The organism is Enterococcus sp. DIV1090 (genome assembly GCF_050537975.1).
GTDB classification, from domain to species: domain Bacteria; phylum Bacillota; class Bacilli; order Lactobacillales; family Enterococcaceae; genus Enterococcus; species Enterococcus faecalis.
Genome location: NZ_CP172917.1, coordinates 1,549,559 through 2,450,000 on the forward strand (window position 1 = coordinate 1,549,559; position 900,442 = coordinate 2,450,000).

A 900,442-nucleotide genomic window follows, 5' to 3' on the forward strand; every position below is an offset into this window, starting at 1 on the left:
ATGACTATAAAGATTCATGGCTGATTGTCTCTACCCCGACTGTGACACTAAGTTCTTGGTCAGGACATGATCTACCAGCGCCAATGACGACGACCAGCGGCGACAATAACGGGAATTATATGGCGAACTTAGCTAACGCGCTGTACTATGCGAATCCAGAATTGTTTGGCATTGGTCAAAAATTTGAATTAGATCCAAGTGTCATTAAATCAAAAGTTTCTGAATTTACTGGTGAAAAGCCTGGCTCAATTACCTATAATGGTGCCAAGTTCAATACACCTGGCAAAACAACGACTTCATACTATGCCAAAGATGGTGCACCACAAAGTACCTATAAATTTGGGATCGGTGGAACAGACAGCAATTACGCTTCTTACTGGGGAAATCTTGCTCCACGTGCCACTACAAATAATAACAACAACAATAAAAACAACGATAATAAAAAGAACAATAATTAACTCGCTAAAATGAGCCAGAAAAATACGTTTTCTGGCTCATTTTTAGGTATCAAAAAACGGCTAAACTAAGAGTTAACGCTCTTAGTTTGGCCGTTTAATTCAATTTATTTTGTTGAACCTTTTTGATCAATTCCATAAGGTAAAACAACTGTTTTTTCTTCAATTTCTTCTTTGTTCATTAGTTTTGTTAATAAGCGCATTGACACGGCACCGATATCATATAAAGGTTGTGTAATACTTGATAGACGTGGACGAGAGACTTCTGTAAGCAATGAGTTATTGCTTGTAATGATTTCAAATTCTTCTGGAACTTTCACACCAGCATCTAGCATCCCATCTAATAAACCAATCGCTAGCTCATCGTCTGTAACAAAGGCAGCTGTTGCTCCACTGTTACGGACACGCTCAGCCAAATTAATCCCTGCTTTAAATTTATATTCAGATTCAAAAACTAAGCCTTCATTATAAGACAAGCCATTTTCCGCTAAAGCTTCTTTGTAGCCTTTCATTCGGTTTTGACCATTAATTGGATCGATTAATGCACCACTAACAAAAGCAATTTTTTTGTTCCCATTTTTCGCTAAAGTCGCTGTTGCATCTTTCGTTGCTTCTGTGTAATCAATATTAACGCTACCAACTTGTTCATCTGGATCAATTGAACCTGCTAAGACAACAGGTGTTTTTGAACGTGAAAATTCACCACGAATATCATCTGTAATGCGATGACCCATAAAGATAATCCCATCTACTTGCTTGGCAAGTAAATTGTTTAATACAGTAACTTCTTTTTGATCGTCTCCATCTGAATTAGCTAAAATGATATTATATTTATACATTGTAGCCACGTCGTCAATGCCACGTGCTAATGAAGCAAAAAATGCATTACTAACATCTGGAATAATGACACCCACTGTTGTCGTTTTTTTACTTGCTAAACCACGTGCGACTGCGTTAGGACGGTAATCTAAGCGATCAATCACTTCTAAGACTTTTTTACGCGTTGCTGGTTTTACATTGGGATTACCATTGACAACACGAGAAACAGTAGCCATAGATACATTTGCCTCTCTAGCAACATCATAAATTGTAATTGTTTGTTTTTCCATGTTTCTTCTCCTATAAATATGAATTTGTTCTCATTTTCTGAAAACACTGTTTACATTTCTTTCCTAGCCTAGAATATCAAAATTCTTCTATTTTTGCAACCGTTTTATCGTTTTTTCATGAAAATTTACTTTCCATTTCAAAAGGAACTTTTTGTCATTTCATGTTATGATAGTACTGTGATTCACTTCAGAATAAAAGAAAGAAGGATGTTTTATGAATCAAGAAAAAATTGCCGATTTAAAAAATTGGATGCACCAAGAAAAGATTGACTTCACTTATATTAGTGATCCTGGTCATATCGCTTACTTTTCCGGTTACGAAAGCGAACCTCATGAGCGCGTGTTAGCTTTGTTTATCGCTGCGGACGACCAATCATTTTTATTTACACCTGCATTAGAAGTCGAAGATGCCGAAAATAGTAGTTGGACTTATCCTGTTTATGGTTATTTAGATAGCGAAAATCCTTGGGAAAAAATTGCAGCTTTATTAAATAAACGGACACAAGGCACACCACGCTTTGCTTTAGAAAAACAAGCTCTTTCTTTAGCTCGTTTCGATCAATTGAAAACCTATTTCCCAGCTAGCGATTTTTCGCATGATGTTACGCCTTTAATTGAAAAACTTCAATTAATTAAAACGGAACCTGAAATTCAACGTTTACTAGAAGCTGGTAGTTGGGCTGATGTCGCTTTTGAGATTGGCTTCAAAGCAATTCAAGCAGGCGTTGCGGAACAAGAAATTGTTGCAGAAATCGAGTATCAATTAAAACGTCAAGGTATTCGCTCAATGAGTTTTGATACGTTAGTCTTAACAGGAAAAAACGGAGCTAGTCCTCACGGGGTACCTGGCGAAACAAAAATTGAGCCCCATGACTTAGTGCTATTTGATTTAGGTGTCGTTCATAATGGCTATTGTAGTGATGCCACACGAACAGTCAGCTACTTGGAACCTTCTGATTTCCAAAAAGAAATTTATGGAATTGTTTTAGAAGCACAATTAGCAGCAACTGAAGCGGTGAAACCTGGTGTTACAGCAGGCGAATTAGATGATATTGCTCGAGGTGTAATCACAAAAGCTGGTTATGGTGAATACTTTAACCATCGCTTAGGCCATGGCATTGGAACCACTGTCCATGAATACCCATCGCTAGTTCATGGCAATGATTTAGTCATTGAAGAAGGTATGTGTTTCTCTATTGAGCCCGGTATTTACATTCCTGGAAAAGTAGGCGTTCGTATTGAAGATTGTTTACACGTAACGAAAACAGGATCCGAACCATTCACTAAGACAACCAAAGAATTGCAAATTATTGAATAGCATAAAAATAAAATGAGGCCATCAGTCAACCGGACTGATGGCCTCATTTCTAAATTTTAAGGTAAGCCGCTGAACAAAAGCAACACGATCCGTTGCTAACTTTCATAAGCTAAACGCTTGTTACCCTTTAAATTCTTTTTTTACGTCTTTCGCTGCATCTTTAACATCTTCTTTTGCTTCTGCAGCTTTTTCAGGAACATCTTTGGTGGTTTCTTTTGCTTCATCGACACCAGCAGAAACAGTTTCTTTGGCCGCTGCCGCAGAATCTTTAACGTCAATATAGATATCTTCTGCTGCATCTTCGGCAATTTCACCTAAATCTTCTGCGTGATCTTGAGCATCGTCAGCTGCTTTTTTAAATTGATCAGATAAATCACCTGTTTGTTTTTTAAAGTTATCAAGCATGTCGCCAGAAACACCTTGTGCTTTATCCAATGAATCTTTTGTTTTTTCTTTGACAGAACCTGCCAAATCAGAGGCTTGATCTGATAAAACGCCGGCTTTTTGTTTTGCGATTTCTGTTAATTCTGTTCCTTTTTGAACAGCATAATCTGTGTAATCTTGCGCTTTGTTTTTTAAATCATCTGTTTGATTTGATAAATCATCACGTAATTCTTTACCTGATTTTGGTGCAAGTAATAATGCGGCAACGGCTGCTGCTGTTCCACCAATTACTGCTCCTAAGAAAAATCCGCCTTTTTTAGCCATAAAAATCTCCTCCAATTAGTTATTTGTTTTTTTATTTTTTGAACGCATTGCTCTAAAAGCAGAACCGCCTACTTTACTCACTAAACCAGCTTTCGCTGTGCCTTTCCCTACGGTTCCTACCTTTGTAATCAAATGTTTACTTGAGGTGTTCAATTCAGAGACACTTTCGCTTAAATCAGCAACGGCCGTAAACAACGGATCAATCGTTGCCACTTTTTGATTCACATCTGTCAATAGTTCATTACTTTTAACAAGCAAGCCTTCCACTTGGCGACTCAATACATTCACATCGCTAGTCACGACTTTGATTGTTGTATTTGTTTCATCAATTGTATCTTCAATTTTTGAAACAACTTGAGAAACTTTATATAACACAAGTACTAAAAAGATGACTAAAACAACAAATGCTACCGCTGCAATTAAGGCAGCAATTTCCCCACCTGACATATCATTACTCCCCTCTGAAATTTTATTTATAATCTTAGGATAACACCAACTTATATTTTTCACAACTCATAAAGCTAAGAATGACAATTTATTTTATAAAATTCTCATGCCGTTTTCTTTAAGAAAATAAGCGTAAAATTTCCTTCTAACGAATTGAAATTTTACGCTTATTTTTATTTATTTTTCTTTTGGTTGCTCTTTTTTCGCTAATTGAGCACCTAAATTAATAATGTATTCTCGTAAATTATCTTTTACTTCTGGATGAGTCAAACCATATTCAATGCTTGTTTTCATAAACCCAAATTTATCGCCAACGTCGTAACGTTCTCCTTTAAACTCACGAGCAAAAACGCGTTGTGTTTTATTTAAAGTGTCAATCGCATCTGTTAACTGAATTTCGTTACCAGCGCCTGGTTTTTGATTTTCAAGTACATCAAAAATTTCAGGGGTTAATAAATAACGGCCGATAATCGCTAAATCACTTGGTGCTTCCTCGGGTTTTGGTTTTTCAACAAAATTCTCGACATTGTATAGTCCTTTTTCGATTTCTTTTTCTGGGTTGATAATACCATATTTTGAAGTATCTTCATGGGGTACTTTCATTACCGCAATTGTCGAAGCATGTGTTTGTTCGTAATCATCCATTAATTGTTTCGTTAATGGCACTTTATCTTCCATTAAATCGTCGCCTAACATCACGACAAAAGGTTCATTGCCAACAAATGCTTTCGCTTGTAAAACAGCGTGTCCTAAGCCTTTCGGATGGGATTGACGAATAAAATGTAAATTAACATCCGTTGTTTCTTCGACTAATTTCAATAAATCGGTTTTATTTTTTTCTTTTAAGTTATTTTCTAATTCAACATTTGAATCGAAATGATCTTCAATCGGACGTTTGGCTTTGCCTGTCACAATTAAAATATCTTCGATTCCTGAAGCTAGTGCTTCTTCTACAATAAATTGAATCGTTGGTTTATCAACAATCGGTAACATTTCTTTTGCCATCGCTTTGGTAGCCGGCAAGAAACGTGTTCCTAACCCAGCTGCTGGAATAACTGCCTTTTTAACTTTCATCTTTTTTCCTCCTAAAAATCAAGTGTAAATTCGTTTTCGGTTTTGCCATCGCGCAACATGATTTCTTTTGCTGCTTGTTGTACATCTTCGTCATTGTACAAGACATTGTAGATTGTTTCTGTGATTGGCATTTCGACTTCTAATTGTTGTGCCAATTCATAGGCTGCTTTAGTTGTTGAAACACCTTCCACAATCATACCCATGTTTTCTAAGACTTCATCTAACTTATGGCCTTTTCCTAATAAATTACCCGCACGCCAATTTCGAGAATGGACACTTGTACAAGTAACAATTAAATCCCCAACACCACTTAAACCAATAAATGTTAATGGGTTTGCTCCCATCGCAACCCCTAAACGACTAATTTCTGCTAAACCACGAGTCATAATTGCCGCTTTGGCATTATCACCAAAGCCTAAGCCATGAATCGCTCCGGCGCCCAAAGCAATAATATTTTTTAAGGCCGCCCCTGTTTCTACACCAATCACATCATCATTCGTATAAATTCTAAAGTAATCATTCATAAACAACTCTTGCACATACACAGCGTCTGCTAAATTTTCGCTTGCTGCTGTAATGGTTGTGATGTCATGAACAGCGACTTCTTCTGCATGGCTTGGACCAGATAAAACCACAATTCCTTGCCGTTTTTCTGCTGGAATCTCTTCCGCTATCACTTCTGAAATCCGCTTATGTGTACCTTGTTCGAGCCCTTTACTTGCATGAATAATAATTGGTTTTGTTTTTAAATGTTGGGCCACTTCTTGTGCTACTGAACGAATGGCTTTAGTTGGTACCACAAACAGTACCGCATCCACATCTACTAAAGCAGTGGCTAAATCAGTGGTTGCCTGAATTGAAGTAGGTAAGATTAATTCTGGTAAATAATGTTTGTTGGTGTGTTTTGTATTTATTTCATCGATTTGCTCTGGTTTATTTCCCCAAATACAGACCTCGTGTCCATTTTCGGCTAATACTTGAGCTAAAGCTGTCCCCCAGGAACCTGGACCTAAAACAGCGACTTTTTGTTTCATCGGTGAAACTCTCCTTTCGCTAAACAACGTTACTTCTTTAGTTTACCATATTCTTCGATCAAGTTGGATTAAGAAGTTGTTATTTTTTTCTTTTGTTTCTCCCGATTGTAAAATTTCAAATTGGGATTTCTTCTACGAACGATCACAATAACAATTGCTGCCACGAACATCACTAAAGACAACAATTGTGAGACACGAATGTTACTAAACGCATACAAACTGTCCATCCGTAAGCCTTCGATGAAGAAACGGCCGAAAGAATACCATATTATATAACCTAAAAAGACTTCGCCTTCTTTTAAAAAGTGTGGCTTTTTGCGTAATAACACTAAAACGATAAAGCCTAAAACATTCCAGACAGATTCATATAAAAATGTTGGTTGATGATACGTTCCGTTGATATTCATGTTATCAATGATAAACGTTGGTAAATGGAGATTTTCTAAAAATTGTCTGGTGGTCGCTGGCCCATAGGCTTCATGATTCATAAAGTTGCCCCAACGACCAATTGCTTGCGCTAAAATCACACTTGGTGCAGCAATATCTAAAAAAGTCCATGTAGAAATGAAACGATGACGCGTAAAGAAAAACAGCGCCAGTCCCCCACCAATAAGACCACCATAAATCGCTAAGCCACCATTTCGAGTAAAGAAAATTTCAATCGGATTGTCTACATAGTCTTGCCATTGAAAAGCGACGTAATACAAGCGCGCGCCAACAATTGCTGCAGGTAATCCCCAGAGCATAAAGTCAAAGACATCATCTTCTTTTAAACCAACACGAACGGCTTCACGACTACTTAGCCAAACAGCTAAAGCAATCCCTGAAACAATAATAATTGCATACCAATAGACGGGAATACCGAAAAGGCGAAATGCAATTGAATTTACTTGAGCTAACATCATCACATCTTCTCCTTCTATTCTCCTGAATTTTCTTCAATCAAACGGGTTAAGCGCTCTTCGAACGTTTTTGTTGCATCATAACCCATTGTTTTCGCGCGGAAGTTCATTGCTGCCACTTCAATGATAATGGCCACATTTCGGCCGGTCTTAACAGGAATACGAATCTGAGGGACATCAACGTTAGCTATTTCAACCATTGCATCATCACTACCAAGACGATCATATTTCTTGTCTTTTTCCCATGCCTCTAAATAAACGACCAATTGAACTTGCATAAAGCCACGGACCGCACTAGCTCCAAACAGGTTCATGACGTCAATAATTCCGATACCACGAATTTCAATTAAATGCTGCAAAATTTTTGGTGGCTCTCCAACCACGGTTAATTCATCTTGCTGATAAACATCGACACGATCGTCTGCGATTAGCCGATGTCCACGTTTAATAAGCTCTAAAGCTGTTTCACTTTTACCAATACCGCTATCTCCTTGAATCAAAACACCAAGTCCATAAACATCAACTAAAACCCCATGGACACTTGTGCGAACAGCTAAACGGCCATCTAAATAACTGGATAGTTCCCCTAGTAAACGGGAAGTTGAAATCGGTGAACGTAATACAGAAACGCCATTTTCTTTTGCTGCTGTAATTAATTCTTCGGGGATTTCTAGTCCTCTGGATACTATAAAGGCTGGAGTATCTTTCGCACATAAACGGCGCATCACTAATAAACGCTCTTCAGGCATCATTCGTTCCGCAAAGGTAATTTCTTTGCTCCCAAATAATTGTAAACGGTCATGGGAATAATAATTAAAATACCCAGTTAATTCTAAACCTGGCCGGGAAATTTCACCAGTTTTGATTGTTCTATTTAAGCTTTCTTCATCTCCGTATACTACTTCTAAAGAAAGATTTTCTACCAGTTGATAAATCTTTACCACTTCTGTCATATCGAATGTCAGTCCTTTCTGCTACTTGTTATATTTTATCATTTAAAAATACAAGTTTCTAGCTATTCACTAGATAATTCCTAGAATTATCATATTTCAAAAAAATGAAACTATTTTTCAGTGAAATTACCTATGCTATTTCTGTTACTTGACTATTTCAGAAAACTTTGTATACTTGAAGCCGATCCTTTTAAGAAAAGAGGAAACTTATGAAAGAATATTTAAAGGAAAAAGCCCATCAATTACCGTTAACGCCTGGTGTTTATTTAATGAAAGACGCAACCGACACAATTATTTATGTGGGTAAAGCCAAAAAATTAAAAAATCGCGTGTCGAGCTATTTTATTAATAGTAATCAACATTCTCGAAAGACGATGCGTTTAGTCAAACAAATTATAGACTTCGATGTTCTCCATACTGACACAGAATTGGATGCGCTCCTTCTAGAATGTCAACTGATTCAACAGTATCGGCCGCGCTACAATCGCCAAATGAATGCTTATGAACAATATTCTTATGTATCGGTAGCCGTTAATGAGCGGCAATTAGAGATTAAACTCTTAAATATTCCCACTAAAGAGAACTGTTTTGGTCCTTATTCGATTCGCCGAAAATTAAACCGTTTAAAAATAATTTTGGATAGTATCTACGATCTCGTCCCAACCAACTATTGGCATCAAACCTTTCAAAAAGAGAGTGCCATTCCGACCGAACTATTTCAACAAGAATTGTTCGACTTTTTCCATAATCAAGGACGAGAACCAATCAAACGAATTGCTCAACAAATGCAAGAAGCTGCTGAAAAACAAGCCTTCGAAAAAGCGGCAAAACTCAAGGAAGATTGGCTCTTTCTGACGCGCTTTGCAAACCAAAATCAACGAATTAGTCAAGCTAACCAACGAGATTGGCAACTGATGTGGTTACCTTGTCAGAAAAAAATCAAATACTATTTAATTTACCAAGGCTTGGTGGTAGCAACACGTGTTGTAACTAAACAAACGTTTCAAAAATATTCACCGCTTGAACTAGCAAAAAAAATCATGCCCAAAAAACCACCGAAAACAATTGAGCATTACTCGAAGCAACAAGTTGATTTTTTAAACATTTTATATGGCTATATCAGCCGCCATCCAGAATGTCACCTAGAAAATTTAACCATCGAAAAAGCCTGAAGAACGCATTTTATGCTACGTTCTTCAGGCTTTTTTTATTCATATTTAGATAAATTGTGATCCGTAACGATCGTATTGACAATTGACATAATTACAGCCATTAGCACCGCTGCCCAAAAACTTGAGAAGCCAAAGTTCATTTCCCCCACAAAAAACGAGGTCATTTGTAAAATCGCTGCATTGACAACAAAGCTAAATAGACCAAACGTTAATAAAGTAAATGGGAGCGACAAGATTGTTAAGACTGGTTTCACCAACATATTTAGGATTGAGAGAACAAAGGCGGCAATAATTGCAGGCATTATGCCTCTCACATGAATCATGCCAGGAAAAACAACTGATAAAGAAATGAATGTCAGTGTATTAACAACCAATCGCTGAAAATATGTCATTAAAAGTCACTCCATTCGTCATCATCAATTTTTTCCGCTTCTTTACGTTGCTTTTTATTGGCAGCATAAGGATTTTCATTGCGAACATTTCTATTATAAGGATTTTGATGGCCGTAGCCGCGATCGCTTCCTGTTCTTCCAGAAGGGATCAAGACTGCTAAGGCAATGTATAAGAGAATGCCTGGAAATCCTGCTGAGAAAAAGCTGAGCAAGACATAAACGACACGAATAATTGTTGGGTCAATTCCTAGCCAATCAGCAATCCCAGCTAAGCTTCCTGTTAAAACCACGTTATTCGGAGATTTTGTTAGTTTTCTTTTCATATGTTTTCACCTCGTCTACTAAATTTTACACTAGAAAGGCTGATTCGTCAGCCCATCTAGCTTAAAATTATTAATTATTTATCCGTATCTTTTAGGAAAATACTTCCCGTTGTTGTAGAAGCATTAATTTGAGCCATTGATTCTTCCAGTACACGTCTAAAATGTAATTGTTGATTGCCGCGATCTTTCTTTTCACGGACAACTTCAATATCTGTTAAACGGCTGTTAATACTACCTAAATTCGTTTTCACTTGCCCTTCAACGCCTAAGTCATTTGGCAAGGCTAACTTGATATTCCCATTTGCAGAGCTTGCTTCAACACGGCGAAGCGTTTTTTCTTTAGCTGTAATGCGGATATCTCCATTAATCAGAGAGACACTTAGACTTTCTGGTGCCGCGGAAATAGACACATCACCATTGACTGTTTCAATAATGTTATCTAAAATCGTTCCTTCTAGGACTTTAATTTCACCATTCACGCCTTCAATTTCTAACATAGTTGCATCAATTTTTTTAAACGTAATCGTCCCATTCGTTGATTTTGTGTAAACATCTTTCGCTGTTAACTCTTCTACTAAGACATTTCCGTTTAATAATTTAACAGATACATGATCGTAAGTGCGTTTTGGTAAATAGAACGTTAAATCTGCTTTCACCCGTTTGTTTGGCACTTGGAAAGAAATCGTTTCATCATCCACATCAATGTCACTTCGTTCTAAGAAAGCTTCCATTGGTGAATCTCCTGCCATTTTACCATATAATTTGATTTTTGCTTCGACTTTCACATCTTCTTGATCCCAAGTTTTGAAAACCACGGTACCATTTGCTACCTTGACATCAATTAAACTTGCTTGTGGATTTGGATAATTAAACTCATGTTCAAACTTAGTTGTTGCCACACCAGGAACTTTCATTTTAATGTCTTTCCATTCCACATTATCATTCATGGTGTCACTGAAAGAATTAAATGTTTTTTTCAAGAATTCTCCCACTTGGCCGCCAACTTCGGCAACTTTGCCGCCGACTTGGTTAAAGGTGTCTGTGGCTTGATCTTTCCACTCTTCAGAGAATTGAGAAGAAACTTTTTCTTTTGTATCATTCCATTGACCTTTCCATTGTTCTTTACGAATGTTTTTTAGTTCTTCTTCCAGTGCTGTTTTTTCAGTACTTTGAGTCGCTAATTTTTCTTCTAATTGTGCAAGTAAAACGTGCAAGTCTTTTCGTTGAACTTGTTCATCTTCTGTTAATGCATCTAACTCTTCTTTTGTATCTAATGTTCCAATTTCTTCTGCGACTTCTTTAATTTCTTCTTTTATGCCGGCAATTTCTGCGTTGACTTCGTCCAATTCAGCCGAAGCACGATTGGCTTTTGTTGCTAACTCATCAAGAATTCTTTCTAAGTTTTCACGATCTTTTTCTGCACTGTCCTGTGTATTTTCTTCAAACGAATCAACAGTAGGTCCTTCTGATTCGCCTTTTTCTAATGCATCCATTAAATCTGCGACTTGATCTTCTTTATTTGTTGTTCCAATATTTTGTGTATCAACTTTTTCAGCAGCTTTTTCGATTTGTTTTTCATCTTTTTCAGTTGCCATATTTTCTAATAAAATTAACGCTTCTTCTGACGTTAGAATACCTTTTTTCACTAATTCTAATACGCGTTCTCTTTCTTTCATGGATATTGCCTCCTTAGCAAATTTTTCACTCAATAGTGTTTTCCTTACATGCATTATTATGCCTTGTTTTTGATCATTTGTCATAGGACTTAAGAACGATTTCTTCTCATTAGTAAGGACTAGTTTTATGAAATCAGTTCATTTTACGCTAAAAAAACTAGGAATTGGTCTAAAAAAGGCCGTCTCCTAGTTTTTTTATTTGTTTTTCTTAAAATTGTTCGTCACGATTACTATTCAATTCGGTAATTTTACCAGTTGCCAAGTAAACAATCCACTCACAAATATTTGTGACATAGTCGCCAATTCTTTCCAAGTATTGTGCCACATGTAGATAATCAGTTCCGCTAATGACCGTTTCTGGATTAGCTTTCATTGCTTCTACGGCATGTTTGTAAATACTATCGAAATATTCATTAGTACGATCATCCATTTGTGCAATCATTCGTGCATCTTTTTGATCCGTTTTAACGTAGGCGATTAAAACATTATCCACCATTTTTTTCACATAATCAGACATATCTGAAATTTCTTTTTCAATTTCAGGAATACGTGTTTCTCCTTTTAAGCGAATCGTTGATTTAGCAATTGAAACGGCATGGTCCGCCATTCTTTCTAAATCCGAACTAGCTTTCATAACAGTGATAATCATACGTAAGTCTGTTGTCACTGGTTGTTGTAACGCAATCATTTCAAAACTCTTTTTCTCAAGTTTGACTTCCATATCATTAATTTCAATATCGCGATCAATCACTTCTTGAGCCAATTTTTTATCATGATTAATATATGCCTTCACGGATTTATGGACGGCACTACTAACCATCATACCCATTTCATAAAATTGATTGTGCAGATTCAATAGTTCTTCTTCAAATTGTGTCCGTAACATTCTTTTTCCCCCTTTTAACCAAATTTACCAGAAATGTAATCTTCTGTTTGTTTTTCTTTTGGATTTAAAAATACTTTTTTCGTGTCATTAAATTCAATTAAATCACCTTGTAAAAAGAAGGCCGTTTTATCAGAGATCCGTGATGCTTGCGACATATTATGTGTCACCATAATCATGGTATATTTCTCTTTTAATGTTAACAGCATGTTTTCAATTTTACCACTAGAAACTGGGTCCAAGGCGCTAGTTGGTTCATCTAATAAAATAATATCTGGTTCCACAGCTAAAACACGAGCGATACAAACCCGCTGTTGTTGTCCACCAGAAAGTGAAAGTGCACTTTTGTGAAGTTTATCTTTGACATCCTCCCAAACGGCAGCAGCTTTCAAACTGGTTTCAACTGCTTCATCTAAGACTTGCTTGTCTTTGACTCCTTTTAGGCGCAAGCCATAAATCACATTTTCATAAACTGAAAATGGAAATGGATTAGGTTGTTGGAAAACCATCCCAATTTCTTTACGTAATTCAACGTTATCTGTTTTCGGTCCATAAATATCTTTTCCTTTATAGACAACACTTCCAGTAATAGTTACGTCTGGGATTAAATCATTCATACGATTCAAGCAACGTAAATACGTTGACTTCCCGCAACCAGAAGGACCAATCATGGCAGTTAATTCTCCTTGATTAAAAGTTAAATCAATGCCTTTCAATGCTTCTTTTTTCCCGTAATATAAATGTAAATCTTTTGATGAAATAATTTCTTTGCCCATCTTGCTCCTCCTAACCAAAATGTCCTGAAACGTAGTCTTCCGTTGCTTGAATTTTTGGTCGTGTAAAGATTTTTCTTGTATGGTCGTATTCAATGACTTTGCCCATATAGAAGAAAGCTGTATAGTCACTAATCCGCGCCGCTTGTTGCATGTTATGTGTCACAATGATGATCGTGTAATCATCTTTTAAATTCACTAACGTTTCTTCAACCGTTCCTGTTGAAATCGGATCTAACGCGCTTGCCGGTTCATCTAACAACAGAATATCTGGTTTCATCGCAATTGCCCGAGCGATACACAAACGTTGTTGTTGCCCACCAGACAGAGCTAAGGCGCTTTTGTTTAAGTTATCTTTTACTTGATCCCAAAGTGCGGCTTGCTTCAAACTTGTTTCAACGATTTCATCTAATTTTTTCTTATCCTTTTCACCATGCTGTTTCAATGCGAATGTGATATTTTCATAGATAGATTTACTAAATGGATTGGGCCGCTGAAAAACCATGCCAATGCGTTTTCTCATTTCGTAGACGTCAACTTCTTTCGTATTGACATCGACATCTTTATACATGATTTTTCCAGTAACACGTGAATTGGCAATGCCATCGTTCATACGATTTAGCGAACGTAAATACGTGGATTTACCGCAACCAGAAGGTCCAATTAAGGCGGTTATTTTGTTCTTTTCAAATTGCAAATCAACACCTTTGATAGCCTCATTGTCCCCGTAAAAGACATGTAAATCTTCCGTGTGTAACGCAATCGGGTCTTTTTGGCTATCTAGTTGAAGTAAATGGGTATCATTTAAATTGTATTCTTTCATGCTAATTCCCCTAACATTAAGCTGATGTCATTCTCTTATAAAGACGGTTGCCGATAAAACGAGCGCCGAAATTGAAAAGTAAAACTACTAAAATTAACACAGCGGAGGCACCTGCTGAGACCGCAGCGCCATCTGGCATCGTTCCTTCGGTATTAATTTTCCAAATATGCACAGCCAACGTTTCCGCTTGACGGAAAATGCTAATTGGACTTGAAACGCTCAATGGATTCCAATTACTGAAATCTAAGGCAGGTGCGCTTTGTCCTGCTGTATAAATTAACGCAGCGGCTTCACCGAAAATCCGACCAGAACTCAAAATAACACCTGTCAAAATTCCTGGTAATGCTTCTGGCAAAATAACTTTTTTAACTGTTTCCCAACGTGAAAGACCTAAGGCTAACCCCGCTTCACGCTGTGTATAATGAATGGCTTTCAAAGATTCCTCAACATTTCTAGTCAATAATGGTAAGTTAAAAAATGTTAATGCTAACGCACCTGATAAGATTGAAAAGCCATATCCGATTTGTACAACGAAAATCAAGAAGCCGAACAGCCCGACAACAACGGAAGGCAATGAACTCAAAATTTCAATCGAGGTACGAATTAAATCAGTTAACCAATTCTTTTTCGCATATTCCGATAAGTAAATTCCAGCACCCAATGAAATTGGAATACTAATAATCATTGTAATCAATAGTAAATATAGTGAGTTGAAAAGCTGAATACCAATCCCACCACCAACTTGATAGGCTCTGGATGGTTGTGTTAAAAATTCCCACGAAATATGAGGAATTCCTCTAGCTAAAATGTAAATCAGTAAGGCCGCCAAAATTAAAACAATGACGCCAGATACGGCATATAAGATACCTGTTGCGATTTTATCTGCTTTTTTTGCATTCATTATTTTAAGGCTCCTCTCTTACCGATAATTCGGATAACAATGTTGAATAGTAAAGACATCAACAATAGAATCAAGGCTAAAGACCAAAGAACGTTGTTTTCAACTGTTCCCATAATTGTATTCCCAATCCCCATTGTCAAAATACTTGTTAGTGTCGAAGCTGGTGTTGTCAAACTAGTTGGCATCACAGCTGCATTTCCGATTACCATTTGGATTGCTAAGGCTTCACCAAACGCACGAGCCATACCAAAGACAACCGCAGTTAAAATACCAGGCACAGCTGCCCGCAAGACAACTTTATAAATCGTTTGCCAACGCGTAGCACCAAGCGCTAATGAAGCTTCACGATAATGTCGAGGCACAGCTTTTAATGCATCTACGGTCATCGTAGTAACCGTTGGTAAAATCATAACAAATAGCACAAACGTACCAGCTAAAATACCGAAGCCAGTTCCGCCAAAGATTGAACGGACAAAAGGAACAATGACAGATAAACCAATAAATCCATAAACAACAGAGGGAATCCCTACAAGTAATTCAATAACTGGTTGTAAAAATTTCGCTCCTTTTTTAGGTGAAATTTCTGTCATAAAAACAGCCGCTCCAATCGCAAATGGTGTCGCAACAATCGCTGACAAAAACGTTACAATAAAGGAACCCGCAATCATCGGTAAAGCCCCAACCATGGGTTTACCGTCTGCGCCGATATCACTTGGGTTCCAGTTTGTTCCAAATAAGAAATCAAACACATTAATCTTATCTTTAAAGAATGTAGCAAGTCCTTTACTTGCAACAAAATAGAAAATTGAAACAACCACTGCTACAATTAAGGCAATACATAGGAAACTAATAAATTTCCCTCGTTGCTCCATCTTGGCTCTTTTCGATTTTGTTAATAATTTTTTCTGTACATCTTCCAAGAATATTTCCTCCTCAAACAATCCAACTTTTACAGATAAAAATAGTGTACCTTTTTTACATCAATTTGTTTTTAATAACATGTAAATTTTATGTTAAGTTTGTAAATTTTGTGTTAAGAGAATTATTTAATGACATTTCCTTGCCAATCCCGTTCAATTTCCATTTTCGAAACAGGAATATACCCTAATTGACCAATCACACGTTCTTGGATATCATCTGACAACATAAAGTCTAAAAACTCTTTGGTTAAATCACTTGGATTTTTACGGGTGTACATGTGTTCATAAGACCAAATAATCCATTTATTGTTCATTACATTTTCATCTGTTGGCTGAACACCATCAATGCTTAACGTAGCTACTTCATCAGTAACATATGAAAATGCGGTATAACTAATCGCTCCTGGTGTATCAGAAACAATGGAACGAACCATGCCGCTGGAATCTTGTTCTTGCGCACGAATGGCTGTTTTATCTCCCAAGACCCATTTTTCAAAAGTAGCCCGCGTACCACTACCGGCCGCTCTGTTCAAAATAACAATTTTTTGGTCTTTCCCGCCAAGTTCTTTCCAGTTTGTTACTTCACCTAAAAAGATTTTCTTTAAATTTTCCATTGAGATATCTTTGACACCGACATTTTTGTTAACGATTGGTGTAATCCCAACGACAGCAACTTTATGATCAATTAAGTCTTCCGCTTTGATGCCCTTTTTCTCTTCTGCAAATAAATCAGAATTACCAATGTCTACCGCGCCAGATTGGACTTGACTCAGACCTGTTCCGCTTCCGCCACCTTGGACATTAATAAATCTTCCCGGATTTTGGCTTTGATATTCCTCACTTGCTGTCTCTACTAATGGTTGTAAAGCTGATGAGCCTACCGCTGTAATGGATTCACCACGATCAATCCATTTTGCACATCCTGTCAAAGTAAGTATACTTGCCAAACCAATAAATAATAGCAATCTTTTTTTCATCGATTCATTATTCCTCCAATTAATTTCAATCTATTCTATTTTACCATTATATGTAGGACTTGAAAATTATAAGTTATCAATTTGTTGGTACAACTGAGAAAACTCTTAAATTAAATAACAAGTATTTTAAAACTAAAACAAAAAAAGCTCTCCAAAATGGAGAGCTTTTTTTCGTTTAAATTTTCAAGAAACGACGCATTGAAATAACTGAACCTAGTGATCCAATAATCATTCCTGTTGCAATCATTAATAGATTGACTTTCCAGATAAAATCTTCTGGACGAATTAATGAATAATTCGAACGCAATAACTGCGGGTTAAACATGTTATAAACTTGATGGTAGCCTAACGTCATAATAATGACTGGCACGATTGCGCCAATCAACCCAATCCAAGCACCTTCTAAGAAAAACGGCCAACGAATGAAACTGTTTTTCGCTCCTACAAGACGCATAATTTGGATTTCTTTTTGACGAGATAAAATCGTAATCCGAATGGTGTTGGAAATTAAGAACACTGCAACGAATAAAAGTAATGCAGCAGCTGCTAAGCCCCAAGTTCGAACGGTTTGAGCGATTTTAAAGATTTTGTCTGAGTTTACACCACCGTAATCGGCTTTAAAAACACTTGGGAATTTAGCTGCTTGTTTCGCAATATCTTTCGTGTCTTCTGGTGTTTTCGCACGGACATAATACACATCGTATAATGGGTTACTGTCGCCTTCGAAAAGATTCCAGGCATCCCCCATTTGTTCTTGGATTTTTTTCAATTGTTGATCTTTGTTTGAATAAGAAATATCTTCAACATTGTCTAATCCTTTAAGTTGTTTTTCTAATGTTTTCATTTCATTTTGTTTTGTACCAATATCGACAAAAACAGACACTGTCACGTTTTTTTCGACATCATCAGCAAGTTTCGTTGCATTAAAAATAACGCCCATAAAAATACCAACTAAAACTAATGTAATTGTAACCGCACTTGCTGAGGCAACAGTCATCCAACCGTTCCGTTTTAAACTTTTGATACTTTCAAATAAATGAGAAAAGAATGTTCTAATCATCGTAGCCGTATTCTCCTTCCACTTGGTCACGGATAATGCGACCATTTTCAATGGCAATAACACGGTGACGAATCGTATTTACAATTGTACTATTATGCGTTGCCATCACGACTGTTGTTCCTTGTGCGTTAATCCGGTCCAACAATTTCATGATTTCCCATGAATTCTCTGGATCTAAGTTCCCAGTTGGTTCATCGGCAATTAAAACTTTCGGTGTATTTACAATTGCTCGTGCAATGGATACCCGTTGCTGTTCCCCACCAGAAAGTTCGCTTGGAAAAACACGTACCTTATGTTTTAGACCGACTAAATCTAAAACTTCCATCACGCGTTTTTTGATTTCGCGAGGACGTCGTCCGATAACTTGCATCGCATAGGCCACATTCTCATACACAGTTTTCTTTGGTAATAGTTTATAGTCTTGGAAAACGATGCCGATTTCACGACGTAAATAAGGAACTTCTTTATTTTTTATTTTCATTAAATCATGACCTGCAACTGTCAAATTACCTTTTGTTGCTTTTTCTTCACGATACATTAATCTAATAAAGGTTGATTTCCCTGCACCTGAGGGACCAACCACATAGACGAACTCGCCTTGGTCAATCTCTACTGAAATATTCCGAATCGCTGTTGTACCATTCGAATATTTCTTCATTACATCTTTCATTTCAATCATGGCGTTCTCTCCATCTCTTTTTTCTTCAATCCTACTTATTATAACATGTGAATATTGCAAACTTCTTGCATTAAGTTACATTTTTATTTCAATTTAATGAAGAGCTTAACTTAAGCGCTGTTTTAAGTAGGCATCAATGAAACCATCAAGGTCTCCATCCATCACAGCTTGTACATTACCGGTTTCGTAATTTGTCCGATGGTCTTTGACCATTGAATACGGATGGAACACGTAAGAACGGATTTGTGAGCCCCAGCCAATTTCCATTTGTTCACCACGTAAACTTGCTGCTTCTTGGGCTTTCTTTTCCATTTCCAATTGATATAATTTGGCTTTTAACATACTCATTGCTTGCTCACGGTTTTTTAATTGAGAACGCTGTGCTTGGCTTGCGACAACGGTACCTGTTGGAATATGTGTGATTCGAACAGCCGATTCTGTTTTATTAATATGCTGACCACCAGCACCACTTGCTCGATAGGTATCAATTTTTAAGTCATCTGGATTGATCGCAATTTCTATTGTATCGTCTAATTCAGGCATTACATCAACTGAACAAAACGAAGTATGACGGCGTTTAGCGGAATCAAAGGGCGAAATCCGTACAAGACGATGGACACCTTTTTCAGATTTTAGGTAGCCATAAGCATTGTAACCTTTGATTAATAAGGTGACACTTTTAATCCCTGCTTCATCTCCAGCTTGGTAATCCAACGTTTCAACTTGGAAACCGTGACTTTCTGCCCAACGTGTATACATTCGTAAAAGCATACTTCCCCAGTCTTGTGACTCAGTACCACCGGCACCAGGGTGTAATTCAATTAGGGCGTTATTATGATCATATGGCTCATTTAGTAGTAAGGATAGCTCATACGTTGTTAAACGTTCTTGCAAGAGATGAATTCTTTCTTCCAATTCTTCTTGAATCTCTGCATCATATTCTTCTTGTTGTAATTCAAACATAACCGTTAATTCGTCAAGTTCCTCAGAGAGCTGATGAAATTGTTGATATTTTTCTTTCAAACTATTGGTTTCGTTAATTAGCTTTTGAGCCGTTTCTGTGTTGTCCCAAAAACCAGGTTCTCCCATCCGATTTTCCGCCTCGGCAATGTCTTCTTCTAACTGGTCTAAGTCAAAGAGACCTCCTGAAGCTAGTAATTTTTTGTGTCATTTCGTCTAATAATGTACGAATTTCTGGGTTTTCCAAAATGATTCCTTCTTTCTCTTTATTGTAAAAAGAGCAAAGGCGGGACAAATTGCCCCACCCTGCGTTTTTTCTTTAATTAAGCGTTTCTTCCATGACAATTTTTGAATTTTTTGCCACTTCCGCATGGGCATAAATCATTACGGCCCACTTTTTTATCTACACGCACAGGTTGACGCTTCGCACTTGTGTTGCTTTGTGCAGCTGCATCTTGTTCTGTTTCTGGATGTTCCGCTTGTCCTTGAGCTACTTGCTCACGTTGGACATTTTGGCGAATTTCCGATTTCATGAATAAACGTGTTACTTCATATTCGATTGAACCCACCATATTGTTATACATAGAATAACCTTCTGTTTGATATTCTACTAATGGGTTGTTTTGACCGTACGCACGTAAGCCGACAGATTGGCGTAATTGATCCATTGCATCAATGTGATCTGTCCATTTAGTATCGACAACACGCAAGATGACTACTTTTTCAAATTCTAGCAATTGTTCTTGGCCATTCAATTGTTGAGATTTTTCTTCAAATACTTCTTGCGCACGTGCCACTAAGTAGTCTTTGATTTCTTCAGCTGATTTATTTTCTAAATCTTTTTTAGAAATCGTATCTTCATGGACAAGTGTTGAGGCTGCAAAATCGACAATCCCATCTAAATTCCATTCTTCTTTTTCTAATTGTGTATGGCTATCCACCACTCGGCCAATCGTCCGTTTTACCATGCCCATCAATACATCAGACAAGTCATTTTCTTCCATAATCACTTCTTGTCGTTGCGCATAAATAACTTCACGTTGCTCGCGCATCACGTCATCGTATTGTAAGACATTTTTACGTGTATCATAGTTATTTCCTTCCACACGTTTTTGAGCAGATTCTACTTGGCGAGTAAACATTTTACTTTGAATAACTGCATCTTCTTCTTGCACATTCATTCGTTCTAAGAATGTTTTAATTCGTTCTGAACCAAAGCGTTTCATTAAGTCATCTTCTAAAGATAAATAAAATTGTGAAACCCCTGGATCCCCTTGACGTCCTGCACGTCCACGCAACTGATTATCAATACGACGTGACTCATGACGTTCTGTCCCGATAACTGCTAGACCACCTAGTTCAAGTACACCTAAACCAAGTTTAATATCCGTTCCACGACCAGCCATATTTGTTGCAATTGTAACTGCGCCTTTTTGACCGGCATTCATAATGATTTCAGCTTCTTTAAAGTGATTTTTCGCATTTAATACTTCATGAGGAATTTTAGCTGCGTTTAATTTATCAGAAAGTAATTCTGACGTTTCTACCGCAACAGTCCCCACCAACACTGGTTGTCCTTTGTGGTAACGTTCTTTAATATCTTCCACCACTGCATTAAATTTACTTTCTAAGGTTGGATAAAGTAAATCTGGACGATCGTCACGGATAATTGGACGATTGGTTGGAATTTGAATGACTTGAATATTGTAAATTTCACGGAATTCTTCTTCTTCTGTTTTAGCAGTACCAGTCATCCCGGCTAGTTTTTTGTACATCCGGAAGTAGTTTTGGAACGTAATCGTCGCCATTGTTTTTGTTTCATCTTCAATTTCGACGCCTTCTTTTGCTTCAATCGCTTGATGCAAGCCATCAGAATAACGACGACCATCCATGATACGACCAGTAAATTGGTCAACAATTAAGACTTTATTGTCTTGAACCACGTAATCAATGTCTAGTAACATGATATAGTTTGCCCGTAACGCTTGATCTAAATGGTGCGTTAATGCTGTATTTTCAATATCGTAAAGGTTATCCAATCCGAAAGTTTGTTCCGCTTTTTCAATCCCTGCTTCTGTTAAGCCAATTGTTTTAGACTGAATATCAATTTTGTAATCTTCGTCTTCTTTTAAGCGTTTGACAAAATTATCGGCACGCGTATAGAGTGCTGTCGATTTTTCAGCTTGTCCAGAAATAATTAATGGGGTTCTTGCTTCATCAATTAAGATTGAATCCACTTCATCGACAATTGCATAGTTTAATGGACGTTGAACCATTTGGCTGCGATAAACAACCATGTTATCACGCAAATAGTCAAATCCTAATTCGTTATTTGTACTATAAGTGATATCACAGTTATACGCTTCACGTTTTTCATCAGAAGATTTAGAGTTAATGTTTAAACCAACGCTTAAGCCTAAGAAATTATATAATTCTCCCATTTCGTTAGAGTCACGGGTTGCTAAGTATTCATTAACTGTAACAACGTGTACTCCTTCGCCAGATAGTGCATTCAAGTATACAGGCATTGTGGCAGTCAAGGTTTTCCCTTCACCTGTTCTCATTTCAGGAATGTTCCCGTCATGAAGCACAATCCCACCCATTAATTGGACACGGTATGGGAATAAACCTAGTACTCGTTTAGCAGCTTCACGGACAACCGCAAACGCTTCTGGTAATAGTTCGTCTAAGGTTTCCCCTTTTTGATAACGGGCTTTAAATTCATCTGTTTTTTCACGTAATTGTTCATCGCTTAGTTGTTCCATTGCACTTGCATGTGCATCAATTTTATCGGCGATTTTTTCTAATCGTCTTAATTCTTTTTTATCGTTTTCAATCATTTTTTTCAAAAAATTTGCCATTGGTATCTGTGTTCCTTTCAATTACCTCTTTTTATTTTTGTATCCTTTTTGTACAAGAAGCACAATCTATCCGTTTTATTTTATCATTACTTGACGAGAAAGAAAACCATTTCTCTCTATTTTACAGACATTTTCCTTTAAAAGAGGAACTTTTAAAGTTATTTTATGTATTTCTTTATTTTTTCTTTACTCTGTGCTTTAAAGATGTTTAAAGAGCTGAAATGCACGAAGGCATTTCAGCTCTTATTTTAAGCTTTAGTCTGTTTCAATCAAGCCATATTTGCCATCTTTACGACGGTAAACAATGCTTGTTCCATTTGTTTCAGCATCTTCAAAAATGAAGAAGTTGTGTCCTAACATGTTCATTTGTAAAACAGCTTCTTCACTGTCCATCGGTTTTAATGATAGACGTTTTGTACGAACGATGTCTAATTCTGAAGGTGTTTCTTCTGTTTCTTCACCAACTAAGAAGACAGCGGCTTTTGTATTGTTACGTCCTGTTTCACGAGATTTTCTGTTGATTTTTGTTTTAAATTTACGAATTTGTCGTTCTAATTTATCGACAACCAAATCAATACTTGCGTATAAATCAGGTGACGTTTCTTCAGCTCGTAAAACTAGATAAGGAAGAGGAATAGTAACCTCGACTTTGGCTGTTTTTTCAGTGTACACTTTCAAATTCACGTGAACCGTTGCTTCAGGTGAATCGCTGAAATATCTTTCTAATTTACCGACTTTTTTCTCAACATAGTCTCGAATCGCTTCGGTTACCTCGATATTTTCTCCACGTACATTATATCTAAACATAACAATTACCCCTTTCATCTACCAGTAAAGAAAAGATTAAAGGACCACTCTTTAATTCCCTTCTTCTTAATTTCATTATATCGAATAATCTGGGTTTTGCCAACAAAATAGTCATCAAATTTATGAATTATTTTCTTTTTACCGCGCGAGAGTAAACGTATTCAAACTTTTAGGATAACAGTCATTGATAACAGCAGCTGCGTGGAAAAGAGTTCGTCCAGTGGTATAGATGTCATCCACCAAAATAACAGAACAATTTTTTAATTTTTTTTGGTTTTCTTTTTGGATGGCAAATGGTTGTTGCAACCGCATCCTTTCCTTTCTAGTTTTCTTAGATTGCGGAACATTTTCCTCTTTTCTAATTAAAAAAGGGCTGTACGGAACATCAGCCGCTTCTAGTAAGCCAATTACTTGGTTGAAGCCTCGTTTTTGCATTCGTTTTTCGGATAAGGGTATCGGAATAATATAGTCCACAGATTGTTGCTGAAAGTAAAAGTTGATTTCCTCATTAAAACACGTTCTTAAGCGGTAGTCTCCTTGAAATTTATAGCGTTCCATCCACTCTTGCATTCCTTCATCATAATGAAACAACGCTGCATTATGAAAAGAATACTCTGGATAAAGCAGCTGCCACCTTTGACAATCAAAACAATAGCGCTCTTGGCTGACGCGACTACAGCCAAAACAAGTGCCTATCATTGGCAGTTTCTGGAACTTTGCTTGGCAGTGCTGGCAAAGTGAAGGCCTCGCCCATTTTTTAAAACGTAAGAGCATTTTTAATGTTATCTCCAAACGAATGGGGCTTGCGCAATTTTTACAATCCATCTAACATCCCTCGTTTGCTAGCCAAGCGATTCATTTGCTTTATTTGCCGAATTGCCTCTTTCATGTCTCTTGTTTCCCCATCATGTAAAAATAAAACTTCGCCGTAATTGAATTCTTGTCTTCGATCGACTCGGCCCGCAATTTGGACAAGTGTTGAAGAAGTGAAGACTCGATGATTGGCACCATAAACAATAACTGAGACTGCATCAAAAGTCACACCACGTTCTAAAATGGTTGTAGTGATCAAAATATCCGTTTTCTGCTGACGCATTGCTTGAACTTTTTCTAGGCGAAGTTCATCACTACCATAAACGGCGACAACTTCTTTGTCGGAAAATCGCTCAGCTATTAATGGATGCAATTGGTGAATTAATGGAATGCTTGGGCAAAATAATAAAACTGAATTACGCACCAATAAACGTTTCAAATGATGTGCAATGATTTTAATATTTTTGCTAGAAATACGTTGCCACGACTGAACCCAAAATCGGCGTGGCACAGGTAATGGCCTACGATGATATCTTGCTGGCAAAATACTGGCCGCTAACTTCTTTTGCTGTAAAAGCTTCCGTAATTCTTTCGTAGGGGTTGCTGTTAAGTACACCAAACTACTTCTTTTTTTTCGTGCGTTACGCACTCCATAATAAAGATGCTCGTTATTAACAAAAGGAAAAGAGTCGACTTCATCAACGATAAGTAAATCAAATGCTTGATGGAATTTCAATAATTGATGGGTGGTGCAAATCACTAGTTTCGTATAACGATACGGTTCTTGACTGTTTCCATGAAGTAAAGCAATTGCTTCATGAGGAAAAACCGCTTGGATTCTGGGAAACAGTTCTAAGCAAACATCGACACGCGGCGAAGCCAGCGCAATCCGCCCCCCTTCTTGTAAGGTTTGGTGCAAAACAGCAAATAACATTTCTGTTTTGCCTGCACCTGTAACTGCCCACACTAAGCGATTCTCTCTTGCTTTTGCTGTCTCACAAAGTTCAACCGAGATCGCTTGCTGTCCCTTTGTTAATTGTCCAGACCACTCAAAAAAGACAGTTCTTGGGCTATTGGGCCTTTCTGGTAAATGACAAAATTTTTGACAAGAAGTCACACGGCCTAATTGAATGCACGCATGACAGTAGTATACATTTGTCGCCAGTCTGTTTTCTTTTTTGGATACGACTTCCCCGCACCGCTGACATTGAATTGTTAGGGGTGAACGCTCTAACATTGTTGGTAAATAAACCAGTTTTGTCTGTATTGAAGGTTCTGTTTCTTCAAGAATTATTTTACGTCCATGCAAATCTTCCATGTTAACCACCTCAATTATAAAATACGCATTTCTCTAGCTTTTTTGCGAAAAAGGAGATCTCCCACCGTTATCTTTCTATTCTTATCTAGTCGTTACCTACTAAACAAACTCTTGATACGCTTTATTGTTTACACGAATCTTCTACTTTCGACTTACCTATATGCAGCTTTTTTATAAACAAATTTATCTACCTTTAAAGAAAAATTAATGTTAAAGTATATCTAGTAATTCAAGCTTTAATTTGAAAAGACTAGAAAGGAGCAAGCTTTATCATGGAAAATATTTTTTTAAAAAGACTAGAACTCAAAGCTTTTGAAGAAGATTCTGTTTTTTCAAAAATTGAAGGGCTGAATAAATTTAATTCACTAAATTTTAAAAAACCTATTACTTTTTTTTCAGGTGAAAATGGAACTGGAAAATCCACTTTATTAGAAGCAATCGCAGTCAATTGGGGATTTAATCCTGAAGGCGGTAGTATTAATTTTAATTTCTCTACAAACGATACTCACTTGGATTTACATAATTATTTAACTGTTGGAAAAAGTGTAAAGCGTGCTACGGATGGCTTCTTTTTAAGAGCTGAAAGTTTCTACAATGTCGCTACATATGCAGAAAATATAGACTTAGATTTTTCTGAATATGGCGATAAATCCCTACATCATCAATCACACGGCGAAAGTTTTTTGAATCTGGTGAACCATCGGTTTAGAGGAAATGGTCTGTACCTGTTAGATGAGCCTGAAGCGGCTCTCTCACCTCAACGCCAACTAGCCTTAATGATATCTATAAAAAAACTAATTGATGAGGGGTCTCAGTTTATTATTGTCTCTCATTCACCTATATTACTTGCAATGCCTGACTCACAAATTATTTCTTTTGATAAAGATAGTCCTTTAGAAATCACGTATGAAGAAAGTATGCCTTATGAAATAACCTCATTATTTTTAAACAACAAAAACAGAATTCTCTCTCATTTATTTGCTGAATAAGTCTGTTATTCGAATTGCTTATGCCATACTATAATGACTCGTATATAAAAATATTGTTAATCATTCTTTGAATTACTACTTTTTACTACTTTTAGACTACAGAAAAAGGTGTTCATTATTCACAAAATAGATTGTTAAGTATGTTTTTTTAGTATCTAGATTAAAGTAAAAAATTAAAGACAGTTGTCTTTCTCTAGCTCACAGGACTAATTTCGGCTCTATAATTTATGGAACTGATAAACCAGAATGACTGCTTCAGCTCAATTCTAATTAACTAAAGTCATAAAAAAAGACAAGTTGCTTTTTCGAAGATTCTCGAAAAAACAACTTGTTTTTACTCTTTTTTATCTGCTTGTGCTAACAAATCCAAGGCTTGTTCCAACACTTTTTCCCCGTTCATTAAGCCGTAATCAGACATGCTAATGACATCTGTTGGGATACCTTTTGGTGATAGACGCTTTTCAAAATCACTCTTCATATAACGAACTTGTGGACCTAACAATAACACATCGACTGGATTATTTTCTAAATTTGTGTCTGCTTCCGATGCAGAAGCCGCAAATATATGGGCATCTAAGCCTTGATTAAATGCTGCTTTTTGCATTTTTGTAACAAGTAAACTAGTACTCATTCCTGCGGAGCAAACTAACATAATTGTTTTTTTTGACATTTTAACAGCCCCTTTTACCATTGCCTTTTTCAATTTTCAACATTATCTATTAAAAATATTATAGTGTAAAGTTAATTTTTGTCAATCATTCTTGTTTTTTAAAGCGGATACAATCTTGGTTTAAACGTACCATGCTGATTTCAGTAATTTATTAAATACCACATATTCTTTTTCCAAATTCACTTGAACTACTTGGTAACTCGCATTCAACCAACCATAAGCGCCCTTTTCTGGATGCTTATAATCGTTTGCCCACCAATCGACATCTGTCTTAGCAGTTTTTGGTAAACCAGAATGAGGGAATAACAATTCATCAAACTGGGTAAAGGTCAAGGTAACTTGGGAACCGCCATTCGTTTTCAAATAATGAGTAATTGTATCATATTTTTTCTGTCGTGTATGTACCATTTTCCAGCGCCTCCCTTTTCTCTATCATACCTTATTATAACGTTTTTTTCCAAAAATCTCATAAAAAAGATGAGAGAAAAAGTTGCTATTCAGTTGATTCTTTTTTATACTGACTTTATTACGAGAGAAAAGGATACCCATATGTTAGAAAGCTATATTACAGTCAAACAAGATGGTTTCAGCGAGATTGAAATCAAGAAATCGCGATTTATCTGTTCTGTAAAGCGCGTAACATCAGAAGAAGAAGCAAAAGCCTTTATCGCCGCAATAAAAAAAGAACATTGGAAAGCCAATCATAATTGTAGTGCTTTTGTGATCGGCGAAAAAAATGACATTCAGCGGAGCAGCGATGACGGCGAACCTAGTGGCACTGCTGGTGTTCCAATGCTGGAAGTCTTAAAGAAAAAAGAGTTAATCAACGTAGTGGCTGTTGTCACTCGTTATTTTGGCGGAATAAAATTAGGCACTGGTGGTTTAATCCGAGCATATAGTCATGCTCTTTCCCACACTTTAGATGAAATTGGTTTAGTCATTGGCAAATTGCAACAAGAGCTATTGATTACGATCGCCTATCCTTTATTAGGAAAAGCCCAGGCCTTTTTAGAACATAGTCCCTACACGCTTAAAGAAACTATTTACACAGAGTCTATTCAGTTAATTTGTTTAGTAGATGAACAAGCAACAGAAACATTTATAGCTGAAATGACGGATTTACTTAACGGTCAGTTGACAATTGAAAAAGGCGCAACGAGCTATCACGAACTACCATTTAACGAAAAAGGAGCACAAGCAAATGACATTTGAAGAAGTATTGCCACAGATTAAAGCAGGAAAAAAAGCCGTACGTAAAGGCTGGAGCGGTTTTGAACTTTTTATTGAATTACGTGATGAAATTGGCACCTCCGAAGGTGAATTTTTACAAGTTACCCCGTATTTTTTAATCAAAACTTCTGATGAAGGCTACAGCATGTTTTCACCAACACCTTGTGATGTCTTAGCAGAAGATTGGGTGATTGTTGAAGCATAACTACACACATAAGGTCTGGCAGATTACGGCGATTGCTCGTTCTTCCAGACCTTAATTTTTAAATGTTTAAAGGAGTTTTTCTTATGCCAAAAGAATTTGAAACAAAACGGGTGCTTGTAACCGGTGCAGCTTCAGGGATTGGCCAAGCACAAGCAATTGCCTTTGCTGAGCAAGGTGCTGAAGTTATTGGCATCGACCTAGACGAAACGGGGTTAAAGCAGACAGCCGCACTGGTTAACCTAGATTCTACTAAGCCATTTACTTATTTTGTCGGTGATGTGTCTTCTCCCTCATTTGTGCAAGCCACGATGAAACAAATTGTGAAAGACAACGGCCAAATTGATATTTTATTAAATACGGCAGGTATTTTAGATGATTATCGTCCTTCTCTAGAAACTTCGGAAGCTTTATGGGATCAAATTTTAGCAACCAATTTAAAAAGTGTCTTTTTAGTGACCAATGCCATATTACCTTATTTCCTCCAACAAAAAAAAGGAGTAATCGTTAATATGGCATCTATCGCTGGCTTAGTAGCTGGGGGCGGCGGCGCAGCGTACACTGCCTCCAAACACGCAATCATCGGGTATACAAAACAACTTTCCTACGATTATGCCAAATTAGGCATTCGAGCAAATGCGATTGCGCCAGGTGCCATCCAAACACCCATGAACGCAGCTGATTTTGCAGGAGAAGGTGAAATGGCTACTTGGGTAGCAAGTGAAACACCTGCGGGCCGTTGGGCACAGCCACAAGAGGTGGCAAAACTTTCATTATTTCTAGCTAGTGATGACGCTGATTATATCCATGGCACAGTTATGACCATTGATGGTGGTTGGACCATGAAATAAAAAGACTTTACAGAGTGTCTGTTCTTCAGTAACATGTAACACAGTGAGGCAACTCACACCATAACACTTCAGTTGGCTTTGCTGCCCTTCCTTTGGTTATGGTTATCACTAAAACACGTCGTTGTTTTATAAAGGAGAATCTTAAATGAATCATTCATCAAATCCACAAACCAGTACGTGGTCAGCTACGGCGTTGGCTAAAATGGCGCTGGTTACCGCTTTGTATGTCGTTGTCACTGTACTTCTCGCTCCGCTTAGTTTTGGTCCGATACAGCTTCGTCTTGCCGAATTATTTAATTATTTAGGCGTTTTTAACAAGCGATATATCTGGTCCATTACGTTAGGGGTTGCGATTGCCAACACCGCTTCGCCTCTTGGTATCATCGATATAGTCATCGGTAGCGCTGGAACGTGCGCAGTCTTATGGATTGCCTATTTTGCGACAAAAAATCAGCAAAATTTATTGATTAAACTAATGCTGACGGCCATTCTTTTTGCTTTGTCCATGTTCACTGTTGCCGGACCCTTAACGTTCTTTTATCAGTTACCTTTTTGGTACACATGGTTGACCGTTGGACTTGGTGAACTTCTTTCAATGACAGTCGGCGGCATCCTGATTTACGTATTAAATAAAAAAATACAGCTTGTAAAACGCATCGAAGAATAAAAAAGCGCTTGGGATTTAAACCCCAAGCGCTTTTTAGCACTATCCTTTAGGTTGAATGAAGTCTCCTTGCCATTTTCCAAGAGATGGATTGTAATCAAAATACCAAAGTTGTGAAAAATATTGTTTTTGATGCTTGTATCCCGATAAAACACGACCGCTTTGAGTATCTTCCTCGTAGTCAATACAAGAAAAATGAAGCATCAGTGAAAAACTGGTTTCACTAATATGATGATAATTCGAAGCTGGCGCTACTTTCACTTTTTTTACATGATTTCTGATGCCCGCTTGTTGATTTTCTTGTAATACTGCAAGATGTTTTTGATAAAGTTTTTCTGTATAGTTATCTTTGACTACAGACAAATTTTCTTGATCCCACGCTTGTTGTATTTCTAAAAACGTTTGTTGTATTTCTTTTAAGAGTGCCTTTTTTTCTTTTGATGTTCCAGGTAATGCTGCCCACATTTCTTGAAAAGCGTCTTCATCGACTGGTTGATTTCTACGGCGTCTTTGCCAAATCATCGCGCCCCCAAAAAGAACAAAAAACACTGTTGAAATTAAGCCTTCCAGTGGCGTTGTGTTGCTGTTCCCGGTCTCGTTATGATGAACATAACTTCTTGATCCATCACCGCTTGGCGAAAAACCATTCGAGGGATTACCTCCGCTTGGACTTTCTACACGTCCGCCGCCATAGCCACCAGCTACAGCCGCCGCTTGATTAGGCCATAAACAAAAGGCCATGGCACAACCCACAAAAACTAAAATTAACTTTCTCATTTTCTCACCTTTCGACCCCTTCAAACCAACAAATGAATAAATAGACGCAGAATACTAAACAAAGCGCCAAGATTAACAATGATTAATAATACCTTCAGCCATCTGCCATATGGTTGTACTGATTGATAACTTCGTTGATAAATACTCAAGCCAAACAGGACCGCTGGCCACATAAATATACTAGATCTTGGGCCAAACGAATTACCCTCGCCCAAAAAATTCACATGAATGGGCACATGAGCTGGTAAATCAGGATAAACCACCACACTTAATAACAGTAAACTGACTGCCAAGACACTTGTAACAATAAACAACCGTTGACTAACTTTTTCAATCTGCTTGTTTCTCATTATCTTAGTTTTCTCCTCTATTTAATGATAGATATACTTTCAGTTTATGCCTCCCTATCTGAATTTGCAATAAAAAAAAGACAAGGAAACATTCGATTAAATGTCCTTGCCTCTGTTTTTAAAAACCTTAAATCAAGCCTTTCACACCTATATCTTTTCGATAGTACATTCCAGGAAATGAGTAATTATCCAATGTTTGATAAACTTTTTTGCGGGCTTCTTCAAGAGTCGAAGCAGTTGCTTCTGCTAAAAAGATTCGTCCGCCAGCCGAAACCAGAGCCTGTTCTGAACGAGTTACCCCTGCATAATAGATGGTTTCACCAGACATTTCTGGCAATGGTAGATTTGTCTTGTATTGATTAGGATAGCCTTCTGCTGCTACAACAACACCAACACTCGCTAACTCATTCCATGCAATCGTTGGTTGCTCTTTCACCAGCAATGAAGAAATTATTTCTGAAAGGGGACTCTCTAAACGTGCCAACACAACTTGTGTTTCTGGATCCCCAAATCGAGCATTAAATTCAATAACCTTGGGGCCAGTTGCTGTTTGGATTAAACCAGCATATAAAATCCCTTGAAACGGACGTTTTTCAGCCACCATTCCTTTAGCAGTCGGTTTCAGGACTTGGCTAATGGCTTGCTGAACCGCTTCTTCTGGGATCTGAGGCACTGGTGTGTAAGCACCCATCCCCCCTGTATTCGGACCAGCATCCCCATCGAAAATCCGCTTATGATCTTGAGCAATCACCATCGGATATACCTTCTCATTAGAAACAAAAGCCATTAAGGAAAATTCTTCTCCTTGCAAAAATTCTTCGATTACAACCGTTTGACCGCTTACTCCAAATTGTTGATCCTCCATCATCGCAACTAGCGCCCGTTTTGCGGCTGTTTTTGTTTCGGCAACTACTACCCCTTTTCCAGCTGCCAAACCATCCGCCTTAATAACAATTGGTACTCCTTGCTGTTCAATATATTCTAAGGCAGGTGCCAAACGTCGAAAGACCCGATATTCCGCCGTTGGAATCTGGTATTTTTGCATAAAATCTTTCGCAAAACTTTTTGAACCTTCAATTATTGCAGCTGCTTTTGTCGGGCCAAAAATCAGTAATCCCGCTGCTTGAAAGGCATCTACAATCCCTTCAATTAATGGCGTTTCCGGTCCGACGAATGTCCAATCAATCTGATTATCCTTCGAAAATTGAATTAGTTCCGTTTGCTGCTCTTCACCGATAGGTACAGTCCGAATATTATCACCACTCATACCAGGATTACCTGGTGCACAATAAACAGTCTTGACTTTGTCTTCTTGCTGTAATTTTTTGGCGATTGCATGTTCACGACCACCACGCCCAATCACTAATATATTCATCGGTTTCTCCTTTAAAAATTAATGTTTGAAATGACGAGTCCCAGTAAAAATCATCGCAATGCCATAATGATTCGCTAGATCGATTGATGCTTGGTCTTTAATGCTCCCGCCTGGCTGAATAATTGCTTGAATACCATGTTGTGCAGCATATTCCACGCTATCTGCCATGGGGAAAAAGGCATCACTTGCTAAGACGGCCCCTTGTAATTTTCCAGCTGCTTGGGCTTGATCAACTGCAATTTTTACTGAACCAATTCGATTCATTTGACCAGCGCCAATCCCCACCGTTTGGCTTTCATTGGTTAAAACAATAGCATTTGATTTTACATGCTTGACTGCTTTCCAAGCAAAGTTCAAGGCGTCTCTTTCGGCTGGTGTGGGTTGGCGCTCTGTAACTACTTGCCATGCTTGTTCATTTTCAACAACTGTATCTTGTTCTTGAATTAATAACCCGCCCATAACAGAAACTAATTCCGCCGCTTTTTTTTCTTGAGCATGAAAATCTAACGTTAACAAACGAAGATTCTTTTTCTGAGATAACAATGCCAGAGCTTCTTCCTCAAAACTAGGCGCAATAATTATCTCTAAAAAGATTTGATTCATTTCAGCCGCAGTCGCTTGGTCCACTGGACGATTCAAAACAACAATGCCACCAAAAATTGAAACTGGATCTGCTTCAAATGCCTGACGATAGGCTGCTAAAATCGTTTTTCCTGTTCCAATTCCACATGGGTTCATATGTTTAACAGCGACGACCGTTGGTTCTGTAAACTCGCTAGCAATCCGGAGCGCTGCATCAGCATCTCGAATATTATTATATGAAAGTTCTTTGCCATGAAGTTGTCGAGCGGAAGCAATGGATAATGATACAGGTACAACGGATTGATAAAAGGTGGCCTGTTGATGGCTATTTTCACCATAGCGCAATGTTTGCTTACGTTCATAAGTAAGCGTTTGTTTCTCTGGCTCAGTTTCACCCACTTGCGTCGTTAAATAGTCAGCGATAAGCGCGTCATAAGCAGCGGTATGACGAAAGACTTTTGCTGCTAATCTTTTTCTAGTGGCTAACTGGCTAGTTCCAGTGCTGCTAATTTCACTTAATACCTGTTCATAATCACTAGGATCAACCACTGCTGTTACGTCTTGATAATTTTTTGCCGCTGAACGTAACATGCTAGGACCGCCAATATCAATCATTTCAATCGCTTCTGCTTCAGAGATCGCTGGTTTTAAAATTGTTTCTTTAAATGGATAAAGATTCACTACTACAAGGTCAATAAATTGAATGCCTTGTTCAGTCAGTGCTTTTTGATGCGTTTGGTTTCCCCTTTTTGCCAAAAGTCCGCCATGGATATTCGGATGTAACGTTTTGACACGACCATCTAACATTTCTGGAAAGCCAGTGATGTCGTCAATAGCAAGTGTCGGTACCCCCGCTTCTTCCAAGACAGTCCTTGTTCCCCCAGTGGAGATAATTTCAAAGCCATTTGCAACTAAGCCTGCTGCAAATGTTGTCACTCCTGTTTTGTCTGAAACGCTAATCAATGCTCTTTTGGTCATTTCATTGTCTCCTTTACAATTTGTGAAATTATTTTTGGGTACCATTCGTGCTCAAGAGCATGAATTTTCTCTGCTAATGTGTCCACTGTATCTTCGGTATCAATCTTGGTGGTTGTTTGAAAAATAATCGGTCCTGTATCAACCCCAGAGTCAACATAATGGATAGTGATTCCTGTTATTTTCACTCCATAATGAAATGCCTCTTCAATTCCGTGAAGACCTGGAAAACTAGGTAATAGAGAAGGATGAATATTGACGATTCTCTTTGAATAAGCCTCCAGTAAAGTCTTGCCGATAATTCTCAAATAACCAGCTAACACGATTAAATCGATCTGATGCTCTTTTAAATGTTTCAATACTTGTTCCTCATATTGCTCACGAGATGAAAAATCAGATGGCGAAAAGCAAACAACGGGAATCTTGCGTTTTCGGGCACGGGTCAATACATAGGCTTCAGGCTGGTCACAAAAGACTAAGCTCAACTGCCCTGCGATTTTTTTCTGGGAAAAAGCTGCAGCAATCGCCTCAAAATTGCTACCATTGCCAGATGCAAAAACAGCTATCTTCATAAGGCTTCCTTAAAAATAACGGCTTTCGTTTTCCTAGGTACCAAACGACCAATTTCAAAAGCTTCTGGCAAAAGCTCCTGAACTTTTTCAACATGCTCTGGACTCACCGCTAAAATCATTCCTAAGCCCATATTGAAAATTTCATACATTTCTTCAGGTGGAATTTCACCGTATTTTTGAATCAATTTAAAAATTGGTAGCACTGGCCAACTATTTAATTGAATCTCTGCAGCTAATGTGGAAGAAAACATTCTTGGTAGATTTTCTAAAAACCCGCCGCCGGTAATATGCGCAGCCCCATGCACGAGTCCTGCTTTTAACAATGGCAATAATTCCTTCACATAAATTTTTGTTGGTGTTAATAATTCTTCCCCTAACGTTTTGGGTGCCAATTCTGGAAGCTTGTCCGTTGTTTTAAACGAATGTTTCTTAAAAAAAACATTTCTTACTAAAGAGTAACCATTAGAATGAAGACCACTTGAAGGAAGACCAATCAAGAAATCGCCTTCTTTTACGTTACTTGGAGTCAAGAGTTGACTTTTCTCAGCAATACCCACGGCAAAACCAGCCACGTCATAAGCATCTGCTTCATACATATCAGGCATTTCAGCTGTTTCGCCCCCAATTAAGGCTGCATTCGCCTCACAACAGCCAGCCGCAACACCCGCAACAATTGCTTCAACTTTAGCTGGATTAACGGTCCCTAACGCTAAATAATCTAAAAAATATAACGGTTCGGCGCCTTGTGCGACGACATCATTGACACACATTGCTACACAATCAATTCCGATTGTCTCGTGTCTCTGTTCTTCAATTGCCAAGAGTAACTTTGTGCCTACGCCATCCGTTCCTGATACCAAAACTGGTTCTTTAAGCTTGTAACTGCTTAAATCAAAACAACCACCAAAACCACCAAGCATGCCCAACGTTCCCGTCCGTTGTGTTTTTTGGCTATGCTTTTGAATTCGTTCTACTACTTCGTATCCCGCCTCAACATTTACACCAGCTTTTGAATAGGCATTTTCCATGTCAATTCCTCCTAGTTTCTTTTTTCAAGGATGCTTGATATTGTTCTTCATAATCATACAAAGGCGTTGGATAGTCTCCATTAAAGTAAGCCATACACAGCCCAGAATAAGGAGCATCATAATTTAATTGAATCCCATCAATCAGCCCTGCTTCACTCAAAAAAGCCAGCGAATCTGCGCCAATCTGCTCTTTGATTTCTTCAATTGAATAGTTTGCCGCAATTAGTTCGTCCCGCGTCTGTATATCAATGCCATAAAAACACGGATATTTTAATGGTGGTGAAGCAATTCTGACATGAACTTCTTGCGCTTCTGCTTCTTTTAATAAATGAATAATGCGCCGAATAGTGGTCCCGCGAACAATCGAATCATCTACTAAAATGACTTTTTTTCCTTTGACCACGCCACGAACTGCCGATAGTTTCATACGGACACCTTGTTCTCTTAATTCTTGTGTCGGCTGGATGAATGTTCGAGCGACATATTGATTTTTTACTAAACCTAGTTCGTAAGGTATCTGTGCTTCTTCTGCATAGCCGCTAGCTGCAGACAATGACGAGTTGGGCACCCCAATCACCATATCAGCTGCGACTGGACTTTCGATTGCCAAGTTCTTCCCCATTCTTTTACGAGCTGTATGCACATTAACTCCAGCAATATTTGAATCTGGTCGTGCAAAATAAATATATTCCATTGCGCAAATCGCCGGTTGGACTTCCGTAGTGAAAACCTCTATTTTCAAGCCTTCATCAGAAATGATGACTACTTCACCAGGCGCCACATCTTGAATAAAGCTAGCCCCAACTGTTTCTAATGCACACGTTTCGGATGCCACAACGTACGCCCCATTGTTCATTTGTCCGATGGAGAGAGGGCGAAAGCCGTTGGGATCCAGTGCAGCAATCATCATCGTTTCTGTTAATAAAAGATAAGCAAAGCCACCCTTAACCAAATTCAAGCTCTCTTTTAATTTATCGAGAAACGAGGCAGCAGTGCTTTTTCGAATCAAGTGCATTAAAATTTCAGTGTCTGAATTGGAATGAAAAATAGCTCCTTCTCTTTCTAGTTGTTTTCGTAAACGCTTGGCATTTGTCAAATTGCCATTGTGTGCTAACCCAATTTGACTATCATAAAATTTAAATAAAAATGGCTGAATATTATCCACGCTACCCGTACCAGCGGTTGCATAGCGTACATGACCAATAGCCGCCGTTCCTTCTAACGCATTCAGTTGTTCTTGCTTTTGGAATACTTCTGCTAATAAACCTAAATCACGGTGGCCATCTAATTTCCCAGAATTGTTCGCCACAATTCCCGCGCCTTCTTGGCCTCGATGCTGTAAGCTGTGTAAGCCAAAATAGGTCACTTGTGCCGCATCAGGATGACCCCAAATACCAAAAATACCACACTCTTCATTTAAGCTTTTTGCTTCATAAGACATGGAATCGCATCCTCCCATAAGGCTTTGGCTTCTTTTGTTGAACAATTGATCACATCATCTAACGCATGAATGACCAAACCAGTTTCAGTCACTTTTCCAATATGTTGGGCTTTTCTTCCGATAAGTGTTTCAAACGCTTCTTGATGCTGGGGACTAACTGAAAGAATAAAACGGGATTGCGTCTCCGCAAATAGATATTCTTTTGTTAATGGCAGTGTCACCTGTAACCCCAGTTCGTTAGCAAAAGCCGACTCGGCTAAAGCAACGGCAACGCCGCCTTCAGCGCAATCATGCGCGCTAGCAACTAGGCCTGCTTGAATTGCTTTTAAAACTAATTCTTGGTTTGCTTTTTCCTCTTTTAAATCAAATGAGCGTAATTGCCCTTCAATTCGACCCAGTTGCATTTTTTGAATTTCTGAGCCGTTAAAATCTGCGTGGGTTTCACCGATGAGATAAATTAAGTCATCAACTTGTTTAAACGCTTGTGTGGTAATTTGTGAAACATCTTCAATCACTCCCACCATGCCGATCATTGGCGTTGGATAAATGGCTTGACCATCTGTTTCATTGTAAAGAGAGACGTTCCCTGAAATCACGGGTGTTCCTAGCTGACGGCAGGCTGCGGCGATTCCATCCGCCGACGTCCATAATTCCCAAAAACTTTCTGGTTTATCAGGGGAACCATAATTCAAGCAATCAGTGATAGCCAAAGGTTGTGCTCCACTTGCTACAATATTACGGGCTGCTTCTGCAACCGCAATTTGCCCACCAATTTCAGGATTTAAATACAAATAACGGCTATTACAATCTGTCGTCATCGCTAAGGCTTTATTGGTGCCCCGCACTCTTAAAACAGCTGCATCACTTCCTGGTTGCACCACTGTATTCGTTTGTACTTGACTATCATAGGTTTCGTAAACTGATTTTTTCGATGCAATCGTTGGCTGTTGTAATAGGCGTTTTAATAATTCCGTGCTATTCGTAATTTCTGGAATGAAGGGCGCTAATTTTTTAAAAGCACGCATCCGCTCTGGTTCTTGATAGGCTTTCTGGTAGACAGGGGCTTCTTCTGCCAAAGCATCTACTGGTACATCTGCGACTATTTTGCCACCGTGAAAGACACGATACTGTCCATCATCTGTTACGGATCCAATCGCTACCGCTTCTAAGTCATACGTTTGAAACAATTCACAAACTTGCTGTTCTGCTCCTTTTTCCACACAGATTAACATCCGTTCTTGGGACTCAGACAAGAGCATTTCATAGGGGCTCATCAGCGTCTCTCTCTGCGGAACTTTATCCAGCTCTAGAATCAAGCCTGAACCTGCTTTTGATGCCATTTCAGCACTTGAAGAAACCAAGCCAGCCGCCCCCATATCTTGGATGCCGATTAAAATATCTTGATGATTTTTGATTAAATCAAGACAAGCTTCCAATAATAATTTTTCCATAAACGGATCACCTACTTGTACCGCAGATCGTTGCTGTTCTTCACCTTCACTAAATTCTTCTGAAGCAAAGGTCGCACCATGAATTCCATCACGTCCTGTTTTCGCACCTACGTAAAGAATGCTATTTCCGACGCCTTTTGCTTGGCCTTTTTGAATCTCATCATGACGAATCAATCCCACACACATAGCATTGACAAGTGGGTTTCCTTGATAACATGGCTCAAAAGCAATTTCGCCGCCAACGGTTGGAATACCAATACAATTTCCATAACCGCTAATCCCCGCCACAACTTCTTGAAACAAATAACGTGTTCGTGCATCCGTCAGTTCGCCAAATCTTAACGAATCCAGTAAAGCAATCGGCCGCGCCCCCATACTGAAAATATCGCGAATAATTCCACCAACGCCTGTAGCTGCTCCTTCGTAAGGTTCTACTGCAGAAGGATGATTATGGCTCTCTGCTTTAAAAACAACAGCTAATCCGTCACCAATATCGACAATCCCAGCTCCTTCACCAGGGCCTTGAAGCACTTGTGGCCCTTCCGTCGGAAACTTTTTTAAAACGGGCTTGGAATTTTTGTAAGAGCAATGTTCACTCCACATCACGGAGAATAAGCCAGTTTCTGTATAATTAGGTTCTCTTTGCAAAATGGTCTCAATCTGATGATATTCTTCATCTGTTAGTCCCCATTCTGCATACAACCGTGTCTCCTTGATTTCTTTTGGTGTTGGTTCATTCATCATTGGCTTAATTCCTTTCCAAAGTTTTTAATGATTGAAGCAAAAAAGCTGCGTCCATCTGTTGAACCTAACAATTCTTCCATCGCTCGTTCCGGATGAGGCATCATTCCTAGAACATTGCCCTGTTCATTACAAATACCAGCAATATTCGCAAGACTACCGTTCACCTTTTCTTGATACGTAAAAACAATTTGGTTCTTTTCTTTCAGCTCTTTCAACGTTTTTTCATCACAATAGTAATTCCCTTCGCCATGCGCTACTGGTAAATGTATCGAAACATTTTCAGGATACTCGCTTGTAAACTTTGTGTGCGTATTCACTTTCAATGGGACACTTTTACAAATAAAACGAAGCGAATCATTTCTTAACAACGTACCAGGAAGCAAGCCAATTTCTGTTAAAATTTGAAAGCCATTACAAGTACCAAAAACCATTTTGCCTTCTGTAGCAAAGCGAATCACCTCATTGATAATTGGCGAAAACCGAGCAATTGCACCACAACGTAAGTAATCGCCATAAGAAAAACCGCCCGGCAACAATACGCCATCAAATTTTGCTAAAGAAGTGGCATCGTGTCGGACAAATTCTGCATCGACGCCCATCACCTCTTTGACAGCCCACAATAAGTCTGCATCACAATTGGATCCTGGAAAAACAATCACTGCCAATTTCATTTAAATTTCCTCCAAAGATAAAATTTCAAAACGATAGGATTCCATATTTACATTGGCTAATAGTTGATCACAAATTTGTTCAATTTTCTCTTCAATTGCTTCTGTCTGCTGGACGTGCATTTCAAAATACTTACCGACACGGATTTCGGCTACTTCTGTAAAACCAAGCCGATGGACTGCTTCCTTAACCGCTTCACCTTGGGGATCCAAAATTGATTCTTTATACGTAACATAGACTTTGACAAAATACATACGCGCTTCCTCCTCAATTAGCTGTTAGTAAACGTTGTAAAACTTCTTCATATACAGGAACTATTTCTCCTAATTCACGGCGATAAACATCTTTATCCAGATGTTCGTTTGTGTTTAAATCCCATAAACGACAGGTGTCTGGAGAAATTTCATCTGCCAGTAACAATTGATTGGCCTTCGTCCGACCAATCTCGATTTTAAAATCGATCAAACAAATATTGAGGCGTTGAAAGAGTTGACTAAGCGCCTGATTAATTTGTAAAGCCAATGCTTTAATCTCCACAATTTCAGCAGGAGTGGCTACTTTTAGAAATTGAATATGGTCTTCGTTAATAAAAGGATCATCCAGACGATCTTCTTTGTAATAAAATTCGATAATGGGCGTCACTAATTTAGTGCCCTCTTCAATCGCTAAACGCTTTGAAAAACTTCCTGCCGCATAATTACGTACGACAACTTCCAAAGGAATCATTTCTACGGCCTGAATTAATTGTTCGTGTTCAGATACTTTTTTGATAAAATGATTGGGAATCTTCTGTTGCTGTAAATATTCAAAAATAAGACTAGTGATTTGATTATTTAAAGCGCCTTTCCCAAGAACTTTGTCTTTTTTTTGACCGTTTAAAGCTGTTGCTTGATCAAGATATTCCACAAAAAGAACCGCTGCATTTTCTGTTTGATACAACTTCTTCGCTTTTCCTGTATACACAAGTGCTTTCTTTTCCATTCTTTCCCTCTTCTCGTTAGCTTCATGAACCCTATTCTTTCTAAGCCAGCCGATTTACATCAGACAAAGACTTACATTAGTTACAAAAAAACAATAATCGTTCGTGTTTATCGAATGTAAAAATAAAAAACTTGCTTGGAGCAAGCATTTATTAAGTTACATTCCAAATACCAACAGTCTCAATTTCCTTTAACGTTTCTGATAAACAAGGTGTTGTAATGGTGACGTGGCCCATTTTTCTGCCTACTTTTGATTCGGCTTTTCCATAGTAATGGACTTGCCAAGTGGGTTTTGACGTGCATAATTGGTAGCTTTTTTCTAAGTGTTCGCCTAAGAGATTCACCATAACCACTGGTTGAAGTAACTGGGGTAACCCAATGCCCCAATTGCTAATCCCTCGAATATGCGCATCAAATTGACTAAATGAGCAAGCTTCAATAGAGTAATGACCTGAGTTATGAGGCCGTGGCGCTAATTCATTGACGTACAACTCTTCTGAATCCGTTAAAAACATTTCGATAGCTAAAACCCCAGATAAATTTAATTCCTCAGCAATGTGTTGCGCCAATTCCGCTGCTTTTTGTTGCACATTCTCAGAAATTCGAGCTGGCACAATTGATTCATGCAAGATATTCTTTCGATGAATGTTTTCAGATACAGGAAAGCTTTGGTAACCATGCTTATTCCCTGCAACGATGATTGAAAGTTCTTTAGTGAAAGGCACCCACTTTTCTAATTCACAAGTGGCGTTAGCTAATAATTTAGTCGCTTGGGAGAAATCCTCTTCGCATTTTAAGACGACTTGTCCTTTTCCATCGTATCCACCTTGAATAGTTTTTAAGACACATGGAAAACCAATCTTTTCTATTGCTTGTGGCAGCTCTTTCTGACTTTTCACTTCCGCAAAAGGGGCAATCTTACAGCCAATCGATTGAAGAAACGTTTTTTCAAGCAATCGATTTTGAGTAATTTTTAACAATTCTGTTCCTTGTGGCAGCTTTTCTAGTGGAATGGCCTTTTCTAGGGAGGCCACTTCAATATTTTCAAATTCATAGGTGATCACATCACATAACTCTGCTAGTTCAGTTAAAGCAGATATCTGATCAAAGGCTGCCACAATTTGACGGTCAGCTACTTGACCAGCTGGACTATTGAGCGTTGGGTCCAACACAATCATTTGGAAACCCATTTTTTTACCACTCATGACTAGCATTCGCCCTAACTGTCCCCCACCTATAATGCCAATAGTTGCTCCGACTTTTAAAGGTTTATTCAAGTTGTTCCCCACTTTCCATAACCGCTTTTTCCAATGATTGTCGTTTTGCTTGGATTCTTTCTGCTAACTGTAAATCATCAATACTTAGTATTTCTGCAGCTAATAACCCAGCATTGGTAGCACCTGCTGAGCCAATCGCAGTTGTTGCTACAGGAACTCCCCCTGGCATCTGCACAATAGACAACAGTGAATCAATACCGTTTAATGTTCGTGTTTTAACTGGAACACCAATGACAGGTAAGGTTGTCTTTGCAGCTACCATCCCTGGTAAATGGGCCGCTCCACCAGCGCCAGCGATAATAACCTTCAATCCTTTTGTTCGTGATTCCTCTGCAAAACGAAACATCAAATCAGGGGTCCTATGTGCTGATATCACTCGTTTTTCATAAGGAATTCCCAACTCTTCCAACACAAGACAAGCAGCTTTCATCGTTGCCCAGTCTGAGGTACTTCCCATAATCACAGCGACTAATGGTTTCATGAATGTAATAACTCCTTCCGCCTTTTTTCACTGTTATTCTAACAATGAGAAAAAGAGATGTCAAAGAAAAACCGAAATATTATAGATTAAAATTATATAATGTTCGTGTTTATCAAAAAAAGAGTCATCGGAAAGATGACTCTTTTTTTGCTATTTTCAGCGTTGCTTCCTCTTTAAGAAGAAACGTCGCCTGTATTAATAACTGGTTGTGTGCCCTTATCAGTAATGATTGAGACTAGTAAATTATTAATAAGTTGTACTTTTCGTTCATCGGTAAAATTAATTTCTTGCCCTTCTTCAATCTGTTCTAAGGCCATTTGTGTCATGCTTACCGCACCTTCAACAATTGTTTGTCGAGCCGCTAAGATTGCTTTTGCTTGCTGTCTTTGCAACATGGAGCTAGCAATTTCAGTTGCATAAGCTAAATGATTCAACCGTGTTTCGATAACCTCTACACCAGCCACTGCTAAGCGTTCTTGCAATTCTTTGGTTAACTCCTCGGAAATTTGTTCGGTATTTCCTCGCAGAGTTACATCATTATCTGAAAAAGTGTCATAAGGATATTGTGTTGCTACATGCCGGATTGCCGTTTCGCTTTGAATTTCCACAAAGTCTTGATAATAATCGACATTAAATAACGCCTTAGCTGTATCGACTACCCGAAAAACGATGACCGCAGAGATTTCGATTGGATTCCCGTCAGAGTCATTGACTTTTAATAGAGAACTATTGAAATTTCGTACTTTCAAAGAAATGTTCATTTTTTGCGTAAATGGAATGGTAATAAACAACCCATTTTCTTTAATCGTACCTAAGTAGCGACCAAAAAATAAAATAGCTTTCGCCTGATTGGGACTAACAATGGTTAAGGAACTTAAAAATAAAATAGCCCCAACTAACAAAATAATACCTAAAACAACAAGAACACCATTAGTATGACTCGCTCCATAAATAAATAAACCAATTCCCGCAATTAAAATAACTAATAAGCTCGCAATTCCTACGTAGCCACTCATATAAAATGTTTTTTTCTCTTCCATCTGTTTCACTCTCCTAACTCATTTATCTGGTCCTTATTATACACCTCATTACCTTCAATAGAGTAACTTTTAACATTAAATAAACTGATTTTTTCGGGGCTCTTGTAGTATACTGAGAACAAAGAAATCCCAAGAAAAGGAGTGATAGAATGCGCTATTTAAGCAAGGACATTTTAGAGGAAGTCATCACTCAACGCCCCTCTAACTCTTATAAAAGTAATTTTGGGCGTGTTGTATTAATCGGAGGAAACCGACAATATGGCGGAGCCATCATCATGAGTACCGAAGCGTGTATCAATAGTGGCGCTGGTCTCACCACTGTGATTACTGATGTTAAAAATCACGGGCCTTTACATGCAAGATGCCCAGAAGCGATGGTCGTGGGCTTTGAAGAAACAGTCCTTCTGACGAACGTCGTAGAGCAAGCGGATGTTATTTTAATTGGTCCAGGTTTAGGCTTAGATGCTACTGCACAACAAATATTAAAGATGGTACTCGCCCAACATCAAAAACAACAATGGTTAATTATCGATGGCTCAGCAATTACCCTGTTTAGCCAAGGCAATTTTTCCCTTACCTATCCTGAAAAAGTTGTTTTCACACCTCATCAAATGGAATGGCAACGTTTGAGTCACTTACCTATCGAGCAACAAACACTGGCAAATAACCAGCGCCAACAAGCAAAATTAGGCAGTACGATTGTTTTAAAAAGTCATCGCACCACAATTTTCCACGCAGGAGAACCTTTTCAAAATACAGGTGGCAACCCTGGGATGGCTACTGGCGGAACTGGGGATACCTTGGCTGGCATCATTGCTGGTTTTTTAGCTCAGTTTAAGCCGACAATTGAAACCATTGCTGGCGCCGTCTACTTACACAGTCTCATTGGAGATGATTTGGCCAAAACCGACTATGTTGTTTTACCAACGAAGATTAGTCAAGCCTTGCCGACATATATGAAAAAAAATGCCCAGCCCCACACTGCACCTGATTCTGAACTATTAGAACAGAAGCGTTCGAGATAAAACCCGAAAAGGCTAAATGGTGACAAATTTTGGGTTAAAAAGCAGGATTTAAGCCTGGGCCGAAAATCAAAAGCGATTTTCAGCTCAGGCTCTCTTTTTATTTTTCCTTATAAACATTTTTTAACGTTAATGGAGCGCCAAAGGTATGAAAATTCAAGCCTTTGACTTTATCATTTTGCAGGCCTGTTTGTTCATTTTGGCTAAGTGGAATCATGCCAGCAGTCGTTTCAATCACTTCTTTTTCAGCTGCAATCAGTGTCGCCCATCTTTTTTCTGGCTCTAAGGCATAGGTTGTGGCTGCTTCATCTAATAATTTGTCATAGACAGGGTTCTGATAATTGCGATCATTGCCCTTGTATAAAGTCATCAGGGTAGAAATAGGGTCTTGATAGTCTGGTGTCCAGTAAATTAAGAATAAATCATAGTCGCTTTCTCGCCCAAAGTTCAATGCAGCTTCCGTTGGCAATACGGTTAGCTCTATTGTCAAACCAGGAAACAGTTCTTGTAGCGAGCCTTGCAAACTTTCACCAATTTTTTTGTAAGAACCATCATCTGTTACCATCAATTCAACGTTAACCTTTTCTCCTAATTCTGCTTGTGCTTTTTTCCAATAACTTTGCGCTTTTTCTTTGTTATAAACCATTAAATTACCTGCTTCTTGACGAAAATCGAGTCCCGTTGTGGGATTCGCCACAAAGCCTTCCGTAATCGCACCATGTAAAGCTTTAGAACCATCTGCAATAATATTATTGACTAGATTTTCTTTATCTATTCCTAAAGCCAATGCTTTACGCAGGTTTTCGTTTGCAAGCGGCGTTGCTTGCCCTTTTCGTTTTTGATTTAAGCGCAAATAGTTCATTGTCGCTGTTAGGTACGAATGATACAACGTATTATTTTTATTCTGTTGCGCCAATTCACCACTTAGTGTAGCCACATCTAATTGTCCATCTTCAAAAAGATTCAATGCGGTAGATGTTTCTTTGATAACCGTATAATTGATAATGTCTGAGCGCACGTTCTGGTGATCCCAATAGCGATTATTTTTTGCTAGTTGCCAGTCCATCTTTGTTTGCTGCCAATCTTTTACCACAAACGGGCCATTATAGACGACTTTATCGCTAGCAGTTCCATAGTCTGCACCAAATTGTTCGACTACTTTTTGATTTTGCGGGAAAAATGTAGGAAAAGCTAATAAGGACGTAAAGTACGGTTTTGGCTCTTTGAGCGTCACCTTTAATGTATAATCATCCACAGCTGTGACACCAAGTTCATTGGGAGCTAATTTACCCGCTGAGATTTCTGCACCATTTTGAATTGTTTCAACGATGAGGAAACTATAGACAAAGCCGTTTTTAGGATCAATCATTTTTTTCCAAGCATATTCAAAATCATGTGCCGTGACAGGATCATCGTTACTCCAAACCGCTTCTTTTCTCAAAGAAATCGTGTAGGTTTTTCCATCTTCTGAAATCGTCGGCAATGCTTTTGCTACGGCTGGTACCAATTGGTCTTGTTCATCTAAACTATATAACCCTTCAAACGCTGCTGTTTGGACAATAGCATCTGGAAAATCCAATAATACAGAGGTGTTGAGCGTTGTTAATTCTGAAGGTGACATCAGTTGAACGGCTTCTTTGGTATTTTTCTGTTTCTTTTTATTTTCATTTTTATTGGTACACCCAGCTAAAAATCCTACCAATAAAATACAAACCATTGTGATTTTTAAATACTTTTTCATCTTCTTTCTCCTATAACTCTTCATTTTTTTATGCTCTTACTTAAAAAAAGACAGCTCCCCTTTTATTCTGTCCTTTCCACAAGCATCCAGACAACGACCGCTGGCTCCACCCCATCATTATAATTAATGTGCCCCTCACCAGCTTCAATTAATTGGGCTTGTCCAGCTTTTCCAACTAAGTCTTGACCATCTTCTAAAATCGTATGTGCTTCGCCAGAAATCACATAAGAATATTCATCCTGTTCATGGCGAGCATATCCAGCTAAAGGCCGTTTTTCACCAGGCTGTAATGTAATAATGCCCATTTGAACTTGTGTATTTGGTTGGTTTTCTTTATCAAAAAAAATCGTCATTTCTTCTGATTCTGCTGATTTAATAAGCAATAGCTTTCCCTCCTTTTTTAAATCTTGTATCTTCCATTATTCCTTTAAATAGTATTAAAGTCAATCTTTTTATAGAAAATTCTGAATATTCTACACAAAAAAAAGAGAGCATGAATTCTCTCTTTTTTGTCTCTTTAAACTTTTACAATCCAGCCTTCTGGCGCTTCTTTGTCACCAAACTGTATGCCAACCAGTTCATCATATAGTTGCTTAGTCACTGGTCCAACTTCCGTTTCACTATAAAATACATGGAAATCTGTGCCGTTTTGAATCCCACCAATAGGAGAAATAATCGCCGCTGTGCCACAAGCACCCGCTTCGGAGAAGTCCGCTAATCGATCAATGTAAACGTCTCCTTCAAGCGCCGTCATCCCTAAACGTTCTTTTGCTAGCGTCAATAATGAATATTTAGTAATACTTGGTAAAATAGACGCTGATTTCGGCGTAATAAAAGTACCCTCTTTGGTTATGCCAAAGAAATTGGCTGCACCAACTTCTTCAATTTTCGTATGCGTATACGGATCTAAATAAATGCAATCACTAAATTCTTTCTCATGTGCTTCTGCACCTGGTAAAAGACTAGCTGCATAATTGCCCCCCACTTTAGCGGCCCCAGTTCCTCGACCCGCTGCTCGATCATATTCAGAAACGATAAAGTTGGTTGGTGCTAAACCATTTTTAAAATACGAACCAACCGGCACGCAAAAAATAGAAAAAATGTATTCTTTGGCAGGTGCTACGCCAATATTATCGCCGACACCAATCATATAAGGGCGAAGATACAACGTACCGCCCGTTCCATATGGCGGTAAATAAGCAAGGTTGGCTTTCACCACTTCTTGGCATGCAGAAACAAAGGTTTCTACTGGCACTTGTGGCATCAGTAGACGCGCACAACTTTTTTGTAGCCGTTTGGCATTTTCATCTGGACGAAACAAATTGACAGAACCATCTGCACATTGATACGCTTTTAATCCTTCAAAACATTGTTGGCCATAATGTAGAGCAGGCGAACCTTCACTAATCGTTAACTGATTGTTATCTGTTAGCGTGCCTTCTTCCCACTTGCCATCTCGCCAATAACTAATATAACGAAAGGGCGTTTTAATGTAAGAAAATCCTAAATTATTCCAATCAAGATTGGCTTTTTCCATTGTCGTAGCACCTCAATTATTTTGATTTTTTATCTTAATTAGTGTAATTGTACCCACCAAAAACTAGAAAAGCAAGTCTTATTCTCATTCTTAACTTTTGTTATTTTTTCTTACTTGTCCATTTCTCCTCGCAAAAAAACCTTGATAACCGTTTCTTGAATTGCAACGGAATATCAAGGTTTCGAAAAATTATTCAGTATATTCTTTGGTTTCTTGTAACGTACCATCTTGCTTATAGATTTTCAGCTTTGTTTGCTTATTCCGAGCAATTTCTTGAGCTCGTTCAACCGCCTCTTGTTTGTGGGTAAATGTATTACTTGCTTTTTCAGCGCTGTCTGAAATCACCAACCATTGGCCGTCTTTATATTTAACGTTGACAGCCGCCGTTAATAATTTTCCCGCATGTTTATCCTGTTTATGCGAATCTTGTTTCGTAGGATTTGCTTCTTGTTCGAAGGCTTTTTTGTCTGCTTCACTTGCCTCTTGATACCATTTCTCCGCTTGACTAATCGCAATTGGAATGGCGCGATCATCAGGGTAGCCATCCGCAAGCAACGCATTGCCAATATCTATCGCTTTTTTCCGAATCAAAGGTGCTAAATTTTTCATTGATGTAGGATAATCATTCATATTCCAAGGCATCAAAATCTCCTCCTTAAATTCTGTCTATTACTAGCTTACTACAGAAAAGGAACATTTGAAAAAGAAATGATTACTTTGAATATTTCCTGAACATTCTTGAGAGAATAAGCCTAATTTCCCGTTGGCCAAACTTCTCAATCTTTGAGTGTATGATTACTCATTTCCCTTTGAATCAGTTATGATAAAGGAAGAAATAAATAAATTTTTTGGAGGGATTTTCATGAAAATGTCTAAAGTACTCACCACTGTTTTGACGGCAACTGCTGCTCTTGTGCTGCTTAGTGCTTGTTCATCTGATAAAAAAACAGATAGTAGTTCTAGTAGCAAAGAAACAGCTAATTCAAGTACAGAAGTAGTCTCTGGTGCTTCAATTAGTGCCAAGCCTGAAGAGCTCGAAATGGCGTTAAGTGATAAAGGAAATTGGATTGTCGCAGCTACTGACAATGTCACTTTTGATAAAGAGGTAACAGTTGCTGGTACTTTCCATGATAAGGGGAAAGATTCCAACGATGTCTATCGTAAATTAGCGCTTTATTCTCAAGATGATAATAAAAAAGTAACTGCTGAATATGAAATCACGGTTCCTAAGCTAATCGTTTCTTCTGAAAATTTCAACATCGTTCATGGGACTGTCAAAGGTGATATTGAGGTGAAAGCAAATGGCTTTACTTTAAATGGTACCAAAGTTAATGGCAATATTACTTTTGATAAACAAGAATACAAAGATTCTGCTGACTTAGAAAAAGATGGTGCCACTGTTACTGGTGAAGTCACCGTAGCCAATAATTAAGTTATTACCAGACAATTTTAACTAGTAAAAAACCAATGACAAATGTTCAATCAAATTTGTCATTGGTTTTAGTTTGTAAACACAGTGCCAGCATTGGTAGATAATTACAAAATGAACTCACTCTTTGCCATAAGCCTAAATAATTAAATGGTTTTACCTGTTGTAGCTGTGGAATCCTTGCTAAGCCATATAAGCCGGCTGCAAGCATACATAAAATAAACAAAAAGCCAAAAAGGTTTTTATTTTTTTTCGAACCGTATTTACTATAGATAATGGTTAAGACGCCTGATAACAACAAAAAGCCTGTATAACCGACTGCTGATCCTCCGTTATGAAGCGCGGCAGCAACTGTGCCAGCGCTTGAAGTGTCTACGCTGAAGAGCCCACTGAAAATACAATCAAATAAACCATAAGCGCCAATCATTGCCACTACTAACCAAGCACCTTTTTTCGTTTTTCTGGAAAAAATAGCATATATCCTAGGTAAACTTGCTAACATCAACATTCCCGCAATGATAGTTAACCGATTAAAGTTTTCCCTAACTGGACTATTCACCTCACCTAATAAGCTAATTACTTCTGTCAATTGATTGTAACCTTGATCTTTGAATCCGACATAATAAGGTGTAAAAAAATCAAGTAAGACCCCTAAAACTAAAAAATAGCCGCCATATTTTTTTAAAAGCTGCATTTATTCACCTCAATTTTGATTTTCTATTTATTTTAAGTATAGCATATCAAAAACTCTGAATAATTAAACTTTCTTTTCCACTAAAAAACTTTTCGTCAACGCGAGACGAAAAGTTTTACTTTAGGATTCAATAGAATCTACAATCTTATCATTTTCTTTTGATTCATTTAGCCACTCCGAGACAATAATTTTAATGATTGCAGCAACAGGAACTGCTAAAAACATCCCTAAGACGCCGAAGTACGCTCCCCCAATCGTGATTGAAACAATAATTAAAATCGGATTGACATTTAGGGCATCTCCCATAATTCGAGGACCAATAATATTGCCGTCAATTTGTTGTAAAATTAATAAAACTAGTAACACCGTAATTGCTTGAGTAACACCACCTGTGAAAAGCGTAATCACACCAGCAACAATTGATGCAAAAATCGAGCCAAAATAAGGAATCATATTACAAATACCTAATAAAATTCCTAAAGTCACAGCAAATTTCACATTTAAAATACTTAACAAAATCGTTGATGAAACGCCAATTATACAGGCATCAAGAAATTGGCAACTGATAAATTTATAGAAAATTTTATTCGTTGTATTTAACCAGGTTTGTGTTTGCTTGTACACTTTTTCAGACAGCAATTTGTGGGCAGCCTTTTCAACAAATGTCAAAATAGATTGCTTAAATACCAGCGCATAGATTGAGATAATCAACGTTAAAAATGCATTTAAAAAGAATGAGGAAACATTTTTAGTCAACGTTCCTAATGAAAATAACGCTTGTGTCCATTGATTTAAAAAACGTTCCGGCGACAAATCTTTAAGGACACTATTTAAATATTTTTCAATCGCGGCTGTTTTTAAAATCCCTTTATCTTCTAAACTCATCACAAACTGAACCATGTGATCATAAAAAGTGGGTAAAGAGTTTGCTAAATCTACTAAATTACTAATGAGTAGCGGAACGATATAGTTTAATGTCAAGACAAAAATAAACAAAATAATCAGGTATAAAAGGAGTACACTCAAGCCGTGTTTCGCTTTTTTAACGACTGGTAAAGGTACTCTTTCTAGTAATCCCTCGATTTTTTTCTGACTTCCACTCAATAAATAAGCAATCACGAACCCAGTAATGAATGGGGATAAGATGCCTAACAAACCCGAAACACTATGGACAAAGTGCTGATAATTCGTGATTAATAAATAGCCAACAATCAGCGCCATTACAAATAAAAAGCGGACAACCCAGTAATTCCAATCAACATTGTATTTCTTCAATCACTTCACCTCTAAATAAATTATGCCTATCATTGTAATTGTAAACGATTTGTGGCAAAAGGCAAGTTTGTCCATTCGTTCTTGATGAAATACACAAAGAAGCCTGACACTTTAAAAATGTGTCTGTTTATTCTGCAGTATAAAAATGAGGCACTAGGCCTTGCTTCTTTTCATAAAAGAAGCAACTTGGGCTACAAGTACGTTTAACTTGTAGCCCAAGTTGCTTAGATAGACTAAATTTATTTTTTCGATTCCACTGTGACCGTAAAGTTATCCATAATGAAATCTTTATCGGCACCTGTTGTAAAAATACCAAACGTAGTGTTTCCTGAAGCATCCCCAATTATTTCTGCTTCATAATGCTTGGTTTGACCATTTGCTGCTGTCGAAGTCAATTCACCGACTGGCTTAAAGTCATTGTTATTTTTCAACTCCCCATTAATGGTCCCAGCAGTAAAGACATTTTCACCATCAGTTTGATAATCAAATTGGACCGTATATTTCTTGTTCGGTTCAAATTTAATATTTTGTGGAATTGTTTGAAGCATCAAACCTGCTCCTTGTTTATGGGCTTTCAAGGACCAGTTGCCTTCTAATACATCTGAAACAAGATTTCCATTCCATCCATATTGTGTGTAAGGTTCATTTCTTTCTGATAAATGAATCCGTGGATCTTCTACACCACCAGCTGAGCCTTTAACAAACGGATATAACCCAACTGCTTGTGTGTCTTCAAAATCTTGCTTAATAACTGTTTGTTTGTCTGGGTTCATGATATCAGTTTGACGCTCAACAATTCGTAAATCATCAAATTTTGTAACGGAATTGCCTTTATCAACCGCTAACGTCACCGAGCCTTTTTTGGCATTATCTGGGATTTCAAAATCAATTCGCATATTTTGCATATACTGCGGATTTTTCCTGCTTGTATGGTTAATATCTGCCTGAATGTAGTTTTGGGCAACCGAATTATTCACTGTCCGCGTATATTTCTTACCACCAATTTTAACAGTTACTGTGGCTTTACGATCATGTGTTTCTGTGTTTAGATACAAACTATATTTTCCTGGTTTAGGAAGATTGATGTCTTGTTTGATTTCGGTTCTTTCTTTTTCTGAACTAAAGACATAATCACCGTTGGCATCTTTTTTAACCTCTCCATCACCTCGGAAAACTTTCCAGTTATTTTTCAAGGTATTGGCTTCATTAAATCCAGGATCTTTAAATGGTGTTCCTGTTCCGAATGTCATCGGTTCAATACTGTCAGGTTCAGCAATGACATACGGTGTATTAGCCTCGGCTTGGATGGTCACTTGGTTATTTGTAGTGGCAATTACGCCTTTGTCAATACGCCCTTGATCTGTTAATTCATATAAATGTAAATTCGTTTTTCCTTGCATTTTCTTATCCAATGACCAAGTGCTGGTACCGCCTTTTGGATTCCAGTGATATAGTTTGTCTTGACCATTGACATTCCAAGGCAGTAGATACGCATCACCTTTTAGAACTTCTGTCTCATTTAACGTAATGCTTCTTGGCGAATTAGCATCTGCTTGAGTAACGGTCACTTTTTCAGCACCGTTCGCTAATTTAATTGTGCCATAGATTTGACCATCTTCTGCTGTTGTAGTTTCCCAGTTTGTAATTTGGTAATGTTGTAAGAACTTAGTTGGGACATTAATGGCAAAAGTTTTTTGGCGATAGGTATTAAAATTGGTTTTACCCACCCAACCTTCATAGGCTTCAAATTCAGCTCCACCTAACAAAGGGTTGTCGGAAATAATCCAAGTGTCTTTTTGATGATTCCGAATAAAACGAACGATTGTACTGTTAAAGCCTTTCGTTGTTGTACCGCCGTAATCTTTTTCTGCAGACCAATGGTTCCAAACCGAGTCATACTCTAAAGCATTCGGAAATTCATTGGTTGTAAACCAACCGAGTGAATTAATTTCTTTACTTAGTTGACGACTTGCCCAACCTGATTCGCCTTGGTTGCCCCAAACATCAACATAAATATAATCTAGATTCGGTGCTTTTTGTTTTAATTCTTTAAAGCGCTCATAGCGACGACCACTCAATGCATCTGGTCTTTGTTTAATAAAATAAGACGGATCTAACCAATCCCAGCCACGCTTCGTTGGATCAACTAATTCCTCATTAAATCCTTTTGCTTCTGGGTAAGACTCGGTGTCATTAATATGCACACCGAAAACGGCATTTAATTTATGTCCTTCATCAATTAATTGATTCAACGCTTGTTCCCCACCAGGTCGCTGACCAATAGCACCGTAATCTGGATGCGCAGAATCATGTCCTTCATTTTGATACCCTTTTAGTAAATTCATTTGTCCTAATCCATCTGTTAAATTGTAAATACGTTTTGATTCGTCTAACGTCACTAAGAATGGATTTGTCGCCTGACTAGCAAAGTTAAAAGGAATCCGTTGGTTGACTAATTCAGGGACTTTTTCCGCGCCCATTGGGTTATTCATAATTGAACGGAACCCAATTGCCGCATCTTGCCAATCCACCCGATTGTCGTCGTTGCTATCTTTTGAGAATTTAACTTTCACTTCTGGCGTTTCTCCAGTTGTGTAATCTTCCGGTGCATCAAATGGTCGATAGGTCCATGCCCCACTTGACAAGGTTGTTACAAAACCAGTCGCTGCTTCTTTTGTTTGTTTATGGATTCGATTGTTGTCACTACCATCGACAGAGCCGTCTCCATAGGCGTTCGTCCAAAAACTTGCAGCATAATTTGCTGTATTTAAGAAACCATACATATATTTTTTCGTTTCTTCTTGGCTTGTTGTAGTTAAATCTTGGATAGTATCACCATTTTTATTTCCGTTATTTGCATTTGTCCCAGTATTCATCACAACGCCAGCAAAAGTCGCCCCTTCATCTGTACTATTGACAGAAATCAAGCCTTGATTTGGAATTGAAATTGTGTGTATTTTGGTTCCTTCTTCACGAATATCTGAGAGTTTCATAGCTAATTCTTGGCCTTCGGAAACAGTCAATGTCGTTGTGAAACGCAAACCAATTTCTGGGACAGCTACGTTATAAACGGCTTGATTTGCTTCACTCTTCTGTTTTTCAGCAGTTGCTTTATATGCTTTGCCATCAATCATTACTTGGTCAATTTTCTCGTGTTGGCCATTAAAAATCACTTGATTACTCTGAGGGTCTTCGTAGCGAATAATTCGTGGAAATTGTGGATCAACCACGGCTGTTAAATCTGCGGAAGAGATTTTGTCGCCTTTTTCAGCTTCATTGTCTTTAGCAACAACAACGCTGGCTTTTGCTTTGATATTTGTATTTTCCAAAGTACCGTCGACTTCAAAAGTTCCTGGTTCTTTGTATGCATCAGGATCGATTTCATCCCAACGGACTGCTTCATTGGCTTCTTTACCAGTATTATAGGTCACTTTTACTTGTTTCGGTAATTTTGGTGCGACACCAATTTTTGTAAAAACTTTGACTGGCGCAATTTGCGTCACTTCTGGCACAATTTCTGGAATGCTATCTACGGGGCCATTTTTAAAATAGTCATAATTGACAATTTTTTTGTCGTACCACAAACGGACACCCACATGTCCGGCTTCTGTTGGAATTTTGTCTCCGTTGGCCAAAACAGGTTCTCCTTCGTAAATCAACGTGGTGTTAAGCCAGATAGTAATTTTTTCACCAACATAACGTACTTTCAACAAATAATTCGTATCTTCATTTAACGTTGGCCCAGAAATTGAATCATTCCACGAATTAGGGCTTTCAACTAACCATTTGCCATTCGCGTTATAGCCTACAAAAACCCAGCTATCTTTGGTATTACCACGAATAATCACACCCGTTCGACCGCTTCCAGCAGTGTATTTAAACTTTGTTTCTACTTCACCATCAGCTAATTTAGGGGAATCTAAATTTAAAGATACGGCATTATTACCTGCTGCTGCATCTCGTGAAATCGCCAATGACTCTCCTGCTAATTCTCGATTTGTTTTACCAATCACATCTTGCCACTCACCAATTTTCCCTCCTGGAAAATCAGATTGCCACAATTTTTCTTCTGTTGCGGCAGGTTCCACCATTGATGAGCTTGTTTCAGTGCTGCTGTTTGTTGTTTCTTCTGCAGACGTACTTAATGGTACTAAAATCGTTGCGCTTGCCAATAGTGTCAATGTACTAAATCGTTTTATTTTTCCATGTTTCATCTGATAAATCAGCCCCCTAACATTTTTGAACACGCTTTCACTATTAACAATTAAAGGGGCGTTCCAAAAATAAATTCTTTTATTTTTGGAACGTCCATCTCTAAATCATTCTCTTAAAAACTTTAATTACTTACGACAACAAGTCAGAATTATTCATCCTCATCATCTACTGCAACATTTAGCAGCAATTCGTTGACTTTCACAATACTTTCTGCTGATTCCTTAACATAGTCACCTTCAATCGCTAATAAATTTGCATTTACATAGCTGATAACCATCGGTAAATTCATCCCAGTATATAAGTCAAACGAAGCACCTTGCATAATTTTTTTGGATAAAATATTACAAGGTGTTCCCCCTAATAGATCAGCAAAGACAACAAAATCTTCTAACGATTCCGTAATCGCTTCAAATTTTTCTAAAAAGTCAGCTTCACCTTCTTCTGGTAATAAAGCAACAGTGGAAATTGTTTCTTGCGGTCCCATAATCATCTCCGCACTTTTTTTCAATTCCTCGCAAAAACGGCCATGACTTACTAAAACTAAATGTTCACTCATCGATTTTCTCCTGTCTTACTTATTTTGAAATAACACCTAACGCAGACAATGCGACACAGACAATTAATACGATAAAAATGGCTTTAGTAGACGTCATATTCTTTTTACCTAGCATCCAATAAACGCCACCAACAATTCCTGCAGGGAGTAGACGTGGTAAAATCATATCCAAGTTATTTTGCATGTTAAGTGTTACATCCCCAATGCTTGGTGCCCATGATAGTTTCACATTAACCATCGTTGCTACTAAAGCGCCAACCATGAAGACCCCTAGTAAAGTTGCAGCGTCTGTTAAGGCAGTTAAGCGGTGTTGCATAGTTGTTACCAAAGAAATTCCTTCGCGATACGCAAATTCCAATTGTTTCCAACGGAAGACCATCACGGCAATTTGAGCAACAATCCAGATAAAGATACCAGTTGGGTTGCCATTAATCGCCATGTTGGCAGCTAGCGCCCCAAAAATAGTTGGAATTAAAGCTGCGAAAATTGAATCCCCAATTGCTGCAAACGGTCCCATTAAACCAGTTTTCAAACCTGAAACTGTTTGTTTTCCAGCAGTGCCTTCTTTTTCTTCAATGGCCAAATCGATCCCTGTAATAATCGTATTAAAGAAGTTTGAAGTATTGAAAAATTGCGTGTGTGTTTTCATTACTTCTTTTAATTCAGGCGTATCATCCCCATAAATTTTACGCAATTGCGGCAAAATCGTATACAAGTAACCTGATCCTTGCATTCTTTCGTAGTTCCAACCTAATTGGAAAGTAAACAAGCTTCTGCGATTAATTTGTTTAAAATCTTCTTTCGTCAATTTATAATTAGATTTCGTCATCTTCAATCTCTCCTTCGTCTGAATCATTCGCTGCATGTTCTTTTTTGGCTGCTGGCCCACTCGGAATCATTTGGCCATTTTTGTAGCTAATTGCGGCTAAAGCGAAACCAATTAAAGCGACTGCTAACATTGGTAGTGCGTTAAATACACCACTGAAGTCTTTCACAACGCTCGCAACAGATGTTCCTAAAAGTTGCATGTTTGTAAAGATTGTTCCTAGTAAAGCAGTTACAGTGAAACCAAGAATTAAATAAGGGAAATGTTTTTTCACTGGTAAGTAACGTAGTAAAATTGCAAAACCGACCGCTGGTAAGACCGCCCCAGCAACAGACAAGCCATCACCTAACCATTTCAAATCGCCATTTAGGACAGATACAACTTTTTGTACTAAACCACCACCAAAAGCAAGTGCTAAGAAGACTGGAATCATTCGAGAAAGAGACCAAGGTAAGGCACCCATTAAGAAGTTACGTTCAATTCCTTTGTAGTTCATATCTTCGACCATTTTATCAATTCGATGTGCAAAGTAGGTATTCGCAAAACGAGCCAAAATGTCTAATTGAATCATTAAACTAGCAACTGGTACTGCAATAGCAGCGATTGCTTGTTCAGGGTTCATTCCTAAAGACACAGAAAATGCTGTGGCAAGAATCGTACCTGAGTTAGCATCAATTTTGGAGGCACCCCCGAAAGTCCCAACTCCTAATACAGTTAATTGCATACTTCCACCAATAATAAGTCCTGCTTTAATATCCCCCATCACTAATCCTGCAAAAAGACCTGCAAACACTGGCGCACTTAATGAAGAATAAATTTGTAATTCATCTAAAATTTGGTATCCTGCGTATAATGTTAATAATAAGATCTGCCACCATAAGATATTCATTTTTTGTTCCCTCCTATTTTGTTATCAAACTCATAAAGTCTTCCGCTTTGTCACTTGGCACCATTTGAGCAATCAGATGGACACCTTTAGCATTTAACTCTTTAAAAACCTCAATATCTTGATCGACCACATTGATTGACTTAGTAATAGACCGTGTTTCGTTTGTTTGTGACATGTTCCCAACATTGATTTCTTTAATCGGCACCCCAAGTTCTACTAGTTTTAATAAACGATCTGGTTTCCGTACCACAATTAGTAAACGTTGTGAGTCGTATTTTCCTGCTAAAATATTTTGAGCAGCTTTTTCAACTGGTAACACGCTTAGTTTCACGCCAGCTGGTGTTGCTAATTTCAAGCCACTTTTTTCAATGGCATTCCCTGCAACCTCATCATCAACGACCATAATTCTGGAAATATTCAATTTTGTCGCCCATAAATTTGCCACTTGTCCATGAATCAAACGTCCATCAATTCTTACGCCAATAATACTCATTGTAATCCCTCTTTCATTTCTTTATATAGTGGTTCTTTTACTAACTGAATTTCTGGTTGGTACGTTCCTTCCGTTTCAAAAATGACGATCTCATTTTGCCCTTCTTTTAATAATCCTTTGGGAATATATAAGGAAAGCGTCGGACCAACATTCCAGAAACGACCAAGATTGGTTTGGTTAACAAAAACAATTCCTTTGCCGAATTTAGAAACATCAATAAATGTATCTTTCACTTCTGCTAACTCCATATGATACTGGTAAAAGCTTGGTTGATCAGGTTGCCATTCTCTTGAATAGTCTACCTGTTCACAGCTTGTCATAGGTAAACAATATTGTTGCCATTGCGTCATAAAATGTAAATCTGCCATGACACCCGTTCGAATCCCTTTTTTCTGAGTATCTGCAAATAGTTTATGCCCGTAATTGACACGACCCATATTTTCCATTAAAACATCGATTTGATTATTCTCTTGCGGCAGTGTAACGTAAATATCTTCACCAATTTCCGTTTGATATTGCGTTGCTTGATGTACCTGATTGACAAATAATTGCAGACGATCACGACCGTCAATCACTCTTAGCTTTTCTTCTGCAGCATCTTTTTCAATGCTTGTTCGGTAAAGAAGATAGCCGGTATTTTGTCCTAATTGTTCCATGGTTTGCGGATAAACGCTGACCACTGGCTGACTAATCGTTTCTAAAGTCGCAAACAAACTCACTTTGTTTGTTAAAGGAATTGCTGTTTGCGCAAAAGAATCTTTTACTAGTGGTTCAGCTTGTGGTAACGCAGGGTACTCTTCGTGAAGCATTTTTTGTAACGCAAAATACTTTTCGGTTGGGTTCCCTTGTTCATCAAGTGGCGCATCATAATCATAGGAAGTGATTTGTGGTAAATCAATGGTTCCTCGTGCGGAGCAGCCATTCATAAACCCAAAATTGGTGCCGCCATGAAACATATATAAGTTGATACTGCCTAATGCTAATGCTTCTCTAACTGATTCAGCCAATTCTTGCGGATCTCGTTTAATAATTGGCTCTTTCCAACGATTAAACCAGCCATCCCAAAATTCCATACACATTAACGGCCATTTTTTACCATGTTCTTCAAAAAAGGCTTGCATCATACCGAAATTTTCTTTGGCTTTTGAGCCAAAATTCCCAGTTACTAAAATATCATCTTCAATCATGCTGCCTGCCCGCAATGTTGCGCGCCATGGCCCGTCAGAAGTAAAAAATGGTGCTGTCACGCCGCGTGCAATCATCAAATCGCGAATCGCCCGTAAATACGCTTTTTCTTCGCCAAATGAACCATATTCGTTTTCGATTTGAATCATTAAAATATTGCCACCGTTAGCAAGTTGATGCGGAACAATTTTTTCCATTAAAACATCATAATATTCCGCAACATGCTTCAGATAGGTTGGATTATTCGAACGCATCCGTCCTGGTTCATTTAATAGCCATGCTGGAAAACCGCCAAACTCCCATTCTGCACAAATATAAGGAGACGGCCGCACAATCGCATATAGTCCAAGTTCTTGTGCTAATTTTAAAAAGCGCTCCAAATCTAATATTCCCTCAAAATGAAATGTTCCTTTTTGCGGTTCATGTAAATTCCATGGTACATATGTCTCAACTGTATTGAAGCCTAAAGCTTTCAAGTTATAAAGTGAATGATACCAATCTGAGGGATCTACACGAAAATAATGAATAGCGCCTGATAAAATTTTAAATGGTTGACCATTTAAAAGAAACTCCTCTTTAATTTCAAATCTTTCCACATTGCCACCCTTTCTAGTAAACGCTTTCAATTACTGGATAATTGCTAAATAAAGAAAGCTCTTTATTTAGCAATTTCGACTACTTGGATGTTCATAAGATGTTTCTTCACGTTCTCTACGTCTACATGCCCAGTCGTTCTTTCTTGGGCATTAGCCATTCCAGCCGCCATGCCCCATTTTAGCAGTTCGGCCGCTGGGGCATCCTTGGCTAGTCCATATGCAAGACCAGCAATGGTTGCATCTCCTGAACCAACAGGATTTTTAGCTTGAATCGTTGGAATTTTTACACGATAGAATTGATCTTGATGTTTGACAATTGCACCATCTTTTCCTAAAGATACGACAATCCATTCAATTCCAGCAAACATTGGTTTTGTTAAAGCTGTTTGCACAGCTGCTAATGGATTTTCTGAAAAATCTTGCTCTAGTAATCCTTCTAGTTCCTCTAAGTTAGGTTTAATTAAATACGGTTTCCATGGTCCTTGAAGAACTTGCCTTAAACTATCACCAGAAGTATCTAGTAGTACTTTAACCTCTTGTGCGTGAGCTTTTTGAACTAATTCTTGATAAAAATTTGTTGGTAATCCTTTCGCTAAACTGCCAGAAATTGTGACAATTTCTGCTTGCTTAATTAATTGATCGAAATTTTCAAGGAAGTTACTGATTTCTTCTGGGGAAACAGTCGGTCCAGCTTCTAAAATTTCAGTTTGATTCCCTTCGTGCAAAATCGCAATCGAATCACGCGTTTCTTCTTTGATTGACGTAAATGCTTGGGGGATGTTTGCTTTCTTTAACTCGTTTGCAATAAACGCCCCATGAAAACCACCAAGAACGCCGGTAGCGATAACATCTCCACCTAAATCATGAATGACACGAGTGACATTTAATCCTTTGCCACCAGGGGTTTTGGTCACCTGACTGGTCCGATTAACGGTATCAAGCTTTAGATGATCTAATAGGTAGGAGATATCAATTGACGGATTCATTGTTACTGTTACTATCACAGCTATGCCTCCCAATTACCCTTCGTTTACTTGAACTTTTGCATGCCAAGAGCTGGCGGTTGCCGCGATGACTTCATTTAAACTTTCAATGTTTTCTCGGCCTTCTGTTTTTAACCAATCACAAGCCGCAGTTTCTCCTGCTTCAACGAAAGGTTTCACGCCATTTTTCCACGTAGCACGGCCACATAAAACACCATTAAATGTTGAACCAGCTTCTTTAGCGAAACGTAGTGTTTCTTGGAATAGCTCTGTTGAGACACCGGCACTTAAAAAGATAAATGGTAAATCAGTGGCTTGACTTTGTTCTAAGAAATAATTCGCCGCTTCCTCTTTTGTATACGCTGTTTCAGCCGGCGCAAAACCTTCTACAAAATTCATATTAACTGGAACTTCCACTTTCAATACATCTACTTTATATTGGGGTTTAGAAAATTCTTTCATCATTTCATTCACTTTATGCGGTTTAACTTTTGCATATTCTAAAGAAGTCGCATCTGCTATTTGTGCATCGTAAGAAACTAATTCTAAGTAAAATGGTAGGTCTTCTTCTGCACATTCACTCCCTAAGCGTTCAATAAATACATGTTTTTGATGATTGATTTCTGGATCCTCATCCACATCATAGTATAGTAAAAATTTAATCGCATCTGCGCCTTCTTCTTTCAAGCGTAAAACAGACCAATCTGCTAGTAAATCAGGCAATCGTCCCGGAGTTGTTGCATCATAGCCCGTTTTTTCATAAGCGAGTAACAATCCAGCCTCGGTATCGCGTGCTTTTGCAGCAGGCAATCCATATTCTGGATCCAATAAAATGGCAGACGCATAAGGTGTCAATTCTTTCGAGACTAATTCTTTAAACGTTTCAATTTGTGCATCAGTTGGCTCTACATCTAGTGCTTTGATCATTTTTTTCAAGGCACCTCGTTGATCAATGGCCAACGCGCTAATGATTCCTTCTTGGGTTGACAAACGATCCATTGCCGCTTTTTTTCCAGCTGTTAACGTAAGCATAGTTCCTCCTCCAAATGTTGTATTATTTATAGTCATAAATCGTTACGCCTTTAACCACACGATTCACTGTACCTGTCGGTGAAGGGGTATCCGGTTTATTTCCAACTTTAATAGATGTTAAAAGTGCGACTGTTTGGGCTACCATGATATCTGCTAATGCTAAATAGCCATCAGGTAATAGAGCAGTTTCTGCGGAATATTCAATAGTTGAACCTGAGAAATTACGTTTGCCAGGTTGAGCAATCGCAAAAACACCCGCCGCAATTTCGTCACCGTGAACTTCTTCTAAGATATCCAAATCATAATCTCTTGTGTATGGTGTATTATTAACAAAACCAAACATTATTGTTTTTTCATTAATAAATGATTTTGGTCCATGACGGAAGCCCATAGAAGAGTCAAAAATTGTGGCAACTTTGCCGGCTGTTAGTTCTAAGATTTTTAATTGCGCTTCTCTTGTCAAACCAGCTAAACTTCCAGAACCAACATAAACAATGCGTTCAAAATCAAGGTTAACAATTTCATTTAATTCTTCTTCACGGGATAGCACTTCTTCACCTAATTTAATTAGAGCGGTTACATAATCTTGTTTTTGCTCAAAGGCTGTTTGATCAAAGAGTAGTAATGTACCCAAGGTCATGCAAGAAAAGCTACCAGTCATCGCAAAACCACCATCATTGGAACGTGTTGGCATTAAGAATAAAAAGCTGTTTTCTTCTTTTTGGCTTATTTGTGCCAGTTGTCCTTCTTCGGCACAAGTGATCGCTAAATGATGAATTGTTTCAACCACTTGATTAGCTACTTCAACTGCCGCTAAACTTTCAGGACTATTTCCACTTCTTGCAAACGAAACTAACAATGTTGGTTCGTCTTTAATCAGATAATCTTCTGGTTTGGCCACAATATCCGTTGTCCCAATACTTTCGAATGAAAAGGCTTGTGTTTCGCCGTGTGCTCGGAGATAAGGTACAACCGTATCACCGACATATTGCGAAGTCCCTGCTCCTGTAAAAATTACTCTTGTGCGTTTTCCTTGCGCTTTGGCTTGGACTTCTTTTAAAAAGTTTTCCAAAGCTGTTTGATTTTCATGATAAAGTGTCACGGTTTCTTGCCAAAGCTCAGGTTGCTGACGAATTTCACGTGTCGTGATTTCCGCTCCTAGTTGTTCTAGTTCTTCTTTTTCTGCTGTAAACATACTTAACTCTCCTAACTATTCCGAATATGGCGTATCTGATAATGAAATTGATCTGCTCGCGCCACACTCAACGTAAATTCAATAATTTCATTTTTCATGTTATATGTCTGGCGTGCTAAATGAAGGACTGGCGCTCCTTCTGGAATCATCAATAATTTGGCATCTTCTTTTGACGCAATGCTAGCGTATAATTCTTCATCAGCTAAACGAACGGTTTGCTTAAAATCTTCCGAAAATAGATCATATAATGGCTTGCTACGTAGTAATTGATCCGTGAGTGATAAGAAAAATTTCACAGGCAAGTATGTGTCTTCAACCATTAATGGCTCGTTATCAGCAATCCGTAACCGACTTAATTTAAAAACTGCCTCTCCTAACGAAAGATTCAAATGCTGACAAATAAATTTATCCGCTTCCAATTTTTCGAAGGATAATATACGGGTATGTGGTTTTCGACCCAGCCCTTTCATTTGTTCTGTAAAACTATATGCGCCAGCTAAATCAGCGGCCTCTTTTTTTATATCTGAAACAAATGTTCCTTTGCCATGACGACGATAGATGGAACCTCTATTTTCTAGTTCTTGTAGCGCTAACCGGACCGTCGTCCGACTCACTCCATATTGTGCAGTCAATTCACGTTCAGAGGGCAACTTGTCATGAGGAATCATGCATGTTTCGATTCGTTCCTGCAGCAAATCAACAAGTTGATGATACAAAGCTTTGTTTTTAAAGGCATTTTCCATAACTTTCTCCTTTACCCTAACTGGTTATAACCACAAACCAATAGTACGGTGGTTTTTTTTATTTTGTCAATAAAAAGTATTAATAAATATCTTCATACCGCTATAACCTTGAAATGACAACGTTTACATTTTTTTATTTTTCTTTATTGTAATATTTTTTTCCTAAAGAAATCATTTTTTTATAAAAAACCATCCTTAAATATGATACCAGTTGCTGGCTTTATTTTAAATAGACAAAAAAGAGTATGAGACAAAAATCACTTTAGATTTTTGTCTCATACTCAAAATCTGAAAAACAGTTCTATCCCGACTTCTTCCTTTCTATTGTTTGGTTCTGGCAACAACTAACAAGTAACTGATTTTACGAAATCCATGACAATATTCATTATTGAGCATATTCAATCCTTCTGCTAATTTTCGTATAAGATAAATATTGATTGAATGTGTTGACACAACGAAAGGCCGTCCTGTTCGCATATTGATCATAATAACGCTTGGTATACCACTGAAATTCTTTCGTCCAAGGTTTGACATGGCCAGTAAAGTGGATAATGGATGGTGCTCTTCTCGTTTCTTCATATTGTCTTTCTCCATAAATAGTCGGATGTTTTTTTGCTTTTGATAGAATATAGCCTTGGGCGTTCCACTTAGGATGCAACAAGGTCCAACGGTCGTGTAAAACCGCATTCAATGCATCTTGATCATGGAAACGTAATTTATCTGGATTTTCTTCAATAAATCTTAAGACTTTAGTGGTTACATCTAAATTCAACCATTTTTTAACATCGATTAGCAACAAGCCTGAGTTAAAATAACACATAGATTCTGCAGGAATCGCCATTTTTTCCAAACGTTGATGGAACCCTGCATCTTCAACAGCGGCGATGATATTTTCACCTAAATCAACTGTCCATAATTTTGCGACATCATCTAAGGCAATCATGTCACAATCCATATACAACAGCCGTTCGATCTGGCTTCCTCTAAACAGCTCTGGAATAGCAATCCTGTAGTAAGCTGTTTTGGGAATTCGTTCACTGGTTACAACATTTTTGAAAAAATGGGGGTTGATTTTTAAAAATGTTAACTCTGCATTGATTTGGGTATGTTTAATCGTAAAATACAGTAGTTGCTTGCTTTCAAAATTGATATTGTCATCAATCACATAAAAATGAACAGCTGCCGCTGAAGGACTATTTTCTAAAATTGAAACAAACATAGCAGCAAGATGCGGTACAAAGTTGGTATTGCAACATGAGACAATCGCTAATTCTTTTCTATTTTCCATTTCTTGCACCTACTTTCTTTAACTTGTTTAGATAAAGAGCTGTATAAGGATGATTTTCTAACGTATTCCAGGGTTTATCGTGACCAGTAAAATGAATAATCGCTGGCTCTTGATTTCCCGCTGCATATAATTTTTGGTAAGCCTCATTAGGCGCTTCATGACGATTAAAAACTAAAGACGTCTGCATATTCCATCTTGGTTCTAAAGCTAGCCAATCTTCATAAAGAACGGCGTTTAAAGCATCTTGGTCATGATAAACTATGCGGTCCCCATTTTCTTCTAGATACTGAATTGTTTTTTGGGTGATTGCTTTCTCGTTCCATCGGTCAATATCAATAATCATAACTCCTGAATTAAAATAATAATCGGAGGAACGGATGCCCAAACGTTTCAAAGCATATGCTTGACCAGGATCAATAACCGCGCCAATCGTTTGGTTCACTAATGGCGTATCATACAACTGGACAATATCATCTAAAACAAGCGTATCTGCATCTAAATAAAGAACCTTTTTATAGCTATATTTTTGTAAAAGTGACGGTAAAGAAATGCGTAAGTATGCGGTCGTTGTAATATGATCACTCACTAAAAAATTTTGATAGACTTCTTTGTCTGCTGTTAGAAATTCAACAGTCGCATTTTGTGAGTTACTACTAACCGTTTCTTGGAGTGCTTTTTTGCTAGATAGCGACAGCCCATCATCAATCACATAAAAATGAACAGATCTCTCCGCATGACAATTTTCTAAAACAGTTGTCATCATTACATTCAAATAAGGAGCATAATTTTCGTCTGAAGCTGTCACAATTGGCACAATCTTCTGAGTTTTTCTCATCAAAACCACTCTCCTCTTTTATTTTTATAGCTAAGTTCCTATTCAGAATAGGCCCTGAAAAACTTATCTGCAAATTATATGCTCATTAATTTATAATATAATTATAATAAAAATATATTTTATGGCTATAAAATAATATTTATGAGGGAACAAAAATAAATAATAGACCTCTATTTTAGGGATATATTAAGCGAAACAAAACCTACTTAATACTGCCACTACTATTTTTTTACTTCGGATAAAAGTATTGCTTCTAGATTTTCTTATTTGTTTTAATATTTTAAAAAAATATTACCAATAAAAAACTGACTACTCAGTTAAGTAGTCAGTTTTTTGTTTAATAATCTTTAAAAATATTCTCATTTTCAAGGCTTAACTTCTGATAACCGCCATCTAACATTTCCTGAATACCGTCCTGGTACAACCTTTAAAGGATCAGCTTTAAAACGAAAATAGAGATCATAATCATTTAAACTTTTAGTTACATCCTTACCTTCTACTTCTTGCTTTAGAATTAACTGTTCATCTTTGGTTAATTGAAAAAGTAATGTTTGAGTATTCTTTTCAAAAAAACAAAGAGAGACCTCTTGTCCCCAGCTTTCTAGTTGTTCAACGATAGTTGCTAGTTGTCCGCTTAATTCCCAAGAGTAACTACTTGTATTTGTAATTGTCAACGAATCATTCTCTGGTAAATTTTCTATTTTCATATAGAAATAACCATCTTCACGCTTCGTTTGAACTAATTCGTTGATTGTCAAAGTGTTTCCAACAAAAGCAGTAGGAACTGTTGTTAATTCTATAATTCCTTTGAAATCAATGGCTTGAATTTTGGTTTCTGATTGATTGCCTTCAGCATCTACTGTATACATACCTACGTAATACATTTTTTCAGGTTGAAGCTGTGAAGTTTCGTATTCAATAGTTGTTTCAAAATTCTCCGTTAAATTTTCTCTCGAAAGATGTGCTTTTTCAATAAAAGTAGTCGTAGCTAATTCTTCTTCTGAAACAATAGGACTCATAAATAGTTTAGTGGACGTAGAATTTTCATCTTCAATTTGAACAGGAAGGTAGGCCTTACGTTTTTGTCTTACAATTTGAGGAGACTGAGCTGCCTCCGTTGCAGAAGAATGACCAGTTGTAATTGTCGGCATCCATTTCCCTGTTAGCTTGTAATAATGGGCAGCTGGATCCCCGGTAGTCACTGGTTTAGAAAAAGCATTCCCGGAAAAAGTACTAGAAACAGGAACAGTTAAATCCAGCAGGCTATTTATTTGAACGAGCTTATTTTTCACTTTGAAATAAAGACCATACAACGTGCCTCTTTCAAGTGCCGGTAATGTAATGACTATTTTGTCTTTTTCTCTTGTAAAAGGGAGTTCTTGTCCTCCCGTTGGTTGAGCGCCTGTCCCAATTTCTTGAGCACTCCCGAAGTAAACCTTATTCTCTAGCACTTCAAAGTTATCAGGGAGTGTCATTTGGATCCTCGTCCCGGCTTGTAAACGAAGTAAATCACTTGTTTGTAAATAATCAATCGCTGTCATATACGTGATTTCTTGACTTCTGTCGACAGAATGAACTTCGTTTTGAGGAATCCCAGTGTCTGCTAGCAATTGGTTATCCGCTGATTGTGCAACACCCGTACGTAATTGCAAATCTACCAGCCCTTCCACATTTGTAAATGAAATAGCTTTTGCTTGTGCATAGCCCCCGTTTGCTCCAGTAAATCCAAAATAAACACGTTTATTTTCATTTAAGCCTAAGTTATTTTTAAACTCCGTATCCACAGGAATCGTAATATTTAAGGCATAATCAGGAACAGAATAGGTAAATGTTCCCGCTTCTCGTTTAAATTCCACGATAAATTTATGCCACTTACTATCAGATAAATCTGTCACTCCTTTTTCATTTCGGTGATGAAGGACTTTGTCAATCTTAAAAATACCATCTTTTGTATAGGAAGTTTCTGCCCCCGGATAAGCCCAGGCAATATGATGACCTTTGGAACTTGTATCACGATCCATCATGCCATCGTTTGCAATAAGATTACTATTATTGTTATAGAAGGTATCAAATTCAATCGCCAAACTGTTAGGAATTGCCCCCTTACTTAATGGTGTAGAATCTCCTGTGTTTGCCCATACTCCAATCGTTGGACCAGCTTCTTCCGCTATTGCTGTCGGACCATTACTTTGCATAACAAATGTTAATCCATCACTATCATTTGTTACATTTTCAATATAAAAAGCCATCTCAATTTTAAAATCATTTGTAAAACTCACTGGGTTATTAAACCAAACTGCCCCACTAGAACTCGGTGTTGTATCATTAATCTGAACATAGCGGTGATTTTCAGATCCACTCGGACTTCCCGCTTTTCCTACCGTCGAAATCATCGTTTGATCAATTGGCAATGTCTCAAACGCTGGTTCAATAATCTCTGCTAACCCTTCACTGGGAAGGAAAAATAGACCACCAAAGAAAAGTAATAAACAGGAAAGTAAAAAAAACAAGCCGCCTAATTTGCTGGGCTTCATTCTTGATTCACCCTCTTTTTATTTTTTAATTGGTAATATTTCCAAAGTAAGCCCAGAATTGCTAGTAAAAACACAATCAGCATTCCAACTAAAATTGAAAATATAATAGATTCATCTTTCTGTTTGGTGAAAAAGACTGTTTTTTGATTAATTGCTTTCGCTTGAGCAGCAGAAATAGTAAACGAGTCATCGAACACCCAGTTGCCTTTTGAGGAATGAATTGCGATATGAACATTATATGTTCCAGATTTTAAAGTTTCTTCCTTTAACTCTGTTAAAATTGGAATCAAGGAGTTAGGAGCAATTTGATAGTTGTCTGCTTTTTTCGCACCAATTATTTTTTTATTTGTTTTATCATAGACAGTTGTCTCAACGTTTACCTTACCAAGTGCGGTAGGCTGGTTGTTTATCAAGGTACTTTTGATAACTACAGTATCATTTTTTATGACGGGCTCAGTTTTGTCAAAAAGTAAATTAGGCTCAGGCAGTGAACCCAAATCGGTGCGTAACCTGACACCGATTTGGGTTAGATATTTTGCCTGAATCATTGAATGCATTGCTTTTTCTTGGTTTGGGGAAGTAATTGTTTCAAAAGCAAAAGCACCTAACACTTCACCAGTAATTTTTTGTCGTTGACTGTCTAACTGAAACGAAACTTTTTTACTTTCAGAAGGCTGCAGACTTATGATTTGTTGTTTTGGTTCAACAAATTGAGTAAATGACTGTCCCTGATACATTTCTGCAGTTTCACGGCTTTGATAAGCAATTATGCCCGTAGATGTTGTATAACTGTTTAAAGCACCCGCTTTTACTTGCAATGTTTGTTCAGATGTATTTGTAACTAGAATAGTCAACGTTTGTTTATTTTCCTGAAGATATAAATCAAAATATGTAGCTTCTGATACTTGATTTTCAGGATACTCGGGTGTCACAGTAAAAGCGGTCGTTTCCGCCTCTACAGACAGTACTTTACTATTTATGCTAAAAAATATGCTACATAATGTGAAAAAAAATAACAAAAAAGTAGTGTTACTTTTAACCGTCATGCTCTCTCCTCCTAACAGCCAAAATTTCAACTCTATTGTTGAGCCATTTAACTTACAGACAAAATATTAAATTTTTTTGTCTAGATTGCTTCATTCAGGGGTATAAGCGTTTGTTAACACCCAAGTAACCGTCCCTCTGTAGCGGCCACTATTAATATTTTGTTTAGGAAAAGTTAACGTTGTGTTTGATAAATCAAATTCATTCGCTGCCAATCCAGTTGTTCCGTTTGCACTAGCGACAAGTGTCGGCTCAGTCGTGCCAGCATCAATTGTTGTCGTAGCAGTAACTGTCGCATCACCTTTTGCACGTGTGGTTGCTAAATTTAATTTCGCAGATTGTAATTTTACGTTATTTTCATTTTTAATATCTGATAGTTTTAACGACAACATCCAGCCAGATTCGTTTGGCCCTCGATAATCAGATACTTTCGTTATCTCTGGTGTTCCAGTCAATGTTTGATCAGATTCCGCAACATCTTGAATCGTTAGCTCTCCAAAATTAAAGTTAGAAACTGCATCTAAATTTAAGATTCCTGGTTGAATTGTCAAAGATGCTTCACTTGTCAATTCAGCTGTTGGGTTCGCTTCATCGGCATACGAATTGATTGCGCCACCTCCCAAAGTCACTCCCAGTACTGCTATTGTTGATAAAATACTTTTTTTCATCCTATCCCATCCTTTTTAAAATTTTCAAAAAATGACCTTAACCATCTAAAAGATAATTAGCCTGAATTGGAGCATAACACAAGATGTTTTTCCTTTTTAAAAAAGATGTACTATAAGTCATTTTCATTAGAGAAAGACCTTTCTATGATGGTATAATAGGGAAACAGTAAGAAACTTTCAGAGACCAAGGAGGGAAACTGGCGTGTATGGTCAAACAATCAGAAAAATTCGAAAAGACAAAGGGTTAACTCAAAAAGATGTTTGCCAAGGAGTTGTGACACTGAGCTATTACAGCCGAATTGAACGAAACATTAGTACCCCTACCATCGATATATTTATGGAGATCATAAAAAATTTGAATGTTCGATTAGAAGAATTTATGTATATTCACAATGGCTATCAGAAAGCTTTAAAAGATCAGACTTGGTTTGAGATTACCGAACTTTATCATGCAGGAAATATGAAAGGTCTTGAGGACTATAAAACAGCGATTTTAACTGGAAAACTGCCACACGAAGAAGAAATTACGATTCAATTAATTAACCTGTTTATTTATCGTTTGGGCGGCAATGTCGTCGCCGAAAATATAACAAATATTGTTCAAAACTTGATGAACTTAGAGAACTGGACAAGTAGGGAAGTCACGATGTTCATTACGATTATGGACGAAATTCCTATCGAAACTTTGTTAATTATTGTCAATCGATTGCTCAAAAAAAGAAATCTTTATTCTGCTTCTAATGGCTACAATTCTCCATATAGCAAAATACTCATCAATACCATCCTTCTCTGTGTAAACAACAAGTATCTCAACGAAGGGCTAAGTTATTTGAAACAGTTTCGAGCAATGTTAGAAATTCGAGATTTATACGGAAAAACAATGGCTTTATTCTTAGAAGGATTGCTTTGCTATGCCAAAGGAGCACAACTTGCGGGTACAAAAAAAGTTAATGAGGCCTTTCAAATTTTTCATTTATTAGAGATGGATAATTTTTCTCGCAAATATCAGCAATACTTTGAGTATATTAAAACTATCTATTAATAGGTTCATTTTTGTGACTTTTACAGTATTAGCCTTATGGAAGAAAGTATACGTAGCACTTTCTCTTCCTAACTTATTTCTGTTATACTTAAGTAAGAAATATGTAGGTAGGAGAGCGTAAATTTATGAAAATTTATTACATTGAAGACAATCCTTTTCATCAAGAGCGATTTAAAAAAGAACGCCACAACTATGAAAGTTTACGTTCTGTTCCTGTAGAGATATTTCCCAATAATAAATTAGAAAGTATTTATAAAAAACTAGATACTTTTGATTTTTCAGTCTCCGATATCTTCTTAATTGATATTGATTTGCAATCCCTTCATTCTGGTATTGATTTTGCAAAAAAGATTCGACTAATTAATCCTGATTGCTACATCATCTTTTTATCAAATGATACAACTAAAGGTTTAGAAATTATCAATCAACATATTCGACCTGATTTATATCTCTCTAAAAATGAAATGAGCAACGTATTTTTAGCTCTGGAAAATATCTTGGTATCTAGATTAAAAAAAGTTAATAACACAACTGCTCTTATTGAACTTAAAGGTTCTTCAAAAGTCTATCTGATTCATCCAGATGAAATTAATTACCTCTCCACTATTAAAGGATTTCGTTCGTCTATAGAATTTTTCGGTACAACAGAAAATTTTATCATTCAAGATAAAATGAAAAATTTAAAACAATTACTTGCTCCTTATCATTACTTTAACGATTTAAAAAGCTTTTCCATTAATCCGTATAATATTAAAGAAATAAATAAAAATACATTGGAAGTTATTTTTAAAAACGAAGAGTGTTTGGCATTGAGTGCTACCAGCATAAAGAAATTACTTACGTACATTGATGCTCTAGGATAAACAAAAAGCAGGCAAAATATGCCTGCTTTTTGTTTACTTAAAAGAAATAGTTAAAGATAATTCAAACAGTTTCTCTTGTTTATCATAGCGCAAATCATAATTAATATTGTTATACAGGTTAACAATTCTTGAAAAATTATAAAGCCCTAGTCCTCCTGCTTTTTTCTCGGAATGACCACCTTTTAAAAGTACCGTTAAATTGCCACCATGGTCAATTATCGCAGGATTTCTAACTAAAAAATGAAAAGCCTGATCTTTTTCGTTTAAACAGATAACAATCGGTTGATTATTATCTGTTGCCGAATAATGCTCAATGGCATTGTTTAAAGCAATAGAAAGTAGACGGATCAAGTCGATATAGTCCACAGCAACCGTTGAAATCACATTTAAAACTTGAATAGAGTATGACCTATTATTCTTTTCTGCTTTATCGATAAAGTCATAAAGTAAACCTTTAATCACTGGGTCTGTAATCTTTTTCATTGGATTATGTCTAGCATCTTCTATCCTCTCTAGAGAATACTCTTTAAAATGAGTTATCAGTTCTTGTGCCTCTTCTGGCGTCTGGTGACTAATTCCATATTCTAAAGCGGCAATAAAATTTAAATAATCATGACGAAATTCATCTAATTTATTGTAATATTCTTGTGTTTCTTTTAAATCTTTTAAGTAAGAAGTAACAAATTCCTTACGTTTTCTGTTAATAATGAACACTATAAAAGCTACACTACTAAAAAGGTTGAATCCTAACATAATAATTGAAGTTAACACGTAATCTAGTGAATATAGGTTCACTTGTGCATGTAGAAAATAAAGTCCTGCCATCATTAAAGTAGACAATAAGGTAATGCTTTTCATTTTTTTCGTATAATCTGTAAAATAGTCAAAAATATGATATTTTTTATCAAGATGCTTCAAGTACAAACATAAAACTACTGTCATAGCGATTTCTAGAAAAACAGTAATATATAAATGATTGAATACTAGATATCGTGGAAGATCAATACACAAGAAGATAATTAATCCCCCACAACTCATTAAAAAATTATTTAGTAAGATAGAAAGATAAATGTTCTCTACTTTAATATAGATATAGTAACATTGAGAAAAATAGAGCAGAAATAAAAAAAAGAATGTATATTTTATCATAAGTAAATTACAAACCGCCAATAATAAATAAAAGATAGTAAAAAAGTACGTACTTCGCTCCTGAAATAATAGATTGATGCCTATTAAAATATTTACATACACCATACCCACAAATACAATTAATTCCATTATTTTACTTCCACTCCTGACTTGCTAACCTATATTATCATACCAAAAAAGAAAGAAAAACAAAGGATTTATGTTTTTCTTTCTTTTTAACTAGGGCGCTTCAATAATTGTCCATTCTAACTCAGATTGATAATCGCCAATATATGCATTCGATGAAATCGCTAAATCAAATTGATGATTTCCATCTTGTATCAGACCATATTCCGTGTCAGTTTCTTTGACAACAGGTAAGGTAACTTGTTGATTATTCGTAATGACTAAATTATCTCTATTATTTTGATAACTGAGAACAGCTGGAAGTTCTCTTTGCGCATTTTTAAATGTGCTTATTTGGCTGACTACTAATTGCCAGTTTCCTGGTGAACGCGTGGTATCTTCAATTTTTATATCGACTGGTTTTTGAGGAAGAGAGTGAACTGTTTGTCCATTAATAACAGCATCTTGAAAAGATAGGACTGAATCAACAGATTTAAAATGTACAGTGCCTTCCATTAATTGTAAGGTAAAAGTTGCAACATTTGACTTGAGTCCCTCTGTATCTACCACATAAATTTCAACAACATTCGCTCCAAGTTTTAAATCGGCTAATGGCATTTCTTGTGAAAAAGCATTCCAACTCCCTTTATTTGCATTCGCTACAGAATTTTCTAGTAGATGTTCTACCCCATTTAATTTGTAATAAAGAGTACCCGTTTGACTCTCAGCGTCTTTCCATTGTCCTTCCACTTTAAAGGATGAAAGATTCGGTGTTATCGGAATAGTTTTATTTGATAATGCGTCCACCAACTGAAGTTGAGGAGGTGTATTTTTTTGTACCAACGTTAGTATCCCGTTATCGGATGCGGTTTGCCCCATACTATCTTTTATTTCAATCTGTGTTTTATTTTGTCCAATCATTCCTATATTAGTTAAATCAACGGGTATTGAAAATGTTCCCTCTTTTTGAAAACTCCCAGTTGGTATCGCAACAGTTTGACCATTAACAGTTAACGTGGGGTTTAGATCCGCTATATTTCCAGTCCATGTACCGGTTAAAGTTATATGGTAGGAATTTGCATCAGTGATGTCGACTACTTTATTTTTACTTTCCTCATCAAAAGATACATTGATACTTTGAATAGCTGGCATTTTCGTAGTTAAAAAATCCTCCCAATCAAAATCACCTTTAGAGCTGTCATAAATACCTGAATGCAGAGAAAACTCTTTATTTTTTAACGCTTCCTCTGTAACCTTGGCTTTATACGAAAGAATAATTTTATCTCCTTTGTTTATTAACAAATTGGAAATTCGATAAGTGTCATCATAAGGACCATCATCATATTGATTCGTTACTTGAAGTTCTGTCATCCGACCATCATAGGAAACAGTATCATGATACATCACTTGTGCTTCTGCATTAAAGGCCCAAAATATATCTCGATGAAGTTCTTTAGAAGTATTAACGAATGAGCCAGTATCAGATAAACTTCCTCTTTTATAAATAAACGTTGGTTCTCCTTCTAATTTCAAACCTTGTGTTTCATCTGGAAAAAGAACTAACATGGAAGATTGATTAAAAGATTCAGGTAAGACACCATCATCTAGTTTTTCCAAAGTTGTATTGACTGTGACCGTGTCCCCAACAGCGGTATAGTACGGTGAATGGTCTTTTTCATAAGCAATTGTAGCTTTCACATGACCACCCAAAATGGTTGCTTCTTGATTATCTGGGTAGTCTGCGGCTAAAACATTCCCTGAAAAAAAAATCAGAGAAATAAAAATGGCACACATTAGAACTAAACAATTGGTGGCAAAAAATTTTTTATTAATTATGTTCATTGAATATGCTCACCTACTTCTTTTGTTTAAGTAATTTATAACTTAAAACTAGAATAATCCCTATTAATAATAAACCTACCACGATAATGATCGGTAAATACGGAACTCCTTTGTTTTCTAGAACAGCTTTTTTATTTATTTTTTCTGCTTTTTTAGCTTGTATTTCGAAATCAGTCGTCAAATGCCAAGTTTTATTGGTAGTCCCTTCTTTAGCATCAATTGTGACGGTGTAGTTACCTGGTGTAATCTTTTCTTTATTTAAGCCAATTGGAAAGTTAAAATTTGTATTAGGCGCAATGGACATATTTTCTTTTTTCGATTTATAAAGAACCTTTTTAGAACCTTTTTTTGTAATTGTTGCGTCAAAACTTACTTTACTGATAATTGTTGGTGTTGGATTTTGGACATTTGCAAAAATAGTCGTATACGAATTTTCTAAACCGGGCCGCGCAGCTAGTAATTTTAAATCTGGCGTTACTTTATTTGTATTCGTTTCTAATTTCATTCCGATTACATAGGCATATTTATTTCTTATTGCTGTCCCACTAACCTTTTTACTTAGCGTATCTTTTTTAGTGATATGAATGCCACCAAGAATTATCCCTGTAAAAGCTTGTTTTGGCATCTTTATTTGAAAGGGAATATCTTTTGCTTCTCCAGGTTGTAATGTCACCTCTTGTGTCTCTGGTGAAACCAATTGATTTAACACATAATCAGCTGATACATCTTTTTTTACGTTTTTTTGTCCATAATCAATGACACCATTACTATTCGTTACAGCATTATTAACATCGACAAGGTAAGTCGCCTTCTCTTGACTATTATTCTTTACATGAATAGAAACTTGTTCTTTTTGACTCGGTTTTAATAATAAGTCAAAATAAGAAAGCTTTTTATTATTTTGAAAAGATGGAAGATTTGCGCTAACACTGTATGCTGATTCTGAAGAATCAGCATACACTTTTACATTGTTCATTCCTAAAATAATAAAACTTATTCCGATAAACAAACAACTTTTAATGAGGGAGAAACGAGGTCCGCTCTTATTCATGCACATCAATTGGACCAGCAGTTAAAGTCCAAGTAATCGTCGCTGTATATTCTTTTGCCTGAGCACTTCCTGAGGGAACGGCTAGTTGAACATCTGTATTATGTCCTTCTTCACCAGGAAACACATCTAGCCAGGTTCCTTCTCCTGCCAGACTAGCTGCTGACATGACATTTTGTGCTTCAGTATTATTGAAAGTTACATCTTCGTTTACAGTAGGTTGTGCACTGGTATTATCTGATTTTTTTCGAGCAACTCCATTTTCAAACGATAAGACGGCCCCTTTTAATTCAGATTGATCCTCTGCTTTAAATTTAGAAGCACTTGCGGTTAAAGTCCACCCTCCTTCAACACCACGTTTATCAGTAATTTGGACATGTGGTTCAGCATTTAAAGCGCTATATACTTGACTATCACTAGAGATTTCTTGGGTCCCAAAACTAATATTAGAGACATAATCAATAGATAAAGGACCATTATCATCTGTTCCATGATTATCTGGATCATCTGGGTCAACCGGATTGACAGGATTATCTGGATCGTCTGGATCAACCGGATTAACTGGATCATCGTTTCCTCCAGTAAAAGTGACTTTTGCTGTAGTCGTTGTTGCATCACCTGACTCGGCTGCATTTGCTAAAATTCCAGTCAAAAGTGTTGCAGACAATAATGTTGTCGCTGCTAAAGAATATAAGATACTTTTTTTCATATTCATTCTCCTTTATGTGTTTGTAACTTTTTTTAAGCGGGTGCATCCGTTAACGTCCATTCAAGAGTCGCTGTGTAATCCCCAGCCAAATTTCCAGAAGGAACTTTCAAAGAAACATCTGTTGTAGTCATTTGATCTGCCCATGTTCCTAACCCTGTATTCACTGCTGAGGTCATGATATTTTGGGCTTCTGTGTTAACTGTTACAACTGCTGTAGATGGCGTTGCAGATTGATTATCATTCACCGTTTTAGGCGTGCCGTTAGGTAAAGTTAATTGTGCCCCCTTCAATTCTTGCCCACTTTGTGTTTTGAATCCAGCACTTTCGCTATCATAATTGACTTGTAAATTCCAACCTGCACCAGTTCCCCGTAAATCGGATACTTGAGCTTCTGTACGTAAAGAAGGTTTTTGTGCGGCATACGTTTCTGTAGAACCAGAAATTGTTTGCGTACCAAAATCAATATTAGAAATGTAATCGATACGCAAGACCCCAGTGTTTCCTGTTGGATCATTGGAATTAGGATTATCATCTGGATCAATAGGATCAATTGGTCCAACAGGATTATCTGGATCTGCTTGTGAGATGCCGATTTTTGCTGTACTTGTAGCATCTTTATCTTCAGCATGAACGACTGTACTACCTAATGTTGCACAACTAAATAATGCCGTAATTAAAATCATTTTTTTCATTGTTCTGTTTCCTTCTTTCTTCTTTTGAAAAATATCCATAATAGTAATCCGCCAATAAGTAACCAACCACTAAGCATAAAAAAATGATTTTTTAGTTCATTAGTCATTGGAAATAATTTCTGGGATTTCATTTCGTGATACTTTTTGCTGTTTTGTGTTTGTACATCTGAATTATTCGTTTTTTGTTGTGGCATATTGCTTTTAAAGGTAATGCCAACGTTACTTTTTTCGCTAATTGCAAAAGCATCCTGTCCAAAACTAGTAGATATTTGAATACATCCAATCATCATTAGCATTATAAGCAATTGTCTACTAAATTTTTTCATTTGTTATCCCCCTTACCATTAATCGAATAGCACCCCCAAACTGAAGTTTTGATCAATTTAGAATTATTACAATTCAGAACATCCATAGTATACTTAAATCAAAACAACATTTCCTGATTTTGAAATCGCTTTCTTATAAAGTTGTGTCAAAATATCATACAATTTAATATTTTTTCTCTTTCTTAGAAAAAAATAAAGGACAAAAATCTAAAATGATTTTTGTCCTTCACTTCATACAAGATCCTTTTTCCCTTACAAAAGTTATCCTTCTTAAATGATCTATGGCGTAGTCGGATAATTTTGGACTGTCGTTTGATTGCCATTTTGACTAAACAAGCTGGTTGACTGTGCATTTTTTTGTTTTTCTACTTCTAAGACTTTGTTTTTTTCAAAAGCCACATCATAGTTGTAGTCCTTTGGTTGCACTTCTTGGAATCCTTGTGGTTTATAAAAACGTAAAAGGTTTTCCTGATTTAATTTGTCAGATAAACTTAACGATTTTTTCACCCAATCGTTATCTTTCGTGACTTCTGCTTTTAAATCTGCTGGAACTTGGTCTAATTTTTTTCCTTGATTATTGTAGATTTCCCCACCTAGATAAGAAAATTGAGGCGTTACAAAATCGCCATTTCTAAAAGGAACCACTTGTTTATATTGAGGAGATAAAAGGTCCGTGCCAAAATGGATATAATTTTTATCATCGACACCTAAAAGATGGTACAGTGTCGGTAAAACGTCAATTTCCCCACCATATTCGTGCATGATTTTCCCTTGCGTATAGCCTGGCATGTAAAACATCAAAGGTACTCTTTGCAATTGCGCATTGTCATAGTTTGTCCACGTTTTTGGATCGCGGTTGAAGGCTTTACATAAGTCCTTGTTGTTCGCATCTGAAATACCGAAGTGGTCACCATAAATAACAAAAATAGAATGATTGTATAAACTTGTTGTTTGCAAGTAATGGAAAAATTGTTCTAGCGATTGATCCAAATAGTGCGCTGTTCGAACATAATCATCCACAATCGAATTGCCTGTGTTCAATTTAGGAAACGGGAAGTTTTGGTCATCCGTATAATAAGGGGTATGATTGGTCACAGTTAAAAACTTCGCATAGAATGGCTGCTGTAAATGTTCAAGCTCACTAGCTGATTCACGCAACAATTGTTTATCTAAAATACCGTAACCTAGCATTTTGTCATCTTTTGAAAAATATGACCGATCAAAAAAGTATTGATAACCTAAGTTTTTATACACATGGTCTCGATTCCAAAAACTCCCCACATTTCCATGGAAAACAGCGGTTGTATAGCCTTTTTGTCCTAAAACTGCGGGAGCCGCTTCGAAAGTATTGTCTGATCCTAATTGTGTAAAAAGAGAGCCTTGCGGTAACCCGAATGTTCCTGTTTCCAACATGTTCTCCGCATCACTCGTTTTTCCTTGCCCTACTTCATGAAAGAAATTATCAAAACTGATTGTCGCTTTGTTTTGATAAAGCTGATTTAAAAACGGTGTAACCTCTTGGCCTTGGACTTTCATATTAATCAAAAATTGTTGAAAACTTTCTAAATGAATCACAAATATATTTTTCCCTTTGGCAATCCCGGCATACTGCGGATTAAGCGGTAAATTGTTTTGCTTGGTAAATTTCATGATTTCAGGTAATTCGTTTGAACTAGCTTCTGCTCTTACCTCATTTGACATGGCTGTTTTGACACCATCGATGGCTGTGAATGCATCCAAGCCAAGATATTTTACAATATAATTACGGTCAAAAATTCTTTGAAGCAATTGAGGACGATCGGTTTCGCTTAAAAATAAGTTAACCGAAAAGAGCAAGACACTTAAACAACTAATTGAGATTGCCAATCTTCTGTTGATAGGTTTGGTCATAAAGACTTGATGATTCCGTCGCTGTTTAAAAGAGTAAAATACCAAAACGAGCAGTACTAAAGTATCTAGCCAATAAAAGACATCGTGGACTCTCATTAAAGCAAGTAAATCACCAGAAATCCCTTCTGAAACTTTTGAAAAGCCAAAAACAGATTGGATGGTAATAAAGTCAGTGAATTCACGATAAAAAATAATATTCAAATATAAAATTAATGTATTTAAAACATTTAAAAGAGTTAAACTAAGCATAAATGTTTTATGCTTTTTAAAATACAAACTAAAGCCAAATAATAACAGCGTAGTAGCAACTGGATTGAACCATAAAATTTCTCGTTGGAGACTGCCCTTAACGCCCAATGAGAAATCTAGGTAATACGCCAGAATCGTTTTTGCCCAAAAGAGTAAAACAAAAAATAAAAAGAGTCCTAATCGGTTATTTATTTTTTTCATCTAAGTTTGTCTTCCTTTCCCTTCAAAAAAATCTTGATTTGTTAAAAATAAAACCTAACTCTGCGCAATGACTTTTTCGCTAGCGGAGAATTGGATAAATAACTTAAAAAGATAATCGCAATGGCGCAACATCCAAATAAAAGCCATACGTTTGTAAAAGGTGTTCGAGTAAGCGAACTAGTAATAGGCTTTGTAATTAAAAGACTTGGTAGCGCAACCCCTAAAGAATTGCCAATTTGCTTACATGTCACCGCAATGGCTGCTGCCGTTCCTGACTGAGAAAGTGGCATTCCTTCAATCGCTGTAATGGTAATCGGCGAATTTAACATCCCAAACCCAATGCCTAAAAAGATATAAATAACAAATAAAATAATCATAGGCGTTGTTTTAGTTACAAATAATTGTAAAAAGCTAACAGCCAACATTGAAATACCACAAAGCATAATAGGACGTTTCGTCCCTATTCTCCCTACCATTTCGCCGGCTCTCGGTGCAACAAGAAAACTAACAAAAGCCAAAGGAATGGTTGATAAGCCAGCTTCCAACGGGCTGAAGCCTCTCATTTCTTGCAAATATAGCGTGTTTAAAAATAAATAGCCGTTATATATGATAAAGCCAAAAATAGCTAAAAAAGAAGCCGATGTAAATGGAATAGATAAAAAGAAACGCGGGTTGATTAACGGATTGTCAATGTTATATTCATAAATAAAGAAAATGGCAATGGCTAAGCAGCCGATTATCCCAGTACTTAAAATATCAGGCGCGAAAAGCCCTTTTCTAGGTAGTCCGATAATGGAATAGATAGAACTAAATAGAAAAAGAATCATCAATGCTTGACCAACAAAATCATTTTTCGCCGTTTTCTCTACTTTTGACTCTGGTACAAACTTTTGTGTAAGGATGATTGCCGCAGCAATGATCGGTACATTTACAAAAAAGACATACCGCCAGCTAAAATAAGAAACAATCAGTCCGCCAATAATCGGACCCATGCCTAAGGAAATCCCTGTAACAGAGCCCCACAAGCCAATTGCTTTCGCTCGTTCTAACTTTTCAGTAAATACCTGTGTAATAATAGACATTGCTACCGGATTTAACATAGAACCACCAATCCCTTGCAACATGCGAAACGCGATCAATTGCCCTGGGGTTTGCGAAATCCCACATAGGAAAGACGCTAAACCAAAACAGGCTAAGCCCAATTGAAGAACTCGTTTACGGCCAATTCGATCTGCTGTAGACCCAGACAACAATAATAAGGATGCTACCATTAAAGTGTACCCATCTGTTACCCACTGTAATGTAGACAGATTCGTGTGAAAATCACTTTGAATGGATGGTAACGCCACATTGACAACCGTAACATCCATGGTCACTACAAACAAACTCATGCAACAAGTATACAAAATAACTTTTTTTCTATCGATCATAAAAACAGTCCTTTCTAGCAACTACATAAAACAGGAAAAGCAACAATGACACTTAAACTTCTAACGACACAGTTATCGCAAGTACTCACGTATCAACAGTTCTTTATATTCCTTGCCATTTAGTTATTTTATATTTAAAAAAGTAAATCTTTAGATAGCCAAACTATACACCAGAACCCCTTTAAATTGAACCGTAATAGATACGATTTATCGATTCTTAAGTTATTAAATAATTGAACATTCTGTTCAGAAATATCGAACAGCCCCATAATTGAGCATCTCTTTTAAACAATGAACAACAAAAATAGCCTTATCCGCAGCAGAAGTAAATCTAAGCGAATAAAGCTATTTTTGGTAACTATTCCAAAGTAATTTTAATGGCTAAGTCTCTAGCAACTTTTGTAAAGTTGCCTTGATTTGACCAGGTTGGACAAAAACCGAACTGGAAACATTTCGGTATAAATAAAATTTTTGTTTTCGTTCAATCGGTAAAAAGAAGAGTTTAGAATCAATTTCCTGCAGTTGTTCTTTCCGAAGAGAGATTACCGCATAAACTCCTTTACTTTTTTCAATGAGACGAGTAAGCATCAATGTATCGTAGCAACAAACAAGCGGACTTGTTAATTGCAACATTTCTAGCACACTCTTGGTAGCTTCTAAATGATCTAAGTGATGAGGCAAAAATAGAAATGGATAGTTGGTCAAACAGGTGAAGCCTTCTTCCTCAATTTCTTGTTTAATTTCTCTTGAAACACAAAGATACATTTTTAGTTCAATTAATTGTTCTTTCTTTAAAACTGGACTATTCACATCTGCAGAAGTAATCACAAAATCCAACTCATGATTCTCCAATTTATTCAATAACTCAAACGATGAACCATGGTAACATTCCCAAAAACGATTCAGTTGATCCTCATTCTCTGTCACTTTATACATCAAGGACGTATTTCCAAAACCTAAACGCATCACTGGATTCTCAATCATTTCATGCAAATTAAGTTTCATTTTCTTGGCCTCGTTTAAAATGATATATACAGATTGGACGATTTTATCACCATAGGAATTTAACGTCAAAGAATTACCGTTACGGTCAAAAAGTAAATGGCCCAATTCACTTTCCAAATCTTTTAATGACGCACTTAAGGTTGATTTACTAACATGGAGTTCAGAGGCTGCTTTGGAAATACTATTATATTTTGCAATGGTATAAAAATATTCTAATTTTTCAATAGTCATCTTTTGTCATCCCTTTTATTCAAATTCATTTGCCCACGCAACCTGTTCAAAACACGCCTCACTCTTTATCAATAGCGTAGTTATTTTTGCTCTAATAAGCTATGTCCATCTTGTTATTTTTCTATAACTAATAGTAGATGAATATGAAAGTGCCTTTGGTAAAACTTTTTCTCGGAAATAGCATGAACATTCGCAACAAATTCAGCTTATTAAAAAAGGCGTCTAGCTTTTTCTATTTTACGCAAATTTACTTAAGAAATTCCATTTCAATTCTTTTCTAAAAAAGGTAAGATGGACACAACAAATGTTTCAGTTTCCATGCCCATTTACTTTAAAGTTCAGCGTTATCTACTAAGTATGAAGACTGTCAAAGAAAGGTTAGGTACTCCCAATGAAAATCAACTATTTAGGTACGGGTGCAGCAGAACGGATTCCAGGAATTTTTTGTAATTGTAAATTATGTAAGTATGCTCGAGAGAAAAAAGGACGAGAAATTCGTACACAAACTCAATTAATTATTGATGATGTCCTGCTGATTGATTTTCCAGGGGATTCTTATTTACATTTGTTGCAGTATGACTTGTGTTTTGCAGACTTTGACTCTTTACTAATCTCTCATTGGCATTCCGATCATTTTTACGGCGAGGATTTGGCTTATCGAATGTCTGGTTATGCATTAGATATTCCCAATCGTTTAACTGTTTACGGAAATGAAGCAGTTAAGACGTTTTATCAGCGCGCCTTTGATTTAGAAGGTCGTCAAGATGATACCCGATTACATTATCAGGTTATTCAGCCCTACAAATGTTTTACTATTGCGAACTATACGATTTATCCCCTTCCTGCACAACATGGAAATTTCAGTGAAGATTGTTTTATTTTCGTTATAGACGATGGTAAAGATGCTTTTTTATCCACCCATGATACAGGTTACTTTACGTCAGAAATGTTTGAATATCTTGAAAAGAGCCACTTACTTCTTAGTATTGTTTCTTTAGATTGTACTAGTCAAACAAACGAAACTGGCAATAGTCATATGAATTGGGAAGAAAATTTAAAATTAATTGCAGAATTAAAAGAAAGAAAACTCGTCACAGATAAAACGATTTACGTTGCCAACCATTTTTCTCACAATGGCGGCTTGTCTTATGCGGAGATGGCGGCTTTATCTCAAAAGCATGAAATCATTACGAGTTATGATGGTTTAGAAATACTAACTTAATCGGATTATTTGCCTTCTTTTCAGCACTATTATATGCTTTTAACCGATAATTACAAGGTACTTTTATCGTAACTTACACTATCTTAAAAAACAAAAATACTCGAGATTTCCCGTGATTCTGGAAATTCCGAGTATTTTTATGGTTCTTTACGCTGCTGGCACAGCGGATAAACGTTTATTTTCTTCTTCATTCACTCGATTAACAATAAAGTTATAATTCACTTCATTTAGTCTTTGACCATGATTTCCTGTTTGCTTAATGCCGCCATTGGAATGAACACCAACTACTTCAAACTGATCATTATAGATTGGTGAACCAGATTGACCACCGGTTGTATCGATATCATAAAATAGTAATGGATTTTCTAAGTCTGTAAAGTTAGATGTAAACAAATCATTTTCATGAGACCATTGTGTGTGGTTTTTCTCACCTGGATAGCCTGATATTGTGACATGGGTATCTGAAGATTCAAACTTTTTCAAAACAAATGGCGTTAAAATTTCTCCCAACTCTGGGCCATCTGGACGATCGTTTTGTTTGTCGACAGTCACGACCGCAATATCCGCATTCGGGGAAAAAGCTACATCAATCACTTTGAATTTGCCAAATGGTGTCGCACTGCCATCTCGACCTGGATAAAACCAAGCATCATCTTTGGCATTCGGATTTAATACTTTGGCATTCTTAAAACTTTCAGCCACATGATTATTGGTGACAATTGTATTAGTTCCAACAACAAAGCCTGTTCCTAAAGAAATATAGCCTGGTTTACTGGCAGGGGAAATGATTCTTCCGATTGACGCAAAAGGCGCTTCGGTTGTATCTGCCACTTCTTGTCTTCTGTCTTCAGGGTCCAGTAACGATCTTTTTTGTCGTGAATGACTTTCGGCAGGAACGATATACTCTTCTGCATTTGCAGACAGGCTAAAACCGGCGATCAAAGTTACTAAAATCAGAAACAAAAAACCAGCACTAATTTTTCGTATGGAGAACTTTTTCATAAGATCATGCCACTCCTTATCCATTTTTATTTAATTGGGGAATTTTTTTCATTCATTGACCAGAACAGATTCACTTGGTTGGTTTACCTGAATGTCTTCTTTAGCTCCGATTCCAGCAGAGTTAAAGGCTGCTGACACCACTGAAGCTGCTTCATCGCCATATTGAACTTTTGCAGCAGCAAGCATCGCATCACGAGCATCACTGAATTGTGCTTTAGGTGTTAAGTAATTTACTAACGAGCTGTAGAAAATAGTCTGTGCTTTTTCAATGCCTAAGTTCTGGATAATGGTGTAACCAATCCGATTAATAATTCCACTATTATAATGAACACCGCCTTGATCATAATAAGGCGTTCCTTTATACCGTGCTCGATCGTCGTATTGAGCCATGGTTTCTGGTTGTCCGTGTTTACTTGGCGTTTGTAAATTTCGAATACCTGTTTTTCGGTCAACACTCTGAGTATCCGCACCAATTTCTGGATTAGATGCACCCGAAATAATATAACCCATCAAATCAGAATAAGATTCATTCAAGGCACCTGATTGTCCTAAATATTCTAAACCGGCAGTATGTTCCGTCACACCATGTGTCATTTCATGACCAACTACATCTAAAGAGGAAGCATACGTTTTTCCTGTTGGTGTACTTGTTTCACCATAACGCATTGCTTTTCCATCCCAAAAAGCATTGTCATAAGCATCTGGATGTTGTTCATCAACAACTGACAAGATGGGCATCCCTCGATCATCAATACTGTGTCGTTGGAAATGATCTTCATAATATGTTTTTACAAATTTTCCATGCGTATAGGCGTCAACAGCATTCTGATTTAATGCTGCTAGTGATGGTGCTTGAATAATAGAATAATTATTTTTGCCATCAACTACTGCATGGTAAACCCCTGTGTTATCCGTTCCGTGTAAAGCAATTCCCGTATTGCTTTTTTCAACTGGTACATTAAACGTTACTTGAAAAGAGTTTTTTAACGTTACTTCACTACCGACATGTTCCGTTAAATCTTGTTTTTCCATAATTGTTCCATCTGTAGCATTTACTTTATAAACCAATGATATGGGGTCACCAGTTGGTGAAGAAGTTACTCTGACTTTATAAAATAATTGCCCTTCATTATTTACACGTTTGTCAATAGCTAAAAAGACAAGATCTTTAGTTTCCGGATTATCAGAAGCAATAATTTTTTTAACTCCTTCTTCACCGATTGCATCAACCGATTGAATTTTCACTACTTGATCAACTGGATTTCCTGTAACACTTGTTACTGCACCATTTTTATCTAAATGAATAATCACATTATCTGAATCAACAGTAACGCCTTCCGTTTGCTTTTCTAACTTAAGATGCTTCATCCCCCACGCATCTTCTTTTCGATCTACAACCGTATATTGTTCAGCAGCTGCCTCAGAAATTGCCTCCTTTTCCAACTTCGATAAAACTGTTGAAACTTCACTTTCTGAATAAACTTGTTCTTCTGCTGCTACAAAAAGTGAAGAAAATAGACATGAACTTCCAACAAAGATGCCTGTACCTAAAATGTATAAAATTTTATTTCCCTTCATCAAACAATTAACTCCTTCCCCAGTTTCCTTTTATTTCTTTTCCCAACAAAAGTATTGCTTTATCCTCCCTAATTTTTCCCGTTAAACGACCGCCCCTTTCCCTGCGTAAATATTTGTTGCTATTTTCATTATAGACAACTACCTAACCGGCACTATCTAAATTCCTTAATCAGCCGACATTTTTCCCTGTATTGCCCCTCATAACTCAATACCATAGCAAAAAAGTTGTTAACAAATTCATTCGTTAACAACTTTTTTACTATTATGATTTTTTTCAATAATTAAATGTTGAGTAACCGATCCTTCATTGAAGAACGTTTGCAAATCAAATTGATCTGAAAAATCAACAATTTCTTTTACGTATAACAATCCCCAACCGTGCTCTTCAGGGTTACTTTTAGAACTAAATTTGGTTTTCTTCATAACCCTAAAATCAAATTCGGCTTGGACACTATTTGTTATCACAAACTCTTGTGTTTCATTTTTATTGAAAATCGAGATAGCGAACATTTTCAATTCTGATTTTGCACTGTTTTCAATCGCGTTATCTAATAGAATAGCCAACAAACGAATCACAACCACTAAGTCGATTGATGTATCAAGAATAAATACTTCTGGCACATCAACAATCACTTTTAGTTTTGCTTGCTTTGCGGTATTAATTTTCATACTTATGAGTGCCTTAAGTTCCATATTTTTCAAACGATTTAACTTCATAAGTTCAAATTCTTCATTATCAATAATTTTTTTGGTTGGTGCAATCGTTTCTTCATAAATTCTTTTGATTTCCAGAATATCTTCGTATGAAATAGCAATTTGTAAACTATACAATAAATTTTTATAGTCATGACGAAACATCGCTAGCTCTTCGTTAATGGATTCTATTTTTTCAGTATAAATCGTTAAATTATTCAATAATTGAGTGTTGATACGTTGTTCTTCCAAATAAGCTTCAATGACTAAGCCAATCAGAATTAAAAATAAACCTACACTTATTAATAACTCCAATTTAGAACTATTTACCGTGACAAATCCTCGCATAAAGTCAGGTGAAATCTCTGGCGAAATCAAAAACACAAAAAGTAATAACAGAATCAACAATAAAAGTAAACAACCAAAAAAAATTCGGCTATTTTCTAACACACGATTTAATCTTAAAAAAACACTATTAGGAATTTTTAAAGCAATCCAGATATTTATAAGCAACAGAAGAACATTTGAGGCAATCCATAATAATTTATTTTGATAAATCTGTTGAAAAAAAACACTTAAAATCGTTTGCTCCGTGTAATTGATAAACGAAACCATAAGCAATGTAAAAACGGATAAAAATATCGCTTTAAAAATTGAGAACCTCTTTTTGTGAATGAGTAAAAATCCTGTAAAAATAACGACTGTCAGCGCATAAATCAACCAAGAGTAGCCCAACATTAATGCCGCAAACGAACAAAGATTAATGACAATAAGCAATGAAAGTAACGGTATTTTACATTCAATCTTGATCAATGTTACTCGTAAAAAGACAAAAACGATAAAGCTAGATGCCAGCAAAACGTTAGTAGCTAATAACAACAAAATCATTTTTCAATATTCTTTTTAGGTTTTTCAGTTTGTCCCATCCATTGTCCAAATATATTGGGCGAATTTTGATTTAATCTAGGCTTAGTTCCCACACCATCACTAACTTTTGCAACTCTTTTTTCAATAACATTTTTAATTATTTTTTTACCAAATTTCATAAAAACACTTCCTTCAATTAAATTTTTTGTTACAGGGAGTATCATCAGACCTTGGATGACGAGACCGTAGAGTATTACTGAAGCAATCTTTTCTTTGACAAACAGACTACATAAAATAAGTAAACACACCCTTATAAGGCTTTGCTTTTTGAGCACGTTTAAATCAGATGGCTGAACAGGTTCAATCGCTGTTCCTTGTGGCGCATACCAATAAAATAATACAACTAAGAGGAAAATCAATAGAATTTTATAAATAAACGGTAAGCTCACAGAAAAATTTTTCAATACAAATGGTATGGCAACATAGATAACAATGCTTTCTAGACGACAGAGCCATTTGGTTTTCGCATGCCAGCCACCTGCGACAGGCCGTAAAAAAATCAGTACGACGTATACAATAAAGGTTTCGCTTAACGTCCCAAATAAAACTGATAAAATCAGAATCATCAGAAAATTAAATAAGCCAGAAAAATAAACGGTTAGATAATATTTTGTCCATTGTGTTTTTCCTGATTGATCTTCCTGATCCATATCCATAATATTTTTTAGAATCCAATCGATTAGCATATCGCCCTCCTCTTCAAGTATTGCACTAAATTATAACGAATATAGCGACTAATAGATAGATAATTCCTTAATTAGTCATTATCCCTCCCTAAGTAAGAAACAGCGCCTTAACCTGAGTATAATATCTTCTTGAGACTGGTACTTCCGTTCCGTCTCTCATAGTTAAAAGATGCGTTTTATAATTTAATTTTGACGCATATTTTTTATTAATGATGATTGATTGATGGACTCTAATCAAATCTGGATGCAGTTGTTCAATTTTTGATAACGTTCCATAAAATTCTCTTTTAAAATTTTTACCAACCATTGACACACGATGATCGTATTCCGTTTGAAAGAAATAAATATCATTAATATCCATTTTTATAGAAGACGCTTTTAAGTTAATGATAATATATTCACTTTTTGTCTTTATATTTTCTTTTTGTTGAATATATGCGTCGACACATGTTTCAACTTCTTTTTGGAAATCTAGAAAATCCACGTTCTTTTGAATAAATTGAAGAGCTGAAACCATATATTTGTAGGAGGTTAAAACTAATTCTGTGTGAGTAGAAATAAATACAATCAGACTTTCACTGTCTGTTTTTCTAATTTCTTTAGCAACCTCAAATCCTGCCTGGATATGATTGTTCATTTGAATATCTAGGAAAAAGATATTTAGTTGGGCGTCCTGGTGTGCCACTTGTAATAATTCATCTGAACGTGAAAATAAATGGATTGTTTCATTATAAATATTTCTTGAATGTAGGATATTTGTTACCAATGCTTCTAACGCTTTTGCTTGAATAATTTGGTCTTCTAATATATAAATAGCCATTTGTTCACTCATCCCTTTCTCAAGAAGATATAAAATTACACAACAAAAGACAAATGATTATAATGTTCAATCAATTTATGCAACAATAAAAGAGATAAAAAATTGATTGTCTGTTAGTATATTCACATAAATTTAGTATAGCGATTTCAGTAGTTTCCTGCAAACAAAAACATAAAATAACAAAGCATCAAGAAAGAGTACTTTGGACTATTCATCTTTTTCTAACGAATCATGAGGACTATTGTCTCTTCGTTGATGAAAAACAAAGAATCAACCGCCAAACTGTTCTTGTCATTTTATACATGACAAAATCAATTCATTGGTCGATTCTGGTTATTTTAATTTGTTAGTTCACACATGGATCATTGCGCTAATTTTTTACTTAAACATCCACACTTCTTCCTGTTGAATGAGTCGATTAAGCGCCAATGTAGGTCACGCCACTACTATAAGCAATTACATTAGGTAAGACACGATACGAAATCGTTTGATCATTGATGACATTGCTTTCAGAAATAATGATTCCATCAGAAGTGACCGCTTCAACAAAAGCAACATGTCCATATTGATTATCTGCGCCAGCAACTCCTGGTTGGAAACTAATCGCACGACCAGCTTTAGGCAATGAACTAACTTGATAGCCTAATGCACGTCCTTTTCTTCCCCAGTCACTGCCATTTCCCATAAATTCATCCACAGAAGTGCCCAACTGTTTGAAACGATTATAGACATACCACGTACACTGGCCCACGGGATAGCTACCACTCCGATTATAATTGATCCCATCATAGACTGGAAAATGCATTTGTTGCTGTTCCGCTTCCGACAGCTCATTTTTAGATTGGATAATCAAACCGTCCACTGTTTTTGGTAAATCAAATTGCGTTAAGTTATAAACCGCAATTAACGAATTTAATTTATTATCGTATTGCTTGTCTGTTGCATATTTACCTGTTAAAAAACGCGTTGCTTGAAGGTAGTTTTTGGCTTCCGAACGCCACGCCGGTTTATAAAAATCTTGGTTTCCGTCAATCCCTTGTCGGAGTAATTGAACATAATCTTGCAGTGAGTCATTATAGCCACCGTAATCGCGAAACCCAGCGGAAATTGTATAAAGTTGGCCCCTCTGATCAGCCTCTTTTGTTGAAAAGCTAACACTATTTCCTTGGAACGAACCTTTCACGCCAAAGAGATTATAATAAGGTTCTTTGGCTAGTTGACTTTCGCCAGAGCCACTTTCTAAAATAGCCTGAGCTATCATCACTGATGCAAAAACATCGTATTTTTCGCCAAGTTCTCTGGCTGTCTCACCAATTTTTTTAATAAACGCTGTGGTTTGTTCTGACTTCTGCATTTCAAATGACGCACCATATGTTGCTAAAACTTCTTTGCCATACTCCGTTAATGTGAACTCCTTAAAAGGATTAGTCACTACCAAGCGTATTTCCTCTTTTGAGTCTGGTTGTTGTTTGGCAGTATAGATATTCTCTAACTGAGCGATTACTTCTGGTTCCTCCTTAGAATCCGCTTCCGCTGCGGCAATTAAATATTTTCCTTGGCCAAGATAAACACCATTTTGAAGCGTTTTTCCTTCAGCTGTTTGCCAAAAAATCAGATCACCAGGTTCTGCCTCCTCTATAGAACGAGCTTTACCAAATGTCATTTGTTCTTGCGGTGTACTGCCAATGTCTATTTTAAATAATTGTTGGTAAATTTTTTGGGCAAGGAAACTACTGGTCAATGCTTGCTCCGTCAAATTAAATTCTTTTTTTGTTTTCCCAACGTGTCTTAATGCTTCAGCGACCACGACTGCCCGTTTCTTTTCGCCAAAAGACGACAACAGTGGAAGTTCGTAGCCTTTTAAATTTGAAGAAGCTATTTCATCTACTTTGAGGGACGGATTTAACGATACAGCCTGATTTTCTTCAACAAAGTTATTGTTGGCTTCAGGAACTTGAATAGGTTCTTCGGGTTCTTGCTTGGTCACAGGAACTTGTGGTGGTTGCGATTGTTCAACAGGCTGCGTGATTTCTGATGATACCGTTGGCTCTGTAGGTTCTTTTTTTGTTTCAGAACTAGTATTTGTGGTTGTCGTTTCTGTCGTTGAATGACTCGTTGATTCGGTAGTCGTATCGGTAGAACTACTTGATTCAGATGACGAACTACTAGTGGACGTTGTCGATGTAGCAACAGTTGTTTCGGTTGTTTCGGTTGTTTCAATTACTTTTTCTTCCGAAGTAATTGTCGTTTCCGAGGACAGAGCTGTTTGTAGCGAGCTACTTGGTAATTCTGCAGCCAACGTAACAACTGGAGCGACTTCCAAACTCAGAAGAACGAGAATACTTGTTAAAACAAGTAGTTGATTCTTGATTTTCTTTCTTTTCATTCGTAAAAATCCTCTCCTATTACTTACTTGCGCATTTGCACACTGTTTTTGTACAAATGCGCCTTGTAAGTTAATGATACGCTAATTTTGCTCTTTTTTATTTTTGAAGAATAATTTTCCTAAACCAATACTTACTATCAATAGAAAACCACTGATTGACCAGATTGGCGAAACAACTTCATTTGCTTTTGGCAAAGTACCAGAAGTGGTGGTTTTCGTTGTCGTTCCACCTGTTGCTGTGCCCTTTCCTGGGCTGGTTACACCACCAGTCCCGCTAACCGTGCTATGATTTCCATTGTTGCCTGTAGAGTTGCTACTGATTGGCTCTTCTGCCATTGCTTCAATGGCTTGTGCTAAAATACTTAAACATTTGTCCACAGCTTCTTGCGTCGCATTTGGGTCCTCAACAAGTGCTTTTGCTTGTTTAATTGCTTCAGCTAAAGCTTCTTGCGATGCTTTTGTAAATTGTTTTCCTGCTTTAGGTTTCAAGGTTTCTGCTTTTTGAAGCAGTTCTTTCAACTTTGTTTTATCCGTTTGAAGGACTTGTTCCTCTAAACTATCCAAAGCAGTTTTTACATTTTTTTCAGCAGTATCAATTTGTTCTTGCCGAGCATTTTTATCAGCTAAAATCCCTTCCGCTTGGTCAATTGCTTCAGTTAAGCGCGCTTTAGACTCGCTGGTAAATTCTTTTCCGGCAGATGGTTTGATTGCTTTTGCTTTGGCTATCATTGCCTCTAAGGCTTTTTTATCTGTAACTAACGCTTCTTCTTGTAACCCATCGATGGCACTAGTTAATTCAGCAACCGCTTCATCAATCATTTTTTGATTAGCTGCTGGGTTTTCCAATGTGTTTTTAGCTGCTAAAAGCGCTTTTTGTAAATCTTGTAACGAGGAGGCAGTAAATTGGTGCCCTTCACTTGGAGTGACTTGCTGCGCTCGTTTGACAACTTCTTGTAATTGGTCTTTATTTACAAGGGGTACTTCTTTTAATTGAGCCATTGCAGTTTCCAATGCGTTTAGAGCCTCTGAGACTTCTTCTTTTGTCGCCGTTTCTTTCGCTACGATTGCTTCAGCCGCTTGAATTGCTTCTTGCAATTGTTTTTCTGTTTCTTTTGTAAATTGGTATCCTTCTTCCGGCTTTCTTCCTCGGGCTTGAGCGATTTTCTCTTTTAAGGTTTCCTTATCAACGGCGACGGGTTGTTCTTTTAATTGTGCAATTGCTTCACGCAATGTTTTAGTCGCTTGGTCTATTTCTTCTTGGGTAACTTTTTCTTGAGCAAATACTTTTTGAGCTGCTGCTAATGACTCTTCGAGAACTTTTTTAGTTTCTTCGGTGAATTCTTGCCCATCACTTGGTTTCTTCGCCAGCCCCTCTTGAATTGCTTTTTCTAAATCAGCTTTATTCGCTACATCAGGAATTTTTTCCAACTGACTTGCAGCCTTTTCTAGGTTTTCCACAGCAGCAGAAACGTCTGTCTGTGTGGCTTGTTCATTGGCTAGAACAGCTACTGCCTCATCTAAGATTGGTTTAAAGATTGCCCAAGTTTCAGGCGTATATTCTTTTTCGACACGTGCTTGATTTAGCGTAATTAGCGCTTGTAATAACTCTTTATCTACTAGCTCTGTTGGTTTCACCGTTACAGAAAAATCTGAAAGTGTGGCTTGTTGGAATCCTTGGCCTACTAATAAGCCTTGACTCATATCAAATTGTAATGGCTGCTCAACAGTTGTCGCACGTTTTACGCGAGTTGTTTCTTTTACTTTAACTTTAAAGGTAACTAAGTCCATTGAACCATTTAACAATTGTTTATTTCCTTGATTACTAAGAACTAAATATAGATTCTCCACACCATTTGAATGTTTCCGATATTTAGAATAATTTTCCATTTGTTTTGTATTATTCGTGGTTGCAGGCTGACCGACAAGTTCAAATTTGCTAGAATCAAAGGACATTTTGGTGCTTAACGCATTAATGTTTTTTAAGTCTTGACCTTTAAGTGTAAAGGTTAATGTATCGCCAGGAAGATAGGTATCCTTGCCATTTTCATTAACCACAGCAAGGGATAAACCGCCCGCAATTTCTTCGACATCAGGTATCTCAATCCCACCATCTAATTGTCGTAAAACATAACTGATATCATAAGCATCAATTACCCCATTTTTATTTAAATCGCCTTTTTCAACATAGCCATTAAAGTCACTGTCCACCGATTCTAAGCCTGTATAGTTTCGATAACTCATTGCATCATTTTCATCAATCGTTCCATCGTTAGTAATGTCTCCATGTAAGATTCCTTCTGTTCCTGGTTGTTTGTAAAAGAGCATCTCACGACCAGAGCCAAAATTACCCACCGATTTTAATACCTTCATTTCAACAAAACGATACGCTTGGTCCTTCGTTTCAATGGTTTTTGTCAAAGCATCTTGCTTCCAGTTAATAGGTTCTGAAAACTCTGTCCAATTAGCTCCATCTTTCGACGTCCGATACTGGAGTTGCAAAATATTTCCGTTGCCGGCATTGTCTCTTGGCAAGTATTCAATTTTATCCATTTGATACTCCGCACCAAGATCAAATTTTAAAGTCAAGAAATTCCCATCACTTGGATTAGCGATGCCGGTTGACCAGTTCGTATGCCAGCCTGTACTTAAATCTTTATCTGTTAATTTCTTCAATTCTGCGCCTGGTTGTTCTGGTAAATTACTTGTTGCTTTGACTTGATTAATTGTTTCTTTATAGGGATCATCTTGTGTTTTTCCTTTAATCGGTTCACTCCATTCAGAGACCCCGTTTTTTCCAACAGCTCGAACTCGAAAAGTATGTTCGCTTAAAAAGGAAAATCCATCAAATGTTGCTGTATTCGTTTGAATATTTCCGAAAACAGTCCCGTCACGCTCTACTTCATAGCTTGTTGCCTCAGTTACTTGATCCCATTGAAGAGTCAAAGAAGATGGCGTTGTTTTTTCTTCATTGATTGCGACATTTGCCGGAATAGTTAACTGGTCATCGACCGTTGTATTTCCTCCGTCAACCGTTCCTTTATTAATGAAACCTTTGACAGTTATTTGAACATCTTTGGCGGTCACAGATTGTTTCGCTAGTTTTACTGATAACGCTGATTGGTTCAGTTTTTCTCCTGAAGCTTCAGAAAGATACTGATTCACTTGGAATTCTTTATCAAAATAATATAGATTTGTGCCAGCTAAAAATTCTTCTTTATTAGCTGCTTGTTTCAAGGTTACTTCTGTTCCCCCCACCATTGCTGTTACGCTTTCGGGCGCTTCTGAAGCTAGCAAATCAAGCGTGGTGCTTCGTTCATCAACAAAGCCACTATAACTTCCTTTTGTCGGTTCGATAGTAACGGTCAGATCACCTTTTTCGTTTGATTTAGGGCCTTGACTATTTATTTTAGTCGTAGCTGATTGCCCAGCTTCATAACTAGTTGAAATTCCGTCATCTTCATACATATTAAAAGAAGTGGCGCCATTTGGATAAATCAAGAAAGATCGTTGATCCCGTTGGATTTCCTTTGGATTGTTGTTTGGATTCGTCATTGGGATAATACTGCCATCTTTGACGAAAACGGGCACCTTCCACAGCGGTGTTTTTACTCCATTTAAGACACGGCCACCTTGATATTTTTCGCCTGTAAATAAGTCAACCCAGACTTGTTTTTCATCTGGTAAGTAGATTCCATCACGGATTGAATTTCCTGCCTCATCTTGATTGCCATTATAAATTGGGGCAACGAGTAAATTGGGTCCCCACATATATTGGTATTGAGAATCTTTTGTATATGTTGTTCCTTCATTAGGAAATTCTAAAGCCATGGCCCGTACCATTGGTAGTCCATCAACTGATTCCTTGGCAATACTGTAGTTATAAGGCATCATCATTGATTTTAATTTTAGATACGCTCGGTTCAAATCTGTGGCTTCTTGATCAAAAGCAAATGGCGTTTTTGGATTGGAGCCCCAGCCGTCCATATTTAGCTGCACTGGTGTAAAAGTTTTCCATTGGAAATCACGTATGTTGACCTCTTTATTTTTTCCACCAAAAATTCCATCCATATCTGAACCGACATTTGGTTGTCCAGACAACGAAGTCCCGATATATGTTGGGATATGGAAGCGAATATATTCCCATTGACCACCCGTTTGATCGCCTGTCCAGATACCAGCGTGCCGTTGGGTTCCGGCCCAACCATCTAATGAAACAATCATCGGACGAACTGCGCCGTCTGTTTCTTTTACAAAAACATTCGCGGCATCTTCTACACCATTTAAGCCAAAGGAATACCCATACCCGACCCACGCCACGTCAGTTTTGAGAGCTTTAACACCAGCGACACTAACTTCTTTCGCAATATCCCGTTCTCCTTTTTTAGGATTTTTAGGATCCGCTGGATGGAGATTAGATTGGGTCCACAGCCCCACTTCAACACCATTGGCTTGAGCATACTCTGTAAATTCTTTTAAGTTTTGTACATCGCCGTCCAATGAATCTGTTTGGCCATAGCCAGCACCGTAGCCGTCATTTGGCAAGAACCACCCTAACGGCATATCGTTTTTCTTATATCGATCAATAACTGCGCGTGCAGAAAATTGATAATTCTCTTTTTCTCCATTTAAAGATTCTAGCGTGCCATTTAAGTTTCCTAGATCGCCTGGTTGGTATTCTTTGTAAAAATTACCATCTTCAAACTTAACTGCTCCCGCGGTTCCTTCTGCTACTTTCACCCAATAGTCCCGATTATACGCGTTTAAATGCGCTTCATAGAACCCGTATTCTGGCATCAAAGCTGGTTTCCCGGTTAATTCATAGTAATCTTTTAAAATACCTGCTGAGGAATCATTAAAGAAATAAAAAGCATCAAAATCTGTTCCTTCGTGCGTTGTTGTGGTTGTTTGTGGATCATGACTTCCAAAATCATAGTTGCCAGGTTTCCATGTATTTCGAACAACGCCATACCCTGCAGTTGACCAATAAAATGGGTTAGGCGATGCTACTCCGCCATCTACCCAATTGTTCGTATTGACAATCTGGATAGCTGTTCCTTTATGCGTAAATCGACCATTTTGAGTTCCTCCGCCAAAATAATTTTCTTGACTACTTTGTTTTAACGTTTGTGTAGCTTTATCATTTTTAAAGGATAGCGGAGCGGTTTCTTCTAAAATGACTTGATTCTTTTTCTTGTCTAGAACTTCCATTAAAGCGCTTTCTTTTTCGAACATAATTTTTAAACCATTATTTTCTAGAATAAATTGGTTTCCTGAATCTGTGACGTTCGTTTGCTCAAAGGCTTGTGTGCCATAGTCGGCCATTGTTTTAGCCGTAATTTTCGCAACATGCTTTGGATCATTTGGCGTTGGATATTCTTCAAATTTACCAGTTGGATCTAGATGATAGCGAAAAAGATGGTCGTTTAAAATACTAATTTGTGCTTTTTTTCCAGAAGCATACGTAATGACAAAGTTTTTCTCCGCTTTTTCAATCGACACAATTGCTCCGACTGACGTTGCTGAATCAGCTACGTCTTCTTTTGCTGTTTGCTCTTGCGCATCAACCACTTGAGAATCCATCGTAACAAGCGAATGGAACGCCAATACAGACGAACTCACTAATAAAAATGTCAACCAGTGCTTTTTACCGTAAATTTTTTTACCCTGATACTCTTTGTTCATTTTTTCCTCCTTAAAATTGCTCCCCATAGAATAGTTCCGACACAATTACTCACAAAATCCAAAACCCAACAAAGTTTTATCCAGATGAAAAGTCATAACGATTTTCTTAGTTTACTGAGACTGTTAGCAAGTCAGTTTCAGTAAACCCTTCATAAACACATCCTTTCAATAAATTATTAAATGAAAACAATCCATTTTCATCTTATATAAAAATTTTAGTACAGAATCACAATTTCTCGATGAATGCGTTTTCATTTGTTGACTACCAATTTTTCACTTTTTTAATAACATAATTATCGTATGATGGTTTTTTTGTGTTTGTCAACGGTTAATTATAGCAGCCACCATTAACGAGTATTAACCCTTGATAAACCAGTTAATTCACTTATAATGATGATTTTATTGCGAAAATATCTACATCAGAAAAAGAAAGACTTTTTTCAAAAATCTAATACCTGTTGCTCAAATCTAGTCTATTTAAAAATAATCAACACCCTCCTGCTCAGCAAGAGGGTGTTAATTACTCGTTTTTTAGTGATTGATTTGACTTGCTGGTGTGAAAAGCAAACTAATGATGATGCCAACTATCAGTACCGCTAGCAATATAAAAATTAACTTTCCAAACCGGTGATAGGGATTGATCGAAAGCCCAATCCCATAAACTTTCGGAACCCACAAAGGAGGCGTTGGATTATCTTTTTGATCTTTATAGGCTATCTTTAAAATCTGCCACGCAAAATACAACAATGGTAAAACCATAATTACCCCAACTATACCTAGCCATTTTGCTAATAAATCACTGGTATGCAAAAGACTGATTGTCAGAATTGGTACAAACAAAAGAATAAAGCTAATTGTGGCTCCCACTTGTGCTTGCTTAAGCAGTCGTCTCTCACGGAGAGTAAGATTCGCAAACATTCCATCCACCCTTTCATGGTTTTCAGATTAAATCAACGAATCGCTAAAAAACTGAATTAACTGCGAAAATCAATGACCATTCGCCCGCGAATTTTTCCTTGTTCCATTTCTTCAAAAATAGCATTAATTTCTTCTGGTTGGCGTGTTTGACAAACAGGAACAACTTTTCCTTCTGCACCGAATTGGAAAGCTTCGCTTAAATCTTGACGGGTTCCAACTAACGATCCGACTACGTGAATGCCATCAAGAACAAGACGTGGAATAGATAAATCCATTGTCTCAACAGGCAATCCAACGGCGACAACCGTTCCTCCCGCACGGACTGCATCGACTGCGCCATTAAATGCTGATTTAGCTACCGCAGTGACTACTGCTGCATGGACACCACCAATTTCTTTTTGAAGTTGTGCAGCAAAATCAGGATCTTTAACTGGATTAATTAAAAGATCAGCACCCATTTCTTTCGCAAAAACTAACTGATCATCATTCACATCAACAGCTACTACTTTGGCATTAAAGACATGCTTGGCATATTGTAAAGCTAGATTACCTAGCCCACCTAATCCTGAAATCATTAGCCATTGACCTGGACGAATCCCAGATTCTTTTATCGCTTTGTAGGTTGTTACCCCTGCACAAGTAATAGAGGAAGCTGGCTCTGATGCTAAATTTTCTGGCACCTTCACTGCATAACCGTCTGTGACGATGCATTCTTCGGCCATGGCACCATCAACTGTATATCCAGCATTTTTTACTGAACGACAAAGCGTTTCTCGACCAGAAGTACAATATTCGCAATGGCCGCAGCCTTCATAAAACCATGCAACAGATGCACGATCACCAATTTTTAAACTAGTAACGTCTTTTCCAACCTCCGTCACAATCCCAATTCCTTCGTGACCTAAGGTACAACCGCTAACATCGCCAAAATCTGCATTCTTAACGTGTAAATCCGTATGACAGACACCACAGACTTCCATTTTCAACCGCGCTTCATTATCTTTCAATGGACGCGATTCTTTTTCAACAATTTTTGTTGTTTTTCCTTTTGCTGCGACAATTGCTTTATACATGGTTCTTTCCCCCTTGTTTCTATTGTGAATCATTGAACAATAACAGTATAATACTACTTTTCAAAATAAGGAACACCAATGACTTGCGTAAATTAACGCTAATTTGACAGTTTATCCTTGCTAGACAGCTATTCTTCCCTTATGTCATAGATAATTCATACTGGCATGATTTTTTCTGCATAATTGTCAACTATTTTAAAGGCAGGTTTTACAACCTCATTTTTCCCTTCTTTTTTCCCAAGATATAGCAGACGGTACCTAAAATAACTAGAATTAAAAACGCCATGAGGTACTTAAGCCAGTGAAGGTTTTTGACTTTATGATCAACAGAACGCTTATTATACTGATCAGCTTGCTTTTTGTTTATCGTGAAATCTTTTGAGAACGTCCAGCTCCCCTCATGGTTTTTCAACTTAATGGTATAGGTATAGTCTCTAGGTTTAAACGAATCTTTCAGTAAAATAGGTAGGTCAAACCTTGTGTTTGGTGCAAAACTAAGATTATTTTTCTTTTCGTGAATGATCGTTTTGTTTGTTCCTTTTTCTTTAACAAAAAAATCTCCTTCGACTTTTGACAATAACTTCCGCTGTGGATTTTTAATTTCCATCGAAACAGTATTGTGGCGGTTAATTTGCCCAATTTTAACAGAACCACTTTCCAATTTTGCAGGTATGGTCTCTGCTGTTTCATTCACCCGAATAGCAATCGTATGCATATAAACATTTTGAATCCCACCCTTGCTTTGGTCCCCAGCTATCTCTACAGGTCGAATCGTCACTCCACCTAATAAAATTCCTGAGAATAACTTTTCTGGCATCGTTATTTGAAAATCAATCGTTTGTGATTGTTTACCAGGAACACTAATGTCCTTCCTATTGGGACTAATCAAATCACTAAGTACCAAACTCATCGATGGATCTTTTTCAAAGCTACTTTTTGTATAGTCAACTATCCCATTACTATTTGTTGTTGCTGTATTTACCTGAACTTTAAATTTTTGAGGGTTCGGCGTAGTATTGGTTATCGTTAATTTGAATGTATCTTTTTGTTTCGGAGTTAATGTCATATCAAAAAAATTACTGGTTTTGTTATTTTGAGTTGCTCCGAAAACGGGTGTGACTGTATACGCATTCGCATTGTCAATTGTTGCTGAACTATTGGTATTAGACGGATCTGCCCAGGCACGCATCGCTCCACCTAAACAGAGAATAGTCAATATAAAAAGTATCTTTAAAATTCTTTTCAATTTATCTGCCTCGTTTTCTTACATCGTTTTATGTTAAATTCTTAGGCGGGTGCTCCATCGATGGCATTCCAGACGATGGTCCCAGAGTAGGTATTTGCAGCAATACTTTTAGGTATATTTAACGTTGCATTTAAATCGGCTGTCGTGACAGTGTCTGATAAACGGATATCACTTTTATCTAGCGAAATAATGGTTGAAGCATCTGTGGTTAAATCAACGCCCGTAAAGGTACCTTTTTCAGAAGATCCGTCAGGTTTTTTAGTGTCTAAATGAAGTGTCATTCCGTCTAAGCCGGTGACACCTTTTCCTTTATCTTCTAAATTCGCTGTCAGATACCAACCTGTATTCGTTGTCCCACGATTATCATTAATGATAAGTTGCGACTTGCTTTGATCTGGTTGCGTATGATCTTGGCCGTCTTTTGTCACCGTCCCAAAGTTAATTTGTGCTAATGGTGTAATGGTTAATCCGCCACCCAAAACCGACACATTCGCTGTAGTATTGGTATTATCAGCCGCATTCACAGTTTGTTGTCCAATTAAAAAAATCCCCGTTCCTAAAGTGACAGTTAAACCAATTATTTTTTTATTCATTATTTTTCCTCTTTTCTTTATAAAGTCCGACGATTAATGTACTTCCGAGTACCACGATTCCTAAAATCGTCTCTTGAGACGTAATCTCGTTTGTTTTTGGTAAAAAATTAGGTTGTCCTCGTGAAGTTGGCATATCGTTAGTCTGCGGTATAAGCTCATTGGGATGTGGAACAATATCCTCACTCTCTTTCACTATTACCATGACTTTTGTGCCAGCTTGTGCGTCAGTTGTCTTGTCTTCAGCTTGTGCTTGAATTGGCAAACCGAGAATAAAGGCAACAAACAATAAATCATAGATAAACCATTTCACAGCTATTCCCTCTTCCCTTACGGTGTTGCTTCTAAGTTCCAAATTAACTGAGCTTCATATTTATCAGCAGGTGTGACTTTTGAAATAGTTAATGTGGGCAATAATTGTAATTTCGTCAAAACTTTTTTATTTTTGATAGATTGGTTACTTACGCCAGCTACTAATTGTTGCTCATCGTTAACCATGATATTTTGCTCAGTTGTTACATAATCGACTGACTTTGGATTTAGCGTGAGATCAAGCCCTGCGTCTTTCCACGCTTGTGTTTTCTGATCATTTAAATTATAGGCTACTTCAAGCTGCCAGCCAGTTGTCCGATTAGGATCCCCCGTATCTTCAATGTTCATCTCACAACTTTTTAATGTCTGTGTTTGATCTTGGCCATTAAATTTTACGTTCTCAAAAGGCATTAGTTGTTCAGATAAGTGATAAAAGTCTAGACGATTAGAGTAATAGTAGGTCCAATCAACAGTAATACTTTTACTAAAACCTACTATTTTAGAGATATCATAAGTAATTTTATAGACGCCTGCTACTTCATCGTTTACCTGATCAGGCGTATAGCGAATCGTTATCTTACTATAAGGAATGGACTGTCCATCATTATCTGTTGCACTATCAAAAAGACGTTTTGGATCGAAGGGCGTCCCCACAGAAAAGCTGTCGTTATGTGCACCAATATGAGCTGAAGAGGGAATGACTTCTAGTGCAGTCTGCGCCTCTAATCCTAGGTAGTTATAATCAATTTCATATTTACCAACCACTTTTGTATCCACCGCATCTACTGGGACCTTTTGCTCTCCGTCCAGTTTATATATGGTGACACTTACGTCTCGAAAATCACCTTTTTTACCATCTGGTGTTTGTAAGCTAGTCACTTCACTTTCTGGTTGCCATTGAGTATATTGATAAATCGTATCTTGAGATTTAACTTTAATTTGCGCTTGATCAATGTGCACAGCTAAACTTTTCTCATTTGAGTAGCTTTTAGATGTATCATCAACATCAAGAATTCTAAATGTTAATGTGTAATCTCCTGAAGTTGGTAAAGCATCTGCTAAATAGTTAAAACTAACGCAATCATCTGTGACTGGTAAATTTTTTAAATCTTGCTCCCCAATTTTATGAAAATCAGTTTGGGCAGCACCTGAAATTTTTTCTTCAATCTGAACTTTTCTAGTTGTCGGAGCCTTAACGGTTAGTTCTACTGGTATCTTTTGTTGCGGGTGAAATGTTGTTTGACCTTTAACAAAAGCTGCCTTTTCTAAACTTGGCACTTGGTATGGATCTATTGTGACGCGCATATATGTTTTATCTGTGGGCTCTGAAGAATCCGTTCCTGGCGGGTTGACTAACGGCAGCCCACAACCATCTTTGCCACTAAATAAATAGGTTGTTAACCCGTTTTGTTGTTGTGAAGAGACATTCACATTGGCCTTAGGATCAACTGTGTGAGTATGAAAATTAACTACACGCGCAAACCGTTGAGCAACATACCCATCTGTCCAATTAAGCGGATTGTCTTGTCTTTGGTTCATCGTAAACTTTGGTGATAAAAAATCCCCTGGTAACATCGTTTTGCTTTCAGGTATTTCAGGATATTTAGAGGCATCTTGGGTATTGTAATTGGATAATGGATTGTCCTTATCACCGCTGTCCCATGGCGAGATATAAGAAGACCAAGTAGCCACTTTTCCGGTGATTCCAGTGATAATTTGATGATTCAAATTATTTGGATCTTGCTTTGCTGCTGCCGCTAAACTTGTCGCACGTAACCACATGTCTGCACTAGCCGTTACCATATTATGATTAACTGTATTCGTTGTATCTGAAAATCTACCCAATTCATACGTCCGGCCAAAAAAATCTGCCGATAACGAAAATTGATCACTCTCATTACCATCCGACAAAACATTTGATACAGGTAAGCGATGTTTCGTTAAACTTTTATTGAGGGAATAATCCTTCGAATCGCCATCTTTCATCAAAGTTGCCACATCTAAATCAAAATGAAGCTCAAATGTTATTTTAGTTTTATCAGGTTCATTACTCCAAATGTCATAAATTTTCCCAAGAGACAAATCAATAGAATCTCCACGTTCACAAAACATCACCTGATGCTCAGTATCAATCCCACTATAGTCTTGTTCGGGATCACCCCACCCTGGTGAACCATCTTCTGAAAAACCGTTAAACGTCCGCATTCCTTTTGTGTTGATGATTGATATTCGTGTATTTTTTTGTCCACTAATTGAATAAAAATTTTCTGGATTATCCGCATAAGACTTGTCATAAGCCGCTTTAAAATTATCTGCACTTATATTTTCTGGTAAATGAAACATCAGACCATATTGCATCCCATCGGTATCGAAAGCAAGAGCAGTAATTTTTTGTGTATGAGAAGTGTCCACTGTTCCGTATAATTTTACGTGTAATTTTCCTCCAAATGATCCATCAGGACCACCACCATCGTCATGGCTTATCTCCATTCCATAAGGTAAATCAGTTCTCAAATCAATGGCTATCCCTCCCGCTTGATAGAGTGAAGCTGCCTCGCATTCTTGAAAGTGCAAGCTCAAAAAACAAGAAATCGTTACCAATAGTAGACAAGAGTAAAAGAAATAAGCAATGCTTTTTTTTCTTTTGTAGGTTGGCATTTTCATTTTTAATTGTTCGTTGATTTTTTTCATTGCTTACTCACCTTGACCTTTTTTGGAATTAGAAACTAAATAATAATTATTCTAACTACTGCTAGCTTATCAACATTGAAATTGCTTTGCCACACACAATTAATGTATAAGGCTGTACATTAATTGTGATGGCCGCTTCTTATTGCGCTTGTGTTAACATATCAATACAAAAATTTAAAGAAAGTAGACTACAATGAACCTAAATTTTACTTTTGGAGGTCCATAACATGTTTCCATCCTACCTAACGAATGAGCTAGAAATTTTATTTTATATAGTGAAGCGAGCTCATACGTCATTAAATGAAATTTCTTCCAATTTAAAAATTTCAAAAAGAACGGTCAAGGAAAATCTGATAAAAATAAATCAAGAATTCGAGGATACTTATCAAATCCAACATTTTATTGTCTCTAACAATAATGGCATTGTTTGTGTAAATCCAGCGTACCGAAAAAGCGCGGTCGAATACGCCTACACGTTAAAACTCAATCTTTTAAAAAACAATGTACAATTTAATTATTGCGTACAATTGGTCACACATTCTTCCATTGATAAAAACGAATTAATTAAAGTTTTATATATTTCTGAACATTATCTGGTAAAAATCACGAAACAACTGAATAACTTTTTTAAAATTTTTGATATAGTAATCGTTAGTATTAAGGGTATTTATCAATTAACTGGCAATGAATTATCGATTCGAGTGTTTTCTTTCATTTTCCTACAAGATTCCTTTCAAGAATTGGCTTGGCCTTTCTCTAAAATAAGTCTTGAAGAAATAAAAAAAAGTCTACCCGATGAACTTCTTGAACGATCCTATAAAAATGTCCGAATGAAGAAAAGAGCGTTTTATATTTTATATGCGATATTTAAAACTAGAACAAGTGCACAAAACTTCTTAAAGATGCCGCACTCTAAAAACCTGCATTCTTTTTTTATTCTGATCAATCAATACAGTCATGTGACTTTATTTTTTCTTGAACACTCCTTCGCTGACATTCAATGCGAAACAAGAAAAACTGAAATTTTATACTTTAATTTTTTATCTCGCATTTTTATTCCTTATATCTTTTCGGAAAAGCAAACGAAACAAATAGAAAAATTATTTATAGAATCTAACCATCCTTATTGTGTTTTATCAAAAAAATTGTTTAAGCAAGTAGCCTACTTACTGACAAATCAGCATGATTATCAATACGTTTACTATCTTTCTATTTTTAATGCTTGGTACTTTTTAACGGAGGGCAATTATTATACTTTTTTAACACTTTATTTACCGCAGCCAGAAATTTGTACTCCGTCAGATGTGGCATACTTTAATCGAATAAAAGGAACGGTGGCAAAATTAGTTCACCAAGAAACGCATTTAGAGTTACTCAGTCAACTGCTTTACACATTGTCTGTGTCCGAAAAAAAAGTACAAGTGAGAATCTATTTACAAATTATCAAAGATTTTTATGCAAGTTATTTTATTAAAACACGGTTATCCTCCTTATATAATACAAACGCAATCTCTATTACCGAAGACTTCACAAATGCGGATATCATCATCACAGATTCCTTCGAAAAAGCTACTTCTAATCAAGATATTTTCTACTTAGATTCCATTGAAAATGAAGAAAGTTGGCATGAGCTTACAGAATTTATTCAACAAAAATATATGGCTAAACTTAATGTTGGACTATAATTGTGAGTTTTCTTAAAAAGAGCAAATTTGAAAAAAAAATTTAGAGGTGTATACTAGCAGAGGAATAATTTTTTAGCTTCTAATAATTTTTAAAGAAGGAATGTTTTGTGAAATTATCTATCAAAAAATTTTTTGAGGTTTTCTTAGAATCGTCTTGGGCGTATAGTCGCCCTATACTAACTTTTGATACAAGACAGAACTGGTTTGCCCTTGTTCTTAGTATCATTATTGCAAATGCTGTTGGTGCTGTTCTAACAATAGTCTTTCCTTTCGCTTTTGTTTTAGTAAATGTTGGTAGCTTTTTGGGCACTGTAATTTGTGTCTTACCACGACATAGCTCTCCACAAAGAAGTGCCATAGATGGTATTTTAATGATTTTTCTTGGTGCCAGTCTGGGGATACTTTTACAGTCGTCAAGTATATTCATTATTTTATTATTCGTCCTTGGTTTGTATTTTTCAGGGATTGTAAGAAACTTTAGTATTGGTCTGTATATTCGATGTCTCTTTGGGACCATTTCTTTACTAGCTGGTGCGCAATTAAAAGGCAATTTGTCTATTGGTCAAACTTTTGAAGGTCTGGGTGCAATAATTTTAGGTATGTCCATCCTTTGTTTGTTCTATTGTCTTTATTCTAAGCCGCAAAACAATGAGGCACGAAAATTAGTAGCCGATTTATATGAGCAATTATATTTATTAGCACAAGGAAAACCCGCACGCTATGTCCATTTCAGAATAAAAGTACGCGAATCTGTTGAAACAATGCCCTGGGTCAATCATCAAAAAACACCATGGATTTATCCCTTGGTTTCACAAGCAGATGCAATTGCAGGCTCGTTAGATTCAACCAATGCAGCTGAAAATCTTCCTGCTTTAAAAGCAATTCAACTCTTTTTAAAAGGAGAACAATTAACCCTGCCTCTTCAAGAATTTGCTTCAGCAAACACCGAAATAAAATCAGCAATCCTTCTGATACAAAACGAACAATCCTTTAAAAAAATCTCATTTAAATCTTTCTTACCCACAAAAGAAGGACTTGCAGAAGCCAAAGAGATCCTTCATTCTTACAAAGGCAGCTCTGCTAGATTCGCAATTCGTTTAGCTTTAACTGGTTTAGTGTGTCATTTTTGTTCGCTTATTCTTAATTACATGTACCCTTTGCCTTTAGCTAATCACGAATTCTGGGTAGTTATTTCTGGTTGTTTAATGGTTATGCCAGGTTATCATGGTACACTCGGTAAAATCACTTCAAGAACTATTGGTTCTATTTTAGGTGGTTGTTTAGGCATCTTTTTGTCCCAATTAATTGCTAACTTAACAAACCTAAATCCTTTATGGCCAATGTTATTGTCTTGTTTGCTAGTTATATTGTATGAAACCGTCCGTAAATTAAGTCAAGCATTTCTAATGCTAAGTGTGACCACTTGGTTAACTTTCACATTAGGTGGTAGTTCTGCAGGCTATACAAGAGTTTTTGATGTAATTATTGGTGCGCTGATTGCTTTTGTTATGTTTTTTATTTTCCCAACATGGCATAGTCAAGTATTACGTAAAAATATCAATAGTTGGTCAAAAACGATCAGCTCTATTTTGCTAGCGTTAATCAATGAAGAGACCACGTTACCAAGTGATGCTTGGGTACTAGCTTATCGAGTACAACGTAGAGTAAACTATTCTATTCAAGAAATTGTTCTTGAATCTCCTATTTATAGTAACGATGCCTCTGCTGAAAGCTTAATGCAACAAAAACAACTAAATGATCAACTGTTGGAAATGCAAACTGCTATGGAAGAGCTTCTTTTAGAACTTATGAAAACACAATACTACTTAAAAAAATTAACGCCAGTTAGGCCGGACACACTAAACACTGAGTTATTTAACTATTCACAGCAAATACTTTCACTCACGAATCCCAAAAATAATCGACTAATCAACCAGTCCAAACAATCCATTTATTTTCCTCAAATTGAACAATCACTGGTAATCTTAAAAAATTCTACAGCTAATTTCTTTTTAGCAAATATCAAATGATTAAATAGACAAAAAGCCTAGGAAAAATCCAAAGGGAATTTTTCCTAGGCTTAAAAGTTGATAATCTACTGGCAGAGTAATCAATGAAAACAACCGACCTAATCGAGCAGAAAATTTGGTTTTTGTAACGGAATACCCCTGTCCTGACTCCGTTACACCGACTCAATTTTATAAACTTATCTGTCTAACATTCACAAAAAACTTTTTTTTCAGTTTCTGTGAGGATATCATTCATTCGACCAGATTTAAATCCTTCTAAGTCAAAAGTTACATAATTAAATCCTTGTTTTTTAAGATAATCTGCAATTTTTTCTCTGTTTTCTAATAACAGAGAAAGTTTGTCTTCTGGAATTTCAATCCGTGCTAAATCATGATGTGCTCTGACACGGACAATTGGAAAACCTATTTCCCGTAAATATTTTTCACTAGCAAATACTTGATCAATAGCTGAGCGTGTTAACTTAATGCCATAAGGAATTCTTGAAGCAATGCTACATGAGGCAACTTTACTCCAATTGGAAATACCTGCGTCTTTAGCAAGTTGACGTATTTCGATTTTATATAATTTAGCTTGTTGTAGCGGACTGATGACCCCTTCTTGATCTCTTGCTCTTAATCCAGGACGAAAGTCAGTATTATCATCCATAATCATCCCATCGGCAAGAACATCAAATCCCTCTTTCTGAATAGCTGAACGAATAGTTTTATATAATAATTTTTTACTGTAGAACCAGCTATTAGGGTTATTTGCAACGATTCTATCATCCGCTAATTCGCTCATTTCAAGGCCTAACACATTTGCTCCCAATCCATTAGCTAAATCGACCGCTTTATCAAACTCATCATCAGAAAATAATTCTGAATTTACAACAACCGCAAGTACATTTTCAGCACCTAAAGTGTCCAAAGCTTTTTTTAGCAAGTAAGAGCTATCAATTCCACCTGAATATGCAACAGCCAACTTATCCATTTTTTGTAATTCGCGAACTAAATTTTGTTCTTTCGTTTTCATGACAGACATTTAAACCATCTCCTATTGATTTTCTTTTACATAATTAATTATAGACATCTCCACATTAGAAAAAATCACGATTCATAGTATCAATTATTGTCAATATTTGTACACTTAATACCGTTTTAAATGTTGTAACAAGTTAGCATTGGCTTCTATCTCTTCCTTTGAATACCTTGTAACAGCCGAATCAAACAATAAAATGGAATCAGCTTCCTCGCAAATACTCAAATAGTCATGGGTGGAAAGGATAATTGTTTTACCAAGTTGATGCAGATTTTTTATTATCTTTTTAAATAATTTTTCCGATTCTTTTGTCAACCCAGCAAACGGCTCATCTAATAAATACACGTCTGGATTCATTACTAACAGACTAGCAAAAGCCACTTTTTTCTTTTCTCCTCCCGATAATTGATAAGGCACTTGATTGCTTAAATGGGTAATTTTTAATAAATTCAAACAATCATTAATTCTTTTTGCTGTTTCATGCTCGGATAGTTGGAGCTGTCTAGGGCCAAATGCCAATTCGTCATAAACTGTTGCATTAAATAATTGTGTGTCCGTCTCTTGAAATAATATACCCAAATGAGCATAATACTTCTTTTTATGAATAGGGTCTTTTTTCCAGGCCGTTAATGATTGTTCCATAAAATAAATCGTTCCCTCGGAAGGTTTTAAAAAACCTGCGAGCAAATTTAAAAAAGTGGATTTTCCACTGCCGTTATCTCCCATCAAAACCAGATATTCTCCTCTGGCTATTTCCAAATTACAAGGCGAAAAAACAGGCTTCGTTTGATAGCGATAAACCAAATGATTTACTCGATACATATTAGTTCCTCCCTAAATAAAGCAACCCCCCGAAAAATAAAAGATAGGCAATACTAACCAAAAAATCTTTCGTTTTTAATGGTTGCTTTACTCGATAATATTGACCAGTATATCCTCTTGCTTCCATCACCATGTCCAACTTTTCCCCATACGTAAAAGATTTTAAAGAAATTAGACTGATTAAATTACTACCCGTACTCAACTGGATATTTCCACCAACTGCTCTAGCTTCTACAGCGGCAAGCAGTTGGATTAAGAGATTTCCAAAGAAAAAGATATATTTAATCGTAATATCTAATTGTAAAAGTATTATATTCGGAAAATGAAAGATTTTTAATGCTGCTATAAATTGATTCATGTTGGTTGTTTCCATATATTGACTAATCGCTATGGCTAAAAAAAACAAATGAACAATAAATAATAAACTAAATTGACCTAAAAAAAAGATCGGTAAATAGATAATCAGCGGCATCAAAATGAGGATACTAGCTTTTTTGACAATGTTTCGTAGAATAGTTGGTTTTTCAACTAAAAGTAACATGCCTAGGTAGATGCCTAAGAGCCACAAAACAAGAACTTTTTGTGCTGTGCTGATTAAAACAATTAGTAAAAAAGTACTGATCAGTTGAATTGCTGGGTGTATATCACTGAGAATAGTCTTATTGCGTTTCCCACTCACCTGAAATTTATTTAATAAAAAAAGGATTCCTTTTCGATTTTTAAGCATAAAGGTTTCTTTTTTATTAGGTTCAAGGGACGTGGAAGATTCTTTCATCCATTCAGGCATCAACTTTGCCTTCTTCCATTAAATAAACGAAAAATGAGTAAAAAAACGATTATGGCTGTTACGCCACTTAAAATATATCCAAGTGCTAATGGCAGTCCTGGAATAAAGTAATCACTGAAAAGTGCATGAAATGAAAAACCATTCACCATACCTTTTGGTTGTACTGCAGGTAAATGATTCTGTTTTAAATTCTTGACTAATTCAGATAAATCCCATTCACCCCAAGCAGTGGCATGATCAATCAAACCTAATGGACATAAAATTACCATAACCAATAACAGTCTCTTTAATCGCAACAACGGAGTCCTTTTCTTCTTTTCTTCGATAAAAATTGCATCTTTTGACACACTTTTTACAAAATTATAGACACACACGGTGAAGAGACCTTCAACAATTCCTATTACTAACAGATGGACACTCATCATTGCTGGTATAGTTATAGAAAGACCATATGGGTTATAAAGTGGCGTACCATTCGCTTCATGGAATAGTAAGGGTTGGATACCTAATAATACAGAAGTAGAAAATGCCGCCACATTTACACCAAGATACCCAGCTAAGAAAAGACCCATTGTTTCAAATTTTTTTACACGCGTAACTAGCTTATAAACTCCATATCCCACGAATGGCATCACAAACGCCATAGAAAAGGCGTTTGCACCAAAAGCTAATATACCACCATCACCAAATAAACAAGCCTGTAATAGTAAAGCCACCGAAACAGACAGCGTCGCGGCCCAAGGTCCCATCAATAATGCGATGAGAACAGCCCCAACAGCGTGCGCAGTTGTTCCACCAGGTACTGGCAAATTAAACATCATTATTAAAAATGACAAGGAGGAGGAAATCCCTAACATGGTCCCTGTATCTTTTTTTAATTTAATTTGAACGTCAACTTTTTTTACAGCGCGGTACCAGACAGGTACCATAATCGCGCCCATCACTGCGCAAGTTTGTGGGCTTAAATAATTTTCTGGAATATGCATGTTCGTCAGACTCCTATCTTATCGATCAATATAATCAGCTAAATAACTTTGATCGTAAATCACAATTTTTTGTTTTTTGATATCGATGACTTTTTCCTCTTTTAAATCATGGATAATTCGGTTTACGCTATTTCTCGTTGAAATCCCGCAAAACCCCGCAATATCCTCATTAGTTACTTGAAAATCAATTAATATTCCTTCCTCTGTCTGTACACCAAACAAATCAATTAATTGGTAAATAAAAGTACAAACAGCCCCTTTCTTACCATTCATTGTCATATTCTGTAAGGAACTAATACTCTCCGATAATTTTGCACGGTAGTAATCCCGTACATAATCTTGAAGAACAGCATCTTCTCTAACATATTCCCAAAATACAGTCCTTGGTATCCGATAAAAGCTAGCCTCTTCCGACTCAATGCGGATATTAAAAGGAGCAGATGTATAATTTGATACTTCATCACGTAACAATGAAATAATGTCAGGAGACACAATATACGACAGATTAAATTCTCGTCCATCCTTTAAAATAATACTCGTCTTAACGACCCCTTTCTTTAATACATAGGTGTACGCTTCCTCCAATCCATGATAAGCGAGATAAGTATGGCGTTTTTTTTTGATAATCGGTGTCTTCTTTCTATCTAAGAAAGCTGTAAGATAATCTGACTCCATAATTGTCACTCCTTTGACTAAGTTTCTGTTTGATTCGTTAACTATTATAAACACTCTCACCAACCTTTTGTTAGCAAATGTTACCCACAATAAGGACTGTGTGATTCCTAAATTTCATTATACTTAGTCTCGTAAAATATTACTTAGGAGATGATTGCTATGGTAGAAATTAACCTACCTTATGACAAGAAAATGATTACTGCAAGAATTCCCGATAAAAATTTTATTGGGCTTCTCGAATCAAAAGCTGAACATTTTTCAAATCCATATACTGAGAAAGAAACAGTCGAAAAATCGCTGGACAATCCTATTGGAAGCCTTCCATTAGAAGAATTAGCTAAGGGTAAAAAAGACATTGTCCTCATTAGTTCCGATCACACACGTCCCGTTCCTTCACATATTATCACCCCAATTATTTTGCGTAGAATTCGTTCAGTGAACAAAACAGCTAGAATCCGGATTTTAGTTGCTACAGGCTTTCATCGCCCTTCTACACGAGAAGAACTGATTAGCAAATATGGTAAAGCGATTGTAGAGAATGAAGAAATCGTTATGCATATCTCTACTGATGATTCCTCAATGGTCAAAATCGGTCAACTACCTTCAGGGGGCGATTGTATCATTAATCGCATTGCAGCAGAAGCAGATTTACTGCTGGCCGAAGGGTTTATTGAATCACACTTTTTTGCAGGATTTTCTGGTGGACGTAAATCTGTTTTACCTGGAATTGCTTCTTATAAAACCATCATGGCTAACCATTCTGGAGAATTTATTGATTCCTCCAACTCACGGACAGGAAATTTAACGGATAATCCGATTCATAATGATATGGTCTACGCTGCCGCTAAAGCGAATCTAGCTTTTATTGTTAATGTCGTTTTAGATGGTGACAAAAAAATTATTGGTTCCTTCGCAGGTGATATGGTTGAAGCGCATAAAGTTGGTTGTAACTTTGTAAAAGAAATTGCCCGTGTCAAAAAAATACCTTGCGACATTGCGGTTTCAACGAATGGCGGATTTCCACTTGATCAAAACATTTATCAAGCAGTTAAAGGGATGACCGCTGCAGAAGCAACCAATAAAGACGGCGGTGTCATTATTATGGTCGCTGGGTGTCGTGATGGTCACGGTGGTGAAGGTTTTTATGAAAATATTGCCAATGTTAAAAATCCAAACGAATTTTTAGAAGCAGCCATCCATACACCACGATTAGAAACCGTGCCAGATCAATGGACTTCGCAAATTTTAGCGCGAATTTTAGTTCATCATCATATAATTTTTGTTTCAGATCTTGTTGATCCTGAGCTTATCACTTCGATGCATATGGAAATAGCAAAAACGTTTGATGAAGCGTTAGAGCGAGCATTTGAAAGAGAAGGTCTAAATGCAAAAGTGACTGTGATTCGAGATGGCTTGTCTGTCATTGTAGAATAATGATCCTTGAGAAATCAGGAATAAGGAGCGTTGTATTATGCAACCGAAAGAAATTTTAGGAGCTTTTAAAGAGGGAAAATTATCTTTAGAAGAAGCAACAAACAAATTAAATGGCTTTTGCGAATTAGACTTTGCAAAAATTGATACGCAGCGTAAAGAAAGAACTGGTTATCCAGAAGTCGTTTATGGGGAAGGGAAAACAATTGAGCAACTCATCAAAATTATCAATAGCTTAAGAAAAGAAAACAATACAATTTTAGTTACTCGCGTTTCACAACAAAAAGCCCAGCCTTTAGAGTCGAACTTTCCTCATGGAACCTACTATGAACTTGCACGTTGTTTCGTTATCAACCAAATGGAGACTACAACAAAAAACTATATTGCGATAGTTACTGCTGGAACGTCAGACATGTCCGTTGCTGAAGAAGCAGCAATCACTGCAGAAACTTTCGGGAATCAAATAAAACGTATCTATGATGTAGGCGTTTCTGGCATTCATCGTTTGTTCGCTCACCTAGATGAGATTCAACAGGCTTCGGTGGTTATTGTGATTGCAGGTATGGAAGGCGCACTAGTGTCCGTGCTAGGCGGACTAGTTAGCGTGCCAGTGATTGCCGTCCCTACTAGCATAGGCTACGGCAGCAATTTCCAAGGACTGACTGCTCTTTTAGGAATGCTAAATAGTTGTTCCTCTGGCGTTAGTGTAGTCAACATAGATAACGGGTTTGGTGCCGCTTATAATGCAAGTATGATTAATCAAATAAAGGAGTCTTCACTATGAAAAGCTTATTTTTAGAACCATTTTCTGGTCTTAGTGGTGATATGTTAAATGGATTGTTGCTTGACTTAGGCGGGGATTTAAACAAACTGTTAATCGAATTAAAAAAACTTCCCATCGATGGGTTCACCATTCAAGCCCAACGAATTGCTAAAAGTTGTATTTACGGAACAGATTTCGATGTTCTCCTACAACATGGAAAAAAGGATTACGGTATAAAACACAGTCTCTCTCCTCACCACGAAAATGAACATCATGAAACGAAAGAACATGCACATCATCATAGCCATTCTAGAAATTTAAAAGATATTTATACATTAATTGAAAAAAGCGACTTGTCCAATTTTGTAAAAAAACATAGTAAAAATGTTTTCTATGACATTGCAAAAGCTGAAGCTGCTGTTCATCAACAAACAATTGACACTATTCATTTTCATGAAGTCGGAGCAATTGATTCAATTGTTGACATCGTTGGCTTTTTTATCCTATGGGAACAGTTAGAGATTGAACAAGTCTATTCAACGCCAATTACAGATGGAAGTGGTACTATCACAATTGCCCATGGAGTCATGCCAATACCAGTTCCCGCGGTGATGGAATTACGTAAAGAAACAAATTTAATCATTCAACAAGACTTTGAGATAAAAACTGAACTTGTCACACCGACTGGCTTAGCTATTTTTAAAGAACTTAGTCCTCTATTTGTCGCACCAGAACAACGATTAATTGAAAAAATAGGTTACGGATTTGGCAAACGAGAAACCGGCAAATTCAATGCCCTCAGAGGATCAATCTTTACTGAAACACATAGTAAAAAAAAGAGGACAGAACACCATGACCAAGTCTTAAAAATTGAAACAAATATAGACAATCAAACACCTGAACAGTTAGGTTACGTAATGGATCTATTATTGGAGCATGGTGCTCTAGATGTTTTTTTCACGCCCATTCATATGAAAAAAAACCGAAGTGCCATTCTATTAACGGTTTTAACAACAACAGAGGAAAAAGAATATTTTACAGAACTACTCTTTAAACATACTTCTACAATTGGTATGCGTTTTCAAACAATGGAACGTAGTGTGATGGACCGTTCTTTCAAAATCTTGGAAACACCTTTTGGTAAGGTCCATATTAAAAAAAATCATTATCATGGCCTATTGAACGAGTCTATTGAATACCAAGATTGTGAACGAATTGCTAAACAATATAATTTTACAATTGAGGAAGTCTATCGCCTCGTCCAAACATTAAATAATAAAACTATTGATTAAAGGAGCTTTATCTTATGTTTCATCATATCTTATCAGAATTTATGGGAACTGCATTAATGATCGTATTTGGGGTAGGTGTTCACTGCGACGATGTCCTAAAACGAACAAAATACGCTGGTTCTGGTCACATGTTTGCAATCACTACTTGGGCTTTTGGAATCTCTGTTGTTCTGTTCGTCTTTGGCGGAGTCTGTATTAATCCAGCAATGGCCCTCGCTCAAGCTATTTTAGGAATGATTCCATGGTCTTACTTCATTCCCTATGTCATCGCTGAAATGTTAGGCGGCATTTGTGGCGCCGTCATTGTTTATATTATGTATGCTGATCATTTCAAGCTATCCGCCGATAGTGTCGATCCGATCGCCATTCGTAATATTTTTTCTACAAATCCGAACCAACGAAATTTACCAAGAAACTATTTTGTTGAAACTTTTGCAACATTCATTTTTTTAACATCTATTTTAGCGATTGCACATTCCTACGAAACACAACTACCCATTGCTGTTGGCTTGCTTGTTTGGGCAATCGGCATGGGGCTAGGTGGTACTACAGGATTCGCAATGAATCAAGCACGTGATTTAGGTCCTCGTATCGCCTATCAACTTTTACCAATCAAAAATAAAACCAATAATGATTGGCAATATGGGTTGATTGTTCCCGGAACTGCACCGTTTTTAGGAGCCATTTTTGCGACACTTTTCGTAAAATTTTTCCTAAAATTCTAATAAACCAACTAAATTTCTAAAACAAAAAAATATATAAAATAGAAGCTAGTCTCTAAATTTCTTCTATTTTATATATTTTTATTTTAATCACAAGATTTTTTCTGTGTCTTAGAGAGTAAGAATTTAATTTATTAGCTTTTTCGTCATCGGTTTTCTGCAAAAGTCAGTTTGCTCTAACAGCTAGAGTCCTTTTTGGTGATTGTTCAGTAAGTTAATCCTGGATTGAAAACACCTAATAAAACGCCAACGAGAGAAATAACAACTAAAATAAGCATCGTCCAAATAGCGGAAACATGTTTTTTGGACATTAACCACCAACAAAACAAGGTAACAAGTATCGTTAATAATCCTGGATAAATACTGTCAATTTTATCTTGCAGTTTAAGGAAAACTTTTCCGTCAGCACCTATTAATTTAAGAGAAGTAGTTACATTTACCCAAGATGCAAGGACCCCACCAACAACCATACTACCGATAACTCCGATAGCAACTCTAACGGCGGCTCCTTCTTTCCCAACTAAGAAACTTACTGCTTTATCGCCAAAATGATAGCCTCTAAAATACAAAAAGCGTTGGCCAAAATAGGAAATTAACGTCCAAACAATAATATAAAATATGGCACCAATTGGCGAACCGCCCGTGGACATTCCTAAGGAAATTCCTAACAAGATAGGAATTAAGGTACCATCAACTAATGAATCACCAATCCCTGCAATTGGCCCCATTAATCCTGCCCTCATATCATTAATGGTTTCTCCATCAATTTCATTCTTACTTGCTCTAGCCTCTTCCATACTAGCAGTCACACCAACAATGACCGTTCCAAGCATTGGATTTGTGTTAAAAAAAGCTGTATATGCTTGAATGGCTTTCACTTGGTCTTCATGTTTTGGATAAAGTTTTTTGATAATAGGAAGCATTGAAGAAAGATAGCCGAAGGTTTGCATATGCTGTTGTGAAAAACAAGTTAACGCTCCCCAAAACCATAAATGAAAAGAATGCTTTAACGTTTTTTGGTCTAATTTATTTGCTTTCAACTCTTCCATCTCATATGTCCTCCTCTTCATCATCATTCGTCAGACTTCCTGTTGAATCAACCAGTTTAGTATTGTTTTTAATCAAAGCAATTTTATAAAAAATTACAGCAAAAAGAAGCGCAATAATCGTTATTGAGACTAAATTGAGTTTTAATGAAGCAGCTAATGTGAACCCTACAAAAAAAGGTACAAAATCAATGTTCTTATTAACAATTTGACGTAACAAAATTGCAATTCCCACACACGGAAGCATGCCACCTACAGTAAAAAGCGTTTTCATTGCAAGACCATCCATAGGTAATGCATCTCTCATTGCTGTAACAGCCGTAGCCCCAAAATAGGTTAAAATCACGGTTGGCAAAAAGGAAAAAAGTAGATGAGAAATCCACGGCCAACCAAAATTAATGGCATATAAATGATCAAGCTTGCCTTTTTTTATATCTTTCCAACCAAACGATTGCCAAACTAAATTTAACGCAGCAACAGAATAAAATAATACCGTTCCGATCGTTCCAACTAATGTGCCGACCGATTTAGCTAGGTCGGCTGCAGAGCCGCCAAGTGGATCTAACCCTTTGGTCGAAATCGCCACCATCGCCAAAGGAATCCCGATATATGAAATTGCCCGCACATCAGCAGACACTGTGCCTCCAGGTGTGACCAAAGCAATGTAAACTAATTGCATTGCTACGCCACAAGCGATTCCTAATTTTAAATCTCCTAAAATAATGCCACAAACTAATCCGCCGACTAAAGGACGCCCAATCGTATAATTTCCCACCGCTTGTCCAGCCATACAAGAATTTGAACACAGACAAGCAAATAGGCCTAAAATAGCCGCTTGTATCCAGTTGATTGTCATAATACTACTCTCCTCTTTTCAAAACTTCTAGAATCAGTAACCAAATTTAGCTTTAAAATGCGCCCAAGAACCAATTCGTTGATCAGGTAACAAGGCAAAATCCACTTTGTAACCAGCCTTTTCAATTTCTTCAAAAGCCGCTGCTTCTTCTGCTGTAAAGGATTGGTTATCCCCTAATTTAATTGTCCCTTCGCGGTCATTTCCCGGTCCAACATTAATCATTTTTACTTCACTTGGAACAAAATGCCAATCCACCAAAATTTTTTTCATATCCAAAGGGCTCTTTGTAATCAAAAAGTATTTTGACTTAGACGCTAATACTTTATCCTTTACATCAAAAAAATGCGCCATTGTCCAAATAAAGGTTTTTTTATCTTGTGCAGCTGCTTTATAAGCTTCCTTTAAAATAGGGTTACTTGCTGCTTTGTCATTCACAGCTATAATGCCATCACAAGGCATTTCTTTAGTCCAACGTAAAGTAATTAAGCCATGAATCATTCGATCATCGATTCGAACAAAAGAAATTGACATGTTCATCTTCTCCTTTAGATATCCTCTTCAGTTACATCGTCCTCAGTTATAGTTAACTCTCTAATGCCATGACAAGCATCCGCTACTATCATTTTTTTCAAATCAGATAATTCACTAGTTTCTTTCAATAAAAGCGCATTTAAAGCCATTGGAAAATTCACTCCTCCAACAATCAGAGAATTTTCTAGCATTTTTTGCTTATCTAATACTTTACAAATAGTAGCAAGTGGACTCCCGCCTACAATATCAGCCAAAACGATTAGCCTCGTTTCCTGCGGTAATTTTTCAACTTCACAAAGAAACCGCTTACCAAAATTGTCGGTAGATTCACCAGGTTGTAAGCCAAACACTCTGACTTTCTCTATCTCCTCGCTAGCAAACATCCCTAATGAATTTTTTAACCCTCTAGCAAAATCGCCATGACTGACCAGAACTAAATAAGTCATTTCCTCTCTCCTTTCTTAACATTTCTACTTCAAAATTTTTTAAATCACCTCTTTTTAAGAGTCCATAATACAACTTTTATAAAATGAAAATACTTGCTTCGTTCGCCTCACACTCCTTTGATAGCATGAATGTTTAACAACAGTACCTTTCTAAAATTAAAGTCATTCACTAAAAAAGTTCTAATGAATTTGGCTGTTGTAGCTTGATAACAAGGAACAATGACTTTCTTTATCCATAAAAACATTTAGTTGATTACGCTTAAAAAAATAAATAATATAGCAATTCCCAAAAAAGTTGCTTTTGAATAGTCCCTTTTCTAAATTTATTGATTCATTTTTTCAACTATTAGGTTAGCAAAGTCCCAACACACATTCCACCCACAATAGGTGTACATAGTTGTACATTATTCGGAGTTAATCAACTCATTTAAGCTATGGTAAAATAACTATATATCACTCCAATTTTCTAATTATATAGGTCATTCCAGGTCATGCTCTTTTGGATACAACAAAATGAACTTATATCGAATCTATGGTTTTATGCTCTTAATAAATTAAAAAGTAAAGTAGGGATATTTATATGTCAGCAAAAGAAAAAACGATGAAATATGGATTGGTAGGCCTCTTTTTGGGGATATTGTTATTAGCTCATCTAGATTTATTAGCTGAAAATCTTAGTTATCTTCTCTTAGGACTATTACTTTTACTTGTTGCATATCTAATCTTGGTAAAAAAATTTTATTTTTTCTCAAACTTGATTCCTAAAAATACTACTGATATACATCTAAGTAAAAAATATGGTACGGCTTCTGGCATCGGCAGTTTAGTTATCGGGATTATTTTAATAATTCTGGGACTATTTTTATAGAAAAATAATTACTAAAATAAAACAAGCAGTGAAACCATAAAAAGTACACGAGAAAAGAACTCGTGTACTTTTTATGGTTACCTGTATAGCCTTCAATTTGTTCCTTTGTTACTACTTTTTATTAATAATGCTCTTTACAGTGCTACGTTAAAACAGCAATAAAAATTAATGAAGGGGAATTTAACTCAAATACCAATGATTATTATTTAAGACCGCTTTCTTAAGTAACCCTCATTGATTACGTACTAATCATGATAGGCTCCTCGTTGCCATTTATCTAAAAATTCATCGAAAAAGTGCGCATCTTGTTGTTCTGGATGTTGTTTTTCAACTTGATTAATTTTTTCAATTAGTTGTTCGTTGTCTTCTGTTGGATGATAGTGTGCTTCAATAAAGGCAGCAGCGATATCACAGATCAAGAATTCTCCTGTTATTTTCCCACCGAAACCAATAACATTTGCGTTCAATTCCTCTTTCGCATACAACGCTGTAGTCATATCGCGAACTAAAGCAGAACGGATACCCGGCACTTTGTTAACCGCATTGTTAATTCCAACGCCTGTTCCGCAAATACATATACCCAAATCAGCCTGATTGCTCATTACGGCTTCTCCCACTTTTTTTCCGAAAATAGGATAGTGAGTTCGAGTAAAATCATACGTGCCTACATCTAAAATTTCATATCCCTTTGCTTTCAAAAAATCAGAAACTGCTATTTTGGTATCCGTCACAATATGATCACAACCAATGGCAATTTTCATAAAAACACTTCCTTTCTATTATTTGTTAAGCCATTTTATTTAACATATCTACACGTATTTGATGACGCCCGCCTGCATAATGACCTGTTAAGAATTCTTTTATTATGTTTTTGGCTAGTTCCGTTCCAACAATTTTTGCGCCCACCGTGATCATCCGAGCATTGTTGTGTTCTCGCGCCATATATGCAGAACGCTCATCTGACAACTCAGCGACAATCATTCCTTTAATTTTAGCAGCAGTCATAAAACTACCTGCCCCATAACCATCAAAAACGATTCCTAAACTTTCAGTATCCTTTAAAACTTCATGAGCAACAGCAAGCGTTGCTTCTATAAAGTCTTCCGAAGCACTTTCACTTTTATCGATTACCTCAACTTTTTCTTGCAATAAGTATTGTTTCATTTCTGCTTTTAATTTTATTCCATCTAAATCTGAACCAAGTATGACACGCATTTTGTTTTCCTCCTTACCTCGTGTATCTACTATTAAAATTCTGTCCCTTTCTTTAAACTCAAATCCCCTTCTCGAAAACATAATAAAACAATATCGAACTTTATTCAACATTTATTTTCTTTTTTGTTTATTATTGTTTAATATTGTGTTGACATCTTTTTGAAAGCGTTTTATATTATACTTGTAAATAAATAATAATATATTAAAGAAACGAGGGGTTCTATGGTTATTAAAACATCGATTTTTTCATTAGATACTACCTATATTTCAAACAAAAAAACACAAGAAGAAGTTTTTGAAGAAGTTTATTTAGACTTGTTAAAAAAGAAATTAGTTACACCTGATTTTCTAACTAATTTATTGGAACGAGAACACAACTATCCGACTGGTTTAAGTTTAACACCGATTGATCCTGCACTACCGAATATCGCCATTCCGCATACCGAAAGTACCTTTGTACGGACGACAAGAATTATCCCGATTAAATTGAAACAATCCTTATCATTTCATAACATGATTATCCCAGATGAAACGCTCTCTGTTTCCTTTCTTTTCATGATTTTAAATGAAAACGGTATTGAACAAACGGGTCTTTTAGCGACTATCATGGATTTTATTAACACGACAGACCGTTCATCACTATTGGCTTTTTTTCAATGTGAAGATAAAGAAGAAGTTTATCGTTTTTTACAAAAAAATTTTAAAGGAGAGATTTAACATGATTAAAATTTTAGCTGCATGTGGGGCTGGGGTAAACTCTAGCCATCAAATCAAATCTGCATTAGAAACAGAATTATCTAAAAGAGGCTACCAAGTTTCTTGCGATGCCGTAATGATTAAAGATATCAATCAAGAGATGCTATCCCACTATGATATTTTCGCCCAAATCGCCAAAACAGATTTGGGTTTCCCAATCACGATTCCTGTAGTTGATGCAGGCGCAATTCTTTATCGAATTCCAGCAATGGCTGAACCTGTTTATCAACAAATGGAAAGTATCATTCACTCTTTAAACAAATGATTTCCTTTTCAGACTAATTACTTACGCTTCACTGTCAACAATAACAAAACTAAGATAAAAATTTTGTTATCTTAGCTTATGAAGGAGAAAATAAATGAATACGATTATTGACCTAGCAAATACAATTTTTAAACCTTTAATTGATTTAGGTGCTGCTCCTTTAATGACTATTGTTTTAACACTGATTGCCCTTTGTTTTAAGGTAAAACCCACTCGCGCATTAGAAGGTGGTCTTAAACTAGGAATTGCTTTAACTGGTATCAGTGCTATTATAGGAATTTTAACTACTGCTTTCTCAGATGCAATGGCCTCTTTCGTAGAACGTACAGGAATTTCTTTAAATGTTACTGATGTTGGTTGGGCACCTTTAGCCACCATCACTTGGGGATCTCCTTACACCCTTTACTTTCTTTTAATTATGGTGATTGTCAATGTCATTATGTTAATTCTAAATAAAACAAACACATTAGATGTGGATATTTTCGACATTTGGCATCTATCGATTGTTGGTTTATTTGCTATTTTTTGTGGCGCAAACTTAATAATTGCAACAATCTTAGTTATTTTCATAGGTGTTTTAAAAATTATCAATTCTGACTTAATGAAACCAACGTTTAACGATTTACTTAACGCCCCAGATACCAATCCTATGACTACCACGCATATGAACTATATGATGAACCCAATCATTATGGTTTTTGATAAAATTTTTGATAAGCTTTTCCCTTGGTTAGATAAATACGATTTTGACGCTGCCAAATTGAATAGTAAAATTGGCTTTTGGGGATCAAAATTTGCCATCGGGATTTACTTAGGGATTTTTGTGGGTCTTTTAGCTGGCCAAACACCCACGCAAATTTTTTCTCTATCCTTTACGGCTGCAGTCTGTTTGGAACTATTCTCTTTAATTGGAACTTGGTTTATCGCTGCAGTTGAGCCTTTATCACAAGGTATCACTGATTTTGCTTCGAATAAATTAAAAGGGCGTACACTTAATATTGGTTTAGATTGGCCTTTCTTAGCTGGTCGTGCTGAAATCTGGGCAGCAGCTAACGTATTGGCTCCAATTATGCTATTAGAAGCCATTGTCCTACCTGGCAACAAACTTTTACCACTTGGCGGAATTATTGCAATGGGTGTAACCCCTGCTCTACTAGTAGTAACAAGAGGTAAACTCATCCGAATGATTATCATTGGAGCAATCGAATTACCTTTGTTCTTATGGTCTGGTACCCTAATTGCACCGTTCGTTACCGAAACCGCAAAAAAAGTTGGTGCTTTCCCAGCGGGTCTAAATAATAATACTTTAATTTCACATACTACCATGGAAGGGCCAATGGAAAAATTCTTAGGATACTTAGTCGGCAATGCATCACAAGGTCAACTAGAATTTATTTTATACGCATGTCTGGCGCTAGTCGCCTATCTACTGATTTTCATTTGGTATGCAAAACAAATGAAGAAGCGAAATATTATTTACGCTCAAAAAGCTCAATAAGGGGAACTAAAAAGAAGAGGTGCAGATGCACCTCTTCTTTTTAGTAGATCACCCTGACAACTTTTTCCAATACTTTAGATGTGTCAAATTTATCTTTATTTGTAACTACCGCTGTCACTTCTTCTAATTGATAAAAAGAATAAAAATCCTGTTTCTCTACTTTAGAAGTATCCATTAACAAATATTTTTCTATTGAGTTATCTAATGCAATAGCTTGTGTTTGTCCTTCTTCAATAGTGGCTGTCATAATTTTATTATCTTTTAACGCATTACAACTAAAAAATGCTTTATGGAAATGCATTTCTTCTAATGCTTTATTAGCGATTTCACCAAAAAAAGATTTAGTTAAAAGTCGCATTTCTCCACCAACCAAATAAATGGTCAACGCATTCTTTTTTTTACTTAACGTTTCAAACACAGGCAAACAGTTTGTTACTACTCTTAAATGTTTAAATTCCATTGCCTCGGCCAAAAGTTCAATAGTTGTTCCTGGTCCTAGGAAGATAGTTTCTTCTTCGTGAATTAAACTTAATGCTTTTTGGACAATTTCTTTTTTTTCAACACTATTAATAATTTGTTTATCAGCATGAGACAATTCATGTGGACGATATGTATTTAAACTGCTAGCTCCTCCATGTACTCGTTTTAAACGCCCCGTTGCTTCTAATTCTGTCAAATCTCTACGAACAGTCATATCCGAAACATTTAATCGTTCCATAATTTCAGTAACTTTGATTGCCCCTTTTTGATCTACTAGAGAGACTATCGCATTTAATCTTTCTTCTTTTAGCATTTTCATCGCTCCATTGTTAGTATATCTTTTATTCTACGATAAAATACTTACTATGAATACTAAAACATTTCTCCATTTATTTTAACATGAACGACGATTCGTAAAAAAATGACAATTTAGCCTATCTTTATATAAACAGATATCACTCCAACGATTGATTTAGATCTATTTGAGCCTAGTCAAATAGAGATCTAGCATAAAAATTTCCCATAATTATTTTTACAGGAATATTCTCTTTTTTCGCCTGTATAGCCATTTCTTTGATGTGAATCGGATAAGAAACTCGATTTCCCATTGAAAAAGCACCTCCTAGTTAAATTCATTTTACCGTAAATTCAACAAGAGGTGCTTTTTTATTTTGTCTTAGTTTATTGGGTCAGTTCCATACCATGCTGGTACTTTTTTGTAAATTTATTTTCTAAAATAAATATCATTTAAAATTTAATCCTTTTTTATCTACCCAGCCCCTTAAGTCTGGACTATACACATACGAACCTGCATCCTGCGTGATGTGAATATATTGACTAGCATGATTATTGACATTACTTAAGTTATTGAATCCTTTTTTCCCCCAAGGCAAAGTGTCTATTGATTTTCCATTGTTCAAAACAGTTAAATGATTTTCTGTATTTTTAATAGTCCATTTTGTATTAGTAACAGTATTGCTGTTCTTTATAGCATCTACTTGACTTTGTGTGCTTACACTAAACGCTTTCTTATCTATCCAACCTAAATCTGGCACGAAGTAATATGAACCATTACGAGCAATTATGGTTACAGACTGATTTATATGGTCTTTTGTGTATCCTATGTGCTGAATACCTGATTGCCATGGAATATAATCAATAGAAAAGCCTGAATTAACGATTTTTGTAGGAATACTCATTGAAATTACTTCTGTCAATGCACTTTTTTCAACCCATCCTTTTAATTCATTACAATACAAATTTGTTCCAGTTTCTTGAGTAGCCGTTACGACCCATCCAGCAAATTTTCCAGAAGAATTAATGTATTCTGATCCAATACGTCCTGTTGGTAAAGTTTTAATTGTTCCAGACTGGTTATTAACCATCATTGTTTTACTTACCTCAGTAACCGTCACTGGATTTTCAGAAACTTTTAAGGGTTCTTTACGTAAATTAATTCCCGAGAATGCCCAATTATATACGTACGAATTTAAATTCCAATGACTAATATCTTGTTGATTCGTTAACATTACTTTATTCCACCAAGGATTCCAAAAATAATAATATGATTCAGCTGAAGGGTTACTTGGAACGATGTACCCCATCAACACAATTGCATGCCCTTTATAATCCGAGCCTTCGTATGTGGGTTTTAAAGAAACATAAATTGGTGCATTTTTATCGATTTGTTCCTTCACACCATTTCTATCTAAAGGTTTTATAGCCATGTCTAATGTATAACCATATTCTCTTTGCATCACCTTAATGACTTCTGACATAGTTCCTCCAGTGACATAATCAGTATTCAGTAGTTGCTCTTCTGTAGCATTAGGATATTCTTTTTTTAATAAATCTTTTGCATTAGAAATTTCATTTCCTTCCACAGTGTTCATCATTGCTGTCAGAGCATACCGTGTACACCAGGGAGCATATGTTTGAGTTTCAGTAATCATCCAGTTTGGTATAACTTTTCTAGTGTACTCTGGTACAATATCATCTGGTACAGAGCGCTTCTGTCTAGTAGATTCTTTTGCTGTTTGCATAATATTTACTGACTGATCATTGTAAGCTTGTTTTTCAATAACTAGTTGTTGTGTGTCATTATCTACTTTCAATGAAAAACATGAACCTTCTGATGTAGTTGTCAAATTATTTAATTGCTCTACAAATTGACTTGATATTGTTATTGACGGTTTGCTATTTATCATTGAAATCTCTAAAAGATTTGCAATAGTTCCTGTTTGTTTGTTAATAATAGGAAAGAACGCATCTTCATAGATTACTTCATTTGTAAGCAAAAATGGCTGTCCTAAATAGAATTCATCTACATTCAAAGAATCTGTGTTTTCCATTATTGACAAATTTTCGAAATAAAATTTCCAATTTTTTTGTGCTTGCGCTGTCAGTTCTTGATTCACTGCCTCTGTTTGAATGTACAAAGAAGAAGTATTAGATTCTGCTGCAAATGCTGGAATTCCTACTAACATACTCAATACAAATAAAATCATACCACCAAAAATTTTTTTTGCTCTCAATTAAATTCACTCCTTGAAATGTTTAATTTAGTGTAATAGATCCAATGTATGAATAATCTTTTTGGGGATTCCCATTTGTTGAAAAATCAGTTACACGTAAATTATTCACATTACTATTCACATTAATTGTGGTTGGCGTTATATATTTGGAATTCCAAATACTAGCCATCATAAAGTTTTTGTTCACTTGACCATCTCCTTCAACGTATACATATCCATATGCAACTGTAAGTAAATAAGGCTCCATCCAATCGAATTTATCTGGTTTAAAGCACAAAAGAACGGGATTTAAACTGTCAATTTGTTGTTTAATATTGTCATATTTAATTGTAGTCTCATCATTCCATTGCATAGTAACTCCCAAAGATTCTGCATATCTCATGCAATCTTTTATAGACGCTGAAGAATTTTCTAGTTCTTTATCCCTTCTTGTAGGATAGACATATTTTAAAATAGATTTAGCAGTAATACCTGTTCGCTTCGTTTTGTAATTAAGAACCTTCGCAAAAGCATGCTCAGTTCCTTGCAAATCGTCATATTTTTCAAGAGAATTGAATCCTTCTAAGCTCTTCATTTGAGGTGCTGAAGCAGCAAAAACTTGGCTTCCACAGCCCAAAAATAAAGTTAGTGAAACAATTAACATATATAATTTAAAGAAAGAAACTTTTTTCTTTTTCAAAGATTAACACTCCTCATCTTCATTGATTTGTTACTTACCAATATTTTTGCAAAAATACCTGCAATATTAAGAATACTCTCTTAAAATATTGCAGGAAAAAATCTTTTAAAATTCTGGTTAACCTTTATATTCACTTTGAGACCATACATCATATACAGCCGTAAATTTATTCACTTCAAGAACAATCCCTGAATAATTATTTTTATATTCAGTGTTTCTAGCCATATTTTGGAAATACAATGCTGTTAAACCAGAAACACCAGCCATAATACCAACAAAAGGCGCTAATGGTCCTGAAGAAAATATTCCTACTATTCCCCCTATACCAGCTCCTGCTGTTAATACATCAGCAGCATCATACATATTTTTTATAGAGGTTTTTGCAGTGTTATGATCTTGCCAACTACGATAGTAATTCCATCCTTCTTGAAAATCATTTTTATTATAAGGGTTTGTATTGTAAGTAGTGAACTTATTCTCTTTAAACTTAGTCTGATCGATTGACTCTATAGCAATATTGTAAAATGTTTCTTTAGTGTAATTTAAATCTAATTGCTGATTAAGTTTATCAAAATCAAAACTATAAACAATGTTTCTTACATCATCTTTGTTGTAAACATAATGACCATCTTCAATCTGTAAAACCGAAGTAATCTGATCTTGCATTGCTAAAAATTCTCTTGTAGCTACTTCTTCCTCTTTGCTTTGCTCAACCATATTCATTTCTTCATTACTTGCTGCCATAGCCACACTTGGCACACCAATCCCACCCATTAAACTAATTGCAACAATAGAACACAAAAAAAACTTTTTCATATTAACTCTCCTCTATAAAATATTTTTTGTAAGCCTTTACATTATTGCACACCTGTATTAGAATTGTGTAAACAACAAATATTAGGAGGATAATCATGAATCTGATATCATACAAAAACTATTTAATTTATACGGTTATTCTAATTTTCACATTATTATTTTTCTTCATCAAATTTGGTTATTCCAGAGCCTGGGAACAACCTATCCTAATTTTAGTACTTATAGGTTGGCTTTTCTTTTCAATTTTGTACGAAATTAAAAAGAAAAAGTATTCTAAATCAAAATCGTTGAGTAATTTGATAGTATCTTTTGTGTTCTTGTTACAAATATATCAAGTTAATAGTGTAGTTTCTAAGTTAGTTTTAACATTATTCTTCAGTGTCTGTTTATTTTTAACATTCTATGAATACATAAAATACAAACAAAACAAATAGTTATTTTAAAAGTATTCTGGTCTCTAAAATTTTGACCGTCAACGAAGTATCCTGTGTTTTCTATTTTTTTAATCTCTTTTAATAAAATAATTATTTGTTAAATCATTAAATGGTATAGAATGGTTATATGAAGCAAAAATCACTTCTTTACAAATTTATCTCTTTGGCCAGTCGTCTGAAAACGGCTGGCTATTTATCTGGTAAATAAAATAAAAACAATCAGTGGTCGATTGCTTTTTTTGTGCATAATTTTAGTGTAATTCCTTGTAAGATAGATACAGCAAATAATTTGTTTTTTCTATGAATTGATAAAGAGCTAGTTTTACTGAAGTTCCCAAATCCATCACCTTGTTTATTCTACTTTCTATCTCTTCCTTGTTATAAGTAAAAAAAAATATCTTCCCATACCAACGCTATTACTAATTCTTCTTCATGAAAACTTATAAAATAGGTACATCTATAAGAATTTCCTCTTTCATGAGCATAAATTTGCATACAAACCTTTTCCTTCCCTTTTTATTGATGGACATCAACCACTATTTTTTTCATCCTACTGGTACATCATAAGTTGCAATTACATAGGAAAATATTTATTCTGAACACAAATTTTTCAAAACTATTGAATTCAACAAGTACATCAATACAAACCAAAGAGGTCAAAACGTTTAAGTTTTTGACCCCTTTATTTTTAGTTGAATAATACACAACTAGCTTTTGTCTTATTCAAGTTGCTGTCGGCTTGCTTGATTTGCTTGCAGTGCTATCACCACTTTTGTTGGAAGAACATCCTGATAAAATACTCAATAAAAGACCTATCAAGATTATTTTTTTCATTGGGAATCCCTTCTTTCTGACAAGAATACTGTACTACTTTTCCACTTTTCTCACCAGCAAAACTCGACTAAAAACGGCTATGTTTATTTGTTATTTAATTATCAAATTAAGTTGATTGTAAGCATCCCATAACCAAGGATGCACGACTTTAATATCGTGTTTCAAAATATAATCGATATAGAAATATGCGGCATTTTCTAAAGAACAGTTTAAAGCTTGTAATAAACCATCTAAGTATGGTGGTTTACCTTCTTGATCCCACTTTATTTTATCAGCGACAAACAAAACTAAATCTATGTCCGAATAGTTTTTCTTCAATGTTGTATGGCATTCAATCGCTGATAAAATTTCATTGTCTTCAATACCAAAATCCATTTTCGCAATAGACTTAGAAATTTTTTGATGAATTATCATTGGAAAGGCCATTTCTGCTTCGTTTAATTCAATCCCATATTTTTGTGCGACATTAATTCTCTGATTATTTGGATAAACCGCAGAGATATCGTGTAAATATCCTGCAATACTTACTTTTTCTGGACTAGTTAAATATTTTTCACCGAGTTGATAGGCATACTCTCCAACTTCCATACAATGATAATACGTCTTCTCACAGTTTTTACTCACTAAATATTGTTTAATTTCATTTTTCAACACCTGTTGATGATCCATTTCCACAGCCCTTTCTCATTCCGATTACTCTTCTAGATAAATAAATTATACTCCTTTCATCCTCTAGCAACCTTTTATTTTTTATTAAATAAACAACTAACTAAATTGAAAAAATTGAAACTTTTTGGTCCTCAAATTCGTCTATAACTAATAGGACTTTCAATTTTGTATAACGTGGAGATGTATTTTTTAACTTTTTCATTAACCAAAGAGGAGTGAAAGTATGCGACATAAGAAAAGAAAATTCAAAATAAACGGGTATGTATTATTTAGTGCGTTAATCCTCATTGTTCTTGTTTTCATTCAAACGTTCCTATTAACTCAACCCAAGATAACAAGTAAAAATGATGATACTACGCAGACATCGACTAAAAATTCAACTGCAAAAAAAGATTCCCCGACCAAGTTAGAAAAGGAATCAACACACATGACTATTTCATCAAAAAAATATGCTTACTCAGCAGACAAAATCAGAAAATATATAACTGGAGAAGAACCTTACAAAGGTGAAAAATTAGTATTCTTAACCTTTGATGATGGCGTTAATAATCAAATAACCCCACAAGTCCTAGATGCATTAAAAAAGTATAACGTCCACGCAACTTTTTTTCTTGTAGGAAATACCCTAACTTCCGAAAATCAAAAGATAGTGACACGCGAAGTTGCAGAAGGACATTCAATAGGCTTTCATAGTTCAACTCATGATTATGCAACGTTATATCCAAACGGGATTGTCAACACTGAAGAAATACAAGCGGAAATAGCGGACATGGAGAACTCTCTTAAAAAAATATTGGGCGAAACATTTCAAACAACTCTCTGGCGATACCCAGGAGGTCATATGTCATGGGGAGGTACAGAAAAATCTGATGAATTATTCAAACAACTTGGCATCCATTGGATTGACTGGAATGCGATGGTTGGAGATGCGGAGCCGTTAGACAGACAGCCTACTACAGTCGCAGAAATGCTCGCTTTCCATCAACATTCACTTGAGGTTTATCCGGATTATAATATTAGAGTAGTCTTAATGCATGATTCAGTAGATAAGGAATTAACAAAACAAGCATTGCCACAATTAATAGAGTTTTATCAAGCAAATGGTTATCAATTTGGTGTCTTATATTAGAGCAACTCGGAGCACTAAAGGAAGTATTTCTGGTCTTAGTCAATGTTGATTTTCTACTTAATTACACACAAAAATACTAAAAATAGAGAGCAAATGCATCAACAGATGATTTTACCCTCTATTGAACATGATTAGATGAAAAACTGTAGGCCAAATTATTTGGTGGATTATTACTATAAATTAAAAACGCAATTTCGCTAAAAAAGCATCTGATTTCGCTCATTGCTTATATTTACTAGCTGTTGAAATGCCCAATTCGGATGATACAACATTTAAATACACGAGATTACTCGCACATGGCCTTTAATAACCAACAAGGAATTTATCCTTACCTAGATTATGTAATGCCTAATAAAGAAATACAGATGTTAATCAAATTGATTGATATCTACATTTTTTATATAAAAATAAGAATACCTTACTAAAATTAATTATTTTAAATGAGTTAAGTACTTTTTATGTTATTAATTCATATCCAAAGTTGTTTACTCTTATATATCATTAATAGAATTCTACTTTGGAACAGTGGCTTTGTATATGTTTCCTATTGGTTTATTTTCTAGTACCAAATACTTCAGCTTCTTTAAAATAAGATAGTAGCTGTCTTCAGGACTGTTCCATACATACACATAAGTTTAAATCTTACTTGTATTTACAGCTCCTGTTATAACGAATTTCGCAAAACCTACTGGATTCCTTTCTTATCTTCTGGTGGCAAAGTATCCCTTTCTTTTATAGTAGTGTTCTTTGTGATTAAACTTATCTGAATAAGGATCATCAACCCTCTCCCAATCGCTTTTCCATAATTTTGTAGTAATACGTATTTTTAGCTATTTGAATAAGCTTTATATCGTTTAACATGTTTCTCTGACTCTCTATGAGTTAATTCAACGATATCTCCAGCTCATACAGGGAAATCATTTAATTATTCCGAAATTCCTATTCCGTTTATATTATCGTAACCTACAACCTCTTTCTTAACGATATCCATAATTTCATTATAACTAACGATGCCATATTTCACTTTTCCAGACATTACATAAAAATCAACTGCTAAAATTGTTATTGGTACACTTCTTTTTCTAACATTTTTTTCATTCTATAATTGTTTCATCACTGACTCAATACCTTTTAGATTCAGAATAATATCCCTACAAATCATCTAAGTAAACGCCTTGACAAAAACACTAAATTACTACTAGAACTTCAATTAACTTCATTACTTATGACTAAAATCAGTTTTGCAAACGTTTCCTTTCAAGAGTATACTATAACCACAACATGTATATACACGTTTGGATAAAAAGGAGGCAAACAATTAATGGAGAATATGCTCGTATTATTAGTTTCACATGGAGAATTTTCTAAAGCTGCTTTAAACACATTAAATATGATTGCAGGAATTAATGACAACTGGAAATCTTTAGGTTTAGATTACGGAGAAGGAATAGAGGAACTAAAAGAGAAAATTAAGACTACTTTAGATCTATCCAACAAAGAAAGATTTTTAGTATTCTCGGATATTCAAGGAGGAACACCATCTAATGCAGTCATTCAATTAATTTTGGAAGGATACAATATACAGCTTTTTTCTGGATTTAATTTACCTTTATTACTAGACATTTCAACACAAAATTTATCAAATTTTGACCAAGTAGAAAGTTATTTATCTGAGAATTGGGAGTACTATTTGGTTAATTTAAACAAATTTATTAAGGAGAGATTATAATATGTTATTTGAATTAGTTAGAATTGATGATCGTCTTATTCACGGACAAGTTGCTACAACTTGGTTAAAGGACTATGATATCGAACAAGTTTTAATAGTAGATGATGAAGTTGCTAATAATGAATTGAAAAAAAATATGGCCCTCATTGCTGCGCCTACTGGTATTAAAATACACATATTTGGAGTAAATAAATTTCTAGAAGTCATGAATAAAACAAATATCACCCGAAAAACGTTGCTCCTCTTAACTAATCCATTTGACCTAAAAAAAATAATCGATTCTGGGATAGAAATTGATACTGTCTATATTGGTGGTATGAGGGCCTCTGAAGAAAGAACGAGAATCTCTAAAGCAGTTCATATTTCAAACTTAGAGAAACAAGCATTTATTGATTTAAAAAATGTTAATTTAATTGTTCAAACAGTTCCTAGAGATGAAAAAAATGATCTAATTACATTAATTAATAATAAGGAGTAATTACTATGTTAATAAAAGCAATCTTACTGGCCCTCTGGGGCGGTTTTTGTATGTTTGATGGGAAAGCTTGGCATTTTGGTTTTCAAAAACCTTTGTTAGCTGGCGCTGGTGCAGCAATTATCACTGGAGATATTTCAAACGGTATTATTATTGCTGCAACTTTGGAGTTAATGTGGTTAGGTACAAATAATGTAGGCATTTATACTCCTCCAGATATTATCGCTGGTTCAATCATTGGCGTTTCTATGGGAGTACTATCTGGTGGTGGTTTAGCTACTGGTATAGCTGTTGCCATGCCCTCTGCACTTTTAGTTCAGCAATTAAATATTATTGCTCAAACAGTTAATATAGGTTTAGCTCATAGAGCAGATAATATTGCTGAAAAAGCAGAACTGTATTCAAATAAAATTAATAGACTTCAATGGATCGGTGGAATTATAACAGCCTCAACTCGCATCATTCCTATATTTATTGTTGTATATCTAGGTGTACCTGTTATTGATTCTATTTTATCCTTTATACCAGAAACTGTTTTAACTGGAGTATCAATTGCCTCAAAAATGGTTGCTGCTGTTGGTTTCGCTATGTTACTGAGAATGCTAATAGACAAAACATCTTGGGTGTTCTTACTAATTGGCTATGTACTCGCAGCGTATCTCAAACTTCCTATAATTGCTGTAGCAATATTGGGAATAGCAATTGCTTATTTTTATGATATTTTAATAACATCAAAAAATAATAATTCATCAAAAGATAATATAAATAAATCCATCCAAATAGATGAGGAGTATGATTTATGAACAATAAAGATCTAATGACAGATAAAGATTTAAAAAAAATGTTTTGGCGAGCCCAATTACTCGGAGTGTCTGGTAATGCAGAACGGGGAGGTAATCTAGGTTACTTATATTCTATGTTACCTTTTTTACGAAAAAAATATAAAGATAGACCAGAGTCAGAGATATCCCTTGCTATGCAGAGACATCTTGAATATATGGTAACTCATCATGTTGCTCAGTTTTTATTACTAGGTACTTCAATGGCATTAGAGGAAACAACTGATGAAACTGAAAAAGAGATAGTAACAACCACAAAAGTTAGTTTAATGGGACCTTTAGCTGGTTTGGGGGATAGCATTCTAAGTTACACTTGGCTTGCAATATGTGGCAGTATTGGGGCAAGTTTGGCAATGAATGGTAGTTTGTTAGGTCCTATATTGATGTTAATACTCATTAACGTAGTCTGGATGCCTCTTAAGTATTATGGTTTAACCTTTGGTTATAAAAAAGGAGTTTCTATACTTGAAGGAAAAAATAGCAAAAAGTTGATCTCTAGAATATCTACTGCAGCAAATGCTATGGGAACCATTACTGTCGCAGCTCTTATTGTTAACAATGTTAAATTGGAGAGCGGGATTGAGTTTACGCTAGGTAAAGATAATGTATTAAATATCCAAGAAATGTTAGATAGAATACTTCCTAACCTTCTTCCTGTATTATTAACCTTTTTTTGCTATAAATTTTTGAGGAAAAACAATGGAAAATTTGTTGTTCCTTTAATTATTGGACTATTAATTATTGGTACACTCTTATCTATGGGAGGGATTATTAAATAATGAAATCAGAATCATATGAAATTTATTTTCATACGCAACACTATGTATTGGAAGCTGGAAAATTGATAAAATCTTTATTAGAAAACCCTCTTGATATAGATACAAAAAAAAATGAACATGATTTTGTAACAAATATAGATAGAATGGTAGAATTATTTTTAGTAGAAAAGATTAAGAAAATGTTTCCAAGTCATACAATCATAAGCGAAGAAGGTTATGGAGATACTGCTGTGGATTGGTCGGGCTATGTATGGGGAATAGACCCTATAGACGGTACGTCTAATTTGGTGTACAAAAGAAAAGATTTTGCAATATCAGTTGGGTTGTACAGAAATGGCATAGGCATACTAGGATTCATTTATGATGTGGCTAACGATATTTTGTACTCTGTATTACAAGGAGAAGGAATCTTTATAAATGGTATTAAAGTAGCTCCTAGACAAGACAAAAAATTGAAAGATTCCACTTTTTATTGTCGCTTTAATTATATATATTCAAATGAATATAATGTTAGGGATGTAATAAATAATTGTCGACATCTAGGGTATATGCCTTGTGCATCATTAGGATTTGTAGAACTTGCTCTCGGAAATATAGATATTATGTTGGGCAAGGGACATATGAAATTCTGGGATATTGCTGCTGGTAAAATATTTGCTGATGAAGCAAATATTTTATTTAAAGAACTAGATGGAACTGACTATAGCTTATTAACAGCAACAGAAAAAGACATAATTGCTTGTGGTCCAAATTTATATAAAGAATTTGCAACCATGCATCTATTTAAAACTTAGGATGTTTCATAACAAAAGTATAAAAATTATATATTAAGTGAGACTCCATAAACCTTAATTATTTTACAACTCAATAAGCATATCCTTAGTAATCAATGGTATATAAGAGACAAGTTTAAGCCTCCCTCTTTCCATTAATTTTTAATACTCAATAAATAATATTAACTTCAATATAAATTTGAATATATTTACTCTTTTAAAAAGCTAAAATTTTCTAAAAATATCTCAGTTTTTAATAATTTTATTGAATGATTCTGCCTAACTTGAATTGCCACTTATTATCTAAATATATCTCCTATAGCAAAACTATTCTTTGTTGATAAGGGCTGATGAGTTAAAAAACAAAGTAAAATAAAAAAAATCATACTCTGTCACAGATTTTTTCTATTTTACTTTGATTATTTTTGATTGATTAAACTGGCTCTAATTCTCTTCTTCTCAAATAAATTAAATCCGTAGGATATATTATTATTTTTATAAAAAAATTTTTTCAGTGTATTTTCAATACCTTTTTCTTAGATCAAAAGAGTTTGAAGTTTCTCGTAAAATTAGCCATCTAATATTTCTGTGAGTTCTTTCAACAAGATAAAAAGTAAGTAGGGCTCTTTGTCTAGAAAAGTTTCAGCCAATTCGTAAAAAAGTTCCATCTGATACAGAAATATTGAAAACCTAGTAATTGATCAACCACCCTATCTTCAGTGAGAAATAAGTATTTAAGTGCTCGAAACTTTGACATATTTTGTCTTCATACTGATTAATGTTTCCACTTTTTTATGTGTTTATTCGAATATTTTTGTTAAATGCCGAAAATACTGTTGCACCAGTGAAATCATTTCCTAATTTTATCTAAGATTGAAATAGATTTTCATATAAAATAAATCCAATAATGTAAGCCTTATATACATTTCCCCACATAAATTATTCACAAACTGCCATATTTTTGCTACTAATTATTTTTATTTATAAAGTAAAAGTATCAAAAAATAACTTTTTGATACTTTTCTTGCTTCTCTAAGCTAAGCACGTCTGTCACAGCCTCTCATTATTCAAATTTTCTTCTGTTATTATATCGTATTCCTTAATTCTTTTGGACTTGGGTAATTATCATATATCGTAATTCAGTTGTTAACAGTACCTTCCATACTACATATATACTAAAAAGTTTTAGTTTCCTTTTCAAATTTCTTATAACATACTTAAAACAGCATATTTAATTAGTAATATATGTTTTTTGATAGTTAATAAAATTATTAAATACTTTTTTGAAACATTCCTATACATTTCTATGTATAAATAAACCTATCACCTAACTATTTGAAAAAAATCTTCTAACTCATAACGAACATGTGGATAACCGGACTTTATCGCCTTCCCAACAGGTAACATCAACATCGCTTTATAGTTTTCTGGAACATGTAAGTATTCTTTCACTTTCCCAAAATCTACTCCTCTCATGGGTACTGACTCATAACCAAACGTACGGACAACATGCATTAGATTCATTGAAAATAATCCTAGATCGAATTTTAGCCCCTCAATTCCAGCATCTTCAGGGTGTAAATCTAAATAAGCTTGAACTCGATTAGCTTTACTTTCCATGTCTTTGGCATTTAAAATTCCCTTATTTAAATTAAACTGCATAATTTTTTCAATATTATACAAACTCAAATCTCCAAAGAGAATGTATACGACAGATGCATCCTCCACTTGTTTTTGTCCTCCAGCAAATGCCATTAACTTTTTCTGCTTTTCTTTGTTGGCAACAGCAACCACTTTCCAGGGTTGAAAATTATTGCTTGATGGTGCATTTGCGGCATTTCTTACCATTTCTTCAATAACAGGCTTCTTAATAATGTTCTTCGGATCAAAGTCTCTAACAGAGGATCGTGCATTCAAAAATTCTAAGTGATTCATTAGGAAACATCTCTTTTCTATTAATATATCTCTATTATAATAGTAGATATCAAAAAGAAAAGTACGCACTTTTTTGTTACTGTAAAATTGGAGGAAATCGAATGAATAATAATGAATGTGGTGTATCTAAAGTCATGGATATTTTGGGAGGAAAATGGAAGTTAAAAATATTGTGGGTGCTTTCCCAACATCCTTCTATTCGATTTAATCACTTAAAACGAGAAGTTGATGGTATAACCAATGTAATGCTAACACGGTGCTTAGAAACGTTAGTGGATGTTCATTTGGTTAAAAGAACCGACTATCATGAAATTCCACCTAAAGTTGACTATGCTTTGACAGACAAAGGAAAAGAACTTGTCCCATCTCTACTTTTTCTAAACGACTGGGGAAAATCAAACCTGTAATTTTTACGAACTTAATTTTTTGCTTAAAGGATCAGAAAGCACGATGACGTAATACTTTCTGATCCTTTATTCGCTTCTCAATCTAAAACCTTATACTTCAACACGGCTTCCATCAACTTTGTTTCTAAACGTCGTTTCATAAATTCATCTACTTGAATCGTTGTTGTTCTTCCTTCTTCATAAACATTAGTAAAGAGAATCGGCAGATATAATCTTGATAGTGTTTTAAAACTTTGGACATTGAAATAAAACCTACTTATTGTACAAGTAGCATACATAAACTGATTATTTTTCATCTTGAATTTTCTCCAAAGTGTATTTCAACTGTTTGACAGCTTTCTGGCGTTGATACCAGATACTCCCCGCACTTAAACCAATCGGTTCACCTATTTCTCGATCATTGTAACCAGCATAATAAAATAAAAGAATGATACGTTTTAGTTCCTCAGGCAATTTATTGATAGCTTCTGCCAATTCAGGAGTGGCTACTAAAATCTTCATTCCACAAGTAAAAAATACTTCACTATTTTCTATGTTTAAATCTATATAAGATTATTCCTCAAATTCTCGTTCCGTTAACTCATTTAAGAGAAATTGCCGCTCTCGAAATCTTTTATATTGCTTTTGAATGTTTCTGACTTCGTTTCTAATAACCGTGCAACAATAGCTATCAAATGTACAATGAATAAGTTTTTTTAGTGAATTATTCATTTTTATTCCTCCTGTATTACAAATATGTTTTTTCATATCTACAACAACCGGAAAGAACTATTTTCAAGAAAACTCGTTAAAGATATGAAAAAAACGTATAAGTGTTACTTTTATTTAAAATCTAAACTGAAAAAACTAACTGTCTACTAAATTATATTTCTCATTTTTATTTCTGAAATTGATAGTCAATTTATTTTTTTTAAATTTATCAAAAAGAAGCTTTAATCGTCACATAGGTAGACAAAAAACACTACTACCCCATTGATATCTAAAAAACGATTCAGAAAGTGAACTAAATATCATTCAAACTAGACAATAAAAAATCTATCAACAGATTACAAAGTGTAGCCGGTTGCTATATATACTAGGAATATGGTTATTATAGATAGACTATTTATTTAACAAATAATGTTTTCAATATCCTCTGTCTTTGAATTGAAAATTATTAAGGAGTGATTACTATGTTTCATGACACCATGCTATTTTTTTATTACATACTCATAGCTATCTCAATCGTTTTTACTTTGAAGTATCTAGTACAATTGTTATTGTTAAATAAAAAGTATCGACCAACATTAACTCTACAACAATTGAAAATTTATAACAAAAAGATACAAAACTATTTAGAAAGTGAAAATCCAATATTTAAGATTCAAAAAAAAGTTACTCTCTGTTTATTTTTAGTAATTAATTTATTTTTAGGATTAGTCTTTCCAAATTTAATACAGTTTATTAATCAGAATAAACTAGAAAATAAAAGACTTGTTTCGCTTTATATAGGAATCGCAAGCATTATTCTCAGTATCTTAGTTTTATTTAATTTGAAAATGGATATCAATAAAGATAAAATACTCTGCCAATATTTGAAAAGACAACCTAAAAACGAGCTTGGTGTGATTCAAATTAACAAAGGAGAAAAAGAAAAAATATTAAATGTTTGTAAAAAATTTGGTATTTCGTTACTTGTATGTGGATTGCTTTTTGTAATACATTATTTTTTCTAAATGATACAAAAAACAGAGGGGGTAATGAACCTCTCTGTCTTTGTATCATTTCAGACTAAAATTTAATTGAACTAGCTAAGAAAGTTACTGCCGAAACTATTAGTGTAATAATTTCATGACTTGTTAATGCAGCTCCTGCATACATCACAGCACCCGCACAAACTATTATGAATGATACAAATAAAAACCATCCAAAGACACTACTTACTACTGTATTTTGAATCCAATCAAGCACATCTTGGAATGGTTTACCAATTTTGCCCAAGTCAATCTCAAGATTATATTTTACAGACGTTGTAATTTCTGTACCGTCCACTGTATTTTTTGTCATATTAAAGGTAATCGAACCAGAAATGACGCCATCCTTATAACCACCACTAAATCCAGCATCTCCTGTTTCAATGGCGCTTGTTAATCTGGAAACACTGTCTTCAAATTTCTCTGTAGTCTTGTTGAGTGATAGGACCAAACACGACGTTAGCGATATCCCCTAGTCCTTCTTCAACTTGCACTCCATAAATCAAGGCTGTATTCGTTGCACGCTGATGAATCCCATCACATGGTAAAATCCCTGTTCATTGGTAATATTTATTATTTAAATCTTGTTGCATTTGTCTTGTTCGTCCATCACCGCCAGGCACTCATATCAAATAATGCACGGGCCCACATCGGATTGAATTTACTATCTGGTTTGCTAAATCCAGCAGCTTTTTTTATTTCAGTTAAAGCTGATACATTTTCTTTTGAATAAGTATCATCAAATTTTCCAGAACCCATTCCTTTACAACGAAATCCTGCATCAATTAACTTTACAATATTTCCATTTTTATAACCGATAGCTAAGTTAGGAGTTACTTGATTATCCCGAGCAGCTGCAGTTCCAGCTCCAAAATTATTTACTGGTGTATCTGTAACTTTCAGCTCTAACTGAATTGCTCGAATGATTCCATAGACTGTATCCCCCACCCTGTTTGTCCTGTTTCTGCTACACTACCATAGTTTGGATTGCTTCCAAATGTTTTATTTAACCATTGTTGGACCTCTAAAACCCAAGGATCTCCTAGATTTTTACGTGTGGCCATTTTACTCTCCTCTTTTCTCTTTTTTTGTTTATAATTGGTGCCTACCTGTGTTTATTTAGTTAGTATCAGCTATGACTTTGCTGTCATCACCAAATATATTCTTGCTAAAATAACCTCTCGATGACTAATGCGTTGCGATAAATTTATCAACTCTCACGTTCAATTTTTTCTGTTGTGACCACCATAATTTTTCTTAATAACTCCACCGATTTCCATAAAATTCTATTCCTTGATATCTAGTGATTAGGAACAGGTACTGTTTCTTTTAACTCTGATAATATTGGTGGAGACTTTATTATTGAAAAAAGTAACGGGATGGCAACCTATAATTTTGCAGTCGTAATTGACGACTACTTAATGAAAATCAGTCATGTACTACGTGGCGATGATCACATCGCCAATACGCCGAAACAACTTGCTGTTTATGAAGCATTAGGTATCCCTCAACCACTATTTGGTCACATTACATTAATTTACAGTTTAGAAACCCACAAAAAATTAAGCAAGCGTGACAAAAATACCTTACAGTTTATTAGTCAATACAGAAAATTTGGTTATTTAAACGAAGCATTAGTAAATTTCATTGCTTTTTTAGGCTGGTCCCCTATTGGCGAAAAAGAGTTGTTTACTAGAGATGAGCTAATTGAAGCTTTTGATATTCATCGAATGTCTGCTTCCCCTGCTTATTTTGATCAAAAAAAATTAGACTGGATTAATAGTGAATACATTAAAAAAATTCCAATTGCTGAATTAGCCAATCGAATAGTAACTTTAATAAATGCAGCTGAAACAGATACAGCATTAAAATTAAAAGAGCTAAAAATGCAAGAGAATCTAGATTTTATAAAAAAAGTGATTCAACTTTACCGTGCTGAAGCAAAAACACTAATGACTTTTATGGAAAAAATTTATTTTATTAAAAATTCAGATAGACACAACTTTTCCTATGCAGACTTAGCAGAATTTGATAAAAATAATGTCCATAAAATTTTATTAGTTATGCAAAAAGAAATCCAAAATGCTGTTGAACCAATTGACTATGACTCCATTCTATTGGCTATACAAAAAGAAACTGGCCAAAGTGGACGAAATCTCTATATGCCATTAAATGTTGTTTTTACAGATAATAAATCTGCTCCACAAATAACTGAACTGTTAGCCATTATGCCAAAGAAAAATGTTGAAATTATGATCGCTAACGCCTTAAAGTCGTTAAATCAATAACAAATAATTATTTACGAATTAATTTAGATAAGCAATGTTAAATGGAAACTTTGACCAGTAACCAAAGCTTTCTATTTATCATTGCTTATATTTTTTCAGAAACAACTGATTTACTTGAACTATCAATTTTTAAATGAGGATGTGTTTTTATGAATCTAGAAGATATATCTATTTATTGTAAAATCTGTCAAGAAGAAACTTTTTTTAAAGCATCTGAACATGAGCATATGTCACAATCAGCAATTTCTAAAACTATTTTTAGATTAGAAGATTTTCTTGGAAAAAAGTTAATCGAGCGTAGCCGTGGAAAGCATAAAATCACTTTAACTCATGATGGAGAAATCTTTTTGAATTATGCAAACAAAATTGAAGAAACAATTACTGAGATGAACAAGCATTTTCTATTAAACGATTTCAGACATATTCCGATACTTATAACCGATTACGCAATGGAACAAAATATTTCTAAAATTTTTGATCAATACGAAAAATTATGTCTGTTTAAAGAAGATACTTGTAGACAACTTAATGTCCAACAAGGAGAGATTCGAATAATAGAAAGTCCAATTAAATTAGATTCTAATCCTCATTTCGAGACAACCTTATTTTACCAAGAAGAACTCTTTTTGGTTTGTTCAAAAGATAATACATTAACTGACTACTCGGATTATCGTGCGTTATCTTTCATTCAAAGTCAGGTTAACTCCTCTCTAGCTCATAGCGTACAAATTTTTTTCGATTTGTATAAAATACCGAAAAATAATGTAGTCATTCGAGAAGATTTACAAATTGTTAAAAATATGCTGACTCTCAGTAACCGTGTTACCATTCTCCCAGCAAGTTTTATTAGCAGTAATGATGGACTTCAAAAAATAGCCTTAACCCACAAACTTTTTTACTATCACTATTTAGTTAACAGCACAACAATGTCTGCAAAAGAATAAGAGGTTTTAGAACTGATAAAAGATAAATTATTGAGTTTGGAATCAATCACTATTAAATAGCTCTATACTTTCTGATGTTGGTATTTTTATCAACACCAGAAAGTATAAAGTCTAAAATGAATAATAGTAGAAGTTCTTTTTAAGAAAATTTGCTATTTAACAACAAATTATTTTGCTACTTAAAAAGAAAAGTAACAACTATCTAGTTTTATAGCTCAAAAAAGGCTCAAAAACTTTCAAGTTTCTGACCCCCCTTGGTTTTTCGTGAATAAGACACAACTTGGTTGTGTCTTATTCAATATACCATAACTGTACTCCAAAAACCGCTTAAAAATATTTGGTCTACTCTTTAAACCAAGCTTCCGTTTCAACTACTCCATAATTGCTCTTCACAATGTATTCATAAGGTAGGCTGTCTATAATGTTAGGAATATCGCGTACTTTTATTACTTCCGTTCCATTAAATTTTGTAGAAACAATAAAGAATTCTATTTCTTCATTGTAAACATTAAGAAGTTGTAACATATCTTTATCTTTACTAAAAACATAGTGATCAAAAATTTTGGGTTGCACATGATTGACATCTGATACAGAGATTACTTCAGCCATTGATAATGCACTTTCTTCATTATATTCTATTAAAAATATTCCATGAGTTTTATTACCCTTGTAAGTTTTTAATTTTTGAATATGAGTATCTATGTTTTTCTTACACGACTTTAATAGGTTTTCCTTTAAATGATTATTGGAATACGTTAATCTATGTCTAGCAAAAGTATCTTCATCGCTCAGCCCTTCTTTTATCTCATTACTTCGGCTCTCGAACATTCTTTGTCTTTTTATATGCTCCGCTCCTTTTTTCTTACTTTCGGTAGAAGAAGTGACTAAAAAAAGTTCCAAAAACCCATCAGGCATTATAAAGTCGGGAAAGTCATTTGGCTTTGGATTGGGTGTAAGCGCGTCTAACATTTCTATTAAATACTTTGAATTGTTATTCAATTCTTCTTTTACTTTTTTCAAAGTTCTACATTCTTGTTTTGTTTGTTGTTCTTCATTATTCATTTTCTTAAACTATTCTCCTGTCTTTTTTTAAATATTATGCTTTTACTTTATTTTACACGATAATCTTACTCCACAACAAATTGTTAAATTAGCATTATTAAATGTAAAAATTGATTATACTCATATTTTACATAAATGATGTATGCCCAACTTGAATGTCCTACTATATACCTGGTAAAAATTTGAATAGAAGTATCATCTATGCAGCTGATAATCATAACCTAAAGAACCATTGATAAGTAATTCGGCTTTTGTTTAACTCATTCTAAGTTTACAGCTGTATTTTGACAAAGGGGAACACTAGCAACTTTCTTTAAGAATATTTCAGAAATCGTTTACACAAAATTGCTACTATGCTAACATTTTATGTGTAATTAAATAATAGAAGGAAAGGAGGGGCTCACTTGAGTAAAACTAAGTTCTTAAAGGTAATAACGGCTATGACACTTGTATTATCTACATTAGTCTTGATCAGGCCGACCAACGACGTTAAAGCTAGCAATTTAAATCAAGACAATTCGAATAGTACTATTGAATCAAAGCAAGAACATTCATCACTTACAGTAAACACTAAAAATATGAGCGGCAATGACTTACGTAAAATAGTTGGACATGAAACACCTGAATTCTTGAATAATCAGGACGATTCAACATTAGTTGTTGTCCTTTCTGATGGAGGAGTATTCAGCGGACAATTTACTTCACCACAAGACCAAGATAAAATTCTAGTAGATAGTGAAACTGATCCAAATGCAGTCAGTATTAAAGAATTGAAAAAATTACTACAAAGATAAGTGATAAGGAGCTTAAATAATGAAAAAATGTTATCTTTTACCGTTCATTGGGTTAGGTGTTATTTTTTTTACCAGTTCTAACGCGTATGGAGCTGAATTAAAACCTATAACTCAGGAAATACAGGACAGAACTTCAACTGTTTTTGGAACATTAAACGACTCAGATTCTTTAATTCAACTTCCCGACGGAGGTTATCTTCATGGCAAAGCTTATGAAGTCTCTTCGGATAATCCAGAACAAGTATTGGCTGTATATGACAGTGATACCGATTTAAAGAAGACGACAGTCAAAGAAGTCAAGCATTCAATTAAATTATCAGAACAAAATAATCAATTAGATAAAAATGTAATTGCTCCCAGAGGAACTACTCCACCACCACAAACTTCTTATATGGTTCTACAAACAGGTGGCCAGTACTGGTCTTCTAAATTTAGTGGTAGTGGTTGGCGATTTGGTGGTCGTGGATTTATGCCTGCAGCAGGAACAGGAATTTATCTAGGATGGCAGACATTTGTTGACGATGGAAACATTGGGGGGCCTAATGAAGCTCATAGCACATGGGCAGGGTCTTACAGAGGTAAGCCTTTATATGTTTCCGAAGGATATACCTATAAAGCTCCCGGGGAAACAACACCGGGATTTCCTTGGTTAGCTATTTATTATACGTTAAATCCTGTATCTGGAGCCTACTACTACGTTGCAAATATTTAATCAAACCTAAAAAAGACAAAGAAAATAATCTTTGTCTTTTTATTCTATTTCATTTCAAATACGACTATATTGTAATTAGATATTTGCAACTTGATATGTTTGAGCATAATTAGAATTATCTGGATAGTACGTATAGATTGTATTAATTCCAGAAAAATATTGATAAGTGTTTGCAGATAATTCCGTCCCTTGGATATTCCCTAAAAACGTTTGTACTGCTTGTTGAGCGGTACCCACTCTTGCAGAATCACCAAATGTTCCAAATCTCGTGTATGGACCTCCTGCAATAGATTGATAAACATAAGGGATTGAGTGCCAACCAGCACCTGAAGAAAATGCGCCATCAACAATTGCTCCATATTCCAATTGTCTTAATGTAAAAGTTGGAACCTCACCACGTAAGAAAGATTGTTGTGTTGACACCTCATCTTTAGTAACTGTCTTTTTAGCCTCTTCTAACGTCATTGCTTCTGGATTAGAACTACTATCTAACACAACTTCTGTTAAACCTGTTTTTACAATCATTTTCCCTTGAAGATACTCTCCGCTTGGTAACTTCAAAACTTTTTCTGATTCTGAGAATCCAACAAATCTATAATTTGTTTGTTCCTCTTTTTGAAAAGTTTCTACTTTTGAAGTAGAAAAAATGCTTCCACCTTCCCTATACTCAGCGGCATCAACTTGCATTATTCCTCCAAGAAAAGCTGAACCTAAAATAATTAGACCAAAAATTTTTTTCATGAATTTTTCCCCTTAAATAATTATTTGTCAAAATTTGATAGTTCCTCTTTATTTTTAGTTAAAATTTCTTTTAATTGTTTCAAGTTAAAACGATGCGGATCCGTATTTGAGTTTACTTCTGCCATTTCAGTTACCGCTTTTCCATTAAGTAATGTATAATCATCTAGAACAACAAAGGTGTCATTTTCATTGTAATTTGTTGTAAAAAAAGATATTCGTTCATCGACGTTATTCCCAAATATTTTGTATAATTCTTCAATACTCATATCTTCTAATGCCAAAGTTTCTCCTTGCCTATATTCAACAATTGGTTTCGTCTTTGCTACTTCAGTGGAGCTTTCGCTTGCTCTATTTTTAGAACTTACGCCTATACTACAGCTGGATAAAAGTATCAATGACAATAAACTGCCTATAAACATGTTATATTTTTTCAAAATAACCTTCTCCTTATCTTTCACAACAAAAAAGGAAGCGCTTCCTATATTTAATGTTACACTAATTAACAACCTACTACATTAAAAATTTACAATAAAGTAGTTAAAATACACTATTGAGAAGATTTATTCAAGTTTAGCATCTACATTCCTTTTTTTAAAAGCTTTACTTAGCTAAATACTATTCTAAGTAAGCGTAAAATAAGGTATTTAGATACAATGTCAATCAGCACGATCTATGATATAATACAGTCTATTCTCATCGTATGATTTTTTCATATACATTCAAAATTAAGGAGTTTTTCTATGATTAATGACATTCTATATCTGGTTTACTTTATAGGCCTTTTTTTACTAATTATTATGATAACAATCAAGTTCATACAATTAATTCGATTGAAAAAGAAAACGTATCCTAAGGTTTCACTAAAGCAATTGAAAAAGAATAATAAAAGGATACAGAAGTATTTAGAATCTGTAGATTCTAACTTTAAAACTCAGAGAAACATACAACTTTCGATAAGTTTGGTTATTGCTTTTTTTATAGGACTACTACTTCCTAAATTCTTTCCTTCTATTACTAACCAACCAATAATAGGTAAAAAAAATATTGATTTTCTCTATTTGGGAATAGTATCTATTTCAGATAGTATTTTACTCCTATTTACTCGCAAAGTGGATACAAAAAAATCCCTTATACTTCAACAATATCTAAAAACACATCCGGAAAACGAACTAAACATTGTAAAAATTAAATCCGAAGATAAAGAACAAATCAATACTCATATCACAAAGTGTAGTCGTGTACTATTCTTACTAGGAATATGGGGAATTGTAGGCTCTTTATTTTTAAACTAACAAACACATCAGATAGTCAAATATCTGATGTGTTTTGCTAAACCAGTTTATTTAAAATTTGATTGAGCTCATAAGTGAAGTTAAAGTAGAAACGATAAATGAGAAAGCTGCTACAGCTGTAATTGACACACCACTAGAAATAGCAACCCCTGCCAAAACAATCACCAAAATTGCAAACAAAAAGTAACCAAGAAACTCATTACTTACTTTTCCTTTAATCCAATCAAGGGCATCTTGGAACGGTTTACCAATTTTACCTAAATCTATTTCAAGATTGTATTTTACAGAAGTTGTAATCTCTGTACCATCCACCGTATTTCTTGTCATGTTAAAGGTAATCGAACCAGAAATGACACCCTCTTTATAACCACCACTAAATTCAGCATCCCCTGTTTCAATTGCGCCTGTTAATCCAGAAACGCTATTTTCAATTTGGGCTGTGATTCCCGAACCTAGAACATCTTCGATTTGTCCAGTAAAAGCTGGATCAAATTTTCCATTCATTATACTAAATTTAAACGAAAAATCATTAGCATCTGATGATTGGGCTTGGGCTGCTAACGTTTGAGTTAATTTAAAAATTCCCCACTCAAAAATAACAAATTCTTTCCCAAATTCAAATTGTTCACTATTTAAGATATCATTGATTAATTCAATCCCTAAGCCTCGTAGCATACTAATAGCTGGATCTTTTTTCGATACAGAAGTCACACCTGAATCAGTACCAGATACATTTACTTTATCAATCATCACTAAACCATCGCCTGTACCAATACCACCTGTTGGCTCAGCAAACTGATCAAAAGCCCAAGAAGCTGGCTGTGAAAAGCCTAAATTACCTGACCAGCCTGTAGACATATTGGATACATAACTAGCTACCGCATATCCTGCATCAACTACACGCATGCACGCATTTCTTGTTCCATAAATTCCAATGTTATAGCGATTATTATATTTCATCGTATCAAATAAACCGTTAAAATAAGGAATAATATTGGTAGTAATATCTGAATCTAATGCATCCACATCAACAGCAAAATAAATAATTGAATCTGTTGAAAATCCTAGATTGTCTGCTGCCTCAAAAGCTGATCGTGCATCAGAAACCCCTTGACCATACGTGTAGTAATCAACAGTTGGAAAGTTATCTTGGTAAAGGGGAATGATAGCCATTTCGGCAGCGATAATATTATTCGCTTCACTAAGTGTTAAATATTTAGGCTTAAATTCAGAACCTACCGTTCCGGTTAAATAACGTCCAACATATTTAACCCCCGCCGCTTTTAAGGTTTCAATTTGTGCAGGTGTTAATTGTTCAGCAGTATCCACCGCTGTAAAACTACGATCTGGATTTCCTGAAGATAATAATAAAGACATCGCTGTCGATAAATCAGGATAACCTGTTTCGACCTCATTTAAATGTAAAAATGATTGGAATAAACCAATAGCAAACGATGTTTCCACGTCTATCGATCCTGAAAAAGGCACACTACTTGGTAAAACATTGATTAGATTTTGGTACAATGCATACTGGATTAATGTTACTAATTCAGGATAAGAAGACAATTGGTGACTGTCAGCAATCTCACCATAGACTTTTTGAGTGGTCGGACCAAACACGCCGTTAGCAATATCTCCTAAACCTTCTTCTACCTGAACGCCATAAATCAAAGCTGTATTGGTAGCACGCTGATAAATTCCATCGCAAGGTAAAATTCCTGTCCATTGATAATATTTATTATTTAAATCTTGTTGCATTTGTCTTGTTCGTTCATCACCGCCAGGAACCAAAATAAAGGCACTCATATCAAATAACGCACGGGCCCACATCGAATTGAATTTACTATCTGGCTTGCTAAATCCAGCAGTTTCTTTTAAATCAGTTAACGCTGACACATTCTCTTTTGAGTACGTATCATCAAATTTTCCAGAACCCATCCCTTTACAACGAAATCCAGCGTCAATTAACGTTACAATATTACCGTTTTTATAACCAATAGCCAAATTTGGTGTTACTTGGCTATCCCATGCTGCTGCAGTTCCATCTCCAAAATTATCGACAGGTGTATCTGTTACCTTTAGTTCTAATTGAATTGCTCGGATAATTCCATAGATTGTGTTCCAACCAGTTTGACCAGTTTCTGCAACAGAACCATAATTCGGATTACTTCCATATGTTTCGTTTAGCCATTGTTGTACTTCTAAAACCCAAGGATCTCTTAAACTTTTATTGTATTTCATGTTCATTCCTCCATTGTATATTTTGCATCAGTGATAACCTTATTTATCCAACAAATAATAAATACAGAATTTCATTCCTTTCCAGATATAATTTAAGTTACCATGTAAAGACTCTAATGCTCACTTCTATTTTAGTAAATTACTGGACAAAAAATTCCCTATTTTTTCCACATATTTATCAAATTTAATTACACAACTAAAAAGAGTAACAACATGATATATTCATAGATTACACAAATAATTTGAATAATCTACTTCGTAACTTGATAACAGTAGGAGCATAGAAAGAACCAGCAAATCACACTGTGTCAGTTCTTTTTATGATGAATCTATTAAGTTACGGTTGCGCGGATACCACACATATAAAAAATCTGGTTACAATACTGTAGAATTGATTACAAGCTATAATTGGTAATAGAAAATCCCTTTACTCATACTCGAGTAAAGGGATTTCATTTTAAATTTGTAGTTACTTAAATATAGGAAAGAAAAACGTCAAAGATCAGTCGAGAATTATTCATGATCCTGTATTCTTATACTAACAATAAAAATTATATCCTTTTTTACCTCAATTACACATAGCTACTATCTAAAAGTTTTTTTAATTTTTTCAATAAACTCTGTATTTATCTGATTTTTTCACGAATCAGCTGGACCTTCTACGGTTTCTATTATTCTTATAGCACCAACAGTCCTGCTATTTATTGGTTACTTGCTAAAATACTTATCTGTGTTCTTTGTATTTATTTCTTTTTGATTGAATATAAAAAACAAAAATCCTGTAACGATGACCTTAAATAATTAATTTGCCAATACTATCACCCCATTCTGCTTCTTCTCCAATTTCAACTGATATTGACAAACTAACGTAGTTTTTGTTTCTTGATCCAAGCACTTAACTGAAATTTCGGTTTTCAGTACTCCCTCTTTTTATCTTTCTAAATTTCCTCACACCTTCAATTTTCAAAAGATTTCTGAATCATTGTCCAAAAACCTAATTTTCACACTTATGTGACTTCAAAAAAAGGCAATGTTGATTTTCTGCTTAATTACACACAAAAACACCCTCTTGCTCAGCAAGAGGGTGTTCGTTTGTCGAATAGTAAAGATTAACGACGGATTTCTTTGATACGAGCTGCTTTTCCGTGTAATGCGCGTAAGTAGTAAAGTTTTGCACGACGTACTTTACCGTAGCGAACCACTTCAATTTGAGCAACACGTGGTGTGTGTAATGGGAATGTACGTTCCACACCAACACCATTTGAAACTTTACGTACTGTGTAAGTTTCGCTGATTCCAGCACCACGGCGTTTAATTACAACACCTTCGAATAACTGGATACGTTCACGAGTACCTTCGACTACTTTCGCATGAACGCGAACAGTGTCACCAGGGCGGAACGCAGGAATATCCGTACGTAATTGTTCTTGTGTTAATTCTTGAATTAATGGATTCATTTTATCCTTCTCCTTATTCCCAAATATTCTTATGGTCACTTCTGCCACAGCGGAATATTGTAATAGTTAGAGCGCATTGCACTCACCAAATTAGTGTACCATAGACAAAATGAGCTGTAAAGAGAATTTTCTTGAAAGTTCCCTTATTTTTGTTCTTCTTGTTTAATTTCCTCTAATAACTTCAACATTTCAGGCGTCATTTCTAATGATTCTAACATGTCAGGTCGACGCAAAAAGGTCCGTCGTAATGATTCTTTTAGTTGCCATTCTGCAATTAATTTATGGTTACCATTCGTTAGCACGGCAGGGACTTCCATATCATTGAAAATAGCAGGTCTGGTATATTGTGGATGTTCTAATAGGCCAGTGGAATGTGAATCCGTTTGTGCAGAAAGATCGTTACCTAAGACATCAGGTAATAAACGGACTGTCGCATCAATCATGACCATTGCGCCTAATTCGCCCCCTGTTAAAACGTAATCCCCCAACGAAACTTCATCTGTAACCAAGGTGCGAATCCGCTCATCATAGCCTTCATAATGTCCACAAATAAAAACTAAATGGTCTTCTTGAGAAAATTCTTCGGCCATTTTTTGATTAAACGGTTTTCCTGCCGGATCTAATAAGATGACCCGTTTTGGTTGATTGTTTGTCTCTTCTTCAATTGCCTTTAGATTATCATAGATCGGCTGTACTTTTAAAAGCATCCCCGCGCCACCGCCATACGGATAATCATCGACCGTTTGATGTTTGTTATCTGAAAAATTGCGAAAATTAGAGACATTCAATTCTAATAACTGCTTTTCCCGAGCTTTCCCAATAATTGATTCCCCCATTGGTCCTTCAAACATTCTAGGAAAAAGAGTTAATACATCAATTCTCATCGTCAATCAATCCTTCTGGAATGTCCACATCAATCCGTTGATTTTCGACATCGACTTTTGTAACAACGCCTTCAATATACGGTAAAAGTAAATCTTTTTTCTTTGGTCGTTGGACGACCCACACATCATTCGCACCAGGAGATAAAATTTCTTTAATTTTTCCCAGTTCACTACCGGTTTCATCATAAACAGTGGCACCAATGATTTGGTGATAATAAAATTCGTCCTCTGCCAATTCAGCGAGATTGTCTTTTGCAACTTTTAAAATACCGTCACGATATTTTTCAACATCATTGATATTTGGATGTCCTTCAAAGCTTAAAATGTCAAAATTCTTATGCTTGCGGTGGGACTTCACGACCAATTCAATTGGTGCTTTTTTCTCTTGAAATAGCAGTAACGTTGCCCCTTTTTGATAACGTTCTTCTGGAAAATCCGTTTTCGAAATGACCCGAACTTCTCCTTTGATTCCTTGTGTGTTCACAATTTTTCCTACATTTAAATAATCTGTCACGTGAAAGCCTCTCTTCCTTGTATTTCATCTTTCCTATTCTACCATTTCTTACGCGCAAATTCTATGAAAAAACAAAGGCCAACTTTTCTAGTCAGCCTTTGTTTTTATTAATTCGTTAAACCAGTTAATGTGCCATAAATTAAAAATAAATTCAATAACGTCAAGGCAATTGCAATAATCCAAGCTAAAAATTTCACCCACGCTGGATTCGCAAATTGGCCCATTAATTTTTTATCACTTGTATACATCGTTAAAGGAATAATCGACACTGGCAAAGCAATACTTAGGAAAACTTGCGTATAAAGCAACAAGTCTTCAACAGCCGTTTCGCTACCGCCATAAATAATGACACAGATAATGACTGGCACAATTGCTAACAAACGAGTTAACACTCGTCGTGCCCATAACGGCATTTTTAAATGGATAAAGCCTTCCATTACAATTTGTCCTGACAGCGTACCTGTAATCGTTGAATTTTGACCCGAAGCCAGTAAAGCAATTGCAAAAAGAATACTTAACACTGGGCTAGCAATATTACCAACAATATCTGGATTTTTCAGAGCATCAAATAAATCAACAAATTTACCTAATTCACTGTTGGTTCCATAAAATAATGCTCCTCCTAAAATTAACAACAAACAATTTACGACAAAAGCGACAGTTAATTGAATATTTGAATCCCAAGTAGTGAAACGAATTGCTTTGGCTTTCTCAGCATCATCGTTACGATCAAATTTCCGTGCTTGCGCAATGGAAGAATGCAAATATAAGTTATGAGGCATGACTGTCGCTCCAACGATCCCCAAGGCTAAAAATAACATGGATTTATCTGTCGCTATTTTTGTGTCTGGAATAAAACCTCGTAATACTTCACCAACATTTGGATCTGCTAATGCCACTTCATAAGCAAAAACAAAAAAGATGACTGCAATTAAACAAGAAACAATTGCTTCGATTTTGCGAAAGCCTAACTTTGTCAGTAGCAAAAGTAATAAAACATCAAACGTTGTTATCAACACACCAATTAATAATGGAAAACCAAATAATAATTGCAAAGCAACGGCACCACCAATTACCTCAGCGATATCTGTTGCCATTATGGCTAACTCCGTCACCACCCACAAGGCAACGCCCGTTCGTTTACTTGTATGCTCTCTAGTCGCTTGAGCTAAATCCATTCCTGTCACGATTCCTAAGCGTGCAGCCATACTTTGTAGTAACATGGCAACTAAACTAGAAAGTAAAATCACACTAAGTAACGTGTACTTATATTCCGCTCCGCCAGCAATTGACGTAATCCAATTTCCTGGATCCATATAACCAACAGCCACTAAAGCGCCAGGTCCGCTATAGGCTAACAAAGTTCGCCAAAAGCTTGCGTTTTTAGGTACCTCGACGGTATTATTTATCTCTTCTAAACTAGGTCCATTTGCATAATTAAGCATTTTTTCCGTTTTCTTTTCTTTCATCCAACATCCCTCAATCTATCTTGTTCACACATTTCACTTTTAGGCACACCTAAAACTAGTTAACATAATTATAGTCTTCTTATTCTTCGTTGTAAACTGTTACATTCTAATTTTTTAAGCACTTTCGCTATAAATCGTTTGGTTTTTACCAAAAAATCCCTTACACTTATTTTATCATAGATCGGAGGTTATGAGGATGAAGTTAGATATGGTCGGTATTATCGTCAACGATATGACACAAGCACTCTCTTTTTACCAAACGCTAGGTTTTAACGTGCTGGGAGAAGCTTCACCCGATTACACAGAATTACAAAACAATGGCGTCAGGATTTCTTTAAATTCACTACAAATGATTACTGGTGTCTATGGGTTTGCGCCTAGCCAGCAAGGCGATAAAATCGAACTTGCTTTTCTTTGTGAAACGGCCGCAGAAGTTGATAACACCGTGAAAAAAATGAGCCAAGCTGGTTACATTGTTTTTAAAGAACCTTGGAATGCACCTTGGGGCCAACGATACGCAATCATTAAAGACGTGGATGCAAATTTAATTTCACTCTTTGCCCCTCTATAATATTACTAAAAAATGCGCCACTTTCGTTTCTTTTACTCTCTTTCGAAAGATCAGTGCAGAATGGGTCTTAAGTAGGATGTCTTTTCTGTCTCTTTTTTTGTATAATAAACTTATCAAATGATGTGTATCTTACAACTTTGTTCGTTTGCAGAAAGAACAAACGATGTTTTTTATTGATAAAAAGTTATATACTAAAAGTACGATGAGTATAACTAAAGGAGATGAGAAATGTGAGTGTTACCCTATCTAGAAAAATTGTTAATATTATTTCCATTTTGGGCATTGTTGCAACCATAATTGCAACCATCTATTTTATCCGATTAGGTGTCTTCAAGGACATCAATGCACTAAGAGGACTAGTAGGGCAATCTGTCATTCTCGGTCCGATTATTTTCATGTTAATTCAGATTATTCAAGTGGTTATTCCGATTATTCCTGGTGGTGTTAGCTGTGCTGCAGGGGTCTTGATTTTCGGGCCAACAATGGGCTTCGTCTATAATTACGTTGGTATTGCACTTGGCTCTATTATCATTTTCTTATTAGGTCGTAATTATGGGAAACCATTCATTATGAGCCTTGTCAGTGATAAAACATATAACAAGTATATCGGTTGGTTAGACAATGAAAAACGTTTTGAACGATTGTTTGCTTTAGCAATTTTCTTCCCGATTGCACCGGATGATGCGCTTTGTTTAATGGCCGGTTTAACAAAAATGTCTGTGAAAAAATTTACTCTGATTATTTTATTAGCAAAACCTGCTTCTATCTATTTATATAGTCTTGCGTTAATTTATGGCGGTACATTTTTAACTAGCTTACTGGGAATGTAAAATAAATAAAAAAGCGAACGGACTAAATCAAAACTCTGCCTGTGTCAGTTTGATTTAGTCCTTTTATTATGGAATTTTGGTAGAAACTGGGGGACTTTTGATGTTTAGTTATTTTAAAAATAGTATTGTGAATACGCTAGATTTTCTTAAAGGGACAACGGCGTATTTTCGCGATGTGCTCTTGATGCACGGATTTATGTTATTCGTTCTATTGCCTTTATTGACAAGTTTGTCCAAATTGGTACTCAAAGAAGGTGGGATTGATTATATTTCCTATGATAACTTAGGGGCAATTGCTACGCAACATCCCTATGTCCTTTTGACTTTTTTACTAATTGGGCTGTTAATTTTACTGGCGCTCTTTTTTGAATTTACCTTTTTATTGCTTAGTGTCTATTTTATTAAGAAAAAGCAACCAATTACTCTAACGCAATTATTGCACGGCACCTTGCTTCAGATCAAAAAAGTTCGAGGAATTACCTTTCTGTTTTTCCTGGCATATTTCTTTTTGATTTTACCATTAAGTGGGTTAACCTTCCGCTCTTATTTATTAACAAGAGTTAAGATTCCAGCCTTTATCTTAGATTTTATTTTTGCAAATCGCGTCATTATTATTATTGGTTTCGTATTGTTAGAACTGATTATCTTATATTTAGCGATTCGACTTGCTTTTGCCCTTCCAGAGTTGATTTTACGTGATGTTGGTTTTCGTGAGTCTTTAAAACGTAGTTGGCAAATTACAAAGCGGCGCTTTTTCCAGATTTTAGGACAATTTATTATCATTGGTGGAACTGTTTTAGGGATTTTTACGGCTGGCTATTTCTTGATATTTTTAGGTCAAACCGCAGTCGAAACGTTTAAACCTGAGTGGTCTTTACCTAGCGCTGTCATCGCTATGACACTCCTTCAGGTTATGATGCTCTTAAACTTGGTGTTGTCTAGTGTTGCTATTTTTCACATTATTGTTGATGATATGGAGGATGAAGGGATTTTGCCTGACACGCCAGAATGGTTCACCCAGAAATCAGAGGTTCGGGTAGAATGGACCACCTTCAGAGTCGTTCTTTTTTGTTTGATTGCAATCATCTTCGGAATTGGTGTAGGCACCTATAATACGAATTACCTAAGTCATACACCTGACCGAAAACCGGTTACCATCTCCCATCGCGGTGTTAATGGTAACAATGGCGTTCAAAACACCTTGGACTCTTTAATCGAGACCAATAAGGCAAAACCTGATTATGTTGAAATGGATATTCAAGAAACCAAAGACCATCAATTTATTGTCATGCACGATTTTAATTTGCGGGCGTTAACGGGTGTTAATAAACGACCAAATCAATTAACACTTAAAGAATTAACGAATATGAATGTCACAGAAAATGGTCAAACTGCTAAAATGGTTTCTTTCGATGATTATTTAGCCAAAGCCAATCAATTAAAACAACGTTTATTAATTGAAATCAAAACCACGCCTCAGGATAGCCCTGATTTAGTACAGCGCTTTGTCAAACAATACCGTGAAAATATTTTAGAAAACGGCCATATCCTTCATACCTTAACCTATGATACGGCGATGGCCTTAAAGAAAGAAGAACCACGCTTTTATGTAGGCTACGTTATTCCTTTCAACATTGTGGGACCGCCTAAAATGCCAGTTGACTTTTTTACTATGGAATACAGTACAATGAATCGTAACTTTGTAAATGCCGCTCATCATGATGGGAAAAAGGTTTATGCTTGGACAGCAAATGATGAAGATGTTATGACGCGAATGATTTTTTATGGCGTCGATGGTATCATTACCGATCAGCTCAGTCTACTGAATGAAACAATGAAAACCGATTTAGAAAATCCAACATACTCCGATAAACTGTTGAATTTCGCTATTGGAATGGGTTAAAAAAAGAGCCAATCTGCTGAGCAGATTGGCTCTTTTACGTTCATGTTAGTTGTTTTTACCAAAAATTCTTAAGAAAGCTAAGAATAAGTTGATGAAGTCAAGGTATAATTGTAATGCGAAGAAAACGGCCATCCCAGTACCTGCTTGATCACCTGTTTGCGCATAGACTTGGCGTATACGTTGGTTATCATAAGCAGTAATCCCTGAGAAAATTAGGACCATTAAAATGGAAATAAAGAATTCTACAGCATTACTGTGTAAAAGGAACATATTTAGCAACATCGCAATGATAATTCCGATTAAGGCACTATAAGCGGCATGACCAACTGCTGATAGGTCTTTCTTCGTAAAGACACCTACTAATGACATCGCGCCAAAGGTAGCTGCTGCACTTAAAAATGCGCCGGCCACTGTTCCACCAGTATACATTAATAACGTCACGGATAAAGTGACACCATTTAATAATGCATACGCAACAAATCCTGCAATCGCAATGGTTGGATTCTTCTGTGCTTTTGCGCCTAGATATAAAACTAAGCCAATTTCAACAAGCCAAATCATCCAAAAAGCTAAGCTTGATTTGAATAAAGTAGCTAGAACAGGTAAAAAGACAGTCGTCATTGCATAAGCCATGATTGCGCTAATACCAATTCCTAACGCTAAAAATCCGTAAATTTTGGCATAAAATTTATTCAAACCTGTGCCAGTTTGGATATACTCTTGATTATTCATAAGTTAAAGTCCCTTCTTTCTCTGTTAGTTCATCAATCGTCACTTGGGGTGGTTGAACCATCACCACTGCATCTAACACGCGATTTTCTTGCTCATTAACAGCCTCAACTGAAATGGTAATCACATCTTTCATTTTGTCGACTTTGATTACTTCTAATTGGAAAGTCAATGTTTCGTAATGAAAAACGGGTTCCACAAAGTTCACAGAGAAATTCACAACATGTGAACCTGGTCCTGGTAAATGTTTTGAAATCGCACTAGTGATAATTCCCATCAGCATAATTGATGGTACGATTGGTTTTTCATATTCTGTTTTTTGGGCATAATCATGTTGGATATATAAAGGATTCGCATCATTGGTCAAGCCCAAGTAAAGTAATAAGTCCTTGTCTTCAATTGACTCTGTCAAGGACAACGAATCTCCCTCTTCGATATCTTCGATGGTTTTGCCTAATTTTCTCGGTTTTCCGATATTCAAATTAGTACACCTCCGTTATTGATAAGATAATTGTACCAAAATGTACTTAAAAGGCAAGTTAAAAAGTAGTCTTTAAAGGATGTTTAAACAAAACCAACTTATCTGCCATGCTAGCATCCTAAAAACAAACAACGGAACAGGAGCAGCTTCTTATTTTTTGAAGCCAGATACCCCTGTCCCGATTTTATTTATGTTCTCTTATAAAACGTTTCTAGTTGTGTTACTTAGTAATGTTTCGTAAGCTTGTTCAAATTTCTGAACGTCGCCAGCGCCCATAAAGACCACCACTGCATTTTCAAAATCTAGTAAAGGTGACACATTATCTTCGGTAATTACTTGTCCACCTTTTTGAATTTTTTCACCTAAATCTTCAATGCGTACCTCGCCTTGTGTTTCACGCGCAGAGCCAAAAATATTACATAAGAATACTTCATCTGCCAAATCCAGTGCTTCAGCAAATTCATCCATTAAGGCAATTGTTCGTGTAAATGTATGTGGCTGGAAGACAGCAATAATTTCTTTGTCAGGATATTTTTGACGAGCGCCATCAATCGTTGCTTTAATTTCAGCTGGATGGTGCGCATAATCATCAACAATAATCATGTCACTGACTTTTTTCTCGCTAAAACGACGTTTTACACCTTTAAAACTTAGCATTTCTTCTGCGACTTTTTGCATATCAAGTTTTTCAAAATAAGCCACAGCAATCACACCTAGCGCATTCATGATATTGTGATGACCAAATGCTGGTAAGACAAAATGACCTACAAAATCATCCTTGTGATAAACATCAAAAGATGAGCCTTCCGTTGTTCGTTGAATATTTCGGGCTTGGATATCATCCTCTTCGCTGACGCCATAATAATAAACTGGCACTTCTGATTCTAACTGGCGAAGATACTTATCATCACCATAAGCAAAAATTCCTTTTTTGACTTGATGAGCCATTGTTTGGAACGCTGAAAAAACGTCCTCAATGCTCTTGTAGTAATCTGGATGATCAAAATCGATATTCGTCATAATCGCATAATCTGGTGAATAAGCCAAGAAATGACGGCGATATTCACACGCTTCAAATGCAAAGAAATCAGCATCTGGTTCGCCGTGGCCAGTGCCATCACCTATTAAATAACTAGTTGGATTGATACCACTTAATACATGTGCTAGCAAACCAGTCGTACTTGTTTTCCCATGTGACCCTGTTACAGCAATGCTTGTGTACGGTTCGATAAAACGAGCAATGAAATCGTGGTAACGAATTACTTCTGCGCCTAATTCGATGGCGCGGGCGATTTCCTCATGGGTATCTGGAAAAGCATTTCCAGCAATAACAATCATGTCTTTATCAATATTATCTGCATTAAATGGTAAAATAGGGACACCTGATTTTTCAAGATCCCGTTGTGTAAAGAAATACTCTTCTACGTCTGATCCTTGAACGTTGTAGCCTTTTTGGTGTAAGACCAACGCTAATGAGCTCATGCCAGAACCTTTAATTCCGACAAAATGGTATAATTTGTTCTCTTGATTTCCCATTATAATCCTCTTCTCTGTCACTATATAAAACATACCTTTTTTAAAAAAATTTCAATCATACGAGATTCATTATCGTATAAAACAAAAAAATAATCAACTATTAAAACAGAATAAAAAACTTACATGTTTCAATTCCACATGCAAGTTTCATCTCTTAACTAAAATATTTACTGTTTTCTAATACAGAACTTGAATCTTCTAGCATCCCACTTAATGGTTTATCCAAGATGCCCTTTTTCTTTTCTTCTGTCACAGGTGCTTCCGGCTCCACTTGAGCATTTGCTTTAGCTAATTTTTTCCCATAGGCAGTTTGACTTTTAGCATTTTTCTTTGCGGCATTCAAACGGGAACGCGAACGTAAATCCAACGCATCTTCGCCAAAACGTTCTAAGTCTGGTTTGATTTGTTGATATTGTCGTCTAGTTAAAGGAATCTCAGGTTTTGAGGTTGGAATATTAAATTTCCGCACCGTTGGATCTTCTTCCGTATCTTTCACTTGAAAAGCCGTTGGTTCATCATCAAGAATGACATATGAACGCCGATCTTTTTTCATTGCTTTTAGCAACTCTTCTTCAGTAAAACTAGGTTCCTGTTCCTCAGGAATCACAGAAGCCGGGATATATTTAGGAACAAAATAAGAAGGTGTCGTTTTCTGCACTAATGGTGATGCGGCAGGTCTACTTGGTTTCGCTACGACTTCTTTTTTTTTATACGTTTGTGTCCAGCCATTTCCTTTTGGCGTCCCAAAAAGGCTATTATTTTTTTTCGTTGCTTGTTTATTTTTCGTTGCTTTACTAGCATGTTTTGTGTAGTCTGGCAAATTAGAACGATGACGTGCTAATTGCTCTTGTTGTGCTGCTGTTAATTGTTGTGTTTGTTTATTTGTAGTTGATTGATTCGTTGTTGGTTGTTGGACGGATGGTGTGCTTTGTCTGGTATCTTCGGCAGATGTTGCAGTTCTTCTGCTACCTGACATTGCTTTACCAATCAGATCATCTTGAAATAAGTTACGTTCATTATCTGTTGGTAATTTTACGCCCTGTTCATCATCATATGCTGGAAAACGGAAATGTTTTCTCTTCACTTGAGCATTATCCATTGCGGTCATTCCTTTTATTTTTCTTTCTCATTAGTTTAACACATTCTCAATGAATACTAAAGAACTTGCCTGAATTTTTAAGAGAACAAAAAAAGAAACCTCCGTTTAAAAAGGTTTCTTTTTTGTTTATTTATCTAGTTGTAATTTGGCAAAGTCCGCTTTGACTTGAATGAATGACTGAAACAATTGTAAAAACTGAAAGAGTCGCGCCCGATTTTCAAATTCACTCCTTGTTTGCGGCAATGGTTTTGTGCGATAAGTTTCATAAACGGTCTTAATTCGATTCATAATTTCTTGTCCATCATTATTCTCTGCAAATGTTTCTGCCGTATATTCCAATAATTGTTGAATATAGCGAACTTGTTGCGCATCAACAGTAATATCTTCTAATAATTCCAACATGTTTTTTAGAATATTACTTTGCATTTTTCTCATCGCAAAGTACTCTAAATAATACGTATTGGTAGACAGCAATTGATTCTCGGCATGATTTTTGGCCCACGTCTCGCCTGTGCGAATAAAGGTTTTTAAATCTGCACAATGCATGACCAAATTTCGCTCTCCTGCAGCGTTGTTTAAATGTAGCGCCATTTCCCTTAAAATTTTACGAAACATTGTTTCAATGACTTCTTGGTCTTCTCTTAAACGTTTTTCTGTATCAGGCATATAAGAATTAGCTAATAACGCTAGTCCCACACCAATACTCATTAATAAAAACTCATTTCCAATAATCGCCCAAGAAAGATTTTTTTCGACTAAATAATGAGTTACCAAAACGGAACTCACAACAATCCCATCAGATAATTGAAAATACACAGCTGCTGGAATAAATAATAACAAAAAAATACCAAAAGCAATCGCTGTAAAACCTAAAAAAGTAAAACAAATATACGCTAAAATAGTTGCTAAAGCTAAGGATAACAAACGATAAATTCCTGTCATGACAGATGTTTTTTTCGTGCTAGTAACACTTAAAACTGAAATAATCCCTGCCGAAGGGGCATAAAGTAATCCCAGTTTTTCCGCAATAATCATTGCTAATGCAGCGCTAATGGCTGTCTTGACTGTTCGTAAACCAATTTTCATGCATACTCCCCTTAAAAAATAATAATTCTTCACTTTTCTCTAGTAATTTTACCTCTATTTCGGTTATCATTAAAGAGAAAAGTTATTTAGGAGCGAATATTTATGATAGTGGGTCGATTTCGTTTAGGCATGCGAACGTTAAAAACAGCAATTGCTGTCATGCTGTGTATTCTTTTATTTCAATTTTTCCATCGTGGCTCACCTATGATTGCCTGTTTAGCAGCTGTTTTTTCGCTAAGACAAGATTTAAATACCAGTTTGTCTTTTGGAAAATCGCGCATTATTGGAAACACATTGGGTGGCTTTTTAGCTTTGCTTTATGTACTAGCACAAGATTATTTTCCTAATCAAAACTTAGTAGAATTAATGCTACTACCACTTTTAGTCATTATCGTCATCGTTGTTTCTGATGGGATTAATAACAATGCTGGAATCATTTCTGCAACTGCGACACTTTTAATGATTTCTTTAAGTATTCCGCAAAGCGATTCCTTTCAATATGCAATGGAACGTGTGTTGGATACATTCATTGGGACCTTTATAGCGATTGGTTTAAACGTCTTTTTACAACCTAAGCCAGCAGAAGAAGCCCATGAAATTTCTGAAGATTTAGCTGAATTAGAAAAGAAGGAAAAAGAACTAGAAGCTTTACGCCAACAAGTTCAAGCGCGGATTGCTGCAGAAGAAAACACTGACGACAAGGCAAATAAATAAAGAAACAGCCGATTGAAGAGAATAACAATCGGCTGTTTCTTTATAGTTCCCAATTCGTTTTTGCTTGAAAGTTGGCGGCTGCGCCAATCAAGTTGGCATCATTTTGATAATGGCAGGTCACGATTTCTGGAACAAAATCTTTTAATTCAAAGGTCTGTAAATGCGTTAGCATCCGGCGATTAATCTCTGCTAATAAGCCTTCTTTAGCAGAAACACCGCCTCCAAGTACAATCATTTCAGGATCATAAGAAAACTGTAATCCGAATAATCCTTGTGTTAAATAATCATAAAAATTATTGACTTCTTCGCGAGCAACCTCATCCCCTCGTTGTGCCAGTTCAAAAACTTCTTCTCCTGTCACCGCCTGTTTTTCGACTCCAATTCGTTCACAATAACGCTGAGCCATTTTGACAGCTGTGCCAATTTCACTGAATGTTTGGCCATTACTTAAAAAGTTCAGTCCAAACTCGCCTCCATATAAATGAGCGCCTTTGTACAATTCGCCATTGCGAAAAATCGCTCCGCCAATTCCTGTCCCAATAACGACAAAAAGCACTTCTTTTTTCCCTTTCGCCGCGCCTTCATATATCTCAGCTAAACCAGCACAATTCGCATCATTTTCGATAGTCACTGGTAACCCAAACAACGCTTCTAATTCTTCATAAATGTTAAAATGATGAATATATGGAATGGCGGAAATCCCTAAAATCTGTTGACTTTTTTCGTCAACTACTCCAGGTGAACTAAAAGCAACACCACTAATCGACTCATTTCTTTTGTCTGCATAAACCGAATATAAATGCGCTTTCATTTCTTCCCAAGAGCCAGGTGTTGGAAAGCTCCCTTGATTTGTTAATTCTTTGCCTGTCCAAACGCCGTATTTCACGGAAGAACCGCCAAGATCAAATGCTAAAATTGCCATATTTATCCATCCTTTTCTACTTCTGTTTTCTTATTTCTTCGATACGTATACGGTCCATGATAGGTCTCATCAGGATTTTTCGTCAAGCGAAATTTCAACGGAACATAGTCAATGCCGCCTTTAACAAAAGGATGACATCGTAAAATCCGTGCTACCCCCATCGTTGTTCCTTTGACACTTCCATGTGTATGAATTGCATCAATCATATATTGTGAACACGTTGGGTAATAGCGACAACGTGCAGGCAATCCTGGAGAAATAAATCGTTGATAAAAACGAACACCGCCGATTAACGGATTTTTCATAAAGTGCCTTCTTTCTAACTAATTCTTACTAAAGAATAGCTTGTTTTTTCATGTTTGGCAAGTCTTAGTTACGAGAAATTACACCAGGTGCACCTATGACGAATTCTTACATTTCTGTTGCTATCCAAATGAAAAAAAACGTGCTACACTATAAAAAAAGGAATGGAGGCTTAGTAAATGGGATTAAAATTTGAACGTTCCAATGACTTAGATAAACTCTTCGATTCTTTCGCCGTTGATCCATTAAAGAAAGAAGTACCTCTTGAAGAACTGGCAAAACAACGACAAGAAGCAAAAAAAGAAGAAGCAAAAAAACAAGCAAAAGAGTAATTTTGCTTGTTTTTTTCTATAGAAATTTTTCAATTGCTGTCCAAGCTGCTTCTTTTCCTTCTTTTGTTTCAGAAGAGAAAATAATAAAGTCATCTTGTTTATCAAAATTCAAGGCTTTTTTGATGACACTCTCATGTTTGTTCCATTTGCCCCGCGGAATTTTGTCTGCCTTAGTTGCCACAATAATAACTGGCAAATCATAGTATTTCAAAAATTCATACATTTGGATATCATCTTGGGTCGGCGGATGACGTAAATCAATTAAAGAAACGACTGCACGTAATTGCTCACGTTGCGTGATATACGTTTCAATCATTTTTCCCCACTTCGCACGTTCTGTTTTAGAAACTTTGGCATAACCATAGCCAGGAACATCCACAAAGTGTAAGGCGTCCTCAATTAAATAAAAGTTTAGCGTTTGCGTTTTACCAGGTTTGCCTGAAGTTCTTGCTAAATTTTTACGATTAATCAAGGTATTAATAAAAGATGATTTTCCAACGTTCGAACGTCCAGCTAAAGCAATCTCCGGTAATTGAGATTCAGGATATTGTTTAGGGGATACCGCACTAATCACGATTTCTGCATTATGTACGTTCATTGTTTTCCTCCGTTCTTCTATTCAGTCTTTCATTCAAAAGCTTAACAAAAACAGCTCTTTCGGAGATCCGCCGAAAGAGCTGTTTTCAGCTTCAATCTTATACAGCTTCTTTATCTTTTTTGTTATAAATAATTGTTGGTTTACCGGTACCTTCAGCGGCCATTTTAGTAATGATAACTTTTTCAATGCTTTCATCTGAAGGAACATCAAACATTACGTCCATCATAATTTCTTCAATGATTGAACGAAGTCCGCGTGCGCCAGTATTACGTTCAATGGCTTTGGCTGCGATGGCTTTTAATGCTTCTGGTTCAAATTCTAATTTAGTGTCATCAAGAGACAATAATTTTTGATATTGTTTCACCAAGGCATTCTTCGGTTCTGTTAAAATTCGAACTAAATCATCATTCGTTAATTTATCAAGCGCAGCCATTACAGGTAAGCGTCCAATAAATTCTGGAATTAAACCAAATTTCAATAAATCTTCTGGAATAATATGTTGCATGATGCTTTCTTCTTCATTTAAAGCAGAATTAGTTTTACCAAAACCAATAGTTTTTTCGCCTAAGCGGTTTTTAACAATGGTTTCAATTCCATCAAATGCTCCACCAACGATGAAGAGAACATTCGTTGTGTCAATTTGGATAAATTCTTGATGTGGATGTTTGCGGCCCCCTTGTGGTGGTACACTTGCAACTGTTCCTTCAAGAATTTTTAGTAAGGCTTGTTGAACACCCTCACCTGAAACATCTCGAGTAATCGAAACATTTTCACTCTTACGGGCAATTTTATCAATCTCATCAATATAGATAATGCCCTTTTCCGCACGTTCAACATTATAGTCAGCAGATTGTAGTAATTTTAAAAGGATGTTTTCAACATCTTCCCCTACATAACCTGCTTCTGTTAAACTGGTCGCATCAGCGATTGCAAAAGGTACATTTAATGTTTTTGCTAACGTTTGAGCCAAGAAAGTTTTACCTGAACCTGTTGGTCCAATTAAACAAATGTTACTTTTTTGCAATTCAACGTCATCTTGAGTTGCAGCTGTTTCTGATTGATTCACACGTTTATAGTGATTGTAAACAGCAACAGAAAGTGTGCGTTTTGCACGTTCTTGTCCAATAACATATTCATTTAAAACATTTAAAATTTCTTGGGGTTTTGGCACATCCGTTAATTCTCGGACTGCTTCATCATAAAATTCTTCATCAATAATCTCTTTACATAGATCAATACATTCATTACAAATATAGACACCCGGACCAGCAACAATTTTTTTTACTTCTTCTTGTGTTTTCCCACAAAATGAACAACGAACGGTCCCGTTATTATCCGTATTGTCGTACATGTTCGTCACCCCTCTAAAAATCAAAAAATGACTGTCATCACAGTCTCTCATCATAATAGCACAAACCACTTTAAAATGCGAACATCTCAGATAGAAAGTTTTATTGTTCTTAGACTTCTTATGGTATACTACATTATATAAAAGCACTTTCATAAAAAGTGATTGTGTTGAAACAAATTGGAGGAATTGTGATGTTAGAACAAATTTTACTAGGTACCTATACTCGAAGAGCCAGCCAAGGCATTTATAAAATTGCATTAGATACGACACAAGGTCGTTTAACAGAAGCGACACTTTTGTTAGAAGAAACGAGTCCTACCTATCTTGCTCTGAGTCAAAAGGGCGAACTTTTTAGCGTCACTAGTGTTGACGGTGAAGGTGGCACTGCCGCTTATCAACCAGAAATGGACCATTTTAACTTATTGAATAAAGTAACTGAGGAAGGTGCGCCGCCATGTTATGTAGCTGTTGACGAAAACCGACAACTTGTCTATGCAGCAAATTATCACCAAGGTATCGTTCACGTGTATCGTATCTTAGAAGATGGTTCTTTGGAAGATGCTGACAAAGTGATTCATACAGAGCCAACTGGTCCTCATGAAAACCAAAACAATGCCCATGTTCATTACACAGATTTGACGCCTGATCAACGCTTAGTCGTCTGTGATCTAGGAACCGATCGTGTGTATACGTATAATGTTAGCTTAGATGGAAAGCTTTCTGAAATCGCTCAATTCGTGACTGAGCCAGGGACTGGTCCACGTCATTTAGTGTTCCACCCAACAAAATCATTGGCTTATTTATTTGGTGAATTAGATAGCACTGTTTCAGTTCTTTCATATGATGAAACAGATGGTTCTTTCACTGAATTACAAAAAGTTTCTACTTTACCTGCTGATTATGATGCGTTTAATGGTGGTGCTGCGATTCGTATTTCTTCTGATGGCCGTTTCCTTTATGCTTCAAACCGTGGCCATAACTCAATTGCTGTCTATGCTGTTTCAGAAAACGGCGAAGCAATTGAACGAATTCAATTAATTTCAACAGAAGGCGATATTCCAAGAGATTTCGATTTAGATCCTTCTGAAGATTTCATCGTTGTCGCTAATCAAGACTCTGATAACTTAACACTTTATCGTCGGAACCAAGAAACAGGCTTATTAGAAATGATTCAAAAAGATGTTGCCGTTCCCGAATGTGTTTGTGTTTTATTTGTATAATTAAGTTGACTATTTCCTTGGAAAATAACAGGAGGTCCGGACAGAAGCGTTTAACTCCGAGAAATAAGAAGGAATTTCCGAAAATTGTTCTTTAATTTTTGGAGAATTTCGGCTTATTTCCGAAGGAGTTGCTTCTGTTCCCGCCGTTTATCAGTTTTTGAGCGTGGAGCAAAAATCCAAAGTGATTTTTGTCCCACGCTCCCTGTTTTCTTATTTTAAACGATGGATTAGTTCTCCAATTCTTTAACGTATAAATAAAAAGAGCCAAAGTCTAAGCGATTCATTTGTAAAGATTCATGAATTTTTGTGAACCCTTTACTTTCGAAAAATCGAATCATTCTATGGTTTGTATGATTAGTTTGAGCATACATTTTACGTCTTCCTTCCCAGACTGCTCGTTTCTCCAATTCATGGAACAACAAACTGCCATAACCCTTGGCAATATAATTAGGCGAAGTTGCAAAGCGCTTTAACCAAACAAAGTCTTGTTCCTGCTCCATACAGAACGTTGCCATTGAAAAAATCATTTCTTCGTGCACTAGCAAATACAACCGTTTTTTTGTAATGTCTTCTTGGATATCTTCTTGAGAAGGGTAGTCCTTTGTCCACTGTGTAATGCCCACAACATCCATGTATGCCTTTACTTCTGTTAAAAATTGAAGAATCATCGGTAACTCTTTCTCATCAGCCACTCTAATTTTCATTGTTTATTCTCTTAATAAGGTAACAATAGAATCGACAAGACAATCACACTAATAATGCCAATGATGGTCGGTACACTCGTCCGTTTTAAAATTCTGATGGGACTAACTCCTACTGTTGATGCGACAATCATGACAACTGCTGCTACAGGAGAAATCGTTCTAGTTAAATTCGCGATCATCTGCATTGGCAAGGAAATTAAGATGCCATCAATCCCAGCTTTTTCGGCAATTCCAGGGATTAGTTCGATAACCGCATAAAACATTGCCAGTCCACCACCGCTTAAAATTCCAAAAAGGGTCGTTGCACCGCTGAAAATTAAGGTCGTGACAATTCCTGCTGAACTTGATGCTTCGACAGATGCCATAATACTATCAATAATTCCTAACGTTTGAATCGCAGACGTGAACAATGAACCGCCTACGACAAGCATCACAACTTGACTAAACCCTTGCCCCATTCCTTTAAACATCTCGACAGCCGTATCTTGAACCTTTTTAAAAGATTTCAAGCGAAGCGTCTCAACCAATACAGCAATGAAGAAAGAAATAAATGTAAGAACAAAAATATCCATCGTTATTCCTTTAATAAACATTCCTGCGATTCCCACTCCAACAATTAATAATAGCGGTAATATTGGCAATATTGCATAAAATTTAGGAACATCAAATTCTTTTTGTTTGCTTAAGCCTTCTTCATTTAATGAGACATAGGCAGCATCACCTTCTTTTTTATCGCAGTATTTTTGCCAGAAGTACTGTGCAACCGCAATGATTAATAACGATGGCAGCGAAATTTTGGCATTCCATACAACATAATTTAACACATCATAACCAAGGGTATTTGCGGCGATTACGTTATCCGCGCCTAAAGGTGTTGGCATGATAGTTGCCGTCATTGCAATCACACCTGCAGCAGTTAATGATGAAATCCCCATGCTGGCTAGCATCGGATATAATATAGACATTAAAATAATCGCTAAGCTTGATGCACTAGGAACTACTAGTGACATTAAATTTCCAATTAAAAAGACCACAGGGACAAATAACGATTTACGTTTAATCTTCATTAATGGTTTCACCAAAAAGTTGACAGCCATCTGATTGGCCCCGATTGCATTCATATAGCCTGAATAACCAAAAAGAATCATAATTACAATTCCTGCTGAACTCACTTGTGCAATAATTGTATCTTTAAACTTCAAGAAAATATCAAATAATCCAAAACCGGTTCCTTCTCCTGCAGGATAAATGGGATGTCCTAACATCCATGCACATGCAAGTAGAACAAGCGCACCAATAATTAAGCTGAGTGCGGGATGATAATTTTTTACAATCAAATAGGCTACAACAACTAAAACGACCAATACCAATAAACTTTCAATCATACTTATCCTCCTTCAGTTAATTAACCGCTTTCATTTTTTCGACAACCCATTTTTGAAAAGCTTCAACGTTTACATCTATACAGGCAACGGCATTCGTGTTTTTATGATACTTCATTTTTAAATCCGCAACAGTAGCTCCCGCAGCTGGACCTTCCAAAGCAACTTCAATGAACGTTTCAGTTGTCTCAAATAATTCTGGTGAAGTTAAATAAGCAATCGCACAGACATCATGCATTTTCAAACCTGTAGTTAAACTGCCGCCTCTATAATGACGGAAAAGACCATAAAACATTTCCCCCACTCTGCCAAGCGCTCTGATGGCTGTTACTTCATGATTCGTTAACACAGCTTGACTTGTAACATCTAATCCTACCATTGTTAGCGGGACACCTGATTGGAAAACAATTTGTGCAGCGTGTGGATCGACATACGTATTAAATTCGGCACTTGTATTTGTATTTCCCCTTGCTAATGAGCCTCCCATCATGACGATTTCTGCAATATTTTCTTTGACTTCTGGATAGAGGGTCAGTAACAAAGCAATATTCGTTAATGCAGCAATTGGAACAATGGTCAAAGGAACATCACTAGACAGAATTTCTTTTCGCATAGCTTCCACTGCATGAATATCTAAACACGTAGAGATAGGTTGCGGAAACTCAAAGCCATCCATGCCATTCTCCCCATGAATCTCAGCAGAATCTTCCAATTGAATAAGTAACGGACAATTACACCCCTTGGCTACAGGAACCTTTTTCCCAAAAAAATCGACAAGTTTCAAGGCATTATTTGTTGTTTTTTCTACATCTACATTCCCTGCAACCGTCGTTATTAAGCGAACTTCTAGGTTAGGATGATTCAGTGCAATCGCTAAAGCTACAGCATCATCAATTCCTGGGTCCGTATCAATAATGATCGGTCTTTTCTTTGTATCCATTTTTCTTCCTCCATTCACATTTAGGAAAAACATTTCCGGAAACGTTTTCTTAATTTGAGATTAACAGCGCTTTCATTAAAAGTCAAGCAGAATTTCTAAATAATAAATAATTAGGCTTTTTCTTGACTTTCTGCTTTTAGAATGCTTACTATAAAAAAGAGTTCAGTGAAAGGACGAAAATGATGAATATTAAAGATATTGCAAAATTAGCTGGCGTTTCCGCTTCAACTGTATCCAAAATTATAAATAATAAAGATCAAACTATTAGTAAAGAAACCCGTGAGCGTGTCTTAAAAATCGTTCGAGATTACAACTACACACCTTACTCAGCAAATCTCGTCACAAATAGTACTACAAAAACCTTCGTGTTATTATTAAATAGCCATGAAACTTTTGAGGCTTGGGTTACGAGCTTTATTGATAAAGCTCAAGAAAATGGCTATAACTGCTTGATTTTAAATAGTCACGGTAGTTTAGAACAAGAACTGAAAAATATTACCTCGCCAACTTTAAAACAAGCCAGTGGCATTATTTGGGACCCAATCAATGAAAACAGTAAACAATACGCGAAATTTATAGAAGAATTAACGATTCCTTACTATTTCGTCAATCACTCAACTAACGAATTACCTTCTCTAGCGGGGCTTTATGAAGAAGCTAGTTATGTTTTAACCCAAGAATTATTACAGAATAACCATAAAAAAATTAGTTATTTCGTCACTAACCCAAAATATAAAGAAGCAATTATTGCAGGCTATAAAAAAGCCTTATTTGATGTCAATTTACCCTTTAGTAAAGAAAATATTTTAACTACTATCCCTGCTGATTTCAGTAATCAGCTTATCACAGATGGGATTACGGGTATCCTTACTGATGACTATACCCAGGCTGTTTTTTTGGAACAGCTTTTAAAGCAGAGCGGTTTGCGAACCCCCGATAATTACTCTTTACTCGCAATTAAGCGAAAAATTGATCGTTCATTTTTACCTGATCATATTTCTTCCGTCTTATTAGATACAGAGACGTTTGGCAGCCAGTTAGCCTTATCATTGCTTAACAAACGCAAAGAAAAAACAGCCTTGATTAATGAGGCTGAAAAATTGGTGCTAGATCACAAAAATACATTAGGCATGTCTAGTGTTAATCCACATAGCAAAATGATTGTAGTGGGTAGTTTAAACGTTGATAATTATCTGTATTCAACAAATTTACCACATAACGGCAAAACAAATTTTCTGTCTAGCTATGCTAAATTCCCCGGCGGAAAAGGATTAAATCAAGCTGTTGGCTTAACCAAACTGGGGCATCAGGCCACCTTAATTGGTTGTTTAGGCTCAGACACAGATGCGAATTACTTATATAAAGAATTAGAAAAATACCACGTTACGACAGATGGTATCACACGTATTCAAGATACTGAGACTGGTCAAGCTTATATTTATGTTGAGACAAGCGGCGACTCCATGATTTCAATCTTACCTGGTGCAAACACAGCGCTTACACCTAAAAAAATCGCACAGCAAAAACACCTATTTATGGATGCCAGTTTTTGTCTCATTCAAACAGAAATTCCTTTGTCTGCTGTAGAAAAGGCTTGTGAAATCGCCCAACATTCAGGGGTACCGATTATTTTAAAACCAGCTGCTATTCATCATATTCCAGTGAATATACTAGAAAAGGTTGATTTTTTCATTCCCAATGAAGATGAATTATTGGAACTTCAACCAGATACTGGTACATTAGAAGAGAAAGCGGCGTACTTCTTAGAAACGGGCGTAAAAAATGTCATTGTTACTTTAGGAAAAAAAGGCGTGTTATTAAAAACACACCAAGTGTGCCACTATTTTCCTGCAACAGAAAATATAGCTGTGGATAGCACTGGTGCCAGTGACAGCTTTATCAGCGCGCTCGCCTCCTATCTTTCGAAAGGTTATCCGACTGAAGCAGCCATTCAAATAGCAATTCAGGCTGCAGGATTTTCAGTTTCTAAAGAAGGGGTGATTGATTCTTTAGTTGATCACGTCACTTTGGAAAATTATTTGATAAAAAAAGAACCCGCTCTTTTTGCTCATCGTAACACCTGTGTCGACTGACACAGGTGTTTTCCTGCTGAATATCTTGTTATTTTCTCATAAACCAATGAGAATTGTTCTTTTTTATTACAATTTATTAGGCGAACTATTATAATAAAAGAGAAGTTATTACTAAGGAGTGAGTCTCATCAAAACACAAGATGCCATAAAAACATTTTTACTTTCAAAGAAAACACAAAAAAAATTGGCTGTCTTTTTATACTTAGCAAAACAAACAAACCTTGATTTATCTAGTGTTGCCCGAAAATTCGATCTTTCTACTAAAAATTTATCAATTTATCTTCGTGAAATTCAAGAAGACTTAGCAACCCTTCCTGAAAATACCTTAGAGATTCAGATACATCACGGAAAAATTTCATTACATACGACTTCCAATGATTTTCTTTCCCACTATTTTTTATTATTTAATTATTACTGCGTCCATTCTACTGACTTCATTCTTTTTCAAGCAATTATCAAAAAAGAAAACAATTCTGTCTGGAAAGTGAGTCAAGAAACTAATTTTAGCTCATCTTACATTTACAAACGGTTAAATAACATTAATAAACTATTTGGTTTGTATGGAATTTCCGTCCATTTTTCCCCCTCGGCGAGTAAAGTGATTACAGGTTCTGAATTTCAAGTCCTATATGCTTTTCTTGATGTCTACTGGACCATCTTTTTAAATACCTTAGCCTTACCACGTTATACCTCTACTTATTTTGAAGATATACTGACGCAGCATATTAAACCAGAAATTCTTGAACGCTTGGAACACGCTTCTCTACTAAAATTAAATTTACTTTTACACATCGCAAAATATCGCTTTCCATATACTTGTGAAGATGATCTCCAAAAAGAATTTGAAGAACATCCTTATTTAAGGCTTTTCTCAGACTCAAAACAAACTATTTTTTGTTCCCAATCAAATTTTTCAGAAGATCAACAGCGGGTTGTAGATATCATTGCACCCATTGCCATTGATAATTTTGATTCAGCAAAACGAGCCAAAGATTTACTGGCTGCTCTAAATGAAATTTCTTGCCCAGAATATTTCTACGTTGATTCTTTATTAACCAATTTTTGCGAAGTTTTTCAAATTCCAAAAATGCGTGAATTTGATCGTCATTACTTCTTACTTATTTTATTTAAAAATATTATCTATAACCAATTATTTATTTCACAGCAACCAAATACCGCAATTCTAGATTTTTTAGTCAATAAAAATAGTACTTATCAAAAAGATTTACAGAAAGAAATTTATGCTTTTTATCAAAATTTTTCAGCGCATTCCTCTTATCAGTTAAGATTTAAGGATCAGGAGAACCCAATTTGGACATGTGAATTGTTGTTACGAATTTATAAGCACTATAGTCCCCGCAAAAAAATTAAAATTGGTGTTGCATATTCTCGCGATTTTTACATTGCTAGCTTTATTATGATGAAAATCAAGCAAGCATTTAGTGAGGATATTATTTTTGAACGAACCGATTTTTCTAGTTGTGATATTGTGATTACTGACTATCCCTTATTTGATTTACCAAAAGAAATAGACCGAATTTACATTTTAGAAGAAGAATTAACCCGAGAAGATTGGGAACTAATTTTCAGTAAAATAAGTATCGCCATTTTTGATTTGCAATATTAAAACAAACACCACAAGCGCTAACTTGTCTCACCAACCATAATGAAAACAAGCGACCTACAAACCACTTCTGCCAGTTTTAGTCTGACAGAAAATAGTTTGTAGGTCGCTTGTATATTGCTGTTCTTTTCTACGTTACCTTCAAAGACAATCTAGTAAGTGGGTACACGTCGTACTTCAGTCCTTAAAGTGCTACGCTTCCACCGCTGATCAGTTTATAAGCCTGAGACAAAAATCCAAAGTGATTTTTGTCTCAGGCTCTTACATTTTTTCAACAAAGGTATTGCTAGGCGCTACTTGAAGCTGAAAACTATTTTCTCTATCGAGATTCCTCATCAGTAGACTCAAATTTAAAACTTTTTTCTATAAAAGCGACTTCTTTTGCGTATGTTTTTACAAAAGAAGAATAGTCTTTGGGATCTTTGACCTTTTCCAATTGGTCAACAGAGACTTCTAATTCAAATCCTGTTCCATCTTTAAAGAGATAATATTTTGAGATGTCTGTATATCCTTGATTCCGTTTTAAAATATAGCCGGTTTGTACATCAGCAATTTTATCAATTGGGTATGCTTTGATAAACTCTTTACTTGTATCCAAATAATCAGAAAGACTGTTGACAAGATTGCCAGAAAGGTACATACCTGCCGATGTATAATAGTCTCTTTTTTCATAAAAACTGATATTGCCTAGATATTTTGTATCTGGATACTCCTCTGTAGAAGGTAAAATTAAAAAGTTCTTTCCGCCACTGGTTTCAATATCGGCATCGCCGATAATTTCTATTTGGTAGCCTTGATTAAATAAAAGTTTATTTTCTTCTATTGTGACTTTTAGTGGTTTTTCTAAATCAACAGGTCCAGTTGTGGTAAGTCCAGCTTCTTTTAAAGGATAAACATCTTCTGATGAAGCGGAGTAATCCCAATAATCATCTTTCTCCGCAAGATCAATATATACTATAAAGCCAATTGCTACAGCAATGCCTATCCAAATAATTTTTTTGTTCTTTTTTTGTTTTTTCTTTTTTTTCGTCTGTGGTTTTACCACTTTTTTATTTGGGTTAGGAAGTTGCTTTACTGTGTCTGTTCTTGTGACAGGAAAAAACGACCATTTTGGCTTTTGAAAAAGCGCATCATATGTATCATAAAAATTCTTTTGTTTAGCCATTTTTTCTCTCCACTAATTTTTTTGATAAGGCAATTTCCTCAGATGCTTCGGAGACTAATTTTTCGTAATCATCTGTGATACTTTCCGACAACACTCGTATGGTACTTAAGATACCATTGGTTGCAAGGGTTATTTCTTCTGTTGACAATTTATCTTCTTTAATGCTTAAAAACCGTTCTGATGCTCGTAAAATCTCTGGTACCTTATGATATAAAAAATCACTAAAATGAGTAATTGCTTCTGGATACTTCACTAAGTGTTTAAAGATGCCCTTAGCGGAAGCAACACCCAGTTCTACTTGTTCAATTTTTTTTTAATTTCGTGACTTATTCGTTAGTTCGTTTAAATAAATAATTTGTTTTTTTAATTCGTCCATAATTCTTTGATACATCTCTAGGTCACTGTCCGTTAGATGGTGCGTCGTTTGATATTTTTTTAGATTTTTTTTATAACGGAAATACGTACGACCATTTCTATAAATAACCCAACCGATGTACCCAGCGCCCACTAACAAAACCATTATCCCATTCAAATCATGTACTCCTTTTTAAATTAGTATATATTACTGAACACATTGTCCAGCTTAAAATTGACAAATAAGTATGAAATGTTACTCCCCAATTACTTGTGCACTTTTATTGTATCATATAGGAAAATTGTTCTGTTCCGCATTTGGACAAATTGTCTAAATGTCTAACGAAATCTTTTTTGGTTTAATATGTAGCAAAAAACACTTGCAAGAATTGATTACTTCTCACAAGCGTTTTTTATTGTCTAAAACAACTATTTACATTTCATTTTATTAAATAGTGAATAAATAAATTACTGCAGCTAATGAAGCACCTAAGATAGGTCCCACAATTGGCACCCAAGAATAAGCCCAATCAGAATCACCTTTTGTTTTCACAGGAATAATTTGGTGCGCTAAACGAGGTCCTAAATCACGTGCAGGGTTAATTGCATAACCTGTAGGTCCGCCTAATGATAGACCTAGTCCTAAGACCAAAATCCCAACAAGCATTGGGTTAATGCCAGCCGCTAAGTCGTTTTGAGAAAAGGCTAGTAAGCCAAAAACCAAGACAAATGTGCCGATAATTTCTGTTAAAACATTGGCTGGATAGTTACGGACAGCTGGACCAGTAGCGAAGGTTCCTAAAATAGCACCTTTGTCTTCTGTAATGTTCCAATGGGGTAAATAAGCTAACCAGACAACTAAACCACCAATAAAACCGCCTAGGACTTGAGCTACGATATAAGGTAAAACCATGCCCCATTCAAAGTTTCCAGTAATTGCCATCGCAACTGTTACAGCAGGATTTAAATGCGCTGGACTCATATACCCAGACATGTAAACAGCTAATGTAACAGCAGCGCCCCAACCTAAAGCAATAACGACCCAACCAGAAGCAAAGGCTTTGCTTTTCTTCAAGTTAACTGCGGCACAGACGCCATCCCCTAGTAAAACTAAAATCATTGTTCCGAAAAATTCACCGAATAATTGTGTCATCATCGAAGTTCCCATTTTTTTCACCCTACTTTCAAATTTTTTAAATCTGATTCTTCAATTACTTTTTCTAATGTTTCAATGTGTCGTGCTCTTTCTTCCGCTGTCCATTGATAATGCTGTGCCATTTCTTCAATGACTCCCGCTTTCACTTGGTCCAAACGATCACGCATAAATAATAAGTGGTTGGTCCGTCGCAATAAAAAGTCGACGGGTGTTAAAGCCATTTCTTCTTCCATCGCATAGTTTAAAGAGACAGTTTCTGTTAAGGTTAAACCAGGAATTACTTTGGCATCATCAATCATTTCAAAAACAGTTGGTACGTTGGAGCCATATAAATGAGCTAAGTATAGTGCATCCTTTTCACTTAACCCTTTAGATACGCCATGTTTTGCCAACGCTTCTAATTCTTCGTCTACCGTTGCAGGGTTCAATTTCCCGCCTGAAACTGGATAGTTTTTAGAATCAATTAAGGTGAATTCTTTCTGGTATTCTTCTGCTAAGATGGTTTGAATCATTTTCATCGCACCTTCTGCCATTTTACGATAATCTGTTAATTTCCCACCAGCCAAAGTGAGCAAGCCATCCGCTGATCTTTCCAATGAGCTGCCTCGAGAGACAGCTGAAGGATTGACTTTATTTTCCACCAAACTGTCTTCTAGATGGTTTAGGACTTCTTCAATTTCTCGTTTATCTGTTTGGTTTTTTTGGTATCTGTCAACGACATCAATGACTTCATCAATACTTTTATCTGAAAGTTTGCCATTGTTTCCCCCGTTATAATCTGAGCCACCGTTAGCAGAAATTAAAGGTCGTAAGCCAGCCCAGCTGGCTTCAATATCATCAATTGTCAATTGTACCTCTGGATAACGATTATTGACTACTTCCAATAGGTAATCCACATCACTTTGTTCTACTGTTGGATGTTGAAAGTCTCCATGGTAATCTGTATCCGTCGTCCCAAAATATGTTTTTTCTTCTCTTGGAACAACGAAGACCATGCGGCCATCTTGTTTACCTGTATCAAAATACGTTGGTTGAGGAACATTTAAACGGCTTTTGTCGACAACTAAATGAACCCCTTTGGTTGGACGCATTTGTGGTGTAAATGAATCATTTTTGTCTAAGCCTCTTAATTTATCTGACCAAGGACCAGTAGTATTAATCACAACATCTGCGTGAATCTCAAACTGTTCGTCAGTTAGTAGGTCCTTTGCTTGAATGCCAGTAATTTTCCCTTCATCATTGTATAAAAAGCCAACCGCTTGAACCCGACTCACAGCATGTGCCCCGTCAGCTACTGCTTGTTTAATATTTTCAATAACTAAACGAGCATCATTATTTCGGTAATCTAAATAAACACCGCCACCTTGTAAACCTTCACTTTTTAGTTGTGGCTCACGTGCCAAAACCTCTTCTTTTGTTAACAAATAGTTGGCGTACTTGGTACCTGTTACATCAGCTAACTGATCATATAAATCCATTGCTATTTTGACAGAAAATAGATTAAATGTTGCATTTGGCTCATCATAAATCGGCAATAACATGGGATCCGCTTTAGGGATGTGTGGCGCAATGGATTGAACGACGGCTCGTTCTTTCACTGTATCTGCTACCACCTCCACGTCAAACGTTTTCAAATAGCGGATACCACCATGAACTAATTTGGTTGATCGTGAAGAGGTGCCCTCTGCGAAATCCTGCATTTCAATTAACCCTGTCTTCATTTTAGCGGCACTGGCTTGCAGGGCAACGCCTGCGCCAGTAATGCCACCACCAATAATTAAGACATCTAAGTGTTGTGTTTTTAAAGCGTCGATTGATTGTCGGCGTGTTTCTATTGAGAAAGTCATAGAAAATTCCCCTTTTCCATTTACTTATTTTTACGTTTGAATTGTTGGGTAGCTGCTACTGCTTGTTGCCAACCTTCATATAAATCTTCTCGTTCTTCTTCCGCCATAATTGGTTCAAATTGTTGTCCTTCTTCTTGGAATGCTTTGATTTCTTCTAAGTCTTTCCAGAAGCCAACCGCTAAGCCCGCCAAGAAAGCTGCGCCTAAGGCCGTTGTTTCTAAGTTATGGGCTCTTTGAACAGCAGTGTTTAAAATATCTGCTTGGAATTGCATCAAGAAATCATTGTTTGCTGCTCCACCGTCTACTTTTAAGACAGGAATGTCTATGCCTGTATCTTCTTTCATCGTGTCAATAATGTCACGAACTTGATACGCAACTGCTTGAAGTGTCGCTTTGACAAAATCTTCTCTCGTGGTACCGCGTGTTAATCCAAAGACAGCCCCACGCGCTTGTGAATCCCAATATGGTGCGCCCAAACCAGTGAATGCAGGAACCACATAAACTTCATTGTGCCCTGTTGACGCTTTGGCTACTGCTTCAGATTCCGCAGCCGTTTGCAACATTTTTAAGCCATCTCGTAACCATTGAATCGCTGAACCAGCCACGAAGATACTTCCTTCCAAGGCATAATATACTTTGCCGTTAATGCCATAGCCAATAGTGGTAAGCAGATTATTTTTAGAAAGTTGAGGTTCTTCGCCAGTGTTCATGACAATAAATGAGCCTGTTCCATAGGTATTTTTAACCATCCCAGGTTCAAAGGCCATTTGACCAAATAAAGCGGCTTGTTGGTCACCAGCCATCCCAGCGATAGGAACTTCACTTCCGTAAAAATGGTAATTTTTTGTTAATCCATACACTTCAGAGTTCGAAACGACTTTCGGTAACATCACTCGTGGGATATTTAAAAGATCCAAAATTTCTTGATCCCAATCTAAATCATGGATATTAAACAACATCGTCCGACTTGCATTTGAATAATCAGTGACATGAGTATCTCCCGTTAATTTCCAAACGAGCCAAGTGTCAATTGTCCCAAACATCAATTCTCCATTTTCTGCACGTTCTTGCGCACCTTCTACGTGATCTAAGATCCAACGAACCTTCGTTGCTGAGAAATAAGCATCAATGATTAACCCAGTTTTTTCATGAATCATTTCGCTGTAGCCATCTTCTTTTAGTTGATCAGCAATGGGTGTCGTTTGGCGTGATTGCCAAACAATTGCGTTATAAATGGGTAACCCAGTTGCTTTGTCCCAAACAACGGTTGTTTCCCGTTGGTTTGTAATCCCAATTCCGGCAATATCCGTTGGTTTCACTCCTGACTCAATTAAAGAACCTGCAATAACGGATTGAACAGAATTCCAAATTTCATTGGCATTATGTTCCACCCAGCCTGCATTAGGAAAATATTGAGTAAATTCCTTTTGTGAACTACCAATTTTGTTTCCTTTTTTATCAAAAATAATTGCACGAGAACTAGTCGTTCCTTGATCAATCGCCATAATGTATTTTTCTTCTGCCATGATAATTCCTCCTAAACGTTTTTGAAATCGTTTTCTTTATGTCCCTATCTTACAAACAAAAGAATAACTAAACATGTCAAAAACTTTTTTTATTTTAAAAAAATTGAAAGGATTTCTACTAAAACCAACAAAGACAACGCTTTCAATAATACTTTTATTATCTCTAATTTTTCAATAAAAAGAAACATTTTTGTTTAAAAAAGCCTAATTTTCGACTTTTAGTTGTAAAAAGGCTGGTGCGAGGATCAGACAATTTCCGTCACACCAACCTTTTGTTTATTTCTCCCGCAAGGTGCGTATTTTCTTTTTTAATTGTTGCACATCATAGGTCGAACTTAATTCTGACAAAACATAGACTTCCGGTGTTCCTTGATAGCTCGTTTGCTGATAATTGGTCACAATTAAATCATATGTTTGTTCAGGCTGATACCTCTCCACCAGCGTGCCATTCATATTTTTAAGACTAAGCATTAATACTTGTGTTAACGCCGCTTGATAAAGAGCATCCATTGCTAAATGAATTCCAATTTTTATTTCACCAATCATTTTAAATTCAATTAATGCCAACACGCTTAAATATTTGACCAGAGAAAGTTCATGCAAACTATCTCCTGGTTGATACGTTTCATCAAAACAAGCTAAAGCTTTTTCTAATAACGTTGTTGAAAAAGAAGCTAATTCCCGACTAGATAATTGCTGTTCTTTTTCCCAGATATGAGCCCGATCAAAGACTTCCAATTCTCCTTTAAAAAAATACAGTTTTCCATGAATTTGTGAAAAATAGTAAGCCATGGTTTTCTCAAGAGTAGGTTCAAATTTATGGGGCCGATAATACAAGACCACATTTTCCAAGATAAACGTATCAGCTAAAGAAACAGCGGAACGACGTCCCCGAATTAAGGAATATTCATCAAAAGCTGATTCTGGTAAGACCGACATTGTGATTAGAAAAACAAAATGAATCATGCTTTCTCCTTCGTCTAATTCTAATGAATAGCGACTAGAAAAACGGAAAAACAATTGTCGAACTTGCTTAAATAACGGATCTTCTTTAAAATCAATCATTTTCTTTCTCAATTGTTGATATTTTTTTGAAGTGACCGCTAGGCGCTTTTTCGTAATACTCAACCAAAGGCTAACTTTTAACGCATTATGTTCATTAAAAGTAAAACCTAAGCCAGTCTCAATCCCTTCAATTATCCGTTTATTTAACGGGGACATCGTTTTTTTCTGGTGTGTTTCATAGGGAGTAATATACCAATACAACTGAAAGTAAAAGTAACGAATCTGCAATTCTTCTCCCTGTAGTTGTCCATTTTTTATTTGCAAATCAAAGGCGGCTAACAATTGATTGAGTTCCTTAATCTTTCGAAATAAAGAAGACTCACTAATCATAAATTTAGTCGTTAATTGAACAATAGAAAACTCTTTATTACGATATAAATAATCTAAAAGTTGAAATTTAAGAGACTCTTTTACAAATGCTTCAATTAAATGATTCAACGAAAAAAAATCCGATAAGGTGATTGATAGCTGTTGGCCATCATAAGTAAGCTGACAATCCTGTCCAAAAGGTTTCAAAAAATAATGTAAATCCTCTAAGTCTTTTTCAAAGGAGGCTTTTGTGACCGCTAAAAATGCTGTTAAATCAGAGACTGAGCAGGTGCCGCCTGCTAAGATGGTTTGTTGCACCGTTAATAATTGTCGCATCGCTTTCTTTTCTAATAACGTCTCAACTTTCATCGTTCTCTCTCCAATAAGCCGAAGCACCCATCAAATTTGTAATATCATAAATATTGGTTAAGGAAGGTTGATAAAAATAATCTTTTTGTAATAGGTCTGTCAGTGTCTGACCTGTTTGGATACTTAATGCTAACGTATTTATTTTTTCTAAACAATTGTTTTTTGAACAAAGCTGTGCCCCAAGGACCCGTTGTGTCACTTTATCATAGATTAATTTGCCTAAAATTTCTGTCCCATGTTGTAGAGGCGGCGCTGGCTGTCTAACAATTACGGAAGCAAGTGTTTGCGGAAAAAATAAACCTTCCGTTTCGGTTAGACCTGTACTAGCAAGGTAATAGTCCCCCACTTTTGTTCCCATTGTTCGCAAAGAGCCAATGAATCGGTGTGTTTTTTCTTCTAAATTGTTGGCGACTACTAAGCCAGTTCGTACCGCATTGTTCACTAACGGAGCATAAAAAGTTTCCGCGACTGGTTCATTCATAACTGAAATGCAATCTCCGATGGCAAAAACATTCGGCACTGAAGTTTGTAAATAAGCATCCACCGCGATTGTCTGATCCAGATTTCGTTGAATTTTTTTATCTAAATAGGCTAATTGAGGATGTAAGTTTAAAGCAAAAATCCCACTGTCACAAGAAATTTCCTGCTCGCTTGTTTCAAGAACAATACCATTTGCTGTTTCTTCAATTCCTAGGACCGTTTCTTCAAAATGGAAAATTACTGCTTGTTTTTCCAAAGATTTTTGAACTTCTGCGACCATTTCTTTATCAAAATATTTAGGCAATAGATTTTCCAAGCTTTCAAAGACATGGACCGTTTTCTTCATTTTCACAAGAAAATCAATAGCTTCCATTCCAATGGGTCCTGCACCAATGACGGCTACTGTCTGGCTCTTTTCCAGTAATGGAACAGCCGCTAAAGCACCTGATAAAAATTTATATTTGAGTAGTTTTTCTGTTTGACTACCACGAATTTGCGTGGAAAACTGGCTCGCGCCTGTCGCTAAAATCAATTTATCATAAGAATACCACTGTTGCTCTTCCTTTTGTGCCCAAGCAATCAATTGGTTCTCAACATCCATTGCCACGACTTCTCTATTTAAAAGCAACTGAATCTTTTGACGACGTAATTCCTCTTCCGTTATGTAACGTGCTTCGTGTAATTCATTGATGGTATGATTAAAATACGCACTTAAGCCACCAGATAAATACCCCACTGTTGCTTGTTTGTCAATTAAAGAAATTTCTGCTTGGGGATATTTTTTCCTTGAAGCAATTGCTGCGGAAATACCTGCGAATGATGCACCAATAATCACAATTTTCATTTGTTTCCTCCTCTGTCAGGACCTATTATACTTCTCTCAGTTTATCATGATTAAAAAGAATGCTAAAGCAACAACTATAGTTTTCCCTTAAAATAATTATTTTTGCTGAGCGCATTGCTTTTCAAGCACTTTCATTTTCATTTATAATAAATGTTACTACTGTTTGAGGAGGAGTTTTCATGTCTGCAACAAAAGAGCAATTGGAACTATTTTTATTTTATTTATCTGAAACCCATACAAAAAGTTTATCTTTACATGACTTAGTTACAAGTCGACCACGCCCAGAAGAAGCGCGTATTTTATTAAATATTAACGAGGTTTTTACTTACTATCATAGCGCTCGTGTTCTCTACACAAGTGTTCCTGCTCTTGAAAACAACAAGTCTGAGCCTTTTTTCCAAGCCTTCGAAAATTTTTATTTTGAATTAAAACAACATTTTTTCAATGAAGAAGATGAAACCAATCAATTGAATGAACGTCTAGAGGAAATGAAAGTTGCCTTTGAACAATTGACGGATGACTACAATGTTCTATAATAGAAGAGAACAATTCGTTGAGAAGGGGTCCTTATGAAGCAAGAAGAAGTGATTGAACGTTTAAAAGAAGAACTAAATTTGCCATTTTTTAATGGTACGCTAGAAGAAAAGAACTATTCTGAAGCAGATTATCAACAAATCAAGAAAGAGTTAATTCAATACTTTGATGATTATGTGCGAAATGTTGAAAATTAACAAGCTAAAACAACCTTTGATTTTAATAAAATCAAAGGTTGTTTTATTATTAAATAAAAAAAATAACAAAAAAAACCACCGGCAGTTTTGCCGATGGAAAAGGAGTATTTACTCAATAAGAGTAAAATGAAAAATAAAAAGGTTGTTGTTGGTATGAATTAATAATACAATACACTTTCTCTTTTGTCCATAAAAAAGACATGAAAAAAATATTAAATTCGTTAGTTATTTTTATTAGTTTTTTATTTTTTCAAAAGAATGTTGCTCATTCGCGTAATGGCAAAGGTTAATTCATCCGTTGCTTGATCCTGCTTTTCCTCTGAAGTATTAAATAAATCTGCATCAATACCTGTTTCTGGATCTGTTGCTAAAATCATTTCATTGCATCCTGCTACATATTCTGTATAAGCATGTTGAAATTTTTTGTGAATACCAAGTACTTGTGGTGTTGGTTTTAATGTTCCGACTTTTTTGAGCATTAATTCATATTTTTCAGTACCTTCTTTAAATTTTGCTTGAATTTCTGCAATTCGTTCGGCTGTTAAATCATTCACTTTATTCTTATCGATCGCTTGACGAACTTCTTCGTAATATGGATTCATGACTTCGCCAATATCTTCTGTTGTTTTAACGATATCATTAATTGTTTGAACGTAAAATCCTAAATTTGGTCTCATAACCATCCCTCTTTTCCCTTTTCTCTTTCACTCCATTTTACACTTTTTCTATTCCATCTGACAAGTGGCACTTTTTCAGTCTTTATTCTTTTGATTTTTAACAGAGAAAACATAGTGAGGCATCGTTTTGCCACGATATGTTTTAATGTATCGATCCCTAACAAGCATCTGGTTTCGAATAGCGACATTCATAGAGGCTACGTTCGTATCACGAATCGTTGAAATAACTTCTGGAAAATTTAATACATCGAATGCGTACTGTTTTGTCGCTGCGGCAGCTTCAATCGCATACCCTTTGTGCCATTCTTTCACACATAAATGATAACCAATTTCTGGATAGCTCTTACCTTTTACTAATTGATTGGTGAGACCACACTCGCCGATGACTTCGCCTGTTCGTTTCTTCTCTAACGCCCATAAGCCGTAGCCGTATTCTTGATAGGACTGTAAGTTCCACTTTAGCCAGTTTGCGACCTCTTCATCAGAAAAAGCGTGTTCATAAGCATACATCACATTTTCATCTTGCAAAAATTTTTTCAATTCCACTTCATCTTTCGACTGCCATTCTCTGACAATAAGTCGTTGTGTTTCGAAAATAATTTTCCGTTTCAAGCCCTTTCACTCCTTACATAAAGAAAAATTGACTGGTTTAAGTACCAGCCAATTTTCTTTTCTTATTTATTAAGCACCTTTACCTGCTTTACGTTGGAAGAACTTCACAATTTCCACAATTGGGATGATAGCAAAAGAAGTACCTGCTACAATTGCCCATTGATATGCATCTAAATGTGTGACGCTGAATAAATCATTAAATCCTGGAATAACAATCGTTGCAGCTAATAGCAAGAACGAAACAAGAATCCCATAGTTAAATGATTTGTTGCGGAATAAGCCAACTTTGAAAATTGATTGATAAATCGACTTCACATTAAAGGCATGGAACAATTGAATTAATCCCAAAGTAGCGAAGGCCATGGTTAAAGCATCGCCGTGTTGTAAATCATACAACGCTTGCGCCGATAAGTTTGTGTTAGCTGCGGTATGTGCTGGGAACATAATTGACATTTTGTACACAATCAAAGTCAATGCCCCTTGCGTAATCCCTTGATAAACAACACTGCTTAAAACGCCGCCAGAGAAGAAGTTCGATTTTTTACCACGAGGTTCATGGCTCATCACATCACGTTCTGCTGGTTCCACACCTAACGCAATCGCTGGGAAAGTATCTGTTACTAAGTTAATCCACAATAAGTGAACAGGTAACAAGGTATCCCAATTGAGCATTGTTGCAATAAACAAGGTTAATACTTCCCCTAAGTTAGCTGAAAGTAAATATTGAATCGTTTTTTGGATATTTGAGAAGACTTTACGTCCTTCTTCTACCGCTACAATAATTGTTGAAAAGTTATCATCGGCAAGGACCATATCTGAAGCACCTTTTGATACTTCTGTTCCGGTAATTCCCATACCAATCCCGATGTCAGCAGCTTTTAAGGCTGGGGCATCATTTACGCCATCACCAGTCATAGCAACCACTTTTCCTTCTTGTTGCCACGCTTTAACAATCCGAACCTTGTGTTCTGGTGAAACACGAGCATAGACAGAGTAGTGTCCCACGACTTGTGCGAATTTTTCATCTGACAATTCATTTAATTCAGCGCCTGTAATGACTGCATCGTCGTCGCCTTCTTTGATGATGCCTAAACGTGCCGCAATTGCTTCTGCTGTATCACGGTGGTCACCCGTAATCATAATTGGACGAATACCCGCTTCTTTCGCGACTTTTACAGCATCTGCAGCTTCTTTTCTTTCTGGGTCAATCATACCGACTAAACCAGTAAATGTTAAATCTTTTTCCACAAGTTCAGAACTCATTTCGGCTGGAATCGTCTCAACATATTTATAAGCCATTCCTAAAACACGTAAGGCTTGTTTCGCTAATGAGGTGTTTGTTTTCAAAATTTCTTGACGTTTTGTTTCATCTAATGGACTTGTTTCTCCATTTGATAAGATTTCCGTACAACGTTTCAATAATTCATCTGGTGCACCTTTGACAGAAACTAGGAAGCCACCTGTTTTTAATTCATGAACAGTAGTCATTAATTTACGATCAGAGTCAAAAGGAATCTCTGCCACACGAGGTTCAGCTGCTACTTTTTCGGTTACATTAAACGCATGATCTAAACCAAATTGTACTAAGGCAGTTTCTGTTGGGTCACCAATTAATGAACCATCTTGAGCGATTTTTGTATCATTCGTAAAGTTCATGATTTTTAAAGCCATATTATCGGCAGGGATTTCTGTGGAAGCAGATAAAACTTGACCATCTGTATACAACGCTTCAACGGTCATTTGATTTAAGGTTAACGTACCTGTTTTATCTGAACAGATAATATCTGTACTTCCTAATGTTTCAACGGCTGGTAACTTACGGACAATCGCATTTTTCTTGGCCATTTTTTGGGTACCTAAAGCCAAAATAATCGTGACAATCGCTGGTAATCCTTCTGGAATTGCCGCTACAGCTAACGAAATTGACGTTAATAACATGTCAATCCATGAACGACCATTCATCATTCCTACCACAAACATCACCGCTGCAATGACTAAAATGGCAATTGTTAACATTTTACCCAATTGGTTTAAGTTTTGTTTTAAAGGCGTTTCCGTTTCTTGTTCGCTTGCTAGCATGCCAGCAATTTTACCGACTTCTGTATTCATTCCTGTGCCAACCACAACGCCAAGACCACGTCCATACGTCACATTACTATTGGAATAAGCCATATTGATTCGGTCACCGATACCAATATCGGTTCCCTCTAAGATGGTTACTTCTTTTTCAACTGGAACAGATTCACCGGTTAACGCTGCTTCTTCAATTTTTAAGCTATTCGCTTCCAATAAACGTAAATCAGCTGGAACGACATCCCCTGCTTCTAATAAAACAATGTCGCCTGGTACTAATTCATCACTTTTAACAGTAATGACGTGTCCATCACGGCGAACATTCGCATTTGGTGAAGACATTTCTTTTAATGCTTCAATGGCTTGTTCCGCTTTGGCTTCTTGAATGACCCCAAAGATGGCGTTCAAGATAACAACCACTAAGATGATAATCGAGTCTACCACATCATGGGAAAAGACGGCTGAAATGACCGCTGCCGCTAATAAAACAATAATCATAAAATCTTTGAATTGCTCAAAGAATTTCACGGCAAGTGATTTTTTCTTCCCTTCATCTAGCACATTTTCCCCGTACGTTTCTAAACGCTTTTGAGCCTCCTGTGCACTTAATCCATCAGTTGTTGTGTTCATTTTCTCCAAAACAACTGTGTCGTCTTGTGCGTAAAACGCTTCAGACAATTGTGTTTTCTTTTCTTCTGACATGTTCTTCCTCCTCTATTTTTTGCAGCATCCTTCAAGTACTATTTTACATTTCATCAAAAATAAATGAAAAAAAATAGACTTGTGTATGCTACTTCGTCGAACATACATAAGTCTCACCGTTTAAGACAACACCAGAAATTGCTTTCGGAGTTGGTGATGTTGTCACAGCATAAATACTGTCAGTTACTCCCTCATGAAAAAACTATTTAACATTGATTGGAGAACCAATGTTATGAATAATTACTTAATTAGTATACCGTTTTCCACTCTTTTTTTCAAATAAAAGTTCTGCTCATTTGAAAAAAACTGAAATCCTTTCATTCGGATTCCAGTTTCTTGATTTGTATTCGTAAAATACGTTGTTGCCCCCGCTTTCGCGACCAACTAATAACCCAAGAAAGTAAGAAAAGACTAATCACGGTTCCTTCACGAACAAAAATCGGCAAATGATAACTAATGGACAATCCTAGTGCCAAACTGACACAAAAAATATCAACAAAATAACGATAAACTTGAAAACTATAGCGCGTTCTTTCAGAAATAAGTGTACAAAATTTTTCAATAGGAAATTGCAAAACACCTAGCGCAACTACCTGTCCTGTCCCGATTCCTGCTATGATTGTCCCTAAAATAAATAGAACAATTTTAACCAAATAATTTTGAAAAACAAGCGAACCAAATAATTGATATAAGAAAAAATTAATGACAAAACCAAAGCCAATTAACGCCACCAAAATAATCAAATAGTCCTGAATTTTACGCTGCTGATCTAACAACCAACACGTGCCTAAAAAAGCTAAATTGATAGCTGTGGTAACAGTTCCGACTTTTAAATGAGTAAGTGTTGCAAAGGTCACATTAAATGCATTAAAACTACTAACTCCAATGCCTGCTTGAATTGTCAAACTGATGCCCAATGCACTAATTAAATAAAAAAGAAACGATAGCACAATTTTTTTCTTCCACATTATAAAAACTCCTCTACTCTTGATACGTCTATTATGTGCTACAATAGAAGAAACAAATAGGAGATATCTCCTATTACAAGGAGAAAAAATGCTTAAAACAGCCTACCAAAGATCACCGAAACAAGAATTAGCTAAAAATACGCCTTTTTTTAATGAAACTGATTTAAAACACAGTTTTATTATCGATTTTGAAAATCAAGAATTCATTCATCACCAAGCAGAGCCATTAAATTATCTTTTTTATTTAATCAAAGGAAAAGCAAAAATTTTAAAAACAGAACGCAATGGCCGCCAATCCATTGTTCAGTTTTTAACGACAGGTGATTTAATTGGCGATTTAACATTAGTTCAAGCGGAAACGATAACCAAGGACGTTATCGCCTTAGGTGAAACCTGTTGTTTGGCTATTCCTTTAGCTTACGCAGAAACTGTTTAAAAAAACAAGGTACTTTTTATGCAGCAACTCAGCCATTATCTAGGGAAAAAAATGCTCCAACGGGTGGACCACTTTACAACGAATCAGACCTATGAACTAAGTTATCGGCTAGCGGAATTGCTATTGGTTGCCGCTAATCACGAAGATGTTTATAAAGAAAAACATACTGAGATTGCCGAATACTTAGGGGTTAGTTATCGCCATCTTATTTATACCTTCAAACAATTTCGAGAGCGCGGCTTTATTCAAAAACAAGGAACTGCTTATCACATCAACCGCTTAGCGTTACATTCTTTTGTGCAAAAAATGAAGAGTTAAAGTGGTGGATTGTTGACAAATAGTGCGCTTCCCGCTACCCTATTCTTATTAATAAGAAAGAAGGGACAGCAATGGAGCAAGCATCATTTACTGTATCTAGTTGGCAAGAACAACCGATTGACAATCTTAATGAAAATTTCCCAGTGAATCAAGCGAGCGCTACTTATCAATTGTCAGGCGCCTTATCTGGGACAGCTTCTGTGGAATACTTAATGACTTATCAAGGCTCTTCAATGGCAGATGGGCTTGAAGCTGTGGCTCAAGTGGTCGGTTTCCTACATTTCGAAGGAACTTATTTAGGAAAAAAAGGCACCTTTACGGCTTGCGAAAAAGGGACGTTTACACAGGGTCTTTTAGACTGCCCAGGTGAACTATTTCAAGCATCAGGTGAGCTTGCCGGTTTATCCGGTCGCTACACTTATGAATTTAGTCAAGAAGAAGCGCTTCTTCATTTAGACTTTGTATAATAAAAAATTTTAAGGAAAGTTGGTGACATTATTTTACTTATTTTAAATTTGGCGGTTGTAAAAGACAATGGGTGTTTTTGATTAGATTAAACTTTTAAGGAGAAAAATTATGAAAAACACCCGAAACACCGTCCCATCATTACTAATTATTATTTTGCTTGTGGGATTTCCACAAATCAGCGAGTCGATTTTCACACCCATTTTACCAGCGCTTAGTTCTGCTTTTAACATTCACGATAGCGTGGCACAATTAACCATGAGTATTTATTTTGTTGCCTTTGCCGTTGGCGTTTTATTCTGGGGAATTTTATCCGATACGATTGGACGTCGCCCAGCTATGTTATTAGGAATTTTATGCTATTTAATTGGAAATATTGGCCTTTTTTTGAGTCCGACATTTCCTTGGCTGTTATTCTTCCGTTTAATTCAAGCATTTGGTGCAAGCGTTGGTTCTGTTATTACCCAATCGATGATGCGGGAAAGCTTTAACGATCTTCAAAGAGGGAAAATTTTTGCTCAAACAAGCGCTGCTCTATCGCTATCTCCTGCCATCGGACCCTTAGTCGGCGGACTTGTTCAAACCTATTTTGGCTATCAGCATGTCTTTAGCACCTTAATTGTCATGGCTGTTCTATTACTTTTCTATAGTTTTTATCGTTTACCAGAAACCTTTCACTTAGGAAATACCTTAACGAAAGCGCCTTTTTGGTCCGTGGCGAAACGCCTTTCCTTCGACTCGAAAGTTTGGTGCTACGGCTTATTGATTGGGGGCATTAATGGTTTATTGTTTAGCTACTATGCAGAAGCTCCGTTTATTTTCATCAATCACTTTGGCTTTAGCAGTGTCCAATATGGCTTTCTTGGTTTAGTTTTAGCTGTGTCTAGTATTCTTGCTGCGGTTCTTATCAATTGGTTGCTAGGATATTGGTCAGCGGAAAAAATTGCCTTTGCTGGTTTGCTGCTAAGTATCTTTGCGGCTTGCTGTTTATTAATAATGACACAATTTGAATCAATCATTGGTCTTATTTTGTTTATTTTTCTCTTTTTCTTAGGGATTAATATTACTTTGCCCAATGCCTTAAGTATGGCCTTAAAAGGCTATGAATCTGTAATTGGTACTGCCAGTGGGATTTTTAGTTTTGTCTATTACTTGTTTGTTAGTTTCTTTACCTATTTGATTAGTTACTTTCACAATGGCACCATTTGGGTCTTACCGCTTTACTTTTTAAGTTTTGCCTGCCTGTTAGCTTTCAGCTATTATGTCATTGTTTATCGTAAAACTTTAAAATAAAAATCAAAAAACACACGAATATTTTTCGTGTGTTTTTTTTAGCTAAAAAATTGATTTTCTAAACTATATTGCTTCCCTGAAACAATGTCATATTGAATCAGTCGGTATTCCTCATATAGTTGTTCTTGCTTTTTATTCATTTCTACTGTTTTTTTCCATTCCCCACCGAGATAGTAATTCCCCTTTTCAAAAGCAGGCAATTGTTCTTGTACCTCATTTAGCATAGCGTAAAATCCCGATTGCGGTAAGCCGCTTTGTTGGAAAAGTGAGGGAGCAAAATAAAATGGACTAATAGTTGCTTGATGCTGATTTTTTTCTGTTAACTGGTTCGCCGTATCATACATTAGAAATTCTGTCTGGTGAAGGGCTGCTCCTTCATTCAACGCTTGAATGTTTTCATCATAAATACTTGGTAAGTGATCTCCCCAAAAAACGACTAATGTGCGTTTGGGCATTTTTTCGATTTCTTGTAGGAAATTTTTCAAAGCTTCGCTACTGTAGGCAATATCTTGCAAGTAATTATTGAGCGCGACTTGATTGCCGTTTCCTTGAGAAAAATAATTGGACGTTGTGTATTTATTTTCATAGGGCATATGTGTTTGCATAGTAACTAAATGAATGAATTGCGGTTGCTCTTTTTCTTTAAGCAGTGTCGTCACTTCCTGATACGCTGCTTGATCTGAAATGTAAGGATTATTTTCTAGTTTATCCGTATAGTTCATTGTTTTTTCATTGATAAATTGATCAAAACCTAAAATTTTATACACATCTTTTCGTTTATACATAGATGTATTGTACGGATGAATAGCCGTTGTTTGGTACTTTTGTTCCTTAAGTAATGAAACAATGGAAGGCAATTCCGTCATCTTAGGAATCATCATCGTATAAGGTGTAGTCATTTGGGCATTCATTAATTCCATCGAAAAACTTGTTAGGGCTTCAAATTCAATATTCGCAGTTCCGCCCCCGTAGTTTTGTGAAAGCATCTGGCCACTGTAAGTTTTATCAGCGATTTGCTGATAATCAGCTAAAGGGTTACCAATAATGGACAAACCTTTCAGATGATCTGGATTTGAAAAACTTTCACTCATGACAAACACAATATTTGGTTGCTCATTGCTCGGCACTGTTTTCGCCTCGGCCAACTTTTGATATTTCTGAGTAATTTCTGAAATAGCTTCTTTTGAATAACCCTTTGGTTGGTCCATAGCCTCTACTTTTAAATTATATAGAAAACCACCAATAAATCCTGTATTGTAGTAATTCATTTTTTGGCTGTAAGGAATCCATAACGCGGTTTTATTATAGGCTTTACGTAACAAATTTTGCGGATTGTTAAAATCACCAATATATGAAAATAGACCAATCGAAAGAACAAGACTTAACACACGAATTGTTTGTTTTTTCTTCGATAAAAAGAAACTTTTATAAAAGGCTTTTCCTAAGAAAAAAAGTGCTACACAACCTAACGCAACCACAAAAATAAACGGCCATAAACCAACCATTTCTTTTAATAAACTAACTTCTGTGATCATTTTTAAGTCGTCTGGGTAAATAGGTTCGACACGATAAAACATCTTTTGATAGTCCGCAAATCCTAAAACACCTATTATGACACTATATAAAAGAGCGCCAACTCCTAATGAACCTGCCAAACTACATAAAAAAAGTAAAAAAACGCTTAGCACAAAACAACCTAAGAAAAACTTTTCCGTATGCCACGAAAAAGCAAACTTGAAGGCTAAATCAACAGACAAGTTATTCTGACACCATTGCAAATATAAATTACTAAAAATAACTAATAAGATGAACCCGATTCCATACAAAAGGTAGCGGTAGGGCCATCGCCTAAATTTTTCAACTCTCTTTTTCACATCGATCTCCTATTCAAAAACTAGTAATGTATTTATTTTATGCTTCTTGAAAAAGAATGTAAAGAAGTAGCTAGCAAAGAAGTCTAAGGAATGGTAAAGAAAAAATGTTATTTGTTGCAAAAATAATTTTCCAGTGTTATAGTAACAATGGAATTTCGTTATCAGTTATCGTCGCCTTTTTAGAGTACTTTATGAAAGGAGAATAACTATGACTTACAAAGTAAAAAACATTCAATACCGTATTCAATTAGACACAGACAAAAATATTTTCATTGTTTTTGATGCAAAAAATGAAAGTAAAACAGCAACTGGTCACACAATTGAAGAAGCAATTGCACACTTAAAACAATTAAACTAAGGAGTGACAAACATTTCCATGCAAGACCCTTTAGGTAGTTATTTAAGCTAAAAGCCGTTTAGTAAAGAAAAAATACTAGACGGTTTTTTTGTATCTTCTTCGCCTTTTATTTTTTACATAGTATACTGAAACAAACGGAGGTGTTTTTATATGACCATCATTGCAAACTATATTCGCCAGCAACCCCAACATCAAACACAGTTAACAGAAATCTACCAAGCAATTTTAGCAGTTGTTCCTCAGGAGACTACTGAAAAAATCGCTTATGGAATGCCGACCTTTTACTTAAATGGCAATTTAGTGCATTTTGCGGCGGCCAAGCAACATTTAGGTTTCTATCCTACGCCATCAGCCATCCAACGTTTCAGCAAAGAATTACGCCCTTTTAAAACCTCGAAAGGTGCCATTCAATTTCCCTACACGCAAAAGTTACCTCTTTCATTAATACAGGAAATAGTTAAATTCCGTGTACAAGAAAACATGAAAACAGGGTCTCAATGAGACCCTGTTTTCATGTTCTTAAAATTTTTTCCATCGCTTTTCCCTTGGCCAATTCGTCGATTAATTTATCTAGGTAACGGATTTTTTGCATTAAAGGATCTTCAATTTCTTCCACGCGATATCCACAAATTACGCCTTTGATCAATTGGGCGTTTTCATTAAAATTGGGTGCTTCTTCAAAAAATGTTTCCATCGTTACTTTTTGAGCCAATTGTTGTTGCAAGCCTTTTTCATCATAACCAGTTAACCAATAAATAATTTCGTCAACCTCCGCTTGCGTTCGATTTTTACGTTCTGCTTTTTGGATATATAGCGGGTAAACACTGGCAAAGGTCATTGTATAGATTTTCGGTTTTGTCATTGGTTTTCCTACTTTCTGAAAAAATAACTCCTTCTCATTATACTATACTTCTCTTAAATTTAAACTTTAATACCATGTTAAAAGAATAAGTGCCGTAAAAAATTTAAAAAGCAGTAAAATTGACTCTTCTAGTAAAAATTTCTTTTGTTATTTTTCTTTATATAAGGAGCCCATTTTTTATGTTATTTAATCACAGGAACCTGATTCTATCATTGCAGAATAGGCTTTCATTCAGTATACTGTAAATAGAGGAACAAGAAACGAATTGGATAATTAGGCACTGAAAGAACGCACCACCGTTCTGAATGTTTCGAAACACACAACAGGTTATCGAAATGGCCATTGGAGAAAAATTCCTTTTTCTCCGAGGTTAGCGATTGTGACATGTTGCAATCGTTTTTTGTCCTTAAAATGTTGAGAAAAAGAAAAAAGGCACTTTGCATGTCAGCACCACCTGACAAACAAAGCCCTTCATAGACAGCACAACCTATCTATTCCAGTTGCCTTTTTTGCTAGTTACACTAGCTAATTTTAGTGTACCCGATTTTCAGTGAAATTACTAGCATCTTTAAAATTTTTACTGAAACGATCATCCTGTGCAATGAACTAGTTTTCTTCAGCGGCGGCAACCGCTGAGAAGCTTTTTCTCAAATTTTAAGTGAATAATGTATCATAAACTTTTTTGGCATATCCATCCGTCATATTACATACAAAGTCCACCGCCATTTTCAAACGATAATAGTCTTTTTCTGCTTCTGTAGCGTTCTTTGCTTCTCTTCTATACAACGCTTTCGCGCTTTCCGAAATATTATTAAAGATTCGCTCCTCATACTTATTCATGGAAACTTTTTCGTATTTTAGTACGACTGGAACAAATTCATCTAGTAAACGATTGATGATATTGAAGCCTAATACCTCTTGATCCAAAATTGTTTTTGTTTGAAAAACATAGACTCTAGAAAAGTTTTTTAATGCCTGAAAGCATTTCACTTCATCACAATCTTCAATGATAATTTCATTATGATAGATACCTCTCATAATTAAGTCATAATGATTAGCAAAATTTTTCGCTACGCTTTGACAAACAGCCCTTTGTGTCTTTCTCAAAAATTCTTGTAAGGTAGCTTCTTCTGTTTTATCTTTTTCTAACATTAAAAATTTTTTTGTTCCTGTTTGCGAATCAACAAACTGCTTTAAATCTTGATAGCTGTATAAACCATAATTATAGGCATCTTCGATATCTGAAAAAGTATAGGCGATATCATCTGAAGCTTCTAACAAAAAGACTAATGGGTGTCGCTTATTTTGTGTTCCTGTCGCAAATTTAATGGCGTTAAACACTTGTTTTTCCGAGTAAAAATAGCCAACTTTTTTAGACAAAAGCTGTTGCTTATTTAATTGATCTGAAGATGCCGTATATTTGATAACTGTATCTAATGTCGTGGCTGTTAGTTTCATTCCTGCTTTAGAAGTCCCATTATCATGATGCAGTTTTGTTAAAAGTCGGATGGTTTGAGCGTTGCCTTCAAAGTTAAGAAAATCATTTTGTTGTTGCTCCGAAAAATCAGACCAACAAGCATACAAAGGACCATTTTTTTCAAACCAAATACGAATGGCTTCTTCCCCAAAATGTCCAAAAGGGGGATTGCCAATATCATGGATTAATGCAGCTGTTTCTAACAACCGATAGCATTCTGATAATTCCATAACCTCAATGTTTCGTTCGTTCAACTGTGAAATAACTAATCTAAGTATATCCCTGCTATGCATTGCCACTTCTAAGCTATGCGTTAAACGCGTTCTTACAAAATCATTACGTTCTAAAGGAAAAACTTGTGTTTTGTCTTGTAAACGTCTAAATGCATCACTTTTAATTACTCTACGATAGTCACTATCAAAAGATTTACGAAGTTCTGTGGCTAAATCAACTTGCTTATTTAACCAGTCATTTTGATATTGTTTACCATTATCAGAAATACGATATGTACCAACCAACTGACGCCAATTCATTTTCATTTATTACCTCCTCCAATTACTCTACCTTCTCTAAATAAGAGACGTAAATATTTTTACATTTACCAATATCACTAAATTCCCGATTGTTATACGCCTTATCCTTTTTCAATTTAAACCGCACTTTTTCGCCTTCTTGAAAAGTTCCCCACGTAAGAAAAAAGAATAGCCAATGACTTTCATCCTCTGATAGCGTGTCTAAACCTAAACTTTTAGGCTCAATTAAGCTAGGTAATTTAAAACAGTCATACACTCCTTTTGCTGTGCCATACACAGGACGATGAGTGCTAAGAGTCGTTTCAAAATATCCCTTTTCATCAGGTTTTAAATAACTTGCTTGCCGAATCAGTTGTGTCAGTTTATTTTGGAATGGCTGAATATTTTTCTCAACGTTTAGTTCAAAATCTGGCTCAGCTTGTACATCTGTGTCATGAGATAACTTTTTTAATAAGCAGTTTATTTCATTAGTACTTGTCTTATCATTAAACGCAATCGCCAAACGCTCACTACTAATAACACCTTTCATATCTTTCATAGAAAAATTATTTAACGCAATTGGATAGTGTTTATCTGATAGCATCCAAGAAGCACCCATTTCGTTTAAACATGGAATACTCTGATAATAATGATCAGATAAAAAATACAGCATGACAGGTTGATTGGTTAGCTCCCTTTTAATCGTGTCAAAAATTAATTCTCCTGGTTGTACACCCGTTTCAATAGTGGAACTATAAAAAATATCCTGTGTTCGAAACCCAAACTTTTTCAATAATTGGATAAACGCATCCACATATTCTTGATCCTTTGAACTATGACTAATAAAAATCTTTTTCCCATTGCTCACTACTCAACATCCTCCAAGTTAAATTTGTGTTTTCATTTTTTTGTGAAATTCTATACTATTTCTTTAAGCGTACAGCGTTATCTGAAACCAGTCAATACTAAAATTATAAAATAACAATTATTTTGTTTTATTAAATTTTTATATAATGTTGTTTTGTTAATGTTTTGTTATTTTTAAACAAGTGATTATAGAGCGATGTACGGTTGAAGTTATTTCTAATCTATTTTTTTCAATATTTTTATAAATATAAAAAAACACGCCTTTCTTTGCAGAAAGGCGTGTTTTTACGTCCGAGTATAAGGAGAATTGGTTCATTAACCAATTGTCCCTTTAAGCGTTATTCATTTAATGAATTATTTGTTTTTTAAGTTGTAGAAAGATTTTAAGCCTTTGTATTCAGCTACATCGCCTAATTGATCTTCAATACGTAATAATTGGTTGTATTTAGCAATACGGTCAGTACGGCTTAATGAACCAGTTTTGATTTGGCCAGCGTTTGTTGCAACAGCGATATCAGAGATTGTTGAATCTTCTGTTTCACCAGAACGGTGAGATACAACTGCAGTGTAGCCAGCTTCTTTAGCCATTTCGATTGCTTCAAATGTTTCAGTTAAAGTACCGATTTGGTTAACTTTGATTAGGATTGAGTTAGCGATACCTTTTTCGATACCTTCAGCTAATTTAGTTGTGTTTGTTACGAATAAATCGTCACCAACTAATTGAACTTTGTCGCCTAATACTTCAGTTAATTTTTTGAATCCGTCCCAGTCGTTTTCGTCTAAGCCGTCTTCGATTGAAATGATTGGGTATTTAGAAACTAATTCTTCGTAGAACGCGATCATTTCTTCAGTTGTTTTTTCGCCTTCGCCTGAGTCAGCTAAAACGTAAACGCCTTTTTCTTTGTCGTAGAATTCTGAAGAAGCAGCATCCATAGCAAGAACAACGTCTTTACCAGGAACATAGCCAGCTTTTTCGATAGCTTCGATGATTACTTCGAAACCTTCTTCGTTTGAACCTAAGTTAGGAGCAAAACCACCTTCGTCACCTACTGAAGTAGCTAAGCCGCGACCTTTTAAGATTGAAGCTAATGCGTGGAATACTTCTGCACCCATACGTAAAGCTTCTTTGAATGTAGGCGCACCTACAGGCATGATCATGAATTCTTGGAAGTCAATACTGTTGTCAGCATGTGATCCACCGTTGATGATATTCATCATTGGAGTTGGTAATACTTTTGTATTGAATCCGCCTAAGTAGTGATATAAAGGCACTTCTAGGTAATCAGCAGCAGCACGAGCTACGGCGATAGACACACCAAGAATAGCGTTAGCACCTAATTTACCTTTGTTAGGAGTTCCATCTAAATCGATCATTGCTTTATCGATAGCCATTTGATCGCGTACATCGTAACCGATGATTGCTTCAGCAATGATGTTGTTTACGTTATCTACAGCTTTAGTAACACCTTTACCTAAGTAACGAGCTTTGTCGCCATCACGTAATTCAACTGCTTCGTATTCACCAGTTGAAGCTCCTGAAGGAACCATTCCACGGCCGAAAGCTCCGCTTTCAGTGTAAACTTCTACTTCGATTGTTGGGTTACCGCGTGAGTCTAAGACTTCGCGTGCGTAAATATCAGTAATAATTGACATGTTTTGTCTCTCCTTTGAGTTTGTATTTATACTAAGGGGATTCCCTCATGTATGATTGTAGTTAATTCTCGCAAACTATGCAAACATTTTTTTGCAAAAGTCATTGAGAAAACGTTACCGTTAGTGATTTCTTATTTTACAGCATCTAATAAAGCTAGGAATGAGTCTGCTTCTAAGCTTGCGCCGCCGACTAAAGCACCGTCAACGTTTTCTTTTGCCATATATTCAGCGATGTTTTCTGGTTTAACAGAACCACCGTATTGAATACGAACAGCTTCAGAAACTTCTTTGCCGTATAATTTTTCAACTGTTGAACGAACAACACCACAGATTTCATCTGCAATATTAGCATCTGCAGATTTACCAGTTCCGATTGCCCAGATTGGTTCGTAAGCGATAACCATTGAAGCAACTTGTTCGTTTGATAAACCAACTAAGCCGTTAGTGATTTGACTTTCGATCCATTCCGCTGTTTTACCAGCTTCATACGTTTCTAAAGTTTCACCACAACAGAAGATTGGTGTCATACCATTTGCAAAGATTGCTTTGGCTTTTTTATTGATATCTTCATCTGTTTCGTGGAAATATTCGCGACGTTCAGAGTGTCCGATAATCACATAGTTCACACCTAAATCTGCAATTGCAGCTGGTGAGTTTTCACCAGTGAAGGCACCAGCGTTTTCCCAGTAGCAGTTTTGTGCAGCTAATTTCACTTCAGAATCTTTTAGGTTCCAAGCTAAAGGAGCTAAGAATAATGCTGGAGATCCAATCACAGCGTCAACAACGTCGTTTGATGGAACAGCATTTTTTACTGCTTCTGCAAAGCTTTGTGCTTCGCTTAAAGTTTTGTTCATTTTCCAGTTACCAGCGATAATTGGTTTGCGCATGAAAAGCACATCCTTTTCTTTTTTTAAAAATATTGTCTTTTAAACTGATTATTTATCGTTAATAGAAGCTAAACCTGGTAAAGTTTTGCCTTCTAATAATTCTAAACTTGCTCCGCCACCTGTTGAGATGTGAGAGAATTTGTTTTCGTAGCCTAATTGAATTGCTGCAGCAGCAGAGTCCCCGCCACCGATGATTGTTGTTGCGTCTTCTAAATTAGCAATCGCTTCACAAACACCAATTGTTCCTTTGGCAAAGTTACTCATTTCAAATACGCCCATTGGACCATTCCAAACAACTGTTTTCGCACCTTGTAATTCGTTAGCGAATAATTCAATTGTTTTTTCACCGATATCCAAGCCTTCTTCATCATCTGGGATTTCAGTTGAAGGAACCGTGTGGAAAGGAGCGTCATTGCTGAACTCTTTAGAGACAACTGTATCAACCGGTAAAACTAATTTGTCGCCAGCTTTTTCCATTAAGCTTTTCGCTAAGTCCACTTTATCTTCTTCAAGTAAAGATAAACCAACACTATAGCCTTGTGCTTTCATGAATGTGTAAGCCATACCGCCACCGATTAAAATTTTATCGGCTTTTTCAATTAGGTTTTCAATGACAGCGATTTTGTCAGAAACTTTTGCGCCACCCAAGATTGCTACGAATGGACGTTTTGGATTTTCAACAGCTTCGCCGATGAATTTAATTTCTTTTTCCATTAAGAAACCAGCAACTGTTGGGATACCAGTTGAAGCAATTCCAACGTTTGAGGCATGTGCACGGTGTGCAGTACCAAAAGCATCATTGACAAATACATCGCCTAAAGAAGCCCAGTATTTACCCAATTCAGCGTCATTGCCGCTTTCTTTTTTGCCGTCAACATCTTCAAAACGAGTGTTTTCAAATACTAAAACGTCGCCATCTTTCATATTGTTAACAGCGTCTTCTAATTCTTTACCACGTGTTTCTGGAACAAAAGTAACTGGTTGACCTAGTAATTCGCTTAAACGTTCAGCCACTGGTTTTAATGATTTGCCAGCTTTGTCTTCTTCTGTTTTTACACGACCTAAATGAGAGAAAAGAATTGCTTTTCCGCCATTTTCAATCACGTATTTGATTGTTGGTAAAGCCGCTACGATACGATTATCGTTTGTGATCACGCCATCTTTTAACGGAACGTTAAAGTCAACACGGACAAGGACTTTTTTGTCTTTTAAATCTACATCTTTAATTGTCTTTTTAGCCATGAGTAGACCTCCTGTATTGTCAATTTTAGGATTTTTCTTTTTTAAAAAAAGAAAGCGGAGAAGCGCGTTGCTTCCCCGCTTATTATTTCACAATTGTTCAAATTTCACTAATGATAAGAATGAATCTTATAAGTTAGCGAAGTATTCTAAAGTACGAACTAATTGAGCAGTGTATGACATTTCGTTGTCATACCAAGCAACAGTTTTAACTAATTGTTTGTCGCCAACTGTCATAACTTTTGTTTGAGTTGCATCGAATAATGAACCGTAAGTCATACCTACGATATCAGAAGAAACGATTTCGTCTGTGTTATAACCATAAGATTCGTTAGCAGCTTTTTCCATTACTGCATTCACTTCATCAACAGTAACTTCTTTGTCTAATACAGTAACTAATTCAGTTAATGAACCAGTTGCTACAGGAACACGTTGAGCAGCGCCATCTAATTTACCGTTCAATTCTGGGATTACTAAGCCGATTGCTTTAGCAGCACCAGTTGAGTTAGGTACGATGTTTGCAGCAGCAGCGCGCGCACGACGGAAGTCGCCTTTAGGATGTGGTCCGTCTAATGTCATTTGGTCACCTGTGTAAGCGTGGATAGTTGTCATTAAACCTTCAACAACACCAAAGTTGTCATGTAAAGCTTTAGCCATTGGAGCTAAGCAGTTTGTAGTACAAGAAGCGCCTGAAATTACAGTTTCTTCTCCAGTTAATGTTTCATGGTTTGTGTTGTAAACGATTGTTGGTACATCGTTACCACCAGGAGCTGAAATAACTACACGTTTTGCACCAGCAGTTAAATGTTTTTCAGCAGCTTCTTTAGAAGTAAAGAAACCAGTACATTCTAAAACGATGTCTACGCCTAATTCGCCCCATGGTAATTCTTCAGGGTTACGGTTAGCTAAAACTTTGATTTCTTTGCCGTTAACGTTGAATGAACCTTCGTGAACTTCAACTGTACCGTTGAAACGGCCTTGAGTTGTATCATATTTTAACAAGTGTGCTAACATTTTAGCATCTGTTAAGTCGTTGATTGCAACTACTTCGATTCCTTCTACATCTTGGATACGACGGAAAGCTAAGCGTCCGATACGTCCAAATCCATTAATACCTACTTTAACTGTCATTAAAGATTTCCTCCTTATGAAAATCAAAAATTTTTTATTTTAAAGGGTTCCCCCTTTTAAAATCTCGTTTGCGGCAGCTTCATCTGTGATGAGCCACGTTTGTTTTGGTGCATTTTTCATATATGCGCGAATGGCTTTGGCTTTCGTTTTGCCGCCCGCAATTGCGACGACATAGGGAATTTCTTGTAAGTTTTTTAATTGAAGGCCAATTCGTGGAATTTTATAGACCACTTTTCCTTCTTCATCAAAGAAATAACCAAACGATTCTGCCACGGCATTTTTTTGTTTGAGCATAACCATTTCGTCATCAGACATTTTTCGGCGTGCCGCCATGTGCAACGCTCGACCAATACTGTGCACCACACAGTTGGCATGACTAATTAACGTAAGAACTTCTTGAATCGAGGGTTCTTGTAATAAACTATTATACGTTTCACGACTCAATTGTTCTGGGACATATAACGCCCGGTAGTTACCACCCGTTTTGTTGGCCATTACAGCACTAATTGAATTGGCTTGGACAGAAACTGCTTCACCAATCCCTCCTCTGGCTGGAACAAACAAATTATGACGTTTTTCAGTTTCTAGTGATCCCATATTTTCGGCCACCATGGCCATTGTTGTCCCACCCATAACCGCAATTGTATTCTCACCATTTGGTAAGAGTAAATTCAGCGTATTGGTTAAGACATCTCCAAAGTCCGAAAGAACTTTCTTTTGGATATCACTATCTCCTGCAACAACGATACAACGTTGAATGCCAAAGTACTGTGTCATTTCTTTTTCGATTTGGTGCATGCCAAGCAATTGATTCATGACTAATTCTAAGCCTTGGTAGACTTCCAAACCGCGTTCTGTTAATGTCATTCCGCTTTTTGAAGGTTCAATCAGGTTGAGCTGCTTTAAAACATCTGTTTCTGTACGCAAGACTCGCTCTGTAATTCCCATCGTTTCTGATAAACTTCTACGTCCAATAGGTTGCATCCAATAAATATTGCGAAGAATTTGAAATCTTTCTTGTAATACATCGAGCATATCTGGAGCAACTGCTTCAATCATTTTAAATTCTTTTAACATGATGCGCTCCTTTTGTGGGTCGAAATATGTCCAAGTAAGACTGAAAACGACCTATGAACTTTAAAAAAATAGAATTGATGTTCGTTTTTCCTACTATTTATTCATAACAGTATTAAAAGTACTTATCAATTACACACTTAGTGTACCAGTTTTTTTGGGTCTTTTCAATAAAAATGATTCTTTTTTCATCGTTTTCTTTCAAATCCAAACAAAGCATTCGTTTGTGAGAAACAATAGCGACTTATTTCCGAATAATCAGATCTAATTAAACCAAAAGCAAAGAAATTCACGAACGTCTTTCAATTAACTTCTTGTTTAAATGGGAATTTCAGGTCCTCTCACAAAGCATTTTTTACTCATTTTTCAAAAAAAGCAACGAAAGAATAGACACAGCCCTTCTCCCGTTGCTTCATATCCTTTTATTTGTAATCTTCTTCGTAAAAACGTCCTAAAATTTTAACATTATCTGAGATGCTGACAAAGGCATTCGGATCACTTTCTTTCATGGCTGCTTCTAAACTTGGCAACTCAAAGCGTGTCACAATAGTTAGCAAAACAGTTTGGCGGTCGTGGCGATATGCCCCTTCCGCTTCATGAATAATTGTAATACCGCGGCGCATTTTCTTTTGAATCTCATCCACGACTCGATCTGGGTTTTTGGTGACAATCATAACTTGCATTTTCTTTTGCTTAGTATAAACGGCATCTGTGACCTTCCCACTTACAAAAATTGATAACGCACTGTAGAACATGTACTGCCAGCCAAATAAATAACCTGCAACGAAGACAATTAGTGCGTTAAAATAAATTGAAATCGAGCCAACGGAACGCCCCGTTTTTTTCCGAATGGTAATGCTTAGAATATCTAAGCCCCCAGAAGAAACCCCGTTTTTTAAAACAAAACCAATTCCTGATCCCGAAATCGCCCCACCAAAAATAGCACAGATAATTGGATCTTGAGTCATCACCGTTTGCGGAACAATATGCATAAATAATGAAGTTAAAGTCACGGTAATGAAAGTAAAAATTGTAAACTTCTTACCTATTTTTTTCCACGCAATAAAGAATAACGGCACATTTAAAAGATACAATGTAATGGAGACAGGCACATTAAAACCGACAATTTTTGTTGAGAGGGTTGTTAAAATTTGGGCCAAGCCTGTTAAGCCACTGGAATAAATATTTCCTGGTTGATAGAAAAAGTTCATGGCAATTGACGCAAGAATAGCATAGACAATCGACACGGAAAATTTTGTTGTATAGTCATGAACTGGCAGTCCGTCATAAATTTTTTTCATAAATAATAGCCTCGTTTCAGGTTTTCAATAAATTACATTTCTTTTCATATTATACGTGGTTTACCGAGAGAAAAAAAGAGATTCCTATAATAATTACGGAAGATTCATCAAATGTTTATAGAAATGAAAAAAGAACGAAATCTTAACGATTTCGTTCTTGGGTTGTTTCATAATGGGCTCTTGGTCCACCAATATATTTAGGACGAGAATATAATGCTGTAACATGAGCCGCACCTAACGTTCGAATGCTCAAGCGAAGAGGAACTTGCACATGTTTTACATGCATACCGATAGATGTATCGCCAATGTCAATCCCTGCTTGAGCAACAATATGCTCCACTTCCACAGGTTCATCAAATTTTTCAAAGGCAGCCACTGAACAAGAACCGCCAGCATGTAATTGTGGTACTACCGAGACAATTTCAAAGCCTTTTTCTTCAGCCACACGACGTTCCATCGCTAAAGCACGATTAATATGTTCGCATCCTTGGACAGCCAAAGAGATGCCTTTTTTATCTAATTGTTCAATTAAGGTTGAGACAATCCATTGTCCTACTTCGGCACTGGAATTTTTACCAATGACGCCACCTACTACCTCGCTGGTGGTACAACCTAAAACAAATAGGTCCCCTTTTTGTAAATTTCCTGCTGTAATGACTTCCTCTGTAATTGTCACTAACTGTTCTTTTAACATTTTTTCATCGATAGTCATTTGTTCATCCTTCTTTCTTCTAAACGACCATTTTTTGGTAACACACGTTTTAATGTTTGACTAAGAGGCAATGCTACAATCACCCCAAATAAGGATTGAATGATATTCCCTGGTAATGAGGCAATCCCCGCACCCACGCCGTAAAGCCAGCTAGTCGCTAAAGCATACCCGCTAATCATGAGGAGACTGGCTAAAAGTAATCCTAGCGTTTGCATCTTTTTATTTTTATTAAAGAAGTGCCCTGCTAACCAACCTTGTCCGCCATGAATCAATAACGAAAAAACGAACCATTGTGGATAGCCTGACAATAAATCAATTAAACCACCGCTTAAAGCTCCGACTGTCAAGCCACCAATCGGACCAAAAAGTAAACTAGCAATGTAAATCCCTGCATCCGCCAATGTAACAAAGCCATTTGTTGCTGGGACGGGGATAATAAAGACCATTGACACAGCCACTGTTAAAGCGGTAATTACTGCATATAGACTAATTTTTCTTGTCATTATCCGCCACACCTCCTGCTAGTAATCCTTCATGCCACACACTTCCAAAATCTGCATTTAGCTGGACCCCAGAAACAATGGCTTCATGAACGTATGTTTTTGCTAAATCAACTGCTTCAATTAACGGATATCCTTTAACTAAATTCGCACCTATTGCAGAGGCAAAGGAACAACCAGCGCCATCAATGGTGTGGGCCATTACTTTTTCTTTGACCAATTGAATATGTTGTTGTCCATCATAAAAAAAGTCACGTGCTTCTTGACCAAGCCAACGATTACCGCCTTTAATCACCACCGTTGCCGCTCCTAAAGAGTTTAACTCTTCCGCCGCTTGTTGGACTTCTTCGACGGTTGTTAATTTTCTGCCAATGAGTAATTCTGCTTCTTTTAAATTAGGCGTTATAATCGTTGCGAATGGAAAAAGTTTTTCAATCAATAACTGCATGTATCTTTTTTCATAAACTGAAGTCGTTTCTTTAAAAGCCAAGACAGGATCCAACACCACCGGCAGACCTGCGTGCTTTTTCAAAAAGGTTGCAATTTGTAGCATACTTTCTTCACTGTGAATCAAGCCAATCTTGATGCCGTCTAAACTCCCGGCAGGTATGGAAGCGAGTTGCTCTTTCACCAAAGAAGTCTCAAGGTCATGAATCTGAAAATGATTCTTGGGGGCTGTAGCAAGGCAAGTTAAAGTTGATAAGCCAAAGACTTGATGATTTTCAAACGTTTTTAAATCTGTTTGAATCCCGCCACCTGAAAAAGGATCGGAACCGCCAATTGTTAAAATTATTTTTGTCATTTGTTTCGCTCCTTTATACACTCAGTTATCATACAAAGTTTTCTAAAAAGAAAAAACAGCCAATTGGCAGATTTTTAGCTCAGCCACTTTTTAAGTCTTTCGTTATCTTTTTCCTTCCTAAAGAAAGAGTGACCTCATCCGTCAATGAAGTCACTCTTTCTTTGGATTTAACACTTATTCGTCAATGGCTGTTACATCAATGTTTAATTCAAACAATTGTAATGGAGAAACTAAACTTGGTGCGTTGTTCATTGGGTCAATTGCTTTCCCGTTTTTAGGGAAGGCAATCACTTCACGAATATTTTCTTCCCCAGCCAATAGCATTGCTAAGCGGTCTAGCCCTAAAGCAATCCCTCCATGTGGCGGGAAGCCGTAATCTAATGCGTCTAGCAAGAAACCAAATTGGTCTTGTGCTTCTTCTTTTGTAAAACCTAACGTTTCAAACATTTTTTCTTGTAATTCTCGTGTATGGATCCGTAATGAGCCGCCACCTAATTCGTAGCCGTTTAAGACAACATCGTAAGCTTCCGCATACACAGAGGCTGGGTCTGTTGCTAAGCGGGCCACATCCTCTGCTTTTGGTTGTGTAAATGGATGATGAGCAGAAACATAGCGGCCAGCTTCTTCATCATATTCAAACAACGGCCAATCCACAATCCATAAGAAATTGAATTTCGATTCATCAATTAAACCTAATTCTTTACCTAAACGTGTACGTACCGCACCTAAAGCAGCGGCTACGATTTCAGGTTTATCGGCACCAAACATTAAAATATCACCGACTTCTGCATTGGTAGCAGCAATTAATTCATCACTAACTTCTGTTAAGAATTTAGCAATTGGTCCTTTTAAGCCATCTTCTTCAACTTTTAACCAAGCTAAGCCTTTTGCGCCAAATTGACTCACATACTTACCTAAGTTATCCATATCTTTACGAGAATACTTATCTGCGGCGCCTTTTGCATTCAAAGCCTTCACATGTCCACCATTTTCCAACGCTGCTTGGAAAACTTTGAAGTCTACGTCTTTCACTACATCTGCAACATCAATTAATTCCATAGCAAAACGAGTGTCGGGTTTATCGCTACCATAGCGTGCCATCGCTTCGTCATAGCTCATTCGTGGAAACGGAACAGAAATCTCAATTCCTTTTGTCTCTTTCATCACTTCAGCCAACATATTTTCTGTATATGTTTGAATTTCTTCTGGTGTTAAAAAGGTCGTTTCGATATCGATTTGTGTAAATTCTGGTTGACGGTCGCCTCGTAAATCTTCATCACGGAAACAGCGAACGATTTGGTAATAGCGATCGAAGCCTGCCCCCATTAATAATTGTTTAAAGAGTTGTGGTGATTGTGGTAAAGCATAAAAATGACCGGCATGGACACGAGAAGGAACCAAATAATCGCGAGCGCCTTCTGGTGTTGATTTGCCTAAATAAGGAGTTTCAATGTCTAAAAAGTCATGATTATCTAAATAGTGACGGATTGTTTTCGTTACTTGGTGACGTAATTTAATGTTGTTTGTCATTGATGGACGACGCAAATCTAAATAACGATATTTCATGCGCAATTCGTCATTAACGTTATTGTCATCTTCAATGGTAAATGGCGTTGTTTTCGCAGTATTTAAAATCGTAATATCAGTCGCCATCACTTCAAACTCGCCAGTTTTCATTTTTGGATTAATCGCTTCTTTATCACGATAAACGACTTGACCTTTAACTTCGATGACGTATTCACTACGACATTTATCAGCAATTTCCCATGCTTCTTTTGACTTTTCTGGGTTAAAGACCACTTGGACGATTCCTTCACGGTCACGTAAATCAATAAAGATAACGCCTCCTAAGTCACGACGTTTTTGAACCCATCCTTTTAATACAACTTCTTTTTCAATAAATTCGGCAGATACATTGCCGCAATAGGTTGTGCGTTTTGCCATTTCTCAATCTCTCCTTTTTATTCTTCAATCATTTTTGTCATCATTTCGTCATACACTTCATCAAATGAATCATGAATAGCACTTAACGGGAAGGCTTTTTCTTCGCGTGTTGCCATTGATTTTACGTTGACAATGCCTTCATTCAATTCATTTTCACCGATTGTTAAAACTAACTTTGCTTGTAATTTATCGGCCGTTTTAAATTGCGCTTTTGGTTTGCGATTCATGTAATCACGATCAGCTGAGAAACCAAAGTTACGAATGCTTTGAACAAGTTGCAAAGCTGCGACGTTGGTTTCTGAACCAATGCCAACCACATATGCGTCTAATTCAGATAACGCTGGAATCACAACTTCTTCAGCTTCCATTGTTAACAACACTCGTTCAATGCCCATACCAAAACCAAAACCTGGTGTGTCTGGGCCGCCTAATTCTTCAACTAAACCATTGTATCGGCCCCCTGCACAAATAGTTGATTGCGCCCCCATTTTAGGCGCTTCACTCATAATTTCAAAAATTGTGTGTGTGTAATAATCCAGACCGCGAACCATATTACTATCAATTTCATAAGGAATTTCTAGTAAATCTAACATATCAGTTACTGCTTCAAAATGTGCTTTAGATGGTTCATTTAAATAATCTAAAATGGAGGGCGCTTCCGCGACAATCACCTTGTCTTTTTTATCTTTGCTGTCTAACACCCGCAATGGATTTTCGTGTAAGCGACGTTGTGAATCCTCGCTTAATTCTGCCATATGGGGCTCTAAATAATCGATTAATGCTTGACGGTACGTAGCACGTGTTTCTTTATCCCCCAAGGAATTAATAACTAATTTGATTTGTTGGATGCCTAATTGTTTGAAGAAGTCCAAAGCCATAGCCATGATTTCAACATCCAATGCTGGATTTTCACTACCAAATGCTTCCACACCAATTTGATGGAATTGACGCAAACGACCAGCTTGTGGGCGTTCATAGCGGAACATCGGCCCCATGTAATAGGTTTTATATGGTTTCGTATATTCCGGACCATATAATTTATTTTCAACGAAGGCCCGAACAATTGGCGCTGTCCCCTCAGGACGTAGCGTCACGTGACGGTCTCCTTTATCATAAAAATCATACATTTCTTTTGAAACAATATCTGTAGTATCGCCAACACTGCGAGATATCACTTCATAATGTTCAAAAATCGGGGTTCTGATTTCTTGGTATTGATAATCTTTAAAAATCAAACGAGCTGTTTCTTCCACAAATTGCCATTTTTCAGAAGTTCCTGGCAAAATATCGTTTGTTCCTTTTGGTTTTTGATAACTCATTGTCTTTCTCTCCTTCTATCATTCCACAAAAATGTGTGCGCCATTTTCTTTTTTCTAAAAATGAAAAAAGCCCTTGTATGTTGAACATACAAGGGCGTAAAAGTCTCTTTTACACGGTACCACCTAGTTTTGAAAGATTTTACTCTTTCCTCAACGATTAACGCTCGTAACGGGACGGCTTTTCTTCCGTCCATCTCCAGAATGTCTTTCACTTTCACTGTTGAAGTTGCTCTCAGCCACGGCAACTCTCTCTTCGCAGACAGATGAAACTTACTCGTTCCTTCGTAGATTTTTAATATTATCTATAAACTACTAAAGTTCTCTTAGAAAGTCAAGGGGTTCCGACAGGAAAATCAATTATTTTTCTCGTGTATCAATCACAATGGTCACTGGACCATCATTGGTCAATGACACTTGCATATCCGCGCCAAATTCTCCTGTGGCTACCGCTATTCCTTCTGCTTCTAATTGTTGATTAAATAATTCATACAAAGGAATCGCCACATCTGGACGAGCCGCTTCAATAAAACTGGGACGATTGCCTTTTTTAGTTTTTGCATAGAGGGTAAATTGAGAGATACTTAGAATTGATCCTTCAATCTCTTGAATGCTGCGATTCATTTTTCCTTCGTCATCTTCAAAAACACGTAATTTACTGATTTTGCCAACAACATAAGCCACATCTTCTGGCGTGTCTTCTTGATGGATGCCCACTAGCACCATGAAGCCTTGTTTGATTTGTCCCACTATCTGCTCTTCTATCGCAACTTGTGCTTGACTGACTCTTTGAATAACTACTTTCATCTTTTTTGCCTCACTTTTAACACTTACCCATTGGTTCGACGAACACTATAAACATCTGGTACACTTTTAATTTTGTCAACGATGGTTTTTAAATGAGAAAGGTTTTGAATTTTCACAGTGACATGAATCTGGGCCATCTTATCTTTGGATGGACGAGCTTCAACGCCGACTAAATTTTTTGTCATCGAACTAATGACTTGTAAAACATCACTCAGTAAGCCACTACGATCATAGCCGTAAATCTCCAAATCGGCAGCGTATTCTTTGCGACTGTGCTCGGTATCTTCCCACTCAACTTCAATTAGACGTTGTGCTAGTTCTTCTTGATGTTGTACGTTAGGACAGTCCGCACGATGAATTGAAACGCCACGTCCTTTGGTAATGTAACCAACGATTTCATCACCAGGCACTGGATTACAACAGCGGCTTAAACGAATCAATAGGTTGTCCACCCCTTGAATCACGATGCCGCCTTCATGACGAACTTTCATTTTTTCTGATTCTTTTTTAGCTGGCTGATTTAACAACTCTTCTGCTTCTTGACGTTGACGTTCCAACTCTTGTTCGCGGCGTTCTTTTTCTGTTAAACGATTGCACACTACTTGCGCACTTACTTCGCCATAACCCACTGCCGCAAATAAATCATCTTCCGTTTGAAATTTAAATTTATCTAGCACTTCCGCCATTTTATTCTTCGTTAAAAATTCTTTCGGTGTAAAGCCGATTTCTGTCATGTATTTAATGACAGCATCATGCCCTTTAATAATGTTATCTTCACGGTCTTGTTCTTTAAAGAAACGTTTGATTTTATTTTTGGCTTTACTTGTTTTAACCATTTTCAGCCAGTCGCGGCTAGGTCCGAAAGAATTCGGTGATGTTAGGACTTCAATAATATCCCCATTTTTTAGGACATAGTCTAACTGTACCATTTTGCCGTTGACCTTCGCACCGGTTGTTTTATTTCCAATTTCAGTATGAATGCTGTAGGCAAAATCTAGTGGTCCGGAGCCTTTTGGCAGTTCGGTTACATCTCCGCTTGGCGTAAAGACATAGACTTTGTCGCTAAAAATGTCTTCTTTCACACCTTGCATAAATTCAGAAGCATCATAGCTTTCATCTTGTAATTCAATAATTTCATGGAACCAATCGACTTGCTTCGTCAGTTCATCTGTTTCAATTTTTTCCGCTTTGCCTTCTTTATAGGCCCAGTGAGCCGCCACCCCAAATTCGGCGATTTGGTGCATCTCATGGGTCCGAATTTGGACCTCTACTGGATTCCCTTTTGGCCCAATAACTGTCGTATGGATAGATTGATACATATTCGCTTTTGGCATAGCAATATAATCTTTAAAGCGACCTGGCATTGGTGTCCAACGTGTATGAATCGCCCCTAACACGGCATAGCAATCTTTAATGGAATCGACAATAACACGAATGGCTAATAAGTCATAGATTTCATTAAACTGTTTCTTTTGGTCCTTCATTTTACGATAGATTGAATAAATATGTTTTGGTCGACCATATATTTCTGCGTAAATTTCTAAATCTTCCGTAGCTAAACGAATATCTTCGACTGCTTCTGCCACATAAGCTTCACGTTCATCGCGTTTACTTTGCATCAAATTAACAATTCGATAGTATTGGTTGGGGTTAATATAACGTAAGGCAGTATCTTCTAATTCCCATTTAATTCGACTAATCCCTAAGCGATGTGCTAAAGGCGCATAAATTTCTAAAGTTTCTTGTGCAATCCGTCGTTGCTTATCTTCACGTAAATGTTTCAATGTGCGCATATTGTGCAAACGATCGGCTAGTTTCACCATAATGACCCGTAAATCTTGCGCCATTGCCAATAACATTTTCCGATGGTTTTCGGCTAATTGTTCTTCATGAGATTTATATTTAATTTTTCCTAGTTTCGTTACGCCATCGACTAACATTGCGATGTCTTCGCCAAATTCTTCTTTTAAATCGTCCAGTGTTACGTCCGTATCTTCGACAACATCATGTAAAAATCCTGTTGCTACAGTATGGGGATCCATATGTAATTCAGCCAGAATGCCTGCCACTTGAATCGGATGGATGATGTAAGGTTCACCTGATTGTCGGACTTGACCTTCGTGTGCTTTTTCAGCATAAGTTAATGCTTTTTGAACCAACTCAACATGTTCTGGTCCCATATAGGTACTTACAATTTTGATGACCGCTGGGCCTGTCAGTATTTCTTCTTTTGGCATGGTATTCACTCCTCTATGAAGGTGACCTTTGGATAAAGAACACTTCGTTCACGTTTTATCTATTTTAATAAAAAAGAAAAGTACCACTTGAAACAGTAGCACTTTCAACAACTCTATTATACTAAATTTCCCTTAAATTTCAATCACTGTCGCTTTTTTACTCTCTGTTTATTCAAAGAGAATGCCTACAAGAATTTTACAGGCGGGCTTTCGTTTAATTTAAAAGTTCCATTTGGTAGCTAACCGCACTTAAAAGATACAACGGTGCTGTTTCTGCTCGTAAAATTCTCGGACCCAACCCGCAAAGTTTCGCCCCAGCCTGCAGAAATTGTTCAATTTCTTGCGGTGCAAAGCCACCTTCAGGTCCAAAGAGCACACACAAACGTGCGCCTGGCTGGCAAGTGGATAATACTTGTGCTAATTGACTTTTTTCTCCTTGTTTTGCTGATTCTTCATACGCAACCAAGACTGTGTCATATGAGTCAAATTGTGCAATGATTTCTTGTGTTTTTTCCACCAAAGAAACACTTGGTGTCTGCTGCCGATGCGATTGCTCCGCCGCTTCTGTGGCAATTTTTTGTAATCTTTTTTCTTTGGCTGCTCTTTTTTTGTGGTCCCATTTGACAACGGAAGTTTTCGCAGGAAAGCCGATAAACTGATTGCCACCTAGCTCCGTACCTTTTTGAACAATCCATTCTAACTTGTCCCCTTTTGGTAACCCACACGCAATCGTCACTTCAATTGGCAATTCTTTGTCCATTTCTTCTTTACTAATTTCTTTAAAGTAAACAGATGTTGAATCAATTTCCACAATCTCAGCTAAAATGGCAGTTTTATTTTGAAATACTAAATAACAATGATCATTCGGCGTCATTCGCATAACTCGCACAATATGATGATAGTTTTCATCTGCGACTTTATACAAATCTTTTTCTTGATAATCTTCTTTCATGAAATACCGTTGCATTTTACTCTTCCTCTGGTTTCTTCAAGATAATCGCATACCAATCGCCTTGATTAAAGAGTTGGTCCACCACAAAACCGACTTTCGTTAGTGCTTCTAAAACCATTGCTTTTTTATCTTCAATAATTCCAGAAATAATGAAGGTACCGTCTTGTTTTAGCAAACGCCAAGCATCTTCAATCATTAACACAATAATATCTGCCAAAATATTTGCGACGATTACATCAGCAGAATGGTCAATCCCTTTTAGTAAATCATTGGCTGACACATGAACATCGGCCGCAATGGGATTTAAATCCATATTTTCTTTTGCCGCTGCAACTGCTACTTCATCTAAATCATATGCGTAGACGTCTTTAGCCCCTAAATAGCGACTTGCAATACTCAAAACACCAGAACCCGTTCCTACATCTAGAACTGTTTCGCCACCACGTAAAACAGTTTCTAAAGCTTGCAAGGTTAAACGAGTCGTTGGATGCGTGCCTGTACCGAAAGCCATGCCCGGATCCAATGTGATAATTTTTTCTGCTTCATCTTGTGCGTGATAGGCTTCCCAACTTGGCACAATCGTTAAGAATCGTGTGACACGGACAGGATGATAATATTTTTTCCAAGCAGTTGCCCAGTCGCTTTCTGCTACTTCACTAATTGTCATTTCGTTTTTACCAATGGATAAGCCGTACTCAGGCAAGCGTAAAATATTTTCTTTCATAAATGGTAAAATTTCTGGTAAGAAGGTTGTTTCAGGAAAATAAGCCATCACAATCGCCCCTTCTTTAATGTGGGTGAATTGCTCTTTATCTAAAATTTCCCCATACAGATCACTTTCAAAATTTTCAATGTCCAACGCATCTTCAATGGCCACACCACTTGCGCCAGCTTCCATCATAATGTTTGAAATTGCTTCAACTGCTTCGCTAGCCGTTTCTACTTTTACTTCTGTCCACTTCATGTTCTCACCTCTAAATTAATAACTTGGATACGCAATCCATTGTTCTTTTTCTGTTTCTGCCATTTTTTTAATCATCGCTTCAAAATCTGCTGGCTCCCAATGCAATTCAAAAACTTCCGCTGTTTCATCTGATAAAAAGTCTAACAAATCACTTTGCCCTTCATCTAAAACCACTTTTAAATAGTGAATGAATCCGTCTAAAACTGCTTTGCGTAGCCCTTTTTTTCCTTCATAAGGAATTGTGACTAAATACTCTTCGTCATCAACGACTGACTTTTGCGGATTATAAAATAACAAGCCATCTTCAAATTCAATGAATTCTTCTTCTGAAAGCGTACCGTCAACATCATCAATCGCCACTTGTTCATTGTTTTCTGCATATAAACGAACAATGACTTCGATGGTATGGTTTTTGCGATCCCAATCAAGGCCTACTTCGTAATCTGCTAAGTGTTTTTCAAGTTGTTCCTCTAAGTATGTGAGCATTGTTGCTTTTTTCATTTTCTTCATCCTTCCAGCCAAAATCTATTTGGTCTACTGCTGTTCTTTTTTGTTTAGAAATATATGGATTGCCAGCCACGACGTATCTTAAAGGCAACTCTGTCCAACGACCTTTATTGGGAATTCCAATTCGTGGTAGTGCCTCAATTTTTTTCGGAAATTTTCGTTTTTCTGGCACGAGCCGTAACGAACTAGAAAAAATCGACTGCCCATATAATTGCTTATCAATTCCTAAGGCTGCAACTAATTTACCTGGTCCATTGGTCAATTCCACGCCTTGACGTCCTTGGCGATTTTCAATCATTTTATCGACACCTTCAACAGGTTCAATCGCGCGGATCATCACCCCTTGTGGTTTGCCTTGTTCTTGTGTCACCATATTTAAAATTAAATGCGTGTGCATAGTATATAAATAAATCGTGCCTGGTTTGTCATACATGGCTTGTAAGCGTGGCGTTTTTCTCAAGCCAAAGCTATGGGCCGCCTCATCATCAGGACCTAAATAAGCTTCTGCATCCACAATGTACCCACCTAAAACGCCTGTTGCTGTTTCGTGCTCTAAATACATCCCTAACAAGTATTGTGCCACTTCTTCAGTTGTTTTTGTGTTAAAGATATTTATCGTTTCTTTCATTTCTTTCACCACTCCCTATCATACACGAAACCTTCCGCTATATCCATCTAAAACCCAAAAAACCACCAAAAAGCGAATGTACGTTCTTTATGTTATAATAAGATGATTATGAAAAAGGAGGTCCTTTTATGCAACAACCTTTAGCCTATCGAATGCGACCTCGTCACTTAGACGAAGTAGTTGGTCAACAACATTTAGTCGGCCCTGGTAAAATTATTCGTCGGATGGTCGAAGCCAAAATGCTTTCATCGATGATTCTTTATGGGCCGCCTGGCACTGGAAAAACCAGTATTGCCAGCGCAATCGCTGGTTCAACAAATTATGCCTTTCGCATGTTGAACGCGGCCACAGACACCAAAAAAGATTTACAAATCGTTGCTGAAGAAGCCAAAATGAGTGGCACAGTGATTTTACTGCTTGATGAAATTCACCGATTAGATAAAACAAAACAAGATTTTTTGCTCCCTCATTTAGAAAACGGACGAATTATTATGATTGGAGCCACTACCGAAAATCCATATATTACAATTAACCCTGCGATTCGTAGTCGCACGCAAATTTTTGAAGTAAAGCCCTTAACAGAAACAGACATTCAGCAAGCGATTCAAGAAGCCTTAACCGATAGCACACGTGGCTTAGGCGATTATCCCGTCCACTTAGAAGAAAAAGCATTACAACATTTGACACGCGCAACGAACGGTGACTTACGTAGTGCACTAAATGGACTAGAATTAGCTGTTAAATCAACACCAAAAAATGAACAAGGCGAAATTAAGATCACCTTACCGATTATTGAAGAGTGCGTGCAACGAAAAGCCTTAACCCATGATAAAGATGGCGATGCCCATTATGACGTGATTTCCGCTTTCCAAAAGTCAATTCGAGGAAGCGATGTAGATGCTGCACTTCATTATTTGGGTCGCTTAGTTGAAGCAGGTGATTTACCGATTATTTGTCGTCGTTTAATGGTCATTGCTTACGAGGATATCGGTCTTGGGAATCCTGCGGCCGCCGCTCGGACAGTCACCGCTGTTCAAGCCGCCGAAAAGCTAGGGTTTCCAGAAGCTAGGATTCCTCTAGCTAGTGTCGTCATTGATTTATGTCTATCCCCAAAATCAAATTCTGCAGTCACAGCGATTGATGCTGCTTTGGCAGATATTCGACAAGGCTCTGTGGGAGATGTTCCTGATCATTTGCGTGATGCCCACTATGCTGGAGCCAAAGAATTAAACCGTGGCATTGGTTATCAATACCCACATAATTTTGAAAACGGTTGGGTCAATCAACAATACTTACCTGACAAATTAAAAGAGGCACGTTATTACGAACCGATTGATATTGGTAAATATGAACAAGCCTTACATCAGCAACTCAAGCGTATCCAAGAATGGAAACAGAAAAAATAACAAAATAATACGCTTTCAAAAAAAGAAACAATCTCGTTGCCGATTTTGAGAGAGTATGCTATTATAAAGATGGTAAATCTGTGATGTACGCGTTGTCCTTTCACTGTGTTGACCGAACATTTTTATTGATATCTAGGGATCCTGCTTGTATCAAAGTTGGTAACATGCCTTTTCTTTTGGTAGTTCAATACTGCGATCGAGGAACCCACCTGCTTATCTTGCGGGTTCAATACTCTAGGACGATTACCGGCATCGACGGATTTTACCATTTTTATGAAGATTTCTAAACAATTTGCTCTGGCAAGTTGTTTTTTTTTGGAGGACAAGATGATTCGTATACTCGTACTATTACTCGCCGTTGTCACAGGCGTAGCCAGTTATTATTTGATGAAGAAAAGTGCAGCTTTTTTACCACTCTTAAAAAAAGAAACTGCAACAGAAAGTCAACAGTTTATCGAACGTTTTGGGCGTTATTACTTGATTATCGCCATTCTAGGTGTTCTAGCGGCTATTTTTAATCGCCCGTTATTGTCAATTGGTTTTATCTTTTTTGTTTTATTACTTTCAACGTTGTTTAGTTTAACTTTTGCAAAAAAAATGTCATAAAAGACGATGAATTTAAAGAGGTCGGGACAGAAGTGTTTAACTCCGAGAAATAAGAAGGAATTTTCGAAAATTGTTCTTTAATTTTTGGAGAATTTCGGCTTATTTCCGAAGGAGTTGCTTCTGTTTCCGCCGTTTATCAATTTTTAAGCCTGGGACAAAAATCCAAAGTGATTTTTGTCCCAGGTTCTTTTTTTACAAAAAAATGCCAATATTCAGAAAAAAAAGAAGCGGTTTCAGTTTCTTTTTTTCTTTGTTTGTTTTACAATTATTATAGAAACAATTAATGATTTTTTTTACGCTGAAAGGAGCGGTTATTATGTTACAACAATATCAAAAAATTATGATAGCAATCGATGGTTCTGACGAAGCAGACTTAGCCTTTAAAAAAGCGGTCAACGTCGCTAAACGAAACGATGCTGAATTACTATTAGCACATGTTGTTGATACGCGCTCTTTCCAATCAGTGTCCTCTTTTGATGGTGCGCTAGCAGAAGAAGCAATGTCAATGGCAAAAGAAACCTTAGACACCTACCAACAACAAGCGGTGGATATGGGACAAACAAAAGTCTCTAGCGTTCTAGCCTATGGTTCTCCTAAGAACATTATTGCCAAAGAATTACCAAAAGAATACAACATTGATTTAATTATGTTAGGAGCAACTGGATTAAATGCCGTTGAGCGTTTATTTATTGGCTCTGTCTCTGAATCAGTTATCCGTAACGCTAGCTGCGATGTTCTCGTTGTACGGACGGATTTAGACAACAAATTACCAAAAAATGAAGAAAAATAAAAAATAAGAAGAAACTGAGCCAACTATCACTTTTGATAGTTGGCTCAGTTTCTCTTTATTGACCTATTAAGCACACCTTGTGAGAGCGTCTCACAAGGTGTGCTCGTTTAATTATTTTAGACGTTCTACGTCACGGGCAATCATTAACTCTTCATCAGTTGGTACTAATAGAAGCTTGATTTTTGAATCATCAGTTGAGATAACTGCTTCTTCACCGTGTACATTATTTTTGTCATCATCGATTTCACAACCAAACCAAGTCATGCCATCAATAATATCTTTACGAACGCCAACTGCATTTTCACCGATTCCAGCAGTAAAGACAATCGCATCAACGCCATTCATAACAGTGACATAGCTACCAATGTATTTACGAATACGATCGATAAAAATGTTGTATGCTGTTTGAACTTCAGGTTTATCTAAGTTTGATTGAATATCACGCATGTCGCTTGATAAACCATTTGTTAAACCTAATAAACCAGATTTTTTGTTTAAAATATCAACCATGTCTTGTACATCAGTCAAGCCAAGTTTTGTCATTAAATAAGGCAATAGTGACGCATCAACATCCCCTGAACGAGTCCCCATTGTAACGCCAGCAAGAGGAGTGAAGCCCATTGATGTATCGACTGATTTACCACCATCAACTGCAGTGATTGAAGCACCATTTCCTAAGTGACAAGTGATAATTTTTAAGTCTTCAATTGGACGACCTAACATTTCTGCAGCACGTTGAGAGACATAACGATGACTTGTTCCATGTGCCCCATATTTACGTGCAGCAAATTTTTCATAGTATTCACGCGGTACACTATATAAATAGTTGTGTTCTGGCATTGTTGTGTGGAACGACGTATCAAAGACTGCCACGCTAATGATTTCTGGTAAGATATGTTTAAATGCTTTAATCCCCATTGCATTCGCTGGGTTGTGTAAAGGTGCTAATTCAGATAAAGCTTCAATTTTTTCTAATACTTCGTCTGTAATAACAACAGAATCTTTAAATTCTTCTCCACCAGCAACTACACGGTGACCAACACCAGTAATTTCATCATAAGAACCTAAAATGTTTAAGTCGATTAATTGGTCTAGTAACATTTTTACTGCCACTTCATGGTTATCAATATCTACAATTACTTCATATTTTTGTCCTTCACCATATTTAATTGTGAAGATAGAATCTTTTAAGCCAATACGTTCAACGATTCCTTTAGCGATCACTTCTTCATTTGGCATTTGGTATAATTGCCATTTTAAACTTGAACTACCTGCATTAATTGCAATTGTTTTAGACATAATTTTCTCCTCTTCGTTACTATTTTATTTTAAATTTGAAGCTTTCCAAGCTTCAAATTGTTTAAAGAACTCCGTTACTTTATTGATATCTTTCAAAGAGGCAAGTTTTGCTAACAAAACTTCCTTCACTTGCTCAGCATCTGCACCCTTGTTTTGAACAAGCAAGATACTTTTACGTGATTGTTCTGACTTAAACAATTCATCAGGTAACTGTATCATTCCTTGTAAATAGACGTTTTTTGTCAACCAATTTTTAAAGAATTCACTTTGCTCAGTCTCTAAAATATTTGTCGGGATTAAGAATAAGCCAAACCCTGCTGGCTTCACGTATTTCATGGCTTGCTCCATTAATAAATGATGCGCATAACTATGGCCTTCCTCAGCAGCAGCAGCAAATCCCTTCGCTCGCTCATCATTTGGATAATAGCCAATCGGCAAGTCACTTAATGCTAAATCAACTGGATCCAATAACAAATCTTGCAATCCGTCTTGATGGAACAACTGAATATTGGCTTGTGACCAAGCATTGTTCACAGAAGATACCGCCAAAAGTGTTTCATCGATATCCACACCATAACCAGAAACTTTGTAACCAGCTGTTTCAAGGTTCAGCAGAACCGTTAACAGTAAATTTCCCATTCCTGAAGCAGGATCTAAAATTTTTAATGGCTCAGATTTATTTGTTAATTGTTCTACTAAATAAACAAACAAAAAGCCAATACCGTCTGGCGTCAATTGATGATTTGCTTGAAGCTGCTCTTTTCTCGTTCCTTTTAACAAAAGTAATTGGGACAAGCGTCGCACATCTTCAGGAGCTAAATCAATTTTTTTAATCGTATGATACAGCGTTTCTAATTGTTTCACTGTCTCTGGATTAGGTACTCCGTCAAGTACTCGTACTTGAAAATCATCTAAAATATTTTCACCATTTTCAATATACGCATCTAAAAAAGAAGTATCCAATGACTGTTGCAATAACTGGATTGCTTGTTCCATTGGCTCGAAAGCCTCTTCAATTTTTTCTGGGAACAAATTAGCACCTCTATTCTATTCAAAATGTAACAACTTCCATACCTGTTTTATTTTAACGAAAAAAGAAAGAATAATCAATGCCTTTACTGTCTTTCTTCTAAAATCTAATAATTTGTAGAAAAACAACGCTATTCCAGTATTGTTTCCGCTTTTTTTTGATGAGAAACTCTCTCTTGATATTGGTATTTTCGACCAGATTTGTTTAATAAAACAGTTATTCTTAATTGTTCATTTTTGTATGTATAATCGAGGGTCACTTGCGCGTATACGAGCCTTTCTTCTGTTTTTAACTTTCGTCTATTTTGTTTAACATCTGCAAGAAATAAATGAAGGATACTTTTCCCTGCATAGTATTCCTGGGTAGCTTGCGTAAATTTTTGTGTTAACTGACGTTCTTCTAGTAACTGAAGGGCGAGAAAACTCATCAAATAAACAAAGGCCATGGCCGTGAACAATAAGTTTCCTGAATATTTTTGCCTCATTAAAATTCTCCCTTTATCGGAAAAAAACTATCAAATGTTTTTCCAGAAGTAAAAGTAACTTCCAAAGTAAACGATTGTCCTTCATTTTTAAACTGGCCATTTTTGATACCAATTAACAGCGGTTGATAGCCTTTACCATTGACTCGCTTAATAATTTTATCTTCTTTGATTTGAATTGAAATAGTCTTGTTTGTTTCTGAGTCGAGGAAAGAAATCTCTTGAGCAGAGCCTGTTTGGAAAACGAGCTTTTGATATTCTTTTTCTAATTGAATTAAAAAAATATGCCAGGATTTCGAATCATTGTTTTTCAAATATTGATTTCCGATAAAACTTTGTTGAATCATCAACTGAAACAATTGACACATACAACTTAAAACGACTAGTGCTACTAAACACTCTAACATCGTAAAACCCGCATATTTTTTATTGACCAATCAAAATCGCTCCTCTTGAATCTGTGACTTTTAGTATCCTTCTTCCATCGTTCTCCATCAAAGAAAATCGGTAAGTTTCTCCTTGATATATCCGCTCTTTGAAACGTAAATCACTCGTCTGCTCTAAAAATAAAATTGCTTCGTATCCTAGACGAGTGCGCGTTAATTCTTGCTCCCGTTGATAATTTTGCTGAATTAATTGTGTAATAGTCAGGGAGAATATCCCTGCTACCACACATACAATACTAAAACTAACGAGACTCTCTAATAAAATAAAACCGCTATAAATAGTTAATTTTCTTCGTATATTTGCCACTCCCCATCTGAAATTCCATAACAATTTAAGGAATAAAAACATCATACAATACGCATTAAATAGCTGTTTTTTCATTTTTAATAATCTAAGATATGTAAATAATACCGCAAATCTGTGGTAAATTTTGTGGTAAAAATAGAATGCAAAAAAAGCTCTACTTCCCGTAACTGAGAAGCAGAGCTTTTACGTTTTTAATTATTCTATCCATTCATCATTGAAATATTCGTCCACAAATTCATCTATCGTTTCGCAACGTTCTGTTTCTTTTTCAAATGGATTTTCTTCAGGCATATGTTCTTCACTCCATTTCGTGAAATTATGAATCTGGACGTTTCTAATATCATAAAAATCGATTTCTTGTTCACCAATCAGCACAACATCGAATTCTGCCATCCCACGGAAAACACCAAAAACATGTGGTTTTACACGATCATATTCATCTAATGAGTTCAGTTGAATTTCTAGTACCTTATTTTGCTTAATAGAGCGATCTAAAAAATATTCTATTTGCTTTTGGGATTGCTGTGGTAGTCTATCAATATTTCGAGCGTGGTATTCGTCTGTGTTTTTAATTGCTTCTGTTAATTCACCCAATGGAAAAGCTGTGGGCCACTTTAATTCAAAAGGACGGTCAACATAATCGTTGTAAGGTTTAAACTCTTTTTTCGTTCGTTTCACCATCTGATACACTCTCCTATCAGATACATTATACGAACGTTTGTTCCTTTTTTCAACAAAAAATATTAACATAACAAAAAAACACCTATCTCTCATAAGAAAGAGAGCTAGGTGTTTTACTATGGACCATAAAGGGATCGAACCTGTGACCTACGCGTTACGAGTTACTAAATAACAATAAGAATTAACTTAAATTAGCTTAAGATAAACAATTATATGTCTTGTGTTTAAACAACTTTGAGTAACTTTTACAACTTTATGCCCACGTTTCTGCCCACGAAAAATTGAAAATCCACGTTATTTTATACTGAATTCCAATTAACTAATTCGAATCACTGAAAAAGTTTATGATATAATAAAATGACATATACTTGAATCAATAAAATTTTTATGAAATGGGGAATTATAGTGCACTTAGGCCATGATAATTTTAGAACTAAAAAACTACCTATAAAATTAATTATACTATCGCTTGTTATCATTACAGTAGGATGTTTTGCACTTAATCAAAACTCAAAAAAACGAGTGCTTGTTGAAGAACATAAAGAAGAAACTAAACCTTCTTCAAAAAAAATTTTTTCAACAAATTTGTCAAACCTTGAAGGCTATTATATTGGACTAAAAAATAAATCTCAAAAACAAAATTCTGATCCTATAGTAATTACCTATATAAATTACGAAAAGTTGACTAACAATGATAGTAAGGCTTATTTTTCAACTAAACTCATTAATGACACTGCTTCTTTAGAGATACCGAATGCATTAGATGAATTAGCTACCCAACCAGATTTAATAAATAAAACTTTCTCAACTCTAGCTCGTATCGCCGATAACTTTTTTACCGCTAACATGAATGAAGGTAAAGACGGTAATAAATTATTTCACGACTTAATGCTCTATGTCCCCTATAGTCCTAATAATTATCAAATTTTTCTTCAAATTGATAATGATAACGGAGAAACAGATAACTACATGCTTGTTAAATCAACCAAAGAAGAGCTAAGTGCATTAGAAAAAGTCCCCGTAGATGAATTTCGAGATAAAATTTTAACTAAAAAATTAAACTTACTCAACTTTGATAATACTGAAAGAGCTTTTTATAATGTGGCATCTAATTATGTAGGCTATAAAAGCATACCTGTATTAGAATAATGTATTAAAGCAATTATTTCTTGTTAGTGATTGAAAAATTATCAATCATGTTCTTATGGACCATGACGGATTCGAACCATCGACCGAACGGTTATGAGCCGTTTGCTCTAACCAACTGAGCTAATGGTCCTGAAAACAAAATCACCCACAACCTGTCATCAGGATTGTGAGCGGCAATGTTTGGAATTTAAGTTTAATGATAAACTTAAATGGATTTGACTATACCAAAACATATATTTTATGTAAAACAAAACCGCCCTAGCCTGGTAGAGGGCGGTTTATGAAAAATTATGTCTTAGACAAGTTCATTGTACTGCTGCTTTTCCTTTTAGGCAAGAACTTTTTTAATAGTTCAATGTTTGACCTGGATAAATTAAGTTTGGATTAAATAGTCCGTTCCGTTGGGCTAAAGCTTGGTATGTGGTACCGAGTTTAGTGGCAATACTTGATAAATTATCACCAAACTTGACAGTATAAACATTATTTGTTGCTGATCCATTGACTTTCAAAACTTGGCCAGGATAAATAAGGTTTGGATTAGCCAATCCATTTAATGCAGACAATGTTTGATAGTCTGTGCCATGTTGGTAAGCAATACTTGATAATGTTTCACCATATTGGACTACGTGTGTTGCTTCTGGTTGTTTATCAGGAACAGTTGCCGCATCTGGCAATAATTCAATATCACCTTTGCTTATCCATGACAAGATACCTCCAAGCAATACTCTGCTTCCAGTTACTTCTTGCACTTTGTAGCTGTTGCCTTTTACCCAATCTGGAATAGCTTCGCCAGTTGCCCATGCATCTACGTTAAATTTCACTTTGACCATATCGCCAACTTTAACATCTGAATTTGGTGTTTTTTCAGTTTCTTCACCGGCTTCTGTTGCTGGTGTGTCCGTTTCTGGTTTGTCAGTAGCCGTATATCCGTTATCCGTAATTCCTGTTAGGTCTACGTTACCATCTAAACCGCCTGCAATATAAGTTGAGGTAAATTGCCAAATTGCGATACCATCCATACTAGGGAAATAGTTATATAACGGACTTGGTGTTACATCATAGCTAGGATATGCAGCAATCCATAAGGAATTAGGGAACTCTTTAATAATTCGTTGATAGTCCACGTATTGCAACGTAAAAGGCTTGTATGAATAATACATTGGCGTATACCCTGCTTGTTTGATACGGCGCATACCATACAAAATCGTTTCTGTATTTGCGTTTACATCAGGACTAGCCCCATGTTCAAAATCTAATGCAACAATGGAATTTTTAGGCGTTTGGATGCGTGGCAAGAAGTAATCCATTGTTGTTTTAGCAATATCCATGCTACCGAACGTATCGTACCATATATAACTGTGCGCTCGTTTTCCTTGAGCAATGGCACTTGCTACTTGCGTTTTATACGTATACTGCTCATAAATTCCACTAGCATTGTAACCACCAATTTGAGCGATAGTAAATTTATCATGTGCATAGCCAAAACGGCCTTGTTCACCTTGGTAAATCGCCCAGTCAACGCCTTGATCTCCTTTTGCAGCAAATGTACTAACTGGCGCTAAAAAAAACAGGCCTACCAATAATGTTACTAATAGTTTCTTTTTCATCTATTTGTCTCCTTTTCTATCTGATAATCCAGGTGTTGTATGGTCTGTCACAATTCCTAAAATAGTTAATACAACAAACACTGCATTGATAACATCTAGCAATTGCTGATTAATCACATCAATTTGAAATTTATACCCAAAAGGAACTGCAACTACTTGAATAAGTAACAAAACTGCAGGAATAAGAGACAACCAGAATTGTTTATTTTTTATTCTTGACTTCCAATCAATCATTTTTATTTCCTCCAATTCCTCGAAAGAGGGTTTTATTTTGTTCTTCCAATCGACTAATGCGCACCTCATGGTTATTTAATCGGTCAACAGCTTGTTTTAGTTCTTTCATGCTATCTTCTAATTGAGAGAAGACATGATAGAATTTCATTAATGCGAAGATAATTCCGCCTAAAAATGTAATCACCGCTAACCATTGTTCTAGTGTTAAGTTCATCCTGCACCTACTTTCTACTTACAATAAAACCGCTTAGCCTTCGCTAAACGGTTCACCTGTCATTTTAGTAAATTCCTCTTCTGTAATACAACTAGGTACAAATTCTGCGACCTGTTCAGGAGTAAACAGCCCCCAGTCAAACATTAACTTAATGTCATCGTATGAATACATTATTTTGCACCTCCGATTTGTTCTTTAATCGCATCAATTTCTTTAGTATTTTGAAGCGAAGTAAGCATGGTCTTTGAATTGATTTGAGCTAATGATTCTGCTTTAGCAGCTAGTTTTTCATTTGCTTGTTTTAAAACAGCGTTATCCGCTTCTAATACTGCTGAAAGGTTTTCTAACAGATTTAATTTCTTCGAATAATCTTGTGTGACTGCTTCTTCCCATTTTTGTTCTGAAAAATTAAAGAATTGTGATTGTTCATTGTCCAAAGCTTCAAGCGGTTTAATCTCAACAAAAGGTAAAGATGTTGGAAAATTATCCTCTACTTCGTTTTTTTCAAAACCCATTGGGTACAATACTTTGTATACTACTTTCATTTTATTTTCCTCCTTTAATATGGATTTTTAGCCATCCAACAACTTGAAATAGTAATCCATGCTCCTTTTGCGACACTATCTTTACATACAATATTTGAGTTATCTGCTGTGTTCATGTATAACAAGCACATTTTGTCATCGCTGGTTTTGCCATACATTCGAACCGCTTCAATCGGATATGCCCATGTTGGAATGTTGAACCACACCGCCTGGTTATCTTTTAAAGCAGATAATTGGAATGATCCTGTGAGATATACCAGATCTCCCCGTCGGTATAATTTTAGAGAACCACCTGACATCACAGAAGCGTTGTTATCCTTATCTACCATTGCATAATCTGCTTTAGCATTTGTAAGGACTGGCTCTTTTCCTTTTACTTGAATTCCATCTTGAAAATTTTTAGTACCTAGAATAGTTTCATTTCCAACAGCCTTTACTAATTTGCCTTCAATACCATCAATGGCATCTGCGTGTGTTTTCATGTACTTATTGACACCATTTTCTTTTAGCTGAACGATATCTGACATTACGCTTCACCTACCTTTTCAAATGTAAAAACTGGTAATGCATCCAATTTTTCTTTATCCGATTTGGACATTAAACCGTCTTTTTCAGAAGTGGCATTGCCAGGAAGTGTTGGAATAATAGTTGTGTCTGGCAGTGCTTTTACATCAGAAGCAGTTAAAACAACTTCACCTGTATGACCATTTACAGACGAGACAGTGCCTGCTTCAGCACCACTAATTTTTCCATCAACAAATTCATTTAATCCAACAACACCAGCTGTACTAGTTTGTACATCAATAGCTACGCCGTCTTTTTTCACTACATATAAATCAGGCATTTATTTCTTCATCTCCTTTTACTTTTTCAAACTCAACACCAGAACCACCTAGTTTTCCAGCTTCATAATCGGCTATAATTTTTAACATTTTGTCATACTCTTGTTGTGATATCATAATGCCATCGCTTGGCAGATCTAAGTCTGCACGTGTAATAATCACTGCTCCAGTTTTTCCGTTTACAGATAAAACTTTTGCCTGTCCGTTCATTATCTCTGATAAACCAAGGATAGCTGAAAAATGTGTAATAGGAAAAAACTGACGTTTAATACCATTTTCATCAGTTTCCATCATTCTCTTAGCATCAACCATTATTTACACCTTCAATCGTAAAAACATTTTGTTTTGGATCATCAACTGTCGCTATGATTAACGCCCCTTCCTCGATTGGGAAATTGACTGTACCCACCAGTTCAACTTCATGATTCTTAGAAAATGAATCATCTTCTAAAATTTCTAACGTGGTTACATTACCGTATTTGATGGTGTATAGCCGTTCCTCTAGCCGATGATACAAATAATTCATATCAGCCAATAAACGCTCTGAAAGTGAATTGTGACGCACTCCTTGTATGTCTACACGTGCATCCATTAATTCGGCTAACATTGTGCCGCCTGGATCAACAGTTTTTAAAATATCTTTGATTGATTCGAACCACATTAGATAATCTGATTCTTGACCGTTTCGCCAAGCCTCAAATGTATCTTGTTGATTTTTACGCCATTTTTCAAACTCTTCTTTTCTAGCGTTCATCCATGCTGTGAAATCACCTTTATTTTCATTGATAAAGGCGGTCATATCCGCTATTAAATCTTCAATTGACTGCCAGTATGACCCCATTTCACCTTCTGTTTTAGAAGCTGCTTTAATGACGAAATAAGAAAAATTCTGTGTTGAACCAATTAATTCTTCACCGTTATAAATCGTAAAATAAGCTTCTTGGCGATGTAGCGACTGCATAGAATATTCATCAAAAGTGTACTGAATGATCCCACTACGCGCATCTACAACCGTTGCTGGCCGCTGAATAGGGTATTTATTACTGATTACAGATTCAAAAAATACCTTGCAATTAGTTAGATCTAATGGCAAAGCATTTTCTACGATATTTACTTCTAATTTTTCTGTATTCTTATTCCCCTGACGGACATTAATAATGCCAACATAATTATAAGGTTCTGTGGTACTTAGTGTCGCTTGCCATTTAACCATAAAAACCCTCCTTTCGTTATTTTGGTGGTATTACTATTGATTGAATAGAACCGTCAAAATAAAGACGGTCGTATTTTGCGACAATTTGCCCTTGCTCGGCATTCTGTTCTATGGTTTGGATACGTCCGTTCTCTAAGCCATAAATCACGCCTGTGTGACCATATGCGGGGTCTACTGTCCAACCAGTTCCCCATTGTCCACTTCGTCTAATATTGACGATAGCTCCTACGACTAAATCTTTATAAGTAGGATTTGAGATTACTTTCCAACCAACCGCATTCCAATCGTACGCTTCGCCAATATCTGCAGCCGATGATGTATCACCAATGACATGGGACAATCCATAAATTGTACCTGCACCCAAACCACAGCCGCCCATAAAACCAGAGTATTCGGCTGGAACTGCATAACATTGCCCATTACCAAGCCATTTGCCCATTAAGGTCTCCAAATGTTCAATTCCAGCTTTCCCTGTCGCGGTAGAAGCTTTCAAATCTTTAAATTTGTCATACCATGTTTGTGCATAGGTTTGTCTTTCTGGATGTGCTGCAGCTGGACGTTCAAAGTTTAATTCAAACGCATAAGCAGCGGTTTTAGGCGAGCTAACAACTTTAAATTCATCAACTGTTAATGGACTTACTTGTCCTAACCATTGCCCGTTGAACATACACCAGTTAATCAATTGTGCCTGAGCGAATGAAGTCCTGTAGTCTTGTTTGATACCAGCGGCAGCAATTAAGCGTTGTACATATTCTCGACCATTCCAAGTTGGTGCGCCCACCAACGGATACGCTGATCCGTCCCATTGAACCCACCCATAACCAGGACCGCCATTTTGTTCTGTATCTGGATTCATATTGGGACCAACTTCGCCTTGAACATTTCCAAGTATGCCCGCAGCAGCTGCTTTACTGTAGCCATTACCTAGTAGATAGCTCCACAAATCCCATGCAAATTTATCAGAATCACTTGTGATTTCTGGCGGATATCCACCTGTTCCACCACCATTACCACCGCCATTTTGACCAGGTATAACTTCTTTACCATTGATGAGTATTTTTTTGGCATTGATTTCATCAACAAAAATTGTTGATGGATTTCCTTTTCCGATAAAATAAAAGAAATTCCCTAAATGCCATTGGCTAGTACCTGATATTGCAAGACCACTACCAGTTTCATTTGATAAACCAATCAAGTTTTTCCGACCATCACCAACTAATAACAATGATTTTCCATCTGTGACGATTGAATTACCGTTTTCATCTGTTAATTCTGGAAATGGATTACCTTTTGTTCCCATCGTACCAACATGACTTGACCCATCCCAAAATTCCATACCTTTTTTGGTCAATTCCATGATTTTTGTCTTTTCATTCCAAATTTGTAAAGCACCAGATACTAGTTTAAGTACATCTCCAGTTGCTTTATTGAAACTTGTTTGTAAAACATTCGCGTTAATAATGCCCACTTTAATAAAGTCAGCAACGATTTCTCCCTTAGAAGTCATAGCAAGCCCGAACGGACCATTAACGCCGTTATCGGAATATCCTAAACCGTTTAAGTTCCAACGCCAAACACGCTTCGCTGTTGCTATTTTATTTGTATCCATGATAAGAATTTCTGACGGCGCTTTTTCTGGACGAAAAACGACATGTCCGCCACTATTACCAGTGATCCATGCCGTTGCGTTTAAAACATTTTGTACTAGCGTTTCCGTTCTATTGTCGATTTTCCGTTTCAATTCTTGGGTTTGATTATTTGCAGTTGAGGTGTAGAGTGATAAATCATTTCCCAAAACAATATCTTTGAATTTGCCTAAAGTTGGGAACCAAGTATATTCAACCATACGTTCTGTTACTTCAATACCAACTTCTTTTGCTCTGACATGCGCTACATCACCAAAATGCAAAGAAGAAAGCTCTTCGTAAATATCTTCATACTCCAATGTGTGTTCTAATGCTACCATGCTAATGGTGTGCGTTACTTTTGGTTCATGAATACGGTCTTTGTCAAACAATGACTGACCCCATTCTTTAAGCTCCTCAACTGTTTTACATTCCGAATTTTCACGTTTTCCAATTCTTCGATTACTATCATTTACACCAGCAATTTCTAAAAAGCCATGCGTGATTGGTTCTTTGTCTTGGTCATAGTCATTTTCTGGCACACCACCGATAAGAAAGAGACTGTTTATAATCGATTCATCGTCAAAGTCCTCATCTATAGCTTCCAAATTAACCCCAAAATCAATTCTAAAGCCATTGTCCGATCCAATTTGTTTAACCAGTTTCAAATTAAAGTTATCCATCTCTAATTCCCCACCAGTAACACCTGTTAAATTTTGGTTACCATTGTTAGAACCAACGATTGCATCGATTGGCCCAACCTGCTTGGCTGTAAACTGATGTGTAGTACCGATATTCGACAAATAATTAAATCGTTGCTTAAACGTTAATGCAGCCTTTAAATTGTTCATGATTTGCGTGCCATTTCCGTTAGCAGTAAATGAATTAATAATGAAATTCTTATTCGCCATAAAACCGATGTGTCTCGCTGTAACTGAAACTGACTGCAGATTTTTTTTAATATTGTAAATCTCAAAATATTGATATGACCCATCTTCAACTTGTGCCTTTAAAAAGTTTCCCTTTTTTAAGTACGAGCGATATTGGCCATCTCTTGCATAGTTACCATAGAATCGATACGCACCATTTAACACACGGTTAATTTCTGGTAAATCTTGCCAATCTGGCAAAGCCATTCCGTTATCATTTAGATTTTCAGGAATAGCCGTATATGCATAAATAAAATTTTGTGTCATAAATACGCGCTCCTATTCCAAAACTTAGCTTCTGTGAAATTCCCTGATATGTTTAATGTGTTTTGACCAGGATTCGTTTCTATCCAACTACCACGAGTAAATAGTGGTAGCCCTTCTTGTATCACTTTCCCTTTTTCGTTATCAATAGTGACGATTCCTGTTTGTGTACGTAAAATCGTTAGTGAATTACTACCAACGCTTAACGTAATATCGCCGCCTTTTGAATAAATCTCGATATAAGGAAATGCTGATTCGTCACCGTGATCAGTGATTTCAACTGTTTTTGTTTTAATTAGTACAGGCTGTTCACTTACTTTTCTCTTGAAAGGTTGGCATCTAAATTCAATGTTAAAGGTATAAAAAACACCCCATTCATTTTTGAATGAGATTGGCTTGCTTATTGCACAAATAGCATCTAAATATTTGCCCTCGTTATTATGAGTGATAAGCTTGCTTTTACCAGTTAACCAACGCTTGACTTCTTTTAAGTTCTCATAAGGAATAGTTACGTCCTCAATTTCATAATCAAAAGGTTCATAGTCGTTGAATGTTTCATTAAATTCACCACTTCTACCAACGATGGAATACGTATCATATCGCTTGTTTGGTAAAATGTCTGGCAGTTCATTTTCGATGATACATCCCATATCACGAACTGCATTCAAACCTTTCCAAATGAAATTAGGTTCATCACGATTCATAAAAATCATGTTGGCACACCCCCTAAGTCATAGAAAGCTTGCGCACTTGCTTTATATAGTTTGCGATTCATCCGATCTAACTCGCTTGGATTATTTGCATCCACTTGGCCAAAATAAACATGTTGTTCGATAGTTTTTCCGCCTTTCAAGGCACCACCAATCCCGCGAGCTTTTTCTTCTTGTGAAAGTGGTGTGACTGTAGTCTTGCCATTTTTTGCTGTTAATAATTCAGGACCAGCTTCACCAACGATTGCTTGGCCATTGATCATATGACCGCCTTCAGCAAGATATGGAATTTGTGCAATACTAAAGCCTTTGCCACCAACGCCAGGTACCCATTTTGGTATTTTGATATTGTTTAAACCACCTAAAAAACCATTAATTAGAGTAATCATGGCATTAATTGGTGCTTTTGCTACTGCAGCAATTCCTTCAAAAATTCCGCCAAAAATATCAACAACACCTTGCCACGCTCTTGACCAGTCTCCAGTAAATACTCCCGTTACAAAATCAACGATACCGCCAAAAATACGCTTAATTGCATTTACGTAATCGCCAATAATTTTTGCAGCACCATTCATAGCGCCGCCAATAAAGCCTGTGATGAAATCAAAAGTAGACTTTGTCGTATCTGCTAAAACTTTGAATACACCAACCACTATATCTTTGATCACATTAAAGGACGCATTGATAAAATCTCTAAACCATCCTACTTTGTTATAAGCAATCACTATTCCAGCAACAAAAGCAGCTAGTGCAGCAATTACAATTCCAATAGGTGAAGCAATAAAGGTAATTACTGGAATCAGACTACTAATGGAACTAGCAAGTGTTCCTAAAACCACCAATACTGGTCCAATAGCCGCGACTACACCTGCAATGGTAATAATTGTTTGCTTTTGATTGTCGGTCAATCCACTAAACCACGTTGAAACCTTTTGAATCGCGTTACTTGCCGCTTCAAAAGCAGGAAGAAGCGCAATTTGCACTTGCTCACCAAGCTCACCCATTGCAATTTTAAATTGATTCTGTGCAATTTTTGCTTGGTCGATTGGATCCAAAATATCATTAAATGTTTGATCTACAGTGCCAGCCGCATTTTTAGCTGAATCTGCTAATCCATCCATTGACAATGCACCACTATCAATTGCTTCTACCATTTTTGATGCAGCTTTAGTTCCGAATACTTCGCTTGCAATAGTAAGTTTTTCTTGTTCAGTTGTTGCACCTTTAATAGATTCAATTGTTCCGCTTAATCCATCCTGCATAGTTTTGTTATCCTTTGCATAAACGACACTAGCTTTCGCTAAATACCCAAGCGTTCCTGCCGAATCTATACCAGCTTTTTCCATTTGACCTATTAATGTAGTTGATTCAGAAAAACCAAGTCCCATAGCTTTGAGTTGGGGCGCTCCTCTATTTACTGCATCAAATAACTGATCTACCCCTACTCCAGTATCCTGGCTAGTTTTAGATACTGAATCCAAAATCATTGGCAAGTCCTCGATAGATAATCTAAAAAGGTCCATTGATTTTTTCGCATTGATAGTTGATTGAGAAACATCTGATCCATTAATTTCTGAAAACTTAAGCATTCGGCCTGTGGTGTCTTCTAATTGCTTATCCATCAAGCCGAATTGTGTATTCACTTCACCAATCCCAGTTGATATATTTTCCATATCTGTTGGAATTTGGCCAGCTACTGTTTTAAAGCTGTCTTGCAATGATTCTAGTTGCTCTCCTGTAGCACCAGTAGCCGTTGTGATACTGTCCAAACTGTCATCTAATTCTTTAAACGCAGCAATAGAAGCGGCGCCAATTCCCATGATCGGTGCTGTTAAACCAACAGTCATCTTCTTACCGACAGATTTCATTTTGTCCCCAGCTTTTTCAATTTTAGCTAACTTCTCGGCAGTCTTAACAGACAAGTCACCTTGTTCTTTCAAAGCTTCATTGGTACTTTCTAATGCAGATCGTAATTTATTTTCACCTGTTTCTGATTCCAACAAGCGTTTGTAAAGCTTTTGTGATTGCTCTGAATACTGCCCAGTTTCTTTAACTGATTTTTCGTATTCCTCACGTAATAATTTGGTTCTTTGTTCGGCTAAAGATAATTGCTTTTCAAGCTTTTTCTTAGTTGCCGTTAATTTTTCAGTTTGTGTTGCATCTTTATCCATAGCGGATACCTGGTTTTTGTACTCGGTAGCCGCTAAGTTCATTTCTTTGTTGATATCTTTGATTGTTCGAGAATAATTGACTTCTCCGTTTGTCTTAAAATTTAAGACAACATCAGATTCTTTCTTTGACACGTTAGCGCTCCTTTCCTACCACCAAGGACTTTTATCCATAGTCACACTTGCAGGTGGTTCAAACTCCGTATTACTCGTTAACCACTGTATGTATGACTTAAGCCACAAGTTCGGTGTTGATTTCAAAAAGAAACCCTCACTCCATCCTAAAAGAGTAAGGGCGACGTATAAGTAAAAAGCCCAGGGCGTTCCTACTTCCGTTTGTGTTTTTTCTTTTTGTTTTTCTTTTGTTGCGGAGTTTGATAATCTTGTGGCTTCTTGGATTTTTTTACATCAACATCTTGAAAATTCTGTGCTGCGAATACCTCCATGCAGGCCCCATAAACTTCAACAACCGTAGAATTCATTCCTAAGAATTTAAAAATTGTTTCTGGTGTTTCGTCTAATCCGCCAGTTTTTAACATGCCATAAATTAAAGCACGCATGATCTTTAAATCTGAAGCAGATAAATCTTTTGAAGAGATACGTCCACCACTCTTGTTTAGCATTGCGTTCATATCTTCTTCAAATTTTGAATAGTCGTCATCATAAATATCCGCAATATGCTCCATGGTTTCCATGGTTAACAAGATTGGGAACTGATGACCTTTAATTGTGACAGTTGGTGTGTCTGAAACGACAATCCCATAATCAGCTAACTTTGCCATTATTCACCGCCACCCCCTGGTGTTGATGGAGTTACTAATTTTTTCCATTGTTCTTCATCGTAAATAGGTTGTGCAATGAATTTTTCAAAGTCTCCTGGTTTTGCACTTAATCGGTTAGAATCGAAACTTGCATACATAACGTTGTTATACTTCAAACCGTTAGCAACAAAATTAGCAGTTACATCGTCAATTTTTGTGTCATCTTCTGCAGTTGCATATTCTTCATCAATGACATTGGATAATTGCGTTTTTGGATACCAAACTGCTTTTTTTCCTCCGCCTTCAATATTTCCAATGAATCCAAATGCAAAGTAAGGAAATTCACGAGCCGTATTTTTTCCAAATGTTACGCCTGCTTCTGCAAGCAATCCTTTTATCTCGTCCATTACTTCGATAGGAATCCCCACGTGATCTAATCCAATCTCGTGTTCTGTCTCGCGACTTACACGGCGAAACATTTTACTTGATGCCCATTTAACTAGTGCCGAGCCATTTCCCTTAATGGCAAGTTTTGTTGCAATAGCCAGTCTAATTACTTCGCTATAAGTTGGTGCCACCCCAACTTCATCAGGCGTTGCCATCATGGCAATTAAGATGTCATCTAATCCTTCAAAATAATACACATCTTGTTTTCCCAAATTACTCATCCTTCCCATAAATCTAATATTTGTTGTGTCATGATTTTTTCAATCTGATCTTTATTTTGTTCAAACGTACCACTAGCAAAATGCTGGGCTTTTTGATTCTTTGTACCATTTTCAGCAAATCGCCAGTAAAAGGCAGTTCCTTCAAACGCAACCTGCACTTGGTCATCTTCTATAATGACTTTTACCTGATCAGCCATATGTTTTTTCTTTAATAGTGATTTAGGTATTTTTGGCAGCAACTGTTCTCTATAAAAATTGGCTGCATCCGTTAATGATTCTAAAGACAATTTTGTAGGATCTACCTGTGCAAGAGTTCCCAAATAGTCAGCCATATCTGCAAACCCATTATTATTGGCCATCTTCTAAACACCTTATATACGTATAAAAATTCGTCACTGTATCATCGTTTTCATCACCCTGAATACCTACAAAATCAGTATAAGGAATACCAGCGTTTTCCAATGCATTTTCTAAATCAGTTAAATCTTTTTCCGTACCTGTTGTATAGAAAGAAATTTGATAATATGGCAATCGCCTATGAACTTTAGAAGAAGCCATCTTTTTACCTTTGCTGACATTGGAATACACGATATATGGATAGTCTGTTTCTTTTTCCGCTTTGTCACGTGTCACAGGTACACCTACTGTTTTTAGTGTTGCCCTTAATTTTTCAAAACTAATCGACATAAGCCAAACTCAACTCCATTTCTTGACGTTTAGGTAACGTGTAAATACGAGTGATATTGTATTCAACACCATCAATTTTAAGGCCATTTGTTTTCTCATTGACAGATTTATCCCAGCGGCATTTAACACGCCTTACGACATTTGTCTTAGCTTGTTGCGATAGATATTTCTCTTCTGCAGTTATACCAATTTCTATATAATACAAATCACGAATTTTCGTTCGCTTTTCACGGGGTCTATCATTGTCGTCCATGCTATCTTCAATTAATTGCAATTCAGCAACCCATTGTAAATCATTTAGAAGGCTCATCTGTCAACACCTCCAAAGCAAAAATAGGTTCTAAAGCCAATAACGCTTCCTCAAGATCAGCGGAAGAAAGTCGGTGTTCAAACATAATTGTAGTAACCATAATTTCTAGGTACTCTTGCTCATAACCAATTTTCTTTTTTACATATCGTTTCGCTGAATCCGTATAAAAAGAGAGCATAGAAACATCCATGCCCTCCTCTAATCGGATATGTTTTTTTAGGTTATCTAACAAATTACTTTCCAATCTATTCACCTACCAATTCCAATAATTCTGATTTAGTAGCATTGGATTTGTAAGAAATACCAACCGTATCTAAATAGGCTTTGATTTCCACAACAGTATTGTCACTAGTCGGCTTTGCTAAGTCGGCTACCCCTAACGAAGTAGGGGAAATTACTCCCCCGCTCCACCTTCAGCAGCTTTCTTCACATTAAGAATTGCGAAAGCTTCAGGATAAGTTACTGTAAAGTCAGTAATCATATAACCTTGATATAAAGTTTTTCGTCCTTTAAGATTACGCTCTGAGGAAACAGACAATGGTTCATTCGTATTTTCAATCATTCCCTGACCTGGGTTTCCAAGAACTACGCGGTCTACGCCAGCACCATCATCTTCAGCAACAGGCGTTCCCAGAAGGTATCCAACACCTTCAGTCGTTGGATTAGCAATAAAAATAGGTCGTCCGTTTTTGTCTACAATATTCGCCAAGCGATTCCAAATTGTGTCTGAAGAAGCATAAAATTTAAGACCAGATTTAAATTGAGATTTTACTTTTGACCGTAATTTTGTAACATCCGAATAAGCAATAACATCGGCTTCAGCAGTATCAATGATTTGATCGGCTGAGTTTGTAGTTAATTCTGTTACTACACCCATAGGATTATCGCCAGTTCCAGAACCGGTAAAGGCCAAGTTACCCAACTTGTATCCGATTCGAGTTGCTAATTCAGTTTGAATATAAGTCAAGAATTCAGGGATCGACATTGCTTCTAATTTAAAAGATACTTCAACATCTTTGACAATTTCATGTCCATCTAACTTCACATCTACAAATTCATTTTCTTCATAGTCAGCTTCCACGCCTTCTGCATACGTATTAGCATCACCTGACTTGATTGATTTATGTTTTTTGACCGTGATTCCACCACGCACATTCAATTTTCGGATATCACCATAGAAAGGATGTTGCTCTTCGATTAATCCTAAAATTCCAGATAGCGTTGTTTCAGGAACCAAAATTGGTTGGTTCGATACTTGATGAGTATAAGCTGCATTATTAACCTTTTCATAGACAGCCTTATCTTGGGGTTCCAAATCACGACCTAATAACACTTTCGCAAATACTTCTTCATATTTTGGTGTTGCTACATCTTTTACTTCTTCAACTTTTGTCAAATTTGCCACCTCTTCTGGTTTTTTATTTTCCAGCGCTTTGTCTTCGACTTTCGCTGTTTTTGGTTCTTCAAAGATTGCTTTAGCTTCTGGATTGTCTTTCATAAGTTGATCCAATGCTGCATTTGCTTCTGCTGTCTTGCCTTCTTCTAATAATTTTTGGATTTCTTCGAAATTCATTTTTTATCCTCCTTGAAACGCAAAAAACGCAACTTAGCCTCTGCCAAATCACGTTCTTCTTTTTCCTTCATATTTTGTAGTTTTTTGATAAATGACGAATTGGCTAAACTCTCGAAACCAGCTACTAAAAGCAACTCGCTTTCTGAATCTTCAACCATTCCATCAGCAAATCCATAATCAATTACTTCTTGTGCGGTCATGAATGTTTCTTTTGCCATTAAATCTGCCAATCCTTCTTTGTCTAGTCCTGTTTTTGCTACATAAGCATCTAGCAAAGAATTTTCAACGGTAGTTAAAAGTTGAGCCGCTTTTTCCATATCCTTTTTCTCGCCACTAACATCAGCTAGTGTTGGATTGTGGATCATAAACGTAGCTACTGGACTTACAAGCACTTCATCAAATGCGCATGTAATCAATGTACCGATACTGGCTACCAAACCGCTTAACTTAACAGTCGTTTTGCCTTCGTGGTTTTTGATAATGTCGTAAATCTCTTGTCCAGCAAATACCGAACCTCCATTTGTGGTTAATGTAATCTCTACATCTTCATTTCCAGCATCTTCTAACTTTCGTCTGACGTTTTCTGGATAAATAGCATCCAAATCAAACCACTCAAAAAGCTTGCCGACATTATCAGAAACGACGTCGCCCTTAAATTGAATCTTCTTCATTTACATCCTCCTCACTCATATTGTTTTCCCCAAATCTATCCGTATCTTTCCGCAGTAACCGAACATCTCCACCCTCAACAGGTTCTAGTCCTAAAGCAATCATCCTGTATTCATTAACGGTCATCACTCCACGATCTAGCCAACCAACCATTTGAAGTTTGGTTTGCATACTTGCAAATTGAAGATTGTTAGATTCAAACATAATCAAGTTACCTAACGCCCTTTCTCGCCTACTGAAAAATGCCTTAGTAAATCCATCTGATAACTGGATTAACACTGGTTCAATTTGTGTTTCGTAGTATGCTATCCACTGATTTTCAGTGAAATCCGATTTTACAATAGCATCATTTGAATTAAAAAGGTCTAAAATACGTTTTCTGGTTGCGGCAGATTGTTTTTCTTCAGGAACATACGAATACGGTTGTACCTGAGTAGCATCAGCTTTAGAATCTACACCGGCCGCTCCAATCCCTTCTGAGTCTGTTCTTAAAAAATCTTCTACGAATTGCTTCGTATTTTCTTTGATATCTTCCGGTCGCAATGTTTGATTAAACTTAAGTAACCACTTCACAACATTCGAGTTACGAATCGCCGCAATAATCCCTTGATCTGTTGTTTGGACTACTTCAAGTAACGGCAAAAGAGAAGGAGCTAAACTATCCCCTAATATTTCATTTGAAGTAAAGTCATTCCTGATATGGATAAGGTCCCTATATTTAAAAGTATAAGATTTACCATCACGCAGAATAAATTTAATAAAATACTCTCCTCTAGGATTGACTAATAATTCCAAAGAATGAGAAACAATTGGATAAAGGGCAATAGGTTTTCCGTTATCACCTTTTTCTACATAAATAAAGGCATTTCCATTTACACGATACTGCCAAATTGTTTTTTCAAGCAGCATTTGCATACTCATTATAGCGTTCGGTTCTTGAAGCACCATCGAGATAGCAATATTAGGATTAATCTTGTCACTAACCCTGTGTTTTGGCACTGTCTTTCCAACTGCATTTGCAAGAGGTCGTACAGCACTTCGTACAATATCGGCTTCATAAACATTTCCGCTAAACCCAACAAATCCCGAACTAGGTTCGTCTATCATTTGAAACTTCGTTACAGTTTTCGGAGTTTCGGTTACTTTCCGATTAAATAATTTCAATTTCTCACCCCTTTCTAAATCAATCCAAGGTATTCTTCCATATATCGCTCATAGGTTGCATATGCGTCTAAAAGACTTGCCAAACCATCAATACGCTTTCTTGGATTGTTCCCCTTAACCGGTTTTATATTGGCGTTCTCGTCCGTTTTGACACGAGTATTAGAGATACACCATTTCAATAACCCGTTATTGTTGTAATTGATATTACCACTCATTAGATCAGCACCCAAAGCTTTCATTGGGGCAGAAAGTGATTTAAATCCTTGGTAAATAGCTTCGGGAACAGAAGGACCGAAAACATTTTTCAATTCATCGATTAGATATCCTGAACTCCAAGCATCATATCCGATTTTGAACGGATAGATATCGTACTCCATCTGCAATTTCAGGTACCATTTTGTTATGTCTTTGTAATCAACTTTACTATCGCCAGATAGTATGATAATTCCTTGATCTTTCCACTTGTCATAGGGTACCTTATCGTCTTTCATACGCTCTTCAAACAAATCGCTTGGCATAAAATACTGTTGCATGACATAAAGCTTGTTCGGCTCATCTGCAATACCAAAAACAGCAGTGGCACAAGTCAAGTCAGTGGTTGCTGATAAGTCTATACCACCAATAAAATAGCGTGGTTTAAGTTCCTGAACGTTAAAAGTTGATTCGTTATTGTAATCATTAAAGCTTAACCAAGCATCCGTATCCGACTCATTGATATTGAATTCCTTACACAGCATATTGCGAACCATGCGAGGATTCTGTTTCGCTAAGTCAACTTTTTCTTTTAATGATTGCTGTTTCTTGATAACACCGACACCAGGATTAGCTTTAATCCACATTTCTTCATCTCGCCATTCCTCTGGATCGTCTAATTCGTACATAAATGGAATAGTACGTTCATCATGATAACCTTCAGCATTATCCCAGCCATCAATGATATCTCCCATTTCTTCACGAAGTTCATCAAAGATATCTTCACGAGTTGTTCCAGAAGTTGTAGTAATTAAAATGAGTGGTTGCTCACGAGCCGACATACTATCAACAATTACGTCATATAATGGACGTCCACCACGCCCTTTCCATGAGTGAATTTCATCCATTAACGAGCAATGCGCATTCAAACCATCTAAACTGTCTGAATCACTAGCCAAGGGTTTAAATTCAGCATCATTAAATTCGGCTACAATATCGGCAACTCTAGCTTTAATCATTTTTCTAAGCGTTGGCGATTTTTTAACCATCAATTTCGCTTCTTGCCAAATAATTTTCGCTTGGTCTTTCTTAGCAGCGGTTGCTAAAATCTGAGATCCATTTTCCTGATCAGCAATCATCATGTATAAACCTATTGCCGAAGCTATTGCTGATTTACCATTCTTACGACCTATTAGCAGGAATACTCGCTGATACTTTCTGTTGCCTTCAATATCAACAAACCCAAATATCGCTTCAATCATTGCCTTTTGCCAAAGCATCAATTTTAAAGGCTTGTTCGCTTGCTTCCCTTTTGATGGGTGACAAAATTTTTCTATAAACTCAATTGGATGTTTCGCACGTTTTTTATCAAAATAATAGTCGCTATCTGTATTTTTCAGATCAGCGACTAATTTTTTATATAGTTTGAATATCTTTACAGAGACTACAGTATTTCCACCGTTTTGTCTAAAGCTCTTCCAGTACTTAAAAATGTTCGTTTCTTGATAATCCACGTTAGTCCACCCTTTCATTTAGAAAGGCGCTAAATTCAGATAAACCATCATCATTCTTAGGTACATCTTTAGGTAACAAACCAAGAAGTTTCTCAGTAACCGTCGTATATCGTTGTATAGTTGTGTTATACGACTTCAAAGCAGGATGTTCTCGCATAATTGAGTAATCACCTTGTGGCATTTCATTTATTACACCTTCATTTTGAATAATTTCTTTTAATTCAAGCAAAGTTACCTTCATAAATGCTGATTCTTCAATCAAGCCTTTGATTGTTCGTTGTTTCTTGCTATCAACTTCTTTGAAAATATTCGTTAATCGCTTTATCTCATTCGTTACTAGACGCTTTCTCTTCTTATCGTCCATCTAAATCCTCCTTTCTTTTGGGGTGGGGGTTATATGGAATTACCCTGTGTGTTTTTCGGAGTTCCCTTCCCGTTCCCTAACCGATTTATTTTTTTCGATTTGAACGGGGGATAAGGTTGCCGTTATCATCAAACATTACATCATCATTAATTATTTTTTCTTTTTCGAAATGTTCTTTGTTGTGACAATCAAGACATAAGTATTCTAAGTTACTCCATGCCAGTGATACATCCGGATCATGTATAGTCTCCTCTGTTAGGTGTTGCTTATGGTGGACTATATATCCTTTGACAATCTTATTCTTCTTTATACATCTTTCACACAATCCGCCAACTGATTTGATATAACCTGCTCTACAGTTACGCCACGCTTTAGATTTATAGAATGGTTGTGATATTCTTCTAGGTATCATACTCACGAACTCACCTTCTCTCTATCTGTATTTCCTTACATTTTCTTGTACATGCTTGCCATCCCAACATCCATGACCTCAATACACCAACTTACAGTAATCAATCTCTTGTGCTGTCGCCTCACGTGTCATCTCAATAATGGAATAGTATTTATTAATCTGCACCGACATTACTACCCGTTTATGTTGGTTTTTCATGGGTTTCGGATAATAGTGGTTCAGGGATATGTACCAATAATTATCCATCCTTCATTCCCTCCAAACAAAAAAAGAAGCCATCAAGGCAATCTCTTTTATTCTTCATTCTTATTTGTTATAATTTTATTAGGTAGCAACTCCTTTTATTTTTAATCAACACCTTATGTAATTCATAATTCCATGAAAAGACACAGAATTCGCTACCTAACCGCTAGTATGTCACCACTAGCGGTTTTTATATGCATCAGACAAGACAATTAATGAATGATTTGCTATAATTTATTTACGGGTAGCGACATACCTTAGAAAATTTCTTGCACATGAAATTCCTCATATCGTACTAGCTACCTAACCACCCATGATTAATTTCACTGGTGGTTTTTTTGTTGTTCAGTAAACATAGTTACTAACTCATCATCTGAAGCTCGATTGCAATTAATGTAAAAAAAACAAACACATAAATGTTTTACAATTTTTTTTAATATTTGTTAGAATTTTTTACAGGCAGAAATTCCTTCTTGATGAATTTAGATTTTGCGATTTAAAATTCTATCAACAAGTCTTACTATAACTGCCTATCCGCTAATTTTCCGATATTAGCGGTTTTTTACATACTAAAAGAGACATTCTTAATTAATTTTATGTACTAAATATGTCATTTCTTACATAAATTGGATAATGTCTATCACTATTAATTTGCTATAATGCTTTTGGGTAGCAACTCCTTAAATGCTGAAACAGTTATTTACACCTAGAAAACCCATCTTTTTGTAATATAGTCTGCTACCTACCCACTAGATTCCATAGTCTAGTGGTTTTTTTACGTATAAAAAAAGACTGCACGGTGAAAGTGCAGCCTTAGATAGGAAGGAAAATCTTAACCGTCATCTGATCGTAAAGGTAGTTACATTTGACTTATTGACGATTTTTTTATTTAAGTAGCATAGCTACTTACTGGAATAACGAGACTCGAACTCATGACCCTACGATTAACAGTCGTATGCTCTACCAACTGAGCTATATTCCATCAAAATGTCACTTCCTATTGTTAATTATATTCTAAGGTGTATACTTCAAGTAAGGAGGTGATAACATGACTTATTCTACAGGTGAAAAGCCAGGCAAAGGCACCTATACTTGTACTAATTGCGGTCAGCAAGTTGTATTAGATGACAAAACAGATACACTGCCGCCATGTCCTAGATGTGATAATACAAAGTATAGAAAATAATTATTTATAAGCAGTCTTTTAACGGACTGCTTATTTTATATTAATTTACGAAGTGTTTTACCTTCATCATTTAAGAGCCATACTGCAACAATTTTAAAATCTTCGTAATATGGCAGGTTAATTGCAGTTGTTTGCTCCTTGCCAAATGTAATGACAATCGGGTTACTCTTGTTAAAAACTTTAACTGCGTCACTATCACAAGAAGTCCCTGAAACCCCTCCGATATAGTCCACTAAAAGTTTCGCTGCTTCTTTACCTTCTAATTCTTTTTTATTAAACTTATCAATTTGCAATAACATATAAATCTTCCTTTCTGTCTGTCTTTTTTTGCATATGCTAGCAATCGCCAAATATATCCCTTGCAAACTTTTAGAAAAAAGAGGAGGTTATTCACCTCACTTCTTTAGTTTTATAATTTGTGGTTTGCGAGAGAATCTAAATGAGATCACAAGTGACTAAACGAAGAAAGTAGATTTTTTTACTTCCTTGTGATCTCAAATCAAAAAAATAAGTAGGCAATCGTTCCGTTAATGTATTTGTGTAAGTGTGTCGCATTTCTTATTTTTTTGACACTATCATAATAATCCGTTTCAAAGGTATATGAAGTGTAGATAAAGTGTATAAAAGAGGTATAAAAAGTGTAATAAATGGCTACTTAAAAGCAACCAATTCCAGCGCTGAAGCAAATTGAACAATGATCATATTAGATTCTTGTTTCACTGATTCTTCGCTGATACAGTTTCGTTGTGCTGCTAGATAGATTGGATTACCGTTGATGTATCGATCATAGAAAATCCTTTTTCTTCGCTCGGTAACATCTGGTTTGTGCGGATGCTGAATCGCAGAATAACCTCTAACAAAAAGCTTATGAAGATAATCAAACTCTTCTTGTGCTTCTTCTTTCTGGATTAACATTTGCTCTGCTTCGAAAACGTTATTGGCCGTTGATGGTGGAACCAAAGAGAATGAAGCTGTTACTTTTGGTTCCCTCGGCTGGCCAACACGACATCTAGCAGCAAGATAGGCAGACAGGAACACACTGACGTTATGTTTAGTTTGCTCCATATCTACGTCCTTTGCATCTGGTGTTTCATATTTCTTTACGTCAAAAAGTACCATACCTTGATTCCCCCGTTTGTGGTATAATATTCGTGTCGAGAATATTACCAACGGTCGGAGGAATCCGGCTTTTTTTGTTGGCAGCTTTCTTTACTCATGATAAAATATTTTTATTGTGACCAATGTTTGGGGCAAAGTAACCTCACATATCACAAGCTACCACTTTTCTGGTAAAATATTCTTCTTAGTCAACCAGTGGTCGGTTGGCTTTTTTATTGTTTAATTCGACCGTTATCGGTCTGCCATACTTTAAAATTTTCCAAGTGCCAGCATCATGTGACATTGATTGGCCCATTTCATAGTGATGCTTATCAAATTCAGCTTCTTTTTTTGAAAGATATGGTTCTGAATACTCAACATAAACGCCATCGACTTGCCTTCCTAAGATATAAACTTCTGGATAACTCATACACTTGAACCTCCTAAATATAGCCCTAATCCCAAAATAAACGAGCATGAAAGGAAATAAACGAGGTCACTACTTGTTATGTCATTTCCATACACGAAATGGCTCACGGTTGCTTTTGCTACAAGAATCATTATTGCAACGCCGCTAACTTTATTTATTACTCTTTTCCAGTTGCGTTTCATCTATTCACCATCAACTTTCACAGCAAACGGCCAGTAACGTTCATCAATCGATTTTATTTCTTGTTCTGTATGTTTCAGTCTTCCGATGCATAACCCTTTATTGCCTTGTGTATATACAGCTCCATCGGTATCAGTCCAAAGATAACAAAACTCTGTGTCACCGATTTTTGGTAAAGCAACATAAAATAGAGGTTCTTCATTTTCATTCCTTAACTCTTCAATTGATATGCATTCTGAGCAATCGATACTATTCATTTTTTTAACTTCTGTATTTATACCAATGAGATTAGCAACTTCCAACGCTTCTTCTTCCTTTTTAAAAACAATAATTTTCTCGTCGCATCTAAAATAATCTGTAACACCTCTGACCGCCCAATACAACTGCTCTTTCTCGACTTCATAGCCATGAATCCAAGCATATTCAAAAGTAGTTTCATTTTTATTTAACCAGTTTGCTAGTTCTAGCTCTTTTCCCTCAAGATAGACAGTACCGTTATTTAACCAATGAACATCGCCAGTATAAATATCTCTTAGTGTTAGATATTTATCTGCTAACTTTTCTAACTCATCAGCTACAAACTTCGGAACAACGACTTTTTTCGGCTCGTCTAGCTTTTCTAAGTCATTAATAAAATTTGAGTATAAGGCTTGTCTTGAGGCATTAACCGATGGAAGTCTCCAATCTTTTGGTTCTTCTGCATACTTTGTTTTGTATTTCTCAATCAATTCTTGTTTATTCATCTCCACCAACTCCTAACTTCTTTCCCGCAAAACGGACAATAGTTTATTTTTTGCGTTACAATTTCTTCGACAAATGGGCCACCTGCGTATTCTTGAAAACTTTGTTTGATTATTAGCGTGTCGTCTTTTAGACTCCATTTCCCGCCACAGCTGTCTTCTAAAAAATGATTTTTGTCACATATTTGACATTCTTGTTTATTCATCGCTAATCCCCCTTGAAACTGTTAAAACAGTAGACAGATGTCCGTTATTACGCAAATATTTCAATAAGTCCTCAATATCAGATACATCTTCATCTTCTCCGTAATAGATGCTTTCAATTATTACAGCTAAATCTATATAGCTTATTTTTAATCGTTTCACTCTGCTTCCTCCTAAAATTCAAGACTATCACTTATCATGTTACCTAATTCATTCATGACTTCGTGTGGTAACACCGCTTGTACATTGACGCCAGTTTCATCACATTTAATGTCTAATGTGTAATCAACACCCGTCTCCTCATTTTTACGATAGGCTTCTTTTTCAAGATAAACTTTGTATAAATTCCTACTATTGACAACAATATTCTTTCGTTGCACATTATTGCTGACGTTCTCGTCATATGTTATTTCGTAGCTCATTCCGATTCCTCCTTAAATTTATCAAACATTTTTTCGTAGTCATCTCTATAAATGACTTCGCATAAAACTTCCATATCTCCAACCACCATAGATTGCAAAACAACTGCTCTTTTGTCTCCGTAAAATGGATTGCTGGCTAAAAGTCTTTTAGACAATTCGCTTTTTAAGTGGAATCTAACAAAAAAACTATCTTGACAGCTCTTAATCAGGTTTCCACTAACGGCGGTGAAATTGAGCTTTTGTGTTTGTGTATTGTGTGTATTAAACATTCCTAAACCTCCTTCTTCACTCACTTTCTAAAATAATGACAGCTGTTCTCCAGTTCATATAAATAGCCCCATTGGGATATTTGACAACATTTTTTTCTGTGCAACTTCGTACATCTCTTTCTTTATTTCAAAGCCATAAGCATTTCTATTGAGTTCTGCAGCCGCTCTAAGCGTAGAACCACTGCCAGCACATGGATCAATTACAACATCTCCATAATCTGTAAAAATTTCAATTAATCGTTTAATAACAGGTATTGGTTTCTGGGTCGGATGTATTTTTGGATAACTGTTATCCGTTTCCCATTCAAACCAATTTAGAACCATACGGCCGTCGTTATTGAATTTCGGAAGTTTTTCTCTGTAAAGAACGAGCGCATATTCTGTAGCCCCTACGATTTTCATATTTGCTTTTAGTACCTGAGGACTGGATTTCTTAATAAAAACTAGTGGAATGTGATTTTTAAAGCCGTACCGTTCACCATAGTCAATCACCATTTGAAGCTGTTGAAAGGCACAGAACACAATCATAGCTGGCGCTTTCCCTACTTCTTTCGGTTCTTTTTTTAACATTTTTGAACAAAAGTGCATAAATTCTGATATTCTGAAATTTTCATCGGTATCAAAAAAACTTTTATTCGCTTTATTCGATTCTCCATTTTCAATTTTTCCGCCTTCGTACCATGCAGAACTTGATGCATATGCATTTTTGCCTAGATTATAAGGAATGTCTGCAATAACTAGTTGTGCTTTGGGTATTCCATATCGCTTATAATTTTGAAAATGATCGTTAAATAATTGTATTTTCGTTTCTGTTTCTCTCTGCATAATTTCAAAGGAGTAAAGAACTCTTTGTGGTCGACCAAACCTCCACTCCTTCCTTATAAATTCACTGGTTCGTTTTTATAACCAGCATCAATCAAAATACCTTCAATTACATAAAGGTCCGTTTTCTGCTTCAAACTAGCTTTAAATTTCTTGGCAATATTTCTAGCTGTTTCTAAAGAAACGACTTCATATGTTTTAGCCAGTGCATCCGCAATAATAGCGGATGTTGGCGTGTAATAAATCTCCAGCAACATGAACACTCGCTTTCACTTCATAAACCTAATTTAAATGTTCAGCTTTATATTCCCAAAATTTGCTTCTAGGCATTCCTAACGCTTCTATGATTGCATTCACTGAATAACCAACCCACTGCAAATACAAATATTCTTGAATGGTGAACTTGTCTTTATCAATTGAGTTGATTGGTTTAGATTTATCCATTGTTTGCTCACCAATATCCTTACCAAGCATTTTAATTTGTCGATAGACCATGCTTTTTGGATGTTTATACCAATCCGGGTTTTCATTCATTAACTTGAGCATTTCTTTTCGCGTTTGCTTTTTTTCAGCTTGAATACGTGCTATATCTTCAAAAATTACACTGTTCATTTTTTAACCTCCTAAAAAGGCAGATCATCATCGCTAATGTCGATTGAATTACCTGCACCTGCGAACGGATCTACATCTCCACCAAACGACATTTGTTGGCTGCTATTTTGCTGATTTAAGCCTTTGTTTTGATTTGTGGCATAATTACTCTCAAAATTATTTTGAACGCCTGTAACGCTATTCTGCGAACTCTGAATGCTATTTCTATTCTCATTGGTGCTTTTTGACTCTAATAATTGGAAACTTTCGCAAACAACTTCAGTCACATATACACGTTGGCCTTGTTGGTTGTCATAATTACGAGTTTGAATTCTGCCAACAACTCCTAATAATGTTCCTTTACGAGCATAATTAGCCATTGTTTCAGCAGGCTTACGCCAAATTACACAGTTGATAAAATCCGCTTCTCGTTCGCCGTTTTGGTTTGTAAAGTTACGGTTCACAGCAAGAGTAAAGCTTCCAACTGCAGAACCACTTGCGGTGTAGCGTAAATCTATATCTTTCGTTAAACGTCCAACTAACACAACTTGGTTTATCATATTGTCACTCTCCTAATAATTCTTGTTTTTGTCGTTCTAATTCAGCTAATTCTTCAGGTGATAAAGGTATATCTTCTTGCATCCCATTCCAATTTGGTAACTGCTCTTGTCTCACTGGCGCCTTAGAATACGCAGGCTGTTTATTTGTTTGAGATAAATCATATTCATCGTTATAACGATCATCACGGATCCAACGAAATAATTCTTGTGGATGGTACCAATCGTTTAATTTAATATACGCAAGATAGTCTTTATATCCTTTTTTAAACGACTCTAAATCTTCTTCCGTCTTGAACTTCTTTAAAAATTGTTCTCTAGCTTTTTTCTTGTTGGTTTTCTTTGGATAAGTTTTCCAAACTTTTTCGAATAATTCATGCATAGTTGAGCTCGGCTCAACACTATTCTTTTTTTTATCCTTAACTAACCTATCCTTACCTAACCTAACCTGTGTATCCATTTGGTATCCCATGCGGTTGTCATCTGGTATACCAAGATTGTTTTCACTCTCTATAATCTCGGTTTTAAAGGTATATGCTTTACTATTTTTCTCAGCTAATTCAGCCTTTTCTTCTTGATATAGAGTTGGTTTGTATCGATCATTTCGGATATAGTTATGAATTTTCCAATGCTTGATAACAATAACCCCGCTATCAAAAACTAAAATAAATCTTTTGGCCATTAATAGCTTTAAATCATCATCTCCACATCCAACCATTCGTTGGATCTTCTTAGGATTATTAATAAATCCATCATCATCCGCTCGCATTGACAAATGAAAATAAAGAGATTGAGTTGACAGCGGCATGTCTAAAAATGCATCGCTATCAATGATGGTCTTTGCAAACATTCTTCTTTCAGCCAATTATCTAACCTCCTATAGTTGAAAACGGCACTTCCCAAAAATAGTCATCGTATTTTTTCACAATATTTTTAGTTGTTTCCCCTTCTATAATTTCAACTTCTTGTGTGAACTCCATCCCCTGTTCAAAAACAAAAATTTTAATATCGATATTATATTTTTTTGAAATACCTTCAAAATCTTCTTCGATAACACCCCAAGCCTGTTTAAAATCTAATATCTCTGCTAACGCTTCATCACATTCTTCGTGCCATACTTCTATCTCTTTTCTATCTATGAAAGCACGTCTGGTATTATTGATGTAGAATTCGTTCTCACTGTACAATGTGGTTGAATAATCATCTTCAGAAATTTCAACCTTTTGTGGGACTGTGACTGGTCCATCTTCAGTCATTTTAAAATTAGGTGAAGCAATTATCCCCTCTTTCAAAAATCTGATTACATTCTCTTTTTTTCCTCTAATTTTAAGTGTTCCCTCTGCCCAGTTTGGCATTTAAATCATCCTCCTATGTTCAGTTTCTTACGTTCTTCGATGTTTAATTTCACTGGTTTAATTTGATACTTATTCAAGAAGTTCTTAGTGCCTATTTGGTGTTCCTCTTGATGGTGTTGACGGCAACCAGCATAAAATGTGAATGTCTCATGATTAATCTTTTTACGATTACGCCCCATACCAACAACTTCAATATGGCAAACGTCAGCATGCTTACCGCAAATACAGCACTTACGATATTTCAGGCAGTAATAAAACCATTTATTATTTTCAAGCAAGTATTGGTATCTTTTTTCCAATGGTATATCGTTTTTCAAAATGAACTCAATCAAGAAACCGATCCACTCAGTCGCTTCATTTTTGGTAGCTCTACTATGTTCAAAATAAACACCACTCTTAGCCTCGTAGTAGTATTTCAAGACACTTTCAATCCATTTAGGTTCGTCATAGCTCCAACGTGCCACATCGGCTATTAGAACGTGAGAAAGTGCATTCTGTTTTTGAGACATCTGTCGATTATCTAAGAATTCAACTTTCGCTAAATTATCATCGTTATTAGCCAGAAGTTCGAGAAAATTTGAATTTATTTCATCCTCAAATTCGATGGCCAATTTATTCCCTTTATGATTTATGATTTTTCCAATCATTCAATCACTTCTTTTCTTTTTTTGCCTTTTCTGCTTGGTTCGTAGCTTGAGCGATTAGACGGCCAATCATTCCATAATGTTGTTTGTTCATTTGTTCTAGTTTTGTTATTTTATCTAATTGTGGATAGCTCTCTTCAATCCATAAATTTAAACGCTTAATCATTTCTTCTGTTGCATCAAAACCAACGATTTCGCTCAATGCTGATAATGCTACTTCTGTTTTTTCCAGGTCTTTCACTTCAATTGTTGGTGGCTCTGGTAAATCTTCACCTCTATAGATATATAATCCTAACCCATGTTTTGCTAACGCCTTAACAAATGCACGTTTCAATGCTTTATTTACCTGCGTCATTGTCGGCGATGTTACATCGTTATTTTTAAAATCTAAAATAGGGTATATTTCTGTTTCTTCGACTTCTTTAAAAAGTACAGATACTTCTACATATGAACCACCATTTGTTGTCTGATATGGTAATTCTTTTGATACTAAAAACTCTTTTCGCTCTCCCTTAACTACCATCCAATGTTCAAACTCACGAATAGAAATAATGGCCTTTGGATCGTGCTTCTTCATAAGTTCGTGAGCATCGGACCACGGTAGATAATTGAACTTTCCTTTTTGTTGTATACGTTTTGATACATCTATTTCAGTCATTTTTTGAAAATCTGTAATAATCTTTTTCTCAGTCATTTAATAGTGCCTCCTTGTATACTTTGCCTAAACCGATGTAATCAATCTTTTCTAAATACCGTTGGTCAAATTCTTCTATTACATCTACAATGCTATTTTGAGTGACAATAGCTGTTAATTCATGACACTTTAGCTGTGCTTTTTTATCATATTTAAAGATTTTAAACCACATCTGAAATACTCCATCTTCATCTGCAATTTCATTTCCGAAAAAGTCAGTACTATCAATTTCATCGTTTTCATATTGTTCCTTGTTTTGCTTTTTAGGCGGCTCTGTTAAAAATCGATCTAATGCATCTGCTTCACTACGATTCATTCACAAGACCTCATTTCTGTGATATAATTTTTCTTGTATAATTTTTGTATGCGACTTATTGCTTGCCGGCTTAAGTCGCTTTTTTGTCGTCATGCGACACCTCTGCGCTCTTTTTGTTGTGCAATGTATATTTTATTTTTTTGTTGCTGGTACCATAAATCAGCAAGTTTTTTCGTTTGCTCTAGTTTTTCTATTCTGGTCATTCTTTTTATTCCTTTCTCTGGTATAATTTATTTACTAAGCTTGGAGGGATGCTCATGTATTTTGTTATAAAAAAATCTAGTGATGGTAAGTACTACTTTTTAATTAAAACAAGTGAACATGAAGTAGTATCATCCAGTAAAACGTACTACTATAAAGCTTCTGTAATTGATATCATCGAATCCATTAGATTAGGAATCGACCCGAAAACAATTGTTGTTGATACTACATATGGTTTCTGATATTTGGAATAGTTTTATCTATTTCCTCTGATAGTTTATTGATGTTGCCATAATGATTTAAATTATTATTCTTCCGCTCCATGCTACTCGGAATAGTTTGGAGCTATTTATTTGTTTTCTTTTGTTCTTTGGATATTTTGTTTAGTATTTCATATTCCCCTTTTCTATCTACCTGCAATAGCCATTGCAAAAATACAAATTAAAAATACGACGTTACCTATCAGACTTACATACGCAATTGCTTGAACTCGTCTCATTCGAACCCTAGGATGTTTGGCAATTGCCGCTAACCCTCTTTTATTCATTTTCATTCCTCCTAAATCGTACTTAATACTGATCCTCGAAATCCCTGATTCAATTTTGCTTCATTTAGTTTGTTATCTCCGCCGATAATTGATTTAGATTTCTTGTGGTACAAACGATGTTGCCCCTTAAAAATTACTACAAGAGTATTTCTATAGTTTCCCGTAGTATCTATAACTTTTAATTCTTTACCTTTATATTTAATTATTTCCACAGGATTCTCCTTATACATGGATTCTATTTTGAATTTCTAAATATCTTAAAAATTCAAGTTCTCTTTCAATTTGATAGGCTTTTCCTTCGGTCAGTTGTTCTGATTGTCTAAGCGCTGCTCTATCATCTTGTAGCTGTTTACGCTCTTTTTTGATTTGGTTGAGTATCCAACTTTCTTGTTCAGTTGTATAAGCCATAATATTCTCCCTACGCTATGTCGTTTAAGTCTAAACTCATTTGTCTTACAACTGTTTTTGTGGCTGTGGACGGCTCCCAGTCATTGATATATTCAATTACCATTGGATAATGTTTTTCTCTTAATTGTGATCTGGTACCCACGCCTGTAATTTGCTTAATACCTGAATTAATATCTTTGTATAACTTTCCACGCTGTTCCTTTGTGATTTTCCCAAATCCTCTTGCAACTTCTGCTACTCGTTGATGAACTCGACGTGATAAGTAGCCATAATCATCTGCACCGATTTTTTGATTGTCTTTTAAGTCGGCTACTTCTTTTTCAATTACATCTACACGCTCATTTGTTTCTTCATTTGCTGATAAAGCTAGTAAAGCTAATTCTCGCTTTGAGGTTGGTAATTTAGGCTGTTGAATTTCTTTTTCCATTCGATTGAATGCTTCAATGTATTTCAGTTTGAATGAATCTGCTTTTTTTCCAGTGAATCCAAATGCAATGAAAGAAAAGCCATCTCGATTCATGTAGTACAATCTTTGTTTTCTACCTCTTGAATCTTTGTATTCTCCTTCAGCAAACATGTTTTGGTAATAAGCCGAATTTTCGGCCGATTGAATTTTAGCCTCTATTGCTTCAATAACATGCTTATGTTGTTTTTCAAATACTTCAGCAACTTGTAAACTAGTTGTTACTGCTTGTTGGTTTTTCATAATTACTAAGTTGTCCATTTTTTCCTCCTTAAATTGTTTCTGTATCGCTCTTTCCTTTAATCCCAATGATTCATGATGTCATTACAAATTTTTATAGCTTCTTTAGCAGGCCAATATCTTTTTCCCTTGCTAGTACCAGGCTTTCTTTTTTCGATCATTTGCATACGTTTGTCTTTTACAAAATTTTGTTCAACTTCAGGAACAGACATTGAATATCTAGACGATAATTGTTTGATGTCTAAATACTCAGCACGTTCATTTAATCCTTGACTAGCTTCATTTATGACTTGTTCAAACATTTTTCTCAGGATTTTTTCAATAATGTTGTATAGAAAGTTTTTTGAAGATGAATCTAGAAAATTTTCCATTCTAATCACCTCACTTGATATTTAAGATTTTTTTGATTTTCTGAACTTGCTCTTCTGAACGTCTGCGACCGTGAAGGATATCTGATAAGTACGGACTTGAAATCCCTAGTTGTTTTGCTAACCAAGATTGGTTTTTCCCTGCACGAATTAGAGCTGCTCTTACGTCGATTGCTAAGTCTTGTGACATATTTATTACTCACACCCCTTTATTTTTATTTGTAAGCTAAAAAATTAGCTAATTTAATAAATTTTATTGACTTATTCTATAATATTTTGTAGAATAAGTGCATAGCTAAATAAGACTTTTTAAGCCTAGTAAAACAACACTTTTTACCGTTCCCCAACGATTTTTTAGTTTGTTTCTCGGTTTTATTTGCGAACTTATTAGCTAATAATTTAGCTTACGGACATAGTATATTAAAAAGTTTTGTAGATGTCAACTGATTTTCTACTTTTTTTTATAGATATATCCGAAGCTTATGGAGGAAAGCTTAATATGACTGTATTTGATAGAGTTAAAAAATTAGCAGATAGTCAGAAAATATCTATTGTGGAACTTGAAGAAAAGTTAAATTTTAGTCGAAATTCATTGTATGCTTGGAAAAAAAGCAAGCCTTCTATCGATAAATTAGAAGCTGTCGCAAATTATTTTGGAGTTTCAACGGATTATTTATTGGGTCGTGAAATCTCTAATAAACCAAAGCAATCTGATGATTTGGATGAAATTTTAGACAATGTGATGAGTTTCGATGGTGAGCCTTTGGATGATCATGATCGGGAAGTTATTCGTGCTTACTTAAAAGGGAGATTCGGAAAATAATTTAAAGGTTGTGCTATATGAAAAGTATCAAAGAGTTGGTGGAAGAATATGAAGTAGAGTTAGTTTTCGCTCCAATAAATAAGCGCGCATGTTACGAGCCAGTCAAAAGAATAATTTTCGTAAATCAAAATTTATCTATTGAAGAACAAGAAGAGTCTATATTCCATGAGTTCAAACATGTTGTTTCCCATTCGGATTACATGGAGTTATATAAAATTCCTTCTTTTAGAAATAAGATGGAATCTGAGGCAGATCATCATATGTTTAAATGCCTTATTGAAAAACATGATGGGCAATTTAATTATTCTAATGTGATTACCCATTACAATTTAAAGATGGGACAAGAAACTTATTTAAAATAAAAAGCTTGCTATTTAGAGAGTGAGAGAATTTCATTGAAGATAAATCAAAAAATCTATAATTACTCTATTGTTGTTTTAGCATTAATTTCAATTGCTTTAGTTATTTTTGATTTTTCAAATGTCATTAATATTAGTAATCCGCCGTTTAACATTATTGATAATTTTATCTTAATCACATTTACAATTGACTACATTGTTAGATTCATTATCTCAAAAAATAAAATCAATTTTTTTAAAGAAAATATTTTTGATCTGATTGCGATAATTCCTTTTGATGCTATTTTTTCTTTCTTTAGAATCGCTAGGTTGTTTCGAATAGCTAAAATAGCTAGACTTGCAAAGCTAACAAGAGCGATAGGTGTGGTTGGCAAATTAACAAGAAACACTAAATCATTTTTAAATACGAATGGATTTTTAAACGTGATTTATTTAAGCTCAGTTCTTATTGTTGTTTCAGCAATGATTTACTCATATGCAGAAAATGTCCCGTATATTGATGCATTTTGGTGGGCTTTAGTGACCACAACTACTGTTGGTTATGGCGATATTTCACCAGCTACGCCATTAGGTAGAGTTGCGGCAATCATTTTAATGATTTTAGGAATTGGATTTATTGGTATGCTTACTTCAACTATTACAGAATATTTTAATAAAAGTAATAATGAAGATGAAAAATCAAATGATAAAATTGAATTACTAATTAATAAAATTGATCAATTAGAAACTACGATTGAACAACTAAAAGAGGAAATAAAAAAATAACGCACCCTCTCCGGCTAAGAAGTTAGTGCGTTAAAAATAGAACCAAAATAGGCTTATTTTGTTACGCCTATTTTACCACAAAGAAAAGGACGTGAAAATATGGCGAAACTAAATTGGTCCAAAAAATACAAATATGTTTTTTCTTACTCAAATAAAAAAGGAACTTTTTGGGGATATCGCTATCCTTATTACAACTCTCTAAAACACCGAAAAGAAGCTAGCAAACGTGGATTTGAAAGTGAAAGAGCGGCGAATAAAGCATTGCTAAAAATCCAATATGATTTAGAAACACAAAATACTTCCTTCGTCGAAAATAAACAACTCACCATAGATGAATGGATCAAAGTCTGGATACCTTACGCCCAAGACAATTGGAGTGTTTCAACAAAACAAAATATTGAATCTGCTATCAAATTTCACATATCACCATTAATTGGAAATCAGAAACTATCTTCTTTAAATAAGATTACCTATAAGCGAGAATTTATTGACAAATTAAGACAAGAAAACAAATATACAGAATCTACGATTCAAACGTGGCATAAAATTGTAATGAGGATGATTAACGCTGCGGTACACAATCAAATCATCCCTAGCAACACGCTAACAGGCTTTAAATTTGATTTAAGTAATAATGTTCGTTCATTCTCTAAAAAGGAATTACAGCGATTTGTAGCGGTTTTAGAAAACGAAGATATTCAAACACAAGTTATATTTTTGACTCTGCTAAAATCTGGAATGAGAAAAGGCGAATTGATGGGGCTGCGTTGGAGTGATATTGATTTAAACGAAAAATATTTCGATATCAATTCTACACGTGGCGATTATGGTGAAAATAAGCCGAAAACAAAAACTAGTATTCGTAAAGTTTATTTTGACAACTCATTACTCACTTTAATAAAAAAATACAAAAATCACGAGAAAGAACGCCTTTTCAAAGAAGGAATAATTTTAAAAGATAAGGACTACTTTATTTTAAGTTCTAGAAATTTACCTATCAAACAATCTAGAATTACGTATATGTTTCGCCTGTTATGTGAAAAGGCAGAAGTTCAAAACATAACCGTACACGGCCTAAGACATACCCATGCAACGTTTTTAATTGAAGCAGGAGCAAACATTAAGTACGTTTCAACTCGGTTAGGACACAAGAATATTAATATAACTTTGGATGTTTATAGCGATGTATTAAAAGAAGAAGAAAAAGAAACAGCTGATATGATGGATAAACTTATTGAGAACTTGTGATTTGTGGTAAATTTGTGGTAAAAACATCCAAAACCATTGATATATATGCGTTCCACCACTTCCCATCTGAAATTGTAAAATAAGTTGCTGTTTCTTTTCAGTCCAAGTAAAAATATATTTTACTAAACGGCCATTGTTCCCTGACGAATGAAGAAAACTGAATTTGCTTGGGCCACTCACTGTCATTTTTTCAGGTACAGCTAGCGAAGTCCTTCGAGCTGATTGGTTCAATTTATCAGGAAATGAAAAGCTTTGTTGTTCTTCAAAAAACCAAACTTCTTGTGTTTCCTCTAAAACAATTGCTTGCTGTTGCGCAAAACGAAGTTGTTTTTCTACCGTAGCAAGAAACTGTTCAATTTTTAATGTTTCTTGCCAGCGGTGAATAGCGAGTGTTGGGAGCATAGTCATAAAGCAAACAATCGTCAAACTAGCAAGTGTTTCCATTAATGTGAATCCTGCTGACTTGTTCATTGCTTTTCTGCTGTATATTTATCTAACTGCTCTTTAGTAATGTAGCCTTCGTTGACTAATTCATTTAAAGAAGGCGTCTTATTTTTTTCTAGTGTATAGAGCTCGATTTGTGATTCTACAATTTTTACGATTGCTTCATTGCCTTTTTTGTCAACTGTTTCTTTATGTTTCGCTAAGTTAGGGACAAAAAGTAAAATCAATACGGAAATAATCAATAAGACAATCAACATTTCTAATAATGTAAATCCTGCGTATTTTTGTTTCTTTTTCATTATAAAACTCCTTCCATATTGCCATAAATAGGCAGCAACATTGCCCCATAGACACCGATAATTAAACAAGCAATTATGATAAAAATAAATGGTTGAACAAGGGTAATGACTCGTTCAATTTTTTTGAAAAAACCTTGGAAACAGACATTACTATAAACCATCAACTCCTTGCCTAATTTTCCTTTTACTTCTCCTTGTTGAATCATTAAACCCAATGCTTTCGTAAAAAAAGGATAAGCAGCTAATTGTCTATGTAAAGTTTCACCAACTAGCAGTCCTTCACTAATTGCTCCAGCTAATTCTTTCATTAAGGGGTAATTGGTTGTATGGCGCATCAAATCGATGACCTCTTTCATTTCTAATCCTTGCGCAAGCAACTTCCCCCATTCTAGTGCAAAAAAAGCACTGACGTATTCCCGATAAAGGCCACGGATAATTGGCAGTTTCAGATATACGAAGGCCCGCTGAATAGCAGACTGATGCTTCAAATAACGGTTTAAAATGAAGAAACTAAATGAGAGGACAAAAACTAAGGTAACCAGAATGTATGGACTGTAAACAATCAGAAGAATCCCAATATTTTTAGAATAACTATTGGCATCATTTTCCATTAATTGGGGCAATAAAAATTGCCGAATACCAACAATGACGAGAATCAAAAAAACAATCAGGAGCAGCGGATAACTAATTATTTTAAAGAACTGTTGCCGATATTTTTCCGTTTGAAAAAAATGTTCGGAAATCGCTTGTAGTGTCCCTACCAAATCCCCGTGTGCAGTAGCAAACGACAATTGTGCCGAGACCATTGTTGAAAATCCTAATTCTTCGACTAAAGCTTGTAAGGCAACGCCTGAGGAAAAGCCTTCAACTAAAAAAGTTATACTGTGCTGGGGTAATGCGTTTGATTTTTTCATGAAGGAAAAGCTTTCTTGTATATTAAAACCATTTGCAAGCAAATCCGCTAATAGTTTCAGAAAAAGCTGCTGTTGTTTTTTCGTTAATTTATTCGATGGCTTGAAAATACGTTTTTTCTGTAATAAACCCATACGCCCACGCCTTTCTTAGATTCTTTTGCCAACTACTCTTTATAACGGCTTCCTTAAAGAAGAAATAATCATAAAGAATTCCCGCTACTTGTTCCTTATTGATCGTGGTTGTCAAAATCTGTTGATAAATGATACCTTGCAAGCATTCAGCCAATTCATGCTCTGGGCCACCTAATTCTATCAAACGCCGTTGTACTCCCAATAAGTTACGGGCGTGAATTGTCGCAAAAATAGTATGACCCGTTAAGGCGGCTCGAATAACTGCTTGAGCCGTCTCGCCATCACGAATTTCACCAATAATCAAAATATCAGGATGATGGCGCAAGCAAACTTTGATTAAGGCTTCATAAGTTAACTGAATTTTTTCATTTGTTTGCAACTGTAAAAACTGCTTTTCCTCAATTTCAACAGGATCCTCAATCGCTATCACTTGTTGTTCGCCACTTCTTTGTTTAGCCACACGATACATGGTTGTTGTTTTCCCAGAACCAACTGGCCCACTGAATAAATAAAGTCCTCGTTTCTGACAAGATGCTTCAATTTCATTCAGCTGGTGGGGAAAGAAAAAATGTTCAGCTTGTTCACCAAATCGGTGCAAAAAACGAATTACCAAGCTCTCTCGATTCTGAAAATCTCCCACAGATGATAAACGCAAGCGTTGCTTCGTCTCGCCAATTAGATAAGTTGTCGCACCTAATTGTGCTTTTCGTCTTTCTCCGACATCCATGCCGCCGATAAATTTAAAGTGGAAAATTAACTTTTCGCCTATTTCTGCGGAAACTTGTGTGTAAAGTGTCCGTTGCATCCCTGTCCGAAAAGAGATAGCTATTTCGGTATCATTGGGTAAAAAATAAACGTCTTGCGCCCCATGAAGGACGCCCCATTCAATTAATTGATGGGCCAATTTCTTTACATTTTCAGTCATTCATTTCCTCCTCTCACTAATAAACTACGCATTTATTTTATGATTTCAGCAAAAAAAAAGAACCTTCACCAATAAGATGAAGGTTCTTTTTTTGAAGTTTGCGCTGTCCATCTATCTTCCCCAAAATAGTGGAACTCCTAGACACTTAGTATTATACTAAAAAAATCTTGCGTTTAGTTTTCAAAAATTTCTCTGAATCACAAAATTTTTGAGAAAAACTATGATAATCCGATTGGATCGTTTACGTTTTTGGCTTCGTTTTTTGTTTATTAACTAAATAAACTGGAATTCCTAAAAGCGTAATCCCTATACCAATCAATGCTAGAATAGGCTGTGTAATACTCGTTGTAACCAAGATGAAGATACCACCTAGACTTGCGATAATTGGAATAATTGGATAGCCAGGAACTTTATACGGTCGTTTTAATTCAGGTTCTCGTTTTCTTAAAATAAAAACGGCTAAGAAAATTAATAGATTAAACAGCCACATAACAAAAACTAACATATCCGTCAATAAATCGAAGGTCCCGAAAAACATCATAATAATGGCCACGGCTAACTGAAAAATTCCAGCAACGTAAGGAACAACAAAGCGTTTAGACAACTTTTGAAACTGACGACTAAAAGGCATCAGATTATCTAAGGCTAAGGCATAAGGAATCCGAATCCCTGTCATTGTGTAGCCGTTTAACGCACCATATACAGAGATTAAAATCCCAATAGTTACGATTTTGCCGCCAATTGGTCCAAAAATAGCCACAGAAGCATCCGAAGCTGCATTCAAATTCCCAGCGATTTGCTCAATTGGTAATGTTTTTAGAAACACAAAATTAATTAAGGCATAAATTAAAGTAATCAATAACAAACCAAAAATAATGGCTTTAGGCAAGTCTCTTTCTGGTCGCTTCATTTCACCAGCCACGTTACCCACACCTAGCCAGCCATCATAAGCAAACATGGTGGCAACTAAGGCGCCACTAAAAGCAACTAAAAAGCCAGTATTCGCTGTTGTTTCAACAGGAAAAAGTGAAACAGCTACCTGTCCTGGAGTAAATAATCCTACTAAAGAAATCAAGGCAATTGGAATCAGTTTTACTACCAATGTCGTGGATTGGACCAAAGAAGCAATTTTTGTTCCTAATAAATTAATTACGGTAATACTAGTTCCCGCAAGAATGGCAATTGGAATCAATAAATTTGCCGATAAATGAAACAAATTGATTAGTTGTGTACTAAAAATAATGGATAACGCCGAAATGTTGGCAGGATAATAAATGATACTTTGTGCCCACCCTAAAAGAAAACCAGCTAATTTACCATATGTATATTCAATATACTTCACTGCGCCACCTGTTTCAGGGATTGCTGTAGCAAGTTCGGCGCTGGTTAATCCTGCACAAATGGTTAAGGCACCACCTAACACCCAAGCAAAAATAGCTAAACTAGCTGACTGTGCGTGTCCAACGACACTCGCAGCTTTAAAGAAAACACCAGCGCCAATCACCGTACCCATTACCGTGGATAACGCACCAAACGTTGTGATCTCTCTTTTTAATTGCTTTTTCTCCATAGACTCCCTCATTTCATTTAAACTAAACAAGCGTAACAAAATTTCCACTTTTTTGAAAAGATAACGAAAATAATAGCTGTTTTCATGAAAAATTCTGTAACGATCTCTTTTCAGTATAGCTATTTCTTTTAGAATTTCAAGTTTGAAAACCACAAAAAGAAAATTTGTCATAAAAGTTTTAGAGCATTCATCTTTTGTTTATAAACAAGAATTGAGAAATTTACGATTTTTCATTAAATAAATGAAAAATCGAATCAAAAAGAAACCTTTCTGATCCGATTTTAACTACGTTATTGGTTTTTGACTTTTTCTTTTTTCATTTGTTTGCTACGTAATTGTCCGCAAGCCGCATCAATATCTGTTCCATGCTCTTTACGAATAACACAATTGATGCCATTCTTTTTGAGTACATCATAAAATTTTAAAACCGCTTCTTTAGAGCTTCGGCTATATTGATCGTGTTCACTCACTGGGTTATACGGAATCAGATTAACATAAGAAAGTTTTTTCTTATTCCGTAGTAAATCTGCTAATTGTTGAGCATGTTCTGGTCGGTCGTTCACTTGACTCAACATAATATATTCAAATGTAACACGTCGGTTGGTTTTTTCAATGTATTCATCAATTGCTGCCATTAATTTTTCAATTGGAAAACTACGATTAATCCGCATAATTGATGTACGAACTTCGTTGTTAGGAGCATGTAATGAGATTGCTAAGTTTACTTGTAGTCCACTGTCTGCAAATTCACGAATTTTTGGCACTAAACCACTTGTTGAAACTGTAATATGGCGGGCACCAATAGCCAAGCCTTTATCATCATTAATCGTTCGTAAAAAGTTCATAACATTGGCATAATTATCAAATGGTTCACCAATTCCCATCACAACGACATGGCTAACACGTTCATCCAACCCACGTTCATCGAAATAATGTTGCACCCACATAATTTGGGCAACAATCTCGCCAGCAGTTAAATCTCTTTGTTTTTTTAATAGCCCACTAGCACAAAATGTACACCCAATATTGCAGCCAACTTGAGTGGTCACACAAACAGATAATCCATATTCTTGACGCATTAAGACTGTTTCAATCATATTTTTATCTGGTAATTCAAATAAATATTTCACGGTACCATCTTGCGCTTCTTGCACAATGACTTGTTTTAATGGATTTAATGAAAAATTTTCTTCTAATAAAGTCATCAACGATTTAGAAATGTTCGACATTTCACTAAATGAAGCAACACGTTTTGTATACAACCATTCCCACACTTGTGTTGCGCGAAATTTCTTCTCGCCATGGGCTAAAAACCAGTCCACAAGCTGTTCTCTCGTCAGTCCATAAATGGATTCTTTCTGCATTTCTTTTCCTCATTTCTGCTATTACATTCGCTTCATAACTATAACGTATTCTCACTTTGAATGCAATATCACGAAGAACATCAAAAAAAATCGTTAAGCGTGCATGCTTAACGATTTTTTATAATTAATCTTTCACTAAGTGATAAACTTTTTTGAAGTAGAACGTTCTAGCAATTAAATAGTAAACGACCTGAATCAATAAGAAAACACCTAAAACTTCCCAGCCAGCTAATTGCATTGGCTGATCTAAGACAGCATACATTGCTTTCAAAGCAACAGCTCCATGAATAAATGAAACAACAATTGGGGTAAAGAATAAAATACCTACTTGTTGGTAAATCATTTTCTTCAATTCTTTTTTCGTCAAACCAAGTTTGTAAATCATCTTGAATTTTTCAACGTCTGTATTCATATCACTGTATAAACGGAAGTATAAGAAACTACCCGCAGAGACAAAGAACACGATACCGATAAATAGTCCGACAAATAGAACTGGCGTATAATGTTGCGTAATGGCTGCCGACATTGCAGCTGTTCCTACTAACATGGGATACTTGTCACCAATGATATTTTCTGCTTCTATCAATTCTTCACGATTGGTTCCTGCTTTGGGCTGCCAAATTGTTTCTGTTTCCGCTTTGATTCCATCAGTTGAGGTACTATCTGGGATAACAACCACACCGCCAAAAGTCGGTAATACATTGGTTTCTTCTGTTTTATCAATGTTTAAAACTTGATCATTTCCCAATTGAACAGATTTAACATCTACTGATGCAGCAGAAGGAGCATCTTTTTGTGATAAATTAACTACTTTCTCACCTGTTAAAGTTGGTTCATCTATAAATTTTGCAAGTTTATTATATTCAGATGTTTTGATTAATTGGATACCGGCACTTGTTTTGTACATTGTGTAATCAATCTGATCAAACTGAATATTTTTTTCTTGGAATGTTTTTGTCGCAAATTGTTTCATTTCTTGATTTTCTGGGTTGGTCGAATCAGACAATGTCAGTTCGTACGGTACAGAACTTATTCCTTTAAAAATCATCTCGTTCACGCCGTATAACGTTCCAATGGCAGCAAAAGCAACCGTTGATATCACCGAAACCAAGAAGAACGAACGTGCATTATCTTTCATGCGGAATGCTAAATCTGATAAAACGACCATATTGGTTTTTTTCCAAAAGATTTTTGGTTTCCGTTTTAAACGTTCAATGACAGAAACACTCAATTGGTCAAATAAGAATTTTGTCCCTAAAATAACTAAGAAAATTACTGGGAACATCACCATTAAAACTAACTGTCCCTTAGCAACTAAAGCAATTCCGTAACCGACAACTAAAAGCAACACGGCTAAGAAAGATTTAACTTTAGAGCTTTTGATTTCACCTTTACCCATTTCTCCTGCTTTTAATAGCTCTTGAAGTGTCGCTTTTGGCAAGCGGAATTGAATAAAGAAAGAAATTACTAAAAACAAGACCGCAAATGAAATGACAGTAATGATAAACGGCATCACTGGCAAATAAAAACCTAAACCTAGATGCATCAATAAATTACTAATCCATAAAATAAACTGTGAAAATCCAACACCTAAAATGCTACCAAAAATTGTAGCAAAGAAACCAATCACTAAGTTTTCAATAAAAATCATTTTCTTTAACTGTTTTGGACTCATCCCTTGAATCATCAAGGTTCCAAACTCTTTTTTTCGAGATTGGATAAAGACATCCATCGAGTATAAAACAAATAAGAAAGAGAAACCATAGATTATAATTGCCGCAGCCGTCATTCCCATTTGTGCTTTAGGATTTAAACCATTAGCTAAGGCTGGGTGAAAGACAAAACCAGTGAACGTAAAAAAGATCATCACAGAAAACATTGTACTTAGGAAATAAGCCAAGTATAAATGCTTATTTCGAATCGTGTTTCTTATAACAAACTGATTAAAATTCATTATCGACACCTTCAATCTCAGCCAGTTTCACCATGATTAAATCGTAGAACTCTTTTTGGTTGCCGTTTTGGATAATTTCATCAATTAATTCACCATCTTTAATAAAGACAATGCGCTTGCAATAACTTGCGGCTAGCGGATCATGGGTCACCATTAAAATAGTCGCCGCTTCTTCTTCGTTTAATTGTTGTAACAAGCCCATCACATCCTTAGATGATTTCGTATCTAAGTTTCCTGTTGGTTCATCAGCCAATAATAATTGTGGATGATGAATCATTGCCCGAGCAACGGCGACCCGTTGTGCTTGTCCACCAGAAATTTCTGCAATTCGTTTTTTCAACAGATGATTGATACCTAAACGCTCACTTAATTCTGCTAATTGTCGTTTCATTACAGAGACTTTTTCTCCATCAAGTGTCAATGGCAAAATAATATTTTCTTCAACAGTTAATGTTGGCATTAAATTAAAGCTTTGAAAAACAAATCCTAATTCTGTACGACGGAATTTAGCAATTTGTTCTTGATTCAAATTGTTTGGATTTTTTCCATTTAAAAGTATTTCACCGTCTGTTGGACTATCGATTGTTGCCAATAAATTTAAAAGTGTACTTTTCCCACTTCCAGAAGGTCCCATAATACCAATAAATTCACCATCTTGGACAGTTAAATTAATCCCTTTTAAAGCTTCATATTTAATTTCGTTTCCGTAAACTTTTTTCAAATTTTGTACTTCTAACATATTTTCCACTCCTATTCTTCTCACTCATTTAGTGTATCGAAAACGAAAAAAAACGACAATAGAAAAGAATAACAATGAACTTACATTACTGTAAGTGCACTGTTATTCTTTTAAAAGTTATGCTTCATATTCAATCACATAAGGATGAATCTTCGTATTATAAATAGCTTCTGAATATTCTACGCAACGACCTGTTGGGCTTAACGAACGCCGAATTCTTTTTAAGCCCGTTGTTTCAGTTGTTTGCAACATCTTTTGCTCTGCTTCTGTCAAAGTTGCAACTTCAAAACGGTCTTCAAATTTATAAATTTCAATGGCATGTCGATCCATCAAACGATACAAGGATTCTTCTTTGTATTCAGTCAATGATACGTCTTTCATGGCAGCTGGCAAATAGTAATTAAAATAAATATAGGGTTGTTCATCGATTAGATATAACCGTGAAAGGTGAACCACTTCTTCTCCTAAAAATTGATAAGCCGGCATCTCTTTTGACAACGTCAAGTTTTCAACTTGTAAAACTTTTTTAGTTACTTTCTGACCTGATTCATTCAAAAATTCAGTGAATGTCCCTGCTTTTGATAGTTTATTATAGGGACGATTGCTTAACACAGTTGTGCCCCGGCCACTTTTTTTCTCAACAAATTCTTCCGTTGCTAACATTTCGATTGCCCGCCGAATCGTAATTTTACTAACGTTAAACATCTCTTCCAATTCTGTTTCTGTTGGTAAAAACGTTCCTACTGGATACTTGCCACTCAAAATATCTTCTTTAATCTGATCTGCTACTTCTAAATAAAGCACGCTCTTTCTTCTCATGATACGCTCCCTCCCAACCGCACTATTCCTTTCTATTTTACCAGAAAATGATGATTATAACATGATGCTTTGCTGAAATTATAAAAAAAGAACAAAAATAGATAAATTTATCTATTTTAGTTCTTTTTGTTTATTGTTCTGACGTCTCGGTTGCTGCCTCTTCTGATTCCGCTTGTAGAAAGACTTTTCTTGGTTTGCTACCTTCTGATGGTCCAATAACTCCGTGTGCTTCCAATTCATCTACTAAGCGAGCCGCACGATTATAGCCAATTCTAAAACGTCTTTGTAGCAATGAAATACTAGCTGTTTGCATTTCAACCACCAAGTTTTTCGCTTCTTCAAACAACTCATCTTGAGGAGCTTCGCCACCGCCTGAAGTGGTCGGTTCATCTGTTGGCATCATACTTTCTTGATATTCAGCTTCTTGTTGGTCCGTTACAAACGCAACCACTCGTTCGACTTCTTGATCAGAGATAAAGGCCCCTTGGATACGAATTGGTTTATTTTCTCCCATTGGTAAGAAGAGCATATCGCCTCGACCTAATAATTTCTCCGCCCCGTTGGTATCAATAATGGTACGCGAGTCTGTCCCACTTGAGACCGCAAAAGCCATTCGAGAAGGGACATTTGCTTTGATGATTCCTGTAATGACATCCACACTTGGCCGTTGTGTCGCTAAAATCATATGAATGCCTGCTGCCCGTGCCATTTGGGCTAAGCGGATAATCGCATCTTCTACTTCGTTACTTGCCACCATCATTAAATCAGCTAACTCATCAACAATGACAACAATAAATGGCAGAATCGGACGATTTTCGCCATCTTCCGCATTTTTCTGTTGAATTAGTTGATTGTAACCAGTGATATTTCGGACGCCTGTTGCTGCAAATTTTTCATAACGAAATTCCATTTCTTGAACTACTTTTTGCAGGGCTTGTGCCGCTTTTCTCGGATTAGTAACCACTGGCGTTAATAAATGAGGAATCCCGTTATACACATTCAATTCTACCATTTTCGGGTCAATCATCATTAATTTTACTTCATGAGGTTTCGCTTGCATCAAAATACCTGTGATGATGCCATTGATAGCAACCGATTTCCCACTCCCTGTCGATCCCGCAATTAATAAATGCGGCATTTTTGATAGATCTGCAGTTTGAACCATCCCTGAAATATCTCGACCTAAAGGTACTTCTAATAGTTTATCTGGATGACTTGGTTGTGCCTCAACAATATCTCTAAAGGATACTGTACTAATTGCACTATTAGGAACTTCAATCCCGATTAGTGATTTCCCAGGAATCGGGGCCTCCATACGAACATCTTTGGCCGCAAGCGCTAAAGCAATGTCATCCGTCAAGTTAACAATTTTGCTAACTTTTACCCCAACAGCGGGTTGAACTTCAAATTTTGTGACAGATGGTCCTAAACTAGCTTTGACTACTTTAGCATCAACACCAAAACTCTTGAAGGTTTGTTCTAAGACGCCAATATTTTTTTCGATTTTTTCATATTCACCACTTTGATCCGTTGCTTGAATTGTATCTAACAAATCAGTTGGTGGTAGTTGATAATCACGATCTTCCGCTTCTTCAGAAATTTTAAATTCGAGAACACCAGCTTCATCTGCCGCCTCTTCTTCCTGCTCTCGTTGCGGTTTTGTTGCTGCAATTGGTGGTACAGGCATCGCCTGATTTTGCTGTTGAAACGAATCAATTTGAACAGGCGTTGGTGCAGCCGGTTCTTCCACCATTGGTTGGTGGGTTTCAACTGGTGTTTTTGTTAAGCGCTCGGCTGCCGCTTGTTCCATACGTTCCCGTTCTTGTAATTTTTGTTGGGCAGCGGCTTCAATTTTTGCTTGGCGTTCTGCAGCTTTGGCTTCTTTCTTCGCTGCTCGCTTCGCCTCTTTTTCTTCTTGTCGCGCCTGTGATTTTGCCGAAACATGACTTAGGCGATCTTGAATACTTTGGAAATGATCAACAATTTGCTGAAAATCCCACATACTCATCAAGAAAATACCCGCTAACAGTAGCAATGTAGCAATTAAATAGCTACCAAATTGTGCCACCAAAAAGTACGTTCCTTGATAAAGCAGCGCGCCAATCATACCGCCCCCTACGTTTTGCGTCACTTGGTTGGCTTTTAAATCGCTTTGCAAAAATTCCCAAGTGTTACCTAAAATATCTGGTTGACTGCCACTAACATTTCGAAACATAAAGGCATGGAAAAATAACAAAACACTAATATAAATCAGAACAGCCCCAAAAATAGGGCGCCCTCTTTTTAACGGAAAATCTTTCCCATAAATCATGACTAATAAGCCATACAGGATTAGTAAAATCGCTGCAAATGGAAAGGTATTACCTACAACTAAGCGTAAACAATTCGCTAATAACGTGCCTAAAAACCCTAAGCGAAAGAGTCCAAAGACACCGAATAAAATAAAAATCAGGCCAAGAAACATATAATTTAAACGTTCTTGTTGTTGCTGTTGTTTTTTGGTCTTTTTCTTTGTCGTACTTTTTTTCTTATTTGTTGCTCTTTTTTGTGCCATTTAACTTCCCTCTTTCCATCACTTCTCATTATACATAAAAATGGAATCGAACAAAAGTGCCCACCTCATTTTACTTGAAAAATCATGGAAATTTTTTAAAAACTTTCATTTAAGAAAAATGAGCGTGGGACAAAAATCACTTTGAATTTTTGCTCCACGCTCAAAAACTGATAAACGGCGGGAACAGAACCAACTCCTTCGGAAATAAGCCGAAATTCTCCAAAAATTAAAGAGCAATTTTCGGAAATTTCTTCTTATTTCTCGGAGCTAAACGGTTCTGTCCCGACCTCATTATTTCTTATTTTGCTGATTCTTAATGGTATAAGTCGAAACGACCTTTAGCCATCATTTCTTTGGTACCACCTGTTTCAAAGAGCGCTTTGTTCATAATAATTTTTTTCATGAATGAAGCTGGGTATCCTTTAATGTCTGTTTTACCAACAATTCCTAAAGCACGTGTATTTCCGACAGAACAAACAGAACCTTGTGATTTAAAGCTGAAAGGTTTAGTTGCTTCCCCTTTCAATTGTGCTTGAATATTTTTAGCAGCATGAGCGCCCATTTTCAAGGCGATTTGTGCTGTCGTTGGGTAAGGTCGATTAGTTTCTGTATCCATAACTGCTGAGCAGTCACCAATAATATAGACGTTGCTATGGTTCGCATCTGTTAAATCTGGTTGAACCATGACACGACCACGACGAGCTTCAAATCCAGAATCGCCTACAACGTGGCTTCCACTAACACCCGTTGTCCAAATAATTGTTTTAGCAGAAAGTTCTGCCAAGTCGCCTGCTTCGTTATCTTGATAAACAACTGCGCCTGGTTTGATTTCTTTAATCGGTTTACCTAATAATAAATGAATAGCTGAATCTTTTAATAATTGCACACCATAGTTCGCAAGTTTTTCGTTAAACATCGGCAATAGGCGAGTAACTGCTTCGACACAATAAATTTGGATTTGATCTGCTGAGATACCTGCGATTTCAGCAAATTTTGGTTTGTTTTCAACAAGAGAACCTAATAATTCAATCCCTGTAAAGCCTGCTCCGCAGACAACAATTTTTAAGAATTCTTCGTTTTGAGTTGCTTTGTATTGACGCATTTGTTCTTGGATATGTTCATACACGTTTAAAGCCGTTTTCACATCTACCATTTGTAGAGCATGTTCTTGCACACCAGGGATACCAAATGATTCTGATTCAAACCCAAGAGAAACAACTAAGTAATCATAATTGATTGTTTGGCCATCTTCTAAAGCAACTGTTTGTGTTGCAGCATCAATTGTTTTAACTGTTCCTTGGATAAAGGTGGTCATTTTTTCATCGACAACATCCATAATATTGTATGTGATTTTTTCAGCTGGTTGTGTTCCAGCAGCAACTTCATGCAAATCCGTTGCTTCGTAGTGATAGTTGTTACGATCCACTAAAGTAATTTCGACGTCTTTGGCGCCTTTTTGTAATTCGCGTAATGTTTTTAAGCCTGCGTAACCAGCACCTAAAATAACAACATGTTTCTTATTCATTTTGATTCCCTTCCACTCTATAAAAAATTTACAGCCACCACAAACCTATGGCAAAAAATAGCACTTGTGCAGTTGCTCCCACAGCTAAGATCTTCACAGCACAAACAAATGTTTTACTCTTCACTTGTTCCTTCAGTAAGGCTTGGGTTTGTTTCCGTACAAAAGGTAAAGTTAAAAGCATGAGTAACATTGTTGGCGGGGTTAATCCTAAACCGACAGCTAACAAAATGGCTAACATTGCTATTGTATTTAATCCGACGAATAATTTCAAAGAACTTGCTTTGCCAAGGTAATGAACTAATGTATATCTCTTGTTATTTTCATCTTCCTCTAAGTCACAGATATTATTTGCTAACATTAAGTTAGCAATGTAACAAGTGTTAGGTAAGGCGACTAAGAAAATCCCCCATAAATTAGCTGCTGACCAATTGAAAACTTCAAACGTATTAATGTAGACACAAATAAGGGTAATCATGAACCCCATTGTAAATCCTGAGAAAACTTCCCCTAATGGTAGACTGGACAAAGGTTTCGGTCCCGATGAATAAAAAATACCAATTAAGTAACAATAAAGACCCATAATTAATAGCGGCCAGCCGACAATGAATGACAACCCAATCCCCATCAAAGCAGAAACGAGAATCATCCAAAAAATCATTTTGCGTATTAATGGCAAAGATAAATTTTCTCGACCGATAATATTCGTTTTTTCCTTATAATCATGAACTTCTGTGGCATGATGGTAATCATTATAATTATCTAAAATATCGACCGCCATATTAAAAATAAACATCGCAATGAAAAAAATTAAAACATAACCAACATGAAGTCGCCCATATTGGTACCAACTAAAACAAATTCCTAACAAAAATGGCAAAACACTCGCTGTTTTTGCTTTTAATTCTACTAATTCAAAAAATATTTCTCGATTCAAACTATCCCTCCGCTACTTTTTTACAAACTTTGTTACTTTTAAAACTTAATTACTGTATTTCTTTCGCCAATTCGTATACAATCAAATAGTATTGAACCACTGAAAGGATCGTAGTATATTTATGAACACATTTTGGAAGTCGTTTCCTGACGTTGAACGTTCTTTAACGGAAACATGTGAATTAATTGAACAAACGTTGCAAACACGCAACGAAGACATTGAAGAAGCCTTAGTAACTTTGGCTCGTTCTGGCGGCAAATTATTACGCCCCGCTTTTTTCTTTCTTTTTGCTCAACTGGGTGATGAAGAAAAACAAGAGAAACAACAATTATTAAAAATAGCTGCATCTTTGGAAATCCTACATATGGCTACGTTGATTCACGATGACATTATTGACGATTCTCCATTGCGCCGAGGCGCTGTGACTATTCAATCACAATATGGTAAAGACGTGGCTGTTTACACAGGTGATTTACTATTCACTGAATTCTTTACTTTGATTGCAGATGCCATGAATGGCTCTGAATTTATGAAAATCAATGCACAAGGAATGAAACGGTTATTACTTGGTGAACTCGATCAAATGAGTCATCGATTTGACCGCCGCATGTCGATTCCTGCTTATTTAAGAAGTGTCAACGGCAAAACAGCCGAACTTTTTTCACTAAGCTGTCTTGAAGGGGCCTATTTCGGTCATAGTTCAAAAGAAGTCCAACGTTTAGCTAAACGAATTGGCCGTCATATTGGCATTGCTTTTCAAGTCTATGACGATATTTTAGATTATACTGCCGACACGGAAACCTTGAAAAAGCCCGCTTTAGAAGACTTGTCACAAGGTGTTTATACGTTACCTCTTCTCTTCGCTTATCAAGCAGCACCTGACGTATTCAGCCCTTATTTGGATAAAGGACGTGCCATTACCTTAGAAGAGGCAGCTGAAGTTGCGGCGCTAGTCAATGACTATCATGGCGTTACAGAAGCACAAGCTTTTGCTAAAAAAGTAACCAACAAAGCAATCACTGATATTCAACAATTGCCTGATGGCACAGCAAAAGAAACCTTACTTTCCTTAACTGAGCTCTTATTACATCGTTCATTTTAAACGTTTTATAGAAGAATTGCCATTAATTGAAATAGAAAAACGACTGATTGTTTGCTTTAATCAACAACCAGTCGTTTTTTTATTCCTCGAAAGAACTAATGCCACGATCAATTCGGTAAAGTTTCTGATAATGCGCATTGGTTGCAAGTAATTCCTCTGGAGTACCACTCATCTCTAATTGGCCATCTTCAATAAAGATCACTTGATCCATCAAAGTTACACCTTGCAAATGGTGGGTAATCCAGATGACGGTTTTATCTTTTAATGCCTCAAAAAAAGTTTCCAGCAATTGCTGTTCTGTAATTGGATCTAAACCAGTAGTTGGTTCGTCTAATAACACAATCGGTGTATCTTGCAAAAGAATCCGCGCTAGCGCCAAGCGATGTCGTTCGCCACCAGAAAAACGCAAACCTGCTTCATCCACCATTGTTTGTAAACCTTCTGGTAATTGGGTAACCATTTCTTTTAAGCCAACTTTTTCTAAAACCGCCCAAACTTCTGCTTCGCTTGCTTCTTCTCTACCAATCCGAATATTATTTAAAATGGTTGTTCGAAATAGGTACGGTGCTTGGTGCATAACCCCAATATATTCAGTCATCGTCTCACCAAATGCCTCAGTTGGGATATTTCCTAAAAGGATTTCTCCCGAAGTAGGCCGTAAATCACCACGAATGAGCGAAGCCAACGTACTCTTTCCGGAACCACTGCGCCCTAAAATCGCTAATTTTTGTTTTTCAGGAATTGTTAACGATAAGTCATTTAATACCTTTTTCGCTTGATTTTCATATGCAAAAGACAAATGTTCTATCGATAAACTGGTGCCATTTGGCTGAACAGGCGCTTCTGTTGAGTCATCTTCCCCTTCAGGAAGCTCATTAAAACGACGAATGGAATCCTTATAAATCGTTGTTTCCTGTGCTGCAGCAGGTAGCGGAGCAAAGGCATCAATTAACGGAAAAACGGTTAAAACAAAGGCACCAATCCAATTGGCTGCGCCCCCATGATTACCTGGAAACCGCACACTTGTCCAAGCTAAGACAGCAATCGCAATCACACCAAACAGAAGTTGTAAAACAAAGTCTCGGCCACGGTTAAATTGCTTCATTTTTTCATCTAATGCACGAACGTTTGCTTCATCTGTTTCATAACGAGCAACGAATTCAGAGCCTCGTTGACTAAATACCCAATCAGACACACCTAGAATATTGTCGGTTAGTGTTTGATATAACTCATTTTTGGCATATTTATGTTTTTCTTGACGCGCACCATTCACTAGAACTGAAACAAGTGGTAATAGAAAAACAACCACTCCTAACATCAGTAACATGCATAAAGCAAACCACCAAGAAAAGAAACCTAATGCAATCACTAAAAAGATATACAAAATCCAAGCAATAACGGTTGGGAAAATCGTTCGTAAATACAAGTTTTGGATATGATTAATATCCTCCGAAAGCAAACCTAAGATATCCCCAGTGCGATATTTTGTCTTAAAGAAAATCGCATCTTTTTCTAGTACATTATAAAGTTTCAAGCGCAGATCAGAGGTCATTTTTAACACCCAGTTATGACTCGTTAGACGCTCCACATAACGAAAAACAGGACGGCCAATCCCGAATGCTCTTGTTAAAACAATGGGAATATAAATTAATAAAATATTCTCTGGTAAGGAAGCCGCACGACTGATTAAGTAACCAGACGTAAACATTAATGCCCCTGCGCTAAAGAACGTCAAGAAGCCTAAAAGTAAGGCAAAATACAAGGTTTTTTTATAGCGTTTTAAGAAAGGACGAACCCATTGATCGTTTTTCCAAACGTCTTTCGTTGTCGGCTGTTTTTCCATCATTGGCGTCCTCCTCTCATTTGCTTCATTAATTGAACATAGTAGCCATCTTTTTCAATCAACTCTGCTAACGTTCCTTGTTCCACTAATTGACCTTTTTCCATCACTAAAATGTAATCCATTTCTTCCATCCAATGCAGACGATGTGTCGCAAAGAAGACAAGATGATTGTTCATTAATGGCAACATGCGCTCTTTCATTTCAACTTCTGTTTCAATATCCAAATGCGCTGTCGGCTCATCAAACAGCAAGACGTGGCGTTTTTGATCGACAAAGGCGCGGGCCAACGCTACTCGTTGCGCTTGTCCCCCACTTAACATTCGACCACTTTCCCCAATCAAGGTATGAATTCCTTCGGGAAGATCTTTAACCAGCTCGTCTAAGCCAACTAACTGAATCGCTTGCTGAATCGCCTCATCTGTTGCTTCAGGTGTATAAAAGCGAATATTGTTTGCCAAAGTATCCTGGAAAATATATGGCGCTTGCGGAATATAAAGGATTTGTTTTTGCCAGTCTTTTTGTAAAAAATGTGGAATCGTTTGGCCATTTATCGCCAATTGACTCGTTTCTTCTGTTGGTAATAAAAAGCCACTTAATAAATTAATTAACGTTGACTTACCAGAACCACTCGCCCCGATAATTCCAATCTTTTTACGACCATCAACAGAGAATTGTAACGATTGAATCGCTTCTTGCGTTGCATCTTCATAGGAAAAATTTAACGCTGTGACTGACAACTGACTTTCTTGATGCCAATCATCTAACGTGAGCACATCGGTTTGTTCTGCTTCTGGCAATGCTAATACCGCTTGGATCGCTTGAAAAGAGTTTTTTCCATCTAAGGTTGCGTGATAATCACTTGAAAAATCACGAATCGGTAAAAAGAACTCAGGTGCTAAAATTAAAGTAACCAAGGCAGGAAATAATAAAATCGTGCCGTTTAATAAACTTAATCCAAGGAAAACTGCCACAACAGCTACCGATAATGTCGTAAAAAAGTCTAACGCAAAGGTTGATAAAATAGCAATTTTCAATGTACTCATGGTCGCTTTTCTGAATCGTTCACTTGTATGATAAATACTCCCAGCATATTTTTTGCTCAACCCAAACAGTTTCAGTGTGTCAATTCCTCGCAAGGAATCAATAAAATGATTGGAAAGCATTTGAAACGCCGCATATTGCTTGTCCGCTTTACTTTGTGCTGCATAACCTAACACAATCATAAAAATAATAATAATCGGAAAAACAATCAGCAATGTTACGCCTGAACGAATATCTTGTGTAAAAACAAAGGCCAAAATAATCCAAGGAATAATCATCATATTCATCATTTTTGTCAAAATCAATTGTAAATAATTTTCGGTTTGACTAATGCCTTCTAAAGCCATGGTAACCATATTTCCAGTCCCATTTTTTTGAACAACATTTGGCCCCAAACGGAAAATTTTAGTTAATAATTGTTCGCGTAATTCTTTCGAGCGTTCATAACTAAATGTATCGAGCATTCTCTCACGAAAATACGTAATAACATGTCGACCAAGATAAAAAATAAAAAAGAGTAAAATACTCTGTAGTTGTTGGTTAAGATGCCCGCCACTCCAAAGGCCGACAATGGCTTTTGAAAGAAAAAAAGCTTGCCCAATTATAAAGACTGCTTGCAGGAAAGAAAAACCTGCAAGCAAGACAAGAATTTTTTTGATTTTAGGCATCTGTAAGATGTCTTTATCAATCATAGATTTAATACCCCTCTGGTACGGCTGTCTGTGAAATACGTTTTCTGAAAATATAATAGGACCAAGCAGTATAAGCTAACACGAATGGTAAAATGCTTAAAGAAATCCACGTCATAATTTTTAGTGTATATGGTGTGCTTGTTGCATCTTTAATCAACAAATCAAAACCTTCACTACCAATCATAACACGTGGGAACAAGCCACTGAACAAGAGAGCAACTAGTACAACTAATGTTAAACCACTCGCTAGAAAAGCTAACATTTCTTTGCGTTTAAACACCCCAACATTAGCAATGACCGTTAAGACCACAATTGCTAACGTTAAAATTAAAGTGACCGCAAAGTTCTTTTCATAAAAGTCCGTTTTGAAGTACATCAACACTGCAAAAACAACTAAACCGACATATAAAACGCCGTATAAGATTTCTGCATAATTTCGAGCACGTTCGCGAATTGGGCCTTCTGTTTTTAAAGCAATATAGTTCATGCCGTGTAAGTAGCAAAGTAATGTTAAGGCTACTCCACCAACAATTGAAAACAGATTAAAATAATCCGTAAATTGCGCATGCATATTGCCGTTTGCATCTAAAGGCATTCCTTGGACTAAGCTGATAAACAAAATACCAAAGAAGAACGGTACAAGGAAACTACCAATTGATAGCGTCCAGTTCCACATCCGACGACGTTTACCTTCCGGCATGTTATGGCGGAATTCAAAGGAAACTCCGCGAATAATTAAGCCAAATAAAATCGTAAATAGAATTAAATAGTAGCCACTAAATAATGAAGCATACCAATATGGGAAAGAGGCAAACATTGCGCCGCCCGCTGTTAATAGCCAAACTTCGTTTCCGTCCCAGACAGGTCCAATTGTTGCAACGACTTGATCTTTTTCGTCGTCATTGTGTGCCAACGTTTGAACGGCCATTCCAACACCAAAGTCAAAGCCTTCTAAGAAGAAGAAACCTGAGAATAAAACGCCGATAAGGACAAACCATAATAATTGTAGTGTACTCATTCGCCAAATACCCCCTTATCAAATGGATCCAACGCTGGTTCATTTTCTTTCGCTAATTTTTTCGCTTCATAGTCTGGTCCTTTACGTAATTCTAAAATAACCAAGTAAACCATGACACTACCTAAACCAGCAAATAATAAGAAATAAATGACATTTGACGTAATTAATGAAGCAACCGATACATTTGGTGAAACACTTTGTTCAATCGTAAATAGTCCATAGACAGTCCACGGATAACGACCTAATTCAGTGACTAACCAACCTGTTGTATTCGCAAGGAATGGTGCGAACGTACATAAAGCAACAACCCACAGCATCCATTTCTTCTCGTACAGCGATGGTTTTTTCTTCCTTGTAAAGAATAGTCCTAAGGCAGCAACCAATAACATTAAGGCACCAAAACCAGCCATGATACGGAAGCTCCAGAATAAAGTGTTAACTGGTGGATAATAATTTTTATCATCCCCATATTTTTCTACCAAGCGCTTGTTGACTGTATCCATCCCATCAACCGAACCTGATAATTTGTTATACGATAAAATACTTAGCATATATGGAATATCGATACCAAAAACTTGTTTATGTTCTCGTTCATCTGCCCAAGCAATCAATGTCCAAGCAGCAGGATCATCAGAGTCTTCATAGGCCCCCTCCATCGCCGCAAATTTCATTGGTTGTCCTTCAATTAGAGCTTTCATTTGCAAGTCGCCAGCTAATAAAACGCCGATTGAACCGAACAAAGTAACCCATAAACCAATGCGCATAGATGCTTTGTGGAATGAAATATCCCGTTTTTTCAACAATTGGAAAGCAGCCATACCAGCTACTGCCATGCCGCCCAATGTAAAGGCGCCCATGATAACGTGTGAAAATTCATACCAAACTTTTGGATTGCTGATGACAGCTACAAAGTCCACCATTTCAGCACGGCCATTATTGATGACATAACCTACTGGATGTTGCATAAAACTATTGGCAACTAAAATCCAGAAAGCAGACATCATTGAACCGAATACGACTAACCAGATAAAGGTTACGTGAACTTTTGGATTCATTTTATCCCAAGTAAAGATCCATAAACCTAAGAATGTTGACTCTAAGAAGAAAGCTAAGAGCGCTTCTACCGCCAACGGTGCCCCAAAAATATCTCCGACGAATCGAGAATAATCAGACCAGTTCATCCCAAACTGAAATTCTTGAATAATCCCGGTTACAACCCCAACAGCGAAGCTTAATAGGAATATATTTCCCCAAAACTTGGCCATTTTACGATAACGTTCCTCTTTTTTCACAACGTACATTGTTTCCATAATTGCTACAACAAGTGCTAATCCTATTGAAAACGGTACGAAGAAAAAGTGGAAAACTGTTGTCATCGCAAATTGGATTCTCGCCAATGTTACAATATCAAACATATTATTTCCTCCCTGATTTGCCTCCACACAAAGAAACAAGCTTACCTGAATTGTTCATTTCCATTAGCGATGACTCCTTTTATCTACAAAACTAAAAGAAAATTCAAGTGAACTTTTCCAAAAAGTGTGAAAATGCATGTAATATAGAATAATTCCAATCTAAGTATACAACTTTCTGAGGCAGAAACCAAACAATACAGAAGCATTTCTCACAATTTTTTTAGGTGCTACCAAGATTTCTTCCCTTTCTTCTATCAATAAAAAAAGCCCTTCCTAAAAAAAGGAAGAACTAATCTCAATCTATCAACATTTTGACTTATCACTTGATTAGTTTCCGAAAATTGAAGTAGCTCGGCTTTGATGATAAAAATTCTAATCTTGTGATGAAAATTACGGATTGCTTGAGGTGATAGTTTGTTTTTTAACAACATGGCTCTAAAACACCAAATACCAGGGTTCGCCTTGCCGAAACGTTTTGGTACCATTCTAAACAACATGACTCTAAAACAGACGATTTAAAACAACTAGACGAACCGAAGTTTTGGTACCATTCTAAACAACATGACTCTAAAACAGAGTATAGAGTTAGAGTATAGAGATAAGAGTTTTGGTACCATTCTAAACAACATGACTCTAAAACTTGTATAGGTTTTATAACTAGGCATTATTTGTTTTGGTACCATTCTAAACAACATGACTCTAAAACCTCGGAGAATTATTTTTTCTCCATGATTCCGTATTCGCATCACTTATCCATAGCTAGATTTCAGTTTAGAAAGGTCTGATTTTTTTCTTCACGTTTATTATACCAAACTTTCTCCTTCTTGGCGGAAAAACCCACCATTTTTCAATGGTGGGTTTTCTTTATTTAGTAGCTGTAACAGCGAGCCAGATTTCACTGTACTTAGCTTCTGCTGGTCCTTGATATTGCGTAAACGAAATTTCTGGTGCTGCAACGACTTGGTAACCAGATGAAGGCAACCATTCAGAGAATATCCTTGCCCAGGTTTCTTGTAAAGTTTGTGGGAAAGGACCTTCATTTGGAAAAACCGCCCATGTATGAGCAGGTACGCTTAGTTGCTCCAAATCTTCATAGGTATTTTCTTGCGAAGTGGCAAAGCCAATCATGTGTGTCATTTCTCCACCTTCTGTTGTTCGTCCCTCTTGAAAGTCAAAAGAAGCATTTACTACTTGATGAGGATATATGTCATCAAATGTATGCATTTCCGCTCGTTGTTGTGGTGTAATGCGCTGTGCCAATTCCATGATTGCTTGATTTTCCCCTTGATACTGCAAGGGAACCTTCTGACTAACTCCGACTATTTGAAACGCTGGTTTTTCAATCAATTTAACATCCATTGATTGTCCTCCTTTAATATCAATATAGAAAGAGAATTTAGGGAACGTTTTTTGGATTTGTGTTTTCATTACTTCAGAAGGGGCTTGTCCTGACCAATCGCGAAAGGCTCTTGAGAATCCTTCAATACTTTGATAACCATATTTAAAAGCTACATCTGTCACTTTTTCACCAGCAAGTAATGCTAAATTTGCTTCCGCCAAACGTCTCTTTTTAATATACTCAGCCAGACTCATCCCCGCAATAAACGAAAAAGTTCGTTTAAAATGGTAAACAGAAATCCCTGTCTTTTTCGCCAATTCATCGAAGGATACTTCTTCCGTTAAATGTTCTTCAATATAATCCATTGCTTGATTCAAATTTGCGAGCATCCGTGTCCCTCTCTTTCTATTTGAAAGTTTACTAAAGACCAACAAGGATGACTTGATTATTTAGAGCCAACATTCGTCAAATCGCTACTCTTGGTTCATAGCGGCTTTTAAGGCCTGTGCTAAAGCACTTTCTTCTGGTTCGTCTGGTTGTGAATATTTTTTCATCAAACGACGTTCTTCATGTTTAGTCATTTTTTGTTTTCGTTCTTTTTTATCGGGAATTTTTTCAGTAATCGAACAGAATTTACATTTGAAAGAACGACCATTTTTTCCTTCTATGATGACCATTTTTTTATGACATTGTGGGCAACGGTGATTGGATACTTTAGGATCTTTTCGCCGACGATAAGAACATTCTTGGTTTGTACAAACGTAAATCTTCCCATCTTTCGTATTTTTTTCCCGTAAGTTTGAGCCACAATCTGGACATTTTTTTTGCGTAATGGAAAAATCTTGATATTTTTTCTCGCTTTGTTTAATTTCACGGACTAATTTTTTCGTATCCTCTTCAATATCCTTTAAGAAAAGTTGACTCTTTTGTTGACCCGAAGCGATTGCTTCGAGCGACTTTTCCCATTTTTCGGTTAGTTCAGGTGTCACAAGTGATGGATTCACCAAGTCTAATAGTTGCTTTCCTTTGGCAGAGACACTTAAACCGCTATTGGTTCGTTCCATCAATTCTGATTTAATCAGTTTTTCAATAATTTCAGCTCGCGTTGCCGGTGTGCCTAAACTGTGTTTCTCCATTTTTCCTAACAACGTTCCTTCGGTTAATGGTTTTGGCGGCGATGTTAATTCTTTGTTAATGGTAAAGTTTGGCGCAACGGTCATGCCTTTTTGCCATTGGACAGTGGATAGCGGCTGTTCGGCTGTTGTTTTCCAGCCAGCAACAACTACTTTATTTTGATGAAAGACAAATGTTTCTTTTCCAAAAGCGACTGTAACTTTTGTTTGTTTGGTTTGGTTTGGCTCAGCAAACAAACCTAAGAATCGTTGAACAATCATTTGATAGATTTTTTGTTCATCATTGCTTAGCTTTTCATAACGAGGACGTTGTTCAGTTGGAATCAACCCATGGTGATCCGTGACTTTTGCATTTTGGAAAACTTTTTGTTGTTTAACAACAGCCCCATTTTTAAGGTAGCCTTTCACTTCAGGTGAAAAATCAGCAATGGCTTGAAGGCGTTCTTTCATCGTTCCTTTCATATCCGTTGTTAGATATTTGCTGTCAGTTCGAGGATAGGAAACAATTTTATGGGTTTCGTATAAACTTTGTACAAGAGACAACGTTTTCTTTGCAGAAAATTGGAATCGCTGATTGGCTTCACGCTGGATTTCGGTTAGATCATACGGTAACGGCGCATTTTCTGTTTTAACTTTTTCTTGGATATCGGTAACTAAGCCCTTTTGTTTTGAGAGTTCTTTGACTAATTGTTCTGCTTCCTGCCGTTCTTTCAAAGCGTATGGATTTTTTTGGGTCATCTTTGCTTTTTCTGATTCAACAGATAACGAGATAGTAAAATAAGTTTGAGGCTTAAATTGTTCAATCGTTTTTTCTTGTTGGCGTACCATTGCTAAAGTTGGTGTTTGAACACGACCTGCGGATAAGTTATCTTGATATTTCACTGTCAAGGCCCGTGTGACGTTTAGCCCAACTAACCAGTCAGCTTTTGCGCGCGCCAAGGCAGAGTAATACAAATTATCGTAGTCTTTCGCTGGGCGAATTTTCTTAAACCCGTCTTTAATGGCTTTGTCTGTTTGAGATGAAATCCATAAGCGTTTGACTGGTTTGTTAAAACGGACATATTCTAAAATCCAGCGGGCCACTAATTCACCTTCACGACCAGCATCGGTGGCAATCACGGCTTCAGAAACATCTTTACGATTAGCTAATTGTTTAATCGCTTTTAATTGATGTCCCGTTTTCGGTAACGGTTTAATCCCTAAATTCTTAGGAATCATCGGTAAAGTTTCCATTTGCCACGTTTGCCATTCTTTGTTTAAATCTTCTGGCATTTTTAGTCCTAAGAGATGGCCTAAAGCCCAGGTGACAATCACGTTGGGTCCTTCATAATAATTCTTATTTTTTTGATTTGCTCCTAAAACGCGGCTTAAATCTTTTGCTACGCTAGGTTTTTCAGCAATAATTAATTGTTTTGCAACCACTAGTTTCGCTCCTTTTTGAGTGCTATCTTTTCGTATTATACCAAATATTAGCTCGATTTTCTCTAAATTCCGAGAATAGAAAAAGAGTTTAAAGAAAATTCCCTGAGGTTTTTCTTTAAACTCATGCGTTTCAAATAACTTTCCGTTTGCAGAATTTTGTTTTGCCAAAATGATTGGATATTGTGGTAAACTCAGCTTTATTTTCAAAAGTAACTGCATGATGATTTTCTAGTAATGCTAAACCGAAGTATTGTTGTAAATCTTCATCGCATTCTTCACACCAGCGTTCTTCCCCATCATTCCAGAAAGCCGTTAAATAATTAGGCTTTGTGTTGACGTATGTATAATTCTGAGAAAGTTTTTGCCAAACTTCCACATAATATGTCTCTGCATCGGTCAAGTTATCGAAGGTTTTTTCTTGAACAATGTCCTCTTGCCAATCATCAAAAAACCACCAAGGTTCATTGTCGCCATACATTGTAATTACTTGATACATTGAACCGCTCCTTTTTTTGCTACTGTAGGTATCATAGTCACTTTCTGAAAAAGTTGCAAGGATTTGGTTTCGGACTGAGAAATTTTTGAAATTTATTTTATCCTGCCACTTCTAAAGAAACAATAAAATCTTCAATCATGCGACGATAACTTTCTTCCGGCGTGGCTTCTTCGCGTTGAAAATAACCTAAAAAACGTAAGGTAATATAACCATGGATTAAGCTACGTAATTCTCGACTTTTATGCAGTCGTTCTTCATTATTAAATGGATAAAAAGCTAAAAGTTGTAAAATAATTTGATTGGTTTCATGGATGCCTTCAATTAATTGTTGGTTTTGCGTTTTCGGCACACTGATAAGTAATTCATAGACTGCAGAATTTTCAAAAGCAAATTGTTGGTACGTTTCAGCATATATCCGAATTGCTTCTGCGCCACTCTTACCCACTAAGGCTCTTCGCAATGCATCATTTAATTCTTGAATTAACAAGTCCACTAGAGCATTTTTTACTTCAGCAATATTTTTAAAGTGATTATAGAGTGAAGGATACTTGATGCCTAAATCAACGGCTAAATTTTGAAAGGTTAATTGTTGAACGCCCAATTCTTCCGCTAGGTTGCGGGCACTTTCAAGGATTTTGGCTTTCGTTAAATTCCGTTTTTTTGCCATCTTTCTGACGCCTCCAATTCTTAAATTTTGGACAAGTATTAGTTTATCATATCTATTGACTCTTTTTAAACTATAAATTATAGTTTATAATAATAATTTGTAAACATCATTTTTGAAAGAAGGCTGTTTGGCATGCATATTACCAACCGTTCTCATTTGGCCGATCGTTATGGCAAACGAACCAGTGCAGAATTTTTATTACACGAACGTCCTATTTTATCTTTTCCTATTTCTTTAGCGGCCATTCCTAAAGAAGCCCGCTATTTATCCTGGGAATTAATTGATTATGACACGATTCCTCTAATCGGTTTCCCTTTTATTCATTGGTTAGCTGCCAATGTTCCTGTAACCAATGAGATTCCTGAAGACTTTAGTCGAACAGCACTCAAGCCTACCATTCAAGGAAAAAATAGTCTTGCTTCTCCTTTGGGGAAACAGATGATTCCTACGCTTGCCACTGAAACGTTACCTGAGTTAACCGAACGTTATCTGGGGTTAAGCCCTCGCTCTGGTGTGCACACCTATACGTTATATGTATACGCTACAAAAAATCCACTAAATTTAAAAGAAGGCTTTTTTGCGAATGAATTGCATCAAGCATTGAATGATCAACGACTCGCCAAAGCCAAATTTGAATTTCTTTACTAGAAAGTGAGGAAATAGAATGTATGAATTAATTAAAAGTAAAATTTTCCGTCCAAGACAACCTTGGGAAAAAAATCTGCTCGTTTTATGGTTTGGCACATTTATGGCTGGTATTGGCTTTAGCTTAGTGATGCCATTCATGCCTCTTTATATCAACACATTAGGTACTTTTACCCACCAACAATTGAATTTTTGGAGCGGAATCACGTTCTCCTCCACTTTTTTAGTCACGACCATTGTTTCTCCTTGGTGGGGCCGTTTAGCCGACCGAAAAGGACGCAAGTTAATGTTATTACGTGCTTCATTAGGGATGGCTATCGTCATTAGTTTAATGGGCGCAGTCACAAGTGTTTATCAATTGATTGGCTTGCGCTTATTACAAGGTGTTTTTTCCGGTTATATCAGTAATGCGACTGCGTTAGTTGCTACAGGCACACCTAAGGAAAAAAGCGGTCAAGTGCTTGGTACTTTAGCCACTGGTTCTGTTACCGGCACGTTGCTTGGTCCTCTTTTGGGCGGTGTCACTGCGTCTATTTTCGGTTATCGGCCAACCTTTTTCATTACTGGTACGATTTTATTACTCGTTTTTGTTTTGAGTCTTGTCTTTGTCCATGAAGAGTTTGTGCCAATTGAAAAAAATCAAGCCGCATCTGGGAAACAAATTTTAAAAAAACTAGAACATCCCCACGTGATTCTTGGAATGTTTATTACGACATTAATCATTCAAGCTTCCAATAATTCAATTAGTCCCATCATCAGTTTATATATTCAACAATTGTTGGGTGGTCACGGAAATGTCACCTTAATCAGCGGAGTCATTGCTTCTATTCCAGGGATTGCAACGTTAATAGCCGCCCCTCGTTTCGGCCGGTTAGGCGATCGTATTGGCAGTGAACGCATCTTGACAATTGGCTTAATTTTAGCCATTTTCGTTTATCTACCAATGGCCTTTGTTCAAAATGTCTGGCAGCTTGCTATGCTTCGTTTCTTAGTTGGGATTTCCGATGCCTGTTTACTACCAGCTGTTCAAACGTTGATCACTCGTTATTCCCCAAGTGACGCTGCAGGTCGTATTTTCAGTTACAATCAATCTTTCCAAGCGACAGGAAATGTGATTGGTCCTATGATTGGTTCAAGCGTATCTGCCGCTTTCGGTTATCGTGGGGTCTTTATTTCCACTTCTTGTCTGGTTCTCCTTAACCTTCTATGGGTTCGTCGAAGCACCGCCGAATTAAAAAAAGAGAAAAATGATGACTAAGTTATACACAGAAAAGTTATCCACAATTTGAATTTTTAATTTTTCTCTTTTTCTTATTTCAAAAAAAATAGGCATATAAAACAAAAAAGAAAAGCGGATATTTACTGGTTTTATGACCAGCATATCTGCTTTTCTTTTGATTAACTTCATCCTTTTTGTTTCACAACTCGTGAAACTTTTTAGACGTATTGTAGTTCTTTTTCATCTTGGTAGACGCGATCAATTAAGCCGCCCCCTAAGCATTCCATCCCATCATAAAAAACAACAGCTTGACCTGGAGTGACTGCGCGCGCTGGTTCCTTAAACGTAACGGTTGCTTTTGTGCCATCTTCAGATAAGGAAACATGCACTGGAATATCTGCTTGACGATAACGGAATTTAGCCGTACAGTCAAACTCTTTTGGCATTGGTGTATCAACAGTAAAATGAACCTCACTGGCTTCTAAATGTGTTGCATATAGTTTTTCATGGTGAAATCCTTGTCCCACATATAATGTATTGGTGGTTAAATCTTTCCCAATTACAAACCATGGTTCTTGTGTTTTACCGCCACCACCAATTCCTAAGCCTTGGCGTTGACCGATAGTATAATACATCAGACCATCATGTTGTCCTTTGATTTCGCCCTCTTCTGTCACCATGTTGCCTTTTTTAGCTGGTAAATAATTACTCAAAAATTCTTTGAAATTCTTTTCACCAATAAAACAAACGCCCGTTGAGTCTTTTTTCTTGGCTGTGGCTAATCCAGCACGTTCAGCAATTGCACGAACTTCTGATTTTTCCATGCCACCCAATGGAAACATTGTTTTTGCCAATTGTGCTTGTGATAATTGGCTTAAAAAATAGGTTTGGTCTTTATTATTGTCAATTCCACGTAACATATGCACTACGCCATTTTCATCCGTTTCTACTTGCGCATAGTGGCCAGTTGCAACATAGTCAGCGCCTAGTTGCATGGCATAATCTAGGAATGCTTTAAATTTAATTTCTTTATTACACATGACATCTGGATTTGGTGTCCGTCCTAACCGATATTCTGCTAAAAAATATTCAAACACACGGTCCCAATATTCTTTTTCAAAATTGACCGAATAATACGGAATCCCAATTTGATCCGCTACTTTTGCGACATCTTTATAATCCTCAGTTGCGGTACAGACACCATTTTCGTCTGTATCGTCCCAATTTTTCATAAAGATCCCAATTACATCATAGCCTTGCTCTTTTAAAAGCAACGCTGTGACAGATGAATCGACACCGCCACTCATGCCTACCACGACACGCGTTTTGCTGTTATCTGCCATTTTATCACCATCATTTCAATTAGATTCTGAAATCATCCACGATTTGAAGGTCGTAACTTTTCAGTGCTTTTCATTATACTATTTTTTTGAAATAAGTAAAGCAAGCCGGGCGTATAATGAGAAAATACTTGGAACAAAGACACAGCCAACAAGCTATTGCTTTCAAAGAAACAGAAAACCTGAAGGAACAAGCTACTTTCACTTGTTTCTTCAGGTTTCTCTAAATTATTCTACTTTCTCTAATACACCACGGCTAATTAAGCCATCCATTAAGAAAAAGTATTTTTCTTTACTCATTTCATGTTGTTCATTCTTGAAAATATTCATTGGTTTTAAACCATTTGCCGTTGTAATGGACATTTTCAACTCTTTTAGATCAGCAGTGATCGTAATTTTCAATTTGAAGCCTTCATTTCTCTGAGGCGTTGGATCTAAGGAACGAATCAATTGAAAGTTCCCTGATTTTGTTTCAGTAAAGCCGTTATCTTTTAATGTATAGCGTTTTGCACTAGGATGTACTTTGTAAAAAACTGTTGAGCCTTCAACAGCAGCCGTTGTTGTAAATGCCATGGGTTCCACCTCGTTATTTTCATTGTTATCTTCATTATAGCGAAAACCTGTAGCTGCCGCAATCAGATTATTTTTTCAATTGTTGAATCACTGCAACTAGTACTTCAGAAAAAGTCGCAATTTCTTCTGGTGTGTTCCCGTAGCCAAAACTAATCCGGATTGATTCTTTAATAGCTGAGGAATTTTCTCCATACATCGCTGTCAACACGTGCGAAGGATCCACAGTTCCCGCTGTACAAGCCGAGCCTGTTGAAATCGCAATACCTCTTAAGTCCAAATGCATTAAGAGCAAATCACTGGGAATTCCTTTTAAATGAAGATTTAAGACATGCGCTAAACGATTGGTTGGTTCACCATTAATTGAAAAATCAATATTGGCTTCTTCTAACGCTTTTAAAATAATCGTTTGAAAACTTTGATAGGCTGTTTTTCTTGCTTGCTTTTCTGTAGAAGTTAGTAATGAAACGGCAGTACCCATGCCAATAATTCCAGCTAAGTTTTCCGTGCCCGCACGTCGTTTTTCTTCTTGTTCCCCACCATGTAAAAGAGGTGGTAATTGGATTGCATCGCTTTTAAATAAAAAACCTACGCCTTTTGGACCATTGATTTTATGAGCGGAAATACTTAATAAGTCGATCCCTAATTCATGAGGTAAAATGACTTCACTTCCATAAGCTTGGACGGCATCTGTATGAAAAATCGCCGAATGATTTTTAAGAATTGCACCAACTTCAGCAATCGGTAATCGATTTCCAATTTCATTATTGCCATACATCATTGAAACCAAGATCGTTTCTTCGCGTAAAGACTTTTTGAATTGATCCATTGAAATCTGACCATTTTCATTCACAGGCAAGTAAGTCACTTCAAAGCCTAACGTTTCTAAGTATTCCATCGTTCGTAACACAGCGGGATGTTCAATTGCCGTAGTAATAATATGTTTTCCTTCCTTTTGACGAGAAAAAGCAACTGCCAAGATGGCTGTGTTATCCCCTTCTGTGCCACCACTATTAAAAATAATTTCGTGGGGTTTGGCTTGTAAGCTCTCGGCAATCGTTTGACGCACTTCTTCCAGAAGACCGTGTGCCTTTCGTCCAAACTGATGAATACTTGATGGATTGCCAAAAGTCGTTTGCATATTTTCAGTCATCGCTTGAATGACCGTTGGATGAAGCGGTGTTGTTGCCGCATGATCTAAATAAATGGGTTCCAAATGACTCGTCCCTTTCCTTATGTTCTGGCGTTATTCTAGCATAAAAAGCTTAAAACACAAAATCAGAATACTTTCTCTTCTATTTATTAAAGAGATAAGAAAAATAGGCCCAACACTATTAAAGTTGTTAGACCTATTTCTAGTTTAAGGAATCACTTATTCTCCTTTTGGTTCTAAACGGAATAATGGACTCATTGGTTTATTTTCATGGATACGAAGTAACGCTTCCCCCATTAACTCAGCGCAAGAAATAATATTCAAGGTTGCTGGTTGGCGGTCTGCTGTCGTATAAACAGAGTCAGTAATACTAATTTCCTTAATTGGCGCATTTTCTAAGGTTGCTTTTGCGCCTTCTGATAACAAACCATGCGAGGCGCAAGCATACACTTCTTGCGCACCATTTTTCATTAAAACTTCCGCCGCTGTGGCTAACGTTTGACCAGTATTCAAAATGTCATCAACAAGAATACATTTTTTCCCAGCGACATTCCCAATAACGTAACCTTCTTGACGCACCCCATCAATCTCTTCATGGTCGACAATTGCTAAGGTCGCATCTAAGTACTCCGATAAACTACGTGCGCGTTGAACGCCACTGTTTTTAGGCGAAACAATCACAATTTCTTCCCCTACTAATGCTTGTTGACGATAATAATGAGCAAACAAAGGCATTGTAAATAAATTATCTACTGGGATATCAAAAAATCCTTGGACTTGAACAGTATGCAAGTCTAATGTTAACAAACGTGTTGCGCCTGCCTCTACCAACATATTAGCAACTAATTTCGCAGTAATGGGCTCTCTTGGTTTCGCTGTGCGGTCTTGGCGAGCATAACCATAGTAAGGCAAAATAACATTAATTGTTTTTGCGCTAGCACGTTTTAATGCATCAATTAAAATAAGCAATTCCATCAAATGATCATTTACAGGAGCATTCGTTGCTTGGATGATGTAGACATGATCGCCACGAATACTTTCTTCAATATTAATTTGAATTTCGCCATCACTAAATTGGCGCACGGTGCTTTTTCCTAATTCTGTTCCTACTGATGCTGCGATTTTTTCAGCAAGTGGTCGATTTGCATTTAAACTGAAGATGCGTAAGGTGTCATCTTGATAGTTTTCGGTCATGATATCCTCCGTCAATATAAAATAATAGTCGTTTTCATTCATATTCTACCATTTTTTGTCATAAAAATCATGGGATCCTCCTTAATTTATTGAAAGAAACGGTTTTCTTTGTGAAAAAAGCGCTTGTATTTAGGTGCGCCTAAAAATTATTTGCATTTTCTTAAACTATCCCTTATACTGATTTTAAGGCAAACCTAAAAAGGAGGAATTTCATGAGAAAAAGCTTTAACTTAGCTGTTCAAGCGTTAACCGTTCAATATCAAGGACGGACCGCTTTAAATAATATCCACGTTACTATTCCCTCCGGTAAAATTACTGGAATTATCGGACCAAATGGTGCTGGAAAGTCAACATTTATTAAAGGGTTATTAGGCTTGATTAAAACAAAGGAACGTGATGTTTTGTTAAATAATCAAGCGATTGACCAACAAAAAACAACCATTGCCTATGTAGAACAACGTAGCGCCTTGGATCTTAGTTTCCCAATTAGCGTTTTTGAAACGGTCTTGCTAGGAACCTATCCAAACTTGGGACTATTAAAACGCCCAGGAAAGAAAGAAAAGCAAGCAGCCATGGCTGCATTAAAAATGGTGCAATTAGAAGACTATGCGCAACGCCAGATTGGCGAACTTTCTGGTGGCCAATTACAACGTGTGTTTATTGCCCGTGTTTTGGCCCAAGGTGCTGAGGTGATTTTTTTAGATGAACCTTTCGTCGGCATTGATATGTCTAGTGAAAAAGTGATTATGGATATTCTCAAATCATTAAAAAATCAAGGTAAAATGATTATCATTGTTCACCATGATTTGCACAAAGTGTCCCACTATTTTGATGAATTAATCGTTTTGAAAAACCGGCTAATTGCTGCGGGTCCTGTTGAACAAACGTTTACTGCAGAAACGCTACAAGAAGCATACGGTGATTTGTTAGGTGATTTATTAATACAGGGGGTTGCAAAATGATTGCTGCATTTATTGATGGTTTATTCCGTTATCAATTTTTACAGAATGCCCTTTTGACGTCTGTAATTGTCGGACTCATTTCAGGGGTAATTGGTTCATTCATTATTTTACGTGGGATGTCTTTGATGGGTGATGCGATTTCCCATGCTGTTTTACCAGGGGTCGCTGTTTCTTATATGTTTGGTTTCAATTATATTTTTGGCGCTTCTATTTTTGGCTTATTAGCTGCATTATCGATCGGCTTTATTACCCAAAAAAGTCCACTAAAAAATGATACTGCCATTGGTGTTGTCTTTAGTTCTTTTTTTGCTTTAGGGATTATTTTTATCTCTTTTGCAAAAAGTTCCACCGATTTATATCATATTCTGTTTGGAAATGTATTAGCGGTCGCAGATACCGATATTTTAATTACTTGTGTCGTCGGTGTGATTGTTTTGATTTTTGTGGCATTGTTTTATAAAGAGTTGCAACTCACTTCTTTTGATCCCACAATGGCTCAGGCTTATGGTTTAAATATTCAATTTTTCCACTATGCATTGATGTTTTTACTAACATTAGTCGCTGTTTCTTCTTTACAAACCGTCGGAACTATTTTAGTCATTGCCATGCTGATTACACCAGCGGCAACAGCTTATCTATTAACAAATCACTTACCAACAATGATTGGCTTAGCCTCTACTTTTGGGATTTTAAGTTCAGTGATTGGCCTATTCTTCAGTTATTCTTATAACTTAGCTTCTGGTGCGACGATTGTTTTAACCGCCGCCTTATTCTTTTTATTGGCTTTCTTTTTCTCACCAAAGAAAGGCCTAGTATTTGTAAACCGTCAGAAAGAAATGGAGGAATCAACGAATGAAAAAATTTAGTTTATTTTTTTTAACACTTTTAGCAGGGTTAACGTTAGCTGCTTGCGGGAATCAAGCCGCTGAAAAGAAAGAAAAATTAGCAATTGTGACAACGAACTCGATCCTATCTGATTTAGTGAAAAATGTTGGGCAAGACAAAATTGAGCTGCATAGTATTGTGCCAATTGGGACAGACCCTCACGAATATGAACCGTTACCAGAAGACATTGCGAAAGCTTCTGAAGCGGACATTTTATTCTTTAACGGCTTGAACTTAGAAACAGGCGGAAATGGCTGGTTTAACAAATTAATGAAAACGGCCAAAAAAGTTGAGAATAAAGATTACTTTTCTACAAGCAAAAATGTTACGCCACAATATTTAACAAGTGCCGGTCAAGAACAAACAGAAGATCCACATGCTTGGTTAGACATTGAAAATGGCATTAAATATGTAGAAAACATTCGTGACGTGTTAGTAGAAAAAGATCCAAAAAATAAAGATTTCTATACAGAAAACGCGAAAAATTATACCGAAAAACTTAGCAAACTACATGAGGAAGCCAAAGCTAAATTTGCTGATATTCCTGATGATAAAAAATTATTAGTTACAAGTGAAGGTGCCTTTAAATATTTCTCCAAAGCTTATGATTTAAATGCCGCTTATATTTGGGAAATTAACACAGAAAGTCAAGGAACACCTGAACAAATGACCACGATTATTGATACCATTAAGAAATCAAAAGCACCTGTGTTATTTGTTGAAACCAGTGTCGATAAACGTAGTATGGAACGGGTCTCAAAAGAAGTGAAACGACCAATTTACGATACACTTTTCACAGACTCTCTTGCCAAAGAAGGAACAGAAGGCGATACGTACTACAGCATGATGAACTGGAATTTAACAAAAATCCATGATGGCTTAATGAGTAAATAAATAATAAAGAAGAAAGAACCAAGTTGACTCCCCCTCAACTTGGTTCTTTCTTCTTTATTTAACTAATTCCTCAATATCAATTACTCGATCCACAATTTCCTCATAAAAATCTGCTTCATGGGAAACCAGAAAAACCGTTCCTGGGTAAACGTGAATTGCTTCTTGTAAACTTTTTTTGGCCGCTTCATCAATATGATTGGTTGGCTCATCTAAAAATAACAAATTACTAGTTTGCATCATTAGTTCCGCTAGTTTTACTTTTGTTTGCTCACCACCGCTTAACAGGGCTAACGACTGCATTGCTAACTTATCTGGTAAACCTGCCCTAGCCAAATGACTTCTTCGCTCTTTAATCGTTGTATCTGGAAAACGATCTGATAAATAGTCTAGCGGCGTTAACTGCTCATTAGGCCACGCTAAGTCTTGGGTAAAATAAGCAATTTTTGTATTCAGCGGATAATGAAATTCTCCATCTAATGAAGGAATCACTTTCGTCAACGTTTTAATTAATGTTGATTTGCCAATCCCATTAAAGCCTTTCAATGCGACTTTTTCACCGACATGAACCATTAAATCTAACGGTTCTAACAAAGGTTCCCGATAGCCGACAACTAACTTCTGGGTCGTTAGTGCTTGCGTTGCAACTAACCCTTGATAAGGAAATTCAATCGCCGGCTTAGTCAAGGAACCAGGCGGAGTCAATCGTTCCAACCGGTCCAATTGTTTTTGTCGACTTTTAGCCATCGTTGCTCGATTTCCAGCTTTGTATTTACGAATATAGGCTTCCATTTTTTCAATTTTTTCTTGTTGGGCCTGATACTGTTTCAAATAGGTTTGCTTATTCTGCTCTTTTTGTGCAAAAGATTTTTCTACATTTCCAGTATATTTGGTTAATTTGCCAAACTCAATATCTGCGATGCAATTCGTCACTTCATTTAAAAATTGATAATCATGGGAGACTAATAGAAAGCTTCCTTCAAAATTATTCAGATAGCGAACAAGCCATTGAATATGTGTATCATCTAAATAGTTGGTGGGTTCATCTAAAAGTAACACATCAGGGGCCTCTAACAATAATTTTGCTAAAATCACTTTTGAACGTTGACCACCGCTTAGCTCCCCTAACTTTTTATCCAAACCAATTGCTTGTAGTCCTAACCCATTGGCTAAATCCTGAATAATCGTGTCGATTTGGTAAAAATTACTTTCATCTAAATCTGTTTGTAACTTGCCTGCTTGTTCTAAAAGTTTTTCCGAAGCCGTTTGACTGTATTCTTCATAAAGTTTTGTCAGTTTCGCTTCTTTATCAAAAAGTTCTTGAAAGGCTTGTTTCAAAAAATCAACCATCGTTAGTGATTGTTCTACAGAAACATGCTGATCCAAGTACCCAATCTTGCAATTTTTTTGCCACTGAATCGTTCCTTCGTCTGACAATACTTCCCCCGTTAAAATTTTAATTAAGGTGGATTTGCCGACACCATTTTGGCCAGTTAAGCCTAAATGATCCCCTTTATTCACTTGCAATGAAGCCTCTTCATACAAGACCTTTTCGCCAAACCGATGCGTTAAATGTTCAATAGTTAAAATACTCATTTTCGTCACTTCTTTCTTGTTAACTGATTATTTTGGGACAACAAAAAAAGAACCACGTCTGCACGTCGTCCATCCTGACAGAAATCCCGACAACCGCTTGTACGTACACTCAAATAAGACTAGCTTTTCTAGTCAAAAAATGTGCTATCAAGCGATGAAGAAATTAATTGCTCGGCTCCACAACAGTGCTTCATCTGTTCTTAAACTATCGGGAGCTACTTTTCTTGTTAATTTATCAGTTAAAACAAAAAACATGTGAATCACCTTTCTTATGCTTGTATTCTATCATAGTATGACAAGAAAGCAAGCCACGTTGGTTTATAACGAAAGGAGCCCACAAACAATCATTTTGTCGGCTCCCTATCCCTATTATTCTGATAAATAATTTAATGCATAGCGTACGTGGTACTCTGCTGCTAAAAGTAAGGCACGTTCATCAATATCAAATTGTTCATGATGGTGTCCAAAATGAGTAGCAGGATTTTCAGGGTTTCGTGAACCGACCCGTCCATAGATACCAGGAATTACCGCTAAGTAATCAGCAAAATCATCCGCCCCTAAACTTTTAGGATGATCGGTCACAACATTTTCAAAACCAACAATTTCACTGGCTACCTGCTGTGCACGGTTGGTTGCTTGTTCTTCATTAATTAATGGATTCGCTGCCGCATAAACAGAAAAATCAGCAATTTCTGTGCGATGAGACTGGGCAATTTCATGGGCAATTTCTTCGACTCGTTGTAAAACAAATTGGCGCGTTTCCTGACTAAATGTTCGAACAGTACCTTCAATGGTTGCCTGGTTTGCTACAATATTATAGCGTGTTCCTGCTTGTAAAACGCCAATTCCTACTACGACAGAATCTAAAGGATCAATCTCGCGAGCTACAATTTTTTGTAATTCCACAACGATACTGGCCGCTGCTAAAACAGCATCTCGGCCATTCTGTGGTTGGGCGACGTGACTACTTTGACCACTGACTTCAATTTTAAAAATATCACAAGAGGCGTTGGTGGCGCCTTTGGTAGCGATTAATTTTCCAACCGGCACACTGGAATCTAAATGAATCCCAAACACTTGGTCGATTGCTTCTAAATAATTTCCTTCCACAAATTGTCGAGCGCCTGCACCAATTTCTTCAGCTGGCTGGAAGGCCAGTTTAATCGTTCCTGAAAAGGTATCCTGATGTTTTTTGAGCACTTTAGCTGCACCTAGCAATGCTGCCGCATGACCATCGTGTCCACAAGCATGATTGAGTCCTGGATTTTTAGAAGCATAGGCAGCGCCTGTTGCATCTGGCAATTCCAACGCATCAATATCTGCACGTAACAAAATCGTTTTGCCAGCGCCAAGACCTCCTTCTATGGTTGCTAAAACACCCGTTTCCCCTACTTCTACAAAAGGAATAGCTAAGGCTAGTAGTTCTTCTTTAATTCGCTTAATCGTTTCATATTCTTTTAAACTTGCTTCAGGGTATTGATGAAAATGACGTCTTAAATGGATTATCCATTCCTTTTCTGTAGAAATAGTTTCTTGGATTGTTTGAATCGTTGTTGTACTCATTATAAATGCCTCCTTTATTTTTTACCAAATGTTTCCCAGGCTGGAACATTGGCGCCTTTTGATGTTTCTGCAATGATCTTTTTCGTTTCTTCTTGTTGATATTCTTCTACAACTTTTTGATAAAGTTTATTCTCTTGATCTTCTTTTCGGGCCACGACAATGTTCACATAAGGTTTCGCTTTTTCGTTTACAGGTTCTAAGAAAATAGCATCTTTATCTGGTGTATACCCAGCATCGACAGCCATGCCGCTATTAATCACTGAAGCATCGACATCTTGTAAAGCGCGCGCTGTTTGCGTAGCATCTAATTCAGTTATTTTCAATTGGCGTTTATTTTCAGTAATATCACTGACAGTCGGTAGTTGCTGTTTCGCAGGATCAACTTTTATCAGTCCTGCAGTTTGTAATAAAATTAACGCCCGCCCACCATTCGTTGGGTCATTAGGAATAGCAATTTCTCCGCCGTCTTTAATTTTCGTGATATCTTTCAATTTATTGGCGTAAATTCCCAATGGTGCATTGACTGTATTGCCAATTGATACTAATTTCGTCCCATGTTCTTTATTGTAATTGTCTAAAAAGATTTGATGCTGAAAGGCATTTAAATCAATTTCTTTTTCTGCTAATGCTGCATTGGGTTGCGTATAGTCTGTAAATTCTACCAATTGTAGATCAATATTTTTCTTTTTCAAACGGTCTTTGACCGATTCCCATTCATCATTTTTTGTTCCTACAACCCCTAGTTTAACGGTTTCTGTCTTAGTATCCTTCGCAGACCCCGATGCACAACCTGCAATCGTAAAAGCTAATACCCCAATAAGTCCAATTAATTTACTAAATTTTTTCATTTGTCATTTCTCCTTTTTTCTAATGTGATGTTTTTTTGATTAATTGATTACTAATGGCTTGACTGATAAATACCATAATTAAAATAATTAACGTGGCCATAAATGTCACATCGGTTTGAAACCGATTGTATCCTCGAGTAATCGCTAAGTTGCCCAGACCACCGGCTCCAATCGCTCCTGCCATGGCTGTTAATCCAATCAAATTAATAATTGTCACCGCTGAAACACGAATAATACTTGGTAACCCTTCAATTAGATAAACCCGAAAAATAATCCCTAAGGGACTCGTCCCCATGGCTTCTGCCGCTTCAATAACGCCAGGATCCACTTCTAATAACGCATTTTCAATTTGGCGCGCGAAGAACGGGATTACGCCAATAACTAATGGGACTAACGCTGCGGTTGTACCAATTGTTGTTCCTGCCAAAATTCGTGTTAACGGTTGAATCAGTGCGAGCATAATAATGAAAGGAATAGAGCGGCAAACATTAATAATTTTTTCTAAGACACTATACAGGGGTGGATTTTTCAAAACACCACTGGGGCCAGTACTGACAAGCACGACACCCAACAAGACTCCTAACACACCAGCAATCAAGGCTGTCCAAAAAACCATGTATACTGTTTCCCATGTACTTTGAAGAAACTCTTGTTTTAATTGGACAACATTCGGAAAATATTTCTCAAATAATTGATACATTCTCAGTTCACTCCTTTTTTAAATCACCTGTAAGTTCTGCTTTTGCTTCGTTTGCTGATAGGTTTTCAAAACATTGGTTCGCACGCCTTGTTTCGCTAAATAAGTAAGGGCTTGTTGACGCTGGGCCTCATCACCAGAAAGCACCACAATTAAATGGCCAATAGGAACGTTTTGAACAATTTCGACATTGCCATAAAGGATATTTGTATATACCTGATATTGGCTATACAATTGTGCAATTAATGGCTCGTTCGTTTGATCTCCCACATAAGAAAATTCAATTAATTCTTGATTTTTATCTAAATCAGCTAATTTAGGATGTTCAAGAATCGTGGTTAATGCTTGGTCAATATGAGTTGCTGTCCGAATAAAATCTTTGGTTAAAGGTTGTTGGGGTTGACTAAAAATCGAAACAATATCGTTTGATTCGACAACGCAGCCATTTTCCATCACCGCGACTTTATTACAAATTTCTTTAACCACTTGCATTTCATGGGTGATTAAGACAATCGTCAAGTTCAGTTCTTGATTTAACTTTTTTAACAAGGCTAAAATCTGTCCCGTTGTTTTTGGATCTAACGCACTCGTCGCTTCATCACAAAGTAAAATTTCAGGATCATTTGCTAAAGCGCGGGCAATCGCAACCCGCTGTTTTTGCCCTCCTGATAGTTGACTGGGGTAAGCGTCCCGTTTTTCACTTAGTCCAACTAGCTCTAATAAATGGCTGATTTTTTGACGCCGTTCACTTTTACTTAGCCCAGAATATTTTAATGAAAAATCGATATTACTAAATATAGTCCGCTCTTTCATCAAATTAAAATGTTGAAAAATCATTCCAATCTTTTTTCGTTGTTGTCGTAATTCCTTTTTAGAAAAAGTTAAAATATTTTCTTTGTTAATAATAACGGTGCCCGCTGTTGGTCGTTGCAATAAATTAATTACCCGTACTAGCGTACTTTTTCCAGCACCGGAATAACCAACGATTCCGTAGATATCCCCTTTATCAATTGTCAAAGAAACATCTTGGACAGCCTGAATTTCTTGTTTTTTTTGTTGAAATGTCACACTGATATTTTTTAGTTCAATCATTCTTTATCCCCCTTCATTCTTACCAACCTGCATTTTTTCATAAAAAAGAAAAAAGCATCCTCAACGACACAACTCGAGTTGTATCGTTGAGGACGCTTTTTTGCGTGTTACCACCTCATGTTCAGAATTTGCTCACACAAATTCCCTTTTCAAGTACGGAACAACATGTTCGATACCCTAGCTCGATAACGGGAGCCCCCGTCGCCGCCTTGTGTTTAACACTCGGAGCGCTTGCTCAATAGCCATTTTCCAAAACGTCTTTGTCACCTATTCTCAGCTACCTAGGCTCTCTGTTAGACAAATCAAGTCTTGTACTTACTATATCACTGCTTTTTTATTTCTATTCATTTTAAACTGATTTTCGTTTATTTTCAAAATCAAACAGACTAGAGTTCCTACCCCTTCAAGCATCGAGTAATCGCAGATAATAGCTGCTCTCTCTTTGCATCAGTCGTAGTTCTTCTCAACAGGATTTGACTGTGGCGAGAATCGTAGGAACACTTTCGTGCAAATGACACAACTTGCCCTTCGGTCATCTTGTACTGTTCATCATCTACTCTGTCGCTTCGCGCCAGTCGTAGTGATTCCCAGCAAAAAGCCCTTCACTAACATTTTGCTAGTAAAGGGCGAATGATTCGCGGTACCACCTTTTTTCGAAATATAACTGATTCTTTATATCTCATCTCTTATCCAAGTCTTTATTAACTTGGTGCACATGGTAACGGGTGCTTAGCCGAAATTGCTTACTTATCAGCAATTTATTCTCAGAGGCCATCTTCAACTTTTCTGAACCTTGTCCCTTTTCACCAATCAGGACTCTCTTTTGAAGGTCATCAAAATTTACTCTTCTCTTCAACGAATGAATAGTTATCTGTGATGTTGATTTACACTTTACTAGAGAAAAAAGAGATTGTCAACAGTTTTTCTTAGAAAAAAATCATTTTTCTTTTTTTACGAAAGAGCAATTGACAAACTTTCGTCAATACGTTATTCTATTTCTTGTGCACGAGATTTGTACGATTTTTCAAAAGGAACTTTGACGATTACTCGTCGCAGTGTAGCCTTTGAAAGTGAACTCTATGGGTTTCACTTCGTTGCAATCCTCGAGTTAGTTTAGCCTTTGAAAACGCCGCCTTAGCTCAGTTGGTAGAGCACCACCATGGTAAGGTGGGGGTCGCCGGTTCAAGCCCGGCAGGTGGCTTTTTGGTAAAATCCCAACTCTTTAATAAAGAGTTGGGATTTTTTGTTTTGCCTACACTTAGTGTTCTGTCAAGATGAGAAAATAACAAAAGCAATTTCTTCATTCCACTCGTTATGGTATATTTTAATTGTTAAATAATTATTGGAGTGGAGTACAATGATGAAACAATTACCTACAGAATCAAAAAAATTTGATTTAAAGAATTGGTGTATTGAAAATAAAGCCTATCTTCTATTGATCATTTTAATTTATCAAGTGGCAGTTTTATCCATCGGCATTATCAATTTCCCTTACTTAGATGATAATGCTCGCCAAGTCGCTGGAATGACAGATTTTGGTACGACTTACGCACGTTGGGGCAGTGAATTTCTCTCATGGTTTGTTCAAGGAAGTCGTCATTTGACAGATCTGGGCTTGACCACACCGATTCTAACAGGTCTTATCTTATCTCTCACAAGCATACTGGCTATTTATATCATCAATGACCAAAAAATTAGCTGGGGTTCCTCTTTAGTAGCTACTTTAATTGGCCTCAATCCTTGGTTCCTTCAATGTCTTAGTTTCAGGTTTGATAGTCCCTATATGGCATTGAGTATTTTTTGTTCGTTTCTTCCTTTTTATTGGTGGCAGCGTAATTCTTTTACGTTTTTCTTGGTTTCTGTCTTTTCACTGTTTGTTATGTTTAATACTTACCAAGCCTCGTCAGGAATTTATATAGTTATCGTCTTATTCCTTACTTTCAAGCAGTTACTTGCTGGAGAAAATTTCATTGCTCTTTGTAAAAAAGTCGCACTTGCTGCTATCGCTTATCTACTTTCTATAGTCAGCTACCTTATCGAGTTAAAATTTGTACCTTCCGCAACAAACAACATTGGGGGCAGTCAGGCCTTACCAAGTTTGCACGATATTCCCAGTGTGGCTTATCAAAATAGTTACCATTATTTTTCAGAGCTATTGAATCAAAGTAATCGTTTATGGCTTTTATTACTGCTCCTGCTGCTTGTTTTATTTTTTATTAGTCATCTATCAAATAGCAAAATCAACTTAGGCCTAAGTTTCCTTTATTGTATCTTGTATTTAGGACTTGCTTCTCTCTTAAGTTTTGGTATTTTTATTGTCTATTCAAGAAATATCGCTGGTGATGCGCCTCGCTATATTTACGGATTTGCTGTTTTTGTTACAATCAGCATGTTAAGTTTATTTAACAATCGACAAGTGAAAGCAATTTATCTAACTTCGTTACTTGTGGCCAGCTTGTTATCTTATTATATTTTATCGTTTGTTTTGGTGTATTCTTCCACATTAAACTATCAAAAAGAAGCATTCAATCGCCAAGCAGCTGTTTTAACAGATGATTTAAAAAATGTTGTAACAAACGAACGAAAAAAAGTTTATTTAAATACGTTTTTCAAAAATTCAACTGTTTATGCTAATACAAGTCGAAACTACCCAATTCTTTCAAAAATCGTGCCACCAAATGACGGTCTATATTTCCCTAATTACGTTTGGTTCAATACTTCATCGAATTTAGGAGTAGAGATGGCACCACTGACCGATACGGATATGTCTAAAAATCAAAAAGTAGTAAGTAATCACTTTTATGACATTTATACAAACAACAAAGAAATATTTGTGTTTATGAAATAATTTGTTTCATCCAAAAACACTTCTTTTGCAATAAACGTGACTGTATGGTTTGATTAAGATGGATTAAGTATTCTTTTCGGTAAAGCTAGTACTTCCTGAAACTTGCTTATTTCCCACTTTTCTTATGAAGTAACAAAATTTTTGAGAAAAAACAGCTCGTTTTCTATGTTATGATAGAGAAGTGAAAATCACCAGAAAGGTTGTTGCGGACTATGAGAACTCATCAGAAAAAATTATTTTTATTTTCAATGATTTTATGGTTAGTTGAATTTTTAATTACACGGATTTCTGATTCTTTTCCAGGAGCAACGCCATTGTTCGTTGTGATTTGCTTGATTCAAGGAATCCTTTTTACTTATTTCTGTCTTGCTTTTTTCTATTATCCGCAATAATCAGTCAAGAAAAGCAATTAGAGCAGATTCAGCAAATTTCTGAAACCGAAAAAATGGCACGTCCTCGTTTTTAGGACGTGCCATTTTTTAAAGCATTATTTGTGTAAAAGCCGTTCGTATCGCCTGTTGAACTTTTTGAACAGCAGCGATTTGATGGCCTTTTGCTTCAGTCAATTCTTTTTCAATATATTCAGGATAGTAGGTTGCCAAATAACCCAAGACCCAGATAGTTGGATCTGAAATAACCGTCTCTGCTAATGGATACAAATAGGCAAGATGCAACCGAATTTCTTCTTCCAAATGCTGCAGCATAATTGGATCATCATTTTCTAAACGATTCCTAAGTTCAGTACAAATTTCGGAATAGATCGGCGTATTTAACGGTCCATTTTTTCCTTCTAGTAAGACTGTCTGAGGCTGATTGTCATACCAAAGAAAAGTCAGTGGCTCTGAAAATTGCAACAGTGCTAATTCTTCAATGAACCATTCCCGAGCAAAATAACTAAGTGCTTGGTTCATAACTAAATCTTTTGCGACTTCCACAAATACTGGTTTAGGCAAATATAAACTGGTTTTAATGTTCGCTAATTGTTGATAAACGGGCAATTGATCGCTTACTAACAAGTTCCTTTTAATTGCTTGAATTTGCTGCGTTTCTAATTGTTGATACGCCTCTTCCACTTGCATTAATTGCTGTTCTAACGTTTTTTGTTGTGCTAGCGTTATTTTTTTAGTTTGAAGTAATTGCTTCAATAAAATATACCCTTCAATAAAGCGACGACTTTGACTATAAATTTGCATATAAATTGCCGCTGTTTCAAGGTTCTCAAAATAAGTCTCTTGGAACGCTTCTGCCAATGCTAGTGCTTCGTCAGCTTCACCCATTTCCAACAATAATTGGACAATTTTTTGGTTTACTGGCGGCGTTTGTTGTAGCTGATAGGCTTGTTGAAAATTTTCTAAAGCGGCGATCTGATTATGTTCTACAAGTGCTTCTTCTCCTTGTGCAATAAAACGTTCATAGTTTTTTGGAAATTCATGAATGGTACTCATATCTAACCTCCTTTATTTCTTATTTAAAGCAGATGAGCCTGGGACAAAAATCACTTTGGATTTTTGCTCCAGGCTCAAAACCTGATAACCGGCGGGAACAGAACCAACACTACGCGTTGCTCGGAGCTAAACGGTTCTGTCCCGACCTCGATTTTAACTATTCAAACGGACTTTTTTAGTAAAGATTACGAATAATAATTGCCGTTTCTAGGTCGCCCTCAGCGTTCAACTTCTCCGCCTTTTCTTCTAAACTATACCCAGCAAAACTTTCGTTTGTTAAAACATCTGCTACTGTAAATTTAGCAACTTTTTCAATACTGACCGCATCTGGGGCTACTTCTTGCACGCTATCCCATCCTGTATCAATAAAGATCTTTGTATCTTCTGTAATCGCTTCGTTTGCTTCTAACGCCTGCATAATTTCCTTTAACTGTGCATACGTCATAACCTCAACTTGATTTTCCATTTAAACGCCTCACTTTGCCATTCCTTTTTAAGGATTGGGTTTTAATTTTAGACTTTTTCTTTAATTGTTTTTAATGCGTGATATAAGGCATATTTCATTGGTTTGGCTTTCCATTGGAAATTGCCCATTAATTCTTCGACATGACCGCCAAAGGATTGTTTGAATTTAAGAACCCCATCACTTCCATCAAAGACACCGTCAACGCCATAAAAATTATATTTGGGAATGTTATTTTCTACTGTGTAAGTTAACATTTTATGTTGAATTAAATACGGTGCATAGTATTGTTTATATTTTTCATACGTACCACTAAACAAGTAAACCACTTCTTGTGGATGAACAATGAATAAGGCGCCTGCTAAAATTTCAGGTTCATCTGATGTTTTCATTTCTTTAGCCTCGTCAATCCGTTTGCGCACGGTACGAACTTCATCTTCAAATTCACGTTTCTGGTTATTTTTTTTACGGCTTTTAGGATTGGCAATTAACGCTTCATTGACTTCGTTGAGCGTCTCTTGTAATTTGCGTAATTTCTCATGAAGATTTTCTAAATAAGTAGCAAAGTTTAGTTCCGCCACCATAAATTTCGCTCGTTCGCCAAACTCTTCATAAACAGCTTGGTAATAAGCTAAATCCTTATCTTCAAAATTACGCCGTGCACTTGTTTCTTCCGTTAATTTCTTAAAGAGAGGTAGCTCTTCGTAACGAAGTTCTCGGGTTGTTACTCCATATTCCCATGTTTTCTTGATGTCATATTTAGCATCTTTTCCATAAGATTTCCAAAGCTCTTCTTCTGTTAATCCAGCCATATCTTTGACAAACAGCCAACGTGGCGCGCCATCAAAATTGTGCACATCAAACCCTTGGTGTTCAAAACCAATTGATGTGAAATAGTCAAATGTTTCTTGATTGACCTTTTCAACTTCACCGCCATTAAAATCACGTAAACAAATTTGTTTATTTGGAGTAAAGGTTAAATAAAGGCCATCATTTTTTTTCACATATTTTTTTAAGCCTGTGAAAAAGGCTTCTACACATTTTTTATCTGTATAATCCATCAAAATTCCGCCGTCAATGTCGAAAGCATAACCAATTTTGACTTTTTTCTTGCTTAGGATACACGCAGCAATTAGTTGGCCTTCTCGTTTGACGCCAACGTATTCACAATGCCAGCCACGTCGTTCCAATAAATGTTTCATTTCGGGTGTTTCTAAAAAGTTACCTGCAGGATGTGTCATTGCAAAGGTAGTAAATTCTTGTTCAGTTAATGTACTAAACTGATCCATATCAAACAACTCACAATCTTTTTTTGTTAAATAAATTAGCACTTTTCAGCTTAACCTACTTTTTGCTTTCTTTCAAACAAAGTTACCTCACTGGCTAATTCTTATTTTTCGGTTCTTATTAATTATATCTAATTTTGCTAAAATGCAAACAGTTTTCAACGGAAAAAAAGAATTTCTTTGGAATCTTTCATTTTTGACTGAATATCTTTCTTTTATAAAAAATATCTGAGACAAAAATCTAAAGTGATTTTTGTCTCAGATATTAAAACTCATGAAAACCCGTTGAACATCTTTCTCTCAGGTTCTTGATTTACTCAACAGTTACACTTTTGGCTAAGTTCCTTGGTTTATCAACATCGTAGCCTCTTTGTAAGGTTGCATAGTACGCTAATAATTGGCCTGGAACAATGCTAACTAAGGCAGAAAGTAACGGATGAACATCTGGAATAATCAGTTGGTCCTGTGGTTTTGCCAAGGATTCCAAAGCAATCACAATATTTCTTGCTCCACGACTTTCGACTTCCTTTAAATTGCCTCTTGTATGGGCTGCGACTTTGGCATCTGTCACAATCCCAATCACAGGTGTTCCTTCTTCAATTAAGGCAATCGTTCCATGCTTCAATTCACCTGCCGCAAAGCCTTCTGCTTGAATGTAGGAAATTTCTTTCAACTTCAAGGCCGCTTCCATCGACACATAATAGTCGACTCCTCGCCCGATATAGAAGGCATTTCGAGTATACGTCAGATAATCTTCCACCAAGGCTTTCATTTGTTGTTTTTCATCAATCAAGGTTTCCATGACAGCTGCTACCACGCTCAATTCGTGAGCCACATCAAATGAGACGGCTGCTAATGTTTGGCGTTCTTCACCAATTGCTTTTGCTAAAATAGCTAAGACAGCGATTTGAGCAGTATAAGCTTTGGTGGAAGCGACAGCAATTTCTGGTCCTGCGTGTAATAACAAGGTATCGTCCGCTTCACGTGATAATGTTGAGCCAGCAACATTTGTTAATGTAAGTGATGGATGCCCTAATTCATTAACCTGTACCAGTACTTGGCGACTATCTGCCGTTTCACCACTTTGGCTTAAGAAAATGAAGAACGGTTTTTCAGATAAAATAGGCATGTTGTAGCCAAATTCGCTTGATAAATGAACTTCCACAGGTATACTGGCAATCGTTTCAATTAAAGATTTTCCGACCCAACCTGCATTATAACTTGTCCCACAAGCAATAATGTAAATTCGGTCACATTGATTAATTTTTTCCAGTAACGCCTCATCTAAAGTCACTTTTTCACCTTGAGTATACGCTTGAACAATTTTGCGCATCACTGCAGGTTGTTCATCAATTTCTTTGAGCATATAAAACGGATATGTTCCTTTTTCAATGTCATTTAAATCTAATTGCGCTTCAAAAGGTTCTCGGTTGATTACTTGTCCTTCTGGCGTTTCGATTACTACTTTGTCCGCTGTAACAGTTACAATTTCACCATCAACAATCTCAACAAATTGATTGGTTTCTTTAATCATCGCCATCGCGTCACTACAAATAACATTAAAGCCTTCACCTAGACCGATAAGTAACGGGCTTTTATTTTTCGCTACGTAGATAGTATTGGGGTCCATTTTATCCATTAATGCAAAAGCGTATGAACCTTTAATTTCGGCTAAAGCCGCTTTAAAAGCATCTTTTGTTGAAAAACCATTTTCAGCAAAATGTGCAATTAATTGAACGACGATTTCAGTATCTGTATCACCAATTAAGTGAGCACCACTTAAAAATTGTTCTTTTAATTCTTCAAAGTTTTCAATGACACCATTATGCACTAATGCAAAGCGTTGATCGCTTGAAACATGGGGATGTGCATTGGCGACAGTTGGTTCGCCATGAGTGGCCCAACGAGTATGACCAATACCAACTGTTCCATCGATTTCTGGCGTTAATTTTGCTGCTAAATCGGCAATGCCCCCAACTGCCTTAACTACATGGGGCTGTTGGCTTTGATCATTCACACAAATCCCAGCAGAATCATAACCTCTATATTCCAATTTTGTTAATCCTTGAATCAAACTTTCCGTGACATTTTCTTTTCCAATCATTCCGACAATTCCACACATAATGCTAATTCCTACTTTCCAATTGAAATTCTGTATTTACTAGGTCCTGTTTAACTAGCAAATCCCATTATATGTTTCTACCTACGTGATAACCGCTTTGTTCTAACTTCACAATTAGTTTTTCTTTGTTATCTGTAGAGTGCAGTCCCTAGAGCCACCCGCCGAATCTTCGATAAGCTCTCTCCTCGTCACCTGAACGTTCAGGTCTGGCGCTATCCTATATTGGTCTATATACCTCCTTTGTAAATATATTCCGTAGAAACATAAACAATCATACAATTAAAAGTAGGTACTTGTCAACAAAAATCTAAAAAAACGAAAATTGGTCTAGTTCTTTAAAGTTGTAAAAAAAGAATCTAGTACACTCATAGTAAGAGAAAGTACTAGATTCTTAATAATAAAAAAATATCCGTTCTATTTATAGAACCTTATCAATTTGTTATTTATTGGAATGGATTATAAAACCGGCCACCATTCACATGGAACAACCAGAAACTGATTCCTAATAAGCATAAGGCAAGTATCATTACCGAAAAATCACGCAGATGAAAAGGTTGTTGCGCATACCACGTTCGATTTTTCTTTTGACCAAAACGCCTTAATTCCATAGCGGTACTCACAGTTTCAATTCGATCTAAACTAGATAGGATTAAGGGTAAAACGATTTGTGCTACGCCTTTGATTCGTTGGCCTAACCGTCCCTTTTTAGACATCTCATAACCTCGCGCTTGTTGTGCTAAAGAAATATTAAAAAAATCTTCTTGGATATCGGGAATATAACGAATAGCCAGCGCTACTGCATAACTAATCCGATAACTCACACCAATTCGATTCAAGCTGGAGGCAAATTCACTAGGATTTGTTGTTAATAAAAAGATTAATGCCAACGGAATCGTACAGAAATATTTTAAAACTAAATTAAATTCATAAAATAATTCTTCTTGTGTCAAAGTAAACCGTCCGATTCCTTCCCAAATCACGGTACGTGACTGATATAAATCAACCCCATATTCAGGTGCAAAAAGGTAAACCGTTAAGATATTTAACAAAGAAAAAATAGCAATAAATTTAATAACAAAAGATATTTGATGCCATTTAATATTTGATAATTTTAACAAAACAAGCGAAACCACAGACATTCCTAACAGATAACGAGTATCATACGTGGTCATACAAGCCACAGAGACAACGATTAAAAAGACTAATTTGCTTGTGCCGTTTAAGCGATGAATCCAGGTTGAATCAGGATGATAGCCTAACATTTGTCGTTCACTCATCCAAAACGCACCTCACGATCGTAAGCAACAAATTTTTCCGTAAATAGCAAGGGATTTTCCAAGCCTAACGCTTTAGCAAAGGTAAACAAGCTCGTTTCTTTTAAAGAAGCTGCTTGAATTAATTTTTCATCTGTTAAGACAGCAACTGGAGTCGCATCTGCTAGTAAACGTCCATCACAAACTACTAACGCACGTGTTGTATATTCCAACATTAAGTGCATATCGTGAGTGATCATTAAAATAGTCACACCTAAGCGGTTCAATTCTTCTAAAAATGTCATCATTTCTGTATAATGTTTAAAATCTTGCCCAGCTGTTGGTTCATCTAAAATTAATAATTCAGGTTCTAAAACTAAGATTGATGCAATAGTTACCCGTTTTTTCTGCCCAAAACTCAACGCAGAAATCGGCCAGTTCCGGAAGGGATACAGCCCACAAATATGTAAAATATTCGTCACACGTTCCTCAATTTCTGCTTGTGGCACATCTCGTAAAACTAATCCTAAAGCTACTTCTTCAAAAATCATTTTTTTAGAAATCATTTGATTGGGATTTTGCATCACATAACCAATTTTATCTGCACGTTCTTTGATTGAATAATTGGAAAAATCCTGTCCTTCCCATAAAATCTTGCCTGATTGAGGCGTGATGAACCCGCAAATTATTTTAGAAAGTGTAGACTTCCCGGCACCATTTTTTCCTACAATGCTGATCATTTCTCCATGATGAATAGTTACTGAGAAGTCATCTAACACTTTTTCACCGTGACGATCATATTGATAGGACACTTGTTCCAAACGTAATAGTTCAGCTCCTTTGACTGCACTAACTGAACTAGGTTGGACAGACCACTGTGTCATTTTAGGCAAAACCGTTTCGCCTGATACTTCGGCTAATTTGTCTAAATGACTAACTTTTGTTAAATCAATCCCAGCATATTTCATGGCTGTAACGTACAAAGGTTCACGAATCCCTTGTTGGGTCAACGTATCTTGACGTAACAATTCATCTGGTGTTGTGTCAGAAATAATTGCGCCCTCATTCATGACAATAATTCGATCAACTGATTCGCAAAGAACGTCCTCTAAGCGATGTTCTATTATTAAAACAGTCGCTTTTGTTTCTTGTTGAATGGTGTCAATCAAAGTCATTGTTTCTTGTCCCGCTCGAGGGTCAAGATTAGCCAAAGGTTCATCAAAAAGTAAAATTTTTGATTGGTTAATTAGAACGCCCGCCATAGATACACGTTGTTTTTGACCACCTGACAAATCTTGTGGACGGTGTTGTAATAGCTGATTCAGCTCAACAATCTCAGACCATTTGTGGACCGCTTTTTTCATTTCTGCTTGTTCAACTGCATCGTTTTCTAAAGCAAAAGCAATATCCTCAGCAACCGTTAAGCCGATAAACTGCCCATCGGTATCTTGCAAAACAGTTCCTACATCAAAAGACAAATCAAATAGACTTGTTTCTTGGATATTTTTACCAGCAACCGTAGCTGTTCCTTGAATCTCACCTTCATAAATATTGGGAATTAACCCGTTGATACATTGCGCCAATGTTGATTTGCCACTACCACTAGGCCCAACGATTAAAACCTTTTCTCCTTCATAGATGGTTAATTGAATCCCCTTTAATGTTGGTTCAGATTGGCTATGATATTGAAAGGAAAAATTATTAAAAGTAATGATTGGTTTTTTCATTCGGCCTCACCTCAGTTTCTCCATAAAAGAAAGGGTCTGAGCATTAGCAAAGTAATTACTAGGGCAGACCCTTAACCATTTAAATTATTTCGACAGTTTCTTAATCTTTTGATAAACTGCCTTTCTTTGTTCTTGTTGATGCATAAGCTTTCATCAACAATGTTCCAATAATCCCCACAGCGACAATATTTGAAACAGTCGCGAATACTCCTTGTGTAAACACTTTACTTGCGGGTTCACTATAAATCAAAATATCCAAACTAGGCGCGATTAAGCCCCAAACGACGATATTACCAAAGGCTTGGAAAATATTGAAACGCACCATGTCATTTGTTGTAAATTCACCATGTTGAAGATCCATTTTACGACCAGCGAAGCCAAAAATAATACCAATAATTCCTGAACAAATAATCCAGCTCCACCAAGCGCTACCATACGTGGTAAAATCTTTTAATGTGTGACCAATCAAACCAATTAGCCCTCCAGCTACTGGTCCAAAAACAACTGACATTAAAGCAAGAAATGGATACGACGTTTCTAAGTTCGTATTAGGAATCCCAGTTGGAATTACAACGAATCGACCTAAAATAACAAAAACTGCAGAGCCAATTCCAATTGCTACAATTGTCTTGACGGACATTTTTTCTTTCATTTCGCTCCTCCATTCTATAACTCCATTGATTTACAGCCGCTCCCTTCTTGATTTTATCAAATAAAAAAAGAAGATACGCGGTGCATCTTACTTCTAAAATAGTACCCTTTTAACCGCTCTATGTCAATGATAGACGGAGCTTATTAGCTATTTTCTTTTTTTGATTTCCAACAAAGAAACCAGACACTTAACGCAAGCTAGCATTAAGTGTCTGGTTTCTAATTGGTTCTTATTCAACGCCGATTTCTGCACGTACTACTTCGGCAATTTTATCAACGTAATAATCAACTTTTTCTTGTGTTGGCGCTTCAGCCATCACACGTAACAATGGTTCTGTTCCAGAAGGACGAACTAAAATACGACCTTCGCCATTCATTTCTGCTTCTGCTTGTTCGACAACTGCTTTGATTGCCGGAACTTCCATTGCACCATTTTTATCTGTGACACGAATATTGACTAATTTTTGTGGATAAATCGTCACTTCATCCGCTAATTCAGATAATTTTTTGCCCGTTTGCTTCATAACATTCAACAATTGAATCCCTGAAAGCATGCCATCACCTGTTGTGTTGTAATCTAAAAAGATCATGTGACCAGATTGTTCGCCACCAAAATTGTAATCATTTTTACGCATTTCTTCTACAACATAGCGATCACCCACTTGCGTTACCACATCTTTTAAGCCAATTTCTTCTACAGCTTTATGGAAACCTAGATTACTCATCACCGTTGTAACGATTGTATCTTTTTTCAAACGTTTTTTCTCAGCTAAATACTTGGCACAAATATACATGATTTTATCACCATCGATAATTCGTCCTAATTCATCGACCGCAATAATTCTATCGCCGTCGCCATCGAAAGCCAAACCAGCATCCGCGTCTTTTTCAACAACCATTTCTGCCAAAGCTTCAGGATGAGTGGAACCCACACCATCATTGATATTCAATCCATTAGGACTTGTTCCCATTGTATAGAAATCTGTCTCTAAATCCGCGAAGACACGATTGACTGCTGTTGCAGTTGCTCCGTTGGCCGCATCTAAACAAACAGTCATATCTGCTAAATCGCCAGGAATACTTTGAACTAAAAATTGCGAATATTTTAGTAAGCCTTCTGGAAATTCATCTAATGAGCCTAAGCCTTCTGCAGAAGGTCTTGGTAAGGTGTCTTCTTCTGCGTCTAACAATGCTTCAATTTCTGCTTCCTGATCGTCTACTAATTTGAAGCCATCTGCCCCAAAAAACTTAATCCCATTGTCTTCCGCAGGATTATGTGAAGCTGAAATCATTACGCCAGCGGATGCTTTTTGTAAACGAGTAAGATATGCTACACCAGGTGTTGAAATCACCCCTAATTGGAAAACTTCAATTCCGACTGATAATAATCCAGCAATCAATGCTTGTTCCAACATCTCACCTGAAATACGTGTATCGCGGCCTACGAGAACACGAGGTTTTCTTGAACTATCTTCATGTTGACTCAACACATAACCACCGTAACGTCCTAATTTAAAAGCTAATTCAGGTGTTAACTCCTTATTTGCAATTCCTCTTACACCATCTGTTCCAAAATATTTACCCATTTTGATTCTCCTTAGTCACTTGATTCTCTGTATTTTCAGTTGAACCAGCAGTTGTACTTTCTACTGTTGATCCCTCACTTGTTGTTTCAGAAGTATTTGATTCTACTTGACTGGATGTACTTGGTTGTACTGCTTGGCTACCTGAGCCAACCGTTGTTGAACTTGCAGGTTCCCCTGAAGTTTCATTTGTATTTGATGACTGTTGTTGATTGTACACGGGGCTCAAAGAAACGTCAACCTCATCTGGTGTAACTACGTATTCTCCATCAACGGGAATAGTCACTGATTGTTTTGTTTCTTTGCGAATATCAGAAATGTCTACCGGTACCTCAATTGATTCTAGCGTATCTAAAATTGATTGCGGACCACTGACCCTAACTTGGTACGTTGATAAACTATAATTGTAATGAGCGATCCCAGCTGGTGGCGTACCTGTCATACTAACATTCAGTGGTACATCTTTTGTTGGCGCAGTTAAGCCTACTGTTACTTTGACTTGTGGTGCTGGATTTTCGATACTTAGGACTTGACCTTTGGCATCTAGCGCTTGGACATTTACCGTTTGTTTAATCGTATCAATTGTTTGTTTGGCACTTGAGACTGGCGCAATCACTTTGTCAATTGCTTTCGCTGTTTCTTCTCCAGTTGTTACTTCTACGGTTTTTGGATCTACAGAAATATTTTTTACTTTGTAGCCTTCTTTTTCAATGTTATCAGAAAGTTGTGCTTCTACATCGAATTTTTTTGTTACTCTCTTTTCAATCGTTACAGTCACTGTTTTCGGTTCAATTTCAGCTGTAACAGCTGAACTTAGTCCCCGCACTGTCAAGGGTACTTCCGAAGTCCCTAATGGCAATTTGGTTAAGTCTGCGACCACTTGGAAATTTCGTGTGTCAGCATTTGATTCCATGTTTAATTGAATGCGGTTCGCACTACGTAAATGAACATTTACACTCTCTTCAAATCCAGAGACATAATATTTGTCTTTATCGTATTGGACTTGGACCGGAATATTATTCAATGTCTCACTATACGTTTGGCTTGAACCTGAATTGGAGGGATTATTGCCTGTTGCATTGGCATTAAAAAATAACAACAATGCAAACAGCAATGAAAGCAAACCATTAAACCAGCTTTTTTGGGAGGCTTTTCTCATTTGCGTTTAACCCCCTTTGTTACATCATCGATAAAATGCTGCAAAGCACTTTTTTTATCTTCCGATGATTCCGAAATTAACTCCTTACGCAAAATTGTTAAATACTCTTCTTGCGTTAGTCCAGGAATTAATTCATTGTTCAACGTCAAACTAACGTCACCAGTTTCTTCAGAAACAACAATCGTAATGGCGTCACTGACTTCACTGATACCGACTGCGGCTCTATGGCGCGTTCCAAATTCTTTTGGAATTAAATTGCTTTCTGATAGCGGTAAATACGCACTAGCAACAGCAATTTTTTCATTTTTGATAATCACTGCACCATCATGTAGTGGTGTATTTGGAATGAAAATATTAATCAGTAATTCACCAGTAATATCAGCATCCAAATCAATACCTGTCTCAATGTATTCATCTAAACCAGTATTGCGTTCAATGGTTATCAAAGCACCAATTTTCCGTTTTGACATGTACTGAATGGCTTTGTCAAAGGCCTGAATAATACGCTCATCTTCTTGTTGCGCACCTTTATTCGGGCGGAAAAACGAACTTCTCCCTAGATGTTCCAGCCCTCTTCGCACTTCTGGTTGAAAAATAACAACCGCGGCGATTACACCATACATGATGACTTGATTCATTAACCAAGATAATGTATGTAGACCAATTATCTCACTTAGAATGCGGATAATGATAAAAACAGCGACACCTTTTAATAGTTGGACTGCTTTTGTTCCACGAACAAGCATGATTAATTTGTAAACGAGGTACCATACGACTAGGATATCTATGATATTGATAACAAAATCCTTAGATAAGAAATCCGTTGAGATGACTTGCTGCCAATAATTCAAATCTAATAATTGATTCAATTGAAACGACATCATACCCCTCACTTCTCTCTCAAGATTTCCTAACAAGTATACCACATTATTTTCTTTCATCACAGAACGCAAGCGGAAACATCAAAAAAATTTAGGAACTTTTTCAAATAACTTGAAATTTTCATCAAAAAATCGCATTTCTAACTAAAAAACGTGTCTAAGCAAAAAGCTCAGACACGTTTTTTTGATTTCTATTTAATCTTGCCCACGTTGTTTTCTCTTGGCTGCTCGTTCAGCGCGACGGGCAGCCCTTCTTGCTTCCGCTTCCGGATCAACTACGCGTTCTTTTTTCACTCGTGGCTTCTCGTTCTCTGGCGCATTTATTTCTGGTTCACTTTGTTTTTCAAGTTTTGCTCGAATTTTTTCTTCTTGACCAGCTAAACGAGCATAATTATAGAACCGTCTCTTAGCATCATTAATTGTTTTATTAAATAACAATTCCGCTGTATCTGGTTGACTAGATTCTAAGGATGCAAAGCGAACTTGTTGGCGCATAAACTCTTTCATTAATGAAAAATCTGGTTTTTTGAAATCCAATGTCATTGGTTCTTTGCCTTTTTCTCGCAATAATGGATTATAGCGATATAAAGACCAGTAACCTGAATGAACCGCGTCTTTCGCTTCTTTCAACGTTTGACTCATCCCACCCGCTAAACCATGTGTAATACATGGCGTATAAGCAATAATAATCGATGGTCCAGGGAACTTTTCTGCTTCTTCAAAAGCTTTAATCGTCTGCATTTGGTTTGCACCTGAGGCAATTTGAGCGACATAGACATTTTCATAAGTCATTGCCATCATCCCTAAATCTTTTTTAGAGGCATACTTCCCACTGGCAGCAAATTTCGCAATCGCTGATGCAGGAGTTGCTTTGGAAGTTTGGCCACCTGTGTTGGAATAGACTTCATTATCTAGAACTAACATATTTACATCCGCGCCACTGGCTAACACGTGGTCAATCCCGCCGTAGCCAATATCGTAGGCCCAGCCGTCCCCACCAATCATCCACTGACTTGGTTTGACAAAAAGATCTTGATCGTCATAAATTGATTCCAATAAAGGTTGATTCGTTTTTTCTTCAAGCAAAGCTGCACGTAATTTAGCTGCACGTTGTTGCGTACCTTCACTTTCTGACAGATGTGCTATCCAATCTTCCATCAATAGACGCAACGAGTCACTGGCTACAGAAAAAGCTTTGGTCATTTTACTAGCTAAACGTTCGCGACGAGCTTGCGTTGCTAACAACATGCCGTAACCAAACTCGGCATTATCCTCTAAAAGAGAATTTGACCAAGCTGGACCTTGTCCTTGTTCATTAGTAGTGTATGGTGTCACACCCGCTGCAGCACCCCAAATCGATGAGCAACCTGTTGCATTAGCAATCAGCATTCGGTCACCAAACATTTGCGTCAATAATTTAACATAAGGCGTTTCGCCGCAACCAGAACAAGCACCAGAAAACTCTAATAAAGGTTTATTAAATTGCGAACCTAAAACAGTATTCGGTTTTGCTGGGTTTTCCTTTTGACGTAACGTCATAGCAAACGCCCAATTCATAGCCTGCTCTTTTTCTTCTTCATAAGGTTTCATTACTAAAGCTTTGCCTTTAGCTGGACAAGCTTCAACACAAAGTCCACAGCCAGTACAATCTTTGACTGAGACTTGGATACGATATTTCAAGCCGTCGGCACCACGTAGATCACGCACAATGAATCCTTCTGGCGCTTCAGTCATTTCTTCTTCATCGGCTAAGAATGGTCGTATCGCCGCATGAGGACATACAAAGGCACACTCATTACACATAGTACACCGATCGCTAATCCACTCAGGTACTTCTAATGCAACTCCACGTTTTTCAACTGCCGCAGTTCCCAAAGGCATCCGCCCATCTGTCATCCCATTTTTCGCTAGTGTCGCAACAGATAACGCATTCCCTTCTTGACGATTAATCGGTTCAACAATTTCATGAACAAAATCACTAACATTTTCTGAACGTTTTCGCGGTTGAACTTCAAGCGTTCTCCACTCTGCTGGAACAGGTACCTGATGCAACAATTCAACGGTCTTATCGATTGCTTGAATATTTTTTTCGACAACTTTCATGGACTTATGACCATAACTTTTCAATGCTTCGTCTTTTAAAATTGGTAACACTTGCTCAAAAGGCATGATTTCCGCTAATTTGAAGAAAGCTGTTTCCATTGCGGTATTAATTCGCCCGCCTAGTCCGACTTCACTAGCTAATTTCACTGCATTGATTGTATAAAACTGAATCTCATTTTCAGCTAGATACCGTTTTAATTGATTTGGTAAAAATCGTGCTAGTTGTTCATCATTCCAAATGGTATTTAAGAGGAAAGTCCCGCCTTTTTTTAACCCTTTTACTAAATCATAGGTATGCAAATAAGCGGCTGTATGACAGGCTACAAAATCAGAATGTTCAATGAGGTACGTTGAACGAATAGGCGTCTCGCCAAAACGTAAATGAGAAACGGTCAACCCGCCTGATTTTTTTGAATCATAATAGAAAAATCCTTGCGCATACTTGTCTGTATGATCACCGATAATCTTAATTGCTGACTTGTTCGCCCCTACTGTGCCATCAGAACCAAAGCCCCAAAATTTAGCTTGATAGGTTTTCGGATTCGTCAAATCAAGTGGTTTGCCAACTTCTAATGAAGTATAAGTTAAATCATCATCAATCCCAATTGTAAAACGCTTCTTCATGGCAGAACGTTCTTTCATTAATTCATCAAAAACCGCAACAATCTGATTTGGCAGCACATCTTTAGAACCTAAACCATAGCGCCCACCAATAATTGTTGGGCGAATGTCCGCTTCATACATCGCACTTTGGACATCCAATAATAACGGTTCGCCACCAGCACCGGGCTCTTTCGTCCGATCCAAAACAGCAATTGCTTTAACTGATTGTGGTATTTTTTCGAGAAATGTTTCAACTGGAAATGGCCGATAAAGATGGACATTAAGAAAGCCAACTTTTCTTCCTTGTTCTTGTAAATAATCAACCGTCTGTTCAATTGTTTGCGCAACTGAACCCATTGTAACGATCACTTCTTCTGCATCTTCTGCGCCATAATACGTCACCAAATCATAATTAGTTCCCCGTAACCGGTTAATTTCTGTCATATATTTTTGAACAATACTAGGTAATTTTTCATAATAAGGATTTATTGTTTCTCGTTGTTGAAAGTGAATATCTGGATTTTGGTTCATTCCGCTAACGGAAGGGTGATTCGGATTCATGCTCCGACGACGGAATTCGGCTAATTTCTCTTGATTTACTAAGGGTGCTAATTCTTCATAGTCAAGAACTGCCACTTTTTGAATTTCATGACTTGTTCTAAAGCCATCAAAAAAGTTCATAAATGGAACACTCGCTTCAATCGAAGCCAAGTGAGCCACTGGTGCCAAATCCATCACTTCTTGCACACTGCTTTCTGACAACATAGCAAAGCCTGTTTGGCGTGCGGCCATTACGTCTCCTTGATCACCAAAAATATTTAAAGCATTCGTGGTTAAAGCTCGGCTCGCCACATGAAAAACAGATGGTAATAGTTCTCCAGCTATTTTGTACATATTAGGAATCATCAAAAGTAACCCTTGTGAAGCCGTATAGGTCGTGGTAAGCGCGCCTGTTTTTAAAGAGCCATGGACCACGCCGGCAGCACCAGCTTCCGATTGCATTTCAACTACTTTCACAGGTTGACCAAAGATATTTTTCTTACCTTCGGCCGACCACTGATCAACAAGCTCAGCCATCGTTGAACTTGGTGTTATTGGATAAATGGCTGCTAATTCTGTAAAGGCGTAGGAAATATAAGCTGCTGCAGCATTTCCATCCATTGTTTTCATTTTCCGCATGTTTTTCTCATCCTTTATATCTAAAAAATAGAATAGTTGCACGCATATTCTTGTTTATTATAGCGGAATTTCACAAATTATGAAAGATTTTGTCAATTTTTTTGCTTAAAAATAAAAGAGAAATTGAGAAAAACCCCCTTTTCCCCCTATAAACAAACTATTTCACTGAATTAAAATTACTTTATTTTGTGAAATAGAAATTATCTATTCGTTCACAAACTAAAAAATGAAAGAGGGAGATAAGCGTTTCGACTTATCTCCCTCTTTCTAAACATTAAGATTATTAAAAGTAACAGCTTTTAGTACAACTCCAAATATTGTTCTCTTTCCCATTCAGAAACGGTTTGACGGAAGGCTGCCCATTCCATTCGTTTCGCTTCTACAAAATTGGCAAAAATATGACGACCTAATGCATCAATCATTACTTGATCTTTACGTAATTCTTTGATGGCATTGTGTAAGGTTGATGGCAAATCTTCAATTTGTGCATGTTGACGTTCTTCCTCATTCATCACATAAATGTTACGATCAACCGCTGGCGGTGGCGTAAGTTCATTACGGATACCATCCAAACCTGCTTGTAATAAGACTGCCATTGTTAAATACGGATTCGCTGAAGGATCGACAGAACGTAACTCTAAACGAGTCGATAAACCACGAGATTCAGGAACTCGAATGAGTGGTGAACGATTTCTGCCGCTCCAAGCTACATAAACAGGTGCTTCATAACCTGGTACCAAGCGTTTATAAGAGTTCACTGTTGGGTTACATACCGCAGTATAGGCACGGGCATGTTTTAATAAACCACCTAAGAAATGATACGCAGTTTGACTTAAGCCCATCTCTCCTGACTCGTCATAAAAAACATTACCTTCTTCATTAAATAATGACATATTGCAGTGCATACCAGAACCATTAATTCCAAACAAAGGTTTTGGCATAAATGTTGCGTGCAAGCCATGTTTGCGCGCAATAGTTTTCACAACTAATTTGAACGTTTGAATATTGTCACAAGCATCAACTACATCAGCATATTTAAAGTCAATTTCATGTTGACCAGGTGCTACTTCATGATGCGAAGCTTCCACTTCAAAGCCTAAACTTTCTAACTCTAAAACAATATCACGGCGACAATTTTCACCTAAATCGGTTGGCGCAAAATCAAAATAGCCACCTTTATCATTCAAGTCAGTGGTAATTTCACCATTCTCATCTAATTTAAATAGGAAAAATTCTGGTTCTGGTCCTAAGTTAAAAGAAGTAAAGCCTAATTCTTTCATATCTGCTAAGGCGCGTTTTAAATTACCGCGGGGATCTCCGGCAAAAGGGGTACCATCAGGATTGTAAATATCACAAATTAAGCGCGCAACTTTTCCATGGTCGCTTTCCCACGGAAAAATCATCCATGTAGATAGATCAGGGTATAAATACATGTCACTTTCTTCGATACGAACGAATCCTTCGATGGATGACCCATCAAACATCATTTTATTATCTAATACTTTATCTAGCTGACTCACAGGAACTTCAACATTTTTAATTGTTCCCATAATGTCGGTAAACATTAGTCGTAAAAAACGTACGTTTTCTTCTTCTGCAATATGTTTAATCTCTTCTGCCGTTTTGGCTTTTCTTGTCATCGGTCTGATCCCCATCCTTCATTTTTATTGGCTGCTGAAACGTTAAAGCCTTGGTACATTCGATTGGAACGGATTTTGCTGAGTAAGTCCTCCTTGCGAAAGGATTTCGTCGTATAAAATCTGACGAACATCTGCATCGGTTAACGGACGAGTTGCCTCGGCGGTGTTTTTTTGTTCCTCTAATTTCATTTCATACACACGCTTAATCCCTGCCATGTTCAATCCATCAGATAAATAATCTTTAATTTCTAACAAAACATCAATATCATTTAAAGAATACATGCGTCGGTTGCCCTCACTACGTTCTGGATGAATCAATCCCTGTTCTTCATAGTAGCGAATTTGTCGAGCGGTCAAATCCGTTAGTTTCATAACTGTACCAATTGGAAAAACTGACATGGAACGGCGTAACTCTTTTTCTCTCATCTCCATCCTCCTCTCTTAGTTATTTCTTAGAATAACAATAGAATGACAAATTGTCAAGAACTTATGTTAGATTTTCTAACATAAAACAAAAAACCTGATAAATATGGACTTTTCCATCTTTTCATGGCTGATTTTCTCCTGCTAACCAAAAAAATAGAAATGATTTGTTTTTACAAATCATTTCTAATCAACTTACCATTTTTTATTCTTTTTCGGATTCAGCCAACCATTTAGACTCTTTTTTCGCAAAGCCTTTCACGATATACCGATTTTCATTTTCAGCATATTCTTCTGAAATCATTAGTGTCATCCGGCGAAGTTCACTTAATATTTGTCCGTCAGTTGGGCTAATTTCTAATTGATAAGGCTCGAGTAATTCCATCATTTGGGCACGGATAGCTTGAACCAGTCGTTCTTTATCTTCAGAAATTTTAGTTGAGATCAATACATTGGGAAATAAGGTTGGGACAAATTCTTTGCTGTCCACTTGATCTCTTTTATTATAAACCGTCAAGCATGGAATATTTTCCAATGCTAATTCTTTAATCAATGTTTGAACTGTGCGTTCATGTTGTAAACGATCTGGCGCACTTGCATCCACCACATGGAGCAGTAAATCCATCGTCCGACTTTCTTCCAATGTCGACTGAAAGGCTTCAATCAGTTGTGTTGGTAAATCTTGAATGAAGCCGACCGTATCGGTCAGCGTAACTTCCATGCCTTGAGGCAATTGCCATTTTTTAGTTAAAGGATCTAACGTTGCAAACAATTGATCCTCTGAATAAGTTCCTGCTGTTGTCAACATGTTGAGAATAGTTGATTTGCCAGCATTGGTATAACCAATCAAGCCAATTTGAAATAGTTCTGAATTTTGTCTTTTCTGGCGGCTTCGTTCACGATGAGCAGTGACTTCTTTTAACTCACGACGGATGCCTAAGATTTTATTCCGAATGTGGCGGCGGTCCGACTCTAATTTCGTTTCACCAGGCCCGCGTGTCCCAATACCTCCTCCAAGTCGTGACAACTGTTTTCCTTGCCCAGCCAAGCGAGGCAATAAATAATCCAATTGTGCTAATTCAACTTGTAACTTTCCTTCTTTGGAGCGCGCACGCAAAGCAAAGATATCCAAAATTAATTGTACACGATCAATTACTCGCACAGCTAACGCTTCAGATAACAGTTGATTTTGGCGCGGTGTGAGCTCATGATTAAAAATCACAAGATCCGCTTCATAGGCATCTATTAATTGAATTAATTCTTCCAATTTCCCCTTACCGATTACGGTTTGTCGATCAACTTGTGGTCGTTTTTGCGTTAAAACAAACACCACTTCTCCATTAGCGGTTTCCGTTAAATTCGCCAGTTCTTCCATTGATGCAGAAAATGTCTGATAATTTTTTTCCGTCTCAACTCCTACTAGAATCACTTTTTCATGAGTGGTCATCGCCTACTCACTCTCCTTCTGTTGTAGCCATTCCGCTACTTCATTTTCCAACTTGGGCAAATCTGTTGGCTGCTGAACCAAATCCCACCAATGCGCAGCCATTCGATTTCTAAACCAAGTCAATTGACGTTTGGCATATCGCCGCGATTGCTGTTTGACTGTTTCAACCGCCATCTCTAATGATTGTTCACCGGAAAAATACGGGAAAAATTCTTTATAGCCAATACCTTGAGCTGCTTGTGCATGTGGTTGCTGAAACATCTGTTTTGCTTCTTCCAACAGCCCTTCTGTCATCATTTGATCCACCCGCTGATTAATACGTTCATATAATAAAGCGCGATCTGTTTCCAAACCTAACAAATAATAATCATAGAGACGAGCTGGTTTTTCCTTTGGGGTCAAAATACTATAACCGGTTTTGTCAAAGACCTCTAACGCACGAATCACTTTTTTACGATTATTAAAATGAATGCTGTTAGCCGCTAGAGGATCCTTTTGTTGTAATAACTGCCATAAGGCTTGATTCCCTTTTTCTTCCGCAAATAAATTGTACGTTTCTCTAATTTCAGGCGAGTCATCTATCTCACGACTTCCTAGTTGAAAATCATAAAGGAGTGATTGAATATACAAACCTGTTCCTCCAACGATAATTGGTAGTTTCCCTTTTTCAGTAATTTCTTTGATTTTTTGACGACCCTCTTTCTGAAAATCAGCGGCAGAATATGTTTCGCTGACTTCACGGCAATCAATTAAATAGTGAGGAATTCCTTCTTTTTCTGTTTCTGTGACTTTAGCGGTGCCAATGTCTAACGAGCGATAAACTTGCATGGAGTCACCGCTAATAATTTCACCATTAAATTTTTTTGCTAAAGCAATACTTAATGCTGTTTTCCCCACCGCAGTGGGTCCTACAATAACTAATACTTTCTCCAATTATGTTTCTCCTTCTTCTTGCCAATTTTGACGAGCAAATTTTGCTTCTTCAGGAAAATCCGTATGAACACCCGCCAATTTTAGCTGAAAACAATTTTCCATTTCTTCCATCCGATTAACAGTCCACGGCCGCAGCGGTTTCCCAATTGTGATAAGTTCTTTTTCATGAGCCAACACCCAAGACATTTTTGGATGTAAACTATCGACAAGCGCGAATGCCGGTCCCGCTTGACTTAAATCCTCTGCAGATTCATAAATAAAGGCAATTTCTGTCTTAGGATCAGCTTTTTTTAATTTAACTAAACTTGGAAAATAAAAACTGGAATATAAATAACGAAACGGCCAGTTTTTTTGCTTCATTTGTTGGACGACTTTTTTCTCAATTCCTTCATAATGGATAATATCCGTTTTAAGTTCAATATTCAAAAAACCATTGAATTGTTCTTCTTCAAGACAATTTAAAACATCTTCCAATGTTGGAACACATTGAACAGAAGGATTTTTCTGAAACCAGCTTCCAGCATCTAGTTGTTTTAATTCGTTTAATGTTAACTGTTGGATTTCACCATGACCATCTGTCGTACGATCCACCGTTTCATCGTGCATAACGATTAAATAACCATCTTTAGAAAGATGAACATCTAATTCAATTCCTTCAGCACCAACACGAACAGCCTCTCTGAAAGCAATACACGTATTTTCAGGATGGGTGCCCTTACTTCCTCGATGTGCAATAATATCTGTCATGCTCTCACTCCAATCTTGTTTATTGTACCATTGGAGTGAGGTGGGTTCAAATATGGAAAAAAGAAAAGAAAGAGCAAGACATCAATCAAAGCGACTGATGATGTCCCACTCTCTAAGTCTTATAAACAATTTAGTCTCAAATCCGTCTTTTTATTCTCTTAATCTTTTAGTTCATACTTAACATATTTATCCAAACCGGATTGAATACTATATTTTGGTTCATAACCAATGGCACGTAATTTAGATATATCCGCTAAGGAATCTTTGATGTCCCCAGCTCGCGCTTCTTTGTATTCAACTGGTAAAGTGACTTTCATAATATCATTTAAAGAAGAAATTAACTCATTTAAATCGGTTGCTTTCCCAGTCCCGACATTATACACTTCCCCAAGTGATTGGTCAGAATGAGCGACAAGATTCAATGCTTGAACCACGTCCTCAACAAAGACAAAATCACGGGATTGTTTTCCATCACCAAAGATATTGAATGTCACTTCTTGATTGGCTAATAAGCGTTTGTAAGAGTCCATCACAATCGAAATAACGCCAGAATAAGGCGAATTAGGATTTTGGTTTGGCCCGTATACGTTAAAGAAGCGAACAGCGCTTGTTGGAACATCATATAAATGACAATAGTTTAACACATATTTTTCAGAAGCAAATTTATCCACTGCATAAGGCGTTAATGGACGAATTACTGATTCTTCCTGTTTTGGTAAAGTTGGCTCATCGCCGTAAACCGCTGCAGAAGAAGCAAACACCAAACGTTTTAAATCTTTCTGGTATTTCCGAATTAATTCCAGTAATTGTAACACACTCTCAAAATTCACTTGGTGTGTTTCCACTGGACGTGCTACTGAATCTGCTACACTAGCAATCGCTGCTAAGTGAAAAATGTAATCGAACTGATACTCTTGCAGTACTTTTTCCATTAATTGTTGATCAATCACGCTACCTTCAATGAACGTGATATTTTCAGATGTGTTTAAATTTTCAGTTTGGCCCATTGATAAATCATCAATGACCACAACTTGATTGTCTTTACTATAATAATTTGCTAAGGTCGAACCGATAAAGCCGGAACCGCCTGTGATTAAAAAGTTACTCAAGTTTCCCACTCCAATTAAATTCATTTTGGTCTGCTTTCATAATGAACGGATATATTAAAGCTTTTTTATACCACTTACCCTTTTAAATTCTATTTAGCAGTAGAAGTTTACTATAAGTATAATAATTAATACAGATTGTATGTTTAAAATCTAAACATAATACACATTATTGTACAACTTTTGGCAAATTTATTTTTGACTTCTTTTTATTGAAATTTCCTTTAGATATCCATTTAATGCACCTAAATAACTCCAAAACAAGAAAGATCCTACTGTATTTACTAAAATAATTTCATTATTAAACAGACCTGAAAAAACTAAAATGATTTGAATAGTAAGTAAAGTTAAAAATTGTAAATTTAACTCCCTTTGATAAAAATAATAACAAAATATAATTTTTATCCCATTAAATATCAAAAATATCATAAAAGGAATAAACCCAAGTAGACCAACGCTTGTCAAGATATTCAAAAAAGTATTATGCACTACTATTGACTTTTGGGAAATAAAAGTATTTGGCAATTTATCATGAGCATATGATAATAGATTTCTTGGAGAAGTTCCATAGATAGGAGAAGTTTTGAATATTTCAACCGAACTTTTCCAAATAGAGAAACGCATGTTTGATATATCCGAATTATCCACAACATCTTTACGATCTAAACTTATAGGTTCTTTTCTCTTTCCCGTAATTTCTCCGTTGACCTCTTCTTTTTTATACACTGCTGAGTAAATCTTATTAGGTACAGTAACTAACACATCTTTTGTTCCATTCTGAACTATTAAATAACCGAATAAGACTAATAAAGTAAACATACAAGAATATAAAATCTTTTTTAATACAGGTGTCTTTTTAACCCCTTGTTTGTAAAAAATTATTGAAAAAGCAAGAAAACCAACTGCTAAATAGCTTAAAAGTAAAGCGCTTCTCGATCCTGTTAATAACAAAGTAAAGAATTGGACTACAATATTGACTACTAAAAAAATTTTGATAAATATTTTTTTTGTATTTAAATACTTAAACAAATAATATAAACATAATATAATAGTAACTAAAGCAGTAGTTGCACCATAATTAGGATCTCCAAAAACTCCAAATAATCTAGATTCTAGAAAACCTATTCTTATGTGGTCTCTAGGTCCTGGTCCATAGACATAAACGTAACTGTATTGAAAAAGATACATAACTAGAGATATAATTGATAATAGAAACATCCCTACCATGACAATATAATTTATATAATCTATTATTAGAAAACTATTCTTTTGTCTTTTGATAAATTGGTATATTCCAATCACATAAATACTATTCCATACTAGCAATTTTAAATTACTACTCATTCCGTAGTTCCTATTTAATATTATAGATATCAGGAATGCAAGCAAAAATATCAAAATTAACCAATCAGTCCAATCTTTATTTTTTTCCATTAAAAAATTATATAATTCATAAAGAACTACAAAAAAACCTAAAAAAGCTAAACAGGAAAACAGGATGTTGTCTAATGTTGATGGCAACAAGCTGTATATATTCATAGATCTAATAATCAATGAAAAAATCAAAATAAGTAAATATGATTTTTCCAAATAAAAAATTTTTTTTAAATTATCCATTATTTCACTCCTAAATTGTCTAAAAGTTGTATCCAATGTACTTTTATTTCGTCCATATTAAAATCGTTAACTCTTTTTAAAGAAATATTCTGCCATTTTAAACGCTCTTCATAACTATTACATAGTTTATTTATTTCACTAGACATTTTATTAATTTTGTAGTTTTCAATTAAAACACCATATCTACCATTATCTAAAATTTCTTTAGCTCCACTATGTTTAAAACTTATTACTGGTAACCCGCACTCCATTGCTTCGATTAAGACAAGCTGAAATGATTCAATTCTTGAAGTGGATATAAAAATTGAACTATTAACATAATGATCTATTAATGCCTCCCCATTCAAAGCTCCAACATATTCAATTACATTTTCTACGCCATTTTCTTTTATAAGACTTAAGAATTTTTTTACTTGATTCTTACTACCATTTGCCGCCACTCGTATTTTCCAAGTACTAGGTATAGTTTTTGCTACTTCAATAAGATAGTCAAGCCCTTTAATTTCCACATCTAATCTAGAAGTAAAAGAAATTACTCTTTCCTTTAATTTAGACTTCACACTGGTATTAAAAGTAACAGGATTATGAATTATTACTGAATTATGATTGAATTTACTGTAGGCTTTTAAATCTGTTTGTGTTAAACAAACTATTCTATCAACACTTGCTAAAGATTCTTCATATGACTTTAAATAGTTTTTAACTAAGGAGCCAAAAGTCTGTTCTGCAGATTCATGCATCCATGCTATTTGTTTAACTTTGGGATATTTTTTTTTCAAAGGAATTGCAAAAATAGATACCGCAGTAAAAGAATTTAGAATAATACAATCTATATTAAATGTTTCTATTAATTCGGAAAGCTGTTTTATTTCTCCTTTATAGTATTTATATGGCGTAAACTTTCCTCCACTAAAGATATACTCTATACCTTTTTTAAACTTATCTAACAATTTGCTATGTCTTCCTTTAAAAAAATATATTTTTTCTTCAGGAAGATTAGAATAATTGTCTGTATACTTGTATGAATAATATACTAGGTTGTGATTCTTGTTCAGTTCTTTTCCAAGTGTTGCAGCAATGATATTAGATCCACCATAACCAAGAGAAGGACTGACTATGCAGATATTCATCAAGATTTCCTCCCTAAGACTTTTTTTGCAATATTCAGTAGATATTTAAACTCACTTGAGCGTGAGTAAAAAACTAAATACAGAACTCCACCAATAAAAATTGACATAATTGCTTTGTATATTATACTAACTAAACCACTATAAGCAATTAAAGATTGTGCGTAAACAGTGATTAGAGTAGCTAAACCTAACAAAAAGCAGTATTTTGAAAACAACTTTATATATACAGACATACTTACCTTAAGCCCATACTTAAAAATGTAAAACACTTCTACCCATAACACATAGCCTAGTGAAGATATTAATGTACCTAAAAGCACACCGTTTATACCCATATTAAAAAATATTAATAAGATCAATGAGCAAGTTAAATTAATTGTGGCTTCAATAATAGATTTCCATCTCTGAATCCAATATAGACCATATGAATCTATAAAGACAAAGCTTGTATTTCTAAACATTTGAACAACTAAATTAATAATAATTAAAAAAACTGTAAAAGAAGGCAAAACATATTTATCGCCAATCCACCAAATTATAAATGGATTAAGCACTGAAGCAAGAATTAAAGTGGAAAAATATAACATTGAATAATTTACAAATAAGTGTTTTTTAAACAAATCCAATGCATCTTTTGTGCTTGCGCTAACAATATAATTACCAATACTAGCAGTTATTGAGTTAGTTACTTGTTTACATAGGTTTTGTACGTTATTAACTATCATTGTATAGTTCGAGTAAAAACCCACTGCTGATAGACCAACAAAACTAGAAATTAGGATACTGTCAGTTCCCATAACAATAACTCCGCCAATTTTAGAACTCATATTTCCAATTACATTTCTTTTAATACTATTCATTTTTTCTTTAGATAGTTGTTTTTTTGAGTATCTTTTCAATTCATTGTAATCTTTATCTACTTTTAAAGAAATACTTACATTTCCCAATAGTGTAAAAACTAGTTGGACAATTAGATATAGTGAAAAACTTTTATAATGTATAAGTAAATATATTTGAAAAACATTACTTAACAGTAAAAAAATAAAATCATTCAAATTTACAATATACGTTCGTTGATGTGCTATCAACAGTGATCGCTTATACGTAAAAAAATAACTTAAAACAGAATTTGATAAGTACAATAAATAATACAAAATAAATTGATTACTAATTGAATAGTCACCAGAAATATAAGGGAAAAGTGGGATAATGCTGACTCCTATAACCGCAACTCCAACCCCTATAAAATGATAAGCTTTCTTATACAAATCCATTAACGCATTTATCTCTTCTTTATCACCTACTGCTATAGGCTTATACATAGAATATACAATAGAGGTACCTATTCCAAGTTCAGCTAAAGATAAAATGCTAAGTACATTCGTAAAAAGACCATTCAGCCCTAAATAAGTTACCCCTAAATATCTTATAAAGAATGTCCGTACCACAAATTGCATAATTAATTTTAGAAAAAATACTAAAGTAGAAATAGACGAGTTCATTATTGAATAGTAAAGACGTGATTGTTTCATATAACCCCTCCGCTTTAATTTTTACAAACTCAACTAATCAAGTTTTTTCAATCGATACTCTACTAGTTTTTTATACCATACACTTCCAAAACTTAAAGCAACAATTGCAATTTTTCTTGATTTAGTGAATCCTTTATAAGATAATATAAAATTTCTATTTTTTTTTAAAAATTCAATAATTTCTTTTGTCTCGGGAATTTGCTTATAGTTACTTGATAAAATTAGCTTATCTAAAACATAAAAATACGCCCAACATAATCTACGATTATACGAATCTTTTAAATCAGGAAAATGATTCAATATTTTTTTCTGATTATACTGCCAAGCCTTTATGACATCCAAAGTTTTCTTAGAAAATTTTTGGCCCATTATACTATCATTTCTTTGTAAATAAAAGTATTTTTCTTCATTTGATACAATGATTTTATCAGTTTCAAGTAATATATCTATAATTATATAGGCATCTTCAAAAGTTTCACCCTCTAAATATCGGTTGTTATAAAAAAGTTCTTTACGATAAAGTTTATTCCAAGCATATGCATAAAAATCTGTTCCTTCTAAAACCGACTTTATCGCTTCTTTTTTATTTAATAGAATTTCTTTTTTTTCTTTGCTAGTATTCTCGTACTTATCATCACGAAAAGGAATTATTTCCACAGAACTAATATCGGCATCATAAAATTTCAAATTCTCATATAACACCTCATACATATCTTCAGCAATATAATCATCACTGTCAACAAACCCCAAATATTTTCCTTGGGCAATATCAATTCCAGCATTTCTAGCGCTACTTAAGCCACCATTTTCTTTGTGAATAACACGAACACGACTATCTTTTATTGCGTATTCATCACATATTTTACCACTATTGTCAGGAGAACCATCATCGACCAATATAACTTCAAAATTAGTAAATGTTTGTGCTAAGATTGAATCCAAACATTTTCTTAAATATGGTTCTACTTTATAAACGGGAACAATAATACTAATCTCACACATTTTACTTCTCACCTTTAACTAATTCTACTGTATTTTTCAAAGACTCTCTTAATTCAAATATTGGGTACCACCCATTTTCTTTGATTTTCTTATTGTCAAGTATTGCTGTACTAGCTGTTGAAAAACCTTTTTGTTCTATGCCATCTGGCAAATCAAAAATCACTTTTTTATCACTGATTTCAGCTAATTGTTGCGCTAGTTCTTTTAATCGCAAATCAAAATTTTCTGAAGAAACGTTGTATGCCTCTCCCTTTTTACCTTCAAGTAACAAATGAAGAATAGCAGAAACAGCATCCCCCACATAGATATATGAAAAATACTGATTTCCTTCACTTTTTAAAATAATATCTTTTTGTTCAACAGCATTCAAAATAAATTGTGAAGAGGCTTTCGTATCAGATAAAAGCATTGTGGGGCCAAATGTACGGCAAAGTCTTGGAATCACAATATCAAGATCATATTTTTCAATATAAGCTTGACATAATGACTCACTAACTCTTTTCCCTTCAGGATAACCTGCTCTCAAAGTGTTGCAATCGATATATCCACAGTAATCCTCTGTGAACTTTTCTACATCACCACGATTTTCCCCATAAATTTCTACCGTTGATAAGAATAACACTCTAACAGGACGGGTTGCTACAGCATGCTTCAATACTTGCTCTGTACCAACAAGATTAGTCATAATTGTACCAATTGGATCGGTTACGTAAGCTCTGGGGTGCGTATTGCTCGCACCATGTATCAAATAATCAGCTTGAACCTCTTTTGGTATAGAATTCGTGACATCACCTTCAACAATTTCAAAAGTGTCTAACTGAAGATACTTTTCAAACCGCTTTTCAAGTTTCAAACGGTTCCTTCCCATTGCATATATCTTGATTTGTATTCCTAATTGTTCATTTGCAGCCATCAACGTGTCTATCAAAAAAGATCCTATCATTCCAGAAGCACCAATCATCAAAATTGATTTTTTATCTAAATTAACCAGATTAACTGCGTGATTCATCACTTTTTTCAATTCAGATTGATAAATTGGATTATCAATTAACTCCATGCCTATATCTCCTAATCCTTCATTTTTAAATAAGCTTTAAATAATTCTAAGTCATCCGATGTAGTCAATTTAATATTTTTATCCGAACCCGCAGCAAAATACAATGTTTCGCCTAAATCCACCATCATAGTATTTGTATATGACGATTCAGAAATACCAATATTCTCACGGAATGCTTTTTCGTAAGCCCAAGTTAATTTTTCAAATTTATAGGCTTGTGGTGTTGACACGCGACGTAATGTTTCACGATTAATATATTGTCGAGTTGTTTCCTCAGTTTCTTTTACAAAAATTTGTTCATTATATGGCAACGAAGTCACTGCATTTCCGTATTCTTGACACTTAACAATTACATCAGATAAAACTAATTCATCAACTAATGGGCGAATTCCGTCATGGATAACAATAGTATCTTCTGGGTTTGAATGTTCTTTTAAGAAATTAACCCCATTGTTAATTGATTCTTGACCAGAATTTCCTCCTGGAATAATCCATTGTAATTTGTCAATATGGTACTCTTTTGCATAGGCATCTAGTGTTTGTTCCCAACCTTTTTTACACACAACTAAGATTCGATCAATGAGTGGATGCTTTTGAAAAGATTCCAATGTGTAGATAATTATTGGTTTTTCCTCTACCATAATAAATTGTTTAGGAATCTCCTGCCCCATTCGTTTACCGACCCCACCGGCAATAATTAAAGCTGTAATCATTTGATACAAAATCCTTTCTCTAACTAGTCAACAACTAGTTTTATTTCAATTTTGTTTAACTTATATATTCATCAACACAGCCAAAACTGCATTCAATCTTTTACATTTTCTCATAACTAACAGTAAGTTTCAATAATTTATCGTAGACCTTAATCGAACTGTAAATATTTTTGTTCGTTATTTTAATAAAAAAATTACGGACAAACGATAAAAACCCTATACTTTTTGATTCACAAAGAACATCTCAAAATTCTGTAGAATTCAAATAGTAGAACTCAAGCCGTATTTAGAAGTGAGTAAAAATCGATTTAAATATCATGCATGTCAATGCCATTTATCGCGGATACAAGTATTTCAGAAAATACTATTTATTATTTAAATACGTTAAATAGACCGTGACCATATGTTTGAGAAAAAATAATTTCATAATAAGAAGCACTTAATAAAAAATAAAGAAGCCAGAGGATTTTCTCCTCTGACTTTCACGATGTTCACTATTTTTATTTAGCAATACTATTTGACAAAGAACCTCGATAGATTGTTTGGTCGTTACCTTTATAAACTTATTCTACATTTTAAAGGCGCGGCTATCCAACCAACCAATTGTTCGACCATTTATTTGAAATTGATAAGCCGTAACACCTGTTGATAGTTCAGCGGATTGAATGATCTGCACGTTTTGATTTGCATATAGAGAGCCTAAACCTATTTTTTCTCCATCTTCTGCTGTATTATTTGGTTTTGTATATAATCCATGCTTCGATGAAACTGCTGCATCGCCTATTTTGGCTCCACGACTCATTTTACTATACGTAGCTTTATCTAGCGTAGCTGTGAATGCTCGTTTGTCCATCCAGCCTGCATCTTTTCCACCTACTGTAAAATGGAGTAACTCTGTCCGGCTTGTTTTGGCATATCCTATGATATGAACGCTTTGGTTCGCATATTTATCTCCCATACCGATATTAACGATTCCAGGAGCTGTATTCATAATCCCATTAAACACGCCATGTTTTCCTGATTCAGCTGCTGGTTTTACTTTTGCCATGTAATCATAGCGTTTTTCGTCTAGCAGCTCATCATACACATTGCTGAAGGCACGGCTGTCCAACCAGCCGATTGTTTGTCCATTTATTTGAAATTGATAAGCCGTAACACCTGTTGATAGTTCAGCGGATTGAATGATCTGCACGTTTTGATTTGCATATAGAGAGCCTAAACCTATTTTTTCTCCATCTTCTGCTGTATTATTTGGTTTTGTATATAATCCATGCTTCGATGAAGCTGCTGCATCGCCTATTTTGGCTCCACGACTCATTTTACTATACGTAGCTTTATCTAGCGTAGCTGTGAATGCTCGTTTGTCCATCCAGCCTGCATCTTTTCCACCTACTGTAAAATGGAGTAACTCTGTCCGGCTTGTTTTGGCATATCCTATGATATGAACACTTTGGTTCGCATATTTATCTCCCATACCGATATTAACGATTCCAGGAGCTGTATTCATAATCCCATTAAACACGCCATGTTTTCCTGATTCAGCTGCTGGTTTTACTTTTGCCATGTAATCATAGCGTTTTTCGTCTAGCAGCTCATCATACACATTGCTGAAGGCACGGCTGTCCAACCAGCCGATTGTTTGTCCATTTATTTGAAATTGATAAGCCGTAACACCTGTTGATAGTTCAGCGGATTGAATGATCTGCACGTTTTGATTTGCATATAGAGAGCCTAAACCTATTTTTTCTCCATCTTCTGCTGTATTATTTGGTTTTGTATATAATCCATGCTTCGATGAAGCTGCTGCATCGCCTATTTTGGCTCCACGACTCATTTTACTATACGTAGCTTTATCTAGCGTAGCTGTGAATGCTCGTTTGTCCATCCAGCCTGCATCTTTTCCACCTACTGTAAAATGGAGTAACTCTGTCCGGCTTGTTTTGGCATATCCTATGATATGAACACTTTGGTTCGCATATTTATCTCCCATACCGATATTAACGATTCCAGGAGCTGTATTCATAATCCCATTAAACACGCCATGTTTTCCTGATTCAGCTGCTGGTTTTACTTTTGCCATGTAATCATAGCGTTTTTCGTCTAGCAGCTCATCATACACATTGCTGAAGGCACGGCTGTCCAACCAGCCGATTGTTTGTCCATTTATTTGAAATTGATAAGCCGTAACACCTGTTGATAGTTCAGCGGATTGAATGATCTGCACGTTTTGATTTGCATATAGAGAGCCTAAACCTATTTTTTCTCCATCTTCTGCTGTATTATTTGGTTTTGTATATAATCCATGCTTCGATGAAACTGCTGCATCGCCTATTTTGGCTCCACGACTCATTTTACTATACGTAGCTTTATCTAGCGTAGCTGTGAATGCTCGTTTGTCCATCCAGCCTGCATCTTTTCCACCTACTGTAAAATGGAGTAACTCTGTCCGGCTTGTTTTGGCATATCCTATGATATGAACACTTTGGTTCGCATATTTATCTCCCATACCGATATTAACGATCCCAGGAGCTGTATTCATAATCCCATTAAACACGCCATGTTTTCCTGATTCAGCTGCTGGTTTTACTTTTGCCGTGTAATCATATTGTTTTTCATCTAAAATTACATCATACTGTTTTCCACCACTAGATGTAAATCGTCCAGTGTAATCAGCATTAATATCAAACACACCTACGCCGATATCAACACCTGGAATTGTTAATAAAGAAGACCATTGCCATGCCGCATAACCTTCATTTTTGTGCCATAACTGATCTGCAGTCGGTTCAAAAGGATACTGAGCAATCCAAATATTTTCAGTCCCTAGTTGTGTAGGCGATAAAACTCCTTCTGTAAACCAGGCTGCCATTGAATAATGTAATACATTCGTAAAGCCTCTTGCTTTTAATTGATTAGCAAAAGCAATTGAATTAGCTGTCAATTGTCCATTATTCATGCTACCTTCTTCTGCATCATTAATCATTAAAGTATCTTTTGGTAATCCAGTATTAATTGCTGTATCGGCAAAGTAGTTTGCTTCTTTTATTGCCTGATCTTTTGTTGTAAAGTGACTATAGTGATAGGCGGATACTTTTATTCCCACTGCATTTGCATTTTGAACTTGTGCAAATCTTTCTGGATTTTGATAAGTTGTCGCTTCGGTCATTTTAACGACCACTCCGCCTATCCCATAACTTTTCATAGTTTGATAATTTGCTACACTTAAACTACCATTCCAAGAAGATACATCGATAAAGTTTTTAGGCGGACGATTTGCCTCTGTTATGCTAATAGGATCACCGTAGGCATATGCGGCTCTTTTTCTTCTCGTTCCTTTCATTCCTGATCCCATAGGTTTGTTCATATCCTCTGTTATTACGATTTCGTCTTCATCTTTATTATTAGATTCTGAAGAACTAGTCGTTTCTGAAGTTTCTTCAGCATCTTTTGATTGCCAAGTGTCTTTAGCATCACTCGTGTCCAAACTATTTTTTGTTTCCGAAGGAACTGAACATGAGGCGCTAGAAGAACTTTCTGTCGAAGTTTCCCCGCTAGATGACGTAGAGTTTAGTGTTTCTGCTGTATCCGTAGAAATTACTTCTTCTGCACTTTCACTACTTGATGCATCGATTGCATACACTATTGATGAACTAGGAACCAATGCTGTCAACATTAGCATTGTAATAACAGATATTTTATTTATTCTCTTCATTATTTAACCCTTCTTTTTGCGTATTGTTTACAATTAATCCTCATTTAATTATAGTATGTAAATTTTACTTGAAACCAACAATTTTTTACTTTTCAAATTGAAATTTCCCAAAACTGATTAGAATGAGCACTAGTTTCAAATAATTTTCTAATAATTTTCAACTTACGTCAAGAAAATCTTGCTAACTTTTTTTTACTATTTTATTTCTAAACTTTATCTTTTTATTACATTGATTGTGTTATTTATTTTTTTACAACAAAATGCTGAACGCTATTTATAGATAACGTTCAGCCTCGGTATAAATAATTGAAGTTTTTAAAGATATTCTGTATACGATTTTTTAGTATCAACAATTATCGCTTCATGATGGGGTTGGCGATCTTCCTCTGGTGGCAATTGCATATAGTCCCCAAAAACCTGTGTTAAGTAGCTCTTGTAGCCCACTGGTATTGGCATTTTTGTATCTTCAAATGGAACAAAAATAGCAGATTTAAAATCTTCCAAATGATAAATATTACCCATGTAGCGTGGTCCGACACATAATTCTGTAACATAAGGAGTGGAGCCGAAGGAATACTTAGTCATTCTTTTTTCAGCAAAGCGCCAAATATGATAGCGAATTTTGCTTGAAGAAAAAATCCCTAATAGAACCTTGCTTCCTATAGCCATCAGACCACCATGTTTTTCTGGAACAACTTGCGAACAAAATAACGCATAAATCAGTGCCCAAAACTTTTGGATTTTTCTTCGCAAATTTCCTTCTGGCGCACCATCTAACGGAAAAATATCAATTGGTAAACCATGAGGGATATCTAAATCCTCTTGATAGGGTTTAATAAAAGTAGTGGCAGTATCCCTAATAGTTATAAATGAATTATGATCATTATATGTTTTAGAAGCAACTAATAATGGATATCTATTTATATCTGCTTTCTGTGGCCATAGCTTTTTTAATTTTTCATAGTCTGGTCGTGGCATAAAAAAATCCAAATCATCATCCCACGGAATAAATCCTTGATTGCGTACAGCACCAATACAACCACCGCCACAGAAATAACATAATAAATTATTTTCTTGACAAAATTGCACAAAATATTTGGACATAGTTAATGTTACAGCTTGTATTTCTTTTAAATCTGTCTGGGACATCTCTTGCATAATTTTACCTCAATCTTAATCATTTTCTTTCCTTAAAAACTTTTCATAAAATTTACCTCGTAAAGTATTTGGCATCAAACTTACGACAACATGCGCACTGGAACTCACAAAAAAATCTTTAAAACTACCAAGTCCTGCTTGATAGATTTCTTTGCGTCCTTTTAGTCCTGACTTAAAATACTGCCAACCACCACGCCGTGCGTACATATCACTGCCTGTTCGAGCATAGACTAAATGTTCAGAAAGGTTCTGAGCTTCTTTTCCTTTTTTCAATAACCGCACCCACAAATAATAATCTTCAAACCCTGACATTGGCAGATAGTTACCGACCTCTAAAATGTCTGACTTCCTATACATGACAGTCATATGATTAAACGGGTTTCTTCTTTTGGAAAATTCACGAATATCCTCATTAGAACTGGGAAGGTTACGATAACCCAAAACATTTTCTATGTTCCCTTCAAATTCGATAATGTTAGAACCGGTAATGACCAAGTTAGGATTTTTTTGAAATAGTTGCCATTGCTTTTCAATCCGATCCGTCTTCATAATATCATCTGCATCCATTCGTGCTATCAGTTCATTACGACAAGCTTTAACCCCTTCTGCCAACGCTTTACCTAAACCAACATTATTTTCTAGAGGTAAAACATGAAGCACTTCTGGATGCGTTTCTTTATATTTATCTACAATGACTGTCATTTCTTCAGTTACAGGACCGTCTTCTACTAATACTATTTCATCGACTTTTACAGTTTGATTAAAAATACTGTCTAAACATGCAATAACATATTCAGGACGCTCTTTTATATAAATGGAAAGTAAGACACTTACTGGTAACTTTTCCATTTCTTCACCCCTATTTCTTTTTTCATCCACGCTTATATATTTTTACATAGAATTCCTGATTTTTCAAGCTTTGTTAGAAGTCTCTCTTTTTTTGAAAAAAAGAGGAGCCACTGCTCCTCTTAACGGTAAATTCTAATAGCATTCTCTTTACAATAATCCATCGTCAATTCTTCACGTTCTTCAGACTCATCCAATCCTCTTGATGATACTTTATCAAAGAGAATTTTGATGGTTTGAAGCAGAATTTTCATATCCAATAGCAATGAATAATTCTTGATGTACAGTAAATCAAAGTTCAATTTACTATTGTAGTCAGAAGCATACTTCCCATAAACTTGGGCATAGCCAGTAATCCCCGCACGTACATTGTGACGTAAATAGTAATTCGGGTTTTCCTGATTAAATTGATCAACAAAGAATGGTCGTTCAGGACGTGGTCCGACAATGGACATATCCCCGCGAATAACATTGATTAGTTGTGGCAACTCATCAATACGTAAAGCGCGCAAGTATTTACCAACTGTAGTGACGCGACTGTCGTTACTTGTAGATAAGACTGGACCTGATTTTGCTTCTGCTGTTGCCGACATCGTTCTAAATTTTAAAATCGAGAACTCACGTTGATCTAATGTAATCCGAGTTTGTTTGTAAATCACTGGTCCCGGTGAGGTTGCTTTGACTAAAATCGCTGCAATAAGCATTAAGGGTGAGGTAATCACAAATAGGCAAACAGAGACTAAAATATCGAATAAACGTTTAATAAAATTCTCTTCTGGTTGGATTTCAAAATTTGAGACTTCGATAATACTTTCATCTTCAAAGTTCATCATGTTTGGTTTTAACATAATTAGATTTTCAAAACTTGTATCTAAAAAGATTTTTTTCTTGTGTTTGACAATTAATTGATACAATTTTACTTTTTCGTTCTCATCAACATTACTTGAAATATAAACAATATCGATTTCATCGATAATTTTTTTTAAGTTTTCATAGTAATTGCTGACAACAACGCTCGTTACTTTATGCTTGTTATTTTTATCAGACATAAAGTTTTGAATTGAACGCATGACTTGATTTTCTTTACCTAGTAAAACAACTTTTCGCTCATTGCTGACCTTTAAGTAAAGATAATAAACAAGAATTCGCCAAAGACTTAGAACAATAATTCCGATTATAAAGGAATATCCTAAAACAGAACGTGGGAACGTAAACCAACGTCCGGCAAATGTCACAATCATAATCGTTAAAGTCATTAAAATTTGACCAATCACCGTGACAAAAATGATGTCACTAATTTTGCGATTATAAAAAATATACGAACCTAACAACAAATTCAAAAAGATAAAAAAGATTGAAATGTAAATTGCAGATTTTTCATAAGCCACAAAGTTAAATGAAGGAATTTCTCGGCCAAATTTCACCATAAACCCTAAGATGATTGATAAATTATAGAGCAAAACGTCTGCTAAAATAATTACAATTCGTCTTGCATTACTCCATTCACTTTTTGATGTCATTAAAAACTTCCTCTCTTCACTTCCAGTAATTACATTATTTGTAATAACATGCAACCCCTATAATACCATAATGTCAGCGGACAAGAAAGTTCTATAGGATGAAAATTATCTGCGATGTCTTTGGACACGACTTAATTCTTCAGGTTGGTCCCAGCCCTCTTCGTCAACAGATGCTATCGGGCGCTCTTCATTGCTAACAGGACTTGTTTGTTTCACTCGTTTTCTTCTTTTAGGTGTCGTTGGTCTTTCATGTCTTCCTCGTTTTTTCTCTGGCCGGAAGTAGAAGGCTAGCCCAAGGAAACTATAAACAATCGGCATCCAATGAGGCGCTAATAAAATATCTTCCATAAATGAATGAATCCAGATTAAAAGGAAGCCTAAAAGTAAACTAACTTGCAAACGATCCAATGTTTTTTTGCGGAAACCAATCAATAAAATCATACTGACTAAAAAACCAAATAAAATCAGATAGCCGATGACACCAAAATTACTTAACGTAAATAGAAAAGCATTATGTGTCCCCAGCGGTTTCCATGAGGCCACAAAAGGCTCCATACCGACTTTAATATGTTGAGGATCAGATAACCATTTAGCAAAAAACTCATGCCAAATTCGTTCTCTTCCTGTAAATAAATCAACAGTATCCGATTCCGCACATAAGTAAAATAACAATGGTCCCAATGCAGCTACTCCGACAAAACCAAACAGCCAAACTTTCGAACGTTGCAAGAAACGTTTTGGTAAAAGATTATCCACCAGAATAAAACCAACTAAAATGGCAAAAGAGGTTTTTGATTGACTGACCCATGTACCTAAAACACCACCAATGTATACAGGTAAAAGCAGCAGGTTAAAAACCTTATTTCTATATGCTTTGATCAAACTACTGGCCATCATTGTTGAAAACATCAACGTTGCACCAATCGTATTGGTATTAATCCAAATACTTTCTAGTTTATTTGATTCTTTAAAAATTTCGTCTGCTGGAATCAACTGAGGCAACTCCACGGACATCCGATACAAAGTCGCACTCAAAGCAACTAAAGAGACAATTAATAAAAGCGTTTGATCCAAACGATCAAAGACACAAACTTTAAAACAAAGAACCAACAAAATAATTAAAGGAATCATTGTATCTGTTTGCATCGTGCTATGACGGATTGATTCCGTAAAGTGAAACAAGAGCCAGGTGGCTAGCGCCAACGCTACGGTCAGCCAGTCAATAAATTTTAATTTCGTACAATTTAATAGCAGTACAAGTATTACTGCTATTAATAATAAAATTGAACTATTGGCATACATATATTTTGTGACTGGCGCATCAATTCCTACGACCCACATCGTATACGAGCCGATCATTGTAACTAATAAAATAAGTCGACCGATTCTATTCAATACTTTTCCCATATTCAAACCTCATTCCATGAATGAATCACTAGTCGTTTATTCGATAAATATATGCCCCGTTCTGATCAGGTCCATATAATTTTTCAAAATGAATCGTTGGTGTGTCTAACGGTTCTAATGGTTTATAAACGACCGCATATTTAATCCCATATTCTTTTAATTTTTCTGGAGATAAACGAGCAATAATCGCATCTTTTTGCATCAACTCTAAAACAGGGGTCTGATTTCCTACTTCAACATTGATGTGCGCATAGCGATTATAAATAAATGTGTCTTTTCCTTTTGGATCTAATGGTTTCCAAGCCTCTAAGTCAGGCGTAAAAGCAACACCGTTAAATGTATGCAAACCTAACATTGGCAAATAGCCATACATCAAGCGTTCGCCCACCCACAATTGGTTGGGGTCTTTTTTGTTAATTTCTTCCACTTCTACCGCTAATTTTTTACCATAGACAGCAGAAACGCCTCGAGAAATTGGATTAACAAAGGCACCAGAAACCATAATGATTCCTAATAAGACAAGGACAAATAACGTGCGCCAACGTTTAAATAAAGCAACAATTAAAACGGTAGCGACAACTAAGACACCAATGATGTCCATTCGTGTAACGTATAACCGTAAATTGCCCGTATATAAAACAAAGAAATACAGAACAACATTTAATCCTAGCGCCCCTAACCAGGCCATCATTGGAATTTTTGCTTGGCGATTCCATAAATAATCGATGAACCATAAACTTAACAACACAGCGGCAAACCCGAAGGATAACATCGCCCGTTGTTCTGGCACATAAGACCACAATGTCAACTTAGCAAAAATTGTTGGAAATTGAACGCTCATCCAAACTAAGTTAAATAAACAATACACGAATAAGACAAAACCGTAAATGTTTTCTTTGATTTTTTTATAAAAAATAAATGGTGAGAGCGGCAAAATAACAAAAAATAATTGATAAAAACTACTGATTTCCGAATTATTTGAATATGGAACATCTTGAAACGGCATTTTCCAATTTGTTAAAAATAACAAAATATCGCGTTTAGGCATATCGCCACCTAAACTTACCCGTTTTCCTGGATAAGCGGTATCCATTACTGCTTTTAAGGAATCCAATGAGCCATATAACGATCCGCCAACAATAATCGCCGTCATCAAGAGTGCCCCACCTATCAGGACCCCATCCCACTTATCCAACTTAATTTTTTTACGAAATTCTAAAAAGAATAAAATTAAAAATAATAAAATCAAATAACCAAGTGGTACTTGTAACGCAGGATAAATAACTAAAACAAATCCTGAGGCCATAATAACAGCCGTTATCGCACAAATGACACGACGTCGAACACTACTATGATAATAGAAATAATTATAAATTCCCACTAAAAAACCTAAACCAAAAAATACTAAATCTCCAACTGGCGAGACAAACCACCATTGAAGGGCCGAAGAAAACGGAATCCAAACACTTGCTAACAAAGCTAAATATTTATTCCGCCGTGTGACGATCAAACCAATTTCAAAAGAAAATAAAATTAAGCCAATTAATTTAAGATTCCAATACCACGATAAGCCATATTCTTTGCCTAATAGTACATAGCCCCACGTAAAAGGTTTCGCTAACGTGGCCAGATTCCATGCTGGTGAATTATAGCCTACCACCATGTCTTGCCCATTTAACGTAATCACATCATTATGTGTTTTCAAACCTGTTTGTGTTTGTGAGAGGCTAAATGGGGTTTGAACGAGCCATTCATCCGAGCGAACACCTCTTGGTTCACCAGCAATTAATGAACTTTTTTGACCATCCGCATATTCAGAAACATACGCATCCCACATGTTTAATGAACTACCATGGACTTTAAAGGCTACCAGTAAAATAAAAATGACTGCCGCTAGCAGATAGCGCCAGCGTAACAAATGATCAACCAAGCGAGCGCTCTGCTCAGCTTGGTTGCGTAATGGTTGTTTTTCTTTTCTTGTAGTTAGTTGTTGTTCCATCTTTTCGCTCCATTTCGTCATCCGCAATTGCATCTAGTCAATTCGTAATGAAAAGTTGGGAATATCCCTTGTCAAATTAGGATTATAAAATGGATCATTTTCAATTAAAGGTCCCCATTTTTCTTCCATCATCACTTTTTCTTGTTCAAAACGTTTTTTCTTTTTGCCTTTATCATCATATCCACGAGTTTGAGATTCAAAATGATAAAGCTCTACTTCATGAAGCCAGACATTGTCACGTCCTAAAGCTTGGACTTTCAAGCATAAATCAACATCATTGAAAGCTACGGTAAACGCTTCTTCAAAACCACCAACTGCATCAAAATCTGCTTTTTTCATAAGTAAGCATGCGGCAGTTACTGCTGAATAATTAACATTAATAGCTAACCGACCAAAATAGCCTAAGTCACCATGGGGATAACCATAATGACCATGCCCAGCGACGCCACCTAATCCTAAAATAACGCCTGCGTGTTGGACCGTATTATTTGGATACAATAATTTAGCACCTACACAGCCAATCCGTTCTTGCTGAGCAAATGAAACCATCAAGGTTAACCAATTCTCTGTAATCACTTCGGTATCATTATTTAAAAATAATAAATACTCTCCGTGCGCTTTTTTCACTGCACGATTGTTAATAGTTGAGAAATTGAATGGAATATCGATTGATTCAACGAAAAAGCGGCCAGGTAATTGTTGTTCAAATTCTGCATACAATTCGTGCATTTTTGGATCTGTACTTCCATTATCAGCCATAATAATCTCGTAATTTTGGTAGGTTGTTTTTTCAATAATCGATGAAACACAACGTTGTACGTCTTTATAGCCATTTTTAGTTGGAATAATAATTGAGACTAACTTGTCGGATTTAATGTCATAATAAACATCGTATAAGCCATTCGCCGCCCCATGCGTTGCATGACCATTAATTCCTCGACGAACGAGCGCATCTTGCACGGCTCTTAGCCCCGCTTCAAAAGCATAACCTTTGGAGCCCTGATCCACTGCTGTTGAGGTTGGCAGCATCCGCCAATAGTAAAGAACTTTTGGAATATGTTTGATGCGTTCTTTTGTCGTTTTTTCAGTAAATCTTAAGACTAAATCGTAGTCTTGAGAACCTTCGTAACCTTTTCGAAAGCCGCCAATTTCTTCTAGAATACTCCGACGATACACGCCTAAATGCGAAATGTAATTGGTTCCTAAAAGTAAATCAGGTGACCAATCTGGTTTAAAGGCTGGATCAGAACGATTTCCATCCATGTCAATCTTATCTTCATCACTATAAATTAAATCCAGTTCTGGGTTTTCATTCAGCACTTTAACCACTTCATAAAAAGCATTGATCGCTAATTCATCATCGTTGTCTAGTAAGGCGACAAATTCTCCGGTAGCAATCGCTAAAGCAGAGTTGGTTGCTTCGGAAATATGACCATTTTGTTCACGAAAGACGACCCGAATTCGCTCATCCAATTGCTGGTACTCTGTTAAAATCTTTTTGACATTAGGATCTGTTGAGGCGTCATCGGCCATACATAATTCCCAGTTAGTATAGACTTGATTCAAAATAGAATCAATGCACAACCGAAGCCATTTTTCTTCAACATTATACACTGGCATCGCAATGGAAATTTTAGGCTGATAATGAAATGTTGCGATTTCTTGCGTCATCGCTTCTATGTCTAGTACTTCATTTCTAGCTAACCAGTTAGGATACGAAGCTTGATTTCTTAGTTTCTCAATTTTCGCTCGTTGAATGGTATGAGAAATACCATTTTTAGCCATATACTTAAATCCTTTTTTGGCTTTTATCCAAAGACGAGTCACTTTATCTTCTGTCCCTGGAATCACTGGATATTTTTTATTCAAGGGAAAATCCACCGTTACAACATGTGCTGATGATTGAAAATGAAAAGGGAGTACTTTTTTTTGTTTAATTCCTTCAAGTGTAACAACAAAGCCAGCTTCAATCGCAGGCTCTGTTTGATAAATTTGATTAACATCTTCACGTAAAACGCGCTGAATGTTATAAGCGGACACTTGGTTTTCATTATTAATTGTGAAAGTTGGGCTTTCTTTAGTGATTGTATCCAACGCCCAACCTGTAATGGTTAAATTATTTGTTGTTTTGTCGCGATAGATACTATCAAAGATCACCTTAATGTCTTCATTCATGTGCATTCTCCTTATAGATGTTTCGGATTTCGGTAGGGATCAACTAAAGCTTCCGCGGTCCATTTTTCCGCAAGTTCTTTATAAGATCCTTTTTTATCATGGTTTTGCATTTTTTCGTCTGCTTTCAAAATTGCATAGGACACATATACATTTCGTTTACCAGCGCTAGCAAATTGTAACGATAAATCGACACCCATCCATTCTTTTCCTAAGCTTTCGTTAATTCCTTCTAAATTTAGGTAAAGTTGTTTGTTGAATAGTAAGCAGTCTTCAGTTGCTGCTTGAATATTTCTTGGTAAAGCAATTCTGTAATAGTAACCTAAGCTTTTACCAGGGGTGCCTTTTTCAGGATAAAGTAATCGACCTTTGTCTGTATCAACTGATACTCCCACTGTTTCCACGCGATAGCGTGCGTCAACTACGCGGCCAGTCACTAAACCAGAGGTCTCTTGTTGACCAATGTTCATTAACTCTTTTAACCAATCATTTTTCGTTGGTACCAATCCAGCATTTAATAAAGCCACATATTCTCCCTTAGCAGCTTGAATCATGCCATGACGAGTTTCTGTTGAAACATAACGAAGACGGTCATTTTGGATATTTATTTGATTCTCGAAGCGTGCAGGCAATAGAATTTCATAATTTGTATAGGCAGTTTTTTCTAATAATTGACGTAAGTAACTACTCATATTCTCTGTATCATTCGTAATAATCAATGATACCATCGGCACATGATCATAAAGATAGTTAATTTTATAGGAACCATAAAATTCGGCAATCTCTACTTGTGCTTTTAAGCCACGGCGTTCCGTCGCCGCTTGGACCGCTTTTTGACCAGCTACATAGGCGTAACCTTTGCTTTCAGGGTTTAGAGCAGTCGATGATTCAATGGCACGCCAATGATACATCATACCAGGAATATGCTTGATTTTCATTGCTTGTTCCGTTGCTCGTAATACGAAATCATAGTCTTGAGCACCGTTATATGCTGAGTTCAATCCGCCTACTTTTTCTAATAAATCACGTTTCACAACAACAAAGTGTGTAATGTAATTATGATTTAAAATCAGTTCTGGATTCCAGTCCGATTTGTAAAACGCGTTGAAGCGACGACCATTTTCTGTAATTTTATCTTCATCAGTATAAAGAAAATCAATCGTTGGATCTGTATTTAAAGCTTTAACCACTTCATATAATGCTTGTGGCGCTAATTCATCATCGTTATCCATGAAACCAATAAAATCGCCAGTAGCAATCGACAAAGCTGAGTTAGTTGCTTCTGAAATATGTCCGTTTTCTTCGCGATAAATAACTTTGATTCGTTGATCTAGTTCTTTATATTTTTCTAGCATGGGCTTAATATGTTCGCTTGGCGATGCATCATCTGCTAAACATAACTCCCAATTTTCATAGTACTGATTTTGTAAAGAAGAGACACATGCTGCAAGCCATTTTTCTTCGACATTATAAACAGGCACAGCGACAGAAATTTTAGGCTGGAATTGGAACGTTTTAATTTCCGCTAAAACTGCCTCCACGTCAACAGGGGCTTCTGCTTTTTCTTGTCGTTTAAAGCACCACTTCACTGAGCCCATGAAACCACGTGTCTGAATCGAACGCCATGCTCGATCAAATTTCGTGCCTGGTTGAACCATGTTTGGACGTTCCACCACGTATTGAACCTTCTGGCCTGATTTGGTGTCAATGTTTAGCGTGTAGGCTGGTAAATCTTCTGGGTCTTTAATCGTAATGACAAAACCATAATCTTGATCGCCTTCTAATTCAAACATATCAATAACATCCCGACGATATTCTGTTTCCACCGTATAAGTGACTGATTCACTAGCTTCTGCAATGCTGAATCTTAGCGGATAATTTGTTTGTTTGTCATACGCCCACCCTCTGATAACAGAAACGTTATTTTCTACATCGCGAGCAATATCGTCGATGGTTAAATTAATCATTTTATCAAATTTAGTTAACGTGATTCGTTTATATTTTCCAGTAGGCATAGGGGCAGTCTCCGTCTGTTTATTCATTTCTTCTAAAAATTGATTTCTTTCATCTAACAGTGCATGAATAAAGGTATTTTCACGTTCTGAATAGTTGCCTTCAAAGAAATAATCAATGGCTACTGTCAGGTCTTTGCCTGCCATTTGTGCATCGGTTACTTCGATTACAGGGACTTGCGTATCTAAGAAATAATAGATATTCTCTTGTACCAGAAAAGCATTCGTGGCTGCGACTGGGACTGTCTCGCCGTCTATCGTCATGGATAATTTGACAATTGCCCCCGTTAAACTTGGGAATAATTTTATCAGTTGGACGTCTTCTGGTATCTTCAGTTGGAACTGTTTTGTTTCAGGTTTTTGTAAATCAACTGGTTGATCCAACTCAGTCTCTTTTTCTTCGCCGCAATTAATTAAAATATGAACGTTTTTTTCATTGTATGAATTTACTGGTGTCACTCGCTCTGGCTGTTCTACTGGTTCAGCAGTCAAGGCAAAAAAGTACTGATACACTTCACCAAAGGGACGCGCTTTAAAAGCTGCTTGTACTTCTACAGGTAACGCTTCATATGTCGTAGGAATTTCGTTGTAGCCAACTTGATTAAATGTAAAATCTTCTTTGGCAATGTATAAACCAACTTCTGCAAAAACTTTTTCAAATCCTTCTTGTAAATAGAATGATTTATGCGTAGCATCCAACAGCCCAGTTTCATTCCACGTTAAACGATTATTAAATAAATCAATTAAGACCGAATTATGCGCCAAATTAGGGAAAGTGATTAAGATTTGACCGCCTGGTTTTAAAAATGGTTTAACTTTTGCTAAGGCGCTTTGAGGATTCATTAAATGTTCCAACACATCCGCAAAAACGATATAATCAAACGTCTTACCAGCAAAGTATTCGACCCAATCATTTTCATCAATATTGCCATAAAAGGCATCTGTTGAAAATTGACTGACATGATCATAAAGTTCTTTGTCTAATTCAACAATTGAGACCTGGCACTTTTTTTCTTCCATCAAATAGCTAGTCATTCGCCCATTACCTGGACCAAATTCCAAGACATCACTATTTTCTTTGATTTGTGCTACGATTTTCCCAACACTGGTACTCTCGTCTGTTTCCATTTCAAAATCATACTTCATCTTTTGTCGTATCCTTCCATTTATGATCTAAGATGACAATTCCTTCTCCGGCATAACGACCGGTAATAAACATCGTCACGTATTTTGTTTTGTAGACTAATGGGACTGTTGCATGTTCCTCAAAGAAAGCAATATCAAAATAATATTCACCTGTTAATAATGACATTTTTTCATATTCTAAATAAAAAACATTCCGTCCTTTTTTCCAAGGAATTTGCACGCCATCTAATAACGTATTTAAGCCACAGACATAATGGTTGTCCACTGTTCGAATAGCGACCCCACAAACAGGCTTCTTAATTTGGTCATTTTTGACAGTATATTCAATTTTTACAATCACTTTTTCATCTTGCGTTACCATTTCTAATGGTTCATAATCCGCATTTAAAAGTTCCGCATGATCCACCTCAATAATATCTGGTGTTGGGGTTTCATCTTTCATGGTCGCTTCGCGGTCAACTGTTTTAATTGATTTCTTTTTCAAAAAGTTTTCGTAATTGGTAGTCACGTCCATCGTATCTCCATATTCAACGACTTTCCCGTGTTGCAACCAAAAAGTTCTATCACAAAAACGACGGATGGAGTTTACATCGTGAGAAACAAATAAAATTGTTTTACCAGAATTTTTAATTTCCGTAAATTTTTCCATACATTTTAATTGAAACTCTAAATCCCCGACAGCCAACGCTTCATCGACAATTAAAATATCTGGGTCCACGTTAATAGCTACCGCAAAAGCCAAGCGGACAAACATACCACTAGAGTATGTCTTAACTGGTTGATACAAATGATCGCCGATGTCAGCAAAATCAATGACATCTTGGACACGCTCTTCCATCTCTTCTCGGGAAAAACCCAAGACCATTCCATTTAAGAAAATATTTTCATATCCTGAATATTCAGGGTTAAAACCTGAACCTAATTCAAGCAACGCTGAAATTTTCCCATTAATCACCATGGACCCGGAGGTTGGTGTTAGTACTCCTGTAATAATTTTTAACATGGTTGATTTCCCAGAGCCATTTTCGCCGACAAAACCAATCATCTCGCCTTTTTTAATTTGCATCGTGACATCGTCTAACGCATAAAACAAATCGTGGTAAGATTTTTTAGTTGGACTAAGCGCTTCTTTAAACCGATCGGACGGCTTTTTATACATGTTGTATGTTTTGGTAATATGTTGGATATCGATTGCATATTCTGACATGTCGTTCTCTCCTTATAGTACATCTGAAAAATGTGGTTTTAAGCGTCTAAACACGGTTGAGCCAATTAATAGTAAAACAATAGTAACTCCCCAGAAATATAAGCTATATTGCCAATGTTCCCAGAACCATGCACCGCCTAAATAAGATTCGCGGTATCCTTGAACAATATAATATAATGGATTGATTTTTAAGATTGTCGCAATCATTCCAGTTGGTTGCCATAAAATTGGCAATGTCCACATAACTGTTTGCATAATGATATTGATAAATTGCATAATATCAGGTAAAAATGGTTGTGTTGAAGCAGTAATCCACGTAATTGCTGTTAAAAAGACTAATAAACAAGCTAAGTAGTAAATTAATTGCAAACTGTACAGACTTGGGTAATAACCGTTAGCTGTAGTAATTACAAAACCAATTAGAATGAAAAACAAGTGGGTGTACAAGTTCGATAAAATTTTAGACGTTGGTAAAATTTGTACATTAAACACGACTTTTTTAACTAAATAACTATATTCACGAAACACATTCGTGGCTGATAATAACGAATCTGAAAAGAAGAACCAAGGTACCATCCCTGTTACTAAATAGACAATGAACGGCATATTGTCGCCTGCTCTAGAACGAAGGCCTACAGAAAAGACAAACCAATACGTCAAAACAGTTACTAATGGCGTTAAAAACGCCCAGACAATTCCTAGTGCTGAACCAGCATACTTGGCCTTAAAATCATTAAATGAAAATTGTAGTAACAATTTTTTGTTCTGAAAAATATTCTTGAAAATTGAAAATGTTTCTTTAAACATATACTTATTCCTTCCGTAATAAACTATTTTTATCTAAAATTTTTGAATACAAAAATGCCATTTTAAACAACATTTCTATTTTATCGATAAACGCCTAGCTTTTCAATAGTAGACCCCTTTTTATAAAGAAAAATTTAACTGATTTCGCTATATTAAAAAATCTTGTCCAATTTTTAGGAGATTATGCTACAATAATGGAGGTCTTGCATTTTTTGCACGGAAACTATTTTTGAGAGAAGGGAAATTATGGTTCTTTTTATTATTTACGTATTTCTGTCTTCTGCTGGTCTGGTCTTATTTAAACTAGGTTCTAGCAGTTTGAACATCCAACTCCAACAAACAATCTTTTCAATGAATATCTCACTTATATCTTTATTAGGTTTATTTTGTTATTTAATTAGTTTTATTTTATGGATGTTAATTATTAGTCGTTCCGATGTTTCTTACATTGTTCCTTTAGGCGTTGCCTGTACAAACATCGCTATTTTAATTGCTTCAAATCTTATTCTAAAAGAGACAATTACAACGAATGCCCTTATTGGTGCTGTGGTTATTATTGTCGGCATTGTGATTATGAATCTTAAATAAAAAAGATCGCTATTCATTGAGCTGACCCTTAAAAATTAGACTTTCAGGTCCAACTTTTAAGGGTCACTACACATTAGCGATCTTTTTTATTTTCTTCAGATTTCATGATAGATAATTCCTGCAATAATGTTTTAATGCGATTTTCGTGTTTTGAAATCAACACAGAATTTTTAATTTCCATAATTAAAAGGACAATCACCGCAGCTGATAATAAGAAGTTTGATGTTGTTTCAAACCCAAAGGCCATTGCTAACCATTCTGCCACATGCGGGAAAATAGCAAAAATAATTAAGACAATTGAGATTAATAACCAAATCAAAGCATTTTTTAGGAGAAAAATATTTTTATTAATCCCTCGAATAATGTATAAGAAAAAGCCAATTGCAAATAAAAATAAAGCTAGCCATAACACGGTTGGTAGCATTAATCTCCCTCCTTCATAAAGGCAGCAATCAGAATTGCTGAGCCGACTTCCAGCATATACTTCACAGAAGCCAAGGCACGAATCGAAGAAACACCACCAAGCCGTTCCATCATATTGACAGGTCTTTCAACAATCACAAAGCGTTTTTTAATTAAGTGAACAATCGATTCTGGCTCGGGATAATTTGTCGGATAACGCTTTGCAAAAAAAGCAATCACTTTCCGATTTCCTGCTCGATAACCAGAAGTCACATCATAAATTGTTTTACCAGAAGCCATTCGAATACAAAAGGATAACAAACGAATACCAAAACGGCGCATTTTCGTACTTTGAAAAGACGCTTCGTTTCCAGGAATGAAACGAGAGCCAATCGAAAAATCACATTTACCCTCTGCTAATGGTTCCAGTAAAATAGGTAAACTATTGATATCATGTTGACCATCACCATCAAACTGAACCGCAACATCATACTCATTTTCTAAGGCATATTTATAGCCGGTCTGTACCGCCCCGCCAATACCTAAATTCAACACTAAATGAATGGCATTAATTTGGTTGGCTTCTAAAATTTGTTTGGTTCCATCTGTCGAGCCATCATTAATTACCACATAATCCAATTCATGTTGAAAATGCGTAACTTCCTGTTTAAATGTTTCAATGGAAGCAATCGTCCGCAAAATGTTTTCTTCCTCATTGTAAGCAGGAATGATTAAAAGTACCTTCATAAAGAGAAACACCTTTCCACTTTTTCTCTAACAAAACCCCTCACTTACACAAAACAATTTATTGTTGAACATTTTCTAACATTTGTGCTAAGGCTTCTTGCCAAGTAGGAATTTTAAAGCCTAACGCTTCTGTTTTACTTAAATCCATGACAGAATATTGTGGTCTTTGCGCCTTTTGTGGAAATTGAGTTGAATCCACTGGCAGTACTTCCACTTCAGTATCTTTTAAAATTTCTTTAGCAAACTGATACCAGCTACAGCTGTTTTCATTAGACAAATGATAAACACCAAATGGTGCTTTTTCTGCAATAACAAATGCCATAAATTCGGCTAACGTTCTTGTCCAAGTTGGGCGGCCAAACTGATCGTCCACTACCGTTAGTTGGTCTCTTGTTTCCGCTAATTTTTGCATGGTAAAGACAAAGTTATGACCGTATTGGCCAAATACCCATGATGTTCGAATAATATAATAGTCGTCCAGGATTTCTTGTACCGCTTGTTCACCTAATAACTTCGTCCGACCATACTCATTTAAAGGATTCGGTTGATCATCAATCGCATAGACGCCTTCTTTTTTAGTTCCATCAAAAATATAATCTGTACTTACATAAACAAGTGTCGCCCCCACTGCTTTAGCAGCTTCTGCAACATGACGTGTGCCATCTACATTCACTTTTTCATCTAATTCCTTGCCTTCGTCTTCTGCTTTATCAACAGCTGTATAAGCAGCACAATGATAAATGACGCTTGGTTGAATTTCTTTCACTTTTGCCAACGTACTATCCGCATCAGTAATATCTAATTCTGTGGAATCCGTTGAAACATACTCAATTCCTTGTTCGTCTAATAGGTGACGTAATTCTGTGCCCAATTGGCCATTTCCACCAGTAATTAAAATCATTTTTTTTCGCTCCTTCTTGAAAAAAAGGCAGGGCAAAGTAACTTTTGTACTTTGCCATCGCCTTTCGACTGTTATCTCACATGTCAGAAAAAATTACTGACCATTTTGTGCATATTTTGCTTCAACAGCTTCTTTATCTGCACGCCACCAGTCTTCATTTTCTGTATACCACTTGATTGTTTCTGCCAAGCCTTCACGGAAATTCGTGAATTCTGGTTCCCAACCTAATTCTTCGCGTAATCTGGTTGAATCAATCGCATAACGTAAGTCATGTCCTGCACGATCGTTGACATGCTCATAGGCATCAACAGGTTGTCCCATTAATTCTAAAATTAATTCCATCACTGTTTTATTGTCTTCTTCACCATCGGCTCCAATTAAATACGTTTCGCCAATTTGTCCTTTTGTTAAAATTGCCCAAACAGCCGAAGAATGGTCGTTTGTATGAATCCAGTCACGAACATTTTTACCAGCACCATAAAGTTTTGGTGTAATGCCACTTAAGACATTGGTAATTTGACGAGGAATAAATTTTTCAATATGTTGATATGGCCCATAGTTATTTGAACAATTTGAAATTGTTGCTTGTAAGTTGAAAGAACGAACCCACGCTTTGACTAACAAGTCAGAGCCTGCTTTTGTTGAAGAATAAGGACTTGAAGGATTGTAAGGCGTTTCGGCAGTGAATTTTTCCCCTTCGCCTTCTCCATGTCCTGGTAAATCTTCTCTTAAAGGTAAATCGCCATAAACTTCATCAGTCGATACATGGTGGTAACGAACATTGTTTTTACGGCAAGCTTCGATCAATGTGTACGTCCCAATCAGATTGGTTTGTACAAATGGGAATGGGTCGTTTAATGAGTTGTCGTTATGCGATTCAGCAGCATAGTGAACGACCGCATCTGTTTCAGCGACTAAACGATTAACTAATTCAGCATCAGCGATATCTCCTACGACTAATTCCACGCGATCACTTGGTAGACCTTCAAGATTTTTTTCATTTCCTGCATACGTTAATTTATCTAATACAGTTACATGAACTTCTGGATGATTCTTTACAACATAATGAACAAAATTTGAGCCGATAAAACCAGCTCCACCTGTTACGATGATTTTTTTCATAATTGAAACTCTCCTACTTTTTTCTTAAATTTCGCCATAGATAAACGGATTTTCCGCTTCAAATTCTTTTAAGGTTGGATGTTTTTGATCCTTTTCTGACGTAATCGCTTTTTCTGGCGCAATTGGCCAATCAATAGCTAACGCTGGATCGTTAAAAGCAATACCGCCGTCTGCTGCCGCATTATAGTAATTGTCACACTTGTACATAAAGTTCACGTTCGGTGTCAAAGTGACAAAACCATGGGCAAAACCTTTTGGTACTAAAAGCTGACGGTGATTATGTTCTGATAAAATGTAGCCTTCCCATTGACCATAGGTTGGACTCCCTTTACGAATATCAACAATCACATCTAATACCGCACCTGTTACAACGCGAATTAGTTTGGTTTGCGCAGCTTCGCCTTTTTGAAAATGCAATCCACGCAAGACACCTGCTTCTGTTGATAATGAATGATTATCTTGGACAAAATCAAAGTCTAATCCATGTTCTGCAAATTTAGCTTTGGAATAACTTTCTGTAAAAAAGCCACGATGATCACCGAAAACATCCATTTCGATAATTTTGACATCTTGTAATTTTGTATCAATAACTTTCACGTTTCTTCGCTCCTATTCTGCTGCTAAACGTAGCAAGTATTGGCCGTAGCCATTTTTCTTCAATGGTTGTGCCAATTCTACCAATTGTTCTTTTGTAATATAGCCCATTCGATAAGCAATTTCTTCCAAACAAGCGACTTTTAAATTTTGACGTTTTTCAATTGTTTCAATAAATGTTGACGCTTCTAATAAGGATTCGTGTGTGCCTGTATCTAACCAAGCAAAGCCACGGCCCATTACCTCAACAGAAAGTTTATTTTTTTCAAGGTAGACTTTATTAACGTCTGTTATTTCTAATTCCCCACGTTCTGACGGTTTGATCCCTTTCGCAATTTCAACCACTTCATTGTCGTAAAAATACAAACCTGTCACTGCGTAATTTGACTTCGGTTGTGCTGGTTTTTCTTCAATAGAAAGCGCCCGCATCTCTTCATCAAATTCTACCACGCCGAAACGCTCTGGATCATTTACATGGTAACCAAAGACTGTTGCCCCTGACTCTTTAGAAGCCGCTCGTTGCAACATTTTTGATAAGCCGCCACCATAATAAATATTGTCCCCTAAAACTAAGCAGACACTGTCATCACCAATAAATTCTTCACCAATAATAAATGCTTGCGCCAAACCATCTGGGCTTTCTTGTACCGCGTATTCGATATGAATGCCTAAATCATGGCCATCGCCGAATAAGCTTTCAAAACGTGGTGTATCTTCTGGTGTAGAGATAATCAAAATTTCATTAATTCCCGCCAACATTAACGTTGACATTGGGTAATAAATCATTGGTTTGTCGTAAATTGGCATTAATTGTTTTGATGTTGCTTTTGTTAACGGATATAAGCGTGTCCCGCTTCCGCCTGCTAAAATAATTCCTTTCATGAACAATCTCCTTAAATACTTCTATTTTTAGTTTCTATAAAACCAAATATCCTTCCCTATTATCGCATTAAGCATAGGGTTTGTCATGTTTTTTACGTAAATTTTACAAATCTGTAAAAGTTTAGCGTTGTTCCTTTAAACGCTGATGTAAAGCTTTTAATAAATTCACACGCCAATTTAATTTTTGTTGGAAACTTGTTTTGGTAATAATAGGGCTGACATTCGCTCCATGTCTTCGGTAAAGCACTAATGGTTCTTTAATGAGACCCGTTTGCTTCTTCCGTGCAGCTAATAAGCCAATCCACATATCATGCATAGGAACTTCTGGCGGAATGGGTAAAATGACATTTTTCATCTCTTGACGAAAGGCCATACCTGCCCCAATATAGCCACTTTTTATCGCATTTCGCCAAAACCCTGGTTTGACTTTTCGGAACTTAAAATAAGAGGGATTGGTAACTTGTAAATCCGCATCAACAATTTTCAAGTCACTAATAACCACTTGAATGTCAGGGTGCGCTTCAAAATATTCTGTCACCGTCGTTACTTTATTTGGCAACCAAACATCATCTTGATCTGCTAAAAATATCACTTCGCCTTTCGTATGCGTAAGCGCAAATGCAAAATTAGCAATCACTCCTTGCCCTGGACCTTGTAACAATTGAATTTGGGGATAATTCGCTGCATACGTCCTCAAAATTTCCAACGTATGATCAGTAGAACCATCATCTGAAATAATTAGTTCATCTTCTTCACTGACTTGTAAAAGAATACTATCTAATTGTTCCGCGAGATATTTTTCTCCATTATATGTCGCAATACAAACTGAGATCATAGATTATCCTTTCATTAACTTGAGAAATTCTGCCAATGTTTGCCGCCAAATTTGGCGATTTTTGACAGTTAAAAATTGCTTACTACTGCGTAAAAATAAATGGCGTCGATGATGGGAAAACTTTTCTTGATCATATCGACGATAAAATAACGTTTCTGCTTCAATAATAGAGCGATAACGTTGAGGACTCATTGTACGATAATCTAAAACAGACAATTCTTGTTTTAGGTGGATTGGTAAGACTTCAATCTTTTTATTGGCTTGATTCAATTGATAAAAGAACCAATGATCTAAATAGTCCAAAGGAAATTCTTCCGAAAATCCTTCCAACCAGCGCAGTGTTTCTGCCGTAATGACTGTACCAGAATTGATAGCCATCAACGGTTGGTTGGCTATCCCTGCTGTTGGCTTTGCTCCTTTAAGTCCAACATATTGATCACTATATACTGGCGAAATTTGTTGTCCATTTGCTTCTACAATTGGAACATAGACTGCCACAGTCGGATCTAACGGCATGATGATCAACGTATCAAAATAAGAAGCTGGTACTTCTGTGTCTTGATCAAGGAGCAACAATAATTCACATTGATTCGTTTGACTAAAAGCAATCGCTTCATTATAAGCGGTCGCTAGGCCTGGATTATCAGGATTATGTCGATAAGTAACATTTTGTTGTAAAAATAATGCATCTTCTTGAGGAAGTGGGCTGTTGTCATAAATAAATAAGTGCAATTCGGGATGATTTACCACTTCTTTTAATAACAAATAATTCGGCGTATCAGCCATTTTCATTTGATATAAGACGATGACTACCGCTAATCTTTGACTCATTAAAAGAACCTCCAGCCCCATTTGTTAAAAAATTTCCCCATTGATTGCATAAAGATTTTAAACAATTTTCGACTTTTATGGGCGCCCTTTTCATACATGTGAACAACCGTTTCAAAAGGCGTATAGAGAATCCGATAGCCTGCTTTGCCAAAGCGTAAACATAAATCGTTGTCTTCAAAGTACATGAAGAAACGTTCATCGAACCCACCAATTTCAACGAATTTTTCACGATCAATCAACATAAAACAGCCTGAGCCCATTTTAATATCCGTTGTTTCTGTATCCGACAAATCGCGACATTCATAAATACTCAAACGTTTATCAAAAATTTTCTTTACAAATTGAAAGGGAATAAAACGTAACATATAATCGAAAACATCTAATTTTTGACGAACTAAATATTGCGTCGTGCCATCTTCATTTAGCACTTTAGGGCTAACGACTGCAATGTTCTTATCTATTTTGATACGGTCTAATAGACGATCAAGCACGTCTTTAGTAACCAAAACATCGGGATTAAAAATAATTGCATACTTTGTCGAAGCATTGAATAACACTTGATTATGACCATGACCAAACCCTTGATTTTCTTCAGCGCGATGGATAGTAATAAATGGTTCATATGTTGTTAATTTTTCAAGATACGCTGTTTCAGAATGATTGTCATAGATATGAATATCATAGATACTATTAGTACCTAGTTCGGCTTTTAATTGGTCTAATACATTAAAAATGTAACGACTATTATAAGTGACAATCGAGATTGTTACCATTTCTTGCATGCTCATTTCTCCTTACTACTGAAACATCGTCTTAAAAAAAAAGCATATGTTTCACACATATACTTTTTTAAGTTTAATGGAATTATATCATAGGTTCACGCTCTCGCAAAGCAACCTAAAGATTTCTTTACTTTCTCTTAGAATGCTTGCCAAGTCGCTTTTTCATTTGCTCCTGACGATATTCACGATTCCCTAAAATCCGTAACAAATACATCAACGGTTGATGCCCTTCGCCAACTAGACCGATTAATTCAATAAATAATTCTAAGCCAATTAAACAAAAGACAATTAATAAAATTGATGCTACTGTACTTGAATAGCTGAACAATAAAGAAACAAAGGAAAAAACTAACGCTAACGCATAAATAGTCATGACCGCCCCTTTATGGGTAAAACCTAAAGATAACAAGCGGTGATGCAAATGCATTTTATCTGCTGAGGAAATGGGCTTCTTGTTCAATAGCCGTCGAATAATTGCATAAACCGTATCCGTAATTGGCACACCTAAAATCACCATTGGCGTAATTACCGTAATAAACGTAGCATTTTTTAAGCCCTGTAACGACATTACTGCAATCATAAACCCGAGGAATAACGCCCCAGTATCTCCTAGAAATATTTTAGCCGGATAAAAATTGTATGGGAAAAATCCCGCAATGCTAGCAACTAAAATAAAAATAACAATTGGAATATAGACCGTTTTAGCATGTAGGAAAAAATACCCTGTAATACCAATCGTGGTTAATCCAATAATGGATACGCCTGATGCTAAACCATCCAAACCATCAATTAAATTTACTGCATTCGTAATCGCTAAAATCCACAATAAAGTTAATGGTAAACTAAACCAGCGCAAATCAATCATTCCAACAACTGGCAACGTCACAAAATCTATCCGAATTCCAGCAACAAAATAAATAACTAATGCTGCTAACAAAATACCGATTGTTTTTTTCATTGGAGTAATCTCTTTAATATCATCAATGAGGCCTGTCAAAACAACCATTCCACCAGCCAAAATAATCGGCCAAATATAATCTTGTGGGATAATCGAACGAAAAATCAATAAACATGAACTAGCAAAAGCAATGTAGATTGCAAGTCCTCCTGCTGTAGGCATATTTTTGGTATTGATTCGTCGCTCTCCTGGTGCATCGTAGGCGCCAATCCGAAACGCTAGAAGCTTAACAAGTGGTGTTAATAGCAAAGATAAGATAAATGTCATAAATAAACGTATTAAAACTTCATAAATAAATAGTGACATAGTCGAACCCACTTTCTTCTCGTTCAGGGTATATTATACCGTAAACTGAAGCATTTACAAGCTGAAACATGTGTTCTGGCAACGGTTTAGACTTTTTTAAAGAAATCTATTTATTTTTCTTTTTAAACCATCTAAACAAGCGTTGTTCAAAACTTGGTTGTTTCTTTTCTTTATCTCCAGATAAGTATTCATCGACGACAGCGTTGACAATTGCTCCTAAAATAATAATCGTGGCAGCAAAATTCAGCCATAACATCAAGATGATAAAACTCCCGATGATTTGATAACTTGCGATTCTAGAACTAAAATATTTTACGTACAAACCAAAAATTTGTGATAATAGCATCCAACCGACTGTCGAAAAAATAGCCCCTGGCAAAATAGAACGTAACGATAATTTCCGATTAGGAACGACCGCATAAATCAAACACATAATCACTAATAAAACAACGGTCGTTAACGGCCATTTTAACGCTTGGAAAGTATCGATCACAGACGTTGAGTAATGGAAAATTGGTTGCAGTAATTCAATAATGTACTGACCCAGACCTAAAATTACTACTACACCAACAATCGCTACCATAAATAACAAAATAACTAAAAATGAGACCACTCTTACGAGAATAAAATTTTTCCTTTGTTCGACACCAAAAGCTTTATTCATCGCGTTTTGTAGTGCATTAATACTTTGACTGGCACTCCAAAATGCTGCTAAAGCGGAAACAGAAAGCAACCCGCCTGAACGTTGAGTCAGTAGTGAACGAATCGCTGGTTCTAAGTTCTTATAAACATCTTTCGGAATCGCCTCTGCAATATAAGGCAACACAGAATTAGGGTCGATTCTTAAATAAGGTAAGACATTACCTACCGCAATCAGTAATGGAAACAGCGAGAGTAATAAATAATAGGCAACAACCACTGAGCTGTTGCCTATTTCGGCTGTGACCATGTGACTTTGCGTTGTCTCAATAAAACGCATCAAAGATTGATTCTTTTTGATGTTGTCGAGAAACTTCATCACACACTCTCCTTATTAATAAGTCAATTCTTCGCCTTGTGACGTTAAGATTCTTGGACCTTCTTTCGTAATCGCTAATGAATGTTCATATTGACAGCTTAGACCGCCATCTTCAGTATAAGCAGTCCAACCATTTGGGTCCATTTTCATGCGCCAAGTTCCTGTGTTAACCATTGGCTCAATGGTAATAACCATTCCCTCTTTTAAACGTAGTCCTTTACCTGCTTCACCATAGTGAGGAATCATTGGACTTTCATGAATAGTTGGGCCAATGCCGTGGCCTACAAAGTCGCGAACAACCCCATAGCCTTCTCCTTCTACATACGTTTGAATTGCATGACCAATGTCGCCAATTCTATTTCCTACTTGTGCTTGGTCAATTCCAAGATATAGCGCTTTTTTGGTTACTTCCATCAAGCGGTCAATTTCAGGTGTTGATTCACCCACGACATAAGACCAGCATGAATCAGAGATTGCGCCCTTTAAGTCGACACACATATCTACTTTGATTAGGTCGCCATCTTTTAATACTTTTTTACGAGGAAATCCGTGGCAGATTTCGTCGTTGATACTACAACAAGTAGCATATTTGTAACCTTCATAGCCAATTTGAGCCGCCACGCCACCATGACTTTCAATAAAGGCTCTCACAAATACTTCAATATCCCAGCTTGTAATGCCAGGTTTAATAAACGTCCGTAAATGACGGTGAACATCCGCTAATAATTCCCCTGATTCATCCATCATTTCAATTTCTCGTGGTGATTTTAATGTAATCATACTATCTCTCCTAAACTTGTTTCATTCAAATTATTTTATCACATTTTTTGCAAAAAAGATTGTTCAAACACCAATTTTCAAAAAGTCCCTTAATAAAAGCACTCGCTAGTCTTTTATAAGAAATGCGCATCTGCTATAATAAGTGACAGAATTGTATGAGGGGGAAGAAAGTTTATGACGTTAGCTAAAATTGTGTATGCAAGCATGACTGGGAATACAGAAGAAATTGCCGACATTGTTGCAGAAGCATTTGAAGATTTAGAATTAGAGGTTGAAATTGATGAGTGTACGCAAGTCGATGCCGCTGATTTTGAAGAGGCCGATATCTGTGTAGTAGCTACATATACGTATGGCGATGGCGATTTACCTGATGAAATTGTCGACTTTTATGAAGACTTACAAGAAATTGATTTATCAGGAAAAATCTTCGGCGTTTGTGGTTCAGGAGACACGTTTTATGATGATTTTTGTAAATCGGTGGACGACTTCGAAGCAGTCTTTACTCAAATTGGGGCAAAAAAAGGCGCCGACAGCGTTAAAGTTGATTTAGCCGCTGAAGAAGACGACATCCAACGTTTAGAAGAATTTGCGAAAAAATTAGCAACTGCCGCAGAATAACTACGTTGAAATAAATAAAAAAAACACCAGAGAAAATGGCTAGTTTGTAGTGACCCCAAAAAGTTAGACTTTTTATAGAGTGGATTTTTCCACTCTATTTTTATGCAGTTTTTTGATTGAATTGTCGAAATTCTACTGGGCTTTTCCAGTTAAGTTTTTCCTTGATTCGGTGATGATTGTAATAATAAATGTAGTTCTCAATTGCTTCTCTCAATTCATTTTGACTTTGATAGATTTTTCCATAGTACACTTCTTGTTTTAGGATACTGAAGAAATTCTCCATAGGAGAATTATCTAAACAGGTTCCTTTTCGAGACATACTTTGAAAGATATTGTTGTCCTTTAATGTTTGTATATAGACATTCATTTGATAAGCCCAGCCTTGATCAGAGTGAAAGGTGCGCCGATAGGGACAATCATTTGTTTGAGAAATTGCTTCTTTCAGACCTTCCATAACTGTTTTACCATTTGGTTGAGTAGAAAGGCTATAGCTTAGAATTTCACTATTATACATATCCATAAATGGATCTAAGTATAGTTTTTTCTGACGAAAGATGCCTGCGTTATCTGCTTCAAAGTACTTAAATTCAGTTGTATCAGTTGTAATTTTTTGATGAGGAACAGAAGTTTTAAATCGGCGACGAATCAAATTTTTAGCGATTTTACCAACGGTTCCTTTATAGGAATTATATTTTCTTGATTTCTTAGTAAAAGCTTTGACTTGTAACTTTAACTTTTGTATTAATCGCTGGACTTTCTTTTTATTCACTTGAAATCCACGTCGTTTCAATTCTTGGGTCATCCTTCTATAGCCATAATGTTGATGTTTTTTACGAATCGCTTGAATTTCTTCTTCAATGATTTGTGTTGAAGCTGTTCTGTCGAGGCGTTTTTGCCAGTACATGTAAGTAGATTTTGGAAACCTTAGGGTTTCCAAAATATCTTTTAATCGAAAGTGTCTTCGGAGACTGTGAATGATTCGTGCGATTCGTTCATTTTTTGTTCGTCCTCTAAACGCAGTCTCCTCAATTCTTTTAAATAGGCATTCTCAATTTTTAACATTCTATTTTCTTTTTCTAGTTTCTCTACTTGAGATCGTTCACTTGGTAGTGGTTGGGGTTCATTTCGTTTCTTTTTAGACATGGTAGGTGGACGTCCTTTCTGTTTAGAGAGTCCCTCTATACCAAACTTCTGATACGTTCTAAGCCAATTCGCAATCAATGATGGATTGTTCATTTTTAGAAGATTAGCTACTTCTTGATAGGACAACTCTGTTGTTAAATATAACTCTATCGCATCTAGCTTAAATTGAACAGAGTAATTCTTATTTTTTCGACTGCGAAGTAGGCCTTCTTCACCAAGTTCTTTATAGGCATTTATCCATTTGCTTATTTGAGAACTATCTTTAAACCCATACTTCTTTGCGAGAAACCTTAGACCTCCTTGACCAGATAAGTAGTCATGAACAAGTTTAAGTTTAAATTCAAAACTGTATTTTGCCATACAAAAAAACCTCCAAAAGTTAGATTTCTAGGTCTAACTTTTGGGGGTCGGCTCAGTTCCCATTTTTCTCTGGTGTTTTGATATTCCTAATTTAAAAATAAAATACTGTAATTTAAAGCTGCCGCAAAAGTAACCCAAAGAATATAAGGAATCATCAACCAGCCACGCGTTATTAATTTATAACGCAAGTAGTCCCACTGTTGAACTATTAATAATAGCCATAACAATGAGATATCAATCACAGATAATAAATTATTTTGTAAAGAAAAAAAGAAAAATGTCCAGAAAAAGTTTGCAATAAATTGTAAAATAAATAGCGTAATCATCCGTTTTTTCTGTTGTTTATTTGGATGAACTAAGATGAAATAAAAAGTAATGCCCATAAAAATATACAACACCAACCACACTGGTCCAAATAACCAGCCTGGCGGAGCAAAACTTGGTAATCTCAACGCTTGATAATATTCTCTCGCATTTACTGAAAATAAGCCCGACAAGAGCCCTAGTCCGGTAATTCCTACAATACTTATCCATAAACGCTTATCTTTCACTCGGTTCATGTTTTTTGCCCCTTTCTATTTCTCTTCTTTACTGTAGCATGGTTGCGAATAATCTACCATTAATACACTTAACAAAAAAAGACCGTTCTTTTAAGAAACAGTCTTTTGCTGTAACCTCACAGAAGCTATCAGCATGAGGTTACACTTTTTTTAATTTTTATAGGTCAATATCAATTGGTTCATCTCGTTCAAGAATTGCTTCAATACTATCTTTCATTAAATGAATGATTTGTTCTTCTGAAGGATGGATAATTCCAGAAGTCATCAATGCAGCCACACCAGTAGCGACCACCCATGTTCCCATGTGTAAAGAGTCGATTTGAACATCGTTTAAATTAGCATACTCAGGATCAGCTTTTACCGCTTCAGTAAAATAGTGATAAGAGAATTCTTGCATTTTTTTGCCGCCACCATATTCTTCTAAATAAAGCGCACGGTATAACTTACTTTCACTTGTCGCAAAATGAATATAGTTTAAAGCCAAATCAACAATTGTATTCCCAGTATGTTTTACTGGAAAGACTTCTTTCGCTAAGTATTTATGAATTTTTTGGAATAAAGCATCGCGTAAATCATCCATGTTTTTAAATTCCAAATAAATCGGTTGGGTGGAACATTTCATTTTATTAGCAATATTACGTGCAGTGAACTTCGAAAATCCTTCAGTGGCGACTACTTCATAGGCAGCTGTTAAAATCTGCTCTTTCGTAATGGTTTTTTTTCTTGCCATAATTCCCTATCCCCTTTATTCATTCATATACAACGCTTCCAAATAAATGCTTATGGTTATTGTAACACGATTTTTCTATTATGCAAAATTAGAACAACTCTTTGTACAAAAGTTCACTGAGCGGGAGCACGACAACTTTTACCCCAACTTAAAATAACAGTTGATAAAGGCTTTATTTCGTTGAGTTCCCTGCTCTTCCGTGTTATGATATGAGCAGTCATTACCCATCAAAATGAAGGAGGAATCACGAATGACCTTAGAGAATTTTAATGAAAATCTAAAGAAATATGCACGTTTAATTGCTGAAACGGGTGTCAATGTTCAGGACAATCATACGGTTGTTTTACAAATCAGTGTCGATCAAGCGCCCCTTGCCCGCTTAATTACGGAAGAAGCTTATCGCTTAGGCGCGGCCGAAGTAATTGTTCAATGGAGCGACGAAACCATTCAACGTGAATTTTTAGCCCATGCTGCAACTGATCGTATTGAAAATGTTCCTCAATATAAAATTGATCAAACCGATGATTGGATTGCCAAAGGCGCAAGCCGAATTAGCGTGGTTTCTTCTAATCCTGATGCATTAGCTGGCGTGGATGCACAACGTGTAGCAGCTTTCCAAACGGCTAATGGGAAAGCATTGGTCAACCTACGAAAAGCAACGCAAGCCAACAAAGTAAGTTGGACTGTTGTAGCTGCTGCTAGTGAAGGCTGGGCAGCTAAAGTCTTTCCAGAATTAGCAACAAGTGAAGAACAAGTTGATGCACTTTGGAATGAAATTTTCAAAACAACACGAATTTATGAAGAAAACCCAGTCATTGCTTGGGATATCCATGATAAAAAATTACAAGAAAAAGCGGCTGAATTAAACGAACAACAATTTACTGCTTTACACTACACAGCTCCTGGGACAGATTTAACGATTGGTTTGCCTAAAAACCATTTATGGGAAGGCGCTGGTAGTTATAACGCGCGTGGAGAAGAATTCATGGCTAATATGCCAACAGAAGAAGTTTTCACCGCTCCAGATAGTCGCCGCGTTGATGGTTATGTCTCTAGTACAAAACCACTAAGTTATGCTGGCACAATCATTTCGGGAATGAAATTTACATTTAAAGATGGAAAAGTTGTTGACTTCTCAGCTGAACAAGGCGAAGAAGCATTGAAAAATCTCTTAGCTATTGATGAAGGTGCCAAACACTTAGGAGAAGTTGCTTTAGTACCAGACCCTTCACCAATTTCACAATCCGGTTTGATTTTTTATAATACATTGTTCGATGAAAACGCCTCTAATCATTTAGCCTTTGGTTCGGCCTATGCCTTCAACTTACAAGGCGGCACGGAGATGAGCGAAGAAGAATTAGCTGAAGCTGGTTTAAATCGTAGCCAAACACATGTGGACTTTATGGTAGGATCTGACAAAATGAATATTGACGGCATTAAGGAAGACGGGACGATTGTTCCAGTTTTTAGAAATGGCGATTGGGCATAGTCCTACCAAATGTTGAAACCAAAGTTTTTAGCTCCAAAAAATAAGAAGAAACTGCTTTTATTCAGTAGGTTCTTTTAAAATTTAGAAAGTGAGGCCTAAGTTGCAGCGATTTAGGCCTCACTTTCTTATGCTAAAAAATCAATTGCATTCGAAGGACCTTTAACGTTATAATCAAATTGAAAGCGGATTCTTTTACACGATATAAGTTTACTTTTAAATAAAAGAATTTTTTTCAAAAAAGTAGAATTGGAGAATTAACATGGGATTATTTGATGGATTATTAGGGAATGCAACACAAAATAACAATGAAACAGCTGAAAAAGAATTACGGGATGTTTTAATCCCTAACGAAAAAGTAGATATGGCCTTCACTTTAGTAAGAGATTTAATTGTCTTTACAGATAAACGCTTAATTTTAGTCGATAAACAAGGAATTACAGGTAAAAAAGTTGATTATAAATCGATTCCCTACAAATCTATTTCACGCTTTTCTGTTGAAACTAGTGGACATTTCGACCTAGATGCAGAACTAAAGATATGGATTTCAAGTGCTGAGTTACCTTCAGTAAGTCTTCAATTTAGAAAAGATAAAGATATTGTTGCTATTCAACAAGCTTTAGCAGCTGCTGTATTATCTTGAATCCACAAAAAAAGACAGGAAAGCGACCAACTTTCCTGTCTTTTTAATTTTAGATAAAATAAAAAAGGCTTCTCAGCCTTGATACGTTCCTTATTCAATCAGACACATGGCGGCACTTGCTTAGTGCTGCTTCCTTCCGGATCTGACACAATTCACTAGCCCGCCATTGTCCTAGCCTTTCGGCAAAACCTAGTATAACGTATTTTTATTCTTTTGACTAGTCTTTCTTTTGATTTTTTAAAAGTTTCTCTTCTTTTTTCTTTGCCCGTAACCTTTTAAAGAACTGAACTAGCAATAAGCGACACTCTTCTTCTAAAACGCCTGCTTCGACATAGGCCACATGATTGAAGCGTTCATCTTCTAATAAATTCATCAAAGTCCCAGCAGTGCCTGCTTTAGGATCAGTTGCGCCATAATAAACTTCTGGAATTCGTGCTAAAAGCATCGCCCCACTACACATTGGACAAGGCTCTAAAGTTACAAATAATTGGGTTTCTTCTAGACGCCAATTTTCTATCCCGCGACACGCTTCTTGGATTGCATACATTTCTGCATGCGCCGTTGCTTCTTGCCGTGCTTCTCTCAGATTATGCCCGCGGCCAATAATTTCCCCTTGACGAACTATCACAGCTCCAATAGGCACCTCAGCCAAACCTTCTGCTTTTTTCGCTTCTGCAATGGCTTCTCGCATAAAAAATTCTTTTTCTTCTTGTGTTAACGTTGTTTCTTTTTTTCCCAATTAATTTCCACCTTTCGGCTTTTTCCCACTAAACTTCTGTCTTGCTTCATGGTACAATAAATCAGTGAGGTGTGTCTATGATTATTGAAAATTTATCTCAGCTTTATCCCAAAGGCTATTTATCAAAAACAATTGGTTCCGAAGCCACCTATTCAATTCCTGTTGACGACCAATTTTTCATTGTGAATAAAGCTTTCTTAAGCATTAAAGAACAGCATTTGTTGGAAGCGCTTTTTCCAATTTCTGAAAACCCAACAATTACTGGTAACCATCCTTGGTTCAGTTACTTATTTCAACAGGCAAAATTACCTGCCGAAGGGACCTTTCGTATGTTGCAAATTCAAACGAATGTCACAAAAGAATTACAAGCTGAATGGCAATTTAATTTAACAAAGATGTTTCCAGATACAGTTGATTGTTTCAGTCCAAGTAATAATATGTATATTTTAGTTGAAGAACAGTCAAAAAATACCTTTCAACAAGAAGAAATTCAAGGGATCTTTTTAACATTAGATACAGACTTTGATTGCACTAGTGCTGTATTTGTTGGCAATTTTTATTCCTCTGAAGACATTCTCCGGCGTTGTTTCCATGAAGAACAACGTATTTTTTCAGAAGAACTTAATTCCTCTAGTCGGACGACTGTTTTTAGTTTAACTGATGTTGCCCTCCACTATTTTACCAAGGAAGCCATGAGCCAAAATGTACTTGTTGAGTATTATCGTCGTTTATTAAATAAAGACACCGATATTCAGCCAATCATCAGCGCTTTGTGGAAAAATCAAGGCAATATCAGCTCCACTGCAAAAGATTTATTTATGCATCGAAATACTTTACACTATCGGTTGGAAAAGTTTTTTGAACAAACTGGCTTATCTTTAAAAAAAATGGATGATTTAATCTTTTGTTATTTGTTATTAAGAAAGTAGTACGTCCATTTTGTACTCGTATGTTTTTTATTCCCAATTAGAAAGTAGGCGTTCCAATGAAAATTACCGCATATGTCGCTAGTGCATTTAGTAAAAACCACGAAGGTGGCAACAAAGCAGGCGTTGTTTTTATGACACAGCCCTTAACGAGAACCCAAAAAATGGCCATCGCCAAAGAACTAGGATTTGCAGAAACTGCTTTTATTTCAGACTCAAAGATTGCTGATTTCCGCCTTGAATATTTTACGCCAAAAGAAGAAGTCGACTTATGTGGCCACGCGACAATTGGCGCTTTCACCATTATGAAGCACTTAAATAAATTATTGCAAACAGCATATACAATCGAAACGAACAGCGGTTTGCTCGCAATCACGGCGAACGATGAACAACTATTTATGGAACAAACTGTCCCAACTTTTTATGATACGCTCACTTTAGAAGAATTGAGCGGCTGCTTTGATTTAAACGCAGTGGCAACAGCTTTTCCTATCCAGATTGTGTCAACGGGTCTAAAAGATATTTTGGTTCCCATTAAAAATGCGCAATTATTACAGGATTTACAACCAAACTTTGAAAAAATTAAGTTACTTAGTCAAAAGTATGGAGTTATTGGGATGCATCTTTTTGCTTTGTCTGAAGAAAATATCATTTGTAGGAATTTTGCACCCCTTTATGACATCGATGAAGAAGCTGCTACTGGTACATCAAACGGTGCGTTAGCTTGTTATCTGCGCCATCACCAAATTTTACAAAAAACCAATTACACTTTTGCCCAAGGTTATACCTTAAACGCTCCTTCAGAAGTCTTAGTGCGTTTGAACACTACACCTCAAAAGACAATTGATCAAGTTCTAGTTGGTGGCAGAGGCTATTATGTTGAAACAAAAGAATTATTTTTATAAAAAAAAGATGGCCTAGGCCATCTTTTTTACTTCATTGCATCTTCAATAAATGTGAAAAAGCGTTCTTTTAAAGAATCTGTATTGTCTTTAACTTTTTCGCCATATTCAGCTAATTTTGAACCGCCATCTTTCACACGATCAACAACATTTAAAACAGAATCTAATTCATCATCGGATAAATCATCGACAATCGATAATAATTTTTGGTTTCCATCAAATTTATCGTCTACAAACTTTTTAACTTTATAACGATTGGAAACATGAGATACCTTCTTAATAATTTTTTCAGAAGCGATGACTGCAACAGAGACACTTGCAACTGCAGCAATGCTTAAACCGATACCAATTTTTGTTGATGCTTTCATTTCCTTCAGCTCCTCTGTTATTTTCTATTTTAATCATAACATATTATTACTTTTATGCGTAATAGAAAGACCTTTGCTGGCACTTAGTCTCGGCGGTTGTTGCCACCAAATAAAATAACCAAACGTAAAAGTTGTAAAAAGGTCGAAAGCGCCGCTGCTACGTAGGTAAGTGCAGCTGCAAAAAGAACTTTTCTGGCCATTGGGACTTCTTCTTCTGTTAATAACCCACCTTCAGAAAGAATACTTAATGCACGTCTAGACGCATTAAACTCCACCGGTAAAGTCACCAATTGAAAAATCAAGGCTAATGAAAAAGCCAAAATTCCAATGTTGATTAATGTTTGATTCCAACTAAATAAAACACCAATCAAAATTAGTGGAAAGGAGATGGTTGAACCGATGTTGGCAACTGGAACAATGGCTGCACGAAGACGTAAAGGCACATAGTTCGTATGATCTTGTACCGCATGTCCGCATTCATGAGCCGCCACGCCAATAGCCGCGACCGATGTCGATTGAGCAGTGGCTTCGGATAGACTCAACATTTTGTTTCCAGAATTATAATTGTCGGTTAAATCACCAGCAATTTGCTGAACTCCGACATCATTAATTTGTTCTTTTTGTAAAATATATTGTGCTGCCTGCGTGCCTGTAACATGTTTACTGCTTCGTACTTGATCATATTTACGAAAGGTACTGTTAACATATGCGGAGGCCGCACCAGAAATCGCAATTCCGATAATTACCAATATATAGGTTGGATCGATTCCAAAATAAAAGGGCATCATTGTCCTCTACCTCCATCTTTTTTTCTTTATTGTAGCATGATAGTGAAAAAAAGGGAGCGACAAACGTTGTCTTTTGTTTAAAAAAATGATGAATTTTTCAAGAAAGTGCCAAAACTAACAAAAGTGTCACTCAATTAACGGAAAAAAATATGGCAAATTTCCCAAAAAAAAGGCATACTATTCCTTGAGGTGAGGAAAATGAAAACATTACTAAAAATATTAATTCCCATAGTCATTTTAGCTGGCGGTAGCTGGGGCGTTTATAATTACTATTACGGCGGAGAAGCCTACTATACACAAATCACAACATCTGGTGAAAAGAAAGATGAAAAATCAGCTTCTGGTGAACCGACGACTTTGTATTACTATCAACAACCTGCGTTTAATAAAAACGGTGAAGAAAAGACCGTTGAATTAAACGAATATCGTGATCAACCTTTGCGTATGAAAGCCTATCTAAAATTGAAAGTCAATCCCCGTAAAGGTGTGATCAGCTGGAATGAAGTGACAGAAAAAGAAGTCCCTGAAAAAGCTTTAGAAAAATTAAAATAAAGAAAAAACCGTTGGTCGCTTGCCAACGGCTTTTTTTCTTTATAATTGATTACTAATTTTTTCGATATTTTTTAGCATGATGGACACTGTGCCATCTGGATTATTAACAAATTCAATTAAATCCCCATTGCGGTAAACATCTAACGGAACAATTAATTCAATACCGTTATCCATTTTTAACTTTTGTTTGCCAAATTTCTTTTCAGAAATTTCGCGAGATTCTCTGACTGGCGGTGTTTTGTCGACAAACTTCGACTCATTCACTTCTTCTTGGTAAGCTAATTTAGCTGATACATTTTCTTTAAATACTTGCTCAGCAATCTGCTCATTGTCAATCGTTCCCGTTTCCTCAATGCTATCATATACCGCTTCTTTTACAGAAGCCATTAGTTCAAACTCATCTTCGTTAAATTTCTTTCCAATGCGTTTGACTGCCTTTTTAATTTCTTTGATATTTTCTTCCATGGAAGGTGCCGCTTGCGTCTCAATCACTTTTTCAGAGAAATACCAGATTTTTTCTCCTGAAAATTCATATCTTTTCTCTAGTAATTCAAACGCTAATGTATCTAAGTCAACTGTAATTCCTTCATCTGGTTTTTGTGATTTTGAAGACAAAATTGCTCGATTGATAATCAGTTTGTTATAAACGGATTCTTCTTCATAGTCGACGTAATGCGTGTAACTTTCTTTATAGTTTAATTTAATCATTGCGACATGTAACACCGTATCTAATTCATATAAAATGAACAAAATATCAGCACTAGGCGCATCTTCGCTTCCTGAATAAACATCATACCAATGTTGGGTAACTTCTTGGCTTTTCTTCACAAAATCACTAGGAATCCCACGTAACGTGTCAACAAAGGAACTATTTTCCGCCAATGTTCCAGTCTTTGTTTGTGCAGTCGAAAGTTTTGAAATTTTTGCAGTTAAATACGTTCGAATATACTCGGTCGTTAAATCTAGTTCCTTTTCAGAGAAAACCGGCGTCCCAGTTTCTCGATCAATAATGTGTAAAATTGCTTTTTTTAAATAAATATCCATTTTTACGCTCTCCTTTTCTCAACCTTTTTAGTCTAACTGAAAGAGAGAAAAAAGCCAATAGTTTCTATAAAAAGAAGAAGAATTCGTAGACAAATATCTACAAATTCTTCTTTACTTCAAAAAGCGATTACCCTTCTTCGCTGTATAACATCCCTGTTGCTTCATCAACTGGATCGACTTTATTAAAGATGCCTTTCTTTCTGAAAATATAAGTTAAGCCCATTGGTACAATAATGGCAATCACCATTGCGCCTAAAAACGGCAAGTAATATTGTGGCACAATAGATAAAATTCCTGGCAAGCCACCGACGCCTATACTTGTCGCACGAACGCCCATTAAAGTGGCAAACATTCCTGCCATTGCTGAACCAATCATGCCCGCAACAAATGGATAAACATATTTTAAGTTGATCCCAAACATCGCTGGTTCAGTCACACCTAGGTAACAAGAAATCATTGCTGGAATCGAAACTTGTTCTTCTTTTTTGTTTCCACGATGCATAAAGATAACTGCTAAAACCGCTGAACCTTGTGCAATATTTGATAGAGCAATCATTGGCCATAAGTTGGTTGACTGAAAGTCAGCAATCAACTGTAAATCAATCGCATTACTCATATGATGCAACCCAGTGATGACTAATGGTGCGTACATAAAGCCAAAGACGGCGCCAAATAACCAATTAAATGTTGACGTTAATCCTGCATTTACGATATCAGAAACCCAACTACCAATCGTCCAACCGATTGGTCCTAAAATGACATGTGCAGCCAATACTGTTGGTACTAAAGCAAACAATGGGACAAAAATCATTGAAATTGCTTGAGGAATCACTTTTCTAAAGAAAATTTCAAGATAGGCAAGCAAGAAGCCGGCTAACATAGCTGGGATAACTTGCGCTTGATAACCAATCATGTTAACTTGAGCAAACCCAAAATCCCAGAAAGGAACTTCTGCTGCTTTAGTCGTCGCAACTGAATAAGCATTCAGAAGTTGTGGTGAGACTAATGTAATCCCTAGGACAATCCCCAAGATTTGTGTGGTTCCCATTTTCTTCGTAATACTCCACGTAATCCCAACTGGCAAGAAGTGGAAAATTGCTTCGCCGATTAACCATAAGAATGAATTGACCCCATTCCAAAATTGAGAAACTTCCACGATTGTTTGACCATCAAGAAAGCCAAATGGAACCCCTTCCAAAATATTGCGGAACCCTAAAATCAATCCCCCGATAACAAGTGCAGGAATTAATGGTGTAAAAATCTCAGCTAAAACAGAAACAACTCGTTGAACAGGACTCAAATTACTTTTGGCAGCTGCTTTCCCTTCTTCTTTTGAAACCCCTTCTAAACCGGAAATTGCAGAAAAATCATTATAAAATTGTGGGACTTCATTCCCAATAATTACTTGAAACTGTCCAGCATTTGTAAAGGTTCCTTTTACAGAAGGAATATCTTCAATCACAGGTACATCCGCTTTTTTTGGATCTTTTAATACAAAACGCATTCGAGTTGCACAATGAGAAACAGCTGAAATATTTTCTTTGCCTCCTACTGCTTTCAACAACTGCTGTGCATCGCTTTGAAACTTACCCATTTTACATTCTCCTCTCAAACTTGTATATACAATTAAGTTGTATATACATCATACTTGATTATTCTTTTTTTGGCAAGCGCTTTCTTTCAAAAAAAGAATTTTATTTTTTTACAAATCCCTTGTCTTTTCTTAAAGAGTCAAACAGAACGCTTTTTTAGCTGCTTCTTTATTGCTATACTACAGAGGGAAAAAACGAAAAGGAGTATGAAAAATGTTTTTTAAAGAAATTCATCATGTGGCAATCAATGCCTCAAATTATCAAGCAACTAAAAATTTTTATGTCGAAAAGTTGGGCTTTGAAGTTCTTCGCGAAAATCATCGTCCCGAAAAAAATGATATTAAATTAGATTTAAAATTAGGCAGCCAAGAATTAGAAATTTTCATTTCTGATCAATTTCCCGCTCGCCCCTCTTATCCTGAAGCTTTAGGATTACGTCATTTAGCTTTTAAAGTTGAACATATTGAAGAAGTGATTGCTTTTTTAAATGAGCAAGGAATTGAAACAGAACCGCTACGAGTAGATGATTTTACGGGTGAAAAAATGACCTTCTTTTTTGATCCAGATGGACTACCTTTAGAACTTCATGAATAATAAATAAAGGAGAGAAACAAAATGAAAGATACCTTTCGCTTAGAAAACCAGACGATTTATTTTGGTACAGAACGAGCAATTTCAGCCAGCCCTCAAACGATTTGGCGCTACCTGACTGAGACAGACAAGCTAAAACAATGGTTTCCAGAATTAGAAATTGGTGAATTAGGTGTTAACGGGTTTTGGCGGTTTATTCTGCCCGATTTTGAAGAAACGATGCCTTTCACTGACTACGCAGAGGAAAAATATCTGGGCGTGACTTGGGATACTGGTATCATCTATTTTGACTTAAAAGAACAAGCGCCTCATCAGACCCTGTTAGTCTTTTCAGAATCTCTCCCAGAAAATTTTACAACACCTCGCCATAAAGATATCGCTGGTTGGTCAATTGTTCTCAACCGCTTGAAGCAAGTAGTTGAAACTCCTGATGCAGCACCAGAAAAAATAGATTTTCCGCAAATAGAAAATCATTACTTAGAAAAATTAACGAATTTAGAAAATTAAAAAGTGTGGCACAACGGGTAAATAACCCTCTGTGCCACACTTTTTAAAAACGCAAGATACGCTGATAAACAAATAAACCTAAATCAATTAAGCAAACAACAAAAATTGCCAATAATACAAAAGAGACCCGCAACTCTGCGGCGTACATCCCTCGTAAACTAATTGTTGCCAAACATAACCCAAAAATCGTTGCCATTGTCACTTGTAACACGGTTCCTGGTTTTAGGGCATAAACAAAAATGCCAATCAAACTAGAAACAACGAGGTGTGTCAATGGCAATTGAAGCCAATTGACAACAAACAGACTGAGGAAACATCCTAAAAGAGTCCCCCAAAAACGTGTCTTAATACGCGTGTTCATTTCTGCCTTCACTGGATGCAAGAGTAGAAAAACATTCATCGGAATCCAAATTATTTTAATGCCTCCTACACTCCACATTAAAATAAAACTCAGCGTAATGGTGAAACTCATACGAATAGCTAAACGAAATCGTTGCACCTTTTCGTCAGGACTTTCTAAAAATTGTTTGAAACTTGTGATCCCAAAAAAAGTCTGTTGTAAGTCGTGCCAGAAATTAATAACCGCCAATTTTTGTTGCTTCATATTTAATTGAATGCTTTTAAAAAAGCGAACATGGCCTCTACTCTTTAAGCTGGTTAGCTGACTTAATCCTGTTTGCCACCAAGCGTTTAGTGTTAAAGCCAATAAAAAAAGACCGATTAAAAAGGCCACAACTTGAGATTGCATCAAAAATGTATTTCCTTTAACCTGGATTAACTGACAAAACGTAAACATCATCAAATAACTATGATACCGCATCGGTGTCGCAGATGAATAAAATAAATAAACAATTAAAAATGTCACACTACTATTTAAAATAATAGACCAGCTAAAGGAACTACTAGCTATAAATGCTAAAAAACTGATCACAAATTGCCTGATACTCATTTTGGGCAGCGCTACAAACGAATAATCTTTTTTATAGTTAATTTTAAACATAATAGTAAATACAGGCACCATAATTAAATAGCTTGGGGAAAATAAAAAATCCAATGTATAAAAACTAACCAAAAAAAAGGCGATGACTGGGAAAATGGCCCAAACATACGCAAAAAATTGCTGACTTTTTGTACTAAAAAAATAAATAACAATCACTCCAATATCGATTCCTTATCCATTGTAACATGCTTGTCAATTCCCTCCTCAAATTGAATATACCAATTCGTTAAAAATAAATAAAAAAGCAAATAAATACGCTTTCATTTCTTGTTTTTTGTGCTATAATCAGCCTATATGATATATCATTTAAAACAAAGGAGCTACTTTCATGAATATTCAAGCGATTGATACGCGACACGGAACTGCCAACCAACATAGTTTTTCAAACGGAAATTGTCTACCCTATACTGGCGTGCCATTTGGGATGAACTTTTACGCCCCGCAAACAACTGACCAAAAAGGCAGCTGGTGGTTTCATCCAGAAGATCGAACATTTCAAGGCTATCGAGTAACGCATCAACCAAGTCCTTGGATGGGTGATTTTAGTCATTTATTAATGACCCCTGTCAGTGGTTCATTGTCGGAACTTTCTTTATTCCATGCCCAAAGTTCTTATCGTCCAGAAGAAAGCCTTTTTTCTCCTGTTGAAATTAACTTAACTCAATTACGCTATCAAATAACTTCTCAATTAATTCCAAGCATGTATGGGGGTATCTTAACCATTGATTATCAACAAAAAGATAATCACTTACTACTAACTCTGCCTGGACGTTATCAAGTAAAACAATTAGATGACCATCAAGTGGCTGTAAAAGTCATCAACTATTCTGGTTGTGAAGATCCAGATTTTAGTTTTTATTTTGTGCTTCATTTTGAACAGCCTTTAACCAAATGGTTTGCCCCTTCTTCAGGTGAAGATGGCAAAATCCTTCTTTCTTTTGGAAATATTGCTCAACAAGTTGTTCATTTTAGTAGTTCATTTATTTCTGAAAAACAAGCGCAGTTAAATTTAGCGCGAGAAATCTCTTTGCGTTCTACTGAGATGCTGCAACAAGGAATCGCAGATTGGCATAATTATTTCGATCGCCTTAAAGTAACGCATGAAAACCCTGAACATACTAAAACGTTTTATCATACACTGTATCGAACATTCCTATTTCCGCAAACCTTTTATGAATTGGACGAAAATCAGCAGCCGATTCATTATGATACGTTCTCGCAAACGGTTCGTCCTGGTGTACTATATACCAATAATGGCTTTTGGGATACTTATAAAACGGTCTACCCATTGTTCTCGCTAATTGCTCAAGAAAAATACGAAGAGATGCTAGAAGGCTTTTTAAATAGTTACAACGAAACAGGTTTCTTGCCAAAATGGTTATCGCCAGATGAGCGTGGTTTAATGCCCGGCACCTTGATTGACGCTGTCATTGCTGATGCCGCCGTGAAAAAGATTCGTCCTGACTTGATGCCTCAGTTCCTAGAAGCGATGAAAAAAGGCGCCACACAACAAAGCGAACGAGAAAATTATGGACGTCAAGGAACTCTGGATTATCTAAAATATGGCTATGTTCCTTCAACCTATCATGAATCTGTCAATCATACCTTAGACTATGCGTACAGCGATTTCTGTATTTCGCAAGTTGCAAAAACATTGAATGATTCAGAGACCGCAACGTTTTATCGTCAACAAGCCTTGAATTATCAACAACTTTTTAATCCTGAAACTGGCTTTATGCAAGCAAAGGATACTGAAGGCAATTTCCGTCCTGACTTTTTAGATATTCGTTGGGGCAAAGATTACGCCGAAGGAAGTGCTTGGCAATCAAGTTTTGCGGTTTATCAAGATTTTGCAGGTTTGATTAAGCTATATGGTAGCGAGTTAGCTTTCGAAAAAAAATTAATTCAGCTCTGCAATCAAGCGCCTAACTTTAACGTTGAAGGCTATGGTTTTGAAATTCATGAAATGAGTGAAATGGCGGCAATTGATTTTGGTCAATTAGCCATCTCAAATCAACCAAGTTTCCATTATCCGTTTCTATTCAGCTACATCGGCAAACCAGAGATGGCTCAACCACTTTTAAAACAACTAATGCAAACATTTGATGCTTCACCAACTGGCTATCCAGGTGATGAAGACAATGGTAGCATGTCTGCTTGGTATATTTTTAATAGCTTAGGCTTTTATCCCGTCACACCAGGAACTGGTGAATATGTAATCGGGATGCCTTTAGTCCAGACGGCGGAAGTAAAACTATCAAATGGTAAACAATTAACCATTCAAACATCACCAAACAAAGTCCAACAACAATTTATTCATGAAATTCAGTTAAACCAAGAAAAACATACTGCGCCTTATTTTACTCATCAAGAACTATTAAACGGCGGGACTTTAGATTATCAATTAGGGATTGTCCCGAATCCACAAAACACAGCAGAACGACCGTTTTCATTAAGTACAGAAAAATAATAAAAAGAAAGATGTTCATAAAAATTGAACATCTTTCTTTTTATTCTTCGACACCTGCGTAATTTGATTGGTATTGCTCTCGAAATTCTTTTGGGGTAATTCCATTTAATTTTTTAAACATTTTTGAAAAATAGTTGGTATTGTTAAATCCTACTTTTTCTGAAATTTCGTTGATTGTATCATCCGTGTACAATAATAATTTCTGGGCATGCTTGGTACGCACTTGATTCAAATATTGAGAAAAACTCCGCTTGGTTTCTTTTTTGAAAATTTGGCCTAAATAACTAGGATTCAAATGAAGCTCATCCGCCACCGTTTTTAAGTTTAATTCTTCTAAATAGCCTTGTTCAATTCTTTCTACAGCTTGGCTAACACTTTCTGAATATTTTTTTATTTTAGGTTTATTTTTCACTTCTGCCAAGACTTGCTGCATTAACGCATACAATGTATTAAGATTGTTGCTAGCTCGAATTTCTTCCACGATTTTTTCATAGTTTTCTTCTAACACAGTTGGATACTGACGGGAAATATCTGAAAAAAGTAAAAAGACTACATAGCGTACATATTCTGGCGTAGCGTGTTGTTGACTTAACTGATTGAAAATGGCATCTAATTCCCGTTGAATGGTCTGCATATCCCCAATCATCAAGGCTTGGTTAAACGCTAGAAAAGTAAAATCTTCTGCCGAACGATTCATTTGTTCTTTTTGATTATTTGGCAGAAATTCTTGATAGAACGTTTCAATTGCTTGCAACTGTTTTACTTTCTCATAACTTTCATAAACCGTTTCCCATTCATTGACAGATTCCCCTACAAAAATCTGACCTTGACCAGCTAGAATCGCTTCAATTTCACGAATAAATAAGAACGCTTCTTGTCTAGCCCCTTTATAGATAAGTAACAATTGGTGGTACGTACTCATCCAACTTTCAATGAATAACAGTTGACCTTTTTTCATAAATAGTTCCTTGATTGTTTCTAAAAATGGCATCTCAGCTTCAACCAATAAAACGGTAAAATCACCTGGTTTTATAGTCGTAAATTGCTGCATTAACTCTTCGTATTCCCCTTCGCTGATTTCATCATTAAGCCAACGCATCAAGCCATTTTCTAGATATAGACGCACGCGGGCATGGGATTTTTTTTGTTGGTCCAATTCTGTTTTAATTCTCTGGATATTGGCTAATAGTTCTTGCTTATTGACTGGTTTCAAAAGATAATCTTGGACCTGCAAAGCCATGCCTTTTTTGACGTAATCAAACTCTTGATAACCTGATAAAATTAAACTAATAAATTGATGTCCTTTTTTCTTTGCTTGCTCAATTAATTCGATCCCACTCATTTCCGGCATCGTAATATCTGTTAATAAAACATCAATGGATTCTGTTTCTAAAAAAGCCAATGCTTCTTGCGCACTACGCGCTGTTTTAACAATTTCAAAGCCTAACTCTTGCCAAGGAATAATCCATTTTAAGCCTTCTAAAATCATATATTCATCATCAACAAACATCACTCGATACATCTTTTCACCCCTTATGCTACAAACGAAAGACGAATTGTCGTCCCTTCTCCTTCTTTCCCTTCAATGGTTAAACCATAACTCTCCCCAAAAAAGCGTTGTAAACGTTCATGAACATTTCTTAATCCAATGGATTGTTCCGTTTCTATTTCTGTTTGATTTAAACGTTCGCGAATTTCCTCTAACCGATTGGCGGTGATTCCTTTTCCATTATCCACAACAGCCACAATAATTTTTTCGCCTTCTCGGTAGGCGTGGACCTTAATAGCATTGTCTTGTCGTTGATAGTCAATACCATGCACAAAATAATTTTCGACAAGCGGCTGAATGATAAACTTAGGAATTTCAACATCAGCAATTGTTTCTTCTATTTCGAACTTATAGGCAAATTGATCGGGATAACGCATTTGATACAAATACACATATTTTTCGCAAAATGAGATTTCCTCTGCCAAGGTCGTGGTTTTTTCTTGGTTAATATTATTCCTAAGTAGCGTTGAAAAAGCATAGACAACATCAGCTAGTTCTTCTTGTTGCCGACTCAAGGCATACATACGAATATATTCCAACGTATTATAAAGAAAATGAGGATTAATTTGCGACTGTAACGCTCTCATGTGGGCATCACGTTGCTTAATTTCTAAAGTATAAATATCGTGAATGTATTGATCTAAACTGTCTACCATAAAATTAATCGCGGAAGCAATATCATTCAACTCTTCCTGAACTTGATTCGTGTCAATTCGTTCTTTTAAATTGCCATCGCCAATGGCTCGTGTCGCTTCTAAAATTAATTGGACTTGTTGAGAATAGCGTTTAAATAGGCGGTTTAAGCCCACTAATAAAATAACAATCAAAAGTAACCCAATCCCTAAAATGGCCGCATAATTCATAAACAATTGTTGAAATAAGACTCGGCGGCTTGTTAATAAGAGAATGGTACTCCGGCCACTGCTTTCTATTTCCGTAATATCGTAGCGATTATGAAAAACTTGTTGAATGTCACTATCGGTGTGCATTCTTTTATCTAGTTGCCGCTCTTCTTCTTTGGTAAATTGTGCTTTTTCAGAAAAAATTTGATTCCCAGTACTATCATAGATAAACGCATTAATACCTGATTTTTTCAATAAGTCTGCTTGGTTGCCTAGCAACTCTTGACTTGAAAACACAGTGTACAACTCTCCCAGCGGTTGTCCTGTATAAGGATCGGAGATAATTCGCATTAGTTGAAAGCCATGTTTTTTAATTGATGACATATCCATTTTTTTCCCATTTGTAGCTGTGCGATTGGCGAACAAAACCTGATCAAATTCATCTAAGCGAATAATCACTTCTTCTAAGTCAGGAAAGGTGCTAAATAATGTACTTAAATTATTTCCAAAGTGGGTACTGACCCGATCTTCCGACCATTGGCTGTAAGTATAGTCAAAATACTCAGGAGGAGAAAGTTCCATATATTTTCGCATGTTTTCAATTTTACTTGCAGAGCCAGCTAATTCATTAATCATATTCGTCGCCGCATTATTTTTATTCGTTACATAGCTGTCAATTTGGGAAACGGCGTTATTTTTTTGTGAATCAATTGATAAGTTAATTGTATAAGTAACATAAACGCACAAAGCAGCCACCGTTAACAAAATAATACTTGTTAACAGTAGACTGTATTTTTGTACTAATCGATTTAATAAATATTTTTTTTTAAACAGTTTTTTGAAGATTCGCTTCATTTTGTTCCAACTTTCCATCAATAAACTGGCGATTTTTACGTGTGACATAGGCGCACCACATCATAATTAAGGCAAACGAAGCAAATAGTAGCAGTCCTTTCATTTTCCAAGTTAAAGCAACGATACTAATTACACCGAATAAGACTTTAAAAAATACACCGAGGTTTAAAAAGATACTGATAAATGAAAGCTTCATTAAATCAATAGTTGAGATAAAATAGCTTCCTTCATATAGTAGCATATAAATGTAAAAAATAACGAGTATTAGGGAAACAAAAAATAAAATAAATGTAATAATTAACCACATTATTCCGGTAAATTGAACGGCTAAATAAATATTATAAAAAACAAATCCTAAAGTGAAGAGAAAAAGTAGAAAATAACAGTTACTTCTTTTAAAATGTGCTTTCCATGATTCAAATGCTCGTTTAACGGTGATTGCTTGATAATTCATGCCCTCTTCCAAAATGAAATCAGTCATCATTTGGAGTGCTGGACCAACACCAAAAATAATCCCTCCAGCTAAACTAAATAAAACAAACAGTAAATTTAGTTTGATTACTGTCCAGGAAAGGTAAAACAACCGCTGAATCCCTGTACTTTCCATCTTCCTCTTCCTTTCTATTATGTAAAAGGCTGAGCCAAAAGCGCTCAGCTAATGCCTCAGCCTCCTGTGATTATTTTTGAGATTGGATATATTCGTCTAATTGTGTTTGCATTTCTTTTTGAACTTTATCCCAGCCAGCTGTTTTTAGGTCATCCATTAATTTTGGAAGTGTTTCTTCTGGATCAACAGTTCCTGTATTTAAGCTTGCTGCGTAGCGGTTCATAACTGTAGCAACGTTAGTGATTTCAGTTTTCACTTTATCATTTACAAAAGTAAAACCAAGAATTGGTGAATCTTTTGCTTCTTCGATGCTCTTATCACGTTCTTTAACCATGTCTTCAGTGACAGATTCTTCTGGCCAAATGATTAAGTTGTTTCCTGTGTTCCAAGCACTCAAATGAGTTGTTGGTGTGTAATCTTTCAATAATTTCACACGATCATCGCCAACTTTTTCATATTGTTTGCCTTCTTCACCATAAACAAGTCCGTTTAGCAATTCTGGATTGCTGTTTAATAAGCCTAGCAATTCAACAGATTTTTCTTTGTTTTTAGACGTATTTGCAACAACATAGTTAGCCATTTGCGCTTGAGCTGTTGTTTTTAATGGTTCTGTTAGTGGACGAGAAACAAGTGGTTTGCCAGCAGCTTGTGTTAAGATTGTATCACCATAATCCATAGGTCCTTGTGTTTCTTGACGCATGAACCAAGTATTGGTATTTAAGTCATATGGTGTTGTACTTGTAGCAGCATCTGTTGGAATCAAGCCATCTTTATACCATTGATGTAAGACTTTTAAATTATTAATCATGTCTTTGTCGGCATATTGGTTAATAATTTTTGGTGAGCCAGTATCAGTTGTTTTCACTGCAAATGGATATTGGTTACCAATAGGGAAGTCATAATTACCTGTTGCAAAGAATGTTTGGCCGATAGCAAAAGCAGCAATATTTGGTTCTTTTTTATGGAATTCTTTTAGAACTTCGGTTGCACTTTCATAACTACCATCGACTTTACTAATATCTAAATTGTATTTATCGACATATTCTTTATTAAAAGTTAAAACTTGTTGACCGTAAGAGTTACCTAAAATTGGGAACGCATACAGTTTTCCATTGATCGTATTTCCTTTAATATAGTTATCTGGTAATTGATCATAGGCTTCTTTGGCATATTTAGGTGCTAAATCAGTTAAATCAGCATAGGCGCCTTTTTGTGCATTCGTTGCATAATTTTGTGCTAATGAAATATCATAGCTTTCACCAGAAGCAACGATTGTTGACATTTTTTGGTCCCAATCGCCCCAACCAACAAATTCCATTTTTAATTTTGCCCCAATTTTTTTCTCGATAATTTTATTCGCATTATCGATTAATTGGTCATAATTATCTGGTTTGTCCCCAACACGATACATTAATAACGTTGGTGTACTATCATCACCTTTTGACGCTGCATCTTTTGAAGATTTACCGCACGCGCTTAGTCCTACAGCTAAAGCTGCTGCGCCAGCTACGGCTAATCCTTTTTGCCATTTTTTCATTCCTTATTTCCTCCTGTACAATTTTATTCTTTCACGCCGCCGATTGTTAAACCACCCACGAAATATTTTTGGAAGAATGGGTAAGTTAACGCAATTGGTAACGTAGATAAGACAACAATCGCCATTCGAGCCGATTCACTTGGTAGAACGCCTAAGCCTTCTTGTGCTGCTGCACCCATATCCGTACTTCTCGATAAGAACTCTAAGTTGTTTTGAATTTTCATCAATAAATACTGTAATGGTACCAAGGTATCTTTTTGAATGTAAAGTAATGCATTGAACCAATCGTTCCAATAACCCAAAGCCGCAAATAAACTAATTGTGGCAATCCCTGGAACGGCTAGCGGTAACACAATGCTGACAAAAATGCGCATTTCACTTGCGCCATCAATACGTGCCGATTCAATAATACTGTCAGGCACGGTTTTCTTGAAAAACGTTCGCATCACTAAAATATTAAATGGTCCTAAAGCTAAAGGCAAAATTAACGCCCAAATTGTATCTTTCAATTGCAATAAGTTTGTCATTACTAAATAGTTCGCAACCATCCCTGGTGAAAATAACATTGTAATTAACGCAAACAATGTAAAGAATTTTTTAAATGGAAAGTTGGAACGAGAAATGACATAGGCATATAATGACGTCATTGTTGCATTGACAATCGTCCCTGTCACCGTAATGAATACCGTTATCCCTAAGGCATGAATAATGCGTTGACTCATTGCCCCTTGGAAAATGTAACGATAGGCCTCCAATGAAAATTCTTTTGGCCAAAACCGGTAGCCGTTTGCTGCTAATGATCCTTCACTTGTCAATGAAATCATAATAACAAAGAAAAACGGAACCACACAGGAAATAGCAAAAATAGCAATGACAATATTGAAAATCAAATTCGCTGTCGGGTTGAAGGATCGAACGTTAACGCTAGTGACTTTTTTCTTTTTCATAATCCTTCCTCCTAAAATAGTGCTGAATCTGGTTCAATTCGACGAACAACTAAATTCGCAATTAATAACAAACATGCCCCAACGACAGATTGATATAACGCTGCAGCTGCCGTCATGCCTACATCACCAGTAGCCGTTAAGCCATTGTAAATATAGGTATCTAACACACTTGTCACGTTGTAAAGCGCACCTGAGTTTCTTGGTACGATGTAGAACAAACCAAAGTCTGCTCTGAAGATACCGCCGATGTTTAAAATTAATAAAACAGACATCATTGGTAAAATTTGTGGAATCGTAACATTTTTTATTTGTTGCCATTTGTTGGCACCATCCACCATCGCTGCTTCATAGTATGTCGGATCAATCCCCATCACAGAAGCATAGTAGATAATACTGTTGTAGCCTAGACTCTTCCAAACATTTAGGAAGACAAAAATTACTGGCCACCAACGTGGATCTGCATACCAGTTAATCATTGTGCCGCCATTACCAGTAATCCATTGATTCAAAATCCCTTTATCTGGACTTAAAAAGGCATAAACAAAATAGTTAATAACCATCCAAGATAAGAAATATGGTAGCAATGACATCGTGTGATAAACTTTAACCAAGCGACGATTTCTTAATTCACTCATAATAATAGCAAAAGCAATCGCGAAGAATAAGTTAAAGGCTAAAAAGACGACATTGTACAAAATGGTGTTTCTAGTAATTAACCAAGCATCTTTTGACGCAAATAAAAATTTAAAGTTTTCAAAACCAACCCAAGGACTTTCTCTTAGACTAGCTAAGAAACCATCTGGTGAAATATGAAAATCTTTAAATGCGACCACATTGGCTAAGACTGGTATATAGAAGAAAAATATAAACCAGATAAATCCTGGTAACGCCATAAGGATTAAGGCCTTATAACGCCATACATTTTGAAAAAACCCGTTTTTCTTCTTCATTCGTTTCGCTCCTTTCATAAATATAATAGCGTTTTCATAATATCTTTTTAAGGAACAAATTATAGGATTTGAGAAACAAATTATAGATTTTGTGTCATTTTAAGGTAAAAATTTACCGAAATGACTGTTCTTTGTGAAAACGTTTATCTAATATTTTTTTTATAACCTCTTAAGAACATTAAAAATAATTGGATAAATTCCACTCATAAAGCGGTTTCACTTGTGCGTATTTGTTGTATAAAAGCTGAGAACTTGTTATTTTCACAAAGGATATTATCTAATTATTTTTGAGGAGGACTATTTTTGAATTTTATCCGTAAAAACACTAGAGCAATTAGTTTAATTGTGGTATATTTTTTCACAGTTTTAATGCAAGCTGGTTCTTTATTATTATTAGCTATTTCACTGTTATTTGATAATAATTTAGTAGAATCATCTTTTGCAAATCTCGTAACAGGTTTAACTATTACTGCTATTGTGGGAATAGTTTTATTTTGGAAAGAAATCGTTGCTGGGTTCGACTATTTTAAAGAAGAGACTCTTTGGCGTATTTTTAGCATTTTCTTATGGGTGGGGCTGATTTTTTTAGTCGATGTTATTATTCAAAAAATCATGAGTAATAATCTAATTGCTAATCAACAAGATGTTCTCTCATTTGGTGCACAAGTCCCATTGCTTGTTACTCTATTTTTCTTAGCAATCGTGGGGCCAATTGCTGAAGAACTAGTTTTTCGGCAAGTATTAATGAATTGTTTATCGGAAACAATTGGTATAGCCTGTGCAACTATGATTTCAATTTTTTTATTCACCTTTATGCACACACAACAGCCCCTTGATTTTCTCATTTATCTGCCAGGAGCTATTTTATTATCTGCAGCTTACTTAAAATCAAATCGTTCGCTTGTATTTGTTATGGCTATTCACATTGTTAATAATATGTTGGGTTTCTTGTTATAAATCAAAAAAGGAACTAGCTTAGCTACATTTGCTATTGCTAGCTCCTTCTTTGTTTCAATTACTTCACTTTTCCCCTAAAATTTCAATCCAACCATAATAATATTCAATATATTGATTTTCCTCTTCTAGTTGTGTCAAGATATGTTCCCCGACAACGATGCCTGTTTCAAATCCTTGTTTTGCTAAACGCTTTTTTACTTCTTCGATATTATTCAAACGGGTATCTTGTGTATTGACTTTTAAAATAAAGCCTTTGTATTGGCTACTTGATTCTTTGAGCCAAATCACTTTATCTAAACTTTTTTTATTCACATGATTTGCCAAACAAATCCCATACGTCAGTTCATTGGATTCACTTAAATCCCCGTAAATACCTAAAGTTGAAATGTGTTCCATGTAAACTTTCATCTCTTCTGGATTCTCAATATCAACAACAACAATTTTATCAAAAGGAATTGGTTCATCTGAAAAAACCAATGTTTCTAAATCAATTAACGCATGTAAATGTAATTTTCTTTTCTTGATTTCTTTGTATTTATGTTGAAGCCTTTTTATTTCTTGCCCCAGTTGTTCTTCTGTTGCTTCCATGGTGGCATAGAGATCGGTAGGTGTCTTTTTATATAAATTCAACATATCTTTGATAGGAATCCCCATTTTTCGATAAAAATCAATATCATATATTTTGAACAAATCTTCTAAATCAAAGGTTCGATATCCGTTTTCTTCATTGCGTGTTGTACTAATCAACCCTTGCTCGTCCCAATAACGAATCGTGGACTTAGGGATATTTAACAACTCAGAAACATCTTTTATTGTGTAATTTTTTTCCATCCTGTTCCCTCCATCAAAAAGTTTAGCATTTCTACTGTTGACATTCAAGTTACTTGAACGTGTACAATGACTCTTTGTAACAGCTAAAACGGTATTGTTTAAGGAGGAAATTTCATGAAATTAATGAAAGAGTTTATTAAAGAAAATAAATGGATTGTTCTTGCGACAACTTTAACCATCTGTTTGCAAATCGCAGGAACCCTTGGCGTCCCTAAATTAGTTGGCAAGTTGATTGATGTGGGCATCGTTAGCGGTGACCAACAAGTAATTAAAACGATTGGCATACAAATGTTTCTTGTGGCATTCATTGGAACAATTGCCGCAATTATTTCTAGCTATTTGTCTGCTTTAGTAGCTGCTAAATTTGGTTTTCAAGTTAGAGGATTGTTCTTTAAAAAATTTCAACAATTCTCGATGAAAAATGTTGATAAGTTTGGTTCAAATTCTTTGCTAACTAGAATGACCAACGATGTAGATAATGTTCAAACAATGATTGTGCTATTTTGCCAATTAATCTTTCCAGCGCCTATTATTAGTTTATTTGCCTTAGTGATGACATTTTCTTATTCAGTTTCACTCGCTTGGGTAACATTGGCTTCCATCGTATTTTACTTAGTCGTTGTTTATTTTTTAATGAAAAAAGGTACCCCTTTATCTTTAAAAATTCAACCAAAAATGGATCGAATTACTACGACTTTACGAGAGTTCTTTACTGGAATTAATATGATTCGTGCGTTCAATAATCAAGACTTTGAAGAGCAGCGAACCAATCAAACATTTAAAAATTATGCTGAACGCATGAGTAAAGTGAATCAAATCTTTGCTTGGATTACTCCCGTTGCCTTTTTATTAATGGGCGTTGTGTACGCCTCTATTTTGTGGTTTGGCGGTAATTTAGTTGCAATAGGCACCCTACAAATTGGCACCGTTACAGCTGTGATTGAATATACCCTTCTAACTTTGGCCTACTTAATGATCGCGGCTATGGTATTAGTTGTCATTCCACGGTCCGTTGCTTCCTTGAATCGCTTGCAAGAAGTTTTGTCAGAAGAAATTGAAATTAGCGATCCTCACACTGAAGCAACCATTGCTTATCATCCTGAGAAAGCCTTGATTTGCTTCGATCACGTCACGTTTCAATACACAGAAACAGCTGATCCTGTTTTAGAAAATGTTAGTTTTGTTATTCCTAAAGGAAAAACAACGGCGATTGTTGGTTCAACTGGCGCTGGTAAAAGTACTTTAGTTAAGTTACTTTTACGAATAAATGAGGTCACAGCCGGCACGATTAGCTATTCTGGCACAGATATCCGCTCATTATCTCAGCAAACGATTCGCCAAGTCATCAGTTATGTGCCACAAAAAGCCTTTCTTTTCAGTGGGACAATCTTATCAAACTTATTAATGGGAAATGCCAAAGCAACTACAGAAGAAATAAGAACGGCACTAGAAATTTCACAATCTTCTGAATTTATCGATTCCTTACCACAAGGGATTGAAAGTTTCGTAGCACAAGGCGGGTCCAACTATTCTGGTGGTCAAAAACAAAGAATGTGTATTGCACGAGCCTTAATCAAACCGGCAGACGTTTATATTTTCGATGACAGCTTTTCCGCATTAGATTACAAAACTGACGCCGCTCTACGTGCCGCTTTACATGCACAAATGTCGGACAAAACTTTACTCATTGTTGCTCAACGGTTAAGTACAATCATGAACGCTGACAATATTATCGTCCTAGATGAAGGAAGGATTGTTGGTCAAGGCACCCACGCTGATTTACTTACCACTAATAGCTATTACCAAGACTTTGCTAAATCGCAAGGTATCTTACCCAAGTAATTAAAGAAAGGATGTGACTGCTTGAAAGAAAGTTTTCTTTTCAAGCCATACAATGAAAAAAACAATGAATCTTCAAAGCTTTAAACGTTTCTGGAAAATGATTAAACCTGAGCATCCAATCTTTTATGGTCTAATGATCTGCAGTTTAATTGGAAACTTATTAATTGTTGCCATGACCTATATTATGGCAATCGGGATTGATAACCTCTTAGAAGCGATCAAGCGTGTCGGGCTCAAAGGTATGACACTTCCTTTAGTTGAAGAAGCGCTCTTAGGTCCCGTCTTACTTTTAATTCTCTTTTCAATCATTAGTAGTATCACTTCTTTTATTCAGGAACGAGCAATGGCTTCTTTAAGCGAACGGGTTACTTTAAGAATTAGAAAAGAAGTGACAAAAAAGTTTAAAACTTTACCAATGGCCTTCTTTGACAATCACCAAGTGGGCGATATCATTAGTCGTTCAACAACTGGCTTAAACCAATTGTCACAAGTTCTTTTAACAGGCATCAACCAATTTTTCACTTCCGTCGTGACTATCCTTTTTGCAGGAATCATGTTGTTCTATATTGATGCAAAATTAACCATTTTAGTGTTGCTGCTAATTGGCGGCAGTACTTTCATGACGACAAAAATTGCGAATAAAAACAAGGTGTTTGCTGATCAAAGTCAAGCTGAATTAGGTCAATTAAATAATAAGATGGAAGAATATTTAGCAGGAAATTTGGTCACAAAAACCTTTAATCAACAGCAAAATGCTGAAAAAACAATTGATGCTGTTAATCAACAACATTATCGTGCCTTTAAAAAAGCACAGTTTCTAAATTTTGCGATTTATCCAGCTATTCGTTTTATTAATCAGTTGGCTTTTATTATCAGTGCTATCTTAGGCGCAATGCTCGTTTTATCTGGTGGTATTACGATTGGTTTCTTGCAAGCGTATTTGCAATATATCAACCAAATTTCTGAGCCGATTTCTACCGCTTCTTATGTCATTAACTCAATTCAAGCAGCGATGGCTTCCATTGATCGGATTTTTGTTATCTTAGATGAAGCTGATGAACAGCCAGAAGCAACTCATTTAGAAACTATTTTTTCTCCTAAAGGAGCCATTGAATTTAAAAATGTTCAATTTGGCTACACACCAGAAAAAATTTTAATGAAGAATGTTGATTTTTCTGTTCAACCGAAAAAAACAGTGGCCATTGTAGGACCCACCGGCGCTGGTAAAACAACATTAGTCAACTTATTAATGCGTTTCTATGAAATAAATCAAGGTGCCATTACTTTTGATGGAATTGATATTACGAAACTTTCTCGACAAAATCTAAGAAATTTATTTGGCATGGTTTTACAAAACACTTGGCTATTTGAAGGAACCGTAGCAGATAATATTGCCTATGGAAAAAAAGATGCTTCTCGTGAAGAAATAATTGAAGCAGCTAAAATTGCTCAATGTGATCATTTTATTCGGACCCTTCCTCAAGGATATGACACAATTATTTCTAGCGAAAATGGTGCATTATCACAAGGGCAACAACAGTTATTAACCATCGCCCGAATCATTTTAGCAAATCCGCCCGTTGTTATTCTCGATGAAGCAACTTCGAGTGTGGACACACGAACAGAAGCCCATATTCAAAAAGCGATGGAAACTGTCACAGAAAATCGAACAAGCTTCGTTATCGCTCATCGATTATCCACAATTGAAAATGCTGATTTAATTTTAGTGATGAAAAATGGCGATATTATTGAAAAAGGAACGCATCAGGAACTATTACAAGCTCCGACTCTTTACGCCAGCTTATATAATAGTCAATTTCAAACCACTTAAAAAGAACTGGAACAAGTCATTCTTCTTTTGACTTGTTCCAGTTCTTTTATTGCTTAGAAATATTGAATTCCCATCGCTTTTTTGACTTCTGTTAAGGTTTGTGCTGCCACTTTTTCAGCAGCAAGACTTCCTTTATGCAACATTTCCATAATCGCTTCTGGATTTTTAGCCAGCTCTTCACGACGTCGACGAATCGGTGCGAGTTCTTCTTCTAGGACATCAATTAAGTAACGTTTAATTTTCACATCTCCTAAACCGCCATGACGATAGTGCTCTTTTAATTCTTCAATATATTCTTTCTCTTTCCCAAAGACATCCAAGTAAGTAAAGACCATATTTCCTTCAACTTGTCCTGGGTCCTCTATACGAATATGATTTGGATCGGTATACATACTCATTACTTTTTTCTGTACCACTTCAGCTGGATCTGAAAGATAAATACCATTGCCTAAAGACTTACTCATTTTTCCGTTGCCATCAATTCCTGGCAAGCGTCCCATGCCTTTTGGTGGTAACACAGCTTCCGGTCTAACTAAAACTTCACCGTACGTCTGATTAAAACTATGCACAATTTCTTGCGCTTGTTCCAACATTGGTTTTTGGTCTTCCCCAACTGGGACTAAGTTCGCTTGAAAGGCAGTAATATCAGCAGCTTGTGAAACGGGATAAATAAAGAATCCTGTCGGAACACCTTCCCCAAATTTTTTTTGCTCAATTTCTGCTTTGACCGTTGGATTCCGACGAACACGTGACGTGGTCACTAAATTTAGATAGTACATTGTTAATTCAGCTAACTGTGGAATTTGCGATTGGATAAAAATTGTTGTTTTCGTAGGGTCTAAACCAACTGCTAAATAGTCCAAAGCAACTTCTAAAACATTGGCTGAAACTTTTTCGGGATTTTTTGCATTATCTGTCAATGCTTGTAAATCTGCAATCATGACAAATAATTGATTTGTAGGGTCTGCTTGCATTTCTACTCGTTTTTTTAAGGAACCTACGTAATGTCCTAGGTGCAATTTACCAGTTGGACGATCACCTGTTAAGATAGTATTCATTGTCTACACACCTTTATCGTTTACTTTCATTTATTATTTTACCTTGTTTTAAAAAGAATGAATAGTAGGCAATAGAATATTTATTGATTCTAGATAATCGAAGAGACTAGAAAGATTGCAAGGTACAGCAATTCTTGTTCCAATCTCTTCAAACAGTTCGTTTATTTTGTGACTTTAATTGAAAATTGTGCAGTCACTACCGGTAAAACTTTGCTTGTTACTTTGATTTGATAATTTCCTGCAGCAGTCGTTGCTTCTGTCCTAATCAGACCGTTTTCATCTACACTTACTGTATTGCCAGCATCTGGTGTAACCAACTCATACGTTACTTGCGAGCTCCAAGCATCCGTTTCTGTGTGCGGCGCTTGACCAATCACTTTAGATTGAATTTGATAATTTTCGCCTGATTTTATAGTGGCTGTTTCTGTAGCAAATTGAATTCTTTCAGGAATCGCATGAGTTTGCACGACTTGGAAGATTTTTCGTTCATCGGGATTCGCAATTCCTATTTTTTCTTCTACTGCAGCAGGGAACTGGTAAGTACCTGGCGGGCTACTTGGCGAATAATTACTAACATCGTCATCCCAAGAAATAACCTTCAATTTCGTTTCGCTACCATCATCTAATTTTGCAATTACTTCAGTTGGCAAATTCAGTTCGCCTCGCGAGGTGCCTGTTAGTCGATCCAGCGTAGGCAATTCCTTGAATCCAACAATATGTTTAGCGGTGACTTTTACATTGGCAATAATTGGCATTGAGACACCTGCTGCTCGTCCTACAACAGTGAATGTTCCTTCTTTTTGATAAGAAGATGCTGGAACTTCTGACCAATTGACAGTCACTTCTCGTTGTGAACCATCCGAATAAAAAATAGTTGTTTTTTCTGGTAGATTAGGGGCTTGACCCGCTTCTGTCGTGACCTCAATCGACTCATGTTTGACTTCGAAAACATTCGATAAAACAATTTTAGGAGCTAAACTATCCTCTGTTAGCTGTTGACCAGTTGGCAAGGTCAATTTGCCTGCTAAAAAGTCTTGATAGGCCTTTTGTGCGCCTTCTTTTGAAAAAGCATCAAACCCAGCATTATCAGAATCATAACCAGGCAAACGACTGTCTGTAATCGCTAATAAGAAACTTAACTTGGCTGGAATTTTCTCACCACTTTGAATTAGCTTCCGTAGATAGTTACTAATATCGATAGAGATTGTATTTTGATTATTCATAATTGAACTATTTGTAAAAGATTGTCGAGCAATAAATTCTTCATTTGGTACATTTAAATTATTTGGGCCATTGTTCCAAGTAATGGTGTTACTCATCCAATTAGTATCTGTTCCATAAACATCTACTTGGAACTGCGTATTTTTCAAACGTTCATCATTTGTATTTCCAGCACCATTCCACGCATCATAACGCATCACATTTAATTCTAAATTGGCACTTTTTAGTGATTGATAGTTCTTCAATTCTTGTGTATCAATTTCAACGTAAATCCGGCGATTATACCCCGCAGAACTAGCATTTTTTAATTTTAATGCGTAATTGCCCGTATAGTTTACTCCATAAGGATATTTATAGGCGTCTCCTGAACTAATGGCAGCAGTACCGCCTGCTATAGCAGAGTATGCTCGGTTACCATCACTCTTTTGAACATAGGCAGTTTGAGCTGTTTTTAGTTTAACGGTATCTTTTCCTTCACCAAGTTCACCCTCAAAAGAGACCTTGGCTGTTACTTTGACAGCATCTATCGGTAAGCCGATAACTGTTGCTGCAACTTCAACTGTGCCTGCTGTATTAATTTTTTCTTGAGGGATTGCTTCCCATTGTAACTTAAATTCTTTTTTGCCTGTCGCAACCACTTCTTCATTAACGACTTCTTCGTACGTTAATTCAACTTGCTCTGGCAAATTAGGATACACACCTGTTGCCGAACTAATTTCTAACACTTGATTTTGATAACGAATACTTTTTTCAATTGTGGATGCTTGTTGCGCACCAATATCTAAAACTTTATTTTTCAAGCTATTTCCAAAGAAGTCTTCGGCCGCACTGTTCACTTCCGACAAGCCTTTACCAATCGCTGGAGAGGTTTCTTTTAACTGGAACATTTGTGCTCGCTGACGTAAGCGTTCTTTAGAAGTAAATTCAACCACATTATCTTTTGTTGGTTTCAATGTCGTAAATTCTTGCTCTGCCAACTCTTTCACTTTTTCAGGGTTATCTGTGATTTCTAATTGTGGTTTTTCAAAAATGTTTCCACTTGATACTAATTTTTCAACAGTTGCACCACTTTTTTCTGTAGCAATTTCTTTTGGCCAAATAACATTATTTTTGAAATATTTTTCTGGATTATCGACCATTTTACGTTCAATTGGTTGTGTCCCATTTGTTGGATAATTAGATAAGAATTTTAATTGTCCGGTACCTTCTTTGTATAAAATATTATTGTAAAAATTGGCTACTGTACCACTGTTGTCAGAACTATTTCCTTCACCAAATAATGATGTTGAAATGCCGTCGCCAACATAAATCGTATTATTGTGGATAGTTGGCATTGCCGCTCCATCATTTTTCACCCAATAATGGAAAATACTTTGTTCTTTATAATTGTAGCCACCAGCTCCGCCTGGATTGTCTTTACCTGTTCCTCGGTTACCACCGCCGTCATTAGCTGAGATATTGTACCGAATAACCGAATTTTTTTGATCAGACATAAGCAATAAAAAGCCGCCAGTATTATGATGTGAATAGTTATATTGATAAATAACATTGTTTGACTGCATGTCCACATCATAAGCTTCGGCATCGTTAAATCCATATTTGATTCCGTATACTTCGTTATATTGGAACAGTCCGTCATCTACAGACATTGCCCAAACGCCCGCGTAATTTTGTGTACCATAATCGGCATTGCACATTCGGACAGCAACATTTCCTTCGACGACACCGCCACTTTTGGATTCTGACAAGACAATTCCGTCGCCAGCAATATCTTCTAAATAGTTATTACGAATCGTAATATTAGAAAACGTTTTGTAGAAAGTGTTGCCTCTTGAGGTATCTGAATCAGCTTTTGTTCGAATTCCTTCAAGTCCCACTCGTTGAATCACATTATTTTCAATCAAAATATCATTAAATCCAGTCGTTGTTCGATGATCATTGGCTGCTGTTACTACATTGCCATTCTCATCAAACCAACTTCCTAAAACAATAATTCCACCTACCGCTTTTAATCGTTTGGTTGCAGTATTCCCACTTAGATTCAAATAATATTCTGTTTGAACATCATGAACATAGTTATTCCTTATCGTGACACTATTGAACGTTCGATTTTGTTCATATCCTAGGACTAATATCCCCGCTCTTTGAGCATCTCCTGGTTTCTTATAGCCTTCGAGATTATCTAGCTCTGGTGTATTTGTCACTTCTAAGTTTGAAATATCCCAATATTCTTGGTTCACTAACTGCACAGCCCCTGAGATTGCACGTTTGAAAGTCCCTGTGCTGTAGGTGCCACCACCGTTAATAATCGGACGCCGTGTTGTTTCAAAAATGGTTTCTCCTTTGTCATTCGTATCATAAAAATCAATGACAATCTTTTGTGCCGCTGTCCCATTCCCTTTTGGATGCAACAATTGGTTATTCCAGGTACTTTGCGCATTCAGCAGAAGATGGTCGCCTGGCTGAAACTCCGTCTGATTCACTTTTTCAAAATCACGCCAAGCACTGGCTGGAGACTGCCCATCATTGGCATTATTTCCTCCTTCCCCATCCACATAGTAGGTCGTCCCATTTTGAGCGACACCTACTGAACGAAAAAGTAACGGTTGATCACTCACTGTTTCCCCATAAGCAGGAAGACTAAATAATTGAAGCTGGGAAAAAACAAGTAAAATAGAAAGGAAGATGGTTACACTTTTAAAATACGCTTTTTTTCTCATTTTCTGCTCCTTAACTGTTTTTATTTTGATAATTTTGAAAAAACTTTTCTCTGTCTTTCTCCAACAAGTCTACTTTGGTTGCTTGTTGATACGTAGCTAATTTCTCTTTGTAGCATGTGTTGATATAGGCATTTTTGCCAAATTGTGGTGCTTCTTCAAACTGTAAAAGTTGCCCTCCTTCCTTATTAAAAATATAAAAGTATTGGTTTTCGTGGTATCCTTTCACCACGGTACCAACAGCTTTTTCACTAAGAATCTCCCCAACAGACAACGAATAAATATCCTCTTTTTGGATTTCTGCACTCTTCAATTGATACGATTCAATAACAAGATTAGGTAATTTATTTTGCCACTCCAATAACGTCTCCTCATAAGATAGATTCGGAGAGATTGCTTCGGCTATTTTTTCTAATTCTGCTTGCTTACCTGAAAAAGTTGGAATTTCAATTGCTTCAACAAAGTAATCGGTCTTTTTATATTTATCATCCAATTGCTCAAAGGCCTGCCGCAATTCTTTTTGCGTTGGCTTTTCTTTCTCCATTAATTTCTCTTTTATTTGGTCCTGTAATTGTTGATCTTTTGCATCTAAAAATTGCCAGAGCGTTAAACTGCTCTTTTGGTCTTGCCATTCTTTTTTTTCTTGCCCAAATGTTTGTGAGTGGGCTATTTCTAACTCCGTTGCCAGCTGTTTAATCATTTTATGTTGTACTAAATCCTCCGTTGCAACCTTCAGTAGTTCCTGAGTGGGTGATTTTCCGTTATACGTTTTGCGCCAGAAATTTTTCCCAAACGAAGTTAAATTATTCTGATCAGAGAATTGCTTCGCTACACGATTCATATTTTTATCGCCATAAACAATTAATTCTTCGACTTGGATTGCTTCGTTATTAATCATACTTTGCTGGCTGGTAGTAAAAATAACGAGCACAAAAATAGCACCTATCAAAAAGCTACTTAAAATAATTATTTTTTTCTTCATTCGTTCGCTCCCTCCACTTTAATAAACAAGGCAAGAACAAAATAAGCAACCCCACCTTCATTCATTTTCCTGAAAATCGAGATTACTTATTATGTAAAAATTATTTATTCTTTTTTTGCTTTTCATGCAATTTCCCAGTATTTAAATAAATAATCCCTAGGAAAAGGACAGGGGTTACAACAAACCCAAACTGTGGCTTCAAAAACATCATTGCAAACATTGAGAATAGTAAAAAAACATTTAGACAGCTGACATACCATTTCCGCAGTCCATAGTAAATTGAAATCCGAAACACATCTTTAAAAGAAGCTTGCGGGTTTCGTACTTGAAAATACCAAGCATTCAGCATAATAGCTAACCCAAAAATTAGCAGAAGGACCATCAATGGAATAAACCATTTACCAATCGTTGTTTTGGCAAAAAAGAATATATCTGTCACACTGATGATGCTACTTCCTAAGCCTAGCAAGCTGATAAGAAAGCCTCTTAACCCAAACTGACGAAACTTTTGGAAAAAAGTTTTAAATGGATCCAGCTCCTTTTCTTCTTTAAAAGTATCGATTAAGCCTAAAAGTGCAATCATCCCTGCCCCTATCGGCAACAACGTTACTACAAAAAGTGGGAGGTTTCGTGGATCAATGTCTAAGCTAATCACCGCTATGAAAAAAGGAATGTTCACTAAGAGAAGCCCTAGATTACCGATAAATAAAATGTAAAGCCAGCGAAAAATTTTCATATAAATATTATTATCAAAGGTTTGCTTAGTAAACATTCAAACTTCCTCCTAATTCTTCATTCCAGATGTAGCAATACCTTCAACAAAGTATTTTTGCATTGCTAAAAAGACAATCCCTACTGGTAAAATAGAAACCACTGATGCGGCCATGATTAAGGCATATTCAGCATCAAATAAACCGACGAACATTTTCAAACCTAACTGAATCGTTTTATTCTCAGTAGAAGATAAATAAATGAAAGGTCCCATATAGTCATTCCATGTATTCACAAAAGTAATAATCGTGAGACTGGCTAAAGCTGGTTTGGTTAATGGTAAAATAATTTTCCAATAAATTCCCCACTCACTTAACCCATCAATCCGCGCACTTTCACATAGTGAATCTGGAATACTACTGTAATATTGTTTCAGTAAAAAGACTCCAAATGCATTAAATGCTTGTAATAAAACAAGTGACCATAACGTGTCAGTCAAACCTAATTGACGCATCATAATAAATTGTGGAATCATATACGATTGCCAAGGAATAGCAATTGTTGCGATGTACGTAATAAAAAGTGTATCTCTTCCTCTAAAATTCATTTTTGAAAAGCCATATGCTGCAAAACTTGAAGTAAATAGTTGAATAATCGTAATCACAATACTTAAAAATAACGTATTTTTAAAGAAAGTTAACAATGGAATGCGTTCCCAAATAACGGAATAGTTTTCTGGATGCCAACTTTTAGGAATCCATTGAATTGGAATGGTGAAAACTTCATTGTTTGTTTTAAATGATGCTGAAACCATCCAAATGAAAGGCACCAAAGTAATTAACGCAAGTAAAGTTAAGAGAATGATTACAAGGATCCCACCAGGTGTGACTTTTTCTGCTTTTTTCGTTTTTGCTTTTCGAGTATTTTCTTTTTTTGAAAAAGTTGCTTCCATCTTTTCTCCTCCTAAACTTTCTCTTGATGTTGATTCCATTTAAATTGAGCCACAGTAATCGCTAGAACGATGATGAATAAGACCATCGCAATGGCTGATGCATAACCAAAATTAAATTTGACAAAGGCTTCATTGTAAATTTCATAAACTAACACATTCGTTGCACGTCCTGGTCCACCACCAGTCATAACTTGAACTAAGTCAAAAACTTTGAAACAGTTAATTACAAGCATGATAGTCACGAAAAAGGTCGTTGGTCGTAATGAAGGTAAGGTAACATTTAAAAATTGATTCCATTTACCCGCGCCATCCATTGACGCTGCTTCATATAATTCTCTTGGCACACTTTGTAAACCAGCTAAATACAAAATCATATAATACCCCATAAAGCGCCACACACTAACGATGATAATTGCTGGTAAAGCCCAAGTAGAACTAGATGTCCAGCCAGGAGGATTTTCAATAAATAATTTCAAAAATTGATTAATTGGTCCCATCGTTGGATGAAATAGCATATTCCAAACGACCGCAATCGCAACTAATGACGTTACATAAGGAAAGAAAAAAGCCGTTCTAAAAAATTTCATCCCTCTAATTTTACGATTCAACAAAATCGCTAGTCCTAATGAGCAAATCAATGTTAACGGAACAACACCAATCGTATAGATAAATGTTTGTTTTAACGAAATCCAAAACGTATCATCATGAATCATTTTGGTGAAATTTTTCATTCCGACAAATTCAGGAGTTGAAAAAGAATCCCAACTCATAAAAGCTAAAATCAGTGAACAGATAACCGGGATTAAAGTGAAGAGGAAAAAGCCAATAAAGTTTGGTGCGATAAAAGATAACGCAGTCCACGTATTTTTTCGTCTCAATTTATTTGCTGTTTTTGTTTTTGAAGTAATTTCCATAATTGTATTCTGTTAAGTGAACTTAACAGGCCCTCCTTCCAAACTCAAGCTACATTCTTTATTTAAAAAAATAAGCTGAAATTCATTGTAGGTTACTCATTTCAGCTTATTTTTTTCATCAATCTTTTGTGTTTTTGCAGGAAATAATAGTTAGTCTATCTCTGCTTTGACACGTTTTTCCATGTTAGCAATACCATCTTTTGGTTTTTCGTCGCCGACCATAATTAAATCATGTTCTTCTTGTAATACTTTATCAATTGCGGCACCGTTTTTATCAGATGGGAATTCTAAATTAATTGTATCTGGGTTAAAGGCTTTTTGTGAGACTTCATCTGAAGGCATTCCTTTTCTTGCAAAGTAGATTTTATCAATTTCATCTGTTTTATAAGAAGGAACCACCCCTACTTCTGCTAAAAGTTTTGCACCTTCTTTACCTGAAGCAAAGTCTAAGAATTTTTGAGCAGCTTTTTGTTTTTTACTGTTTTTATTAATTGCAAAACTTGTCGGTGAGCCAAAGGTAGTTGCTTTACCTTTTTCTTGTTGTGGTATTTCGGCAATCCCCCATTCGACATTTGTTTTGCCATCATCAATGTTGGTTAATAAAGTCCCCATGTACCAGCTACCCATGTACATCATCGCCGCTTTTGAATTTTCAAATTGTGATTGATACGTTACTTTTGTTGATTTTGCTGTTCCAAAATCCATTTGTGATTGATCTTTTTGCATTCTCAATGCGCGATCATAATAAGTTTCCATATAATTGTATTTCGGTTCAATCAAATTGGCATTATTTTGAGCAGCAGCAATCGCTTGAACGGTTGAGCGCCAAGTATGTTGATAGGCACCATATACTTGTTCTTCTGGTTTAGATAATTTTTTCGCTAACGCTTCATATTCGTCCCAAGTTAAGTTATCGGGATAGGCAATTCCGGCTTCATCAAACATTTTTTTATTGTAATACAATACCCAGAAATCTGTACGGTAAGGCTGAGCATAGGTTTTACCATCGATTTCATACATCTCGTAACTTGCTTTGGCAGGTGCGATATCTAAATCTTTAACGTGATCGGTTAAATCCACCAATTGATTGCGTAGCGCGTAATTAGAATATGAAAGTAAGTTTTTCATAGTTAAAATATCTGTCGTATCTCCTGATGAAAGCATCGTTGTTACTTTTGTGTCATAATCATCTGAAGCAATGTCCACCGGTTCAATAGTGATATCAGGATTTTCCGCTTCAAAAGCTCTGAATAATTTCTCAAATTCTGGGGTCGTGTCATAATTCCAAGTAGTTACTGTTAATTTTGTTTTGCCATCTTCACTCTTTTCAGTTGCTTTCTTTTCACTTGAACCACCACATGCTGTTAAAGTTACTGCCGTCACCGCTAACAACGCTGCCGCTGTTAAGCCTTTTTTCCAAAATTTCATTTGTACTACCTCCGCTATTTATTATTTTTTAGGAGTTTTCCTCCATGAATTACCAAAAAGAATACCAGCTTTTCGCCAAACGAGTTAACGCTTCCAAATAAAAGTAGTCGCCCCAAATCATGCATTCATCGACTCCTGTATTTGTTTTTTTATCATAGACACCATGAAGCAATAGGCCGTTCGACTCTGGTCGTAAAACCGTTGTATACTTTTCCGCTAATGCTTGTAATAGTTCTAGCGCAACCTTTTCATAATAGCCATGTCTTTCATCATTTAATGGAAGCTGACGAGATAATTCTAGTAAGCCACATGCAGCAATTGCAGCAGATGAGCTATCACGTTCTTCTTCACTCCCTTCATTGAAAATTAAATCCCAGTAACAGATTTTGTCTTCTGGTAATTCTTGAATAAAGTAATCAGCAACATTTTTGGCTGTTTCCAGAAAACTACTATCTCCTGTATATAAATAACTTAACGTAAAGCCGTAAATTCCCCAGGCTTGGCCGCGAGCCCAACAAGAATCATCTGAATATCCTTGCTGTGTCTTTCCGTACAAGGCTTCGCCTGTTTCCGTATCAAAATAATACGTATGGAACGTGGTGTGATTTTCTCGCACAATATATTTTTGTGTTTGTTTCGCATGATTGTAGGCAGCTTCATAATACTCTTGCTTGCCAGTCATTTTTGCTGCAAAGTATAATAATGGTAAGTTCATTAAACAATCAATAATCATTCTACCTCGTTGCTCTGGATCGTCTAAATTCCCCCAAGCTTGAATAATCTTGGCTTTTGGTGAATAACGTTTCATTAATAAGTCCGCAGCTTGCAAGGCCATTTCTTTTGAGGCCTCATGACCATTGACTTGATAATCGGCAATGGCTGTTAAAATATACAAAAAGCCTATATCATGTGTTTCCAGCTCAATTTGTTCATCCAAGCGATGTTGAAAAGAAGCCATCTGTGTGGTAATCACTTCATCGAACTCTGTTGAATTTGTTAATTCCTTTGCTAAAAATAACATTCCTGGCCAAAAGCTGGCCGTCCAATCAATATTTTCTTCAGGATAATAAATTTGATTTAAACTTGCCGCGGGTGGAACTAATTCTTTAAATGTCTCTAAATTTCCTCGAACTTTGTTTAAAGCAAAACTGATTTGCTTCGGTAACCACTCAATCTGTCCATTTTCTGTCATTGTGTATTTTTCCCCCTAATTCCCCAAAATTACAACTTTTTCTTCAACTAAAAGCTGATTTTCTTTTAACCTAACTTTAACTGGCTCAATTTGCTCATTCGGTAGTACGCCTGTCACCAATGAAATTAAAAGATGTTTCCCTTTCGACAAGTTTGCTTTCAAATATGGCAACTCCGTTAACGGATAAAGTAAATTTGTATTCGGTTCTGTCCGAATAATCGCAGCTTCAGAAAAACCGTTGATATTTTCTACTTTTGACACACCTTTTGCATTTTTTACCTCAGCCATTTGATCAGAAACACAAGTGACCTTTTCATCGAAGAGCGGGATTGAGAAGCCACCTTCATAAGCCACTAATGCACGTTGTGTCTCAATTTCGTGGATCCGTAAATGTTGGCCTTCTAATGGTACAATTGTCGTTTTGATTGCTACATCGGACCAAGGATGCCATTGATGAATGATACGATCATCAAGAATTTCGTACTGATCATCTAATCCTTTCGTGCGGAAATAATGGTCGTCTTCAGCTAAAGCCAAGCAATTATCATAAGCACCTTCGTAATACCAATAATCACTCTTTATAGTACTGAAACCAAAATGGGAAGAATAAACAAATTTACTATATTTATCATGCGCATGAGCTTGATAATTAATAAATTGTCCCGCTGGAAACATTAAACCATGTGTCCCTGCATCATTTACTTGATAGTAGTTCCGACTTTCTGGTGAAGGTAAGTGTTTTTCTGGAAAACTAATAGGCTGTGTTTCTGCTTGCCAATAAGGATGATCTTTTGGAACCGCTAACAAAATAAATGTTTTAAAAGCCCAATAAGGCGAACCAGGACCATTATAGCCTTCGGCAAAGACCATATTTTGATAATCATAACCTACCGACAATAATCCATCTGTTGTAAAAATATCTTTGTTCATCCATTGATGAAGATGTCGGCTGATTAGACCTTTAATCTCACCCCACGGCAATGCTTCAACATCTGCAAAAACTAAGGCACTAAAAAATGACACTTGAGCAAAACGATACGTTAAGCTACGTCCAAAGGGAATCGCTTCTCCTGGCTGAGTAAACCAATACTTAAACTCTTGCGCGAACAAAGTTGCTCGTTCCTTCATAATAGCCACTCTTGCGGTATCTTCCGGGGCAAAACGACAATACAATAAACTATAATAATGAATAGCGAAAGAAACATAATAATCAACTTGTGTCTCGACTCCGTCATAATACCAACCATTACCGACATAAAAACGATCAATTACAGCCAAATCAACAGCGATCTGTTCTTTTGAATACGGCATTTCACAATGTTTCATCGCTAAATTCAGCAACACTCTAAAGAAATGCCAATTATTTGGCGGAATAATGTTTTCATTGGCTTGTATCAGCCAACTGTGTAAATTGTTTTGCTGTTCTTTTGTTAATTGGTCCCACGTTTTTTCTTTGTTTAACAAAAGAAATGTACTTAATGCTGCCATCTCAACAATCAATTGATCATAATCTTTTGTTTTTCCCCAATAAGATGAACTCTCAGGATCGGTTCCTTCGATAATTCCAGTTAGAAAGTCATTCAAATACTCACTTTCATTTTGTGTTACATAAGGACCTAGTCCCCATAATGGTCGTAAAAATGCCTCCGCATCACGTGTCCCTTTAGAATAAACCGTTCCGTGTGTCCCTAAATCCAGATGACCTTGATACTCTCGATCAAAAAACAATTCCAGTGGCGCTAATAAATCTTCAAATCCTTCTGCAACTTCTTCGTATGTTTCAAAAGGATTCTGTCTAATTCGTGGCTGAATCATGATTCTCCTCACTTTCAATTAATGTCCCTTTCAAAAAGCCGTAATATTCTCCGTAAACTGTCACTTCGTCACCAATCTTCAATTTTTTCTTTTGCTCATTAAAAACTTGATATTTACTAGAACCACTTTTCAAAATAAAACGATCACCTTTTTTTATTAAACTGGAACGACTGTCACTCTCAACAATCTCCCCTTTCAAAGAAATATATTCATTTAAACGAACGTCACCATTTTGTAATTCTGTTTCTGAATAAGACTGTGCCGTTTCCTTTAGATTTTGAAGAGATTCTTCATCAAATTCTTTTTCACCGGATTTACAACCTGTTAAAGCAAGTAAAATTAGTAAAAAAAGTGAAAATCTTTTCACTAAACCACCTTCTCCATCGAATTAAAGCGCTTTCTTTGACTTTATAGTATATTTTTTTAGTCAAAAAATCAATAGTTTTTGCTAAAAAAAAGTAAAAAAAGCTTTTTCTTGCTTTTTTTTACTAAAAAGAAATATACTATATGCTATAATAGTACTTGAGAAGGAGGCATTTAGAATGGCAACTATCACAGATATCGCAAAAGTCGCGAATGTTTCAATTTCAACTGTATCGCGAGTTCTGAACTATGATCCAAACTTATCCGTTACAGAGGAAACCAAGCGAAAAATTTTTGAAGCAGCAGAAACCCTGAATTATACGAAATATAAAACTAAAAATAAAAACAAACAGCAGGAGCAACTGACACCTAACCTTTCCGTACAAACAGCTCCGCAAGAGCCTTCGATTGCCGTCGTTCAGTGGCGTTCAGATGACGAAGAACTAACGGATATTTACTATATGTCGATTCGTTTAGGCGCTGAAAAGCGGGCCGAAGAGTTAGGTTACAATATTCTAAAAGTTTCTCAATTGGAACAACATAACCTTCAAGGGATTGATGGCATTTTGGCAATTGGCAAATTCACCCAAAAGACGTTACAAGAGTTGCAGCAACTGCATCCAAACCTTTGTGTAATTGGCAGTAATTTCCCACTGGAAGAATTTGATTCTGTAAATACTGATTTTTATCAAGCAACCGAGATTGCCTTAACCCATCTTTTGGAATTGGGCCACGAAAAAATTGCCTTTATTGGTGCCGAAGAAAGCGAAAATATGTATGGTTTCCGTCGCTATAAAACACCGACAACCAACGCTTATCTTGACATTATGCAGCATTATCACTTGTTTAACGAAGATTATTTTATCTTAAAAGAAAATGGCATGTTGGATGTCAAAACGGGGGAACAATTGACAGAAGAAGCGTTAGAAAAATGGGGAAATGATTTACCTACTGCGATTCTTGCTTATAATGACGCCTTTGCAATCGGTGTGATACATACGTTAGCCGCACACGGTATAAAGGTTCCTGAAGAAATTAGTGTCATGGGGATCAATGATATCTCTATTTCTCAATATGTCTCACCGCCGCTATCCTCTGTCCATGCCTTTACTGAAGAAATGGGCGAGACAGGCATTAATTTATTGCACAAACGAATTCAAATGCCTAGCATTCCTCGTAGAGTCCTGTTAAACACAGAATTGGTTGTCCGCCAATCGACAACTAGCCCACGCCAGAAATAAAAAATAAGGACCGCTCCTATAAAGGAACCGTCCTTATTTTTTATTTGTTTTGACCAAATAATTCAATTTGTGTTAATGCTGGAAATGGTGATGGTTCATCTGCTTGAATTAACTCTGTTAGTATCACCCACTCCGCTGCCCGTTTCGCAAAGGTAAAGCTCTGGCGTTGCTCAGTCTTAACAGTTTTAAAAACTTCATGTGTACCGTCGGAAAATTTTAAAGTCACTTGTTGCCAATAATTATCATGAGGAAAGTCCGCTCGTAATGTTAAGATCACTTTATCCAACAAGACTTCACGCCCAAATTCAATTTTTAATGCGGCATCTAATTGCTGATTAATCCCCCATGATTGATAAGGATACGGCCCATGATAAAGATTAGCAAAGGTACCGTCAATCGCATTGCAAGCAAAAAAAGTGGCATCATTTCGCGTTTCCACGTTGGCAGATGCATGAGGATACGCACCAGTAAAATGTTGTAAATCATGTGGATTTAACGCCCAATTACGATAACTCTTAATTTCTTCTTTAGTGGCAATACGCACACTTATATAAGGTTTCTTGGTTTCAAAACGATACGCTGCTCGCGCTTCGATAACGTTTTCATTTTTTATGATTGGAAACGTCCATTTTTGTTCTGGAACATAAATTAAACTGCTATCAAGCGTAGCATCTAACTTCACCATTAAATAAGTATTGGGCGTATCTAAACAAACTTGAATCACATCGCCGTCTTGTAATTGACAATCCCGAGCAGCTAAACAAACAAAATCTTTTCCTGTAATAGTTAACTCTTTCAAAGAATCTGAATCATCTATCTTAGCTTTTCTAATTTCTTGTTCTTGATTTAAAATCGATAATGAAATACACGTCATATGCTTCCCTCCTAATTTTACCTTTATTATATATTATTTTAGTAAATTAATCTATTTTTTTACTAAAATAATAACTTTAGCTTTATTTCTATAAAAGTATTTGGTACTCACTATAAGACGTAAGATTTTGATTCTGCTCTTTTTGAACACAATAAATATTCACCTGTAAACCTGGCAGATTTTCAGTAACCTCAGAAAGACTCATTACTTGCACCTCCCTTAACGAGAACTTTTAAAATGCAGACTATCTTACATTCTTTTTTTGCTATCCTTACTCGATTTTCTGCTCCTTGCTTTCGTATATACTTAGCTACTTTCTCTTAGCCCTACAAGACTCACATAATAACCTCTTTTATCCAAAATGATCGATTAACATGATCCTATTTTAATTCGCATGATATTTATGAATGATTATTGTCATTGCACGGGCTTAAACGATGGTGACTTATTTTATCTCACATATTTTTTAATATCTTACTTCAACTGACCAAAGTCATAAAAGAATCCAGAGGATCTTTTCCTCTGGATTCAATGTTATTCTATATTTTTTACTAATAGTATCTGATAAAAAGAACAAATTAATTAAGATTTATTTTTGTAATTGTACTTTTCTACAACTATTTATGATAATTTTTTTTTAATTTTCGAAAACGTAAAACAGAAGTGATAAGAGCAACTCCTAAAAATACTATACCTATCCAAATACTTACCAATACAGATTTATCGTTTTCACCAGTTTCAGGTAAATTATGTTTTGCCGTTGAAGTTGTTTCTTTATCTCTAGTTTTATCTTTATTATCTGGTTTTATTTTGGGATTAATTTTGTCTTTCGTATACACATATGTGACTACTTGAGTTTTAACCGTAAATTGACCAATAGGATTACCTTGAACTTCTTTAAATTTATAACCAGAGATTTCTTTTTTCTCTGTTAAGTAGGAACCTCCAATTTTCCCTATTTTCACTACATCATGCGCTATTGCTTGTCCCCTTGTATCCACGTACTTTACTATGATATTGCCGCTGGGAATGGGGTCATGCGTATATACGTAAGTTACGGTTTGAGGTTGACCTGAGAAGTGACCGGATACATTACCTTGTACCTCTTTAAAGGTATAGTCCGAGATTGTTTTCTTCTCTGTTGAGTAGGGATTTCCAATATTTCCTGTTTTCACTACATCATGCGCTATTGTTTTTCCCTTTGTATCCACGTACTTCGCTGTGACATTGCCACCAGGAATTGAATTGTGCGTATATACGTAAGTCACGGTTTGCATTTTTTCTGTAAAATGACCGGATGCATCGCCTTGAACTTCTTTAAACGTATAACCTGAAATGATTTTCTTTTCTGTTGAGTAAGATTCTCCAACATTCCCCTTTTTTACTACATCATAAGAGATTTGTTTGCCCTCTGTGTCCACATACTTGACAGTAATGTTCCCTCCAGGAACTGGAATTTTTTTATAAAGATACGTAATATCAGAGGTATTATCCGTTAAAGTTCCAGAACTTGGCGCAGAATCTTTAGATAATCCTGAAAAGGTGTAACCCTTGATATCTTTTTTCTTAGATGTATAGCTCTCGTCTACAGAATCTTCACCATTTGTATCTTTACCTTTATTTTTTTCTTCAGAGGCAAGTATATTTCCATTAGATGTGGAATCATTAATAGTTTCTTCATAGTGAACTGTTATTTGTGGTATACCATAGATTTGGGCAGTCATTTCAACATTATTACTCAGATTCGCCCCTGAAACCGTTCCTTTTGCATAAGAATAGCTGTGTAGTTTAGCTGTTTCACCTATTTTTGCTTTTCCAATTTTCGCTACCTGAACGGGTATAAAACCTGAAATTGTTGTTTGTGTTTTAAGCTTATCTGCCTTAATTGCAACTGTTCGAATACTTGACCAATCGCTGACTTGCTTTTCGTCTACCCAGTCACTTGTCGTTAAATCAACCGAAGTATTAGATTCATTCTTAGGGAGAGAGTATATTTTTGTTGAATAAACAACGTGTGCACCAGCTCCTAAAAGATTTAAAACAGGACCTGTTAATACCATATCAAATGTATCACCATTCGTTTTTTGAGGCAGAACAGCAAGAGTCTGCGCATTAGTATACTCTTTATTAGAACCGTTAGTAATAGAGAGCATTATTTTACCCGAGTTATCATCATCATTTTTATCGACTCTCAGACCTCTATCAAATCCTGCTTTCCCTGTTGATTCTTTATAATAGTTAGAATCACCTGTTCTATTTCCTGATAATCCTACGGTAGATATAATTGATGATGGAGCCGTAATTGTCCATTTCATACCAGTAGAGCCATCATAAACTTTCCCACCATAAATCGGGTGTAGTTCATCCTTGTTGTTATCCGTTAATTGAGTTACCCAGTGTACTGTCGTTCCTGACATTGGTGCTGCAACATCACTTACTTTCCATGGGAGAGCATCTGGATAAAAGAATGCAGATGACGTACCCATATCCGCAGGGATTATTACACTATCCTTAGAAAAATCTAATTGTGTAAGGTGCTCTCCAGTCGTCGGATCAATCCCTAAATCTGTAATAACAGGATAATATTTATGCTCCTTGTACGTCCAGCCCCATTCCGTAATTTTACTTTGATCTATATCAATCATTCCCTTATCAATGCTACTGATCACTAAGGTTGGCAATTTTACTTTTGCGGTAACTCCAGTCGTTGCGCTTCCAGGAATGATTATTTTCCCATCTACACCGCCATCCATTGTAGTTTCTTTATTGAGTTCCGCCCACTTAGCACCTGTCGTAAAGGTTTGCCCTTGTGTATAGGTTCCGGAAATATCATAATTCACAGTCCCTTTTAAACTAAATTGGGAGGTCGAACTTACACTATCATCAAAGTATTTGAGGTGCCCCGTAACTGACATATCTTTATCTGTGGTTACACTGTGCACATCTAAAATAATAGGTACACTTTCTCCATTATTATAAGTTTTGTCCTCAATCACGGCATTAAGTAGTCTTACTTCAACATTATTCCCTGCCAAAATATTAGCTTGTCCTGCAACACTTACAATGTGTGCACCAGCATCTAATGCTGCAGTTACTTTTGCATCATTAGATGCTAATGTAGAAACAGTATAAGTGGACCCATTATCTAAGACGACTGTAAATGGACCGATAGCATTAAGATTTCCAGAAGTTGTCACAGAACCGTTAGGACCGGTTGCAAAAGAAATATCTGTCAAATTACCACACCATTTAGTAGGAAGAGTGAATTTGTAATCTTTTAACCTGTTCGTTTGGTTTACTGTATCATCTAGAAAATTTACGGATAGATTTGGGGTAGCTAAATTTTTATTGATCGTCGTATCCGATTCTTTTCCTGTAACAAATCCTGTTACCCCAGTACTATTACTGATTGTTTTAGAATAGAAACCTTCATGCTCTGGATCAATTGTAGATTTGTCATATCCTTCTAAGACACCCCCAAACATTGGAGTCATCGTTCCAGGGTTAGCTGCACCAATAACAACATCATCCAAATTACCTAGTAGTATTGGTTCATTACCAACTGAGCCGTCATAATATTGAGGTATCAAGGTCAAGTCTGGAGTAAAATGATAAGTTCCTGAAGCTGTTCCTGTCTTAAAGTAACCATAAAGGTACATAAATGCTTCATTATATGAAAAATACCCTCCCCCTGTAACATTAGATACAATAATATCCCCTCCTGCACCATTAGGCTGAGAAAGTCCATCAGGAATATTGGGAATTGCACTACCGTCGTCTGGGACATTTTCATTTGTATCTCGATAATCCGCTAAATGTCCTCCCACCAATACGAAGCCAGAAGGCACGTGAATGATACCCTTTACTTTGACATGTTGGGCTTGAGTAATTCCCGCACTCGAAGCTGTAAAATCTGGATCAGTTTTTACCCCCAAAACAAAATTATAAATAGAGTTTCCATCTGCCGTATAGACATTATTTGCGACCGCGGTATTATGAGTCCTTGCAGTAGCAATAGACGTTATAGGATTAGTAACTACTATAGAACTATTTAAAGTCTGTCCACCACCTTCTACTGTAATAGGTAATGTTGTACTGCCAGGAGAAAATTGATGATTGTCTCCCTGATCTGACATATAATATGAAATATTGAAAGATTGTACACCTGGCGTTGAAAAAGTATAGGTGAGGTTCGTCCCTCCATTAACCGAAGTTTTGGTTACTGTAGCCCCACTAGGTATATCGTAAGTTTCTATAGTTAAACCACTAGGGACAGTAATTTTAATTTCATCCCCAGTAATAACTGAAGCTGAAACTGAAAATTGCCTCGTACTTGAAGCATTATTTGGCCACCCTACACCATCAGAGGTCAATGTGTAAGCAATCGTATTCTCTACACTTTGAGTACTCGTATCCATATCTAAAGTTAGCCCAGACATTTTTACTGGTTGAATATCCTTCATACTGTTGATACTTTCAGAAGTTTGTTTTGTTGACGTCAAACCTTGGTCCTGTGCTATATCTTCTTTAGAATTTGCTTGAGTGGTATACTGGTCTGTTATATGTTGAGTTCCACTAGTTGTTGAATTTTCTGTTCTATCTGCTGGCGAGTTAGCAATCGCATCTGCAGTTACAACTAAATTAGGTGAACCAAAGAGTACCGTAATTGTCACTATGCTCGATACAAAACATTTTTTACTCGTCTTATACAATCTAAACCTGATATTATTTTTCATATTTATTCCTCTCTTTTTATTTCATTTATTTTTTCTTTGTTATACTCTAATAAAGAATCTCTCTCTTAGAGAATAATAACCGTTCTAATTAACTAGTCTATATCATTAAAACTCTCGAGAAAATTATTTTCATGTCAAAATATTCTCGTTTTATGTTCAAATTAAATTGTCTTATGTAAGGGGGAGGTGTCTTTTTATAAACGAAAAAAGATGTTGGTAAAAATACCAACATCAGACAATATAGAGTTGCTTTAATCCATTATATCGAAAGGATTTTTTACCGTTAAAGCTATCTCTCTCATACGTAGTACACATTCTTTTGTCAAAATCTTTTTTTAGATTCCAACTAACTAAAGTCAATAATCACCAGCGTTCACTTCAACTGATGTCCCACTCTCTAAAACTTACTTTTCGATACTTGCGAGTATCTTCTCTGTGTTCATATAACGAAAATCTTCTTGATCGATAAAAACAACCTGCCCCTGACAACCTTCTAAATATTTTTCCACTTTTTCTTTGACACGAGCGACTTGTGGGGTCAACATTAACACATCATACTCTTTATAACCAAGTTTTTCCTCAATCCGACAAACAGGTGCATAATCTAAATCATAAGATAACTCTTTTTCCCTAATTGCTTCAAGTAATTTTGAAACTAACAGCGATGCACTAATTCCCGTCTCACAAATAATCAATATGTTTTTGCTCATAAACTTCTCCTCATTCATGAAATATTTTTATCTAGCAAATCCGATTGGTGAAAATGCTACATAGGTTAGGATAACCACGACAACTAATATACTTGCGACAAGTTTTGTATGTTTCCAAGGTTCAATATTTACTTTCGTATCAAAAGAATTTAAAACAAATTCGCCATCTGGTTTTATTTTAGAAACTACTATTAAAATAAGAATGTCTAAGAAGAAGAGCAGGCTTAAGACATATAAAAAATGGATATCTTTCAAAAATACTTTTGATAGCGCATACAAAACAATATGGATAGCAATTGTCATTTTTGCTCCAAAAGCAGTTGCTTTTTTGGAATAAAATGCAAAAAGTATAATCACTAACAATGGCATATTGTATAATCCATTAAACTCTTGAACAAATTGATACAATCCAGCTGGTGCAAAAGAAATAAACGGTGCAACGATAATTGAAATAATCCCTACAATAACTGTAACTGTTTTTCCCGCACGAGCAATTTGTTTGTCATCTGCTTTCTTATTGATAATTGGTTTGTAAAAATCTAGCGAAAATAGAGTAGAGGTTGCATTTAAAGCCCCCGCAAAGGAAGATAAAATTGCCCCAAAAATAACTGCAGCAAAAATGCCGAAAAGCATTTTTGGTAAAACTTCAGTTACTAAATATGGATATGCGTTATCAGGATTGGACATCAACGCATCCCCAAAAAGATTTCTTGCAACAATTCCTGGAAATACTAAGAATAATGCGCCAAACACTTTGAAAATCCCCACTAAAAAAGCCCCTTTTTGTGCTTCTGCTAAATTTTTTCCTGAAAGTGCTTTTTGAACAATCATCTGATTGGTACACCAGAAATACAAATTATTAAACAACATCCCTGTAAATAATGTTGGCCATGGTACAACAGCAGAATCAATTGCACCTACAGAGTTCAGTAACCATGGTGTGTTTTCAACAACCTGTTCAATCCCACCAATAAAACTGCCATCACCCAGTTTCATTAAACCTAGTATTGGAACCAACAAACCACAAACCAATAAACCAACGCCATAAATCGAATCGCTATTGGCACTTAAAGATAGGCCGCCAATCAGCAGATAAAGAATCCCAACAATACCAATCACCATCGCCACAAGAATGATTGCGACAATAGGTTCGACACCCAACAGCTCATCAATATGAAAAATCTTATTGAATACTAGTGACCCAGAATAAAGAACTACTGGTAAAAAAGAAATCATATAGGTAACAATAAACAAGATTGAAATAATTCGTTTTGTAACTGTATCATAACGAATTTCAATGAAATCTGAAACCGTATTAATACCGTATTTAAAATATTTTGGTAAAAAAATGACTGCCAATGCGACAATTGCAATTGCAGCAGTTACTTCCCAAGCCATTACTTCCATTCCTGCATGATAGCTTTGACCGTTTTGTCCAACAATTTGCTCTGTGGATAGGTTGGTCATAATAATTGTCCCAGCAATCGGTAAGGCTGTTAAGCTTCGGCCACCCATGAAGAAACCTTCTGATCCAGAAGTATCTACACTTCTGGATCGAGAATAGGCAAAAATCCATACGCAGATGACAATTACTAGGAAACTGATTATTGAAAATAGATTCATTGTCTAGCTCCTTCTCGATTAGATTAAAGATCGGTGACCTTTCGGATATAGTTTCGCGCTTTGACGGCATATTCAAACGGATTGGCTTTGGCAGGATCTTGTTCCGCTTCAACTACAATCCAACCTTTATAGCCACTCTCTTCGATTGCTGACCAAATTGGTTTGAAATCAATCATACCATCCCCAGGGACTGTAAAGACGCCTTTTTTCACGGCCTTTAAGAAGCTATCTTCTTCTGTTCTGACTTCCTCTGCCATTTGTTGGCGAATATCTTTGAAGTGAATGTGTTTAATCCGGTCTTGATAGCGCTGATAGATTGCGATTGGATCTTCTCCTGAGAAGACAAGATGTCCAGTGTCAAACAATAATTTAACTTTTGTCGGATCCGTCATTTTCATTAATCGATCGATTTCTTCAGTCGTTTGGACTCCTGTCCCCATATGGTGATGGTAAACAATCTCCATACCTTTTTCATGTGCCAAGTCTCCTAGTTTTTCTAATCCTTCAGCTAGTTTTTGCCACTCTTCATCAGAAAAAATTGGTTTCTCATTAAAAACAGGAGCCGTCATAATTCCTTGTATGCTGTGTCCTTGTTCAGCCACAACAATAACCTTAGCATCCATTGCATGTAAGAAATCTCGATGTTTTTTGAAGTCTTCCGCGGTTTCTTCGAAAGGTTTTGTTGTTAAAAATGTACTAAACCAGGCACTCGCTACTTTTAGTCCACGAATATCTAAATATTGTTTTAAAACCTGTGGATCTTTTGGATACTTGTTGCCAATCTCCGTACCTTTGAATCCAGCTAGCGCCATCTCACTAACGCATTGTTCAAACGTATTTTCGCTTCCTAGCTCTGGCATATCATCATTTGTCCATGCAATCGGCGCAATAGCTAGTTGAATTTGTTTCGCCATTATGTCACTCTCCTACTTCATTTATAGTTGTACCAAACGATTCGTATCAAATGATTCTTGACAAGCTAATGCAATTTTTGTTGATTGTAGACCATCTTCTGCATTAACTGCTGGTTGACGTTTTTCTTGAATACAGGAAATAAATTCTTGTGCTTCTCGAATGAACGCTTCTCTAAATCTTTCTGGAAAGTTTTGAGAGCAAGGTCGCACAATCCCTTGATTATTCATAACAGTCACTAAATTTTTTTCAGGTACTTGCGCTACTCGTAATATCCCTTTGGTGCCCATGATTTCTGTTTCGACATGGTAACCATGTGTAGCATTTCTTCCAGCAACTAGTAAAGCCATTGTTTTATCTTTAAGACTCATCATAGCTGCTCCGGTTTCCAATTCACCGACTTGATCTAATTCTGGATATGCAGCATTTTTACCAATTGCCCAAACTTGTTCTACCTCTTGACCAGTAAACCAACGAACCAAATCAATATCGTGAATCGCCATATCTAGAAATAAACCGCCACTATCATTGTTCATTGCAAACTTAACGAAGCTTTCCAGTCCATCACTCGGATCAATTCCATAACAACGGATTAACGTGACTTCCCCAATTTCCCCATCTTCTACCATTTTTTTCGCATACTGATAAGATTCATCGTAACGGCGCATGAAACCTAACATAAATACTTGCTCGGGATATTTTTCAATAACCTCTTGTGTTTTTTTTATGTCCTCAATTTCAATTCCCAATGGTTTTTCAGTAAATACGTGTTTCCCATTTTCCATAGCTAAACGGACTTGTTCACAGTGGAATCCTGAAGGTGAAACAATAAAAACGGCATCAATTACAGCGCTTTGAACCATTTCTTCATAACTAGAAAACGTATACTTAACACCTAACTCCTTCTGTGCAAATGCTAATTCTGATTCAACTAAACTACAGGCGGCCGTAAGCTCACAGCCACTAACAGCAGAAGATAAATTTTTTGCATGTACCTTGCCTAATCTACCTAATCCTACGATTCCTACTCTAATATTTTCCACAAAACCCCTCCTTTTTTTAAGAATTATTTGGTATATAACGCTGGTTGTTCATCTATTTCAATCATTACTTTTTCCCCTGACTCACGAGACTCATGACAAGCCATCATTGTGATTGCTGCCACGTAGCCATCCCAAGCAGTTGGACCAACAAGTTTATCGTTTTTAATTGAATCAACCCATAACTTAAATTCGTAATCATACGCATCTAAAAAACGCGTTTGCCAGTCGGGCGAAATTGGTGTGTAATTTTTCTCCGCAGCTTTAATTTTGGTATAGGCTGGATCCGTCATTCCGACTTCTGCCGTTTCAAAAACTACGTCACACTTAATGTCGTAGCCAAAACGACAATTAACAAAAATTTCTAAATCAATTGTTACACCTGATTTCGTCTGGAAAATCAGTAATTGAGGATCATGTAAATCTGCATGTGTATGGCTGGTTTTCTTTGGTAAAATCATTTGCACTGAGGCATAATCTTCGGCTAATAGCCAACGAAGAACATCAATTTCATGGATTGCAGTATTACTGATTGCCATTGGCGTCTTATAATTTTCATCAGCGCTTGGATTTCTATGCGCACAATGGAGCATCAGAGCTTCACCATACTGTTTTGATTCAATTGCTTCTTTCAACTCAATGTAGCCACGATCGTATCGACGCATGAAGCCCACCTGTACCAATTTTTTACCATAAGCGACTTCTGCATCTACAATTCGGCGACATCCTGCGGCATCCATTGCTAATGGTTTTTCGCAGAATACGTATTTTCCATGCTTGATTGCTTCCAAGACATATTTTTCGTGTGTTGGGTCCCAGGAAGTAACAACAACAACTTCCACTTCTTCAGAAGCAATTAATTCTTCGCCTGTTTTGAAAAATTGAGCCCCAATCTCCTCAGCAATTTTGCTTGCCGCTTCAACATTAATATCTGATACTGCTGTTACAAAAGCGCCTTGTGTCTTGTGATTAATTCTGTTAATATGTTCGATTCCAATCGCCCCTGTACCAATTACGCCTACTTTTACTTTCAATTATTTGTCCTCCGATTTCTTTATTTTATGCGTATTATGTATACGCTTACAATTTTATTTAGTCAATCATTATTTTCAGAAAGTCATGTCTTATATTTGTACTAATAAAAGATACTTTCACCGCTTTAATCATAGAATCCTCGAAGCTCCTTTGACAGAGCTTCGAAGTAAAACTAGTTTATTTCGCTAGGAGCGTATCGAGCGGTCACAACTTTTCGATGTGTATAAAATTCTACACTGTCTTTTCCGTTGGCGTGTAAGTCACCATAGAAAGAGTGTTTCCAGCCGGAAAAAGCAAACCAAGCCATTGGTGCTGGTACACCTAAATTGATGCCTAACATTCCTGCATCAACATTCTCTCTAAAGTAACGGATAGCTGAAGCATTACTCGTATAGAGGCATGAACCGTTAGCAAATTCTGATTGATTGGTCAGTGTAACTGCTGCTTCTAGATTTTTCACTCGAACAATTGAGGCAACGGGTGCAAAAATTTCATCTTGCCAAATCTTCATGTCCATCGTGACACGATCAAAGATCGTAGGTCCCACGAAGTAGCCTTTTTCAGGAATATTTTCACGGCCATCTAACAATAAGTCCGCTCCTTCATCAATACCTTTTTGAATGTAATCAAATGTTCGTTGCTGCGCCTCTTTTCGAATCACGGGGCCTAAAAAGACTCCTTCTTCCAGACCATTTCCAATTTTTATCGTCTGTGCTGCAGCCTTAAATTTTTCAACGAATTGATCTGCAATAGTTTCTTCTACAACGATCACCGAAGCAGCCATACAGCGTTCACCGGCTGATCCAAAAGAGCCACCGATAATGTCTTTTACTGCACGATCAAGGTTGGCATCTTTTAAAACGATAACATGATTTTTTGCGCCAGTTAGTGCTTGGACTCGTTTCAGATTTTTTGTTCCTTCTTTATAGACATATTCACCAACATTTTTTGAGCCCACAAAGCTAATTCCTTTTACTAATGGATCACGCAATAAAGTATTAACAACATCGTGTGCCCCATAGACAACATTAAAGACGCCACTTGGAAATCCTGCTTCTTCTATTAATTCAACAATTTTTTCCATCAATAATGGCGTTTTTTCGGAAGGCTTCAGCACCACCGTATTCCCTGCTGCTAACGCCATTGGGAAAATCCAAAACGGTACCATCATCGGAAAATTGAAAGGAGTAATTCCCCCAACAACACCGATGGGATAACGGTAATTGGTAATTTCAATATCTGTAGCCGCTGTGGATAGAGAATCACCCATTATTAAATTCGTAATGCTCGCTGCGTGCTCGACATTTTCAATCCCTCGCTGAACCTCACCTAATGATTCTGACAAAGATTTTCCATTTTCAAGCGTAATTAATCGTGCTAGCTCTTCTTTATTCGTCATCAATAAATGATGCAATTTGAAAAGATAGCGGCCACGAACTGGAACACTTACTTTTTTCCATGTTTGAAAAGCCTCATCCGCTACTCTGATTGCTTCTGCAGTTTCTGCTTCACTAGATAATGGAACATTTACTAATGCTTCTTCTGTTGCCGGATTGACCACTTCTTCAAATTCAGTGGCTGCACTTGTTACCCAGCGGCCACCTATATAATTCTTTAAAAATCGAGTCATTTATTTTCCTCCTAAAAAAGTCTACTTATTTTTTTGTTTCTAATTGTTAGTCAATTCGTTCCGATTTAAAATCCACTCGTGTTTTTTCTCGTTATGAAACTTCCAAATTCGTTCAGGTCCTGCCATCACATTTAAATAATAAGAGGTGTAGCCATCTGGCACGCCGACAGGATGATATCCCTTAGGTACCTCCACAACATTTTGATGCTCTATAGTCATCGTTTCATCTATAGAACCATCCTCTGTATATACTCGTTGGAAAACAAATCCTTGCTCTGGATTCAGCTCATGATAATACGTCTCTTCTAAATAAGATTCGTCAGGTAAATTTTCTTGGTCATGTTTGTGTGGTGGATAGCTAGAAAAGTTACCACCTTCAGTGTAGACTTCAACCACCAACAAACTACTGGCAGTATCGACATTGTCTGGTAAAATATTATGCACTAGTCGTTTATTCTGATATATCCCTCGTTTTTCAACCGTATTTTCCTCAGCGGTAATCACGTGCACTGGCAACTTTTTTTTAGCTGGCGAATAACAAAGGGCCAAACGAACAGTATCAGAAGTTGCTATTAGTTCAAACGACGTTTTTGCTGGAATATAGATACTATCTGTCGGAATTTTTTCAAAAACAGAGGTTCGTTTACCTAAATTCTCGTACCATTTATCGCCCACCTTAACATTGATTTTGCCAGTTAATACGACGATACAAACTTCCAGTTCATTACCAGCTTCTTGATACATTGCTCCATTATCTAATTCAAGAACTTGAAACTCAATATACTGTAAATCAGTGTTGTTTTTTCGAATATTTTGAACTTGTCGAACACCGGGAGCTAGTTCTTTTATCAACGGTTGATGTTTCAATGTTTTTTTCAATTCATTCGCTCCTAACTTTTTGGTTGTATAACGAATACCTAATATTTTCTAGCAGTTGCAAGTTTTTCTTTTTTAACTTGGTATGCTTCTTGAATCGCTGGTTTTTCTGATACTTCAGCAACACCGACATTCCACCAACTACCATCGTAACCAGCAGTCATTGTTTTAGGAAGAACATTTATTTCAATCAATGTCGATTGCATTTGGTTTTTCGCGTCGACAATCGCCTGTTTTAGTTCTTCAATCGAATGGACTTGATACGCTTTGGCACCATATCCTTCAGCGATTTTAGCATAATTGATATTCATAATTTCGCCTTTTGTATTTCTAAATTCCGTCCCTTGACTTATGCCGCCATTCTCCATTTGCAGATTATTAATGCATCCGAACCCAGAATTATTGAACAGAACAATATTGATTTTTTTGTCATATTGTAATGCAGAGACCAGTTCGCTATGCAACATCAAAAAACTACCGTCACCGACTAATGCGTAAACCTCTTGATTAGGATTAGCAAGCCGTACCCCCATTGCACCAGCAATTTCATAGCCCATACAAGAATAGCCATACTCTAAATGATAAGTATTTTCCTTTACAGGATTCCACAATCGTTGCATATCGCCTGGCAATGACCCTGCCGAACCAATCACAATCGCATCATCTTCGACAAAATCATTCAGATGAACGAAAACCTCTGTTTGTGTCAGAGTTGTATTCAAAGAATCAGCATAATCATTTAAAATATTCTGTGTAAAGTGGTTTTTGATTTCCGGATCAAAACCTTTCCGTTTAAAATGAGTTGTTTTTAATCGTTCCCGCTCTTTCACCCATTCGTTCTTCAGTTCAGTGATTTTTTCACCATAAGCCGTTCGATATCCTTCTATCATTGGCAGAATTCCTTCTAAGGTTGCTCGAGCATCTCCCACAATTTGAAACGCTTCCATTTTGTAAGTCTGTGGTCGACTTACGTTAATATTTATCATTTTTGATTGTTCAAAATTAAAAATACTTTTTGATGCAGTGGTAAAATCCGTATAACGCGTGCCAATTCCAATAATCAAATCCGCTTGCTGAACAGCTTTATTAGCAGCCGAGGTACCTAAAATTCCCAAGCCTCCAAGATTATTTTCAAATTCCCATGAAACAGTTGATTTACCAGCATGTGTTTCAACCAAAGGTATCTGATGAACTTGAGAAATTTTCTGAAGGCTCTCACCTGCTTCTGAATACTTGCAGCCGCCCCCCACAATAATTACTGGGTGTTTACTATCCTTTATCAAGTGACTAGCTGTTTCAAGCTCACGAATTGTCGGCATCCGTCGATCGATATAATGAACTCTTTTTCTAAAAAACTCTACTGGATAATCATAGGCTTCTGACTCAACATCTTGTGGCAAACAAATGGTGGCAGGTCCTGTAGTTGCAGGATTGGTCATAACTTCAAATGCCCGTAGCAATGCTGACATCAGCTGTTCTGGCCGATTAATACGATCCCAATAGCGAGAAACCGCTTGGAAAGCATCGTTGGTAGAAAAGGTTACACTTGATTCATGTTCCAACTGCTGTAATACGGGATCTGGTTGCCGAGTAGCAAACGTATCTGCTGGCAGAAACAATACAGGTATATTATTAGCGAAAGCCGTTCCAGCAGCAGTCAATAAATTAGCAGAACCTGGACCAGCAGACGCTGAAACTGCGAATATTTTCTTACGTAAACTTTGTCTAGCAAAAGCGATAGCAGCATGAGCCATCCCTTGTTCGTTTTTTCCACTGTAACTTTTTAAATGTCCCGGATCTTGTTCCAACGCTTGACCAATCCCTAAAACATTCCCATGACCATATACATGAAAGATTCCTTCCACATAAGGTGTTTCTTTTCCATCAATGCTGATATATTGTTGATTCAAAAATTTTAATAATGCTTGTGCTGTCGTTAAACGAATCGTCTTTTCCATTTTATCCACCTTAAATCCTAGCGATCATTTCGCCGTATATTTCCTTCTCCAGTTTAATGAACTCTTTTACTTCTTGCGTCGTTGGTAAAGAATCTGAGCAATTGTTACTTTTGACCATCATCGAAGCTTCCGCTGAGCCAAACTCCAAGCAATCGATAATTTCCCAACCTTCAAATAAACCATATAAAAATCCAGCTGCATAGCCATCACCGCCACCAAATCCCTTGCGTGCCTCCACTGGAAATGGTTTAATTGAAAACTGTTGTTGATCTGCTGTATAAGCTGTTGAGCCTTTCATCCCGTGTTTAATAACGACTATTTGAGCGCCACAATTATGCCAAAAAACAGCGCTTTCATTATCTGTCATATTTGGTTGAATCAATCTTTCAGTTAAATCAAATTCTTCTCTCGAGCCCATAATAATATCTGATTCTTTCGCAACTATTGAATAATAAATAGCGATTTCATCCACATTTTTCCAATTGTATTCTCGATAGTCGATATCAAAAATAATTTTGACGTTGTTTTTTTTCGCTAACATCACAGCTTTTAACACGGCTTCTCTTGAAGGGCTTTCCGCCAAAGCAGTTCCTGAAATTAATAAGGCTTTTGAACGTTTCAAATAATCTTCATCGATATCTTCGACACTTAGTTGTAAATCCGCAGCTTGGTTCCGATACATTAAAATGCTACTTTCTTTAGGTGATAGCATTTCTGTAAAAGTCAGACCCAACTTTTCGCCATGCTGTGCTTTACTTATCTGAGAAGTATCAATGCCTTGCTCATTAAAGTAATCAATAACATATTCTCCGAACTGGTCATCGGATACTTTCCCAATGAAGCCAGCTTTCATCCCATGTTTGGTGATACCCACGGAAATATTTGCAGGAGAACCTCCCACAAACTTTTCAAACATATGAACATTTTTTAAAGGCTTAAATTCTTCTTTAACTTGCTCATTATAGGCAGGGTTAAAATCGATAGCCACTCTACCTAAAAGAACTAGATCAAATTCTTTTGATTGATCAAAGCTAATATAACTCATAGATCCACCTCTTCTTCGTTCTTCTATTATTTACAAACGAATTATAGCACGCTTTCAAAACGCGTGCAACATTAAATTGGCACATTATTTTTGCGTGCATTTTAAAAGAACGCAAAAAAAGAAGCATGAATTGCTTTACAGCAAGATTCACACTTCTTTTAAAGATTATATTTTGTTTTAATAATGATATCTGTAAATAACATCTCTTCTGTTATAAATTTATTATTCTGTAGTTGATTCGCTAATAGTAGCAAAGACCGATAGCCCTGCGTAAAACCATCTTGATCAATTAGAAAATCAACTTGATTTTTTTTCAGCATCTCGATATTTTTCTCAGTTAAATCATAGATAATCACATACGGTCTGTCTTTCCCTGCCCTTTTTTTCAACACACGAGCAATTCCTGCTTGACCTCCTGAAAACACAACGACACCTTTTAAATTAGTATAGTTCTCTAATGTGTCACTTAAAATCTTTTCGACTTCATCGCTCGAATCAAAACTGCTTTGAACACCTGTTAATTTCAATTGTGGAAATGACTGTTTCAATTCTTCAACAAAACCAGCAACTCGTAAACTATTCACACTATTTCCAAAATATCCAGTAATAGCTAGGACATCTCCCTCTCCTTTTGTCAACATTCCTAATAATCCAGCAGCTGTCTTCCCGCTTTTAAAGTTATCCATTCCGACAAAGCACTGACGTTTACTACCAACAATGTCCGAATTGAATGTAATGACCTTAATGCCTTGTTCCGTAAGCTGATTGATTTTTTCCCTAATCGCCACACTATCAACTGGCATGATGGCAATTCCTTTTACACCAAGTTCTAACAAGCGTTCAAGTGCCTGTAACTGCGCCGCTTCATCGACCCCGTCTATTTCCTCTAAAAAGCAATCGATATTTCTTTTTTTTAGATCACCTATAACTGCTTGTAAACCTGATCGAATTGGAATCATAAAAGATGATTTTGCCAATTGTGTCACAACACCTAATTTGATTGCTTCTTCTTTGGCCATCTTTTTTTTCTTCGGAACATAGTTCATTTCTTTCGCTATTGTTTTAATTTTTTCAGCAACCTCAGGATTGATTCGGCCGCGATTATTCAATGCTCGATCCACAGTTCCCCTAGATACTCCTGCTTTTTCAGCAATTTCTTTTATTGTTCCAGCCATTTGTTCTCTCCTTATTTACTTGATTTGCAAAATTATTTTGATTATTTATAAGCTTTCGTATGTATATTCTATCACAATATAAAAAAGCACGCAATTTTGCGTGTTTTATTTTAAAATATAGTTTACTTTAATTTATATTTTAAAAAAAAAGCACCTCAGCTCAGACTGAGGTACTTTTTTAATAAGTTATTTTTTCTGATCATCTTCATCCATTTTCAGAACCGCCATAAAGGCTTCTTGAGGAACTTCCACGGATCCAATTTGTTTCATCCGTTTCTTCCCTTCTTTTTGTTTCTCTAACAATTTACGTTTACGAGAAACATCACCACCATAGCATTTAGCCAGTACGTTTTTGCGTAAGGCTTTAATATCTGAACGCGCCACAATTTTTTGACCAATCGCCGCTTGAACTGGGACTTCAAACTGTTGACGTGGAATTAGTTTTTTCAGTTTCTCAACAATCGCTTTCCCACGCTCAAATGCGAAATCTCGGTGAACAATAAAGCTTAACGCATCCACTTTTTCAGCATTTAATAGAATATCCATTTTCACTAGGCGGCTGGTACGATAGCCAGCCATTTCGTAATCTAAGGATGCATAGCCTTTTGTACTTGATTTCAATTTATCGAAAAAGTCAAACACGATTTCAGATAACGGAATTTCATAAACTACGTTTACACGATAATCGTCTAAGTAATCCATTGTAATGAATTCGCCACGTTTACGTTGTGATAATTCCATTACTGCTCCTACATAATCGTTTGGCACCATGATTTGCGCTTTAACATAAGGTTCTTCCACAGATTCAATCGTTACTGGTTCTGGAAATTCAGCTGGGTTATCAACAACAACGGTTGTTCCGTCTGTTTTATTAACATGATAAATTACAGACGGTGCTGTTGTAATTAACTCTAAATTAAATTCTCGTTCCAAACGTTCCTGAACAACATCCATGTGCAGCAAACCTAAGAAACCACAACGGAAACCAAACCCTAAAGCTTGCGATGTTTCCGGTTCAAATTGTAACGCCGCATCATTTAATTGTAATTTTTCTAATGCTTCCCGTAAATCATTGTAGCGCGACGTATCAATTGGATATAAGCCACAATAAACCATTGGATTCATTTTGCGGTAGCCTGGTAGTGCTTCTGCTGCTGGATTGTCGGCCAAAGTCACTGTATCCCCGACCCGTGTATCTTGAACCGTTTTAATGCTAGCGGTGATATAACCCACATCACCAACCATTAAATAATCACGAGCAATTGGTTTCGGTGAAAAAACGCCGACTTCTGTTACATCAAACGTTTTGCCGTTACTCATCATTTGGATTTTATCCCCAGGACGAACGACACCGTCAATTACACGGATGTTTAAAACGACCCCCCGATAACTATCGTAAATAGAGTCAAAAATCAAAGCCTTTAAAGGAGCCTCAATATCGCCTGATGGAGCTGGTACATACTCCACCACTTGTTCTAAAATATCTTCAATCCCAATCCCTGCTTTGGCACTTGCTAAAACAGCTTCCGATGCATCAATTCCAATTACGTCTTCAATCTCTGTCCGAACACGCTCTGGATCAGCGGCGGGTAAATCAATTTTATTAATAACAGGTAAAATTTCTAAGTCATTATCCAATGCCAAATAGACATTTGCTAGCGTTTGCGCTTCAATTCCTTGCGCCGCATCAACAACTAGAACAGCCCCTTCACAAGCTGCCAAGCTACGAGAAACTTCATAGGTGAAATCGACGTGCCCTGGTGTGTCAATCAAATGGAAAGTATAGGTTTCACCATCTTTAGCTGTATAGTTTAATTCAATTGCGTTTAATTTGATAGTAATGCCGCGTTCTCTCTCTAAATCCATTGAATCAAGTAATTGATCTTGCATTTCTCGACTGCTAACTGTATTTGTTTTTTCCAAAATCCGGTCGGCTAAAGTTGACTTTCCATGGTCAATGTGGGCAATGATCGAGAAATTACGAATTTTCTCTTGTCTTGCTTTCATTTCTTTATTGTTCATTTTTTGCCTCATTTCTTTTAAGAAAAGCTAGCTCCCTGCTAGCTTCATCAATCAATTGTTATATTTTAGTTGCCTTTTTTATCAAATTATCATGTTTAAAGGTCTAGGATAATCAGCACTTTTCATTATACCAATTTTTGAAGAAGATTTAAAGCACTTCCCTTTTATTCTTTTGGTTTCGAAAGGCTAACAGAGTTTCGAAAAATTTGGTATACTAAAAACAGTAAATTTATTGGAGATGGAAAAATGGATGAACAAGAATTTCGAAAGCAACTGACCTTAAAGCCTGTTGAGGAAGAACACATTGATCAATTTAATGAACTTCTTTCCTATGTTTTTCAAGTGACTGAAGCAGATATTGAAGAAAGTGGTTTTGAAAACAAACGCGCATTTATCAAATCAAAACAACCGATTTTAGAACTTTCAAAAGTATTTGGCTGGTTTCACGAAAATCAATTAATTTCACAAATTGCTATCTATCCATGCGAAGTCAATATCCATGGTGCTTTATATAAAATGGGCGGCGTTACTGGTGTCGGTACCTATCCTGAATATGCCAACCACGGTTTAATGAAAGACTTGATTCAAACGGCATTAGAAGAAATGCGCCAAGATAAACAGTGGATTTCTTATCTTTTCCCTTACAACATTCCTTATTACCGACGTAAAGGTTGGGAAATTATGTCCGACAAGTTATCTTTTAAAATTCGGGATACGCAATTACCAAAAACCGTTCCCGTTCCAGGAATGATTGAACGGTTAGCTGTCGATCACCCAGATGTCTTTGATGTCTATGCGCGATTTGCTCGTCAAAATCACGGTGCGCTCATTCGTAGTGCCTTTAACTGGGAAGAATATTGGCGTTTCGAAAACGAGGAAGAACGGACTGCTGCTGTCTATTATGGTGCCAATCAAGAACCTTTAGGAGTACTTTTCTATTGGGTGGCCGATGAGGTATTTCATATTAAGGAAATGTTTTACTTGAACCAAGAAGCCCGAAATGGCTTGTGGAATTTTATTACTGCGCATTTTTCGATGGTTTATTGGGTCAAGGGCGATATCTATAAAAACGAACCATTAGCCTTTCTTTTAGAAGACAGCCAAATTAAAGAAAGCATTGAACCCTATTATATGGCGCGAATTGTTGATGTCAAAGCCTTTTTAGAAAACTTTCCTTTTGAAAGTACAGCTAAGCCCTTCCATTTTGTCGTTAAAGATCCTGTTGCTGAGTGGAATAATGGTATTTTTGGCTTAATTTGGGATGAAAATGATCAAGTGACCATTACGGATGAACCTCTAGGCACCGCCGTTCACTTAGATATTCAAACACTAACTTGTTTAGTCATGAATTACCGACGCCCTTCGTACTTACATCGAATTGAGCGCATTGATACAGATAAAGAAACTTTAAATTCTTTGGAACGGATTTTTCCTGACCAAGAAGCTTATTTCAGTGATTATTTCTAAAACCTTGGATTGGAGACAGACAAATGACAAAAATTTATTTTGCAGGACCTTTATTTTCGCAAGCTGACTTACGTTATAATGCCTATTTAGTCGAACAAATTCGACAATTGGATAAAACAATCGATCTTTATTTACCACAAGAAAATGCGGCGATTAACGACAAATCTGCTTATGCCGATAGCAAAATGATTGCCTTAGCAGATACAGAAAATGTCCTTGCTAGCGATTTATTGGTTGCTTTATTAGACGGTCCAACCATTGATGCGGGCGTAGCTTCCGAAATTGGTGTTGCTTATGCCAAAGGAATCCCGGTGGTTGCCCTTTACACAGACAGCCGCCAACAAGGTGCTGATAATCACCAAAAGCTTGATGCTTTGAACGAAGTCGCTGAAAATCAATTCCATTATTTAAACCTTTATACAGTTGGTTTGATTAAATTGAATGGTCGGGTTGTTTCTTCAGAAGAGGATTTGTTGGAAGAAATTAAGCAACGATTGTCATAATAAAAAAGAACGAGCGAATTCGCTCGTTCTTTTTTTATACTTCTTCTATTGGTTCATTTTCAAAAACTAATTGATTGTCTAATAGACTAATCGTGACTTTTGTTTTTGGCATTACTCGACCAGAAACAATTTCTTTTGCTAATGGTGTTTCGACTTCACGAGTAATGAAACGTTTTAACGGACGAGCTCCATAAGCTGGCTCATACCCATTTTCAGCAATCCATGTTTTAGCTTCATCAGTGATTTCCAACACAATTTCTTGTTGCTCTAAACGATGAGCAAGTTGTGCGGTCATTTTACCAATGATTCCTTTCACATTATCCAAGCTCAATGGTGTAAATAAAATAGTATCATCAATTCTGTTTAAGAACTCTGGTTTAAAGTGTCCTTTTAGAATATTCATGACTTGATTTTCAACTTCTTCTGGAATTGTTCCTTCAGGTGTCACACCTTCCAATAAAAGCTGAGAGCCGATGTTACTTGTCATAATTAAAACTGTATTTTTAAAATCAACGACCCGACCTTTAGAATCTGTCAAACGACCATCATCTAAAACTTGTAATAAGATATTAAAGACATCTGGGTGCGCTTTTTCAATTTCGTCTAATAAGACAATTGTATAAGGGTTTCGACGAACAGCTTCTGTTAACTGGCCACCTTCTTCATAACCAATATAGCCTGGAGGGGCACCAACCAAACGAGACACGGCATGTTTTTCCATGTATTCACTCATGTCAATCCGTACCATATGATCTTCAGAATCAAACAAATCTTCAGCTAAAGCTTTAGCAAGTTCTGTTTTACCAACACCAGTTGGTCCTAGGAAAAGGAACGAACCAAGTGGGCGATTTGGATCTTGTAAGCCTGCTCTTGAACGAATTACCGCATCACTAACAGCATCGACAGCTTCATCTTGACCAATCACACGTTTGTGTAATGTTTCATTCAGTTTCATTAATTTTTCTCGTTCGCCTTCAACTAATTTTGTCACAGGAATGCCAGTTAAACGACCGACCACTTGCGCAATTTCGTTTTCAGTAACCGATTCTTGTACCATTTTGACGTTATCTTTAGCGTTCTTTTCTTCCAATTCTTTCAATTCATGTTCTAATTGTGGAATTGTTCCATGACGCAAAACAGCAGCTCGTTCTAAATCATAATTATTTTCAGCATCTTCTAATTCGTGTTTTGCTTTATCAATCTCTGCACGTTTGTTGGAAACCGCATTAACTTCTTCTTTTTCCGTTTCCCATTGCATTTTCATTGAGTTGGCTTCTTCACGCAAATCTGCTAATTCTTCTTGCAAGTTGGCTAACCGTTTTTTACTTGCATCATCTGATTCTTTTTTCAAGGCCGCTTCTTCAATTTCTAGTTGCATTAACCGACGTGTTACTTGATCGAGCTCTGTTGGCATCGAATTCATTTCCACTCGAATCGTTGCGCTTGCTTCATCGACTAAGTCAATCGCTTTATCTGGTAAGAAACGATCAGTAATATAGCGATCGGATAAAGTAGCGGCAGCAACTAAAGCATTGTCATGAATATTCACGCCGTGGTGAATTTCAAATCGTTCTTTTAAGCCACGCAAAATAGAAATTGTATCTTCTACTGTTGGTTCTTTGACTAATACTTTTTGGAAACGACGTTCTAAGGCTTTATCTTTTTCCATATATTGGCGATATTCATCAAGCGTTGTGGCACCGATTAAATGCAATTCACCACGTGCTAGCATCGGTTTTAATAAATTCCCAGCGTCCATACTGCCTTCAGTTTTACCAGCTCCGACGATATTATGAATTTCATCAATGAATAAAATGATTTTGCCATCACTTTTTTTCACTTCTTTTAAAACAGCTTTTAACCGTTCTTCAAATTCGCCACGGAATTTTGCTCCCGCAATTAAGGCACCCATATCTAAAGAAAAAATGGTTTTATCTTTTAAGTTTTCGGGAACATCTTTACGAACGATTCGTTGTGCTAATCCTTCAACAATCGCTGTTTTACCAACACCTGGTTCACCAATTAAGACTGGATTATTTTTAGTTTTTCTTGATAAAATCCGAATAACGTCACGAATTTCTTCGTCACGACCAATGATTGGATCTTGTTTTCCTGCTTTTACTTGTTGTACTAAGTCAACACCGTATTTTTCTAGTGCTTTATATTGTTCTTCCTGGTTTTGAGAAGTCACACGATCTCCTCCTCTCATCTCTTCAATATTTTTTCTTAACTCTTTTTCCGTAATGCCTTGTTGCATTAAATATTTTGTTAAACGATAATTTTTCAATTTCATTAAAGCTAAAAGTACAATTTCGGTTGATAAAAATTCATCTTGGAATTCTTCTCGAAGTGAATCAGCTTCTTGCAATAAATGGAACAAATTTTGACTTAAATTTTGACCATATTGCACATTACCGCCCGCCACACTTGGATATTCATCTAACGCGTTATCTACTTCTCGTTCAAATGCGTCAACATCTAAACCAGCATCTGTGTAAAAATTACGTCCAAAATGGTTTGGTTGAAGAAAAATTTTCCATAAATGTGCGATATCAATTTCTTGATGTTGCCGTGTCACCGCAACTTTTTGAGCTTCAGCAATCGCCTCTTGAAGCGTGGTTGTCATTTTTTCAATATTCATAAACGATCCCTCCCGTTTATTATTTTGTCTTTTTTATTTTAACATTCTTTACAATTATTATTATCCGACTTTTGATGGATTTCTTCAAAAGTTAAGGTATTTGTAAACCTTATAAATTTATTATACCCCATTGGTCAGTAAAGGTCAATAAATAAATTGACCTTTTTTGACCTTTTTGATAAAAAAAACCTAAAACAACTAAATATCACTGTTTTAGGGCTTTTTCGCAATCACAACTAGTTTGACCAACTCTTTATTGCTTTGATTTATTAAAAATAAAGTTTTAACGTAAGATACTTTTTATCGGCATAGCTAACCAAAATAGCCAAACTGGTTATCGCTAAAAATAATTCGTACTCATAACCACTAAAACCACTTGCCAAACCAAAAGAAAAAATAGCTCCGACTAAAACTGCTATGAATCCTACTGATACCAAAGGAATTAAAAAGCCAATAATCATAAATAATCCACCAATTAATTCAATTGCTGCTACACCATAAACAAAAAGACTTGGCAAACCAATACTAGCAAAAAACGCTAAAGTATCTTCCAATGACGTTACTTTCATCACTCCATGAATTAGCATCGTCACCCCTAGCCAAATTCTAATCACTTGAATGCCTCGCTGTTGTTTATCCATACTTCTCCTCCTTTGTTTGCATTAAATAGTTAATGTAACTATTTAAGTTACATTATAAAGGATAAATCGAAAAAAGTATAGAAAAAAACAAACGTATTTAACAATACGTTTGTTTTTTAATCCTTCAGTTTATAACATTATAAGAGAAAAGCGAGAAGAATCATCCTCCTTCTCGCTTTCTTGTTACCCTAAACCAACACGTTCAAAAATCGTGTCAACATTTTTTAAATGATAATGGTAATCAAAGGCATCATCTAGCTCTTCTTTTGATAAGACAGATGTAATTTTTTCATCCGCATCTAGCAACGGACGGAACGCCGTTTGATGATCCCATGCGTAAGCTGTTTTTGGTTGGACCAGATCATACGCTTCTTCACGTGTCATGCCATGGTCAATCAATTTTAACAAGACACGTTGGCTATAAATTAGTCCATAGGTCGCATCCATGTTACGCTTCATATTTTCTGGGAAGACCGTTAAGTTTTTGACAATATTACCAAAACGATTCAACATGTAATTTAGTAAAATCGTCGTATCGGGAATAATAATCCGTTCAGCAGACGAGTGAGAAATATCTCGTTCATGCCATAAACTCACATTTTCAAAGGCAGTAATGACATGACCACGAATCACACGTGCCAAACCAGTCATATTTTCAGAACCAATTGGATTCCGTTTATGCGGCATTGCCGAAGATCCTTTTTGTCCTTTTGCAAAAAATTCTTCTACTTCACGTGTTTCTGATTTTTGTAGACCACGAATTTCTGTTGCAAATTTTTCAATACTTGTCGCAATTAATGCCATGGCAGAAACATACTCTGCATGTAAATCACGTGGTAAAACTTGTGTCGAAATCTCTTGAGCACGGATCCCCAAATGTTCGCAAACATATTCTTCAACAAATGGTGAAATATTGGCAAAGGTACCTACGGCTCCACTGATTTTACCTGCTTCGACACCTTTGGCTGCATGTTCAAAACGTTCAATGTTGCGTTTCATTTCAGAATACCACAACGCTAATTTCAAACCAAATGTAGTCGGTTCTGCATGAACGCCATGCGTTCTTCCCATCATGACCGTATGTTTATACTCTTTGGCTTTGGCTCCGACAATCTCCGTAAATGTTTGTAAATCTTTCCGTAAAATATCATTCGCCTGTTTCAATAGATAACCATAGGCAGTATCCACAACATCTGTGCTGGTTAACCCATAGTGTACCCATTTTCGCTCTTCACCAAGCGTTTCTGAAACGGCACGAGTAAAAGCGACAACATCATGACGTGTTTCTGCTTCAATTTCTAAAATACGTGCAACATCAAATGATGCATTTTCTCGGATTTTTTGTACATCTTCTTTAGGAATCTCGCCAAGTTCTGCCCAAGCTTCATCCGCCAAAATTTCAACTTCTAGCCATGCCTTGTAGCGGTTCTCATCTGTCCAAATTGCGCCCATTTCGGGTCTTGTATAACGATCAATCATTGTGCCTTATCCCCTCTTTACTCCTCAATTTTTGAAAAATAATTACGACCAAATCTTTGTTTCTTTAATTTCTTCCAGTGTTTCATCGATTTCTTTGGTTAATATAGTAATATGCCCCATCGCTCGTTGCGCTTTTGCTTCACTGTGGCCATAATAGTGGAAATGCCAATCTGGATGTTCATTAATAATGTCCATCGTTTCATAGGCCTCATTTCCAAGCACATTGACCGTGACTGCTTCAGACAACAGTTGAATCGTTGGCATTGACCAATTACATAAGCCACGAATATGCGTATCATATTGGCTAAAAGAACAAGCATCTATTGAAAAATTCCCAGCATCTTCTGGACGAGGTAAAATTTTATTTACATAAATCCCGCCTGTTTCTGTATAAAACATTTCAATTGAAAGGGTGCCGACTAAACCAACTGCTTTAGCAATCACCTTAGCAATTCGTTGCAACTCACCACTGACTTCGTCATCAATTCGGGCTGGTGCAATCGTTTCATGTAGCTTACGCTCTTTTTTAATTGTTTCCACAACTGGAAATGTCGCAAATTCGCCACGACCATTACCAGAAATCAGAACAGATAATTCTTTTTCGTAAGGAATCCAAGCTTCCAAAACACAGGTTCCTTCTCTTAGAAGATTCATGGATGGCGCTAAGTCTGAAGTACTATGTAGTACATAACGACCTTCCCCTCGCGTATTCTTCAAGATACACGGATAACCAATGCCATCAATTGCTTCTTGAATATCAGTCGGACTAACAATCGTTGCATAAGGTGCAATCACAATATTATTATCTTCCAAGAAACTTTTTTCCATTAAGCGATCTTGCGTAATCGCTAAAATGTCTGTTCCTTGCGGTATATTCGCCAAATGTTGAATCGCTGTTAACGCATCAACATCTGCATGTTCAAATTCATACGTAATCACTTGGGCACGTTTTGCCAATTTCTCTAACGCTTCAGGATCATTATATGCTCCTAATAATTGCCAATCGGCAACTTGTGCAGCAGGACAATCAATTTGTGGATCTAGCACACCCACTCGAAACCCCATTTCTCTTGCACTAAGGGCCATCATTTTTGCTAAATGTCCGCCACCAATGATACCAATCACTTGACCAGGTAATAGTGGTTTATCCAAGTTCATCACAACTTTCCATCACAGTTTTATCCTTAAAATCCTTCTGCGGTTTCTCGTCGCAGTCTAGCCTTTAAGAGTGCTCTTTTTACATGATACAAGGAAAAAGGCTCAACTTCAAGTGCCAGCAGTGTTTCCATTAGGTTTTCTCATCAGAATTTATTAACATACTTTAGGATAAAACAGCGGTAACTTACTACTCGTCTCTTTGTAACCAAGCTTTTTTCTCTTTTTCTCTTCAGATTGATGAAAACATTAAATTTTTCTAAACGATGATTAGGTCAAAAAAGTATGAAAGAAAAGCCACCTGACCTTATCTATCATACTTTTTTGAAACTATTCGTTACTTTCTGAGGTTTCTTTTAAACCATTGAATAAAAGATTTAAAATAATTGCGGTAATGCTGCTCATGACAATTCCATTACCAGTAAACATGCTAACAGTTTCTGGTACTTTATTAAAGAGCGTCGGCATAATATTAAAGCCTAAACCAAAGCCAATCGAGATGGCAATAATTAATAAATTTTTGTCATTTGAGTAGTCAACTTTTGACAACATGCGCATTCCTTGGACAGCCACCATTCCAAACATAACCAGCATTCCGCCGCCTAAAACTGGCTCTGGGATAATTTGGGCCATCGCACCAATTTTTGGTAATAAGCCTAAAATAATTAAGAAAAAAGCAGAAAAATAAATTGGTCGACGTGTTTTGATCCCAGATAATTGAACTAACCCGACATTTTGAGAGAAACCTGTATAAGGAAACGTATTAAAAATCCCCCCTAAAATGACGGCTAAACCTTCTGCATGATACCCACGACGTAAATCATCTTCGCCAATTTTCTTCCCTGTAATATCTCCTAAGGCAAAATAAACACCTGTTGATTCAACCATACTAACAATTGAAATAATAATCATCAACACAATAGAAGAAAGATCAAACGTTGGTTTGCCAAAATAAAATGGCTGTGGAAAATGAAACCACGTAGCTTGACCAACAGGAGATAAGTCCACTAATCCCAGAAACGCAGCTAAAATTGTGCCGCCGACTAGGCCGATTAACACGGCAATTGACTTGATAAAGCCACGTCCCCAAACTTGCACAACAATGATTAAGGCAATTGTTACAAATGCGAGGAGCAAGTTTTTAGTATCACCAAAACTTTTGTCCGTTGCTAAGCCGCCACCCATTTTTTCAACAGCAACAGGAATTAAGGTCAAACCAATAACTGTAATGACTGTGCCGGTGACTAAAGGCGGAAATAGACGTTTAATTTTTGAGAAAAATCCTGCAATAAGAACGACAAAAATGCCCGAAGCAATAATTGAACCGTAAATTGCACCAACCCCTTTGTTCGTACCAATCATGATTAAAGGTGCAACTGCTTGAATGGCACAACCTAAAACGACTGGCAAGCCAATCCCAAAAAACTTATTCACCGTTAATTGTAAAAGTGTCGCAACGCCGCACATAAAAATATCGATTGAAATCAAATACGTCATTTGTTGCGAATCAAAATTCAAGCCGGTTCCGATTAATAAAGGTACGGCAACTGCTCCAGCATACATCGCTAATAAATGTTGCAATCCTAAAACGGCGGCTTTCCCATTTGGTGTTTCCGTCTGTTGTGGTGTATTCAATTGTTTTGTTTCCAAGATTATGCATCCTCCTCTAAAAACGTCACCGTTCCTTCACTTAATGAAGCAATACGTGCTAAAGAGACTACATTTAAGCCCATGTCTTCTAATAACTGACGACCATCTTGGAATGATTTTTCAATTACGATACCAATTCCTTCAACCTTTGCACCAGCCTGTTGGCATAATTCTACCAATCCTTTGGCAGCTTGTCCGTTAGCTAAAAAGTCATCAATAATCAACACTTTATCAGCATCAGATAAAAATTTTCTTGAAATGGAAATTTGACTTGTCACTTGTTTTGTAAATGAATAAACTGAAGCCGTTAAAAGCTCTTCATCCATGGTTAAACTTTTTGCCTTACGAGCGAAGATCATTGGCACGCCTAATTTTTGCGCTGCGTATAAGGCAGGAGCGATTCCTGATGCTTCAATTGTAATTACTTTGGTAATGCCTGCTTCTGCGAAAACCTCAGCAAAACGATTACCCATAGCCTCCATTAATTCTGGATCCACTTGGTGCGTAATAAAACTATCTACTTTTAAAACACCTTCACCTAATACACGGCCATCATTTTTAATACGTTCGACTAATTCCTTCACAATATGAACTCCTTTACTTATTTTTCGATAGATGCTTTGTTCTCATCCTGAGGAAAGGACGGTTCGTTAAAAACGAACGAAATAAAACAAAGTGCTATTTATATTCGTGTTCTAACAAAAGAAAAAAGCCCATTTTGCCAAAGCAAAAAAGGGCTATCCGCTCTTCTTCACTTATAGACCAGCATTTACGGTGCTGGGTAGAGACGGTCAACCGTATTTTGACCTTATACAAGCTTCTATGTTTCTCTAGGATAGTACAAAAATCTCTAACTTTCAATGGTTTAACAACTTTTTTTCATTAGAATTTTCAAATAATTGGTTCATTCTTCCATTGTTCCGTAAAAGCGAACATTAAATAGCCAAAAACGCTTTGGCAGGATAGACTGCCAAAGCGTTTTTTATTCTTCATCGGTTGCTTTTTCTTGTTCACGATATTTTTTCATTTTTTTGCTGAATAATTCACCGTTACTAGGGGGCGTATATGTAATAGCATTCGCTCCGGCGATAATGGTTTCATGAATACTCGATTCAGTTGGTCCTCCTGTTGCAATAATCGGTAATTCTGGATACTTGCCACGGAAATAGCGTACGGTGGCTGCAGTGTCTTTTCCTGCACTGATATTAATCATATCCACGCCAGCCGCAAGTTTTTCATCAATTGGCGTATGAATAGAAGTTACTGTACTGATAATAGGAATATCGATTGCTTCATCCACCATTTTAATTGTTTCAATTGGTGTAGGACCATTCAAAACGACACCCATTGAGCCTTGTGCTTCTGCAAATAAACTCATATAAGCAGAACGCATGCCTTGCGTTAAACCGCCGCCGACTCCTGAAAAGACAGGAATATCCGCTGCTTCAATAATGCCTTTTGTAATCGCTGGATGCGGTGTAAAAGGATATACAGCAATCACTGCCTGTGCATCCGTATTGCGGATAATCGCAATATCTGTCGTAAAAATAATTGATTTTATTTTACGGCCAAAAATTTTAATGCCACTGGCTTGCCGAATAATCTCTGGCATTTTTACAATATCTTGTTTCAGCGGCGTCATAATTTCTGGAATCCACTTTTCGCTCATTGTCATCGTTCCTCCATGCTTAACGGTCGTATTTATTTAAATTGTATTCTTCTATTACATGAATGATCTTATCAGCGTATGTAGGATCCGTTGCGTATCCAGCATCTTGAAGCGCTTGTGCAGCCTCTTTATAATTTTTGGCTAACAAGACTTTTTCATATAAATTTGGATCCCAATCGACCCCATCAACAAATAACTTGGTATGATCTCGCATGGATTCTTCCCAATTGTCATAAACTCGAAAATCACCCTGAATCGTAATCCAGACCTCATTGACATACTCTTTTGTTTCTAAATTGACTTTTGGTTGATTGCCATATGCTTTAATCCCAAAAAGATTGTTATATTTCGATGCTAATTGACTTTGTCCAAAATTTGATTCTAAAACTGCTTGCCCCATAATAATACTTGGTAATACCCCGTAAGATTCTTGTAATTCACGTGCATACGGTGTGATTTCAGCAACAAATTCTTCTTTTGAGATGTTTTCATTTTGGCGATTGACTGACTCGCTTTGTCCCTTATCTGAATCAGAAAGGACAGATAACGAAAAGACAAAGGCCAAACCGACGACAACTACGCCTAAGAATAACTTTGGCAAATTCAGCTGCTTTTTTCTTTTTTTCTGATAGTTGCTCACTTCATTAATTCCCCACTTCATCTTTTATTTTCCGATAAAATGTTTCACTATCTTTCACTTTCGTGATTGATTTCATTTGTTACTATAACCGAATAATTGTATCATTTTCACAGAAAATTATCAACTTTCATCACTGCTTACGCTCGTGATTTCAGTACTTGATTCAGTGGTAGCAGTTGAAGAAACTGTACTACTTTCAGAAATTTTAGTGGATGATTTCACTGTTGTTTCAGTTGATGTGTGAACAGATTCTTCAACTGGCTTTTTGCCAAAAAAGACAAAAATTACCGCACCAAACATAATAATCACAGATAAAATCCCAGCAATTGTGTATTTCAAAAGACCATCCTTCCTATTCGTTATTCACCTACGTAAGTATCCATCAGATTTTCATTGACCCAATCTAATAATTCAACTTTTGAACCTTCCAATTGTCGTTGAATCGTAGCTGGTAACCGGAATGTAATAATATCATCAAAACCCCATTCACCATAGGCCAGCGTCACTTTCAAATCAATATAACCAGCAGCAATTTCTTGTTCCTGTTTATTGTTAGGAATCAATTCTACAACGCCCAAATCAGATTGTAACCATTTTTTGGCAATTGTTGTTTTTAACCGTTTATATTCCGAAACAGCTAGGTTGCGTTTTTCCGGAAATAAGATGGTTTGGCGGAGTATTTTTTGAGTCAGCATCCACTCATAATCCGTAAACAAATTCTTAATTTTTTGCATGACTTCATTGTCCAAACCAAATTGGCCTTCTTTCCAAGCTTGCCAATCGGCTGCTTGAATTTGATAAGCGGAGTAAAAATTTTCTTCTGTTTGGTACTGTTCAATAATTGCGTCAACAATAATATCTACATAAACTTGATGCATAATCATTCGCCTCCATTTTCTATTTTACTGAAATTCTCTAAAAAAAGCATCTTTTTATCTCTGGATTTTATCATATTTACAAAATTGTCCTTGTTTTCTAATTTCTCTTGTTTACAGTATAATAAATAATGAAGAAGATTTGAAGAAATTGCATAGATTAGGAGGACTTCTTTTGACAAAAAAATTATATCAATGGGGCATCGTAGGATTAGGTGGGATTGCCCACGAATTTGCTTCAACGTTTAAACAAGAAACTAGCCAACTTGCAGCTGTTGCTTCACGGACATTGACTAAAGCAGAACAATTTGCCGCTGATTATTCAATCCCTAAAGCCTATGGTTCTTATGAAGAATTGCTAGCAGATGAAACGATCGATGTTGTCTATATAGCAGTGCCAAATAAACAACATGCTGAACACATTTTAAAAGCGCTCCAGGCCGGAAAACATGTGTTGTGTGAAAAAGCTATTACGATGAACGCGGCAGAATTAAAACAAGCCTTGGCAGTTGCAGAAAAAAATGACCTTATTTTAGCAGAGGCCATGACTATTTTTAACATGCCACTATACGACGAATTACGTCGCTTGATGGATGCTGGCAAATTTGGTCAGTTAAAAATGATTCAAGCACCATTTGGAAGTTACAAAGAACCCGATCCTAAAAATCGCTTTTTTAATCCTGACTTAGCAGGCGGCGCATTGTTAGATATTGGTACTTATGCGGTTTCGTTTGCTCGTTGGTTTCTCAGCTCACAACCTGACGTTTTAGCTTCTAGCATGGTTCCCTTCTCTACTGGCGTTGATGAACAATCGGTGACATTGCTTCGGAATAAAGAAAATGAGTTGGCTACTATTTCATTAACATTCCAAGCAAAAATGCCAAAGCAAGGAATTGTTGCTTTTGAAGATGCCTATATTACCATTACAGATTATCCACGCGCAGATGAAGCGATTGTTCACTACAACGACGGTACGGTTGAGACCATCGTTTCTGGGTATTCAGCTGAAGCCATGAATTACGAAATCTACAATATGGTTGAAGCAATCAAAGGTACACAACCCAACCGCTCCTTATTTTTCACGACAGAAGTCATTGATATTTTGGACCAGATGCAAAAATTATGGCAGGCGTAAGGGAATCAAAAAGAGCGTGGGACAAAAATCACTTTGGATTTTTGCTCCACGCTCAAAAACTGATACACGGCGAGAACAGAAGCAACCCCTTCGGCTTATTTCTCGGAGTTAAACACTTCTGTCCCGACCTCTTTTTGTTTTACTGCTTAATTATTTTTACTAGTTTGAGATATATCCCTAACAGTATCATAAATACTGCACTAACTCTTAACTCTGTATTATACTCATAAAGCCAAGTAGCTTGTGAAAAGACAAGAAATACTAAAAAAATAATTGGTATACAAAATAATCTATTCTCTTTTTCTGTCAAAAAAATGATTGACAGTGATAATAAAAATAACGGAATAAACATAAATTGTAAAAATATGTTCGATAAGACAACTATGTAATTCTTAAATAAGACTGGATTGATCCAGATAATTGCAACAATAGTCAATACAAAATATCTAATGATACTTTCCGTCCTGATGGCATATAACAGTCCTAGGAAAGCCAACAGGCTACCAATTATATCTTCATAGGCAAATAGATGTGTACTGATCATCGCTTCTGTTCACCTCCTTTAATAATAAAAGCTTAATTCAGTTTTTCTCTTTCTTTCCTACTTCTTCTCAGTTAAGTTTTGTAACAATAAATAACAAAAATAGACCACTACGATCAACTGAATCATTAACCAACTAGGCGTTACTTCACTTAACACTGTTTCTCCATAACTACTCCCTAACAACGCAAAAGTCAAAACCAAAAGTGCCTCTGGAATAAATGAGCGTGTTTTTTTGTAGAAACTTTCGATTAAAAGAACCACACCTGTCATTATAAAAAATAACGGTACAACCAAAATGTCATATATCAGATAAAAAAATCCACTATCATTTATAGAATAGCTAATTAGTTTAAATATGAATAAATTTTTCCATGTTACAGCTAAAATAATCCATAAAACGTATTTCATTGTATAGCGATCAGAGACAAATAAAATTACCGAAAGCAGAAAAATAAATAAAAAACCAAAGAAAACCATCTTTTTTACTCCCTTAACATTACTAATTGGTGAATATCAATTTAAGCTTTATCGCATCAAATAAAACTGGAAGTTCAAGCTAAACGCTTAAACTTCCAGTTTCCATTTTTCTCTATGGATAAATACGGTTTAACATACGTGGGAACGGAATCGCTTCACGAATATGTTCATTACCAGTAATGAACGTAACAGCACGTTCTAAACCTAATCCGAAGCCAGAATGTGGCACAGAACCGTATTTACGTAAATCTAAATACCAGCTGTATTCTTCTTCAGATAAGCCAAACTCAGCTACTTTTTCTTTCAAATAATCATAATCAGTTGCACGCTCTGAACCACCGATAATTTCACCATAACCTTCTGGTGCAATTAAATCGGCACAAATTACAACATCTTCACGTGTTGGATGTGGTTTCATATAGAAGGCTTTAATTGCTTTTGGATAATTTAAAATGAATGTTGGAACGCCATAGTAATTTGAAATAAAGGTTTCATGTGGGCTACCAAAGTCTTCGCCCCATTCAATGTGATCATAATCATTGTTTGCTTCTTCTTTTTGTAATAACTCAATCGCATCATCGTAAGTAATACGTTTGAATGGTTCCGAAACATATTTCTCTAGTAACGCTGTATCACGTTCTAAAACATCCAATGGATATTGTTGATTTTTCAATACCGATTTAATTAAATGTTTTACATAGGCTTCTTGAATATCTAGTGATTCTTCATGAGTTGTGTATGCCATTTCTGGTTCAATCATCCAGAATTCCGTTAAGTGACGACGAGTTTTGGATTTTTCCGCACGGAAAGTTGGTCCAAAAGTAAAGACTTTTCCAAATGCCATCGCACCAGCTTCTGCATATAATTGACCTGTTTGTGATAAGAATGCTGGTTGTCCGAAGTAATCTGTTTCAAATAATTCTGTTGTGCCTTCTGGTGCTGAGCCTGTTAAAATTGGGCTATCAATTTTAATGAATCCTTGTTCGTTAAAGAACTCGTAAGTAGCACGAATAATTTCGTTACGAACTAACATGATTGCATGTTGTTTGCTTGAACGTAACCATAAATGACGATGATCCATTAAGAAATCTGTGCCGTGTTCTTTCGGCGTAATTGGGTAATCTTCTGAAGCGCCAACGACTTCTAAATCAGTGATATCCATTTCATAGCCGAATTTAGAACGGCTATCTTCTTTGATAACACCAGTAACCATGACTGCTGTTTCTTGTGATAAATGTTTAATTTCTTGGAATTTTTCTGTACCAGCTTCTTCACCAAAGGCTCCAATGAAGTTTGGTTTGAACACGACACCTTGGAAAAAGGCTGTCCCGTCACGTAATTGTAAAAAGGCAATTTTTCCGCTTGAGCGTTTGTTAGCAATCCAAGCGCCAATTTTTACTGTTTCTCCAACATGTTTGTTTGAATCAATAATTTGAATTTGTTCCACGTTTGTCTCTCCGTTCATTTCTTAGTTTATTCTTTTAGGCGTTGTGCTGAATTCGTTTCTTTTCTATAAAGTCGTTCATTCGCTCAATCGCTTTTTCTAACGTCATTAAATCTGTCGCATAGCTCATCCGCACATGTTCTGGTGCACCAAAGCCCTCTCCCGTTACCAGAGCAACATGCGCTTCTTGTAATAAATCTTCCACCCAGTTAGTCACGTTATCATACCCACAAATTTCTAACGTTTTTTTGACATTCGGGAATAGATAAAAGGCGCCTTCAGGTTTTATTAGCGAAACGCCTGGCAAAGCTGCTACTTTTGGATAGATATGATTCAGGCGTTTTTCAAAGGCCTGACGCATGTCTTCAACTGTCGACTGTTCACCTGTTAAAGCCTCAATTGCCGCATATTGGCTAACCGCGACTGGATTACTGGTGGATTGTGAAGCGAGTTGTGTCATTGCTTGAATAATTTTTTCATCACCGACTGCAAAACCAATGCGCCAGCCTGTCATTGCATATGTTTTGGAAACACCATTAATAATGATTGTCTGTTGACGAATTGCTTCTGAGATGGTTGCAATTGGTGTGAACCGATGTCCATTGTACACCAAACGGCCATAAATATCATCTGCAATAATGAGGATATTATGAGCAACTGCCCATTCACCAATTTGGCGTAATTCTTCTTCCGTATAAATAACACCAGTTGGGTTAGATGGTGAATTTAAAATGATTGCTTTCGTTTTGTCTGTTCGTACAGCTTCTAATTGTGCGACTGATACTTTAAATGATTGCTCTTGCGTGCTTGATACAAATACTGGCTTGCCTTCTGCTAACTTGACTTGTTCACCATAACTTACCCAATAAGGGACAGGGATAATCACTTCGTCCCCAACGTTCAAAATGGCTTGAAATAATAGATATAGCGCATATTTGGCACCATCTGTCACAATAACTTGCTTGGGTTGATAACAAAGTTGATATTCTCGTTCCACATAAGAAACAATCGCTTGCTTTAATTCAGGAATACCGCCAGAAGGAGTGTAATAACTTGCTCTTCCATCCTCAATTGAAGCAATTGCTGCTTTTTGAATATTTTTCGGGGTTACAAAATCTGGTTCCCCAACCGTTAAGCTTAAAACATCTACACCTTTTGCTTTTAATGCTTTCGCTTTGGCGGCAGCTGCTAATGTAACAGAAGGAGTCAATTGCTGTGCTCGATTTGATACGTTCATACACCTTTCACTCCCACTTTCATCAAAACCTATCTAAATTAAATATCTTTGACAACGTTGATCTCTTCACCTTTATCAAAGCTCATCAGATAATACGTCAGTACTCCTTGATCATTTTCGGTGACCACTTCCCATGCAGGGCGCTTATCATAAAGCCCTAACGTAGCTTTCATCACCGATTCATCGGGATGGGCTTTAGCAACAATGTCTGTTATTTGTTGTTCAGTTTGACCATCTTTTTGATTTAAGACCGTGACTTTTTCTCCCGATTTAGGGACAATCACGACAATCTCTGTGCCTTTATCATTTTTGCCGGTTAAAGTAAAATACGTATTTTTGCGTGTAAACCAGTAAAATTTATCAACTGTTTCTAAATTAGCAGAAGTTTTGGCAATTGCGGTTGCTTCTTTTTTGGCTTGAGCCATTGGTTGATTGGTTCGTACAAAAAAGATAATTATTGTTACAAGAATTGCTAAAAGGATTGCCAATAGGGTTAAAAGGACAGTAATCCGTTTCTTCTCTTTCTTTTCTTCTAATTCCTCCAAAAATCCTTCCATCCTCTCTAAACTTACTGGGTCTTATTATAGCAGAAAAATAGCGGCCTTTCACAAATATGACCTAAAAATAATCAATTATTTGTTTAAAAATTCCTTTAATTCTTCTAAAATTTCAGGCATGGGCGCTTCTTTTACTGAGAGTCCCTTGGGAAACGCTTTGATTAATCGTTTGCCATATTTTGCAGTGACTAAACGACGATCCAGAATCAGCAATGCCCCTCTGTCTTCTTCAGAACGGATTAAACGGCCCAGTGCTTGTCGTAAACGTAAGGCTGCTTTTGGTACCGCTTCTTGAGCAAATGGTTGTATCCCTTCTGCTTCTAAATACGCATATTTTGCTTGCACAAGTGGTCGTTTCGGGTTTTCAAAAGGCAAACGCGTGACTATCAATAACTGTAAAGCTGTTCCTGGTAAGTCCACACCTTCCCAAAAGCTATCGGCTCCTAGCAAGACATTCGGTTTTCCATTAGAGAACCGTTTAAGAATTTTTTCACGACTGCCGCTAATCCCTTGGGCGAGGACCTCTTGTCCTTTTTCCAATAATCTTGGCTGGACTTGATGATACACGGTGGACAATAATTCATGCGAAGTAAAAAGAACCAACATCGAACGTTCCTCTTGCGCCATCAATTTTTCAATGGTATCTGAAATGTATTGACCCATTTCATAGGAAGAGGCATTTTGAATGGCTACTGCTTCTTCCGGTACATAGACTCGCGCATTTTCTGCATAGTTATATGGCGTTGGCAGGGTTTTGAACGTCACCTCTGTTAAACCTAACCGTTGCGGTAAATACTTTTTATTGTTGCCAAACTTCAATGTGCCGCTTGTATAAATAATTCGTTCATACCGCGGATACCACTTTGTTTCAGGAAGCAAACTAGCTTCTAAGTCATGAATTTCAATCAAGCCATGGTCATCATTTTGTGGTAAATATTCTTTTACCCAACGTGGACGCCAATCATCAAGATAAATGGTAAAACAGTGATGAATACGTTCAATTTCATCAAAAAATTGAAACAAGCGAACAAAAACGATGCGATCAGCCAAACTAAAGGTTTCCAACTGACTCATAATTGTTTGCTGTAACTTACTTTGAATAGTCAACAGCTCCTGCAGTAAAAGCTGGAGCGTTTGACTATGTTTTTCTCCCGCAGCAGATAAATAATCAATACGTTCTTTGGTTAAAAGCAACTCCTGATGGTCTATTCGCTTCTGCGTTTTACTAAATAAACGATGCAATTCAAAAAGAAAATCTTGCCATTCATCCACAAAATCCAGTAAACCTTGCTGATAAATTTTTACAAGCCGCTGCTCTTCAGAAAACTGTTGAAAAATTTGCTGTAAAGCAACAAAAAGTTGCTCTTTTTCAATAAAATGCGTGACTTGTTTTTTTAGTATCACACTGTTTACTCGTTCGCTCGCCATCCGACTAGCGATGTCTGGTAAATGATGTGCTTCATCAATAATTAGCCACGGACTTTCAGGTAATAACGGTTGTTTTCTTAGCGACTCTTGCGCCAAAAATGCATGATTAACAATCAACACGTTACTTTGAGCGACTTTTTTATACAGATGTCTTAAAAAGTCAACTTCATAAAGTTCATCTTTTTTTGAAAGAAAATCCAATCCGCGATGTGTAACTTCTTTCCAGAATAAATGATTTAAATTCGTCAATTGTAGTTCATCTAAATCGCCCGTTTCTGTTTCTAGCAACCAGACGAGAACGCCCATTTGATAAAGAGCGTATTGTTTTTGCGGAGTTGGCTGATTCAACGTTGCCTTAAAGCGTTGTAAATCAAGATAGTGTCGATGGCTTTTAATAACAATGCCTCGTAATTTCCCTTGGCAGATTTGATTGGCTAATGGTAAATCTTTTTCCACTAATTGATTTTGTAAAACAATCGAAACTGTTGAAATGATGACTGGTTTTTCTGGCGTTGCTAAATAGCTCATCGGCAACAGATAGCCTAATGTTTTTCCCGTTCCAGTCGCCGCTTCAATAAATAAATCTTTTGTCGTTCCTTCTGTAAAATGATGATAGACTAAATTCATCATCCGACTCTGTTCCGCACGATAAGCGAAACGTTCGCCAAACAGTTTTTCTTTGGCTTTTTTAGTTTTGGGATACGTGCTAGTCTGATAGAACGTTTCTTCAAAAAGAGGAACTTCTTTTTTGCGTAAAGCAATGCCACTGACCACTTGATAAGCTGGATTTAATGGTGTGACTTGTTTTTTCATTTGTTCATACGTTTGTTGAATAAAAGTACTGGTTTCCCGCGCTGTCTGTTGACTTAATTCCGCAATTTTTTCCATAGTGACTAATGGTAAAGATTTCATTTTTTCTTGAATTAATAACAAAAGTTCGGCTGTAACCTGCGCATCACTATCTGCTTGATGGGGATTCTCATGAGACAAACCTAAGCTTTCCGACAAATCACTTAAACGGAAACTTTTTTCTGTCGGTAAAAAAATCTGTGCCAATTCCACTGTATCAATGGCTGGAATGGTAAGTGGCGGCGTGCCACACCGTACCAGTTCACGAGCTAAAAAATTATAATCAAAGTGGACGTTATGCGCCACAAAAATAGTATCTTCCAGATAATGATAAATTGTATGTGCTACATCTTCAAAATAAGGCGCTTTTTGAACTTGCGTATTACTAATCCCCGTTAAACTTTGAATTTGTTTTGGTACTACTTGATTGGGATTCACATCTGTCGCAAAGTTCGCAATAATCTTTCCATCTTGAACGAGAACGCATCCAAACTGAATGATCCGATCACTTGTAGGATCTGTTCCAGTCGTTTCAAGGTCAACTACTGCATACACTTGTTTGTCTTTCAATGACTTCACGCCTTTCATTCATCTTTGAAAATTATACTACAATTTATAGGATTTTCACTAGTATTTCAAAAATTCTCTTGAAATCTTTTCCAGAAATAATAAGAAAGAGCCTGAAACAAAAATCCAAAGTGATTTTTGTTTCAGGCTTAAAAGCTGATAAATTGAACGGTTTTGTCTTACCTTCTCCTAAATAAACGATTAATAACAGTCAAGGATTTTCTGCATATACTGGTTTAATTGCCCATAGCCTTCCAATTCTCTAATTACTGGTAGCGGACAACGAACCTTTTTATTAAATAGTGTCCGCTTTTCAACATATTCTGTAACTTCGTCTAAAAATTTATCTAATCCTTTTTCTAGTTTCATACAACTTAACTGATTGCAAATTCGCACATCTCCTGCCTTTTTCTTTTGAACTTGTTTAAATGATTGTGAGAATGCTTTTGCTTCAAACATTTGTGCTTCTAACTGTCTTTTTTCAATCGTTATTTTCGGTACTGCTTGATTTCCATCAGTATCCTCTAACTGGCGACTCATAAAGCGACGATAAATTTCCTCTTCTAATTCGTCCAATTGTCGTTGAAAGTCCGCAGGAATTGTCCGACTTGATGAATTTTCTTTCTCACTTTCCATAGAGACAGCTTCTTTTTCTGACTTCTGCTCCTCCTCTTTTTCGGCAGACTTATTCACTGAATTTAACGAGCTTTTTTCTGTTTCTTGTGGAAAAGTAAATAAAGGTTTTGCCGCGGTACTCTGCTGGTTTTCTTGAGGTTCTTCTGGCAGCGCTTCTTTAAATGGCGCTAGTTCAGATAACACTGGTTCTTTCGCTGGTTCTTCAAGCGCTGGTTTGTTAACAGGAAGCTCTGCTTCACTTGTTGCTACAGTTGTTTCAACTTCTTGCTTTTCCAAATTATTAGGCGAGATATTGACGTCTGGTTGTTCCAGATTAGCATCCTCTGATACTTTCAGCGATGCCTGTTCTGCGGTTATCACAGGAGAAGCTCTTTTCAAATGGATCGTTTTTATTTGTCTAGAAATGACGGGATTTCTCGTTTGATTAACGGCTTCATTCAAGGAGGCTAAATTTTCTTTTAAAAGTGTCAACATTTCACGTAAGACAGCAATTTCACCAGCTAATTCCGTTATTTGATTTTCTTGCGGCACTACTTGCACATTGGTTTCATTCATACGGACTGTTTTTTTATTTTTAGTTGTCGGTATTTCATACATCCATTGTTTCAGTGCGAATCGTAAGTCACGAGTGGTCGGCTCAAAGCTTCCAAAATAAACAGTGTAGTACATTAACTCCGTTTCAACATAGACATAAATCTTTTTAACAATTAACTCTTCAAACTGTTCTGATTCATCCCAACTTTCACATAAAGCCTCAAAAAATTGTTCCCCTTCTGCTAAATTTTGGTACTCTTTCGCTAAATAAAGCTTGCGAATTAAGTAAAAATTATACGGTGTTTCAACATTATCCGCATAAATTTCTCGTCCTAAAAAATCTGGATTCGTTTCTTTACAAAGAAAGACCGTTTTCTCTTCTGGTTGTGTTTCAAGTGTTTTAGTCATGAGGTTCACTTCCTTTTTCTCCGTTAATAACCATTTTTTAATGATAGATACCTTTAGTATACAGGAGAAATTCTTCTGATTTTCTCATATTTTTAAGAGACAATAGAAATTTTAGAGAAAAATCGACAGAAAAAAACGTGAGACAAACAGTCCTGCTGACCATTTATCTCACGCAAAATACTTATACTGACTATTTTATTCTTGAAACATGTAACCAATTATTCTGCTGAATCAATTGGCAAAATCGTGTCTTTTTTCTCGCGACGTGCAATTGCTGGTAAAATCATTCCTAATAGAATTAAGACGATTGGTGTCACAATGTTAGAAGCTAATTGGAACAACCAGCCTTGGGGATCTGAGGCATACTCAAATTTAGGCACCATTCCTAAGATACAAGCAAAGGCTGTAAATAGGAAACACCAGAGACCAAACACAAAACCAATTTTAGGATTTTTAACAAATTTATATTCTGAATTAAATTGTTTGTACGCTTTGTTTAGAAGCATATAGGCAAAGAAGACCCACAAGTAACGCATTGGCATAACTACAGAATTTAAGTTAGTTAGCCATTTAACCACTTCGTTCATGTCCTTCAACCCAAACATCGGTAAAGCAATAATAATACTTACTAAAATACCTGTTAATAAGTAACCATTAATTAACGTACCTTTTTTCGTACGTTTACGTAACCAACTTGGAACAAATTCTGGATCTGCTTCAGCTAAAAGAATTTTCAGTGGAGCATCAATTGAAAAGGCTAACGCAGCCACTTGACCCACTGTATTCGTCAAAGCATAAACAATCATTAAGAGATTACCGACACCATAATATGCGCCTAATTTTTGGAAGGCACTGTAGGCACCATTTGCCATTAAATCTTTAGGAATATTGTCACTTGAGAATAACATTCCCATTGCAAATGAACCTAAAACAGCCGATAAACCAACCATTGCCGCTAGGAAAATCATTCCTTTAGGGAACTCTTTGGCTGGATTTTTAGTTGCATTTACGTAAGGAGAAATTTTTTCAGCGCCACCTACCGCAAAAACTAACATTGATACGGTTGTAAAATAACTAAAATCAAATTTAGGAATGTAGGTGCTGACTTGTGACATGTTTGGCGTCGCAAATTCAACCGTTGAATTAATAAATGGTGCGCCTACCGCTAATAAAATGAATAAAATAGACATCACAAACATGGCGGTTCCAGCTAAACCACCAATAACTTTTAAGGTGGTTAACCCTTTTGTTGATAATAACAAGAAAACCAAGAAAATTATTAATGAAATAAATGATACCGTTACGATTGGCATCGTATTGACTAGGTTTCCATTCCCTTGAACTGCCCAACCTAAGGCAATTAAAATTGCTTGTGGTTTTTGTGCCAAGTAAGGAATGTGCACTACCCAATAAGTCCATGCTGCATAATAGGCTAGACGTTTAGTACTGGTGTTTTGCACCCACGAACTAACCCCACCATTGCTGTCTTTAAATGTTGAACCTAATTGTCCTACGATTAACGCATAGGGAATAAAATATAAAACTAAAATCAAAAGCCATGAAGTGACCACTGAAATCCCTTGTTGTGCATAATTATTCACAACATTTCCAAGACCCCAGACCATGTTAAAGGCAATTAACCCGACGGTGAACCATCGTAATTGCTTTTTGTCCATATAACCAATTCCTTTCTTATTAAAAAAAATAAAGCTCTTCATTTATCATAAGCATTTTACTTTTTATGCACAAGCTCAACATAATTAAATAAAGATGGCTTTTTAATAAGTAATTAAAACGCTTCTAGCAATGATTTTCTAATTTATTTGATGACTAAAACAGGCCGGTGAATAAGTTGCTTCACCGGCCTTTTTCTAAGAGATTTTTCTTTTATAACATATCAAATAATGATAATTGGTTTTCATCTGGCAAGTCTTTTAAGACACCATTTTCATTCATGTATTCAATCAACGTTTTAGAAACTTTGCCTCGTGTTGCCAAATCTTCTTTCGACAAGAACGGTTGCTCTTCTCGCGCAGCGACAATGGCTTTCGCTACGTTGAGTCCTAAACTTGGCACTGCTCGGAAAGGTGCAATCAAGGTATCCCCTTCAATCACAAAATTTTCAGCATCCGATTTGTACAAATCGATCATGCCAAATTTATAGCCCCGTTCCAGCATTTCATTACATAATTCTAAAACCGTTAATAAGTTTTTCTCTTTAGTGGAGGCGTCCATCCCTTTGTCCGTAATTTCTTTCATTCGTGCTTTCACAGCTTCTTTCCCTTGTGACATTGCCACTAAGTCGAAGTCATCCGCCCGAACGGAGAAAAACGCACAGTAATATAAGATTGGGAAATAAACTTTAAAGTAAGCGACCCGCAACGCCATTAATACGTATGCTGCCGCATGGGCTTTCGGGAACATATATTTAATTTTAGAACAAGAATCAATATACCAGTCAGGGACGTTGTTTTCTTTCATCGCATTTAAATACGTATCCCGTAGTTCATCAGGAATCTTATTCCATTGTCCTTTACGTACCGTTTCCATAATCTTAAAGGCCATCCCACTGTCCAAACCAGCATGAATTAAATATACCATGATATCATCCCGACAACCAATTACTTCAGCAAGATTGGCTTCGCCACGGCGAATCAACTCTTCTGCATTCCCTAACCACACATCGGTTCCGTGAGACAGTCCAGAAATTTGAAGTAATTCTGCAAAAGTTGATGGATGGGTCTGTTCTAACATACCTCGAACGAAACGTGTCCCAAATTCAGGAATTCCTAACGTTCCTGTTTTAGAATAAATTTGCTCTGCATCCACACCTAGAACATCAGGTCCTTCAAAAATACGCATCACTTCTGGATCGTCTGTTGGGATTGTTTTTGGCTCAATCCCAGATAAATCTTGTAACATCCGAATCACGGTTGGATCATCATGTCCCAGAATATCAAGTTTTAAAATATTATCGTGAATAGAATGGAAATCAAAGTGCGTCGTTTTCCATTCTGCCTCTTGATCATCTGCAGGGTATTGGATTGGCGTAAAATCATAAACATCCATGTAATCAGGAATTACAATAATACCGCCGGGATGCTGCCCAGTCGTCCGTTTAACCCCTGTTGAACCTTTAGCTAAGCGATCAATTTCAGCGCCGCGCAAATGTAAATTATGATCTCTTTCATATCCTTTAACAAAGCCATACGCTGTTTTGTCGGCTACTGTACCAATGGTTCCTGCCCGGTAGACATATTCTTCACCAAAAAGAACTTTCGTGTAGTTATGGGCTTCGGCTTGATAATCGCCAGAAAAGTTCAAATCGATATCGGGAACTTTGTCGCCATGGAACCCTAAGAACGTTTCAAAAGGAATGTCGTGACCATCTTTAAACAATCGAGCACCACATTTTGGACAGGCTTTTTCAGGCATATCAAACCCTGAACCATAGGAACCATCTTCATAGAACTCAGAATATTGACACTCAGGACAATAATAATGTGGCGCTAAAGGATTTACTTCAGTAATCCCTGTCATTGTCGCAACAAAACTCGAACCGACAGAGCCCCGTGAACCGACTAAATAGCCGTCTTCATTACTTTTATGCACCAGTTTTTGAGAAATTAAATAAATGACCGAGAAACCATTCCCGTTAATCGAATTCAGTTCCTTTTCTAACCGTTTTTCGACAATTTCTGGTAAAGGATCGCCATACAATTCGCGCGCACGATTGTAGCTTAAATCAGTGATCTCTTGTTCAGACCCAGGAATTTTTGGCGTATACAAATCGTCTTTTACTGGAATAACTTCTTCACATAAATCAGCGACTTTGTTGGGATTTTCTACTACAATTCGCTTAGCGACGTCTTGTCCTAAAAATTGAAATTCCGTTAACATTTCATCGGTGGTTCTGAAATGAACCTTTGGTAAACTATGGCGATTTAACGGATTAGCGCCACCCATAGACCCGACTAAAATTTTCCGATAGATGGCATCTTCTTCATTTAAATAATGAACATTTCCAGTGGCGACAACCAGCTTGCCAAGTTCGTCACCGATTTTCACTAGATTACTAATAATTTCTTCCAAATCTGCTTCATTTTTCACCAATTCTTGTTCAATTAATGGCGCGTAAACTGGTTTGGGCATAACTTCAATATAATCGTAGAATTTGGCACGATTTTTTGCTTCTTCGACACCTTTTTGCATCATTGCTTCAAAAATTTCGCCGTTTGAACATGCGGAACCGATTAAAAGTCCTTCTCTTAACTTCGATAATTGCGAACGAGGAATCCGTGGTACTCGGAAAAAATAATCTACATTGGACATGGAAATTAATTTAAAAAGATTTTTTAATCCTGCTTGAGTTGTTGCTAAAATCGTTGCATGGAAAGGTCGAGCTCGTTTGTATGAGTCTCCTTCGCCAATATGACGATTCAAATCATCATGGAAATGCATATCATGATTCTCTTTCGCTTCTTTTAAGAAAATCCAGCACAAATGACCTGTTGATTCCGAGTCATAGATGGCGCGGTGATGTTGTTCTAAGTTGACGCCAAATTTTTTCGATAAGGTATTTAGACGATGGCTTTTGAAATGTGGATACAAGAATCTGGATAATTCTAATGTATCGATGACGGGATTAGCCGCTTCAGGTATTCCATGTTTGCCATAACTTGTATTTAAGAACCCCATATCAAAAGAAGCGTTGTGGGCCACTAAAATAGTTCCTTCTGAAAACTCTTTAAACATGCGTAAAACTTCTTCTTCGGATTTTGAACCGCGCACCATTTCATCTGTAATCCCAGTTAAATTGATTGTCGTTTGAGATAATGGATGGCCAGGATCAATAAACTGCTCAAAAGTCTCAATGACATTTCCTTTGTGCATTTTGACTGCGGCCAATTCAATAATTGTATCATAAACAGCGGAAAGCCCCGTTGTTTCCACGTCAAAGACCACATAGGTAGCATCTGTTAATTCAATATGTTCTTCGTTGTAAGCAATGGGTACACCATCATCAACAATATTGGCTTCCACGCCGTATAAAATTTTAACGCCTGCTTTTTTACCTGCAGCATGGGCATCAGGAAACGCTTGGGCGCCGCCATGATCCGTAATTGCGATGGCCTTGTGACCCCATTTCCCCGCTTGCGCCACCAAGTCACCGACTTTATTGGTCGCATCCATTGTACTCATGTTACTATGCATGTGTAATTCTACACGTTTTTCACCTTCTGGCGCGTAGTCTTTTCTTGGCGCATGGGCGACTTCCATCAAATCTTGAGCATTCATGACTAAATCACGCATGAAGGTATCTTCTTGTACACTACCACGAACACGAATCCAACTTTGCGGTTGAATCGCATCAAAAACTTGTTCATCTTTTTCCCCATTCGAAAATTTCTTCACCACGAAAGAGGAAGTATAATCAGTTATTTTCAAAATTAAAATTTTTCGTTTAGAACGCAATTCACGCACTTCTTTATCAAAAATAAAGCCTTCAATCGTTATCCGACGTTCTTCTTCCAGTATATTTCCCATTGGCATAACGGGTTCATCATTGGGAATATTCCGACCTAAACGAATTGGACCATCAAACGCAGGCGCTTGTTGTTGTTTTTCTTTTTTCATTTGTTCATGTTTAACAAGCGATTCAGCAGCTTGTTGTTGAAAGGCTGCGGCTTGTTCTAATTTTTGCTCTTCAAACTTTTTCAGCACTTCTGCAGCTTGCTGTTGATCCATTTTTGGTTCAATATGAAATTTAGGAAACCCGTAAGAGAAATAAAGTTCCTCAATAATTGGTAAATATTGTTGCTTCAAATAAGGAATAACTGCTTCATTATCAACAGGTAAAATAATTTTCCGATCTTCAAATTGTGGTGTCTGTGTTTTTAAGACTTTCTGAACTAACGGCGTATTGCATTGACTATTTAACAAGGCCAACTGCCAATAATCCGTTAATTGTTCCTCTGTAAATGTTGTCTGATTTGTGGTTATTTGAACGGAAACCTGCGCAATTTGTTGAAAAGCTAGTTCCAATTGTTGCATAAATGTTTGATATAGCATCACTGGCATCAATTCATCAAAACTTAAATGAAATTCCCATAAGCGACTTTGTTGGTGAACAATGACCTTGTCAATCCGGCCATTTTGAATTAAGGGATGTTCTTTCGCTGTGTCATCTAACTGAATTTGCGTCATCAGTTTATCAAATAAATCGCGTGCTTTTTCTGTCACAAAATGAACCTCCTTCTATCATTGAAAAAAGGCCCTCAGACAAATCTGTCAAGTGCCTTTTTTCGGTTTCTCTGCATTCGCTTCTCTATTAAGTATACTCGTTTTTTGTAAAAAAACAATCTTGTTCCGTCACTGGCTTGCTAAAAATTAGAGAACAAGAATAATGTACTCCTGAAGAATTCCATTATTTGTTTGAACATATTGAACAAAAAGACATCCTGTCAATCCGTATTTACCAATCCCTTACAAATCTATTCTTGCCATTTCTTCCAATTTCTCAATCTCTTTTCGATAATTTTTCCGCATGGCTTGTTCTGTTTCTTCTAGGATTGAAACAAACCGATTTTCTGTTCGTTTCACTTCATCTAAACTGGTGGCTATTTGATGATGAAACATTCGTTTGTCCCAAGTATCATTTCTAGTAAAATAAGCCACCTTGTCTACTAGTTGGTTCGTTTGTTGTCTAAATCGCTGGATTTCAGTGAAAACATGTTGCTGTTGTTGATTGATTCTGCGCTTTTCTTGATAATAGTTGTCTTCAATCATCTGGTAACTGCGGCGTTTTTCTTCCGGTGTCATCTCTTAACCTCCTTTTGCTGGTGTTTTTAAATTTGCGTCAGGAATCGCTTTCAAATAATGGCTCGCTGCGTCCGCCACTTGCCCTTGGAAGGCACCTTTTAAGGAAGAAGGCAAGGTAGTTTTTGATTGTTTGCTCATCAATTCTGAAAGTTTCTTGATTGTATGTGTGGAGGTTTGTTTGATGGTTGCGATTCTGGTTTGTTTTGCTGTAATCACAGCTTGAATGGCTTGGCGTTCTTGTATCTTTTGTACACGTTCTAATTCCAATTGAAGTTCTCTTTCCAGTTCATCCATGTGCAACATCCTTTCATCTCTGTGCAAATAACTGATTACCTGCTTGGCGATCATATTCTTGAATATTTTTAGCCGCAGTTGTTAACTTTTCACTAAATGTCATCAGTTTTTGATTATATTGTTGAACTCGTTTCCGATTGTGACTGGCCTGTGCCTCGTTCCACAAACGACTTTTTTCATAGGGTGCAATCATTGCTTGGACCTCAGAATAAGACAAATATTGTCTTATTTCATTGGCACTTGTTAAAATTTCCTTGGAAATTTCTGCTAACGCTTGTTCTGTGTCTTGCTGGCTTTGTTTCAACAATTTCTCCGCTTCTTCACCGATTGTCCTAGCCTGATTAGCTACCTGTAATGCCAAGTCTGCTCGTAACTTGATTTTTTGACCGCCAGAAGCACTGGCAATTTTTGTATGTAAAGAACGAATAGCTTTATCAGTACCAGATTTTAATTTTTCCAAATTCGCATTCGTTTGCGCAAATTCGCCATAGAGTTCTAAGTACTCCTGCACTCGTTTTTTCGCTTCGGCTTCATTATTTGTGGTGGGATCCCAGTCGCCATTTTTCTTTGCCCAGACTTTCGCTGCTAACTTGACTTGCTCCAAAGTCATATTCGGTGCGAAAATGCCATCTTTGGCTAAACGATCCAAATCCAAGTCGTCTCCATCAAAATAGTTAGCTAAAGTATTATGTTCACCAACCCCTGAAATCGAAGAAATCGTGCCATATTTACTATCACGTCCTGACAGTGCTGCCCACGAATCATTTTGGTAGCGAATCAAAAATTCTGGATTTTCTTGTAGCCACTGTTTTTCACTCGTCGTTAAACGTTCAAATTGATTGCGGCCCCAATCATCAAAACTGGTGGTACGAAAGCCCATTTCTTGCCCGTATTTCCCTGCCATTTTCATCATGTAGCCACCTGATTGACTAAAGCCTGCAACATCGGTAATTGTGCCGTTTTGCGAGGCGATTTTTTGCTGCGTTTGTTTTAAAAATTTTTCAGCTTCCTGATATTCTTCAGAAAGTCCACCTACGAAAGCTATCCCAGCTGTTTCAAAGCCTTTTTTACCTTCATCCCCAAAGGAATTGGTACCAGCGTACACGACAGCGACGTTGTTATAGTCAGGTTTACCTTGGTCATCTAAAGGCGCGATGGCCATGGCATTTAGTTGGCTGGATTGGGTGCTGGCGGCTTTGTTTATAAGGTAATAATCTTCCTCTAGCCCTTGAATAGATATTTTATTTCCATTTTCTCTATTTTGAACGATTTTTTTTGCTGAATCTATTGATTTTGCTAAAACTTCAGTAGTCATTTCATCACTCACTAAAACATGCCTCCTAATAAACTAATTCATGAATCTCTAAATTAGAGATTACTTTTGCATTTGAACTTCCTTCAGAAGATTTTTTAATTTTTTTAGACTCTGATATCTCTAATTTGTCTCCTATATTCAAGCCTTTTGTTGCATTTTCTACCTCCAACACTAAAATAGAATCTATTTTTTGAGGTCTTAGATAATCTAATTGAATATATTTTTCAAGTTTATCATCGTACTCAGTATTGTAATTTAACGTAAACGACATCGTAAAATAATTATCCTCAGATACATAAATTCTCACGTCACTATCCACATAATTCCCCAACAACGATGTCCCATACTCTTTTGCATTCCGCCATTCCACGCCAACACCTTGCCACTCAATCTTCTCAATGCCTTCATAGTTTTCTACTAAATAGTTCGATACATATTTTTGAATCAAATCGATCCCTTGTTGGTAATCCTTTTCTATTGCTTTTTTATCCATGTATTGTTTTCCTCCTATTCCTAAAATAATTAACACGACAGTAGCTAAACCAATTAGCCACCATTTTCTTTTTTTCACTGGCTTTCCTCCTTTCTTTTTTATGTACACTAATTTTTTAAAACTTCTATGTTAAGATATTCTGGCTTCCTGATATTCTTCAGAAAGTCCACCTACAAAAGCTGTTCCAGCTGTTTCAAAGCCTTTTTTACCTTCATCCCCAAAGGAATTGGTACCAGCGTACACGACAGCGACGTTGTTATAGTCAGGTTTACCTTGGTCATCTAAAGGCGCGATGGCCATGGCATTTAGTTGGCTGGATTGGGTGCTGGCGGCTTTGTTTATAAGTTGAAAGCTTTCCTTTCGTTGATTAATTTCTAACTTGAATTCTTCTCCGATTCTAATCTCTTTTACTCTATCTTTGGTGTCGTCAATTGCTTTAGCTAACACTTCTGTTGTAATTTCATTGCTCATTACACTAACCTCCTAATACTTCAATTCATAAATATCTAAATTATAAATAATTTTAGGTATCGATAGCTTTACTGTTTTTTTCCTAACTTGCTGAAGTTTTATTTTTTCTTTGTCATTAAATCGTCTATTAGCATTCCGGATTTCCATTTCTAACATAGAATCTATGTTTTCAGAATTAAGAACATCACTTTGAACATATTTTTTTAATTCTTCGTTGTATTCTGTTTCATCAGTCAAGAGAAAATGTAGTTTAATGTAACTATTTTGAGAAATAAATAACTTAACATCGCTTTTCACATAATTCCCCAACAACGATGTCCCATACCCTTTTGCATTCCGCCATTCCACGCCAACACCTTGCCACTCAATCTTCTCAATGCCTTCATAGTTTTCTACCAAATAGTTTGACACATATTTTTGAATTAAATCGATTCCTTGTTGGTAATCTTTTTCTATTGCTTTTTTATCCATATATTGTTTCCCTCCAATTCCTATTATGATTAGTAATGCAGTAACTAAACCAATTAGCCACCATCTTCCTTTTTTCACTAGCTTCCCTCCTTTCTTTTTATGTACAATCGTGTTTTAACATTCTATTGGATTCGTCCCATAAATCCCTTTCACTAGTACAGCGCCAATGCTACTGGGTTCCCTTTACTAACCTAACTTCATTCAATCGTTTCTGTTCTGAAAGAGTATTTTCTTTAATTTTCTAACCTATTTTTTATTGGTTATAACCTCCTCTATTCAATCTAATTAATTAGCCACCATTTTATAATATCATTAACATATAATTACTGTAAATATAATTTTAAATTCTATCTATATATGAAAAATTTGTTTAAAAACAAAAAAATATCATTTAATCAGCTTAAACCACTTATTTATTTCTCTTATTATTAAAAACAATAAAGGAAATAATTTTATATAGATTAATCTTTAAAATCGAATATTGTTTATAGCTTGAGACATTTAAGTTTTTTATTACATTAAAAAAGCTTAAAACAAAATCAGAGAAACTTTGATTTCGTTTTAAGCTTTATACTGTTATTAAGTTTGTTTATTTATTCTACTTCTGATGTTGTGTTCATCAAAATAGAAAGTGTACTTTCTAATTCTTCTTTGCGTACTTCCAACATTTCACCAGTACGTTTGATTTTGACTTCTACCACACCATCGACTGCTTTTTTACCGACTGTGATACGGATTGGACAACCAATTAAATCAGCATCAGCAAATTTTACGCCTGCACGCTCGTTGCGGTCATCAACTAATACTTCGTAGCCCGCTTCGGTCATCATTGCTTCAACTTCTTGTGATAGTTTTGTTTGATACTCATCTTTCACATTCATTTGGACCACGTGTAAATCAAATGGCGCAATCCCTGTTGGCCAATTAATACCGCGCTCGTCTGCATTTTGTTCAACGATTGCTGAAAGTAAACGACTAACGCCGATGCCATAGCAACCCATGATCACTGATTTTTCACGACCGTTTTCATCTAAAACTGTTGCGCCCATAGCATCACTATAACGCGTTCCTAATTTAAAGATATGACCAATTTCGATTCCTTTAGTAAAGGCTAAGACACCATTGCCATCAGGAGAAGGATCGCCTTCTTGAACAAAGCGTAAATCTTCGTAACTAATTGGTTGGAAGTCACGATCTGGATTTACATTTGTCAAATGATAGCCATCTTCATTAGCCCCAACAATGGCGTTGGCTAAATCTTGAACAGCTAAATCTGCATAAATTTTAACATCTTCGGCAACATTGACTGGACCAATTGAACCAAAGCCCGCTCCTAAGACACGGCGAGCATCTTCTTCTGTTGCTTCATCTAGGAAATCAGCGCCTAAGAAGTTTTTCAATTTGACATCATTGACATCATGATCGCCACGAACCAAGACCATTACTGGCTCTTCATCGGCAATAAATAGTACTGATTTAATAATACGTTGTGGCTCAACTTCAAAGAAGTTTGCCACTTCGGCAATTGTACCCACTTCTGGTGTTGCAATTTTTTCTAAATCTAATTGTGTTTCATGTGATTTTTTCGGCGTATAAAGACTTGTTGCCATTTCTAAATTGGCAGCATAATCACTTTCTGTTGAATAGCAAATAGTATCTTCCCCAATTTCAGAAATCGCCATAAATTCTTTAGAATCTTTACCACCCATGGCACCACCGTCCCCAATAATGGCACGGAATTCTAGTCCACAGCGTTCAAAAATGCGTGAGTAAGCTTTTTCGTAATCACGGTATGATTGATCTAAACTAGCTTCATCGGCATGGAAAGAATAGCCATCTTTCATGATAAATTCACGGCCTCTTAATAAGCCAGAACGTGGGCGTTTTTCATCACGATATTTTGTTTGAATTTGGTATAAATTCAAAGGTAATCGTTTGTAAGAATTGATTTCATCACGAATTAATTCTGTGAAGGTTTCTTCATGCGTTGGGCCTAAGATATAGTCACGGTCATTGCGATCTTTTAAGCGATACAAGTTAGGTCCATAAGTTTCATAACGTCCTGATTCTTTCCAAAGTTCTGCTGGTAATAACGCAGGCATTAACATTTCAACTGCATCAATTTTCTCAAATTCTTCTCGCATAATCGTTTTTAATTTTTCTAAAACACGATTGGCTAAAGGTAAATAAGAATAGATCCCTGCAGCGACTTGACGAATATAGCCTGCGCGCAACAGAATTTGATGACTTAAGACTTCTGCATCATTTGGTACTTCTCTTAACGTTGGAATTAACATTTTTGACTGTTTCATTAAAACTCTCCTCTATTTTAAAATCAACTATTTTTGATTTCTTTACACACTTTTTTACTTAAGCTTTCTCCTTAAAAGAAAAAGCGTTGAATATCGTTCCAAGTAACTAACACCATTAACACCATGACAAACCCAAAGCCAATTAACGTAATGATGCCTTCTTTTTCAGGACTAATTGGTTTTCCACGTACACCTTCAATAATGTTTAAGACAATTTTCCCGCCATCTAAAGCTGGGATCGGCAACAAATTAATAATCCCTAAGTTCATTGACAACATGGCCATTAAGAATACAACTGTACTTACTCCAGCATTGGATGCTTCTTCCGATAACTTAAACATCATGACTGGCCCACCTAGTTTGTTTAAACTAAAGCCTGTGAATAGTGAGCCGAGTGCTTTAAAAATCTGTGTCGTACTATTTAAAGTATCCTGAATACCGCCCATCAATTTTGACGGTAAATCGGTTTTCATATAAGGATAAACGCCGACTTTACCAATCGTTTGTTTTTCCACTTTTTGTTTTTCTGGTGTCACTGTTAGTTGCTCTTCTTTGCCGTTACGCTCAACTACGAACGTTAACGGCTTTTCGGGGTTCTTCTGCACAATGGTTGTAAAATCTTCGTATTTTTTGATTTTTTGATTATTAATCGATAAGACTTTATCGTTTTCTTTCAACCCAGCTTCTGCGGCTGGGCCATTAGGAATCACTTGTCCAATTTGGTTCGTGTTTAAATCAGTGACGCCTCCTTGTAGAAAAACCGCTAACGTAAACAGAATAAACCCTAAGATAAAGTTATTCATGGGTCCCGCAAAGTTCGTCAAAATGCGTTGCGATAATTTCGCTGATTGAAATTGAACGTCAAGTGGCGCAATCCGCACCTCGGTTCCATCACTTTCAATAATCGTTGCATCATGGTCAACTTTATAAACAGTTTCTTCTTCCTCGTTTCCATTGACATAGCCCTTGATGAATAATTCTTTTTCAAGATCAAAATCAACGACTTCCATCGGAATACTATGAGGTAATTGTACTTTTTTACTTGTATTAATTTTAACCACATTACCCACGGCATTTAACTCAACAGATAGAGGCATACCTGGTGTGATTTCTGTCATGTCTTCGCCCATCCCAGCCATTCGCACATAGCCACCAATCGGCAATAAGCGAATCGTATAAGTGGTGCCATCTTTTCCACGATGCGCAAAAATCTTTGGTCCCATTCCGATTGCAAACTCACGAACTAAAATACCCGCTCGTTTTGCAAAATAAAAGTGGCCAAATTCATGTACGAGGACAAGAATACCGAAGACAATAATGAATGTGATAATTGTTTTCATAGATGTCCTTCTTCCTTCATTCACTGACGTTCAGTGCTTTTTATTATTACATGGGAAAGTCTCGTAAAACTTGCTCTGTTCCCTTCCCGATAAACCAGTGCAACTGTTTACTGAGAACAGTCGCCACTGTTAGTGAACAAATCTTTCCTTATGTAAGACAAGTTTTATTTTAGCATATTCACTCATAAATAACCATTGGACTTGACCACTTCGTCTGGATATTTTGTGTTTTTTTAGAAAACTCTATAAATGAGAGGAATTGATTACTACGACCAGTATTTTTTTAAAGACCTTCAACAATAGTAGCTAACTTTAGACCATAAACTTTTCCGACAGTTTGTCGTATTTTATCAACACGCTGATTGACATGTGCTACCATGAAAGTATTAATAGTAATTTTAGGGGGAATGAATCAATGTATGGAGAATTACATGGTAAAGTGGCCGTTGTCACTGGTGCAGCTACGGGTTTAGGATTATTTATTACTCTGCGTTATATCTTAGAGGGCATGAATGTTGTTGCTGACTATGTCGGTGAGCTGCCTAAAGAATTTGAAGATGTTCAAGCCAAGCACGCAGACCGCGTAAAATTCGTGAAGGCTGATGTCTCTAATGAAGAAGATATTAAAGCGTTAGCTGAAACCGCTTTAAAAGAGTTTGGTCATGTTGACATTTGGGTAAATAACGCCGGTGTGGAGGCTTCTTTTCCGACAATTGATATGCCATTAAAAGAATGGCAACGTGTCATTGATGTCAATTTAAACGGTGTCTTTTTGGGTTCTAGAGAGGCACTCCGAATATTTAGAGATCAAAAAATCAAAGGGTCAATCATTAATATGTCCTCCGTTCACCAAAGAATTCCTTGGCCAACGTTCGCCCACTATGCGGCAAGTAAAGGCGCAACCGAAATGTTCACGAAAACAATCGCTTTGGAATATGCGGAATATGGTATTCGTGCCAACTGTATTGCACCTGGAGCGATTAACACACCTATTAATGCTGAAAAATTTTCCGATCCCGAACAGTTAAAACAAACAACAAGCATGGTTCCTATGGGCATTATTGGTAAACCCAATCAAGTAGCTGCTGCGGCCGCTTGGTTAGCTTCTGATGAATCCTCATACGTAACTGGAACAACACTCTTTGTAGATGGCGGGATGTCTCTATACCCTTCGTTCCAACACGGAGCTGGTTAAAAAGTAGTCTGCAACAAAATTCTCTATGAATTTTTGTTGCAGACTTTGTACTATCACACACAAAATCTATTCAGGAGGCTTATCATGAAACTAGTCAAAAATGTTCTTTTAATTTTAATTGGTTTAGTTATTATCGGGATTGGCGCATCCACTTTAAGAGTGGCAGGTTTAGGAGTTGATCCTTTCACTGCTATGAATATCGGACTTTCTTCGATGTTTGGTATGCAATTAGGCATTTTTCAAATTATTGTCAATGCGTTTATTCTATTCTATGTCTATTTAAAAAACAAAAAAGCCATTGGTCTAGGAACTATTTTAAATATGCTTTTAGTAGGAATTTTGATTCAACAGATTTCTACTTGGCTTCAACCTTACGCCAATAGTTTAGGAGGCTCAACAATTGGCAAACTACTTTCTTTATTCTTCGGAGTCCTGATTTTTACATTTGGCTGCGCCTTATACATGGCTACAGATCAAGGCGAATCCCCCTATGATGCGATTGCGCCAACCATCTGTCAACAAATCAACAAACCTTACGCTTCTGTTCGAAAAGCACAAGATTTGTTGGTCCTATTAATTGGCTTTATTGCTGGTGGTCCAATTGGGATTGGTACAATTATTTGTGCATTTGGTGCTGGCCCACTTATTAGTTTTTGGAACAAGTTACTTCAACCTTTAGTAAAATAATTTTTTAACTAAAATATAAGAAAAAGCGATGACTTCATAGAGATTTTCTTCTCGAGTCATCGCTTTTTTATTTGTGCTTCTTTGAAGAAGCATGATTAGTATGTTTCTTGTTTGGCTTTCCGTTGTTATTTTGGTTGATTATTTTGTTGGTAGAGTGAAAAACTATCCTACTGACCCTTCCAATAGAGATTTCATTAGAAAGAGTTGGAAAAAGTCAGTAAATATACGAATCACTAATGAGTAAATCCTTACTCTTAATCACTAATAATTAGACAAAGAAAGTTCAATCATAGTTAACAACGGAGTTAAATAAAATAGCATGGGCATGCATAATACTATCATTAATTCTTATTATAAAACATTGAAACGTTAGTCTATAAATCCTTTAACTATTCTGTGTATTTTTTATGACTCTTTTGAATCTTTCACCTGTAAAAAAATTAAATTTGTGTTCAATAAATTCATCCGCAACTGCCATCTTAAAAAAACTATTCTCTTGGATCGAATTATTTATAATGCTAACCCATTTATCATATACTTGACATTGTTTTTCATTCCAATTAGTCGCTTCATAAATATTCTGCAAAAACTTTTCATCACTACTATTTATATAATTCAAAAACATTCCCATTATTCCAACAACTATATCTGATAGTTGAACAAGCTTATGAGTTTCTTCGCCAAGAAATTCTGATTTCTCTTTTGCTTTCAAAATGCTGGATTCTACAAATATAAAATTTTTATTTCCCACATCTAAACTACCTAATTTTTCTTCAACATCTATTTCATGGTCGAATATTAATTCCGAATTATTAAATAGAACCAATCTTTGAAGATACATCTGATAATACTCTTCAATCAATTTTCCAGGTTTATTATTAATAAGTAATGGCAACCCCAGCTTTTTCGCTTGTGTTATTTCTTTCTTAATAATTTCTAAAGTTATATCTTCTTTTTCAAAATAATATGCTTCATATTCATCAGACTTCATATAGTTATTTATAAGCTCCTCAATAGAACATAAAAACAATATGGGATTCTTCACATTAGGATATGTATTATTTCTAAACACATCTAAACTTTTTTTTTATCGAATTTAATAGCCTGATATAACGCTGTTTTAAAATGTCTAGAATTCTCAATACTCCCTATACTAGATGCAAAAGGTAAACTATCAATAATGTCTACAGTGCTATAGTAAAAATTATCCATATATTCAAAATGAATCCAGTAATTATTTTCATATAACCAGTTAATCACTTTTTGGAAATAGGGTTTCTTCAATAAATTAGGAAAATCTTTTGCTCCTTGCCTAACAGTATTAAATTTTAGTTCATCTTGTTTCTTAGATTCTGGAATACTTTCCCATAGAATCGCTATAGTTTGTAATGGTATTTCTTTTTCAGTCACAATCCCTCCAAGAACAAAAAATTTACTTTCATCACTATTAAATCCTGTAGTAGTAAGATTAAACTTTCTAATATTACTTGTTTCATCAAAGAAGAATTTATAATTCTTCTTATTGTCTCTTATACCACTTAAAGAAATAATATCCTCTCTAAATTTTTCCAGCATTGTTAATCCCTCCGCGTTTCTTTAATTTAAATATTTTTGTTTCGGCCTATTGATTATTAAACGATAGAAACCATTTTATTTTTAAATTAGATATGATCTATCAACTTGAAGGTTGTACTTTCACTATCTATCCCCCTTTCTATTAATTTTCTGCCAATTTGTTCACTATATTTCCCAAATTCTCCCTCCATCATCACAAATTTTTCTTCAGCCCTAGTTACACAAACATAGTGATTATTTTTTTTACTTTCATCATTGAAGCTATAGTAATTAGCAAAACTAATCACTTGATTAAATTCCAGGCCTTTTGAACCGAAAACAGTCATAACCTTATGCAAATCATTAGATTTTATAAACGCTGGATAGAAATACTTGTTTGTAACACTATCTAACAATAATACTTTTTCATCATTTGTTATATTCATCCCTAAGTAGTTATTAAATTTAGTAATAGATTCAAAAAAGGAGATACTAATATCGTCTTTAGTTTGATTAGATGACAATGGCACTAGTTTCTTTAGAGGCTTTAATAAACTATCAATTTTATTCAGTAACGTTCTATTTTGCTCTACTCTCAATACTTCAGCGATGTCAAAGACAGAATAGTTATCATCCAATAAGTAACAGGCAATTACTTTTAATACATTAGCATTTTCAGACCCGTCATCTAATGGTGTTTTAGGAATAAAAACAAAATTAAATCCTTGTGCATTTAAATTATCAGAAATATCTTTTGCATCATTGTTTATATTTGCAATAATTGTTATATTTTTATTTTTATCCACTATATTGGACTCACAAAGCTCATTAATAGAGCTAACATAGTCATTGGTCCTGCAATGAACAACATGAGTTACTTCTTTAGAATAATCGTCTCTGAACTGAGAAGCATTATGCATAAGATTAGCATAATTAACAATTTCAAAATGACTTCTAAAATTAGTTACTAATTCAAATCTTTGCATCCCTTCATTTTCTAGTTGATTAAAAATATTTCTCTGTGCACCTCTCCATAGATATATGGCTTGTTTACCATCTCCTACAATAAAAAGATCAATCAATAACACGTTTTTTATATACATAAATAGATTATGCATATCTGTATCAGAGTCTTGATATTCATCCAAAAAGATCATTGTGTATTTTGATTTAAAATATTCTTGAGCCGCTGTACTTTGTTCTAATACTTTTTTTGCTAATTCAAACTTAAAATTTCTTTTAATGTTATGATAAGTTCCTAGTTTATTACTCTTTTCTAATATATTTAGACCTTCATCAAAAGAACCAGATTTTACAGAATCCTCATAACTAATCACAAAATCATTATTATACATTTCGCCGAAAGCATCTATCAAAAATGGTCTTATGATTTCATATTCAACAAAAGAGTCGTTAGTCATTACAACAAATTTATTGTTCCCTCCAATTTGTTTTGACTTTCTTTTTATTTCCTCTGTAGCCTTAACCGTAAAAGTTATTGCAGCAACTGTTTTATGATCTGAAATTTCACTCATTTTTTTTAGGATTTTATTAACCATTATTGTGGTTTTACCCGACCCAGCACTAGCAGAAACTATAATATTACCGCTAGCAGCTAAGATATCTTTTCTTACTTGCTCATCGACGATTTCCATTAACTCTCCACCAATCTTTTTAAAGCTTTAAATCTATCATGATTAAAAATTTTATAGCACTCTTCATCATTCAAATTATCAATAAGTTTTAACATATTTAATAACTTCTTATCTTGGAGAGTATCTACAGGATTATCACCAAAAACATTTGTCAGCTTTTCTGGAATAACCTCGAATAAATCGTTCTCTAAATCAACTTTTGAAATGAATATATTATTCTTTTCAAATTCTCTGATACAAGCTCCGTTAAACTCATATAACTCTCTTTTTTTATCAAAAACCATCCTCTCCTTATCGCTTATTAACCAAATTAATTTTCCATTCTCATCCTTCGATGAGTAATCAATTGTAATAGCTTCTAAATTTTTTTTACCAATAATATTTAAGCAACGATTGAACCCGATAGTATCGAATGACTTTATATCTCCTCTTTTAGCTTTCAAATCATTGTCAGTTTTGATAATAGGTAGTATTTCCAACTCTTTTAATATATCAAAGTATGGTTTGAATTTAATACCATCTACTAATAACAGATATCCGCCCTCTAATTCATAAATTGGACTAACAATTGACAATATTTTTTCAAATAACGCCTTCTCTGAAGGGCCCTCTATGAGCAACACACGATCTGAAAACAGCGCTGTTGTTAATGATTCATTCAGTTCTTTCTTTATTGATTTAAATTGTTCGGGCACATTATACATATAGGATTTACAGTCAGTTTTGTTTTGTGAGTATATTCTAACAAGAGAAGCCTCATCCATTTCATATAATAATTCTGACGAATGAGTGGATAAGATAAAATAGCCATACACAGAATAATCAAACAATTGCTTTGATAGAGCTACTTGCATAGAACGATGTAAACTATTTTCTGGCTCTTCTATCAAATAAATGGTTATTCTATCAGAATCATATTCTTTCGTTAAATAATTCAAAAGAGAATAAGCTAATATTTTTTTTCTACCATCCCCTGATGTAGGATAAAGTGCATTATCTCCTTCTCTTTTTATATACGGGTGTATATCACTAAAGAAACCTTTTATTGCCATCTCCGATTGTAATTCAATTGTTATATCCTCTTTTTTCAGTTGATGATACTCATCTGTTAGTTCCTTTTGAAAATTCCGCATAACTTCCATAGAACTAATTTTCCTATTCATTTCAAACGTCAAATCTGAAATCTCTTGCGAAATAACTATATCCTCATTTGTTAATTTTTTTTGATCAAATAATTTTTTTCTGTTTTTAGAAAAAACATAATCTAAATCAATAGTTGGATCAACATAGATAATATTAAATAATCTATCGATATCCGAAAAGCTACCATTTTGAGGAATTTTATGCATACTATCCAAGTTATTACCCCAAAATAATTCTGGAACACCTAGGGCCTCACTATGATCAAAGGTTCCTATAACTTGAAAATAGAATCTGTTTAGCTCTGAACTGTCCCTTGAACCACCAACTTTTGAGATTATATGCTGTGAATCTCTATCAGTCTGACGATCTGTTAGATCAACTTCAAGACTGATTTTTATGACATTAGACGTATCTCTATGATAATAATCACTTTCAGAGAAACCGTCAGATCTTATTTTACGATCTAACAAACATCTTAACGAACAAAGTAAATTAGTTTTTCCAACGTCATTCATACCAAATACAACATTTTTATTAGATAAATTAATAGCTACATCTTCAAAATTTCTAAAGTTCTCAATCATAAGCCTACTTAATTTCATAGAAAAGCCTCCTTATTAAAACAGAAAATCTCAAATATATTCTTTACTTGATATAACTAATGATATCACAATTGCATCAATAATAACTTCCCTTTTAGTTCAAAAATAGTTTTTCCATACAAAAAAGACTAGTCATAAATACAATAACTAGCCTTTCTTTAAAGATACAATCTTAGCATTGTTTTGCTGATACTTTGAAAAGAATCCCTCATCCAAGCAAAGCAGTTCTTCAATTTCTTGATATGTTAAATATTTACCGGAAATATTCGAATATTCATCAACAAATGATTTGGGAGTATATATTTTTTCTTCAAACAATAACTCTAACGCCTCTTCAAAAGCCTCTGGCATGGCTATCGGCATAATTTCATCCAAAGGTTCTACTTTTCTCCATCCTCTTTTACTCAAATTCTTATAAAGTCTCACAAACTCATCTTGTGTTATTATTTCTAGCTGCTTTGCCCTATAAATCATTGATGCAATAGATACTTTCCATTTCACCTTCAATTCTCTATAATGGTTTAAGTTTAAAGGATCCTTAGAGACGTCAATACTAAACGCTTTTTTAGGAAGTAGAAAGTACCCTGCTAACGAGTCCGCTTCTCTTTCTATTTTCTTATATACATCATTGTTTTCATCTTCAATATTATCAATGTCTTCATGTTGAATGAAATGCGCCAATTCGTGTATGACATCAAATTGCCTTCTGTAAAAAGACTTTTTATTACTACCTAAAACAATAACATAATAATTCTTTACTCCATTTTGAAATTCCACTGTGACTCTTTGGCTAAAAGCATCTATCTTTTCACTCGAAAACGTTAAATCTGAAATTACAAATCCTTTACTTTCTAAAAGTTCTACGGCATTTTCAATAGGAGCTTCTCCTAAATTCCATAGATTTCTCAACAAGCCAGCTTTTTCTTCCAAACCCTCTATATCACTCAAATCAGGTAACTCAAATTCTGGAAATTCTACTGTTTCCTCTAAAAAGCTCCTAAGACTAACAATATTTTCAACTCTCGACAATTGATATTGTTTATCCTTTTTTGAAGTACTTAAAAGTGATCGGAAATACGAGTTTCCATATGCAAAGTTCTGTTTATTCGAAGAATAAAAAAATTCTTTTGGGAATCTCAATGCTTGCAGCAAAGAAAATAATATTTCAGGAGTTGGTGCAGAAATGTTCTGTTCATATTTTGAAATCATCTGTTTAGATACACCAATTTTCTCTTTAAGTTCCTCTAGAGTCATCCCTCTATACATTCTTGCTTCTTTCAATCTTTGACCATTAAATTGGTGTTGTATTGACACTGTCATTACCTCTATTCGGCTTTTCTTTTTCTACCTTTAAGTTTAACATGCTTGTTTTTTCTATTTTTTAATTCAGCTCTTCCGTTACCTTCTATTTCTGAATCACTAGCAGCAATAATGTAATCTGATGGAATAAATTTACTCCAATCTTCACTATATAATATTTCACAGCCATCAGATAATTCATACATAGTAATCTTGGGAGTATCTCCAATAGAGTTATCTCTTGTAATTATACAAACTTTCTCTATATATTCACCAAATTGCTCTAATATTTTATTTGCTTTTTCTGAAGCTTCCCCATAAAGATCTGAACTAAATCGATCGATAGTGTATTCAGTCGGATCAAAGAGTTGTCCATATTTATCATGCTCTTCTTCTGGTGATGGATTCTTTAACAATATTACACTTGTGAGATATGTCAATCCTCTTTCCTTATGAAACTTTCTCATTAGCTGATTTTTGTTATCTTCAGACATAAATGCATACATAACCTTTTCCATCTTATCAATGAAAATAACTGAGCGTTTATCAATGAATTGAAATCTTTCAGCCAATTGAGTATCAATAATTTTTTTCAAATTATCCGCTCTCTTTAACTTACCGAAATTTAAGTTTCGGCTCTTATAGTCTATATTATATTTATTAACAATCTCCTTTAACTCGTTTTCATAGCCATGATAAATTTGTTCAACAATAGCAACCTTCAAATTCTCTTCCAATCAATAACACTCCTTCAATATAAGATATACCTACTTTAACACACAAGGAGATTTTTTTCAAATATCGATCGAAAAAGGAGATTACCATCGATTTTGTCAACCTTCCGATTTTATCTATTAAGTAAAGTTCAGCAAAAAATCTATTTTTCTTCTTCTAAATCGAACTCAATACTTCTCTTCACCCTCTGTATCGTGCTCACACTCAATCTGCTCCTTTTAGAAACCTCTTTATAACTTAATCCTGATTTCAGTAATTCATAAGCATGTCTTTTATCATCTGTTATTTTGCTTTAGGGCGTCCTTCTCGGCAGTTCGGATTTATTTCTCTTAGCAAATGCTTTACCCTCCTGTGTGCACTCTACGATCAGGTCACGCTACATTTCAGCTACTGACAAAATTGTACGCATTAACATCCGACCAATAGATGTATTTTCAATGGTACCGAGATTAAGATTCTTAATTGTAATATTTCGTTCTAGCAGCGGTTCAATCACTTCTAATGCTTCTTTAGTATTCATTGTAAAACGCTCCAGCTTCGTGACTACAACTGTATCGTTATCCTTCAGAATTGATAATAACTTGGTAAATTCGGGACAATTTATTTTCATTCCTATAAATTTTTCTTTATACATATTTTCTTCAAACACGCCAACTTGTTTAAATTGTTCCAGTTGCTGCCCTAATGACTGAGCTGTCGTACTTACTCTCACATATCCATAAATCATAAAATATTACTTCTTATCTTAATTATTTTTTGACCTAAGTTAATGAACATCTATCAAGATTGACAAATCAACAAACAAATAGTTGGTAAAAAACTATTATGTTTCTGATCAACTAAAGAATCTATAAATCATTTTCTAATGAAATCCCCCTTCATTTCTCTCCCTAAAAGTTTAGGTAAATTTTTTGATTAATTCCTAAAACATAGGGTGTTTGTATCAACCCATAAGACATATCGTATGTTAAAACTTCTTGTTCTGGGATTACATTAAGTGAATTATAGAAAAAACTCCTTGTGGCTCTTTTTATGTATCTGGTCTGGTAGTAATAAGCAATCGCAGGTGAAAATTTTCTAAGAACATTACTATCATTGTAATCACTAAACTTAATTGTCAACTTATCTGCAATAATTCCAACGGCTCCTTTTAAAACACTTTATGTACAAATAATTATCACACAACCAAAAGATTTCCCTATATTTAACAAATTTGCTAAGTATACAAATTTTCAAATCGTATCTATCAACATAGTTAGATAGATTTTCAGGCAAAATAAAAAACTCCGAATGCTGTTATATCAACATTCAGAGATTCTATTATAGGTTTAACCCACACTGCCTTCCATCTCATAACTAATCAACCGATTCAACTCAACCGCATATTCCATCGGTAATTCTTTCGTAAATGGTTCAACAAAGCCCATAACAATCATTTCTGTCGCTTCGGCTTCAGATAAGCCGCGACTCATTAGATAATATAATTGTTCTTCAGAAATTTTTGAAACTTTGGCTTCGTGTTCTAAGGACACTTGGCTGTTATGGATTTCATTAAACGGAATCGTATCTGATTTTGATTTTTCGTCCATGATAATCGTATCGCATTCGATGTGGGAAATCGAGCCTGCGCTGTCTTTTCCAAAAGTCACTTGGCCACGGTAGTTAACTTCGCCGCCGTCTTTAGCAATTGATTTTGAAACAATTGAGCTAGAGGTATTCGGCGCATTGTGAATCATTTTGGCCCCAGTATCTTGGATTTGGTTAGCGCCAGCAAAGGCAATCGATAACATCGTGCCACGGGCACCTTTGCCATCTAAGTAAACGCTTGGGTATTTCATGGTTGTTTTAGCTCCTAAGTTCCCATCAATCCATTCGACAGTGGCACCTTCGTAAGCTTTAGCACGTTTGGTTACTAAGTTGTAGACGTTATCTGACCAGTTTTGAATAGTGGTATAACGACAATAAGCATCTTTTCTAGTGAAAATTTCTACGATGGCCGCATGCAAGCTGTTACTTGAATACGTGGGTGCCGTACAACCTTCAACATAGTGAACGCTGGCCCCTTCATCGACAATAATCAAGGTCCGTTCAAATTGGCCGGTATTTTCAGCGTTGATTCGGAAATATGTTTGTAATGGTACATCAACTCGAACGCCTTTTGGTACATAAATAAAGGTTCCACCTGACCAAACAGCTGAGTTTAAAGCGGCCAGTTTATTATCTGTTGGCGGCACAAGTTTTGAAAAATACTCTTTGAATAAGTCAGGATATTCTTTTAAAGCAGAGTCAGTATCTGTAAAAATGATGCCTAATTTTTCAAATTCTTCTTTCATGTTGTGGTAAACAACTTCTGATTCATATTGAGCAGAAGCCCCAGCTAGATAAGCACGCTCAGCTTCGGGAATCCCAATTTTTTCAAAGGTTTCTTTGATTTTATCAGGTACATCATCCCAATCGCGTGCAGGTTTGTCACTCGGTTTTTGGTAATATTTAATTTTACTAAAGTCAATATCTGACAGGTCTGGACCCCATTCTTGCATGGGCATTTTATTGAATTGTTCTAACGATTTTAAACGGAAGTCAAGCATCCATTCTGGTTCGCCTTTCACGCGAGAAATTTCGCGAACGACGTCTTCTGTTAGGCCGTCTCCGGTACTAAAGACTGGTTCCACATCGTCGTGAAAGCCAAATTTATATTCTTCTAATTCAGGTACTGTACTCAATTCGTCGTCACCCTTTCTTTATTTTTCACAATGTAAATGACCAGCTTCGCCTTGGCCGTTATTAGCAACAGCCTGCTCTAAGGCTTTCCAAGCCAGGGTTGCACATTTGATCCGAGCTGGAAATTTAGCTACGCCGCTTAACATTGCTGCATCGCCTAATTTTTCATCTTCGGCCACTTCATTTCCTTGAACAAGTTGAGAGAAATCCTCTGCTAAGGCCGTTGCTTCGGCGATTGTTTTTCCTAAGACCGCATCAGTCATCATACTAGCACTTGCGGTACTGATGGAACAGCCACTTCCTTGAAAGGCGATATCTTTAATCACACCGTCTTCAATGGCCACATCCAGTTCAATCACATCTCCACAAGTAGGATTATTCAGTTCAATTGTTTGGCTAGACGCATCTAGCGTTCCGTGGTGATGTGGGTGGCTAGAATGGTCCAAAATGACTTGGCGATATAAGTTATCTAATTTAGAAAGTGCCATGCTGGAAAAACTCCTTTGTCGCTTTAATCGCTTCAACTAAGCGATCTGCGTCTTCTTTGGTATTGTATAAATAAAAACTTGCCCGTGCGGTTGCTGGCACGCTCAAATAGTTTAATAACGGTTGCGCGCAATGGTGACCCGCTCTGACAGCGACCCCTTCCATATCTAACGCCGTAGCCACATCATGTGGATGTAAACCTTCAATATTAAAAGCAATCACACCTGTGTGGTCTTTTGGATTCTGTGGACCATAAATCGTCAAGCCCTCGATAGCTTGCAACTTCGGCAAAACATAGTGAACAAGGGCTGCTTCATGTTGATGAATGGCCTCCAAACCAATTTCTGTTAAATAATCAATGGCGGCACCTAAGGCAATTGCCCCAGCAATATTAGGTGTGCCAGCTTCAAATTTCCATGGAAGCTCTTTCCAAGTACTTTCTTGAAGATGAACAAAGTCAATCATTTCGCCACCAAATTCCACAGGTTCCATTTGTTCCAATAAATGACGTTTGCCATAAAGGACACCAATTCCAGTTGGTCCACACATTTTGTGACCACTAAATGCATAAAAATCAGCATCGATGGCTTGAACGTCCACAGGCATATGAGGAACTGCTTGCGCGCCGTCTACCACCATCACAGCGCCATTTTGATGAGCTAATTGTGTTAATTCTTCGATTGGATTAATGACCCCTAACACATTTGAAACATGAGCAATCGAAACAATTTTCGTTTTTTCTGTAATTTGTTGACGTGCACTTGCCATGTCTAAAAAGCCGTCTTCAGTGACGTCTATATACTTCAAAATGGCTCCTGTACGTTGGGCTAATTGTTGCCAGGGAATAATGTTTGAATGATGTTCCATGTAAGATATGACGATTTCATCCCCGGCTGTAACTGCCAAGTCACCATAACTTTTGGCAATCCAATTCAAACTGGTTGTTGTTCCTCGTGTAAATAAAACTTCCGCTGTTTCTTTGGCATGGATAAATTGGCGAACCTTTTCGCGGGAGGCTTCATAGTCCTTCGTTGCTCGTTCGGCTAACGTGTGCACCCCACGATGAACATTGGCATTATCGGTTTCATAATAATGTCGTAAAACATCTAACACCGCCGTTGGTTTTTGGGTTGTCGCAGCATTGTCTAAATAAACTAGCGGTTCATCATTAACTTCTTGAAATAAAATAGGGAACGATTGACGAATGGTTGCTGCATCCATCATGCGTTTAACTTCCCTTCAATTACTTCTACAAATTCATTTTGTACTTCTTTAACTGGAATTGCTGTAATGACAGAACCTAGGAAGCCACGAATCACCAAACGTTCCGCTTCTTCTTTACGCAAGCCGCGGCTCATTAAATAATACATTTCTTCTGGATCTACTCGACCAACGCTGGCTGCGTGTCCGGCAGTCACTTCATTTTCATCAATTAAAAGAATTGGATTGGCATCACCACGAGCTTTATCAGACAGCATTAAAACACGACTTTCTTGCTGTGCGTCGGCTCCTTTTGCGCCTTTTAAAATGTGGCCAATTCCGTTAAACGTTAAAGTACCACGTTCACGAATGACTCCATGTTGTAAAATATGACCAATCGAATGTGGCGCTTTGTTTGTCACTCGTGTGTCGATGCCTTGTGTTTGTTTACCTGCACTAATTGCAACGACTTTAACTTCTGAATGAGCGCCTTCGCCAACTAAATCAGAATCAAAATCAGCCACAACATCGCCATCATTCATGACGCCTAGAGCCCAATCAACAGAGGCATCCCGCATAATATAGCCACGACGATTCATATAAGTCGTTACAGTTTGCCCTAATTGATCCACGGCTGAGTATTTAACTTTTGCGCCATCTTTCGCAATCACTTCCACAACAATATTTCCAGAAGCTTTCTCTGCGTGATGACCAGTGGATTGAAAACGTTCTAAATAACTGAATTCACTATGATTATCTGCAACGATTAAAACATGTTTAAAGAAAGGTTGGTTGCTATCTGAATCCTGAATAAACAAAGATTCAATGGGCTCTTCAATCACTACGTTTTTAGGAACGTATAAGAAAACGCCACTATTCATGAAAGCTGCATGAGCTGCTGTCAGCTTATCTTCTTCTGGTAATACGGCTTTAGTCATATAGTATTCTTTAACTAATTCTGGGTGCTCTTGTAAAGCAGTAAAAATGTCTGTAAAAATTACCCCTTGTTCCGCTAATGAGGCTGGCAATTGCTCAAAAGCATGAAAAGATCCTTGTTGAACAATTAAAGGATTGTCTTTCATTTGATCAAAACTTGCGACATTTCCTTCAGAAGGCACATAACTTTCCATGTGAACATTTAATAAAGGCCAACGATGAAATTTCACACGATCAATATGTGGTAACTCACTTTCGTCAGCGTTTTTTAAAGCCGTTGTTCGCAATTCAGTCATCCAAGCTGGTTCTTCATGTTCTAGTGAAAAAGCGGTGACTTCGTCAAGATAATCCATTAGATTTACTTTTTTCATTTATCTTGTCCTCCTTACGCTTCTTCTTTGTAATCAATACCTAATTCTTGGCTGATACCAGCATAGCCTTCTGTTTCTAAACGTTTTGCCAAGTCAGCCCCACCGGTTTTCACAACGCGGCCTTCCATCATGATATGAACAACATCTGGCGTGATATAGTTCAATAAGCGTTGATAATGGGTAATAATTAACGCACCAAAGTTCTCGCCGCGCATTTCATTAACCCCTTTAGAAACTACTTTTAACGCATCGATATCTAAGCCTGAATCAATTTCATCTAAAATGGCAAACGTTGGCTCTAACATCAATAATTGTAAAATTTCATTTCGTTTTTTCTCGCCGCCAGAAAACCCTTCGTTTAAGTAACGCTCAGCCATTTCTTCAGGCATATTTAATAATTCCATTTTGCTATCTAATTTTTTTAAGAACTGCATGACTGACATTTTGTTGTCTTCGTCACGTTTTGCATTGATTGCTGCACGCATGAATTCAGCATTGGTAATCCCTGGAATTTCACTTGGGTATTGCATTGCTAAGAATAAGCCTAGGCGAGCGCGTTCGTCTACTTCTAAATCTAAAACGTTGACGCCGTCAAATAGAATTTCTCCTTCTGTGACTTCATAGTTAGGATTTCCCATAATTGCTGCTGATAAAGTAGATTTACCAGTCCCATTAGGTCCCATAATTGCATGGATTTCTCCAGTATTAATTGTTAAATCGACCCCTTTTAGAATCTTTTTATCTTCAATTGATACGTGTAAATTTTTGATTTCTAACACAGACATGTACAATTCCCTCCAACTTGTTTTAATCGTTTTTCCGTTCTCACTCATTTTAGCCTAATTGAGAATGAATCGCAAATTACAATTGCTAAAAATAACAACTCTTATCATCAAATTTTAGGATTCAATTTGTGAAGAAAAATTTTAAAAGGCTGATATTTCAAAGTTTCTCTATATTTTTAAGTGATCGTCCCTACACAAAGAAAAAAATTCTGGTAGAATAAAAAAATTTATTAAAGAAAGCGTTTTCTTGGATAATTACTTTAGAATAACTTTCACAAAGAGAGCGTTGAGATACGCCTTTCTCATCTATACAAAAAAAATCCAGAGCATTTGCTTCTCTGGATTCAATAATTTTTATTAGTGATTGGTTTTATACTTCTAAAAGTTCTTGTTCTTTTTCAGCAGTAATCGCATCGATATTTTTGATGCTATCGTCTGTTAATTTTTGAACATCTTTTTCAAATGAACGTAATTCATCTTCAGTGATGTCGCTATTTTTTTGAGCTTTTTTCAACTCATCCATTGCATCACGACGAACGTTACGGACAGCAACTTTTGAGTTTTCCGCTTCTTTTTTCACGTCTTTGGCTAATTCTTTCCGACGTTCTTCCGTTAATTGTGGAATCACTAAACGGATGACATTTCCATCATTGGTTGGACTAATGCCGATATCACTCATTTGAATAGCTTTTTCAATGTCAGCGATAGAATTTTTGTCAAACGGTGTAATCATTAATACACGTGCTTCTGGGATATTGATACTTGCTAATTGGTTAACTGGTGTTGGTGCACCATAATATTCTACTTGAATACGGTCTAATAGACTTGCGTTCGCACGACCAGCACGAATTTGACCTAATTCACGGCGTAAGCTTTCTTCCGCTTTTGTCATTTTTTCTTTGGCTGTTGCTAAAACTTCTTTAGACATTCTTTATTTCCCCCTTACAGTTGTTCCGATATTTTCACCAAGGATGGCACGACGGATATTTCCTGCTTCATTTAGGTTAAAGACAACTAAAGGAATATCGTTATCCATACTTAATGAGCTTGCTGTTGAATCCATTACTTGCAGCCCTTTAGAAATAACATCTAAATGTGTTAGTTCTTCAAATTTTGTCGCTGTTTCATCCACACGTGGATCCGCAGAATAAACACCATCAACATTGTTCTTCGCCATTAAGATGACGTCCGCATCTACTTCTGCAGCTCGTAACGCAGCCGTTGTATCTGTCGAGAAGTAAGGATTTCCTGTTCCTCCGGCAAAAATAACAACGCGGCCTTTTTCTAAATGACGTTCTGCACGACGACGAATGTATGGTTCTGCAATTTGACGCATTTCAATTGATGTTTGAACACGTGTAGGCACACCAAGATTTTCTAATGTATCTTGCAATGCTAAGGCATTCATCACAGTAGCTAACATGCCCATATAATCTGCTTGTGCACGTTCCATGCCCATTTGAGCACCAATTTGTCCACGCCAGATGTTCCCGCCGCCAACCACGATGGCCATTTCGATACCTAATTCATGGACCTCTTTAATTTCTTGGACGATTTCTTTAATGACTGGTGGTTTAATGCCAAAACCGTCTTCTCCGGCTAGCGCTTCTCCACTTAACTTTAATACGACACGTTGATACTTAGGTTTAACCATCATAATTCCCTCCAAGATTCTCTAAAAATCATTCAATTCCTCATTTAGATGACTTTTCACCAAAATGATTTTTTAGACCAAGCAGTGCGATCCACTGGTTTTGCCTAAAAAAAGGGAGCGCATATCAAAGTTATGCGTTCCCAAATGGCTGAAAGACTGCCTTGAATCAAGCAGTAATCAATTTATGCAGCTTCCTTTGGGGATCGCTGTCTGTTTAGATACTTATGATTCACGGCTTTTCAACCGAGCGTTTGATGCTCTTAGTTTTTCATTTGGCTCATTACTTCATCCGCAAAGTTATCTTCACGTTTTTCGATACCTTCGCCAACTTCAAAACGTACGAATGATTTCACTTCGCCGCCTTTAGAAGCAACAAATTTTTCGACAGTCATATCTGGATCTTTAACAAATGGTTGGTCAACCAAAGCGATTTCTGCTTTGAATTTTTGTAGACGACCAACAACCATTTTTTCAACGATATTTGCTGGTTTACCTTCGTTTAATGCTTGTTCAGTTAACACAGCTTTTTCGTGTTCTAATTCTTCTTGAGGAATTTGAGATTCATTGACATAGCGAGGGTTGATTGCCGCGATGTGCATAGCAACATCTTTCGCTACTTCTTCGTCAGTTGTGCCATCGATAACTGTTAATACAGCAATACGGCCACCCATGTGTAAGTAAGCGCCAAATGCAGCATTGTCAGCTTTTTCGACAACTTCAAAACGACGGAAGCTGATTTTTTCACCGATAACAGTTGTTGCTTCGATTAAATCAGATTCGATTGTGCCTTTTTCAGTTTTAATAGCCATTGCTTCTTCCATCGTAGCTGGTTTGTTTTCAGCAACTTTAGTCGCAATATCTTTAACTAAATCTTGGAACATTTCGTTTTTAGAAACGAAGTCAGTTTCTGAGTTTACTTCAACGATTGCTGCAACGTTACCTACAGTTGCTACGTTTGCTAAACCTTCAGCCGCAATGCGGTCATTTTTCTTCGCTGCTTTAGCCATACCATTTTCACGTAAAAAGTCTACGGCTTTTTCCATGTCGCCTTCTACTTTTACTAATGCTTTTTTAGCGTCCATCATTCCAACGCCAGTCATATCGCGTAATTCTTTTACCATTTTAGCTGTAACGTCTGCCATTATTTGTGTCCTCCTCGGATATTATCAATTCTTTTTAAAAAAGCTATCTCAAAGGAGAATCAGGCTTTTTGTCGCCTAGCCTTTGAGACAGCTCCGTAATCATTATTATTCAGCTGATTCGTTGTTTCCTTCAACAACATCAACGATTTCTTCGATTGAAGTTGCTTCTGGTGTTTCTTCAACGAATAACTCTTCAGTTGCTTGGTCTTCCCCTTGGTTACCTTCGATGAAAGCATCAGCCATTTTAGCAGTGATTAATTTCACGGCGCGGATTGCATCATCATTTGAAGGGATTACAACATCGATCTCATCAGGATCACAGTTTGTATCAACCATTGCAACGATTGGAATGTTTAATTTGTGTGCTTCTTGAACAGCAATGCGTTCTTTACGTGGGTCAACGATGTACATTACATCTGGAATTCTTGGCATATCAGCGATACCACCTAAGAATTTTTCTAAACGTTCACGTTCTTTGTTTAAGCCAGCAACTTCTTTCTTAGGTAAAACTTCGAAAGTGCCGTCTTCTTCCATTGCATTGATTTTTTTCAAGCGAGCAATACGTTTTTGGATTGTATCCCAGTTAGTTAACGTACCACCTAACCAACGATGGTTTACATAGTATTGACCAGCGCGGATTGCTTCATCTTTGATTGCTTCTTGTGCTTGTTTTTTAGTTCCTACGAATAAAGCAACGCCGCCTTCTTCTGCAACGTTTTTCATGTAATCGTAAGCTGCATCTACTAATTTCACTGTTTTTTGTAAGTCAATGATGTAGATACCGTTTCTTTCTGTGAAGATATATTTCTTCATTTTTGGGTTCCAGCGACGAGTTTGGTGACCAAAGTGTACGCCGGCTTCTAGTAATTGTTTCATAGAAATTACTGCCATGTTGTGTTTCCTCCAGTTTGGTTTTTATTTTCCTCTTCTTTTCGTCAACTCCTTGAAGAACTACCGTAGTAGCACCACTTCGCAGATGGAAAAGAATGTGGATTTCGTGTGTGAAAATCACACCTTTAACAGTATAAGATATTTTCAGAAAAATAGCAAGCCTTAAAACTAGAAATGTCGCTCCTACTGCGCTTGCCAAACAAGATGACATTCTTCGTTTCCTGTTTCATCGATGGTTCGCTTTTGTTGGACAAAGCCTTGTTTTTGATAAAAGGCGTACGCTGCTTGATTTTCCCTGTAAACAGCCAAAGATAAGATGTCCTGTTCTTCTTTTGCTACTTGCAGTAATTTCTGACCGATGCCCTTCCCTTGAAACACTTTTTTTATAAAAATTCCTGCGATATAGTTATCCATTAAGCCTAAAAACCCAATTATCTGACCCTCTTCTTCTGCTAAGATCAGTGTTGCTTTTGGTAACGCAGCGCGGACAAATGCCTTATTTTCTTGCCAATAAGTTGGTGCGACAAATGGATGAGCTTCTAGATTCGTTTGCAGCCAAATAGCCATAATGGTTTCTAATTCTTTTTCTGTTAACTGGGTTGTCTTTTTGATAGTCAGCATTTTTTGACACTCGTTTCTGTTATTGATTATTTTCAAAATAAAACATTAACACGCCTGCTGCGATAGCGACATTCAATGATTCCGCTTGACCTTTCATTGGAATATAAAGATTTTTCGTGGTTTCTGCTAACAATTCTGGCGAAACCCCGCTACCTTCATTGCCTAAAATCAACGCATAATTTTCCACTGCCTCTTGTTCATAATAAGCAATCGCAGCTTCATTTAGTTCTGTACCGAAAACTGGTAGACCTTGCTTCTTGAATGCCTGAACCACTTCAGTCAACTCTCGTTGGAGAACTGGTAAATGATAGTGGCTTCCCTGCATTGAGCGCAACACTTTTGTATTGTAAATATCTGCTGTGCCCTTACCTAAAATCACGCCTGCTAAACCTGCTGCATCAGCTGTGCGAATCATCGTACCAACATTACCAGGGTCTTGGATATTATCTAAAAGTAACCAACCACCTTTAAAAGAAAGCGACTGCTCTTGTTGCGTTTCCAAGGTGACAATTGCCAAAATCCCTTGTGAAGTTGGCAACTCCGACAAGCTATTTAAAACCTCATCACTTACAAAAATTAATTTTTCTGTTTCTTGTTCAGCTAACCAAGTTCCCCATTCTTGTTGACCTCTTTGGTTAAACAAAATCCACTGGACATCGGCATTGGCCTTCACAGCTTCTTCAACTAAATGAAATCCTTCTATTATATATTGGTTCAGTTCTTCTCGGTACTTCTTTTTGTGTAATTTTTTCCATTCTTTTAATTGGTTATTTTTCGTTGATGTAATTTCTTTCATAAGTCACCTCGCCTTTGTATTATAGCATGCTTCTAGCTTGCTTGGATACTTGCTAGAACCAAGAAAAATCGCTATCATAAAGAAAAAAGCAAAGGAAGTGTCTCTCATGGAAAAACTAAGAATGAATGTACAAGGACGTGTCCAAGGTGTTGGCTTCCGCTACATGACAAAAATGGTGGCAGATCAATTAGGTGTCACTGGTTCGGTGAAGAACGAAGACGACGGGTCCGTTTCAATCACAGCAATTGCACCTGAAGACATAATGGAAACATTTATCAAAAAAATCAAAGATTCCCCCAGTCCAGCGGGACGTGTAACGTATGTTGATATTCAAGAAGACCCTTTGTTAGAAGAAACGGAACAATTTAAAGTGATTCAATAAACTTACTTTCTAACGATTGATTTCTTTGGAAAGAAGCCTTGAACAGCAAGTAGTTCCTGCTTTTTATTGATTTTTGTAAGAGCTTCTTTTCGATTTTGATTGAAAAAGAGCGCTGTTTCAAGTATAGTTAACCATGTAAAAATTTTTTAGAAAAGGACCGAATTACATGCGTAAATTAAACCGATGGCTTTACGGCTCTGGCTTACTATTTTTAGTAATGTTTTTATCAGGCTGTGTGAAAACAGGAGCAGATGGACAACCAACTGGTGAAGGTTTTGTCTATAACTTCCTTGTTTTACCGATGAGTAATGCAATTACTTATCTTGTCGATAACTTTAATTGGAACTATGGTTGGGCGATTATTTTTATCACCATTATTGTACGGATCATTATTTTACCGTTAGGCTTACATCAATCGAAAAAAAGCTTTATCCAAACGGAAAAAATGCAAGCAATCAAACCCCAAGTGGATGTTGCACAAGCAAAAATGAAACAAGCAAGTACGCGTGAAGAGCAAATGGCCGCACAAGCAGAACTACAAAAGATTTATAAAGAAAACAATGTGAGTATGGTTGGCGGAATTGGTTGTTTGCCTTTATTAATTCAAATGCCTATTTTCTCTTCTCTGTTCTTTGCTGCTCGTTATACAAAAGGTATTGCCACGGCAAGCTTCTTAGGAATGAATTTAGGGCAACCAAATATGATTTTAGTGGCATTAGCTGGTTTAGCCTATTTAGCTCAAGGTTATATTTCAATGATTGGTATTCCTGAAGAACAAAAGAAAACAATGAAATCAATGCTGATTGTTTCACCATTAATGATTGTTTTCATGTCCTTTAGCTCACCTGCAGGCGTAGCGCTTTACTGGGTAGTTGGTGGTATTTTCACATGTATTCAATCTGCCATCACAAATATCCTCTTACGTCCAAGAATTAAAAAACAAGTACAAGAAGAATTGAAAAATAACCCACCAAAACAAGTGGTTACTCCTATTAAGGATGTGACACCAAAAGAAACAAACAAAGCAACGCAAAAAACGAACCAACCAAAAGCAAACGGCAATAAAGGTCGCAATGCTGGAAAACAAAAACGTAAATAAAAAAAGGATCGCCTCTAAACGGCGATCCTTTTTTTACTTCAATTCTTTCCCAGTCATCTCTTCAATAGTTCGAATAGACTTTGGACCAAAGCCATGCAACGAAAGTAACGCTTTTCGGCCTCGTGCGTAGAGTTCATCCACACTGTTGATTTTTTCATTCGTTAGCGCACGAACAGCTGGCTTTGATAATTGTGTTAAAATTTGTTCAAATGTTGTTTCTAGCATGCTGTCGGTTCCTCCTTAGCGGTCGAAAAACAGCGCTTTTTATTTTACAATTAATAAATCTAGGCTAGCAATTGATAACGCCATTTTAGCAATTTGCATTAATTGTTTTAATCGGTTTTGTTTGACTTTTTCATCCTCAACCATAACCATCGTTTCATTGAAGTACGCATCAATTAACGGACGTAGATTTACTAATGCTTCATAGTTTTCTGCAATCGTGCGTGTCGCAAAAGCTTCAGATAAATCGTTAACCGCTTGATACAGTTCATTTTCTGCCTTATTTTCAAACAGACTTGGATCAATCCCTTCTTCAGTATCACCTAAAAGTTCTTGACCTTTTTTCGCTAAATTAATAACACGCGTTAAGGCTTCCATTGATGGTTTAAAATCTTGATCTTCAAAACGGCTTTTTAAAATATTCGCTGAAGCAAATAATTTCGATAAATCGGCTTGCTCAGCAGACACCACTGCATCGATAATGTCATGGCGAACATTTTTCGTCATTAATAATTGACGTAAGCGAGCTTTCACAAATTCAACGACTTCTGCTTGTCCTTCGTTTAGTAAAACGCCATATTTCTCAACATCTTGATTCACTGCTTCATCAACTTCTGTTTGTAATTGAACTAATGGGAAGGTCCAGCCTTTATCTTCAATAATTCGGATAACGCCATAGGTTTGACGACGAAGTGCATAAGGATCGTTAGAACCTGTTGGAATCATACCAACTGAGAAGAATGAAAAGACGCTGTCAAGCTTATCGGCTAAGGCTAAAACAGCCCCGATTGCTGTTTCTGGCAATTCACCTTCACTGGAAGTTGGTAGATAATGTTCTCGAATCGCCGTTGCTACGGCTGGTTTTTCGCCTTGTAATAAGGCATATTTTTCTCCCATAATTCCTTGTAATTCTGGGAATTCACCAACCATATTTGTTACTAAGTCAAATTTATAAATTTCAGAGGCACGTTTTAAATCTTCCAATTCCTCCTCAGATAAGCCAACTTTTCGACCAATGATTTGTGCAATTAGAGCAACCCGTTGCATTTTTTCATAAATTGAGCCAATCTTTTCATGGAAAGTCACATTTTTTAGTTTTTCAACACATGCTTCAATCGTTAATTTTTTATCTTCATTATAAAAGAATTCTGCATCTTCTAAACGAGCAATTAACACTTTTTCATTTCCTTTAATCACGTTTTCAAGGTGAACATTATCCCCATTGCGAACAGCGATAAAATGCGGCATTAATAAGCCTTGGTCGTTACGAACTTCAAAGTAACGTTGGTGTTCTTTCATAGAAGTCACTAATACTTCATCTGGAACAGATAAATATTTTTCATCAAAACTGCCTACAAATGCAGTTGGATATTCCACTAAATTCGTAACTTCTTCCAATAACTCTTCATCTAAAGCTAACTGCCAATTTTTTTCTGCAGCGAGAGCGTTCGCTTGATCAACAATCATTTGTTTCCGTTCATTCGGTTGAACCACTACAAATTGTTCTTTTAATTTTGCTTCATATTCATTAGCATGTTGGAACGTCACATCGTCTCCCAAGAAACGGTGGCCACGAGAAGTTTGCCCTGTTGTCACGTCTAACACTTTGAAAGGAATTACTTCATCATCAAGTAGTGCCACAATCCAGTGAATTGGACGAATATATTCGAAATCATAGTTTGCCCAGTGCATTGTTACCGGGAAAGTTAGACTTGTAATCACGTCATTTAATTTTGTTAATACCTCTTTGGCACTTTGGCCTTTGGTAAACTTCGTCACATAGACATATTCGACACCATTTAATTCTTTGAAAACAATGTCCTCAGTTGTAACTCCTTGGCCGCGTACAAAACCTTGTGCAGCTTTTGACCAATTTCCTTCAGCATCTAAAGCAATCTTTTTCGCTGGACCTTTTACTTCTTCTTCAACATCCGCTTGTTTTTCAGGAATCGCAGTTACTTTCACGGCTAAACGACGAGGTGTGGCAAAGGATTGCACTGTTTCATAGTCTAAATGATGTTCATCTAAAAATTTGATTACTTTTTCTTCAAGTTGGATACGGCTTGGTGTGACAACATGTGCGGGCATTTCTTCTAAGCCAATTTCTAATAATAAATCTTTTGCCATGTTATTCTGCCTCCTTGGATACGTGTTGGTCTTTATTTAATAATGGGAACCCTAATTTTTCACGTTCAGCCACAAAAATTTTCGCTACGGAACGAGCCATATTCCGAATGCGGGCTAAATATCCTGCACGTTCCGTTACAGAGACAGCACCGCGAGCATCTAATAAATTGAATGTATGGCTACATTTTAAAATATAATCATAGGCTGGATGAACTAAACTTTCTTCAATACAGCGTTTAGCTTCTTTTTCAAATTTGTCAAAGTTTTCTAAAAGCATTTCTTGGTTACTAATTTCAAAGGAATATTTTGAATGTTCATATTCAGGTTGCACAAAAATTTCACCATATTTAACGCCTTGTGTCCATTCTAGATCATAGACACTTTCGACTTCTTGGATATATGATGCCAAGCGTTCTAACCCGTAAGTAATTTCAGAAGTGACAGGATGACATTGTAAGCCGCCAACTTGTTGGAAATACGTAAATTGGGTAATTTCCATGCCATCTAACCAAACTTCCCAACCTAAACCAGCACAGCCCATTGAAGGATTTTCCCAGTTATCTTCTACAAAACGAATGTCATGTTCTAATGGATCAATTCCTAATAATTTCAAACTTTCTAGATAAAGTTCTTGGATATTTTCAGGAGAAGGCTTCATTACAACTTGGAATTGATGATGTTGGTATAGACGGTTCGGATTTTCACCATAGCGTCCATCAGCTGGACGACGAGAAGGTTCTACGTAGGCAGCATTCCATGGTTCAGGTCCAATGGCACGTAAAAACGTGTAAGGACTCATGGTGCCGGCTCCCTTTTCTGTATCATAGGCTTGCATTAACATACAGCCATTAGATGACCAAAATTTTTGTAAAGTTAAAATCATTTCTTGTACGGTTAACTTGTTTTTCATTGTTTTCCTCCTTGGAATATTTTTTATAGACATAGGGATTGGCTTTGCTTCGGGAATGTAAATTTAAAAAGGGCTACAGAGAAACAATTTTGTAGAATGGGATAATTTTTATGCTGTTCATCATCTACTCTGTCGCCTTTGCGCCAATTGAGCTTTTTTGAATAAACGTTACTATTTTTTCTTTTGGTGTTAACTGTTTGCTTTTTTTTATTCGGTTACAACGTTCCCTTTGGTCACCTTGTGCTGTTCCACATCTGCTCTGACACTTTGTGTCAGTCGCAGTGAGGAACATGCAAAAAGTCCCCATGCCTATTAATAGACATAGGGACGAATAATTATCGCGGTTCCACCCTACTTCCGATGTGTTCATCGGCAGCTTCGTTTGTCGTACTCCAAAGTGCCTTTCAAAAGTTCCGTGTTTCTGGCTCCCACTCTCCCAGATTCGCTTAACAGAGGGTTCTTTTTACTTCTCTTTTTCTTCGTACGTATTTAACTTCTCTATCATAATACGGTGTCTGAGGGAAGTTGTCAAATTTTTTTTAGAAAAACGTCTGCTTGTTTATGTTTATTTTTCTTCCTTCTTTCGTGGCGGAATTTTTAACGTATTTTCCCACGTTTTCATTTGATCAATAAATTTTTTACTTTTTAAGTGCAAACCAACATATTCATCGTATAACATATCAATCGTTTCTCGAATACTCTTCTTAGTTTCTTCTTTTACTTGAATGTTTTGGACTTTTTCATAGGAGACTTGCGCAAATAAGCGAATAAAATGAATTGCTCTAGGATCTGCATGGTAGCGCTGTTCATCTAAATGCCAATGTTTTTCACAAAGCACACCGCTATACTTTGAAGAGTAGTCAAATTTCCCTTGTGTTTCGCCACAAGCCACACAATGATGCCATTCTGGTCGTACACCAAACCGTTCTAACAATTGAATTTCAAAAATATTTGTAATGATTTCCGGATCTTTTTGCTCATTTAAAGCGGATAATGCCATGTGGGTAAATTGAAATAAGTTCGGATCATAGTGCTGATCTTCAATTGCTGCATCGACTAAGTTTAAAATATATGTTCCATATGCGTTAATAAATATGTCTTGTTGAATGTTTCGAAAAGGTTGAACTTCTTTGCTGCTATTGAGAAAAGATAAGCCTTCTTCTCTAAAATTTCCGATGTAGACGGCTTCTGTAAATGGCAGAATCGCTGGCAAAAGAGGATTATTTTTTCGATGCGCGCCTTTCACAAAAAACATCAATTTTCCATAGGATTCTGTAAAAATTTTGACGAGTTTATCCTTCTCTTTAAAATCCTTCGTAAATAAAATAATGCCTTTGGTCTCCCCTAATGCCATTCAATTCACTTCCATTTCTTATGTAAATTAGTGTAGTGTTTGGAAAGTTCGTTTATACACTCGCTTCCCAAACACTACTTTCTTAATATTCTTCTTTGCGATAACCAAAATCTTGTAAATAGATTTTTTTGTCACGCCAGTCTTTTTGGACTTTTACCCACAGCTCCAAATACACTTTGTCATCTAATAAATATTCAATATCTTGACGCGCCTTGGTACCAATTTGTTTCAGCATTTTTCCGCCTTTGCCAATAATGATACCTTTTTGACTGTCCCGTTCCACAATAATGGTTGCTTGGACATGGACTTTATCGTTTTCATCCCGTTTCATTGAGTCCACAACGACAGCGACAGAATGAGGAATCTCATCTCTTGTTAAAAGTAACACCTTTTCACGAATTAATTCAGAAACGATAAAATATTCTGGATGATCCGTAATTTGGTCATCAGGGAAATATTGTGGTCCTTCTGGCATTTGCTCAACGAGAACATCCATCAAATGCTCAAAATTATTTCCTTCAGTGGCAGAAATGGGAATAATTTCTTTAAAGTCCATTTGTTTCGAATAGTCTTCAATAATACTCAATAAATCATCTGGATGGACTTTGTCAATTTTATTAATAATCAAGTAGACTGGACTATTATTATTTTTCAATCGTTCAATAATAAAGTCGTCACCTTTCCCGCGTTTTTGATCAGCACTTACCATGAATAAAGTAGCATCTACTTCACGCATCGCATTATAGGCACTTTCCACCATGAAATCGCCTAAGCGGTGTTTAGGTTTGTGAATCCCTGGAGTATCGATAAAAACAATTTGTGCTTCAGGAATTGTATAAATTCCTTGAATCTTATTACGAGTTGTTTGTGCTTTGTCACTCATAATTGCAATTTTTTGGCCGACAATTCGATTTAACAATGTTGATTTTCCAACATTTGGTCTGCCGACAATGGCTACAAAACCAGATTTATGTTCAGTTGTCATTGTATTTCTCCTCTTATTTCCACATTTGAATGATTTGTAAAATTTTTGGTACAAATAGAATTAGTCCTACTAGCACTGCGAAACCGGCTGTTAATAAAACAGCTCCTGCGGCCATGTCTTTAACTTTTTTTCCGATTGGATGAAAGTGAAAATCCGTAAACATATCTACGACATTTTCAAAAATTGTGTTGATAATTTCTGCCAACCAGACAAGAAAAACGGCCAATAACAACCACAGCCATTCAGCAAGTGTTAAGGAAAACAAGAAACCAAACACAATGGCCGTGACACCAAACGCCACATGTTTGCGCATATTACGTTCTTCTCGAAAAACTGTTTTGATTCCTTGCCAAGCAAATTCTAATGAATTAATAAAATGTTTATTTTTTCCTGTTTGCTCATCTTTTAAGGCCATACGCATCTAAAATCTCTTTCTGTAAACCAAACATTTCTTTTTCATCTTCAGGTTCCATATGATCGTACCCATTCAAATGTAAAAAGCCATGTACTGCCAAAAAGCCCATTTCTCGTTCCAATGTGTGCCCATATTCAACTGCTTGTTCTGCTGCTCGCTCTGTTGAAATAATTAAATCACCTAGATTACGTGGTAGCTCTGCCAACTCTTCATCATCAAAAATAATTGGCAATTCGTCTTCCCCTTCATCCTCTAAAGCAAAACTGATGACATCTGTAGGCATATCTTTGCCCCGATAGTCACGATTAATCACTTGGATACCTGCGTTATCTGTAAAAGTCACCGACATCTCCGTATCTTCGGCAATTTCTAGAAAACCCGCTGCAAATTGCAGCAAGTTTTCGATTTCTTTGATTTCTTCTGTTGGTACTTTCTCGGTTTCATCAATGAAAGTAATATCCATTAGTCATCTCTCTTTTCTTGTTCATCTTTCATTTCTTCTGCTTCAGCTTTCATTTTTGGATACTTAATCCGTGAATGGAAGGTACTGCACAATCCATTAATTAATGATTTTTCAATGATGCGAATCTCTTTCATCGTTAACCCGCATTCATCTAATTGGCCATCTGAAATTCTATCTTGAATCACATTATGCACAAAGGCTTGAATTTTTTCGTTGGTGGGATGATCCATCGCCCGCACAGCAGCCTCACAGGTATCAGCAATACTCACAATCCCTGCTTCTCGTGTTTGTGGACGTGGCCCAGGATAACGGAAGTCGGATTCTTTAATTTCAGGATTGCGTTCTTTTGCTTTCACATAGAAAAATTTCATCAATGTTGTGCCATGATGTTGTCGACAAATGTCAATCACCATTTGCGGCATATTGTACTCTTCTAAAATTTTGGCGCCATCAATTACGTGGCCAAAAATAATTTGTTTACTATCTTCTGGTAATAAAAAGTTATGTGGATTTTCTGCACCAGCAGGTAAGTTTTCCACAAAGAAATTGGCGTGTTTAATTTTACCAATGTCATGGTAATAACAAGCAACTCGTGTTAATAGCGACCGCCCGCCAATCTCAGCAACAGCGTTAGCGCTCAAACTAGCCACCATCATGCTATGATGATAGGTACCTGGCGCTTCTTCTAACAGTTGTTTTAACAACGGATGGTTCGGATTACTTAATTCATTCAAGACAATCATACTATCATCGGTCACTAATAATTCGATATACGGATGCAAGCCCATTGTTGCTAAAAATGAAAGTACCGTTCCTGCACTTGCACAAATTAAAGCTGTCCACGTTTTACCATCTGTTAAACTCATCCCTTGATAAATCATTAAGACAACCGCCATGAAAACAGGAAAGACCACTACCCACATTAAAGCTGGGAAAACTTGCTCACTCATCCGTTTTCGTTTAACAACTGTTGCTAGAAATCCTGAGAATAAGTACATAATCAGAATAACCGTCAACGAGTTTGTGCCAATAGAATTATAAAAGATAAATAACGCAAAAACGACTTGGAAAATGGCAGCGATTATCCCTGAACGACGATTCACAAAATGATTTAGAATCAGCGGCGCAAAGGCTGCTGGATAGAACAAGGGAATATACATCAACTGCTCTGTTTGGAAAATCTGGAAGAATTTCATTAAAATAACACTGATTAGCATAGCACCCGTGTAAAAGATAATAAACGAGCGTTGTCGCCAAGGCTCAGTCACTTGTTTTGTAAAGAAAATCAACACTTCAACTTGAAGTAAAATAGCTAATGCTAATGCCACCATCGGAAAAATAGACGTATTTTGACTAGTCATTCCTAGTAACTCAAGTTTTTCGACCGCTTTTGCATCAATTTGAGTACCTTCACGAACAATAATTTCGCCTTGATAAATCATTGCGGGTTGAACAGCATTCATCGCTTTTTGGCGTAGCTCTTCTGTTCGTTTTTCATTGGCAATATCGTTTACCACAATCCCTTGGTTAACAATGTAACGAATGACTTGTTGCATGGTACTCGTAATGTCTAAGTATTGAATTTTACCGTTAGCTTCTTGGCGAATTTTATCCAAATCAGATTCTCGAACGTGATTTTGCATCGCATCATCCACCAACATCAAACTTTCTGAACGAACCTTATCTAATTGCTCAGAGGTTAATGTAAAGATTGTTTGATAAAAAACATTAGGAAAACTTTGATAAAACGTAACTTCATCTTGCGGTAAAGATTCAAACAATGACTTTAAGCTAGCTACTCGTTCTTCCACGGTCGGCGCAGGAATCGTTTCTTCCTTTTTGGCCTTCGCTTGCTTGTTGCTATACTCTTTGTCTACTTTTTCATTCGCAGAATCAATCAATTTAAATAATTTATCAATACGATTATGTTGGACAGATGCCGTATCTTCTTGATAAATATATTCGGGTGTGACAGCTTCTGCTGCCAATTTTTTTCTTTGTTCTGTTTCGTAGGTATTCTCGATATTTTTATTTGCACGAATAGTTTTCTCGGCCAGTTGACCTTCTTTAATTTCTACTCTTTTCTGATGGACACTGCCAAACATAATCATAAATAAAAGAAGAGAAAAAACGGCTAATAAAATAGGTAAATAGGCTTTACCTAAACGATCCCCTAACTTTGTAAGTACTTTTTTCAAAAGGTACTTTCACTCCTTCCCTAACTGCTTAGGAATGCTTTTGTTGTTCTTTTTCATAGGCTTGAATAATTTGTGCTACAACCGGATGACGCACAACGTCACTGGCTTCAAAATTTACAAAGGCAATTTTTTCAATGTCTTTTAACGTACGCTCGGCGTTAACTAAACCACTTGTTACACCACGTGGCAAGTCAATCTGACTAGTATCTCCATTAACAATCATTTTTGAACTAAACCCTAAACGAGTTAAAAACATTTTCATTTGGGCAACCGTGGTATTTTGTGCTTCATCTAAAATGACAAAAGCATCATCCAATGTACGACCACGCATATAAGCAAGCGGGGCAATTTCAATAACGCCGCGTTCCATTAAACGATTTGTATGATCCATACCAAAAATTTGATACAAAGCATCGTAAACTGGACGTAAATAAGGATCGACTTTTTCTTTTAAGTCACCTGGTAAAAAGCCCAAGCTTTCGCCAGCTTCCACCGCTGGACGAGTTAAAATAATTTTTTGTACTTCGCCTTTTTTTAAAGCTGCTACTGCCATCACCACGGCTAAAAAGGTTTTTCCTGTCCCTGCAGGTCCCACCCCGAAAATGACGTCATGAGTTTTAACTGCATCGATATATTTTTTTTGACCAACATTCTTAATTCGGATGGCCCGACCATGATGGTCCTTCATAATTTCTTCTTCATACATGGCAATAAACGCCTCTAAATTTCCAGCTTTGGCCATTTTTAAAGCAGAAACGACATCTGGCGTATGCACTTTGATGCCTCGTTGAATTAATGTTTGTAGCGCTCTTAACACGGAAGCGACTAACTCTACCTCTGATGATTCGCCAATTAACTGAATAACTTCGCCACGACTATTAATCGTTACGTGGGTATTCTCTTCTAAAAATTTGATATGTTTATCATGTGTTCCTAAAAGCATGTGTGCATCATCAGAATCAGTAAGTATTAATTCCAAAGATTTTGACTGATTATCTGTCAAAAAACGTCCATCTCCTTTATTATATAGTCCTTTACAATGATACCACATTCTTATCTGTTTAAAAAGAAGTCGTACCTGATTTGACTTTGAAAGTCAAAAAAGAGAAAACCGTAAAAAGCTACCGGTTTTCTCTTTGCATAAAAAAACTAGGACAGTATCCTGTCCTAGTTTCGATAACGCTCTTAGTTTTCTTGTAATAATTCTTTCACAATTGCGTTAACTTGGTTGCCATCGGCTTTGCCTTTGACTTTCGGCATCATAGCGCCCATCACTTTACCAAAATCTTTTGGTGAAGTGGCGCCAGTTTGCGTCATTACCTCTTGAACTAGTTGACGAATTTCTTCCTCCGTTAGTTGTTGAGGCATATATTTTTCAACAATTGCTATTTCAACTTTTACTTTTTCAACAAGATCGTCGCGTCCCGCCTTTTCAAACTCTGATAAAGAATCTTTTCTCTGTTTCATCTCACGAGACAATACAGTGAGTTCTTCTTCTCCGTTCAATTCACGGCCCGCTTTAATCTGATCATTTTGAATGGCAGTCTTTAACATACGAAGTACGGCTAAAGTTTCTTTGTCTTTAGCTTTCATCGCTGTTTTAATGTCGTCATTCAATGTGGTTAGCAATGACATACCACCAACTCCAATTCATTCAAAACTAGAATTTTTTACGTTTTCTAGCTGCTTCAGATTTTTTCTTACGCTTTACACTTGGTTTTTCGTAGAATTCACGTTTACGTGATTCTTGTAAAGTACCCGCTTTTGAAACGGAACGTTTGAAGCGACGAAGAGCATCATCAAGAGATTCGTTTTTACGAACGACTGTTTTTGACATGTTATTCCCTCCCTCCGAGCTTAAAAAGTAACCGTTTTTCTTATTTGTGGGAAAAACCCACAAATTAAAATACTGTCCTTGTTATATTATAGCTAAAGCATAAATAACCGTCAACCACTCTACTGATAAAATACGAAATTTTTGTTTGATTTTTCGTCTTATTCGCTATTTTTCGCAACAATCGGCACAACGACCAAGTATTTCAAAACGATGTCCTTCAATTGAACAACCTTTTAACTGTTCTTCAAAAAAATTCATCGGACACATGTGAATTTCTTCCGTTTTGCCACAAACCGTACAAATAAAGTGATGGTGATGTTCCACCTCTTGGCAACAACGGAAGCGAAACTTTTGTTCGCCATTTAATTCTGTTTTTTCCAGCAATTCTAAGCGCTCAAAGTCATGCAAGTTACGATAAACCGTATCATAACTGACTCCTTTAAAGGTTTCATTCATAAATTCATACACTTCACGTGCAGAAACATACCGATTTCGCTTAATCAAATAGCTCATCAGTAATTCTCGTTTTTTAGTATATTTTAATCCACTGGCTTTCATGGTTTCTAAGGCTTGTTCAATATTGGTTTTTACTGGTGCCATCGCCATTTCCTCCCTCACCAACCTAAATCAGAATCATTACGAAATAGATTCTGGACTTATGGTATAATAAAATTATTAAAAATGCAAGAAAGGACTTACCCTCTATGACTATTTCTGAAGAAAAAAAATGTGTGACGATTTTTGTCATCTCAGATTCTGCTGGCGAGACCGCTTCAAAATTGGCGGCTGCTTCAATGGCCCAGTACCCCACTGTTGATTTTACTTTGATTAGACGAACATTCGTTAAAGACGAAGATAAACTGGTGCAAGCGTTAGAAGATGCCAAAAAAGCAGAGGCCATGGTACTGCATACTATTATTAATGATCATCTCGTGGCGATTGCTAATCAATTTTTCAATGAGCATCAATTGTTCCATTTTGACATTTTGACACCACCAGTTGCGGAAATCGAACGATTAACAGGTGTCGCACCCATGCGAGAACCTGGTGCCTTACATCATCTGAATGAAAATTATTTTAAACGAATTGAAGCAATGGAATTTGCTGTCAAATATGACGATGGCAAGGACCCACGAGGCTTTTTAGAAGCGGATGTGTTACTTCTTGGCGTTTCCCGAACTTCTAAAACACCGCTAAGTCTCTTTTTAGCCAACAAGAACTTAAAAGTTGCTAATTTGCCACTAATTCCTGAAGCACATTTACCGAAACAATTATTCGAAATGGACCCTAAAAAAATTGTTGGCTTAACCAATGATCCCAATGTTTTAAACGGGATTCGTAAAGAACGAATGCGCGCATATGGATTGCCTGAAAATACTTCTTATTCAGATATTGAAAAAATTCGGCGAGAACTGGCTTTTGCTAATGATCTTTATCAAAAATTAGGTTGTATCGTTATTGATGTCGCTTCTCTTTCAATTGAAGAAACTGCCTCAATGATTCTTAATGCTTTGAACTTAGAAGATCATAGCTATTATTCCACGGAAACAGCCGAGGATTAAAAAAAACGAGAAAAAATCACTAGTGATTTTTTCTCGTTTTTTTTAAAAGACTTGAACGCCTTCTTGATCAATATTGAAAATTTGGATGCTCGCTTTGGTAGATAATTTCTCCAAACTTTGAACAATTTCGTTGGTTCGTTCTTCTGGCGACAAGATTAGCACAGTTGGACCAGCACCGCTTAAGAAAGAGCCATAAGCACCTCTTTGCTGAGTTAAACGACGAATTTCTTTTAAGTGAGGAACCAATGAACGACGATACGTTTCATGCCATTTATCTTGTTCCATCATTTTGCCTGCTAAAGGTAAATCCCCGTTTAAAATTGCGGCAATCATAACATTGGCAATTGAGCTGGCCGCGACCGCTTCTTTATAAGTCAATTTTTCGGGCAAAACAGCGCGACTTTTTTCGGTAAATAACGGTTCCTCTGGAATAAATGCAATGACATCACACATTGGAAAATGATGTTTGACATGGTAGACTTGGTTTTCTACATGGCTAGCCACCACGAAATCTCCTAAAATAGCAGGGGCAACATTATCCGGATGTCCTTCCATCTCTGTGGCCAAACGAACTTTTTCTTTAGGGGACAAATTTAAATGTGCTAGTCGGTTAGCTAATTCAATGCCTGCTACAATCACACTTGAGCTACTGCCTAGTCCTCTTGCAAGGGGAATGTCAGAAACCATCCGAATAACTTTTGGTGTTAATTCTGGTGCAATTTTCAATGCCGTTTGAATTAATAAATTCTCTTCATTAGTAGGAATCTCTTCTCCCAAAGTATGTTGAATTTCCCAAAATTCACTTTCACCTAAAACGTTGATTGTTAAATAAGCGGATAATGCAATGCCACATGAATCAAAGCCAGGTCCTAAGTTGGCACTAGTGGCAGGTACTCTTATTTTCATAGTGTTGCGACTCCTTTTCGTAAGTGCAGACGCATTTCTTCCACGTCACTCATTTTTGAAATAGCTACTTCTGTCTCCATTGCTGTATCAGGATCTTTCAGTCCGTTACCAGTAAAGACTGCCACGACGGTTTCACCTGCTTTGATTTTACCGCTTTTAACATGTTGAATAACTCCAGCTAATGAAGCAGCCGAACCAGGTTCAATGAAAACCCCATCTTGAGCAGCAATTTTTCGGTAAGCCGTTAAAATTTCTTGATCTGTCACGGCATCAATGAAACCACCGGATTCATCCCGTGCCTGTTCTGCTAGTTGCCAACTAGCAGGATTTCCAATCCGGATCGCTGTTGCCACGGTTTCAGGTTGCTCAATCACTTGGCCTTTCACGATCGCTGCGGCACCTTCTGCTTCAAAACCATGCATTCTTGGTAAAGTTGTTCCTTGTTTTTCATGCCATTCTTTAAAGCCTTTCCAGTAAGCGGAAATATTGCCGGCATTTCCAACTGGAATCGCTAAGACATCGGGCGCTTGACCTAATTGTTCACAAACTTCAAAAGCTGCTGTCTTTTGCCCTTCTAAGCGATAAGGATTCACTGAATTAACTAGCGCAACTGCCTCAGTTTTCGCAATCTCTCGCACCGCTTTTAATGCTTCATCAAAGTTACCTGGAATCGAAATAATGTCTGCCCCATACATAATAGCTTGCGCCAATTTTCCCAGTGCGATTTTCCCTTCTGGAATCACTACATACGCTTTAATGCCTGCTCTTGTGGCATACGCAGCAGCGGCGGCACTAGTATTTCCTGTAGAAGCACAAACAATCGCTTTGGCACCTTCTTCTACCGCTTTTGCTACAGCCATCACCATCCCGCGATCTTTGAATGAGCCGGTGGGATTTAAGCCTTCGTATTTTCCATATAATTGAATACCTAATTCTTTGGATAAATTAGGTAAAGGAATCAGTGGCGTATTTCCTTCGGCTAAAGAAATCATTGGTGTTTTTTCTGTTACGGGCAAATACGCTTGATACTGTTTTAACAAACCTTCATACATGTTTACTCATCTCCTATAACCTTCATTACATTTAATAACTGAAAGGCTTCCGTATTTTGAATAGCTGTCACAACTTGTTGCATTTGTGCTTTTGATATCTGGTGTGTAATGGCAACAATTCTTGCTCGCTGTCCATCTGATTTCTGTTGAACTAATTGATCAAAGCTGACTTCTGCTTTAGTCATTAATTGCGTCAACTGCAAAAATTGTCCTGGTGTATCTGGAACATCTAATGAAAAATAGTACTGTCCAAATACATTTTCGGAACTCGTCAATTGGGTTTTATGTTGATACGAATTGAACATATGGCCAGTCGTTGCCAAGCGAATGTTTTTAGCAATCGTAATTAAATCACTGACCACACTGGTTGCTGTCGGTTTAGCGCCAGCTCCTGGACCGTAATACATTGATTCCCCCACGCCTGCACTTTTTATAAATACTGCATTGTACTCATTCCGAACAGATGCAATAGGATGCTTTTGATTGACTAGCATAGGCGCCACTTCCACCGAGATACTATTCTCATTTTGTTCAGCAGAGCCAATCAATTTGATTTCATACCCCAGTTGTTTAGCCATGGCGACATCATCTAAAGACAATCCGCGAATTCCACGAATATCAACTTGTGGTAATGAAACATTCATCCCAAAAGCAAATTGACTTAAAATAACCATTTTATAGGCTGCGTCAATTCCATCGACATCATTTGTCGGATCCGCTTCAGCAAAGCCCAACGCTTGCGCTTCTGCTAAAGCTTCTTCATAACTTTTATCAGCAGAAACCATTTGCGTAAGCATATAATTCGTCGTACCGTTCACAATCCCTAAAACTTGTTGAATATTGTCTGCCGCTAAGCTATTAGCAATTGTTCTTAAAATAGGAATCCCGCCAGCAACACTTGCTTCGTAATATAAATCACAATGATGTTTTTGGGCTAACGCTACTAATTCACTCCCATGTTGCGCCAGTAAATCTTTATTGGCAGTCACAATATGTTTGCCCTTTTCTAAAGCTTTCATGATATACGTTTTGGCTGGTTCAATGGTTCCCATTAATTCCACAACGATTTGAATCTCTTTATCTTCTAAAATATCATCAATTGAAGTTGTTAAAGAAAGACCGTATTCTTCCGCTTGCGCTTGTTTCGTTTCAAGATTTCGGACAAATGCTTTTTCAATGACTACATTCATTCCTGTCACTTGTGAAATTTTCTCTTGATGTTCTTTCAAGAGAGTTAAAACGCCAGTGCCTACAGTCCCTAATCCTAGTAACCCGATCTTTAAGGTATCCTTCATTTTTACCTCCATCAACAGCGCTATTCTAGTTACGCTATTTTTTCCTACTTTTTATCGATGTTCAATATGCTCAAAGGTCTGATTTAAAATATCTATTACATGATGATCATCCAATGTATAAAAAATCGTTTTTCCTTCGCGACGTGCCTTGACAACCCGGCTATCTCTTAATAATTTTAGTTGATGAGAAACGGCGGACTGTTCCATTCCCAATTGTTCACTAATCGCCGTTACATTATGCTCGCCTTCTTTTAAAAGTAGCAAAATTCTTAAACGTGTTGGATCACTTAATACTTTATATAATTGACTTACTTGTTTGATTTCTTCCATTTGTTTCATTATAGTCGCCTCACTTTGCACTCATTATAACACAGAGTTTTTTAAAATAAGAACTGCGATTGTTCTTTCCTACGAAAAATATGGCACAAAGAAAGTTGGAAAAATGACAAACTTGTCGATTTTCCAACTTTCTTCATCTATTCGTGGTTGGCTTGCTGAACTGCATCCATCACGGCATAACGGAAGCCATTTTTTTCTAAAGCTACGACACCGCGAATCGTACTTCCTCCTGGAGAAGTCACTTCATCTTTCAATGCTCCTGGGTGTTTTTTCGTGTCTAAGGCTAAGGTCGCCGTTCCTTTTATCATTTGAGCGACAATTTCATAAGATAAGTCCCTTGGTAGCCCTTCTAAGACTGCTGCATCTCCCAATGCTTCCATAAAGATATCAACAAAAGCTGGACTGCAACCAGCCACAGTACCAAAAGTTTCCAGTTGTGCTTCACGAATTTCTTTGACTAACCCTAAAGTAGCAAGAAGTTCCATTACCAGGTCCTTCGTTTGGCCTTCAATTGTTGGTGCCAAGGCTACGCCAATCACGCCCTGATTCACGCTAACTGGTGTATTAGGAATGGCATGAACAACTTTGGCTTCTTTATTGCCAAGAGCCATTTGTGCTTCTTGTATGGTATGACCTGTTGCAACAGAAATCAATAGACTTTCGTTGGAAAAATGAGAGGCTAACTCCTGAAGGACAGGTAACACGACCTTTGCTCCTGTCGCAATAAAAATAACCTTACATTCTTGGAAAAGTGCATAATCTGTGACAAGTTGAAAGCCCCACTCTTTTTGAAGTGCTTCTGCTGTTCCACTTGAGCCGCCCTTCACATATAAATGTTCCTTCTTGACTGCCTCAGCTTTCAGTAATCCTTTAATCATAGCACCGCCCATACTGCCAGCACCGATAAAGCCAATTTTCATAGCATTCCCTCCTTAGTTAAATAAAGTGTTTGTGTCAAAAGCTAATTGACTTTTGACACAAACACTAACATTCGTACTTTTTTCCGTACAGCCTGTTTCGTTTATTTTATTTTGTTAATTCATTAACGACTGCTTCAAACGCAGCAATTTTTTCAGAAGCTTCTGAACTACTTGTTGCTTTTGTCGCTAGATAGAATTTAATTTTTGGTTCTGTTCCTGATGGTCGGATAGCAATCCAACTGCCATCTTCTAAATGATATTTCAGCACATCAGAAGGAGGCGTTTGTAATTGTTCTGTTTGACCATCTGCAAAAGTGCGTGTTAATTCTTTAAAATCTTCCGTTTGAGCAACTTGAATCCCGGCAAACTCAGTTGGCGCTTGTTCACGACATTTTGCCATTAAAGCTTTGATTTTACCGCTGCCTTCAATTCCGCTCATTGTTACGGAAATAGTTTTTTCTTCAAAGTAACCAAATTCTTCAAAGATATCTTGTAAGCCATCGTATAATGTTTTTCCTTGTTTTTTATAGAAAGCCGCTACTTCTGCTAATAAAACTAACGCTTGAATTGCATCTTTATCACGAACAAAAGGTTTCACTAAATAACCATAACTTTCTTCAAAACCAAACATAAACGTTTGACTGTGGTCTTCTTCGTATTGTTGAATTTTTTCAGCAATAAATTTGAAACCTGTTAAAACATTAAACATCTTCGTATTATATTTCTCAGCAATCGCTGTAGCAAGTTCACTAGAAACGATTGATTTTAGAACCGCAGCATTTTGAGGCAACGTGCCTGCTTGTTGATGGGCTTCTAAAATATAATGAATCATAATTGAACCTAATTGATTTCCTGTTAATACTTGGTAGTCTCCGTTTGGCATCCGCACAGCGGCACCTAAACGATCAGCATCTGGATCTGTTGCAATCAATAAATCAGCGCCTTCTTTTTCCCCTAAACGAATCGCGTATTCAAAAGCTGAATGTTCTTCAGGGTTTGGTGACTTAACTGTAGTAAAGTCAGGATCAGCAACGGCTTGCTCAGGTACTAAAACAAATTTTTCAAAACCGGCTTGTTTTAATGCCTTTTCTCCTAACATTTTCCCAGTTCCATGTAAGGGAGTGTAAACTAATTTTAATTCTTTACCCATTTCGTTAATTAATTCTTGATTAATCGTAACTGTTTTAATTTCTTTCAAATACGCATTATCGACTTCTTCACCAACAATGTTAATTAAACCGCTGTGGGCAACTTCTTCATCTGATAAGACATCAATTTTCAAAGGATTTTCGATACTACGAACATATTTAGTTAATGCATCTGCATCAGCTGGCGGCATTTGACCACCGTCTTCACCGTAGACTTTGTAACCATTATAGGCAGCTGGATTGTGAGAAGCCGTAATCATGATTCCCGCAAAAGCTTTAAAGTAACGGACCGCAAAAGATAATTCTGGTGTTGGTCGTAAGCTTTCAAACACAAAAGAAGGAATATCATGTTTAGCTAATGTTTTAGCTGCTTCCATTGCAAATTCTGGAGACATATGACGTGAATCATAGGCAATAGCTACACCGCGACGTTTTGTTTCAGGATCTTGCGTATCCATAAAACGTGCAAGTCCTTCTGTTGCTTGACGAACCGTAAAGATATTCATCCGATTAATACCGGCGCCTAAAATCCCGCGCATCCCGGCAGTCCCAAATTCTAATGGTGCGTAAAATGCATCTTCACATTTTTCAGGGTCTGTATTTAAGTCCTTTAATTCATTTTTTAAATTTTCTGGAATATTTTCTTCATTTAACCATTGTTGGTAAACTTGTTCCCAAGACATGGAAAACACCTCATTTGTTTTTTTGTTTTTACTTTTTAAGTATAGCATTGGATATTCGTTTAGAAAAGGGAAGTTGTAGCGTTTTCTCTCAGCAAATGATTTTTATAAGAAAAATCTTACTTAGTGTTCTATTTTTGTTTGTCTATTTTCAGAAAGTTGTCGTGTAATCCGTCCCATTCGCTCACAAAAAAGAGGCATTTCTTCTGGTGAAATTCGGGAACAGTTCAAACGAATACTTCCACGTTTTTCACTAAAAGCTACACTTGGTGCTACCAAAACACCTTCTCGTAAAAACACCTGCCACTCTTCTGGCTTAAGTGCCCCTTGACGCCAATGTGCCCATAAATAAAAGCCGCCTTTTACTGGCGAAACTTCCCATTCTGGCAACGATTTAAATACTTGATACACATCTGTTGCTCGTTGTTCCACTTGTTTATTTAATAACGTAATTTTTTCAGAAAAAGAAGGATCTTCAATCGCCATTTTAGCGAGCATCTGCGGAAAAATACTCAACGAAACATCCATCATTTTTCTGGCTTCTGCAATTTGTTTCGTCACGGAGGCGGGCGCACTTAACCAACCAATTTTCGTGGTCGAACCTAAAATTTTTGACAACGAACCGATATACAAGACATTGTCTGGATCTAATTTTTTTAAAGGAGGAATTTCTGTTTTCGGGATAAAACTTAGCTGCCCAAAAACATCATCTTCTAAAATAGGAACTTGATACGTTTGACAAACTTTCACGAGCTGTTCTCTTTTTCTTAAAGGCATCACTGTCCCAGTGGGATTTTGAAAGGAAGGATTAACCATAACCATTTTGATGCGATGTTGTCGGATTGTTTGTTCTAGCGCTTCAAGATCAATCCCTTCCTCTGTCATGGGCACACCAAATAAGCGCACACCAGCAGCTTGGAAAATTGGTAAGGCATAGAAGAAAGATGGATCTTCTACGGCAACACTATCTCCTTGTCTCAATAAAACTTGCAAAACTAAAAAAAGTGCTTGTTGCGCACCTGAAGTAAGCAATAAACTTTCACTTGGTAAATGAAGCTGATATTCCGTTGCTGTAATGGCTTGGATTTCTTTTCTTAACGGAAAATAACCTAATTCATCTTGTGCTTCCTCTTTTAAAAATTGTTTCCAATTTAATGCTGGAAAATCGAAACTGGGAATTAAGTCTAACGGCAACTCGCCTGTATACATATCTAAGTCAGTCGGCAAATTTTGTTTAGCTCGTAACTCAATCTCTGCCACCAAGGGATGAACTTGTTTGAACACATTTTGTTCTAAATAACGATGCCAATCCGTTCGTGGCGTCATCATTACCCCCCATTTTCCTTCGTTGACAATCGTTCCACTCCCTCTTTTTCGCACAATCCAGCCTAAGTCCACCAGTTCGTCTAATGCATGAACAACGGTTGAACGATTGACAGACAAGTACTCTGCCAGTTTACGTTCCGAAGGGATTTTTTCACCTGGTAATAATTCGCCTGTTTGAATCTTTTGAACAATCATTTCCATAATACTGCGATAAATGGGAACATTTTGTTCTTTTTTAAGTTGCCACATAGCAATCACCTCAACAATTGGATGAGTTAAAAGTAATCCAGTTTAATGCTTTTGTCAATCGAAAATACAAGAAAAGTGGGACAGCCGTTTTGACGAATGTCCCACTTTTCTGTTTTACTATTAACAGGTTTGTCTCAATGTTTGTGTAAAAATGCTTGGATGGTGTTATAAAAGATTCCTGCGAACATAAAGATTAACCAACTAAACCGCCAATCCCCTAAAACAAAACTAATAAATAGATAGAGTGCAACAACTAAGGGCCAATAAACGGATGCAATAATTGCACCGACAGGATTTCCCACAGGTCCTTCCTCTGTTTTTGTTTGTTGAGGGGCAAAATCAGGATGACCAACATGTTCTGAATAAAAATAAGTTTCATTTAGCAATTTATTAAAACTTCCTTTAATTACTCCACCAAATATAAACAAGAAGACACCCACCGATACTAAAAAGAAGAGCCAACTAATCCCCATCGTTCCATTATAATATTGTCCGCCCATCATTTGATGCATGGAACGGCGCATCATCAGATGAAGGCCACTACTAAAGACAACAACTGGGATTAAACCCAAAATACAAAAAACGACGCCCGCTGCCATACAAAAAATAAATGATCGTTGAAAACTTTGTTCTCTTTGTGCAACTTCTTTTTTTAACTTAATCGGAATCAATCGTTGCCCCAGTTGTTTGTCCATTGCAACAAACCGATTACCAGCAACAATAAATAATGGAACGCCGATTGCCACACCTATGAAAAGACAAACTAAACCAAGACCGTTAGAAAGAACACCACGCATACCAACCAGCAAGCCAACACCCACCATGATTGCAACAACACCAAGGCCAATTTGAATAGCACCTTTACGTTGGACAGCTAAATAGTCAAGTCCTTCCTCCACTGAAATTTCTGGCAAACCGTTCATTGAATCGTTTGTTTCATCCACTTGTTTATTTTCTAAATTCAATTCTTCCATTAATTCATCAATAGTACCAAATTCAGAAATAATTGTACCAATTGCTTCATTTTCCGATTTTCCTTGGCTGAGCAAATCTTCATAACGATCCTCAGCATTTGCTAATAAGTCCGCCTTTAATTGTTTTGTTTCAGATGTTTCAACAACACCTGAAAATAAGCTATCAATAAATTCTTCTATAATTTTCATTTTCCCATCTCCTTTACAAATGCTTCGACGACGTCTTTTGTTACTTCCCATTCTAGTAACTTTTCCTCTAAATAACGCTCTCCTGCATGGGTTATTTGATAATAGGTCCGCTTTTTGCCATGCGTTACTTCTCCTGGAAATGATTCAATGTAGCCATTTTTCTCTAAACGTGTAAAAGCAGAATAAAGTGTCGTTTCTTTAATCGAATATTGTTCTTTAGAAATTTCACGAATGCGTTTAGAAATCGCATAACCATATGAAGCGCCGGATTGTAAGATTGAGAGAATAAAGGTATCGTTGTATCCTCGAATTGCATCACTACCAATCACATAAATTCCTCCCTCAAGTACTTCAACTATCGTACTACGTCTGTCGTTGTAATTATCTTAACACGATTACTACGATAGGTAAAGTAAAAAAAGCACGTAATGCAGAAATCATTTTAATTTCTGCACTACGTGCTGTCTTCTTTTCAGTCTATAGTTGAATCTTAAATGGTATCACCATTAAAAATAGAATTTTTTACAATCACATAATCAACTTTACGAATCGCTTCTAAATCGCGACCTCCCGCGTATGAAATGGAAGATTGTAAATCTTGTTGCATTTCGACTAAAGTATCTGCCAACTTCCCTTTATGGCGTAACCAGATTTTTTTCCCTTCAACGTTTTTCTTTTCGCCTTTTTGGAATTCAGAGGCGCTACCAAAGTATTCTTTGTAAACAACACCATCTTCCACTTTTGTTTCACCTGGTGATTCTTCATGTCCAGCAAATAATGAACCAATCATGACCATAGTTGCCCCAAAACGCACAGATTTTGCAATGTCTCCATGGGTCCGAATCCCACCATCTGCAATAATTGGTTTCCGAGCAGCTTTGGCACACCAACGTAAAGCCGCTAACTGCCAGCCACCTGTCCCAAAGCCAGTCTTAATTTTAGTAATACATACTTTTCCTGGTCCAATCCCCACTTTGGTGGCATCGGCTCCAGCGTTTTCTAATTCGCGAACGGCTTCTGGCGTTCCAACATTGCCCGCAATAACGAACGTTTCTGGTAAAAATTTTTTTAAGTGTTGAATCATATTAATCACCGCATTTGAATGACCATGGGCGATATCAATTGTCACGTAGTCAGGAACTAAACCTTCTCGGGCTAACGTTTCAACAAAAGCGTATTCCCCTTCTTTCACACCCACACTAATTGACGTGATTAAGCCCTTTTGTTGCATTTTTTTAATAAATGGCACTCGCGCCTCTTCATCAAACCGATGCATGATATAAAAATAACCATTTTCAGCAAGGGTTTCCGCAATCGTTTCATCAATAATTGTTTGCATGTTCGCTGGAACGACAGGCATTTTAAACGAATGTTTTCCTAAAGTTACTGTAGTATCACATTCAGAACGACTATTCACGATACATTTATTGGGAATTAATTGGACATCTTCATAATCAAAAACTTTCATACTTACTGCCTCCTAGTTATTTACAAAAATAACGTAAAAACCGAACATCCGGTCATTTAACGTTCGTGTTTACAAACACCATTGTTAATTTACACTATTTACCGCCACTTGTCAAAGGCGTTTTAACGAAAATTAATCTTTTTATCCTTCTTGAACGTTTGGTAAAATGGCCTGCAATAAAATAGCAACAATTGAGGCAGTTGCCACGGGTGAACTAAATAAATATTGTAAAAATTGTGGTAGAGTTTCCAAAAACTCTTTTGGTAACAATGTCAACGCTAACGTCATAATAATCGGAACGGCAATTACATACATCTCTTTTTCATGAATTGTTACATCACTCATGACTTTCATTCCACTTACAGAAATGATGCCGCAAACAACCACAAAAACGCCGCCGATAACTGGTGCCGGAATGGCCGAAATCAAGGTGGAAAGTTTTCCAGATAAGCCAAATAAGACAAACCACGCACCTGCAGCCACAAAAACCTTGCGACTAGCAACTCCAGTGATTGAAATAATCCCAGCATTTGTAGAGTAACTAGTTACTGGCGTGCCGCCAATAAATGAAGAAACTAAGCAACCTAAGCCTTCACCAATTACGCCGCGATTAATTTTTTCTTCGGTCAAAGGTTCAGCGACAACATGACTCACAGCAAACCAAGTGCCTGTTGTTTCCGCCATTAAAACCAGATAAATAACTAACATCGTGGCAATAGCTGACCAATCAAATTGGAAAGAAAAGTTAACTAATGGTAACTGAGGCAAACTAAACCAAGCCGCTTCACTAACGGCTGATAAATCAAGTACCCTTAATAATTGTGCCGCGATGCTCCCAAATAATAATGCCAAAATGACAGAAGAAACGCGGAAAATCCGCCCTTTTTTCAAAGCAGAACCTAAGAGCGCAAAGAAGATCAACGTACCCGCTGCTATAAATGCTAATAAAATATTTTGTCCTAATTCCCCTTTTGCGTGGTAAATATTATCCGATAAAGCGACTGGCATTAACGAAAGCCCCACCACAAAAATAATTGTTCCTCCCACAATTGGTGGAACAAATTTAGTGATTAAACGATTAAAAATACCAGTAAATCCTAATATAATAACAACAATTGCCCCCACTAAACTAGCACCTAAAACTGCGCCCCAGCCATTTCCTTGTTGGTTGTTGGCAAAATAAATTCCTGCAATTGCCCCGATTGGAATAAATGAAGGGCCTTGCGCAACTGGTAATCTCATACAAAAATGAGATTGAATAATCGTGGCAAGTCCTGCTGCTATGAATGTTGCTTGGATTAAAGAAGACGTTTGTGCTGTGCTAATCCCAATAATTGAAGCAATGATCACAGGCACGACGTACACGTCCATTGCTAAGACATGCTGAATCCCTAACATAGTGGCCTGCCCAAAAGATACTGAATCTTCTGGCCCCACTGTTAAATGAAGATTATTTTGTTTCTTTTCACTCATTTTTTATACTCCTTTAGTTGCTGACATTAAATTTTTATCATGTACTTTTTCACCTTGTACCCAGACTTCTCGAATATTTTCTGGTCGTGCTAAATATAAGATTTTTTGGAAAATATCAAGCAATGATTCCCCTGGATTTTTAGGGATTCGTGCTTGTGACAAGCTTGTATTAATAATTTGAACATCCCAAGCATACCCTTTTTCTAATTTTCCAATTGGCAAACTTAGCGCTTGACCACCACCAACAGTAGCTAAATAAAACGCTTCATTTACTGTAATCCGTGCTGTTTTAACACCTCGTACTTCTGGTTTTTTTGTAGCATCGACGCCATCTTCTAACATTCTAGAAGAAATAACCGCTTGCTTTAAATTGTCAAAAAGACTTGGTGAAAAACCACCTGAAAGATCACTACCTAAACCAACTTCTACTTGATGTTGATGTACTAATTTTGCAATCGGTGTTACTGCATTGCCAAAATAAGCATTAGAGATTGGGCAGTGCGCCACAGCCGTCCCTGTTTCATGGAATAAATTCATATCTGCTTCTTCTAAAAAGCCTGCATGTGCCATCACTGCTTTTTCTGTCAATAAACCAAAATCATTCAATGCTTGAGCATCATTTTTTCCAAAACGTTCTTGAACAAATTGATGTTCCCAATCACTCTCACTACAATGACTTTGAACATGGACTTGATATTTCGCTGCTAATTCTCCTAATCCTTTAAGTGCTTCCTCTGTACAACTAGGAATGAAACGCGGAGTTACAACGGGATATACGCCTTGTTTTGTTTGCTGCGCTAATGTTTGAATTTCTTGAATAAACCGTTCCGTTTCTTCTAATGCTTGTTGCGTTGTTTGATCACGATAGTACTCAGGATTCTCATTAAGATCATCCATTACAACTTTACCAATTAAGCCACGCTGCCCTTTTTCCGCACAAATCTCTGCCAAACGACGGCTAGCTTCATAATGAATGGTTGCAAAATAAAGGGCTGTTGTTGTCCCATTAGCTAACAATTGGGTTACCAATTCATCATAGACTTGTTGGGCAAATGTTAAATCTGCAAATTTGGACTCCAAAGGAAACGTGTACGTATTCAGCCATTCATACAATGGAATATCCAAGGCGGTCCCAGATTGTGCCCACTGAGGTGCATGGACATGTAAATCAACAAAGCCGGGTAAAAGATAAGAATCTTGGGGCAATTCTTGAAAACGTTGTGCCTCTTTTTGTTCTGCTAGCACAGTTTCATACGCTTCAGCATCTGGTTCAATTATTTCCTGAATTACTCCGGCCTCATCTATACAAAAAAGTGTCTCTTCATAAACTTTAATCTCTTGCAAATTTTTACTAGAAAAACCTGTTCCTTTTATTACAAAATGAAACATTTAATACTCCTCCTTACTATCACATGAAGATTATACATAAACTTTCGCTTAATAACTATAAAAATGTGATTTTTTTTAAAAAAATCCATGTTCAAACAAGCAAAAACCGAACATTATAAGAATGATTTATTTTTTCTTTGGATAAACAAGAAAACTTTCTATTCTTAAGATTCTTCGGTATACTTGAAGAGAATCGTTAGAACTTTAGGAGGTCCTGAGATGATACAGATCGAACAAATTAGAACAGGTGTTATTCAAGAAAACTGTTATCTTGTTTATAATGAAGAAGCATTATTAATTATTGATCCAGGTGCAGAAGGAGCAAAACTAATTCAAGAAATTACCCGTTTAGGGAAGAAACCAGCCGCTATTTTATTAACACATACTCACTATGATCATATTGGTGCGGTAGAAGAATTGCGCCATCATTATCAAATCCCTGTTTATGTTAGTCCATTAGAACAAGCGTGGCTTTCCAATCCTATTTTGAATCTTTCAGGATTAGGCAGACATGATGATATAGCAAATATTATTGTTCAACCCGCCGAACATGAATTTAAACTAACCGATTATGAAATTGGCGGCATGAAATTTTCCGTAGTCCCAACACCTGGTCATTCAATTGGTAGCGTCAGCTTTGTCTTTGATGATTTTGTTGTTGTTGGGGATGCATTGTTTAAAGGTAGTATTGGTCGTACTGATTTACACACTGGTGATATGCAACAATTATTACACAGTATTACGACCTATCTATTCACTTTACCAGAAGAATTTCCTGTTTATCCAGGCCATGGTGATGCCACAACCATTCAACATGAAAAAGCCACAAACCCATTTTTTAATTAGAGATTTATTCACTATTTAAAGAAACTTAGGAGGAGTAGCAATGACTGAAGCAACGACACTTTATATTATTCGTCACGGAAAAACGATGTTTAATACGATTGGCCGAACCCAAGGCTGGTCAGATACCCCCTTAACCAAACAAGGAGAAGAAGGCATTTATCATTTAGGCTTAGGCCTTAGAGACATAGACTTTAAGGAAGCTTATAGTAGTGATAGTGGTCGTGCCATGCAAACCGCTCAGATTATTTTACAAGAACATCAAAACCACCAAAAGATTCCTTACCTAACCGATAAACGGATTCGTGAGTGGTGTTTTGGTTCTTTAGATGGTGGCTATGATGGTGAACTTTGGGGTGTGGTGCCACGCATTTTAGCTTTTAAAAGTTATGAGGACATGATGACCACGAAAATTACCTATCGTGAGCTAGCAAATGCTATTATTGAAGCCGATACGGCTGACTGGGCGGAGCCTTATGAAGTTATTCGTGATCGTGTTTGGTCTGGTTTCGAAGATATCGCTCATCATCGAGAAAAAAATGGTGGCGGCAAAGTCATGGTGGTTTCCCATGGACTAACAATTTCCTTTTTACTTTCCTTAATTGATGCAAGTTTGCCTATGCAGATGGCGCTGGAGAATGGTAGCGTGACGACCTTAACTTACGAAAAAGGAACATTTACCATTCAAGGAATTAATGATATTTCTTATATTGAAAAGGGAAAAAAGATCGCTGAAAAGCGCCGTTTGTTGTAAAAAAAGAGAAGGTTATCTGTCAAAATGACAGATAACCTTCTCTTTTTATTTATTCTTTTAAACGTTCTACATTTTTTCTTGAGATTTGAATTTTTTCTAAGGTTTCCTTATAGTTTTTTGCTGCATAAGCAAAAAATAAAACATCGACTACATACAATTGTGCCACCAAGGAAACAGTAGCCGCACTTCTCAATGGCACGTCTTCCCCACTAGAGGTTTGAAGGACGATATCACTTTTTTCACCAATCACTGATTTTTCATCTTGTGTGATACTAATAATAGGAATCCCTTGCTGCTTCGCTAAATCAGCTAAAGTACTTGCTTCTTTATTCGTTCCAGAATTAGAAATAACAATAAAAACACTAGGCTTTTCTGTAGAGCCTAACATAGAAGCAAATAAATGATGATCCAATGTTGTAAATACCGTTCGGCCTAGTCGCGTAAATTTTTGATAAATATCTTGAGCAACCAACGAAGAGGCACCCAACCCATAGACAAAAATTACTTCTGTTTTTTCCAACAAATCAACGGCTTCATTAACTGCGACATCCTCTAATGTCTGACCGCTTCGCTCAACCACATGAACAAAGCGCGCCTGTAACTTTTGTTTAATGTCAGCTGTTGATTCCCCTTTAGTAACTTCAGTATACATTTGCTGCTTCATTTGGCCAAGATTTGCAGATAATAAAAGTTTCAACTCTGTGAAGCCATTCACATCCATAGAATGACAAAAGCGAATAATTGCCGCTGGGCTTGATCCTGCTTGTTTCGCTAGCTCTTGCGCATTCATTGAAATAACTGTTTCTGTATTTTTTAAAATATATTCTGCGATTTTCCGTTCTGATTTTGGTAATTGTTGTAGACGATCTTGGATAGATAAGACAATATTTTGTTGCATAAACACCCCTCCTGATACACCATTTCCTACGCAATTAAATTTTAACAAAGAAAAAGGGAGAAGCCAAGTTCTCCTTTTTTCTATTTATTATTTAGTTGTTTGCATATCTTTAGGAATCCCAAAGAATAACGTTGCTACAAAACCACCTGCGTAAGCAGCCAATAAACCTAATACATATGCAAGCCATTGGTTGTTGGCAATTAATGGAATTAAAGCCACCCCACTTGGTCCAATAGCAATCGCACCAACATTACCGAAGGCACCAATTACTGCACCACCAATACCACCGCCGATACAAGCAGTAATGAATGGACGTCCTAATGGTAAAGTAACTCCGTAGATTAATGGTTCACCAATACCTAAAATCCCAACTGGCAAGGCACCTTTAATCATTTCAACTAATTTTTTATCTGATTTACAACGAATCCATAATGCTAAAGCTGCACCGACTTGTCCCGCACCAGCCATGGCCAGAATTGGTAATAACAAAGTCATCCCTGTTTGATTAATCATTTCAATGTGGATTGGCGTCAAAATTTGATGTAAACCAAACATTACCATTGGCAAGAAGGTTAAACCAAGAGTAAAGCCAGCAACCATGCCACCTTTTTCTAAGACAACATTGATAATACCAACTAAGCCATTAGAAATAGCTCCGGCTACAGGCATGATTAAGAAAATAGTTGCTAAGCCAATCACTAAAAGTGAAATGGTTGGCGTTACGATAATATCAATTGATTCTGGGACAATTTTATGCAATTGTTTTTCTAACAATGATAATAACCATACGGCAAAAATAACACCGATAATTCCGCCTTGTCCTGCAGATAATGTTCCCCCAGTGAAAATATTACTGATTGGTGCATCTGGATTCATTCCTGTCAACATTGTTACTGCCCCAATAACACCACCCAACGCTGGCGTTGCACCAAAAACGCTGGCACTGTTAATCCCAGTGTAAAGAGCTAAATAAGCAAAAATCCCATTTTTAATAATATTTAAGACATCAATATATTGTTGCCATGAAGCTGAAATATCACCAGCAACAACTAAGTTAGACATAACAGCTGCAATCCCGCCAATAATACCAGCCCCAACAAAGGCAGGAATCATCGGAACAAAGATACTAGAAATGGCTTTTAACACTTTTTTAAATGGTGAAGTGTTATTTTGTTTCGCTTTTTGTTGTGCTTTCATTTGAGCGGCTTTTTCTTCTACTAAATCTTTTCCAGATTTGCCTACTGAAGCATCAGTTGCGGTGTCATGATTAAATGGTTCTCCCAATTTGACACCTGCTTGATCTACCATTTCTTGTGCAACCTTGTTAACAGTACCTGGACCAACAACTACTTGTAACGTATCATCTTCTACGACGCCCATAACGCCATCAATTTTTTTCAATCCTTCAATATCCACTTTGTCATAATCGCGGATATCCATACGAACACGAGTCATACAATGAATGACTTTGTCCACGTTTTCTTGACCACCAACTTCTTTATAAATCCCATCAGCAATGCGTTTAATTCTTTCTTCTGCCATGTTAAAACACCCTCCTAATTCCTTAATTTAATGTATTCTTGATAAATTGATTCCCGTCAATTAATTTTTGTGTTGCTTCTTCTTTAGTACTATCAGTTAAAATCATTACAATTGCTAACTTCACATTTTCTTCTGCTTCTACAAATTTTAGTTCGGAAATTTCATAACTACAACCCGTTGCTTCCATAATAATCCGTTTGGAACGCTCCACTAATTTTTCATTGGTTGGTTTTACATCAACCATTAAGTTATTGTAGACTTTCCCAATACCAATCATGGAAATAGTTGATAACATATTTAAAATTAATTTTTGAGCTGTCCCAGATTTCAAGCGAGTCGAACCTGTTAAAAATTCAGGTCCTGCATCTACTTCAATAGGCATTTGTGCATACTTACTAATTTCAGCATCTTTATTACATGCCACAGTTGCGGTAGCTGCTCCCACCGTTGTAGCATATTCTAAACCGCCAATTACATAAGGCGTCCGACCACTGGCTGCAATCCCAACAACAATGTCATTTGCTGATAATTTTAGATCAACTAAATCTTGACGACCTAGTTCTTTTGAATCTTCAGCACCTTCTACTGCGACAGTCATTGCTTTTTGACCACCAGCGATGAGGCCTTGAACCATCTCTGGCTCGACGCCAAAAGTTGGTACGCATTCGGCTGCATCTAAGACACCTAACCGACCACTCGTACCAGCGCCCATGTAGATCAAGCGGCCGCCTTGATTGAAGCTTTTGATGATGGCTTCTACCACTGGTTCAATGGCTGCTAATTCTTGACCCACTGCCATTGCAACTTTTTGGTCTTCTTGATTCATTTTTTGTAAAGCTTCTTTGACACTCATCTCATCTAAGCCCATTGTATTTTCATTTCTACGTTCAGTTGTTAAGTTTTCTAAATTCATTCTCTATCGTTCCTTCCGTGACTAGCGTAAATTGATTGCCTGCCTTGATTAACGGCAATATCGTTTGATCTTTTTCAATAATTCGTGTAATCGTATTGACTTTTTCATCTTTCGGCAAGTCCACAAGTGTGACTTGAATTTCTCCCATATAGCGACCATATTTTTCATTATCAATCGTTACGGTTCCCACTGGACGGGCTTCAGTCTGCTCTGACTCAATCGTTGCAATTTCATCTTTTCTGAACATTTCACTCGTTCTTGATAATTCACTTCGCAAAACATCTCTTGCAGCATCTAAACGATTGGTATGAGTCCCAAGTATTCGCTTCAAATAGAGGCTCTTGCTAGGTGCTACTTCTAACAGAAATTGATTGGTTTGGTGATAATAACCAAATTGAGCCATGGTTCGCTCACTAATTGTGGGGTCACCAATATAAACAGCATCGACATAAGGATCAGCCATCAAACCAACGGCAGCGGCGAAAGGATTTTGCCCCCGATGTTTTTCTAATGTTGGTAAACCAGCAAAAATTGGGCCTCTTGTTTGTCCATCTCCTGGCACAAAAGTAAAAACTTGTAAGCCTAATTCTTTAAGCCAGCGGTTCTTTTCATTAAAAAATGTTGTTCCAATGCCTGTTTCAGGTCTTGGATAATAATTATGCCAAGCTTCTAAGCGAGAAAAGTCCGCTTGGTGAGCCTTTAACTCAGCCACTTCTTCCAGTGTAATGGTACTAGCATTCAATCCTATATCAATCTTATGTGAAGCATGAGCCATTTGTTCTATCGTAATGCCGTAGTCCATCCGGAGGCCAGTTACGCCCAACTCGATTAAAGGCTCTAATTCATCGAAAGAAAAACCCGCTCTTTTTAACGCTTCACCTGAAATATCTACCATAATTTTCATTTTTTCTGCCTTAGCAATTGCCCCTAAATCAGTCAAGCGTTGGCGGTAAAGGGAAGTATCATCTTCTGGAATGTGTAAAGAAGTGAAAATACCATCAAATCCAAGCGCTTTCATCTTTTTGATATAAATAATTGTATCGTTTGTAATCTCTTCACCAAGAAAAACTGAAATACCATACATCTTTTTAGCTCCTCTCTAATACGCTTTCATTATAACTTGTTTGAAATAAAATTTCAACTATTTTTCTAAATATTTTTTAATTCCAAAATAAAATTTTATTTATGTTCAAAAAAAACAGATATTCCTTTATAGAAATATCTGTCTAATTCATTAATTGGCTGTGGCAGAGCCAACTGGTGTACCAGCTGTAACCACGCCAGTTTTCTCTAACGAAAATTGTGCTACTTTATCCATGTTGGTAATAATGACAACCATTTCAGTTCCTTTACCAGCTGCTTTAATTGCTTCTAAATCAGCAATTGCGACCACCGTATCTGCAGTCACTTGGTCGCCTTCTTTCACTTTAATAGTGAACGGTGCCCCGTTTAACTCTACCGTATCGATACCCATGTGTAATAAAATTTCAAGACCGTTTGTCATTTTTAAACCAATGGCATGTTTTGTTTGGAAAACGCTTAAAACTTCTCCTTCAATAGGTGCATAAATTTCACCATTTTCTGGAACTACTGCATAGCCATCTCCCATCATTTTTTGTGAAAAAACAGGATCATTCACTTCACTAATTGGGATAACGGTTCCATTGGCAACGGCATACATTGTATTATTTTCGACAACTTCATTCTTTTTCTTCAAAAATCCAAACATTTCTCTTCCCCCATTTTTTAAAGTATCACTAGTATAGAAAAAAGTTTCATGAATTACAAGTGGCACCTTTGTATAATTCTAAAATTTATTTTAAAATAAGAATTTGCATTGGCATTTACTTTGTCAGCGGGTATACTTATACTTGATGTATTTTGCATTTATTTCAGAAAGGAATGGTGACATGCTTTTTGCTAACCTATGGAAAGCAATTATTCTTGGTATTATCGAAGGAATTACCGAGTGGCTTCCAATTAGTAGTACCGGACATTTAATTTTAGTGGATGAGTTTATTAAACTCGATCTAAGTAAAGATTTTATGGAAATGTTCAACGTCGTTATCCAATTGGGAGCGATTATGGCGGTTGTTATTTTATACTTCCACAAATTGAATCCTTTCTCACCAAAGAAAAATGGCGAAGAGAAAAAAGATACTTGGATTCTTTGGTCTAAAGTCTTAGTCGCTTGTTTACCAGCGGCAGTTATTGGTCTAAAATTTGATGATTATTTAGATGCACATTTTTATAACTTTTTAACAGTATCGATTATGTTAATTGTTTATGGGATTGCTTTTATTATCATTGAAAAACGAAATAAAAATGTTGCACCGAAGTGTACTAATCTAAAAGACTTCACTTATAAAGCCGCTTTAATCGTTGGTGCTTTCCAAGTACTGGCATTAATTCCAGGAACTTCACGTTCAGGAGCGACCATTTTAGGGGCAATCTTAATTGGGGCCTCACGTTTCGTTGCAACAGAGTTTTCATTTTTCTTAGGAATTCCAGTAATGTTTGGAGCAAGTTTTTTAAAAATCTTTAAATTCTTGGCCAAAGGAAATACGTTTGGATCAGAAGAAATCATTATTTTATTAACTGGCTCTATTGTTGCCTTCGTTGTTTCCATCATTGCGATTAAATTCTTATTGAATTACTTGAAGAAAAACGATTTTACAGTTTTCGGTTGGTATCGTGTAATTTTAGGTGCGATTTTAATTGGCTACTGGTTATTCTCATAAAAATAAAACCGTTGCTTTCACTGTTGAAAGCAACGGTTTTATTTTTTTAAATCGCCAAACGTTATTCGCTCAATCCCCTGTTCTTCAAACCACTGACGAACACGAGGATCACAAATTGTTGCTAATTCTTTGCAGCGTAAAGTGGTATATGAAGAATTATCTAACACAAATTGATCCAAATACCCAACATCAAAATGCATCTCAGCAATTGCCGATTCCGGCATCCATAATAAACCAAAGTCATCTTCTAAAAAATTCTCCACTGATACGCCTTCGTGAATATAAGATAACGCGCCAGACTCTAACAAATGTGTTACCTGGAAATAACCTTGTTGCGGTGGATATTCTTTTTCCCCACTATATTTCAGGGTTGTATGAAGTCCGTACTCTTCTGCTAATTCTAAAAATACTTGATCAACCACTTCATCCCCAATCGAGTGGCAATCAAAATGTTCAGGATAATGTCCAGTTAGTTCCTTAAAGCGCGTCAATTGCGCAATCGTTTCAAGTCGTACTTCTTCATATACGAAGGTTACTTGCTTTTGTTGACGATAATAAGAAGAGCGATGAAAATTGCCTTGTTCATCTACCAGTGAAGGAATCATACATGGGTCCGCACAAGGTTTCCCTAATAAAAAATTCGTATGCTGACCTACAAATAAGCCTGGATAATTTTTTGCTAACGCAACGGCGTGTTCTGCTGTTGGTAAATTGGGCATCAAAAGTGTCGACGTTGTTAAACCATCGACATAACTTTTGATAATGCCATGATTAATCGCTTCTGACATCCCAAAATCATCAGCATCAACAATTACTTTAACCAACAGCTCCCCCTCTTTTCTTTACGTATTTTTGATGACAATTCCGACAATAATATTAACAGCTGATTCACAATCATTAATCGTGCGCTCAAGCTGATCATAAACATCTTTCCACTTGATAACTTTTAATAAATCTTTTTCGTTAGTCATCAAATCTTTCATGGCGCTACTGTATAATTTATCGCCTTGAGATTCAATCGTATTCACTTCATCAATCAATGAAACTAACGTTTTGGAATTCTTAAATTTTGCAAATTCCTTCGTTGCTGATTTAACGCCTTCTGTCGCTTTAACAATATAAGCAGTTAATTCTAGCGCGGGCGCAATCATTTCTTCGACAACTAAATGATCAAGTAAATAAGACAAACTATTAATGCTATCGATAATGTTATCTAAGTGATCCGTAATATCGACAATATCTTCTCGATCAATCGGCGTAATAAAGGAAATATAGAGTTCATTTAAAATTTTGCGAACAATTTCATCATTCTCTTTTTCCAATTGATGAATCGCTTCTGATTTTTTTACTAAGTTTTCTAATGAATAATTGTCTACAATTTCTTGCAAAACCTTTGCCGCTTCATAAGCATTTGTTGCTAACTGGTTTAATTCTCCAAAATAATCAAATTGTTTTTTACGTGCCATGTTTTTCTCTCCTTAAAAAATTGCAATAAATAATTTTGACATCACATAAGCGATCAGCCCACATCCTGGGAAAGTTAAAATCCATGCTATCAGCATTTCTTTCACGATACGCCAGTCAACACTTGAGATTCGCTTAGAAGCACCTACTCCCATAATCGCTGTCGTTTTTGTATGAGTAGTTGAAACTGGAATCCCAAAAGCCGATGCTAAAAATAAACAAATAGCCGTGCTTAAATCTGCAGTGAAGCCTTGATAGCGTTCGAGTTTTACCATATCCATCCCGACTGATTTAATGATTCTCATGCCGCCCACAGAAGTTCCAATGCCCATTGTAATGGAACACAGAACCATAACCCATAACGGAATCACAAAACCGCCACCTGTTTTTTCGACTAAATTATTATAAAAAAGCACTAACATGAACACGCCCATAAATTTTTGCCCATCTTGCGCACCATGTAAAAAAGCATTAGCTCCTGCACCAAAGGCTTGTCCAACTGTAAAAAATTTGTTGGCTTTTCTTCTAGGCACAGCCGAGAAAGCTTTCACAACAAGTTTGGCAATCAAATATCCGCCGCCAAAGCCCATTACGGTAGAAACAACTAGACCAACAAGCACTTTGATCCATTCCGAGCCATTGACTGCACCCAAACCACCTAATGCCATTGCCGAACCAGTCAAGCCGGCAATTAACGCATGGCTTTCACTTGTGGGAATACCAAAATACCACGCAGCAACTGCCCAAACCACAATTGAAAAAAGCGAAGCAGCCAAAGCCACCTGTGAAGCGTTTCCATTTGCGTCAAAACTAACAATGTTGCTAATCGTTTCAGCTACTTGGGCATTAAAAAAGGTCATGACTAATGCACCTAAAAAGTTCATCACAACAGCCATCCAAATTGCGACATTCGGTTTTAACACCCGAGTCGAGACAGCGGTTGCAATTGCGTTCGGCGCATCCGTCCAACCGTTAACAAAAATTACACCCATTACCAAAGTAATCGTTACCAATAATGCAATACTCACAAAGACACCACCATTTTTCATTTATCTATTTTATCATAGCATGTTTTAAAAAAAATGTATGCTTTTTTCTTAAGGCTCTGGCAAATTTTCTTATTTTTTTCTTGAAATTGTCTGTTAAGGAAAAAAACTTGTCGTCTTTTATTGCAATGGAACAATGGATTAGGTATAATGATTACTGTTGAATTACATTGGCTGACCAGTGTAAAACCTAAATCATCGGAGGTGAAACAAATGCCAAATATCGAATCTGCAATCAAACGCGTACGTACAAGTGCTAACGCGAATGCGAAAAATTCATCTCAAACAAACGCAATGCGTACAGCAATCAAGAAATTTGAAGAAGCTGTAGCTGCTGGAGCTGATAACGTCGATGCTTTATACAACGAAGCTGTTAAAGCTGTTGATATGGCTGCAACTAAAGGTTTAATCCATAAAAACAAAGCTAACCGCGATAAAATTCGTTTAAGCAAATTAGCTAAATAATGTGAGATAGAAGTTAGCATTCATGTTAGCTTCTTTTTTCATCAAAAAATGTCCAAGTCTGTTTTCACAAAGACTCGGACATTTTTTTATAAAGGTGAATCAATCCACGGTAAATCTGTTGTGAGATGTTGACTAAATAATTTAGTCTCTTCTCGCAAAGCTAAACGTTGTTGTCGTCTCGTTTCATAATTGGAACAAATCAACTTTTCTTCTGCAGTTTCTGGGACGACTGCCGCTAATTGGAAGTCACTTTCAGGATTCATATGAGACGGAATGGCTACAAAAGTTGTAAAACAAGTCGCCGCTAAATAACGCTCTCCAGTTGTTAAATCTTCTCCTACAACTTTAACAAATACTTCCATCGATTTATGATGCACGCCAGAAACAAACGTTTCAACACACACTGAGTGATTTTCTTTTAAAGGTTTTAAAAAATTCAAGTTATCTAAAGATGCTGTAACTGCCCCTCTCCGACAATGTCGTGAAACGGAAATGGATGCGGCGTCATCAATTAAAGACATTAATTTCCCACCAAATAGTGCACCAAAGGGATTTAAATCAAAGGGAAATACACGATGTGTTTGAATCACTCGTGATTCTCGACAAAATTTTTCTTTCGTCATTAACGATTCCTCTACTTTCATTTATAAACTTTTCCACGCTTTACTTTAGCTTACTTTACCATTTGATGCAATCCTTACTTTTTAGGAAACATTTAAAAAATAACAAATTTGCAAGTCCCATTTATTCATTTTTAGGAAAGTTGCTGTATAATAATAACGGTTAAAGAACTTTTAAGGAGATGGATACACATGAAAATTGCAATTGCTGGTGCCGGCGCTATGGGCAGCCGTTTAGGAATTATGTTGCATCAAGGCGGAAATGATGTAACTTTAATCGATCAATGGCCCGCGCACATTGAAGCCATTCGTAAAAATGGTTTAATCGCTGATTTTAACGGAGAAGAAGTTGTCGCGAACTTACCAATCTTCTCACCAGAAGAAATTGACCATCAAAATGAACAAGTAGATTTAATTATCGCTTTAACTAAAGCACAACAATTAGATGCAATGTTTAAAGCGATTCAACCAATGATTACTGAAAAAACGTATGTACTATGTTTATTAAATGGCTTAGGTCATGAAGATGTACTAGAAAAATATGTACCAAAAGAAAACATCTTGGTTGGCATTACCATGTGGACAGCTGGTTTAGAAGGACCGGGACGTGTTAAACTTTTAGGTGATGGCGAAATTGAATTAGAAAATATTGATCCTTCTGGTAAAGAATTTGCTTTAGAAGTCGTTGATGTCTTCCAACAAGCTGGTTTAAATCCAAGCTATAGTAGCAATGTTCGCTACTCTATTTGGCGGAAAGCCTGTGTCAATGGCACGCTAAACGGTTTGTGTACAATCCTTGATTGTAATATTGCCGAATTTGGCGCACTATCTGTTAGTGAATCCCTTGTTAAAACATTAATCAGTGAATTTGCAGCAGTCGCAGAAAAAGAAGCCATTCATTTAGATCAAGCAGAAGTCTATACACATATTGCTCAAACTTATGATCCAAACGGTATTGGCTTGCACTATCCGTCTATGTATCAAGATTTAATTAAAAATCATCGTCTCACAGAAATTGATTACATTAATGGTGCTGTTTGGCGCAAAGGACAAAAATACAACGTAGCAACACCTTTCTGTGCCATGTTGACACAGCTTGTTCACGGAAAAGAAGAACTATTAGGAGCTAAATAATAAGAAAGTGCCAGAGACAATCGTTGAATGACGATTGTCTCTGGCACTTTCTTATTTTGCTTGCGCAGTCAATTTTAAAATAAATAATTGGAATAGTAATTCTTTATCCATTTGGCCCGTTTTCATGCGGTAATCATTTTCAACTAATTCATCATAAAGTCTTTCTAATCGAGACAATTCAAATCGTCGGACTTGTTGTAACGCTAACTTGACTCGATAAGGATGAACCTTTAATGTATCAGCAATATTCGCTTGTTGATAGCCCATCTTAGCCAAAATTTTTGTTTGTAGAAAAAGGCGAATCTGATTCAATAAGATTGCATTTAACTTAATGGTTTCTTCTCCTTGTAAAAGTAAATCTTCATACAATTGAACAGCTTTTTCACTGTTTCCAGAAAGTACTTCGTTGGTTAAATCAAAAACATTATGTTCCAAAGACTTAGGGACTAATTCTTGAACCGCACCTCGTGTAATTGTCTTCGTCTCAAGGGCATATAAATACAGCTTCTGTAATTCTCCCATAATTTTTGATAAGTTCAAGTCTGTCAATTGAAGTAATAAATCAAAAGCATCGGAGCGAATAGTGTACCCTTCGCTCTCAATCGTTTGAGAAATGTACTGACGAATAGCCTTTTCATCCATTGGATTGACATCAACTACTGTGGCATTTTTTTTCAATGCTTTGGTAATTTTTTTTCGTTCATCTAATTTTTCATAAGAGGCCATAAAAACAAGAACAGTTGTTGGTGATGGACTTTCCAAATAATTCAATAAAAGATTGACATCATGTTCCACACCGTTTGTTTTTCTTTCGGCAGTTAAAAAGTAAGGATTTTCCACAAAGACAAGGCGATAATCACCAAAAAACGGAATTGTTTCCGCTTCAGCAATCGCTGCACTTAAAGGTGTTTCCTCCATATCAAATGAGAAAAAGTTAAATTGATCATCCTCTTCCGTCAACAATTCTTTCATCAATGTTGTTTTAAATAATTCAGTTAAATAAAGTTCTGTTCCTATTAATAAATACACTGGAGCGATTTTTTGCTCTCGCACTTCTTTCAAAGCTTTTTGTAACTCCATTGGCTCGCTCCTTTTCTCGTTTCTCTTGTTTATCCTATCATGTTACTTCTGGAAATACTAGTCTTGTTCTTTAACAAATTTGGCTTTAGAAAGCCCTTGCCAAGGTAACCATTGATAATAAATCATTCCTTGAAGATCGGTCCGATAATAATTTATTTTTTGCTCCTCCAGCGTCGCTAATGTCTCCTGATGAGGATGTTTAAAACGATTATTCAGTCCAGCTGAAATCAATGCTTCTCGCGGATTAAGCTGTTTGATAAATCTTTTAGTAGACGACGTTTTACTACCATGATGACTGACTTTCAAGATGTCGATTTTCAACTGGGGATAGCGAGCCAACACTTGTTCTTCTCCTTCGGCTTCCAAGTCACCAGTAAATAAAAAATGCCGTCCGCCTAATTGTGTGGAAAACACTATCGAGTCATTATTGCCCCCAATACTGCTCTTATTTGGTGATAAAATTTGAAAAGAAACGGGCCCATTAATTCGCTTGGGCGCTAAAATTGGCCGACAGTCTGTCCCGCTTTTTTGGAGTTGTTTCAAGACTTGGCGAAACGAAAAATTGGCTTCAGCTGCTCCTTTAGGAAAATACAGAACAGAAATTGGAACCTTCTGCGCAATGGCTAATAAATCGCCAAAATGGTCTTCATGTGCGTGTGTGATGATCACTTCATCTAAACGTTTGACTCCTTGACTTTTGAGAAAAGGAATCACTGAATATTCCGCTCCTGATCGACTATTTTTCCGTTGCCGCCAAGCTTCTTTGTCAAAAGACAACCGACCACCTGTATCGATCAATGTATTTTTTCTGTGAAAAGGCGCTTGGATAAACAAACTATCCCCTTGGCCTACATCGATCATTGCAACAATGCCAATTGGCGAAAGGTATTTACTATTTATCAAAACAATTAGTAGTCCGATTGAGAAAAAAATTTTTTTAGACTTGTCTGCTAAATAAATCATTGAAAGTCCGATTAGTAATAACAAACTAATTTGTATCCAAGAATTTAAATAGCCGATGGTCAGCTTCGGATTTAAGTGAACTAGCACCCACTCAAATAAGCCATTCATTGTTAAAAATAGTGGTTCGAGCAAGACTGCTAAATAGCGTGCTGGCATAATAATCACTAGAAAAAAGCTCAACGTCAAAAGCGGTAACAAGAACCGTTCAAAAATTGGTAACAAGAAAAATGTTAAGAAACTTCCTAACAAGGGCCATTCATAAAATGATTGGACTAAAATAGGTAAGGAAGCCACAGCCAATAGGAAAGAGCCTAAACAATTTTTAATGAAAGGCGAAGAATAACCAACCAATGTTTGCTCTAAAAACAGCAGAACAAAAGAAAGTAAGTAACTAAATTGACCGCCGACTGAAAAAAAGAGGGTTGGCTGAACAATCAAGTGCACTAAGAGAGTTAAACTCCAACAATCGAGGGCCGGAACCTGCCAATTAAACCGTCGATTGAACGTATTGAGGTTTGTTTGTAAAAGCGCCCGCATGACACTAACTGAGAATCCTGTTAAACCAGCATATATCAGTGAAAAACCGCATTGCCACAAAAAATAACTTTCTTGCGTTCGGCGAGCAATTCTTAGCATTAGTAAGCGAAATAAACGAAGGAAAAAAGAAACATGCATCCCTGACAAACTAAAAAGATGCAAAATGCCTAATGCTGAAAATTTATCGCTTATTTCAGCAAATTCTTCATTACGAAAACCTAAGAGCAACGCATTCATATACATTGCACTAGTCTCAGCAAAATTTTTCTGAATATGTACCATCGCCCATTTCCGCCAGCCGCTAATGATTTCTTTAAACCGCCAAGAAAAAAAAGGACGCGGTTGTCCTATCTCCTCAATGAATAAAATAGCTTCGATTCCTTGATTCTTTAAAAATAGTTGATAATTGAAGCCATTTTTGTTGGTTTGACCTTGGGGCGAGTCTAAAATACCTACAGCGGTTGCCTGAATGGTTGTGGTTAGTTGTTGCCATTGCTGTTTTTCTTTCACACTTTTTAATTGATAAAATGCCATCACTTTCTGCCTTTTGCCTTTTACGATCCAATTGGCAGGAAATTTTACTTGATCACCATCTACTTGTATTTCATCTGGTAATATCGTTAGCTGTCCTGACAAGCGGACTTCTTTAGGCAACAAAGAGACTGGCTTTAACCACTGGAAAATCAATATGCCCCCTACTATTAAAAAACTGCACAAAAAACCTCCCAATATAACAGGAAAACTTTTTGTACAGACAATACGGATAACAGTGATAGAAAAAAGAAGAGCTCCTAATAGACTAGGTGCGAAAAAACACCACAGCCCACAACTAGTCAGCAGAGCTATGAAGAACCAATTATTCCTCAGCTGAGGAAGGATTGTCCTCAAGTGTGGCAAATTCTTCTCCCCATTGTAATTCGGCAAAATATTTTGGTACTAAAGTCACTTTTTCAACCGTGGCTCCTACTTGTTCAATTAAATTTAGGGCGTACGCATCATTACGGTAATCCTTTAAATAATAAATCTTTTTAATCCCTGCTTGTAAAATCATCTTTGTACATTGCAGGCAAGGGAAATGTGTCACATAAATTTCTGCCCCTTCTGTAGGGACGCCAAACTTCGCACATTGTAAAATTGCATTCATTTCTGCGTGGATTGTTCGAACGCAATGATTATCAACAACATAGCATCCTTCATCAATACAATGCGTTCCGCCACTGACTGAACCATTGTAACCTCCTGCAATAATTCGTTTGTCGCGAACAATGGTTGCTCCGACAGTTAACCGTGTGCAAGTACTTCTTAATGATAATAAGACGCTTTGTCCCATAAAATATTGGTCCCATGGAATTCGTTCCATAATAAACCTCCTTTATTTTTAATGACTCCTGTGTTCGATTTGCCAAATCATTTAATCTTATTACAAATAGTATGTTATCCGCATCCCATAGTCAAGAATTCTCAGGAATTTTCTGTTAAAAGTTAGCCAGTCACTGTCAACATGTCTTTTAAACGTTCTACTGTTTTCTCTCCAATACCTGGAACATTTTTCAGTTCCTCGACGGTTTTAAACGGTCCTTGTTCGTCACGAAAGCGAATAATCTCTTGTGCTTTTTTCGCACCGATTCCTGAAATCGTTTGTAGCTCTGCTTCTGTTGCCCTATTAAGGTTGATTTTTTCCTCCTGATTTTGCTGAGCAGGTGCTGATTCCTGCAGCGTTTCTAATGACTGTGGCACTGGTTCTCCTTTTTTGGGCACGTAAATAATCATTTGATCTTTTACTTTTTGAGCGTAATTGACCTGGGTAGTATCAGCTTCCTCGCTCACGCCTCCAGCTAAAGCTAAAGCATCCCAAATCCGCTGCTGATTTTTTAGTTGATAGATTCCTGGTACTTTCACTGCGCCTTTAATATCAACATAGATCATTGTTTCTGCCCTTTCTTTTGTGGCATCTGTGGCGAACTCTGCCATAGTGGTCAGACTTGTCTCCTCCCACATTGTGGTGTCTACACGTGGCTCCTTATTAACCATCAAATAAATGCCCACTAATAGAGTTATCAAAATAACTATAGACGCGCCACTACCTAGCAATAGCCACTTTTTAGGTAACTGTTTCAACCAATCCATCGTTTGTCCTCCCTTCAAAATATAATTACGCATTTTTTAACAAAAAAATGCGCCTGGACCAAAAATCACTAGTAATTTTTGGCCCAGGCACACTTTTATTTTAATTTTTCTAGATAGTTCAAGGCATCTTGAACCGTTTTTACTGGGACAATTTTCATTTTTGTCCCAATTTTTTTCGCAGCTTCTTGTGCTTCTTGATAATTCGATTTGATTTTCGGCTCAACTTTTTTCATTTCTGAAGTTATTTCATCATCGGGTGCAAAGAAAATTTCTGCACCGTTCTCACTGGCAGTTACAACTTTTTTGTCAATGCCTCCGATTCTACCAACGATTCCTTGACTGTTCATCGTACCTGTTCCAGCAATTTCATGACCTTTACGTAAATCTTTATGACTTAATTGTTCATAGGTCTGCAAAGTAAACATTAACCCAGCCGATGGCCCACCAATATCACCCGCTTCAATAGATACTGGGATAGAAGAATCAATTTCAGTATGATCAGTCAAACCAATACCAATCCCCGCTTTTTTATCTGTTGGCAATTCAATTAATTTGCCGGTCGCTTCTTTTGCTTTGCCATCTTGAATAAATTGAACAGTGACTTTTTGATTCACTTTTTGTGCTTTAATGTAATTCATTAATTCTTCACTGCTTTTAAAAGATTTACCATCCACGCCTGTCACGGTATCGCCAACTTCAATTTTTCCTTTAAAACTTGAGTTGTCTTCCATCGCTAACACATAGACACCTTTAAATTTCATCTCATATGGAACCTTCGCTAATTTTAAGGCTTGCTCAATTGCGGCGTTTTTTGAGGAATCCATATAATATTGTTGAATTCGATTATATTCGCTATTACTACTATCTCCCATTAATTCTTTTTTGGACATGACTTCTTGAAAATCCGAAAAGTTTGCTTTTATGGCAGAAAAAATAGTGGCCGAACGAATGCCCACCGTTGTTAAATAAAAAGCACCTGACTGCGTATCTTTTTTTCCATCAACAGTTACAAACTCTTTTAAATTTTCTGTCGTTCCTGGTCCTTCAATATAATAAGGAATTGGGACGATAAACAAACCAATTAGCAGCAATGCCAATACCATTGGAATGAGTGATTTAAACGAAAATTTTTCTGTTTTTTTATTCATTATTTTAGCTCCAGTCATTCTTCTTTTGTTTTAACGCATGATAAATATTGGGAGGAAGATAGTCAGACACATCGCCTCCAAAACGTAAAACTTCTTTTAGTAAACTGGAGCTTACATGTGCATATGGTTCTTCTGCTAATAGAAAAACCGTTTCAATTTCTGGCGCCAGATGTTGATTCATTTTAGCAATGTCTTTCTCGTACTCGTAGTCTTTGACGTTTCTAATGCCACGAATCAAAAAATTAGCCCCTAATGATTTTGCACTTTCCACAGTTAACTGGGTTTCTTGCATGATAACACGCACATTTGGCATTTCTTTAGTTGCTTCTTCAATTAAATATTTTTTCTCTTCTGGCGTAAATAATGTTTGCTTACTTGTATTTATAAAAACGCCAATAATGACTTCGTCAAATAACTTCGCACTGCGTTCAATCAAATTTAAATGACCATTTGTCATCGGATCAAAACTTCCGGGAAATAGAGCAATTTTACGCATCTTACGCCTCCTGACGATAAATCGTTACTTGAGTGATTCCGTAAACGGTTTCTCTTGTTTTTTCTAGTGTACCAATCGTTTCCGGTAATTTGACAGTTTTATCTGTTTCACAAACGATAACGGCTTCGTTTGTTAATAACTGCCGTTCTAACATCTTTTCTAATTGTGAAACAATTTCTTGTTTGGCATAGGGCGGATCCAATAAGACCAAATCAAATTGTAGCTTCTCTTCATAAAACTGTTCTAAGGCACGATTAGCATCCATTTTTCTAACTTCAAATTTTTCTGGTTCTTTTGTAATCGCAATATTTTCTTTAATTACTTTTAGTGCAGCAAAATTCTTTTCAATACAAATACTTTTGTCCATTCCACGAGAAACGGCTTCAATCGCTAACCCGCCACTTCCTGAATATAAATCCAGCGCCATTCCACCATCGAAATATGGACCAATCATATTAAAAATAGATTCTTTTACTTTATCTGTTGTGGGCCTAGTATTGTCGCCATCTAACGCTTTCAGACGCCGGCCACCATATTCTCCAGAAATAACACGCATTGTTTCGACTCCTTTATCAATCATTCTTTTATAATTCATTATAACAAAAAGAGTGAAAAATGTTTGAAATTTCTCATAACATTTCTCACTCTTTTGCATTAGACATTCTCTGCTAAGCGAATCTCTGTAGATAATTCCTCTACTACATAGCCGTCGTCTTCTTGTTCTTGATAAGCCGCTTTGGTACCAATTTTTTCAGCAAAATTCATTTCGACATCTGGTCGATACGATTTATCGACACTACGAACAAAATGTAACTGATTAATTTTTTCCATGTTACTTTCAATATTTTCTTCATTCATGTAAATCACCACATATTTCATTTTTCGTGAAACATAGTGAATCAGTCCATATCGGCGTAACTGTTTTAACGGTTTTAATGTGTATACCCAAACAATTAGGCAACGACGCTCTTGAAGCGTAAATTCTTTTTCTTCTTTAGCTTGCATGGCAGCTTCCTCCACAACCTGAATGTTTCTTTCCTCGTTCAAAGAAAGGATTTCCAGCATCTACTTTAATATCTTCAGAAATTAGTTGCGCAATCTTTAAACCAATTGTATCTAGCAACGTTTGAACGTTTGTCTCAGCAAAACGATAATTTGCAACGATTTCATTTAAATCAAGCGCCCGCTTCGCTTTACGTAGGGCTCGTTGTTTCTCCCGAAAATCGGGTGCATGAATTCCATAAGCTTCTACTCGTTCAAAGGCTGACTTAGCTTCTAAAAATGCTTTTTGTAACTGAGCAACTTCCGCCGAAGCATACATAGCTTTTTTTGCTTCTTTATAGTTTTGAACAGCATCACTTTCTAAAAGTGCTGAAATTAAACATTCTGTTTGATCTTCAATTGCAAATAAATGTTCTGTCACAATCATAACTTTTCACTACTCTCCGTGATTTGCCTATTTTCTGGTCGTTTCTCTAATAAGACTAACACACCTTCATTGGAAAAGGCAACGCCCAATTCTGTCGTTTCTGACTCAGCAAAATAGCTATCATATTGCGGGTCCGAAAACCATGACAAAATAGTAAAGGTACTATCATAAACAGGTTCTTGGAATATACCTGCTGGTTCTCTCAACGAAAGTTTGCTCGTTTTAACTAATAAAGAAAATTCGTCCTTAGTCAAATGAAAGGGATGAATGGCTGTATGTTCCTCTCTCGTTTGTAACAATTCTGCTTGTCGATTTGCCGACAAAATTGTTGGAGTATGGTTAGCCATCGTTTGATACAATGTTTGGGCATCTTTTTGGCTTTGTGTAGAAACTGAAAAAGCAGCTTGACTTTCTTGCTGTTTAACCAGATTCATGACATAAATCGCTTGGTTACTTTGAACAGGATCGAAGGTCATTGACTGCGTTATATCAACTGGCAAAGGAGAACCTTCATTTAATTGATACGGCATTTCCGTGAGCAACGTTTCTTTATTGACATAATTAACTGCCATTAAACCGCCTGTCCGCTGATTAAAAAATAACACTGCAAAACTGCCATTATCAAAAGCAACCAGTGGTCGATAGTTCATATCTTCTTCCATCAGCTCGACATCGTAAGCTTCATGATGAAAATTAAATGCAAAATTCGAATAAATCGTCATTAAATCAGACAAGTCAGCAAGCTTCATATCTATTTTAAACGGTTCTATCATTTTGTCATTGTTAAAGGCCTTAATTGCGATGACTTTATTTTCTCGAACGTTGACTTCTAAGTAATCATTCATCGTCAAACCGAACGTCCATAATTCATACGTACGACCTGTTTTAATTTTTTCTTTAGGATTGCCAAACTGGCGGATAAAGGTTTCCACATCTTTCCCTATGTATGCTGCGTAGCCAGAAGCTGGCAATTCTTCATGAGGAACAGCGGTGTGAGCGCTGGATAAGCGCCCACTTTGAGCTGTTTCGGTTGGTTTTTCAGCAGGGAAAAAAACTGGCTCTAAATATCCGATGAGTAGAACTGTTAAAAAAACAGCAGTAAAGGCCCAAAATCGCTTCATTTTTTCCCCTCTCATCTTATTTTTCTTTCACTTCTAATAACAAATCACCTGAGCTGATTGCTTCGCCTTCTTCAACATAAATGTGATCAACCGTGCCCGCAAAACGTGCTTCGATAGTCGTTTCCATTTTCATGGCTTCTGTAATCAGCAACGGCTGACCTTTTTCTACTTTATCGCCACGTTTGACCAATACTTGTAGAACAGAACCAGACATCGTTGCGCCGATTTGTTCTTTATTAGTTGGTTCTGCCTTTTGTTTTACTTGAACAGCAGACTTAATGGAGGCATCTTTAACTAAAACCTCACGACGTTGCCCATTCAAATTGAAGAACAAGACACGGTTTCCGTCAATATCAGGTTCGCCAATTTCATCTAAACGAATAATTAACGTTTTTCCTCGTTCAATTTGAACTTCCAATGTCTCTCCTTGACGAATACCATTAAAGAATGTTGGCGTATCTAATAAGGTTATATCTCCAAAGGTTTCGTATTTTTGACGATACTCTAAAAATACTTGTGGATACATTAAATAACTTAAAACTTCTTCCAATTTAGGTTGATACCCAATTTTTTCGGCTAATTCTTCTTGTACTTTCGCAAAATCAACAGGTGCTGCTAAGTCACCTGGCCGCTCTGTGAAGGCTGGTCGACCTTTTAGAATAATTCGTTGCAGCTCTTTCGGGAACCCACCAACTGGTTGACCTAAATCACCTTGGAAAAAAGTCACAACGGATTCAGGAAAACTTAGTTCTTCGCCACGCACATAAACATCTTGTTCTGTCAGATGATTTTGAACCATGAAGAGTGCCATGTCTCCCACGACTTTTGAAGATGGCGTCACTTTTACAATATCGCCAAACATCAAATTCACTGTGTGATACATTTTTTTGATTTCATCCCAACGGTGCCCTAAGCCTACCGCTTTTGCTTGCTGCTGTAGATTAGAGTATTGCCCACCAGGCATTTCATGCATATAGACTTCTGTTTGCGGGGCATTTAACCCATTTTCAAATGGTTGATAATACATGCGCACATCTTCCCAATAATGATTGATTTTCTGTGCATTATCAATGTTAATAGTTGGCGTCCGTTCACCATTGACTAAAGCATAATATAGACTGTTCATACTTGGCTGGCTAGTTGCGCCACTCATCGCACTCATTGCGACGTCAACAATATCAACGCCTGCTTTAGTAGCTGCTGAATAAGTGATGATCCCATTGCCACTAGTATCGTGGGTATGGAGATGAATTGGTAAATCCGTGGCTGCCTTTAATTCACTAATTAAACGATAAGCAGCTTGTGGTTTCAATAAGCCAGCCATATCTTTAATCGCAATGATTTGTGCCCCTAAATTTTCCAATTCTTTAGCCATATCAAGGTAATATTGAACATTATATTTTGCTCGGGCTGGATCATTGATGTCCCCAGTATAACAAATTGCTGCTTCCGCAATTTTTCCGGTATCCCGAACGACTTGAATACTTTTTTCCATTTGAGGAATCCAGTTTAAGCTATCAAAAATTCGGAAAACATCGACTCCTTGGCGAGCGGATTCTTTAATAAATTCTTCAATAACATTATCAGGATAATTTTGATAGCCTACCGCATTAGATCCTCTGAACAGCATTTGTAAAAGTGTGTTTGGCATCAACTGACGAATTTTTCTTAAACGTTGCCATGGGTCTTCGGTTAAGAAGCGATAGGCAACATCGAACGTAGCGCCACCCCACATTTCACTAGAAAACAGCTCAGGCAGGGCTGCATCAGTTAGACCAGCAATTGCTTTAAAATCTTGTGTTCTCACACGAGTAGCTAATAAACTTTGGTGCGCATCACGGAACGTGGTATCTGTCATTAACACACTTTCTTGATTCTTAACCCAATCGATGACGGCGGTTGCTCCTTGAGCGTCTAGAATATTTTTAGCTGTGATCACTTTTTCTGGAACTTCAATATCTGTCGGCACGCGCGGGGCTTCAAAATATTTTTTCTCCGTTCGTTCAATGCCAGGGAACCCATTGACCGTTACTTCTCCAATGTATTTCATCGTTTTATTGCCACGATCGCGCATACGAGGAAATTCAAATAATTCAGGTGTATTATCAATAAAGGTTGTTTTGGCTTCGCCAGATTGAAACGCTGGATAGCTCACAACATTTTGTAAAAACGGAATATTTGTTTTCACGCCACGAATCCGAAATTCTTTTAAGCAGCGTTGCATTTTACTGATTGCCTGTTCAAAAGAGAAACCATGCGTACAGACTTTAACCAATAAAGAATCAAAGTAGGGCGTCACAGCGTAGCCAGAATAAGCATTCCCTACATCTAAACGCACACCAAAACCACCTGGTGAACGATACGTATCGATTTTCCCTGTGTCTGGCATAAACTGGTTCAGGGGATCTTCAGTCGTAATCCGACATTGAATAGCCGCGCCTTTTAATGTCAATTCGTTTTGTTTTGGCAAATGCATATCTTTATGCAAATCAAGCCCTTGTGCAATTTGTAATTGAGAGATCACAATATCAATATCTGTAATCATTTCTGTGATAGTATGTTCTACCTGAACACGAGGATTCACTTCAATAAAATAAAACTGATCCCCTTCTACTAAAAACTCAACCGTTCCCGCATTCACGTAGCCGACATGCGCCATTAACTGTACAGCAGCCGAACAAATGGCTGCTCGTTGTTCTTCATTCATTGATACACATGGTGCGACTTCTACCACTTTTTGGTGGCGTCGTTGAACGGAACAATCACGTTCAAATAAATGCAAGACATTCCCATGATGATCGCCTAAAATTTGTACTTCGATATGTTTAGGATTAGAAATATACTTTTCAACATAAACCTCGTCAGAACCAAAGGCTGCTTTCGCTTCACTTTTTGCTCTTTCGTAACCTTCTCGTGCTTCTTTGGCATCGTGGGCAACGCGCATCCCGCGACCGCCGCCACCTAAAGCAGCTTTAATCATGATAGGAAAGCCATGCGTTTCACCAAAAGCTACGACCTCTTCCACCGTTGCTACTGGCCCATCTGAGCCTGGAATCGAAGCAATCCCCGCAGCTACAGCTGCTTCTTTCGCTTTAATTTTATCGCCAAAAATATCTAAATGGTGTGTTTTAGGTCCAACAAAAATGATTCCTTCTTCTTCACAACGTTCGGCGAAGCGTAAGTTCTCTGATAAAAAGCCATAACCAGGATGAATGGCATCTGCTCCCGATTTTTTGGCAATTTGGATAATATTTTCAATGTCTAAATAGGCTTCAATTGGTTTTTTCCCCTTACCAACTAAATATGCTTCATCTGCTTTGAAACGATGAACAGAATACTCATCTTCTGCAGCATAAATCGCTACTGTCTGGATATCTAATTCTGTACAAGCTCTAAAAATTCGAATCGCAATTTCGCCACGATTGGCAACTAATACCTTTTTCATAACGTCACTCCTACCATCAATTTCCTTCAAATTTATTGGTTCTGTTCTAAAGATAAATAGTACTCCTTTTCTAATTTCTGACGTGTTTCATCTGCACTGATATTCAGGACAAAGGCCACAGCAATCGAAATAATCAGCAAACTATTCCCACCTTGACTCAAGAACGGGAAAGTAATTCCTGTTAATGGAATAATCCCAGTAATCCCACCAACATTAATAAAGACTTGAATTAATAACATTGTACCAATTCCAATACACATTAGTGAATTAAAAGGTTTCTTCGAGCGTACACCGACTAAAATAATTCGCGCAATCATAAACATCAACAATCCTAAAATCGCTAGACCACCGATAATGCCTAACTCTTCTAAAGTAATCGCAAAGATAAAGTCCGTATGTGCTTCTGGTAAAAAGCCTTTTTTCTGAACACTATTCCCTAGACCTTTGCCAAACCAGCCGCCGTTACTGATTGCATAATAAGAATTAGCTAACTGATGGCCTAAGTTCCGTTCATCTAAAAATGGATTTTTAAAAACAGCAAAACGATTATAAATATATTGATAACGCGCTGGGAAAATTTTTCCTTTAGACATAATTAATAACTGAATAGCCGTGATACTACCTAAAATGCCCAAGCCACCGACCAAGTAGGTATACATATAATTAATCCCACTTGCTAAAACCATCACGATGGTAATTAATGTTAGAATGGCCGCATTCCCGAAGTCAGGCTGGATTGCAACTAGAGCAATTAATACAAAAACGAGCATCAATGGGCGCCCGGCAGCTTGTTTAAATTGATCCATACCTCCATTAATTGTCTTTTGTCGCCGTGCTAAAATATAAGACAGATACCAGACAACCATAATTTTTAAATACTCAGCTGGTTGCATCGAAAATCCACCAATCTCAATCCAACCACGTGCGCCGTTAATTTCTTTCCCGATACCAGGAATCCGAACGGCTAAAACCATAACCGTAATTACTGCAATGGCAAACATGATAAAACTTCGATTCTGGAAAACGGATGTTTTCATCTTATAAATAAAAAACATTGCAACTAACCCTACTACCCAAAAGGCAACCTGGTTAATAACGAATGAGGTAGGTGAAAAACCTTTCATTACTTGTAATGCGGATGTGGAACTATATACCATAATCAATCCCACGATACTTAAAATTAAATATGGAATAAAAATACTATAGTCTAGCAAATGCCGTTTCTTTACTTTGTTTGGCAAAGCTTAACCCTCCTTGCCAATCTCGTTTTTTTCTTGTGTTTCTTCATAAACATCTGTATATAATTGATTCAATTCGCGTTCTAAATCACTTAGTAAACGATGTCCTTCATCATTAGTTAAAATCCCCAAACGGGTCGCATAGGTCACTTGTCTTGAAAAACCATACATTTGTGTATCCACCACTTCTTCAAATGCTTTACATTGAGAAATGCACAAACTGTTTTTTTGATTACGAATAAGCATTTTAATGCGTTCTGCATCGTCTTCTAATAATTGAATGGCAAATTTCTTTGAAATTCCTTCGTCCATTTGTACAGAACCTCCCTATCTTAATTAAATAATTATAACATAATTCTCAGTTAGATACATGATGATTTCAGAAAATTTCCTTTAAGAAATTTTCTAAAACCAAGCGATATATTAAGTAAGAAATCTCTTTATATAACAAGCTTATTTTATCAATACAACAACAAATACATTAAAAGACTTTTTTCTTATTTTCTGCTTTTAATTTTAAATAAAATAACAAACTATATCATTTTTTTGTCTCTTGATATTCTTTAATTACTTCTAAAAAGGCGGTACCATATTTATCTAATTTATTTTGGCCGACCCCTTTTATTTGCAATAATTGAATCGTTGTTTGCGGTAATTTTTCACACATTTCTTTAAGTGTACTATCGGAAAAGACTACATATGGCGGCACACCTGCCTCTTGAGCCATGTCCATACGTAATTCGCGCAATCGTTCAAACAAGGCATCATCCACTGCTACTTTTCGTACTTTTTGGTCTTCTTTTCGGAAGACTTTCCGTTCCCCTAAAAGCACCTGAACACCTTCTGTCGAGACTGATAACAACGGAAATTGCCCATCAGAAGGAATTAAATAACGTTCTGCTGTCAAATAATCAATCAGCTGTGTGACTTCTTTTTGGGTGCGGCCTTTCATTAGTCCGTATGTTGGCAAACGATCAAAATGCCATTGATCAATTTTTTGATCGTTTGAGCCAGTCAAGACTTTACCAACTAAGCCCTTACCGAAACGTTCTCCCATACGTTTTACACAAGACAAGACTTTTTGGGCATCGACCGTAATATCGACTAATTCTCGATTATCCAGACAATTCGAGCAGCGACCGCAGTCCGTCCCTTCTTCACCAAAATAGCGTAAAATATATTTTTGTAAACACATTTGTGCATTCGCATATTGTGACATTTCCCGTAATTTCAAGTACTCTTTCTGCTTATAATCAATGGTCATTTCAGATTGTTCAATAAAGTATTGTTGAATTTGCAAGTCTTGTGGAGCAAACATTAACACAGCATCACTAGGTAGACCGTCACGACCAGCTCGGCCCGCTTCTTGGTAATAAGATTCAATATTTCCTGGTACTTGTGCGTGAATGACAAAACGAACATTACTCTTATTAATCCCCATACCAAAGGCATTTGTTGCTACCATCACTTGCACTTGATCATACAAGAACGCTTCTTGATTTTCACTACGTAGCTGTTCACTCATGCCCCCATGATACATCCCAGCCGCAATTTTTTTACTTTCTAATAAATGATAAATTCGTTCAACTTCCTTCCGCGTGCTTGCATAGATAATACCTGATTGCCCAGTATTCATCTTTAAATATTCCAAAAGAAAAACGTCTCTGTTTTGATCCTTCACGACTTGAAAAGATAAATTTTCTCGAGCGAATCCTGTTTTGATTTCATTTTCTGATGGAATTCTTAATTGCTTGACAATATCCTCCGCTACTTGTGGCGTTGCTGTTGCTGTTAGTGCAATCACAGTTGGTTGCTGTTGAAATTGATCGATAATCTCTGCTAAACGCAAATAGCTTGGACGAAAATCATGCCCCCATTGTGAAATACAGTGTGCCTCATCTACTGCCAATAAATCAATCGGTACATGTGTCAGCATCTGTTGAAAATCATAAGATTCTAATCGCTCTGGCGCAACATACAATAGCTTGACTTCTTTGTTAACCGCTAATTGAATACGATGATTCATTTCTTGATAGGAAATGGTACTATTGATATATGTAGCTGGAATCCCCATTAAATTCAGGGCATCTACTTGATCTTTCATTAAAGAAATTAATGGTGAAATCACCAATGTTAAATTATCCAAAAGTAAGGCTGGCAACTGATAACAAATCGATTTGCCTCCACCTGTTGGCATAATGCCTAAGACATTTTCTTGTCGCAATACATGACGAATAATCGTTTCTTGTCCTGGCCGAAAATCATCATAGCCAAATGTATCTTTTAATAATTCTTGTAATGCACTCATTTATTGCGCTCCAATCTTTGTTCTACAAGTCATTTTAACACGCTAATCTAACAGGAACAAGGTGTGTTAAAACAAGACACAATCGTGAAACACCAGTTAACGTGAAACATCAAAAAGAATGAAAAATTGTGAAAGCTTGCTATCAAAAGCTTTCAAAAATAGCGACATTTGCTTGTTGTGGATAACGAGTAGTTATCCACACATAAAAAAATAACCTTATCTTAAAATACGCATTAATTCGTTTTTGCCATCAAAAAAACCAACTATTTTCGTAGTAAAACGAGCATAGTTGGTTTAAATGTTTATTTGTCGAAAAATTATTCAGCTTTTTTCTTTTTCTTGCTTGCTTTTTCGCGTTCGTTTTTGTTAAGAATTTGTTTTCTTAAACGGATGCTTTCTGGTGTTACTTCACAGTATTCATCTTCATTCAAGAATTCTAATGATTCTTCTAACGTTAATTTTTTCGGTTTTTTAATGACTGATGTTTGGTCTTTCGTTGCCGAACGAACGTTAGTCATTTGTTTAGCTTTTGTGATGTTCACAGTTAAATCGTTGTCGCGGTTGTTTTCCCCAACAATCATTCCTTCGTAAACTTCTGTCGTTGGTTCAACGAAAACTGTACCACGTTCTTCAATACTCATAATTGAGTAAGTCGTTGCTTTACCAGTATCGATTGAAACTAGTGCACCTTGATGACGGCCACCAATCGTTCCTTGAATCATTGGTAAGTATTGATCGAAGGTGTGGTTCATAATACCATAACCACGAGTCATTGATAAGAATTCTGTTGAATAACCAATTAAGCCACGAGCTGGTGCTAAGAAGATTAAACGCATTTGTCCGTTACCGGCATTAATCATATCTTGCATTTCGCCTTTACGTAAACTTAGGGATTCAATCACGCTACCCATGTATTCTTCAGGTGTGTCAATTTGAACACGTTCAAATGGTTCACATTTAACCCCATCAATTTCACGTTCAATAACTTCTGGACGAGAAACTTGTAATTCATAGCCTTCACGACGCATATTTTCAATTAAAATTGATAAATGCAATTCGCCACGGCCTGATACAGTCCAAGAATCTGGGCCAATTGGATCAACACGTAAAGATACGTCTGTTTGTAATTCAGCCATTAAACGTTCTTCGATTTTACGAGCGGTGATGTATTTTCCTTCACGTCCCGCAAATGGAGAATTGTTAACTAAGAAAGTCATTTGTAAGGTTGGCTCATCAATGTGTAGAATTGGTAATGCTTCTTGATTGTGAACATCTACAACTGTTTCCCCAACGAAAATGTCTTCCATTCCGGAAACGGCAATTAAATCGCCCGCTTTTGCTTCATCAATTTCCACACGTTGTAGGCCAAAGAAACCTAAAATTTTCGTTACACGGAAATTTTTCACGCTGCCATCTAATTTCATCAACGCAACTTGGTCGCCGACTTTCATTGTGCCACGGAACACACGGCCAATCCCAATACGTCCAACGTAATCGTTGTAGTCTAGTAATGAGACTTGGAATTGAAGTGGTTCGTCTGAATTGTCAACTGGAGCTGGCACATGTTCAATAATTTTATCAAAAATTGGGGCCATTGTTGGCTCTTGATCTGCTGGATCATCTGATTCACTTGAAGTTCCGTTTAAAGCAGAAGCATAAACAACTGGGAAATCTAATTGATCGTCGTCTGCGCCTAATTCGATGAATAACTCTAAAACTTCATCTACTACGTGTTCAGGACGAGCAGAAGGTTTGTCAATTTTGTTAACAACCACGATTGGTGTTACTTTTTGTTCTAATGCTTTTTTCAATACGAAACGTGTTTGAGGCATTGTTCCTTCATACGCATCGACAACTAAAACAACACCGTCTACCATTTTCATGATACGTTCTACTTCACCACCGAAGTCCGCGTGTCCTGGTGTATCTAGAATGTTGATACGTGTACCGTTATAATCTACGGCTGTATTTTTTGCTAAGATAGTAATTCCACGTTCACTTTCAAGTGCATTGGAATCCATTGCACGTTCTTGTAATTGTGTGTGTCCATCTAAAGTGTCAGATTGTTTTAAAAGTTCATCTACTAAGGTTGTTTTACCATGGTCAACGTGGGCGATAATTGCCACGTTACGAATATCATCTCTGTATTTCAATTTAATTGCTCCTTATCTATATACGCTTATGTTACTTAAGTCCATAAAAGCCGACTGCTTATTATAGCAAACTTTTTTCATTAAAAAAAGGCTTTCGCCTGCAAAAATAATGAAAGTTTTAGAAATTATTCGGCTTTTTCTGAAAACAAGGACATTTTTTTACAAATTTTTCTCTTTTAAAAGAGGAAGAGCCTTACCTTTCAGCAACGCTCTTCTTTGATTATTCCGATTCATTTAAGTATCGGGTAAATACTTCATCATAGGTTTCAGGAGTTGCTGCAATAAAGTATTCACGACCCGTAAAAGTTAATGGTTTTCCTGTAATACCAGAGTATTTAAACCCGAATTCCTCCAAAAGTACTAAGCCTGCTGCATAATCCCAAGGACTTAGATTAGATAAATAGCCATGATGGTTGCCTTTTAACATGGCGATAATTTCCAAGCCTGCACAACCGCTAATACGCACGCCCATGCTTGCTTGTCCGATTTCCGTTGCGTGATGAATATTTTTTCCATGCATGTAAGCATTCATGCCCCATAATCCATCTGCCAAGGCTTTCATAGTAGGCGCTTTTAATAATTGATTATTCCGATAAACGCCAAGCCCTTTGCCGCCCCAATAAAGTTCTTCTCGCATCACATCATAGATAAAACCTAATTTACCAATGCCGTCTTCATAAACAGCTAACATAATACAAAAATTTTCTCTTTCCATCACGAAATTCATTGTGCCATCAATCGGATCGATGATCCACACGCGACCAGCAAAACTTTTTAAAGTATTGTAGCCTTTTTCTTCCCCTAAAATTTGATCTTCGGGAAAATTTGTTTGAATTTTATTCATTAAAAATTCTTGGGTTTGTTCATCCATATTTGTCACTAAATCGGTGCGGCCATTTTTCTGTTGAACGGTTAACTCTGATTCCAAGTTCATTCGAATCACATCGGCTGCTTCAAAAAGCCAACTTTGAATTGTTTGAACAAATTTTTGCGTTTCAGTCATCTAATCATCCCCCAGCTTTAATTTACCGCTTCCCTGTTTTTTAGCTTGTTGAAGCGTACGATATAACGAATATCCTGAAGCATTTTCAAATTCACGACCTAAGCGTTTTTCTTCGCCGATACTTTTAACGACCGTTTTAAATTGTTGATAAGTTGTTAAAAATTTGTCAACAGGCAAGCCTGTTTCGTTGGCTTGCTCAACTGCTGTCCACATATTAGTGACAATCACCATTTCCTCTGTTGTCCAATCTAAATCTAATGGATATTGATAGTCTTTCATGTCTTCACCTCATCTTCTCTAGTTTAGCATATTTTCATAAAAAAACATCTTATTTACGTCGATTTTTTAATGCGTTAAAGAGAGGATATTCTGCTGTTCCTTTGCGATACAAACTTTGTTGTGAAGCATAAATACCGCTATTTCCTGAACACATAAAACTGATTAAGCAGACCATGAAAAAATAGACCGCCGCTTCACTACCAAATAGTTCAATGCCCATAATGAAACAAGCAATCGGCGTATTCGTGGCGCCAGAAAAAACACCAATAAATCCTAAACCTGCTAAAAAAGGAATTGACAGATGTAACAAAGGGGCCAAAGAACTACCTAACGTAGCCCCAATTTCAAACAATGGCGTCACTTCTCCTCCTTGAAATCCGGCACCCAAGGATAACACCGTAAAGAATAATTTCCCAACAAAATCAAAAGGCTGCGCATTGCCTGCAAAAGCATCTTCTAGTAAAGGTAAACTCAAGCCTAAATAACGTTGGTTGTTTAAGACGAGCACAAACAGAACGACAATGGACGCCCCAAGAAACGCACGAAGGTAGACATTAGCAAACCAATTTGCATAGGTCTTTTTTAAAAAGACAATGGAACGACTAAAAACCCAACCTGCCAAGCCAAAACAAATCGATGCCAAAAATAATTTTACAAATAGATCAACTGACCAAGTCGGAATTTTGCCCATCGGATAATGCGTATGTGTTACACCAAAACTTTCAGTTACAAAATTAGCAAATAAGCCTGCAAAAAAACTTGGGAAAAGTGCCTCTGCACGAACTTTTCCAATCGCCAAAACTTCTAATCCGAAAACCGTTCCCGCTAATGGTGTGCCAAAAACAGAACTAAAACCTGCACTAATTCCGCTAATAATAATTACTTGTCGTTCCAAAGCGGACAGTTTAAAGACTTTTCCTACAGCATTTGCGATTGCGCCCCCCATTTGCACCGCCGTCCCTTCACGACCAACAGAACCACCAAATAAGTGCGTAGTAATCGTGCCAAACAACGTTAAAGGAATTAAGCGCAAGGGAATATCTTCTTCCCCGCCATTGCCTTGTTCAATCACTAAGTTATTTCCTCGGCTAGCATTTTTCCCAAAACGCGTATAGAAATACGTAAAAACGACACCGCTAATAGGGAGGATAAAGAGTAACCAAGGGTTTGCTAAACGAACATCTGTTACATAGGTAAGACTCTTTAAGAAAAAGGCGGATAACGCCCCCATAAATAAACCAATAATTGCGGTAATGAGCAACCATTTTGCCATATAACCGCCGATTGATAGTAGTTGCTTTGTTTCTTTTTTCACTTTACATGCTCCTTTACAATTTTCTTATCGCCAATCCTAGCGTACAGAAAAAGCCTACCAAAGGGTACACTTCTCCCGTTTGGTAGGCGTCATTAATTTATTCGTCCGATAAATAGTTCGTGGTGAACACCATCACCATGTTGCTATTAAACTATTAAAAATAATACCACGCAACTCTGGAAAGTGCAATAGAAGAATAACTCATTACCTTTAACAACCTTCACGTGTCTTTTTAGACACTAGCTCATTAAAAAAAATAACCATGATTTCTTCGCTTTCCAGATCTAACAACTTAGAAATCAATTTAATATCTGAAGCTTTAAATACAACCTCTCCTTTTAATTTCTTATAAATTGTTGAAGCTGAGATTGGTTGACCTGCAGCGGTCATTTCACTTGCTAACCATTCAACATTTTTCCCTTTTAATTTCAATTTTGAATGAATTAAATTTGATTCCATTTTACTCCCCCTTTTCACCCCTTTTAGTGTCTTATTAGACACTGGAAGTATATCATTTTGTGAAAAAACCGTCAATATATGCCTATTCAATAGTTATTTATCACTCTATGTATAGAGTAAAACATGTTTCTTTTGCGACACTTTTTGTGCTAGAATGTTTTTACGGAGGTGGTTTTTTTGAAAGAAAATTTTTTGAAGCAAAAAAGGATGGAGAAAAATCTTACATTAGAACAAGTTGGAAATTTTGTTGGTGTTGGAAAAAGTACCGTCAGGAAATGGGAAACTGGAATGATTGAAAATATGGGGAGGGATAAAATTGTCGCCTTATCTAAAATTTTAGATGTATCACCTCTTGAAATCTTAGGTATTCCTGAAACGGAAGAAACGCCATTTGTTGTCCCAACCAATATTATGAACATTTACAAACAGTTAACAACTGAAAATCAAGAAGCAGTCTTTCGATACGCTCAAAAGAAATTAACAGAACAAAATTACTTTTAATATTTATTTTAAATAGATGAATGCTAGACTTTTTAGTCAACGTCAAACAAAAAAAGCTTATCCTTACGGATAAGCTTTTTTTAGATTGACTGTTGGCCAAAATACTGACGCCATTTGGTTTTCATGGCTGTCGTCATCGGCAACGCCGCTTCTTTTACAGCACAATATTTGTCAACAAAGGTTACAATGTAACTTTCTTTGTATTTTGGTGGTGCAATAGTTGCGCCCCACATATGTTTAATAATAATGTCTCGTTCTAAATCAGACAACTCTGTAATTTTTTCAGCATTTTTGGCTGCAATTCGTGGATGAACATAGGCATGAGAGCCTTCGTCAAACTTTGTTGTGCGCCAATCATAGTAAAACAAATCATGTAATAAACCAGCACGAGCTGTTGCACGAGCATTGCCGTTCCAACGCTTTGCTAATTTATAGCTATGATAGGAAACACTAATTGAATGTTCTAAACGAGTTGAATGCATATGTTGTGTGTATTCTGCTAATTTTTGGACTTCTTCGGTTGCTAATAAATCTTCTACATAAGAAAGATATTCTTCGTCTTCACGCCATTTTTCTGTCATATAATTGGGTGCCACCTTTTCTAATCCTTTTATAACTTGACTCGAGTATAGCACCCCAGCTATTTAATTACTATGAATTTCTCAATCTGTAACTTAACTTTAATATTTGCTTAATAAGTTTAGCGTTCAACGCAGTAAAATTTTCACAAAAACTTCTACATTTCTTCTGGTGCATGTAACCCTAGTAAACGTAAATCTTCTTTTAGAACAGTAGCTACTGCATAAACTAACGCTAAGCGTGCCTCTTTTTGAGCATCTTCATCCAAAATCCGAACATGGGCATAATATTTATTGAACGCTTGTGCTAAATGAATGCTATGTTTCGCAATAACAGATGGTTCATATTTTTCAGCAGCTTGCATCACAGTTTCAGGGAATTTTTGTAACAACTTCACGACTTCCCAGCTATCCTTGTCATTTAGTGCATAACGTTGTGTAGCGTCTGGTGTAAAGTTTGCTTTACGTAAAATACTCATCGCACGAGCATGTGTATATTGAACATATGGCCCAGTTTCGCCTTCAAAACGAACAACTTCATCTAATACAAAATCGAAATTATTTAGACGATCATTTTTAAGGTCATGGAAAATAACTGCACCTACACCTACTTGTTTCGCCACTTCTTCACGATTTGCTAAGTCTGGATTTTTCTCGTTAATTTGATTTCCTGCTAAAGTAACAGCTTCATTCAATACTTCTTCTAATAAAACAATTTTCCCTTTACGTGTGGATAATTTTTTACCGCCTTGAGTAATTAAACCAAACGGAATGTGTTCCATATCATCTGACCAGTCAAACCCTAGTTCTTTCAAGACTGCTTTTAGTTGTTTGAAGTGATTGCTTTGTTCGTTACCGACTACATAAAGTGATTTGGCAAAATCATACGTCCGTTTACGGTAAAGCGCAGCAGCTAAATCCCGTGTGATATATAAGGTCGCACCATCTGATTTACGAATAAGTGCTGGATTTAAATTATATTCTGTCAAATCAACAATTTCTGCACCTTGATTTTCTGTTAATAAATGTTTTTCTTCTAATAAAGTAACAATTTCATCCATTTTATCATTATAAAAGGCTTCGCCATTGTATGAATCAAATTCAACTTCTAACATGGAATAGATTTTATCAAATTCTTTTAGAGACTCGCTACGGAACCATTTCCATAATTCATTGGCTTCTTGGTCTCCTTCTTCTAATTTTTTAAACCATGCACGTGCTTCGTCTTCTAATTCTGGGTTTTCTTCTGCTTCTTCATGAAATTGCACATATAAGCGCAATAATTCATTAATTGGTTGTTGGCGGACTGCTTCTTCAGAACCCCATTTTTTATAAGCTACAATTAACTTACCAAACTGTGTACCCCAGTCACCTAAGTGGTTAATCCGAATTGGCTGATACCCAATTTTTTCTAAAATAAAGGCAATTGAATTCCCGATTACCGTAGAACGTAAGTGCCCCATAGAAATTGGTTTAGCAATGTTTGGTGAAGACATATCAATAGGAACATTGCCATTATTACCAAAGGTACTGTTTCCGTAGTTGTTTTTTTCTTTGACTACTTCGCCAATAACAGCTTGACTGACTGCTTCTTTATTCATGAAGAAGTTTAAATAAGGTCCCACCACTTCAATTTTTTCAAAATTTGTGCCATCAATTTTTTCTGCTAATTCTGCTGCAATTTGTTGTGGTGCTTTACGATAAATCTTAGCTAATGAAAAGGCTGGAAAAGCAACATCTCCATGATCAACAGATTTAGGATTTTCCAATAATTGTTCGATTTGATCCATCGTTAATTCTTCATTTAAAACATCATGTAACGCTTTTGCTACGATTTCTTTGTTGTTCATAAGAACCCTCCTGATTAATTTGTAAGTATAAAAAAACAAAAACGTCTCTGACAAAACAAAATGATTTGTTTTGTCAGAGACGAGAATTTACCCGCGGTACCACTCTAATTGTCTATACTACTTGGATAGACCTGCTTCATCGATAACGGTGATTGCCGTCTGCTTTCAGCAGAATTCTAAAAGTGCGCTTCCTCATTCCGATCACTCTTGGCTCCCACCTTCCCAAGATCGCTAAGCTGACGTTGAAATAAGTACTCTCTTTATCATCGAATGTCATTGTTAAACTGGCTTCATTATAGCAAATTTTTGTCTAGCTGGCTAGCCTTCTTCACTAATTGTCATAAAACTAACGCCAGGTTCTGCATTTAAGTTATACGAAGCAAAATGATTCTTTTCAGCTTCGATAAAGGCGGCAGCGCCAATCATCGCCGCGTTATCCCCACAAAGTTTTAATGGCGGAATAAGTAATGTCACTTCTGGTAATTGTTCACTGATTGCATGTCTCATTGCTTCTCGTAATCCTTGATTCGCAGCAACGCCCCCAGCGATTAGCAATTGCTTAACAGGATATTCTTGACAAGCACGAATGGTTTTAGTCACTAATACTTCTACCACACTCGCCTGAAAACTTGCGGCTAAATCCTTTGTAGACAGTGCTTCACCACGTTGCTCTGCATTATGAACCGTGTTAATAAACGCACTTTTCAAACCACTAAAGCTAAAGTCATAGTTATCCTCTTTTAGCATCGCCCGTGGAAATTGATAGGTATCTGTGCCTTCATGGGCCAAAGCATCAATCTCTTTGCCACTAGGATAAGGCAACCCTAACACCCGTCCGACTTTATCATACGCTTCACCAGCTGCATCATCGCGTGTTTCACCAACAATTTCGAAAGAGCCATCTTCTTTCATGTAGACCAATTCCGTATGTCCTCCACTAACGAGTAAGGCCATCAATGGAAATTCGAGCGGTGCCACAAAACGGGCAGCATAAATGTGTCCAGCCATATGATTGACCGGAATAAGTGGTAATTGGTGCGCCCAAGCAAATGCTTTTGCTGCAGAAAGTCCTATTAATAAAGCACCGACTAACCCAGGCCCATAGGTCACAGCAACACCACTAAGCTCTTCTGGTGTGACTTTTGCTTCTGTTAATGCTTCTTCAATACAGATCGTCACTTGTTCAACATGATGACGACTCGCAACTTCCGGAACGACTCCACCAAAACGTTGATGGCTCTTAATTTGCGAAGCTACGATATTGGAAAGAATTTTGTCGCCATCTTCAATGACAGCCACACTTGTTTCATCACAGCTACTTTCCACAGCTAATAATAATTTACGTTCTTTTGTAAAAATTGTCATTGGGCTTCCTTCCTTAATTTCGCACACATTACAAAGGCATTTTCTTGCGGTTCTTTATAATAATTTTTTCGAACAGCTACTTTCCGAAATCCTGTTTTCTCATAAAGTTTTTGAGCTAATGTATTCGATTCTCTGACCTCTAAGAAAATTTGTGTAATGTCACGACTTTTAACATATTCTTTAAAAGCTTTCATTAATTGACAACCAATTCCTTGGTGTTGTCTCTGACCATTCACAACAACGTGACTAATTTCTGCTTCATCTAAAATAAAATGATAGGCAATATAGCCTAACCACTGGCCATTTTCAACTAAAAAAAGATATTCGCTATTTTCCTGAGCAAAATCTTCCGCGAATTGTGTTTCTGTCCAAGGGGAGCCAGTTGTATAAGAAGAATTACTGAAACGCCATAATTCTTCACCAATATTTGCTACAGATATTTCTTTTTTTGTTACTAACATTTTTTCTTCACTCTTCTTTTAAATCAATTATCATTTCTAGTGCGTCTTCATTATTTTCGTCATAATAGCCTTTTTTCACCGTTTGTGAGGCAAAGCCAATTTTTCGATACAAACGTTGGGCTTTAACATTACTCATTCGTACTTCTAGCGATAAGGTTTCACAACGATTTTTCTTGGCAAAAATTCGCGTTTCTTCTATTAAAGAACGACCTAAACCTAAGCCTTGGTATGCTGTATGGACAGCGACATTCGTAATGTGTGCATCCGTTCCTTGAATCCGACAACCAATAAAGCCAACTGTTTTTCCGTTAATTGCCGCTAACAAATAGAGATGCGGCGCTTTTGAGCCAAGTTCTGCCATGAAAGCAGACATCGTCCAAGGAAGTTCCCCAGCGTAAACTTCACGTTCAATTGCTAGTAAATCCTTAATATCTTGGTAGGTGATTTCACGCAATTGAAATTCTTGCTGGTTCATTGCAATGGTTTTAGTTATATACCGTTGCCGTCTTTTTGTAAAGTATTTTGTCACAAAATTAAAGTTTTTCCACATAGCTTTCTCCATTAGGCGTGTGTGTCTTCAACCAATTTTCTTCCGCTTCTACTTTTTTCAAATACGCAGGTAAGAACCCATGAACATTTTCAACAGGCTCAGCCACACTACCTAACGCAGCCAAAACTGCAGCATTAGGAATTTGCCATTGCGGGACATCACAAATTTCCCCATGAGGAATGATTTGAGCTATTTCTTCAGTGAATTTTTCAACATCTTCACCCACAAAAAAAAGATTTGGTTCATTTTTTAGTTGTTCTAATAACTCCCGCAGGGAAATATGTTGGTCCGGTAACTCATTTTGCCACACGCCATCGACAAACCGATAAGCACCAGCATAGACGTTTTTACGACGCGCATCAAAAAGAGGCACAACTAAACCGGTTTGCCCAACACAATTGGCAGCTAACGTTTGTAGACTGGAAATGCCTACTAGCTCTTTCTTTAAAGTATAGGCCAATGTTTTGGCAGTCGTCACGCCTAAACGTAAGCCAGTGTATGATCCAGGTCCTTCTGCTACGACAAAACGATCAATTGCCGTTGGCGCCAAGTTCAATTGACTCATCAAATAGTCAATTGCCGGCATCAATGTTAAGCTATGATTTCTTTTAACCGTTGCTGTATAACTTCCCAGAATTTTTTGATTTTCACACACAGCAATACTCAATGTTTGGTTAGATGTATCTATTGCTAAAATTCGCACACGAATCCCTTTCCTTCTACAATTTAGTCGCTTCATTGTAGCACACTTTCCTTTTTCTAAAAAGGGAAAACGAGGTTTCTTTTTACAGAAACCTCGTTTCGTTCATTTTCTCTTTTTATTTAATGGTTGCTTCTAAGTAATCAATTAATGGTTTACTGATATCTGTTGCAGAACCATTTTCTCCTGAATTTTCAACCATAATCATTGTTAAGAATTTATTGTTACTACGATCTAACGTTAGAAGGAAACTGTTTTCTTTGCCATCTGTATCTTGTTTATCTTTTATTTCAGCTGTTCCTGTTTTAGCAGCCAATGAGAAGTTCGGATTGTACATATTATAAACATAACCTGAAGGATCTTCCACACTACCTAAAAGATCTGTGGCAATTGTATTCGCTGCGTTTGCGCTGATTACATTGTCTTTTTTCTTTGTTTCTTTGTCTAAAACTAATTTTGGATAGACTAATGTTCCATTATTTTGGAAAACACTATACATGGTAGCTTGCTGGATTGGCGAAATTAACAATTGGCCTTGACCGTAGCCCGTATCTGCTAAAAGAATTTCAGAATTAAATTTATCTTCATTTGAAATTTGAGCAGACGTCATGGCAATTGGTAAATCTAGTTCCTCACCGAAAATGAATTTATTAAGACCAGCTCTAAATTTGTCTTCCCCCATACGTAATGTTTGTTGGGCAAAATAAATATTATCTGAATTAACTAAAGCGGTACGCAGATTGACTGGACTTGCTTCTTTTACACGTGTCGCAAAATAGCCGCCCCAAGATTTATCTTTTTGCCATTTCAAACCATTAATTTCTAGCTCTTCATCTGGCTTCAATGTCCCTGCATCTAAACCAATGGCACCGGTAATTGTTTTAAAGGTAGAGCCTGGTGCATAGCCTGTCGCAAAACGTGCTGTGAATGGTAAATCTTTGTTGTTATTGTAAGCATCATATTCTTTTTGAGAAATGCCATTGGCCATTTTATTAGGATCATACGAAGGTGAACTAACCGTTGCTAATAAATCGCCTTTTTGAGGATCGGTAATGACCGCACTACCAGGACGTTTGTCAAATATAGCGAAGGCTTGTTGTTGTACGCCACTGTCAATCGTTAATTTAATCGTTTGACCATCTTTTTTCTCTTTGGTTTGTAAAGCTTTTTTGACATTCTCTTTGTCATCTAAAATAACTAGTGAGCCACCATCTTGCCCTCTTAATTCTTTATCAAACGCTCGTTCTAAGCCAGTTTTACCAATTACGCCCGTACTACTTAACTCTGGATTTTTTTCAATATCTTCTGCAGTAATGGTGCCCGTATACCCGATTAATTGCGCAGCTGCTTCCCCCAGCGGATAATAACGTGACTCTGTATCTTTTGTCGCAGCCCCTGTTGGTAATTCTGTCACTGGTTCAGAAGCGACTGTGATTGGTACAAAGGAGTCTGCTTGGACCCATCCTTGGCTTAACTTTTGATTGATTTCATCAACAGAAACGCCGAACTTATCACTAAAAGCTTTGATATTGGCTGTTTTTTCTGCGCCAGAACCAAGTTTGCCAGGCACTACGCCCACTTCGTCAAACACTTTGTTAATTGCTAGCCCACTACCATTACGATCGACAATTTCTCCACGTTTGGCATTATCTACTTGAATCGAAATTTTATCATTTCCTGACATATCTGGAAAAATTAAAGACGGCTTCCAAGCGATTTGGTAGGTATCGCCTTTTTTGGCGATACTTGATTGATAAGACAAATCTTTCATTTCGCCTAAAGGAGTGCTCATCGATAATTTATAGGTAAATGTGTATTGATTGTCTTTCGCCTTTTTGACTTGAACATCACTAGCTTTGACTCCTTCAGCTTGAATCCCTGAATAAATTGCTTGGTATTTTTCAACAACAGATTTAGTATCATAGCCATTTTTCTTTAAGCTAGCTTCTTGAACAACGGACGGTAACTTATCAAATTCCTGTTTTGACAATACGTTTAAAAATGTAGTAGCTGTTTTCTTCGCTTCGGCTAATTCTTGTTTGGCTTGCCATTGACTATAAGCATAATACCCGCCACCGGCAGCAGCGATTAGAACCAAGGCAGAAACACCAAGAATAAGTGGTTTTTTTGAAGATTTTTTATTACGATTGCTTCGTTCCATTCAATAATCCCCTAACTATATAATATGTCTTTTCTTCTATTATACGTAACTTTTTTTAAAATGCTTGTGTTTCACCTATACTTTTTTTAATTTCTTAATAAAGTTTGATCAATTTTTTCCATTTCATCAGGCTTTCGTTGGATTTCTCTGCATTCATTGTGTGGTATACTAGCTTTAACAATTAGTTTTTTATTAGGAGGAATGAACATGGGACTTATTAAAGCAGCAACAAGTTCAGTTGGCGGTGGCTTGGCCGATCAATGGCTAGAGGTTATTGAACCTGATAATATGGGGGACACAACCGTCATGACAAAAGGTGTTTTTGTGCGTAAAGATGATAAACGTGGTTCTAATCGTAAAGGAACGGACGATGTTTTAACAGATGGTTCTGTTGTACATGTCTATCCCAACATGATGATGCTTCTTGTCGATGGTGGCAAAATCATCGATTACACTGCTGAAGAAGGCTATTATACAGTCAAAAATGATTCTGCGCCTTCAATGTTTAACGGTTCTTTAAAAGATGCGATTGCAGAGACCTTCAGTCGTTTCAAATTTGGTGGCGTAACTCCACAAAAACAACAAGTTTTTTATATTAATTTGCAAGAAATTAAAGGCATTAAATTTGGAACACCTGCGCCATTAAACTATTTTGATAATTTTTATAATGCCGAACTTTTCTTACGTGCACACGGAAATTACTCAATTAAAATTACAGATCCTTTACTATTTTATACTAATGCGATTCCTAAAAACCAAACGCAAGTAGATATTAATGATATTAATGAACAATATTTGGCGGAGTTCATTACAGCATTGCAAGCAGCAATCAATCAAATGTCTGCTGATGGGCAACGTATTTCTTATGTTCCCTCAAAAAGTGTTGAATTAAGCAAATATATGCAAACTGCGCTTGATGAGGATTGGCGCACCAATCGCGGTATGGAAATTGTTTCTGTAGCAGTTGCGAGCATTTCTTATACAGATGATTCAACTAAATTAATCAACATGCGAAATGAAGGTGCTATGCTCAGCGATCCAGGTGTTCGCGAAGGCTATGTTCAAGGTTCCTTGGCTCGTGGTATGGAGGCTGCTGGTAAAAATGAAGGTGGCGCTATGAGCGGCTTTATGGGCGTTGGTATGGGCATGAATGCGAATGGCAACTACTTTGCGCAAGCGTCTCAAACAAACCAACAACAAATGCAAGAAAAACAAAACCAGCAAAATGCACAAGGGGCTACAGACACTTGGACTTGCCCACAATGTGGGACTGAAAACACTGGGAAGTTTTGTTCAAACTGTGGTACACCAAAACCAACAAACGAAAAACCAAAATTAGAAATGAAATGTAGTGAATGTAGCGAAATTGTTGACTTAAGTAATGGTATTCCTAAGTTCTGTCCACATTGTGGTAAACCATTCCAAGGGGTTCCTTTATAAGCAAGTAGTGAACAATTAAAGAAAAGGGTCAGGCACAAGTCTACCCTTTTTCTTTGAATCAGATTCCTGTTATTTACTCACTCTATTAGAAAGGACGGTTGCAATGGAAACAACATTTACCCATAAATGCCCCAACTGTGGCGGCCCGCTCTTATTTAATCCCAAAGATCAAAAATTTCATTGTGAATATTGTTTAAATATTTACACGGAAGAAGAAGTGACTCGTTATGAGCAACAGCAACATGAGGCGCATTTAGAGAATCCCTCAACAACGACTGCCGAGGAAAATTTGACTTTCACAGCGGAAGAAGAATCCTCCGCCACGCAACAAACAGAGACCACTGAGAATGAAACAACTGCCGATGCAGGCACAATGGAAATTTTTAATTGTCCAAGCTGTGGCGCTCAAATTGTCACCGATGCAACAACAGCAGCCACATACTGTTATTATTGCCATAATCCAGTTGTCTTGGCTGGTCGATTAAGTGGCGAATTTTTACCAGAAAACGTCTTACCCTTTACAATTGAAAAAGACGAAGCGATTGAAAAATTTCTCGCTTGGACCAAGAAAAAATGGTTCATTCCTCGAGATTTTTTCAGCAAAAATCAAATCGATAAATTAACTGGGGTTTACTTCCCCTATTGGGTCGTTGATGCAGAAGTCGACGGACAACTGCAAGCTATTGGCACAAGTATTCGCATTTGGCGCGTAGGTGATATTGAATACACCGAAACAAAACGTTTCAATGTGGGACGTTCAGGAAAATTATCGTTTAAAGAATTAGTTAAAAATGCCTTGTCAAAAAACGTCCAACAAAAAATGGTGGAAGGCGTTCAACCATTTTTAATTGATCAAGCGGTGCCTTTCAAAAGCCAATACCTAGCAGGTTTTCAAGCAGAAAAACGCGATATTGAATATGAAGCAATCAAAAAACACGTCCAACAAGAATTACAAGATTATTCGGAATCATTGTTACGGGACTCTGCTTCTGGTTATACTACGTTGACAAATGTTCGCACGGATATTTCTCTAAATCAAGAAAATAATCACTATATGCTTTTGCCAATTTGGTTAGTCACCTATCGCAGTCAGGAACAATCAAAAAAAGTTTATTATTATGCCATGAATGGACAAACAGGTAAAGTAAGCGGTGTACTTCCAATTAGTTACACTCGTTTAGGGCTAGCAACGTTAGGCATTTTCGCTGGACTCTTAGCACTCTTTTTATTAGGAGGTTATTTCCTATGAAAAAACGACTTTTACCTATTTTTTTCCTAATACTTCTTACCTTTGGCCTTGCCCTACCCGTTTCGGCGGCTGAAAATTCAATTGATGATGACGCACAATTACTGACACCTGATCAAATAAACCAACTAAAGCAAGAGATACAACCTTTGGAAGAAAAAACAAAAGCCTCTGCCTTTATTGTGACCACAAATAATAATACCTATGGCGATGAACAAGAATATGCAGATCATTATCTTTTAAATAAAGTTGGCAAGGATCAAAATGCGATTCTTTTTCTCATTGATATGGACTTACGGAAAGTCTACATCTCTACTTCTGGAAACATGATTGATTATATGACGGATGCACGAATTGATAATACCTTAGATAAAGTAATGGATGGGATGAGTCAAGGAAATTATTTTGCGGCTGCTCAAACCTTTGTTCAGGAAACTCAAGCATTTGTTGACAAAGGGGTTCCTGGGGGTCACTATCGTGTGGACAGCGAAACAGGTAAAATCACTCGTTATAAAGTCATTACCCCGCTGGAAATGGTAATTGCTTTTGCTGCTGCGCTGATACTCAGTTTGGTCTTCTTAGGCATTAATATTTCTAAATATCAATTAAAATTTTCAAGTTATCAATATCCCTTTAGGGAAAAAACAACTTTAAACTTAACCTCCCGCACAGATCAGTTAACCAACTCTTTCATCACTACGCGTCGTATTCCTAAAAACAATGGCGGCAGTGGCGGAATGGGCGGTGGTGGTAGCACCACCCACTCAACTGGCGGCGGCACATTCGGTGGCGGCGGTCGAAGTTTTTAGATTTTTCGCAGAAATACCAACTCCTATAAAGAGTGATAAAAACCAACCGATTGAACCAAAACTATCTGATTCACAAAAAAACTCATCTAGCACTATTGAAGACGTAATGGCTGAGTTAAGAAATTTAAAAATGTTAGTTGATGAAGGAGTTCTAACAGAAGAAGAATTTCAACAAAAGAAACGGCAATTGCTTCAATTAGATTAATAAAAAAATCCTGAAAAGACTCGTCATCTTTTCAGGATTTTTTTCTTCTTGGTATTTTCCCATAATTCTTGATAAGGTATTTCATGGATATCACGAAAATAAGCTACTTCAAACTTTTCAAAATCAGTTGACTGGCAGTTGCCGGTTAAAACACCAATTCCTGCTTTGCCATGACACGTTCCCATGAAAACATCCACGAGCGAATCACCTACCATAATTACTTCTGTCGCCTTCAATTGACATGACTGACAAAAGGCTTGGAGCATGTCCGCATCTGGTTTCGGTAAGTAACGATCTCCTGTCGCAATAAAATCAAACATTTCTGTTAAACCAAGATATTCCATAATCAACATAGTCGCTGGCAAAGTATCTGAAGTTGCTAATCCAATTTTATAGTTCTTCCGTTTTAGCTCAAGAAATAACTGTTTTAAATCACCAATTGGTTCAATCTTTTTCAGATTTTTTCGTAAATAATCATAAAAAAATTGCTCCAGCCATCGACTGCTGATTCCCTGTTCGACTAATTCCTCAAATTGCGCCAATTCCTGATAAAGTTCCTGATAAAGGACTTCATCAAGTAAATGTTTTTGCAAAAAACGTTGCTCCTGAATAGCTAATATCTTTTTTATTTCTGCTGAATGATGAGGGGCTAACATACTTAGTGTTTCAAAACAAGCTTGCAAACCTGCTTGCCAAAGAGTGTCAAAACGAATACACGTACCATCTTTATCAAATAAAATTCCTCGATTTTCCATGAAAGAACACCTCAAAACGTTTGCTTTGCTTCCTATTTGTTTCTTCAAGTATACTAATCATTTATTTGATTTTGATATTCTTTTTGTATCATTTGTGTAAAAAAATATAAAAAAGCAACGAATTTTTCTAAATTCGTTGCTTTTATATTAATCGATTACTTTTTTCACTTTGAATTCTTTTGTTTCAGCAGACGGTTCTGTTTGATCAGCTAATTCAAATAAAATATGGGTACCATTTTCTTCATCTTCAACGATAATCAGTTTTCCTGGAATCTTTCGAGTATCTTTCGCAATTTGGGCTTCTTTAATTAATTTTTTTTGATCTCTTTTTGAAGCAAGGGCATTTCCTAAATTAAAAAAGACAGTTTCTTCCATAATTAACCACTCACTTTCTCTACTTTTTTTAAGTTAATTATAGCATATCCCTAGAAAAAGTGGCAGCTTGTGTCCTTTTACTTTCATTTAAGCATCAATAATCAAGGAATAAGCATAAGGACTTTCATAAATTCCTGAAGTATAATAATTGAGCCTCTTTTTAAATAGCGGGCCGTCAATTACCAACGTATGGTACTCCCCGTTTTCTCCGCAAATATCTAATTGATGCTCTTTAAGGTACGTGATAAATGTTTCATTTAACGGTTCTCCTAAAAATTTTATTGGAATACCTGCCTCTTTGCTGACCGTTTTGATAATTGCTGTGTACCCTTTTGCCAAGAATTCTTTCACAAGTGCTTCGCGATTTTCCTGCCAAAGAGGTAATTGTGGCTCAAGCCCAGCACTTAATGCAACTTGGCGATCCCAAGCACCATTTTGTTCAATATCTATATCGCCAAAACAAACCGTTTCTGCACCTAATTTTTTGGTTTCCTGCAGTGCCTCAACCACTTTTTCTGTGTAATTTGTTTCATTGTTATGTGATATAACAAGTGGTAAATCTAACGCTTCGGCCGCTGCTTCTAAGACGGAGATTGGTATCCCGTGAAACCAAGAACGATTAATTTCATCACTTAATGTTGTCACTAACGCAACTGGCTGATTTCCTGCTTGTACCAATCGATCCATCGCCAATAAACAATCTTTACCAGAGCTATAACTTAAACAAAATTTTTTCATAAACGTTCCCTCTTTTCTCTATGACTATACCTCAAAACAATACATCCGTATACATATTTATTATTTAAGTATAACTAATACTGAATAGTTATTTAAATCAAAACATGGTATAAAATAGAGGTAAAGCAAGCTTTATTCACTTCTTTATATCTCTTTTCAACGGATGATCAGCTGGCGGAAACCAGCTGATCTTTTTTTCAAAAAACACAGCTATCTTTTGCAGTTTTCTTTTCCTCATGTTATAAAGAGAGGGTAGGAAGCATTTATTCACTTCTTTACAAATCTATCTTAATCTTAGACAGTCGGCGGAAAACGGCTGTCTATTTATCTGGAAAAATTATGAACTCGTCAGCTAGTGGTCAGTTGACGAGTTTTATGTTATAATAATTAGAACACGAAAAATATTTTTAAACGAACCATTCAATTGTTTTGATGATTTTATTCAAAACTGGCGTGTCTAGAGAGACACAAGGATGTATTAGAGGCAGGGAATACATCGCTTAAATGAAAAATACTTGAATACTAGAAATAGTCTGATCCAACTTTAAAATAATAATATTGATTCGTTAGATAGCCTTCTCTTTAAAGAGAAGGCTATTGTCAATTAAAGAGTAAAACCACCGCATGTTTAAAATTAAACTTATCTCAAACATACCCTGTCGGTGTTTCACGCATTATCTCAACAAACAGCAAAAATCCAGAAGAGAGACTCTTCTGGATTTTTGCTTATTTGACGATACTTTTTTAAATTTTGTTAATCAATTTAAAATAATCCACATAAGTGCATAATTGGGAAAACAAATAATAAACTATCAAAACGATCTAAAATACCGCCATGTCCTGGCAAGATGTTACCAGAGTCTTTCACGCCATAATGACGTTTGATAGAAGATTCAACCAAATCACCGAATTGCCCTACTATAGAAAATAGAACCGTCAATACGAGCATCACCGACATCGGATAAGGAAATAGCCCTTTATTAGCTGTGAAAACTAAAAACAACGCTGCTACAACGACGGCTGATAAAATACCACCAAGTGCACCTTCTATTGTCTTGTTGGGTGAAACATCTGGCATCAATTTATGACGACCAAATCGGCGTCCAAATAGATATGCACCAATATCCGTTGCCCAGACAATGAATAAAGCAAATAACAAGACTTCAAAACCTGCGGAACGGGCACTAATAAAGTTCTGGAACCCCATCCCTACATATAAACTGACAATAACTGGAAAGCCAGCTTCTTCAATCGTATATGTATTTTTAGAAATCACCGAAGCACCTAACAACAACATTACAGTGACATAAAATAAAATGAAATTTGTTTGCATTTCCGGCAAAAAGTTTAACCATTTAATTGTTGGGATAACTAAAAAAACGGCCCCTAATGCTGATAAAACACCTTCAAAACTTAATAACGTTAACCCTTTCATACGGAATAACTCGTACACGCCGACTACTGCCAAAGCAACAGCGGCAATCTCAATTGCAAAACCACCATACCAGATAATTGGAATAAAGATGATTAATGCGACGATAGCTGTGATGACACGTTGTCTCACTGCGGATCGCTCCCTTCTGTTTCTGTAGTTTCTTTTAGACCTCCAAAACGACGATTACGATTTTGGAAAGAAGCAATCGCGGTTTCTAAAGTGTCCCCTGAAAAATCAGGCCATAATGCTTTTGTAAAAAACAACTCGCTATAAGCAATTTGCCATAGCAAGAAATTACTAATTCTCTCTTCCCCACTTGTTCGAATCAACAATTCTGGATCGCGAAGTTCCGTGGGTAAAAAGCCAGTCATTAAGTGATCTGCGATCGTTTCTTCTGTAATCTCATCTGCCGTATATGCTTTTTCTGAAACCTCTGCAGCAATCTGTTTCATGGCAGTTAGTAGCTCCGCACGCGCCCCATAATTTAAAGCAAAGTTCAAAACCATGCCCGTATTGTCCTTGGTTTGCTCAATGGCCCGCTTAACAGCATCTTGCGTATGGCTTGGTAGAAACTCTTGGTAGCCCATTACATTGACTTTAACATTTTCCTTAATTAATTCAGGCACGAATGTATCAAAAAAATCAACAGGCAATTGCATTAAGAAATTGACTTCATCTGTTGGTCTCTTCCAATTTTCCGTTGAAAATGCATAAAGTGTTAAAACTTTAACGCCTAAATGACTAGCATGCTTCGTTATTTTTTTGACCGTATCCATGCCTTCTTTATGTCCAGCAATTCTCGGCAGTCTTCGATTCTGTGCCCACCGGCCATTTCCGTCCATAATAATGGCAATGTGCTGAGGAATTTGGCCTTCTTTATCAAAGGCGTATTGGCTTGCTTCTTCTACATATTTATTTTTTTGCGGAAAAAAACGTAACATCTTTTTCCCTCCATTCCAAAAAATCTATCTTAATTATTATAACAATAACTAATGCAAATGCCTATGCATAGTCCCTGAATTTTCCTGATAATTAAGAAATTCCTTGTAACTTTATCATTTATGGTCCTTTTTTAAAAGAAAAAAACTTAGACTTGGCAGGTAAATCAACATGATGTATCTGTCTAGCCCTAAAATTTTAAATAAACAACGGGACAGGAGCAGCTTCTTCGGAAATAAGCTGAACGTCCTTGAGAGACAAAAAGCATCTTTCAGAACTTTCTTCTTATTTCTTGAAGCTTAACACGCCTGTCCCGACCTCAAGTTTTTATTCTATTGTCATTTTCTTTTTATTCATTGACTGGAACAATGGCACCGTTCCATTTTTTCGTAATCCAATCTTGGACTTCTTTGCTACGTAACACTTTGACTAATTTTTTTACATTTTCATTGTTTTCGTCTTCTTTACGAACCGCAATAATATTGGCATAAGGTGAACTTTCTTTTTCTAAGGCAATCGCATCTTTTTTCGGATTTAATCCTTGATCCACGGCAAAGTTTGAGTTAATTAAAACCGCAGCCCCTTCTTCATTGTCATAAAGAGTGGTCATGATTGCTGGATCACTTTCATGATTGAATTTCAACTTTTTAGTATTTTTATCAATATCATCGAAAGTAGCAGTTGTCCGGTCTACCCCTTCTTTCAGCGTGATTAAACCAGCATCTTCTAAGATAGTTAATACGCGTGGCCAATCTGAAACGGAAGAGCTAACGTAAATCGTTGAACCATCAGGAATTTCTTGTAACGATTTGTATTTTTTCGAGTAAAGCCCAACTGGTTCTAAATGAATCGCACCTGCATTCGCAAAGTCATAATCATTTTCTTTAACCGCTTCATTAAAGAACGGCACATGTTGGAAATAGTTGGCATCGATATCGCCACTTTCCAACGCCTTGTTAGGTAGCACGTAATCTGTATAAGTCGTCACTTCTAGTTTTACACCTTCTTTTTCTAATAAAGGTTTTACATGTTCTAAAATCTCTGCATGTGGAACTGGCGAAGCCCCAACTTTCAAGACCGAGTCATCACTCTTTTTATTGCCGCACGCCCCTAAAATTAAGATAGCTATTGCTACAGTAATTACTGACCATAATGTACGTTTTTTCATCTTATTCCCTCCATTTATCGTTTATCTATTTTTTTAGCGACTGTATCCCCAAGCCATTGAATCGCAAAGACAATAATTAAGATACAAATCGTTGCTACTAAGGTAACTGTATTTTGACCACGTTGGAAGCCATCTTGATACGCCAAACTTCCTAAACCACCCGCTCCAATAGCAGCTGCCATTGCAGTGTAGCCCACTAAAGAAATGGTTGTAACGGTTAAGCCAGAAACAAGCGCTGGCAGACTTTCTGGTAATAGCACTTTCCAAATTATTTGGAAACGATTGGCCCCCATTGCTTTGGCTGCTTCAATCACGCCTTTATCGACTTCACGAAAAGCAATTTCGACCATGCGAGCATAAAAAGGTGCTGCGGAAATAATCAATGCTGGTAAGGAGCCTTTGACACCAGACATACTCCCTAAAATAATTTTTGTAAAAGGAATTAACAAAACGATTAAGATAATAAACGGAATCGAACGGAAAATATTTACAAAAATGGCCACTAGCCAATACAGTAATCGGCTCAAAATTCCTTTTCTGCCTGACGTTTCAAAAAGCAGTAGTCCTAAAATCAGCCCTAAAATGGCGACCACTATGATTGAAATCCCTGTCATATAGAGTGTTTCAATCGTTTTTTCTTGTAGTTTACTTATATCAATTTGCGAAAAATCAAAGAAACTTGCTAAGCCACGATTATTCATTTCCAATCACCTCTGTTTCTACACGAAGTTTACGTAATCCTTCAATGGCTGCTAGAATATTTTGCTCTTCGCCTAATAATTGAATATAAAGAGAACCCACTGCACCCTGCTTTGTTTGCTGAATGTTCCCTTGAATAATACTGACTTCTACTTGATATTCTTGGACAATATGCGAGATAATTGGCAATTTCGCTTGTTCGCCGTGGAAAAGTAGGCGAACAATTTTTCCATTCGGATATTGTTCCAACATTTCTTCGACAACCAGTTCCGTTTCTTCAATGTTTTTATCCGCTTCTTGTTGGATAAAGCGTTTCGCAATTTCTGTTTGAGGCTTTTTGAAAATATCGATTACTTTACCTTCTTCAACAATTTCACCATATTCCATCACGGCTACGCGATTACAAATTTTACGAATCACGTGCATTTCGTGGGTAATTAATACAACCGTTAAATTTAATTCTTGGTTGATTTTTAGTAGTAATTCTAGCACTTCATCGGTTGTCTGCGGATCCAAAGCACTCGTTGCTTCATCACAAAGCAAAATGTCAGGATTGTTAGCTAAGGCACGGGCAATCCCCACTCGTTGCTTTTGCCCACCAGAGAGTTGACTTGGGTAGGCATTTTCCCGTCCTTCTAAACCAACCAACTTAATTAACTCTTCTGCGCGGCTTTTCCGATTTTGTTTTGGAACACCAGCAATTTCCAATGGGAGCATGATATTTTCTAGGACCGTCCGTGACCATAATAAATTAAAATGTTGAAAGATCATCCCAATTTTTTTACGGAAGTTTCGTAGTTCTTTATTTGGCAACAATGCAATATCTTGTCCTTGAATTTCTACTTCACCTTCTGTAGGTGTTTCAAGCCCATTCAATAGGCGAACCAACGTACTTTTTCCTGCACCTGAATAGCCAATAATGCCATAAATATCACCTGATTCAACCGTTAAATCAATATCTTTTAAAGCTGTGACTTTACCCGCTTTACCGGAAAACTCTTTTTTTACATGACGTAATTCAATTAATGCCATTTTGTTCTCCTCTTCTTTCTGTTCTACTTTCTTATTTTGAAGGTTTCGCACTTTTTATGAAACGAATTTGCTTAATAAAAACAAAAAAACTTCCATCCTTTTGCTATTACAGCAAAAAGGACGAAAGTTTGTCATTTCGTGATACCACCTTAATTCGCTATTATTTCTCAATAATAACCTCATACGGTACTTGATTCTTCGCATACCGTTGGCTGTAACGGGCGCCCCGTAGTAAGTTCACTGCTTCGCTCACTTACTCTGCTCAAAGACCATCTTCCATCTTAAATCTGTTACCCATTCTCAGCAAACAGGGCTCTCTTCAAACGTCCTTAACATGTACTCTTCTTTTCAAAGCTTTCTTTTGATTAGATTGAGAAAATTATAGCAATAAACATTGGCCTTGTCAACGTAAGACTAAAGATTTTCAAATTCTGTTGGTTCAACATCTGCTAAAACAGCAATCCAGGCATTTTCTTCATCTAACGCACTTGGCTCTTGATCAGCCGCTTCATTAATCGCGACTACCTTACCAGATAATGGACTACTGAATTCACTGACTGCTTTTTCTGCTTCTAATTCAATTAAAGAGTCACCTTTAGCTAATGTTTGTCCGACTTTTGGAAACGTTGCAAAAGTAATCTTCCCTAAATCCTCTTGGGCTTCGGCGGTTAAACCAATTTTATAACCTGCTTCTGTTGGTAAGATCCATAATTGATCGATTTGTTTCATTTCACTCATTTTCCAAGCACTCCTTCGTAATCTGTTTCTTTAAAACCATTCGTTAGAAATGTATTGTCTTTTAAGAGAATTGGACGCTTAATCAACATGCCATCCGCAGCTAAACGCTGACTTGCTTCTTCAATAGAAAAACTGTCAACAAGATCTTTTAAGCCTTGTTCTCTATATAAAACCCCACTTGTGTTAAAAAAACGACGAACAGGCAAGCCGGTTTCTTTCATCCATTTTGCTAGTTGTTCACTACTAGGCGGTGTTGCTTTAATATCAATTGCTTGGTATTTAACGCCTTGTTGGTCTAACCACGCTTTCGCTTTTTTACAAGTTGAGCATTTAGGATATTCATAAAGTGTGTACATTTCTACCCCTTCTTTCTTCTTTCTTTAACGACCACTTCTGGTACGAACCGTTTCTTGTTGGTAACGCATGGACATAATTAAGCCCACCCCAATCATGTTACCTAAAATGGAAGAACCACCTTGACTAATAAACGGTAATGGAATCCCAGTTAATGGTAGTAAACCAATATTCGCTCCAATGTTTTCAAAAACATGGAACAAAATCATCATGATAATTCCTGTGGCAATGTAGGCATAGAATTCATTATTTGTATCAAAACAAACGCGAATCATGCGGTAGATTAAAATAAAATACAACAAAATAATGAAACAGCCACCAATAAAGCCAAAGTTTTCACCAACAACTGTAAAAATCATATCTGACTCACGAACAGGGACATACACATCACTCACGTTAAAGCCTTTTCCGAAAAGGCCCCCAGAACCAATTGCTGTTAATGCTAGCGCTGGTTGGAATGAGCGATCTGGATCTGTATGGAAAGGATTTAGCCATAAATCAATCCGATCAAATTTATAGGCTTCGACCCCTAACTTAGACAATAAATCTCTACCTGTTTCTGTTGTAATCAAGTAAATAGTTCCAGCTCCGACTAGAGCAGCTAAAATAAAAACTGGCACAATAATTTTCCAAGTAATGCCAGACATTAAGAAAACTCCCCCAAAAATGGCTAAGAAAACTAACATCGTCCCGAAGTCTTTTTGTAAAAGGACTAAAACAATTACCGGAATCGCGACTAATAGCATTTTAGCGATTAGCCAAAAGTCGCTTTTGAGTGTTCGGTCCACATATTTAACATTATGCATGGTCACTATATAGGCCAGCATCAAAATAAACGCAATCTTCATCAATTCCGATGGTTGGAATGTGGTGCCACCAAAGCGAATCCAGTTTTTAGAACCTGTTTGCTCTGCTAGCACGGGATCATAGAATTTCAGTAGTAATCCCATTAATACTAATCCAAGTGCATAAAAAACGGGCGTTAACCGCCAGAGTAATTTTGAGCTAAAATGCATAATAATGACAATACTTAATCCTCCGACTAAATACCACAGTCCTTGTTTCATTAACAAGCTACCAATTTTAGGTTTGCTTGGATCATTGTAAAGCGCTACGTAAAGCGATAGCATACCAATTAGTGATAAAAGAAAAACTGGTAATATCACGCCGTAATCAATTCGACTATCTAAATTTGTTTTCTCTTTTCTATTCATTCGTCATCCCTTTTCCTTTGTTCATACGTTTTTTATTATATCTTTCTCACAGAAGAAAAGAAAGGAATTCTACTATATTTGAGAAAAACTTTAGAGAATTGGTCCTTCACTATCAATTTTTTCTTTTTCTTCAATCCTATTTGGCTTTTATTTAAAATTTTTCACATCAGTGATAATGAGAAAGTTTACTATAAACATTCAGTACCAAAAAACAGTCGCAACTAAAACACGTTGCGACTGTTTTTATTCGCTTTTTCTTTGTTTCGTTTGTTGTAGCTCTTTATTAATTCGGACAATTTCGTTGCCAAAATTTTGCCAGTCACTGGCTCGCGGGGGCGCTAACCAAATTAAACATTTTACTGAAAATAACGTTTTTGGTAAATAATCCGAAACTACTAAATCAGTATCTGGTCGAATCGCTGAATGAAAGTGAATGCTGAAAGATTCGAATATTTTGATTTGTTCTTTGATAAACTGAGTATATTTTTCTCCTTGCGTAAAATTCACATAAAGATTGATCGTGCTTTTTTCATTCCTTTGGTCATAAAGACGGGATAACACTAATAGCAAATCAAAAAATAAAGAAAGCTTACTAAACTCAAACGCCGAGCAATCCAACGCAAATAAAAACTGACGACAGCTATTAAAAACAATTGGGTAGCGTTCCTGAAAAAATTCTAAATCCATAATTCGTAAGGTGATATCGATGAACGGCGTAATAAAACGATGTTGATAAATAATCGGAACAATTTCTTGATAAAATTCTTCGTCCGAAATTGTAAACGGCATATAAGAAAAGAATAATGTTTTCGTAGCCGTAATTGCCTCATTGTGAGAACTCAGCAAATGTTCCGAAATAAGTTCACTTTGATAGACCGATAAATTGCCGATAATTCCTTGAATTTCTGCGTTTTTCTCTGCATGAGTCGCCTTCATCACTTCGTTGATCCAACTTTGAATTTCTTGATAAATCGAACTTTCTTCATCAAAAGCGAATGGATTTTCTTCTTGGGATAAAAAATAATTAGCTTTTCTCTGCGTTCGTTCTAACGCCACCAATACATAATGTTTAAATAAATGAAAATTAGTGATATTTTCATAAGAGCCTTTCAATTGAGCCAATAATTGGTTCACTGCGCGAAGATCTGTTTGATTATATAATTCTTCAGAATCTTTGTAAATTCGGTAATAAAGCATAGTAAAATATTGTCTAATCGCCATTTCATTGCCGCTAAGTTGTAAATTTTTGGATAACTTAATACCGTATTGACCTAATTCTTTCCGGATATGGTCAACAATTTTGTATACAACCGTTCGACTCATCCCGTGCTTTTCACCGTATTTTTTGATTGAGGTAAACTGATGAAAGAAAATCGTTTTTAATAGATTAAATTCTAACGAGTCTTTTAAATAATATTCTTCAATAATACTTGAAGAAATACGAAGGCTTTGAGATAACAAAATTTCATTATTTTTTTCACTGATTTCCATCTCATTAATCAGACCAAAGCGTTGCAAATCTGCATTGATTTCTGTTATGTTCCGTTCTAGCAAATAAGGAGAAATAGCTAATTGCTTACATAAACGATCTTTTCGTTCAGAAAATGAATATTGTTGCTCTAACTTTCTAATAATCGCTAATTTTAAATTTTCCCGATCATCTAATAACAAGAATTCCATTTAAACTCTCCTTGTTCCATACAAAAGTGAGCCTGACAGGAAGCTTAAAGTGGTGCCAAATTGAGAGGACCCACTTGCCGCTCCTCCAGTAATTTCCACTGGGGCTATCGTATCTATTTTTTTCAACAACTCATCATTTAACAGCACCTTTTTATTTACTCGTTCCTGTTCAATTTTATTTTTCTTTTTCTCCTGTTTTGTTTGTTGCTCCTTGTCCTGTCTCGAGGCAATAATTGGTCTTTCTGGGCCAATCATTGCTTGACTATAAGGAAGCTCTGCAAGCATATTCCCCTCTGCAGCAAAATTAGTAGGGTTGACATACACCTTCGCAATAGAAAGGTATGACTCGTAACGGAAGGTTACAAAATAAAGGCCTACTTTTTGAGTATTTACATTATTTTCTATAATTACATTTTCTAAATTTAAAGGGCGACCCTCTTTATCTTTTAGAAAAACGACATTGTCTAATGGTGACCATGCTTGATTAACTCCTAAAAACGTGTCTTTTAATTTAAGTTCCGTTTGATTTTCTTTGACCGTAATGGTTGCTGTTTCAATTTTGCCATCCACTTCATAAGTCACGGTGTATTTGCCTGGCGTTGTCGCTTCGTTTGCATAGCTATTCACTGAAGCAATCAACATTCCTGAAGAAAGAAATAAGGCTGTGCCGATACTACCATAATAAATAGTTCGCTGGTTCATCTCGTTTATTATTCCTCCAAACTATTTCATAAAAATAACTATCTTAACAGAAAAACCTGCTAATAGGTGTTCTTAAAATAAAAGTCACTTGTAAAACTTCCTATTTTCCAAGGAAACAGCTACCCTCATTCATGCACTTATTCATCTTTTAAGCGTGGAACAAAAGTTACTTTAAACTTTTGCCCCACGCTCATTTAATTATTTTCGTTTCTTCTTGATGACTATACCACTAATAATCACAATAAGTAACACAACAAGTCCTAGCACACGATATAGACCATTAGTTTGTTCTCCCGTTTTGGGATAACGTCCTTGCTTGTCAGGTTTCACAATATGTGTGACATACTGACTACTTTTTATCGTGGTTTGATTCGTTGAGGAACTAGTCTGGTTGTTCTCATTTTTATCTGGTAGTGGTGTAGGATTACGATCAATCACATGAACAGTTGCTACTGTCGTCAATTGACGAGGTGTTTCGTTTGAAAACATTGAGAAAAGTCGTGACTGCACAGCTGGTTTGGTTTCATTAACTGGCTCAGTGGTATAGGAAATCTGGTACTCTCCTGTTTTCTTTGTATCAACTTCCCCTTTTACTTGAACCTTATCAAAGGATATAGCATGACCGTCACGATCTGTCGCTGAAACGAAATTATCTTCTGGTTTCCACGAATCACCAACATAAATCGTTGAATCTTTGACCTCTAACTTAGATTGGTCGGGTTTGACAGTCACATTAGCTGTTTCTTCTTTACCTTCGTAACTGTAAATGATTGGGTAAATGCCCGCTTTGGTGTTATCAACTTGACCTGAAACAGTGATTTTTTCGAAGGGAACGTCTTGACCAGTTTTATCTGTTGCTGAAACAAAGTTCTCTTCTGGTTTCCATGAATCGCCGACATAAATCGTTGTATCCTTGACTTGTAAACGACTATCATCACGGACATGAACGATTGCTTTCGCTTCTTTTGTGCCATTTTTATAGACAATTTCATAATCGCCTATTTTATCAACATTCACTGTTCCCTGAACATCAATTTTTTCAAACGGAACGTCTTGACCTGTTTTGTCTGTCGCGGAAACGAAGTTATCTTCTGCTTCCCATTTATCACCCACATAAATTGTTGTATCTTTGACCTCTAACTGACTGTCATCACGGACATGAACGATTGCTTTCGCTTCTTTTGTGCCATTTTTATAGACAATTTCATAATCGCCTATTTTATCAACATTCACTGTTCCCTGAACATCAATTTTTTCAAACGGAACGTCTTGACCTGTTTTGTCTGTCGCTGAAACGAAATTATCTTCTGGTTTCCACGAATCACCAACATAAATCGTTGTATCTTTGACCTCTAACTTAGATTGGTCGGGTTTGACGGTCACATGGGCTGTTTCTTCTTTACCTTCGTAACTGTAAACGATTGGATAAACGCCTGCTTTGCTAGTATCAACTTGACCTGAAACAGTGATTTTTTCAAACGGAACGTCTTGGCCTGTTTTGTCTGTTGCTGAAACGAAATTATCTTCTGGTTTCCATTTATCGCCGACATAAATCGTTGAATCTTTGACTTGTAAACGACTGTGATCAATTGTTTTAGTTAATGGAATTTTTAGTTGGTTGTCTCCTTTGACCAGCTTAATGGCTTTTCCTGTCAAATACTCTTCATCCACGGAATATTCCTGCGGTACATTCGTTACTCGCAAAGTATAATCACCTGTCATGATGGCATCAAAGAAGTATTGACCTTTTTCATCTGTTGTAAATTCGGTTGCTGTATGCGTGACATTATCAATTAGTTCAAAAGAAACCTTCGCAATTGCTTGGTTTTCATCCTCTATGTTATGCGTATAGAATGTGGCAGTTGCTAAATAAACAATACCTTCCGCATCGCCTTCTGAGAATTTCAATGTGATTGGTGCAGTGGTGACTTTTTTCTTGTTAGCAGACATCTGGTCCAATGTTTCAGAGTCGATTGTTGTTTCTGTATAGATTTGGCCAGCGTTTGCAGAGACAGTATTGTATTCAATCGTAATGTTTTCTGTCAATGTATAGTCTTTAAAAATGACTTTCGCACCGTTTGTAGTCTTCTCTAATGAATAAGCATCTTCTGGCACGCCTTTCACGGTAATAGAATTCAAATCGATTTGAGCATTGGTTGTGCCTTTTGGTGTTAATTCAATCGTTGGATTTTTCACACGATGTGTTTTATTATCAATATTTTTTGTTGTTACTGTTGTTTTTGTTACATTTTTTAATGTTGGATTCGCCGCTTGTGTTGCACTCAAAATGTCTAACGCTTCATTTTGAACAGAAACCGAAGCAGACATTTCATTATTATTCGATTGTGGTTCTTTAGCTGTCCCTGTTATATAAAGAGTTGGCACGTCGATCCAGCCATTGGCGTTTTTATACTCAATAATGTAACGTTTGTTGGTTTTTCCAAAATCAAACGTGTAACTATTGGTATTTTCGTCAAAAGTAATCGTTGGATATCCAGGGCTGTTTGGTGTCATTGGTTTATCAAAGTATTGACCGCGGTCCCAGTATTGTGGATAAATTGAATCTACCTGATCGTTTGAAACATCATAAATGTCAAAAAGAACATCGGCGCCAGCTGGAATTTTTGTACGGACGCTTAGTGAGTCAAAAGAATCATTTCGTGCATTGACAAGGAATTGATTTTTACTACTTTGAAGTGTTCGTTCAGAACCACGCTTACTATTAGTAGTTACTGTCGTATCAACTGGAGTTAAACCTTCAGCACTCATTGTTATCGGTATCGTATCGACTGGGATACTTTTATCTTTTGGCAAACTATCTGGCACATAATTAAAACCTATTGGAATTTGGATTTCATTGGTTATTGGCGTAGTGAACTTAATAACTGAGCCATCTGACGTTGGCGTTACTGTATAATCCGTTCCTAACTTGTAATAAAAATAAATTTCTTTTGTAGCTCGTAATGAAAGATAGTTAGGATGCTTTACTTTAATTTCTAAATTTTGAATCGGTGTCTCTTTGCTTCCCATAACTGAGACAGTTGTTCTTGATGAATAGGCACCATTTTGATCATAATTACCCCAAGCAGTTTCAGCATTCAAAGGATTAACAACACTAATTGGTTCAATATATTGATCAGATACTAATTGAATGGCTTTATTGGGACCAATTACAGGTGTACTTAATGATAGATTGATATCTTTCTTGTCAAAATCCATTGTTAAGTCAGAAATATTTATTCTTAAATAGCTATCTTTTGTGGCCGTTAAGGTAAGCTTGCCACCTTCAGTTTTAATATCAAAATAGTCTTCCAATTTTACATTTTCATATAAAGGACCATACGCCGTAAATTTAGGATTCTTAATTTCTTGACCGTTGGTACTCTCTAATACGATTTGTTGACCCACTTTTGTTTCTGTTAACGTGCCATAAATTGTTACATAATATTTCCCTTTGCTTTGAAAACTGATATAGGACATACTACGCATTTCACGATCAGCAATTACTTTACTTGTTTGACTCGTCTTAGCAGTAAAATCGGTTGTTTGTTTAGTTCCTGTCGTACTTTTCAAAGAAATTGACCCAATTTTTGTTGTTGGATACTGCTGCGAATATAAGTAGTTATAGTCCGAAGCACTCTCTAAATAAATTGTTCGATTAATCGATAAAGAATAGGCTTTTTGTTGATTCATGTTTGGAACAGTTACAGCAATCCGCCCGAGTGAATTATCGCTTAATGTATAATCTTTGCCAGGTGTTAACAGGGTTTGCGTTTCTGGTAAAATTTGACCATTAATGTCGACATCGTAACTGAAAACTTGAGGTTCCAAGTTATCTTGTTTTCCAAAGACAGCGCCTGGCGTCTCTGTTGTTAATAATTCTAATGTTTGATTGCCAGTTAACGTCCGGTCTAAATTATAAAAAATTTCGCCATCTAACCCCGTCGTTCTGGTTCGTTCGTTATATTGAATTGGTTCCACTTGTTCATATAAATCAAACGAGTAGGTTTTTTTATTTTTTCCTGGAGTTTCAATTTTGATTAATGGTTCCGAATCTGTTGTTAGATAACTTTTTAGTTCTACTTTAAAGGAGGTATCCGAAACTCGCTGATTAAACGTAATACTTAATGTTTTGGTCGCCGCATCGACTGCCCAAGTTGCGCCAATGCCCGTCACATCTCCGCTAACAGTTGAATAACCTAAATGTTCTGGTAATTGAACTGTATAAACTGATCCAGGTGCATAACCTGTGTTTCCAACAGCAAATTGGAACGTAGCGGTTACCGGTGTTGTATTTAATTCGCGGTGAACCTCTGTTTGGCTGTATTCTGTTCCACCAATCGGCGCAAGACTCATACTGTCAAGTAGTTCATCTGTAATTGGCGCTTGAACATCTGGTAGGGCTTTTTCATTAAGTGAGGTGTCCTTGTCCTCCGTTGTTTGTTGTTCAGATGGTGTAGCAGCATCACTGGAAGCTGTTGTGCTCGCCTCTGTGGTTTGCGATTCAGTTGTTGCAGTTGGTTGATTCATTTCTGAAGTAGTCGTTGTTGCTAAAGGTAAAGATGGTGTTGAGTTCGATAACTCTGCCTCTTTTTTTGCTGTATCAGTGGTCTCTGTTTGTGCTTCTGTCGTTGTTACAGCATAGGCATTTACGGCAAACCCGAAATTTTGTGCGAGAAGTATACTCAACATCACAAAAGAAAAAGTTTTTTTCTTCATACTAATCCCCTTTCAATAAAATTCATATAACCTAATAATAGCTTGTTAAAAATGAAACAATTGATTAATTTTTTTTGAATCTTCGAAAAAAAAAAACAGCTTTTCATAAAAAAATACTTGGAAAATCAGCCACAATCACTGTTTTTCCAAGTATTTTTTTATGAATATTTGTAAATTATCGTTTCTTTTGGCGAAAAACGACCACGAAATAAACTGCAATAAACAATAACACTAAGAGCGAGTTACTATTTTTAATGAAAGTTAAAAATTGACTTGTTTGCATTGAAATGCCTTTGCCGCCAGTCAATTCTAATAAAAATTGTGTCGTACCACCTTTGCCTACTACAGTGACTAACATAAGCGCCATCAAAATAAATTGATGGAATAAACTCCCTTTTGTTTGTGTTGTATATTTGATAAGGATGCGGCTATCTTTAGGCAAATCTGTCTCTTGATAATATCGCCTAGCTAAAAAGCTGTTCAATGTGCTTTTGAAAAAACTCAAGAGAAACAGGCCTAAAATAGTCCACGAAGTAAGAAGTAATATTCCCAAACTTCCCGCCAGACCAATCATTGGTATGTTGTTTGACCATTGTTTCGTTTTACTAGCTGCAATCATTGCAAAAATCATCCCTAAAACATAAGGTAAATAGAGATAGATGCCCATATGAGCTCTGCCGTAAACCCCTGCAACATAAATGGAACCAAATAAAAATAAATAGTTCCCCACAATCCCGTTAATCAAGGTCGCAAGATTCATTTCTAATGATACTTTATATGCGCCGCGTTTGCCATAATGACTAACGAAAAGGACAGCCACCACAAAGAAACAGCAGGCGCCAACAATCGCATAATCAAATTCCACCGCATTCGTTAATAAGCGACCACTTCTTAATAAAAGTAATAACACAAAAAAGATAACAAACAGAATTAATTCTTTTCGTGAAACTTCTGCTGATTCTTCTTCTAGCTCGTTTAATGAAACAGGATAGCTCTTGATTGCTACTAAAGCAACCAGAAAATAGAGCGCGTACACCAATAACGCCAGTCCAATCTCAGTCGCTTTAAAAAATAAAGCGCCAAATAAAACAGCGGTCAATAAGACTGTCGTTAAAAGATTGCTGTGACTAATTTTTTGACCTTCTTCTTTCAAGAAAAAGCGAATTGATTGATTACTTGGTGGCAACAACGCCCCACTAAGTCCTAACAACATTCCTGAAATACTATAAAGCGGGAAAGAAAAAGCGCCGGCGATCCCAATTAAGGAGCCTGCCAAGCCTAACAATAGAGAAATCTTTAGTAGACCTAGACTAGTTAAAGACAAATTAATTCCTCGAACCAGAAAAATGCCTGTCATACGCAATGTATAAAATAAGACAAATGGTAAAATTGTTAGAAGGTTGTGTCCATCACTCAATTGAATGTAAAGTAAATAAGGCACAACAATAATCGTATTACTTAGTAAACTTAATGCTGTATTACCAAGACTTTCAATTTTTTTATTCATTTTGACCTCTTCTTTTATCTTTCATTTTCTATTATTTTTAGGGTAGCATTGTTTACTTTTTTTGTCCATAAAATAACAGATGTAGCAATTTCCTAATGTCTATTTTCCACTGTTACGTATAATAGTTAATGACGACTGCTTGGACTTTCTCTGTTCCGTTATTTATATACGTGTGTACTTGATTAGCATCAAAATACATAGCAGCGTCTTTTGGAAGAAGATATCTCTGACCGCCCACTTCAATAGCTAATGTTCCTTGAATAACCATGACATATTCTGTCGAACGTTTTGAATGCCCAACAGCTTGATACTTTTTCCCTGGATCTAATTCAAACTGAAAGAGTTCAAAATTTCTTTCCTGGTTGTCTGAGTAGTAATTAAAGACTCGATAGGAGTGATCTTCAGAATGTTGTGTTACCGTCTCAGTTTTTTTTACCACGGGATTTTCTTTAACATAGTCATCTTCTAATAAATACGTATACGGAACATTGAGTCCATTACTTATTTTCCAAATTGTATTTATGGTAGGATTAGTGGTTCCTTTTTCAATCTGCGAAAGCATCCCTTTACTCACTCCGGTTATCCCAGCTAGTTCATCTAACGTAAGTTTTTTTTCTTGTCTAATTTTTTTTAAATTATTGCCAATAATTGTATTAATCTCCAAAATAGTTGCTCCTTCTGTTTCTTTTTATTATCTAAAAGTTTAATATATTGAACAAAAGTATTCTTTATTGTATTATACAATATATATCTTAGTTGTTCAAAAGGAGTGGTTAATAATGAAAACGCTCATTCGCTCGTTGTGTCTCATTATCGAAGGTCTAGATTTTCAGACACACGTGTTTAAATTTTATACAGAAAGAAGGAAAAAAAGAGAATGAACCACCAATTAGATGCACGCACTGGCATTCGTGAAGCCTTGCCAACGGTTTTTGGCTATATTGGTATTGGCATTGCTTTTGGTATCGTAGGACAAGCAGCAGGTTTTTCCCCTCTTATTGTTAGTGCGATGTCGTTTTTTATTTTTGCAGGATCTGCTCAGTTTGTAACAGTTAGTATGTTGACTGGTGGCAGCCCTATCTTATCTATTGTGTTAGCGACTTTCTTAGTAAATGCGCGTATGATTCTTATGGGAATGACCATTGCGCCTTACTTTAAAGCCGAATCTCTCGGTAAAAATCTCTGGTTGGGAACCTTACTGACGGATGAAAGTTTTGCACTAGGAATGAATAAATTAAACCACACCAAAGGACGTTTAAGTTTTGAGTGGTTTAATGCTGCCAATTTGATTTCCTATGCGACTTGGTTTTTTTCGACGATCATCGGTGCCTATCTAGGGCGCTTTATTGCAAATCCTCAAGCATTAGGTCTTGAGTTTGCGGTCGTGGCTATGTTCATTGGTTTACTCTATCTGCAGATAATTAGTGATCGTTCCATGAAAATTGCTTTACAACTCATCATGGTCCTGATTACTTTTGGGTTGATGTCTATTGGTCTAATTTTTATTCCCAGTAATTTAATTGTCTTAGTTGTCACGTTAATCGGTTGTGGAATAGGAGTGATGATAAAACATGCCTTCTTCTGAGTATCTCTTTTTAACAATTTTAGGCTGTACCGTTGCAACCTGGCTTTCAAGAATACTGCCATTTTTACTTTTAAAAAAAATCAGTCTGCCGCAGAAATTATTAGAATATCTAAGTTTTGTTCCCATTGTGATTATGTCCGCCTTATGGTTTAGTAGCTTATTTGAACAAAGAATAGGGCATTTACCAAGCCTCAATCTTCCTTATTTATTCGCTTCATTTCCTACCATTTTAGCCGCAATACTCTCTAAAAACTTATTGATTATTGTACTGGTAGGCATTGCTTCATTTGCACTAATCCAAAATTTCATCTAAAAAAACAGACAGGCACTACCAGATGGTAGTGCCTGTCTGTTTTTTAGATGCCAGCTGCAGGGATCGAACCTGTGACCTACGCGTTACGAGTGCGTTGCTCTACCAACTGAGCTAAGCTGGCCTGAAACAAATCTATTATAGGACTTTCTACTTTATTTGTAAAGTCTGTTTGTTATTTATTTATACAAAATCTCTTTAAAATAAGCCAAATAGCGACTTTACAAACTTTTTTCTGAAAATGTGGTATAATAGAGATATCAAGAAAGGATGGTTTTTTGTATGTCAAATTTTAATGGTATGGTTACTCCTGTTGTTCCATCGGATGCTGGTAAGGATTTCGCCGTTGACACCCATGTTACTTTTCTTGTTCACGGACAGCCACAAACAGGCGTTGTTACGAAACAATTAAAAAATGCCGCTGTCGTCGAAATTGACGAAACGCAAAAAAACAATCACTTAATGGTGCATAGCAATGGTGTGATTGTTATTAATTACAAACAATTGAAAAAGATTTAATTCTTCAAGCGTGGGAAATTTCCCCCGCTCTTTTTTATGTACAGAATTGGAATACTTTCCAATTCGTCGGAAACTATAATGCTGTAATAAAAGCAAAAAAACCAAAAATAATTCCGGGAACATTAGCAAAAATAATGGACTTATCTCGTGTTTCTCCATCGTCTCCATATAACCCATGAATCGTCCAAAAAATACAATTAATCATTGCCACTAATGGTTGCGTCGGATTGCCTTTTTCCCCATGTAAATTTCCATAAATTTGTGGAATATATGAAACATACATCAAAACTGACATCACACTAGCAATCACAGCGATAGCGTGTAAGACTTTTTTATTCTTTTTCATAGCTCCTCCTTTGTTTTTTTATTTTTTATTATACACCTAGAAAAGTTCTTTAAGCAAAAGAAAACCGTTAGTAACCATAATCGGTTATCTAACGGTTTTTTGTTATTATTTTGTTCCGAATAAACGGTCACCAGCATCCCCTAAACCAGGAACGATATAGCCGTCTTCGTTTAAGCGCTCATCTAAAGCTGCTGTATAAATATCTACATCTGGGTGCGCTTCTTGTAAAGCTTTCACACCTTCTGGAACGGCCACTAGACATACAAATTTAATGTTGCTAGCACCACGTTCTTTTAATGAATCGATGGCCATAATTGCGGAACCACCTGTTGCTAGCATTGGGTCAACAACAAATAATTGACGACTTGCAATGTCTTCAGGTAATTTCACGAAGTATTCATGTGGTTGCAACGTTTCTTCATCACGGTAAAGTCCAACGTGTCCAACTTTCGCTGCTGGAATTAATTCTAAAATCCCATCAACCATGCCAATGCCGGCACGTAAAATAGGAATGATTGCTACTTTTTTCCCTGAAAGTGTTTTTTGTGTTGATTTACCCATCGGTGTTTCGATGACAACATCCTCTAAAGGCATATCCCGTGATACTTCATAAGCCATTAACATAGCAATTTCGTTGACAACTTCGCGGAAAACCTTTGTCCCACAGTTCTTTTCGCGAATCATTGTTAGTTTGTGTTGAATTAGCGGATGATCAATTACTTGAAATTTTCCCATATCTATTCTCCTTCATTATTTTATTCTTTCTTATTGTAAAACAAAAGAGCCTAGGACACAAGTTGAATTCCTTAAATCCTAAGCTCCGACTCTTATTTGTACAGAGAATCGCGCTTCAGCTATCCCTGATGTTAGTTATATAATGGATATTTTTTAGTTAGCGCTGCTACAGCTGCTTTGACTTCATCATGAACTGCTGTATTTTCTGGATCTTTTAAGACTTGAACGATTAATTTAGCAACTTCTACCGCATCTTCTTCTTTAAAACCACGTGAAGTAATCGCAGGCGTTCCAATACGGATACCACTTGTTTTAAATGGACTTAATTGTTCAAACGGAATTGAATTTTTATTGACAGTAATATTTACACTATCTAAAATAGCTTCTGCTTCTTTTCCATTTAAACCAAAACCTGTCACTTCAATCAGTAATAAGTGGTTGTCTGTTGCCCCACTAATTAAACGAGCTTCTGGCGCTTGATTGAAAACTTTCGTCATCGCTTGCGCATTTGCAATCACTTGCTGACTATATTCAGCAAAACTTGGATCCAATGCTTCTTTAAAAGCTGCGGCTTTTCCGGCAATCACATGTTCCAACGGGCCACCTTGAATGCCTGGGAAAATACTACTATTTACTTTTTTCGCCAATTCTTCGCTATTTGTCAAAATTAAACCGCCACGAGGACCACGCAATGTTTTATGGGTCGTACTTGTTACGATATCAGCATACGGAACTGGATTTGGGTGCAACCCTGAAGCTACCAAGCCTGCAATATGCGCCATATCAACCATTAACTTGGCATCTACTTCATCAGCGATTTCACGGAAACGTTTGAAGTCAATCGTTCGTGAATACGCACTTGCGCCTGCAACGATTAGTTTTGGACGATGTTCTCTTGCTAAAATTCGCACGACATCGTAATCGATTACTTCTGTTGAAGGATCCACTCCATAACTGACAAAATTATAGGTTTTGCCACTAAAGTTAACGGGCGAACCATGTGTTAAGTGACCACCAGCTGATAAATCCATCCCCAAAATGGTATCACCTGGTTCAACCAATGAAAGGTATGCCGCTGTATTGGCTTGAGAACCTGAATGGGCTTGTACATTCGCGAATTTTGCACCAAATAATTCTTTGGCACGATCGATAGCTAAATTTTCTACGATATCGATAAATTCACAACCACCATAGTACCGTTTGCCAGGGTAACCTTCTGCGTATTTATTCGTTAAAATACTTCCTTGGGCAGCCATAACTGCTTTTGACACAACATTCTCAGATGCGATTAGTTCCAAGTTATTTTCTTGGCGCTCTTCTTCTCTTGCAATTGCATTCCATAAATCTGGGTCATACGTTTTGTAATCCATTCAAACAACACTCCATTTTGTTTTCTTTTGTCTGATTGTATCATACTTCTGTGTCAGCTTCGTTACAAATACCTCTTATTTTTCAAAAAATTTTTGATTAGCTGATTTTTTCAAGCGATTCATGTAAGCAGTGCCTAAACCAGTTTCTGCAAATCCTTGCGCAAAAATCGTGGTAGCTCCTTGCTCATCTAACGCTCTTAACCCTGCAAATAGTTCTTTTGTGGCATTTTCAACCGTTTCTGCACCATAAGAATAAACAAATACATTTTCTGTATCTAGTTGTGCTGCCTGTTTATCACTTAAAAATAAGCCGATTTTTTCCTGTTGTTCTTTTGCTTGCTGAATCGCCGCTTGCCATTCTGCTGTTTGACCGCTTATAATCCAAACTTCCGCATCAGGAGAATAGTGTTTGTATTTCATCCCTGGCGCTTTGGGTGCTGCAGTTTCACTAATCAAATGTGTATCGATTTTCACTTGAGGAATAATGCTTTCCAACTGCTCTTTGGTAATTGCTCCTGGTCGTAAAATAACTGGCACACCATCTTCCGCCGTTAAATCTAAGACCGTTGACTCCACCCCAATCTGCGTTGGGCCATCATCTAATATGGCAGCAATTTTCCCCTGCAAATCATGATAAACATGCTCTGCAGATGTTGGACTAGGCTTACCAGAAGTGTTCGCACTTGGTCCGACCAATGGAACATTGGCTTGTTCAATCAAAGCTAAGGTCGCTTGGTTATCTGGCATACGAAAAGCGACTGTCTCTAAACCACCTGTTACTGTTTTAGAAAATGTATCGCTAGGCACATTAAAAATTAAAGTTAATGGTCCCGGCCAAAAGGCAGACACCAATTTTGTAGCGACTTCTGGTAAGGTCGCCACGTATTTTTTGACCATCTCAACGTTGTTCACATGAACAATCAATGGATTATCACTGGGGCGGCCTTTTACTTGGTAAACTTTTTTTACTGCCGCTTCATTTAAGGCATCGGCACCTAAGCCATAAACAGTTTCTGTTGGAAAAGCCACTAGCTCGCCTGCTTGAATGGCTGCTGCTGCTTGGGCTATTTCTTGTTTGGTTAATTTTTTTGTTTCCATTGCAAATCGCTCCTTCTAGAAAAGTGGCGACGAAGAACCTTAGTTACTCGGCTATCGCGAGGCGATCGTTGCCAGATAAATCTTTTTCAATTTTAATTGTTTTTTGTGGATAGGCGGCGCTCAATAATTCTTGGAGGGCCGCGCCTTGTTGAAACCCTATTTCAAAATAAATTTTACCGTCTGCTTTAAGCATCGTTTGACTTTCATGAATTAATTGTTGGTATAAAGCCAAACCGTTATTTTCAGCGAATAAAGCGGTTTTAGGTTCATACGTTCGGACACTTGCATCCATTAAATGCCATTCTTGTTCACTAATATAGGGCGGATTAGAAATAAGCAGATCAATTTTTTCAGAAGCAACTGGCTGTAAGCCATTCCCATGATAAAATTCGATGTCAGCACCTAATACTTTCGCGTTTTGTTTAGCGACAGTCAACGCTTCCTCTGAAAGATCAATGGCAATAACTCGCCAGTTGGGCCGTGCCAGTTTCAAGCTAATCGCAATGACACCTGTCCCTGTTCCGACATCCACGACCGTCAAAGGAGTATCTGGGTTGGCTTTTAAGCAACGCTCGACTAATTCTTCTGTTTCTGGCCTAGGAATCAAAGTATGTTCATTAACAATAAAGGAATGTCCATAAAATTCAGCTTGTCCTAGTAAATATTGTGCTGGGTAATCTGTCAATAATTGGGCTAAATCCGTTTTTAATTGTTCCTCTTCTTCTTTAGGCATTTCTTCTTGCATATGCAGGAGCCACTGCGTTTTATCCCAACCTTTACGTTCTAAAAAAACATAGTGAATAGCATAGCCTTCTTTGCCTTGCGCCTCTAAAAAAGAAGAAGCCCAGTTAAGGACTTCAAAGTAACGTTTAGCCATTTTGCATCTCTTCTAATTTCGATGTTTGATCATATAAGACTAATGCATCAATGATTTCATCTAATTTACCAGCAAGAATCTGGTCTAGTTTTTGGATGGTTAAACCAATACGATGATCCGTTACTCGATTTTGTGGGAAGTTATACGTTCTGATTCGTTCTGAACGATCTCCGGTCCCCACCGCCGATTTACGGTTAGCATCATATTCACTTTGTGCTTCTTGTTGAATTTGGTCATACACACGAGCACGCAAAACTTTCATTGCTTTTTCACGGTTTTTTAGCTGTGAACGTTCATCTTGCATTGCGACCACGATTCCTGTTGGTAAATGGGTTAAACGAACAGCCGAAGCGGTTTTATTGACGTGCTGTCCACCAGCGCCACTTGCATGATAAATATCGACACGGATATCTTTATCAGCTAATTCGATTTCGACTTCTTCGGCTTCTGGCATAACTACAACGGTTGCTGTCGATGTATGAATCCGTCCTTGTGATTCTGTTGAAGGAACTCGTTGCACGCGGTGAGCGCCACTTTCATATTTTAATTTTGAAAAGACGTTATCTCCTGAAATCATCATAATTACTTCTTTATATCCACCGATTCCAGTGACGTTCGCTTCTAAAACTTCCACTTTCCACCCTTGTGCTTCTGCATATTTCTGGTACATATTAAATAAGTCGCCAGCAAAAAGTGCGGCTTCATCGCCACCGGCTGCACCACGGATTTCCATGATGATATTTTTATCATCATTTGGGTCTTTTGGTAATAATAAAATTTTAATGCGGTCTTCTAACACTTCTTTTTCTTTTTTCAAATCAGAAAGTTCTTCTTTCGCCATTTCGGCCATTTCCGCATCTAAGTTTTCACTTAAAAGTTCTTCGGCATCGCTAATCCCTTCAACAACTTGTTTATATCGGCGATAAACCTCAACCGTCTCACGTGTATTAGCTTCTTCCTTCGATAATTCCATGAAACGTTTTGTATCACTAATGACTGCTGGGTCACTTAATAATTCGCCCAATTCCTCATAGCGATCTTCAATAGATTGTAATTGATCGTACATAGTGTCTCTCCTTACTGTTCTTCATTCACTGTTTTTGGATGAAAATAATGTTTGCGACAAACAGGATAGTAGGCTTCATTCCCACCAATTTGGACTTGATCCCCTTCATAAACGGGTTTGCCATCAATATAGTGCAAGTTCATAGTTGCTTTTTTATGACAGAACCAGCAAATCGTTTTTAATTCTTCTAATTTGTCTGCATATAAAAGTAAATACTTTGAGCCTTCAAATAATTCATTTCTAAAATCATTCTTTAGCCCAAATGCCATTACTGGAATATCTAATTCGTCAACAATTCGTGCAAATTCAATGACATGATGCTTGTTTAAAAATTGACATTCATCGACTAATACGCAAAAAGGTTTGTAAGACAAATCATTAATCAAGTCAAAGACATTGGTTTCTTCAAAAATTGGAATAGCATCTCTGCGTAATCCGATGCGACTGGATACTTTCCCGACACCATCACGTGTATCTAGTCCACTGGTCATCAAAACAACTGGTTTGTCTTGTTCTTCGTAATTGTGTGCTACTTTTAAGATTTCAATGGTTTTACCACTGTTCATTGCGCCATACTTGAAAAATAATTGAGCCATGTTCACTACACCTTTCCGTTAGTTCCTTACGTATTTTACTATATTTTCAGCAAAAAAGCAGTATTTTTAGCTAAAATGGTCGTGCATTTTTCTGAAAAAAACAGAATCTACGCCAAAGTCATTTTAGCAGGGCTTTTTATGCTCCAACTAATGATCCTGCTAGTATGCAATAAAAAAGCCCGAAATTGTAGTTATTTGACTACAATTTCAGACTTTTTAATGCTAGTTATTTTTGAGCAGAGGCAAATTCTGCTGATTGCGTACCTGCTTGACGACCATAAATGATAATATCGGCGATGGCATTGCCTCCGATACGGTTTTGACCATGTAAGCCACCTGTTAATTCACCAGCAGCATATAGACCTTTAATTGGTGTGCCATCTTCACGTAAAACTTCTGTTTTCGTGTTGATTTTCACGCCACCCATTGTGTGGTGAATCCCTGGTGCAATTTTAATTGCGTAGTAAGGCGCTGTGCTTAAGTCAGCTTCCATGCCAGTTGTCCGGCCAAATTGTTTGTCATCTTTGGCATTAACATCTTGGTTCCAAGTATCAATCGTTGCTTTCAATGTATCGGCAGGCATGCCAATTTTTTCAGCTAATTCTTCAATCGTTTCACCTTTTTCCACGAAACCTTTTTGATCATAGAAATCAATGGCTTTTGCACGGTCGCGAACGCCTTGGTCAAAGACTAAATAAGCTGATTTTTCTGGTAAGGCATTGATTGCTGCAGAAACTTTGTCACGTGTATCTAACTCATTAACAAAACGTTCTCCTTTTTGAGAAGCCAAGATTGCGCCTTCTCCACGAACTGCTTCACCAATTAAGAAAGCATCGCTTTGTTGAACAGTTGGGTGAATTTGAATTTCTTTCATATCCACTAACGCACCGCCAACTTTTTGAATCATTTGGATACCGTCACCTGTTGTGCCTTCTTGGTTCGTTGTAACATAGTTTTTCAATTCTGGTTTGTATTGTGTAATTAATTTTTCGTTGGCACCGAAACCACCTGTTGTGACAACGACTGCTTTTGCTTTAACTGTTTTTTCTTTATCATCTTTCATTTTCACTTTTACGCCATCGATTTGACCGTTTTCTTCAACTAAGTCTGTCACGTCAGCATCAACAAACAATGGAATTTTTTCTTCGCGAACGTTACGTACTAAACCGTCAACTAGATAGCTCCCAATTGCTGATCCGTCAGCAGGTCGGTGTGTGCGTTTTTCGCTCATTCCACCTGTAATCGTTAAATTGCTCAATGTAATTCCTTTTGTATCTAACCAATCAATTGCTTCAGCTGAATGACCAACAAAATAACGTAGTAATTCTTGATCGTTGGTTCCTTTACCACCTTTTAGTGTTTCTTCAAAGAATTTATCGTTGCTATCTTTAATGCCTTCTTTTTCTTGGAATTTTGTTTGTGAAGCATTCATTCCTGAAGACGATTTAATTGTATTCCCACCTGCAACAGGCATTTTTTCTAAAATAACTGGATTCATGCCAGCTTCTTTGGCTTGTAATGCAGCGGTCATCCCCGCACCACCTGAACCAACAATAACAACATCATAACTGTCTTTTAGTTCACTTGGATCTGTATAACCATTAGCAGAGGCACCAGATGTTGCTTCTGTTTTTTCAGAAGATGCTTTTGTTTTACCAGCGGCTTTTTCTTGATCGCTTGTACAACCTGTTGCTGCACCTAATAATAACCCTAGGGAAAGAACTCCCATTAACACTTTTTTCATTGTTTTCCCACCTTATAAACTATTGATTTCTACCAACACAATTTTTTATTTTTCATTTGAATAAAAATAACAGTTTGTTACATAAAGTGAACACATTCACATATCAACCGAAATAAAAAAGCTACCACTACTTTTTAAAGTTGTATCGTTAGACAAACTGACCAATTATTAATAAGTTGTTTGGGGAACAACCTATTTTTCTATTCTTTCATAAAATATCATGTTCTCGCTTGTTTGTGGATGTTTTCCAATTATTTCTAACGAATTTCTTATTTTTATTTGTCATTTCAAGGATTTTCTGGCAGAATTATTCGTTTGAGGCGAAAAGTTTTGGTATACTTAGTTTAATTAGAATTGGGAGGTTATCTAGTGAACCATACACGTTTGCTGTGGCTGGCACAGCGAAAAAGCGATCGATTTATTCGCAAAAATTTTTCATCTATTCAAATCATCGTCGCTTATTACATATTAATGACGGTTATTTCTTATTTATTGTTTTGCCTCCCTATTTTCAGAGAACCTGACTCGCATGTTCCTTTTATTGATTTATTTTTCTTAGCAATCAGTACAGTCAGTGTTACTGGACTCACCACAGTCGATATTAATTCGGTTTTTAATGATCGTGGGATTGTCTTATTGGAGGTTCTTTTCCAAGTTGGTGGCTTAGGGATTATGATGATTTCAACGGTCTTTTTTATTTTATCAAAACGGCGCATCACATTAAAGCAACGTCAGTTAATTATGACTGACATGAATCAGCCACGACTGAGCGGAATTGTTCGACTGATCCGCACCACTTTTTTGATTTTAATTTGGTTCCAAGTAATCTTCGGCTCGCTCTTTTCGCTTTATTTTTATATAAGTGGTTATTATACAAACTGGCGAGATGCGATATTTTATGGATTTTATCAAGCTATTTCTGCAGTGACTAATTCAGGCTTTGATATTTCAGGTGATTCAATTATTCCTTTTGCTCATGATTATCTCTTTTTACTGGCAATTATGTTCTTAATTTTTATCGGCGGAATTGGATTTCCCGTTTTACTGGAAATTCATGAGTGGTTACATTTTAAGAAAAAGAACTTTCGTAAGAAGAAACGAGGCTTGCCTTTCCGCTTCTCATTGTTTAGTAAAATTGCTTTGCTAGCGTTTATTGTTCTGTTTATTGGTGGGACTATTTTGATTTACTTATTAGAAAAAGATCACCTATTTTTGACAATGAATGAAAGTGGCCGTTGGGTAAGTTCGATGTTTTATTCGATGACTACACGAAACGCTGGCCTCCAAATTAATGATTTAGGGGACTTCCAAATTACAACATTGATTATTTTCTCTGTGTTAATGTTTATTGGTTGTAGTCCTAGCTCTGTTGGTGGTGGTGTTCGAACAACGACTGTTGCGATTATTGGCTTGTATTTGTTAGCCTTTTTAAAAAGTGAAGATGATATTAGCGTCTTTAGCCGTAAAATAGATGACGATGATGTCAAAAAATCGATTGTCGTCTTCATGTTATCTTTGATTATGTGCTTTTTCGCTGTCGTCTTTTTGTCAGCAACTGAAAATCTGCCCTTGATTTCAATCATTGTGGAAGTCGCTTCTGCCTTTGGGACAACCGGTCTTTCTTTGGGCATTACAGACGATTTAACAACAGTAGGTAAATTAATGATTGCCTTATTAATGTTTATTGGACGTATTGGTATGCTTTATACCTTAATGATTTTTGTACCAAAAGAAACACGTGACTTAGGCTACGAATACCCTTCAGAAAAAATTATTATTGGATAAAAAAACAAAGCCTCTCAAGGAAGAGGCTTTGTTTTTTTATTTTTTCATATGTGTGGCTAGTTTGTTATAACTTTCAGAGCGTTCAATTGCATCTTCTTTAGTTTTATCAAGTAAATGTTCGACTACTTCTTGATTCTCTTTAATTGTATGCAACGCAGAGTAACGTGTTTGTTTTTCAAGGAAATCACGCATTTTGTCAAAATCTGTTTTCTTGTAGTCAATGACCATCGGATCTTTGCCTTTCTTAACTAACTCTGGATTATAGCGATAAAGTGGCCAATAGCCAGATTCAACGGCTTCTTTGGCTTGATCTAACGTCCGAACCATTCCACCTTTGACCCCGTGATTAATACATGGGGTATAACCAATGATAATTGATGGGCCTAGGTACCGCTCCGCTTCGTCAATTGCTTTAATCGTTTGCATTGAGTTTGCGCCTAAAGCCACTTGTGCAACATAGACATTCCCATAAGTGATTGCCATCATCCCTAAATCTTTTTTAGAGGTATGTTTCCCACCCGCTGAGAATTTGGCAATGGCTGAAGCTGGTGTAGCTTTAGATGTTTGTCCGCCTGTATTGGCATACACTTCGTTATCCATAACAAAAATATTAACATCTTCCCCACTAGCAAGAACATGATCAATGCCGCTAAACCCGATATCATAGGCCCAGCCATCGCCGCCGACAATCCATTGACTCGTTTTCACTAGTAAATCTTTTTGTTCGTAAATTTTTGTTAAAAGTGGATCTTCATCGGCTTCTTCACTTAATGCTGCCGCTAGTTTGGTGGCTCGCTGTTGTGTTCCTTCTCCTTCAGCCATGTGTTCCAACCAATCATTTAACAAGGCTTGAAGTGAATCTGATCCGACGTTTTTAGCAAGACTTTCTTCAACCAGACTAGCTAAATGTTGACGTTTCGTTCGATTGGCAATATACATACCATAACCATATTCCGCATTATCTTCAAACAGCGAATTACTCCAAGCTGGTCCTTGGCCACATTCGTTCGTTGTATAAGGCGTCACCGGTGACGAACCACCCCAAATTGATGAACAGCCTGTTGCGTTAGCAATCATCATTCGATCACCAAATAGTTGCGTCAACAACTTAATATAAGGTGTTTCGCCACAGCCTTCACAAGCACCTGAAAATTCCATCAATGGCTGGTTAAATTGGGAACCTTTAACAGAAAGTTTTTTGACTGGGTTGGCTTTTTGTTTAAGAGTCATCGCAAAGGCCCAATTCATCGCTTGCTCTTTCTGAGTTTCATAAGGTTTCATTAAAATCGCCTTGTCTTTCACGGGACATGCCTGAACACAAAGACCACAACCTGTACAGTCTTCTAAAGAAACTTGGATACGATACATCAACCCATCTGTGCCACGCATTTCGCGCATGGCAAAACCTGCAGGTGCTTCTTTCAGTTCTTCTTCATCCGCTAAAAACGGTCGAATAGCCGCATGTGGACAAACAAAGGCACATTCATTACACATCGTACACTTATCCATTTGCCACTCAGGCACTTCTAACGCAATGCCACGTTTTTCATAAGCCGCAGTGCCCATAGGAATGGCACCGCCCTTCATTCCGTTTTCAATCAAATCTGAAACGGTCAGCTGATCCCCTTCTTGACGATTGATTGGTTCTAAAATATTTGTCACAAAAGCTGGAGCTTCCGACTCTTGATTTTCTGGTTCTAAAACAATGGTTGCCCAATCTTCTGGAACTACGATTTCTTGCAGCGATTCAAAAGTAGCATCAATCGCTTGGTAATTTTTTTCAACAATTTCCATTGATTTTTTTCCATAAGTCTTTTTCACTTCTTCTTTAAGTAACGGTAAATATTGCTCTTTCGTTAAAATATCTGTTACTTCAAAAAAGGCAGTAGACATCACTGTATTGATCCGACGGCCTAAGACTACTTTGCGAGCTAACTCAACCGCATTGATAATATAAAATTTGATTTGGTGCTCCCCAATATATTTTTTTAACTTAGCCGGTAATAAACGATGAACCTTTTCTTGATCCCAAATAGTATTCAGTAAAAACGTTCCGCCATCTTTTAAACCTTTTAACAGGTCGTATTTATGCAAATAGGAAGCATTATGACAAGCGATGAAATCTGCTTGTTCAATTAAATACGTGGAAGTAATTGGCTCTTTACCAAAACGCAGATGCGAAACGGTTAAACCGCCTGATTTTTTAGAATCATAACTAAAGTAAGCTTGTGCATAAAGGTCGGTATGATCTCCGATAATTTTAATCGCTTGCTTGTTTGCTCCCACAGTTCCGTCAGAACCAAAGCCCCAAAATTTTGCTTGGAAGGTAGTATCTGGCGTTAAATCTAAAGTAGGTTCTTCTGGCAATGATTGATAGGTTACATCATCAACGATCCCTACCGTAAAGCGTTGTTTTAATTCTTTAAATGGCAATAACAAATGGTCATAGATCGCTTTAATTTGATTAGGCGCTACGTCTTTAGAACCTAACCCATAACGTCCACCAATCACAATTGGACGATTTTCATGTTGATAGAGAGCGCTTTGAACATCTAGCAATAACGGTTCCCCTTCGGCTCCTGATTCTTTTGTTCGATCTAAAACCGCAACCTTTTCTACTGTAGCTGGTAATTTTTCAAGAAGGTTTTCGGTAGGAAATGGACGATATAAATGAATATTGATAAAACCAACTTTGCGTCCTTGTTGATTGAGATAATCGACTGTTTGTTTGATTACTGGTGAAGCCGACCCCATTGAAATAATGACTTCTGTTGCATCTTCAACCCCATAATAATCGGTTAAATCATACGTTGTTCCACGAAGATTGTTAATTTTTTTCATGTATTTTTGAACAATTTTTGGCATTTCTTCGTAATTTTTATTGACTGTTTCTCTTTGTTGAAAATGAATGTCAGGATTTTGAGCGGTCCCTGAAACAGTGGGATGATTAGGATTCATGCCTCCCATTCTAAAACGAGTTACAGCTTCCTGATTCACCATTTCTTTCAGGTCATCATAATCAATCACTTCGATTTTTTGTAGTTCATGGCTCGTTCTAAAACCATCAAAAAAGTTTACAAAAGGTAAACTACCTTCTAAGCTAGCTAAATGAGCAACTGCCGACAAATCCATTACTTCTTGGACACTCGATTCTGCTAACATACAAAAACCTGTTTGGCGGGTAGCCATCACATCGCCATGGTCACCAAAAATACTCAATGCACTTGTCGTTACTGCCCGAGCCGCCACGTGGAACACAGAAGGTAGCAATTCTCCTGCGATTTTATACATATTGGGAATCATCAACAGTAAACCTTGTGAAGCAGTATAAGTAGTGGTTAACGCACCTGTTTTTAACGAACCATGAACTACTCCCGCTGCCCCAGCTTCTGATTGCATTTCAATAACTTGAACTTTTTGACCATAAATATTTTTTAAACCACTTTCCGCCCATTCATCTACCAACTCAGCCATTGTTGAACTTGGTGTGATAGGATAAATAGCGGCAACTTCTGTAAACGCATATGAAATATAAGCCGCTGCGGTGTTTCCATCCATTGTTTTTTTCATTTTTTCACCTTTTATCTTTCCTAAACATTGCTTGTGACTGTTGTTTTTTGTGTTTTGACATACTGATCAATTGCATTAGCTGCGATTTTCCCAGCGCCCATCGCTAAAATAACGGTGGCAGCACCTGTGACTATATCGCCCCCGGCAAAAACGCCAGGTATTGAGGTTGCTCCTGTTTTAGGATCAGCTTGAATGTAACCCCATTGGTTTAGTTCTATTTCTGGATATGTTGATAACAAAACTCGATTTGCCCCTTGGCCAATTGCCTCGATTACTGCATCAGCAGGAATGGTAAACGTGCTGTCTGGAACCGGTTCTGGCCGTCGTCTTCCAGACACATCTGGTTCACCTAAAACCATTTTGATACATTCAACACCGGCTAGATTTCCTTGTTGGTCATCTAAATAAGCAATTGGATTCGTTAACCAATAATAGTTAATTCCTTCTTCAAGGGAATGGTGGTATTCTTCAATTCTTGCTGGTAATTCTTCTAACGAACGACGATACACAATGTTCACATTTTCAGCGCCTAATCGTTTGGCTGAACGAGCGGCATCCATTGCAACATTCCCGCCGCCAATCACAACAACATTTTTAGCACGTTTAATCGGTGTATCATATTCTGGAAACTCATAGCTATGCATTAAATTGATTCGTGTTAAAAATTCACTAGAAGAATAAACCCCATTTAAACTAGTTCCTGGGATTCCCATAAAATTTGGTGCCCCTGCACCAACCGATAGATAACAGGCATCAAACTCTGACATTATTTCTTCCATCGTAATCGTTTTACCTACTACCACATTGGTTTCTATTGTTACACCTAAGGCTTCAATACTCGCAATTTCTTGTTTAACAATTTTTTTCGGTAATCGAAATTCAGGTATGCCATAGGTTAATACGCCACCAGCTTCATGAAGCGCTTCAAAAATAATTACTTCGTAGCCGAGCTTTGCCAAATCCCCCGCAACTGTTAACCCAGAAGGACCAGAACCGACCACTGCGATTTTCCCTTTTGTTGGTTCCGCTGTTTTTTTTGGAAACATGTGATTTTCTAATGCCCAATCGGCAACTAAACGTTCTAATTTGCCAATTGCCACTGGTTCAAAGTTTTTGGCTTTCCCTAATTTACAAACTTGTTCACATTGTTTCTCTTGCGGACAAACGCGTCCACAAATAGCAGGTAAATTCGTATATTTACTTAAAATATTGGCTGCTTGTTCCATGTTTCCTTCACGAATAGCTAAAATAAATCCAGGAATATCAATCATCACGGGGCATTTAGCAATACAAGGTGCATTTTTACATTGTAAACAGCGAATCGCTTCTTCTTGCCCTTCTGCTAATGTATAGCCTAAGCAAACCTCTTCAAAATTATTCTTTCTGATAGTAGGTGCTTGTTCCGCAATCGGTGTTTTTATACGACTTTTTCTAGCCATTTTTCTCCACCTGCTCTTTCAAACGATCTGTAAAGCAAACTGCTTCTTCTTCCTGATATTGCTTCATTCGATTAATGAATTCATCCCAATTTACTTCATTGCCTTTAAACTCAGGTCCATCAACACAGGCAAATTTCATGGTGCCATCAACAGTGACCCGACAACCGCCACACATGCCTGTTCCGTCAATCATAATAGGATTCAAGGAAACATAAATTGGTAATTGATGTTTTTCAGCTGTCAAGGTACAAAATTTCATCATGATGCTGGGCCCAATCGCCCAACTGCACGCTACAGATTCACGTGCAATAACTTCTTCCATCGCTTCTGTTACTAAACCCTTTTTACCTAATGAACCATCATCCGTTGTAATGATTAGCTCATCTGAATAACGACGGCATTCTTCTTGTAACAGAACTAACTCAGCTGTTCGTGCTCCCAAAATCGTAATCACTCGGTTGCCTGCTTCTTTTAAAGCCTTGATAATTGGATAAATAGCCGCGATACCAACCCCGCCACCGACAACCATCACCGTTCCATATTGCTTCACTTCTGTGGGCATACCTAAAGGTCCAGTGACATCTAACAAAGAGTCGGAAGTTTTAAGTTGGGAAAGTGCAGCTGTTGTCTTACCGATTACTTGGAAAATAATTCGAATACTGCCTGCTTGTGGATTTGTCTCCGCAATCGTTAAGGGAATCCGTTCTCCCTTTTCGTCAATTCTTAAAATAACAAACTGTCCAGCCTGAGCATGTGTCGCTATTCTTGGCGCTTCCAGCCAAAAGTCAAATGTATTACTAGATAATTGAGTCGACTGAAGAATATTAAACATTGAAATACCTACCTTCATCATTCCTTTTCATTCTGACTCCTACTTTCTTAAACCTTTAGGCAACGCTATCAGATAAAGTTGTGGCAACACTTTTAACAAATGTTTTTAGCATTTCGATGTCTTCTTCTTCTGCATTGTTTTCAATTTCAACTGTTTCAGCTACTTTTTTAGCACCAGCTTTTTCAAAAGCTCCTACAAAATCATGCGCTGATTTACAGAAAAATTCACCATATTCACGATCACCGGAACCAACAACGCCAAATGGCTTACCTGTTAAATCCTTTTCAGTTAATTCATCAAAGAAATCTTCAAATTCAAAAGGCAGTTCCCCATCACCATAAGTATACGTTGCGATAATACAAGCATCTGCATCATCAAAGAAGTCTACATCAACTTCTGAACACTCTTCACGTTCTACTTCAACTCCAGCTTCTTGAAACTGTTCTTCCAAAATCTCGGAAATTTCTTCTGTGTTTCCAGTCATACTTGCATAAACAATTTTTACTAGTGCCATCTTCATTCATTTCCTTTCTTTTTCCTAAATATTTCAATGCATTCAAATGCAATTGTAACCCCTTACATTAATTCCTAAAAAAATAACTTTTACAAATGATTTTATTCACAAACTAATCTAAATAAGTATGTACTCTTCCCCTTTCGAGATAGAGTATTTTTTACTACGTCTTTACTATACCACATTCCAAACCTTTTTAACAATATTTTTAAGGTAAAAAAAATATTATTTAGGTTCTTTTTTATAAAACGTTTTTCCTTCTTCCAATCATAAAAATTGCTTCTAAAACCGCTCCCCCTAATGCACGAGCTTTGTCGGAGATCGTCAAGCAATCGACTTTCTCAACTGGTCGAGGATCTACATCTGCACACTTCAACCCTTGATAACAGGTTACCTTTTCTGAAATCAATCCTCTCAAAGTCCCTGTCAGAGGCGAATAAACTGGAACCTGATCGATTAAAAATAATGCTTCCCCTTTCAACACGAGATCCCCTATGTTTTTAAGGTGGGTAACTTGTCCTGAAGCCGGGGCATGGACAACTCGTTCCGCACTTTTTCCGCCAATTTCACCTGGAATACCTGTATTAGGTAAAGCTGTTCCTTCAAAGTATAAACGTCCCAACCTATGTCCACGCATTGTCTCAATCACAACATCGACATCTTGCGGTGCTGAAAAGCCTGGTCCTAAAGCAATCGTAATCGGTGCCATTCCTCGATGCGTACCTAAATTTTTCTTAGCCAAAATCGCATCGATAACAATCAGTGGTTTCAATTGTTGAATAGCACTTGCTGTTTGATCGACAAAAACAGGCAGCTTATTTTGCTGCCAACATTTCGCGCAATCCTTTAATGAAGTAATTCGAACAGCAACCAAATCTTCCACTCTTTGTTCTTTCTGAAAAATAGAATCACAAACTGAAACAGTCCGCCGAATGGCCAGAGGACATTCTGTTTCTAATACTAGTATTTTAAAGCCAACGTGCCATAATTTTTGGATAACGCCTGTCGCTAGATCGCCCCCTCCGCGAACAATCACTAATTTTTCTTGGATGTTTTGACTGATTTCTCCCATAAAATAAGTCCTTTCTCTAATTCCATATTGCAAGCAATAATCTTGTCTAATTTTTCAAAACAGCTTTTGGGTAATTGAAGACAGACATTCATCGCTTGAACAAACTCTCTTCGCGTATGGGTTTGATTTAAACACAAAATTCGTTTGCCTTGGCTCTCTTTAAACAATCCTTTTGGATGAGCAATCAGTTGAGCTAACAATGTTTCTGTGATTGGTTCTTGTTGTTGCGCATCGGTTAATTCCAAAAAAAGCGGCAACCGATGAATGGTCGTTTCATCTATCTTTTGACCAATAACAGAAATCGGAAGCACACCAATTGTGGTGGTTGTTTCTTTTAATATCACGGGTTCATAAGAGGACCAGCCTTTCAAAGGTCGTTGCTTGGATCCATCCGCTTCTAAAAAAACTTTCGTGAAGTACTGAAACAATGTTTGAAGCGAAGTCATTGCAGGCATTGTTAGTTTTGTTTGATTGTTGATAGCGGTTCCTGCTAAAGTGATTCCGCAGATATTCGGCGTTATTTTTTCAAAATGGTTTGTATAAAAATAATCATACAATTGACGTTGGGGAAACCCAATTTTTGTAGTTGTACTAACCAGAACAGCTTCCTTTCGATATGTTTTTGCTAGCGCCCACATTAAGCTTGTTTTCCCACCACTACCAACAATTGACACAATTTCCTTCCCTTGTAAATCAAAACACTTTTTTAAGGACTCCACAGTTGGTACCTCCTTTCCCCAAGGTCATTTTTCACAGAAAAAATAGAGGCTACGCGTACTTTTGCTTCTTCTAAAAAACATACACTGTGAGTTATTTCCGCTTCATTAATGAGTAAACCGATCCCACAGCCATCCGTCAATGATGGTGGCAAAGTAAAGACGCGAACAGCCACCTTTCTTGTCAACAGTACTTGTTCTGCCTGAACAGCATAATGTGTATTCGGAAAGGTTAGCAAATACTCCATCTTTTCACCTTCTTTTTTTGTTAAAGCGTAATTACTTTAGCCGCTTGATTCATTGTTTCAACAATTTCGTACATATTAGTAATAGAGCCGATAGCTAAGGTGTCTGTTAAATGATAAAAATCTAAACAGGCCCCACACGTTTGAATCGTGGTTCCCTTCTCCGCTAATTGTTGCAAATCAGCTAAGGTATTCGCTGCTTGATTCGTTAAAAACGCCCCTCGATTAAAGAATAATAGCTGTGTAGGAACAGTTTCTGCTTCTGATAATGATTGAAGATAACTTTTCATTAACAGTCGTCCTAGCTGCTCGTCTCCAGTACCTAATTGATCGGAGCCAATCGTAATTACTAAATCTGTTGCTGACTGACTTGTTTGTTGCGTCGCTTCTTCAGGTACCGTAATTTTGACAGAGAAAACCGTGGCTTCTATCTGCTTCGCAGTCAAAGTGGCCTGTTTTTTAGCAGCTAATTTTTTCAAATTTTCAACAGCTACTTCGTTATCGACTAAAACCTCGATAGTGCCTCCAGCTAAACCTAACTCCGCCAAAGCTTTTTTTGTTTCAATCACAGGTATTGGGCAAGGTTTCCCCAATGCATCTACTAATTTCATATTTGGCCCTTCTCTCTATAAAAGTACTACTGCTTGTTGTTCTTTTGGCAGAACCTCGCCAATAATTTTGGCAACAGGGTCCTCTTTTTGAATAGCTGCTAAACAGGCTGTCGCTTCATCAGCAGCGACACTAATTAACAGTCCGCCAGATGTTTGTGGATCAAACAAAAGTTCTTGCATTTCCATAGAAATTTTTGAATAATCGATTGTCGTTCCGATTGTTTGTCGGTTTCTTTGCCCAGCTGCAGTGACTAAACATTCTCCGGCGTAGGCCAACGCTCCTGTAATGGTTGGTAATGTTTCTGTATCAATCAGTAACGTTACCTGATTATCAGCCATTTCTTTTGCATGAATTAATAGACCAAACCCAGTCACGTCAGTACAAGCATGTACTGCGTAGGATCGAGCATTTGCAGCGGCATATTTATTTAAACGTTCCATCGAATCTTGTGCGATTTTTTGTTCCGTCTGCTTCGCCAATTGCCCCCGAACAGCCGCTTGAATAATTCCTACACCTAATGCTTTAGTTAAAATCAAGACATCCCCCACCTGTGGCGTATTATTATGCCACAAATTTTCTGGATGAACTTCTCCAGTTACCGCTAAGCCATACTTGGGTTCATGGTCATAAATCGAATGACCTCCCGCCAGTAAAGCGCCCGCTTCCTTTAATTTTAAGCTGCCACCCAAGAGCATTTGTTCCAACCATTCTTTTGACATCTTTTGTGGAAAACAAACAAGATTTAGCGCATAAAGGACTGTTCCGCCCATAGCATAGACATCACTTAAAGCATTAGCAACCGCAATTTTTCCAAATGATAACGGATCATTGACCATTGGTGAAAAAAAATCAACCGTTGAAATCAAAGCTTTTTCAGACGTTATTTGGTAAACCGCGGCGTCGTCGGCATGTTCAAACCCGACGAGTAGCCGCTCATTTGCCGGTGTTTCGGGTAAGTGTTGCAACAATTGGTTCAGTACACGGGATTCAATTTTTGCCCCGCAACCACCTGATGTACATTGTGATAAAAAATCCATGCTGTCCGCTCCTTCTCAAATTAGTAGTTCTTGTAAAGCGTGAATTGTCCAAGTAATTTCTTCAGGCGTTGTCTGCCAACCAAAGCTAAAACGTAAGGTGCCAGTTGCTAAAGTCCCAGCTGTTTCATGGGCTAATGGTGCACAATGCAAACCTGCGCGCGTCATAATGCCATATTGTTCTGCTAGTTGCTGTGCCACCACTGTTTCTTCCTGATTCCACAGTGTGATAGAAACAACAGGGACAGTTTGTGCCACGTCCTTGGTTCCTAAAATTGTGACAGGTAACCCTGATAAACCATTTAAAAAATTCTGCATTAAGGTTCGTTCGTGCTTTTGAATCGCTGCTAAACCAATTTTATTCAACTCTTTAACAGAACTATTTAAGCTTAGAATACCTAAACTGTTTAACGTACCAGCTTCAAATTTATCTGGTAAAAAAGAGGGTTGATCAAAGGAATTAGAATGGCTACCAGTGCCGCCCGTCATCAGTGGTTTGACCGCTTCAGCCCCTCGCTCACTAAAAGCTAACCCACCAATACCTGCTAATCCATATAAGCTTTTATGTCCAGTAAAGGCTAACACATCAATGGCCATCTGGGTCATTTTTATTGGTAAAAATCCCGCTGTTTGAGCCGCATCCAAAACAGTTAGTAATCCTTTCTGGTGGGCCCATTGAAAACATTCTTCAATGGGTAAAATGGTGCCTAAGACATTGGATGCGTGTGTCATCACCAAGGCTTTTGTATTCGTTCGCCAGGCTCGCTGAATATCTTCTATATCTAATAGGCCAGTTTTTTGACAAGCAACATACGTCACTGAAATGTCTCGTTCTTTCTCAAGCAAGTGAAGAGGTCTAGCTACTGCATGATGTTCTAACATAGTCGTAATCACATGGTCGCCAGGTTGTAAAATCCCCGCTAATGCAAGATTTAAGGAAGTTGTTGCGTTATTCGTAAACGTAATCTGAGCCGCACTGGGTGCCTGAAAAAAGTCTGCTAACAATTGACGTGTCTCTAAAAGAGGAAGCCCCTCTCTAAGCAAAGGGGCATTTCTTCCGTAATTCATGAACTGATTTTCTGCTAAATAGGCAGTCAAAGCCTCAATGGTTGCTGGAAATTTTTTATAGGAAGTCGCTGCATAATTTAAATAAACCAAGTCCTTCATACGATTTTCCTCTCTAACTATTGGTTTCTTGAATTAATTTTCTGTACTCTTCTGGCGTATCGATATCTTTCAAACGGCCAGGAGTCGCTATTCTCAGCATCTGAACTGCTTCTGGAAAGCGTTCATAAATCATGCGTCCGCCTTTTTCACCAGTCAATGCTAATAGTTCTTGTCGAAATAGATTACCGAATAATACTGGACTACTAGGACAGCCATCTTTTTGTAATGGCACTACAATTTTATTTCTCTGACATTTATCTAACACGGGTTGTAGCATTTTAGGTGTTAACAATGGTTGATCACTAGGTAAGTATAAATAGCCAGCTCCCCGAGCTTGTTCGGTTCCTAAACGAATACTGCTACTTTGTCCTTCTTGCCATTGATGATTGAGAATCAACTGAATGTTCTTAGGTAAAGGAAACGCTGGCTGATTCTCAGGCGAAACAACTAAAATCCGTTCTAATACGTCTAATTGATTCACTAAGGTTAACGTGTGCTCTAAAAATGTTTTTCCTTGATATTTTAAGAACAATTTATTTTGGCCCATCCGTTGTGAATTGCCCGATGCTAGAATAATGACACTAACGAGTGACATGAGTTGTCTCCTTTTATCTTTTTTTCTTTTGATAAGGGGTATTTTCTAAAGGCAGACTTGGTCGGAGCTGACCATCCAAGGCAAAATATGCGCCTGCTAAAGCTGGTGCGGTAGGGATCGTTGCTAACTCACCTACGCCTTTAATTCCATAGGCTAAACCTTCGTGAAGATTGTCAGCATGAACCAAAATTGTTTCGATTGGTGGTACTTGAGCGGCATTCACTAATCCTAGCGTTGCATATTTTGCTTTAACATAACCTTCTTCTAAGGCAAATTTTTCAGTTAAAGCATACCCCATGCCCATTGCAATCCCACCTTCAATTTGACCTTCAGCAGCTCGTGGATTCACCACTTGCCCCATATCATACGCAGCCACAAATTTAGCTACTTTTCCTTTGTCATCTAGAATAGCTACTTCAGCAGCATAACCATAACCAGCATGACTAACTGGACTTTTTTTATCATTAATTAACGGATCCGTTTTCGCTGAATATTCCCCATAAAATTCATCACCTTCCAAATCACTTAAAGCACGTCCCATATCAAGTTCATACCGTAATTGCATTGCCGCTCTTCTAGTTGCTTCTCCTGTGAAGAGTGACTGCCTCGAAGCCGTTGTCGTTCCTGAATTCGGTGTTCTTCTCGTATCAGGGGCTTCCGCAACAATCATTTCTGGTGGTAAATTTAATGTTTCACAGGCAATTTGCGTCGTAACGGTTGCCATTCCTTGACCGATACAAGCAGCACTTGTGCGGACATGTATTTTTCCTTCTTCAACAGAAATAATACAACGCCCTGTATCAGGTAGCCCCACACCCACGCCACTATTTTTAAAGAAACTAGAAATTCCAGCAACTTCCGCTTGTTCATAGACGTCTTTAACCGCTAACAAGGCTTCTTTTAACGCCGCATTTTTCGAGACCAATTGTCCATTCGGTAAAGTATCTCCTGGGGCGACGGCATTTTTAAAGCGTATTTCCCATGGTGATAGTCCGACTTTTTCTGCTAACAAGTTTAAATTACTTTCAATTGCAAAAGCCGTTTGGCAAACACCAAATCCACGAAATGCACCTGCTGGCGGATTATTAGTATATACAGCAAACCCTTCCACATCAATCGTTTGATACTTGTAGGGACCTGCCGCATGTGTACAAGCCCGTTGCAATACTGGTCCTCCTAAAGAAGCATAGGCCCCAGTATCCGCATAAATCACTGCTTTCATTGCAGTTAAATTGCCTTCTTCATCACAGCCGGTCGTAAAGTCCATTTCCATGCCATGGCGTTTGGGATGAACCATCAAACTTTCTTCACGGCTTAGCAGTACTTTTACTGGTTTCTTCAATAACCAAGCGGCTAAGGATGCATGATGCTGAACACTCATGTCTTCTTTCCCACCAAAACCACCACCAACAAGTTTTGATTGAACATGAATTTTTTCCTTGTCTAGTCCTAACATCCGAGCCACTTCCCGTTGTTCATCATAGATACTTTGACCCGCACTAAAGAGTAAAATGCCCTCACCTTCAGGCTGTGCAATCGCACACTCGGGTTCCATGAAGGCATGTTCGTTAATTGGTACGGAATAATGTTCTGTCACTACAAACGCAGAATTTGCTAATACTTCATCTGCGTTGCCACGTACCAAGTGTTCATGAGACAAGATATTGCCCTTTTCATGAATAGCTGGTGCACCTTCTGCTAAAGCAGCTTCACAAGAAGTAAGCGGTATCATTTCTTCGTAATCAACTTCCACTAAATTTTTTATCTCTGGTAAGGTTTCTTTTCTTTTTGAAACAACGAGTGCTACTGCATCCCCAACATACCGTGTTATTTCTCCTACTGGAATCATTACATCCCAATCGGAAATAAATTCTAAATGACCAATTTTATTATTTCCTGGAACGTCTTTAGCTGTGAACACAGCCACACAGTCAGGATGCGCCAATGCTTGGGTACTATCGATTGATAGAACTTTTGCGCGAGGATAGGCACTCCGCAAAGCAGATGCATGAAGCATTCCTTCTATGTCAATGTCATCTACATAAATCCCTGTTCCTAAGGTTTTCTCCACTGCATCGACCCGTTGGAAGTCTTCCCCTAATTTACCATTTGAATGTTCTTCTGGAATGCTCGTTTCTTCACAAAACATTTTAGCAGCTAACTGAATGGCTTCTATTATTTTCACATATCCTGTACAACGACAAATGTTTCCTCGTATAGCTTTCTGAATGTCTTCTTTTGTGGGTTCGGGTTTCTTGTTCAATAATCCTTGTGCCGAAATAACCATCCCAGGGATGCAATACCCGCACTGAACTGCACCCGTTTTTGCAAACGCATAAGCATAGACATCTTTTTGCCGTTGGCTTAAACCTTCGATTGTCGTGACTTCTTTGCCAGCTAATTTTTCTAGAGTAAACAAACATGCTTTGGAAGCCTTTCCATTTACTAACACCGTACATGCACCGCAAGAGCCTTGGTTACAGCCATCTTTTGTTCCAGTTAGGCCCAGATCCTCCCGCAAAAAGTCCATTAATTTTTTGTTTGTTTCACAGGTTTCACTTTGACCATTTACAATAATTGAATACATTTCTTGCACCTCGATTTCTGATATAGTTTAGTGTTCAATCACCTAGATTATACCACAAATCTTCGTTCTAAAAATTATTTTTTAGTAAAAAAACTTTTTTATTTAACTTAAAGGTCCTCATTATTGATAGCGCTGTTGAATTAATTCTCCCGCGATGCTAATCGCTAACTCTTCTGGTGTTTCGGCTGCAATATCTAAGCCAATTGGCATGAAAATTCTTTCAATTTCAGTCATTGTATAACCGACCTCTTTTAACCGTCGAACTTGTGAAGCAACTTTGTGTTTGCTCCCCATCACACCAATATATTTGGCTGGTGTTTCCAATAACTGTTTGGCAACGATGAAATCAAAATTGTGTCCTCTGGTAATTACTATACCATAATCGTCCGCCGTTATTTCAATAAACGCAGCTAAATTTTCTAAAGGAATAACCCGTAGTTCCTCAGCTTGTGGAAAAGCTTGTGCCGTCAAAAATTCTGGACGATCGTCCACTACAACGCAATAAAACGATAAATAGTTTAAAATAGGTACCAATGCGCGTGCGACATGTCCACTTCCAAAAATATATACTTTCCCTACTTGGAGGATTGCTTCTGTTAAAAAAGTTGTTTCCTCTTTTTGCACACAATGGATACCTTTAGGTAGCAAACTTAATTCCCCCTCCCAAGAAGTGGAACCAATCAATTCGCCTGTTTCACTATAAAAGGATACTTTTCCTAAATTGTTTTGATCTAGTTCAGTCATTAACCAACCTTGTTGATTATTTTGAAAATGCGTTTCTATGGACTCACACAACTCTTTTAAAAATGGCGTTTCCCATGAAAGATAATGGAAAAAAATCGTGACATTTCCGCCACAGACCATGCCTAAATCAGCAATATTATTCGGGGCTAAAATAAATTGACGTTGTGCATTTTCTTTCTCAAGAAGTAGCTTTTTTGCCACTTGTTCAGCCTGAAATTCAACCGCCCCACCACCAACAGTTCCGGCTATTCTACCTTCGGCGGAAACCAGCATTCTAGCCCCTTGACTTCGTGGTGTAGATCCTGAACTTGTACCAATCGTTAATAACATCGTGTCTTGCTTTTCCAATATTGCCTGTTTCAAACGCTGAAATACTTCTCTCATTTCAGTTCCTCCGATACTACATCCTGTTCTTTAAAGATTTCTTCAAAGCATGCCTCTACCTGTTGATACACTTTTTTCTCAAATAAAAGATATTGATCAATCAACTCTTTTCCTTGATCCGTAACAATTGACCCGCCACCATTACAACCACCAACACTTTTGATAATTAATGGAAAAGATAGCTCTTCTTCAGCTACCCGCACAATCCGCCATGCCTTATTATAAGACATTTTCATCTCTTTTGCCGCTAAGTTTAGTGACCCAGTTTGCTGAATTTTTTGTAAAACTTCGACAACGCCAGGACCAAAAAAGTTCCGATCTGTTTTTAATTTTAAGTTTAGGGAATACGTAAACATCTTCTCCTCCTTTATTCGTTCATTTTTTTATAGATAACGTAAGGGAAAAAGGATACGAAAGCTTACTCACTTTCGTATCAAAAAAAGCAATCTTCACTCAAGTGCTACACGCTTTTTTGGTTTTAAAATGACATTTAAAAGGACTGCTACCAAAGTGGTTAAGATAACTTCCGAATTACCGAAAATCGTTGTTACCCAAGTTGGAAAACCAGCTAAGCTTCCAGTAGACAATGTGACACCAATTCCAAATGCTAGAGCTGTTCCGACAACCCCAGTATTTCGAGGAGTCATTTCCTGCGAAGCAATCATCCGAATACCTGTCATAGAAATAGAAGCAAAAACTGAAATCGTTGCGCCACCAATTACCGCGTAAGGAATCGTAGTTAATAACGCAGCTACTTTCGGAACAAAACCAGCAATTAATAATATAACTGAAGCGAAAACCAGAACATACTTATTAATCACTTTTGTTACCGTAACCAGACCAACATTTTGTCCAAAAGTTGCCACTGGGATTGATCCAAATAAACTGCCAATAAAGTTAGTGAATCCACTTCCCATAATTCCGCCAGATAATTCTTCATCCGTTGCATCTCGATCCATTGCTCCAACCGTTGTTGCTGTAAATTGACCGATGGCTTGAACAGCATCAACAATAAACATCACCACAAGCGTAAAGATTGGTACCAGTTGAAAATCCAGTCCAAAATGAAACGGGGTAATTACCTGAACGATTTTAGCATTTTGAACTGGCTCAAAACTAACCATCCCTAAAGCTAAAGAAATCAAATAGCCAATAACCATTCCGTTTAAAATTGCTGATAACTTCAAAAATCCTTTTGCAAAATAATTGAAGTAAAAGACAATCGCAAAGGTTAATAATGCAACTAACCAATTCCGGGCTGAACCAAAATCAGCACTACCAGCTCCTCCTGCCATATACTTAATCGCAACAGGAAACAGGGATAGGCCAATACTTAAAATAACCGTTCCTGTTACTAAAGGCGGAAACAACACACGGATTTTTTTAATGAACAAACCAACAATAATAACAAGAATACTGCCAACTAATTGGGAACCAAAAATTGCTGCAATCCCAAAATCAGCTCCGATGGCCATCAAAATCGGTACATACGCAAAACTTGCCCCCATCATAACTGGTAACCGTGAACCCACTTTTCCAAAAATAGGGAAAAGTTGAATTAACGTTGCAACTGCTGAAAAAATCAATGATGTTTGAATCAAAATAGTCGTATCACTAGGACTTAATTGGCAAACTTTGGCAATCATGATTCCCGGTGTGACAATCCCTACTACTGCTGCGACAACGTGTTGCAATCCCATCGGAATTGCTTCAGAAATTGATAGTTTCGCATTATATTCAAATAATGCTTGCTCTTTTTTTTCATTCATAGGATCGTTTCCTTCTTCTTTTTATTCTAAAAGGATTGTTCCCCTTAATCAGTAAAGAATGCAATCCTTTTTCCCTCAGAAACATCTTAAAAATTATCCTTTGGCAGCAACTGCTTCAATTTCAAATAAACCATCTTTTGGCAACTTGGCTACTTCTACACAAGAACGTGCAGGCAAAACTTCTGAAAAGTAATTCCCATAGATTTCGTTAATTTTGCTAAAATCAGACATATGTTGTAAAAACACCGTTGTTTTCACAACATTATCATAGGTCATCTCGACCTCTTTTAAAATCGAACCTAAATTGATAAAAGCTTGTTTTGCTTGTTCTTCCACTGTAGCCTTCATTTCACCCGATTGCGGATCTAATCCTAGTTGTCCAGAAATGTACAACGTATTTCCCGCTAAGACAGAATGTGAATAAGGTCCTACAGCAGCTGGTGCCTGTGCAGAATTAATCATTTTGTTTGTCATCGTTTTCCTCCATTCTATGATTCTTTATTTTCAATTAAAGTCCCTGTTTTTCCAGATAATCCTTCTTTGGCTTTTTCTAATAACGTAATCAATGTTTTTCGACCTGGCTTAGATTCAGCAAACTTAATCGCTGCTTCAACTTTTGGTAACATTGAACCTGGAGCAAACTGACCTTCTTGCGCATATTGTTTCATTTTTTCTGTTGAAATATTCCCTAGGGCTTCTTGATTTTCTTTACCAAAATTAATACAAACTTTTTCAACTGCTGTTAAAATCACGAGCAGATCAGCATCTACTTGTTCAGCTAGTCGTTCACTACAAAAATCTTTGTCGATGACTGCATTTACACCTTTTAGTCGGTTCCCTTCTTGAATGACTGGGATGCCACCACCGCCGCCAGCAATGACTGTTTGGCCAGCATCAACCAATGTTTGAATCGTGAGAAGTTCGACAATATTTTTTGGTTTAGGAGAAGCGACGACTTGGCGATAACCACGGCCAGCATCTTCCATCACTTGTATATTTTTTTCTTTGACTAATTGTTCTGCTTCTTCTTTTGTCATGAAGCGGCCAATTGGTTTCGTTGGTTTTTTGAACGCCGGATCATTTTCATCCACGACCACTTGAGTGACTATGGTGGTGACGGCTTTACTTATATTTCGCTGACGCAACTCTTCTTGTAGCGCATTCTCTAAATCATAGCCAATGTAACTTTGACTCATGGCTACGCACATGGATAACGGAACAACTGGATATTGTGGATTATTAAAGGAAAATTCTTCCATAGCTAATTGAATCATCCCCACTTGAGGACCATTGCCATGAGATAAAATAACTTCATATCCTGCTTCAATCAAATCTGCAATCGCTTTGGAAGTCTGTTTTACGGCAGTCATCTGCTCCGTCAAATTATTTCCTAAAGCATTGCCACCTAAAGCTACTACGACGCGTTTGCCCATTGCTTCACCTCATTTTCTGTTTTATAAAAAGGACGATGCTTTTTCTTTTTCACAACGAGTTTTCGTATTAACTGTCTGTTGTCGTTGCATGAAGTCAACGCACATGACTAAGCGTTCTTGACTCGAGACAATCACACATTCATGAATAGACTTGGGAAGGTCTTATTTGTTCATGTTGAAGAGGCAACTTCTAATGATTCATTGTGTAAAGAAAAAGCATCTGTCTTCATGCCAAATTCATTATTTTACTTCTCTTGGTGTCGCTTTATCCGCTAAGTCTGTTAAAGTTTTTTGCGGATTTTTTACTTTACTTAAGAAAATCATAGCCGCAATAACATACGGTTTGTAGCTAGCTTCTTTGTAAAGTTCGACCCGATAACGATCGAAAACAGAAGCTTCCACTTCGCCTTCTTCACAACTTACGCCAGTAATATCAGCTGGTAGACAATGCATATACAAAGCTTTGCCGTCTTTCGTTGTTTTCATCAATTCTTCTGTACATTCCCAATCTTTGTGCTTTTTATTTTGAGAAAGTAATTCTTGTTCTAATTGATCAATTCCTGCTTGGTCACCATTGCCATATAATTCAGTTCGCTTTTCCATTGCCGCAAAAGGTGCCCAGCTTTTCGGATAAACAACATCCGCATCTTTGAATGCTTCTGCCATACTATTCGTTTTAGTAAAGTTCCCACCAAATTCTGCCGCATTTTTCTTCGCAACTTCTTCTACTTCTGGCATAATTTCATAACCTTCTGGATGTGCTAAGACGACATCCATTCCTAAACGGGTCATTAGACCAACAATTCCTTGAGGAACAGATAATGGTTTTCCATAAGATGGTGAATACGCCCAAGTCATGGCAACTTTTTTCCCTTTCAGGTTTTCAATACCACCAAATTCATGAATTAAATGCAACGCATCCGCCATTGCTTGCGTCGGATGGTCAATATCACATTGTAAATTCACTAACGTTGGGCGTTGTTCTAATACCCCATCTTTATATCCTTCTTGGACAGATTCTGATACTTCGTGCATGTAAGCATTGCCTTTACCAATGTACATGTCATCACGAATACCAATGATATCAGCCATAAAAGAAATCATGTTTGCTGTCTCACGAACAGTTTCTCCGTGAGAAATTTGACTTTTTCCTTCGTCTAAATCTTGAACTTCTAAGCCCAAAAGATTACACGCTGAAGCGAAACTAAAACGTGTTCTTGTAGAGTTGTCGCGGAATAAAGAAATCCCCAAGCCACTATCAAAGATTTTAGTTGAAATATTATTTTCTCTTAAATAGCGTAATGTATCGGCAACTGTGAAAACAGCTTCTAATTCATCTCTTGTTTTTTCCCAAGTTAGGAAAAAGTCATTTTCGTACATTTTTTCAAATTCTAATTTATCTAATTTCTCAATATATTCTTTAAACGTTTCCATTCCATCTGCTCCTTTTTTCTTGTCTAATAATCCTTTACTTAACCACAATAAACCGTTGGTAATGCCGCATAAACGGCTGCACAACGAACCAAATCATCTTTCCAAGTTTTTTCATTTGGTGCATGTGCTTGTGCTTCCGCCCCTGGCCCGAAACCAATACAAGGAATGCCATTACGTCCCATAATTGAAACGCCATTTGTTGAGAAGGTCCACTTATCTAACAATGGGCGTTCTTCACGCATTTCCACTGTTTCTACAGAGCCTTTCCGTGTTTCTCCATAGAGATTTTTATGCGTTTCCATCAAGGCTTTTGTTACATCATGATTTTCTGGAATGACCCACGTTGGGAAATAACATTCAATTTCATAAGTTAAATCAGTATAAGAAGGACGATCATAGTTGTACATTGAAACCGTCACATCATCTCCATATTTTTTAACAGCTGGTAAATTGCGAATTTCTTCTAAACAACTTTCCCAAGTTTCTCCAGCAGTCATTCGACGGTCTAGTGAAACGGTACAGCCATCCGCAACAGCACACCGACTTGGTGAAGAATGGAAAATTTGCGATACAGTCACCGTACCACGTCCTAAGAAACGGGCTTCTTGCCACTCTGGATTGTACTTAGGATCTAACATACGAACTAAACCACGAATCGCTGTGCTTTCTGTATCTCCATTGTTGTTTAAGGCACGAACATCTTGTAAGATATCCGCCATTTTGTAAATGGCATTATCTCCACGTTCTGGTGCTGAGCCATGACACGAAACGCCTTTGACATCAACTTTAATTTCCATGCGGCCTCGTTGACCACGATAAATCCCACCATCTGTTGGCTCTGTTGAAACAACAAATTCTGGACGGATACCGTCTTCTTTGATAATGTACTGCCAACATAAGCCGTCACAGTCTTCTTCTTGGACAGTAACTGTTACTAAAGCAGTATATTTTTCTGATAATAGACCTAAATCTTTCATGATTTTAGCGCCATAAATAGCCGAAACAATCCCGCCTTCTTGGTCAGACGTACCGCGACCACCGATCTCAGTTTCTGTTTCATAGCCATCGTAAGGATCAAATTTCCAGTTACTCATTTCACCAATTCCGACAGTATCCATGTGCCCATCAAAAGCAATTAATTTTTCACCAGACCCCATATAACCAAGTAAATTCCCTTGAGGATCAATGTCAATTTTATCGAAACCTAATTTTTCCATTTCGGCTTTTGCTCGCGCAATTTTATTGCCTTCTTCTGCACTTTCTCCTGGAATTTTGACAAGGTCTCTTAAAAATTTGACCATATCTTCTCTGTAACCTTCTGCTGCTGCATTTACTGCATTAAAATCCATTCCTTTTACCTCCATAAAATTTTTTTATAATTGTCTGGATCAGTGTCCCCTTCGGTAGAAAACATTAAAACGTTTGACGTCTCATCCAGTTGCAATGCCTCACGTAATTCTTGATAGTCGGGATCTTGCATCACTGTAGCTACTAAGCCCATTGCTACTGCCCCAGATTCGCCTGATACAACTTGCGGATCCCCTTTTAATGGCGCGCCCAACATACGCATTCCTTTTTCAGAAACCCAATCTGGTGCTGAAACAAAGAAGGATGTATGATTTTTTAGAATATCAAAAGAAATCGTATTAGGTTCTCCACATGCTAAGCCAGCCATAATTGTCTGTAAATCACCATCGACAAAGCGAATTTCTCCGTCTTTTTTAATTGCTGATTGATATAAACAGTCAGCCGCCTGTGCCTCAACTACGACCATAATCGGTGGGTTTTCTGGAAAAGCATTAGCAAAATAACCAATCACCGCCCCAGCTAAACTGCCGACACCAGCTTGAACAAAAACATGACTAGGTCGTTCAGAGCCAAATTTTCTTAATTGTTGAGAGGCTTCTAACGCCATCGTTCCGTATCCTTGCATAATCCAAGTCGGAATTTTTTCATATCCGTCCCAAGCGGTGTCTTGAACCATGACACCGTTTTCAGTTTCTTCGGCCATTTTATTAGCCATTCGCACACATTCATCGTAATTAACTTCTTCGATTGTGACGGTTGCGCCTTCTTTTTCAATATTTTCTTTTCTCGTCTGTGTTGAACCCTTCGGCATGAGTACAACTGATTTTTGGCCTAATTTATTCGCAGCCCAAGCGACTCCTCGTCCATGGTTGCCATCAGTTGCTGTAAAAAACGTAGCTTGTCCAAAAGCTGATCGTAATTGATCAGAAGTTAATTCATCATATGTTAGTTCCGAAACATCTTTCTTTAATTTTTCGGCAATATAGTTAGCCATGGCAAACGAACCACCTAAGACTTTAAAAGCATTTAAACCAAAGCGATAAGATTCATCTTTAACAAAGAAATCATTTAACCCCAGATACGCGGCCATATGATTCAATTCTGCTAATGGTGTTTCTGAATACTGTGGAAAACTTTTGTGAAAAGCCAAAGCTTTCTCAATTTTTTCTTTAGACATCAGAGGTAAGTACTTATCCTCCGTCTTCGGCATTTCATTTGCTGTCCATTTAATTTTTTCCAAAAATACTTCTCCTCCTTCTATTTTTAAGTTGCTTTACGAAAAACAAATTTTCCTTGATTTGCCAAGATGACTTGCCCAGCTTCAGCAACTTTTTGACCTCTTAAATAAACCATTCGAGCCTGTCCTTGTGTTTCAAATCCTTCATACGGCGTATAATCGACATTTTGTAACTGCGTTCTCGCAGCAATCACGCCGGTTGTTCTAGGATCCCAAACAACTAAATCGGCATCACTGCCTTCTTGCACCACACCTTTTTGTGGATACATCGAGAATTGTTTAGCAATATTTTCAGAAAGCAGAGCAACCATTTTTTCCAAGGTGATTCGGCCCTTCGCCACACCTTCCGTGTAAATTAATTCTGGTCTCGTTTCAACACCTGGCATCCCATTGGGAATTTTACTAAAATCATCTTTGCCAACTGTTTTTTGTCCGTGAAAATTAAAACTGCAGTGATCTGTCGATATTGTATTGATTGCCCCCTCTTTAATTCCTTGCCACAAAGCCTGTTGATCCTCTCGTTTGCGTAGTGGCGGTGAGCAGACATATTTTGCTGCTTCAAAATTAGGCGCATCATACAAGTGATCATCTAGTAAAAGATATTGAGGGCAAGTTTCTACATAGACTGATTGTCCTCTTTGACGAGCCCGTTCCACCGCTTCTAACGATCGTTTTGTGCTTAAATGCACAATATTAACCGGCAAATCAGCCATTTCCGCTATCATCAAATATCTTGCTACCGCTTCTGCTTCCACAGCCGCCGGTCTTGATAACGGATGATAGTGCGGGGCTAACTTTCCTTGAGAAACATATGATTGGATTAATTCATCTACTAAATCACCATTTTCACAATGAACGCCTAACATTCCATTAACTTTTTTTATTTCCTTCATCGCTTCAAAAATTTCCGCATCTGTGGTCCGTAAGTTATCATAAGCCATATACATTTTGAAGGAAGTAATACCTGCAGCAATCATTTCCTGAATTTCAGCAGCTATCGTTGGTTTCCATTCAATCATGGACATATGGTAAGTATAATCACATGAACTCTTGCCTTCAGCCAATTGATTCCAAGTAGCTAAACAGTCTTTCAATGAGCCGCCTTTATTAGGTGTAGCCATATCAATAACCGTAGTCGTACCTTTGGCCACCGCCGCTTGGCTGCCAGTAGTAAAGTTATCCGCCGTACTTAACGAACCTTTGCCATTATTTAATTCCAGATGCGTGTGCGCATCAATAAAGCCTGGTAATACATAACACCCCGTAACATCCTCAATCTGAGAATTTTCTACTGGTAAATTTGCCCCCATCTCTACAATTTGCTCGCCGTCAATTCGAATATCCAATTGACGACGATTATATGCAGATACGACGGTTCCACCTTTGAGCAGAATAGACATTTATTTATCCCCCAGTCGTAAATTTCCTTTTATGCTTGCATACAATAAGCATATTCTTCAATCATAGTTACCATTAATGCGATTAAATCTTCTGGTACATCTAATCCTTGATCCGTTAATTGAATTGTTGACACCGTTCCCCATAGACGCAGTAAACAAATTTTATCCACAGGATTTTGAACATAGAAACCTGAATTAGTACTGTCATAAAAATCAGCTTCACTGTTAAATAAGGTAAATTTGTCTTTGTAAGGGGCACTTGCATAAGGGCAAAATGTTTCACAGTTACCACATTCGTTACACATCCGATCAACATGGACAATTTGTGGTTTTCCTTCGACATACACAACAATATTTGCTCGGTTTGGACAGACATCCATACAAGATTCACAAATTGTGGAGCATTCTAAGCAACGACTAGCTTGACTACAAGACATCTCGTCTGTTACAAGGATACCTCGTTTGTTTCTAACAAATGCAACATCACTATTTAAATTATCTTTTTCATAGTGATGATTGTGGACAAGACAAATATTATTTGCCGCTTTTGTTGCATCAGCGATTGCTTCAACAATTGTGGCTGGTCCTAAATTAGCGTCACCAATGACATAGACGCCTGGTATATTTGTTTCCAATGTTTCTTGATTTGAAACGACTTTCCCATAGTTGTCTGTGTGAATGCCTAATGCTTGGTAAAATTCTGTATCTACTTTTTCACCAACAGCGGCAATCACTGTATCAGCAGGAATATCAATCATTTCTCCTGTACCAATTGGACGACGGCGTCCAGAAGCATCTCGTTCACCTAGGACCATTTTTTCACAAGTTAATTGTTGATTTTCATGTTTAATTGGCGAAAGTAATTCTAAAAAGTCAACGCCATCTTCTAAGGCTAAATAAAGTTCTTCTTCATCTGCTGACATATTGCGTTTATTCCGACGATAAACCACTGAGACTTTTTTAACACCAGGTAATGTTGTGGCTGCACGAGCACAGTCCATAGCTGTATTTCCGCCACCAACGACGACAATCTGTTCTCCATAAGGATTAATTGTTGGATTTTCTCGGTTTGCTTTTAAAAATTCTAACGAATTCAATGCTCGACCAGATTCTAAACGAAGGACCCCATGTTTCCATGCACCAATGGCATAAATAACATTCGTATAGCCTTGGTTTTTCAATTCTGCCAATGATGGCGCCTCTTGTCCTGTACGGAATTCGGCTCCCATAAATTCCGCTAACTGAACGTCTTTTTGAACAGATTCCATAGAAATTCGAAATTCTGGTACAATCTGGCTACAAACGCCCCCAATTGTCTCGGATTTTTCAAACACAGTAACAGGCATGCCTTCACGTGCTAATAAATACCCAGCAGAGATCCCTGCAGGGCCTCCACCCACAACAGCTGTTTTAGGTGCATTTTCTTTTGGCTGTGGCTTTTCTAGTGTCGTCAATAATTCATCATAAGCATGTTCAGCTGCTTCTAACTTCACTTCCCGAATATGAATAGATTCTTCATAAAATTGACGTGTACATTTAGTCATACAAGGATGTGCACAAATGGTTCCAGTAATAAAAGGCAATGGATTTTTATCGACAATTACTTGCAAGGCCTTTAAATAATTACCTTCACTTACATAACGAAGGTAAGCAGGAATATCCTGATTGATTGGACAACCACCGTCACTTCGACAAGGAGCGATATAACAATCTGTTAGTGGAACTGTTTTTCTTAGTTTGGTACTTTCTGGTAATTTAATTGATTTTTGGTAACGTGCTTGTGTTTTAGCTTTCTCAACAACTTGAGCTAATTTATCCAAGTTGACATGAACCATCTGAGGATATTCTGCTGCGCCCAATACATTAACAACTTGATTCATTCGTTGATAGCCACCAGGTTTCAACAGCGTCGTTGCCATAGTGATTGGCCAAATCCCAGCATCAAATATTTCTTTACTATTGAAAATATCTGCACCGCCAGAATAAGAAATTTGTAGTTTCCCATCAAATGCTTCTGATAATTTTTGTGCCAATGAAATACTAAGAGGAAATAGCGAACGTCCTGACATGTACATTTCATCACCAGGTAATTCATTTGCTGCAATCGTTACTGGGAAAGTGTTCGTAATTTTAACTCCGAAGCTTAGATTTTTACTATTAGCTAATAATTGCAGACGTTGTAACATCGGTACTGCTTCTTCAAATTGTAAATCTTCTTTAAAATGGTGATCGTCAAAAACCATATAATCAAACCCTAGCTCATCCATCGTTTGACGCGCATATTCATAACCTAACATGGTTGGATTACATTTAATAAAAGAATGGAGCCCTTTTTCACTTAATAAATAGGCCGCAATTCGTTCAATTTCGTCTGATGGACAACCGTGTAAAGTCGACAGCGTAATAGAATGACAGACTTTAGGACTAATTGCTTCGATATATAAGTCATCTACTTTTTTAAAATAAGATAGATATTTTTTGGCAGCTGCTTGGCATTCCGCCCAAATCGGCGTTCCTTCTGCGTTCTGCATTTCGTTAATATAACGATCAATTTTTGGTGATTGAATCCCTGCCAAATCATAGCCAACACTCATATTAAAAATGAAACCATTCGGGTCACCTAGCTCGAACTCTTTACTAAGTAACTTCAAAACGAACCATGCTTTGACGTATTCATCATAAGCTTGGGGAACGCGCAATTCTGTGGACCACTCAACGTTGTAACATTCATCTGCTGCTGCGATACATGGTTTACTCACAGGTAAATCTTCTCCATCCAGTATCTGGACTGTCTTAACTTCAAAAAAACGAGAACCTGTTAAATAGGCCGCAATAATATTTTGTGCTAATTGTGTATGAGGACCTGCTGCTGGACCACAAGGGGTTTCCATTTTTTCTCCAAATAACGAAATCGTTTTTGTAGGATCCGCATGATAAAATTTACGAATGCCAAAAATTGTGCCATCTTGTTGATACTCACTAAAAATCCAATTTAATAAAGCCTCAATTGAGATGGGATGCATAATATCACTCATTAACGTCACTCCTTTTATTTATAATGAAAGCTATTGATTTACTCGTTTCCAGAAAGATTGTGCTTGCGTTTGCGCATCATGCCAAACTTTCTCTTCATCAATTCCTTGAACTTCACGATTACGCATCCGAATTTCTCCATTAATCACCGTGTCAGTGACCATCCCACCATTCATGCCGAATAAAATGTGCATGTTATAATTCTCTTTTGTCATTGGTGTCGGGCCATGATAATCAACAATAATGACGTCTGCTGCTGCATTAGGTTCTAAAACGCCTAGCTTTGTTTTAAAATAGCGATTAGCCATTTGCGGATTATTATCAAACAGCATTGTGGGAATTTCTGCCCAAGCCGCATTTGGATCAGCTAAATGATGTTTGTGGATAACATTTCCTACCTTATAGGATTCCGTCACATCATTCGTATAACCATCTGTGCCAAGACCCATCAAAATACCATACTCATTAAACATGCGCATCGCAGGTGGGCAACCGACCGCATTCCCCATATTCGACTCTGGATTCGTGACCACCATTGTGTCTGTATCTCTTAGTAATTCCATCTCATGAGGTCCAATATGGATGCAATGGCCTGCCATTGTCTGTTTTCCTAAAATCCCTAAATCAAATAATCGGTTCACAATCGGCTTCCCATATTTTTTCAAAGAATCATGAACATCGGCTAAATCCTCTGCAATATGAATATGATAACCAATCCCATCTGGCGTATTGGCTGCACATAATTCTAAAGAAGCATCTGATAAAGTAAATGATGCATGCATACCCATCATCGCTTTTTGCATATCATCATTTCTTAAGGAACTGGCTTTAATAAAGGCGGCATTTTCTTGAACTGCTTCCCGCATTTTCTGCTCACCATCGCGATCAGAAACTTCATAACAAAGGCAGGTTCGAATCCCTAACTCGTCCGCTGCATTAGATAATTGGGTTAAACTCCCTGTAATTTCTCCGTAACTAGCATGATGATCAAAGACAGTTGTAACGCCGTTGCGAATACTATCTAAATAAGCAACCTTACCACTTTGATAAGTGTCTTCTAATGTCAAGGCACGATCAATTCGCCACCATTGATCTACCAAAATATCCATGAAATTTTTAGGATGATAATTCGTTAAACTTAACCCACGTGCAAAGGTACTATAAATATGATTGTGCATGTTAATAAAGCCTGGCATAATCACTCCACCTTTAGCATCAATAAATGTCGCTTCTGGATAAGCTTGTTTTAATTCTTCTGTCGTTCCGACTTGTTTCACAACTTGACCATCAATCGCCACACACCCATTTTCAAAAAAATGATTCTGCGCATCCCGAGTGATTAAACGCCCATTTCCAATTAATAACATGTATTCTCCTCCTATTTTCCAACCTATTCCCCACATGTAGCAAACGCTTACAAATCAATCGCTCAATCATTCACGAATATAGCTTGTCTAGCTTTTCTAATCTATATTTCCTACGAAAAGCATTTGAAGCGCTTGCATTTTTTTACTAACGAACTCATTAACTTGATTAAAGTATATCACCTTACCTTAAAAAAAACAATGCTACCTAAAAAATATTTTTTAGAATTTTGACAGCCGTTATCTTGTATTATTATTTTTATCATGCTATCATTATTTTTCAGAACAGGTAGTACGCGACATTAAAGGATTTAGCCCTGCCTATTCCATTTAAAAATATTATGTTAAATTTGACACAATCTTATAAAAACTGTTTGTGCCAGGCACATTAGAAAGGAGCTTATTTATGTTATCCGACGAAAAACTTACTTTTTTAACACAAATTGCTAAAGGTTTAGCTGGTCAATTTGGGGAAAACTGCGAAGTCGTTATCCACCAAATCAATGAAGACAATATTAACAACTCTATTGTTTCCATCGAAAATGGTCATGTCTCTTCTCGTCATCTGGGCGATGGACCTTCTCAAGTAGTCTTAGAAGCCTTAAAAAAAGACCCTAGTGAGTTGAATGATCATATTAACTATCTGACCCGCACCCATGATGGTCGTATTTTAAAATCTAGTACAATGTATTTTAAAGATGAGAATGGTCAACTCGATGGTATTTTTGCTATTAACTACGACATCACTACATTGATCGCTGCAGAGTCAAACTTAAAATCTTTGATTTCCACTGCAGAACCTGAAGAAGATAAAGACCCTGATTACATTCCTCAGGATGTTAATGAGTTGTTAGACGATTTAATTCATGAATCAGTCAAATTAGTTGGCAAGCCGGTTCCATTAATGACGAAGGACGATAAAATCAAGTGTATTCAATTTTTAAACAATAAAGGCGCCTTCTTAGTCACTAAATCTGGGGACAAAGTTTCTAACTTCTTCAATATTTCTAAATATACGCTATACAGTTATATTGATGCGAAATAAAAATGGAAATCGATGGACGATTTGTTGTTAAGACAAGTCGTCTATTCTCTTTTTTCCTTCACTATTCTACTTTTTCTAAAAGACTTTTTAAATAATAGTAAGAAAAAGTAAAAGGAATTAATTTTTTATTTTAGTTATGGTATGATAGATTGAGTTTAATTTAAAATAACGAAAAATTAAAGATATAGAAATTGGGGGACAACAAATGGGGATTCGAAGTCATTTAGCAATTGCTGCAGGAAAAACTTCGCAATGGGTTTTACAAACATTTTTTAAAGGCGGCAGTAGCTACCCAGGGAAATTAGCCCTAAAAATCGATCCTAAAATTTTAGATACATTGGCAAAAGACTATGAAATTGTCGTAGTCACTGGAACGAACGGCAAAACATTGACAACTGCTTTAACTGTTAACATTTTACGCCAAGAATTTGATGAGGTATTAACAAATCCAACGGGTGCTAACATGGAGCAAGGAATTGTCTCTACTTTTTTAAATGCCAAGGCGAAAAAAGGACAAAAGAAATTTGCGGTGTTAGAAATTGATGAAGCAAGTTTAAGCCGCGTCACTAAATATATTCAACCAAAATTATTTGTTTTTACGAATATTTTCCGCGACCAAATGGATCGCTATGGTGAAATTTATACGACGTATCGCTTAATTATGGAAGGCGCCGCTGCTGCTCCTGAAGCAACTATTTTGTGCAATGGTGATTCGCCAATTTTTAATTCAAAAGAAACTGTAAATCCTCGCAAATACTATGGATTTAATCATTTACCACCGAAAGAGCAATTGGCTCATTACAATACAGATGGGGTTTTATGTCCAAAATGTAATCATATTCTTCATTATAAAATGATTACGTATGCTAATTTAGGTGATTACTATTGCCCAAATTGTGGCTTCAAACGCCCTGAATTGGATGTGCAGTTAACGGAAATGGTCCGGATGGATAATACATCTGCTGATTTTGTGATTGATGGCGAAGAATATGGCATTGCTGTTGGTGGGATGTATAATGTTTATAATGCGCTAGCGGCCACAGCGGTAGCAGAATACTATCAGGTGGCACCAGATAAAATCCGAGCAGGCTTAGCTTATGATGAAAAAGTTTTTGGGCGTCAAGAAACTATTAAAGTTGGCGATAAAGAATGTACGTTAGTTTTAGTAAAAAATCCCGTTGGTTTAAATCAGGTCATTGATATGATGGGCTTAGCCCCTTACTCTTTCTCGCTGGTTTCATTATTAAATGCCAATTATGCAGATGGAATTGATGTCAGTTGGATTTGGGATGGTAATCATGAAGCCTTTGCTGATATGGACATTCCAAAAGTAATTGCTGGCGGTGATCGCCATGAAGATATGGCCTTGCGTTTAAAAGTTGCGGGTATTCCTGAAGAAAAATTACTAGAAATTCCTGATTTGGAGCAAGTAATTTCAGAAATTAAAACGTTGCCGACAGATCATGTCTATATTTTGGCAACCTATACTGCTGTTTTGCAATTAAGAAAATCATTAACAGCCCAAGGGTATATTCAAGGGGGAATGAATGGTGTCTAAAGAATTAGTCGTTTGTCATTTATATGGCAACTTATTAAATACTTACGGAGATAACGGAAATTTATTGATGCTTAAATATTTAACCGAAAAAATGGGCGTTACCTTCCGATCAGAAATTATAAGTATCTACGAACCGTTTGATCCCGAAAAATATGATTTAGTCTTTGTTGGTGGCGGTCAAGACTTCGAGCAATTGATCATCTCAGAAGACATTCAGAATAAAAAAGAAGCTTTGACTTCTTATATTGAAAATGACGGCGTCTTGTTAGCTATCTGTGGTGGTTATCAACTTCTAGGACATTACTATGTCGGCGCACAAGGCGAAAAAATTAAAGGAATCGGTGCGTTAGATCATTACACTTTGAGCCAAGACAACAATCGTTTCATTGGTGATATTGAAATTTATAATGAAGAATTTGATGAAACGTATTATGGTTTTGAGAATCATAACGGCATGACTTTTTTAGGCGAAGGTGAACGACCTTTAGGAACAGTCAAACAAGGCAAAGGCAATAACGGTCAAGATAATGGCGAAGGCGTTGTCTATAAAAATGTGTTTGGCTCCTACTTCCACGGTCCAATCTTAGCACGCAACAAAAATCTAGGGATTCGGTTAATTCGGACCGCTTTAGAGAAAAAATATGGTGAACCGATCGCTATTCCTGAAACGCTTTATAAATAAAAGAAGAATCTAGTTCCTACATATAGGGCTAGATTCTTTTTCATTTCTCCGACAACTATTTACATCTTTACAAAATATAGTAAGATAAAGAGGTGCATTTAAAATCGAGAATTTCTCGGACTGGTTCGGAAACTTCCCAGAATAAAAAACTAAGTATCTCTCAATACTAACTCAAGTCATAGCTTTTTTAACAAGAGTTATCATTTGCAGTTAACGAAAAAGGAGGATTGGAAAAAATGCAAAAAGTAATTATTGATTGTGATCCTGGAATTGATGACACGCTTGCTCTCTTGTATGCACTTGCTTCACCAGAGCTAGATGTCCAAGCGATTACAGTTGTTTGCGGAAATGTCCCTGTGGAGATTGGCGTGGAAAATGTTTTTAAATGTTTAGAAAAAGTTAATCGCTTAGATATTCCTGTCTACCAAGGGGCTGCTAGCCCTTTAAAACGGCCATTTGTTAGTGCACAAGATACACATGGCATGGATGGTTTAGGTGAAACATATTTCCCCAGAACTAGCAAAATCCAAGCACAAGCGCTTTCCGCTGCTGACTATTTAGCACAAACCTTTCAACAAGCTACCGATTGCTCAATCATTGCCCTTGGTCCTTTAACAAACATTGCGTTGGCTTTAAAAAAAGAACCTCTTCTGGGACGAAATCTTCAACGTTTTGTCTCAATGGGTGGTACCTTTAAAAGCCACGGCAATTGCTCTCCTGTTGCAGAATTTAATTATTGGTGTGATCCTGATGCAGCAGCTTGGGTTTTTGAGAAATTAGGTGCAAAAATCGAAATGGTCGGCTTAGATGTCACACGAGAAATTGTTTTTACACCAACAATTCTCAATTATTGCCAACGACTCAACCCCAAAATGGGGAATTACCTCGCTGAGATTACTCAATTTTATTTTGATTTTCATTGGAAATATGAACGTATTTTAGGGTGTGTTATCAACGATCCCTTAGCGGTTGCTTATTTTATTGATCCTGCGCTCTGCCAAGGCTTTTCCAGTTACGGACAAATTGTTCCTGACGGCATTGCTATGGGGCAATCAATGATCGATCAGTATCATTTCCAGCAGCAACCAGCTAATTGTCATGTCTTGACTACGGTTGATAGTCAACAGTTTTTCGTGAAGTTTCTATCCATTCTTTTAAATGTACAAATAGATGAGATCGAAAGAGATTTCAAAAATTTAAGGATGGGATAACCATGAAAAAAATAACACCACGAATCATTACAATTATCGCTTTTAGTGTTGCTTTAAATTACCTTGGCAGTACCATTGCATTGCTCCTTCGCTTACCAATCTATCTTGATAGCGTGGGAACTATTTTTACAGGTGCGTTATTAGGCCCACTCTTTGGTGCACTGACAGGTATTTTAACAAGTCTATTAACTGGATTGACAACGGATATCTTTTCTCTGTATTATTCACCTGTCCAACTCTGCACAGGAATTTTAGCAGGCTTGCTCCTTCATCAGCAGTTAAAAGTAACCAAATTACCATTTAAAACGTTGTGGTTAACGATACCAGGAACAGTGATTTCTTCCTTAATCACAGTTTGTTTATTTGGTGGAATTACTTCTGCTGGCTCCAGCATAATTGTCCAATTTTTATATGGTTTAGGCTTAAATCAGTTAGCAAGCGTCCTGTTGGTTCAATTGATAACAGATTACGGGGATCGTCTGCTATCAGTCATCATCGTCACAGCTGTTATCGCTGCCTTACCTAAACGTTCCTTTATAACAAAATAAACTGTTTTAATGCCAAAAAATGAGGAAATCATCTGTTGATGATCTCCTCATTTTTTTAGCGACTGCCAGGTTCTGAAGCTATAATCGTTAAATCACCTTCAAAACGCCAGCTCGGAATATCTGTTGGAAAGATAAAGCTATCGCCTTTTTTCAAATCAAAAGTAGCTACATCTGCTTTTGCAGCATCTTCTGTAATCAATCGACCCACACCTTCAATAACTGTTGCTAATGTATAAGGTGCTTGTTTTTTGACTTTTAGAATCCCACTGACACGCCACTCATAGACATTAAAGAAATCTGTTTTTACATAAGTAACAATGCTTGATTGTCCTTGATTTTCTTGTTGAATAGAGAGGTCAGGATCCTTTGCCGGAACGGTTGTCACATCAATGGATTGTTGAATATGCAATTCCCGGGTCTTTCCTTGATCATCTGTTCGATCATAATCATAAACCCGATACGTAGTATCACTGCTTTGTTGCGTTTCTAAAATTAAAATACCCGAGCCGATGGCATGAATAGTGCCGCTTGGTACATAATAAAAATCGCCTTTTTTCACTGGTACTTTTCTTAAAAGATCGTCCCAACGACCTTCTTCAATCATTTCAGCTAGTTCTTCTTTTGTTTTCGCGTGATGTCCATAAATGATTTCAGCGCCAGGTTCTGCATCAATAATGTACCAACATTCAGTTTTGCCTAGCTCGCCTTCATGTTTTTGGCCATATGCATCATCGGGATGAACTTGCACGGATAAATCATCTTCAGCATCTAAAATTTTCGTTAATAATGGAAAGACAGCGCCACCTGCATGGCCGAATAACTCTTGATGGTCTGCCCACAATTCATCTAATTTTTTTCCTTTAAATTCGCCATTTAAAACAGTACTAACGCCATGTGGATGTGCACTGATTGCCCAATCTTCACCAATTTTATCGCTCGGTAAATCGAAACCAAATAGCGTGTGTAGACGATTGCCGCCCCAAATTTTTTCTTGAAAAACAGGTTGTAAAAATAATGGTTCTTGCATTGACTGTGACCTCCCAAATTGAATTCGCTCTCATTATATCACTAAAAACTAGTCATTTCATCTGAAACTGATGATTTCTCTTTTAAATAGGTTGCCAACAACTGATCTCTTTCTTCGATATAAGTGTTCCGGTGGTCCTCTGGATGGACTCGATTAGATAAAAAGATAAACGCTGATTGTTGTTGCACATCAATTAGCAAAAAAGTGCCTGTATAGCCTGTATGGAATAATAATGGCCGTTGCGTAGCTACATCATATTTAAAATCCCAGCCTAGAGAACGTGGTTTATCTGCAGCTGGCACTTGGTTAACTAGTAACAAATCAATCGTCTCTTTTTTTAAGAATTGGAGATTGTGATAACTGCCTCGATTTAAATACATTCGAACAAATTTTGTTAAATCATAGACATTGCTAAACAAGCCAGCATTCCCTGCATGTTCCCGTAAAACAAATGCCTTAGGATCATGGGTTGCACCTCGAATCAACCCTCGTTGTTCATGTAATTCTGTTGGCACACAGTTTAAAGGATTCTTTGGTAGAAACGTACTTTCGTTCATCCCTAAAGGAAGCAATACTCGCTCAGATAAAATTTCTATCATTGATTGTTGGAACATTTCTTCTAACATAAAGCCTAATAAAATAGTCCCTGCATCTGTATAGACGACTTTTTTACCTATTGCTTTGCCTGCGTGAAATGAATGATTGTAGGCGTCTTTTAATTCTTGAGCATTCAGCTGATCACGATTAGGAATATAGCCTTGTAAATCTGCCGTATGTGTCAACAAATGCCGGATTGTAATATTAGGATCTTGAAAAGAGGGATAATAGGTTTGTAATGATTGATCTAGAATAATTTTTCCTTCTTCCACTAATTGTAAAATAACGGTGGTGGTGCCGACTACTTTGGTTAAAGAAGCCACATCAAACAGCATGGCCGAGGTTAATTGTTCTTTGGTGGGTTTTACTTGTGCGAGTCCCCAACAATTGCTCTCCTCTTTTTCACCTTCAATGAAACAAAAACTAGCCCCCGAAAAAACACCTTTTTTCATCATATTTTGAATTTTCCACTTTGTTTTTTCGTACATTTTTTCACCTACTATTTTTAATATTAAAGGAAAAGTCTAGAATAAGTCCCGAACAAAAGCAGCGTTAAACTTTTATTCCGACTTTATTCCAGACTTGCTAAAACAAGCTTATTTTGTCTGTCTAAGCGTTTATTTTAAGACAAACCACCATTCCAAGCCAATTGGATCAAACACAGTGACAATCGCTTTTTTCTGGTCAATAAAGAACTCTTGATTTTTTGCCGTTAATTGTTGCTCCATTGCTAAAATATGTTCTTGATCAGAGAGCTTAATGGTAAAGAAATCTAAACCTAAGTGTGGATCAGGTAATTGATCCACTTCACTTGTTTCAGGTTTTTGGAATCCAATAGTTGCTTTGCCATCTTCTAAAACAAATTGATCTTTTTCATTGCGTTTTAAACCCAGAACTTCCTCATAGTATGCTTTTATTTCTTTTTGATTGTTTGTTTTCAATTGCACATGCGCTAAATATGACCCAGCGGCTAACCCTTGATGTGGCTCTAAGTCCTCACTGATAAGATCTTCAAGCACAATTGGTTGCTTTTCAGAAGTCGAATTTGCTGTTGCTTCATCGTGAAAAATCTCAAATTGATTGCCTTCAAGATCAGTAATGAACATGCTTTGACGTGTGCCAATTTGGAAACTTTCATCAATTGGGTAGTCTTGTTCAAGCACTCGTTGAGCAATTTGTAAAAATTCTTTTTCCGTAGGAACTTTAATTGAAAAATAAGCCATTTGCTTTTCTTCATTATGAAAATCTTCGGCTTTTCTAGTTTCTTCTAAAATTAATAATTGCGTTCCTGCTTCACGTGTACCCCAGATAGACAGGTTATTTTCTTCTGACTTTAAAACAAAACCCATTACTTTTTTATAAAAGTCGACCATTTCGCCAACTTTTTTCGCACGAATGGCAATTGTTTTTAATGTCGCAGCTTTTTCTAATTGAAATTCAGTCATTTTTTCTGTTACCTCCATTTTCTTCTCTCCCATTTTATACATCTCTTGCTATTTCATCAAGTAATATCCTGTTTTTCTCAAAAGAAAATAGAAATTTTTCAATTTCGCTAACTTTTTGTTAAAAAAATAAGGCTTCAGGAACCAGTCTTTACGACTATGGTTCCTGACGCCTCATCATGAATTAATATTTTTTTGCTTCGCCTTTTAGGCTACTTCTTCTGAAAACTGACTGTTATATAAGTCAGCATAAAAACCGTTTTTCGCCATTAATTCATCGTGGGTTCCTGTTTCCACAATTGAACCTTCTGCCATAACGATAATCGTATCGGCATCACGGATAGTCGACAAGCGATGAGCAACTACAAAGCTGGTCCGATTTTCCAATAAACGATTCATTGCTGCTTGAATCAGTATTTCTGTTCGAGTGTCCACACTTGAGGTGGCTTCATCCAAAATTAAAACGTCTGGATTTGCTAAGAATGCTCGTGCAATTGTAATTAATTGTCGTTGACCTTGAGAAATATTGCTGGCTTCTTCATTTAGAATCGTTTGATAGCCTTCTGGTAATTTTCTGACAAAATCATCCACATGGGCTGCTTTCGCCGCACGGATCACTTCTTCTTCGCTCGCTTGCTCATTACCATAATGAATATTGTCATAGATACTTCCAGTGAACAACCAAGTATCTTGAAGAACCATTGAAAAGTGTGCTCGCAACTCTTCGCGAGATAAATCGCGCGTATCTACGCCATCATATTTGATGCTGCCGCTACTAATATCATAGAAGCGTTCCAATAAGTTAATTAGGGTTGTTTTCCCAGCACCTGTTGGGCCCACGATTGCGACCATTTCCCCAGGTTTAACATTTAAATTGAAATCTTTCATTAATAATTTCTCTGGTGAATAGCCAAAAGCAACATGTTCAAAAGAAACACGATAAGGACTATCTGTTTCCACTGGTACGCCAGAAGGTTCATCCACCATTTCTTCTTCATCTAATACTTCAAAGACACGTTCTGCCGAAGCCACCGTAGCTTGGATTGTATTCATTAAATTAGCGATTTGAGTAATCGGTTGTGAAAATTGATTGGTATATTGAAGAAATGCTTGGACATCCCCTAAATCCATCATACCATTCGCTACTTTTACGCCACCAAGGACTGCAACAAACACATAGCCTAGATTTTTGATAAAGTTCATTAAAGGCATAATGATCGCTGAAATAAATTGTGCTTTGCGACCAGCATGGTATAATTTTTCATTTTCTTTTTCAAATACTTCTTGATCACTTTCTTCGTGGTTGAAACTTTTTACTACTACGTGACCACCGTAGGTTTCTTCGACTTGGTTATTCAATAATCCTAAGCTTTTTTGTTGAGCCGCAAAATGTTTTTGCGAGCGAGGCGCCACAACCATCACAACAATTAAACTTAATGGCACTGTTGCTAAGGCAATTAGTGTTAACTGCCAGCTAATGGTCAGCATCATCCAAAGTACACCCACAAATGTCACGATACTGGTAATTAATTGGGTTAAGTTTTGTTGTAAAGTACTCGCAATATTATCCATGTCGTTAATTGCCCGTGACATGATGTCCCCATTACTATGAGTATCATAATAGGAAATTGGAACTTTGTTCATTTTCGCTTCTAATTCTTGACGTAATTCATAAACTGTTCGCTGTGAAACACGTGTCATAATTACTTGCTGCAAGAAATTAAAGACAGCAGAAATAAGATACATGGCAATAACAATTAATAAAATTTGACCGATTTTGTCAAAATCAATTGGAAAAGATGTTATTTTTAAGCCTTGTTTCATTTCAGCAGCGCCTTTCATGACGCCTTTAAAAATTTCAGTTGTTGCCTGTCCTAATACTTTTGGTGTTTGAATTTGGAAAACGACGGCTGCGATTGCTAATACTAAGACAGCAATAATTGACAGCATTCGTTTAGACATGTATCGAAATAAACGTTTCACTGTTTTCCAGAAATTTTTTGGTTTTGGCCCTTTTGCGCCAATGTTGCGTCCTGGTCCACCGCCCATTGGTCCGCCTTTTGGTCGACTACTCATGCAAGGTCCTCCTCTCTCAATTGAGAATGTACAATTTCTTGATACGTTTGGTTGTTCGCTAATAACTCTTCATGCGTTCCTTTACCAACTAATTTCCCTTCGTCTAATACTAAAATTGTCGATGCTTCCATAACCGTACTTACACGTTGGGCCACTAAAACAACAATTGCATCCGTCATCTGCTCTTTTAAGGCTTTTCTTAAATTAGCATCTGTTTTGAAGTCCAATGCAGAAAAGGAATCATCAAAAACATAGACATCTGCTGGTTTTACTAAAGCACGAGCAATAGCCAACCGCTGGCGTTGTCCGCCAGAAAAATTACCGCCGCCTTGTTCGACATGACTATCCAAACCTTCTGCCAATTCTGAAACAAACGCCTTTGCCTGCGCAATTTCTAAAGCTTGCCAAATTTCTTCATCGGTCGCATTTGGGGCGCCGTATTGCATATTTTCACGAATCGTTCCTGTAAATAAAACAGCCTTTTGCGGTACAAAGCCAATCATTTCTCGTAAATTATGCTGTGACGTTTCTTTAATGTTTTTACCATTTAGTAAAATCTTGCCAGATTCAACATCATAAAAACGTGGTAAAAGATTAACCAGCGTTGTTTTCCCAGAACCTGTCCCACCAATAATTGCGACCGTCTCCCCAGATTTTGCTGAAAAATCTATATCTTCCAGTGCTAAGTTTTCAGCATGCTGGTAACGATAATTAACATGTTCAAACGCCAATGTTGCTTTGTCGCCTTTTAGAGAGAGTAGTTCTGGATTGGGTACATCTTTGATTTCTGAATCAGTATTTAGCACCTCATTAATCCGATCAGCAGAAGCTTGCGCCCGCGGTACCATGACAAAAATCATGGATAGCATCATGAAACTCATCAGAATTTGCATAGCATAAGTCATAAAGGCAATTAAGTTCCCTACTTCTAGTTGCATTTCCGCAATATAATGACCGCCAAACCAGGTGATTGCAATATTGGTACCACTCATAATGAGTGTCATTAAAGGAATCATCAAAGCGACAATCGTATTCACTTTAATCGCCGTTTGTGTATAATCCTTATTGGCTTCATCAAAACGTTGTTCTTCATAGTTTGCTTTGCCAAAGGCCCGAATCACACGAACCCCTGTCAGTCCTTCACGAAAAACTAAATTTAAACGGTCGGTTTTCTTTTGCATGCTTTTAAATAACGGAACCGCTAAAAACATGATACCTCCCACTAAAACAGCCATAATTGGTAAAACATATAGAAAAATTTTCGTTAATTGTGGGTCCTTGTTATATGCCATAAAACTTGCACCAATTAACGTTAAAGGTGCGTTAATCATTAAACGTAAAAACATTTGCATAACCATTTGAATCTGATTGACATCATTGGTTGTTCGTGTAATTAGCGAAGCTGTCCCAAATTTGTCAAATTCATTATTAGAAAAATTTTCAACTTTTCGATAAATATCAGTCCGTAATTTTTTACCTAAACTTTGTGATTCTTTGGTGGCAAAAAAGGTATTTCCAATAGAAGCGACAATGCTAATCAAAGAAAAGCCTAACATGACAACTCCTGTACTCCAAATATAGTTAATATCTCCTTTAGCGACACCGTCATTAATGATATTAGATGTTAATGTGGGCAGATATAAATCTGCGATAATTTGTACGATCATAAATACAACCGCTGCAAAGACCGACCATAACGACATCCGTTTGACTAGTTTAATCAACTAACTTCTCCTCCTTTTTGCTACTTATAAGCGCCATTTTTCAACCAATTTAATTTCATTTTTAATTGTTTGACTGCTTCAGTTGAATCATAGGCGGTATTTTCTCTTTGTTGACGATACCCGTCAACAATTGTTGAGAAAACGGCATGCATCGCCGTCTGCATGAACCATGTGAATTCTTTTGGCGTTTCAATGGTTAATTTCGAACGATCGATTATTTGATAAAGATGTTCTGCATAGGCAGCATGGCCTTTTCTTCCTCTATGCTTATGACAGTGCTGTTTCCTATTTTTTTCCTCTTCCCCAGTCGCTAAATTATCTGTCACCCGACGTGAAGCACGATAGTCCATGTTGACAAATAAATTCCGATAGAAAGAAGCATTCTCTCCAGTTAGCACTTCGACAATCATCTTGGAGAAATAGACATCCATGGCTTCGATTAAATCACCATTTTCCGCAATAATTTGTTTCTCTAAATCTCGTTCACTATTTTTTCTTAATGTCGCAAAGTAATAAAAATACAAATCTTCTTTGTTCTCAAAATATTGATAAAAGCTACCGCGCGGAATTTCCGCTAATTTAACAATATTTGCAATTGACGCTTCTTGTAAAGAATGGCGCGAAAATTCAATTTGCGCAGCATCTAATAAGCGTTGTTGCTTTTCTTCTGGCAAATGAAAAAACGTATTCGTAGGCATATTTGTGTTCCTCCCTTTTATGACACATTGTCATATGACACCATGTCATTATAGCACTCTCTATTCAGAATGCAAGTTTTTTACAAAAAAAAATCAAGCACCTAGCAAGACAAAATTGATGTTAGATTCTGTCTCACCAGTTGCTTGATTAATAATAGTGTTTGATGCATTCTTGTAACAAGTCAGCGACCTCTTTTATAGGTCCATTGGCATCTATTCGTTGATAATTAGGATATTGTTCCAATTGGTTTTTGATAAGAATTTCTTGATCATAAAGGTTTAAACGTTCTTCAATAATTTTAGGATCAGATTCTCGTTGTTTTAAACGTTGATAAATATTTTCTTTTGAAACGTCAAAAAAAACTGGAATGACGGACTCGCCGAAACGCTCAAAGACCGCTTGAAAGCCTGGAAAAGTTAACGCATTATAGGCTGGATGCTCTTTCGTTGTTTCAACGATGGCAGCTACACCGACACCGTAATAGTTTCCATGGTAAAAATCATACTCCACTAACTGATTGGTTTCAATCAAGGTTTGAAAACTTGCTTTTGTTTCAAAATAGTAATCCACGCCATCCACTTCATCCAATCGTTTTTTCCTCGTAGTATGCGAGATAACTTTATAGTTTTTCGGAAAAACCTTACTTGTAATTGCGGTCTTGCCAGAACCACTCGGACCCATAATAACAAAAAATGGATGTTGTAATTGCTTAATCATTAGAAACGCTCCTCTCAGTTGTCTCTATTATAACGTATTGTGCACTATTTTGAAAAATTGACAAAAAAGAGCTTGGGCCAAAAATCACTTTAGATTTTTGGTCCAAGCTTAACAATTAATAAACGGCGGGAACAGAAGCAACAACCTACTACGCTTATCTTGTTTTGTTTAATTACAATAACTAGTCTAAGTTTTGTCCATTAGTTTCAATAACTTGTTTGTACCAATTAAACGATTTTTTTTCATAACGGTTTTTAGTACCATTTCCTTCATCGTCTAAATCAACGTAAATAAACCCATACCGTTTACTCATTTCACCTGTGGAAGCACTGACTAAATCAATACAGCCCCACGGCGTATAGCCCATTAAATCGACGCCGTCTGCAACTGCTTCTGCCATTGCTTCAATATGACGACGTAAATAATCAATCCGATAGTCGTCTGCCACATAGAAATTTTCGTCTACTTTATCAATTGCACCTAAGCCGTTTTCCACAATAAATAAAGGTTTTTGATAACGATTATATAATTCATTTAGGGCAATTCGTAATCCTTCGGGATCAATTTGCCAACCCCATTCACTTGCTTCTAAGAAGGGATTTTTAACGCCGCCTAAAAGATTCCCATTTGCTGTATCGTTGGTAGTACCAGTAACATCGACAGCAGTCGACATATAATAACTAAAGCCAATGTAATCCACTGGGTATTCTTTTAATAATTCTAAATCTCCTTCTTCAATAACTAAGTCTTTCACAGCATATTTTTGATACATGCGTTCTGCGTATGCTGGATATTCACCACGAACTTGAACATCTGTACAATAATAATTAAACTCTTGGTTTTCAATCATTGTAGCAACTTGATTGACTGGATTCGAATCAATGCCATACGTTGTGGCATAAATAATCATACATCCAATTTGTAATTCTGGATTTAATTCATGGCCAATTTTTACAGCTTTACTACTTGCAACAAATTGATTATGCCAAGCTTGGAAAATGTTTTGATAATCATTGGCTCCATTGCTTTTCACCAATCCTTGACTAAGTGCTGGGAAATGGAAAGCTGAATTAATTTCATTGAATGTCATCCAATAGTTAACTTTTTGGTGGTAACGTGTTAAAACAGTTTCCGCAAAACGTTCATAAAAGTCAACTAATTGGCGATTTTTCCACCCGCCGTATTCTTTCGCTAAATGCAGTGGCATTTCATAATGAGAAATCGTAATTACTGGTTCAATGTTATAGCTTAAACATTCATCGATAACCGCATCATAAAATTTCAAGCCGGCTTCATTCGGTTGTGTTTCATCTCCTTGTGGAAAAATACGCGACCACGCAATTGAAAATCGATAACATTTGAAGCCCATTTTAGCAAACAACGCAATGTCCTCTTTAAAGCGATCATAGTGATCAATTCCTGTATGATTAGGGTAGCGATATTTCGTTTCGTCAATCGTCCAATCAAACGCTTCATCTCCTAAAATAGCGAAACGTTGTTTTCCTCCAGGCATCGCATCTGCCACAGATAACCCTTTACCATCGGCTAAGTAAGCCCCTTCTAATTGATTGGCTGCGGTCGCACCGCCCCATAAAAATCCTTTTGGAAATTTTGTCGTTGTTGTCATACTTGTTCCTCCTCCAATTGTCTTTTATTTAATAATGGCTAAAAAGTCTTCACCATGTAACACGTCTGTTTGGTTCATATCCAAAACATCTAAATAATCATTCGTATTCGTTACCACAATCGGTGTAACTACTGGATAACCAGCTTCTTTAATGGCAGCAATATCAAAAGTAACCAGCAAATCTCCTTTTTTAACAGAATCACCTTGTTTCACTGATAATTCAAAGCCTTTACCATCTAATTCGACTGTATCCATGCCAATATGCATTAATAATTCAACGCCCTCTGTTGTCGTCAAGCCAACAGCATGTCCTGTCGGAAATAATGTGGTGATTTCACCATCTGCGGGTGCATACAGTTTGCCTTCAGTCGGCTCAATTGCAACACCTTTTCCTAAAGCACCTGACGCAAAAACAGGGTCTTGTACTTTTTCTAGCGGTAAAATTTCACCTTGAAGTGGACTTGCTAAAATAATTTTGTCTTCTTGATTCGTTTTTACAGGTGCCACCACCTTATCAGTTGCTGTTTTTTCAGTTTCTGTTTCTGGATTAGGTTGATCTTCAAAACGTAAGACAAACGTTAAGACAAACGCAATGATAAAGGCAATTCCAGCACCAATTGCACCAGTAATCATCGGTGCAGTATCTTTTGTCTCTGCAGGAATAAACCCAGGTAAGCTCAACATACTAACCAAACCAAACGTAAAGTTTTTCACGTGATTCATAGCTACAAATGCACCACCGATACCGCCACCAATACAAGCTGCAATAAATGGTTTTTTCAATGGTAAAGTCACGCCATATACAGTTGGTTCAGTAATTCCAAAAATAGTTGTAATGCTTGAAGACAAAGCCAAACCTTTTAGTTTCACATTTTTTGTTAGGAAAAAGACAGCTAAAGCAGCCCCGCCTTGTGCAATAACGGCTGGTAATAACATTGGTACCATCGTATCGCCACCTTGTGTTAAGTTTAACATCATAATTGGTACAAAGCCCCAATGCATACCAAACATTACCAAGACTTGCCACAACGAACCCATTAATAACCCTGCGATAATTGGACTAAAAGCGTAAATTGCGTTGTATCCTTGTCCCAACCAATCGCCGATGACCGTCCCGATAGGACCAATAGCTAAGAAGGTAACAGGTGCCATAATAAGGAAAACAGCTAACGGAACGCAGATAATTTGTAGAAAACTCGGAATTACTTTTTTGAAGAAACGTTCTACATAACTTTGTGCAAAAACAGCCAAAATAATTGGTAAAACCGAAGAAGTATAGCCACTTGGCCCAATAATCACTGGAAGACCAGCAAAGCTAATTGTTTTGCCTGCTAAAGCAGTAATGCTGGGATGAACTAAGGCCATCGCCAAAGCAACCGCTAAAAAGGGATTAGTATTGAATTTTTTAGCAGCCGTAAACGCTAACATAATTGGTAAGAAAGTAAATAAACCATCTGCAATCGAAAAGAGAACAAGATATACGCCTGAAGTGTCAGCTAACCAGCCCATAGTTACAGCCAATGTTAAGAAGCCTTTTAGAACCCCAGCGCCGGCCATTGCACCTAAAAACGGTGTAAAAATAGAAGAAATAATATCAATTAAACGGTTAAAGATATTTCCGCCACTTTCTTTTTCTCTATTATCAGAATCATTACCTAGTCCACTGTTGGCCATCAAATCCTTATACACATCACTAACGTGACTGCCAATAACCACTTGATATTGTCCTGCACTTTGAACTACCTGAATAACATCTGGGTCAGCATTCAATGCAGCTGTATCTGCTTTATTTTCATCTTTTAATTTAAAACGTAAGCGTGTAGCACAGTGAACAACACTATTAACGTTGCCTTCGCCCCCAACAGCTTTTAACACACGTGCTGCAATTTCTTGATTTTTACTCATCTCTAGATCCTCATTTCCATTAATTTTTAATATCAAAAAAACCTACATTGAAAAAGAGCCAGATCCTTCTCTTCACAGCTGCGCAGTCTGCGAAAATCATTATCGGTTTTTTCAATCTAGGTTTTGCCTGCATTATCAGTAACAATCCGCGATTATTGGTTGTTATGCTTTTTTATCATTGACCACTCTTTGGATATGAATGGTTAAATAAATCATTTCCGCTTGATCAATTGGTCGATCATAGCTTTTTAATAAATACTCATTAATACGTTGGACCGCTTGAAACGCCTTAGGATACTTTCCTTGGACCAAAGCAAAAAGAAATTCGTCCTCCTCATCATGCGCTTCTTGTTTTAAATAACGTTGCGCAAAATATTGAAGATGTGTAACAATTCGTTGATAGTTCAATGAATCTTCATCAAACACCTGTCCAAAGTAGCGACTAATAATCGTTAAAATATCACGAACCATCTTGGTTGCTTCCATGGTAACTTCCATATTGCCATTTCCTTGTTCAGCATTCACAATATGAAAAGCAATGAAGCCCGCTTCATTTTCTGAAAATTGAACCCCTAGCTTTTCAGCAATAATCGCTAATGCTTGCTTTGCGATTTCAAATTCTTTAGGATAAAATTTGCGTGTTTCGAATACAAGAGGATTCGGAATATCAATTCCTTCTTTGGCTCGAAGTAACGCATAGTGAATATGATCCGTTAAAGTTAAATAAATATTTGATGAAAGCTCAATCGCTAGCGTTGTTTCTGCTAAATCAACGATTTGTTTGACGACTTCTACTTCTTTGGTGGGGACGTCTTCAAACAGCTGCTGGAATTGCCCTGCCATAGCGGAGTCCTTTAACACGAATTCCTTTTCAACATAATCTGGATTGATCGTGTCTCCAATCTTCTTTTGAAAGGCTAAGCCGCGTCCCATATAAACAATTTCTTCGCCTTGCTCATTTCTTGAAAGCACGACATTATTATTTAAAACTTTTTCAATCCTCATGATGAATGCAACCTCACTTTTTTATAAAAAAAGCCCAGAATCCCTCCACTGATTGTGTTAATGGAAGACTCTGGTTTTGCCTGCAAAGCAGTAACAATCCTTATTTACAAAGTAATAATAGCATGCTTTTTTTTAATATGCAAGCCTTTCCAAAAAAATATTTTTATTTATTTTTTACTCTTTTGATCCATTTTAAAAAAAAGTTTACTAAAAGTAAAAAAAAGACTTGCTTTCTCTTACTTTTTATTAGTAAAATAGAGATGTTGAATTTTTAAACTATTTATTTTAAGGAGATTACACAATGTCAAAATTATTAGTTGTTAAAGCACATCCATTAACAAAAGAAGAATCACGCTCAGTTCGTGCGTTAGAAACATTTTTAGCTTCATACCGTGAAACAAATCCATCAGACGAAATCGAAATTTTAGATGTTTATGCCCCAGAAACAAACATGCCGGAAATCGATGAAGAATTATTATCTGCTTGGGGTGCACTTCGCGCTGGCGCAGCATTTGAAACATTAAGCGAAAACCAACAACAAAAAGTGGCTCGTTTTAATGAATTAACTGATCAATTTTTATCTGCAGACAAAGTAGTAATTGCTAATCCAATGTGGAACTTAAACGTACCGACACGCTTAAAAGCTTGGGTAGATACAATCAACGTTGCTGGAAAAACATTCCAATATACTGCAGAAGGACCAAAACCTCTAACAAGTGGTAAAAAAGCCTTACACATCCAATCAAACGGCGGCTTCTACGAAGGAAAAGATTTTGCTTCTCAATACATTAAAGCGATTCTAAACTTTATTGGCGTTGAGCAAGTTGACGGATTATTCATCGAAGGAATCGATCATTTCCCTGATCGCGCGGAAGAACTTTTAAATACTGCCATGACCAAAGCAACTGAATACGGTAAAACATTCTAAATTTTCCGAGTGATTTACATCAAAAAGAGACAAGCAGTTCGTTCACTGCTTGTCTCTTTTGTTACGTAGATTCTTGTTGATCTGGCTTATCTTCATCATACAAACCGGAAACGATTTGGTACCACTCAAAAATGTGTGTAATTATCACCTTAGCTGCGGCATAAACAGGAATTCCTAAAATCACCCCGACAATCCCAAATAGTTTACCAGACGTTAATAAAACAACCAAAATGGTGACTGGATGAATGGATAACTGACTGCCTAGAACAAGTGGTGAAATAAACCGACCTTCGACCGTTTGCTCAATGGCAAAAACAATCAAGACTTTAATTAACAAGGCTGGCCCACTGACAATTCCTAAAAAGACTGCTGGAATCATGGCTAAAAATGACCCTAAATAAGGGATTAAATTTAAAAAGCCTGCTGCAATACCTAAAGTGACTGCATAATCTAAGCCAATGACAGAAAAACCAATCATAAACATAATTGCCACTGCGAAAGCGACAGTTAACTGTCCTCTAATATAAGAAGAGACTTGATCATTGACTTCTGCAAGAACTTTTAAGGTTGGTTTACGCATCTTCACTGGTAAAAACTTCATTAAATATGGCGCTAAGTTTTTGCCATCTTTCAGTAAATAAAATAGAATAAAGGGCATCGTAATGATGGCGACAAAGATCGTAGCCACCGCCCCAAAGAAATTACCAATTCCTTGTACTGTGAACGTTGAGACGTTTTTAATGATGGTACCTAACGAACTGACAACTTTATCGCCTGCCGCTTCAAGTTGTTCTCTAAATTGCGCGAAAAGTGGATCACTTAATATTTCCTGCGATTTTTGATCAATTGTATCAATATATTGAGGAAAATGATTCACAAAGCTGACAGATTGCTCACGAATTTTAGGAACGATTACAATACCACCCCAAATGAGTAGTGCCACAATTAAAATAAATAGGCCGATAATACTCCAGACACGTGAGATTTGTTTTTTCTCTAAATAATCGACAATTGGATTTAATAAATAATATAAAATCCCCGCCATAATTACTGGTAAGCCGACAACGCCGAAAAACTGCCAGACGGGCTTAAATAAATAAGAAACTTTCGTAAAAGTTAGAATAATTAACAGCACCAATAAGACAATCAGTAAGGCTGTTACTACTTGATTATTTAAAAACCAACGCCAAAACCAAGACAGGCGTTTATCAGTCGTTTGTTTTTTATCCATTGATTCACGCTCCATTTACTAAGTAATCAATTGTTGTTCCAATAGTTATCTTTGGTAACTGATGGGGCGTTAAATAAACACCATTTCGGATAACATCATCCTCATCGGTTGGTGCATCAGCAAAGATTAAAGTGCTGTGAGCGATACTTTGCAAGTTACTATTGGCAAAAGAACCCACTTTTGTGATTGTATAGTTTGTATCGCCAATTTTCAGATGATCTCCTTCTGCCAAGGTAACTTGGTCTTTTTCTGGGAATGATTGAATAACTGCATGTTGCTTCAAGGTATCGGTAGCAGTTTCTCCAAAAAGAATAATCATTTTTTCTGAATCATCGATTGCATGTTTGCCTATTTCTGTTACGGTTGCTTGCATCTTCCATCCCACTCCTTCATTATCTTACTTCTATTATTATAGCATAGAATAAAATAGATATTCAGGAAAAAGAAAAGGCGGTGAACAATCGTCAATTGACTTTTGTTCACCACCTTAAAATAAGTTTTTATTTAAAGAAGTTCATAATATGAGTCCAAATTTTTTCATCAAAGACATCCATTGGATTCCCATTTCCAATCAAACCATAACCAATCATTGTTCCCACAACAAATAAGATAATGACTAACGAAATGACCACTAGAATTTTCAATAATGTTACTAAAATATAACGAAATGAACTCATACGTTTGACTCCTTTAGATTACTGTCGTTGCTTGTTTTTCTTCAATTTTTTCATCATTGACACGTTCAACGTTCGCGCCTAATTTTTGAAGTTTTTTATGGAACTCATAATAGCCACGATCTAAATATTTCAAATTAGAGACACGTGTAATGCCATTTGCACGTAACCCTACTAAAATCAATGCGGCAGCTGCCCGTAAATCAGTGGCTTCCACTGCTGCTCCTTGTAACTCGTTGCCACCATTAATAACGGCAATGTTGCCGTCAATTTTTAAGTCAGCGTTCATTCGACGCATTTCCTCTAAGTGTTGGTAACGATTTTCAAAGACTGTTTCTGTCACGATGCTTGTTCCTTCAGCAAACATTTGGATCGCTGTCATTTGCGCTTGCATGTCTGTTGGGAAACCAGGATGCGGCATTGTCTTAACATCTGTTGGTTTTAGATGTTTTGGTCCAATTACACGGATGCCGTTTTCTTCTTCTTCAATGATTGCACCCATTTCAGTTAATTTAGAAATTAGCGGACGATTATGTTCAGAAATTGCTTCTTCAATTAAAACATTGCCCTCAGTCATTGCTGCAGCTACCATGAACGTACCTGCTTCAATTCGATCTTGAACGATTGAATGCTCTACGGCATGTAATTTATCGACGCCTTCGATACGCATCGTTTCTGTTCCAGCACCGATAACATTGGCACCCATTTTGTTTAAAATGTTTGCTAAGTCAACGATTTCAGGTTCACGAGCAACGTTTTCAATGATGGTTGTTCCTTTCGCACGAACAGCAGCCATCATAATGTTTTGCGTAGCGCCGACACTTGGGAAGTCTAAGTAAATAGTGTTACCGATTAGTTCATCCGCAATTGCTTCAATATAACCATTTTTTTGGATGATTTTTGCACCTAATGCTTGGAAGCCTTTTAAGTGTAAATCAATTGGTCGTTTCCCAATGGCACAGCCACCTGGCATTGCCACTTTGGCATGGCCATTACGAGCCAATAAAGGTCCCATTACAACGATAGAAGCACGCATTTTACTAACGTACTCATAGTTTGCTTCGATCCCTAAAGGTTGTGTTGCGTCTATTGTTACTTCATTCGCGTCTTCATCAAAATCAATGGCTACATTCAAATGCTTAATTACTTGATTCATTGTAAATACATCAGATAAAATTGGTACATTTTTTAAAGTAGTAACGCCTTCTTCAGCTAAAAGAGTAGCTGCTAAAATTGGTAAAACAGCGTTTTTGGCGCCTTCAATTTTTACAGTTCCTTCTAATTTTGTATTACCACCATGAACAATAATTTGTTCCATTTTGTTCCCCCCAAAAAAATGAGAATAGGTATTCCTATTCAAAATCTTTACTATTATACCATTATTCAACTAAAAATTGTACCTTTTTTTATTTTTCAATTTTTAAGGAAAATACACAATGAAAAGATTTCGACAAAGCGCAATCAATTCTAAAGCAAACGAGCTAACTGTGTATCCGATAGCGATGGCGAAAAATACCATCAGCATTCTAATTTGCGGTGTAAATTGGGTTTTGAAAAATTGCTCAATACGCAATGATTGCAACGCCCAAAAACTTATGTAAATGAACATAAGATGACTAACGATTCGAACAATAGCATCTACTCCATAGTATTGCATAAGGAGCCTCCTTTTTTCTAACGTAGGAACATTTTATCACAAAATAATAAAAACCGATAATTAATCCACTTGAAATGCCAAAATTTGACACTATTTATTAAAAAATACGAAGAAATAGAGTTTAAGGCAACTGACTCAATAGCAAGCGCCTTAAACTCTACAAAAGTGACTGAATCCTTCAGCCTTTTTTACCCATGTTTCGATACGTTGATCCGGTTGATTGCACGATGCAAAGCAACAGTCGCACGACGTAGTTGATCGCGGTCATCTTTTGCTTTGGCTTCTTCAATTAAACGCTCTGCTCGTTGTTTTGCTCGTTCAGCACGAGGTACATCGATATCTCGTTCACGTTCGGCACTATCGGCAATAATAGAAACGACATTATCACGGACTTCCATGATACCACCATTTACAGCTACCCAGTCAACATGTGTATCTGAATCGGTCCGTTTGATGCGGACTTCATCAATCGCTAGCGGAACGATGATTGGCGCATGTTTTGGTAAAATACCAATTTCACCATCTGTTGTTTTCGCCACAACGATTTTTGCATGGTGGTCATAAACTAGACCATTAGGCGTTACTACATTCACAGTAAGACTATCCATTGTGTTTGCCGCCTTTCTAGTAGTTTAATTGTTTCGCTTTTTCGATGGCATCTTCAATTTTACCGACACTACGGAAGGCTTCTTCTGGCAGATTGTCATGTTTACCTTCAAGAATTTCTTTAAAGCCACGAACTGTTTCCGCAACTGGTACATAAGAACCAGGTTGACCTGTAAATTGTTCAGCAACGTTAAAGTTTTGAGATAAGAAGAATTGAACACGGCGTGCGCGACCAACAAGTACTTTTTCGTCATCTGATAATTCGTCCATCCCTAAAATAGCGATGATATCTTGTAATTCACGGTAACGTTGTAAAATATGTTGCACTTCGGTAGCCACTTCGTAGTGTTCTTCTCCAACAATTTCAGGAGCCAAGGCACTAGAAGATGAAGCTAACGGATCTACCGCTGGATAAATCCCTTGTTCGGTTAATTTACGTTCCAAGTTAGTTGTTGCATCCAAATGGGCAAACGCTGTTGCTGGCGCTGGATCGGTATAGTCATCGGCTGGAACATAGATTGCTTGAATAGAGGTAATTGATCCTTTTTTCGTTGAAGTAATCCGTTCTTGTAATTGTCCCATTTCAGTCGCTAAGGTTGGTTGGTAACCAACGGCTGACGGCATCCGACCTAAAAGGGCAGAAACTTCTGAACCGGCTTGTGTGAAACGGAAAATGTTATCAATAAATAATAGCACGTCTTGTCCTTCCACATCACGGAAATATTCAGCAATCGTTAACCCAGTTAAGGCCACACGCATCCGTGCACCTGGTGGTTCGTTCATTTGGCCAAAAACCATGGCTGTTTTTTCAATAACGCCTGAATCTTTCATTTCATAGTACAGGTCGTTCCCTTCACGTGTCCGTTCACCAACACCAGTAAAGACGGAAATCCCTCCATGTTCTTGGGCAATATTATGAATTAATTCTTGAATTAAGACGGTTTTACCAACACCGGCACCACCGAAAAGTCCGACTTTACCACCTTTTAGATAAGGTGCTAATAAGTCAATAACTTTAATCCCTGTTTCTAAAATTTCATTACTGGTACTTAATTCATCAAATGCTGGCGCTTTTTTATGAATCCCACTACGTTCAGCATCTGCAGGGAATGGCGCTTCTAAGTCAATTGTGTCTCCTAAAACGTTAAACACACGACCCAATGTATCTTTACCAACAGGAACTGAAATTGATTTTCCTGTATCGATAACTTCCATTCCACGTTGTAAACCATCTGTCGATTCCATGGCGATAGAACGAATCACTCCATCACCTAGTTCTAAAGCGACTTCAAGTACTACTTTTTGTTTTGCTTCGCCATTTTTATAAACGACTAAAGCGTTGTTAATATCGGGTAAGGATTGATCTAATGAAAATTCCACGTCAACAACGGGACCGATTACTTGAACAATCTTTCCTGAACTCATAATTTCTTTCCTCCAGTCTTCATAAAGTCACACGCTTTGAACGTTTTTATAAACGTTCAAACGTAAGACTAGATTATTCTAGTGCAGCTGCACCAGCAACAATTTCTGTAATTTCTTGGGTAATCGCCCCTTGACGAGCACGGTTATAAGAAATTGTTAAATCGCTAATAATATTTTGCGCATTGTCAGTGGCTGTTTTCATGGCGGTCATCCCAGCAGCATGTTCTGCTGTTTTCGCATCAATGATCGCCCCATAAATTAAGCTTTCTGCATATTGTGGTAATAATTGATCCAAGATTGCTTCAGGTGAAGGCTCTAAAAGATATTCTTGTTCGTAAGAGGTCGCCTCTGATGGATCTAAATCAGTAATTGGCAACATTTTTTCCACACGAAACTGACTCGTTAGTGAGTTAACGTGGTGATTATAACAAACATACAATTCATCAAACACTTCGTTTTGGTACATAGTCGTTGCCGTTGTCACAATCTTACGGACTTCTTCAAACGTTGGTTGATCCGTTAAGCCTCTGAGCTCATAGGAAACATCGATTCCGCGTGCTTTAAAGAAATCCGCCCCTGTACCACCAATGGCGATTAAGGCATATTCTTTATTAGAATCATGGTCTTCTTGAATCATACTCATGGTTTGTTTTAAGATTGAGCTATTGTAGCCACCAACTAACCCTTTGTCAGAAGTGATAACGATATAGCCTGTTTTTTTGACAGGTCGTTGTGCTAACATCACATGATAGTTCCCTTCACTAAGAGAAGATTGTTCTGTTTCACGTAATTCACTTAACTGAGCAGCTACTAAATGCGTAACGACACTACGAATTTTTGAAGAATATTCTTGAAAGCTTTTAGAGGCGCCTTCTGACTTGGTCAATTTGGCTGCAGAAACCATTTGCATCGCTTTGGTAATTTGGCTTGTCTTTTTTGTTGATGCAATGCGTTGTTTGATTTCGTTTAATGAAGCACCCAATGTCGCTCACCTCTCTTATGCGTTATCGATTTTTTCTAAAGCTTCTTTGGCTGAATCTCCGCTATTGTTTGCCGCTGCAAACATTTCAGAAAACTCTGTAATCGCTGCATCTAATGCATCAGTATCTGGTAAGTCTTTCGTAGTACGAATGGTTTCCAATAAGTCTGCATGTTTGCCATCAAAATAATCGAATAAATCTTGTTCAAAGTGTAAAATTTTATCTACGCTCACGCTATCTAAAAAGCCGTGTGTTAACGCATATAAAATTAAGACTTGTTTTTCTACAGGCAGTGGCGCATGTAGTTTTTGTTTTAAAATTTCTACCGTACGACGACCACGGTTTAATTTAGCTTGTGTTGCCGCATCTAAATCAGAGCCAAATTGTGTAAAGGCTTCTAACTCACGGTAACTAGCTAAGTCTAAACGAAGCGTTCCGGCAACTTTTTTCATTGCTTTGATTTGCGCTGATCCTCCGACCCGAGAAACAGATAACCCAGCATCAACGGCTGGACGAGTGCCTGCATAGAACAAGTCGCTTTCTAAGAAAATTTGTCCATCAGTGATTGAAATAACGTTTGTTGGAATATAAGCAGAAATATCGCCTGCTTGTGTTTCAACGAATGGTAAGGCTGTCATTGAACCGCCACCTAATTCATCACTTAATTTAGCTGCACGTTCTAATAAACGTGAGTGTAAATAGAAGACATCCCCTGGATAAGCTTCACGACCTGGTGGACGGCGTAATAGTAGAGAAAGTTCACGATAAGCCACGGCTTGTTTTGATAAGTCATCAAAAATAATTAAGACATGTTTGCCGTTATACATGAATTCTTCACCCATTGCAGTTCCTGCATATGGTGCAATGTAAAGTAATGGTGCTGGTTGTGAAGCCCCTGCAGTCACAACGATTGTATAATCTAAGGCACCAAATTTACGAAGTGTCTCTACTTGGTTACGAACAGTAGATTCTTTTTGACCAATCGCTACATAAATACAAATTACATCTTGTCCTTTTTGGTTAATAATTGTATCAATTGCAATCGATGTTTTCCCTGTTTTACGGTCTCCAATAACTAATTCCCGTTGTCCACGACCAATTGGTACGAGGGCATCAATGGCTTTTAAGCCAGTTTGCATTGGTTCAGCAACAGATTGACGTTGCATAACACCGGGAGCTGTTGCTTCCACAGGACGTGTTTTGTCTGTTTTAATTTCGCCTAAACCATCTAATGGTTGACCTAATGGATTAACAACACGGCCAATCAAAGCTTCCCCAACGGGTACTTCCATGATTTTGCCTGTGCGTTGTACTTTATCTCCTTCACGAATGGTTTCAAAATCGCCAAGGATAATAATCCCTACATCATTTGTTTCTAAGTTTTGTGCCATTCCGTATGAACCGTTTGAAAACTCAACAAGTTCTCCACTCATGGCATTTTCTAAACCGTGGGCGCGGGCAATTCCGTCACCGACGTAAGTGACTGTTCCAACTTCTTCAACAGCAAGCTGTTGTTGATAGTTTTCGATTTGTTCTTTAATCAAGGCACTGATTTCTTCTGCTTTGATAGCCATTCAATTCACCTCTTTGTAGTCCTAAAGATTATTTTAATAACTTCTGCTGCATATGTTCTAATTGTTTGCGGATGCTGCCATCGATTACTTGATGGTTTGCTTCAATAACCACTCCGCCGACAATTGACTGGTCAATTAAATTGACTAAATGCGCTTGTTCATACCCTAATAATTGGGCAGCTTTTTCTTCCATTGCTTGATGTTGTTCTTTTGATAAAGGAATGGCTGTTGTCACTGAACCCAAAATTAGTCCTTGGTGCTCATCATAACGTCGTTCATATTCATCAATCATCAAGAGCAGATCGTACATGCGACGATATTCGTAAACCACTCGCAAAAAGTTTTGCATCATTTCACTAAAACCTGTTACTAGTTTTTCCATGATGCTGTCTTTTTCATAAGGCTCTAAGCGATCATCACTTAAAATATCGCCAATACCAGGTACTTGGTGATAGACTTCGCGAAGCGTCAATAATTCTTGATAAATTGCTTCAGCTTGGTTCTTTTCAACTGCCAACTCAAACAAAGCCTTGCCGTAGCGTTTACCAACTGTATATTTATCTAGTTTCATTTGCTTTACCTAAACTTTCAATATAAGAATCAATCAATGCTTCATGTGCATCTGGTGTTAATTCTTTATTTAAAATTTTGGCTGCAATTTGAAGAGAAAGATCTGCCACTTCATTTTTTACTGAAGACAATGCTTCTTCACGTTCTTGAGAAATATCTGTCCGAGCTTTTTCGCGTAAGCGAGTAACTTCCGCAGTTGTTTCTTTTAATGTTTTTTGGCGAGTCTGTTCTCCACTTTCTTTCGCGTTTTTAATAATTTCAGCTGCTTCTGATCTGGAAGAAAGTAATTGTTGTTGACGTTCTTTTTCCATTTTCGCTGCTGCTACGCGAGATTGTTCTGCAGAGTCTAAATCGTTGGCAATTTTTTCTTCACGTTGTGTCAAAATATCTACGATTGCTCCCCATGCATATTTCTTTAATAAGAGCATCAAGATTAAAAATGCACCACTGACAACAATCATCGTGCCTAGTGTGGTACTAGGAGCCGTTTCACCGACTACCAATGTAGTAAGTAGCATGAAGTCTCAACTTCCTTTCCTGCAAAAATCGATTTAGCTTCTTCAACTGCTTTATCACCAGCTATTGAAAAGGCTAAAGATAGAAGAAAGCAGTGACGGTCCCGATAATAATCAGCGTCCTGCCTCCATTTTATTGCTTATCTGAATAAAAGTAATAAAGAAACAACGACACCTAAAATTGGCACAGCTTCGATTAAAGCGACCCCGATAAACATTGTTGTTCTTAATTGACCAGACATTTCTGGTTGACGAGTCATTGACTCGATTGTTTTTGAAATAACTTGTCCGTTACCGATAGCGGCTCCGATAGCTGAACCGAAAATTGCAATTGCTGCTGCGATAAAATTTAATCCTTCCATTGTGTAAAATCCTCCTAAAAGATAATTTTTGTCCTTCGTATTTCTTGATTATTCTTCTGTTTCAATTTTGTGTGACATATAAACCATTGAAAGTGTCACAAAGATAAACGCTTGGATACATCCAATAAAGATTGAGAATGCTACCCAAATCATTTCTAGCGGAATTGCTAGTGGGATAACCCATAATCCGATGCTTGCTACGGTTCCAGCAATTAAGCCCAATAGAACTTCGCCGGCAAAAATGTTTCCGTACAAACGCAAGCCTAATGTTAATAGATTCGTAAATTCTTCCATTAATTTTACCGGTAGTAAGAAACCAACGGGTCTTAAATAACTATTAACTAGATAGCCTTTAAAACCAAAGCGTTTCATACCAAAGAAGTGTGTTAAGACAATCATCATCATCGCTAACGTTAAGGTTACGATTGGATCGGCGGTTGGACTTTTCCAAACGCTGAGATCATCGCCCACAACGATTTTTGTAACGAGACCCAAGATGTTTGAAACAAGTACAAACATGAAAAGGGTAAACGCCATTAAATGAAAATTGCTCACTTCTTTACGAGGTAAATTGTCTGTAATGATTCCACGAATAAAATCCACTAACCATTCGATGACCGTTTGTTTGCCCTTAGGTCGTAGCTTCATATTTCTCGTACAAGCATAGACAAAGGCGAAAACAATGATACACGTCAACAGCACCATCAAAACAATGGTTCCATCAAACCAAATTGGTCCGATATTGAAGAGTAATTTCTTCTCTTCCAAATCAATTCACCTCTTTTCCAACAATCTTTCAGAAGTTTCATCCTACTCCTGAGTGATAATCCCTGGCAAAGCTATCGTACCACCACTTGTTGATAATTTACAAATAGTTTACTTTTAAAATTTCATGTGTTGAAAATTGGTTGGAAAACCTTTTCCATAAACCAATCTAATGCAGGGTGGTACTGCTTTCCGAAGCGATTAAAAAATGAATCATTTACATTCATTTACTCAACACTTACCAGATTTTACACCTAATCCGAAGAAAGGCAAGCAAATATGCGAAAAAGAATAAATTTACATTTTTAACGTCGGTTATTTTTTAATGTTCGGCTGATTTGTCGGTCAACTTCCTTACGTTTCAAGTCTTCACGCTTGTCATACTGCTTTTTCCCTTTAGCTAAACCAATCAAAACTTTGGCATAGCCGTCTTTAATATAGACCTTCAAAGGTACTAATGTGATACCTGTATTTTTGGTTTCGCCGATTAACTTATTAATTTGTTTTTTGTGTAATAATAATTTTCTGGTACGTAATGGGTCATGATTAAAAATATTGCCCTGTTCATATGGACTAATATGAACATTATACAAAAAGGCTTCTCCGTTTCGAATTCGTGCAAAACCATCTTTTAAATTGATACGACCATTTCGAATAGATTTGATTTCTGTTCCTTGTAAAACAAGCCCAGCTTCAACCGTATCGATAATTGAATAATCATGTCTAGCTTTGCGGTTTTGTGCGATTAATTTTCCTTCCCCTTTTGGCATAAGCGACCTCCTCTACTTCTTCTTTTTCCCTTTTTTATTTTTTTGTTTCATTGCTTCTTTATAAAAAGGTTGTTTTTTGCCTTTGCCTTTTTTCTTATTTTTCTTTTTCTTACCATCAAATGATTCATCTTTTTTATTTCTTCGTTGATTATTTGAACGAGTTGAAGAATTGGCTTTACCTTTTTTACGTCCTTTTGGTCCTTCGACTGGTGCGACTTCCTCAGCTGAAATCAATTCAAAATCAACTTCTCTTGTTTCTGGATCAGCTTTTTCAACACGGATTTGAACTTTCTGACCAATTTTCAAAGTCATTCCCGTCCGTTCACCAACTAACGCCATATGATTTTCAATAAAGTGGAAATAATCTTGTTTTAAGTTGTTCACGTGAATTAAGCCTTCTATTGTATTAGGCAGTTCCACAAAGATACCAAATTTTGTGACTGAGCTGATAATCCCGTCATACGTTTCTCCCACTTTATCTACCATAAATTCGGCTTTCTTCATGGCGTCCACTTCACGCTCTGCATCAACTGCGCGACGTTCCATACTTGAACTATGATTGGCAATTTCTGGTAATGCTTCGTTCCATTTTTCTTGATTTTTTTCAGATTGATCTTGGCTATAGCTGCGAATCAAACGATGCACAATTAAATCTGGATAACGACGTATTGGTGAAGTAAAATGCGTATAATATTCAGCCGCCAACCCATAGTGTCCGTAGTTGTCTTCTGAGTATTTCGCTTGTTGCATACTTCTTAGCAACATCGTATTGATAACCACTTCTTCCGGCTTATTTTCAACTTGCTCTAAAACTTTTTGTAAATCTTTCGGTGAAATGTTTTCTTTTGTTCCTTTAACAAGAATGCCAAGTACTGCAGCAAAATCAAAGAAACGTTGCATTTTTTCTTCTTTTGGTTGTTCATGAATCCGATAAATAAATGGCAGTTTTAAGTCATGATAATGACGCGCCACAGTTTCATTCGCTGCCAACATAAAGGATTCAATTAATCGTTCACCCACGCCACGCGTGCGTAAAAGAATATCTTGGGGATGACCATTTTCATCAACTAGGACTTTGGCTTCACGATCTTCAAAAGAAATCGCACCACGGCGCATACGCATCTCTTCTAATATATGGTGCAGCTCGCCCATCTCTTTAAACATGGGAACTAGCTCTTTGTAGCGTTCTAACGTTTCAGGTTTTTGCTCTTCTAAAATTTCATTGACTGCTGTATAGGTCATTCGCTCCGTTGTTTGGATTACACTTTGGAAAATTTCATGCGAAATAACTTCTCCTTCTGGTGTAATTTCCATCTCACAACTCATGGTTAAACGTGGAACATGTGGGTTTAGCGAACAAATCCCATTTGATAATCGCTGCGGAATCATTGGCACAACTCGGTCTGTCAAATAGACACTTGTGCCGCGTTCATACGCTTCCATATCCAATTGGCTTCCTTCAGTTACATAATAAGAAACATCTGCAATATGCACCCCTAAAAAGAAATTGCCATTTGCTAACTTTTGTACCGTTACTGCATCATCTAAATCTTTCGCATCTTCTCCATCAATCGTCACAATCAACTGATCACGTAAATCCCGACGACCGACTAAATCGCTTTCTGCAATAGTTTCTGGTACTTGGTCCGCTTCAGCTAAAACTTCATCAGGAAATGCTGTGGGAATTCCATGAGCCACCACGATTGATAAAATATCCATTCCTGGATCATTTTTATGACCAATCACTTGTTTGACTAGTCCTTCCATACTCGTTGGATATTCTTGATCTGGATAATAGGTAATTTCAGCAATGACAATGCTACCATCTACTGGCTTAATCCCTTCAGGTGCAATTGATACAGTATACTGATTCAATTTCTTATCTTTGGGAATCATGTAGCCATACAGTCCCATTTCTGCCATTTCTTCTTCACTATATGCCACAAATTCTCCGACAACTTGGCTCACTGCTCGCTCTTTAATTTCTTTTACTTTACCTTCTGCGCCGCGATCTGAAAAAGGATCCGCATGTTGGATCACGTCAATTAAAACCGTATCTCCATCCATTGCAAAGTTCGTTGCCTCTTTCGGAATGTAAACATCTGGTTCTTCAGGATCGATGGTTACAAAACCAAAGCCTCGTTCATTTGCACGAAACGTTCCTTCTATTAATAAGTCTTTCATTGGTAACAGGACTTTGCCTTTTTTGTTGAAACTAACTGACTTTTCTCGTTCCATTTGTGCAATGGTTTGCACTAAAATTTTAAAATCTGAACTTTTTTCTAAATTCAAGCCTTGTGCAATTTCTTCCATTGAAAAGCTTTTCTTTTTTTGGCTTTCCATGAAATGTAAAATTTGCTCTTTAATTGTTTGTTTTGTCATTATTTCTCCTCATTCCAAGGTAGTGTTGCTAAAAATTGCACCACATCTTGCTCTAATTGTTTGTGTTCTCCACTCACCGTAATGACATGTCCGCTGTTTGGGTACCATTGTAAGGTCACACGTGCTTGTGTTAGCGCTTGGGCCGTTTGATAGACGCCCATTGGCTCAATCATTTCATCTTTGCCAGCTTGCGCTAAGAAAAGAGGTGCGTGGATTTTGTTTAGTTTGTCAGCCGTCTGACTAGCAATCGTTTCAATCGCTCCTAATTGTTGTTTGACTCGTTGCTCAATCGATTGCAACCGGCTTTGTTGTTCCTCTGCAGGAACTTCTGCGATTTTCATCACATTTTCTGCGTATAATACAAAATTTTCTGGGACTTTATTTTCGACAGGGTAGATCGGTGAACAGAAAAATCCACCACCAATTAATCCTGTTAATTGTTCCGTTAATGCATGCATACTGAAAATCCCGCCCATTGATAAACCAAAAATAGCAATTTCTTGGTAACCTCTTTCTCTCAAAAAAGCGACTGCTTCTTGTGTATCTTGCCACCATTGTTCCGTTGTTTGATCTAAAATATCTTCAGGAACTAGCGTGCCATGTCCTGAAAAATTAGGCGAATAGACAGTATAATTTTCTTTTTCTAAACGTCTGCTTAACATCCGTACATCATTACTGCTGCCAGAATAAGCATGTAATAAAAGGACCGCCCGTTTTCCTTTTTCTGAAAATAACGGCTTCGGTAAATTGATTTTTTTTGCCACTTCGCTCACCTCAGCTTCATTCTATCATATTCTCAAAAGAAAACCTTCCGAAATGATAAGTTTCAAAGACTTTTTCAGAAAGAAAAAGAACAGAAAAATAAGTGTCCGCACTCATCTCTCTGTTCTAAACTTGTCATTTTAAAAGATTACGTACTTATTTTGAAGATAAGAACGCCAAAACAAATAATAAAATCATCCAAATTGCGCCAAGAACTGCTGTTGAGCGTTGCATAACAGCTTCAAAACCGCGCGCTTTTTGCTTCCCAAATAATTTATCTGCACCGCCAGTGAAGGCACTTGCTGCACTGTTTTGTTTGCTTGGTTGCATCATAACAGTAATGACGATTAAAACAGATAAAATGATGACCAACGTTAAGATTAGATTATACATGCGTTAATTCTCCTTTTTATACAAATATGCGAAATTCATCTACTTTAATGTAGCATATTTTATCTGTAAACACCAGTGAAATTTAATGTCTTTCCTTATTTGTCTCTAATAACAACAGCCGCAAGTAGGAATCAGATTTCTACTTGCGGCTGTTGCTAGTTTCTTCTTTATTTTCTCAATACGTCTCCGTATTCAGGTTTAGTATCAAATTCTTTTTTGGCAAATGGACATAGCGGAATAATTTTTTTATGCTCTTTTCTCGCTTTTTCAACACCGGCTAAAACAAGTTTTTCAGCTAATTTTTGTCCACGATAAGTTGGATCAACAAACGTATGATCAATAATCATCATGCTTTCGCCAGCATCTGACCAAGTCATTTCACCAATTTCTTGGTTTTCATCGTTATATAGAGCAAAACGATTGTTTTCTTCTTTAATTTGCATATTCGTTCCCTGCTTTCCGAATATATTTTAGAGCACCACTTGGACATGAATCAACTACAATCATGTCATTTTCAACACTTCCGTTATCTGGAATAATCCATGGTTTCCGACCAACTTCAAAGACTTCTGGATTTCCACGAACACAATTACCAATATGTTCACAAATATCTTTATTATAAAAGATATCAATTCCTTCCCCAGTATATTTACGGTAGCCTTCTTTTAATAGTTGTTCTTCCGTGACTGGTTGCCCATCTATTTGGTTTCCTTTCATTGCACAATCTCTCCCCTGTAACTTATTAATATTAAAAACGTACCTTTATTTTACCACTAAGCTGGACATTCAGGCAATTAATTGTTCCACCTTACTTGCCAATTCGACGAGCACGCAAAGCAGATAAGATTGACACAGTGTCCACGACTTCTTGTAGCATAGCCCCGATTAGCGCCGGAATGATCCCGGTACTAGCAATTAGCATTAGTAAAACGCAGATAAAAATTCCGATTAATACAGATTGTTTGGCAATTTTCATGGTATCTTGGGCAATTTCGACCGCTTGGCTGACTTTACTTAAGTCATCTTTTAAAATAACAACGTCAGCAGTTTCACTAGCCGCAGTAGCTCCATGAGCGCCCATAGCAATACCTACGTCTGCAGCAGCAAGCGAAGGTGCATCATTTACACCATCTCCTACCATGATGACTGGATGATTTTCTTTAGGCAATTCTTTTAAAATGGTTAACTTATCTTGTGGTAAACATTCCCCATGTACTTCGGTAATTCCTACTTCTGCAGCAATCGTTTCTGCGACGGATTCTTGATCCCCCGTCAGCATTAAAATTCGTTGAAGATGTAATTGGTGTAATTTTTCCATAGTCTCTTTTGCTTCTGGGCGTACAGTGTCTGTAAAAGTAATTCGGCCTAAATATGTGCCATTACGTGAAATATGAATAGTCGTTTTATCAATTTTTTCAGTTTCTTGAGACTCTTGTGTCACAAAATTCTTTTTACCTACCCGTATCTCAGCACCATCCACAAATGCCTTCACGCCAGCACCAGAAACTTCCGCTAGATCTGTAATATTTTTTAATGGGACATCTTGCTTTCTGGCATAAGCAACAATTGATCTAGCTAAAATATGACTTGATTCTTGTTCCACGCTTGCTGCCAATCCCACTAATTCAGCAGCAGTTATTTCAGCATTGATTGGTTGGACTTGATCAACAGAAAGTTGTCCTTGCGTAATCGTGCCTGTTTTATCAAACGCAATCGTTTTTGCAGAAGCTAATTTTTCGACCATCGTTCCCGATTTAATAACGACCCCATGACGACTTGAACGACCCATCCCTGCCACTAAAGCAATTGGGGCAGATAGAATTAAAGGACACGGCGAAGCAACAACTAAGACTTCCGCAAAACGAGTCGGACTTTTTGAAACAAACCAAGCAACACCTGCAATTAAGTAGGCAACTAGTGTAAAAGGTACCGCATAGCGGTCTGCTAAACGTACAAAATGAGCTGGACGTGCCGCAGATTCTTTCACTAAGTTCACAATTGTTTGATATTGACTGTCTGCTACAGTTTTTTCAGCAACCATTTTCAAAGAGCCATCACCATTCACGGAACCCGACATTAATTCATCCCCAGGATTTTTTTCAATTGGTTTTGATTCTCCTGTTAATGAAGATTCATCGACTGTTGATGTCCCGGTTTTTACCAAGCCATCAACTGGAACTAGTTCCCCTGGTTTTACTACTAATTCATCGCCAACATTGATTTCCTCAACAGAAACATCTTCTAAATTTTCGCCATTCAAGCGATGAGCTTTTTGTGGCGAGTTATCCAATAATGACTTCAGCTCTTGGTTAGCTTTTCCAGCGGCATAGTCTTCTAATGAATCACCACCAGTCAACATAATTAAAATCATCAAACTGGCCCAGTATTCTCCCACAGCTAAGGTTGCAACGATAGCGGTAATCGCTAAAATATCGACACCATATTTTCCTTCACGTAAGGTTTGAATCATTTCCCAGAACATCATTAACGCCATTACAGAACCTGTTATTAAAATAATGCCATACGCCCAATTCGGCTGATGTAAAATAAATTCAAATAATAATGCCAAAACTCCTGTTATAATTGTAATCCCCAATTTTGTTACATGCTTCATCTCTTTTTCTCTCCCATCATTCACTTTACATTATTGAGCGTACCTTTTCTGTTTTGAAAAAGAAAGTGAAAACGCCTAAATGAAAACGACTTTCATTATCATAGGATAGTTGCTGTAGCAACGTTTACTTTCTGAAAAGTAGTTATGTAAAAAAAACACAGACCATCGTTCATTCGCCGATGGTCTGTGTTTTTATTTCCAAAAATCATCAAAAATTGTAATGGGTAAATGCCGTTTGTGTTGTCCTTTTTTATACCAGTTTTCAATTGTTTGTTGATCTGTTTCCGAGACTTTTTTGCCTTCCAAATAATCATCAATGGCATCATACGTGACACCTAAGGCAACTTCATCTGCAACTAACGGTTTGTCATCTTCTAGATCAGCTGTTGGTATTTTTAAATACAAGGCTTCTGGTGCCCCAAGTTCTTTCAGCAAAGCTTTTCCTTGGCGCTTATTTAAACGAAATAACGGTAAAATATCCGCTCCGCCATCGCCATATTTGGTGAAGAAAGCTGTCACATTTTCGGCTGCGTGGTCTGTGCCAATTACTGCGCCAGCATTTTCGCCAGCTACTGCATATTGTGTAATCATACGTTGACGTGCTTTCATGTTCCCTTTATTAAAATCGCTAATTTGAACGCCAGCGTTTTCTAGCGAACCAACCATTGCATCCACTGCTGGTTTAATATCCACTCGTAAAGAAACATCTGGCTGGATAAAGGCTAGCGCGGCTTGTGCATCAGCTTCATCTGCTTGCTCACCGTATGGAAGGCGAATCGCAATAAATTGATACGACATATCTCCTGTTTCTTCGCGCATTTCAGTCATCGCTAATTGTGCTAAGCGACCAGCTAATGTTGAATCTTGTCCGCCACTAATTCCCAAGACAAAGGTTTTTAAAAAAGGATGTTTAGTTAAATAAGCTTTCAGAAAATCAATACTTTTACGAACTTCTTCTTTTGGATCAATTGTCGGTAAAACACCTAACTCTTGAATGATTTTTTCTTGAAGTGTTGTCATTTCTAGGCCTCCTTATTCACCGTTTCCGTTAAATGTTTAACGTCTTTACGCACTTTTTCCAATAAATTCATTTTGTGGTTCCAACAATCTGTTGAAAGGTCCACTGGATATTTCTGCGGATTCAAGTCCCGCTTGTATTCTTCCCAAAGTGAATCTAAATTTTCTTTTGCATATTGTTTAATTTCATCTAAAGTTGGTAATTCGTACACACGTTTTCCTTCAACGAAAATATCTTGGAGTACTGGCCGTGCTTCAAAATCACGGACATACTTATTAATAAAGGTATGAACGGGATGGAACATATAAATTTCTTCTTCTTGGCGAGGATCTTCGTTCCAAAGTGTCACATAGTCCCCTTCTGACTTTTTATCAGATTTACGTGTAATACGCCAAACTTGTTTTTTTCCTGGTGTTGTCACTTTTTCAGCATTGCTAGATAGTTTAATGGTATCTTTCATTTGACCATCTTCACCTTCAATTGAAACTAATTTAAACACCGCTCCTAAAGCCGGTTGATCATAGGCCGTAATTAGCTTGGTACCCACGCCCCATACATCAATTTTTGATTTTTGCATTTTTAGATTCAAAATCGTATTTTCATCTAAATCGTTCGATGCATAAATTTTTGCTTCAGTAAAGCCTGCTTCGTCCAGTTGTTCACGAACTCGTTTAGAAATATAAGCCATATCGCCACTATCAATCCGCACACCTAGGAAATTAATTTTATCACCCATTTCTCGAGCTACTCGAATTGCGCTTGGCACTCCCGCTTTCAAAGTATCATACGTATCAACAAGGAAAACGCAATCCCGATGTGTTTTGGCATACGCCATGAATGCTTCATAATCATTTCCATACGACTGAACCAATGAATGGGCATGGGTCCCACTAACCGGAATACCAAAAATTTTACCAGCACGAACATTACTTGTCGCGTCCGCCCCACCAATATAGGCGGCTCTTGTGCCCCAAATGGCAGCATCTAATTCTTGTGCTCGGCGTGTTCCAAATTCCAATAAAGGATCATCGCCAATCACGGATTTAATTCGAGCCGCTTTTGTCGCAATTAATGTTTGGAAATTCACCATATTTAGCAAGGCAGTTTCTACCAATTGACATTGTGCCAAAGGACCTTCAATTTGAATTAACGGTTCGTTATTAAAAACCAAATCCCCTTCTAAAGCAGAGCGTACAGTACATTTAAATTCAAAATTTGCTAAATACGTCAAGAAATCTTCTGGATATTCTTCAACTTCTCGGAGATATGCAATATCAGATTCTGTGAACGTTAAATTTTCGAGATAATTGACTAAACGTTCTAAACCTGCAAAAATTGCGTAGCCATGATTAAAGGGCATCTCTCTAAAGTAACATTCAAAAACAGCATGTAAATCTGCTCTCCCTAATTCCCAGTATGTTTGCATCATATTGATTTGATACATATCTGTATGCAATGTCAAACTATCATCTGCATATGTATAGTCCATCGTTTTCTACCTCTATTCTTTGTATTAAAAACTTGTTTATATTATAACAAAAAAATTTTTTTTAGCCTAAAATCTGCTTAGACCTCTTTTTCTTTAAAAATGAAAAATTTACTGAAGAAATAATTTAAAATCACTACTACAACTTGTGTAATCATTTTCGCCCAAAACGATGAAAAATGAATGCCATCAATTAGGAGAATCATTAAACCCATATCAGCCACAAAAGATAAAATTCGGTACCAATAAAATAAGCCCATTTCTTTAAAAAAACCAGCTATGCTTTCATGCTTACTTGCGAATACCCAATATTTATTCGTGAAAAAGGCAAATAGAACAGATAAAAACCAACTAATTGCGTTACTTATCTTGTAATCCAGCCCTAACACGTTTTGACAAACAAAAAACACAACTAAGTTGACGACAGTCGTTGCACCACCAAAAAATAAATAAGCCAGTACTTCTCGGTATTTACGAAATAATTCTTTCAATTTTCACGCATCCTTTCAACTAATCATTTTATCAAACTTCGGCAAGAAAACCTATCTATTTTGTGTAAAGACACAATTCTCTTGCTAATTTTACTATTTATTAAGTATTTATGAAAAACATAATAAGAGTAGAGGATAAGTTCATCCATGGATGAACTTACCCTCTACTCTTACTCTAATAATATATTGACTCCATCGACCGATAAGTTAAATCAGCATTAGTCCTTTAGCTTAGGAAGTGCTATCGTTTGTCCTTCGGTTAATACAGAATACGTTAAGTCATTTGCCTGCTTGAGGGCGGTTAAGGAATAGCCCGTTTTTTTAGCAATTTTTGCGAGTGTCTCTCCTCTTTTTACTTCATAATACTCAGTAGACTCTGTTTTTGAGTCATTCGCTTTACCATTTGATTGCTCTGCTGTTTCCAAAGCATTAGTCACCGATTTACTGATTATTAGTGATTGAAGTAACGCTTGTTCTTTCGGTTCTAGAGAAGTCGCCGCTGTATGCTGAGGAATCGTGATTTTTTGGCCAATATAAAACATTTCTTGAGTCTTTGAATTTTGTTTTAAGATGGCTGTTGCTGACACACCAAACGTCTGGCTAATGGTGGCGAGAGAATCTCCTTTGCTTACTTCGTAGACGACTGCTTCTTTTTTTAGCTGTTCTTTGACTGCTTCCTTATCAAACGAAGGTTTCTTTTCTTCTGCCAAATTAGTCACTACTGGTTTCTTCTTTTCTTGATCGTATTCAGTTAATTGATAGGTTTCAATCAACGCATTTAATTTTTTATCGTAATATGTATCCGTTGCATAACGACCTGTTAAAAATTTTGTTGCCTGCTGATAATTCGTCGTGTTTGCTTTCAAAACGCCGTGATAAAACGTTGCATTACCCGCCAGCCCATTGATGATTAATTTACTATAGTCTGTTAATGACTCTTTATAGGAAGGATACTGACGAAAATCGGCATGAATGGTGGTCATCTTCCCTTTACCATCATCTTCTTGTGTGGAAAAGCTGACACTTTGACCTTGATAAGCGCCTTTAATGCCAAATAAATTATAATTAGGCGGCGCGGCTAACGCACTATTGCCCGAGCCACTTTCTAAAATAGCTTGAGCTATCATGACAGAAGCGTATAGATCATGCCGCTGACCAATAACTCGTGCTTCTTCACCGATTTTTCTAATAAACTCAGAAGTAGAAGCATTCTCTTGGACAACAAAATTTGCCTCGGCTTGTTGTTGAATTCCTGCTTGCTTTTCCTTTTCTTGACTATTGTCTATCTCTGAATGTACCAACGGCTCTTTGGTCTTTTCAGTTAATGTAGAATTTTGTGGTTCCTGATTATGAGGCGGCTTTTCAGTGAGTGCTTTACGCTCTTCAGACGCTGGTTGCTCACTTTGTAACGATTCGGTTGGTTTAGTACTAGCAATTGGCTTTTCTTGTGGCGGTAAACTATTTTCAGATTCTGAAGGTTCCACATTATTTTCCTGATGGTCACCTCTGTCATTTTGTATTGAACTTTCTTGTTGTTCAGACGAACTTATTACTGTTTCGTTCAGCGTTGAAGAAGTAAGGGTTCCTTGGTCTTGATTGACTTGGTCCGCTCTTTTTTCTTCCAGCGATAGCTGTCGGTTTTCGTGACTCGTTTCGGTCTCCTCTTGAGCGATTAATGGTTCCGAATTGTAGTAACTGGCGCCAGCATAAGTCCCTAAGACTCCAAGACATACCAACTTCAAATATCTTGCCTTTCTTTTTTTCATCGCATTTCTCCTTCATTTACCTCTTTATTTCTGCTAATAATTGCTCTATCTGTTGGTACATTCCTGTTGATTCATTCTTGATGGTTAGCATTTGTTCACAATAAGCTTGGTACTCTCTTGCCACTTGCTTCATGCGCGTTAAAGTTGCTAAACGTTGTTCCATCTCTTCATGAACTGTTGCAACTTGTTGGTTAGCTTGGGCAATTGTTTCTTTTGCTTGACGTTTGGCTTCTAATAAGACTTCACCAATTTCTTTTTGAGAAAGCGTAACGGCTGTGTCTAAGTTCTCTTCGCTAGTCTGTCTCTGTTGTATCTTTGCTTCAGACAATTGTTTCTGTAAAGAAGTGATAGTTGCTTCTTTATCACTTAACGTTTCTTTAACATCTTTAAGTTGAACATCTTTTTCGACTACTTGTTTTTGTAATGCTTCCACTTCATTGGTTTGCATTAATAATTGCTCCGTTAGTTTTTTTATGGATTGCTGATATAGTTGATTTTCTTCTTCTAGTTTTTCAGCAAAAGAAAACGATTCTTCCGACAGTTCAGTCGGCACTTCTTGCTTGACCTGCTTAACTTTTGCAGCTTGCTCTTTTGCATAAACGACCTCGTCATCAAAGATTGCTTCTTCTGTTACCGTTGGTTGTGCTTTCATCGATTGTTCATTTTCAAAATCCGGCATCTTCTCATACTCCTCATCTTCATTGTTTTTAGTCAAAAATTGCCACATCTTTTTCTCCTCCTTCGTACCTTTTACACCGTTAACATATAGCCTTTTGAACGAATTGTTTTGATATATTGTGGTTTGTTCACATCTTGTTCAATTTTTTTGCGCAAATGGAAAATCACATTAGCGACACGATATTTTCGTTCATTCGCAGTATCTTTCCAGACATTTTTGTAGAGTTCTTCATATGTAATTGTTTGTCCTGCGTGTTTGTATAAATACTCTATTGTGAAAAATTCCAATTTTGTTAAAAGAATTTCTTCTCCGCTTCCCAAGCAAACACTCAAATTTGGCGCAATTAAATACAATCTCTCAGAAAGATTCTTAGTAACTGTTTGTTCCTCGTTTGCAATAGCTAATTTAGGATAAAAACGTCTTTTTACACGTTGCAATAAATTACTCATGCTTAACATGCATTCTTGACGATCATAAGAATGATCAAAAACGCCATCTGCGCCTAATTGTAAATAAATAATTCGATTGACTTTACTAATTGCTTCTGTCCGAGAAAATAACCAAATTGGCAAGTCTGACTGCTTGCGAATTGTCATTAATAACTCACAACAAGTATTTACTTGCTGGTGGTCAGTAACTTCAATCACTAACCCATCAATATGGTGCAAATGAAGAAGTATATTTGTTCCTTGGATGATCTGACATTCTACTTGATTACTAACAAACCAATTTTGGCAGTATTCTTTTGTTTCAATTGTCAAAGGAACGACACCAATTGTATATTTTTCCATTTTTCCACCTCAATCTTCCTAATATTCCCCTTCAAAATATAATAATTTTTATTTATATTCTATTAATAAATAAAAATTACCAACTACTAGTTTTCAAAAAATGATTGTTATTACTAAATTTTATCGAATAAAAACAAGGCTGTCTAGCTAAAACGAAGCCTTTAAATTATCATCTTTTTTGTTAAATGAGTAAATATTTGAGAAAATACCATAAGCAAAGATATTATTTAGATTATTTATTCTTTATGTAAAAAAAAGCTTACGATTTTTCAATCGTAAGCTTTTAGAATACTTTTTTATTTTTACATCATACCGCCCATGCCCATTGATGGATCCATCATAGGAGCTGGTGCAGCTGGTTCTGGTTTGTCTGCAACAACTGCTTCAGTTGTTAATAATAAAGCTGACACAGAAGCTGCATTTTGTAAGGCAGAACGAGTTACTTTTGTTGGGTCAACAATACCGGCTTCAACCATGTTTACCCATTCACCGTTAGCTGCATTGAATCCGATACCTAAGTCAACATTTTTTAGTTTGTCAACAATCACTGATCCTTCATAGCCAGCATTTTCAGCGATTTGACGGATTGGTTCTTCTAATGCACGAACGACAATCTTAATTCCTGTTGCCACATCGCCTTCAGCTTCTAGCGCAGCGACTTTACCAATTACATTGACAAGTGCGGTACCACCACCAGAAACCATGCCTTCTTCTACAGCGGCACGTGTTGCGTTTAATGCATCTTCAATTCGTAATTTTAATTCTTTTAATTCTGTTTCAGTTGCAGCACCGACTTTAACGACAGCAACCCCGCCAGCTAATTTAGCTAAACGTTCTTGTAATTTTTCACGATCAAAATCAGACGTTGTTTCGCCGATTTGGTTTTTAATTAAATGAACGCGGGCATCAATGGCTTCTTTTGAGCCAGCACCTTCAACAATTGTTGTGTTATCTTTGTCGACAACTACTTTACTAGCATTTCCTAAGTTTTCAATGGTTGTGTCTTTTAACTCTAACCCTAAGTCGTCAGTGATTACTGTACCACCTGTTAAAATAGCAATATCTTCAAGCATCGCTTTGCGGCGGTCACCAAATCCTGGCGCTTTTACTGCGACAACATTAAATGTACCACGGATTTTGTTCAACACTAATGTTGGTAGAGCTTCTCCATCAACATCATCCGCAATAATCAATAGTGGACGGCTTTGTTGTAGAATTTGTTCTAATAAAGGTAAGATATCTTGAATATTTGAGATTTTTTTGTCGGTAATTAAGATATATGGATTTTCTAAAACAGCTTCCATTTTATCGTTGTCAGTAACCATGTATTGAGATAAATAACCGCGGTCGAATTGCATTCCTTCAACCACATCTAATTCTGTTTCAATCCCTTTTGATTCTTCAATGGTAATTACGCCATCGTTACCAACTTTTTCCATTGCATCAGCAATTAATTGGCCGACTTTTTCAGAACCTGATGAAACAGCAGCGACTTGTGCAATCGCTTCTTTTGAATCAACTACAGATGAAATATTGTGTAATTCTTCTACTGCTGTTTTTGTTGCTAATTCAATCCCACGACGAATACCTAATGGGTTAGCTCCAGCAGTTACGTTTTTTAAGCCTTCACGAACAATGGCTTGTGTCAAAACAGTCGCTGTTGTTGTTCCGTCACCAGCAATATCATTCGTTTTAGAAGCAACTTCTGAAACTAATTTTGCGCCCATGTTTTCAAAATGATCTTCCAATTCAATTTCCTTAGCAATTGTTACTCCATCGTTAGTAATCAATGGTGAACCAAATGATTTTTCTAAAACAACGTTACGACCTTTAGGGCCTAATGTCACTTTCACTGTATCTGCTAATACATCTACTCCGCGTAGCATTGCTGCACGTGCATCTTCTGCAAATTTAATCTCTTTTGCCATGATTTCTTCACCTCATAATTTTTTTCTTCTATTATATTATTCTGTAAAAGTTGTTTATTATTCAACAGTGGCAATAATGTCTTTGGCTGATACAATTAAGTATTCTACGCCTTCGTATTTCACTTCTGTTCCTGAATATTTTTCAAACATTACTGTGTCACCAATTTTTACTTCCATCGGAACTTTTGTGCCATTTTCAAGCACACGACCTTCACCTACTGCGATAACTTCACCTGTTTGTGGTTTTTCTTTTGCAACGGATGCAAGAACAATTCCTCCAACAGTTTTTTCTTCTTCTTTCGCGACTCTAATTACGACGCGATCGCCTAATGGTTTTAACACAATAAATCCCTCCAAATAAAAAGTTTTCGCTTATTTTAGCACTCGATACATAAGAGTGCTAACTCACACTATTTATAATACTCATTTCACTCTAAAAATGCAAGTCTTTTCTCTCTTTTTCTTGTCAATTATAAGATACGCATTTTTTATTGCGTATTCTTTTTTCATGGAATGTTTTTCCAATCCTTTAATTCATGGTAAAATAAATTGACTACGATTGGAGGCGAATAAAATGAAACAACGTTTACTTACAGCATTAATAGCAACCTTCGTTTATTTTGTGATAGCGAATTTAGGAAATCTTGTTTTCAGTGTCACAGAAGGAATTGTTTCGACACTTTGGGAATCTCTTTTCTTTTTCTTATTCGTTTTTCTTTTATTAGGATATCGCAATAATCGTAAAAAATAATTATAGAAAGGATTAACCATGACCTTAAGAAAATCAAGTTTATTTATTTTAGTCACATACATTATCGCTTTTTTCGGGCCGTTACTTTTTTCGGGTATTTCCCCCAATGCAGCGATTAATGTGACAACTGCTCTCTACATTATTGGCGCCCTTGTAATGATTGGCATCTTTTTAAAAACAACAGAACCTTCTCCTTTAGAGGAAACAGCAACCTTGAAATCACCTATTTTTATTTTTTTACTAGGTGTTAGTGGGATTTTCATTGCCATGCTGATTCAAGGGGTTACTTTTGCCATTGAAGTAGCCATCACAGGAGAACAAGCTACTTCTCAAAATACACAAGCTATTGTAGCGGTGATTTTGGCAAATCCTTTATTTATTTTGGCAACTACTATCGGTGGTCCGATTATGGAAGAATTCGTCTTTCGTTATGCATTTATCCATTTAATCCAGCCTTTTACAAATTTCTGGATTGCGGCTACTGTTAGTTCGGCGATTTTTTCACTCGCACATGCCGATGGTCACTTTTTTGTTTATTTCTTTATGGGATTTTTCTTTGCTCTTTTGTACAAGCAAACTGGAAAAATTTGGACCTCAATTATCGCCCATTGCGGCATGAATACGATTGTGATTATTGTTCAACTACTTTTGCATAATAGTGCAATTCAATAAGAAAAGGGCCTTCGTCTAAACGACTAGGCCCTTTTCTTTTGCTTATTCTTCTTCGTCAATCAATTCGTTGTCATGATGTAAGAAATAAATCAATGTTTGTAATTCGTTGGTTAAGTCAACATTTTGAATTAATACTTCAGGTGGCGCTACTAAACGCGCAGCCGTAAAGTTTAGAATTCCTTTAACCCCTGCTTCGGCAAGTTTGTTTACAACTTCTTGCGCTTTGCGAGCTGGAATAGTTAAAATAGCTACTTCGATTTGTTGAACACGGATTTGTTCCATCATATCTTCCATTGGATAAACCGGAATACCGTCAACAATGCGTCCCACAATATCTTCATTCACATCAAATGCACAACTTACACGAATACTGTTGCTTTGATGGAATTTGTACTTTAATAAAGCACTTCCTAAATTACCAACCCCGATTAATGCGACATTGGTTAACTCATCTTCATTCAATGTTTTTGCAAAAAAGTTCATTAAGTTTTCAACATCATAGCCGTACCCACGTTTACCTAATTCACCAAAATATGAAAAGTCACGACGAATAGTCGCACTGTCTACTTGTACCGCTTCACTTAATTCAGTTGATGAGACTTTATTTTTTCCTGTATCATGTAACATTCTTAAGTAGCGATAATATAAAGGAAGGCGTCGCGCCGTTGCTTTTGGAATAACTTGATCTTTCACAATTGGACCTCCAATACTTTCACTTAAATCTTATCCATTAACATAATAGCAGTTTTTCACAATAAAAAGCAATTCTATGGCTCAAAAATAGCATTTTTCTTCAAAAGTTTGTGATAAAAGGTATAAACCTTCACAAAGCATTTTTTGATACGTGCTATTTTAGCAGATTTTATGCTACACTAAGGGCAATGAATTTAGAAATGAGGACTACTGATGATTTTATTACAAGCAAATCAAGTTGCCCGGCATTTTGGCTCGGAAACATTGTTTGAAAACATACATTTAGAAATTGCAACAAAAAGTCGGATTGCCTTAGTTGGTCGTAATGGTGCTGGAAAATCGACTTTTTTAAAAATCATTGCAGGCATTGATGCTCCCGATAGCGGAACCATTGCCAAAAATAAAACTGCTACGTTAGGTTATTTAGCTCAAAATACCGGCTTAGAATCAGATAAAACCGTTTGGGAAGAAATGACAAAAGCCTTTGCTGACATCCTAGAAATGGAACAGCGTATGCGAGAATTAGAAACTAAAATTAGTGAAATGGAGCCAACCACTTCCGTTTATGAAGGAATTTTAAAAGAGTACGATCAATTGCAACATACATTTTCTGAAAAAAATGGCTACGGCTATGAAAATGAAATTCGTTCAGTCCTTCACGGCTTTGGCTTTGATGAATCCTTTTACACGAAAGATATTCAAACCTTATCTGGTGGTCAAAAAACCCGGCTTGCATTAGCGAGAATGCTTTTACAAAAACCAGACATTTTAATTCTGGACGAGCCTACAAACCACTTAGATATCGAGACGCTTTCTTGGCTGGAATCTTATTTGCCAAGTTATCCCGGCGCCCTATTAATTGTTTCCCACGATCGTTATTTTTTAGATAAGGTAGTTAATGAAGTTTATGAACTGAGTCGCAAAAAAATGACTCACTACAAAGGAAACTATTCCAAATACTTAGAGTTAAAAGCAGAACAATTAGCCAGTGAATGGAAAGCGTATGAAAAGCAACAAGAAGAAATCAATAAGTTAGAAGATTTCGTTGCCAAAAATCTGGTTCGTGCATCTACAACGAAACGTGCACAAAGTCGCCGAAAAGTATTAGAAAAAATGGACCGTTTAGACCGACCTCAAGGAGATGAAAAATCGGCGCATTTTCTTTTCGATAGTGAAAAAGTTTCTGGAAATGTTGTTTTACAAGTCGAAGATGCCGCCATTGGTTACGACCAAGAACATATTTTATCCGAACCTATTCACTTGGATATTCGTCGCAAAGAAGCCATTGCCTTAGTCGGACCGAACGGAATTGGTAAATCCACTCTCTTGAAATCAATTATTGACCGCATTCCTTTCATTAAAGGAAGTAAAACTTTTGGCACCAATGTTTCTGTAGGTTACTATGACCAAGAGCAAGCCAATTTACATGGCAATAAAACGGTCTTAGCGGAATTATGGGATGAACACCCAACCACACCTGAAAAAGAGATTCGAAGTATTTTAGGCGGCTTTCTCTTCAGTGGAGATGATGTTGAAAAAACGATTCCTTTATTAAGCGGTGGCGAAAAAGCCCGTGTGGCATTAGCAAAATTAGCGATGGATCGTGACAATTTCTTGATTCTCGATGAGCCAACCAACCACTTGGATATCGATAATAAAGAAGTTTTAGAAAATGCGCTGATTGATTATGAAGGAACCATCCTCTTCGTTTCCCATGACCGTTACTTTATCAATCGAATTGCAACAAAAGTTGTTGAGCTTTCTGAAAAAGGCAGCAAACTTTATTTAGGCGACTATGATTATTATTTAGAAAAGAAACAAGAGGAAGAAGAAATCGCTGCCCTCTTAGCTAATGAAGAAGCGGCGAAAAAACCCGAACCAGTTACAGCCAAAAATACCTTTTATCAAAACAAGGAGCAACAAAAATTACTCCGTACTTTGCAAAGAAAAATAACACAAGTCGAAGAAAATCTTGCTCAGTTAGATACGACAATTGCACAATTAGAAGCACAAATGAGTCAACCAGACATTCTAGAAAATCATGTTGAATTGCTGGCTCTAAACCAACAATTAGATGACGCTCGTCAGCAACAAGATGAACTACTTGAGCAATGGGAAAATTTCAGTTTAGAATTAGAAGAAATGGAAAATAACAATTAACGGAGGGATTCACTATGGCTTCCAAAAAAATCAGTTTAACGAAGCCCAAATATCAACAAATCGCCGTTGATGTTGCGGAAAAAATTGCAGAAGGCAAATTACATGTCGGAGATAAAATCCATGCCCGTTCCACCCTAGCTAACCAATACCAAGTGTCGCCAGAAACAGCCCGCAAAGCCATTATCGTTTTAGTTGATTTAGAAATCGTTAAAGCCAAACACGGTAGCGGCTTCTATGTGGCATCAAAAGAAAAAGCGCAGGACTTTGTGACACAATATCAAGACGTTCAAACGATTGCTGAAATTAAAGAAGAATTGCTAGATAGCGTAGCGAAACAAAAAGAAGAACTTACTCATTTTTCTAGCATTCTAGATACTCTTGTTGAACAAACAAAGCGTTTTGATTCTTTCAATCCAATGAATCCTTATTCATTAGTTTTAACAGAAGAAGCTGCTTATCTTGAGGCGACGATTAGCGAAATGAATTTTTGGCAAAACACTTCGGCAACGATTATCGCCATCAAACACAAAGAAGAGCTTCTGGTCTCACCTGGTCCATATGCAAAGATTTCGTTGAACGACACACTTTATTTTGTTGGACATGACGAATCAACCTTACAACGAGTGCAGAATTTCTTTTATCCTTAAACAAAAAAGTGACTACTTATCTTGCGGTAAATAGTCACTTTTTTTATTTATTATTTCTATTTTTCATAAAAACCCACTATAAAACCTAGTTAAAATACTGTTTTTCTTCATTTTCAGAAAGATTTTCATCTAATTTGACAAAGTGACAACTTTATAGTAGTCTGATGTAGTCACTTTTTTTAATGAGGAGGAACAATGATTTGCCAAAAGTAAAAGTAAATCACCTTACCAAGATCTTTGGTAAGAAAACCAAACCGGCACTTGAAATGATTCGTGCCAACAAAAGTAAAACAGAAATTTTAGAAAAAACGGGTGCCACAGTCGGTGTTTATGATGTAAATTTCGAAGTTGAAGAAGGCGAAATTTTCGTTATTATGGGGTTATCAGGAAGTGGAAAATCAACATTAATTCGTTTATTAAATCGTTTGATTGAACCAACTTCAGGAAATATTTATATTGATGGACAAGATATTTCTTCTTTAGATAAAGAAGGATTACGTGAAGTACGTCGAAATAAAATGAGCATGGTTTTCCAAAACTTTGGTCTTTTCCCCCATCGAACTATCTTAGAAAATACGGAATATGGTTTAGAAATTCGTGGTGTTCCTAAAGAAGAACGCCAAGCAAAAGCTGAAAAAGCCTTAGAAAATTCTAGCTTAATTGCTTTTAAAGACCAATTACCAAGTCAATTATCTGGTGGGATGCAACAACGTGTCGGCCTTGCTCGTGCCTTGGCTAACGATCCAGAAATTTTATTAATGGACGAAGCGTTCTCTGCTCTTGATCCGTTAATTCGTCGTGAAATGCAAGACGAACTATTAGATTTACAAGAAAATGTCAAAAAAACCATTATCTTTATCACACATGATTTGAATGAAGCTTTACGAATCGGCGACCGGATTGCTTTGATGAAAGATGGTCAAATTATGCAAATTGGGACTGGAGAAGAAATTTTAACCAACCCAGCCAACGAATATGTGCGAACCTTCGTGGAAGATGTGGATCGTTCAAAAGTCTTAACTGCCCAAAATATTATGGTACCTGCTTTAACTACTAACATTGAAATTGATGGCCCAACTGTTGCTTTAAAACGGATGCGTCAAGAAGAAGTGAGTATGTTACTTGCCGTGGATAAAAAACGCCAACTAAAAGGCGTTGTACGCGCAGAAAAAGCTTTAGAAGCGCGTAAAAACGGGACTTCTCTTGTAGAATGTGTGGATCCAGAAATTCAAACAATCGACAAAGATATGTTAGTGAATGATATTTTCCCACTGATTTATGATGCACAAACGCCTCTTGCCGTGACTGATAACGGCAAACTATTAGGCGTGGTCATCCGTGGTAGCGTACTTGAAGCACTTGCAGAAACAGAGGTGAACGAACATGAATAAGTATCAATTACCTGTCGCGTCTTGGGTTGAAAGTTTTACTGATTGGTTAACTTCAACATTTGCTGGATTATTCAGCTTTTTACAAACAATTGGTCAAAGTGTAATGGACAACATTACTGCCTTACTAACAGCCGTACCACCACTTGTGCTGATCGTGCTATTAACGATTGCTGCTTTCTTTATTTCTAATAAAAAAATTGGCTTAAGTTTATTCACGTTTATTGGCTTAATGTTTATCTATAATCAAAACTTATGGAACGATTTAATGAGTACCGTTACGTTAGTTTTACTTTCTAGTGTTATTTCCATTATCATTGGTGTGCCACTAGGGATTTTAATGGCGAAAAGCGAAAAAGCCAAAAGTATCATTACACCGATTTTGGACTTCATGCAAACAATGCCTGGTTTCGTTTACTTGATTCCAGCCGTTGCATTCTTCGGAATTGGTATGGTTCCTGGGGTCTTCGCCTCTGTTATCTTCGCTTTACCACCAACCGTTCGCTTTACGAACTTAGGAATTCGACAAGTGCCAAATGAACTTGTTGAAGCAGCTGATTCTTACGGTAGTACTGGCTGGCAAAAATTATTCAAATTAGAATTACCTTTAGCCAAAAACACGATTATGGCTGGTGTTAACCAAACAACCATGCTAGCCCTATCAATGGTAGTTATTGCTTCAATGATTGGTGCGCCTGGATTAGGACGTGGCGTCCTTTCCGCTTTACAACGTGCACAAGTCGGGAACGGTTTCGTAAATGGTGTGGCTTTAGTTATTTTAGCGATTATCATTGACCGTTTTACTCAACATTTAAATAATAAAAAAGCAGCCCCTAAAGCAGCTGGTGCCACCTCTAAAAAGAAAAAATACGGGATTATTGCAGCGGTTGTTGTAATTGTCGCTGGCTTAGTTGGTGCTTCAATTTTTACAACAACAAATGATAAGCAAATTTCCCTTTCTTATGTGGAATGGGATACCGAAGTAGCCTCCACACATGTGGTTGCCGAAGTCTTAAAAGATATGGGATATGATGTTAAAACGACTCCTTTAGATAACGCAATCATGTGGGAATCTGTAGCTAAAGGTGAAACAGATGCCATGGTTGGTGCGTGGCTGCCAGGAACTCACGCAGAGCAATATAAACAATATAAAGATAAATTAGACGACCTTGGTGAAAACCTTAAAGGCGCGAAGTTAGGAATTGTTGTCCCTTCTTATATGGATGTTGATTCTATCGAAGATTTATCTGATCAAGCTGGGAAAAAGATTACTGGAATTGAACCTGGGGCTGGTGTTGTTGCAGCAGCAGAGAAAACTAAAGAAGCTTATCCTAATTTGAAAGATTGGTCTGTTGAAACTTCTTCATCAGGTGCCATGACTGTCGCCTTAGGACAAGCAATTAAAAACAACGAAGACATCGTTATTACTGGCTGGTCTCCTCACTGGATGTTTGCAAAATATGATTTAAAATATTTAGCTGATCCAAAAGGCACTATGGGCGGCGAAGAAGCGATTCACACAATGGCTCGCCAAGGCCTAAAAGAAGATCAACCAGAAGCTTACAAAGTGTTAGATAATTTCCATTGGACAACTAAGGATATGGAATCTGTCATGTTAGAAATTAACGAAGGCAAAGACCCACAAGAAGCTGCACGCGATTGGGTTGATTCACATAAAGACCAAGTATCAGAATGGAAAAAATAATTCTTAACAAATGACTTCCCCATCTATTTAAAAGAGGGCGTTGAACAAATTGTTCAACGCCCTCTTTTTTCGCAAAAAAAACCACTCAGTTGGGTAGACTGAGTGGAAAGGAGTTATTTTTACTTGAGGAGTAAAAATGAAAAGTGTTTATGTTGGGTGTTTTGTTGGTATGCTTATATATTAACGAGAACCTGTGAATAATTTGTGACGAAAACCTTGGAAATTTGCTACGAATTACTTAAAAAAGTTTAAATGTGTCTCACCCTAGTTAATCGATACAGCGATTATTTCTTTTTAGCATTTTGGATGGCTTTAAATAATGTTGAAAATTGTCCTTTGAAAGACATCACATCATCAAAGATATCAACACCATCGTTTAACATTTTGACGGTAACCCAGCCAAGCGCTTCCGTAATTGCTACCGCAACTGAAGCATTGACCATGCCACCAGTCACAGTTCCGACAACAGGAATCACTTTTAGAATATTTCCGACTGCGCTCTTACCTAAACTAACCACTACTAATTCTTTGGTTAAACTTTTCCCTAAGCTTTCAGACCAAGACTGACCAAAAATTTTATGCAGCCGTGACATCATAGTTAATTGAACAGGTACCAGTAAAAAAGCATCCGAAAATGGAATTGGTGAAAACCCAATAATTGCTGCTGACAATGCAGCAAAATGAATCGTTTGATGACTTTTCTTTTTCACGTCAGGTGAAACACCAGCCAAAAATTCATCAAATACTTTGTCGAGTTGTGTTTGACTGTTCGTCACTAATTGTTCTGCTTTACCTTTAGAAGTTGCGAAAGCATTCATTATGGCCGTAGACGTTTTTTGTGGAAATTTTTTCAAGACATCTTGAAAAAAAGAACGAAATTCTGGGTCTTCGATTTCTTCATTCAATTGCTTAGTTTCTTGTTCTGCTAATTCTTGTTTTTCAATCTCTTCAAAAAGTTCTTGTTTCTTTTTGTTTTTATGTTTTTTTCTTCTCATCTCATTAACTCCTTTATCTATCAATATGTAGAAACAAAGTATAGCATAGCCCTTGGTTGATTCTCTTTTAGATGATTTGAAAAGCCAGAACTTATCTGTTTTTTAAACAAATAGAAATGTTCTAGCTTTTCTCAAAAAATCAGCTATTTTGTTTGTTCTTCACCGCAATAGACCGTCAAGTGTTTAGGCAAAATCTTCAGCGTAATTGGCAAAGCAGCTCCTTCATCACCATCCACATTAGTGGTTAATTCTTCTTGGTTTTCTAAGGAGATTGTTCCTTCTTTAAAGGTTAGGTAAACTAAATTATCAGTGGACTGGTCGACGCCTTTTAACAAATCTGGGACTGCTTTTACTGCATCCCACAATGATTGATCTTTTAAATAAACTAAATGAAGTTTGCCATCATCCACTTGGGCCTCTGGTAATAATGTTTCAAACCCACCGATTGAATTCGTTAAGCCAACTAAAACGGTACTACTTTCAATGGTTTGTTCTTTTTGATCCAAGCTTAAATGAAAAGGATACGTTTGAGCATTCGCTAAATGTTTGGCACCTGAAATAAAATAAGCGAGTTTTCCTAACTTCGTTTTTTGTTCAACGTCCACGTCGTTAATTGACTCTGGAATCGTCCCAATCGCAACGACATTCATAAAGTAGTCGTCATTGATTTTCCCCACATCTAAAGCACTGGTTTTTTCTAAATCTAATTGTTGAATCGCCTCTTCAGGATCCATCGGTAAATTCAAGGCTCGCGCTAAATCGTTCACCGTTCCTAAAGGAAAAAAGCCAAATTTTGGGCGGCAAGCTTGTTCTGCCAACCCGCTAATTCCTTCATTAACGGTTCCATCTCCCCCCATTACGAAAACACTGTCGAAGTGACTTTCCGCAGCTTCACGGGCAAATTGTTCTGCATCGCCGCCTTTTTCTGTTTGTTTCACTACAACTTCATCAAATAACTGCTTTAATTTTTCTTCTGCTAACGTTTCAAATTCTTTGGCTTTTTCACCACCAGAACTGGGGTTAACAATTAAAACTGCTTTTTTCACTGGCACCACTCCTCATTGATATCTAAATCGTTTGATTCCTTACAATTATTATAAAAGATATTTTTGATTCTGGCGAAAAATATGCTGACACTTGCTTAACAAACAAGCATCCCTGCTCCTCACTACTTTTCAAAACGTTCTTTAAAGCAATAGGCAAAATAATAGAACAATTTCCAAAAATCTTGCCAAACTTTTGGATCCATCCCCGTCAATTCATGAATTCGTTTCAAACGGTAATTCAATGTATTTCGATGGATATGTAATACTTGTGAGGTTTCATTGATGTTTAAGTTATGATTGGCGAAAAAAATAACGGTTTCATAGTATTCATCATAAATCGTCTGGATGGTTTCAAAAAAATCCAATTCAATATGAAAAGGAAAATTAAAAATTCCTTGAATGAAAAAATCTTCTGCTTGGTAAAACTTAGCCTTTTCTAATTGGAGAAACGATAGAAGTAAATACGTGTTTTGTGCCTCTTGGACCATTTGTTGAATCGTGGCTTTTTCCGAACTTATCACAAGGTATTCTGTTACTGGCTTTGTTATCTGAGGTGGTTCAGAAGTAATCACCAGATAACAATTTTCCCATTCAAATATTTCATGTCCAGGATAATAACTGGATAATAAGCGCTTGTCCTTGGTCAGTACACAATGATTCTGGTCATCTAATTGAAGGTTATATAGTTCCAACGCTTCAAGTTTTAAGGCTTCTGAGTAAGCAGAATCAACATGCATTAAGTGCTGGATAAACTGATTTTTTTGTTTCTTCTTTTTTTCGCGTTCTTGTTGTGTATTTAATTCTTCTGTCAGTAAAAGAACAATCGAGCGCACAAGCTTGGTAAATTTGCGCACCTCGTCTGGTTCTCCTGAAATGCCTACGACACCTAAAATGTGATTATTCAAAATAATCGGTTCATTGGTGCCTTTTTTCTCTAAAGAAGTATCTTTATAAATTTCAATATTTTTTCGTTCATTGATGGCTCTTTCTGCGCCACGATGGCGCTCCCCAATTCGAGCAGAATCTCCACTCGCAATAATTTTTCCTCGTTCATCCATAATATTGATGTTATAAGGAATATCTGCCATCAACTTTTCAACAATTTTATTTGCTTGGATTTTGTCTAATTTTAACATTGCTATCGCCAACTTTCTAAAAAGCGAGTAGCGTTTGGGACATAAGCCGCAATGACTTATGTCCCAAACGCTTAATTCTTCAGATCAACGACTGAACATTTTTATTTCAGCTTTCATTACTGATGATACCATGGTTAGTTCTTAGTCACAATGCACCAGCTGTAATGTACGAGCAATATTTTCAACGGTTCTTTCTAAGTTAACTGGTCCATTTTTCAATGCTGCTTCCAATGGTTCGGCTTTGGCCAAAATTCCAAAAATAGCCGTCATCCCTTCTTCATAGAGGACATCCACATCTTTGCCGATATAGCCAGCACAAGCGAAAACCGGTTTTTGATACTTCTTGGCCAAACGTGAGACGCCATAAGGGGCTTTGCCGAATTTTGTTTGAAAATCCATCCCACCTTCACCAGTAAAGACATAATCAGCGGCTTTTATTTTTTCTTCTAATTGATTCACTTCTACGACAATATCAATTCCTGGGCGTAACTGAGCTTTTGTGAATGCTAGTAACCCTGCACCCAAACCACCAGCAGCTCCTGCGCCTGGCATCATCTCAACATCAATGCCGACCTCTTTTTTGATAATCGCTGCATAATGGGCTAAGTTTTTATCTAATTGAGCCACCATTTCTTCTGTCGCACCTTTTTGCGGGCCAAAGACATGAGACGCCCCTGTTGGCCCTGTTAGTGGGTTATTCACATCACTTGCTACTAGAACTTCGGTAGCAAAAATGCGTTGATCAAACTGTGTTAAATCGATCTGCGCCAGTTTATCTAATGCACCACCGCCACGTGTCAATTCTTGCCCTTCCTTGTCTAACAAACGCGCACCAAGTGCCTGAATCATACCTGCACCCCCATCATTTGTCACGCTACCACCAATGCCGATAATGATTTTTTTTGCCCCATGATTGAGCGCATGTTGAATCATCTCTCCTGTACCATAAGTAGAAGTGATCAAGGGATTACGTTCTGCTGCTTTAACCAATTCAATTCCGTTGGCTTTCGCCATTTCAATGACCACCGTTTCTTGGTCACCTAATAAGCCGTAATAGGTTTCAACGATTTGATCAGGAAGCGGTCCTGCCACGCGCACTGGTACTCTTGTACCTCCTGTTGCATCCACTAAGGAATCCACCGTTCCTTCCCCGCCGTCTGCCATCGGGACATGTTGAATGTCTGCATCTTTAAATACAGCTAAAATCCCTTTTTCCATTGCCAGACAGGCTTCTTTTGCACTCATACTTTCTTTAAATGAGTCTGGAGCCAAAACAAATTTTTTCGTCATCTTTTCGCGCCTACTTTCCAACTAGTTTAAAATAAAGCCATATAAAATGGTTGCAACAATCGTCATTACCCCACCGACACACATTTCATAAGGAATCACTCGAATTCTTTCTTTAATCGTCATATTCATACTTTGTGCCGTAATATGGAAATAATTGCCTTGAGGAACACTATCAATCACAGTTGCACCAGTATGCACCATGACTGCTGCTGAAAGTGAAGATGTGCCCATATCTAAAATCGCTGGTCCAAAAGAACCTGTCGCTAAAATAACCGCTGTGGATGTTGAACCAACTGCTAAGCCCATTAAAATACCAGAAATCGGTGCCAAGAAGGTTCCAGAAATTCCCATAACAGAAATTAAGTGGACAATTTGTGTTGATAAATCAGAAACAGAAATTAATCCAGCAATTGCACCTGCACCAATTAAAATTAAAACGGTATCGGTTACTCTCTTCAAGCCAGAAGATGCATAAAAGGCCAGTTGTTTTGTTTGCCCAATCGCAATTGTCCCAACAACTGAAGCGAACGGCAAAATATACAGAGCATCAATATTCAAACTTTTGATGAAAGAAATATTTAAAACGGCGCCAATCGGATTAAGTAATAATAAGACAATCGCTAACACTGGCGCGATTAACGCCTTTTTCAAAGGTAATAATTCTTTTGTTTGTTCCTCTACAAGATCCGTTTCTTTGACCATTGATCCTTTGCTTCTCATGATATTTGCAAGAACAACAGCTGTAATTAAGCCAAATACGGCTGGAATAAAACCAGCAATCATAACGTCACTTAAAGGTAAATCAAAGCCGTTCGCCGCTGCAATAGTATTTGGATTAGGCGAAATAATATTGCCCGCTTTGCCGCCACCTGATAAGGCAATCAATAATGATAACTTACTGATACCCGTACTTTTCCCAACAGATAGAGCAATCGGGGCAACAATCAACACTGCAACAGGAATGAATACGCCCACTGCTGTAATTACCATTGTGGATAATGCCAAAGATAAAATAGCTTTTTTCTCGCCAAGCTTTTGTACAATGGCGTTGGCAATTGATTCTGCCGCACCAGATTCCATCATCACACCCGCCAACATACCGGCTGCTAAGACACGGATTGCGGTTCCCATAATACTTTGTGTTCCGTTTAATAGAACAGCGACTGTATCTGACAGGGAAGCGCCTCCAATAAGACAACCAACAATTGCACCAAAAAACAAGGAATACACAGGATTAAATTTTTTCAAAATTAATACTATCGCTACAACTAATCCTAAAATTGCAGCAACCCAAGATATTGTAATATCTGGCATTCAAAATCAGCTCCTTAAATTGTTTACGCTTTCATTCTATCAAAGTCCTTTCTTTTTAAAATTGTAAATTTAACAGGATTTATTGTTCAAATGCACAAAAAACCGTTCTTAAAGAACAGTTTTTTGAAATCTTTTTCTATCTTTCTCAATAATGACCACCAATCCAACGAACAAAAGAACACTCACAATTAACAATACTGCCGTTTTATTATATCCATGAAATAGCGCTTCGCCTCCACATGCGTAAAGTATTGAGGAAGGAATTACACCAATGAATATAGCGGCTATTAAATTTTTTAATGGCAACTGCATAGTATCTGCAGCAAAATTAATCACAGAAGAAGGAATAATTGGAATCATGTAGCCCACCATAATCCCAATTTTTGGATGCTTCATCCGTCGAATGGACTGGACCCAATGATTGGTCTCCGTTTTTCTATCTAAAAATTTTATATGATGCATCAAAAAGATTGCAACTAAATTTCCCAAACTATTCCCTAAAACATTAATGAGTGTGCCGCTGAAGGGACCAAAACTCAATCCTGCAATCACACCAATTACCGAGGTTGGAATCCCTGGTACTGCACACATGATCGCGGTCAAAAAAACTAACAATAGCGCTGCTGAAAAACCATGTGAACGAATTCGCTCTAATAATTGTGTCTTACTAGCTTTAGGATTCAAAAATAATTGAATATCTGTTTGATATTCTAGATACAAACGGTAACCCACCAGCAGGATTAAAATAAACCCGCTACTGATTAGTAGTATTCGAATTGTTTTCCTCTTCATTTTCTTTGCTCCTTTTATGCTTTATACAAAGTGTAGCACAGGTTTCTTCGTGCCTCAATTAGAAGCTTGTATGAATAAAAGCCGCCCCTAAAAGTTAGACTAAAAATCTAGCTTTTAGGGGCGATTCGAAAGTTATGAAGGTACTTTTTTTATTTCCGATACATCTTAAACAGGAAATAACGGGTAACAATAGTTGAGGTAGCAGCTTTCTTAAAAGCATTGGTAGAAAATTGGAAAACTCAGAACAATTGGTTTACTTTCACTATTTTGAAATTCCTTTATTTAGATTATCCTGTCCAGAATATCGACAACTTGACTATCAGACTTCACATATAGATGCCCATATGTTCCCAAAGTAATCTGTATATTCGCATGTCCTAATCTTTCTTGAATCAGTTGAGTACACTCGAACTTATTTTCAAAAATTTCTTCTGGAGTAAATCCTTTTTCAGCATGCCGCAACTTTCCTGTTTGTTCACGTTGATTAAATTCTGTAGATTCGTGAGAAAATATTTTCCTTTGACTTTTATAAAAAGTATCTTCTTGACGTTTTAAGGTAACAGTAACATAACGAATAAAAATATAGGTAAGATCCATTTCTGTCTTTATATCGTAAACATCTCCTACAATTTAGACAGACGGTATTGCCAATAACCATGATAAGCACGCTCAATTGGTAAAGACCTCTCTTTTAGCATTTTGGGTAAAATATTGCAAGTCAGGTTTTTATAAGAAATGAATAACTCGTATTCTGTAATCAGTTTTTTAATAATTGCTGATTACTTAGATGTACTGGACTCTGCTTTAAAATAGCTAAAATATTTTTTGATGTACGATCAATAGGAAGATGTTCTCTTTTTGAAACCTAAAATAAATAATAACTTCACATTTCATTCAGACTTTATTAAGTGTGCTGCACTTATTTCGTAAATTCCATCACAGGGAATTATACAAAGAGGTATTTTTTTATTTTCATATAAACTAATCAAATGGATCTTTCTGAATAGTAAATACAAAAAAGTGCAAAAAGATTTTAAGCTTCCTACACTTTTAAAACTATTCAAAATATTATATCTTGTATGTTTCTAAAAATTTTTCTTTACTCCATTCTTTTTCTTCTTTATCTTCTTCATAAGCTCTCATCACAACTATAAACACCGTAGCCATTATAAACACTCTCCCATTCAGTAATACTTTTTACTAACACTTAAAAATGAGAAACTATTCAAAATCAGCATGCCTTTTAAACATGGTTTCTGAAGTCTCCCCCAGTTCATCCATTAAGTTTAAAACCATTCCATCAAAGGTCAAAAAAGCCAATTGTTCAAACGCAGACCCCATTGGTTGAGCAAAAGAGGCTGTTTCTCGATCATTTTCTTCTTTCGTAGTACCTGGTAAAACAAGTACTACGTCAGCTAATTGACCAATCGTTGACTCTTTTTTCATCGTGACCAAGGCTAAATCAATACCACTTTGTTTCGCTTTTTCTGCCAAGCTTTTCAAACTACCAGTCTCTCCTGATCCAGAACAGATAATTAATAAATCTCCTGGTTTGGAGTGAGGAGAACTGATCTCTCCAACAATACTAACTGAAAAGCCAATATGCATTAATCGATTGGCAAACGCTCGAATCGCAATTCCTGAGCGACCTGCACCATTCAAAAAAATATGATTTGCTTGTTTAATTTGTTCAACAAAATGAGCAATCTCATTTGTATCTATCCTTTGTCCATTTTGAGTGAGTTCAGCTAAAATATCTAGTGTGTAGTTTTTCATAGGGTTCTCGTCTCCTTTAGGCAATCGTTCTTCCACCATCCATTAGAATGGTTTGTCCTTGAATATAGGAATTAGCTGGATCTGCTAAAAATATTGCTAAATTGGCAACATCTTCAATGGTTCCAAAACGTCGAACTGGAATTTTATTGATAACTGCATCTAAACTTTCTTGGGTTGGATAATTTACGCGCATCATTTCACCTGTATCAATTAGACGAGGAGCGATAGCATTAACATTAACCCCTTTAGGTCCAAGTTCTTTTGCTAATCCACGTATTAACCCTTCCCCACCAGCCTTAGACGCTGGGTATGATACACCACCGCCAGTTCCACTTAAAGCTGATCCTGAACTGATATAAACAATTGAACCCTGATTATCTAAAAAGTCATTATAAAATGCTTTTACTGTATTAAATAGCCCGGTTAAATTGATGCTTAATGTTTTGTTCCATTCTTCGAAAGAAATATCATTTACTTTGTTTGCAAAAGCTACTCCAGCATTTAAGACAAGAAAATCAATACGGCCAAATTCTTTGAACACTTTTTCGCGAGCTTCTGTCAAAGCAGCTGGATCTGAAACATCCGCTTGAACAAATAACGATTTTACATATTTATTTGTAATTTCTTCTGCTGTTTTTGTTCCTGTTTCTGGATTATAATCCACGATTACTGTATTTGCTCCGGCTGCTGCAAACTTTTCTGCAATTCCTTTACCTATTCCATGTGCTGCCCCAGTTACTAATGCGACTTTCCCTTCAAAGTTTCCCATTACGGATTCTCCTCTTTCCATTGATTTAGTTTTGATGCTGATTCTCACTAATTAACTAGTGAGAATCACATCTTTATTTTCACTTGACTGCTTCTTTTAATAATTGATATTGTGCTTGTTTATCACCTGAGAATAATGCTCCGCCAACAACAATCAGTTCTGCTCCGGCTTTCACACACTTTTCTGCAATTTCTTTATTGACTCCACCATCTACTTCAATGTCAATTTTGCGATCCCCAATAAGTTGTTTCGTATTACGGATTTTTTCTAAACTTTTTGGGATGAAAGTTTGACCTGGTTGACCTGGATTAATCGTCATAATCAAAATATAGTCAATGTCATCCAGTAAATATTCCAACACGACTTCTGAGGTTCCCGGATTAATTACAACACCTGCTTTACGTCCAGCTTGACGAATTTTTTGCAAAATAGAATGGATATGTGGTGTTGATTCATAGTGCACAGAAATCATTTCTGCTCCCGTTGCAAGAACATCATCAATATGATCTTTCGGATGTTTGACCATCATATGAACATCAAAAATCATTGTAGAATTTTTTTTCATTTCGGCAATCTGATTGGGACCAAATGCAATATTAGAAACGAAATTTCCGTCCATTAAATCCACATGTAAAATTTGTGTATTTTCTTCCTCTAAAAAATTGATATCATCTTGAAGGTGCATAATATCTGCACCAAAAATTGAAGGTAAGATTTGTGCCATTTTTATTTCCGCCTCTTTCTTTTTTACTAATTATTCTTAAAAAATAGTTGAAAGCCAGTAAGTAAGGATACTCCATGGACCTGTTAACACAAAGTCTGTTCCTTGCCCTTTCAGACCAACTCCAGCACCATTTAACATCTCTGTTGCACCTGGTGCTACATAACCACCTAAGTACATGACAATTACACAGAAAAGAACAGTTGTTAGTATTGAGCGCAACAAATTTCCTTTGCTTGCCATAACCGTCATCACAGACATGTAGATTACAGACATTAAAATACCAATTGGGAATGTTTTAACTCCCGGTAACGCTAACGCACAAAGCATCACCAACGGAATAGAGATAACTGTTGTTGTCGTCGTCGTTGGATCGCCTAGTCCTAAAGCTACATCCATCCCAATATTCAAATCTGCGTCTTCGCCCATTTGTTTGGTCATGAAATCTTTCGCTGCTTTACCAATTGGTGATAGCCCATCCATTAATACGCCTACTACACGAGGCATTAAGACCATTACACCGGCAACCCCCATCCCCATAGGAATAATTGTAGTAATATCTTGTCTTGTTAACAAACCTAAAAGCACCCCAACAATCGTTCCAATGATTACAGGTTCACCTAATACACCAATTCGTTTATTTACACGTTCCAAGCTAATATCTAATTTGTTTAGCCCTGGAATGAAGTCAATCAATTTGTTCATCGCCCAAGCAACAATTAGTGTCCAGCCTGTATGAATAATCGTGGTACAAGTCGTTCCTTCTAAGCCATAGTATTCTTGCCACATAGGTGCAACCCAATCTCCGACAAACAAAGCAAGAACAGATAAAATAACGGTTACAGCCAAACCGATAAAGAAATTATCAAAAATGAAGTAAGCCAGTGCACCTGGTACTAGAAAATGCATGTAATTCCAGATATCAACATTCAATGTTTTTGTTAGTTTCAAACGTACTAAAATCAAATTAAGTACAAGACCAATTGGAATAGCTAAACCAGCGAATGGTGCCATCCAAGAAGCCGCTCCTACTGCTGGCCAGCCAATATCTGCAATTGTGAAGCCAGTTCCCATTTCTGAATAATAATCGACTGCTGGTGACAATGAATCATTCAACAAGCCAACAACTAATGTCAAACCGATAAAACCTACTCCAACCGTTAACCCAGCTTTGATTGCATCCCCCAATTTCATTCGGAAAACTAACCCTAAAATAGTAATAATAATTGGTAAAATTGCTGAAGCACCCATGCCAGTGATGGTCTGTACAATATTAACTAGTGTATCCATTCTTTTTTCTCCTTTATAGTGAAATACAAGACTGTTGGGACATCTAATCACCGATTCATTTCTCAATTAAACATCGACACTTTTTTTATGATTATGGTAAAATGAACTCAGCTTTACTTTTGTATGCCGTTCCGCTTTGTTTTCGAGGCAAAAGCGGAACGTTTTTTATGCGTTTTGAATTTCTTTTAGTTTCTCTAATAACGTATGTTTAAGCTTGTCTTCATTAATTCCAGTAACAAATCCCATGATACTCATCAACGGTACATCTAAATTTCCTTTGAAATTATTCGTAGTCAACACGATATCTGCATTTTTGCTCATTGATGGTAATTCTGTCATGCTACATTTGTTCAAACTAATGTGAATCCCATGTTCTTTACATAATGCTTTGACTTCATCTGCTGCTATGGTGGATGTGGCAACTCCACTTCCACAAGCTACTAAAATATTTACTTTCTTCATCTCTTTTTCCTCCTAAAATTTATTTTTCAACAGCAATTGCTGAAATTTCCTTCATCACTTCTTCCGATGTTTTTGCAGCCTTTATTCTATTTACAAATGTTTCTTGTTGAATCACACCTATGACCTGTTTCAAAATTTGAAGGTGTTGCGTGCCATCGTTTAAACCTAAAACAAAAAATAAAGCAACATCAATTTCTTCCTCTGCATCTTCCATTTTCTTCATTTTAATGGGTTGTTGGAGTGTAACCACTGAGATAAATGATTGCTTAATGTATTCTGGATTCCCGTGAGGAATGGCAACTGTGTGTGTGCCCAAATCTAGACCAGTTGGATAATTTTCTTCTCTTTCAACAATAAAGTCATAAAATCCTTCATTGATGTAGCCTCTTTCTTGGAAGATTTCTGATAACTGTCTAAATAAGTCGTTTCTATTCGAAATATCTAAGTTGAGAAGAATTAATTCTTCTTTGACATATTCTTTTAACATGAATAACGCTCCTTTTCATTTTTTAGTGAGTGGCTAACTCCTTGACTAAAGAATAAACGCTTTCAAAGCAAATAGCTATTTCCTTTTTTCACAAAGAATGTAACTATTTAAGAACCAATTGTGATGAACGAAAAAGAAGCAAGGAAATTAAGCATTCCTTGCTTCTTTTTCAGAGAACCGCTAATAATTAAATAAAAAATGTCCTAAGAATTTTTATCATTAGTTGAAAAATTTCGTATTGCTTTACTTATTTCATTTACATCTTCTAACTTAACTAATTCTTCAATGAATTCGGCATCATTTGCCATTCGATTGATATGATATAAAATTGGTAGGTGACTGGTTTTATCTGGCGTTGTTAATAAGGCAACTACATGGATTTTTTTCCCATGATAAGTAATCCCTTGTTTTAAAACGGTAATAAACACACCCAACTTCTGATCAACAATCGCTGGATCAAGATGGGGTAGTAGAATACGCTGCCGTAACATAATATAGGAAGGTTGATCAAGGTATTCTTGCAGCAAAAGCTCATTATAGTCTGAGGAAATAATTTTTTGATTAACCAATGCCTGACTGGATTGATTAAGAATACTTTCCCACGAAAGCCGATCTTCTGCTAATACAATATTCTCATTTTTAATCATTTGCAGAAGATCACCCTTAGAACTGTTTTCAGTAATAGTATTTGATTTCTGTTCACTCAGTAATAACGAATTTAAATCCTCTTTCAATTTTGTTTCCAGCTTTTCATCCAACGAAACATACTGTTTCAAAACACTTATTATATCTGTCGCTCGAATACTGTCAAAATCTAAATGGAAGATATCCTTAATGACATCCTGACGTAGTTTCAATTGATCACTGTTAGTCAGAATTTCATTCATTACATAAACTTTTTTTTCTGACTTAACTGGCACAGTGGAAAACACGATATCATGAGGCAGCATAAATTTCTTGTACTCACGTATTGAGTTTGTTGGATAAAAAAGAAATTCTGGGAAAATTTCCTTTAATTTTTGCTCAATCAATTTTGACATAGAAATGCCATTCGGACACAAAATCACCGCCTTAATTATTTTCTCTTCCAAATCATTGTGATCATTACTAATCAAATGTCCACCCACAAATAGCGTAATATAGGCAATTTCTTCATCTGAAATCTCAGTTTGGAAAAATCTTTCCAACGGGGAAATAGATTGACATACAAAATTGTGTAATACATTGTATTCTGATCGAATTTTATCATACAGAACATTTCCTGTTGAAAGATCATACTTAATTCGATAATATGCTGGCTTAAAATGGTTTAATAACTTTATCAGTAAATCTTTTTTATCAGACAACACCAACAATGTGTTCACTTCAAACTCTGTTAGAAACTCCCAAAGTGAATTGGCTAATAGAGGTAAATCTTTTTTCGCGACCATCCCTTTATTACGAACATTTGAACTTAGTAGCTGTAAAGAGATAAAGACTTTTTCATCTTCAGGTAAGTCAGGAAAATCTGTAGTAATATAAGAGAGAGACTGATATTCTTTTGTGTGTTCAATTTCCTCTCTTTCCTGAATACGACTACTGTCGATCATTTGTCCTCGTTCTATTCTTACAAATATTGAGGAAATGAAGTAAAGTAAAGGATAAAAATCTTCATCTGTATATTTCACACCCAAAAATTTTTCAATTTTTAGAACATCATTTTTAACACTATCCAGATATTTTTGAGAACTCTCCAATAGTTGAACAGTGACATTATCACCATAGTTTTTATAAATCTCAATAATCGAATGAAATAAGGCGATCCGTTTATCCCATTCTTCTCCTACTATCACATACCCCTTTTTACGTGAAAATTCTATTTCAAGATGGTATTTCAGCAATAAAGTTTTCGCTTTCTTAATATCTGCTAAAGCAGTATTTTTACTGATTTGAAGTTCAATACAAAAATGGTCTAGGGACAACTCTTCAACCCTAGTTAAAATCATAATCAACAGTAAATGGACTCTGTCTTCTTTCGAAAATATGATATCTTGAACAGACTGATGAATCGTTAAATAATCAGCCGATTCATTCTTTGCATAGTAGTAGCCATTTCTTCTTTCAATCAATGGTAATCGTTTTTCTGATAGTTTTTCATTGATTGCTTCTATACTATAAGCTAATTGTCTGGAAGATAATTCAAGTTCGTTAAGTAACTCCGCTTCTTTTAAACTTCGATGTTTGATTAATTGTCGAAGGATTTCTTGATCACGAGCACTCATTTTAACACAACCCCCTTTACAAAAATAATAAGCGCTTTCAGTCGGATTATCTATTCTTTTCAGTCCAAAAAATGTATTTTTCTTCATTTCAATTGTGATAATCAAATAAAATTGGAAAAATCATTAATATAGTAAGCTAACTCTTAACTAATAAAAACAAACACTAGATCAAAAACAGTCAATTATTCCAAAGTAATACGCTAATATCCTAATTAAGATTGTTATGCTAGATATATTTAAGACGACAAGTAAGCATTCAAATGTTTTCAAATCAAAAAAGCCACTTACAAAAGAAATAATGAAAAACAACTTCTTTTCATATTATCTTTTGGCAAATAGCTTTTTTCACCCTATTCTAAATCAGCATGACGCGTTTTCATCGTTTGATTTGTTTCTCCTGTTTTTTCCATTAAATTTAAGATGATACTATCATATAAAAATAAACTAGTCTGTTCAAATAAAGACCCCATTGGTTGAAGAGCTTCATCCTTAGACTGTTTTGACTGTGTTGGAATAATCACTACTTGATCAGCAATTTCTCCTAGTGTAGATGATGAATTTGTTGTAAACAATCCGATTACAACGCCATTATCCTTTGCAATTTTTGCTTGATTAACAAGACTAGTTGTTTCTCCAGAACCTGAGCCAATTAGGAATAAATCACCTGATTTAGTATGTGGTGAACTAATTTCTCCGACTAAGCTTACTGAATACCCTAAATGCAATAATCGATTGGCAAATGCTCGAATCATCAAACCTGATCTACCTGCACCTGCTAAAAAAATATGATTTGCACCCTGAATAGCTTTTGTCATCCGATCCACTTGTTGATCAGATATTTCATTTCCTATCGTCAAAACTTCATCAATAATCTCATTAAAAAACTTCATTTTTTTCCTCCTAAAATCGTGTATATTTTCATATTTCACTAAATGAAAGACGGATGGAAAATACCATCCGTCTGATTTTATTCAGCTAATTTAGTCAGTAAATATTTTTGAACAGTATCAGTTTCTTCATTTTTACATGTATCTACAAACTCTTCATCTTGGAATAAGCCAATAAGTTTTCGCAAAATACCAATGTGTTGATTTCCAGAGGCTAAGGCTAAATTGAAAACCAAAGAACAACCCACTTTCAAATCTTTGTCTTCCATTCTTCCGAATTCGACTGTGTTCTTGATTCTTACCACACTGATACTGTCTTTATTTACTAAATCAGAGTTTCCGTGAGGAATAGCAATTCCATCTCCATTAGCTAGTAACAATCCTGTCGGGAAGTCAATTTCTCTTTCAATACAAGCGTCAATATACTTAGCATCAATATTCCCTTTTTCGACAAGCTTTTCTCCAGCTGTTCTAATTGCTTCTTGATAAGTTGTAATCGTATCTTGTCCATTACTTACAATAACATCAATTGCCATCTTCTATCCCTACTTTGTGATTTCTTCTTTTACAGCATCAAAAATTTCATCTTCACCTATACCTGTAAGTAAGCCAGCACCAACAATCACTTTTGTTGTCACATCAGGATTATCAATTTTTGTAGATGAAACAACTAAATCATAGCTATTATATTTATCAGCATTACAATCCATAAGAGATGATTTTTGTACATCAACTCCACTAATCCCTTGTTCTTTTAAATAGTCTTCTAATACAGAGACCATAATTGATGATGATGCAATTCCATTTCCGCATACTACTAAAATCTTTTTGTTCATGATAAAACCTCGCTATCTATTTTTTTTTTTACTATACTACACTGTTGCATCATTTTGAAGCTGAGAGCGTTCTTTCTTTTTCAACAAGTATCCTACTGAAATTAAGATCGCTCCAATCAAGATAAAACCAATTAAACCAATATGACTTGCAGCTGCAAACAATCCAGTAAATGGATTTGCTGAAGGGTTAAGTGAAGAATACATCACATTTTTTTGTGCACCTGCACCAAATTTTTGGAATAACTCGTTTGTTGCTGGCGTCATCCATGAAGCAATGTATAATCCACCACCAAACAAGATAACTGATGATAACCAAGTACGAATAATATTTCCCTTAAATACTGGTACCATACATGCAATAAAGAACACAAACTGTGATAAGTCTTCCAAAGGCATTACTCTATTTCCAGGAAGAATAACCGCTAAAATAACCATTGCAGGAATTAATAGTAGAGCTGAAGAAATAACTGATGGGTTTCCTACAATTAGAGCTGTATCCATCCCTACAGTAATGTCACGATCTGGGAATCGTTTCACTAATTTTTTGCGTGCTGCATTTGAAAGTGGAACAAGACCTTCCATCATAATAGAAGTCATTTTCGGCAATAACAACATAACTGCAGCCAAGTACATTCCTAATTGTACACTTGAAATAATCGTTTGATATGGACTTGTCCAATCATACCCAAACAAACCTAAAAGTGTACCTAACAGAAATCCGACAATTGTTGGATCACCTAAAACACCAAATCTTTTTTGAATCGTTTCAGCCGTTACATTTAATTTCCTAAAACCAGGTATACGATCGAAAATCCAGTTAAATGGATAAGCAAATAATAAGTAAGTGTTGGCTACTGGGTGAGAAATTGATACGCCTTGAGGTAAACCAAAAAACTTCTCATTGTTTTTCGCACCCAAGTCAGCCGCAATTAACGCCCAAACATGGAACAAACCGGCAGTTAAAACCCCATATAGAAAATTACCAGAGTATACAGCAACAATCGCTCCCATTGAAGCATTTTGGTGAAGGTTGAAAACATCAACATTGACACAGTCTGTGATCTTCAACACAAGCAACAACAAGTTAATTCCTACACATAAAGGAATAATAATGGCACCCATACTAGAACCAAATCCCATAACGGCCGTTGCCGCACCACCAACATCAATTGCATCTAAAGAAGATCCTGTTTTTCCAGCTAAACCAGTGATAGCGGGTTCCATCTTTTCCAACATAAACCCAATAACCATTGATAAAGCAATAAAACCAATTCCCACCTTCATCGCTGATTGAATTGCTTCAGCAAGCGGACGTCCCAAAGCTACCATAAATACAAGAAAAATCAGTGGAATAAAAATAAAATTGCCTAAATCATTAATAAATTGTGTGATAAATTCCATTTTTTCGCTAGTTGACTAGCTTCCCCCCTTTTTTAATCCGGTCTAAATCCCATATTCCAAGCTACATGATCTGGTTTTTTTAGAAGTAAATTATCATTTTTTTCTGCTTCTAATAAATTGTTTTTTGAATTTTCTCTTGCAGTTGAAAATTCAAAAGGTTCATCATACCATGCATCAATAATCTGCTTCATGTATTCTAATCCATTTACACGCAAACCTAAACCTATGATTTGTACATTATTACTTAATCTTGCTCTTTTTGCAGAATAAGGATTTGTAACAGCTGTTGCTCGAATTCCCCAATGTTTATTGGCTTGACAAGTAAAACCAATTCCAGTTCCACAAATGTATATTCCTAAACGACAAACATCTTTTTGGATCAATACAGACATTTCATCTGCTAACTTAGCAAAAGTATTGACTCCATCCTCTGGTACCTGTACTGGATCATAGACAACATCAGCATTTTTCTCTTCAATCAAGTATTTCTTTATCGCCTCCTTTGTTTCAAAACCTAAGTCATCACATGCAATTGCAATTTTGGTTTTCATTTAAAATCTCCTTTCTGAATCCGTTTACTTTAACTACACTCTTATAATACAATTGGTTTTAATTGGTGTCAATAGTTTTTAGTTGGTTTTTTCAATTTTGGAATCGCTTGAAATCAACTATAAAATAAATAAAAACAATATTAATTAGTTTTTGGTTGTTTTCACTAGGCTTTATGGTATTCTTTATGTAAGATGATTTGTTAATGAGGTGAAGTAAATGTTATTGATGGCAGAAAGAAGAGATTTGATACTACAGGAATTAATTAAAGAAGGCAGTGTTTATGTAAGTGAATTAGCAAAAAAATATTCTGTAACCTACGAAACAATTCGTAAAGATCTTACTTATTTAGAAAACAAAGGGCTTCTTATGAAAAGCCACGGAGGAGCTACGCTAAAACAAAATGCCATTGAGCATTCTTTTCAAGTACGTGAGAAAGAAAATGCTCATTATAAGAAACTGGTTGCACAGAAAGCTCTTGAACTTATTCCTGATAATAGTTCAATTGTAATAGGAACCGGAAGTACTACATTGGAACTTGCCATTCTTTTATCTATGAAGTCTGGATATAAGATTTTTACTGATTCACTACCAGTTGCAAGTTTACTTATAAGTTCAAAAAATCAAGTATTTCTTTTTGGTGGAGAATTACGTGAACCTAGTTCTTCAGTATTTGGAGGTTGGACCATTTCTCAAATTAATCAAATTCAAGTAGACTTATGTTTTCTTGGAACTGATGGCTTTAGTAATGTTGATGGTCCCACTAGCCCGTCGTCTTCAGATGTATTTGTAGACCAAGCGATTATTTCCCACGCTGAAAAACGCTACATCTTGGGTGATTATACAAAATTTGATCGAAAAAGCCTATACAAAATTTGCGACTGGTCAGAGATTACTGCTTTAATTACAAACAAAGAAGCGGATCTCGAAAAAATTAGAAAAATCGAAACAATGACTCATGTAATTACTTGTTAAATTTTTAATATAGACATGAAAGACAAAGTCAAATCGTTAATAGTAGGTATACAAAAAAGTCTAACAATTTTGCTAGACTTTTTTTGTATGATTTTATACTTTTACTTTGATTTTTATGCTTCAGTAATCACTTTTTAGTAATTGGCTATTCAAAATCTGCATGTCGATTAAACATTTTTTCTGAGGTTTCTTCCATTTCATCCATTAAATTTAAAATTATACTATCAAAAGTCAGAAAGGCTAATTGTTCAAAAGCTGAACCCATTGGCTGTTTAAATTCTTTTGAATGATGCACATTTTCATTCTTAGTTGTACCTGGTAGCACTATAATTGAAGAAGCTAACTTACCAATTGTAGAATCACCTTTCATGGTGATCAAACCAATCGTAACGTCACTTTCCACGGCTTTCTTAGCTAAAGATTTTAAGCTTTCTGTTTCTCCTGATCCAGAACAGATGATCAAAAGGTCACCAGGTTGTGAATGAGGTGAGCTTATTTCACCAACAAGACTTACCTTAAATCCCAGATGCATCAATCGATTGGCAAACGCTTGAATTGCAATACCTGACCGACCAGCGCCTGAGAGAAAAATGTGTTTGGCTTTTTTAATCTCTTCTAGAAAAATTAAAATTTGTTCCATTTCAATTTTTTCAGCGTTTTGTGTCAGTTCATTAAGGATTTTCAAAACATAATTTTCCAAATTTTTCCTCCTAGACTTCCGCTAAAGCAGTTTTCAAATTCGTAATCATTTCAACTTCTTTGTTTTCTTCACCAAAAATGTATCCTCCTGATACAAACATATCTGTTCCAGCATTGGCACAAAGTTTGATTGTTTCATTATCGATTTTACCATCCACTTCAATTAAATAGTGATAATCATTTGATTCTCTCAATTGACTAAGTTCAGCGATTTTATTTACAGTTAAAGGAATAAAATCCCTATTAGGTCGACCCGGATTAATGGTCATTACTAATACTAGATCAACTTCAGCTAAAATTGGTGCTATCAATGACACAGGAGTTGCAGGATTGATTGCAACGCCTATTTTCTTTTTTTGTTCCTTGACCATTTGAATAATGTGCATACCATTATTGGTAGCTTCTGCATGATACGTAATAGAGTCAGCTCCAGCCTCAAGGAAAGCAGGTACAATTTTTTCTGGTGTTTCGACCATCAAATGGACATCCAGTAAGATGTCGGTGATTTCTTTTAATTCTTTAACAATACTGGGTCCTGACGCCATGTCAGGCACAAAATATCCATCCATCACATCCACATGTAGCCACTTTATTTCTTCTATCTCCAAGGTTTCAAGGGTCTTCTCTAAACGACTGATTTTAGAACTAAATAATGAAGGTGCTAAAATATATTCTTTCATAAAATTTATTCCCCCATGATTATCACATTAATTGTACGATCTCGTTCACGAAGACGATCCCAATCAACGAAATACACTCTACCGAGCGATCCGATTTGCAATTCTCCATCTTTTAAGATGAGTGATTGAGAATTGGTTCCATAAATAGATGCTTTCAGATGGGCATCTGTATTTAACATCACCCATTTTTCAGCTGGATAATTAGGATCGCTTAATGAAGTCCCGAAAGCAATATGTTCTGGACCTGGACTATGATATTGTCCTTCGGTTGTCATAACCGGAGCGATTTTTTCCATGGTTTCATTAATATCTACATGTAGAAAATCGTCTCCAAAATAATTCACATCATGCATAGTTTCCTCATAGAAAAATGAACAAGTTGTATGTGGGGTGGTAATGATCATCACGCCATCTGCCAAACCAGAATCTAAAGCAATACGAACCAAGTCTTCACGTAAATCATGGTACGAAGCACGACCTTCTATTGTATGCAGTTTGATTGTGTCATGTTTGATCATCTATTTCAATTCCAATCGTGTTTTTACATCTTCAAATATTTTGTCTGCTCCGATCCCAGTTAACAAGCCTAGACCATTGATCACCTTATCTTTGACTGAATCTGGAACAATCGTCGTGCTAACAACCGCATCGTAATCATCCATTTTATTCAGTTCGTCCGCAATCTTAGATTGATATATTTTGACCTGATCCGTATAGTTTTCTGCTTCTAACCACTTGTTGATTTTTGATACCGCAATAGTTGAGGTTGCGTGGCCCGCGCCACAAATTACTAATAGTTTTTTCATGAATTTCCCTACTTTCTTTTTATTGAACTTCTTGTATATTTTCTACTTTTTTCCCTTTGATTTTGTTAAAGTAAAACATTCCTGCTAAAATCACAATTCCTAAAAGAATAATCCCAAAGATACCTAACTTTTGAGCTAATAAAACAACTAAACCTGCTGGCCACAAGCCACTTAATAACATTGTAACTAGTCCTGAAGTTCCTACATCAAAGTTTGCCATTTGGAAGAGTTCTGTCACAATAGGCGCTAACCATGTAGATAAATAAAATGTCATCACTAAGTACAGTGAGCAACCGACTAAAGAACGAACAATATTTCCTTTAAAATAAGGAATCATTAAGCAAATCGCAAATGTGAAAAATGCTAAATCACCAAAAGGTAACACTTGATTTCCAGGCAAAATTACTGCAAGTAACAACGAGATAGGTACCAACAGTAGCGATGTAGACATTACTGTTGGATGCCCAACGGTAAGTGCTGCATCCATTCCAATATTTACCACACGACCATTTAATTTTTTATCTGTAAATTCTTTAGCTGCCTCAGCGATTGGCAACAGCCCTTCCATAAACATTGCAACCATTTTTGGCATTATTTTCATAACTGCAGCTGTTTGCATACCAAGCAACCCGATACCTGCTGCATCATATCCTGCTAAAAATCCAACAACGATACCAATCAACAATCCAATTACAACGGTATCACCAAAAATCCCAAATTTTTTCGTCAAACTTTCAGCATCTGCATCAATTTTGTTAAACCCTGGAATTCGATCAAAAATCCAGTTCATAGGTTTAGCAAACAATACTCCAGACAATGCCATCATATGTGTAATTGCAATCCCAGGATAACCGAAGAATTCACTTACTTCTTTTTGTGCTGCATCCGCTAAGAACCATTGTAAAAGAACTGCAACAATTGCTCCAATTATCCCAAACCAAAAGTTTCCAGTTACCGTTTGAACTAGCATACCTAAAAAAATTGGGAACCAGAAATTCCAAATATCAACATTCAATGTTTTCGTCCAACCAAGCATCACTAAAATAAAATTCAAAATTAATGAGATAGGGATCATCAAAATTCCCAAAGAGGTTGAAAAGGCCAATGGTCCACCAACTCCTACTCCAATATCCAAAACATTTAGAGAAGTTCCAAATTTTTCACCCATTTGCTGAATAGCACTACCCAAACCGCCCGATAATAAATCTAATACTAATCCTAATCCAATATTCCCAATACCAACAGTGACCCCAGATATAAATGCTTTACTAGGCTTTAACCCGAAGAATAGTCCAATGATAAAAATAATTACTGGTAAAAAAACTGTTGATCCTAATCCAATAAACCACTGAATACCATCCATAATAACATCCATTTGTTTTTTCCTCCTTGACTTCTAATAAACCCCAGAATCATTTAGCAATTTGATAAAATCTTCTTTTGATGATAATTCTCGTAGCCTCTTAACTTTCTCATCATCAGTAAACAATGCCATTAAGTTTTGCAGGGTCTCTACTTGTTCATGAGGGACTGCCATCGCCAGCATGAATACTAAATTAACTTCGATGTTGTGACTTTTATCCGTCATATCTTGGAAAATTACTGGTTCATCCAATGAAGCAAAACAAATTTGTGACTTATTAACATTCACTGAATCTGTATGAGGAATCGCAAAACCGATACCATTGAATTCCAAACCAGTCGGATACTCTGCTTCTCTTGTTGTGATGCCATCTAAAAAACTTGATTTGACGCATCCAGATAAATAAAGTTTTTCATACATTTTTTCGAATAATTGTGTTTGATCGTCAGGTTTGATATGAAACAAACAAAGTTCTTGATCAAAAAACATTTTAGTTTCCTCCAGTACTAAAAATTTGTAGCATTTGCACAGAATCGTTGACTTTCACAAGCGCATCAACTTTCTTTTTCTCATCAATAAATTGATAGAGTTCTTCGACAACTTCGCGAATCTCTTGTAAGTCTTCTTCACTGAGATTTACCATAATAATCAATTTGACCGTGCGATCTCCCCAATTAATCGATTTCTTAAGTGATACAATATAAATATGAGACTTAAGAATCGTCGTTGGATCTGCATGAGGTAATGCAACACCACTTTCCAAATTGGTATTCCCAATATCCTCTCTCTCAAAAACCGATTTCCGAAATGTAGGCAATACTAGTTTTCTTTTTTCTAGTTCATCTATCATGCTATTTAAACAATCAGCTTTATCAGAAAAAAGATTTTGCAAGCTAATAAGTTTAAGATTGACATATTTACTCAACACATCTACTTCAAAATTTCTATCTAATGAATCAGATAGTCCAAAAGGTGCTCCTTGAATGAGATACTTTGTATATGCCTCCATGATCTTGATATAGTCTTGATTACTAACTAAAGGTGTAACTTTTACAAAAGGAGTTTTTGACTGTGGAATATCAATCGAGCTGATAATCAAGTCAATATTTTCTTTGTCACTTTTATTAAATCTCTCCAATGTCGATATCTCCACATTATCATGGGCTGGAATGAACTTACGAACCTTTGAATAGATAAATTGAGCTGAAGACATTCCATATTGACAAATAATGACAATATTGCTTGCTTTGGATTGACGATCCAAGGCAATTTGGAAATGGATCAAAATAAACGAAATCTCGTCATCATTTAAAATCACATTATACTGTTGTTCCACAATAACTAATGCATACCAAACAATACTGAAAAGCTCAGAATATTGGTCACGAATATTCTCCAATAAAGGATTTTCAATGTGAATCCCACGTTTTAAACGAAGAATCATAGCAGGTATATGATATAATAGTGAATTGAAAAGGTGCTCATCCTGAGTCAGATCAATTTTTTCAATTTTACTCATTCTAGAAATCAAACGGTACACTAAATCTACATATTTTTCATCACTAGCTTTCACTTCAGTAGTAACTCGATGGGCAAAAAGTTGACGAGATAAATAGTCTTTATCAGCTTCACTAAAATTCAGAACAGTCTCTTGAGATAATCGTTCAGACATGTCATTAGCAACCACAAACGTTTCCATATATCGTATACTACTAAATAGGTAATCATCCTCTCCTTCAACATGATACCCCATTTGAATACGACGGCATTGAACCAAGAGAGTTGTCAAAAGTGATTCCATATAATAGTCAGAAACCTTCTCAGTGAGTTCTCTAAAATTCTTGTGTAGAATTTTTGATACGATATCCACTAATTGTTTCTCAAAAAAGTGGTATAATTTTGCATTGACAGATTTTTCTTCTATCAAATTTGAAAAATGTGTTACTAGCTGCTTAATTGCTAGCTGAATCTCATTCTCTGCCCCCTGACTAGTCAATCCATCATTATTTGATATTATTTCAATCCCATTCGATACAATGATTTCATTTATAATTTTTAAATCGTTATAAAGTGAGGTCTTACTGACTAAATATTGCTCAGCAAGAGATTCTAATGTCGGATTATCCTCTTCAAAAAATACACTTTGAATAATTTTGACTCGTCTATTTACAGGTGACAGCTGGTCTTGCGAAAGCTCACTTTCTAGCTCTTTTAAAAAGTTGCTTTTTGCACTATGTTCACCTGACAAGTGGATACCTAAAGAAGGTAACCTTTCTATTTCAACAGAATAAGGTTGAATGAAAAGTCTAAGTGTTTCTAAATCTTGAAATACGGTTTTAGTTGAGACAGACAATTTTTTACTATAGAAAGAAGCAGGTAAAAATTTATCATGTTCAATTAGCAAGCGCGCAAGTTTTATTTGCCTTTCGTTCATGGATATCACCTTTCTGTTAGCTAACGTTCTTCTTTACATATCTAAGATAACATGATAAATTAGCCCTAACAATTACATAAGTTTCTTTATCCATTGTGGAAGTGAATTAAAAATTTTCAGTTTAATCTCGCTTACATATCTTTTCTATGTATATGAAGAACACTTAATCAAAAATATTTTATTCTTTGTTTTATGATTTATTTTTAATGTTCAATTTTAAATATTTTTGCTCTTTTGGCAATAAACCAGTTCATTTTCTTTTGGACTTCTTAACTTAAGATAATATATTAGTTGACCATCAAAATTCTACTACATAAATGAATTTTCAAGAGAAAATAAAGAAACTGGTTTCAATCCGAAATCAGTTTCTTTCAACAAGTAGACTAGCCATAACTTTTTTAATCAGATTAACTTTCCAAAAGACAATTGCAGATATCATGCAAAATCAGCAAGGCCATAAAATCTGTTAAAATGATATTTTTCCTTTGAAAATCTTGTCTTCAACTTTATTTCATCTAATACATTCATTTTTTAATGCTCTTTGTTTTAAAGTAGAAAATAGTTATAATCCATAGATTTTTTCAATATAGTAGAGCTAGTTTAGGATTCCATATCCTAAACTATAAGAACTATTCTTTTCATAGCTTCTTCTTGCAATAATATCTCCAGAATTCCCTTCAATCGTATGGACAGTATTATTTTCAAATTTCTCCACAATCCCTACATGATCACTGACACCATCACCATCCCAATCAAAGAAAATAATCGCTCCACTTTTCGGTTCTACACCTCCGCCTTGCCATTGGTTATTCGTTTTAAAATTATTTATTCCTGTTGGACAATAGGCAAAACGTTCCATCTTCAAGTTTGCTTTTTCCGCCACATAAGAAACAAAAGTTGCACACCATTCTACACGACTGTTAAAACCATACCAACGCCAGTATTTTTCGCCACCTTCATGAATGCCGTCTGCTAGCTCATCTGATGCAATTTTCGCAATTTCAGAATTTCCACCAGTGCCAGAATGACTCAAAAATCCTCCTCCGAAATCGTACACCTGCACAATGTTTAAAACTTCATACCCTTGATGCCCTTTCCACATATCCGCAAAATATTTAACCCCAACTTCTATTGATTCATCTGGGTCTGTTATGGAATTTAGTGGTCTGCCTTGGCTTTCGCTACACTGCATAATATCGGGATACTTTTCATAATTTCCACCTGATTCTGCCATAATAATTCCTAATGGATAGGGTACGGCTTCGGGTATCTCATTTTTCACCGCTTCTTTCGTTACCTTTTCTTTCCAGCGAAGTACCGCTTCTGGAAGATTTTGCTCCTCTTCTGTACCAGTAACATTAGTCGATGAACTTTCTCCCCAAATCAATAATAGTATGAAGATAAAAAAGATTCCAAATAAACAAAGCGCTAGATACTTAGATAACTTCATAGACTGATTCCTCACTGATTTCTGATTCCATTAGGTTTCTTGTCTTAGTTCGTCAATTTCCTTTGCTAATTGTCTGGCTTCATCTTGCTCAACAGATGTTGAATGGTAAAGTTGTTTGATTGATAGTATAATTTTTAAACATAAAGCACTCGCTTCCTTTCTGATTTGGTTTGGTCACTTTAATCTTACAGAGATGAGTACTTTTTGTGTACCTTGAAATCAAAAAAAATGGGACAATAATCAGATTTTTTTCTGATTATTGTCCCATTCTCTTTTGGTAGAAAATTGGAAAACTGACAGCTAAAAAGGCAGCTTATTTCGCTCTTCATTCGTTGATTTAACACCATTTCAACTGAGTTTTCACGTTATTTCCGATACATCTTAAACTCCAAGAACAGATCGTTATAAATTCCTAAGTATTCTTGACCTAAATCTTGGTAAACTTCTAAATGTTTGACGGTTTCATCATCTGGATAAAATTGTTTATCTTCAGCAACTTCTTTTGGTAATAGTTTTTTAGCTTCTTTATTTGGTGTGGAATAACCAATATATTCTGCGTTTTGTGCCGCATTTTCTGGTCGTAACATAAAGTTCATAAATGCATAGGCACCCTCTTTATTTTTGGCTGTCTTAGGCATCACAATGTTATCAAACCAGAGATTAGAGCCTTCACTGGGAATCACATAATGTAGATGTTCATTGTTTTCTAGCATTTCAGCAGCTTCACCAGAGAAAGTTACAGCAACTGCACTTTCTTCATTAGCCATGTACATTTTGATTTCATCGGCAACAATTGCTTTGACATTGTTCGTTAATCGGTTTAACTTATCGGTAGCCTGACGTAATTGTTGGTCGTTTTTACTGTTTAACGAATAGCCTAAACTGTTCAAAGATAATCCTAACACTTCGCGAGCGCCATCAATCAGCATGACATTATTTTTTAATTCCGGGCGCCATAAATCATCCCAATGTTGGATCTGACGGCCGTCAATAAATTTATCATTATAAATAATCCCCAACGTGCCCCAGAAGTACGGAACGGAAAACTTATTTTTGGGATCAAAGGATTGATCTAAAAAGCGTGCATCAATGTTTTCTAAGCCTTTTAATTTGCTGTGATCAAGTGGTAAAAGCATCTTCGCTTTCATCATTTTTTGAATCATATATTCAGAAGGAATGGCAATATCATAGGCTGTACCACCTTGCTGAATTTTTGTATACATAGCTTCATTAGAATCAAAGGTTTCGTAATTGACTTTATAACCTGTTTCTCTTTCAAATTTCTTAATCAAGGCCGGATCTATATAGTCCCCCCAATTGTAAATGGTCAAGGTATCTGCTCCTGCCATGCCACTTGCTTTCTCCAATTGGCGCACGCCAAAAAACAAGATGACAATAATAGCGATAATTCCAATAAAAAGTGACTGTAATTTTTTCATTTTAACTTGGCCACCTCACTTTGTTCCCGACGCATTTTCTTTAAACGTTTTGGCGTATTGTCTTTACTGATAAAGTAATAACCGACAACTAGAATCATTGAGAATAGGAATACTAACGCACTTAAGGCATTGATTTCTAAACTAATTCCCTGACGTGCTCGTGAATAAATTTCAACAGATAATGTTGAAAAACCATTGCCTGTCACAAAGAATGTTACGGCAAAATCGTCCAACGAATAAGTAAAGGCCATAAAGTAGCCAGCAATAATTCCTGGCGCTAAAAAAGGCAAAATAATATTTTTAATCACTTGAACATTATTGGCCCCTAAATCCCGTGCCGCATCTACCATAGAATCGTTCATCTCTTGTAGTTTTGGTAAAACCATTAAAACAACAATTGGAATACTAAAGGCAATATGCGACAATAATACACTTGTAAAACCTAAACTGATAAACCCTACTGCCGTGAAGAAAATTAAGAAACTGGCTCCAATAATAACATCTGGTGAAACGAGTAAAATGTTATTAAAGCTAAGCAACGTGTTCCGGTTTTTACGACGTTTTGTATAATAAATCCCCATCGCACCAAATGTTCCAATGATGGTTGCTATTAAAGCCGATAAGAAAGCTAGCAAAAACGTATTCAGAACAATGGTTAACAAGCGTGTGTCTTCGAAAACGTTCCGATAATTATCTAACGTAAAACCAGTAAACTGATTCATCGTTTGCGTGTCGTTAAACGAATAAAAAATCAAATAAAAGATTGGTGCGTACAGTAGCGCAAAGACAACGAATAAATACACATAAGACCATTTAAACTTTTTCTTTTGCATTATTTGCCACGCCCTTTCTTCTTCTCACCCGTCAGCAACATCACAATAAACATGGCAACAATTAAAATCACACCAATTGTTGAACCCATGCCCCAGTTTTGCGTTACTAAGAAGTGTTCCTCAATCGCCGTTCCCAACGTAATCACCCGATTGCCGCCAATTAAACGCGTTAACATAAAGAGCGAGAGCGAAGGAATAAAGACAGCTTGAACGCCACTTTTCACACCGTTTAGGGAGAGAGGAAAAATGACACGGCGGAATGTTTCCGCACTGCTAGCTCCTAAGTCCCGACTAGCACTAATCAATGAAGGATTCATCTCTTCTAAGGCATTAAAAATCGGCATAATCATAAATGGAATTTCAATATACGTTGCGACAAATAAAAAACTGAAATCTGTAAACAGAATCTGGTGCGTACCCAAACCCATAAAACTCATAAACTGATTGATACTCCCATGAATACTGAAAATCCCAATAAAGGCATAAGCTTTTAATAATAAATTCACCCACGTTGGTAAAATAACAAGCATTAACCACAACTGTTTATGCTTGAGCTTTGTCAAAAAATAAGCCGTAGGATAACTTACCAATAACGTAAAAATGGTAATCAGAAAAGCATACCAAACCGAATTAATGGTCATACTTAAATACGTTCCTGATGTAAAATACGTTTGGTAATTCGCCAAAGTAAACTGGCCATTCATATCGAAAAATGATTGATAAATAATCATTAGCACTGGCGCAATGACGAATAAAAGTAACCACATTACATAGGGAATCGAATAAATTCGACGCATTGTTTTCATTTTATTTTCCCCTTTCGTTTACTCGTCGTAACTTTCTAAACGGGCATCAAAGTCTTCTTCTGATTCATTGAAGCGCATCACGTGAATATCTTCTGGCTCAAAAGAGAGACCTACTTGAGCACCTTCTTTGGCTTTTCGAGTGGAATGCACCATCCATTCGTTTCCTTGTTCATCAAAACAAATAATTTCATAATGAACGCCGCGGAATAACTGTGTATCCACCGTTACGGTTAGCTTGCCTTTTTCAAGCGTGGTAATCGTTAAGTCTTCTGGACGTAAAACGACTTCTACAGGTTCATTTTTCCGCATGCCGCCATCGACACATTCAAACTTTTTTCCCACAAATGAAACTAAATTATCTTCCAGCATCACGCCATCCACAATATTACTTTCCCCTACAAAGTCAGCAACAAAGTGATTAATCGGTTCATCATAAATATCGACTGGTGTGCCACTTTGCACGATATGACCTTTATTCATGACAAAAATTTCATCGCTCATCGCTAATGCTTCTTCTTGATCATGGGTCACAAAAATAAAAGTAATTCCTAAACGTTGTTGTAAATCACGTAGTTCATATTGCATCGCTGTGCGTAATTTCAAATCTAAAGCGGATAACGGCTCATCTAAAAGCAATACTTTTGGCTCATTGACAATCGCTCGTGCAATTGCGACCCGCTGACGTTGGCCCCCAGACATTTCACTAATTTCACGTGTTTCGTAGCCGGGTAATTGAACCAAACGTAATGCCTCTTTCACTTTTTTTTCAATTTCTGCTTTGGATAGTTTTTTGATTTTTAAACCAAACGCAACATTATCAAAAACATTCATGTGAGGAAACAAAGCATAATCCTGAAACACGGTATTGACTTGGCGTTTATTGGCAGGTACATCATTTATTCTTTTACCATCAAAATAAACATCGCCAGAAGTCACGTCATTGAATCCCGCAATAATACGCAAAATCGTTGTTTTGCCACATCCTGAAGGTCCTAATAACGTATAAAATTTTCCTTCTTCAATTTCAAAGCTGACATTTTTTAATACTGGTTCATCGTCAAATTGTTTGACAACATTTTCAAATGAAATCACATGGTTTCTCACTGGATAAACTCCTCCATTTCGTCCTTTATAAATACGATTCTGTCGCCACAATTAACGCACGACTTTTTCCTCGACCATTGTTGCTAATTTGGTGAGGTTCTGTTGCTTGGTAATACATGGTTTGACCTTTTTTAGCAATATACGTGGCTTCCCCTAATATCAAACGAATGGAGCCATCAATCACATAAATAAATGTTTCTGATAGAGAAGGTTCAAACGTTTTATATTCGCCATTTTTATCAAAAGTAATAATGACAGGTTCCATTTCTTTTTCATTTGAGGCTGGAATTAACCATTTTAGTTCATAGCCATGTTCTTCATCATAATAGAGGGTACTTTCTTCTTCATTGTAGACAATTTTCTGTTCAAGCGGTTGCTGACTAAAAAACTGCTCTGGCGTCACGCCTAGTACTTCTAAAATTGAGAAAAATGTTTCCATTGATGGTGAGCTTAAATCCCGCTCCAATTGGGAAATATAGCCTTTGGATAAATCCGTTCTTTCGCCTAATTCTTCTTGCGTTAAATTTTTCTGAATGCGTAAATTTCTCAACTTCTCACCAATTTCCATGGCACACCTCGTTTCTATTTTCAGCTAATCTTTTCAACAAAAGTTTTGTAATACTAAACTTACAGTTTAGTTTTACCTTTTTTAGTATACGAACTTTTTGAAAAATTTCAACCATTTTTCTTTATTTTTCTAGTCTAATTGTCACACAATCTTTCTTTTCTGTATAACTTACTGTTTATAAGAAGAAAAATGATACGAAAAAATCAGAATATGATAAAATAAGACGAGTTGCTTTTTTACATAATTGGAAGGAGAGTTTTTATATGAATTCATTTCAAGCATTTACGTTAAGAGAACAAGATACATCTGTTATTGGTCAACTAGAAACCATTACTTTAGACGACTTATCAGAAGGCACTGTAGTAATCAAAGCAGCCTACTCCTCAGTTAACTTTAAAGACTCTTTAGCTTCAAAAAAAGACGGCGGTGTGATTCGCAATTATCCAATGATTCCAGGAATTGATGTCAGTGGCACTGTTGTCACATCGGAAGATCCTCGTTTCAAAGAAGGCGATAAAGTGATCGTAACAGGCTATCAATTAGGGGTTAGTCATACTGGTGGTTATTCTGAATATGTGCGTGTTCCTGGCGATTGGGTAGTTCCACTTCCTGAAAAAATGAGTCTCAAAGAAGCAATGATTTTCGGAACTGCTGGCTTTACGGCCGGATTATCTGTCACAGCTTTAGAAGACGATGGCTTACGCGACGACAAAGAAGCCCCCATCATTGTAACTGGTGCGACAGGCGGTGTTGCGACATTGTCTATTGCGATGTTGCATCAATTAGGCTACACTTCAATCACTGCATTAACTAGAAAGCCAGGTTCTTTTGAGCTTTTAAAAGAGTTAGGTGTTAGTGAATGCTTATTAGTAGAAGATTTCTTAGCAACTCCTGTTAAAGCATTAATGAAACAGCGTTTTGCTTTTGCAATTGATACCACTGGTGGGGAAATTACTTCTGCTGTTTTACCACAACTTCGTTATGATGGCCGTTCAGCCATTTGTGGCCGCGCTGCTGGAATGACATTAGAGACAACCGTTTTACCCTTTATTTTACGGGGCGTTCATTTATTGGGCATTGATTCGGTTAATGTTGGTATGGACAAACGAAAAATAGTCTGGCAACGTCTTGCCACTGATTTAGACATCACTGAAAAAGCTGTGTATCAAGAGATTACTTTAGAAGAACTTCCCCCTGTTTTTGAAGCATTACAAGCAGGCCAACATATTGGACGGACCATTGTCCGAATTTCTTAAGGAGGCGTTTTGATTATGGATGTTTTAGTTACTGCTGGTGGAACGTCAGAACCGATTGATAATGTTCGTTCGATTACCAATCATTCTTCTGGCGGACTAGGAAAAGCAATTGCTGAAAGTTTTTTAGCTGCTGGACACACCGTAACCTACGTAACAACCAAACATGCATTACGTCCAACCCAACAATTGGACTTATCAATTAAAGAAATAGAAACAACGGTTGAATTAGCCACTACGTTAGAACAACTCTTTGCTGAAAAGCAATTTGATGCGATTGTTCACGCAATGGCAGTCAGTGATTTTACGACGGAAACCGCGCAAACGGAAGAACAATTTATTGATTCTTTTGCTCAACAATTAAGCGAACAAACATTGCCAAAGACCAAAGAAGCCTTGGTAACTATCGTTCAAAACACATTGAATCAGATTGCTGATATTCCTCAAACAGCAACAAAAATTTCATCTGATACGGACCGATTATTAATTTTTCTAAAGAAAAATCCTAAAGTCATCCAAATGATTCGTGACAAGCAACCCCAAACTGTTTTAGTGGGCTTTAAATTACTTGTCGACGTTGCACAAGCAGAACTTGTCCAGGTTGCACAAGCCGCTTTGGTTAAAAATCGGTGTGACTTTGTCTTAGCCAATGACTTGATGAACGTTCATGAAACAGAACACGAAGGATTATTAATTAACGAAACGGGTATTGTCCAAGAAGCTTGTTCAAAACAAGGGATTGGTTCAATGATCGTTAAAAATGTTGAAAAGAAATGGAGAGAACAACAATGAAAACTATTTTATTAGGCGTCTCTGGCAGCATTTCTGCATATAAAGCAGCAGATATTACAAGTCAACTAGCTAAGCTTGGCTACAATGTGGAAATTTTAATGACTAAAAGCAGCACGGCGTTCATCACTCCGCTGACGTTACAATCACTTTCTAAGAATCCAGTGCATACGGATGTCATGATGGAAATTGATCCCAGTAAAATTAATCACATTGAGTTAGCTAAAAAAGCGGATTTATTTTTAGTAGCACCTGCTTCGGCCAATACAATTGGGAAATTAGCCCATGGGATTGCCGATGACTTATTATCAACAGTTGCTTTGGCACTTTATCCTGAAACACCAAAAATTATTGCGCCCGCGATGAATACGTATATGTACCAAAACCCCATTGTCCAACGAAATATTGGCATTTTAAAAGAAGTCGGCTATCAAGAAATAATCCCACGTGAAGCTCTATTAGCTTGTGGCGATTATGGTCGTGGCGCACTTGCCACTGTTGAAGATATCATTCAAACAGTGATGAAAATTTTAGCATCTGATAACAAGGAGTAATTTATGAATAACACGAAAAAATTTACGTTAACAGCAATGTTCTTAGCTATCTTACTTTTACTGGCTTTAACCCCGCTAGGATTTATCACATTAGGTCCTTTAAATTCGACCACGATGCATATTCCTGTAATTATTGGTTCCATTGTTTTAGGGCCAAAAATCGGTAGTATGTTGGGCGGCACGTTTGGGATCATTAGCTTAATTAAAAATACGACAGCACCAACACCTTTGTCGTTTGTTTTTTCTCCATTTATTCCCGTGATCGGTACCGATCACGGTAGTTGGAAGGCTCTTTTAATTGTGCTCATTCCGCGGATTTTAATTGGGGTCGTTCCTTATTTCGCTTACAAATGGCTAAATAAATTAACGAAGGAAAAAGCGCAACCTGTCTCCTTATTTGTGGCTGGTGTTTTAGGCTCAGCAACGAATACCATTTTAGTCATGAACATGATTTATTTTCTTTTTAATTCAGCTTATGCTGAAATTATTGGTAAAGCTGGAACTGCTGTTTACCTAGCTATTATTGCGACGATTTTCAGTTCTGGTGTGCCAGAAGCTCTTGTTGCTGGTGTAGCTGCTTCAGCAATTGCTAGCGTTTTGCTTCGCTTAATGAAACGGAATGCAACGCAAAAATTATAGAAAAAACACAGAGACTAAAAATCAAGTTTGATTTTTAGTCCCTGTGTTTTTTATTTATTTTTTTTGTTTTCGTAATTTATAAGCATATTCACTGGCTTTAAATAATAATTTATTAACCGGTAAATCAAATTCCCCAATAAATTCATTAATCGTTGGGTTGAAGTTCGCTTTAAACTTAATTAAGCCATCATTTAAACTACCTTCTAAGCCGCCCATATTACAGCTTTCGCAGCCACGGTTAAAACATTCTTGAATGGCATCTCGCCAAGTCACATATGTTGGCATGTAGCGTTTATAACGATCATCTAAGCCAGCATAAAGGATTTCACTTGTTGGACCAAATGTCACAGCCAAGGCGCCAGCAACCGTTACAATTTCACCAGCTTCTGCGATATTTTCTTCTAATTCTTTTAGTTCCCGAGTCAAGGAAGCATCTAATTCTTCTAAATTATGGCGCTTTTTCACTTGATTTTCTTTCAAATTACTCAAGTCTTTTTGATTTTTGTCATAGCGTTGTTGCGTGCTATCTAAGCGTTCCTTTAAATTGACTTCCGCTAGCATAATAAAGGAGTCTTCTGGGTAAATGTTCAACAGCTTCTTAAAGTAATCACTATTCCGTAAAGAAATATGTTGGCGTTCCATGGTTGATTGAATGACTTTTTCAAATTCATCAACAAAGTCAACATGCCCTTGCTGCACAACGACCCCTTTTTTTTCAGCTGTTTTAATCATTTTCTTGGTGCTTTTTGACAATTGTTCTTCACTAAAATCTTCACGATAAATATTCGCTTGGAAGCGGGGCTGGATGGTGGCCCCCATATCCATTGTCAGTCCTTGATATTTGGCCCCTGCTTTTTTCAAGGTCTCAATAATAGCTGTCGCTTCAGCATGCGGTTGATGTTCTTCTCCTAAATGAAAATCTTGATAGTGAACCGCTGGATCCATTTTTATAAATAAAGCTCGTTTTTTCTTGCCAAATTTTTTCAATTCAGCCATAAAGTAGCTGACCAGACGTTCATTTGTATAGTCCATTACTGGACCTCTTGGTGTATATAACATCGTAAAACCGGCTGGTAATGGTTTGATTAAAACTAAACTTGATGCGACTAATGTATCCTTTTCATAAACCCCAACAATTTCAGAACCCCAGTTATCCTTGACTTTTGCCCATGAAGATGACTGTAGTAAATTACATAATGGGTGATTTTTAACAAATGTATCGTGTACTTCTGCCGGAATACCGATTTTAAATGTGTACATGTTCAAACTCCTCTGCTGTGACTTTCCAATAGTCCGTTTATCTTACACTATCATAGTGTATTCCAACAGACTAGTAAAGTTTTACATGAAAATTTTTAGAAAAAATGTAGATCTTATTCTTTATGTAAAAAAGACGAGGTAGAAACAGTTCATTCTATCACTTAGTTCACTAATAGCAACGACACTTTTCTTCACTGCCATTCAAAGGATGAATCATTTCTATCCACATCTTTTCAATTAAATACGTGTTTCAAATTTTAATGACTTGTTGATAAAATACATGATTGGTGCTGAAATCGTCATAATAATCGCTTCACTTAATGCTAACCAACCATAAGTTGTCCAAAATGCTTGACCGCCACTTGGTACTAGCATAAAGGCAATAAAAAACATACTTACAGTGAAAAATAGACTATTTAGACACATTCTAACAGGAATACTTGGTACCTTTTTTTGTAAAAAAGCTGCTAAACTCAACGCAAATAATGTTTGCGCTCCACCAAACAGAGCATCCATTACACCGAAACCAAAAAATAAGTTAAAAAAGATAACGCCGCCTAAAACACCCCACATCAATTTGCGATTGAAAACGACTAGGTGATTCAAACTTTCTGAAATTCTAAATTGAATCATACCAGAAGAAACTGGCCGAACCAATAAAGAGAGGACAATATATAAGCCCATAATGATACCATTGGCTAAGACTGTTCTTAGCTTTCGATTGGCTTGAAACGAATTTTGCATACTTTTTCCTTCTTTCTCCGAGTTTTTTTACAAGGGATGGTTGATGAACCTTGGTTACAATTGCAACAGTTCACATTCTAATATGGAAAGTCAAAATAGTCAATGAAAGCCCTGTTTTACTTTGCACTTATTTGCAGTTTTCACCTCTCATGCATTGTTTCGTGCCTTTTTCTAGTCATTTTTTACTTTTTTAAGCAATCTTTATTCGCAGAAGTTCCTCCCTCTGGTATAATGGACAATAGCGATTCAAAGGAGGAGCTCAATGAACATTCACTACTATCTTATTATCAACGAGCAGGCAAGTAGCGGCAATGGCCGAAAAGTCGCTAGAAAAGTGATTCAACAACTCAAGCAACAAGAACTTAAATATACGGCTCTTTACACTGATTACGCTGGACATGAAAAAGAATTGACGAAGGAACTTGCAGAAACAACTTTACTTCCTTGGTCTGAAGACTTAGACGTTTCAACTTTTCCAATCCTAGTCGTGCTAGGCGGCGATGGCACACTACATAATGTCATTAATTCATTACTTCCATATGATTCAGCTATTCCTTTAAGCTATATTCCATGCGGCTCTGGAAATGATTTTGCACGAGGGGTGGGATTATCAAGAAATATTGATAAAGCATTGCATCAAATCCTGCGCACCAGACGACCAAAAGAAATTCAAACAATTCATTATGTAGAAGCCAACCAAGAAGAAATCGGCTTAGCCACCAATAATGTTGGCTTAGGGTTAGATGCGGCAATCGTGGAAAAAACCAACGAATCGTCATCAAAAAAAGCCTTAAATAAATTTAAGCTTGGCTCGCTTTCCTATATTTCTTCAATCATTCATGTCTTTTTTAAACAAAAAAGCTTTCCAATTTTAGTTGAAATGAATGGTAAACAATACACATTTAATCGTGCTTTCCTATGTACGGTCACAAATCATCCTTATTTTGGCGGGGGCGTATCAATTATGCCGACGGCCAATCCTCGCAAAGCAGTCGTGGACTTAGTTGTCGTGGAACGAATCAATATTTTTAAAATTTTGTGGCTTATTTTCCTATTGCTTCGCCAAAAACAAGGGAAATCTAAACATTTTCATCATTTTCAATCAAGTAAAATTCGAATTGTTTCGACGATTCCACAAACCATTCACGCAGATGGCGAGATTTTAGGCAAACGAAGTATTGATATGGTTTATACCACACAAAAACGTTTGTTTTGGTTTTAACTGAGTCCCTTAAGGTTGAAAAAGAGTGCCATAAGTCAAAACGACTTATGGCACTCTTTCCTTTTCTCACATAAATTGATAAGGCGTCGTATCCTTCATTCCAATCATTGGATCAACAGCATTTGTTTGAATAATTTCGACTGTTAGTCGTGGTTCTTTTGGTAATGGTTCTTCGACAACTTTTGTCGCTTTCTTTGCTGTTTCTGGGGTTGACTCTTCTCCTTCATCAGCAAATAGCGAAACTTCTTGTACCGTTGTGTCAACTAATTGATCGTCTGTTTCTTTGATCTGATTGGCTTTCGTTGATTGCTGTTCAGTTTCATAAGAGACAGCTTTTGTTTCCTTTTCAGTAAATGGATGGTCTGCCGTTAAACCTTCTTCATAGGCTTCTAACTGAGTTCTAGTCGTTAAGGTCATTTGTTCTGCGTTCACGATTCGTTCTTTTAGCATCGTCATGCGACTAGCCGATTCGTTTTTGACACATGTTTCAAAAGCAGAAACCTCACCTAGTAGAATTAATAATTCTTTACTACGTGTCACTGCTGTATACAGCAAATTTCGTTGCAGCATTCGGCTATACTGATGAACCATTGGCAGTAACACCATGCGGAATTCACTACCTTGCGCTTTATGAATCGAACAACAATACGATAGCGTAATTTTATTCCATTCATTTCTTTTATACGTTACTTCATTATTATCAAACTGTAAAACCAACTCGTCCACTTTGTCCTCTGAGTCTTTGGCTAAAGTAATTCCGACGATTTCTCCCATATCTCCATTGAACACATTTAATTCTGGCGTATTGACTAGTTGCAAAACTTTGTCCCCGATCCGATAGACGGTGTCATTCCACTTGACTTCTTTTTTCTTCCCCTCATTTGGATTGAAGATTTCTTGCATCATTTTATTCAAGGCATCAATGCCAGCTGCGCCACGATACATTGGCGCTAAAACTTGAATATCTTGTGGCGTAAACCCTTTTGCTTTTGCCTTTGTGACGATTTGTCGAATGTATTCTTCAATATGACCAATATCACTTGCAAAGAACGAGCGATCCTTTTGATTTTTTTGAAAATCAGTAGGCAACTTTCCTTCTTTAATTTCATGGGCAAGAGGAATAATACTTGAACCGTCTCCTTGACGATAAATTTCGTTTAGCTCACATTTGGGAATTTCGTTAATTTGCAATAAGTCATGTAAGACTTGACCTGGACCGACAGACGGTAGCTGATCCTTATCACCAACAAAAATCACTTGCATGTTTGTCGGAATAGCTTTTAATAACGTATTGGCTAACCAAGTATCCACCATGGACATTTCATCTACAATTAGCAAACCGCCTTCTAATTCTTTGGCGGTTAAACTCGGATTTTTTTCACGACCTGTCAAGCCTAACAAACGGTGGATGGTACTTGCAGGTAAACCTGTCGTTTCGTTCATACGTTTCGCTGCTCGCCCAGTTGGCGCCGCTAGCAAGATTGGAAACATCTCCTGCGTATAGTCTTTGAGATCTAATGAAAGACCATTTAGTTCCGCAAACAACGAGACAATCCCATTAATAACAGTTGTTTTCCCTGTTCCGGGCCCTCCAGTTAAAATAAATAACGGTGATTTAATCGCTTCTTCAATCGCTGCTTGTTGCGAGTCGCCATACTGAATATTTAAACGTTTCTCAATCATTCGGATATTTTTTTGGACTTCTTCTTCCTCATAATGAATTTCTTTTTTACGAGAAAGTAAACGCTGAATCGAAGTACCAATGCCCCATTCAGAAAAATAGAGACTGTTCTCAAAAAGTTTAGTCTCTTCTTGTTGGATTTTTCCATGTTCGACTAACGTAATGATTTCATTGGCCACTTGATCAGGTGAGATTTCCACTGGGCGACTTGCTTCCAAGGTCCGAATTGCTTCTTCTAATAAAACATCTGCTTGAACATACGTATTGCCTGAGCGAATGGAGTGTTCAAACACTTCATGTAAAATCGCCGCTCGAATTCGAACAGCAGAATCCGCCTGAATGCCGATTTGTTCAGCAATATTGTCCGCTCGTTTAAATCCGACTCCCTCAATATCTTCAACTAACTGATAGGGATTTTCTTGAATCACAGAAAGGGTTTCTTCTTGATAAGTTTGATAAATTGAAAAAGCTAACTGACTACCGAAGCCGTATCGATTTAGTCCCACAATCACTTGCTCCATCCCGTGATTCAAGCGAATTGTTTCGACGATTACTTGACGTTTTTTTTCATTTAAAACAGTAACTTCTTCCAAAACACTCGGGTCATCAATAATTCGGTCAATCGCACTTTCCCCTAATACTTCAACAATTTTTTCAGCAGTTCGTTTACCAATGCCAGGAAATTTGTCACTTGATAAATAGTTAACCACCCCACTAGCTGAAGTCGGTCTTTCTTGCTGATAACTATCTACCTGAAACTGTCTGCCATAACGAGGATGGTCCACAAAATGACCAAAGAAACGATAGGGTTCCTCTTCTTGAACTTGGCCAAAACTTCCAGTTACTACAATTTCTTTTTCTAAATAATCTGTATTTGTATCGGTCACATTTACAAGAACGACTTTATAAAAATTACTGGGATTTTCAAAAAAGATTGCTTGTACAGTTCCAACAATAAAGGCTTTTTCTTCGTCCTCACCAAAAAGTGTTACCACTACAAGCCCTCCTTTCTGTTGTGTGCTTATTGTGCTTTTTCTTTAGCTAAAAAAGACGTATCATTCCATAACGTTAAGTCGTACGGCATGTTCCTTGATGCCTCTTTGGTTTCAAGGATTGAGAGGCTATTGTTTAACAGCCCGCCCATTGTCCGTAATTCTGATAATGGTTTACCAGCCATCGCTTGGATTGCCGCCGTCAGCGCTGCTCCGTGTCCGACAAATAGAACTGGACCTTCGTGCTGTTTCGCCGCTTCAGCAACTGTTTCTGAAATCCGTTGAATCGCTTGCTCGATTGGTTCACCATCAAAAATTGTTGGATCATACAAATCTAAACGATGCCGTAAATGATCTAATTCTTCTCCATAAAAATTACGCATTTCTTCAATATATTGTCCTTCTAGACGACCTAAACCTAATTCTTTTAAGGTATCTGTATAAACAATTTCAACTGGATGATTCAATTCTTGTTGAATTCCCCGCGCAGTATTTTTGGCACGTAATAGCGGACTAGAATAAATTTTTTCAAACGGAATATCTTGTAAATATTGGCCTAATTGTTTAATTTCGTCATAACTAGTTGGTAATAACGGCGAATCTCCTGTCATTCCTTGAAATCGTTTCTGTTGATTCCATTCAGTTTTTCCATGTCGTGTAAAATATAATTTCATGTAACTTCTCCAAACTTCTTTATCTCTTCATATGTCTTTCTAGTTTATCACTTCCCTGCGAAAATATCCATGGAAGTTTCTAGTAATCCAAGCAAAATAAGCCTAGAACAAAAATCTAAATTGTTTTTTGTTCTAGGCTTGAAAATTGGGCAACAGTAAAAATAAAACCACTTTCTTCTGACATTTTTGAAAAAAGCGCTACTGTCTTAACTTTTTTTAATCCAATTTATCATTTTCATAATGATGCGTCAGTTCTAAGTTCGGAAAATTTTGCTGACGTAAGGCTTCATAAACAATTAGTGCGGCAGTGTTAGAAAGATTCAATGAGCGCACATGTTCATCATTCATAGGAATTCGGATACACTTTTCTTCGTTTTCTCGCATAAACGTTTCTGGTAAGCCCGTTGTTTCTTTTCCAAAAAGGAAATAATGGTCCTCGCCATCATTATAATTGACCTCGCTGTATGTTTGGTGAGCAAATTTGGTTACTAAATGCAAGTGTTTGCCTGCCACATGGGCTAAAAAGGCAGCCAAATCTTTATGATACGTAATATTTACATCATTCCAATAATCTAATCCAGCACGTTTTAAGTGTTTGTCATCTGTTGAAAATCCTAAAGGTTCAATTAAATGCAACGGTGTATTCGTCGCTGCACATGTCCGTGCAATATTTCCAGTATTTGCTGGAATTTGTGGTTCAAATAAAACAATATGGTTCGTCAACTATCTTCAGCTCCTCAAATATCAATCGTGTTCATTTTAGCATAAATTCAAAATAAATAGCGCCCACAATACTTATTTTCAAAAAAAAACCGCATGACGCGATGATGTCAGGCGGCAGCTATTCTAACCAATAAAAAAAACGTACCGTCTCGGTGTCTAGCACGGCGAGTCGTTACGTTAGTGAAGGTCTCTTCACTAACTTTTATCAGAACAGGACCCTGATAAAAACCAATGAAAAAACAACTTGTAAGTAATATAACACCAATGTCACTTTATTGCAAGACTTTTTTAGGATTTTCTTCACAAAAAAGTCTATCTTTTACGACCTACTAACAAGCGGACGTCAATCGTGATTTTTTCCAATGGTCGCTGTTGTAGCTCGGCTTTAACTTCTTGAGAAACTTGCCACTCTAATGGCGACATTTCTAATAAATCCAACCGTCTTTCCTCGGGAATGTCAAAGCAATAAGTTATTCGTTCATCTACTTCCACAGCTAATTCCTCGGCAAAACGTTGGACTACTTTTTGATTGGAATAACTTTGTTTCTTTTCGTCATTGGGATAAAAAGCCGCTCGTAATTCCTTTAAGTAATTCTCTTCAGGAATAATTTTAATCACAGTCCCGTCAGCTTTTAGTACTCGCTGAAATTCTTGATAATGTGAAGGGGAAAAAATATTTAAAATCGTATCAAGCCCTTCATTCGCAAATGGCAAATTCGTTAAATCCGCCACACACCAAAACGCATCAATTGGCTGATTACTTGCTAAATAGATTCCTTCCTTTGATAAATCAAACCCGATTTTCAGTCCAGATAAGCCTGCTTGACTTAACTCAGCTAGAAAACTCCCTTCACCACAACCAACATCGACTACTGTTTTATTTTGAGGAAGATAGTGCATAATTTTGTTTAAAACAGGCGCGTACATGCCACTTTGAATCATTTTTCCCCGAGAAGTAAACATTTTTTTATTATATTCTGTCTGAACGCCATGATTTAGAAAGTATAGCGTGCCTTTCTTGGATAAATCAAATTGATGTCTCTGTTGACAAATCAGACCAACCCCTTCTACATGCATTGGTTCATGACAAGTTGGACAGCGAAATACGGCTGCTTCTTTTTTCAATAATTGTTGTGCTCGTTCAATTTTCTTTAACATTTAAAACTCCTTACGTTCATCAAATGAACATTTTCTCTTATAAAAAGTTGCACTCTTTTTTTCAGGGCTATGGTAGTAAGCAGAATTATGGTACAATGCCTGTGAAGAAAAAGCAAGGAGCGATAAGAAATGATTAAAGAATTCTGTGCCGAAAATTTCACTAAGATTCCCCAAGCCATTCAAAAAGGTGCGAATCGCATCGAATTATGCGATAACTTAGCCGTAGGTGGAACGACGCCAAGTACTGGTGTTATTGAAGAAGTCTTAGCATACGCTGGCGAACATTCTGTACCAGTGATGACAATCATTCGTCCTCGTGGCGGCAATTTTGTCTATAATGATATTGAATTAAAAATTATGCATACCGATTTAATCGAAGCAAAGAAATTAGGAACCGACGGCATTGTTATTGGCTGTTTAACTGAGGACGGCTGGTTAGATGAAGAAGCTTTGGACTTATTCATTGAAACAGCTGAAGGCTTGCAAATCACTTTCCATATGGCTTTTGATGCCTTGTCGAAAGAAAACCAATTTAAGGCGATCGACTGGTTAGCTGAGCGTGGTGTGACGCGTATTTTAACTCATGGCGGGCCAGCTGGTACCCCTATCGAAGACAACTTTGATCATTTAAAAGAATTAATTGCCTACGCAGATCAACGGATTCTTATTTTACCAGGTGGCGGTATTTCCACAGAAAACGTTCAAACTGTGATGGACACTTTAAAAGTCACAGAAGTCCATGGCACAAAAATTGTTTAATTTCTTGTATCTAAAAAAGTGAGATAGCCGTCGTAGCAACGGCTATCTCACTTTTTTGATTTCAAGCAAACCAACGAATCCTTTTACCTCAGTCTCATGATAAATAAGTGCAATTTTTTAAACAAAATAACGCATAAACATGCTGGCAATATTGAAATAAATTAATACACTGGTTAAATCACTTAAGGTAGTAATAAACGGGCCACTGGCAACTGCGGGATCAAACCCTAATTTATCCATTAACATCGGGATTAAACTCCCTGCTAAATTCGCCACAGTAATTGCACAGAGCATTGCCATCCCAATCACAAATCCAAGCGGAAGATTATGTTGCCACACTCCAACCACAATCATAATGGTTAAACCTGTCACAGCCCCCGTCACTAGTCCCGTGAGCACTTCACTTAAGATTAAGCGACCAAAATTACTATCCTTTTCATCTTTCATAGCCAAACGGCGTACCGCGACCGCCAATGATTGTGTCCCGGCATTGCCGGCTGTTCCGGTAATTAAAGAAATAAAAACGGCTAAAATACTCGCTTCGCTAACTAACGACTCATAATTACTGATTAACGAGGCCGTAGACATTCCTAAAAACAATAGCGTAATTAACCAAGGTAATCGTTTAGAAGCGGCTTTTAAAGGGTTCTCACTAACTTCTTCAACGTCGACCCCGGCTAAACCAGAGTAGTCGCTAGCGGCCTCATCATCGATAACATCAATAATATCATCAACTGTTACAATCCCCAACAAATGATCATCATAATCTGTAACTGGCACAGCCAAGAAGTCATAGTCACGAATTGTTTGCGCGACATCTTCTTGGTCATCGCCAACATGAACTGAAATAACCCGTTCATTCAAAATATCAGCAATCAAGGTATCATCATCATTAACAATTAAATCCCGCAACGAAATAACGCCGACTAAATGATTTTCTTGGTCGACTACGTAAACGTAATAGATTGTTTCCGCCATGTCCGCTTGATTCTTTAAGACGTACATCGCAGAACGCACTGTTTGATTCGCCACAATCGAAACAAATTCGGTGGTCATAATCGCCCCAGCAGTTTCATCTTCGTAATGAAGTAACTCTTTAATTTCGCCTGCTTCTTCACTACTTAACAAACTAAGATATTTCGCCTTTTGACTCTTATCTAACATATTTAGTAAATCCACCGCATTATCGGTATACATCTCAGCTAACATATCGGCTGCATAACTTGGACGCATTTCAGCTAAATAATCTTTCATATTCTCATTATCTTCTTCGATAACATCAAACATATCCGCTAGTTCTTTCGGAGATAGGTAATTGTATAAATGTTGTCGGTCTTTTTCATCTAACGATTGGTAAAATTGTCCTTGTTCATAAATGTGTAACGCTAAAAATAGCTCACGAAATTCGTTCATTTGTTGATTTTTTAGCGTTTCTAAAAGAAGGGCAAATTGCTCTTCCATTTCTTGGCCTTCATTCATCTTACACTTTCCCCTCCTGCCTCTTTATTATTATAACGTATCATCTACACTTTTCATATCCTCCGCTAGTGGGGAAATCAGATGAACCGTTTCTTTGGTAAAAGGATGAGTAAAAATTAGTTCCATGCAATGCAACGCTTGCCGCTCAATTCCTTGATCCATCTCTCCATGATACATCTCATCCCCTAACAATGAACAGCCAATTGCTTCAAAATGTACCCGAATTTGATGTGTTCGTCCTGTATGGAGCTGAATGCGCACAGCTGCTGCTTGGGCTCCTCTTTTTGCGAGCCAATATTCTGTACTAGCAAATTGACCTGTTTCGATAACTTGGCGTTTTAATAAAGAGGACAAGTCGCGCCCAATTGGCTTTTCAATCAATTGATGCTCGTTTAACTGCTCAATCGCTCCACCAACAAGGGCATAATAAATTTTTGTCACCTTTTTTTCTCGTAATTCTTGGTCAATTAAAGCATGAGCAAAGCCGTGTTTCGCAAATAACATCAGCCCAGAAGTATCTCGATCTAAACGAGTCACGACATGAATAACTTGATTCACGTAATTTTGACGCTTGTAATAGCCCTTAACACGATTCGCCATCGTTCCTGAAGGATGATACTGAGCAGGTATCGAGGCAATGCCAGCGGGCTTATTAACTACTAAAAAATGATCATCTTCAAACACAATTTCAATCGGTTCATCATCTGTTAATAATGTCTCATGTTCCGCTTCATCTGGAATCGTCATTTTAACGACATCGCCAGTTTGTAAAGGATAGATGGCATTTTGAACGGTCCCATTCACTTGAATTTTACCACCCTGAAATTTCACCTTAGCTAATAACCCTTTTGAAACACCTTGTTCCTTTAAAAAATATTTCACTTGTTGTGTTGTTTCTTTGTCATATGTCCATTGAAATTCCATCGTTTAATTAATCCTCACCAATAAAGGCATCTTTCACTCGATGCCAAAAATGCATGTGCCGATAAGAGGCAAAATGAATCCGTTCGTCTGCAATTCGATAGCAGACAGAAGCGATATTTTCTTGATAAATATCTAATTGGTCCACCGTGACAAAATAATCATCACTTTCCTGTAATTTAATCTCCAGCCACTCCGTATGTGCAATTACAATCGGGGACCCCAATGTTCGAAAGACACGATTGTTTAAGGAGGCGATTTCGGTTAACTGAAACGCATTAATGCTAGGATGCAAAACAGCTCCACCAATACTTTTATTATACGCAGTAGAGCCGGTTGGGGTCGAAATCGACAACCCATCACCACGAAATCGTTCAAACAGTTCGTCTTTAATAAACACATCGCCCACCATCGTCCGGTTTCCTCGTTTAATTGTTGATTCATTTAATGCTAAAAAATGTTTATCTGGTTTCCCATCTCTAAACCGAATCCGCACATCTAATAATGGATAACTCGTACTTTTTTCACGATGAATACACAAACTCTCAACTAGTTCTTTTAATTCATAATCACGCCAATCTGTATAGAAACCCAAGTGTCCGGTATGTACACCTAAGAAACTTACTTCGTTTAACAGATGATTAAATCGATGAAAAGCGGAAAGAAGCGTACCATCTCCGCCGACTGAAATCACAAGTTCAGGTTGACGATTGTCTATTTGAATTTGGTTTTGCTCTAATAGTGTTGTCAGTTGTTTTGTGACTTGTTTCGATTTTTCTTCCGAGTTATGAACAATCGCCACTTTCATAAGCAGACTCCTTTACTGATTTTCTGGTGTTTCGTTTTTAATTTGCTTATAGTATTCGTTTTCTAGCAAGCCACGGCCATGAGAGAAGTAATGTTGTGCTTCTTGAATTTCTTCACGAATAGATGACATTTCTTCATCTAATAAATAGGCTGCCTCTGCCGCTCGCTGAAGGCGTTCTTTCATTTCTTCAGGAAAGACACCTTGATATTTATAATTCAAAGAATGTTCAATCGTTGCCCAAAAATTCATGGAAAGTGTCCGAATTTGGATTTCGGCCAAAATAATCTTTTCCCCAGTGACTAATTGCACAGGATATTCCACCACCACATGGTACGAACGATAGCCACTTTCTTTTTTATTTTCAATGTAGTCCCGTTCTTCCACAATTTTTAAGTCTTTACGATTTCTTAAAAGTGCGACTACCTGGTAAATGTCTTCCACAAATTGGCACATAATCCGCAAACCAGCAATGTCTTGCATTTCTTCTTCAATCCGATTTAAAGGAATATGCCGAATAGCCGTCTTTGTCAAAATACTATCTACTGGTTTCACACGTCCTGTAACGAATTCAATTGGTATGTGTTTATCTTGCTCCCGAAATTGTTTACGAATACCTCGTAGTTTTACTTTTAATTCGCTGACCGCCTGTTCATATGGCGCTAAAAACAGCTCCCACTCTCGTTCCATGGTAGATCCCTCAATTTCCTTGAATTTCATTCACTGATTATTTTACCACAGTCCTCCCTAAAATAGGGTGTTATTCGCTATTTGATTTCCAAACGCCTTTCATTAGAAAAAATTTTCACAGAGAAGACCACTTTTCTTGACGGAAACCTATATAATATGTGAAAATTGGAGTGATTTAAGAAAGAGAGAGAACCCCATGAGTGAGCACTTAGAAATTGAATTTAAAACATTAGTTAGTCCGCAAGATTTCAAACGATTAATCGACCATTTTGCTATTCAAAAAACGGACTTTTTTACGCAAACAAATCATTATTTTGATACGGACGATTTTCAATTAAAAGCACAACGAATGGGCTTAAGAATTCGCGTATTAGCAGATCGTGGTGAGTTAACCTTAAAAGTTCCTGCGCCAGAAGGATTATTAGAAATCAATGACCCTTTATCGCTTGAGACGGCGAACCACTTTATCAAAAGGAATCACCTCCCTACTGAGGGGGCTGTGGCGAAGAAATTACAAGAATTAGGGATTGAAATCGCCTCGATCCATTTAATTGGTTCATTAAAAACAGCACGTGCAGAAAAACAAATTCCTCAAGGACTACTTGCGTTAGACGAAAGTTGGTATAACCAACAGCACGATTTTGAATTAGAGTTAGAAGTTACTGAAGCTGAAAGCGGCAAGCAAGCGTTTCAAACATTAATGGCTGATTTGAACATTCCCATTACGCTTGCACCTAACAAGATTCAACGCATGATGCGGACCACTGCCCCTTAGTATTCGAAGCACTGACGTTCTGGCACCTGTATTTGAAAAAGCATGGCATTGGAGGAAGTATGAATGGTTGAAATTTATTTGTTCGTCAATCCTTTAGGCGGCGTCTGTTTAGAAATTGAAAAAGAAATTATACAATTGTCTGTTAACGACAAGAAGAAAATACAATTGCGCTTTATTCCTTTATTAAACATGAAAACGATCAATGAATTTTTGAGTCGTCAACATATTCCGATTAATGACATTAAACGACGGAATCGAATTTTTGAAGATTTATACTCAGCCGCTCTTGACTATAAAGCAGCACAGTTACAAGGCCGAAAAAAAGGCCGACAATTGTTGATTGGCTTACAAAAAGCAGTAGCTGAAGACGGTCTAGCTTACTCTCCTGAGTTATCAGAAGAACTACTTCTAGCGGCCGGCGGGGATATTGATATGTATCGTAAAGACCGACAATCCGATTTTGTCAAAGAATCTTTCCAAACCGACCAAAAAGTTGCTCGAGAAATGGGGATTAAACAACATCCTACCGCAGTCGTTTACAACTATACTTGCGAGAACGATTTCGGCATTTTAGTCGAAAATTTTGAAAACATGGATGAAATTAAACAACTTTGTCGTGTCCATCCACATAACGAACCGTTGCTGAACCAAGGTGACGCAACCTTTGAATTTAAACGTCGCTCCAATTATCATTTTCCAAATGGACATTTACATTTATTATAAAAAAGATGCTGCGACAAAAGCTGTTAACCAATTATCTTAAGAGTTAAAAAGTGGGATATAAGTCATTTGGACTTATATCCCACTTCTTTGTCTATAATTTTTCAACCAAAGCTTCTAATTCCGTTAAACGTTCTTCAAAAACTTTCATTGCATCTTCGATATACGCGGCTTGTGTCATATCCACGCCCGCTTTTTTCATCACTTCAATTGGGAAGTCACTACTTCCTGCTTTCAAGTAGTTAAGGTATTTCTCTAAAGCTCCTTCTTCTCCAGCTAAAATATGTTTAGACAATGCCGAAGCGGCTGAGAAGCCAGTTGCATATTGATAAACATAGTAATTGTAATAAAAATGTGGAATTCTCGCCCATTCATAACTGATTTCTTCGTCTCTAACTACTTCTGGTCCATAATATTTAGCATTGAGCTCGCCATAATACTCACTCAAATATTCACTTGTTAATGGCGTGCCTTTAGCATCTTCCGTGTGAATAAAATGTTCAAATTCCGCAAATTGCGTTTGACGGAAAATGGTTCCCTTAAAGCCGTCTAAATAGTGATTTAAGACATACGCACGTACTTTAGGATCTGTTTCTGTTTGTAATAAATATTCTGTTAAAATATTTTCATTTGTGGTTGAAGCAATCTCAGCTAAGAAAATTGAATAGTCGCCATAAACATACGGCTGATTATTTCTTGTATAGTAACTATGAACACTATGGCCCATCTCATGGACTAATGTAAATAGTTGATCCAAACTATCATGCCAATTCATTAAAATGTATGGGGCTGTATCATAAGCTCCTGAAGAATATGCGCCGCTTCGTTTTCCTTGATTTTCAATCACATCAATCCAACGACTTGAAAAAGCTTCTTTGACAATAGATAGATAGTCTTCACCTAGTGGTTTTAAAGCCTCAATTGCTTTTTCTTTTGCTTCTTCATAGCTGTAACGAATTGGTGCTTCACCTAGCAAAGGCGCATACAAGTCGTACATGTGTAATTCTTCTACGTTTAATAATTTTTTTCTTAATTTTACATAACGATGTAGCAAAGGTAAATGTTTATTTACTACAGCTACTAATGTTTCGTGAACACTTTCAGGGATATGATTACTTGCTAAAGAGGCTGCCCGAGCAGAATCATAATTTCTAATTTTTGCTTTATAATTATGCGTTTTAACATGTGCACCTAAAGTTGAGGCTAATGTATTTCTAAATTGTTTGTACACTTTGTACAAACCTTTAAATGCTGCTTCACGAACAGATGGATCGACACTTTCCATTAACTGACCATAAACGCCATGAGAAAGTTGAATCGTTTCGCCTTCAGCATTTTGTACAGTTGGAAATTCTAAATCTGCATTATTTAAAATTGAAAATGTATTACTTGAGGCACCAAAAATTTCACTAGCCCCCGCCAGTAAAGCTTCTTGTTCCATCGATAAAACATGGGGACGTTCATCTAAAATATTTTGAATATAGTGACGATAAACAGCTAATTTCGGCTGCTCTTCAAAATATCCCCAGATTTGTTCATCACTTAATGTTAAAACCTCTGGGTCAAACCAAGAAACAGCTTCACTAACTTGTGCATATAAAGAACTAGCTCTGGCATATAAAGCTTGGTAAGCTGTATTTGTAGTGTCTTGATCATTTTTTAAATGAGAATAGACATATAATGTTTCCACTTTTCGATAGACATCTAAAACGTATTCTAACGCAGCTAGAAAAGCTTCTGCACCATTCCCTAAGGTACCTTTAAATGATTCTGCTTGATTTAGCTCTTCTGTCAACTGATTATACTCAACATCAAAAGCAGCATCATCTTTAAAAATTTTGGTTAAATCCCAAGTCAATGGAGTTGGAACTTCATCACGTGTTGGTAATTGTTTAATTTCGCTCATAGTTTACTCTCCTTTAAGAAACGTTTTACTCATTATACTATCATAATTTAACACGTGTGACTAAAAAAATGTTGTTTTTTCACTTTTTTTAGCCAATGAATGAGCTTTTCAGGATCTTCTCTTAGGAAAATACTAGTTATTAGGTACTTATTGTTTACTTTAATTAACACATAACATTCTTGTAACCAGCTCAATAAGCTATTCCCTACGATTTTAAAAAGCTTTTTTAAGCCAATATTCGGCAGCGGTTGCCAAATAAAGTTCCCTTCTTCCAAAAAACTAGCTTCCAAGATACGCCATAGTTCCTGTTTGGTCACTAAACGCCCTTCTTTGGTTTTTAGTGCTTCCCAAACAAGCATTTTTAAATGAATATCTTCTTCAGAAGAAGGTATTAGCTTCAATCCAGGATAGTAAAACCAAGGAGGTAACTGGAGAAGGTGACAACCTTTCGTGTATAAAAAGCTTTGTGTTCTAAGCAACTGAGCATTTCTGTAACCAAGTTGTTGCGTCAATTTTTGATAATAATCATGCATCAATTGGCCAGTGTGCCGTCTATCTGGCAGTAAATTTAAATTAGCGGTCGGTAGTCGGAAGATTTCTAGTAATTGTTTTTCGTAAAAATCCCATGATTGTTTTCTTCTATAAAATTGTTGACATTGACTCTCTTCAATATGACAAAGTAATTCTATTCGTTCTTGCTTCTTATTGGCCGTCCATAAATAAAATCCCAAGGACTCCGAAAAGTAAAGGAATTGTTTCGTTAATTGCGTGAGCTTGTCTTTAGGCACTAATCGTTCACCTAAAATCCAAACAACTTGATAGCCATGAGTTTGATAAGTCTCCGTCCGTTCCACCAAACGTTTAATTGGCAACGGACTACATTGAATTTCAATGGCTATCTTCCCAATGAGTAAATCTGGGCGTTGCTTCAAGGCGGGTAAGTATGCCTCAACTTGAAAAGACAGCTTTTCACGCAAACACTTTTCCGCAAAAAGCTGCTTCAAGCGGAGGTGTTCTTCTGTTTCAGCTTCTGCTTCGTACCAACAACTATTCTTTTTGCGATGAGCAAAATGGGGTATTTTAATGGGGCCTGCCTTCAAAATGACCGATTGATGACACATTGGACACACAAAAGCTTGTTCGCTTCGTATCTGTGTTAATTCATCAATCGAGCAATCGATTAAAGAAAATAATTCTTGGTTGTCTGCCGTTAAAGCTGTTAACATGATTTTCACCTCTCATAAATAAACTACGCAAAGTTTCTTAATTTTCATCAAAAAAAAAAGCAAAAACTCGAAAGTTTTTGCTTTTTTGCTTAATCATTAAAGTAATAACGTGTTAATTCCAACGCACTGCGTTCCATAATACAAGTGCCATATTCGACTAAAGTATCCTGAGTGACAGTTGTTTTATGAGCAAATTCTAAAATCTGTGCAATTTCATTGTCAACATTTGTTTTTTCTAATTCATCGGTTAAGAACAAAACTTGTAAGTAATAACGATCGTTGTACGTGTATAAGTTAGTCAAAACAGATTGCATGAAGACTTCTTTGGATAATTGAATCATCGCTTCAAAATTATCTAATTCAAAGATTACATTTCTGTTTGTTTCATCTGTGGCTTCCATCTCGTCAAGTTCATCGGCGGCTGCTTTGTCTGCTTCAATTTGTTTGCGAATCAATTCGCTAACATCTGCATTGACTTCGCTCAGACCTTCTAAGGAAGACAAGTCGTCCATAGCGACATTCTTACTAATAAACAATTCTAAGCCATCATTTTTAGGCAAGACTTGGAAAGTGACTGCTTCACTACCTTGGAATTCATCTTCGACATCAACTTCTTCTAAAATACTATAAAAGAAATTTTCAACATCTTTGTGGTTTCCTAGTAAGTCAAGAAAAGTAATCCCTCTATCCGCCAGGTCTTCGTTGCCAATTAACACACGAATCGTATTTTCATTAATATGTTCCATTTCCATAGCGCTACACCTCTCTTTGCTTCAATCAGGAAACTTCTTACGTTCATTGTAGCGAAAACTACACAAAAGTAAAGTGGAAAGTCTGTAAACCCTCGAAAACTAGCGAACGTTTTATAAACTTTGAACTTTTTTAACGATTGGTTTTTCGCTCCTTCTACCTCTTCATCTTAACGCAGTCTCTCCAAAAAAGATACTATTTTTCCTTGACCACGTTCTGCCAAATCAAATGAATACAAGTTCTAAATATGTATTAAAAAGCCAGAGATAAAAATCCCTGGCCCTAAATTCATATGAATCGTTCTTTATTACAATTAACAAATAAAGAACAAAATTTTATATTTTTTATAAACCTGCCATTAATTGTGCTTGGCGCAATTCCAGTTGTCGAACATCTCTTGGTAAGAATCGACGAATTTCATCTTCGTTAAAACCGACTTGTAATCTTTTCTCATCAATCATAATTGGCCGACGCAACAATCCAGGGTTTTCTTGAACCAACTCTAATAAATCTTGAAGTGGAAGCTCGTCCAAATCCATATTTAATTTTTGGAAAACTTTAGAGCGAGTAGAGATAATCTCTTCTGTTCCATCTTCTGTCATGATTAAAATTGCTTTTAATTCCTCAATATTTAAAGGTTCAGAAAAAATATTTCTTTCTTTAAAAGGAATTTCGTGCTCTTGCAACCAGGCTCTAGCCTTACGACATGACGTGCAACTCGGGGAAGTATAAAGTGTCAACATTGTGCATCACTCCTTTTCGCGAATCATCGCGTTTCTGAAACAGGGAACTGTACTGTTCCTCTATTTAAAACCAGTATACCTAATTTCTAATAAAAATACTAGGGGTTTTTAAACATTTTTTATTAACTTTGTTTATTTTTCCTTCATTACATCCGTGTAAAATTAGGGTTAATTTTTATGAAATTTTATGGATATTCGTTATGATTCTGTAAAAAAGTAATACAGTTTTCTATTTTTATGGTCGCTGTTATAATTTACTTCTCTTGGTGATTTTTCAAGAAGTTCCCATGTATTTTTTTCTAATAAAATGTATAATAGAACTATTCACTATCTTAAGTCTAAAGTCAGGTGGTTATTTAATGAAAACAATTTTTTCTGGTATTCAGCCCAGTGGTACTCCGACAATCGGAAATTACATTGGTGCAATGAAACAATTTATCGAATTACAAAATGAATACAATTGTTATTTTTGTATTGTGGATGAACATGCCATTACCGTTCCCCAAGAACCGCAAAAGCTACGCCAACAAATTCGTAGCTTAGCAGCTCTTTACCTAGCGGTTGGTTTAGACCCACAAAAAGCAACAATTTTCATACAGTCTGAAGTGAGTGCGCATGCAGAAGCTGGTTGGATCATTCAGTGCAATACTTCTATTGGTGAGTTAGAGCGAATGACACAATTTAAAGATAAATCACAAAAAAATGGTCGTGCTGGCGTAAGCGCTGGTCTTTTAACATACCCTCCGTTAATGGTTGGTGATATCGTGTTGTACAACGCTGACTTAGTGCCAGTCGGAGATGATCAAAAACAACATTTAGAATTAACACGTGATTTTGTGGAACGCTTCAACAAACGTTACGCCCAAAAAAATCAAGAAATTTTAACGATGCCTGAAGTAAAAATCGCTGAGCAAGGTAGTCGAATTATGAGCTTACAGGAACCAACGAAAAAGATGAGTAAGTCCGATACAAATGTGAAGGGCTTTATTTCAATGCTTGATGAGCCAGCAGTGATTCGCAAAAAAATCCGCTCTGCCGTAACTGATTCAACTGGTGTAATTGAATATAATAAAGAAGAAAAGCCTGGCATTACTAACTTACTAAATATTTATTCTGCTGCGACAGGTCAAACTGTTGAGGAACTTGTTCAAGCATACGAAGGCAAAGGCTATGGAGACTTCAAAGCAGATTTAGCAGAAGCAGTAGTTGCCTTATTAGAACCTATTCAAGTGCGCTACCAAGAGCTTCTAGCTTCAGAAGAATTAGATATGATTTTAGATGAGGGCGCAGAAAACGCTCGCCTGGTAGCCAACAAAACACTTCAACGAATGAAAAATGCTGTTGGTTTGGGAAGAAAAGTTCGGCGCTAACTAAACATAATAAAAACCCGCGAAGTTTTATTCGCGGGTTTTTTTATGTTCTAAATTGAGCATCGTACAGCCGACGATAGTGGCCTCTTTGCGCGTACAAAGTTTCATGTGTTCCATCTTCTAAAATTCCTTGGTCACTCACTACGATTATTCGATCAGCATGTTTAATCGTTGCCAGTCTGTGGGCAATAATTAATGTTGTTCGCCCGTCAGCTAACGAGTTTAATGACTCTTGAATCACTTGCTCTGTTTCTGTATCTAATGCAGAAGTCGCTTCATCTAGAATTAAAATCGGCGGGTTCTTCAAGAACATTCGCGCAATTGCCACTCGTTGCTTTTGACCGCCCGATAATTTCACGCCACGTTCGCCAATAATTGTGTCCAAGCCATCTGGCATTAGCTGAATTACATGTTCTAAATGTGCTAATTTCACCGCTTGTTGAATGTCTATTTCTGTAGCATTTAAATTCCCATAAGCAATATTTTCTCGTAATGTTCCAGGGAATAAAAACACATCTTGTTGAACAATTCCAATCTGCTTACGTAATGAAGCCAAGGTCATTTTCTGGATATTTCTACCGTCAATCGTAATTTCACCACTACTGACTTCATAAAAACGAGGCAACAGATTGCACAAGGTCGTTTTTCCTGAACCACTTTGGCCAACGAAAGCAACGGTTTCACCAGGTTGAATTTTTAAATTGATATGGTCTAAAACTTTTGTGCCATCTTCATAAGCAAATGAAACATCTTTATAGGCAATCGTTCCTTCTAAATGCGGAACAGCAACAGCTCCTGGCAAATCTTTGATGGACGGTTGTTTGTCCATTTCTTCCGTAAAACGTTTAAAGCCAGCAAATCCTTTGGGATAGCTTTCAATCATATTGTTGACTTTTTCAATCGGCCGAATAAAAATATTGGCTAATAAAATAAATCCTACAAACTGTCCTTCTGTAATTTCTCCTTTAATTGTATAATACGCACCAAAAATTAATGAAAATAAATTTATCAGACGAATTAATAAGTAATTATAGGCGGAACTGACACCCATCACCTTATAAAAATATAATTTCGATTTTCGATACATTTGATTTAAATAATTAAACTGTTTTCGTTCAAATGGTTCATTTGCAAAAGATTGCGTGACACGTATCCCACTTACTGACGCTTCAATCCCAGCATTAAATTCACCTAAATTATCGTAAATATCCGTATTCGCTTTTGTCATTTTCTTATTAAAATAACCTAGCGCAATCGTGATAAATGGCAATAAAATAAACGTAGCGATGGCTAATTTCACGTGAATGGTTAACATTAATAAAAAAGAACCTGCTAACGTCATAATCGTAATAAAGACGTCTTCTGGACCATGATGCGCCACTTCTGAAATTTCAAAAAGATCAGTGGTCAAACGGCTCATTAATTTCCCTGTTTTTTGATTATCATAATACTCAAACGGTTGTTTTTGCAGATGTTGATATAATTCTTCACGCATATCTGTTTCAATATTCACGCCTAACATATGACCAAAATAAACCACAATAAATTGTAAAAACGTATTGATTATATAAAATGCAAATAAGCCCGCACTAGCTAATGCAATGAGGCGAAAATCTCCTTTTGGCATAATCTTATCAATTACTTGGTTGACTGCTACTGGAAAAGCCAACTCTAACAGCCCCGCAAAAACGGCACACCCAAAATCCAAAATAAATAATCGACGATACGGCCGATAATACCCAAAAAAACGCTTTAACATAACTCCCTAACTCTCCCCCTTCATTCTCATTCATTATACGGAAAAAGACTGTCTCTTGCAAAATTCTAACTTCTATCAGAACACGTGTTATTTAAGTAACTTTGACTCAAAATCATTTTCACAAACTTTTCATTATCAGAATATTTTTTCATTTATCGTTTCCATTTTTTCGGTAAAAATAACTATAATTGTCTTTCCCCGCAAGGCTTTGATTTCTGTACAAAACCTTGAAATACAGTGAAAAATACTCTATTTATTTGTGAAAATATCGGCTACAATATAACATATGAAAAGTTTTGTAAAAAAGTTAAGAGGTGCACTTGTTAAATGAGAACCATTGTTTTTGATGTTGATGACACGCTGTACGATCAGCAACAACCCTTTCGAAATGCGATGACTAAAATTTTCCCAAACGTTGCGACAGAGGATATGCATGAATTGTATCTTCGTTTTAGACACCACAGCGATGAAACGTTTCCGAAAGTTTTAGCCAATGAATGGTCCCTAGATTTCATGCGGTTTTTCCGGATGAATGAAACATTAAAGGATCTAAACTATCCAGGAATTTCACAAGAAGAAGGAAAAATTTTCCAACAAGTTTATGAAGAAGAATTGGATAATATTACGATGCATCCAGAAGTTACTAAGCTTCTTGATACTTTACAAGAGAAAGAAATTCCGATGGGGATTATTACAAATGGTCCAACAGACCATCAATTTAAAAAAGTTAAACAATTGAATCTTGAAAAATGGGTTCCAAGCCAAAATATCATTATTTCTCAAAGTACGGGTTTTCAAAAACCTGAAAAGGAAATTTTTGATTTAGCCTGTAATCAATTTTGTATGGAACCTGAACATACTTTATATGTTGGTGATAGTTATGACAATGATATTGTAGGCGCACGTAATGGTGGCTGGCATTCTCTTTGGTTTAACCACCGCTCTCGTGAACTACCAAGTTGCCAACCTGCATCACACCTTGCAGAAGTCACTTGTTTCACCGAACTTTGTCCGACTGTGGAGAAATTATTTAATCTTTAAAAAAAGCCGTTCTTCAATTTGAAGAGCGGCTTTTTTTTATTTATTTTTTTGTTTTTTCAGACGTAAAATGATGAACAGGCAGATTATCAGTAAAAGGAGCAATAAACCGATTAAGAGATAAATAAGTTTAGATTCCGTTTTTTTGACGGTTACATCTTTCTCATTAAATGTTTTTGCTTCTTCTTTTGAGATCGTAAATTCTTTCGTAAATTGCCATTTTTTTCCTGAGCCTTCCACAGTCATTGCCAATACATACGTCCCAGCTTCCATTTCATTTTCTTCATAAGGAATAGGGAAATTAAAAATTGAATTGGGCGCCATTTGCATATCTTCTTGTTCTTTCTCTAAAATAACGTTACTTGTTTTCTTATTTTTAACATTTGCCGTTACTTTCATTGATTGAAGATAGGCTGCTTCATGGTTTAGTAGTGTTGCAGAAATAACACTGCGCGCATTTCTTTGCGTCGGTTCAACTTTCTCTAAAGACAATTCAGGTTGCACAACTGTTTCATTTTCTCGAAGTAAAACAGCTACTGTATAGGCATAGCGATTTTCAATTGCTAAGCCGTTTGTATTTTCTTTTTGCTTGTCTTTCGTTTCATCGACTTTTTCACTAAACGTGATCCCGCCCGCTAGTTGCCCTGAAAACTCTTCTTTAGGCATCTTCACTCGTAGTTCAACTAATTTTTCACTTTTAGCAGGCAATTCAACACTCTCACCGCCGTCTTTCAGTTGAATGATTTCTGATAAATCTGCTGGTGCAGATTTATCTAATGCTGTCAACGACTCACCATATTCAATCACTCCGTTGCTGTTTGTTGTGGCCGACTTCACACTAACATCAATCACTAAATTTTCATCTGTACTATTGGCCGCTCGAACTTTCAAAATTTGTTCTTGGTCTGGTTTCATCATTAAATCAAAATATGTTTTTGTTTTATCTATTTGGTTTTCTGGAATTTCTGTTTCAACACTAAATCGTAATTCTGCTGCTGAGGTTTCAATCCCAAAAGCAAAGAAATAAAAACTTAGGATCATCAGAATAAAATATCTATTTTTCATTTCGCTCTACACTCCATTTCTATGTAAAGGAGAAAGGCTGAGTTCCCCTCTTCCTTTCTCCAAAAAGGTTCTTTTTATACTGGCGTATTAGCTAATGTCCAAGTAATTGTTGTTTTGTAGGCATCGTTTAATTTAACTGATTTACCTGGCACTTTTAATTGAACATCTTTCATTACTTGACGGCCGTCAACTTCAGCAATTGAACTAGCATTGCCGTATAAGTATGACCATTTCCCAGCACCTTGATCTGTTGCGGCTACCATCACGTTATGACTTTCACCCACTGTACCAAAAGTTACGCTCGCTAAACTTGTTGGTGCAGCACTTTGTCCTGCTGTCACAGCTGAAGCATTTTGAAAGACAATTTCAGTTCCTTCAAGTGTCTGACCTTTTGTAGCAGAAGTAAATGCAGAATTTTGTTTTGCAGATAAAGTCCAGCCTTCTAAAGTTCCACGATTATCTGTAATTTGAGCAAATAATGGACCCGTTTTTTCAACATTATTTTTATCTTTTAAAACTTGTGCTGATGCAAAATAGATTTCATCTTTTGTGCTGATGATATTTTCACCAAAGTTTAAACTTGAAGCATAGTCCAAGGTTAAGGGACCTGTAGAACCTTCATCAACTGGTTTGTCAGGATTTACTGGGTCGATAGGTGTCACAGGATCTTTGCCGTCTTTGTCTTCTGGATCCACTACAGGATTTTTGCTGTTAGGATCTTTTTCATCTGGTGCTTTAAATTTTACAATAGCATCTGTGTCGCGATTAGCCACTTCCTCTGCTTGAACTGGTAGTGTGCCTACCGCGATGGTTGCTAAAATTAAGCTGCTTGCGATGGTCATTTTTTTCATGTTAGTGCTCCTTCTCTTCTATTGTTATAGTTTCAATAATTATACGCTTGGTAAATCAGCGATTGTCCATGTTAAAACAGTTTTGTATTGAACAGCATCTTTTGGTGTTGCTCCTGGTACAGTTAATGTGATCGCTGTATTTTTATCTACGCTTTCACCGTCAACTTCCACTTTTTCAATCCCACCGAACGCACTAAGCCAAGTTCCAGAACCTTGACCTTCAGCGGCAGACATCACATTTGATGAATCGCCAGCTACTAAAGTTACTTCATGCGCAGTTGGTGTGACTGCTTTGGAATTAGACACTGCTTTGTTTTGACTTAATTTAATTTCTGAACCGTCTAAAACTTTATTTAATGTTTCTTTTGTCGCTGTTAATTGTGTTTCTTGTTTAACTGTTAAGGCCCAACCGGCATTCGTTCCGCGTTTGTCGGAAATTTGTACATAATTTGGTTTAGGATTAGTCAAATCAGGACCAGAACCGTCTGCCAAGAAAAAGTATTGTGGATTTGCATAATATTTTTCATCTTTATTTGAAATTTTATTTTTGCCAAAGTCTAGACTAGAAGCATAATCGATACTTAGTGGACCAGTTGTTCCTTCATTTGGCTTATTGCCTGTGTCTGGTGTCGTTGGATCAAAGGGTTCAACAGGTTTTTCGGTATCTGGATTCACTGGATCGACAGGTTTGTTGATAGAGGCATCCGGAGTAAATTCAACGATAGCATTTGATTCATAGTTTTTTTCTTCTGCATTCACTTCTGGTGCAATAGCCACGCCTAAAGTGATAGCGGGGATTGTTGATAAGATAATTTTTTTCATTTTATTGTTCCTTCTTTCTTTTTTTTAAAATAAAACTAGCCATAAAGATGACTATTATTCCGAGATAATTAAACATTTGTTGCTGTTTAGTACCAGTTCGAGGTAAGAAGCCTGAGCCTTTTTGATCAACCGTTTTACTTGTTGAATGCTTCAATGATTCTCCACTCATTGCTGGGATTGCTTCCGACTGCTTGGGGAAACGCTGTGGTATCTTACCATCTGGTTTTTCTTTGTTGGCTGGTGGCTCATACTCGCCATAAAAAGAAACTTCTGCATTTGTCGGATAGGCATTTGTTTCAGCAAATACATCAACTGATGAAATCAATCCTAATAGCAATACACCGCTAACTATTTTTTTGATAAGACTCACCCCCTATTTTGCACTGCCATCAGGTACGTCCATCAAGTGCCAAGTTAGTTTTGCTTCGTATTCTTCTGCTTTGGCCGTCCCTCCAGGAACAGATAATAACAACTCTTGGTCATTTTCTTTCCATTGATCAGAAATATTTGTTTCTTGATGTCCATTGACTTGGTTGTGAACAAGAATCGATTGGCCTTCTGGAATGTCCTGTAAGCGATGGTTGGTTCTAAATTTTAAAATATTCGGCAACGTAGCACCTGATTCAGATTTGAAATCAGAAGTAACGGTTAGTGCAAGCGACCAATTATTCCCCGTTTGACGAGTATCTCGTATCACTAATGGTTGATCCATGGAAACAATTGGATATTGGGTCGTGCTACTAGCGATTTGCAGCTCATTCCCAAAGGAAATCGCTGTGGGTACCGTTTTGAACCTGACAGAGCCAACCACAGTGACTGTTAGCGCTAATTCATCAATCTTGTAGCCTTTATCATAGACTTCCACGACCAACTGCTGTTTTCCATAAGTTAGTTCTGGTAATAACAAGGCTTTTTCCTTAAATGTTTTAGAATTAGTGGTTGTTTCATCTGCTAATTTCTGGATTTCTTGGCCCTCTTTTTTGACAATAAATTGTAATCTATTCCCAGCATCGACATCTTGCCAATAAAAAGGCAGGGCTGTTTTTTGAAAGTCATCAATATCGATTGTTTTTTCCATCGACTTTTCTATACGCTCTTTTGACCAAGATAGTTTCGTTTCACTTAAGAAAACTTCTTTGACAGGTTGAACGACTGTTCCAGAAAAGTTCCCTAAGTATGCTTTATCTGTTGATTCCCAGATATAAGAAACGCCTTCATGAGCTTTGGGTAAATTCCATTCAAACAGTCCTTTTGTGGCATCGTAACTTCCATAAGGGCTAATCGTCAGCGGTGGAAATAGTTGACCATCACGAGATACCACCTTATTTTTTAATTGCAGTGGTTTCCCAGCAATATAATCGACAGAAGATAAGATAATCATTTGATTAGATACATCTAGCCCTGTAATGGCCGTTAAGCCTTTTAACGGACTGATATCTGAAATTTGATTTTCTCCCACATCTAAAACTGTTAGATTGAGTGTTTTCTCTAACGGTGCCAAGGAAGAAATTTGATTGTTTCTTGCATACAGTACACGCAGATTAGGAACAGTGCTTAAAGCTTCCAGACTAGCAATCGTTTGATTCATAATACTCAACTCTTCTAGACGTGGCTTATTCGCCAAGGGCGCAATTGTTTTTAATTGATTATTTTCCACATAAAGACGGAGTAGGTTATTTGCTTCCGTAAGCCCATCTAAAGTAGCAATCTGATTATTGGCAGCCCAAATGGTTTCTAAATTACGAAGAGAACGAAGCGGGTCGAAGGAAGTCACTCGATTATTCGGCGTGATTTTTGACGGATGATCTGTCGTATTTTGGATACTTAAATTTTTTAAAGCAGCCATTCCTTCAAGTCCATTTAATGTCGTTAATTGATTGTTCTCAACATACAAGCCTTCTAAATTAATTAATCCTGCTTGACCTAACGGACTAAGATCAGCTATTTTATTGTTTCTCATATATAAAAAACGTAATAGCTTAAATTCACCTTTAGCAAAAGGACTCAAATCTGTTACATTGAGTGAATCTTGAAAAGATAATTCTTCTAAGTTTCTTAGGTATTGAACTCCTTCCACATTAGAAACAACGACATTTTCTAAAATAACTTTATTCAGTTTATCCAATTCTGCTTGGGTGACAGTATTAGAGGTCCGAGATTTGCTTAACTGTTTTCTGATATTTTCCGCAAAGGCTGGATCAGGAAATAGTGTACTGATAGGCGTCGCTTTATCTAAGACAGCACCTGCGTATAATTGGGGCATCATCAGTTGTGCTTCCGTTATCGCTAGTGCTTCATTTGGCGGCTCTTCACTTGTTTCAACAGTCGTTAACTCTTCTGATTGGGGAATCTCCGAACTACTGGTTGCTGAATTTTGCTCTTCTGCCGATGAAGTTTCTGGAATCTTTTCTTCTGAAACAGATGAAACATTTTCTTCACTGGAGGATGCGATTGTTTCGGTCGTTTCGGCGAAAGTTGTTACAGGAAGTAGCAAACTATTAGCCAAAAGTAAGGCACTAACTGCGGAGATGCACATTTTTTTCATAAACTTCACCTCCTGATATTTTCTTAATTATAGTGAATATCAACTGAAAATGGGTTCAATTACGACAAACTGTCCAAATTAATTTGTATAGACAAGACAAAGAGCGCCAAATAGGGTTTTCTACCCCTATTTGGCGCTCTTTGTCGCTAAACACAACCAGAATGTATTATGACAAATTCTCAATTATGCCTAGTTTTCTTTTATTTCTTTTAAACTATCCTCTATTTTTTCCAATTGCCCAGCAAAAAATTCTTGTTTGGCTTTTGGTAAAAACAATGTGATAGATAAAAGGATTTGTTCTTTAAAGATTGACCAATCTGCGAATATTTCTTCATTGGTTAAAATCATTTCTATTTTTTCTGCTATTTTTTTCCAGAGGATCATTCGCCAGTTATTTTCACCCACTTCATATTCTTTAAACATGCTTAATACATGAAGAATATGGGGAACATTTTGGCTGACAATCGCCGCAAATAAAAAATCAATAATTACTTGCTCGATAATTTCTAGCGAGCGAATATCAATAATTTCCCGCTCATTGACAGATTGTAGTACACGAAAAAGTAACGAAGTTGGAAACGGCTGCAAGCCAACATTTTTTTGTAATGCTAAAAATTTCAAATTAAAAATAGTATACACATCGGCATTAATTAATCGTTCCAGAATCTGATTTTCTAATGCAATAATTTCCTCTTTTGTCACAACCGTTTGAGGGTTAAAAAGATATTCCAACGCCAACATCGAATACATTACTTCTTGCTTTCCTAAAGCAAAAGACGATTTCTCATAATACGCCCGATAATCTGCAACGATTCGACTACTTTCTTGAAAATTTTTACTAAAGATTGCTTGATTAAACTGCTCCTTAGCTAAAACTGTTTTGGACATTGGCGTTAATTTTTCTGTCATTTCCATCGGCGAAATAGACAAGATTTCCACAATAATGGCTAAATCCGAAATACGCAATTCACTATTTCCTTGGACAAAGCGTTGATAACTTCGACTAGAAACACCATTTTCATCAAAGACACGCAGAGGAATATTTTTCCCTTTACGAATCCGTTCAATTTCTTCACCTAGCGGCCGATATTCCATATATTCTTTTTGTTTCAAACGAATTACTCCATTTCTCTTTAAATAAGATAGCAACTAAGTTGAACGGCTATTCTCCAATGCTTAAAATTGTGCGAATATCTTCTTCCGTCATTTTCGCTAATTGCTCTTCATTTCCTTGAATCACTTTTTGGAACAGCTCGCGTTTCTCTTGCTGTAAGGAATTCATTTTTTCTTCAACCGTTCCTTCTGCAATCATCCGCCACACTTCAACAACCTTTTTTTGTCCCATGCGGTGTGCCCGACCAGCCGCTTGTTCTTCGACTGCGGGATTCCACCATAAATCGTATAAAATAACTGTATCTGCACCAGTTAAATTTAGTCCGGTTCCCCCTGCTTTCAATGAAATTAAGAAGACATCTTTTTCTCCTTCATTAAAGGCATTCGCCATCGTTAACCGATCTTGAGGCTTCGTACTTCCTCGTAAATAGAACGTCTCTAAACCTAATTCATTCAATTCTTTTTCTAAGATAGAAAGCATACTTGTGAACTGAGAAAATAATAGGACACGACGATTGTTTTCTTTGGCAGCCACTAAAAAGTCTTTGACTTGTTCCACTTTGCCAGAACCTCCCGTGTAATCCTCAATAAACAAACGCGGATCGCAACAGATTTGTCGTAAACGGGTCAAGCCTGCTAAAATACTCATGCGATTTTTCTTGAAGGTCGCCTGATCCATTTGACTGACATCTGCTTGCATTTGTTTTAGATATGCCAAATAAACCGTTTTTTGTTCTTCTGTTAAGACACTGTACATATTATTTTCAATTTTTTCTGGTAAGTCTGCAAGCACCGTTTTCTTGTCTCGTCGTAAAATGAATGGTTGAATCATTTTGGCAATTTCTTCCGGCTTAATTTCTCGAAAGGCTTTTTTGCCTGGGAACAATCCCGGTAAGATCATTTGGAAAATTGACCACAGTTCATCTAAATTATTTTCAATTGGTGTGCCACTTAATGCAAAACGTTGGGGTACTTTTAAACTTTTTAAGGCTTGCGCCGTTTTAGTCCCACTATTTTTAACCATTTGGGCCTCATCTAAAATCAAATAGCCGACACGCATTTCCTGATAAAGCTGAACATCTTGTCGCATACTTGCATAAGAAGTAATCAGAATATCTTCGGTGCTATTTTGTAAAAGCGCTGCTCGTTCTTGGCGGTTGCCAGAAACCACTTGAACATTTAAGGTTGGCGCAAAACGTTTGACTTCGGCTAACCAGTTATAGGTTAAACTTGCAGGAGCGACAATCAAAGCTGTCCCTTTCAAGCACTCTTCTTCTTTTTCCGAAAGTAAATAGGTAATGGTTTGCAGTGTCTTCCCTAAACCCATTTCATCAGCTAAAATACCGCCAAATTGATAATGGCTAAGCATTTTCAGCCATTTATACCCTGTTTCTTGGTAATGGCGTAACGTTGCTTGTAAGGTTTTGGGGACTTGCGCTTCAAAGTTTTCTGGATGCGTTAAATCCGTGACCATTTTTTTAAAGGAATCTGAAAAATGTGCCCGCTCGTTGTCTTCTAATAAACTTTCGATCATGAGGCCTTGGTTTTTGGGCACATGAATGACATTGTCTTCTTGATGCATATTTTTTCGCAGCTTCGTTAAAATTGCACTTGTATGGAAAAATTCCTCTGAGTCAAAAGCAAGAATTTCACCACTTTTTAACGTATAAAAAGCATCATTACGTAGTAGACTAGTCAATACTGCATCGATTTCGGTTTCATCAATGCCAGTGACATCAAACCGAATATCTAACCAAGAATCCCCTTCCGCAACTTCAATCGTTGGTTGATGATGCTGGGCATCTAAATACAATTCCCGTAATTTCCGTCCCATCCGAACTTCTCCTAATTGACGGAAAGCTGGAACTTCGGCTTTAAAGAAATAATACAAGGACTCCCCAGCAGGTAAGACTTTTTCAAAGCCTGTGGTTGTTTGCTGATAGGCAAACTGTTGAAATTGCTGCTTAATTGCTGTTTCTTTTGCTTTATCTCGAACGATTTCTTGATTAACTTCAGGTAATTGAGCATATTTCGGGTTTGTCGAGAAAATGACTTCTCCATAGTGATAGTCAATCCGAGCGTTAATCCGACCTTTAATTTTCTTAAAAATAAAGACTGCTTTTAAAGGATGATGGACGACTAATTCTTCAACTGATTCTTCAACAGACACTCGACCAATTTTTTCCAATAATGGTAACACTTCACTAAATAAATCAGAAACTGTTTCTTTTTCATAAATAATTGACGGCTCTTCCAAGCGTTTCATTAATTGAAGTAACGTGGTGTAGATGGCTTCCTGCTCTTCTGTTAGTAAATAAACCGTTTGATCCGCAATCGCCCAGTGATAGTGGGCTAGAAACGTTGTAATAGGATTCTGAATAGTTAATTTGAAGCTTTGTTCCTCGGTTTTTTGGACTGTAAACGTAAGTGGCAAACTGGTTTCTTTGAACGTTAGATAGCGATACTTATGAGTTTGATTGGTCAATATAAACTGACCCGTTCGATTCATTTTTTCAACTAACGATTGACTGCGATCAATTGGTAATAATAGATAACGTTTGTCGATTTTCCCTTTAACTTGAATACCGTTTGCACCTAATAATTGGCTGGTATGATAAATTGCCGCAAGTTCTGTTAAAATTTCTTGAATCTCCATTGAAAAAGAATCATGTAGCAAAGTAAATTGGTGTTGTTTATTCACCATAAAAGTCATTTCCTTTTCATATGCTTGTAAAAAATCACCAATATTTTTCACAATATATGTTTTAGGTTTGGTGCCTTCTAAACCAATTTTTAAAGAAAGACCAATCGTTGATAATTCTGGATAGTAATTATTCGTTTCGATCACATCTAAATGAAATTCTAAACGTAAAGGCTGCAAGGGAACTTCGGCAGAAGCTTTGCTTAATTTGGCAAAGCCTTTGGTAAACATTTCAGCTGTTGATCGATTTGTTTTCTCAAAATTGACTGTTTGATTCGCTTGAATAATTCTTGACACGCCTCGTTGTTTCAGTGCCAGTTCAACTGCCACTGTATGCTTGCAATAGCCATGTTCCATCCAATATTGACATTCACAAACATCTTGTTCTTTGGCGGTACCATCCAATTCAACAAGATAAAGTTCTTCCCCTAAAACCTCAGACAACCAGATCCTTTTTTCTGGATTTTGAACGATAGATAAGACCCGGCCTTCTTGCATATATTCGCGCCCTTGTTCAACGATTCGCTCTGGAATACTCCATTTCATCGACTCACCTCCTCTTCTACTAAGCTAGCTGATAGTGAACGGTACTTTGACCATTCCCATTGCTTTTTATTTGTAATTGTTGTGGAATTCGTGCTTTTAATTCGCCAATATGACTAATAATCCCAATCATGCGGCCTTCATTTTCAATCGTTTCTAACGCCTCCATTGCCATTTCCAATGCTTCTTCATCTAAGGAACCAAAGCCTTCATCAATAAACAACGCATCAATTAAGACTCCGCCTGCTTGTTCTTGAATCACTTCTGCTAAAGAAAGTGCCAAAGCTAACGCTGCTATAAAACTTTCCCCGCCTGATAACGTGTGAGCACTGCGCACCGTCCCCGAATTGTCATCATAAATATTGATTTCTAGCCCCGTTTGATTCCGATAACTGCCTGCTTCGTGATTCAATTCAAATTGATAACGACTATTGGTCAGGCGGTCTAAACGCTGATTAGCAACTGTCAGCACTCTTTCTAAATACGTTTGTAACATATACCGTTCAAAACTAATTTTTTTAGGATTATTGCCATTCACCGTATCTGCCAACTGTTGTAGTGCAGCAACTTCCTCAAACTTGTCTTCAATTGTTGTTCTTTGCGCATTAATTTCTTGAACCAACTGTTGGTTGTTCAGCATTTTTTCATGCAGTTGATAGTATTTTTTTTCTTGTTCTTCAATTTGTTGTGTTATTTGTTCAATTTCTGTGGTGATTAAAGATAATTCTGGGAACGTATCACTAGATAATTTTTTTTCAATTTCAGCGAGTTGGATAGTCAGTTGGGTTTGCTCTTGTTCAAATAAAGCAATTTGTTCTTGCTGACTTTCTAGTGTCGGTACCTCTTTCAACCACTCCGTCAATTGGTCCTCTGTCACTCCTTGTTCCGTTAAAACTGTCTTTAACTGACTCTCAAGTTGTGTGACTGTTTGTTGAAGTGTTTGTTGTTCTTTCTCCAAATGCGTCAGCGTACTTTCAAGGATCATTTCTTCTTTCTTCAAGGTTTCTCCTTGTGTCGTCACGTTTTCTTTTTGACGTTCAAATGCAGAGAGTTCTTCTTGAAGCAAAGCTTGTCGTTTAGTCATTTCTTCGTATGTGACGGTTGCATCCAATAATTGGCTAGCAATCATTTGCTGCTGGATAGTGATTCTTTCCAGACTTTGTTGCATTGTTTCTACTTGTTGTCGGAGCACTTCAAAGCGTTGGGAATTTTCAGCTACTTGTTCTTCTAGTTCCGCCAGACGGTCCTTTTCGACTGAGATTTCCGTTAGTTTTTGTGCTATTTGTTGTTTTTCTTTAGCTAATTGCGACTCAACTTCCGCAATTTCTGCAGGTGTTACTTGTGAAAAAGTTAGTCCTGTTAACGGCAACTGCAAGTCAGCAAACTGCGCTGCTAATTGTTCTTGTTCCTCAGTATACGCAGCTTCCTGTTCTTGTAATTGGCTTTCTTTCTGTTGCTTTTCCGCCCCTAATGCAGAGAGCGTTTCAGTAAATCGTTGAACCGTTTTTTCAACTTCCGTTAATTCCCGTTCCACTTGATCAATCTCTTCTAGGGAAACTCCTTGATGAGTTTGTTGCTTTGGATGTTCTAAAGAGCCACAAACTGGGCAAGGTTCCCCCTCTTCAAGTAACAAGCTTAATCGTTGGATTTGTAAAGAGGCCCATTGACTTTTCTTTGTCTGCAACTTCGCTTCTTCGGCGCTTTTTTGTTGCTGTTCAACAGCAAACCGTTGTGTCAACTCGTGCAATTCCACTTGGTTTTGACTAATTTTTTGCCAAGCTTTTTGATTTTTTTGCCAACGTTCTACAAAATTTTGCCAATGATCTGCTACACTAGAACATTCAAAATTTGCTTTTTCAAGTGTTCCTTCTTGTTCAATAAATTGTTTGGCTGTCGCCACTTTATCCGCCAATGTTGTTTTTTCCTGTTGGCAAGATTCATACTCTTTTTGAATGGCTTGATAATTGGCTTGTTCTGCTATTTGTTGTTGGGCTAACTGTTCATATTCTTGGTATTGTGGTAATTGACGTTGAATCGTTTGAAGACGTTCTTGTTTTTCAGCAATCAATGGTTGTTGTTCTTCCAACTCACTCATGATTGCTTGCCAATCTGTCAATGCTTGTTGCGTTTCCATAAGAGCTTGTTGTTTGGACTTTGTTTCTTGCTCTTTTTGTTGTTTTTCGCTTCGTTTTTCAAAGACTTTTTCAGCTAAAGATTGCTGTTTTTGGCTCCATTTTAATTGCTGAATCTGTTCCTTTAGCCGCTCAATGACGGTTTCCTGTTCAGCTTGTTTTGCTTTCTTTTTCAGTAATTCTTCTTTTTGCTGTTGCAAGTTTTGTCGTTCTTCAATAGCATAACGAACTTGCTCTTTTGCTTGTTTGGCTTGTTTTAAGGTTGCAATTTGTTCTCTTTCAACTAATAGTTGTTGCTGAGCCTCTTGTTGTTGGCTTTCTAATAATTGAAGTTTTTCAAAAAGTGTCATTGTCGGTTCAGGTTCTTCTGACCAATGCAACTGTTCTGTTTTCAGTTCAATTTTTTGCTGGGTTTCTTGAATCTCTTGATTGGCAATTTTTAAGCGTTCTTTTAAATTTTCGCTGAACAACTGATACAATTCTGTTCCGAATAAATTACGCAAAACCTTTTCTTTTTCATCACTTTTAGCAATTAAAAAAGTCCGAAACTCTCCTTGTGGTAACAATACAATTTGAGCAAATTGATTGGCATTCAAATGCAATAATTCTTGAATGAGTTCGTCCACTTCGCGTCTTTTAGAATAGGCTCGTAGTTCTTTCCCTTGAGCATCTTTGACAATTAAAGAAATTTTGGCACTTTGTTTACGGACTCCTGTGCCACGTTTTTTAAAAAGTTCTTGTTCGGGAAGGCGGTTCAGTTCATAGAGATACTCGTTATGTTTAAAAAGCAAAGTAACTTCAGTGGCTTCTGAGGGGTCAGCAAATGTGGAACGCATTTCTTTGCCTAAACGTAATTTCCCAGAACTTTCACCAAACAAAGCATAGCTCATTCCATCAAAAATCGTTGTTTTCCCAGACCCTGTTTTTCCACTAATTAGAAAAAGTGAAGAATCTTCAAACTTCGTAAAATCAATGGTTTCATTAATATACGGTCCGAAGTTTTTCAATGTTAAAGATAATGGTTTCATCCTGTTACTTCCCTCTTTCTAATTGATTAAGTGTACTCAGTTCTTCTTGGACCCATTGTGCTTGTTGTTCTGTCAAGGCCTCTCCTGTCACATCGTTAAAAAAGTCATGCAGATGTTCTTCTGGTGAACGTTGTTCTATTTGTACCACTTTTTTCTGATTTCCGTTGCTTGTTTCTCGACCATTCAAACGTTCCAACCCAATAATTTTGGGGTAAATTTTTCGCAATTGATTCATCATGTTGGGAATGATCGCTCGGTCGGTTAATTGGACATGTAAATAATTTTCCCGATTCACTTCTTGATAAAAAGCGGGATCCGTTAACTGCTGAAACGAGCCCGTCAATTGTTGAATGTCTCGCAATGGTTTCAAAGTACGGAATTTAAAATGAACTTCAGCTTCTGTTTCAACAAGCCAAACACCCTTTTCTTGTGTCATTTCTGATAAAGAAAATTTTACAGGCGAGCCACTGTATCGAGCATTAGGTGCCTGCAACGCATTTTTTCCATGTAAGTGGCCCAACGCGACATAATCAAAAGGCTCTAACAAAGCCGTCGGTACAACATCCAAACCACCCACTGTTAATTTTGTTTCAGAATCAGTTTTTTCACTGCCAGCGACAAAAAAATGACTAACTAACACTTGTTTTTTGTTGGGGAGAAAAGATTCTTGCATTTTCGCGACAACTTTTTCCATCGCCGCCTGAATCGTTCGAATCGTTTCATCTTCAAAATATAAGCGAGCCGCAATCGGTTCAAAATAAGGCAACAAATAAAATTGGGTATTGTCGATTTCAATTGGTTGAAAGGCTTGTTCTAAACGCGTATTCAAATGAAATTGCGTTTGGTTAAACCAAGGGCCTCCTGTTTCTAAACGAGTGCTGCTATCATGGTTTCCCGAAATAGCTAACACGGGGAAATGCTCTTTGAGATTCATTTGAATCATCATTTCATTAAAAATCTCGACTGCTTCAACCGCTGGAACAGAGCGATCATACAAATCTCCAGCGATCACAACAGCATCCACTTGCTCTTCTTTCGCAATTGCTAAGATTTGTTTAAAGGCTTCCCTTTGTTCTGCCAATAAATCAAAACCATGTAATTTTTTGCCAATATGCCAATCTGCTGTATGTAAAAATTTCATTTTTTCACCGCCTAAAAAAGTCCTTCTTATTATTATAACAAATTTCTGGTATTTTTTAAGAAAATCGGACAGAAGAATTAGATTTTTAACAAACTTTTTTCTTAACGCAAGAAAAAAGACAGGGAGCATCATCTTTTGATGAGACTACCTGCCAGTAACATTCCTATTCTGTAGCGGTTTGTTTTATTCTTTTTCTGTTGATTCATATTTAAAAGTTGGATCAATTTCTTTATCTAACTGATCAAATGCTTCTTGCATCCGACGTTCTACTTCAGCTAAACCGTCTTTATCCATTTTTTTAATATCGCTAATATCGATTGGCTCCCCAAAACGAACCGTTACTTTTTTACGTTTAAACAACTCTTTTAAAGTTAACGGACCTTGATAAACAGATGGCACGATAGGTACTCGCCCCATTTTAGCAATCAAGGCTACCCCACCTTTTAATTCTGAGGAATGACGCGTGCCACTAGGGAACATAATCAAACTTAAATCAGAATTTTTTAAAATTTTGACAGGTGTTTTAATCGCGCTGGGACCGGGCTTCTCACGATCCACTGGAAACGCATTCGCATGTTTTAAAATGAAACGTAAAACAGGATTTTTAAACAACTCTTTTTTTGCCATAAAACTAAACTTCTTAGGACTACCAGCAACAGCTAAATACAACGGTTCCCACCATGTTCGATGCGGCGCAACTAAGACATAGTTTTGGTCTTTTGGTAATTTTTCTTTATTTTCATAATGTGCATTTCCATTAATCACAAATAAAATGACGCGAACCACGCCACGCATAAATGTAAAAAACATAATTTTCTTCCTTTCTTCTCTCCGCTTTCTAGTATGCCGAAAGCTCTACCTTTTGACAAGCTTTTTTTACTTCTATCAATCAGAGAAATAACATGTCCCCACTAATCTAGGGAACAGATTTTGTCATACGGGTTTAAAAGTAGTATAATACATGAACAATCAGATGAAAAGTTGGAGGTTCTTAATCTATGTTATTATCCGGCGAACGGATTGATCAATTATATGCGGATGATATTCAAATTATTCAAAGCAAAGAAGTCTTTTCTTTTTCCATTGATGCAGTCTTATTGGCTAATTTTCCGCAACTACCAAAAAAAGGCAAGATTGTCGATTTGTGTGCTGGCAATGGCGCGGTCGGCCTCTTCGTTAGTCGGAAAACAGCTGCAAAGATCGACCAAATCGAATTACAACCTCGTTTGGCAGATATGGGGCAACGAAGTATTCTATTAAATAAATTAGAAAAACAAGTAACGATGTATGAACGTGATTTAAAACAAGCGACAGAGGTCATCAAAAAAGATTCTGTTGATTTAGTACTATGTAACCCCCCATACTTTAAAGAACGACCAACTAGCCAAAAAAATCCAAACCCGCACTTAGCGATTGCCCGTCATGAAATTCACACGTCTCTTCAAGAAGTGGTCACTGTGTCGGCGGATTTATTAAAAACAAATGGTCGCCTCGCAATGGTTCATCGACCTGATCGTTTCCTGGATATTTTACATGCTATGGAAAACGCCAATATTGCGCCGAAAAAAGCTCGGTTTGTTTATCCGAAGCCAGGCAAAGAAGCCAATGTTTTACTAATTGAAGGCATTAAGCAAGGCAAAAAAGACGGTTTTCGTGTGTTACCACCTCTTTTTACATACAATGAGAAGAACGAATACGAAGCAGAAATGAAGGCTATGCTGTATGGAGAATAAGAAATCCCATTATTTTTATGTTTTACTTTGCCAAGATGGTTCCTTTTACGGTGGCTATACAACTGAGCCAGAACGTCGATTAACCGAACATAATAGCGGAACTGGTGCAAAATATACACGGTTAGCCAAACGCCGCCCAGTCAAAATGATTCATACAGAGAAATTTGAAACACGTAGCGCGGCCACCAAAGCCGAAGCCGCCTTTAAAAAATTAACGCGTAAACAAAAAGAACAGTATTTAAAAACCTTTCATTAAGTGACAATAAGCAAAAAGAAACAGCCATCATTTCATTGATGAAATGATGGCTGTTTCTTTCTCTTTTTAAACTAAGTTCTCGACAAAATGAATAACCATTTCTGCTGATTTTTTCCCAGCTTCATCGATGAATTCGTCAAAGCTTTGAGTTGCTTCGCCATCTGCTGTATCACTCATTGCCCGTACAACTAAGAATGGAATATTGAACTGTGAAGCCGCTTGGCCAATTGCTGCGCCTTCCATTTCGCAAGCTAAGGCTTCAGGAAACTCTTTCTTAATTTTGGCGATTTTCTCAGCGCTATCCACAAAAGTATCTCCAGTAACAATCAATCCTTTACGAATAGCTAAACCAGTTTTTTCAGCAGCTTTCGCAATTTCCATCCGCAAGTATTCACTTGTTTCAAAATACAAAGGTACACCACCAGGCAATTGTCCATAGGCATAACCAAAACCAGTGACATCAACATCAAAGTAAGCTAATTTGTCTGCAATGACTAAATCGCCGACTTTTAGTCCTTCACCGATACCACCAGCAGAACCTGTATTAATCACCATATTTACGCCATATTGATGAATCAATAAAGTCGTGGTCACAGCTGAGGCCACTTTACCAATTCCTGAACGAACCACAATCACCTCATGTCTTCCTAACGAACCAGAAACAAATAAAGCGCCTGCTCGTTCCCATGACATCGTGTCTGTCAATTTTTCTTTTAGAATTTTGACCTCTTGATCCATTGCTCCAATAATTCCAATTTTCATAGTGATTCCTCTTTTCTATAAATTCAAAACGATATACGCCACAACGGCTAATAAAATCGCTACAATAATAATTGCCTTGTTTAACCAAGTACTCCGTTCTCGACGCTTCGAGTATTCTCCTACTCGTGACTTGTTGATCGGTTTTTGTTTTTTCTTTTCTTTACGATAAAACGTCGAAATTTCTTTTTCTTTTCGCTTATACGCTTTTTCCGCCAGCTTCTGCTCTTCTTGCTGACGACGTTCCGCTTCTTTTTCTTCTGCTTCTCTGCGTTTGCGAAGCTCTGTCCGAGTGACTAACGGACCTTTGCTCATTGCGTGTCCTCCTTAAACTGTCTCTGCAGTAAATACAATTCCCAGTATTGTATAGCAAAAAGTGTTTTGGCATCACAAATCGTGCCTTTTGCCACCTCTGCTTTGGCTTCAGCTATTGTTAGCTCGTAAAGTTCCAAGATTTCATCTTCATCTTGAGGACGCGGATTTTCGACTTTCTGCAAATCCGTTGCCAAATAGAGAGCCAATTTTTCATTAGCAAATCCTGGTGACAGATACATTGAATTTATGTAGGTGAGCTGACCTGCACGATACCCAGTTTCTTCTTCCAATTCCCGCATAGCCGTCGTTTCCAGTTGATTTTCTTCTCCAGGATCAATTTTTCCCGCTGGAATTTCTAAAATCACTTGTTCCAAGGGTTTTCTAAATTGTTTAACTAAGACGATTTTTCCTTCTGCGGTTAACGGAATCATAGCTACTGCGCCTGAATGAAAAACCAATTCGCGTTTAGCAGTGCCGCCTGTCGGTAAAGCCACGTCATCCAAAAAAACATCAATAATCTTTCCTTTAAAAATTTCTCGACGTTGAAGTGTTTTTTCTTCGAAGTCCTCATAATTTAACATATCTTTCACCAACCTTTCTTGTTTATCATACCCTAAAATGATAAAAATCGCACCCCTTCTTCTCTAGTTAAACCCTTTTCAAAGAAAAAAATTTATTGCTTTAGAAAAAAATTACATTTTCGAAAAAAAATAGACATAAAAAATTCACAACTTCCTTGTATTATTTAAGCATACCAACAAACAACCCTAACAAAACACTTTTTCATTTTTAACTCCTTTCCCGTCCTACCCCCAATTAGGACGGGTCTTTTTTTGCGTTTTATACTTTTTTTCTTAGGATTTCACTAAATCATAAAATACATCTTCCGCTGTATGTCTTTTCTCTCACAGAGTATGCTAAAATAACTATTGTAACGAGAGCTGACTCTTTCGAGGATTAGATAGATAGGAGGAACTATATAAATGAACAAATTAAATACAAAATTACTGATTGGCTATATTCTTTTAGGAGCCTTAATCATTGCTGTCGCTAGAGAATATGGCTTCTTCGCTTTTGTGATTCTGGTAGGCTTTTTAGTATTCGTTCTCTATCGAAAAAAGAAAAATGCCGCCGACAAGAGCGATCAAATGCCTTACTTAACAAAAGATAAAGAAGCCCATTATCGTGAGTTGGGGTTATCTCCACAAGAAATTGATTTTTTCAGAAGTACAATGAGCACAGCCAAAAAACAAATCATACAATTACAAGAAAACATGAATCGTTCAACTAAATTACGGGCGATTGACTTACGTAATGATACTACGAAGGTTTCTAAAGCTCTGTTTAAAGAGTTAGTGAAAGAACCTAAAAAGTTACACTTAGCCAATCACTTTCTCTATACACATTTACCAAATATCGTTGACTTAACAAGTAAGCATTTAGAAATCGAACAACATGAAGTAAAAAACAAACAAACGTATGAAAAATTAGAAGAAAGCGCACAAATCATTGACCAATTGTCAAAATTAGTTAAAAATGATTATGAGGAAATCGTTTCCGATGACTTAGACGATTTAGATGTCGAAATGTCGATCGCTAAAAGCAGCTTGTCGCAAAAAGCTGCAACTGAGGAATCACCTCAAGTAAACGAAGACCAGCAATAATCATTAGGGAGGAAAAAAAATGACTGAGCAACAACCCAAAGAAACAACATCTGTAACCAATACATTGGACGATTTATTAAGTAATCCATTTTCATCAATGGATGAACTAACACCAACGCAACAAAATGAACTATCTGAGTTAAAAGAACAGCAAGCAGCTCCTCGTTTAATTGATAAATTACCACAAGAACGTCAAGCCCAAGCAAAAGAGTTAGCTTCAAAAATTGACGTCCAAGATTCACAAGCAGTAATTACCTATGGTTCAAATGCCCAAATCAAACTTGGCGAATTTTCGCAAGCGATGTTAAACCACGTTCAAGCACAAGACATTGGTCCTGTTGGTGATTCACTGACCGATTTAATGTTTCGTTTAAATGAAGCCAATCCCAATGAATTACGTGCTGGCGAAGGCAACTTTATTCAAAAAATGTTAGGTAAAGTCAAACAATCCGTTTACGAAATTACCGCCAAATATCAAAAAATTGGTGCGCAAATTGACAAAATTGCTGTCAAATTAACCCATGAAAAAGATGGTCTTTTAAAAGATAATGCCATGTTAGATCAATTGTATCAAAAAAATAAAGATTATTTTGATGCCTTAAACATCTATATTGCCGCTGGGGAATTAAAAGCAGAAGAACTACGGACGCAAATTATTCCTGAAGCCATGAAAAAAGCGGAAGAATCTGGAGATCAAATGGATGTCCAAATTGTTAATGATTATAACCAATTCCTAGACCGTTTAGAAAAAAGAACCCATGATTTACGCTTGGCTCGTCAAATTACGATTCAACAAGCCCCACAAATTCGTTTAATCCAAAATACTAACCAAGCTTTGGCTGAGAAAATTCAATCATCGGTGAATACGGCGATTCCGTTATGGAAAAACCAAGTAGTCATCGCCTTAACCTTACTCCGTCAAAAAGATGCTGTGACTGCTCAACGTCAAGTCTCTGAAACCACCAATGACTTACTGAAGAAAAATTCAGAAATGCTAAAAATTTCTGCAATTGAAACAGCAAAAGAAAACGAACGTGGCCTAGTCGATATTGAAACATTACAAAAAACACAAAATGATTTAATTGAAACTATCCAAGAAACATTACGTATTCAACAAGAAGGAAAAGAAAAACGCCAAGCTGCCGAAATAGAACTTGGCCATATGGAAGAAGATTTGAAAAATAAATTATTAGAATTAACACAATAAATAACGTCTAGAACACACTTCTTATAGTACAAGCCTGGGACAAAAATCCAAAGTGATTTTTGTCCCAGGCTTGCTTTTCTTTTTACGCTTGAATATTGTATTTCAGCCACTTAATGATACAATAAAAGAAAACCATGTTTCTTTTTGAAAGGAGGAGCAATTGTGCCACAATTTGCTTCTAAAGCGGAAGAAAAAAATTATTATGAACGCCAAGCTAGCTTAGCAGAGTTTTTAACTTGGTATCATCAACAAGAATTACCTGAATATGAAAAACCCTCTTTAACCGTTGATATGGTTCTTCTTTGTTACAACAAGGAAGCCGATCAATTGAAAGTCTTACTGATTCAACGTAAAGGTCACCCCTTTAGAAACTCATGGGCGCTTCCTGGCGGTTTTGTTAATCGCAACGAATCTACTGAAGATAGTGTTTTAAGAGAAACAAAAGAGGAAACTGGTGTGGTGATTTCTCAAGAAAATATTGAACAATTACACAGCTTTAGTCGCCCAGATCGAGATCCTCGTGGCTGGGTCGTGACAGTCAGCTATTTAGCCTTTATTGGTGAAGAACCTTTAATTGCTGGCGACGATGCCAAAGAAGTCCATTGGTTCAATCTTGAACGGCATGGTCAACACATCACGTTATCTCATGAAGATGTGGAAATTACTTTAGACTTGAAAACAGCGGCCTCTCTTGGTAAAGATACATTAGCCTTCGACCATAGTGAAATTATAATTAAGGCGTTTAATCGTGTTGTTGATAAAATGGAACATGAACCGCAAGTGCTTCAAGTCTTAGGAAAAGATTTCACCATTACGGAAGCCCGTAAAGTTTTTGCGAAGTTCCTCGGCGTTGATTATCGCAGCATTGACCATTCAAATTTTAAAAAAGCCATGACACAATATTTTGAAGAATTAGGTGAACGTCCCGTTGGCATTGGCCGCCCTTCAAAAATTTACCAATTGAAAACAACAACAGGTTTCTAAGAGGAGGGAATATTTTTTGACTGTTTACTTAAGAAAAGCAGAACCTTCTGATTTGCCTGACATCCTTGCTATCATTGAAGATGGACGCCGCACCTTACAAAAAAGTGGCATTCCCCAATGGCAAAACGGCGATGGCCCGAATCAAGAAATTTTAGCAAAAGATATCGACCAGCAAACTTGCTATATTTTAATGGTTGAGGATGCCTTGGCAGGCGTTGGTGTTTTATGTTCGGAGATTGATCCTACTTATGAAGCGATTTTTAATGGTTCTTGGCAACCTCATTCCCAAGCTACGTATACAGCAATTCACCGTGTTGCTCTAAAAAGTTCCTTTCAAGGTCAAGGACTGGCCTTGATGCTTTTGCGCTCACTGATCACAGCCGCTCGTTTGCAAGGCGCTACTGATATTCGAATCGATACACATCCACAAAATCTCGCCATGCAGCACCTGATTAAAAAAGCTGGCTTTGTTTATCAAGGTGACGTGATTTTAGATGTTAACGATGGCGAACGTTATGCTTATCAGATGATATTGAAATAAAAAAGTTAGGGATAACTGCCAGATTGACAGCTATCCCTAACTTTTTACATCTTATGAACACTATGAGCGCTTTGAATGCCCTCACAGGCTTCTTTACAAGCTTGATTAATTAATAAATAAGAGGATTCTTTTTGGCGGATTCCTAATTGATATTTCAATTCATCTGTCACTTGGCAAGATTCACTTAATGCCTCTAACCAGAAAAATACTCCTTCTTTATACGTATCTAATCCTTCTAGCAAGATTTTCGTTGCTTCTTTATCATAATACGGCTCTAAATTTTTACGAAACATCATTTCTTCTGTAAAAAAACGATTCACATTATTTCGGCAAAACATATAAGTGTCACGGCCTCTCCGATGTGCAGCCTGATTACAACCGTATTCTTGAACTTCTTTAGAGATGGCTTTGAAAATTTCGTTGTATACTTCAATTCTTTGCATAATTGACAAAATGGTATCTGTATAACTAAACATAACTCCTTGCTCCCTTCCCCTTCTAAGTAACAAAAATTTGCTTGTTACTTTCATTATAAAGGGAATGTTGGGTTTATATCAAATGATACGCTGTTTTCTTGCTAAAATCCTTCGTTTTTTCCTTAGAAGAATAATAAGTAATCGGATTACTTAATCTGTTATGTTCGGATTTTCTAGACTTGGAAAATAAATTATTTTATAAAGCCATTTTCCGTTTTAACTGATGGCAACGGGCCAGTCTGTGTATTGCCAGGAACACCAATATACGTATTGCCGTTGATGGAAGTCATTTCGTTTTCCTCAGCTGCTTCATCTTGAACGGTATAATCACTTTGATATAAAAATTCACCGTTCGTATGGAAGACATAGCCGTCTTGATCTCGTTCATCTGGCTTTTCTAAATTTAAAGACACGCGTAATTGATGACGGACATTTTCAATACTATCTGGATATAGTTCAACCATACTGCGCCCTTCATTACTAAAAGTGCGCCAGTCAAAAGAAAGCTGTTGTTTATCATAATTGGTCCAAGTCAAGCCTTCTTTGACTAAATGAGTCAATTCATTGGAATCCACATCAGTTTGAATGTTTCCATTTAACGAATCAATAATGTCCATTATTTTCATGATTGATTGACCAGATTTCAACTTGTCTTCAACTGCTTGAATAATTTCTTGTTGTCGGAATCCACGCATAATATCGTTATCGCTATGTCTTTCACGGGCATAAGATAAAGCTTTCGTACCATCTAAATGCTGTTTCCCTGCATCAAAATGAATGGATCCTGGCCCGTCTTTGGTGACACCATCAAACGCCTGCTTGACATTGACATCTATGCCGCCAACTGCATCAATTAACTTAATAAAAGATAAAAAGTTAAACACAACGTAATGATTGATTGGAATATTCAATAATTTCTCAACTGTGTTAACAGAAGCTGTTGGTCCATCGTAGGTATAGGCGGCTTCAATTCGTTGCATCCCTTGGTAATTTTTTGCATCAATTTGAACAAAACTATCCCGTGGCAAACTTAAATAGGTTATTTTCTTCGTCTTGTTATTCACGGTAATCACCATCATAGCATCAGTCCTAGTTGTGCCTAATTTCCGTTCAATTGTATTGTCTAGACCCATGACCAAAAACGATTGACTATCTTTATTTTGCGCTTCAGTATAATCATTTTTTATGGGAACATAGCCTTTATCAATTGTTTTCTTTAAATAGCTACCCGCTACAGCAAAGTATGCTGAGCCGACTGTGACAAAAAACAAAATGATGACTAAACTAATTAAGCTGATTTTTCGCTTCCTACTCATTGGCTGTACTTCCTCTCTCTTGAAAAGTCTCCACCATCATTACTACTCCTCTAAGCAGACAAGAGACAAGTCTATCTTACCAGTCCCCTTCAAAACTAAACATAGCAGAATTTATATAGGGGTATAACCTAGAGGAAACAAAAAAGAGGGGCTTGTTTGTTTAAAAGCCTCTCTTTTTTGTTATTTATTTTTGTGTTCTTTTTTGAACAATTCCACCATTTTTTGCTGTGGTTTTGGAAAAACATAGTCCGAAAATTGTTGTGCTGCTACCCATCGCTGCGACTCTAGTGTGGCTAATTCGCCTGTATTTCGGCCATAAAAGACTAAGATATGCCATTTTAAATGACTGAAAATATGAACGACTTCGCCTAAGGCACGTTTTTGCCAGACAACTGTTTCATAGTCCGTAAAAAAGCTGACAGGTTCTTCAGCGACCAAAGGCTCTGTTACAGGCTCTAACTCTAAAGTTAATTGTTTTTCCGTTTCTGCTGGTTGCGCCAGTTTTTGCAATTGTTGAAATTGTTTTTTGCTAATTTCTTCAATCGGAAACAGCCACATATTGGCTAACAAACCGGTTTCAGGTCGTTGTTCTAATAAAAATTCTTGCTTTTTATTTTCAATAATAGTGCCGACATAATACACATCTTTCGGCTTAACTTTTTTTGATTTGACTGGATAAGCGGTCATTTTATCTGCCTGATAGGCCGCACAATATTGCTGAAGCGGACAGCTTTCACACTTAGGGGAAGTTGGGGTGCAGACGGCTGAGCCTAGATCCATTAAGGCTTGATTAAAATCCCCTGGACGCTCACGATCGATGATTTTAAGCATCGCCGCTTCAAATACTTTACGACTACTCGCTTTTGCAATATCTGCATCAATTTCAAATAAACGGCTCACTACCCGCATGACGTTACCGTCAATTGCTGGTTCGGGGAGATTAAAGGTAATACTGCCAATCGCACCAGCCGTATAGGGACCGATTCCTTTTAAACTCCGAATATCTTCGATTGTATCAGGCATTTTCCCACCAAATTCTGAAACAATCTGTTGCGCTGCCACTTTTAAATTACGTGCTCGTGAATAGTAGCCTAACCCTTCCCAAGCTTTCAACAACTTATCATCTGGCGCTTCCGCTAAATCTTGAATCGTCGGAAACCATTCCATAAATCGATAAAAATAATCAATGACTGTATCTACGCGAGTTTGTTGTAGCATAATTTCAGAAATCCAAATACGATATGCATCTGTATTCGCTCGCCAAGGTAAATTGCGTTTTTCTCGTTCATACCAAGCTAAAAAATCTTCCTGGAATAAACTAACTTTTTCGGGACTCCACGCCTCCCAAGGCTCTTTATTCGTCATGTTCTACTTCCTTTTCGCTAATAAATTGCTGAATCAAATCATAGTCAAACCCTTTTTGGAATAAGCTTTGTTTGACTTTTTGGACTTTTTTAGAAAAATCAAATCGCTGATTAGCACGCCATAAACGTTCGCCTTCCTTGTTTAACGCTTGTTGTTCTTGTTCTTCGTCCTTTTCAAAAGCTAAAGATTCCAAAGCTAGATCAATGATTTCATTTGTAAAGCCCTTTTGCATCAGATGCAGACGCGTTTTCTGAAGTGCATCTTTAAAACTTTTAGTTCGATAGCGTTTCATGGCTTTTTCTGCAGTTGCTGTGGCAACATTAAGTTGTTCATCTAACGTATAAAAGGTCAAGCCATGCTGAATATCTTCTTCACTAATGCCTTTTTGCTTTAATTGTTGTGCCACATTTCGTGGTCCTTTATCACTGGTTCGCATAGCTGTCCGTACGTAACTTTCACTAAAAATTGCATCATCCAACAACCGCAGCTCTTCTAAACGTTGAACGATTTTTACTCGATCTTCAGGTACAATTTCTTTCTCTTTTAAATAAGTAAAAATCTCTTTCTTTGAACGTAATTGATAGCTTAAATAATTCATCGCCATTTGTAACCCGACATCATAAGAACTGGCTTTTTTTATTTCTTCTATTAAAGTATCTGATAACTCTTGGCCTTTTAGCAGACGCTGCCGTACTAAAATATCTTCCGAGACACGCAGTTTTTCGCCTGAAGATAGCCAAAGTAGATAAAATTCACCTTTATCTTTACTAATTCGTGTGATTGTTGTCATCTTATTCTCCTGCCCCTCTAAATCAGAACATATATTCTACTATACCATAGAATCCTTGGAAGCCAAATAAATAAAAATGTGCTAAAATGGGAGGAAGTGAAAAATGTGAGATGACTAAAGGATGAAAGAATATGACCCAACAACTAGTAAAAAAAGGCCAACAAATTTCTTTAAAAATTAAACGATTAGGAATTAATGGCGAAGGTATCGGCTATTATAAAAAATTAATTATTTTCGTTCCTGGGGCGCTACCGAAAGAAGAAGTGACTGCCACGATCACAAATGTTACACCCAAATTTGCTGAAGGAACCCTTCAATCTGTCAAAAAAGCTGCTAAAGATCGCGTGGTCCCTCCTTGTCCTGTCTATGAAACATGTGGCGGCTGCCAACTACAACATTTAGCCTACAAAGCACAATTAGACTTTAAAAAAGATTTATTAAAGCAGGCACTTAACAAATTTAAACCAGCCAATTATCAAAACTATGAACTACGAAAAACAATTGGGATGGAGAATCCTTGGAATTATCGAAATAAAGCCCAATTCCAATTACGCCAAATCGATGGCCAAGTAGAAGCTGGTCTCTATCAAGCTGATTCACATCAATTAGTACCGATTGATAACTGTTTGGTCCAACAGCCTGCGACAACCAAGGTGATGAATACATTAGTTGATTTATTGAATGACTTTCAATTACCAATTTATGATGAACGTAAAAATAGTGGTATCTTTCGAACATTAATGGTTCGAGTGGGCATCCAAACTGGCGAAGTCCAAGTAGTTTTCATTACACAATCGCAGAAATTTCCACAAAAAGAAAAAATGGTTCGCGCAATTAATGAACAATTACCAGAAGTTGTTTCTATTATGCAAAATGTCCAAAATAAAAAAACCTCTCTAGTAATGGGTGATGATACCCTTCACTTATGGGGCAAAGAAAGCATTGAAGAACACATTAACGACGTTGTCTTTGATTTATCGCCGCGAGCATTTTTCCAATTGAATCCAGAACAAACGGAAGTTTTATATAATGAAGGAATCAAGGCCTTAAATTTACAACCAAATGAAACTGTTGTTGATGCTTATTGTGGCGTCGGGACCATTGGCTTAAGTTTAGCGAAACAAGCGCATCAAGTTCGTGGTATGGATACCATTCCCGCCGCAATTGACGATGCTAGATTCAATGCAAAACGACTTGGTGTTACGAACACACATTATGCTGTTGGAACAGCTGAAGACTTATTACCTAAATGGTTCAAAGAAGGCTTTAAACCTGATGCCATTGTAGTTGATCCCCCACGGACTGGTTTGGATCGTAAATTATTAACGGCCCTTTTGAAACAACCACCTAAGAAAATGGTGTATATTTCTTGTAATGTATCCACGTTAGCACGTGATTTAGTTCAATTAGCCAAAGTATATCAAGTAGACTATTTACAATCTGTTGATATGTTTCCACAAACCGCTCGTTGTGAAGTTGTCGTAAAATTAACGAGAAAATAAAAAAAGGCACCAAGTTTCACGAAATTCGTGAGACTTGGTGCCTTTAACTAATTAAACAATTATTTACTTAATTAGCTATTTTTTCGTCCGAAGAAGAATGAAACCACAGCAACTAAAATTACTGCCCCAATAATTGATGGCACAATTGCCATACCTGCTACGTGAGGACCCCAGCTACCTAAGATTTTTTCTCCGATAAATGAACCAACTAAACCGGCAACGATATTCGCAATCCAACCCATTGATTGACCTTTGCTTGTAAGTGCGCCAGCGATAGCACCGATAACAGCACCAACGATTAAAACCCATAAAGTATGCATAAAATAATTCCTCCTAAATGCTTTATCTAGCGAATAATTCGCTATGTTACTATTATGGACTACTTTTATTAGATAACAAAATAGTTTGCTTGTTTCTATGAAAAAAAAGCAATAATTTCTGATAATTTCATTAAAAAAGCTCAGAACAGGAGAAAGAAGTGCACTGTTCTGAGCTTTTATTTAAGAAATTGTTGGTCGTTTTACTCGTTCATGTGCGACATCCGCTGCTTGAATCTCTTTATTATTAAAAGGTGTTAAGCGGAATGCCAATTGGAATTCTTCAAACGTAGTCCGGTATTTTTCTAATTGCCACTGGCCACAAGAGTAGCTACCTAGGGCGTTTTGTTTGTAATCGATATTTAAAACAACATACTCACTTTCTTGTAATTCATTGGTATGCTTAGCAACATCTAGCGCTTGTTCTTCAAAATAAGAAACACTAAAATTATATGAATCAGCCGCTGTTGCTACTACCCCTTGGCCGCGATCATCCGTGAATGCGGACCATTTAGTCGCCATGTGGTTACCATTGGCTTGTGGAACAACATAATTAGTGAACATTTCCGCCACTGTAGCCTCATAAACGCCAAGTAAACCAGCTTCTTGTGAATCTACATAGTTTTCTCTCGGCCCTTTACCGAAATATTTTACTTCTGATAGAGACTTGTCTAAATGGAGAGTCACACCCAAACGTGGTAACATATCTGGCGCATTTTCAATTTTACCAGCAGGACTACCTTTTAAGTCGAAGAAAATTTCGCCATTTGGTGCAATTAAATACTGATAGGTACATTGATAATGCCAAGCACTGTTAGTCGTTCCGTTAATTGTTTTTACGATGACTTGGATAAAATCATCAACTTTTTTCCACTCAAAAGAACGGACAATTTCATGCTCTAAATGTAAGAAATATTTCTTCTTCATTTCATCAATAATTTCCATATCATTACTGATCGGTGCCCGCCAAAATGTAAATCTCGGCCCTTTATGCAATAATTTTTTACCATCTCGTGTCACATTCGTTAAGGCGCCCTTCACTTTATCAAAATTAATTGAAAAGTTTGGTCCTTCAATGTATAAATGAGGGCCAATCTCCTTTGCCATCAGCGAGCCAACTGGTGTGATCTCAATCCCTGGTGTTGCAATTGGCAATTCAAACTGTGCGGTAGCTAATTCATGACCAGCAGATGCATAGGCGGTCGTTTCTTTCAATTGATATGAAAGAGTTAAATAATAGGCGGCTCCTGCCTTTTTAGGAAAATCTAAATGATAAGGTAAGTGCAGTCTTCCTTCTGCTCTAGCAGCAATTGCTGGCACTGCTACTGTCCCTGATTGAATCACTGTTTGATCTTCAGTAATTGTATAAACCAGCTTAAAGATAGCCAAGTTTTCAAAGTCAAACCGACTCAATAATGAGAATTCACCTGACAGAACGTCAATAGCGCTAGTTGTAATGGGTTCAATGACTTTTTTGTATTCATACAAGCTAGGAGATGGCGTACGGTCAGGCATCAACATCCCATCAATACAAAAATCTTTGTTACTTGGATCATCGCCGAAATCGCCGCCATAACGATAATAAACTTCACCGCTATCTGTCACCGATTCAATGCCATGGTCAAACCATTCCCAAATAAAGCCACCTTGTAATTTATCATGAGCATAAAATAGCTCTTGGTATTCTTTTAAATTCCCAGGGCCATTCCCCATCGCATGACAATATTCACATAAAATATGCGGTTTTTTTGAATTTTCAATAATCGTATTCATCAGTAATTCTCTAGTTGGGTGTTCCAACCACGTATACATTGTAGAATAGACATCCGTGACCTCTGCCTCAAAATCACCTTCATAATGAACTAAACGTGTTGGATCCATTTCTTTGGCAATACGGGCCATTTCAATAAAGTTATGACCAAACGCAGATTCATTTCCTAACGACCAAAAGAGAATTGATGGATGGTTTTTATCCCGTTGAATCATCCGTACCATCCGAGAAACATAAGCCGTTTCCCATTCTGGATCGTTGCTAATCCAATCATATTCTCCGGTTAATTCAAAGCCGTGACATTCCAAATCAGTTTCATCAATCACATACATTCCATATTCATCGCATAAATCATAGAAATAAGCAGATGCTGGATAATGGCTGGTTCGAATGGCATTAATATTAAATTGTTTCATTAAACGAATATCTTTTTCAATTTCTTTACGACTAACCACTCGACCATTTTTCGGATTATAATCATGACGATTCATTCCTTTTAGTTTAATGGCCACACCATTGACTAAGAAAGTCTCACCAGATACATGAATATTTCTGAAACCAACTTTTTGCGGAATAACTTCGACGACTTCCCCTTCAGAAAAAACAGTGATAAATAGTTGATACAAGTATGGTTTTTCAGCTGACCAAGCAGTGACAGACGGTAAACTTGCTGAAAATTCAACCGTACCTTGATTTCCTGCGACAGTCTCTTTAAGAACCGTTTTTCCCTGCTGATCCATCAACTCCAATTGAACTTGTTGTCCTTTGTCTTGCCAAAATTTACCCGTAATTGCCAAGTGGCCATTTTGATACGAATCATCTAAATCGGAAATAATAAAGAAATCTTCCAGCCCATTTTCTGGTACACCGAGTAATTCAACATCACGAAAAATACCACTTAACCACCACATATCTTGATCCTCTAAATACGTACCATCTGACCATTGATAGACTCGCACCGTTAAATCATTTGTTTCACCAATTTTAGCGTAAGGCGTAATGTCAAATTCTGCTTCATTTCGTGCACCTTTACTGTAGCCAACTTCATGGCCGTTCACCCAAACATGATAAGCTGAATCTACGCCACAAAAACGTAAAATGATTTTTTTATCGTGAAATGTTTCATCTATAGCAAATGTCCGTTTGTAAATACCTGTTGGGTTTTCCGTTGGTACATACGGCGGATTAATGGGAAAATTGTACCATAAATCAGAGTAATGCATTTTGCCATATCCTTGGACTTGCCAATTTCCAGGAACAGTGATTTGATCCATTTGGCTTGTATCAAAGTCCGTCGCAAAAAAGTTTTCTGGGCTGTATTCTGGCGCTTCTAAAAAAAGAAAATGCCAGCGTCCGTTTAAATTTTTGTATGCTTGTGTATATTTATTTTCATTTAATAACGCTGTTTCTTTCGAGGGAAAGCTCGAAAAGTGTGCTCGTCCAGGCAACCGATTAATACTATCTACTTTATAATTTTCCCAAGTCTTCATAATCCATTTCTCCTTTACCAACTTCATTTTTTTCTTTTGTTTCATATCGTTTCCAACAAATCCAAGCAAAGCCCATAAAGACAATTAACCCAATGATGTTATACGCCAACATGCCCAGTGGACTAGCGGTTCCTTTCGGTAACGTGCCATTGATTTCTTCCATGATTAATTTTGGGTCCGGCACAGTTGACATAAAGAATACAAAGATAAAAATGGCTAATAAGAAAATCCCCGCAATTAAGCCAAAGGTTCGATTACCAAAGCGGAAACTTCTCGGCATTGTTTCTTTTTTCCAACGAAGCCCAATATAGGCGATTAACAAGAACAAGACAGGCACTAATGACGTAGAAGCTGTCATATTAATTAACGTTTCTAAAAAGCTATCCATATTTCCAATTCCTAGTGCTGGAATAGCAACTAAAATCGTCACAATAATTCCTTGAACTAACAAAGCATTGGTTGGATTTCCCTCTTCGTTCGTTTTCACTAGCCACTTACCGAAGACCCCATCAGGAATTTCTGAGAAAAATACTTTAACTGGTGCTGCCGTCCACAGAGCCAAAGAACCAAGACTTCCGACAAATAAGATAATTCCTACTAAGCGCACCATCATTGCTGCGGGAATATGGAAATACGTACCTAAAATTTTAAAGATATCAAAAATACCATTTGAAAAGTTTCCTTTTAAGACGTCCGTTGGCACTACCAAACCTACAGCAACGGCACCAAGAATATACATGATGCCGACCGCAATCGTCGCACCAATCATCGTGCGGACAAACGTTTTATTGCCGCCTTTAACATCCTTAATGTATACGCCGATACTTTCACCACCGCCAACAGCTTGTAAAATCCACGCCATCGTCATGAAAAAAGTCCAATTAAAAGTTGGTATAATTGACGTCGTGGTAAACTCTTGTGCTGGTTCATTGCCAAAACCAAACACGACGACAAAGGCTAAAACCACAAAAGCCACGCCCATAAATAAACGAGCACCACCCGCTAAGCTAGTCACTTTCGAAATCCACGAAACCCCTTTAATACAAACCCATGTCATTAACCAAAATAACAGAATAGAAATCACTGCAATTATTTTAGTACTATGGTTTCCTTGAAAAACGTTTTGACCTAAAAAAGCGTATGAACCATAAATCAATGTATTCGGTAGTAATGAACAGAAGAAAAACAAGTTGACAAAGAAATACGACCAAGCACCTAAAAATGCCCATTTAGGTCCTAACACAGATTCCAACCAACTGTGAACACCTGATTCATTTTCAGAATTAGCAGAAGCAAATTCTGCAATCATTAGAATAAATGGTAAAAAGTAAAAAATAGAGCCGAATAAATAGCCTGGAATAGTTGCTAGGCCAATCTGAATACTGTTGTTAACAATGCTGGGAAAGGCAAAAACCGCTGAAAAAGTCATGAGCATCAATGCGACAGAACCTAATCGTTCCCGTGAATGTGTTGCCATTTTACTACATCCTCTCTTTATCAAATTAATTAGTACTCACACATTGTAAAACGCTTACAGTTTTTTAAAAATAAAAAATGTTGCCTATTTCTTGTAAAGATGTTGACTTTTAGAAAGCCTTTACATACTCTTATAAAGAGGTGATAGCATGCAAAATGTTTTTACAAATAATGTCAGCATCCTGATTAATGATCAACCTATTAGCCAAGAATTTCATCTTTATGAAGCTGGCTATGAAAAATGCCGCCCGACAAAACCAACTGAGTTTGCCCCCATTAATTATTGGGTTTTGCATTATTGTAGCGATGGTGAAGGTTATTTTTCAACACCCTTTATGGAAAAACAACACATTACCGCTGGCGATTTGTTTATGATTCCAGCCAATTGTCGCAATATTTATTATCCTAATCGGCAAAATCCTTGGACCTATCATTGGGTCGGTTTTGTTGGAGATCTTTCGTCTCAGTATTTAGAAAAAATAGGCCTGACTACCGAAAATTGTATTTTAAAAGGAACTGTTGATAAGAAATTAGAAAGTTTATTTAAAAATATTTACCAAGAAGCGAAGAAACATAATCATTTTGGCAGTTTAAGTGAAAGCTTTCAATTGTTGAATTATCTAGAGCATCATTCCGTTACACAGCACGAAAATCAAAGCCAACAATTATTTAACCAAATTAAAATGGCTATTCACGAAAATTTTTCAAACAATCTTTCAATTAGTCAATTAGCTTCTGAGTATAACATTGATCGTAGCTATTTATTTAAGCTATTTCAGCGTTATGAACAAACAAATCCTAGTATTTATGTACAAAACTTAAAATTGCAAAAAGCCTGTTCTCTGTTAAGAAAAAGTTCCTTAACCATCACGGAAATCAGTTTTGAAGCAGGTTTTTCTTCACCTTCTTATTTTTCAAAATTTTTCTTCCAGAAAAAAGAGATGACACCTCGACAATATCGTCAACAGTTTTTGACTTAAAATAAATTGTTGCTTATCTGTAGTTAAAGAAAAAAACAATTTATTTAATAATTTTCAAATTTAGGTAGTTCTTATAATTTATCTATTTTATAATTAATTAGGGTTTTATTATAGGTGGGAGTGTGATATATAGACTAATCAAAATCAATAAATAATTTACAAGTTTTAGCAAATAAACAATATTGGAGAGAAAAATGAAACATTTTATTAAAGAAAACAAAGGTTTAGCCATCTACAGCTTTTTAATTGTCTTTGCTACTTATGGTATTAAACTATTTAACAATACTTACGCTATTGATACTATGCACTTAATGACTAACTACAGAGGCTACTTAAAACATTGGGTTTCCATTGGTAGACCAGGATTAGTAGCTCTAAAGCTTTTAACATACAACTATGTAAATGTTTATTTTTTAAATTTGTTAGCTATTATTTTCTTTGCTATCGCCACTATCTTGTTGTGCTATTATGTTGATCTTTCAACTAAGCAAATTTATAACAAAAAGTATTTATATATTATCCCAAGTATTTTTCCAACCAGTCAATTATTTAGCGAACAATTTTACTTCGTCCTACAAAATTTTGAATTTTCATTAGGTATCTGTTTGGTTATACTTTCTCTCATTGCTATTTACCATATTCCCAATAAAATTTTTAAATTATTCGGCTTTTTGTTGCTGACATTTACACTTACTATGTACCAATCATTCTTTGTATTTGCGTGTACCTTAATTTTATTCAAGATTTTAATGACATTGTATTTTGCTCAGTTGAATGACCTTAAAATTTCTTTTAAAGACTATGCCTTCAAAATTGGTCATTTTATTCTACTAGCTATTTCATCTCTCGTTCTATCTCAACTAATGGCGATGTTAGCGAAAAAAGTTTTAAACGTTGAAAGCTCCTATCTAGATAATATGATTCTTTGGGGTAAACGTCCCTTGATAGATTCTATCAATGATATTAAAGATTACGCCAAAGAACTATTTTTCCCTCCAGTCGGAGACACTTTTTTTACACCGCTGTTTTTGATATGTATTCTTTTACTGGTCATTGTATTAATTAATATGTCCTATCTGAAACGCAAAAATGTTTTCTTCATCTTTATTACCTTGTTAGGTATTCTAATCACTCCACTCATGTTTACAATTTTAGGTGGAAAACGTCCGGCAATTAGAGGTGAAGTACCTAACTTCCCTGCTGTTTTAGCGTTATTACTCATCTTTATTATGATTTACTGGGGATACAACTTTGTGCTTAAACATTTATTAGTTGGCATAGTAATTCTCTTTACTTTTATTCAAGTTCGGGAAACAACCAACCTAGAATATTCTGAGTATCTAACAGCGGAAGAAGATTTACGTACTGCGGAAATGATTACAAATAATATTTATTCAATGGAAATTGAGAATCCTGAATCCTATAAACTTTTAATGTATGGAAATCGTTCTCCTCGGAATGTTTCAAATATAAAAGGTGAAACAAACGGTGTCTCATTATTTGAATTCATGCCTAACTCGGTGCATACTAGTTTAAATACTTTACTCTATATGAAAACATTTGGATTAAATTTTAATGATCCTACCCCAGAAGATTTTGAAAAACACAAAGCTTTACAAGCAGAAATGAATGTCTGGCCTAGCAAAGATTCTATCCGAGTGGTAGATGATTGTATTGTTGTTAATTTGTCAAAGTAGACAATTAAATTTTATAGATATTTTACTAACGGTAGTTGTTTTAGCAAAAGACAACTACCGTTTGCTATAAAAAAGAACCCTTGCCACACAAGGGTTCTCGAACATTCAAAAGTTGAATGAATTATTTTACTGTTACTGAAGCGCCAACTTCTTCTAAAGCAGCTTTTAAAGCTTCTGCTTCTTCTTTAGAAACGCCTTCTTTAACTGGTGCAGGAGCGCCATCAACTACAGCTTTAGCTTCTTTCAAGCCTAAGCCAGTTGCTTCACGAACTGCTTTGATAACTTTAACTTTTTGATCGCCAGCTGCTGTTAATTCAACAGTGAATTCAGTTTGTTCTTCTGCTGCTCCACCTGCTGCTGGTCCAGCTACTGCTACAGGAGCTGCTGCTGATACGTCAAATTTTTCTTCGATAGCTTTAACTAATTCGCTTAGTTCTAAGATAGTTGCTGTTTCTAACTCAGCAACGATGTTTTCAATGTTTAATGCCATTTTGAATTTCCTCCATTTAAATTAAAATTGTTTGTTTTTTATTTGTTTGAATTAGACTGCAATTAAGCAACTTCTTCGTTTTTCTCTGCCACTGCTTTGACAGCGTAAGCCACGTTGCGGACTGGCGCTTGTAATACAGATAATAGCATAGATAGTAAACCTTCGCGGTTTGGTAGTTTTGCCAACGCAGTAATTTGTTCCACTGAAGAAACTTTTCCTTCGATGACGCCACCTTTGATTTCTAATGCTTTTGCATCTTTAGCAAATTCGTCGATGATTTTAGCTGGTGCTACTACATCGTCGTTGCTGAATGCGACAGCAGTTGGGCCTGTAAAGACTTCGTCTAAGCCGTCTAAACCAACTTTTTTAGCTGCACGAGAAAGGATTGAGTTTTTGATGACTTTCATTTCTACGCCTGCTTCACGTAATTGTTTACGTAAGTTAGTGACTTCTTCAACTGTTAAACCACGGTAGTCCACGATTACAACTGATGCTGCTGATTCAAATTTCTCAGCGGCTGCTTGAACTAGGGTTTCTTTTTTAGCGATTGCTGCTTCACTCATTTATTTCACCTCCTGATTTTGATGGTGGAGTTGGACTTGGTTTACGATATGTAAAGTAGAAGAATCAAATGAAACTTCGCTCACTTCGTTCGCCAAGTATTGTTTTACATCGGCTTTTTTTCAAAAAGTCGTGTAAAACAACAAAACTCCATGCCACCGTAGACATAGAGGGACCGAATTGTATATAACTCAACAATTGTCCTCGGTAGGAAATTAAGACTTGCGTCACCTACTGTCTTCGGTACAGTTAATTATTAACCTCACTCACTTTACCATAGGGTAAGTGAGTGAGTCAAGAATTTTTTAATTATTTTCTTTCAAATTAGAAAGAAGCTTGGTCAACGTGGATTCCAGGTCCAAATGTTGTTGTTACTGAAATGTTTTTGATGTATTGACCTTTAGCAGTTGATGGTTTAGCTTTCAATAATACGTCGTTAATTGTGTTGAAGTTTTCAACCAATTTTTCGTTATCAAATGAAACTTTACCGATTGGTACGTGGATGTTACCAGCTTTGTCAACGCGGTAAGTTACTTTACCAGCTTTAACTTCTTCAACAGCTTTTGTAACGTCCATTGTTACAGTACCAGTTTTAGGGTTTGGCATTAAACCTTTTGGTCCTAAGACACGGCCTAATTTACCAACTGTAGCCATCATGTCAGGAGTCGCAACAACTACGTCAAAGTCGAACCATCCACCTTGGATTTTTGCAACCATGTCGTCGTCGCCTACGAAATCTGCACCAGCAGCTTCAGCTTCTTTAGCTTTTTCGCCTTTAGCGAATACTAAAACAGTTTGTGTTTTACCAGTTCCGTTTGGAAGCACAACTGCTCCACGGATTTGTTGGTCTGCTTTTTTAGGGTCAACGTTCAATTTGTAAGCAACTTCAACTGTTGCGTCAAATTTCGCGATGTTTGTATCTTTTGCTAAAGCTACTGCTTCTTCAACTGAGTAAGCTTTTGTAGCATCAACTTTTTTCAATGCTTCTTGCATTTTTTTGCTCTTTTTAGCCATTTTGTTTCCTCCTTGATTGTGGTTATAACGGTTGTACCTCCCACGTCTTTCATATCTTTAAATATGAAACGAACTGAGAAGCTACTTCTTTGAGTAAGTGTGGAATAAAAATTATTCTACGATGATACCCATGCTTCGTGCAGTTCCTGCAACCATGCGCATTGCTGCTTCAACGTCAGCGGCGTTTAGGTCTGCCATTTTAAGTTCAGCGATTTCTTTCACTTGATCGCTTGAAACTGTTGCAACTTTAGTTTTGTTTGGTTCACCTGAACCTTTTTCGATTTTTGCAGCTTTTTTCAATAAGACTGCAGCAGGTGGTGTTTTAGTAATGAATGTAAATGAACGATCTTCATATACAGAGATTACTACTGGAATAATCAAGCCTGCTTGGTCAGCTGTACGAGCATTGAATTCTTTAGTGAATCCCATGATGTTGATACCTGCTTGACCTAACGCTGGACCTACTGGTGGAGCTGGTGTTGCTTTCCCCGCAGGAATTTGTAATTTAACGATTTTTTCTACTTTTTTAGCCACGAAAATACCTCCTTAAGTTCTCGTGCGTGGTTAATGGGGTTGAGATTTCCCCTCCCACTCAACGTACATTTAAAACATACCCTATTACTATACAGGATTCCCTTTACTTTTTCAAGATATTTTTATGATTTCAAGACAATTTTTTTATCCGTTATTTTCTTCATGAAATGCGCATCATGCTCAATCACTAGCATTGCAGGCTTCACAGATAAGATTAGCGCTTCTAATTGTTGATGATTAAACACATCCAAGTAATTAAGGGGTTCATCCCAAATATAAAGTTCAGCTGATTGAGACAATGATTTGGCTACTTCGACTTTTTTTCGTTGGCCCATACTCATTTGTTCAATTCGATTAGTGAAGACGGCGCGCTCCATCCCAAGTTTTCGTAAGTTATTTAAAAATTGGGTGTAGTCTAACTGATTTTTCTCTGCAAATTCGGATAAAGTTCCTTGATTGTCTTCATAATCTTGGCGCACATAAGAAATGGTTAATTGGTGAGCCAAAGTGGCTTCGCCTTCTGAATCCCCAGAAAAATTATCCAATAAATACTGAATTAAGCTCGATTTTCCTGAGCCATTTTTTCCTGTTATTCCAACAATTTCTCCCGCGTTTATTGAAAAAGAAATTGGCGCAAATAGCCAATTTTTCTCGTAGCCCAGACGAAGCTCTTCCACCGTCAATAATGTTTTGTGATGCGTTGGCTGATAATCCATTGACAAAGGATCAATATACTCAAGATCTTTTAATAGTTTTTCTTTTTCTGCTAATTGTGTTTCGGCGCGTTGTTGAATATGTTTCGAGCGCTTCATTACGCGCGCTGCCCGGGCACCAATGGCTCCTGTATCAAAAATCGCCCCGCTCCCTTTTTCTTTAGCATTGCCGTACTTATCACCTTCACGGTTCATCGACCATTCCGCTTTTTTACGAGCGGTTTCTTTCAAGCGATTGACTTCTTTTTTGATTTTTTCATTTTCTGCTAGTTCAAAAGCATCTCTTAATTTTTTTTGCTCTTCATAAATAGAAAAATTCCCTTGATACAGCGTCAATTGACTTTTTTCAATCGCCAAAATATGATCAACCACTTCATCAACAAATGCCCGATCGTGGCTGACTAAAATAAACCCGTGTTTCTTTTTCTTCAAATATTCAGCCACTTGTTGTCTGCCAGCTAGATCTAAGTGATTTGTTGGCTCGTCAATTAAAGGGAAGGCATTTTCTTCAATAAAAAGAAGACCTAATAAAACTTTCGTCTTTTCGCCGCCTGATAAAGAAGAAAAGGGCCGCCATAAAACTTCAGGATCAACGTTTAAAAGCGTTAACTCTCGTTCTAATTTCCACTGTTCAAAAGAAGTCACCTCTTGTAAGACATAATAAGTGAGCTGTTGTTCTTCTGCAACTGTTTGTGGAAAATAGACGAAATCGACTTGATGAAGAATCTCTCCTTGGTAATCCAACTGCTTTTGTAACAATCTTAATAAGGTTGTTTTCCCACGGCCATTGCGGCCAATCAATCCTAATTTCCAATTGGTATCCATCGTGATATTTGCCTGATCAAAAAGCAATACTTCTTGATTATCATAGGCAAAAGATAGTTGTTTTAGTTCAATTTTCGACATAAATATACCTCCATAAAGCAAAATTGATGCAGCTTTACGGAAATCAGCGGCATCAATCCAAGGTATACAAAAAGACCCGTGGCTGAATTCTTTAAGCTAATTTCCGAAAATCCGCACACTCCACCCGTTATATTCAGGCAAAGTTATACAGTTTCTCTAAAAAATTAACTTAAATTTTCAACGCACGAATCCCTCTTTTCGTCTTTTATTATCTAGAATTTAGCATCTCTTCACTGATTTGTCAACGAAGGCCCCTTGCTTTCATTCTGATAAAAATTTAAATTATTCGCTAAAACACAAGCGATTGCCTAGTTCCCCGTCATTTTTTGTGTTAGACTTCCAATGAAAACATATTCTAATGAAGAAGGTGCTGAAATGGAAGAGTTACGCTTTAATAGTGTTTTTGATATTATCGGACCCGTTATGATTGGTCCAAGCAGTTCTCATACAGCTGGAGCAGCAAGAATTGGAAAAGTGGTTCGCAGTATTTTTGGACAGCAACCTGATAGCGTTGACATTTATTTATATGAGTCTTTTGCCAAAACTTATCGTGGTCACGGAACAGATATCGCCTTAGTTGGCGGCCTTTTAGGCATGGAACCAGATGATGAGCAACTAGCCAATTCTTTGGAAATTGCCTATGAACAAGGAATGGAAGTTTGTTTTATTCCTAAAAGTGAAAAAGCAGACCACCCTAATTCCGTTAAAATTGTGGTTTCTTCTGGCGACCGAAAACTATCTGTGACAGGAATTTCAATTGGTGGTGGAAACATTCAAATTTCTGAATTAAATGGCTTCAAATTGTCTTTAAGTATGGGCACGCCAACATTTATCGTTGTTCATCAAGATGTTCCTGGCATGATTGCTAAGGTGACCAACATCCTTTCAGCTAGCGATATCAATATTAGTACAATGACCGTTACCCGAGAATCTAAAGGGGAAAAAGCGATTATGATTATTGAAGTTGATCAAGCCGAAGTCGGTGACATTGTCATGCAATTAGCTGAAATCCCTCATATATATAGCGTTAACTATTTTGACTAAATGAACGTAAAGGAGTAATACGATGTTTTATTCAATTGAAGATTTGGTAGCTCAAGCGAAAGATTACCCTTCTGTGAGCGAATTAATGATTGCAACAGAAATGGCTCATGGTGGGTATTCTCGTGAACGAATTATTGAAACAATGGAAAAAAATCTAGCCGTTATGAAACAATCCGTCGCTGAAGGAATCGCTGGTGTTACCTCAGTAACAGGGCTAACTGGTGGCGATGCAACCCGCTTAAATGATTACATACATTCAGGCAACTTTTTAAGCGGTGAGACCATTTTACAAGCCGTGCGAAATGCGATTGCTGTTAATGAGGTTAATGCAAAAATGGGCTTGATTTGTGCTACACCAACCGCAGGCAGTGCCGGAGTAGTTTCTGGCGTCTTGTTGGCAGTTATTAATCGCTTAAAGTTAACGCATCAGCAACAATTGGATTTTCTATTTACAGCTGGGGCTTTTGGCTTAGTGATTGCCAACAATGCCTCAATCAGTGGTGCCGAAGGTGGTTGTCAAGCTGAAGTCGGTTCTGCTAGTGCAATGGCCAGTGCCGCTTTAGTTGCGGCTTCTGGCGGTACGCCTGATCAATCTGCTCAAGCTGTGGCTATTACGATAAAAAATATGATGGGCCTCATTTGTGATCCTGTTGCAGGACTTGTTGAAGTCCCTTGCGTGAAGCGAAATGCATTAGGTTCTTCTCAAGCCTTCATCTCAGCTGATATGGCTTTAGCGGGGATTCGAAGTGTCATTCCGCCAGATGAAGTCATCCACGCAATGTACCAAGTGGGACGCCAAATGCCACAAATTTTCAAGGAAACCGCTGAAGGCGGTCTTGCGGTGACACCAACTGCACAACGTTTAAGCAAAGAAATTCTAGAGAAACAAAAATAGAAATAACTATAGCAAGAAGCTTACAGAAAAAAATGTCCATTCGTTTTTTCCGTAAGCTTCTTACTTTAATAACTTGTTCCGCCTAAACCAACCACAGCGACAATTCCATTCATGACATCTTTCATCGTTTCACCTACAAATGAAACAGTTCTACCATCAATGCGTTTAATCATTGGTAACATTTCAATACGATCTGCTTGTGCTGTCGTCACACATTGCAATTTTACAGTTGCAGGTGTTTGCAAGGCATATCGGGGTAATTCAGACAACGCAAAGGAAGTTAACACCTGACTTGTAGTTGCTACTATAGCTTCCCGAACTTGTTGCATGGGTCTATTTTTGATTGCATAACGTCCCAGAGATTCTTTGGTGGAAACAAAGGGAACTTCGGGCATCATTTTTTCTTGAAAAAGTTGTTCCTCTAAGCCTGATTCACCGATAATTAAACCAACAGGGACACCTAATTCGCTAGCGTAAGCTGCATTAATTGTCGTTTCATTCATCGCTAAGTCGTTTATTTTTAAATCATAAGCAACACTAGCGCTATACCCATGATCCATATTCCCTTTTTGTTTACCAATACCGGCATGATAACCTAAGAAAAAGACTACATCATAGCTACTATCCAAGCCACTCATCATATAATCCATGCGAGGAAAACCGCTCACTAAGGAAATTCGTTCATCCATTTCTGCCAAGCGCGCATAAGCTAAATTCAATCCACGGCTATGCGAATCGGCAATAGTAATTTCTGTAATTTGTTCATTTTTGGCACTCTTTTGAATCCCTTCAATCAACCAAGCCACATGTTGGTGATATAATTCTCGGAATAAAACGGTGTCTTCTTTTTCCATATCAAATGTCGCAATACCTGCTAATCCTTCAATATCGCATGACACATAAATTTTCATTTGTTCCACTCCTTTGACAATGGCTGAACCAGTGCTTGAATTTTGTCAGCATCTAAATTTTTGATTAATTGAATGACTAATTCTTTCGCCGCTTGGTAATCTTGAAAATCTACATAGCAATGGGGTGTGTGAGCGTAACGGACAGGAATTCCTACAACAATCGTCGGGGCTCCTTGAACTTGTGTAATCGCCATGCCATTGGTTCCACCACCACTTCGAACAGAAACTTGAACAGGAATTTTGTGTATTTTAGCAATCTCTAGTGCATACTCTTGAAATTCCGGATTCGTAATCATAGAAACATCAAAATAACGTAACATCGGTCCTTTTCCCATTGCTGATTGAATCATCTCTGGCGTTTCTGCCGTATCATCAGCCGGGCAGCCTTCGAAAACAATAGCTAAATCAGGATTGACTTGTTTTGCGGCAATAAGTGCTCCTCTTTCGCCAACTTCTTCTTGTGCAGTTACTGTCGCAACTAACTTGAATGGAAGCGTCTCTTCTTTCAACTCCTCCATGACATCCACTAAGCAAGCACAGCCAATGCGACAATCAAAAGCTTTTCCTAAAAAAAGATCTGTCTGTTCGTTGTAACAGCACGTCACATCTGGAATGACCGGTGCACCAAGATCGATTTTGTACGTTTCAATTACTTCTTCTTTTGAGGTAGCGCCAATATCGATTGTCAAATCAGCAATGGTTAATGGTCGCTGACGTTCCTCTGGTGTCATAAAATGAGGGGGCCGACTAGTAACTACGCCTGGCAGATAGGTGCCTTCCCGGTTACGAATCCGAACTTTTTGTGCAGAAATCGTATTAGGGACCCAGCCACCTAACGGAAGAAAACGCAACAAGCCGTTTTCTTTAATTGCTTGAATCATAAAACCAACTTCGTCACTATGAGCATCAAAAAGCACAACTGGACCTTCACTTAGATTATTTTTCTTCTCAAGATATAAATTTTTAATGGCATCTAGCCGTTGAATAGTAAAATCCGCAGTTGCATGTTGAAGGATTCTAACGACTTCTGTTTCAAAGCCTGAAACACCATTAGCATTTGAAAGTTCCTGAATTAATTGAACAGCTTGACTTTTTTTCATTTTTTCCCAACCTTTACTTATCACTGATAGAGACTGATTTGTAATAGCCTGAACCTAATGGACCATAGACTAAATTTTGGACAGAATCGTCCACTAAGCGTGCTTCTGTTAATTGATAAAGAGGAACTAGGGGTGCTTCTTCCGCAACCAATTGATCCGCTTTTTGTAATGTTTTCCAACGTTCTTCATATTTGTTTGCATAAGTTACGTTTGCTTCTTGAAGCAACTGATCAAAGGTCTTATTAGACCATTTACCAAAATTATTGGAATTTTTTGATTGCAGTAAGTTTAAGAAATCGATTGGATCAGCATATACTGGTGTCCAGCCACCAACCACAATGTCGAAATCTCCGCTGCGACTTTTTTCTAAACGATTATTAAAAGGAACTGGCGAAACATTGACTGTTAAATTTTCTAAATTATCTGCTAAAGCTCCTTGAACATACTCACTGATTTTTTTTGCATTTTCTGTATCCGAACTTAAAATGGTTAGCTCCGCTTTTTCAATTCCTAATTCTTTTTTAGCCGTTTGCCATAACTCTTTCGCTTTTTCTGGTTCACTAGGATTTAAATCTCCTAATTCCTCTGCAAAATCTTTTTGCGTTTCTTGATTAGTGAAACCTGTTGGCACGAAGCCAAGTGCTTTTTTTGAGCCATCATTTAAAACATTTTTAGCTAAACGTTCAGAATTCAATGATAATGCTATCGCTCGACGTGCATTCTTATTTGCCAAAAGATCTTTTTGCGTATTTAATTGTATATAATACGTTCCAGGAATTTCACGAATTTTCAAAGCTGCATTGCCTTGTTCTTGTGTAACAATTTCTCCAGAAATTTTTACAACATCTAATTCTTTCCCTTCGAAAAGATTTTTCCCAGTATTGACTTCTTTAACTACTTGGACATCCACCTTATCTAGCGAAACATTCGCTTGATCCCAATAATTTTTATTCTTCACATAGGACCAAGTATTATTCGTGCCATCCCAACCTTCTAATGTGAAGGCGCCATTGTAAAGTGTTGACTCAGCTGATGTACCATAGTTTTTGCCCGTTTTTTCGACAAATGCTTCATTTAAAGGATAAAAAGCTGGTACCGCCAATAATTGTTGAAAATAACTCATAGGATAGCTTAGCTCTACTTCCAAGGTATGGTCATCAATGGCTGTTACTCCTAACTCTTCTTTAGATTTGCCACCGTCAACAATAGCACGATAATTTTTTAGCCCTTCAAAGTAATACGCTTGCGGGGAAGCTGTTTTTGGGTCCACTGTGCGCTTCCAAGAGTATTCAAAATCATTGGCTGTGATTGGCTCGCCGTTACTCCATTTTGCATCTTTTCGAATCGTAAAAGTATAGCTTAAACCATCATTGGAGGGCTGTACTTTTTCAGTTGCCAATGCTGGTTTCGCTTCTCCTTTTTCGTCAAAGGAGAAAAGTCCCTCCCCTACTTGGCTCATTACATCTGCTGCTGTATTATCCATTGCCAACGACACGTCTGCCGTTGATAATTCCGAATCAATCCCGACCCGTAATACCTGTTGTTCTTGCTTTTTGGTTTCTTTCCCAACACTTCCACAGCCCGAGAGAAGTAAAACCATGATTGCTGTCAAAGACAGCCTTTGCTTTGTTGCCCTTTTCATAAAAACACCTCATTTTTTTATTTTTTGATACCTTTTTCCCACAAAATTATTTATAATCTGATAAAGGAGGTTTGCTCATGAACTTAGATTACTTAAAAGAAACGTATCATTTAACGAAAACAGAAAGTCAGATTTTGTATTATTTGGATCAACAAAGTACGAACGCGGCCGATTTGAGTATTCGGGAAGTTGCCAAACACTGCTTTTCTTCGCCTAGTTCCATCATTCGTTTAGCCAAAAAATTAAATTTATCAGGTTATAATGAACTTATTTACAAATTAAAAGAAGCCCATTTTTCTCAGCCAATCCCTTTTGAAACAGCGCCTTCATTTGAAACAACCAACGAGTTTTGTCAACTGCTTGCCAAACACAAGAGTCATTTATTTGTTATTTTAGGTCATGACTTTTCACGACATTTGGCGGCTTACATTAGTGAAGTTTTCAATTTTCATGGCATCCCCAGTATCACAACAGCCTATACTCATTCGATAAATAGTCAAAATAATCAGAATTTTCTTTTTATCATTCTTTCACATTCTGGTGAAGAAAAATACCTAAAAGAAACAGCTCTGCTTGCGAAAGAGAAAAAACATCCTATCATTTCTTTTGTTGGCGCCAAAAATTCAACTCTTGGTCGACTGGCAGATCTCGTTTTTTCAACTGACTCTTACAGCCCGTTTTCAACAAGTGTCGCTCAGCCACAAATGTTTTTTGGCCAAACATTAATCACCTTTGAAGCCTTGATTTGTGCTTATTTAAATCATGAGGATTCCATTCCAATATCTCCTAAAAATAAATAATTTTATTTATTATAGCTGAAAAAAGCTATTTCGCTAGCCAAAGTATAGAAAAAGGCACATGTTCCATTTTTTATGGAACATGTGCCTTTTTGCTATTTTTTACTCGGCCATAGAAATTCGATTAGCAATTGATCTACTTCAGGATTTTCATGTAATTGACTATGTTGTGCATTTTCTCCTTTAATAATCTGGCTAGTGACTTGAGTTCCTCGCTGTCTTAGCAAGGCGTTGACTGCTAAGGCACTAGATAACGGTACCGTTCCATCACTTAAATCTGTTAGACTTAATTGACCACCAATTAATAAAATGGGCAGTTTTTCTGGAACAACATTAATCATCTCTTGATAATCCAAATAGCGGCTACTTTTTTCTGTGGGGCCGTTTTCTAGTTCCGTTTCGATGGTTTGCTGTTGACTCGTATCAATAAAATCATTGAAAGGTGCTCCAATGCTGACGAATTTTTCAATTTTAGGTAACGATGTATCTTGCCCATAAGTTCCTAAATAACGTAAACCACTAACACCACCCATAGAGTGCCCGACAATATTGGCTTTGTTCACTTGATAATTTTTTTGTAAATAGAGTAATGTGTTTTTTATCCATTCTGTTTGATTCCATTCATTGTTTTTATTATCTTCAAATAGAACTTGAACACTGGGATTCGTCGCTTTGCCACTTAAAGCTCCTCGCTCTTTAACCACGGTCCCATCAGGTTTAACGAGTAGCACTAATTCTTGAGTTGTGGCACCTTGTTTCTCCAAGCGATGCAGTAACGAGCCAAACGAATTTTTAGTTCCTGCGTAACCATGAAAAAAAAGCGTTGGTGTTGTTGTGCGGTTTAACTCAACAGTTGCTTCTTTTGTGGCGGCTTGGTTGTCATCCTTCGTAGTTGCCCCAATTTGGCAAGCACTTAATAATAGAATAAGACCCATTAGCAAAGAAAAATAACGATATTTTTGGGCATGTTTCATTTTTTTCATTCCTTTCTGCGATGAACTAAAAAAGGGCTTGGAAAAGAAGTCAGTTGACTGCTTTTCCAGACCCTACAATCTGTATCAATCAGCTGAACAATAGTTTGTCAGCTTGTTTATTAATCAATGTTATCGACTTGTTCAAAGTCTAATTCTGTACTTGTTTCACGACCAAACATATCGATGTTTACTTTTAATTTTTGTTTTTCTTCATCGATTTCTGTCACAACACCTTCAAGACCAGAAAAGGCACCTTCGATAATTTTCACTGTATCGCCTAGCGCTACTTCTAAGTCTGATTGACGGGTGCTCATGCCAATTGAACGTAAAATGTGGTTAATTTCTTCTTGTAATAAAGGAGCGGGTTTACTACCGGCACCATGTGAGCCTACAAAACCAGTTACGCCTGGCGTGTTACGAACAATATACCAAGAATCATCGGTCATAATCATTTCCACTAACACATAACCAGGGAAAGTTTTATGAACGATTTCTTTTTCTTTACCATTTTTGACTTCTTTTTCTGTTTCTTCTGGTACAACGACACGAAAAATATAATCGCCCATCCCCATGCTTTGTGCACGTGATTCAATGTTTGCTTTTACTTTATTTTCATAGCCTGAATAGGTGTGCAATACGTACCAATTTCTTTCAAAAGTTTCCATTACTGATTCGGCTCCTTTAAATGTTTTAGTTTATTTTTTTCGAGCAAATAAAAAAAGCTCAGTTTCCCGAAGCTTTTTCTCGAATACTATTATAGCACCCCTCGTCGGGAAATACTAGAATTAATTATTTTAAAATCCAGCCAAATGCCGTTTGGATAACAGTATCCATGATAAAGAACAATGCTGCAAATAAAATAGATGTTTCAATTACAACTAATGTATCTTTACGCAATTGTTTTTTTGTTGGCCAAGTTACTTGCTTCATCTCATCAGCAACGCTGCGGAAAAATTTCATGTTGATACCCTCCTCTAAATCTATTTCGTTTCTTTATGTAACGTGTATTGATTACAATATTTACAGAATTTATTGATTTCTAAGCGTTCGCCACGTTTACCTTCACTAACGGATTTAGAATAGTTGCGAGAGCCACAAACGGAACAAGCAAGAGCTGCTTTCTTTGTTGCCATGTTCTTCGACCTCCTCTATTCACAAATTTACTTCTTAACAGTACCATTATTCGAAAAAGTTGTCAAAGTTTAATTTACTTTTTAAAGAAGCACTGTGCCGATTCTTACGTAATTTTTTACCATTATCGCGAATACGTGCTTGATTTCTTTTATAAAATATCTGATTTTTCTTTATTTTCTATTTATTTTAACAAAGTTGCTTTTATTCTGAGGTCTCAGCTATTGTTTTCTGCTAAGTTATGATATGATAAATTTATTAAAAATGAACCCTTAGGAGGCCTGTTTATGTTATTAAAATCTGTAGTTATTAAAAAAGATAATTTAACAACCGTCAATGAATCTTGTACTCTAGAAGAAGCTCTTTCTATTTTAGAAGACTCAGGTTACCGTTGTGTCCCAATTTTAGACGAATCTGGAAAAATTTTCCGAGGAAATATCTATAAAATGCATATTTACCGCCATAAAGCAAACGGTGGCGATATGAGTTTACCTGTTACCTATTTGTTAAAAAATGCCACAAAATTTATTTATGTCAACACTTCATTTTTCAAGGTATTTTTTACTATTAAAGAACTACCTTACATTGCTGTTTTAGATGAAAATAATTATTTTTATGGTATTTTAACACACAGCACCTTATTAAATATTTTAGCGCAATCTTGGAATGTAAAACAAGGGAGCTATGTTTTAACGATTGCTTCAGTTGGTCAACAAGGCGACTTAGCAGCCATTTCAAAAATCATTGCCAAATATAGCAGCATCGCCAGCTGTATTACATTGGATGTTGATAGTGAAGAATTTGTTCGTCGCACACTTATTACTTTACCAGCCGGCACAACTGCCGAAACGTGTACAGCCATTGTAGAACATTTAGAGCGGAAAAACTTTAAAGTTGTAGAATTGGAAAATTTAGAAGACGAGTAAAATTTACGAATTACCGAACGAAAACTATTAGTAATATAAGTAAAAAACAACAATATAGTTCCTTTTATGGGAACTGTATCGTTGTTTTTTATTTTCTACTAAAATATCTCTATAATTTAGAGAACTGATGAATCTAAAATTGATTTTTTACAACTCATCAGTCCTTATTGGCAAAGAGCCTCTATAGTCCGTTGATGTAAATGATTTTTTTATTCCGTTTATAGAAACAATGTCATTAATTCGTGCCAAACCATTTGCCGATAAAAGATAGAAGAATGGTAAATACTGAATTAAATATCTAGATCGTCCACCTTCAAATAAAAGCAAATATAGTAATGCTCCTATAATCGTTAATTTTATTATTAATAGTGTACCTCCTTGAATGTCCTTAACAAAAAAAGATAACAACATTCCTAGTAAAACTACAATCCACAGTATTTGCATGACAAACCGAAGATTATTTGTACGTTTTCCTTGTTGATAGTAGGTATCTCTAAGCTTCGTTTGAAATTCACTTTTCGAAGGTTTTGTAGGATTTTGTGGTGTACCATCTCGTCCCCAACCAAAATCGCCACGATCAGTATTATTAAAATGTTTTACTAGAAGAAATTTAGTGTAACCTACCATCCCATAATCTTCCAACCGTTTCTTTATAGTTTCAGTTGTATATTTCTTTTTCTTTTCTAATGTAGGAAGGCTATTCACTTTTCTTGTATCTTTCTCACTATATCCTCCAGATCCAGTCAAACCCATCATTACAAAGTGCGTCCACGGTTTTTGCATCTCAGCATCATAATTAACGATTGTTTGCTGCTTCTGAAAAATTGAAAAACATCCCACAGTTATTATAAAGAAAAACATCGCTACAAAAAATGATAAAACATTTTTTTTATAAAGCTTTCCGGTAGTGAGTAATTTAATTCCCATAATAATAGTCCATGCTATTAAGAATACAATAGAGGAGGGCTTTAAAAGATAACAAATACCTAGAAGAATACCTATAAATATTAAATTCCATACGCCACTATTTTTTATCTCGATTTGTTTAGCATATAAAAGTAGCACAGCTGATATAACAGGAATCATTATTACATCAGTATATGGTACTAAAATCCATGGTGAAAACATCAATGAAAAAGAAGCCAAGTAGAAAGTTAAATATGCAACTTTTTTATTAAACAAATGCTTAGCTGCTTTAAATAAGATAACAAATCCTATATCCATAAAAATTATATTCCACAACTGCCAGACAAACCAAGACGATCCCCAAGTATGATTAAACAGATTCATCACCTTAGAAATTCCATACATCAAAAAAAAGAAAAAAGAATTATTAGGATTTATTGATAGGTAATTACTGATAACTTCTTTATTTTCAGGCAAAGCACTTACACCATTAAAAATAGCTGATACATCCCAACCAATAGGAGCGGAAATATTAGTTAAGATAAACACTTGTAAACAAAAGCCAAAAATAAAATAAATGCCTGTAATTAATCCTATATTTTCCACAAATATTTTTTTTACACCAAACAGATATTTATCAATCCACTTTTTAGCATGTTTACTAAAAAGAAGTACTACTATCGCAAGTATTGCTATTAACAGTATCAAAAAAAAATGGTTTGTAAGAGTACTGATTTTTAAGTTATCTGAGCGGAAAGCACCTATTAATGTTATCGAAATAAAAAATAAAAAAAGCCCATTTATGGCTGAAGGTAGCCATTTTTTATAAATAAAATTCATTATAATCTCCCTATGATCATAATACAAGTATACTTAATTTTCATTCGAAAAATTAAAGAGTCTTTAGACTTCTTCACCAATAATTCGAACTTCCGTTTGCAATTCAACATCAAATTTTTCTTTAATCACTTCTTGGATATGTGCAATTAATTCCACATAATCTGTTGCGGTTGCATGATCGATGTTAACAATAAATCCCGCATGCTTTTCGGAAATTTGAGCACCGCCCCATTTTAAGCCTTGTAAGCCAGCGTCTTGGATTAATTTCCCTGTAAAATGACCAACAGGGCGTTTAAAGACACTGCCACAAGAGGGATACTCTAGCGGTTGCTTCAGTTCACGAAGTTCCGTTAATTCATCCATTTGGGCTTTAATTTCTGCATGGTTTCCTTTTTCTAAAGCAAACGTTGCTTGCAAGACAATACAATGTAATTCTTGAATTTCACTATGACGATAACGGAAATTCAGGTCTTCTTTCGTCATGGTTTGGATAGTTCCATCTGCCAACAGCACTTCTGCAGATTGGAAAACATCTTTAATTTCCCCGCCGTATGCTCCAGCATTCATATAAACAGCACCACCGACACTTCCCGGAATGCCACAAGCAAATTCAAAACCAGTTAAATCAGCTGCTAAGGCTTCGTAGGTTGTATCAATCAGCTTGGCACCAGCATCCACAATCATGGTGGTACCGGCTACTTTGATTTCTTTCATTTCTGTTAGCATAATCACGACATCGCGAATACCGCCATCACGAACAATCAAGTTGCTAGCATTGCCTAATACTAACCATGAAAGTCCTTGTTCTCGGCAATACGCCACAATCTCTTCAACTTCTTTTTTTGTTTTGGGTAAGGCCAACACATCAGCTGGGCCGCCTGTTTTGGTAAAGGTTACGTTTTTTAATGGTTCATCTACTAATAAAGTAATTTCGTTTAATGTTTCTAACATAGCTTTAGTGTTCACGAAAGTTAGTCCTTTCTTTTCAAAATATCTGTCTTATTCTAGCATGATAGAAAGAAAGTTGCTAGTCCTCTTTAAAGAACATGCCGTTGTTGTTGGCGTAGCATTTCTTCACATAACGCATGACTTTCATAGACTTTTTCTTGCTTTAACTCTTGCTCTTGCGGTTTTTGAATGGCCTGAATGAAAGCAGTAACCATTTGGTAAAAACCTCTTTTTTCCAATGTTGGCGTCCAATCTCCCATCTCTTTTACTTGGTATTCTTCTGTTTGGATGGTCAAATGCGTTAAATTTTCCAAGCGATAAGTACCTGTGGGGCTGGTGACTTCAAAAGTTTCTGTATTGGCCCCAGAGTGTAAATCCATGGAACAAACAATCGTTGTCTGTTCGGTTTCTAATTGTAAAATTGCTCGTTTTAAATGACCGTTTTCTTCCACTAATTTTGACTGCACCACGTGGAGCGGTCCTTCCGCTAAATAAACTGCGGTATCAACGACATGTAAAAATAAATCATACATCATAAAACTTGTTTCTCTCGTTGTATTGATGCGGTTCTTTTTAATAAAAATTGTTTGTTTTTCAGGAATATTTTTCAATACTTCCGTATAGGGGGCAAAACGACGATTGAAGCCAACCATCAGGCGCAGATTTTTGGCTGCTGCCAATGCTTGTAATTCTTTGACTTCAGCAAGCTCTTCACTTAAAGGTTTGTCCACAAAGACGTGAATACCGGCCTGTAATAATTGGCGAACGACTGCACCATGCACTTTTGTGGCTACATGGACAAAACAAGCATCAATCTTTGCTTCAATCAATTCTTCTATGGTCCCAACGGTTTCTGTAAAGCCATACTGATCAGCGATTTTTTGTCGTGTTTCTGGGTTTCTAGTTGCTAATACAAACTCTGCCAAGTGGCGGCATTCACTATAAGTTGGCAAATACGCTTTTTGTGCAATGTTTCCTAAACCAATGACTCCAATTTTCATTCGTTTGTCCTCATTTCTGCTCTTTTTACTATTTTATCATAGACTACTTCTTTCCAAAAATCAGTCATTTTCTCTTTTTCTTTTCAAGTATTTAAAACTTCTTTAAAAAGTATTAGAATAGAAGAAAGCACCAAGCGACCTTTTCTTTGGTTCTGGTTTGCACTGAAACGAGCAAAAGCGTTTCTTATTTGAAAGGAGTTTCAACAATGAAATGTATTTCTTGGAATGTCAACGGCTTACGAGCGGTTGTTAAAAAGAATTTTATGGATGTTTTTAATGAATTAGATGCAGATTTTTTCTGTTTACAAGAAACAAAATTACAAGCTGGGCAAATTGATTTAGAACTTCCTGGCTATCATCAGTATTGGAATTACGCCGAAAAAAAAGGCTATTCTGGCACAGCAATTTTCGCTAAAGAAGAAGCGTTAAGTGTTCGCTATGGCTTAGGTATCGAGGCTCACGATCAAGAAGGCCGCGTGATCACTTTAGAATATCCAGAATTTTTCATGGTCACTTGCTACACACCAAACTCACAAGCTGAACTAAAGCGTTTAGCTTATCGAATGACATGGGAAGATGCGTTTCGTGCCTATTTAAACGAATTAAATCAAGAAAAACCCGTAATTCTTTGCGGTGATTTAAACGTAGCTCATCAAAAGATTGATTTAAAAAATTGGAAAACCAATCAAAAAAATGCGGGATTCACGTCTGAAGAACGGCAAAAATTTACTGAGTTGTTAGACAGTGGCTTCACTGATACATTCCGTTATTTTTATCCAGAAGCTGAAGGCATTTACTCATGGTGGAGTTATCGCTTTAACGCACGAAAAAATAACGCAGGTTGGCGGATTGACTATTTCGTTGTGTCAGAATCCTTGAATGAACGTTTAGTCAGTGCTAAAATCCATACAGATATTCTTGGTAGTGATCATTGTCCAGTGGAAGTTGTACTTGATTTTTAAGTGTTACTCAACGCGTTGAAAGGAGTTTTTTTAATGAACTTTTACGCTTTTGACTTTGAAACAGCTAGTTATGATAAACATAGTGCCTGTTCCATTGCAATTGTTAAAGTAGAAAATAGTCGGATTGTGGATGAATTTTACACGTTAATCAAACCAGAAACACCTTTTTTCTGGCGAAATACGCAAATTCACGGCATTCATGAATCAGATGTTGTCAATGCGCCCAAATTTCCTGAAGTATGGCAACAAATTCAGCATTGTTTTCAACCAAATCGGTTAGTGGTCGCTCACAATGCAAGTTTCGATTGTAGTGTTTTGGCTGGCTGTTTAGATTACTATGGCTTAGAACAACCTAATTACCTTTCTTTATGTACAGTCAAAACGAGTCGCAAACTGTTTCCTGAATTTCCTAATCATAAATTAAATACCGTTTGTGAAAACCTCAATATCACTTTAAATAATCATCATGATGCTTTAGAAGATAGCCGAGCTTGTGCCGAAATTCTTTTGCAGCAAGAACAACGATTTGGGGTTGAACCTTTAAAAAAATTAGTATTGGTGAAATAATCCAGTTCTTGTTTCCAGCGAAGGCGTTATCTCTTTCAGCAGCTAGTTGGCAGGAGATACCGTCTTTTCTTTTACATAACTTTTCCGCTAAACCAAAAATTTTTCAGAAAGGACGCGATGATGTATTCGATTCTTTACTTATTCACAGACTCTCTCAAAAATGCGTGGCGCTCAAAAAACCAATTTAGTACGTTGATTCTTATCTTTATTATTAGTTTTCTGACTTTTTCTGCTCTATTATTGACTTTGTTGTTTTCTCGATGGCTTTCACAAATGATTCTTCTTGATAATTATGCAGTGGTTCCTCCCTTGAAAATTTTCAGAGGTTTGGCTGGAATCAGCGCTGGAACCCTCTTTTTCTTCCTGATTAGTTATATTTGCCGAGCTTTCTTCCTAACTTTTTTAGAGCAAAAAAACGACTTACTGATCTTAGCTCTTTTAGGTACGACAAAATTACAAATTTTAATTAGCTATGCCTTACAACCCATCTATTATTTGATTTTTATTTTGCCTTTAGCTGCTTTTCTAGCCAATAAGCTCATTCAACAGTTTATCCATGATTTTTTCAGCGAGGTACCTGGTTTAATGCATATCGATAGCTACATGCAAGATGTCTTTTTACCACTAACAGGAAGCCTGTTGTTCATTTGCTGTTGTGTCTTTTTAATTCTTTTTAGGAAACTCAATCGCTTAATCAAAAAAGGTACTTGACTAACTATGCGAAAAAAGTGAGAAATACGTCATCTCGACGTATTTCTCACTTTTTTGAATGACTTAGGTTCTTTAGGTTAATTACTTTTTTCCGCCTCTTTTAAGCCAAGGCTTCAATAATTTCGGTCATTGTTTTTGAACCAAAAATCATTTGTTCGCCATCAATTAGCATTGCTGGAACGCTCATAATTTTCTTTTCTTTTTTCAACTCTGGAAATAGACTAATGTCCACCATTTCTGCTTCTACATGAGGATTAATTGATGCAATCCGTTGGCAAGCCGCCACGACATCGGGACAGAAATGACATGTTAGTGAAACAAAGATTTCTATTTTTCTTTTTGGCAATGCAAGTATGTTCTTTTGCAGACTTGCTTCTAACGGCTGCCCCTCGCTGCCGACATTATAAACCGCCAAAACCAACGAGTTTACTTCATGGCCACTAGGAATACCACTAAATTTAATTCCTGTATAGTTTCCTGCCGTATCTAAGAGCACAACGCTAGGCATTTTTTCAATCCCATACAGCAATTCTTTGGCTGGCTCAGTATCTTTCAAAATCGTTTCTAAAGTAATCTTCTGATCCAGACTTGCAAATTCTGTTAAGAATGACTGAAGTTCCAATGATTTTTCATCACTTGCATCCAAAAACTGAAGCAATGTCACTTTTTTGGTTAGTTTAGCGAAAATACCGCTTAATTGTTGGCGCATACTTTCTGGGAACCAATGATGCTTACCAGTAACTTTCGCTGGCTGTTTTTCTTTTGGTTGCTGACTGTTTGTTTCAGGGGCAGATTGATTAGCTAATCGTTCAGTCATTCGCTTCGTTACAATCGGTTGGCCCGCCTGTGTTTTTTGTTCTGTCACGTAACGTTGCGCATGAGTGGCGGCAATTGCACCGTCTGCAACCGCCGTCACAATTTGACGTAATTCTTTTATTCGTAAATCTCCTGCTGCATAAACTCCTGGAATATTGGTTTCCATATTTTCAGTTGTTGGCACATACCCACGGTCTAAGGCAATTTTTCCTTCAAAAATTTCTGTACTTGGTTTATTTCCAGCAAAAACAAACAGGCCAAATGTACTGTCTTTTGGCGCTTCATAAACCGTTTCTTCTCCCGTCTGGTTATTGACAAACACAGCTTTCCGGACAAAATCATCGCCCATAATTTCTTTCACTTCTGTGTTATAAACAATCTTAATTTTCGGGTGATTTTTAGCCGCCTCCGCAGTTAATTTTGCACATGTAAAATCAGGTTCTCGGATAATCATCGTTACTGATTTACCGTAACGTGTCAAATAAACGGCCTCTTCCGCTGCTGCATAACCGCCACCAATCACAAAAATATCTAGGCCTTGGAAAAACTCCCCATCACAAGTAGAACAATAGGCCACGCCGCGTCCTGTAAATTCACTTTCACCAGGGAAACCAATTTTACGAGCAGAAGCTCCTGTCGCAATCAATACTGCATATGCTTGGTAGGTTTGACTCGCCGATTGAACAGTTTTTATCGTTTGACTAAAATCAACATCAATAATCTCGTCTTTTGTAAAAGCTACACCGAAGTCTTGTGCTTGAATGCGCATTTCTTCCATTAGTTCTGGACCTGTTGTGTGACGAATCGCTGGATAGTTCACAATTTCAGAAGTCGTCGTTACTTGTCCACCAATTTTGTCTTTTTCAATAATTAAGGTATCCATCATTGCGCGACCTGCATAGATACCTGCAGATAAAGCAGCTGAGCCGCCACCAATAATAATCAAATCGTAGATTTCTTCTGTCACTTGCTTCTCCTCTTTCTTCTGTGTTTCAGAAAAAGAGCTGAACAAAACATTTTCTCTGTTTTATCCAACTCTTTGACCTCTATTTACAAAGCGAATTTAAATTTTACCAACTAAATCTAAGCTTGGCGCAATTGTTTCTTCTCCTGGTTGCCAATTGGCTGGACAAACTTTATCACCATGTTCTGCTACAAATTGAGAAGCTTCTAATTTACGAACAAGTTCTTCAGCATTACGACCAATACCCATGTCGTTGATTTCATAAGATTTGATCTCACCTTCTGGACTCACAATAAATGAAGCACGGTAAGCCATTCCAGAAGCTTCATCTAAAACGCCAAAGAAACGAGCAAGTTGACCGTTGGGATCGGCTAACATTGGATATTTAATTTTTCCAATCGTTTCTGTAGCATCAGCCCATGCTTTATGCACATAATGACTATCTTCTGAAACAGAGTAAACCTCACAATTTAATTCCTGTAAATGCGCATAATGCTCTTGCATATCCCCTAATTCCGTAGGACACACGAAAGAAAAATCAGCTGGATAAAAGAAGAAAATACTCCATTTTCCTAAAATATCTTCTGTTGATACTCGTGTAAATTCACCATCGTGATAGGCATCACATTCAAAGTCAAAAAGTTTTTGATTAATTAAATTCATTGTCGTTCCTCCTCTGTTTTTTTACTCTTTAAGGATAACAGTTTATAATTATTCCGTCAATATAATAATTATAAACAAACGAGGTTTTATTAACGCATAATACTGTCCTATTGAGAATTTTCTGATTATCATTCTCAATTAGAAATAGCGAGATAACTTTTTAAATAACATAAAAAAGAAAGCGAATCATTAAAAGAACTTGCTTTTTAATGATTCGCTTTCTTTTTGTGAAGACATTCTTTAACTATCTAAAATAATCGTTTCTTTCTCTTTGGTAATTAAAATAACTCCATCACCAAGAGGAACTAAAGTAGAAGTTAAATCAGGGTGAGCCATGACTACATCTAAAAATTGGTTTAATTTACGATGAATCGCTCGATTTTTTTTCGGTACTTCCTCAGCAGGGTCTAAAATTGTCCCAGCTTGAAATACATCATCCACCATTAAAACGCCGCCAACTGGTAGCAACCGTAAACATTCAGGTAAAAATTCAATGTATTTTGATTTGGCACTATCCATAAAAATAAAGTCATAAGGTCCTTCCAACGTTGGTAGAATCTCAGCTGCTTGTCCTTCTAAAAGAGTGACCTTTTCTTCTAAGTCCAGGCGTTGGTAAGTTTTCTTCGCTTTTTTTATCATTACGTCAAAACGATCAATCGTGGTCACGTGACCATCTTCACCGACAAATTGGGCCATCAAGCTTGAAGAAAAACCAATTGCTGCCCCGATTTCTAAAATATTTTTGGGCTTTAGTTGTCCTAGCAAAAATTGTAGAAAAACTACTGTTTCGTGTGGAATAATCGGCACCCCTGCTTCATTGGCTTCCGCCTCCACTTCCCCTAATTCTCCGGGAAGTTTCTTTTGTTTTGTACGCATATACTCAACCAATTCTGGTTTAACGACTGGTCGATGCATCATTTCGTTTCTCATCACTTTCGCTCCTTTTCGTCCCTTTATTATACGAAGTCCTTGTTCCTCTGTAAAGGATTGAAATAGGATTCTTATTATTTGTTTGAAAATAACATGCACATTCTTAACTTCCTAGCTAAGTGTGGATTACTTCTTGTAAGCACATTTTTTCTTTGTTTCTGCTATTTTTTATTAAGTTTTATTCAGAAAACGTCAAAAAGTAGCCCTCAAGAACATACCTATTGATTTTTTCTCGTTATTTCTTATAAAAATACTTCTACATATGTTAATATTTTCCCTTAAATCACTATTAATTCTTGCTATTTCAAGCCCCAAAACAAGCCTATAACCTTGCCAAAATAAGAAACGTCAAATTTTACTACTTTGTCTGTAAAAATTTGATATCACAAAAGAAAGGAAATCTTGTATACTCTTTACAGATAGTGATTTATAGTGAAGCACATAACCAAATTCCCGGACTTGACTTGGTTCAAGTACATATGCAGGCGAGCTATTTGATAGTTCCCTGATAAAAATCGTTTCGACGATTTTGCACATAGCACTACCTTTCTAAAAGCTAAACATTATTTTTTAGCTAGAAAAAAGACAACCGTTTGAAACGGCTGTCTTTTTTTTAATAAATTAACCCAAGCAAATCTTCTTTTTCGATATTGCCAAAGTATTTTTTAACGTCAATTTGATCAATGGCTTCTTCTAAAGAAGCTTTATCATATTTCACGCCGGTTAAAATATCTTCAACATCTTTAATTTCACCAAGCCCAAAGAAGTCCCCAAAGATTTTAATTTCTTGAATGGCACCATCCGCCACATTCATTTTCATTTCAATTGAACCAATTGGAAAACGATGGCGACGTTCTAAGTTAAATGCAGGTGATTTACCATAATTCCAATCCCAATTGCGATAGTATTGCTCTGAAATTTTGTTAATAGCCGCCCAGTCTTGATCAGTTAATTCATACGTTTTAACTTGGTCGATCGAATCTACGCCGAAAATTTTCAAAAGAATTTCTTGGCGGAATTCTTCCGTTGTCATCTCTTGTTTATCTTCAGATAAAAATGGTTTAATGTTTGTTACCCGTGAACGAACAGACTTGATACCTTTAGATTCGATTTTATCTTTCCGTACTTTCAATGTATTTACAACTTCATCAATATCACTATCAAACATTAAGGTTCCATGTGCAAACATGCGGCCGTTGGTAGCGTACATCGCATTTCCTGAAAACTTCATATCATTAATCACTAGGTCATTGCGCCCTTTTAATTCGGCACCTTCAACGCCTAAGTCCTGCAATGCTTGGATAATTGGTTGGGTAACTTTTGCGAAATCACGGAAAGAGTTGCCGTCATCTGGCATAATAAAACTAAAATTCAAATTACCATGATCATGATAAACGGCGCCGCCGCCACTTAAGCGACGAACAACATGAATGCCGTGCTCATCTACATATTCTTTGTTAATTTCTTCAATTGTATTTTGGTTACGGCCAATAATGATTGACGGCTCGTTAATGTAAAATAAAAGAATGGGCTCATCTAAAGGCATTTCTGTTAACAAATATGTTTCAATTGCTAAGTTCACTCGTGGGTCATTATTTTCATTCGGTACAAAAATCACAATCGGTTCTCTCCCTTGGTATAGTTACTTTTTTAAATCTCAACTGTTAAATCTGGTTGGGCTAATGTCACTGGAATTTCCGTTCCAGCATAGTTTTGCGCTTCTTCCCGTAGTTGTTCCAATAACCCATGTTGTGGTAAATGGGTCAACATCAATTGTTTGACTTGTGCTGCTTTGGCAATTTCACCCGCTTCTCTTGACGTAAAGTGTGCATGATGTCGTTCATTACCTTCAAATAAGTACGTATCCGCTAAGAATAAATCAGCGTCTTTTGCAAAGTCTTCAAAACTTGCTAAGTAACCAGAGTCTCCTGTAAAGACAAAGACTTTGCCAGTCGCTTTTTCAACAATCCGCATCGCGTAACAAGTGACAGGATGAATCGTTTCCATGAAAGTAATTAAAAATGGTCCTACTGCCAACTCTTCTGCTTCAAAATACTCTTTCCCTTCGGAAACGTTAGGAAGCGTTAGTTCTTTGAAATGCATTTGATCTTGTGTATGGCCATATATTGGCAAAATAGGCGTCGGTTCCAGCGTTGGATAAAGCTGACGATAATATTGTAAAACACCTAAATCTGCGATATGGTCATGATGGTAATGCGACAGAATGACAGCATCTAATTTCAATGGATCTAGATAGTTTTCTAAACGCACTAATGTCGTACTGCCTGCATCAATAAGCAAATGAAAGCCTTCAGATTCTAACAAATAGGAACTCGTTCCTTCTCCTTTGTATGGATAAGCACCTAAACAGCCTAAGACAGTCAATTTCATGTGTGGACAACCTCCTTCAATACGATACTTCCATGTTACCATAAAATAACGGAAAAACGAGGTTAAAACGCTTAAATTTTCACAAAAAGACCAAAGAAAAAACCTGAACCCTTTGTCGAGATAACGAAGGATTCAAGCTTCTTTTTTATTCTTCGGCTAAACCTTTTTCTTCTAAGGCAGTTTGATAAAAACTAGCTAACGCTACATAGTTATAAGGAATCACCCATAATAGACCGATACCAATAGCTAAAAAGCCCACAATATACCAACCAATAAAAGAAAATTGTAAACATAAATATTGCCAAAAACGATTTTTCATTAAATATAACGCCTGTTTCAACGCCATCATAATTGGCAGTTCTGGATTATCAAAACGTAGCCACACAGCAAATTGAAAAACGCCACTCACAAATAAACCAATTAAAAAGATCAAGATAGTGGCAACACCAAACGCTAGGAAAAAGGAAAAATCATTTAAGAAAAAGGCTTGGATTTCCTCTGGTGTAACTGTATTAAACATCAATTTGAAATACAAGGTTGTCCCTGCCCCAAATAAAATTGGTAACAAAAATAACAAACCAATTACACGTTCAAGTACTTTTTGAAGTAGGTTGACCACAAATAGCGGACCATAATATTTTCCTTGAAAAACACTCATTAAAATATTGACCCGCACCTTTTCACCACGCAACACCTTCAAGGCTGCGTAATATAGCGCATAACTTAACGCGAATAAAACAAAAATTTGCAGTAATACTGCGGCAAAACTACTTTGAAAAACTTGATTTTCACCAGAAAATAAATTTTGCACAATCGATGTTAAGAAGCTCTGTAAAACCACTCCTAAGAAAGTTAACCAAGCCATGATCCCCCATTGCCCATCAAGAGCTCTGCGAGCATTGGTACGATGTTGCGAATTTGTTACTAAACTTTTCATTCATTCCATCCTTTCTGAAACTAATAACTAGTCAATTTAGCGACTGTTTCTTTATCTAGACGTTTCACCACTTCTGTGACTAATTTGACTGTGTTGAAATAATCATCTTCATGAATAACTGAGGTATGTGAATGCAGATATCTAACAGGCACCGTGATGGCTAATGATGGAATCCCGTTGCGCGTTAAATGCATGCGGCCAGCATCCGTACCTCCCCCTGTAATCACTGTATATTGGAAGGGAATGTTATTTTCTTCCGCCACTTGAATAACAAAATCACGTAATTTTTTATGCGGAATCATTGATGCATCATAAATCAAAATTTGTGGCCCTTCACCTAAAACAGAGTCGGCTTCTTTAGGTGTCATTCCTGGTGTGTCACCAGCTGTTCCTGTGTCTAAAGCAAACGCTATGTCTGGATTCACAAGATGCGTACTTGTTTGCGCACCGCGTAGCCCCACTTCTTCTTGCACATCACTGCCTGCAAATAAAATATTGGGGTGCCCTTCTGTCGCTAAATTTTCTAAAACTTTTAATGAAACGGCCGTACCAATTCGGTTATCCCACGCTTTTGCCAATAAAAATTTTGTATCATTCATGCGACGATAGTCAATATATGGTGTCACCATATCCCCTGGATGAATCCCCCATTCTGCAACTTGTTGATCGCTACTTGCACCAATATCAATAAACATATCTGCAATCTCATAGGGTTTGTTACGAACTTCCGCTGTTAACACATGCGGTGGTTTAGACCCAATGACACCATGGTAAACCTTACCAGTCGTAGTTTTAATCTGAACTTGTTGGGCCAACATCACTTGCCCCCACCAACCACCAACGGTTTGAAATTTTAAAAAGCCTTTTTCTGTGATTTGGGTAACCATGAAACCGACTTCATCCATATGCCCAGAAATGTAGACTTTTGGTCCTTCTTTATCACCAACATTTTTTGCAATAATACTGCCAAGGCCATCATATAAAAATTTATCCGCATACGGTGCTGCATACTTTTTAAATAACGAACGTACTTCGTCTTCATTCCCAGCAATCCCTTTAGCACTTGTTAAATCAATTAACATTTTTTCTTCTTTTGCATCCATAAAAATAACTCCCCTCAAAAACCAATTTTATCCATTATACCACGAACTAAAAAAATACTTACAAAAAATAAATTGAGCAACGTTCTCCACTAAAAATAAACGAAAAAACAGCCTGCACGCTCGTTATTCAACGGCAGGTACAGGCTATTTTCATTGTTACGAAGCGTTTCTAGTCCGCTTCAGATAATTGGTACTTGATCCATCTTGCCTTCTTAAAATTGAGGTAAGACCAATGGATTTTGTTGTTGCCAATCTGTCTGATAAAAACGATCATCAATTTGATACGCTAACTTTTTAGACGCAGATTGTTTCATAAATTCATCTACTTGACGATCAACAGCAAGCCAACCACGCCAACCTAAATGAATCGTGTCCGCCATAAAGTAGCGTTCATTACTACATGTTGAGAAGTCAGCAATGTTAGTAAACCCTTGCTCTTGAAGTTGATATTTCAGCTTGCGTGCTACTTGTTGCAACATATCTTGTGACAAGCCCGTATAGTCCGACCAACGTTTGTTAACAGGTGGGATTACAAATAAAACATCGACATTTTTTTCTGCTAACTGTTCTAACGCAGCTTGGAAATCACCATATTCTGGAGAAAAACGATAATCCCATTTCTTTTGTGAATGAGCTAATTTCGGTAAAACTGGTTTAATCCGTTGGCGATAAAAACCGTTACTAATTTCAAATTTATTATTATTAATGGCTTTTGCCGCAATTTTTCCAGCTAGCTGATCTAATTCATTAAAATTATAAGTAGCAGGTAATTGTTTCATATCTTTTTCAACAATTGGTTCTCTGCTAACCATGCCAATTTGGCTAAACAATTCATCTTCACGATTCAAGAAACGGAGATTCATTATAAAATAATCTCGTTGAGAGCGTTGGGGAAGTTGCCCTGCCTGCAGATTTGCCAAAGTTTCCATTAAGACTTTGTCTTTTTGAACAACTGGAAATTTGGTCAAACGTTGTGCTAGATATTGGTCACCGCTGGTTAATTCGGTTAAATTAGCTAACCATTGATAGGTTTGTAATTGTGAATAGTGTGCACCAAAACTATCATTAGGTACACCCTTTTTGACAAACCATTGCGGAGATAAAATAAAGACCGCTTTCTTATTGGCAATCGCATCGCCCATCGAATGAATGACCATTGCTTGGGTTAATGACTGTGTGCCCGCTTCTCCTAGTAAAAACGGTCGATAGTTCCGTTGATACTTTTCAGAGAGCACACTAGGGTGGAAAGCACTAAATCGACTTAATTCAGAAGAGCCAAAAAAAGGAACATATTTACCAGAAGCCACTGCTTTGTTTTTAATCACATTGCCTTTTAAAACGTTCGGTGCCATTGACGTTGATGCTTCCTTCAACGTTTTTTCGGAAGTTAAATTGATTCTGAACGGTGCAAAAAAGAACACTGCAACCAAGACCGCTGAACAAAGCACTGGACCTAAGATTCTGATTAGTCGTTTTTTTCTAGACATTATTGTAAAGCTTCCACTTGTTGAATGATTTGTTTTGGTGTTCCCCATACTTCACGGTCAAAGTCTGATACAGGAACTTGGATTCCTAATTGTCCTTCAATTTCTACTAATAATTGAACCGTCGCTAAAGAGTCCAATAATCCTTCTTCAAATAATTGAATGTCTTGATTGTTCACAACTTCGTCTGTTCCTGTAATATCTTCTAAAATGTTTAATACTGTTTCTTGAATGTTCATTATAAATTGCCCCTTTATATTTTTATTTTTATTTATTTAAACCATAGTTTGTCTAAAAATCCTGAGAAAATCAGGAAGCTGACACAAACCGCTTGGAAAGTTAAAAAGACTGCAAATGCATGTGTAAATTTGTTTGATGGTATCTTGTCTTTATGTTTTTTCTTAAAACGTAGCCAAGCATCTGTTACACAAATTAGTGTTGCATGGTAGAGCCCATAAGCGATGTAGAACCACGTTAATCCATGCCAAATGCCCATGATTAAGAACAACGCAAAGTAACCAATATTAGAAGTCACGATCCGACTTTTAAAGACTTTCTTTTTCATTAAGAAAAACATTAAGCGCATGTAAATGTAATCACGGAACCAAAAAGATAAGGTCATGTGCCAACGATTCCAGAATTCTTTAATATTCCAACTTAGAAACGGTTTGTTAAAGTTCATTGGTGTATCATAGCCCATTAAATAACTTGTGCCAACGGCCAGTAAACTATAGCCTGCGAAATCAAAGAATAGATACAAACTGTAATTATACATATAGCCGACTGTCCACCAGGATAAACCACCTTGTGCCAAGGCCATTTTTTCCACATGTGGTAAAAAGACACCACCAAGATAATGACTGATAATAAACTTATATAAAAATCCTAGAAATAAATAGAAAATTCCTTTTTCTAAAAAGTCTAAATATTTCTCCGCACTCGGCGGGTTTTTCAAATCTTTTTCAAAGCGCCGATAACGATCGATGGGTCCTGAAGAAATAGTCGGGAAAAACAAGAGAAACTGAATGTAACGAAACGGATGATATTCTTTCATTACGCCATCCCGTAAATCCATGACCACTTGGACCGCTTTAAAGGTTAAATAAGAAATCCCTAAAAAGCCAAGTAAGGTTGTTTTGCCTGTCATGAAGGGAGAAACTTTCACCCAAACAAGCGGTAATATAGCTAAAAAGACAGCCAGATAAAAGACCCAACCTGCATTTTTATTTTTTCGATAAGCCGCATAGCCCCACGTTAGTAACGTCTGATAAATAACATATACAATCAGAGCGACTCCTTGTTGCCAAAATTCGCCACCAAAACTGATATATAGAAAGACCAGTGTCACGAGTGTTTGGTACCAAGGCCAACGTGTCCCTTTAATGGCTAAAGTTAAAATCATTGGCAACAGAGCCGCAATTAGCAGAACAAAGTAATACGGTGCATTATAGGGAATCATATGAGGAAAATTCATCATGTGGCATTCACCTCATTCATCAACCCTTTCCGATCAATTTTGCCATTACTTGTCAAAGGTAATTGTTCAACATATACAAATTTTTGCGGAATCATATAGTCCATTGTCAACGTGGCTAATTCTTGTTTAATTGCCTTAGTTAATTGAAAATCACTTGAAAATTCATGTGCTTGCGGAACGACATAGGCAATTAATTGTTGGACTTTATTTCCTTGATATTTCGGCACAACGACTGCTTGTTTCACGTAGGAAACATTCGTTAAGTGATGATCCACTTCTTCTAACTCAATGCGGTAGCCATGCAATTTAATTTGAAAATCTAAGCGTCCCTCATACTGCAATAGGTTATCGACTAACTTTCCAGCATCGCCTGTGCGATAAGCTGGTACGCCATCTAATTGGAAAAAAGCTTCAGCTGTTTTCGCAGGATTATTTAGATATCCTTTGGAAACACTTGGTCCAGCAATGACGATTTCACCAATTTCACCTGCAGGTAATTTTGACATGCCTTCCATAATATAAATTTGCGTATCCTCTTTCACATACCCAATTGGTAAACGTTGGACACTTTTTAAAACTTCTTGAGTGATTTCAATGGCACTAATCGCTACAGTCGCTTCTGTCGGCCCATACGTATTATAAATATGCGCAGTTGGGAAACGAGCGGCTAATTTCTCAGCCGTTGGTTTTGGTAATTCTTCTCCGCAGAATAAAAACGTGCGCAGTGCTGGTAGATGTTCACCATCGAAGCTTGGTTCCATTAGACACAATTCAATAAAGGACGGTGTTGAAACCCAGACGTCGATTGTTAATTGTGGCAAACGCGTAAATAATTGTTTAAAATCGTTAATGATTTCATTGGGTAACGGAGTTAATGAGCCACCTAACGCCAATGCGGGATAAATAGACATCACCGATAAATCAAACGAATAAGGTGCCTGTGCTAAAAAGCGGGCCCCTTCTTCTAAACCAAAATCTTGCAACAACCAATTCGTAAAGCTAACTAAATTATCATGGCTGATTTGCACACCCTTTGGTACGCCAGTTGTCCCTGAAGTGAAAATGATATAGTAATTACTTGCTCCTGTGACAGGTATTAACGCAGGCGCATGCCGAGGTGCATGCATCATCATTTCTGTTAATTCTTCCGCCGTAATTACTGGCACTTCGGTGGCTAACTCAGGCCATTCATGCACAGCAATCACTGCGGTTGGTTTGGCTACGTTTAGAATTAGTTCAATGCGTTCTTTTGGTGTATGTGCATCAATGGGGATATAGCTAAAACCAGCTTTCGATGCGCCTAGAAAACTCACAATCATTTCAAAATCTAATTCTCCGTATACGACAATCGCTGACTTGTCCGTTTTCAGCTCAGCTAAATAAGCGGCTAGATTGTCTGACTTTTCTTTTAACTCTCCATACGTAGAGACTTTTTCTTCGGTTAAATAAACAGGACGTTGGGGTTCTTTACGTGCCCATTCATCAATCGTTTGAATCATATTAATTACTTTTTCCATATATAGCCGCCTCCTTAAAACTCGTTATAAATGAAGGTTCCTCCATTGATATTCTTGTAATGATAAAGATAAATTAATGCAATGACAATGAAAGAATAAAATAACGTTTTACCGATGAATTTAAGACTTTCGTTATTGAGAATTTTCTGAAAAGTTGTTTTCATTATCATTCACCTCCTAAGGTTAATCGCTATCCATTATTTTATGCTATATTTCAGCAAAGTCCATTGAAATTTCTTACAATTTAATAAAAAAACTAACAATTTCGTCACTTCTTAAATTTTCATGATTTTCATAAACGGAACTCTCATAATTTTTTCGCATAAAGAAACTGTAAAAACCGCTTCACAACGGCTTTTACAGTTTTTTAAAAATGGATGTGTCGAATCATCCGCGCATAAATGGCAGACGTTAAAATATAAAAAATTAGATAAACAATTATTAAGATTCCACAAGAAAGATATACTAACAAATATCCTGGACTCTTAATAAATTGGCTTAGCAAATAAATGGCAAAGGTAGTATGCAAAATCCCAATGACCATCGGCGGAAAGAAAATCAAACTATTCTGTCGATAAATTTGCTTAGTTATCGCTTTACTAGAAACACCCATCCGTTTTAAAGTCACGTAATCTTGACGCTCACTTACAGCTGAAAACAGTTGTCGTAACATCAAAATACTGCCCGTAATAAACAACGCTAAAATTGCCACAAACATGGAGACATATAAAGTCAAGCCGTTAATTTTTCGTTCATAGCGTAAAGAGGCGTAGCGATCATTCATATTTAGCCGCCAAGTTTCTGTGACATCATCTTGCGTATTCTTTACCTCTTCGTTAGGCATTTGTTTGGCAAAACCACTCAACTGCTGGTTATTTTTTTCATACTTATACAAAATTGGCGCTTGCCATTCTGTGGCAATCTGTTTATTTACGGCTTCATAAAGTTTTTCACGGCTTTTCGTGTCAACATTTACGGCGTTAATCTGATACTGAATGGAATTTTTTGTCACTTTCTGATAAAGGGCATCGGAAACGACAATCGTTGGTAAGGAATATTGCAATAAAAAATTGCCTAGATAGTTAGGCAGCACTTGTTGTAATTGTGCCTTCTCCCCTTCAACAAATTGCAGTTTCGATTCATAACGAGACATACCACTTAAAATATTGGTAAAGCTATCCATATAGATAACACTTTGGTCATTTTTTAAATGTAAATCGTTTAAATAAGGATTAATTTTTTGATAGTTGCGGTAGTTGGAGAAAGATAAAACATTAACTGCTTCAATCGTTTCTTGTTCCTCTTGCGCTTGACCAATTCGCAAACTGCGTTCAATTCCAGTAATTTTATAAGAAAGTGTCACTTCATTTTTTATTTTGGTGTCCTTCGCTTCATCAAGAACTTTCTTCAATTTAGGATAGCTTTCCTGTGAAACTAAAAAGTCCACGGGGCCATCACTGTTGACCGTGTGCATACTAATCGTATACACAAAAACCATCACGCCGATCCCACTCAAGGCCGTCGCAATTAACAAGGTCAAACCAGTGAGTGTTTTGCTACTTTTAAATAAGTAGCGTTTGGCATTGCCTAAAGTAATCATGCGTAAATCTTGGTAATACCATTTTTTTCTATGATTAAATAAGCGAATGATAAAATACATGGTATAACGGAAAAATAAATACGTTCCCACCACACAGAGACCCAAAATGATAAAAGGCGTCAATGTAATAATCATCGGAATCGAGATATCCAATGAATCATTTAATTGTTTATACACAATACCTGTCGCTAAATTCCGAAAATCAAACGCAATAAAATAACCAGCCAGTAAACAAATAGGACCTAAAATACCTAGAAACTGCCGCCGTTTCGTTAAACGACTATAATTAATTTGACCAATTTTTTCTTGGTGCATAAGCTGCGACAATGGATAACGATAAATCATCCAAATACTTCTTAAGCAGACAATCAAAATCATAAATGCAAAAGCTACACCGGTTTCAATAACGGAACGCCAAGAAATATAGAAGAAACTGGGGACTTCTAAAAACATAACTTTGGCTAAAATCATTGAAAACAACTTGGTGAAAATCACTCCTAAAATAATCCCATTAATTAGTGAAACAAAGCCTAAAACTAAATTTTCCACTAAAAAAATTAGTGAAACTTGGCTCTTTCTCAAGCCAATTAATCGATACAAGCCAATTTCTTGGCTACGTTTTCCTATAAAAAAACGATTTGCTGCCAACATAAAGCCCAAAATAATAATGGTGACTAAGGTACTACCAAGTCCTAAAGATCGCTTAATTTCGATATCACGGCCTGCACCTGCGACAAGAGGCTGGTTGTAAGCAATCGCACGGAAACAATAATAAACGACCGCTGCAAAAGTCATACTAATGTAATAAACCAGATAGTTAGGTACATGAGCTTTTAAATTTTTTAATGATAGTTTAAAAATCATTTGCGCGCCCGCCTCCACCAATCGTTGCTTGCATATCTATCACACGATTAAAAAATTCCTTACGTGATCCTTGACGAACAACTTCTGAGAAAATCGCACCGTCTTTAATGAATAAGATGCGATTGCAAAAACTGGCCGTGTACGGGTCATGTGTCACCATCAAAATTGTGGCATCATCATGTAGATTAATTTCAGCTAAATATTTCAACAATTCTGTTGCTGATTTTGAATCCAGCGAGCCAGTTGGTTCATCTGCAAAAATAATTTTAGGGTTCGTAATCAAAGCACGAGCAGCTGCTACCCGTTGTTTTTGTCCCACAGATATCTCTGGTGGATAAGCAGATAAAAGCTCCTGAATCCCCAAAATCGAAGTCACATGTAACAAACGTTTATCCATTTCTTCTAATGAAACTTTTTCTACAGCTAAAGGCAACAGAATATTGTCCTTCACATTTAACGTATCAATTAGGTTAAACGATTGAAAAATAAACCCCATTTCGTTTCTTCGAAAATCACTTAATTGATTATCTCGCATTTTTAAAATATCTTGTCCGGCGATGCGCACGATTCCTGCGGTTGGCAAAATAATCGAGGATAAGACATTCAACAGTGTCGATTTCCCAGCACCGCTGGGACCCATAATCCCCACAAATTCGCCTTCATCAACGGTAAACGAAATATTATCTAATACTTCTGTTTTATTATTTAAACGACCATATGTCTTGCTGACATGGTTTACTTCTACAATTTTTTTCATTTTTCTCGCTCCAACGTTTTGTTATTACTCTTATTTTACCAAGAAAAAATCTGAATGAACATCGTTTTATCTTACAATATCGTTCGGTAGTCAAAGAATAATTGGCATTTCGTGAATAAATCCGCAAACAATTATTATTTAATAATTGTTATTTTTTAGTGTTGCTTTTAGCAATTTGGCAAAAAACTCTTTGCTGTTTTTTAATTTGGACAAAGAATTTTTTTCACACAAAAAAATTTGCTCAATCCTTTTCTTCATTTGTTTTCATATTTTTTCAAAACAGCACAAGCACAATATATAGTGTTTGTCTAGTGATATTTTACTAAAAATACGCAATATATCGATTGAATTTAGCCGACCTTTGTATTAGGATAGTTACTAACGAGATATAAGGAGCTGGATAAAATGATGAAGATTACTGATGAAAAAGCCGAGGATGTTAATCTCTCAACAATTAAAGTCGTCAAACGGGATGGTCGTTTAGTGACTTTCGATGATCAAAAAATATACGATGCTTTGATCAAAGCTGAACAAAAAATACATGACCAAGTCACTCCTTTGACACATCAAAAAGTCCAATCGATTGTTGCCGATGTCAATCGAGAAATTGCCGAACGTTTTACCAATAACGTAAAAATTTATGAAATTCAAAATATTGTGGAACATACTCTGCTATCCAACAACGAATATGCCTTAGCCGAAGAATACATTCATTACAGAACCCAACGTGATTTTGAGCGTAGTAAAGCGACTGATATTAATGTATCTATCGGCAAATTAATTAATAAAGATCAGACTGTCGTGAACGAAAATGCCAACAAAGACAGTGACGTTTTTAATACGCAACGTGATCTAACCGCTGGGATTGTTGGAAAATCAATTGGTTTAAAGATGTTGCCTTCACACGTGGCTAATGCCCATCAAAAAGGCGACATTCATTACCACGATTTAGATTATCATCCATATACGCCCATGACAAACTGCTGTTTAATTGATTTTAAAGGCATGCTAAACAATGGCTTTAAAATTGGGAACGCTGATGTCGAATCACCAAAATCAATTCAAACGGCCACTGCACAAATTTCTCAAATTATTGCCAATGTAGCTTCCAGTCAATATGGTGGTTGCTCTGCCGATCGGATTGATGAATTATTAGCGCCTTTTGCAGAACGTAATTATGAAAAACATTTAGCAGATGCGCAAGAATGGATTGAAGGAGAAGAACGCCAAAAAGCATTCGCTCAGAAGAAAACGAAAAAAGATATTTTTGATGCCATGCAAAGTCTTGAGTATGAAATTAATACCTTATTTACTTCCAATGGACAAACCCCTTTTACTTCTCTGGGATTTGGTTTAGGTACCAACTGGTTTGAGCGAGAAATTCAACGGGCGATTTTACAAATCCGAATTAATGGTTTAGGGATTGAAAAACGAACAGCTATTTTCCCAAAACTGATTTTCACAATTAAACGCGGCGTCAATGCGCAACCTACTGATCCAAACTACGATATTAAACAGCTGGCACTGGAATGCGCAACGAAACGCATGTATCCTGATGTTTTAAACTATGATAAAATCGTTGAACTAACAGGTAGTTTTAAGGTACCAATGGGCTGTCGTTCCTTTTTACAAGGCTGGAAAGACGAACAAGGTGAAGAAGTAAATGTTGGCCGAATGAATTTAGGCGTTGTGACCTTGAACTTACCAAGAATCGCTTTAGAAGCGCAAGGAAGTCAAGAAAAGTTCTGGCAAATTTTAAATGAACGTTTAGCGATCGTTAAAGATGCTTTGGTTTATCGGGTTGAACGTGTTAAAGAAGCTAAACCAGCGAATGCACCGATTTTATACATGTATGGTGCATTTGGAAAACGTTTAGCTACACAGGATGCCGTAGATGAACTGTTTAAAAACAAACGTGCCACGGTTTCACTTGGCTATATTGGCTTGTATGAAGTGGCTTCTGCCTTTTACGGCGGTGCTTGGGAGGACAATCAAGAGGCCAAAAACTTTACACTGGATATTTTAAAAGAACTGAAAAAAAATGCCGACAACTGGGGCAACGAATACGGCTATCATTTTAGTGTCTACTCTACACCGAGCGAAAGCTTGACTGACCGTTTTTGCCGTTTAGATACTGAAAAATTTGGCATCGTCGAAAATATTACAGATAAAGAATATTACACAAATAGTTTCCATTATGATGTACGCAAAAATCCAACGCCTTTTGAAAAACTTGATTTTGAAAAGGATTATCCAAAATACTGTTCTGGTGGTTTTATCCACTACTGTGAATACCCCATGTTACAGCAAAATCCCAAAGCACTTGAAGCTGTCTGGGATTACGCTTATGACAAAGTTGGCTATTTAGGAACCAATACGCCAATTGATCATTGTTATGCCTGTGGTTTTGAAGGGGACTTCCATCCAACTGAACGTGGCTTTGAATGTCCAGAATGTGGCAATCATGATCCTAAGACTTGTGATGTCGTTAAACGGACTTGTGGTTATTTAGGTAACCCGCAAGCTCGCCCAATGGTACATGGTCGTCACAAAGAAATTTCCTCTCGTGTGAAACATTTAAAAAATTAAACTCGATTATTCTATAGAAAGAAGTTTTGCTGATGCGTAATCCGAAACCACAAGAATGGAAAACCGAAGACTACAGCCAAAAAAAGATTGCCGATTACAAAGCGTTCAACTTTGTTGATGGCGAAGGTGTACGCAATAGTTTATATGTGAGTGGCTGTCTCTTTGCTTGTGAAGGTTGTTTTAACAAAGCTGTCCAAAATTTCAATTACGGTACGCCGTTTACAGAATCTTTAATGAATCAAATTATTGAAGATTTGTCCCATGACTATGTCCAAGGTTTGACTCTTTTGGGTGGTGAACCCTTTCTGAATACAGATGTTTGTCTTAGTGTAGTCAAACGTGTGCGGGAAACATTTGGCTCAGCCAAAGATATCTGGTCTTGGTCTGGGTATACCTTTGAAGAACTACTTTTAGAAACGCCTGATAAGCTTGAACTACTCCATTCAATTGACATTTTAGTTGATGGGCGATTTGAACTGGCAAAACGTAATTTAAATTTACAATTTCGTGGCAGTAGTAATCAACGGATTATTGATGTACCCAAATCACTTGCTGCTGGCAAAGCTGTTATTTGGGAAAAATGTCATGACGCCGAAACGTCTTATGAACAAATCAAAAAATCAATTTAAAAAAGTTAGCCCTTTAGCCATCTCTTGAGGATGTGTCTAAAGGGCTAACTTTTTTCCCATAAAGGTAAAACAATGTTTTCATACGCTAGTGGATCTAAATTCGTTAAAGTAATGCCTAATAAACGGATTCCTTGTTCTAAACCTAAAATATCTTCCCAAATTAAATTCGCTTGATAGAAAAGTTCTTCTTTTTTAGAAATATATTCAGGTAATGTCACACGTTTCGTAATCGTCGTATAGTCAGTATAACGAACTTTTAGGACTACTGTTTTGCCATGCTTTTGCACTCGTTGCAATGCACGCTCAACACCTGCTGCTAATTGTCTCAATTGAGCCGTAACCTGCTCTTCCGTCGTTAAAGGGGTGCCGTAAGTATGTTCCTTGCCTACCGACTTACGATCTCTAGTCACTTGAACTGGCGCATCATGGATACCACGGACTTTACGATACAATGAATAACCCATTTTACCGAATAACCGAATCAACGTCATCTCATCTTGCTTGTATAAATCTGCTCCAGTAAAAATCCCTAGTTCATGCATTTTAGGCACTGTTTTTTTCCCGATTCCGTGGAAATCTTCAATCGGTAATGCTTTCAAAAAATCTTCGGCCTCTTCTGGTAAGACAACCGTCAGGCCCTTTGGTTTCTGGAAATCTGATGCTAACTTGGCTAAAAACTTATTGTAACTAACACCTGCCGAGCAAGTTAACTGCAATTCATGCCAAATATCATATTGGATCATTTTCGCAATTTTAATAGCCGACTTACTGTTGACCTTATTTTCAGTTACATCTAAATACGCTTCGTCAATAGATACTGGTTCAATCACATCTGTATAGCGGCGAAAAATTTCACGGATTTCTTGAGAAATTTCACTATATTTCTGATAATTACCTGGCTTAAAAATGGCACTTGGACATAGTTCATACGCCTTTTGAGCACTCATAGCCGAGTGAATACCGTACTGTCGAGCAATATAATTCGCTGTGGTCACCACTCCTTTGCCCCCAGTATCACTTGGATGGCGCGCAATAACTAACGGATGTCCTACTAACTCTGGATGATCTCGTTCTTCAACTGAAGCAAAAAACGCGTCCATATCTATATGTATAATTTTTCTCGACGTATCTTTTTTTAAGGGAAAACGTAATTCGCTCATCATTTTGATTCGCCTCCTCCTTTTATTATATACGAACGTCCGTTCTTTTTCAAATTGAAACTTCTTTATTTCAACCAGAAAAAACTGAAAATCCGTGAAGTTATAAACACAGATTTCCAGCTTTTTAATTAAACAACCAATTGTTTTTGTTGATTATAGTAGCCTTTATAGGCAAGATAAGTTGCAATCACTGAACCAATACTTGTTGCTGATAGCAACATAAAAGTCACCATAATCTGATATTTTATCGCATGGACCGGATCAACGCCCGCAAAAATCAAGCCTGACATCATCCCAGGCAAACTAACAATTCCGACAGTTTTGGCAGAATCAATCGTCGGCGCCATCCCGGTTTTCACACTTTGTTGGATGATTGGTAAAGAGGCGAGTTTGATAGTTGCACCTAATGCTAGTTTCTCCATTACCGCTTGCCGTTGGTTTTGAAAAAGAGTATCTAAATTGCGATAGCATAAACCAATTGCCACCATCGAATTGCTGGCAATCATCCCACTGATAGGAATGATTTGAGAAGGAATAAATTTAATAGAACCAGAAAAAATCAAAATACCAATGGTAATTCCTGTACTACAACCAATCGCAATGAAAGAAATCAAAAAGCCCTTTTGTAATTGCTGGCTGCGTTTTTTTGCATTAAAGGCTGCGTTGGAAACAATCACCAAAACCATGATGAGCGTTAAAATCAGGTTATTGACTTGAAAAACATATTTTAATAAATAGCCGACTGCGACTAATTGAATGACTGCTCGAATCACACTAATAATAATATCTTTGGTAAAACCTAATTTTTCTTTAGTACTAATAATTAATGCGACCACCACTAGCATGGCTGAAAAAAATAAGGATAAATTATTAACTGCTAAATCCATCTGTCGGCGCCACCTTTCCTGCTACAATACGAATCACTTGCTGTGCTTGCTGAATTTCTTCGGTATCATGCGTGACACGAACCAGCGTGACTCCTTGCTCTTTGTTTAATTGGTTTAACAATTGATTGACAATTTGTTTGCTTTCTTCATCTAATCCCGTTGTAACTTCGTCTAATAATAAAACATCTGGTACAAAAATAATGTTTCGTAGCAAAGCAACCCGTTGTCGCTCACCACCAGAGAGTTCAGCTATTTTCTTTTCAAGATAAGCAGCGGGCAATTTCACTTGTTGGAGCAATGCCACGACTTTTTCCTGATTAAACGCTTCTTGTCTGACGGTAAATGGAAATAATAAATTATCATACACGGTTTCACCAAATAAAGTTGGCTGCTGAAAACAATAAGAAACCTTTTGGCGGTATGTTTCGATTGGCATTGTAGTAATTGGCGCTTCTTGATAAAAAATTTCGCCTTCTGTAGGACTTAATAATGAAGATAAAATTTTTAAAAATGTACTTTTCCCGCTACCTGAAGGACCAACAATTGTTGTATTGCTACCTGTTTCAAATGACAAATCAATATCAGAAAGAATGCTACGACCATTTACTTGATAAGACACGCCTTCTGCACGCAATAAATTACTCATGTTTCTCTCCTTTTTTAAATGGAATGATATTCTTTATATACTTCTTGTTTTTTTACATTTCTCAATTTGGCCACTTCTTTGATCGCCTCTTTGGAACTCCGTCCCTCTTCCTCCATTAAAACTTGTACATGTTCTTTGAGGGAAATAGCTGGCATTGCTGCTATTGTCTCTTTCTCACCAGTAAATCCGCTAACTAATAAACAACACTCGCCTTTTAGCGTATTTTCTGCTAAATATTCTGTTAGTTCTCCTAAGGTACCACGCAAATACTCTTCATGAAGTTTCGTTAATTCTCGACAAATCACAGTGGGGCGTTCTTGACCATAGACTTCAGCAAACGTTGCTACCGTTTTAGCAATCCGATAGGGGGACTCATAAAAAATCTGTGTCGGCCGTTCTTCTTTTAATGCTGATAACACGTCTTTCTGTTCTTTTTTCTTTCTTGGTAAAAAACCATAAAACGTAAATGGCTGTGGTAAAAGACCCGAGGCAATCAAAGCGGTCATTCCTGCCGTAGGTCCTGGCAAGGCAATCACTGCCAGTTCTTCTTCAAGACATGCTGTAACCAATTCATGACCAGGATCACTAATTGAAGGCATACCTGCATCGCTAACTTGGGCAATCGTTTCACCATTCAGCAATCGTGTAATCAGTTGAGGAATTCGCTCTTTGTAATTATGTTCGTGTAAACTAATTTGTGGTGTTGTAATCTCAAAATGATTTAGCAATTTTTGTGTGTTTCTTGTGTCCTCACTAGCAATCACCGTTGCTTCTTTCAATATGTTTAAACAACGAATACTCATATCTTCTAAATTGCCGATCGGTGTTGGGACAAGATACAATTTTCCTTTTGTTGTTTGCTTATCAAAACTTTTCTGTTTTTGCATAGCGCATCCCTCATTTTCCTTTTTCGTTCTATAAATAGATAAAGGTTTGATTTGACAATCGATTGACTGTCAAACCAAACCTTTCCTTTTTATTTGCAGTGTCCACTAGACTTAACGCGTACGTTCCCCATAAATAACATCAAGACAAAAGGCACATTCTTCATCATTTTCACGTCTTGAACCATATAAAATATTGCAGACATGGAAGCCCTCTTCATAAAGTTTTTCCAAATTCATACGTGATTTTGATAGCTCTTGTTTTTCAGTTTCAGTTGTATTTCCTGCTAACTTATTCAGTTCTTGGAGATGCTCCCGTAAGCGTTGGTTTTCGATTTCCAACGTGGTATTTTTTTCTACCAACTCATGGAGTGCTGCTTTAATTTCTCTTAATTGTGTCACTGAACTGTCTAAATCAGTTTCCAACGAATTTAATCCATCATAGAGCGAACGTTTATCCATTTTGATCACCTTTTTCAGCAGCAACTTTCGCAGTAGCTTCTTTGATTTCTTCGTAATCATAATCCGCTGCGATTTCACGACCATGCAGACGAACTTTGACAATCCGACTTAATAGATTCAACCCGACGACTTTGCCTTTGCCATCTGGTGTTATTACTTCTTTTCCATAATCTGGTAATTCTTTTTTAGCGGCTTCATATTCGTCGTTTTCGTATTTCAAACAACACATTAAGCGGCCACATAATCCCGAAATTTTGACAGGATTTAAAGATAACCCTTGATCTTTAGCCATTTTGATTGAAACTGGCATAAAATCTCCTAGAAATGTTGAGCAACATAGTTGTCTGCCACAAGGGCCAATGCCACCTAATATTTTCGCTTCATCTCGGACACCAATTTGACGTAACTCAATTCGCGTCCGGAAAATAGCCGCTAAGTCTTTGACTAATTCACGAAAATCAATTCGCCCATCTGCCGTAAAGTAAAAAATCATTTTGCTACGATCGAAGGTATATTCTACTCGCACTAATTTCATTTTTAAGTCATGAGCTCGAATTTTTTCATTGGCAATGCTTTTGGCAGCTTCTGCATCAGCCAAATTTTTTTGTTCTTTTTCTAAATCATTGGCTGTTGCTTTATTTAAAATGGGTTTTAGGTCCTCTGGTAAATCGTCTGAATCGACTGTTTTTTTAGGAATAGCAACAGTAGCTAATTGTTTTGACTGTTGAGATTCAACGAGTACTTTCTCATTATAAATATACTCAGATTTTCCAGGAGCAAAATAATAGATATGACCGGCTTCACGGAAGCGAACTCCTACTACTTCTACCATTTTATTCCTCCTAATCTAGTTCAAGTGAACGTCGCTTCAATCGGTTAAGGAACTTGCTGAAACAACTAAGTTCCTACTATATTATGAAACTGAATGCCACTTGGCACTTTTTTCCTTTATGATTTAGGGTGAATCATTTGGATAACTAATTGTTCACAAACATTTTGCCAACTAACATTGGCAGTCCATTTTTGGCGTGCTTTCAAAATTAGCGCCAACCGTTCCGCCTGCTCTTCCGTTACTTTTTTGGCTTGCTGTGTCGCAACACTTTCTTCCAATAATTGACGGTAATAAACCATGAGCAAGTCAAAGCTAAGCGCTTGTTGTTCTTTTTCCTTAAATACTTTGACCATTTTCTTCTGAACGTAGATAAATGCCTGTAAATCATTACTTTTTAGATAATTAAACCATTGCAAAATGATTTCCCTAGCTTCATTAAACCATTCATCTTGAGAGATTTCAACTGCTTTCTCAAAACTATTTGTCAGCTCAGCTAAAAGGGTTGCAGTCTTTTCACCAATCCCCTGTTTGATTAAGCGATCAATTAATGTTTTTTTGACTAATGGTTGAAAATGTAAGGTTTGGCATCGTGATTGAATCGTTGGTAAAATTCGAGAGAGCGAAGTGGTTTCTAAAATAGCTAAAATTTGTCCTTCTGGTTCTTCTAAAAATTTTAAGAGACTATTAGCTGCGCCGGTACTCATTTTATCTGCTTCTTGAATTAAGAAAACTTTTTTAGCAGTCTCGACCCCACTTTTAGAAAACTCCGCTTTTAATTCACGGATTTGGTTCACTTTGATGGTTTGCCCATCTGGCGCAATTCTTAAAACATCTGGATGTTCATTTTCATTAATCCGCACACAATTATGGCATTCGTTACAAGGCTGTTGATTTACTAAATTCGTACAAAAGACATGTTTCGCCATCCATAAGCCAAATTCTTGTTTTCCAGTTCCTGTATCTCCTTCAAAAAGATAAGCATGGGCAAGACGACCATGCTCAAAACTTTTTTGGAGTTGCTTGTACAGCAAAGGTTGCATTTGCTGTAGCTGTTGTGCTTCATTCATCTTAATATTGATGGAATCCTTCAACTGGTAAGACGAAGCAAGTAGCGCCGCCTACTTCAACTTCCACAGGATAAGGAATTTGGCCATCCATTGTGATATCTAAAGTCACAGGTGTTGAAACATATTGTTTTCTTGATTGACATGTTTCTTTAATTAAAGCTAATGTTTCGTCGACACGTTCATCATCAATCCCAATAATAAATGTGCTGTTTCCCGCTTTTAAGAATCCACCTGTTGAGGATAATTTTGTAGCACGAATATTGGCATCAATAAATTCGTTGGCTAATCGGTTACTATCTTTGTCTTGTACAATGGCTAAAATAATCTTCATGGTCTACACCTTCCTATAATTAAAAGTTTTCTGGATAACGTTCAATAATCGCCTGATACGTTGCTTCTACGACAAGTTCTAAACTCATCCGTGCATCAATCTTTTTGATACGTTGTGGATTTTCTTCTGCTAATTTCAAATATTCATGACGAACACGTTGATGAAATTCTAATCCTTCTGAATCTAAGCGATCAATTTGCTGTGTTCGATTTTCTTGAATCCGCCGTAAGCCAGTATCTGAGTCAACGTCTAAATAAATTGTAAAATCTGGTGAGACACCTTCTGTCGCAAACGCATTAATTGAAGCAATGGGTGCAATCCCAATTCTACGCCCAGCGCCTTGGTAGGCTAATGAGCTGTCAACAAAACGATCACATAGGACTAAATGACCCGCTTCCAAAGCTGGCAAGATTTTTTCCACTAAATGTTGACGACGAGCAGCTGCGTAAAGTAAAGCTTCTGTTCGCTCATCCATTCTGTCATTTCTTGGATCTAAAATAACTGTTCGAATCTTTTCGGCAATCGGTATGCCGCCTGGTTCTCTTGTAGTGACAATTTTTCGTTTTGACTCTTTAGCTAATCTTTCAGAAACTTCCTTCAAAACACTGGTTTTGCCAGCGCCATCTGGACCTTCAAATGTGATAAAAATACCCTGCACGTGCGAAAACTCCAATCAATTTTTACTTGTATCTATTATACTTCATCTTGCTCTATCAGTCTAATTGAAATCCTTACGTCCTATTTAAAGTGATGCATCCGCTGAAAAAAAGAAACTGAAAAAGAAGTACGGAAAAGCTTGAACTGCGACATTTTCTCACAGAAACGACCTACTTCGATTTCAACTTCTTTTTCCAACGATGTTTCTTTTAAATTTCTCGACGCCCTTCGACTGCTTTTAGCAAGGTTATTTCGTCTGCATATTCAATATCGCTGCCGACAGACAAGCCGTGTGCCAAACGAGTAACGGTGATTCCAGCTGGTTTAATGAGCCGTGATAAATACATCGCCGTCGCTTCTCCTTCAGTGGTAGCGTTGGTTGCTATAATGACCTCTTTCACTTCATCATCGTGCAATCGTTTGATCAAAGAGGCAATATTAATATCTTCTGGTCCTGTTCCTTCCATCGGTGAAAGCACCCCGTGGAGTACGTGATACAAGCCTTGATATTCACGCATTTTTTCCATTGCCATAACGTCTTTTGGTTCTTCCACTACTAAAATAATACTACGGTCACGATTTTTATCTTGGCAAATTTCACAAGGATCTTCTTCAGTAATATTTCCGCAAATACTACAGAAATGGAGATCTCTCTTGACACTAATTAGCGCTTTTGCAAAAGCATTAGCATCTTCTTCTTTCATATCAATTGTATAAAAAGCAAGCCGTGTCGCTGTTTTTTGACCAATTCCTGGTAATTTCATATAACTTTCAATCAATTTTGCAATCGGTTCTGGATAATTCATGAGGCTTCTACAGTCCTTTCTTAGCAAGGCGTTTCTGTTATTACTAAACGAGTTATAACAGATTTTGCGTCACTGAATATCTTATCACGCCCTGTCAAAAAAGCAACTGACAATTACTGCTTTCTAATACAAAAACAAGTCGTTAGTTACGAGCACTAAACGACTTGTTTTTGTATTAACCAATCCAGGTTTCGTGTGTATAGGCCATTTCCCAAAAAGCGTATTCCATCTCACTGCTGATAACAAAAGCGGTAATCATAGCTGCTTGTTCTTGTGGTGAACTTTCTTCATATAATTGGTCTAACAGTTGGCGTTCCTCTTGGACGTGTTGGTACGCTTCCTCCCCAGCATAGGTTTCAATCCAACGTTGGTACAGTGGCTCTGGTGAGTGTTGTTTGACTAACTGTGCACCAATTTCTTGATAGAGCCAAGAACAAGGCAACATACTTGCTGCGGCCGTCTTAGGTGTTCCTTCAATAAGTTGGCGATACATATGAGAAACATAGTGATAAGCGGTTGGTGCAATCGGTGTCGCTGCAACTTCTTCTTCCGTAATTGCTAGTTCTTCAAAAAAAGTTTCACGAATAGCTAATTCGCCCAACGCAAGATTTTCCGCATTTGTTAAGAGTAATTTTTTCAATCGAGGTTGTTGCGTTTGTGCCGCAATCAAGCGATAAAGCTGACTAAAATGTTTTAAATAGTAATGATCTTGAATTAAATAGTAGCGAAAAATCATTGGACTCAAGGTTCCTTCATGTAACTCTGTGATAAAAGGATGCTGAAAACTTCCTTGCCAAGAAGCTTGCGCTTGTTCTTTGGCTTGTTCTGTAAATGTCATAGGTTTCTCCTTTACGTTAGAAAAATAAACAAATTTGTAAAAATGATGATCAAAATAGCAAGCCCCAGACTGACTTTTGCTGACACAAAATGCTCTTTTCGACTTCTAGTAGCTCCTTCTTCATAGCCATGGGCAGACATTGCTTCAGTATATTTATCTCGCCAAGAAACAGCAACGAGCAGTGTTTTAACATAAAGCATCGGCGACCAAAAATGAAACGTTTTGCCACGGAGTAGGCTCGCTTCTTTTAAATCATTAATTTCTCTTTTCACTTCAGGTAAGGCGTGAACCACCACTAAAATTCCATAAACAAAGTTCGGTGCTAGCCCCTTTTGTTCCAATAACAACAATAATTCTTCAAAATCAACGCCTACAGCAAAAGCTAGTCCTAAACCGGCAAAGGCATACGTTCGACTAAACAAAAGCCAGGCTTGTTGACTACTCGTACCATGCAAATAAATAGACCAAAACGTCCCGATTGCTGGTAAAAGTGGCAAGAAAAATAACCAAAGCAGTAAGCGGGATTTTCGCTGGCCTATTAAAAAAATGACACAACCCATAAAAACCGCCAAATTTGCCAAAATTGACTGAGAAAAAGATAATTCAAAGGTCAAAATAAGAATCAAAGAAGCATAAATTGCTGCATTTGTTTGCTTTATTTGCATGTGGTTCCCTCCTGCCAGATAATCAGTTGTTGATGCAGCAATTCTATTCGGTAATTGCTCACGCCAGAGAGAGGTTCTAGCCGATGCGTGACGATTAGAAAATCTTGTTGCGCACTTTTTTCTTTGATCCATTCAACAAAATAATTGCATGCTCGCTCATCTAATCCAGCAAAAGGTTCATCTAAAAGTAAACAGTCCAAATCTAAGCTCAGCAAACTAATTAATTGCACCATCTTTTTTTGCCCTTCACTTAGTTGAAAAACACTGTGCTCTAGTTTTTCTTTTAAACCTAAAAAAGTTAAGGCTTCCTCTTGTTTTCTTCTTTTTTCTGCTGTCATGTTCTGACCAAACAAAAGCTCTTCTCGTAAAGTCAACGTGACAAACTGACGATTGGCTTGTTGCACCGCTAATGTCATGTGTTGATACAATTTTTTTGAAGCCCGCAAGCGGCGGCCCGCCAAGAACATTTTTCCTTGATATTTTTGTCTCTGAACGATGGCTTTTAATAAGGTGGATTTCCCCGCCCCATTTGGACCCGTCAACGTGGTAATTCCTTTAAAAAAAAGCGCTTCTTTTTCTTCAAGTAGCACTCGTTTTCCCTGAGACAAACGAAAATTTTTTAATTGGAGCATTGGTTGTTTTACCACAGAAGTTGTAAGCTGAAATGTCTGCGGTTTTGTTTTGATAAACGTCAACGGTTGCTTTTCAAACTGGCCGTTTTTCAACGTGACGACTTGGTCCACAACATCAGCGTAATCGCTGAAATCGTGGTCGCACACCAAAATCGTTTTGCCTGCTTGATGGAGTCTTGCTAAAATTTGAATAAATTGTTTTCGAGAGGTTGGATCAATACTTGCAAAAGGTTCATCTAATAAAAGAATATCTGGGTTCATTGCTAGCAGAACTGTCAACGCCGCTTTTTGTTTTTCACCACCAGATAACGTCGCTAATTCTCGTGTGAATAAGGTTTGAGTCTGAACAAGTTGAAGCGCTGTTTGGATTTTTCGGTTCATTTCTTCAGGCGAGATTCCTAAATTTTCTAAAGCAAAAATCAGTTCTCGTTCCAAGGTTTTCATTGTAAATTGTTGACTGGGGTTTTGAAACAGCATGCCAATTTTTTGCGCCTTTTCACGAGTTGATAATTGTCGGCGCTCCATTCCTTCAATCAAAATTTCTCCTTGGTAATCAAGCGGAGCAAATCCGGCAATCAATCGTAAGAGCGTTGATTTTCCACTACCACTATCGCCAATTAATAAGGAAAACGTTCCTTGAGGAATTGCTAAATTTGTCTTTTCAAACAAGGGTTGTTCTCGTGAAAAGGACACAGCTTTTAATTGGATACTATTCATTTTGCCTTCACAGCTAACCCTTGCGCAGACTGATACATTCGTAAAATAACTTTCGTTAAGAAAATACCAAAGAAACAAATAGAAACGAACCGAACGCTAATTAAAGCAATGTTCATCCCCAGTCCGTAATTGCCATAACCAAACTTAAAGTATTCATACACATAACTAAAAATAGTCGTCCCAATCGCACTATAAAATAACGTTAGTGTATCGTACCGTTTGTAGCGTGTCACCAAAAAGCCACTTTCACTACCTAGACCTTGAATCACACCAGAAATTAATACACTAGGACCGAAATACGAACCATAAAGCATTTCTGCCAAAGCGGCTAAAACTTCCGCCAAAACAGCACTTCCCGCTCGTGGAATCAGCATCGCTGCAATTGGTGCCACCATGGTCCACATTCCAAATAAAAGCTCATTGGCAAATGGACTCAGTCCTAATGGTAACAGCGCAGCATTCAATAACGCATAGAGGAATCCTGCCCCCATAAAAACACCGCCAAACAAAAAGGCTAAAAAAGCGAGTAAGACGACTTGTTGCAATGACCATTTTTTCAATAAAAAAACTCCTTTCTCTTAACAAAAAGCAAAAGGAGTGACTTAAATAAACCCTGATAAAAGAAAACACACTCATCCTAGGACAGAATGAGTGCGTGAAAAATCAAAGTAAATCGGCATTTCCCTGCGACAGTACTAACTGCATCAGGTTCAATGGGTATCATCTCAGCCATAACAGCACCCCAAATGTTTTTTATTAAAATGTACTTTTACTATAGCATAGAATAATTATAAAAACTAGTCTTGGCACTTTTTTCTTTCATCAAAAGCTGAAGAAATCAAACAATTTTGTAAGATAACTGTTAGGCAAATAAATGGTTGGTTTTTCTGGACTTTGTTATATTGTTCTTTATGAAAGAGAGGCGTTTATACTATGGGTAAAACATTAACTGGCTTTCATTTGAAAGTCATTGGGGTTATTTCAATGGTCTTTGACCATCTATTGCAATTTTTTAGTTTTTTAGGCGTGCCTGGTTGGTTCGGATGGATTGGACGAATTGCTGCACCTATTTTCTTATTTGAAAGTTCTGAAGGCTTCATTCACACAAGCAATCGGCGAAAATACATGTTCCGGTTATTGTTAGGCTTCTGGATTATGGGGATTCTGAACGGCATTTTAAATGCGTATTTTTCAACAGGTGGCTTAATTATCAATAATATTTTTGGGACGTTATTTTTAGGTACGGTCTACATGCAGTCTATGGACTATTTTAAACAAAAACAAATTGGTAAAGGGCTTCTTTGGTTTATTGTGCCTTTATTAATCAGTGCTCTACCTCTCGTTGTTTTTAGTTCTCCAGACATATTAAGCAACCCTGCTATCTTAATTGGTTTCCAACTTTTCAATCTGATTGTGCCATCACTAATGATGACAGAAGGTGGGTTTTTATTTGTTCTCTTGGCCGTGGCTTTTTATTTATTCCATGGCAAAAAATGGTTACAAATTTCAGCGATTGGCGTTGTTGCGTTGATTTCAGCAGCCAGCTATAATTTCCAAGAACTATTCGGGGTGAACCACCAATGGATGATGATTTTAGCAGCGATTCCAATTGTTCTTTATAATGGTGAAAAAGGCCGTGGCATGCGGAATTTCTTTTATATTTTCTATCCAGCTCACATTGCTATTTTTGCAATTATTAGTTTCTTCATGCAACGTTAATTATTTTCTGCTTGACGATTGCCTAAAAACTGTTTACAATGCAACATGTAAACAAATCGTACAGATAACACGCAAGTTGCGTGTCGAGAGAGAGGCGGTTTCTATTCTTATAGAAACTGCTTCTATTTTTTTACGAAAAAATGAAAACTATAGAGGTGATTAAATGGAACAAAAAAACGTACGATTATTCCCTGCCGTTTTAGCGACAGGAATTATGTCTTTTGCTGGCGTATTAATTGAAACAGCAATGAATGTAACCTTTCCGACATTAACAAAGGAATTTGGTGTTTCCACCGGTACCGTGCAGTGGGTGACAACGATTTATTTATTAGTTATTTCTATCATGGTGCCCTTATCCAATTATTTATTAAAAACCTATTCGTTAAGACGCTTATTTATTGTTGCGAATCTTTTCTTTTTGATTGGTTTAGCGATTGATGTCTATTCGCCATCTTTCAGTATCTTGTTATTAGGCCGACTCTTCCAAGGGGCTAGCACTGGGATTGCTTTGCCACTGATGTTTCATATTATTTTGAACTTTACTCCGCTAGAAAAACGAGGAACGATGATGGGGGTAGGCACATTGACCACTTCAATTGCTCCAGCCATTGGTCCAACGTATGGTGGAATCTTAACATCTTCCCTGTCTTGGCACGCCATCTTTTTATTCTTAATTCCTGTTTTACTACTTTCTTTGTTTATGGGATTATCTGCTATTCCAGAAATACCTGTTAAAAAAACCACCACTCTTGATTTGGTTAGTTTAATTGGTATTGCCCTGTTATTTAGTGGTTTGTTGATGTTTTTAAGTAAAATTGGCACATTGTTTGGCTGGCTTTCACTTCTGGCAGCCGTTATTGGCTTTGTTATTTTTTATAAACGAGCAACGACGGCTGAACAGCCACTAGTTCGTTTGACAATTTTAAAAAATCCCGCCTTCGTTTTATTTTTATGTGGCTTTTTAGTTTGTCAATTCTTATTGTTAGGTATTTCCTTTGTCTTACCAAACTTTGTTCAAATCGTCCTTGGAAAAAATGCGTTTGTAGCTGGGCTAGTCATGCTGCCAGGTGCTACAGTTGGGGCCATTTTGGCACCACTTTCTGGACGAGTGTTGGATCAATACGGCGCTAAAAAACCTATATTATTTGGCTTAAGTTTGGCGACAATCGGTTGGCTAGCTTTAACAATTTTACTAGAGATGCCTGTTTTATTAGGATTCGTCGCTGGACATGTTACCTATATGATTGGTCTAGGTTTTGCATACAGTAATATGATGACGACTGGTATGAGCTTGTTAGAGGAGAAAGATTTTGGCGACGGCAATACGTTATTTAATACACTTCAACAATTTTCTGGCGCTATTGCGACGGCCATTGTAGCGACGATTATTAATATCGCTCAAGACCACGCAGATAATTTTGCTCAGGGGACAACGATGGGCTCCCTCATTTCTCTGATTTTCTTGTTAACCTTATTAGTAATTGTTTTAATTGCTTGCTGGAATTATTTCCGCAAAAAAGCTTAAAAAAAGCAGCTGGTCAGTTCCATAGTGACCAGCTGCTTTTTTTAGTTTTCTAAAGATAGTTGTTTTTTTGTTCTTCTTGCTTCCGAATATAAAGTACGAACAAGACAGCAATTAGCACGATAAAACCACCAAAAATCGGTGTATATGTTACTGATAAATGATCTGTGACCACCCCACCTGTCATTGAGCCGACGGTAATCCCAATATTAAAGGCTGCAATATTAAAAGCTGAGGCCAAAGTGATATCTTCTGGAACATACTTTTCCGCTAATTCTACAACATATAGTTGTAAACCAGGTACATTCATAAAGGCAAATAGGCCCAACATCAAACTTGCTAATAAGCCTAGAAGACTGTTATCCATTAAAACAGTAATGAATAAAAAGACTAAGGACAGAATTAATAAGCTAAACATTTTTACTAACGAATCTAAAGGTTTTTTATTTGCCCAGTGACCACCTACTGTATTGCCAATTGCGACCATTACGCCATAAACAACTAAAATAATCACTACCGCGTTGGCTGAAAAGCCTAAATTTTCCAATAACGGTGACAAGTACGTATATGCAGCAAACGTTCCACCATAACCAAAAGCAGTAATTAGAAAAGAGAAAACGAGGGGTTTGTTCGTAAAAATCCGCGTGATTCCTTTTATGTCAACCTTCCCTGGTATCGGTAAATTTTTGGGAACTAAAAAATAACTAGCAATCAGTCCCACCAAGCCAATACTGGCTATAAAAAGAAAGGACATATGCCAAGCTGTTTGTTGCCCAATAAACGTCCCTAAAGGTACGCCAGTCACTGTTGCAACCGTTAAGCCCGTAAACATAATAGCAATGGCGCTGGCACGACGTGATGGCGGCACAACATCTGCGGCGATGACAGTCGAAACAGACATGAAAATGCCATGCGCCAATGCAGAAAGTATCCGCCCTACCAATAAAATAATAAACGTTGGCGCAAACGCAGCAATTAAATTCCCACTAATGAAAAGAAGCATAATCCCCAGCATTAATGAGCGACGATTCCATTTTCCTGTCAAAATTGTTAATAACGGCGCCCCAATCGTTACACCTAAAGCGTACAAAGAAACAGTCAAACCTGCTTGGGAAAGACTAATATGAAAACTTTTAACAATCATTGGTAATAAACCCACACTAATAAATTCTGTTGAACCGATTGCGAAAGCATTGATAGCTAATGCAAAGAGCGTTAAATTTGGTGAAATTTTCTTTTCCATTCTCTTCCTCCTAAAAAACATTTGAATTTCAACAAAAATTACTATATACTAAGATTGAAATTTTGATAAGTACCTACTTTTTTGTATCATAGGTACCTTTTAGTAACTTTTGGTTATTATCAACCTATTAAGGAGGAATGTTTTTTGGAAACTCGTACATATGCGATTGGTGTCGAAGCAACGATGGATGTTATTGGCGGTAAATGGAAACCAATTATTCTGTGTAATTTACGGCACGGCGCCATGCGCCCCAGCGATTTAAAACGCGGTATTACTGGCATTAGTCAAAAAATGCTGACACAACAATTACGGGAACTCGAAGAAGACAACATTATCGAGCGAAAAGTTTACAACCAAGTTCCACCAAAAGTCGAATATTATTTAAGCGATTATGGTCAAAGCCTCTCTGCTGTCTTAGATAACTTATGTAATTGGGGAGAATCCCACGTGGCTCATTTGCAAGAACAAGGCCAAGAAATTTATTTAAAATGTGAAGATTAGTGAACAAAACGTTTATAAACTATATTAAGAGGGAACTTTAAGCTATTTAAAGCCTGGGGAAAAATCATTTTAGATTTTTCCCCAGGCTCTTCTTATGCTTTAATAACTTGAATATCTTGCGTTAATTGGGCCCAATGATTAGTAGGTCCGTGGCCATGTCCAACAGAAATTGCTTGGCTAATGGCCCCTTGTATAAACTGTTTGCCAATCACAATCGCCGCTTCTAACGGCGTGCCTTTTGCTAATTCGGCTGCGATACACGCTGAAAAAGTATCTCCTGTTCCATGAGTATTTTTCGTTACAATTCGTGGTGCACTTAGCCAAAAGCTCGAACCGTCTTCCATTAACACATAATCAGCCGCTTGTTGATTTGTGCTATGTCCGCCTTTCATAATAATATTTTTTGTGCCCAATTGCTGTAATTTTTTTGCTGCGGTTTGCATTTCTTGCTCTGTCTTGATGGTCGTCTCTAGTAAAACTTCCGCTTCTGGTAAATTAGGTGTCACGACCGTTGCTAATGGCAACAGTTGCTCTTTAATCGTTTGAACTGCCTCGGCTTTTAACAAATGGTGTCCACCTTTAGCCACCATTACAGGATCGACAATCAACGGACCAAAATCAACTTTCTGCAAATTGCGAACAACAGCTTCGACACGCTCACTATCTGCTAACATCCCCGTTTTCGCTGCCCCAATTTTAAAATCAGCCGCCAGTGATTGAAATTGTGCATCAATAAATGAACTAGGAATCGGTAAGCTATCTTGCACGCCATACGTATTTTGTGCCGTCAATGCAATGACAATATTTAAGCCAAATGCCTGCCGTGCTTGAAATGTTTTTAAATCTGCTTGCATGCCAGCTCCCCCACCAGAATCAGAACCAGCAATCGTGACTACTTGTGGGGTCAAATTACATTCGGTCATTTTCTCGCCTCCAACATTCGCTCCGTTACACGCATCAACCCTTGAACTTTCTCGGCTATCTGTTCAGCCAGCATAATTTCACTGACCAGTGAAACACCAGCCACTCCCGTTCCCATAAGTTGTTCTATATTTTCTTCTTTGATCCCACCAATCGCCACAACAGGAATCGTGACTGCTGCAGCAATTTCAGAAAGTGTCTGCAAAGAAGTTAACGGACTGTCCTTAGTCGTTGTGGGGAAAATTGCGCCCACGCCTAAATAATCGGCGCCCTCGTTTTCCGCTTCAACTCCTCGTGCCACCGTTTTGGCTGAAACACCTACGATTTTTGTGGACCCAACCAGTTTTCGCACAAGAGCAACCGGTAATTCATCATCCCCTATATGCACACCTGCCGCATCCACTGCCAAGCAAATATCGACACGATCATTAATAATCAACGGAATCTGATACGCATCTGTTACCGCTTTAACTTTCACTGCTAATTCGTAAAAGCGCCGTGTTGACACTTCCTTTTCGCGCAGTTGGACCAATGTCACTCCACTGCGACAAGCAGTTTCAATTCGGTTTAAAAATTCAGTATCACTAAAATCATACCGGCCTGTCACCAAATAAACTTTCAATTGCTCTCTCATAGCACTCGTCCTTTCACCGCCTCAAACCAATCCTTCTCCTTCATTAAAAGAGATAACTGATTTAACGTATTTTGGCGAAAATCGGCCAGCCCTTGGCTCTTAGTCTTGGCTTTTTCTCCGCAAAGATTAAAATAGCTCACTGCGGCTACTGCCGCAGTCATTGGCGCGTTGCCTTCACCTAATAAAGCGGCAACTAATGCGCCGACTAAATCGCCCGTGCCAGTGAAACAATCCAACTCAGGAACGCCATTTTGTAAGACAATCACTTGCTCTTGGCTAACCAAGACATCTTGAATCCCTGTTGCTAAAAATACCGTCTGGGGAAACTTTTGCGTTTGTTGACGTAAAGCTTGAATCAGTTCCTCAATTGCTTCTTCACTTTGATCCAAAGGGCTGCCGTCTACTCCTCGACCATGACTCACCAACTGGCAAAAAGTCCGCATTTCTGAAAGATTCCCTTTCACAACGGTTGGCTGATTGTGCACCAGCTTTTCCCCGACTTCACTCCGAATATCACTGGCGCCATAACCGACTAAATCGACCACGGTCGGTTTAGTCACTTGCCGAGCATAATCACTAGCTGCTAACAAGCTTTGCTCTCGTTCTTGTGATAAATGGCCTAAATTCAAAACCAAGGCACTGGTTTGCTGAAACAACTGCGGAAATTCCCGGGGATCATCTGCCATAATGGGCTTAGCATCAATATAAAGTAATGCATTCGCCATAGACTCACACGTAATTTCATTCGTAATGCACTGAATTAATGGTGCCGTTGTCAGTGGAAAAATCGTTTCAAACTTAACGCTTGTTTTCATAAAAGTACCCTCCTAAAAATAATTCCTGTGTTTGTTTAAATACCCGAGTTTCTTTCAGTTTTACTAAGACAAGCCAAGCAATCACTGAACCAATCAGTGTGGCACCAATAAATCGTGGTGTATAAATGAACCAATAAAAATTCTGCTTACTGCCAGTAAACCAAACCATTACAGGATAGGACAATAACGAGCCAATGATGCCTGTCCCAAAAATTTCTCCTAGCATCGACCAGCCTAATTTTTGTCCCCATTGATAAAATAAACCAGCAAAAAACGCGCCAAAGACGGCACCTGTTAACGCTAATGGCGGAATACCTAAGAATGTCATACGGATTAAGCCGCAGACAAGTGCCATGAGCGTTCCGTAAAGAGGACCTAATAAAACTCCGGCAATAATGTTCATGACACTGGACATAGGGGCCATTCCCTCAATTCGCATTAACGGCGATAATACGACGTCCATCGCAATCATTAAAGCTAGTAACGTAACTCTGTGGATTCGATTTTTTTCCACGTAAAAAAACTCCTTTCTGCGAGAAGCAAAAGGAGGCGCGACTGAAAAAGACAGAAAAACCCAACCACAAATAAACGTAGTTGGGTGCAATAATCGGTCAAAATTTCAAGACATTTCCCTGCGCCAGTCCTAACTGTTTCAGGTTCCATGGGTATAATCTCAGCTAATAGCACCCCAAATGTTTCTCTTCAATTGGCTTTAGTATAGCATAGTTTTTTGGAAGCGACTACTAAAATTGCCAAAGAGTTTTCCCACAAAAACAGAAAAAACGTCATGCCCAAAAAGTTCGATTTTTTAGGCATGACGTTTTTCATACTTTCGTTTGTCTTATTTTTTAGAATCCTGGCATTCCTTTGGTGTATTTACCTAAAGTTGCTTCAGTTTCTTTTTCAATTTTTACTAACGCATCGTTGACAGCCATAATGACTAAATCTTGTAACATATCAACGTCTTCAGGATCAACCACGTCTTCTTTAATGGTCAAATCTTTCATTGTGCGATCACCAGTAAAGGTCGCTGTCACAAGTTGATTGGTGGCTTCACCGATAAATTCTTTTTCATTTAGCGCTTCTTGCGCTTTGGCCATTTCTTTTTGCATTTTTTGTACTTGTTTCATCATGCCTTGCATGTTGCCCATTCCTCGCATCATAATTCCTCTACTCCTTCGTATTAATCATCTAGTACTTCGACAAGCTCTTCACCAAACATAGCGATTGCTTCATCTACTACTGGATTTTCTTGTGAATGTTCATTTGTTACAGGCGGTTCGTCCGCTAGACGAGCCATTTCATTTTCAGGTTCAGAATGATTCAAACTGCCCTGATTTTGGTTAATAAAACTTTGTCTTAGTTTTGGCCAGCTTTCTCTAGTAATGCAGACCATCTCTGGTGTATAGTCCATCAAACGGCTTAAATTATTATTGAAAGCTAACTGCATCTCTTCATCGTCTGTTGCACGAGCACAAACAATCTCATAGTCAAATGCCACCACGATGCCCTTAGGACTCGCTGCGACAGGTTCACTAGCTTTGAGCATCGCTCGTTGAGTCACAGATAATGTTTGCAGTAAGTCTTCCCAGACATTTTTCACATTCATTAAATGTGTTCTAGTCGCTTCGTTTAAGACTTGATATACCCGTTCTGTGGGTACACGGAACGAACTTTTTGGCGCTTGTGGTCGTGCTTGTTGACGTGGCGCATCTGCTTCTTTGGCAGCTACACCGTGTTTCTTTAATTCAGCCAGTTCTTTCTTCAGTTGCCCGATTTGATTTTGTAAATCTGCTAATTCTGGATTTCCCTCTGCACTACCATCTTGATTAGCTGTTTCTGGCGTGTTGTGTTTATTGGGTTGCACCGTTTTAGCCAATTTGACAGTGGCTACTTCCAGATAGATATTCGCATTGTTGGTAAAGCGGATCTCATTTTGTGTGTCACTTAAAATTTGGATTAGTTGGTAGATTTTTTCAGCAGGTGTTTGTGTAGCTAGTTCCTTAAATGCTTCTGTCAAAGTTCCTGCTTTTTCTGCTAATAACTTCGGTGCTTGCTGATACATCAGCAAATCTCGACAATATAATAACAAATCTTCTAAGAAACGGCGCGCTTCTTTGCCTTCGCCTAAAATACTTTCCAAGCCTTCTAATGCTCGTTCAACATCACCGGCGACACAACACTGAATATAATGATCCATCATTTCATAGGTTAGGCTGCCTGTCACTTGCATTGCATCTTCCAGTGTTACTTTTTCATCACTAAAGGAAATCGTTTGATCCAAGATACTCAAGGCATCTCGCATCCCGCCTTCCGCAGCACGCCCAATCACATAAAGGGCTTGTTCCTCATAATCGAGAGCCATTTCCTGCATGATATGGGCCATATGATCGACGATATCTTGCGTACTAATTCGCTTAAAATCAAAGCGTTGCGTCCGTGAGATAATCGTTAACGGAATCTTGTGTGGTTCAGTCGTTGCTAAGATAAAAATAACATTTTGTGGCGGTTCTTCCAAGGTTTTTAAGAGTGCATTGAACGCGCCTGTTGATAGCATATGAACTTCATCAATAATATAAACTTTGTACTCGGCTTGTGTCGGTGCATACTTTGCTTTATCACGAATATCACGGATTTCTTCCACGCCATTATTACTCGCCGCATCAATTTCAATGACATCATTTAAACGACCTTCCGTAATGGCTACACAGGTTTCACAAACATTACAAGGTTCACCATCTTGACTATGTTTACAGTTAATCGCTTTAGCGAAAATTTTTGCGGCACTGGTTTTACCTGTACCACGAGGGCCAGTAAATAAATAGGCATGAGATGTTTTCTTTTGCACTATCGCATTTTTCAGTGTCTGAGTAATTGCTTTTTGTCCTACTACGTCATCGAAACGTTGTGAACGCCAGACCCGATAAAGTGCTTGATAAGCCATTTTTTACCCTCCCTTATTTTTCATTCTTATCTATTATACGTGATTTTTAGTCATTCGGCATCTTTTTTCTTTTAATGAGTCACTGGCGCAACCATTGCTAAAAAAGCCGCTTTTCCTTCACTTGTTTCTGCAAACGCACTGGCTTCTTTTAATCGCTGTTGATACGCTGAAGCGACAGTTTCAAGTGCCTGCGTTTTCTGGTTGTTCCAAGTCGTTAAACCTTGGACTTCTGCTAACGTTAACGAAGGCTTTGCTTGAGGTCGACTAAAAATTAAGTCCATGACATATAAAAGTTCTTTTCGTCGGGCAACGATTTGTATCTCATCCGTTGGCAGTTTTAGCATTTGCCACTGCTCAAAAATATCATTTGCGGCTTGGGCAACTTCTGACGCATTCGGTCCCTCTAAGCGAAATGTCGCAACTGGCCAATTCACCATTCCTGCGTTGATTAAAGGATAGTTAGCTAACTCAACATATTCTGAAATGCTCGCTTCGGCTAATGGAAATTGTTGCAAACCCGTTTGATAATAGACATGCTCATTTTGTTCAAAGTCAGCATCAATCCCAGCAAAATAATGAGGAAAGACCTCAACAATTTTCAACAATTGCTGAAAAGTCTTAACTGAACGTTTCGCTGCCTGATGTTTTTCAAACGCAATCACACCTTGTTGCTGATATTGTGCCTGTTTTACAAAGGAAAACCCCCAGCTTTCGCCATCTAAGTTCATTCGAATCACTCGATGGTTCGTAGTCGCAGGAAATTGCTGACTTCCCTGGTAGCCTTCTGTTGCCATGCACCATTCACAGCGGGGATAGCTTTGTGCAGAGAGCGTTGCTTTTGGCGCCTCACTGTGGACCTTATTTGCTAAAAAATCACCATAGACTGTTGAAAAAACAACAGGTTTTTCCTGTTCAATGACCGTACCGTTTTTTTGACAAAGTTGGTAAAAATACTCGGTAGCCTCTTGTGGCTCTTTGGCATAATGTTGTGCAAAAAAAGCATTAACCACAGAAGGTGGCGGTGTCAACAAATCCATCAATTGCACCATGAACTGTTCTTTTTGTTGCTCTGTTTTTACAAGTTGGTTGGCACTCGCAATTTGACACAATTGTTCCGCCAAATCAGCGGCGGGTGTTGCCACAGGCCGTATGTCTACTTCGCCTAATTCTTGTTCACCAATCATTGATAATAAACGGTTCTGAAGATATAAGCGATCCAACTCCATCCAACCACCTGCTTGAATAGCAAGTGTGGTAAAATCGGCAATCATTTGACTCGTGGTCATCGATTCATTCCTCCTATTACTTTTCTTGATATCCATGTGGATGAGCTTGGTGCCATTGCCAAGCGGTGGCGATAATGTCCTTGACCTCAGTTACTTCTGGTTGCCAGCCTAAAACTCGTTTGGCTTTTTCACTAGAAGCAATTAACGTACTAGGATCCCCTGCTCGGCGTGGCGCGATTGTCGCAGGGATTTCTTGACCTGTCACTTCGCGAGCAGCATCTAACATTTCTTTAACAGAATAGCCGTTGTTGCTACCCAGGTTAAAGACGTCACTTTCGCCGCCATTTTTCAAGTATTCTAAAGCCAAAATATGTGCTGCAATCAAGTCTTCAATATAAACATAATCTCGAATGCACGTGCCATCTGGTGTATCATAATCATCCCCAAAAATACTTAGCTCTGCTCGTTGGCCTAATGCCACTTGTAAAATAATTGGCACAATATGCGTTTCTGGCGTGTGATCCTCACCAATTGAGGCATCTTTTTTTGCTCCTGCAACATTAAAATAACGCAAAGCAACATATTTCATTCCATAAGCGTTGTCGCACCATTTCATGATTTTTTCCATCATTAATTTACTTTCCCCATACGGGTTTTTAGGATTCGTTGGGGTTTCTTCTGTAATAGGCATTGCTTTTGGTTCGCCATAAGTGGCCGCTGTGGAAGAAAAAACAATATGTTTCACTCCGAATTCTTGCATGACTTCCAAGGCAATTTGAGTGCCGTGAACATTGTTATTGAAATACATTAACGGTTTCTCCACGGATTCTCCTACTAAAGAATTGGCCGCAAAGTGCAACACCCCTTCAATTGATTCTTTTTCAAAGACACTACGTAAAAAAGCTTTATCACGAATATCGCCTTCATAGAAAGTCGCTTGTTCATGAACTGCTGAACGATGCCCTGTTAATAAATTATCAACAACCACAACGGTATAGCCTTTTGAAATTAATTGATCGACGGCATGTGAGCCGATGTAGCCTGCGCCACCTAATACTAAAATAGACATAAATACGCTCCCTTTTCTCTCTAATTTCTTTTTCTATTGTACCATTAAATAAGGTTTACTTCTGAATTATTTCATTTTGTAAACAGGATTTAATTTGGCCATTTCTCCTTATTCATTTTTCCTATAAAAATACAGAAAAGACTTGGTAAATTTTAACAAATCTCTAAATTAGTCGTAGAGTTTATGAAAAATCATTGTAACTATTGGATTTTTTTGCTTTTTTCCGTCATAATAGAAACAAATACAATTTGAAAGAAGGAATGAACGATGAAAAAATTTGTATCAGGTATGTTAGTCGGTACTGCTATCACAGTTGCTGCTTTAGCCGGTGTGGCTACAACTATTAAAAAAACAGTCATTGATCCAATTGAAGAAAAAGAAGATATGATTGAAGAAAACCGTAAAAAAGCGATGCGTAAACGTATTGCACGTTAAAAAATAGCTGTGACGTTGAGATAAAAAATCTAACGCCAAGAAATCAACAGGAGCGCTTCTGGCTCGGTTGATTCTCTTAAGCATAACAAGTGGTCATCCATCGCTTTGATGGATGACCACTTGTTATGCTTTCTTTTTTACCAAAGGAGCTGACTATTTTTCTTAACTATTAAAAATAGTAGCAGCAATCCGATCCATATCACGCATATTCCAAGGATCCACACCAGGACGAGCTGCAGCGGCTGTTAACCAATGAATCCCTTCTGTTGGAATACCACAACTAAAAAGGCCTGTCGCCACCTGTCCACCTTTTGTGATGACTTGATTCGTGGCAGGCACAATCAAGAGTGCGCCTGTTTTGACTATTTGACCATCAGCTAATGCCAGTTGATGGAGCGTAGCTAGCTTATCGGCTAACAACTGCCTCGTTAAAGGATTCAAACTTTTTTCATTATTAACTTTGGGAATGCGTGCTTCAATTAAAAAGTGACTATTATACCGATTTTCCGGAAATAAATTAGCATAAGTAATAAATTGACCCGCTTTCATTTCGACACGCATTTCTGGCCCCAGAATCGTGACCAATCCCAGTTCAACTAACGCCTGTAGCTCTTCTGTTCTTTCAACAGAAGGTCCCACTGACAAAAAGGTATTCAACGGGGTAAACCAATGCCACAACCACTTTTGACTCTCGTCATTCGTTAATAATCCTTCATCCAAAACAAAGCGAATCTGATCTCTTAAATCTTTTAAACTGTCTAAAGCAGTGGTCAAAGGACCGCTAAGATTGCCTTTCTCTGCTTCTTGAATATCCCATTTTAAATACTCTAGTAAAAACGAACGAAAACTTTCATGAGTGGTTTTCTTTGTTTCAGGATGTTCTAACGCTTGCCAATCAAACCAATCTTGTTTTTCAAAGTGGGCTAAGCTTTCCGACGCTCCCTTGGTTTGAATAAACAGCTGTTGAAAGGCCTCTTTAGAAAGATGCGGATATTTTTCTTCGATTAAGCAAGTGTAATACACATATTCCACTTCTTTTTTTAAATACCAAAAAAACTCTGCACCTGTAACCTGTCCTTTTTTACGACATTCAGCTAAATACGTTTCGGTTAAAAAAACAGGCTGATAGGTTTCCCCGTAACCTTTTTGATTAATCCCTCGAGGATGAGAAGGAAAACCGCGACCAGAACCAGCAATAATAATAGGCTCTCTTCCAGAAGGTTCATAACGTAAGCGGCCATTTTGACGAGAAAAAACACCCCCGCGGCCAATCGTCAAGGCAGATAAATAGTCAAAAAATGCCAAACCTAAGCCTTTTAACACAACGGGTTGTTTTGCGGGTATATTGGCAAGTGCCAATAAAGCATCCGCCGCATTTTTAGGAGAAGAATAAAACAAACGATGCTCCTTGGCGTAGTCCGCAAGCTCTTGTTCAACAGTCGTTAATTCATTTTCTTGGTGACCCAAAGCTAAAATTACTTTGTCTGCCGTAAACTCAATGGATTGGGTGTACACATAATAGTTATCCTCTCCTGCCCGCACAGCAGTTACTGGCTCTTTAAAAAACGTCAGCGATGTTTGTTCGTTACACCGCGTGGCTAAATACGTATAAAACCATTTTTGGTACATGCCATAAAAAGCTCTCGAACAGTGATCATTCGGTCCAAGGCGATGACATTCTTTCAACAACTCAAGATAATTATAGGGTTGTTTCTGTTGAATGTACTGCGCAGCTTCTGTTTGGGTCCATTCATAGAGAGTAGGGCCCTTGACAATTGGTCCTTCGCCACTAAAAGATTCATCTGTAAATAAAGTGACTTGACTAATCACGGTGTTCATTAATAAATAATTAGGTTGCTCTGCTCGCCAAATTTTCCCACCTGGACCGTATGGATCAAACAACGTGAGCTGAACATTTATTTCCGTTTTACGAGCCCATTCAATGACTCGTTCTGCAGCTGATAAGCCTCTGGGTCCAGCACCTACAATTGCAATTTTCATCCAATCACCTACTCTATTTTTCTAATAATTCTTTTAAGACAACCGCTTGATTATGCACTGTATCTTTCGCCCCATAGACCAGCGTGACTACTGGCTGATTTTTTACAATCGTCTGTAACTGCTTAAACGCTGTGGCAGTTGGCTCATGTTTCAATTCTTCTTGGTATTTTTGTTTAAACTCGGGATATTTATTTGCTTCATGATTAAACCATTTCCGTAGCTCTGTACTTGGGGCCACTTCTTTGAGCCATTCATCTAACTTTTCAGATTCCTTGGATTTTCCTCGTGGCCAAACACGGTCAACTAAAACACGGTAGCCATCTTGCTCTGTCGGCGCTTCATATGCTCGCTTGATTTGAATCATCTGCCTTCACCTCTTCTCTTTATTGTAGCTCAAAAAGTGAGGACTGACAAAAAGCAACATCTCTATTAAGCTTTCCTATACAAAAAGAGTTGGTCTCAATGAAGACCAACTCTTTTTGTTATTAACTATTTCTCTTTTTCACTTTCCCAGTCCAGCCATCATAGCCGCCTTTTAAAATATAAATATCAGTATAGCCATTTTTGCGTAATAAATTAGCTGCTCGGATACTTAAAGCTTTCTTCTGATCATAAAGATAAACAGGTTGATCCTTACGAAGAGAACCAATTGTTGTTTTTAACATGCTGTATGGCATGCTGCGCGCCCCTAAAATATGCCCAGCATCAAATGTATCTTTCTCACGAACGTCAATCACTTGTGCTTTACGCATTGTTTCTTTAAATTCTTCTTCCGTCAGCATTTTTGCTGAACGTTTCACCATAATTTTCAAATATAATTCATTGAATACCATCGCTAGTACAATAACTAGCAAAATGCCATTGATTACCCATAAAATACTCATTCTAAAAAGCCCTCTCTATTTCTCTTTTGAAAATTGTAATGCTAGTGAAGCGGCACCAATGACGCCGGCCTCATTACCTAGCTCTGCTAATTTGATTTTTGTACTATTTCGAACTTGCGGGAAGGTAAATTCTTGGAAATATTTTTCGACACGACTACGTAAAAATTCTCCTGCTGCAGAAACACCTCCACCGATAACCACGCTATCTGGATTTAACGTGTTGCCTAAGTTTCCTGTGGCTAAGCCTAAATAGAAGCAAACACGATCCACAACCATTAAAGCAAAATGATCGCCTTTTTCGGCAAATTCAAAAACGTCTTTACTTGAAACATCCTGTCCATCATCAATCGCTTGTTTCAGTTCAGAGTCACCTGCAAACTCTTCTGATAAATGACGTGCAACACGAACGACACCAGTGGCACTAGAAACAGTTTCTAAACAGCCACGTTTCCCACAGGTACAGTCAAATCCGTTAGGATCAACCGTCACATGCCCAACTTCACCAGCACAGCCAGCAACACCGTGGAGCAATTCTCCCGCTGCAACAATGCCTCCGCCGACACCTGTTCCTAAAGTAATAAAAATCACGTCGGGATTGTTTTCCCCCGCGCCTTTCCAACGCTCACCTAAAGCGGCAACATTGGCATCATTATCTAAGGCAAACGGAATTCCTAAAGCAGATTCGATTTGTTCTTTGACAGGCTGTACAGTCGTCCAGTTTAAATTATAGGCACCTACAACAGTTCCTTTTTCAATGTCGACACTTCCTGGTGTTCCCATACCAATTCCCACAAAATCTTCTTTTTTCATATTATAAAGATCTATACGGTGACGAATACTTTCAATAATTGAAGGCACAATGTGCTTGCCATCTTCTAAAATATTCGTTTCAATACTCCATTTTTGTTGAACAACGCCATCGGTTGTTAAAATAGCAAATTTGATGGTCGTTCCACCTAAATCAATCCCAATAATCTTCTTATCCATTTAGTCGATTCCTTTCTGTTTCCCTCTAGATTCTTCTATTCGATGCTCTCTTTGCAAAATATGCCGGGCCTGTAAATACGTATCTCGGTCTACCAATTGACCTTCATACAATTTTTTTAATTCAATCATCATTAACTCAATATCATAAATCCGTGCACCGACATAAATATACATCCCAAACTGTTTAAAAAGTTGTTGTACATCATATAACGTTTCCATACGAAAACACTTCCTTATTATACAGGTAAACCGTATTTTTTAAAACCCAATAACAGACAAATTACGACAAGAAAAATAAAAATTAACGTGGCCATAATTCGCTCGTGCTTATTAAATGCTTCTTCACGATTTGGAACAGCAAAAGCCGTCGCTACTAATAGTCCACCAATTAGACCGCCAACATGACCCATCATATCTACAGAGCTACTAAACAAGTTAAATAACAAATTAATCACAATAAACATTGAATAGCGTTGCACCATATACATAATCGCTGGATTGTCTCTAAAATGGCGTCCTAAAATAACAAATGCGCCGAACAAACCAAAAAGCGCTGTACTAGCACCCGCTGAGACACTGTTGGGTGTCCCAAAGGCAAAACTGGCGATATTTCCAGCAATCCCACTCAATAAATAAATTCCCAAATAGCGCCAATGCCCATAAATTGCCTCAACCTGTGCGCCGATATAATAAAGAGTAACCATATTCAAAATAATATGCATAAACCCAATGTGAAGAAACATTGGCGTGATAAACCGCCAGTATTCATGATTTTGAGCTACCAGTGGACGAACCATTGCTCCCCAATTAACTAAGTTTAAAATATTTTCTGATCCTCCAGTTAATTCCAATCCAAGGAAAACAATGATTGAAATACCTAAAAGGGCATACGTAATGAACGGCTGATTTTTTAGCCGTTTCAATTTCATTTCTGTTTGATAATTCATTCCATTCCTCCTATTGTATAAATAATTGTTCGATTGGCTGATCAAACGCTTCTGGTTGCCATTGTTCATGGAGTTGTTCACTAAAAACTAAACTACATGAATGGCCCGAAAAATGTTCCAAATAACGATCATAAAAACCACCGCCGAAGCCTATTCGATAGCCAGCACGATTGAAAACAATCCCTGGCACAATCAATAAATCAATTGCTGTAGCTGTTATTTCTGCCGCTGTTAACGGAGGTTCTTCCACGCCAAATGCACTGGTGTCATAAACCGTCTCTGGAAAAACTTGATAAAAGTGCATTTTGCCTCCTTTAAATGTTCGCGGCACCGCCACTTGCTTGCCCTCTTGCATGGTCCGTTCGAAAATTGGCTGTGTTGATAATTCTAGCGGTAACGACCGAATCATTCCGATTGTTTGTGCTTGTTGCCATTGCTGACTAGCAAACAACTGTTCATAGAGACTTGATTCTTTATGTTGTTTAATTTCTGGATGTTGTTTTAGCCATTCCAGGGCAGTTAAGCCCACTTTTCTCAACTTATTTTTCTCCATGTACACCTTCAACCCCTTTTCTGTTAAGTTTATAGAAAGTGTTCTTAAAAAACAAGCTGATTCCCCTTTTCTCTTTGAAAAATCCCGTTATTTTTCTAACGTTTTTGACGCTTCTTTAAAAAAGTCAACAACCAAATCCATTGTTTCTCCTTTCACTAAATGCCGCTCACCGATTTCCGTTATAAATTGCGTATTTCTCGCATACGTTTTCCCAGACACTAATTGTTCAAAATCAGCCATGTCTTCATAGGGAATTTTTTCATCTTCCGTTCCATGCCAAAACAGCATCGGTCGTTCTTGTAGTCTTTCTGGCGTTTGTGATAAATCGTATTGATGTACCCAACTTAGCAACAGTGGCAAGTCTTTAGGTACAAAAATAGCAAATTCTTTCGCCCGTTGAATCACTCGCTGAATATAGCGCGCCGGATAGGGTGTTCCCATTAAGCAAGCGGCAGCTTGAATCTCAGGATGTTGGGTCATAAGAGCGCTGGTAGTAATACCGCCCATGGATACACCACCCACGCCAATCCAATTTTCTTTAATCAACCCTAATTTATGAAAATGATGGATAATTACTGGAAATTCAATCAAATTATATTGAATGCTACTCCAAAATGTAATCGATGGAATCGTGGAAATAGGTCCTGTTTTTCTTTCTCCATGGTTCATGGCATCTGGTAAAATGACCCGAAACCCCTCGTGTGCTAATTTTCTTGCTTGTGTTAAAGATAATTCTTTAGCTGATTGCCAACCATGATAGTAAACAATTAAAGGTAATGCTTCGTTTTTTTGCTCTTCTGTTGTCACTTCTAATGCTGGAATTTTTGCTATGTAGCGATGTCTAATACTGATTTTCATTCATGATTCCTCCATTATAAAATATCTTCTCTTATTTTACCGTTTTTTGATAAAACCTGCTCTTTATATGATTTATCAAAAAAACCACAAAATATGCGAATTCGCATTTTCCTATTTTATTACTTTCCGTTATAATCATTTTATTAAATACAAAGGGGTGTTTTTATGGTTAAAATTGAGGAAAAAGGCAAAGTAACATTTGGACAAGCTTTTAAAGATTATTTTCGTGGATATGTTGATTTTAAAGGTCGGACCACACGTGCTGGTTATTGGTGGATGACATTGGTATTAAGCATTTTAGCACTTATTTTTTATATTGCCATTGTCGGCAAAGCCGTGTCAGCAATTTTAGCAGCTGAATATTTTGAAACCTATGATTTTGGAAACTTATTACCGTTGATGCTTTTTGCACTTGTTTTATGGTTAGCTTTATTATTACCAACGTGGGCAATGTGTGTACGTCGTTATCGTGATGCTGGGATGACAGGTTGGGGCGTGCTTGTTTTATATCTACTTTCTATTGCCTGTAGCTATACACAAGTTTTCTCTGTTATGTCAACTTTTAAATATGACGTTCAAACAGATACTGTGATAACAGGTGGCAGTCCCGTCTTCTTATTTTTCACTCTTGTGATTAGTCTGTTTTTCTTCTTACTAACAGTCTTACCGACAGATAAACTAACAACAACTAGCCAAAATAGCGTCTTACGCTTCTTCTTCCGTTACAAAGAAGTGAAGTAAGGAAAAGTTTTAAGCCTTTCTTTTAAAAGAAGGGCTTTTTTCTTATTTTAAAATCTTTATGATAAAATAAGAACTAGTCTAGCTAAAAAAATGGAAGGAGAAAATATGGCTACTTTTAAACGGATTCTGAATCTAGAAAATTATATTTTTACTTTTTTTATTTTATTTGTCTTTTACGGCGCAATTAACTCTCCCTATTCTCTGGTAAAAATTCTTTGGGAAAAGCCTAAGCACTTGCTTGTTTTACTTCCTCTATTAATTATTCTATTGTTGATTATTTATAAAAACAAAAAATTTCTTTACACTAAGATTCAAGCGCTCTGGCACTTAATAAAAACCCATGATCGTGTGGTTATTATTGGTAGTTTGGTCAGTTTATTTTTACTACAACTTTTACTCCTGACGCAGATTACTGTGCCGATTGGCTGGGATGTTTTTGACAACTTTCATAGTATTACCACTGAAAATAGGGATTATTCAAAAATCGTACTTTCTTTAAACCCCAATAACGAATTTTTCTTTTTCATGATGTATTACCTGAATAAATTTTTGCGTTTCATTGATGTGACAGGGAGCTGGAGCAATACTTGGTTTAGTTGGCAAGTGGTTAATTGCTTGTTTATTAATAGCAGTTTATTTCTCTTTTATCATGCCTCTAAACGTGTCTTTAATCCATTAACGGCCTTCGTTGCTTATAGTTTATTTTTTCTTTCTTTCGGATTGTCTCCATGGTTACTAACGCCTTATACAGATACGGCCGTCTTATTGTTCATCAACCTAGTTTTTTTTGCATATAGCCTTTTTGACCAAGTTTCCCATCCCTTCGTAAAATATTGTTTATTACTGTTTATTGGACTTGGCCTAGCTTGGTGTTTTTTAATGAAACCTTCGTCTATTATCTTTTTTATTGCATTTAGTTGTATAAAAGTGCTGCAACTTCTTTTAGTAAATCGGAACAAACAGTCTATCGTAAAATTAACCGTGGTTGCTCTCTTTTTACTGACTGGTTTCGCCAGCGCATATTATAGTTTTCAATTTTTTGTGGAAAAACAAACGATTACGGAAATCGATAAAGAACAAGCCAAACCTTGGACACTTTTTGTAATGATGGGTTTGACTGGAACTGGCGGTTACAATGATGCAGATACACAAGCAGTAAATCAGTTGCCTACACAAGAAGCCAAAAAAGCTTATACCATAAAAATGATTCAAGACCGTTTAAAAAATAAAGGATTCTTCGGTTATCTCCGTTTTCTGGCTCAAAAAAATCGTCATAATACTGCCAATGGTGATTTTGACTGGGGTTGGGATGGCGGTGATTTAATCCCAGAAACACCTTCTAAAAATCGTTGGCAAGAACACTTGCGGTCACTGTATTATCCTCAAAATCAAAAAAGTAACTATCTACGAATTTATATGCATTTTTTCTATTTACTCACATTACTAGGTCTATTGTTCAGTATCCCTCTAAAAGATTCAAAAAATAACTACGCGATTTTAAAATTAGCTTTCATTGGAGCTATTCTGTATTTATTGCTCTTTGAAGGCGGCCGCTCTCGCTATCTAATCCAGTTTATGCCGTTTTGGTACTTGTTATCAGCGAGTGGTTGGCTGGGGTTGAGAGAGATTCGAAGATACAAAAAAATAGTAAAATAGAAAAGAGGATTGAGTTAAAAATGAAAAAAAGTTTGCTGGGGTTGATTGTTTTTTTATCCTTACTGACCCTTACTTCCTGCAGAAATAAAGTGACCACAAAAGAGCTAATGGCAAACGAGTGGGCCGTAAACTCCAACGTTGATGAAGTAGTAATGATTGTATCATTCAGCGAAGATACCGCTACTTTCAAAATCAATACAGATGAACACACATCAACTGCAAAAAATGATTTGGAAAAAGTAGGCGAAGAATTAGGTAAACAAATTGCAAATAAAATAGAATACAAAGTCAAATACCATCTAAAAAACAATCAAATTCGTTGGGAAAATGAAGGAAAAGAAGTAGCTTACAAGATAAAAAAAGAAAAGCAAAATCTACTTTTCACTCCTACTAAGACAAACAATTCTGATAACCAAACAAAACTAATTTTGAAACCTTACACAAAGAAAAGTATTGATTCTTCCACTCAAAAAGATAAAACGGAAGAAACCAACTCTAATTATCAAAACGTCTCATCTGAAACAAACCAATCTACCTCTTCATCTACTACTAAAGAACCGCTACCACAAGTTAGCTTAGCTGATTTTATAGGCGGTTGGGGTATTCCTCAAAGTGATAACTTATTTTTTATAAATGCTGACGGAACACTCACTAGCATAACTCAATCGAATGTTCCTCTTCAAAATGTAAGTTTTTCTGTGGATGAGAATGGTAATCAAACAATGACGTTTCTTTTGAATAATACGCCCCGAACAGTAACGAAAAATAATGATGGTACTTTAACTGTTAATGGACAAATATACACTTATCTAGGTAATATTACGTTGGAACAATTAATTGAAAGAAATAATCAAACTCAACAAGTTTTTGAACAATCTGAACAGCAACCACCACAAAACTCTGATTCTAGTGAACAAATACAAAATTCTAAATCAGACCAACCTATATACGATACGGTACGAAGTGGTGAAGGTGGGCGACAGTTAGCTGAAAGAAATGGTTTAACCTTGGAAGAATTATTAGCATTAAATCCAGGCATTGAAACTTCTGTTTTTTATCCTGGTCAGTCATTACGAATTAAATAGAAATTTAGGTATACTAATAGATAATAGTCTATAAAAGTAGAACTGGACCATCTACCATTTACTTTGGGATACCAGTTGATGGCAATCAGTTTGACGAAGTGGAACTAGACCTTGTACCGACTGACTCAGCAAAAATTGCGACATTGGATATAGCAGTTGGTCATTGATTAATAGCATATATGGAATATACGCTAAAATGAAACTTTCCCCATTCTCTATAGTTAAAGTAATGTCTAAGGAGCCTAACATTCTTTCAAGAAAGAATGTTAGGCTCCTTTTATTCAGAAAATTTCAGCCACTGCTTGCGATTGCAATAGGACATAGTTTTTACAAAGACAAAATGATAAAGCAAACCGTAAGCTAGCCCCAACATATTTAACAAAATTCTTAAGTAAAGACTTGTTTCTAGCCCAAATATCATAGAAGCTGCCATGATAGCACCAACACAATTAAAAATCGTTTTACTTTTATAAGATGTGCATAAGCCTAAACAAAGTCCACCTAAAATACCAAGTAGGTTCGTTGGTAAATAAAATAACAAGATAGCCGATACTAAAGAACCAATAACGACCCCTACTATTCGTTCTTTGGCTCGTTCAGACAATTTAAACGTATCATACCCAGAAAATAACGACGAACTAGCAAATGTTGCCCACATAAAGCGGTCAATCTGAAGGTGCGTTCCTATAAAAAGTAATAAGCTAATGCCTAAAGCGTAATAACCAAACCAAATATTTCTTTGATTAAAAAAACCATTTTCTGTAACCATCTGTATAAAAGTAATCTCTTGATCCAACTTTTTATGTTTCACATGATAAACAAAAGCTAAAAGTAGATAAGCAAACACTAATACAAAGAAAGTTTGTTCTAATTGCTGAAACGATTGATAGTGAACCGTGCCAACTAAATATAAGTAGGAGAACGTATACAAGCCAGGATTACCCATTTTAGGGTTTTTACCAGTTAAGAAAAACAATGCCAGCAAGCAGATAAAATGAAGACCCAATTGTAAAAATGATACAGAAATCAGTGAAATTAATGGACTAACACCTAGAATTGTTAACACGATTCCTAAACTAAGCAAGGCCTGTTTTTCCCTGTAGCCATATGAGACGAAACGGATACTCAACAGCAAACAAAATAATACAATTGAAAAAGGCGCTACAGCTTTTCCAAAGAAAAAAGTAATCGTCGACACCCATAAAATCGCAAACGAAACTAATAAGATATCCCTTATTAACAAGGCGCGCCAAAAATATCTCCGCTGTTTTTTAGTGTCCGCTTGATGAATTTTTTGTTTTAAAATAAATGGATCTAACTGCAATAATTGATAAAAAGTCACCTAAAATCATCTCCTAAAAATCGACTCTTCTCAATTCATTATTCCAACTTTTCCTTCTATGAAATCATAAGAAAAGTAGTTGTGACGAACATTTTACTACAACTTTTTTTCTGAATCAATACATGCATTATTTCTTAATTCAATACCTTTCCCGATACGATTTGCTTACTTCATAAAAAATAAGCCTAGAAAAAATCAAAACGATTAATTCTAGACTCAAAATTAAATAACTGTTGAACAAAAGCTAGCGCTTTTTTACATAAACTTTTCCAACAGATCCATTTCTTTTTCTAATTCTTTTTCATCATACTTGTCATACTTACCAGCTTCGTGTGCAATTTTTTTAATCTCATGAATGGCTTTTTTTTCAACAATCCATTTCTTCATACTATGTTTTTTTGTATCCTCATCTAGCGAGCCCAACTCTTCTAAACTTGCATCCAATTTGTTCAAAACGTCTGCAATTTTTGCTAATGCTTGCGCTTCTTTTTCTTCATAGTTTGACATAATAGACACCTCTTCTTAAGAATTTTTCTACTTTAAGTGTACGTCTCTGTCGTTTTATTTGCAACTAATAACTCAACTGCTTCTCAGTACGGAGGATAAGGGATTCGAACCCTTGCACGATGTTACTCGCCTAACGGTTTTCGAGACCGTCCCCTTCAGCCAAACTTGGGTAATCCTCCCTCTACATTCCATCTACAAATGAACATGTAATGAATCTATAGATAAAAAGCCTAGACCCTTACACAACAAGGATTCTAGGCTCTATCTAACTAAATTATTTAGTTTCACGGTGTATTTTTTCTACAACACCACATTTAGACAGACTAGAACTCACAAGGGTTTGCGTAATATCATTTTAATTCAAATTAGCAAAATAGACTATAACAACAAGATAAAATCTACATCAAAAAATTAAAAAAGGCAAGCGAATAGATATATAAATTATACCGAATAAACAAAAAAGCTCTACTCCCCATGATTGAGAAGTAGAGCCTTTACATTTTTAATTATTCTATCCACTCATCATCGAAATATTCGTCCACAAATTCATCTATAGTTTCGCAACGTTCTGTTTCTTCCTCAAATGGGTTTTCTTCAGGTATATGCTCTTCGCTCCATTTCGTGAAGTTATGAATCTGAATATGTCTTATATCGTAAAAATCGATTTCTTGTTCACCAATCAGCACAACATCGAATTCTGCCATCCCACGGAAAACACCAAAAACATGTGGTTTTACGCGATCATATTCATCTAATGAGTTCAGCTGAATTTCTAGTACCTTATTTTGTTTAATTGAGCGATCTAAAAAATATTCTATTTGGTTTTGGGATTGCTGTGGCAAACGCTCAATATTCCGAGCATGATATTCATCTGTATTTTTAATTGCTTCCGTTAACTCACCTAATGGGAATGCTGTAGGCCATTTCAATTCAAAAGGACGGTCAACATAATCGTTGTAAGGTTTAAACTCTTTTTTAGTTCGTCTCGCCATCTGATACACTCTCCTATCAGAAACATTATACGAACGTTTGTTCTATTTTTCAACAAAAAAATATTGCCATAACATAAAAACACCTATCTCTCATAAGAAAAAGAGGCAGGTGTTTTACTATGGACCATACAGGACTCGAACCTGTGGCCTAACCGTTATGAGCGATTGGCTCTAACCAACTGAGCTAATGGTCCTAAAAAGAGCCGCCTTGGGGAAGACGACTCAAGAGAAATTTAATAAGCGTATCCTTATTTTATATTAAAACTATCAATAGTTCAACGTTTGTCCTGGATAAATCAAGTTAGGATTTGCTAATCCGTTTAATGCAGCTAAGGCTTGATAAGTAGTACCGAGTTTAGCTGCAATACTTGATAAATTATCACCGTATTGAACTGTGTAAACGTTGCTTACTGCTGATCCATTTACTTTCAAAGCTTGACCAGGATAAATAAGATTTGGATTAGCCAATCCATTTAATGCAGACAATGTTTGATAGTCTGTGCCATGTTGGTAAGCAATACTTGATAATGTTTCACCATATTGGACTACGTGTGTTGCTTCTGGTTGTTTATCAGGAACAGTTGCCGCATCTGGCAATAATTCAATATCACCTTTGCTTATCCATGACAAGATACCTCCAAGCAATACTCTGCTTCCAGTTACTTCTTGCACTTTGTAGCTGTTGCCTTTTACCCAATCTGGAATAGCTTCGCCAGTTGCCCATGCATCTACGTTAAATTTCACTTTGACCATATCGCCAACTTTAACATCTGAATTTGGTGTTTTTTCAGTTTCTTCACCGGCTTCTGTTGCTGGTGTGTCCGTTTCTGGTTTGTCAGTAGCCGTATATCCGTTATCCGTAATTCCTGTTAGGTCTACGTTACCATCTAAACCGCCTGCAATATAAGTTGAGGTAAATTGCCAAATTGCGATACCATCCATACTAGGGAAATAGTTATATAACGGACTTGGTGTTACATCATAGCTAGGATATGCAGCAATCCATAAGGAATTAGGGAACTCTTTAATAATTCGTTGATAGTCCACGTATTGCAACGTAAAAGGCTTGTATGAATAATACATTGGCGTATACCCTGCTTGTTTGATACGGCGCATACCATACAAAATCGTTTCTGTATTTGCGTTTACATCAGGACTAGCCCCATGTTCAAAATCTAATGCAACAATGGAATTTTTAGGCGTTTGGATGCGTGGCAAGAAGTAATCCATTGTTGTTTTAGCAATATCCATGCTACCGAACGTATCGTACCATATATAACTGTGCGCTCGTTTTCCTTGAGCAATGGCACTTGCTACTTGCGTTTTATACGTATACTGCTCATAAATTCCACTAGCATTGTAACCACCAATTTGAGCGATAGTAAATTTATCATGTGCATAGCCAAAACGGCCTTGTTCACCTTGGTAAATCGCCCAGTCAACGCCTTGATCTCCTTTTGCAGCAAATGTACTAACTGGCGCTAAAAAAAACAGGCCTACCAATAATGTTACTAATAGTTTCTTTTTCATCTATTTGTCTCCTTTTCTATCTGATAATCCAGGTGTTGTATGGTCTGTCACAATTCCTAAAATAGTTAATACAACAAACACTGCATTGATAACATCTAGCAATTGCTGATTAATCACATCAATTTGAAATTTATACCCAAAAGGAACTGCAACTACTTGAATAAGTAACAAAACTGCAGGAATAAGAGACAACCAGAATTGTTTATTTTTTATTCTTGACTTCCAATCAATCATTTTTATTTCCTCCAATTCCTCGAAAGAGGGTTTTATTTTGTTCTTCCAATCGACTAATGCGCACCTCATGGTTATTTAATCGGTCAACAGCTTGTTTTAGTTCTTTCATGCTATCTTCTAATTGAGAGAAGACATGATAGAATTTCATTAATGCGAAGATAATTCCGCCTAAAAATGTAATCACCGCTAACCATTGTTCTAGTGTTAAGTTCATCCTGCACCTACTTTCTACTTACAATAAAACCGCTTAGCCTTCGCTAAACGGTTCACCTGTCATTTTAGTAAATTCCTCTTCTGTAATACAACTAGGTACAAATTCTGCGACCTGTTCAGGAGTAAACAGCCCCCAGTCAAACATTAACTTAATGTCATCGTATGAATACATTATTTTGCACCTCCGATTTGTTCTTTAATCGCATCAATTTCTTTAGTATTTTGAAGCGAAGTAAGCATGGTCTTTGAATTGATTTGAGCTAATGATTCTGCTTTAGCAGCTAGTTTTTCATTTGCTTGTTTTAAAACAGCGTTATCCGCTTCTAATACTGCTGAAAGGTTTTCTAACAGATTTAATTTCTTCGAATAATCTTGTGTGACTGCTTCTTCCCATTTTTGTTCTGAAAAATTAAAGAATTGTGATTGTTCATTGTCCAAAGCTTCAAGCGGTTTAATCTCAACAAAAGGTAAAGATGTTGGAAAATTATCCTCTACTTCGTTTTTTTCAAAACCCATTGGGTACAATACTTTGTATACTACTTTCATTTTATTTTCCTCCTTTAATATGGATTTTTAGCCATCCAACAACTTGAAATAGTAATCCATGCTCCTTTTGCGACACTATCTTTACATACAATATTTGAGTTATCTGCTGTGTTCATGTATAACAAGCACATTTTGTCATCGCTGGTTTTGCCATACATTCGAACCGCTTCAATCGGATATGCCCATGTTGGAATGTTGAACCACACCGCCTGGTTATCTTTTAAAGCAGATAATTGGAATGATCCTGTGAGATATACCAGATCTCCCCGTCGGTATAATTTTAGAGAACCACCTGACATCACAGAAGCGTTGTTATCCTTATCTACCATTGCATAATCTGCTTTAGCATTTGTAAGGACTGGCTCTTTTCCTTTTACTTGAATTCCATCTTGAAAATTTTTAGTACCTAGAATAGTTTCATTTCCAACAGCCTTTACTAATTTGCCTTCAATACCATCAATGGCATCTGCGTGTGTTTTCATGTACTTATTGACACCATTTTCTTTTAGCTGAACGATATCTGACATTACGCTTCACCTACCTTTTCAAATGTAAAAACTGGTAATGCATCCAATTTTTCTTTATCCGATTTGGACATTAAACCGTCTTTTTCAGAAGTGGCATTGCCAGGAAGTGTTGGAATAATAGTTGTGTCTGGCAGTGCTTTTACATCAGAAGCAGTTAAAACAACTTCACCTGTATGACCATTTACAGACGAGACAGTGCCTGCTTCAGCACCACTAATTTTTCCATCAACAAATTCATTTAATCCAACAACACCAGCTGTACTAGTTTGTACATCAATAGCTACGCCGTCTTTTTTCACTACATATAAATCAGGCATTTATTTCTTCATCTCCTTTTACTTTTTCAAACTCAACACCAGAACCACCTAGTTTTCCAGCTTCATAATCGGCTATAATTTTTAACATTTTGTCATACTCTTGTTGTGATATCATAATGCCATCGCTTGGCAGATCTAAGTCTGCACGTGTAATAATCACTGCTCCAGTTTTTCCGTTTACAGATAAAACTTTTGCCTGTCCGTTCATTATCTCTGATAAACCAAGGATAGCTGAAAAATGTGTAATAGGAAAAAACTGACGTTTAATACCATTTTCATCAGTTTCCATCATTCTCTTAGCATCAACCATTATTTACACCTTCAATCGTAAAAACATTTTGTTTTGGGTCATCAACTGTCGCTATGATTAACGCCCCTTCCTCGATTGGGAAATTGACTGTACCCACCAGTTCAACTTCATGATTCTTAGAAAATGAATCATCCTCTAAAATTTCTAACGTGTTTACATTGCCGTATTTAATGGTGTATAGCCGTTCCTCTAGCCGATGATACAAATATTCCATATCTGCCAATAAACGTTCAGAAATCGAATTATGGCGCACTCCTTGAATGTCTACACGTGCATCCATTAATTCGGCTAGCATTGTTCCGCCTGGATCAACAGTTTTTAAAATATCTTTGATTGATTCGAACCATTTTAGATAATCTGTTTCTTGGCCGTTCCGCCAAGCTTCAAATGTATCTTGTTGATTTTTGCGCCACTTTTCAAACTCTTCTTTTCTAGCGTTCATCCAAGCTGTAAAATCGCATTTGTTTTCATTGATAAAAGCGGTCATATCTGCAATTAAATCTTCTATTGATTGCCAATAGGAACCCATTTCACCTTCTGTTTTAGAAGCTGCATTCACCACAAAATAGGAAAAGTTTTGCGTTGCACCAATCAGGTTGTCGCCTTTATGAATACTGAAATATGCTTCCTGTCTGTGCAATGACTGCATAGAATATTCATCAAAGGTATACTGGATAATCCCTTTTTTGGCATTCACAATTTTTGCCGCTCGTTGAATCGGATACTTTTTATCAATAACTGATTCAAAAAATACTTCGCAACCTGTTAAATCAAGTGGCAAAGCATTTTCAACTAATATAGCTTCTAAAACTTCGGTATTTCGGTTCCCTTGCCGTACATTTTGAATGCCAATGTAATTGTATGGCTCCGTGGTGCTTAGTGTCGCTTGCCATTTAACCATTTATTTGCTCCTTTCTAAAAATTAATAACATCACGTGGGTTGATTCGTTGCCACTGTCCACCTTTCCACACTTCAAAGTGAAGGTGAATACCTTTAGCAAGTCCAGTGGAACCCATTATCCCAACACGACTATTAGTAGTCACTTTTTCACCAACAACTAAATCAACTGAATCCAAATGACCATAATAGGTCCAATAACCATCATCATGTTTAACAACAACATAGTTTCCACCAGTTCCATCATAAGTGACAGTTTCAACTGTTCCGCTACGTGCCACATAAACAGGGGGGCTCGTGCCTGCTGGCACTGAAGCAATATCTATGCCGCCGTGAATAACGTTCGTTCCCCAGCCGATCTGGTCCCATTCTTGAGTAATCGTATAAGTTGAACGAACAGGATTCATCCAAGTTGGCTTGCTAGGTTTCAAGTCTTTCAGCAAGTTGTACCAATATTGAGCCATCGGAATTCGTTCTGGATGTGTGACCGCTGGTCGTTCAAAGTTTGCTTCAAATGCCATCGTAGCTGTGCCAATATCTGTTAAAGCTTTAAATTGCGCTACAGAATATGGATAAGCTGCGGAAGGAATATATTGGCCGTTATGCATATGCCATTCTAATAATTGAAGTTGAGTATTAATGTTTCGGTAATCGCCGCTTATTCCAGCTTGACCTAGCAAACGTTGGACATAAGCACGGCCACTTTCACCTGCGATTGGTGATGTCCATTGAACTAGACCGTAACCAGGACCGCCACCGCCTTCGTCAATATCAGGCATAATTCCAGATTCTTGATCCATATTTCCTAAAATTCCAGCGGCCGCTTGTTCGCTGTAGCCTTTTGATTTTAAGAACTGCCAAACTGCCCAAGCATTTTTCTCTTTTTCGGTTGTTAGCTCTGGTGGTACATCACCATCATTGCCGCCTGATCCATCACCAGGTATTACTTCTTTACCTCCGACAATCAACCTATCAACTGTTATAGTTGATTTGCTTCCTTTTGGTCCAAAGAAGTTAAAGTTATTACCAACAAAGAACTGTGTTAGACCAGTAATTAAATGACCTGCTCCTGATTGATTAGATAATCCAATAATTTTCTGAGGGTTATCTGCGACCAGTAGTAACGAATTGCCATCAGATACTACAAGATTTCCATTAACATCTCTCAAGTCTGGAAAAGGATTCCCTTTTGTTCCTATTGAGCCAATGTGGCTATTGCCATTCCAGAATTCTAATCCTTGCTTAGTCAATTCCATTATTTTCGTTTTCCCATTCCAAGCTTGCAGAGCGCCGTTAACTAAACGCAAAATATCTCCATATGCATTGAATGATGTCTCAAAAATATCAGATCTAATTTTACCAGCTCTGATAAAGTCGGCATTTAAAATACCATCAATGGTCCAAGCGTTTCTAAATGGACCTTTCCACCCAGTAGTTGAAAATCCGATGCCCTGATTGTTAATAGCGATAACATTCTTCGCGGTATCTGTGGAATCTGTATCCATAAAATAAAGCGTATGCGGCCTATTTTTAGGATATTGAAGAATACTACCACCTTTCACGCCATTGATTAAATCGGTAATGTAATCAATAAAGTTACTCATGTAGTCTTTTTTAGTTAAGGTTTTAATTGCTTCTTGAAAATCTTGACTTTGCTGTTTATAAAAAGCAACTTGGATATCTCCAGCAGTAATCTTTATTGTTTTTTCTGCTAAAGCATCATAGACAATCCCTGTAACTTTTGTTTGAATGTCAATATCATAAAACTTGTGATACACAGTGAACGTATCGAATAAATTATAGTTCCTCATTTTCGCAAATTCTTTTGCTTCTTCTGAATCTGTGAGTTTCTCAATTTCTAGTTCAATAGAAACTTTAGGCTTATCACTTCCTGGATATAATGTAGTGAAGTATTTACCTGCCACTTTATTTAAGCTGGATAAATCTTTTACTCCTTGATCTTCAGTGAACTGAACGTATTGAGCGTAAACATCTGGATATTTGTTGATATATTCGCTCTTAACCGCTTCTCCATAAATCCGTTGAGAAGTTCCGTCTGCACCACTTTGAAGCTCTGCAAATGGTAAAACTTTAGTAACAATTGATTGCCAATCAAATTTAATGGTTAATCCTTTTAAATCTTTACCATAACGAACAGTTCCAACGTTATCTCGTCCTCTACGTCTTAACAAAGATAATTTAAAAGGTTCTCGTTTGATTTCTCCACCCCAATATTGAAGCAAAGAACCTTGTTCACCAGCAATACAATTAAGTACGTTTCTAGCTTCGAATACCGTACTAGAAGCTGTGTTAATATCAGAATAAAGTTTGATATCGCATGGCTCGTCCATGTTCTGTTCGATTAATCTCATAGCTTCTGCACCATTACGATTATCAACTGTTACTAGCCTTACTTGTCTGTTTCCTAGTTTATAAGTACGAGATTGAGCATAAATGACAATACTATTAGTAAACGTATCTTTAAACGTTTGTTTGATCTCGAAAATGTGGTATTCTTCTAAGTCATTCGGCTTTGCTTTAATCTGATAGCCATTTTCAAAATAATCACTAAATCTGCTAATCGCTGGATAGTCCATTTCTAGTTCATATTTTCCGTTTGCTTCTTCAGTGATTTCGCAACGTGTCGCATCAATAAGACGTCCTAAGCCGTTTGTTGTAAAATCTTTTTCTCCAGGTTTAAAAATAACTGGAATCAAACTTTTCGCCTCCAATTAGGCTGAACTTTAAACTCTGTCACTTTTCCAGTCCAGCGAAAATTATTTTCTCCACTTTTTAAAATTGGGTAATCTTTGAAAAGTGTTTTATGATCCAAGATTTCAAACGCTCCACCTGATTTTCGATAAGCTTCTTGTTTTTCTGAATCAATAATGATATCTCCATCTATAGCTTTTAATGCATATTCCTGATTATTGATGAAAAAAGAAATATCCCCAGAACCCAAAATCTGAATAGTAGGTTCTGAAGGATATTTTTCTGTGTTTATTAATTGTTTAGGATTACTTGTCCAATATTGGCCAATACGATTTTTTTTGAAAGGTCGGATACTTACAGTAAACTCAAAAGGAATTAAAACCCCTGTTTTTCTTGTTCCTGTAAACTTTGGTGGACTTGTTACGATGGCTTGATAGATGTAATGTTCATCAAAATAGGCGATAAAGTCTGAGTAGTTTCCCATATCGAGCCAAAACGAGATTTCATCTTCTAAGAAAGATACTTCTTGTAAATTTCTTGCTTTCGCATAGCATGTAATGGTGCGTTCTACATTTTTATAATACTCAAAATCAACAGCTATTGAATCATTACCCATTCGCTCCCTAAGCTCTACTACACGTCCAGCAGAAAGTCGTTCAGGTCTTTCTCTCATAAACACATTAAATTCAGAGCTATGTTTTCCATTAAGAAAAAACTGACCTCTTTTAAATTCCACCAAAAGCACCTCCTACTGCATCGCTATCTCTATTTTTGACAACTTGAATGTATTTAACTAATTTTTGAGCCATGCTCATTAATTGCTTATCATCTAATTCACCCATTGCTTGTAAATTAATGTTAAAGGTATCACCACCAAAGGTAGTCGTTGCATTGCTGTTGTTCTTATCTGATTTAGATCTTTGTGATTCCTGTTGATTAGCATATCTACCTGTGACAGAAAAATCCGGTAATTCTGTAGGTAAATCAGCCATATTTTTAACCGATTTATCCAAAGTTCCTTTTTCTTGGTCAATGCCATCCACAACACCCAACACGATATTTTTACCAATCATATCTCGCATCCAGCGCGAAGGAGAATGAATATCTAAAGCTCCTTTGATTTTTTCTTTGATATTACCAGCTACTTCTTGAATTTTTTCCCCAACTGCGTTAATCATAGATCCGATACCATCGACCAAACCTTGAATAATGTTTTTACCAATTTCAAATAAATCAACATGTTTTAAATCTTCAAAAGTTTGTTTTACATTCGACACTGTATCACTGACACTTCTTGTGAGATTATTCCATGCATTTTTGGCCCCTTGTACCATGTTGTTGAAGGTTTCTATTGTGCCATTTCTAATTCTATACCAGGTTTGAACAACACCATCTTTTATTCCGACCGCCGTATCAACAATCCACTGTTTGAAGTTGGACCATGTATCTTTTGACCATTGAACAGTTGCATTAAATGTATCAATGGTTCCTTGTTTTAGGTTGTTCCAGCCATCAATCGCACCATTTTTAATGTTTTCTACTGTTTCAAAGAACCAAGTTTTCAAACTTTCCCATATTCTAATTGCTTCAAATTTAATATTTATCCAAATTTCAATTATGGAATACTTAACTTCAATCCAGATATTGATTGCTCCATATTTAATATCAATCCAAAGTAAAGCGAAAAATAACTTCACATCAATCCAAATCTTTTTAATTGTCAACATCAATCCATTAAAAATAGAAGTGACTGAATAGGAAATAGCTGTAACCGTATTATAAAAGATATTTTTAATGCCAAACCATATTGTTTGAGCTGCTTCAGCAATATTATCCCAAACGGCAATCATGTTCTCTTTTGCTTCTTCCCACCCACCTGTAATCATTGATGTGATGAAAAGTATTGGAGCTAACAGAACATTTTTTAGAATGGTAACGACATTTTCAGCGATCATTTTGACATTTTCAATGTTCGCTTTCATAGCGTTAACAACCATTTTAAACGCATTTTTGATTCCTGTTACATACGGACCAATATATTTCCAAACAAAATCAAATGCTGTTGTGAAAACATCTGATATTGATTTTCCAATACCCTTAAACCAATCTTTCGCATTATCAAAGCCGTTTTTAAAACTTTCTCCAACACTTTTAGCACTATCAGCAGCACCCTGCTTGATGTTTTCCCATGTGTTTTTTGAGCCTTCTTTTGTTGAATCCCAAAGTCCACTAAAGAATTCTTTAGTCCCAGTCCATTTATTTTTAACCCAGTCGGCTGCGTTTCCAGGAGCTTCTTTCATCCATGTACCAGCATTCGAAAAAGCTTCTTTTGTGCCATCCCACATATTGCTGAAGAATTCCATTGTCGAATCCCAAGCTTTTACAACTACATCAGCAGCGCTTGAAATGACCTCCTGGATATTTTTCCAAATATTTTTAACAGCATCTCTAAAACCTTCATTAGTTTTCCAAAGATAAATAAACGCTGTGACTAACCCTACTACAGCAGTTAAGATTGCAACAAAAGGATTTGATAGCATTGTCTTATTTAAAATTGCTTGAGCTATCGAAAGTGCTTCTGTACCTTCCCTCCAAGCTTTAAATGCTGCATTTACTTTATTCACAAGCATCAACGTACCAATGCTACCAGCTAAACCTGCAAGCAGCGGTGCATAAGGTTTTAACGTATCATACAATGTTTTAACTGTCTTTATCATTGGCGGAATCATTTCAGCAAACTTAGATAAAGCCGCTTCCATCTTTGCGCCTTTGTCAGCAATAATTTCACTAATACTTCCAAAACCTGCACCCTTTAGTCCTTCATCAATTTTAGTTACAACGTTGGCCACGCCACGAACGATCGCAGTCTTCATGTTAGCTAAACCAGTTTTAATACCAGCGGTTGAATCTTTAGCAATCTGTTCTAATGATTTAAGACCTCCTCCGCCCTCTTTATTCAATTTAATTAGAGAGTCTTGAAATTCTTCAACTGAAATTGAACCATCAGAGAGACCTTCTTTCATCTGACCAGCAGTTAACCCCATTTGTTTCGCTAAAGCATTCAACGCTGGACCCAAACCACTGTTAATCATTGAGTTCCAAGTTTGCGCATCTACTTTACCATTTGAGAACGATTGGGACAGCTGGATAATAGCATTGTCTACCATCTCTGCAGACCCACCAAAGCCGAGGATACCATTATTTAAAGCTGCGAAAATCTGTTCTGATTTTCCTAAGTCATTTGTAGACGAAGCAATTAATTGAACACCTTTAATTGCGCTGTCTAAAGGTGTAGGTAACCCTTGGATACTCTTCTTTAAGCTATCCATTGTCTTTGATGTTTCGCCAGCTGAAAAGCCCATATTTTCAAATACACGGTTTGCATTATTTAACGTATCCACACGATTAATGGCCCCATCGATATTGCTAGTGATCAACCCAATACCTTTAGAGATAATTTTAGTTGCCCCGCTGGCTAAAAAGTTGCCGACAAATGACGTCCATATGCTCCCAAGAGAGCGGCCGCCTTTTTGTCCTGTTCTGTCAACCTCTCCATCAAAACCTTGCAACTTTTTTACTGCCGAATTTAGACCTTGGGAGAATCCTGATTCATCCAGTATCATTTTTAAGACTAAGTCTTCATTGTTCAATAAGTACCCCCTCCCTTCTTAGAACATTGTGTGTTCATCAAGGAATTTAAGTTCTTCAAATTCTTTAACAGCATCTCTGAACGCATAAAGTTTCATAAGTTCGTTCAAGTCTGTATTCTCAATTTCGTTTAGTGTCCAACCATTTTCAAGCAGTGCAATTTTTAATTCTGCTTCTCGGTACTGTGGACTAAATTTAAAATGAGGATGATAAAGGAGATCTGTTACTTTTTTTTCTGGTCAGAATAGATCGCATCGTATCCTGAAGTAATAGATCCTAATAACTGACCTGTAATTTTTAATACTTCCCGCGCATCTAGTCCATCAACATATTCTTGTCCAGTGAACTGTCCTTCAAAAATAACGTTAGCGATAAGATCATAGCATTCTCTTAAAATAGGACGAATTACTTCCATATCATTTGTTTTTGTCGCTTCTTCTAATTTAATTTGTAAATCAGTACCCGCATCCATAACGGAACCTGGTAAAAACTCCGCAGATGTGAATTGCTTACAGGTATATTTATCGCCATCTTTTATCATTAATTTAATTTTTTGCTGAAATTTACTTGCCATTTTTTAATTCCTCCATTTAAATAGGACGACACTTGGCCGCCCTTAAATTTTATTATGCATTAACTGTTACGCTGCATTCAGCTGTATGGTTGCCATCTTCAGTAGTGACAACAACAGTTGTGGTTCCTGCTGCTACTGGTGTAACTTTTCCTTGTACAGGTGTTATTGTTGCAATTGAAGTATCATTTGATTTGAATGAATAGTTTTTGTTGGTTGCATTTTCAGGTGTAATTGTTGGCGTTAGAGTTGCGGTTTCACCAACTGTTAGAACTAATTCCGTTTTATCTAAAGTTACACCACTGACAGGAGTTGTAGACTCTTCACGTGGATCAGTTACTTTAATGAACCAGTTCTTAATCATTTCTCGATCTATATTTTCATCGTCTTCATCCACAGAATACATATATCCTAACCCTGGAACATCCACGAAAGACCCTGTCCATTCTGGATGCGCATACGTAACCGAACTCCCTTCACGAGTTGATGTTTCATCCGATGTCAAGGCAAATTTACCTTTATAAAAAATCGTATATCGGTACTTTCCGTTAGATTTTAAACGTTTATACGCAAAAGCTCCATCTGGTGCAATATCATCCCCCGAACGTAGTACACCGCCTTTTAATATTTTTGCTCCTGTAATTGTTGCTAAAACTTGATTTTCATATCCATTCGTTTCCATACCAATTTCAGCACCGCCAAAAGATACAGTTGAATCTTGCGCAACACTGTCACCATAATCTGTTGTAGTTTCAGTGCTTACATTAGGTTTAACGTTTACTGCAGTTCCGATTGTAGTTGGCTCTCCGTAAGTTGGAAAAGTGCCTGATTCATCTACTAAAGGAAACCAAGTAGGTGTTTCAACGGAAATAATATGAACATTTTTCTTATTTGCCATCTATTTTTCACTCCATTCAATTAATTGTGGGAATGCAACATTAAAATTAACATGTTGAATTCCGTCTGTTTTAAATGCTTGATAATCTTCTGGAAATAATTCGTTTCCATCTAGATTTAAGACATTAAAAAAAGCCCCGCATTCTTCTGTTAGGCTTGTTACTAATTGTTTATTTTTATTGCTATCAACTAACGCGATATCAACGTTATATGCTTTATTCTGAACGTTTTGACCAACGTTATCAGTGATACTTTCCTCTATGCTCAAAACAAAATAAAACGGTTCTGACGATTGCATCACATCATCAAGATAGATAGGGGCATCCGAGAACTTTTTTATTTTGCTAGTAAGCATTTTTAAAATTTTATCGTACATACCCTATCCTTTCTTCGCGATGACAATCGCCATTTGTTTAAACCGTTTTGGAATATATGTTGCATGAGCTAATTTATAAGACTTTTGCAACATGAATCGCCCTTTAACAAATCCACCATTCTTAGTTCGGTGCCCATCGTTTACATATTTGAAATATTTTTCATTGTTAGTTAGTGCGCCAACAATTTGATTGCTTGACGTTTTTCTAGCTTTAATGATTCTGTATCCGCGTCTCAAATCACCCGTTTTTATCGGCGTAATAGGTACAATTAACTGATAAATCTTCGCTAACGAATCATTGACCATCGCAATACCTTCTTTTTCGGCAATTGGAGTCATTTTCTTCAAGTTTGCAATAACTTTGTCAGTATTCGAGGTCATTCTAAAATCACTTTTACTCATCGATTGCACTTCCTGTCAATGTCACTTCGATGTGACTTGGATAGCTAAAGGGTTTCTTTGCAAATAAAATATGCTTTTGACCTGTACTTTGAATGACCGTGATTCTGTCGGCCTTTTTCACATCTACATCAGGCATTAAAAACAATTTTTGATCTTCGTAAGTGATATTAAAGGTACCTTTGTTTTCAACAACTGGTAAGCTTCCAGCGCTACCCAGACCACTTTGAGACAGCGCGCATTTTAACTTCCCATCATGAATTGGTGAATAACCTTGTTCCGTAATACCTGTTTTAGGATTTTCGATATCACTCATTCTTTCAATGACACACGAATCAAGATATGTCATCGCTAAAATATCTGCTTCATTCAATAGAAAAACACCCCACTATCACAGCCAATTAAACGTTTAATAGTGTCGCTGTAATTACCTAGCAACGCTGTTATACTTTGCTGTGTAGTTGCATAGCTAATAGATGTATCACCGCGCTTAATGCTAGTTACAGCTTGTTCCGTTTCACTTTTAAGTGACTGATATAGAATTTCAATTACAAGCGAGGTAAGTAAATCCCAATCAATTTCAATCTTACATGTATTGTAAGATCCGATTTCCAAAAGAACTAGGTCTAAGACAGACGAAATACGCTCTTTTGAAACATTAGGTAGCATTTTTGAAACTTTTTCTATAATTACTTTTTTTTGTTCGTCTGTCATATAATCACCTAAATTTCTGTTAAATCTGCAGCTTCTTCTAAAATGGCAATAGCTTTTTTATCAGAAACACTCACTTCGATTTTTCCGTCAACTGCTGTAATAAATTTGCGTGTTTCAGGATGAACGAAACCAACAAAATTTTTATTTTTTAAAACTTTGAATGTTTTTGTTGCAGGTTTCACTTCTTCAGTTACTTCTTTTGTCTCTTCGATTACTTCTTCTTTGACCTCTGACTTTTTAACCATAATTATTCTCCTTTACTTTTTAATTATTCACCTGGTGCTGCAGTTGCAAGGTTTAAGATTGCCCCTGAATTCGAAGCGTTGTATTCAATCGTGTACTCACCAACTAAACCAATACGTTTTGAATCAGTTGTTTTAGCTAATTCCTCTGCGCGCCATTCACGTAACGGACGTAGCTCCACATAGTTTGTATCTAAAGCAATCATTGTTCCACTTGGCAGTGACGGCTCAATTAAAGCTGTACCTGATCCATAATTTGAAACAATTTTTCCTAGTTGCAATCCAAAAGCTACTTGATCTCCAAAGTTAAACACTTTAGTGCCCGCTTTATCAACTTCATCGGTCATTAAATCAACCATATCAGTCGAAACCAGACATAGTTTTTCTCCTGCATAACCTTTGTCAAACATAGTTTTAAACATTTTATCCACATCTTTACGTGTTACTGCATCAGCTGCAGACGTTTTAACTAAGTTATCAGAGTTGATTAAGTTAATTACACCAGCCATTTGTCGTCCTTTAGTACCATTTTCGTCAGCTTTTACACCAATCAAAAGTTTTTTGTTTAAATCTCTCTTCATTTCTAACGCACGTTGAGATACTTGATTAGCTAATTCACTACCTACCCCATTTACATTGATAGCATCTAATGTACCTGAAACAGAAGTAGATTTACGGAAAATTTCAGTATAGTTATTGAACCATTTACGTCCTGAATCCGCATCTGTATAGTCTCCACCTTCTAATTGCGCAGATGAATCTTCTCCATCAAGTTCTGATTCACGCCATTTGATCTCCGTAGAAGTTGCTGGGCTAGTTTTTCCAGCTCCTAATAGCCAGCTTAAAAAAGGTGTTGACGGACGTTGTAATGCATTGATTTCTTGTGAAATATCTAAGTATTCTAGATTATTTACTGTAGTTTTTTTCATTTATAAATTCCTCCTAATTGAATGCTTGTAATTTTTGCCCTAATGCTTCTTTAGGATTTTCAATCGGTTGCGTTGACTGATTACCATCAGATGCATTAGTTTGTTGCTTATTACCGAATGCTTTTGTCATTTCCATGTTTTTAATTGCTTCAGCATGCTTTTCATTGATGGTGCTTAAAACACCTGTGAATGACTCTACAGCCTTTTGTGTGAACTCTGTATCTGAACTAACTAAAGTGTTCAACATGAACTGGGAAACTGAATCTTTTAATTCTTTATCAAGCTCTAAGCCAGCAATTTGTTCAGCTACAAAAGCTTTGTTTTCATTAGAACGGCTCTTAGCCTTCTCGGCTTCAAACTCAGTTTTTAATTTCTCAAGTTCGATCTGTTCTGGTGTTTTGTTCTTTTTAGCTTCTTCATATTGCTGCACAGCTTCCTGTTTTAGCTTATCAAGGTTATTCTGTTTCCAAGCTTCTAACTGTTTATCTGCAGCACTTTGTGATTGAGATTGAATGAATTTCTGTGCATCTTCATTCGATTCGACAAATGCTTTAAAATCATCAATAGTGAACTCTGGTTCATTTCCCCCACCATCAGCAAACATCTGCAAATTCATTGGTAATAATTTTTTTGTTTTCATTTTGTTTCTCCTTTCGCCCCACGATTCGTTTGCACGCCCCGCATTGCTTTAGATTTATTAATTGCGCCCCACCATTCAATTAAGCCCAGCGTTACGCTAGTTTTACGTCATTTCGGACAAAATAAAAAGCCTAACTTTTGCTAGACTTTAATTGCCTTGTTTTCCCATTTTTTGTATGCATCAAAATAAATTTCTTGCTTGTCGCCGTTCAGTGTTAACTCATAATACATCCCATCAAGCAAAGTTGTACTTAATAGCGCTTTGTTATTTTGTAATGTTTTGCAACTCCAAACAACAAAGACATCTTTTTCAGTAATTTCTTTTTGATCTGATTTGTCTAGGTGTTCGTTGGCATAATTTAAAACAATTTCTTTACATTTATCAATAAATTTTTGCGAATCCATCTTTTTATCCTCCTTCCTCAAAAATTCTTCATAATCACTATCTAAATAATCATAGGAATCCATCTAATCACTCCCAATTCTTGTGAACCAATTCAGCACCGAACATTTGATAATCAGTAACAGCATCTTTTACATTTTGCAGAGTCCTAGACACAATCGAAATAGTTAATTTACTTTTTTTACCTGGTAAAGAATACAAAATATCAACGTGACAATAATTACCACCCCAAACTGATTTAAGCTCATCTTTGACGATATTACCGTTGCCGTCTCTCAAAGTGTGTTTGGTTAAGTATCGTTCGTTTTCTTGTTCAAAAGCTTTTTTATAGGCTTTTTCTGTACCATTCGTAACTTCTAGATTTAATACTGCTTCAAATAATCCTTTCATTGCTATCCTCCTCTCCTATTTAATTTTATTCCCCAATTATTATTAGCGAATTCATTCAATAAATCACCGAACATTTCTTCATACAATTTATCTATATCATCACTAATTTCAGGGATAATTGGTATTTCAGTACAACGACAACGTCCATGATACGGTGGATGCCAATCGTCTTTAATCTCTTTTCCGTGACGTCCACCACAAATAGAGCAAACACGCTCATCTTCTGCCGACCAGCTTTGTGTTTGCTTAACACCTACATCCTTTAGCGATTTTATTACACCCTCTACAGCAAAATGGGAATATTCCGTTCTAACAAGATTTTCAATCGATCGATTAAACTTTCCCTGCTCTAACTTAAACATGCCGCTAATAACACCATCGTTTTTCATCGTTCTAAGAGCTTCTAAAACACCTTCACCACTTGCCAATGAATTAATAATGGAATTGCTCAAACGTTGCTCTAGAGATGATATATTGCCCCACAAGCGAGATGAAAATGTTTTTCCACTCCACGGATAGTTCATGATGTTTTCTAGTTCATTCCTAGTTAAACCAGGAGCAGAGCCGCCTAATAACTGCATCAACGCATTAGAATTAGAATTGTAGATTCGTTTTGTAATGTTTTCTAAGTCGTTATTAAATTTACCATTGACGTCGCTTGCGATTGCTTCATCAGCTAACGTTGAAAAGATATCTGCTCGTAATTGTAATAGACGATTGACTTTTGCATAGTCGTAAGATGGGAAATACTCATCTATGAATTCCTTATAAGCTTCATCTGATTCCATTAACTTTTCATAGTTTTTGTCAATATATTTACGATACTTTTCTTGGTCTCGTTTGCTAAAGTCTTCTAGCATTTCGCTTTGTGTGATGTCGTGTAAATCCGCTTGTGACAATAGCTGTCGTTGAATTTTAACTAAAGCACGTTCAAAAACTGATTCAAGCTCACTAAGAGTTTTCTTTTCTAGTTTCAAACGGGCTTTGTCTTCTAATTCTCGGCGTTTTTCCCAATACTTTAAACTGCTACTCGTCTGTTTCTTTGGCATTGTCCACACCGCCTAAATTATAGTCGCTGCTTGGATAGTTCTGAGATTGCTCTAAATTCATCATGTCCGCCTCGTAATCTGGATCTTTAACGAATGGAATTTGATTTATGATAGTACGTTTTGATACATAAGGTGCTAATTTAGGTAACGCCTCAGCAAGATATCCAATATCGGTTGGTAAACTACGACTAAATGTAAACACAATTTTAGAAACATCTACTTCTAATTTATCGTTAAATTTTATAAAAGCTGCCATCGTCTCTGCAACTTCTTTTAATCCTTCTTTGAAGTACTGCTCTTTCGTGTTTGTTTTGGCTTCTAGTGCTATTATTTGCCACTTGCGAGCTTCACCAGAGCTATTGGATTTAAATACTTCATCGTTGAAGTCGATTGACTTAGTGACTGTGTAGTAAAGCTTTTTCAACTGATTAAGATGATACTCGTTGAAATCTTTGTTAATATCTTTCGTTACATAGCCAACCTTAGCTTGTGGATCTGGCAAATTAATGATGCCTAGCTGTTCCATCATCCTCTGTGCTTCTTCTTCACCTAAACGAGACCCGCTAATCATCATATACGCTAATTTAAATTGCTCTACCTCGTTTTGCTGGTCTGACAGGCTTCTATCAAATGCATCAGAAAGTTCCTCTGCTACTTCAAAATCACAATAACGGTTCGTGTTGTTTTTAAATTCTGATAGGTAGAATGTTTCTAGTGGATTATCAGTTTCTGATGTCAATTTAAATGTTTCAGCCGCATTCATTACATTTGTTTCCACATATCTGTTATACGTTAAGATTTTTTTCTTAGTAACAACTTTCATTTCTTCGAAAAATTTCTTTTGGTGTGTGTCATATTTCTCTCGAATGAAAATATCTGCATTTTCATATTTTTCGGCTCTCCATGGTTCAACATTACATGCCCACAATTGCCACTCTCCCGCAGTTTCAACGGGTTCTAACAAACGAAAAGCAACACCACAAGCGCCTTGATATCGTGCCGTGTCCGAATCCAACATTGCGAACCGCATTTCTTTAACTAATTCTGCTAGTCTATCGAATTCTTTAGGCGTTTTTATCTTCGCACTGACGTTACCTAAAAATAAATCCTTTGTTTTTTGAATTAAGGACTTCCGTTGTTCAGTAACATCATAATCCCATTTAACTGGGATACCTGTGAAATGATCAGCTGCTTGATCAACAATGGTGTTGTATAAGCCAGCGTGAAGTTTATTATTTACTTTTATAATTTTTGTGTTTGGTTTAGGTCTGCTATCAATCTCATTTTCTTCACTTGTATAAGCTTTGTATTTACGCTCTCTGTCATCAAAAAATGGCTTCATCTCTGTTATAAAGTCATTTGGATCAAACAGATCTTCGTTTATTTGCGTAGAATATTTCGTTCGTAATCTTTTATATCGATTCAACGTTAAATCACTTTGGAACAATCATTCCACCTCCTAAAATTTAATGAAACTTACGTTATTTTTCTCCATGTCTTCGCTAAAAGCATAACGAGTTGCGTCAATTGTATGATTGTCTTTGTCTTCTAAACGTGCTTTGGGGTTCCCATCTTTATCAGTTTGATAATCGATGTTTTCGAATTCTTTGGCGATTTTTGGCGTTCTTAACGGGTCGATACAAATAAATTCTAAGTCGTCTAGCCACCCCTCGCCGTACTCGACGGAATCGGGGCCTTTTTTCACACCGAAAACTCTAGGCATTCCATGTTCGCTATTCAGTTCAGCGATGGACTTAGGTTCTGCTGAATCTGCTCCAATACGTTCAGACTGGTAGCCTTTTTCTTTCGCTTTTTGGGCAAATTCACGGTTACTAATCTTAACTCCATAGATTTCATCGATGGCATAGATGCCATTTTTCTTTTTGTCATAGTGCCATCTAACAAATGCTAGCGGATCTGTAGCATAACCGAAGTCGAGGCCGTTTCTGATATTGTCAAAATTAGCCACCATTTCATCAGTTATACAGTCTTTCTCCACTTTTAAGTTACTGAATGGAACGACTCCAGAACCGATTGCTTCACCATCGTATTCCCATCTAGCACGCAAAGGATTTCTATCTCTTGCTGCCTCCACTTCTTTCAAGAATTCTCTCGAAATAAAAGGATTATCTTTATAAGTAGAGTGATGAACAAATGTATTATCAGGTTGGAAACTAGATTCATATTTTTTGTTCACCCAAGATTGTCGACGTTTTGGCGGGTTGTAGCTGAAAAAGAATTTATAAAAAAGACCATTTCCTAATTCACCACGTAAAAGTGAATTGGTAATGGTCGTTACTTCATCTTCAGTTTTAAACTCGCCTAACTCCTCAATCCAGCCAATCGCAAACGGGAACCGACTATCTTTTAAAGACTTGATTCTTTCAGGATTTTGGGCACCTCTGAAAATCATATAATTACCACGAGGTATGTATGTGATTCTCAACGGCGATTTATTAAATTTAAATAGATGCGTTACCCCTTGCTGTTCAATCGCCCACTTCATTTGCTCGTAGATTGATTGTTCTAATGTATTATCAACATATCGAATGCCAACCGCATTGACAGCATACCTCATAAGTAATTGAGTAATAATATGTGCGATATCTGATGATTTACCAGAACCACGTCCACCCTTACAAACAATATTGAGTATGTCCGAATTAAGAGTGGCTCTCCATACCGAATGAAATTTTTTCGGTAATAATTCTGATAGTTTTTTCTTAACCATCATCATCACCGATATCATCAACAAATACTGGCATTTCAGTAACTTCTATTTGTTGCTTGTCGGTGAACAGCGCATGACGTTTACCAAGTAATTCGGCTGCTTTAGTCCTCTCCTCAGTGCTAGGAGTATATTCATAGCTTTTCTGATGCGTAAATATTTCCCCTTCATCATTAGTTGTTTCGGTATTATAAACACCTTTCATTTTTTCACCGCGCATGGTGCTAGTGAGATACTCTAGGACTTCTTGTGCATCTGCAACTCTTTCGTTCTGCATCTTTTCTAGCTGTTCATCAATATATCGCTTCACGTTAGCATCTGTTAGCAGTCTACTTGCATTCACTCTTGCTGTGGTGTCTTTTTTTATGTTTGGATATGCGACTTTATACGCTCTAGTGCCATTCATATCAATTAGCCATTCATCAGCAAAAACTTGATGTTTTGGATTCTTTATCATGTTATTCACCTTCTTTCTAAACAAAATAAAAAGACTCCTTTCGAAGTCTTAATTCAAGATTTATTTATATATTCCAAACCTTTTTCTGTTAAAGCACAACCTGCTAAGCTAATGTAATCATCCGATGCTCTTACAGGTTCCGTAATATATCCATCATAATATAACTTAGAAATAATAGAACAATAATTATCTGTATCTATACCCAAAACTTCTTTTGACGTATTTTCTCCATTTTGAATTCTCTTTAATAGAACCTTATCCAAGGTTATCACCTCCTACATTTAATAATTATACAATTTAAATTCGATTTTGTGGGAGGTGTTTAGCCATTAAAAATATAAATCATATGATAAGCAACGATAATTTTATTTTCCTTCTTTAGCTTTATCCCATTCTTTTTTTAAATATACGCTTATATAATTTCTAATTTCTACAATATTTTCAGAGTTTTCATCCAGTTTTTTTAAAACTTCTTTTTCTTTTTCATATGATTCACTAGCATTAATTTCTTTCAAAAAACTAATTGAACTTGTGAATAATTCTCTAATTTGTTTATGTTCATCACTATCAGCAAAAAGTAAAAAAATTTGTTCTGATATTGATATACTATTACTTACCGATTCATTCAATTCTTTTTTTAATCTAATGATTTCATCCTTGTTATTCTCTATTAGCTGATCGTAGGAACTTTCCGTAGTTTTTGTATTTTTTGCTTTAGTATTACCTAGGATTGATTTTTCTTCCTTAGAAATTCTATCTACAATTACTGTTATTTTATAATAGTTTGAAATATATTCACTCACTAAACCTCTTACCAAAGCAATCCATTCTATTCTTGCCTTTGCTTTTAAATTGGCATCAATTTGTTTTTGAGTTATTTCCTTTTGAAGTACTTCTTTTTTCTTTGTCTGTGTATAATTAATATATACATTTGCAAATATTCCCGCTATAGTTCCACCAAAAGGAACCCATAGTTGCCACCATTCCATCTAAAGCACCCCTGATAATTTTTTATTTAAGTATACCAAAGGTTTAGTTTTTATAATAGCAGCACTCGCAAACCTATAGAAAAAAAGAGAAGGCTCTTCACCTCCCCTCTAAGAGAACGTATCAGTTTGCGAGTGATAGTGTGATCAGTGTTAGCAACGAGATAATATTTATTTTTGATTTCCTTACACTTCTCACACTACTAATTTACCATGTGAAATAACCTCGATAGTGCACAAATAGTGCAAATTATATATCTAAATTTAATTCTTTTGCGATTTCTTCAAAAAATATTCTTTGTAATTCGAAGGCCTTTCTTCTACTACAAAATATTTTCCCTTGATCAATTAATCCTTGCATAGTGAATCTAGGCCGTTTTTTAAAATGAAGTTCTTGAATGATAGTGATGGTATCTTCGCACGATTCACTAAGCACTTTGTCAATAATGCGTTTATTCCGTTCTAAGCTTGCTAGCCGTCTGTCTTGTTCAATCGTAATAAGTAAATTGGCAGCAGCTTCATTATTTCTATGTGATCCTTTAATGCCACTGTTCAAATCACTTTCTCTATATGGATAGCGTAATTCTTCTTCGCGTTGCCGAATATAGTCATCGGTTTTATAATAGTCTCCTAAAATATCTTTAATATAGTTAAATGTTGACGTCCGCAACTAATCATCATCTCCTAAAATTAATTTAAGTTGTCTATCATGCAGATAGTCCATTGTTGCGATTAATTCTGCTGTATATGTTTCTATGTCTAGCGTGTCCATGTATCTAGGCTCAATTAATTCTTTTTGTTGATGAATTGCGTTTCTGATATCGTAACCAATTTTTTTCAATGCGTATGAGTATGTTTTTCTGTACTTATCTTGTAAAAAATCTTCTGCTTTTTCACTTAGTGATTTCATTTCTGCACCTCAATCGTGATCGGTCTTCCATACTTTAAAATTTCCCAAGTGCCAGCATCATGTGACATTGATTGGCCCATTTCATAGTGATGCTTATCAAATTCAGCTTCTTTTTTTGAAAGATATGGTTCTGAATACTCAACATAAACGCCATCGACTTGCCTTCCTAAGATATAAACTTCTGGATAACTCATACACTTGAACCTCCTAAATATAGCCCTAATCCCAAAATAAACGAGCATGAAAGGAAATAAACGAGGTCACTACTTGTTATGTCATTTCCATACACGAAATGGCTCACGGTTGCTTTTGCTACAAGAATCATTATTGCAACGCCGCTAACTTTATTTATTACTCTTTTCCAGTTGCGTTTCATCTATTCACCATCAACTTTCACAGCAAACGGCCAGTAACGTTCATCAATCGATTTTATTTCTTGTTCTGTATGTTTCAGTCTTCCGATGCATAACCCTTTATTGCCTTGTGTATATACAGCTCCATCGGTATCAGTCCAAAGATAACAAAACTCTGTGTCACCGATTTTTGGTAAAGCAACATAAAATAGAGGTTCTTCATTTTCATTCCTTAACTCTTCAATTGATATGCATTCTGAGCAATCGATACTATTCATTTTTTTAACTTCTGTATTTATACCAATGAGATTAGCAACTTCCAACGCTTCTTCTTCCTTTTTAAAAACAATAATTTTCTCGTCGCATCTAAAATAATCTGTAACACCTCTGACCGCCCAATACAACTGCTCTTTCTCGACTTCATAGCCATGAATCCAAGCATATTCAAAAGTAGTTTCATTTTTATTTAACCAGTTTGCTAGTTCTAGCTCTTTTCCCTCAAGATAGACAGTACCGTTATTTAACCAATGAACATCGCCAGTATAAATATCTCTTAGTGTTAGATATTTATCTGCTAACTTTTCTAACTCATCAGCTACAAACTTCGGAACAACGACTTTTTTCGGCTCGTCTAGCTTTTCTAAGTCATTAATAAAATTTGAGTATAAGGCTTGTCTTGAGGCATTAACCGATGGAAGTCTCCAATCTTTTGGTTCTTCTGCATACTTTGTTTTGTATTTCTCAATCAATTCTTGTTTATTCATCTCCACCAACTCCTAACTTCTTTCCCGCAAAACGGACAATAGTTTATTTTTTGCGTTACAATTTCTTCGACAAATGGGCCACCTGCGTATTCTTGAAAACTTTGTTTGATTATTAGCGTGTCGTCTTTTAGACTCCATTTCCCGCCACAGCTGTCTTCTAAAAAATGATTTTTGTCACATATTTGACATTCTTGTTTATTCATCGCTAATCCCCCTTGAAACTGTTAAAACAGTAGACAGATGTCCGTTATTACGCAAATATTTCAATAAGTCCTCAATATCAGATACATCTTCATCTTCTCCGTAATAGATGCTTTCAATTATTACAGCTAAATCTATATAGCTTATTTTTAATCGTTTCACTCTGCTTCCTCCTAAAATTCAAGACTATCACTTATCATGTTACCTAATTCATTCATGACTTCGTGTGGTAACACCGCTTGTACATTGACGCCAGTTTCATCACATTTAATGTCTAATGTGTAATCAACACCCGTCTCCTCATTTTTACGATAGGCTTCTTTTTCAAGATAAACTTTGTATAAATTCCTACTATTGACAACAATATTCTTTCGTTGCACATTATTGCTGACGTTCTCGTCATATGTTATTTCGTAGCTCATTCCGATTCCTCCTTAAATTTATCAAACATTTTTTCGTAGTCATCTCTATAAATGACTTCGCATAAAACTTCCATATCTCCAACCACCATAGATTGCAAAACAACTGCTCTTTTGTCTCCGTAAAATGGATTGCTGGCTAAAAGTCTTTTAGACAATTCGCTTTTTAAGTGGAATCTAACAAAAAAACTATCTTGACAGCTCTTAATCAGGTTTCCACTAACGGCGGTGAAATTGAGCTTTTGTGTTTGTGTATTGTGTGTATTAAACATTCCTAAACCTCCTTCTTCACTCACTTTCTAAAATAATGACAGCTGTTCTCCAGTTCATATAAATAGCCCCATTGGGATATTTGACAACATTTTTTTCTGTGCAACTTCGTACATCTCTTTCTTTATTTCAAAGCCATAAGCATTTCTATTGAGTTCTGCAGCCGCTCTAAGCGTAGAACCACTGCCAGCACATGGATCAATTACAACATCTCCATAATCTGTAAAAATTTCAATTAATCGTTTAATAACAGGTATTGGTTTCTGGGTCGGATGTATTTTTGGATAACTGTTATCCGTTTCCCATTCAAACCAATTTAGAACCATACGGCCGTCGTTATTGAATTTCGGAAGTTTTTCTCTGTAAAGAACGAGCGCATATTCTGTAGCCCCTACGATTTTCATATTTGCTTTTAGTACCTGAGGACTGGATTTCTTAATAAAAACTAGTGGAATGTGATTTTTAAAGCCGTACCGTTCACCATAGTCAATCACCATTTGAAGCTGTTGAAAGGCACAGAACACAATCATAGCTGGCGCTTTCCCTACTTCTTTCGGTTCTTTTTTTAACATTTTTGAACAAAAGTGCATAAATTCTGATATTCTGAAATTTTCATCGGTATCAAAAAAACTTTTATTCGCTTTATTCGATTCTCCATTTTCAATTTTTCCGCCTTCGTACCATGCAGAACTTGATGCATATGCATTTTTGCCTAGATTATAAGGAATGTCTGCAATAACTAGTTGTGCTTTGGGTATTCCATATCGCTTATAATTTTGAAAATGATCGTTAAATAATTGTATTTTCGTTTCTGTTTCTCTCTGCATAATTTCAAAGGAGTAAAGAACTCTTTGTGGTCGACCAAACCTCCACTCCTTCCTTATAAATTCACTGGTTCGTTTTTATAACCAGCATCAATCAAAATACCTTCAATTACATAAAGGTCCGTTTTCTGCTTCAAACTAGCTTTAAATTTCTTGGCAATATTTCTAGCTGTTTCTAAAGAAACGACTTCATATGTTTTAGCCAATGTATCCGCAATTATTGCGGATGTTGGCGTGTAATAAATCTCCAACAAAATGAACACTCGCTTTCATTTCATAAATCTAATTTAAATGTTCAGCTTTATATTCCCAAAATTTACTTCTAGGAACTCCTAACGCTTCTATGATTGCATTCACTGAATAACCAATCCACTGCAAATACAAATATTCTTGAATGGTGAACTTGTCTTTATCAATTGAGTTGATTGGTTTAGATTTATCCATTGTTTGCTCACCAATATCCTTACCAAGCATTTTAATTTGTCGATAGACCATGCTTTTTGGATTTCTATACCAATCTGGGTTTTCATTCATTAACTTAAGCATTTCTTTTCGTTTTTGCTTTTTTTCAGCTTGAATACGTGCTATATCTTCAAAAATTACACTGTTCATTTTTTAACCTCCTAAAAAGGCAGATCATCATCGCTAATGTCGATTGAATTACCTGCGCCTGCGAACGGATCTACATCTCCACCAAACGACATTTGTTGGCTGTTATTTTGCTGATTTAAGCCTTTGTTTTGATTCGTGGCATAATTACTCTCGAAATTATTTTGAACGCCTGTAACGCTATTCTGCGAACTCTGAACGCTATTTCTATTCTCATCGGTGCTTTTTGACTCTAATAATTGGAATCTTTCGCAAACAACTTCAGTCACATACACACGTTGGCCTTGTTGGTTGTCATAATTACGAGTTTGAATTCTGCCAACAACTCCTAATAATGTTCCTTTACGAGCATAATTAGCCATTGTTTCAGCAGGCTTACGCCAAATCACACAGTTGATAAAATCCGCTTCTCGTTCGCCGTTTTGGTTTGTAAAGTTACGGTTCACAGCAAGAGTAAAGCTTCCAACTGCAGAACCACTTGCGGTGTAGCGTAAATCTATATCTTTCGTTAAACGTCCAACTAACACAACTTGGTTTATCATATTGTCACTCTCCTAATAATTCTTGTTTTTGTCGTTCTAATTCAGCTAATTCTTCAGCTGATAAAGGCACATCTTCTTGCATTCCAGTCCAATTTGGTAACTGCTCTTGTCTCACTGGCGCCTTAGAATACGCAGGCTGTTTATTTGTTTGAGACAGATCATATTCATCGTTGTAACGATCATCACGTATCCAACGAAACAATTCTTGTGGATGATACCAATCGTTTAATTTAATATACGCAAGATAGTCTTTATATCCTTTTTTAAATGACTCTAAATCTTCTTCCGTCTTGAACTTCTTTAAAAATTGTTCTCTAGCTTTTTTCTTGTTGGTTTTCTTTGGATAAGTTTTCCAAACTTTTTCGAATAATTCAGGCATAGTTGAGCTCGGCTCAACACTATTCTTTTTATTCTTTGTATTATTCTCTGTATTATTAAGTAATGTATTATTATCTTTGGCGTTTTCGCCTATACCCCTATAGTTATTTTCACCTATACCCTCTAGTTGTTTTCGCCTATACCTATCGGTAATTTTAACTACACGTCTCTCTATTGATTTTGTCCCTGATTTGTACTGATAGCTTACGTCAATGTAGCCTTTTTCTTTTAATCCAGATATAAGTTTAGAAACCCTATCTTTACTAAGACCAAAGAAATTTGAAAAGTATTCATTGCTAGCAAAACAGCCATTTTCATTGTCTAAACTATCAATCTCAACTATCAAAAATTTTTCTATCCAGCTTAATTCATCATCAAGCCAAACGTTTTTAGGGATCCAAATACCTTTAAACGCTCTCTCCATTTGTTATCCCCCTATGTTTAATTTTTTACGTTCATCCGTGTTCAATTTCACTGGTTTAATTTGATACTTATTCAAGAAGTTCTTAGTGCCTATTTGGTGTTCCTCTTGATGGTGTTGACGGCAACCAGCATAAAATGTGAATGTCTCATGATTGATTTTTTTACGATTACGCCCCATACCAACAACCTCAATGTGACAAACGTCAGCATGCTTACCGCAAATACAGCACTTACGATATTTCAGGCAGTAATAAAACCATTTGTTATTTTCAAGCAAGTATTGGTATCTTTTTTCAAGTGGTATATCGTTTTTCAAAATGAACTCAATTAAGAAACCGATCCACTCAGTCGCTTCATTCTTGGTAGCTCTACTATGTTCAAAATAAACACCACTCTTAGCCTCGTAGTAGTATTTCAAGACACTTTCAATCCATTTAGGTTCGTCATAGCTCCAACGTGCCACATCGGCTATTAGAACGTGAGAAAGTGCATTCTGTTTTTGAGACATCTGTCGATTATCTAAGAATTCAACTTTCGCTAAATTATCATCGTTATTAGCCAGAAGTTCGAGAAAATTTGAATTTATTTCATCCTCAAATTCGATGACCAATTTATTTCCTATGTGGTTTATGATTTTTCCAATCACTCAATCACTTCCACCATAATGCCACTATCAACTATGAACTCATTAAGTGCTGTCAATTGACTGTGCGACCCTGAAAGTCGTAATGTTACTGTATTTTTATTTGTATCTTCTACTTCCGCTTTCGGTGATAGTTCACTGACTATCTCTCCTGTATTTTTGTCAATTACTTTATCTTCTACGACTGTTTCATTTAATTCTCGCATTGCTGCTTCATATTCTTCATGTGCTTTCTGTTGTTCTATAGCCCTTTCTTCAGCGGCTTTTTTCTTTGCTAGTGCATCGTCAATCTCAACCATCAATTCTGCAGCTGTTTTTCCGTTATCAATTTGACTTAACCACGAGTAAGGCTCTAATCCTAGTGCCTTTACATAATTTTCTATAATCGCTTTTTCTCCTATAACTCGCTCTTTTTCTTTAAAAATCATTGTCATATCGGCAGCAATTTCTTCTAAAGTTTTTTTATTTATTTCTCCTTTCGCAGTAAAAGAGCTCTTATTTAACCAGTTATTTCTAATACCTACTTCTTCTACCTCAACACTATAGTTTTCTGACATTTCTTTAATAGTATCTTTGATTTTTTCAAGTCTCTTAGAACGTTCTGTTTCTTCATATAATTGGATACTTTCGTTGATACCATCACTTACTAACTTAATTTGTCCAACATAAGTTTTAATTTTGTCTTCAAACAATTTCAAGGGTTTGTTATACTCGTTTTTTATTGCTTTGCGCTCATTATCTAAAAGTGTCGCCACTTTATTTAAATCCGCTTTTGCTTGCTTGGCTTCTGGAATATTCGCATCTGTAAAAATCATACTTGAGTAATGATTTACTGCTTTATCAACCATTTCTTTTAGTTGCGATTCGTTCTGAATTGTTATTTCACTGGCTTTAAAATCTACTTTAAACTGTACATTTGTTGTTAATTCATTTGTCATTACCTTTGCCCCCAGTTAATATTTTTTACTTGATCATTTGTATTGTTTTTATTGATCTCTATTTCATAGTTACTTTTCCACTTATTTAACTGTCTCATTGCTTCTGGATACTGTTTATCTGTCATGCTGTCTAATGTTTTTGCACCAACATGTTGCAACAATCCATTTCTAACAACTTGCATATCGCTTGAGCTTAGTTTCGCTACTTTTCTTATTAAATCGTTCATCTCTGATATTTGTTTACCATTAACCAAATTTATTGGTTCTTTAGCATCAAGCTTCTTTTGAAATGAATCAGGATCATCTTTATCTGTTGCGATATTAAAAAATTTCAATAAAAAATATTTTTCTGCATAAGTTAATGCTTTACCTACACCCTTCTCACCAGCAATATCAACACCTTGTGCATACCACTTTGATTCCAAAAAATCTTCTGGATTATCAATATTAATCCAGCGCATAGTCATCTCAAGTTCAGTAAAATATGTTATTCTTTGTTTCTGTTCCGTCTGTTTCGTGTACTTATTGTATTGATTTATAATCTCTATCTGGTCCTTAACTTTATGGCCTGTAATTGCTGGTTGTAATAACAATCCCATTTCATTAATTTTTGAATGTAAAGCTCCTAGGACATCACTTGACCCAACATAATTAAATTGACTTCCTGATTGTTCTTTTTTTAAATAAGATACTTTTTTTCTTACTTCTGCTAATCTTTGATAAACATTTAGTTGTTCAGCCATTTAACAAGACCTCATTTCTGTGATATAATTTTTCTTGTATAATTTTTGTATGTGCCTTAATCGTTGGCAGACGATTGGGCATTTTTTATAACTTCCGACAAAAATCTGCAAATTCATCGCTTGTTACCTCTTTGAAACATTCGAATTTCTTCTCTTTTCCATCTGAATAATAAATATTGATAATTGGAGTATCCCAATCACTTCCTGGAATTCCAGCAATAGTCTTTACTTTTCCCAAGTCAATAATATATTTGCCTTTTTCCCAAACAGTTTCGGCAGTCCAATAGTAATCTGAGAGAGTTCCTAAAAATACTTTATCAACATCTGCATTATCCACTTCGATATCGATTAGTTCTTTAGCTTTTTTAAAATCATATAATTTTGGCATTCAAATACCTCTTCTCTTTTTTTGTTGAGCAATATATATCCGACCCTTTTGTTGCTGGTACCATAAATCAGCAAGTTTTTTCGTTTGCTGTAGTTTGTCTTTTCTTGTCATTTCTTAACCTCTCTATCTTCAAGTGCCAGATCATAAAACAGTGTCCAAATGATGAATAAGCCGATATATATATTTTGGATAATCGGATTAAAATTTCCGCCTACTAGCAGTCCTAGTCCGAATACGATTAGCAATACTGCAATTCTTCTTAAGTTATAAATTTTTCTCATTTCATTTCTCCTTAAATATGCATTCTATTTTGAATCTCTAAGTATCTTAAAAATTCGAGTTCTTTTTCAATTTGATATGCTTTTCCTTCGGTCAGTTGTTCTGATTGTCTAAGCGCTGCTCTATCATCTTGTAGCTGTTTACGCTCTTTTTTTATTTGGTTGAGTATCCAAGCCTCTTGTTCAGTTGTATAAGCCATAATATTCTCCCTATGCTATATCGTTTAAGTCAAAACTCATTTGTCTTACAACTGTTTTTGTGGCTGTGGAAGGCTCCCAGTCATTGATATATTCAATTACGATTGGATAATGTTTTTCTCTTAATTGTGATCGGGTCCCCACGCCTGTGATTTGCTTAATACCTGAATTAATATCTTTGTATAGCTTGCCACGCTGTTCCTTTGTGATTTTTCCAAATCCTCTTGCTACTTCTGCTACTCGTTGATGAACTCGACGTGATAAGTAGCCATAATCATCTGCACCGATTTTTTGATTGTCTTTTAAGTCGGCTACTTCTTTTTCAATTACATCTACACGCTCATTTGTTTCTTCATTTGCTGATAAAGCAAGCATCGCCAATTCTCTTTGAGAGGTTGGAAGTTTAGGCTGTTGAATTTCTTTTTCCATTTGATTAAAAGCTTCAATATATTTCAGTTTGAATTGCAAAGCTTTTTTACCTGTGAATCCCATTGCTAGTAGTGTGAATCCGTCACGGTTCATAATTACTTGGCGATAAGACTGTTTGTTTTGCGGATGAATATAGTTATCTTCGTAAAATAGGTCTGCGTAATTTTCCGCAACCCCCTCTTTTAAATCATCAATTGCTGCTAAAACATCACGATGGTTTTTATTAAATGTTTCGGCAACTTGTAAACTACTTGTTACTGCTTGTTGGTCTTTCATTATTACTAAATTTGTCATTTGGTTTACTTCCTTTCTGGTATAATTTTCTTATCAGCAAGTGCTCTGCTGAAATAACTGATAAGGTGGTGAGGTAATGTATAATGTTGTAGAAAAATCTATCCCCTTTTTAGAAAAATATTCTTTTTGGGTGTCGATAGCGTTATTTTTATTTTGGGTTATCCAAAAGAAAAGTAAGCTGTATATTTCTTATTTAACTAATAAAGCCAAGAACAATTACGAACGAAAGTATTTTGAAATTTTTGCATACAATGAAAAAAATAAAAATCATCAAATACAATTAACTAGTAGCTGGCTTGACCTTTACAAAAGTTACTGGAAAAGAACAAACAATACTCTACTTTTGTCATTTATTTTTGCGTATATCTCTTTCAATACAACATCTTATTTTAGAAACGATTCAGATAACTTTTTTAAACTATTAACCATTTCCACAAGTCTGTTCCTAGCTGGATTAACATACATCCAACAGCTATACCGAGAATAAAGATGAATGCTTGAACAAACAAAGATTCTTTATATCTACTTTTCGCCTTAGTATCTTCTGCCAAAGTACTAAGGCTGTTTGCAATGCTTTCCAATGCAATAACTGTTCTTTCATCCGTATTCATATTATTTCCTCCCTAAATTTCGCTTGCCCAAGATTTATCTTTTTTGTGATAGAAGCCATCTGCGACACTCTTCTTTGTCGTAGAACTTCCCTTGTTTACTTACTGATCCATGCGGAAGACCTAGCTTCTCCCATTCCCTTATTGTTGTAGTGGATACATCGAAATATTTTGCAATCTCTGTTTGATTTAAAACTCGCTTATCAATTGAGGTATCTCTTCGTGCTTTTTCTATTTCATCAACAATAATTCCATGTACAAAATCCCTTAGAGAAGCTTCATTTTCTGGAGTTAAAATCACTTCCATTTTTATACCCCCTTCTAATCTCCTTTTGTTTTTAAAAGTTCTTCCATGCCAACACCTAAGTAATCTGCAACTTTTTTTAAATTTTTTGCAGATGGCATCGACTTGTTCCATTTAGAAATAGTTCCATTAGAAAACTCTAAATCACGTTCGATTTTGTAGATAGATAAAGCTTTTTCTTCAGAAATACATTTGATGCGTTCATAAAGCAATTTTCACACCTCCTAGAAATGAATAATATTTTTTGTTTCTGGGGTATTGACTTATAATAGAAAATATTCTATTATAAGTGCATAGAAAATAATCTAAAAACAATATTGTCCTTAGTCTTTTTATTCTATGTTATACCATCCAGAAATGTGAGAGTTTCTTGTACTTCCTGAGTACATGTGTATAATATCATAGAATTATTTCTAATGTCAATAACTTTAATAGAAAAAATTCGGAGGTATTTTGATGAGCACATACGAACGTGTTAAAAAGCTTGCTGCTGCAAGAAAAATGAGCATCGCGGAATTGGAAAGAGTTCTAAATCTATCAAATGGAATGATTTCTAAATGGAGTAAATCTAAACCCAACTCAGAGCCACTTTCTAAAGTAGCTGATTATTTTGACGTATCGACGGATTACCTATTAGGCCGTACTGATCTACCACATGGCGGTTTAACTAAAGAGCAACGAGAAATGACTATTGAAGAAGCAATAAACTCTGTTATGAGTCACGGCGGCAAAGAAGTAACTGATAATGACAGAGAAGTCTTAAAAAGAATAGCAGAGGCGTATTTGGAAGGTAAATACGAATAAAAAAAGAATTTTTGAGAAGGTGCGTTGCTTGGATAAACAGATTGAAGAAATAGTCAAGATTTTAGGAACTACTGTGATTTACGATGAAATTGAAAATAATGCTTATTACATGACACGCTTTAATTTAATAGTGGTAAATGTAAAGCTTTCAGAATTTGAACAAAAAAAAGCTTTACTGCACGAGCTCGGTCATGCTTGTGAGCACCAAGAGAATTATCCCCTGTACAAAACAGCATATGCTCTTCGTTCTAAAATGGAATATGAAGCGGATTGTTTTATGGTAGAAAAATTATTAGATGAATATTTAAACAGTACGGGTATTGCTCCAGAAAGAATCAACTACATGAAATTTATAGAAGATGCCAAAATAGATGCGCGCTACGAAGATTGGGTAAAGACTCTACTGTTTAATAAGTTGCAAAGAATAAACTTTGCATAAAAAAAGCCCGTGCGACAACACGGACTCAAAACCTCGTTTCGAGATTTACTCATAAAAACATTATATCAGAAGTGAGGAAGGTTTTAAAAATGAAAAAAATTGTTTTTCTAGGTTTATCATTATTATTGCTATCTGCTTGTTCGAATAACACAAAAAAAGAAACAAATGTTAATAGTTCATCTACAAACATCTCATCAAGCGTTAAAGAATCATCAAGTGACACAAAAGAAAAAAGTCAAAGTTCTACGTCAACAGCATCCAGTGTTGTAGGTTCATCCACTATTGAAGAACGAACAGTTCAAGCAAGCCTAAATGATTTTGTCGGAGGTTGGGGTATCCCTCAAAGTGATAATTTATTTTTTATAAATGCTGACGGAACTTTCTCTAGCACTACTCAATCAAATGTTCCGCTCCAAAATTTAAATTTTTCTGTTGATGCAAATGGTAATCAAACAATGTCATATGTTTTGAATAACACTCCAGGAACATTAGTGAAAAATGCAGATGGTACTTTGGCTGCTGGCGGACAGGTCTATAGTTATCTTGGCAATATTACGATGGAACAATTAATAGAAAGAAACAATCAAGGTCAACAAAATACTGCCCAACAGGAAGTGCAAGAGTCAGAAAATATTATACAACCTTCTACTCCCGAAATTAGTCAACAATCTCCCGAGCCAGTCACGGAAGTTTATGACCAAGTTAGAGATGGCGAAGGCGGCCGTCAAGTAGCTGAAAGAAACGGAATAACACTTGAAAAATTACAAGAACTAAATCCAGGTATCAGTGGATATATGCCCGGACAATCATTACGAGTTAAATAGAGGAGATTTTTTATGAAAAAGATTAAATATTTTATTTCAATGTTGCTATTAATTGTTACTTTTGCTGCTTGTGGAACTAAAGAAGTAAAGCCTGATTATACAACTAATGAAGCCGAAACAGCGCTAAATAAGGGAGAGGATTTAACAGGAAAAACTGTTCAATTCACAGTTGATAAATATGTACCTGATGGATCATTAGGATATACGATTCAAACTGGAGAACACTTAAATTTTATTTCTTCTGAAAATCCAAATGTAAAAACAGGTGATACAGTTATTGCAGAAATAAAGAAAGTTGAGAACCTTATGGGGTCTTGGATTATTACTTTCGATAAAAAATAAATTACCCTTCTCTGGCGAGTTCTATCGTGTTCGATTCACGATAGGGGCTTTAAAATCAAATAAGGAGGTGCTAGAAATTTGTCATTCCCTCTGTTCGCTTGCCCAAGTGGAAAGGATAAAAAATGGCAACTTTTAAACAATACACAAAAAAAGGACAAAAATACTGGAAAGTAACTGCCTATTTAGGCGTAGATTATTTAACTGGTAAACAAATTAATGTCACTATCAGAAACTGTAATACAAAAAAAGAAGCACAGCTCAAGCTTAATCAAAAAAAATTAGATTTTGATAATGGAAATCTAGCTAACGAGCATACTCGTTTAACCACTTTTGAAGAAGTTTATTATATGTGGTTGGACGAATACAAAAAAACAGTTAGGGAATCCACATTCATAGCTACTGAGCGACGTATGAAAAAACACATTTTACCCACATTCGGGAAAATGAGACTTGAGCGTTTAACAGTAAAGATCGTGCAAAAATCTGTTAATGAATGGTATAAAAAGAATGAAATGGGAAAAGTACTTTTGAGTTACGCTTCTCGTGTTTGTGACTATGCTGTTGGTTTAGAAATAATAGACTCAAACCCATTTAAGAAAATAACTAAGCCTAGTTCGCTAAAGAAAGTAGAAAAGAATACAAAAAGAAAGTTCTATACAAAAGACGAACTGGAACATTTCTTAAATACAGCTGATAGCATTGCCAATCAAGCCAAAGAAGAAAGTTTAGTTCTAAAATACTATGCTGACTTAGACTGTGCTATTTTTCGCTTACTTTCTTTTACTGGTATACGTGTTGGTGAAGCTTTAGCATTGAATTGGAATGATATTGATATTAAAAAGCAGGTAGTTAATATAAATAAAACTACTGCTATCAGTACAAATGGATTGACTATAAACGATCCTAAAACTCCCAATTCTATTCGTAAGATTTCTTTTGATAACAAGACTGCTTATATCTTAAAAAAATGGAAACTTAGACAGTGTGAGGCTTTAATGAAAAAAGGTGGGTTTAAAACACAACTTATTTTCACAAAAATTGATGGTACCATGTTCCGAAGTCAAGACATTTACCAACGTTCCAAAAGATTGGCAGAAAAAGCTAACTTACATTCTATTGGTTGTCATGGTTTTCGGCATACCCACGCAACATTATTATTCGAATCAGATAATGTTAGGTCTAAAATAATCCAAGAACGTTTAGGACATTCTTCTTTACAAATAACTATGGATACTTACACTCATGTTTCTGATGAAGTTACTAAAGAAGCAACAGATGCTTTCAGTAGCTATGTAAATTTTTAAAATAGCAAATCTACATCAATAACTAAATCAGTAAATTACTAACAACAAAAAAATAGCCTAGAATCCTTGTTGGATAAGGATTCTAGGCTCTATCTAACTAAATTATTTAGTTTCACGGTGTAAAGTAACTTTTCTTTCACGTGGGCAATATTTTTGTTTTTCTAAACGATCAGGATTGTTACGTTTATTTTTATTTGTTAAGTAGTTACGTTCTTTACAAGAAGTACACTCTAAAGTGATGTTTACGCGCATGTTTTCCCCTCCTACTAATAATTGATCTTTCCAAGAGATTTCTTAGACTTGAATATCATACCATTTTTTTTGTCATTTGACTACCCTTTTGGACAAATTTGTAAAGTAGAACTACTTTACAAATTTTATTTTTTGTACATTTCCATATACGCTTCTAAAACTTCTTTGGCAATCGTTTGGTTTGGTTTGGATTCTTCGTCATTTAAGTGCGGTAAAACAACGCTAATTGCAATTTCAGGGTTTTCGTAAGGCGCATAAGCCACCAAGTTACTATTAACCGTTGTGTGAACAATTCCGTTAGCATCTGTTGCTTGCGTTTCGGCGGTCCCTGTTTTAGCAGCAATCGAAAACTTGTCTGATTTTAAACCCGGTGCCGTAGTAAATTGACTAGTTCCATTTACCACATTATAGAAACCTTGTTGAAGAATTCCTATCTGGTCTTCAGAAATATTCACTTTATTCAAAACTTTCGGTTCGATTTCTTTTAAAATTTTTCCTAAAGCTCCATTTTCATCATTGCCATAGATTCCTTCTACCACATGGGGTTGCACGCGGATGCCATTATTTGCGACAGTGGAAACGTACTGTGCTAATTGTAACGGTGTGTAGTTATCATATTGTCCAAATGATAAATCTAATAGATTTCCGCCTTTAGGCGCTTCAGCAGGATCTTTGAAATCTTTATTTACATATCCAGGACTTTCACCAGGTAAATCGATGCCCGTCTTAATCCCCATTCCATATTCAGCATAAGCATTTCTTAGCTCTTTGAAAACTTTATCATCGCCAATTTCATACGGGAAGACCATATTAGGATAGTAATTTACACCCATTAGTTTAAATACAACTTTCATCATGTAGGCATTAGAAGAGTACTCTAATGCTTGCTCAGCAGTTAATTGCATTTGTGCATTACGACCACCACTATTCCACCAAGAAGCTTTTGGATTTGTACCAGCTAAAATAATTGGTTCATCTAATAGAGTATCATTTCCTTGTAATACTTTCGCCTCATAACCAGCTGTTAAAGTACCTGCTTTCACAACAGATCCAGGTACCTCAAAGTTTAAAATAGGCCCTAAAGGATTAGGTGTGACTTCTCCTGTCTGTAAATCATGACTAACTCCGGACATCGCTAAAATAGCCCCTGTTTGAGGGTTCATAGCAACGACATATGCATTTTCTGAGTATGGTCCAATGGTTTTGACTATTTGTGAATAGTTTCGTTGTAAAATTTCATCAACTTTGTTTTGGAAATTTGAATCAATCGTTAATTTTAAGTTGGAGCCTTTTTCCCCTTTTGAAATTGGGGTTTGTGAAACAATCTTTCCGTTATTGTCTAAAACGACTTCTGATTTTGCTTTTTTACCTTGTAGAACGTCTTCATATTGTTTTTCTAAATAGCTAGTTCCAACACGGTCATTTCGTGCATAGCCTTTTTTCAAATATTCATCGACTTCTTCGGCTGGCAATCCTTGTTTTTCAGTTGAAACGGTGCCCAACAGGCTACGTAATGCACCACTTTGAGAATAATCACGCGTCCAATCAGTCCCTGTTGAAACACCTGATATTTCCGCTGTGTGTTCACCAATTGTCGCAATTTCACCTTCTGTTACCCCTTCATTCTTGATGAAGACCGTGTTCATTTGTGACGCTGCATTCATTCGTTTAAAAATCGTTACTGCTTGTAAGGTTCGGTCATCAAACGCAATTTCTTCAGGGGTGACTTTTTCAACTGCTTTGGCATATAATGTGCCTTCGTCCGTAATTTTGTTGCCTTTTTCATCTTCTTTATCTTGATCGGTTAAACGGGCTTGGGCTGCTTTTAAATTTTCAGGATTCGCTAACCAATAATCTTTTTTATCACGATCCGTTAAGTTTGGATCAACTGGAACGTTAATAAGTTCGTTGACTTTATTCGCAATCGGTAAAATATCTTTTCCTTCAATATTTTTTCCTCGTGTGTAAGTGATTGCTAAATTAGCTTTGTTAGAAACCAAGACTTTTCCTTGTGAATCATAAATTTGTCCTCGAGGGGATGGTGTCGTGATTTGTAGTGAAGAATTGGCAGTGATTTTTTTGTTAAACTCTTCTCCTTCTACAATCTGTAAATACCCTAAACGAACAATTAATGAAACAAATAAAGTGAATATCACAAAAAATAATAAGTTCAATCGAAAAGGAATATGTGGCTTTCTACCTCGTTGACTCTTTGCTGCGGCATCTGTTTTTTTTATTTTATCTATAAATGAGTTTTTCTTCATACCTCTAGTCCCTTCACTAAAAAGTTTCGCATTCTCATTGTAACAAAAAATAGTCAAAAAATCAGGATTATTCCTAGCTCTAAGGAAATATTTAATTATTTTGTTGTTGAAAAAAGTCAAAAGGACTTCTGAATTCAGAAGTCCTTTTGACTTTTTCTCTTTTTTTAACGGCTGTAATTGTGAACTTCAGCAACCATGCTGTCAATGAAAATTGATAAATCTTCGACAGACGTTTCTTTGCTTCCATAACGACGGACGTTCACCGTTGCATCTTCCATTTCTTTGTCCCCGACCACTAATTGATAAGGTACTTTTTGTGTTTGAGAGGCCCGAATTTTGTAGCCCATTTTTTCGTTACGATCATCGACTTCAACACGTAAGCCTTGTGCTTGTAAACGTTCTTTGATTTCATAAGCATACTCAGAATGCGCTTCTACAGAAACTGGGATAATAGTTGCTTGAATTGGTGCTAACCAAGTAGGGAAAGCGCCTTTGTAAACTTCTGTTAAATAAGCCACAAATCGTTCCATTGTTGAGACAATACCACGGTGGATAACAACTGGGCGATGTGTATTTTCACCATCTTCGCCAACATAAGTTAAGTCAAAACGTTCTGGTAATAAGAAGTCTAATTGGATGGTTGATAATGTTTCTTCCATTCCTAAAGCTGTTTTTACTTGAACATCTAACTTCGGACCGTAAAAGGCAGCTTCGCCTTCTGCTTCAAAGTAATCTAATTCTAATTCATCCATGGCAGCTTTTAACATCGCTTGCGCTTTTTCCCACATCGCATCATCATCAAAATATTTGTCTGTATTATTTGGATCACGATAGCTTAAGCGGAAACGATAATCCGTAATGTTAAAGTCAGCATAGACTGCCACCATTAACTCCAAAGTACGTTTAAATTCGTCTTTAATTTGGTCAGGACGAACAAAAGTATGGCCATCGTTTAAAGTCATTTCACGAACACGTTGTAACCCTGATAATGCGCCAGATTTTTCATAGCGGTGCATCATCCCTAATTCAGCGATTCGAATTGGCAATTCGCGGTAACTATGAATGTCATTTTTATAAACCATCATATGGTGTGGACAGTTCATTGGACGTAATACCAGCATTTCGCCATCACCCATATCCATTGGTGGGAACATATCTTCATGGTAATGATCCCAGTGACCAGATGTTTTGTATAATTCCACATCTGCCATAATTGGTGTATACACATGTTGGTAACCTAAGCTAATTTCTTTGTCCACAATATAACGTTCAATTGTACGACGAATGGTTGCGCCTTTTGGTAACCAGAAAGGTAACCCTGAACCAACTTCTTGTGAAACCATAAATAAATCTAATTCTTTTCCTAATTTACGGTGGTCACGTTCTTTGGCTTCCTCGCGCATTTTGATAAACTCTTTTAAATCTTTTTTATCAAAAAAGGCAGTGCCGTAAATCCGTTGCATCATATGATTGTCAGAGTTTCCGCGCCAATAAGCACCAGCTACTGAAAGTAATTTAAAGACTTGAATCCGTCCTGTTGAAGGGACGTGAACACCACGACATAAATCAACAAAATCGCCTTGATCATAGACAGTGATGATTTCATCTTCTGGTAAATCTGTAATTAATTCAACTTTGTAAGGATCATCAGCAAATAATTCTAACGCTTCTGCACGTGAGATTTCTTTACGAACGATTGGGTTATTTTCCTTCACAATTTTCATCATTTCGGCTTCAATTGCAGGTAAATCTTCCGCTGTCACAGGGGATTCTCCATTATCTGTATCATAATAGAACCCAGAATCAATCGCAGGACCTACGCCAAATTTAATGTTAGGGAAAAGACGGCGTAAGGCATTAGCCATTAAATGAGCTGATGAATGACGTAAAATTCCTAAAGCATCTTCATGATCAGGTGTCACGATTTCAAGCGAACCATCTTCTACGATAGGACGATCTAAATCGATTAAAACACCATTGAATTTACCAGCTAAAGCTTTTTTGGCTAAACTGTTGCTAATACTTTTAGCAACATCAAATGTTGTAACCCCAGAATCAAACGGTTTGACAGCGCCATCTGGAAAAGTAATGTGAATAGACATAATAAAATTCTCTCCTTTTAATTTTTTTGATTTGAAGCGTTTCATTGTGTTCCTGTTTTTCACAATGAAACGAAACAGCCACCTGTTCCCCTTGTTAAAAAACAAAAAGTCCTAGTATTCTAACGAATACTAGGACGAAAATATCGTGGTTCCACCTAATTTTGAACACAAATAATCTGTGTTCCTCTAGCGTGTTAACGGTGCGACCGCCTTTGTTTCAACAAAGGTTTCGAAAGTGGTCATCCCTTGTGCCAATCTGGAAAATTTTCAGCCAAGATTTTCCTCTCTAATAGATCGCGGGCAAGTTCAGTTGTCTTTCTCATCAATCATTTATGCACTTATTTAACCACTTATTTTCAGAAAAAGCAAGTGATTCAACAGAAATTCTCTGAAAACTTATTTTTTCCATTCGCCGCCTTGTGCATAGCGGTCTTTTTTCAATTCATTGACAATCACATGGATATTCTCTTTTGGTGCACCAGCGTTTTTTGACACAGCTTCTGTAATATCTTTGACCATATTAGTTAACTGTTCTTCTGTGCGGCCTTCAATTAATTCTACATGTACAAATGGCATCTTCGTTCCCCCAATTTAAATTGCTTGTTCTGTTTGTATCATAGAGCGGGTTATGATGCTTGTCAATAAAAAATTGGAGACGTCAGTCGTTACGGTTGACGTCTCCAATTTTTACTTTTCAGATACACAGCTGGACCAAAGTACGGTCTTGCCTAATATCTCTTTTTATACTTCTTCGCCGTAATCTACAGGTTTATCAAATTCACCTGGTGCATCATCATAGATATGTCCGTAAATAATTACCGGCATTCCGTCATAGGATACATCAAAGATTTTTGAAACTTCTGTTCCTGGCGTATTGATACAGCCATTACTACCAGCATCGGTTTTAAAGGCTTCTTTATCGCCGTACTTATCCAATTTATGGTCGGAGTCATGAATCCCAATTTGTGTGACAACGCCCCCTTGACTTAATAACGGCATCCAATATTTTACTGGCACACTGTATCGAGAACCATCAAGCATTTGACCTTCTAAATTCACATCGGTTGTCCGATATAAAATTGTATGGAATCCTGGTACTGTTGCGGTTCCTTTGTTATATCTGCCAGTAATGACATCTGTGGTGACTATTTTTTTGCCATCAATGAAACAATACATTTTTTGATCTTTTAAATCAATTTCAATGTAATTATTGGCAATTTTACTATTTTCTTTGGTATCGCCAACCAACGGAGCAGTGACTGCATTCATTTGTTCTTGGCTATTCAGCGCGTTTACTAGTAGTTCTTGCGTTTTGGCCCCATCAATCGACCAGCCATAACTTCCGTTGTTTTTAAAACGACGTGTCGTGCCGTGAACATCTGTAAATAAAACTGGTTGATTAGCAGAACCATATGTTGTTTCTAATTGTGTCACCCAAGTAGTTAGTTTTTCTTTGTTGATTGTGCCATCATCATTCAGCACGTTTTGAATTTGTGTTTTATCAAAGGCTACTTTTTCACCATTAATATCAACTGTAATTGTTTTATTTAACTTGTTATTGAGCGTTGTCAATGTTGCCTTTAACGTTTGATCCTCTTTTGTAATTTCAGGGGCTTTATAAAAATCTTTGGCATTGTATTGATAGTTGCCTTTTCCCGCTTCAACATCCGCAATAATCTGCTGATTTAAGCGCTGTGTGTCCACTACTGTGCCTTTTTCTTCGGGAACAATTTCAAAAGTGCCATTGCCTCGACGGATACTCGCATTTTTGCTTGGTTTCCCCTCTGGAAAACTCAAAGTCGCTAATTTGGCTTCTAGTTCTTTTTTGAATGCCTCGTTTAACGGTAGCTTCACCTTGCTACTGTGTAAATGGTCTTTTAAAAATTTTTGATCCAATTGGTATTTTTTAGGAAGTTGAATTTTTTCTTCTTTTGTCCCCGTTTGAACCACAACTTCTTCGGTTTGATTAACTTGCGCTAATTTTTCTTCCGCTGCATTTACATTTAACCAGCCTACAGAAACTCCATTTACTTTTGTGGTTGGTAAAAAGTGACTTTGAAAATAAACATAGCTGCCCCCAGCAACCAGAGCTAGTCCAACCAAAGAAGTAATAATTACTTTCTTTTTATTATTTTTTCCTGATTTTTGACGACGTGTATTACGCATTTGCATTTCTTCTTTTTTCATTTGTTCATCCTTTATATCAATAATTTTAGGTTTATTTCTTAGAGACTAGGCAACAAACAACTGCGGTGATCTACAATCAAAAAAGGTTCCCTTTCTCTCGCAGATTAATTTTTTCAATTATACACTATTTTTACGTTGTTTTCAGCTTATTTTCCTTGTAAATCCTTTAATCTTAAAGAATTTGTATACTCTGTGACTTTTTTTGCTTCTTGTAAATGATACGTAAACTGGGCCATTTTAGCAAAATCCTGAGCGACGACGTCAAAAAAGGCTTGTGTCTTTATTAAGCTGTTCCAACAAGCTTCTTTACTAGAAAAATCCAGCAACGATGCTAATTGATCCATCGTGTCAGGAGTGACATAATTTTTCAGATACTTAAATTGTTTCCCAACAGAAATTGGCTCCGGTTCCTGCCAAGCCGCTTGCCAAGAAAGCAAGCGCAACAGTTCCTGCTGACAATATTCATAGAGATGTGTGACAGCGTAAAATAGTTCATTCCGACAAAGCCCCTTAACTACATACGTACTAACCCACCAAAATTCATTGCAACAATCGTTAAACTGCTGCTGATTCGGAACTGTTACTGTATAATTTTTATCAGATGCTACAGGTAAAGGTGGCAAATTTTCATCTTTGTCTAACAAGATAATTGCTAAAGAATCGCCTTCATGCCAATTGTCTTTTTCTGCGAGAGGACACAACGTTAAATCGATACGTTGACCATCTTCAAATAACATTAAAAATGTTTCCCGCGTCTTCGGTTCTGTGGGAAATAAGGTCATTTCCTTGGGACGTTGCATAATTAATGGTTGTCCAAATTTTGCTATCCACGTTGCTGTTTCAAAAAACTCAGCACATGGTTCTACAATATAAACAATGTCGAAATCTTGAAAACTATCTTTTGGCGCTTTCACATTCGTGCGAGACCCCACCATTCCCACAGCTCGAATGTGTTCTTCTTGTTTTGCTACATCCATAATAAGTTGAAACATTTCTTCTTCTGTACGCATTCACTCGCTCCCTCTCTTCAAAAGTTTCTATTAAAACATAGATTTTTTTATAAGTCTTTTGTTTTCTATCGCTTTTTCTATGGTACTTCGTATACACTAACATTACAAGGAGGGATGTTTCATGCATTGGTTAAAAATAACAAGTTTATCCATTGTCAGTTTTGGCTTTTGTATTCTTTTGATTTTAGGTCTACTTATTTTTACTGGCAAAAATACGCAACCCACCGATAAACCAGATGCTATTTTAATTTTAGGGGCCCGTGTTTTAGGGACGTCTAAAGAAACCGCACTGCCCAGCCGTGTTTTGCAAGCTCGGTTAGATGTGGCTATCCCCTATATTAAACAACACCCCGAGACACCCGTTATTGTTAGCGGAGGGCAAGGAGCAGATGAGCCGGCTACGGAAGCCGCGGTTATGAAACAATACTTGCTAAATAAAGGTGTTCCAGAAAAACAGATTCTCTTAGAAAATCGTGCCACACGCACCAAAGAAAATATTGTCAATTCACAAAAACTCCTTTCTTTTAAACGGCTAGTGATTGTTACTAGTGAATTTCACATGTATCGCTCGCAACTTTTAGCCAAGCGAGCAGGCATCTCAAATGTTTCAGGCATCACTGCGGCTTCTTCTTTTCCGAAAGATATCAAAAATTTTGGCCGAGAGCTGCTTTCTTTAGGCTATGCCTTACTCTTTGATTGGTAAAAGAGCGTCCTTCGCAAGACCATTTTGCGAAGGATGCTTTTATATTCTGTGGATTTGCTCACTTTTGTTCTCTTCTTCTTGTGTTTAAATTATAAAAATGATAACATATCTTTGTTAGCGCTTACAAATAATATTTATTTTATAGGAGGAGAAAGTTATGGGGCATCAATTGAGCACTCATTTTTTTAACAAGAAAACAGGGATTATTTCAACTTTTTTAAGTTTGATACTTTTAGTCGGTGGGTTACTGTTTGCACTACCTGCATTTGAAGTACAAGCAGCATCAACTGTTACACCTAAAACAGTCATGTATGTAGAAGTAAATAACCACGATTTTAACAATGTGGGAAAATATACTTTAGCTGGAACCAATCAACCTGCTTTTGATATGGGGATTATTTTTGCAGCCAATATTAATTATGACACGGTCAATAAAAAACCTTACTTATATCTAAATGAACGGGTCCAACAAACTTTAAACGAAGCTGAAACACAAATTCGTCCAGTTCAAGCACGCGGCACTAAAGTCCTATTGTCTATTTTAGGCAACCATGAAGGCGCTGGCTTTGCTAACTTCCCAACTTACGAAAGTGCGGATGCCTTTGCAGCTCAATTAGAACAAGTCGTTAATACGTATCATTTAGATGGTATTGATTTTGATGATGAGTATGCTGAATACGGAAAAAATGGAACGCCTCAACCAAATAATTCTTCGTTCATTTGGTTACTTCAAGCCTTAAGAAATCGCTTAGGCAATGATAAATTAATTACTTTTTATAATATTGGACCAGCGGCTGCGAACTCTTCTGCTAATCCTCAAATGAGTTCTTTAATTGATTATGCTTGGAACCCTTATTATAGTACCTGGAATCCGCCACAAATTGCGGGGATGCCTGCTTCTCGTTTAGGTGCTTCTGCCGTTGAAGTTGGTGTCAATCAAAATCTAGCTGCGCAATATGCTAAACGTACAAAAGCGGAGCAATATGGTATTTATCTAATGTATAACCTCCCAGGAAAAGATTCATCTGCGTATATCTCGGCGGCGACACAAGAACTTTATGGTCGAAAAACGAACTATTCACCAACTGTTCCAACACCTTAATTATTATCTCGTGTCTACAAGCGCCAACATGTAAAGAGTTAAAAGCCAGCTTACTACAAGCTGGCTTTTTGGTATCTTGAGAGAATAGTTTTACACAAAAAAAGACCCGCCCTTTGGGTAAGGACGGGAAAGGAGTTAAAAATGAAAAAGTGTTTTGTGTTGTTAAGGTTGTTTGTTGATATGCTTATATCTTACAAACTAAATGTGAAGATTTTGTGATCATTTCATTCTTATTTTGCTACTTTTATAGGAATTAAATAGATTGCCACGAGACTATCTTTAGTTGCCTTGTGCATCCGTTATTCTGACTGCTCCTTGTGGTGATACTCTGTAAAAACCGACAGTCCCTGTCCCTCCATTTGCAACCATCTGTTTCGATTGGGCTCTAAAAAAGAAGTCATTTCCATTCATACCCAAAAATCCAAGGTTCGTATCATTATTTTCTGCATCAGTCAGTGTCTTTCTAATATATGTCTCTGCTTTTTCTTGTGTATCGATGATTTTTGCCTCTTCATTTTGGTCTTGATTTTCCTCTTCAGAAGAATGATAGTAATACTCTTCCGCAGGATAATTTCCACTATCTTGAGTAATTAACAATCGCGGTTTCGTCTTATCCGATTGGTCGCCGTTAGGATTTTCAACACCAATTTTATATAATAATAGCGCAGCACCAGTAGGCCCCCACCTAATACTTAAGCTTGTAATTGGTCGCGACTCATCAGTAGGTGAATCCTTCGTAATCATTCCTCCGGTATTTGTACTACCATCAGGATGAATGATCAAACTCTCTCCTTTACCATTTTTCCATGTTCCAACTAAAGTAGTAAAATCGCCAGCATTAATCGCTGTAGTATCTAAATCAGCTACAGTTAGCTGACTATTGTTTCCATCAGCTGTCGGCTCTTCACTTTTCACTGATTCGTTAGACTCGACACTGCTGCTCGCTTGTTCGTTTGTCTTATCAATTGTTTCACTCGTTTTTTCATTCGTCTCTTCAACTTTAGAGGATGCCTCCGTTGAAGCGGTTACTTTCTTTTCTTTTGGTTCCCGACAAGCAGTTAATGATAAAACCGCTAGCCCGACAAAAAACGCTAGCATTCCCTTTTTCACGCCTATTCACCCCGTTCAATGATCTATCTTACTAGACTATTGTACTATTAATTCAACTGTTTAGACAAATATTTATGGAACAGACAAAAGTTAATCCTGTCATTGAATGCTTTGTGTCACATGGACCTATCAATCAACTTTCTTTTTTCTATGTATTATATGAAAAAAAGTGAGCCATCAGTCAAAATGACCGATGGCTCACTTTCTAAATCTTAAAACAAACGAACAAATGGATTATTCAGGTAAATCTACATTATGATGAACTTTTTGAACATCTTCTAAATCTTCTAAAACGTCTAACATTTTTTCAAAGTTCGCTAAATCGTCGCCTTCTAATGTTACTTCGTTTTGTGGAACCATTTCTAACTCAGTAACCGTGAATTCTTCAATGCCTTTTTCTTTTAACGCTTCTTGTGCATGGTGGAAATCTTCTGGTTCTGTGTAAACGATAATTTGACCGTCTTCTTCAACAACATCGCGAACATCAATGTCTTTTTCCATTAAGTATTCTAAAATTTCATCCGCATCGTCACCAGCAAAGCCAATGATACCTGTATTATCAAACATGTAGGAAACAGCACCGCTGACACCCATGTTTCCGCCGTTTTTACCAAATGCGGCCCGCACATCTGCTGCTGTTCGGTTCACGTTGTTTGTTAAAGCATCAACAATGACCATTGAACCATTTGGCCCAAATCCTTCATAGCGTAATTCAGAATATTGTTCATCTGCTGAACCTTTTGCTTTTTCAATAGCGCGATCAATAATATGTTTTGGTACATTGTATGTTTTGGCGCGTTCGATTACAAACCGTAATTTTTGGTTTGCATGAGGATCAGGGTCTCCTGACTTCGCTGCTACGTAAATTTCAATCCCGAATTTTGCATAAACACGGCTATTGTTTGCGTCTTTGGCAGCTTTTTTCTCTTTAATATTTGCCCATTTACGGCCCATATTCTCACTTCGCTTTCTCTGATTTGTTGTTAGTATCTTATCCCTTGTTTATTATACTGGGGAAACTGATTTTTGTTAAGTATTTTTTAGGTATCTGGCGAAAATCGTAAGGGAAACCGACCAAAATTTTGTTCTTTTAAAGAAGAATCTCCCATCTGGTATAGTTGATTGGCGCGAATATCTAACGAAAGCATTGCGCGGTTTTCTTTAGATACTTTGGAAATTACCGGCAATTGAATCTGTGCTTTGGTTTCTTTTAGATAAGCTTGTCCCTTTGGCGTAAATCCTAGCACATGGAGATAGCTGTCTTGCCAAACAGTTTCAACTTCTTCTTTGGTCATATTTAACAATATATAGGTTGCTAATCGTTGCAATCTTGTCCAAGTATAACGCTTCGTTTTCATACGTTCCATTAATTCGTGAAAAGAACCTGCTGCTTGGATTTGATCTTTTAGTCGATATTCAAGTCCTTCCGTCATTTGGTAAATGGCTTGTAACTCTTCTAACGAGGATTGAACAATTTTATACTTTAGGAAGGGCCAATAATTTTCCCATGAAATCATTGTCTGTGTTTGTAAATGTTGTGCGGTTATAGAAGGAACCGTTGGCAGCACTTGCGTTATTTCTTGTTGAAAAACACTTTGCCTAATCGCCGTGGCGCTAGCAACTTTCCCAGAAATCGTTGCATCATGAAAGCCCGCTTGTTTTCTAGCAATTGGGTAGAGCGTCATCGGGGTTGGATACGTGGCATTTTCCTTTGCATAACTCATCCCCAAAATATGATTAGGTGAAGAAAAATCGAACCTGCTTTCAGGATATACTTGACGAAAAACAGCAGTCATTTTTTGTGGATAACTCAATTGTTTGTCTGTCAATGCGTGGAACGTTTGATCAATTAAGGATTGATTTTCTTGGACAAACTGGCCGAAAGCCGCATAATCAATTGCGCTTGTACTATCTGTTCCAAAACATAAGCTCTCACATTGCAACGCCTGCAATAACTTTATACCGCCTTTGGCAAAGTAATCCGCAGACTGTACCGACCAAGCTGTCGGCAATTCAATGACTAAATCCACACCATTTTGCAAAGCTTCTTCTGCTCTGGCCCACTTATCTAGTAAGGCTGGTTCTCCTCTTTGTAAAAAATTTCCACTCATTATAGCAATCACTACTTCAGCTCCGCTTTGTTGGCGAGCTTGTTGGGCATGATAGCGATGTCCATTATGAAAGGGATTATATTCCACGATAATGCCACAGGCTTTCACTCTAGCCACCTCCGTTATAAAAAAATGGACTTATCAGCAAAGAGACAAACGTTTTTAAGCGCTGTCCCAAGCTCATAAGCCAAATCTTATTAATCTCTTTGACAAACAAAGAACCAGCGTTCACTTGTTTCAGTTGGTGCTTCATCTGTAAAGTCTGCATAAACTTTGACATTCATGAAACCAGCACTTTCTAACATTCGTAAATAGTTATCTAACGAATAGGTTCGTTCTTGATGCAATTCATCATACCGAACAAAGTGCTCATCTGTTTCCTGTTCTTTCACAAAAAATGTTAAGAAATGTTCGATGCTGTGTTCTTTTTCACCAGCGTAACTATCCCATAGAAAAGCAAATTCTTCTGTTTGATAATGATAGCTATATTCTGGAAAAACTGAATCAATTTTGTAAGTAGAATGAACATCAAAAATGAACGTTCCTTCCTCTTCTAACGCTTGATAAACTTCATCGAACACTTGTTGTACTTCTTGGCGATTAGCCATATAGCACAGTGAATCAGAAAAACAAGTGATGGCTTGGTATTGTCCCACTTCAGATAAATCTAGCATATTTCCCTGAACAAATTGAACTGGCACTTCTTCTTCAAAGGCCCGTTCACTAGCAATCATCAACATTTCTTCTGATAAGTCTAAGGCCGTCACATCGTAACCACTTTTCGCAAAATCAACTGCTAAAGCGCCTGTACCACAAGCCATTTCAAGAATTTGTTGGGTTCCTTGTGGGAGATGACGATTGGAAAAATCCAACCATTTTTGGTATAGGCTTTCGTCCATCACTTCGTCATAGACGAAAGCAAACGTTTCATAGGCCATTTTAGTCGACCCAAGCGCTTAGATCAACCATTGGGGCATCTGACCATAATTTTTCTAAGTTGTAAAAGGCACGTTCTGAAGATTGGAATACATGGACAATAACATCGCCTAAATCGATTAAAATCCATTTTCCGCCTTCTTTACCTTCCACACGTTTGACTTCTACTTGATTTTTGGCTTCTTGTTCGTTAATTTCATCAACAATCGCATTGATTTGACGTTCACTATTGGCTTGGCAAATTAAAAAATAATCTGCTAATAATGAAATCTCTCTTACGTCTAATGCGACAATTTCTTCTGCTCGTTTTGAATCTGCTGCTTTGACAGCAATTTCTAAAATTTTCTGGCTATCTATGATAGTTCCCTCCTAGTAATTCTTTCTTCTTTTATTTTTGATTAACGACCCATTGATTGTAGGTCTCTAACGTTTTTGGATAAATTTTATGTTCTTGTTCAATCAAATGTAACAAGGTATGTTTCGTCTCATAAGCAACCGCTGCATCTAAGTCAACAAGGGCAATTTCACGGGCTTCTTTCACACCTGGAAAATCACGTCCTGGTTCAATGTAATCTGCGACATAAATAATTTTATCTAGCAAGCTCATCTTAGCAGCCCCAGTTGTATGCACACGAATTGCCTGCAAGATTTCTTCGTCATCAATGGCTAATTCCCGTTGAACAATATCCGCCCCAACTAAGCCATGCCAAATTTCATTGCCATAGTTTAATAAAGCCAAATCAAAACCATCTCGGCGAATAATCAACTCGAATTCATCGTTTGGACGTTCTTTGGCGTAATCATGCGTCAAAGCAGCAATACTTGCTTTGGCTTCATCGGCACCATATTTCGCTGCCAAGGCCACAGCTGTTTCCTCGACTCCTAACACATGGCGAAAGCGACGTTCACTCATTTGCATTTGAACTTTTTGCATTAATAATTCACGTTGTGCAGCATCATAATTTGTTATCCAGCTCATCTTGATACAGTCCCTTCTCTTGAATATAGTTTATCACATTCTCTGGAAGAAGATAGCGTGTTGAGCAACCACTTTTGACTTTTTGCCTAATCAAAGTGGAACTAATCGCCATCTGCGGAACATCAACCCAAATAATTGGATAGGTAGATTCCGTTGGATAATTAGGACGCCGAATGCCGACAAATTGAACTAAATGGAGTAATTCATCAATCCGATGCCATTTGGGCAAGTATTCCACCATATCTCCACCAATTATAAAATAATAATCAGTATCTGGATTGGCTTCTTTTAAAGCTTTCATCGTATCATACGTGTAACTTTTGCCTTTGCGAATTAATTCAATTGGCTCAATATCTAAGCAGGGATTATCAGACACCGCTAGTTCTAACATTGCTAACCGATGTTCGCTGCTAATTGTTTTCTTTTCGTCTACATGTGGTGGTAAGTACGTAGGCATTAAGTAAACTTTGTCCAAACCTAGTTGATTTTGAACTTGATCGGCCATGACAAGATGTGCTAAATGAACGGGATTAAAATTACCACCTAACAAGCCGACTTGCTTTCTTGTTTGAAAACGTAACGGTTCCTCTTGCAAGAGAACGTCCGCTCCTTGACGCGCTTGTCTTTTTTCTCCCATTGTTCATCCCTCCAATATTAAATCTCTTTGACTGCTGCTGAAATTTTTTGATATTTTTCTTTACTTGATGGCTTGAATAAGACCAACACGCGACCAATAATTTGTACCACATCGCAATGAATGGCTGCTGTTAGTTCTTCTGCAACCTCTTCTGCTACTTCATCTGTATTTTGTAATAACGTGATTTTAATCAATTCACGTTTTTCCAACGCTTCATCAATTTGTGTAATCATTGCGTCATTCAAACCACCTTTGCCTACTTGAAAAATAGGTTGTAAATGGTGTGCCTGACTACGTAAATAACGTTTTTGTTTTCCTCTAAGTTTCAAATTGTTTGCCTTCTCTCTAAAATTTAAATTAATGCTTTTCTACGTAAAACATCGACACCTTTAGGCGCCCAACCAGCGACTACACCAGGTTCTGTGACAGTAATCCAACCTAGACCAGCAAACACAATATCCGTTTTTTCTTTCACGGAAAATTCAAAGCGCACTAATTCAGGAAACTCAGCGACTTCATCGGCACGTGGAGGCTGCAATAAGCCACCAACATGTTTTTCATAAAAAGCATCGGCGGTTGCTGTTTTTGTTCGGTGTAAATTTAAGTCATTGGAAACGTAGGCAATGAAGGAACTTTTAGCACCTTGGACATAATCAAAGCGAGCCAAGCCACCTAAAAACAAGGTTTGTTCAGCATTTAATTGGTAAACTTTTGGTTTGATTTCTTTTTGCGGTGCAATAATTTTCAAGTCTTTTTTACCTAGGTAATGTGCCATTTGATGACGGTGAATAATTCCTGGCGTATCGATTAAGAAGTGGCCATCGTCTAATGGAATTTCAATTTTATCTAGCGTTGTTCCAGGAAATTGTGATGTCGTAATCACATCTTGAACACCTACTGTTTGTTGAATGATTTGATTGATTAATGTTGATTTTCCAACATTGGTCACACCTACGACATAAACGTCTCGGCCTTCACGATATTTTTCGATCGTATCTAATAACTCTTGCATTTCTTGTGGTTTCTTGCCACTTGTTAGTAAAACATCAACAGGGCGTAATCCTGCTTCATGGGCCCGTTCTCTCATCCATTGAACCATTTTAGGTTTTTTTAATGATTTAGGCAAAATATCCACTTTATTGCCAACTAACAACACAGGATTATCTCCGATAAAACGATGTAGTCCTGGAATAAGAGAGCCATTAAAGTCAAAAATATCCACTACGTTCACAATCAGTGCATCTTCTGTTCCTAAACCATTCAATAAACGTAAAAAGTCATCGTCTGTTAATTGGACATCTTGAATGTCATTATAATGTCTTAAGCGAAAACAACGTTGGCAATAAACTTCCCCTGTTTCCATTCCTTTTTCGAAAGCTGTTTTTGGTGTATAGCCTAATTCATGAGGATTTTCCGTTTGGATAATCGCACCACAGCCAATACAATGAATTGCCTCTGTCATTCTAATCCGCCTCTCCATGTCATTTCTGGATGTTTTTTTGATAAGTATTTCATAATTTTCCGTTCAAAGAACCGATTGATTCTAGTATTCCAACCATCTGTATCGACAATCGGTTGAACTAAAACATTGCGTATACCCGCTGCGTTAGCTCCCCGAATATCTGTCATAATCTGATCGCCGACCATTAACATTTCAGATGGCTTCAAGCCTAATTTTTTTTCTGCTAATTTGAAGCCACGTGCGGTTGGTTTCAAGGCACGTGCTACATAATCTAAGTCAAACTTTTCAACAACGCGTTTAATCCGGCTGTCTTTGTTGTTTGAAACAACGAGGACAGTAATTCCTGCATTTTTCATTTCTAATAACCAAGTTTTTAATTCTTCTGTTCCATCGGGATTATTCCAAGCAATTAACGTATTATCTAAGTCAGTTAGTACTGCCTTAATCCCTAGTTTTTTTAATTGTGCGGGGGTAATTTTATAAATCGCATCAATCATCCATGTCGGTTTATATTTTGAAAACATCGTGACTCCTCTCACTGACACTATGTAGTTTCTTCGATTTTAAGAGACTGAAACATAACTAAACAATTATGCTTCAGTCTCTACCTATTGTATTATACTGCATTTTACTGAAAATTTCTATAAAGGACGGTCGTTCCTTGTAAAAGAACAAGTAAAATAAAAGAAAAAATAAAAAAAGCCACCCATCAACCCCTGAAAAGTTCGTTGATGAGTAGTAACTTCTAATATTTGCGAAAACGTTGGTATCTTTTTTCTAGTAACGTTTCCGTATCTAATTTAGCTAATTCAGTTAATTTTGAAATGAACGCTTTTTGTAACATGCGATTAATTTTTGCTTGTTCCAGAGGCTGACCGTTCATAACTTCTGGAATTACTTTATCTACAATAGCTAATTCCTTCAGCTCTGTCGCTGTGATTTTCATCAATTCTGCTGCTTCTTTCGCACGACTGCCATCTTTCCACAAAATAGAGGCGAAACCTTCTGGCGAAAGAACCGCATAAATCGTGTGTTCCAACATCCAAACTTCATCTGCGACTGCTAAAGCTAAAGCACCGCCACTGCCGCCCTCACCAATGATGACTGAGATGATTGGCACTTTCAAATCAGACATTTCTAACAAGTTTTGCGCAATGGCTTCCCCTTCTCCTCGCTCTTCGGCACCAATTCCACAATAGGCACCAGCAGTGTTCACAAAGGTAATGACTGGGCGGTTAAATTTTTCCGCTTGTTTCATTAAACGTAACGCTTTGCGATACCCTTCAGGATTAGGTGAACCAAAATTACGTTCAATATTTTCTGGTAGATTTCGACCTTTTTGGATACCTACCACTGTAACTGGTTTCCCTTGCAAAGTAGCAACACCACCGACTACAGCTAAATCATCGGCAAAGTAACGATCCCCATGAAATTCTAAAAAGTCCTCAAAAATGGCTTCTATATATTCTAAAGTTGTCAAACGATCTTGGGCTCTTGCCAAGGTAACAACATCATTGGCTGTTTTCTTTTCCATGTTAGCGCCACCCTTCCAAAGAATGTAAACGTAACAAGTCGCTCAATCGTTGACGCAAAAGATTTCTTGGCACAATCTGATCTACAAAACCATGTTCTAAAAGAAACTCGGCCTTTTGAAAATCATCTGGCAACTCTTGACGAATCGTTTGTTCAATTACACGGCGGCCAGCAAAACCGATTAAACTCTGAGGCTCTGCCAAAATAATATCGCCATCCATCGCAAAACTTGCGGTAACACCGCCAGTCGTTGGATCAGTCAATACCGTAAGATACAGCAAGCCTGCTTTGTTATGCCGTTGCAAAGCGGCCGAAATTTTCGCCATTTGCATCAATGAAAAAATTCCTTCTTGCATACGGGCACCACCAGATGCAGTGAAAATCACCACTGGTAAATGCTTTTCTGTCGCCCGCTCAAACAAGCGTGTGATTTTTTCACCAACAATCGTTCCCATACTGCCCATGATAAAATTAGCATCCATGATTCCAATTGCAACAGCTTGTCCTTCAATTGTTGCTTCTCCCGTTAAGACAGCTTCATCTAGTCCAGTTTTTTCTTGCATTTTTTCAATTTTTTCAAGATAACCAGGAAAATTTAGTGGATCTTTTGTCACTAATTCACTGTCCCAATTGTGGAAACTTTTTTCATCAACGGTTATCGCTAATCGTTCCCATGCACCAATCCGAAAACTATAGCCACAATGCGGACAGATTTTTTCTGCACCCATTTCTTTTGTATACAGTGTTCGCTTACAAGAAGGGCATTTTGCCCACATATTATCTGGAACAGAAGGCTTCTTTGATGCATCATTTGCATCAGCACGATTTGGATTAATGCGAATGTAATTTTTCTTTTTAAATAATGCCATTTGCTTACTCCTCGTATTTTAGCGGCAAGAGCTCAGCTCCTTTCAAAAGATCACTGATCTTTCCAAGCAAGAGAGCTCTTGCGGCGTTCTTTCTTTAATGATTGCTTTCTGGCTCCCAATTTGGTAGAAATGTTTCTTGTAAAAAGCTTGTGTCATAGTCACCTGTCAAAACATTATCATGTGTAATTAAATCCAATTGGAATTCGGCATTCGTAATAATACCTTCTGTTACAATTTCATTTAAAGCCCTTTGCATTTTCATCAAGGCATCAAAACGATTTTCACCATGTACGATGACTTTTGCAATCATTGAATCATAATAAGGTGGAATTGAATACCCTGAATACATAGCACTGTCTACACGCAAGCCCATTCCACCACTAGGCAACAAGAGATTTTGAATTTTACCTGGTGAAGGAGCAAAATTAAAGGCAGGATTTTCAGCGTTAATTCGGCACTCAATCGCATGCCCAGTCATGGTAACATCCTCTTGGGTATAGCCTAAAGGTTCACCTGAAGCAATTTCTAATTGTGCTTTGACTAAATCAATCCCTGTTACCATTTCCGTAACTGGATGTTCGACTTGGATGCGGGTATTCATTTCCATGAAATAAAAGTCGCCAGCTGGATCCATCAAAAATTCAATGGTTCCGGCATTTTCATAATGCACAGCTTGTGCCGCTCGAACGGCCGTTTCGCCTAACATCTGACGCTTTTCTTCAGAAATAGCAATCGATGGTGATTCTTCTAACACTTTTTGATTATTTCTTTGTAGTGAGCAATCACGTTCCCCTAAGTGAATCACATGCCCATATTGATCACCTAGAATTTGCACTTCGATATGACGTGCTGGATAAATAATTTTTTCTAAATACATATCATCATTACCAAATGCGGCTTTGGCTTCTTGCTGCGCTGAAGTAAAGTGTTTCGGTAACTCTTCTTTTGAAAGAACTTTTCGGATTCCTTTTCCGCCACCACCAGCAGCTGCCTTTAACATCACTGGGTAACCAATTTTTTCAGCAATCGTCAACGCTTCTTCGACAGAATCAATGACGCCATCACTCCCAGGAATAACAGGTACCTTGGCTTTTTGCATCAGTTGACGTGCATTTATTTTATTGCCCATTGCATCAATCGTTTCTGCTTTAGGACCGATAAAAGTAATGTTACATTCTTCGCACATTGAAGCAAATTGACTATTTTCAGATAAGAAACCAAACCCTGGATGAATCGCTTCAGCATTGGTAACAATCGCTGCACTTAAAACAGCTTGAACATTTAAATAAGAATCAGTTGCTTTCGCCGGTCCAATACAAATGGCTTCATCTGCTAACTGTGTGTGTAACGCTTCTTGATCCGCTTCAGAGTAAACAGCAACTGTTTGAACGCCTAATTCGCGACAGGCACGAATAATACGAACAGCGATTTCTCCGCGGTTTGCGATTAATACTTTCGAAAACATTTTTCACCTATCCAATCATAAAGGTTAATTCAGCCTCGGCAACTTTTTTTCCATTAACTTTTGCTACACCTTTACCCATTCCAGCAGAAGCGCGGACTTTTAAAAGTTCAACCTCTAAAATTAATGTGTCGCCTGGTGTTACCTTTTGTCTAAATTTTGCTTTATCTAATCCACCAAAGTATGCCGTTTTCCCTTTGAATTCAGGCATTGAAAGTAATGCCACGGCGCCTGCTTGAGCCAACGATTCAATAATTAAAACTCCTGGCAAAACAGGATTCCCAGGAAAATGACCTTGAAAAACTTGCTCATTAACCGTTACATTCTTTTTCGCTACAACGCGTTCCCCGGGAATGACTTCTTCAACACTATCTAATAATAAAAAGGGATAGCGATGTGGTAAAATTTCTTGAATTTCTGTAATTGTTAATTTCATGTTTTATTCTCCTTTAGCAACTCGGAATAGCGGCTGACCAAATTCAACCACATCTTCATTGTTGACTAACACTTCCGTAATCACACCGTCAACTGTCGCCGTAATTTCATTCATTAATTTCATCGCTTCAACGATACACACAACGTCACCCGTTTTAACAGTGTCTCCTACTTTGACAAAGTTTTCTTTATCTGGTGCTGGTTGTAAATAAACGATTCCTACAATGGGTGACGTAATTTCTTCTGTCTTTTCATTGGCTGTCGGTGTATTGGTTGGCGTTTCTTCAGCTACAGAAACTGTTTCAACAGGCACTGACACACCACTAGCGGCTACTGGTGTTTCTTGTGGTTGCGCCACTGGTTCTACGGCACTTCGTCCAGGAACTGTATTTTTATTCATATATAATTCAAACGAGCCTTCTCGTAAATCGAATTCGGTTAAAGTTGATTGATCAAATTGTGTTAATAATGCTTTTACTTCTTCTAACTGCATGTTAATCCTCCCAGCGTTTTAAGCAAATAACTGCATTGTGGCCACCAAAGCCTAGCGAGTTACTTAAAGCATAATCAAATTTATGCTCTTTGCTTTCGTTTAAAACAACGTTCACCGTAATTGCTTCATCTTGATTTTCCACATTAATGGTTGGCGGAATAAATTGATGTTGTAAAGCATTTAGGGTAGCAATTCCTTCAATTCCACCAGCGGCACCTAAGAGATGTCCCGTCATACTCTTCGTACTACTTACATACGCCGTTTTTGCGGCATCACCTAAAGCCAATTCAATTGCTTTAGATTCTGCACTGTCATTGGCTTGTGTGCTTGTTCCATGGGCGTTAATATAGCCAATTTTTTCTGGAGAAATCCCCGCTTCTTCCATTGCTAGTACCATGGCTTTCGCTGCGCCGCTCCCATCTGGTGTTGGTGATGTCATATGATAGGCATCGCAATTAGCACCATAGCCAACCACTTCACCTAAAATAGTTGCGCCTCGTTCTAGAGCATGATCTAATGATTCTAAAATAAAGACACCCGCTCCTTCTCCCATCACAAATCCACTACGTTCTTTATCAAAGGGAATTGAGGCTTTTTCTGGATCAGTCGCCTTTGTTAAAGCGGTCAAGGAAGCAAATCCTGAAATACCGATTTCTGTAATAGGCGCTTCTGCTCCACCAGCAATAATGACATCGGAGTAGCCATGTTTGATATTGCGGAACGCTTCCCCAATTGAATGGGTTGCACTAGCACAAGCCGTCACTGTTGACGTACAAATTCCTTTGGCACCAACACGTAAAGCAATATTTCCCGCCACCATGTTTCCAATCGCCATTGGAATAAATAACGGTGCCACACGTTCAGGTCCTTTGTCGTGCATCCGAATTACTTGATTTTGAATTGTTTCCAAACCACCAATCCCGGAACCCACCATAACGCCAAACCGATCCACATCTAGTTGACTGGTATCCAAGCCACTCATAGCCATTGCTTCTAAGGCCGCATAAATGCCAAATAACGAAAACTTATCCATGCGTTTGCCATCTTTTTTAACAAAATATTTTTCCATTGGAAAGTCTTTCACTTCAGCTGCTAAGGTTACACCTGTTTCACTAACATCAAATTTACTAATCGGTCCGATACCATTTTTCCCTGTTTTCAAACTTTCTAAAAAAGTCTCAGGTTCATTGCCAATCGGCGAGGTGACACCGTAACCGGTAATAACTACTCGATTCATCCTTTTGACTCCTTTCGTTTATCCGTGCATGACTAAGCCGCCATCAACATTCACGACTTGCCCAGTAATATAGGGACTTTTAGCTAAGAAAATCGCTGTAGCTGCGACATCTTCGACTTGCCCAAACGTTTGTAAGGGAATTTGCGCATTCATTTGTGTTTTAACTTTTTCCGATAAAACATCCGTCATTTCTGTTTGGATAAACCCTGGTGCAATCGCATTGCAAGTAATACCGCGCGGCGCAACTTCTCGTGCCACCGATTTAGTAAAACCAACGACACCGGCTTTACTCGCAGCGTAGTTTGCTTGACCAACATTTCCCATTAAACCAGAAACGCTAGCCATATTAATAATCCGACCACTTCGTTGTTTCATCATACGTTTAACCGCTTGTTGAGTCATGTTAAAAGTTCCTACCAAGTTAATATCTAAACAGGCATTAAAATCCTCTTTTGTCATTCGTAATAATAATTTATCATTCGTAATCCCAGCGTTATTCACCAGAATATCAATCGAGCCTAATTGGTCAACGGTTGCTTGAATCATCTCACCTGCTGCATCAAAATCGGAAATATCTCCAGAAAGGCCAATACATTTTACCCCAAAGGCTTCAATTTCTTGTCGTTGTTCTGGCGTAATCTCACTCCGACCGTTTAAAACAATATTGGCGCCCTCTTTCGCAAAAGCCAACGCAACTGCTTTGCCAATCCCGCGAGTGCTTCCAGTAATAAATACGTTTTTTCCTGTTAATTCCATTTTTTACCTCCCAGTAAGTGCTGTTAACGTTTCTGTTAATGTTGCAACATCTTCCACACGGTGCATTTCAATTGTTTTGTCAATTTTTTTAACAAAACCAGTTAATGTTTTCCCTGGACCAACTTCTATCATCGTTCCCACGTTCATAGCCTTCATCGTTTCGATACTGTCTTCAAAACGTACCGCAGACATGACTTGCTTTTCCAATAACGCTTGAATTGCCTCTTGGGGCATAATTTCGGCAGTCGTATTACTAATGACAGGAATTTGCATCGTTTGAAAGTTCAATTTTGCTAAATCCTGAGCCAATTTTTTTGATGCTGGTTGTAACAGTGCCGTATGGAAAGGGCCACTCACATTTAACGGAATCATTCGCTTCACACCAGCTTCTTTGAGAAGTGTCATCGCTTGATCAACAGCAGCAACCTCACCACCAATCACGATTTGTTGTGGTGTATTATAATTTGCTGGAGCCACAATTCCGAAAGCACTGGCTTCTTGGCAGGCTTTCTCAATTACTTCACGCTCAGCATTCATGACAGCAACCATTTTGCCAGTTCCTTGTGGTGCTGCTTCTGTCATGTACTGACCGCGCTTTTGGACCAAGGCCACTGCTTCTGAAAAGCGCAAAGCCCCGCTGGCAACCAAAGCGCTATATTCCCCTAAGCTTAAACCCGCTACGACATCAGGCGTTAGTCCTTTTTGTTGCAAAAGACGGTAAAATGCGACACTGACTGTTAAAATAGCAGGTTGCGTATATTCAGTTTCATTTAAACGTTCATTTTCAGTAAAACAAAGTTCTGCCATCTCATAACCTAAGATATGACTTGCTTCATCGAAAGTTTCCCGAACAATCGCTTCTTGGTGATATAATTCTTCACCCATCCCTTGATACTGGGCTCCTTGTCCACTAAATAAAATCGCTGTTTTCATACGACACCTCATTTTTTGTTAAAATTATTCACTTAGCCCCAACGCTGATTCATCTTATGTACAATCGCTTTGCATTCAGACATGAGTGAATCAATGATTTCTTGGGCTGTTTCTTCTTTTTTTATTAACCCGGCAATTTGTCCCGCCATGACGGAACCGTAATCCATATCCCCGTCAACGACAGCTTTGCGCAAAGCGCCTTGACCAATCTTTTCAAACATTTCTAAATCAGGTACTTCTTTTTGAAGTTCTTGCTTTTCTAATTGATTATATTGAGCAGTTAATTTATTTTTTAAAGTACGCACTGGATGGCCAAAATGTTGACAGGTAATTACTGCATCTAAATCACGTGCCTTTAAAACTTTCTGTTTATAATCTGGATGAACGTTGCATTCTTTGGCAATTAAAAAACGTGTGCCTAACTGGACTGCTTCAGCACCTAACATAAAGGCCGCAGCCATACCACGACCATCACCAATCCCACCTGCTGCAATCACAGGAATTGACACAGCATCAACGATTTGCGGTAAGCCACTCATAGTGGTTAACTTGCCAATATGTCCACCAGCTTCCATCCCTTCAAAAATGACAGCATCGGCACCAATTTTTTCCATTCTTTTTGCTAAAGCAACTGAAGGAACTACTGGTATTACTTTAATGTTATGTTCTTTAAAACGAGCCATGTATTTGGCTGGATTGCCTGCACCTGTCGTTACGACAGGAACCTGTTCTTCACAAACCAAATCGACAATTTCATCGGCAAAAGGTGAAAGTAACATAATATTGACACCAAAGGGTTGCTCCGTTAATTCTTTAACTTTTTTAATTTCTTTTTTTACGACTTCTTTTGGGGCATTGCCGCCAGCAATAATCCCTAATCCACCAGCGTTTGACACGGCACTTGCTAATGAAGCATCGGCTACCCAAGCCATACCGCCTTGAAAAATGGGATAATTGATTCCAAGCAACTCACATAACTGTTGATTCATTGATTTTATACGTCCTTTAGTTCTAAGATAAGTGCACTTCATTCAAGTAAAAAAGGATTTTTCCAGCTTATTTACTTGTTTTTTTAGGGACTGGGTCATTTAGCAATTAAATGTCCCAGCCCCCTATTTTCATGTATTAGTTTGCTTGTTGTTTTTCTACATATGTTACTAAATCTTGAACGGTTTGGATGCCATCTTCTGTTTCGATTTTCACATCAAATTCATCTTCGATTTCGTTAATGATTTGGAATAAATCTAAGCTATCCGCGTCTAATTCTTCTTGAATGTTTGTAGTTAATTGTACCTCTTCAGCATCTTTTCCTAATTCTTCTACGATAATTGCTTGAATTTTTTCAAATACCATGTGTATATTCCTCCAAAATAGTCATTTTCTTCATTTATATGTGAACAGTTTTTTACAGCGTTAGGAGCAGTGAGCCCCATGTTAAGCCGCCGCCAAATCCTGTTAGCACCACGCGTTGTTGGGAACCTAAAATTAAGGTCCCATTTTCAACTGCTTCATCCAACAAAATAGGAATGCTAGCAGCTGAGGTATTGCCATATTTATCCATATTCGTTAAAAACTTCTCGCGGGAAATCTTCGTCTTACGTGCAATTTTATCGATAATGCGCACATTTGCTTGATGTAGTAGAAGATAATCCACGGTTTCGTCCGTCACGAGTGATAAAATATTTTGTGAAACATCTTTAATCGCAAAATCAAAAATACTACGTCCTTCCATCTGTAGCGTCTTACTCGCCTGCTCATGCCCCTGATAAAAAGGACTTTCGTTGATCGTGTAGCCTGACGTTAAAGCCGCCCACCGTTGTCCATCTGCTTGTAATTTTTCATTTAGAAAATGCGGTGTCTCAGCCGCTTCAATCAAGACGCCGGCAGCCCCATCACCGAAAAGCACCGCTGTGGAGCGATCGGTCCAATCCAACATTTTGGAAAATGTTTCGCCACCAATTACTAGACCTGTTTGATAACGACCACTTAAGACTAGTTTTTCTGCCATGCTTAAGGCATAGACAAAACCAGAACACGCTGCACTGATGTCAAAAGCAAAAGCCTCAGTAGCGCCAATTGCGCCTTGCACTTGGCAAGCAACAGAAGGCATATTGAAATCTGGTGTCACTGTTGCAACTAAAATAAAGTCAATCTCACTTGCTTGCTTTCCAGATTTTTCCAATAACTGTTTTGCGACTTGATGACATAAATCAGACGTATTTTCTTGCGTAACGATGCGACGTTCACTAATGCCTGTTCGCGAATGTATCCATTCATCAGAGGTATCCATCATTTCACTCAGTTGGTGATTCGTGACACAATTCTCTGGAACATAACGGCTTGTACAACTAATTCGTGCATAATTCTTCATGGGGATCCTCACTTTTTATTTGTATTCTTGCAAGAAATCATGAAGATTTTTTAGTGCTCTTAACAGCGCTTGTTCTTCTTCTTGCTCCATGCCTTTCAAAATGTTTTTAACCATTTCACGATGAAAATGCTGATGGACTCTAAAAAGTAATTTTCCTTTTTTAGTTAAGCCAAGCTTTACTACACGTCGATCATCTTCACTACGCAAACGTTCAACATAGCCTTTTTTAACTAAGTTGTTAATCGCTACAGTAAGTGTTCCGACGGTAATTGACAGTTCCTTGGCTACTTCTGAAGACGTTTTTTTCTTGTACATACCAATTGCTTCGATTGTGTGCATCTCCGTAATGGATAAATCATTAAATTGTGATTTTTTCAATTCAGATTCTTCAATCGTTAAGATGTCATTAAAGACACTGACTAAGTAATCGTTGACTGTTTCTAAATTAGGTTCCATTCTGTGCACCATCCATATACTTTGATTATCAAAACATTTGATGTTCAAACTATATCGTAAATAAGCAAAGAATGCAAGAGAATTTTCTATATTTTTAATGAAATATTCTTCAAATATTTCAAAAAAGGCGCATTTTCAAGGGACGAGGCTTTTAAAAAAAGGATCAATTACTTTGATACCCAAACTATTTTCACAGAAAAAGGAAAGAAGTGCAACTAAAAAGCATCACTGGCACTCCCCTGATTGAGAAGTGCCAGTGATTTTTGTTATATAATTCTTAAATTCCCACTAAGCTATTGCTACAACTTGACTGGATAATACGAGAAGAGAGTGAACCAGAAGCTTTGGTGCTTCTACTCCACTCCCTTATTAAAATGTAGGACGATTAATTATTGAATTAAGTCGTAAATTTCCATTGCTACAATATCGATGTTATCGAATTGATAGCTTTGGTGCGTATCAGATTCTGTTAATTCAAATGTTTCTGTTGATTTATCAAAACTTACAATACATTTCTCTACGCCTTCACGTTCAAAGCGGCGTACTTGTACTTCATTATCTGCTGCTTCGATCATTGCTTCCAGTCTCTTAATAATCGCCACAAGTTGTGAATGTTTCATCAGTGGGCCTCCTTTTGCAAACTAGTTCTGTACCATTGTAACAAAACATTGCCTAACTTGCATGATTTTTCGTCATTTTTTTTGATTTTTTTGTTGTTCTTTAATTTTTATTCGTTGGTTGCTTGCCATCTGTCCACCAAAGCTTAATTAAGGCCTGTGTGCCATCATTTTCAAACCCTTTATCTGCAAGGCTTTCATATAATTCTGTCGCTTTTTGCGTCGCTGGCAATGGAAGGTCAAGTTTTTTTGCTTCATCTAACGCAATCTTTAAATCTTTGATAAAATGTTTAACAAAAAAGCCTGGCGTATAATCTTCTTTTAAAATACGCGGTCCATAATTACTTAATGACCAGTTCGCAGCACTACCACCACCGACTGTTTCCAGAACTTTTTCTAAAGTTAATCCTGTCGCATTTGCATAAACGAGCATTTCAGTCAACCCGGTCATTGTGCCTGCAATCATTAACTGATTCGCCATCTTAGTGTGTTGCCCTTTTCCAGCTGAGCCGTGTAGCATAAACGTTTTACCAAATGTTTTGAAAATTGGTAAGACGGTGTCATAACTTTCTTGATCGCCACCAACCATAATTGTTAAAGTACCATTTTTAGCACCTAAGTCACCACCAGAAACTGGCGCATCCAACGCATGAGCACCCACTTCTGCTGCTTTTTTGGCAATCTTTTCAGCCAAGGTCGGCGTACTTGTGGTTAAATCTACTACTATTTTACCTGTAAGATCTGCTTGAAAAATCCCTGTTTCATTAAAATACACGCCTTCAACATCTGAAGGAAAGCCAACCATTGTAAAAATGATATCACTCGCTTCCGCAATTGCTTTTGGCGTATCATACCAAACTGCTCCTTCAGCAACTAAATCATCTGTTTTACTTTTTGTTCGATTGTAAACATTGACAGATAAATTGTTTTTCATCATGTTACGAATAATTGATTTCCCCATGACACCCGTTCCAATAAAGCCGATTTTAGACATAGTAGCTTCCTCCGTTCTTAAAATAAAAAACTTTCCTCCTTCAGTATATACGAAGGAGGAAAGTTTTGCAGTTTATTTTCTTAAAGATGTAAATTTTACTTTAATTTTTTTTATTGAGTCCGCATTTTCTTTTTCCATTTGAAGTTGATCAAAGTAAATCAATGTATCTTGATAAAATTCAATCATTTTATTGCCAAAGTTTGTAGAAGAAATTTCAAATAATTTTTCATCTAAAATAGTTTGGTCCATTTTAATATTTGCTTGTATATAGTCAATCAATGTTGGGGCAAAATCACTGTCTGTCTTAAAAGTTTTGCCTAAGCTTTCATGATCAAATAAATTATTTAAATAGGCGTTCCCTTCTGCAACACATTGAACGCCAGCAGCCATTGCTTCTGTATAAGTTAAGCCTTGTGTTTCCGACGTTGATGCGCTGACAAAATAGTCAGCAGCTTTATAATAAATGGCGACTTCTTCATTTGGCACTTCACCCGTAAATTGAACGTATTCACTGACTTCTAGTTCTTCTGCTAATTCTTTTAAATCCTCTAGATAGGGACCATTTCCAACTATTACTAAACGAGTTTGTGGTAATTTTTCAATAACTTGTGGTAACCCTTGAATAATTGCTTGAATATTTTTTTCATAAGAAATTCGACTTAACGATAACAACATAATCTGTTGCTCTTCAATACCTAGTTGTTGACGCATTCCAGCGATCATTTCTTCAGTAATATCGGGACGTAAAAACTTATCAATTTCGATCCCTGTTGGAATAATTCTCATTGGTGCGGTCACTCCATAATCCCGTAATTTTTCAATGACACGTTCACTGGGACAAACAACACCTGTCGTATGATTTGTAAACACTCTTGAAAAGAATTTAACATGTGATGGACGGACAACTTTTCCTTTAGCAATATAATGTAAGTAATCTTCATACATTGTATGATACGTATGGATGACAGGGATTTTCATTTTTTTCCCAACCATTTTCCCTAAAATACCCGCACCAAATTCAGTATGTGTATGAATTAAATCTAATTCCAATTCTTTGGCAATTAAATAGGCGTACCACATACCGCGAACCACTACTCGGCGATCTTTAAAAGACACGAATGGCACACTAGGCATCCGTATGACATCTTCTTCAAAATCAGTCGCGTTAGGATCGGTTGTCGTAAAAATATACACTTCATGGCCGTGCTTTTCTAATTCATCTTTTAAGGTCTTAATAGAAGTCGCTACCCCACTCACTTGCGGGAAATACGTATCAGTAAAAAAACCAATTTTCACTCTCATTACCTCCATTTCATCTAACAATAACTGCCTTCAATATTTGTTAAGATAAGACTGTTTCGTAGACTTCTTTTAACTCGTAACCAATTTGCTTGATACTTCTTTGCTCTGCTACTTGATAGCCTGCTTCTCTAGTGCTAGGTATTTTCCCTTCTAATAAGCCTTCAATATATTTTTTAAATTCTTCAATAGAATGACCCATATAACAATTTTCATTAGCTACTAGCCAGCCTTGATAAACTGGAATATCACGCACTAAAACTTGTTGCTGACTAGCTAATGCTTCTAAAACAACAATTCCTTCCGTTTCTTCACGAGAAGGGAAAAAGAAGAGATTCGCTGCCGCATAGGCCCCTTCGATGACATCTCCTTTAATATAACCTGGGAAAATAACATTTTCTGGATGATCTTCTTTAACTAATTGTCGGATATTTTTTGGGATAGAATACATTGGTGTATCACCAAACCAAATAAATTGATACTCTGGTAACTGTCGCGCAACTTCAATAAAATCAGTGATTCCTTTGCGTTCAAAAAATAATCCCACACAAATAATTACTTTTTTCTCTTCATCTATTTTAAAATATTCTCGGAATTTTTGTTCCTTTTCTTCTGAAGGATAAAAGCGTGATAAATCAATACCATTTGAGATCGCCGAAATAGGCACTTTAATGCCATATCCTTCTAGCAATGTTTTAGAATACGGTGTTGGTGTAATTAAATGATCCGCTTTGGAATACAAACTGATAAGATATTTTTTTACTAATGGTGCCAGTTGATTAGACCCAATAAAGGAATTACGAAAATCTTCTTCTGTCGAATGGGCATGATAAATAACTTTTTTTCCTAGTTTGCGTGCTTTTCTGACCATACGATGGCTATTTACGCCATATGTATTAATATGCAATATATCATAGTCACTGCAATCAGCATCTAATGTATATTCTATTCCAACTTCAGAGAGCGCTCGTTTCTGGTGATCTAATGCTCGACCAATACCTGATTTGGCTAAGATTTTCTCACCTTCAAAATATAACAATATTTTCAAACCCGCTCCTCCTTTTCTGCTTTACTAACTATAATAAACACATTATACCATAGCTAAAATTTGATGTATTCATTCTTCGGTAGGATCCTTTTAATCTTATAAATGTTTTTAAAGTCCCTTCTTCAAGCTTATCAAAAAATAGTGAATAAAACAAAAAAAGCAAAAACCAAGTTGGTTTTTGCTTTTGCTCAACTCCGGCAGTAGGACTCGAACCTACGACATCATGATTAACAGTCATGCGCTACTACCAACTGAGCTATGCCGGAATAATCGCGTGGCGACGTCCTACTCTCACAAAGGGAAACCCTTCACTACAATCGGCGCTAAGAAGCTTAACTTCTGTGTTCGGCATGGGAACAGGTGTATCCTTCTCGC

General features: G+C 36.7%; 883 protein-coding genes, 7 tRNA genes, 1 rRNA gene, 2 other RNA genes, 9 pseudogenes, 5 riboswitches and 5 other annotated features (2 of these 912 cut by a window edge). Of the genes and pseudogenes, 162 read left to right on the forward strand and 740 right to left on the reverse strand.

The features are described 5' to 3' along the window. On the forward strand, positions 1 to 458 hold the final stretch of the coding sequence (locus IGL48_RS07475) for a transglycosylase domain-containing protein (RefSeq protein WP_025190740.1). The gene continues 1,951 nt to the left of window position 1, outside the view; 458 of the gene's 2,409 nt are visible here — the last part of the coding sequence; the start codon falls outside the window, past its left edge; it ends in the stop codon at positions 456 to 458. A gap of 104 nt (positions 459 to 562) precedes the next feature. Here the strand turns inward: IGL48_RS07475 and ccpA are convergent, their stop codons facing one another. Further along, positions 563 to 1,564, reverse strand: a complete 1,002-nt coding sequence (gene ccpA / locus IGL48_RS07480; protein ID WP_002357319.1) for a catabolite control protein A — start codon at positions 1,562 to 1,564, stop codon at positions 563 to 565. A 214-nt stretch (positions 1,565 to 1,778) separates the two neighbouring features. On the opposite strand from ccpA, the gene IGL48_RS07485 reads away from it, so the two are divergent. Beyond that, positions 1,779 to 2,882: an aminopeptidase P family protein gene (locus IGL48_RS07485; protein WP_002366790.1), complete on the forward strand. Its 1,104-nt coding sequence runs from the start codon at positions 1,779 to 1,781 to the stop codon at positions 2,880 to 2,882. 120 nt (positions 2,883 to 3,002) lie between these two features. On the opposite strand, the gene IGL48_RS07490 is transcribed toward IGL48_RS07485, so the two are convergent. The 6 genes from IGL48_RS07490 to hprK form a co-directional block, all read right to left on the reverse strand. Beyond that, positions 3,003 to 3,590: a YtxH domain-containing protein gene (locus tag IGL48_RS07490; RefSeq protein WP_002381831.1), complete on the reverse strand. Its 588-nt coding sequence runs from the start codon at positions 3,588 to 3,590 to the stop codon at positions 3,003 to 3,005. A 15-nt stretch (positions 3,591 to 3,605) separates the two neighbouring features. After that, positions 3,606 to 4,037 carry a DUF948 domain-containing protein gene (locus IGL48_RS07495; protein WP_002357316.1) on the reverse strand — a complete coding sequence of 144 codons (432 nt, stop codon included), beginning with the start codon at positions 4,035 to 4,037 and terminating at the stop codon, positions 3,606 to 3,608. 177 nt (positions 4,038 to 4,214) lie between these two features. Further along, positions 4,215 to 5,111, reverse strand: a complete 897-nt coding sequence (gene galU, locus IGL48_RS07500; RefSeq protein ID WP_002357314.1) for a UTP--glucose-1-phosphate uridylyltransferase GalU — start codon at positions 5,109 to 5,111, stop codon at positions 4,215 to 4,217. A gap of 11 nt (positions 5,112 to 5,122) precedes the next feature. Beyond that, on the reverse strand, positions 5,123 to 6,145 hold the full coding sequence (locus IGL48_RS07505; RefSeq protein ID WP_002357312.1) for an NAD(P)H-dependent glycerol-3-phosphate dehydrogenase: 1,023 nt from the start codon (positions 6,143 to 6,145) through the stop codon (positions 5,123 to 5,125). A gap of 68 nt (positions 6,146 to 6,213) precedes the next feature. Further along, complete coding sequence (gene lgt, locus IGL48_RS07510) at positions 6,214 to 7,047, reverse strand: prolipoprotein diacylglyceryl transferase (protein WP_002381830.1); 834 nt, start codon at positions 7,045 to 7,047, stop codon at positions 6,214 to 6,216. Positions 7,048 to 7,064: 17 nt separating this feature from the next. Then, entirely contained in the window at positions 7,065 to 8,000 is a 936-nt protein-coding gene (hprK, locus tag IGL48_RS07515) for an HPr(Ser) kinase/phosphatase (RefSeq protein ID WP_002357309.1), read from the reverse strand. Between the two features lie 209 nt (positions 8,001 to 8,209). Here hprK and IGL48_RS07520 point away from each other — a divergent pair, with 209 nt between their 5' ends. Next, the gene (locus IGL48_RS07520; protein ID WP_002365747.1) at positions 8,210 to 9,172 is read left to right on the forward strand and encodes a GIY-YIG nuclease family protein; all 963 of its coding nucleotides are present in this window, start codon (positions 8,210 to 8,212) and stop codon (positions 9,170 to 9,172) included. Between the two features lie 35 nt (positions 9,173 to 9,207). Here IGL48_RS07520 and IGL48_RS07525 read toward each other — a convergent pair whose 3' ends face one another. The 16 genes from IGL48_RS07525 to IGL48_RS07600 form a co-directional block, all read right to left on the reverse strand. Next, positions 9,208 to 9,564, reverse strand: coding sequence for a phage holin family protein (locus tag IGL48_RS07525; protein ID WP_002357307.1), 357 nt, complete (start codon positions 9,562 to 9,564; stop codon positions 9,208 to 9,210). After that, a complete protein-coding gene (locus tag IGL48_RS07530) occupies positions 9,564 to 9,887 on the reverse strand; it encodes a PspC domain-containing protein (protein ID WP_002357306.1) in 324 nt (107 codons plus the stop codon). Before IGL48_RS07530 ends, IGL48_RS07525 begins: the two co-directional genes overlap by 1 nt. A 74-nt stretch (positions 9,888 to 9,961) precedes the next feature. Then, positions 9,962 to 11,563, reverse strand: a complete 1,602-nt coding sequence (liaX, locus tag IGL48_RS07535) for a daptomycin-sensing surface protein LiaX (protein ID WP_002360155.1) — start codon at positions 11,561 to 11,563, stop codon at positions 9,962 to 9,964. Between the two features lie 208 nt (positions 11,564 to 11,771). Further along, complete coding sequence (gene phoU / locus IGL48_RS07540; RefSeq protein ID WP_002357304.1) at positions 11,772 to 12,449, reverse strand: phosphate signaling complex protein PhoU; 678 nt, start codon at positions 12,447 to 12,449, stop codon at positions 11,772 to 11,774. 14 nt (positions 12,450 to 12,463) lie between these two features. Next, complete coding sequence (pstB, locus tag IGL48_RS07545; RefSeq protein WP_002357303.1) at positions 12,464 to 13,222, reverse strand: phosphate ABC transporter ATP-binding protein PstB; 759 nt, start codon at positions 13,220 to 13,222, stop codon at positions 12,464 to 12,466. 10 nt (positions 13,223 to 13,232) lie between these two features. Further along, positions 13,233 to 14,042, reverse strand: a complete 810-nt coding sequence (gene pstB, locus IGL48_RS07550; protein WP_002357302.1) for a phosphate ABC transporter ATP-binding protein PstB — start codon at positions 14,040 to 14,042, stop codon at positions 13,233 to 13,235. Positions 14,043 to 14,058: 16 nt separating this feature from the next. Continuing rightward, positions 14,059 to 14,943: a phosphate ABC transporter permease PstA gene (gene pstA, locus IGL48_RS07555; protein ID WP_002357300.1), complete on the reverse strand. Its 885-nt coding sequence runs from the start codon at positions 14,941 to 14,943 to the stop codon at positions 14,059 to 14,061. Next, positions 14,943 to 15,863, reverse strand: a complete 921-nt coding sequence (gene pstC / locus IGL48_RS07560) for a phosphate ABC transporter permease subunit PstC (protein WP_002357299.1) — start codon at positions 15,861 to 15,863, stop codon at positions 14,943 to 14,945. Before pstC ends, pstA begins: the two co-directional genes overlap by 1 nt. A gap of 122 nt (positions 15,864 to 15,985) precedes the next feature. Continuing rightward, the gene (locus tag IGL48_RS07565) at positions 15,986 to 16,840 is read right to left on the reverse strand and encodes a phosphate ABC transporter substrate-binding protein PstS (RefSeq protein ID WP_002357298.1); all 855 of its coding nucleotides are present in this window, start codon (positions 16,838 to 16,840) and stop codon (positions 15,986 to 15,988) included. A 175-nt stretch (positions 16,841 to 17,015) separates the two neighbouring features. Next, complete coding sequence (gene ftsX, locus IGL48_RS07570; RefSeq protein WP_002360154.1) at positions 17,016 to 17,900, reverse strand: permease-like cell division protein FtsX; 885 nt, start codon at positions 17,898 to 17,900, stop codon at positions 17,016 to 17,018. Beyond that, the gene (gene ftsE / locus IGL48_RS07575) at positions 17,893 to 18,579 is read right to left on the reverse strand and encodes a cell division ATP-binding protein FtsE (protein ID WP_002361935.1); all 687 of its coding nucleotides are present in this window, start codon (positions 18,577 to 18,579) and stop codon (positions 17,893 to 17,895) included. The genes ftsX and ftsE overlap by 8 nt, the downstream gene beginning before the upstream one ends. Before the next feature lie 105 nt (positions 18,580 to 18,684). Next, a protein-coding gene (prfB, locus tag IGL48_RS07580) for a peptide chain release factor 2 (protein ID WP_111997025.1) occupies positions 18,685 to 19,786 on the reverse strand; the annotation gives its coding sequence in 2 pieces (ribosomal slippage) (positions 18,685 to 19,713 and positions 19,715 to 19,786; 1,101 coding nt in all). Positions 19,787 to 19,862: 76 nt separating this feature from the next. Then, complete coding sequence (secA, locus tag IGL48_RS07585) at positions 19,863 to 22,400, reverse strand: preprotein translocase subunit SecA (RefSeq protein WP_002381826.1); 2,538 nt, start codon at positions 22,398 to 22,400, stop codon at positions 19,863 to 19,865. A 255-nt stretch (positions 22,401 to 22,655) separates the two neighbouring features. Then, positions 22,656 to 23,207 carry a ribosome hibernation-promoting factor, HPF/YfiA family gene (gene hpf, locus IGL48_RS07590; protein ID WP_002357293.1) on the reverse strand — a complete coding sequence of 184 codons (552 nt, stop codon included), beginning with the start codon at positions 23,205 to 23,207 and terminating at the stop codon, positions 22,656 to 22,658. A 138-nt stretch (positions 23,208 to 23,345) separates the two neighbouring features. Next, positions 23,346 to 24,032 carry a ComF family protein gene (locus tag IGL48_RS07595; protein ID WP_010824706.1) on the reverse strand — a complete coding sequence of 229 codons (687 nt, stop codon included), beginning with the start codon at positions 24,030 to 24,032 and terminating at the stop codon, positions 23,346 to 23,348. Further along, on the reverse strand, positions 24,022 to 25,338 hold the full coding sequence (locus tag IGL48_RS07600; RefSeq protein WP_025187285.1) for a DEAD/DEAH box helicase: 1,317 nt from the start codon (positions 25,336 to 25,338) through the stop codon (positions 24,022 to 24,024). Before IGL48_RS07600 ends, IGL48_RS07595 begins: the two co-directional genes overlap by 11 nt. 272 nt (positions 25,339 to 25,610) lie before the next feature. Here IGL48_RS07600 and IGL48_RS07605 point away from each other — a divergent pair, with 272 nt between their 5' ends. Further along, positions 25,611 to 26,327, forward strand: coding sequence for an AAA family ATPase (locus IGL48_RS07605; protein WP_010710290.1), 717 nt, complete (start codon positions 25,611 to 25,613; stop codon positions 26,325 to 26,327). Between the two features lie 334 nt (positions 26,328 to 26,661). Here the strand turns inward: IGL48_RS07605 and IGL48_RS07610 are convergent, their stop codons facing one another. Further along, positions 26,662 to 26,997, reverse strand: coding sequence for a PTS sugar transporter subunit IIB (locus tag IGL48_RS07610; protein WP_002364074.1), 336 nt, complete (start codon positions 26,995 to 26,997; stop codon positions 26,662 to 26,664). 120 nt (positions 26,998 to 27,117) lie between these two features. Continuing rightward, positions 27,118 to 27,405, reverse strand: coding sequence for a DUF7662 domain-containing protein (locus IGL48_RS07615; RefSeq protein WP_002357286.1), 288 nt, complete (start codon positions 27,403 to 27,405; stop codon positions 27,118 to 27,120). Between the two features lie 141 nt (positions 27,406 to 27,546). On the opposite strand from IGL48_RS07615, the gene IGL48_RS07620 reads away from it, so the two are divergent. The 4 genes from IGL48_RS07620 to IGL48_RS07635 all read left to right on the forward strand — a co-directional run bounded on the left by IGL48_RS07620 (position 27,547) and on the right by IGL48_RS07635 (position 29,947). Further along, positions 27,547 to 28,209, forward strand: coding sequence for a YigZ family protein (locus IGL48_RS07620; RefSeq protein ID WP_002357285.1), 663 nt, complete (start codon positions 27,547 to 27,549; stop codon positions 28,207 to 28,209). Continuing rightward, positions 28,199 to 28,432 (forward strand): DUF2829 domain-containing protein, encoded by a 234-nt coding sequence (locus IGL48_RS07625; RefSeq protein ID WP_002357284.1) that lies wholly within the window; start codon positions 28,199 to 28,201, stop codon positions 28,430 to 28,432. Before IGL48_RS07620 ends, IGL48_RS07625 begins: the two co-directional genes overlap by 11 nt. Before the next feature lie 62 nt (positions 28,433 to 28,494). Next, positions 28,495 to 29,280 (forward strand): 3-oxoacyl-ACP reductase, encoded by a 786-nt coding sequence (locus IGL48_RS07630; protein WP_002385867.1) that lies wholly within the window; start codon positions 28,495 to 28,497, stop codon positions 29,278 to 29,280. Positions 29,281 to 29,425: 145 nt separating this feature from the next. Continuing rightward, positions 29,426 to 29,947 (forward strand): QueT transporter family protein, encoded by a 522-nt coding sequence (locus IGL48_RS07635; protein WP_002385866.1) that lies wholly within the window; start codon positions 29,426 to 29,428, stop codon positions 29,945 to 29,947. 39 nt (positions 29,948 to 29,986) lie between these two features. Here IGL48_RS07635 and IGL48_RS07640 read toward each other — a convergent pair whose 3' ends face one another. The 14 genes from IGL48_RS07640 to IGL48_RS07705 form a co-directional block, all read right to left on the reverse strand. After that, the gene (locus IGL48_RS07640; RefSeq protein ID WP_002357281.1) at positions 29,987 to 30,721 is read right to left on the reverse strand and encodes a TIM44-like domain-containing protein; all 735 of its coding nucleotides are present in this window, start codon (positions 30,719 to 30,721) and stop codon (positions 29,987 to 29,989) included. Positions 30,722 to 30,741: 20 nt separating this feature from the next. Further along, complete coding sequence (locus IGL48_RS07645; protein ID WP_002357280.1) at positions 30,742 to 31,071, reverse strand: DUF1648 domain-containing protein; 330 nt, start codon at positions 31,069 to 31,071, stop codon at positions 30,742 to 30,744. Between the two features lie 127 nt (positions 31,072 to 31,198). Beyond that, the gene (purD, locus tag IGL48_RS07650; protein WP_048949336.1) at positions 31,199 to 32,446 is read right to left on the reverse strand and encodes a phosphoribosylamine--glycine ligase; all 1,248 of its coding nucleotides are present in this window, start codon (positions 32,444 to 32,446) and stop codon (positions 31,199 to 31,201) included. Between the two features lie 18 nt (positions 32,447 to 32,464). Beyond that, positions 32,465 to 34,051 (reverse strand): bifunctional phosphoribosylaminoimidazolecarboxamide formyltransferase/IMP cyclohydrolase, encoded by a 1,587-nt coding sequence (gene purH, locus IGL48_RS07655; protein WP_371878374.1) that lies wholly within the window; start codon positions 34,049 to 34,051, stop codon positions 32,465 to 32,467. Next, positions 34,003 to 34,575, reverse strand: a complete 573-nt coding sequence (purN, locus tag IGL48_RS07660; RefSeq protein ID WP_048949337.1) for a phosphoribosylglycinamide formyltransferase — start codon at positions 34,573 to 34,575, stop codon at positions 34,003 to 34,005. The genes purH and purN overlap by 49 nt, the downstream gene beginning before the upstream one ends. After that, positions 34,572 to 35,603 carry a phosphoribosylformylglycinamidine cyclo-ligase gene (gene purM, locus IGL48_RS07665; RefSeq protein WP_048949338.1) on the reverse strand — a complete coding sequence of 344 codons (1,032 nt, stop codon included), beginning with the start codon at positions 35,601 to 35,603 and terminating at the stop codon, positions 34,572 to 34,574. Before purM ends, purN begins: the two co-directional genes overlap by 4 nt. Position 35,604: 1 nt before the next feature. Continuing rightward, positions 35,605 to 37,044 (reverse strand): amidophosphoribosyltransferase, encoded by a 1,440-nt coding sequence (gene purF, locus IGL48_RS07670; RefSeq protein ID WP_048949339.1) that lies wholly within the window; start codon positions 37,042 to 37,044, stop codon positions 35,605 to 35,607. Then, positions 37,020 to 39,239: a phosphoribosylformylglycinamidine synthase subunit PurL gene (gene purL / locus IGL48_RS07675; protein ID WP_048949340.1), complete on the reverse strand. Its 2,220-nt coding sequence runs from the start codon at positions 39,237 to 39,239 to the stop codon at positions 37,020 to 37,022. The genes purF and purL overlap by 25 nt, the downstream gene beginning before the upstream one ends. Beyond that, on the reverse strand, positions 39,236 to 39,910 hold the full coding sequence (purQ, locus tag IGL48_RS07680; protein WP_002361952.1) for a phosphoribosylformylglycinamidine synthase subunit PurQ: 675 nt from the start codon (positions 39,908 to 39,910) through the stop codon (positions 39,236 to 39,238). The genes purL and purQ overlap by 4 nt, the downstream gene beginning before the upstream one ends. Further along, positions 39,911 to 40,162, reverse strand: a complete 252-nt coding sequence (purS, locus tag IGL48_RS07685) for a phosphoribosylformylglycinamidine synthase subunit PurS (RefSeq protein ID WP_002357271.1) — start codon at positions 40,160 to 40,162, stop codon at positions 39,911 to 39,913. 13 nt (positions 40,163 to 40,175) lie between these two features. Then, positions 40,176 to 40,889, reverse strand: coding sequence for a phosphoribosylaminoimidazolesuccinocarboxamide synthase (gene purC / locus IGL48_RS07690; RefSeq protein ID WP_010821665.1), 714 nt, complete (start codon positions 40,887 to 40,889; stop codon positions 40,176 to 40,178). Between the two features lie 151 nt (positions 40,890 to 41,040). Beyond that, on the reverse strand, positions 41,041 to 42,165 hold the full coding sequence (gene purK, locus IGL48_RS07695) for a 5-(carboxyamino)imidazole ribonucleotide synthase (RefSeq protein WP_010821666.1): 1,125 nt from the start codon (positions 42,163 to 42,165) through the stop codon (positions 41,041 to 41,043). Continuing rightward, positions 42,158 to 42,646: a 5-(carboxyamino)imidazole ribonucleotide mutase gene (gene purE, locus IGL48_RS07700; protein ID WP_010821667.1), complete on the reverse strand. Its 489-nt coding sequence runs from the start codon at positions 42,644 to 42,646 to the stop codon at positions 42,158 to 42,160. Before purE ends, purK (IGL48_RS07695) begins: the two co-directional genes overlap by 8 nt. Positions 42,647 to 42,819: 173 nt before the next feature. Next, positions 42,820 to 43,686 (reverse strand): SPFH domain-containing protein, encoded by an 867-nt coding sequence (locus IGL48_RS07705; protein WP_002357267.1) that lies wholly within the window; start codon positions 43,684 to 43,686, stop codon positions 42,820 to 42,822. A 149-nt stretch (positions 43,687 to 43,835) separates the two neighbouring features. Between IGL48_RS07705 and IGL48_RS07710 the strand changes: the two genes are divergently transcribed. Then, a complete protein-coding gene (locus IGL48_RS07710; protein ID WP_048949341.1) occupies positions 43,836 to 44,711 on the forward strand; it encodes an NAD(P)H-hydrate dehydratase in 876 nt (291 codons plus the stop codon). Positions 44,712 to 44,808: 97 nt separating this feature from the next. Here the strand turns inward: IGL48_RS07710 and IGL48_RS07715 are convergent, their stop codons facing one another. The 4 genes from IGL48_RS07715 to IGL48_RS07730 all read right to left on the reverse strand — a co-directional run bounded on the left by IGL48_RS07715 (position 44,809) and on the right by IGL48_RS07730 (position 48,628). Continuing rightward, positions 44,809 to 46,449, reverse strand: coding sequence for a peptide ABC transporter substrate-binding protein (locus tag IGL48_RS07715; RefSeq protein ID WP_048949342.1), 1,641 nt, complete (start codon positions 46,447 to 46,449; stop codon positions 44,809 to 44,811). A gap of 62 nt (positions 46,450 to 46,511) precedes the next feature. After that, complete coding sequence (locus IGL48_RS07720) at positions 46,512 to 46,832, reverse strand: cupin domain-containing protein (protein WP_010775896.1); 321 nt, start codon at positions 46,830 to 46,832, stop codon at positions 46,512 to 46,514. A gap of 134 nt (positions 46,833 to 46,966) precedes the next feature. Beyond that, positions 46,967 to 47,986, reverse strand: a complete 1,020-nt coding sequence (locus IGL48_RS07725) for a branched-chain amino acid aminotransferase (RefSeq protein WP_010707490.1) — start codon at positions 47,984 to 47,986, stop codon at positions 46,967 to 46,969. Positions 47,987 to 48,175: 189 nt separating this feature from the next. Further along, positions 48,176 to 48,628: a DUF2188 domain-containing protein gene (locus tag IGL48_RS07730; RefSeq protein WP_010710281.1), complete on the reverse strand. Its 453-nt coding sequence runs from the start codon at positions 48,626 to 48,628 to the stop codon at positions 48,176 to 48,178. Between the two features lie 178 nt (positions 48,629 to 48,806). On the opposite strand from IGL48_RS07730, the gene IGL48_RS07735 reads away from it, so the two are divergent. After that, complete coding sequence (locus tag IGL48_RS07735) at positions 48,807 to 49,418, forward strand: lipoprotein (protein ID WP_002382413.1); 612 nt, start codon at positions 48,807 to 48,809, stop codon at positions 49,416 to 49,418. A 46-nt stretch (positions 49,419 to 49,464) separates the two neighbouring features. On the opposite strand, the gene IGL48_RS07740 is transcribed toward IGL48_RS07735, so the two are convergent. The 17 genes from IGL48_RS07740 to IGL48_RS07820 form a co-directional block, all read right to left on the reverse strand. After that, positions 49,465 to 50,109: a DUF998 domain-containing protein gene (locus tag IGL48_RS07740; protein WP_010777693.1), complete on the reverse strand. Its 645-nt coding sequence runs from the start codon at positions 50,107 to 50,109 to the stop codon at positions 49,465 to 49,467. 120 nt (positions 50,110 to 50,229) lie between these two features. Beyond that, the gene (locus IGL48_RS07745; RefSeq protein WP_002386882.1) at positions 50,230 to 51,384 is read right to left on the reverse strand and encodes an AI-2E family transporter; all 1,155 of its coding nucleotides are present in this window, start codon (positions 51,382 to 51,384) and stop codon (positions 50,230 to 50,232) included. Positions 51,385 to 51,623: 239 nt separating this feature from the next. Continuing rightward, the gene (locus IGL48_RS07750; RefSeq protein ID WP_048949343.1) at positions 51,624 to 55,598 is read right to left on the reverse strand and encodes an endo-alpha-N-acetylgalactosaminidase family protein; all 3,975 of its coding nucleotides are present in this window, start codon (positions 55,596 to 55,598) and stop codon (positions 51,624 to 51,626) included. Positions 55,599 to 55,747: 149 nt separating this feature from the next. After that, on the reverse strand, positions 55,748 to 56,155 hold the full coding sequence (locus tag IGL48_RS07755) for a PTS sugar transporter subunit IIA (RefSeq protein WP_002365775.1): 408 nt from the start codon (positions 56,153 to 56,155) through the stop codon (positions 55,748 to 55,750). 19 nt (positions 56,156 to 56,174) lie between these two features. Continuing rightward, positions 56,175 to 56,984 carry a PTS system mannose/fructose/sorbose family transporter subunit IID gene (locus IGL48_RS07760; RefSeq protein ID WP_048949344.1) on the reverse strand — a complete coding sequence of 270 codons (810 nt, stop codon included), beginning with the start codon at positions 56,982 to 56,984 and terminating at the stop codon, positions 56,175 to 56,177. Further along, positions 56,971 to 57,870, reverse strand: coding sequence for a PTS mannose/fructose/sorbose/N-acetylgalactosamine transporter subunit IIC (locus IGL48_RS07765; protein ID WP_002357253.1), 900 nt, complete (start codon positions 57,868 to 57,870; stop codon positions 56,971 to 56,973). Before IGL48_RS07765 ends, IGL48_RS07760 begins: the two co-directional genes overlap by 14 nt. 13 nt (positions 57,871 to 57,883) lie before the next feature. Next, positions 57,884 to 58,363 carry a PTS system mannose/fructose/N-acetylgalactosamine-transporter subunit IIB gene (locus tag IGL48_RS07770; RefSeq protein ID WP_002361968.1) on the reverse strand — a complete coding sequence of 160 codons (480 nt, stop codon included), beginning with the start codon at positions 58,361 to 58,363 and terminating at the stop codon, positions 57,884 to 57,886. After that, positions 58,360 to 60,174, reverse strand: coding sequence for a glycoside hydrolase family 35 protein (locus tag IGL48_RS07775; RefSeq protein ID WP_174098715.1), 1,815 nt, complete (start codon positions 60,172 to 60,174; stop codon positions 58,360 to 58,362). The genes IGL48_RS07770 and IGL48_RS07775 overlap by 4 nt, the downstream gene beginning before the upstream one ends. Positions 60,175 to 60,206: 32 nt before the next feature. Next, a complete protein-coding gene (locus tag IGL48_RS07780) occupies positions 60,207 to 61,148 on the reverse strand; it encodes a hexose kinase (protein WP_080349189.1) in 942 nt (313 codons plus the stop codon). A 15-nt stretch (positions 61,149 to 61,163) separates the two neighbouring features. Beyond that, positions 61,164 to 62,159 carry a tagatose-bisphosphate aldolase gene (gene lacD / locus IGL48_RS07785; RefSeq protein WP_002357245.1) on the reverse strand — a complete coding sequence of 332 codons (996 nt, stop codon included), beginning with the start codon at positions 62,157 to 62,159 and terminating at the stop codon, positions 61,164 to 61,166. Positions 62,160 to 62,181: 22 nt separating this feature from the next. Next, positions 62,182 to 63,354, reverse strand: coding sequence for an SIS domain-containing protein (agaS, locus tag IGL48_RS07790; protein WP_010824729.1), 1,173 nt, complete (start codon positions 63,352 to 63,354; stop codon positions 62,182 to 62,184). 11 nt (positions 63,355 to 63,365) lie between these two features. Continuing rightward, positions 63,366 to 64,097, reverse strand: coding sequence for a GntR family transcriptional regulator (locus IGL48_RS07795; protein WP_002360115.1), 732 nt, complete (start codon positions 64,095 to 64,097; stop codon positions 63,366 to 63,368). 385 nt (positions 64,098 to 64,482) lie between these two features. Then, entirely contained in the window at positions 64,483 to 65,385 is a 903-nt protein-coding gene (locus IGL48_RS07800; protein ID WP_010710277.1) for a glycosyltransferase family 8 protein, read from the reverse strand. Next, positions 65,375 to 66,220 carry a glycosyltransferase family 8 protein gene (locus tag IGL48_RS07805; RefSeq protein WP_010824730.1) on the reverse strand — a complete coding sequence of 282 codons (846 nt, stop codon included), beginning with the start codon at positions 66,218 to 66,220 and terminating at the stop codon, positions 65,375 to 65,377. Before IGL48_RS07805 ends, IGL48_RS07800 begins: the two co-directional genes overlap by 11 nt. A gap of 365 nt (positions 66,221 to 66,585) precedes the next feature. Then, complete coding sequence (locus IGL48_RS07810; protein ID WP_010824731.1) at positions 66,586 to 68,754, reverse strand: L-type lectin-domain containing protein; 2,169 nt, start codon at positions 68,752 to 68,754, stop codon at positions 66,586 to 66,588. Next, a complete protein-coding gene (locus tag IGL48_RS07815) occupies positions 68,751 to 69,800 on the reverse strand; it encodes a DUF3324 domain-containing protein (protein ID WP_010824732.1) in 1,050 nt (349 codons plus the stop codon). Before IGL48_RS07815 ends, IGL48_RS07810 begins: the two co-directional genes overlap by 4 nt. Before the next feature lie 90 nt (positions 69,801 to 69,890). Continuing rightward, the gene (locus IGL48_RS07820) at positions 69,891 to 70,466 is read right to left on the reverse strand and encodes a WxL domain-containing protein (RefSeq protein WP_048949347.1); all 576 of its coding nucleotides are present in this window, start codon (positions 70,464 to 70,466) and stop codon (positions 69,891 to 69,893) included. 202 nt (positions 70,467 to 70,668) lie between these two features. Here IGL48_RS07820 and IGL48_RS07825 point away from each other — a divergent pair, with 202 nt between their 5' ends. Together IGL48_RS07825 and IGL48_RS07830 are read left to right on the forward strand one after the other, a co-directional pair. Continuing rightward, positions 70,669 to 71,508 carry a helix-turn-helix domain-containing protein gene (locus tag IGL48_RS07825; RefSeq protein ID WP_010824733.1) on the forward strand — a complete coding sequence of 280 codons (840 nt, stop codon included), beginning with the start codon at positions 70,669 to 70,671 and terminating at the stop codon, positions 71,506 to 71,508. Positions 71,509 to 71,633: 125 nt separating this feature from the next. Beyond that, positions 71,634 to 72,371: a LytTR family transcriptional regulator DNA-binding domain-containing protein gene (locus IGL48_RS07830; protein WP_002377201.1), complete on the forward strand. Its 738-nt coding sequence runs from the start codon at positions 71,634 to 71,636 to the stop codon at positions 72,369 to 72,371. A gap of 33 nt (positions 72,372 to 72,404) precedes the next feature. Here IGL48_RS07830 and IGL48_RS07835 read toward each other — a convergent pair whose 3' ends face one another. From IGL48_RS07835 to IGL48_RS07875, 9 genes are all read right to left on the reverse strand, one after another. Next, entirely contained in the window at positions 72,405 to 73,649 is a 1,245-nt protein-coding gene (locus IGL48_RS07835; protein WP_010824734.1) for a GHKL domain-containing protein, read from the reverse strand. Positions 73,650 to 73,739: 90 nt separating this feature from the next. Next, the gene (locus tag IGL48_RS07840; protein ID WP_010777708.1) at positions 73,740 to 75,467 is read right to left on the reverse strand and encodes a hypothetical protein; all 1,728 of its coding nucleotides are present in this window, start codon (positions 75,465 to 75,467) and stop codon (positions 73,740 to 73,742) included. A 13-nt stretch (positions 75,468 to 75,480) separates the two neighbouring features. Next, positions 75,481 to 76,518 carry a DUF916 and DUF3324 domain-containing protein gene (locus tag IGL48_RS07845; protein ID WP_025190747.1) on the reverse strand — a complete coding sequence of 346 codons (1,038 nt, stop codon included), beginning with the start codon at positions 76,516 to 76,518 and terminating at the stop codon, positions 75,481 to 75,483. Next, a complete protein-coding gene (locus IGL48_RS07850) occupies positions 76,511 to 77,224 on the reverse strand; it encodes a WxL domain-containing protein (RefSeq protein WP_010777710.1) in 714 nt (237 codons plus the stop codon). The genes IGL48_RS07845 and IGL48_RS07850 overlap by 8 nt, the downstream gene beginning before the upstream one ends. A 32-nt stretch (positions 77,225 to 77,256) precedes the next feature. Continuing rightward, positions 77,257 to 77,916, reverse strand: a complete 660-nt coding sequence (locus IGL48_RS07855; RefSeq protein ID WP_010777711.1) for a WxL domain-containing protein — start codon at positions 77,914 to 77,916, stop codon at positions 77,257 to 77,259. Further along, complete coding sequence (locus tag IGL48_RS07860) at positions 77,913 to 78,242, reverse strand: LPXTG cell wall anchor domain-containing protein (protein WP_002398721.1); 330 nt, start codon at positions 78,240 to 78,242, stop codon at positions 77,913 to 77,915. Before IGL48_RS07860 ends, IGL48_RS07855 begins: the two co-directional genes overlap by 4 nt. A 279-nt stretch (positions 78,243 to 78,521) precedes the next feature. Further along, positions 78,522 to 80,582 (reverse strand): LTA synthase family protein, encoded by a 2,061-nt coding sequence (locus IGL48_RS07865; protein WP_002393342.1) that lies wholly within the window; start codon positions 80,580 to 80,582, stop codon positions 78,522 to 78,524. Positions 80,583 to 80,623: 41 nt separating this feature from the next. Further along, positions 80,624 to 82,012, reverse strand: coding sequence for an MFS transporter (locus IGL48_RS07870; RefSeq protein WP_010774631.1), 1,389 nt, complete (start codon positions 82,010 to 82,012; stop codon positions 80,624 to 80,626). A 381-nt stretch (positions 82,013 to 82,393) separates the two neighbouring features. Beyond that, positions 82,394 to 83,248, reverse strand: a complete 855-nt coding sequence (locus IGL48_RS07875; RefSeq protein ID WP_002357233.1) for a LysR family transcriptional regulator — start codon at positions 83,246 to 83,248, stop codon at positions 82,394 to 82,396. Between the two features lie 391 nt (positions 83,249 to 83,639). Between IGL48_RS07875 and IGL48_RS07880 the strand changes: the two genes are divergently transcribed. Next, positions 83,640 to 84,470: an MBL fold metallo-hydrolase gene (locus tag IGL48_RS07880; RefSeq protein ID WP_002369253.1), complete on the forward strand. Its 831-nt coding sequence runs from the start codon at positions 83,640 to 83,642 to the stop codon at positions 84,468 to 84,470. A 147-nt stretch (positions 84,471 to 84,617) separates the two neighbouring features. On the opposite strand, the gene sprE is transcribed toward IGL48_RS07880, so the two are convergent. The 13 genes from sprE to IGL48_RS07945 form a co-directional block, all read right to left on the reverse strand. Continuing rightward, the gene (gene sprE / locus IGL48_RS07885) at positions 84,618 to 85,472 is read right to left on the reverse strand and encodes a serine proteinase SprE (RefSeq protein WP_010717628.1); all 855 of its coding nucleotides are present in this window, start codon (positions 85,470 to 85,472) and stop codon (positions 84,618 to 84,620) included. 48 nt (positions 85,473 to 85,520) lie between these two features. Then, complete coding sequence (gene gelE, locus IGL48_RS07890; RefSeq protein WP_080113403.1) at positions 85,521 to 87,053, reverse strand: M4 family metallopeptidase coccolysin; 1,533 nt, start codon at positions 87,051 to 87,053, stop codon at positions 85,521 to 85,523. Between the two features lie 234 nt (positions 87,054 to 87,287). Continuing rightward, entirely contained in the window at positions 87,288 to 88,631 is a 1,344-nt protein-coding gene (fsrC, locus tag IGL48_RS07895; protein ID WP_282852480.1) for a sensor histidine kinase FsrC, read from the reverse strand. Continuing rightward, positions 88,628 to 89,356, reverse strand: a complete 729-nt coding sequence (locus tag IGL48_RS07900; RefSeq protein ID WP_010824736.1) for an accessory gene regulator AgrB — start codon at positions 89,354 to 89,356, stop codon at positions 88,628 to 88,630. Before IGL48_RS07900 ends, fsrC begins: the two co-directional genes overlap by 4 nt. Before the next feature lie 88 nt (positions 89,357 to 89,444). Continuing rightward, positions 89,445 to 90,176: a response regulator FsrA gene (gene fsrA / locus IGL48_RS07905; protein WP_073340375.1), complete on the reverse strand. Its 732-nt coding sequence runs from the start codon at positions 90,174 to 90,176 to the stop codon at positions 89,445 to 89,447. A gap of 418 nt (positions 90,177 to 90,594) precedes the next feature. Further along, entirely contained in the window at positions 90,595 to 92,562 is a 1,968-nt protein-coding gene (locus tag IGL48_RS07910) for an amidase domain-containing protein (RefSeq protein WP_010821685.1), read from the reverse strand. A gap of 81 nt (positions 92,563 to 92,643) precedes the next feature. Beyond that, entirely contained in the window at positions 92,644 to 98,271 is a 5,628-nt protein-coding gene (locus IGL48_RS07915) for a TIM-barrel domain-containing protein (protein WP_025190748.1), read from the reverse strand. Positions 98,272 to 98,775: 504 nt separating this feature from the next. Beyond that, the gene (locus tag IGL48_RS07920) at positions 98,776 to 99,171 is read right to left on the reverse strand and encodes a hypothetical protein (RefSeq protein WP_002361986.1); all 396 of its coding nucleotides are present in this window, start codon (positions 99,169 to 99,171) and stop codon (positions 98,776 to 98,778) included. Between the two features lie 47 nt (positions 99,172 to 99,218). Continuing rightward, positions 99,219 to 100,235: an alcohol dehydrogenase AdhP gene (gene adhP, locus IGL48_RS07925; protein WP_080349190.1), complete on the reverse strand. Its 1,017-nt coding sequence runs from the start codon at positions 100,233 to 100,235 to the stop codon at positions 99,219 to 99,221. A gap of 208 nt (positions 100,236 to 100,443) precedes the next feature. Beyond that, positions 100,444 to 101,424, reverse strand: a complete 981-nt coding sequence (locus tag IGL48_RS07930; protein ID WP_025192819.1) for a DUF916 and DUF3324 domain-containing protein — start codon at positions 101,422 to 101,424, stop codon at positions 100,444 to 100,446. 98 nt (positions 101,425 to 101,522) lie between these two features. Next, positions 101,523 to 102,074, reverse strand: coding sequence for a hypothetical protein (locus IGL48_RS07935; RefSeq protein ID WP_002357217.1), 552 nt, complete (start codon positions 102,072 to 102,074; stop codon positions 101,523 to 101,525). Continuing rightward, positions 102,067 to 102,426: a hypothetical protein gene (locus tag IGL48_RS07940; protein ID WP_002397402.1), complete on the reverse strand. Its 360-nt coding sequence runs from the start codon at positions 102,424 to 102,426 to the stop codon at positions 102,067 to 102,069. The genes IGL48_RS07935 and IGL48_RS07940 overlap by 8 nt, the downstream gene beginning before the upstream one ends. Continuing rightward, on the reverse strand, positions 102,402 to 105,074 hold the full coding sequence (locus tag IGL48_RS07945) for a bacterial Ig-like domain-containing protein (protein WP_048949349.1): 2,673 nt from the start codon (positions 105,072 to 105,074) through the stop codon (positions 102,402 to 102,404). Before IGL48_RS07945 ends, IGL48_RS07940 begins: the two co-directional genes overlap by 25 nt. A 227-nt stretch (positions 105,075 to 105,301) precedes the next feature. On the opposite strand from IGL48_RS07945, the gene IGL48_RS07950 reads away from it, so the two are divergent. Both IGL48_RS07950 and IGL48_RS07955 read left to right on the forward strand, forming a co-directional pair. Continuing rightward, the gene (locus IGL48_RS07950) at positions 105,302 to 106,759 is read left to right on the forward strand and encodes a helix-turn-helix domain-containing protein (protein WP_002394536.1); all 1,458 of its coding nucleotides are present in this window, start codon (positions 105,302 to 105,304) and stop codon (positions 106,757 to 106,759) included. A gap of 107 nt (positions 106,760 to 106,866) precedes the next feature. Further along, complete coding sequence (locus IGL48_RS07955; protein WP_048737288.1) at positions 106,867 to 108,789, forward strand: FUSC family protein; 1,923 nt, start codon at positions 106,867 to 106,869, stop codon at positions 108,787 to 108,789. A gap of 184 nt (positions 108,790 to 108,973) precedes the next feature. Here IGL48_RS07955 and larE read toward each other — a convergent pair whose 3' ends face one another. The 5 genes from larE to IGL48_RS07980 all read right to left on the reverse strand — a co-directional run bounded on the left by larE (position 108,974) and on the right by IGL48_RS07980 (position 113,077). Then, positions 108,974 to 109,810, reverse strand: a complete 837-nt coding sequence (gene larE, locus IGL48_RS07960; RefSeq protein ID WP_002374609.1) for an ATP-dependent sacrificial sulfur transferase LarE — start codon at positions 109,808 to 109,810, stop codon at positions 108,974 to 108,976. Positions 109,811 to 109,915: 105 nt separating this feature from the next. Continuing rightward, on the reverse strand, positions 109,916 to 110,629 hold the full coding sequence (locus tag IGL48_RS07965; RefSeq protein WP_002361995.1) for an ABC transporter ATP-binding protein: 714 nt from the start codon (positions 110,627 to 110,629) through the stop codon (positions 109,916 to 109,918). 1 nt (position 110,630) lies between these two features. After that, positions 110,631 to 111,416, reverse strand: coding sequence for an energy-coupling factor transporter transmembrane component T family protein (locus IGL48_RS07970; protein WP_010824744.1), 786 nt, complete (start codon positions 111,414 to 111,416; stop codon positions 110,631 to 110,633). After that, on the reverse strand, positions 111,416 to 112,402 hold the full coding sequence (gene cbiM, locus IGL48_RS07975) for a cobalt transporter CbiM (protein WP_002361997.1): 987 nt from the start codon (positions 112,400 to 112,402) through the stop codon (positions 111,416 to 111,418). Before cbiM ends, IGL48_RS07970 begins: the two co-directional genes overlap by 1 nt. 18 nt (positions 112,403 to 112,420) lie before the next feature. Next, the gene (locus IGL48_RS07980) at positions 112,421 to 113,077 is read right to left on the reverse strand and encodes a Crp/Fnr family transcriptional regulator (protein ID WP_002361998.1); all 657 of its coding nucleotides are present in this window, start codon (positions 113,075 to 113,077) and stop codon (positions 112,421 to 112,423) included. Positions 113,078 to 113,236: 159 nt separating this feature from the next. On the opposite strand from IGL48_RS07980, the gene larA reads away from it, so the two are divergent. Genes larA through larD form a run of 4 tightly spaced genes read left to right on the forward strand, consistent with a single transcriptional unit; the run spans position 113,237 to position 117,288 of the window. Beyond that, on the forward strand, positions 113,237 to 114,511 hold the full coding sequence (gene larA / locus IGL48_RS07985) for a nickel-dependent lactate racemase (RefSeq protein WP_002361999.1): 1,275 nt from the start codon (positions 113,237 to 113,239) through the stop codon (positions 114,509 to 114,511). 37 nt (positions 114,512 to 114,548) lie between these two features. Further along, the gene (larB, locus tag IGL48_RS07990) at positions 114,549 to 115,292 is read left to right on the forward strand and encodes a nickel pincer cofactor biosynthesis protein LarB (protein ID WP_002379543.1); all 744 of its coding nucleotides are present in this window, start codon (positions 114,549 to 114,551) and stop codon (positions 115,290 to 115,292) included. After that, positions 115,289 to 116,563, forward strand: a complete 1,275-nt coding sequence (gene larC, locus IGL48_RS07995) for a nickel pincer cofactor biosynthesis protein LarC (RefSeq protein WP_002379544.1) — start codon at positions 115,289 to 115,291, stop codon at positions 116,561 to 116,563. The genes larB and larC overlap by 4 nt, the downstream gene beginning before the upstream one ends. 14 nt (positions 116,564 to 116,577) lie before the next feature. Further along, positions 116,578 to 117,288, forward strand: coding sequence for a D/L-lactic acid transporter LarD (gene larD, locus IGL48_RS08000; protein WP_002357197.1), 711 nt, complete (start codon positions 116,578 to 116,580; stop codon positions 117,286 to 117,288). A gap of 203 nt (positions 117,289 to 117,491) precedes the next feature. Here the strand turns inward: larD and IGL48_RS08005 are convergent, their stop codons facing one another. Genes IGL48_RS08005 through IGL48_RS08020 form a run of 4 tightly spaced genes read right to left on the reverse strand, consistent with a single transcriptional unit; the run spans position 117,492 to position 120,164 of the window. Beyond that, positions 117,492 to 118,361 (reverse strand): PTS system mannose/fructose/sorbose family transporter subunit IID, encoded by an 870-nt coding sequence (locus IGL48_RS08005; RefSeq protein WP_002394543.1) that lies wholly within the window; start codon positions 118,359 to 118,361, stop codon positions 117,492 to 117,494. Further along, positions 118,336 to 119,187 carry a PTS mannose/fructose/sorbose/N-acetylgalactosamine transporter subunit IIC gene (locus IGL48_RS08010; RefSeq protein ID WP_002357194.1) on the reverse strand — a complete coding sequence of 284 codons (852 nt, stop codon included), beginning with the start codon at positions 119,185 to 119,187 and terminating at the stop codon, positions 118,336 to 118,338. Before IGL48_RS08010 ends, IGL48_RS08005 begins: the two co-directional genes overlap by 26 nt. Positions 119,188 to 119,220: 33 nt before the next feature. Continuing rightward, positions 119,221 to 119,718 carry a PTS system mannose/fructose/N-acetylgalactosamine-transporter subunit IIB gene (locus IGL48_RS08015; protein ID WP_002357192.1) on the reverse strand — a complete coding sequence of 166 codons (498 nt, stop codon included), beginning with the start codon at positions 119,716 to 119,718 and terminating at the stop codon, positions 119,221 to 119,223. 14 nt (positions 119,719 to 119,732) lie between these two features. Further along, positions 119,733 to 120,164 carry a PTS sugar transporter subunit IIA gene (locus IGL48_RS08020; protein WP_010824746.1) on the reverse strand — a complete coding sequence of 144 codons (432 nt, stop codon included), beginning with the start codon at positions 120,162 to 120,164 and terminating at the stop codon, positions 119,733 to 119,735. 580 nt (positions 120,165 to 120,744) lie between these two features. On the opposite strand from IGL48_RS08020, the gene IGL48_RS08025 reads away from it, so the two are divergent. After that, a complete protein-coding gene (locus tag IGL48_RS08025) occupies positions 120,745 to 121,032 on the forward strand; it encodes a hypothetical protein (protein ID WP_002357190.1) in 288 nt (95 codons plus the stop codon). Positions 121,033 to 121,277: 245 nt separating this feature from the next. On the opposite strand, the gene lacB is transcribed toward IGL48_RS08025, so the two are convergent. Next, a complete protein-coding gene (gene lacB / locus IGL48_RS08030) occupies positions 121,278 to 121,793 on the reverse strand; it encodes a galactose-6-phosphate isomerase subunit LacB (RefSeq protein ID WP_002410563.1) in 516 nt (171 codons plus the stop codon). A gap of 25 nt (positions 121,794 to 121,818) precedes the next feature. Further along, positions 121,819 to 122,247 (reverse strand): galactose-6-phosphate isomerase subunit LacA, encoded by a 429-nt coding sequence (gene lacA / locus IGL48_RS08035; protein WP_002357188.1) that lies wholly within the window; start codon positions 122,245 to 122,247, stop codon positions 121,819 to 121,821. 222 nt (positions 122,248 to 122,469) lie between these two features. Between lacA and IGL48_RS08040 the strand changes: the two genes are divergently transcribed. From IGL48_RS08040 to IGL48_RS08050, 3 genes are all read left to right on the forward strand, one after another. Beyond that, positions 122,470 to 122,964 carry a PTS sugar transporter subunit IIA gene (locus tag IGL48_RS08040; RefSeq protein WP_002357187.1) on the forward strand — a complete coding sequence of 165 codons (495 nt, stop codon included), beginning with the start codon at positions 122,470 to 122,472 and terminating at the stop codon, positions 122,962 to 122,964. A gap of 1 nt (position 122,965) precedes the next feature. Further along, the gene (locus IGL48_RS08045) at positions 122,966 to 123,268 is read left to right on the forward strand and encodes a PTS fructose transporter subunit IIB (RefSeq protein ID WP_002357185.1); all 303 of its coding nucleotides are present in this window, start codon (positions 122,966 to 122,968) and stop codon (positions 123,266 to 123,268) included. A 94-nt stretch (positions 123,269 to 123,362) separates the two neighbouring features. Then, positions 123,363 to 124,766, forward strand: a complete 1,404-nt coding sequence (locus IGL48_RS08050) for a PTS galactitol transporter subunit IIC (protein ID WP_048949350.1) — start codon at positions 123,363 to 123,365, stop codon at positions 124,764 to 124,766. Positions 124,767 to 124,806: 40 nt separating this feature from the next. Here the strand turns inward: IGL48_RS08050 and IGL48_RS08055 are convergent, their stop codons facing one another. The 7 genes and pseudogenes from IGL48_RS08055 to yqeK (IGL48_RS08085) all read right to left on the reverse strand — a co-directional run bounded on the left by IGL48_RS08055 (position 124,807) and on the right by yqeK (IGL48_RS08085) (position 131,212). Then, the gene (locus tag IGL48_RS08055; protein WP_010717028.1) at positions 124,807 to 125,559 is read right to left on the reverse strand and encodes a DeoR/GlpR family DNA-binding transcription regulator; all 753 of its coding nucleotides are present in this window, start codon (positions 125,557 to 125,559) and stop codon (positions 124,807 to 124,809) included. A 430-nt stretch (positions 125,560 to 125,989) separates the two neighbouring features. Then, positions 125,990 to 127,780, reverse strand: a complete 1,791-nt coding sequence (locus IGL48_RS08060; protein ID WP_010777726.1) for a C47 family peptidase — start codon at positions 127,778 to 127,780, stop codon at positions 125,990 to 125,992. 22 nt (positions 127,781 to 127,802) lie between these two features. Further along, a complete protein-coding gene (locus tag IGL48_RS08065; RefSeq protein WP_010824748.1) occupies positions 127,803 to 128,459 on the reverse strand; it encodes a hypothetical protein in 657 nt (218 codons plus the stop codon). Positions 128,460 to 128,576: 117 nt separating this feature from the next. After that, on the reverse strand, positions 128,577 to 129,275 hold the full coding sequence (locus tag IGL48_RS08070; protein WP_002374582.1) for a hypothetical protein: 699 nt from the start codon (positions 129,273 to 129,275) through the stop codon (positions 128,577 to 128,579). A gap of 685 nt (positions 129,276 to 129,960) precedes the next feature. Further along, positions 129,961 to 130,204 (reverse strand): annotated as a pseudogene (locus IGL48_RS08075) (hypothetical protein). Between the two features lie 231 nt (positions 130,205 to 130,435). Next, positions 130,436 to 130,543 (reverse strand): annotated as a pseudogene (locus tag IGL48_RS08080) (DUF4767 domain-containing protein); the annotation flags it as partial. A 90-nt stretch (positions 130,544 to 130,633) separates the two neighbouring features. After that, positions 130,634 to 131,212 (reverse strand): bis(5'-nucleosyl)-tetraphosphatase (symmetrical) YqeK, encoded by a 579-nt coding sequence (gene yqeK, locus IGL48_RS08085; protein WP_010775916.1) that lies wholly within the window; start codon positions 131,210 to 131,212, stop codon positions 130,634 to 130,636. A 223-nt stretch (positions 131,213 to 131,435) separates the two neighbouring features. Here yqeK (IGL48_RS08085) and IGL48_RS08090 point away from each other — a divergent pair, with 223 nt between their 5' ends. From IGL48_RS08090 to IGL48_RS08115, 6 genes are all read left to right on the forward strand, one after another. Beyond that, on the forward strand, positions 131,436 to 132,341 hold the full coding sequence (locus IGL48_RS08090; RefSeq protein ID WP_010824750.1) for a polysaccharide deacetylase family protein: 906 nt from the start codon (positions 131,436 to 131,438) through the stop codon (positions 132,339 to 132,341). A gap of 1,321 nt (positions 132,342 to 133,662) precedes the next feature. Further along, positions 133,663 to 134,070: a PTS sugar transporter subunit IIA gene (locus IGL48_RS08095; RefSeq protein ID WP_010824751.1), complete on the forward strand. Its 408-nt coding sequence runs from the start codon at positions 133,663 to 133,665 to the stop codon at positions 134,068 to 134,070. A 1-nt stretch (position 134,071) separates the two neighbouring features. Continuing rightward, complete coding sequence (locus IGL48_RS08100; protein WP_010824752.1) at positions 134,072 to 134,548, forward strand: PTS system mannose/fructose/N-acetylgalactosamine-transporter subunit IIB; 477 nt, start codon at positions 134,072 to 134,074, stop codon at positions 134,546 to 134,548. Positions 134,549 to 134,553: 5 nt separating this feature from the next. Beyond that, entirely contained in the window at positions 134,554 to 135,348 is a 795-nt protein-coding gene (locus IGL48_RS08105) for a PTS mannose/fructose/sorbose/N-acetylgalactosamine transporter subunit IIC (protein WP_010824753.1), read from the forward strand. After that, positions 135,345 to 136,163 (forward strand): PTS system mannose/fructose/sorbose family transporter subunit IID, encoded by an 819-nt coding sequence (locus IGL48_RS08110; RefSeq protein ID WP_010824754.1) that lies wholly within the window; start codon positions 135,345 to 135,347, stop codon positions 136,161 to 136,163. Before IGL48_RS08105 ends, IGL48_RS08110 begins: the two co-directional genes overlap by 4 nt. Continuing rightward, positions 136,163 to 136,957 carry an inositol monophosphatase family protein gene (locus IGL48_RS08115; protein ID WP_010824755.1) on the forward strand — a complete coding sequence of 265 codons (795 nt, stop codon included), beginning with the start codon at positions 136,163 to 136,165 and terminating at the stop codon, positions 136,955 to 136,957. Before IGL48_RS08110 ends, IGL48_RS08115 begins: the two co-directional genes overlap by 1 nt. Positions 136,958 to 138,259: 1,302 nt before the next feature. Here the strand turns inward: IGL48_RS08115 and IGL48_RS08120 are convergent. Next, a complete protein-coding gene (locus tag IGL48_RS08120; protein WP_010824756.1) occupies positions 138,260 to 138,871 on the reverse strand; it encodes a nitroreductase family protein in 612 nt (203 codons plus the stop codon). 101 nt (positions 138,872 to 138,972) lie between these two features. Here IGL48_RS08120 and IGL48_RS08125 point away from each other — a divergent pair, with 101 nt between their 5' ends. Then, the gene (locus IGL48_RS08125) at positions 138,973 to 139,278 is read left to right on the forward strand and encodes a winged helix-turn-helix transcriptional regulator (RefSeq protein WP_010824757.1); all 306 of its coding nucleotides are present in this window, start codon (positions 138,973 to 138,975) and stop codon (positions 139,276 to 139,278) included. 77 nt (positions 139,279 to 139,355) lie between these two features. Here the strand turns inward: IGL48_RS08125 and IGL48_RS08130 are convergent, their stop codons facing one another. From IGL48_RS08130 to IGL48_RS08140, 3 genes are read right to left on the reverse strand one after another with little or no spacing between them, the layout of a single operon-like run. Further along, positions 139,356 to 139,574 carry a helix-turn-helix domain-containing protein gene (locus IGL48_RS08130; RefSeq protein WP_010824758.1) on the reverse strand — a complete coding sequence of 73 codons (219 nt, stop codon included), beginning with the start codon at positions 139,572 to 139,574 and terminating at the stop codon, positions 139,356 to 139,358. Next, entirely contained in the window at positions 139,564 to 139,779 is a 216-nt protein-coding gene (locus tag IGL48_RS08135; protein ID WP_010824759.1) for a sigma factor-like helix-turn-helix DNA-binding protein, read from the reverse strand. Before IGL48_RS08135 ends, IGL48_RS08130 begins: the two co-directional genes overlap by 11 nt. Positions 139,780 to 139,830: 51 nt before the next feature. Continuing rightward, positions 139,831 to 139,989, reverse strand: coding sequence for a hypothetical protein (locus tag IGL48_RS08140; protein WP_010824760.1), 159 nt, complete (start codon positions 139,987 to 139,989; stop codon positions 139,831 to 139,833). A gap of 461 nt (positions 139,990 to 140,450) precedes the next feature. Between IGL48_RS08140 and IGL48_RS08145 the strand changes: the two genes are divergently transcribed. Then, the gene (locus tag IGL48_RS08145; RefSeq protein WP_010824761.1) at positions 140,451 to 140,993 is read left to right on the forward strand and encodes a hypothetical protein; all 543 of its coding nucleotides are present in this window, start codon (positions 140,451 to 140,453) and stop codon (positions 140,991 to 140,993) included. Between the two features lie 55 nt (positions 140,994 to 141,048). Here the strand turns inward: IGL48_RS08145 and IGL48_RS08150 are convergent, their stop codons facing one another. From IGL48_RS08150 to IGL48_RS08160, 3 genes are all read right to left on the reverse strand, one after another. Next, positions 141,049 to 141,462 (reverse strand): hypothetical protein, encoded by a 414-nt coding sequence (locus IGL48_RS08150; RefSeq protein ID WP_010824762.1) that lies wholly within the window; start codon positions 141,460 to 141,462, stop codon positions 141,049 to 141,051. Between the two features lie 158 nt (positions 141,463 to 141,620). Further along, positions 141,621 to 141,959: a hypothetical protein gene (locus tag IGL48_RS08155; RefSeq protein ID WP_010824763.1), complete on the reverse strand. Its 339-nt coding sequence runs from the start codon at positions 141,957 to 141,959 to the stop codon at positions 141,621 to 141,623. Continuing rightward, positions 141,917 to 142,075, reverse strand: a complete 159-nt coding sequence (locus IGL48_RS08160; RefSeq protein ID WP_010824764.1) for a hypothetical protein — start codon at positions 142,073 to 142,075, stop codon at positions 141,917 to 141,919. Before IGL48_RS08160 ends, IGL48_RS08155 begins: the two co-directional genes overlap by 43 nt. Positions 142,076 to 142,372: 297 nt before the next feature. On the opposite strand from IGL48_RS08160, the gene IGL48_RS08165 reads away from it, so the two are divergent. Beyond that, complete coding sequence (locus IGL48_RS08165) at positions 142,373 to 143,299, forward strand: glutamate--tRNA ligase (RefSeq protein WP_229236170.1); 927 nt, start codon at positions 142,373 to 142,375, stop codon at positions 143,297 to 143,299. Positions 143,300 to 143,448: 149 nt separating this feature from the next. After that, positions 143,449 to 144,243 (forward strand): LysR family transcriptional regulator, encoded by a 795-nt coding sequence (locus IGL48_RS08170; RefSeq protein WP_010824766.1) that lies wholly within the window; start codon positions 143,449 to 143,451, stop codon positions 144,241 to 144,243. Positions 144,244 to 144,585: 342 nt separating this feature from the next. Here IGL48_RS08170 and IGL48_RS08175 read toward each other — a convergent pair whose 3' ends face one another. After that, positions 144,586 to 145,305, reverse strand: a complete 720-nt coding sequence (locus tag IGL48_RS08175) for a hypothetical protein (protein WP_010824767.1) — start codon at positions 145,303 to 145,305, stop codon at positions 144,586 to 144,588. A gap of 404 nt (positions 145,306 to 145,709) precedes the next feature. Here IGL48_RS08175 and IGL48_RS08180 point away from each other — a divergent pair, with 404 nt between their 5' ends. Then, positions 145,710 to 146,099: a hypothetical protein gene (locus tag IGL48_RS08180; RefSeq protein ID WP_010824768.1), complete on the forward strand. Its 390-nt coding sequence runs from the start codon at positions 145,710 to 145,712 to the stop codon at positions 146,097 to 146,099. A gap of 19 nt (positions 146,100 to 146,118) precedes the next feature. Further along, positions 146,119 to 146,811, forward strand: a complete 693-nt coding sequence (locus IGL48_RS08185) for a hypothetical protein (protein ID WP_010824769.1) — start codon at positions 146,119 to 146,121, stop codon at positions 146,809 to 146,811. Between the two features lie 75 nt (positions 146,812 to 146,886). Here IGL48_RS08185 and IGL48_RS08190 read toward each other — a convergent pair whose 3' ends face one another. Together IGL48_RS08190 and IGL48_RS08195 are read right to left on the reverse strand one after the other, a co-directional pair. Continuing rightward, a complete protein-coding gene (locus IGL48_RS08190; protein WP_010824770.1) occupies positions 146,887 to 147,552 on the reverse strand; it encodes a hypothetical protein in 666 nt (221 codons plus the stop codon). A 20-nt stretch (positions 147,553 to 147,572) separates the two neighbouring features. Continuing rightward, positions 147,573 to 147,986 carry a hypothetical protein gene (locus IGL48_RS08195; protein ID WP_025190750.1) on the reverse strand — a complete coding sequence of 138 codons (414 nt, stop codon included), beginning with the start codon at positions 147,984 to 147,986 and terminating at the stop codon, positions 147,573 to 147,575. 306 nt (positions 147,987 to 148,292) lie between these two features. Here IGL48_RS08195 and IGL48_RS08200 point away from each other — a divergent pair, with 306 nt between their 5' ends. After that, a complete protein-coding gene (locus IGL48_RS08200) occupies positions 148,293 to 148,844 on the forward strand; it encodes a hypothetical protein (RefSeq protein WP_010824772.1) in 552 nt (183 codons plus the stop codon). A 51-nt stretch (positions 148,845 to 148,895) separates the two neighbouring features. Here the strand turns inward: IGL48_RS08200 and IGL48_RS08205 are convergent, their stop codons facing one another. The 5 genes from IGL48_RS08205 to IGL48_RS08225 all read right to left on the reverse strand — a co-directional run bounded on the left by IGL48_RS08205 (position 148,896) and on the right by IGL48_RS08225 (position 155,409). Then, a complete protein-coding gene (locus IGL48_RS08205) occupies positions 148,896 to 151,085 on the reverse strand; it encodes a glycoside hydrolase domain-containing protein (protein WP_010824773.1) in 2,190 nt (729 codons plus the stop codon). 1,109 nt (positions 151,086 to 152,194) lie between these two features. Continuing rightward, positions 152,195 to 152,542 (reverse strand): 50S ribosomal protein L19, encoded by a 348-nt coding sequence (rplS, locus tag IGL48_RS08210; RefSeq protein ID WP_002357176.1) that lies wholly within the window; start codon positions 152,540 to 152,542, stop codon positions 152,195 to 152,197. 143 nt (positions 152,543 to 152,685) lie between these two features. Continuing rightward, positions 152,686 to 153,426, reverse strand: coding sequence for a tRNA (guanosine(37)-N1)-methyltransferase TrmD (gene trmD / locus IGL48_RS08215; protein WP_010777777.1), 741 nt, complete (start codon positions 153,424 to 153,426; stop codon positions 152,686 to 152,688). Next, entirely contained in the window at positions 153,416 to 153,940 is a 525-nt protein-coding gene (gene rimM, locus IGL48_RS08220) for a ribosome maturation factor RimM (RefSeq protein WP_002360070.1), read from the reverse strand. The genes trmD and rimM overlap by 11 nt, the downstream gene beginning before the upstream one ends. 107 nt (positions 153,941 to 154,047) lie before the next feature. Beyond that, the gene (locus IGL48_RS08225) at positions 154,048 to 155,409 is read right to left on the reverse strand and encodes an Nramp family divalent metal transporter (protein ID WP_002360069.1); all 1,362 of its coding nucleotides are present in this window, start codon (positions 155,407 to 155,409) and stop codon (positions 154,048 to 154,050) included. 196 nt (positions 155,410 to 155,605) lie between these two features. Here IGL48_RS08225 and IGL48_RS08230 point away from each other — a divergent pair, with 196 nt between their 5' ends. The 3 genes from IGL48_RS08230 to IGL48_RS08240 all read left to right on the forward strand — a co-directional run bounded on the left by IGL48_RS08230 (position 155,606) and on the right by IGL48_RS08240 (position 158,713). Next, the gene (locus IGL48_RS08230) at positions 155,606 to 155,980 is read left to right on the forward strand and encodes a VOC family protein (RefSeq protein WP_002381774.1); all 375 of its coding nucleotides are present in this window, start codon (positions 155,606 to 155,608) and stop codon (positions 155,978 to 155,980) included. Positions 155,981 to 156,201: 221 nt separating this feature from the next. After that, positions 156,202 to 156,810 (forward strand): TVP38/TMEM64 family protein, encoded by a 609-nt coding sequence (locus IGL48_RS08235; RefSeq protein WP_002383106.1) that lies wholly within the window; start codon positions 156,202 to 156,204, stop codon positions 156,808 to 156,810. A 100-nt stretch (positions 156,811 to 156,910) separates the two neighbouring features. After that, positions 156,911 to 158,713 carry a glycerophosphoryl diester phosphodiesterase membrane domain-containing protein gene (locus tag IGL48_RS08240; protein ID WP_010824774.1) on the forward strand — a complete coding sequence of 601 codons (1,803 nt, stop codon included), beginning with the start codon at positions 156,911 to 156,913 and terminating at the stop codon, positions 158,711 to 158,713. A 45-nt stretch (positions 158,714 to 158,758) separates the two neighbouring features. On the opposite strand, the gene IGL48_RS08245 is transcribed toward IGL48_RS08240, so the two are convergent. The 5 genes from IGL48_RS08245 to IGL48_RS08265 all read right to left on the reverse strand — a co-directional run bounded on the left by IGL48_RS08245 (position 158,759) and on the right by IGL48_RS08265 (position 163,644). Continuing rightward, complete coding sequence (locus IGL48_RS08245; RefSeq protein WP_002360066.1) at positions 158,759 to 159,445, reverse strand: Bax inhibitor-1/YccA family protein; 687 nt, start codon at positions 159,443 to 159,445, stop codon at positions 158,759 to 158,761. Then, the gene (locus IGL48_RS08250; protein WP_002357164.1) at positions 159,438 to 159,923 is read right to left on the reverse strand and encodes a MaoC/PaaZ C-terminal domain-containing protein; all 486 of its coding nucleotides are present in this window, start codon (positions 159,921 to 159,923) and stop codon (positions 159,438 to 159,440) included. Before IGL48_RS08250 ends, IGL48_RS08245 begins: the two co-directional genes overlap by 8 nt. Before the next feature lie 198 nt (positions 159,924 to 160,121). Continuing rightward, complete coding sequence (gene murC, locus IGL48_RS08255; RefSeq protein ID WP_002357163.1) at positions 160,122 to 161,459, reverse strand: UDP-N-acetylmuramate--L-alanine ligase; 1,338 nt, start codon at positions 161,457 to 161,459, stop codon at positions 160,122 to 160,124. A 154-nt stretch (positions 161,460 to 161,613) separates the two neighbouring features. Further along, positions 161,614 to 162,567, reverse strand: coding sequence for a hypothetical protein (locus IGL48_RS08260; RefSeq protein ID WP_025190751.1), 954 nt, complete (start codon positions 162,565 to 162,567; stop codon positions 161,614 to 161,616). A gap of 117 nt (positions 162,568 to 162,684) precedes the next feature. Continuing rightward, the gene (locus IGL48_RS08265; protein WP_002360063.1) at positions 162,685 to 163,644 is read right to left on the reverse strand and encodes an aromatic acid exporter family protein; all 960 of its coding nucleotides are present in this window, start codon (positions 163,642 to 163,644) and stop codon (positions 162,685 to 162,687) included. A gap of 102 nt (positions 163,645 to 163,746) precedes the next feature. Here IGL48_RS08265 and IGL48_RS08270 point away from each other — a divergent pair, with 102 nt between their 5' ends. Beyond that, on the forward strand, positions 163,747 to 164,358 hold the full coding sequence (locus tag IGL48_RS08270; RefSeq protein ID WP_002366855.1) for an FUSC family protein: 612 nt from the start codon (positions 163,747 to 163,749) through the stop codon (positions 164,356 to 164,358). 40 nt (positions 164,359 to 164,398) lie between these two features. Here the strand turns inward: IGL48_RS08270 and IGL48_RS08275 are convergent, their stop codons facing one another. Together IGL48_RS08275 and yidD are read right to left on the reverse strand one after the other, a co-directional pair. Beyond that, positions 164,399 to 165,280: an ROK family protein gene (locus IGL48_RS08275; RefSeq protein WP_002365792.1), complete on the reverse strand. Its 882-nt coding sequence runs from the start codon at positions 165,278 to 165,280 to the stop codon at positions 164,399 to 164,401. 2 nt (positions 165,281 to 165,282) lie between these two features. After that, positions 165,283 to 165,585, reverse strand: coding sequence for a membrane protein insertion efficiency factor YidD (gene yidD / locus IGL48_RS08280; RefSeq protein ID WP_002357157.1), 303 nt, complete (start codon positions 165,583 to 165,585; stop codon positions 165,283 to 165,285). Between the two features lie 177 nt (positions 165,586 to 165,762). Here yidD and IGL48_RS08285 point away from each other — a divergent pair, with 177 nt between their 5' ends. Next, entirely contained in the window at positions 165,763 to 165,915 is a 153-nt protein-coding gene (locus tag IGL48_RS08285; RefSeq protein WP_002362024.1) for an SPJ_0845 family protein, read from the forward strand. A 16-nt stretch (positions 165,916 to 165,931) separates the two neighbouring features. On the opposite strand, the gene yihA is transcribed toward IGL48_RS08285, so the two are convergent. Together yihA and clpX are read right to left on the reverse strand one after the other, a co-directional pair. Next, entirely contained in the window at positions 165,932 to 166,513 is a 582-nt protein-coding gene (gene yihA, locus IGL48_RS08290; protein WP_002357155.1) for a ribosome biogenesis GTP-binding protein YihA/YsxC, read from the reverse strand. Positions 166,514 to 166,610: 97 nt separating this feature from the next. Continuing rightward, positions 166,611 to 167,864 (reverse strand): ATP-dependent Clp protease ATP-binding subunit ClpX, encoded by a 1,254-nt coding sequence (clpX, locus tag IGL48_RS08295; RefSeq protein WP_002357154.1) that lies wholly within the window; start codon positions 167,862 to 167,864, stop codon positions 166,611 to 166,613. 191 nt (positions 167,865 to 168,055) lie between these two features. On the opposite strand from clpX, the gene IGL48_RS08300 reads away from it, so the two are divergent. Then, positions 168,056 to 169,084 carry a lactonase family protein gene (locus tag IGL48_RS08300; protein ID WP_002357153.1) on the forward strand — a complete coding sequence of 343 codons (1,029 nt, stop codon included), beginning with the start codon at positions 168,056 to 168,058 and terminating at the stop codon, positions 169,082 to 169,084. A gap of 227 nt (positions 169,085 to 169,311) precedes the next feature. On the opposite strand, the gene IGL48_RS08305 is transcribed toward IGL48_RS08300, so the two are convergent. The 3 genes from IGL48_RS08305 to rihC are packed head-to-tail and all read right to left on the reverse strand — an operon-like array spanning position 169,312 to position 172,143. Beyond that, a complete protein-coding gene (locus IGL48_RS08305) occupies positions 169,312 to 169,788 on the reverse strand; it encodes a GNAT family N-acetyltransferase (RefSeq protein ID WP_010824777.1) in 477 nt (158 codons plus the stop codon). A gap of 11 nt (positions 169,789 to 169,799) precedes the next feature. Beyond that, positions 169,800 to 171,173, reverse strand: a complete 1,374-nt coding sequence (gene dcuC, locus IGL48_RS08310) for a C4-dicarboxylate transporter DcuC (RefSeq protein WP_002374557.1) — start codon at positions 171,171 to 171,173, stop codon at positions 169,800 to 169,802. Positions 171,174 to 171,189: 16 nt separating this feature from the next. Then, complete coding sequence (rihC, locus tag IGL48_RS08315) at positions 171,190 to 172,143, reverse strand: ribonucleoside hydrolase RihC (protein WP_202518443.1); 954 nt, start codon at positions 172,141 to 172,143, stop codon at positions 171,190 to 171,192. Positions 172,144 to 172,289: 146 nt separating this feature from the next. On the opposite strand from rihC, the gene IGL48_RS08320 reads away from it, so the two are divergent. Both IGL48_RS08320 and IGL48_RS08325 read left to right on the forward strand, forming a co-directional pair. Continuing rightward, positions 172,290 to 174,203 (forward strand): PfkB family carbohydrate kinase, encoded by a 1,914-nt coding sequence (locus tag IGL48_RS08320; RefSeq protein WP_002390302.1) that lies wholly within the window; start codon positions 172,290 to 172,292, stop codon positions 174,201 to 174,203. 118 nt (positions 174,204 to 174,321) lie between these two features. Continuing rightward, complete coding sequence (locus IGL48_RS08325) at positions 174,322 to 175,830, forward strand: helix-turn-helix domain-containing protein (protein WP_002369204.1); 1,509 nt, start codon at positions 174,322 to 174,324, stop codon at positions 175,828 to 175,830. 316 nt (positions 175,831 to 176,146) lie between these two features. On the opposite strand, the gene IGL48_RS08330 is transcribed toward IGL48_RS08325, so the two are convergent. The 7 genes and pseudogenes from IGL48_RS08330 to IGL48_RS08360 all read right to left on the reverse strand — a co-directional run bounded on the left by IGL48_RS08330 (position 176,147) and on the right by IGL48_RS08360 (position 184,942). After that, complete coding sequence (locus IGL48_RS08330) at positions 176,147 to 176,992, reverse strand: hypothetical protein (RefSeq protein WP_002369202.1); 846 nt, start codon at positions 176,990 to 176,992, stop codon at positions 176,147 to 176,149. Further along, positions 176,985 to 177,512 (reverse strand): annotated as a pseudogene (locus IGL48_RS08335) (5-bromo-4-chloroindolyl phosphate hydrolysis family protein). The gene IGL48_RS08330 and the pseudogene IGL48_RS08335 overlap by 8 nt, the downstream one beginning before the upstream one ends. A gap of 282 nt (positions 177,513 to 177,794) precedes the next feature. Further along, complete coding sequence (locus IGL48_RS08340) at positions 177,795 to 178,514, reverse strand: MIP/aquaporin family protein (protein WP_002357140.1); 720 nt, start codon at positions 178,512 to 178,514, stop codon at positions 177,795 to 177,797. Between the two features lie 5 nt (positions 178,515 to 178,519). Continuing rightward, positions 178,520 to 180,349, reverse strand: a complete 1,830-nt coding sequence (glpO, locus tag IGL48_RS08345; protein ID WP_002369200.1) for a type 1 glycerol-3-phosphate oxidase — start codon at positions 180,347 to 180,349, stop codon at positions 178,520 to 178,522. A 20-nt stretch (positions 180,350 to 180,369) separates the two neighbouring features. Beyond that, the gene (gene glpK, locus IGL48_RS08350; RefSeq protein ID WP_002357138.1) at positions 180,370 to 181,875 is read right to left on the reverse strand and encodes a glycerol kinase GlpK; all 1,506 of its coding nucleotides are present in this window, start codon (positions 181,873 to 181,875) and stop codon (positions 180,370 to 180,372) included. 276 nt (positions 181,876 to 182,151) lie between these two features. Then, on the reverse strand, positions 182,152 to 183,618 hold the full coding sequence (locus tag IGL48_RS08355) for a helix-turn-helix domain-containing protein (protein ID WP_002385844.1): 1,467 nt from the start codon (positions 183,616 to 183,618) through the stop codon (positions 182,152 to 182,154). Then, positions 183,608 to 184,942, reverse strand: a complete 1,335-nt coding sequence (locus tag IGL48_RS08360; protein ID WP_002398453.1) for an FAD-dependent oxidoreductase — start codon at positions 184,940 to 184,942, stop codon at positions 183,608 to 183,610. The genes IGL48_RS08355 and IGL48_RS08360 overlap by 11 nt, the downstream gene beginning before the upstream one ends. Before the next feature lie 179 nt (positions 184,943 to 185,121). Here IGL48_RS08360 and IGL48_RS08365 point away from each other — a divergent pair, with 179 nt between their 5' ends. Further along, positions 185,122 to 185,478, forward strand: a complete 357-nt coding sequence (locus tag IGL48_RS08365) for a hypothetical protein (protein ID WP_048949294.1) — start codon at positions 185,122 to 185,124, stop codon at positions 185,476 to 185,478. Positions 185,479 to 185,511: 33 nt separating this feature from the next. Continuing rightward, positions 185,512 to 185,673: a hypothetical protein gene (locus IGL48_RS08370; RefSeq protein ID WP_002357133.1), complete on the forward strand. Its 162-nt coding sequence runs from the start codon at positions 185,512 to 185,514 to the stop codon at positions 185,671 to 185,673. 242 nt (positions 185,674 to 185,915) lie between these two features. Here IGL48_RS08370 and IGL48_RS08375 read toward each other — a convergent pair whose 3' ends face one another. From IGL48_RS08375 to IGL48_RS08390, 4 genes are all read right to left on the reverse strand, one after another. Then, complete coding sequence (locus IGL48_RS08375; RefSeq protein ID WP_016615209.1) at positions 185,916 to 186,356, reverse strand: hypothetical protein; 441 nt, start codon at positions 186,354 to 186,356, stop codon at positions 185,916 to 185,918. Between the two features lie 69 nt (positions 186,357 to 186,425). Continuing rightward, a complete protein-coding gene (locus IGL48_RS08380) occupies positions 186,426 to 186,962 on the reverse strand; it encodes a GNAT family N-acetyltransferase (protein ID WP_048949293.1) in 537 nt (178 codons plus the stop codon). Positions 186,963 to 187,031: 69 nt separating this feature from the next. After that, positions 187,032 to 189,737, reverse strand: a complete 2,706-nt coding sequence (locus IGL48_RS08385) for a cation-translocating P-type ATPase (protein WP_048949292.1) — start codon at positions 189,735 to 189,737, stop codon at positions 187,032 to 187,034. A gap of 317 nt (positions 189,738 to 190,054) precedes the next feature. Further along, complete coding sequence (locus IGL48_RS08390) at positions 190,055 to 190,705, reverse strand: YczE/YyaS/YitT family protein (RefSeq protein WP_048949291.1); 651 nt, start codon at positions 190,703 to 190,705, stop codon at positions 190,055 to 190,057. Between the two features lie 88 nt (positions 190,706 to 190,793). Between IGL48_RS08390 and IGL48_RS08395 the strand changes: the two are divergent. The 3 genes and pseudogenes from IGL48_RS08395 to IGL48_RS08405 all read left to right on the forward strand — a co-directional run bounded on the left by IGL48_RS08395 (position 190,794) and on the right by IGL48_RS08405 (position 193,217). Continuing rightward, a pseudogene (locus tag IGL48_RS08395) lies at positions 190,794 to 191,459 on the forward strand (cyclic nucleotide-binding domain-containing protein). Positions 191,460 to 191,530: 71 nt separating this feature from the next. Next, a complete protein-coding gene (locus IGL48_RS08400; protein ID WP_002362038.1) occupies positions 191,531 to 191,926 on the forward strand; it encodes a DUF3224 domain-containing protein in 396 nt (131 codons plus the stop codon). A gap of 109 nt (positions 191,927 to 192,035) precedes the next feature. After that, on the forward strand, positions 192,036 to 193,217 hold the full coding sequence (locus IGL48_RS08405; protein ID WP_002362039.1) for a multidrug effflux MFS transporter: 1,182 nt from the start codon (positions 192,036 to 192,038) through the stop codon (positions 193,215 to 193,217). Positions 193,218 to 193,255: 38 nt separating this feature from the next. Here the strand turns inward: IGL48_RS08405 and IGL48_RS08410 are convergent, their stop codons facing one another. Beyond that, positions 193,256 to 195,091, reverse strand: coding sequence for an LTA synthase family protein (locus tag IGL48_RS08410; RefSeq protein ID WP_002365814.1), 1,836 nt, complete (start codon positions 195,089 to 195,091; stop codon positions 193,256 to 193,258). A gap of 208 nt (positions 195,092 to 195,299) precedes the next feature. Here IGL48_RS08410 and IGL48_RS08415 point away from each other — a divergent pair, with 208 nt between their 5' ends. Then, positions 195,300 to 195,449, forward strand: coding sequence for a hypothetical protein (locus IGL48_RS08415; RefSeq protein WP_002357118.1), 150 nt, complete (start codon positions 195,300 to 195,302; stop codon positions 195,447 to 195,449). A 150-nt stretch (positions 195,450 to 195,599) separates the two neighbouring features. Continuing rightward, the gene (locus tag IGL48_RS08420) at positions 195,600 to 195,950 is read left to right on the forward strand and encodes an iron chaperone (protein WP_010824781.1); all 351 of its coding nucleotides are present in this window, start codon (positions 195,600 to 195,602) and stop codon (positions 195,948 to 195,950) included. A 10-nt stretch (positions 195,951 to 195,960) separates the two neighbouring features. Here the strand turns inward: IGL48_RS08420 and IGL48_RS08425 are convergent, their stop codons facing one another. The 22 genes from IGL48_RS08425 to IGL48_RS08530 all read right to left on the reverse strand — a co-directional run bounded on the left by IGL48_RS08425 (position 195,961) and on the right by IGL48_RS08530 (position 217,821). Beyond that, the gene (locus tag IGL48_RS08425) at positions 195,961 to 196,311 is read right to left on the reverse strand and encodes a DUF2200 domain-containing protein (protein ID WP_002360043.1); all 351 of its coding nucleotides are present in this window, start codon (positions 196,309 to 196,311) and stop codon (positions 195,961 to 195,963) included. Positions 196,312 to 196,538: 227 nt separating this feature from the next. Further along, positions 196,539 to 196,754, reverse strand: coding sequence for a hypothetical protein (locus IGL48_RS08430; RefSeq protein ID WP_002357102.1), 216 nt, complete (start codon positions 196,752 to 196,754; stop codon positions 196,539 to 196,541). Positions 196,755 to 196,965: 211 nt separating this feature from the next. Continuing rightward, the gene (locus IGL48_RS08435) at positions 196,966 to 198,327 is read right to left on the reverse strand and encodes a deoxyguanosinetriphosphate triphosphohydrolase (RefSeq protein ID WP_048949290.1); all 1,362 of its coding nucleotides are present in this window, start codon (positions 198,325 to 198,327) and stop codon (positions 196,966 to 196,968) included. Positions 198,328 to 198,343: 16 nt separating this feature from the next. After that, positions 198,344 to 199,168, reverse strand: a complete 825-nt coding sequence (locus IGL48_RS08440; RefSeq protein WP_002360036.1) for a toll/interleukin-1 receptor domain-containing protein — start codon at positions 199,166 to 199,168, stop codon at positions 198,344 to 198,346. Positions 199,169 to 199,521: 353 nt separating this feature from the next. Further along, entirely contained in the window at positions 199,522 to 200,820 is a 1,299-nt protein-coding gene (eno, locus tag IGL48_RS08445; RefSeq protein ID WP_002357098.1) for a phosphopyruvate hydratase, read from the reverse strand. Positions 200,821 to 200,951: 131 nt separating this feature from the next. After that, positions 200,952 to 201,707: a triose-phosphate isomerase gene (tpiA, locus tag IGL48_RS08450; RefSeq protein WP_010824783.1), complete on the reverse strand. Its 756-nt coding sequence runs from the start codon at positions 201,705 to 201,707 to the stop codon at positions 200,952 to 200,954. 48 nt (positions 201,708 to 201,755) lie between these two features. Next, positions 201,756 to 202,949: a phosphoglycerate kinase gene (locus tag IGL48_RS08455; RefSeq protein WP_002357094.1), complete on the reverse strand. Its 1,194-nt coding sequence runs from the start codon at positions 202,947 to 202,949 to the stop codon at positions 201,756 to 201,758. Positions 202,950 to 203,075: 126 nt separating this feature from the next. Then, positions 203,076 to 204,077, reverse strand: a complete 1,002-nt coding sequence (gap, locus tag IGL48_RS08460) for a type I glyceraldehyde-3-phosphate dehydrogenase (protein WP_002357093.1) — start codon at positions 204,075 to 204,077, stop codon at positions 203,076 to 203,078. 39 nt (positions 204,078 to 204,116) lie between these two features. After that, on the reverse strand, positions 204,117 to 205,154 hold the full coding sequence (locus IGL48_RS08465) for a sugar-binding transcriptional regulator (RefSeq protein ID WP_010824784.1): 1,038 nt from the start codon (positions 205,152 to 205,154) through the stop codon (positions 204,117 to 204,119). Positions 205,155 to 205,573: 419 nt separating this feature from the next. Then, complete coding sequence (locus IGL48_RS08470) at positions 205,574 to 206,452, reverse strand: YitT family protein (RefSeq protein WP_002357090.1); 879 nt, start codon at positions 206,450 to 206,452, stop codon at positions 205,574 to 205,576. A 142-nt stretch (positions 206,453 to 206,594) separates the two neighbouring features. Next, on the reverse strand, positions 206,595 to 207,164 hold the full coding sequence (locus tag IGL48_RS08475; protein ID WP_002365825.1) for a TIGR01440 family protein: 570 nt from the start codon (positions 207,162 to 207,164) through the stop codon (positions 206,595 to 206,597). Then, positions 207,161 to 207,667 (reverse strand): ECF transporter S component, encoded by a 507-nt coding sequence (locus IGL48_RS08480; protein WP_002357086.1) that lies wholly within the window; start codon positions 207,665 to 207,667, stop codon positions 207,161 to 207,163. Before IGL48_RS08480 ends, IGL48_RS08475 begins: the two co-directional genes overlap by 4 nt. Then, entirely contained in the window at positions 207,651 to 208,487 is an 837-nt protein-coding gene (locus IGL48_RS08485; RefSeq protein ID WP_025190752.1) for a bifunctional hydroxymethylpyrimidine kinase/phosphomethylpyrimidine kinase, read from the reverse strand. The genes IGL48_RS08480 and IGL48_RS08485 overlap by 17 nt, the downstream gene beginning before the upstream one ends. A gap of 153 nt (positions 208,488 to 208,640) precedes the next feature. Beyond that, positions 208,641 to 210,410: an aspartate--tRNA ligase gene (gene aspS, locus IGL48_RS08490; protein WP_002360034.1), complete on the reverse strand. Its 1,770-nt coding sequence runs from the start codon at positions 210,408 to 210,410 to the stop codon at positions 208,641 to 208,643. A 17-nt stretch (positions 210,411 to 210,427) separates the two neighbouring features. Next, positions 210,428 to 211,729, reverse strand: a complete 1,302-nt coding sequence (gene hisS / locus IGL48_RS08495; RefSeq protein ID WP_002362049.1) for a histidine--tRNA ligase — start codon at positions 211,727 to 211,729, stop codon at positions 210,428 to 210,430. Further along, on the reverse strand, positions 211,726 to 211,947 hold the full coding sequence (locus IGL48_RS08500) for a hypothetical protein (RefSeq protein WP_002383130.1): 222 nt from the start codon (positions 211,945 to 211,947) through the stop codon (positions 211,726 to 211,728). Before IGL48_RS08500 ends, hisS begins: the two co-directional genes overlap by 4 nt. 139 nt (positions 211,948 to 212,086) lie before the next feature. Further along, complete coding sequence (gene dtd / locus IGL48_RS08505) at positions 212,087 to 212,533, reverse strand: D-aminoacyl-tRNA deacylase (protein WP_002357080.1); 447 nt, start codon at positions 212,531 to 212,533, stop codon at positions 212,087 to 212,089. Positions 212,534 to 212,556: 23 nt separating this feature from the next. Then, positions 212,557 to 214,770 carry a RelA/SpoT family protein gene (locus tag IGL48_RS08510; RefSeq protein ID WP_002357079.1) on the reverse strand — a complete coding sequence of 738 codons (2,214 nt, stop codon included), beginning with the start codon at positions 214,768 to 214,770 and terminating at the stop codon, positions 212,557 to 212,559. 214 nt (positions 214,771 to 214,984) lie between these two features. Further along, positions 214,985 to 215,737: a 16S rRNA (uracil(1498)-N(3))-methyltransferase gene (locus tag IGL48_RS08515; RefSeq protein WP_002369176.1), complete on the reverse strand. Its 753-nt coding sequence runs from the start codon at positions 215,735 to 215,737 to the stop codon at positions 214,985 to 214,987. Position 215,738: 1 nt separating this feature from the next. Further along, positions 215,739 to 216,686, reverse strand: coding sequence for a 50S ribosomal protein L11 methyltransferase (gene prmA, locus IGL48_RS08520; RefSeq protein WP_002357075.1), 948 nt, complete (start codon positions 216,684 to 216,686; stop codon positions 215,739 to 215,741). 15 nt (positions 216,687 to 216,701) lie between these two features. Then, entirely contained in the window at positions 216,702 to 217,187 is a 486-nt protein-coding gene (locus tag IGL48_RS08525; RefSeq protein ID WP_010707387.1) for a DUF3013 family protein, read from the reverse strand. Continuing rightward, positions 217,144 to 217,821 carry a DNA-3-methyladenine glycosylase gene (locus tag IGL48_RS08530; protein WP_002364174.1) on the reverse strand — a complete coding sequence of 226 codons (678 nt, stop codon included), beginning with the start codon at positions 217,819 to 217,821 and terminating at the stop codon, positions 217,144 to 217,146. The genes IGL48_RS08525 and IGL48_RS08530 overlap by 44 nt, the downstream gene beginning before the upstream one ends. A 128-nt stretch (positions 217,822 to 217,949) precedes the next feature. On the opposite strand from IGL48_RS08530, the gene IGL48_RS08535 reads away from it, so the two are divergent. From IGL48_RS08535 to IGL48_RS08550, 4 genes are all read left to right on the forward strand, one after another. Next, the gene (locus tag IGL48_RS08535) at positions 217,950 to 219,227 is read left to right on the forward strand and encodes a replication-associated recombination protein A (RefSeq protein WP_002360030.1); all 1,278 of its coding nucleotides are present in this window, start codon (positions 217,950 to 217,952) and stop codon (positions 219,225 to 219,227) included. Between the two features lie 72 nt (positions 219,228 to 219,299). Continuing rightward, a non-coding RNA gene (ssrS, locus tag IGL48_RS08540) (6S RNA) lies at positions 219,300 to 219,493 on the forward strand. 7 nt (positions 219,494 to 219,500) lie between these two features. Continuing rightward, the gene (locus IGL48_RS08545; RefSeq protein ID WP_002357068.1) at positions 219,501 to 219,833 is read left to right on the forward strand and encodes a hypothetical protein; all 333 of its coding nucleotides are present in this window, start codon (positions 219,501 to 219,503) and stop codon (positions 219,831 to 219,833) included. Between the two features lie 316 nt (positions 219,834 to 220,149). Continuing rightward, entirely contained in the window at positions 220,150 to 220,623 is a 474-nt protein-coding gene (locus IGL48_RS08550; protein ID WP_002357065.1) for a universal stress protein, read from the forward strand. A gap of 111 nt (positions 220,624 to 220,734) precedes the next feature. Here the strand turns inward: IGL48_RS08550 and IGL48_RS08555 are convergent, their stop codons facing one another. The 6 genes from IGL48_RS08555 to IGL48_RS08580 form a co-directional block, all read right to left on the reverse strand. Beyond that, on the reverse strand, positions 220,735 to 221,922 hold the full coding sequence (locus IGL48_RS08555; RefSeq protein ID WP_002357064.1) for an acetate/propionate family kinase: 1,188 nt from the start codon (positions 221,920 to 221,922) through the stop codon (positions 220,735 to 220,737). A gap of 24 nt (positions 221,923 to 221,946) precedes the next feature. Next, positions 221,947 to 222,954: a class I SAM-dependent methyltransferase gene (locus tag IGL48_RS08560; RefSeq protein ID WP_002357063.1), complete on the reverse strand. Its 1,008-nt coding sequence runs from the start codon at positions 222,952 to 222,954 to the stop codon at positions 221,947 to 221,949. A 128-nt stretch (positions 222,955 to 223,082) separates the two neighbouring features. Next, complete coding sequence (gene comGG, locus IGL48_RS08565; RefSeq protein WP_002360027.1) at positions 223,083 to 223,436, reverse strand: competence type IV pilus minor pilin ComGG; 354 nt, start codon at positions 223,434 to 223,436, stop codon at positions 223,083 to 223,085. After that, a complete protein-coding gene (gene comGF, locus IGL48_RS08570) occupies positions 223,436 to 223,870 on the reverse strand; it encodes a competence type IV pilus minor pilin ComGF (protein WP_010824786.1) in 435 nt (144 codons plus the stop codon). The genes comGG and comGF overlap by 1 nt, the downstream gene beginning before the upstream one ends. Further along, complete coding sequence (locus IGL48_RS08575) at positions 223,860 to 224,231, reverse strand: type II secretion system protein (RefSeq protein WP_430601664.1); 372 nt, start codon at positions 224,229 to 224,231, stop codon at positions 223,860 to 223,862. The genes comGF and IGL48_RS08575 overlap by 11 nt, the downstream gene beginning before the upstream one ends. 150 nt (positions 224,232 to 224,381) lie before the next feature. Beyond that, positions 224,382 to 224,867, reverse strand: coding sequence for a hypothetical protein (locus tag IGL48_RS08580; protein ID WP_430601634.1), 486 nt, complete (start codon positions 224,865 to 224,867; stop codon positions 224,382 to 224,384). A gap of 405 nt (positions 224,868 to 225,272) precedes the next feature. Here IGL48_RS08580 and IGL48_RS08585 point away from each other — a divergent pair, with 405 nt between their 5' ends. Then, complete coding sequence (locus IGL48_RS08585; RefSeq protein ID WP_048955606.1) at positions 225,273 to 226,016, forward strand: hypothetical protein; 744 nt, start codon at positions 225,273 to 225,275, stop codon at positions 226,014 to 226,016. A gap of 56 nt (positions 226,017 to 226,072) precedes the next feature. Here IGL48_RS08585 and IGL48_RS08590 read toward each other — a convergent pair. The 26 genes from IGL48_RS08590 to IGL48_RS08715 all read right to left on the reverse strand — a co-directional run bounded on the left by IGL48_RS08590 (position 226,073) and on the right by IGL48_RS08715 (position 245,906). Beyond that, positions 226,073 to 226,146 (reverse strand) — tRNA-Ile (locus tag IGL48_RS08590). A 214-nt stretch (positions 226,147 to 226,360) separates the two neighbouring features. After that, positions 226,361 to 227,623: a LysM peptidoglycan-binding domain-containing protein gene (locus tag IGL48_RS08595; RefSeq protein ID WP_173963075.1), complete on the reverse strand. Its 1,263-nt coding sequence runs from the start codon at positions 227,621 to 227,623 to the stop codon at positions 226,361 to 226,363. Continuing rightward, positions 227,624 to 227,857, reverse strand: a complete 234-nt coding sequence (locus IGL48_RS08600) for a phage holin (protein WP_002417568.1) — start codon at positions 227,855 to 227,857, stop codon at positions 227,624 to 227,626. Beyond that, positions 227,850 to 228,071, reverse strand: a complete 222-nt coding sequence (locus IGL48_RS08605) for a hypothetical protein (protein ID WP_173963076.1) — start codon at positions 228,069 to 228,071, stop codon at positions 227,850 to 227,852. Before IGL48_RS08605 ends, IGL48_RS08600 begins: the two co-directional genes overlap by 8 nt. A gap of 33 nt (positions 228,072 to 228,104) precedes the next feature. Continuing rightward, a complete protein-coding gene (locus tag IGL48_RS08610) occupies positions 228,105 to 228,242 on the reverse strand; it encodes an XkdX family protein (RefSeq protein WP_173963077.1) in 138 nt (45 codons plus the stop codon). Further along, positions 228,242 to 228,616: a hypothetical protein gene (locus IGL48_RS08615; protein ID WP_010815471.1), complete on the reverse strand. Its 375-nt coding sequence runs from the start codon at positions 228,614 to 228,616 to the stop codon at positions 228,242 to 228,244. The genes IGL48_RS08610 and IGL48_RS08615 overlap by 1 nt, the downstream gene beginning before the upstream one ends. Before the next feature lie 14 nt (positions 228,617 to 228,630). Beyond that, entirely contained in the window at positions 228,631 to 229,143 is a 513-nt protein-coding gene (locus tag IGL48_RS08620) for a hypothetical protein (protein ID WP_086317750.1), read from the reverse strand. Then, positions 229,143 to 229,460, reverse strand: coding sequence for a hypothetical protein (locus tag IGL48_RS08625; protein WP_021732960.1), 318 nt, complete (start codon positions 229,458 to 229,460; stop codon positions 229,143 to 229,145). The genes IGL48_RS08620 and IGL48_RS08625 overlap by 1 nt, the downstream gene beginning before the upstream one ends. Further along, the gene (locus IGL48_RS08630; protein WP_021732959.1) at positions 229,453 to 229,770 is read right to left on the reverse strand and encodes a hypothetical protein; all 318 of its coding nucleotides are present in this window, start codon (positions 229,768 to 229,770) and stop codon (positions 229,453 to 229,455) included. The genes IGL48_RS08625 and IGL48_RS08630 overlap by 8 nt, the downstream gene beginning before the upstream one ends. Beyond that, on the reverse strand, positions 229,763 to 230,671 hold the full coding sequence (locus tag IGL48_RS08635) for a phage baseplate upper protein (protein ID WP_430601635.1): 909 nt from the start codon (positions 230,669 to 230,671) through the stop codon (positions 229,763 to 229,765). The genes IGL48_RS08630 and IGL48_RS08635 overlap by 8 nt, the downstream gene beginning before the upstream one ends. Positions 230,672 to 230,687: 16 nt before the next feature. Then, the gene (locus IGL48_RS08640) at positions 230,688 to 233,492 is read right to left on the reverse strand and encodes a phage tail tip lysozyme (protein ID WP_430601636.1); all 2,805 of its coding nucleotides are present in this window, start codon (positions 233,490 to 233,492) and stop codon (positions 230,688 to 230,690) included. Further along, positions 233,489 to 234,202, reverse strand: coding sequence for a phage tail protein (locus IGL48_RS08645; protein WP_174084355.1), 714 nt, complete (start codon positions 234,200 to 234,202; stop codon positions 233,489 to 233,491). The genes IGL48_RS08640 and IGL48_RS08645 overlap by 4 nt, the downstream gene beginning before the upstream one ends. Further along, entirely contained in the window at positions 234,199 to 236,502 is a 2,304-nt protein-coding gene (locus IGL48_RS08650) for a phage tail tape measure protein (RefSeq protein ID WP_174084354.1), read from the reverse strand. Before IGL48_RS08650 ends, IGL48_RS08645 begins: the two co-directional genes overlap by 4 nt. 191 nt (positions 236,503 to 236,693) lie before the next feature. Continuing rightward, positions 236,694 to 237,149: a hypothetical protein gene (locus IGL48_RS08655; RefSeq protein ID WP_174084353.1), complete on the reverse strand. Its 456-nt coding sequence runs from the start codon at positions 237,147 to 237,149 to the stop codon at positions 236,694 to 236,696. Then, positions 237,149 to 237,796: a tail protein gene (locus tag IGL48_RS08660; protein WP_002393025.1), complete on the reverse strand. Its 648-nt coding sequence runs from the start codon at positions 237,794 to 237,796 to the stop codon at positions 237,149 to 237,151. The genes IGL48_RS08655 and IGL48_RS08660 overlap by 1 nt, the downstream gene beginning before the upstream one ends. Continuing rightward, entirely contained in the window at positions 237,793 to 238,155 is a 363-nt protein-coding gene (locus tag IGL48_RS08665; RefSeq protein WP_016634652.1) for an HK97-gp10 family putative phage morphogenesis protein, read from the reverse strand. Before IGL48_RS08665 ends, IGL48_RS08660 begins: the two co-directional genes overlap by 4 nt. Beyond that, positions 238,145 to 238,483, reverse strand: a complete 339-nt coding sequence (locus tag IGL48_RS08670; RefSeq protein WP_002406253.1) for a hypothetical protein — start codon at positions 238,481 to 238,483, stop codon at positions 238,145 to 238,147. The genes IGL48_RS08665 and IGL48_RS08670 overlap by 11 nt, the downstream gene beginning before the upstream one ends. Further along, a complete protein-coding gene (locus IGL48_RS08675) occupies positions 238,473 to 238,793 on the reverse strand; it encodes a phage head closure protein (protein WP_267570859.1) in 321 nt (106 codons plus the stop codon). Before IGL48_RS08675 ends, IGL48_RS08670 begins: the two co-directional genes overlap by 11 nt. Continuing rightward, a complete protein-coding gene (locus tag IGL48_RS08680; RefSeq protein ID WP_285534243.1) occupies positions 238,777 to 239,046 on the reverse strand; it encodes a phage gp6-like head-tail connector protein in 270 nt (89 codons plus the stop codon). Before IGL48_RS08680 ends, IGL48_RS08675 begins: the two co-directional genes overlap by 17 nt. 141 nt (positions 239,047 to 239,187) lie before the next feature. Continuing rightward, positions 239,188 to 240,366, reverse strand: coding sequence for a phage major capsid protein (locus IGL48_RS08685; RefSeq protein ID WP_174084350.1), 1,179 nt, complete (start codon positions 240,364 to 240,366; stop codon positions 239,188 to 239,190). After that, positions 240,363 to 241,037 (reverse strand): head maturation protease, ClpP-related, encoded by a 675-nt coding sequence (locus tag IGL48_RS08690; protein WP_174084349.1) that lies wholly within the window; start codon positions 241,035 to 241,037, stop codon positions 240,363 to 240,365. The genes IGL48_RS08685 and IGL48_RS08690 overlap by 4 nt, the downstream gene beginning before the upstream one ends. After that, entirely contained in the window at positions 241,018 to 242,199 is a 1,182-nt protein-coding gene (locus tag IGL48_RS08695; RefSeq protein ID WP_430601637.1) for a phage portal protein, read from the reverse strand. Before IGL48_RS08695 ends, IGL48_RS08690 begins: the two co-directional genes overlap by 20 nt. Positions 242,200 to 242,213: 14 nt before the next feature. Then, positions 242,214 to 243,905, reverse strand: a complete 1,692-nt coding sequence (locus tag IGL48_RS08700) for a terminase large subunit (protein WP_430601638.1) — start codon at positions 243,903 to 243,905, stop codon at positions 242,214 to 242,216. 1 nt (position 243,906) lies between these two features. Continuing rightward, the gene (locus IGL48_RS08705) at positions 243,907 to 244,269 is read right to left on the reverse strand and encodes a hypothetical protein (protein WP_104876160.1); all 363 of its coding nucleotides are present in this window, start codon (positions 244,267 to 244,269) and stop codon (positions 243,907 to 243,909) included. An 85-nt stretch (positions 244,270 to 244,354) separates the two neighbouring features. Further along, the gene (locus tag IGL48_RS08710) at positions 244,355 to 244,681 is read right to left on the reverse strand and encodes an HNH endonuclease (protein WP_195805364.1); all 327 of its coding nucleotides are present in this window, start codon (positions 244,679 to 244,681) and stop codon (positions 244,355 to 244,357) included. Positions 244,682 to 245,833: 1,152 nt separating this feature from the next. Then, positions 245,834 to 245,906: transfer RNA gene (locus IGL48_RS08715), tRNA-Asn, on the reverse strand. 66 nt (positions 245,907 to 245,972) lie between these two features. Between IGL48_RS08715 and IGL48_RS08720 the strand changes: the two genes are divergently transcribed. Next, positions 245,973 to 246,110: a zinc ribbon-containing protein gene (locus tag IGL48_RS08720; protein ID WP_010773976.1), complete on the forward strand. Its 138-nt coding sequence runs from the start codon at positions 245,973 to 245,975 to the stop codon at positions 246,108 to 246,110. Positions 246,111 to 246,145: 35 nt separating this feature from the next. On the opposite strand, the gene IGL48_RS08725 is transcribed toward IGL48_RS08720, so the two are convergent. The 18 genes and pseudogenes from IGL48_RS08725 to IGL48_RS08810 all read right to left on the reverse strand — a co-directional run bounded on the left by IGL48_RS08725 (position 246,146) and on the right by IGL48_RS08810 (position 254,432). After that, positions 246,146 to 246,409, reverse strand: coding sequence for a hypothetical protein (locus IGL48_RS08725; protein WP_174084463.1), 264 nt, complete (start codon positions 246,407 to 246,409; stop codon positions 246,146 to 246,148). Between the two features lie 352 nt (positions 246,410 to 246,761). Next, a complete protein-coding gene (locus tag IGL48_RS08730; RefSeq protein WP_002380819.1) occupies positions 246,762 to 247,229 on the reverse strand; it encodes an ArpU family phage packaging/lysis transcriptional regulator in 468 nt (155 codons plus the stop codon). A 184-nt stretch (positions 247,230 to 247,413) separates the two neighbouring features. After that, on the reverse strand, positions 247,414 to 247,638 hold the full coding sequence (locus IGL48_RS08735; RefSeq protein WP_016632373.1) for a hypothetical protein: 225 nt from the start codon (positions 247,636 to 247,638) through the stop codon (positions 247,414 to 247,416). A gap of 182 nt (positions 247,639 to 247,820) precedes the next feature. Beyond that, positions 247,821 to 248,075, reverse strand: coding sequence for a DUF1642 domain-containing protein (locus IGL48_RS08740; protein ID WP_233039692.1), 255 nt, complete (start codon positions 248,073 to 248,075; stop codon positions 247,821 to 247,823). A 153-nt stretch (positions 248,076 to 248,228) separates the two neighbouring features. After that, a pseudogene (locus IGL48_RS08745) lies at positions 248,229 to 248,561 on the reverse strand (DUF1642 domain-containing protein); the annotation flags it as partial. After that, positions 248,558 to 248,764, reverse strand: a complete 207-nt coding sequence (locus IGL48_RS08750) for a hypothetical protein (protein WP_010730055.1) — start codon at positions 248,762 to 248,764, stop codon at positions 248,558 to 248,560. The pseudogene IGL48_RS08745 and the gene IGL48_RS08750, both read right to left, overlap by 4 nt. Continuing rightward, positions 248,757 to 248,924: a hypothetical protein gene (locus IGL48_RS08755; protein WP_048948834.1), complete on the reverse strand. Its 168-nt coding sequence runs from the start codon at positions 248,922 to 248,924 to the stop codon at positions 248,757 to 248,759. The genes IGL48_RS08750 and IGL48_RS08755 overlap by 8 nt, the downstream gene beginning before the upstream one ends. An 11-nt stretch (positions 248,925 to 248,935) precedes the next feature. Continuing rightward, entirely contained in the window at positions 248,936 to 249,184 is a 249-nt protein-coding gene (locus IGL48_RS08760) for a hypothetical protein (RefSeq protein WP_113825987.1), read from the reverse strand. Continuing rightward, a complete protein-coding gene (locus tag IGL48_RS08765) occupies positions 249,181 to 249,453 on the reverse strand; it encodes a hypothetical protein (RefSeq protein WP_240185865.1) in 273 nt (90 codons plus the stop codon). Before IGL48_RS08765 ends, IGL48_RS08760 begins: the two co-directional genes overlap by 4 nt. A gap of 54 nt (positions 249,454 to 249,507) precedes the next feature. Next, positions 249,508 to 250,278, reverse strand: coding sequence for a DNA-methyltransferase (locus IGL48_RS08770; RefSeq protein WP_104888246.1), 771 nt, complete (start codon positions 250,276 to 250,278; stop codon positions 249,508 to 249,510). Between the two features lie 53 nt (positions 250,279 to 250,331). Then, positions 250,332 to 250,538 carry a hypothetical protein gene (locus tag IGL48_RS08775; RefSeq protein ID WP_113826005.1) on the reverse strand — a complete coding sequence of 69 codons (207 nt, stop codon included), beginning with the start codon at positions 250,536 to 250,538 and terminating at the stop codon, positions 250,332 to 250,334. A 19-nt stretch (positions 250,539 to 250,557) separates the two neighbouring features. Next, entirely contained in the window at positions 250,558 to 250,887 is a 330-nt protein-coding gene (locus tag IGL48_RS08780) for a hypothetical protein (RefSeq protein WP_113826006.1), read from the reverse strand. A gap of 11 nt (positions 250,888 to 250,898) precedes the next feature. Further along, the gene (ssb, locus tag IGL48_RS08785; RefSeq protein ID WP_430601639.1) at positions 250,899 to 251,426 is read right to left on the reverse strand and encodes a single-stranded DNA-binding protein; all 528 of its coding nucleotides are present in this window, start codon (positions 251,424 to 251,426) and stop codon (positions 250,899 to 250,901) included. A gap of 4 nt (positions 251,427 to 251,430) precedes the next feature. Further along, positions 251,431 to 252,273: a DNA replication protein gene (locus IGL48_RS08790; protein ID WP_430601665.1), complete on the reverse strand. Its 843-nt coding sequence runs from the start codon at positions 252,271 to 252,273 to the stop codon at positions 251,431 to 251,433. 19 nt (positions 252,274 to 252,292) lie between these two features. Then, complete coding sequence (locus IGL48_RS08795) at positions 252,293 to 252,778, reverse strand: hypothetical protein (RefSeq protein ID WP_430601640.1); 486 nt, start codon at positions 252,776 to 252,778, stop codon at positions 252,293 to 252,295. A 5-nt stretch (positions 252,779 to 252,783) separates the two neighbouring features. Further along, positions 252,784 to 253,425, reverse strand: a complete 642-nt coding sequence (locus IGL48_RS08800; RefSeq protein WP_002401957.1) for a putative HNHc nuclease — start codon at positions 253,423 to 253,425, stop codon at positions 252,784 to 252,786. A 4-nt stretch (positions 253,426 to 253,429) separates the two neighbouring features. Then, complete coding sequence (locus IGL48_RS08805) at positions 253,430 to 254,116, reverse strand: DUF1071 domain-containing protein (protein WP_430601641.1); 687 nt, start codon at positions 254,114 to 254,116, stop codon at positions 253,430 to 253,432. Then, complete coding sequence (locus tag IGL48_RS08810; protein ID WP_033600921.1) at positions 254,109 to 254,432, reverse strand: hypothetical protein; 324 nt, start codon at positions 254,430 to 254,432, stop codon at positions 254,109 to 254,111. Before IGL48_RS08810 ends, IGL48_RS08805 begins: the two co-directional genes overlap by 8 nt. A gap of 257 nt (positions 254,433 to 254,689) precedes the next feature. Here IGL48_RS08810 and IGL48_RS08815 point away from each other — a divergent pair, with 257 nt between their 5' ends. Beyond that, positions 254,690 to 254,875 (forward strand): YegP family protein, encoded by a 186-nt coding sequence (locus IGL48_RS08815; protein ID WP_025188165.1) that lies wholly within the window; start codon positions 254,690 to 254,692, stop codon positions 254,873 to 254,875. A gap of 164 nt (positions 254,876 to 255,039) precedes the next feature. On the opposite strand, the gene IGL48_RS08820 is transcribed toward IGL48_RS08815, so the two are convergent. The 6 genes from IGL48_RS08820 to IGL48_RS08845 are packed head-to-tail and all read right to left on the reverse strand — an operon-like array spanning position 255,040 to position 256,849. Further along, positions 255,040 to 255,180: a hypothetical protein gene (locus IGL48_RS08820; protein ID WP_162565037.1), complete on the reverse strand. Its 141-nt coding sequence runs from the start codon at positions 255,178 to 255,180 to the stop codon at positions 255,040 to 255,042. Between the two features lie 11 nt (positions 255,181 to 255,191). Further along, on the reverse strand, positions 255,192 to 255,392 hold the full coding sequence (locus tag IGL48_RS08825) for a hypothetical protein (protein WP_240185204.1): 201 nt from the start codon (positions 255,390 to 255,392) through the stop codon (positions 255,192 to 255,194). Between the two features lie 10 nt (positions 255,393 to 255,402). Continuing rightward, positions 255,403 to 255,588, reverse strand: coding sequence for a hypothetical protein (locus IGL48_RS08830; protein ID WP_033598023.1), 186 nt, complete (start codon positions 255,586 to 255,588; stop codon positions 255,403 to 255,405). A 10-nt stretch (positions 255,589 to 255,598) separates the two neighbouring features. Continuing rightward, the gene (locus tag IGL48_RS08835; protein ID WP_267570857.1) at positions 255,599 to 256,312 is read right to left on the reverse strand and encodes a Rha family transcriptional regulator; all 714 of its coding nucleotides are present in this window, start codon (positions 256,310 to 256,312) and stop codon (positions 255,599 to 255,601) included. 38 nt (positions 256,313 to 256,350) lie between these two features. Next, a complete protein-coding gene (locus IGL48_RS08840; protein ID WP_126266798.1) occupies positions 256,351 to 256,662 on the reverse strand; it encodes a hypothetical protein in 312 nt (103 codons plus the stop codon). Positions 256,663 to 256,672: 10 nt separating this feature from the next. Continuing rightward, a complete protein-coding gene (locus tag IGL48_RS08845) occupies positions 256,673 to 256,849 on the reverse strand; it encodes a helix-turn-helix domain-containing protein (RefSeq protein WP_002364354.1) in 177 nt (58 codons plus the stop codon). A 309-nt stretch (positions 256,850 to 257,158) separates the two neighbouring features. Here IGL48_RS08845 and IGL48_RS08850 point away from each other — a divergent pair, with 309 nt between their 5' ends. The 4 genes from IGL48_RS08850 to IGL48_RS08865 all read left to right on the forward strand — a co-directional run bounded on the left by IGL48_RS08850 (position 257,159) and on the right by IGL48_RS08865 (position 259,854). Next, a complete protein-coding gene (locus tag IGL48_RS08850) occupies positions 257,159 to 257,482 on the forward strand; it encodes a helix-turn-helix domain-containing protein (RefSeq protein ID WP_010826721.1) in 324 nt (107 codons plus the stop codon). Positions 257,483 to 257,499: 17 nt separating this feature from the next. Then, positions 257,500 to 257,844: an ImmA/IrrE family metallo-endopeptidase gene (locus tag IGL48_RS08855; RefSeq protein WP_267570856.1), complete on the forward strand. Its 345-nt coding sequence runs from the start codon at positions 257,500 to 257,502 to the stop codon at positions 257,842 to 257,844. 33 nt (positions 257,845 to 257,877) lie between these two features. After that, positions 257,878 to 258,606, forward strand: a complete 729-nt coding sequence (locus IGL48_RS08860) for an ion transporter (protein ID WP_126266796.1) — start codon at positions 257,878 to 257,880, stop codon at positions 258,604 to 258,606. A 99-nt stretch (positions 258,607 to 258,705) separates the two neighbouring features. Next, positions 258,706 to 259,854 (forward strand): tyrosine-type recombinase/integrase, encoded by a 1,149-nt coding sequence (locus tag IGL48_RS08865; protein WP_010711674.1) that lies wholly within the window; start codon positions 258,706 to 258,708, stop codon positions 259,852 to 259,854. Positions 259,855 to 259,890: 36 nt separating this feature from the next. Here the strand turns inward: IGL48_RS08865 and comGD are convergent. From comGD to IGL48_RS08925, 12 genes and pseudogenes are all read right to left on the reverse strand, one after another. Next, a pseudogene (gene comGD, locus IGL48_RS08870) lies at positions 259,891 to 260,325 on the reverse strand (competence type IV pilus minor pilin ComGD); the annotation flags it as partial. Then, positions 260,322 to 260,597 (reverse strand): competence type IV pilus major pilin ComGC, encoded by a 276-nt coding sequence (gene comGC / locus IGL48_RS08875; protein WP_002356991.1) that lies wholly within the window; start codon positions 260,595 to 260,597, stop codon positions 260,322 to 260,324. The gene comGC and the pseudogene comGD, both read right to left, overlap by 4 nt. Further along, positions 260,597 to 261,643, reverse strand: a complete 1,047-nt coding sequence (gene comGB, locus IGL48_RS08880) for a competence type IV pilus assembly protein ComGB (RefSeq protein WP_010824788.1) — start codon at positions 261,641 to 261,643, stop codon at positions 260,597 to 260,599. The genes comGC and comGB overlap by 1 nt, the downstream gene beginning before the upstream one ends. Continuing rightward, on the reverse strand, positions 261,600 to 262,568 hold the full coding sequence (gene comGA / locus IGL48_RS08885; RefSeq protein ID WP_002364362.1) for a competence type IV pilus ATPase ComGA: 969 nt from the start codon (positions 262,566 to 262,568) through the stop codon (positions 261,600 to 261,602). Before comGA ends, comGB begins: the two co-directional genes overlap by 44 nt. Positions 262,569 to 262,809: 241 nt before the next feature. Next, positions 262,810 to 264,138 carry an APC family permease gene (locus tag IGL48_RS08890; protein ID WP_002360022.1) on the reverse strand — a complete coding sequence of 443 codons (1,329 nt, stop codon included), beginning with the start codon at positions 264,136 to 264,138 and terminating at the stop codon, positions 262,810 to 262,812. 290 nt (positions 264,139 to 264,428) lie between these two features. Continuing rightward, on the reverse strand, positions 264,429 to 265,502 hold the full coding sequence (gene rlmN / locus IGL48_RS08895) for a 23S rRNA (adenine(2503)-C(2))-methyltransferase RlmN (RefSeq protein ID WP_002356987.1): 1,074 nt from the start codon (positions 265,500 to 265,502) through the stop codon (positions 264,429 to 264,431). A gap of 124 nt (positions 265,503 to 265,626) precedes the next feature. Then, entirely contained in the window at positions 265,627 to 267,456 is a 1,830-nt protein-coding gene (locus IGL48_RS08900; protein WP_010777796.1) for an ABC transporter permease, read from the reverse strand. Then, the gene (locus IGL48_RS08905; protein WP_002384339.1) at positions 267,446 to 268,195 is read right to left on the reverse strand and encodes an ABC transporter ATP-binding protein; all 750 of its coding nucleotides are present in this window, start codon (positions 268,193 to 268,195) and stop codon (positions 267,446 to 267,448) included. Before IGL48_RS08905 ends, IGL48_RS08900 begins: the two co-directional genes overlap by 11 nt. 117 nt (positions 268,196 to 268,312) lie before the next feature. Then, the gene (locus tag IGL48_RS08910; RefSeq protein ID WP_002356983.1) at positions 268,313 to 269,014 is read right to left on the reverse strand and encodes a GntR family transcriptional regulator; all 702 of its coding nucleotides are present in this window, start codon (positions 269,012 to 269,014) and stop codon (positions 268,313 to 268,315) included. 130 nt (positions 269,015 to 269,144) lie between these two features. Then, the gene (locus IGL48_RS08915; RefSeq protein ID WP_010824789.1) at positions 269,145 to 271,568 is read right to left on the reverse strand and encodes a DNA translocase FtsK; all 2,424 of its coding nucleotides are present in this window, start codon (positions 271,566 to 271,568) and stop codon (positions 269,145 to 269,147) included. 313 nt (positions 271,569 to 271,881) lie between these two features. Next, complete coding sequence (locus IGL48_RS08920; RefSeq protein WP_048949272.1) at positions 271,882 to 273,093, reverse strand: NAD(P)/FAD-dependent oxidoreductase; 1,212 nt, start codon at positions 273,091 to 273,093, stop codon at positions 271,882 to 271,884. Between the two features lie 28 nt (positions 273,094 to 273,121). Next, positions 273,122 to 274,027: a prenyltransferase gene (locus tag IGL48_RS08925; protein WP_002360016.1), complete on the reverse strand. Its 906-nt coding sequence runs from the start codon at positions 274,025 to 274,027 to the stop codon at positions 273,122 to 273,124. A 121-nt stretch (positions 274,028 to 274,148) separates the two neighbouring features. Here IGL48_RS08925 and IGL48_RS08930 point away from each other — a divergent pair, with 121 nt between their 5' ends. Then, positions 274,149 to 275,129, forward strand: a complete 981-nt coding sequence (locus tag IGL48_RS08930) for a polyprenyl synthetase family protein (protein WP_010824790.1) — start codon at positions 274,149 to 274,151, stop codon at positions 275,127 to 275,129. Positions 275,130 to 275,208: 79 nt separating this feature from the next. Here the strand turns inward: IGL48_RS08930 and cydC are convergent, their stop codons facing one another. From cydC to IGL48_RS08970, 8 genes are all read right to left on the reverse strand, one after another. Continuing rightward, positions 275,209 to 276,975 carry a thiol reductant ABC exporter subunit CydC gene (gene cydC / locus IGL48_RS08935; protein WP_002364368.1) on the reverse strand — a complete coding sequence of 589 codons (1,767 nt, stop codon included), beginning with the start codon at positions 276,973 to 276,975 and terminating at the stop codon, positions 275,209 to 275,211. After that, positions 276,972 to 278,705: a thiol reductant ABC exporter subunit CydD gene (cydD, locus tag IGL48_RS08940; protein WP_002364369.1), complete on the reverse strand. Its 1,734-nt coding sequence runs from the start codon at positions 278,703 to 278,705 to the stop codon at positions 276,972 to 276,974. The genes cydC and cydD overlap by 4 nt, the downstream gene beginning before the upstream one ends. A 4-nt stretch (positions 278,706 to 278,709) precedes the next feature. Further along, positions 278,710 to 279,723 (reverse strand): cytochrome d ubiquinol oxidase subunit II, encoded by a 1,014-nt coding sequence (cydB, locus tag IGL48_RS08945; RefSeq protein ID WP_002356976.1) that lies wholly within the window; start codon positions 279,721 to 279,723, stop codon positions 278,710 to 278,712. Beyond that, positions 279,720 to 281,138 (reverse strand): cytochrome ubiquinol oxidase subunit I, encoded by a 1,419-nt coding sequence (locus tag IGL48_RS08950; protein WP_010707351.1) that lies wholly within the window; start codon positions 281,136 to 281,138, stop codon positions 279,720 to 279,722. Before IGL48_RS08950 ends, cydB begins: the two co-directional genes overlap by 4 nt. Positions 281,139 to 282,002: 864 nt before the next feature. After that, positions 282,003 to 282,866, reverse strand: a complete 864-nt coding sequence (locus IGL48_RS08955; RefSeq protein WP_002369920.1) for an AraC family transcriptional regulator — start codon at positions 282,864 to 282,866, stop codon at positions 282,003 to 282,005. 84 nt (positions 282,867 to 282,950) lie between these two features. Beyond that, positions 282,951 to 285,032 carry a DNA topoisomerase III gene (locus IGL48_RS08960; protein ID WP_002362072.1) on the reverse strand — a complete coding sequence of 694 codons (2,082 nt, stop codon included), beginning with the start codon at positions 285,030 to 285,032 and terminating at the stop codon, positions 282,951 to 282,953. 130 nt (positions 285,033 to 285,162) lie between these two features. Further along, positions 285,163 to 285,528, reverse strand: a complete 366-nt coding sequence (locus IGL48_RS08965) for a DUF1033 family protein (RefSeq protein WP_002356966.1) — start codon at positions 285,526 to 285,528, stop codon at positions 285,163 to 285,165. A gap of 97 nt (positions 285,529 to 285,625) precedes the next feature. Next, positions 285,626 to 286,195, reverse strand: coding sequence for a TetR/AcrR family transcriptional regulator (locus tag IGL48_RS08970; protein ID WP_002379584.1), 570 nt, complete (start codon positions 286,193 to 286,195; stop codon positions 285,626 to 285,628). A gap of 132 nt (positions 286,196 to 286,327) precedes the next feature. On the opposite strand from IGL48_RS08970, the gene IGL48_RS08975 reads away from it, so the two are divergent. After that, entirely contained in the window at positions 286,328 to 286,843 is a 516-nt protein-coding gene (locus tag IGL48_RS08975; protein ID WP_048949273.1) for a YbhB/YbcL family Raf kinase inhibitor-like protein, read from the forward strand. Between the two features lie 16 nt (positions 286,844 to 286,859). Then, positions 286,860 to 288,098: a multidrug efflux MFS transporter gene (locus IGL48_RS08980; RefSeq protein ID WP_002362074.1), complete on the forward strand. Its 1,239-nt coding sequence runs from the start codon at positions 286,860 to 286,862 to the stop codon at positions 288,096 to 288,098. A 179-nt stretch (positions 288,099 to 288,277) separates the two neighbouring features. Here the strand turns inward: IGL48_RS08980 and mnmA are convergent, their stop codons facing one another. The 4 genes from mnmA to IGL48_RS09000 form a co-directional block, all read right to left on the reverse strand. Continuing rightward, a complete protein-coding gene (gene mnmA / locus IGL48_RS08985; protein WP_002377037.1) occupies positions 288,278 to 289,402 on the reverse strand; it encodes a tRNA 2-thiouridine(34) synthase MnmA in 1,125 nt (374 codons plus the stop codon). 225 nt (positions 289,403 to 289,627) lie between these two features. Continuing rightward, complete coding sequence (locus IGL48_RS08990) at positions 289,628 to 289,972, reverse strand: DUF1831 domain-containing protein (protein ID WP_002356959.1); 345 nt, start codon at positions 289,970 to 289,972, stop codon at positions 289,628 to 289,630. A gap of 67 nt (positions 289,973 to 290,039) precedes the next feature. Then, a complete protein-coding gene (locus IGL48_RS08995) occupies positions 290,040 to 291,185 on the reverse strand; it encodes a cysteine desulfurase family protein (protein ID WP_002366913.1) in 1,146 nt (381 codons plus the stop codon). 156 nt (positions 291,186 to 291,341) lie between these two features. Continuing rightward, positions 291,342 to 292,316, reverse strand: coding sequence for a ribose-phosphate diphosphokinase (locus tag IGL48_RS09000; protein WP_002362076.1), 975 nt, complete (start codon positions 292,314 to 292,316; stop codon positions 291,342 to 291,344). A 212-nt stretch (positions 292,317 to 292,528) separates the two neighbouring features. Here IGL48_RS09000 and IGL48_RS09005 point away from each other — a divergent pair, with 212 nt between their 5' ends. Genes IGL48_RS09005 through IGL48_RS09015 form a run of 3 tightly spaced genes read left to right on the forward strand, consistent with a single transcriptional unit; the run spans position 292,529 to position 295,057 of the window. Continuing rightward, on the forward strand, positions 292,529 to 293,278 hold the full coding sequence (locus tag IGL48_RS09005; RefSeq protein ID WP_002360005.1) for a metal ABC transporter ATP-binding protein: 750 nt from the start codon (positions 292,529 to 292,531) through the stop codon (positions 293,276 to 293,278). Beyond that, complete coding sequence (locus IGL48_RS09010; protein ID WP_002377030.1) at positions 293,275 to 294,144, forward strand: metal ABC transporter permease; 870 nt, start codon at positions 293,275 to 293,277, stop codon at positions 294,142 to 294,144. The genes IGL48_RS09005 and IGL48_RS09010 overlap by 4 nt, the downstream gene beginning before the upstream one ends. Then, a complete protein-coding gene (locus tag IGL48_RS09015) occupies positions 294,131 to 295,057 on the forward strand; it encodes a metal ABC transporter substrate-binding protein (RefSeq protein WP_002356954.1) in 927 nt (308 codons plus the stop codon). The genes IGL48_RS09010 and IGL48_RS09015 overlap by 14 nt, the downstream gene beginning before the upstream one ends. 54 nt (positions 295,058 to 295,111) lie before the next feature. Here the strand turns inward: IGL48_RS09015 and IGL48_RS09020 are convergent, their stop codons facing one another. The 5 genes from IGL48_RS09020 to IGL48_RS09040 form a co-directional block, all read right to left on the reverse strand. After that, positions 295,112 to 296,650, reverse strand: a complete 1,539-nt coding sequence (locus IGL48_RS09020) for an ABC-F family ATP-binding cassette domain-containing protein (RefSeq protein ID WP_010824791.1) — start codon at positions 296,648 to 296,650, stop codon at positions 295,112 to 295,114. A 369-nt stretch (positions 296,651 to 297,019) separates the two neighbouring features. Further along, entirely contained in the window at positions 297,020 to 298,213 is a 1,194-nt protein-coding gene (locus IGL48_RS09025) for an amidohydrolase (RefSeq protein WP_002384328.1), read from the reverse strand. A gap of 14 nt (positions 298,214 to 298,227) precedes the next feature. Then, complete coding sequence (locus IGL48_RS09030) at positions 298,228 to 299,061, reverse strand: MetQ/NlpA family ABC transporter substrate-binding protein (RefSeq protein WP_002407486.1); 834 nt, start codon at positions 299,059 to 299,061, stop codon at positions 298,228 to 298,230. A gap of 19 nt (positions 299,062 to 299,080) precedes the next feature. After that, positions 299,081 to 299,761, reverse strand: a complete 681-nt coding sequence (locus IGL48_RS09035) for a methionine ABC transporter permease (protein WP_002366918.1) — start codon at positions 299,759 to 299,761, stop codon at positions 299,081 to 299,083. Between the two features lie 18 nt (positions 299,762 to 299,779). After that, positions 299,780 to 300,850, reverse strand: a complete 1,071-nt coding sequence (locus tag IGL48_RS09040; protein WP_002356948.1) for a methionine ABC transporter ATP-binding protein — start codon at positions 300,848 to 300,850, stop codon at positions 299,780 to 299,782. 85 nt (positions 300,851 to 300,935) lie between these two features. Further along, positions 300,936 to 301,186, reverse strand: a binding site (T-box leader). 283 nt (positions 301,187 to 301,469) lie between these two features. Beyond that, positions 301,470 to 301,715, reverse strand: a binding site (T-box leader). Between the two features lie 263 nt (positions 301,716 to 301,978). Here IGL48_RS09040 and IGL48_RS09045 point away from each other — a divergent pair. The 3 genes from IGL48_RS09045 (at position 301,979) to IGL48_RS09055 (ending at position 304,090) form a co-directional block, all read left to right on the forward strand. Next, positions 301,979 to 302,051: transfer RNA gene (locus IGL48_RS09045), tRNA-Thr, on the forward strand. Between the two features lie 156 nt (positions 302,052 to 302,207). Further along, the gene (locus tag IGL48_RS09050; RefSeq protein WP_002385810.1) at positions 302,208 to 303,698 is read left to right on the forward strand and encodes a glucosyltransferase domain-containing protein; all 1,491 of its coding nucleotides are present in this window, start codon (positions 302,208 to 302,210) and stop codon (positions 303,696 to 303,698) included. A gap of 212 nt (positions 303,699 to 303,910) precedes the next feature. Continuing rightward, on the forward strand, positions 303,911 to 304,090 hold the full coding sequence (locus IGL48_RS09055) for a hypothetical protein (protein ID WP_002384325.1): 180 nt from the start codon (positions 303,911 to 303,913) through the stop codon (positions 304,088 to 304,090). Positions 304,091 to 304,177: 87 nt separating this feature from the next. Here IGL48_RS09055 and IGL48_RS09060 read toward each other — a convergent pair whose 3' ends face one another. From IGL48_RS09060 to IGL48_RS09220, 33 genes are all read right to left on the reverse strand, one after another. Further along, positions 304,178 to 305,143 (reverse strand): hypothetical protein, encoded by a 966-nt coding sequence (locus IGL48_RS09060; RefSeq protein ID WP_002384324.1) that lies wholly within the window; start codon positions 305,141 to 305,143, stop codon positions 304,178 to 304,180. Positions 305,144 to 305,318: 175 nt separating this feature from the next. Next, positions 305,319 to 305,609, reverse strand: coding sequence for a hypothetical protein (locus tag IGL48_RS09065; RefSeq protein WP_002384323.1), 291 nt, complete (start codon positions 305,607 to 305,609; stop codon positions 305,319 to 305,321). Between the two features lie 47 nt (positions 305,610 to 305,656). Next, positions 305,657 to 306,895, reverse strand: coding sequence for an aminoacyltransferase (locus tag IGL48_RS09070; protein ID WP_002362084.1), 1,239 nt, complete (start codon positions 306,893 to 306,895; stop codon positions 305,657 to 305,659). A 310-nt stretch (positions 306,896 to 307,205) separates the two neighbouring features. After that, the gene (gene glmS / locus IGL48_RS09075; RefSeq protein WP_002356940.1) at positions 307,206 to 309,014 is read right to left on the reverse strand and encodes a glutamine--fructose-6-phosphate transaminase (isomerizing); all 1,809 of its coding nucleotides are present in this window, start codon (positions 309,012 to 309,014) and stop codon (positions 307,206 to 307,208) included. A 443-nt stretch (positions 309,015 to 309,457) separates the two neighbouring features. Next, positions 309,458 to 310,291: an energy-coupling factor transporter transmembrane component T family protein gene (locus IGL48_RS09080; RefSeq protein ID WP_002356939.1), complete on the reverse strand. Its 834-nt coding sequence runs from the start codon at positions 310,289 to 310,291 to the stop codon at positions 309,458 to 309,460. Continuing rightward, positions 310,288 to 311,994 carry an ABC transporter ATP-binding protein gene (locus tag IGL48_RS09085; RefSeq protein ID WP_010824793.1) on the reverse strand — a complete coding sequence of 569 codons (1,707 nt, stop codon included), beginning with the start codon at positions 311,992 to 311,994 and terminating at the stop codon, positions 310,288 to 310,290. Before IGL48_RS09085 ends, IGL48_RS09080 begins: the two co-directional genes overlap by 4 nt. Before the next feature lie 100 nt (positions 311,995 to 312,094). Then, a complete protein-coding gene (locus IGL48_RS09090; RefSeq protein ID WP_002356937.1) occupies positions 312,095 to 312,646 on the reverse strand; it encodes an ECF-type riboflavin transporter substrate-binding protein in 552 nt (183 codons plus the stop codon). Positions 312,647 to 312,875: 229 nt separating this feature from the next. After that, positions 312,876 to 314,231, reverse strand: coding sequence for a phosphoglucosamine mutase (gene glmM, locus IGL48_RS09095; protein ID WP_282852575.1), 1,356 nt, complete (start codon positions 314,229 to 314,231; stop codon positions 312,876 to 312,878). After that, a complete protein-coding gene (locus IGL48_RS09100; protein ID WP_002377002.1) occupies positions 314,224 to 315,387 on the reverse strand; it encodes a CdaR family protein in 1,164 nt (387 codons plus the stop codon). The genes glmM and IGL48_RS09100 overlap by 8 nt, the downstream gene beginning before the upstream one ends. Further along, a complete protein-coding gene (gene cdaA / locus IGL48_RS09105; RefSeq protein ID WP_002389035.1) occupies positions 315,384 to 316,268 on the reverse strand; it encodes a diadenylate cyclase CdaA in 885 nt (294 codons plus the stop codon). The genes IGL48_RS09100 and cdaA overlap by 4 nt, the downstream gene beginning before the upstream one ends. Positions 316,269 to 316,463: 195 nt before the next feature. Further along, on the reverse strand, positions 316,464 to 320,195 hold the full coding sequence (gene nifJ, locus IGL48_RS09110; RefSeq protein ID WP_002384320.1) for a pyruvate:ferredoxin (flavodoxin) oxidoreductase: 3,732 nt from the start codon (positions 320,193 to 320,195) through the stop codon (positions 316,464 to 316,466). A 257-nt stretch (positions 320,196 to 320,452) separates the two neighbouring features. Then, a complete protein-coding gene (gene glnA, locus IGL48_RS09115) occupies positions 320,453 to 321,793 on the reverse strand; it encodes a type I glutamate--ammonia ligase (protein ID WP_002356929.1) in 1,341 nt (446 codons plus the stop codon). A gap of 42 nt (positions 321,794 to 321,835) precedes the next feature. Further along, complete coding sequence (locus IGL48_RS09120) at positions 321,836 to 322,219, reverse strand: MerR family transcriptional regulator (protein ID WP_002388239.1); 384 nt, start codon at positions 322,217 to 322,219, stop codon at positions 321,836 to 321,838. Positions 322,220 to 322,421: 202 nt separating this feature from the next. Further along, positions 322,422 to 323,663 carry a GTPase HflX gene (hflX, locus tag IGL48_RS09125; protein ID WP_002384319.1) on the reverse strand — a complete coding sequence of 414 codons (1,242 nt, stop codon included), beginning with the start codon at positions 323,661 to 323,663 and terminating at the stop codon, positions 322,422 to 322,424. Positions 323,664 to 323,666: 3 nt separating this feature from the next. Further along, positions 323,667 to 324,596 carry a tRNA (adenosine(37)-N6)-dimethylallyltransferase MiaA gene (gene miaA, locus IGL48_RS09130; RefSeq protein ID WP_002384318.1) on the reverse strand — a complete coding sequence of 310 codons (930 nt, stop codon included), beginning with the start codon at positions 324,594 to 324,596 and terminating at the stop codon, positions 323,667 to 323,669. Next, positions 324,597 to 325,343 (reverse strand): glycerophosphodiester phosphodiesterase, encoded by a 747-nt coding sequence (locus tag IGL48_RS09135; protein ID WP_010777806.1) that lies wholly within the window; start codon positions 325,341 to 325,343, stop codon positions 324,597 to 324,599. Between the two features lie 158 nt (positions 325,344 to 325,501). Then, positions 325,502 to 326,461, reverse strand: a complete 960-nt coding sequence (locus IGL48_RS09140) for a GDP-mannose 4,6-dehydratase (RefSeq protein WP_080349185.1) — start codon at positions 326,459 to 326,461, stop codon at positions 325,502 to 325,504. A gap of 180 nt (positions 326,462 to 326,641) precedes the next feature. Beyond that, on the reverse strand, positions 326,642 to 328,066 hold the full coding sequence (locus tag IGL48_RS09145; protein ID WP_002384315.1) for an O-antigen ligase family protein: 1,425 nt from the start codon (positions 328,064 to 328,066) through the stop codon (positions 326,642 to 326,644). Then, a complete protein-coding gene (locus IGL48_RS09150) occupies positions 328,066 to 329,196 on the reverse strand; it encodes a glycosyltransferase (protein WP_002384314.1) in 1,131 nt (376 codons plus the stop codon). Before IGL48_RS09150 ends, IGL48_RS09145 begins: the two co-directional genes overlap by 1 nt. After that, the gene (locus tag IGL48_RS09155; protein ID WP_010815184.1) at positions 329,196 to 330,728 is read right to left on the reverse strand and encodes a lipopolysaccharide biosynthesis protein; all 1,533 of its coding nucleotides are present in this window, start codon (positions 330,726 to 330,728) and stop codon (positions 329,196 to 329,198) included. The genes IGL48_RS09150 and IGL48_RS09155 overlap by 1 nt, the downstream gene beginning before the upstream one ends. Positions 330,729 to 330,761: 33 nt before the next feature. Next, on the reverse strand, positions 330,762 to 331,730 hold the full coding sequence (locus IGL48_RS09160) for a glycosyltransferase family 2 protein (protein WP_002384312.1): 969 nt from the start codon (positions 331,728 to 331,730) through the stop codon (positions 330,762 to 330,764). A gap of 1 nt (position 331,731) precedes the next feature. Then, positions 331,732 to 332,787 (reverse strand): NAD-dependent epimerase/dehydratase family protein, encoded by a 1,056-nt coding sequence (locus tag IGL48_RS09165; protein ID WP_002384311.1) that lies wholly within the window; start codon positions 332,785 to 332,787, stop codon positions 331,732 to 331,734. 11 nt (positions 332,788 to 332,798) lie between these two features. After that, a complete protein-coding gene (locus IGL48_RS09170; protein ID WP_002384310.1) occupies positions 332,799 to 333,500 on the reverse strand; it encodes an IspD/TarI family cytidylyltransferase in 702 nt (233 codons plus the stop codon). A gap of 568 nt (positions 333,501 to 334,068) precedes the next feature. Continuing rightward, positions 334,069 to 337,212, reverse strand: coding sequence for a GW dipeptide domain-containing protein (locus tag IGL48_RS09175; protein ID WP_202518447.1), 3,144 nt, complete (start codon positions 337,210 to 337,212; stop codon positions 334,069 to 334,071). Between the two features lie 315 nt (positions 337,213 to 337,527). Further along, on the reverse strand, positions 337,528 to 338,370 hold the full coding sequence (locus tag IGL48_RS09180; protein WP_002384308.1) for a LicD family protein: 843 nt from the start codon (positions 338,368 to 338,370) through the stop codon (positions 337,528 to 337,530). Positions 338,371 to 338,385: 15 nt separating this feature from the next. Beyond that, positions 338,386 to 339,219: a glycosyltransferase gene (locus IGL48_RS09185; RefSeq protein ID WP_010815186.1), complete on the reverse strand. Its 834-nt coding sequence runs from the start codon at positions 339,217 to 339,219 to the stop codon at positions 338,386 to 338,388. A gap of 119 nt (positions 339,220 to 339,338) precedes the next feature. Beyond that, the gene (locus tag IGL48_RS09190; RefSeq protein ID WP_002384306.1) at positions 339,339 to 340,736 is read right to left on the reverse strand and encodes a sugar transferase; all 1,398 of its coding nucleotides are present in this window, start codon (positions 340,734 to 340,736) and stop codon (positions 339,339 to 339,341) included. Positions 340,737 to 340,841: 105 nt separating this feature from the next. Further along, entirely contained in the window at positions 340,842 to 342,143 is a 1,302-nt protein-coding gene (locus IGL48_RS09195; RefSeq protein ID WP_002384304.1) for an EpaQ family protein, read from the reverse strand. 28 nt (positions 342,144 to 342,171) lie between these two features. Further along, positions 342,172 to 344,175: a DUF7657 domain-containing protein gene (locus IGL48_RS09200; protein WP_002384303.1), complete on the reverse strand. Its 2,004-nt coding sequence runs from the start codon at positions 344,173 to 344,175 to the stop codon at positions 342,172 to 342,174. Next, positions 344,176 to 346,317, reverse strand: a complete 2,142-nt coding sequence (locus IGL48_RS09205; RefSeq protein WP_048949278.1) for a glycosyltransferase family 2 protein — start codon at positions 346,315 to 346,317, stop codon at positions 344,176 to 344,178. Positions 346,318 to 346,328: 11 nt separating this feature from the next. Then, positions 346,329 to 349,472, reverse strand: coding sequence for a glycosyltransferase (locus IGL48_RS09210; RefSeq protein ID WP_002384301.1), 3,144 nt, complete (start codon positions 349,470 to 349,472; stop codon positions 346,329 to 346,331). Beyond that, positions 349,462 to 350,679, reverse strand: coding sequence for an ABC transporter ATP-binding protein (locus IGL48_RS09215; RefSeq protein WP_002356901.1), 1,218 nt, complete (start codon positions 350,677 to 350,679; stop codon positions 349,462 to 349,464). Before IGL48_RS09215 ends, IGL48_RS09210 begins: the two co-directional genes overlap by 11 nt. 12 nt (positions 350,680 to 350,691) lie before the next feature. Further along, the gene (locus IGL48_RS09220) at positions 350,692 to 351,486 is read right to left on the reverse strand and encodes an ABC transporter permease (RefSeq protein ID WP_002356900.1); all 795 of its coding nucleotides are present in this window, start codon (positions 351,484 to 351,486) and stop codon (positions 350,692 to 350,694) included. Between the two features lie 246 nt (positions 351,487 to 351,732). On the opposite strand from IGL48_RS09220, the gene IGL48_RS09225 reads away from it, so the two are divergent. Then, the gene (locus IGL48_RS09225) at positions 351,733 to 352,074 is read left to right on the forward strand and encodes an EamA family transporter (protein ID WP_002356899.1); all 342 of its coding nucleotides are present in this window, start codon (positions 351,733 to 351,735) and stop codon (positions 352,072 to 352,074) included. 73 nt (positions 352,075 to 352,147) lie between these two features. Here the strand turns inward: IGL48_RS09225 and IGL48_RS09230 are convergent, their stop codons facing one another. The 12 genes from IGL48_RS09230 to map form a co-directional block, all read right to left on the reverse strand. Next, positions 352,148 to 352,498 carry a DUF2304 domain-containing protein gene (locus tag IGL48_RS09230; protein ID WP_002356898.1) on the reverse strand — a complete coding sequence of 117 codons (351 nt, stop codon included), beginning with the start codon at positions 352,496 to 352,498 and terminating at the stop codon, positions 352,148 to 352,150. Beyond that, positions 352,498 to 353,223: a glycosyltransferase family 2 protein gene (locus IGL48_RS09235; protein WP_002379615.1), complete on the reverse strand. Its 726-nt coding sequence runs from the start codon at positions 353,221 to 353,223 to the stop codon at positions 352,498 to 352,500. Before IGL48_RS09235 ends, IGL48_RS09230 begins: the two co-directional genes overlap by 1 nt. Before the next feature lie 58 nt (positions 353,224 to 353,281). After that, positions 353,282 to 354,124 carry a dTDP-4-dehydrorhamnose reductase gene (rfbD, locus tag IGL48_RS09240; RefSeq protein ID WP_002356895.1) on the reverse strand — a complete coding sequence of 281 codons (843 nt, stop codon included), beginning with the start codon at positions 354,122 to 354,124 and terminating at the stop codon, positions 353,282 to 353,284. Positions 354,125 to 354,217: 93 nt separating this feature from the next. Beyond that, the gene (gene rfbB / locus IGL48_RS09245; RefSeq protein ID WP_002359895.1) at positions 354,218 to 355,246 is read right to left on the reverse strand and encodes a dTDP-glucose 4,6-dehydratase; all 1,029 of its coding nucleotides are present in this window, start codon (positions 355,244 to 355,246) and stop codon (positions 354,218 to 354,220) included. 24 nt (positions 355,247 to 355,270) lie between these two features. Further along, positions 355,271 to 355,843: a dTDP-4-dehydrorhamnose 3,5-epimerase gene (rfbC, locus tag IGL48_RS09250; RefSeq protein WP_002356893.1), complete on the reverse strand. Its 573-nt coding sequence runs from the start codon at positions 355,841 to 355,843 to the stop codon at positions 355,271 to 355,273. A gap of 12 nt (positions 355,844 to 355,855) precedes the next feature. Next, positions 355,856 to 356,722, reverse strand: coding sequence for a glucose-1-phosphate thymidylyltransferase RfbA (gene rfbA / locus IGL48_RS09255; protein WP_002364387.1), 867 nt, complete (start codon positions 356,720 to 356,722; stop codon positions 355,856 to 355,858). A gap of 121 nt (positions 356,723 to 356,843) precedes the next feature. Further along, complete coding sequence (locus IGL48_RS09260) at positions 356,844 to 357,557, reverse strand: glycosyltransferase family 2 protein (RefSeq protein ID WP_002384299.1); 714 nt, start codon at positions 357,555 to 357,557, stop codon at positions 356,844 to 356,846. Positions 357,558 to 357,560: 3 nt separating this feature from the next. Next, positions 357,561 to 358,388, reverse strand: coding sequence for a glycosyltransferase (locus tag IGL48_RS09265; protein ID WP_002376950.1), 828 nt, complete (start codon positions 358,386 to 358,388; stop codon positions 357,561 to 357,563). Beyond that, positions 358,388 to 359,176: a glycosyltransferase family 2 protein gene (locus IGL48_RS09270; RefSeq protein ID WP_002419750.1), complete on the reverse strand. Its 789-nt coding sequence runs from the start codon at positions 359,174 to 359,176 to the stop codon at positions 358,388 to 358,390. The genes IGL48_RS09265 and IGL48_RS09270 overlap by 1 nt, the downstream gene beginning before the upstream one ends. Before the next feature lie 121 nt (positions 359,177 to 359,297). Beyond that, the gene (locus tag IGL48_RS09275; protein ID WP_002366956.1) at positions 359,298 to 360,434 is read right to left on the reverse strand and encodes an MraY family glycosyltransferase; all 1,137 of its coding nucleotides are present in this window, start codon (positions 360,432 to 360,434) and stop codon (positions 359,298 to 359,300) included. A 106-nt stretch (positions 360,435 to 360,540) separates the two neighbouring features. Then, a complete protein-coding gene (locus tag IGL48_RS09280) occupies positions 360,541 to 361,452 on the reverse strand; it encodes a YihY/virulence factor BrkB family protein (RefSeq protein ID WP_002384297.1) in 912 nt (303 codons plus the stop codon). Between the two features lie 15 nt (positions 361,453 to 361,467). After that, positions 361,468 to 362,232 carry a type I methionyl aminopeptidase gene (gene map / locus IGL48_RS09285; RefSeq protein ID WP_002384296.1) on the reverse strand — a complete coding sequence of 255 codons (765 nt, stop codon included), beginning with the start codon at positions 362,230 to 362,232 and terminating at the stop codon, positions 361,468 to 361,470. Between the two features lie 174 nt (positions 362,233 to 362,406). Between map and IGL48_RS09290 the strand changes: the two genes are divergently transcribed. Then, entirely contained in the window at positions 362,407 to 362,850 is a 444-nt protein-coding gene (locus IGL48_RS09290; protein ID WP_002356885.1) for a flavodoxin, read from the forward strand. A gap of 100 nt (positions 362,851 to 362,950) precedes the next feature. On the opposite strand, the pseudogene IGL48_RS09295 reads toward IGL48_RS09290, so the two are convergent. From IGL48_RS09295 to IGL48_RS09305, 3 genes and pseudogenes are all read right to left on the reverse strand, one after another. Then, a pseudogene (locus tag IGL48_RS09295) lies at positions 362,951 to 364,353 on the reverse strand (IS3 family transposase). A gap of 86 nt (positions 364,354 to 364,439) precedes the next feature. After that, positions 364,440 to 364,913 carry a TspO/MBR family protein gene (locus IGL48_RS09300; RefSeq protein ID WP_002384294.1) on the reverse strand — a complete coding sequence of 158 codons (474 nt, stop codon included), beginning with the start codon at positions 364,911 to 364,913 and terminating at the stop codon, positions 364,440 to 364,442. A 157-nt stretch (positions 364,914 to 365,070) separates the two neighbouring features. Continuing rightward, positions 365,071 to 365,643, reverse strand: coding sequence for a TetR/AcrR family transcriptional regulator (locus tag IGL48_RS09305; protein ID WP_002356883.1), 573 nt, complete (start codon positions 365,641 to 365,643; stop codon positions 365,071 to 365,073). Positions 365,644 to 365,893: 250 nt separating this feature from the next. Here IGL48_RS09305 and IGL48_RS09310 point away from each other — a divergent pair, with 250 nt between their 5' ends. Beyond that, positions 365,894 to 367,132, forward strand: a complete 1,239-nt coding sequence (locus IGL48_RS09310; RefSeq protein WP_010815190.1) for an aminopeptidase — start codon at positions 365,894 to 365,896, stop codon at positions 367,130 to 367,132. 259 nt (positions 367,133 to 367,391) lie between these two features. Beyond that, positions 367,392 to 367,772 (forward strand): PH domain-containing protein, encoded by a 381-nt coding sequence (locus tag IGL48_RS09315; protein ID WP_002356881.1) that lies wholly within the window; start codon positions 367,392 to 367,394, stop codon positions 367,770 to 367,772. Positions 367,773 to 367,863: 91 nt separating this feature from the next. Here IGL48_RS09315 and ffs read toward each other — a convergent pair. Both ffs and tadA read right to left on the reverse strand, forming a co-directional pair. Then, positions 367,864 to 367,950, reverse strand: an RNA gene (gene ffs, locus IGL48_RS09320) — signal recognition particle sRNA small type. A 39-nt stretch (positions 367,951 to 367,989) separates the two neighbouring features. Then, the gene (gene tadA / locus IGL48_RS09325) at positions 367,990 to 368,511 is read right to left on the reverse strand and encodes a tRNA adenosine(34) deaminase TadA (protein WP_002384292.1); all 522 of its coding nucleotides are present in this window, start codon (positions 368,509 to 368,511) and stop codon (positions 367,990 to 367,992) included. Between the two features lie 77 nt (positions 368,512 to 368,588). Between tadA and IGL48_RS09330 the strand changes: the two genes are divergently transcribed. Beyond that, a complete protein-coding gene (locus tag IGL48_RS09330; RefSeq protein ID WP_002383772.1) occupies positions 368,589 to 369,440 on the forward strand; it encodes a PucR family transcriptional regulator in 852 nt (283 codons plus the stop codon). A 56-nt stretch (positions 369,441 to 369,496) separates the two neighbouring features. Next, complete coding sequence (locus IGL48_RS09335; protein ID WP_002384291.1) at positions 369,497 to 370,342, forward strand: PhzF family phenazine biosynthesis protein; 846 nt, start codon at positions 369,497 to 369,499, stop codon at positions 370,340 to 370,342. A gap of 26 nt (positions 370,343 to 370,368) precedes the next feature. On the opposite strand, the gene IGL48_RS09340 is transcribed toward IGL48_RS09335, so the two are convergent. After that, positions 370,369 to 370,707 carry a hypothetical protein gene (locus IGL48_RS09340; protein ID WP_002356871.1) on the reverse strand — a complete coding sequence of 113 codons (339 nt, stop codon included), beginning with the start codon at positions 370,705 to 370,707 and terminating at the stop codon, positions 370,369 to 370,371. Positions 370,708 to 370,790: 83 nt separating this feature from the next. Beyond that, positions 370,791 to 371,495 (reverse strand): zinc metallopeptidase, encoded by a 705-nt coding sequence (locus IGL48_RS09345; RefSeq protein ID WP_002384290.1) that lies wholly within the window; start codon positions 371,493 to 371,495, stop codon positions 370,791 to 370,793. Between the two features lie 198 nt (positions 371,496 to 371,693). On the opposite strand from IGL48_RS09345, the gene IGL48_RS09350 reads away from it, so the two are divergent. Then, positions 371,694 to 372,047, forward strand: coding sequence for a YxeA family protein (locus IGL48_RS09350; RefSeq protein ID WP_002384289.1), 354 nt, complete (start codon positions 371,694 to 371,696; stop codon positions 372,045 to 372,047). 39 nt (positions 372,048 to 372,086) lie between these two features. Here IGL48_RS09350 and IGL48_RS09355 read toward each other — a convergent pair whose 3' ends face one another. Together IGL48_RS09355 and treP are read right to left on the reverse strand one after the other, a co-directional pair. Next, on the reverse strand, positions 372,087 to 373,091 hold the full coding sequence (locus IGL48_RS09355; protein ID WP_002356866.1) for a nucleoid-associated protein: 1,005 nt from the start codon (positions 373,089 to 373,091) through the stop codon (positions 372,087 to 372,089). Positions 373,092 to 373,218: 127 nt separating this feature from the next. After that, positions 373,219 to 374,685 (reverse strand): PTS system trehalose-specific EIIBC component, encoded by a 1,467-nt coding sequence (gene treP, locus IGL48_RS09360; protein ID WP_282852601.1) that lies wholly within the window; start codon positions 374,683 to 374,685, stop codon positions 373,219 to 373,221. Between the two features lie 211 nt (positions 374,686 to 374,896). On the opposite strand from treP, the gene gloA2 reads away from it, so the two are divergent. After that, positions 374,897 to 375,277 carry an SMU1112c/YaeR family gloxylase I-like metalloprotein gene (gloA2, locus tag IGL48_RS09365; RefSeq protein ID WP_002356864.1) on the forward strand — a complete coding sequence of 127 codons (381 nt, stop codon included), beginning with the start codon at positions 374,897 to 374,899 and terminating at the stop codon, positions 375,275 to 375,277. Between the two features lie 21 nt (positions 375,278 to 375,298). Further along, the gene (locus IGL48_RS09370) at positions 375,299 to 375,781 is read left to right on the forward strand and encodes an SRPBCC family protein (RefSeq protein ID WP_002356863.1); all 483 of its coding nucleotides are present in this window, start codon (positions 375,299 to 375,301) and stop codon (positions 375,779 to 375,781) included. Between the two features lie 43 nt (positions 375,782 to 375,824). On the opposite strand, the gene IGL48_RS09375 is transcribed toward IGL48_RS09370, so the two are convergent. After that, entirely contained in the window at positions 375,825 to 376,937 is a 1,113-nt protein-coding gene (locus tag IGL48_RS09375) for an FUSC family protein (RefSeq protein WP_010815192.1), read from the reverse strand. Between the two features lie 172 nt (positions 376,938 to 377,109). Between IGL48_RS09375 and IGL48_RS09380 the strand changes: the two genes are divergently transcribed. Beyond that, positions 377,110 to 379,251: a GH92 family glycosyl hydrolase gene (locus IGL48_RS09380; protein WP_002374433.1), complete on the forward strand. Its 2,142-nt coding sequence runs from the start codon at positions 377,110 to 377,112 to the stop codon at positions 379,249 to 379,251. Positions 379,252 to 379,291: 40 nt separating this feature from the next. On the opposite strand, the gene IGL48_RS09385 is transcribed toward IGL48_RS09380, so the two are convergent. From IGL48_RS09385 to IGL48_RS09410, 6 genes are all read right to left on the reverse strand, one after another. After that, positions 379,292 to 380,773, reverse strand: coding sequence for a response regulator transcription factor (locus IGL48_RS09385; protein WP_002356858.1), 1,482 nt, complete (start codon positions 380,771 to 380,773; stop codon positions 379,292 to 379,294). A gap of 11 nt (positions 380,774 to 380,784) precedes the next feature. After that, positions 380,785 to 382,515: a sensor histidine kinase gene (locus IGL48_RS09390; RefSeq protein ID WP_283902966.1), complete on the reverse strand. Its 1,731-nt coding sequence runs from the start codon at positions 382,513 to 382,515 to the stop codon at positions 380,785 to 380,787. Next, positions 382,469 to 383,104 carry a YesL family protein gene (locus tag IGL48_RS09395; RefSeq protein WP_002362905.1) on the reverse strand — a complete coding sequence of 212 codons (636 nt, stop codon included), beginning with the start codon at positions 383,102 to 383,104 and terminating at the stop codon, positions 382,469 to 382,471. Before IGL48_RS09395 ends, IGL48_RS09390 begins: the two co-directional genes overlap by 47 nt. 70 nt (positions 383,105 to 383,174) lie before the next feature. Beyond that, positions 383,175 to 384,641 (reverse strand): ABC transporter substrate-binding protein, encoded by a 1,467-nt coding sequence (locus IGL48_RS09400; protein ID WP_002384284.1) that lies wholly within the window; start codon positions 384,639 to 384,641, stop codon positions 383,175 to 383,177. Between the two features lie 23 nt (positions 384,642 to 384,664). Further along, the gene (locus IGL48_RS09405) at positions 384,665 to 385,588 is read right to left on the reverse strand and encodes a carbohydrate ABC transporter permease (protein ID WP_002384283.1); all 924 of its coding nucleotides are present in this window, start codon (positions 385,586 to 385,588) and stop codon (positions 384,665 to 384,667) included. An 11-nt stretch (positions 385,589 to 385,599) separates the two neighbouring features. Next, positions 385,600 to 386,556: an ABC transporter permease gene (locus tag IGL48_RS09410; RefSeq protein ID WP_002356852.1), complete on the reverse strand. Its 957-nt coding sequence runs from the start codon at positions 386,554 to 386,556 to the stop codon at positions 385,600 to 385,602. 351 nt (positions 386,557 to 386,907) lie between these two features. Between IGL48_RS09410 and IGL48_RS09415 the strand changes: the two genes are divergently transcribed. Next, the gene (locus IGL48_RS09415) at positions 386,908 to 387,495 is read left to right on the forward strand and encodes a CPBP family intramembrane glutamic endopeptidase (protein ID WP_002400588.1); all 588 of its coding nucleotides are present in this window, start codon (positions 386,908 to 386,910) and stop codon (positions 387,493 to 387,495) included. Between the two features lie 63 nt (positions 387,496 to 387,558). Here the strand turns inward: IGL48_RS09415 and IGL48_RS09420 are convergent, their stop codons facing one another. Continuing rightward, entirely contained in the window at positions 387,559 to 388,374 is an 816-nt protein-coding gene (locus tag IGL48_RS09420) for a MerR family transcriptional regulator (RefSeq protein WP_002384281.1), read from the reverse strand. Positions 388,375 to 388,440: 66 nt separating this feature from the next. Here IGL48_RS09420 and IGL48_RS09425 point away from each other — a divergent pair, with 66 nt between their 5' ends. Both IGL48_RS09425 and IGL48_RS09430 read left to right on the forward strand, forming a co-directional pair. Beyond that, entirely contained in the window at positions 388,441 to 390,168 is a 1,728-nt protein-coding gene (locus IGL48_RS09425) for an ABC transporter ATP-binding protein (RefSeq protein ID WP_048949328.1), read from the forward strand. Positions 390,169 to 390,220: 52 nt separating this feature from the next. Beyond that, entirely contained in the window at positions 390,221 to 391,999 is a 1,779-nt protein-coding gene (locus tag IGL48_RS09430; RefSeq protein ID WP_048949329.1) for an ABC transporter ATP-binding protein, read from the forward strand. A 53-nt stretch (positions 392,000 to 392,052) separates the two neighbouring features. Here the strand turns inward: IGL48_RS09430 and trpS (IGL48_RS09435) are convergent, their stop codons facing one another. From trpS (IGL48_RS09435) to IGL48_RS09480, 10 genes are all read right to left on the reverse strand, one after another. Beyond that, positions 392,053 to 393,057, reverse strand: coding sequence for a tryptophan--tRNA ligase (trpS, locus tag IGL48_RS09435; RefSeq protein WP_002356846.1), 1,005 nt, complete (start codon positions 393,055 to 393,057; stop codon positions 392,053 to 392,055). 161 nt (positions 393,058 to 393,218) lie between these two features. Continuing rightward, positions 393,219 to 396,998, reverse strand: coding sequence for an Ig-like domain-containing protein (locus IGL48_RS09440; RefSeq protein WP_002384279.1), 3,780 nt, complete (start codon positions 396,996 to 396,998; stop codon positions 393,219 to 393,221). Positions 396,999 to 397,008: 10 nt separating this feature from the next. Next, positions 397,009 to 397,977 carry a hypothetical protein gene (locus IGL48_RS09445; protein ID WP_002384278.1) on the reverse strand — a complete coding sequence of 323 codons (969 nt, stop codon included), beginning with the start codon at positions 397,975 to 397,977 and terminating at the stop codon, positions 397,009 to 397,011. A gap of 100 nt (positions 397,978 to 398,077) precedes the next feature. Continuing rightward, entirely contained in the window at positions 398,078 to 398,749 is a 672-nt protein-coding gene (locus IGL48_RS09450) for a hypothetical protein (RefSeq protein ID WP_002384277.1), read from the reverse strand. 12 nt (positions 398,750 to 398,761) lie between these two features. After that, entirely contained in the window at positions 398,762 to 399,679 is a 918-nt protein-coding gene (locus IGL48_RS09455; RefSeq protein ID WP_002383582.1) for a carbohydrate ABC transporter permease, read from the reverse strand. Beyond that, the gene (locus IGL48_RS09460) at positions 399,652 to 400,554 is read right to left on the reverse strand and encodes a carbohydrate ABC transporter permease (protein WP_002356840.1); all 903 of its coding nucleotides are present in this window, start codon (positions 400,552 to 400,554) and stop codon (positions 399,652 to 399,654) included. Before IGL48_RS09460 ends, IGL48_RS09455 begins: the two co-directional genes overlap by 28 nt. Before the next feature lie 150 nt (positions 400,555 to 400,704). Next, on the reverse strand, positions 400,705 to 401,982 hold the full coding sequence (locus IGL48_RS09465) for an ABC transporter substrate-binding protein (protein ID WP_002384276.1): 1,278 nt from the start codon (positions 401,980 to 401,982) through the stop codon (positions 400,705 to 400,707). A gap of 49 nt (positions 401,983 to 402,031) precedes the next feature. Further along, a complete protein-coding gene (locus tag IGL48_RS09470; protein WP_048949330.1) occupies positions 402,032 to 403,174 on the reverse strand; it encodes a glycoside hydrolase family 88 protein in 1,143 nt (380 codons plus the stop codon). 15 nt (positions 403,175 to 403,189) lie between these two features. Then, positions 403,190 to 404,989 carry a DUF2264 domain-containing protein gene (locus IGL48_RS09475; RefSeq protein ID WP_002359866.1) on the reverse strand — a complete coding sequence of 600 codons (1,800 nt, stop codon included), beginning with the start codon at positions 404,987 to 404,989 and terminating at the stop codon, positions 403,190 to 403,192. Then, positions 404,970 to 405,356: a hypothetical protein gene (locus IGL48_RS09480; RefSeq protein ID WP_002356835.1), complete on the reverse strand. Its 387-nt coding sequence runs from the start codon at positions 405,354 to 405,356 to the stop codon at positions 404,970 to 404,972. Before IGL48_RS09480 ends, IGL48_RS09475 begins: the two co-directional genes overlap by 20 nt. Positions 405,357 to 405,531: 175 nt before the next feature. Here IGL48_RS09480 and IGL48_RS09485 point away from each other — a divergent pair, with 175 nt between their 5' ends. After that, positions 405,532 to 406,593, forward strand: coding sequence for a LacI family DNA-binding transcriptional regulator (locus IGL48_RS09485; protein WP_002356832.1), 1,062 nt, complete (start codon positions 405,532 to 405,534; stop codon positions 406,591 to 406,593). A gap of 40 nt (positions 406,594 to 406,633) precedes the next feature. Here IGL48_RS09485 and IGL48_RS09490 read toward each other — a convergent pair whose 3' ends face one another. The 13 genes from IGL48_RS09490 to lepA form a co-directional block, all read right to left on the reverse strand. Further along, complete coding sequence (locus IGL48_RS09490; protein WP_002384274.1) at positions 406,634 to 407,467, reverse strand: hypothetical protein; 834 nt, start codon at positions 407,465 to 407,467, stop codon at positions 406,634 to 406,636. Between the two features lie 617 nt (positions 407,468 to 408,084). Then, complete coding sequence (locus IGL48_RS09495; RefSeq protein WP_002384273.1) at positions 408,085 to 412,203, reverse strand: MucBP domain-containing protein; 4,119 nt, start codon at positions 412,201 to 412,203, stop codon at positions 408,085 to 408,087. Positions 412,204 to 412,607: 404 nt separating this feature from the next. Then, a complete protein-coding gene (locus tag IGL48_RS09500) occupies positions 412,608 to 412,931 on the reverse strand; it encodes a PTS sugar transporter subunit IIB (RefSeq protein WP_002356829.1) in 324 nt (107 codons plus the stop codon). A 9-nt stretch (positions 412,932 to 412,940) separates the two neighbouring features. Further along, positions 412,941 to 414,536 (reverse strand): solute:sodium symporter family transporter, encoded by a 1,596-nt coding sequence (locus IGL48_RS09505; RefSeq protein ID WP_002388280.1) that lies wholly within the window; start codon positions 414,534 to 414,536, stop codon positions 412,941 to 412,943. A 23-nt stretch (positions 414,537 to 414,559) separates the two neighbouring features. Next, on the reverse strand, positions 414,560 to 415,450 hold the full coding sequence (gene iolE / locus IGL48_RS09510; RefSeq protein WP_002384271.1) for a myo-inosose-2 dehydratase: 891 nt from the start codon (positions 415,448 to 415,450) through the stop codon (positions 414,560 to 414,562). Between the two features lie 21 nt (positions 415,451 to 415,471). Then, the gene (gene iolG / locus IGL48_RS09515; protein ID WP_002384270.1) at positions 415,472 to 416,491 is read right to left on the reverse strand and encodes an inositol 2-dehydrogenase; all 1,020 of its coding nucleotides are present in this window, start codon (positions 416,489 to 416,491) and stop codon (positions 415,472 to 415,474) included. A 23-nt stretch (positions 416,492 to 416,514) separates the two neighbouring features. Beyond that, positions 416,515 to 417,522, reverse strand: coding sequence for a Gfo/Idh/MocA family protein (locus IGL48_RS09520; RefSeq protein WP_002364407.1), 1,008 nt, complete (start codon positions 417,520 to 417,522; stop codon positions 416,515 to 416,517). Between the two features lie 173 nt (positions 417,523 to 417,695). Beyond that, the gene (locus IGL48_RS09525; RefSeq protein WP_002366984.1) at positions 417,696 to 419,153 is read right to left on the reverse strand and encodes a CoA-acylating methylmalonate-semialdehyde dehydrogenase; all 1,458 of its coding nucleotides are present in this window, start codon (positions 419,151 to 419,153) and stop codon (positions 417,696 to 417,698) included. A gap of 39 nt (positions 419,154 to 419,192) precedes the next feature. Further along, positions 419,193 to 420,032 (reverse strand): 5-deoxy-glucuronate isomerase, encoded by an 840-nt coding sequence (iolB, locus tag IGL48_RS09530; protein ID WP_002384268.1) that lies wholly within the window; start codon positions 420,030 to 420,032, stop codon positions 419,193 to 419,195. 38 nt (positions 420,033 to 420,070) lie between these two features. Next, a complete protein-coding gene (iolD, locus tag IGL48_RS09535) occupies positions 420,071 to 421,987 on the reverse strand; it encodes a 3D-(3,5/4)-trihydroxycyclohexane-1,2-dione acylhydrolase (decyclizing) (protein ID WP_002384267.1) in 1,917 nt (638 codons plus the stop codon). 10 nt (positions 421,988 to 421,997) lie between these two features. Then, positions 421,998 to 423,032 carry a 5-dehydro-2-deoxygluconokinase gene (gene iolC / locus IGL48_RS09540; RefSeq protein ID WP_002362153.1) on the reverse strand — a complete coding sequence of 345 codons (1,035 nt, stop codon included), beginning with the start codon at positions 423,030 to 423,032 and terminating at the stop codon, positions 421,998 to 422,000. 158 nt (positions 423,033 to 423,190) lie between these two features. Then, positions 423,191 to 424,207, reverse strand: a complete 1,017-nt coding sequence (locus IGL48_RS09545) for a LacI family DNA-binding transcriptional regulator (protein ID WP_002384266.1) — start codon at positions 424,205 to 424,207, stop codon at positions 423,191 to 423,193. 186 nt (positions 424,208 to 424,393) lie between these two features. Further along, positions 424,394 to 426,229 (reverse strand): translation elongation factor 4, encoded by a 1,836-nt coding sequence (gene lepA, locus IGL48_RS09550; RefSeq protein WP_002362155.1) that lies wholly within the window; start codon positions 426,227 to 426,229, stop codon positions 424,394 to 424,396. Positions 426,230 to 426,475: 246 nt separating this feature from the next. Here lepA and IGL48_RS09555 point away from each other — a divergent pair, with 246 nt between their 5' ends. Next, complete coding sequence (locus IGL48_RS09555; RefSeq protein ID WP_002356813.1) at positions 426,476 to 427,696, forward strand: GNAT family N-acetyltransferase; 1,221 nt, start codon at positions 426,476 to 426,478, stop codon at positions 427,694 to 427,696. Between the two features lie 23 nt (positions 427,697 to 427,719). Then, on the forward strand, positions 427,720 to 428,199 hold the full coding sequence (locus IGL48_RS09560; protein WP_002362157.1) for a nucleoside 2-deoxyribosyltransferase: 480 nt from the start codon (positions 427,720 to 427,722) through the stop codon (positions 428,197 to 428,199). 34 nt (positions 428,200 to 428,233) lie between these two features. Here IGL48_RS09560 and clpB read toward each other — a convergent pair whose 3' ends face one another. The 10 genes from clpB to IGL48_RS09610 form a co-directional block, all read right to left on the reverse strand. After that, entirely contained in the window at positions 428,234 to 430,840 is a 2,607-nt protein-coding gene (gene clpB, locus IGL48_RS09565; protein WP_002362158.1) for an ATP-dependent chaperone ClpB, read from the reverse strand. Between the two features lie 269 nt (positions 430,841 to 431,109). After that, positions 431,110 to 431,481 (reverse strand): DoxX family protein, encoded by a 372-nt coding sequence (locus IGL48_RS09570; protein WP_002359784.1) that lies wholly within the window; start codon positions 431,479 to 431,481, stop codon positions 431,110 to 431,112. 183 nt (positions 431,482 to 431,664) lie between these two features. Further along, on the reverse strand, positions 431,665 to 432,960 hold the full coding sequence (purB, locus tag IGL48_RS09575) for an adenylosuccinate lyase (RefSeq protein ID WP_002356808.1): 1,296 nt from the start codon (positions 432,958 to 432,960) through the stop codon (positions 431,665 to 431,667). 42 nt (positions 432,961 to 433,002) lie between these two features. Beyond that, complete coding sequence (purK, locus tag IGL48_RS09580) at positions 433,003 to 434,118, reverse strand: 5-(carboxyamino)imidazole ribonucleotide synthase (RefSeq protein WP_002384262.1); 1,116 nt, start codon at positions 434,116 to 434,118, stop codon at positions 433,003 to 433,005. A 327-nt stretch (positions 434,119 to 434,445) separates the two neighbouring features. Then, positions 434,446 to 435,765 (reverse strand): nucleobase:cation symporter-2 family protein, encoded by a 1,320-nt coding sequence (locus IGL48_RS09585; protein ID WP_048949331.1) that lies wholly within the window; start codon positions 435,763 to 435,765, stop codon positions 434,446 to 434,448. A 2-nt stretch (positions 435,766 to 435,767) separates the two neighbouring features. Then, positions 435,768 to 436,349: a xanthine phosphoribosyltransferase gene (locus tag IGL48_RS09590; RefSeq protein WP_002356804.1), complete on the reverse strand. Its 582-nt coding sequence runs from the start codon at positions 436,347 to 436,349 to the stop codon at positions 435,768 to 435,770. A 154-nt stretch (positions 436,350 to 436,503) separates the two neighbouring features. Then, positions 436,504 to 436,601, reverse strand: a riboswitch (purine riboswitch). Between the two features lie 146 nt (positions 436,602 to 436,747). Further along, positions 436,748 to 437,434 (reverse strand): hydrolase, encoded by a 687-nt coding sequence (locus IGL48_RS09595; RefSeq protein WP_002356802.1) that lies wholly within the window; start codon positions 437,432 to 437,434, stop codon positions 436,748 to 436,750. 19 nt (positions 437,435 to 437,453) lie between these two features. Further along, positions 437,454 to 438,095: a glycoside hydrolase family 73 protein gene (locus IGL48_RS09600; protein WP_002366997.1), complete on the reverse strand. Its 642-nt coding sequence runs from the start codon at positions 438,093 to 438,095 to the stop codon at positions 437,454 to 437,456. Between the two features lie 99 nt (positions 438,096 to 438,194). Continuing rightward, complete coding sequence (locus IGL48_RS09605) at positions 438,195 to 438,374, reverse strand: hypothetical protein (protein ID WP_002384259.1); 180 nt, start codon at positions 438,372 to 438,374, stop codon at positions 438,195 to 438,197. A gap of 59 nt (positions 438,375 to 438,433) precedes the next feature. Beyond that, positions 438,434 to 438,958 carry a hypothetical protein gene (locus IGL48_RS09610; RefSeq protein ID WP_002382789.1) on the reverse strand — a complete coding sequence of 175 codons (525 nt, stop codon included), beginning with the start codon at positions 438,956 to 438,958 and terminating at the stop codon, positions 438,434 to 438,436. A 166-nt stretch (positions 438,959 to 439,124) separates the two neighbouring features. Here IGL48_RS09610 and IGL48_RS09615 point away from each other — a divergent pair, with 166 nt between their 5' ends. Then, on the forward strand, positions 439,125 to 440,084 hold the full coding sequence (locus tag IGL48_RS09615) for a Gfo/Idh/MocA family protein (RefSeq protein ID WP_002384258.1): 960 nt from the start codon (positions 439,125 to 439,127) through the stop codon (positions 440,082 to 440,084). A 601-nt stretch (positions 440,085 to 440,685) separates the two neighbouring features. On the opposite strand, the gene IGL48_RS09620 is transcribed toward IGL48_RS09615, so the two are convergent. From IGL48_RS09620 to rseP, 16 genes are all read right to left on the reverse strand, one after another. After that, a complete protein-coding gene (locus IGL48_RS09620; RefSeq protein ID WP_002367000.1) occupies positions 440,686 to 441,105 on the reverse strand; it encodes a hypothetical protein in 420 nt (139 codons plus the stop codon). 112 nt (positions 441,106 to 441,217) lie between these two features. After that, entirely contained in the window at positions 441,218 to 442,570 is a 1,353-nt protein-coding gene (asnS, locus tag IGL48_RS09625) for an asparagine--tRNA ligase (protein ID WP_002384257.1), read from the reverse strand. Positions 442,571 to 442,586: 16 nt separating this feature from the next. Continuing rightward, on the reverse strand, positions 442,587 to 443,786 hold the full coding sequence (locus IGL48_RS09630; protein ID WP_002384256.1) for a pyridoxal phosphate-dependent aminotransferase: 1,200 nt from the start codon (positions 443,784 to 443,786) through the stop codon (positions 442,587 to 442,589). A gap of 38 nt (positions 443,787 to 443,824) precedes the next feature. Further along, positions 443,825 to 444,343: a DUF5590 domain-containing protein gene (locus IGL48_RS09635; RefSeq protein ID WP_002382785.1), complete on the reverse strand. Its 519-nt coding sequence runs from the start codon at positions 444,341 to 444,343 to the stop codon at positions 443,825 to 443,827. 75 nt (positions 444,344 to 444,418) lie between these two features. Next, positions 444,419 to 447,208 (reverse strand): ATP-dependent DNA helicase DinG, encoded by a 2,790-nt coding sequence (locus tag IGL48_RS09640; protein WP_021732988.1) that lies wholly within the window; start codon positions 447,206 to 447,208, stop codon positions 444,419 to 444,421. 180 nt (positions 447,209 to 447,388) lie between these two features. Beyond that, positions 447,389 to 448,765 carry a hypothetical protein gene (locus tag IGL48_RS09645; protein WP_010824805.1) on the reverse strand — a complete coding sequence of 459 codons (1,377 nt, stop codon included), beginning with the start codon at positions 448,763 to 448,765 and terminating at the stop codon, positions 447,389 to 447,391. Between the two features lie 218 nt (positions 448,766 to 448,983). Continuing rightward, positions 448,984 to 450,441 (reverse strand): amino acid permease, encoded by a 1,458-nt coding sequence (locus tag IGL48_RS09650; protein WP_002356790.1) that lies wholly within the window; start codon positions 450,439 to 450,441, stop codon positions 448,984 to 448,986. Positions 450,442 to 450,652: 211 nt separating this feature from the next. Continuing rightward, positions 450,653 to 455,008: a PolC-type DNA polymerase III gene (locus IGL48_RS09655; RefSeq protein ID WP_002384252.1), complete on the reverse strand. Its 4,356-nt coding sequence runs from the start codon at positions 455,006 to 455,008 to the stop codon at positions 450,653 to 450,655. A gap of 243 nt (positions 455,009 to 455,251) precedes the next feature. Beyond that, a complete protein-coding gene (locus IGL48_RS09660) occupies positions 455,252 to 455,587 on the reverse strand; it encodes a hypothetical protein (protein WP_002384251.1) in 336 nt (111 codons plus the stop codon). A 3-nt stretch (positions 455,588 to 455,590) separates the two neighbouring features. Next, positions 455,591 to 455,881 (reverse strand): hypothetical protein, encoded by a 291-nt coding sequence (locus IGL48_RS09665; RefSeq protein ID WP_010815196.1) that lies wholly within the window; start codon positions 455,879 to 455,881, stop codon positions 455,591 to 455,593. Between the two features lie 13 nt (positions 455,882 to 455,894). Then, on the reverse strand, positions 455,895 to 457,208 hold the full coding sequence (locus IGL48_RS09670) for a hypothetical protein (RefSeq protein ID WP_202518452.1): 1,314 nt from the start codon (positions 457,206 to 457,208) through the stop codon (positions 455,895 to 455,897). Positions 457,209 to 457,221: 13 nt separating this feature from the next. After that, entirely contained in the window at positions 457,222 to 457,767 is a 546-nt protein-coding gene (locus IGL48_RS09675) for a hypothetical protein (RefSeq protein WP_113825967.1), read from the reverse strand. Positions 457,768 to 457,818: 51 nt separating this feature from the next. Further along, positions 457,819 to 458,160 carry a hypothetical protein gene (locus IGL48_RS09680; protein WP_002384246.1) on the reverse strand — a complete coding sequence of 114 codons (342 nt, stop codon included), beginning with the start codon at positions 458,158 to 458,160 and terminating at the stop codon, positions 457,819 to 457,821. A 12-nt stretch (positions 458,161 to 458,172) separates the two neighbouring features. After that, positions 458,173 to 458,709 (reverse strand): hypothetical protein, encoded by a 537-nt coding sequence (locus IGL48_RS09685; RefSeq protein ID WP_002384245.1) that lies wholly within the window; start codon positions 458,707 to 458,709, stop codon positions 458,173 to 458,175. Positions 458,710 to 459,224: 515 nt separating this feature from the next. After that, positions 459,225 to 460,943 (reverse strand): proline--tRNA ligase, encoded by a 1,719-nt coding sequence (locus IGL48_RS09690; RefSeq protein WP_002372134.1) that lies wholly within the window; start codon positions 460,941 to 460,943, stop codon positions 459,225 to 459,227. Positions 460,944 to 461,014: 71 nt separating this feature from the next. Continuing rightward, positions 461,015 to 462,283, reverse strand: coding sequence for an RIP metalloprotease RseP (gene rseP, locus IGL48_RS09695; protein WP_002362168.1), 1,269 nt, complete (start codon positions 462,281 to 462,283; stop codon positions 461,015 to 461,017). 415 nt (positions 462,284 to 462,698) lie between these two features. On the opposite strand from rseP, the gene IGL48_RS09700 reads away from it, so the two are divergent. Further along, positions 462,699 to 463,478 carry an SDR family oxidoreductase gene (locus tag IGL48_RS09700; protein ID WP_002359767.1) on the forward strand — a complete coding sequence of 260 codons (780 nt, stop codon included), beginning with the start codon at positions 462,699 to 462,701 and terminating at the stop codon, positions 463,476 to 463,478. Positions 463,479 to 463,562: 84 nt separating this feature from the next. Further along, a complete protein-coding gene (locus tag IGL48_RS09705) occupies positions 463,563 to 464,165 on the forward strand; it encodes a YczE/YyaS/YitT family protein (RefSeq protein WP_002384244.1) in 603 nt (200 codons plus the stop codon). Positions 464,166 to 464,550: 385 nt separating this feature from the next. Here the strand turns inward: IGL48_RS09705 and IGL48_RS09710 are convergent, their stop codons facing one another. From IGL48_RS09710 to IGL48_RS09795, 18 genes and pseudogenes are all read right to left on the reverse strand, one after another. Beyond that, positions 464,551 to 465,156: a hypothetical protein gene (locus IGL48_RS09710; RefSeq protein WP_002384243.1), complete on the reverse strand. Its 606-nt coding sequence runs from the start codon at positions 465,154 to 465,156 to the stop codon at positions 464,551 to 464,553. Positions 465,157 to 465,239: 83 nt separating this feature from the next. Continuing rightward, positions 465,240 to 465,740, reverse strand: coding sequence for a hypothetical protein (locus tag IGL48_RS09715; protein ID WP_002384242.1), 501 nt, complete (start codon positions 465,738 to 465,740; stop codon positions 465,240 to 465,242). An 86-nt stretch (positions 465,741 to 465,826) separates the two neighbouring features. Then, a complete protein-coding gene (locus IGL48_RS09720) occupies positions 465,827 to 467,374 on the reverse strand; it encodes a UvrD-helicase domain-containing protein (protein WP_002384241.1) in 1,548 nt (515 codons plus the stop codon). After that, positions 467,374 to 469,119 (reverse strand): ATP-dependent nuclease, encoded by a 1,746-nt coding sequence (locus IGL48_RS09725; RefSeq protein WP_010815200.1) that lies wholly within the window; start codon positions 469,117 to 469,119, stop codon positions 467,374 to 467,376. The genes IGL48_RS09720 and IGL48_RS09725 overlap by 1 nt, the downstream gene beginning before the upstream one ends. Before the next feature lie 147 nt (positions 469,120 to 469,266). Next, a complete protein-coding gene (locus IGL48_RS09730) occupies positions 469,267 to 470,433 on the reverse strand; it encodes a helix-turn-helix domain-containing protein (protein WP_010815201.1) in 1,167 nt (388 codons plus the stop codon). Between the two features lie 11 nt (positions 470,434 to 470,444). Continuing rightward, positions 470,445 to 471,155 (reverse strand): DUF5986 family protein, encoded by a 711-nt coding sequence (locus IGL48_RS09735; protein ID WP_002384237.1) that lies wholly within the window; start codon positions 471,153 to 471,155, stop codon positions 470,445 to 470,447. Positions 471,156 to 471,295: 140 nt separating this feature from the next. Further along, positions 471,296 to 471,880: pseudogene (locus tag IGL48_RS09740) on the reverse strand (recombinase family protein). A 601-nt stretch (positions 471,881 to 472,481) separates the two neighbouring features. After that, a complete protein-coding gene (gene sufB / locus IGL48_RS09745) occupies positions 472,482 to 473,876 on the reverse strand; it encodes a Fe-S cluster assembly protein SufB (RefSeq protein WP_002356769.1) in 1,395 nt (464 codons plus the stop codon). Between the two features lie 18 nt (positions 473,877 to 473,894). Next, on the reverse strand, positions 473,895 to 474,362 hold the full coding sequence (gene sufU / locus IGL48_RS09750; protein WP_002356768.1) for a Fe-S cluster assembly sulfur transfer protein SufU: 468 nt from the start codon (positions 474,360 to 474,362) through the stop codon (positions 473,895 to 473,897). Next, on the reverse strand, positions 474,349 to 475,584 hold the full coding sequence (locus IGL48_RS09755) for a cysteine desulfurase (RefSeq protein ID WP_002372178.1): 1,236 nt from the start codon (positions 475,582 to 475,584) through the stop codon (positions 474,349 to 474,351). The genes sufU and IGL48_RS09755 overlap by 14 nt, the downstream gene beginning before the upstream one ends. Further along, positions 475,581 to 476,867 carry a Fe-S cluster assembly protein SufD gene (gene sufD, locus IGL48_RS09760; protein WP_002368983.1) on the reverse strand — a complete coding sequence of 429 codons (1,287 nt, stop codon included), beginning with the start codon at positions 476,865 to 476,867 and terminating at the stop codon, positions 475,581 to 475,583. The genes IGL48_RS09755 and sufD overlap by 4 nt, the downstream gene beginning before the upstream one ends. 14 nt (positions 476,868 to 476,881) lie before the next feature. Then, positions 476,882 to 477,652 carry a Fe-S cluster assembly ATPase SufC gene (gene sufC, locus IGL48_RS09765; RefSeq protein ID WP_002356763.1) on the reverse strand — a complete coding sequence of 257 codons (771 nt, stop codon included), beginning with the start codon at positions 477,650 to 477,652 and terminating at the stop codon, positions 476,882 to 476,884. Between the two features lie 370 nt (positions 477,653 to 478,022). Beyond that, a complete protein-coding gene (frr, locus tag IGL48_RS09770; protein WP_002384235.1) occupies positions 478,023 to 478,580 on the reverse strand; it encodes a ribosome recycling factor in 558 nt (185 codons plus the stop codon). Positions 478,581 to 478,583: 3 nt separating this feature from the next. Beyond that, a complete protein-coding gene (gene pyrH / locus IGL48_RS09775; RefSeq protein WP_002356761.1) occupies positions 478,584 to 479,306 on the reverse strand; it encodes a UMP kinase in 723 nt (240 codons plus the stop codon). A 260-nt stretch (positions 479,307 to 479,566) separates the two neighbouring features. Beyond that, positions 479,567 to 480,448, reverse strand: a complete 882-nt coding sequence (gene tsf / locus IGL48_RS09780) for a translation elongation factor Ts (RefSeq protein ID WP_002356760.1) — start codon at positions 480,446 to 480,448, stop codon at positions 479,567 to 479,569. A 105-nt stretch (positions 480,449 to 480,553) separates the two neighbouring features. After that, positions 480,554 to 481,339 (reverse strand): 30S ribosomal protein S2, encoded by a 786-nt coding sequence (gene rpsB / locus IGL48_RS09785; RefSeq protein WP_002356759.1) that lies wholly within the window; start codon positions 481,337 to 481,339, stop codon positions 480,554 to 480,556. Between the two features lie 183 nt (positions 481,340 to 481,522). After that, on the reverse strand, positions 481,523 to 481,960 hold the full coding sequence (locus IGL48_RS09790; protein ID WP_010815202.1) for a GNAT family N-acetyltransferase: 438 nt from the start codon (positions 481,958 to 481,960) through the stop codon (positions 481,523 to 481,525). Positions 481,961 to 481,979: 19 nt separating this feature from the next. Then, the gene (locus IGL48_RS09795; RefSeq protein WP_002356757.1) at positions 481,980 to 482,756 is read right to left on the reverse strand and encodes a TrmH family RNA methyltransferase; all 777 of its coding nucleotides are present in this window, start codon (positions 482,754 to 482,756) and stop codon (positions 481,980 to 481,982) included. A 106-nt stretch (positions 482,757 to 482,862) separates the two neighbouring features. Here IGL48_RS09795 and IGL48_RS09800 point away from each other — a divergent pair, with 106 nt between their 5' ends. Beyond that, positions 482,863 to 483,138, forward strand: coding sequence for an acylphosphatase (locus IGL48_RS09800; RefSeq protein WP_002356756.1), 276 nt, complete (start codon positions 482,863 to 482,865; stop codon positions 483,136 to 483,138). Positions 483,139 to 483,304: 166 nt separating this feature from the next. Beyond that, positions 483,305 to 484,237, forward strand: coding sequence for a membrane protein insertase YidC (gene yidC / locus IGL48_RS09805; protein WP_002384232.1), 933 nt, complete (start codon positions 483,305 to 483,307; stop codon positions 484,235 to 484,237). 33 nt (positions 484,238 to 484,270) lie between these two features. On the opposite strand, the gene IGL48_RS09810 is transcribed toward yidC, so the two are convergent. From IGL48_RS09810 to IGL48_RS09865, 12 genes are all read right to left on the reverse strand, one after another. Further along, positions 484,271 to 484,462, reverse strand: a complete 192-nt coding sequence (locus tag IGL48_RS09810; RefSeq protein WP_048949442.1) for a DNA-directed RNA polymerase subunit alpha C-terminal domain-containing protein — start codon at positions 484,460 to 484,462, stop codon at positions 484,271 to 484,273. Between the two features lie 39 nt (positions 484,463 to 484,501). After that, entirely contained in the window at positions 484,502 to 486,586 is a 2,085-nt protein-coding gene (gene glyS / locus IGL48_RS09815) for a glycine--tRNA ligase subunit beta (RefSeq protein ID WP_048949443.1), read from the reverse strand. A gap of 1 nt (position 486,587) precedes the next feature. Then, on the reverse strand, positions 486,588 to 487,496 hold the full coding sequence (glyQ, locus tag IGL48_RS09820; RefSeq protein WP_010706545.1) for a glycine--tRNA ligase subunit alpha: 909 nt from the start codon (positions 487,494 to 487,496) through the stop codon (positions 486,588 to 486,590). 565 nt (positions 487,497 to 488,061) lie between these two features. Beyond that, the gene (gene recO / locus IGL48_RS09825) at positions 488,062 to 488,850 is read right to left on the reverse strand and encodes a DNA repair protein RecO (protein WP_002356748.1); all 789 of its coding nucleotides are present in this window, start codon (positions 488,848 to 488,850) and stop codon (positions 488,062 to 488,064) included. 82 nt (positions 488,851 to 488,932) lie between these two features. Then, positions 488,933 to 489,835, reverse strand: coding sequence for a GTPase Era (era, locus tag IGL48_RS09830; RefSeq protein ID WP_002359745.1), 903 nt, complete (start codon positions 489,833 to 489,835; stop codon positions 488,933 to 488,935). Positions 489,836 to 489,848: 13 nt separating this feature from the next. Then, positions 489,849 to 490,250, reverse strand: a complete 402-nt coding sequence (locus IGL48_RS09835) for a diacylglycerol kinase family protein (protein WP_002382764.1) — start codon at positions 490,248 to 490,250, stop codon at positions 489,849 to 489,851. Further along, on the reverse strand, positions 490,234 to 490,713 hold the full coding sequence (gene ybeY / locus IGL48_RS09840; protein ID WP_002356745.1) for an rRNA maturation RNase YbeY: 480 nt from the start codon (positions 490,711 to 490,713) through the stop codon (positions 490,234 to 490,236). The genes IGL48_RS09835 and ybeY overlap by 17 nt, the downstream gene beginning before the upstream one ends. After that, positions 490,713 to 492,911: an HD family phosphohydrolase gene (locus IGL48_RS09845; protein WP_282852647.1), complete on the reverse strand. Its 2,199-nt coding sequence runs from the start codon at positions 492,909 to 492,911 to the stop codon at positions 490,713 to 490,715. Before IGL48_RS09845 ends, ybeY begins: the two co-directional genes overlap by 1 nt. Before the next feature lie 28 nt (positions 492,912 to 492,939). After that, a complete protein-coding gene (locus tag IGL48_RS09850) occupies positions 492,940 to 493,854 on the reverse strand; it encodes a PhoH family protein (RefSeq protein WP_369810298.1) in 915 nt (304 codons plus the stop codon). Between the two features lie 242 nt (positions 493,855 to 494,096). Continuing rightward, positions 494,097 to 494,546: a GatB/YqeY domain-containing protein gene (locus IGL48_RS09855; RefSeq protein WP_002356741.1), complete on the reverse strand. Its 450-nt coding sequence runs from the start codon at positions 494,544 to 494,546 to the stop codon at positions 494,097 to 494,099. Positions 494,547 to 494,571: 25 nt separating this feature from the next. Then, positions 494,572 to 494,748: a 30S ribosomal protein S21 gene (rpsU, locus tag IGL48_RS09860; protein ID WP_002356740.1), complete on the reverse strand. Its 177-nt coding sequence runs from the start codon at positions 494,746 to 494,748 to the stop codon at positions 494,572 to 494,574. 165 nt (positions 494,749 to 494,913) lie between these two features. Continuing rightward, on the reverse strand, positions 494,914 to 495,354 hold the full coding sequence (locus IGL48_RS09865) for a Fur family transcriptional regulator (RefSeq protein WP_002387080.1): 441 nt from the start codon (positions 495,352 to 495,354) through the stop codon (positions 494,914 to 494,916). A gap of 98 nt (positions 495,355 to 495,452) precedes the next feature. Between IGL48_RS09865 and IGL48_RS09870 the strand changes: the two genes are divergently transcribed. Then, positions 495,453 to 496,310, forward strand: a complete 858-nt coding sequence (locus tag IGL48_RS09870; protein WP_002389973.1) for a pyruvate, water dikinase regulatory protein — start codon at positions 495,453 to 495,455, stop codon at positions 496,308 to 496,310. Between the two features lie 42 nt (positions 496,311 to 496,352). Here the strand turns inward: IGL48_RS09870 and thrB are convergent, their stop codons facing one another. From thrB to guaD, 12 genes are all read right to left on the reverse strand, one after another. Then, positions 496,353 to 497,216 carry a homoserine kinase gene (thrB, locus tag IGL48_RS09875; RefSeq protein ID WP_002364438.1) on the reverse strand — a complete coding sequence of 288 codons (864 nt, stop codon included), beginning with the start codon at positions 497,214 to 497,216 and terminating at the stop codon, positions 496,353 to 496,355. Then, positions 497,213 to 498,268, reverse strand: a complete 1,056-nt coding sequence (gene thrC, locus IGL48_RS09880) for a threonine synthase (RefSeq protein ID WP_002356733.1) — start codon at positions 498,266 to 498,268, stop codon at positions 497,213 to 497,215. Before thrC ends, thrB begins: the two co-directional genes overlap by 4 nt. Positions 498,269 to 498,270: 2 nt before the next feature. Next, on the reverse strand, positions 498,271 to 499,563 hold the full coding sequence (locus tag IGL48_RS09885) for a homoserine dehydrogenase (protein WP_002356731.1): 1,293 nt from the start codon (positions 499,561 to 499,563) through the stop codon (positions 498,271 to 498,273). 51 nt (positions 499,564 to 499,614) lie between these two features. Further along, the gene (locus IGL48_RS09890) at positions 499,615 to 499,923 is read right to left on the reverse strand and encodes an ArsR/SmtB family transcription factor (RefSeq protein WP_002356730.1); all 309 of its coding nucleotides are present in this window, start codon (positions 499,921 to 499,923) and stop codon (positions 499,615 to 499,617) included. A 116-nt stretch (positions 499,924 to 500,039) separates the two neighbouring features. Then, positions 500,040 to 500,822, reverse strand: coding sequence for a pyrroline-5-carboxylate reductase (gene proC / locus IGL48_RS09895; protein WP_002398031.1), 783 nt, complete (start codon positions 500,820 to 500,822; stop codon positions 500,040 to 500,042). Positions 500,823 to 500,928: 106 nt separating this feature from the next. Then, a complete protein-coding gene (locus IGL48_RS09900) occupies positions 500,929 to 502,653 on the reverse strand; it encodes a phospho-sugar mutase (protein ID WP_002356727.1) in 1,725 nt (574 codons plus the stop codon). 120 nt (positions 502,654 to 502,773) lie between these two features. Beyond that, positions 502,774 to 504,225 (reverse strand): PLP-dependent aminotransferase family protein, encoded by a 1,452-nt coding sequence (locus IGL48_RS09905; protein ID WP_048949444.1) that lies wholly within the window; start codon positions 504,223 to 504,225, stop codon positions 502,774 to 502,776. A gap of 134 nt (positions 504,226 to 504,359) precedes the next feature. After that, positions 504,360 to 505,388, reverse strand: coding sequence for a permease prefix domain 1-containing protein (locus IGL48_RS09910; protein WP_002356724.1), 1,029 nt, complete (start codon positions 505,386 to 505,388; stop codon positions 504,360 to 504,362). Further along, positions 505,385 to 505,717, reverse strand: a complete 333-nt coding sequence (locus tag IGL48_RS09915) for a PadR family transcriptional regulator (protein WP_002356722.1) — start codon at positions 505,715 to 505,717, stop codon at positions 505,385 to 505,387. Before IGL48_RS09915 ends, IGL48_RS09910 begins: the two co-directional genes overlap by 4 nt. A 161-nt stretch (positions 505,718 to 505,878) precedes the next feature. After that, positions 505,879 to 506,856 (reverse strand): GMP reductase, encoded by a 978-nt coding sequence (guaC, locus tag IGL48_RS09920; protein WP_002362677.1) that lies wholly within the window; start codon positions 506,854 to 506,856, stop codon positions 505,879 to 505,881. A gap of 141 nt (positions 506,857 to 506,997) precedes the next feature. Next, a complete protein-coding gene (locus IGL48_RS09925) occupies positions 506,998 to 508,329 on the reverse strand; it encodes a nucleobase:cation symporter-2 family protein (protein WP_002384223.1) in 1,332 nt (443 codons plus the stop codon). 3 nt (positions 508,330 to 508,332) lie between these two features. Then, positions 508,333 to 509,718: a guanine deaminase gene (gene guaD / locus IGL48_RS09930; protein ID WP_002378547.1), complete on the reverse strand. Its 1,386-nt coding sequence runs from the start codon at positions 509,716 to 509,718 to the stop codon at positions 508,333 to 508,335. 219 nt (positions 509,719 to 509,937) lie between these two features. Here guaD and IGL48_RS09935 point away from each other — a divergent pair, with 219 nt between their 5' ends. Both IGL48_RS09935 and IGL48_RS09940 read left to right on the forward strand, forming a co-directional pair. After that, on the forward strand, positions 509,938 to 510,564 hold the full coding sequence (locus IGL48_RS09935) for an MBL fold metallo-hydrolase (RefSeq protein ID WP_002356716.1): 627 nt from the start codon (positions 509,938 to 509,940) through the stop codon (positions 510,562 to 510,564). Positions 510,565 to 510,604: 40 nt separating this feature from the next. Then, positions 510,605 to 511,315, forward strand: coding sequence for a histidine phosphatase family protein (locus IGL48_RS09940; protein WP_002359733.1), 711 nt, complete (start codon positions 510,605 to 510,607; stop codon positions 511,313 to 511,315). A 49-nt stretch (positions 511,316 to 511,364) separates the two neighbouring features. On the opposite strand, the gene IGL48_RS09945 is transcribed toward IGL48_RS09940, so the two are convergent. The 5 genes from IGL48_RS09945 to IGL48_RS09965 all read right to left on the reverse strand — a co-directional run bounded on the left by IGL48_RS09945 (position 511,365) and on the right by IGL48_RS09965 (position 516,463). Further along, a complete protein-coding gene (locus IGL48_RS09945) occupies positions 511,365 to 512,213 on the reverse strand; it encodes a MurR/RpiR family transcriptional regulator (RefSeq protein ID WP_002382748.1) in 849 nt (282 codons plus the stop codon). 87 nt (positions 512,214 to 512,300) lie between these two features. Then, positions 512,301 to 513,755: a PTS transporter subunit EIIC gene (locus IGL48_RS09950; RefSeq protein WP_002384222.1), complete on the reverse strand. Its 1,455-nt coding sequence runs from the start codon at positions 513,753 to 513,755 to the stop codon at positions 512,301 to 512,303. Between the two features lie 22 nt (positions 513,756 to 513,777). Further along, positions 513,778 to 514,668: an N-acetylmuramic acid 6-phosphate etherase gene (murQ, locus tag IGL48_RS09955; RefSeq protein ID WP_002384221.1), complete on the reverse strand. Its 891-nt coding sequence runs from the start codon at positions 514,666 to 514,668 to the stop codon at positions 513,778 to 513,780. Next, positions 514,643 to 515,752, reverse strand: a complete 1,110-nt coding sequence (locus tag IGL48_RS09960; RefSeq protein WP_002384220.1) for a DUF871 domain-containing protein — start codon at positions 515,750 to 515,752, stop codon at positions 514,643 to 514,645. The genes murQ and IGL48_RS09960 overlap by 26 nt, the downstream gene beginning before the upstream one ends. Positions 515,753 to 515,902: 150 nt before the next feature. Next, the gene (locus IGL48_RS09965) at positions 515,903 to 516,463 is read right to left on the reverse strand and encodes a PTS sugar transporter subunit IIA (protein WP_002380597.1); all 561 of its coding nucleotides are present in this window, start codon (positions 516,461 to 516,463) and stop codon (positions 515,903 to 515,905) included. A gap of 115 nt (positions 516,464 to 516,578) precedes the next feature. On the opposite strand from IGL48_RS09965, the gene IGL48_RS09970 reads away from it, so the two are divergent. After that, positions 516,579 to 517,409 carry an undecaprenyl-diphosphate phosphatase gene (locus IGL48_RS09970; RefSeq protein WP_002356708.1) on the forward strand — a complete coding sequence of 277 codons (831 nt, stop codon included), beginning with the start codon at positions 516,579 to 516,581 and terminating at the stop codon, positions 517,407 to 517,409. A gap of 38 nt (positions 517,410 to 517,447) precedes the next feature. Here the strand turns inward: IGL48_RS09970 and IGL48_RS09975 are convergent, their stop codons facing one another. Genes IGL48_RS09975 through IGL48_RS09985 form a run of 3 tightly spaced genes read right to left on the reverse strand, consistent with a single transcriptional unit; the run spans position 517,448 to position 519,922 of the window. Continuing rightward, positions 517,448 to 518,233: a ChbG/HpnK family deacetylase gene (locus IGL48_RS09975; protein WP_002362199.1), complete on the reverse strand. Its 786-nt coding sequence runs from the start codon at positions 518,231 to 518,233 to the stop codon at positions 517,448 to 517,450. 18 nt (positions 518,234 to 518,251) lie between these two features. Then, positions 518,252 to 518,875, reverse strand: a complete 624-nt coding sequence (locus IGL48_RS09980) for a DUF47 domain-containing protein (RefSeq protein ID WP_002356705.1) — start codon at positions 518,873 to 518,875, stop codon at positions 518,252 to 518,254. A gap of 12 nt (positions 518,876 to 518,887) precedes the next feature. Then, positions 518,888 to 519,922, reverse strand: coding sequence for an inorganic phosphate transporter (locus IGL48_RS09985; RefSeq protein WP_002356704.1), 1,035 nt, complete (start codon positions 519,920 to 519,922; stop codon positions 518,888 to 518,890). Between the two features lie 210 nt (positions 519,923 to 520,132). Between IGL48_RS09985 and rpsT the strand changes: the two genes are divergently transcribed. Then, positions 520,133 to 520,384, forward strand: a complete 252-nt coding sequence (gene rpsT, locus IGL48_RS09990; protein ID WP_002356703.1) for a 30S ribosomal protein S20 — start codon at positions 520,133 to 520,135, stop codon at positions 520,382 to 520,384. Between the two features lie 86 nt (positions 520,385 to 520,470). Here rpsT and IGL48_RS09995 read toward each other — a convergent pair whose 3' ends face one another. Next, complete coding sequence (locus IGL48_RS09995) at positions 520,471 to 521,028, reverse strand: acyl-CoA thioesterase (protein ID WP_002382741.1); 558 nt, start codon at positions 521,026 to 521,028, stop codon at positions 520,471 to 520,473. Between the two features lie 168 nt (positions 521,029 to 521,196). Between IGL48_RS09995 and IGL48_RS10000 the strand changes: the two genes are divergently transcribed. Next, entirely contained in the window at positions 521,197 to 522,138 is a 942-nt protein-coding gene (locus tag IGL48_RS10000; RefSeq protein WP_002384217.1) for a 2-dehydropantoate 2-reductase, read from the forward strand. A 51-nt stretch (positions 522,139 to 522,189) separates the two neighbouring features. On the opposite strand, the gene holA is transcribed toward IGL48_RS10000, so the two are convergent. The 19 genes from holA to IGL48_RS10095 all read right to left on the reverse strand — a co-directional run bounded on the left by holA (position 522,190) and on the right by IGL48_RS10095 (position 543,314). Next, positions 522,190 to 523,218 carry a DNA polymerase III subunit delta gene (gene holA / locus IGL48_RS10005; protein WP_002362655.1) on the reverse strand — a complete coding sequence of 343 codons (1,029 nt, stop codon included), beginning with the start codon at positions 523,216 to 523,218 and terminating at the stop codon, positions 522,190 to 522,192. 57 nt (positions 523,219 to 523,275) lie between these two features. Next, positions 523,276 to 525,540, reverse strand: coding sequence for a DNA internalization-related competence protein ComEC/Rec2 (locus IGL48_RS10010; protein ID WP_202518471.1), 2,265 nt, complete (start codon positions 525,538 to 525,540; stop codon positions 523,276 to 523,278). Between the two features lie 34 nt (positions 525,541 to 525,574). Continuing rightward, positions 525,575 to 526,078: a ComE operon protein 2 gene (locus IGL48_RS10015; RefSeq protein WP_002356697.1), complete on the reverse strand. Its 504-nt coding sequence runs from the start codon at positions 526,076 to 526,078 to the stop codon at positions 525,575 to 525,577. Between the two features lie 122 nt (positions 526,079 to 526,200). After that, positions 526,201 to 526,878 (reverse strand): helix-hairpin-helix domain-containing protein, encoded by a 678-nt coding sequence (locus tag IGL48_RS10020; protein WP_002384213.1) that lies wholly within the window; start codon positions 526,876 to 526,878, stop codon positions 526,201 to 526,203. Between the two features lie 62 nt (positions 526,879 to 526,940). After that, positions 526,941 to 528,011 (reverse strand): SepM family pheromone-processing serine protease, encoded by a 1,071-nt coding sequence (locus tag IGL48_RS10025; RefSeq protein WP_002382735.1) that lies wholly within the window; start codon positions 528,009 to 528,011, stop codon positions 526,941 to 526,943. Next, positions 527,998 to 528,489 carry a pantetheine-phosphate adenylyltransferase gene (coaD, locus tag IGL48_RS10030; protein ID WP_002356693.1) on the reverse strand — a complete coding sequence of 164 codons (492 nt, stop codon included), beginning with the start codon at positions 528,487 to 528,489 and terminating at the stop codon, positions 527,998 to 528,000. The genes IGL48_RS10025 and coaD overlap by 14 nt, the downstream gene beginning before the upstream one ends. 1 nt (position 528,490) lies before the next feature. Further along, complete coding sequence (gene rsmD, locus IGL48_RS10035; RefSeq protein WP_002414371.1) at positions 528,491 to 529,084, reverse strand: 16S rRNA (guanine(966)-N(2))-methyltransferase RsmD; 594 nt, start codon at positions 529,082 to 529,084, stop codon at positions 528,491 to 528,493. 59 nt (positions 529,085 to 529,143) lie between these two features. Continuing rightward, on the reverse strand, positions 529,144 to 529,494 hold the full coding sequence (locus IGL48_RS10040) for a YlbG family protein (RefSeq protein WP_002359714.1): 351 nt from the start codon (positions 529,492 to 529,494) through the stop codon (positions 529,144 to 529,146). Next, positions 529,484 to 529,918, reverse strand: coding sequence for a YlbF family regulator (locus tag IGL48_RS10045; RefSeq protein WP_002384211.1), 435 nt, complete (start codon positions 529,916 to 529,918; stop codon positions 529,484 to 529,486). The genes IGL48_RS10040 and IGL48_RS10045 overlap by 11 nt, the downstream gene beginning before the upstream one ends. Next, positions 529,915 to 531,039 (reverse strand): CAP-associated domain-containing protein, encoded by a 1,125-nt coding sequence (locus tag IGL48_RS10050; protein ID WP_010713205.1) that lies wholly within the window; start codon positions 531,037 to 531,039, stop codon positions 529,915 to 529,917. Before IGL48_RS10050 ends, IGL48_RS10045 begins: the two co-directional genes overlap by 4 nt. A 16-nt stretch (positions 531,040 to 531,055) precedes the next feature. Next, entirely contained in the window at positions 531,056 to 534,484 is a 3,429-nt protein-coding gene (locus IGL48_RS10055; protein WP_010815208.1) for a pyruvate carboxylase, read from the reverse strand. A 32-nt stretch (positions 534,485 to 534,516) separates the two neighbouring features. Next, the gene (locus IGL48_RS10060) at positions 534,517 to 535,725 is read right to left on the reverse strand and encodes an FtsW/RodA/SpoVE family cell cycle protein (protein WP_010717097.1); all 1,209 of its coding nucleotides are present in this window, start codon (positions 535,723 to 535,725) and stop codon (positions 534,517 to 534,519) included. 3 nt (positions 535,726 to 535,728) lie between these two features. Then, a complete protein-coding gene (locus IGL48_RS10065; RefSeq protein ID WP_002356684.1) occupies positions 535,729 to 536,034 on the reverse strand; it encodes a YlaN family protein in 306 nt (101 codons plus the stop codon). A gap of 226 nt (positions 536,035 to 536,260) precedes the next feature. Beyond that, the gene (gene recQ / locus IGL48_RS10070; RefSeq protein ID WP_002384207.1) at positions 536,261 to 538,030 is read right to left on the reverse strand and encodes a DNA helicase RecQ; all 1,770 of its coding nucleotides are present in this window, start codon (positions 538,028 to 538,030) and stop codon (positions 536,261 to 536,263) included. Positions 538,031 to 538,347: 317 nt separating this feature from the next. Continuing rightward, complete coding sequence (gene typA, locus IGL48_RS10075) at positions 538,348 to 540,183, reverse strand: translational GTPase TypA (RefSeq protein WP_002356682.1); 1,836 nt, start codon at positions 540,181 to 540,183, stop codon at positions 538,348 to 538,350. A gap of 220 nt (positions 540,184 to 540,403) precedes the next feature. Continuing rightward, positions 540,404 to 541,186: an inositol monophosphatase family protein gene (locus tag IGL48_RS10080; RefSeq protein ID WP_002384205.1), complete on the reverse strand. Its 783-nt coding sequence runs from the start codon at positions 541,184 to 541,186 to the stop codon at positions 540,404 to 540,406. Beyond that, positions 541,187 to 541,465, reverse strand: coding sequence for a UPF0223 family protein (locus tag IGL48_RS10085; RefSeq protein WP_002356679.1), 279 nt, complete (start codon positions 541,463 to 541,465; stop codon positions 541,187 to 541,189). It lies immediately after the preceding gene. Between the two features lie 49 nt (positions 541,466 to 541,514). Continuing rightward, a complete protein-coding gene (locus IGL48_RS10090) occupies positions 541,515 to 542,780 on the reverse strand; it encodes a voltage-gated chloride channel family protein (protein ID WP_002384204.1) in 1,266 nt (421 codons plus the stop codon). A 76-nt stretch (positions 542,781 to 542,856) separates the two neighbouring features. Then, positions 542,857 to 542,926: riboswitch (Fluoride riboswitch) on the reverse strand. Positions 542,927 to 542,990: 64 nt separating this feature from the next. Beyond that, a complete protein-coding gene (locus IGL48_RS10095) occupies positions 542,991 to 543,314 on the reverse strand; it encodes a hypothetical protein (RefSeq protein ID WP_002384203.1) in 324 nt (107 codons plus the stop codon). A 93-nt stretch (positions 543,315 to 543,407) separates the two neighbouring features. Between IGL48_RS10095 and IGL48_RS10100 the strand changes: the two genes are divergently transcribed. Next, positions 543,408 to 543,740 (forward strand): helix-turn-helix domain-containing protein, encoded by a 333-nt coding sequence (locus IGL48_RS10100; RefSeq protein WP_002356667.1) that lies wholly within the window; start codon positions 543,408 to 543,410, stop codon positions 543,738 to 543,740. Between the two features lie 80 nt (positions 543,741 to 543,820). Here IGL48_RS10100 and IGL48_RS10105 read toward each other — a convergent pair whose 3' ends face one another. The 7 genes from IGL48_RS10105 to IGL48_RS10135 all read right to left on the reverse strand — a co-directional run bounded on the left by IGL48_RS10105 (position 543,821) and on the right by IGL48_RS10135 (position 551,405). Beyond that, on the reverse strand, positions 543,821 to 544,321 hold the full coding sequence (locus tag IGL48_RS10105) for an HD domain-containing protein (protein WP_002356666.1): 501 nt from the start codon (positions 544,319 to 544,321) through the stop codon (positions 543,821 to 543,823). A 155-nt stretch (positions 544,322 to 544,476) separates the two neighbouring features. Further along, on the reverse strand, positions 544,477 to 546,168 hold the full coding sequence (gene argS / locus IGL48_RS10110; RefSeq protein ID WP_002384202.1) for an arginine--tRNA ligase: 1,692 nt from the start codon (positions 546,166 to 546,168) through the stop codon (positions 544,477 to 544,479). 72 nt (positions 546,169 to 546,240) lie between these two features. Further along, positions 546,241 to 546,444, reverse strand: a binding site (T-box leader). 42 nt (positions 546,445 to 546,486) lie between these two features. Further along, a complete protein-coding gene (gene tsaD, locus IGL48_RS10115) occupies positions 546,487 to 547,533 on the reverse strand; it encodes a tRNA (adenosine(37)-N6)-threonylcarbamoyltransferase complex transferase subunit TsaD (RefSeq protein ID WP_002388334.1) in 1,047 nt (348 codons plus the stop codon). Beyond that, entirely contained in the window at positions 547,530 to 547,994 is a 465-nt protein-coding gene (gene rimI, locus IGL48_RS10120) for a ribosomal protein S18-alanine N-acetyltransferase (protein ID WP_002384200.1), read from the reverse strand. Before rimI (IGL48_RS10120) ends, tsaD begins: the two co-directional genes overlap by 4 nt. 7 nt (positions 547,995 to 548,001) lie before the next feature. Continuing rightward, positions 548,002 to 548,556, reverse strand: a complete 555-nt coding sequence (rimI, locus tag IGL48_RS10125) for a ribosomal protein S18-alanine N-acetyltransferase (protein ID WP_002384199.1) — start codon at positions 548,554 to 548,556, stop codon at positions 548,002 to 548,004. Continuing rightward, entirely contained in the window at positions 548,528 to 549,247 is a 720-nt protein-coding gene (tsaB, locus tag IGL48_RS10130; RefSeq protein WP_002362637.1) for a tRNA (adenosine(37)-N6)-threonylcarbamoyltransferase complex dimerization subunit type 1 TsaB, read from the reverse strand. The genes rimI (IGL48_RS10125) and tsaB overlap by 29 nt, the downstream gene beginning before the upstream one ends. Before the next feature lie 115 nt (positions 549,248 to 549,362). Further along, positions 549,363 to 551,405, reverse strand: a complete 2,043-nt coding sequence (locus IGL48_RS10135; protein WP_002384198.1) for a penicillin-binding transpeptidase domain-containing protein — start codon at positions 551,403 to 551,405, stop codon at positions 549,363 to 549,365. Positions 551,406 to 551,612: 207 nt separating this feature from the next. Here IGL48_RS10135 and IGL48_RS10140 point away from each other — a divergent pair, with 207 nt between their 5' ends. The 4 genes from IGL48_RS10140 to IGL48_RS10155 all read left to right on the forward strand — a co-directional run bounded on the left by IGL48_RS10140 (position 551,613) and on the right by IGL48_RS10155 (position 555,105). Beyond that, positions 551,613 to 552,845, forward strand: coding sequence for an SPFH domain-containing protein (locus IGL48_RS10140; protein ID WP_002356656.1), 1,233 nt, complete (start codon positions 551,613 to 551,615; stop codon positions 552,843 to 552,845). A gap of 103 nt (positions 552,846 to 552,948) precedes the next feature. Next, complete coding sequence (locus IGL48_RS10145) at positions 552,949 to 554,094, forward strand: TFIIB-type zinc ribbon-containing protein (RefSeq protein WP_430601643.1); 1,146 nt, start codon at positions 552,949 to 552,951, stop codon at positions 554,092 to 554,094. Continuing rightward, positions 554,091 to 554,900: a TPM domain-containing protein gene (locus IGL48_RS10150; protein ID WP_282852669.1), complete on the forward strand. Its 810-nt coding sequence runs from the start codon at positions 554,091 to 554,093 to the stop codon at positions 554,898 to 554,900. The genes IGL48_RS10145 and IGL48_RS10150 overlap by 4 nt, the downstream gene beginning before the upstream one ends. Beyond that, complete coding sequence (locus IGL48_RS10155; protein WP_002385743.1) at positions 554,878 to 555,105, forward strand: SHOCT domain-containing protein; 228 nt, start codon at positions 554,878 to 554,880, stop codon at positions 555,103 to 555,105. Before IGL48_RS10150 ends, IGL48_RS10155 begins: the two co-directional genes overlap by 23 nt. Positions 555,106 to 555,128: 23 nt before the next feature. On the opposite strand, the gene IGL48_RS10160 is transcribed toward IGL48_RS10155, so the two are convergent. The 16 genes from IGL48_RS10160 to IGL48_RS10235 form a co-directional block, all read right to left on the reverse strand. After that, positions 555,129 to 555,860: an HAD family hydrolase gene (locus tag IGL48_RS10160; protein WP_002390007.1), complete on the reverse strand. Its 732-nt coding sequence runs from the start codon at positions 555,858 to 555,860 to the stop codon at positions 555,129 to 555,131. Positions 555,861 to 556,007: 147 nt separating this feature from the next. Next, a complete protein-coding gene (locus IGL48_RS10165) occupies positions 556,008 to 556,235 on the reverse strand; it encodes a hypothetical protein (RefSeq protein WP_002384191.1) in 228 nt (75 codons plus the stop codon). A gap of 87 nt (positions 556,236 to 556,322) precedes the next feature. After that, on the reverse strand, positions 556,323 to 556,973 hold the full coding sequence (locus IGL48_RS10170) for a diphthine--ammonia ligase (protein ID WP_002372215.1): 651 nt from the start codon (positions 556,971 to 556,973) through the stop codon (positions 556,323 to 556,325). A 763-nt stretch (positions 556,974 to 557,736) separates the two neighbouring features. Continuing rightward, positions 557,737 to 558,537 carry a phosphatidate cytidylyltransferase gene (locus IGL48_RS10175; RefSeq protein WP_002376658.1) on the reverse strand — a complete coding sequence of 267 codons (801 nt, stop codon included), beginning with the start codon at positions 558,535 to 558,537 and terminating at the stop codon, positions 557,737 to 557,739. Beyond that, positions 558,534 to 559,349: an isoprenyl transferase gene (locus IGL48_RS10180; RefSeq protein WP_002362225.1), complete on the reverse strand. Its 816-nt coding sequence runs from the start codon at positions 559,347 to 559,349 to the stop codon at positions 558,534 to 558,536. Before IGL48_RS10180 ends, IGL48_RS10175 begins: the two co-directional genes overlap by 4 nt. A 347-nt stretch (positions 559,350 to 559,696) precedes the next feature. Further along, positions 559,697 to 560,515, reverse strand: a complete 819-nt coding sequence (locus IGL48_RS10185; protein WP_010712702.1) for a MetQ/NlpA family ABC transporter substrate-binding protein — start codon at positions 560,513 to 560,515, stop codon at positions 559,697 to 559,699. A 14-nt stretch (positions 560,516 to 560,529) separates the two neighbouring features. Continuing rightward, positions 560,530 to 561,216 carry a methionine ABC transporter permease gene (locus IGL48_RS10190; protein ID WP_002356640.1) on the reverse strand — a complete coding sequence of 229 codons (687 nt, stop codon included), beginning with the start codon at positions 561,214 to 561,216 and terminating at the stop codon, positions 560,530 to 560,532. Next, positions 561,209 to 562,246, reverse strand: coding sequence for a methionine ABC transporter ATP-binding protein (locus tag IGL48_RS10195; protein WP_002364465.1), 1,038 nt, complete (start codon positions 562,244 to 562,246; stop codon positions 561,209 to 561,211). The genes IGL48_RS10190 and IGL48_RS10195 overlap by 8 nt, the downstream gene beginning before the upstream one ends. A 113-nt stretch (positions 562,247 to 562,359) precedes the next feature. Further along, positions 562,360 to 562,607, reverse strand: a binding site (T-box leader). A 53-nt stretch (positions 562,608 to 562,660) separates the two neighbouring features. Further along, complete coding sequence (locus IGL48_RS10200) at positions 562,661 to 562,975, reverse strand: glycine cleavage system protein H (RefSeq protein WP_011109554.1); 315 nt, start codon at positions 562,973 to 562,975, stop codon at positions 562,661 to 562,663. A 5-nt stretch (positions 562,976 to 562,980) separates the two neighbouring features. Beyond that, on the reverse strand, positions 562,981 to 563,340 hold the full coding sequence (locus IGL48_RS10205) for an arsenate reductase family protein (RefSeq protein ID WP_048949445.1): 360 nt from the start codon (positions 563,338 to 563,340) through the stop codon (positions 562,981 to 562,983). A gap of 24 nt (positions 563,341 to 563,364) precedes the next feature. After that, a complete protein-coding gene (locus IGL48_RS10210) occupies positions 563,365 to 564,552 on the reverse strand; it encodes an FtsW/RodA/SpoVE family cell cycle protein (RefSeq protein ID WP_002356636.1) in 1,188 nt (395 codons plus the stop codon). A gap of 243 nt (positions 564,553 to 564,795) precedes the next feature. Beyond that, a complete protein-coding gene (locus tag IGL48_RS10215; RefSeq protein WP_002356635.1) occupies positions 564,796 to 566,232 on the reverse strand; it encodes a helix-turn-helix domain-containing protein in 1,437 nt (478 codons plus the stop codon). Continuing rightward, positions 566,233 to 566,934: a bacterial Ig-like domain-containing protein gene (locus IGL48_RS10220; protein WP_002356634.1), complete on the reverse strand. Its 702-nt coding sequence runs from the start codon at positions 566,932 to 566,934 to the stop codon at positions 566,233 to 566,235. Positions 566,935 to 567,132: 198 nt separating this feature from the next. Further along, positions 567,133 to 571,653, reverse strand: a complete 4,521-nt coding sequence (locus tag IGL48_RS10225; RefSeq protein ID WP_202518456.1) for a bacterial Ig-like domain-containing protein — start codon at positions 571,651 to 571,653, stop codon at positions 567,133 to 567,135. 175 nt (positions 571,654 to 571,828) lie between these two features. Beyond that, a complete protein-coding gene (locus IGL48_RS10230) occupies positions 571,829 to 573,160 on the reverse strand; it encodes a hypothetical protein (protein WP_002384185.1) in 1,332 nt (443 codons plus the stop codon). 112 nt (positions 573,161 to 573,272) lie between these two features. Next, on the reverse strand, positions 573,273 to 573,824 hold the full coding sequence (locus tag IGL48_RS10235) for a helix-turn-helix domain-containing protein (protein WP_002384184.1): 552 nt from the start codon (positions 573,822 to 573,824) through the stop codon (positions 573,273 to 573,275). A gap of 213 nt (positions 573,825 to 574,037) precedes the next feature. Between IGL48_RS10235 and IGL48_RS10240 the strand changes: the two genes are divergently transcribed. Further along, complete coding sequence (locus IGL48_RS10240) at positions 574,038 to 574,745, forward strand: AzlC family ABC transporter permease (RefSeq protein ID WP_002379698.1); 708 nt, start codon at positions 574,038 to 574,040, stop codon at positions 574,743 to 574,745. After that, positions 574,732 to 575,058, forward strand: coding sequence for an AzlD domain-containing protein (locus IGL48_RS10245; RefSeq protein ID WP_002398013.1), 327 nt, complete (start codon positions 574,732 to 574,734; stop codon positions 575,056 to 575,058). Before IGL48_RS10240 ends, IGL48_RS10245 begins: the two co-directional genes overlap by 14 nt. 48 nt (positions 575,059 to 575,106) lie before the next feature. Here the strand turns inward: IGL48_RS10245 and IGL48_RS10250 are convergent. After that, positions 575,107 to 575,179 (reverse strand) — tRNA-Thr (locus tag IGL48_RS10250). Between the two features lie 158 nt (positions 575,180 to 575,337). On the opposite strand from IGL48_RS10250, the gene IGL48_RS10255 reads away from it, so the two are divergent. Next, positions 575,338 to 575,574, forward strand: a complete 237-nt coding sequence (locus tag IGL48_RS10255) for a hypothetical protein (protein WP_002381528.1) — start codon at positions 575,338 to 575,340, stop codon at positions 575,572 to 575,574. Between the two features lie 73 nt (positions 575,575 to 575,647). On the opposite strand, the gene IGL48_RS10260 is transcribed toward IGL48_RS10255, so the two are convergent. The 8 genes from IGL48_RS10260 to IGL48_RS10295 all read right to left on the reverse strand — a co-directional run bounded on the left by IGL48_RS10260 (position 575,648) and on the right by IGL48_RS10295 (position 583,406). After that, on the reverse strand, positions 575,648 to 575,920 hold the full coding sequence (locus IGL48_RS10260) for a membrane protein (protein ID WP_002356625.1): 273 nt from the start codon (positions 575,918 to 575,920) through the stop codon (positions 575,648 to 575,650). A 105-nt stretch (positions 575,921 to 576,025) separates the two neighbouring features. After that, positions 576,026 to 576,655 (reverse strand): uracil phosphoribosyltransferase, encoded by a 630-nt coding sequence (upp, locus tag IGL48_RS10265; RefSeq protein ID WP_002356624.1) that lies wholly within the window; start codon positions 576,653 to 576,655, stop codon positions 576,026 to 576,028. 131 nt (positions 576,656 to 576,786) lie between these two features. Further along, the gene (gene glyA / locus IGL48_RS10270) at positions 576,787 to 578,025 is read right to left on the reverse strand and encodes a serine hydroxymethyltransferase (RefSeq protein WP_002356623.1); all 1,239 of its coding nucleotides are present in this window, start codon (positions 578,023 to 578,025) and stop codon (positions 576,787 to 576,789) included. A gap of 75 nt (positions 578,026 to 578,100) precedes the next feature. Beyond that, positions 578,101 to 579,123, reverse strand: coding sequence for an L-threonylcarbamoyladenylate synthase (locus tag IGL48_RS10275; protein WP_002384182.1), 1,023 nt, complete (start codon positions 579,121 to 579,123; stop codon positions 578,101 to 578,103). Positions 579,124 to 579,166: 43 nt separating this feature from the next. Next, positions 579,167 to 580,000: a peptide chain release factor N(5)-glutamine methyltransferase gene (gene prmC / locus IGL48_RS10280; protein ID WP_002384181.1), complete on the reverse strand. Its 834-nt coding sequence runs from the start codon at positions 579,998 to 580,000 to the stop codon at positions 579,167 to 579,169. Next, positions 579,993 to 581,066 (reverse strand): peptide chain release factor 1, encoded by a 1,074-nt coding sequence (gene prfA, locus IGL48_RS10285; RefSeq protein ID WP_002384180.1) that lies wholly within the window; start codon positions 581,064 to 581,066, stop codon positions 579,993 to 579,995. The genes prmC and prfA overlap by 8 nt, the downstream gene beginning before the upstream one ends. A gap of 11 nt (positions 581,067 to 581,077) precedes the next feature. Next, complete coding sequence (locus IGL48_RS10290; RefSeq protein ID WP_002356618.1) at positions 581,078 to 581,662, reverse strand: thymidine kinase; 585 nt, start codon at positions 581,660 to 581,662, stop codon at positions 581,078 to 581,080. A 226-nt stretch (positions 581,663 to 581,888) separates the two neighbouring features. Continuing rightward, the gene (locus tag IGL48_RS10295; RefSeq protein ID WP_282852682.1) at positions 581,889 to 583,406 is read right to left on the reverse strand and encodes a flavocytochrome c; all 1,518 of its coding nucleotides are present in this window, start codon (positions 583,404 to 583,406) and stop codon (positions 581,889 to 581,891) included. Positions 583,407 to 583,775: 369 nt separating this feature from the next. On the opposite strand from IGL48_RS10295, the gene IGL48_RS10300 reads away from it, so the two are divergent. After that, complete coding sequence (locus IGL48_RS10300) at positions 583,776 to 585,191, forward strand: Ktr system potassium uptake protein D (protein WP_002385738.1); 1,416 nt, start codon at positions 583,776 to 583,778, stop codon at positions 585,189 to 585,191. Between the two features lie 36 nt (positions 585,192 to 585,227). On the opposite strand, the gene nifJ (IGL48_RS10305) is transcribed toward IGL48_RS10300, so the two are convergent. The 23 genes from nifJ (IGL48_RS10305) to ssnA form a co-directional block, all read right to left on the reverse strand. Beyond that, positions 585,228 to 588,761, reverse strand: coding sequence for a pyruvate:ferredoxin (flavodoxin) oxidoreductase (nifJ, locus tag IGL48_RS10305; RefSeq protein ID WP_430601644.1), 3,534 nt, complete (start codon positions 588,759 to 588,761; stop codon positions 585,228 to 585,230). A gap of 20 nt (positions 588,762 to 588,781) precedes the next feature. Continuing rightward, entirely contained in the window at positions 588,782 to 590,200 is a 1,419-nt protein-coding gene (gene gltA / locus IGL48_RS10310; RefSeq protein ID WP_002384176.1) for an NADPH-dependent glutamate synthase, read from the reverse strand. Continuing rightward, positions 590,193 to 591,050, reverse strand: a complete 858-nt coding sequence (locus tag IGL48_RS10315; protein WP_002370486.1) for a sulfide/dihydroorotate dehydrogenase-like FAD/NAD-binding protein — start codon at positions 591,048 to 591,050, stop codon at positions 590,193 to 590,195. Before IGL48_RS10315 ends, gltA begins: the two co-directional genes overlap by 8 nt. 37 nt (positions 591,051 to 591,087) lie before the next feature. Beyond that, positions 591,088 to 591,552: a flavodoxin gene (locus tag IGL48_RS10320; protein WP_002384174.1), complete on the reverse strand. Its 465-nt coding sequence runs from the start codon at positions 591,550 to 591,552 to the stop codon at positions 591,088 to 591,090. Positions 591,553 to 591,787: 235 nt separating this feature from the next. Further along, a complete protein-coding gene (yqeB, locus tag IGL48_RS10325; protein WP_010824824.1) occupies positions 591,788 to 592,618 on the reverse strand; it encodes a selenium-dependent molybdenum cofactor biosynthesis protein YqeB in 831 nt (276 codons plus the stop codon). Beyond that, positions 592,582 to 593,337, reverse strand: coding sequence for a selenium cofactor biosynthesis protein YqeC (yqeC, locus tag IGL48_RS10330; protein ID WP_002374270.1), 756 nt, complete (start codon positions 593,335 to 593,337; stop codon positions 592,582 to 592,584). The genes yqeB and yqeC overlap by 37 nt, the downstream gene beginning before the upstream one ends. Continuing rightward, complete coding sequence (locus tag IGL48_RS10335) at positions 593,325 to 593,582, reverse strand: DUF3343 domain-containing protein (protein WP_002367121.1); 258 nt, start codon at positions 593,580 to 593,582, stop codon at positions 593,325 to 593,327. The genes yqeC and IGL48_RS10335 overlap by 13 nt, the downstream gene beginning before the upstream one ends. 20 nt (positions 593,583 to 593,602) lie before the next feature. Continuing rightward, positions 593,603 to 594,190, reverse strand: coding sequence for a sulfurtransferase-like selenium metabolism protein YedF (yedF, locus tag IGL48_RS10340; protein WP_002367122.1), 588 nt, complete (start codon positions 594,188 to 594,190; stop codon positions 593,603 to 593,605). Positions 594,191 to 594,205: 15 nt separating this feature from the next. After that, complete coding sequence (selD, locus tag IGL48_RS10345; protein ID WP_010824825.1) at positions 594,206 to 595,228, reverse strand: selenide, water dikinase SelD; 1,023 nt, start codon at positions 595,226 to 595,228, stop codon at positions 594,206 to 594,208. Positions 595,229 to 595,243: 15 nt separating this feature from the next. Next, complete coding sequence (gene sclA / locus IGL48_RS10350; RefSeq protein WP_010824826.1) at positions 595,244 to 596,392, reverse strand: selenocysteine lyase SclA; 1,149 nt, start codon at positions 596,390 to 596,392, stop codon at positions 595,244 to 595,246. Positions 596,393 to 596,405: 13 nt separating this feature from the next. Further along, positions 596,406 to 596,987, reverse strand: a complete 582-nt coding sequence (mocA, locus tag IGL48_RS10355; RefSeq protein ID WP_010824827.1) for a molybdenum cofactor cytidylyltransferase — start codon at positions 596,985 to 596,987, stop codon at positions 596,406 to 596,408. A gap of 13 nt (positions 596,988 to 597,000) precedes the next feature. Beyond that, positions 597,001 to 599,574 carry a selenium-dependent xanthine dehydrogenase gene (gene xdh, locus IGL48_RS10360; protein ID WP_048949466.1) on the reverse strand — a complete coding sequence of 858 codons (2,574 nt, stop codon included), beginning with the start codon at positions 599,572 to 599,574 and terminating at the stop codon, positions 597,001 to 597,003. Positions 599,575 to 599,694: 120 nt separating this feature from the next. Then, the gene (locus tag IGL48_RS10365; protein WP_002384168.1) at positions 599,695 to 600,702 is read right to left on the reverse strand and encodes an XdhC family protein; all 1,008 of its coding nucleotides are present in this window, start codon (positions 600,700 to 600,702) and stop codon (positions 599,695 to 599,697) included. After that, complete coding sequence (locus IGL48_RS10370) at positions 600,699 to 601,058, reverse strand: winged helix-turn-helix domain-containing protein (protein WP_002356595.1); 360 nt, start codon at positions 601,056 to 601,058, stop codon at positions 600,699 to 600,701. Before IGL48_RS10370 ends, IGL48_RS10365 begins: the two co-directional genes overlap by 4 nt. Before the next feature lie 93 nt (positions 601,059 to 601,151). Further along, positions 601,152 to 602,471 carry a nucleobase:cation symporter-2 family protein gene (locus IGL48_RS10375; protein WP_048949464.1) on the reverse strand — a complete coding sequence of 440 codons (1,320 nt, stop codon included), beginning with the start codon at positions 602,469 to 602,471 and terminating at the stop codon, positions 601,152 to 601,154. A gap of 93 nt (positions 602,472 to 602,564) precedes the next feature. Next, entirely contained in the window at positions 602,565 to 602,945 is a 381-nt protein-coding gene (locus IGL48_RS10380; RefSeq protein WP_002400910.1) for a RidA family protein, read from the reverse strand. A 14-nt stretch (positions 602,946 to 602,959) separates the two neighbouring features. Beyond that, positions 602,960 to 603,904 (reverse strand): carbamate kinase, encoded by a 945-nt coding sequence (arcC, locus tag IGL48_RS10385; protein WP_002359647.1) that lies wholly within the window; start codon positions 603,902 to 603,904, stop codon positions 602,960 to 602,962. A gap of 240 nt (positions 603,905 to 604,144) precedes the next feature. Beyond that, positions 604,145 to 605,338, reverse strand: a complete 1,194-nt coding sequence (gene ygeW, locus IGL48_RS10390) for a knotted carbamoyltransferase YgeW (RefSeq protein WP_002359643.1) — start codon at positions 605,336 to 605,338, stop codon at positions 604,145 to 604,147. 38 nt (positions 605,339 to 605,376) lie between these two features. Continuing rightward, positions 605,377 to 606,702 carry a YgeY family selenium metabolism-linked hydrolase gene (locus tag IGL48_RS10395; protein WP_002362247.1) on the reverse strand — a complete coding sequence of 442 codons (1,326 nt, stop codon included), beginning with the start codon at positions 606,700 to 606,702 and terminating at the stop codon, positions 605,377 to 605,379. Next, on the reverse strand, positions 606,693 to 607,886 hold the full coding sequence (gene dpaL / locus IGL48_RS10400) for a diaminopropionate ammonia-lyase (protein ID WP_002356589.1): 1,194 nt from the start codon (positions 607,884 to 607,886) through the stop codon (positions 606,693 to 606,695). The genes IGL48_RS10395 and dpaL overlap by 10 nt, the downstream gene beginning before the upstream one ends. 23 nt (positions 607,887 to 607,909) lie before the next feature. Then, positions 607,910 to 609,283: a dihydropyrimidinase gene (gene hydA / locus IGL48_RS10405; protein ID WP_002376596.1), complete on the reverse strand. Its 1,374-nt coding sequence runs from the start codon at positions 609,281 to 609,283 to the stop codon at positions 607,910 to 607,912. A 29-nt stretch (positions 609,284 to 609,312) separates the two neighbouring features. After that, positions 609,313 to 612,318 carry a putative selenate reductase subunit YgfK gene (ygfK, locus tag IGL48_RS10410; RefSeq protein WP_048949462.1) on the reverse strand — a complete coding sequence of 1,002 codons (3,006 nt, stop codon included), beginning with the start codon at positions 612,316 to 612,318 and terminating at the stop codon, positions 609,313 to 609,315. A gap of 30 nt (positions 612,319 to 612,348) precedes the next feature. Then, a complete protein-coding gene (ssnA, locus tag IGL48_RS10415; protein ID WP_010777862.1) occupies positions 612,349 to 613,683 on the reverse strand; it encodes a putative aminohydrolase SsnA in 1,335 nt (444 codons plus the stop codon). Positions 613,684 to 614,086: 403 nt separating this feature from the next. Between ssnA and IGL48_RS10420 the strand changes: the two genes are divergently transcribed. The 5 genes from IGL48_RS10420 (at position 614,087) to IGL48_RS10440 (ending at position 618,724) form a co-directional block, all read left to right on the forward strand. Further along, on the forward strand, positions 614,087 to 614,725 hold the full coding sequence (locus IGL48_RS10420; protein ID WP_002381503.1) for a helix-turn-helix transcriptional regulator: 639 nt from the start codon (positions 614,087 to 614,089) through the stop codon (positions 614,723 to 614,725). 205 nt (positions 614,726 to 614,930) lie between these two features. Beyond that, positions 614,931 to 616,283 carry a Mur ligase family protein gene (locus IGL48_RS10425; protein ID WP_002362254.1) on the forward strand — a complete coding sequence of 451 codons (1,353 nt, stop codon included), beginning with the start codon at positions 614,931 to 614,933 and terminating at the stop codon, positions 616,281 to 616,283. After that, a complete protein-coding gene (locus tag IGL48_RS10430; protein ID WP_002356583.1) occupies positions 616,273 to 616,965 on the forward strand; it encodes a type 1 glutamine amidotransferase in 693 nt (230 codons plus the stop codon). Before IGL48_RS10425 ends, IGL48_RS10430 begins: the two co-directional genes overlap by 11 nt. A 114-nt stretch (positions 616,966 to 617,079) precedes the next feature. Next, a riboswitch (PreQ1 riboswitch) is annotated at positions 617,080 to 617,124 on the forward strand. 77 nt (positions 617,125 to 617,201) lie between these two features. Then, positions 617,202 to 618,176 carry a nucleoside hydrolase gene (locus tag IGL48_RS10435; RefSeq protein WP_010777863.1) on the forward strand — a complete coding sequence of 325 codons (975 nt, stop codon included), beginning with the start codon at positions 617,202 to 617,204 and terminating at the stop codon, positions 618,174 to 618,176. A 2-nt stretch (positions 618,177 to 618,178) separates the two neighbouring features. Further along, complete coding sequence (locus tag IGL48_RS10440) at positions 618,179 to 618,724, forward strand: ECF transporter S component (RefSeq protein ID WP_002356581.1); 546 nt, start codon at positions 618,179 to 618,181, stop codon at positions 618,722 to 618,724. A 55-nt stretch (positions 618,725 to 618,779) separates the two neighbouring features. Here IGL48_RS10440 and manA read toward each other — a convergent pair whose 3' ends face one another. From manA to licT, 10 genes are all read right to left on the reverse strand, one after another. Beyond that, a complete protein-coding gene (gene manA / locus IGL48_RS10445) occupies positions 618,780 to 619,751 on the reverse strand; it encodes a mannose-6-phosphate isomerase, class I (RefSeq protein WP_002356580.1) in 972 nt (323 codons plus the stop codon). Between the two features lie 41 nt (positions 619,752 to 619,792). Further along, positions 619,793 to 620,836, reverse strand: a complete 1,044-nt coding sequence (locus IGL48_RS10450; RefSeq protein WP_010777864.1) for a serine hydrolase domain-containing protein — start codon at positions 620,834 to 620,836, stop codon at positions 619,793 to 619,795. Positions 620,837 to 620,965: 129 nt separating this feature from the next. Continuing rightward, the gene (locus IGL48_RS10455) at positions 620,966 to 621,835 is read right to left on the reverse strand and encodes a VOC family protein (protein WP_048949461.1); all 870 of its coding nucleotides are present in this window, start codon (positions 621,833 to 621,835) and stop codon (positions 620,966 to 620,968) included. A 162-nt stretch (positions 621,836 to 621,997) separates the two neighbouring features. Then, positions 621,998 to 623,866: an ABC transporter ATP-binding protein gene (locus IGL48_RS10460; RefSeq protein WP_002362258.1), complete on the reverse strand. Its 1,869-nt coding sequence runs from the start codon at positions 623,864 to 623,866 to the stop codon at positions 621,998 to 622,000. After that, entirely contained in the window at positions 623,863 to 625,590 is a 1,728-nt protein-coding gene (locus IGL48_RS10465; RefSeq protein WP_010710641.1) for an ABC transporter ATP-binding protein, read from the reverse strand. Before IGL48_RS10465 ends, IGL48_RS10460 begins: the two co-directional genes overlap by 4 nt. 20 nt (positions 625,591 to 625,610) lie before the next feature. Next, a complete protein-coding gene (locus IGL48_RS10470; protein ID WP_002367146.1) occupies positions 625,611 to 626,288 on the reverse strand; it encodes a TetR/AcrR family transcriptional regulator in 678 nt (225 codons plus the stop codon). Positions 626,289 to 626,436: 148 nt separating this feature from the next. Continuing rightward, positions 626,437 to 627,006 (reverse strand): guanylate kinase, encoded by a 570-nt coding sequence (locus IGL48_RS10475; protein WP_010824830.1) that lies wholly within the window; start codon positions 627,004 to 627,006, stop codon positions 626,437 to 626,439. A gap of 181 nt (positions 627,007 to 627,187) precedes the next feature. Then, positions 627,188 to 628,633, reverse strand: coding sequence for a glycoside hydrolase family 1 protein (locus IGL48_RS10480; RefSeq protein WP_002362575.1), 1,446 nt, complete (start codon positions 628,631 to 628,633; stop codon positions 627,188 to 627,190). A gap of 24 nt (positions 628,634 to 628,657) precedes the next feature. Continuing rightward, positions 628,658 to 630,538: a beta-glucoside-specific PTS transporter subunit IIABC gene (locus IGL48_RS10485; protein ID WP_002388379.1), complete on the reverse strand. Its 1,881-nt coding sequence runs from the start codon at positions 630,536 to 630,538 to the stop codon at positions 628,658 to 628,660. Between the two features lie 162 nt (positions 630,539 to 630,700). Next, a complete protein-coding gene (gene licT, locus IGL48_RS10490; RefSeq protein ID WP_002359608.1) occupies positions 630,701 to 631,543 on the reverse strand; it encodes a BglG family transcription antiterminator LicT in 843 nt (280 codons plus the stop codon). A gap of 301 nt (positions 631,544 to 631,844) precedes the next feature. Here licT and IGL48_RS10495 point away from each other — a divergent pair, with 301 nt between their 5' ends. Continuing rightward, positions 631,845 to 632,471 (forward strand): FMN-dependent NADH-azoreductase, encoded by a 627-nt coding sequence (locus IGL48_RS10495; protein WP_002356569.1) that lies wholly within the window; start codon positions 631,845 to 631,847, stop codon positions 632,469 to 632,471. A gap of 61 nt (positions 632,472 to 632,532) precedes the next feature. Here the strand turns inward: IGL48_RS10495 and IGL48_RS10500 are convergent, their stop codons facing one another. The 28 genes from IGL48_RS10500 to groES form a co-directional block, all read right to left on the reverse strand. Beyond that, positions 632,533 to 633,702, reverse strand: coding sequence for an AI-2E family transporter (locus IGL48_RS10500; protein ID WP_002381494.1), 1,170 nt, complete (start codon positions 633,700 to 633,702; stop codon positions 632,533 to 632,535). A 4-nt stretch (positions 633,703 to 633,706) separates the two neighbouring features. Then, the gene (locus tag IGL48_RS10505; protein WP_002356567.1) at positions 633,707 to 634,075 is read right to left on the reverse strand and encodes a PTS glucitol/sorbitol transporter subunit IIA; all 369 of its coding nucleotides are present in this window, start codon (positions 634,073 to 634,075) and stop codon (positions 633,707 to 633,709) included. A 127-nt stretch (positions 634,076 to 634,202) separates the two neighbouring features. Beyond that, complete coding sequence (locus tag IGL48_RS10510; RefSeq protein WP_002356564.1) at positions 634,203 to 634,379, reverse strand: DNA-directed RNA polymerase subunit beta; 177 nt, start codon at positions 634,377 to 634,379, stop codon at positions 634,203 to 634,205. Positions 634,380 to 634,392: 13 nt separating this feature from the next. After that, a complete protein-coding gene (gene murA / locus IGL48_RS10515; RefSeq protein WP_002356562.1) occupies positions 634,393 to 635,694 on the reverse strand; it encodes a UDP-N-acetylglucosamine 1-carboxyvinyltransferase in 1,302 nt (433 codons plus the stop codon). A gap of 102 nt (positions 635,695 to 635,796) precedes the next feature. Then, the gene (locus IGL48_RS10520; RefSeq protein ID WP_002356560.1) at positions 635,797 to 636,033 is read right to left on the reverse strand and encodes a DUF1146 family protein; all 237 of its coding nucleotides are present in this window, start codon (positions 636,031 to 636,033) and stop codon (positions 635,797 to 635,799) included. A gap of 188 nt (positions 636,034 to 636,221) precedes the next feature. After that, entirely contained in the window at positions 636,222 to 636,641 is a 420-nt protein-coding gene (locus tag IGL48_RS10525) for a F0F1 ATP synthase subunit epsilon (protein ID WP_002356559.1), read from the reverse strand. 16 nt (positions 636,642 to 636,657) lie between these two features. Beyond that, positions 636,658 to 638,064, reverse strand: coding sequence for a F0F1 ATP synthase subunit beta (atpD, locus tag IGL48_RS10530; RefSeq protein WP_002356558.1), 1,407 nt, complete (start codon positions 638,062 to 638,064; stop codon positions 636,658 to 636,660). A gap of 73 nt (positions 638,065 to 638,137) precedes the next feature. Further along, positions 638,138 to 639,046 (reverse strand): F0F1 ATP synthase subunit gamma, encoded by a 909-nt coding sequence (locus tag IGL48_RS10535; protein ID WP_002359606.1) that lies wholly within the window; start codon positions 639,044 to 639,046, stop codon positions 638,138 to 638,140. Positions 639,047 to 639,061: 15 nt separating this feature from the next. Further along, positions 639,062 to 640,618 (reverse strand): F0F1 ATP synthase subunit alpha, encoded by a 1,557-nt coding sequence (atpA, locus tag IGL48_RS10540; protein WP_002356555.1) that lies wholly within the window; start codon positions 640,616 to 640,618, stop codon positions 639,062 to 639,064. Positions 640,619 to 640,646: 28 nt separating this feature from the next. Next, entirely contained in the window at positions 640,647 to 641,189 is a 543-nt protein-coding gene (atpH, locus tag IGL48_RS10545) for an ATP synthase F1 subunit delta (RefSeq protein ID WP_048949460.1), read from the reverse strand. After that, positions 641,176 to 641,706 carry a F0F1 ATP synthase subunit B gene (atpF, locus tag IGL48_RS10550; RefSeq protein ID WP_002365031.1) on the reverse strand — a complete coding sequence of 177 codons (531 nt, stop codon included), beginning with the start codon at positions 641,704 to 641,706 and terminating at the stop codon, positions 641,176 to 641,178. Before atpF ends, atpH begins: the two co-directional genes overlap by 14 nt. 137 nt (positions 641,707 to 641,843) lie before the next feature. Further along, entirely contained in the window at positions 641,844 to 642,065 is a 222-nt protein-coding gene (gene atpE, locus IGL48_RS10555) for an ATP synthase F0 subunit C (protein WP_002356552.1), read from the reverse strand. A 48-nt stretch (positions 642,066 to 642,113) separates the two neighbouring features. Continuing rightward, positions 642,114 to 642,833 (reverse strand): F0F1 ATP synthase subunit A, encoded by a 720-nt coding sequence (gene atpB, locus IGL48_RS10560; RefSeq protein WP_002384148.1) that lies wholly within the window; start codon positions 642,831 to 642,833, stop codon positions 642,114 to 642,116. Between the two features lie 302 nt (positions 642,834 to 643,135). Continuing rightward, positions 643,136 to 643,600, reverse strand: a complete 465-nt coding sequence (gene smpB / locus IGL48_RS10565) for an SsrA-binding protein SmpB (RefSeq protein WP_002356550.1) — start codon at positions 643,598 to 643,600, stop codon at positions 643,136 to 643,138. Positions 643,601 to 643,612: 12 nt separating this feature from the next. Next, positions 643,613 to 645,982 (reverse strand): ribonuclease R, encoded by a 2,370-nt coding sequence (gene rnr, locus IGL48_RS10570; protein WP_002356549.1) that lies wholly within the window; start codon positions 645,980 to 645,982, stop codon positions 643,613 to 643,615. Continuing rightward, positions 645,982 to 646,755 (reverse strand): alpha/beta hydrolase, encoded by a 774-nt coding sequence (locus IGL48_RS10575; RefSeq protein ID WP_002384145.1) that lies wholly within the window; start codon positions 646,753 to 646,755, stop codon positions 645,982 to 645,984. The genes rnr and IGL48_RS10575 overlap by 1 nt, the downstream gene beginning before the upstream one ends. A gap of 145 nt (positions 646,756 to 646,900) precedes the next feature. Next, positions 646,901 to 647,137, reverse strand: coding sequence for a preprotein translocase subunit SecG (gene secG / locus IGL48_RS10580; RefSeq protein ID WP_002356546.1), 237 nt, complete (start codon positions 647,135 to 647,137; stop codon positions 646,901 to 646,903). A 167-nt stretch (positions 647,138 to 647,304) separates the two neighbouring features. After that, complete coding sequence (locus IGL48_RS10585; RefSeq protein ID WP_002356545.1) at positions 647,305 to 647,580, reverse strand: GNAT family N-acetyltransferase; 276 nt, start codon at positions 647,578 to 647,580, stop codon at positions 647,305 to 647,307. Then, complete coding sequence (locus IGL48_RS10590) at positions 647,570 to 647,854, reverse strand: (4Fe-4S)-binding protein (protein ID WP_002356543.1); 285 nt, start codon at positions 647,852 to 647,854, stop codon at positions 647,570 to 647,572. The genes IGL48_RS10585 and IGL48_RS10590 overlap by 11 nt, the downstream gene beginning before the upstream one ends. Positions 647,855 to 647,945: 91 nt before the next feature. After that, on the reverse strand, positions 647,946 to 649,775 hold the full coding sequence (locus IGL48_RS10595) for a heavy metal translocating P-type ATPase (protein WP_002384144.1): 1,830 nt from the start codon (positions 649,773 to 649,775) through the stop codon (positions 647,946 to 647,948). A gap of 168 nt (positions 649,776 to 649,943) precedes the next feature. Next, positions 649,944 to 650,771, reverse strand: a complete 828-nt coding sequence (nadE, locus tag IGL48_RS10600) for an ammonia-dependent NAD(+) synthetase (protein WP_002356540.1) — start codon at positions 650,769 to 650,771, stop codon at positions 649,944 to 649,946. 2 nt (positions 650,772 to 650,773) lie between these two features. Beyond that, positions 650,774 to 652,258 (reverse strand): nicotinate phosphoribosyltransferase, encoded by a 1,485-nt coding sequence (locus IGL48_RS10605; RefSeq protein ID WP_002356538.1) that lies wholly within the window; start codon positions 652,256 to 652,258, stop codon positions 650,774 to 650,776. A 77-nt stretch (positions 652,259 to 652,335) separates the two neighbouring features. Next, positions 652,336 to 652,746, reverse strand: coding sequence for a GtrA family protein (locus IGL48_RS10610; protein ID WP_002367164.1), 411 nt, complete (start codon positions 652,744 to 652,746; stop codon positions 652,336 to 652,338). Positions 652,747 to 652,964: 218 nt separating this feature from the next. Beyond that, the gene (locus tag IGL48_RS10615) at positions 652,965 to 654,512 is read right to left on the reverse strand and encodes a glucosaminidase domain-containing protein (protein WP_002384143.1); all 1,548 of its coding nucleotides are present in this window, start codon (positions 654,510 to 654,512) and stop codon (positions 652,965 to 652,967) included. Between the two features lie 16 nt (positions 654,513 to 654,528). After that, the gene (locus IGL48_RS10620) at positions 654,529 to 655,239 is read right to left on the reverse strand and encodes a hypothetical protein (protein WP_002384141.1); all 711 of its coding nucleotides are present in this window, start codon (positions 655,237 to 655,239) and stop codon (positions 654,529 to 654,531) included. 23 nt (positions 655,240 to 655,262) lie between these two features. Continuing rightward, positions 655,263 to 655,982 carry a response regulator transcription factor gene (locus tag IGL48_RS10625; protein WP_002384140.1) on the reverse strand — a complete coding sequence of 240 codons (720 nt, stop codon included), beginning with the start codon at positions 655,980 to 655,982 and terminating at the stop codon, positions 655,263 to 655,265. A 302-nt stretch (positions 655,983 to 656,284) separates the two neighbouring features. After that, on the reverse strand, positions 656,285 to 657,910 hold the full coding sequence (groL, locus tag IGL48_RS10630) for a chaperonin GroEL (RefSeq protein ID WP_002362559.1): 1,626 nt from the start codon (positions 657,908 to 657,910) through the stop codon (positions 656,285 to 656,287). Between the two features lie 57 nt (positions 657,911 to 657,967). Then, positions 657,968 to 658,252, reverse strand: coding sequence for a co-chaperone GroES (gene groES, locus IGL48_RS10635; protein WP_002356531.1), 285 nt, complete (start codon positions 658,250 to 658,252; stop codon positions 657,968 to 657,970). 232 nt (positions 658,253 to 658,484) lie between these two features. Between groES and IGL48_RS10640 the strand changes: the two genes are divergently transcribed. Continuing rightward, entirely contained in the window at positions 658,485 to 658,661 is a 177-nt protein-coding gene (locus tag IGL48_RS10640; RefSeq protein ID WP_002356530.1) for a hypothetical protein, read from the forward strand. A gap of 18 nt (positions 658,662 to 658,679) precedes the next feature. Beyond that, a complete protein-coding gene (locus IGL48_RS10645) occupies positions 658,680 to 659,333 on the forward strand; it encodes a CPBP family intramembrane glutamic endopeptidase (protein WP_002384139.1) in 654 nt (217 codons plus the stop codon). Between the two features lie 42 nt (positions 659,334 to 659,375). On the opposite strand, the gene IGL48_RS10650 is transcribed toward IGL48_RS10645, so the two are convergent. Next, positions 659,376 to 660,026, reverse strand: coding sequence for a redox-sensing transcriptional repressor Rex (locus tag IGL48_RS10650; RefSeq protein ID WP_002356528.1), 651 nt, complete (start codon positions 660,024 to 660,026; stop codon positions 659,376 to 659,378). 213 nt (positions 660,027 to 660,239) lie between these two features. Here IGL48_RS10650 and IGL48_RS10655 point away from each other — a divergent pair, with 213 nt between their 5' ends. The 4 genes from IGL48_RS10655 (at position 660,240) to IGL48_RS10670 (ending at position 665,926) form a co-directional block, all read left to right on the forward strand. Next, the gene (locus IGL48_RS10655; RefSeq protein WP_002384138.1) at positions 660,240 to 662,186 is read left to right on the forward strand and encodes an ABC-F family ATP-binding cassette domain-containing protein; all 1,947 of its coding nucleotides are present in this window, start codon (positions 660,240 to 660,242) and stop codon (positions 662,184 to 662,186) included. A gap of 14 nt (positions 662,187 to 662,200) precedes the next feature. Then, positions 662,201 to 662,833, forward strand: coding sequence for a GntR family transcriptional regulator (locus IGL48_RS10660; protein ID WP_002356525.1), 633 nt, complete (start codon positions 662,201 to 662,203; stop codon positions 662,831 to 662,833). Positions 662,834 to 663,033: 200 nt separating this feature from the next. Next, a complete protein-coding gene (locus IGL48_RS10665; protein ID WP_002388977.1) occupies positions 663,034 to 664,224 on the forward strand; it encodes a quaternary amine ABC transporter ATP-binding protein in 1,191 nt (396 codons plus the stop codon). Beyond that, positions 664,217 to 665,926 (forward strand): ABC transporter permease/substrate binding protein, encoded by a 1,710-nt coding sequence (locus tag IGL48_RS10670; RefSeq protein WP_002384135.1) that lies wholly within the window; start codon positions 664,217 to 664,219, stop codon positions 665,924 to 665,926. Before IGL48_RS10665 ends, IGL48_RS10670 begins: the two co-directional genes overlap by 8 nt. A 284-nt stretch (positions 665,927 to 666,210) precedes the next feature. On the opposite strand, the gene IGL48_RS10675 is transcribed toward IGL48_RS10670, so the two are convergent. The 19 genes from IGL48_RS10675 to IGL48_RS10765 form a co-directional block, all read right to left on the reverse strand. Further along, positions 666,211 to 666,945: a YcjF family protein gene (locus tag IGL48_RS10675; protein ID WP_002384134.1), complete on the reverse strand. Its 735-nt coding sequence runs from the start codon at positions 666,943 to 666,945 to the stop codon at positions 666,211 to 666,213. 119 nt (positions 666,946 to 667,064) lie between these two features. Beyond that, entirely contained in the window at positions 667,065 to 667,967 is a 903-nt protein-coding gene (locus tag IGL48_RS10680) for a diacylglycerol/lipid kinase family protein (protein WP_010815221.1), read from the reverse strand. Positions 667,968 to 668,089: 122 nt separating this feature from the next. Then, positions 668,090 to 669,103, reverse strand: a complete 1,014-nt coding sequence (locus tag IGL48_RS10685) for a CdaR family transcriptional regulator (RefSeq protein ID WP_002379728.1) — start codon at positions 669,101 to 669,103, stop codon at positions 668,090 to 668,092. Between the two features lie 141 nt (positions 669,104 to 669,244). After that, positions 669,245 to 670,393, reverse strand: coding sequence for a glycerate kinase (locus IGL48_RS10690; protein ID WP_430601645.1), 1,149 nt, complete (start codon positions 670,391 to 670,393; stop codon positions 669,245 to 669,247). 21 nt (positions 670,394 to 670,414) lie between these two features. Beyond that, the gene (locus IGL48_RS10695; RefSeq protein ID WP_002359581.1) at positions 670,415 to 671,707 is read right to left on the reverse strand and encodes a GntP family permease; all 1,293 of its coding nucleotides are present in this window, start codon (positions 671,705 to 671,707) and stop codon (positions 670,415 to 670,417) included. A gap of 108 nt (positions 671,708 to 671,815) precedes the next feature. Next, a complete protein-coding gene (locus IGL48_RS10700; RefSeq protein ID WP_002384132.1) occupies positions 671,816 to 672,499 on the reverse strand; it encodes a TVP38/TMEM64 family protein in 684 nt (227 codons plus the stop codon). Between the two features lie 282 nt (positions 672,500 to 672,781). After that, complete coding sequence (locus IGL48_RS10705) at positions 672,782 to 673,096, reverse strand: hypothetical protein (protein WP_002368871.1); 315 nt, start codon at positions 673,094 to 673,096, stop codon at positions 672,782 to 672,784. Positions 673,097 to 673,720: 624 nt separating this feature from the next. Then, complete coding sequence (gene hxlB / locus IGL48_RS10710) at positions 673,721 to 674,275, reverse strand: 6-phospho-3-hexuloisomerase (protein ID WP_010815223.1); 555 nt, start codon at positions 674,273 to 674,275, stop codon at positions 673,721 to 673,723. A gap of 16 nt (positions 674,276 to 674,291) precedes the next feature. Then, on the reverse strand, positions 674,292 to 675,044 hold the full coding sequence (locus IGL48_RS10715; protein WP_002368869.1) for an SDR family NAD(P)-dependent oxidoreductase: 753 nt from the start codon (positions 675,042 to 675,044) through the stop codon (positions 674,292 to 674,294). Positions 675,045 to 675,123: 79 nt separating this feature from the next. Beyond that, positions 675,124 to 675,768, reverse strand: coding sequence for a ribulose-phosphate 3-epimerase (gene rpe, locus IGL48_RS10720; protein ID WP_002384128.1), 645 nt, complete (start codon positions 675,766 to 675,768; stop codon positions 675,124 to 675,126). Between the two features lie 36 nt (positions 675,769 to 675,804). Next, on the reverse strand, positions 675,805 to 677,055 hold the full coding sequence (locus IGL48_RS10725; protein ID WP_002384126.1) for a PTS transporter subunit IIC: 1,251 nt from the start codon (positions 677,053 to 677,055) through the stop codon (positions 675,805 to 675,807). Positions 677,056 to 677,220: 165 nt separating this feature from the next. Beyond that, positions 677,221 to 677,517: a PTS sugar transporter subunit IIB gene (locus IGL48_RS10730; protein ID WP_002368863.1), complete on the reverse strand. Its 297-nt coding sequence runs from the start codon at positions 677,515 to 677,517 to the stop codon at positions 677,221 to 677,223. Positions 677,518 to 677,536: 19 nt separating this feature from the next. Then, the gene (locus IGL48_RS10735; RefSeq protein WP_002384125.1) at positions 677,537 to 678,004 is read right to left on the reverse strand and encodes a PTS sugar transporter subunit IIA; all 468 of its coding nucleotides are present in this window, start codon (positions 678,002 to 678,004) and stop codon (positions 677,537 to 677,539) included. Positions 678,005 to 678,207: 203 nt separating this feature from the next. Continuing rightward, positions 678,208 to 680,265 (reverse strand): BglG family transcription antiterminator, encoded by a 2,058-nt coding sequence (locus IGL48_RS10740; protein WP_010824831.1) that lies wholly within the window; start codon positions 680,263 to 680,265, stop codon positions 678,208 to 678,210. A 350-nt stretch (positions 680,266 to 680,615) separates the two neighbouring features. Beyond that, entirely contained in the window at positions 680,616 to 681,155 is a 540-nt protein-coding gene (gene hxlB, locus IGL48_RS10745) for a 6-phospho-3-hexuloisomerase (protein ID WP_010815225.1), read from the reverse strand. Positions 681,156 to 681,232: 77 nt separating this feature from the next. Then, a complete protein-coding gene (locus IGL48_RS10750) occupies positions 681,233 to 681,688 on the reverse strand; it encodes a PTS sugar transporter subunit IIA (RefSeq protein WP_002368859.1) in 456 nt (151 codons plus the stop codon). A 9-nt stretch (positions 681,689 to 681,697) separates the two neighbouring features. Next, on the reverse strand, positions 681,698 to 681,988 hold the full coding sequence (locus IGL48_RS10755; RefSeq protein ID WP_002384122.1) for a PTS sugar transporter subunit IIB: 291 nt from the start codon (positions 681,986 to 681,988) through the stop codon (positions 681,698 to 681,700). 36 nt (positions 681,989 to 682,024) lie between these two features. Continuing rightward, positions 682,025 to 683,389 carry a PTS galactitol transporter subunit IIC gene (locus IGL48_RS10760; RefSeq protein WP_048949457.1) on the reverse strand — a complete coding sequence of 455 codons (1,365 nt, stop codon included), beginning with the start codon at positions 683,387 to 683,389 and terminating at the stop codon, positions 682,025 to 682,027. Between the two features lie 32 nt (positions 683,390 to 683,421). Continuing rightward, positions 683,422 to 683,940 carry an RpiB/LacA/LacB family sugar-phosphate isomerase gene (locus tag IGL48_RS10765; RefSeq protein ID WP_002368856.1) on the reverse strand — a complete coding sequence of 173 codons (519 nt, stop codon included), beginning with the start codon at positions 683,938 to 683,940 and terminating at the stop codon, positions 683,422 to 683,424. A gap of 217 nt (positions 683,941 to 684,157) precedes the next feature. Between IGL48_RS10765 and IGL48_RS10770 the strand changes: the two genes are divergently transcribed. Next, positions 684,158 to 684,913, forward strand: a complete 756-nt coding sequence (locus IGL48_RS10770) for a DeoR/GlpR family DNA-binding transcription regulator (RefSeq protein WP_002368855.1) — start codon at positions 684,158 to 684,160, stop codon at positions 684,911 to 684,913. A gap of 145 nt (positions 684,914 to 685,058) precedes the next feature. Here IGL48_RS10770 and hxlB (IGL48_RS10775) read toward each other — a convergent pair whose 3' ends face one another. The 13 genes from hxlB (IGL48_RS10775) to IGL48_RS10835 form a co-directional block, all read right to left on the reverse strand. Further along, positions 685,059 to 685,613 carry a 6-phospho-3-hexuloisomerase gene (gene hxlB, locus IGL48_RS10775; RefSeq protein ID WP_010824833.1) on the reverse strand — a complete coding sequence of 185 codons (555 nt, stop codon included), beginning with the start codon at positions 685,611 to 685,613 and terminating at the stop codon, positions 685,059 to 685,061. 10 nt (positions 685,614 to 685,623) lie between these two features. Beyond that, positions 685,624 to 686,292, reverse strand: a complete 669-nt coding sequence (gene rpe / locus IGL48_RS10780; protein WP_002368853.1) for a ribulose-phosphate 3-epimerase — start codon at positions 686,290 to 686,292, stop codon at positions 685,624 to 685,626. 5 nt (positions 686,293 to 686,297) lie between these two features. Next, complete coding sequence (locus tag IGL48_RS10785; RefSeq protein ID WP_002368852.1) at positions 686,298 to 686,810, reverse strand: YjbQ family protein; 513 nt, start codon at positions 686,808 to 686,810, stop codon at positions 686,298 to 686,300. Beyond that, positions 686,811 to 687,098, reverse strand: a complete 288-nt coding sequence (locus IGL48_RS10790) for a PTS sugar transporter subunit IIB (protein ID WP_002368851.1) — start codon at positions 687,096 to 687,098, stop codon at positions 686,811 to 686,813. A 19-nt stretch (positions 687,099 to 687,117) separates the two neighbouring features. Then, on the reverse strand, positions 687,118 to 688,473 hold the full coding sequence (locus IGL48_RS10795; protein ID WP_002384120.1) for a PTS galactitol transporter subunit IIC: 1,356 nt from the start codon (positions 688,471 to 688,473) through the stop codon (positions 687,118 to 687,120). Positions 688,474 to 688,494: 21 nt separating this feature from the next. Next, on the reverse strand, positions 688,495 to 688,950 hold the full coding sequence (locus tag IGL48_RS10800) for a PTS sugar transporter subunit IIA (protein WP_002384119.1): 456 nt from the start codon (positions 688,948 to 688,950) through the stop codon (positions 688,495 to 688,497). 1 nt (position 688,951) lies between these two features. Continuing rightward, positions 688,952 to 690,895, reverse strand: a complete 1,944-nt coding sequence (locus IGL48_RS10805; protein ID WP_002384118.1) for a BglG family transcription antiterminator — start codon at positions 690,893 to 690,895, stop codon at positions 688,952 to 688,954. Between the two features lie 595 nt (positions 690,896 to 691,490). Continuing rightward, on the reverse strand, positions 691,491 to 692,345 hold the full coding sequence (locus tag IGL48_RS10810; RefSeq protein WP_002384115.1) for a lysozyme family protein: 855 nt from the start codon (positions 692,343 to 692,345) through the stop codon (positions 691,491 to 691,493). A 365-nt stretch (positions 692,346 to 692,710) separates the two neighbouring features. After that, positions 692,711 to 693,784 carry an ABC transporter substrate-binding protein gene (locus IGL48_RS10815; RefSeq protein ID WP_002384113.1) on the reverse strand — a complete coding sequence of 358 codons (1,074 nt, stop codon included), beginning with the start codon at positions 693,782 to 693,784 and terminating at the stop codon, positions 692,711 to 692,713. Then, on the reverse strand, positions 693,781 to 694,617 hold the full coding sequence (locus tag IGL48_RS10820) for an ABC transporter permease (protein WP_002356512.1): 837 nt from the start codon (positions 694,615 to 694,617) through the stop codon (positions 693,781 to 693,783). The genes IGL48_RS10815 and IGL48_RS10820 overlap by 4 nt, the downstream gene beginning before the upstream one ends. Further along, a complete protein-coding gene (locus IGL48_RS10825) occupies positions 694,617 to 695,423 on the reverse strand; it encodes an ABC transporter permease (protein WP_002356510.1) in 807 nt (268 codons plus the stop codon). The genes IGL48_RS10820 and IGL48_RS10825 overlap by 1 nt, the downstream gene beginning before the upstream one ends. A gap of 18 nt (positions 695,424 to 695,441) precedes the next feature. Next, positions 695,442 to 696,527 (reverse strand): ABC transporter ATP-binding protein, encoded by a 1,086-nt coding sequence (locus IGL48_RS10830; protein WP_002356508.1) that lies wholly within the window; start codon positions 696,525 to 696,527, stop codon positions 695,442 to 695,444. A gap of 25 nt (positions 696,528 to 696,552) precedes the next feature. Beyond that, positions 696,553 to 697,095 carry a helix-turn-helix domain-containing protein gene (locus tag IGL48_RS10835; RefSeq protein WP_002384111.1) on the reverse strand — a complete coding sequence of 181 codons (543 nt, stop codon included), beginning with the start codon at positions 697,093 to 697,095 and terminating at the stop codon, positions 696,553 to 696,555. A 263-nt stretch (positions 697,096 to 697,358) separates the two neighbouring features. Here IGL48_RS10835 and IGL48_RS10840 point away from each other — a divergent pair, with 263 nt between their 5' ends. From IGL48_RS10840 to IGL48_RS10855, 4 genes are read left to right on the forward strand one after another with little or no spacing between them, the layout of a single operon-like run. After that, a complete protein-coding gene (locus IGL48_RS10840) occupies positions 697,359 to 698,351 on the forward strand; it encodes a YhdH/YhfP family quinone oxidoreductase (RefSeq protein WP_002397981.1) in 993 nt (330 codons plus the stop codon). 15 nt (positions 698,352 to 698,366) lie between these two features. Then, the gene (coaB, locus tag IGL48_RS10845) at positions 698,367 to 699,140 is read left to right on the forward strand and encodes a phosphopantothenate--cysteine ligase (RefSeq protein ID WP_002395493.1); all 774 of its coding nucleotides are present in this window, start codon (positions 698,367 to 698,369) and stop codon (positions 699,138 to 699,140) included. Then, positions 699,137 to 699,691, forward strand: coding sequence for a phosphopantothenoylcysteine decarboxylase (gene coaC / locus IGL48_RS10850; RefSeq protein WP_002384108.1), 555 nt, complete (start codon positions 699,137 to 699,139; stop codon positions 699,689 to 699,691). The genes coaB and coaC overlap by 4 nt, the downstream gene beginning before the upstream one ends. Positions 699,692 to 699,694: 3 nt before the next feature. Next, positions 699,695 to 700,330: an ECF transporter S component gene (locus IGL48_RS10855; protein WP_002356501.1), complete on the forward strand. Its 636-nt coding sequence runs from the start codon at positions 699,695 to 699,697 to the stop codon at positions 700,328 to 700,330. Between the two features lie 54 nt (positions 700,331 to 700,384). Here the strand turns inward: IGL48_RS10855 and IGL48_RS10860 are convergent, their stop codons facing one another. Beyond that, the gene (locus IGL48_RS10860) at positions 700,385 to 701,590 is read right to left on the reverse strand and encodes an aminoacyltransferase (protein WP_002397980.1); all 1,206 of its coding nucleotides are present in this window, start codon (positions 701,588 to 701,590) and stop codon (positions 700,385 to 700,387) included. 237 nt (positions 701,591 to 701,827) lie between these two features. Beyond that, positions 701,828 to 702,334, reverse strand: coding sequence for a QueT transporter family protein (locus IGL48_RS10865; RefSeq protein ID WP_002397979.1), 507 nt, complete (start codon positions 702,332 to 702,334; stop codon positions 701,828 to 701,830). A gap of 262 nt (positions 702,335 to 702,596) precedes the next feature. Between IGL48_RS10865 and IGL48_RS10870 the strand changes: the two genes are divergently transcribed. After that, on the forward strand, positions 702,597 to 703,556 hold the full coding sequence (locus tag IGL48_RS10870; protein ID WP_002397978.1) for a diacylglycerol/lipid kinase family protein: 960 nt from the start codon (positions 702,597 to 702,599) through the stop codon (positions 703,554 to 703,556). Positions 703,557 to 703,622: 66 nt separating this feature from the next. On the opposite strand, the gene recD2 is transcribed toward IGL48_RS10870, so the two are convergent. From recD2 to IGL48_RS10890, 4 genes are all read right to left on the reverse strand, one after another. After that, positions 703,623 to 706,232 (reverse strand): SF1B family DNA helicase RecD2, encoded by a 2,610-nt coding sequence (gene recD2 / locus IGL48_RS10875; RefSeq protein ID WP_002397977.1) that lies wholly within the window; start codon positions 706,230 to 706,232, stop codon positions 703,623 to 703,625. Positions 706,233 to 706,258: 26 nt separating this feature from the next. Beyond that, on the reverse strand, positions 706,259 to 706,903 hold the full coding sequence (locus tag IGL48_RS10880; RefSeq protein ID WP_002356494.1) for a histidine phosphatase family protein: 645 nt from the start codon (positions 706,901 to 706,903) through the stop codon (positions 706,259 to 706,261). 216 nt (positions 706,904 to 707,119) lie between these two features. Beyond that, on the reverse strand, positions 707,120 to 707,626 hold the full coding sequence (gene trmL / locus IGL48_RS10885) for a tRNA (uridine(34)/cytosine(34)/5-carboxymethylaminomethyluridine(34)-2'-O)-methyltransferase TrmL (protein ID WP_002356493.1): 507 nt from the start codon (positions 707,624 to 707,626) through the stop codon (positions 707,120 to 707,122). 312 nt (positions 707,627 to 707,938) lie between these two features. Next, the gene (locus IGL48_RS10890; RefSeq protein WP_002407232.1) at positions 707,939 to 708,784 is read right to left on the reverse strand and encodes a methyltransferase domain-containing protein; all 846 of its coding nucleotides are present in this window, start codon (positions 708,782 to 708,784) and stop codon (positions 707,939 to 707,941) included. Between the two features lie 129 nt (positions 708,785 to 708,913). Here IGL48_RS10890 and cutC point away from each other — a divergent pair, with 129 nt between their 5' ends. Continuing rightward, positions 708,914 to 709,543, forward strand: coding sequence for a copper homeostasis protein CutC (gene cutC / locus IGL48_RS10895; protein ID WP_002359565.1), 630 nt, complete (start codon positions 708,914 to 708,916; stop codon positions 709,541 to 709,543). Between the two features lie 117 nt (positions 709,544 to 709,660). Here cutC and mgtE read toward each other — a convergent pair whose 3' ends face one another. Genes mgtE through IGL48_RS10915 form a run of 4 tightly spaced genes read right to left on the reverse strand, consistent with a single transcriptional unit; the run spans position 709,661 to position 713,438 of the window. Continuing rightward, entirely contained in the window at positions 709,661 to 711,022 is a 1,362-nt protein-coding gene (gene mgtE / locus IGL48_RS10900) for a magnesium transporter (protein ID WP_002362548.1), read from the reverse strand. A 30-nt stretch (positions 711,023 to 711,052) separates the two neighbouring features. Next, positions 711,053 to 711,946: an RluA family pseudouridine synthase gene (locus IGL48_RS10905; RefSeq protein WP_002362547.1), complete on the reverse strand. Its 894-nt coding sequence runs from the start codon at positions 711,944 to 711,946 to the stop codon at positions 711,053 to 711,055. Positions 711,947 to 711,953: 7 nt separating this feature from the next. Next, complete coding sequence (locus IGL48_RS10910; RefSeq protein WP_002356486.1) at positions 711,954 to 712,751, reverse strand: NAD kinase; 798 nt, start codon at positions 712,749 to 712,751, stop codon at positions 711,954 to 711,956. 12 nt (positions 712,752 to 712,763) lie between these two features. After that, the gene (locus IGL48_RS10915; protein ID WP_002356484.1) at positions 712,764 to 713,438 is read right to left on the reverse strand and encodes a GTP pyrophosphokinase; all 675 of its coding nucleotides are present in this window, start codon (positions 713,436 to 713,438) and stop codon (positions 712,764 to 712,766) included. Between the two features lie 196 nt (positions 713,439 to 713,634). Between IGL48_RS10915 and IGL48_RS10920 the strand changes: the two genes are divergently transcribed. After that, on the forward strand, positions 713,635 to 714,213 hold the full coding sequence (locus tag IGL48_RS10920) for a CYTH domain-containing protein (protein ID WP_002356483.1): 579 nt from the start codon (positions 713,635 to 713,637) through the stop codon (positions 714,211 to 714,213). 63 nt (positions 714,214 to 714,276) lie between these two features. Next, complete coding sequence (locus IGL48_RS10925; RefSeq protein WP_002368840.1) at positions 714,277 to 714,936, forward strand: ClpXP adapter SpxH family protein; 660 nt, start codon at positions 714,277 to 714,279, stop codon at positions 714,934 to 714,936. A 91-nt stretch (positions 714,937 to 715,027) separates the two neighbouring features. Here IGL48_RS10925 and pepF read toward each other — a convergent pair whose 3' ends face one another. From pepF to spxA, 4 genes are all read right to left on the reverse strand, one after another. After that, positions 715,028 to 716,839 carry an oligoendopeptidase F gene (pepF, locus tag IGL48_RS10930; protein WP_048949456.1) on the reverse strand — a complete coding sequence of 604 codons (1,812 nt, stop codon included), beginning with the start codon at positions 716,837 to 716,839 and terminating at the stop codon, positions 715,028 to 715,030. Positions 716,840 to 716,886: 47 nt separating this feature from the next. Next, positions 716,887 to 718,065 (reverse strand): competence protein CoiA, encoded by a 1,179-nt coding sequence (locus IGL48_RS10935; RefSeq protein ID WP_048949455.1) that lies wholly within the window; start codon positions 718,063 to 718,065, stop codon positions 716,887 to 716,889. Positions 718,066 to 718,154: 89 nt separating this feature from the next. Further along, positions 718,155 to 718,817, reverse strand: a complete 663-nt coding sequence (locus IGL48_RS10940) for an adaptor protein MecA (protein WP_002356478.1) — start codon at positions 718,815 to 718,817, stop codon at positions 718,155 to 718,157. 342 nt (positions 718,818 to 719,159) lie between these two features. After that, positions 719,160 to 719,558: a transcriptional regulator SpxA gene (spxA, locus tag IGL48_RS10945; protein ID WP_002356477.1), complete on the reverse strand. Its 399-nt coding sequence runs from the start codon at positions 719,556 to 719,558 to the stop codon at positions 719,160 to 719,162. A 359-nt stretch (positions 719,559 to 719,917) separates the two neighbouring features. Between spxA and trpS (IGL48_RS10950) the strand changes: the two genes are divergently transcribed. Then, positions 719,918 to 720,928 carry a tryptophan--tRNA ligase gene (gene trpS / locus IGL48_RS10950; protein WP_002356476.1) on the forward strand — a complete coding sequence of 337 codons (1,011 nt, stop codon included), beginning with the start codon at positions 719,918 to 719,920 and terminating at the stop codon, positions 720,926 to 720,928. 43 nt (positions 720,929 to 720,971) lie between these two features. Here the strand turns inward: trpS (IGL48_RS10950) and IGL48_RS10955 are convergent, their stop codons facing one another. Further along, complete coding sequence (locus IGL48_RS10955; protein WP_002384099.1) at positions 720,972 to 722,687, reverse strand: ABC transporter ATP-binding protein; 1,716 nt, start codon at positions 722,685 to 722,687, stop codon at positions 720,972 to 720,974. A 327-nt stretch (positions 722,688 to 723,014) separates the two neighbouring features. Between IGL48_RS10955 and IGL48_RS10960 the strand changes: the two genes are divergently transcribed. Continuing rightward, positions 723,015 to 723,728, forward strand: a complete 714-nt coding sequence (locus tag IGL48_RS10960) for an HAD family hydrolase (protein ID WP_002356474.1) — start codon at positions 723,015 to 723,017, stop codon at positions 723,726 to 723,728. 36 nt (positions 723,729 to 723,764) lie between these two features. Here IGL48_RS10960 and elrE read toward each other — a convergent pair whose 3' ends face one another. From elrE to IGL48_RS11010, 10 genes are all read right to left on the reverse strand, one after another. Beyond that, positions 723,765 to 724,790 carry a transmembrane protein ElrE gene (gene elrE, locus IGL48_RS10965; RefSeq protein WP_010815254.1) on the reverse strand — a complete coding sequence of 342 codons (1,026 nt, stop codon included), beginning with the start codon at positions 724,788 to 724,790 and terminating at the stop codon, positions 723,765 to 723,767. A 74-nt stretch (positions 724,791 to 724,864) separates the two neighbouring features. Further along, complete coding sequence (elrD, locus tag IGL48_RS10970; protein ID WP_002362542.1) at positions 724,865 to 725,641, reverse strand: WxL domain-containing protein ElrD; 777 nt, start codon at positions 725,639 to 725,641, stop codon at positions 724,865 to 724,867. Positions 725,642 to 725,680: 39 nt separating this feature from the next. Then, positions 725,681 to 726,463: a WxL domain-containing protein ElrC gene (gene elrC / locus IGL48_RS10975; protein WP_002384097.1), complete on the reverse strand. Its 783-nt coding sequence runs from the start codon at positions 726,461 to 726,463 to the stop codon at positions 725,681 to 725,683. A gap of 1 nt (position 726,464) precedes the next feature. Next, positions 726,465 to 726,833 (reverse strand): LPXTG anchor domain-containing protein ElrB, encoded by a 369-nt coding sequence (gene elrB, locus IGL48_RS10980; protein ID WP_002384096.1) that lies wholly within the window; start codon positions 726,831 to 726,833, stop codon positions 726,465 to 726,467. 3 nt (positions 726,834 to 726,836) lie between these two features. Continuing rightward, entirely contained in the window at positions 726,837 to 729,008 is a 2,172-nt protein-coding gene (elrA, locus tag IGL48_RS10985; protein ID WP_002384095.1) for an enterococcal leucine-rich protein ElrA, read from the reverse strand. Between the two features lie 189 nt (positions 729,009 to 729,197). Further along, on the reverse strand, positions 729,198 to 730,103 hold the full coding sequence (gene elrR, locus IGL48_RS10990; protein ID WP_002385708.1) for an Rgg family transcriptional regulator ElrR: 906 nt from the start codon (positions 730,101 to 730,103) through the stop codon (positions 729,198 to 729,200). Between the two features lie 67 nt (positions 730,104 to 730,170). Beyond that, complete coding sequence (locus IGL48_RS10995; protein ID WP_010777878.1) at positions 730,171 to 733,368, reverse strand: DEAD/DEAH box helicase; 3,198 nt, start codon at positions 733,366 to 733,368, stop codon at positions 730,171 to 730,173. A 19-nt stretch (positions 733,369 to 733,387) separates the two neighbouring features. Further along, the gene (locus IGL48_RS11000) at positions 733,388 to 736,525 is read right to left on the reverse strand and encodes an SbcC/MukB-like Walker B domain-containing protein (protein WP_048949454.1); all 3,138 of its coding nucleotides are present in this window, start codon (positions 736,523 to 736,525) and stop codon (positions 733,388 to 733,390) included. 4 nt (positions 736,526 to 736,529) lie between these two features. Further along, entirely contained in the window at positions 736,530 to 737,798 is a 1,269-nt protein-coding gene (locus tag IGL48_RS11005) for an exonuclease SbcCD subunit D (protein WP_002397872.1), read from the reverse strand. 51 nt (positions 737,799 to 737,849) lie between these two features. Continuing rightward, a complete protein-coding gene (locus IGL48_RS11010) occupies positions 737,850 to 738,476 on the reverse strand; it encodes a lysophospholipid acyltransferase family protein (protein ID WP_002356461.1) in 627 nt (208 codons plus the stop codon). A gap of 188 nt (positions 738,477 to 738,664) precedes the next feature. Here IGL48_RS11010 and IGL48_RS11015 point away from each other — a divergent pair, with 188 nt between their 5' ends. Together IGL48_RS11015 and IGL48_RS11020 are read left to right on the forward strand one after the other, a co-directional pair. Further along, positions 738,665 to 739,399 carry a tRNA1(Val) (adenine(37)-N6)-methyltransferase gene (locus IGL48_RS11015; protein WP_002356457.1) on the forward strand — a complete coding sequence of 245 codons (735 nt, stop codon included), beginning with the start codon at positions 738,665 to 738,667 and terminating at the stop codon, positions 739,397 to 739,399. Further along, on the forward strand, positions 739,389 to 739,655 hold the full coding sequence (locus IGL48_RS11020; RefSeq protein WP_002356455.1) for a GIY-YIG nuclease family protein: 267 nt from the start codon (positions 739,389 to 739,391) through the stop codon (positions 739,653 to 739,655). Before IGL48_RS11015 ends, IGL48_RS11020 begins: the two co-directional genes overlap by 11 nt. 66 nt (positions 739,656 to 739,721) lie before the next feature. On the opposite strand, the gene IGL48_RS11025 is transcribed toward IGL48_RS11020, so the two are convergent. From IGL48_RS11025 to IGL48_RS11035, 3 genes are read right to left on the reverse strand one after another with little or no spacing between them, the layout of a single operon-like run. After that, a complete protein-coding gene (locus tag IGL48_RS11025; protein WP_002356454.1) occupies positions 739,722 to 740,417 on the reverse strand; it encodes a 5'-methylthioadenosine/adenosylhomocysteine nucleosidase in 696 nt (231 codons plus the stop codon). 15 nt (positions 740,418 to 740,432) lie between these two features. Then, positions 740,433 to 740,729 (reverse strand): cell wall synthase accessory phosphoprotein MacP, encoded by a 297-nt coding sequence (macP, locus tag IGL48_RS11030; RefSeq protein ID WP_002356451.1) that lies wholly within the window; start codon positions 740,727 to 740,729, stop codon positions 740,433 to 740,435. Next, the gene (locus tag IGL48_RS11035) at positions 740,726 to 741,310 is read right to left on the reverse strand and encodes an NUDIX hydrolase (protein WP_002356449.1); all 585 of its coding nucleotides are present in this window, start codon (positions 741,308 to 741,310) and stop codon (positions 740,726 to 740,728) included. The genes macP and IGL48_RS11035 overlap by 4 nt, the downstream gene beginning before the upstream one ends. 402 nt (positions 741,311 to 741,712) lie before the next feature. On the opposite strand from IGL48_RS11035, the gene IGL48_RS11040 reads away from it, so the two are divergent. The 4 genes from IGL48_RS11040 (at position 741,713) to IGL48_RS11055 (ending at position 745,125) form a co-directional block, all read left to right on the forward strand. Then, a complete protein-coding gene (locus IGL48_RS11040) occupies positions 741,713 to 742,393 on the forward strand; it encodes a 5-bromo-4-chloroindolyl phosphate hydrolysis family protein (protein ID WP_002356448.1) in 681 nt (226 codons plus the stop codon). Between the two features lie 19 nt (positions 742,394 to 742,412). Next, positions 742,413 to 743,600: a toxic anion resistance protein gene (locus IGL48_RS11045; protein WP_002356447.1), complete on the forward strand. Its 1,188-nt coding sequence runs from the start codon at positions 742,413 to 742,415 to the stop codon at positions 743,598 to 743,600. Between the two features lie 144 nt (positions 743,601 to 743,744). Then, the gene (locus tag IGL48_RS11050) at positions 743,745 to 744,584 is read left to right on the forward strand and encodes an NUDIX domain-containing protein (RefSeq protein WP_002384084.1); all 840 of its coding nucleotides are present in this window, start codon (positions 743,745 to 743,747) and stop codon (positions 744,582 to 744,584) included. Between the two features lie 16 nt (positions 744,585 to 744,600). After that, positions 744,601 to 745,125 (forward strand): GNAT family N-acetyltransferase, encoded by a 525-nt coding sequence (locus IGL48_RS11055; protein WP_002384083.1) that lies wholly within the window; start codon positions 744,601 to 744,603, stop codon positions 745,123 to 745,125. 44 nt (positions 745,126 to 745,169) lie between these two features. On the opposite strand, the gene IGL48_RS11060 is transcribed toward IGL48_RS11055, so the two are convergent. From IGL48_RS11060 to recX, 4 genes are all read right to left on the reverse strand, one after another. Beyond that, positions 745,170 to 745,655, reverse strand: a complete 486-nt coding sequence (locus IGL48_RS11060) for a hypothetical protein (protein ID WP_002356444.1) — start codon at positions 745,653 to 745,655, stop codon at positions 745,170 to 745,172. A 137-nt stretch (positions 745,656 to 745,792) separates the two neighbouring features. Further along, positions 745,793 to 746,917 (reverse strand): LCP family protein, encoded by a 1,125-nt coding sequence (locus IGL48_RS11065; protein ID WP_002368824.1) that lies wholly within the window; start codon positions 746,915 to 746,917, stop codon positions 745,793 to 745,795. Positions 746,918 to 747,097: 180 nt separating this feature from the next. Beyond that, entirely contained in the window at positions 747,098 to 748,282 is a 1,185-nt protein-coding gene (mutY, locus tag IGL48_RS11070) for an A/G-specific adenine glycosylase (protein WP_002384081.1), read from the reverse strand. Next, entirely contained in the window at positions 748,272 to 749,072 is an 801-nt protein-coding gene (gene recX / locus IGL48_RS11075) for a recombination regulator RecX (protein WP_002356439.1), read from the reverse strand. The genes mutY and recX overlap by 11 nt, the downstream gene beginning before the upstream one ends. A 131-nt stretch (positions 749,073 to 749,203) precedes the next feature. On the opposite strand from recX, the gene rlmD reads away from it, so the two are divergent. Next, positions 749,204 to 750,574 carry a 23S rRNA (uracil(1939)-C(5))-methyltransferase RlmD gene (rlmD, locus tag IGL48_RS11080; protein ID WP_002384079.1) on the forward strand — a complete coding sequence of 457 codons (1,371 nt, stop codon included), beginning with the start codon at positions 749,204 to 749,206 and terminating at the stop codon, positions 750,572 to 750,574. Between the two features lie 71 nt (positions 750,575 to 750,645). Here the strand turns inward: rlmD and IGL48_RS11085 are convergent, their stop codons facing one another. From IGL48_RS11085 to IGL48_RS11095, 3 genes are all read right to left on the reverse strand, one after another. Continuing rightward, positions 750,646 to 750,894: a GlsB/YeaQ/YmgE family stress response membrane protein gene (locus tag IGL48_RS11085; RefSeq protein ID WP_002356434.1), complete on the reverse strand. Its 249-nt coding sequence runs from the start codon at positions 750,892 to 750,894 to the stop codon at positions 750,646 to 750,648. A 180-nt stretch (positions 750,895 to 751,074) separates the two neighbouring features. Further along, positions 751,075 to 754,197 carry a beta-galactosidase subunit alpha gene (ebgA, locus tag IGL48_RS11090; protein ID WP_016616069.1) on the reverse strand — a complete coding sequence of 1,041 codons (3,123 nt, stop codon included), beginning with the start codon at positions 754,195 to 754,197 and terminating at the stop codon, positions 751,075 to 751,077. Then, the gene (locus IGL48_RS11095) at positions 754,130 to 755,629 is read right to left on the reverse strand and encodes an amino acid permease (RefSeq protein WP_002384077.1); all 1,500 of its coding nucleotides are present in this window, start codon (positions 755,627 to 755,629) and stop codon (positions 754,130 to 754,132) included. Before IGL48_RS11095 ends, ebgA begins: the two co-directional genes overlap by 68 nt. A 148-nt stretch (positions 755,630 to 755,777) precedes the next feature. Between IGL48_RS11095 and IGL48_RS11100 the strand changes: the two genes are divergently transcribed. Continuing rightward, positions 755,778 to 756,608 (forward strand): AraC family transcriptional regulator, encoded by an 831-nt coding sequence (locus tag IGL48_RS11100; RefSeq protein ID WP_002356429.1) that lies wholly within the window; start codon positions 755,778 to 755,780, stop codon positions 756,606 to 756,608. Between the two features lie 194 nt (positions 756,609 to 756,802). Then, positions 756,803 to 758,305: a glucosyltransferase domain-containing protein gene (locus IGL48_RS11105; protein ID WP_010777886.1), complete on the forward strand. Its 1,503-nt coding sequence runs from the start codon at positions 756,803 to 756,805 to the stop codon at positions 758,303 to 758,305. A gap of 121 nt (positions 758,306 to 758,426) precedes the next feature. On the opposite strand, the gene rplL is transcribed toward IGL48_RS11105, so the two are convergent. The 5 genes from rplL to lsa(A) all read right to left on the reverse strand — a co-directional run bounded on the left by rplL (position 758,427) and on the right by lsa(A) (position 762,523). Then, on the reverse strand, positions 758,427 to 758,795 hold the full coding sequence (gene rplL, locus IGL48_RS11110; RefSeq protein WP_002382519.1) for a 50S ribosomal protein L7/L12: 369 nt from the start codon (positions 758,793 to 758,795) through the stop codon (positions 758,427 to 758,429). 62 nt (positions 758,796 to 758,857) lie between these two features. Beyond that, positions 758,858 to 759,358 (reverse strand): 50S ribosomal protein L10, encoded by a 501-nt coding sequence (gene rplJ, locus IGL48_RS11115; RefSeq protein WP_010821795.1) that lies wholly within the window; start codon positions 759,356 to 759,358, stop codon positions 758,858 to 758,860. Positions 759,359 to 759,488: 130 nt separating this feature from the next. Continuing rightward, positions 759,489 to 759,618, reverse strand: a sequence feature (ribosomal protein L10 leader region). A 62-nt stretch (positions 759,619 to 759,680) separates the two neighbouring features. Then, a complete protein-coding gene (rplA, locus tag IGL48_RS11120; RefSeq protein ID WP_002356425.1) occupies positions 759,681 to 760,370 on the reverse strand; it encodes a 50S ribosomal protein L1 in 690 nt (229 codons plus the stop codon). Between the two features lie 111 nt (positions 760,371 to 760,481). After that, positions 760,482 to 760,904 (reverse strand): 50S ribosomal protein L11, encoded by a 423-nt coding sequence (gene rplK / locus IGL48_RS11125; protein WP_002356424.1) that lies wholly within the window; start codon positions 760,902 to 760,904, stop codon positions 760,482 to 760,484. 122 nt (positions 760,905 to 761,026) lie between these two features. After that, positions 761,027 to 762,523, reverse strand: coding sequence for an ABC-F type ribosomal protection protein Lsa(A) (lsa(A), locus tag IGL48_RS11130; RefSeq protein WP_048949453.1), 1,497 nt, complete (start codon positions 762,521 to 762,523; stop codon positions 761,027 to 761,029). A 375-nt stretch (positions 762,524 to 762,898) separates the two neighbouring features. Between lsa(A) and sdaAB the strand changes: the two genes are divergently transcribed. Beyond that, a complete protein-coding gene (gene sdaAB, locus IGL48_RS11135; protein ID WP_002414070.1) occupies positions 762,899 to 763,567 on the forward strand; it encodes an L-serine ammonia-lyase, iron-sulfur-dependent subunit beta in 669 nt (222 codons plus the stop codon). A gap of 22 nt (positions 763,568 to 763,589) precedes the next feature. Beyond that, entirely contained in the window at positions 763,590 to 764,462 is an 873-nt protein-coding gene (gene sdaAA, locus IGL48_RS11140; RefSeq protein ID WP_048949452.1) for an L-serine ammonia-lyase, iron-sulfur-dependent, subunit alpha, read from the forward strand. A gap of 65 nt (positions 764,463 to 764,527) precedes the next feature. On the opposite strand, the gene IGL48_RS11145 is transcribed toward sdaAA, so the two are convergent. From IGL48_RS11145 to IGL48_RS11155, 3 genes are read right to left on the reverse strand one after another with little or no spacing between them, the layout of a single operon-like run. Then, entirely contained in the window at positions 764,528 to 765,373 is an 846-nt protein-coding gene (locus tag IGL48_RS11145) for a M55 family metallopeptidase (protein ID WP_002365054.1), read from the reverse strand. After that, positions 765,370 to 766,473: a M42 family metallopeptidase gene (locus tag IGL48_RS11150; RefSeq protein WP_002356417.1), complete on the reverse strand. Its 1,104-nt coding sequence runs from the start codon at positions 766,471 to 766,473 to the stop codon at positions 765,370 to 765,372. The genes IGL48_RS11145 and IGL48_RS11150 overlap by 4 nt, the downstream gene beginning before the upstream one ends. 13 nt (positions 766,474 to 766,486) lie before the next feature. Further along, positions 766,487 to 768,115 (reverse strand): peptide ABC transporter substrate-binding protein, encoded by a 1,629-nt coding sequence (locus tag IGL48_RS11155; protein ID WP_010821799.1) that lies wholly within the window; start codon positions 768,113 to 768,115, stop codon positions 766,487 to 766,489. Between the two features lie 77 nt (positions 768,116 to 768,192). Here IGL48_RS11155 and IGL48_RS11160 point away from each other — a divergent pair, with 77 nt between their 5' ends. Beyond that, entirely contained in the window at positions 768,193 to 768,915 is a 723-nt protein-coding gene (locus IGL48_RS11160) for a MurR/RpiR family transcriptional regulator (protein ID WP_002374063.1), read from the forward strand. A 92-nt stretch (positions 768,916 to 769,007) separates the two neighbouring features. On the opposite strand, the gene IGL48_RS11165 is transcribed toward IGL48_RS11160, so the two are convergent. The 4 genes from IGL48_RS11165 to rpmG (IGL48_RS11180) form a co-directional block, all read right to left on the reverse strand. Then, positions 769,008 to 769,895 (reverse strand): alpha/beta hydrolase, encoded by an 888-nt coding sequence (locus tag IGL48_RS11165; RefSeq protein ID WP_002384071.1) that lies wholly within the window; start codon positions 769,893 to 769,895, stop codon positions 769,008 to 769,010. A 110-nt stretch (positions 769,896 to 770,005) separates the two neighbouring features. Beyond that, positions 770,006 to 770,551: a transcription termination/antitermination protein NusG gene (gene nusG, locus IGL48_RS11170; protein ID WP_002384070.1), complete on the reverse strand. Its 546-nt coding sequence runs from the start codon at positions 770,549 to 770,551 to the stop codon at positions 770,006 to 770,008. Between the two features lie 124 nt (positions 770,552 to 770,675). After that, complete coding sequence (secE, locus tag IGL48_RS11175) at positions 770,676 to 770,846, reverse strand: preprotein translocase subunit SecE (protein ID WP_002356409.1); 171 nt, start codon at positions 770,844 to 770,846, stop codon at positions 770,676 to 770,678. Between the two features lie 20 nt (positions 770,847 to 770,866). Continuing rightward, positions 770,867 to 771,019 carry a 50S ribosomal protein L33 gene (gene rpmG, locus IGL48_RS11180; protein ID WP_002356408.1) on the reverse strand — a complete coding sequence of 51 codons (153 nt, stop codon included), beginning with the start codon at positions 771,017 to 771,019 and terminating at the stop codon, positions 770,867 to 770,869. Between the two features lie 285 nt (positions 771,020 to 771,304). Between rpmG (IGL48_RS11180) and cbpA the strand changes: the two genes are divergently transcribed. Continuing rightward, on the forward strand, positions 771,305 to 771,943 hold the full coding sequence (gene cbpA / locus IGL48_RS11185) for a cyclic di-AMP binding protein CbpA (protein WP_002365057.1): 639 nt from the start codon (positions 771,305 to 771,307) through the stop codon (positions 771,941 to 771,943). A gap of 147 nt (positions 771,944 to 772,090) precedes the next feature. Here the strand turns inward: cbpA and IGL48_RS11190 are convergent, their stop codons facing one another. The 3 genes from IGL48_RS11190 to IGL48_RS11200 form a co-directional block, all read right to left on the reverse strand. Beyond that, positions 772,091 to 773,689, reverse strand: a complete 1,599-nt coding sequence (locus IGL48_RS11190) for a glycosyltransferase family 39 protein (protein ID WP_010824846.1) — start codon at positions 773,687 to 773,689, stop codon at positions 772,091 to 772,093. Positions 773,690 to 773,752: 63 nt separating this feature from the next. Beyond that, a complete protein-coding gene (murB, locus tag IGL48_RS11195) occupies positions 773,753 to 774,640 on the reverse strand; it encodes a UDP-N-acetylmuramate dehydrogenase (protein WP_002387193.1) in 888 nt (295 codons plus the stop codon). Positions 774,641 to 774,726: 86 nt separating this feature from the next. Next, the gene (locus IGL48_RS11200; protein WP_010824847.1) at positions 774,727 to 775,638 is read right to left on the reverse strand and encodes a Gfo/Idh/MocA family protein; all 912 of its coding nucleotides are present in this window, start codon (positions 775,636 to 775,638) and stop codon (positions 774,727 to 774,729) included. 206 nt (positions 775,639 to 775,844) lie between these two features. On the opposite strand from IGL48_RS11200, the gene IGL48_RS11205 reads away from it, so the two are divergent. From IGL48_RS11205 to IGL48_RS11215, 3 genes are all read left to right on the forward strand, one after another. Continuing rightward, positions 775,845 to 776,600 (forward strand): exodeoxyribonuclease III, encoded by a 756-nt coding sequence (locus tag IGL48_RS11205; RefSeq protein ID WP_010824848.1) that lies wholly within the window; start codon positions 775,845 to 775,847, stop codon positions 776,598 to 776,600. A 33-nt stretch (positions 776,601 to 776,633) separates the two neighbouring features. Next, positions 776,634 to 777,167 (forward strand): 3'-5' exonuclease, encoded by a 534-nt coding sequence (locus IGL48_RS11210; RefSeq protein WP_002356400.1) that lies wholly within the window; start codon positions 776,634 to 776,636, stop codon positions 777,165 to 777,167. A gap of 120 nt (positions 777,168 to 777,287) precedes the next feature. Continuing rightward, positions 777,288 to 777,878: a hypothetical protein gene (locus IGL48_RS11215; protein ID WP_048949451.1), complete on the forward strand. Its 591-nt coding sequence runs from the start codon at positions 777,288 to 777,290 to the stop codon at positions 777,876 to 777,878. A 100-nt stretch (positions 777,879 to 777,978) separates the two neighbouring features. On the opposite strand, the gene IGL48_RS11220 is transcribed toward IGL48_RS11215, so the two are convergent. The 14 genes from IGL48_RS11220 to IGL48_RS11285 form a co-directional block, all read right to left on the reverse strand. Further along, positions 777,979 to 779,661, reverse strand: coding sequence for an FAD-dependent oxidoreductase (locus tag IGL48_RS11220; RefSeq protein WP_048949450.1), 1,683 nt, complete (start codon positions 779,659 to 779,661; stop codon positions 777,979 to 777,981). A gap of 96 nt (positions 779,662 to 779,757) precedes the next feature. Further along, entirely contained in the window at positions 779,758 to 780,321 is a 564-nt protein-coding gene (ahpC, locus tag IGL48_RS11225) for an alkyl hydroperoxide reductase subunit C (RefSeq protein ID WP_002356396.1), read from the reverse strand. Between the two features lie 240 nt (positions 780,322 to 780,561). Next, entirely contained in the window at positions 780,562 to 781,251 is a 690-nt protein-coding gene (locus tag IGL48_RS11230) for an O-methyltransferase (protein ID WP_080120565.1), read from the reverse strand. Between the two features lie 613 nt (positions 781,252 to 781,864). After that, positions 781,865 to 782,869 (reverse strand): lipoate--protein ligase, encoded by a 1,005-nt coding sequence (locus IGL48_RS11235; RefSeq protein WP_002368809.1) that lies wholly within the window; start codon positions 782,867 to 782,869, stop codon positions 781,865 to 781,867. Between the two features lie 32 nt (positions 782,870 to 782,901). After that, positions 782,902 to 783,642 carry an MBL fold metallo-hydrolase gene (locus IGL48_RS11240; protein ID WP_048949449.1) on the reverse strand — a complete coding sequence of 247 codons (741 nt, stop codon included), beginning with the start codon at positions 783,640 to 783,642 and terminating at the stop codon, positions 782,902 to 782,904. A gap of 145 nt (positions 783,643 to 783,787) precedes the next feature. Continuing rightward, positions 783,788 to 784,579, reverse strand: coding sequence for a DUF975 family protein (locus IGL48_RS11245; RefSeq protein ID WP_010777893.1), 792 nt, complete (start codon positions 784,577 to 784,579; stop codon positions 783,788 to 783,790). A gap of 20 nt (positions 784,580 to 784,599) precedes the next feature. Further along, positions 784,600 to 785,682 (reverse strand): M42 family metallopeptidase, encoded by a 1,083-nt coding sequence (locus tag IGL48_RS11250; RefSeq protein ID WP_002367214.1) that lies wholly within the window; start codon positions 785,680 to 785,682, stop codon positions 784,600 to 784,602. A 212-nt stretch (positions 785,683 to 785,894) separates the two neighbouring features. Beyond that, positions 785,895 to 787,169, reverse strand: coding sequence for a D-alanyl-lipoteichoic acid biosynthesis protein DltD (gene dltD / locus IGL48_RS11255; RefSeq protein WP_002379772.1), 1,275 nt, complete (start codon positions 787,167 to 787,169; stop codon positions 785,895 to 785,897). Next, positions 787,169 to 787,405: a D-alanine--poly(phosphoribitol) ligase subunit DltC gene (gene dltC / locus IGL48_RS11260; protein WP_002356389.1), complete on the reverse strand. Its 237-nt coding sequence runs from the start codon at positions 787,403 to 787,405 to the stop codon at positions 787,169 to 787,171. Before dltC ends, dltD begins: the two co-directional genes overlap by 1 nt. 32 nt (positions 787,406 to 787,437) lie before the next feature. Further along, on the reverse strand, positions 787,438 to 788,643 hold the full coding sequence (gene dltB / locus IGL48_RS11265; RefSeq protein ID WP_002382500.1) for a D-alanyl-lipoteichoic acid biosynthesis protein DltB: 1,206 nt from the start codon (positions 788,641 to 788,643) through the stop codon (positions 787,438 to 787,440). Then, complete coding sequence (gene dltA, locus IGL48_RS11270; protein WP_002359445.1) at positions 788,640 to 790,160, reverse strand: D-alanine--poly(phosphoribitol) ligase subunit DltA; 1,521 nt, start codon at positions 790,158 to 790,160, stop codon at positions 788,640 to 788,642. The genes dltB and dltA overlap by 4 nt, the downstream gene beginning before the upstream one ends. 14 nt (positions 790,161 to 790,174) lie before the next feature. After that, positions 790,175 to 790,324 carry a teichoic acid D-Ala incorporation-associated protein DltX gene (locus IGL48_RS11275; protein ID WP_002356384.1) on the reverse strand — a complete coding sequence of 50 codons (150 nt, stop codon included), beginning with the start codon at positions 790,322 to 790,324 and terminating at the stop codon, positions 790,175 to 790,177. A 203-nt stretch (positions 790,325 to 790,527) separates the two neighbouring features. Then, a complete protein-coding gene (locus tag IGL48_RS11280; protein WP_002384061.1) occupies positions 790,528 to 792,624 on the reverse strand; it encodes an ABC transporter permease in 2,097 nt (698 codons plus the stop codon). Further along, positions 792,614 to 793,381 (reverse strand): ABC transporter ATP-binding protein, encoded by a 768-nt coding sequence (locus IGL48_RS11285; RefSeq protein WP_002356382.1) that lies wholly within the window; start codon positions 793,379 to 793,381, stop codon positions 792,614 to 792,616. The genes IGL48_RS11280 and IGL48_RS11285 overlap by 11 nt, the downstream gene beginning before the upstream one ends. A 405-nt stretch (positions 793,382 to 793,786) precedes the next feature. Here IGL48_RS11285 and nrdD point away from each other — a divergent pair, with 405 nt between their 5' ends. Together nrdD and nrdG are read left to right on the forward strand one after the other, a co-directional pair. Beyond that, the gene (gene nrdD / locus IGL48_RS11290; RefSeq protein ID WP_002382497.1) at positions 793,787 to 795,970 is read left to right on the forward strand and encodes an anaerobic ribonucleoside-triphosphate reductase; all 2,184 of its coding nucleotides are present in this window, start codon (positions 793,787 to 793,789) and stop codon (positions 795,968 to 795,970) included. A 32-nt stretch (positions 795,971 to 796,002) separates the two neighbouring features. Then, positions 796,003 to 796,599: an anaerobic ribonucleoside-triphosphate reductase activating protein gene (gene nrdG / locus IGL48_RS11295; protein ID WP_002356379.1), complete on the forward strand. Its 597-nt coding sequence runs from the start codon at positions 796,003 to 796,005 to the stop codon at positions 796,597 to 796,599. Positions 796,600 to 796,643: 44 nt separating this feature from the next. Here nrdG and dinB read toward each other — a convergent pair whose 3' ends face one another. From dinB to IGL48_RS11365, 14 genes are all read right to left on the reverse strand, one after another. Then, positions 796,644 to 797,759 (reverse strand): DNA polymerase IV, encoded by a 1,116-nt coding sequence (gene dinB, locus IGL48_RS11300; RefSeq protein ID WP_023894966.1) that lies wholly within the window; start codon positions 797,757 to 797,759, stop codon positions 796,644 to 796,646. A 128-nt stretch (positions 797,760 to 797,887) separates the two neighbouring features. Further along, a complete protein-coding gene (locus IGL48_RS11305; RefSeq protein ID WP_002356377.1) occupies positions 797,888 to 798,646 on the reverse strand; it encodes an ABC transporter permease in 759 nt (252 codons plus the stop codon). After that, positions 798,630 to 799,292: an ABC transporter ATP-binding protein gene (locus tag IGL48_RS11310; RefSeq protein WP_002356375.1), complete on the reverse strand. Its 663-nt coding sequence runs from the start codon at positions 799,290 to 799,292 to the stop codon at positions 798,630 to 798,632. The genes IGL48_RS11305 and IGL48_RS11310 overlap by 17 nt, the downstream gene beginning before the upstream one ends. A 14-nt stretch (positions 799,293 to 799,306) precedes the next feature. Continuing rightward, a complete protein-coding gene (gene rsmI, locus IGL48_RS11315; RefSeq protein WP_048949448.1) occupies positions 799,307 to 800,179 on the reverse strand; it encodes a 16S rRNA (cytidine(1402)-2'-O)-methyltransferase in 873 nt (290 codons plus the stop codon). 111 nt (positions 800,180 to 800,290) lie between these two features. Continuing rightward, complete coding sequence (locus IGL48_RS11320) at positions 800,291 to 800,638, reverse strand: DNA replication initiation control protein YabA (protein ID WP_002356372.1); 348 nt, start codon at positions 800,636 to 800,638, stop codon at positions 800,291 to 800,293. Continuing rightward, on the reverse strand, positions 800,631 to 801,470 hold the full coding sequence (locus tag IGL48_RS11325) for a PSP1 domain-containing protein (RefSeq protein WP_002356371.1): 840 nt from the start codon (positions 801,468 to 801,470) through the stop codon (positions 800,631 to 800,633). The genes IGL48_RS11320 and IGL48_RS11325 overlap by 8 nt, the downstream gene beginning before the upstream one ends. A 116-nt stretch (positions 801,471 to 801,586) precedes the next feature. Next, a complete protein-coding gene (holB, locus tag IGL48_RS11330; RefSeq protein WP_002384059.1) occupies positions 801,587 to 802,537 on the reverse strand; it encodes a DNA polymerase III subunit delta' in 951 nt (316 codons plus the stop codon). Between the two features lies 1 nt (position 802,538). After that, positions 802,539 to 802,868 carry a cyclic-di-AMP receptor gene (locus IGL48_RS11335; RefSeq protein ID WP_002356367.1) on the reverse strand — a complete coding sequence of 110 codons (330 nt, stop codon included), beginning with the start codon at positions 802,866 to 802,868 and terminating at the stop codon, positions 802,539 to 802,541. Between the two features lie 19 nt (positions 802,869 to 802,887). After that, entirely contained in the window at positions 802,888 to 803,526 is a 639-nt protein-coding gene (gene tmk, locus IGL48_RS11340) for a dTMP kinase (RefSeq protein ID WP_002356366.1), read from the reverse strand. 208 nt (positions 803,527 to 803,734) lie between these two features. After that, entirely contained in the window at positions 803,735 to 804,331 is a 597-nt protein-coding gene (gene recR, locus IGL48_RS11345) for a recombination mediator RecR (protein WP_002356363.1), read from the reverse strand. Between the two features lie 175 nt (positions 804,332 to 804,506). Beyond that, positions 804,507 to 805,169 carry a thiaminase II gene (gene tenA / locus IGL48_RS11350; RefSeq protein ID WP_002372337.1) on the reverse strand — a complete coding sequence of 221 codons (663 nt, stop codon included), beginning with the start codon at positions 805,167 to 805,169 and terminating at the stop codon, positions 804,507 to 804,509. An 11-nt stretch (positions 805,170 to 805,180) separates the two neighbouring features. Further along, positions 805,181 to 805,834 carry a CbiQ family ECF transporter T component gene (locus tag IGL48_RS11355; RefSeq protein ID WP_002362491.1) on the reverse strand — a complete coding sequence of 218 codons (654 nt, stop codon included), beginning with the start codon at positions 805,832 to 805,834 and terminating at the stop codon, positions 805,181 to 805,183. Next, entirely contained in the window at positions 805,825 to 807,183 is a 1,359-nt protein-coding gene (locus IGL48_RS11360) for an ABC transporter ATP-binding protein (RefSeq protein WP_048949447.1), read from the reverse strand. Before IGL48_RS11360 ends, IGL48_RS11355 begins: the two co-directional genes overlap by 10 nt. Continuing rightward, complete coding sequence (locus IGL48_RS11365) at positions 807,180 to 807,743, reverse strand: ECF transporter S component (RefSeq protein ID WP_002387204.1); 564 nt, start codon at positions 807,741 to 807,743, stop codon at positions 807,180 to 807,182. Before IGL48_RS11365 ends, IGL48_RS11360 begins: the two co-directional genes overlap by 4 nt. A gap of 104 nt (positions 807,744 to 807,847) precedes the next feature. Then, a riboswitch (TPP riboswitch) is annotated at positions 807,848 to 807,938 on the reverse strand. A 178-nt stretch (positions 807,939 to 808,116) separates the two neighbouring features. Here IGL48_RS11365 and IGL48_RS11370 point away from each other — a divergent pair. Together IGL48_RS11370 and IGL48_RS11375 are read left to right on the forward strand one after the other, a co-directional pair. Continuing rightward, on the forward strand, positions 808,117 to 808,902 hold the full coding sequence (locus IGL48_RS11370) for a TraX family protein (RefSeq protein ID WP_002362333.1): 786 nt from the start codon (positions 808,117 to 808,119) through the stop codon (positions 808,900 to 808,902). 163 nt (positions 808,903 to 809,065) lie between these two features. Beyond that, positions 809,066 to 810,427: an MFS transporter gene (locus tag IGL48_RS11375; RefSeq protein ID WP_002362334.1), complete on the forward strand. Its 1,362-nt coding sequence runs from the start codon at positions 809,066 to 809,068 to the stop codon at positions 810,425 to 810,427. Between the two features lie 49 nt (positions 810,428 to 810,476). Here the strand turns inward: IGL48_RS11375 and IGL48_RS11380 are convergent, their stop codons facing one another. Further along, the gene (locus IGL48_RS11380) at positions 810,477 to 811,667 is read right to left on the reverse strand and encodes an MFS transporter (protein WP_010706833.1); all 1,191 of its coding nucleotides are present in this window, start codon (positions 811,665 to 811,667) and stop codon (positions 810,477 to 810,479) included. A 144-nt stretch (positions 811,668 to 811,811) separates the two neighbouring features. Between IGL48_RS11380 and IGL48_RS11385 the strand changes: the two genes are divergently transcribed. Further along, positions 811,812 to 812,168 carry a winged helix-turn-helix transcriptional regulator gene (locus tag IGL48_RS11385; RefSeq protein WP_002356348.1) on the forward strand — a complete coding sequence of 119 codons (357 nt, stop codon included), beginning with the start codon at positions 811,812 to 811,814 and terminating at the stop codon, positions 812,166 to 812,168. A gap of 92 nt (positions 812,169 to 812,260) precedes the next feature. Here IGL48_RS11385 and thiD read toward each other — a convergent pair whose 3' ends face one another. From thiD to galE, 8 genes are all read right to left on the reverse strand, one after another. Beyond that, complete coding sequence (gene thiD / locus IGL48_RS11390; RefSeq protein WP_010824852.1) at positions 812,261 to 813,091, reverse strand: bifunctional hydroxymethylpyrimidine kinase/phosphomethylpyrimidine kinase; 831 nt, start codon at positions 813,089 to 813,091, stop codon at positions 812,261 to 812,263. Continuing rightward, positions 813,088 to 813,723, reverse strand: a complete 636-nt coding sequence (gene thiE, locus IGL48_RS11395; protein ID WP_010824853.1) for a thiamine phosphate synthase — start codon at positions 813,721 to 813,723, stop codon at positions 813,088 to 813,090. Before thiE ends, thiD begins: the two co-directional genes overlap by 4 nt. After that, positions 813,720 to 814,538 carry a hydroxyethylthiazole kinase gene (locus tag IGL48_RS11400; RefSeq protein WP_002368793.1) on the reverse strand — a complete coding sequence of 273 codons (819 nt, stop codon included), beginning with the start codon at positions 814,536 to 814,538 and terminating at the stop codon, positions 813,720 to 813,722. The genes thiE and IGL48_RS11400 overlap by 4 nt, the downstream gene beginning before the upstream one ends. Next, positions 814,522 to 815,010, reverse strand: a complete 489-nt coding sequence (thiW, locus tag IGL48_RS11405) for an energy coupling factor transporter S component ThiW (protein ID WP_002356342.1) — start codon at positions 815,008 to 815,010, stop codon at positions 814,522 to 814,524. The genes IGL48_RS11400 and thiW overlap by 17 nt, the downstream gene beginning before the upstream one ends. A gap of 140 nt (positions 815,011 to 815,150) precedes the next feature. Next, positions 815,151 to 815,239, reverse strand: a riboswitch (TPP riboswitch). Between the two features lie 147 nt (positions 815,240 to 815,386). Continuing rightward, positions 815,387 to 815,701 (reverse strand): YbaB/EbfC family nucleoid-associated protein, encoded by a 315-nt coding sequence (locus tag IGL48_RS11410; RefSeq protein WP_002382484.1) that lies wholly within the window; start codon positions 815,699 to 815,701, stop codon positions 815,387 to 815,389. 20 nt (positions 815,702 to 815,721) lie between these two features. Then, on the reverse strand, positions 815,722 to 817,482 hold the full coding sequence (gene dnaX, locus IGL48_RS11415) for a DNA polymerase III subunit gamma/tau (protein WP_002356340.1): 1,761 nt from the start codon (positions 817,480 to 817,482) through the stop codon (positions 815,722 to 815,724). A 71-nt stretch (positions 817,483 to 817,553) separates the two neighbouring features. Further along, a complete protein-coding gene (locus tag IGL48_RS11420; RefSeq protein ID WP_025190761.1) occupies positions 817,554 to 818,804 on the reverse strand; it encodes a UDP-glucose--hexose-1-phosphate uridylyltransferase in 1,251 nt (416 codons plus the stop codon). Continuing rightward, the gene (gene galE, locus IGL48_RS11425; RefSeq protein ID WP_010824854.1) at positions 818,785 to 819,777 is read right to left on the reverse strand and encodes a UDP-glucose 4-epimerase GalE; all 993 of its coding nucleotides are present in this window, start codon (positions 819,775 to 819,777) and stop codon (positions 818,785 to 818,787) included. The genes IGL48_RS11420 and galE overlap by 20 nt, the downstream gene beginning before the upstream one ends. Positions 819,778 to 820,044: 267 nt before the next feature. Here galE and IGL48_RS11430 point away from each other — a divergent pair, with 267 nt between their 5' ends. Continuing rightward, complete coding sequence (locus IGL48_RS11430; RefSeq protein WP_002356337.1) at positions 820,045 to 820,212, forward strand: DUF3042 family protein; 168 nt, start codon at positions 820,045 to 820,047, stop codon at positions 820,210 to 820,212. 162 nt (positions 820,213 to 820,374) lie between these two features. On the opposite strand, the gene IGL48_RS11435 is transcribed toward IGL48_RS11430, so the two are convergent. The 8 genes from IGL48_RS11435 to IGL48_RS11470 form a co-directional block, all read right to left on the reverse strand. Then, positions 820,375 to 822,213, reverse strand: coding sequence for an FAD/NAD(P)-binding protein (locus IGL48_RS11435; protein ID WP_048949659.1), 1,839 nt, complete (start codon positions 822,211 to 822,213; stop codon positions 820,375 to 820,377). 13 nt (positions 822,214 to 822,226) lie between these two features. Next, on the reverse strand, positions 822,227 to 822,577 hold the full coding sequence (locus IGL48_RS11440; RefSeq protein WP_002362343.1) for a DUF488 domain-containing protein: 351 nt from the start codon (positions 822,575 to 822,577) through the stop codon (positions 822,227 to 822,229). Positions 822,578 to 822,698: 121 nt separating this feature from the next. After that, positions 822,699 to 823,097 (reverse strand): rhodanese-like domain-containing protein, encoded by a 399-nt coding sequence (locus tag IGL48_RS11445; protein WP_002356334.1) that lies wholly within the window; start codon positions 823,095 to 823,097, stop codon positions 822,699 to 822,701. A gap of 15 nt (positions 823,098 to 823,112) precedes the next feature. Continuing rightward, positions 823,113 to 824,084, reverse strand: coding sequence for an ROK family glucokinase (locus IGL48_RS11450; RefSeq protein WP_002356333.1), 972 nt, complete (start codon positions 824,082 to 824,084; stop codon positions 823,113 to 823,115). Beyond that, complete coding sequence (locus tag IGL48_RS11455) at positions 824,085 to 824,303, reverse strand: YqgQ family protein (protein ID WP_002356332.1); 219 nt, start codon at positions 824,301 to 824,303, stop codon at positions 824,085 to 824,087. Positions 824,304 to 824,320: 17 nt separating this feature from the next. Continuing rightward, positions 824,321 to 825,031 carry a rhomboid family intramembrane serine protease gene (locus IGL48_RS11460; RefSeq protein WP_002362481.1) on the reverse strand — a complete coding sequence of 237 codons (711 nt, stop codon included), beginning with the start codon at positions 825,029 to 825,031 and terminating at the stop codon, positions 824,321 to 824,323. Between the two features lie 10 nt (positions 825,032 to 825,041). Beyond that, positions 825,042 to 825,584 (reverse strand): 5-formyltetrahydrofolate cyclo-ligase, encoded by a 543-nt coding sequence (locus tag IGL48_RS11465; protein WP_010824857.1) that lies wholly within the window; start codon positions 825,582 to 825,584, stop codon positions 825,042 to 825,044. Between the two features lie 87 nt (positions 825,585 to 825,671). After that, positions 825,672 to 826,442 (reverse strand): alpha/beta fold hydrolase, encoded by a 771-nt coding sequence (locus tag IGL48_RS11470; protein ID WP_002356329.1) that lies wholly within the window; start codon positions 826,440 to 826,442, stop codon positions 825,672 to 825,674. A 165-nt stretch (positions 826,443 to 826,607) separates the two neighbouring features. Here IGL48_RS11470 and IGL48_RS11475 point away from each other — a divergent pair, with 165 nt between their 5' ends. From IGL48_RS11475 to IGL48_RS11485, 3 genes are all read left to right on the forward strand, one after another. Further along, positions 826,608 to 827,183, forward strand: a complete 576-nt coding sequence (locus tag IGL48_RS11475) for a DUF805 domain-containing protein (protein WP_002379789.1) — start codon at positions 826,608 to 826,610, stop codon at positions 827,181 to 827,183. Positions 827,184 to 827,273: 90 nt separating this feature from the next. Further along, positions 827,274 to 828,839 (forward strand): membrane protein, encoded by a 1,566-nt coding sequence (locus IGL48_RS11480; protein ID WP_048949658.1) that lies wholly within the window; start codon positions 827,274 to 827,276, stop codon positions 828,837 to 828,839. Positions 828,840 to 829,192: 353 nt separating this feature from the next. Beyond that, positions 829,193 to 829,924 (forward strand): DUF4950 domain-containing protein, encoded by a 732-nt coding sequence (locus IGL48_RS11485; RefSeq protein WP_411158735.1) that lies wholly within the window; start codon positions 829,193 to 829,195, stop codon positions 829,922 to 829,924. A gap of 277 nt (positions 829,925 to 830,201) precedes the next feature. On the opposite strand, the gene IGL48_RS11490 is transcribed toward IGL48_RS11485, so the two are convergent. The 58 genes and pseudogenes from IGL48_RS11490 to IGL48_RS11775 form a co-directional block, all read right to left on the reverse strand. Then, complete coding sequence (locus tag IGL48_RS11490) at positions 830,202 to 831,266, reverse strand: FUSC family protein (protein WP_010824859.1); 1,065 nt, start codon at positions 831,264 to 831,266, stop codon at positions 830,202 to 830,204. A gap of 255 nt (positions 831,267 to 831,521) precedes the next feature. Beyond that, positions 831,522 to 831,773: a hypothetical protein gene (locus tag IGL48_RS11495; RefSeq protein ID WP_002382470.1), complete on the reverse strand. Its 252-nt coding sequence runs from the start codon at positions 831,771 to 831,773 to the stop codon at positions 831,522 to 831,524. Between the two features lie 89 nt (positions 831,774 to 831,862). Beyond that, positions 831,863 to 831,952: transfer RNA gene (locus IGL48_RS11500), tRNA-Ser, on the reverse strand. 327 nt (positions 831,953 to 832,279) lie between these two features. Then, positions 832,280 to 832,765 (reverse strand): hypothetical protein, encoded by a 486-nt coding sequence (locus IGL48_RS11505; RefSeq protein WP_430601646.1) that lies wholly within the window; start codon positions 832,763 to 832,765, stop codon positions 832,280 to 832,282. Positions 832,766 to 832,885: 120 nt separating this feature from the next. Next, positions 832,886 to 832,959 (reverse strand) — tRNA-Ile (locus IGL48_RS11510). 73 nt (positions 832,960 to 833,032) lie between these two features. Next, on the reverse strand, positions 833,033 to 834,295 hold the full coding sequence (locus tag IGL48_RS11515) for a LysM peptidoglycan-binding domain-containing protein (protein ID WP_430601647.1): 1,263 nt from the start codon (positions 834,293 to 834,295) through the stop codon (positions 833,033 to 833,035). Then, on the reverse strand, positions 834,296 to 834,529 hold the full coding sequence (locus IGL48_RS11520; RefSeq protein WP_002417568.1) for a phage holin: 234 nt from the start codon (positions 834,527 to 834,529) through the stop codon (positions 834,296 to 834,298). After that, positions 834,522 to 834,743, reverse strand: a complete 222-nt coding sequence (locus IGL48_RS11525; RefSeq protein ID WP_173963076.1) for a hypothetical protein — start codon at positions 834,741 to 834,743, stop codon at positions 834,522 to 834,524. The genes IGL48_RS11520 and IGL48_RS11525 overlap by 8 nt, the downstream gene beginning before the upstream one ends. Before the next feature lie 33 nt (positions 834,744 to 834,776). After that, positions 834,777 to 834,914 carry an XkdX family protein gene (locus tag IGL48_RS11530; RefSeq protein WP_173963077.1) on the reverse strand — a complete coding sequence of 46 codons (138 nt, stop codon included), beginning with the start codon at positions 834,912 to 834,914 and terminating at the stop codon, positions 834,777 to 834,779. Then, the gene (locus IGL48_RS11535; RefSeq protein ID WP_010815471.1) at positions 834,914 to 835,288 is read right to left on the reverse strand and encodes a hypothetical protein; all 375 of its coding nucleotides are present in this window, start codon (positions 835,286 to 835,288) and stop codon (positions 834,914 to 834,916) included. Before IGL48_RS11535 ends, IGL48_RS11530 begins: the two co-directional genes overlap by 1 nt. A gap of 14 nt (positions 835,289 to 835,302) precedes the next feature. Continuing rightward, entirely contained in the window at positions 835,303 to 835,815 is a 513-nt protein-coding gene (locus tag IGL48_RS11540) for a hypothetical protein (RefSeq protein WP_086317750.1), read from the reverse strand. Beyond that, positions 835,815 to 836,132: a hypothetical protein gene (locus IGL48_RS11545; RefSeq protein WP_021732960.1), complete on the reverse strand. Its 318-nt coding sequence runs from the start codon at positions 836,130 to 836,132 to the stop codon at positions 835,815 to 835,817. Before IGL48_RS11545 ends, IGL48_RS11540 begins: the two co-directional genes overlap by 1 nt. After that, positions 836,125 to 836,442, reverse strand: coding sequence for a hypothetical protein (locus IGL48_RS11550; RefSeq protein WP_021732959.1), 318 nt, complete (start codon positions 836,440 to 836,442; stop codon positions 836,125 to 836,127). The genes IGL48_RS11545 and IGL48_RS11550 overlap by 8 nt, the downstream gene beginning before the upstream one ends. Further along, complete coding sequence (locus IGL48_RS11555; protein ID WP_430601648.1) at positions 836,435 to 837,343, reverse strand: phage baseplate upper protein; 909 nt, start codon at positions 837,341 to 837,343, stop codon at positions 836,435 to 836,437. Before IGL48_RS11555 ends, IGL48_RS11550 begins: the two co-directional genes overlap by 8 nt. 14 nt (positions 837,344 to 837,357) lie before the next feature. Beyond that, on the reverse strand, positions 837,358 to 840,072 hold the full coding sequence (locus tag IGL48_RS11560; RefSeq protein ID WP_252689702.1) for a phage tail spike protein: 2,715 nt from the start codon (positions 840,070 to 840,072) through the stop codon (positions 837,358 to 837,360). Continuing rightward, positions 840,054 to 840,788 carry a phage tail protein gene (locus IGL48_RS11565; RefSeq protein ID WP_252689700.1) on the reverse strand — a complete coding sequence of 245 codons (735 nt, stop codon included), beginning with the start codon at positions 840,786 to 840,788 and terminating at the stop codon, positions 840,054 to 840,056. Before IGL48_RS11565 ends, IGL48_RS11560 begins: the two co-directional genes overlap by 19 nt. Next, positions 840,778 to 843,675: a tape measure protein gene (locus IGL48_RS11570; RefSeq protein ID WP_430601666.1), complete on the reverse strand. Its 2,898-nt coding sequence runs from the start codon at positions 843,673 to 843,675 to the stop codon at positions 840,778 to 840,780. The genes IGL48_RS11565 and IGL48_RS11570 overlap by 11 nt, the downstream gene beginning before the upstream one ends. A 248-nt stretch (positions 843,676 to 843,923) precedes the next feature. Next, positions 843,924 to 844,274, reverse strand: coding sequence for a phage tail assembly chaperone G (gene gpG, locus IGL48_RS11575; RefSeq protein ID WP_025188244.1), 351 nt, complete (start codon positions 844,272 to 844,274; stop codon positions 843,924 to 843,926). A 52-nt stretch (positions 844,275 to 844,326) separates the two neighbouring features. After that, positions 844,327 to 845,169 (reverse strand): major tail protein, encoded by an 843-nt coding sequence (locus IGL48_RS11580; RefSeq protein WP_252689698.1) that lies wholly within the window; start codon positions 845,167 to 845,169, stop codon positions 844,327 to 844,329. After that, a complete protein-coding gene (locus tag IGL48_RS11585) occupies positions 845,170 to 845,544 on the reverse strand; it encodes a phage tail terminator family protein (RefSeq protein WP_252689696.1) in 375 nt (124 codons plus the stop codon). Positions 845,545 to 845,547: 3 nt separating this feature from the next. Continuing rightward, complete coding sequence (locus IGL48_RS11590) at positions 845,548 to 845,946, reverse strand: HK97 gp10 family phage protein (RefSeq protein WP_252689694.1); 399 nt, start codon at positions 845,944 to 845,946, stop codon at positions 845,548 to 845,550. Continuing rightward, entirely contained in the window at positions 845,939 to 846,316 is a 378-nt protein-coding gene (locus IGL48_RS11595; RefSeq protein WP_252689692.1) for a hypothetical protein, read from the reverse strand. Before IGL48_RS11595 ends, IGL48_RS11590 begins: the two co-directional genes overlap by 8 nt. Next, positions 846,313 to 846,657 (reverse strand): hypothetical protein, encoded by a 345-nt coding sequence (locus IGL48_RS11600; protein ID WP_002395886.1) that lies wholly within the window; start codon positions 846,655 to 846,657, stop codon positions 846,313 to 846,315. Before IGL48_RS11600 ends, IGL48_RS11595 begins: the two co-directional genes overlap by 4 nt. A gap of 8 nt (positions 846,658 to 846,665) precedes the next feature. Further along, positions 846,666 to 846,902: a hypothetical protein gene (locus IGL48_RS11605; protein ID WP_002402418.1), complete on the reverse strand. Its 237-nt coding sequence runs from the start codon at positions 846,900 to 846,902 to the stop codon at positions 846,666 to 846,668. Between the two features lie 23 nt (positions 846,903 to 846,925). After that, positions 846,926 to 847,828 (reverse strand): SU10 major capsid protein, encoded by a 903-nt coding sequence (locus IGL48_RS11610; protein ID WP_252689690.1) that lies wholly within the window; start codon positions 847,826 to 847,828, stop codon positions 846,926 to 846,928. A 13-nt stretch (positions 847,829 to 847,841) separates the two neighbouring features. After that, positions 847,842 to 848,468, reverse strand: a complete 627-nt coding sequence (locus IGL48_RS11615) for a capsid assembly scaffolding protein Gp46 family protein (protein WP_252689688.1) — start codon at positions 848,466 to 848,468, stop codon at positions 847,842 to 847,844. A gap of 140 nt (positions 848,469 to 848,608) precedes the next feature. Continuing rightward, the gene (locus IGL48_RS11620; RefSeq protein ID WP_025189865.1) at positions 848,609 to 848,872 is read right to left on the reverse strand and encodes a DUF6275 family protein; all 264 of its coding nucleotides are present in this window, start codon (positions 848,870 to 848,872) and stop codon (positions 848,609 to 848,611) included. Between the two features lie 67 nt (positions 848,873 to 848,939). After that, positions 848,940 to 849,260 carry a hypothetical protein gene (locus tag IGL48_RS11625; RefSeq protein ID WP_202531041.1) on the reverse strand — a complete coding sequence of 107 codons (321 nt, stop codon included), beginning with the start codon at positions 849,258 to 849,260 and terminating at the stop codon, positions 848,940 to 848,942. A 2-nt stretch (positions 849,261 to 849,262) separates the two neighbouring features. Then, positions 849,263 to 850,309, reverse strand: coding sequence for a phage head morphogenesis protein (locus tag IGL48_RS11630; protein WP_202518409.1), 1,047 nt, complete (start codon positions 850,307 to 850,309; stop codon positions 849,263 to 849,265). Then, positions 850,287 to 851,756 (reverse strand): phage portal protein, encoded by a 1,470-nt coding sequence (locus IGL48_RS11635; protein ID WP_064687108.1) that lies wholly within the window; start codon positions 851,754 to 851,756, stop codon positions 850,287 to 850,289. The genes IGL48_RS11630 and IGL48_RS11635 overlap by 23 nt, the downstream gene beginning before the upstream one ends. 12 nt (positions 851,757 to 851,768) lie before the next feature. Continuing rightward, positions 851,769 to 853,046 carry a PBSX family phage terminase large subunit gene (locus tag IGL48_RS11640; protein WP_173944846.1) on the reverse strand — a complete coding sequence of 426 codons (1,278 nt, stop codon included), beginning with the start codon at positions 853,044 to 853,046 and terminating at the stop codon, positions 851,769 to 851,771. Next, on the reverse strand, positions 853,033 to 853,494 hold the full coding sequence (locus IGL48_RS11645) for a terminase small subunit (protein WP_002405234.1): 462 nt from the start codon (positions 853,492 to 853,494) through the stop codon (positions 853,033 to 853,035). Before IGL48_RS11645 ends, IGL48_RS11640 begins: the two co-directional genes overlap by 14 nt. 53 nt (positions 853,495 to 853,547) lie before the next feature. Continuing rightward, positions 853,548 to 853,766, reverse strand: a complete 219-nt coding sequence (locus IGL48_RS11650) for a hypothetical protein (protein ID WP_104859439.1) — start codon at positions 853,764 to 853,766, stop codon at positions 853,548 to 853,550. A 93-nt stretch (positions 853,767 to 853,859) separates the two neighbouring features. Next, entirely contained in the window at positions 853,860 to 854,483 is a 624-nt protein-coding gene (locus IGL48_RS11655; RefSeq protein ID WP_252689687.1) for a hypothetical protein, read from the reverse strand. Positions 854,484 to 854,730: 247 nt separating this feature from the next. Continuing rightward, positions 854,731 to 855,150: a transcriptional regulator gene (locus tag IGL48_RS11660; protein ID WP_126268699.1), complete on the reverse strand. Its 420-nt coding sequence runs from the start codon at positions 855,148 to 855,150 to the stop codon at positions 854,731 to 854,733. Next, entirely contained in the window at positions 855,151 to 855,390 is a 240-nt protein-coding gene (locus IGL48_RS11665) for a hypothetical protein (protein ID WP_002404561.1), read from the reverse strand. After that, positions 855,387 to 855,584, reverse strand: a complete 198-nt coding sequence (locus IGL48_RS11670; protein WP_430601649.1) for a hypothetical protein — start codon at positions 855,582 to 855,584, stop codon at positions 855,387 to 855,389. Before IGL48_RS11670 ends, IGL48_RS11665 begins: the two co-directional genes overlap by 4 nt. Positions 855,585 to 855,766: 182 nt before the next feature. After that, a complete protein-coding gene (locus IGL48_RS11675) occupies positions 855,767 to 856,021 on the reverse strand; it encodes a DUF1642 domain-containing protein (RefSeq protein WP_233039692.1) in 255 nt (84 codons plus the stop codon). A gap of 153 nt (positions 856,022 to 856,174) precedes the next feature. Continuing rightward, positions 856,175 to 856,507, reverse strand: a pseudogene (locus tag IGL48_RS11680) (DUF1642 domain-containing protein); the annotation flags it as partial. After that, positions 856,504 to 856,710: a hypothetical protein gene (locus IGL48_RS11685; RefSeq protein WP_010730055.1), complete on the reverse strand. Its 207-nt coding sequence runs from the start codon at positions 856,708 to 856,710 to the stop codon at positions 856,504 to 856,506. The gene IGL48_RS11685 and the pseudogene IGL48_RS11680, both read right to left, overlap by 4 nt. After that, positions 856,703 to 856,870, reverse strand: a complete 168-nt coding sequence (locus IGL48_RS11690; protein WP_048948834.1) for a hypothetical protein — start codon at positions 856,868 to 856,870, stop codon at positions 856,703 to 856,705. The genes IGL48_RS11685 and IGL48_RS11690 overlap by 8 nt, the downstream gene beginning before the upstream one ends. An 11-nt stretch (positions 856,871 to 856,881) precedes the next feature. Next, positions 856,882 to 857,130, reverse strand: coding sequence for a hypothetical protein (locus IGL48_RS11695; protein WP_113825987.1), 249 nt, complete (start codon positions 857,128 to 857,130; stop codon positions 856,882 to 856,884). Then, positions 857,127 to 857,399, reverse strand: coding sequence for a hypothetical protein (locus IGL48_RS11700; RefSeq protein ID WP_240185865.1), 273 nt, complete (start codon positions 857,397 to 857,399; stop codon positions 857,127 to 857,129). Before IGL48_RS11700 ends, IGL48_RS11695 begins: the two co-directional genes overlap by 4 nt. A gap of 54 nt (positions 857,400 to 857,453) precedes the next feature. Next, entirely contained in the window at positions 857,454 to 858,224 is a 771-nt protein-coding gene (locus tag IGL48_RS11705; protein WP_104888246.1) for a DNA-methyltransferase, read from the reverse strand. Positions 858,225 to 858,277: 53 nt separating this feature from the next. After that, positions 858,278 to 858,484 carry a hypothetical protein gene (locus IGL48_RS11710; protein WP_002381636.1) on the reverse strand — a complete coding sequence of 69 codons (207 nt, stop codon included), beginning with the start codon at positions 858,482 to 858,484 and terminating at the stop codon, positions 858,278 to 858,280. Between the two features lie 19 nt (positions 858,485 to 858,503). Continuing rightward, positions 858,504 to 858,833 carry a hypothetical protein gene (locus IGL48_RS11715; protein ID WP_010776360.1) on the reverse strand — a complete coding sequence of 110 codons (330 nt, stop codon included), beginning with the start codon at positions 858,831 to 858,833 and terminating at the stop codon, positions 858,504 to 858,506. An 11-nt stretch (positions 858,834 to 858,844) separates the two neighbouring features. Continuing rightward, the gene (gene ssb, locus IGL48_RS11720; RefSeq protein WP_252689680.1) at positions 858,845 to 859,372 is read right to left on the reverse strand and encodes a single-stranded DNA-binding protein; all 528 of its coding nucleotides are present in this window, start codon (positions 859,370 to 859,372) and stop codon (positions 858,845 to 858,847) included. Between the two features lie 4 nt (positions 859,373 to 859,376). Then, positions 859,377 to 860,174 carry a helix-turn-helix domain-containing protein gene (locus tag IGL48_RS11725; protein ID WP_252689679.1) on the reverse strand — a complete coding sequence of 266 codons (798 nt, stop codon included), beginning with the start codon at positions 860,172 to 860,174 and terminating at the stop codon, positions 859,377 to 859,379. 3 nt (positions 860,175 to 860,177) lie between these two features. Then, a complete protein-coding gene (locus tag IGL48_RS11730; RefSeq protein ID WP_083578492.1) occupies positions 860,178 to 860,819 on the reverse strand; it encodes a putative HNHc nuclease in 642 nt (213 codons plus the stop codon). Then, the gene (locus IGL48_RS11735) at positions 860,816 to 861,754 is read right to left on the reverse strand and encodes a DUF1351 domain-containing protein (protein ID WP_252689677.1); all 939 of its coding nucleotides are present in this window, start codon (positions 861,752 to 861,754) and stop codon (positions 860,816 to 860,818) included. Before IGL48_RS11735 ends, IGL48_RS11730 begins: the two co-directional genes overlap by 4 nt. Then, positions 861,754 to 862,497 carry an ERF family protein gene (locus IGL48_RS11740; protein ID WP_010716887.1) on the reverse strand — a complete coding sequence of 248 codons (744 nt, stop codon included), beginning with the start codon at positions 862,495 to 862,497 and terminating at the stop codon, positions 861,754 to 861,756. Before IGL48_RS11740 ends, IGL48_RS11735 begins: the two co-directional genes overlap by 1 nt. An 85-nt stretch (positions 862,498 to 862,582) precedes the next feature. Then, complete coding sequence (locus IGL48_RS11745; RefSeq protein ID WP_113813749.1) at positions 862,583 to 862,885, reverse strand: hypothetical protein; 303 nt, start codon at positions 862,883 to 862,885, stop codon at positions 862,583 to 862,585. 107 nt (positions 862,886 to 862,992) lie between these two features. After that, positions 862,993 to 863,166, reverse strand: a complete 174-nt coding sequence (locus tag IGL48_RS11750) for a hypothetical protein (protein ID WP_002364664.1) — start codon at positions 863,164 to 863,166, stop codon at positions 862,993 to 862,995. 11 nt (positions 863,167 to 863,177) lie between these two features. Continuing rightward, complete coding sequence (locus IGL48_RS11755; protein WP_002406301.1) at positions 863,178 to 863,363, reverse strand: hypothetical protein; 186 nt, start codon at positions 863,361 to 863,363, stop codon at positions 863,178 to 863,180. A gap of 10 nt (positions 863,364 to 863,373) precedes the next feature. Further along, positions 863,374 to 864,084, reverse strand: coding sequence for a Rha family transcriptional regulator (locus IGL48_RS11760; RefSeq protein WP_141410392.1), 711 nt, complete (start codon positions 864,082 to 864,084; stop codon positions 863,374 to 863,376). Positions 864,085 to 864,497: 413 nt separating this feature from the next. Then, positions 864,498 to 864,695: a hypothetical protein gene (locus IGL48_RS11765; RefSeq protein ID WP_104859425.1), complete on the reverse strand. Its 198-nt coding sequence runs from the start codon at positions 864,693 to 864,695 to the stop codon at positions 864,498 to 864,500. 34 nt (positions 864,696 to 864,729) lie between these two features. After that, a complete protein-coding gene (locus IGL48_RS11770) occupies positions 864,730 to 864,999 on the reverse strand; it encodes a hypothetical protein (protein ID WP_002414623.1) in 270 nt (89 codons plus the stop codon). A gap of 14 nt (positions 865,000 to 865,013) precedes the next feature. Next, positions 865,014 to 865,208, reverse strand: a complete 195-nt coding sequence (locus IGL48_RS11775; RefSeq protein ID WP_010708946.1) for a helix-turn-helix domain-containing protein — start codon at positions 865,206 to 865,208, stop codon at positions 865,014 to 865,016. A 244-nt stretch (positions 865,209 to 865,452) separates the two neighbouring features. Here IGL48_RS11775 and IGL48_RS11780 point away from each other — a divergent pair, with 244 nt between their 5' ends. From IGL48_RS11780 to IGL48_RS11800, 5 genes are all read left to right on the forward strand, one after another. Further along, entirely contained in the window at positions 865,453 to 865,800 is a 348-nt protein-coding gene (locus IGL48_RS11780; protein ID WP_002401993.1) for a helix-turn-helix domain-containing protein, read from the forward strand. Between the two features lie 19 nt (positions 865,801 to 865,819). After that, positions 865,820 to 866,239 (forward strand): ImmA/IrrE family metallo-endopeptidase, encoded by a 420-nt coding sequence (locus IGL48_RS11785; RefSeq protein WP_370617577.1) that lies wholly within the window; start codon positions 865,820 to 865,822, stop codon positions 866,237 to 866,239. 89 nt (positions 866,240 to 866,328) lie between these two features. Beyond that, positions 866,329 to 867,063 carry a DUF4950 domain-containing protein gene (locus IGL48_RS11790; protein ID WP_010708947.1) on the forward strand — a complete coding sequence of 245 codons (735 nt, stop codon included), beginning with the start codon at positions 866,329 to 866,331 and terminating at the stop codon, positions 867,061 to 867,063. A 12-nt stretch (positions 867,064 to 867,075) separates the two neighbouring features. Continuing rightward, positions 867,076 to 867,405 (forward strand): hypothetical protein, encoded by a 330-nt coding sequence (locus IGL48_RS11795; protein ID WP_010708948.1) that lies wholly within the window; start codon positions 867,076 to 867,078, stop codon positions 867,403 to 867,405. A gap of 122 nt (positions 867,406 to 867,527) precedes the next feature. After that, the gene (locus tag IGL48_RS11800; protein ID WP_104859423.1) at positions 867,528 to 868,709 is read left to right on the forward strand and encodes a tyrosine-type recombinase/integrase; all 1,182 of its coding nucleotides are present in this window, start codon (positions 867,528 to 867,530) and stop codon (positions 868,707 to 868,709) included. Positions 868,710 to 868,811: 102 nt separating this feature from the next. Here IGL48_RS11800 and rpmG (IGL48_RS11805) read toward each other — a convergent pair whose 3' ends face one another. The 6 genes from rpmG (IGL48_RS11805) to IGL48_RS11830 all read right to left on the reverse strand — a co-directional run bounded on the left by rpmG (IGL48_RS11805) (position 868,812) and on the right by IGL48_RS11830 (position 876,524). Then, complete coding sequence (gene rpmG / locus IGL48_RS11805; protein WP_002356321.1) at positions 868,812 to 868,961, reverse strand: 50S ribosomal protein L33; 150 nt, start codon at positions 868,959 to 868,961, stop codon at positions 868,812 to 868,814. Between the two features lie 125 nt (positions 868,962 to 869,086). Further along, positions 869,087 to 871,225 carry a penicillin-binding transpeptidase domain-containing protein gene (locus IGL48_RS11810; RefSeq protein WP_010777905.1) on the reverse strand — a complete coding sequence of 713 codons (2,139 nt, stop codon included), beginning with the start codon at positions 871,223 to 871,225 and terminating at the stop codon, positions 869,087 to 869,089. Positions 871,226 to 871,389: 164 nt separating this feature from the next. Further along, positions 871,390 to 873,327, reverse strand: coding sequence for a threonine--tRNA ligase (gene thrS / locus IGL48_RS11815; RefSeq protein ID WP_010824860.1), 1,938 nt, complete (start codon positions 873,325 to 873,327; stop codon positions 871,390 to 871,392). A gap of 396 nt (positions 873,328 to 873,723) precedes the next feature. Then, the gene (locus IGL48_RS11820) at positions 873,724 to 873,903 is read right to left on the reverse strand and encodes a 2-hydroxymuconate tautomerase (protein WP_002356318.1); all 180 of its coding nucleotides are present in this window, start codon (positions 873,901 to 873,903) and stop codon (positions 873,724 to 873,726) included. 165 nt (positions 873,904 to 874,068) lie between these two features. Continuing rightward, positions 874,069 to 875,514 (reverse strand): L,D-transpeptidase family protein, encoded by a 1,446-nt coding sequence (locus IGL48_RS11825; protein ID WP_010824861.1) that lies wholly within the window; start codon positions 875,512 to 875,514, stop codon positions 874,069 to 874,071. A 146-nt stretch (positions 875,515 to 875,660) separates the two neighbouring features. Continuing rightward, positions 875,661 to 876,524: an aminoglycoside 6-adenylyltransferase gene (locus IGL48_RS11830; RefSeq protein ID WP_002356309.1), complete on the reverse strand. Its 864-nt coding sequence runs from the start codon at positions 876,522 to 876,524 to the stop codon at positions 875,661 to 875,663. Between the two features lie 121 nt (positions 876,525 to 876,645). Here IGL48_RS11830 and IGL48_RS11835 point away from each other — a divergent pair, with 121 nt between their 5' ends. Both IGL48_RS11835 and IGL48_RS11840 read left to right on the forward strand, forming a co-directional pair. Beyond that, positions 876,646 to 877,227 carry a YdcF family protein gene (locus IGL48_RS11835; protein ID WP_048949657.1) on the forward strand — a complete coding sequence of 194 codons (582 nt, stop codon included), beginning with the start codon at positions 876,646 to 876,648 and terminating at the stop codon, positions 877,225 to 877,227. Positions 877,228 to 877,384: 157 nt separating this feature from the next. After that, complete coding sequence (locus tag IGL48_RS11840) at positions 877,385 to 878,329, forward strand: endo-beta-N-acetylglucosaminidase (RefSeq protein WP_002382461.1); 945 nt, start codon at positions 877,385 to 877,387, stop codon at positions 878,327 to 878,329. Positions 878,330 to 878,608: 279 nt separating this feature from the next. On the opposite strand, the gene IGL48_RS11845 is transcribed toward IGL48_RS11840, so the two are convergent. The 28 genes from IGL48_RS11845 to rrf all read right to left on the reverse strand — a co-directional run. Then, complete coding sequence (locus IGL48_RS11845; protein ID WP_025190764.1) at positions 878,609 to 879,439, reverse strand: DUF6287 domain-containing protein; 831 nt, start codon at positions 879,437 to 879,439, stop codon at positions 878,609 to 878,611. 234 nt (positions 879,440 to 879,673) lie between these two features. Continuing rightward, positions 879,674 to 880,393: a YebC/PmpR family DNA-binding transcriptional regulator gene (locus tag IGL48_RS11850; protein ID WP_002356305.1), complete on the reverse strand. Its 720-nt coding sequence runs from the start codon at positions 880,391 to 880,393 to the stop codon at positions 879,674 to 879,676. Positions 880,394 to 880,479: 86 nt separating this feature from the next. Next, a complete protein-coding gene (locus tag IGL48_RS11855) occupies positions 880,480 to 881,667 on the reverse strand; it encodes a nucleotidyltransferase (RefSeq protein WP_002356304.1) in 1,188 nt (395 codons plus the stop codon). Positions 881,668 to 881,747: 80 nt separating this feature from the next. Beyond that, positions 881,748 to 882,488 carry a class I SAM-dependent DNA methyltransferase gene (locus IGL48_RS11860; protein ID WP_002356302.1) on the reverse strand — a complete coding sequence of 247 codons (741 nt, stop codon included), beginning with the start codon at positions 882,486 to 882,488 and terminating at the stop codon, positions 881,748 to 881,750. Position 882,489: 1 nt separating this feature from the next. Then, positions 882,490 to 882,828 carry a ribosome silencing factor gene (rsfS, locus tag IGL48_RS11865; RefSeq protein ID WP_033072556.1) on the reverse strand — a complete coding sequence of 113 codons (339 nt, stop codon included), beginning with the start codon at positions 882,826 to 882,828 and terminating at the stop codon, positions 882,490 to 882,492. A 46-nt stretch (positions 882,829 to 882,874) separates the two neighbouring features. Beyond that, positions 882,875 to 883,465: a bis(5'-nucleosyl)-tetraphosphatase (symmetrical) YqeK gene (gene yqeK / locus IGL48_RS11870; protein WP_002356300.1), complete on the reverse strand. Its 591-nt coding sequence runs from the start codon at positions 883,463 to 883,465 to the stop codon at positions 882,875 to 882,877. Next, the gene (locus tag IGL48_RS11875) at positions 883,443 to 884,102 is read right to left on the reverse strand and encodes a nicotinate-nucleotide adenylyltransferase (protein ID WP_010824864.1); all 660 of its coding nucleotides are present in this window, start codon (positions 884,100 to 884,102) and stop codon (positions 883,443 to 883,445) included. Before IGL48_RS11875 ends, yqeK (IGL48_RS11870) begins: the two co-directional genes overlap by 23 nt. Before the next feature lie 17 nt (positions 884,103 to 884,119). Then, complete coding sequence (gene yhbY / locus IGL48_RS11880) at positions 884,120 to 884,431, reverse strand: ribosome assembly RNA-binding protein YhbY (protein WP_002356298.1); 312 nt, start codon at positions 884,429 to 884,431, stop codon at positions 884,120 to 884,122. Between the two features lie 23 nt (positions 884,432 to 884,454). Then, on the reverse strand, positions 884,455 to 885,564 hold the full coding sequence (gene yqeH, locus IGL48_RS11885) for a ribosome biogenesis GTPase YqeH (RefSeq protein ID WP_002381381.1): 1,110 nt from the start codon (positions 885,562 to 885,564) through the stop codon (positions 884,455 to 884,457). After that, positions 885,561 to 886,088, reverse strand: coding sequence for a YqeG family HAD IIIA-type phosphatase (locus IGL48_RS11890; protein ID WP_002356296.1), 528 nt, complete (start codon positions 886,086 to 886,088; stop codon positions 885,561 to 885,563). Before IGL48_RS11890 ends, yqeH begins: the two co-directional genes overlap by 4 nt. Positions 886,089 to 886,309: 221 nt before the next feature. Next, a complete protein-coding gene (locus IGL48_RS11895) occupies positions 886,310 to 887,098 on the reverse strand; it encodes an acetyl-CoA carboxylase carboxyl transferase subunit alpha (RefSeq protein WP_002362363.1) in 789 nt (262 codons plus the stop codon). A gap of 1 nt (position 887,099) precedes the next feature. Beyond that, entirely contained in the window at positions 887,100 to 887,966 is an 867-nt protein-coding gene (accD, locus tag IGL48_RS11900) for an acetyl-CoA carboxylase, carboxyltransferase subunit beta (protein WP_002356293.1), read from the reverse strand. Between the two features lie 94 nt (positions 887,967 to 888,060). Beyond that, positions 888,061 to 889,431 (reverse strand): acetyl-CoA carboxylase biotin carboxylase subunit, encoded by a 1,371-nt coding sequence (locus IGL48_RS11905; protein WP_002373903.1) that lies wholly within the window; start codon positions 889,429 to 889,431, stop codon positions 888,061 to 888,063. A 7-nt stretch (positions 889,432 to 889,438) separates the two neighbouring features. Continuing rightward, complete coding sequence (gene fabZ, locus IGL48_RS11910; protein ID WP_002356286.1) at positions 889,439 to 889,864, reverse strand: 3-hydroxyacyl-ACP dehydratase FabZ; 426 nt, start codon at positions 889,862 to 889,864, stop codon at positions 889,439 to 889,441. Between the two features lie 3 nt (positions 889,865 to 889,867). Beyond that, positions 889,868 to 890,356 (reverse strand): acetyl-CoA carboxylase biotin carboxyl carrier protein, encoded by a 489-nt coding sequence (accB, locus tag IGL48_RS11915; RefSeq protein ID WP_002425460.1) that lies wholly within the window; start codon positions 890,354 to 890,356, stop codon positions 889,868 to 889,870. A 1-nt stretch (position 890,357) separates the two neighbouring features. Next, complete coding sequence (fabF, locus tag IGL48_RS11920; RefSeq protein ID WP_002356284.1) at positions 890,358 to 891,593, reverse strand: beta-ketoacyl-ACP synthase II; 1,236 nt, start codon at positions 891,591 to 891,593, stop codon at positions 890,358 to 890,360. 18 nt (positions 891,594 to 891,611) lie between these two features. Then, entirely contained in the window at positions 891,612 to 892,349 is a 738-nt protein-coding gene (gene fabG, locus IGL48_RS11925; RefSeq protein WP_002356283.1) for a 3-oxoacyl-[acyl-carrier-protein] reductase, read from the reverse strand. Positions 892,350 to 892,352: 3 nt separating this feature from the next. After that, entirely contained in the window at positions 892,353 to 893,282 is a 930-nt protein-coding gene (fabD, locus tag IGL48_RS11930) for an ACP S-malonyltransferase (protein ID WP_002356280.1), read from the reverse strand. 32 nt (positions 893,283 to 893,314) lie between these two features. After that, entirely contained in the window at positions 893,315 to 894,271 is a 957-nt protein-coding gene (gene fabK / locus IGL48_RS11935) for an enoyl-[acyl-carrier-protein] reductase FabK (RefSeq protein WP_002356279.1), read from the reverse strand. A gap of 136 nt (positions 894,272 to 894,407) precedes the next feature. After that, positions 894,408 to 894,635 carry an acyl carrier protein gene (locus IGL48_RS11940; RefSeq protein ID WP_002356278.1) on the reverse strand — a complete coding sequence of 76 codons (228 nt, stop codon included), beginning with the start codon at positions 894,633 to 894,635 and terminating at the stop codon, positions 894,408 to 894,410. Positions 894,636 to 894,687: 52 nt separating this feature from the next. Further along, positions 894,688 to 895,653 carry a beta-ketoacyl-ACP synthase III gene (locus IGL48_RS11945; protein ID WP_002359378.1) on the reverse strand — a complete coding sequence of 322 codons (966 nt, stop codon included), beginning with the start codon at positions 895,651 to 895,653 and terminating at the stop codon, positions 894,688 to 894,690. Positions 895,654 to 895,668: 15 nt separating this feature from the next. Beyond that, a complete protein-coding gene (fabT, locus tag IGL48_RS11950; RefSeq protein WP_002362455.1) occupies positions 895,669 to 896,109 on the reverse strand; it encodes a fatty acid biosynthesis transcriptional regulator FabT in 441 nt (146 codons plus the stop codon). Between the two features lie 389 nt (positions 896,110 to 896,498). Continuing rightward, positions 896,499 to 896,729 carry a YkuJ family protein gene (locus tag IGL48_RS11955; protein ID WP_002379802.1) on the reverse strand — a complete coding sequence of 77 codons (231 nt, stop codon included), beginning with the start codon at positions 896,727 to 896,729 and terminating at the stop codon, positions 896,499 to 896,501. A gap of 100 nt (positions 896,730 to 896,829) precedes the next feature. Then, positions 896,830 to 897,720 carry an NAD(P)-dependent oxidoreductase gene (locus tag IGL48_RS11960; protein ID WP_002356274.1) on the reverse strand — a complete coding sequence of 297 codons (891 nt, stop codon included), beginning with the start codon at positions 897,718 to 897,720 and terminating at the stop codon, positions 896,830 to 896,832. Between the two features lie 72 nt (positions 897,721 to 897,792). After that, positions 897,793 to 899,016, reverse strand: a complete 1,224-nt coding sequence (gene bgsB, locus IGL48_RS11965; protein ID WP_010776120.1) for a cell wall glycolipid biosynthesis glucosyltransferase BgsB — start codon at positions 899,014 to 899,016, stop codon at positions 897,793 to 897,795. A 46-nt stretch (positions 899,017 to 899,062) separates the two neighbouring features. Beyond that, positions 899,063 to 900,067 (reverse strand): cell wall glycolipid biosynthesis glucosyltransferase BgsA, encoded by a 1,005-nt coding sequence (bgsA, locus tag IGL48_RS11970; protein ID WP_002359375.1) that lies wholly within the window; start codon positions 900,065 to 900,067, stop codon positions 899,063 to 899,065. Positions 900,068 to 900,259: 192 nt separating this feature from the next. Further along, a tRNA-Asn gene (locus IGL48_RS11975) sits at positions 900,260 to 900,333 on the reverse strand. Positions 900,334 to 900,339: 6 nt separating this feature from the next. Then, a 5S ribosomal RNA gene (rrf, locus tag IGL48_RS11980) occupies positions 900,340 to 900,442 on the reverse strand; it runs 13 nt beyond the window's last position.

Bases quoted from the DNA above. Each gene is read 5' to 3' on its own strand.
- ccpA (WP_002357319.1), bottom strand. From the start codon at position 1,564: ATGGAAAAACAAACAATTACAATTTATGATGTTGCTAGAGAGGCAAAT.
- IGL48_RS07485 (WP_002366790.1), top strand. From the start codon at position 1,779: ATGAATCAAGAAAAAATTGCCGATTTAAAAAATTGGATGCACCAAGAA.
- IGL48_RS07490 (WP_002381831.1), bottom strand. From the start codon at position 3,590: ATGGCTAAAAAAGGCGGATTTTTCTTAGGAGCAGTAATTGGTGGAACA.
- IGL48_RS07495 (WP_002357316.1), bottom strand. From the start codon at position 4,037: ATGTCAGGTGGGGAAATTGCTGCCTTAATTGCAGCGGTAGCATTTGTT.
- galU (WP_002357314.1), bottom strand. From the start codon at position 5,111: ATGAAAGTTAAAAAGGCAGTTATTCCAGCAGCTGGGTTAGGAACACGT.
- IGL48_RS07505 (WP_002357312.1), bottom strand. From the start codon at position 6,145: ATGAAACAAAAAGTCGCTGTTTTAGGTCCAGGTTCCTGGGGGACAGCT.
- lgt (WP_002381830.1), bottom strand. From the start codon at position 7,047: ATGTTAGCTCAAGTAAATTCAATTGCATTTCGCCTTTTCGGTATTCCC.
- hprK (WP_002357309.1), bottom strand. From the start codon at position 8,000: ATGACAGAAGTGGTAAAGATTTATCAACTGGTAGAAAATCTTTCTTTA.
- IGL48_RS07520 (WP_002365747.1), top strand. From the start codon at position 8,210: ATGAAAGAATATTTAAAGGAAAAAGCCCATCAATTACCGTTAACGCCT.
- IGL48_RS07525 (WP_002357307.1), bottom strand. From the start codon at position 9,564: ATGACATATTTTCAGCGATTGGTTGTTAATACACTGACATTCATTTCT.
- IGL48_RS07530 (WP_002357306.1), bottom strand. From the start codon at position 9,887: ATGAAAAGAAAACTAACAAAATCTCCGAATAACGTGGTTTTAACAGGA.
- liaX (WP_002360155.1), bottom strand. From the start codon at position 11,563: ATGAAAGAAAGAGAACGCGTATTAGAATTAGTGAAAAAAGGTATTCTA.
- phoU (WP_002357304.1), bottom strand. From the start codon at position 12,449: ATGTTACGGACACAATTTGAAGAAGAACTATTGAATCTGCACAATCAA.
- pstB (WP_002357303.1), bottom strand. From the start codon at position 13,222: ATGGGCAAAGAAATTATTTCATCAAAAGATTTACATTTATATTACGGG.
- pstB (WP_002357302.1), bottom strand. From the start codon at position 14,042: ATGAAAGAATACAATTTAAATGATACCCATTTACTTCAACTAGATAGC.
- pstA (WP_002357300.1), bottom strand. From the start codon at position 14,943: ATGAATGCAAAAAAAGCAGATAAAATCGCAACAGGTATCTTATATGCC.
- IGL48_RS07565 (WP_002357298.1), bottom strand. From the start codon at position 16,840: ATGAAAAAAAGATTGCTATTATTTATTGGTTTGGCAAGTATACTTACT.
- ftsX (WP_002360154.1), bottom strand. From the start codon at position 17,900: ATGATTAGAACATTCTTTTCTCATTTATTTGAAAGTATCAAAAGTTTA.
- ftsE (WP_002361935.1), bottom strand. From the start codon at position 18,579: ATGATTGAAATGAAAGATGTAATGAAGAAATATTCGAATGGTACAACA.
- secA (WP_002381826.1), bottom strand. From the start codon at position 22,400: ATGGCAAATTTTTTGAAAAAAATGATTGAAAACGATAAAAAAGAATTA.
- hpf (WP_002357293.1), bottom strand. From the start codon at position 23,207: ATGTTTAGATATAATGTACGTGGAGAAAATATCGAGGTAACCGAAGCG.
- IGL48_RS07595 (WP_010824706.1), bottom strand. From the start codon at position 24,032: ATGGATTGTAAAAATTGCGCAAGCCCCATTCGTTTGGAGATAACATTA.
- IGL48_RS07600 (WP_025187285.1), bottom strand. From the start codon at position 25,338: ATGGAAGATTTGCATGGACGTAAAATAATTCTTGAAGAAACAGAACCT.
- IGL48_RS07605 (WP_010710290.1), top strand. From the start codon at position 25,611: ATGGAAAATATTTTTTTAAAAAGACTAGAACTCAAAGCTTTTGAAGAA.
- IGL48_RS07610 (WP_002364074.1), bottom strand. From the start codon at position 26,997: ATGTCAAAAAAAACAATTATGTTAGTTTGCTCCGCAGGAATGAGTACT.
- IGL48_RS07615 (WP_002357286.1), bottom strand. From the start codon at position 27,405: ATGGTACATACACGACAGAAAAAATATGATACAATTACTCATTATTTG.
- IGL48_RS07620 (WP_002357285.1), top strand. From the start codon at position 27,547: ATGTTAGAAAGCTATATTACAGTCAAACAAGATGGTTTCAGCGAGATT.
- IGL48_RS07625 (WP_002357284.1), top strand. From the start codon at position 28,199: ATGACATTTGAAGAAGTATTGCCACAGATTAAAGCAGGAAAAAAAGCC.
- IGL48_RS07630 (WP_002385867.1), top strand. From the start codon at position 28,495: ATGTTTAAAGGAGTTTTTCTTATGCCAAAAGAATTTGAAACAAAACGG.
- IGL48_RS07635 (WP_002385866.1), top strand. From the start codon at position 29,426: ATGAATCATTCATCAAATCCACAAACCAGTACGTGGTCAGCTACGGCG.
- IGL48_RS07640 (WP_002357281.1), bottom strand. From the start codon at position 30,721: ATGAGAAAGTTAATTTTAGTTTTTGTGGGTTGTGCCATGGCCTTTTGT.
- IGL48_RS07645 (WP_002357280.1), bottom strand. From the start codon at position 31,071: ATGAGAAACAAGCAGATTGAAAAAGTTAGTCAACGGTTGTTTATTGTT.
- purD (WP_048949336.1), bottom strand. From the start codon at position 32,446: ATGAATATATTAGTGATTGGGCGTGGTGGTCGTGAACATGCAATCGCC.
- purH (WP_371878374.1), bottom strand. From the start codon at position 34,051: ATGGTACCCAAAAATAATTTCACAAATTGTAAAGGAGACAATGAAATG.
- purN (WP_048949337.1), bottom strand. From the start codon at position 34,575: ATGAAGATAGCTGTTTTTGCATCTGGCAATGGTAGCAATTTTGAGGCG.
- purM (WP_048949338.1), bottom strand. From the start codon at position 35,603: ATGGAAAATGCCTATTCAAAAGCTGGTGTAAATGTTGAGGCGGGATAC.
- purF (WP_048949339.1), bottom strand. From the start codon at position 37,044: ATGTCTTATGAAGCAAAAAGCTTAAATGAAGAGTGTGGTATTTTTGGT.
- purL (WP_048949340.1), bottom strand. From the start codon at position 39,239: ATGATGAATGAACCAACACCAAAAGAAATCAAGGAGACACGGTTGTAT.
- purQ (WP_002361952.1), bottom strand. From the start codon at position 39,910: ATGAAATTGGCAGTGATTGTTTTTCCAGGATCCAATTGTGATGCAGAC.
- purS (WP_002357271.1), bottom strand. From the start codon at position 40,162: ATGTATTTTGTCAAAGTCTATGTTACGTATAAAGAATCAATTTTGGAT.
- purC (WP_010821665.1), bottom strand. From the start codon at position 40,889: ATGGAAAAGAAAGCACTTGTGTATACAGGAAAAGCGAAGAAGTTGTAT.
- purE (WP_010821667.1), bottom strand. From the start codon at position 42,646: ATGAAACCATTAGTCGCTGTGATTATGGGAAGTACCTCAGACTGGGCA.
- IGL48_RS07705 (WP_002357267.1), bottom strand. From the start codon at position 43,686: ATGGAAGAGAAAAAAACATTTTATATGAGTGGCTACGTAGGAATTGCG.
- IGL48_RS07710 (WP_048949341.1), top strand. From the start codon at position 43,836: ATGCGCTATTTAAGCAAGGACATTTTAGAGGAAGTCATCACTCAACGC.
- IGL48_RS07715 (WP_048949342.1), bottom strand. From the start codon at position 46,449: ATGAAAAAGTATTTAAAAATCACAATGGTTTGTATTTTATTGGTAGGA.
- IGL48_RS07725 (WP_010707490.1), bottom strand. From the start codon at position 47,986: ATGGAAAAAGCCAATCTTGATTGGAATAATTTAGGATTTTCTTACATT.
- IGL48_RS07730 (WP_010710281.1), bottom strand. From the start codon at position 48,628: ATGCCTTGGAATATGAATGATTATCCTACATCAATGAAAAATTTAGCA.
- IGL48_RS07735 (WP_002382413.1), top strand. From the start codon at position 48,807: ATGATAAAGGAAGAAATAAATAAATTTTTTGGAGGGATTTTCATGAAA.
- IGL48_RS07740 (WP_010777693.1), bottom strand. From the start codon at position 50,109: ATGCAGCTTTTAAAAAAATATGGCGGCTATTTTTTAGTTTTAGGGGTC.
- IGL48_RS07750 (WP_048949343.1), bottom strand. From the start codon at position 55,598: ATGAAACATGGAAAAATAAAACGATTTAGTACATTGACACTATTGGCA.
- IGL48_RS07755 (WP_002365775.1), bottom strand. From the start codon at position 56,155: ATGAGTGAACATTTAGTTTTAGTAAGTCATGGCCGTTTTTGCGAGGAA.
- IGL48_RS07760 (WP_048949344.1), bottom strand. From the start codon at position 56,984: ATGACGAAATCTAATTATAAATTGACGAAAGAAGATTTTAAACAAATT.
- IGL48_RS07765 (WP_002357253.1), bottom strand. From the start codon at position 57,870: ATGAATATCTTATGGTGGCAGATCTTATTATTAACATTATACGCAGGA.
- IGL48_RS07770 (WP_002361968.1), bottom strand. From the start codon at position 58,363: ATGAGTATTATTGGCGTAAGAATTGATGGACGTTTGATTCATGGACAA.
- lacD (WP_002357245.1), bottom strand. From the start codon at position 62,159: ATGCTTACGTTAACAGCTGGAAAAAAAGCGGCAATGGATCGTTTGTCA.
- agaS (WP_010824729.1), bottom strand. From the start codon at position 63,354: ATGTTTACAGCAGAAAAAGAAGAACTAGAACAACTAGGAGCGGAAATC.
- IGL48_RS07795 (WP_002360115.1), bottom strand. From the start codon at position 64,097: ATGGAAAATGCCTTTAAAAACAAAGCTTTGTATCATCAACTTGTTGAT.
- IGL48_RS07800 (WP_010710277.1), bottom strand. From the start codon at position 65,385: ATGGAAAATAGAAAAGAATTAGCGATTGTCTCATGTTGCAATACCAAC.
- IGL48_RS07805 (WP_010824730.1), bottom strand. From the start codon at position 66,220: ATGAGAAAAACTCAGAAGATTGTGCCAATTGTGACAGCTTCAGACGAA.
- IGL48_RS07810 (WP_010824731.1), bottom strand. From the start codon at position 68,754: ATGAAGCCCAGCAAATTAGGCGGCTTGTTTTTTTTACTTTCCTGTTTA.
- IGL48_RS07815 (WP_010824732.1), bottom strand. From the start codon at position 69,800: ATGACGGTTAAAAGTAACACTACTTTTTTGTTATTTTTTTTCACATTA.
- IGL48_RS07820 (WP_048949347.1), bottom strand. From the start codon at position 70,466: ATGAAAAAAAGTATTTTATCAACAATAGCAGTACTGGGAGTGACTTTG.
- IGL48_RS07830 (WP_002377201.1), top strand. From the start codon at position 71,634: ATGAAAATTTATTACATTGAAGACAATCCTTTTCATCAAGAGCGATTT.
- IGL48_RS07835 (WP_010824734.1), bottom strand. From the start codon at position 73,649: ATGGAATTAATTGTATTTGTGGGTATGGTGTATGTAAATATTTTAATA.
- IGL48_RS07840 (WP_010777708.1), bottom strand. From the start codon at position 75,467: ATGAACATAATTAATAAAAAATTTTTTGCCACCAATTGTTTAGTTCTA.
- IGL48_RS07845 (WP_025190747.1), bottom strand. From the start codon at position 76,518: ATGAATAAGAGCGGACCTCGTTTCTCCCTCATTAAAAGTTGTTTGTTT.
- IGL48_RS07850 (WP_010777710.1), bottom strand. From the start codon at position 77,224: ATGAAAAAAAGTATCTTATATTCTTTAGCAGCGACAACATTATTGTCT.
- IGL48_RS07855 (WP_010777711.1), bottom strand. From the start codon at position 77,916: ATGAAAAAAATGATTTTAATTACGGCATTATTTAGTTGTGCAACATTA.
- IGL48_RS07860 (WP_002398721.1), bottom strand. From the start codon at position 78,242: ATGAAAAAATTTAGTAGACAATTGCTTATAATGCTAATGATGATTGGA.
- IGL48_RS07865 (WP_002393342.1), bottom strand. From the start codon at position 80,582: ATGAAAAAAATAAATAACCGATTAGGACTCTTTTTATTTTTTGTTTTA.
- IGL48_RS07870 (WP_010774631.1), bottom strand. From the start codon at position 82,012: ATGATCGATAGAAAAAAAGTTATTTTGTATACTTGTTGCATGAGTTTG.
- IGL48_RS07875 (WP_002357233.1), bottom strand. From the start codon at position 83,248: ATGACTATTGAAAAATTAGAATATTTTTATACCATTGCAAAATATAAT.
- IGL48_RS07880 (WP_002369253.1), top strand. From the start codon at position 83,640: ATGAAAATCAACTATTTAGGTACGGGTGCAGCAGAACGGATTCCAGGA.
- sprE (WP_010717628.1), bottom strand. From the start codon at position 85,472: ATGAAAAAGTTCTCCATACGAAAAATTAGTGCTGGTTTTTTGTTTCTG.
- fsrC (WP_282852480.1), bottom strand. From the start codon at position 88,631: ATGATTTTGTTGTTATTAGCTACTAACGTTTTGCTGGCATCTAGCTTT.
- IGL48_RS07900 (WP_010824736.1), bottom strand. From the start codon at position 89,356: ATGCTAATCGATTGGATTCTAAAAAATATTATGGATATGGATCAGGAA.
- fsrA (WP_073340375.1), bottom strand. From the start codon at position 90,176: ATGGCTATTTATATATTAGAAGACCAAATTATTCAAGCAAAAGCGTTA.
- IGL48_RS07910 (WP_010821685.1), bottom strand. From the start codon at position 92,562: ATGAAAAGAAAGAAAATCAAGAATCAACTACTTGTTTTAACAAGTATT.
- IGL48_RS07915 (WP_025190748.1), bottom strand. From the start codon at position 98,271: ATGGGGAGCAATTTTAAGGAGGAAAAAATGAACAAAGAGTATCAGGGT.
- adhP (WP_080349190.1), bottom strand. From the start codon at position 100,235: ATGTATAAAGCAATTGTCGCAGCAAAAGGAAAAACAACAAAAATTGTT.
- IGL48_RS07930 (WP_025192819.1), bottom strand. From the start codon at position 101,424: ATGCGTGCCTGGGCAGATCCGTCTAATACCAATAGTTCAGCAACAATT.
- IGL48_RS07935 (WP_002357217.1), bottom strand. From the start codon at position 102,074: ATGAATAAAAAAATAATTGGTTTAACTGTCACTTTAGGAACGGGGATT.
- IGL48_RS07945 (WP_048949349.1), bottom strand. From the start codon at position 105,074: ATGAAAAAAATCAACGAACAATTAAAAATGAAAATGCCAACCTACAAA.
- IGL48_RS07950 (WP_002394536.1), top strand. From the start codon at position 105,302: ATGTTTCCATCCTACCTAACGAATGAGCTAGAAATTTTATTTTATATA.
- larE (WP_002374609.1), bottom strand. From the start codon at position 109,810: ATGTCTGTCATGAAAACGAAAGAACAAAATTTAGTTCGCGAATTACAA.
- IGL48_RS07965 (WP_002361995.1), bottom strand. From the start codon at position 110,629: ATGTATCGAGTAAATCATTTGGTTTATCGCTATCAAACGAAGCCTGTT.
- IGL48_RS07970 (WP_010824744.1), bottom strand. From the start codon at position 111,416: ATGCCTGAATGGATGAAAGAATCTTCCACGTCCCTTGAACCTAATAAA.
- cbiM (WP_002361997.1), bottom strand. From the start codon at position 112,402: ATGCATATTCCAGAAAATTATTTAAGCCCACAAACTTGCGCAGTGATG.
- IGL48_RS07980 (WP_002361998.1), bottom strand. From the start codon at position 113,077: ATGGAGTCAGATTATCTTACAGCTTTCTTAGATAGAAAGAAGACACCG.
- larA (WP_002361999.1), top strand. From the start codon at position 113,237: ATGGTAGAAATTAACCTACCTTATGACAAGAAAATGATTACTGCAAGA.
- larB (WP_002379543.1), top strand. From the start codon at position 114,549: ATGCAACCGAAAGAAATTTTAGGAGCTTTTAAAGAGGGAAAATTATCT.
- larC (WP_002379544.1), top strand. From the start codon at position 115,289: ATGAAAAGCTTATTTTTAGAACCATTTTCTGGTCTTAGTGGTGATATG.
- larD (WP_002357197.1), top strand. From the start codon at position 116,578: ATGTTTCATCATATCTTATCAGAATTTATGGGAACTGCATTAATGATC.
- IGL48_RS08005 (WP_002394543.1), bottom strand. From the start codon at position 118,361: ATGATGATGAAGAGGAGGACATATGAGATGGAAGAGTTGAAAGCAAAT.
- IGL48_RS08010 (WP_002357194.1), bottom strand. From the start codon at position 119,187: ATGACAATCAACTGGATACAAGCGGCTATTTTAGGCCTATTTGCTTGT.
- IGL48_RS08015 (WP_002357192.1), bottom strand. From the start codon at position 119,718: ATGTCAATTTCTTTTGTTCGAATCGATGATCGAATGATTCATGGCTTA.
- IGL48_RS08020 (WP_010824746.1), bottom strand. From the start codon at position 120,164: ATGACTTATTTAGTTCTGGTCAGTCATGGCGATTTTGCTAGAGGGTTA.
- IGL48_RS08025 (WP_002357190.1), top strand. From the start codon at position 120,745: ATGTCAGCAAAAGAAAAAACGATGAAATATGGATTGGTAGGCCTCTTT.
- lacB (WP_002410563.1), bottom strand. From the start codon at position 121,793: ATGAAAATTGCCATTGGTTGTGATCATATTGTGACGGATACCAAAATA.
- lacA (WP_002357188.1), bottom strand. From the start codon at position 122,247: ATGCGTGTCATACTTGGTTCAGATTTAGATGGAATAAAATTAAAAGCA.
- IGL48_RS08040 (WP_002357187.1), top strand. From the start codon at position 122,470: ATGGTTATTAAAACATCGATTTTTTCATTAGATACTACCTATATTTCA.
- IGL48_RS08045 (WP_002357185.1), top strand. From the start codon at position 122,966: ATGATTAAAATTTTAGCTGCATGTGGGGCTGGGGTAAACTCTAGCCAT.
- IGL48_RS08050 (WP_048949350.1), top strand. From the start codon at position 123,363: ATGAATACGATTATTGACCTAGCAAATACAATTTTTAAACCTTTAATT.
- IGL48_RS08055 (WP_010717028.1), bottom strand. From the start codon at position 125,559: ATGCTAAAAGAAGAAAGATTAAATGCGATAGTCTCTCTAGTAGATCAA.
- IGL48_RS08070 (WP_002374582.1), bottom strand. From the start codon at position 129,275: ATGAAAAAGTTTTTTTTGTGTTCTATTGTTGCAATTAGTTTAATGGGT.
- yqeK (WP_010775916.1), bottom strand. From the start codon at position 131,212: ATGGATCATCAACAGGTGTTGAAAAATGAAATTAAACAATATTTAGTG.
- IGL48_RS08090 (WP_010824750.1), top strand. From the start codon at position 131,436: ATGCGACATAAGAAAAGAAAATTCAAAATAAACGGGTATGTATTATTT.
- IGL48_RS08095 (WP_010824751.1), top strand. From the start codon at position 133,663: ATGGAGAATATGCTCGTATTATTAGTTTCACATGGAGAATTTTCTAAA.
- IGL48_RS08100 (WP_010824752.1), top strand. From the start codon at position 134,072: ATGTTATTTGAATTAGTTAGAATTGATGATCGTCTTATTCACGGACAA.
- IGL48_RS08105 (WP_010824753.1), top strand. From the start codon at position 134,554: ATGTTAATAAAAGCAATCTTACTGGCCCTCTGGGGCGGTTTTTGTATG.
- IGL48_RS08110 (WP_010824754.1), top strand. From the start codon at position 135,345: ATGAACAATAAAGATCTAATGACAGATAAAGATTTAAAAAAAATGTTT.
- IGL48_RS08115 (WP_010824755.1), top strand. From the start codon at position 136,163: ATGAAATCAGAATCATATGAAATTTATTTTCATACGCAACACTATGTA.
- IGL48_RS08120 (WP_010824756.1), bottom strand. From the start codon at position 138,871: ATGAATCACTTAGAATTTTTGAATGCACGATCCTCTGTTAGAGACTTT.
- IGL48_RS08125 (WP_010824757.1), top strand. From the start codon at position 138,973: ATGAATAATAATGAATGTGGTGTATCTAAAGTCATGGATATTTTGGGA.
- IGL48_RS08130 (WP_010824758.1), bottom strand. From the start codon at position 139,574: ATGAAAAATAATCAGTTTATGTATGCTACTTGTACAATAAGTAGGTTT.
- IGL48_RS08135 (WP_010824759.1), bottom strand. From the start codon at position 139,779: ATGAAGATTTTAGTAGCCACTCCTGAATTGGCAGAAGCTATCAATAAA.
- IGL48_RS08140 (WP_010824760.1), bottom strand. From the start codon at position 139,989: ATGAATAATTCACTAAAAAAACTTATTCATTGTACATTTGATAGCTAT.
- IGL48_RS08145 (WP_010824761.1), top strand. From the start codon at position 140,451: ATGTTTCATGACACCATGCTATTTTTTTATTACATACTCATAGCTATC.
- IGL48_RS08160 (WP_010824764.1), bottom strand. From the start codon at position 142,075: ATGGCCACACGTAAAAATCTAGGAGATCCTTGGGTTTTAGAGGTCCAA.
- IGL48_RS08170 (WP_010824766.1), top strand. From the start codon at position 143,449: ATGAATCTAGAAGATATATCTATTTATTGTAAAATCTGTCAAGAAGAA.
- IGL48_RS08175 (WP_010824767.1), bottom strand. From the start codon at position 145,305: ATGAATAATGAAGAACAACAAACAAAACAAGAATGTAGAACTTTGAAA.
- IGL48_RS08185 (WP_010824769.1), top strand. From the start codon at position 146,119: ATGAAAAAATGTTATCTTTTACCGTTCATTGGGTTAGGTGTTATTTTT.
- IGL48_RS08190 (WP_010824770.1), bottom strand. From the start codon at position 147,552: ATGAAAAAAATTTTTGGTCTAATTATTTTAGGTTCAGCTTTTCTTGGA.
- IGL48_RS08200 (WP_010824772.1), top strand. From the start codon at position 148,293: ATGATTAATGACATTCTATATCTGGTTTACTTTATAGGCCTTTTTTTA.
- IGL48_RS08205 (WP_010824773.1), bottom strand. From the start codon at position 151,085: ATGAAATACAATAAAAGTTTAAGAGATCCTTGGGTTTTAGAAGTACAA.
- rplS (WP_002357176.1), bottom strand. From the start codon at position 152,542: ATGAATCCATTAATTCAAGAATTAACACAAGAACAATTACGTACGGAT.
- trmD (WP_010777777.1), bottom strand. From the start codon at position 153,426: ATGAGAATTGATGTATTAACTCTTTTTCCTAGAATGTTTGAAGGACCA.
- IGL48_RS08225 (WP_002360069.1), bottom strand. From the start codon at position 155,409: ATGAAAGAAAAGAAAACGGAAAAAATGCTTAATTATGCAAATGGACCT.
- IGL48_RS08230 (WP_002381774.1), top strand. From the start codon at position 155,606: ATGAAGTTAGATATGGTCGGTATTATCGTCAACGATATGACACAAGCA.
- IGL48_RS08235 (WP_002383106.1), top strand. From the start codon at position 156,202: ATGAGAAATGTGAGTGTTACCCTATCTAGAAAAATTGTTAATATTATT.
- IGL48_RS08240 (WP_010824774.1), top strand. From the start codon at position 156,911: ATGTTTAGTTATTTTAAAAATAGTATTGTGAATACGCTAGATTTTCTT.
- IGL48_RS08245 (WP_002360066.1), bottom strand. From the start codon at position 159,445: ATGAATAATCAAGAGTATATCCAAACTGGCACAGGTTTGAATAAATTT.
- murC (WP_002357163.1), bottom strand. From the start codon at position 161,459: ATGGGAAATCAAGAGAACAAATTATACCATTTTGTCGGAATTAAAGGT.
- IGL48_RS08260 (WP_025190751.1), bottom strand. From the start codon at position 162,567: ATGACCGCAATGGATAATGCTCAAGTGAAGAGAAAACATTTCCGTTTT.
- IGL48_RS08265 (WP_002360063.1), bottom strand. From the start codon at position 163,644: ATGAAAATTGGTTTACGAACAGTCAAGACAGCCATTAGCGCTGCATTA.
- IGL48_RS08270 (WP_002366855.1), top strand. From the start codon at position 163,747: ATGATAGTGGGTCGATTTCGTTTAGGCATGCGAACGTTAAAAACAGCA.
- IGL48_RS08275 (WP_002365792.1), bottom strand. From the start codon at position 165,280: ATGGCAATTTTAGCATTTGATCTTGGCGGTTCTTCCGTGAAATACGGC.
- yidD (WP_002357157.1), bottom strand. From the start codon at position 165,585: ATGAAAAATCCGTTAATCGGCGGTGTTCGTTTTTATCAACGATTTATT.
- IGL48_RS08285 (WP_002362024.1), top strand. From the start codon at position 165,763: ATGGGATTAAAATTTGAACGTTCCAATGACTTAGATAAACTCTTCGAT.
- yihA (WP_002357155.1), bottom strand. From the start codon at position 166,513: ATGAACGTACATAATGCAGAAATCGTGATTAGTGCGGTATCCCCTAAA.
- clpX (WP_002357154.1), bottom strand. From the start codon at position 167,864: ATGTACGACAATACGGATAATAACGGGACCGTTCGTTGTTCATTTTGT.
- IGL48_RS08300 (WP_002357153.1), top strand. From the start codon at position 168,056: ATGTTAGAACAAATTTTACTAGGTACCTATACTCGAAGAGCCAGCCAA.
- IGL48_RS08305 (WP_010824777.1), bottom strand. From the start codon at position 169,788: ATGAAAATTAGAGTGGCTGATGAGAAAGAGTTACCGATGATTCTTCAA.
- dcuC (WP_002374557.1), bottom strand. From the start codon at position 171,173: ATGATTGAAAGTTTATTGGTATTGGTCGTTTTAGTTGTTGTAGCCTAT.
- rihC (WP_202518443.1), bottom strand. From the start codon at position 172,143: ATGTTTTTCCTAAATGTGAATGGAGGAAGAAAAATGGATACAAAGAAA.
- IGL48_RS08320 (WP_002390302.1), top strand. From the start codon at position 172,290: ATGATGAATATTAAAGATATTGCAAAATTAGCTGGCGTTTCCGCTTCA.
- IGL48_RS08330 (WP_002369202.1), bottom strand. From the start codon at position 176,992: ATGGCTAAACAAAAGAATTTTTATGATACATATGATGCGCTTTTTCAA.
- IGL48_RS08340 (WP_002357140.1), bottom strand. From the start codon at position 178,514: ATGGGAACTTCGATGATGACACAATTATTCGGTGAATTTTTCGGAACA.
- glpO (WP_002369200.1), bottom strand. From the start codon at position 180,349: ATGACTTTCTCAATAGAAACACGCCGACAATCAATCGACGCTTTAAAA.
- glpK (WP_002357138.1), bottom strand. From the start codon at position 181,875: ATGGCAGAAGAAAAATACATTATGGCGATTGATCAAGGAACGACTAGT.
- IGL48_RS08355 (WP_002385844.1), bottom strand. From the start codon at position 183,618: ATGAAAGTTGAGACGTTATTAGAAAAGAAAGCGATGCGACAATTATTA.
- IGL48_RS08360 (WP_002398453.1), bottom strand. From the start codon at position 184,942: ATGAAAATTGTGATTATTGGTGCATCATTCGCAGGTATTTCCGCAGCA.
- IGL48_RS08365 (WP_048949294.1), top strand. From the start codon at position 185,122: ATGTCTGCAACAAAAGAGCAATTGGAACTATTTTTATTTTATTTATCT.
- IGL48_RS08370 (WP_002357133.1), top strand. From the start codon at position 185,512: ATGAAGCAAGAAGAAGTGATTGAACGTTTAAAAGAAGAACTAAATTTG.
- IGL48_RS08375 (WP_016615209.1), bottom strand. From the start codon at position 186,356: ATGGTTATGAGACCAAATTTAGGATTTTACGTTCAAACAATTAATGAT.
- IGL48_RS08385 (WP_048949292.1), bottom strand. From the start codon at position 189,737: ATGTCAGAAGAAAAGAAAACACAATTGTCTGAAGCGTTTTACGCACAA.
- IGL48_RS08390 (WP_048949291.1), bottom strand. From the start codon at position 190,705: ATGTGGAAGAAAAAAATTGTGCTATCGTTTCTTTTTTATTTAATTAGT.
- IGL48_RS08400 (WP_002362038.1), top strand. From the start codon at position 191,531: ATGGAGCAAGCATCATTTACTGTATCTAGTTGGCAAGAACAACCGATT.
- IGL48_RS08405 (WP_002362039.1), top strand. From the start codon at position 192,036: ATGAAAAACACCCGAAACACCGTCCCATCATTACTAATTATTATTTTG.
- IGL48_RS08415 (WP_002357118.1), top strand. From the start codon at position 195,300: ATGACTTACAAAGTAAAAAACATTCAATACCGTATTCAATTAGACACA.
- IGL48_RS08420 (WP_010824781.1), top strand. From the start codon at position 195,600: ATGACCATCATTGCAAACTATATTCGCCAGCAACCCCAACATCAAACA.
- IGL48_RS08425 (WP_002360043.1), bottom strand. From the start codon at position 196,311: ATGACAAAACCGAAAATCTATACAATGACCTTTGCCAGTGTTTACCCG.
- IGL48_RS08430 (WP_002357102.1), bottom strand. From the start codon at position 196,754: ATGCAAAGTGCCTTTTTTCTTTTTCTCAACATTTTAAGGACAAAAAAC.
- IGL48_RS08435 (WP_048949290.1), bottom strand. From the start codon at position 198,327: ATGAAAATGAATTGGCGTCAGTTGGTTGGTACATATCGTATTTCTGAT.
- eno (WP_002357098.1), bottom strand. From the start codon at position 200,820: ATGTCAATTATTACTGATATTTACGCACGCGAAGTCTTAGACTCACGC.
- tpiA (WP_010824783.1), bottom strand. From the start codon at position 201,707: ATGCGCAAACCAATTATCGCTGGTAACTGGAAAATGAACAAAACTTTA.
- IGL48_RS08455 (WP_002357094.1), bottom strand. From the start codon at position 202,949: ATGGCTAAAAAGACAATTAAAGATGTAGATTTAAAAGACAAAAAAGTC.
- gap (WP_002357093.1), bottom strand. From the start codon at position 204,077: ATGACAGTTAAAGTAGGTATTAATGGATTTGGACGTATCGGACGCTTA.
- IGL48_RS08465 (WP_010824784.1), bottom strand. From the start codon at position 205,154: ATGTTAAAAGAATTTAAAATGATTGAAGCAGTTGCTCCAGATATGCTC.
- IGL48_RS08470 (WP_002357090.1), bottom strand. From the start codon at position 206,452: ATGAAAAAAATTTATGACGGACTGCCAGTTCATGACTATACAACAAAA.
- IGL48_RS08475 (WP_002365825.1), bottom strand. From the start codon at position 207,164: ATGACTATCGATGAAAAAATGTTAAAAGAACAGTTAGTGACAATTACA.
- IGL48_RS08480 (WP_002357086.1), bottom strand. From the start codon at position 207,667: ATGACAAGAAAAATTAGTCTATATGCAGTAATTACCGCTTTAACAGTG.
- aspS (WP_002360034.1), bottom strand. From the start codon at position 210,410: ATGGCAAAACGCACAACCTATTGCGGCAATGTATCTGCCGAATTTATT.
- hisS (WP_002362049.1), bottom strand. From the start codon at position 211,729: ATGAGTTATCAAAAACCAAAAGGAACAAACGATATTTTGCCAGGAACT.
- dtd (WP_002357080.1), bottom strand. From the start codon at position 212,533: ATGAAAGTAGTTATTCAAAGAGTCAGTCAAGCACAAGTTGCGATAGAA.
- IGL48_RS08510 (WP_002357079.1), bottom strand. From the start codon at position 214,770: ATGCCAAAAGAAGAAATACTGACAGGCCCAGCGGTCATCAAAATTGTA.
- IGL48_RS08515 (WP_002369176.1), bottom strand. From the start codon at position 215,737: ATGCAACGGTATTTCATGAAAGAAGATTATCAAGAAAAAGATTTGTAT.
- prmA (WP_002357075.1), bottom strand. From the start codon at position 216,686: ATGAAGTGGACAGAAGTAAAAGTAGAAACGGCTAGCGAAGCAGTTGAA.
- IGL48_RS08525 (WP_010707387.1), bottom strand. From the start codon at position 217,187: ATGAAAAAAGCAACAATGCTCACATACTTAGAGGAACAACTTGAAAAA.
- IGL48_RS08530 (WP_002364174.1), bottom strand. From the start codon at position 217,821: ATGAAAGAAACGATAAATATCTTTAACACAAAAACAACTGAAGAAGTG.
- IGL48_RS08535 (WP_002360030.1), top strand. From the start codon at position 217,950: ATGCAACAACCTTTAGCCTATCGAATGCGACCTCGTCACTTAGACGAA.
- IGL48_RS08545 (WP_002357068.1), top strand. From the start codon at position 219,501: ATGAAGATTTCTAAACAATTTGCTCTGGCAAGTTGTTTTTTTTTGGAG.
- IGL48_RS08550 (WP_002357065.1), top strand. From the start codon at position 220,150: ATGTTACAACAATATCAAAAAATTATGATAGCAATCGATGGTTCTGAC.
- IGL48_RS08555 (WP_002357064.1), bottom strand. From the start codon at position 221,922: ATGTCTAAAACAATTGCAATTAATGCAGGTAGTTCAAGTTTAAAATGG.
- comGG (WP_002360027.1), bottom strand. From the start codon at position 223,436: ATGAGGCAAAAATATTCAGGAAACTTATTGTTCACGGCCATGGCCTTT.
- IGL48_RS08575 (WP_430601664.1), bottom strand. From the start codon at position 224,231: ATGATGTTTTTATTCCTTAAATTGTTATGGAATTTCAGATGGGGAGTG.
- IGL48_RS08580 (WP_430601634.1), bottom strand. From the start codon at position 224,867: ATGGTGAAACGAACGAAAAAAGAGTTTAAACCTTACAACGATTATGTT.
- IGL48_RS08595 (WP_173963075.1), bottom strand. From the start codon at position 227,623: ATGAAAAAGAAACTATTAGTAACATTATTGGTAGGCCTGTTTTTTTTA.
- IGL48_RS08600 (WP_002417568.1), bottom strand. From the start codon at position 227,857: ATGATTGATTGGAAGTCAAGAATAAAAAATAAACAATTCTGGTTGTCT.
- IGL48_RS08605 (WP_173963076.1), bottom strand. From the start codon at position 228,071: ATGAACTTAACACTAGAACAATGGTTAGCGGTGATTACATTTTTAGGC.
- IGL48_RS08610 (WP_173963077.1), bottom strand. From the start codon at position 228,242: ATGTATTCATACGATGACATTAAGTTAATGTTTGACTGGGGGCTGTTT.
- IGL48_RS08615 (WP_010815471.1), bottom strand. From the start codon at position 228,616: ATGAAAGTAGTATACAAAGTATTGTACCCAATGGGTTTTGAAAAAAAC.
- IGL48_RS08620 (WP_086317750.1), bottom strand. From the start codon at position 229,143: ATGTCAGATATCGTTCAGCTAAAAGAAAATGGTGTCAATAAGTACATG.
- IGL48_RS08625 (WP_021732960.1), bottom strand. From the start codon at position 229,460: ATGCCTGATTTATATGTAGTGAAAAAAGACGGCGTAGCTATTGATGTA.
- IGL48_RS08630 (WP_021732959.1), bottom strand. From the start codon at position 229,770: ATGGTTGATGCTAAGAGAATGATGGAAACTGATGAAAATGGTATTAAA.
- IGL48_RS08635 (WP_430601635.1), bottom strand. From the start codon at position 230,671: ATGGTTAAATGGCAAGCGACACTAAGTACCACAGAACCTTATAATTAT.
- IGL48_RS08640 (WP_430601636.1), bottom strand. From the start codon at position 233,492: ATGACACAAAATTTTATTTATGCATATACGGCTATTCCTGAAAATCTA.
- IGL48_RS08645 (WP_174084355.1), bottom strand. From the start codon at position 234,202: ATGATTTTTATGAATCGTGATGAACCTAATTTCATTTGGAAAGGTTTG.
- IGL48_RS08655 (WP_174084353.1), bottom strand. From the start codon at position 237,149: ATGGCAAAGTTAGCTGATTATGGGATTGTCGTTTCAGACACACCAACT.
- IGL48_RS08660 (WP_002393025.1), bottom strand. From the start codon at position 237,796: ATGAGTAATTTGGGAAAACAAGATGTGTATTATTTTGAAGGATTAGAT.
- IGL48_RS08665 (WP_016634652.1), bottom strand. From the start codon at position 238,155: ATGGCCAATAATAATGGGTTTGCAGATATGGCTGACTATTTGGGAACT.
- IGL48_RS08670 (WP_002406253.1), bottom strand. From the start codon at position 238,483: ATGTCGATTAGTTTTGAAAAATTAAGGGCAACACTAAAAACAGTAGGT.
- IGL48_RS08675 (WP_267570859.1), bottom strand. From the start codon at position 238,793: ATGAGCCTTCTAAATGATTTACAATGGGTTGCTGAATTGCAATTAATT.
- IGL48_RS08685 (WP_174084350.1), bottom strand. From the start codon at position 240,366: ATGAATTTCGAAGAAATCCAAAAATTATTAGAAGAAGGCAAGACAGCA.
- IGL48_RS08690 (WP_174084349.1), bottom strand. From the start codon at position 241,037: ATGAAGAAGATTCAATTTAAGGGCGACGTCGTTTCTGATAATGTCGGC.
- IGL48_RS08705 (WP_104876160.1), bottom strand. From the start codon at position 244,269: ATGGACGATAAGAAGAGAAAGCGTCTAGTAACGAATGAGATAAAGCGA.
- IGL48_RS08710 (WP_195805364.1), bottom strand. From the start codon at position 244,681: ATGATACCTAGAAGAATATCACAACCATTCTATAAATCTAAAGCGTGG.
- IGL48_RS08720 (WP_010773976.1), top strand. From the start codon at position 245,973: ATGACTTATTCTACAGGTGAAAAGCCAGGCAAAGGCACCTATACTTGT.
- IGL48_RS08725 (WP_174084463.1), bottom strand. From the start codon at position 246,409: ATGTTATTGCAAATTGATAAGTTTAATAAAAAAGAATTAGAAGGTAAA.
- IGL48_RS08730 (WP_002380819.1), bottom strand. From the start codon at position 247,229: ATGGTACTTTTTGACGTAAAGAAATATGAAACACCAGATGCAAAGGAC.
- IGL48_RS08735 (WP_016632373.1), bottom strand. From the start codon at position 247,638: ATGAGTTATCCAGAAGTTTATATCTTAGGAAGGCAAGTCGATGGCGTT.
- IGL48_RS08740 (WP_233039692.1), bottom strand. From the start codon at position 248,075: ATGAATAGTATCGATTGCTCAGAATGCATATCAATTGAAGAGTTAAGG.
- IGL48_RS08750 (WP_010730055.1), bottom strand. From the start codon at position 248,764: ATGAATAAACAAGAATGTCAAATATGTGACAAAAATCATTTTTTAGAA.
- IGL48_RS08760 (WP_113825987.1), bottom strand. From the start codon at position 249,184: ATGAGCTACGAAATAACATATGACGAGAACGTCAGCAATAATGTGCAA.
- IGL48_RS08765 (WP_240185865.1), bottom strand. From the start codon at position 249,453: ATGTTTAATACACACAATACACAAACACAAAAGCTCAATTTCACCGCC.
- IGL48_RS08770 (WP_104888246.1), bottom strand. From the start codon at position 250,278: ATGCAGAGAGAAACAGAAACGAAAATACAATTATTTAACGATCATTTT.
- IGL48_RS08780 (WP_113826006.1), bottom strand. From the start codon at position 250,887: ATGAACAGTGTAATTTTTGAAGATATAGCACGTATTCAAGCTGAAAAA.
- ssb (WP_430601639.1), bottom strand. From the start codon at position 251,426: ATGATAAACCAAGTTGTGTTAGTTGGACGTTTAACGAAAGATATAGAT.
- IGL48_RS08790 (WP_430601665.1), bottom strand. From the start codon at position 252,273: ATGTTTGCAAAGACCATCATTGATAGCGATGCATTTTTAGACATGCCG.
- IGL48_RS08795 (WP_430601640.1), bottom strand. From the start codon at position 252,778: ATGCCAAACTGGGCAGAGGGAACACTTAAAATTAGAGGAAAAAAAGAG.
- IGL48_RS08800 (WP_002401957.1), bottom strand. From the start codon at position 253,425: ATGATTGGAAAAATCATAAATCATAAAGGGAATAAATTGGCCATCGAA.
- IGL48_RS08805 (WP_430601641.1), bottom strand. From the start codon at position 254,116: ATGACTGAGAAAAAGATTATTACAGATTTTCAAAAAATGACTGAAATA.
- IGL48_RS08810 (WP_033600921.1), bottom strand. From the start codon at position 254,432: ATGAATCGTAGTGAAGCAGATGCATTAGATCGATTTTTAACAGAGCCG.
- IGL48_RS08815 (WP_025188165.1), top strand. From the start codon at position 254,690: ATGTATTTTGTTATAAAAAAATCTAGTGATGGTAAGTACTACTTTTTA.
- IGL48_RS08820 (WP_162565037.1), bottom strand. From the start codon at position 255,180: ATGAATAAAAGAGGGTTAGCGGCAATTGCCAAACATCCTAGGGTTCGA.
- IGL48_RS08830 (WP_033598023.1), bottom strand. From the start codon at position 255,588: ATGGCTTATACAACTGAACAAGAAAGTTGGATACTCAACCAAATCAAA.
- IGL48_RS08835 (WP_267570857.1), bottom strand. From the start codon at position 256,312: ATGGACAACTTAGTAATTATGAAAAACCAACAAGCAGTAACAACTAGT.
- IGL48_RS08840 (WP_126266798.1), bottom strand. From the start codon at position 256,662: ATGGAAAATTTTCTAGATTCATCTTCAAAAAACTTTCTATACAACATT.
- IGL48_RS08845 (WP_002364354.1), bottom strand. From the start codon at position 256,849: ATGTCACAAGACTTAGCAATCGACGTAAGAGCAGCTCTAATTCGTGCA.
- IGL48_RS08850 (WP_010826721.1), top strand. From the start codon at position 257,159: ATGACTGTATTTGATAGAGTTAAAAAATTAGCAGATAGTCAGAAAATA.
- IGL48_RS08855 (WP_267570856.1), top strand. From the start codon at position 257,500: ATGAAAAGTATCAAAGAGTTGGTGGAAGAATATGAAGTAGAGTTAGTT.
- IGL48_RS08865 (WP_010711674.1), top strand. From the start codon at position 258,706: ATGGCGAAACTAAATTGGTCCAAAAAATACAAATATGTTTTTTCTTAC.
- comGC (WP_002356991.1), bottom strand. From the start codon at position 260,597: ATGAAAAAGAAACAAAAATACGCAGGATTTACATTATTAGAAATGTTG.
- comGB (WP_010824788.1), bottom strand. From the start codon at position 261,643: ATGGGTTTATTACAGAAAAAACGTATTTTCAAGCCATCGAATAAATTA.
- comGA (WP_002364362.1), bottom strand. From the start codon at position 262,568: ATGACTGAAAATGTAAAGAAATTGGCCCATCAATTAATTGAATGGGGC.
- IGL48_RS08890 (WP_002360022.1), bottom strand. From the start codon at position 264,138: ATGGAGAAAAAGCAATTAAAAAGAGAGATCACAACGTTTGGTGCGTTA.
- rlmN (WP_002356987.1), bottom strand. From the start codon at position 265,502: ATGCAGAAAGAATCCATTTATGGACTGACGAGAGAACAGCTTGTGGAC.
- IGL48_RS08900 (WP_010777796.1), bottom strand. From the start codon at position 267,456: ATGAATTTTAATCAGTTTGTTATAAGAAACACGATTCGAAATAAGCAT.
- IGL48_RS08905 (WP_002384339.1), bottom strand. From the start codon at position 268,195: ATGTTAGAAGTACAAAATTTGAAAAAAGTTTACGGAAACGAAATTAAA.
- IGL48_RS08910 (WP_002356983.1), bottom strand. From the start codon at position 269,014: ATGAGAAGAAAGAGCGTGCTTTATTTAGAAGTAGCAGATCAGATTAAA.
- IGL48_RS08915 (WP_010824789.1), bottom strand. From the start codon at position 271,568: ATGGCACAAAAAAGAGCAACAAATAAGAAAAAAAGTACGACAAAGAAA.
- IGL48_RS08920 (WP_048949272.1), bottom strand. From the start codon at position 273,093: ATGAATAAGAAACATGTTGTTATTTTAGGTGCTGGTTACGCAGGCTTA.
- IGL48_RS08930 (WP_010824790.1), top strand. From the start codon at position 274,149: ATGAACACATTTTGGAAGTCGTTTCCTGACGTTGAACGTTCTTTAACG.
- cydC (WP_002364368.1), bottom strand. From the start codon at position 276,975: ATGATGGAAAAACAGCCGACAACGAAAGACGTTTGGAAAAACGATCAA.
- cydD (WP_002364369.1), bottom strand. From the start codon at position 278,705: ATGATTGATAAAGACATCTTACAGATGCCTAAAATCAAAAAAATTCTT.
- cydB (WP_002356976.1), bottom strand. From the start codon at position 279,723: ATGAGTACACTACAATTATTATGGTTTGTCCTTATCGGCGTTTTATTC.
- IGL48_RS08950 (WP_010707351.1), bottom strand. From the start codon at position 281,138: ATGTTTGATATTGTAACATTGGCGAGAATCCAATTTGCGATGACAACA.
- IGL48_RS08955 (WP_002369920.1), bottom strand. From the start codon at position 282,866: ATGCTCGCAAATTTGAATCAAGCAATGGATTATATTGAAGAACATTTA.
- IGL48_RS08965 (WP_002356966.1), bottom strand. From the start codon at position 285,528: ATGTATCAAGTAATTACAATGTATGGCGACAATGAACCTTGGTGGTTT.
- IGL48_RS08970 (WP_002379584.1), bottom strand. From the start codon at position 286,195: ATGGCAAAAAAACGGAATTTAACGAAAGCCAAAATCCTTGAAAGTGCC.
- IGL48_RS08975 (WP_048949273.1), top strand. From the start codon at position 286,328: ATGCATATTACCAACCGTTCTCATTTGGCCGATCGTTATGGCAAACGA.
- IGL48_RS08980 (WP_002362074.1), top strand. From the start codon at position 286,860: ATGTATGAATTAATTAAAAGTAAAATTTTCCGTCCAAGACAACCTTGG.
- mnmA (WP_002377037.1), bottom strand. From the start codon at position 289,402: ATGGCAGATAACAGCAAAACGCGTGTCGTGGTAGGCATGAGTGGCGGT.
- IGL48_RS08990 (WP_002356959.1), bottom strand. From the start codon at position 289,972: ATGGCATTTACAACAACGGCTGCTGTTGAAGGCTCAACAGTTTTTTAC.
- IGL48_RS09000 (WP_002362076.1), bottom strand. From the start codon at position 292,316: ATGACCGAAAACTATCAAGATGACACCTTACGCATCTTCAGTTTAAAT.
- IGL48_RS09005 (WP_002360005.1), top strand. From the start codon at position 292,529: ATGAGAAAAAGCTTTAACTTAGCTGTTCAAGCGTTAACCGTTCAATAT.
- IGL48_RS09010 (WP_002377030.1), top strand. From the start codon at position 293,275: ATGATTGCTGCATTTATTGATGGTTTATTCCGTTATCAATTTTTACAG.
- IGL48_RS09015 (WP_002356954.1), top strand. From the start codon at position 294,131: ATGAAAAAATTTAGTTTATTTTTTTTAACACTTTTAGCAGGGTTAACG.
- IGL48_RS09020 (WP_010824791.1), bottom strand. From the start codon at position 296,650: ATGAGTATTTTAACTATTGAACATTTAACGCATCGGTTTGGCGAAAAG.
- IGL48_RS09025 (WP_002384328.1), bottom strand. From the start codon at position 298,213: ATGAGTACAACAACGATTCAAACAATCCAAGAAACTATTTCTACAGAA.
- IGL48_RS09030 (WP_002407486.1), bottom strand. From the start codon at position 299,061: ATGAAAAAATTTAGTAAATTAATTGGACTTATTGGGGTATTAGCTTTT.
- IGL48_RS09035 (WP_002366918.1), bottom strand. From the start codon at position 299,761: ATGTATCAATTATTTGAGAAATATTTTCCGAATGTTGTCCAATTAAAA.
- IGL48_RS09040 (WP_002356948.1), bottom strand. From the start codon at position 300,850: ATGATTGAACTAAAAAATATCAGTGTGACATTTCAACAAAAAAAACAA.
- IGL48_RS09050 (WP_002385810.1), top strand. From the start codon at position 302,208: ATGATGAAACAATTACCTACAGAATCAAAAAAATTTGATTTAAAGAAT.
- IGL48_RS09055 (WP_002384325.1), top strand. From the start codon at position 303,911: ATGAGAACTCATCAGAAAAAATTATTTTTATTTTCAATGATTTTATGG.
- IGL48_RS09060 (WP_002384324.1), bottom strand. From the start codon at position 305,143: ATGAGTACCATTCATGAATTTCCAAAAAACTATGAACGTTTTATTGCA.
- IGL48_RS09065 (WP_002384323.1), bottom strand. From the start codon at position 305,609: ATGGAAAATCAAGTTGAGGTTATGACGTATGCACAGTTAAAGGAAATT.
- IGL48_RS09070 (WP_002362084.1), bottom strand. From the start codon at position 306,895: ATGGATCAGTTTAGTACATTAACTGAACAAGAATTTACTACCTTTGCA.
- glmS (WP_002356940.1), bottom strand. From the start codon at position 309,014: ATGTGTGGAATTGTCGGAATGATTGGAAAAGAAAATGTCACGGAAAGT.
- IGL48_RS09080 (WP_002356939.1), bottom strand. From the start codon at position 310,291: ATGAGTGAACGACAAATGTTAGGCTATCATCCTGATTCAACCTGGATT.
- IGL48_RS09085 (WP_010824793.1), bottom strand. From the start codon at position 311,994: ATGAAAAAACCAATCATTACTTTTAATAATTTTTCCTTTCAATATCAT.
- IGL48_RS09090 (WP_002356937.1), bottom strand. From the start codon at position 312,646: ATGAAAGAAAAAATGTCCGTCAAGACAATTGTAGCAATTGGAATTGGC.
- glmM (WP_282852575.1), bottom strand. From the start codon at position 314,231: ATGGGTAAATATTTTGGAACAGATGGTGTAAGAGGAATTGCAAATAAG.
- IGL48_RS09100 (WP_002377002.1), bottom strand. From the start codon at position 315,387: ATGAGAAAAGCCTCCCAAAAAAGCTGGTTTAATGGTTTGCTTTCATTG.
- cdaA (WP_002389035.1), bottom strand. From the start codon at position 316,268: ATGTCGTTTCAATTGAATCAATTATTAGATTTGAATTATTGGCAGCAA.
- glnA (WP_002356929.1), bottom strand. From the start codon at position 321,793: ATGACAAGAAAAGCCAAAACGGCAGAAGAGATTAAACATATTGCAGAA.
- IGL48_RS09120 (WP_002388239.1), bottom strand. From the start codon at position 322,219: ATGAGAGAAAAAGAGTTACGCCGTTCCATGTCAGTTTTTCCAATTGGT.
- hflX (WP_002384319.1), bottom strand. From the start codon at position 323,663: ATGACCACTCATGAAAAAGTGATTCTAGTAGGAGTTGAGACGGAAAAA.
- IGL48_RS09135 (WP_010777806.1), bottom strand. From the start codon at position 325,343: ATGACAGATATTATTGCACATCGAGGAAGTAAGGGCACCCATCCTGAA.
- IGL48_RS09145 (WP_002384315.1), bottom strand. From the start codon at position 328,066: ATGGATAATTTAAAAAAAATTTTTTATTTGGAAAAATCATATTTACTT.
- IGL48_RS09150 (WP_002384314.1), bottom strand. From the start codon at position 329,196: ATGAATATCTGCATAGTCAGTCCTTCTCTTGGTTATGGTGGATCTAAT.
- IGL48_RS09155 (WP_010815184.1), bottom strand. From the start codon at position 330,728: ATGAAACAATCACGTCTTTACTATTCAATAATGAACTCGTCTATTTCT.
- IGL48_RS09160 (WP_002384312.1), bottom strand. From the start codon at position 331,730: ATGTGTGAGATTAGTATTATTGTTCCCGTTTATAAAGTAGAACCATAT.
- IGL48_RS09165 (WP_002384311.1), bottom strand. From the start codon at position 332,787: ATGGAGTTAATTGATAATCCAATTTATCAATCTGAATTGAAAAAAGTG.
- IGL48_RS09170 (WP_002384310.1), bottom strand. From the start codon at position 333,500: ATGATTACAGCTTTAATTATTGCCGGTGGGGTCGGTAAACGAATGGGG.
- IGL48_RS09175 (WP_202518447.1), bottom strand. From the start codon at position 337,212: ATGAAGAGAATAAATAAAATATCTGTTATTACAATGCTAATGTTGACA.
- IGL48_RS09180 (WP_002384308.1), bottom strand. From the start codon at position 338,370: ATGCAAGAGATGTCCCAGACAGATTTAAAAGAAATACAAGCTGTAACA.
- IGL48_RS09185 (WP_010815186.1), bottom strand. From the start codon at position 339,219: ATGGAAAAGTTACCAGTAAGTGTCTTACTTTCCATTTATATAAAAGAG.
- IGL48_RS09190 (WP_002384306.1), bottom strand. From the start codon at position 340,736: ATGACATCAAAAAGTGAATGGAGTAATGCAAGACGAATTGTAATTATT.
- IGL48_RS09195 (WP_002384304.1), bottom strand. From the start codon at position 342,143: ATGGGAAAAGTATTGAATAGAATCGGTCGACTTATTTTATTAGTTACA.
- IGL48_RS09200 (WP_002384303.1), bottom strand. From the start codon at position 344,175: ATGCAATTGCGGATGACGAAATGGAGCGAAAAGATGGAACAACAACTA.
- IGL48_RS09205 (WP_048949278.1), bottom strand. From the start codon at position 346,317: ATGAATGAAGACATTAAGGTGATCTTTGATAGTATCTATCGCGACAAA.
- IGL48_RS09210 (WP_002384301.1), bottom strand. From the start codon at position 349,472: ATGAAGTATGATTTTGAAATGGAAACAGACGAGAGTACCAGTGTTGGG.
- IGL48_RS09215 (WP_002356901.1), bottom strand. From the start codon at position 350,679: ATGTCAGAATATGCAATCGATATCCAACATATTACCAAAACATACAAC.
- IGL48_RS09220 (WP_002356900.1), bottom strand. From the start codon at position 351,486: ATGTTTAAAGAAACATTTTCAATTTTCAAGAATATTTTTCAGAACAAA.
- IGL48_RS09225 (WP_002356899.1), top strand. From the start codon at position 351,733: ATGGTTCTTTTTATTATTTACGTATTTCTGTCTTCTGCTGGTCTGGTC.
- IGL48_RS09230 (WP_002356898.1), bottom strand. From the start codon at position 352,498: ATGCTACCAACCGTGTTATGGCTAGCTTTATTTTTATTTGCAATTGGC.
- IGL48_RS09235 (WP_002379615.1), bottom strand. From the start codon at position 353,223: ATGAAGGTACTTTTAATCATTCCTGCTTACAATGAGGAAGAAAACATT.
- rfbD (WP_002356895.1), bottom strand. From the start codon at position 354,124: ATGATTTTAATTACTGGTGGAAATGGCCAATTGGGCACAGAATTACGT.
- rfbB (WP_002359895.1), bottom strand. From the start codon at position 355,246: ATGAAAAAAATCATCGTAACAGGTGGAGCTGGTTTTATCGGCTCAAAT.
- rfbA (WP_002364387.1), bottom strand. From the start codon at position 356,722: ATGAAAGGAATTATTTTAGCAGGCGGAAGCGGGACACGCTTATATCCG.
- IGL48_RS09260 (WP_002384299.1), bottom strand. From the start codon at position 357,557: ATGATCTCAGTTTGTATTGCGACATATAATGGAGAAAAATATCTCGCG.
- IGL48_RS09265 (WP_002376950.1), bottom strand. From the start codon at position 358,388: ATGAGTCAAAGATTAGCGGTAGTCATCGTCTTATATCAAATGAAAATG.
- IGL48_RS09270 (WP_002419750.1), bottom strand. From the start codon at position 359,176: ATGAGCATGCAAGAAATGGTAACAATCTCGATTGTCACTTATAATAGT.
- IGL48_RS09275 (WP_002366956.1), bottom strand. From the start codon at position 360,434: ATGTCACTATTTATTTATGAAGTTTTAATACGTTTATTTATGACATTT.
- IGL48_RS09280 (WP_002384297.1), bottom strand. From the start codon at position 361,452: ATGAAGTTTCTCGACAACATCAAAAAGAATCAATCTTTGATGCGTTTT.
- map (WP_002384296.1), bottom strand. From the start codon at position 362,232: ATGATTACATTAAAATCACCACGAGAAATTGAAATGATGGATGAATCA.
- IGL48_RS09290 (WP_002356885.1), top strand. From the start codon at position 362,407: ATGACGTTAGCTAAAATTGTGTATGCAAGCATGACTGGGAATACAGAA.
- IGL48_RS09300 (WP_002384294.1), bottom strand. From the start codon at position 364,913: ATGAACCGAGTGAAAGATAAGCGTTTATGGATAAGTATTGTAGGAATT.
- IGL48_RS09305 (WP_002356883.1), bottom strand. From the start codon at position 365,643: ATGGCAAGAAAAAAAACCATTACGAAAGAGCAGATTTTAACAGCTGCC.
- IGL48_RS09310 (WP_010815190.1), top strand. From the start codon at position 365,894: ATGACCTTAGAGAATTTTAATGAAAATCTAAAGAAATATGCACGTTTA.
- IGL48_RS09315 (WP_002356881.1), top strand. From the start codon at position 367,392: ATGGGATTATTTGATGGATTATTAGGGAATGCAACACAAAATAACAAT.
- IGL48_RS09330 (WP_002383772.1), top strand. From the start codon at position 368,589: ATGATTATTGAAAATTTATCTCAGCTTTATCCCAAAGGCTATTTATCA.
- IGL48_RS09335 (WP_002384291.1), top strand. From the start codon at position 369,497: ATGAAAATTACCGCATATGTCGCTAGTGCATTTAGTAAAAACCACGAA.
- IGL48_RS09340 (WP_002356871.1), bottom strand. From the start codon at position 370,707: ATGAAAGCATCAACAAAAATTGGTATCGGTTTAAGCATTGCTGCAGTT.
- IGL48_RS09345 (WP_002384290.1), bottom strand. From the start codon at position 371,495: ATGATGCCCTTTTATTTTGGAATCGATCCAACCTATATATTGGTAATT.
- IGL48_RS09350 (WP_002384289.1), top strand. From the start codon at position 371,694: ATGAAAACATTACTAAAAATATTAATTCCCATAGTCATTTTAGCTGGC.
- IGL48_RS09355 (WP_002356866.1), bottom strand. From the start codon at position 373,091: ATGGATATTTATTTAAAAAAAGCAATTTTACACATTATTGATCGAGAA.
- treP (WP_282852601.1), bottom strand. From the start codon at position 374,685: ATGGGTAAGTTTCAAAGCGATGCACAGCAGTTGTTGAAAGCAGTAGGA.
- gloA2 (WP_002356864.1), top strand. From the start codon at position 374,897: ATGTTTTTTAAAGAAATTCATCATGTGGCAATCAATGCCTCAAATTAT.
- IGL48_RS09370 (WP_002356863.1), top strand. From the start codon at position 375,299: ATGAAAGATACCTTTCGCTTAGAAAACCAGACGATTTATTTTGGTACA.
- IGL48_RS09380 (WP_002374433.1), top strand. From the start codon at position 377,110: ATGAATATTCAAGCGATTGATACGCGACACGGAACTGCCAACCAACAT.
- IGL48_RS09385 (WP_002356858.1), bottom strand. From the start codon at position 380,773: ATGTATCGAGTGATGTTTGTTGATGATGAATATATGATTTTAGAAGGC.
- IGL48_RS09390 (WP_283902966.1), bottom strand. From the start codon at position 382,515: ATGGAAAGTTGGAACAAAATGAAGCGAATCTTCAAAAAACTGTTTAAA.
- IGL48_RS09395 (WP_002362905.1), bottom strand. From the start codon at position 383,104: ATGGAAAGTACAGGGATTCAGCGGTTGTTTTACCTTTCCTGGACAGTA.
- IGL48_RS09400 (WP_002384284.1), bottom strand. From the start codon at position 384,641: ATGAAAAAATGGCAAAAAGGATTAGCCGTAGCTGGCGCAGCAGCTTTA.
- IGL48_RS09405 (WP_002384283.1), bottom strand. From the start codon at position 385,588: ATGAAAAAGAAAAAAGTCACTAGCGTTAACGTTCGATCCTTCAACCCG.
- IGL48_RS09410 (WP_002356852.1), bottom strand. From the start codon at position 386,556: ATGAAAGGAGCGAAACGAATGAAGAAGAAAAACGGGTTTTTTCAAAAT.
- IGL48_RS09415 (WP_002400588.1), top strand. From the start codon at position 386,908: ATGCAAGCTGGTTCTTTATTATTATTAGCTATTTCACTGTTATTTGAT.
- IGL48_RS09425 (WP_048949328.1), top strand. From the start codon at position 388,441: ATGAAATTAATGAAAGAGTTTATTAAAGAAAATAAATGGATTGTTCTT.
- IGL48_RS09430 (WP_048949329.1), top strand. From the start codon at position 390,221: ATGAAAAAAACAATGAATCTTCAAAGCTTTAAACGTTTCTGGAAAATG.
- trpS (WP_002356846.1), bottom strand. From the start codon at position 393,057: ATGAATACTATCTTAACAGGTGATCGTCCAACTGGTAAATTGCACCTA.
- IGL48_RS09440 (WP_002384279.1), bottom strand. From the start codon at position 396,998: ATGAGAAAAAAAGCGTATTTTAAAAGTGTAACCATCTTCCTTTCTATT.
- IGL48_RS09445 (WP_002384278.1), bottom strand. From the start codon at position 397,977: ATGAAGAAAAAAATAATTATTTTAAGTAGCTTTTTGATAGGTGCTATT.
- IGL48_RS09450 (WP_002384277.1), bottom strand. From the start codon at position 398,749: ATGTTTACTAAGCAAACCTTTGATAATAATATTTATATGAAAATTTTT.
- IGL48_RS09455 (WP_002383582.1), bottom strand. From the start codon at position 399,679: ATGGAATCAACATCAAGAGAAAGTTTAGGAGGAGAAAAGATGGAAGCA.
- IGL48_RS09460 (WP_002356840.1), bottom strand. From the start codon at position 400,554: ATGGAAATTACTTCAAAAACAAAAACAGCAAATAAATTGAGACGAAAA.
- IGL48_RS09465 (WP_002384276.1), bottom strand. From the start codon at position 401,982: ATGAAATTTTGGAAAAAAGGCTTAACAGCGGCAGCGTTGTTAGCGGTG.
- IGL48_RS09470 (WP_048949330.1), bottom strand. From the start codon at position 403,174: ATGACAGAAAATGGACAGATTGAGTGGTTACCGAAGCAAATCAGTTTT.
- IGL48_RS09475 (WP_002359866.1), bottom strand. From the start codon at position 404,989: ATGATTCAGCCACGAATTAGACAGAATCCTTTTGAAACATACGAAGAA.
- IGL48_RS09485 (WP_002356832.1), top strand. From the start codon at position 405,532: ATGGCAACTATCACAGATATCGCAAAAGTCGCGAATGTTTCAATTTCA.
- IGL48_RS09490 (WP_002384274.1), bottom strand. From the start codon at position 407,467: ATGACGTGTATTTCATTATCGATTTTAAATCAAGAACAAGAAATTAGA.
- IGL48_RS09495 (WP_002384273.1), bottom strand. From the start codon at position 412,203: ATGAAAAATAATATCAGGTTTAGATTGTATAAGACGAGTAAAAAATGT.
- IGL48_RS09500 (WP_002356829.1), bottom strand. From the start codon at position 412,931: ATGAATGAGGAGAAGTTTATGAGCAAAAACATATTGATTATTTGTGAG.
- IGL48_RS09505 (WP_002388280.1), bottom strand. From the start codon at position 414,536: ATGAATCTATTTTCAATAATCAGTTTCCTAGTAATTGTCATCTGCGTA.
- iolE (WP_002384271.1), bottom strand. From the start codon at position 415,450: ATGGCGAAACAAATTCAACTAGCTATTGCGCCGATTGCATGGACAAAT.
- IGL48_RS09525 (WP_002366984.1), bottom strand. From the start codon at position 419,153: ATGACTCGATTTTTAAAGAATTATATAGGTGGCCGCTGGGTAACAAGT.
- iolD (WP_002384267.1), bottom strand. From the start codon at position 421,987: ATGGAAAAGACGATTCGTTTAACGACAGCACAAGCATTATTAAAATTT.
- iolC (WP_002362153.1), bottom strand. From the start codon at position 423,032: ATGAGTTATATTAGCTTTGATCAATCAAAAGAATTTGATCTAGTTCTT.
- IGL48_RS09545 (WP_002384266.1), bottom strand. From the start codon at position 424,207: ATGGCTGGAACAATAAAAGAAATTGCTGAAAAAGCAGGAGTATCTAGG.
- lepA (WP_002362155.1), bottom strand. From the start codon at position 426,229: ATGAACAATAAAGAAATGAAAGCAAGACAAGAGAAAATTCGTAATTTC.
- IGL48_RS09555 (WP_002356813.1), top strand. From the start codon at position 426,476: ATGGATGAACAAGAATTTCGAAAGCAACTGACCTTAAAGCCTGTTGAG.
- IGL48_RS09560 (WP_002362157.1), top strand. From the start codon at position 427,720: ATGACAAAAATTTATTTTGCAGGACCTTTATTTTCGCAAGCTGACTTA.
- clpB (WP_002362158.1), bottom strand. From the start codon at position 430,840: ATGAATATTGAAAAAATGACAACCACGCTTCAAGAGGCGATTGCTGAA.
- IGL48_RS09570 (WP_002359784.1), bottom strand. From the start codon at position 431,481: ATGGATAAACAACAGCGAGGCATTCAAGTGATTAGAATTTGGCTAGGG.
- purB (WP_002356808.1), bottom strand. From the start codon at position 432,960: ATGATTGATCGTTATACAAGACCCGAAATGGGCGCAATTTGGACAGAT.
- purK (WP_002384262.1), bottom strand. From the start codon at position 434,118: ATGAACTTGGATAAACCACTATTACCTGGTCAAGTGATTGGTATCATT.
- IGL48_RS09595 (WP_002356802.1), bottom strand. From the start codon at position 437,434: ATGAGCGAAAAGTGGATTCCAGAAATTATGACGCCGCTGAAACAAGAT.
- IGL48_RS09600 (WP_002366997.1), bottom strand. From the start codon at position 438,095: ATGAAGTGGGGAATTAATGAAGTGAGCAACTATCAGAAAAAAAGAAAA.
- IGL48_RS09605 (WP_002384259.1), bottom strand. From the start codon at position 438,374: ATGTTTGGTGCGGTAATTTTTGTCTTTTTTGGCAAAAAGCCAGTTGAA.
- IGL48_RS09610 (WP_002382789.1), bottom strand. From the start codon at position 438,958: ATGATTATGCATCAAGTTTATGTAGATATTATTGTTGACGCAATTATT.
- IGL48_RS09620 (WP_002367000.1), bottom strand. From the start codon at position 441,105: ATGGTTTTCTTTGGTTTTTTATTTATTTTTCTGCTTTCGGTAATTTTA.
- asnS (WP_002384257.1), bottom strand. From the start codon at position 442,570: ATGAACGGAGAGACAAACGTGGAACAAATTCAAATTATTGATTCAAAC.
- IGL48_RS09630 (WP_002384256.1), bottom strand. From the start codon at position 443,786: ATGAACGTATCAAATCGAGCACAGCAATTGACTCCTTCTGTTACATTA.
- IGL48_RS09635 (WP_002382785.1), bottom strand. From the start codon at position 444,343: ATGGAAGGATTTTTGGAGGAATTAGAAGAAAAGAAAGAGAAGAAACGG.
- IGL48_RS09640 (WP_021732988.1), bottom strand. From the start codon at position 447,208: ATGAAAGGCGTGAAGTCATTGAAAGACAAACAAGTGTATGCAGTAGTT.
- IGL48_RS09645 (WP_010824805.1), bottom strand. From the start codon at position 448,765: ATGACTAAAACACTTGAAACACAACCAGAAGAGAAAACGGTCTTTCTT.
- IGL48_RS09650 (WP_002356790.1), bottom strand. From the start codon at position 450,441: ATGGACAAAAAGCAATTACGATGGTTCACCGTCGGGTTAATTGCCTTT.
- IGL48_RS09660 (WP_002384251.1), bottom strand. From the start codon at position 455,587: ATGACACCGGAAGAAAAACGCCGCAGTTACCAGATGATTGAAGACAAC.
- IGL48_RS09665 (WP_010815196.1), bottom strand. From the start codon at position 455,881: ATGGATGAACTGGAAAGAGAACTTCAATTGGAATTAGAACGTGTACAA.
- IGL48_RS09680 (WP_002384246.1), bottom strand. From the start codon at position 458,160: ATGAGCAATGAAATTACAACAGAAGTGTTAGCTAAAGCAATTGACGAC.
- IGL48_RS09690 (WP_002372134.1), bottom strand. From the start codon at position 460,943: ATGAAACAGTCAAAAATGTTAATTCCAACGTTAAGAGAAGTACCAAAT.
- rseP (WP_002362168.1), bottom strand. From the start codon at position 462,283: ATGAAAACAATTATCACATTCATTATTGTCTTCGGTATTCTTGTCCTC.
- IGL48_RS09700 (WP_002359767.1), top strand. From the start codon at position 462,699: ATGTATGGAGAATTACATGGTAAAGTGGCCGTTGTCACTGGTGCAGCT.
- IGL48_RS09705 (WP_002384244.1), top strand. From the start codon at position 463,563: ATGAAACTAGTCAAAAATGTTCTTTTAATTTTAATTGGTTTAGTTATT.
- IGL48_RS09710 (WP_002384243.1), bottom strand. From the start codon at position 465,156: ATGAAGTCTGATGAATATGAAGCATATTATTTTGAAAAAGAAGATATA.
- IGL48_RS09715 (WP_002384242.1), bottom strand. From the start codon at position 465,740: ATGCTGGAAAAATTTAGAGAGGATATTATTTCTTTAAGTGGTATAAGA.
- IGL48_RS09720 (WP_002384241.1), bottom strand. From the start codon at position 467,374: ATGGAAATCGTCGATGAGCAAGTAAGAAAAGATATCTTAGCTGCTAGC.
- IGL48_RS09725 (WP_010815200.1), bottom strand. From the start codon at position 469,119: ATGAAATTAAGTAGGCTTATGATTGAGAACTTTAGAAATTTTGAAGAT.
- sufU (WP_002356768.1), bottom strand. From the start codon at position 474,362: ATGGCACTTTCTAAATTAGATAACTTATATCGCCAAGTCATTTTGGAC.
- IGL48_RS09755 (WP_002372178.1), bottom strand. From the start codon at position 475,584: ATGATGGATGCAGCAACCATTCGTCAATCGTTCCCTATTTTATTTCAA.
- sufD (WP_002368983.1), bottom strand. From the start codon at position 476,867: ATGAAAAAAGTAAATCTAATGGATTATCTTGACGAAGTCACCGCTTTT.
- sufC (WP_002356763.1), bottom strand. From the start codon at position 477,652: ATGTCTGTGTTAGAAATCAAAAATTTACACGTATCAATTGAAGATAAA.
- frr (WP_002384235.1), bottom strand. From the start codon at position 478,580: ATGTCTAAAGAAGTTTTAGCAACAGCCAAAGAAAAAATGACAAAAGCG.
- pyrH (WP_002356761.1), bottom strand. From the start codon at position 479,306: ATGGTTAAACCTAAGTATCAACGTGTCGTATTAAAGTTAAGTGGAGAA.
- tsf (WP_002356760.1), bottom strand. From the start codon at position 480,448: ATGGCAGACGTTACAGCTAAAATGGTAAAAGAATTACGCGATATGACT.
- rpsB (WP_002356759.1), bottom strand. From the start codon at position 481,339: ATGGCAGTAATTTCTATGAAACAATTACTAGAAGCCGGCGTACACTTT.
- IGL48_RS09790 (WP_010815202.1), bottom strand. From the start codon at position 481,960: ATGCTGACTATCAAAAAGACAACCCAGTTAACAGAAAAAGAATTAGAA.
- IGL48_RS09795 (WP_002356757.1), bottom strand. From the start codon at position 482,756: ATGAAAGAAATTACATCAACGAAAAATAACCAATTAAAAGAATGGAAA.
- IGL48_RS09800 (WP_002356756.1), top strand. From the start codon at position 482,863: ATGGAAAAACTAAGAATGAATGTACAAGGACGTGTCCAAGGTGTTGGC.
- yidC (WP_002384232.1), top strand. From the start codon at position 483,305: ATGCGTAAATTAAACCGATGGCTTTACGGCTCTGGCTTACTATTTTTA.
- IGL48_RS09810 (WP_048949442.1), bottom strand. From the start codon at position 484,462: ATGCTAGAAACAACATTTGAACAAATTTTAACACAATTATCAAAGCCA.
- glyS (WP_048949443.1), bottom strand. From the start codon at position 486,586: ATGGCAAAAGATTTATTATTAGAAATTGGCTTAGAAGAAATGCCCGCA.
- glyQ (WP_010706545.1), bottom strand. From the start codon at position 487,496: ATGAAAAACAAGTTAACCGTACAAGAAATGATTTTAACTTTACAAAAA.
- recO (WP_002356748.1), bottom strand. From the start codon at position 488,850: ATGGCATTAGGGGAGACCAAAGGCATTATTTTATTTACGAAGGATTTT.
- era (WP_002359745.1), bottom strand. From the start codon at position 489,835: ATGACAACTGAACATAAATCTGGTTTTGTAGCCATTGTCGGCAGACCA.
- IGL48_RS09835 (WP_002382764.1), bottom strand. From the start codon at position 490,250: ATGGCCTTAAAAGATGAGCAAACAGGAAAAAATAAACATTTTATTAAT.
- ybeY (WP_002356745.1), bottom strand. From the start codon at position 490,713: ATGGATATTACTTTCATTGATGAAACCGAGAAAGTACCAACAGAAGAA.
- IGL48_RS09850 (WP_369810298.1), bottom strand. From the start codon at position 493,854: ATGCTTTTAGGAACACATGATAAACATATCAAATTTTTAGAAGAGAAT.
- IGL48_RS09855 (WP_002356741.1), bottom strand. From the start codon at position 494,546: ATGTCATTGCTAACCACATTGAATGACGACATTAAAACAGCGATGAAA.
- rpsU (WP_002356740.1), bottom strand. From the start codon at position 494,748: ATGTCAAAAACAGTCGTTCGTAAAAACGAATCTCTTGATGATGCTCTT.
- IGL48_RS09865 (WP_002387080.1), bottom strand. From the start codon at position 495,354: ATGGCGATGGCACCAGTAAAAACCAATATTGAACAAGCCTTAGAAACC.
- IGL48_RS09870 (WP_002389973.1), top strand. From the start codon at position 495,453: ATGACTATTTCTGAAGAAAAAAAATGTGTGACGATTTTTGTCATCTCA.
- thrB (WP_002364438.1), bottom strand. From the start codon at position 497,216: ATGAAAATAAGAGTACCTGCCACTAGTGCCAACTTAGGACCTGGCTTT.
- thrC (WP_002356733.1), bottom strand. From the start codon at position 498,268: ATGTATGAAGGTTTGTTAAAACAGTATCAAGCGTATTTGCCCGTAACA.
- IGL48_RS09885 (WP_002356731.1), bottom strand. From the start codon at position 499,563: ATGAAGGATACCTTAAAGATCGGGTTACTAGGATTAGGGACTGTAGGC.
- proC (WP_002398031.1), bottom strand. From the start codon at position 500,822: ATGAAAATTGGCTTTATCGGTGCTGGCAGTATGGGCGGTGCTATGATT.
- IGL48_RS09900 (WP_002356727.1), bottom strand. From the start codon at position 502,653: ATGTCTTGGGAACAAGTTTACCAACAATGGTTAAATGAAGAAAATATT.
- IGL48_RS09905 (WP_048949444.1), bottom strand. From the start codon at position 504,225: ATGTGGCAACTTAAAAAAGAACAAAATGTTCCCATTTATCGCAGTATT.
- IGL48_RS09910 (WP_002356724.1), bottom strand. From the start codon at position 505,388: ATGAAAATTATAGAAGAATTTATTGATAGCTTATTTTCAGGTGTTGTT.
- guaC (WP_002362677.1), bottom strand. From the start codon at position 506,856: ATGAAAGTTTTTGATTATGAAGATGTCCAATTAATTCCCAATAAATGT.
- IGL48_RS09925 (WP_002384223.1), bottom strand. From the start codon at position 508,329: ATGAGTGAAAAGAAACAAAATAATCTTCATTTAACAGTGGGGCCAGAA.
- guaD (WP_002378547.1), bottom strand. From the start codon at position 509,718: ATGTTTCATTTTGTAATAAAAGGAACAGGTTTTTCTAGTAAAAATTTG.
- IGL48_RS09935 (WP_002356716.1), top strand. From the start codon at position 509,938: ATGATACAGATCGAACAAATTAGAACAGGTGTTATTCAAGAAAACTGT.
- IGL48_RS09940 (WP_002359733.1), top strand. From the start codon at position 510,605: ATGACTGAAGCAACGACACTTTATATTATTCGTCACGGAAAAACGATG.
- IGL48_RS09945 (WP_002382748.1), bottom strand. From the start codon at position 512,213: ATGCAACAAAATATTGTCTTATCTATCCAAGATCGTCTACAACAATTA.
- IGL48_RS09950 (WP_002384222.1), bottom strand. From the start codon at position 513,755: ATGGCAGAAGAAAGAATTAAACGCATTGCTGATGGGATTTATAAAGAA.
- murQ (WP_002384221.1), bottom strand. From the start codon at position 514,668: ATGAATTTAGAAAACTTAACAACTGAACGTAGAAATGAAAATACAATG.
- IGL48_RS09960 (WP_002384220.1), bottom strand. From the start codon at position 515,752: ATGTATGGTATTTCAGTTTTTCTTGGTGAAGAGATTACAAACGATACA.
- IGL48_RS09970 (WP_002356708.1), top strand. From the start codon at position 516,579: ATGCTTTTTGCTAACCTATGGAAAGCAATTATTCTTGGTATTATCGAA.
- IGL48_RS09980 (WP_002356705.1), bottom strand. From the start codon at position 518,875: ATGGCACGTAAAAAACAATTTGATTATTTTGGAGAATTAAACCAGTTA.
- IGL48_RS09985 (WP_002356704.1), bottom strand. From the start codon at position 519,922: ATGAAAAATGGTGGTGTCTTTGTGAGTATTGCATTATTGGTAACGATT.
- rpsT (WP_002356703.1), top strand. From the start codon at position 520,133: ATGCCAAATATCGAATCTGCAATCAAACGCGTACGTACAAGTGCTAAC.
- IGL48_RS09995 (WP_002382741.1), bottom strand. From the start codon at position 521,028: ATGAAAGTAGAGGAATCGTTAATGACGAAAGAAAAATTTTGTCGAGAA.
- IGL48_RS10000 (WP_002384217.1), top strand. From the start codon at position 521,197: ATGAAAATTGCAATTGCTGGTGCCGGCGCTATGGGCAGCCGTTTAGGA.
- holA (WP_002362655.1), bottom strand. From the start codon at position 523,218: ATGGAGTTACAAAAAGCTTTGAAAGAAGTGCGAGAGCAAAAAATCGCT.
- IGL48_RS10015 (WP_002356697.1), bottom strand. From the start codon at position 526,078: ATGGAACGAATTCCATGGGACCAATATTTTATGGGACAAAGCGTCTTA.
- IGL48_RS10020 (WP_002384213.1), bottom strand. From the start codon at position 526,878: ATGCGTAATTATATTTTGAAGGGAGGACAAACGATGGATTGGTTGAAA.
- IGL48_RS10025 (WP_002382735.1), bottom strand. From the start codon at position 528,011: ATGACTGGAGCTAAAATAATGAATAAAAAAACAGAAAAATTTTCGTTT.
- coaD (WP_002356693.1), bottom strand. From the start codon at position 528,489: ATGCGTAAAATTGCTCTATTTCCCGGAAGTTTTGATCCGATGACAAAT.
- rsmD (WP_002414371.1), bottom strand. From the start codon at position 529,084: ATGAATTATAAAAGAATGATTGATAAAGGAGTCGAAACAATGCGTGTT.
- IGL48_RS10040 (WP_002359714.1), bottom strand. From the start codon at position 529,494: ATGCAAGCTAAAGAAGAAAAAGAATTTACGCTTCAAGAGCGTCGTTGC.
- IGL48_RS10045 (WP_002384211.1), bottom strand. From the start codon at position 529,918: ATGATTGTGACAGAACATTTATTTGCAATTGAAGATCAAACAGAATGT.
- IGL48_RS10050 (WP_010713205.1), bottom strand. From the start codon at position 531,039: ATGAAGCGATTTTGGGCCTTTACTGCTGTTTTTTTAACAGTTCTACTC.
- IGL48_RS10055 (WP_010815208.1), bottom strand. From the start codon at position 534,484: ATGAAAAAGGTATTAGTTGCCAATCGTGGCGAAATTGCGATTCGAATT.
- IGL48_RS10065 (WP_002356684.1), bottom strand. From the start codon at position 536,034: ATGGACGAAGGAATTTCAAAGAAATTTGCCATTCAATTATTAGAAGAC.
- recQ (WP_002384207.1), bottom strand. From the start codon at position 538,030: ATGAGTGCATTACAAGAATTATTAAAAGATACATTTGGCTATGATGAT.
- IGL48_RS10080 (WP_002384205.1), bottom strand. From the start codon at position 541,186: ATGACTGAAACGCAAAAATTTGTTCAAACAATTCAAAGTTGGCTTTTT.
- IGL48_RS10085 (WP_002356679.1), bottom strand. From the start codon at position 541,465: ATGAAAGACTATCAATATCCATTAGATTTAGATTGGACAACAGAGGAA.
- IGL48_RS10105 (WP_002356666.1), bottom strand. From the start codon at position 544,321: ATGACAGAAAAATGGCGTGAAGACGAAGAATATCTTTCTTATGTAGAA.
- argS (WP_002384202.1), bottom strand. From the start codon at position 546,168: ATGAACAACAAAGAAATCGTAGCAAAAGCGTTACATGATGTTTTAAAT.
- tsaD (WP_002388334.1), bottom strand. From the start codon at position 547,533: ATGACAATTTTTACAAAAGAACGTAAATTATTATTAGCTGTGGAAAGT.
- rimI (WP_002384200.1), bottom strand. From the start codon at position 547,994: ATGTTAGTAACAAAAAAAGAAATATCTGTAGCAAATATTGGTGAAGAA.
- rimI (WP_002384199.1), bottom strand. From the start codon at position 548,556: ATGGAGAAAGCTATGTGGAAAAACTTTAATTTTGTGACAAAATACTTT.
- IGL48_RS10135 (WP_002384198.1), bottom strand. From the start codon at position 551,405: ATGGAACGAAGCAATCGTAATAAAAAATCTTCAAAAAAACCACTTATT.
- IGL48_RS10140 (WP_002356656.1), top strand. From the start codon at position 551,613: ATGGGACTTATTAAAGCAGCAACAAGTTCAGTTGGCGGTGGCTTGGCC.
- IGL48_RS10145 (WP_430601643.1), top strand. From the start codon at position 552,949: ATGGAAACAACATTTACCCATAAATGCCCCAACTGTGGCGGCCCGCTC.
- IGL48_RS10150 (WP_282852669.1), top strand. From the start codon at position 554,091: ATGAAAAAACGACTTTTACCTATTTTTTTCCTAATACTTCTTACCTTT.
- IGL48_RS10160 (WP_002390007.1), bottom strand. From the start codon at position 555,860: ATGGAAAATCGAGGAATTTTATTTGATAAAGATGGTACGTGTATTCGT.
- IGL48_RS10165 (WP_002384191.1), bottom strand. From the start codon at position 556,235: ATGGAAGAAACTGTCTTTTTTAATTTAGGAAATGCCCTTGCTTCAAAA.
- IGL48_RS10170 (WP_002372215.1), bottom strand. From the start codon at position 556,973: ATGAAAAAATTTTGTTTAAGTTATAGCTCTGGTAAAGATTGTTTATTG.
- IGL48_RS10180 (WP_002362225.1), bottom strand. From the start codon at position 559,349: ATGTTACGTTTTTTTCCGCAAAAAAATAAATATGTAGAAGAAGCAAGC.
- IGL48_RS10185 (WP_010712702.1), bottom strand. From the start codon at position 560,515: ATGAAAAAACGTACATTATGGTCAGTAATTACTGTAGCAATAGCTATC.
- IGL48_RS10190 (WP_002356640.1), bottom strand. From the start codon at position 561,216: ATGAATAATCGTGGCTTAGCAAGTTTCTTTGATTTTTCGCAAATTGAT.
- IGL48_RS10195 (WP_002364465.1), bottom strand. From the start codon at position 562,246: ATGGCATTAATTGAATTACGTCATGTAAAAAAAGAGTTTTCCGGTAAA.
- IGL48_RS10200 (WP_011109554.1), bottom strand. From the start codon at position 562,975: ATGAAACAAATCGATCAATTATGGATCTTACCAACAGAAGCAGGTTAT.
- IGL48_RS10205 (WP_048949445.1), bottom strand. From the start codon at position 563,340: ATGTACACACTTTATGAATATCCTAAATGCTCAACTTGTAAAAAAGCG.
- IGL48_RS10210 (WP_002356636.1), bottom strand. From the start codon at position 564,552: ATGAATAGAAAAGAGAAAACAAATTTAGATAGTCGAATTGATTACGGC.
- IGL48_RS10215 (WP_002356635.1), bottom strand. From the start codon at position 566,232: ATGGAATTCTTGTTATTAGATGATCGGGAAAATTTAAAATTAGCGATT.
- IGL48_RS10220 (WP_002356634.1), bottom strand. From the start codon at position 566,934: ATGAACCAGCGAACTATTTATTATGGTAGTATCGGCACAGCCTTATTT.
- IGL48_RS10225 (WP_202518456.1), bottom strand. From the start codon at position 571,653: ATGAAGAAAAAAACTTTTTCTTTTGTGATGTTGAGTATACTTCTCGCA.
- IGL48_RS10230 (WP_002384185.1), bottom strand. From the start codon at position 573,160: ATGAATAAAAAAATTGAAAGTCTTGGTAATACAGCATTAAGTTTACTA.
- IGL48_RS10240 (WP_002379698.1), top strand. From the start codon at position 574,038: ATGAACCACCAATTAGATGCACGCACTGGCATTCGTGAAGCCTTGCCA.
- IGL48_RS10245 (WP_002398013.1), top strand. From the start codon at position 574,732: ATGCCTTCTTCTGAGTATCTCTTTTTAACAATTTTAGGCTGTACCGTT.
- IGL48_RS10255 (WP_002381528.1), top strand. From the start codon at position 575,338: ATGTCAAATTTTAATGGTATGGTTACTCCTGTTGTTCCATCGGATGCT.
- IGL48_RS10260 (WP_002356625.1), bottom strand. From the start codon at position 575,920: ATGAAAAAGAATAAAAAAGTCTTACACGCTATCGCTGTGATTGCTAGT.
- upp (WP_002356624.1), bottom strand. From the start codon at position 576,655: ATGGGAAAATTTCAAGTAATTGATCATCCGCTAATTCAACACAAACTA.
- glyA (WP_002356623.1), bottom strand. From the start codon at position 578,025: ATGGATTACAAAACGTATGACCCAGATTTATGGAATGCAATTGCAAGA.
- IGL48_RS10275 (WP_002384182.1), bottom strand. From the start codon at position 579,123: ATGGAAACAAAAAAATTAACCAAACAAGAAATAGCCCAAGCAGCAGCA.
- prmC (WP_002384181.1), bottom strand. From the start codon at position 580,000: ATGGCTAAACGTTACTTTGAAGTCCTTAACTGGGCTTCTTCTTTTTTA.
- prfA (WP_002384180.1), bottom strand. From the start codon at position 581,066: ATGTACGATCAATTACAATCTATTGAAGATCGCTATGAGGAATTGGGC.
- IGL48_RS10290 (WP_002356618.1), bottom strand. From the start codon at position 581,662: ATGGCTCAATTATTTTTCAAGTATGGCGCAATGAACAGTGGTAAAACC.
- IGL48_RS10295 (WP_282852682.1), bottom strand. From the start codon at position 583,406: ATGAAAAAAGTGTTAATGGGAGTTCTTTCCCTAGGGTTATTATTAGGT.
- nifJ (WP_430601644.1), bottom strand. From the start codon at position 588,761: ATGAAAAAAACAATGGATGGAAACACCGCAGCGGCTTATATTTCATAT.
- gltA (WP_002384176.1), bottom strand. From the start codon at position 590,200: ATGGCTAGAAAAAGTCGTATAAAAACACCGATTGCGGAACAAGCACCT.
- IGL48_RS10315 (WP_002370486.1), bottom strand. From the start codon at position 591,050: ATGAAGGTAGGTATTTCAATGTTTAATATTCTTCAGTCGACTCAATTA.
- IGL48_RS10320 (WP_002384174.1), bottom strand. From the start codon at position 591,552: ATGAAGATGGCACTAGTAAAAATTGTTTATGCAAGTATGACTGGAAAC.
- yqeB (WP_010824824.1), bottom strand. From the start codon at position 592,618: ATGGGAGAAATCAGTCAAAACATCCAAGAAAAATTAGTGATTGTTCGC.
- IGL48_RS10335 (WP_002367121.1), bottom strand. From the start codon at position 593,582: ATGGAGTATTTGCTAACCTTTCCGAATACACATTATGCTGTTCAGGCA.
- yedF (WP_002367122.1), bottom strand. From the start codon at position 594,190: ATGAAATTAGTAGATGCATTGGGGAAACCTTGCCCAATACCTGTGATT.
- selD (WP_010824825.1), bottom strand. From the start codon at position 595,228: ATGGATTTTTTATCACAATGTACATCAGGTGGTTGCGGGGCAAAAATT.
- sclA (WP_010824826.1), bottom strand. From the start codon at position 596,392: ATGAAGGACTTGGTTTATTTAAATTATGCAGCGACTTCCTATAAAAAA.
- mocA (WP_010824827.1), bottom strand. From the start codon at position 596,987: ATGTCACTCGTTAGTGTCATTATTCTAGCATCGGGCAATTCACAACGG.
- xdh (WP_048949466.1), bottom strand. From the start codon at position 599,574: ATGTATTCAATTATTGTAAATGGTCAAAGTGAAACCTGTGAAACAAAC.
- IGL48_RS10365 (WP_002384168.1), bottom strand. From the start codon at position 600,702: ATGAGAGAAGTATTTCAGCGTTTGAAACAGGCAATATTGGAAAAGCAA.
- IGL48_RS10370 (WP_002356595.1), bottom strand. From the start codon at position 601,058: ATGTTTACGTATTCCCTAAACTTAAAATTAAAAACAGATCGGAACTTT.
- IGL48_RS10375 (WP_048949464.1), bottom strand. From the start codon at position 602,471: ATGAATGAAAAAAAAGAGCAAGCATTATTTGAATATAATGCGAAACTA.
- IGL48_RS10380 (WP_002400910.1), bottom strand. From the start codon at position 602,945: ATGACAAACAAAATGATTAATTCTGCACAGGCACCAGCTGCTGTAGGA.
- arcC (WP_002359647.1), bottom strand. From the start codon at position 603,904: ATGGGCAAACGCGTCGTAGTAGCTTTAGGTGGCAATGCTTTAGGAAAT.
- ygeW (WP_002359643.1), bottom strand. From the start codon at position 605,338: ATGGAAACGTTTAAAGAATATATTGAGAAATTAGATAAATTAGAATTT.
- IGL48_RS10395 (WP_002362247.1), bottom strand. From the start codon at position 606,702: ATGGAGGTAAAAGGAATGGATTTTAATGCAGTAAATGCAGCAGCAGAA.
- hydA (WP_002376596.1), bottom strand. From the start codon at position 609,283: ATGTCTATTCTGCTCAAAGGTGGAACCGTCGTATCTGCATATAATCGT.
- ygfK (WP_048949462.1), bottom strand. From the start codon at position 612,318: ATGAGTGATATTATGCATCCCATCTCAATTGAGGCTTTATTAAATTGG.
- ssnA (WP_010777862.1), bottom strand. From the start codon at position 613,683: ATGTTATTAATTGGAAATGGGCGTTTAATCACTCGGGATGCGCAGAAT.
- IGL48_RS10420 (WP_002381503.1), top strand. From the start codon at position 614,087: ATGTTATCCGACGAAAAACTTACTTTTTTAACACAAATTGCTAAAGGT.
- IGL48_RS10425 (WP_002362254.1), top strand. From the start codon at position 614,931: ATGGGGATTCGAAGTCATTTAGCAATTGCTGCAGGAAAAACTTCGCAA.
- IGL48_RS10430 (WP_002356583.1), top strand. From the start codon at position 616,273: ATGGTGTCTAAAGAATTAGTCGTTTGTCATTTATATGGCAACTTATTA.
- IGL48_RS10435 (WP_010777863.1), top strand. From the start codon at position 617,202: ATGCAAAAAGTAATTATTGATTGTGATCCTGGAATTGATGACACGCTT.
- IGL48_RS10440 (WP_002356581.1), top strand. From the start codon at position 618,179: ATGAAAAAAATAACACCACGAATCATTACAATTATCGCTTTTAGTGTT.
- manA (WP_002356580.1), bottom strand. From the start codon at position 619,751: ATGCAAGAACCATTATTTTTACAACCTGTTTTTCAAGAAAAAATTTGG.
- IGL48_RS10450 (WP_010777864.1), bottom strand. From the start codon at position 620,836: ATGTACGAAAAAACAAAGTGGAAAATTCAAAATATGATGAAAAAAGGT.
- IGL48_RS10455 (WP_048949461.1), bottom strand. From the start codon at position 621,835: ATGTATAAAATGGGAGAGAAGAAAATGGAGGTAACAGAAAAAATGACT.
- IGL48_RS10460 (WP_002362258.1), bottom strand. From the start codon at position 623,866: ATGAGTAGTCGACCAAAAGGCGGACCAATGGGCGGTGGACCAGGACGC.
- IGL48_RS10470 (WP_002367146.1), bottom strand. From the start codon at position 626,288: ATGCCTACGAATACGTTTTTTCATTTGCCAGAAGAAAAGCAACAACGC.
- IGL48_RS10475 (WP_010824830.1), bottom strand. From the start codon at position 627,006: ATGATTAAGCAATTACAACATCCATTTTTTGTTATTATGGGTCCGAGT.
- IGL48_RS10480 (WP_002362575.1), bottom strand. From the start codon at position 628,633: ATGACAACAACGACAAAATTTCCAAAAGGATTTTTATGGGGCGGTGCG.
- IGL48_RS10485 (WP_002388379.1), bottom strand. From the start codon at position 630,538: ATGAGTAAAAATCAAGAAATTGCAGCACGTGTGTTAAAAGCTGTTGGG.
- licT (WP_002359608.1), bottom strand. From the start codon at position 631,543: ATGAGGATTGAAAAAGTTTTAAATAATAATGTCGTGCTTTCAAGAAAT.
- IGL48_RS10495 (WP_002356569.1), top strand. From the start codon at position 631,845: ATGTCAAAATTATTAGTTGTTAAAGCACATCCATTAACAAAAGAAGAA.
- IGL48_RS10500 (WP_002381494.1), bottom strand. From the start codon at position 633,702: ATGGATAAAAAACAAACGACTGATAAACGCCTGTCTTGGTTTTGGCGT.
- IGL48_RS10505 (WP_002356567.1), bottom strand. From the start codon at position 634,075: ATGCAAGCAACCGTAACAGAAATAGGCAAACATGCAATCGATGATTCA.
- IGL48_RS10510 (WP_002356564.1), bottom strand. From the start codon at position 634,379: ATGAGTTCATTTCGTTATATTTTAGTAACATTATTGAAAATTCTAGTG.
- murA (WP_002356562.1), bottom strand. From the start codon at position 635,694: ATGGAACAAATTATTGTTCATGGTGGTAATACAAAATTAGAAGGAACT.
- IGL48_RS10520 (WP_002356560.1), bottom strand. From the start codon at position 636,033: ATGCAATACTATGGAGTAGATGCTATTGTTCGAATCGTTAGTCATCTT.
- IGL48_RS10525 (WP_002356559.1), bottom strand. From the start codon at position 636,641: ATGGATAGTCTTACTGTGAATGTAGTAACGCCTAATGGTCTAGTTTAT.
- atpD (WP_002356558.1), bottom strand. From the start codon at position 638,064: ATGAGTTCAGGAAAGATTGTTCAAGTAATCGGTCCCGTTGTTGACGTG.
- atpA (WP_002356555.1), bottom strand. From the start codon at position 640,618: ATGGCTATCAAAGCAGAAGAAATCAGTGCCTTGATTAAAGAACAAATC.
- atpH (WP_048949460.1), bottom strand. From the start codon at position 641,189: ATGAAACTAGATAAATATACAGTTGGTAAACGCTACGGCAAGGCTTTG.
- atpF (WP_002365031.1), bottom strand. From the start codon at position 641,706: ATGCTACTTACTACATTGGTAGTCGGTGAAACGGCTCCTAGTACCACA.
- atpE (WP_002356552.1), bottom strand. From the start codon at position 642,065: ATGGAAGGATTAAATTTTATCGCAGCAGCAATTGCAATTTTCGGTTCA.
- smpB (WP_002356550.1), bottom strand. From the start codon at position 643,600: ATGCCAAAAGGGGAAGGAAAATTAATCGCACAAAACCGCAAAGCTAGA.
- rnr (WP_002356549.1), bottom strand. From the start codon at position 645,982: ATGACAAAACAAACAATTAAAGAGCAAATTTTACATTTCATGGAAAGC.
- secG (WP_002356546.1), bottom strand. From the start codon at position 647,137: ATGTATAATCTAATCTTAACGTTGGTCATCATTTTATCTGTTTTAATC.
- IGL48_RS10585 (WP_002356545.1), bottom strand. From the start codon at position 647,580: ATGCAAATTAAAGAAGAAAACAATCGTTTTGCTCTATATAACGATGAA.
- IGL48_RS10590 (WP_002356543.1), bottom strand. From the start codon at position 647,854: ATGAAAGGAAACCAAATAGATGGGCAACCAGTCACGGAAGAACAACTA.
- nadE (WP_002356540.1), bottom strand. From the start codon at position 650,771: ATGACAACACTTCAAGAAAAAATCATTCAAGAGTTAGGTGTTTTACCG.
- IGL48_RS10605 (WP_002356538.1), bottom strand. From the start codon at position 652,258: ATGGACTATACATATGCAGATGATAGTTTGACATTGCATACAGATATG.
- IGL48_RS10615 (WP_002384143.1), bottom strand. From the start codon at position 654,512: ATGAAAAAAAGAAAGGCAAGATATTTGAAGTTGGTATGTCTTGGAGTC.
- IGL48_RS10620 (WP_002384141.1), bottom strand. From the start codon at position 655,239: ATGTGGCAATTTTTGACTAAAAACAATGAAGATGAGGAGTATGAGAAG.
- IGL48_RS10625 (WP_002384140.1), bottom strand. From the start codon at position 655,982: ATGGAAAAATATACAATTGGTGTCGTTCCTTTGACAATTGAAACAAAA.
- groL (WP_002362559.1), bottom strand. From the start codon at position 657,910: ATGGCAAAAGAGATTAAATTTGCAGAAGATGCACGTGCAGCAATGCTA.
- IGL48_RS10640 (WP_002356530.1), top strand. From the start codon at position 658,485: ATGAAACAACGTTTACTTACAGCATTAATAGCAACCTTCGTTTATTTT.
- IGL48_RS10645 (WP_002384139.1), top strand. From the start codon at position 658,680: ATGACCTTAAGAAAATCAAGTTTATTTATTTTAGTCACATACATTATC.
- IGL48_RS10655 (WP_002384138.1), top strand. From the start codon at position 660,240: ATGATTTTATTACAAGCAAATCAAGTTGCCCGGCATTTTGGCTCGGAA.
- IGL48_RS10660 (WP_002356525.1), top strand. From the start codon at position 662,201: ATGGCTTCCAAAAAAATCAGTTTAACGAAGCCCAAATATCAACAAATC.
- IGL48_RS10670 (WP_002384135.1), top strand. From the start codon at position 664,217: ATGAATAAGTATCAATTACCTGTCGCGTCTTGGGTTGAAAGTTTTACT.
- IGL48_RS10685 (WP_002379728.1), bottom strand. From the start codon at position 669,103: ATGTTAAAATTAGACAAAATCCAAGCAAATAAAATTGTTGAAAAGTTG.
- IGL48_RS10690 (WP_430601645.1), bottom strand. From the start codon at position 670,393: ATGACGAAAAAATTTGTTTTGGCTCCAGACTCATTTAAAGAAAGTATG.
- IGL48_RS10695 (WP_002359581.1), bottom strand. From the start codon at position 671,707: ATGCCAGATATTACAATATCTTGGGTTGCTGCAATTTTAGGATTAGTT.
- IGL48_RS10700 (WP_002384132.1), bottom strand. From the start codon at position 672,499: ATGAAGAGGAAAACAATTCGAATACTACTAATCAGTAGCGGGTTTATT.
- IGL48_RS10705 (WP_002368871.1), bottom strand. From the start codon at position 673,096: ATGGATCTTACCTATATTTTTATTCGTTATGTTACTGTTACCTTAAAA.
- hxlB (WP_010815223.1), bottom strand. From the start codon at position 674,275: ATGAAAAACTACACACTAGATATTTTAGCTGAACTCACTCAAAATGGA.
- IGL48_RS10715 (WP_002368869.1), bottom strand. From the start codon at position 675,044: ATGGGAAACTTTGAAGGGAAAGTCGCATTAGTAACTGGGGCAGCACAT.
- rpe (WP_002384128.1), bottom strand. From the start codon at position 675,768: ATGGCACAAATCTTACCTTCAATTTTTGGTGCAGATATTATGCACCTT.
- IGL48_RS10725 (WP_002384126.1), bottom strand. From the start codon at position 677,055: ATGGATACACTAGTTAATATTGTACAGACCATCACTGGCATGGGTGCT.
- IGL48_RS10730 (WP_002368863.1), bottom strand. From the start codon at position 677,517: ATGAAGAAAGTAAATATTTTAGTAGCTTGTGGAAGTGGAGTTGCCACA.
- IGL48_RS10735 (WP_002384125.1), bottom strand. From the start codon at position 678,004: ATGTTAAAAGAATATGTCAAAGAAGAATTAATTCTTCTCAACTTAGAT.
- IGL48_RS10740 (WP_010824831.1), bottom strand. From the start codon at position 680,265: ATGAGTGCTCGTGATCAAGAAATCCTTCGACAATTAATCAAACATCGA.
- hxlB (WP_010815225.1), bottom strand. From the start codon at position 681,155: ATGAAGTTTTTTAATGAGATTATTGATGAAGTTTTGACGATAGGAAAT.
- IGL48_RS10750 (WP_002368859.1), bottom strand. From the start codon at position 681,688: ATGGCAATTGATGTTATTGTAAGTAATGGACAAGATACGATTACAACT.
- IGL48_RS10755 (WP_002384122.1), bottom strand. From the start codon at position 681,988: ATGAACAAAAAGATTTTAGTAGTATGCGGAAATGGAATTGCATCATCA.
- IGL48_RS10760 (WP_048949457.1), bottom strand. From the start codon at position 683,389: ATGGAATTTATCACACAATTTATTAATGATTTAGGCAATTTTATTTTT.
- IGL48_RS10765 (WP_002368856.1), bottom strand. From the start codon at position 683,940: ATGAAAACCAAAATTGCAATTGCATGTGATGACTTAGGTTTTGAAACA.
- IGL48_RS10770 (WP_002368855.1), top strand. From the start codon at position 684,158: ATGTTATTGATGGCAGAAAGAAGAGATTTGATACTACAGGAATTAATT.
- rpe (WP_002368853.1), bottom strand. From the start codon at position 686,292: ATGAAAGAATATATTTTAGCACCTTCATTATTTAGTTCTAAAATCAGT.
- IGL48_RS10785 (WP_002368852.1), bottom strand. From the start codon at position 686,810: ATGATCAAACATGACACAATCAAACTGCATACAATAGAAGGTCGTGCT.
- IGL48_RS10790 (WP_002368851.1), bottom strand. From the start codon at position 687,098: ATGAAAAAACTATTAGTAATTTGTGGCGCGGGCCACGCAACCTCAACT.
- IGL48_RS10795 (WP_002384120.1), bottom strand. From the start codon at position 688,473: ATGGATGTTATTATGGATGGTATTCAGTGGTTTATTGGATTAGGATCA.
- IGL48_RS10800 (WP_002384119.1), bottom strand. From the start codon at position 688,950: ATGTTTTTTGATCAAGAACTTTGTTTGTTTCATATCAAACCTGACGAT.
- IGL48_RS10805 (WP_002384118.1), bottom strand. From the start codon at position 690,895: ATGAACGAAAGGCAAATAAAACTTGCGCGCTTGCTAATTGAACATGAT.
- IGL48_RS10810 (WP_002384115.1), bottom strand. From the start codon at position 692,345: ATGAAGTTATCTAAGTATCTAGCGCTTTGTTTATTTGGAATCTTTTTT.
- IGL48_RS10815 (WP_002384113.1), bottom strand. From the start codon at position 693,784: ATGAAAAAATTACAGTCACTTTTTATTGGAATTATCGCTATTATTGTC.
- IGL48_RS10820 (WP_002356512.1), bottom strand. From the start codon at position 694,617: ATGCAAAAGAAAAAGTTTAAATGGTCTTATGTGTATTTATTCGTTGTC.
- IGL48_RS10825 (WP_002356510.1), bottom strand. From the start codon at position 695,423: ATGAAAACAATGCGTCGAATTTATTCGATTCCCTATGTAATGTGGTTA.
- IGL48_RS10835 (WP_002384111.1), bottom strand. From the start codon at position 697,095: ATGGAAATTGGTGAGAAGTTGAGAAATTTACGCATTCAGAAAAATTTA.
- IGL48_RS10840 (WP_002397981.1), top strand. From the start codon at position 697,359: ATGAATTCATTTCAAGCATTTACGTTAAGAGAACAAGATACATCTGTT.
- coaB (WP_002395493.1), top strand. From the start codon at position 698,367: ATGGATGTTTTAGTTACTGCTGGTGGAACGTCAGAACCGATTGATAAT.
- coaC (WP_002384108.1), top strand. From the start codon at position 699,137: ATGAAAACTATTTTATTAGGCGTCTCTGGCAGCATTTCTGCATATAAA.
- IGL48_RS10855 (WP_002356501.1), top strand. From the start codon at position 699,695: ATGAATAACACGAAAAAATTTACGTTAACAGCAATGTTCTTAGCTATC.
- IGL48_RS10860 (WP_002397980.1), bottom strand. From the start codon at position 701,590: ATGTACACATTTAAAATCGGTATTCCGGCAGAAGTACACGATACATTT.
- IGL48_RS10865 (WP_002397979.1), bottom strand. From the start codon at position 702,334: ATGCAAAATTCGTTTCAAGCCAATCGAAAGCTAAGAACAGTCTTAGCC.
- IGL48_RS10870 (WP_002397978.1), top strand. From the start codon at position 702,597: ATGAACATTCACTACTATCTTATTATCAACGAGCAGGCAAGTAGCGGC.
- IGL48_RS10880 (WP_002356494.1), bottom strand. From the start codon at position 706,903: ATGAAATTATATTTTACACGACATGGAAAAACTGAATGGAATCAACAG.
- IGL48_RS10890 (WP_002407232.1), bottom strand. From the start codon at position 708,784: ATGTTAAAGAAAATTGAACGAGCACAACAATTATTGAAAAAAGAAGCA.
- cutC (WP_002359565.1), top strand. From the start codon at position 708,914: ATGATTAAAGAATTCTGTGCCGAAAATTTCACTAAGATTCCCCAAGCC.
- mgtE (WP_002362548.1), bottom strand. From the start codon at position 711,022: ATGAATGAAGGCCAAGAAATGGAAGAGCAATTTGCCCTTCTTTTAGAA.
- IGL48_RS10905 (WP_002362547.1), bottom strand. From the start codon at position 711,946: ATGGAATTTCAATGGACATATGACAAAGAAACAACACAACAAGTGAAA.
- IGL48_RS10910 (WP_002356486.1), bottom strand. From the start codon at position 712,751: ATGAAAGTGGCGATTGTTCATAACTCGGAAGAAAAATCGAAACAAGTC.
- IGL48_RS10915 (WP_002356484.1), bottom strand. From the start codon at position 713,438: ATGGAACGAGAGTGGGAGCTGTTTTTAGCGCCATATGAACAGGCGGTC.
- IGL48_RS10920 (WP_002356483.1), top strand. From the start codon at position 713,635: ATGAGTGAGCACTTAGAAATTGAATTTAAAACATTAGTTAGTCCGCAA.
- IGL48_RS10925 (WP_002368840.1), top strand. From the start codon at position 714,277: ATGGTTGAAATTTATTTGTTCGTCAATCCTTTAGGCGGCGTCTGTTTA.
- pepF (WP_048949456.1), bottom strand. From the start codon at position 716,839: ATGAGCGAAATTAAACAATTACCAACACGTGATGAAGTTCCAACTCCA.
- IGL48_RS10935 (WP_048949455.1), bottom strand. From the start codon at position 718,065: ATGTTAACAGCTTTAACGGCAGACAACCAAGAATTATTTTCTTTAATC.
- IGL48_RS10940 (WP_002356478.1), bottom strand. From the start codon at position 718,817: ATGGAAATGGAACATATTAATGAAAATACGATTCGTGTGTTAATTGGC.
- spxA (WP_002356477.1), bottom strand. From the start codon at position 719,558: ATGTTGACACTTTATACTTCCCCGAGTTGCACGTCATGTCGTAAGGCT.
- trpS (WP_002356476.1), top strand. From the start codon at position 719,918: ATGAAAACAATTTTTTCTGGTATTCAGCCCAGTGGTACTCCGACAATC.
- IGL48_RS10955 (WP_002384099.1), bottom strand. From the start codon at position 722,687: ATGTTAAAGCGTTTTTTTGGGTATTATCGGCCGTATCGTCGATTATTT.
- IGL48_RS10960 (WP_002356474.1), top strand. From the start codon at position 723,015: ATGAGAACCATTGTTTTTGATGTTGATGACACGCTGTACGATCAGCAA.
- elrE (WP_010815254.1), bottom strand. From the start codon at position 724,790: ATGAAAAATAGATATTTTATTCTGATGATCCTAAGTTTTTATTTCTTT.
- elrD (WP_002362542.1), bottom strand. From the start codon at position 725,641: ATGAAAAAAATGACCATCGCAAGCAGCTTAATTTTAGCAACCATCGCG.
- elrC (WP_002384097.1), bottom strand. From the start codon at position 726,463: ATGAAAAAAATTATCTTATCAACAATCCCCGCTATCACTTTAGGCGTG.
- elrA (WP_002384095.1), bottom strand. From the start codon at position 729,008: ATGAAAAAAATGTGCATCTCCGCAGTTAGTGCCTTACTTTTGGCTAAT.
- elrR (WP_002385708.1), bottom strand. From the start codon at position 730,103: ATGGAATATCGGCCGCTAGGTGAAGAAATTGAACGGATTCGTAAAGGG.
- IGL48_RS10995 (WP_010777878.1), bottom strand. From the start codon at position 733,368: ATGAAATGGAGTATTCCAGAGCGAATCGTTGAACAAGGGCGCGAATAT.
- IGL48_RS11000 (WP_048949454.1), bottom strand. From the start codon at position 736,525: ATGAAACCATTATCTTTAACATTGAAAAACTTCGGACCGTATATTAAT.
- IGL48_RS11005 (WP_002397872.1), bottom strand. From the start codon at position 737,798: ATGATGCTCCCTGTCTTTTTTCTTGCGTTAAGAAAAAAGTTTGTTAAA.
- IGL48_RS11010 (WP_002356461.1), bottom strand. From the start codon at position 738,476: ATGTTTTTTACATTTATGCGTGGCGTGGTTCGCGTCATTTTATTTGTG.
- IGL48_RS11015 (WP_002356457.1), top strand. From the start codon at position 738,665: ATGTTATTATCCGGCGAACGGATTGATCAATTATATGCGGATGATATT.
- IGL48_RS11020 (WP_002356455.1), top strand. From the start codon at position 739,389: ATGGAGAATAAGAAATCCCATTATTTTTATGTTTTACTTTGCCAAGAT.
- IGL48_RS11025 (WP_002356454.1), bottom strand. From the start codon at position 740,417: ATGAAAATTGGAATTATTGGAGCAATGGATCAAGAGGTCAAAATTCTA.
- macP (WP_002356451.1), bottom strand. From the start codon at position 740,729: ATGAGCAAAGGTCCGTTAGTCACTCGGACAGAGCTTCGCAAACGCAGA.
- IGL48_RS11035 (WP_002356449.1), bottom strand. From the start codon at position 741,310: ATGTTAAATTATGAGGACTTCGAAGAAAAAACACTTCAACGTCGAGAA.
- IGL48_RS11040 (WP_002356448.1), top strand. From the start codon at position 741,713: ATGAACAAATTAAATACAAAATTACTGATTGGCTATATTCTTTTAGGA.
- IGL48_RS11045 (WP_002356447.1), top strand. From the start codon at position 742,413: ATGACTGAGCAACAACCCAAAGAAACAACATCTGTAACCAATACATTG.
- IGL48_RS11060 (WP_002356444.1), bottom strand. From the start codon at position 745,655: ATGAAAGTAACAAGCAAATTTTTGTTACTTAGAAGGGGAAGGGAGCAA.
- IGL48_RS11065 (WP_002368824.1), bottom strand. From the start codon at position 746,917: ATGAGTAGGAAGCGAAAAATCAGCTTAATTAGTTTAGTCATCATTTTG.
- mutY (WP_002384081.1), bottom strand. From the start codon at position 748,282: ATGACGAATAAAGAGCCTTGGGAGGCGTGGAGTCCCGAAAAAGTTAGT.
- recX (WP_002356439.1), bottom strand. From the start codon at position 749,072: ATGACAACAATCACACGAATTAGTAAAGATAAAGGTGAATTTTATCTA.
- rlmD (WP_002384079.1), top strand. From the start codon at position 749,204: ATGACCCAACAACTAGTAAAAAAAGGCCAACAAATTTCTTTAAAAATT.
- IGL48_RS11085 (WP_002356434.1), bottom strand. From the start codon at position 750,894: ATGCATACTTTATGGGTTTTAATCGTTGGTGCTGTTATCGGTGCTATC.
- ebgA (WP_016616069.1), bottom strand. From the start codon at position 754,197: ATGAAACAAAAGAAAAAAATGAAGTTGGTAAAGGAGAAATGGATTATG.
- IGL48_RS11095 (WP_002384077.1), bottom strand. From the start codon at position 755,629: ATGGCAACACATTCACGGGAACGATTAGGTTCTGTCGCATTGATGCTC.
- IGL48_RS11100 (WP_002356429.1), top strand. From the start codon at position 755,778: ATGCAAAATGTTTTTACAAATAATGTCAGCATCCTGATTAATGATCAA.
- IGL48_RS11105 (WP_010777886.1), top strand. From the start codon at position 756,803: ATGAAACATTTTATTAAAGAAAACAAAGGTTTAGCCATCTACAGCTTT.
- rplL (WP_002382519.1), bottom strand. From the start codon at position 758,795: ATGGCATTAAACATTGAAAACATCGTTGCTGAGTTAGAAACAGCAACT.
- rplJ (WP_010821795.1), bottom strand. From the start codon at position 759,358: ATGAGTGAAGCAGCAATCGCTAAAAAAGAAACCCTAGTTCAAGCAGCC.
- rplA (WP_002356425.1), bottom strand. From the start codon at position 760,370: ATGGCTAAAAAGAGCAAAAAAATGCAAGAAGCATTGAAAAAAGTTGAT.
- sdaAB (WP_002414070.1), top strand. From the start codon at position 762,899: ATGGAAGAGTTACGCTTTAATAGTGTTTTTGATATTATCGGACCCGTT.
- sdaAA (WP_048949452.1), top strand. From the start codon at position 763,590: ATGTTTTATTCAATTGAAGATTTGGTAGCTCAAGCGAAAGATTACCCT.
- IGL48_RS11145 (WP_002365054.1), bottom strand. From the start codon at position 765,373: ATGAAAATTTATGTGTCATGCGATATTGAAGGATTAGCAGGTATTGCG.
- IGL48_RS11150 (WP_002356417.1), bottom strand. From the start codon at position 766,473: ATGAAAAAAAGTCAAGCTGTTCAATTAATTCAGGAACTTTCAAATGCT.
- IGL48_RS11155 (WP_010821799.1), bottom strand. From the start codon at position 768,115: ATGAAAAGGGCAACAAAGCAAAGGCTGTCTTTGACAGCAATCATGGTT.
- IGL48_RS11160 (WP_002374063.1), top strand. From the start codon at position 768,193: ATGAACTTAGATTACTTAAAAGAAACGTATCATTTAACGAAAACAGAA.
- IGL48_RS11165 (WP_002384071.1), bottom strand. From the start codon at position 769,895: ATGAAAAAAATGAAACATGCCCAAAAATATCGTTATTTTTCTTTGCTA.
- nusG (WP_002384070.1), bottom strand. From the start codon at position 770,551: ATGGAAACTTTTGAAAGAAATTGGTACGTATTGCACACCTATTCAGGC.
- secE (WP_002356409.1), bottom strand. From the start codon at position 770,846: ATGAAATTTTTCCGCAGCGTTGCTGATGAGATGAAGCAAGTAACTTGG.
- rpmG (WP_002356408.1), bottom strand. From the start codon at position 771,019: ATGGCAACAAAGAAAGCAGCTCTTGCTTGTTCCGTTTGTGGCTCTCGC.
- cbpA (WP_002365057.1), top strand. From the start codon at position 771,305: ATGTTATTAAAATCTGTAGTTATTAAAAAAGATAATTTAACAACCGTC.
- IGL48_RS11190 (WP_010824846.1), bottom strand. From the start codon at position 773,689: ATGAATTTTATTTATAAAAAATGGCTACCTTCAGCCATAAATGGGCTT.
- murB (WP_002387193.1), bottom strand. From the start codon at position 774,640: ATGTTAGAAACATTAAACGAAATTACTTTATTAGTAGATGAACCATTA.
- IGL48_RS11200 (WP_010824847.1), bottom strand. From the start codon at position 775,638: ATGAAAATTGGAGTCATTGGTTTAGGAAACATTGCACAAAAAGCGTAT.
- IGL48_RS11205 (WP_010824848.1), top strand. From the start codon at position 775,845: ATGAAATGTATTTCTTGGAATGTCAACGGCTTACGAGCGGTTGTTAAA.
- IGL48_RS11210 (WP_002356400.1), top strand. From the start codon at position 776,634: ATGAACTTTTACGCTTTTGACTTTGAAACAGCTAGTTATGATAAACAT.
- IGL48_RS11215 (WP_048949451.1), top strand. From the start codon at position 777,288: ATGTATTCGATTCTTTACTTATTCACAGACTCTCTCAAAAATGCGTGG.
- ahpC (WP_002356396.1), bottom strand. From the start codon at position 780,321: ATGAATTTAATTAATCAAAAACTTTTTGACTTTGAATGTGATGCCTAT.
- IGL48_RS11230 (WP_080120565.1), bottom strand. From the start codon at position 781,251: ATGAGAAACGAAATGATGCATCGACCAGTCGTTAAACCAGAATTGGTT.
- IGL48_RS11240 (WP_048949449.1), bottom strand. From the start codon at position 783,642: ATGAAATTGACTGTCTTAGGCTGTTTAGGTGCTTATCCATACAAAGGA.
- IGL48_RS11245 (WP_010777893.1), bottom strand. From the start codon at position 784,579: ATGAAAAGTTTAGTAACAAATTCGCAACATCGTACCAATGCTCGCAGA.
- IGL48_RS11250 (WP_002367214.1), bottom strand. From the start codon at position 785,682: ATGGATGCAAAAGAAGAAAAAATGTTAATTGATTTAACAAGTGCTAAA.
- dltD (WP_002379772.1), bottom strand. From the start codon at position 787,169: ATGTCTAGAAAAAAACGACTAATCAGAATCTTAGGTCCAGTGCTTTGT.
- dltC (WP_002356389.1), bottom strand. From the start codon at position 787,405: ATGAACATTCAAGAAACAGTATTAAACATTTTAGAAGATATTACAGGA.
- dltB (WP_002382500.1), bottom strand. From the start codon at position 788,643: ATGATGAATTTTCCTCATATGATTCCCTATAATGCACCGTATTACTTT.
- dltA (WP_002359445.1), bottom strand. From the start codon at position 790,160: ATGGAAAAAGTAATTAATATGATTCAAACGATTGATGAATGGGCACGT.
- IGL48_RS11275 (WP_002356384.1), bottom strand. From the start codon at position 790,324: ATGAAAACAACTTTTCAGAAAATTCTCAATAACGAAAGTCTTAAATTC.
- IGL48_RS11280 (WP_002384061.1), bottom strand. From the start codon at position 792,624: ATGATTTTTAAACTATCATTAAAAAATTTAAAAGCTCATGTACCTAAC.
- IGL48_RS11285 (WP_002356382.1), bottom strand. From the start codon at position 793,381: ATGAAAAAAATTGTAGAAGTAAACCATGTCAGCAAGACATATGGTCGT.
- nrdD (WP_002382497.1), top strand. From the start codon at position 793,787: ATGATGAAGATTACTGATGAAAAAGCCGAGGATGTTAATCTCTCAACA.
- nrdG (WP_002356379.1), top strand. From the start codon at position 796,003: ATGCGTAATCCGAAACCACAAGAATGGAAAACCGAAGACTACAGCCAA.
- dinB (WP_023894966.1), bottom strand. From the start codon at position 797,759: ATGAGCGAATTACGTTTTCCCTTAAAAAAAGATACGTCGAGAAAAATT.
- IGL48_RS11305 (WP_002356377.1), bottom strand. From the start codon at position 798,646: ATGGATTTAGCAGTTAATAATTTATCCTTATTTTTTTCAGCCATGCTA.
- IGL48_RS11310 (WP_002356375.1), bottom strand. From the start codon at position 799,292: ATGAGTAATTTATTGCGTGCAGAAGGCGTGTCTTATCAAGTAAATGGT.
- rsmI (WP_048949448.1), bottom strand. From the start codon at position 800,179: ATGCAAAAACAGAAAAGTTTTGATAAGCAAACAACAAAAGGAAAATTG.
- IGL48_RS11320 (WP_002356372.1), bottom strand. From the start codon at position 800,638: ATGGATAAACGTTCGCTCTATGATGGATTAAATTCGTTGGAAACTGAT.
- IGL48_RS11325 (WP_002356371.1), bottom strand. From the start codon at position 801,470: ATGGTAGAAGTAGTAGGAGTTCGCTTCCGTGAAGCCGGTCATATCTAT.
- holB (WP_002384059.1), bottom strand. From the start codon at position 802,537: ATGAATGAAGCACAACAGCTACAGCAAATGCAACCTTTGCTGTACAAG.
- IGL48_RS11335 (WP_002356367.1), bottom strand. From the start codon at position 802,868: ATGAAGATTATTTTAGCCATTGTACAAGACAAAGATAGTAACCGATTA.
- recR (WP_002356363.1), bottom strand. From the start codon at position 804,331: ATGAATTATCCAGAACCGATTGCAAAATTGATTGAAAGTTATATGAAA.
- tenA (WP_002372337.1), bottom strand. From the start codon at position 805,169: ATGACATTTACAGAACAAGCCAAAGAACAAGCGCAAGCTTCTTGGCAA.
- IGL48_RS11355 (WP_002362491.1), bottom strand. From the start codon at position 805,834: ATGCAAATAAAGCAAACAAATGCAGCAATTTATGCTTCTTTGATTCTT.
- IGL48_RS11360 (WP_048949447.1), bottom strand. From the start codon at position 807,183: ATGAATAGTATCCAATTAAAAGCTGTGTCCTTTTCACGAGAACAACCC.
- IGL48_RS11370 (WP_002362333.1), top strand. From the start codon at position 808,117: ATGGGTAAAACATTAACTGGCTTTCATTTGAAAGTCATTGGGGTTATT.
- IGL48_RS11375 (WP_002362334.1), top strand. From the start codon at position 809,066: ATGGAACAAAAAAACGTACGATTATTCCCTGCCGTTTTAGCGACAGGA.
- IGL48_RS11380 (WP_010706833.1), bottom strand. From the start codon at position 811,667: ATGGAAAAGAAAATTTCACCAAATTTAACGCTCTTTGCATTAGCTATC.
- thiD (WP_010824852.1), bottom strand. From the start codon at position 813,091: ATGACCGAATGTAATTTGACCCCACAAGTAGTCACGATTGCTGGTTCT.
- thiE (WP_010824853.1), bottom strand. From the start codon at position 813,723: ATGAGAGAGCAATTGAAAGTTTATTTGGTGACAGGCCGGTATGATTTT.
- IGL48_RS11400 (WP_002368793.1), bottom strand. From the start codon at position 814,538: ATGAAAACAAGCGTTAAGTTTGAAACGATTTTTCCACTGACAACGGCA.
- thiW (WP_002356342.1), bottom strand. From the start codon at position 815,010: ATGATTGCGATGGACGTCGTATTATCGCCGTTAATGCGAATTGAGGGA.
- IGL48_RS11410 (WP_002382484.1), bottom strand. From the start codon at position 815,701: ATGATGCGAGGAATGGGCAACATGCAAGGCATGATGAAACAAGTACAA.
- dnaX (WP_002356340.1), bottom strand. From the start codon at position 817,482: ATGGCTTATCAAGCACTTTATCGGGTCTGGCGTTCACAACGTTTCGAT.
- IGL48_RS11420 (WP_025190761.1), bottom strand. From the start codon at position 818,804: ATGGATATCAAGAAAAGTAATAGGAGGAATGAATCGATGACCACGAGT.
- galE (WP_010824854.1), bottom strand. From the start codon at position 819,777: ATGTCTATTTTAGTATTAGGTGGCGCAGGCTACATCGGCTCACATGCC.
- IGL48_RS11430 (WP_002356337.1), top strand. From the start codon at position 820,045: ATGAAAAAATTTGTATCAGGTATGTTAGTCGGTACTGCTATCACAGTT.
- IGL48_RS11435 (WP_048949659.1), bottom strand. From the start codon at position 822,213: ATGAAAATTGCAATTGTAGGTGCTGGACCCAGAGGCTTATCAGCTGCA.
- IGL48_RS11440 (WP_002362343.1), bottom strand. From the start codon at position 822,577: ATGATTCAAATCAAGCGAGCATATGAAGCGCCGACAGAGCAAGATGGC.
- IGL48_RS11445 (WP_002356334.1), bottom strand. From the start codon at position 823,097: ATGAGTATTTTATGGGTAATCAATGGCATTTTGCTAGTTATTGTACTA.
- IGL48_RS11450 (WP_002356333.1), bottom strand. From the start codon at position 824,084: ATGGATAAGAAGATTATTGGGATTGATTTAGGTGGAACGACCATCAAA.
- IGL48_RS11455 (WP_002356332.1), bottom strand. From the start codon at position 824,303: ATGGAAACGTTATATGATGTACAACAACTTTTTAAACAGTTTGGGATG.
- IGL48_RS11460 (WP_002362481.1), bottom strand. From the start codon at position 825,031: ATGAATTATCAAACAGAAATGAAATTGAAACGGCTAAAAAATCAGCCG.
- IGL48_RS11465 (WP_010824857.1), bottom strand. From the start codon at position 825,584: ATGGAGAAAAATAAGTTGAGAAAAGTGGGCTTAACTGCCCTGGAATGG.
- IGL48_RS11470 (WP_002356329.1), bottom strand. From the start codon at position 826,442: ATGAAAATCAGTATTAGACATCGCTACATAGCAAAAATTCCAGCATTA.
- IGL48_RS11475 (WP_002379789.1), top strand. From the start codon at position 826,608: ATGGTTAAAATTGAGGAAAAAGGCAAAGTAACATTTGGACAAGCTTTT.
- IGL48_RS11480 (WP_048949658.1), top strand. From the start codon at position 827,274: ATGGAAGGAGAAAATATGGCTACTTTTAAACGGATTCTGAATCTAGAA.
- IGL48_RS11495 (WP_002382470.1), bottom strand. From the start codon at position 831,773: ATGTCAAACTATGAAGAAAAAGAAGCGCAAGCATTAGCAAAAATTGCA.
- IGL48_RS11505 (WP_430601646.1), bottom strand. From the start codon at position 832,765: ATGGCGAGACGAACTAAAAAAGAGTTTAAACCTTACAACGATTATGTT.
- IGL48_RS11515 (WP_430601647.1), bottom strand. From the start codon at position 834,295: ATGAAAAAGAAACTATTAGTAACATTATTGGTAGGCCTGTTTTTTTTA.
- IGL48_RS11520 (WP_002417568.1), bottom strand. From the start codon at position 834,529: ATGATTGATTGGAAGTCAAGAATAAAAAATAAACAATTCTGGTTGTCT.
- IGL48_RS11525 (WP_173963076.1), bottom strand. From the start codon at position 834,743: ATGAACTTAACACTAGAACAATGGTTAGCGGTGATTACATTTTTAGGC.
- IGL48_RS11530 (WP_173963077.1), bottom strand. From the start codon at position 834,914: ATGTATTCATACGATGACATTAAGTTAATGTTTGACTGGGGGCTGTTT.
- IGL48_RS11535 (WP_010815471.1), bottom strand. From the start codon at position 835,288: ATGAAAGTAGTATACAAAGTATTGTACCCAATGGGTTTTGAAAAAAAC.
- IGL48_RS11540 (WP_086317750.1), bottom strand. From the start codon at position 835,815: ATGTCAGATATCGTTCAGCTAAAAGAAAATGGTGTCAATAAGTACATG.
- IGL48_RS11545 (WP_021732960.1), bottom strand. From the start codon at position 836,132: ATGCCTGATTTATATGTAGTGAAAAAAGACGGCGTAGCTATTGATGTA.
- IGL48_RS11550 (WP_021732959.1), bottom strand. From the start codon at position 836,442: ATGGTTGATGCTAAGAGAATGATGGAAACTGATGAAAATGGTATTAAA.
- IGL48_RS11555 (WP_430601648.1), bottom strand. From the start codon at position 837,343: ATGGTTAAATGGCAAGCGACACTAAGCACCACGGAGCCATACAATTAC.
- IGL48_RS11570 (WP_430601666.1), bottom strand. From the start codon at position 843,675: ATGATACTGGATGAATCAGGATTCTCCCAAGGTCTAAATTCGGCAGTA.
- gpG (WP_025188244.1), bottom strand. From the start codon at position 844,274: ATGGCAAGTAAATTTCAGCAAAAAATTAAATTAATGATAAAAGATGGC.
- IGL48_RS11580 (WP_252689698.1), bottom strand. From the start codon at position 845,169: ATGGCAAATAAGAAAAATGTTCATATTATTTCCGTTGAAACACCTACT.
- IGL48_RS11585 (WP_252689696.1), bottom strand. From the start codon at position 845,544: ATGTACGATAAAATTTTAAAAATGCTTACTAGCAAAATAAAAAAGTTC.
- IGL48_RS11590 (WP_252689694.1), bottom strand. From the start codon at position 845,946: ATGAGTAAAAGTGATTTTAGAATGACCTCGAATACTGACAAAGTTATT.
- IGL48_RS11600 (WP_002395886.1), bottom strand. From the start codon at position 846,657: ATGACAGACGAACAAAAAAAAGTAATTATAGAAAAAGTTTCAAAAATG.
- IGL48_RS11605 (WP_002402418.1), bottom strand. From the start codon at position 846,902: ATGGTTAAAAAGTCAGAGGTCAAAGAAGAAGTAATCGAAGAGACAAAA.
- IGL48_RS11610 (WP_252689690.1), bottom strand. From the start codon at position 847,828: ATGAAAAAAACTACAGTAAATAATCTAGAATACTTAGATATTTCACAA.
- IGL48_RS11615 (WP_252689688.1), bottom strand. From the start codon at position 848,468: ATGAAAACAAAAAAATTATTACCAATGAATTTGCAGATGTTTGCTGAT.
- IGL48_RS11620 (WP_025189865.1), bottom strand. From the start codon at position 848,872: ATGGATTCGCAAAAATTTATTGATAAATGTAAAGAAATTGTTTTAAAT.
- IGL48_RS11625 (WP_202531041.1), bottom strand. From the start codon at position 849,260: ATGAAAGGATTATTTGAAGCAGTATTAAATCTAGAAGTTACGAATGGT.
- IGL48_RS11630 (WP_202518409.1), bottom strand. From the start codon at position 850,309: ATGCCAAAGAAACAGACGAGTAGCAGTTTAAAGTATTGGGAAAAACGC.
- IGL48_RS11640 (WP_173944846.1), bottom strand. From the start codon at position 853,046: ATGATGATGGTTAAGAAAAAACTATCAGAATTATTACCGAAAAAATTT.
- IGL48_RS11645 (WP_002405234.1), bottom strand. From the start codon at position 853,494: ATGATAAAGAATCCAAAACATCAAGTTTTTGCTGATGAATGGCTAATT.
- IGL48_RS11655 (WP_252689687.1), bottom strand. From the start codon at position 854,483: ATGGAATGGTGGCAACTATGGGTTCCTTTTGGTGGAACTATAGCGGGA.
- IGL48_RS11665 (WP_002404561.1), bottom strand. From the start codon at position 855,390: ATGAAATCACTAAGTGAAAAAGCAGAAGATTTTTTACAAGATAAGTAC.
- IGL48_RS11670 (WP_430601649.1), bottom strand. From the start codon at position 855,584: ATGAGTTATCCAGAAGTTTATATCTTAGGAAGGCAAGTCGATGGCGTT.
- IGL48_RS11675 (WP_233039692.1), bottom strand. From the start codon at position 856,021: ATGAATAGTATCGATTGCTCAGAATGCATATCAATTGAAGAGTTAAGG.
- IGL48_RS11685 (WP_010730055.1), bottom strand. From the start codon at position 856,710: ATGAATAAACAAGAATGTCAAATATGTGACAAAAATCATTTTTTAGAA.
- IGL48_RS11695 (WP_113825987.1), bottom strand. From the start codon at position 857,130: ATGAGCTACGAAATAACATATGACGAGAACGTCAGCAATAATGTGCAA.
- IGL48_RS11700 (WP_240185865.1), bottom strand. From the start codon at position 857,399: ATGTTTAATACACACAATACACAAACACAAAAGCTCAATTTCACCGCC.
- IGL48_RS11705 (WP_104888246.1), bottom strand. From the start codon at position 858,224: ATGCAGAGAGAAACAGAAACGAAAATACAATTATTTAACGATCATTTT.
- IGL48_RS11715 (WP_010776360.1), bottom strand. From the start codon at position 858,833: ATGAACAGTGTAATTTTTGAAGATATAGCACGTATTCAAGCTGAAAAA.
- ssb (WP_252689680.1), bottom strand. From the start codon at position 859,372: ATGATAAACCAAGTTGTGTTAGTTGGACGTTTAACGAAAGATATAGAT.
- IGL48_RS11725 (WP_252689679.1), bottom strand. From the start codon at position 860,174: ATGGAGAGAGCGTTTAAAGGTATTTGGATCCCTAAAAACGTTTGGCTT.
- IGL48_RS11735 (WP_252689677.1), bottom strand. From the start codon at position 861,754: ATGACAAATGAATTAACAACAAATGTACAGTTTAAAGTAGATTTTAAA.
- IGL48_RS11740 (WP_010716887.1), bottom strand. From the start codon at position 862,497: ATGGCTGAACAACTAAATGTTTATCAAAGATTAGCAGAAGTAAGAAAA.
- IGL48_RS11745 (WP_113813749.1), bottom strand. From the start codon at position 862,885: ATGCCAAAATTATATGATTTTAAAAAAGCTAAAGAACTAATCGATATC.
- IGL48_RS11750 (WP_002364664.1), bottom strand. From the start codon at position 863,166: ATGAGAAAAATTTATAACTTAAGAAGAATTGCAGTATTGCTAATCGTA.
- IGL48_RS11755 (WP_002406301.1), bottom strand. From the start codon at position 863,363: ATGGCTTATACAACTGAACAAGAGGCTTGGATACTCAACCAAATAAAA.
- IGL48_RS11760 (WP_141410392.1), bottom strand. From the start codon at position 864,084: ATGACAAATTTAGTAATAATGAAAGACCAACAAGCAGTAACAAGTAGT.
- IGL48_RS11765 (WP_104859425.1), bottom strand. From the start codon at position 864,695: ATGAATACGGATGAAAGAACAGTTATTGCATTGGAAAGCATTGCAAAC.
- IGL48_RS11770 (WP_002414623.1), bottom strand. From the start codon at position 864,999: ATGGAAGTGATTTTAACTCCAGAAAATGAAGCTTCTCTAAGGGATTTT.
- IGL48_RS11780 (WP_002401993.1), top strand. From the start codon at position 865,453: ATGAGCACATACGAACGTGTTAAAAAGCTTGCTGCTGCAAGAAAAATG.
- IGL48_RS11790 (WP_010708947.1), top strand. From the start codon at position 866,329: ATGAAAAAAATTGTTTTTCTAGGTTTATCATTATTATTGCTATCTGCT.
- IGL48_RS11795 (WP_010708948.1), top strand. From the start codon at position 867,076: ATGAAAAAGATTAAATATTTTATTTCAATGTTGCTATTAATTGTTACT.
- IGL48_RS11800 (WP_104859423.1), top strand. From the start codon at position 867,528: ATGGCAACTTTTAAACAATACACAAAAAAAGGACAAAAATACTGGAAA.
- rpmG (WP_002356321.1), bottom strand. From the start codon at position 868,961: ATGCGCGTAAACATCACTTTAGAGTGTACTTCTTGTAAAGAACGTAAC.
- IGL48_RS11810 (WP_010777905.1), bottom strand. From the start codon at position 871,225: ATGAAGAAAAACTCATTTATAGATAAAATAAAAAAAACAGATGCCGCA.
- thrS (WP_010824860.1), bottom strand. From the start codon at position 873,327: ATGTCTATTCACATTACTTTTCCAGATGGCGCTGTCAAACCGTTTGAT.
- IGL48_RS11820 (WP_002356318.1), bottom strand. From the start codon at position 873,903: ATGCCATTTGTACATGTAGAATTAATTGAAGGCCGCACAGAAGAACAG.
- IGL48_RS11825 (WP_010824861.1), bottom strand. From the start codon at position 875,514: ATGAAAAAAGAAGAAATGCAAATGCGTAATACACGTCGTCAAAAATCA.
- IGL48_RS11830 (WP_002356309.1), bottom strand. From the start codon at position 876,524: ATGCGTACAGAAGAAGAAATGTTTCAACTTATTATGGATGTAGCAAAA.
- IGL48_RS11835 (WP_048949657.1), top strand. From the start codon at position 876,646: ATGCATTGGTTAAAAATAACAAGTTTATCCATTGTCAGTTTTGGCTTT.
- IGL48_RS11840 (WP_002382461.1), top strand. From the start codon at position 877,385: ATGGGGCATCAATTGAGCACTCATTTTTTTAACAAGAAAACAGGGATT.
- IGL48_RS11850 (WP_002356305.1), bottom strand. From the start codon at position 880,393: ATGGGCCGTAAATGGGCAAATATTAAAGAGAAAAAAGCTGCCAAAGAC.
- IGL48_RS11860 (WP_002356302.1), bottom strand. From the start codon at position 882,488: ATGGCCTATGAAACGTTTGCTTTCGTCTATGACGAAGTGATGGACGAA.
- yqeK (WP_002356300.1), bottom strand. From the start codon at position 883,465: ATGAGCTGGATAACAAATTATGATGCTGCACAACGTGAATTATTAATG.
- IGL48_RS11875 (WP_010824864.1), bottom strand. From the start codon at position 884,102: ATGGGAGAAAAAAGACAAGCGCGTCAAGGAGCGGACGTTCTCTTGCAA.
- yqeH (WP_002381381.1), bottom strand. From the start codon at position 885,564: ATGACAGAGGCAATTCATTGTATTGGCTGTGGTGCGATTATCCAAACG.
- IGL48_RS11890 (WP_002356296.1), bottom strand. From the start codon at position 886,088: ATGTTTTCAAAATATAAACCGACATGGATGATTGATGCGATTTATAAA.
- IGL48_RS11895 (WP_002362363.1), bottom strand. From the start codon at position 887,098: ATGGAAAAGAAAACAGCCAATGATGTTGTTACCTTGGCAAGAGCCCAA.
- accD (WP_002356293.1), bottom strand. From the start codon at position 887,966: ATGGCATTATTTAAAAAGAAAAATTACATTCGCATTAATCCAAATCGT.
- IGL48_RS11905 (WP_002373903.1), bottom strand. From the start codon at position 889,431: ATGTTTTCGAAAGTATTAATCGCAAACCGCGGAGAAATCGCTGTTCGT.
- fabZ (WP_002356286.1), bottom strand. From the start codon at position 889,864: ATGAAATTAACAATTACAGAAATTCAAGAAATTTTACCACATCGCTAT.
- accB (WP_002425460.1), bottom strand. From the start codon at position 890,356: ATGCAGTTAGAAGAAGTAAAAGCATTATTAACACAATTTGATCAATCA.
- fabF (WP_002356284.1), bottom strand. From the start codon at position 891,593: ATGAATCGAGTAGTTATTACCGGTTACGGTGTCACCTCGCCGATTGGC.
- fabG (WP_002356283.1), bottom strand. From the start codon at position 892,349: ATGGAATTAACAGGAAAAAACGTATTTATTACTGGAAGCACTCGCGGG.
- fabD (WP_002356280.1), bottom strand. From the start codon at position 893,282: ATGAAAACAGCGATTTTATTTAGTGGACAAGGAGCCCAGTATCAAGGG.
- fabK (WP_002356279.1), bottom strand. From the start codon at position 894,271: ATGAATCAACAGTTATGTGAGTTGCTTGGAATCAATTATCCCATTTTT.
- IGL48_RS11940 (WP_002356278.1), bottom strand. From the start codon at position 894,635: ATGGTATTTGAAAAAATTCAAGCAATTATCGTAGAAGAATTAGGAAAA.
- IGL48_RS11945 (WP_002359378.1), bottom strand. From the start codon at position 895,653: ATGAAGAATTATGCACGAATTAGTTGTACAAGCCGTTATGTTCCAGAG.
- fabT (WP_002362455.1), bottom strand. From the start codon at position 896,109: ATGGAACCTAATTTAGAAACAGTCAACGATTACTTAGTCAGTGTCTTT.
- IGL48_RS11955 (WP_002379802.1), bottom strand. From the start codon at position 896,729: ATGAAACATTCACAACTTGTGGCGATTATTAAGAGACTGGAAGCAATG.
- IGL48_RS11960 (WP_002356274.1), bottom strand. From the start codon at position 897,720: ATGTCTAAAATCGGCTTTATTGGAACGGGTGTCATGGGGAAATCAATT.